The organism is Novosphingobium sp. TK71, from assembly GCF_055361505.1.
The window spans coordinates 1,988,705-2,682,500 of sequence record NZ_CM143962.1; the positions used below are offsets into that span (position 1 = coordinate 1,988,705).

Here is a 693,796-nt window from a genome sequence, read left to right on the forward strand (position 1 = left end):
TCGCCCGGCTTGGCGTTCGAACCCTCGGTGAAGCCCCAGGATTCGAGGTCGGCCGAGAAGTCCTTGATCATGTCCATCGAGCCGCAGAGCATCACGCGGTCGGTCTCGGGATTGAAGCGCGCATCGCCCTTCAGGCCTTCGAACAGGCGGCCGCTTTCCACCAGCGCGCCGATGCGGCCGGTGGTGTGGAACGGTTCGCGAGTGACGGTGGGCACGTAGGAAAGCTGCACCAGTGCCTGCTCGGCAACCAGCGGATCCTCGGCCAGCTGGCTTTCCAGTTCCTCGCGGTAGGCAAGGTCGCTGACGCGGCGGACGCAGTGGACCACCACGATCTCGTCATAGAGATCATAGACGTCCGGGTCGCGGATCAGCGACATGAACGGCGCAAGGCCCGTGCCGGTCGAAAGCATGAACAGGCGCTTGCCCGGCAGCAACGCGTCGGTGACGAGCGTGCCGGTGGGCTTGCGGCCAAGATAGATCTGGTCGCCCGGCTGGACGAGCTGGAGGCGCGAGGTCAGCGGGCCGTCCGGCACCTTGATCGAGAGGAATTCGATTTCCTCGGCCCAGGAAGGGCTGGCGATCGAATAGGCGCGCAGCAGCGGGCGCTTCTCACCCTGGAGGCCCAGCATGACGAACTCACCCGAGCGGAAACGGAACGATGCCGGACGCGACATCGTGAAGCTGAACAGGTGCTCGTTCCAATGCCGGACAGTAAGAACTTCCTCGACCGTCAGGGCGGCAGTGGGTTCAAGAGTGGGCATCACGGCCTGACCGTCGCTCATCAATTCATTCCTCGGGTGGTAGAGTGGCAAAGCCCAGACAGGCGCGAGCCCGCAGAGTCAAGGCAGTTTTCGGTGCGTTTCGCGGAAACGGCAACGGCCCGCGTGCTTGCGTAGACCGCAAGGCCGGCTTCCCTCCGCGCAATCTGCACGCGGTGTCCGCGCATAGCAGACGCATTCGCAGGCGCAAGCGCCCGGTGCCGGGAGGTGCCGAAATGGTTCATGGGCCGGAGGTTCCGCCTAGTAGCCGTCCCGCGCCGCCATGCAACGCAATTGCATTTTCACGGCCGAAAGCCAGACTTGGCGCCCGCGCGGCCATCAGCCGTCGAGCCGGTAGGTCATCGGCACGAGGAACCCGCGCTGCGAGGAGGAAAGGCCGCGCGGCGGGCGCGGATAAGGCACCGCCTCGCGAATCTGCTCCAGCGCCAGCGCGTCCAGCGCGGCATGGCCGCTGCTCCGGGCGAGTTCGGCGCGCTCCAGCCGTCCATGCTCGTCTATCAGGAGGCGAACCAGCGCGGTCCCTTCGCGGCCTTCGCGCGCGATCCGGCCGGGATAGCCCTTGTGGCGGCCGATCCACGTGAACACGCGGCGGGCATACGTATCCTCGCCCCGGCTGCCGCCGGATGCCGTCGCGGCGGCCTGCGCACGGCCTGCCCCCTCGCCGGACGCCGCGCCGCTAGCGGCGCCCTCGCCCGAAGAGGCGGAAACCGGGGCGGCGGGCGGCATCGCCGGCGAAGCTGCCAAGGCCAACTGCGACAACCGGATCGCAGGCGCCGCCACCGGCTGGACGGTCACCACCTGCGGACGGGCAGGCGCGACTGCCGCCAGTTCGGCTTTCGGAGGAGGCGCCAGCGCCGGACGTGGCGGCTCGCTTTGCGCCTCCTCCTTGCGCGCGGTTTCCTTGCGGTCCTCGTCCCGATGCGACAGGTCCACCGCGCGGAACGATACGAGCCCCGCGCCGCGGCCGGGGGCACCCACGGGCTGGCTCGCCCCGAAAGCACTCCAGGCGAGCGCGAAGACCACCGCGTGGACGGCGCCGGTCATCGCCAGGGAAAGAGGTCGTGAGGAAATCATTGCGCGCCGCCTAACAGTACTGCTATCGACTCGCAATAGCATACTAAGGAGCCCCGATGATTTCGCGCCGGTTCGAACGGGTCGCCCTCTCCGTCAATGCGGCCTTCGCGCTGTTCTGCCTGGCCAGTGTGACCAACCTGCTCTGGCTGGCGGGCCATCGCGGCAATGCGCCCGAACATGAACTGGTCGCGGGCCTCGCGCTGCTGACGATGCTCTGGCTCGCCAATGCCGCGCGCCTTGTGTGCCCGCTGCGCCGCCGCGCGCTGCCGCAAGCGCTTCTGAACGGCGCCGCGCTGCTTCTCGGCGTGCTCGGACTGCTGGTCGGCTTCGCGGACCCGGTGGCCTGGCTGGCACCGCTCGTGACCCTGCCGCCGGCCCTCACTTACCTCTGGGCCAGGCACGCTAGAGCGTCCTGAGAAACGCCGCCAGCGCGGCCTGTTCCTCCCGGGTAAGGTCAAGCCTGAACACCAGCGGATCGGGCCGGGGCGCAGGCGCCCTGCCCGGTTGCTGCGCCCGGTCCCGCCCTCCCCCGCCATTGTAGAGCGCCACCACGTGCTCCAGCGTGAGGAACAGGCCGTTGTGCATGTAAGGCGCGCTGCGGCTCACCCCCAGCAACGAGGGCGTGCGAAAGCGGCCGACATCGGCCGGATCCTGCGTGACCTCATAACGGCCGAGATCCTCGCGGGCGCGGCCGTAGAAGCTGATGCCGAGATTGTGAAACCGACCGTCGCTCAGCAGCGGGCCGTTGTGGCAGGCAGCGCAGCCTGCCTTGGTGCGGAACAGGTGCAACCCTTCGAGTTCCTGATCAGTCAGCACCGCGACCCCGCGTTCCATGACCCGGCTCCAGCGCGAGCGCGGCGGCCGCAAGGTCCGCTCGAAAGCGGCGATGGCAGCGGCGGCATCCTGCAAGGTCACGCGGCGATGGCCATTCAGCGCCTCGAAGGCCGACCGGTAGGTCTCATCCCGGTTGATGCGCGGCTCGATCAGGCGTGCGGTGCCCGCCATCTCCTTGCCGTCGAGCACGGGGTGGATCGCCTGATCCTCCAGCGTCGCCGCGCGGCCATCCCAGAACAGCGGGGTCATCCAGGCGGCGGCGTAAAGCGACTGGGCATTGCGCCGCCCCCGCTGGCGGTCATGGCCGAACGCGGTACGCAGCCCGTCGGCCATGCCCAGCTCCGGGCTGTGGCACGAGGCACAGGCGATCTGGCCGGATCGTGACAGCGCGGGATCGTCGAACATCCGCCTGCCGATCTCTGCCAGCGCCTTTTCGCGGGGCGAGGCTTCGGGGAGCCGGGGGAGCGGGCCGAACTCGGCGAAGCGGGCCCCCTCCCCCAGGCGCGGACGAGGCCAGGATTCCGGCTTCCCCGCATAGAGTGCCCGCAGCGCCCCCGCTGCCCGCACTCTCTCCCCCACCGCTCCCTCCCCCGCCACCTGCTGCGCACGCCCGGCGACACTCCCCCCGATCACGAGAATCGCGAGCGTCATGACAAGGCGCGGCAGCAGCTGGAAACGGGACATGGAGCGGGTCAGAACCGGTAGTTGAGACCGACCCAGAACGAGCGCCCATACTGATAGGGCTGCGAAGTGGCCGTGCTGTTCGGCGAGGGTATCCGGTCGAACAGGTTCGCCACGCGCAGGTCGGCGGTCAGCACGCCATAGCTGGAACGGATGAGTTCGGCCTGCGCATTGAGGTTCACGTCGATCGAGCGCGGATACTTCACATAGTCGTAGAGATCGTAGGCCGTACCGTCGATCGTCTCGCTGCGGCCGGTATCCTCGATGCGCTTGAACTTGTCGGTATAGCGCACGTTGACGTTGGTGGTGATCCGATCGCTCAGCCAGAGCGCGGTCCAGGTCATGTTCGCCATGAACGGCACCGCCATGTCGTCACGCTGGGTCAGGCTGACGATATCGGCAAGCGTGACGACCTTGCCCTGGAACGCCACGAACGGGTTCTCCACCAGATCGTCGGAATCGACGAGATAGGTGTCGTTGCTCGAGGTGGTCTTCGAGAAATTGGTGTTGAACGCGAAGGAGTGCTTGCCGAAAGTGCGGGTCCACTCGAACGAGAGCCCCCGGTACTTGCTATAGCCCTCGTTCGTGATGAAGTAGTTGGTATAGGTGGTGGTATTGCCATTGGCGAGAGTGGTCGTCAGCGTCTCGGCGGAACGGACGAACTCATCATTCCCTTCGCGGTAGATGCCCTTGACCCTCAGGCTTCCCCCCAGCACGCGCGCCGAAAGCGCGGCGGACAGTTCGTCGGAATAGGGCGTCTTCTTGTCGCCATCCGAATAGCTGGCGGAATGGCTGGTGGAATAGAGATACCAGTCGCCGTCAGTATAAGTCGTGATACCACCGCTGGTCGTGCCGTTACGGCGATAGACGAAGTTATCGGGGTACTGTTCGCGCAGGGCATAAGCGAGCATCGAACGCCCGTAATAGCGGTTCGCACCCAGGGTGAAGCTCCACCCGTCCCACGGCAGGGCATAAGTGGCCGAAAGGCGCGGCGAGAAGTTATGATTGCCCAGGAAGCTCTCGTAATCGTAGCGAAGACCCGCGCGCAGCGAGAAATCGCCAAGATCGGCGCTGTATTCCGCCCAGCCCGCCACGCTGTCGAGGTTCACGCGGGCACGGTAGGCCGCATAGAGCGAATATTGCGTAAGCGCATATTCGCCGGCAACGCAGGTCAGGCTGTTCGCATCGCCGCACGCAATCGTGGCCGCCGCACTCTGCGCCGTTCCACGCGAGTAGGCATAGTTGTCGGCGGGACGGCTCCGCATCGCCTCGATGCGCTGATAATCGAAGCCGATCGCCAGACGGCCCGGCCCCACGGGCGCCGACCACCGCCCGGTCAGGGCGTAGTTGTTCTGCCACTGGTCGACATCGCCGAATCCGCCGATGGTGCAGTTGGTACCGGTGCAGACGCCGCCGTTTTCGGTCCACGAAGGAATCGAATAGTTGTTGACCGATGCATCGCGGCTGGTGTCGCTGTGCAAGAGGCTCGCCGAGATCGACCAGTTCGTGGTGCCCGACTTCGCGAGTTCCAGCCGGCTGGTAATGCCGCCGCCGTGCGAGGTCACCTTGTTGTCTATGCCGCTGGCCGAGGACGACTCGCTTTCATAAGGCGTATAGACGAACTGCCCGGTCAACTTCAGGTCGCCGGCGAGGTCTGCCTCGGCCTTGGCAAGGAAGTTGTCGCTGACGCTGGACTGGCCATAGCGGGTGCTCCCGTAGTTCGCGCCCCGCGTGTATACGACATCGGCACGCGAACGGTTGTAGCCCAGCAGCAGGCCGACATTGCTGCTTACCGGCAAGTCGACAGTGGCACCGAAGCGCCACTTCTCGAACGACGGCTTTTCGGGAAGATCGCCATCCAGCGACTCGCGCGAACCGTCCGAGAGCTTGTAGTGCGTGAGCGCATCCGAACTGTAGGAGACCGTGCTGGTGAAGCCGAACTCCTTCTTGGGAGACCGCGTCTTGATGTCGAGCGCGCCGCCCGTGAAACGGCCATATTCCGCCGAAACGTTGGAATCGCGCAGGGTGATCTCACCAATCAGGTTGGTATCTACCCAAAGCGACTGCGCGCTGGCGCCGGTCGGTTCGGCGAAGTGCTGGGGGTTGGACTGGGTGATATCGACGCGGGCATTGGCGTCGATCCCGTCGAGCGTGATGAGGTTCTCGTAATAGCGCCCGCCCGAAATCGAGATGTCGGAAGGCCGGATATCCTGGATGTCCTCTTCGGTCGCCATGTACTCGTCGCGGCGGAACTGGACGGTCGGCAGGGCTTTCAGAAGCTGGTTGGCGTCGCCCGAACCCGGCGCACGGGCGCGGATTTCCTTTTCGGTGATGCGCGTGGTGCCCGCCTCCGCGCCGGTGCCCATGACATAGCTCTCATCGGCGCGCTCACCATCGGCGACGACTTCCGGCAGCTGCTGTTCGGCAGCGCCGCCGGCGGACTGGTCCTGCGCATGGGCCTGGATGGAAGGCACGGCCACAGCCGCTGCGAGCAGCGCCCGCGCGAGAGTAAGATGCATTGAGCGACCCCTGTTGTTCGTTGGGGGCGGCCTCTAGCCAGACGCCTGCGTTATTGCAAGCGATTCTCAATATCATTTCAAGGCTATGCTTGCTCTTCCTGCATCAGCCCATGCGCTGCGCGCTCAACCGCCCCGTAACTGGGCGCGCAGCGCTTTCAGTTCGCCATTGAGATCGGCGATACGGTCTATCGAAACCCCGGTCGCCTCCACCAGTTCGGCCGGCACGCAGCGCGCCTCCGCCGCAGTGGCGCGGCCCTTGTCGGTCAGGGTGATCCGCACGACGCGCTCGTCCTCGGTCGAACGCCGCCGTTCCACCAGCCCTGCCGCCTCGAGTCGCTTCAGCAGCGGGGTCAGCGTGTTCGATTCGAGAAACAGCTTCTCGCCCAGTTCGCTCACCGTCTGCCCGTCCTTCCGGGCAAGACCGAGAATGGCGAGATATTGCAGGTAGGTCAGGCCCAGCCGGTCCAGCAGCGGCTTGTAGATCCGGTTGAAGGCGAGCCCGGTGGAATAGACCGAAAAGCACAGGAAATCCTCGAAGGGGTCGAGAGCGTCTTCCGGCGGCGATGAGGGTGTCTGGTCCATGGCCTCAATATAAATCGCGCGCGATTGAATCGCAATGCTTGACACTGGCACCCAACTCACGCATTTATATCGCACACGATCTAATCACTAACGATGTAAATGGAGAAACCCGATGTCCATCACCCCGATCTACAAGACCAGCGCCACCGCAACCGGCGGCCGCGACGGCAAGGCCCGCACGGACGACGGCGCTTTCGAAGTCACGCTCGGCACGCCGAAGGAACTGGGCGGCAACGACCTCGGCAACAATCCGGAACAGCTCTTCGCCTCGGGCTACGCCGCCTGCTTCCTCGGCGCGATGAAGTTCGCCGCCAGCCAGGACAAGAACCTCCCCCGCGTGCCCGCAGACACCACCGTGAACGCCACGGTCGGCATCGGTCCGCGCAGCGACAAGGGCTTCGGCCTGTCGGTCGAACTGGTTGTCACGCTGCCCGGTGTCGAGCGCGAAGCAGCCGAAGCGCTGGTCGCCGAAGCCGACACCATCTGCCCCTACAGCCATGCCGTTCGCGGCAATATCTCGGTGTCGCTCTCGGTCGCCTGAACGGCGCTCAGCCCCCTTTGTCCCAGTACATTTTTCCATGCCGGGGAGCAGGCCTCCCCGGCATGGCATTTCAACAATCTGGAACAATTCGAACCAACTTATCCCGATACCCTGAAAACCTCAAAAAGAGGAAGAAGAGGCCAGCCCAGACGCAGCCAGGAAAGTCCCCCGCCATGTCCCGCTTTTTCGAACCCATCCACGACCGTGCCAGCCGCCTCGCCGACGCCGCCCAGCCGGTTATCATCGCCATGGGAACCGCGGGCCTGACCGGCGGCGCCATGGCCGCTCTGGCCCTCTTCACCGACCGTGCCATCCAGTCCCGCGCCGCGGCCAACGCCGCCCGCTGAGCAAACCCGCCACTCCTCGCATCCAGCATGAGGGCAGAGGCTTTCCCCGAGGCTGCGGACAGTCTATCTGTCCCCGCGAACAAGCCACCATGCCTCCGTCCGCGCCCTCTTCCCCCACCCGATCGGGTCTCGAAGCGACTTTTCTCGAGAATCGGGACAAGCTGCTGCACTTCCTGCGCGCCCGCGGTGCGGGAGATTCGGCGGAAGACCTGGTGCAGGAAGTCTGGCTGAAGATTTCGCGCAGCACCCCCGGCCCGGTGGCCGCCCCGCTTTCGTACCTATTTCGCACCGCCGACCTGCTGATGATCGACCGGTTCCGCTCCGCCCGCCAATCCGGCCACCGCGAACGCGACTGGACCGATGCCAACGCAGACGAAGCCGGCGCCTCTCCCGAACCTTCGGCGGAACGCCGCCTCGCCGCGGCGCAGGAGGCCGGACGCGTGCTGTCCCTGCTGGAAAGCCTCGGTCCGCGGGCCTCGGCGATCTTCCGTCGCCATCGGATCGACGGGATGGCGCAGAAGCAGGTCGCCGCCGAACTCGGAGTGAGCCTCAGCACGGTGGAAAGCGATCTGCGCGTAGCCTATCGGGCCCTCACCGAATGGAAGGAACGCAGCGATGAGGCCTGACGCCGACAAGGCCCGCGCCGATCGTCTCCGTCTTCGCGGCAGAAGGAGCGCGCGATGACTGAAGACGACAAGATTCGAGCCGAGACGCTCGATGCGGCGCTGGACTGGGCGCTGCGCACCGGCGATCCGGGATTCGAGGACTGGGAAGGCTTCACGCTCTGGCTTGGCGAGAATCCTGCCCATTCCCTCGCCTATGACACGGTATCGGCCGCAGTGGCGGAGGGCGCCGAACGGATCGCATCGGCCCGGCCGGCGAACGACGATGCCCTGGCCGCTCCCGCGGTGGCGCCGCGCCGCTCCGCCCGTCCGTGGATCGGCGGCGCCATGGCCGCCTCGCTTGCGCTCGTCGCGGGCCTCTGGATGTGGCAGGCGGGCAGCCGCGATCTCTATCGGATCGAGACCGCGCCCGGCCAGGTCCGCACCGTCTCGCTGGACGCGCAGACCCGCGTGGACCTTGCCGGCGGCACCGCCATGGAGTTCGATCGCAAGGACCCGCGCTTCGCCCGGCTCGAAAGCGGACAGGCGCTCTTCACCGTCCGCCATGACGAGGCCCACCCCTTCAGCGTGGCCGTTGGCGAGGACACGCTGGTCGATGTCGGCACCGTGTTCGACGTGCGCCATGACGGCGGCGATCTCAGCGTGGCGGTGTCGGAAGGCGCCGTTCAGTTCAATCCCAGGGCGCAGGACCTGCGCATCTCGCCCGGCGAAGTTCTCCAGCGGCACGGCAAGTCCGGAGACTACACGCTCGGCAGGATCGCACCCGAACAGGTCGGCGAATGGCGCGAGGGCCGGGTGACGTTCGACGAGGCGCCGCTGGGCAAAGTCGCCGCCGATCTCGCCCGCGCGACCGGCGTGGCCTATGCCGTCGCGCCCGGCAGCGCGGAGCGGAAAGTCTCGGGCTCCCTGCTCGTCGCCCCGCTGCGCAGCGATCCCGCCGCGCTCGGCCCGCTCCTCGGCGTCGCGGTTCGCGCCGAAGGACAACGCTGGATGATCGGCGTCCCCTGATCGTGAGAGGTGCGGCCTGGCTTCTGGCGGCCGTTGCGGCCATGCCCCTCCCCGCCCTCGCCAGAGAGGCGAGCGTGACGACGCGCGCCGGCACCGCAAGCGAAGCCGCGATCGACCTCGCCCGCCAGACCGGCACCAGCATCGTCATCGCCGATCCCGCCATCGCCCGCCGCTCGATCCCCGCACTGCGCGGGCGCATGGAGGTTTCCGAAGCGCTGAACCGGCTGGCCCGTTCCGCCGGCGCCCGCGCCGTCCCGGTCGGGCCTTCCGCATGGCGGCTGGAAGCGGCGCCCCCTGCCGTGGCGATCACCCGAACCCGCCGCGACGCAACCCGCCCGGCACAGGCGGCGCCGCCTGCCGAACCGCACGGCGAACCTATCGTGGTGCAGGCCACCAAGCGCGACTTGCGCATCGAGGACGTGCCGGGCCAGCTCGCCATCCTTGACGGCAAGGCCCTGGAAGCCGGCGGCGTCGGCGGGACCGAGAAGATCACCCGCCAGCTCGCCACGGTGTCCTCCACGCACCTCGGCAGCGGACGGAACAAGCTGTTCATTCGCGGCATCGCCGATTCCAGCTTCACCGGGCCGACCCAGGCCACCGTCGGCCAGTACCTCGGCGACATGCGGCTGACCTACAATGCGCCGGACCCGGACCTGCGCCTGTCCGACCTTGCCCGCGTGGAAGTGCTGGAGGGTCCGCAGGGCACGCTCTACGGCGCCGGATCGCTGGGCGGCATCATCCGGCTCGTGCCCAATGCCCCGGTCATGGGCGAAACCGGCGGCTCGGTCATGATCGGCGGCTCGCTGACGCAGCACGGCGCACCCGGAGCCGATGCCAGCGCCACCGTGAACCTGCCGCTCGCGGGAGAAAGCGTGGCCCTGCGCGCAACCATCGATTCCGCCAGCCTCGGCGGCTATATCGACAAGCCGGAGCTTGGCCGCAGCAACGTCAACCGCACCGATATCCTCGGCGGCAAGCTGGCCCTGCGCGCGCATCTCGCGCCCGGCTGGACGATCGACCTGATCGGCCTCTCCCAGTCCACCGAGGCGGACGACAGCCAATATGCCGACCGCGACGGCAAGCCACTGGAAAGCTCGGCCCGCGTAGCCGAACGCGCCAACGCGCACTACACGCTGGGCCAGTTCGTGGTCTCCGGCCGCATCGGCGATGTGAACCTGCGGTCGACCACGGGGATCGTCAGCCAGGACCTCCACGAACGCTACGACGCCAGCGAGCCCGGCGGCCCGCCGCGCCTGTTCTCGCAGGTCAACGAAACGCAGATGATCGTCCACGAGACCCGCCTCTGGCAGCGTGAGCGCCGCGGGTTCGGCTGGCTGCTGGGCGCAAGCTACACACACAACCGCACCACGCTGAACCGCAGCTTCCAGACGCCGCTGCTCGACGCGCGGACCGCTGCAACCGGCGTGGGCAACACCATCGACGAAGTCACGCTCTACGGCGAGGCGAGCCTGCACCTCATGGGCCCGCTGACCGCCACGGCAGGCGGGCGCTTCACCCGTTCAAGGCTGAGCGGCGACGGCGAGGATATCTCGCCCGCCAAGGCCATGGCGCTCATCGCCAATGGGGTGACCGCGCAGCGCTCGCTGAACACGTTCCTGCCCTCGTTCGCGCTCAACGCCCGCTTCTCGCCCGAAGATTCGTTCTACCTGCGCTATCAGGAGGGCTTCCGCCCCGGCGGCTTCGCGATCGAGAGCGACACCGTGCGGCGCTTCCAGAGCGACCGTACCGGCACTTTCGAGATCGGCGCGCGCCACGGCCGCGCGGGCAGCAGCCCCTTCGACCTTTCGATGAGCCTGTCCTACACCCGCTGGCGCGACATCCAGGCGGACTTCATCGACAATTCCGGCCTGCCGAGCACCGCGAATATCGGCGACGGGCGCGTCTGGTCCGTCAGCCTGTCGGGCGGCCTGCTGCTGGCACCGGGCCTGCGCGTGGAACTGGGCGCGACATGGAACGAAAGCAAGGTGGACGAACCCTCGCCCGGCCTGCTCCAGTACGTCGCGCTCTCCGCCGCCCAGGCCGCCAGCTACACGCAGGCCGATCTTGCGCGGGCCGTGGCGATGCGGGCCATGCAGGTGCCGAACATCGCCCGTTTCGCCGGTCATTCGGGGATCGCCTGGACGCATGAGTTCGCGGCCGGGGACTGGGGCCTGACCGCCAATGGCTGGGCGAACTACCTCGGCCGCTCGCGCCTCGGGATCGGGCCGGAACTGGGCGAGCCGCAGGGCAACTACCTCGACAGCGGCTTCGACATCCGCTTCGGCACATCCAGCTACGGCGTGACGCTCAGCGTGACCAATCTTGCCGACGTGCGCGGCAACCGCTTCTCGCTCGGCACGCCCTTCAGCATCGGCCGTGATCAGGTGACGCCGCTGCGCCCGCGCACCGCCCGTATCGGCCTCGACGCGCGTTTTTGAATTTTTTCCAAGGCTGGCGGCCAGTGCCTCCGTCTCAGGTCTCGATATCGACCTGAAGGGACGAAGATGCCTCGCTACCTGCTTGCTTCCACCGCGCTCCTCGCACTGGCGACCGCCGCTCATGCCGAGGACGTGACCACCAAGAAGACCACGCCTCTCCTCACCTCCACGATCAAGAACGGCGCCGCCGACGCGATCAACATCACCAAGGACGGCTCGGTCGTGCTGACCTCCGGCACCGCGGTGACGATGGACAGCAACAACAACGTCGCCAATGCCGGCGCGATCACCATCGCCAACTCCAACGGCGCGCGCGGCATCGTCGCCAATGCGGGCACGACGGGCGACATCGTCAACACCGGCACCATCACGCTCGACGAACCCTACGCCCCGACCGACGATGACAAGGACGGCGACCTCGACGGACCCTTCGCGCTCGGCTCCAACCGCATCGGCATTCGCACCGAAGGCGATCACACCGGCAAGATCACCCAGAGCGGCACGATCGTCGTCGAGGGCAACGATTCCGCCGGTGTCTCGCTCGGCGGCAAGCTGACCGGCAACTTCACGCATGACGGCAAGACCAGCGTGCTGGGCGACAACGCAGTCGGCGTAAAGGCCGGCCAGATCGACGGCAACGTCCGGCTCGCGGGCACGGTGCAGGCCCAGGGCAAGAACGCTGTCGGCGCGCACTTCGGCGGCGACATCAACGGTGCCATGGTCGTGCAGGGCTCGATCGTCTCGACCGGCTATCGCTATCCCACCCCGCCCAGCGATCCCTCCAAGCTCGACGCCGACGACCTGCTGCAGGGTGGTTCGGCCGTCATCGTCGAAGGCAATGTGACCGGCGGCATCGTGCTCGCCGTGCCGCCCAAGGACAATGACGCCAACAACGCCGACGAAGACGCCGACGGCATCCCCGATGCCACCGAAGGCTCGGCCAAGGTCGTCACTTACGGCAAGGCCCCGGCCATGGTGATCGGCTCGGCCACCAACGACATCGCGATCGGCCCGGTCGCGGGCACCGCCAGCAAGTACGGCCTCCAGATCGAGGGCGGCATCGAAGGCAACGGCCTTTACGCCGGGATCGACGGCAACGGCCTTGCCATCGGCGGTCTCGGCGGCGACGTCACGATCGCCAACGGCATCGGCGTCTCCGGCACGGTCGTGGCGACGTCCAAGGACGCCAATGCCACCGCGATCCGCCTCGGCGCGGGCGCGAGCACGCCGCTCCTCCAGAACTCCGGAACCATCGGCGCGGCGGGCGGCAACACCACCGGCGCCCAGACGACCGCCATCCGCATCGACGCCGGCGCCAGCCTGCCGACGATCCGCAACAGCGGCACCATCAAGGCCGTGGCCGCAGGTGAGAACGGTTCGGCCACCGCGATCAGCGACGCCAGCGGCACGCTCAACCTCGTCGAGAACAGCGGCACCATCTCCGCCACCGGCGCCAAGGCAGGTTCCGGCCGCAACATCGCGATCGACCTCTCGAACGCCAGCGGCAGCGTGACGGTGAAGCAGACCCAGGTCGGCGCGGGCTTCACCGCCCCCTCGATCGTGGGCGACGTGCTGCTCGGCGGCGGCAACGACACGGTGGACATCGCCGATGGCACCGTGACCGGCAACGTCATGTTTGGCGCGGGCAACAACACGCTCGCGCTGTCGGGGGATGCGGTGCAGACCGGCAACGTCACCTTCGGCGGCGGCACCGATACCATGACCCTCGCCGGAACCTCGCGCTTCGTGGGCACGGCGGACTTCGGCGGCGGTGCCGACAGCCTGACGCTGACCGGCACCTCGGTCTTCTCGGGCTCGCTGGTCAATTCGGGCAATCTCGCGGTGAAGATCACCGGCGGCACGCTCGACGTGAACAAGCCCGCCACGATCGGCTCGCTCGACGTGTCCAAGGACGGCGTCCTGGCCGTCACCCTGAACAAGGCGGCGGGCCAGGGTTCGGCCTATACCGTCGCCGGCACCGCCTCCTTCGAGGACGGCGCCAAGCTCTCGATCAAGCTGGCCGACGTCTCGACCGCGGAAGGCAGCTACCAGGTGCTGACCGCCGGAACGATCCTCGGCCGCGACAACCTCGAAGCCTCGACCGACCTGGTGCCCTTCATGTTCAAGGCCACCCTCGACGAGGACGCCGCCGCGAACACCGTGGTCGTCGACATCGCCCGCCGCACGGTGGCCGAACTCGGTCTCAACCGTTCGCAGGCGACCGCCTACAACGCGATCTTCACCGCCCTCAGCCAGGACGAGAAGATCGAGGACGTGTTCCTGGGCATCACCAACGGCGACCAGTTCCGCCAGACGGTCGGCCAGATGCTGCCCGACCACGCCGGCGGCTCGTTCGAAGGCATCAGCCTGGGCACCCGCACGCTCGCCCGCCAGCTCATGGAACCGACCAACCCGGTCTGGGGTGAAGGCCGCTTCAGCACCACCATGAACCTTTCGTTCTGGGGCAGCGACAAGAAGGCCGGCAGCAGCGCCGCCTACAACCTCCAGGGTTACGCCATGTCGTTCGGCGCCGAGTACCTGACCGGGATCGGCCGGTTCGGCGGTACCTTCTCGTACCTGTGGAACCGCCACACCAGCGGCGGCACCAGCGAGATCAAGTCGAACTCCTTCGAACTCGCCGGCCACTGGCGCGGACAGTTCGGCGCCGTCCAGGGCTTCGGCCGCGCCTCCATCGGCCGTTCGAACTACGACAGCGAACGCCAGTTCATCGGCGCGATCGGCACCGAGAAGGTGAACCGCACGATCAAGGGCAAGTGGGACGGCACCTTCGTGACCGCAGCGGGCGGCGCTTCCTATGAGGGCGGCGGCAGCCACTTCTTCTATCGCCCCGCAGTCTCGGTCGACTACGTGCGCCTGAAGGAAGACGGCTACACCGAGAACGGCGGCGGCAAGGCGCTCGACCTGACGGTCGCCTCGCGCACCAGCGACGAACTCGGCGTCAACGGCGGCGTCACGCTCGGCGTCGACTTCATGGGCATGGAGCGCCGTGACGAGAACTGGTTCCGCATCGAAACCGAAGGCGGCTGGCGCGAAATCGTCAGCGGCGGCATCGGTTCGACGACCGCGCACTTCGCGGGCGGCCAGAACTTCACGCTCGACGGCGACGAAGCCACCAGTGGCTGGTTCGCCCGGCTGCGCGCGATCGGCGGCACGCTGGGCCTGACGATGGGCGGCGAACTCGCCGCCGAGGATCGTCACGGCCGGGTAGACCTCGCGCTTCGCGGCTCGGTGACGATCGGCTGGTAAGCCGCTCAAGGAACGGCTGGAAAAGCAACCGGACCGGCGCCCCAGCCGGTCCGGCTCGCCGCAGGAAAGCGCTGCCCCCCCCACCCCAACCCCGCGCCACCCACGGCGCAGGCGCTTTCCAGCCCAGCCTCCGGCCCCGGTCGCCCCCAATGCGGCCGGGGCCGGGTCGTTTCCCGGGGCATGCTCGATATTGCAATCGGGCCGCTACATTCGCGCCCGCACTGAAATCTTCGCGCTAAACGGCGAAGGCAGACAGCCTTCCATGCGCAAGATTTCCCTCGCCCTCATGGCATCGCTCCTGCTCGTCCAGTCCCCCGCCCTGCTCGCGCAAGGAATGGGCGGCGGAATGGGCGGTGGAATGGGCGACATGGGAGGCGGCGGCGGAGGCGGTGGTCCCGGGGGCGGCCCGGATGGCGGGGGCCCCGGCGGTCCGGGCGGCGGCAAGCCCCGCGCGCCCAAGCCGGTCACCCGCAAGCAGTACGACAAGCTCGTCACCGCCATGTTCCGCGAGGCCGACGCCAATCGTGACGGCATCGTCACGATCGACGAACTGCACGCCGTCGTCGAAGCCCGGCGCGAGACCACCATCCGCAGCCGCTTCGCCGCCGTCGATACCGACCGCAACAGTTCGATCTCCCAGGCCGAATTCATGGTCTGGCAAAAGCAGATGGGTTCGGTCGCCTCGAACGAGGCCGGCGCCTTCGGGGACCGCGACGGCCCGATTGCCGACGCCATCCTCCCGGTCGCCGGGGATGGACCGGAGGATTACATGCTTGCCGCCATGATCGAACCGCTCAACGGGACGACGATCGCCCACGCCAACACAAATTACGATGCGGGCGTCTCGCTGGACGAACTGCTGGCTTACGAAGGCAGGAAGTTCGAAGCGGCAGACAAGGACCAGGACGGCGTGCTGTCCATGCAGGAACTGCGTCCGGCGGATCGCGGCGCCAAGGGGCCCGGAGCCGGGGAAGGCCCGGGACAAGGCCCCCGCTTCGGTGCGCCCGGCGGCAGGCCGCCCTGCCCTCCCGGCCAGACCTGCTGACCACCCTGCTGACCACGACCAACGGCCCCTCCTACCATAGCGGACGCTGCTGAAGGGTGGCGCGCCGGTCACGCAAGATGGCCTCGCGCTGCTGCGGCGTGACGGTCGGCGTATCGGCCGGCAAAGCGCCGCGCAGATCCTTCAGCGCGATCTTGCGGGCAGCGGGAACCGGCTGGCTGGAACACTCCATCCACCGCCCTTGCACCACGCCGGTCCGGTAGCCCGAAGTATCGAGCCAGTTCGGTACGCCGGGATCCTTCGCCGCCACGACCACGCGCAGAACCCCGTCGCTATCGAGGTGTGTCTGCGCACCGTTGAGGCTGCTCTGGTTATTGTACCAGTCGGTCGTCTCGTAGAGGTCGTTGGTGAGGATCAGTGACTGATAGGTGCATTTCTCCGGCAGTTTGGTTTCGATCAGCAGCGCCTCATCATCCTTGAGATCGTAAGCGCCCTCGAAATAGAACTGACCCGCAAGCCCCCCCATCTGGCTGAAATCGACGGCCTTCAGCCTGTTCACATAGCCTTCGCCGCGCAGTTTCGCCGGCCGGTCGGCAAGCAGCGGTGCAATGAACCCCGCCGCCACCGGAATACCGCGCAACTTCTGCTCGAGCACCGCCGCCGCGGGGCGCGGACGCACCGCCGGAACATCGAGCCGCTCGATAGAAAGAGTGGGTTCCTTCTCTGCGTTCCAGTCCGATGCGACCATGCGAACGAGCAGCATGTTGGTGGTAGGATCGAGCTGCCACCAGTCCCCGACATGGCCCGGCGGACGCTCGGGACTGAGAATGACGTCGTAGCGCCCCTCGGCATCGACTTTGAGTGCGTTGATGTCGTGAACCGGCCTTGGCGCGCCGAGGTTCACGGAACCCGCCGTCTGCTGGGGCCGAGGGCCCGCCTCCGCTATGCGGGCCTGGTTCATCGAACCTCGCAGGCCCCTCAGGCGATAGGTTCCTCCCGGCGCGATCTTCGCCGCGCGGTAATTGGTATCGGCATTGGGCTGGCCGGTGGTGATGTAATTGTTGATCTGCGGGATGAAGGCCGGATGGTCGGGATCGGCTGCCAGAGCATCGATGGTCGCGGCAGCCACGGCGGAAAGCGCCAGCCTGCCCGCTTCCTGCCGGACCTGCGGATCGCTGCGCTGCTCTGCGGGAATGCGGGCCAGAATGCGGTCCGGCAGATCACGCAAACCATCGAGAAAGTCGCTCCACCCGGGCACAGTGCTTGCGGGCGCCGGCACCGACGGCGCTTCGGCGCCCGCACCGCCTGCCTGCAAAAGCGCCGCACCCAGAGCGACCAGGGCCACTCCCTTGAACACGGGAACGATACGCATCGGCTGCTCTCCCAAACCCAGGATTAACATTCCCCGCCCCGCACAGGCGGCCAAACTCAGGGAAAGAAGCATCCTATTTCGGGGGGACGCCAAGGCCAGCGCCGATATTTGTCGCGATCGAGACGCGCGACATGCTTCGGGACACGAACTGCGCCGCCTATAATGAGCGCATGTCCCAAATCCCATGGAACAAAAGCTGTAGATTTAACGCTGTACTAACCATATTTTCGTATTACTGGGCGATGCCACGTTTCGCCGCTCCCGATTCCAGACATGCCGTGCGCGAAGCAGTCCTCACCGCGACAGCCTATTTTGTCTGCGCTTCCATAGCCTTGCAACTGACCCGCTTCGACGGCGGTGTCGCGATCATGTGGCTGGCGGGCGCGCTGCTCTTTGCGAAGCTCTGCGCCACGCCGCGCCGGCGCTGGCTCCAGATCACTCTGGCATGCGTGCCTGCCGGGCTCCTCGCGTCCTTCCTGTTCGGATTCCGGGGACCGGTAGCGATCCCGCTGCCGCTTATCTGCATCGCCGAGGCCCACGCCGCGGCCTGGCTCGTCAGACGATGCTTCCCCCGGTTCGGCCGGTTCGAATCTGTCCCGGAAGTTGCCCGCTTCCTCATCATTGCCGGCCTGATCGTGCCTGCCACCACGGCTTTCCTCGGAGCGCTGTGCGCGCATGTCGCGCGCGACATCCCCTACTGGTCCGCATGGCGGGACTGGTACGCCGGACATGCGCTCGGGCTCGTGGCGTTCGGACCGCCCCTGTTGTTCACCCTGCGCGGAGAAACCCGGCAGTGGATCGCCTCCGCCGGAAACCGGAAACGCGGAGAAGCCACCGGGCTTTTGCTGCTGGTCGCCTTGGCCTCGCTGCTGACTTTCGGCCAGAATCGCATCCCGCTGGTCCTGATCCCGTTCCTGCCGATGGTCGCCGCAACCCTCAGGCTGGGGCGCTTCGGCGCGGTCTCCTCCATCGTGGTCCTTCTGGCGATCGGCCTGCCCTGCTCGCTCGCAGGCAGCGGACCCACCACTCTGCTCCACGTCAGCATGACGCTGAAACTGCAGGTGCTGCAGATCTACTTTGCCTCTATCGTGCTGATCCTCCTGCCGCTGGCGGCCGAGCTGCGCGCCCGCCGCCGCCTGCTGGACCGGCTGCACGCGGTGGAGGCACTGCACCGGCTGGTGCTTGACCGCACGAGCGACATTATCATGCGCCTCGGCTATGACGGCACCCTGCGCTATGCCTCTCCCGCAACCGAACGCGTACTCGGCTATCGTCCGGAAGAGCTGACCGGCAAGGTGATGTTCCATCTCGTCTCGCCCGACGACCTGCCTTCCGTCCTCGATGCACGCCGCCGAGCCCTGGCCAATCCGGACGAAACGGCGATCGTGGAGTACCGGGTCAGTTGCAAGGACGGCGGAGTCGTCTGGGTTGAAAGCCATATGCGCGCCACCATCGACGATGACGGCCGGGTTATGGGCACCGTCAGCATCGTGCGCGAAGTCACCGGCCGCCGAAAGCTCATGGAAGACCTCGCCCACCAGGCCATGACCGATCCCCTGACCGGAATCTACAACCGCCGTATCTTCGACGAAGCCCTCCCCGCCCTGCTCGCCTCGATCCCGGCCGACGGAGTGCTGGGATGCCTTGCCGTCTTCGATCTCGACCACTTCAAGCGGATCAACGACCTGCACGGTCATGCCGCAGGCGACGTCGTACTGATTCATTTTGTAGAGATTCTTCGCTCGTCCGTTCGGGACGGCGATCTGGTCGCCCGGCTCGGCGGCGAGGAATTCGCCGTGGTGCTCGGCGGAATGGAAGCGGTTCAGGCTCGCGTCGTTTGTGAACGGGTTCGTATTCGCCTCGAAGAAGCCGCGATACCCTATGCCGGCGATACCCTTCGCGCGACGGTCAGCGTGGGCATCGCCTCTCTCGTTCCCGGCCAAAGCTGCGAAGAAGCACTCAGGACCGCCGACACCGCCCTCTACAGTGCCAAACAGGCCGGCCGAAACCAGTCCGCGCAAGCGGCATAAGCCGCGGCATCGGGCCAGCGCCTTATAGACCTTCGATCCGCTCGGGAGTGAGGCGACCTCTCATCAGATCGAACATGCCGATCCAGTTCCCTTTGGCCCGGCCCGCACGATCGACCCAAGGTTCGGGCCTCAGGCATTTGACGTGATTGGCCAGGACGTTTCGGATTATCAGCCGTCCGGCAAAGCGCTTCGACATCGTGCCCTTCTTCACCAGGTACGATGGATTTATCACTTGCGAGTAACCGAGCCTTACACCGGACGTGCGCCCGAACTTCACCCCGCGGTGCACACCGGCAAAGGCGAAAGTCTTCACCAGCCTTCCGTGACGGCTGATCGAAGCGGCGAAATCGACGTCTTCCTGCCAGCCATAAAGGCTCAGTCGTTCGTCGAACCGCGCAGAGCCAATGGCAGAGGAACGATAGGCCATGTTGCAACCGTAAAGACCGTCAAGACCTGTCACGATACAGTTCGGACTGAAATTGCGCTCCTCGTGCTGCTCGACCAGTTCCTGCGCATCCTCGAAAGAGATGCCGGCGCCGTTGATGCCATCGCGGATGACATTGCCCGTCGCGCCGACCACTTCGGGATGTGCTATAAAGAACTGCTTGATCTGCTCGATACTGTGCCTTGAGGGCACGAAATCGTCGTCATAGAAGACGACGAGATCATAGGCGCCCTTCAAGGCGTCGAGCGCGGTATTGCGTTGAGCACAGAGCCCCTTGCGCCCTTTCAGAAGCCAGACCCGCTCCGATTCCTCCAGGCCTTCCGGAACATCTGCATCTCCGACCACGGAAAAGACCAGCACGTCGGCCGGGCAGGTCTGCCGATCTATCAGTCCATGGATCTGGCCGATCAGTTCCGGCCGCCCGAGGCTGGCGACGACCACGGCCACCGTGAGATCGCTTCCAAGATCACCGATTATCGCGTTCATGCTCACGATCCTTCATCATGCCGGCCATACGCGCGGCAGTTAGAGCGCCGACGGCCGCTCAAGGTTGCTCGTCCACATGGCGCAGGAATCTGGCGGGAACGCCGCCCACCACGACTTTGGCAGCCACATCCCGCGTGACGACCGCGCCCGCCGCCACCACCGCGCCCCGCCCGATCGTGACGCCGGGCAGGATTATCGCGCCCGCACCGATCCATACGTGATCCTCGACCACGATCGGCGCCGTTACGGGGGCACGGCTCCGCCCCGGCGCGAAGTCCAGTTCGTGCGATCCGGTCTCGAAGGAAACGTTGGGCGCGATCTGCGCAAATTTCCCGATGGTGATCCCACCGCCCGCACCGAAGCGGACATTGGTGTTGAGAAAAGTGCGCGTCCCGATCACGATCATTTTCCCGGCCCCGGGCGGCATGACCGTGACCGGGCCCATGACGATGACTTTTCCCGAGAGTTTGAGCCCTGCAAGCTTCAAGGCGAAATATCGCGCCTTGGTACCGACCTTGCCCCGCGAAAAGTGGTTCGCAAGCCATACGAAGAACGCTTCCCGCATCATGACCCTCACATGGTTGCTGGCCGGGCGGAACGCCCGCCGAACGGCGCGTAGAGTGGCGGCCATCGCGGCGCGCGCTCAAGGCGGGGTGCATCCATTTCCGCTGCAAAACAGACCTTCGCCATTTCGTGCACCAGCTTCGAGAGCGAAGTGCCGCACCGCGGCGGCTACGGCGCGGCAGGGTCGCGATCCGCCGCGCTCGACACCGGTTGCAGCGGCGATCCGGTTTCGACCGCCCAGTCGAAGTCGGTGGAATATTCGAGCTGGACCGGCGCGGCGGCGACCCTGTCATTCTTGATGAGGCGATCGACAGGTTCGAGGATCGGTCTCAGCGGAAGACCCGCCAACCCCGCAATCGCGTGTTTCCGCGAATTGGGATCGTAGGGCCGCTCGCGAGAGAACATGCCGATCTGGAGCAATCCCGCGTCGCGCAGGACTGAAACGGTCAGGACGTATGCCTCGGCGCGTGCCTGAACCGCCGCCGTGCGAGCAGACAGCAAGTCATTCGTGACGTCCAGAACGTCTCGCAAGGTTCGAATGCCCGAAGTCTCCTGGCGCTTTACACCGTCCACCGCCCGCTCCGCGGCTTCCACGGCAGCTTCGTAGCGCGGCAGGGATTCCCCCGCAGCCTTGAGAGAGGTCCAGTCGGACGCAAGCCTTTCGCGCATGTCTCGGCGCGCTTGTTCCACATACTGCTGATCGGCCTGGTTCCGGTCTTTGGCCTCCCGAAGACGGGACGACATCTGCCCGCCGGAATAGAGAGCCATCGTCAGGTTCACACCGGCGGACACCGCCTCTTCACGGTACGTATTCTGGTAAGGCGTGACCGGAACCCGCGCCGCGGAGGCGTAGGCCCGGACCTGCGGCAGCATGTCTGCGCGTGCTTCCGCCACTCTCGCCCGCGATGCCGCTTCGGTGAACTTCGACAGGGCCAGAGCCGGGCTGTGCGTTTCCGCTTCGACATAGAGTGTTTCGAGAACCGGCAGCGCCGGCAAGGCCGGTAGCGGCATGAGGTCTTCGGGATAGTGGCCGACGAGATTGCGATAGCGCGCCGCGCTCACCTCCACGTTGGCGCGAGAGGAAATCACGCGGCCCGCTGCGAGTTCGAGACGGTTCAGCGTCTGATCGAGGTCGGGCGCGGTGGAATCCCGCAGCCGATAGCGTGAGGCGGTAACGTTGCGCTGCTGCAGGAGGAGATCGTAAATCTCCACCGCGACGCCGTAGAGTTCCATGTCGCGGCGGAGCGAGACATAAGCGGCAACCACGTCCGCGATAACCTGCTGGCTGACGACGTCCAGACGGGCCCTTACCGCCATTTTGTTGGCAGCCGCGAAGTCAACACCCGCAGCCAGCCGTCCGGAAGTGAGCAGCGGCTGCGAGAGAAAAAGCGAGGCGCTCGTGGCGAAACCATCCTGTTCCGATGGCAGGATATACCCCCGGATGCGCGCAGACGTGTATTCATGCTGCGCACTGAGGCTCAACGTGGGACCATAAGCCGCCCGCGCCTGCACCTGCCCTTCGTCCGCCGCGCTGGCCAGATCGCGCGCGCCCTCAAGCGAAGGATTATTCCGATAGGCTGCACCAAGAGCGTCCTCAAGAGTATCTGCATGAGCCCTCACCCCCGAGCAGAGGCAAGCCAAAGCGCAAAGCACGCGAATTCTGATCGAATTCACTAAGTAATACCCCCTATATTACGCGGAACTTTTCGGAACGTGCCCGGCGGAAAGCGCCAAAACTGATGCATCGGCCCTAGTTCTCTACAACCCGCCCTGATCTAATGCAGCGCGAGATTGTTCCAGAGAGGACGTAATCATGCAGCTTCACACGCTTCTCGCGATCAAATCGGATCTATCCGGAAGATCGCTTCCGAGGGGCCTTCGTCGCTCTCCGAATTCAATAAGGACATTCCCGTGATCCTTGCCGTCCGGCTCTCTTCCGAACTGAAGACCGCGGTCGCTCCGCTCAGACGTACGCTCCTGCCGATCCTGTTGATCAGCAGTGTCTACAACGTGCTTCTGCTTGCCGGCTCGTTTTTCATGCTGCTTGTCTACGACGACGTTCTGCCCAGCCACAGCGTGCCCTCTCTCGTGAGCCTGCTGGTGCTGGTGATGATAGCCTATGGCTTCCAGGCCCTGCTCGACGTCACGCGGGGCCGGATCATGGTTCATGTCGGCTCGATGTTCATGCGGTCGGTCAGCACGCGAATTCTCGACCTTGTCTCCGAGTTCGAGCTGAACCGCGGCCCCATGCCGCAGGGCACCCAGATCGTCCGCGATGTCGAGACCGTGCGCGGCTACCTCTCCGGCCCCGGCCCGCTGGCGATCCTCGACCTGCCGTGGATCGTGGTCTACCTCCTGATTCTCAGCGTTTTCCACTGGAGCATCGGGCTGCTCTCGCTAATCGGCGTGGCAGCGCTGGTCGCGCTGATGCTGGTCAACAATCGCCTTACCGCGCCGCTCGCGCAGGCAACCGTGCGCGCATCGGCCAGCCGCAGCAATCTCGCCGAAACCACCCGCCGCAATGCCGAAACCATAAAGGCACTGGGCATGGCAAGCGCCAGGCGCATCCAGTGGTCTGCCGCCGAAGCGGACTACCTTCGCGCGAACGACCGCTTTTCCTACATATCCAGCACGATGAGCGGCCTGACAAAGGCCTTCCGGATGTTCCTCCAATCCGCGACCCTGGCGCTAGGCGCCTTCCTCGTGATCGAAGGAGAGGCAACCGGCGGCGTGATCATTGCCGGGTCCATCCTGTCCGCGCGCGCGCTCGCCCCTGTCGAACAGGTGATCGCCAACTGGAAAGGTCTCATTGCCAGCCGTCTCGCGCTCGGCCGCATGCGCGATATCATGGAAGCCATGCCCGACCGGGTGGAGCCGATGGGGCTGAATCGTCCCGGCCGCGAGCTCGACGTCAAGGCACTTTCCTCTGCCCCGCCCGGCACCCGCAGGGTGACGCTCGCGGACGTGACTTTCAAATTGCAGGCCGGAGATGCTCTTGCTGTCGTGGGCCGCAGCGGTTCAGGCAAAACGACACTGGCGCGGGTTCTCTGCGGTGTCTGGCCGATCCTGCGCGGAACGGTGCGCATGGACGGGGCCACGATCGACCAATGGTCTGCAGACGAGATTGCGCGGATCATTGGATATGTGCCGCAATCGATCGAACTTTTCGAAGGAACGATCGCACAGAACATCGCCCGCTTCCAGACACCGCCAGACCGGGATGCCATCCTGAAAGCCGCGCAAGCCGCTGACTGTCACGACCTGATAATTCGTCTCGAAAATGGATACGATCATCTCATCGGCCCTCAGGGCGGAGGGCTTTCAGCAGGCCAGCAACAGCGCATCGCGCTCGCAAGGGCTCTCTATCGCGATCCGTTCCTCGTCATCCTGGACGAACCGAACAGCAATCTGGATTACGATGGCGAAGTAGCCCTCGGTGCAGCGATAGGCCGCGTACGCGAGCGCGGCGGCATAGTCGTGGTCATCGCGCACCGTCCCAGCGTCATTGCCAACGTCAGCCACATTCTGGTGATGAACCAGGGCAAGGTCGAACGCTTCGAGACGCGCGAGGATTTCGAGAAACGCATCCGCCCGCCCGCACCGATCGCCAAACCCGGTCGGCCCACCGGGGAGAGAAGGCAGACAGGGAAAAGTGACGCAGCAACTCAACAGCCCTCAGGCACACAAGCGCGTGAACAAGCCATGGACGACGCCGGCGAGCGAACCGATATTCCTGCGGAGATCAGGGAATGAACCAAGCGGTAGATTTTCTGAAGCCAGCCGAGACGACATCCACACTTGCCGAACCTCCGCCACCTCCGGCGGACGACGCAGGCCTTTCCCGACTGCTCCGAAGAGGAATGATCTCGGTAGCCGTTCTGGTGCTGGGCTTTGGCGGGCTCATCGCATTCCTGCCCATGGCTGGTGCGATCATTTCACCGGGTGAAGTAACGGTCGAAACGCACGTGAAGGAAATTTCACACCCATTCGGCGGCGTAGCGGCTGAAATTCTGGTCAAGGATGGCGACACTGTCCGCAAGGGGCAACCGCTGATCCGGCTCGACAACACAGTTGCCGGGGCCGTTGCGGAGTACACAGGCCTGAACCTGGACCAGCTTGTTGCAAAGGCCGCCCGCCTGCGGGCAATCCAGGATGGCGCGGGCGACGTGACGTTCCCTGCGGAACTGGTCAGGAAAGCAACTCACGACCCGGGAACCAGAGCGGCGATAGAGGATGAGCGGCGCAGCTTCGCCCTCGCCCGCAACGCAAGGCTCGACCAGATTCGCCAACTCCAGGCCCGTATTGCCCAGACCCGCGCGGAAGTGGCGACATTCGCAAGCCAGTCCAGCGCTTATCACCGTCAGGCCGATCTCGTGAGGCAGGAGTTACAACAGACCCGCGAACTCTACGAAGGCCGCCTGACAACTCTCGATCGGCTCAATGCGCTCGAAAGATCGGCAGTCGGCGTGGACGCGCAGCGCTCGACGGCACAATCAGGCATCGTCGAAGCGAACGCGCGAATTGCCGAACTCGGCACCCAGATGGCACTCATAGGCAGTGGCGCTCGAAGCGAGGCGGCGCTGGAACTCGCTCAGGTACAAAGCGCGATTTCGAACCTGCGAAAGGAGGATGCCTCCGCCAGCGATCAGAACGACCGAACAGTGATCCGTGCACCGCAGGATGGCATCGTCGACAAGCTTCAGGTCAGGACCATAGGAAGCGTGGTCCGCCCTGGCGACACCCTGATGGAGATCGTGCCCTTGCGTGATCGCCTGGTCGTTCGCGCACATGTCCGTCTGATCGACATCGACAAAGTCTCGAAGGGCCAGCCGGCAAGGCTGCGCTTCACCGCCCTGAATGCGCGCACCACCCCTGAAATCAGAGGAACAGTCAGCCAGGTCGCGGCAGACCGAACCGTCGACACCGTCACTAATTCCGCCTTCTATCCTGCCACAATCACCATTTCGGACGCAGAGTTCAGGAAGCTCGGAAATGTGCGAATTTCCGTAGGCATGCCCGTGGAAACCTTCATTCGAACCGACCAGAGAACCATCCTGCAATATATTATTAGACCGCTTTCGGACCAATTTCAGCGCGCACTGCGCGAATAGCCGATGTAGTAAATAGACATATTCCCTAAGTCGGTCATCGGACCTTCCCGTTATTCCATACTTATTAATCAAAGAAACGGATCAACGGGCAGCGAACGCATCTGACTGCGCCGGAATAGTAACTGATTTTTCTCATCCTGCATCGCCTTGGCCGCAGCAACCTGCTTCGCGGCGCCCGGGCGCCTGCACGCAGCCGAGGCCTGATCGATGGTTCGTGACGCTATCAGAGGATTGTTGACGTCAGGCATCGTCCTGACGCCAGCCACCTCGTTCGCACAAACCGTTGGCGCAGGCACAACGATCGTGATCGCTCCGGAACTGGATCGCAATGACGTTGCCGGTGCCCGCATCGAACCGGAATACCAACCCCGGACAATCAGGCTCGGCCCGTTTCTTGCGCAGCCGGCCCTGTCGCTGGCATCGGCCTATGCCTCGAACGTCTTCAACAAGGCCGATGCGCGCACGGATGCGGTGGCGATGGTCATGCCCGCGCTTGAGTTGACGGCAGACACCACCCGGCACGAACTCAAGATGACGGCCGCCGGAACGATACGCAGATTCGCACGGTATCAGTCGGAAAACAGTGAAGAATGGGACGTAACTGGGAAGGGGCGCCTCAACCTGTCGCCCCGTCACGCGATCACCGCCACCGCCGATTACGCCCACCTCATCGAACCGCGCAGCAGCGCCGGCACGGCCGCAGATGCCAAAGAACCCGTGAACTATTCGCGCGCCACCGGCAAACTCGGGACCGATCTGGAGTTCGGGAACTTCAGGCTTTCGCCATCTGCAGGCTATCAACAGGTCCGCTATGCCAGCCTGCCGCTTAGTTCCGGGACCAGGATAGACCAGTCGTTTCGCGATGCCAGAACGCTTCAGGGCGAAGTACGGATCAGCTACGATTTCTCCGGCATGGTCGCGGCTTATGCGGCTGCCTCCTATGGTGCCATCCACTCGACCTCCGCGCCGGCGGATATCCGGCGCGATGCCCGCAACACTATGGCCATCGTCGGTCTCAAGGGAGCGCTGAGCCCCGTTGTCACGGGAGAAATCGGACTGGGCTATCAGTCGCGCAGTTTCGAACTGCCCATCTATCGCGACTTTGCCGGATTCACGTTCAGGGCCGACATGCAGTGGTTCGCAACGCCGCTGCTTACCTTGCGCGCGCAGGCCAACCGGATCTTCCAGAACAGCGGCGACCGCTCCGTAGCAGGCATCCTGACCGACACCTTCCAGGTCAGCGCCTACTACGATCCACTGCGCAACTTCAGGATCGCGGCAAGCACCGCTCTCGAACGGGGCCGCTACCGTGAGGTCGATACACGGACCACGCGCGGAATGGCCCGCCTCAACGCCCAATACCGCATGAACCGGGGCATCTCGCTGGGTGCCTACGTCTCGCTCCTTCACCAGGAGGTCCGGGGGACCCCGCTGGTGAGCGAGTTCACCGCCCTCAACGCGGGGATCGGCATCACCATCACGCCATGATCAGGCGAACTCGAAGGAGTGCTCAATTTTGAACCTTCCCGCGATCTATGAAGCGTCCGGAGCGGTCCCGCAGGTCATCGAAGGGTCCGAGAGCTATCGCTATTCGGACGACCAGATGACTGTGCGCTATCTGATGGCGATGCTGCGCAGGCGCAGGGAAGTGCTTGTGCTGACACTGGCCATCTGTGTGCTTCTCGCACTGCTGTGGACCACGGCGCTGCCCAAAACCTACCTTTCCACCGCCGACGTCGTCATGATCACGAAATCGACCCAGCTCGTTCCCCAGGACAAGGATTCAGACACTCCAGGGCCAGTCCGCTCCGAAGACGTGGAAACGCAGATCCAGTTGATCGCATCGCGCGAAATGGCCGCCCAGGTCCTGGAAACAACCGGCTTGTTGAAGGACCGCGTTTTCCTGTCTGATGTCATAGCCCCGCGTTCCTTCCTGGACAATTTCCTGGCCTCGTTGGGGATCGACCGCAGCGACGATACCGCGCTCGCCAAAACAGATCGCGCCGTGCTGATCGAAAGGGCCACGACCTATCTCCTGAAGCACCTCAATGTCGCGCGGGTAGGCGAGTCCTTCAACTTGCGCATCTCGTTCACCGATTCCAGCGCGGAGAGAACGACAAACGTCGCCAACGCATTCGCACGCCTCTATACGACGGACGACGCCCGCGAACTTGCCAGGACAAATGCCACTGCAGCCAAAGTCCTGAAGGCACGCGTCGATGAACTGCGCAAATCCGCGAACGAGGCTTTCGCGGCCGTGCAAGACTATCGCATTCGCAAAGGGCTGCTCAGTTCCGCCGCAACAAGCCTCACCGAGCAGGAAATCTCGACCTACAACCAGCAGATCGCCGAGGCCCGTGCAGAAGCCGCCCGCGACGCCGCTTCCCTATCCAGCGCACGCCGCCAATTGCAGAGAAGCGGCGCAAACGGAGTGGGCGAGGCTGTCAGTTCCCCTGTCGTCACGTCCCTTCGCGCGGAACGCGCCCAACTCGTCATCCGCGAACGGGACCTGTCGCAGCGCTACTTCGACAACAACCCGGACCTCGTGACCACTCGCCAGCAAATTGCCGATATCGACCGGCAGATCGCCACGGAAGTCACACGATCGATCAAGGCACTGGAAAGCCGCTCGGATTCGTCCGGAAAACGCCTGTCCTCCCTGCTGTCCAGCCGCAGCGGAACCCGCGCCCAGCTCAGCACCGACAATACCGCGCTGGTAGCTCTGGCAGACCTGGAAAAACGCGCAGACGCGACCCAGCTGCTCTACCAGTCCTATTTGCAACGTTACAATTCGGTCGTTGCCGAAAGCGGCTCGGAGCAGCCGAGCGCTCGCCTGGTATCCGCAGCGACTACGCCTCTGCTGCCGATTTCACCCAACCTGCCGCTCAACCTGGCACTTGGCTTCGTGGTCGGGCTTCTCGCAGGCGCAACGCTCGCGGTCGTCTCTGAGCTTTCCTACCGCGGCTTCACAACCCTGGACGATATCGAGAACCGCCTCGGCATCCGCGCACTGGGCTTCATTCCCTCGCATCGCTCCGTCGATCCCCATGCTGCTACGCCCCTCGATACCGTGCGAGACCATTCCGACGGCGCCTTTTCCGAAGCCTTGCGCAACGTAATCGTCTCGGTCCGCCAGTCCGGCCCTTCGAGCAGCAAGGTAATCGCCATCACTTCGGCACTGCCCGGCGAAGGCAAATCGACAATCGCCTCTTGCCTGGCCCGTTCGCTTGCCATGGCCAACGAGCGGGTCGTCGTGATCGACTGCGATGTCATCCGTGCGCAGTTGAGCAAACAGTTCGGCTTCATCAGCGGCGAACAGGGTCTCTACGAGGCGCTGCATTCGGAAAGCGGCGCAATCGCCCAGTACACGGATTCCGATTCCCCGATGCGCATCATCCCGATCACCCGCCCCTTCGCGAAGGGTGAGCGGTTGACCGAAAGAGGCCGCCTCAACCGCGTCATCGCCCGCCTTCGCGAAGACTTCGACATTATCGTGCTGGATTGTCCGCCCATTCTGCCCATCGCAGAATCCCGTGAAATCGTATCGCTGGCCGACCATGTCGTCCTTGTCGTCCATTGGCGCAAAACCGTCGATCGCGTGGCCAAGGCTGCGATCCGGCAATTGCCGATCCGTGCCATCAAAGGCCTCGGCATCGTCCTCAACAAGGTCGACATGAAGAAGCAGGTCCGCTTTGGGGGAAGCGACATCGCCAGCTTTTACAAGCACTATCGCGGCTATTACGCATGACGCGCGAAGGCCTCCCATTCAAGCGCGTGGCGCTGATCCACTATTGGCTGGTTTCGATGCGGGGTGGCGAGCGCGTGCTGGAGCGCCTCCTGGATCTGTTCCCTCACGCGGACATCTTCACGCACGTCTACGATCCGGCCAGGGTTTCGCAGAAAATAAGGTCTGCCAACGTCCGCCAGACATTCGTCGGCGCCCTCCCCGGTGCGCGGCGTCACTATCAGAAATATCTTCCTTTCATGCCCATGGCCTTGGAAGAACTTGATCTGCGCGGTTACGATCTCGTTATCAGCAGCGAATCCGGTCCAGCCAAGGGCGTCATCACCAGCCCTGACACACTTCACCTCTGTTATTGCCATTCCCCCATGCGTTACTTGTGGGATCATTATCAGGACTATAAAGCGTCGGCGGGGGCCGTCAGCCGCATAATGATGCCCGCGATGTTTCACCGGATGCGTCAGTGGGATGTCAGCTCTGCCAATCGCGTCGACACGCTGGTCGCGAACAGTTCGTTCGTTGCCCGCCGTATCCGGAAGGTATGGGGCCGGGAAGCGCGGGTTGTGCACCCCCCGGTCATGGTCGATGCCTTCACACCTTCCGGCCAGATTTCCGACCGCTACCTCTGGGCCAGCCAAATGACCCCCTACAAGCGGGCGGATATCGCCCTAGAAGCCTTCAATCGCCTTGGTGTACCCGCATTGATGGTTGGCGATGGCGAGATGTTCAAATTCATCTCTGCCAATGCCGGCCCGAACGTGGAAGTGCGCAAACGCCTGTCATTCCAGGAACTCAAGGAAGCCTACGCAACCTGCAGGGCTCTCGTGTTCACGCCTGAAGAGGACTTCGGCATCGTCCCCGTCGAAGCGAACGCCAGTGGCCGCCCGGTCATTGCCTATGGTCACGGCGGCGTCACAGACTCAATTCTGGACGGGAAAACCGGGCTGTTCTTTCAGGAACAGACCGTTTCCGCTCTCTGCGAAGCGCTGCAGCGTTTTGACCAGTGGCTGCCCACCTTCCAGCCTGAAGACGCCATTCACAACGCACGCCGTTTCGCGCCGGAAGTGTTCGACAACGGCATTCTGGACGCACTCCGGTCATACCGCCCCATTGGCGAGTTCGCCTGAAGCTGCGCCTTACGAGCCTAGGAGAAATCATGATGCTACGCGCGATCGCTCTCATCCTCGGCGTTTGCCTGACCGGATGCACAACGGCAGCTTCCAACGAATTGCCAAGCGTCAACGTCGTGCAATATCGCCTTGCCGCCGGGGATCGGATCAAGATCGAAGTCTTTCGCGAGAAAGATCTCTCGGGAGAATATGTCATAAACGACGAAGGCCTGATCGGGCTGCCTATGGTCGGCAATGTAACGGCTGCGGGGAAAACCCCTGCCGAACTGCGCGGCGAACTTACTCGCCTTTTCGGCACTGAATATGTCCGTGACGCGAAGATCACGCTCGACCTTGTCAGCTATCAGCCAATTTATATCCTTGGCGAAGTTCAGAAACCGGGAGAATATACATATTCCGAAGGCATGTCCTTATTCGCTTTGATCGCGAAAGCTGGCGGCTTCACCTATCGGGCCAATGAGAAAATGGTCTATATCCGCCATTCCCGAGAGGGCGCGGAACATTCCTATAAGCTCACAAGCGGAGCAGCGGTTCTTCCCGGCGACACGATCCGGATCGAACAACGCTTCTTCTGATATTCAGACCAAGGCCGCACCCTTTATGCCAGACAAGATCGAGCGCGTGGTTCTATTCCACGATTACAGCGAAGCGCTGGGTGGTGCTTCCTATCTTGTGCAGGTTCTGATCGAAGAACTCCGGAGCCGTGACGTACCCGTCACCTTCTTCGCGGGAGACACCGGCACGAATTTCGGCAGAGATGATGTCGAGTTCATCCCGCTGAACGGGAAGTCCCTGCTGGACCGCTCCACGATAGGCGCCTTGACGAAAGGCCTTTTCAATCCGCCATCACTATTCCGCGTGCGAGACTGGATACGGAAAAACGATACGCCGGGGACGATCTATCACGTTCATGGCTGGACGAAAATTTTGTCCCCCGCGGTGTTCGGCGCTCTTCGCGATGTGTCGCTGCGCGTGATTCTGCATGGACACGATTACTTCAACAGCTGCCCCAACGGAGCCTTTTTCAATTATGTGACCGAGCAGGACTGTTCGCTTACCCCACTTTCGGCGGCATGCCTCAGCTGTCGGTGCGATAAATCATCATACGCACACAAGCTCTGGCGCTCAGGCCGGGAGGCTGTCCGGCGAGTGCAAACGGTAGGTGCGAATGCTAATCGCATGTTACTGATCCACCCTGGCCAGGCCCGAAATTTCGCACTTGGTCACTGGCCTGCCGAAAAATTGGTCGCGGTGCGAAACCCCGTCACCCCCCTTGCACCCCAGCGCATCGAGGCGGAACGAAACAACGGGATCATCTACATTGGCCGGATTTCAGCCGAGAAAGGCGCCGATCTCGCTGCCAAGGCTGCTGCCATGGCAGGAATTCCAATTACGTTCGTGGGAGACGGCAGCGAAGTCGATCATGTGCGTGCAATAAATCCAGACGCGATCATGCTCGGTCGTCAGGATCGTGCAGGCGCAGCAAAGGCACTGTCTCGCGCCAAGCTTGCCGTAATGCCCAGTCGCTGGGCAGAGCCCTTCGGGCTGGTTGCGCTCGAAGCCATCGGATCAGGTGTGCCGGTCATTGTAAGCAACCGCGCGCTCGTTGCGCCCGAGATCGAGCGCGCCGGGTTTGGGCTTTCCGCTAATACTGCAAATCTGGAAGAATTCGCGCGTACCCTGCTGGACCTCCATGCCGACAATGCGCGGGTCAAACGCATGTCCACCCATGGGCACAAGAACTATCTCAATCTGTGCAACACACCAGAGAGCTGGGCGAATACAATCGTGAATCAATATGAACAGGCATTACTCTGAACATTAAAATCCACGCCACATTTCCTGTTCGCACAAAAAAGGGGCACAAAGCCCCTTCCCCCCACTTCCCTGAAGTGCGCAGCTCAATATGATCCTCGGGCAAACATGACTGCCGGGAGAGTTTTTAAAAGCAGCCATGCATCTAAAGCGAGACCTTTTCGTTCAACATAAGATACGTCCATGTCAACGCGCTGTTGATAGGATGTGTCGCTACGACCGCTTGTCTGCCATATTCCGGTTAGCCCCGGCCTGACCTGACAGTAGTATTCGAAATATGGGCCATATCGAAGAACTTCTTGTTCAACTATAGGGCGAGGCCCAACGATACTCATGTCTCCGGCCAGAACATTCAAAAGCTGCGGAAACTCATCAAGGCTCAATTTTCGCACGATTGCCCCAATGGGTGTCACGCGCGGGTCTCGGCGCAGTTTCCGGGTGCGTTCCCACTCGAAACGCGCTGCGAGATTGCTTTGCAGATGCTCCTTCAGGATCGCATCGCCATCAACCTTCATCGTGCGGAATTTAAGACAGCCGAAGTAGCGTCCGCGGCAGCCGATGCGGCGATGCCGGTAGAATATGGGGCCAGGATCACCGAGGTAAGTGACAATGGCCAGGACAATCAGGAAGGGCAGCATGAACATCAGGATTGCGCTGGCCACCAGTACATCAAAAAGCCGCCAGAGCATCGCTTCCCCAAAGTTGATCGACCTGGGTTGTGCAACAGAAGGGCGTGCATTGCTTGGCCGAAGACCGTCAGCCAAGTACACATCTTCCTGCAGACACAATGTGCGTAGTGCCGTTTCCGCCACTCAATCACTCCCTCTGACAACGCTCAGGAAGCCTGACGAGCATCCTTACTGCTTGGTTAATCAGAGCTATCACCCCCCTCTTCGCATCCGCAACATGATCTGGCTCCACTTTGGACGCGTAAAACAAAACCCGCCAAAATAGCGACATGATGGTCATTTCTGCGCAAAATCACGTAGTAAAAATCCGAGAATTAGGCACGTAAAAGCAGATTCTCGTCAACGACGGATTATTCGTTGCTCGCTGCGTAGATCGACAAGCGCTCCGCTCTCCGAGAAAGATCTGTGGTCAGCAACCTGCGCCGAATTCGTCGAATTCAACGTGCGTCCGCCTTGCAGATTGCCTGAAACCCGGCGACATCAATCGCCGAAACGACCAAAATACGTCGTTGATAAGCGAAAATGCGACCCACGAAACCGTGTGGTGCGCAATCGTAACTCCGAACAATCTTCATCCAACTTGGGGGGAGTTTCACGAACGGAAACTTCGCTTGATGATAGGGTTAACCCTCACCAGCGATCGGAATGGCTTTCAGAATCAAGTCGAAATCGCTGCACGCCCCGAAATCACGCAGGACTATTGTCAATTGAATCATCCTCATGACAGCCTCCCGCCCTCGACCGTTCAACGCGAGCCAAGTCGTGGCAGGATCGGGAACGTTCCCACATGAAGAGCCGCCAGCAAACGCGGGTGCAAGGTGCACGTTCACCCGATAGGGCCCCAGCGGCATGAGCGTTGCGGTTCTGAGACGCGCCAACCTTCGGATCGTTCGCAATCGCGGTGGGTTCGCCTTGTTCGCGTTTTCAGCCCGTGCGCTGGAACAAGTCTCGACCCTGGTCATAACGCTCCTCGCCGCGCGATTTCTGGAGCCAGCCGATTTTGGGGTGTTCAGCCTCGCGAACGTCTTCGTCATTCTCGTTCAGACGCTCACTTATACAGGAATATTCCAGTTCGTCCTCGTTGCGAAAGCGGAAGATTCGCTGGTCGTATCAACGTGCTTCTGGCTGATACTTGCGCTGGTCGGGGCAGCATCGCTGTTCCTGGCCGCTATCGCATTTCCCCTGGAGTGGCTTTTCGGCGCCAAAGAACTCGGCCTTGTTCTGCTGCTGCTCGCAATGGCACAGCCCGTCGCCTCGATCGTTGCCTGGTCTTCGGCGACATTGCTGCGGCGGCAGGCGGTAGCACTTAACTTCAAGTTCGTCTTCGTAGAGAACCTGGTTGCGCTGATCAGCGGCGCAATCTTGCTGTGGTACTGGCATTCGCTCTATGCCTTGGTCGCCGCGCGCTATGTGCGCATTCTGTTCGGCGCAGTGCTGTTCGTCGTGGCGGGCCGAACCTGGCCGATGTTCCAGTTCAGCATGGCTTTGGCGCGCAAGGCCACGGCCTTTTCCAGCAATCTCTATGGATCGCGCTTTCTGGCGTTTCTAGCGCGATATGCCGGCGATGTGATGCTCGGCCTGTTCCACTCGCCCGCCGATGTAGGGCTGTACCGTTTCGGCAATCGCATCGCTACCGGCGCAACTGACATTCTGACGCAGCCGATGAGCAACTTCGCCGCAACCCAATTCGGCAATTCCGCGCGTCAGGAGCAGGATCTGGCCGGACCGCTGGCCCGGTTCTCGGGCACCGTCGCCTTGCTGACGGGCATGGCGGGTGCCGTTATCATAGTTTTCGGACGAGACATCGTTTCCGCATTCTTCCAACCTTCCTATCTTGCCGCGCTGGTCGTCACTTATGCGATGAGCCTGCGCGGCGTGGCAGGTGCGGGCCAGTTACTGGTTGAACCCGCCTTCGCGGCGCTGGACCGGACGCACTGGGTCATGATGTTCAATCTGATCGCTGCCGCCCTGTCCGTGGCGGCGATCCTCATCGCCACACCTTTCGGCATCGCGGCGCTCGCATGGTCGCAAGCATTCGTGGTGCTTATCACCACGATCTGGGGCTTTCATCTCATTCGATGGAAAGGCCATGTGCGCGTCGGCCCCGCGGTCAGGAAATTCATCGCCGCCGGCGCACTCGGTCTGGCCTATTTCCTGATGCTTTACGCGCTGCGCCACTGTGGGTTCCTCATAATGTCCGCTCCCCCCATCACCACACTTGTCATCGGCCTCCTCGCTTCCGCGATGCTGGGACTCGTGTTCCTCGCCATGGCCTACCGGCTGCGCATTTTCAGCCTGGAGGTCTTTTCCGGTTAAATTCAGACCCTACGAAGGAGATGAAACCGTGCTCTATATCCAAGCTGCCCGCCTGGCATTCATCCACATTCCCAAGAACGCAGGCCAAAGCGTTCGCAATGCTCTGGCCCAATGCGATGCGCTGTGTTTTGCCGCGATGGCCACGGACCTCGGCGTCAACGAACCGGAAGCGGAGAGACTCATGGAGGCCGGCGTAACCGGCATGCCGGGGCTGGGCCGGGTCCAGCCAGAACATGTGCCGCTCGCCTTTCTCGAAAGGCACTTTCCGGCGACGTGGTCCACCCTGGTAGGTTCTCGCAGCTTCATCCTGGCGCGCCCTCCACGCGATCGCTTCTTTTCGGCGCTCTTGCAGCGTCTTCGAGAACATCGCGGGATGACAGCACTGCGCGCGGACGACCCCATATTGAAAGAGGAGGCACGGCATGTGTGTGACTGGCTCGATGCCCGGGGGCACTTCTGCGACATGGAATATATCCACTTCTCCCGCCAGTGTGACTATGCCGAGTTGGGCGGCGAACGCATCGTGACCAAGATTTTCCCGATCGACCGCATCGATGCCGCCGCGCTTTGGGTGAAGACAGAGACCGGCCTCACGATCGACATCCCGCACGATCATGCCCGGCACGAGCCGCGAAAATGGGCGGGTCCCATCCAGCCAGCGGCCCGTTTCGTTGGCCGCAAGCTGCTCCCCCCATCCCTGAAGCAGGCGATCTATCCTTTCTGGATGAAAAGCGGCGCCTTCGCCAAGGCCGCGAACCGCTACGGCTCAATCACATTGGGCGACGAAGTGGAACGGTTTATCGCCGAATATTACGCCCGCGACGAAACGCTTTACCGGGAAGCGAAGGACAACGCCGAAGCCTTCTGCAAACGCAAGGTAGCGTGAAGCAATGGCCAGCATCGATATCAACGGCAAGTTCCTGGGCGCCGGCCTAAACGGGGTTCATCGTACCGCCGCCCATTACTGCGAACAGCTCATCAAGCGAACCGCAGGCGAACATGATGTTCGCCTGCTTTCGCCGTTTGCCGCAGCATCGGCCGCCGAATTTGCACATCTTACCCCCACGCAGGCTCGCGGGCGTTGCGGCAGCGGGCAGGGTTGGGAAATGCTGACGCTGCCGAAACTGGCGCGCAGCAACCTGCTGGTCAATTTCTGCAATCTCGCTCCGCTGCTTCATGGCAACAGCGTGGTCATGATCCATGACGCGCAGACGTTCCTCTATCCGCAAGACTATTCCGGCCGCCAGGCGGCTGCCTATCGCCGCATGCTGCCGTGGATCGGACGGCGGGCCCGCCGCATATTGACCGTATCCGCTTTCGCTCGCGATGCGCTGGCCGCACATGGCATCGGGCACCACGACAAGATCGATGTCGTGCATAACGGCACGGATCACCTGCTCGGCGTGCCCGCTGATAGCACGATACTGCAGCGGCTCGGGCTGCAATCGGGGCGCTTCGTCCTGACAATGGGTTCGATCAAGGGCTACAAGAACATGCGCAGCCTGTTCCGCGCCATGCACCAGCCATTGCCCGAAGGATATCGATTCGTCGTTGCTGGCGGACCATCCGGCGATCGGTACAGCATGGCTGGTTGGACGCCGCCTCCGGGCACGGTTTTCACGGGCTTCGTATCCGATGCCGAACTACGGGCGCTCTACTCCGCCGCCTCGGTATTCGTCTTCCCCTCCCTGACGGAAGGGTTCGGCCTGCCACCTGTCGAGGCGATGCATTGCCGCACCCCGGTTGTGGCCGCGCGCGCGGGAGCCATGCCGGAAGTCTGCGAAGGTGCTGCGGTGCTGGTCGATGCTGAAGATCCGTCGGCATATCGGCAGGCAATCAGCGCCATTCTGGATGATCCCATGCTCGCTGACGATTTCCGTGCGCGTGGCGCCCGCCGAGCCGCAGCGTTGACCTGGGACACTGCAGGAGAGCGCCTTCACTCCCTGATCAGCGGGCTGGTGTAACCTCCTGGCCGAGCAGAACTTCCCGAGCCTCGCGCCTGACGCTTACCTTCAGGGCCCCGCCGCCCAATTGCCAGCAAAGGGTCTCTGCGAAGGGACTTTCCCAATCCGCCACCGTCATATCCTCGCCATTGGATGTGACCCAGCGCAGATCTTCGGCTTGGCGCGCGAACTCGGTCCGGTTAGCCGCGCGGAATGCGGCCAATTCCGCGACGTGATCTTCCAGTTCGCAATCGCGCCGTTCCCAGTCGATCCAACCGATAGCGTTATCCTGGCAATAGGCATTGTTGTTACCGTGCTGGGTTCGCCCGAACTCGTCTCCTGCAGTGAGCATTATCGTTCCGGTGGAAACGAACAGCGTGCCCAGCATGGCCTTGATGTCGGCATGGCGGGCAGCAAGCACCTGCGGATCGTCGCTCGAACCTTCTACGCCGTTGTTCCAACTGAAGTTATCGCCATGACCGTCGCGGTTCTGTTCGCCATTGGCCCAGTTGTGACGGTTTTCGTAAGATACGGTGTCAGCCAGAGTGAAACCGTCATGCGCGGCCAGGAAATTGATGGAGCGGCACGCTTCATCGGGCGTGACCGGGCCGAACACATCGCTGGAGCCCGCCAGCCGCGTGGCCAGCTTGCCGATACCTTCCTCGGCCTTCCAGAAACGTCGCACATCGTCGCGGAAGCGATCGTTCCATTCAAGCCATGACGCTGGAAAATTGCCGAGTTGATAGCCGCCCGGCCCGATATCCCACGGCTCTGCGATCATCACGCGGGTGGAAAGCACCGGATCCGCCGCGATTTCCGCGAAGATCGGAGCGGCTGGATCGAAACCGGGCCCGCGCGCCAGCACCGGCGCAAGATCGAACCGAAAGCCGTCCACACCGCAGCGCGTGACGAAATGGCGCATGGCGTCCAGCGCGAGGCGCCGCACTGCGGGATTGGCGAAGTCCAGCATATTGCCGCAGCCGGTGTCGTTTATCAGTGAACCGTCAGGGGCATGGGCATATGCGCCATTATCGAGCCCACGCAGCGAAATAACACCGCCCGCCACGTCACTCTCCCCGCTGTGGTTGAACACGAGATCGAGCAGAACGCCGATGCCCTCGGCGTGAAGTGCGGCCACTGTTTCGCGCAGTTCGGCGATGCCGCCCGGACACAGGCCGGGGTCGAGCGCCATCATCGCCACCGGATTGTAACCCCAGGCGTTGACGAGCCCCAGTGGCGGCAAGTGCCGCTCGTCAATCCAGGCGACCACCGGCATCAGTTCCACCGCACTCACATGCAGTTTCCTGAGGTGCGCGATCACGGAGGGATGCGCGAGGGCGGCAACTGTGCCTCGCATATGTTCCGGCACGTCGGGATGAAGGCGCGTGAAACCGCGCACGTTGAGTTCGTAGATCAGCCCGCCGGGCGCGAAGTGCGGCGGCCCCGACATGAGCGGTTCGGCCGGAGCCGGGACAATGGCGCGAGGAACGATGTTCGCGGTATCCGACCCGAATTCGGCCAAAGTGCCATCCTGCACGAAACGCCGATCGAGTTCGACTGCATAGGGATCGACCAGCAGCTTCGCGGGATCGAACCAGAGCCCTTTCGGCGGCGCCCACTCGCCTGCCGCGCGGTAGCCGTAACGGCCGCCCGCCATTTCCTCCGGCAGTGTCAGAACCCAGTCAGGCCCGCTTCGCTCCATCGGATGGCGGACCTCATGCTCCCCTGCGAAAAGGCAGAGCCAGACCATGTCGGCGCGCGGCGCGCGCACCGCAAATCGCGTGCAGCCTTTCCCGACTGTCGCTCCCAGTGCGGTCATGCGATCAGGGAACGATAGAGCCGGGCATAGGCGGCCCCGCTGGCCTTCCAGGAAAAATCGCTCTTCATCGCGTTCTTCTGGATCGCCCGCCAGAGATCGCCACGTTCGTAAAGCTCCACCGTGCGGGTAAGTGCAGCCGCGAAGGCATCGTAGTTCACGCCATCGAACTGGACCCCGGTGGCCACACCTGCCGCCAAGGCCGCCGGGTTGGCATCTATCACCGTATCGGCAAGTCCGCCGGTCCGCGCCACCACCGGCACGCAGCCATATGCGAGCCCGTAAAGCTGGGTCAGGCCGCAGGGTTCGAAGCGTGAAGGGACGAGAATCGCATCGCCCCCTCCCTGCATCCGGTGGGAAAGATCCTCGTCGTAACCGATCCGCACGGCTATGCGCCCGGGGTGGCGCGCCGCCGCTTCGTGCAGGGCCCGTTCGATCGCGAGATCGCCGGAGCCCAGCAGCGCCAGTCTCCCGCCGATGCCGACGAGGTGATCCAGCACCTCCAGGAGGACATCCATGCCCTTCTGCCAGGTCAGGCGGGTCACGACGATGAACAGCGGGCCATCGTCGATTTCCAGGCCGAACTCGGCTTCGAGCGCCCGCTTGTTCGCGATCCGCTTATCAAGTTGGCGAGCATTGTAGGAAACGGCCAGCGCCGGGTCGTTCGCCGGGTTCCAGAGCGCGGTATCGATCCCGTTGAGAATGCCTGAAACCGCATGACCACGCGCGGCGATTAGGCCTTCGAGCCCCATGCCGAAAGCAGCCGAGCGGATTTCACGCGCGTAAGTGGGGCTTACGGTCGTCACGGCGTTTGCGCAGGCCAGCCCCGCCTTCAACATGCCGATGCCGCCGTGATACTCCACCCCGTCCAGCGTCCATGCCTCTGGCGGAAGGCCGAGGCGCGGAAAGACTTCCGCACCGAACCAGCCCTGGAAGGCCATGTTGTGGATCGTCACGACCGAGGGGACACGCCCGCCCTCACCGCCATAAGGCGCAAAATGGAGGTAGGCATTGGCCATCGCCCCCTGCCAGTCGTGCGTATGGACAAGATCGAAGCGCTTAGGCTTGCCCCGGCTGACCACGGCGCCGCCGGCGATATCGGCAGCCGCACGCCCGAGCGCGGAAAAACGCTGCCAGTTGTCGCCCCAGTCCTGTCCGGCCGTGTCGGCATAGGGCGCGCCCTCCCGCGCATAAAGCGCCGGCGCGTCAAGCACGAGCAGCGGATAACCGTCGATCCTTGCCGAAAGTAGCCGCGCGGGCGACCCTACCAGCGAGTCCCACGAATGGACGGGGCGGGCCCGGCCGATCGCCTTCATCACTGAAGGATAGCCCGGAAGCAGCGTCGTCATCTCCACGTCGTGTTCGGCGAGAGCTGCGGGAAGTGCCCCTGCGACATCGGCGAGGCCACCGGTCTTGACCAGCGGCACCGCTTCGGAAGCGACGGATAGAACCTTCAACGGCATTCGCTATCCAACCCGATCACAGGCCGAGCCGGTCGATCATCGGCTTGGTGATGAGACATACTCCGTTGTCGGTTCGGCGGAAGCGCCGGCCGTCCAGTTCAGGATCCTCGCCAACGACGAGCCCCTCGGGGATACGGACGCCGGAATCGATCACCACGCGCGAGAGGCGGGCATGGCGGCCGATGTTGCAATAGGGCAGGATCACTGCCTCGTTCACGGACGAAAAGCTGCCCATCTTGACCCCGGTGAACAGCAGCGAGCGCCGCGCGAGCGCGCCGGAGACGATGCAGTCCTGGCTTATCAGCGACGAGATCGCCTGCCCGCGCCGCCCCTCCTCGTCATGCACGAACTTGGCGGGCGCGGCGACGACAGTGTCGGTCCAGATCGGCCAGTCCCGATCGTACATGTCGAGCTTGGGAACGGTATCGGTCAGGTCCAGGTTGGCGTCGAAGTAGGCATCGACAGTTCCGACGTCGCGCCAGTACTCCTCGATTTCCTCGGCCGCGCGGATGCAGGAATTGGTGAAACGGTGGGCCTGTGCCTTACCGTGCCTGACGATGTAGGGAATGATGTCCCCGCCGAAATCGCGCCGGGAATCAGGATCTGCGGCATCCCTGCGAAGCTGTTCGAACAGAAACTCGGTGTCGAAGACGTAAATGCCCATCGAGGCGAGGCAATTGCCCGGGTCGCCCGGGATCGAGGGCGGATCGGCGGGCTTTTCGAGGAACGAGGTGATCACGTCGTTCTCGTCGACATGCATGACGCCGAAAGCGGTCGCTTCTTTGCGCGGCACGACGAGGCAGCCGACCGTGACGTCCGCCCCCGAATTGACGTGCTGTTGCAGCATCAATTCGTAGTCCATCTTATAGATGTGATCGCCTGCAAGGATCACCATGTATTTCGGGCTGTAGGAGGCGATGATGTCGATGTTCTGGAACACCGCATCGGCCGTGCCCTCGTACCACAGCAACTCGGATATGCGCTGGCTGGCGGGGAGGATGTCGAAGCTCTCGTTCCGCTCGGGCCGCATGAAGTTCCAGGCACGGTTCATGTGCCGGATCAGGCTATGCGCCTTGTACTGCGTGGCGACCCCGATGCGACGGATGCCCGAATTGATCGCGTTCGACAGCGCGAAATCGATGATCCGGCTCATGCCCCCGAAATAGACTGCCGGCTTGGCCCGATTGTCGGTCAGTTCACTAAGCCGGCTGCCGCGTCCGCCGGCAAGGACATAGGCCATGGCATCGCGCGCGAGTGGCGATCCGGTCGGCGTCCTCATTGCACTCACTCTCCTTCGTATCTCGTTTCAGCCTGCGTATTCGAGCATGATCGTTGCCAATGGCGGCAGTGTTACCATGGCTTGCCCGTCCGCGGCCTTGACTTGCCCCAAGTTGCCTTTGCCGGTCCCGCCATAATGACGGGAATCGCTGTTGAGGATTTCGTTCCATTTGCCGTCATGCGGCAGCGGCAGTCCATACCCCGTATGCATGGCCGAGGTCATGTTGGAGATCACCGCGATCGGCCTGGAACCGGGCGCCTTGCGCAGCCAGGCGAAGACGGAATTCTGCGCATCGTCCACCACCAGCCACTCGAACCCCTCGCCCTCGCAGTCCCCGGCGTGGAGCGCGGGTTTCTGGCAATAGATGCGATTGAGGTCCTTCACGAGATTGCGGATGCCCTCGTGCGCAGGCGCATCCCGCAGCTCCCAGTCGAGCGCGCGCTCCTCGCTCCATTCGCGGCGCTGCGCGAACTCCTGCCCCATGAACAGCAGCTTCTTGCCCGGATAGCCCCACATCAAGCCGTAGTAGGCGCGCAGATTGGCGAATTTCTGCCAGTCGTCTCCGCTCATCTTGTTGAGCAGCGAGCCCTTGCCGTGCACCACTTCATCATGGCTGAGCGGCAGGACGTAGTTCTCCGAGAAGGCATACATCAGCCCGAAGGTCAGATCGTCGTGGTGATAGCGCCGATGCACGGGATCGCGCGCCATGTAGCGCAGCGTGTCATGCATGAAGCCCATGTTCCACTTGAAGCCGAAGCCCAGCGCCGAAGCCCGTTCTCCCTCGGGCACGTCGTAGGCGGGCTGAGTGACGCCCGGCCAGGCCGTCGATTCCTCGGCGATAGTGAAGACGCCGGGATGCTGGGCATAGATCGCCCGGTTCGTCGCGCGCAGGAAGTCCACCGCTTCCCAGTTCTCGCGTCCGCCCTGGGCATTGGGGATCCACTCCCCTTCCTTGCGCGAGTAATCCCGGTAGAGCATCGAGGCCACCGCATCCACGCGCAGCCCGTCGATGTGATAGCGCTCTGCCCAGAACAGCGCGTTGTTGACGAGGAAGCTCGCCACTTCGCGCCGACCAAAATTGTAGATCAGCGTGTTCCAGTCCGGCTGGAAGCCAAGTCGCGGGTCCTGATGTTCGTAAAGCGCGGTGCCGTCGAAACGGACCAGCCCATGGTCGTCGGTCGGGAAATGGGCGGGAACCCAGTCCAGGATCACGCCGATTCCGGCCCGGTGCGCGCCATCCACGAAACGCGCGAAGCCCGCCGGTTCCCCGAAACGGGAACTGGGAGCGTAGAGCCCGGTCGTCTGATAACCCCAGGATGGATCGTAGGGATGCTCGCTGATCGGCAGGAATTCGATATGGGTGAAACCCATCTCGACGACATAGGGGATCAGGCGGTCGGCAAGGTCGTCCCAGTTGAGGAACCAGTTGAAGCGATCCCGCTGCCACGAACCCGCATGGACTTCATAGATCGAGACGGGAACCTTGCGCGGATCGATCGAGGCCCAGTGCGCGCGGTGCGCTTCGTCACCCCAGTCCAGCTTGGCGGGGTGCGCGGTCATCGAGGCGGTGGCGGGCCGGATTTCCGACATGAAGGCGAAGGGATCGGCCTTGAGCGGCTGGACCATGCCGTCGGCACCGATGATATGGTACTTGTAGGCACGGTAGTCCGCGATATCCGGGATGAAGATTTCCCAGACGCCGATGTCGCTGCGATCGCGCATGACATGGCGGCGAGGGTCCCAGTCGTTGAAATCCCCCACGACGCTTACCAGTTGCGCATTGGGCGCCCATACCGCGAAGTGGACGCCGTTCGCGCCTTCGTGGCGGATGATATGAGCGCCGAGCTTGTCGAACAGCCGGAAATGCGTGCCTTGCGCGATCAGCAGGTCGTCGACAGGGCCCAGCACCGGGCCGAAAGTATAGGGATCGGTGACAAGCCAGTCGCTGTCCCGCGCCGTGCAGCGATAGCGGATCGGCTGGGGCTTTCCCACCAGCTTGCCTTCGAACAGGAACCGGTCATCGACCTTGCCCAGCATGCCCAGCCGGCGGCCGTCGAGGCTGAAGGCCTCCACCGTCTCTGCGCCCGGCAGGATCGCGCGGGCATACGTCCCGTCAGGACCGGAAAGCGCGCCGAGAAGCGAGAACGGGTCGGCGTTGAGGCCTTCCAGCAGGGATTCGATGGCGCTTTCTGGTGGTTTCACAGGACTTTCCAAATATCTCTGGCATATTCGGAAATCGTCCGATCCGAAGAGAACCAACCGACGTTGGCAATGTTCCTGATCGCGGCGGCGCGCCACCCGGCGACATCCTCCCACCGGGCGTCGATCGAGCGCTGGGCAGCGGCGTAACTGTCGAAATCGGCGGCGCACATGAACCAGTCATGCTCGTGGATGCCGCGGATCAGATCCTTGTAACGGTCCGGATCATCGGGCGAAAATACGCCGGATGCGATGGCGGTGAGCGCCTGGCTCAGTTCGCGCGAACCATCGATCACTTCGCGCGGATTGTATCCGTTGGCGCGCTTGTGGGCGACTTCCTCGGCGGTAAGGCCGAAGATCACGATATTGTCGTCGCCGACATGATCCTTGATCTCGACATTCGCGCCGTCAAGCGTGCCGATGGTGAGCGCACCATTGAGCGCGAACTTCATGTTGCCCGTGCCCGAAGCCTCCATGCCCGCGGTCGAAATCTGTTCCGACAGGTCGGCGGCGGGAATGATCCGTTCCGCCAGGCTGACATTGTAGTTCGGCACGAACACGACCTTGAGCAGCCCGCCCACCGAAGGGTCGGCATTGATGCGGCGCGCCACGTCGTTGGCCAGTTTGATCACCAGCTTCGCATTGTGATAGCTGGACGCAGCCTTGCCGCCGAAGATCTTCACGCGCGGCACCCAGTCGCGCTCGGGATGGCTGCGGATCTGGTCGTAGAGCGCAACCGTTTCGATCAGGTTCAGAAGCTGGCGCTTGTATTCGTGAATGCGCTTGATCTGGACGTCGAACAGCGCGTCCGGATCGAGACGGATCCCCATGGTCTTCTTGATGTAGTCCGACAGCACGACCTTGTTGGCCCGCTTCACTTCGGCCACCCGCTCGCCGAACTGCCTGTCGTCCGCGAAGGCGTTGAGGTCAGCGAGCCGGGCCGCATCGTCGAGGAAGGTATCGCCGATCGCCTCGCGGATCACCTTGGTGAGCCCCGGATTGCACTGTTGCAGCCAGCGGCGGGGGGTGACGCCATTGGTCTTGTTGTTGATCCGGTCAGGGTAGAGCTTGTGGAGATCGGCAAAGACCGTCTCCTTCATCAGCTCCGTGTGAAGCGCCGCCACGCCGTTCACCGAATGGGCGCCGACGAACGCAAGGTTCGCCATGCGCACGCGGCGCTCTCCGTTCTCGTCGATCAGCGAGATCGCGGCGATCTCCGCGTCGCTGCACCCCGCCTTGCGCGCTTCGCGAAGGACGCGGCTGTTGATCGCGTAGATGATCTGCATGTGGCGCGGCAGAAGCCGTTCGAACAGCGGCAGGGGCCAGGATTCCAGCGCCTCCGGTAGAAGCGTGTGGTTGGTATAGGACACCGTGCGGCGGCAGATGTCCCAGGCTTCGTTGAACTCCAGTCCAGTTTCGTCGACAAGCAGGCGCATCAGTTCGGCCACGGCCACTGACGGATGCGTGTCGTTGAGCTGGATCGCCGCCTTGTCCGGCAGGGTGCGGATATCGCCTTCGTACTGGATATGGCGGCGCACGATGTCCTGGATCGAGGCGGCCGTGAAGAAATACTCCTGCCGCAGGCGCAGTTCCTGTCCGGCGGAGCTGGAATCGGCGGGATAGAGCACGCGCACGAGACTATCCGCCCGCACCTGTTCCGACAGGGCACCGAAATGGTCACCTGCGTTGAAGGCATCGAGCTTGATTGGGTCGAGCGGGCTCGCCGTCCAGAGGCGCAGGGTGTTCACGCGCTTGCCGCGCCAGCCCACCACAGGGGTATCGATCGCGGTCGCCTCGACATGTTCGGCCGGATGCCAGAAAACGCCGTCCCCCTCGGCCACGACTTCGCCGCCGAAACCTATGCGGTATGTGCTTTCGAGCCGCTCGAACTCCCATGGATTGCCGTGGGCCAGCCAGGTTTCCGGCAGTTCCACCTGCCAGCCGTCGTCAATGCGCTGACGGAACATCCCGTTCACGTAGCGGATACCATAACCGTAAGCCGGGATGTCGAGCGTCGCGAGGCTCTCCATGAAGCACGCGGCGAGACGGCCAAGGCCGCCGTTGCCGAGCGCCGCATCAGGCTCCAGCTCCTCCAGCGCGGCGAGATCGAGCCCATGGGCGCGAAGGGCCGCCTCGAACTCGCGCGTCATGCCCATGTTCGAGAGGGCATCGCGCAGGAGGCGGCCGATCAGGAACTCCATCGAGAGGTAGTAGACCCGCTTCCCGCTGGAATCGTAGGTGCGCCGGGTGGAATCTATCCACTTCTCGATGATCTCGTCACGCAGGGCGAGGATCGAGGCGGTGTACCAGTCATGCTGCTTGGCGGCACGCTCGTCCTTTCCGACGCGCTGGCGAAGCACTCTGACGATATGCTTGTCCATTTCCGAGGGAATTGCAGCCTTGCTGCTGGCAACAGGATCGGTAGCCACGGGCGCACTCCTGATCTGGCCGTCGCAGGCGCGTTCGAAAAAGCCCTGCAATCAGTATAGTTTAGAGCCGGGATCCGAAGAGGTCGCCTCCGCATTTTCCCATGCTTTCATCCAATGGCTACCACAGCGCTGCCTTGCGGCAAGCATCATTGTGCAGCGCCGCAAAAAATTCGCGCAAGCGGCCGCTCGATGGTATGGGCGAAGGGCAATCCCATCGCGGAAGGTGTGCATGAGCCTGACCGAAACCGAAGATGCCCTGCCTGCGCCCGGCGCGTCCGCGGAGCCCTGCTCCGCCCCTGCCCCCGACATGCCGTGGTGGAAGGGCGCATCGATCTACCAGATCTACCCGCGCAGCTTCCAGGACACCAACGGAGACGGCGTGGGCGATCTCGCGGGGATCACGCGGCGGCTGCACCATGTTGCCCGGCTGGGTGTAGATGCGATCTGGATATCGCCCTTCTTCACTTCCCCGATGCGCGACTTCGGCTACGATGTGGCCGATTACTGCGGGATAGACCCGGTGTTCGGCACCATGGCCGATTTCGACGCGCTGGTGGCGCACGCCCATGCCCTCGGGCTCAAGGTCATCATCGACCAGGTCTACGCCCATACCTCGGACCAGCACCCCTGGTTCGCGGAAAGCCGCTCCGACCGCGGCAACCCGAAGGCGGACTGGTACGTCTGGAACGATCCGAAGGAAGACGGTACCCCGCCCTGCAACTGGCAGTCGGTGTTCGGCGGTCCCGCATGGACCTGGGACGGGCGCCGCCGCCAGTACTACATGCACACGTTCCTCAAGGAACAGCCCCAGCTCAACATGCATAACCCGGCCGTGCAGGACGCGGTGCTCGGCGTAGCGCGATTCTGGCTGGAGCGCGGGGTCGACGGGTTCCGGCTCGATGCGCTCAACCACGCGATGCACGACCCGCTCCTGCGCGACAATCCGCCCGCCCCCGCAGATGGCCGCCTGCGTACCCGGCCCTTCGACTTCCAGCTCAAGACCTACAGCCAGTCCCACCCCGATATGGTGCGCTTCGTCGAACGCCTGCGCGCGGTGTGCGACGAACATGGCGCGGTTCACACCGTAGCCGAAATTGGCGGAGATCATCCGCAGGCGGACCGGCGCGCCTATACCGAAGGCGAACGCCGCCTCAATAGCGCCTACGGGTTCGACTTCCTCTATGCGCCCGCGCTCACGGCGCAGTTCGTCGCCGACACGCTCCGGCGCTGGGAGCTCGCGCCGGGCGAAACCGGCGGCTGGCCAAGTTGGGCATTCGAGAACCACGATGCGCCCCGCGCCGTTTCACGCTGGAGCGCCCCGCAGGATCGTGCACCGTTCGAACGTGTGAAGATGGCACTGCTCATGGCGCTGCGCGGCAATGTTATCCTCTACCAGGGAGAGGAACTGGGCCTCGTGCAGGACGAGATTCCGTTCGAACAGCTCCAGGACCCGGAAGCCATTGCCAACTGGCCCCTCACCCTTTCGCGGGACGGCGCCCGAACGCCCCTGCCGTGGGACGATGCCCCGCTGGGCGGCTTTACAGGCGGCGAGCCGTGGCTACCGCTTTCGGCCGAGAACCTCACCCGCGCGGTGTCCGTGCAGGAAGCCGATCCTGCCTCGCTCCTGCACTTCACCCGCAAGGTGCTGGCCCTGCGGAATGCAAGCCGGGCCCTGCACCACGGCACCCTGGCCGAATGCACGGCGGATGGCGCTCTGCTCTCGTTCGACCGCGCAGAAGGTGGGGAGCGCGTGCGATGCCTGTTCAATCTCTCCGCCGATCCGATAGCCTTTGCCCTGCCCGCAGAGGGCGAGGTGCTGCTCGCGGTGAACGGGGCAACGAAGGCCGGTCTTCCTGCCTATGCCGCGCTCTGGCTTACGATATGAGATGACGTTTTCACTGGCCCGCAGCACGCTGCTTTGGCTAGAGGCGGGCCATGAGACCAGTCCTCCTCGCCGCTGCTGCCTCGCTCTGTGCGATCCTGACGCCGGCCCCTGCCATGGCTGAAGCGATCGTAGTCACGTCCCCGCAAGCGCTTCCCGCCGCTCATGACCGTCCGCGCGTGTTCCTGGGCGGAAGCATCGACATGGGCTCTGCCCCGGACTGGCAGAAGCAAGTGATCGCGGCTCTGCAGGACGAGAACGTGACCCTGCTCAACCCGCGCCGTCCAGACTGGAACCCGGCCTGGAAGCCCGAGGCGGACGAACCGGAGTTCCGCAAGCAGGTGGAATGGGAACTCGCCGCGCTGGAAAGTGCCGACGTGATCGTCCTCTATCTCGCTCCGGGATCGCAGAGCCCGGTGAGCCTGCTCGAACTCGGCCTCCACGCACGGACAGGCAAGGTCGTGTTGCTCTGCCCGCCCGGCTTCTGGCGCAAGGGCAACGTCGACATCACGGGTGAGCGCTACGGCGTGGAGCAGGTCGCAAGCCTGGACGAGTTGATCGCCGCGACGCGCAAGCGCGTGGCACACGCCGCCGCGCGCCTCAAGGCCGCGAAATAGCCCGGCCCTTTACTGCTGGGTCCATTCCACGCGGTACAGATCGAAACGGCGATCCTTGAGATTCTGCACCGCGCCCGACTGGCGCGCGGTGAGCAGCGCGTCGAGGCTGAGGTCGGCGATGGCGATCGTCTCCGTGTTCGGCGCCGTATCCGCGGCCACCCCGTCACGCGCGAAGGGGAAGTCCGAAGGGGTCAGGATCGCGCTCTCGGCGTAGTGGACATCCATGTTCTCGACGTTCGGCAGATTGCCCACCACGCCCGAGGTGACGACGTAGCACTGGTTCTCCACCGCCCGTGCCTGACAGCAGTAGCGAACGCGCAGGAAGCCGCGCCGTTCGTCCGTGCAGAAAGGGACGAACAGCATGAGCGCGCCCTGGTTGACGAGGTGACGGGAAAGCTCCGGGAACTCGCTGTCATAGCAGATCATCACCCCGATGGGGCCGCAGTCGGTGGGGATCACATTGGCGCCGTAGCCGCCCTTGATGTTCCACCAGCGGCGCTCCGAAGGGGTGGGATGAAGCTTCTGCGTTTCGTGCACGGCGCCGTCTCGCAGGAAGGTATAGGCGATGTTGCGGATCTCGCTCTTGCCCTGCCCCAGCTTCACCCTGGTCGGGTGCGATCCGCCGATGATGTTGATGTTGTAGCTCACCGCCATGCGCTGCATGAATTCGACGAAGCGCTCGGTGTAATCCGCAATCTTTTCAATGGCGGCGGCGGGTTCGAGCTTGGTCTCCTCGATCGAAAGCAGCTCCAGCGTGAACAGTTCCGGAAACACCACGAAGTCGCTCTCGTAATCGGCGGCCACGTCGATCCAGTATTCGACCTGCTCCTCGAACTGGTCGATCGCCTCGATCTTGCGCATCATGAACTGGACGGTCGCGACGCGCACGGTGGACGGCACGCGTTCCTTGAATCCCGGCACAGCCTTGCCGGTATCGCGCGGCGCAAGCGGGTTGGTCCAGTACATGATGACGGCATTGCCGCCGCTTTCCTTGTCGTTGGGGATGTAGTCCGGCAGAATCCCGCGCGGCTCGTAACCCTCGTTCATCTGGAACTGGATGACCTGATCGCGGACCTTCTTGTCCTTCACCGCCTGCACATAGTCAGCCGGGTTGGGATACTGGCGCCTGCGGCGCGAATAGCCCGGCATGCGTCCAGCGAAGGCGATGCCCTTCAGTTCGAAGTACTGGCACAGTTCCTTCCGCTTGCGGTAGAGCCGCTGGCCGATGCGCAAGCGCCGATAGTCGGGGTCGACGCAGACCTCGAAGCCGTAGAGCACATCCCCGTCGTCAGCGGGGGGGCGACCGTAGCCGCCGTTGCTGATCTCCTCCCAGCTATGCGGGCGAAAGGCCTGCTCCGCCGTGACGATCATCGTCGCACAATGGCCGACCACCCTGCCGTCGTATTCGGCCACGAACTGGCCCTCGGGAAAATTGATGATCTGCCCGCGAACTTCGGCGCGGGTGAAGGCGTCCGCCTTGCCGTAGACTTTTACCGAGAGCCTCGCGATGGCCGGAGCATCGGCGACGGTGGCGGCGCGGATGATGAGTTTGGCTTTGGTCTGGTCCATGGCCCAACACTACGCGCGGCGGGGCTCGGGGTTCCAGTCCTGAAAATGACTCTTTTCCCGTCGCTTGCGGGATATTTTTGCCAGGTCGCTCGTTATCCCTCTCGAAAGGAGAGAGATATGAGCGTCACACTCATTGCCCTCGCCCTGTTTGGTTGCAGCGATGATGGAGCGGCTTGCGAAAGATTGCCTGCTCCCTTGCAGACCTATGAATCGCGCGCTGCCTGTGCGGCTGGCATCGAAGGCGCCCTGGCCACCGATGCCGCGCTGAAGGCGGACGCTCCGACCGTTTATGCGCAGTGCCTGTCGAACAGCCAGCTTGCCGCTCTCGGCAAGGGAACGGTCGATCTCCGGCAGGTCAACGGAGTTCAGTTCGCGGCAAGATGATGAAATACGTATCCCGGCACGGACCTTGGGAAATCGGTAGCCACGCCCTGCCGTCACCTGAGGGAAAGTCCGGGGGCACAGGGGCGTCGGCGCATGTCGGCGCCCCTGCTATTTGGTGAATTGGCCCACCCCGGCCTTGCGCAGAAGCTCCGGGCCGGAATTGGCCGGGGCCTTGGAAAGGGTCAGCCCCGGCCGCGGTAACCCTGTACGCCCTGATCCGGCACCCAAAGCCCTTCCGGGGCCGCGCCGGACTGCCAGAACACGTCGATGGGAATCCCGCCGCGCGGATACCAGTAGCCGCCGATACGCAACCAGCGAGGCTTCATTTCGTCGAACAGGCGCTGGCCGATGCCGACAGTCACGTCCTCATGGAAACCGTTATGGTTGCGGAACGCGCCGAGGAACAGCTTGAGGCTCTTCGATTCGACGATCGTTTCGCCGGGCGCATAGTCGATCACGAGATGCGCGAAGTCCGGCTGTCCGGTCACCGGGCAAAGCGAGGTGAACTCCGGCGCCGCGAAACGCACGAGATAGAGGCTGCCCTGACGCGGGTTCGGCACATAATCAAGCACGGCCTCCTCGGGCGAGGCAGGCAAGGCACTGTTCTGGCCGAGGTGCAGCGGGTTCATGGAAATGTCAGTCATGCCCGTCTTGATAGGAGCCGCGAGCCCGCGCTTCAACCCGCCCGGTCCTTGGGGAAAGCTGCCAGCGGCGCGATTGCCCCGCATGGCTTGTTTCGGCTATGATCGCCAACGTCTCGCCGCGCGGCCCAAGGGCATTAACTCGGGGTTCAGCGCGGAGCCCTTTTGGGGCTTGGGAGGATGATGCGGGGCACTGTGACTGAAATCGCGACCACTCTTTCACGCGCGGCACTGACGCTGGGTCTCTTGGCGGGACCGGTTGCAGTTCATGCGCAATCGACGACCTGGAGCCTGCCGCCCGGCGCGCAGGACAGCCAGAACCCGCCCCGCGCGCAGGGACCGGTCGATCCGCAGGTGCCGGTCGTTGCCCCGCGCGAAACCGCGCCTGACGCAGCGGCAACCCCGCCAGCCAGCACGCCATCGGCGCGGCCAGGCCCCGTGCCCACGGTAACGCCGCCGCCGCCCCCCGCCGCGCGCGCCACCGAGCGCCCGCAGCCGCGCCCTGCTGCCTCGGCCACCCCGGCACGCCCGGCGATCGCACCCGAAACCCCGCCATCGGCGGGTCCCGAACCGGCAAGCCCTTCCCCGGAAGTCTCAGCCTCACCCGCAGCCATGCCGGCGCCCAGCGCGAGCGAACCCCCGGTTTCCGAAGGCAGTCCGGCAACGGCCTCCCAAGCTCCGTCGGAACCCGCCGCCTCGCCGCACTGGCCCGAATGGTGGCTGGCCATTCCCGCTGCGCTCCTTGCCGCTGCCGGGGGCGTATTCGTTCTGCTGCGCCGCCGCCGGACACCTGCGACCGCATGGGAAGAAGCCGGTCTCGAACCTGAGGCGGAACCCGAGGACGAACTTCTCGACGAACCGGCGAAGCCTGCCGCACCTGCCGCCGTGACCGCCCTTGAACCGCCGCCGACCGCTGCCCCGGCTGGCCCCGGACCCGTTCCTGTTACCCAGTCCTTCTCCGGTGAAGTTCAGGGCAACGACATCGAGATCGTCTTCGAGCCGGTCGCCCTGCGCCTGTCGCTGGTCTACGCCACGCTGCAATACCGCCTCGCGGTTACCGCACCGCCTGCGGGCCTGCCCGGAGGCCTTCGCATTTTGGCCGACATGATCTCCGCTCACGCCTCGCTCTCGCAGGCGGAACAACTCGCCCCCGATCCGTCGGCCCAGCCGCTCCGGCACAGCGTAGAGGCCCTGACAGCCGGAGAAACGCGCGAATTCAAGGGCGAACTGCAATTGCCGCTCAGCGCCATCCGCGTGATGCGGCAGGGACAGGCCAGCCTCTTCGTGCCGCTGGTGCGGCTGTCCTTCTTTGGCGAACATGGCCTTTCCGCACGCCGCGTCTTCACGCTCGGCCTTCCCGGAGAGGGACCGGGGGTGTCTCCGCTGCGTCTCGATACCGGCCCGCGCGATCATGCCCAGATTGCCTCGCGCGAAATCGAGGCAGCCCGCACGATGGGCGTCGATACTACCGGCCTCTTGCCTCTCGACCCGCGCCGCGCAGCGGTTTAAGCCTTTCCGCGCAAGCGGGCTCCTCCCCGCAAGAGTCAGTTTCCGATAGCCCCGCGCCTTGCGGAACTTGACGATGCCGGCCACACGAAAAATGCCTCCCGGGGCATTCTCGACCAGCCCCTAGCGGAGAGCACTTTGAGCGATTTGGACAATTTCGACGACCTCGCCACCTTCACCAAGCTGGTCGGCGGTGGCCGCCGCAAGGAGTGGACCGGAGCCGTCGTCAACCCGCCGGTCTGGCGGGCCAGCACGCACCTTTACGAAAACACCGCAGCGCTGGCCGAAGGCCCGCGCCGCAACGAGGACGGCCGCTTCTTCTACGGTCGCCGCGGCGCGCCGACGCAGTGGGCACTCTGCGAGGCGCTGACCAAGATCGAACCCGGCGCTCACGGCACGGTGATCTACCCTTCGGGCGTAGCGGCCATCGCGGGCGTCATGCTCACGCTGCTGCGGCCCGGCGACGTGGTGATGATCACCGACAATGCCTATGACCCCACCCGCTCCATGGGCACGGGAATGCTCGCCGACTTCGGCATCGAGACCCGCTTCTTCGACCCGCTGGACCTTGCCGCATACGAAGCGATGTTCTGCGAGCGCACACGCGCAGTGCTGATCGAAGCTCCCGGCAGCCTGTCGATGGAAGTCTGCGACGTGCCGGAAATGGCCCGGATCGCACGGAGCAAGGGCGCGGTGTCGGTGCTTGATAACACCTGGGCCAGCCCGCTCGGCTTCGCGGGACTGAAAAAGGGCGTGGACATCACCGTGATGGCGCTGACCAAGCATGTCGGCGGCCACTCCGACCTGATGATGGGCAGCGCCAGTGCAGGCGAGGAACTCTACGGCAAGCTGCGCGAACGCGCGCAGCAGCTTGGCATCGTGGTGTCTCCGGACGATGCCGCCCTCGCCTTGCGCGGGCTGCGCACGCTGGGCGTGCGTCTGCGACAGGAGGCCGAATCCGCCCTCAGGATCGCCCAATGGCTCGATGCGCGGCCGGAAGTGGCGCAAGTGCTCTGCCCGATGCTCCCCTCCTCGCCTGGCCATGACCTCTGGACGCGCGATTTCACGGGCGGCTGCGGATTGTTCAGCTTCGTATTCAAGGGCGGCACACTGGCAGACCGCAACCGCTTCATCGACGCTCTCAACCTCTTCGCGATCGGCTACTCCTGGGGCGGCTTCGAAAGCCTTGTGGTGCCGATCGAGCCTACCAGGCACCGCAGCATCATGCCCTGGCCGCCCCAAGCGCAGGACGAGGCCAACCGCTTCGGCGTGCGCCTCGCCGTGGGCCTCGAAGATACCGACGACCTCATTGCCGACATCGAGCAGGCGCTCGCGGTGATGGCGCAGGGATGAGCAACCCGGTCGCCCGCATGGTCATGGCCAGCCCGACGCCTTCGGCCACGGCTTCGGCGGCCGCCCATCGGCCGGTCGATCAGCCTCTGGCAGGGGCGGACGGGCTGAAGCACGCCGTGACCTCGCGCGGCGGCTTTCTCAGCGATTTCGTGGACACGCTGGACCGGCTGGCCGTGCAGGTCGGCTCCAGCCGCGTATCTGTCTGGGATCTCGTCGTGCTGCTGCTGGTGCTCGCGCTGGTGGTTTCCACGGCATGGTTCGCCAGCAGGCTCTCCAGCCGCCTGCTCCGCTCTGCCACGGGTCTGGACCAGACGCAGCGCCTGCTGGCGGAAAAGCTCGTCAGCCTGCTGATATGGACGATCGCGATCCTCGTCGGCATCGACGTGTTGGGCATCGACCTCACGGCGCTCACGGTGTTCTCGGGCGCGTTCGGCCTTGCCATCGGCTTCGGCCTGCAGAAGACCTTCGGCAACCTGATCGCGGGCATCATCCTCCTGATGGACAAGTCCATCAAGCCGGGCGACGTCATCACCATCACCGATGCCGGCGGCATGTCCACATTCGGCCAGATCCGCCGGATCGGCATCCGGGCCGTCTCTCTGACGACACGCGATCAGAAGGAATACCTGATCCCGAACGAGAACCTGATGATCAATCAGGTCGAAAACTGGTCCTATTCCAGCAAGAACGTCCGCATCCAGGTGCCGGTGGGCGTCGCGTTTTCGGCGGACATCGTGAAAGCCGAACAGCTCATGCTCGAAGCGGCACGCAGCGTACCGCGCGTGCTGGTCGCGCCGCCGCCCACGGTGTGGCTGGATTCCTTCACCGAGAACGGCGTCCGCTTCGTGATCCATTGCTGGATTACCGATCCGGAGGAAGGCGTCGGCAACGTGCGATCCGACGTCCTCAAGAAGCTATGGGAACTGTTCCGGGACCACGGGATCGAAGTCCCCTATGCCAAGCGAGACATCAACCTGCGCGACACCGACGCATTCCGCGCCCTGCTGGATGCCATGAAGAACCGCAACGAGGAACCGTCCCGCTGACCGGGATCACGAAGCCATGCGCTTCGGCTTCTCCATTTCCAGCCGGTTGCGCCCCTTGGCCTTTGCGCAGAACAACGCGAGTTCTGCCCGCTCGATAGTGCTGTCGAGACTGTCCGCAATGCGGGCCACGCTGCCGCTGGTGGTAATGGCGAAGCGGCTCTCGCCGATCTTCTGCCGCAGGTCCGCCAGAGTGGAAACCACGCGGCTGCAGATCGCCTGCGCCTGTTCCGGCGTGGTACGCGGCAACAGCACGGCGAAACGCTCCGAGCCGATCCGCGAGATGATGTCGTCCGAGCGAAGTATCTCGCGCAGCAGATCGGCAAAGACACGCAGCACATCGTCGCCGGTGGTCTGGCCGTATTTCATGTTGATGGTGCGGAAGAAGTCGATGCTGAACATCGCCAGGCACCCTTCCATGCCGGAAGCGATCATATGCTCCAGCATCGATATGAACGCCGCGCGATTGGTAAGGCGGGTCAACGGATCGGTGTAGGTCGCGGCGAAAAGCTGGTCGCGCAGTTCGCGGCGCTCATCGATGGAGCGCATCACCGCCAGTGCCCCGTAGACGGTGCCGTCGTCATTACGCAGCGGACGAATCTGCATCTCGAACCAGCTTTCCCGCGCATCGGCGGTGATGGCCGGGAATTCAACCCAGCGGTCGGGCTGCTCGCCCGCGATGGCCGCCTTCAGCGCGCGCGAGACCACACCCCGTCCGGTCTCCGCCACGAGGTCCAGCAGATGCGGCCCCATCGGCTCCGGCAGCAGGCGAATGCCGAGCTTGCCGATGCCCGGCGAAGCATGAAGGATCAGGCCTTCGCGATTGGTCTTCAGAATAATGTCAGACGTGGTTTCCGCCAGCAGCCCGTACAAAGCGGAACTTTCCTGAACGGTGAAATTCATGCCCATCTTGGTAACGCCCCGGATCAGAGGGATCGCAACTCGATCCAAAGAAGGTTCAGCCGAAAGGAACCCGGCCAAATAAATTCGACGCTTGGATCGCCGAACCTGTTAGCCAAAACCCCTCATTGAAATGAGAAAATCCAGCCATCCAACTTCCGAAATCCAGCGACCCTGCAATAACTTCGCAAAAAAAGAATTAGCCCCGTTATCTAACTCACTTTAATACAAAGTATTGTTATTTATGCATTTACCATCAGAGGATTGAGTCGGAAAGAGGCTTGTCCCCATCTATGGGAACTTGATCAATCCGGTGCTGATTTCAGAGTTCGATCATGATCCGGACCTTGTCCGGGCTGGTCTCCACGGCGGCGGCGATCTGTTCACGGCAGCGGGCGATGAGTTCGGGCAACCCGGCAACGGTGCGTCCGGGACGAAGCTCCGCCGCGGTTACGCCCAGTTCCTCGGCAATGGCGTCCAGACGCTCTTCGATGGGCCGGGCCCGGCCCTGCTCCCAGGCCCAGACCGTGGGTTTGCTGACGCCGAGGCGCGCAGCCAGCTCGCCCTGGGTGAAACCGCGCAGCTTGCGAAGCCGGTGAAGACGCTCTCCGAAGCTCTCCCCGCCGATTGCGGCCGGAGCACTGGTCATGGGAGAGGCGCCGAGATCGACCTCCTGCACTGCACTGCGCAGCTGCGCCGCACTGAGGACGGACGAGGAAATCGGGGCATCGAAGGCACAGCCGTACAGCTTGCCACTGGCCCATACGACGCGAGCCCGCGTGATACCGGCCTGCGGCAGCTCGACGTCGATGGTCTCGCCGATCTCCAGATCGATGCGGCTCTCCATCAACATCCCGCTTTCCGAGAAATTGTGGATCACCACCGGCATCTCCACGCCGGATGCCAGCGCACCCTGCGTTTCCAGGAGCAGGCGGCGGCGCTGCGCGCGCGGCTTAACACCCTGCTGGTCGCCCCTGGGACCGTTTTCAGCGAGATTTTCTTCAAAATGTGCCGCTATGGGCATGGCGCATTCTCCACGAGAATCGCAACGTGAGCGCAGGGGATTAAAATTCCGTTAGCAGAACAGCTAATTTCGGCACGCAAAAGCACGGAAATATGAGGCCTCGGGGCCACAGGTGCGACGAAATCGAGAATCCGGCGTTAAGGACTTTCTAACCGGGATATCCGTAGCTTTCCGGGCAATTAAACGGGGTTGCAGTGTTCGATATCTATCTTTGCATCCGCGATGGGCATGACCTGCGACTGGTCCTGCTCGCCGCCTTGATCTGTCTGCTTTCTTCGCTGACGGCGCTGCTTCTCCTACGCCAGGCAAAGCGCTGCGAAGGAGCGGTCCGCCGACGCTGGTGGACCATGGCGGGCGCCAGCGCGGGCTTCGGCATCTGGGCCACGCATTTCGTGGCCATGCTCGGATACGTCCCCGGCATGATCGTCGGCTATTCCCCGGCGCTGACGCTCGTGTCACTGATCATCCCGATCATGACGACCGGCCTCGCCTTCGCTCTGACCCTCGGAAAGCCCGGTCGCAGGACGGTGGCGTTCGCCAGCGCGATCTGCGGCTCGGGCATTGCCGCGATGCATTACACCGGCATGCTGGCGATGGAGCTTCCGGCAGCGCCGCACTGGAACACCGGCTATGTCGCAGCCTCTGTTGCCCTTGCCATCCTGCCGCTCTACCCCGCGCTGACGCTGGCACTGCGCGACGGCCGTTTGCGCAGCCTGCTCGGCGCAACGGCCCTGCTCGCCGGCGCCGTCGTCGCCCTCCACTTCACCGGCATGACGGCACTTTCGCTTACACCGGCGCGCGTCGTCATCACCGAACAGTCTATCTCCCCGCGCGAGATGATCGGCGCGGTCACCACCGTGACCCTGCTCATCATCGCGCTCTCGGCGATCTCGCTTGCCATCAGCCGTCGCACCGCAGCCGCAGTGGCGGCCAGCGAGCGCCAGTTCTCGTTCCTGGTGCGCGGGATTTCCGACTGCGCGATCTACATGCTGGACCGCGAAGGCCGGGTCGTGAACTGGAACGCCGGTGCCCAGCGCCTCAAGGGCTATGCCGAATCCGAAGCCCTGGGCCTGCCCGTCGCCACTTTCTACACGCCTGAGGACCGCGCCGCAGAGCTGGACAGGCTGGCACTGGAAACCGCGCGAACGGAAGGTCGCTTCTATGGCGAGGGCTGGCGCGTTCGCCGCGACGGCAGCCGCTTCTGGGCCCATGTCACGATCGAGCCGATGCTTGGCGAGCACGGCGAATCGATCGGCTTTGCGAAGATCACCCGCGACATGACCCGTTTCAAGGAGGCGCAGGACCGCATTGCCGAGGCCAGCCGCCAGCGCGACGCCGCCCTGGGCCACATGCACCAGGGACTTTGCCTGTTCGACGCCAAAGAACGCCTTGTCCTGTGCAACCCCCGTTTCCTCGAAATGTACGGATTGCCGGACGGCGCACTGCCCCCCGGCCTCCTGCTGGAGGAAGTGATCGGCCGTTGCAGCGTGAACCGCTTCGAGCCGCAGGCCGTCACCGAACGTGTCGCGCATGTCCGGCGGATGATCCGCGACAATCTCGCCGCACCGTTGCATCCCCCGATCCTCGCCCAGTATCCCGACGGTCAGGTCGTTTCTATCGCCAACCGCCCCATGCCCGATGGTGGCTGGGTCTCGACGTTCGACGACATCACGCGCCAGCACGAATCGGAAGCGCGCATCGCGCACATGGCCATGCACGACGGCCTCACCGGCCTGCCCAATCGCACACGCTTCAACTTGTGGATCGACGAGATGCTCGAACAGGCATCGCGCTACGGCAAGCGGCTGGGCGTGACCGCCATCGATCTCGACCGTTTCAAGGAAATCAACGACACTTATGGCCACGCCTGGGGTGATGTCGTGCTTGCGGAACTGGCCCGGCGGCTCCAGTCGGTGATCGGCGAGGACGAGATCGCCGCGCGCCTCGGCGGCGACGAATTCGGGCTCGCCAAGCTTTTCGACACCGACGAACAACTCGCGGACTTCCTCCGCAGGATCGAGCCTTGCTTCGCTTCTCCCGTCGAGCATGAAGGGCAGGAACTCGTCTTCGGGGGCAGCCTCGGCATCGCCGCCTACCCGCATGACGGCGCGAACCGCGAGACCCTGCTCAACAACGCCGATCTCGCGATGTACCGCGCCAAGCTCCAGATCGGCGAACGCATCTGCTATTACGAGCCCGGCATGGACGAAACCGCCCGTGCCCGCCGCCAGCTTGCCAACGATCTGCGGCAGGCCGTCGAGAAGCAGGAATTCGTCCTCCTCTACCAGCCGCAATGCCAACTGCGCAGCGGCGAAACTTCCGGCTACGAGGCGCTCGTCCGCTGGCACCACCCGCTGCGCGGGCTCGTCTCGCCGGATGAATTCATTCCCATCGCCGAGGAATCCGGCGCGATCCTCCAGATCGGTGAATGGGTGCTCGAAGAGGCCTGCCGGGAAGCGGTTAGCTGGCATTCCGAACACCGGATCGCCGTAAACGTCTCTCCGATCCAGCTCGTCCAACAGGATCTGGCGCCGATCGTCGCCCGCATCCTGATCGAGACCGGCCTGCCTGCCCACCGGCTCGAACTGGAAATCACTGAAAGCGCCATCATTTCCGACAAGACCCGCGCACTTCACAACTTGCGCCAGTTGAAGGAACTCGGCGTCGCCATCGCGATGGACGATTTCGGCACCGGCTATTCCTCGCTCGACACGCTCCATTCGTTTCCGTTCGACAAGATCAAGATCGACAAGTCGTTCCTGCTCGAATCGGACGACAACGAACAGGCCCGCGCCATCATCCGCGCGGTGCTCGCCCTCGGGCAATCGCTGCGCATCCCAGTACTGGCCGAAGGCGTGGAGACCGAGAGCCAGTTCGACCTCCTTATCCGTGAAGGCTGCGAGGAAGCGCAGGGCTATTTCCTCGGCCGCCCCGACCGCGCGCCCAGCATGTCTCTTTCGGAAAAATGGCAGCCAGTAGCGGCCGAAGCCGGCTAGGCAGCATCGCTGGATTGAAAAAGGAAAACCTTCTCAATTACCCAATTGACGGAACGCATATTCGGCATATGTCTCGCATTGGGCATTTCACGAGGGGGAAATTCATGAAATCCGTAAATACCATCAAGGCTGCTTTCGCAGCCGTACTGTTGCTGCCTGCTGTTCCGGCACTCGCGGCAGACAAGCCTGCTTCGGCTCCCGCTTTGGTCAACGAGGAATTCGGCGTTCCCGTATTCCCCTACGACATGACCGACCGCCCTTACGAGGTCGTCGGAGAAGTGAAGGCCGGGGTCCGCAAGGCCACCATCTTCAGCAAGGCCCCCGATCAGGGCAAGATCTACCGCGAACTGTGGGAACGCGCGCAGAAACTCGGCGCCGATGCCGTGATCAAGGCCCAGTACGGCGACGCTCACGTCACCGCGATGAGCTGGGGATCCGTGACCGCCACCGGAGTGGCTGTCCGTTTCACCGACAAGCCGGCTCAGTAATTTCGTGGTTCTGGCACTGCTGACCGGAGCGGCGCTCGTCGCCGCGCCGGTTTCTGCCCAGCCGGCGCCGAGCACATCGGCAGAGTCCGTTCCGCCTGCAACCGCGACGATCGCCGTCACAGGCGGAGCCAGCGCTCAGTCGGTTCCGCCGGGAACCCCGGTTCGGCTCATGGTCCTGCGGGAAATTTCCAGCCGCACGGCCAAGGCGGGAGACCGATTTCTCCTGAGGGTCGACGAACCGGTCTACATCGACGGGAGGCCGGTCATTCCGGTCGGCGCCAAGGCCTGGGGCGAGATCGTCAGCCTCGAAGGAAACGGCGCGGTCGGCAAGGGCGGACGTCTTGCCGCCCGTTTCGTCGAGCTTGAGCTGGCGGATGGCATGAAACTGCCCTTGCGCGGAGACATGAACGAGCGGGGCGCAGGAAACGGAGCCGGAGTCGTGCTCGCCGTAGTCGGTTTCGGGCTGCTCGGCCTGCTCACTGCGGGCGACAGCGCCCGCTTCAAGGGCGGCCAGACGATCACCGCCTATGTGGACAGGATCGCCGAGCCTGTTCAAACCTCGCTGCCAGCCACCCCTCCGGTCGGTCCGGGCACCGAGGCATCACCGCAAACCCTTTCGGAACCGCCGGAACCGGCCGCCTGAACGGCACCTAGCGACAGTCTAAAGCCCCTCTTGCCCCGCACAAAGCCATTCTGGCTGGCAATCGGAAGCAAGGGGGATCATCTGCGCCACCATGCAAGCGAATCCCGCCTCTGTCGGTCGAGTCTTCCTGGTTGGCGCCGGTCCCGGCGATCCCGACCTCCTGACCCTGCGCGCCGCGCGGCTGCTGATGAATGCCGCGATCATCGTGCATGACGGCCTCGTCGATCCGGCGATCCTCGCCATGGCGCGTCCGTCTGCCCGGCTGATTTCTGTTGCCAAGAGCCGCGCACGGCACACCATGAAGCAGGAGGAGATCAACGCCCTCCTCGTGCGCGAAGCCCTCGCCGGCAATGACGTCGTACGGCTCAAGGGCGGCGATCCCTTCGTTTTCGGCCGTGGCGGCGAGGAAGCCGAAGCCTGCCATGCCGCCGGCGTGCCGGTGGAGGTGGTGCCGGGAATCTCCTCGGCGCTGGGCGCTTCCGCTGCCGCACAGATACCGCTGACGCACCGGGACCATGCCTCGATCGTCACGTTCGTCGCCGGCCAGTGCAAGGGGCTCACCGATCAGGACTGGTCGGGACTTGCCGGTAAGGGCCGTACGCTGGTGATCTTCATGGGCATCGCCACATCGGCCCAGATCGCGGAAAAGCTCATGGCCGACGGGCTGGCGCCCGATGTGCCGGTCGCGGTGATCGAAAACGCCACCCGTTCGCGGATGCGTGTGCTGCGCGGTCCGCTTGCGGGCCTTGCCGACCTGATCGCGGATGCGAAGGTGCAAAGTCCGGCGCTTATCGTTATCGGGCACGTCACCGCAGAACCCGACAACACCATTCGCGCCCTTGCGCTGGAGGCAACAAAGTGAAGATCCTGACGGGCAACGACCTGAAGACCGGAGCGGTCATCTGGTGGACCGGCGTGGGCTGGTCGCTCGACGTCAACGAATCCGCCGACGTGGGCGAACATGGCGCTGCGCTCCTCGCGCGCGAGGAAGGCGCCCAGAATGTCGTCGGCGGCTATATCGTCGATGGTGCGAAGACCGAGGAAGGCATTCGTCCCGCCCATATCAAGGAGCGCATCCGCGCCCTCGGGCCGACCGTGCGCCTAGACCTGACGCTCAAGCCGTCCGACCCCGAAGCCGTGAACTGGGTGATCTGATGTACAAGTACGACGAATACGACCAGCAGATGGTCGATACGCGCGTCGCGGAATTCCGTGACCAGGTGCGCCGCCGCCTTGCCGGTGACCTTACCGAGGACCAGTTCAAGCCGCTGCGCCTGCAGAACGGCCTCTACCTCCAGCTTCATGCCTACATGCTGCGCGTCGCCGTGCCCTACGGCACGCTGAACTCCGCGCAGATGAAGCTGCTCGGCGATATCGCGGACAAGTACGATCGCGGCTACGGCCACTTCACCACCCGCCAGAACATCCAGTACAACTGGATCAAGCTGGAAGACACGCCCGACATCCTGGCCGAACTCGCCAAGGTGGAGATGCATGCCATCCAGACCAGCGGCAATTGCATCCGCAACATTTCCTCGGACCAGTACGCGGGAGCGGCCGCCGACGAGATCATCGATCCGCGCCCTTACGCCGAACTGCTGCGCCAGTGGTCCAGCTTCCACCCGGAATTCCTGGTGCTGCCGCGCAAGTTCAAGATCTGCGTCATCGCCTCCGAAACGGACCGCGCGGCGATGCGCCTGCACGACATCGGCATCAAGATGGTGCGCAACGATTCCGGCGAGATCGGCGCACAGTTCTATGCGGGCGGCGGCATGGGCCGCACCCCGATGATCGCGCCGCTGATCCGCGAATTCGTGCCGCTGGACCAGCTCATCACCTATTCCGAGGCATGCCTGCGCGTCTACAACCGCTACGGCCGCCGCGACAACAAGTACAAGGCGCGCATCAAGATCCTCGTCCATGAACTGGGCCGCGACGAATATGTCCGCCAGGTCGAGGAAGAATTCGCGCACCTGCTGACCCAGCCGATCGAGCCCCCGCTCGCCGAGCTGGAGCGCATCGAGGCGCACTTCACCGGACCCGACTTCGAAGCCGGCGCTTCGAACGATCTGGACCTGTCCGATCCCGACTTCCGCCTCTGGGTGGAGCGCAACACGCACGCCCACAAGCAGGCCGGCTATGTGATCGCCACCGTCAGCCTCAAGCCCGTCGGCGGCATTCCGGGCGATGCCACGGCAGACCAGATCCGCCTGATGGCGCAGCTCGCCAAGGACTACAGCTTCGACGAACTGCGCGTCACTCACGCGCAGAACATCGTCTTCCCGCACGTGAAGAAGGCAGACCTCTACACCCTGTGGCAGGCGCTGGACGAAGCAGGCCTGTCCACCGCCAATCTCGACACCGTGGGCGATATCATCGCCTGCCCCGGCCTCGACTATTGCGCGCTGGCCAATGCCCGCTCGATCCCGGTGGCGCAGAAGATCTCCGAACGTTTCGGCAGCGCCGAACGCCAGGCCGAGATTGGCGAGCTGAAGCTGAAGATCTCGGGCTGCATCAATGCCTGCGGCCACCACCACGCGGGCCACATCGGCATCCTCGGCGTCGACAAGAAGGGCCTGGAAAACTACCAGCTCCTGCTTGGCGGCAGCGAGGGCGCGGACACTTCGCTCGGCCAGATCACCGGCCCCGGCTTCACCGAGGACGGCGTGGTCGATGCCATCGAGAAGGCCACCGAGGTCTATCTCGCCAACAAGCAGGGCGAGGAACGCTTCCTCGACACCTATCGCCGTATCGGCATGGCCCCGTTCAAGGAGGCGATCTATGGTTGACGTTCAATTCCGCTTCCGTGACGACGAGGCGGTCAACGATCCGGCCATCACGGTCGACGCCTTCTCGGAGCAGACCAACGCCACGGCCGTGCGCATCGAGCCGGGCGACGATGCCCGCGATCTCCTGCCGCATCTTGACCGGCTCTCCCTCGTGGAAGTGAGCTTCCCGGCGTGGACCGACGGGCGCGGGTACTCCTCCGCCCGGCTTCTGCGCGAAGCAGGCTACCAGGGCGAGATGCGGGCCGTGGGCGATCTGGTGATCGACATGCTCTCGCACCTCAAGCGCTGCGGTTTTGACGCTTTCGCGCCCGACAAGGCGCTCAACGCGGAAGATGCGCAGAACGCATTCGATCGCTGGGAAAACGTCTACCAGGCCACCGTCGTCGACGGTCGCCAGGCGATCTGGGCAAAGCGCCACCCGGCGTAACCGTCCTTCCGGAAGGGAACAATCGATGCCCCACACCGAAGTTGCACGTATCCGCGACCTGATCGACACCGGTCCTCGTTTCGACGAGGCCGATGCCGTTCGCCTCAACCGCCTCTTCCGCGGCACCGAAACGACCGAAATGCTCGAAACGGTGCTCAAGGAAGGCATGGCGGGCGATGTCGCGATCGTGTCCAGCTTCGGTGCGGAATCGGCGGTGCTGCTGCACCTCGTCAGCCGCGTCGATCCGGGCGTGGCGGTGCTGTTCCTTGAAACCGGCAAGCATTTCCCCGAAACGCTCGCCTATCGCGATCTTCTCGTCGAGCGGCTGGGGCTGACCAATCTCATCAACCTGCTGCCCGACGCCGAGGAACTGGCGAAGAAGGACGAGAACGGCCTGCGCTGGTCCTACGACCCCGACGGCTGCTGCGAGATCCGCAAGGTCAAGCCGCTGGAGAAGGCGCTGCTGGGCTATGACGCCTCCTTAACCGGCCGCAAGGCATTCCAGGCCTCCACCCGCGCCACCCTGCCGCGTTTCGAGGTGGACACGACCGACACACAGGGCCGCCTGAAGATCAACCCGCTGATCGACTGGTCGCCCGAGCGCATCGCCGCCTATATCGCCGAGCATGATCTGCCTCCGCACCCGCTGGTGGCGCAGGGCTATCCGTCTATCGGCTGCATGCCCTGCACCAGCAAGGTCGCCGAAGGCGAGGACCCGCGTTCGGGTCGCTGGCGCGGATGGAACAAGACCGAGTGCGGCATCCATGTCGCCACCCTCTCGGAACACACCACCAAGAACGCACCGGAGTTCGACCCCGGGCTCTGAACCGGAAGGCCTGCCCCCGATCAGGCGGGCCTTTCTCCTTTCCGGCAAGACCGGGACGGCCCGGCGCACGCCGGGGTTTCGGCGACGATCAGGGCAACACATTGCAACGAACGCGACAAGGCGTGCAAATATTGCACGGCCCGGCGGGTTGGCATTGCCAAGCGCTGGACTAGATCGCAGATGCCCCCAATATTGCAGTGCAACATGACCGATCAGATCGATACTCCCCGCCACACCCACCCCGCGCTCGTCATTCTGGCGCTGGCGATGGGTGCCTTCGCCATCGGCACCACCGAATTCGCGGCCATGAGCCTCGTGCCCTATTTCGCGCGCGATCTCGGCCTGACGGAGCCGGAGGCGGGCCATGCCATCAGCACTTACGCGCTGGGCGTCGTCGTCGGGGCGCCGGTGATCGCCGTACTGGCGGCCAAGCTGCCGCGCCGGGCGCTGCTGATCGGGCTCATGGCCCTCTTCGCGGTGGGCAACGCGCTTTCCGCGATGGCGCCGACATACCCGCTGCTCCTGCTGTTCCGCTTCATCAGCGGCCTGCCGCATGGCGCCTACTTCGGCATCGCCGCGCTGGTGGCCGCCTCCATGGTGCCCGCGAACAGGCGCGCGCAGTCCGTGGCGCTCGTCATGTCGGGCCTGACCGTGGCGACGATCATCGGCGTGCCGCTGGCGAACTGGCTGGGACAGGCGTTCGGCTGGCGCACCGGATTTGCCATCGTCTCCGTGCTGGCCATCATCACCATGGCCCTCGTCGCGCTCTATGCTCCGCACCAGAAGGCGGCCGAAGGCGCCAGCCCGATGCGCGAACTGGGCGCCCTGCGCCGCCCGCAAGTCCTGCTGACCCTGCTGACCGGGGCCATCGGCTTCGGCGGCCTCTTCGCCGTCTACACCTACATCGCCTCGACCATGATCGAAGTGACCAGGGTGTCCGAACACCTCGTGCCGGTGGTGCTCGCGGTCTTCGGCTTTGGCATGACGGTGGGCAACCTGTTCTGGGCATGGGCCGCGGACCGATCGCTGAACAAGGCTGCCATCGGCGCCCTGCTGTTCAGTGCCTTCGCGCTCGCCCTGTTCCCGATGGCCGCCGCCAACGTCTGGACGCTCAGCGTGGTCGTCGTCATGATCGGTTTCGCTGGCGGCCTCGGCACGATCCTCCAGACCCGCCTCATGGACGTTGCCGGAGACGCGCAGGCGCTCGCAGCGGCAGCGCATCACAGCGCCTTCAACATGGCGAATGCGCTGGGCCCGTGGCTCGGCGGCCTCGCGATCTCGGCGGGCTATGGCCTGACCTCGACCGGGTGGATCGGCATGGGCCTGTCGCTGGGGGGTCTTGCGATCTTCCTCGTCACCCTGGCCTTGCACAAGCGCGAGGGCGAAGTCGGCGGCCATCCCGTTCCCGCCTGCGGCTGACCGGCCCTACGCCGCAAGAAAAAGGCCCGCGAGTTCGTCACTCGCGGGCCTTTTCGTATCCTGACCGGGGCTGAGCCTCAGCCGATCATCATCAGGCTGGCATTGCCGCCAGCTGCCGTGGTGTTGATCGAGGTAGACACCTCCTCCAGCAGCCAGACGAGGTTCGGCCCGGCCGAGGTATGGACCGGAACGATCGGCCCCGGCATCGCCGCAACCGCCTCGCAGGCCGCGCGAACCGCCTCGGCATCGCCTTCCACGAGACAGGCGGAGAAATGCTCGGCCGCATCCGGCGCGAAACGGGCGGCGACCGCCTCGGGCAGCCCGCCCGGAAGCGCCATGCCCACAACCGTCGCCGTATTGCCGCTGGCCAGCACCGCCGCCATCTGCGCGTAGAGACCCTCTTGCGTTGCCGGGCGCAGGAGCACGCGGCCGCGCGGGTGAAGGGCGTAGAGATTGGTTTCGCCCACGGGCCCCGGCAGGCTGACTTCGAGGCCCAGTGCCGAACCGCTCGCAAGCGCGCGCGCGGCTGCTGCCGAGGCCGCATCGCCCTGCCCGCTCAGCCAGGTCGCGAAAGCCTCGACCAGCGGCGCGGCGCGGGCGGGGGCATCCAGCACTTGCGGCGCCTGTTTGGCGAGGCGGCCGAGATAGAGCGGTCCGCCCGCCTTCGGCCCCGTGCCCGAAAGCCCGCGCCCGCCGAACGGCTGGACGCCGACGATGGCACCGATCGTGTTGCGGTTGACGTAGAGGTTGCCCGCGCAGATCGCGGAAGTGACCTGCTCCACCGTTGCATCGAGGCGGGTGTGCAGGCCGAAGGTAAGACCGTAGCCGGTGTCGTTGATGGCCGCGATCAGTTCGGGCAGTTCATCGCGCTTGAAGCGCACGACATGGAGCACGGGGCCGAACACTTCGCGTTCGAGCTGGGCGATGCTCGCGATCTCCACGATGGTCGGCGCAACGAACGTGCCGGCATCGCATGCCGCCGGGATCGCTACCTGTTCCACCTTGCAGCCGCGCGACTTCATCCGCGCGACATGGCCGTCAATCGCGCCCTTGGCCTCGGCGGTGATGACCGGCCCGATATCGACCGCGAGTTCCTGGGTATTGCCCACGCGCAGTTCGGCAAGCGCGCCCTTGAGCATCGTCAGCGTGCGATCGGCCACGTCCTCCTGAAGGCACAGGACGCGCAGCGCCGAACAACGCTGCCCGGCGGAATCGAAGGCCGAGGCGATAACGTCGGCCACGACCTGCTCGGCAAGCGCGGAGGAATCGACGATCATCGCGTTCTGGCCGCCCGTTTCCGCGATAAACGGAACCGCGCGCCCGTCTGCCGAAACCCGGCCCGAAAGCTGCTTCTGGATCAGGCGCGCCACTTCGGTGGAGCCGGTGAACATCACCGCAGCCACTTGCGGTGCCGCGACCAGAGCCGCCCCTACCCGGCCATCGCCCGGAACCAGCTGAAGCGCGTCCCTGGGAACGCCCGCCTCGTGCAGCAGGCGAACGGCCTCGGCAGCGATCAGCGGGGTTTCCTCGGCGGGCTTTGCCAGGACCGGGTTGCCCGCCACGAGCGCGGCGGCCACTTGCCCCGCAAAGATCGCGAGCGGAAAATTCCAGGGGCTGATGCAGACCACCGGGCCCAGCGGTGCCTGTTCGGCGCCGAAAGTCTCGCGCGCCTGCTTCGCGTAATAACGCAGGAAGTCGATCGCCTCGCGCACTTCGGCGATGGCATTGGCGGCGGACTTTCCGGCCTCGCGGATGACCAGGCCCATGAGCAGGCCAATCCGCTCCTGCATGGCATCGGCGGCAGCGTCCAGCATGGCGGCACGCTCGGCAACGGGCACACCGCCCCAACGGCTGATCGCGGCCCGCGCAACCGCAACCGCAGCCGCTTCCGGCGCGACCTCGATCACCTTGCCCACCACGTCGTCATGATCCGCCGGATTGAGAACCGCACGCGCCTCACCCTGTGCATTGGCGGGCATGGCGAACCATTCGCGCGCGGCGGACCGGCGCAGGTTTTCCGAAAGCGCGGCAAGCGCAGTCTCGTCGGCCATGTCGATCCCGTCCGAATTGCGGCGGCCGGGGTAGAGATCCGCGGCAAGCGGGATCAGGTCGTGACGGGCACCGGGATCGGGCATGGCGCGAACCACGTCCACCGGATCGGCCACCATGTCCGCCACCGGCACGGCAGGATCGGCGATCCGGTTCACGAACGAGGAGTTTGCACCGTTCTCCAGCAGGCGGCGCACGAGATAGGCCAGCAGCGTCTCGTGCGTTCCCACCGGGGCGTAGATACGGCAGGGACGGTCGAGATTGTCCTTGCCGACGACCTGTGAATAGAGCGGCTCGCCCATCCCGTGGAGGCACTGAAACTCATAGCGGCCAACCACGAAGTCCGGCCCGGCGAGGTGGTAGATCGTCGCCAGCGTCTGCGCATTGTGCGTGGCGAACTGCGGGAACACGGCGTCCGGCGCCGCCAACAGCTTCTTCGCGCAGGCAACATACGACACGTCGGTATGGACCTTGCGGGTATAGACCGGGAAGTCGGCAAGCCCGTCCACTTGCGCGCGCTTGATCTCGGCATCCCAGTAGGCGCCCTTGACCAGACGCACCATCATGCGGCGGCCCGAGCGGCGGGCGAGATCGATGATCCAGTCAAGCACGAAGGGGCAGCGCTTGCCATAGGCCTGCACCACGAAACCGAGGCCATCCCAGCCCTTGAGTTCGGGATCGAGCGCCAGCGCTTCGAGCAGGTCGAGCGAGAGTTCGAGGCGGTCGGCTTCCTCGGCATCGATGTTGAGGCCGATGTCGTATCCCTTGGCCAGCACCGCCAGCGCCTTAACGCGCGGCAGCAATTCGGCCATCACCCTGCCGGCCTGCGCGCGGCTGTAGCGCGGGTGGAGGGCCGAGAGCTTGATCGAGATTCCCGGGCCTTCGTAGATGCCCCGCCCCGCGCCGGCCTTGCCGATGGCGTGGATCGCATTGACGTAATCGGTGTTGTAGCGTTCGGCATCGGCGGCGGTGGTGGCCGCTTCGCCCAGCATGTCATAGCTGTAGCGGAAGCCCTTGGCCTCCAGTTCGCGGGCGCGCTTCACGGCCTCGCCGATGGTTTCGCCGGTCACGAACTGCTCGCCCATCAGCCGCATCGCAAGATCGACGCCGCGCCGTATCACCGGCTCGCCCGCCCGGGCGACAAGGCGCGTCAACGCCGCGCCTAGTCCCGTGTCGTCGACCGATCCCACCAGCTTCCCGGTCACCACCAGGCCCCAGGTCGCGGCATTGACGAACATCGACTTGCCGCCGCCGAGATGCGCGCTCCAGTCGCCATCGGAAATCTTGTCGCGGATCAGCGCATCGCGGGTCGCATTGTCGGGAATGCGCAGCAGCGCTTCGGCGAGGCACATGAGCGCGACGCCTTCCTGGCTGGAGAGAGAGTATTCCTGAACCAGCCCTTCGACGCCTGTGCCCTTGTGATTGGCGCGCAACGTGGTGACGAGCGCGCTCGCGGTCTCGCGCACGTCCCGGCGCTGAGCATCGGGCAAGGTCGCCGCTTCGAGCAGAGGTGCCATGCAGGCGGCCTCGTCACGGCGGAAAGCCTCGGTGATGGCACGGCGCAGCGGGGTGGGCTCGCTGACGGCGGGGGCGAATGCGGCGAAGCGGGGCGTGTGGGTCATGAATCGCCAATATCCCAAGACTGCTTGGCAATCCGCCTTTTCACAGGCAAAGATCAGATCATATGAACTTATATTTCGGCATCATGCAGGCCAAATGAATGGTAAATAGCCAGAAACAGGTCAATCTGGATGATCTTGACCGCAAGATCATCGCCGCCCTGCGCGCAGATGGCCGCATGAGCGTGACCGAACTCGCCCAGGTGGTGGGCCTGTCAAAGACGCCCTGTCAGGTGCGGATGCGGCGGCTGATCGATTCGGGCGTGATCCGCGGCTTTCGTGCGGTCGTCGATCCCGCCACCCTCGGGTTCGACCACGTGGCCTTCACCGAAGTGAAACTGTCGGATACGCGCGAACAGGCGCTGAAGGAATTCAACGCCGCCGTCCGCCGCATACCCGAAGTGGAAGAGTGCCACATGCTCGCCAGCCATTTCGACTACCTGCTGAAAGTCCGCACCACCGACATCCGCCGCTACCGTGAGGTGCTGGGCGAAAAGCTGTCGAACCTGCCCCACGTTTCCAGCACATCGACTTATGTGGCGATGGAAACCGTGAAGGATGCAAGCAGCTAGGCGGCAAGGACAAGCAGGCCATGCGCAAGATAGCCTTGGCGTCATGAGGGGGCCGGTTTCGGAACGGCGGCTCATCTTTGGGGGAAGGGCAGATGGCTGCCCGTCCGCTGACCAACTACCTTACTTCGATTAGGAAAAGCTGTCTGACGGCCTCCTCCCCCAAGCAGACATATTCTGTTCAGCGGTCCCGGACTTCATCCGGGACCGCTGAAGCGTCTTTAGGCTATAGGTTTCGATCGGTCGCTGCGACGCGGCGTTTTCACGCATCCGCGCGCGGCTTTGCCAGCGGTTCCCGATCAAGTCCGGGACGACGGCTTGGAGATGGTAGCTCTCCCCTATTAAGGACGCTCAGAGGGAAAATTCTCATTCCCGAATGAAGATAGTCTGCGCTCCATCTACGGATCCGCGATCGGTCAATTTGCACCAAATTATTATCGTTGTCAGAAGCGTTTGTTATCTGAGGAAGCGCTCGGCAAAGAACATCCAATTCATACAGTAACGCGCAAACCGCTTCGGAATTCAACGTTCGCGAGGTTGTCTCGGCGGAGGCCTTGGACTAGCAATTGATGCTGTGGCCGAGAACAAGTCCGAGGGCGGCATCTCGATCCAAAGTCTAGGGGGAATTAGATGAAGCGTACAGTCATTCTCGCGATGCTCGCGGGTGCATTCGCATTGGCGCCGCAGGCGGTCGCCGCGCAGGATAACTCGGAGGTAGCGTCGGCTCCCGCATCGGCTCTGCCGACGGCTGTCGTCTTTTCGGAAAAGGGCGCGAACGGGATGAGCGATCTGCCCATGGGCGTCCATCGCATCCCTGATAGCAACGTTGTCATCTCGGGGCATCAGGGTGGCGGCGCAATCGGGATGCTATTAGGCCCGGTCGGCATGCTGGTACAAAGTTCGATCAACGCCGAGAGCGGCACGGGCAAAGTCCACAATGTCGAGGATGACCTGCGCTTTGACGTCCGGGCAAAGGCGATCGAGATGACCAACACGCTCATGGCGAGCGACAAATTCCGGACTGCCTATACGCTCGCACCCCAGCCGGGCGGCAGCACGATGACGGTGACACCGTATGTCGTGCTTACGTTCGTCAAAAAGACCGAGGATGTTCGTCCCTATATCGTGCTGAAAACGAAGGTCGCGACCGACAGCGACTCCGGCAAGACGATCAAATATTTCTGCTGCGAAGGTAAGCCGCTTCCGCTCGCGAGCTTGATCGAAAATGACGGCGCCGGTCTGAAGGACTTGCTGACTCGCGAGCTAGACACCGCCATCAACGTGATGCTGCTAGATCGTTCGCAGCCTCTCCCTCGGAACGATGAAGCGAAGGTCGATACCAACGGCTTTCTACCGTTCGTCGGTAAGTCTTTGAAGTGGAGGGGATTCGATATGGGCCGTTATAATGATTACAGGCTGATCGAGTTCCGCGGCGGGATGATGGTCTTCTCCGGAGTGAATATCGTCGAGCCGGATGGCCTGGAAATTACGCCTGTGGTCAAGAAATGAGAGCCGATACCGAGATGGTCTGAAGCCTGATCGAGCGGTCCCGACATAGCTCGCTCCACGTTGGAAGGTCCGCTCATCACCTTTCTCAGCTGCTCATCGATCATGCCTGCACGGGGAAGCGGACGGTCGGCTCTCCGGCGGGTTCAATCGGCCCTGGCGCGACCGACTTGGGCGCAATGCTGTTGTTAATCCCACCAGCTCGGAAAGAGCCTGCTTCAGCCGGCCCGCTCGCCCGTCACCTTGGCCGAGCCGAACATGCCCATCTTGCACTTTCCTGCGATGGTGTTGCCGGTCACGGTCAGGTCGTATTTCAGGGTGATCTTCATCGGCTTCTCGACCTTGAGGTCGAAACGAACGCGGTTTTCATCGACGGTGCCACCCTCGAAGTCCTGCGTGCCTTCCGGGCTGGTGAAGCGGCCCGAAACGGCTGCGCCCTCGGTACGGAAGGTGACGACCATCGCCTGAGGCCCCATCGGGGTCTTGAGCACCATGTTCCAGTCACCGTCGAGCCCGGCGGGCGGCGCCTCGGGTTCGGGAACCGAGGCCGGCTCGGCCTGAATGACGGGCTCCATCGCCGGCACTGGCGCCGGGGCTTCTCCCGACACCATACCCGACTGCCCTCCATCTTTGCGCACGCCTGAAACATCGCGTTGCTCGATCACGTCGAGGATGCGGGCAGGCGTGAGCGGAAGCACCAGGTCCTCGATCTCGCCAAAGGGGCTGAGCGCATCGGCGATGGCGTTCACCAGCGTCGGCGGGCCGATGATGGCACCGCCTTCACCTACGCCGCGCATGCCGCCGATCGTCTGCGACGGGGTATTGGCATGGACGAACTCGAACACCGGCACGTCGCTGATCGACGGGAGGAGATAGTCCTTGAACGTCGCCGCCTGGGGATTGCCGCGCGCATCGTATGGCATCTCTTCCAGCAGGACCATGCCGATCGCCTGCGCCAGCCCTCCGGATATCTGCCCCTCGACGACGCCGGGGTTTATGACGGTCCCGCAATCCTCGCTCGATATCCAGCGCAAGATCTTCACGAAGCCGGTTTCCGCATCGACTTCCACCACGCAGGCATGCGCCGCGCTGGTGAAGGTCATCGGCGGCGGCTGGTAACGGAACTGCGCTTCCAGCCCGGCCTCGAAACCGGGTGGCAGACGGTGCGGTTCGCCATAGGCGATGTTCGCGATCTCACCCAGCGATCGCGACATTTCCGGGGCGCCGGCGATGTGGACCATGCCGTCCTCGATGGTCACGGTGTCGATTGAGGCGTTGTACAAGTGGGCTGCCAGAACCTTTACCTTGTCCGCCAGCAGTTCCGATGCACGGATCGCCGCGCCCCCACCGATCACCCCCTGACGGCTACCCGCCGCGCCGGGGCCGAAGCCGCCGCGCGAACTGTCCCCCTCGAACACGGTCACGTCGTCGTAAGCCACGCCGAGCCGGTCGGCGATGCATTGCGCCATGGTCGTGGCGGTGCCGTGGCCCTGGGAATGGGTGGACATCAGGGCGGCTACCTTGCCGGTCGGCTCGATCCGCACTTGCGCCAGTTCCCCGGTCATCGTCACCATACTGCCCGCCGAGCCGGTCGGCTCGATATAGGCGGCAACGCCGAGGCCGAGATAGCGCCCCTCCCCCCGCGCCTTCGCCTGTTCGCGGCGGAACGCGGCCACGTCGAAATGCGCAACGAGCTTTTCCAGACATTCGCCGGGCGTGATATCCTCCAGCGGGATGCCCATGCTCGACACCGCCGGCTGATCGGAAAGATAGACGAGATTGCGGCGGCGCAGTTCGATCGGATCGATGCCGAGCTTCCTCGCCGCCTTGTCCAGCAAGGTTTCACGAATGAGCGATTCCATCGCCCACGGCCCGCGATAAGCCGCCAGCCCGTTGGTATTGCTGTACCACCCGCGTGAGACAAAAGCGTAGGCGGGCATCCTGTAGGCCGCCCAGACGAACATATGGACGGCGATATTGCTGTCCGCCCCCTGAGGATAAGCGCCGTTGTTGCAATCATAGATGCCGTGGCTGGCGATCAGCCGCCCCTCGCCGTCAAACCCGGCCTGGAGGCTCATCTCCGCTTCCCGGCACTGGCTCGACGCGGTAAGCGCCTCGTAGCGATCCTCGGTCCATTTGAGAGGACGCCCCAGCAGCATGGCCGCGCAGATGACTGCGCATTCCTCCTTCCACGGTGTGTTCTTGAGCCCGAAGGAGCCGCCCACGTCCTTGGCGATCACCCGGATCGCGGCATCCGGCAGGCCAAGCGCCAGGCTGACCCAGCGCGCGATGTTGTGCGGGCTCTGGCAGGTGATCCAGAGGTTGAGCTCCTCGGGTCCGTCCCGGCTCGCCAGGATCGCGCGGTTTTCCATCGGCGACTGCGAGATGCGCTGGTGGACGACCTTCTGGCTGACCCGCAGCGCTGCGCCCGAAAGCGCCGCTTCCAGTTCCTCGTCAAGCTCCTCGTCGCCGATCTCCGCCGCGACATTGCTCTCGGTGCCCGGATGGATCGGCGCTGCCGCCTTCGCCTGAGCAAGGGTGACAACCGGTTCGAGTTCCTCGATCTCGACCTCGACGAGCGAAGCGGCATCTTCCGCCTGCGCGCGGGTCTCGGCCATGACCATCGCCACCGGCTCGCCCACGTATTGCACCAGCGTATCCGCCAATGGAGCGACCGGCACTTCCGAGGGCGTGAAGAAGAAGCTCATCATCGTGATCGGCCGCGGCGCCAGGCCGGCGGCGGTCAGCACCGCGTGGACGCCGGGCATCTGCACCGCTGCGGCGCTATCGATCGAAACCAGCCTGCCGCGTGCCACCGGACTGCGCACGAACGCAACGTGAAGCATGCCGGGCAGTACCACATCGTCCGTGAACTGGCCGCGCCCCGTCAGCAGGCGCGCGTCTTCCTTGCGCGGAACCCGCTTCCCGATCCAGCGCGCAGCGCCAATGCCCGAGGGTTCTGCGTTCATGCCGCCTCTCCCGCGCCGGAGACGGATTGGGCCAGTGCCTTGGCCGCGCGGCGTATGCCCTGATATCCGGTGCAGCGGCAGATATGGCCCGACATCGCCTCGATCATCTCCTGCTCATCCGCAGCGGCCTCTCCCGCCGTCAGCGCGGCAAAGGTCATCAGCACGCCGGGCGTGCAGAAGCCGCACTGGAGCCCGTGCGCATCGCGCATCGCCTGCTGGACCGGGTGGAAAGTGCCGTCAGGCGCGGCAAGGCCCTCCACCGTGGTCACCTCCGCCCCATCGGCCTGGACCGCCAGCATGAGGCAGGATCGCACCGCCCTGCCGTCCACCAGCACCGTGCAGGCACCGCAAACCCCGTGCTCGCAGCCGAGGTGGACACCGGTGCAGCCCGCCTCCAGCCGCAGATAATCGCCAAGGCTCGTGCGCGGCTCGACGGTGGCGCTGCGATGCTGGCCGTTGACGGCGAGTTCGATCCGCCATTCGCTTTGAGGCTCGCTCATGCCGCATCCCTCAGGTCGAGTGTTTCACGAAGCGTCCGCGCGAAGATCCTGCGGCCCACGGTCCGGCGGTATTCGGCGCTGGCGTGGTGATCGTCGAACGGTGCGGCGTCGGCCACGGCCAGTTCCGCCACGGCGCCGGGATCGATCTCGGAAAGGCTCCTGCCGATCAGCGCGGCTTCTGCCCGGCGCATTCGGATCGGGGTCGGGCCCATGCCGAACCAGGCCATCCCGGCCCGGGAAACGACGCCGCCATCCAGAACCACGCAGCCTACCATGCCGACCAGCGCGAAATCGCCCGGTCGCTGCGCCACTTCGCGAAACAGCACGAGGTGGCCTTCGGGCCAGTCGGGATAGACGATGCCGGTCAGCAGTTCGTCACTCTCCAGCACAGTCATGTAAGGGCCTATGTAGAAGTCCGTGGCGGCAACCGTTCGACTGCCGCGCACCGAGGCGATCTCCAGCATCGCGCCGAGCGCCACCGCCGTGGCCGGCATTTCCGCTGCAGGCTCGCCCAGCGCCACCGAACCACCCAACGTTCCCCGGTTCCGCGTCTGGTAATGCCCGACATGGCCAAGCGCCGTCACCATCGCCGGCAGATGGCGCGCCAGCGTGGCATCGACCAGGGCATCGGCCTGCCTTGTCATCGGCCCGACGCGGATGCCGCCCGCAACGCGGGACACGCCGGTGAGTTCGGGAATGCGGTTGATGTCCACCAGGATGAAGGGCTGGCTCATCCTGAGATTGAGCAGCGGCATCAGCGTTTGCCCGCCCGCGATCACGGTTGCGCCGCCGCCAGCCTCGGAAAGTATGCGGCAAGCCTCGGCCACGCTGGATGGCCGGGCATAGTCGAAGGGAGCAGGCTTCATCGGCGCGCACCTCCAACGTTTCCGCGTCGCCCGGCCTCGAAAGCCGCTGCCGCAGTCACCACGAGCAGCATGAGCACCACCAGCATCTCCGCATGGAGGCCGCGCGCGCCCAGCGTGAAGCCGGCGAGCAGTGCCAGCACCAGTGCGGCGATCCAGCCCCAGATCGTGCCGCGACCAGTCGCCGCATCGGTAACCACGGGCCTGAAGGCGGCAGGTGCCGCTGCCGCTACGGCTGCCTCAGGCTCTGCCTGTCCGGCGCCGGTTGCCTGCTCCCCCGCAGCAACCGGCGCCGGAGCGCCCCCCGTGACCACATCGCCGAACTTCGAAAAGAACTTCCCCGCAAGGTTTCTTGCCGTGGCGTCGATGATCGGACCGCCGAGCTGCGCCATGCGCCCGCCCACTTCCGCCTCCACCTCATACACAACCAGCGTACCGCCATCGCCGGCGTCGCTCAGCCGGACGTTCGCGCCGCCTTTGGCGCTTCCGGCGATCCCGCCGTTACCCGTTCCCGTGATCCTGTAGCCATTGGGCGCATCGAGATCGGAAAGCTGCACCTGCCCTTTGAACCGCGCACCGATCGGCCCGATCTTCACTTCGGCCGCCGCGACGAAACGGTCTTCGCCATCGCGTTCAAGGCTTTGGCAGCCGGGAATGCACTGTGCGAGCACTGCCGGATCGTTCAGCGCCTCCCAAACCTTTCGGCGCGGTGCTGCGACCCTCTGCTCGCCATTCATCTGCATCCGCGCACTCCCAGATCGCTGCCGTCTTGCCCGCGGCCCATCGGCGCGGATGAAACGACGGGATGCGGTTCAATGCAAGAAGTATGAGCGACACTGTATCTTATTCCCCGGGGCGATGAGTGCCTCAGGCGCTGGCTAGACCTCCCGGCGCCCGTTACCACTTCGCCCGATGCCGAAGGAACGGCGCGAAAAGGAGAGGTCATGAGCGCAACCGTCATCATCACTGGTGCCGCCGGAGGCATGGGCCGCCCGGCCGCAACCCGTTTCGCCGCACAGGGCTATTCCCTGCTCCTGTGCGATGTGAACGCCGAACGCCTTGCCGCGCTCGCATCGGAACTTCGCGCGGGCGGCACCGAAGTCTCGACCCTCGCCGGGGACATTTCCGCAGCGGAGTTCCCGCAGCAGCTGCTGGACGCATTGGGCGGCGCCCCGCTGTTCGCGCTCGTTCACACCGCCGGTCTCTCGCCCACCATGGCAGAAGCGCCGCGCATTCTCGAAGTGAACTATTTCGCCACCGAAAGGCTTGTCGCCGCCCTCCTGCCCCGCTTCGAAGCGGGCGGATGCGCGGTGCTGATCTCGTCGATGTCGGCCTATCTGCTGGGCGACCCCGCCATGGTATCGGCCGTGCAGGACCTCGTCGCCGGCAAGGGCCGCGAAGGGGTGGACGGGCACGCAACCAATCCCGGCATGGGCTACACGCTTTCCAAGCGCGCAGTGATCGGCCTCGTCGGGCGCGAAGCGGCAGCCTACGGTGAACGCGGCGTGCGGATCGTCTCGATCGCGCCGGGCTTCATCGATACCGAAATGAGCCGCGCCGAAGCCAAGGCCAGCGAACAGATGGTGCGGATGATGGGAATGACCCCGCTCGGCCGCCTCGGCGTGGGCGACGAAATCGCCTCGGTCGCGGAATTCCTCTGCTCTCCGGCGGCAAGCTACGTCAGCGGGTGCGACATCAAGGTGGATGGCGGAATCATGGGGCGGCTGGGGATCTGATCCCCCCGCCGGGGTGATTGCCCGCGGCTTTCACCCCGTCGATGCGCTTTCGCATTCCACCACCGTCGCGATCCGGAACGAGGCGCGGTCGAACAGATTGCGCTCATCGGCAACGATCTCATCCGGCATCAGGCTGGTGGTGATATAGCCGAGCGTGGCGCGATAGATCGCCTCGTCCTCGAACCAGAGTTCGGTAATGACGTCCGGCCCGTCAAGGCAGGCGCCGGTTTCGGGATGGACCTGCGGATCGACATAACGCCTGATGTAGCGACTGACCCCGCGCGAATAGCGTTCGGCCAGCGGCGCATGACGCGTCTCGTAATAAGCGCGGAACTGCTCGACCGTCAGATCGGGCCGGCGCTTCATGAACAGCAGGATCTTGTGGAATGGCCCGGCCATGACGCATATCTCCCGTTCCGCCGGTTCGTCCGGCGTTCGCGGGATGGCCTAACATGGCCTCTCTGCGGAAGGCAGGGCGGGCCGTGCCGCCACGGCGATAAGGGACGCCAGGCGGTCCGGCGTCCCTCTATTCTGTCAGGCAAACCATTCCAGCCGCCCGATCACCTCATTCGGCTTCGCCGAGCGGCACACCCCTGGCATCATTTGCGGCGGCTACGATCGGAACCGAAGCGGGCGCCTGCACCGCGCCCTGCACCAGATTCGCAAGCGAAGCACCGTCGAGCCCCAGTTCCTTCATCAGCCCGTCGATCACCGGCGCCTGTGCCCGATAGGCCAGCGCCGCGCTGACCGCGTCGTTGGCCAGATTGCCCGAACCACCTGCCGCAGCCGGGGAAGCTCCCGCGCCGCCCTTCTGGGTCAGCCCGTCGACCTGCACGATCTTGATCGAATCGATAGCCTCCAGCGGCCGCACGGATTCGCGCACGATTTCCGGCAGTACCTTGAGCAGCGCCAGCTTCATCTGGAGCGAGATCTGGTCGGACGAAAGGAGGTTCGCCGCCTCGTTGACGGCGCGCTGACCGGCCGCCTCGACCTCGAAGCGAACGCGCGACGCTTCGGCGCGGAGCTTTTCCGCTTCGGCTTCACCTTCGGCGGCCAGCCGGAAAGCCTCGGCCCGGTTGGCAGCCGCCTCGCGCTCCGCCTCGGCCTCGACCTTGATGGAGATCGCCTGCCGCTCGGCTTCCTTGCTGGCCTCGATCAGTTCGATACGCTTGACGCGCTCCGCCACCTCGGTTTCACGGCTGGTGACGACCTGTTCCTCTGCGGCGACCGCCTTGGCGCGCGCCTCATCGGCCTCAGCCTTGGCCTGGCTTTCCTCGCGGCTCTTGTTCTGGATCGCGATCTGCTGGCCCTGCCGCGCCAGTTCGACGGCCTGCGCCTGCGCGATCTTGGCCTGCTGGATGGTGCGGTCCGATTCGATCTGCTGGGAATCGACCTGCTGCTTGGCGATGATCCGGGCTTCTTCCGCCTCACGGCTGCGCAGCGCCTGTTCGCGCGCCACTTCCGCGGCCTGTTCCGCGCGGCGCATCTCGATCTCGCGCTCCTGCTCCAGCTTTGCGAACTCGTTGTCGCGCTGGATCGAAAGCGAAACGCGCTCCGCTTCGAGGTTCTTCGTCTCGATCTGGACGCGGGTGTCCTGCTCGATGTCGTTCCGGGCCTTCTTGCGCAGTTCGATCTGCTCGGTCAGCTTGGTCAGACCCTCGGCATCGAAAGCGTTGTTCGCATTGAAGTGTTCGATCGAGGTCTGGTCGAGGCCGGTCAAGGAGACCGATTCCAGTTCCAGCCCGTTCATCGCGAGATCGGACGAGGAGACCTGCTGCACCTTCTGCACGAAATCCGCGCGCTGTTCGTGAAGCTGGTTCATCGTCATGCCTGCCGCCACCGAACGTAGCGCATCGACGAACTTGCCTTCGACGAGTTCCTTCAGCGCCTCGGGATGCATGGTCCGCGCGCCGAGTGTCTGCGCCGCCATGGCGATGGCGCCCGCATCCGGGCGGACGCGGACGTAGAATTCCGCCTTCACGTCAATTCGCAGTCGATCGAGGGTGATGAGCGCATCCTGGTTCTTGCGCTCCACCGCGAGACGCACGGTGTTCATGTTCACCGGCATCGTCTCGTGGAATACCGGCAGGACCAGCGCGCCGCCGTTCATCACGACCTTTTCACCGCCGAAGCCCGTGCGAACGAACCCGATTTCCTTCGAGGCACGCTTGTAGAGCCGCGCCAGCATGAGGCCGAGCGCCAGGAACAGGACCAGAGCGATGCCGGCCAGAATCGCGATGCCGACGAGGTCTTGCATGTTAAGAATTCTCCCGTTGATGCCCGCCCGAGAAAAATGGCGCGCAGGCATTGAATTTCACGGAAGTTCTTATCCGAAATTCGCAAAATCTTCCATAAAAACCGGGCCGGTTTGCTCGATTTTCAGTGCTTTAATCGAACCGATCCGGAGTTTCCCATCCTCAATTCAGTCAAGGCGCGGAAGATAGTGGTCGCCCCGGGCGATGCCCTTGAATACGTCGCCATCGCGGCGGACCAGCAGGACCTTTTCGCCCTGTACGAAGCGCTGGCCGTGCTCGTCGGGCTCGACCATGACATTGTGGGGCTGCCCATGGAAATCCACCACCCGGCCCCGCGCGGGACTGCCCGGCGTTGCCGTGCCGACGAGAATCTCCGCCTCCCGGCCGACGAGGGCGGAAATGTCGATCGCGGTCGTCTCGTCCTGCGGGATGATCCGCCCCAGCCCGCGCGACAGCATGCCGGTGACCGGCAGCGAAGCGAGGCCGACGACCGGGGCGACCAGCCATGCACTCCAGGTGTGGCCCGTCAGCGAGAGCAGCAGTTCCTGCGCCGAAATGCCCACCAGCCCGAATACGGTGAGCAGCAGCATCAACCACATCAGGAACGGCACGCGGCCGATGCCGAGAACCGAAAGCAGGCCTGCATCGACCCCGCCATGCGCATGGACGCCGGCATGGGCATCGACATCCGCGTCACCGCCCAGAAAGTCGCCCGCGCCCACGATCTGGAGCAGCGCAAACATCAGCATCAGCGCCAGCGCGACGGAAAACGGCAGGCTCCCCGCCCGCGTCAGCAGGTCAACCATCGTCGCGGGCGTCGATATACTTGGTTTCGAGAAAGCGTCCGCGCGTCGCCAGCGCGTCGAGATCGTTGCGTGACAGATCCAGACTCATCGTCTCGATCTGCCCGGCGATGACATCGAGGCCCTCGACCAGTTGCTGCGAAGGCGTGGTTCCCCCGGCATGGGGCTTGTTCCGCAGTTCTGCGGGAATCCGGGTATAGCTGTCCACCAGCGAGGGCAGGTGTTCGGACAGCAGCTTCCGCACCTCGCGCGCGGCGGGGCCGCTATCCTCCAGCGTGGCGAGTTGCGGCGCCAATTGCTCCAGGCGCACGCCGATCATGTCCACCGCGTCCACCGCGGCGTTGGGCAAGGCGCGGCGGCGGCTTTCCAGCCAGAGTTCGGTCGATCCCGCCAGTTCCGGCAATGTCGCGCTGCCGAGTTGCTCCGCACGGGGCCGGGGCGAAGAAGGATAGATCGAGAGAACGATGAACACCGCAAAGGCAAGCAGCGTGGTGAGGACCGTCGTCGTGAAGGAAAGCCCGCCCAGGATGAGGCCGGCCGTCAGCGCCACGATGAAGATGCCGAACAGCGCCAGGAACGCCCGACGAATGCGGCGCCAGCGGAAGTTCCAGCGCTCCTTGCGCGCGTTATAAAGCCGCGCCGCGCGCTGGCGGCGGGCGGCGCGGATGATTTCCTGGTTCACGGCACTGCGATTGCGGGGAGTGACGGGATTGGCCATGGCGGTCAGTCGAGCGCCTCCAGCATGGCTTTCGCCGCCTTGTCGCTACCCAGCGCGGTGCCTTCGGCCTGCCCCTGCGCGCGGGCGATATAGGCCTTGGACTTCGTGACCTCGCCTTCCAGCGACTGCACCGTCTGCTTCATCGAATCGAGCGCCTGCATCTTGAAGGTGTCGATCGAATCCATCGTGTCGTAGATGTTCTGGAAGGCGCGGCTGAGGGTTTCCAGCGGGATCGTGGAATTCGCCGCCTGCTCGTGGATGCGGGCGGTGTTGTCCTTCAGCATCTGGCCGGTGCCGTCGATGATCCGCGCGGTCGTGGTGTTGAGCGCGGTGATCTGGTCCAGCACCAGCTTCTGGTTGGCCATCGCCTGCGCCACGGTAACCGCCGTGCGCAGCGCGCCGACGGTGGTGGTGGAGGCCCGGTCCACGCCCTTGATCAGTTCGACGTTGTTCTTCTTGACCAGATCGAGCGCGAGGTAGCCCTGTACCGAAACCGCCATCTGCGTCAGCAGGTCCTGCGTGCGCTGGCGCACGTAGAACAGCGCGGATTCGCGCACCGCCTTGGCCTTGGCAGGGTCGGTATGGTCGAGGTCGTTGGCCTTCTGCTCCAAGGTCTCGTCCAGCGCCTTCGACATGAAGATCATTTGTTCGAGCTTGCCCATCGCCGCCCAGAGGTTCTGCCGCTCCACGTCGATACCGGCATTGTCCATCAGCAGTTCGTCCTTGCCGCCCTGCAGGCGGGCGAGGATCGCGCTGATGTGGCCCTGCGCGCTCTGATAGCCGTCGAAGTAGTTGCGCAGCTTGTTGCCCATCGGGATGATCCCGAAGATCTTGCGGCGCGAGAGCAGGTCGCCCTTGGTCGAGGGGTCGAGGTCTTCCACCGTGCGGCGCAGTTCGGCAAGGTCGGCGCCGACGCCGGCGTCCTTGTCCATCGCCCGCACCGGACGATCGAGGAAGCGGTTGGACTGGCCGGCGGCCTCGGAAATCTCCTTGCGGCCCATGTTGGTAATCTGGTCGACGCGGCGGCCGAATTCGGGCGAGTTCACGTCCTGGGACACCAGGTCGTTCACGAATTCATCGACGCGGACCTGCAACTTGGACTTCTGCTCGTCGCCCACGGGGACGAGACCGGCCGCCTTCTCTGGCTGGACCACCGGCACCGGATCGGGAGGCGTCAGCTTCAGCTCGCCTGTGGTCGCCTGATCGGTCGTAGTGGCCATGGAAGAAAGTCCCGTCCTTCAAGAAGTGTAGTCGTCGTCTGCGAATCTAGGATTGCGCGCGAATACTGCAAGCAAAACAGGAAGACGCCGGTTTACGGTTCGACGAGCCGCATGGCACGTTCGTCGGTCTCGTCGCAGTCGTGCACCAGCAGCATCGTATCGTCCCGCGCCACGAAGCACAGCTTCAGCCCCGCCGCCCGCGCCCGGCGAACGGCCAGGTCGGTGGGCGCGGAAATCGCGACGAGCAACGGGCAACCGGCGCGCGCGGCCTTCTCCACCAGTTCGTAGGAACAGCGCGAGGTGACGATCATGAAGCCCGCGCCCGGATCCATCCCGGCCCGGGCGAGCGCGCCGACCAGCTTGTCCAGTGCATTGTGCCGCCCCACGTCCTCGCGCACCAGCACCATGAGGCCGGACTCGTCGCAGAAGGCAGCGGCATGGGTGGCATGTGTCTCGCGCCCCAGCGCCTGCCCGGCCTGCAAACCGTCAAGCCCGCGCCGGATCGCCGCTGCCGTCGCCCTGCTCGGCCGCTTCAGCACCGGCAGCGGACGCAGCGCCGCTTCCACGCCTTCGATGCCGCAGATGCCGCAGGAACTGTCACCCACGCGCCGCCGCGCCCGCGCCACGATCGCGCCGATGCGCTCAGGCGGCAGGTTCACGCGGGCCACGTAGCCGGTGCCCCATTCGCCGTTCTCCACCCGGTGCACGGCCACTTCGCCGACTTCGTCCGCCTCGGCGAGCCCCTCGGCCATCAGGAAGCCGGTCACGAAATCCTCGATGGCGGTCGGGGTCGCCATCATCACGGCATAGGCGATGCCGTTGGTCTCGATGGCGATGGGCGCCTCTACCGGAATGGCGAAACGTTCTCCCGCGCGCAGGTCCGTCCCGTAAGCGTTGCGGCGGACCGTGATCGTCTTTGCACCATTCATCTCGCCGTCCTAGCCTGCATGCCGGGCAAGGTCATCCGTCAGATTTCGGCCTTGATCTGCGCAAAGGCCAGAAGCGCGAACAGACCGGTGCCGCCGATCACATTGCCGACCAGCGTGGGCGCCAGATGGAGAGCGAAGGCATCGAGCATCGGTATCTCGCCGTGAAGGACGAGGAGGAACATCTCCGTCGATCCCGCCACGACATGCGCGAAGCCGCCCGCCGCGATCAGCCAGGCGAAAAGACCGACCACGAAAATCTCGAAGCCCTTGGAACTGGGCAGCATCCACACGAATGCGGCGATGAAGAAGCCCGCGGGAATGCCGTCCAGCAGCGCGGTCAAGCCGCTGGCCTGCGCGGCCTTGCGAGAGACATCGAGCATGCCCGCCAGCGTGGGATGCGCGGGATCGGCGAAGATGTCGATCAACAGCGCTGTCAGGAAAGTGCCCACGAGGTTGGCGGCGAGCACGATCGCCCAGAGCCTTGCCGTGCGCCATAGCCGCTCCACATTCGGCCCTGCCAGCAGCGGCAGCACGGCCGTGAGCGTGTTCTCCGTGAAGAGTTGCAGGCGTGAGAGCACCACCAGCACGAAGCCCATGGCATAGCCGAACGCGGAAATGAGTTCGCGCTGGGGGTGATCCGCGAAAGACTGGTGGAGCAGGCCCTGCGCGAAGACCGATGTGGAAATGCCGATGCCCGCGGCGATGCCGGACCACCAGAGCGACATGGCGGGGCGGTGGAGTTCCTCCTCGCCCTCGCGCCGGATCACCGAGAAGACGGTGATCGCCGAAAGCCGCAGGTTGTCCTTGATCTGGCCGCGTTCGTGGCCGGTCAGGCCGGATTCGTCGGCCTCGATCTCGCGGTCGGATTGCCGGCGCTCGGGATCGTCGTGCGAAAGATCGCTGGCGTCGTCGGTTTCCGGGTCGGTCTGGGCGGCATTGTCCATGCCGTCAGAACCGTCCCGGAGAGCCTATGTTCCGTCAGGGCTATCGGCCGGTCAGGCGTAGTCCTCGGTATCGATGGTCGGCTTGATCATGTCCGGGTAGCGATGGCCGGCAATGGTCTGCTGGTTCATCAGCGCGCCCGCCTTCTCCAGAACGGCCGCGTCGATTTCCAGCGCGGCGGCCGCGTGATTCTGGTCGAAGTGGGGAATCGAGCGGGTGCCGGGGATGGCATGGACGTGCCCGGCCTGCGCGAGGACCCAGGCCAGCGCCAGCTGCGCCGGGGTGACGCGGATCGAGGAGGCGAGAGCGTTGAATTCCTCGATCAGCGCCAGATTATGCGTCCAGTTCTCGCCGACGAAGCGCGGGAAATTGCGGCGCAGGTCCTTCTCGGTGAGCGTGTTCACATCGGCCAGCTCGCCGCCCAGCGCCCCGCGCGCGACCGGCGAGAAGGCGACGAGCGCAATCCCGAGTTCGCGCGTGGCGTCCAGCACGCCCAGTTCGACATTGCGCGTCCAGAGCGAATATTCGGTCTGCACCGCCGCCACCGGATGCACCGCGTGTGCCTCACGGATATGCGCGGTGGACCATTCGGACACGCCATAGGCGCCGATCTTGCCCGCCTCGATCGCGCGCACCATGGCGCCCACCGACTCGGCAATCGGCACCTTGGGATCGAAGCGGTGCATGTAGAACAGATCGATGTGATCGGTGCCCAGCCGCTTCAGGCTGGCGTCAAGCGAGGCGGTGATGCTCTCCGGCGCGCAGTCGATGCCGCGGCGGGCGCCGTCGATCAGGATGCCGGTCTTGGAGGCCAGCAGGAACTCGCCGCGCCGGTCCATGATCGCTTCGCCGAGGATTTCCTCGCTCAGCCCCATGCCGTAGATATTGGCGGTGTCGAAGTGATCGCAGCCCGCGTCCAGCGCGTGGCGGAACAGGCGGGCCGCCTCCTCGCGAGACGGCGGATTGCCGTAGGCCCAGGCCACATTCATGCAGCCGAGACCGACGGAGTGGACCGGACGGCCCGCGAGGAGGCGTTTTGCCATGATCAGGACCAGCCGTCCTGCGCTTCGAGGCTCTGCGCCAGTTCGCCGATCACGCGGTAGCAATCGAGCACCTTGCCGACCGACGAGTTGGGCTCACGCCCTTCGCGGATGGCGGCGACGAATTCGCGGTCCTGAAGCTCGATGCCGTTGTTCGACACGGTGACGCCGGTGAGGTCGATCGGCTCTTCACGGCCGTTCACCAGATCGTCGTAACGCGCGATGTAGGTCTCGCTGTCGCCGATGTAGCGGAAGAAGGTGCCGAGCGGGCCGTTGTTGTTGAACGAGAGCGAGAGCGTGCAGATCGCGCCGGTCTCAGCCTTCAGCTGGATCGACATGTCCATGGCGATTCCCAGTTCCGGGTGCTTAGGCCCCTGCAGCACGTTGGCAGCAACGATCTTGCCCGACTGATAGGCGAACAGGTCGATCGTGTGCGCGGCGTGGTGCCACAGCAGGTGGTCCGTCCACGAGCGCGGCTGGCCCTTGGCGTTCATGTTCTTGCGGCGGAAGAAGTAGGTCTGCACGTCCATCTGCTGGACGTTGAATTCGCCCGCGGTGATCTTGTTGTGCACGTACTGGTGCGAAGGATTGAAGCGGCGGGTGTGGCCGACCATGCAGACGAGGCCCGTTTCCTTCTGCTTCGCCACGACGGCTTCGGCATCGGCCCAGCTGTCCGACAGCGGAATCTCGACCTGCACGTGCTTGCCCGCGTTCATGCAGGCGATAGCCTGCTGCGCGTGCATCTGCGTGGGGGTGCAGAGGATCACGGCATCGACGTCGGGCAGCGCCAGCGCTTCGGCCAGATCGGTGCCGGAGTGCAGCGCGCCGTACTTGGCGGCGACTTCGGCAGCCTGCTCGGCCGAGCGGCTGATGACCGAGGCGATCTCTACGCCATCGATGTTCTTCAGGCCGTCGAGATGCTTTTCACCGAAAGCACCCGCGCCTACGAGGGCAATACGCATGGAAATCTCCTTGGAAACTCTATCAAGGGAAGGAGCGTGCCGGCGTCAAGCACCGGCACGCGGAATCAGTCTGCGAGATGCTGCGAGGCCGCGCCTTCGACGGTCGTCGAGGACGGCACGTCGCCATTCACCGGCTCCAGCACGATGTGGCCGACCGCCGTGTTGCTGGCAGGCACATGGTAGAAACGCCGCAGTTCGCGGGTTTCCTTGCCCAGCGCGCCGCGCATGATCAGCCACATGACCATCTCGATGCCTTCGCTGCCGGTTTCGCGCAGGTATTCGATATGCGGAATGCACCGCAGTTCCTGCGTGTCGCCCGACAGCTTGTCGAGGAACATGTTGTCCCACTCGGCATTGATGAGGCCCGCGCGCGGACCCTGAAGCTGGTGGCTCATGCCGCCGGTGCCCCAGACCTGCACGTTCAGGTCCTCATCGAAGCTTTCGACGGCGCGCGCGATCGCCTCGCCCAGCGCCCAGCAGCGGTTGCCCGACGGCGGCGGATAGGTGACGACGTTGACCGCCAGCGGGATCACCTTCACCGGCCATTTTTCCGGCTTGCCGAACATCATCGACAGCGGAACGGTAAGGCCGTGATCGACGTCCATCTCGTTGATGATGGTCATGTCGAATTCGTCGAGGATCAGGCTCTGGGCGATGTGCCAGGCAAGGTCCGGATGGCCTTCCACGTCGGGCACCGCGCGCGGGCCCCAGCCCTCGTCCGCCGGCTTGTAGCTTTCGCCGCAGCCGATCGCGAACGTCGGGATGATCTTCATGTCGAAGGCCGAAGCGTGATCGTTGTAGACCAGGATCACGACGTCCGGCAGGTTCTCCGCTTCCCACTTCTGGGTGGGCGCGAAGCCTTCCTGGATCGGCTTCCAGTAGGGATCTTCCCACTTGTCGAAGTCCGACGCGACGCCGAGCGCCGGGATGTGGCTGCAGGCGATGCCGTACGTAATGCGGGCCATCTCAACGGTGCTCCTTGATGGAGCGCTGGCCCTCGGGCGAGCGGCCCCCGGCGATCATCATCGCCTGATAGTCTTCCAGCTTCATGCCGGTCATCGTCGAGACGGCCTGAAGGAAGCTCAGGCCATCGGTCGAGAAGACCTTGGCGAGGAAGTAGATGTTGCCGCCCAGATCGAGCAGGCGGTTGTAATCGCGGGTGAGAACGCCCTGCTTCTGGTCCTCGGTCATCGGCCATTCGTCGAGATAGGCGCGCTCGTCCGCCTTCCAGCGCTCGCGGTTTTCCGCCTTCATCAGGCTCATCGCGAACTGGTTCAGGTGATAGCCCTGCCGCGCGCGCTTAGCGGTGTAGACGCGCGTGCCCGGAATATCGTCGAACTCGCCGAGATAGGCGTGGATGTCGATCGGACCACCCGCATTCTCGCAAGGATTCTTGTCGGTCGGATTCTTGTCGGTCACAGGCCACGTTCCTTGAGCTTGGCGTCAAGGCGCGGGAAGACCTTGCGCACGTTGCCTTCGAAGATCGCGTGGCGCTCCTCGTCGGAGATGTCGAGCGCATCGACATAGCGCTTGGTGTCGTCGAAGTAGAAGCCGGTCTGCGGGTCGATCCCGCGCACCGCGCCGACCATTTCGGAGCCGAACAGGATGTTCTTGTTGTCGATCACGTCGGCCAGCAGGTTCACGCCCGGCTGGTGGTAGACGCAAGTGTCGAAGAACACGTTGTTCATGATGTATTCGTCAAGCGAAGGCTTCTTCAGCATGTCCGCCAGACCGCGATAACGGCCCCAGTGGTACGGCACCGCGCCGCCGCCGTGCGGGATGATGAAGCGCAGCTTGGGGAACTTCGCGAAAAGATCGCCCTGCATCAGCTGCATGAAGGCCACGGTGTCCGCCGCGATGTAGAAGCCGCCGGTGGCGTGCATCGCCGGGTTGCACGAACCCGAGACGTGGATCATCGCCGGAACGTCCAGCTCGCTCATCGCCTCGTAGATCGGGAACCAGTATTCATCGGTCAGCGGCGGATGCTCGAAGTGGCCGCCGCCCGGATCGGGGTTGAGGTTGCAGCCGATGAAGCCCAGTTCCTCGACGCAGCGGCGCAGTTCCTTCACCGAGGCGGAAAGGTCCGCCTTGGGGCTCTGCGGCAGCATGCACACGCCCACGAACGTCTCGGGGAACATGTGGACCACGCGGGCGATAAGATTGTTGCAGTGGACCGCCCATGCCTCGGACATGGCCTGATCGCCGACATGGTGCGCCATCGCGCTGGCGCGCGGGCTGAACACGGTAAGGTCGGCGCCGCGCTCCTTGATGAGGCGAAGCTGGTTGTCCTCGATGGTCTGGCGGATCTCGGCGTCCGAGATTTCCGGGTAGGGCGGCGCGGCTTCACCGGCCTTGAACGCGGCGATCTGGGCTTCGCGCCAGGCGTCATGCGCCTTGGGCAGGACGGTATAATGTCCGTGACAGTCGATGATGAGCGACATGCTCAATTCTCTCCCTTGAGTACGCCTGCCGCGACAGCCGCCGCGAGCTTGGCTTCGAATCCTTCGGGCGGCGGCGCGATGCCAAGCGCGCCCAGCGCCTGCTGCCAGGCGACGGTGTTTTCGGTCATGAGCGGCGGAATGCCCAGCGAACGCAGCATTTCCGCGGCCTCGTCCATCTCGGCGGCGCGGCGGCGGCCGTGGACCAGCATACGGTCGAGATTGTAGTCCGCGCGTTCCGCCCAGGGAATGGTCTTCTCGCTGGCGTCGAGCGAGGACAGCACCTCGTCCGCCACGCCTTCGGCATGGGCGGCCATCATCATCTCGGCGGTCAGCGCCTCAAGCCCCTTGACCATGACCGAGCGCACCAGCTTGATCGCCGAAGCCCGGCCGACCGCATCGCCGACGACGCGGACATTGGTGAAGCCCACCGCCGTCAGCGCGCTTTCCGCCTCCGCGGCATCGGGGCCGGACACCAGCAGCGGCACCTTCATCCGCGCGGGGTTCACCGGCGCGAGCACGGCCACGTCGACATAGCGGCCCTTGCCTTGAGCGATCACCTTTGCGGCCGCCCGCTTGGTGCCCGGCGCGACCGAGTTCATGTCGCAGAACAAGGCGCCCTCGCCCAGGAGCGGTGCGACCTGTTCCGCCACCAGCGGCGCAGCATCTGCGGTGACGAGCGAGAGCACCAGCGAGGCGCCCGCAAGCGCCTCGGCCGCGCTGTCGCAGGCGGTGATGCCGAGTTCGGCCATGACGTCACGGCACGCGGGAAGAATGTCGAAGGCACGAGCCTGCGCCGACCAATCTCCTGCTCCCGCGAACGTCGATCCGGCTTCTCCAAACCCGATAAGGGCGATCGATCTGTCCATGCCTCCTGTCATGCCCTGATTGGCTGAAAGCGGCCAATTGGAACCACCCGGAAGCTATAAGCCCTGCCTAAAAGCAGCTCAGTGCGAAACCTCCCGCGCCGCCCATTCCAGATCGGCGAAAAATTCGCTCTGAACCTCGGTCGGACGCAGGGAAGCGCGGGTCGTCATGCCGATATGGCGGGTAAATTCGGCCGGAAGCCGCGATAACTCGCAGAGCCAGCCCGCTTCCAGTTCCACCGTCACCTGATCGGGCGAGAGCACGGTAAGGAAATCACCGCCCATCATTACTTGCCGGATCATCATCACCGATCCCGATTCGACCGGCACTTCCGGCAGCGGCACGCCGTGCTCCTCGAAATAACGCTCGAAACTGTCGCGCAGCGGCGTGCCGCGCGGCGGCAGCGTGAAGGGAAAGCGGGCGACATCGGCAGCACGGGGGTTCGCACCTTCCAGCGGATGACCCTTGCGGCCGTAGACCGCCGGACGATCCTCGAAAAGCGGATGCTGGATCAGGTCGCCCTCCACCAGCGGATCGCGCAAGGCGCCGACCATGAGATCGAGCGTACCGTTGCGCAGCGGCTCGACCAGCTCGGCGCGCGATCCCTCGACGATGTTGAGCTTCACCCTGGGCCGCCGCGACAGGAACCGGGCCACGGCGGCGGGCAGGATGCGGGCACGGGAAAGCGGCATGGCGCCGATGGCGATGCGCCGCGTTTCCAGCCCGCGCAGCGCCTCGACCTCGGAAAGACCGGCCTCCAGTTCGACTTTCGCCAGGCGGAATTCGCGGGCGAGCTGGGTGCCGGCCTCGGTGGTGATCACGAACTTGCCCTGCCGCGCCACCAGCGGCCGCCGCAGCGCCAGCGCCAGATCGTTGACCGCGCGGTGGATCGAAGGAAGCGACAGCCCGGTTTCCTGTCCGGCCCCGGCATAGCTGCCCGTTTCCGCCAGCGCGAGCAGCGCCCGCAGGCGCGACATGGTGACGTGCGGGCTCTGGATATGGGAAAGCGCCGCGCCGATGCGGGGGGCGAGGATTTCTCCGGCCCGGGTCGGGATCATGCCATCGTGACGACGCTCGAACAGCGGCAGCCCTATCATTGCCTCAAGCCGCCCCAACGCCTGTGTTATCGCAGGCTGACTGAGGTTTACGGCCAATGCGGCGGCATTGACCGTCCCCAATTCGGCGATCTTGGCGACTGCACGCAGATGCCGAAGGTTGAAGTTCCAGATGTCCATGGGGCCACTCTTAGCCAAATCCTATGGCGCGTCCAAAGTTTCTCTTTCCCCCTTCCCGCACGCTCCGGCAGGAAGCCGACTGCGGGACAAGGAGATGGCGTGATGAGTGCAACCGGGCCGGTCGAGCAGGGCGTTCGCTGCATGTGGATGCGCGGCGGCACTTCCAAGGGCGGCTATTTCCTCAAGAGCGACCTTCCCGAAGACACCGCGGCCCGCGACGCGTTCCTGCTCTCCATCATGGGCTCCCCCGATCCGCGCCAGATCGACGGCATGGGCGGCGCCGATCCGCTGACCAGCAAGGTGGCCGTCGTCAGCAAATCCACGCGCGAGGGCATCGACGTCGACTACCTGTTCCTTCAGGTCTTCGTCGATCAGGCGCTCGTCAGCGACCAGCAGAACTGCGGCAACATCCTCGCCGGCATCGGCCCTTTCGCCATCGAGCGCGGGCTGATCGAGGCCAGGGGTGAAGAAACCGCCGTAGCCATCTTCATGGAGAATACCGGGCAGGTCGCCGTCGCCACCGTGCAGACGCCCGGCGGTATGGTCTCCTACAAGGGCGAGGCCGCGATCGACGGCGTTCCCGGCACCCATGCCCCGATCCCGCTGGAATTCCGCGACACCGCCGGTTCTTCCTGCGGCTCGCTCCTGCCCAGCGGCAACGCGGCCGACGAAGTGAACGGCGTGCGCGTGACCCTGATCGACAACGGCATGCCCTGCGTCGTCATGAAGGCCGAGGACGTGGGCGTCACCGGCTACGAGGACCGCGAGAGCCTTGACGCCAATACCGAATTGAAGGCCAGGATCGAGGCCATCCGCCTTGCCGTGGGCGAACGGATGAACCTGGGCGACGTCAAGGACAAGTCGGTTCCCAAGATGATGCTGGTCGCCCCGCCGAAGCACGGCGGCGCGGTGACCGTGCGCAGTTTCATTCCCCACCGCGCCCACGCCACGATCGGCGTGCTCGGCGCGGTCTCGGTGGCCACGGCCTGCCTGATCGAAGGCTCGCCCGCCGCCGAAGTCGCCCAGATCCCCGAGGGTCGCCGCAAGACGCTGTCGGTCGAACATCCGACCGGCGAGATGTCTTGTGTCCTCGACACGGACGAGGGCGGCGCCGTCAAGAGCGCCGCCCTCCTTCGTACCGCGCGCAAGCTGATGGACGGGGTGGTTTTCGGGTAAGCATCAAAAACCATTCGCTGCATGGCAACAACAACGGTTATCAAGCGCTTGGGACCAGGGCCGACGGGCAAACAAGTACGGCCTCCCCGCTTTTTGGAAGATAACTGCCAGGAGCAGCGACATGGCATCGAAGACCATCCTGACGACAACCCTAGCCGCATTTGCGCTGGCAGCCGCCATGACTGGCTGCAAGGGCTCCGAACCCGCCGCGACCACGACGAACGCCTCGGGCGAGCCGGTGGACGTTTCCGAGACGATCGAGGCGCGCGAAGCCAATTTCAAGGCGATCGGCAAGGCCAACAAGGCCGCAAAGTCCGCACTGGAGGCCGCAAGCCCCGACTTCGCCACGGTCGCCGCCTCGGCAACCTCGATCCAGACCGATGCGGGCAAGATCGTCGGCCTGTTCCCTGACGGCAGCGGCAAGGAATCGGGCGAGAAGACCGAGGCCCTGCCCACGATCTGGCAGAAGCCTGCCGAGTTCAAGGCTGCGGCCGACAAGCTGGCAACCGCAGCCGGCAACCTCAAGGTTGCGGCCGACGCCAAGGATGCCAAGGCCGCGACACTGGCGATGGGTGAGATCGGCGGAGCCTGCAAGGGCTGCCACGACACCTTCCGCGAGAAGAAGCAGTGAGTTCACACAAGGGTGCGGCGACCGTCCGCACCCCGCTGTGGGACTGGCCGGTCCGAATCATCCACTGGAGCTTCGCCCTGTTGATCCCGGCGCTCTGGTGGACGGCCGAAAACGGCGAAATGGGCTGGCACACCAGCATCGGCACGATCCTGATGCAGTTGGTGGTGATCCGCGTGCTCTGGGGTTTTGTGGGCAGTTCGACGGCGCGATTCTCCTCGTTCGTGCGCGGGCCGCGGGTGGTGCTGGGACATCTGCGTTCACAGAACGACACGCCGACCGCCGGGCATAACCCCGCAGGCGGCTGGAGCGTCGTCGTCCTGCTCGGCCTGATGGCCCTGCAAATCACGCTAGGCCTCTTTGCGGGCGATCCCGACGACGGCACGACGGGGCCGCTCAATCACCTCGTCTCCTCGACGGCGGCGAGCCGCGTGACCGACCTGCACGAAACGGTGTTCTACCTGATCCTCGCGATGATCGTGCTGCACCTTGCGGCGATCGTCTATTACCGCGTCATCAAGCGCGACAACCTGATCGCACCGATGATTACCGGCGCCCGCGCCATGCCCGCCGGGACGACCGGCATGGTGAAGGCACCGGTCTGGCGGCTGATCGCCTGCATCGTCGCGGCCTGGCTGACAGGCTGGGTGGTCTGGGTCGGCGCGGCCTGAGATTGCGCTATAAAAAAGGGGGGCGGGCAAATGATGCCCGCCCCCCTTTTCATTTCGGCGATCCTGAACGCGCTACCTCAGAACATGTCCGCTTCGAGCGCCATCATCGAAGCCTTGCCCGACTTGATGGCGAGGAACGCTGCAGTGGCCTGTGGCAGCAGACGGTCGAAGAAGAACCGGGCAGTCGCGATCTTGGCGGTGTAGAACGCCGCCTCGCCCGTGCCTTCGTCCAGCCGCGCCTTGGCGATCAGCGCCGCCTTGGCGAAGCAGTAACCCATGGCGACAAGACCGAGCAGGCGCAGATAGTCGGTCGCGGCAGCACCGGCTTCCTCGGGGTCCTTCATGCCCTTCTGGGCAATCGTGCCGGTCGAGAGCTGCAGCGCGCCGAAGGCCTTTTCCAGCCCCTCGATCATCTTGCCGAAGGTCTCGTCCGCCTTGTTCGCCTCGATGAAGTCCGAAACGGGGTGGAAGAACGAACGCAGGTAGCGACCGGCGTGCGCGGGCATCTTGCGGCCGACGAGGTCGAGCGCCTGAATGCCGTTGGTGCCTTCGTAGATCATGGCGATGCGGGCATCGCGCACGAACTGCTCCACGCCGCTTTCGGCGATGTAGCCGTGGCCGCCGTAGACCTGCACGGCCAGGTTCGCGCTTTCATAACCGCAGTCGGTGAAGAGCGCCTTCACCACCGGGGTCATCAGCGCGATGAAGTCTTCCGCGCGGGCCTTCACGGCGGGATCGGTCGCGTGCTTTTCGGCGTCGAGCGCGCGGCTGACCCAGGCGCCGAGCGCGCGGCAGCCTTCGTTGTAAGCGCGCGCGGTCATCAGCATTCGGCGCACGTCGGGATGGACGATGATCGGATCGGCCGGGCCCTTGGGGTTCTTCACGCCTGACAGCGAGCGGCCCTGCACGCGGTCCTTGGCGTACCACACGGCGGACTGATAGGCCGCTTCACCCACGCCAAGACCCTGAATGCCCACCGAGACGCGCTCGGTGTTCATCATCTTGAACATGGCTTCCATGCCCTTGTTCGCGGTGCCGACCAGCCAGCCAATCGAATCGTCGAAATTGAGCTGGCACGTGGCCGAGGCCTTGAGGCCCATCTTGTGCTCGATCGCCGCGACCGAAACGCCGTTGGACGGGCCGGGCGTGCCGTCTTCCTTGGGAAGATACTTGGGCACGAGGAACAGCGAGATGCCCTTCACGCCTTCCGGGGCATCGGGAAGCCGCGCGAGGACGAGGTGGATGATGTTCTCGGTCAGGTCGTGCTCGCCCGCCGAGATGAAGATCTTCGCGCCGGAGATCTTGTAGCTGTCGTCACCCTGAGGAACGGCCTTGGTGCGCAGCATGCCGAGGTCGGTGCCGCAGTGCGGTTCTGTAAGGCACATCGTGCCCGACCATGTGCCCTCGACCATCTTGGGCAGGTAGGCCTGCTTCAACGCGTCGCTGGCGTAACCCTCGATCGCGGTGGTCGCGCCGTGAGTGAGGCCGGGATAGAGGCTGAACGACAGGTTGGAGGAGCAGATCATCTCCTCGGTCAGCTTGTTCAGCGCTTCGGGCAGGCCCTGCCCGCCCCACTCGGGATCGGACGCCAGCGCGCACCAGCCGCCTTCGCGGAACATGTCGTAGGCTTCCTTGAAGCCTGCGGGAGTGCGGACCACGCCGTTCTCCAGCGTGCAGCCCTCGATGTCGCCGCTGCGGTTCAGCGGCAGCAGGACTTCCTGCGCCACCTTGGCGGCCTCTTCCAGCACGGCGTCCACCAGATCAGGCGTGAATTCGGCCAGGGCTTCGAGATTGCCGAAGCCGTCATCGTTGTGGAGTTCGTGGAGCACGAACTTCATGTCGCGCAGGGGCGCTTCGTAGACTTGCATGTCACTCTCCTCGCGCGCGCCGCCGGATCACCGACGGGCGCGCATTCATACCTTATCAGTTACGCAGCATCAGTTCCGCAGGGGCTTGCCGGTTTCGAGCATGTGCTCGACGCGGGCGACCGAACGGCCATCGCGCAGGCGGCCCATGAAGGCATCGCGTTCCAGCTTGAGCAGTTCGCCCTCGCTCACCGTGTCGACGAGGTCGAACTCGTCGCCGCCGGTCAGCACGTCGGCCAGCACGCCGGAGACGACCACGTCGTAGTCGGTCGCCATGCCGCGCTTGTGGAAGCCCTCGACAGCCAGACCAAGCGCCGTGCGGCCACCGGCGCCGGGCAGCTTGAACTCGGGTGCTTCGGGCGGGGTGTAGCCTTCCACCAGCGACAGCGCCTTCTGCTTGGCATCGTAGAGCAGGCGATCGCGGTTCATCGAGATGCCGTCATCCTTGCGCAGGATCATCATCTCGCGCGCCTGCTGGGCAGACTTGGAGACTTGCGCGGTGGAGACCATCTCGAACACCTTGGCCACCGCCGGCATCGGGCCCTTGGGCATGCCCGGGGCCTTGCGCCAGCGGTCGATCATCTCGCCATTGCCGCCCCAGCCCGGAACGAGGCCGACGCCGCATTCCACGAGGCCGCAGTAGAGTTCGGCATAGGCCTGGATCGCGTCGCAATGCAGCAGGATCTCGCAGCCACCGCCCAGCGCCATGCCGGCAGGCGCGCCGACGACGGGGAACGGAGCGTACTTCAGGCCCTTGTAGGCCAGCTGGCCGCCGGCAACGAGCTTCTCGATCTCGCTCCACGCCGCGATGTTCACCGCGAAGAGCGCGAGGCCAAGGTTGGCGCCTGCCGAGAAGGTATCGGCATCGTTGTAGACGACGAGCGCCTTGTACTGCGCCGCCACCAGCGGAATGGCCTGCCCGATCAGCTTCATGACTTCGCCGTCGAGCGCGTTCATCTTGCCGGTGAATTCAAGGCAGACGACACCGTCGCCAATATCCCAGAGCGCCGCCGAGGCGTTCCTGAGGATGGGCCTCGACGAAAGCTTCACGTCGGCAAGGCGCATCACGCCTTCGGGGCGGACGATGTCGCGGTATTCGCCGTCAAGGCCGAGGAACTGGCGCTTGCCGTTCTCGATCCGGTAGAACGTGCGGTCTCCCGCCACGGTCAGAATCTCCGGCACGGCCTTGCCTTCGGCGGCGAGGCGTTCGGCAAGATACCTGGCGCCGAGCTTGTCGATCATCTCGAACGGGCCGGCCTTCCAGTTGTAGCCCAGCTTCATCGCATCATCGACGGCAACCACGTCATCGGCGGCCGAGGGCACGAGGCTGGCGGCATAGGCCAGCGTGGCGCCGAGCACGGCCCAGGCGTAAGCGCCGATATCGCCCTTGCTTTCGACCAGCGCCTTGAGGTCGCCCTTGGCGGCAGCACCGCGCGGGCCCTGCGCGGTCACGGTCGGGCGATATTCGCCGGTCTGGAGGTCGATGGTTTCCTTGCGGCGACCGGCCTCCTTGTTGAGGCGGTAGAAACCGCCCTTGCCCTTGCGGCCGGTGTAGCCTTCGCCGATCATCTTGTTGATCAGCGGGATGTCGCGGGCAATGCCGTGATAGAGGTCGCCTGCGGGCAGCGTCGAGGTGAGGCTGGCCTGCAGGTGCGGCATCAGATCAATGCCGACCAGATCGACAAGGCCGAAGATGCCGGTCTTGGGCACACCCATCGGCTTTCCGGCAATGGCGTCGGCCAGTTCGACGGTGATCCCCATGTCGAACGCGGCGTTAAGGCCAAGCTGGATCCAGTAGGTGCCGATACGGTTGGCGATGAAGCCCGGGGTATCCTTGGCCTTGACCACCGTCTTGCCGAGCGAAATGTCGGCGAACCGTTCGACCCTGGCGGCAACGGCAGCGTCGGTGGCGGGGCCGGTGACGATCTCCAGCAGGCGCATGTAGCGCGGCGGGTTGAAGAAGTGGGTGATCAGGAAGTCGCGCTTGAACGCATCCGAACGCCCTTCGACCAGATTGGCAAGCGGGATCGTCGACGTGTTCGACGAAACGGCGGTGCCGTCGCGCTTCACTGCTTCGAGCTTGGCGTAGAGGCCCTGCTTGATGTCGAGACGCTCGATCACCGCCTCGATCACCCAGTCACACTCGGCAACCTTGTCCAGATGATCTTCGATGTTGCCGGTTTCGACCAGCTTGGCGGCGGACTTGCTCATGAACGGCGCAGGCTCGGTCTTCAGCATCTTCGCCACCGCGCCTTCGGCCACCACGTTCCTGTTGGTCGCGTCCTTTGGAACGATGTCGAGCAGCAGCACCGGCACGCCGGCATTGGCGACCTGAGCGGCGATCCCGGCACCCATGGTACCGGCGCCGATCACGCAGACTTTTTTGATGGTGTCGCTCATTCCACCGACTCCAGGATCGTGGCGATGCCCTGACCGCCGCCGATGCACTGGCTGGCGAGTGCATACTTGCCGCCTTCGCGCTTCAGCAGCGAGGCCGCCTTGCCGACGATGCGCGCGCCGGTGGCGCCCAGCGGGTGGCCGATGGCGATCGCGCCGCCGTCGATGTTCACCTTGGCAGTGTCGAGGCCGAGGTCCTTGATGCAGGCCAGCGCCTGCGAAGCGAAGGCTTCGTTCAGTTCCACCACGTCGAGATCGCCGGCAGCGATGCCCGCGCGCTCAAGCGCCTTCTGGCTGGAAAGGATCGGGCCAAGGCCCATGGTTTCCGGCGCACAGCCCGACACCGCGACCGACTTGATGCGGGCGAGGATCGGCAAGCCGTGGGCGCGGGCATATTCCTCGGTGGTGACGAGCACGGCGCTGGCGCCGTCCGTCAGCGGCGAGGAGGTGCCGGCGGTCACCGATCCTGCGGCATCGAACGCGGGCTTCAGGCCGGCAAGGCCCTCTGCGGTGGTTTCGCCGCGAATGGTGCCGTCTTCGCTGACGAGGCCGGTCTTGGTCTGGATCGGCACGATCTCGTCGGTCAGCTTGCCGGCGTCACGCGCGGCCGAGGCCTTCTGCTGGCTGGAGACCGCAAGCGCTTCCTGATCGGCGCGCGAAATCTGGTACTTGGTGGCGACGTTCTCGGCGGTCTCACCCATCGACATGTAGGCCGCGCTCTTCGCCGCCAGCGCCGGGTTGGGCAGCGGGTTGAAGCCCATCATCGGCACGCGGCTCATCGATTCGACGCCCGCGCAAACGAACACTTCGCCCGCGCCGATGGCGATCTGGCCCATGGCGTAGTGGATCGAGCTCATCGAGGAGCCGCAGAACCGGTTCACGGTCATGCCGCCGACCGAGATCGGCAGGTCTGCCAGAAGGCCGATGAGGCGTGCGACGTTGAAGCCCTGCTCGCCTTCGGGGAATGCGCAGCCGACAATTACGTCTTCGATATCAGCAGCTTCCACGCCGGTCTTCGCGATCAGGCCGCGAATCACCTGGGCGGCAAGGTCGTCGGGGCGGACGCGGGCCAGCGCGCCCTTGTTGGCCAAGTGGAAGGGCGAGCGGGCGTAACCCGCGATCACGACACTTTGCATGCACTCTCTCCGTGGGCGGACGCGCCTTGGGCTTTTCCCGAAGCTGCGTCGTCGTCTTCCCTAAGGGTGCAATTCTTTCCCTATACGTCAAGCAAATTTTGGGTTACGACAAATCAGCATCCCACCGTAAGGGCCCCGTCCCGCCGGTGAGAAGATGTCCGATTGGAGAGACGATGGAGAGGTCGCTCATGAGAAATTGGAAACCCGTGGGGCTGGCATTGGTTGCCGGCGCGGTGCTGCTCGCTCCCGGCATAAATCCGGCGTTCGCGGCCGGAAACGACTCCGTCGTCGGCAAGTGGCGCACGCCTTCGAAGCACGGCGTGGTCGAACTGGGCCGCTGCGGCGAATCGGTCTGCGGACGAATCGTCGATTCGGATGGGCTGAAGGCCAACCCCGACCTTCGAGACATCAACAACAAGGACACCACCAAGCGCACCCGCAAGGTGAAGGGCCTGCAGATCGTCGGCGGGTTCAAGGCCAAGGGGAACGAATGGGTCGAAGGACAGATCTACAACCCTGAGGACGGCGGCACCTACAAGGCGACGATAACGCCTGTCGGCGCCGACACCCTCAAGCTCAAGGGCTGCATCGTCTGGCCCCTGTGCAAGACCCAGACCTGGACGCGCATTCCCTGAGGCGCGCCGGGAAAACGACAGAGGTTCAGGGAATGAAGATGAATTGGGAGATTAGGGACATGAAACGCACTTCGGGCCGCATCCTTCTTGCAGGTACCGCATCGGCCATCGTGCTCGGCTTCGCCGGCTCGGCCCATGCACAGGCCTTCTACCTTCAGGAACAGTCGGTACGCGCACAGGGACGCGCCTTCTCGGGCGAGGCCGCCGATACCGGCGTCGACTCGCTCTGGTGGAACCCGGCGGCAATCGGCGGCCTCGATGGCGGCCAGGCCTCGGTCCACGCCAGCGTCATCCTGCCGCGCGGCAAAGTGGTGGACGACGGCACCGTGATCGTCCGCCCCGGCCAGGCTCCCGCCCCCGTCGGCGGTAACGGCGTGGCCAAGAACCCCATCAACAACGGCGTGCTGCCTTCGGGCTCGATCGCTTATGGCACCGGCAAGTTCGCCTTCGGCCTGACGGTGACTTCGCCCTATTCGTTCACCACCAACTATGATGCCGACAGCTGGGCGCGCTACTCGGCCGACAAGACCAAGCTGCGCACGATCGACATCCAGCCGAGCGTGGCCTTCCAGCCCTTCGAAGGCTTCTACGTCGGCGCCGCCGCCAATGTCGAATATGTCGACGCGACCCTCGGCAACTACCTGCCCAACCTCTCGCCCCTGCTCGCGGACGGCCATCAGCAGCTCAAGGGCAATGGCTGGGATGTGGGCTGGTCGGTCGGCGCGCAGTACCACAACGGCCCGGCCTCGATCGGCGTCGCCTACAAGTCGGCGATCAAGCACAAGCTCAAGGGCACGCTGACCATCGACGGACTGCTCGGCCCGCTCGCCCCGCAGAACACCTCGCTCGACGCCAACGCCGAATTCTCAACCCCGTGGCAGGCGATCATGTCCGGCCGCATCAAGGCGACGAAGCAGCTCACGCTCAATGCGCAGGTCGTGGCCTATGGCTGGAGCAAGTTCGATTCGATCGACCTCGGCGCGCCGATCAACCAGTCGATCCCCGAGAACTACAAGGACGGCTTCTCCTACGCGTTCGGCGTGGACTACGACGTGAGCCCGAAGTGGACGGTTCGCAGCGGCGTCCAGTACGGCGAGACCCCGACCTCGAACGGCAACCGCGATGCCCGCGTGCCTGACAGCAACCGCTGGAATTTCTCGGCCGGCACCACCTACAACATGAGCGAGAAGATCGCGATCGACGCGGCCGCATCGTACATCACCTTCAAGGATGCACCGATCGACCGCATCACCGCGGCCTATCCCGGCACCGCCGCGCAAACGCCCGTCATCACCAACGGCAGCCTCCAGAACGCTTCCGCTCTGGTGTTCTCGCTCGGCGCGCGGGTGTCCTTCTGATGGGCGCCGCGGCGACGATCGGCGGCCACTCCGTCCCGGAAACCTCCTCCCAACACCCGGAAGAGATGCCGCCGATCGCGCCGCGGTTGCTCACCGACCTGCTCGACCATGCCGTGGAAGCCCACGGCGCCTGGCCGGCGATCGACTTCATGGGCCGCAAGTGGACCTACAGGGAGATCGGCGACCTGTCCCGCCGCGCGGCGCGGGGGTTCCAGGACCTCGGCGTCAAGCGGGGGACGCGGGTGGGGCTGTGCCTGCCCAACACGCCCTATTACGTGATCTGCTACTTCGCGATCCTGCGCATCGGCGGGATCGTGGTGAACTTCAACCCGCTCTACACCGAGCGCGAGATGGCGCATCTGGTGGACGATTCGGGCGCGGAATTCATCGTCGCCTCCGACCTTGCGCTGTCGCTTCCCAAGATCGAGCCGCTCGTGGGGAAAGGCGCGCTGCGCCGGGTCGTGGTCTGCCCGATCGCCGATGCCCTGCCCCGGCTCAAGGGCCGCGCCTATCGCCTGCTCAAGCGCAAGGACATCGCGCATGAGCCGCATGACCTGCGCTTCCTGCGCTTCGCTGACCTCATCGCGCGCGATGCCGATCCCGATCCGGTGGAGCGTTCGCCTTCCGACCTTGCCGTGCTCCAGTACACCGGCGGGACCACCGGCGTGCCCAAGGGGGCAATGCTGAGCCACGCCAATCTCGCCGCCAATTCGGCGCAGATGATCGCGCACGTCGGCCACATGCCCGAACAGCAGGAGCGCACGCTCGGCGTGCTGCCGCTGTTCCACGTCTTTGCGCTGACCACCGTGCTCAACTACTCGGTGGACACCGCGGCGGAGATGATCCTCCTGCCGCGCTTCGAGATGAAGTCGTTCCTCGCGACCGCCAAGCGCACGAAGCCCACGCAGTTCTTCGGCGTGCCCACGCTCTACACCGCGCTCAACAACCAGCAGCTCCACGGCGAATTCGACCAGGTGCGCGTCTGCATCTCCGGCGGCGCGCCGCTGCCGCTGGAAGTGCGCCAGAAGTTCGAGCAGCGCACCGGCGTGCGCGTGGTGGAGGGCTACGGCCTGTCCGAAGCCTCGCCGATCATCGCCTGCAATCCACTGGAAGGCGATGTGAAGGACAACTCCTGCGGACCGGCCTTCCCCGGCACCGCGCTGGAGATCCGCGATCCCGACAATCCGCACCGGATCATGCCCCAGGGCGAGCGCGGCGAAGTCTGCGCGCGCGGGCCGCAGGTCATGTCCGGCTACTGGAACCGTCCCGAGGAATCGGAAAAGACCTTCATCTTCGGCGCCTTGCGCACCGGAGACGTTGGCTATCTCGACGAAGACGGCTATCTTTTCCTCGTGGACAGGATCAAGGACATGATCCTGTGTGGGGGATACAACGTTTATCCGCGAACGATCGAGGATGCGCTTTACGAGCATCCGATGGTTCACGAGGCGATCGTGATCGGCGTGCCTGACGCCTATCGCGGGCAAGCCCCCAAGGCATTCGTGGCGCTGCACCCGGGGGACGTCTTGGACCAGGATACATTGATGGCCTTCCTCAAGGAGCGGCTCAACAAGATCGAGATGCCCAGCAGCATCGAGTTTCGCGACAGCCTGCCCAAGACGCTCGTCGGCAAGCTCTCCAAGAAGGAACTGGTCGAGGAAGAAGCCGCGCGCCGGGCCGCGGGATCGGCCCAAGGGTCCGCTGCGTGACCGGAACCGGGGCAGCCTTGACACCTGAAGAGAACACGCCGGCCGCCGAGGCGGGCGGCGTGAACCCCGATATGCTCGGCATCCAGGAAGCGGCCACCGAGCTGGGCGTTACCATGCGCACCTTGCGCTTCTACGAGGACAAGGGCCTGATCGCGCCGCAGCGCGTCGGCACCACGCGGATCTACTCCCGCCGCGAGATGGGCCGGATGCAGCTGATCCTGCGCGGCAAGCGGCTCGGCTTCTCCATCCGGGAGATCAAGGAATTCCTCGACCTCTACGACGTCGACCCCGAGCATCACGAGCAAGTGCGCGCGCTTCTGGTCAAGGTCACGGATCGGGTAAACGAGCTGCGCCAGCAGAAGACCGCGATCGAACAGACACTGGAAGAATTGCTCTCGATCGAACGCCAGTCGCTCGCCTGGCTGAAAGGCACGCCGGTCGAACCGATCGAGGCCGCGCTCAGGGAAAACCATGCCGATGACTGATGACGCCCGCCTTGCCGTGGCGGAACTGCGCGGCCTGCTCTCCGTCGAGGAAATCGACACCGGCATCTTCCGGGGCGCCGCTTCCGCCGAGCAGCCCGGCCGGGTCTATGGCGGGCAGGTCGTGGCCCAGGCGCTGGACGCCGCCGCGCGCGGGATCGATCCCGAGCGGCAGGCCCATTCGCTCCACGCCTATTTCCTGCGTGCGGGCGATTCCGGCCGCCCGATCATCTACCGCGTCCTGCCCGATTTCGATGGCGGCAGCTTCTCCAACCGCCGCGTCGTCGCCATGCAGGGCGGCAAGCCGATCCTGAACCTCGCCGCCTCGTTCCACCGGCACGAGGAAGGGCTTTCCCACGCCGTGGCCATGCCGGACGTACCCGCGCCCGAGCAGTGCCCGGATTTCCGCGATGCGCTGGCCGCCGCCGGACAGAAACTGCCGCCGTTCCTGGTGGACCGCCTCGCCTCGTTCGACATCCGGCCCTGCCCGCCGGTTCGCGGCGGCGAGCTGCCGCAGCGCCACCAGTGGTTCCGCCTGGCGCACCCGCTGGATGCCGAGCCGGCGATGCAGCGCGTGATCCTTGCCTATGCGAGCGACTTCGCGCTGGTCTCCACCGCGCTCATGCCGCACGGGCTCGGCTTCTTCTCGCCCGGCGTCTCGGGCGCGAGCCTCGACCACGCGGTGTGGTTCCACCAGACCCCGCCGATGGACGACTGGCTGCTCTATACGATGGACAGCCCCTGGTCCGGCCATGCGCGCGGCTTCGCACGCGGGGCGATCTACTCGCGCGGCGGGATGCTGGTAGCAAGCGTGGCGCAGGAAGGGTTGCTGCGGGTGAAGCAAGGGTAGGACGAACACGAAAGCGCGCCGCGATTCGGCGGCGCGCAATTCAGAGGCAAGGCAGCGATTCCGCGAGTTCCGGGGGATCGCCCCCGGAAACGCTGTTGTTCTCAAGCCCCGATCAGTTCCCGCCCGATCAGCATCCGCCGGATCTCGTTGGTGCCCGCACCGATATCCAGCAGCTTGGCATCGCGCAGATAGCGTTCGACCGGCCAGTCCTTGGTATAGCCTGCACCGCCCAGCGCCTGCACCGCCTCGCCCGAGACGCGGAAGGCGTTCTCGCTCGCCAGCAGGATCGCGCCGGCCGCGTCGAAGCGGGTGGTCTGCCCGGCATCGCAGGCCCGCGCCACCGCATAGACATAGGCCCGCGCCGATTGCAGCGCGACGTACATGTCCGCCACTTTGGCCTGCATGAGCTGGAACGTGCCGATGGCCGCGCCGAACTGGCGGCGTTCGCGCACATAGGGAATCACCGTGTCGAGGCAGGCCTGCATGATCCCGATCTGCAAGCCCGCAAGCACCACGCGCTCGTAATCGAGGCCGCTCATGAGAACCTTCACGCCGCCGTTCAGCGGGCCCATGACGTTCCCTGCGGGCACGAAGCAATCGTCGAACACCAGTTCGCAGGTCGGCGAACCGCGCATGCCCATCTTGTCGATCTTCTGGCCGATGGAGAATCCGGCCATGTCCTTCTCGATCAGGAAGGCGGTGATACCCTTCGATCCCGCTTCGGCATCGGTCCGGGCATAGACGACCAGCACATCGGCATATGTGCCGTTGGTGATCCAGAACTTGGTGCCGTTGAGGCGGTAGCCGCCTTCCACCGCGTCCGCCCGCAGCTTCATGCCCACGACATCGGACCCGGCGCCCGCTTCGGACATGGCCAAGCTTCCCACGTGCTCGCCCGAGATCAGCCCCGGCAGGTACTTCGCCTTCTGCGCATCGTTGCCCCAGCGGCGGATCTGGTTGACGCAGAGGTTGGAGTGCGCCCCATAGGACAGCCCCACCGAAGCCGAAGCGCGGCTGACTTCCTCCACCGCGATCACATGTTCCAGATAGCCGAGGCCGGTTCCGCCCCATTCCTCCTCCACGGTGATGCCGTGCAGCCCAAGCTCGCCCATGGCAGGCCAGAGCTCACGCGGGAACCAGTCCTCGGCGTCGACCCTGACGGCAAGCGGGGCGATCTGTTCGTCGGCGAAGCGGGCAACGCTTTCGCGGATCATCACGGCGCTTTCGCTCAGGCCGAAATCGAAATCGGGGGTGGCTTTCATCTCTCTTCCCAAACTTTCAAGGCCCGCCGGAGATGCGGGCCATCGTTGCCGGCAAGCTATCGAAACCCCTTCACGCAAACAAATTGAAACTTGCACGGCATTTGAATAGATTTTTCCAATGATAAAGCGCGCGCATATCCGCCATTTCCTTGCCGTTGCCGATTCCGGCAGCTTCAAGCAGGCCTCGGCGCGGCTGCATGTCACCCAGCCCACCGTCTCGACCAGCATAGCCGAACTGGAACGACTGGTCGGCACGCCGCTGTTCGTGCGCGACCGGCGCCATGTCCGGCTGACGGAATCCGGCGGGGCCTTCCTGCCGATCGCCCGCGACCTCGAAGCGGGTTTCCGCCGCGCCGACCAATTCGCCCGGCCAGTCCAGGAACAATGGCCGGGACTGAAGCTGGGCGTCATTCCCACCGTGTCCGGCGCGATGCTGGAGCGGGTGGCCCGCGAACTGGCCCGCGAATTCGGGATCGAACTGGTCGAGGGGGACGACCGGGATCTGCGCGGGCAACTTGCCAGCGGCAAGATCCACCTCGCGCTCACGCTCATGGCAGAAGACGAAGGAGCGTCGGGCGAGGTGCTGGAGGAGCCTTACCTGCTGGTCATGCCCGCCGCGCACCGCTTTGCCGGGCGAGGGGAGGTCGCTCCGCAGGAACTTGCCGGCGATATCATGATCGCGCGCCGCTCCTGCGAGGTGCTGCAGCGGACCAGCCGCTTCTTCACCGATGCCGGCGTCCGCCCCCGCTTCGCCTTGCGCAGCGAGAACGAGGACCGCTGCCTGAGGATGGTCGCAGCGGGGCTCGGGGTGACGGTGGCGCCGCGCTCGCTGGCGGGGCAAGGCACCGTCACGGCCGCCATCACAGGCTATGGGCTGCGCCGCCGGCTTGGTTTCCTGCGCGGCCCCGGCCTCCCGGCCGAGGCGGGAGAACGACTGACGGCAGCGCTGGAGATCGCCGCCGCCAGTCTTCCCTCCCTGGCTCGTGATCCCGCCGCTTATTCCGGCAGTTCGTCCTTGTAGCGATCCCAGTCCGCCAGCCACGCATCGACCACCTTCGAGCCGACGAGATAGAGGCTCTCGACCGAGGCCTGGAGCCCGGCGTAGCCTTCGTTTTCCCGCAGCAGATAGGAGGCCGCATCCACGCCGGGCGGCGGCATCGTGTAGTTCGAGCCCGCACGCAGCACGAGCACGCGGTCCTTGTCGGCCCGGCCGATCCGGTCGAGATACGTCATCGCCTGAAGCACGCCGGTGTCCTCCATCGCGGAAGTCACGAACTCGCCCTTGCCCTGTGTCCAGTAATGGACCCAGTCGTTGGCCCAATCGGTCAGCAGCTTGCCGTGCCAGAAGGTCATCGCGGAAAGCTGCTCCCCTTCCAGGACGAACGGCGGCTTCTGTGCATTGGGATATCCGGTGAAGCGCATGCGCTCGGCCCGGATTTCCGGGCTGTCGGGGATATTCACGTCCTTGGTCAGGTTGAAGGCCCAGCGCTCCAGCCGGGGGTTGATCTGGTAGACTTCGCCGCCCGAGGTATCGATCGGGGTGGTCTTGTCGTTCGGCCCCTTGAGGTGTCTGGGGAAGAAACCGCTCTTCCAGTCCTTCGGGATTTCGCGCGCATCGATCTCATGCGCAAGGTCGCCGTCGACCACCCAGCGCGCCCAGGCGGCCGAGCCGATCGAGGCATCCTGGGGATCGATCCCGGCAATGCCCGCGACGAGCCAATAGGACTTCGACAGGTCGAAACGCGGATCGAGGCCGAGCGCCATGGTCGCCGCGGTCGATCGTGCGGTGCCGACGCCGGTGACGATACCCAGCACTTGCGTCTCGGGGTTGTAGTAGAGATCGTGGAACGATTGCGGGAAGGGAATTCGCATCGTCAGCCCCCGCCGTTCCTTCCAGAGCTGGAACTCTCCGGCAGTGTCGCCCTCGTCCTTGCCGATCTCGAACAGGGAGACCACCACGACCTTGACCGGTAGCGGCGCGGCGCAGGGCTTGCCGGGCTCGCAGGCGGAAATATCGGGAACCGGCGCGGCGGCCTGGGCGGAGACGCCGAAGGCCAGCGAAGCGGAAGCACCGGCAAGCAGCACGGCGCGGGTCAGGAATGTCATCGCAGGATTCATCTTTTCGTCGATGGCGGCGGGGACGCCGGTAGGGAGGCGCCCCCGCCGCTTTGAGGTCAGAACTTGTAGACGATCGAGCCCTGCCAGCTGCGCGGGGTTTCCGGCAGCACGATGGTCGAGCCGAACAGTTCGGTGAAGTTCGCGCGGAAGTAGCGTTCGTTGGTGGCGTTCTTCACCACCACGCGGAACAGCCACGGGCCGGTCTCGTAAGATGCCGAGACGTCCACCTTGGTATAGGCGGGCAGCTTCACGACCTGCGACTGGCCCGAATAGACCGAATCCACCTTCACGGCGCTGGCGCTGAGCGCGATGCCGTTGTCGAAGGCGTAAGTGGCCGTCAGCGAGTAGAGGTTGGTCGGAATGCCCGCGCGGCGCGAGGCGTTCTTGTCGGGGATCAGCACCAGGCCGATCGGCTGCCCGCCGAGATAGAGCGTGGGGTCGGTGACGTTGACCAGATCCTCGATACCGAAGAAGCTGAACAGCGTGCCGTTCTCCAGCGCGGTCAGGTTGTAGACCTTGGTGCGGGTATAGCCGCCGGTGATGAGCAGGTGGTCGTTGACCGACCAGCGCGCCTCGGCTTCGAGGCCCTTGGTCTCCACCGACTGGTTCACCGTGATCGACTGGATGTTGTAGTCGGTACGCTTCTGCTTGTAGACCGACAGCGCAGCGTAGAGACGATCGTCGAGGAAGCTGCCCTTGATGCCGCCTTCATAGAGCTTCGACGCCGAGATGAAGGTCTTGCCCGCGATGTCCCCGGCGTAAAGCTCGGCACCCTGCCCCGCGATCACCGTGGACTGACGGGCGATCGTGGCATAGGGGATCAGGCCGAAGGGCAGCTTGTAGTTGGCGCTGGCCGACCATGACCAGGCACCCTTGCTGCCGCTGGCGCTGTAGAGCCCGCCAAGGTCGGCGACGTCCGCCGGGAGCATCTTCGTGATGTCGTATGTGGACTTGGCCTTCACGTAATCGTAGCGCGCGCCCACGGTAATCCCGAGGCCGAACGCGAAGTCGATGTCGGCAAGGCCGGCCATCGCATAGTCGGTGTAATGGCCGCTGACGTAATTGTTGTAGCCGCAGTCCGCCGCCGTATAGCCGGGCTCGTCGCTGAGCGGGCATTCGGTGGCCAGCAGGCGGTCGGAGGCGGCGGTGTAGCCCTTGGTCAGGTCCACGCGGTGGAAGTATTCGTAGTCGAAATCGTCACCGTGCTTGAAATCGGTGTAGCGGATCGACGGCGAGAGCTGGAAGGCGAACTTGCCGAGGTCGTTCTCGAACTTCTTGGCGACGACGATCTTGTCCTCGAACACCCAGGAATCGTGGAACTGCGCGAAGCCGTAGCTGTTCTCGTTGATGTTCTCGTAGCTGTCGTAGAACGCCTGGTTCTTGACGCTCCAGTCGTCGTCGCCTTCCCAGATCAGGTCGGCATAGAGCGTGGTGGCGCGGGTATCGAGGCGGTCGTTCTTGCCTGCCAGCACGTCGCGGCGGCTGAGCTTGGCGGTGCCGGTATCGGTAAGCGCCATGAGCGGGTTGAAGGAACTGTCGGTGAAGGAGGAGGCAGGGACGCCGAACGGCCCGAAGTTGTTGCCGTGCGCGATGAATTCGCCCGCCGATATCTGGCCGTCGCCGTTGTCGTCGATCGATTGCGCGGAACCGGTGATGTAGGTGCCGTTATCGACGAGATCCTGCGTCAGGCGGTTCCAGCCGCCGTTCTGCACGCCCTTGAAGTTCTGGTACATGCCGCCGAATTCAAGCCGCAGGTTGGGCGTGAAGTCGGTATCGAACGCGGCCTGGAGCACGGTGTTCTTGGTGGAGATGTTGCGGTAGTAGCTTCCCGAATCCTCCACCTCGGCAAACAGGCTGTAGCCGAATTCCTGCGAGCCGATCTTGCCGGGGCCGCGCATTTCGGCCTTGAGGTCGGCCTTGTCCCACGAACCGCCGGTAAAGCTCACTTCGCCTTCCGGGTGGCTGAGATAGGAACCGCCCTTCACGCGCGCGGTCTTGGGAACGAAGTTCATGTAGCCGCCGGTCTTCGACGGGCCATAGATCGGCGAGGCCGGGCCGCGCACGATGTCGATGCGGTCGGAAGCGCCGATCGGGGTCGGGTAGTTGCCCGGATTGTCGAGACGGCGCATGCCGCGGAAGTAGACTTCGCCCGGCGTGCCGCGAATGTCGAGCGCGCCGCCGACACCGAAGAACGAGTTGGTGAACGTGCCCGGCGCCTGTGCGACGAGATCGTAGATGTCGCTGATGCCGAAGCGTTCGATCTGCTCGCTGCTGATCGTCGATGCCGAGCGCGGCGTCTCGGTCAGCGTCTTGTCGAAGCCGAAGACCGATCCGACATCGGCCACCGGCAAGGCGCCCAGCGAACCGGTGACGACGATTTCCTTGCCCTCTTCAGGCGCGGGTTCTTCTGCCGCCGCTTCCGCCGCGAAGGCGGGAGCCTGGATCGCCGTGCAGCACAGCAGCGTGGCGGCGAAACTCAAGGCGGATCTGCGCAAGGCATGACGCCGCGGCGCGGTATGGGATTCCATGTGCGTATCAATCGATGCGGCCATCGTGCCAGCCCCCTGAAACCGTACGGATAATCGCGCCCCTCGCGGTTCCGCCGGCCTGTTGTTGAACCCCGTCTCCCGTGAGGTTGTGATTGTTGCGGCGCACCGTGACCGGGCGCGCCGGGTACTCGAAACTATCCCTTGCCGCCCGGTGCGGGCATGAGCCGGTCAAGGCCCTGCTCGAACGCGTCGAGCCGCTGTTCCAGCGTGACCTGAAGCCGAGCCTTCTCGCTGCGCGCCAGCAGCGCGCGGCATGGCGCGGCATCGAACCCGGCGGTGCAGGCGGCGACCGGCTCACCGGGCACGCGCCCGCGCCAGAGGCTCTCTCCGGGCACGAAGGCGAATTCGAGGCTGGCGCGCGTCACCTGCTTGAGGTCCGCATAATGCAGCCCCTGCTCGCGCGCGGCGCGCATGTATTCCTGGGTAAGATCGGTGCGCAGGATGCCCTGGTCATCGGTGGAAAGCGTCACCGGCACGCCGAAGCGGCGGTAGAGCTGGATCGGATGCTCGCCCCCGCGAACGCCCAGGATCACGTCGTTGCTGGAGAGGTTTATCTCCACTGCGACGTGATCGCGCGCCATGCGGCGCAGCGTGCCGGCGGCATCGTCCTCGTAAGCGATGGCCACCCCGTGGCCGATGCGCTCCGCCCCGGCATCGAGCGCCTTGCGCATGTGGTTGCGGATACCGGCAGGCGGCACCAGTCCGAAGGCAAGCTCGCCCGCATGCATCGTGCGGTGGACGCGCGGATACTTGCCTTCGAGGAAGCGGAACATCGCCATGTGCAGGTCGTAGTCGCGCATCGAGACCGGCCAGTCCTCGGGCTGGACGATGTTGACCCCGACATAGCGCGGATCGGCATCGGCCAGCGCGAACGAGGCGATCAGCGAGCGGAACACCTGGGCGGGCGGCAGCGCGCGGAAGGCGCTGGCAAGATAGTGGACCGCAAGGCCGCAGGCTGCCTCGGCCGAGGACGTGCCGCAGCCCATGTCGGCCCGTACCTGCTTCTCGTCCCGGTCCAGTTCGGCGCGGGCCCTGGCGATCGCCGGGGCAAGACCGGCCAGTTCCTGCGCATAGCGCGCCTCAAGCCCCGTCTCGTCCAGCGGCACATCGGGCGCGGCGAGGATATAGGCCATCATCGCATCGGGATTGTGCATCAGTTCGAGGTACGTCGCGCTGTCGCCCGCGGACGTGCGCAGCGCGACTTCCATCGCCGGAACCGTATGCCCCGGCGCGACCGGGCCGAAGCGCTCGAAACTGATGAAGAACTGGGTGTGCCCGGAAACCTCGTCCCGGCCGATCCCCTTCTGCCAGCCGCGCGTGCCGAGGTGATCGACCAGCCGCGCATAGTCGAAGGGCCGTTCGGCGGCGATGCGGGTGATCCTGTCGGCATCGGCGCAGGGCGGCGGCAGCAGCTTGAGATCGCTTCCGGCGCAGAAGCCCGCCTTGCCCGCCCAGTCCAGCCAGTCCTCCGCCGAAGGGGTGCCGCCAAGGTGGTTGTGCAGGTCGCCGCCCTTGGGCATCGCCTGAAGAAACACCCGCAGCATCGCCGCATTGCCGGACAGTTCGTCGAACAGCGCCGAGGCTTTCGCCTCGCCCGCCGCATCGGCATGAGCGACCGACGCCGACGCCAGCATCGCCGCCAGCACGGCCGCCGCGGCAAGCCCCCGGGCAAGCGCGCGTCTCGGGGCCGGCTTCACGGCCGTGGCGCTCCGGGAACGGTATCGCGATACTTCGCCCAGCCCGCCAGCAGTTCATGCACCACCGGCGCGCCAACGCGGTAATTGGCCTCATAGGCGACAAGCTGGCCGGGGCCTTCGTCCCCCACGCTGTTCAGCGCATCGACGCCCGGCGGCGGCATGGAAGGGTTGCTGGCCGTGCGCAGCACCAGCACGCGCCGGGGATCGACGAGCCCCTGCGCCGCGCCGTTCAGCATGGCGCCCGCCATCGACTGGCTCTCCATGTTGGTCATGACGAAGCGGCCCTTGCCGCCGGTCCACAGCCTGACCCAGTCGCGCGCCCATTGCGTGCGGGCCGGGCCGTGCCAGTAGCGCACCGAGCCCAGCGTCTCCCCCATGAGCACGAATGGCGGCTTCTGGGCATTGGGATATCCGGTCCACGCAGCGCGCGCCCTGGCGAGATCGGCGTTGTCGGGGATCGGCACGGCTTTCGTCATGTCGAAGGCCCACTGCGCAAGCCCCTGGTCGAGCGTGACCGCCATCGACAGCGCGCCCGCATCGGTCATGCCGGCGAAACTGTCGGGATTGTCGGGAAGCTGGTTTGGAGCCTTGGCGCCGATGGCGAAGAGCCCGTAAGGCCAGTTCTTGGCCACCTCGCGGTCGTCGAACTCGCGCAGGGTATCGCCCGAGACCACCCAGCGCGACCAGGCCGCACTGCCGACCGAGGCCACTTGCGGATCGACCCCGGAGATGCCGGTGAACAGCCAATAGGTCTTCGAAAAGTCGAAACGGGGGTCGAGCAGCAGCGCGGTAAGCTGTTCGCCCACGCCGCTCAGAAGCGAACCGGCATTGCCCCAAACGATGCCGTAGAGCCCATCCTTGTTACGCAGCAGTGGATGAAGCACGCCGCGCACGGCGATCTTCTCGTCCAGATGTTCGCGCTCGGCCCAGAGCTGGAATTCGCCGGGGGCATCGCCCTTGTCCTCGCCCGGTTCGAAATTGGCGACGACCACGACCTTCACCGGAATCGGCGCGATTTTCGGAAGCTGCGGCACCGGCAGCTCGGCAGCCGATGCAGCAGCGCATGGAACCGAGCCGGCCATCGCCAGCGCAGCCAGAAGCCGCCCCCACCGGGGACGTTTTTCGCAAACCCTCATCATTGCCCTGAACCCCGCAAGCGGGGGCGCCTCCGCGTCGGGTGTCCCTTTTACAACCCTTCGCGGAAGATGCGCCCCCTACCGTCATGCGCTCGTGCACCGGCCGCCACCTCTGTTGGGAGAGGAGAAATCGCTGCCGGTGCCGTCGCACGTTTCGGTGTTGCCCATTGCGTAAGGGCTTGACACGGTGCGAGCAAACGCAATGAATTCGACACATCATTGCAAAAATTAGAGCGGGTCCAGAAACACCACCATGCCGGCATTTTCGCGCTTCCTGCGGTACTTCATGGCGGTGGGCCGCCTCGGCTCGATCCGCAAGGCCGCCGACGAACTGAACGTTTCCGCCTCGGCGATCGACAGGCAGATCCTCAACGTCGAGGCCGAACTGGGCCTGCCGCTGTTCGAACGCCTGCCCACCGGCCTACGGCTGACGGCGGCGGGCGAGATGATGATGGCATCGGGATCGCAGTGGCAGCAGGGCATGGTCAGCCTGCGCACGCGGATCGAGGACTTGCGCGGGCTGAAGCGCGGCCACGTCGAGATCGCGGTGATCGACGCGCTGGCCAAGGGGCACGTTCCCGCCACCATCCACGCGATCCAGCAGCGCTATCCCGGCATCACCATCGGCGTGAAAGTGCTGGGCAACGACGCGGTGCGGCGCGCGGTGAGCGACGGCACCGTCGATTGCGGCATCCTGTTCGAACCGCATTCCTATCGCGACCTTTCCGTCCGCGCCTTCACCGAAGTCGTGCTGGGGTTCATCACCCCGCCCGAGCACCGGCTGGCCACCCTTCCCGAAGCGCGTTTCTCGGCCTGCGCGGGCGAACCGATGATCGTCCCGGCGGACCCGCTTGCGGTCTACCAGCAGATCGCGGTGCTCGAAGGCGCCACCGGCATCACCCTCGACCGCAAGGCCAGTTCGGACAATATCCAGATGATCACCTCGCTGGTGCTCCAGGGCACCGGCATCGGCGTGCTCACCTCGCTGGACGTGCGCACCGAGGTCCAGCGCGGACTGCTGAACTTCACGCGCATCTCCGATTCGCTGCTCAGACCCATGACTCTGGCCCTCTGCACCGCCACGGCACGCACTCCGTCCTATGCCGCGACCATGGTTCTGGGCGAATTCGAGAACGGCTTTGCACAGCTTGGACACGCCGCATCAAAGACTTAGGTGCGACATATTCGATTACGCGACGTGCGGAAAATTGCCGTGATTGCGAATTCCGCACGAAACCGATAACCGGGCTACTTTCCCGACATGATCGTTTCAGGATTCGCCCCGCATGAGTGAAGCCGCCGAGCCCCAGCTCCATTTCCTCGAATACTACGAAGATTTCCTCGCCAAGGTCCGCCAGCTTTCGCGGCAGATCCAGCAGAACGAGTGGCAACCCGAGTTCGTGATCGGCGTCGGGCGCGGCGGGCTGGTGCCGGCCGTCTATATCTCGCACCAGCTCGGCCTGCCGATGCTCTCGATCGACCATTCGGCCAAGATCCCCGGCTTTGCCGACGAACTAATCGCCAAGGTCGCGGCGATGAGCGCACAGGGCACCCGCCTGCTGTTCGTGGACGATATCAACGATACCGGCGGCACCATCGAATATATCCGCGGCCAGCTCACGCAGGGCGGCGGCGATCATGACAACTTGCGCTTCGCCGTCGTCATCAACAACAAGAGCTCGAAGGTCGAAGTCGACCTCTGGTCCGAAGTGATCGACCGCGCCGACGACAAGCGCTGGTTCGTGTTCCCCTGGGAATCTGTGGGCACCCGCGACAGCATCGTGGAAGAAGCGCTTTCGGTCCCCGAACGGCTGGCCTGAACGCTTCCTTCAAGCACCGGTGAGCCGGGCCGAGCGCCCAGCTTGCCGGTGGCCCAGCTTACCGGCGGCTGGCGGCCATCACTTGCACCATCAGCGCGTCCAGCCGCGCCGCGTCGATCTTGCGCACCACGGTTGCCTTGCGTTCGCCAAGGCCGGGCTGATAGCCTTCGCGCCAGCTCAGCATGTCGCCATAGCCCGCGCCGAACTGCGCGTTGTAGTCAACGTAAAGCTCTTCCGCCTCGGTCACCATGCCCGGGTCGAGCAGGACACCGGCGGCGATCTCGTCCCACATCGGGAAGCCTGCCTCCATGCCGCCGATGAACCGGCCCAGTTCCGGCGCGGCCGCCGCGCTCATCGCCTTGACCAGTTCCGGGGTCAGCTGCGTGCCGGTGGCGGGATCGGCGGGCACCACCGTGATCTTGCGCCAGGGACTGCGCGAAACGATGCTCGCCGCCTCGGGATCGAAACGGGCGTTGAATTCGCGGCGCGGCGAATTGGCATATTCGCGCGCGAACTGCGCGGCCGAAACGTTGTCCAGTTGCTGCTGCGGATTGAGGCTCCCGCCCATGTAGACCAGCTCTCCCGCCAGCGCGGCGAACTCGGGATCGAGCCGCTGCGCCAGCGCAAGGTTCGTCAACGGGCCGCAGGCGACGATGGTGATCTGCCCCGGATACTTGTGGACCATGCGGATCAGGAAGTTCGCCGCGATTTCGGGCGAGGCCTTCAGTCCTGGATTGCCCCAGGGCAGGTCCACCGGATCGGTCGGTCCATGGTAGGCAGGCGTCGATTGCCGGGTAGGCTCGACCCACTGCTTCATCCACGCGCCCTTCCACGTCAGCTTGCCGTAGAGCGCTTCCCAGCGCTCCGTCAGCGCTTCGGAATTGAGCAGCGGATAAGTCGCGCCCTGAACCACCGGCACATCGCCGCGATGGGCGATCTCCAGCCCGCGCAAGGCCATCGCGGTTGCCCGATTGGCCCAGGTATTGCCGGAGACGGTGGTGATGCCAAGCACATCGACCCGATCGCTTTCCAGGAACATCAGGTGCATGAGCGCGAAGCCCTCGTCATCGATGATGACCTTGCGCCTCGCGCCGTCGGCATGGGCGGCAACCGGCAGCAGAGCCGCAAGCACCGCCAGCAATACGGCGCGAAGCAGGGCCTTCATCGGCGATGGTCCGCCATGTAGGCGTCAAGCGCGCCGAGATGCGCCGCTACCGCGCTTTCTGGCAGGAACGAGCCGGTGAAGCTGTTGCGCGCCAGCGTGGCCAGCGCTTCCTTGCCAAGCCCGCGAGCCGCCGCGACGGCGCGGTAATTGTCCGCGACATAGCCGCCGAAGTAGGCCGGATCGTCAGAATTGATGGTAGCCTTGAGCCCGTGAGCCAGCATCGCGTCGATCGGGTGATCGGCCAGGTCGTCCACCACGCAGAGCTTGTGGTTGGAAAGCGGGCAGACCGTCAGCGTCATCTCCTCGCGCACCAGCCGCTCGATCAGGGCCGGGTCTTCCAGCGCGCGATTGCCATGGTCGATGCGGTGGACGCCCAGCAGGTCCAGCGCCTGGTGGACATATTCGGGCGGACCTTCCTCGCCCGCATGCGCGGTGATCCTGAGGCCCTTCGCGCGCGCGGCGGCGAAGACGCGGGCGAACTTCTCGGGCGGATGGCCGACTTCCGAGGAATCGAGCCCCACCGCCTCGATCCGGTCGAGCCACGGCTCCGCCTGGGCCAGGGTGGCGAAGGCCGCCTCTTCCGAAAGGTGCCGCAGGAACGAGAGGATCAGGCTGCTGGACATGCCGAACGCCGCTTCGGCGGCGGCCATGGCGGAAAGCAGCCCCTCGATCACTTCGGCGAAGGGCACGCCCCGGTCGGTATGGGTCTGCGGATCGAACATCAATTCGGCATGGACCACGCCGTCCGCCGCCGCCCGCGCGAAGTAGGCCATCGCCAGATCGTGGAAATCCTGCCGCTTCAGCAGCACGTTCGCGCCCGCGTAATAGATGTCGAGGAAGTCCTGCAGGTTGGAGAATTCATAAGCAGCGCGAACTTCCTCCACGGTGGCGAAGGGGATCGACACGCCGTTGCGTGTCGCCAGCGCGAACATCAGTTCGGGTTCGAGGCTGCCTTCGATGTGGAGGTGAAGCTCGGCCTTCGGCAGGCCGGCGATGAAAGTGTCGAGGTCGGTCATTCGGTATCCCTGTCCCAGGCGCAGCGGCCCAGCAGATAAGTGCGCGCGACGGCGCGGTCGTCGCCCAGCACCTGCAACGCGAAGAGCCGTTCGGCAAGGTCGGCGTGGCGGGTGCGACGGGCGAGCAGCGGTGTCGCCTGCGTATCGAGTACCACGAAATCGGCCTCCTGCCCCACTTCGAGGCTGCCCACCCGGTCAGCGATATGAAGCAGGGCGGCGCTGCCCGCCGTCGCCAGCCACAGCGCCCTGAACGGATCGAGCGCGGTGCCTTTCATCAGCGCGGCCTGATAGGCGATCCCCTGGGTGTGCAGCAGCGAGAAGGTCGTCCCCGCCCCCACGTCCGAGCCGAGGCCGAGGCGTATCCCGTGCCGGTCGGCCTGTGCGAAATCGAAGAAGCCCGAACCGAGGAACAAGTTGGAACTGGGGCAGACCGCGATCCCCGCCCCGCTTTCGTGCAGCCGCCGGCAGGCGCGATCCGGCAGGTGAATGCCATGCGCGAACACCGATCGGCCGGTGACGAGGCCGAACCGGTCGTAAGCGTCCAGATAGTCCGCCGCCGCGCTGAAGCGCGCTGCCACTTCGGCGCATTCGCGGCGGTTCTCCGCAAGGTGGGTGTGCATCAGCACGTCCGGATGCTCGGCCAGCAGAGCGCCCGCATCGGCAAGCTGGGCATCGGACGAAGCCAGCGCGAAACGCGGCGTCACCGCGTAGCCCAGCCGCCCGCGTCCGCGCCAGCGGCGGATCAGCGCCTCGCTGCCCGCCCGGCCCGAGGCCACGGTGTCGTTCAGGCCGTCGGGCCCGAGGTCCATCAGCACTTTGCCCGAGATCAGCCGCATGTCCCGGTCAAGCGCGGCCTCGAACAGGGCATCGACGGACTGCTCGTGCACGGTTGGGAAGACCAGCGCGCTGGTGGTGCCGTTCCTCAGCAGTTCGCCCAGGAAGAAGGCGGCGACGGCATCGGCATGGGCCTTGTCCGCGAAGGCCTTTTCCGCCGGAAAGATGTGGCGCTCCAGCCAGTCGAGCAATTGTTCGCCATGAGAGGCGATGCGGTCCGTCTGCGGATAATGGACATGGGAATCGACGAAGCCCGGCACGACGAGGCCCGGCAGCGCTTCCACCGGGACACCGGCATATCGCTCCGCCAGTTCGGCATGGGGGCCGCGCGCCGCGACCACGCCGTCCTCGACCACCAGCAGCCCGTCCGCTTCGTGGCGGACGGCCTGGGGATCGCTGCGCGGGTCTCGGGAAACGGACAGGAATTCGCCGCGAAAGGCGCGGATCATGCAGCAGGCCTCTTCAGGATCGGACGCGGCGCCATCTCAGCTTCCCCGGTAAGTCGAATAGCCGAAGGGAGAGACGAGCAGCGGAACGTGATAGTGCCCCTGCCCGTCCGCCACGCCGAAGTCGATGGACACACGGTCAAGGAACGGCGGTTCCGGCAGGGTCATGCCCCTGCCGCGAAAATAGGCGGCCACCGCGAAAGTCAGGCGGTAGGCCCCCGGATCGAGCGCGGGAATGCCCGGACAGCGGCCATCGGCATTGGTCGTGCCGGTGAACAGCACCGCCCCGCCGGCGCCGGCGAGTTCCAGCGCGATTCCCTCGGCCGGGCAGCCATGGGCCGTGTCGAGAACGTGCGTGGAAAGCGTGCTCATGCGGCAAACTCCGGCAGCACCGGCCAAGCGCCCAGGAACTCGTGCTCGTCATAAGTCAGGAACTCGGCCACCAGCACCTCCCGGTCATCGAGGAACAACTGGTCCGCCACGCCCCTGACAAGGCGCGGCAGGGCGTTCTGCAGGCCCGAAAGCGCCGATGCGGAAAGGCCGAGGCTGACGAGCGCGGAATAGTTGAACGCGAACAGCCCGTGCAGCGGCGCGGGGTCCACGCCCTGCCGCGCGGTGAACTCGAACGCGGGGCCAAGGTAGGGATGTGCGTCGATCAGGGCATTGCGCGGCCCGGTCGGGACCACCCGCTCGCCCCAGCGCTGGATAAGCCCGGCCACTTGCCCCAGTTCGGGGCGCAGGCCCGGATCGCTGACGAGACCGGTGGAAACCACCACGAAGTCGAATTCGTGGAAGCCCTGCGGCGTCGTCACCCGCACGCGGCCCTCGTGCTCCGTCACGTCGAGCCACGGCGCGCCAAGGTGCAGCGCAAAGCCGGGCCATGCGGCGGCACGTTCGAAAGTGTCGTTGGTAGGCGGCTGGTTGTGGCCCAGGAAGCAGTCCATCGCCGCATACTTGGTGGCATCGTCCAGCGCGGGATAGCGCGCGGTGAACCCCACCCGTTCCATGAAGCGGATCGGATTGACGCGCGGCAGCGCCTTGCGGCGAATGAAGACTTCCGCCGCCGCCACGCCCTGCGAAAGCGCGAAGTTGGCATTGTCGAAAGCCGAAGCCCCGCCGCCCAGGATGCCGATGCGCTTGCCGTGCAGCGCGGCGAAATCGATCGGCTCGCTGGTATGCGCCCAGAGCGATCCCGGCAGATTGTCGCGCACCATGGCGGGCGTGTGCCATTCCCCCCCGCCCTGGATGCCGGTGGCGAGCACGACCTTGCGCGCCTGTTCCACTTTGCCGTCCGCGAAGTGCAGGCGGTGCAGCCCGGCTTCGGGCAAAGGCTCTATCCGCAGCAGCTTCGCGCCGTTCGTCACCGGCAGGGCGAGCGCGCGGCGATACCAGCGCAAGTATTCCATCCAGTCGCCACGGGCGATCTTGTCCACCGCCGCCCAGCCTTCCGCGCCGTGCTGCGCTTCCCACCATGCGCGATAAGTGAGCGAGGGAATGCCGAAATCGATCGGGTTGAGATGCTTGGGCGTGCGCAGCGTGACCATGCGCGCATAGGTTTCCCACGGCCCTTCGAACCCGGGCTCGTTCTCGTCGAACACCATGACATTGCGCACGCCTTGCGAACGCAGCCCGAAGGCGGCCGAAAGCCCGCACTGCCCGCCGCCGATCACCGCGACGTCAAGCACGTCCGCGCCCTCGAACATGCGCGGCCGTACCCATTCGGGCCGGTCATGACCGATCAGCTCCAGCTCGCGCGCCAGCCGCTCTTCGAGCGCGGCCAGTCCGACCTCGCTCATGCCGCATCCTCCAGCCGCAAGCGCACGATTTCGCCGATCTGTTCCAGCGCCGTCGCCACTTCGGCGTCGCGTTCGTTGCCGAGGCGGCGCTCCATCGCGGCAAGGATGCCCGCCTTGTCGGTCAACCGCACGCAGATGATGAAGGGAAAGCCGAACCGGGCGCGGTAGGCGGCGTTCAGCGCGTGGAAGCGTTCGTATTCCCCCGGCGTCAGGCGGTCGAGCCCGGCACTGGCCTGTTCGGCGGCCGAAGCCTCGGTCAGGGTCCGGTCGATCGCCGCCTTGCCCGCCAGTTCGGGATGCGCGCGGATCAGGGCGAGCTGTTCCCCGGCGCTGGCCTCATGCATCACCGCCAGGAGATCGGCATGGCGATCCCCCGAGAAAGGCCGCGCATCGGCGCGCTCCTCCACCCAGGGGCTATGTTCGAAAAGCGCGGTCACGACGTGCTCCCTTCGAGGCTGACATGAGCGGAAACGACCTTCCAGCCGTCATCGAAACGCACCCAGCTCTGCGTCTGGCGGCCGCGACTGTCGGAACCCTCGCGGAAGAATTCGGCATCGGCGGTGGCGAAGCTGTCACCATAGACGGTGATGGCGACACGCCCGAGCCGGCGCTGCGGCGAGCCGCCGCGTCCCTTGCGGAATGCGCGGATTTCCTCGATCCCGTAAAGCACTTCGCCCACGCCGTAGCGGTTGGTGGTGGGCGCCTGATGAAACAGGGCGTCCATCGCCGGAACATCGTCCGCCATCAGCGCGCGCTCGTAGGCGCGAAAGGCAGCGGCCACTTCGGCGTGAAGCACGGGAACGTCGATCTTCATGCCGGGAAACGCTCCTGCCAGTGGCGCGCGATATCGATGCGCCGGGCAACCCATCCGTCACCGCTGGCGACGACATGATCGAGGAACCGGGCGACGGCGCGGGCGCGGCCGGGCTTGCCGGCAATGCGGCCGTGCAGGCCCACCGACATCATCCGCCCGCCTTCCTCGCGAAGCTGATCGTAAGTGTCGCGCATGTGGCGGAAGAACTGCTCCCCCTCGGTAAAGCCGTTGAGCGCCACGATCTTCATGTCGTTCACGTCGAGCGTATAGGGCACCACGAGCTGCGGTTTGCCGTGCCGCCTGTCCCAATAGGGCAGGTCGTCGGCATAACTGTCCGCATCGTAGAGGAAGCCACCCTCCTCGGCGACGAGCCGCGCGGTATTGGGCGAGGTGCGGCCCTGATACCAGCCGAGCGGGCGGCTGCCGGTGAGCCTTTCGTGAAGCGCGATGGCTTCGGCGATGTGAGCGCGTTCCACCGCTTCGGGGACGTTCTGGTAATCGATCCAGCGCAGGCCATGGCTGGCGATTTCCCAGCCGGCCTCCAGCATCGCGGCGACGGCTTCGGGGTTCATCTCCATGGCCCTGGCCACGCCGAACACCGTCACCGGCAACCCGCGCCCGGTGAACAGCCGGTGGAGCCGCCAGAACCCTGCGCGGCTGCCATATTCGTAAAGGCTCTCCATCGCCATCGCCCGGTCGGCATGGCTGGCCGCGCCGACCATCTCGCTGAGGAAGGCCTCGGAGCGTTCGTCGCCGTTGAGGACGGAATTCTCCGCGCCTTCCTCGTAGTTGATGACGAACTGCACCGCCACGCGCGCCCCGCCGGGCCACTGCGGATCGGGGGGCGTGCGGCCATAGCCGACGAGATCGCGGGCCATGTGCGCGCCCTTGCTCATGCCCGCTGCTCCCCAACTTGCGGAAAGTCCCATGCGGCCATGGCCGCCGGAACCGCCTCGCCCGGCGGCAGCCTGAAGCCTTCCATGCAGAGGCACGCTTCCAGCGCCGCCAAGGTCAGCAGCACCTTGTGCTTCATGGCATTGTACCCCATCGCGCCGATCCGCCAGATCCGGCCCTGCAGGGGGCCGAAGGCGGTGCCGATCTCGATCTCGAACTGCTGCCGCATCGCCATGCGCACCGCTTCGCCGTCCACGCCTTCGGGAATGAACACGCCGGTGACGTTGGTCATCCGGTGGGCATCGTCGCCGAACAGCGAGAGCCCCATGGCGCGCAGCCCCGCCGCCATCGCCCGGCCCGCAGCGGCATGGCGGGCATAGCGGGCCTCCAGCCCTTCCCCCAATGCGATGCGCGCACATTCGCGGGCGGCATAGAGCATCGAGGTCGCCTCGGTATGGTGATTGAGCCGCTTGTCCGACCAGTAGTCCATCACCATGGCAAGGTCGAAATAGTTGGAACCGATGCGCGGCCCCTGCCCGTCCACGATGTCGTCGCGGCGGATGCCCTGTTCCACGTGGCGGCGGCGTCCGATGTGCTCGGCCGCCTTGTCCGAAATCGTGATCGGCGCCGAGCCGGAGGGGCCGCCCATGCACTTCTGCAAACCGCCGGTGACGACATCCACGCCCCAGCGGTCCGCCGCCAGTTCCATGCCGCCGATGGTCGCCGTGGCATCGACATAACTGAGCGCGCCCGCCTGGCGGCAGAGTTCGCCGAAGCCGTCGAGCGGCTGCGCCATCGTCGTCGAAGTGTCGCCGTGAATGGTGGCCACGACCTTGGGATGGCAGCGGGCGATGGCCTCGGCCACGCGTTCCAGCGGCACGACCTCGCCCCAGGGCGCGTCCACCGTCTCGATCACCGCGCCGATGCGGGTGAGGATTTCGGCCAGCAGCAGGCCGAAGCGCCCGAAGTTCACCACCAGCACCACGTCGCCCGGCGCCACGAGGCTGACCAGCGCCGCCTCGATCCCCGCACGCGCGGTGCCGTCCACCAGCATCGTCCACTGGTTCCGCGTGCCGAAGATCGGACGGTAGAGCGCCATGACCTGGTTCATGTAGCCGGTCATTTCCGGGTCGAACTGGCCCAGCAGGTCCGCGCTCATCGCCCGCAGCACGCGGGGGTGCGCGTTGATCGGCCCCGGCCCCATGAGCAGGCGCTGGGGCGGGTCGATCTCGCCGAAGAGCAGCGGATCAAGTTCGGTCGGCAAAGCTGTCTCCCAAGTGTTTCTGGCCCAGTTTCTCGATGAAGCCCCGCATGACCCGCAGCGCCGCATCGGCGTCGGCGGGTTCGACTTGCTCGGCGGGATTGTGGCTCACGCCGTCCTTGCAGCGGATGAACAGCATCGCCGTGGGGCAGAGCGATGCCATGACCATGGCATCGTGCCCCGCACCCGAGACGAGACGGCGCACCGGCTGGCCAGCCTCGATCATGGCCGCGTCCAGAAGGTCCATCAGCACGGGATCGCAAGGGCTGGCCGGCAGGTCGTGGACCAGCACCAGATCGAGCACGAGGCCGCGCTTCGAGGCGATCTGCTCCAGCCGCGAGAGAATTTCCCGCGCCGCACGGTCCCGCCGGGCCGCCTCGCCCGAGCGCACATCGATGGTGAAGCGCACTTCGCCGGGGATCACGTTCGCAGCGCCGGGCATGGCCTCCAGCCTGCCGACGGTGGCGACGAGATCCGATCCATCCGCGCGGGCGATCTCCTCGATCGCGAGCACCATTTCGGCCGCCCCGGCCAGCGCATCGCGGCGCAGCGGCATGGAACTCGTGCCTGCATGGCCCGCCATGCCGCGCACGGTGGCGGCATAGCGCAATTGCGAGGCGATCCCGGTGACGGTGCCAAGCGCCAGCCCTTCCGCCTCCAGCGCCGGACCCTGTTCGATATGGGCTTCGAGATAGGCCACGATGTCTTCCGGCGCGCGGCGCGCGGCGCGGTAGGTCCGTGTCGAGAAGGTGTTCGTCGGCGTCTTGGCCGTCACCACGTCATAATCGGTCTTGAACGAGCCGAGCGCCACTTCCATCGACACCCCATCGGCATCGGCAATCGCGCCGAGATCGACGTCCAGCGTTCCAGCCACGGCGCGGCTCGTCAGCATGGCGGCGGGAAAGCGCGAGCCTTCCTCGTCCCCGAAACCGTAGACCTCGATGGCGAAAGGCAGGCGGCGGCCCTGCTCGTTGAGCGCGGCGACGCATTCGATGCCGAGCATGACGCCGAGCGGGCCATCGTAGCAGCCGCCGTCCCGCACGGAATCGAGGTGGCTGCCGATCACCAGCGCCGGGGCGCCGGGCGCCTCGCCTTCGTAGCGACCATGGAGATTGGCGGCGGCATCGAGATCGACATCCATCCCCGCATCGACCATCCACGCGCCTACGAGGTCCACCGTGGCATGGTAGGCCGGGGTCAGGTAGCCGCGATAGAGGCCCTGCTCCAGCTCGCTGTAAGGCGCCGCGCCAAGGGCATCGCAGCGGGCGACGGCGCGGGCTCCGCCGGTCTCTACCATGCGGCCACGCCGCCATCGCTGCGAGGGTCGGTGGCGCCTTCGAACGTGCCGCCGGGCAGACGCACCACGGCGCCCGCATGGCCCATCGTCGCGGTCGGCGGGCCGACCCGCTCGACGTCGTGCCCGGCCTGCGCCAGCGCGGCGTAGAGCGCCTCGTCGAAACCGTCCTCCAGCTTGAGCGAGGTCGTCGCCTCGCCCCATGTCCGGCCCAGCAGCCAGCGCGGCGCGCTGATCGCGGCCTGGAGGTCGGCGCCGTAGCGGGCATAGCGGCTGAACAGCGCCGCCTGCGTCTGTGGCTGCCCCTCGCCCCCCATGGTGCCATAGGCCATGACGCGCCCGTCCTCGAACACGGCGAGCGCGGGGTTGAGCGTGTGGAACGGCTTGCGACCGGGCTTGAGCGCATTCCACCCCGTTTCGGCCAGACGGAACGAGCTGCCTCGGTTCTGCCAGACGATCCCGCTGCGCGGCAGCACCAGGCCGGAACCGAACTCGAAATAGGTGGACTGGATGGAGGAGACCACGCGCCCTTCCCCGTCCGCCGCGCCGAACCAGCAGGTATCGCCCCACTGCGGCGGCTGCGGCCAGGGCAGCGCGCGGGCCGGATTGATCCGCGCCGCCATGGCATCAAGCGCCTGCGGATCGTCAAGCAGGGCCTGAAAATCGTAATCGGTATAGGCCGGATCGCCCACGTGCGCGTCGCGCAGCAGGAAGGCCTGCTTGGTCGCCTCGACCAGCCCGTGGACATGGGCGAAACCGTCCGGCCCATCGGCGGCGAGCCGGTCGAACAGCGCAAGGATCACCAGCGAGGCGAAGCCCTGCGTCGGCGGGGCGCTGTTGTAGAGGCGCGCGCCGCGGATGGGGACGGAAAGCGGCTGCGGCCGGGTGGCGCGATGCGCGGCAAGGTCCGCCGCCGAAACGGGGCTGCCCAGCGCGGCAAGATCCTCGGCGATCGCGGCGGCCAGTTCGCCCCGGTAGAAACTGTCCAGCCCCTCTCTCGCCAGCTTGCGGAAGGTTTCGGCAAGCGCGGGATTGCGCAGCACGTCACCCTCGGCAAGCGGGCGGCCTTCCGGCTCGAACACCGCGGCATAGGCTCCCGGCGCGGCGCGCAGTTCGGCGCCCTTGCCAGCGGCGATGGCAGCGCCCCCGGCGGTCACGGCCACGCCCTCCCCCGCATGCCGGATCGCATCGCGCAGCAGGCGTTCGAGCGGCAGTGTCCCTCCCGAGGTTTCCAGCGCCGCCGCCCAGCCGGAAATCGTCCCCGCCACCGTGTTGGCCGCCAGCGGCCCGCGCGTGGGCACCGCGTCCAGCCCGGCATAGAGCGCAAGGTCGGCGCTGCCCGCCGCGCCGCCGCAGCCGTGTACCGAATGCACGGCGCCGTCCGGTTCGCGGATCAGCCAGAAACCGTCTCCGCCGATCGCGGTCATGTGCGGATAGACCACCGCCAGCGTGGCGGCCACCGCAACGGTAGCCTCCACCGCATTGCCGCCGTCCATCAGCACCGCCAGCCCCGCTTCGGCCGCAAGGCGATGCGGCGCCGTGACGATGCCGCGCGTTCCGGTAACCGTCGTCAGTTCCATCGCCTCAGTCCGGCAGCGCGGCGACGAAGGCGCGCACGACATGGGCGGAATTGACCGAGGCCAGCGCCATGAAGGCATTCATCTGGTTCGCCCCGGCATCCCCCCCGGCGAGGTCGGAAAGGCTGCGGAACACGATGGCCGGCACCCGGTTGGCATAAGCGACCTGCGCCACCGCCGCGCTTTCCATGTCGAGCACGCGGGCGTGCCAGGCCTGCTGGAGATAGCCGCGAAACTCGGCATTGTCGGCAAAGACGCCCGCGCTCACCCCGGTTCCGCCCACGACGATGCGCGGCGTCTGCGGCAGGCACGGCCCGGCCTGCTCGGGCGGACCATCCTTGGCGCAGCGGCGCAGCGTGACTTCGGACGTGACCTTGCGGGCAAGATCGACGAGGCCGGGATCGACCGCGATCGTATAGTGCCGCTGCATCGGTTCCGCCGCATTGCCCAGCCGCACGCCGCGCGGGAACATCATGTTCCAGTTCTTCGGCGCCCCGGCATCGACTTCCTCGGGCACGACCCAGCCCTGTTCGGTCTGGCGCGCGAAGGAAACCTCAAGATACTGGGCCCAGTCCTGCGCCACCACCACGTCGCCGATGGACAGTTCGGGATCGACGCCGCCGGCGATCCCGGAAAAGACGATCCGGCGCACGTTGAAGCGATCCAGCACGAGCTGCGTGTTCATCGCCGCGTTCACCATAGACACGCCGCTGGCCATCAGCACCACCGGCTTGCCCTCCAGCTTGCCGGTGAGGAAGGTAAGCCCGTTGACCTTGTATTCGCGCGGCTTGCTGATGGCCGGGGCGAGTGCGTCCCATTCGGGCGAAAACGCGGTCATCACCACGGTGCGCGGCGTATCGTCAAGCCGCTTCGCTTCGGCGGGAACGGCGCCGCAGACGGCGGCAAGGGCGAGGAACATTGCAATGGCGCGCATCAGGCGGCTCCCATCCAGACGAAGCGGGCGATGAACAGCAGGGCCAGCACCAGCAGGAACCAGTCCTTCTTCTCGATGGTGCCGCGCACGATCTTGAGCCCGGCATGGGCGGTGATGCCGAAGGCGAGGCCGTTGGCGATCGAGAAGGTGAGCGGGATCATCGCCACCGTGAGGAAGGCGGGGATCGCCGCCAGCGGATCTTCCCATTCCACCTCGGTCAGCGGCAGCAGCATCAGCCCGCCGACGATGATGAGCGCGGGCGCGGTTGCCGCCAGGGGAATGAGCTGGGCGTAAGGCGCCACGAACATGGTGGCCAGGAACAGCAGGCCGGTGACCACGGCGGTCAGGCCGGTGCGCCCGCCTTCCTGCACGCCCGCCGCGCTTTCCACATAGGAGGTCACCGTGCTGGTGCCCGCCATCGAGCCGACGATGGTGGCGGTGGCATCGGTGATGAGGATGCGGTTGAGGCGCGGGATGCGGCCGTTCTCGTCCATCAGCCCGGCGCGCTTGGTCACCGCCACGAGGGTTCCGATATTGTCGAACAGGTCGACGAAGAGGAACACGAAAAGGATCTCCAGCAGACCCAGGCCATGGCTGCCGGAAAGGCCGAAGACGCCCGCAAGGTCCAGCTTGAAGGCCGTGCCGGTCAGGGCTTCGAGCGAATAGGGTTCCGGCGAGACCGAGACCATCCCGCAGAGCCAGCCGACCACGCTGGTCGCCAGGATGCCGATCAGCATCGCCCCGCGCACGTTCCACACGCTGAGCGCGCCGATCACCGCCAGCCCCATCAGCGCCAGCGCCGCGCCGGGCGCCTTGAGATCGCCGAGCGCCACGAAAGTCGCGGGATTGGCAACGACGATGCCGGCATCCTTGAAGCCGATGAAGCCGATGAACAGGCCGATGCCGCCCGCCACCGCCGCGAAGAGATATTGCGGGATCGAGGCGACGATCAGCTGGCGCACGCCGGTAACGGTCAGGACGAGGAACGCCACGCCCGATATGAACACGCAGCCCAGCGCCACCGGCCAGGGCACGCCCATCTGCTGGACGACGGTGAAGCTGAAATAGGCGTTGAGCCCCATGCCCGGCGCCAGCGCCAGCGGCGTATTGGCCACGAAGCCCATCAGGATCGAGGCGAAGGCGGCGGCAAAGCAGGTTGCGGCCGCGACCGAGGCGACCGGCATTCCCGCCGTGCCCAGGATCGCCGGATTGACCAGCACGATATAGGCCATGGTCAGGAACGTGGTCACGCCCGCCAGAACCTCGGTACGGGCGGTGGTGCCGCGCTCCTTCAGCGAAAACCAGCGCTCCAGCGCGCCCGCGCCGGGTCCTGCGGGCGGCGTGCCCGGTTCGTCGTCCGCCGTCATGTCCACTTGTGTCACCTGTCTGCCCCTTGCAGCGAGCGGATGGGCTCGCTCACCCCGATAATTCCCTGTCGTTCAAGCTGCGCGGCGCAGCGCAGCAGGGCCGGTTCCCCGTCCGGCGCGCCGATCAGTTGCAGGCCCAGCGGCAATCGCCCCGGCCGGTGCAGCGGCACGGCAAGCGAGGGCAGGCTGGTGAAGCTGATCGGCTGCGTGTGAATGCCCAGATCCGCCCGCGCGGGCGAAAGCGCGCCGTCGATCTCGATGCGCGGATCTGCGATGAGCGGGGCCGCGCAAGGCGTTGCGGGCGCCAGCAGCACATCGAAATCCGCCATCATCAAGGCGATCCGTTCCCGGAAGGCATGGCGGAAAGCTACCGCCTCCTCGTAGAGCGCGCGGGGCAGCAACGCACCTGCGAGGAGACGGTCCCGCGTTGCGGGATCGAAGGCCATGGCCTGTTCGGTCAGGGCATGGCGATGGAGGTTGCCGCCTTCGAAGGCGGTAATGAGGAACGCCGCCGAACGGGCGCGGGCGATGTCCGGCAGTTCGACCTGCGGGGCATCGGGCGCGATGGCGTCGATCGCGGCGAGCTGGTCGGCATCGGCATTCTCGCGGAAGCGGCCGCCCAGACGGCCGAGGCGCAGCGGACGATCCCCGTCTTGCGCGCTGCGGCCCGATAGCACTTCCCACACGAGCGCCATGTCCGCCGCTGTGGCGGTGAACGGCCCCACGTCGTCGAAACTCTCGGCGAAGGGAAACACGCCTGCCAGCGGAAGGTCGCCATGCGAAGGCTTAAGCCCGTAGATCCCGGTGAGGCTGGCGGGCACGCGCACCGAGCCGTTGGTGTCCGATCCCAGCGAAAACGCGAGCAGCCCGGCCGCGACCATCGCCGCCGAGCCGCCCGAGGAACCGCCGGCAAGGCGGGAGGGATCGTGAGGATTGCGGGTGGTGCCGTGGCGCGCGTTGATCGTGGCGAAACCGTAGGCGAACTCGTCCATGTTGAGCGTGGCCACCATCACCGCGCCGGCAGAGCGCAGCCGCGCGACAGCCTCGGCATCGGCAAGCGCGGGCGGCGCCTCGGCATAGATCGAGGAGCCCGCCGTGGTCGGCAGCCCGGCCACGTCGAACAGGTCCTTCACCCCGTAAGGCACACCGGCGAGCGGTCCGGGGTCCTTGCCCGCCGCGATCGCGGCGTCGACCGCCGCCGCCTCGGCACGGGCACGTGCGGGCAGCAGCCGCGTGATCGCCACCAGCGGATCGGCGCCGGGGGCGGGCAGCGCGGCAAGGCACTGCTCCACCACCTGCACGGCGCTTGTCCGGCCGCTGCGAACGGCCTCGGCAATCTCGCGGGCGGATTTCACTTCGTCGTCCCGCGCAGAGTCTCGGCATGGCGCGCCAGCAGCGCGAGATTGGTCATGACGCCCGCCATGCAGGCCGGCGCGACGACGAGCCCGCGCTGGTCGGCAGCGCGCGCCACTTCTTCGAGGGTCAGGGGAATCGCGGGACGGTCGGACACGAAAAACGGCCTCCTCAGCAGCGCCCGCCGCGCCGACGGGCACGGACCTCGGACACCGCGCGATCATGCCCGGCGGGCCTGGGACGGACAAGCGGGTTCGGGAGGTTTTCCGGGTTTCGGAACGGGAGGACACGCGACATGACCAAGGCTCTGCCCGTTGGCCGGTGTTCGATCAAACGCTATGATCGGGATGGATCGTTGCAAAAATTAGAGCGGCCTGCGAACCGGCCGCTCCGGCTTGCGCGGAAACCTGCGGGCGATCCCGCCCGGTGCCCTAGTTCTCGGCGACCCATTCCCGCCGCAGCGCCGGTCCGGCCAGGCTCATGAGCATTGCCGCCAGCAGGTAGAGGCCAAGCCCCAGCAGCATGGAATAACGCAGCGATTCTGCTCCATAAACCGGTGCCAGCGTCTTCGACAGCGCACCCAGCGCGTAGATGCCGCCGCCAAGGCCGATCAGGTTGTTGATCAGCAGGAACAGCGCCGAGGCAGTCGCCCGGGCGGGCGGCTCGACAAGGTGCTGGACCGCGCTCGTCACCGGGCCGAGCCAGACATAGGCGAGCGCCTGCGGGACGATGAACAATGCGAAGGCAAGCGCCACGCTGGACGTCCAGATTCCGCCCGCGAAAAGCGGCACCGCAACGACATAGGCCAGGGCCGGAACCCGGCCGTACCAGGCGCGGTCGGCCTTGCCGAGACGATCCGCCAGCAGGCCGCCCGCAAGCACGCCCACCGTCCCCCCTATCAGCAGGACCGCGCCGATGAACCACGATGTCTGCACGAGATCGAGCCCGAAACTGCGCTGGAGCAGGCTCGGCAGCCAGAAGGCTAGGCCGTAGCCCAGCATCGAACTGGAAGCGGCGCCGAAGCTCAGCAACCAGAACGCCCGCTTGCGCACGAGCAGCGCGGCCACTTCGCCGAAACGAACGGCGGGCGCGGCGCGGGCGGGACGGGGCTTGTCCCTGACCACCATCCTGAACAGCGGCGCGATCAGCAGTCCGGCCAGCCCAACGGCGACGAAGGCCGCCCGCCAGTCCACCCGCGCGGCAACATAGCCGCCCGCCAGCACGCCCGCCGCCGATCCCAGCGGAATGCCCAGCGAATAGACCGAAAGCGCGAAAGCCCGCCGCTCGCTCGGGAAATGATCGCCGATCACCGCATAGGACGGCGCAACGCCGCCAGCCTCGCCCACGCCCACGCCCAGCCGGGCAAGGAAGATATGCCAGAACCCGGTGGCCGCACCGCACAGCGCGGTGAACAGGCTCCAGATCACCAGCGAACCGGTGATGACCCACGACCGGCTGGTCCGATCGGCAAGCCAGGCAAGCGGAACCCCCAGCGTGGAATAGAGCATGGCGAAGGCGAGACCTCCCAGCATGCCCATCTGCGCATCGTCGAGCGCAAGCTCCTTCTGGATCGGCGCGGCAAGGATGGCGAGGATCTGGCGGTCCACGAAATTGAAGATGTAGACCAGAAGCAGCATCGCCAGCACCAGCCGGGGCGAGGTTGACTTGTGTACCGTTTCGGTGCCGTTCTGGCCGTGTTCTGTGCCGCTCATGTCAGCTTACGTATTCCTTGAGAAACGCCGAGATTGCAGCCAGTGCGGGCAACTCGTCGAGGATCGGGGCATGGCCGACGCGCGGCACCTCGACATGGGCATAAGGGCCGGAGTGACGGCGCGCCATCTCGCGGACGGTTTCCATTCCGAGCAGGTCGGACAGCGCCCCCCGCACCACCAGCACCGGCGCGGCGCCCAGCAGGTCCCACAAGGGCCAGAGGTCCGGCGGCACGGTTGGCGGGGTGTCACCGTCCATGCTTCTGGAAATGGCGGGATCATAGTCGAACGAGACGGTCCCCCCGGGATTCTCCCGGCAAGTGCGCCGGGCGAAGGCCAGCCAGTCCCCGCCGCCGAAATCGGGGAAGGCCACCGCGTTGATCGCCCTGCACCGCGCCGCCGCCTCTTTCCACGAAGCCATCGCCCCGCCCGGCCCGACATAGCCCTGTATCCGCGCAAGTCCCGCAGAATCGAGGACCGGACCGATGTCGTTGAACACGAATCCGCTGGCGAGCCCGGGCCGCAGCGCGTTCATCACCATGGCCATGAGCCCGCCCATCGAAGTGCCGACAAGGCAGGCCCGCGCAATGCCGAGCCCGCCAAGCAGCGCCAGCATATCCTGTGCATAGACGTCGGGCCGGTACTGCGCGGGATCGGGGTCCCACTGCGAAAGCCCGCGGCCCCGCTGGTCCGGCACGACCAGCCGGTAGCGCCCGGCGAGATGCCTCGCCAAGGGCTCGAAATCCGCGCTGTTGCGGGTCAGGCCGTGCATCATCAGCAGAACCGGCGCCCCGGCCTCCGCCGCCGGATAGTCGCGCGCGACAAGATCGAGCCTCCCGCAGGCGCTGCGGTAGCGGTGGAGGCGATATTCCATCGAAAGCTAGTCCTTTCACCGCTGCCGGGCCGAACGGGTGGCCTCGGTCTCCCCGCAAGACCGGGGAAATCCGAGGCCGCCGGGCGCGATCAGAATTCCAGCGTTCCGGTCACGAAGACCTGCCGGGGGTTGCCGTAGAACGCGGTCAGGGTTCCTTCCTTGCCCAGGGTCGGGATCAGGCTGCCGTCCGCGCCGGTGCCGACGAAGGTATAGCCCGAGGTCTTGTATTCCTTGTCCAAAATGTTCTTGCCGTGAACGCCAAGGCTCCAGCGACCGCCCGGAGCGGTATAGACGAGGCTGGCGTCGAGCAGGACATAGCCCTTCTGGTCGATATAGGGATTGGGAATCTCGAACTGGTAGGTCTTGCTGCGGTAAGACAGCGTGGTGTTCAGCGAAACGTCGCCATCGCCCACCGGGGAGGTATAGGCCAGCGTCGCGCTGCCGTTCCACTTGGGGGTGTTCTGCACCTTGCGGGCATCGGCAACGTCCACCGGGCCGACACCGGGAACCTGCGTGATATATTCCTTGTAGCGCGCATTGATGTAACCCAGCGAGCCCGACAGGTTCACCCTGTCGCCCGAACTTGCCAGATTCTGGCCGAGACGGGCATTCGCCTCCAGTTCGATACCGTCGATCTTGGCCTTGCCGGCATTGGTGATGACACCGCAGAACGTTGCGATCCCGCCCACCGTGCAGCCCGCCGATCCGGGAACCTGGACGTCCTTGTAGTCCATGTGGAACGCCGCCAGCGCAATATAGAGGCCGCCGCCGAACAGGTTGCCCTTGTAGCCAAGCTCATAGCTATCGACCGATTCCGGCTTGAAGCTGAGGTAGCTGGCGATCTCAGCATCGCTCGGAATGCCGCTGGGGTTGGTGGTCGGCGCGTTCACGCCGACACCGCGCGGATCGAAGCCGCCGCCCTTGAAGCCTTGCGAAAAGCTGGCGTAGAGGTTGTGGTCGGGCGTCGGCTTGAAGCTGAGCGAGGCGCGCGGCGTGAACTTCTTGAAGGTCGCCTTGCCCGAAAAGTCCGTGCTCGGCGCCCCGAACGGCACGCCAAGCCCGCCGAACACGGGCGATCCGCCGCCGAGATAGTTCTGACGGAGGATCTGCGCCTTGCGCTGGTCCCAGGTGTAGCGCCCACCCACCGCGAGGCTGAGCTGGTCGGTGAAGTCGAACGTGAAGTCACCGAAGACCGCCCAGGTATCGGTATCGACATCGGCCTGGGTATAGGCGGTAAGCCCGTTCAGCGTGGTGAAAAGTCGCACATCGAAGGCGGTATCGGCCTTGGCCGCGAGATAATAGCCGCCGATCATGCCCTGGAGCCAGCCGCCGTTATCATAAAGCAGCTGGAATTCCTGGCTGATCTGCTCGTTGTTGTAGAACGCCGGCACATCGACATCGACGGCGGGCAGCGCATCGAAATCGATCGGCGAAGCGCTCTTGTCCTTGCGCCAGGCACTGATCGAGCGGAACGTCAGGGCATCGGTCAGTTCGGCACTGGCGTTGACGGCAAGGCCATAGGCTTTCACGTCCTGCCGGGGATCGTCGAGGCCACCCTGGCTGTCGAACACATCGTCAAGCACCGGCGTGCCCGAGACCAGGGCAGGGATCAACCGGTGACCGCCCCGTGAATTGGACTTGTCGCGCGTGTAGTCGCCCGAAATACGGATCAGGACCGGCTGGCCGTTGCCGCCGATCTCCACAGTGCCGCGTCCGGCCCAGATATCCTTGTTGTAGTTGTCCTCGCCGGTGGTCAGGTTCTTGCCGAAACCGCCGCGCGACAGGCGCGCCACCGATCCACCGACCCGCAGGATATCCGTGATCGGAGCGGAAACGGTCAGCACGCCGTCCGCCTGGTCATACGTTCCGTAAGTGCCGCGAAGCTTGAGCGAGAACCGGTCCGGGAGCGACTTCGTCACATACTTCACCGCGCCGCCGATGGTGTTGCGGCCGTAAAGCGTGCCCTGCGGTCCGCGCAGCACCTCGATCCGTTCCACATCGTAGATGTCGAGCACGGCGGCCTGGGGGCGGTTCAGGTATACGTCGTCGAGATAGATGCCCACGCCCTGCTCGAAGCCCGAGACGGGGTCCTGCTGGCCGATGCCGCGAATGAAGGCGGAAAGCGTGGAATTGGTGCCGCGCGAAACTTCCAGTGTCACGTTCGGGGTGGACTGGGCAATGTCGGTGATGTCGATCGCGCCGGACTTCGCAAGCTGCTCCCCGCTGAAGCTGGTCACGGCGATCGGCACATCGACGAGGCGCTCCTCACGGCGGCGCGCGGTGACGACGATCTCGCCCACGCTCACTTCCTCGCCGGAACGGGATGCCTCGGCCGACTGACGCCCCTGCTCCTGAGCCAGGGCGGGAACGGCAACGCCGATCGCGGCGGCCAGCGCCAGACAACTCGAACCCATGCTGCGGAATCGCACCTGCTGCATCCCCGTTACTCCCAATGAACCTTGTTGTTGTCCGCCCCTGATATTGAAAGTTGAACCGTGTTTCAACATTGAAGGTTTGCCAAGCTGCCGATCTGGGTCTAGCTGTGCTCTTGTGATCACAGATGACACCCAGCCCCCTCTGCCCGAACCCAGGGAAGAATCCCGCCGGCAGGATGCGGGGCGCGAACCGGCGATCTCGGCCAAAGTGCCGCGTACCGAACGGGGCCGGCGAACCTTGCGCAAGCTGCTGGATGCGGCCGCCGTGGAGTTCGGCGAACGCGGCTTTCACGAAGCCTCGATAACCGGGATCACCAAACGGGCGGGCACGGCGCTCGGCAGTTTCTATACGTACTTCGATTCAAAGGATGAAATCTTCCGCGCGCTGGTGGACGACCTCAGCAGCAAGGTCCGGCAGGCCGCGCGCGAAGCGCTTGCCGAGCCGATGCCTGCGCTGGAAGCGGAAAAGGCGGCGTTGACCGCGTTCCTGCGCTTTGCCCGCGAACACAAGGAAATCTACCGGATCATCGACGAGAGCGAATTCGTCGATCCCGCCAGTTTCCGCATCCACTACGAATCGACCGCCCGCCGCATCCGCGAACGACTCGCCGACGGTGCAAGCAAGGGGGAATTGCGCGAAGGTCTTGGGGAAGCCCATGCCTGGGCGATCATGGGCATGAATGTGTTTCTCGGTCTGCGCTATGCCGTATGGTCAAACGACGGTACGCCGGAGGAACTGGCCGATCTGGCGAATTCGATCCTCCGCTCCGGGATCGCCGCGCCCGGCCCGGAATGACGCCTTCCCCGCGTTAACTTTCAGCCCGGCCAAGTCCCCTTGCGGGACACCGCTGAAGCCGCACTGGCGCTCGCCCACCTCCTGCGCGATGATAACGACGTGACAAGCGCCTCAACCACAGGATTTCCCGCCAGGTGACACCCCGCCTTCTGCTCACCTCGGGCCTGCTGGCCATCGCCGTGATCGTGGGCGTGTTCATCATCACCTCGCGCCAGACAGCCCGTGACCACACGCCTGCCCCTGTCGTTGCCCGGCCCGCACCGGTAACTCCGCCACCGGTACCGTCCCCATCGCCTGCCGCCAGGGACGAACCCTTCGTCATAAAGCACATCCTGCCGATCGAAGGGCCGATCAAGTATGGCGAATGGCACTGGGACGAGGCGAAAGTTCCCGCCGGGCCCATCGTCGTCACCGTCGATCTCGAAGCACGCGTCCTCTCGGTTTTCCGAGGCGGCTACGAGATCGGCACAACCGCGGTCCTGCTCGGCACGGAGGACAAGCCCACCCCGCTCGGCGTGTTCCCGATCACCCAGAAGGACAAGGACCACGTCTCCAACATCTACACCGGCGCGCCGATGCCTTACATGCAGCGCCTGACCGACGACGGCATCACCCTTCACGGCTCCAAGGTCGAACTGGGCTATGCCAGCCATGGCTGCGTGGGAATGCCCGAGGATTTCGCCGCCAAGCTTTTCGCGACGACGAAGATCGGCGACAAGGTCTACATCACCCGTGGAAAGCAGGTCGGGCTTGGAGACAACCTGGTCGGCGGCTAAGGCATCCTTCGCGTCACCGGCACTCGCTGACCGGAAACCTAACCCTCGCTCTTCACCGGCCGGGTTCTCTTCGCTGCCCGAACGGGCGCCTTCGCAAAACTCCAGCCGCCGGCATTGGGCCGCACGACCAGTTCTCCGATCGAGGCGGGCCGCCCTTCCTGCAAGCTTGCCAGCAAGCGCGCCACCGCGCTTCCGCGCGGCTCCTCGCCGCCAAGTTCGACCACGCAGCGCGCCAGCACGCGCAGGACCACCGCGCGCGGCGCCTGCGGGCGGTAGCGCAGTCCCATGGGCTCTCGGGTGATGCAGGACCGCCATTCCAGTGCCGCCATCCAATCCAGCGCAGCATCGGCCTCGGCAAGATGTTCCGCGCTCTGGGCAATGGCGGCAACGTCCAGCCAGTCGGCCGAAGCAAGCGCCTTGCGGATGCGCACGCGGTCGAACCGGTCGTTGGCATTGCTGGGGTCTTCCGCCGGAACGACGCCCGCGGCCGCTACCACCTCGGCCAGTTCCTCCCGCCGCCAGCCCAGTACCGGGCGCAGCAGGGGAATGGCGGTTCCCGGCACCTGCCCCCGCCCGCGCGTTCCGGCAAGGCCGCTGACCCCGCTCGCCCGGTTGAGGCGCATAAGCAGGGTCTCGGCCTGATCGTCGGCATGATGCGCGGTCGTGAGCGCGGCGAGACCGCGCTCCGCGATCCATTCCGCCATGGCCGCATAGCGGGCGGCGCGGGCCTCGGCCTGTACGTTGCCGGGCGAAACCTCAACCTGCAACGTTGCATGAGCCACGCCGAGCCGGGCGCAGAGCGCTGCGACCGCCGCAGCTTCCGCCGCGCTCGCAGCGCGAAGCTGATGGTCGACGGTTGCGGCCTCGATCCGGCCGGGCAAGGCGGCCTGCGCCAGCAGCAGCAAGGCCGTACTGTCCGGCCCGCCGGAAACCGCAACCGCAAGCCGCGCCCGCGGCTCATCGATCGCTTCGCCCCAGATCGCAGCCAGCCCCGCCCGAAACCGTGCAACGGCTTCGGGCGTCGGCATCAGCATCGGGTCAGGCGCAGCCAAGTCCATTGCGCGTGGAATCGTACGTGCCCTTCAGGCGACCGGCGGCCTCGCTGGCGTAAGTCTCGCTGAACTCGGCGAGAGCGATGCAGGCCCGCTTGTTGTCCTTGAGCTGCTTCATCGACACGGCGAGATAGAGCAGGCTGTCAGGCGCACGATCGCCCCGCTTGTCGGTCTGGTAGTTCTGGACGAACCACTTGGCGGCCTCCAGAGGGTTGCCGTCATCGAGATAGGCACGGCCCAGCAGGTTGCGGCCCCAGCTCGCGCGGGCATGACGCGGGTACTTTTCAAGGTAGAGCTTCAGCTGCTGCTGTGCTTCGGGATAGAACTTCGCTTCCCAGAGACGGAAGCCGTAGCTGTACTCGTCATCGCCCGGATCGGCGGACTGCGGCTTCACGATAGCCTTCACCGCCTCGATCCGCGAGTTCGACGGTGCCGCCGGACGCGGCGTGGAGGGCTGCGCGGCAGGAGTCGTCGAAGTCGGCGCGGGGCTGGCCCCGCCGCTCATCGCATTGAGATTGGACTGCGCGGCAGGGCCCCCCGACAGAGGCGCCGGAGCCGGCACACCTGCGGCAAGGCGCGCCTCAATCTGGTTGATGCGGTTGGTGTTCTGTTCGACCTGCGAGGTCAGACCGCGGATCTGCGCCTCGATCGAATCCATGCGCAGAAGAATATCGCTGACCGGCGTGGTCGCGGGCTGGCCCGGTGCCGGGGCAGGCACCGGCGTGCCGGGCGTGATTTCAGGCTGGAAGAACTTGCCGTCTCCGCCCGGGAACACCTTGCGCTGAAGTGCGCGAACCTCGGACTCCACCTTCTTGAGGCGGGAATCCGTGGATTCCTGGGCCTGGGCCGGCAGGCTCATGCCGACCAGCGCCAAAGCAACGGCACTCGTCGCGGCCAGGCGCATCGAGCGGATTGCCACAAGGGAACGATTCATCGCCAGGTCTACTCCGTATCGGGGCGCCCCGCGCCCATCGCGTTCCGTCACGCCATGCAGGGGCGCGACAGAACCGCTCGTTAACCAGAATTGTCTTGCGACCGATGTGCCGCAAGCCCCGCCCCCTTGTCGAGGCGGGCCTATTGGGAAGTCGTGGAAAGCGGCGCGGCAGTCTGTCCCGCATTCGGCCCGACAGTAGGCCCGGCAGTGGGAACCGCAGCCGTTGGAGCGGCGATTCCGGTTGCGCCTGCCGGCGCCCCGGCCTGTCCACGCGCCAGCAGGTCGGCAGGAACCAGCGAAACACCCGACATCGTCATCGGCTTGGCCGCGAGCGCCGGAATGGCCTTTCCGCCGACCGTGATCGCCAGCCCATCGGGACGGCCGGTACGAAGCTGCGGAGCCTGCGCGCCCTCGGGCACGGTCCAGGTTTCACCCTGCTTCAGCACCTTCTCCACCAGCTTGCCCTTGGCATCGGTGACACGCAGCCAGACGCCCTCGACCGTGGCAGCTAGCACCACCGGACCGTTGGTGGGCTGCACCGCAGGCGCAGCGGGCTTCGCGGCCACGACTGCGCTCGGAGCAGGCTTGGGCGCATCGGAGATCAGGTCGGGCAACTTGCCTTCAGGCGCGAGATAGCTGCTCCAGAACACCAGCAGCAGCACGATGACCACCAGCGCCCCGGCGGCGGCCACCCAGGCGAGGCGCACCGAAGGCACGCGCGCGGGATCGCCCGGCTCGAAATGCGGAACCATGACCGGTTCGCGACTGTGTCCTTCAGCATCAAGCTGCCGGCGCACCTGCTCCGCAATGGCCTTGTCATCGAGCCCGAGCGCGCGGGCATATGTGCGGGAGAAGCCCACCGCATAAGTCCGTGCGGCAAGGTCACCCAGCCGATCTTCCTCGATCGCGGCAAGATGACGCTCGGCGATGCGGGTCTGCGCGGCGATGTCAGGAAGGCTCAGGCCCTTGGCTTCGCGCGCCTTGCGCAAGGTCGCACCGACGGTGGACGCCGAGCCGCCGGCCGAGACACTGGCCAAACCTTCGGACGGGCCCTGATTTTCAACGTGTTCCATTCCGCTCCCGAAGGGACTGGTAAATCTGATGATGAACGGAATCTACCAAACCGCGCGAGAATCCAAAGTCAATCACGACGCGGGCGATTGTTCGAATTTTTTGCGGTGGATGCGACCCCGTGTACGGCGAGTAGCATTCCCGCAAGACTCCTTCGTGTCAATCGCACCACGGTGCAAAATCCCGTGGGATCAGCCTGCTGCCCCGTTCGATCCACGGCTCCGTTCAGTCCACCGGGATATCCCGCTCCACAGCCCAGGCCGTGAGCGTCGCGCGCATGTCCGCTGGCGGCGCGGCAAGCCATTGCTCCATCGCCGCGCTGATCTCCGCGAGATTGACCTTCGCGACGAGGTCCTTGGTGGGCCCGACCGAGGCCGGCGTGATCGAAAGGCGCCTGATTCCCAGCCCCAGCAGCGCGAGAGCTTCCAGCCGGCGCCCGCCCATTTCGCCGCAGACCGCAATTTCCACGTCATGCCCTTCAAGGCTGCGCACAACGCGCCGCAGGAAGCGCAGGATCGCCGGGCTCAGCCAGTCATAGCGCTCGGCCAGCTTGGGGTTCGACCGGTCGGCCGCGAAGAGGAACTGCGTGAGATCGTTGGTCCCGATCGACAGGAACGATATCTTCGGCGCCAAGAGATCGAGTTGCTCGGCCAGCGCAGGCACTTCCAGCATGATGCCGTAGTGGATCGCCTCGGGCAGCAGCTTCTTCTGGCCGCGCAAGTAGGCGAGCTGCTTTTCGAATACGGCCTTGGCCTGGTCGAATTCCCAGGGTTCGGCCACCAGCGGGAACATGACATGAAGCGTGCGACCGGCAGCCGCCTCAAGCAGCGCGCGGGCCTGCACCTTGAGCAATCCCTCGCGTTCGAGGGCAACGCGCAGCGCGCGCCAGCCCATCGCCGGGTTCTCCTCCCCCTCGCCGTCGTCGTGGCGCAGGTAGGGCAGCGTCTTGTCACCGCCGATGTCGACCGTGCGGAACTTCACCGGCTTGTCACCCGCCGCTTCCATGACATCGCGGTACAGGCGGGTCTGGCGTTCGCGAGAGGGTAGCGTGGCCGATACCAAGAACTGGAACTCGGTGCGGAACAGGCCGATGCCGTCGGCCCCGGTCATGGCGAGATTGGCGATATCGTCGCGCAGCCCCGCGTTTATCATCACCTGGATGCGCGTGCCGTCCAGCGTGGTGGGCTGGACTTCGCGCAGGGCGGCATAGGCCGCCTGGCGCTGCCGGCTCTTGGCGAAGCGGGCCTCGAACGCCTCGACCACGCCGGCCGGAGGGCGCACCATGGCGCTGGCCTGGTCGGCATCGAGCAGGAGCTGGTCGCCTTCCCTCACCACGCCGCGCAGGCCCCGCACACGGCCGAGTACCGGGATGCCCATGGCCCGCGCGACGATCACCACATGGCTGGTGAGCGAGCCTTCCTCCAGGATCACGCCCTTGAGGCGGCGCTTGTCGTATTCGAGCAGTTCGGCCGGGCCGAGATTGCGCGCGATCAGGATCGCGTCGTTCCGCAGGCCCATCGATGCAGCCGTGCCCATCTGGCCGGACACGATCCGCAACAGGCGGTTCGCCAGATCCTCCAGATCGTGCATGCGGTCCGCCAGCAGCGGATCGTCGATCTGGCGCATGCGCATGCGGGTGCGCTGCTGCACGCGCTCGATCGCGGCTTCTGCGGTGAGGCCGGAATCGATGGCTTCGTTGATCCGCCGGGTCCAGCCTTCATCGTAAGCGAACATGCGGTAGGTTTCGAGCACTTCCTCATGCTCGCCCCCCATGCCGAATTCGGCCTGGCTGGCCATCCGGTCGATCTGTTCGCGCATCTTGTCGAAGGCGTGGATAACGCGCTGCCGCTCCGCCTCGGTATCCTCGGCAACGACATGCTCGATATTGACGCGCGGCTGATGATAGACGGCCTGTCCCGAGGCAAGACCTTTCACCAGCGTGAGCCCACGCAATTGCTCCGGCCCCGTCTGCGCGGAGCCGAGGGCATGAACATCCACCTCGTCGATGAGGTCGGCATTGGTGATGACTTCGGACAGGACCATGGCGACGGTCTGAAGCGCCTCGATCTCCACTTCCTCGTAGCGGCGCGGCTCTACGTGCTGGACGCAGAGCACGCCCACGGCGCGTTCGCGCCGCACGATCGGCACGCCTGCGAAGGAGTGGAAACGGTCTTCCCCGGTTTCCGGGCGATAGGAAAAGTCCGGATGAGTGGCGGCTTCGGCGAGGTTGAGCGTCTCGATCCGTTCCCCGATCATGCCAACAAGGCCTTCGCCTATGGCCATGCGGGTAACGTGGACGGCTTCCTGGGCCAGGCCGCGCGTGGCGAAAAGTTCCAGCATCCCCTCGCGCAGGAGATAGATCGAACAGACCTCGCTGTTGAGGCATTCGCCGATCACTTCCACCACGGTATTCAGCTTGGCTTGCGCGTGGTTGCGCGACGCCATGACCTCATGGAGGCGGGTGAGGATGTTTCGTGCTGCTTCTACGGCTCCGCTGGTCATGGCAACCCGAGTAACCCAAAGAGTCCGCTTTGGGAACGCAGCGTGCGGTTAAAAGATCAGTTAGTTCGCCTTGGCGCGCACAGCGATCAAGCCCGCGCTCCGGCGATCATTCGCGCAGCATCCCCCCATTTGCGCAGCACCCCCGATGCGTCGACGCACCGGGGGCACCTCTGGAGCGGCGCCCGGTCCCTTCAGGCAGACCCGTGGGGGACGCGCCGGCTCAATGACGCAAGAGTTCTTCCTTCAGCTTCAGCTTTCGCTTCTTGAGGGCCTGGATCATGACGGCGTCAGGCATGGGTCGGCTCAACTCGTCATGAATCTGTCTTTCGATTCCGGCATGTTTGAGCTGCAAGGCGCTGACGTGCGAACTATCCATGGACGGTTCTCCTCTTTTCCGGGGGGTGGGCCGTATCCTTGCCGGCGACCATTGTTGGCGACTCGGCATCATCGATGCGGCGCAAAAAGGATGGAACCACATCCTGCCCATCTTGCGAAGACCGCTAATGCTACATATCGGTGAATCGCACGCCTGCTGCGTCAAGCGGGAGGCGGCGAAAGACGCAATGATGACAGCCATTCGATGACAGGGAATTCCGGCGTGACCGAAGAGGAAATGCGCAAGCGCCTGGAAATTCTCAGGATTGAACACCGCGATCTCGATGCCGCGATCGATGCGCTGAACGCCGCTGGTGCCGGCGACCAGATGCAGATCGCCCGCCTCAAGAAGCGCAAGCTCAGGCTCAAGGACCAGATTTCGGTGATCGAAGATTATCTGATCCCCGACATCATCGCCTGACTGGCACAATCACGACAAGGCGAACCGGACGCCAGGTTCGGAAAAGCGTGCCGAACGGGGACAACGCCCGGATTTGCTTCGGAAAATGGCATTCGGCCAGTTGCCCGGGACTCGCTGTTCCGAAATATGAATGCCGATGCCCAATTCCGCGACCATAAACCCGCGCATCGTCGAGGCGCTCTATTGCGAGGCGTTGGTGCTTTCGGACGAGGTGCGCCACGCCTTCACGCTGGCGCGCCGCCTTGAAGGCTCGATGGCGGAAGAGGATCTCGCCCGTGTCGCGCTCTCGAGCGAGGGCCTGCGCACCACCACCCGCATGATGCACGCGATTGCCTGGCTGCTGAACCACCGGGCGTACTTCATGGGCGAACTTACCGAATTCCAGCTTCGCCGCCATGGCCGGCTTTCGTCCATGCTGCGCAACTCCGAACCCGCCCAGCTCGCCCTGCTCGAACCGCAGGTTGCCGAACTGGTGGAAACGACCCGCCGGTTCTACGACCGGCTCATGAGGCTGGACCAGCGCTGGCGGCTCACCGAAGAGGCCGAGCCCAGCGGGATCGAGCGCCTGCGCGAACGGATCGAACGCCGGCTCGCCGATACGCTCAAACCGAAGCCAGCGCCTTTTCCCACAACCTGACGCGCTCGTCGCGCACCGCTCCCGCCATATCGGGCGAAAATGCCCGGCGCTTTCCGCCCATGGCCTCTACCGCTGCCTCCAACGACGGGAACAGCCCCGCGCCGTGCGCAGCCAGCACCGCAGCACCAAGCGCAGTGGTTTCGACGAATTCCGGACGCTCCACCGTGAGGTCGAGCACATCGGCAATATCCTGCGCCATCCAGTCGTTTGCGCTCATGCCGCCATCGATCCTGAGCGAAGTCCAGCGCGCACCGTCTGCGGCGAACGCTTCGGCAAGGTCGCGGGTCTGCATCGCCATGGCCTCCAGCGCCGCACGGGCCAGATGCGCGCGCGAACTGGCAAAGGAGAGCCCGGTGATAGAAGCCCGCGCCTCCGCCCGCCAGTGCGGCGCCCCCAATCCCGACAGCGCCGGTACGATGACCACGCCGCCACAATCCGGCACCGAGCGGGCGAGAACTTCGGTTTCGGCCGCAGCATCGACCAGGCCGAGACTGTCGCGAAGCCATTGCACAAGGCTACCCGCCACGAAGACCGAACCTTCGAGCGCATAAGTCCGCACGCCGCCAAGTTGGCACAGCACTGTCGCCAGGAGGCGGTGACGCGAGGCAGGCACTTTGTCGCCCATGTTCGCCAGCACGAAAGCACCGGTGCCGTAAGTCGCCTTGGTCGCGCCGGGGGCAAGGCAGCCCTGCCCCAGCGTTGCCGCCTGCTGATCGCCCGCGATCCCGGTGACGGGTACGGCCGCGCCGAACCACTGCGCCTCAACCATGGCCAAGTCTCCCGCGCTGTCGCAGACTTCGGGAAGGGCCGCGCGCGGCACCCCGAACAAGTCGCATAGCGCCTCGTCCCAGCAAGCGCCCTCAAGCGGCAAAAGCGCGGTGCGGCTGGCATTGGTGGCATCTGTCAGGTGCGCGCCGCCGGTAAGGCGGAACAACAGCCATGAATCGACGGTTCCGAAAGCCAGCCTTCCGGCATCTGCCGCGTCACGGACTTCAGGCACTTCATCCAGCAGCCAGCGCATCTTCGTGGCGGAAAAATAAGGATCGAGCAGCAGGCCGGTGCGGGCCTGGACCACCGCCTCGTGCCCGTCCCGGCGCAGCTGCGCACAGGCCGGTTCGGTGCGCCGGTCCTGCCAGACCAGAGCGCGGGCGAGCGGGGCGCCGCTCTTCTTGTCCCAGGCAACCACCGTTTCGCGCTGGTTCGTCACGCCGACCGCCGCGATCCGGGCCGCGCCGCCCACTTGCGCCACGGCCTGCCGGGCGCAGGCAAGCACCCCCTGCCAGATTTCCTCGGCATCATGCTCGACCCAGCCTGCGCGCGGATAGTGCTGCGTCAATTGCCGCTGGGTCAGCGCCCGCAAGGCTCCGTCAGGCGCGAAGACCATGGCCCGGTTCGAGGTCGTCCCCGCATCGATGACCAGAATCAACTCGGCTTCGGACGCCATGCCTGCTTCTCTCCCCACCCGGGCGTCTCGACACATGCCCGGCGAATGACCATATCGGCCACATGGACGCGCTGAAAGACATCGACAAGCCCTATGCCGTATCCGAGCGGATCGCCCCGCTGGTGCGCCGCGTGCTGGCGCGCAACCCTTCGCCGTTCACTTATACCGGCACCCAGACCTATCTCGTCGGCGACGGCGCGGACGTAGCGGTGATCGATCCCGGTCCCGCCGATCCCGAGCATATCGAAGCGATCCTCGAAGCCGTGGGCAAGGCGCGGATCGCCGCGATCTGCTGCACGCATACGCACCGCGACCATTCGCCGGCCACCGTGCCGTTGAAAGCACTCACCGGCGCCCCGATCGTCGGCTGCGCACCGCTGACGCTCGATGACGACGGCCCCCGCGCCGACGCCGCCTTCGACCCCGACTATCGCCCCGACCGTGTTCTGGCGGACGGCGAAACGATTTCGGGAGAGGGCTGGACGCTCGAAGCCGTGGCGACACCCGGGCACACCTCGAACCACTTGTGCTTCGCACTGCCCGAAACCGGGGCCATGTTCACCGGGGATCACGTCATGGGCTGGTCCACCAGCGTCGTATCCCCTCCGGATGGCGACATGACCGCTTATCTCGCCAGCCTCCAGAAGCTCTACGAGCGGGAGCAGGACGCGATCTACTTCCCCGCCCACGGACCCGCCGTGGAAAAGCCGCGCCAGCTCGTGCGCGGCATGATCGGCCATCGCCGCCAGCGCGAACGGCAGATACTCAGGCAGATCGAGGCCGGCCGAGAGACCATCGCCGAGATGGTACCGCTCATGTACAAGGGCGTGGACGAAAGGCTCTGGCCTGCCGCCGGGCGCTCGGTGCTGGCGCATCTCCTTGATCTGGAAAGACGAAACCTCGTAAAGCGCCATGAAGAGGCATGGTCTCTGATGGATAAATTACAGTAATCTGTGGAATTACCGTATTTTTACTTGAGAACATCCATTAAAACTCCGCCACTCCTGGGATGGCGGGGAAATCTTCATGGCAACTTTGCATCGCGTGCGCCTTGGCACCTTGTCGTTCTGGCAGAAAATGGCGATCGGCCTGTCGGCCTTCATCGTCCTGGCTTTCGCGCAGTTCGCACTTAGAGGCATGGCCGATTATCGTCATGCTCCACTTGTCATGCACCTGCACGGCGCGGCGATGCTGGCGTGGCTCGGCCTGCTGGTGACCCAATCGCTACTCGCCGGACATGGCGGGATAGCCCTCCACCGCCGACTCGGCTGGGCCAGCGCGGTGATGGTGCCGCTGATCTTCGTGCTGGTCATAACGCTCAACGTGACGGCGATCAGGCTCGGCATCCAACCGCCGTTCTTCAGCCCGGCCTACTTCCTTGCGCTCGGCATCGTCAGCGTGACGATGTTCGCATTGCTCGTGACGATGGCCGTATCCCGGCGCGGCCAACCGGACTGGCACCGGCGACTCATGCTGGGATCGACCGTGATCCTGCTGGACCCCGCATTGGGCCGGGTACTGCCGATGCCTTTCATCATGCCCTGGGGCGAATGGCTCTCGCTGGCGATCCAGCTTGGCGTCGTGGCGATCGTCGCGCGCCATGACCGCGAAACGACGGGCCGTACACATCCGGCAACGCTGGCCGTCGCGATCTGCGCAGTCCTCACGCACGTTCTGGTGGAACTGCTGGCGGTCATGCCGTGGTGGGGCGATTTCGTCGGCCGGATAGCCCTCGCCCGCGATTGACCGGCGAGGCGCATATTTCCCTTGGGCATTACGGCAAGCATCCCTAGATAGGCCGCAAATCCCGGCAGCCGGATTCCGGCAGGTGACCGGAGCGACCAGACAGAGGGATACCATGACCGTAATGCCCGCCGACCTTTCCGGTATCGACGTGCGCGCCGAAATCGAACGGCTGCGCAAGGAACGCAACGCGGTCATCCTCGCGCATTACTACCAGCGCCCCGAGCTTCAGGACATTGCCGACTTCGTGGGCGACAGTCTCGAACTCAGCCGCAAGGCCGCCGAAACCGACGCTGAAGTGATCGCCTTCTGCGGCGTGAAGTTCATGGCTGAAACCGCCAAGATCCTCTCGCCGAACAAGATCGTGGTCCTGCCCGACCTCGAAGCCGGTTGCAGCCTTGAGGATTCCTGCCCGCCGGAGAAGTTCAAGGCCTTCCGCGAAGCGCATCCGGATCACATCGCGCTCACCTACATCAACTGCTCGACCGAGGTGAAGGCACTGTCCGACATCATCGTCACCAGTTCCAGCGCCGAGACGATCCTCCAGCAGATTCCCGCCGACCAGAAGATCATCTTCGGCCCGGACCGCCACCTCGGCGGCTACCTCAGCCGCAAGTTCGACCGCGAAATGCTGCTCTGGCCCGGCGTCTGCATCGTGCATGAGGCATTTTCGGAAACCGAACTGCTCAAGCTCAAGGCGCAACATCCCACGGCGCCGATCGCCGCGCATCCGGAATGCCCCCCGCACATCGTCGACCATGCCGATTACGTCGGTTCGACCAGCGGCATCCTTCAGTATGCAAAGACGATTCCCGGCGACACGCTGATCGTCGCCACCGAGCCGCACATCATTCACCAGATGCAGCTCGCGATCCCGAACAAGACCTTCATCGGCGCGCCTGGTGCGGACGGCAACTGCAACTGCAACATCTGCCCTTACATGGCGCTCAACACGATGGAGAAGCTCTACGTCGCCCTGCGCGACCTGGAGCCGCGCATCGAGATCGAGGAACAGCTCCGTCTCGATGCCAAGCGCAGCCTCGACCGAATGCTGGAAATGGCCAGCGGCACGGTGGGCAAAGGCGATCTCGGCACCCGCTGAGCGTCCACGCGCGCTCAGGTCGTCAGACAGAAACCTCGCGCCATTCACCCGGCGCGAGGCCATCCAGCGCCCACTCGCCCACCCGCTGGCGCACGAGGCGCAGGGTGGGATGGCCGATCGCCGCGGTCATGCGGCGCACCTGCCGGTTGCGACCTTCCGTGATGGACAGCTCTATCCAGCAGTCCGGCACCGTCTTGCGGAAACGCACCGGCGGATTGCGCGGCCAGAGCTGCGGATCGTCCAGACGCTTTGCCCTTGCCGGGCGGGTCGGCCCATCGTTGAGCATCACCCCCTTGCGCAGCGCTTCCAGAGCAGGCTCATCGGGCTCTCCCTCCACTTGTGCGAAGTAGGTCTTGGCGATCTTGAATTTCGGATCGGCGATCCGTGACTGGAGCCGCCCATCGTCGGTCAGCAGCAGCAACCCCTCACTGTCACGGTCAAGCCGGCCTGCCGGGTAGACTCCGGGCACGTCGATATAGTCCGACAGCGTTGCGCGCGGCGTGGGCGAGCGCACATCCGTAAACTGCGAGAGGACATCGTAGGGCTTGTTGAACAGGATGAGGCGCGCCATGGCCTATGCCCTAGCAGGGCGCCTCATCCGTTCATAGCCACGCGTCAGTGTCCGATCCGGGGCTCCTCCCCGCGCGTCTTCCACAAGGACCAGCCCACGCCGCCCGCGATCAGCGCCAGCGTGACGCCCAGGCTGATCAACGGCGGGAACTTCGCCCCGCCCATCACGAAGTCCGCAACGAGAATCTTGGCGCCGATGAACACCAGCACGAGTGCGAGGGCATACTTCAGGTAATGGAAACGGTGAACCATCGCCGCCAGCGCGAAGTATAGCGCGCGCAGGCCCAGGATCGCCATGATGTTCGAGGTATAGACGATGAAAGTGTCGGTCGTGATCGAGAAGATCGCCGGCACCGAATCCACTGCGAACACCAGGTCGGCCAGGTTGATGATGACCAGCGCCAGGAACAGCGGCGTGGCCGCCCAGACGAGCCTGCCTGCCTCATTCCTCTCGCGCACGAAGAAGTGCTCTGCGTGATGCGCCTTGGTCACGCGCATGTGGCGTGAAATCCAGCGGATCACGGGGTTGTTGCCGATATCGGGATCCTGCTCTTTCGCGAACAGCATCTTCACGCCGGTAAACACGAGGAACGCAGCGAAGATGTACATCACCCAGTGCGCCTGCGACACGAGCGCCACGCCGCCCGCGATCATCAGTCCGCGCAGCACGATCACCGCCATGATGCCCCAAAGAAGCGCGCGGTACTGGTACTTGGGCGCAATCGCGAAGAAGCCGAAGATCATCGAGATCACGAAGACGTTGTCGATCGAGAGCGCCTTCTCGATGAAGTAGCCGGTGAAATAGGCAATGCCGTCTTCCGGGCCCTTGGCCCACCAGACCCACGCCCCGAAAACCGAGGCGATGGCAATGTAGAAGACCGAGAGCCGCAGCGATTCGGCAATGCCCATTTCCCGGTCTTCCTTATGCAGGAAGCCGAGATCGAACGCGGTCAGTACGAAAACGAGGCCGGCAAACGCCAGCCAGAACCAGGCGGGCGTACCCAGCCAGTCATAGAAAAGAAAATCCACGGCGATCACCTGAAGCAGGAGAAGAAGGAAGCGCCGGCGCGAAAAGGGGGGGGATCGCGCCGGCGCAAGGGTTACAGGCTGTGCGCAACGGCGCTGGGGGGGAGTAGCAACCGTGCCAGCCTGCCCCTGAACTCCTGTTTCCTTCTCTTCAGCTTCGCGATCTCGAGAGGATCGGCGAGGGGCCTGCCCTGCGCGAAACGCAGCAGGGCATCGAGCTTCTGATGGCGCTCGAGCAGTCGGAACATATGATCGGTCATTGTCAAAACCCTATCGAACTTGAGTTGGTTCGATCGGATGACCCGAAGCAAGGTTCCTGTGCCGGAGCTATTTTGGGCTTGGAAGACCCCCGGAACCTGCATCGGTTTCACCCGATGCGGTCCGACATCACGAGGCGCCCGCGTGGATGAAACCACGACCGACGCCGCGCCAGAGGGGCCCGGCCCGCAACGCCCAGATAGCGGCGAATCGTCTGTTTTTCAACCCCGCTTGACCGAATGTGCACATTTGATATTAAAGTGATATCACTTTCAAGGGAGCGTTTTCGATGTCCGAGTCGCATTTGCCCATCAATTCCAGCCGGGAATCGGTGGCTTCGAGCATAAGCGGATATCTGATGCTGGCGGTTCTCGTCGCGCTTCTGGTGCTGGCGGTGGCAAGCATCGCCATGCTCGCGGGCAGCAACGATCCCGCGGCGGGCACGGTGTTCGCAACCCTCGCCCTGATCGTCCCGCTCGTTGTGGTGGCAATTCTGATCGCCTCCGGGTTCTACATGATCCAGCCCAACATGGCGGCCGCGATCACTCTGTTCGGCTCATACCGTGGTACCGACCGCGCCGCCGGACTGCGCTGGGTCTGGCCGTGGATGGCAAAACGCCGGATTTCGGTTCGCGCCAACAACGTGGTTTCGGAAAAGCTCAAGGTGAACGACTTGCGCGGCAATCCGATCGAAATCGCCACCAATGTAGTCTGGCGCGTCGCGGACACCGCTCAGGCACTTTACGACGTGGACGACTACAAGGCTTTCGTGAACGTGCAGATCGAGGCGGCGGTCCGCTCGATCGGTTCGCGCTATGCCTATGACGATGTCGAGGATGCCGAGATCACCCTGCGCGGCAGCCATGCCGAAGTGAACGCCGAATTGCGGGCCGAGCTGATCGAGCGCCTGCACGTCGCCGGCCTCACCGTGGACGAATGCGGCCTCACCCACCTGGCTTACGCCCCCGAGATTGCCGGCGCCATGCTGCGCCGCCAGCAGGCCGAGGCGGTGATCGGGGCGCGCCGCAAGCTGGTGGAAGGCGCGGTCTCGATGGTGGAGATGGCGCTGGCACAGCTCTCGGAAAAGAACGTGGTCGAACTCGACGACGAACGCCGGGCAGCGATGGTGTCCAACCTGATGGTGGTGCTCTGCGGCGAACGTGACACGCAGCCGGTGGTCAATACCGGCACGCTCTACCAGTAAGGCTTTCGGGCGAATGGCCAGTCCCGGCAAGAAGGCGTTCGCGCTGCGGCTTGACCCGGTGCTTCACACCGCGCTGGAGCGCTGCGCCGCAGCCGATTTCCGTTCGGTCAACGCCCAGGTCGAGGTGCTGCTGCGCGAAGCGCTAGCCCGGCGCGGGATCAAGGTCGAGGCCAGCGAGCCGGCCCGGCGCGGCCGGCCACCGCTTCAGGAGGACGAAGCATGATGCACGAATCGACGAAAGACGGCGCCTGGTTCGCGCCCAAGCGCTTCGGCTACGGCGCGGGCCTGCCGATCGCATGGCAAGGCTGGGCGCTAATGCTGCTCTATGTGGCCTCGGTCGCCGGAGTCGCGCTGCTCAACCGTGCCGGCACCACAGGTGCGCGCATGGCCGCCCTGGCTCTGTTCCTGCTCGTGACGGGACTGTTCGTCGTCATCGCGGCAAAGCGCACACGCGGCGGATGGAAGTGGCGCTCCGGCAAGCGCGACTGACCGTCCTGTTCCGGGACGCAGCAAAAGCCGTTAACACAGAGGCGCTTCCGCCGCGCTAGGCAGGGGCATGAACCGCCTAGTTCGACTCGCTCTCGCCTCCGGCGCCCTGCTGCTGACCGCCCTTCCCGCCACCCTGTCTTTCGGGCAAGGCGCGCCGTACACCGTGGTCGAAACCGGCCGCAGCTACACGCGCCTTCAGGATGCGGTGGACGCCATCGGCGAAGGGCGCGGAACCATCCGCTTCGCCTCCATGCGGTTTGCCGACTGCGCGGTGCAGGGCAAGGGGGACGTGACTTACCAGGCGCAGGCTCCCGGCCAGTCGGTGCTTGATGGGGTCGCCTGCGAGGACAAGGCCGCACTGGTCCTGCGCGGGCGCAACGCCCGGATAGAAGGCATGGTCTTTGCCAATATTCGCGTTTCGGACAAGAATGGCGCCGGCGTGCGCCTCGAACACGGCAACCTCTCGATATCGCAGGCCTGGTTCCGCGACAGCGAACAGGGCCTGCTGACCGGCGACGATCCGCAAGGCTCAATCGCGATCGACAAGTCGACCTTTTCGCGCCTCGGCACTTGCGAGGGGTCGGGCTGCGCGCACTCGATCTATGTCGGCAACTACGGCGCGCTGTCCGTCACCCGCAGCCGGTTCGAGGCAGGCACCGGCGGCCATTACCTCAAAAGCCGCGCCGCCCGCATCGAAGTGCTCGATTCCAGCTTCGACGATGCGGCCGGTCGCTCCACCAACTACATGATCGACCTGGCAGACGGTGCAACCGGGCGCGTCGTGGACAACTGGTTCGTCCAGGGGCGCGACAAGGAGAACTACTCCGCCTTCATCGCCGTCGCCGCCGAACACCGCAACCACACCTCGCAAGGGCTGGTCGTGGACGGCAACAACGCCCGCTTCGCACCCGGTATCGACCGCAAGAGCGCCTTCGTGGCCGACTGGTCGGGCGATGCGGTGAAACTGGGTGCCAACACGCTCGGCACCGGACTGGTCCGTTACGAGAAACGCTGAGCCCCTGCATCGCCCGGGCCGATGGATGCCGTGCCGCCGGCTTGTCACGCGCGCCGCGAACCCCTAGCTAAATCACATGCCCCTGGGCTTCGCCTCGTTCCCGCGCTTTCACTTCTGGGCGCTTCTCCTGCTGGCCGCGATCGGCCTTCAGGCCGGCGATCCGATTCGCGCACCCCTGGAACGCACGCAAGGATCGGCGTTCAGCGCGGCCACGCTTGATCTTGCGCTGACTTCCGGCCGCCGTGTCGAAGCAGGCCATGTACAGGCGGTCCCGATGCCGCCCGCGCCGCCAAGAGCCATCCGCGAGATTGCCGTCGTCCGGCTGACAACGCTGGTTCCGGCATCGCCCAGGCACCTGCAACCCGATGTGCGCGGCCCCCCGCCGCGCCACCACCCCGCACGGGTTCCCGACAGCACCGCACCGCCGCTGGCCTGATCCGCTCCTCGCCCGGCGCGCCCAGACGCGCGCCGCACACGAATGCAGATCAAGGGTCATACCATGTCACCAGAAATCAGCGACGCCGCGCGCGTTGAAGATCGAGAGCGCATCTCCGCGCTGCTATCCCGCTATCCGGCGCTGACCGAAGCGGAACTTCAGGAAATCGACATCTGGTTCAAGCGCAGGGCCAGTTCTCTGGACCTCGGCATTCTCGCCGGAACGCCGCAAATCTCACAGCAATACCAGGACTACCGCGCCCAGCATCAGGACCGCTTCAAGCCGAGCGACATCGGCAAGGCAGCCCTGTTCATAGGCGCGGTCGCAGCCGTGGTCGGATCGATCGTACTCATGATCCCCTGACGACGGTGCCGGGGCGCGGCATCCCCCTCACCCCTCGTTCGCGCCCCGGCCTTTTTTCGGATGCACCGCCGCATTGACGGTATGTTCGCCCGGATCGCACCCGGGCGGACGAATCAGAGGATATGCCCCGTGCGATCGCGCTTGGTTTCCAGGTAGCGCGCATTGTGCGGGTTGGCCGGCAATTGATGCGGAACCCGCTCGACCACGTCCACGCCGACACCCTCTAGCGCGGAGACCTTGGCGGGGTTGTTGGTCATCAGCCGGATCGACGATACGCCGAGCAGGTCCAGCATCCGCGCCGCCACGGGAAAATCGCGCGCCTCGGTCGGCAGGCCCAGCCGGTTGTTGGCATCTACGGTGTCATAACCGAGATCCTGCAGACGATAGGCCCGCAGTTTGTTGACGAGGCCGATCCCGCGCCCTTCCTGACGCAAATAGAGCAGCACGCCCCAGCCGCCGTTCTTCGCCTCATCGGCCATGGCGCGCAGGGCGGCATCGAGCTGAGGCCCGCAATCGCACTTGAGGCTGCCCAGGATATCGCCGGTCAGGCATTCCGAATGAAGCCGCACCAGTGGGGCGCGATCGCCGTCCTGCGTGCCGATCACAAGGGCCACATGCTCGCGAAGATCATCGAGCGCGCGGAAGGCAACGATCTCGGCCTCCTCGCACGCGGCAACCGGCAGGCGCGCACGCGAAGCGATCGCAAGCCGGTCGGTATCCTTCCATTCGGCCAGATCGGCCGGCGAAACGGGCTGCACCTCACCGCCCAGTTCGGGTGCGATCAGGAATGCGGGCAGGATGCCCGCAAGGCGTGCCAGCTCCATTGCGGCGCGGGCCATGTCCATGTCGCCGATGTGCTCGGCCGCGAACGGCCCCTTCATCGGATGGGCGAGGTCCAGCGCGGGATCGGCCACCGCGCGGGCGGTTTCCAGATCGAAAGGCTCGGCAGCACGAATCAGCACCGGTGCCTCGGGCACGGCGGCCTCGCGCTGGTTGGCCAGCTTGAGCGTCACCGCGCGGGCGGCCGAGATCAGCATCCGCGGCGCGGTTACCCCCGGCGCGAAGCCGGTTTCGGCCGGCAACAGGATGGCGCCCCCGCCTTGGCCGTCACCGATTCGAATCGCCCAGCCGTGACGCAGCGCATCGAGCGCCAGTGCGACACGGCGAGCCCCGGCCGAAGGTTGCGCCGCGCTCAGAGCGCGAACTCCGTAATAAGCGGGATGTGATCGCTGGGCTGCTCCCAGCGGCGGGTTTCCTCCACGAAGCTGTGTGCACGCGCCTGCTTCGCGAGATCGGGAGAGGCCCACATGTGGTCGAGCCGGCGCCCCTGGTCCTTCTGGCGCCAATAGCTGCGGTAGGACCACCAGGAATAGTTGCGTTCGGGCGCGGGAATGAACTCCCGGCCGAGATCGACCCAGCCGTGCGCATCCTTGAAGCGGGTCAGCGTCTCAACCTCGACCGGCGTGTGACTGACGACCTTGAGCAGCGCCTTGTGATTGTAGACGTCCGATTCCAGCGGGGCGATGTTGAAGTCGCCGACGATCAGGGTCGGCCGGTCGACCTTGTCGGCCCAGCGCGTCATCCGTTCAAGGAAGTCCAGCTTCTGACCGAACTTCAAATTCACCTCACGGTCGGCCACGTCGCCGCCTGCGGGGATGTAGACGTTTTCGAGGATCATCCCCTGCCCGGCGCCCTGAAGCTCCACGCCGACATGGCGGGCTTCGCCATTGTCCTGCCAGTCATGCCGGCTGAACTCGGTGAAAGGCACGCGGCTGACGGTGGCGACACCATGGTAGCCCTTCTGCCCGTGGATCGCCCGGTGCGTGTAGCCGAGTCGCTCGAACATCTCGTGCGGGAAAAGCGGCTCGGCGACCTTGATCTCCTGAAGGCAAAGAACGTCGGGCGACTGCTCGGTCAGGAAACGCTCGACCTGGTCGATGCGAAGGCGGACAGAATTGATGTTCCAGGTGGCGATCTTCATGCCGCAGGCTTTAGGCATGCCCTTGGCGAATTTCCAGAGCCACGCCGCAAGAAAGCGGGCCCCCTGCCTTCGCGGGCAACATATGACCCAAATCACGAGCGCGTTTTTCTGGCCGATTTTTTCGTCCGGCGGGAGCGAGAATGCTGCCGATTGAGAACCGGAGCGGAGCGGCCTTGATGGCCGTGAGCACCGGAAGCGCAGAGCGGTAGCGTTCGCAGCCCCGCTGGGCGGAAAAAGCAGCCAGAAAAACAAAAACCCTCGGTCCGGGGGCAGAGGACCGAGGGTTCATGTAAGCGTTCGTCACGCTAAATCAGAGGGCCCTGTGGGAGGCGTGGGCAACAGGGGGGAAACCCGCCTCGAACCGCTCTGACCATTTCAATCTAGGCGCTGTTGGCTTGCTGCCAAGTGAACGGAATTCAGAAAAGTGTCGCATTCCGTCGCACGGAGCACTCAGCTCGCGACAAAGCGTTGCACTCTATCGACGGTTGCGGGGACGCGGGTCGTTCCAGCGGAAGTCCGCATCGCCAACCGGCACGCCATAGCGCTGGTTCGAAAGCGAGATCGTGGTGCGCTTGTTCTGCGAATCGAGCGCGACCCAGTAGCTCAGCTCCAACCCACCCGGCGCCGAAGCCTTGCGGGTGAAGATCAGGGTGATGACGCCGTATTCCGGGTGCGAACGATCGCGGACCTCGATGCTGACGACATTGGGATTGCCGGTCTGCCTGACCGTGCCGTATTTCGTCATGTCGCGCCGGGGGTCGATGATCGGTCCCAGCGGAGTATTGCTGATCGGCCAGCGCTGTACCTGCTTCACCGAGTAGTCGATCATGGTCAGCGCCTTGCCGTCGCTGACGATCAGCAACTGGGCGCTCTTCTCGTACTGGAAGCGGATCTTGCCGGGACGCATCAGCGTCAACTGGCCGGTCAGGCTCTGGCCGTTACGGTCAGTCTGGACGAAATCGGCCTTCATCGTCGAGATCGCGCGCAGCGCCTCGACGGCCTGGCTCAACTGCGCCGAATCATCGGATGGCGCGGCCAGTGCGGGCGTCGCCGGAAGGAGGGCAGGAACGGAAAGCGCGGCCAAACTGGCCGCGCCTACGCAAGAGCGAAAGATCTTGAAGGTGCGGTTCATGATGCTCCCATTGGGTTTGCAGGCTTGAACCGCCCCTGAATTGTAAGGTTCCGAAAAACCTTACTTGATCTTGGCTTCCTTGAACTCGACGTGCTTGCGCACGACGGGATCGTACTTGCGGAAGTTCATCTTCTCGGTCGTGTTGCGCGGGTTCTTCTTCGTGACGTAGAAGAAGCCGGTGTCGGCGGTCGAGACAAGACGGATCTTGACGGTTGCGGGCTTCGCCATGGCGGTTTCCTGTATCTCTCGTTTCAGCCGCCCTGGCCGGCCGGCATGTTCCGTTGAAAAATTTCAGGGCGGCAATCGAGCGCCGCCCCTCAAGGTTGCGGCCCATGCGATAGTGACAGCCCAAAGTCAAGCGGAAGAGGCCCGACTTACTCCGTGTCGAAAGGCGTGATCGGCTTCAGAACGCCGAATTTCTCATTGTAGGGCGAGTGATTCAGTTTCGGCATTTTGATCGTCTGCGGCTCGACCTTGGTATCGGGCAGCCGGTCCAGCAGATCGCGCACCAGCGTGAGTCGACCGATTCGCTGGTCGTTGAAGTCCACCACCGTCCACGGCGCGTGCTTCTTGTGCGTGGCCTTGAGCATGACCTCGCGCGCCTTGGTATATTCTTCGTACTTCTCACGCGCCGCCACGTCGATCGGCGACAGCTTCCAGCGCTTGAGCGGATCGTCGAGCCGTTCGTGAAGGCGCTCCTCCTGCTTCTCCTGATCGCAGGAGAGCCAGTACTTGAACAGCAGGATACCGTCATCGACGAGCATGCGCTCAAACACGGGGGCCTGCTGGAGAAAGCGCTTCACTTCCGAGCCGGTGGCGAAACCCATGACTTTCTCCACGCCGGCACGGTTGTACCAGCTGCGGTCGAAGAGGACGATTTCGCCCCGCGTCGGCAAATGTTCGGCATAGCGCTGGAAGTACCACTGGCCCTGCTCCCGCTCGCCCGGTGCGGTGAGGGCGACGGTGCGGCACTGGCGCGGATTGAGCTGGCCGCCTACGGCCTTGATCGCCCCGCCCTTGCCCGCCGTATCGCGCCCCTCGAACAGGACCACGATGCGGGCGCCGGTGGAGGAAGCCCAGCGGGCCATCCCCACAAGCTCCTCCTGCATCGGCTCCAGCAGCTTTTCGTATTCCTTGCGGCCGAGCTTCCTGTGATCGTTCTCGGCCATGGTTCAAACCCCTGATCAGACCCGCGAAAGCAGGAAGAGCGCGAGTGCGCCGGCGACGATACGATACCAGGCGAACGGTGCAAAGCCCGAGCGGCTGACGAAGGCCATGAAGGCTTTGATGACGACCAGCGCCACCACGAACGAAACGGCGAAGCCGATGCCGATCTCGCCCCAGCCGACCGGGCCCGTGCCCGCCATGAGCTGTTCGCGCGCGCCCAGCAGTTCGAGCGTGGAGGCACCCATCATCGTGGGAACGGCAAGGAAGAAGCTGAATTCCGCCGCAGTACGGCGTTCGACGCCCATCGCCAGCGCGCCCATGATCGTCGCGCCGGAACGGCTGACACCCGGCACCATGGCAAGGCACTGCGCGATGCCCACGCCGATGCACTTCACCATCGGCAGCTCGGCAACGCCGGTGAGCGGACCGGGCTTTGCCACCTTCTCGATGGCGAGGATGGCGATGCCGCCCACGATCAGCGCCCAGGCGACGACCGAAGGCTCGCCCAGCAGGCCCTCGATATGGTCCTTGAGGATCAGGCCCAGCACCGCCGAGGGGATGAAGGCCAGCAAGACGTTGCGCACGAAGCGGATCGATACCGGGTCAAGCCGCAGCAGACCCACGCCCACCGCCCAGAACGTGCGCCAGAACTGCACGATGACAGCCAGGATCGCGCCGAGCTGGATCACGATGTTGAAGGTTGCCCACTGCGAAGCGTCGTACCCGAACAGCTGCGTGGCAAGAATGAGGTGCCCGGTCGAAGAGACTGGCAGGAACTCGGTGAGGCCCTCGACAATGCCGAGGAGGATCGCGGTTAGGGTCAAGCTCATCGGCGAGAGGTCATGCCGCACACACCGGGCAAGTCAACCCGAAGCGTGCGGCATGAGGCATTTAGGCGATAAAAATCACCAGATACGCACGCGCTCGGCAGGCGGAAGATAGAGAGCATCCCCCGGCTTCACGTCGAACGCCTTGTACCATTCGTCGAAGTTACGGACGATACCGTTGATGCGGTAATGCGCGGGCGAATGCGGATCGGTGATGAGCTGCTGGCGCACCGATTCCTCGCGGTACTTGCTGCGCCACACTTGCGCCCAGGCCATGAAGAAGCGCTGGTCGCCGGTCAGGCCGTCGATCACCGGGGCTTCCTTGCCGTTCAGCGAGAGCTTGTAGGCGCGGTAGGCGAGGCTAAGACCGCCGAGATCGCCGATGTTCTCGCCCATGGTCAGCTTGCCGTTGACGCAGGTCTTGCCGTCGTCGAACGGGCAGAAGCTGTTGTACTGGGCTTCCAGCTTGTCCTGCAGCTTCTGGAAGTTGGCCTTGTCGGCCGGGCTCCACCAGTCGCGCAGGTTGCCGGTGCCGTCCGACTTGGCGCCCTGGTCGTCGAAACCGTGGCCCATCTCGTGGCCGATCACCGCGCCGATGCCGCCATAGTTGACTGCGGGGTCCGCCGAAACGTTGAAGAACGGCGGCTGGAGGATGGCGGCGGGGAACACGATCTCGTTGTAGGGCGGGTTGTAGTAGGCGTTGACCGTCTCGGGCAGCATGAACCATTCGGTCTTGTCGACCGGCTGGCCGATGCGCTTCATCTGGTCGTCGTTCTCCCACGAACCCGCGGCAATGGCATTGCCGAGCGGATCGGTGGCCGAGAAGGTCAGGCCCTCGTATTCCTTGAACTTCGCAGGCGCGCCGATCTTGGGGGTGAAGGCATTGAGCTTGGCCTCGGCTTCCTTGCGGGTTTCCGGGCCCATCCAGGCGAGGCTCTGCAGGTTCACCGCCATGGCCTTGCGCAAGTTCGAGACGAGGTCGGTCATCGCCGCCTGCGCTTCGGGCGGATAGTACTTCTCGGCGTAGATCTTGCCGACCAGTTCACCGGCCATGCCTTCGACTGCGGCGACGCCGCGCTTCCAGCGGGCGCGCTGCTCCGGCTGGCCGCTCATGGTCTTGCCGTAGAAGGCGAAGGTGGCGTCATCGATGTCGGTGGGAAGAACCGAGGCATGGCCGCGCAGGAAGTGCGCGGCAAGCCAGGCCTGCCATGTCGAGACCGGAACCTCGGAGACCAGCCGGGCGACTTCCGGCACACCACCGCCGAACAGCGTCTGCGCCTTGGCGGGATCGATGCGGGCGACCTTCAGTTCCTCGGCCGTGGGCGGCATCTGATCGACGAGGATATAGGCGGCCTTCCCGGCGCCCATCGTCTCGATGAAAGTACGCATCAGGCCGGGTGCGGCAAGGCCCTCGAACTCGGCGACGGAAAGCTTGTTGTAGGTCAGGTCCGGATCGCGGCTGGCTGCGCGGTCCCAGTCTGCCTGCGCCAGCCGGGTTTCCAGCGAGAGCACGGCCTTGGCGGCGCTCGACGGGTCGGCATAACCGGCCTTGCCGAGGACGAAGGTCAGATACTCGACATACTTGGCGCGGATGTCCTGCGAACGCTTGTCGATCTTCAGGTAATAGTCACGGTCAGGCAGGCCGAGACCGCCGACGCCGACTTCGAAGGCATTCACATCGCTCTGCTTGGCATCGGCCGTCACATAAGCGCCGAGCGGCGAGGCGAAGCCCGGGGCCGCGAAGATCTTCATCAGGTCGTCGGGCGTCTTGGCCGCGAAGATGCGTTCGAGGTAAGGCTGCGCCGGAGAGAGCCCGGCCTTGTTGATCGCATCAACGTCCATGAAGGCCGCATAGGCCGCCTCGACGCGGGCAGCGTCGGTACCGGCGGCGGGCTTCGAGGCGATCAGGCCATCCATGATTCCGTGAACGCGCTGTTCCGAAAGGTCACGCAGGGCGGTGAACGACCCCCAGTTGGTGCGGTCGGCCGGGAGCACGACAGCGGCTTCCCACTTGCCGTTCACGAACTTGTCGAAGTCCGCGCCGGGCCTGGCGGTCTTTTCCTGCCACTGGGTCTGGATGCCGGCCTTGCCCCAATCCATCTTGCCGGGATCGAACTGCATCGCATCGGAGGACGCGCCTGCCGACGCCGGCGCCGGAGCGTCGGCAAGAGCCGGAACAGCGGAAAAGCTCAATGCGGAAACGAGCGCTGTCGAAGCGAGCACCCGGCCGAGAATGCGGGTCATGGTCCCACCTTTCTGAATTGCAATGACACGAACGGTCTGGCGACGGACCGGAACGGCCCGTCGATAGCGGCGCAACATAATTGCCATATTCGGCAACGCCAGCCCTGAAATGTCGTTCGTCGTCGCAGGTCAGGCGTTCGTCGAACGCGCGAAGGCCGATGCGGTATCCATATCGAATTGCAGCGAAGCCAGCCGCGCATAGAGCCCGCCGGCCTGGCCAAGGCTTTCGTGCGTGCCCTGTTCCACGATCCGCCCTCCGTCCATCACGACGATGCGATCCGCCTTGCGCACGGTGGCGAGGCGGTGCGCAATGACGAGAGTCGTGCGGTTCTCCATCAGGTGTTCGAGAGCGTCCTGCACCAGCCGCTCGCTTTCGGCATCAAGCGCGCTCGTGGCCTCGTCCAGCAGCAGGATCGGCGCGTCGCGCAGCAGCGCGCGGGCAATCGCCACGCGCTGACGCTGGCCGCCGGACAGGCGGGCGCCGTCCTCGCCAAGGAAAGTATCGAGCCCCTGCGGCAATTCGCGCAGGAAACGCTCGGCATTGGCGGCGCGCGCGGCGGCCCAGATGGCCTCGTCGTCCGCTTTCCAGTTGCCGTAGCGCAAGTTGTCGCGCGCGGAGGCGGCGAACAGTACACCCTCCTGCGGCACCAGTGCGATGCGCTGGCGGATCTCTCCGGGATCGGCGGAAGTCAGCGGGACGCCGTCGATCTTGATCGCCCCGCCCTGCGGATCGTAGAACCGCTCGGCGAGCTGGAACAGCGTGGACTTGCCGGCCCCGGAAGGGCCGACGATCGCCACCGTCTCGCCCGGTTCGATCGACAGGCTGAAATCATGCAGCGCCGCCATTTCCGGGCGCGAAGGGTAGCGGAAGGTCACGCGCTCGAAGGCCAGCTTGCCGCGCGCCGGCAGAGGAAGCGCCTGCGGGCGGGCGGGAGCGGTGATCGCAGGCATCTCGCCCAGCAGTTCGGCAAGGCGGCTGGCCGCGCCGGCGCCGCGCACGAGATCGCCGTAGACTTCGGTGAGCGAGCCGAAGGCGCCCGCCACGATGCCGGCCGTCACCACGAAAGCGGCGATCGTACCGCCCGTGATGGAACCTTCGGCAACGCCGATGGCACCGCGCCACATGATGACGGTGATGGAGCCGAAGATCAGGAACATGATAACCGCCGTCATCGCGGCGCGAATGGTGATGCGATGCTTTCCGGTCTCGAACGTGCGCTCCACTGCGCCGGCGAAGCGTTCCATCTCGCGGCCTTCCTGGTTGAAGGCCTGCACGACCCGCAGTGCACCGAAGACTTCGCTGGTGGTAGCGCCGATATCGGCCACGCGATCCTGGCTCGCCCGCGCCACGGTGCGCAGGCGGCGGCCGAAGGCGGCGATCGGCAGGATCACCACCGGGATGGCGACGACGAGCCCCAGCGTCAGGTGCGGCGCCAGCATGAAGAGGTAGATCACCCCGCCCACCGCCATGATGGCATTGCGCAGCGCGACAGAGACCGTGGTGCCGACCACCGTTTCGATGATCGCGGTGTCCGCCGTCATCCGGGACGCGATTTCCTTGGGGCTGTTTTCCTCGAAGAAACTGGGCGACAACGTGAGCAGGTGCCTCTGCACGCGCAGGCGAACGTCCGCCACCACGCGCTCACCAAGCCAGGAAACGCTGTAGAAACGCACCGCCGTGGCCACCGAAAGCACGATCACCACGCCCAGCAGCATGATGAACCACCAGCGGATTGCCGAAGGGTCGGCGCCCTGCGCAAAGCCCTGGTCGACGATCTGGCGGAACCCATAGGGAATCGCGAGGGTCGAAGTTGCCGTGGTCAGCAGCGCGAGCCCCGCAACCGCCATGCGGCCGGGATAGTGGAACAGTTCCCGCCAGACCATGCGCAGCGCCCCAAGGCTCCTTCGGCGCGGAGCCTTGGCATCGGTGGTGGCGTTCTCGTTCTCAGGCAATCCTGCCTGCCCCGCGTTGGCGTCCATGCGCGCGGCCTTATCCTGTCCATGGCTTCAGGAAAAGATATATGAAAAGCGCCTTTACGATCAGAGTGATCGGGCGGCTCGAATGCCGAAATCGGGTGCGCCGCATTGCGCCGGTAACGTTTCGGCCCCAAATGGCTTTCATAACCTTTGCAGGACGGAAGGGTCGCTTCACCGTCCGGGAGACGCACCTTGCTCTATAATGCCTACGAATTGCAGCGCACGATGCTGAGCGGCGCCGCCGCATGGGCCTCGGTCGGCGCTGAACTGCTTGCCAACCCTGCGCTGCCGATGGGTTACTTCGGATTCGGCCCGGTGATGGCCTCCGCACTGGACGTCTTCGCCCATGCCGCCGCCCCGCGCGGCAAGCCCGCTTTCGACATCGAGGACGTGACCACCGGTGGCAAGACCTGGCCCGTCACCGAATCGATCGTGCTGCACCGCCCATTCGGGAACCTGCTGCGCTTCGATCATCCCGGCCTGCCCAAGGATGCGCCCAAGCTGCTGATCGTCGCCCCGATGAGCGGCCACTTCGCCACTCTCCTGCGCGGCACCGTGGCGCGGATGGTGGAAAGCTGCGAGGTCTACATCACCGACTGGGCCGACGCGAAGATGGTCCCCGCCGCCGCCGGGCACTTCGACCTTGACGATTATATCGATTACCTGATCGGTTTCCTCGAACATATCGGCCCCGGCACGCACATGCTCGCAGTGTGCCAGCCCTCGGTCCCGGCGTTCGCCGCTGCGGCGATCATGGGCAAGCAGGAGCATCCCTGCCGCCCGGCAACGCTCACCATGATGGGCGGCCCGGTCGACACCCGCGAGGCGCCCACCAGCGTCAACGACGTCGCCATGGACCAGCCGCTTTCCTGGTTCGAGAACAACGTCATCGCCACCGTGCCGCTGGCCTATCCGGGGGCCGGCCGCAGGGTCTATCCCGGCTTCCTGCAACTGGCCGGCTTCATGGCGATGAATCTCGGCAGCCACATGATGAGCCACTACGGCATGTTCAAGCACCTTGTCGAAGGCGACGGCGAGGGCGCGGCGTCGACCAAGGCATTCTACGACGAGTATCGCTCGGTCTGCGACATGACCGCCGACTATTATCTCCAGACCATCGAGCACGTGTTCCAGAAGCATTCGCTGCCCAGGGGCGAATTCGTCCATCGCGGTGAGCGAATCGATCCCTCGGCCATTCGCGATACCGCGCTGCTGGCAGTCGAGGGGGAGCGGGACGACATCTCGGGCATTGGCCAGACCAGGGCAGCGCTCACGCTGGCGACGCATCTTTCCGAGAGCCGCAAGAAGTACGTGCTGGCCGAAAATGTCGGACATTACGGTATCTTCAACGGCAGCAAGTGGCGCACCCGGATCGCGCCGGTGCTGGAGGACTGGATCCACCAGCATTCCCGCAAGCCGCTCAAGGTCGTGGCCTGACGAATCGCTGGCAGGTGCCGGGCGGGTTCGCACGGCATCTGCCCACCCGGCGACTCGCCGCAATCGGCGAATCGTGGGAACGATACGATGGCCCGCCTTCGCGCCGGGAACTCTTCCTGTCGGAGTAACTGGCGCTTCCGATCCAATTGAGTTAACTTACTGCGATGGAACAGACGTTGGGTCGGCGTGCTGTCCTCATGGGCGGATTGGTTGCGGGCGCAAGCCTGGCAATACCTTCGCGTGTGCTGGCAGCGGAAAATTTGGCAGGAACAGCTTCGGGACAGATTGGCCCGGTTGCCGCGGTGCCGAGCGCCCTCACGCCATATCAGCGCCGCGTCCTCGATGTCGCCACGCAGCAGGTCCAGCGGACGCAGGGCCATATCTGGCGCACCGATCTCGTCGGTATCGCCGATTTCGCCCAGCCTTCGTGGAAACCGCGCCTGCACTTCGTCAATATCGAGAACGGGACGGTGCGCTCTTTCCTGCTGGCCCACGGGCGCGGATCGGACCCGGCGCACAGCGGCTGGTTGCAGAGCTTCTCGAACATGCCCGGCTCGGAAGCCACTTCGCGCGGGGCGTTCCTCACCTGCGAATGGTACACCGGCAAATACGGCACTTCGATCCGCCTCAAGGGGCTTGACCCGGATAACTCCATGGCGCTCGAACGCGCCATCGTGATGCATCCGGCGTGGTACGTCGATGCCGCGATGATCGAGAAATGGGGCAAGCTCGGCCGCAGCGAAGGCTGCTTCGCCATGAGCAATGCAGACTTCAACGAGGCGCTGTGGCACCTCTCGGGCGGGCGCCTGCTCTTCGCGGATCGCATCGGGGAATATTGAACCCCATTCATGGCTTCATGCCGAAATCCGCCATGTCGAAGTCTGCGCAGGCGGGTTAGACACCCTTGCAGCAGGGTGTTACGGATCGATCATGAACGGAAATCTCGCGGGATTCAGGAAAGACGCGCCTACCGACGCGCGGCAGGTACGCTCGCGCAAGGCGCTCAACGCGGCCATGCTTTCGCTGCTTGAGGAAAAGGCCTTCGACCAGATCACCATCCGCGAAATCTCGGCCCGTGCTGGCACCGGCTATGCCACCTTCTTCCGTCACTACCCGACCAAGGAAGCGCTGCTGGGCGATGTCGCCTCCGAGGAAATCGCCGGACTGCTGGCGCTGTCGATCCCGATCCTCCACGCCTCGAACAGCTACGAATCCACTCTGGCGCTCTGCAGCCACGTCGGCCAGCACAAGGCCTTGTGGTCCGCGCTTCTGGCAGGCGGCGCCGCAGGCATCGTGCGCGACGAGTTCATCCGGCAAGCCCGCCGCCTCATCGAAGGCGTCGCCAATCCGGCGGACTGGTTGCCACAGGACCTGGGCGTCGTTCATGGCACCGGTTCGACGATCGACATCCTCGCCTGGTGGCTCACGCATGGAGAGGACCAGACCCCGGAAGCCACGGCCCGTATCCTCCACCGCCTGGTGATCGCACCGCTGGTCGGCGACCGCGTAGAGGCACGCGCCTCGGCAGGATGACGTGAGCGGTAGCATCGACAGTGCGGACTGGCCGCTGTTCGGCTGGATCGACGACATTCGGCGGCCACTGGCGGAGGCTTTCGGTGCCGGGCATCCCGTCGCCCTTGCCACGCTCTATCGGGTCGGCGGCAGCGCCCCGCGCGGCCCCGGTGCCCAAATGCTATTCGTCGCGCCGGAGCATGCCGGCGGCGGGAGCGACATTGCCGCGAGCGGCTACTTTTCGGGAGACTGCATCGAAGGCGACGTGGCCAGCCACGCCGCGCAGGTCCTGGCCTATGGTGAGCCCCGGCACCTTCATTACGGCGCCGGAAGCCCGTGGATCGACATCCGCCTGCGCTGCGGCGGCGCGCTCCACGTCATGGTCGAGCGCATCGCCCCGGATTGTCCGGCGGCCACCGAATTGCTGCGCCATGCCGCCGAACGTCGGAGCTGCCGCTGGCACAGCGACGGCACGCGGCAATGGGTCACGGTGGACGACGGCCCCCTGCTGGCCGTGGAGGAGGAGCCCTTCCTGCTTTCGCGCCGCTACGATCCGCCCCGCCGCCTCGTCGTTTCCGGCGGCGATCCCGGCGCTCTGGCCGCAGCACAGCTCGGCGCGCTCGCCCAGTTCGAGACGATCCTGCTCCGGCCGGACGGGCCGCACCAGCCGCCGCCTTTCCCGGTTTCGCGCTACTTGCGCGCCGATCCCACCACTGCGCTCGATGAACTCGGCGTCGATCGCTGGACAGCCTACCTCGGCGCCACGCATGAGGATCACCACGACCTCGGCGGCTGCCTTGCCGCGCTGCGGGGCGGCGCCGGTTACGTCGCCATGATCGGCGCCAGATCGCGCGCGGAGACAAGGCTCGGCGCCTTGCGCGCTGCGGGCGCCACGCCGGAGGAACTGGACCGGCTTCACCTCTCGCCGGGTGTACCCGGTCTGGGAAAATCGCCCTGGGAAGTCGCGACGGGGATCATGGCAGAGATCATGCAGGCCCTGAACCCGGCGCGGGAACGCGCATGAACCGGGCGGCGATCATCCTTGCCGCAGGATCGTCGCGCCGCTTCGGGGGCGACAAGCTGTCTGCCCCCTTCGAGGGCGAGCCGCTGCTGTTTCACGCGGTCCACGCCGCGCGCGCGGCGCCGGTGTCGCGCATTCTGATCGTCGCCCGCCCCGACCTCGATTGCGGAACGTGGGACGGCGCGCCGGCGGTAGAGGTGCTGCGCGTGGAGAGCGATGCCCTTTCCGATTCCATCAAGGCCGGCATCGCGGCTCTCGGCGAACCCTGCGATGTCTTCGTGTTCCTGGGCGACATGCCCCGCCTGCCTCACGGCGAGGCCGCCCGTCTTGCCGATGCGCTGGGAAGCGGCGCCGCTGCGATGCCTTGCCGCCAGGGCCGTCCAGGCCATCCGGTCCTGCTGTCCGCGCGGCTTCTGCCGGAGCTTGCCGGGCTGACCGGAGATGAAGGCGCCGGACGGCTGCTGCGCGGCCGCGACGATGTAATCTTCGTGGAATGCGACGATCCCGCCATCCATCTCGACATCGATCGCCCGGAGGATCTCTCCGCCCTCTCGGAAAGCACGCCCCCTTCGCCCGCCCGGACCTGATCCGGGACAGCCGCAAGACAGGCGATCAGGCGCGGCCGGTCTGGCTCGACAGCAGCGCCGGATCGATCCCTTCCGCCCGCCAGGTCGCGGTCCAGCGGGAATCGACCGGCGTATCGAACAGGATCTCCGGATGCGGATCGGCCGCATGCCATCCGTGCTGCCGCATCTCGCCTTCGAGCTGACCGGGCGCCCACCCCGCATAGCCGAGCGCCATGAGCCACCGGCTCGGTCCACGGCCTTCGGCGATCGCGCGCAGCACGTCCATCGAGGCCGAAAGCGCGCAAAGCGGCTGCACTTCCACGGTGTCGCTCCCGCCCCAATCGGTCGAGTGCAGCACGAAGCCCCGGCCCGGCTCCACAGGGCCGCCGTCGTGAACCTCGCAATCGGGGGCGACGCCGGGATCGATGCCCAGTTCCTCCAGGATTTCATGGAAGCGCACGCCTTCGCGCAGCCTGCCGACGCCGATGCCCAGAGCGCCACTTTCGTCGTGCACGCAAAGCACGCTTACAGTGTGATCGAAGCGGGGGTCGAACATGCCCGGCATCGCGAGAAGGAGTCGCCCGGATAAGTATTGTTTCTCTGTCACACCGGCAAATGTAAGCGCTTCACAGGGGACGGCAAGCCGGTTGCGCTTTCCCCGCACGCCATCGCGCTCTATGCCTCCGCCGCAACCAGGGAGGAAATCGCGAGTGAGCCTGCTGTTCGAACTGCCCGAAGTGCCCAGCGTCCCCGTCGTCGGTGAGGAAGCGCGTTATCCGGTGCGCCGCGTGTTCTGCGTCGGCCGCAACTACGCCGCCCATGCGCGCGAACTGGGCAACGCGGTGGACCGCGAGGCGCCGATCTGGTTCACCAAGGCGCCCGCCGCCATCTGCGCCTCGGGCAGCGCGATCGCCTATCCGCCGGGAACGCAGGACTGCCACTACGAGATGGAACTCGTCGTCGCCATCGGCGGCCACGGCTTCGAGGTTCCCGCCGAACAGGCCATGGCGCTCGTCTACGGCTATGCCTGCGGCCTCGACATGACCCGGCGCGACCTTCAGAACGCCGCCAAGGCCAAGGGCTACCCCTGGGACACCGGCAAGGACTTCGAAAACGGTGCGGTCATTGCTCCGATCACCCCGGCCGCTGCATTCGGCGCCCCCGGTGAACAACGCATCACCCTCGCCCGGAACGGCGAGACGAAGCAGGATGCGCCGCTCTCCGAAATGATCTGGAGCCTGCCGGAACTCATCGCCGACCTTTCGCGCCTCTATCACCTCGCGCCCGGCGACCTCATCTACACCGGCACGCCCGCCGGTGTCGGTCCGGTGGCGCCGGGAGACCGGCTCGAAGGCCGCGTGGAAGGGCTGGAGCCCGTCGTTCTGGCGATCGAACCGGCCTGACCGATAGATGACGTATCAACGCTCCTTCCGGCTCGTGGGCGGCCTGCTTGCCGGCTGTCCGCTGCTGCTGCTTGCCGCGCCTGCTCTTGCCGATGAAAACGCGGAGCCTGCCGGGCCGATCATCGTCACCGGCCACGGCCTGGAAGCCGGCCCGGCGACACCTGCCTACGACGTGGAAACGATCGAGCGCGACGCGGTGATCGCCAGCGCCTCGGGACGGATCGAGGACGTACTCAACTCGGTGGCGGGCTTCGCGCAATTCCGCCGCTCGGACAGCCGCTCGGCCAACCCCTCGTCGCAAGGCGCAACCTTGCGCGCGCTCGGCGGCAATGCGTCGAGCCGGACGCTGGTATTGCTCGACGGCGTGCCCGTGGCGAACCCGTTCTTCGGCTACATCCCCTTCAGCGCCATCGCCCCCGAACGGCTTTCCTCGATCCGGGTGACGCGCGGCGGCGGTTCCGGAGCGTTCGGAGCCGGCGCCGTCGCCGGAACCATCGAGATGACCAGCGCCGGGCCGGACCAGATCGGCGCGCTTCAGGGCATCGCGCTCGTCAACGACCGGGGCGAGACACAGACTTCGGCCAGTGCCGCACCGAAACTTGGCGCGGGCTACCTCGTGGCCAGCGTGCAGTGGGACCGGGGCGAAGGTTTCTGGACGACCCCCGCCAGCCAGCGCGTGCCCGCATCGTCGCGCGCCGCCTATGACAGCTGGTCGGCATCGCTGCGGGCCGTGGCGCCGCTGAACGCGGACGTGGAACTTCAGGCATCCGCCCTCGCCTATGGCGATACCCGCAGCCTGCGCTTCAAGGGCGCCGATTCCACCTCCGACGGGCAGCAGGCCTCGCTCCGTCTGGTCGGCCGGGGAGACTGGCAGTTCGATGTGCTGGGCTACGTCCAGGCGCAGGATTTCTCGAACGTCGTCATCAGTTCCAGCACCTTCAGGAAAACGCTCGACCAGCGCCGCACGCCGACCACGGCGATAGGCGGCAAGGCCGAACTGCGCCCGCCGGTGGGCAAGGATCATGTCCTGCGCATCGGCACCGACCTGAGGCTGACCGAAGGCCACCTGCTCGAACTGCCGTACAACGCAACCGGCGCCTTCACGGCCGTGCGCCGTGCGGGCGGCAACCAGTCCGACCTCGGGTTCTACATCGAGGATGACTGGACGCTGGGCGACCTCGTCATCACCGCCGGGGGACGGGCGGACCGCTGGACGATCCGGAACGGCTTCTACCGTTCGGTCAGCCCCGCAGGCGCGGTGACGCAGGACAGCGCCTATGCCGATCGCTCCGGCTGGATGGGCAATGCGCGGGGCGGGCTCGTCTGGAACGCGGGCAAGGCCGTCAGCCTGCGCGCCGCGGCCTATACCGGCATGCGCCTGCCCACGCTCAACGAACTCTACCGCCCCTTCGTGGTCTTCCCGGTAACGACCCAGGCCAACCCCGACCTCAAGCCCGAACGCCTGCGCGGTTACGAGGCGGGCGTGGACATCCATCCGTTCGAAGCGCTGACGCTTTCGCTCACGGCCTTCGACAACAAGGTGAAGGATGCCATCGCCAACGTCACCGTGGCCACCAACCAGCGCGAGCGGCAAAATGTCGATTCCGTCCATGCACGCGGACTGGAAGCGGCGGCCGCACTCGATCTCGGCAAGGTCAGGTTCGACGGTTCGCTGGCATGGACCGACGCCAAGGTCAGGGCGCAGGATCCCGACCTTGACGGAAAACGCCCGGCGCAAGTCCCCAGGTTCGCCGCCAGCGCGACGCTGGCCTGGCTGCCGGCCGATGGCTGGCGCTTCGCGGCCACGCTGCGTCATGTCGGCGCGCAATACGAGGACGACCTCCAGAGCTACGTCCTCCCCGCCGCGACCACGCTTGACGGTTATGTGCAAGTACCTGTCACAGGCCCGGTCTCGCTGGTGCTGCGCGCCGAAAACCTGACCGACGAGGACATCGTGACCCGCAATCAGGACGGCTCCATCGACCTTGGCACGCCGCGCACATTCTGGGCAGGCGTGCGGGTAGCCCTGCGCTGATGCGCCTGGCGGTCCTCTCGGACATCCACGGCAACCTGCGCGCGCTCGATGCCGTGCTGGAGGACGTGACGGCACGCGGCATCACGCGCATCGTCAATCTGGGCGACATCCTGAGCGGCCCGCTCCAGCCCGCCCGGACCGCCGAACGCCTGATGGCGCTCGGCCTCGAGACGATTCGCGGCAATCACGAACGGCAATTGCTCGAACTGCCGCGCGAACGCATGGGCCTGTCGGACGCGCACGCCGATGCAAGGCTGGAAGACCACCACCGTGCATGGCTGGCTGCGCTGCCGGATACGCTCTGGCTGGAGGAAGACCTCTACGCCTGCCACGGATCGCCCGGCAGCGACCTGCAATATCTGCTGGAAACCGTGGAGCCGGGCGGCTGCCGTCAGGCCACGATGGCGGAAGTGGAAGCCCGCGTTGCCGGCCTCGATGCCGCCATGATCCTTTGCGGGCACACGCACCTGCCGCGCAGCGTCCGCCTTGCCGACGGACGTCAGGTCGTCAATCCCGGCTCCGTGGGCCTGCCCGCCTACGACGATGACCACCCCTATCCGCACGTGATGGAAAGCGGATCGCCCCATGCGCGCTATGCCGTGATCGAGCGCGCGGAGGGGGAATGGCGCGCCGAGCTGGTTGCCGTGGCCTACGACTGGCAGTCGGCAGCGGAGGATGCGCTGGCGGCCGGGCGCGGCGATTGGGCGCGGGCACTGGCGACAGGCCGTGCATGAGCACCGTTCCGCCGCACATGCCGCACTGGCGCATTGCCGCGTGCGCGCATAAGGAGGGCCGATGCCGCGCCTGACCGTCAACGATCACCCGGTCGAAATCGCCATGGACCCGCAGACGCCCCTGCTTTGGGGCCTGCGTGACGGCGCGAACCTCACCGGCACCAAGTACGGCTGCGGCGTGGGAGATTGCGGCGCCTGCACGGTCCTGGTCGACGGCGCGGCGCTGCGTTCCTGCCTCGTCTCGCTGGGCGAATGCGAAGGGCGCTTCGTTACCACCATCGAAGGTTTGTCCGCCGATCGCTCGCACCCGATGCAGCAGGCGATGGTCGCCGAACAGGCGATCCAGTGCGGCTTCTGCACGCCCGGCATCGTCATCGGCGGTGCGGCGCTGCTCGCCCGCAATGCCGATCCCAGCGATGCCGAAATCCGCGAAGCGATCCCCAACCTCTGCCGCTGCGGCGTCTATCCGCGCCTGATCGCCGCCGTTCAGCGCGCCGGCCGGGCCATGCGCCGCGAGGAAACGCTGAGCGCCGCGCCCGCGCCCGGCATCTCGCCGCAGGATGCCGCACGCGCGGTCCCGGCCATGGCGCCGCTGCAAACGACTTCCCAAGGACAACAGGAGACACGCCCGTGAAGGCGACCATCTGGCACAACCCCAATTGCGGCACCTCGCGCAAGACGCTGGCGATCCTTCAGGAAACGCCCGGCGCCGAAGTGGAAGTGATCGAGTATCTGAAGAACCCGCCCTCGGCGGAAAAGCTTGGCCAGCTCTACAGGGACGCCGGGATTTCGCCGCAGCAGGGCCTGCGCATGCGCGGCACCGATGCAGCGGAGCGCGGCCTCCCCGATGCCGACGACGGCACCGTTCTGGCCGCCATGGCTGCGGAGCCCGTCCTGATCGAGCGTCCTTTGGTGGAGACCGACAAGGGCGTGCGGCTGTGCCGTCCGCAGGAAAAGGTCCACGAGATTCTGTAACTCCCCCGTAACATTGGGCCGACGCTTGCTTGCAATATCGGCCCCGATCTGTCACCGAATCGCCCTTCGCCGGACGACAACTAAGCGAGAGCTTCCGCCAGCATGACCAGTACCGAGCTTGCCCGAGAGGCGCTGCCCCAGCGGATCAAGCGGAAGATCAAACACAGCCTCGGACCATGGGGCGTGTTCATTGAAGGCTTCCTGCGCAATCCCGTGATGGTCGGCTCGATCGTCCCGTCCTCGCGTTTCACGATCAACCGCATGCTGGGTCCAGTCGACTGGGCCAACTGCAAGCTCTTCGTCGAATACGGCCCCGGCGTCGGCACGTTCTGCCGCCCGGTGCTGGACCGCCTCGGTCGCGACGGGCAGCTGATCGTGATCGACACGAACCCGCTGTTCATCGACTATCTGCGCCGCACGATCACGGACAGCCGCTTCATCGCGGTGCTCGGATCGGCCGCCGACGTGGAAGATATCGTGCGCGCCCATGGCCACGAAAAGGCGGACTACGTGCTGTCGGGCCTGCCGTTCTCGACCCTGCCCGACGGTGTCGGTCCGGCGATCGCTTCGGCAACCTACCGCGTCATCCGCAAGGGCGGCGCGTTCCTGGTCTATCAGTTCACGCCCAAGGCGCGCGAATTCATGGCCCGCCACTTCACGCGGATCGACAACGGCATGGAGCCGATCAACGTCCCCCCCTGCTTCCTGTTCTGGGGCTGGAAGGACGAGGATTGAGGCAGCGCCCTGCGGCGCGCTTCCTGCCTCCTCACACAAAAAGGCCGGCGCCATGGCGCCGGCCTTTTTCGTTTTCGGCTTATTCGAACGTGCCCGCTATCCGCTCGGGCGAAGGGCCGGCAAGCTGGCGATGCACCTGCCCGATCACCGCAACGAAATAGAGCGCCATGATCGTTGCCAGGATCGATTCGAGCACTGCTCCCGCAACGCGCGCCACTTCGGCCGGAGCCAGCAAGGCGATCGGCAGCGTCAGGACATTGGCGAAGATCATCAGCACCATCATCGCCAGCATCAGCAGGGCGTAGAAGCCGAGCAATCTGCCCGTGTTCCCCTTGGTCAGGGCCCAGGATCGAGCCAGCGCCGCGATCGGGTTGAGCGTCTTTTCGACGGCGACGACCGGCGCCGTCACCGACAGGCGCACGCCGATCGCGATGGCGAGAATCAGCGCAAGGCCGAGGCCGATGGCCGCACCGGCCTTCCCGCCCGCCACGCCCAGAACGCCGCCGACGACCATGGCGACCATGGCCAGCGCCAGTCCGGCCACGATCTGCGCCAGCAGGTAGGGCAGCAGGCCCTTCAGGCCGGAGCGAATCGCCTCTCCCACCGTCGGGCGGCGATCGGTGTCGAGCAGGCAGAGCAGCGAAAGCGTGCCCAGCGCCTGAAGCAGGGCGACCGGGATCATCACCGGCAGCACCGAGTTCCAATAGGCCCTCACCGCTTCGACGACCTGCGTCTCGCTCAGCCCCGAGCCCATTTCCGGCTGCGGGAAGAAGATCGCGAAAACGAGTTGCGGCAGCAGGAAGAAGACGCCCGCCAGTGCCAGAACCACCTCCCGATTGGCGGAAACCGCCAGGGACGCCTGGCTCCAGGCCTTGTTGCTGTCGAACCTCATAGATGCTCCTGATACGCCGTTCGAGGGCGCCATGTTAGCGCGGCGCCTCAAAGTGACTTGATAACCGCAGGGAATGACGCCACGCAACGCGGCATGACTTTTCCCGACACGCTTCCCGGTGATATCGAACTGCGGATCAGCGCCGAACCCGTGCCCTACCGCGCCGCGCTTGACGAAATGACCGAGCGCAACGCCCGGATCGCCGCCGGAGAGGCGCGCGAACTGGTATGGCTGCTCGAACACCCTCCCGTCTACACGGCCGGCACCAGCGCCGACCTGACCGAACTGCTCGATCCGCGCTTCGAGGTCGTGGAGGCCGGTCGCGGCGGGCGCTATACCTATCATGGGCCGGGCCAGCGCGTGGCCTATGTCCTGCTGGACCTGCGCAAACGCGCCCGCGACGCACGCGGCTTCGTCCATGGGCTCGAAGGCTGGGTGATCGAAACGCTGAAGGATTTCGGAGTCGAAAGCTTCCGCAGCGAAGGCCGGATCGGCATCTGGACCCAGGACGTGGACGGGCGCGAGGCCAAGATCGGCGCGATCGGCGTGCGCATCCGCAAATGGGTGACGATGCACGGCTTCGCGGTGAACATCCGACCCGACCTGTCGCATTTCACCGGCATCGTTCCTTGCGGGATCGACGAGTTCGGCGTCACCAGCCTTGCGCGCCTTGGACGCACGGTGGAGTTCGCGACCTGGGACGAAGCCCTGATCGCCCGCGCGCCCGCCTTCCTCGCCGCGCTAGACCGCCCATGCCCACCGGAGCAGCCAGCATGACCCGTCTTTTCCGGATGCTGCCCAAGGCCGCACTGACACTCGCCCTGACCGCTGGCACCGCCCTGGGCGGCTGCAATCAGCAGGACGCGCCAAGCGAAAAGGCCGCCAGCGGCGCGAAGCTCCTGCCCCGCTCCGTCAGCGACGACATGCTGCCTTACGATACCGTGCGCTCGCAATCGCCGCTGGCGGCGCCGACCTACTCGGGCTCCGGCTCGGTATCCCCGCGCAGCAGCGCCACGGAAGCAGCCCTGCCCGAGGACGACACGGCCAATGCCGCAGCCGCTGCCGCCGCCGAAGTGGAAGCCGCCGCCGCCGAGCCTGCGCCGCAGCAATAAGCCCCGGCGCGGTTGCCCGGCGCACGGCCCGGCAACCGCGCCGCCCGTTTCAGAGCGCCTTTTCGTAGATCGCGTATTCGCGGTTCACCTTACTGTCGATGGCCCCTGCAATGGCGACCATCCCCTGGTTGTCTTCGAGAACCCAGCCGATCTCGCCGCGCCTGGCGCCGAACTTCGCCGTGGCCGACCGGCGGATGTACTCGATCATCATAAAGGCGAGCTGGCTGGCCAGACGCGAGGATTGCAGCTTCTTGCGCACGCCCATCAGCGGCACGCGCATGTCGGCCGGCTTCGGCTTGCGCAGCCAGAGCAGCAACTTGATGAGCCCGAGGATCGACGGCTTGCCCTTGGTGCCGTTCAGCCGCTTCTGTGCCTGGTTGAGATCGGGCCAGGTCATCATGAATGCCACAGGCTCGCCTTCGTATTCGGCGATCCGAATCAGTTCGGGATGAACCAGCGGCTTGAGCGCCTTTCCGGTGTAGGCGATCTCGCGGTCAGTGAAGGGCACGAAGCCCCAGTTGTCCGACCAGGCATCGTTGAGGATGTCGCAGATCAGCGCCGCTTCCTCGTCGAATCGACTGGGATCCACTTCGCGGATGCGGATCTTGGCGTTCTTCTCGCCCGAGGAGACGATGCGCTGGATCAGCGGGGGGAAATTCTTCGTCACGTCCAGATCGTAGGTGAACAGGGTCTTCACCCGGTCATAGCCCGCACCCTCGATCCATGGCTGATAGGCCGAATCGTGGTGCGCCATCATCACCATCGGCGGATGATCGAACCCGCGCACCTGAAGGCCGGGCTCTTCCCAGACCGAAAGGTTCATCGGCGCCAGAACCCGGGTCATGCCCTGCTCGCGCAGCCAGTTCTCGGCCGTTTCGATAAGCAGTCTCGCAACCGCCTCATCGTCCGCCTCGATGGCGCCCCAGTTGCCGGTTCCCGGCCCCATGCCCTGCTCAGGCGGCTGTTTCAGCGCCAGTTCATCGATATGCGCCGAAATGCGCCCGACGACGGCACCACCGCGCTTTGCCAGGAAAAGCTGGCCGCGCGCATGGTCCCAAAAGGGGTTCTTGCCCGGCGTGAACTTGGAAATCTCTTCCGAGCGCAGGTTGGGCACCCAGTTTTGATCTGCCGCATTGTGCCGATAAGCGTAATCGACAAAGGCGATGCGGTCGGCCTTGCTGGAAACGGGTGTGATGACTAGTTCGGCGTTGGCCACGATCCTGCCTTTGTTCCGCTATATGGGGAATGCTTGGATCGCGACCTGCGGTCGGTCCCGTCACCTTGTCAAGCAGGACCGCACGGCAGTGCCGCTGCAAAACACGCACCGGGGCCAATTTTGCCCCGAGACTTTGGGCTTGCACCGATCTTTCGGGCCCGCCCTGAACTTTGGACCCGATTGTATGATTGCCCAGGAAGCCATCGACCTGTCACCCACCGCACCGCGCGAAGCTGCTGCTCGCCCGCGTTCGTCGGAGATTCCCGACGACAAGGCGATGCTGCGCGCGGCAGTCGAACTGACCCGCGACATCTCGGCCGCGCGGCCCGAAATCTACTGGCCCGACATGCTGGCCTCGGCCGCGGTCGGCTATGGTGCGCTGGCCGGTGCAATCCTGGTGGACAACACCTGGGCGGCGCTCGGCTGTGGCCTGCTGGCGGCGCTGGGACTCTACCGGGCGCTGCTGTTCATTCACGAGCTGAGCCATATTCACCGCGATGCCCTGCCCGGCTTCCGCTTCGGCTGGAACCTGCTGGTCGGCATACCGCTGCTCACGCCGTCTCTGATGTACGAGAACGTGCACACCATCCACCATACCCGCACGCGCTATGGCACGGTGGAGGACCCTGAGTACCTGCCGCTGGCGCTGATGAAGCCCTGGAGCCTGCCGGTCTTCGCGCTGACCGCGATCCTGCTGCCGGTGGCGCTGCTGATCCGCTCGGCTGTGCTGGTGCCGCTGGGCGCCGTGATACCGCCGCTGCGCAAGCTCGTGTGGGAGCGTGCGTCCGCGCTCGCCATCAACCCGCAGTTCCGCCGACGGCCCGCTGAGGGCAAGTTCGCTCGCATGGTCTTCTGGCAGGAAGTTGGCTGTTCGGCCTGGGCCATCGCCGTGCTTGCCGCAAGCGCCGCATATGGCTGGCGCCCGCTGCTGATCGCGCTCTGCGTGGTTTCGCTCACTGCATTCCTCAACCAGGTCCGCACCCTTGTCGCTCACCTCTGGGAGAACGACGGCGACGCCATGACAGTGACCGCGCAGTACCTCGATTCGGTGAACGTTCCGCCCCCCGCGAAGTTCTCCGAACTTTGGGCGCCGGTGGGCCTGCGCTATCATGCGCTGCATCATCTCCTGCCCTCGATGCCGTATCACTCGCTGGCCGAAGCGCATCGCCGCCTTGCCCGGCAACTGGGAACCGATTCCACTTACGCGAAGGCGAACTACCCCGGCCTGATGCCGCTGGTCGGACGCCTGATCCAAAGCACCATGCGAACGCGCTGATCGTCCGTTGGGACGAGAAAGAAAAAGGGGCCTCGCGCAATCCGCGCGAGGCCCCTTTTTCATATCCGGTGATGTTGGAAGAAGACGGGCTATTCCTCGGTTCGGATCAGCACCGTCTCACCGATGAGGGCGAAGAGCACGAACGGCGCCCAGGCCGCGATCAACGGCGGATAGCCGCCGAAGTTACCCATCGCCAGCGCTGCATTGTCGAGCACGAAATAGGCAAAGCCCAGAGCCATGCCGATGACCGCGCGGATCAGAAGCTGGCCCGACCGCGCCAGACCGAACGCGGCAACTGCGCCGAGCAGCGGCATCAGCACCGAGGAGAACGGCCCGGAAAGCTTGTGCCACCACGCGGCTTCAAGCTCGCTCGTCCGCCGTCCGGCGACCTTCATGGCTTCGATCGAAGCGGAGAGTTCGAACAGGTTTTCCGAATCGGCATCGACATTGGTGATCATGATCTTCGCCGGCGTAATGCCCGGGGCGACAGTGGCGGAGGCAAGCTTCGTCGTCGTGGTCGTCGCCACTTCGAAACGGGTTGGTTTCTCGAAACGCCAGCCCGGGTTCTGGTATGTCGCGCGGTCCGCACGCAGCTGCTCGACAACCATGTCGTTCGAATCGCGGCGATAGAACGTCACGCCGTTGAGCGTCATCTGGCTGCCGTTCCCGGATAGACTCGCCGCCATCAGCAAGTCCTGCCCGTCGGCCAGATAGAGATTCACCTTCGCCTTGGTGTCCTTGGGAACAGGCCCGTACTTCACGGCCTGCCAGGCATCGAGCGCCGCCGAAGCGCGTGTGACCACGCGCTCGTTGAAGGCAAGGCTACCCACGGAAATCACCATCGCGGCGAGAATCAGGGGTGCCAGCACCTGATGCGCCGAAAGGCCCGCCGCCTTCATCGAGATGACCTCGCTGTTCTGGTTCAGCGTGGCGAGCGTGATGATCGTCGCCAGCAGCACCGAGTACGGCAGGAACCGCGCGACAAGCTGCGGTATCCGCAAGGTCACATAGTAGAACAGCTGGGCTTCGCCGTTACCGGGATAAGCCAGGATGTCGCCGCTTTCGCCCAGCAGATCGAGGACCTGAAGCACGAGAACCAGCATCAGCAGCACCGCCAGGATGCGGGTGATGAACAGCCGCGCGAGATACCAGGTCAGGGTGCGCGAGGGAAAGAATTCGAACTGCATCTCAGGAAGGGTCCGCGGGTTCAGGCAGGAGCGGTCCGCTCTGGCGGCGCTTCAACAGGGACTTGAGGCGTTTGACGACAATCTCGACGCCCTTCTCCAGCCAACCGATGGCCTGACCGCCGGGGACGTAGGCAACCCGCCAGTACATCCAGAGGATCAGCGCGGAGAGCATGAGGAACGGTCCCCAAAGCCCGAAAATCGGATTGATCTTGCCCAGGGAGGCAACGTCGGCCGCGTACTGGTTCACCTTGTGATAGGCGACGACCATGACGATAGAGACGAACAGGCCCAGCGCGGACGTAGAGCGTTTCGGCGGAATCGCCAAGGCCACCGCCAGAAGCGGAAGCAGCAGCATCATCACGACCTCAACCATGCGATAGTTGAAATTCGCCTGGCTCGAGACCCGCTCCTCCTTGGGAAGGCTGTCATTCCAGCCGAGCTTGGCAAGTTCGGGCAGCAGATATTCACGGTCCTGCCCGCCGCGCTGGCGGAATTTCTCGATCTGGGGAAGTTCGATCGGCAGGTCATGACGCGTGAACGACAGGACGCGCGGCTCCTTGCCGGGCATGTCCTGAATGATCTGCCCCTGATCGAGCCGCAGGATGATCGTATCAGGTGCCCCCTTGAGTGCCAGGAATTGCCCCTCCCGCGCAGAAATCGAAAGCACCTGGCCCTTCTCGTTCGCGACGCGGGCGAAAATACCGATGAGACGACGCCCGTTGTCACGGCTTTCGTCGATGCGCAGCGCGATCCGGTCCTTGAGCGAAGTGAATTCACCGACCTTGATCGAGGCTCCCAGCGCACCCGATTTCAGCTCGTAGTTCAGCTCTTCGTAGTAATATCGCGCCAGCGGCTGCAGATATCCGACGATCGCGAAGTTCAACGCTGCCAGAACCAGAGCGATGATATAGGGCACGCGCAGAAGGCGGGTGTAGCTGAGGCCCACGGCACGCATGACGTCGAGTTCGCTCGACGTGGCGAGCTTGCGGAATGCGAGCAGGATACCGAGCATGAGCCCCAGCGGAATTGCAAGGCTCGCATATTCCGGCAGCAGGTTTGCCAGCATCTTGAAAACGACGCCGATCGGCCCGCCTTCGGTCGCCACGAAGTCGAACAGCCGCAGCATCTTGTCGAGCACGAGCAAGGATGCCGCGAGCAGAAAAATGCCGAGCATCGGCATCAGCACGAGGCGGAAGATATAGCGATCGATGGCGCTGAAGAATTTCACGCTGAGAGGTTCACCGGGGCGTCGTGAGAAAATCGTGCTCCCAGCCCTTAACGGCTTGGCGCGAGTGGGCAAAGCGAATTGTCTTTGCAAGCGGAGGGAACATTCGCGCAGGCCGTTGTCGAGCGACAAACGGGCATTCGGATGCGGCGGACGGAGCCCCCAAAAGCTTCGCCGCCCGGGCGCGCCCGACCTTGCGCCATTTCACGGTTAAATCAGCCCGTTTCACGTTGCCAGCGTCAACCTTCCGCCGAATGGGGCGATCCCCGCGAGCGGCCTCACCTGCACTCGCATCGCCCCCCGACGAAAGCCGCCATGCCGTCCGACAATCCTGAAGCCATCCCCCAGCCTCCCATCCCCCAAAGCCCGCCTGAAGCCGCCATACCAGGCCTTACCGACGGGTTTCGGCACTTTGCCGCCAGAGCGCAAGCCGCAACACGATCGGACACTCCGATAATCGTCCGCGAAGCGATGCTGGTCCTGGGTCGCTGGCGGCGGCCTGCGAACCCGGAAAGCTGGAATGTTCAGGAACGGGAAGCAGCGAGGCTTCTGGGCAGGAACGACTGTGCCGGCGCTGCGATAGCGTTGCTGCCTGTCGGCGCGCTCTTGCGCATCGAATCGCTCAACCCGTTGCACGACTGGGCGGAAGTGACGTTACCGAATGGCGGACCGTCCGCAGAGGCCACGGCACAATCATCCGCAGCAGCGATCATCGCCGCTCTCTTCCGCGCTCTGGCCGAAAAGTATGAGGTCCCGCCCGGCAAGGCCACCACGCCCTGACCGGATCAGGCGAATCAGCCGTTCAGGCCTTTTCCAGCGTGCACTGGAGAGGATGCTGGTTCTGCCTGGCGAAATCCATCACCTGGTTCACCTTGGTTTCGGCGATCTCGTAAGGAAAAATCCCGCAGACGCCGACGCCCTTCTGATGGACATGAAGCATGACCCGCGTCGCCTGCTCCAGATCCATGTGAAAGAAACGCTTGAGGACCAGCACCACGAATTCCATCGGGGTGTAATCGTCATTGAGCATCAGCACTTTGAACTGGCTCGGCTTTTTCGGCTTGGCCCGCGTCTTGGTCGCGACGCCGAGCTGATCGTCGTCACCGCCCCCCCGATCGGGATCCTGATCGTCTCCCGCTCCCACCGGTGCGGAAAGCACACGTTCGGCGCGCGCGCGCATGATGTGCGCAGGCACGGAAAGGGGCAGCTGGGAATCGACGACAGGGGAAAGCATGATGGCAGAATATCGTATCGGAGCGCCGGGAAACAAGATGTCCCGCCAAGATTGCGTCGATTGACGGCAGAACGGTCGGACGAGTTGCCTCGTCCGACCGTCAAATGATGGCTGCGAAATAACCCGAAGCGGCTTAGGCAGCCGTCTGGCGGGCCTTTTCCACTGCGAGGCTAACGCGGCCCGAAAGCGGCGCGAACACGTCGCTCATCAGCTTGAGAACGGCTTCGCTGTTCTTCGAACCGTAGGCAACGGCGCTGTCGAAGTTCTTGCGGGCCAGATCACCCTGGAGCTTGAAGAAGTCGTTGGGAGACTTGGCAGCAGCAAGTTCCTTGATGTCGCCGGTCAGCGTCTCGAAAGCACTGCGACCTTCAGCGACGAACTCGGAACCGAAGCCCTGGAGGCCTTCAGCGAAGATCTTGCCCGATTCCAGCACGGCTTCGACATTGCCCTTGGTGAAATCGCCCACTTCGCCGAACGCGACAGCGCTCTTTTCGAATGCGGCCTTCGCCTTGGTCTGAGCTTCGGTAATGGCATCCTGGAAGCCGGCGAAGTTAGCGCTCATGTCCATCGTTTTTTCCTCGAGCATGAATGGTGTGAAAAGTCCTGCGAACTTGACTGTCTTGGTCTCAGCGGTCTTTTTTGCCGCGTTGGCTTTTGGCGCCAAAGGCTTCGTGGCGGCCACGAGGACCGGCTTCGCCTTGGCGACCTTGATGACCGGCTTTGCCGCTACGGGCTTGGCCGGAACAACTTTCTTCGGCGCGGCGGGCTTGGCCACCGCAGCGATCTTTGCCGCAGGCGCAGCCTTGACCTTGGCCACGGGCGCCTTTGCCGGCTTCGCCGCAGCCAGGACCTTCACGGCCGGTTTCGGCGCCTTCGCAGGCTTTGCCTTTACAACCTTCGCCTTGGCAGTTTTCGGAGCAGCAGGCGGGCTGGCCTTGGAAACAGCTGGAGCCGGCTCGGCCTTGGGAGCAGGAGCGGCAACAACCGATTTCGGCTCAACGGCCGCTTCCGCGATGTCGGAGATGGGCTTTGCCGATTCCGTCTTCGGAGCAGGAGGCACTGGCTTGGGCACCTCTACCGGCGCTTTTGCAGCGGCAGCCTCATAGGCCTTTTCAGCAAGCACCTCATCCTTCGTCTCTTCCTGGCCGGCCATATGACTGTTCCTGCGTTCCTGCTGGCAAACGGGTCTCGGGCGGATCGCGATCAATCATGAGGCGGCGGATAATTTTCCGCCATGGGGCCCCGAAGCTGAAAGATTGCGATTCGGAAATATCTTTGTTGCAATGCACAATATGATTTCGCAGGAGCGAAGTCAATGCCCTTATGCTGCGCTGCAGCGTAAATGTTGCAATGCAGCATCCGCGGCGAACTGTGGCTCCCGCGGGGTTTTCGAACGGCGGATGGGCGACGCATCGTCCCGTAAGCAACGGCTTAACGGCAACGAAGTTTCAGTAAAATACGGACAAATCCTTGGATGCCACCATTTTCGCGCGGCAATTGCGAAGCGCTCTATCACGCCAATCTGAGGCGAAGGGACTACTCCTGCGCCGGACTGGCACTATTGATACCGCCGGTCCGGCTGCGAAAGTTCCGGACCGTCTCCGCAATGGGGCAAAATCAGCGCGTGGCCACGTAACGGCCCGGCGCATCCTCGATCACCTTATCCCCCCGGCCGCCGGGGCGCCGCTTTCCACGGGCGGGAATCTCAGCCGAATCCAGCTCCCGTAGCCATTCGGCCCAGTGCGGCCACCAACTTCCGGGATGCTCATGAGCCCCTTCGATGAAAGCACCGAGAGTGTCCGGCCGCGCATCGTTGACCCAGTACTGGTACTTGTTCGAACTGGGCGGATTGACCACGCCGGCAATATGACCTGACCCTGCAAGCAGGAAGGTCCAGGGGCCAGCCAGGTAGTGGGTGAGCTTCCACACGCTCTGCGGGGGCGCGATGTGATCTTCGCTTCCCGCCTGAATATAGACCGGCGTAGCGATCCGGTGAAGGTCGATCGGGACACCGCAAGCCTGCATCGAATCGGCGACCACCAGCCGGTTATCGCGATAGAGGTCCCGCAGATAGTCCCGGTGCCATCCCGCCGGCAGGTTCGTCACGTCGCCGTTCCAGTGGAGCAGGTCGAACGCCGGATATTCCTCCCCCTTGAGGTAGTTCTTCTCGACGTAGCTCCAGATCAGGTCGTTGCCGCGCAGGATGTTGAACGTGGCGGCAAGGTAGCGCCCATCGAGATAACCTTCGGGCGAAAGCTTGCCGAGCGTCTCGATCTGCTGGTCGTCCACGAAGTTCTTCAGGTCTCCCGCTTCCTCGAAATCGACTTGTGCGGTGAAGAAGGTGGCACTGGCAACCTTGTCGGCCTCGCCCTTGCGCGCCAGCACGGCCAAGGTTGCGGCAAGCGTGGTTCCGGCGACGCAGTATCCGATGGTATGAACGGAAGGTACGCCGAGCCTTTCGCGCACATGGTCGATCGCTTCGACCTGCGCGGCGATATAGTCGTCCCACACGACACCGGCCATGCCCGCATCCGCCGACTTCCACGAAACCATGAACACGGTCACGCCCTGCTCAACGGCCCAGCGCACGAAGCTTTTCTTCGCATTGAGGTCGAGGATGTAGAACCGGTTGATCCAGGGCGGGAAGATCAGCAGCGGGGTCTTGAGCACCTTGTCCGTTGTCGGCGTATACTGGATCAGCTGGTAGAGCGGAGTCTCGAACACCACCTTGCCCGGCGTTACCGCAATGTTCTCCCCCAACACGAAGGCACCGGGCCGCGTGTGGGTGAGTTGCCCCTTGCGCATGTCGTCAAGCATGTTCTCGAAGCCGCGCACCAAGCTCTCACCCTTGGTGCGGCTCGCTGCTTCCAGAGCGACCGGATTGGTCAGAGGGAAGTTCGCCGGGCTCAGCGCATCGACGACCGCACGCGCCGCGAACATGAGCTGCGCCTTCTTCGCCGGCTCCAGCCCCTCGACCGCCCCGGCCATGCGCGTCACCTCGTCCGCGAACAGCAGATAGAGTTGGTGAAGCACCGCGAAGAACGGCTGGCGGCGCCATTCCGGATCGGCAAAACGGCGATCGCTGCGAGGCAGTTCGGGCTGCGCCTCTCCGTTCTCCTGCTTCAACCCGGCCCGCGGGCCGAGACCGTACTGACCAAGCACCCCGTTGACGAGATCCACGGCTTCGCCCCACAGCCGCTGCTGGATCTGCGGATCGGAAAACGGCAACTGGCGCACGACCGCCTCGGCCGTGGCAATCCACTTCATGGGATCGGCATAATGCGGCGTGCCCTTCGCCTTGCCGAGTTGCTCCACCTGGAACTCGGTCCAGATCGAATGCATGCGGCTGGCGATCTCGGCCCACTGAACGGCAGTCTCGGCCTCGGGCGTACCTTCGGCCGGGACAAGCTGCCCGAACAGGCTCGTGACCTGCTGGGCCTGGCCCCGGAACATCTCGGTGAACAGGTCGGTGGCGTCGGTCGCCATATGCGGTCGAACTCCATTTACAGCGGGCGATCCCGGGCGAATCCCCTCGCTTCGATACCTATCGACTGCACCGCCCGCCGCCAACCGGACAAAAGTTGCGCGGGACATCATTTGCACGTCGCACAATTGCGTATCGGCCATTTGCGCCGGGGCCTTATTCCCCTACAGGAACCCGCGCGGCACTTCTCGCCGCGTGTTTTATGGATTCACCGAGGTCATGGAAGACGAGTTCTACCGCATCAAGCGCCTGCCACCCTACGTTATCGCCGAAGTCAACGCGATGCGTCATGCGGCACGCCAGGCGGGTAAGGACATCATCGACCTCGGCATGGGCAACCCCGACCTGCCCCCGCCCGCCCACGTGATCGACAAGCTCTGCGAAGTCGCCCGCAAGGAAGACGCGCACGGCTATTCGGCATCCTCGGGCATTCCGGGCATTCGCCGCGCCCAGGCGAACTACTACGGCCGCCGCTTCAACGTCGATCTCGACCCCGAGACCGAAGTGGTAATGACGATGGGTTCGAAGGAAGGCCTCGCCAGCCTCGCCACGGCGATCACCGCCCCGGGCGACGTCGTGCTGGCGCCCAACCCCAGCTACCCGATTCACACGTTCGGCTTCATCATCGCCGGGGCGACGATCCGCTCGGTGCCGACCACGCCGGACGAACGCTACTGGGAATCGCTTGACCGCGCGATGGCCTTTACGGTGCCGCGTCCCTCGATCCTGATCGTGAACTACCCGTCGAACCCGACGGCCGAGACGGTGGACCTCGCCTTCTACGAACGCCTGGTCGCCTGGGCCAAGGAGAACAAGGTCTGGATCCTGTCCGACCTTGCCTATTCGGAACTCTATTTCGACGGCAACCCGACCCGCTCGATCCTCGAGGTGCCCGGCGCCAAGGACGTCGCGGTGGAATTCACCTCGATGTCGAAAACGTTCTCGATGGCAGGCTGGCGCGTCGGATTCGCGGTGGGTAACGCCAAGCTGATCGCCGCGCTCAAGCGGGTGAAGTCCTATCTCGACTATGGCGCATTCACGCCGATCCAGGCTGCCGCCTGCGCCGCGCTCAATGGCCCGCAGGACATCGTGGAAAAGAACCGCGCGCTCTACCAGAAGCGCCGCGACGTGATGGTCGAGGCGTTTGGCCGTGCCGGCTGGGACATCCCGAGCCCCAAGGCTTCGATGTTCGCCTGGGCGCCCCTCCCGCCTGCGCTGAAGGAAATGGGGAGCCTGGAATTCTCGAAGCAGCTTCTCACCGAGGCCGAGGTCGCAGTCGCGCCGGGCGTCGGTTACGGCGAGGACGGCGAAGGCTTCGTCCGCATCGCCATGGTCGAGAACGAACAGCGCCTCCGTCAGGCCGCGCGCAACATCAAGCGCTTCCTCGCCTCGAAGGGCGTGAACACACCGGCAGGCTGATTTGGACTACAGGCAGGCCATGACAGACGTTCAATGGCCTGCCTGTAAGAATTTAGGTGTTGTTCCCTAGGGCACATAGCCCAGTATATAGACTTCTTTTAACACCACTGGGGCTGATCAGATTGGGGGGGGAATGACCTATCTGGGAAAGAGCGAATGCCACGCGCCAAGATTTCGATGGCTGGCGCCTGAGACAATGCCTGAAAGACTCGACCTGCAACGCTGCGGCTGGATACTCGATCCAGACGGGCAACCATCGTCCGACTGCGTCGGGCTGATAGACGCCGCCGAACTCGACAGTGTCGAGTGGATGCGCCTGCTATCGTCGCTTCATCAGGAAGTTCGCAGATGCGTCCTGATCGTGGGCGTCCAGGAAGCGCGGGAACGCACGTCACTGCTCGAAATCGGCTTTGGCGATGTGGTGACCGATCGCATCTGCATCGAAGAGCTTGGCGCCCGCGCCAACCGACTCGTGCAGTTCACCCAATGGCTGCCCCGCAGCCGGCGGATCGGCCGACTGACCCTTGACCTGCTCGCTCGCGAAGCATTCGGGGACGGCAAGCCGCTCAATCTCAATCCACGTGAGTTTGCTCTGATCTGGCGCCTGGCCGATTCGCTCGACCAGTTCGTCAGCAAGCAGGAACTCATCTACGATGTGTGGCGCATGGGCTTCGTGCCCGAAACCAACAGCGTGGCTGTCCACATGTCGCGCCTGCGCCGCAAGCTCGCTTTCGTGGGGCTGGCCGGAGTTATCGAAACCTCGCCTTCCGGCGGTTACCGCCTGAGGGTTCCAGATGGTTGCCCCGTCGACGAAGCGTCGGCGCAAACCGAAGGGGCGCCGACGTCCGTGAAGGTTCGCGCAGTCGCGCACTGATGCCGAAAGGCCTGACGCCGGACATGCGTCAGGCCTTTCGAGCCAGCCTCGCAAGATCCTGCGGTGTGTTGATATTCGATACCGGAACCGCCGTTTCGATCGGCCGCGCACCGACCAGTTCGGCAAACCGCCGCATGGAATGACGCTCCTCGCTATGGAGCAGAGCTTCCAGCACTTCCAAGGTAGCGGCAGGCCATAGGCCGATGACCGGCTGCCCTGCGAGGCAGGCAGGACCTCTTCCCAATAGCTCGAGCAGGTTGTCCGGCAGGACGGCAGCATCCACCCCGCAGCTCAAAACCGCCTCGTAGCCTTCGTCGCGCGCATGGTGGAGCGCTGCGGCCAGGCCGCCCAACGGCCCCATGCCGCTCCTCGGCCAATCCGGAAGCGTGGGCGCCGGCGCGGTTTCGCGGCCGACCACCACAACATGCTCGCACCAGCCCGAAAGCGCATCTACGGCAAGTGCGATCAATGTATGGCCGCCGAATTCGGCCAGTGCCTTGTCGCTACCGAAGCGACTGGACTTGCCGCCCGCAAGGACTGCACCGAGGATCATGGTCGAACTCCGTGAAGAAATGGGAATGCCGGGACTGCACCCTAGCGCCTGAGTGAACAGTTCAGGAAGTGCCCTCAGGCGGTTTGGTTCCGCATCCTCTTGCCCCCAAGGCGCCCGCCTCTGCTTGCCACACCCCCGATATTGCGCTCCAATACCGCCATGAAGACATTGCGCGATCCCGGTTGCCTGCTTCGTGCAGGGCTGGAGCGAATTCGGACCCAGTTCTCCGTCCCGGAGTCATTCCCACCCGAAACGCTGGAAGCCGCACAAGCGGCAGCCGCTCGCACGCCGCAAGATCATGCGGACCGGACTTCTCTCCCTTTCGTCACGCTCGCCCCGGCAAGCTCCACGGATCTGGACCAGGCATTCGCAATCGAGGCATCGGGCGCCGACTGGCTGCTCCATTATGCCATCGCCGATGTAGCCTGGTTCGTGAACGATGGTGACCCGATCGACCGTGAAGCCTGGAATCGCGGCACGACGACCTACCTTCCCGATGGAAAGGCCAGCCTCTATCCACCGATTCTCAGCGAAGGAGCGGCCAGCCTTCTACCTCAGGTAGACCGCCCTGCCGTGATACTGACCGTGCGGATCGATCCCACCGGCGAAGCGAAGCTGGACGGCGCCGAACGGGCCATGATCCGCAGCCGCGCCAAGCTGGCCTATGAAACCGTCCGCGACGACGAACTGCCGGACGGTTTCCTCGACATCGCCAGACGGATCGATCGCGCCGAGGACAGGCGCGGCGCCGAAAGGGTGGACCCGCCGGAGCAGGTCGTCGAAGTTGACGGATCGGGCGCCTTCACCCTGGCATTTCGGCCCCAGTTACCCTCGGAGCGCCGTAACGCCGCGCTGTCACTTGCCGCCAATCTCGCGGTCGCCCAAACGATGCTGGATGCGAAGACCGGCCTCTTCCGCATCATGGCCATGCCGGACACCAAGGGCGAGGAAAAGCTGCGCACAACGGCACTGGCACTTCACTTGGACTGGCCCGGCGCCATGCCCCTCGCCCAGTTCCAACGCCGCCTGAACCCTTCGCGGCCCGCAGAGGCTGCGTTCATGCTGGCGATCCGCCGTTCCGGCCAAGGCGCCAGTTACCGTCCTTTCGTTCCCGAGGAACTGCCATGGCACGCCGCCATAGCTGCCCCCTATGCGCACGCGACAGCCCCGCTGCGGCGCCTCGCCGACCGCTACGTCCTACGCACCGTCCTCGCTCTCACGCAAGGCCGGACGGTGCCTCGGGAAGTGGCGGAAGCTTTCACTACCCTTCCCCGGATCATGGCCCGCGCCGCCTCACGCGATTCCCGAATCGAAAAAGCCGTAGTCGACCTCGCCGAGGCGACCATGCTCGCGCATATGGAAGGCACCTGCTTCACCGCAAGAGTGACGGACGTTCGTGAAGAGAAGGTCCAACTCCAACTCCAGGACCTCCCCGTTATGGCCAGCGCCCGTGTACCGGGGGCCTTCCCCGGCGATCTGGTTCGCATCCGCCTGACTCACGCCGACACGATAAACGGGAGCCTCACGTTCGAACCTGTCGACTAATTTCACCTTGATGGAGAATCTGCGTTGCACATCGCACGATCCGTTGTTAGGGGCGCCTCTCTCCACACGGATGGCCCGATGGCGGAGTGGTGACGCAGAGGACTGCAAATCCTTGCACGCCGGTTCGATTCCGGCTCGGGCCTCCATCTACAGCCTTTCCAAAGGCGCCTAATGGCGCCGGATAAAGTGGCTGTTTCCGCCAGTTTTGCGCGGCATATCCCCGAAGCCCACCTCGGATTTATTTAGCGCTCCCGTCCGGGGGTAGCGCCCTCTTCATGGTCTTCGGAAATCCCAAGCAGCGCGGAAAAAATGCCGGGTGGGTAAAATGCAAATTCCACCGGAAAACTCTGAACGAGTAATTCCAGGCGGAAGCAGCAGCGCCCTTCATCGCATCACCCAGGCCACACGCAAAGCGCACCTCGGAAATCACCGAGCCCCGAGCACAGCGATCAGGCCCTTGCGGGCTGGAATACATTTGTTCGAGGGAAATGGCGGAGCGGGAGGGATTCGAACCCTCGATACGCTTTTGGCGTATACTCACTTTCCAGGCGAGCGCCTTCGACCACTCGGCCACCGCTCCGCATTGCACTGGTAAGGCGGGCGCCCTAGCCTGCGACGAAGGGTTTCGCAAGCCGTCTGGTCGTGCCACACGCACTTGATGCACAAATTCTTTTCCGCGCTCGCGATTTGCACCTTTCTTGCCACCCCTTTGCTCGCGGACGAAGGGCCTTCTGCGCGCACTCCGAACGATGTCGTCGCAGCGGCACCGGCAAAGGACTGGGTGCGGATCGCACCATCGAATCTCCTGGTCATGGACCTCGCGCCCGACGGTTCGGGGAAAGGCCGGCGCGTGGTGATCCAGTTGATGCCGGCCCCGTTCTCGCAAGGCTGGACCGGCAACATCCGCAAGCTCGTTGCCGCACGCTGGTACGACGGGATCGCGGTGGTTCGCGTTCAGGACAATTATGTGGTGCAGTGGGGCGACCCGGAAGGCGAGAATCCGGCGAAGGCCAAGCCGCTGCCGAAAGGGCTCACGGCCGTGCCTGAGGACGAATACGTAGCGTCGATCGGCAAGGCAGGCGCCGGCATTTCGAGCAAGGATTCCTACGCTGCCAGCACGATGTTCGTCGATGGCTGGCCCGTGGGCGTGGGTGTGGGGCCTGGAGCGAGCGGCACGGCGGCCTGGCCTCTCCATTGCTATGGCGGGGTCGGCGTGGGCCGGAACAATTCGCCCGATACCGGCACCGGCGCAGAACTCTACGCCGTGATCGGGCAGGCTCCGCGCCAACTGGACCGGAATATCGCCGTCGTAGGACGGGTGATCTCGGGAATGGAAAACCTTTCCGCCCTGCCGCGCGGCACCGGCGAGATCGGCTTCTACAAGACAGCTGCCGAGCGCGTGGCGATTCGCTCCGTCCGCATGGGCAGCGAGGTGCCCGGATTGCCCACCTACGAATACCTCTCCACCGACAGCCGCAGTTTCGCAGCCTATCTCGAGAAGCGCGCAAACCGGAAGGACGACTTCTACATTCAGCCCGCCGGAGGCGTGGACGTGTGCAACGTTCCCGTGCCGATCCGCGAGGTCAGGCCGTGACGCTGCTCGAGCAGCTCTCCCACACCGGGCGACTTTGGCGCTGGACGGAGGGATCCGGCAATGGGACCTGGCACTTCGTCACTATCGACGGCGAGGCAGGAGAGGCGCTCTCCGGCACGGCCGTGATGCGCAAGCTGGAAGGAACGGCGCGCGGCTTCGGCTCGCTCAAGGTCCAGGCACGAATCGGCGACACCTGTTTTGCCACTTCGGTATTTCCCAGCAAGTCCGACGGTGGCTGGCTGCTCCCGGTAAAGGCCAGCGTGCGGCGCGCCGAAGGACTGGCGGAAGGCGACGAGGTCGGGGTCAGCCTGGAATACTGACCCCTGAACCGCGCCGTCAGATGCGCTCGGCCTCGGCAACGGCCTCGCTCGCCCGCAGAGCTCCGACGATCCGCGTGAGATGCGCAAGGTCGCTCACCTCCAGATCGACTTCGTACGTACCGAAAGGCTCGTCGCGATGAACCATCTGGAGGTTGGTCACATTGGCGCGGTTGGTCGCGAGAATCTGCGTGACCTCGGCAAGCGTGCCCGGCCGATTGTAGAGCACCAGACTAAGGCGCCCCACCGCGCCGGTCGTGCGCTCGCCCCAGGACAAGTCGAGCCAGTCGAAATCGGTACCGCTGGCGAGCGTCATACAGTCGATCGCATGGACCTCCACCTTGTGATCCGGCCGCCGCAGGCCGACGATGCGGTCCCCGGGGACCGGGTGGCAGCAATCGGCCAGTTCGAAACCCATCCCCGGCGTCAGGCCGCGTATGGAGATTGCGCGTTCGGTATGCGCCCAATCGCTGTCATCGGGTAATTCGGCGGTGCTGCCCGGCACCAGCGCTTCCATCACCTGACGGTCGGTAAGACGCGCCGAGCCAACGGCAAACATTAGGTCCTCGTCGTCGCGCATGTCGAGACGCTGGATGGCGCCGTCGATCGCCTTCTTGCCGATGCGGCCAGGCAGGCGGCCCATGATCTCGTCGAGCAGCTTGGCGCCGATCTCCGCCACTTCCTGCCGTTCCTTCGCGCGAACGGCGCGGCGAATGGAGGCGCGCGCCTTGCCAGTGACGACGAAGCCCAGCCACGAAAGCTGCGGCTCGGAATTCGGGCTCTTGATGATTTCCACCACATCGCCGTTGGCAAGCTGCGTACGCAGCGGCATGTGGCGGCCGTTGATCTTCACGCCGACCGCCGCATTGCCGAGATTGGTATGGACGGCATAGGCGAAATCCACCGCCGTAGAACCCTTGGGAAGCTGGAACAGCGCACCCTTGGGTGTGAATGCGAAGATGCGATCCTGATAGATCGCCATCTTGGTGTTCTCGAGCAGTTCCTCGGCGTCGTGGCTGGCGTCGACGATCTCGATCAGGTCGCGCAGCCAGCCGACCTGCCCGTCGGGTCGCGCCCCGCCCTGCTTGTAGGCCCAGTGCGCAGCGAGGCCGAACTCGTTCGTCCGATGCATCTCGCGCGTGCGGATCTGCACTTCCATGCGCATCGAGCGCTCGAAGATCAGCGCCGTGTGGAGCGACTGGTAGCCGTTGGACTTGGGAGTGGAGATGTAGTCCTTGAAGCGGCCCGGGATCATCTGCCAGGTCTGGTGGAGAATGCCGAGCGCCTTGTAGCATTCCTCCGGCGTATCGGTGAGGACGCGGAACGCCATGATGTCAGTGATCTGCTCGAAGGTGACGTGACGTTCCGCCATCTTGCGCCAGATCGAGTAGGGGTGTTTCTCGCGCCCCGAAACCTCGACGTTCATTCCCGCTTCGGCCAGCGCCTGCTTGATGGAAAGGGCGATGGAATCAACCTGGCCGCCCTCCTCGCTGCGAATCTGCTCAAGCCGGCCGGTGATCGTGGCATAGCCTTCCGGTTCGAGTTGCTCGAACGCCAGCATCTGCATTTCGCGCATGTATTCGTACATGCCCACGCGCTCGGCGAGCGGGGCGTAGATATCCATGGTTTCGCGGGCGATGCGGCGGCGCTTGTCCTCCTTCTTGATGTAATGAAGGGTGCGCATGTTGTGCAGCCGGTCAGCCAGCTTGACCAGCAGGACGCGCAGATCCTCGCTCATCGCGAGCAGGAACTTGCGCAGGTTTTCGGCCGCGCGCTCGTTCTCGGTCATCACGTCGATCTTGGAGAGCTTGGTAACGCCGTCCACCAGCCGGGCGACGTCGGGGCCGAACAGCTTCTCGATCTCCTCGATCGTTGCGAGGGTATCCTCCACCGTATCGTGGAGCAGCGCGGTGATGATCGTCTGCTGGTCGAGTTTCAACTCGGTCATCAGGCCCGCGACTTCGACCGGGTGGCTGAAATAGGGGTCGCCGCTGGCGCGTTTCTGCGTCCCGTGTTTCTGCACCGTATAGACATAGGCACGGTTGAGCAGGGCCTCATCGGCCTGGGGCGCGTATTCCTTCACGCGTTCGACAAGTTCGTACTGACGCAGCATTCCAAGGCTTCATGTCAGGATTTTTCGCAGCGCGGCAAGGGGGCGATATGCGAAGTGCAAATTATGCAATGAAACTGTGACTTCCGCACCACGAGCGGGATTGCTTGGCTCCAATCGATTGCTGCGGAGAATTCCGATGCGGCAGCTTAACGCCGGCGGAAGGTCCCGGACAGCACCATGGCGGCGGGACCGGGACCATGGCGATGCAGAGCCCCGACGTATCTGGTGACGGTCCCAACCCCCGATCTTGTCCCAATCTGTCCCAGCAGGAGGTGTTCATGGCGAGTTCTATGGAAACGGCGGTTTACGCCGCCATCCTGGGGATGACGGAGGCGGAACTCCTCGATGCGGCATTCCTTCCCGTCCGGCGGCTGAGGCCCCGCGCGCCGCGGATGCGGACGCTGATCGGCGCCAGCCTTCTGCGCCAGTCCCCCGCACAGCAGACTGCCGCCGAGCAGCCGGTGATCGTGCGCAACGTCTCGGAGCGGGGCATGTGCCTTGCCCTGCGGGGCATGAAACCGCAGGAATCCGCGCTTCGTCATGACGAGATCGTCTGCATCCGCATGCCGGAAAACGTGGAGCACGTCGGCCAGGTGCGCTGGGTGGAAGACCGCGCTTTCGGCGTGGAACTGTTCCATACCCTCGATATCGAGGCGCTGGGATCGGAAAACCAGCGCCGGAACGCCCATTTCCTCGAAGTGCTTGAGCAGCAGTACAAACCGACACAAACGGTACAGAACGCATACTGAAACACCCCCGACCGGAACCGGCGCGCCGCGCGGCCGCAACCGCTTGATCTCCTGTTGCAACTGCACAATAGTGCGAAGGGTGAACGAAGCGATCGTCGATCCCGTCCCCGCCGGCACCGGTCCCTCGGTGACCCTGCCGGCACGTCCCGAACCGATCAGGCTGCACCCCGAAAGCACGGCGATCATCGTCGTCGACATGCAGAACGCCTATGCCAGCAAGGGCGGCTATGTGGACGAGGCGGGTTTCGATGTCGGCCCCGCCGCGGCAACGATCGGCCGGGTTGCCGAAGTGCTCGACATTGCCCGCCATGCCGGGATGCCGGTGATCTTCCTCCAGAACGGCTGGGATGCGGACTATGCCGAGGCCGGCACCCCGCAGTCCCCCAACTGGCACAAGTCCAACGCGCTCAAGACCATGCGCAAGCGGCCCGAACTGGCGGGCCGTTTCCTGGCCCGCGGCGGTTGGGACTATGAGCTGGTCGAGGCGCTGACCCCGCAACCGGGGGACCTGCGCGTCCACAAGCCGCGCTACTCGGCGTTCTTCAACTCGCAGCTCGATTCTGTGCTGCGCGCGCGCGGCATCCGCACGCTGGTGTTCACCGGCATCGCCACCAACGTCTGCGTCGAATCGACCCTGCGCGACGGTTTCCATCTCGAATATTTCGGGGTGCTGCTGGAAGACGCGGTCCATCACCTTGGGCCGGACTTCATCCGGGAGGCAAGCCTCTACAATGTCGAGAAATTCTTCGGCTGGGTAAGCAGCGTCGCCGATTTCCGCACCGCCGTCGGCCAGCTTCCGGCGCGCGAGACACCATTGGGGGAGCCGTAATGCCATTCGAACCGATCAACCCGCCGCAGTTCCCCGCGCCCATCGCGCCTTATTCGGCGGGCGCCAAAGCGGGAAACACGGTCTACGTCTCGGGCGTGCTCGCGCTTGGCGAAGGCGGCACGGTGCTGCACGTCGGCGATGCCGCCGCGCAGACCCGCCATGTCCTGGACGTCATCAGGATCACCGTGGAAGCGGCCGGCGGCACCATGGCCGACATTGCCATGAACCACATCTTCCTCAAGGACCTGGCAGACTATGCCGCCTTCAACGCCGTCTATGCCGAGTACTTTCCCGGAGACAAACCGGCCCGCTACTGCATCAAGTGCGAACTGGTGAAGCCGGACTGCCTGGTCGAGATCGCCTCGGTCGCCCATCTTGGCTGAGGTTGCCGGGCTCCATTACGAAATCCACGGCAGCGCCGATGCGCCCGCGCTGATCCTGTCCAGCGGCCTCGGCGGCTCGGCGGGCTACTGGGCGCCAAACCGCCCTGCCCTTGCCGAACACTTCCGCGTCATCGCCTACGACCATCGCGGCACCGGCCGCAGCGACCGCACCCTGCCGGAAACCACTTCGGTAGCAGACATGGCGAGCGACGTGATCCTGCTGATGGACGCTCTCGGGGTCGAGCGCGCGCATTTCATCGGCCATGCGCTTGGCGGTGCGATCGGCGTGGAAACCGCCATCCGCACCGGCAGGATCGAGCGGCTGACCGTCATCAACGGCTGGCGCGCGCTTTCTCCCCATACCCGCCGCTGCTTCGCCGCCCGCCTCGCCCTGCTGCACGGCGCCGGGCCGCAGGCCTTTCTCGAAGCCCAGCCGCTGTTCCTCTTCCCGCCGGACTGGATCGCCGCGCATGACGATGCGCTGAAGGCGGAACTCGCGCATCACCTTGCCGCATTTCCCGGCGTGGCGACCACGGCCAAGCGCATCGCCGCCGTGCAGGCCTATGCCCCCGATCCCGCCGGTCTTGCCGCGCTGGAAAACCTGCTGGTCATTGCCGCCCGTGACGATTTCCTGGTGCCCCATGCCACCGCGCTGGATCTCGCCGCGCCGGTGGAGAGCGCCGAAGTCGCCCTGTTCGAATGGGGCGGCCACGCCTGCAACGTCACCGATCCCGTAAACTTCAATCGCCTCGTCCTCGATTTTCTCAGGAGCAGCTAATCATGCAGGTCGGCGTTTTCGTTCCCATCAACAACAACGGCTGGCTGATCAGCGAGAACGCGCCGCAATACAAACCCAGCTTCGATCTCAACAAGCAGATTGCGCAAAGCGCCGAGAAGCACGGGCTGGATTTCCTGCTCTCGATGATCAAGCTGCGCGGCTTCGGCGGCAAGACCGAGTTCTGGGAATATGGCCTGGAAAGCTTCACCCTGATGGCCGGGCTCGCCGCCGTGACCGAGAAGATCAGGATCTTCGCCACCTGCCCCACGCTCATCATCCCGCCGGCCTTCGCCGCGCGCATGTGCAACACGATCGACAGCATCAGCCACGGCCGCTTCGGGCTCAACCTCATCACCGGCTGGCAGCCCCCGGAATATACCCAGATGGGGCTCTGGCCGGGCGAGGAGCACTTCCGCAACCGCTACGAAGTGCTGGGCGAATATGCGCAGGTCCTGCGCGAACTCTGGGAAACCGGCCGCTCCGACTTCAAGGGCAAGTACTACCAGATGGAAGATTGCCTCGTCCGCCCCCAGCCTGAGGCGGAGATGAAGATCATCTGCGCGGGCTCGTCCGATGCGGGGCTGGCCTTCTCGGCGAAGTGGGCGGACTATGCCTTCTGCCTCGGCAAGGGGGTGAACACGCCTACCGCCTTCGTCTTCAACAACGAACGCCTCGCGAAATTCACGGCAGAGAGCGGACGCGCAGTCTCGGTCTTCGTCCTCGTCATGGTGATCGCCGCCGAAACCGACGAAGAGGCCATGGCCAAGTGGAAGAGCTACAACGACGGCGTCGACCTTGAAGCCATCGCCTGGCTGGCGGATCAGGGCGCGAAGGACACCGTGAACACCGACACCAACGTCCGCCAGCTCGCGGCACCCGAAGGCGCGGTGAACATCAACATGGGCACGCTGGTCGGCAGCTACGAAAGCGTGGCGCGGATGCTGGACGAAATGGCGCAAGTGCCCAACACCGGCGGCGTCCTCCTCACTTTCGACGACTTCATCGAAGGCGTGGAAGCCTTCGGCACCCGCATCCAGCCGCTGATGGAAAGCCGCCGCTGACAGTGGGAAAGCCCATCATGCCGAGGCTGTCGCGATTGGTCTGCGTCTATCCCGGAAGACATCCGCAAGGACGGCTAATACTTGAACCCCGTAATGACGCCGTCGCGGGTATCGCACTTGATGGTCTTCTGCGTGGTCTTGATCTTGCCGTCCTTCTCGCGGGTCGTCACATCGACCTCGGCCCGGAGCGAGGCGCGGCCGTCGCTCTTCTTGTCGGTGTCCTCGACCTTGCGGATGGCGACGTCCACCGCGCCCTGCTTTTCCCCGCGCGCCTTGGCTTCGGCCATGCAGACCTCCACGACCTTGTCGCGGGCATCGGCCCCGGACGACACCGCAGGCGGCGCCGGGTCCTGGCTCCACGCCTTGGGGATCACCGCAAAGACCAGCAGCAGGAAAGTGGCGCCGGTGAAGATTTTCCACGATTGATCCTGCATGATACAGCTCCCGTCATGCTGCCGAAGCGACAACACTCGTAAGGCTGGATCATGCACCGTGCAGTCCGGGAGCCCCATCGGGACAAATACCGAGACGCGGCTGGAAGATTCCCGTGGTGGGCCCCCGAGGTTGCCCCCCATGGCCGGCCCCCATAGCCTGCAAGTGCAGGGACGCGGCTTGAACCGCGCCCTGCACCGGCCTTGATGGCTCAGGCGATAGTCGGCAGGATCCCGCCCTCTGCCCGGATCGCCGCGCCGTTGGTCACGGCGGCGAGCGGGCTGGCGAGGAATGCAGTCATCGCCGCCACTTCGTCCGCCTCGATCAGACGGCGGATCAGCGAGAGCGGACGCAGCCGGGAGAAGAACTCCTCCTCGCGCTCGGCTTCGGAGGCGTCCTTGTTCTCCACCACCGAGCGGATGAACTCGACGATGCCTTCCGAGCGCGTCGGCCCCGGCAGCACGCTGTTGACGGTGACCTTCGTACCGCGCGTGGCGTCGGCCATGCCGCGCGCGACGGCAAGCTGCGCGGTCTTGGTCATGCCGTAGTGAACCATCTCGCCCGGCGTCATCAGCCCGCTTTCGCTGGAGATGAAGATCACGCGCCCCCAGTCACGCTCCAGCATTCCCGGGAAATAGTGGCGCGAAAGACGGATGCCGCTGAGGACATTGACCTCGAAGAAGTTCAGCCATTCCGCGTCGGTGATCTCGACGAAGGGCCGCGCCTCGTAGATGCCGAGGTTGTTGACCAGGATGTCCACCTCGGGAACCGCCGCGATCAGCGCCTGCGCACCTTCGGCAGTGGCGGGATCGGCGAGCACCGGGCGCACCTTGCCAAGGCGGCCGACAACCTCGGCAGCCGCATCGAGCTTGGCCTGGTTGCGGCCGGTAACCACGACTTCGGCCCCTTCGTCCGCCAGCCGGGCGGCAATGGCAAGGCCGATGCCGGCGGTCGATCCGGTGACGAGAGCGGTCTTGCCGGCGATCTTGAGGTCCATGGGAAATCCTTCCTGATAATTGCGTTCGGCGGAAAGATAGGCGCGGCGGCTACGGTCGATTAGGAGGCTGCGGGGCGTTTCAGCTTTGCGCCCGGCGCACAGGTGGCGTCAGGCCTCCGCGCCGCGGTGATAGCTTTGCGCGGCATCCGCGTCCTGCACGTCATAGGCGAACCAGGCGGCCGATCCATGGTCGTAGACCTGCACCAGCCCGTCGGCCACTTGCGCCTCGTAGAACTGCGAGGATCCCCGGTCGAACCCGCGCACTTTCGCGCCTTCGACCTCGAACGAGATGAAAGCGCCATCTGCGGCATCGCGGATTTCAGGAAGGGTGCCGCCGAACTTCGCGCCGCGATCGCCGTCGAACCCCTGCAACTGGTCGCCGCGGGATTCGGCGGCGATCCGCCGATCGCGTCCGGCCGAGTGATCGTAAAGGCCCCCCACCTTCTTTCCGGTAAGGAAGGCAAAGGCGGCGGCGGCGATCATCGCGCGAGTGTGTTCCTGCATGGCTTCATCTGGCACCCTGACGGCGGCGAGATCAAGCCATGTTTGCAGGATCGGCTACCGGGTCAGCGGCGCTTCTTGGTGATGGTCGCGGTGAAGTCCGGGTCCTTGTTCGCCACCCAGTCCACGAACTTGCGCACGCTGGGATTGTCCAGCAGCCCCTGCACGTCCATCCCGTGGCGCTGAAGCTCGGAATTGGTGAAGTTGGCGATCAGCGTCTGCTGGCAAATCGAGTGCATCGGCACGACATCGCGCCCGCCACGGCTCTTGGGAACCGGGTGGTGCCAGACGATGGTCTTGCCGGTGGGGCGGCCACAGAGCCAGCATGGCACCGGCGGCGGCGCTTCCTCTTCCTCGTCCTGCACGTCGTCGTAAGGGCCGTGTTTCGAATATTTGCGGGCCATGCCTCTACCTGAACTGTCTGAGCTTTCGCGCGCCACCTACAGCGATGTGCCCGGCATTGCCACAACCGCGTCAGGCAGCGCCCCATTCCCGCGCGAAATCGCCGAGCCGTGCCTGGAACCGCGCGCGGCGCTCCGGCGCGATCCACGCGGTGTCGAAGGCATTGCGTTCTATCCGAACGAGTTCCGCTTTGGTCAGGTTGCCGCGCGCCTGTGCCTTCACCAGCACTTCGTTCACGTATTCGCTGCCCATGTAGGCCGGATCGTCAGAGTTAATGGTGACTTTCAGGCCCTGGTCCAGCATTCCGCGCACCACGTCCACCGGCTTGCCCGCCACCATGATCTGGCCCGAGAAGGTCGGGCAGACCGTGAAGGTCACGTCCCGCTTCCTGGCGATGGCCATGAGTTCGGGCGATTGCAGGATGTTGCCGCCATGATCGATCCGGTCGACCGCGAGATCGACCAGCGCCTCGCGGATGTGGTCCAGCGTGTCCTTCTGGTTGACGTCGCAATGGGTCGTGACATGGAGCCCCGCCGCGCGTGCCTTGGCGAAATGGGCGGCGAACTTGCCCGGCGGATTGTCCTTCTCGTCGGAATCGAGGCCGACGCCGACCAGACTGTCCCGGTAAGGCAGCGCCGCATCGAGCGCCTTCATCGCATTGTCCGCCGTCAGGTCGCGCATGAAACAGAGGATGAGCTGGGATTCGATGCCGAGCTTCGCCTGCGCATCGGCCCGCGCCCGAGTGATCCCGCCGATCACGGCCTCTACGGGGATGCCCCGGTCGATATGCTGCTGGGGATCGAAGAACATCTCGGCATAGAGCACGTTCTGCGAATGGGCCTTGGCCAGATAGGCGTAAGCGAGGTCGTAGAAATCCTGCTCCTTCAGCAGGACGTTCATGCCGTCATAGTAGATCGCCAGGAAGCTCGGCAGGTCGTGATAGACATAGCTGCGCTTCATCGCCGCGACATCGGCATAGGGCAGCTTCAAGCCGTTGCGCTGCGCCAGCGCGAACTTCATCTCCGCTTCCAGCGTGCCTTCGAGATGGACGTGGTATTCCGCCTTGGGCATCGCGGCGATGAAGGCGGCCATGTCCTGCGCAGGCGGCGCGGCCAGCGCGCGCGCCGCGCCCGATCCGTAAAACGCGGGCGCGCAGAGGGCCGCCTGCACGAGGGTACGTCTGCTCAGGTTCATGCCATACTCGCGGGAGCTGTCCCGGCCGGATCGGCCGGAGAAGGAAGCCCTTCTATCCGCGAGCGAATTGCCCCCTGTCCATCGACGAAAACCTCACGCCCCGTTCCAGAAAAGCGCGCTCGATCTTCCGGCCCGCTTCAGCTCCAGCTCGCCTCGGGCGGCAGGCTCATCAGGATCGCGTCGATATTGCCGCCGGTCTTGAGCCCGAACAGGGTGCCCCGGTCGTAGACGAGGTTGAATTCGGCATAGCGGCCGCGCCATTCGAGCTGGCGCACCTTGTCGGCTGGCGTGAACGCCATGCCCATGCGCCGCCGCACAAGGCGCGGGAACACCGCGAGGAACGCCTCGCCCACCGCGCGGGTATAGGCGAAGTTCGCCTCCCAGGCCGCTTCGTCCGCGCATTCGAGGTGATCGTAGAAGATGCCGCCGACACCGCGATGGACCTTGCGGTGCGGGATGTAGAAATATTCGTCCGCCCACGCCTTGTAGCGGTCGTAATAGTCCGCTCCGTGCGCGTCGCAGGCGGCCTTGAGCTCGGCGTGGAACTCGGCCGTGTCCTCGTCGTAGGGCAGCGGCGGATTGAGGTCGGCGCCGCCGCCGAACCACGCCCTGGTGGTCGTCAGGAAGCGGGTGTTCATGTGCACCGCGGGAACATGCGGATTGGCCATGTGCGCAACCAGGCTGATGCCGGTGGCGGAAAAGGCGTTCTGTTCGGCAGACGCGCCGTTGATGGTCCCCGCGAAATCCTTCGCCAGCGAGCCGACGACGGTGGAGACGTTGACGCCCACCTTTTCGAAGACCCTGCCCTTCATCAGGCCGCGCGTGCCGCCGCCCGTCTCCCCGGCTTCGCCGCCTTCCACCGCCGCGCGCTGCCACGGGGTATAGCCGAAGGACGCCGGCGAGCCCGCCTCGCGCTCGATCGCCTCGAACTCGGCGCAGATCCGGTCGCGCAGGGTTTCGAACCAGTCACGGGCACGTTCGGTTTGGGCGGTCCAGTCGGTCATCGCATCTCCTCTTCAGCCGGGGCGCTTGCCAAATCGCGCGGCCTGCGGCAAGGGAAAGCCATGGTTCCCTTTTCGTTCTGCACGCAGGAATTGCGTCTGGTCCCCACGCCGGCGGGATTCGCGGCCGGACGCGGCGCGGCGCTCTACTGGCCGCGCGAACAGGCCCTGCTCGTTGCCGACCTGCACCTCGAAAAGGCCAGCTACTATGCCAGGGGCGGGCAGATGCTCCCCCCGTATGACAGCCGCGAAACGCTGGAGCGCCTTGCCCTTGCCGTGCGGCAGACAGGCGCCCGGCGGGTCTTTGCGCTTGGGGACAACTTTCATGACAGCAAGGGAACGGAGCGGCTCGAACCGTACGCTGCCGGGATGCTGTCGGCGCTGACCCGCGCGCTGGACTGGGTGTGGATCACCGGCAACCACGATCCGCACCTCGGCAGCGAAGCCGGCGGCACGCGGGTAGAAGAGATCGCCGTGGAAGGAATCATGCTGCGCCATGAAGCCCTGCCGGGAACCACCGAACCCGAGCTTTCCGGCCATTTCCACCCCCGTCTGGTGGTTCACGCAAGGGGCCGCCGCATCGCCCGCCCCTGCGTGGTGCATAGCGGCAACCGCCTGATCCTGCCCGCTTTCGGCGCGCTCACCGGCGGCATGGACGCGGCCGATCCGGCTATCCTGAAAGCGCTGCAACCGGCACGGAAAATAGACGCACTGGTGGCCGCGAAGGACCAGCTTCTGCGCTACCCCCTATGGCGATCCGCAGCCTGACACCCTATATTGCAGGTCGGCCGTTTCACACGGCCCGGGCGTCCTGTAGAATTTGCGTGAAATCGTGCTTTGCGTGCGGACGCGATTCGCATTAATGACCCCGCACTCGCCTAGCGACAGAAACGATTCAGGAGAACGCTTATAGCACCCCCACCCCGGCGCATGATGACGCCACCGGTCAAGAGCGGACCGCGCTACAATAACATGATCCAGTCGGACAAGGTCCGCGTGATCGACGAAAACGGCGAGAACATCGGCGTGATGTACACGCGCCAGGCGATCGAGCAGGCGGCCGAAGTCGGCCTTGACCTGGTCGAAGTCTCGCCCAACGCGGACCCGCCGGTGTGCAAGTTCCTGGATGTCGGCAAGTTCCGGTATGAGGCCCAGAAAAAGGCCAATGCCGCGCGCAAGACCCAGAAGACGCAGGAGATCAAGGAGATCAAGATGCGTCCGAACATCGACGATCACGACTATGACGTGAAGATGCGCAATATCCAGCGCTTCATCGGCGATGGCGACAAGGTGAAGGTGACCCTGCGTTTCCGTGGCCGTGAACTTTCGCACCAGCAGCTCGGCATGAACCTGCTGCGCCGCGTGCAGGAAGATGTCGCGGACGTCGCGAAGATCGAGGCTTATCCGCGCATGGAAGGCCGCCAGATGCTCATGGTGCTTTCGCCCAAGTAAGCATCGGCTTCAGGCATCGGCTTCGGCCGGTGCAAACCGCAAAGGGCGCGCCGCAAGGCGCGCCCTTTGTGTTTGTGCGGCCGTCATGCGGTGTGGACGGCCGCCCGCGAGATGGGCGGCCGCGCGGGGCGGTCCGCGATCAGGCGCCCTTTTGCAGGAAGCGCTGCGACAGCCCGTGGTAGAGCTTCTCCTTGCTCACGAGCTGTGCGGCAAAGTCTCCGATCAGCGCGGCGGCCAGCAAGGGCATCATCAGCCCGCGACTGGCCGTCGTCTCCGAGATGATGATGACCGCCGTCAACGGCGCGCGGACCACGCCGGTGAAATAGGCCACCATGCCCAGAAGCACGATCGCGCCGGGGGGATAGTCGGGAAAGATGCCGCGCAGCAGGTCACCGATCCCGGCGCCGATGGACAGCGACGGGGCGAAAATGCCGCCGGGAATGCCGGAAACCGCCGTCGCCAGAGTGGTCGCGAACTTCGCCGCGCCGAACCAGAGGGGCACGTCCTGACCGGCGATGATTCCATGGGCGGTATCGTACCCGGTCCCCCAGGTCAGCCCGGTCGAGACGCCAAGGACCGCGACGACGATACCGCAGCCCGCAGCGAACAGCACCGGACGCGCGCGCAGCCAGACCATCGGGCGCATCGCGCTCGTGCCCGAGGCCAGCATCAACCGCGAGAAACCGCCGCCCGCCATCCCGCCGAGGATTCCGGCAACCGGCGTCACGACAAGCGCCTGCTGGAACCCAAGGGTCTGCCGCATGGCGCCGAAGTAGATGTAATCGCCTGCGATGCCCAGGCTGACCATGCCGGCGATGAGCACCGCGGCCATGACCAGCAGCGTCATGCGCTGCTCGTAAGCGGCGGCCAGTTCCTCGATCGCAAAGGCGACGCCCGCCAGCGGCGTGTTGAAGGCCGCCGCCACGCCGGCCGCTCCGCCCGCGATATAGACCGACGAACGCAGCGGCACCCGCAAGATGCGGTGCATGCGGCCCATGATGGCGGCGGCGATCTGGACGGTGGGCCCTTCGCGGCCGACCGAAGCGCCGACCAGCAGCCCGCCCACGGTCAGAAAGAACTTGGCGATGGCGGCCCGCGCGGAAACCAGCGTCGACATCGCCGCTTCGGGATTCTTCGTGGCCGCCATGACCTGCGGAATTCCCGAACCCCTGGCCAGCGGTGCGAAGCGCTGGGTAAGCCAGGCGATGGCGGCAAATCCGGCGGGCGTGGCCAGCAGCGGCGCCCACCACCAGTCCCGCGCGAGAACATGGAACAGTGCATTTGCCCGGTCGGCCATTTCGGCGAACACCAGGGCCACCAGCCCGACCAGCACGGCGCCGCCGACGATCGCCACCCTTCTCCGCCAGACCAGCGCTTCGGGACCGTGGCGGCGCAGGACGACGCGGACACGGCGAGGCAACAGGCGGCTGGATATCATCACGACTCTCGGTGGACGACCTGGGGCGCGGTCGGGGGGTGGCAGCTTCTTGGAGCCGTTCTCCGGGCATGTCCACCCGCGCGGCTGCCATGGCCGCAATATCGCATCGATCCGCGAAACAGCCGCCGCGCCCCGGTCAATCCGGGCGGGCGGGGCCTGTCATCCCTTCCACTCGCGGCGTTCTTCCGCCGCGCGCAGGACTTCGTAGGCAAGCTGATAGGTCTGGAACGCCTTGGCCGCCTCGGGATCGTTGGGGCGCACGTCGGGGTGGACTTCCTTGGCCTTGGCGCGCCAGGCCCTGCGCACGGCATCGAACTCGGCATCCGGGTCGAGACCCAGCGCTTCGAGCGCGCGCAGTTCGTCGCCGCTGCGCGAACCGTCGCCCGAACCGGCCCAGCCGTAGTGCGAGGATTCCTTGTAGCCCGATGTCTGCGCCTGCTCGTCCTGCTCGCGCCGGGCGGCTTCTTCGGCGTCGAGACCGGCGAAATAGTCCCACCCGGCGTTGTATTCGGCGGCATGCTTCTGGCAGAAGTACCAGCGGTCGGGGCTGTTGGGGCTCTTGGGTGCGGGGCAGTTGCCCGGCTCGGTGCAGCCGTGGCGATCGCACAGGCGCACCTGGGCAGCCTCGTGCGAGCTGCCATAGCCGCGCCAGCGCGGGAAACCCCAGTCCTGTGATCGACCTGCGCGACTCATTCGAACGCCGATACCTGCCGACTCGAAGCCAATGCAAGTGCGTATGGCTTGCCCCGCATGCAAAAAAGCCCGGCTCGCTGACGCGAACCGGGCCGATTTGCTGCGCCGGGGCGCGCCCGATCAGTCGATCGTGACGGTAACCGCGCGGCGGTTCTGCGCCCACGATGCTTCGTCCGAACCGAGCGCGATCGGGCGCTCCTTGCCGTAGCTCACGGTATTCAGGCGCGAGGCATCGACGCCCAGGCTGATGAGGTAGTTCTTGGCCGCATTGGCGCGGCGCTCACCCAGCGCGAGGTTGTATTCGCGGGTGCCGCGTTCGTCGGCATTGCCTTCGATGGTGGCGCGCTTGTTGGGGTACTGAAGCAGCCACTGGGCCTGCTTCGAAAGCGCTGCCTGGTCGGCCGAATCGATGGTGTCCTCGTTCAGCTGGAAATAGATGGTGTCCGAACCCATCATGCGGGCAAGGAAGTCAGCCTGGCTGCCGGCCTGCGGGCCGCTCGGCTGGGTGGGGCCAGTGGTGGTGGTTGCCGGGCCCGGCTCGGGCGGCAGTTCCTTCGGCGCCTTCGATGCGCACGCCGACATGGCGAGCGCGCCGGCGAGGAGGAGCATTGTCGATCCGGTCTTCACATGGCGGGGGGACATGAGGGCAGGCATGAGGCAATCTCCTAAAGTGCGCAGCCAATTATGAATGGCCTGCGATTGTTGAAGTTCCGTATAATTTCAAATGCTGTCAACCTGAACGAACGCCCCTTTTCAGGGACGTTCCTTCAGGCTGCAATAATCGCTGGCCTCAGGGGCGAACGGGGCCCCAGGCCGGGTCCGAGGCGCCCACCGGGGTCGGCAGCCTGCGCTCGTTGCGGCCGGTGAGATCGACCTGCCAGATCGACGCGGTTCCCGCCGTCTTGGCGGTGCGGAAGAACTGGATGATGCGGCCGTTCGGAGACCAGGTGGGCGCTTCGTCCTGCCACGAATCCGTGAGGTGGCGCATGCCGCCGCCGTTCGGGTTCATCACCGCGATGCGCAAGTTTCCGGCAACATGCGTGAAGGCGATCTGGTCTCCGCGCGGGCTCCATTCGGGCGTTGCGGAGCGGCCGCCGAAGAAGCTGATGCGGCGCTGGTTCGAACCGTCGGCGTTCATCACGTAGATCTGCTGGTTGCCCGAGCGGTCGCTTTCGAACACGATCTGGTTGCCGTCAGGCGAGTAGGACCCGCCGATCGAGATGCCCGGCGTGTTGGTCAGGCGCTGCGGCGTGCCGCCGCCGGCCGAGGAGATGCGGTAGATGTCGGTATTGCCGCCCGAGGCCATCGAGTAGAGCACCCACTTGCCGTCCGGCGACCAGCGCGGCGCCATCGTCGGGTTGCCGGTGCGCGCGATCAGCTTCTGGGTGTTGCTGGCCAGATCGTAGACATAGATGCTCGGCTGTCCGTTGAGATAGGACAGGTAGAGGATCTTCGAATAGTCCGGCGAATAGCGCGGGGTGAGCGCGGTCGACTGGCCGCTGGTCAGGTAGCGGTGGTTGGCGCCGTCCGAATCCATGATCGCCAGCCGCTTCATGCGGTGGTCCTTGGGACCGGTCTCGGCGATATAGGCGATCTTGGAATCGAAGAACGGGCTTTCGCCCGAGAGGCGCGAATAGACCATGTCGGCGCACTTGTGCGCGGCGCGGCGCCAGTCCCCGGCGCCCACCTTCCAGCCGCCCTTGGTGAGTTGCTGCTTCAGGGCGACATCGTAGAGATAGCAGCCGACGGTCAGGTCGCCATCGGGATTGGCGCGCACGAAGCCCTGCACCAGCATGTCCGCGCTGCGGGCAGACCAGGTGGGGAAGTCGGGCGACTGGATCTGGCCGAAAGCGGGCTGCGGCAGACCGTCCGGGCCGGAGGGCTTGAACAGGCCGTTGTTCTTGAGATCGGCGGCGACCACTTGCGACAGTGCGCGGCCGAGCGCGGCGGTGGACCCGGCATTGGTGCGGGTCGGCACGTCGGCGTCCGTGGCGAACGTGGTGATGGCGATGCCGAGATCCTGCCACTCGTTCTCGTCGGAAACCGAGCCGGTCAGGCCGCCGTCATCGGGCTGCACACCCATGTCGGCCCCTGCGGGCGGTCCGGGAATGGCGACCGGCGTCGCATTCTGCGCGGCAAGCGGTGCGCCCGCCAGCGCGAAGACGAGAGCCAGCGGAAGCAGTCGTGTCGAAAAGGTCCGGTGGGTCATTGTGATAGCCTCTTGTCGAACTTGAACGACGATACGCGCTTCCACGCATCGAAGTATTCATCGGGAAGGTTGAACGGCGCCGCAAGCTGCACCGCGCGGATCGCCTGCTCCGCATGGCGGGCGGCCTGGTTGCGGTTGGTGTCGGTTATGCCGGTCTGGCGCACAACGGTCGGCTTGCCGGCAAGGCTGCCATCCTTGTTCAGCGTGAAGGCAAGGTAAGTCACCAGTTCCTCGGCGTCCGGTCCCTGCGGCGCCTGCCAGTGCGGCTTGAGCTGGCGGGTGATCGCACCGGACAGCGCGGACTTCACCTCGGGGCCAAGCGCCGCGGCCGGAGTGCCCTTGCCCTGCGTGGCCGTGGCGCCGGAAACGCCGGCGAGGAAGTCCGCCCCCACGCGGCTGCCGCCCGCCTTCTTGGGCGGGGTGGTGGCCTTGCTGTCCGCCGCGCCCGGCTTGCTGACGATCCGGTCGATCGCGCTGCCCTTGGACGGCGCCGACTTTGCAGGCGCAGGCTTTGCCGGCGCGGGTTTGGGCTTCGCGGGAGCGGGCGCGGGCTTGGGAGCCGGCTTCGGCGCGGGCTTCGGCCTCTCGGCCGGCTTTGGCGGCGCGGGCCTCGGAGCGGGCCTCGGAGCGGGTTGCGGCACCGGAGCGGGCTGCGGCTTCGGCGGTTGGGGCCGGGGCGGCAGCGGCGCGGGCTGGATCGGGGCGGGTTCCGGGGCAGGCGCCGGCTCGGGCGCCGGCGGCGGGGCGGCCTCGCCCAGTTCGGGCGCGATGTCGGGCGCGGCCTGGCTGTTCGGATCGGGCGAGGTCGAGGTGAGCCCCACTTCGTCGCTGATCGTCACTTCGATACGCTCGGGCGGCTTCACCACCTCGTTCTGCGCCGGACGCAGCATGATCACCGCCAGCACCCCGAGGTGCAGCGCGACCGCCACGGTGAGGCCCAGCCCCTCGTCCTTGCGCAATCCCAGCATTGCCATCGTGCCAGCCTAACTCAGCCGCCTGAACCGCTGCTGACACCCGTCACCAGCGAGATCGACGTGAACCCGGCGTGATTGAGTTCGCCCATGACGTCCATGACGCGGCCGTAGTCCAGCGCCTTGTCGGCGCGCAGCGTCACTTGCGGCTTGCGGCCGTCGGCGCCAGCGGGGACCGATGCAAGACGCTCTACCAGTTCGCCCGGCGCCAGCGCCGCTTCCTCGTAGTAGACGGTGCCGTCGCGCTGGACCGTGATCGTGATCTGGTCCTGCTCCTCGCTCATCGCCTTGGCCCGGCTGTCAGGCAGCTCGATCGGCACCGCGGCCTTGAGCAGCGGCGCGGTGACCATGAAGATGATCAGCAGCACCAGCATGACGTCGACCAGCGGCGTCACATTGATTTCGGCCATGGGGGTACGTCCCCCGCCGCTGCGCCGGCTACCTCGCCTGCCGCCGCCGGAAACGCCCATGCCCATCAGCGCTGCTCCAGCTCACGGGTGAGCGCGGAGTGCAGACGGTCGGCAAAGCGCTGGAGGCGCGATTCGAACAGGTTCACGCGGTGCGAGAAGCGGTTGTAGGCGATGACCGCCGGGATGGCCGCGAACAGGCCGATGGCCGTGGCGAACAGGGCTTCCGAAATGCCGGGAGCAACCACCGCGAGCGAGGAATTCTGCTGCTGGCCGATCTGGAAGAAGCTGTTCATGATGCCCCAGACGGTGCCGAACAGGCCCACGAACGGCGCGACCGAGCCCACCGTGGCCAGGAAGTTCAAACGGTTCGAGATGATGTCGCTTTCCTCGCCGACCGAAGAGGTCATGGCGAGGGCAATACGCTCGCGCGCGCCTTCAGGATCGAACTTGGGCATCGCGGCATTGCGGCGCCATTCGGCCAGACCGGCCCCCGCAACCTTGCCCATCGGCACGTCGCCGCGGCGGCGTTCCTTCTGGTAGGCCTCGAAGTTCTGGGCTTCCCAGAAACCTTCCTCATAATCCGCGCACTTGCGGTTGAGGCTGCCGATGCGCAGCATGAAGCTGATGATGATGGCCCAGACCCAGACGCTCGCCAGGATCAGCCCGGCCATGATCGCCTGCACGACGATATCGGCGTGCAGGAACAGCTTTACCGGGTTGAGGTGATCGGAATCGCTGCCGATGGTTACGGCGGCGGCGAGCATTTCAAACGTCATTCTTGTCCTTTCGGATGCTCACCCAGGAGCGAGGCGAAAGCATGTTGCCAGTCGGCGGGCTGTCTGCGCGGTCGTCCTTCAGGGCTGATGAACCCGACCTTTACCGTGGCCTCGGCAAGGCGGATTTCTCCGCGCCGGGCCACCTGGCGAAGGGTGCAGCTCACCCGGCCGACCTGCAGCGCATGGGTATCGATCACCACCCCGTCGCCCAGGCGCGCGGGCGAAAGGTAGCGGATGTTCACTTCCGCCACGGTGTAGAGCCCTTCCCCGGATTCCAGCGCGGCGCGCTGGTCGATGCCGAGAAGGTCGAGAAGGTCGGAACGGGCCCGTTCGAACCAGCGGATGTAGTTGGCGTGATAGACCACGCCGCCCGCGTCGGTGTCCTCGTAGAACACGCGAAGCGCATAGCGGTGGACCGGACCGTCGAGGACGCCGCTGGGAGGAAGAGGATCGCTGCTCATGCCGTCAGGTTGTGTAGCGGGCGAGGCCGGCAGTGCAATCCACTCGTCGCAGTTATCCCGCGCGTGCGGGCAAGCCGACGGTTAATTGCGTCGTAATCGTCGGACTTGTCGGAATTTCCGCAGCGCTGCCGCCGCCCCCGGCCGTTATTCCGCGATCATCTGGAAGAACTGGCGTCCGCCGAAGATGTGGACATGGAGATGCGGCACTTCCTGATGGCCGTTGGTGCCCATGTTCACCATCAGCCGATATCCCGGCCCGTCCATTTCGAGCTGGCGCGTCACGTTGCCCACCGCGCGCATGAAGCCCGCGATTTCCGCATCGCCGGCCTTGGCGGTGAAATCGTCCCACGAAACGTAGGGCGCCTTGGGGATCACCAGCACATGAATCGGCGCCTGCGGGCGGATGTCGTTGAAGGCCAGCGCGAATTCGTCCTCGTAGACCTTGCTGCACGGCAGTTCGCCGCGCAGGATCTTCGCGAAGATGTTGTTGTCGTCGTAAGGCAGCTTGGGGTCGATCGGCATCGGTTTCTCCCGAAAGATTTCGAATGCGGCCGGACTGGGCCTCAGTCCCTGGGACGAGCAGCCTTCTCGGCGATGCCCGAGACGCCTTCGCGGCGATCCAGTTCGGCCAGGACAGCGCTCAGCGGCACATCGCGGGCACCCAGCAGGACCATGAGGTGGAAGATCAGGTCCGAAGCCTCGCCGACCAGCGCCTTTTCATCCTCGGTCAGCGCGGCGATCACCGTTTCGGTGGCTTCCTCGCCGAGCTTCTGCGCGATCTTGCCCAGCCCTTTGGCATTGAGCCGGGCGACATAGCTGCTTTCGGGATCGGCGGCGCGGCGCGCGGCGATCGTCGCCTCCAGGCGCGCGAGGGTGTCGGAGCTGCTCATGCCATGCCCATGCGGCGCAAGGGCGATGGGGTCAAGACTTCGTGGCCCCGCCGCCTCAGTCGGAGCGCTTCGACGACAGCCTGCGGCCCACCGCCACGCCGATGACGCCCATCGCCAGCAGGAACAGCCCGCTCGGCTCGGGCAGGCTCGTGGCATCGGCCGCGAACGCGGGAACGGGTGCGAGGAATACCGCCAGCATGGCGGGCAGGTAGCGGTAGTGATGCACGACAGGCTCCTGCGGATGACTTGACTGAACCCTTGGACCCTTGGCGCGGGGCTGCAAGGGGCGATCGGGGCGTGTCCCGATCCGGGGCAATGAAACGGGTGGAAGTTTCGAGGAAAGGCGGCGGCGGGAAACTACATTCCGGCCGCCTGCGCCCGCCCCCCTGCGGATGCCTACCCCCGCGCCGGCAGGCCTGCCGAGCGCAGCGCCGCGTGGGCTTCCGCGATCGAGTGCTTGCCGAAGTGGAAGATCGAAGCCGCCAGCACCGCACTGGCCCTGCCTTCGGTCACGCCCGCCACGAGGTGGTCGAGATTGCCGACGCCGCCGCTGGCGATCACCGGCACCGAGACGCTCTCGGCGATGAGGCGGGTCAGTTCGAGGTCGTAGCCGTTCTGCGTGCCGTCTCCGTCCATCGAGGTGACGAGCAGTTCGCCCGCGCCGTAGTCGGCCAGTTTCACCGCATGTTCCAGCGCGTCGATCCCGGTGGCCTTGCGGCCGCCGTGCGTGAAGATCTCCCACTTGCCGGGCGCGACCTTGCGCGCATCGACCGAGGCGACGATGCATTGCGAACCGAACTTCTCGGCAATGTCGGCCACGACTTCGGGCCGCGAGACGGCGGCGGAATTGACCGCCACCTTGTCCGCCCCGGCCAGCAGCAGCGCACGGGCATCCTCGGCCGTGCGCACGCCGCCGCCGACGGTCAGCGGCATGAAGCAGACCTCTGCGGTGCGCTGCACGACGTCGAGCAGGGTGCCGCGCCCTTCGTGGCTGGCGGAAATGTCAAGGAAGCACAGCTCGTCCGCCCCGGCCGCGTCATAGGCGCGGGCCTGCTCCACCGGATCGCCGGCGTCGACCAGATCGACGAAGTTCACGCCTTTCACCACGCGCCCGTCACGAACGTCGAGGCAGGGGATGACGCGGATACGAACGGTCATGAGCTCACTCCTCGGGCTTCAGGAACAGCAGCACGCAGAACACCCCGACCATCAGGCATACCGCGAGGTTGAAGGCGGAGTAGGCCCAGAACTTGCGCGAATTTTCCGCCAGCGAGGTTTCCACTTTCGAGCGTGCCCGGCTGAACAGCATCAGGCGCGCCTTGCCCTTGCGAAAATCGCCCAGGGCCATGACCGCGCCCGGCACGAGGATGGCCAGCGCCAGACCCGCGACGAGGCGGTTCTCGTTCACGCCTTTTCAGCCATGGCGATCGCCGCCGCAAGGTCCAGCCGGCCGTCGTAAAGCGCGCGCCCGGTGATGACGCCCTCGATGCCGTCGTTCGCATGGAGCGAGAGCAGGCGGATGTCGTCCAGCCCCTTCACCCCGCCGCTGGCGATGACCGGCAGGTCGGTGCGGCGGGCAAGATCGACGGTGGCATCGATGTTCACGCCCTTGAGCAGCCCGTCGCGGCCGATATCGGTGAACAGCAGCGAGGCCACGCCCGCATCCTCGAACCGGCGGGCCATGTCGACGATCGAGACGTCGGAGACTTCGGCCCAGCCCTCGGTGGCGACCATGCCGTCGCGCGCATCCACGGCAACGACGATGCCGCCGGGATAGGCCTTCGCCATGTCCTTGACGAACTGCGGGTCCTTCAGCGCCGCCGTGCCCATGACCACGCGGCTGACGCCAAGGTCGAACCAGCCCGCCACCGCCTCGGGCGTGCGGATGCCGCCGCCAAGCTGGACGTGGCCGGGGAACACCTCGAGGATGGCTTCCACCGCTTCGCGGTTCTCGGCCCGACCCGCGAAGGAACCGTCGAGATCGACGACATGCAGGTGCTGCGAGCCCGCTTCGGCAAAGAGCATGGCCTGCGCGGCGGGATTGTCGCCATAGACGGTGGCGCGGTCCATATCGCCTTCGGCGAGACGCACGACCTGACCCTGCTTGAGGTCGATGGCGGGAAAAACGATCATGATTCTAGGGCTTCCATTCGAGGAAACGGGTCAGCAGCGCGAGGCCGTAGGCCTGGCTCTTCTCGGGGTGGAACTGCACGCCCACGACATTGTCCTTCGCCACCGCCGCCACCAGGCCGCCGCCGTGGTCGGTCATCGCCGCCACATGCGCACCGTCATCGGGCTGGAAGTGGTAGGAGTGCAGGAAATAGGCCTCGCCGGGCTCGATCAGCCCCTGCGCCGGGTCCTTGCGGCCGAGCAGGACATCGTTCCAGCCCATGTGCGGGATCTTGATGTGGGGGTCGGTACGCTCGATCATCCGGACCTGCCCGCCGATCCAGTCCAGCCCCCGCGTCACCCCGTGTTCGAGGCCCTGGGTGGCGAGCAGTTGCATGCCCACGCAGATGCCGAGGAACGGCGCCCCGCCGACATGGACCCGCTCGGCCATCGCCTCGACCATGCCGGGAATGCCCCAGAGCCCTTCGGCGCAGGCGCGGAACGAGCCCACGCCGGGAAGGACGATGCGGTCCGCCGCGCGCACCACGGCGGGATCGGCGGTGATCGCCACGTCCTCGGCTCCGGCCGCCCGCAGCGCGTTGGCCACCGAATAGAGGTTGCCCGCGCCGTAGTCGATCAGCGCCAGGGTCGGGCGGCCTCCGGTCATCCGGCCAGACCGGCGATGCTGTCGTCGAGGAAGCCGTGCGCCCATTCGATCACTTCGACTTCGGCGACCCCGCCCGCCACGAAGGGATCGCTGGCGGCCAGGATCTCGACTTCGTTGATGCTGTCGCCCCGGGCGAGAATGATGCCGCCTTCGCGCGGAACCTTGCGGCCCCAGCCCAGGAAGCGGCCTTCGGCGTGGTTGGCCCGCAGCCAGGCGACATGATCGGCCAGCAGGCCGTCCACGTCCTCGATCGGAGCGGTGTAGCGAAGCGAGATGATGAAGCTGGCCATCAGAGCGTGTCCTGTCCGAGAATGCCCTTGGTCGAGGGGATTGCCCCGCCCTTGCGCGGATCGAGCTCCACCGCGCTGCGCATGGCGCGCGCGAAGCCCTTGAAGATACCCTCGCAGATATGGTGATTGTTGGTGCCGTAGAGAAGCTCGATATGCAGGGTGATGCCCACGGCCTGCGAAATCGAATGGAACCAGTGCTCGACCATCTCGGTGTCGAACTCGCCCAGCTTCTCCTGCGTGAAACCGGCCTTCCAGACCAGCCACGGGCGGCCCGAGATATCCAGCGAAACGCGGCTCAGCGCCTCGTCCATCGGCGAATGGACGTCGCCGTAGCGGCCGATCCCGGCGCGGTCGCCCAGCGCCTGGCTGATGGCCTGGCCGATGGCGATGGCGCTGTCCTCGGTCGTATGATGCTGGTCGACGTGGAGGTCGCCCTTGATCCGGCAGGTAATGTCGATCAGCGAATGGCGGCTGAACTGCTCGATCATGTGATCGAGGAAACCGATCCCGGTGGAGACCTGATAGGCTCCGGTGCCGTCGAGGTTGACCTCCACGGCGATGTCGGTCTCGTGAGTCTTGCGGTTGATCGAGGCGGTGCGCATGGCATGCGCCTATAGCCCGGTACGCCGGGGAATCAATTCCACCCGGCACCAAGTGTGCGCGAAAAGCGTTCCTGAGGTAATCTTCGGTCGTCCTTTTCCGAAACGACCTAGGGAAAACCCGTCGGGGCGTGCTATTTTACGCTTTAACACGCTTGACCGACCAAGGAACCATGAGCACCTAGGGCGCGATGAACGATACGACACCAGACAGCCTGATCCCCTATGACGAAATCGTCCAGGAGGCCCTGCGCGCCGTTGTCGGCCGCGTGCTTGGCCAGGTCGAAGACGCCGGCGGCGTCCTTCCGGGTACTCACCACTTCTACATAACCTTCAAGACGGGTGCGCCCGGCGTGTCGGTTCCCGGAGAGCTGAGAGCCCGCTTCCCCGACGAAATGACCATCGTTCTCCAGAACAAGTTCTGGGATCTCGCAGTGCGCGAAGATGGCTTCACGGTCAGCCTCAGCTTCAACCAGATGCCGTCCAAGCTGGTGATCCCCTTCTCGGCGATCACCGCCTTCGTGGACCCCGCGGTGGACTTCGGCCTCCAGTTCCAGGCCGTGACGGACGACGAGGACGAAGACGATCTCGCCGGCCACCCCGAGAACGATTCGGCCACGGAACGCGACGTCGCCTCGCGCATTATTCCCAGCGACGACGGATCGAACGTCGTTTCGGTCGATTTCGGCAAGAAGAAGTAAAGCGGGCGGGACAAGGCCCGGGAAAGCAAGGTCCATGGGCGTCACCACTGTTCCCCGGAAAGTCGGAAAAGGCATCGGCAACGGTGTGAGCAAGGCCGGAACGGCGGTGAAGAACACCGCCGCCAGGGCCCGCGACAAGGCCGTTACCCTGCGCGGCCCCAGCCCGAACACCGCCACCAACCTTGCCATTGCCGACATCGCCCTGCGCGGCGGCACCGCCATCGCGCGCCGCGCGGTCGAACATGCGCTGCTCGGCAAGCGCTATACCCCGGCGAAGGCCAAGGACATCCTGCGCGGGCGCTCGTTCGCCCAGTCGATGCTCCATACCGCGATAGCCCGTGTCGCCATGGGCTCCGCCCCCGGCGCCGCCCTGGTGATCGGCGGCCTTGCCGCAAAGACGCTCTACGAACGCAGCAAGGCCCGCAAGCAGCGCGCGCGGGGGGAAGCGGAGATCCAGGACATGGCCGAAGAGGGCGAAGGCGAATCGGACCTGGTGCCCGACCTCGGCGCCTGACCCGGCGCGCCAGGAATTGCCGAACCTTTATCCCCGGTAGCGCCGCAGCACCCCCGGCCGCTCACGTCACCCCTTGATTTGCGCGCCGGTCATCGGCATCGGGGCACATGGTCAACTCTCCGGACAATCCCGCCGGCCCCCTTGCCCGGCGCGGCCTCATGCTCATCATGTCCTCCCCCTCGGGCGCGGGGAAGACGACGATCTCGCGTATGCTGCTCGAACACGATGCGCATATCTGCAATTCGGTTTCCTGCACCACGCGCACGCCCCGTCCCGGCGAAGTGGACGGCAAGGACTATCACTTCGTCAGCCAGGCCCAGTTCGACCAGATGGTCGAAAACGAGGAATTCCTCGAATGGGCAACCGTCTTCGGCAATTCCTACGGCACGCCGAAAGCGCAAGTGAAGGCCGGCCTCAAGGACGGGCAGGACTATCTGTTCGACATCGACTGGCAGGGCACCCAGCAGCTCTACCAGAAGCTGGAACGCGACGTCGTGCGCGTGTTCCTCCTGCCGCCCAGCATCGATGAACTGCGCCGCCGGCTGACCGGCCGCGGCACCGACAGCATGGACGTGATCGCCGCCCGCATGGAACGCGCCCGCTCGGAAATCAGCCACTGGGACGGGTACGACTATGTCGTCGTCAACGATGACATCGACCACTGCTTCGAGAAGGTGAAGACGATTCTCGACGCCGAGCGCATGCGCCGCGCCCGCCAGACCGGCCTGATCGGCTTCGTCCGCGAATTGATGGCGCCCTGATCGAGCACGCCCCTGGCATCCGCCGGGGTGGATTTTCGAACAAGTGTCCGAACGGAAAATGCGTCAGCGCGCACTTTCCGTTCAGCGCCATGAACTTCCGATACTTTCCTGTGCGGTGCTTATAGCCGCCGCATCCTTCCTGCTTGTCGCGCCGGTTCCCACCCTCTAGGCGCGCCTGCAAACATGCCTTTTGGCCGACTTTCTGGAGACGCGAACATGTCCGAACTCGAAACCGCGATCGAAGCCGCCTGGGAAGCGCGCGACACCGTCACCCCCGCCAGCGCGGACGTGCGCAAGCTCGTCGACGAAGCGCTGGGCCTGATCGAATCGGGCGCTGCCCGCGTCGCCGAGCCCGACGGCAACGGTGGCTGGAAGGTCAACCAGTGGCTGAAGAAGGCAGTGCTCCTCTCGTTCCGCCTCAATGACAACGCCCCCGTCGCTCACGGCGCCGGCGGCGCGCCCGCGTTCGACAAGGTGCCCGTGAAGTTCGACGGCTGGGCCGAGGACGACTTCCGCAAGGCCGGCTTCCGCGTGGTTCCGGGCGCCGTCGCCCGCCGCGGCACTTTCATTTCGAAGGGCGTCGTGCTGATGCCGAGCTTCGTGAACATCGGCGCCTACGTTGGCGAAGGCACCATGGTAGACACCTGGGCCACCGTCGGTTCCTGCGCGCAGATCGGCAAGAACGTGCACATCTCGGGCGGCGTCGGCATCGGCGGCGTGCTTGAACCGCTGCAGGCCGGCCCGGTCATCATCGAGGACAACTGCTTCATCGGCGCCCGTTCGGAAGTGGCCGAAGGCGTGGTCGTCGGCGAAGGCGCGGTGATCTCGATGGGCGTGTTCCTCGGCGCCTCCACCAAGATCGTCGACCGTGCAACCGGCGAAGTCCACATCGGCAAGGTTCCGCCCTACTCGGTAGTCGTTCCCGGCTCGCTGCCCGGCAAGCCCCTGCCCGACGGCACCCCCGGCCCGTCGCTCTACTGCGCCGTGATCGTCAAGACCGTGGACGCGCAGACCCGCTCGAAGACCGGCATCAACGAGCTTCTGCGCGACTGATCCAACCGGCCGCAACGCAGGAACAGCCGAAGGGGCCGGATGCCAGCGCATCCGGCCCCTTCGCGCATCTGTGCCCTGCTGCACGGAACGGCCCCGGCCATGAGGCGTTGACCTGAAGCAGCCGGCCCGCGCCGGCATGACGGGAGATGCAGGCATGGAGCGACCGGGCGAGGAAATTCATATCGACAAGACCGATGCGCGCGCCGGTTCGGCGCCGAACGTGATGCGCTATGTCCTGCTCGTCAGCCTGGCGCTGGCGATCGTGGCGCTTTCCGCGATCTGGATCACCGGATCGGTGCAGGCCCCCCAAAGCACCGGCGGCGACGCGGATACCGCGGCAGCCGTGCGGGACGGAGAGGCCAACCCGCAGGACCAGCCCGGCGCCCAGGCCCCGGATGCGCCGCAACTTCCACCCTCCCGCTGATCCATGAGCGGGCTTGACCGCTTCGTCGAGGCCCAGCGGCGGGACTACGCCGCCGTCACTTCGGAACTCGCGCGCGGGGTGAAGCAAAGCCACTGGATCTGGTACGTCTTTCCGCAGCTTGCCGGCCTCGGATCAAGCGAGACCTCGCGGTATTACGCGCTCTCCGGGCTCACGGAAGCACGAGCCTATCTTGCCCATCCGCTGCTTGGCGCCCGGCTTGGCGAATGCACCGATGCAATGCTCGGCTGGGCAGGAGAGCGCAGCGCCTCTGCCATACTGGGCGAACTGGACGCGTTGAAGTTCGGCAGTTCCATGACGCTGTTCGAGGCGGCCGGCGGCGGCGAACGCCATGCCCACGCCCTTGATGCCTTCTGCCAGGGCCGCCGCGACGAGCGCACCCTGCGCCTGCTCGGCCTCGGCTCCTCATCGAGGGATTTACCCTAGGCCCGACACCCGCTTCCTTGCGGGAACTCCGGGCGTGCTGACGCGTTATCTTTTCCGGCCCGTAATGCAATGTGGCCCAGACGCCGCCGGGCCGACGGGAGAGCCACCATGCAACGCATTGGCGATGAAGTTCATCTGGACGAGGACGAGGCGCGCTCGGGCAGTACGCCCCATATCGTGCGATACGTCCTGATCGCGAGCCTGCTTCTCGCCATACTGGCCATGTCGGCAATATGGATTTCGCGGGCATGGTGGGATCAGGCCCCGCCGCAGGGACATCCGGTCACGGCGGAAGAGCACGCCCTGGGTAGCTGATGCCCAGCGGGCCGTTCGCACCGCACATTGCCCGGCCGCACATTGCCTGAAAGTCACGAAAGGTTGACAGCCGCGGCAGCTTGCGGTGATCTCCTCTCCGGACACTCCGCGCATGCATGCCGATCAGGGCTTGCGGGAACGTGGGGGCCGAAGCGCCCGATTCCGGGTGGAGAGAGGAAATCTGGATGGGACCGGATACCGAATATGCTGAATCGCGCGTGGCCACGGTGCAGGGCAATGCACCGGGCAACAGTCATGCGGGCACGTCGCCCAAGCTGTCTCACATGCTGATCGCGATCTTCGCCATTTTCATCATGGCGATCTCGATCCTCTGGTTCTCGACCAGCCTCTGGCAGCGCCCCGGCGTGGAGCAGCCGATCTCGGCTGGCCAGCAGGCACCGATCGAGGAGAGCCGGATGGGGCATTAGCCCCTAGAAAACCGTAGGCGATTCGATCGGCGGATCGCCGCGGTGGGCGGCCGCATATGCCTCGGCGGCCTTCATCACGCGCATCATGTTGCGGCTGGCGATCTTCTCCAGATCCGCCTGCGAATGGCCCCGCCGTGCGAGCTCGGCGAATAGCGCGGGATAAGTGGAAGCATCATCCAGCCCCGCTACCGTGGTCTCCACGCCGTCAAGATCGCCGCCGAGGCCGACGTGATCCACGCCCGCCACCTTGATGACATGTTCGAGATGGTCCGCCACGTCGCGCAGCGAGCCGCGCGGCATGGGGTGCGCGTGCTCCCACGCCGCCAGCGCCGCATCGGCCGCCGCCGGATCGCCCACGTGGAGCGAAGCCAGCCGCGCCTTCTCGCCGGCCCTTTCCGCCTGCCATTGCCGCGTGGCCTCCACCACGTATGGCGGATAGAAATTGACCATGACGATCCCGCCGTTCGCCGCCAGCCGCGCCAGCACGTCATCCGGCACGTTGCGGGCATGGCCGTTCACCGCGCGGGCATTGGAATGGCTGAAGATCACCGGCGCCCCGGCTACATCCAGCGCATCGTTCATCGTCGCCGCGCTGGTGTGGCTGAGATCGACCAACATGCCGATCCGCTGCATCTCACGCACCACGTCCCGCCCGAAATCGGTAAGACCGTCATGAGCGGGTGCATCGGTGGCGCTGTCGGCCCAGGCCGTATTCCGGAAATGGGTGAGCGTCAGATAGCGGGCGCCCAGCGCATACATCTGCCGCAGCACCCCGAGCGACCCGCCGATCGAATGGCCGCCCTCCATGCCCAGCAGCGAGGCGATCCGGCCCGCCTTCATCGCCTTTTCGACATCCGCGCTGCTTTGCGCAAACTGCATCGCGCCGGGATTGGCCGCGATCAGCCGCTTCGCCACGTCGATCTGCTCCAGCACCGCCTGTACTGCGTGCGGTTCGTCAAGCTCGGCAGAGACGTAGACCGACCAGAACTGCGCGCCGACCCGGCCCTTGCGCAGGCGCAAGAGATCGGTCTGCATGGCGGCGCGTCCGTCGCCGGCCGTGTTCGCGGTGTCGCGGAAGTCGAAGCCCGCCAGCATGTCCTTGCGGCGATCGCGCAATTGCTCGGGAACGTCGTTGTGCCCGTCCCACACCGGCGCGGCGCGCAGTGCGGCTTCGGCCACCTGTTCGGGAGAAGGCGCCGCGATAGCGCCCGTCGCCCAGATGGAGGCCAGCGCCGCACCTGCCAGCCAATATCCCTGCCGCATCGTCATTACCCCTGTGAACGATCTGCGCGGCAGGAGAATCGATCACGCATCCGCGCGCAAGAGGCTGACCGGGCTTTTACGACATTTCCCGAAAGTGCGATGCGCTGAGGAATGCGCCGAGAAATGCAATGAGCCGCCGGCGGAAGCGTGTCCCGAGCCCGACACCGAGTATCGTGCTCACGCCCCGGACCGATCGTTCGCCCCCCGACGACGATCTTTCCCAAGCACCGGCGGCTCCTGTCAAAAATGGCGCCGAGACGCCATTCTCTAACTCGCGATGCTACGTTCGTGGGCTGGTGTATTCGTCAATGCGGGCCGCAATGACAGAGCGTTTCAGAAATTTAACAATCCGGGGCGGGAACCCCGGACAGAGGCCGCCCCAAGGCATCGCCGGAGCGGGTTTCACGCCAGTTCCCGCGAACGCTTGATCCACGTGAAACGGCAGCCTAGCCCTTGGAAATGGGAGAGTTCGACTACATCGTCGTGGGCGGCGGCAGTGCGGGCTGCGTGCTCGCCAACCGGCTGAGCGCCGATCCGCGAAACCGCGTCCTGCTGCTGGAGGCCGGCGGCAAGGACGACTATATCTGGATCCGCGTGCCGGTGGGCTACCTCTACTGCATCGGCAACCCGCGCACCGACTGGTGCCTCTCCACCGAAGCGGAAGCCGGGCTCAACGGGCGCACTCTGCGCTATCCGCGCGGCCGGGTGCTGGGCGGCTCGTCCTCGATCAACGGCATGATCTACATGCGCGGACAGGCTGCCGATTACGACCACTGGCAGCAGGCCGGCAATGCCGGTTGGGGCTGGGACGACGTGCTCCCCTATTTCCGGCGCGCCGAAGACCATTACGAAGGGGCAAGCGAATTCCACGGCGCCGGCGGCGAGATTCGCGTGGAGAAACAGCGGCTGCGCTGGGACATCCTCGAAGCCTTCCGCGAGGCCTGCACGCAGCAGGGCATCCCCGCCGTGGCCGACTTCAACCGGGGCGACAACGAGGGTGCGGGGTTCTTCCAGGTCACCCAGCGCCGGGGCTGGCGGTGGAGCGCCTCGGACGCCTTCCTCAAGCCGGTGCGCAGCCGCGCCAATCTCAAGGTCGAGACCGGGGCCCTGGTGGACCGGGTGATCCTGGAGCAGGGGCGCGCCGTGGGCGTGGCCTACAGCCTCGGCGGCGGCGAGGCTCGAGTGGCGCGTGCGAGCGGCGAGGTCATCCTTGCGGCCGGAGCGATCGGCTCCCCGGCGATCCTCGAACGCAGCGGCGTGGGCGATGCGCAGCGGCTATCGGCGCTCGGCATCGCGCCCGTGCAGAACCTGCCCGACGTGGGCGAGAACCTTCAGGACCACCTGCAACTGCGCTGCGCGTGGCGGGTCTCCGGTGTCGCCACGCTCAACCAGCGGGCGGCCAATCTTTTCGGCAAGGCGCTGATCGGCATGGAATATGCCCTGCGCCGCAGCGGGCCGATGGCCATGGCCCCGAGCCAGCTCGGCGTCTTCACCCGCAGCCATGCCCGCTACGCGACGCCGAACCTCGAATATCATGTGCAGCCGCTCAGCCTCGAGGCCTTCGGCGGCGCGCTCGATCCCTTTCCCGCCTTCACCGCCAGCGTCTGCAACTTGCGCCCCGAAAGCCGCGGCTCCACCCATGTCGTGGCTGGAGAGGCGGCAACGGCGCCCAGCATCCGGCCCAATTATCTCGCCGCCGAGGAAGACCGCGCGGTTGCCGCCCAGTCGATCCGGCTGACGCGCGAGATCGTGAACCGCCCTGCCCTCGCCCGCTACCTGCCGCAAGAACTGCGACCGGGTGCGGACTTCGCCAGTGAGGAACAACTGCGCGAGGCTGCGGGTGCGATCGGGACGACGATCTTCCACCCCGTCGGCACTGCGGCCATGGGCCGCGTGGTCGATCCCGCGCTGCGGGTCATGGGGGTTGGCGCGCTGCGGGTGATCGACGCCTCGGTCATGCCCACGATCACCTCGGGCAATACCAATGCGCCAACGATGATGATCGCGGAAAAAGGCGCGGAAATGATCCTCGCGGACCGCCGCGCCTGACGGCCCGGCCCTGTTTCAAACCAACAACGTTTCAAACCAACAGCGTTTCAGGCCAGCAGCGCGCGGGTCCGCGTCACGACCTCGACCAGATAGTCCCGCGCCGCCTCCACGCCGAGCGCGGCCTGCGGCAGCGAAAGGTCCAGGCCAAGCGTCTTGCCGCGCGGCAGGGCGTCGACGAATTCGCGCAGGGGCAATTCGCCCTCGCCCGGAATGAGGCGGCTGTCCCGCGCTTCCGAAGAGGGGGCTCCAGTTCCGTTGAGCGCAGCATCGCAGAGCCGGACATGCCCGATCAGCGCTGCATCCAGTTCGGCCAATTCGCGCGCAGCACCGCCGGAACGGAAGAAATGCAGGGCATCCACGGTCACGCTCACCCGGTCCCCGCCGATATGCCGCACCAGATCCAGCGCGCCCTTGAGGTTTCGCACGGTCATGCCCGGCGAAAACTCGAAACCGAAGTCCATGTTGCGCTCCCGCGCCATTTCCGCGAAGCGCGCCATGGTGTCGAAAGCGCGATCCCGCTCCAGCCCACCGTCGCGCACGCCGATCCGGCGCGTGCCCAGTTCGGCGAATATATCCATGTCGGCAGCATGGTCCTCCGGCGCTCGCAGATTGTCGCCCTCACCGATACTGACACCGATATCGGCACCGATCCCTTCGCCCAGCCCGATGCGGATCGCGGCATCGGCCAGCGCCGCCTTCACCTCGCGCCGCAGCCCGGCATCCTCGCGCAGGGACCAGGCGGGATAACCCTGCGGCCCGGGCGCCTGCTCAAGGTTCATGGAAACCGCCTTGCATCCCAGTTCGGCGGCCAGCCGCACGTGTTCGACCGGGCCCATGCCCGCAACCGTGCGCATGTCGATGCCGAGAGGATGGGGCATGATCGAATCCTTGAACCTGTTGAGGGGTTGTGAAGGCGTCCTGAATAGCCTTCATTGGGGTAGCCGCGAACCCTTCATCAGACGAAAGGCCACGATGACACCCCCTGTCGCCGAACCGAACGGAGAAGCCGCCGAACTGATCGCCCGGCTCGGGCTCAAGCCTCACCCCGAAGGCGGTTGGTACGGCCGGACCTGGACGGCGCCCGTGACCGCGGCTGCGCTGGCCTCCACCGCGGAAGGCGGGCGGCCGCTGGCCACCGCCATCCATTTCCTGCTGGAAGCCCACCAGCGCTCGCACTGGCACCGGGTAGACGGGGAGGAACTGTGGTTCTGGCACGCCGGAGCGCCCATCGCCCTCTCCATCGCCCCGGCGGACACCGGCCCGGTGCAGCGCCATGTGCTGGGAGGGCATCTGCTCCGGGGCGAAGCGCCGCAACTGCTCGTTCCCACCGGGCACTGGCAGGCTGCTGAGCCGCTGGGCGGCTGGGCGCTGGTAAGCTGCGTGGTGTCGCCGGGCTTCCACTTCGGCGGTTTCGAACTGGCCGCGCCCGAATGGGAGCCCGGCCAGACGGCATCCGGGTGAAGCGAGGCGGGCCGATGATCCAGCGCCGGTTCACCCGACGGAGCAGCCCCCTCCTTCGCTGACCTTTGCGCCATCGGGCTTGTACCAGGTGGCGATCGGCCCGGCCTTTTCGTCGTAATAGCAGACCGAAGTGACCTCGTTCGTCGTCGCATCGACGTGGACGGCGTAGTTGTGCGCCCCGCAGTTGTGCAATTCGCACCGCGAGGCGGCAATGTCGTTATCCTTGCGCAGGACCGGGCCGACCGGCCCCTCCATCGCCGCGATAGCCCCGGCCACGCGAGGATCGGTGACGGCACGGGTCACGCCCTCCTGCACCTTGGGGTGATCGAAGAAGCCGTACGCACCCACCTTGTCGAGCGGATACTTGCCGACATAGACCGAGAGACTGTCGGGCGCGCCGGAGTCTACCGCCTCGGTCGCCTCGACGGCGGCGGGCGAAGCATCTTCCGACATGGTCGGCGAAATGGTCGGCGAAGCGCCCGGGCCGGGCTCAGCGCCGCCCTTGCAGCCCGCCATCAGGACAAGCACGGCGCCTGCCACCGCCACACGCCAGTTTCGATTCCGCATCGGGCTCTCTCCTTCGCCGCTGTGATCGGCTTCGATTCCCGGCGGAGCATCCCTCTTTCCCGGGGCGGCGGCAATAACCTAGCCGCGAATGGCAGGCCGCAGGCGCATCGCGAAGGAAATGACGAAGGGCCAGAACAGTGTGGCGATCACGTCGCCGATCGTGTCGTGCCAGGACCAGGAGCCATGGGCGAGCCGGTCGATATATTCGTTCCCCAGTTCCGCCAGCACCACCACGGCGAGCGGCCAGTTCGAGCTGAGCTTCTTCTTGAGGAGTATCGCAGTGAGCAACCAGATCGTCAGCCCCGCATAAGTGTGGGCGAACTTGTCCGGCGCGGGACACTGGGCAACGATCCAGGTGATCGCGCGCTCATACTGGTGAACGAATTCCATGCTTCCTTATGCTGCGGCGCATCAATCCGGTCCAGCAGGCGGGCGGCATAAGTCACGTTCATTTCGGGAAATATCAGGCCGAACGGCATCAAGGCGCGACGGACTGTGGCCCGACGCGCCTTGACCTTCTCCCTTTCCCTCGGCCTTGGCGTTTCCGCCCGGCATTACTCCCTGTTGTCAGGCCAGCTTGCGCTGCAACCTGACGAGTGCGTGATCGATGGCGTCACGCGCAGTATCGTCCACTGTCCCTGAAACCACACGATAGACGATCCGCCCTTCCGCCAGCGAATAGGCCACTGTCGCCATGCCATCGTTGAAGCTGGCAACGTACAGCGCCGGTTTGCGCTGGATAAGAGCGAGATCGTCCGCTCGGGGAACCAGGGTATCCCGCATGAAGTAAGCACCCGTCATCTCATCGGACGACATTGCGGCAGTATCCGCGCCGTTCAGATCGCCAGCTTGGCGACCCGTATCGCTGGCCGAGCCTACGCCCGACCAGGCCACGGCAAACAGGACAAGTCCAGCCTGCAATGTTGCCAGGAACTTCTCCATGACAGCATCCTCTTCCCATGGACGATACCCTCATTGTGGTCCGTCCTTATTGTTGGTCATGCATAGCAGCCGATCAAAGAAATCGGAAGCGATCATTGGCCGTAACCCGCGCAATTCCGATATTTTGCACTGCGAAAGGAATTCGTCATGCCTCGTGATCTTGCCAAGACCCTGACCTACCTGTGCCTTCATCTGACGGTGGGCTTCACGGTTGCCTATGCAATGACGGGATCGCTGGCGCTTGCGGGTGGTATCGCGCTTGTCGAACCCTGCATCAACGCAGTAGCCTTCTGGTTCCACGAGCGTGCCTGGAAGCGGGTCGATGCTGCATCCGCTAACGTGGAAAACGTGGCCGCAAGGGCGCTTCACCCCGCCTGAGCACCGGATCGGTCCTCGCCGCTTCGCGAATCGGGAACAGGTCCGGGCCGGCCGCGTTGGCCGATCCGAAGCATACCCCCCTTCTGCGAACACTGGAAAAGGACACCCGGATGACCACGAATTCCGCTTCCGCCCGTTACCTCGGCCTCGGCAAGGAGGGCAAAGGCGCGATCACCACGCGTTCCGGCGTCCTCAGCGAACAGCCCTACGGCTTCGGCACCCGCTTCGAAGGGCAGCCCGGCACCAACCCGGAAGAACTGATCGCCGCCGCGCATGCCGCCTGCTTCACCATGGCCACGAGCTTTGCCCTGGCCAAGGCCGGCTATGCGGACGGCACGCTCGACACCCAGTGCACCGTGACGCTCGACAGTGCCGACGGCGGCTTCGCCGTCACCAAATCGGCGCTCACGCTCAAGGCCAGCATTCCCGGGATCAGCGCGGAAGAGTTCGAGAAGCTGGCTGACGAAGCCAAGGCCGGCTGCCCGATCTCGAAACTTTTCAACTGCGAGATCACCCTCGAAAAGTCGCTCGAAGGCTAGAACTCCGATCCCGTCCCTGCCATGGCGGGCTTCCCAACCGGAAGGACCACCATGGCAGGCGACGACGAGGATTACGTCTACGACGAGGAAAGCGGCGAATGGCTGCCCGCATCGGAACTTGCGGCGAAGCGCGCCGCCGAGAATGCGGTCGAGGTGCGCGATGCCGTCGGCAACCTTCTGGCCGATGGTGACCAGGTCACGCTCATCAAGGATCTCGAGGTAAAGGGCGCCGGCCAGACGCTTCGGCAGGGCACCCTCATCAAGTCCATCCGCCTGACCGGCGATGCCCAGGAGATCGACTGCAAGTATCCCGGCATCAAGGGCCTCGTGCTGCGCGCCGAGTTCGTGCGCAAGCGATAAGGCCCCTCAGGCGATCGCACCACGGAACAGCCCGCGTTTCCCCGCGTTCAACCATAGCGAGAGGGAAAGCGGAGAACGCCATTGCCGATGTCGACGAATGTTCTGGGTGCGATCGCCGCCGCCGTTACCCTCGGCGCTCTGGCTGGCGCGTGCCTGCCTGCCGGTACGGATACGGGTAGCGGAGATTCAACCAGCCCGGATTCGCAAGTTGCCGGCACCGATGGTTCCGGCGCCCGGGCCGGGCGGCAGGCTCAGGGCCTGCCCGCAGCCGAGCCTTCACCGCCGATAGGCGGCTGACGATCGGTCCAGGCGCAGCCGCTGCGCGTTTCTTCCCCGATCTTCAGCATGGCCACGAAGGGATAGCGGCGATCCGACATTCCATCGCTGCAAGAGCCCGCCGTAATCGCCAGCGTCATCTGCACGCCCTTCGCCTCACCATTGAACGATAGACCGCCACGGCCCGCGAAGCGGCTGACCTCGATCACATCGCCGCCGGGATTTTCCGGCGTGGAATAGGTCATCCGGGTTCCCGAGACATCCCCGCCCCAAAACGGCTCGGTCCCGGTGAAGCGAACGTGATCTTCCGCCGAAATGGCATGAAACGGCGCGTGATCGTCAGCGTCGCCAGGCATGTCCTTCGCATGGTTGCCGCCATGGCACCCGGCAAGGACGATGCTCGACATCAGGCCAAGCGCGATACGCTGCAGGGCAGCACGGGTCACTTCCATGGCGCGATATCTATCGGCCCACCGCAAAAGACGCAATCGCCGGCCTTCGCAAACCGCCCCGACATTCGGCCTCTGAGATGATTCGGCCGAAAGAGAACGCCGGTCCCATGCGGAATCGTTGAAATTTTCGGCTCCGAGAACGCCGGGCTCATTTTACGATAGCGCTAACATCATCACTTGGCGGGGAATTTTCAGCAGATGCAGTAAACGCAACACCGGTGGCAAGTAATTCCATTGCGACGATGGTGCGAGATAGCGATGTTGCACCGCAACAAGATAAGAGGTGCCCGAGGCAATCTCCTATCCCCTACAAAGGACATTGCCATGCTGAAGACCGTTTTCGCCGCCGGCGCCGCTTTCGCCGCCCTTGCCACCACCGCCGCTCACGCTGAAGATCCCCGCAGCTTCTCGCACGACGGCGTGCACTACAACTACACGACCGAGCAGAAGGGCAAGGTTACCGTGATCGAAGGCATGGCCTCGGGTCAGGTTCCCTTCCGTCTCTACGTGAGCGGCAACCGCGTTACCGGCACTTACAACTCGCGCAACGTGAACTTCCGCCTCGCCGACGCCAAGGGCGCTCTGGCTGAAGCGGCACTCTCGGGCCAGTAAGTCTCGGGCCACCGAAGAATTGGGGCGCCTTCCTTCAGGGAAGGCGCCCTTTTTCGTGCGTGCTCTCAAGCCTGAAACTCTAACCCGCTACCGGGTCAATGGCGCTTCTGGAGGACGTCCTCGTGCCGGACAAGGCGGATCTCGATCCCGTCTCCCTGTTCCACGCCATGCTTGGCGGCGATGTTCTGGCGCATTTCCGCAATCGCCGCCTCGTCCGCGCCCGCAGGAAGCTGGTAGCGCGCCAGGATCATTCCATCGTCCACGTCCACGACGCTGAAATGGCTGGAGATGCACGATGCCGCCAGCGCATCGAGATCGAGCCCGTCGGCCAGGTTCCACCTGTCCCCGCCGCGTGATCGAATGCGCTTGCGGCAGTAGCGGCAGGTGCAGACCAGCGTGCCGTCGTCGTCCCGCTCGCGCCGCCCATCGGGCTCGTGCACGCGCGTGAACCAGCAGGGGGTCAGCGAGTAGGCGTCGGTTCGGTTCTTAAACATGCATTCACCATGTCACCCGGGAATGACCGAAACCTTGCGTTTCTGCCCCGTATCTTCCCTCATGCATTCACCTCACCGACATGGCGGCTCGTTTAGTCCTATAGTGGAAGGTGAGGCAGGCCATGCCGTTGGAGTTGAAATGGGTTTCGGAAAGTGGGTTCTGGTTTTGGTTGCCGGCGGCGTCGGTGCGGGCATCGTCGCCGCAGGGATGACCACCGGGAAAATGCAGAAGTTCCCCGAGGACTATGCGCTCTCCGGCTCGCGCGGTGCCAGGCACGATGATGGCGACTATGCCGCAGGCAGCAGGGCCGACCGCGAGGATTACGCCTTGTCCGACGAGCAGATGCCCGGCCCTCGCGACTATCCCGGCGAGGAGGAAGGCGACTACGCCGCTTCCGACCATTCCGGGTTCGGCCCGCCGCGCGGCCGGATGGTCATCCTCGACGGTTCGGGCTGGGCAGAGGACGACAGTGCCGCCCCGTCCCGCCGCCACTGGCGCGGTGACGAGGATGACGAGCGCATTTACGCCGAGCAGGGCCGCCCCTTCATCGCGCCGCAGCGCTCCTTGGCGCAGCCCGGCCCGCGCGCCTACGCGCCGCAGCCTTCCGCCCCGCAGATGGGCGCCCCTGCCCGTCCCGCTGCGCCGCCTGTCCGCGATTCCGCCGCAGATGCCGCCGCCCGCGCCGCCGGAGCGGCCGCCGATGTCCTTGCCGCCGAGCGCGAAGGCGCCTGATTCAAGCGGCCTGACTCAGGCGGTCCGTCTCAAGCCAGGGTCAGGAATATCTCCGCCTCGATCACCCATTCACCGCCCAGTTCGCGCCACTTGGCGGTGTAGGTGCCCGAGGCCGTCAGCACGTCGGAGGTGCTGTCGATCCCTTCCCAGTGGCCATGCTCCATCGCGATCGGTTCCACCGGCGAGACCGTGACCTCCTTCGGCGTGCGGGTGTAGACCAGCCGCGCCGTCCCAGCGAATTCGCGCCGCCAGACCTTCACCTGCCCCATCCGGCCCGAGATCAGCGCGCTGTCGGTGCCCGTGACCATCACGCAATCACGCGCGAGGATCGGACCGATGGCGGATGCATCCCCCTCGGCAATGGCGCGGTTGAACTTTGCCCGGCGGGAGCGGATGGCAAGCTCGGCCCCGCTCACGCCTGTCGCTCCGCGCGCACCGGATGGGCGGCATGCTCGCCCACCACCGTTGCCCAGCGTCTGACTGTCCAGCGTTCGACGATGCCCTCCGTCACATAGGGATCGGCCCTGGCGAAGGTCTCCGCCACCTCGGGCCCCGCGCCCGCGAAGAGCAGCAGCGCCATGTCCACCGGGTCCTCCACCGCGCCGCCCAGCACCAGTTCGCCGCGCTCAGCCGCGGCCCAGGCCAGCGCCAGATGCGGCTCCCGGAACTGCGGCCGGCGCTCCAGATAGTCCGGCGCGAGATGGTAGGTCAGCAGATAGTGATTCATCGCGGGCGTCTCTCGTGCTTCGAAGTGAGGCCGCCGGGTTTACACGAAACGCACCGAATGTGTCGCGCCACCTTGTCATGCCCACACCCCCGCGCCAAACCGGCCGCAAGCGCGGTCGAGCCGCGCCATCAGCCGCAGAAGCGCGGAATCCCGGGTCATCGCCCACGCTTACCGGAGCGGCGGGGCTGTAGGAAAATGGAGAGCCGCCCAAGGCGCTCAGGAACAGCCCTCGACATAACCCAGCACCGGCATCGTGCCGACGTGGATGAGCTTGACCTTGCCATCCTGCCCGATCTCGAACCGCAAGGCCGGATCGCCGCTTCTGGCATTGGGCGCGGTGAGGTACTTCGCCGGGGCGGGTTCATACTTGTGCGGCTCCTCGCGGAAGCCCGCGAACCACTTCTTCACGTCCGCCTCGCTGGAGCCGACGCCGATCCCCTCGACCAACCTGACCTCGGATCGCTGGCCGAGCGTGATGCGCCGGACCTTGCCTTTTTCCACGATGGCATAAACACCCGGATAGTCCGGCGACGTCACCGTGCGGCAGGCATCGGACGCCTGAGCACCGCGCTCCGCCCAGGACGAGCCGGCGGGTACCGCCTCGCCGATCCGGAGATCGCCAAGCCCCTCCAGCGCCAGCACCCTCGCGCCGGCAGCACCATCGGTGGGCGCGGCGAGCGGCGCTTCGGAAACGGTTTCGTCCGGCAGGGCGGAAGATGTCGCCGCTTCGCTAGCCTGCTCGGGCGCCTTCGCAGGCTCGGACGAACAGGCTGCAAGAGCGACGGCGAGCACGGAGGCGGTGAGGAGGTTTTTCATGCCCGGAACAACGAAAAGGATAGCCCCGTTGTTCCGCAAAAAAAGGCGCCCCGGATTGCCGGGGCGCCTCTTGCTGCGCTGGCACCGCCCGTAAGGATACCATCCTGCCGGGCGCGCCTGCCGGGTGCGCCTTATTGGGCGTGATCACCCGACGAAACCGTCGCAACCGCCGGCGAGGTGCCCTGCGAGACGACAGCGCTACCCGGAACGACAGCGGCCTGCACCGGCGCCGGGGCGAGACCGGCCGCCTGGAACTGGATCGGCTCAGCCGTATAGGCCTTCAACTGCATGCCGTTGGGAATGACTGCGGACTTGCCGGTCACGAAGCCCGCGAACACGCCTACCGCAAGCACGGTACCGAGGGTCGCGGCGGTATTGCCCTGTCCTTCCTGGCGATGCTTGCCCTCGATCACGACGCGGCGGCCGCCGATCTCCAGCCACTCCATGGTGACATCCATCTTCGCAGACTTGCCGAACGCCCCCTTGCCGGTCCGCCACGTGATCTTGCCCTGTCCCCGCGTGCCCTTGGGGATGACCACATAGCCGTTCATCATCACGTCGTAGACCGTGGTGATGGTGAAGACGTCGCCCTCACGCATGGACTTCGAGGACACCTCGCTATTGGGCGTCACTGTCAGTTCCGAATTGGCCGGCAGCGTGAGAGAGCCTGCCGGGGCTACCGACAAGGCGGGTTGGGCGGCAACGACCGCCGAACTGACAGCCTGCTCCGCCGCCAGAACCGGACTGGCAGCCGTCATCGCCGCCGCAATGGCGGCGAGGCTCGTGAATTTCATGATTTCCCCCGTTTCAAATCGGCCACGACAGGCCGATTCTCAAGCAGCTAGAACAATGTTGGCGGCTGGAAAAGCAGTGCCGCGACAATGGCCGGTGAAATTCCTGTAATCGTTCACACCGGCCTGAAGACTATCCGCCCCTCGGGTTATGACCGGCCGCGCGATTGTCAGCCCTGAATGACCGCCCATTCCACAAATGCGACCAGTAGCCAGTTGAATAGCAGTGCGCCTGTCGTGAAGATCTTCCAGCCGGAGGAAGCCTCGGACATTCCTCTTCCGAAAGTCCAGCGCCAGATCCCGACGCTCACGAGCGCCGAGGTCAAAAGCGTATAGGCCATGGGCTTGCCCAGCAGCAGGACGAACAGGAACAGCAGCAATCCGACTTGCGCGAACCAGGCCCCGGCAAACCAGACGATCGGAATGGGACGATAATATCCAACAGGCATGAACGTGCCCATGTCGGAATACTGCACGACCTGCTCAGCCGGCCCTACATATTCGCCCCTTGCTGCTTCTTTCTCCATAACGCCCCCTTCGCGATGAAATCATTTGCCCTTTGGCATCATTATCGAAGGCAAATGATCTTGCGAAGTGGTTAGGCGCCTTGCAGTTTCCCGATCAACGCCATCGCCGCTGCGGGAGCCCGCTCCTTTGCGCCGTTTATGAAGAACATGAACACGTCGCGTCCGGCTTTCGACCAGTCCTGCGCGCGCGCCGCCCAAGGGCTCAGTTCGGCGTCGGGATAGCCTTGCTCGATTTCGGAGCGGGCATTCTGGAGGCGGACGTAAAGGAACGGGCCTGCCTCGGCCGCCTCTTCGAAAACCGGGTACTTGGGGCTGTCGGCAAGGATGACGGCGACGCCGGCCTTGCGGGCGAGGTCGAGGAAGGCCGGGTCGCGGAAGCTCTCGTGGCGGGGCTCGATGGCGTGGCGCAGGGGCAGGCCCTCGTGCTTGTCCGGCAGCAGGGCCAGGAACGCGGCGATCTCGTCGGGATCGAATTGCTTGGTGGCGGCGAGTTGCCAGTTGATCGGGCCGAGCTTGTCGCCCAGTTCGACAAGGCCCTGCTCCACGAAATTGGTGACGCTCTCACCCGCTTCGCCCAGGTTCTTGCGGTTCGTGCAGTAGCGTGAGCCCTTCAGCGCGAACCTGAACCCGTCGGGCACCGTGTTGCGCCACTTGGCGAAGCTCGCAGGTTTCTGGCGGCCGTAGAACGTGGCGTTGATTTCGGTGCCGGTGAGGTGCTGGCCCAGATATTCCAGCTCCCGCGCCCTGGAGACGCCCTTGGGATAGAAAGTCTCGCGCCAGGGATCGTAGCTCCAGCCGCCGATGCCGACGTGGATCTCTCCCGGCGCCTTCGCGGTCATGGGGTTTTCTTCCGCGAGAGGCGGCGGCGGTTGGCGGTCACGCGCTTGCGATAGTGGCGAACGGCCTTGTGCGCGGTCTTCTCGGGAGAAGTCAGCCCGCCCATCGCCAGCGATACCGCCAGTTCGGCGTTGGCCTGCAGCTTTTCGGTGACCATCAGCACGTTTTCGCGATTGCTGCCTCGGCCGGTCATCATGTCGGTTGTGCGCATACCCATGACCATCATGGATTCGGCCCAGAGCCAGTAGCTGTCGTGGGCGAGTTTCATCCAGTCGCCATTGGCATTGCGGGACATGCAGGAACCCTTCGTAATGGAGAGCGACCCTAGCAGCGCAATCGATTCCCGCGAAGGGGAATTGGTGGGAGCGGAACCGCCGTCCCGGATTCGATCCGGGACGGCGGTTTCCAGGTCAATCGTGCTCGCGGTCTCCGGCGCCCATGTAAAGCTCGCTGCCGGTTTCCCTGAACACCTTGCTCATTTCGGCCATCCCCGCCTCCGCTTCGGAAATGGCGAGCATGCCCCCTTCTTCGGCGGCGATGAAGCCGGTCGAAGGCTGGTTCTGCTTCGCCGCGAAGTCCCGCACTTCCTGGCTGATCTTCATCGAGCAGAACTTCGGCCCGCACATCGAGCAGAAATGCGCGGACTTGGCGCCTTCGGCCGGGAGCGTCTGGTCGTGGTACTGTTCGGCCGTGTCGGGATCGAGGCTGAGGTTGAACTGGTCGCGCCAGCGGAATTCGAAACGGGCGCGGGACAGTGCATCGTCGCGGACCTTGGCGGCCGGGTGCCCCTTGGCCAGATCGGCGGCATGGGCGGCCAGCTTGTAGGTGACGACGCCGACTTTCACGTCATCGCGGTCCGGCAGGCCAAGGTGTTCCTTGGGCGTGACGTAGCAGAGCATCGCCGTGCCGTACCAGCCGATCATGGCCGCGCCGATGCCGCTGGTGATATGGTCGTAGCCCGGCGCAATGTCGGTCACCAGCGGCCCGAGGGTGTAGAACGGCGCCTCGCCGCAGGCCTCAAGCTGCTTGTCCATGTTCTCCTTCACCTTGTGCATCGGCACATGGCCCGGCCCCTCGATCATCACCTGAACGTCCTGCGCCCAGGCGCGCTTGGTGAGTTCGCCCAGGGTGTAGAGTTCGGCGAACTGCGCCTCGTCATTGGCGTCCGCGATCGAGCCGGGGCGCAGGCCGTCACCGAGCGAGTAGGCGACGTCGTAGGCCTTCATGATCTCGGTAATCTCGTCGAAGCGTTCGTAGAGGAACGATTCCCTGTGATGGGCAAGGCACCACTTGGCCATGATCGAGCCGCCGCGGCTGACGATGCCGGTCACGCGCTTGGCGGCGAGCGGCACGAACGGCAGGCGCACGCCGGCGTGGATGGTGAAGTAGTCCACGCCCTGCTCGGCCTGTTCGATCAGGGTGTCACGGAACACCTCCCAGGTCAGGTCCTCGGCAATGCCGCCGACCTTTTCCAGCGCCTGATAGATCGGCACGGTGCCGATCGGCACGGGGCTGTTGCGGATGATCCATTCGCGGGTGTCGTGGATGTTGCGCCCGGTGGAGAGGTCCATCACCGTGTCCGCACCCCAGCGGATCGACCAGACCATCTTGTCCACCTCGCTCGCCACGTCCGAGGCGACGGCGGAATTGCCGATATTGGCGTTGATCTTGACCAGGAAATTGCGGCCGATCGCCATCGGCTCGGATTCGGGGTGGTTGATGTTGGAGGGAATGATGGCGCGACCACGAGCCACTTCCTCGCGCACGAATTCGGGGGTTACGTAGTCCGGGATGGCGGCGCCCCAGTCTTGCCCGTCGCGCGCATATTCCTTCAGCATCGCCCGGCCGAGGTTCTCCCGCTCGGCGACGTATTCCATCTCCGGCGTGATGATGCCGCGGCGAGCATAGTGCATCTGGCTGACGTTCATGCCTGCCTTCGCGCGCAGCGGGCGTTTCACCACGTTGGGGAAGGCCGGGACGCCGCCCGAACGATCCGGGCCGAGCTGGCCGTTATCCTCGGGCTTCACTGCGCGGGCGTCGTATTCCTCGACATCGCCGCGTGCCACGATCCATTCGCGGCGCTTGGCGGCAAGGCCCGCTGCAATATCGATGGTGACGTTCGGATCGGTGTAGGGACCGGAAGTGTCGTAGACACGCACCGGCGCCTCGCCCGATCCCGGCTCAAGGCGGATTTCCCGCATGGCAACGCCTAGCGGTCCGACGTGAATCTTCTTCGACCCACGAATGGGTCCGGTGGTAACGCCGATCTCCAGCTTGGAGTTGATGTCGGCCATAAGCGATTTTCCTTCGGCTTATGGACGAAAGAAAGGTCGCGACAGAAGTGTCCTGTGGCCCGCCCTTCCCTCCGCCCGTGTTAACGGGTTCAGGTTCAACGGGTCGGGCAGCGTGACCTGCCCCTCTCAGCCATTTGTTTCCGTCCGGCTTTCGGGATTCGAAAGCCCTGGGCACAAGCTCCCCGGGGATGGCGGGGACGATAGACGCGGCTTTTCCAGCCGTCTAGGGCCTCACAGACATGCCGATCATCTATCGCCTCGACGCGCCCGCCCGCGAAGTCGCCCGTGCCATGGGCGCCGAAGCCGGTGACGATCCCTGGCCCGGCGGTTCGGTTTCAGGCGGCGGATTCGCGCCGGTGGTGACGATGGGCCGCGAGTTCGTGGCCGGGCCGCGCCCCGAAAAGCGCCTGCCGCGCCGCATGGTGCCGCGCCTCTGGGGCGTGCCGCCACCGCCCGCCGCCTTCGACCAGCGCCGCCACGGCATCCTCACCGTGCGCAATCTCGAAAGCCCGTTCTGGATCGGCAACTTGCGCAACAGCGAGTTCCGCTGCCTGGTGCCCGCCACCGCTTTCATGGAATGGGGCAAGGCAAGCCCGACAGACGGCAAGCGCCGCCAGAACTGGTTCGGCGCGGCCGACCAGCCGATCTTCGCGATGGCGGCGGTATGGAAGGACAGCGAAGTGCCGAGTTTCGCCCTGCTCACTTGCGAGGCGAACGCCGCCTTGCGGGCGGAAGGGCGCGATACGATGCCGGTGATCCTGCCGCCCGAAGCGCACGATCTCTGGTTGCGCGGCGACTGGAAGCGCGCCGCGCAACTGGTCCTGCCCTATTCCTCCTCCCTCATGACCCTGCGAACAGCGTCCTGAGCGACGGGAGAAACCGGCTCAGATCGCCAGGATAAGGGTATCGTCGGAACGCGGGGCCGCCGGTTCGAACGAGGGCAACGGGTCGAAGCTTTCGTCCAGCAGTTCGGTTGCGCCAAGCCCTGCCAGCTTGAACTGGCCCAGCCTCCGGTCTTCCTCGCTCCGCCAGTTCTTGCTCATGTTGAGCGCGCTGACGAACAGGTCGCCATGCCGCTCGAACAGCAGGTGCGGGGCAAGCTTGATGACGCCGCCATTGTATTGGGCGGTGACGGTGCGCTTGCGGGTGATCGCCTCCATCAGCTTCAGGCGTGTTTCACTCATGGACGGCATACCGGATAGGATTGGACAGGACTGTTGTGCACCGCAACATAATGCCGGACCCGGCCGCCAGATGCAAGTCCGGCGCCGTCACTGCCGGAGAACTCCCGACGGATCAGGCCCACGCCGGGACGATGGTGCGGCGGCGCGGGCTTGACTCACATTCTCTATCAATTAAGTTGAGAATACACCCAAGGGGGAGCGATGGTCGGTCGCCCCTGCGTTCAATTCAGGTGCCGACCCGCGGCTTTTGATCGGGATGCAGCTTGCTCCGCGTCACCAACAGCTAAAGCGCACGATGCCCGGGCGACCGCGCCAGCATCGTGATTCCCTCCTCATGAGGTGAAACGATGCGCATGAACATGATCCAGACCTGAGGCCGAAAACCGGAGCCCAGACTTGTGGGCCCGGCCTTCCCGCGCCGCTCCCGGCCCCCGCAGGGGCCGGCTGTTCCGGCGCGCGCCATTTCCACGATCGGAACGTTCGTCACGCGCCGGCAGATGCCCGCGCCATGATACTTGGGGTAATTCCATGCATGTCTTCACAAGGGCAGCGCTGCTGCTTGCCGCGTCCTCGCTCGCCACGTCCGCGCTCACCACAGGCGCCATGGCGCAGGAAGCCAGAATAAACGGGGCCGAGGTGTTCACCGGCAGGGTCGGCCTCACCCGCGCCGATTCCGCCCCCGCTTTTCCGGCGCCGCCGCAGGCGCCCAAGGGCGCGCCGAACGTACTGCTGGTCCTGCTCGACGATGCGGGCTTCGCGGCAACTTCTGCCTTCGGCGGCGTGCCCCGCACCCCCGCGCTGGAAAAACTGGCGGCGGAAGGGCTTCGCTACAACCGCTTCCATACCACCGCGATCTGCTCGCCCACGCGCGCATCGCTGCTGACCGGGCGCAACCAGCATCAGGTCGGGTTCGGCAACCTTGCCGACATTCCCGCCGGTTTCCCAGCCTACAACACGATCTGGAAGGCCGAGACCGCCTCGATCGCCCGCATCCTGCAAGGCAACGGCTATTCCACCGCTGCCTTCGGCAAGTGGCACAATACGCCCAAGTGGGAGATTTCCTCGGCCGGGCCGTTCAACCACTGGCCGACCGGGCTGGGCTTCGACCATTTCTACGGCTTCATGTCCGGCGAGGACAACCAGTGGGAGCCGCACCTCTACAACGACACCACTGCGATTCCCGCCCCGGCGACGCCCGAGCAGGGCTACCACCTCACCACCGATCTGGTGAACAAGGCGGTCGGCTGGGTGGACGAACATGACGCGCTGGCCCCGCAGAAGCCCTATTTCCTCTATTTCGCCACCGGCGCGGTCCATACGCCGCACCATGTCCCGCAGGAGTGGATCGACCGTAACAAGGGCCGCTTCGACGGCGGCTGGGACAAATACCGCGAGGAGACTTTCGCCCGCCAGAAGAAGCTCGGCATCATTCCCGCCGATGCCAGGCTGACACCCCGGCCCGAGGGCATTCCGGCATGGTCCAGCCTCTCGGCCGACGAACGCAAGCTCTATGCCCGGCAGATGGAGATCTACTCCGCCTTCGTGGAACAGACCGACTACGAAGTGGGACGCCTGATCCAGACCCTGCGCGCGCGGCCGGGCGGCGACAACCTGCTGGTGGTCTACGTCGTGGGCGACAATGGCGGCAGCGCAGAGGGCGGGATCGAGGGCCGGATCACCAACGAAGGCGCCTCCGCCAGCGGCGCGCCGCACGACCTGCCGACCCAGCTTGCCCATATCGATGCGCTGGGCGGGCCGGAACTGTCCAACCACTACGGCGCGGGCTGGGCCTGGGCCACCACCACGCCGTTCCAGTGGATGAAGCAGGTCGCCTCGCACTTCGGCGGCACGCGCAATCCGCTGATCGTCTCGTGGCCCGGCCACACCAGCCAGCCGGGTGCCGTGCGCAGCCAGTTCGGCCACGTCAACGACATCGCGCCGACCATCCTCGACGCCGCGCACATCGCCTTCCCCACCGAAGTGGACGGCGTGAAGCAGACGCCTTTCGCCGGCCACAGCCTGCTCGCCACCTTCACCAACCCCAAGGCACCCGAAGAGCATACCGAGCAGTATTTCGAGATCTTCGGCAACCGCGCCATCTACAAGCAGGGCTGGGTTGCCGCCGCCAAGCGCAACTACCGCCCGTGGGAACTGCTGGAGAACCTCCAGCGCGTGTTCCTCGACGATCCCGGGAACGACCGCTGGGAACTCTACGACGTCGCGCACGACTTCAGCGAAAGCAAGGACCTCGCCGCCACGAACCCGGCCAAGCTGGAGGAACTCAAGGCCGAGTTCGTCAAGGAAGGCCAGCGCAACGGCGTCTTCCCGCTCGTCCCGCTGCCGATGGGCGTGCCGACACTGCTCGATCCCAAGCGCAGGAGCTTCGTCTATCAGGCGGATATCGGCCCGCTTCCGCAAAATGCCGTCCCGGACCTATCCAAGGCACATAGCCTGACGGTCGCGATCAAGGGCAATGCCGCCGCCGGACAGGGCGCTCTGGTGGCAGAGGGCGGAAGGCTGGGCGGCTTCGTGCTCTATGCCAAGGACGGGCAGTTGGTCTTCGAGAACAACGCCTACGGCCTGCGCCGGGACCGCGTGGTCTCCACCGCGAAGCTATCGCAAGGCGCGGCGACCGTGGGCTACGAATTCGTGCCCGCCCAGCCCCCCGGCGGACAGGCCCCCGGCGGACAGGGGGCGTTCTTCTCCAGGCCCGCTTCGGGAACGATCCGGCTCTTCGTGAACGGCCAGCCGGTGGGAGAGGGCAGGATCGCGGACTTCCCGACCAGCATCGGCGCGTTTTCGGAGAGCTTCGATATCGGGCAAGACCGGAACTCGCCGGTCGGCTCGGAAGCGGCGGCACGCCAGCCCTACAGCGAGGTGCTCGGCGAGACGCGGCTGGAATTGAAATGAAACGGCACGTCGTCCCGGACCAGGTCTGGCAGGATCAGGTCTGGCCGGATCATGCCCGGGACGACGCCCTGTTCGGCATCAGCCCAGCAGTTCCGCCATCTCCACCACGCGCTTCTCGCGCGCGCTGAGTTCCGCGGCCGCGCCGATGGCCACGGCCATCAGGCCGTCGCGCGCGGTCACCTGAACCTCGCCCTCGCCGCGAACGGCGCGGGCAAAGGCTTCATGCTGATAGAACGTCGCGCCGTGGTGCGAACCGGCATCCATCGCCGCCTCGTCCACCGCGACATGCCAGCGCTCGACCGATTTCGGCCCCGGCCACGGCACGCGCGGCGACCAGACGAGATCACCCGGCGGGATCAGCACGTCGAGACGGCCCTTGTCGCCGGTGGCGCTCATCTCTTCCTGATGCTCGGCGCCTTCCGCGAACATGCACAGGTCCAGCAGCGCGCGGGTGCCGTCGGCAAAATCGACGGTGGTGAAGCTGTTGTCGATGATGTCCGGCTGGCGGCCGTCATAGCGCTCTTCGATATGGTTCACGTCCATCGCGCCCGAGCAATAGACACGCACCGGCTCCGAACGGGTGATGAGCCGCATGAGGTCGAAGAAGTGGCAGCACTTCTCCACCATGGTGCCGCCGGTATTGGCCGAGAAGCGGTTCCAGTCCCGCACCTTCACCAGGAACGGGAAGCGATGCTCGCGGATCGAGAGCATCTGCAAACGGCCGACCTTGCCGCCGTGAATCTCGTCGATGAAAGCCTTGGCGGGCGGCATGAAGCGATATTCCATGCCGGTCCAGAACAGGCCCTTGCGCGCCTCTGCCCGCTCGACCACCCAGCGCGCATCGTCCATCGTGGTGCAGAGCGGCTTTTCGCAGAGGATCGCCACGTCGCTGTCCAGCAGCGGCTCCAGCACCGCGCGGTGCGTGAAGTTGGGCGAGACCACCACCACGGCATCGAGGCCCGCGTTTGCGATCATGCTGGCGCTATCGGCGAACTCCCGGACGCCTTCGGCCTTGTCGCCCAGGGCATCCTTCGCCCAGCCGAGCGAGGTCGGCTCAGGGTCGGCGATGGCGACCACTTCGGCGCCTTCGAGGATATTGAGGTTGTGGATGTGCTCCACACCCATCATCCCGGTTCCGACAATTCCGTAACGCAGCGTCTCTACCATTTCGCAACTCCGTGTGCCATGTGGCGACCCATGACTTCCCCCACGACGACGCGCCTATCGGCCCAATCCGTCCCGCTCGGCAAGAGCGGAATTTCCGTTTTTCCGATTGCCTGGGGCATGTGGCGGCTCGCCCGCCCCGACGGCAACGACGATATCGGCGCCATCGTCGCCCGCATCGAGGCGGCGCTTGAAGCGGGAATCACCCTGTTCGACACCGCCGACATCTACGGCTGCGACGCCGCGCTCGGCTTCGGCGGCGCGGAACTGCTGCTGGGCAAGGCGCTGGCCCAGCGCCCCGACCTTCGCGAGCGGATGACGATCGCCACCAAGGGCGGCATCGTGCTGGGCGTGCCTTACGATTCGAGCCCTGACTATCTGAACAAGGCCCTTGAAGCCTCGCTCGAACGGCTCGGCCTGCCTTCGGTCGAACTCTACCAGATCCACCGCCGCGATTTCCTGGCCCACCCGCGCGACGTGGCGGCCACCCTGGCCGCCATGGTCAAGAGCGGCAAGGTCAAGGCCATCGGCGTTTCCAACTACAGCCCCGCCGAATTCGACGCGCTCCAGACCTACCTGCCCTTCCCCATCGTCTCGACCCAGCCCGAATTCTCGGCCGCCCGCTATGCGCCGCTCTATGACGGCACGCTCGATCAGGCGATGGCCCGCGATGTGGCGGTGCTGGCATGGTCGCCGCTTGGTGGCGGCCGCCTTGCCGCGGGTTCGGAAGACCCGGTGGCGAAGCTGGTAGCCGCACAGGGCGAGCGTTACGGCACCGATGCCGCCGCCGCCGCGCTGTCGTGGATCATGGCGCACCCCTCGCGCGCGATCCCCATCGTCGGTTCGCAGACCCCCGAACGCATTCTCGCCTCGCGCGATGCGCTCAAGGTCGAATGGACCGCATCCGAATGGTACGCGGTGCTCGAAGCATCGATGGGAGCGCGCCTGCCGTGACACTGGACCCTTGCGAGATCAGCTGGTTTTCGGCGCTCTGCGACGATGACTACGAGTTCCTCGGCCAGCCGGACCCCATGCTGCGCTCCAGCTGGGAACACTGCCGCAATATCGTGACTGCCGCCGAGGAAGGCGGGTTCGACAATGTGCTGCTGCCTTCCGGCTATGCGCTCGGGATAGACACCACCGCCTTCGCCGCCGCCATCGCCACGCAGGTCCGCCGTATCAAGCTGCTGATGGCGGTGCGCATCGGCGAGATGTGGCCCGCCCAGCTTGCCCGCCAGATCGCCACGATCGACCAGATTCTTGGCCAAAGGAACGGGGGCGGCCGCCTCAACATCAACATCATCTCCAGCGAGATGCCGGGTGAAACGCTGGATGGCGGCGCCCGCTACGAGCGCACGACCGAGGCCATCGAGATCCTGCGCACGCTGCTGTCGGGTCAGTCGCTCGACCATCAGGGCCGCTTCTGGAACCTCAGACTGGATGCCCCGCGCATGATCGCGCCGGGTTCGAAGTGCCCGCCGCTCTACTTCGGCGGCCTCTCCGAACCCGCCCGCGAAGTCGCCGCCAAGGGCTGCGACGTCTATCTCATGTGGCCGGACCGCATGGAAGCGGTGAAGGAAACCATCGCCGACATGCGCGCCCGCGCCGCGAAGTATGGCCGCACCTTGCGCTTCGGCTACCGCGTCCACGTGATCGTGCGCGAGACCGAAGCCGATGCGCGCGATGCGGCGAACCGCCTGCTCTCGCGCCTCGACGCGGCAGAGGGCGCCGCGATCCGTGCCCGCTCGCTCGATTCCCAGTCGGTGGGCGTACAGGCTCAGGCTGCGCTTCGCGAAACCGCCAGCGACGACGGCTATGCCGAGGACAACCTCTGGACCGGCATCGGCCGTGCCCGCTCGGGCTGCGGCGCGGCGATCGTCGGCGATCCGGATCAGGTGCTGGCGAAACTGCAGGCCTATCGCGAGGCCGGGATCGATGCCTTCATCCTCTCGGGCTATCCGCATGCGGCAGAGGCGGACCTGTTCGCACGGCACGTGCTGCCCCGGATCGATCACGGGCCCCTGGCGCTTTAGGAACAAGGGAGAGGCAGGGGGCCGAACACCCCCTGCCTCTCCCTTGCCGCCCTAGAATTTCTTGTTCGCCCCTGCCTCCCGCCATCGCTAGACGATCCGCGATGCAGAAATCCCCCAAAACCCGGATGCGCCGCGCATGACCCTCTCCCCGCGCAGCCGCTGGCTACTGTTCACGCTGGCCCTGACGGCGGGCGTGCTCAATCTCGTGGACCGCCAGATCATCTCGGTACTGAAGCCGACGATCGCCGCCGACCTCGGCTGGAGCGACGACGACTACGGCACCCTGGCCGCCTGGTTCCAGGCGGGCGCGGCGTTCGGCTTCCTCGCAGCGGGCTGGATCGTCGACCGGCTGGGCGCGAAGTGGGCCAATGCGGCAGGTGTGGCAGCATGGTCGCTGGCGGCGATGACGCATGGATGGGCGCACAGTTTCAGCCAGTTCGTGCTCTGCCGCATCGGGCTTGGCGCCACGGAATCGATGGGCACGCCGGCGAACGTGAAGACCATTGCAACGATCTTCCCGCCGAACCTGCGCTCCATCGGATTTGGGCTTTCCAACGCGATGAACAGCCTTGGCGCGATCCTCGCGCCGCTGGCGATCCCGCTGGTGGCGGCGGTCTGGGGTTGGCGCGCGGCTTTCGTGCTGGCGGGCGTGGTCGGGCTGTTCTGGGTCGCGGCGTGGCTGGTCGCCTCGCGCGGGGTGGATTTCGGCGACCGGCAGCCCGGCGTTTCCGGCAATCTCGTTTCGGGCGACAAGCTGTTCCTCAAGGAAGGCCGCACCTGGACGATCGCTCTCGCCAAGGTGCTCTCGGACGCGACCTGGTGGCTCATGCTGTTCTGGATGCCGGACTATTTCAACCGGCAGTTCGGCCTTTCCGGCACCGAACTCGGCCCGCCGCTGGCGCTGGCCTACTGCGGTTCGGCCGCGGGTTCGCTGATCTCCGGCTTCGCGGCGAACCGCCTGCTGTCGAGCGGCTGGAGCGCCAACCGAACGCGCAAGACCCTGATGCTGATATCGGCGCTTTGCGTGGTGCCGGTGCCGCTGGCCCTTCACGTGGACGGCTATTGGCCCGCCGTAGGCCTGATGGCACTGACCCTGGCCGGACACCAGGGCTTCTCGACCAATCTGTTCGGCCTGATCGCCGACGTGACGCCGCGCCACAAGGTGGGCCGGGTAACCGGATTCGGCGCTTTCTGCGGCAATCTGGGCGGCACCGCGATCAGCAAGATCGCCGGTCTCGTTCTGGCAGCCGGGCTGGGCTACGGGCCGCTGTTCGCCTTTGCGGCCGTTTCCTACCTGCTGGCTCTGGGCTGGATCCAGCTTACCATGCCCCGCATCGTCCCGGCAGAGGACGCCGGTTCGTCTCTCGCATAGGGCGACTAAAGGAAAACTATCTTTCTCAACCGAAACGGTTGAGTATAGCTCCGCGGGTTCCAGGGAGATCCAAATGACAATGACCCCGCTCCGCGCCGCCCGCACCCTGCTGCTGGCTTCCGCGGTCCTGTTCCCGGCAACGGCTTATGCCGATGAAGCCGCCGAACCCGCTTCCGGCGAGATCGTCGTGACCGCGCGCTACCGCGACGAATCGCTCCAGCAGGTGCCGATCGCCATTACCGCCGTCAGCGGCGAATCGCTCAACGACCGGGCGATCCACAACCTGCAGGACCTGAGCGCCTCGGTCCCCTCGATCGATTTCCGCAACGGCGCCTCCAACAAGGACCGCACCGTCTTCGTCCGCGGCGTGGGCACGATCAGCACGTCGCCGGGCGTCGAATCCTCCGTTTCGACAGTTCTCGACGGTGTCGTCCTGACCCGTCCGGGGCAGGCGACGCTCGACGTGGGCGAAGTCTCGCGGATCGAAGTGCTGCGCGGACCGCAGGGCACGCTGTTCGGCAAGAACGCCTCGGCCGGCGTCATCAGCGTCGTCACCGCCGCGCCTTCGCAGGAATTCCACGCCTATGCCGAGGGATCGGCCACCACGGACGAGGAATACCGCATCAAGGCAGGCGTGACCGGCGGCATCGCCCCGAACGTCTCGGCCCGGATCGACGGCCTCTACGCCAACTATGACGGCAACGTGCGCAACGTCACCACCGGCAACGAAGTGAACGGCTACGAGCGTTACGGCGCCCGCGCCAAGATCGAGGCGACGCCGACCGACAACCTGAAGCTCACGCTTTCGGGTGACTACCTCCATTCGCACGACACCACGCCGAGCGGCGTCTACGCGCGCACCAGCCAGATCGCCTATCCGACCGGCACCGTCACCGATTCCGCCGCGCTTGCCGCATTCCTCGCCGGCAAGGGCATCACGCCCGGCAGCGAGAACCGCGAAGTCAGCACCAACTTCGACACCGACGTGCGCGACAAGAACTATGGCGGCTCGCTGACGGCCGAGTGGGGCCTGGGCGATTACACGGTGACCTCGATCACCGCCTATCGCGAGTGGAAGAACCGCCAGCACCAGGATTACGACGCGCTGTCCGAACTTTCCGCGACCTTCCCCGAAGGTGAGGATTACGGCACCGTCAACAACAAGCAGTTCTCGCAGGAACTGCGCCTGACCTCGCCCAAGGGCAAGTTCATCGACTATGTCGTGGGCGCCTATTACCTCCACGCCAAGACCGACGAGGTTTATACCCGCACGCTCACCCGCCTGATCTCCGGTGCGGAGAACACCGTTTCGGGCGTGGCGAACTACGGCGTCACCAGTGACAACTACGCCGTGTTCGGCGAAGCCAACGTGAACTTCACCTCCTGGCTGCGCGCCATCGCGGGCTACCGTTCGACCTGGGACGATCTCAGCTACTACCACGTCCGCACGTCCAGCAACGACCCGACGAACTCGGGCGCGACCGCGCTCGACGTGGCAGGCATCCGCGCCTACCACAATTCGGCAGGCTCGACCTCGAAGCGCGGCGATTCCTATCGCGGCGGCCTCCAGCTGGACTTCGCGGCGAACAACCAGGCCTATTTCACCTACTCGCGCGGGTACAAGGGCCCGGCCTACAATGCCTATTTCAACATGCGCTCGCTTAACGCGACCACGCCGCTGGACGAAATCGCGCTGAAGCCGGAAACCTCGGATTCGTTCGAAGGCGGGATCAAGGGCTCGGCGGTGGACCGCAAGATCACTTACGCGCTGGCCGTCTATTCCACCAAGTTCCACAACTACCAGGCCAACTACAACGACGTGGTCGGCGGGGCGCAGGTCACGCGTCTCATCAACGCCGGCACCGTCCAGACCAAGGGCGTGGAACTCGACTTCGGCGTGCGCCCGATCCCGGGCCTCTCGCTCGACACCTCGGTGGCCTATACCGACGCCAAGGTGCTGAACTTCATCTGCCCCGAAGGCGCTCCGTCGAGCTGCAACATCAACGGCGAAGTCCTTCCCTTCGCACCGAAGTGGAAGCTCTACAGCAATGCGGCCTATCGCTTCGCGCTGTCGGATTCGATCGACCTCGAATTCCAGTCCGACATCACACTCAAGAGCCGCACGCAGTACCAGCTGACGCAGACGCCGGGCACGATCCAGCCGGGCTACTACATCTGGAACGGCAGCGTCGCCCTGATCGGCACGAACGACGGGTGGCAACTGCGCGGTTTCGTGAAGAACATCACGAACCAGAGCTACTCGAACTTCCTCGCCAACGGCACGCTCGCCGGCATCGTCCGCTATGTCCCGCGTGACGACAAGCGCTACGGCGGCATCATGCTGCGCAAGGACTTCTGAGGAAAAGAAGGCCCGGGGGAATCGTCTCCCGGGCCTTTCTTCCGTCTTACAGACCCTCGCCGCCCACCCAGTGCGCATCCGCCAGATAGCGCGCGAGATTCCAGACCTGCCGCCGGATATCCGGCACCGCGACGATCTCCCACGCCTCGCCCTTGGTAACGGGGCCCACCGCGAAGAGCGTATCCTGCGGCTCTCCGTCGATATCGCGCACCCGGCCGAGATGATCGACATCGAGCCCCAGCCTGTGCGCGTCGGAGCGCACCTTGCCCTGCGCCAGAAGGTCCTTCACCAGCGGCGCGCCGCTGCGCATCAGGTCTCCTTCCGGGCCGGTGCAGTTGATCGTGCGCGATACGCCCAGCCGCACCAGTTCGTCCTTCCCGCGCGGACGATAGGCCACCGAGACCCCGCTTTCGGTCGGCTCTGCGCTCACGAGTTTGCCTGCGACGAACTCCAGCCGGCCTTCCGCCTCGATCTCGGCGATGCGCTTCGCCACGTCAGGCGCTAGACGGTGGCGATGGACATCCCAATAGGGACGCAAGTGATGCAGGAACCGCCGCTGCCCCGCCTCGTCGTGGCGGCGCCAGAGGTTCTGGGTGTGCGGCCGCAGCTCGTCCACAGCCGCGCGCCAGCCGATTTCCGCCGCCCGCGCACGCACCCGGCGCACGAGCTGCGATCCGCGTTCCTCGGGCGCGGGAACGTAATCCACCGACGGCCCGCTCTCGGCATGGGCAAGCGGCTTGAGCCCGCGCCGCGAAAGCGCGGTAATCCTGCCCTTGAACCCGGCCTTGTCGAGCGAAAGCACCATGTCGGCGGCGGTAAGGCCGGTGCCGATCAGGAGGACATGATCGACCTCCTCGATCTTCTCCAGCGTGCCGGGCTGCCACGGGTCGGTGAAGCGGCGATCCTCGGGTATGGTGGCCAGCACCGGATGAGGCGAAGGCGGGAAATTGCCGAGGGCAAGCACCAGGGCCCGCGCCTCGATCTCGTCCCCGTCCGCCATCTCCACCAGGACGCGGCCATCCTCGAAGCGGGCCGAACAGGCTTCGGCATTGACGATCAGCGCGTTCGGCCCCGCTTCCGCCAGCGCCCGGATGAGCAGCTCGCGCAAGTAGAGCCCATAGGACAGGCGCGGCACGAAGCGGTTCGCCTGCTCGTCGCCGCTATGGCCGATCCAGCGCAGGAAATTCGCCTGGTCGTCCGGGAAGGCGCTCATGTTGGCGGCGCGCACGTTGAGCAGGTGCTCCGGCCAGCGGGTGCCGAAGGCGAGCCCCTTGGCAAGCTGGGCATCCTTGCGCTCGATCAGGACGACGCGGACGCCGTTGCGCAGGAGGTTGATCGCCATCAGGGTTCCGCTGAACCCCGCGCCGACGATCGCGACGGGAAGCGCGCCGTTTCCATTCCGATTATTCAAGGGCAAGCTCCGTGGCGTATTCTGTGCGATGCCTGTCTAGCGAAGGCATCGGCCTATTATCAACTAAATTGGTTGAGAATATGACATAACGGTTTGGACGGCAGACGAGCCGCCTGCGAACGCCAGCTTAGCAGTCCTTGCGCGAAGGCCAACCTCTCGCCATCTGCCCATGGGTGACAGATCTCCCCGAACTGCTGGAAGCGATCCGCGCCTGCCGGGCCTGCCGGCGCGTGCTGCCGCATGAACCGCGCCCGGTGGTGCAGGCGGGACGCGGCGCGCGCATTCTCGTGATCGGACAGGCACCGGGGAGCAAGGTCCACGCCAGCGGCCGGGCCTGGGATGACGACAGCGGCGACCGGCTGCGGGAGTGGACCGGGATCGATCCCGCGACATTCTACGACCCGGACCGGATCGCCCACATGCCCAGCGGCTTCTGCTATCCCGGCAAGGGCAAGGGCGGAGACCTGCCGCCCCGCCCCGAATGCGCCCCGCTCTGGCACGATCGCCTGCGCGCGGCGCTGCCCGATGTGCGGCTCACCCTGCTGGTCGGCCAATATGCGCAGAAACGTTACCTTCCGCGCCATTTCGCGCCGAACCTGACCGAAGCGGTCCATCGCTGGCAGGAAGCGCCGGAGGGGTTCTTTCCGCTGCCTCACCCCGCCTGGCGCAGCCGCATCTGGATGGCGCGCCATGCATGGTTCGAAGCGGAAGTGCTGCCGGACCTGCAGGCCCGCGTCAGACATGTGCTGAAAAAGGATCTGCCGGTGGGGTCAGGCTAGGTCGTAAACTAGGCGGAATGCACCGGCAGCGTGTGGTCCCCCTCGCCAAGCTGGCGCTGCATCACGAAGACGTCGAGCCACTTGCCATGCTTCCAGCCCGCGCCGTCAAGCGTGCCGACGGGCCGGAAACCGGCCCTTGCGTGAAGCACGACCGAGGCCGGTTCGCTTTCCGCGATCACCGCGAAGGCCTGCCGGAAGCCGCGCTTCTCGCATTCTTCCAGCAAGGCGTTGAGCAGTCTTCCGCCGATCCCCCGGCCCACGCTTTCCGGCCGGACATAGATCGTGGTCTCGACACTGTAGAGATAACCCGCGCGCGGACCGTAGCGGTGAGCGAAACCGAAACCGAGCACTCGCCCTTCGCCTGCCTCGTCATCGGAATCGGCGCGGACGACAAGAAAAGGATAACCCGCATCGACGATATCGCGAATGCGGCGTTCACTTTCCATGATGTCAGGCGGTTCTGTCTCGAAAGTCGCGGTGCTTTCGATCACATAGTGAGCGTAGATCTCGGCAATGGCTGCAGCATCTTCGATCGAAGCACCGCAGACGGTCAATTCCTCGGTCATTGTCATGACAATGCCGCAAAGCACCCGCCCTGCCAAGTTGCAGCAGGCACAACCTGTCCTTAAACGGTACCAAGATGGCAATTATTTCCTGCAACATGGCAATTCTGGGCGGAGGCCTCGCCGGTTCGCTGATCGCGCTCGCAATGGCGCGCCACCGGCCGGACCTGCGCGTACTGTTGATCGAGCGCGGCGAAAGCCTGGGGGGCGAGCATGTCTGGTCTTTCTTCGAAAGCGATGTAGCGCCCGCGCACCGCGATCTGGTGGAACCGCTGATCGCGCGGCGCTGGCCCGGCTACGACGTCCATTTCCCCGGCTACTCGCGCCGTCTCGGCACGGCCTATGCCAGTGTGACCAGCCGCCGGCTCGACGAAGTGGTCCGCGCGGCGCTTCCCGCAGACGCCCTGCTGACCGGCGCCGAAGTGCGCCAGGCCGCTCCGACCGGCGTTATCCTGGCGGACGGGCGCGAAATCCGCGCCGATGCCGTGATCGACGCTCGCGGCGCTCACGGCCTGCCGCACATGTCCGGCGGCTGGCAGAAGTTCCTTGGCCGGATGCTGCGCCTCGCCGCGCCCCACGGGCTTGACCGGCCGGTCGTGATGGATGCCCGCGTCGCCCAGCACGACGGCTATCGCTTCATCTACTGCTTGCCTTTCTCGCCCACCGAAGTCTTCGTCGAAGATACCTACTACTCAGGGGATACCGCGCTCGACGTTGCCAGCCTGGGCGAGAGGATCGGGGATTACGCCGACGGGATGGGTTGGCACATCGAATCCGTCACTTATGAAGAGACCGGCGTGCTGCCGGTCATCGCGGGCGGTGATTTCGAGGCATTCTGGAACCACGCCGACTGGAACCATGCGGGGGGCCTGCCGGTTGCCCGTGCAGGAGTGCGGGCCGCGCTCGTCAATCCGATGACGTCCTATTCGTTTCCTGATGCCGTAAGATTCGCCATGCACGTGACCGCACTCGACAAGCTCTCCGGCGAGAGCCTAGGAAGGACAAGTCATGCATGGGCCGCAAATCACTGGCGCGGGGGGCGCTTCTACCGGATGTTGACGCGCATGTTGTTCGGCGCCGCCCGTCCCGATGAGCGGCGCGCCGTTCTCGAACGTTTCTACACCCTGCCCGAAGGACTGATCGAGCGGTTCTACGCCGGCCGCCTCACACCGGCCGACAAGGCCCGCGTGCTCTGCGGCAAGCCTCCGGTGCCGATGGGCGCGGCGATGGCCAGCCTTGCCGGGCGCGGCCACCCACTGGCGGACCTCGACCCGAAAGGCGGCAATCGATGAAGAAGGCCTGCGTCATCGGCGCCGGGTTCGGCGGCCTTTCCCTCGCCATCCGCCTGCAAAGCGCCGGGATCGACACCACCCTTGTCGAAGCGCGAGACAAAGTGGGCGGCCGAGCCTACGTCTGGGAGCGTGACGGCTTCACGTTCGACGCCGGCCCCACCGTCATCACCGATCCCGACGCCCTGCGCGAACTCTGGACGCTTTCCGGGCATGAAATGGCCGACGATGTCGACCTGATGCCGGTAATGCCGTTCTACCGGCTCAACTGGACCGACGGCGTCACGTTCGATTATTCCAACGACGAAATCGCCCTGCGCCGCGAGATCAACCGCGTCGCCCCGCGCGATGTGCCCGGCTACGACGAATTCGTGCGCTATGCCGCCGGGGTCTATCAGGAAGGCTACGTCAAGCTGGGGCACGAGGCGTTCCTGGACTTTTCCAGCATGGTCAAGGCCGCCCCGGCGCTGGCCCGCTACCAGGCCTGGCGCTCGGTCTATTCGATGGTCAGCCACTTCGTGAAGGACGAGCACCTGCGGCAGGCGCTCTCGTTCCACACCCTGCTGGTGGGCGGCAACCCGATGACCACGAGCGCGATCTACGCCCTGATCCACAAGCTGGAGAAGGACGGCGGCGTCTGGTGGGCCCGTGGCGGCACCAACAAACTGGCGCAGGGCATGGCCCGCCTGTTCGAGCGGCTGGGCGGGCAATTGCGCCTCGGCGAGAAGGTCGTGCAGATCCACACGCTCGGCGACCAGGTGACGGAGGTCGAGACGGACAGCGGCTGGAAACAGCGGTTCGATGCCATCGCCAGCAACGGCGACCTGATGCACACCTACCGCGACCTGCTCTCCGGGAACCAGCGCGGGCAGGACATGGCGCACAAGCTGAAGAAGAAGCGCTTCTCGCCAAGCCTCTTCGTGGTTCACTTCGGCCTCGAAGGCACCTGGCCCGGCATCCCGCACCACACCATCCTGTTCGGCCCGCGCTACAAGGGCCTGCTCGACGACATCTTCGAGCATGGCGTGCTGCCGCGCGACTTCTCGATCTACCTCCACCATCCGACCGTTACCGATCCCTCGATGGCGCCGGCGGGCAAGAGCACGTTCTACGCCCTCGTCCCGGTAGCCAACATGGGCAAGTTGCCGATCGACTGGGACGAAGCCGGTCCGATCCTCGAAAAGCGCGTGCTCGCCGAAGTCGGTCGCCGCCTGATCCCCGACATCGACGACCGTATCGTCACCCGGTTCCACTACGCCCCGCCTGACTTCGAGCGCGATCTGGGCGCGTATAACGGCAACGGCTTCAGCCTCGAACCGCTGCTGACGCAGAGCGCCTACTTCCGCGGCCATAACCGCGACGACAAGCTGAAGAACTTCTACCTCGTCGGCGCCGGAACGCATCCCGGCGCGGGCATTCCCGGTGTCGTCGGCTCTGCCAAGGCCACCGCCAGACTCATGCTGGATGCCCTGAAGTGAGCCGCGCGCTCCACGCCCTGAAAGTCGCCTGGGGGTGGACCGGCGTGGACTTCGCCGAAGAGGTGGCCCACAGCCTGATGGGCCACATGCTGCTAATCGACCGCGAAGGCATTTTCCACTACCTCGACCCCGATCTCCTCAGCCTGTCCCGGCTGGGCGACGAAGCCGCGGCGCAGGCCCACATGGCGCTGGACGAAACCAAGGCCATCTGGCGCGCAGACGCCCTTGTAGACGCGGCGACGCAGCGGCTCGGCTTCACCGCCACGGGGGAAGTCTACAGCCGGACGCTTTCCGCGATCCTGTCGGGCGACTATGGGCATGAAAATCTGGTCCGGATCGACCTTGTCGACCTGATCTACCTGACCGGCGACCTCGCCCGGCAGACCCGCGATCTGCCGGACGGCGCGCGGGTACAACTGAAGGCTACCTGAGTCATGAAACGCATCGCCGTCTACTGCGGCTCCGCCACCCCCGCCGATCCCCGCTACGTCCAGCTTGCCCATGACGTGGGCGCCGCCCTTGCCGCGCGCGGCATCGGCGTTGTCTATGGCGGTGGCCGCCTCGGCCTGATGGGCGCCGTGGCCGCCGGCGCGCTCACGCAGGGCGGCGAAGTGATCGGCGTGATCCCCGAAGCGCTCACCGGCGCCGGCGGCAAGGGCGGCGAAGTCGCCAATCACGATTGCACCGAGCTTTACGTCGTCAAGACCATGCACGAGCGCAAGGCGGAATTCACGCGCCTGTCGGACGGCTTCCTGGTCCTGCCCGGCGGCGTCGGCACCATGGACGAACTGTGGGAAGCGGTGAGCTGGGCCCAGCTCGGCTATCACGACAAGCCGGTGGGCGTGCTGAACTCCTTCGGCTTCTATGACGGCCTGCTCGCATTCAACCGCCACATGGCCGAAGTCGGCTTCGTTCGGCCCGCCCATCAGGGCATCATCCTGGCCGAGACCGAGCTGGACCTCCTGCTCGACCGCATGCACGCGCACGAGCCGATCGTCCCGATCGTCAGGATGGACCCCAGCACGCTGTGAGGCTTTCGGGTGCCGACTGAGAAGCTCCTCGAAGCCGCCCTGCGCGGCGCCGCCCTCCGCTCCGGGCCGCTGGACCGCGCGCACCTCGTCAAGGAGGCGCGCCGGTCCATCCGCAAGGGATCGAAGAGCTTCGCGGCGGCCAGCCGCCTGTTCGACCGCGAAACGCGCGAGCGGGTCTGGCTGCTCTACGCCTGGTGCCGCGCCTGCGACGACATCGCCGACGAACAGGACCACGGCCACGCCATCGGCCCCGTGCGGCTCGGCACCCGCCTCTCGCCCGAGGACCGGCTGGCAACCATCCGCACGCTGACCGAGCTGGCGATGGCGGGCGAAACCACCGGCACGCCCGCTTTCGACGCGCTCGGCCAGCTCATGCGCGAAGTGCCGCTGACCGCCGCCATGGTGGATGACGTGCTGGCCGGCTTCGCGCTGGATGCGGCCGACTGGCGGCCTCGCTGCGAGGCGGACATGCTGCGCTACTGCTATCACGTGGCAGGCGCGGTGGGCGTGATGATGGCGGCGGTCATGGGCGTATCGCCCGACGACGACGACACGCTGGACCGGGCCTGCGATCTCGGCATTGCCTTCCAGATCGCCAATATCGTGCGCGATGTCTGGGAGGACGACGCGCGGGGCCGCTGCTACCTGCCGGTCGAATGGCTGGTGGAGGCGGACATCCCGCCCGGCGAAGTCACCAAGCCGCACTATCGTGGCGCGCTGGTGCCGATGATCGCCCGCGCCTGCGCGCTCGCGCGGGACTATGAGGCATCGGCAAGGATCGGAGCTGCCCGGCTGGCCTTCCGCCAGCGCTGGGCGGTGCTGTCGGCCGCGAACATCTACGGCGGCATCGCCCGCGAGGTGGAGCGGCTCGGCGCCCATGCCTGGGACCACCGCGTACACACCACCCGCGCCGAAAAGCTCGCCCATGTCTGGTCCGCATGGAACGAGGCGCAGGCGGGTAATCAGAACGATCCCGACCGGATGGCGGGCGGCGGGCCGGAAAGCGCAGCCGAGCCTGCGGGCACAGCGCCCCGCCCGGCGCTGTCACGCCGCGAGCTCAGGGAAATGGGCCTGCGGAAATAGTCTGGGCTGGCGTGGCGAGTGTCGCGGGCCGGCACAGGATGCGCCATGCCCGCGAACTGTCGTCGTTGCGACGTAATTGGGTGGACCCGAAGAATTCGCGGCGAGATGCGCCCAAGGGCGATTCGCGGTCGCGAGGCGACCATGCCTTGGCCGCCCCTGTCCGGCAATCGTCGGGCATGGCAGCATTCCATCGCCTGCCCCGAAGCCGGGACGAACCGTTTTCCCGGTGGAGATCGCGGAGCTTACCAAAAAAATCCGGGAGCCTCGAACGATACCGAGCGTTGCTGCTTTGTAACGAACAAGGGAGAATCGCCATGCTCTTCACCATTGCCGCCATCCTGCTGGTCCTGTGGCTGCTCGGCTTCGTGGTGTTCCACGTGTCCAGCGCGCTCATCCACGTCTTGCTGGTGATCGCCATCGTCGTGGGCCTCGTCCAGCTGTTTCGCGGCGGCCGGGCCGTCTAGCCCTCAGGCAGGTAAGCGGGGGGCACCGGCTCCCCGTATTACCGATAAAGGTCCCTAGCTCAGGGCCGCTTGCCTGGGGGATAGTAGCCGGCAGGATAGTTGAGGCGCCGGAACAGGCGGCCTCGCTCGGAATAGAGCACGAAGACAAGCGCCGTCAGGCCCGCTGCCACCATCGAGCCCAGGATCGGTCCGGGCGTGCCGTCGTAGGCCTGCCCGATCAACGCGCCCAGAACCGCGCCCATAACCATCCTTACGAACGACATGATCGAGGCCGCCGCCCCGGCCGTGCGCGCGAAAGGCTGGATCGCGATCGACTGGAAGTTCGAGCCGATGAAGCTCATCATGCACATGGAGAAGGTCATGAGCGGGACGAAGACCCACAGGGTCTCCCCATTCAGGGCCAGCACGAAGTGCAGCACCGAACTGGCGATATAGCCGAACAGCGCCGTCTGCGACACGCGCCGCGCACCGAAGCGCTGGACGATACGCGAATTGGCGAAGTTGGTCATGGCCATGACCAGCGCCATGCCGCCGAACACCGCCGGGAAGAAGAATCCCGCGCCGAAGTGCTCCGCCACCAGCTGCTGGGCACTGTTGATGTAGCCGAACATCGCCCCCTGCACGAAAGCGACGCCGAACAGGTAGCCCACCGCCTCGCGCGTGCGCAGCGTCAGCGCCATGTTGGTGGCGATCACCCGGGGCCGGATTTCCTGCCGGTAATCGGGGTGCAAGGTCTCCGGCAGGCGCAAGGCCGTCCATGCGTAGACACAGGCGCCCAGCACGCTGATGAGGCCGAATATCCAGCGCCAGCCGGCAACCAGCATCACGCCCTGCCCCACCATCGGCGCGATCATCGGCACGACCATGAAGGTCATCGACACCAGCGACTGCATGCTGGCCATGCGATCGCCTTCGAACCGGTCGCGAATGACGGTCATCGGCATGACCATCAGCGCGGACGTGCACAGCCCTGCCACCGCGCGCGCCGCCAGCATCATCGGGAAGCTGGTGACCAGCGCGCAGGCCAGAGCGCTCAGCACATAGGCGCAGATCGCGAAAAGCAGCACGGGGCGGCGGCCGTAACGGTCCGCCAACGCGCCGGGAACCAGCGAGCCGAGCCCGGTGCAGATCAGGAACACGCCGACGATCAGCTGCCGCTGGTTGGGGTCAGGGACCGCCAGGTCACGGCTGATCTCGCCGAGCGCGGGCAACATGATGTCGATCGAGAGCGCCTGAAGTGCCTGCAGGGCGGCCATGAGGGCGACGAACTCGACCCCCCGCATCGGAAAGGGCGCGGGATTCGCTGTGTCGGAGGTCATGCACGGCGCATTGCAGCACTTGCGCCGCAGTGGCCAGCAATTTCGCGCCGCGGATAGCGCTTTTCCCGGCGCAGGGACTATATCTGCCGCCATGTCATCGCGCGAAGCAGAGTCGGCAGAGGACCGCGAGGCCGACGGCCTGCGCAAGGTGATCCATGTCGACATGGACGCGTTCTACGCCAGCGTAGAGCAGCGCGACGATCCCTCGCTGCGGGGCAAGCCGGTGGCGGTGGGCGGTTCCTCCCTGCGCGGCGTGGTGGCGGCGGCCAGCTACGAAGCGCGAAAGTTCGGCGTGCGCTCCGCCATGCCTTCCGCCCGCGCGGCGCGGCTCTGCCCTGACCTGATCTTCCGCAAACCCCGTTTCGAGGTCTACCGCGAGGTCAGCCAGCAGATCCGCGCGATCTTCCACGAGTATACCCCCCACGTGGAGCCGCTCTCGCTTGACGAAGCCTATCTCGACGTCACCGCCGACCTCAGGGGAATCGGGTCAGCCACCCGCATCGCCGAGGAGATCCGCCGCCGCATCAAGGCCGAAACCGGGCTTACCGCCAGCGCCGGGGTGTCCTACAACAAGTTCATCGCCAAGCTCGCCAGCGACCAGAACAAGCCTGACGGTCTCTGCGTGATCCGCCCCGACCAGGGCGCGCAGTTCGTGGCGAGCCTGCCGGTACGCCGCTTTCACGGCGTCGGCCCGCGCGGCGCGGAAAAGATGGCCCGCCTCGGCATCGAGACCGGCGCGGACCTGCGCGAAAAGGACATCGCCTTCCTGCGCGCCCATTTCGGCAGCTTTGCGGAGTATCTCTATCAGGCTGCCCGGGGCGTGGACCTGCGACAGGTGCGCGCCAACCGCCCGAGAAAATCGGTCGGCGGCGAGCGCACCTTCTTCGACAATATCCAGGGCACCGAGGCCCTGCGCGAAACGCTGGACAACATCGTAGACATCGTCTGGGACCGCATCGAGCGCGCCGAGACCCGTGGCCGTACCGTCACGCTCAAGCTGCGCTACGCCGACTTCCAGACCCTCACCCGCGCCCGCTCGCTCCATCATTTCGTGGCCGACAAGGCGGAATTCTCCGCACTCGGTCATGGACTGCTGGAGGAACTGCTGCCGCTGCCGCAACCGATCCGCCTGATGGGCCTGACCCTCTCCGCCCTCGAACGCGGGGAAGAGGACGTTCGCCCGGCCAGGGATGGGCAGCTTTCGCTTCTTTAGGCCTGGACTTTCACCCCTGCCTGACGAGCACGATCCGGGCGCCGGCTTCGCCCGCCAGCCGGTCAACTTCCCGATATCCAAGCTTTCGGGCCAGCCCGAGCGAAGGCAGATTCGCCTCAGCAATCACGCAGGCGGTGCGGCGGGGGCCGCGTCCCTCGAACCACGCGATCGCGGCCCGGCCTGCCTCGCTCCCATAGCCCAGCCCGTGAAACCCCGATGCCAGCGTCCACGTCATCTCGATCTCGGTCTCCACCAGAGGTCCAAGATCGCGCAGGAAGCGTGCATGCCCCAGCTTGCCGACGTAACGGCCGGAGGCTCTCTCCAGAACCGTGAACTGGCCGAAACCCTCCAGCGTCCAGTGCCCCACGTCTCGCTGAAACCGCGCCCATGCCTCGGTACGCAGGAGCGGACTGCCTCCGATATGGGCGACCACCAGCGGATCGCAGAACATCTGCCGCATGGGCTCGAAATCCCCCCGCTCTGGCGGGCGAAGGCAGAGACGCTCGGTCTCCAGCATGATCCCCGCATCAGGCATATTCGGCGATCCACTGCGCCAGTTCGGCGGGAAGCCGCGCCGGTATCCGATCGGGCAGCGCCCCCAGCGGGAAGAACCGCGCCTCCACGAGTTCGCGGCCATCCACGCGCGGCACATCGTTGGTCCTGCCGGCAACGACATGGACATGATTGCTCGCGCCGACGAGATCCTCGGTGACGAGAACGAGCAGGCGAACATCCGCAAGCGCGCAGCCGGTCTCTTCCAGCAGTTCCCGCCGTCCGGCGGAGAGCGCATCTTCACCGCGATTGAGCCCGCCGCCGGGGGGCATCCAGCGGCCGGAGCCATAGGAATGCCGCACCAGCAGCACCCGGCCTTCACCATCGAGCGCAAGCACGCGCACGCCGTGCAGTTCCGGCCGCCACACCTTCCACACCTGCCGCCGGCCCCAGTGTGCCGCGCGGTAAAGCGTACGGTGGAGCGGCGCCGGAAGCCGGTGCAGCAGCCAGTTCAGCAGAAACACGTGACCTTGTGCCGCGCCGCGCGCAGCAGCCGGGCAACCGGCAGATCGTGCTCGCCCTTGACCGCGGCATCGAAGACCGCGCGCTTGTCAGCGCCGCGGATCACGAACATCAGCTCGTCGCTGTCCGTCAGCGCCGGGATGGTCAGGCTTAGCCGGTCGAAGGGCGCCTCGGGCGGCAACGGATCGGGCGTAAGGCGGCGGATTTCGCGGGGATCGTCGATCTGCGGATCGGTGTTCGGGAACAGCGAGGCGATATGCCCGTCACCGCCCATGCCAAGCCAGGCGACCGCGAAATGCGGCGGCCGAGCCTGTTCGGTCAGCGCCACGACGCGCGCGCCCACAGGCTCGAGCCTTGCCCGGATCTTGCCGACATTGCTGGCGGGGTGATCCTCGTCAACGATGCGATCGTCCCCCGGCCAGACCGAGATGCGGTGCCAGGGAAGGTCCATCTCCGCCAACCGGTCGAAAATCGGGAAAGGCGTCGAACCGCCGGGCACGGTGATCGCGATGTCGTCGGGACTGGTTGCAAGAGCAGCCTTGAGGCGCTCCGCGAACCAAGCGGCAATGGCGCCATCGTCGGCACCTTCGATGATTTCGAGTTTCGGCATGAGCTGGACTTAGGCCGGTTTTTGTCTCTGCGCGAGGAGAGACTTCGGGTTCGGTCCGCGTTGGCGGTGCCGAAATGCCGGTGCGACCGGCTCGCCACGGCTGTAGCGAGCCGGTCGCACATTCTCAGGCAAGAATCTCGCGAAGGAACCAGGCGCGCTGTTCGGCCTGATCGGTCCAGTCATCGATGATGCCGTCGGTGGCATTGTCGCCTGCTTCGCCTGCCAGTTCCTTGGTTTCCTTCAGCGTGGCGACGTAAGCGGTGTTGTCCTCGAACAGTTGCTTGACCATGCCCTGCGCGTCGAGCGAGGTGTCATCCTCGTCCTTTACGGAAGTCTTGGCGGCGATCGAGCCGATGGAGGTCAGGGTGGTGCCGCCCAGCTTGCGGACACGCTCGGCGATCAGGTCGGTCAGGCCGAAAATCTCGGTTGCCTGGGTATCGAACAGCAGGTGCAGGTCATGGAACTGCGGGCCGCGAACATGCCAGTGGAAGTTCTTCGTCTTGACGTAAAGCGCGAAGGTGTCGGCGAGCAGCCCGTTCAGGCTGTCGATCAGAGCGGCCTTGGAATTGTCCTTGGAAGTCATGCCGTGTTTCCCTCGTTGCTGTTCGGCCTATGCCGTCCGGTGAACTATGTAGATTTGTGAACGCGGAAGTGAACCCCCGGTTCTCTATCAATTTCCGATCAGAGTATCGAAGATTCCCGAAGGAACAGCATGAGCGCAGCGCAGACCAGCAGGAGGCCGACGCCCCGCCTGATCCAGCCCGCCGCCGGAGCGCTCGAAAACTGCGGGAAGGCCCAGGCCATCCCCGCCAGTATCCCGCCGCCCAGCGCGCCTGCCACCCCGGATGCCACAGGCGCTGCCATACCCACGCCCATGGCGAAGACGATGAACCGGGCGGCATCGGCGATCTGGCTGGCCAGCAGCACCAGCAGCAGTGCGCCGAGCGAATTGGTGGGCTCCTTCGGCCGGCGGCGCGGGACTAGGATCAGGGACTCAAGCCCGGCAAGACCCACGGCGAATGCGGCGAAGATCATCCGTGCCGGAGGCGGTAGCTGGGCGAGCATGAAAGCCGCCGCCCATGCCGCACCCGCGGCGGTCAGCCCTGCACTGAGCAGGGCCGCCAGCAGGACACCGGGCCGCTGCCCCTGCCTTGCGGCGAGGCCGGATATGGTCATCTGGTCCCGCGCACCGAAACCGGCGAGCAGGACGGCGATGAAAGTCAGGTAGAAAGCGGGCATCCGGCTTCCCGCGAAGGCGCCGCTGCCGTCAGCCCGCCTTCTGGCAGGCGACGATCGCGGCGACGACGTTGGCGGTATCGGCGGGATCGCGCACGCAGATCGTGTCGAGCCCCATGGCCTTGGCCGGATAGTCGTTGCCACCGGGGAAGATGGCATCGCCGATGAACAGCATGTCGGCTTCGGCCACGCCGCTATGTTCGGCAAGCCGCTTGAGCCCCCAGGCCTTGTCCACGCCCGGCTGGGTCACGTCCACCGAAGTGGCACCGCCGAGATTGACCGAGACGCCGGGCAGGCGCTTCACGAGATCGGCCTGGATCACCTTGCGCTTGGCGAAGTCCGGGTCCCAGAGCTCCTTGGCATGAAGCGGAGCCTGCTGGCCCAGGGCGGAGAAAGTGATCTGGCTGCCGCGATCCTCGATCCGCTCACCCCAGGTTTCCTCGGGCGTGAAGCCGGTGGCGGCAAGCGAAGCGTCGAACGCTTCGAGAATCTCGCGCTTCTGTTCTTCAGTGAACAGTTCGGCATAGACCGGCGTCCAGGCGCCGTCGCGGTGGACGTAGAGCTTGGCGCCGCTGGTCGGCATGAGCCAGAGCCGCGAACGATCGGCATCGGCGGGAAGACGGCTGGCCACCTGCTTGTCGAACTGCGGCCAGTCCCCTCCGGAGATCACGGCAACTTGCGCCACTTCGAGCAGCCGCGCCATGAGTTCGGCCATTTCGTCGGTCAACGGCTGCTTGCTCAGCGCCAGGGTCCCGTCGAGGTCGAACGCTACGATCTGCTTCATTTCATGCCTTCCGCGATGCGATAATCCGGGCCCCTGCCATCATCCGGCCGGGAAAGAAATGTCGGACCTGCACCATTACGATGACAAATCCCCTACCGTTGCTCCCGATGTCCGGCCCCCGGACCCGGGCGCCTGCCGTCCCTTACTGGTTGACGGCACCGGATAGCTTGCCGACCTTTTGCACACCTTGGACGGTGGTGACCAGTATGTCGTTTCCATCGACGACGACGACGACGTTTTCGAGGCCGATGACCGAGACGCGCGGTCCGTCGCTGTCGACCAGGACATTGCGGCAATCCACCAGTTCCGCATCACCCGCGCCGCGCACCGCGTTGCCGTGGTCGTCGCGATCGAGCGCTTCGTGCAGGGCGTGCCAGTTGCCGATGTCCGACCACTCCATGTCGGCCGGCACCAGCGCCGCGCGGCGGGTGTTTTCCATCACCGCATAGTCCACCGAATCGCTTTCCACCTCGGCGAAAGTCGCCGCGTCGGGATGGAAGCGGTGGCCGTCGAGCGTGCCTTTCGCCACGGCCTCGCGCACCTTGGCGGCGATCTGCGGGCGGTGCGCGGCGAGTTCGGCCATGAAATCGCTCACCCGGAAAGCGAAGATGCCTCCGTTCCAGGCGTAATTGCCCTCAGCCAGGAAGGCGCGGGCGCGTTCGAGATCAGGCTTCTCGACGAACTGGGCCGTGCGGAAACCGGGCGTGCCCTCGATCGCCTCGCCGCGCCTGAGGTAGCCGAAGCCGGTTTCCGGCGCGGTCGCCTCGATGCCGAAGGACACCAGCCAGCCGTCCCTGGCAAGCGCGGCGGCAGCAGCCGCGGCACGGGCAAACACGTCCGGGCGGCCGATATGGTGGTCGCTCGGGCAGACCAGCATCACCGCGTCATCCGGCAGGCGGCAGGCGGCCAGCGCGATGGCGGCAGCGGTGTTGCGCGCGGCCGGCTCCACGATCACCGAGGCACCTTCCTGCCCGTGAAGCTGCGCCTCGACATGTTCGAGGTGCTGCCGTCCCGTCACCACCACCGGCGCCGCGAAACCCAGATCCGGCGGGCAGCGCGACACCGTCGCCTCGAACAGCGTGCTCTCTCCCACCAACGGCAGGAAAGGCTTGGGCTTGGCAACGCGGCTGCGCGGCCAAAGCCGCGTGCCGCTGCCTCCGCACAGAATAACTGGAACGATCTGGGACATGGGGCTCGATGAATGCCAGGGAAGTCTGGCTTTCGCTGTGCCAATACTAGCCCCTCGCCGGATTGCATAGAGGACTCGAAGCGACCTTCCACATCGGCCGGAACCCTGCCCCATCCCGTTCGTTTGACCCTTCTCCGGCGCCGCTGCCCCCGGCGGATAACGCCCAACCTCGACCGGATCGGCCGCTTTTCGGGTGGCCATCCTCTTCCGAAGGTGCAAGACTGACCATAATGACCGATCCAGGCGAATGTCCCTCGCTGGCGGAACATGGCGCTTTTCCGCGCGATCTGCCCCCTCCTCTGCCGCTTGGCGCGGCCGTGCCCACGGCTCTGTTCCTCGATTTCGACGGCACGCTCGTGGAAATCGCGGACCATCCCGACGACGTGATCGTCTCTCCGCATCTGCCCGACCTGATCGCGCGACTGGCCGATCGGCTGGACGGCCGGCTCGCGCTCATCACCGGCCGTTCGCTGGAATCGCTGGAGGAGATGCTGGGCCATCTCGATGTCGCTGCGGCAGGTTCGCACGGCGGTGAGTTCAGACCGGCAGGCAGCCGCGAAATCCTTCCCCTTGCCGAGCCGCTGCCAAAGGCCGTCGTCGACCGTCTCTCCGCTTTCGCGGCCGACAACGGCGGCCTCCTCGTCGAACCCAAGCCCTTCAGCATCGCCGTGCATTACCGCCGCCACCCCGAAGCCCTGCCCGGCCTGCTCGCCTGCGCCGACGAGACCGGCAGGGAGTTCGGGCTCAGGACGAAGCACGGCAAGCAGGTTATCGAGCTGTCCATGCCCGGTTCCGACAAGGGCAGCGCCGTCGCACGCTTCATGCAGATGCCGCCCTTCCTCGGCGCTCGCCCCGTCTTCATCGGCGACGACGTGACTGACGAGGACGCCTTCGCAGCCGTCGCCCGCCTCGGCGGAGACGGCATCCTTGCGGGGCCGATGCGCGAAACGCTCGCCCATGCCCGGCTCGGCGGCGTCAGCGCGGTGCACGCGTGGCTCGAAACCATCATTCACGATCACGACCAGGAGAACAGCCGAACATGAGCTCGCTCGAACTCTGGCCCATCGGCAATTGCCAGGTCTCAGGCCTGATCGACACCAGCGGCGCGCTCGTTTGGGGCTGCGTCCCCCGCGTGGACGGCGACCCGACGTTCTGTGCCCTGCTGCGCGGCCCGGAAGGCCAGGACGCGGGAACCTGGCGCTTCGAACTGGAAAACCAGGTCTCCGTCACCCAGCGTTACTCGCGCAATACCCCGATCCTCATCACCAGGCTGGAAGATGCGCAGGGCGGCGCGGTGGAAGTGATCGACTTCTGCCCGCGTTTCGAACGATCGGGCCGCACGTATCGGCCGGTCGCCTATGCGCGTATCGTCCGTCCGGTGGCGGGCTCGCCGCGCATCCGCACGGTGCTCACGCCGATGAGCGGCTACGGCGCCCAGCTTGCCGCCATCACGCGCGGCTCCAATCACATCCGCTACCTGGTGGAGCGCAACACCCTGCGCCTCACCACCGATGCCCCGATCGGCTACGTTCTCGACGAACGCTACTTCCGGCTGGAAACGACGCTACACTTCTTCCTCGGCCCCGACGAACCCTTCAGCGGCGATGTCGAACACGAGATGGAATCGATGCTGCGCCACACCGGCGACTACTGGCGGCTGTGGGTGCGCGGCCTCGCCACCCCGCTCGACTGGCAGGACGCGGTGATCCGCGCCGCCATCACGCTCAAGCTCTGCCAGCATGAGGAAACCGGTGCGATCGTCGCCGCGCTCACCACTTCCATCCCGGAAGCGCCCGGCAGCCAGCGCAACTGGGACTACCGATACTGCTGGATCCGTGACGCCTACTACACGGTGCAGGCCCTCAACCATCTCGGCGCACTGGACGTGCTGGAGCGGTATCTCGCCTATCTGCGCAACATCGTCGACGATGCCGAGGGCGGTGCGATCCAGCCGCTTTACGCGGTGAGCGGCGCGCGCGAGATCATCGAATGGGAAGCTCCCGACCTTTCCGGCTATCGCGGCATGGGGCCGGTCCGGGTCGGCAACGCCGCCTATTATCAGGTCCAGAACGACTGCTACGGCCAGATCGTCCTGCCCGCGATACAGGCCTTTTCCGACCAGCGCCTGCTGCGTATCGCCACGCCCGAGGATTTCGCCAGCCTCGAACAGGTCGGCGAACTGGCCTGGCAGACGCACGACCAGCCTGACGCCGGCCTCTGGGAACTGCGCACGCGCACGGCCGTCCACACTTATTCCAGCGTCATGAGCTGGGCCGCCTGTGACCGTCTGGCCAATGCCGCCGAGTTCCTCGGGCTCGACGAGCGGGCCGCAATCTGGCGCGAACGCGCGGCCACGGTGCGCAAGCACATCGACGAACACGCCTGGCACAAGATCGAGGCACCGGACTTCGACGACAGCGGCGCGGGAGGTCACTATGCCGCCAGCTTCGGCGGCTCGCAGCTCGATGCCAGCCTGCTGCAGATGGTCGAGCTGCGCTATGTCGAGGCCGAAGACCCGCGCTTCCGCGCCACGCTCCAGGCCGTGCAGAAGGCGCTGCGCCGGGGCGAACACATGCTTCGCTACGACAGCGAGGACGATTTCGGCCTGCCAGAGACCGCCTTCAACATCTGCACCTTCTGGCTGATCGAGGCGCTCCATCGCAGCGGCCAGGACGAGGAGGCGCGCCGCCTGTTCGAGGCGATGCTGGATCATCGCACCAGATCGGGCCTCCTTTCGGAGGATATGGATTTCGAAACCGGCGAACTGTGGGGGAACTTTCCGCAGACCTATTCGCTAGTAGGTATCATCAATTGTGCCGGGCAGCTGTCCCGGTCTTGGCGGGACTGGCGATAGCCGGCCCCGCAAAACGCGTCTTCCGCACATCTGGTCGGCGCGGCACAGGGGATTTGAAATGAGCAGACTGATCGTCATCTCCAACCGGGTATCGGTTCCCAAGGCAGCAGGAGCCGCCGGGGCGCAGGGAGGACTGGCAGTGGCGCTCAATTCGGCACTGCGCGAACATGGCGGCATCTGGTTCGGCTGGTCGGGGCAGGAAACCGAGGAGTTCACCGGCCACCTCGACATGCAACGCAACGACGGCATCACCACGGCTACGATCGATCTCGAACCGCAGGACATCGACGAATATTACAACGGCTACGCCAACCGCACGCTCTGGCCGCTGTTCCACTACCGCATCGACCTGACCGAGTACGACCGCAACTTCGGCGAGGGCTACGAACGCGTAAATGCCCGTTTCGCCGATGCCGTCCTGCCGCTGATCGAGGAAGAGGACCTGGTCTGGGTCCATGATTACCATCTGCTTCCGCTCGGATCGCTGCTGCGCGGAAAAGGCGTGAGGAACCGGATGGGCCTGTTCCTCCACACGCCCTGGCCGCCCACCCGTCTGCTGGTTTCGCTGCCCTTCCACGAACGTCTGGTCGCCTCGATGCTGGAATACGACGTGATCGGTTTCCAGAACACCGAATGGCTCGAAAGCTTCCTCCACTACGTGCAGAAGGAGATGGGCCTTAAGGTCAATCTCGACAATTCGGTGGAGTACAAGGGCCGCAAGGTCATCGCCCGCGCCTTCCCGATCGGCATAGACTTTGCCGAATTCACCGAAGCCGCCGCCGGGCCGGAAGCCCGCGAAGCCCACGACCGGCTCAAGTCCAGTGTGCGCGGTCGCAAGATCCTGATCGGCGTGGACCGGCTCGACTATTCCAAGGGCCTTGGCGAACGCTTCGAGGCCTTCGGGCGCTTCCTGGCGGATTACCCCGATCAGGCCGGCGATGCCGTACTGCTCCAGATCGCACCGCCATCGCGCGGGGACGTCGCCAGCTACCAGCAGATTCGCGAAGACCTCGAACGCAAGACCGGGCACATCAACGGCGCTTATGCCGATGTGGCGTTCGTGCCCATCCGTTACGTCAACCGGGGTTTCCCGCGCGATCAGCTCGCCGGGTTCTACCGCGCGGCGGACATCGGCCTTGTCACTCCCCTGCGCGACGGGATGAACCTCGTGGCGAAGGAATATATCGCGGCGCAGGATCCGGAGAACCCCGGCGTACTGATCCTGTCGCAGTTCGCCGGCGCCGCGCATCAGCTCAAGGATGCGCTGCTGGTGAACCCGCACTCGATCGAGCATGTCGCCGAAAACATCAAGAAGGCGCTCGAAATGCCGCTGGCCGAACGCAAGAAGCGCCATGCGAAACTCCTTGCCTCTGTGCGCGACAATGACGTGCAGCGCTGGCGGGAAGACTTTCTCGGCGCCCTTTATGGCAAGGCCAGGGGCAAGACCCCCACGCCGCAGGACGAAGTCGCCTGAAGCATTCGGCCTAACCCATAAGAACAGGCGTCCGACATGAAATCGGCTGCCATCATCAAAACGACACTCGCCTGCAACCAATCTGACCTTTAACCGGGCTATAGGAGAGTGTGCGGGATACCGATCCCGCCGATCCCCGGAAGAATGCCGGGGATCGCACGAATGACAACAAGGAGCCCGGACGATCCGGGCAGCGTGATGAGGATGGGCATGATTCTCTACGGGGAATGCATCGGCGCGCACGGTTCCGCGCGAGTCCGCATTTCGGACCTTGCCGATCTTGGCTGCGACCTGGAAGCGGAAGCGCTTCCCTGCGCGCTTGATGGCGATTTCTCGCTATGGATCGGCGCGATCGGTCCCCTGCCGGCAACAGTGGCGAAGAAGGACACGAGCAACCTCGAAATTCGCTTCAAGGAACCGCTCGACACCCGCATCGTGGAGCATTTCCGCGGTCGCTGACCACGGCTATTCCCGGTTTTCTATCGCTTCAGGCGCAACCGGCTCCTCGCGACCTTCGCCCATGTCTTCGTCCATCACCGTCTCGCCCGTATTGCGCCGCGCAAAGCGACTCGCGCCGATATAGAGTACCGTCGGCCACAGCAGCGTGTTGAACAGGTCGTAACCGGTATCCCGAAGTTTCCACGGACGATCGATCGGCCACATCGAGATGATGTCGGCCCCCTCGGTGCCCAGCGCCACCACCCAGAGCAGCGCCAGCGCCCAGCCATTGGCGATGCCCCGTCGCGACACGAATGCCAGGAACAGGAAGAGCAGCATCCCGCCGTGGATGTGAATCACCGCACGGATCACCTGATCCTTGGGAACCAGCAGATTCTTCAGGCTTTCCCAATCGGCAACGAGGGCGAGGATGTGATTCAAGCAGGCGTTTCCCGGATAGGTCGTTGTTGAAGGCAAAGTTGGGGCGAAGAACGGGCAGTCGATCGTCCCGCCGCCCACGAGCCGTTCATGCAGCGTTGCGGGCCACGCGATTAAACGACCGTGAATATTGCAGCGCAACAGGAAACGAGGAGTTTTCGACATGGCCCATCCCGCGAACCCCTTCGCCGTCGACCGCCGCTCTCTGTTCGCCGTCTCCGCTCTGGCGCTGGGCGCGGCGTCCTTGTGGCGCCCCACTTCTTCTTTCGCCGCCTCGCAGCCCGGCGACTGGCCGGCCTGGGCACCCCCGCAATCGCGGCTGGAGAGCGACATTTCCGCGCTTCGCGCCCGCGCGGTGGACATCAGGCGTTTCGGCGCAGCCTGCAACGGAACCACGGACGACAGCGCCGCCCTTGAGCGTGCCATCGCCGGCGGCGCGCCCGCAGTCATGATTTCCGGCCCGATGCGCCTCACCCGTCCGGTCGCGATATCCCGTGGTTTCGGGATATTCGGCCAGGGCAAGGGGCCGCACCTGATCTGGGCAGGTCCAACGGGCTCCCCCCTTTCCGTCAGCCCCGAAAGCAACGATCCCGCCAGCTTCGTGCGAAACATCGTGGTCGACGGCATTCATGCGACGACCATCGCTTCCCAGCGTTCCAAGACCGTGATGCTGCGCGCGGTCAACATCCGGGGGTTGAAGGTCACGCGCTGCACGGCCGACGGGATCGGTCTCGCCTCGGTAGGCCACCTGCGGATGGACGGCAGCGGCTATGACCGTGCCAAGGGTTCCGTCACCGTCGATCCCGCCGTCCTCGCCGGATTCTCGCCCAACAGCCTCGACGACCTCAACGAGGACATCTACATCTCCGACAACACGGTGGACTACGGCGCCTACCAGGGCTCGATCCTGCGCTTCAACATGGCCCGGCGCGTCATTGCCGTGGGCAATGAGGGCAAATACGCCAAGATCAGTTGGTGGGGGGGCGGCGCGAAGCACGACCAGGGCGGAATGCCGCAGTTCCTGCGCCGCGTCAGCGAGGTCTACATCGCCGACAACACGATGCGCGGGGCCAATGGCGGGGTCTACGGCAACAACGGCCAGAAGGTCGTCGTCGCCCGTAACCGCATCAGCGACATGTCCGATGTCGGCGTCGACTTCGAGGGCTGCATGGACTGCATCGCCTATGACAACCGCGTCACCAACGCCGGCAACTTCTGCTATTCCACCTTCTACGTCGCCCGGAACATCGTATTCAGGAACAATTACGGCGAGCAGGACGGCACGATCCCGGAAACGATCCGGCGCGAGAAGATGTCCAAGATCGGGGCCCAGCGCGGCCTGTCGATGGCCGCCCTGCAAAGCGGCGGCTTCGCCACCAGCCTCGATGCGATCACCGTCAGCTTCATCGGCAACGAGTTCGTCTATTCCGGCCCCGGCCAACTCGGCGTCTGCACGCCCAGTTACTTCGGCAGCATGGTGTTCCAGGGCAACCGCCTGCGCAACGTGACGGTCGACTGGACCTACCGCGCCACCGACAGGCTGGTCATCAAGGACAATGTGCTGCTGTTCGACCGGCCGGGGAACAAGCCAATGGTCCTGATCGGCGGGTCCGCGCCGAAAGGCGAGATTTCGGGCAACCGGGTCGAACTGGCCACCGCGCTGCCTGCGGAAAGCGTGGCGATCGGCTATACCGTCGCCTCCAACCGGATCGACCTTGCCATCCGCAACAACGCCGTGAACGCTTCGGCCGCCCGCGCGCTACCCCTCGTCGTCAGCGTGAAGCGCAACATCCAGGGCAACGCTCAGATCAGCGGCAATACCGTTGGCGGCGTGGTGGTCAGCCCGGTACTCAAGCGGCCGAACTCGCGCTTCGACGGGAACAAGACCAGCGAAGGCCGCGCGATCACCCCGAACTTCATGGCCCGGGGACTGCTGCCGACGCCGTGAACGACGGCAGCGATTCCGGGCGTCAGCCTTGCGGCCCGGTGGAGGTCGCCCCTCCCCCACGCCGGATTATCTTGCCCTTGTCCTGATTTATCCTTTCCCGGACCAGCAGGACAAATTCCGGGTGCCGCAATGCGAAGAGCCAGGCGATGCCGACAATGGCCCCGCCGAAGATCAGGCCCCTTACCGGAATGCTTGCGGCGCTCATCCAGAACTCCGGCATCGCGAACGGCAGGAGACTGGCGCCGGTAACGACCGTCGTGAGCATGATCGCGGCCCTGGAGGGGAAGAAGCGCGTGTGGTGGAGACGCTTCACAAGGAACCACGCGAAGACAGACCCGTAGACGGACATCATCACTTGTCCCGCCATGGCGCCCGTCAGGCCGAACAGGTGCGCCAGCAGGGCCATCGTGGAAAGCCCCAATCCGGTCGCGACGGCAAGCACTACGGGAACCAGCCTGACCGCCCCGAACGCGAACAGCGCGCGGATCGAAAGGCTCTGCGTCGCCTCGACAAAGGCAGCCGTAAGGGCAAGCGGAGCATAGAGGCTGGCGCTGTGGTAATCCTTGGGGAACAGGATGCGGAACACTTCCGGCATCACCGCGATGACGCCGAGCGCCAGAACGGCCTGAACCACGAGATAGCCTGCGCCCATGTCACGAACGACAGCCTCGGCCTCGGCGGTTTCCTCATTGGCCTTGCGGTAGAAGAACGGCTCGAATCCGCGATTGAACGATTGCCCCACCAGCGTGAGAATCTGTCCCGGCGCCGCTGCGGCATTCCAGATACCGAGAGCCGTCAGGTTGAAGGCGCCGGCAACCGCCAACCGGTTGCCACGACTGCGGCCCCAGGCGAGAAGATCGAAAGGAAGCATGGGAACGGAAAAGCGTTTGACCGAATCCCGCACGAATTCCTTGGTCCGGCGGTGCTCTTCACCCGTGAGGCGCAGCTTCCAGGCGTTGCGCGATTCGTACAGTGCGGTCCCGCCGAAAATCACGATCCGCGAGGCAAGGATTCCCAGCAAGCCGACCTTGAACACGAAGATCAGGAGCAACGTCAGCGTCGTCAGGCCGATCATTCGGGCCAGCGCAAGAACCGCGAAGGAGCGGGCATCTTCCTGAGCGCGATAGGTCGTCGCCGCGAAAGTGTTGATGCGCTGCAGCCATGCGGAAACGACGGTAATGGCAAAAGCAGAGACAACGAGTTCCGGCTGAGGGAAGAACTGGTCCAGAACAAGGAGCACGCCGGCAAGAACGAACATCGCCGCGAAGGATATTCCCAGCGACAAGCGCTGGAAGTAACCGATCAGGACCGGGCCGGTCATGAAAGGCAGGTCCTGGCGTGCCTTGTCGTGATATGTCCTGACCGCACCGCCGGACAGCCCGCAGTCCATGAGCAACAGGAAAAGTTGCTCGAGCGAGAGCACAAGCGCCAGCAGGCCGAACTCGCTGACGGGCAGGATATGGGCGTAGGCCGGCAGGAGGATCAGCGATAGCGCACTCTGCAACGAGCCCAGGCCGAGATAGATCAGCATCCTGTGATGCAACGCCGTCTTAGCCATCGGATCGATCTTTCAGCAGCTTTGCGATTGCCTCGGCGGCCCTGTCGGTCGCCTTGCCGTCCATCGGGCCGGTTTCGGCAGTGACGTCGGTCGTGGAAGGTACGCCGTGTGTCAATGCGTCGATCAACAGTTCAGCGAATTCATCGGCCGTTCGAGCATAAGGCACGCCAGCTTCATCGAACCAGAGCTGCTTTTCGCCCTCGAGCCGCTCCGTAAACGCCTCGATCGGGATGGGCATGCTGACGACCGGCACGCCCATCATAAGACTTTCCAGCAGACCGATCGAGTAGTGCCCGACGCTGCACGAGGCACCGGCCACTTCCTCGTCCAGCGGCCCTCCGGCCGAACGCGAGTAGGGGATCGTGAGACAGCCTTCGAAATGCCCGAAGGTTTCATGGTCGCTGCGGGGATGCGGCCTCGTCACGAGTGTGAAAGGCATTCGCTCGTAAGCGATTGCAAAACCCTTCGCCATCTCGGCCAGCGTTGCCCTGGCGGCGCTTCCCGCCACTCGCCCCTGCGCAACGAATGGCTGGAACACATAGATGACGCGCGGCGGGTCGGATCGGCTTCGCGCGATCTGGAGCAGCGGATCGAACCGGGGCACGCCGATAAACCGGATGGTGTGCGGCGCGACGCCTGCCGCCACGAAGCGGCCCGCATAGTCCTGCGAAGTGGCCAGGACCATCGAATGACCGTAAGCGCCATAAGGCATCGTCGGCGGGATCAGGCCCAGCTTGCGCGCGGCGAGAGCCATCTTCGGGATCAGCCCAGGACGCGGCCCGGCTTCCTTGGAACGCACGATCGTGAACGGCCCTTCCTGGACCAGCACCGTATCCGCACCCATTTTGCGCGCCGCGCTGAGGAACGCGCGCTGCGCATAGAACGTGTCGTTGCAGGTCACGACGAGATCGGGCCTGACATGCGCCAGATCCTTCTCAATCCGCCGGACCAGCCTGTCGAAAGCGAACTGGCCGCCATTCAGCAGGAGGTTCACCCGGCCGGGCAGCGCCCGCCGTTTGGAGAAGTTGATGAGCCCGAGGTCTTCGGGAGCCAATCGCAGGACTTCGCCCGGTGCATCCCAGACAACCTTCGACCGCGTCTGGGTGTTGAACGCCTCACTGTCGATCGCGACAATTCTGGCATGGGGATGGTCATGCAATATGCGTTTGGCGACGAGCGCCAGCGTCGTGCTGGCCGAACCCGCAACGACGAGAAACCAGATGGTCGGACCGCTGGTCTTGTCAGACAACTTCACATCCATTCCGCTTGGCACCACCGCGACAGGCTCGGGTTCGACGCTGTCCCGAACGCGAAACAGCTTGAACACGAGCCGAGGCAATGAAGAGATAGATTGGCCCTGGTAGCAAGGCCGATGACGCAGTGCCGAGGAGACATCAGCGTGCGTCGGGCCTGGCTCGTGCTCCCCGCGAGCGAGAAGCAGTGCCGCTCACGAAAATGGGCGGCCCCCGCGAAGGCGCCGCCCATCTTTCTAGCTGGCTAAGCTCAGGCCGCTGCAGCGGGCTTCGGGCGCGGGCGCCACTTGAGCTTGTCGCGCTGGACCTGCTCGACGGGGAGAACTTCCGTCGACTTGGTGGCCAGCGACTTTTCCACGGCCTTGAGGTCGCGGCAGAGGCGGCGAAGGCCGTCCGGCTCGAGCGAGGCGGCGTGGTCGGTGCCCTTCCAGGTGCGGTCGAGCGTGAAGTGGCGTTCCACCCACTCCGCGCCGAGAGCCAGCGCGGCAATGTCGGCGGCGATGCCGAGGTGATGGCCCGAGAAGCCGATCGACTTCACGCGATCGCCGAAGGATTCGATCAGGCGGGTGATTTCACCGAGGCAGATGTCCTCGAAGGCCACCGGGTAGCCCGAAGTGCACGAATAGATCACCACGTCCTTCGCACGGCCGTGCTGTTCGAAGAACTGGACGATCTTTTCTTCTTCGTCCTGCGTGGTCATGCCGAACGACAGGTGGATTTCACCCGAGTATTCGTTGGCGAGAACTTCGAGCATTTCGAAGTGCAGGTTGCAGGCCGAGGGAACCTTGATGAGCGAGGGGTTCAGCGCGGCGATTTCGCGGGCCGAGGTCACGTCCCATACAGAGGTCGAGTACTCGATGCCGTTGCGCTTGCACTCTTCCATCAGCTCGCGGTGCTGCTCGGGCGTGAACTCGAGGTATTCGCGGTGAGCACCGTAAGTGTCGCCGTAAGAATTCGCGGGGTTCGGGTGCGGCGCATTGTACTGCTCTTCGGTGAGAAGTTCGCGATTGGTGCGCTTCTGGAACTTGACCACATCGGCCTTGGCGTAAACCGCCGCGATCCGGATGTGCTCCTTGGCGATTTCCATATCTCCCTTATGGTTGCAACCAACCTCGGCGATGATCTTCACACTCATGAAATAGCCCTTCTTTGAGCGATATGATTACCCAAAAAGGTCTATCAGGGAACATACCTAGGCGCAAATCCATTTTTGTGCGACGCACAATCCCCTTTCGAGACAACCAGATAACAGTAAATCACAACAACTCCATTTAATATCGCCTATTTCTGCCGATTAGGTCTGCTCAAATTTAGGTGGAATTAAGAACTTTTCGCCCGGTAAAGCCCGGCGTTGACCTGCAGCATCGCTCTTCTCCCGTCTCAATTTCTGCACGTCACGTCGTCATGAGAGGCGTTTGCAGCTTCATTAAAATACCCATCGAAAACCGCACAGGTATGACGCAAAACAGGGAAAAACAGCCATCATCAATACCTAACGGCCGGAGGAATCGCCCTGCCTTTCCAATAGCGCCTTTCGGCGGATCGGATGCTGCAAGGGCTTCTTCAACTGAATCGCCGCGCCTATTGCATCTGCGAGCAGTTTGATTTCGATGCGCACGCCGCCTCGATCCCGTTGGAAGGAATGATTGAATGACAATTGCCCTCGCCGGCGCCAGCGGATCACATCCGGAGACGCTGAAGCTGCTGGCACGTGAAGTCCGCGAGATGGCGCCTTCGATGGCGCTGACGGTCTTCGACATGTCGGCCTTCGACCTGCGCGGCACCGCCCGCTACGAGGATGCGGAGGGCGAAGTCATCAAGCCGACCCCGCGCGACGTCGGAATTCGCGCATGGTTCAAGACTGCGGGACCGAACGTAGCGGTCTCCGGCGGCACGCGCGCCTTCGCGCGGATGCAGCGCTATTTCGAGTCCGAACTCACCCGCCGCGGCACCCGCGTCCTGCTGCTCTCGCATTGCTGGGGCTTCCCGGAGCAGGCCCTGCTCAAGGCCGCCGCCGCCCTGGGCATCAGGATCGCCATGATCGACGAAGGGCCGTTCAGCCTGCCCCTCAATGGACGCGAGAGGGCTGAAGCCAGACGCGGGCTGCGCGGAACGCTCGCCCGCATCCTGCACCAGGCCGGACTCGTCCCCCGGCGCGACCTTACAGGGCAGGATTTCGATCGCCTGTTCATCACGGCCCAAGGCCGCGCGGATGAGCTTGTCCGGCGCGGTGTCGATGCCGACAAGATCCGTGTGGTCGGCTCGCCGCGATTCGATCGGATCGCCGCCACCGCCCGCGCACGGCAAGAACACCGCGACACTGCCGCGAAGCCGATCCGGGTTCTGTGGCTGCACCAACCATTCCGCAGTGACGGCAAAGTTTCGCGGCAGGAGGTAGACCGCGCCGAGACCATGCTCGCACAGGGCCTCGCAGCATTCTCGCGCGGCCGAGACCTCGTTGTCGGCCTGCGCCTTCATCCCCGAACCGAACAGGCGGAACGGGAACGGATGGCCCGGTTGATGGCAGAGCACGGCATCGCCAGCGAGATGGCCGAGGGGCCGCTATACGATCACTTCATAGACTGCGACTCTGTGGTGGGGTTCTACTCTTCGGCATTGCTGGAAGCGGCAGCCTGCGCCATCCCGGTGATCGTGGCGCGGCTCGCGCCCACCGCCTTCGCCCAGCAGGGAGAAGCCGCCAAGGCCCTGGCGATGACCGAAGTGGGTTTTGCCGTCGCCGACCAGCCAGACGATGTCGTCACCGCGCTCACGGCCCATCTGGAAGGCGACGACAGAGTGGATGTGGAAGCGCTGATCCGCGCGGAACTCGGCCCTCTCGAAGGTACCGGGACGGCCACGGTCGCCCGCTGGCTGATCGAGCAGCAGGCTCAGCCTGCGGGCGAGGCTTCCGCCCGGAGCTGATGGAGGGGTGCGGCCTTCCGCGATGACAGGAACGCCGCGGCCTCGTTCACGTCGGCCGCGACCTTCACCGGATTGGCCGACCACGAGCGCAGGGCCTGATCCATGCGCTTTTCGCCGAAGAGCGCGGGCACGAACAGACTGTTGTCGAAAGCTCCGAGATCGAGCAGCGCGGTGGAGACCGGGGCGACGAAGGCCCGGTAGCCGTGCTGCGTCACATGGCGGGTCAATCCATGCGGATCGGGCGCCATCGCGACATTGTCGATACCCGCCAGCATAGGGAGCAGCCCCGACCTGTCCTCACGCGGATGCGGCAGGTAATGGAGCGGCACGCCGGCAATCCGCGCGACTTGCGCCAGCCCGTCGGCAAGCTGGTCGCGCGTCAGTATTCCGTCGTCGACCAGCGGCGAACCGATGAACAGCACGGCATCCTCGGGCGCGGCGAGAACCGGATAGTCCCACGCGAGATTGCGCCGCTCGAAACGGTCGCGCACGATCATCCGGCCGCGATCCGCGCGGCGGCGCAGCGCCCCTCTCGGGTAGAAACCGGATACGATCTGCGCCGCACCGCGCGCCGCGTACCAGAGCGGGCTGGTCAGATCGATGTAATGGGAAAGGCCTTCTTCCCAGAGTTCGATCGGGCCTTCGAACCAGTCCGCGATCATCCGCTCCAGCGGCTCGCCTTCCAGGAACAGGATGAGCCGTTCAATCCCCAAGGGTTCGAGCATTTCGCGGACCCGGCCGTAATAGGCCCGGTTTTCCGCGATCTGCCGCATGGCGCCCCGGGGATTGCGAGGCAGCCGCCCTTCCCTGCCGAGATAGACCGCCTTACCGGGGTAGCGCCGCTCGATATCCTCGCGCAGATGGCTGTCCCGGTAGAGCACATGGTCGATCCGTGGATCGTTCGCATCGAGCAGTGCCAGATGCAGTGATGAACGCGGCAGGACGGCGGTGACCGTCATTACTGGGCAGCCTCCACACAGCCCTTGTCGAGCAGCAGTTCCGCCAGTTCCCGCAGCGCGCCCCTGCCACCGGAGCGCTCAAGCACGATCCCCGCCGCCGCAAGCGCGCGCGGATGCGCATCGGCCGGGGCAACCGAGCATCCCACCGCCGCCATGCATTCGAGGTCGTTCACGTCGTTGCCGACATAAACTGCCTCTTCCGGTGCAATGCCCTTCTGCGCCAGCCAGCGCAGCATGAGCGGAAGCTTGGTCTCGACCCCGTGCGTGCATTCGATCTGCAGCTTGGCGCAGCGCGCGGCGACGACCTTGTTCTGCTCCTTGGAGATCACCGTCATGGCAAGGCCTGCCTTGCGCAGCAGTTCGATCCCCATCCCGTCCGAACGCGAACAGGAAACCGCTTCTTCGCCGGATGTCGAAACGAGCACACGGTCATCGGTATGGACACCGTCGAAGTCCATGATGAGCGCCCGGACCCGGGCCGGCAGGCCCGCACCCACGGCATCGCGGCGCAAGCGGCGAATACGATCCTCGGCGATGCGGAAATCGGCAGGCTCATCGATCTCCTGCCAATGCTCGACCGGGATCTCGTGCATCGCGGTGCGACCGAAGAACCGGAATTGAACGTCCCGGAACTGCGGCACCTTCATGACATAGACCGAGCCGGTCTCAACGAACTCGGGCGTACGCTGTTGCCGCATGAGGCGGAAGGACTTATCGTGATTCACACCATCGGCGCCGGACTGCTCATCGCCGTGCCACAGGAAATAGTGGAACGGCACGACCGACAATGCGGTATCGGCCTGCTCCTCGATGAGCTTGCCGACCGTTCCGTCGATATCCCCGCTGCTGGTGAGCGGTGACGTGCATTGCAGGAACACCAGAAGGTCGGGCCGGTAGCCTTCCGTCTGATCGAGGTGATCCAGCACGTGCAGCAGCGCGTCTTCCGACTTCGCCATGTCGGAGGCGAGTTCAGGCGGCCGCATGATGACTTCGGCACCATAGGCGCGCGAAACCGAGGCGATCTCCTCGTCATCCGTGGAGACGACCACCCGATCGACGCTTTCCGCCAGCAGGGCGGCGTGGATCGTGTGTGCGATCAGCGGCTTGTCGAGCAGCGGAAGCACGTTCTTGCGCGGGATTCCCTTGGAGCCGCCCCGAGCGGGGATAATGGCTAGCGTCTGCATAGGTTCTGCTCCTTGGTCAGGCCCTGCGCCGGGCGCCAAGCGCCTCATGATAGCAACGCAGGATTTCGGCATTCATGCGCTCGCTGGTGAAGCGCTCCTGGAAACGGAGCCGGGCCTTTTCGCCCAGCATTTTCAATTCGGCACGGTCGAGCCGCGAAATGGCGTAGGACAACGCCTCGGGGTCGCCCGGGCGCACGAGCATGCCCGCCTCGCCGACGACTTCGGGAAGCGCATCGACCCGGCTGGCCAGAACCGGCCGCCCCTGCCGCATCGCCTCGATCGCCACCAGGCCGAAGCCCTCCCAACGCGAGGGCATGACGACCACGTCGGCCTTCTCGATGAAGCCCGGCACCTGGCTGCGGTCCCGCCAACCGTAATGGGTGACGTTGGGCAGGCTGGAGACCAGGCTTTGCCCGTTGGAGACCACGCGGTCGCCAATGACGTGGAGATGCACCGGCCGGTCCACCAGCGTGGCCATCGCCGCTTCGAGCACGTCGAAGCCCTTCTGCTCATCGAGACGGCCGATGAAAAGAAGATTGAGGACGTCGGATCGCATGTCTGCGGCGGGCAGGAGCAACTCCGGCGGCGCCGCGCTCACGCCGTTCTCGACGACCACCATGTTCTCTGCGCGAATGCCGCGGGACAGGGCGGACCGCCGTTCGAAATCGGAAATCGCGATGGTACGCTGGCCGAGCGGCGCCAGCAGGCGCTCGACGCCCGCATAGCAGCCCCGCTTCCAGTTCGCGCTGTCCATGTTGAAGGCCCAGCCATGCGAGCAGTAGACGACGGCCGGGCGCCGCGATGCCGGCAGCGCGGCGATGGGAAGGCGCAGCAATCCCGGAAACGTGCTGTGGAGATGAACGACAGTGGGCCGCTCGGCAAGAAGCGCGGACATCGCCGTCCGCATGAACCCCAGAAGCGCAACCGGCCCACGCCCCGAACTGTCGAAAGCATGGACAGAGGATCGCGGAAACCCGGGCAAGTGCCCAAGCTCATCCCCGCAGGCGACGAGCGACACATTCGCATCGCCCAGAGCCGCGCGCTGATAGGGAAGCAGTTCGCCGAGATAGCTCGCCGGGCCACCCGGCAGCTTCTGTGTGACGTGAAGGACTTTCATGGGTGCGCGAAGACCGATCCCGCCGGCTCAGGAAAGCCCGGAGCGAGCGGGATATGACTGCCTCACCCCGTTGTCGAGCGAGAAGGACTTCCGCTCCGGCCTCAACCCACGGCGATAGATCAGGCTCGTCACGAAAAAGAACTGCGCGAGCACCGGCGGGAATACGAAGCACCCGTCGATCGCCGCGAGAACGACATAGCCCAGCGCGCCTGCGGTAGCGGCCCTGCGCAGGGGCGAAAGCGACTTCAGATGCAGGAAGCCGAAGACCGGCCCGGCCGCGAATGCACAGACGGCGAAAAAGGTGCCGACGAGGCCGAATGAATTCAGGAAGCCGAAATAGATCACTTCAGGAATCATCAGCGTCTTGCCGCCCAGGACGGTCATTTCGAAATTCGTGAAGGTCTTCACACGCCCGCCGAGATTGGAATCGACGAGCTTTTCCGGCGTCCACCCCATCAGCGGCAGCAGCATGATCAGCAGGCCGCCCGCAACGACGAGACCGATCCAGACGCGCGGGTTGCGAACCTTGATCTGGCCGGTCAGCATCATGATCCCGGTGACGCCCACCATGCCGAACCACACGGTGCGGCTCAGTGTGCAGACCAGTGCAATGATGAACAAGGCGAGCAACAGGCGTCGCTTCTCGAACAGGAAATAGATCGGTGCGAGCATGACCATGCAGGCGCCGAAGATATTGCCGTTGTTGTAGGTCGACACCAGCTTCATCAAGATGCCGCGCCGGTTGTTCTTTCCGTAGATCTCACCATAATCCGCCGCGTTGACGGTGAGGTATGGGATCTGGATGATGTCCTTGATGATCGGGTAGAGGACGAAATTCACGATCCCCCAGATCACGGCAAATCGTACGCACCACAGCAGGGTGGTGGCGATGATGTCCGCAGGAACTTCCTCGAGGTAAGGCCCCAGGATCACCAGGACGCCGACCGGGAGGAAGAAGAACAGCACTTCATGCACGGCCAGCGCCGAAAACGTGAGGTGGTAGACCACGGACTTGACGAGGATCAGCAGGGCAACCGGCAGGAAGAACAGGATGACCTGCAGAAGCGGCTGGGCAAGCGGCATCGGCCTGCGCAATGCCCCGATCAACCCCACGGGCACCAGCAGGAACAACATCAAGTAGCCCCAGGTGATCGGCAGATCGCCCGCCTTGATGCCGCCCTTGGGGATCGCGACATTGAACACGATCAGCAGGACGGCGAGCGCAACAACGAACTTGCGCGCGCCGCTCAGGGAACTCCACGTTCCGGCACTACGGTTGCTGCCGGCGCCACGCGAAAAAGGCACCGGCACCGATACAGGCATGCTTGCCGAGGCCACGCTCAGTTCTTTCCTTCTCCACCCGCCGTGTACTGATAGTAATACTGCGTGTAGCCGTAAGACGAATGGCCACCGCGATCGAAGTCGAACTTGGTCAGGATGACCCCGATCAGGTTCGCGCCGCCACGGGCCAGACGCCGCAGGGCGGTCTGGGCCTGGTGCTGGCTAGCCTTGCCCGCTTCGTGCGCGAACAGCGTTGCCTCGACGCAGGAGGTCAGCTGAAGAGCGTCGGCCAGGCCGAGGACCGGCGGACAGTCAAGCATGATGACGTCATAATACTTCCCGAGTTCGGCAAGCGCCGGCACGAGAACTTCATGAGTCAGCAGGCGCGGCGCGCTGAGCGGAAGCGGTCCGCTGGGCAGCACTGACAGGTTCGCCGTATCGGTCTGGACGATCAGGCCGTCGAACGGAGCCTGGCCGGTCAGGTAGTTGGAGAACCCCTGGTCGTTTTTCAGGTCGAACAGCGCATGAAGCGATGGACGTCGCAAATCGGCGTCGATCAGCAGCGTACGCGAGCCCGACTGTGCGATCTCCCGTGCAATCGCCATGGAGGTGGTCGACTTGCCTTCACCCTGCTGCGTGCTGGACATGGCCAGCGTGCGCGGCAGGCCGTGCGCCGTCGCCATCTGGAGCGAGGTGCGAATGGAGTAGATCGATTCAGAGAACGCCGAACCGGGATCGTTGAGTTCGTCGCGCACACTGCCGGCCTTGGAAAGCGGCAGCAGCCCGAGCAGCGGAAGCCCGAACTTGCGCTCCACTTCGTCCGGAGAGCGGATGCTGTCGTCAAGCCGTTCACGGACGAGCGCGATGAGCACACCGAGCACGACGCCGATGATGGCGCCGATCAACGCGTTGAACAGCGGCTTGGGCCAGACCGGCGAACGCGGAATTTCCGCCTTGTCGATCACCGAGATATTGTTGATCGTGACGCCCGAAGCAGCATTGATCTCACGATAACGCTGCAGCAGGGCATCATAAAGCGCACGATTGGTATCGGCATCGCGGCGCAGGATCGACAGTTGCACGCCGCGTCCCTGCTCGGCCAGGCTCTTCTGGCGCATCTCCTCGACGCTGCTCTTGAGGCTGTTTTCCTGGTCTACAGCGATCTGGTACTGGTCGCGGATGGACCCGCGCACACGCTCCGCGGCATTGTTGATCACCGCATCGATCGCGGCGAGTTCAGCCTTTGCCTTGATGACCGTGGGATAGGCCTCCGCGTGGCGCTGCATTTCGCCCTGGAGGACGGCAGCCTTCTCGCCGCGGCTGCTCATCATGCCCTGGATGCTCGAATTGGAGAGCACATCGGGGATTTGCAGAAGCGGTGAGCGCGAGGCCTGTTGCCATTTCTGCTCAGCAAGGATGCGGTCGGTCGAAGCCTTGGCGTAGGCAGCATTGATGGCTTCGAGGTTCGAATCGGTCAGCGACTTGCTGCCGGATCCACCCGCAGCACTTCCCGAACCACCGCTATCAACTTCGGTGATGCCAGCCTGCTGGGCGAAAATGATGAGCGCGCGTTCGCTGCGTTCAAGCTGGACCCGGGTACGTTCGATCTGGTCCTGAAGGAACTTGCGGGAATAGTCCGAAGTGTCGAAGCGACGCTTCAGCGTGCTGTTGATGAACTGGACGCCGAACTCGTTGGCGATGATCTGCGCCAGCTTGGGGTCCGGGCTGGTGAAGTGGACTTCGACGAGGCGGGTGCCCGGTATCAGCTCAACCGAAAGGTTGGACTGAAGCATGTCGATGACGGCACGCTGCCAGCCTTCGCTTCCCGGAGCGCTCGTCGGGGGATCGCGGTCCATCCGCGTGAAGAACGTGGCATCGCGGAAGAGGTTCTGCGCGCGGGCCACCCGTTCGACCAGCGAACGGCTGGAAAGCAGGTTCACCTGGGTTTCGATATAGCTGTCGTCCCGGCCGGATTCGTCCAAAGACTGGCCGGAATTGCCGAGAACCTGCGGCGCCTGCTGCTCGATCTGGAGGGTGGTCTTCGCCTCATAGATCGGCGTGGAAAGCATGGCCACGAGCACGCCGACGAGAAGGCAGGCGATGGCCGTGCCGATCAGGATCCAGCGATTGCGGATAATGGCGGCGCGGATCGCATTGAGGTTCAGATCGACGCCGCCGAAGCCGGCGGCATCGTATGCCCCGGCAAAGCGGTCGTTGATGTTCATCGCCCCTTCCGGTGCGGACGGATATGGATTGTTCATCTCTATCGAGACCTTTTTCACATCACCAGGGGCCGGAAGAGCGCGAAGACCGGGACCATCTGCCTCAGGTCTCGCCAGAACGCACGCGACGACGAATAGCCGACGACAACCACGTCATTCCCCAGAATCGGAATATCCGGCTGTTCACCGCTCATGAGTGCGGCGACATCGAAGCGGGCCGCCATGCGCTGGCCATTGATCGTGCGGAAGACGATCACTTCGTCGAGCTTGGCGATCTCCGTTTCGCCGCCCGCACGGGCAACCGTTTCGATCAGCGTGGTATCGAGGCTGATCTCGTACACGCCCGGCTTCTGGACCTGACCGGTCACCACGACACGCTGACGTGCCGAACTCGTCACTGAAACGGCAACCTGCGGGTCACGCAGCAGGCGCCCCCGCAATGACCCTGCGATAGCGTTCGCCAGTTCCGTCGTGGTCAGGTCCTCGGCCTTCATCGGGCCAATGCCCGGAAGGGCGATCTGCCCCGAGGGGTCGACCTTGACATTGGCAACCGAAAGATCGGGTTCGAAGAACACGTTGACGCTCAACGTATCTTCCGGGCTGATGCGATAGGGGCCGCTCTTAACCTGTTCCGCCGCGCCGTTCATCATGGCGTAGGCTTCGGCGGCAGCCGGGATCGTGGGCGAAGCCTTGTAGGGCGCGGCGCAACCTGCGACCAACCCAACGCCAGCCACACACGTCAGAATTCTTGGCAACACTGCCTGTCTCCATGCGACAGCCCGGCCGTGGACCATCTGGCCCGGCCCGGACGGCTGCGTTCTACTTGATGGGATGACAATTCCGGGTTTCCTCGGAATGGAACGTGTCAGGACATTCGTCCCGAACAGGATCATGGCTCGATGCTCGGACGGCACGTGAAACGAGTTCCGTCCCTCGCCGAAACCTGGCGGGAACGCACCGACCGACTTGCTTGCATTCGATGTGATCCCCGGCTTGTCTCGTTCGTAATTGTGCCTAACCCGATTTGGAGTGCAGCGCAATATAGCCGCCCAGAATGGCGGCCTGCTTATAATGGATTGTAAAACCGCGTTTTACTGCGGGATAGATCATGCAGCGCGCCGATGCGCCCGAGCCATACCCCCCGCAGAAACACCATGTGCCGTGCGAGCCTTGCGTCGGCACGGTCAAACAAACGATTGTGCAGTGCGGAATTCGCCGCCGAACCCGCACAAAAGTTCGCCGGCCCCGAGACCGGCGAAGGGGTCGGATCACTCGACCACGATGGAGGAAACAGTACCGCTCCCGCTCGGCACCAGTATATCGACGGCCTGTGCAGGACAGGTGCCCGCAGGGATCACGAACCGCGCAGGGCTTTCCGAGAGTTGCAGGCGAATGATCAGGCCCGCGCCGTTGCCGGGGTTGTTGCAGGCAATGCGTATGGCAGGCGCCTCTCCGGTGAAGCGAGCCGAGACGTCATGAGGGCCCGGCTTCAGGGCGGAGAACCTCGAGGCGAGCGGCAGCGACATATTCTCGCCATTCTCGTACCGGATCGCAACCGACCGCCCCTCATCGACGAACTGGCGATCGATGCCGCCATCGCTCGGATAACTCCAGCCGAAAGGACTTTCCCGCTTGGCTGCACCGACGGGCCGCGAGAATGCGAAGCTCGTGGATTCGCCATCGGCCCCACACGATCCGTACCAGAGCTTTTCCGCAGCTTCCGCAGAACCACCGCGGAGCAACCTGACTGCGGCGCCCTGGATATTGCGGCAATCGAAACGCGCGCCATGCGCGCGGGCACGGTGTAACAGGTCCAAGTAGAGCGAAGGCTCAACGGCACCTGCCGCCCAGTTCACGAAGTCTCCTCGCCAAAGCGGATTGCTGCCGAGGATTGCAGCAAGTGCCTCCCGAGATCCATCTTCGGCCAGGACTGCCTGGGTCGCCGCATAAACGGCGTCACTTGCATCGCCCGCCCCCCAGAGCGCCGCCACACGCTCTGCCGCGACCTGATGGGCTTCTGCCGACTGGGCGAACATGACCATGCTGAGCTGCGCAACACGATCGCGCCACCCTCTTCCGGCTGCCATGACCAGCGCTTCGGAAGCCAGCGCTTCATCCTGCCGGGCCGATGCAGCCACACCGAGCAGCGAGAGGCTTTCCGACGGTACGGGACGGCGACGAACCAGTTCGCGCGCGATCGGCATTGCTGCCGCGGCGCCCTGGTCCTGCATCGCCTGATATCCGCTGACCTCCAGCGACATGTAGCGGAAAGCATCGGGAATATCGTCGGCAAGGCCGAACCGGTAGCGACTGAGGTAGTCCGCCTGAAAGCCGGCAGTAACCACGCCCACCAGCGCAAGCGCTGCGATCCACACGGTGTGGCCGAGCACCTTCTTCACGCCGGGATATCCTGGCCGGGTTCCGACGCCGGGCGCTGCTCGGCCTGCCAGACCGGGCCACCCGAGACGCCAGGAACCATTTCCCTGCGCGAACGACGAATGCGCGAGGGGGAATCCTCCAGAACCGATGCCGGCCGCGCGAGCAGCCCCGCCATCACTGCCGCAACGCAGATCATGGCCATGTTGCGCAGCGGATAGTCGACCCCGGATTGAAGCGCGATACACGCCAGAACGCCGCCGGCGCCCAACCGCAAGGCGGCATCGGGCTCTCGCCGCCCCTTCCAGATGCGGACAACAAACCAGAGCATCCAGCAGGCGACCAGCCCGAGACCGAAAACACCCGCCTCGACCGCGATTTCGAGATAGTCGTTATGGGCGCGGCGCGCCCGGCCGGAGCGGATGTTCTCCAGCGATTCGTCGACCTGGAAAACCTCGTCGAAAGACCCCATGCCCGCGCCGACCGGCCAGTAACGCCCCGCCGCGCTGAAGGCATCCTCCCAGATGAGCGCGCGCGCGTCTTCGAGACTGGAAAACCGGCCAAGCGAATTACCGATCGTGGACGTACCGATGGCACCCAATACTGCCGCCAGCAGGAGCACAGCCCCGGCGATCGCGACGAGCGCCTTGCGCGGGAGCTTTGCCAGCGGAACGCGCAGGACGCGGAAGAACGGGAACACCAGAACGATCAATGCAAGCGCGGTAATACCCATCGACGAGCGCGACTGCGTGAGCACGACCGCCACGACCAGGAACAGAGCACCAGCGACGACCGGCATCAGCCGGGCAAGTACGCGGTCCACCGGCCGAGCGATGAATGCAGCCACCAGCGCCACCAGCGACAGGCACAGGAAAAGGCCGGTGCTGTTGTGATTGGCGAAGGTGCCGTAGAGCTGGTCGGGACGGGCATTGGCGTAGAAGTTGCCGACCCTGTTGGCGGTCGACAGCTGCACGAGGCCGAACAGGACGTTCACGCCGCCCAGCACGGCAACGCAGCCCAGCACCCGGCGAGCCTGAGCACCGTTCAGATTGATGGCCAGCACAATGGCGGCAAATGCGGGAATCAGGGCGCTGGCAGCGATGGCCGTGCGATAAATCGCGAGCGAGACCGGAGCGCTCTGGTCCTGCGCGCCCACCAGCGACAAGGACTGGGTAACGATCTCCCGCCCCGGCAGATGCGCCCAGATGGATGCCGGCAGCGGGACCAGCTGCAACAGCGGCAGCAGTACGGTTGCGGCAAAGAGGACGGAGAACAGCCGGGGGGCGGCTCGGATCGCTTCGATCACGCGCGGCCCGTTGACGGCGAGGATCAGCAGGGAAACGAGCTGGATCAGGAAATTCAGCGAGGCCGCACCGAGACCTCCGCCACCCAGCAGCACTCCGGCTGCAAGAAGGAAGCAGAGCTGGGCATCTGGCCTGACCGCGACATCGAGCAACTGGCTCAGCGCGCCCTGGCGAGAAACATCTCTCCGTGAACGCGAGCTGACGTGCCTTGAAGGGGCCTTACGGATGCGTCGGCGAGATGTTTGATCCTGCATATACATAAAAACCCGGCCACCAACGAGTTGATGACCAGGCTTTCATTTAGTCGACAGGTCGATCAGTTCGAACCGTTCGACTTATCGTTGCCATTGTCGATGGCCTTGTAAAGACCAAAGCCAGCAGCGCCGAGCGCCAGAGCGCCAAGCACGTAGGCGCCAGCGGTCGCCTTCTGCTTCTTGTCAACCGAAGTCGTGGTGCGGCTGCCATAAACCGGCTTCACAACCGATGCCGAAGCCGAGGTGCCCGCCTGGGCAGCAACCGGGGCGAGGACCATCGTAGCAGCCGTAATACCGGCCACGAGAGAGCCAAACTTCATGTGTTTTGTCTCCTATTATTGCTCGATCTGTAGACCGACTAGGCTTGTCGCCCTATATCGCGCTGCACAATGAAACACAAGCACAAACACTTAGTTCCGAAAGCGCAGCGACTCGCCGCGTCTGCAGCATTGGCCGGTTTCATGCTTGTCATTGCGGTTCCCCCTGCCGTTGCTGCCGACACCGAATCATGGCCGATTGCATTGCGCACGGTCATGAAAAGGCTGGCTAACGTGGAGTGGCGATTGCACGAGGCGGCAGGTCAGACCTGCCCCCGCGAAGCCTCCGCCACGGGACTGACTATCGATGATCTAGGTAGTTACAACAAGGCCGACCGGACACTGCTCACCGCAAGCCTCGGGCTATCCGCCTTGCCGCAGGTGGCGGTCGTCGCGGCCGGAAGCCCGGCAGAAAGGGCTGGAATCCGCGAGTTTGACGAGATCGTCGCCATTGATGACACGCAGATGGCCACGCTGCGCGATGCAACCGATGCGAAGGGGACCATGGCGGAGCGTGTCGAGGAGATGCTGGCGGCACTGCCGGCCGATCATCCTGCCATGATCTTGCTGCACCGCAAAGGCGAGGAAGTCCGCGCGAGCCTAACCCCTCTGCGGCGCTGCGGCGTGCGCTTCGTACTCAAGACCGAAGGCGGGATCGATGCCTATTCCGATGACGACAATCTGGCGGTAACCGCCCGCTTCGTGGACTTTACCAAGACGGATGACGAGATCGCGCTCGTAGCCGGGCACGAGCTTGGCCACGTGATCGCGCTGGACCGTGATGCCAAGAGCATCGGCCAACGCCGAAGCATGGAAGATCGCGCCGATATTCTCGGCGTGGAACTGGCATCATGCGCCGGTTATGATATTGAAAAGGGTCTGGAATTCTGGCGACGCTTCAACCAGCGCGACTGGCTGCGCTGGTTCCGCGATCCGAGCCATCGCAACGTGCCCGAACGCATCCGCCGCATGCAGGCGCACCCCGCGCCCGCAAGCTGCCCGGTTTCGGCGATTCCCGCACTGCAGCCCGACTGAAACACGAAATGGAGCGGCACCCTGCGCGCCGCTCCATTTCGCACTTGCGAATTCGCAGTAAATTCAGGCGCGTCCGACAGACAGATAAGTAAAGCCGGCCGAACGCATGTCTTCCGGTTTGTAGATATTGCGAAGATCGACCATGACCGGCGCCTTGGCGAGATCCTTGACCCTGCCAAGGTCGAGTGCGCGGAAGGCATCCCATTCGGTAACGATGACGACCGCATCGCTATCAGCGATGGCGGCATAGGGATCGCCCACCATCTCGACGAAAGGCATCAGCGGGCGGGCCTGCTCCATGCCTTCCGGATCGAAGGCGACGACCGATACCCCGGCGTCGAACAGGGTCTGGGCAACCGCGATCGACGGACTGTCCCGCATGTCGTCGGTGTTGGGCTTGAAGGTCAGGCCGAGCAGCGCGACGCGCTTTCCGCGCGCCGCATCGGCGCCGCCGAGCGCCTCGACCACCTTGCGGCCCATGGCGCGCTTGCGGGTATCGTTCACCTTCACCACGGCTTCGACGATCCGGACGGGGCTGTCGTAGTCTTCCGCCGTCTTGAGCAGGGCCAGCGTATCCTTCGGGAAGCACGAGCCGCCATAACCCGGGCCGGCATGCAGGAACTTGGAGCCGATGCGGCCATCGAGACCGATCCCTCGCGCCACGTCCTGCACGTTGCCGCCAACCTTCTCGCAAAGATCGGCCATCTCGTTGATGAAGGTGATCTTCACCGCGAGGAAGGCATTCGCGGCATACTTGGTCAGTTCGGACGAACGGCGGCTGGTGAACAGCAGCGGCGATTCGTTGAGGAAAAGCGGGCGGTAGACTTCGCGCATGACCTCGCGGCCGAAATCGTTCTCGGCGCCGATGACGATGCGGTCGGGCCGCTTGAAATCGCCGATGGCCGCGCCTTCGCGGAGGAATTCCGGGTTGGAGACGACGGCGAAGCGATGCGTCGTACCGCTTTCCCGCAGGATGCGCTCCACTTCGTCGCCGGTGCCGACCGGCACGGTGGACTTGGTGACGACGACGGCATCGTTGGCGAGATGCTCGCCGATTTCGCGTGCCACCGCATAGACGAAGGACAAGTCGGCATGGCCGTCGCCGCGCCGCGAGGGCGTGCCCACGGCGATGAAGATCGCCTTGGCATCGCGGATGCCTTCGGCCAGGTCCGTCGTGAACGAGAGGCGCCCTGCCTTAACATTGCTGGCGACCAGGGCATCGAGCCCCGGTTCATAGATCGGCATCACGCCTTCATGCAGGCGATCGATCTTGGATTGGTCCTTGTCGATGCATACGACGTCGTGACCGAAATCGGCGAAACAGGCGCCTGAAACCAGTCCGACGTAGCCAGAACCAACCATCGCAATTTTCATGTAAACACCACCTTGCAGCTCACGGCGCCCTTACACGCCGGTTCGATGGAATCAAAGCGTGCGGACATAGCCCCGATACCAGTCAACGAAGCGCGGCACACCCACCTCGATCGGAGTACTGGGCGTATATCCAGTATCGCTCGTAAGTGCTGTAATGTCGGCATAAGTCGCCTCGACGTCACCCGGCTGCATGGGCAGCAACTGCAGTTCCGCGCGGACCCCGCATGCCTCTTCGAGCACCTCGATAAGCCGCATGAGATGTTCGCTGCGGTGGTTGCCGATATTGTACAGCGCATGGGGCTTGATGCTCCCACCCGCCTTTTCCTGCCCGTCATCGGCGGGTGGACGGTCGATGCAGGCCAGCACCCCGCCGACGATATCGTCGATATAGGTGAAGTCCCGGTACATCTCGCCTTGGTTATATACCTCGATAGGGCGGCCCGAGAGGATACGTTCGGCAAACTTCCACAGCGCCATGTCCGGCCGGCCCCATGGACCGTAGACGGTGAAAAAGCGCAGACCCGTCAGCGGGATGCGGAAAAGGTGGGCATAGGTCTCGCTCATCAGCTCGTCCGCCTTCTTGGTGGCCGCATAAAGCGAGACGGGATGATCGGCACGATCCTCCACCGCGAAGGGCAGCTTGGCGTTGCCGCCGTAGACCGAACTGGAACTGGCATAGACCATGTGCGCAACCTGGCGCGCACGCGCCAGTTCGAGCATGTTGACGTGCCCGGCAAGGTTGGAGGCGACATAGGCCTGCGGGTTTTCGAGTGAGTAGCGCACCCCTGCCTGCGCGCCGAGGTGAACGATCACCTCGAAGCGGTAGGGTTCCAGCGTCGCCGTCAGCCGGTCCATGTCCGAGAAATCGAGCTGGTGGAACGTGAACAGATTGCCGAAGCGCGCAGCCAGCCGGTCTCGCCGGGCTTCCTTGAGTGAGACGGCGTAGTAATCGTTCATGTTGTCGATACCGATCACCGGCGTTCCCTTCGCCATCAGGGCTTCGGCAACGGCGGCGCCGATGAAACCGGCGGCACCGGTCACGAGAATGGCGGATTGGGAAAGCATCGAAACTCCAGTCGGTACGGCAGCGGTTGGGCGGAGCGGGGTGGCGCCCACCTTCTAGAGATCAACCATGAAGCAACGATTGCCAAGGGCCCTGCGCCGGGGAACTGCACCGACAGCTCTCGTCTCCGGATGTTGCACCGTTATGGCGCCGTTCCCCTCGACGTTTCGTTTGACGCTCCGTGACGCGCGGCATATCCCTCCGAAAAGGCTGCAAACTGCCTTCCAGTCCCTATTGCCGTCGGACATAGCGAGACCATGACTTCCAGACCCCCCGTTCTCGTCACCGGCGGTGCCGGCTATATCGGCAGCCACGCCGTTCTTGCGCTCAAGGACGCCGGCTGGCCCGTCGCCGTGATCGACAACCTGACGACCGGCTTCCGTTTCGCCATTCCCGAAGGCGTCCCGCTTTACGAAGGCGACATCGAGGATGCCGACCTGCTGGCCCGGATTTTCGCCGAACAGGGTACAAAGGCCGTCATGCACTTCGCCGGATCGATCATCGTGCCGGAATCGGTCGAGAATCCGCTGAAGTACTACCACAACAACACGGCCAGGAGCCGGGCGCTGATCGATGCCGCGGTCAAGGCGGGCGTGCCGCACTTCATCTTCAGCTCTACCGCGGCCACTTACGGCATTCCCGAGGTTTCGCCCGTTACCGAGGACAGCCCGAAGCTGCCGATCAATCCCTACGGCATGTCCAAGCTGATGACGGAGATCATGCTGGGCGACGTCGCGCGGGCGCACCGCTTCAACTTCTGCGCGCTGCGCTACTTCAATGTCGCAGGCGCCGATCCACAGGCCCGCACCGGCCAGTCCACGGCGGGCGCCACGCACCTCATCAAGGTCGCCGTGGAGGCCGCCCTGGGCAAGCGCAGCCATGTCGCCGTATTCGGCACCGATTTCGATACTCCCGACGGCACCGGTGTGCGCGACTACATCCACGTATCCGATCTCGCCAATGCCCACGTCCTTGCGCTGGAAGCGCTGATCGCCGATCCGGCGCGGTCGCTGACGATGAACTGCGGATATGGCCAGGGCTTCTCCGTCCTCGACGTGCTGGATGCGGTGGACCGGGTAACGAACCTCACGATCGACCGCCGCCTCGAAGGCCGCCGCGCGGGCGATCCGGATTCGCTCATTTCGGACAATAGCCGCATCAAGGCGACACTGCCCTGGACGCCGAAATACGCGGACCTGCCCACCATCGTCGAACACGCGCTCGCGTGGGAGCGCAAGCTGGACCAGATTCGCGAAGGATGAACGAAAAGGGGATGAACGAAAAAGGCCCCGGCAGGATGTCCTGCCGGGGCCTTTTCGGTTTGCGCCGCAATCCGTTCGGCAGCCAACGCCCGATCAGAACGCGATGCTGAGAGACGCGCGGGTCGAAAGATCGGTAGCGTCGCTGGTGCGTTCCATGCGGGCAGTGATCTTCCACGTGAAGTCGAGTCCGCCCGCCAGCATCGAGACCTCGCTGACCCAGGCTCCCTTGAGGCTTTCCGGCGTGATCGTGAAGGCATCGCCGGCATCGTAAGTGTCGCCGCCGTTGAAGTAGGCAGTCGTGCTGCCGAGCTTGCCGGAGACGAGTTCGCGGCGGCCCGCCTCCACCTGGAACGTCAGCGGGTGCCAGTCGGGAGAGATCGTGCCCAGCGAGTAGGAGGCCGTCAGTGTCGGCGTTACCGTGGTGGCCTTGCTGGTGCGGCTTGCCACGGTCAGCGCCATGGCGTCGGTGTCGGCGGTTTCGCTGTAGCCGTTCTCCTTCAGCCAGAACTGCTCGAGTTCGACCTTGGGCTTGAGATTAAAACGGCGCGACATGTCGAAGCGGTAGGACGCGCCGGCCAGGCCCGAGAACAGCCAGCCGCTCCACTTGCCGTCCGCGGCATAGGTGAAGTCGGTATCGTCGATGGTGCCGGTGAAAGTGCGCGTCGAATCCACCGAAATCCGCGAGGCGCCGATACGCGCCCACGCCATGAACGGCCCCTTGGCATTGCGCCAGAACAGGCCAAGGTCATGCTGGCCCACATCGAGATTCCCGGTGCCGCCGTTGTCCGTCACGCTGCCCTGCAACCACGCATAGGACACGCCGAAGTAGCCCAGCGAAGTGCGCCGCTCGACGCCGCTGGAAAGCCCCCATCCGCTGGCCTTGTAGCCCGCGGTCGACCCCGCATCCTTGCTGGTGCGCCAGTAGACCGGCTCGAACCAGCCGCCGATGTCGGAGATGGAGAACATCGACGATTCGTCCGAAAGATGCCGCGCGGCCATGCGGTCGCCGTGAGTCACCGCATCGAATACGCCGCCCGAATGATCGGGAAGCAGCGCCGAGACCTGGGTCTGGAGCGTTGCCGAATCGTCCACGTCGAGCAGGCTCGCCGTCAGCGAATCATCGTTCTGTGCGGTCGAGTAGATCGCATCCCAGGCCGATGCTTCGCTGCGCGTCAGGCCGAGTTCGGCGGTCGTCTTGCGCTCGATGGTAAGATAGACGCTGTTGTCATCGGTCGAAACCTCGCCGTTGTAGATGAACGGCAGGTCGGTCTCGGTCGAGTCCAGCGTGCCCTGAACATCGAGGCTGCTGGCAGTCAGCACCGTGTAGGTGCCCTCGGCATCGCCGAGGTCGGTGACTGTGGCCGTGATCTTGGTCCCGCTTTCCAGCGTCGCGTTCGCCACGTTGATGAGCGAACTCGTACCTTCCTGGGGATCGACGTAGACCCCCAGGATACCGCCGGACTTCACGATGAGGTTGCCGAAGCTGATGTTCTCCGCCTCGCTCGCTGTAAGCTTGGAACCGCTGCCGACCGTGACGGTCAGGTTGTCGGCATTGCTGAAGTTGCCCGAATAGACCGAAGTGCCGGAAAGCGACAGCGTGCCGTCGTTTCCGGCAAAGTCCATGGTGCCCACGAAGCTCGACGTGCCGGCAAGCGATGCCGTTCCCCTACCGCTGCCGAAGTAGACATCGCCGGTGTAGACGGTGTTGCCGGACAGGCTGAGCGTGTCATCGCCGTTGCCGAAATAGGTATCGCCGGTGATCGTGCCGGTCGAAGCACTGAGCGTGTCATTGCCGGAACCAAGCAGGATGTTCCCGGTGATGCTTGCATAGATGGTCGGATCGGTATCCGTGTCGTTGTCTTCGAGATATTCCGCGCTGGTCTCGGCGTCCGCATCGTTGAGGTACTGGCTGATGGTCACGCCGGTCGTGTTCGCGGACAGGTCGAGCGCGGTCGTCGTGTCGGTGTCGGAGCCGGTTGCGGAAATGAAACCGGTGTTGTCGATCGTGGTCAGCGTGCCGGAAAGATCGCGGACCGCGGTGGAGGAACCGTCGCCCTGCGAGGTGATGCCCGCCGCGATCGAGCCGCTGTTGTAGAGGCTGGTGACAGTGCTGCCCTTGTTGATGAGCAGGGCGGTCGCCGCCGAATCGTATGTCGTGGCGCTGAGAGTGCCGGTCACGCCGATGCCGTCTGTCAGGGTGACGTTGCCACCCTGCCCGCCGATCACCAGGCCATAGGCGTCGGTCTTGCTGTAGTACGAGTTGGAACTGACGGTTCCGTCGATGGCGATCGAATAGGTCCCGGAATTGCTGGAAACGCCGCCGACCGTGATGTCGCTGGTGCCGCCCACCTGGATGGCCGGGCCATTGCCGTAGGACACGACCGCGCCGGTGCCTTCCTCGTCGTCATCGACACCGTCATTGTCTTCATCGTCGTTGGTGCTGTCATTGTCGACCGGCGGAGCAGCCACATAGATGCCACCTGCAACGTTGCCGGTGATGTCCACCGTCGCAGTGCCCGAGCGCAGCGCGGCGCGTGAAAGCACGACGGTGTTGCTGTCGTCATCGGTGTAGGAGGCCCGATTGGCCACCGTGCCCTGAATGGTCACGGTGCCGGTCACGTCTCCGCCGACCGAGAGCGCGGTCGCCCCGGCGCCGGTCGCATAGACTGTGCCTTCCACGGTAACGTCACCGTCCACCGCCTTCGTCGAGATGCCTACGGAATTGTCGCCGATCACGCTGATGGTGCCGGTGTTCGTGATATCGCCCACATAGTCGCTGTCCACGACGATGCCGCCGGAATCCTGGCCTTCCACCGTGATCGTGCCGGCGTTGAGGATCGAGCCGCTGGTCGCCGCGCCGGACAGGACATGAATGCCGTAGCGATTGCTGGCCGAGGCGCTGTCCGAGCCGGTCGTCTCGGGAACGTAGTCCTCGGTCACCGCGATCGAACCGTCCTCACCAACGGCAATCGTCGAGGTGGTGCCGGCATTTACGGTGATGCCGGTCGCACCGTCGGCATCGTCGAGCACGAGCCCGCCTTCGACGTCTACGGCGTTGCTGCTGTCGACGGTGACCGCCGACCCGCCGGCTAGCGTGATCGTGCCGTCCTCGGTCACGGTAACATCGCCTGCGCTGGACGTTACCAGCGGCGCGGTCGTGTCGGTGGAAACCTTTGTGGCGGCAAGGGTGGGAGCGGCGACGAGGGCAAGGACCAGCGCGCCGATGCTGGAAGACGTGTGAAGCGAGTTCATGTCTGGAATCTCGTGATGAGCGTGAAAGCGGTATCCGGTGCCGCCTCTCGGCCGGCGCCGGAGATTCAGGCGGCGATGCCGATGAGCGCGGTGCCGGTGTATCCGGCCGTCAGGCTGCCGCTCAGCGTCGGCGTCATCTGCGCCAGTTGCGCGGAACTGTTGTCACCGAAGACATTGTCCGACGACAGCGAGATCGCGTTGTAGTTGGCGATGCTGGCCGTATAACGCGTATCGCCGGTGAACACGGCGGTGTTGGTGGCAGCCGGCATGGCAAGCTGCGAGATGAGACTGGCCGTGCGGCCGGTGCTTGCCGAAGTCAGGCCGCCCGTGAAGATCTCGAAATGAATGTGCGGCCAGCGTCCCGAGTAACAGGCGGGATAGATGGTCGTGAACGTCACCTTCCCCTCGCTGTCGGTCACCTGCACGCCGCGCAGGTAGCTTTCGGTGGTGACGCCGCTCGAATAGAGCGAGTACTTCCCGGCGGCATCGCAGTGCCAGACATAGATCGCCGCGCCTTCTATCGCCGCGCAGCCGTTGTTCACGTCGACGAGTTGCAGTGTCAGTTCCAGTGCGACACCGGCGGCGGTCGTCGTCGAATTGATGAAGCTGGAACGGATATCCGAGCGCACCACACCGCTCACGGTCAGCACGTTGGAGGTCGAACCGCTTGCCGTGTTGGTGCCATCGGCGGGATAGGGGCCGTTGGTTTCGGTGGGATCGGCGATGCAGGTATCGGCGGAACTTCCGCCCGACGAGGTGGACGAAGAACTGGTCGACGAAGTGCTGGACGAAGTCGTGCTGGAACTGCTGGTGGAACTCGTGGAACTGGACGAGCCGGAGCTTCCCGAAGACGAGGCACCGTCATCCCCTCCACATGCCGCAACGCCCGCCACACTGCCCGCGCTGGCAAGAATGGCCAGCGCCCGGCGGCGTCCTATCAGGTTCTCGCCGAATGCCCGCCCGATGGTCTGAAGATCATGGGCAAGCCCGCGGTCATGGTCGTCCATTGAAATATCCCCTCGTGTCGCAATTCGCGCGACGCCCGGAGGACCGGTGCCGCGGATCAGGTCACGACGAGGATTGAAAGCCGGCAGTTGCCACCGGATTTCAGATGCATTTCATCTCTGTAGCCGCACGGTCCGTCCCGGCGGCCGATGCTCATCTGGCTGAAATGTCGCCCGAGACCGAGGGCACGAAGAGATACCCCTCATTGCGCACGGTGCGGATGATGTCGCCGCCACCATCGCCTTCGGCAAGCTTGCGGCGCAGGCGGGAAAGCTGGACGTCGATGGCGCGATCGTAGTGATCGCTGTCTTCCCCGCGCGACCAATCGAGCAACTGGTCGCGCGTGAGGACACGTCGCGGGTGCTCGGCGAATGCCCGCAGGAGGCGGAACTCGCCATCCGAAAGCGAGATCAGCCGGTTGCCGGGATCGAACAGCAGGCGCAGGCCCAGGTCCATCCGCCATCCGCCAAAGTGCAGACACTCCCCGGAATGCACGTCGTTGACCGGCGTCGCTTCCAAAGGCGCGGCCGCAACGACCCGCTCGGCCACCCCGCCCACTGCCGCGCGGCGGCGCAGGACGGTGCGGATGCGGGCCAGCAGTTCGCGCGGATTGCACGGTTTCGCCAGATAGTCGTCCGCACCCATTTCCAGGCCGACGATGCGATCGACGTCGCTTCCCACGGCCGAAAGCATGATGACCGGCGGCGCATCGGGTCCAAGCTGGCGGAGTGCGGTAAGGCCATCTTCGCGCGGCATCATCACGTCCAGCACGATGAGATCGAAATCCTCGCGCGCCAGCAGTTCGCGCATCGCCGAAGGATCGGCGGCAGTCTGCGTGGCGTAGCCATGCTTGCCCAGGAACTCGCCGATCAGCGAGCGGATGCCTTCATCGTCGTCGACGATGAGGATGCGGGTCTGAAGGTCCATCGGAGCACGTTCTAGGATCATTGTGCGCCAATAGGAACCCCGCGTTCCACCCGGATTTCAGCCCCTGTTACAGCTTGTGACAGCCCGTAACAGGCGTGAAATGCCGGTGAAATCCGCAGGCAAAGTCCCGCGCCGAACAAGATGGCCATGAACAACCCAGTTCGTCAGGTTCCGTCTTGGATGGCCTGCAGCGCGGACCCCGTCGCATCCCCCGCGACTCCCGCAATGATGCTGCATGTCTCCGATACGGCCGGAACCACCGTCCGGTTAGCCACCGCCAAGGCGCCGGTCGGTGCCGGGCCCGTCGCAGCGGCAGGTCACGTAGTCGCACCCGCCCTGTCCTGCGACGGCCCCGGAACTATATCCACGCATCGGGGATGGTGCGGAACCGGACCCGATAGTGACACAATCGCATGGTACCGGCCGCTCAAGCCCAGTCGCGGTGCCCGGCGCCGCGCGACAAGAGTTTTCCTTCCAGCCTCGCGAGTGAGGGCACCGCTGCTGGAACGGACCCGAGGTGACCGTCCTCGCAGGCTGGCCTTGTGCCGGCTCGCGGGGGCGCGGAGCGGGGTCGGAAGGGACGTGTCCCTCCTTTCCGAGCCCGCTCCGCATCTCTCTTCCCCATCCCGCAGCGGAACGGCGCGCAGCCACATGGTGACGTCTCGAAATCGCCGCGAATTCGTGGCATGGGGCCTGAAATGAACCTGCCCCGCCTTTCGAACCGGATCGGCCTTCCCCTGGCGATGCAGATGATCGCCATCCTGGTCTGCGCCCTGATCGGCGCCCAACTCGTCACGCTCGCGCTTACCGTGCTGCTGCCGCCCAGCCCGACCGCACGCTGGAACATCGACGAGGTGGCCAGCGCCCTCACCGCCAGCGACGTGCCAGACCGGCTCGAACGCAAGCCGATGATGGGTCCGCCCGACGTGAGCGGGCAGGGCTGGCTCGTTTCCGAATCGTCGCGCGACGCGCTCGCCAGCCGCCTCGGCCGCGAGGGCAAGGACGTTATTCTCGCCTTCTATACCCAGCTTCCCGTCGGCGGCGTCGCCGTGCCCAGCAACACCCGCTCGCCCCTCGCCATGGCGCAGGGCAAGGCCGAACCCGCGTCGCTGTCCTCGGTTCTGGTCGGCTCGGCGGAAGCGCAGTCGATTCCCGGCGGCCCTCCCCCCGGTGGAAGCCCCGGGCCCAGTGGAATGCCCGGTGGCCACTTCCCCGGCGGAATGCCTCCCGGCGGCTCGATGCCCCGCGTTCCCGCCATGCCCGGTGGAGCCCGTCCGGGAGGACGCATCCCCGGCGGCGCGATCCCCGCCGCCACCGCACCCGGCGGCCACCGCCCCGGAAGCGCCGGTGCAGGCGGTCAGCCGGGTGGGCAGGCCCCCGGAGGCGGCATCGGCCGCCCTGGCGGCGGCCAGCCCTCGCAGGGCCAACCTTCACAGGGACAGCCTTCGCAGGGCCAACCTTCGCAGGGACAGCCCGGCAACGCCGGCGCCCAGCCGGGCAGGACGCCGAACCAGGACGGTCAGCCCGGACAGATCGTCGGCCCCGGCGGGCGTCCCGGCGGGATGATCGGTCCGGGCGGCGCCGCTGGACTGGGCTCGGGCCTTCTCTCGCCGGCCATGCCCACGATGACCGACATTCCCCGCGCCACCCTGCCGATCGCCACGCCCGATCCGCTGCCGACCCCCGTCGCGACAACGCGCCCCCTGTCTCTCCAGATTCCCCAACCCCCGGTCATGCTCGCATCCACGGCCGCTCCGGCAACCACCGTGGCAACGGCAGCGCCTGCCACGCCGCCTGCCGCCGCGACGCACTCCGCGCCGCTGCCCGTCGTTCCCGGCACGCCGCAACCGATCCCCTTCCGCCACGTCGACAGCGGCTTCTTCGCGCTCACCTCGCCGCCGTTCATCGAAGGCGATTTCGTGGCCGCCGCACGCCAGCCCGACGGACAGTGGCTGGCCGTGGCGCCGCGCGCGGAGCCCTTCCCCAACGCCTGGCAGAAGCGGGTCATGCTGTGGTTCGCACTGTCGCTGGCGATCATAAGCCCGCTGGCATGGCTGTTCGCCCGGCGCATCGTGGTTCCGCTGAAGGACTTCGCGCAAGCCGCCGAACAGCTCGGCCGCGACCCCTCGGCCACCATCCTGCCGCTGTCCGGCCCTGCCGAGATCGGGCGGGCGGCCAATGCCTTCAACCAGATGCGCAACCGCCTGCGCGCCTTCGTGGATGACCGCACCGCGATGGTCGGCGCCATCAGCCACGACTTGCGCACTCCCCTCACCCGCCTTCGCTTCCGCATCGAGGACGTTCCCGACGAGCAGCGCGAAGGCCTGCTGAAGGAAGTGAGCGAGATGGAAGCCATGATCAGCGAGGTCATCGCCTTCATCCGCGATGCCTCGACCCCGGGACCGCGCGAACGCGTCGATTTCGCGGAACTGATCGCCGGCAGCGTCGCCGACGCACAACTTGTCGGCGGCAAGGTGACGATCGAGCACAACCTGCACATTCCGGTCGATGTCGATCCGGTCGGCATCCGCCGCCTGCTCGGCAACCTGCTGGAAAACGCGATCAAGTACGGCGAGAGCGCAAGGGTCCGCGTGAGCCTGCACGATGGCGAGGCCGTGGCGGAAATCGTCGACACCGGGCCCGGCATTCCGGAAGACGAGTTCGACCGCGCTTTTGAACCGTTCTATCGTTCCGAAACGGCGCGCACCTCGGGTCAGAAGGGCAGCGGGCTCGGCCTTGCGGTGTGCCGCTCGATCGCGCGCGCCCATGGCGGCGATGTAAGCTTCGTTCATGGCGGCGACGGATTTGCCGCCCGCGTCACGGTTCCGGCCGCCTTCGATCCGACCCTGCGAAAGGCGGCCTGATGCCCGCAAGATCGATGGCCTGCCTGCTTTGCGCAGGCCTTGCGGCAGCGTGGTGGCCCGGCTGCGCCGCAGCGCAGGAGACTGCCACAGCGCAGGACACTGCCGCCGCACCTGCCCCCGAACTCGCGTCCACCGACGCCACTTCGCAGGCTGCATCAGCCGATCCCGCCGACACGGCTCCCCCGCAACCCGTCGATCCCTGGACGATCACGCTGTCCGCCGGGCTGAGCAACCGCGACGACGGCCCCGATGGTTCGTGGCAGACGCTGTCCCTTACCCGCCAGATCGGGCGCGGATACGTGCGCGGCGGCGTGATGCGCTATCACGGTACCCTGATCCAAGCCGACACCGCGCTCCCGTCCGATTACTACGTCGGCACGCTTGGCGCGGGCGGCAACTTCGACAACTGGGTCATCGACGGCTGGGCCAGCTACGGCCGGCAGGTCTACGGCAAGATCAGCACCGACTGGGGAAGCCGCCAGAGTTCGGGAGCCAGAAGCAGCGCCTATTATGCACTGGGCGGTGACTTCGGACGGATTTTCCCGCTTTCGCCCCGATGGTTCGTGACGCCGACGATCGTCGGTTCCTACGCACAGGGACGCCTGCTCCGCCCCGCCCCCACCGGAACCGGCCTGGTCGATCTGGAAACCCGGGAACCGACATGGACGCTGGGCAGCACTGTCCGCCTCGATCATGCGTTCGGCGAAAATGGCGACCATTATGCCGGCATCTCGCTTTCCCGTAACTGGACCAGCAACGCCGTCTCGCAAGTCAAAGTCGGCCAGTTCGAGAGCCTCGAAGAGATCCCCCGCAGCGGACTGCTGGATTCGCGCCACTATTCAGACGGATGGTGGGAGGTGGGCATCAGCGCCAACATGAAGCTGGCGGACAGGCTCCATCTCGACCTCTACGCCTCTCGCAGTTTCGATGCGCTCGCGGGCAACACGATTTCCGGCGGCATCTCGCTACGAAAGGCATTCTGACGGCGGAGCCGACGGAACATGCCGGGCCCGCCCGCGCGCAAATGAACCATCAGCGGGAACCGGCAAGGCGTTCATCCATTTGTTTCTCAACGGCAAATCGCCGAACGCACAGGAGAAACACATGTACCGCAGACTGGGCTGGGGCCTCGGCATCCTTTCCGCCACCACCATCCTGCTGTCGGCCTGCCATGATGACCGCCCCGGACGCCACCATCCGCCCCGGCACGAACACGGCGACCGCGACGGTCACCGGGACCGGGACGATCATCGTCCGCCGCGCCACCACAACTGAACGACTGCGGCGGTTGCGCTCCTGCCGCCACAAGGACGAGCGACTCACCCCTTCGTCCAGCTAGTCCCGCGCCGCGAAGACCCGTAAGAATCGCCGGGAACGGCAACTTTGCCCGTCTTCAGGAGAGCCAGCGATGCCACGGGCTTCCATCACGGTCGTCGTGCCTGCCTATCAGGCCGGGCATACCATCGAGCGGACGGTCCGCTCGGTGTTCGGCCAGCCCGATGTCGATACGCGGGTCATCGTGGTCGTCGACGACACGGGCGAGGAAACCCGGTCCGCCGCGCAGTCCATCGCGGATACGCGCCTTTCCGTGATCGTGAACGAGGCCAATCTGGGCGCGCAGAAGAGCCGGAATCGCGGGCTCGCCCTTGTCGAAACCGATTACGTGATGTTTCTCGACGGCGATGACTTCGTGATGGGCGACCTCTTTCGCGGCCTGCTGGACGCCGTGGAGAACGGAGCCGACGTCGCATTCGGCCCGTGGCTTCGCTACAATGAAGCGGTCCCTTCGGCGGAATTGCGGCGCGAACGGTATAGCAGCGCCGAAGACCTGCTGGACCGGTGGCTGGTTCGTCGGCGCTGGACACCGCCCTGTGCGGTGCTTTGGCGTACCGATTTTGTGCGCAGCATCGGCGGGTGGGACGAAGCGGTGCGGCGCAACCAGGACGGTGAAATCGTGTGCCGGGCCGCGCTCGCAGGCGCGCGGCTGGCACATTCGGACCGTGGTTGCGGCGTCTATGTCCAGCACGATTCGCCCCTGCGCATCTCCGCGAACCGTTCCACTTTCGGCGATCTCATAGACGTGGCCGAAAGCCTGCTGCGCCGGCCGTCGGACACGGTGCCGGACGAAAGGCGCGCACGGATCATCGGCGAATACTTCTACTGGCTTGCCGACAGCGCCTTTCGGCGGGGGGATATGGCGCAGGGCCGCCGCGCGCTTCAGCGCAGCCTCTCGCTCGGCGGCAAGGGAGCGCACCTTGCGCCGGTTCCCAAGCTCGGCGCGGCGGTATTCGGGCTGGAAGGCTACCGGAAGGCCGTTGCCTGGCTCACGCCGCGGCGCTGATGCCTTCAGCCCTTCTGCGGATGGCGGCGGAAGCGGTCCGGCAGCAGGTTCGCGGCCAGCCGGATCATCTCCGCCATGTCGCGCCGCCCGCTCGCGGTGCAGAAATGGGCCGCAACGGTGCCTCCGTAGCTGCACAGGACCGCAACCGTAAGCGTGACGACGGTAGGCAAACCTTCCCCCAGCCGCGAAACCACCGCCCAGGCAAAGACGCCCCCAAGCAATGAGGGCACCTGCGCCTCGTACAGGAAACGCTGGGACACCGGCGTGCCCTTGGTCGCATAATAGTAAAGTGCGGGCGTCGTCAGGAGTTGGCCGAAGAAATAGGCGGCCGCCACCCCCACCGCACCCCAGCGCACCCCGATGAAGAAGCTGATCACGCTGATCGTGCTGGAGAAAATCCCCCAGTACATCATGCGCCGGGTCTTCCCGCTGCTGATGTAGAGCCAACCGGTCGTGTTGGGCACGGTCTGGACGATCGCGGTGAGGCTGAGCCAGAAGAAGATCGGGCTGGCGGCGCTCCACCGCGATCCCAGCAGGAAAGGCACGAGCCGATCGCTGCAGATCGCCGCCGCCAGGATGCCCGGCAGGGACAGCAGCGCAAGAGCGCGGATCGCCCGTTCATAGACCCGCCGATATCGTTCCGCATCGTCCTGGAGCCTGCTCATGACCGGAATCATGACGCGGCTCAGCGGCTGGTTCACGTTTTGCAGGGGAAACAGCATGAGCTTGTAGCTGCGATCGTACAGGCCGACCGCGTCCGCACCCTCGGCCTTGGCGATGATGACGTTATCGAGATTGCGGGCGAAGAAGTTCACGAGATTGAAGCCCGTAAGATTCGCTCCGAACACCACGAGATGGCGCACCCCGGCGAAGCGCGCGCCCATTCGCGGGCGCCAGGTGCAGGATGTCCAGACCATAACAGTGCTGACGCTCGCCCCCAGCAGCGCCCCCAGCCAGATCGCCCAGTAATTGCGCAGCGCAAGCGCGGCCAGCGCGGTGAAGACGAACGTCGACAGGGCCACGGCGATATCGTTGATGCTGAGCGTATGGAAGCGAAGGTCCCGGTTGAGCAGGGCCTGATGCTGCAACTTCAACCCCGAGACGAGGACGGTGAGCCCGGTGGCCGCCGTCACATATCCCGCGCGGTAATCGCCGTAGAACCAGCCCGCCAGCGGTGCCAGGATCACCATGACCAGAGCCGCCGCGACCGAGACGAACACGTTCAGCCAGAACAGGGCATTGGAATGCTCCGGGTCGAGATCCCGCGCCTGCACGACCGCCTGCGTGAACCCCAGGTTCTGGAAGATCAGGATCAGGCCGGTAAGCGGCGCCACCATGGCGCTGATGCCGTAATCCGCCGGTGAGAGAATACGCGCGACCACGATCGTGGTCGCCATCGTGGCGAACACCTTGACGATCTGGGATGCGGCGGTGGATGCCACCCCCCGCGTGGCGCGGCGGCCGATATCGTCGCTGCCGGCCCTCGTCATTCGGACACCGCCACCGCAGGAATGCCCTGCGGCATGAGCAGGGGATTGCCGAAACGATTGACCAGCGCGGAAATCTGCGCGTCGTTCTGCAGCATGTTGTCGTCGTAGAGGCGGCTCGCCTGGGAAAAGTCCCAGGTCATCTGCACGAAGCGCGGTCCCACCTTCCGGTAGAGCGCGCCTGCACGGCGCGCACACCAGTAGAACCACAAGTCGTCGGCGGAAGGTGCGTATCGCTCGTAGAGTTCGCGCTCCGTCACGTCGGGATGGAAACACCCGGGCGGATAGAGCACCCCGCCGATCCCCGTGGGCATGAGATCGATGGACGGAGCGTGCGCGGCATCGTCCTGAACGTCCCAGCCCCAATCGGCATAACGGGCCAGCGCCCCGCCCGCCCCCATCTCCAGCCGGTGCGCGCGCAGACAGGTGATGACGCCCTTCGTTCCGGCCTGTCCATCGACGAGTTCGGTCAGCCAGGAAGGCTTGTAGAAGACGTCATCGTCGGCAGTGGCGATATAGGCTTCGGGAAAGGCGCCGAGCGCATAGACGAGCTTCTTGTAGCTGCGCACGTCGTCGACCAGCCGCAGTTCGACCCGCCCGTCCAGCAGTTCCCGCACGGCAGCGGGCAGAGATTCCTCGTCACCGCGCGCCAGCCACAGGACGATGCGGTCAGGCACCGTGTCCTGCCGCAGCAGGCTTCGCAGCGTGAGGTGAAGCGTGGGATATCGCGGCGGAAAGGACGTCAGCGAAACGATCAGCGCGGCCCGCAGCGGATGCGGCCGCCTCTCGCCCTCGGGATATCGGCCCGCATAGCGCCGGTACTGGCGCCCGGTCCACAACCGGATTGCCACGGGTCGCGGCAGAACTGCAAAGATGAACTGCCTGGCCAGCTTACTCACACAAGCCCCCGCGCCTCAAAGCCACCGCGCATCGATCGCGGCCACCCGGCAGGTTCTACCCAGCCGCCCCGGGATGCGCCATTACCCTGAATAGCGCCGCAACCATCCGAATTTCCTGAACTATACCGGGCAGTTCGGCGATCGGCACGACGATGGCCTCGACGCCCGCGCCCCGGCCGAAGCACGCTCCGAAACCGAAGCGGAAACTTCGGCCGATCTTCCGGGGCCTTGCCAGCGGCTCCGGCGCGGGCATAAGGAAACGCTCTATTGTCTTGCCTTTCCGGCGCCGGCCCATGCTTCGCCGCTGGCGCTGGGCGGGGGTACCCTTGAAGCCGCGCCACTCTGAAGGATACGCAGGGTTGAAAGACCGCAACCGCATCGCCGTCGGAAGTGCGGGCCTCGCCGCGATCGCGCGGTGCGTGCTGGCCATTGTCCTTATGCTGGCTGCGGGAAGCGCGCTGGCCGCCCAGCCTGCCACCCAGCCTCCCGCGCTTTCGTCTGCCATCGCCTCGGCGCTCCCCAAGGCCGACCCCGCTCCCGAGCCTGCCCCCGATCCCGTCAGGAAAACGCCGAGCGAGGCGGTGGCCAGCTTCGATGCGGATGCCAGGCATGCCGAGGCCGTCTTGCGCACGGACATCTCACGGCACGACTACGACGAAGTGCGCGAACTGAACCTCCTGCGCGACCGTCTTGCGGCCGACCGCGATCTGGCTCGCGGGATTGCCGATCGCAGCAACCTCGATGCGCGAATCATACAGGCCCAGATCACCGCGCTCGGCCCGCTGCCCGAATCCGGCAAGACCGAAGCCTCCGCCATCACCGACCAGCGCAAGGCACTCGACGCGCGCCTTTCCGTTGCTCTCGGGCCGGTCCTTCGCGCCCGCGAGGCACAGGCGCGCGCGGCAACCCTCGTTTCCGATCTCGACGAACGGATCGCGGCGATAGACCGCCTGCGCAAGTCGGAGCGCGCCTCTTCCGTGCTCGATCCCCGCCTCTGGCTGACCTTCGCCGGCGATGCCCGGCGCGGTGCCGAAGCCATGGCGGCGGGCTTTGCGCGGGGCTACGAGGCTATCGGCTTCCTTGGCCTCGCCAGCCGGGTGCTGGGCGCGGCGGCACTGATGCTGCTGGGCCCGTTCGCGTCCGCATGGCTGCTGCGCGTGTTGAGCGCCAGGCTGGCAAAGCGGATCGAAAACGTGGAGCAACTGGCTAGCCGGTTGCTGATCGTGGTGATCGAGGATGTTTCCACGGCAATCGCGCTGTTCTTCGGCATAGGCTGCACGATCGCCGCCATGGGCCTCGTGCTGAAACCGTTCGTCACCATCGCCGTGCTGGTCCGGCTCAGCACCATCTTCGTGCTTGCGGCGCTGATCGTCGCCATCACCCAGTGGCTTGCGAAGGGTACGCTGCAATCGCCCTTCGTCCAGCTGCGTCTGGTGCGGCTGCGGCCGGCCCTTGTCGACAAGGGCGTATCGACGGTCCGCTGGATCGGCGTGGTCATGGCGATGGAAGCCATCGTCGAGGCTCTCGAGCAGGCCGGTTTCGCGTCTGCCACCGCAATCGACCTCATTTCGGGATTGCTGCTGATCCTGGGCGGCGGGCTGATCTGGGTGCTTGCGAACCTGCTTCACAAGGGCCGCGAAGGCCAGGACGAAGCCACGGCATCAGACGGCAAGCCACCAGAAATGCTCGACTTCGCATCGCCGTTAAGCCGAATTCTCAAGCTGCTGGTGATTGGCAGCGTCTCCGCCGCGCTGGTCGGCTACATCATCCTCGCGCGTGAAATCTTTTCGGACGCGGTGCTTTCGATCGCGGTCATCGCCATCGCCATTTTCCTGCACCGGCTGATCTCGCTGGTGCTCGGCCTGCTCGCCGAAGGACGGTTCAAACGCTACCGCACGACGCTGCACTTCGTGCCGATGCTGACCGGGCTCGTCATAACGCTTTGCACCGTGCCGATGCTGGCTGTGACCTGGGGCTACAACAGCCGCGAGATCGGCGATGCCATCGTCACGCTGCGCAGCGGTGTCACGATCGGCCAGGTGAACCTGTCGGCGGGCGACATTCTCACCTTCGCCTTCATCTTCCTTGCCGGCTACGTCGCCACACGCTGGACCCAGCGGATCATCAACCTCTCGATCCTGCCGCAATTCGGGCTGGACCGGGGCTCACAAGCCTCGATCGTGACGATGATCGGCTATGCCGGGATCGTGCTGGCCGCGGTCATCGCCATCGCCAGCACCGGACTGGACCTTTCCAGCCTCGCCTTCGTTGCCGGGGCCTTGTCGGTCGGTCTCGGCTTCGGCCTGCAATCCATCGTCGAGAACTTCACCAGCGGCGTGATCCTGCTGATCGAACGGCCGATCCGCGAAGGCGACTGGATCGAGGTTGGGAACTTCTCCGGCATCGTGCGAAAGGTGTCCGTCCGCTCGACCCACCTGGAAAGCTTCGACCGTCACCAGATCATCATTCCCAATTCCCAGCTCATCACCGGCAGCGTGAAGAACCTGAGCCTGGGAGCGGCACTGGCGCGCGTGGTGGTGCCGGTTGGGGTGGCGTACAGTTCCGATCTCGAAAAGGTTCGCGCGGTCCTGCTGGAGATTGCCCATGCGAACCCCGGCGTGCTTCCGTCGCCGGCACCCAGCGTGACGCTGGACGCATTTGCCGAAAGCTCGATCAACATGCGCCTGCTGCTGTTCGTGCCCGACGCGACCGATGGCGCATCCATCGCCTCACAAGTCCGGTTCGCCATTGCCGAACGGTTCGGCAAGGAAGGGATAGAGCTGCCCTTCCCGCAGCGCGAAGTGCGAATCCGCAGGGATTGATGCCCCATTTGAAGAGCTTGGGCCACGCATCCGGCGCATCGCTACCGCCGGATATCCCTTCTGCTCAATCATCTGGATCGCCCTCTCCACCCTATTGAGGCATCGATTGCCCAATTATGGTGAATCGCTCTTGGCGGGCCTGAACGCTACGCTCCACCGGCAAGTCGCCAGAGGAGAACGCATGAGGCCAGACCCGCCGCTCCGCGCGCTCTTCGTCATCAATTCACTTGCTGGCGGCGGGGCGGAACGCGTCTTCACCACGCTGGTCGAACAGCTCAGCGGCCCCCGTAGCGACTTCGCGATAACCGTCGCCCTGCTCGATAACGAGGCCGAGGAAGCCTACCTCCTGCCCGAGAACGTACCGATCGAACGCCTCGATGCGAAGGGCGGCCTGCTGCGCAGCGTCCGGGGAATGCGCAGGCTGGTGCGCCGCTCCCGGCCCGACGTCGCCCTGTCGTTCCTGTCGAGAGCCAACGTCGCGACACTGGCGGCAATGCGGCAGACCGGCGGTGCAACCGTCATCAGCGAGAGGGTGAATACCACCGCTCACCTCAAGCACGGCCTGTCCGGCCTCGTCAGCCGGTTGCTGATCCGCAGGACCTACCCGGCGGCCCGGCAGGTCATCGCCGTGTCCCAGGGGGTCGCCCGGACGCTGGAAACCGACTTCGCCATTTCGCCCGACAGGATTCGCGTCATCCACAACCCCGTGGATGTGGACCGCATTCGCGCCCGCGCCGCGCTTGAACCGGCGATCGAGGTCACGCGCGACGATTTCGTCACGATGGGACGCCTCGTGGACAACAAGAATACCGCCATGGCCATCCGGGCCCTGGCCACGGCACCCGCGCGCGGCAACCTGATCGTGCTGGGCGAGGGCCCGCTTCGGGAGGAACTCGCGCATCTGGCAGCTTCGCTCGGCCTTGAAAGGAGAGTGCGCTTCGCCGGCTTCCTCGCCAATCCCCATGCCGTGCTGGCCCGCGCCGGATGCTATCTGCTGACGTCCAATGCCGAAGGTTTTCCCAATGCCATGCTGGAAGCCATGGCCCTGGCGCTTCCCGTAGTGGCGACGGACTGCCCCTCGGGTCCGGCCGAAATTCTCGAAGTCACGCTTGGCGATGCGCCTGCGGTGTTCGGTTCCGGCGGCGCGCTGGTGGCGATGGACGATGCGCAGGCCATGGCGACCTGCATGGGCCGGCTGATTGCGCAGGATCGCCCCGCCTTTTCCGAAGCGGCGGCCAGACGCGCGGAATCGTTCTCGCTCGACCAGGCCGTCGGCGATTTCCGGAAATCGCTGATCCAGGCGGTCGCCGCGAACCGGATGGCGGCGACATGAAGATCTGCGTCACCGGCCTGCGCGGGATCCCCGGCGTCATGGGAGGGGTCGAGACTCACTGCGAGGAACTGTTGCCGCGTATCGCCGCCACGCTGGTCGATACCGAGATCGAGGTCTGCTGCCGCGCACCTTATGTCGATCCGGCGATGACCAGCTTTCGGGGCGTTGCGCTCAAGGCGCTCTATTGCCCCACCGGCCGTTCCAGCGAAGCGATCATCTCCACGCTGTTCAGCATCCTTTACGCCCGCACCCACGGGGCGACGGCGATCCATATCCACGCGGTCGGCCCCGGCCTGCTGGCGCCGCTCGCCCGCCTGCTCGGCCTGAAGGTCCTGCTCACGCATCACGGCGCCGACTACGAGCGCGAGAAGTGGGGACGCGGAGCGAAGTGGATGCTGCGGATGGGCGAAAAGCTGGGCGTCCAGTTCGCCAACACGGTCGTTTGCGTATCCCCCTCGCTCACCGCCCGGATGAAGGAGCGCTATCCGGGCAGGGCCGAACATGTCGATTTCATCCCCAACGGCGTCAGCGCGCTGCCGCCATGCCCCCAGCCCGACGACGTCCTGCTGGCCGAAATGGGGCTCCAGCCCGGAAACTATCTGTGCTGCGTCGCCCGGCTGGTTCCCGAGAAGGGCATCCACTACCTGATCGAAGCGCATGCCCGCAGCGGGGACCCGCGCACGCTGGTCATTGCCGGAGCCGCGAAGAAATCGGATCGGTATGCCCAGAAACTGGCCCAGATGGCCGGGGCCAATGTCCGCTTCCTCGGCATGGTGCCCCGCGCGCAGCTCGGCGTCCTGCTCCGCAATGCCTCGCTCTTCGTGCTGCCCTCCTTCCATGAGGGACTGCCTATCGCCGCGCTAGAGGCGCTGGCCAGCAACTGCCCGGTCCTGCTCAGCGATATCCAGCCGAACCTCGACCTTGGCCTTCCGGCCGATTGCTACTTTCCGGTTGGCGATGTCGGTGTCCTGGCTGCGCGCCTTTCCCGCCGCGACAGTCCGCGCCGCGCCGAACTGCCCGTGGAAGCCCTGATGGACTGGGACGAAGTCGCCCAGCGCACCGCCGTTCGCTACCGTGAAATCCTGAGCAGGAGCCACCAAGATTCAGCCCTCAAACCTGCACGCTGAAGGCAAGGCATTGGCACGCGCCGCCCTTCCTTCCGGGAGAATTCGATGCTGGCGCTGACCGTCGGAAGCCCTCCCATACCGCAGTTCCTGATGGTCCCGACCATGATGCTCTACTGCGTCCTGGTCGCATTGCTGTGCCTCAGGATCGGCAGGTCCGCGCAGTTCCTGGTGATCGCCTGCGCCGTTCGCCTCGCCATGTCAGCACTGCCCCATTTCTCGTTCTCCGCATCGCCTGCGGGGCTGAGCTGGAACGCGCTGGTCTCGGTGCTGGTCGTGGGCCTGGGCATCCTGCAATTGCGCCGAAGCCGCGCGGTCCCGATCGTAGTGGGAGCGATCGCCCCCCTGCTCCTCGTGATCCTGCTGAGCGCGACCTTCAACGACGATGCATCCGGCAGCACGGAAAGCCTGGTGAAATATGCCTACTTCACCGTCATCGCGCTCGCGGCCTACGACGCCTTCGTTGCTGACGGCGCCGGCAAGGTGCTGATCCGGGTCCTGTTCACCTTCCTGCTGCCGCTTTTGCTCCAGTCCTACAGCCTCGTCCTGGGCATCGCCAAGGCGACCGAGAGCGACGGTTCGGCGTCCTACATCGGCGGCTACAACCACGAAGCCAGCTTCTCGATCATCCTGCTCACCGCGCTTCTCGCGGCCGTGCTCAACCCGGATCTCCGGCGATTGGTGAAGCTTGCGATCGCGGTCGTCTGCATCGGCGGGATCGCGGCCGCCAACTACCGGACCGCCATCATAACCGCCGCGCCGATCACTCTTGGCCTGCTGGTCTCGGTCCTGACCTCCGCCGTCCGGCCGAGCCAGCGCCCCGTCGCCACCATCCTTGGCGGGCTGCTGGTGCTGGCCTGCCTTCCCGTGCTTCCCATCGTGGCCGGCGATCGTTTCGATGCCATCAGCACGATCGCCTCGCACCCGGAAATCCTCACCAAGGCGCCCGCCGAATTCAGCCGCGACGACCAGGCCCTGCTGTCAGGCCGGCTGCTGCTCTGGAGCCAGTACGTCACCGCCTGGGAGGAAAGCACCCCCCGCCAGCACATGTTCGGATACGGCGCCAATGCCTGGGAGGGGCGCTATCGCTACTATGCCCACAACACGCTGATCTCGACGCTCTACGAACTGGGCTTGCTCGGCGTCGCGGCGATGCTGTTCCTGTGGCTGTGGATGTTCTGGCTGGCGCTGACCGCGCGCACGCCGGCCCGCTTCGTCCTCATCATGGCGCATCTCGGCTTCTTCCTGCTGAACATGGCGACGATGCCGTTCTGGATGATCGAGGGGCTGCTGTTCTACAGCCTGCTTTGCGGTTTTACTGTCCACGCCTCGCTCATGACCCGGCCCGCGCCTCGGCCCGTCGCAAATCTTGCTGCGCCCCATCCCGTTTGACCGGATAACCGCCGGTTCCGGCGTTGCCCTGCGCCTTGCCCGGGATAAGATTTCGCGCGTCGTTCTTCGCAATCCCTGCGGAGATATACTCTCGTGTGCTCGCAAAGAGCCGAAAAAATCGCCAAGTCATTGAGTAAAAAGATGATAAAAACTTCGGTCGTCGCACTCTCCCTGCTTTTCGCAGGTCTTTCCAGTTCCGACATCGGCGAATCGATCGCCCGGTTCAGCCCTTTTGCCGCCGCTCCGGTCATGTTCGCCCAGGCATCCTCCACGGCCACGGCCTTCAGGATGCCCGCAATCACCGCGCCGCAACTCTCCTCCGGCACCTCGTGCAAGGCCATGACCACCCTGCGCCTCGGGCCGACTTCCGCCAGCCTGAAGAAGGTCTGCGCGGTTGACGGCAAGATTCTCGTCAACGGCAAGAACGCCACCGGCTTTGCGATGGAGGACGTCAAATCCCTGCGCTACGGGCCGCTCCTGCGGGGCGAGAACGTCCCCAACATCCAGGTCCAGCGGGTTTCCGAAACGGCGGCCCGCGCGGATTCGGTGCTCGGCCTCGGTCTGGTCAACGTCAGCAATGGCATCGGCAAGGCGGTGTTCCGCGATCTCGTGTGGATCGGCGACAAGAACTACCCGTCGATCAACAGCGACGATGCATGGGCCGCCATCGCACTAAAGGGCAAGGACGCCAACGACATCGGCTCCTTTGCGATCAGCAATTTCGACTTCCAGAATTTGTTCATGAAGTCCGGTAGTTACTATCAGAACGTCGACGGCATCTCGACCGAGGCGGGCTATTCGGGGACGATCTCCAACGGACGCGTCCTGAATGCCAGCGATGCCTGTCTGGACATCAAGGGCAAGGTCAGGGTGGACAATGTCTACCTTGCCGGTTGCCGCCAGGGCATCAAGGCATGGACCGACCAGAGCCACGGCCTGGTCGAACTGGGCACGAACCGCTTCGTGGGCATCATCGGCAAGGGCACCAAGACCAAGACCCGGACCATCACGATCGACGTGCTCATCGCATCCGGCGATCCTTCGGTTCCGCTCTTCCGTGCCGAGGATGGTGTAGTGAACCTGCGGATCGGCAGGCTCGTTTCCAAGACCGGGCAGGTGCTCAACAGTTCCAGCAGTTATTCCGGGTCCACCGTGACGGTCGGGCAGCGGGTCTATTTCTGATCGGATCCCCGCCGGCCAGACAGGCCGCGGTAGACTTCCATGACCCGTTTCGCATGGCTGGCCGCGCACAGGGTTTCCCTGGCGCGGCCACGTGCATCGGCGAAGGCGATTGGATCCGAACCCGCCAGCGCGCCGCGAACGCTCCGGGCGAATGCTTCAGGCCCCGCGTCCAACGGCACGAGCACCCCGCCGCCGAAACGGCGGCCGGTCTCGCCCAGTCCCGCATCGTCGGTGGCCACATAGGGCACGCCCAGTATCAGCGCCTCCAGCGGCGTGCGCCCCAGGGGCTCGTCGATGGCGGGGATGGCGAGAAGATCGAGCATGGCGATGTTCTCCTCCACCGGCAGGCGGAAACCGGCAAAGACGACCCTGTCGGCAATTCCGAGCTGCCGCGCGAAATCTTCAAGGTCCTGCTGCGTTTCATCGACCTCGCGGCCGAAGATCACGAAAGCCGCCTGCGGAAGCTCGATCAGCACCGCGCGCGCCATCTCCAGGAAGAAGCGCGGCCGCTTGCGGTGCGCGAAATTGCCGATGAAGCCGATCAGCGGCCCTTCCCCGGCAACCCTGTGACAAGCAGCGAAGGCATTCCTGAGCGCCTTGCCATCCACGTCCTCGGCCAGTTCCACGGGATTGTCGATCAGAACCGACCGGCTCCTGAGCCACTGCGGCAGCCGCTGCTCCACGGCCTGCGAGATGCAGATGATGCGCTGGGCCGTGGCGATCACGGCAAGGTTCGGGGCCACCGGACGGTTGAAGGCGCGGTTGTGGTAGACCACCGGAATCCCGCGAAGCCGCGCCGCCGGTCCCCAGCTCTGGAGTGCCGACAGGTCATTGCAGTGCACGAACGTACCCTCGGGCTGGCCTGACAGCAGCGACAGCCGGCGCGGCAGCAACCGGGCCTCCGTCGCCAGGCCGTGCCGGAAGCTCGGGGATTCGCCGAGCGGCCAGATGGTGAAACCGCGTTCGCGCGCCACCTGCTCTATCAGGCTGTCTCGCGGCGCGGCCACCACCACTTCCACCCCGTAGTCCTGCTGAAGCGTCCTGCCGAGCGTGAAGGAGGAAACGTGGCTGCCGCCGATCTTCTCATTGGTGAACGGAAAGACCACCCTGTCCACGCGCATCGGTTCCCTGCCTTCCTGGTGTCGCCCATCATCGCCAAGAGCGCGGCGCCGCCGCGGTTCGGGCGGGCCATGCCCTAAGACTTAATCGCAATTGTGCAGCGGCGCCCATGAAACTAGCCAATGCAATTAGGTATATGGCAGCGATCCAGAAGGATTCATGGCACGAGTCTGGTGCTTTCCCGGCGAAGAGAACCGCCACAGCAATCCCTACACGGCGATCCTGATCGGACAGCTTCGCCGACTGGGCCATTCACCTTCATCGCCCGGCTGGAAGGAACGCTTCACCGGCACCTGCGACATCCTGCACCTGCACTGGCCACAAAAGGTCATACAGCCGGGCCTCCTGCGCAGCTTGCGGACGATCGCAGCCTGGGCGGTGTTTCTCGCGCTCCAGAAGGCGCGCGGCGCGAAGATCGTCTGGACCATGCACAATGCCGTCTCTCACGAACAGTTGCGCCCCAGGCTCGAAAGGTTCTGGATGGCGCGGTTCATGGCCCTGCTCGACGGTATCCACGCCATGTCGGAGAGCAGCCTCGCGCAGGCCCGGCTCCGTCACCCGGTGCTGACCCGCATTCCGGCTCTGGTTGCGCCCCACTGGACTTATTCCGGCGCCTATCCGCCGCCTGCCGCCACCATCGGCCTGCGCCGCGATACGGTCTCATTCCTCGGCGACATCAAGGGCTACAAGGGCCTCGACGACATGCTCGCCGCGCTGGAGAACGCTGAACCGGACAGTCGCCGCTATCTGGTCCACGGCCTGCCGGAGAGCCCCGCCGAAGCCGCCGCGCTGGAGGCCCGGCTCGCCGCCCTTTCCGGGCGCGGCTGGAGAATGGAGTGGGTGCTTACCCGGCTCAGCGACCAGGAGATGGCGGACCGGCTCAACGAGACGCTGATCCTGCTCCTGCCCTATCGCCGGGGCGAGAACAGCGGCCTCGCCATCCTGGCAGCCGAGCGCGGCACGCCGGTGATGGTGTCTGGAATCTCCGCCTTCTCGGGCCTTCTCGACGAACTGGGGCCGCCGCGGGTGACGGCGATCAACGCGCCTTTGTCGCACCGGCAGATCGCCGAGGCCGCCCAGGCGGCCGCCGCCGTGGCAGGGGCAGTGCCGCTGCATTTCGTGGCCCGGCGTTCGCCCGAGAGAGTGGTTGCAGAGATTTCGAATTACTACCTGTTTCTGATGGATTCAGGGGGCAGAAAACTCCCAAGATGACAGTCGATTTCCACGTCCTCCGGAAGGTAGAGCGACTTGTCCGCAGCTTTCGAAAAGCTCCCCGTTTCCAACCTGCGCGGCGTGGACGCAGCCCCTTCGACCACGTCCGGTCCCGATGGTTCCAAACTCATCGACCTGTCCTGGCTGGCGATGCTCGCCTGGCGGCACAAATGGGCCATGCTGGCGGTCATCGGCTGCGCCCTTGCCGCGACATTGGCGGCCTACATGCTCGCAGTGAAACAGTACGACGCGAACGTCGTGCTCGCGCTCGACCGGAACGACCAGCAACTGGTGCGGACGGCGCAGACCGACAAGGACACCGCTGTCGATTCGCCGACCGTGGATACCGAAGTGCAGGTGCTCCTCTCCCCTGAAGTGGCGACCGCCGCGGTGCGCAATGCCCGGCTGAACACGAACCCCGCCTTCATCGCCGCCGGCGCGCCGGACATCGCAGGTCCGCTTTCGATCCCGGCAGCGACGGCGATCGTCAGGTCCAACCTGACGGTGGGCCGACAGGGCCTCTCCTATGCGATCAACCTGGGCTACAAGTCCCGCGATCCGGCGGTTGCCGCTTCCGTGGCCAATGCCGTGGCCGACGCCTATGTCAGCGGCAACGTCCAGAGCGAGCAGTCCGCCCGCAGCCAGGACATCAACATGCTGCGGACCCGCCTCGACCAGCTTCGCGGCGACGTCATCAAGGCCGAGGCCGCCGTAGCCGCCTACCGCGCCAAGTCCGACCTCGTGAGCGTGAGCAACGACAGCACGATCGCGCAGCAGGAACTTTCAACGCTGAACACCGAACTGGCCTCCGCCAAGGCGGAACTTGCCGCCTCGCAGGGACGCGCAAGCGCCAACGCCGGGGAGAACGGCACCGCCGTCAACAGCAGCCCGGTGATCCGCGACCTGCGAACCGACGTGTCCCGCCTCGAAGTCAAGCTGGCGGAACAATCGTCCGTCTACGGCCCCAACCACCCGGACCGCGTCAAGACCCAGGCCCAGTTGACGACGGCCCGGCAGGCGCTGAGCCGCGAAGTCTCGCGCGCCAGTTCCGGCGTCAGGTCGGACATCAGCGTCGACAGCCAGCGCGTCGGCGCGATCCAGTCGGCGATCGGCAGCGCCAAGGGCAGGCTGCTGGCGGGCAACAACGCTTCGGTGCGCCTGAACGAACTGGAGCGCGTCGCGGAAAGTTCGCGCCAGCTCTACCAGACCTTCCTCGATCGCTACCGGGTGGAACTGGCGACGCGCGGCACGGAAAAGAGCAAGGCCCAGGTCATCGCCCGGGCTCAGGTGCCGGTGCGGCCCTCTTCGCCCGACCTGCTGGTCTACATGCTGGGGGGCCTGATCGCGGGGATCATCGCGGCGGTGCTCCTGGCCATGGCGCTGGAATGGCGCGAGCGCGGCCTGCGCACCCGCGCCGAAACCGAGGAGTTCACCGGCTACGAAGTGGTCAGCAGCCTGCCGGATATCGGGACGATGGACGAACCCGACTTCCGCAGGAATGATGCCCTGGGCGTTCCCGATTTCGTGGTCGAACACCGGGAATCCCCGTTCTCCGAATCCGTCCGGGCCATCTGGACGGCGCTGAAGATCGGACACAAGGGACAACTCGCCCGTTCCGTGGGCGTCACTTCCTCGATACCGGGAGAAGGCAAGACCAGCACGGCCATCGCCCTCGCCCGGTCCACCGCGCTCGCGGGAAGGCGGACCCTCTTGGTAGACTGCGACATGCGCCGCATGGGCACCACGCTTGCGCTGGGTCTCCGCAACCGCCCGGGCCTTGTCGAAGTCCTCAACGGTCAGGCCCGCATCGAGGATGTGATCGTGCTCGATGAGGCATCCGGCGCCCATGTCCTGCCGCTCAACACCGAACTCACCGCCCAGTCGGACATCATGCATTCCCAGGCCACGGCCGCCATGTTCGACCGCTTCAGGCAGGAATACGACTTCGTCGTGCTCGACATCGCACCGGCCATCCCCGTCGCCGAAGCCCGCGCCATCGCCACGATGGCGGACCTCACGCTCATGGTCGTGCGGTGGCGGACCACACAGCGCAAGGTCGTGAAGACGGCGATCCGCGAACTCGATCGCGCCGGTGCACGGATCTTCGGCATCATTCTCACGCAAGTGGACACCCGCTCCTCGGCAGTGCTGAGCGAGGAAATGGCCTATTACCAGTACTACTATTCGCGTGAGAGCCGGTCGAACTGAGATCGCTGCAACAGGCCCGGCCAGTGTCCGCTCAGGCGGAAGGCGAACCCTCTGCCGCGTAGCCGAAGAACGCCAGCAGGTCCGGCTTGGCCGCGACAGTCTCGTGCACGATCCTGCGCTCTACCGTGGTCAGCAGCTTGACCTGTGCGCGCTGCGAAGACGATCCATGTCCCTTGGAACGATCGCCCGAGGCCTCCCCCGGCTCATCGGAAACCGGCGCTGCGTTCTCGATTCCAAATGCGGAAACCAGCGAGGCGGGCTCGCTGCGAAACGCCTCGTATGTCACGAGCGGATAGCCCCCGCGCTCCACGGCATCGCGCAGGAGCCCGCTCTGCCAGACCCACAGCCTGGCCAGATGGCCCACCACATCCCGGCGATCCACACCGTCATAGACCGAAGGCAGCGGACGCCGCAGCCGGGCATCGATGTTCGCAATGGGCTCGCGATTGGTCACCACCACGCGCGCCGCCGAAAAATGCCGCAGCAATTCGTCGTGGCGCACGAGGTTTGGCGGGCTCTTTTCCAGAAAGTAGGCCACCGGGCGGGACTGCTCTATTTCCGCGACCCGCGCAGCCCAGGCCCCAATCACCGCCTCGAAATCGACGAACTTTTCCGGAAACCAGCGATCGACATCCATCAGCCCCCTGACGAGCCGCTGTCCTTCGTAGCTGGAATGAAGCCCGGCAAGGCTGACATGGTCCGCAAGATAGCTTGCCATCGTGGTGGAACCGGCGCCGGGCGGCGCGAGAAGGAACAGGAAAGGGCGGTGGATCCGGTCCTGTCGGCGCGCAGGCCAGTACGATTCAGGCGAGCGCCGCTCCCTTCGCATCCGCTTCAAGGCGCGAGAAATCGCTGGGCCCATCAAGGCGTTCCGCCCCAAACCTCGTGCAACAACATCGGCATAGGGTAACCCGCATGGCCGCCGCCGTGCCGGCTATTGCGAGCCGGAGGCTACCTCTTTTTCGCAAAGGCCGCGCGTTTCATCGCACAGAAGGCTCGCGCTCAGCCCTTCCCGACCGACAGGATGCGGAAGATCGTTTCCGTCACGGGCTCGGCATTCAGCCAGATCGCTTTACCGCCCGGCCCTTCGATGCTTGCGGCCAGTTCCCCGGCAGCAGCCCGGTCCAGGACGAGGTCGATTTCGATCCGGTCCTCGTAAAGCCGGCCGTTGCCGATCACTGCACCGTCCTGGCCAAAGGCGGTGCCCGCGCGGTTGACGAAGATCGCCACTTCAGCCCCAAGCGTGTCCCAGGACAGGAACGGCAGATCGCCGGCAACGGTCCCGGACATCTCGAACCGGAGAACGCCGTCATCGCTCGCGGCCGGGCGCAGTTCGTCCACCGCAACGGTCAGGCCGATACCGTCGTGCCGGCTTCCCGGCGCCCTGTCGCCACCCCAAGGGATCATCAAATCAAATCCAGATAGATTGTCGAAAACCGGATAGCAGCACCCGATGAATTGAAAAGTCGTGAAAGCCGCGCGCGCTGCCGGCGATCAATCGCCCGCGATCGTCAATCCATCGACCCTAAGCGTCGGCACGTTGATGGCGCGGTGCCATTCCAGATCGTTCGCCGCCCGCAGCGCCGCGAACATGGAAAGCAGGTTGCCGGCAACGGTGAACTCGGCAACCGGGCCTGCGATCTCGCCGTTGACGATACGGAAACCGGAAGCGCCCCGGCTGTAATCGCCAGTGACGGCATTGACGCCGTGGCCGATCAGTTCGGTTACATACACGCCGTCGCGGATGTCGGCCATGAGTTCGGCGGGCGTCTGCTCTCCGGGTTCGAGGTGCAGGTTGCCCACGGATACGCCGGGCGCTCCGCCGCCGCCGCGTGCCGCATGTCCGGTCGGCGCAAGGCCGAGCTGGCGCGCCGAAGCGCTGTCCAGCAGCCAGCCGGTGATCCTGCCGTCCTCTACCAGATGGCCCGCCCGCGTCGGCAGCCCCTCTCCATCAAACGGACGCGAACGCAGTCCGCGCAGCGTATGCGGGTCTTCGACGATGGAAATGCCGGGCGCGAAGAGCTGCTCTCCCAACCGGTCGAGCAGGAAGCTCGAGCGCCGGGCGATCGCGCTTCCGGACATGGCGCCGATCAGGTGCCCCACCAGCGAACCGCCGACGCGCGGATCGAATACGACCGGCATCGGCCCACTGGAAAGCTTGCCCGGATCGAGACGTGCCACGGTCCGCTCGCCCGCGCGGGTGCCGATCTCGGCCGGCGGCGGCAGGTCGCTGCGGTGATGGGCCGAGCGCCAGGCGTGATCGCGCTGCTTGCCCGCACCTTCCCCGCCGACCACCGAGACGCTGATCGAATGGCTGGTCGATCCATAGGCGCCCGCGAAGCCATGGCTGGTGGCAAGCGCGAACACGCCCGTGCCGGAACTGGCGGTGGCGCCATCCGAATTGGTGATCCCGGCAACGGCCCGTGCCGCGTCCTCGGCTTCCAGCGCCATGGCGCGCAGTTCCTGCGGGCTGGGCTCAGCCTGATCGACGAGATCGAGTTCGGGCCAGGGTGAACGGGTCAGCAATTCCTCGGGTGCGAGCCCGGAATAGGCATCTTCCGGCGCAGCGCCGGCCATCGCCAGCGCCCTTTGCGCCAGTTCGTCGAGCGCCTGCGAAGACAGGTCCGAGGAACCGATGCTCGCCGAACGACGCCCGACGAAGACGCGCAGCGCGATATGCTCGCTTTCGGACCGTTCCACATCCTCGAGATTGCCGAGGCGGACCTGGATCCCTTCCGAGGAGCTCGCACCGAACACCGCATCGGCGGCGTCGGCACCTGCCTTGCGGGCACGGGCGACGAGATCCTGAGCGCGGTCGAGCGCTTCCTGGGGGCTGAGCATCTTCGGGTCTCCACTGGCCGCGTTACCGACGCGGGAGCGCAGCCCTAATCGCCGCGAGCGCCAAGCGCAAATGCGCTATCGTTCCCCAAGCCCGTTCAAGGGCGGGCCCCACGCGAACCGGCGCGCGCTTTCAGTGCTTCAGCAGCAGCGCAAGGCCCTTGAAAAGCCCCGTCAGCGCGAACGGCAGGCCGATCGCCAGCAGCCACAGCATGATGCGGTCCCTGCGATAATAAGGAGCGAGCGCCGGGTCATGGGCTTGTTCGTCGTCAAGCCGGTTCCAGCGCGCCTCGAAACGGCGGCAGGCGGGGATGATCGCCACCACCAGGATCACCAGTGCAAGATAGGGCAGGAGCGATTCGCCCCCGGTCTTGAGCGCGCCGACCGTCACGAAGATCTGCAGGGCGGTATAGACGAGCAGGGCATAGGCGATGTTGTCGCTCATCTTGCGGCGCCAGTCGGCCTTCGCCCAATCCTTCATCGAACGGCCTTCCGGGGGCACCGGCTTGTCCGGCAGCGCTGCCGAGATCATGCCCTTCGTATCGACGCCTTGCTTGCCGATCCTGTCCATGGTGCCTTCCTGTCTTAGCAACCCGGTCTTTTGTTGCGACCTCGTGTCTCTTTGTGCGTCCACTAGACCACGCAGCGGCCCGGATTTCAAGCACACCCCCGAAATGCGCAATATTAGTGCACTGTTCCCGGACTGCGCCGAACCATGCAGGAAACCTGCCAATCGACACCATATCCGGGAATTGCCGACTTGCCGACAGCCGGGAGCGTGCGTAAACCGCTCTGAACATGACCGGAACCACCGAACTTCCGCAGGACCAAGCGGCCCACCACATCCCGACCGTCGCAGAAGCCGGCGGGCTCGAAGTCATTTCGATCGCCAAGAGCTACGACAAGCGCGCGGTGCTGACCGATATTTCGCTGTCGGTCGCCAAGGGCGAAGTGTTGGGGCTGCTGGGGCCGAACGGCGCGGGCAAGACCACCTGCTTCTATTCGATCATGGGCCTCGTTCGTCCCGACTCGGGCCGCATCCTGATGGACGGCGTCGACGTGACCCGGCTGCCGATGTATCGCCGCGCGGTTCTCGGTCTCGGCTACCTGCCGCAGGAAACCTCGATCTTCCGCGGGCTGACTGTCGAACAGAACATCGGCGCCGTGCTCGAACTGAACGAGCCCGACAAGCACGTCCGCGCCAGCGAACTGGAACGCCTGCTTGACGAATTTGGCCTTACCCGCCTGCGTTCAAGCCCCGCGATGGCGCTTTCGGGCGGTGAACGCCGCCGCTGCGAAATCGCCCGCGCGCTGGCGGCCAAGCCTTCGATCATGCTCCTGGACGAGCCTTTCGCCGGCATCGACCCGCTTTCGATCTCCGACATTCGCGAACTCGTGCGCGATCTCAAGAACCGTGGCATCGGCGTGCTGATCACGGACCATAACGTGCGGGAAACGCTCGATATCGTCGATCGCGCCTGCATCATCTACGGCGGTCAGGTGCTCTTCGCAGGCAGCCCCGAGGCGCTCGTCGCCGACGAGAACGTGCGCCGCCTCTACCTCGGCGAGGGCTTCACGCTATGAGCGGTTTTCCCCAGTGAGGCCCTCCGCGAGGCCGGCCGCGCCGGAAGCCTGAGCCATGGCGCTGGGGCCCAGGCTAGACCTGCGGCAAAGCCAGTCGCTGGTGATGACCCCGCAACTCCAGCAGGCGATCAAGCTGCTGGCGCTGTCCAACCTCGAGATCGAGGCTTTCATCGGCGAATCGCTGGAGGCCAACCCCCTTCTGGACGTGGGCGGCGAACCGCCCTCCCCCGTTGCCGAAACGGTCGAGCTTCCAGAGGACGCGCGCCGCACGACACTAGAGGATTCGCCGGTAGACCGGCTGATCGGCGAAGGCCGGGGCGATGACGACCGTCCGCTAGACATAGACACTGCCGCGCTTGACCGCGACCGTGACACCGGAGACTGGTCCAACGAACTGCGGCTCGGCGGCGGGGCGGAGCTTCCCGGCATCGATGAACGCGGCAGCGGCGCGCTTTCGCTTATCGAGCATCTCGAAGCCCAGGTCGGATCGGCCACCGACGACCGCCACGTCGCCGGGATCGCGCGCTACCTGATCGGCCTGCTCGACGAGGCCGGCTATCTTCCCGTCACCCTTGCCGAAGTCACGGGCGATCTCGGCATCTCCTTCGCCGAGGCCGAAGCGGCGCTCGGGGTCGTGCAGTCGCTCGATCCCACCGGGGTCGGCGCGCGAACGCTTTCGGAATGCATCGCACTCCAGGCCAGGGAGGCGGATCGCCACGATCCGATGATGGCCCGCCTCATCGACAATCTCGATCTGCTGGCCCGCGGCGAGCTTGCCCGGCTCAAGCGGATGTGCGGCGTGGACGACGAGGATTTCGCCGACATGCTGTCGGAACTGCGCGGCTACGATCCCAAGCCGGGCCTGCGGTTCGGGGGGGAGCCGAGCGCGGCGGTCACGCCGGACATCCTCGTCACGCCCCGCGCCGACGGCGGCTGGGACGTGGCGGTCAACCAGGACAGCCTGCCCCGCCTGATCGTCAACCGAAGCTACTATGTCGAACTCAGGAGCGACTGCTCCGACCGGAATTCGCGGGCGTGGCTCTCGGAAAAGCTTGCCGATGCCAACTGGCTCATCAAGGCGCTGGACCAGCGGCAAAAGACGATCCTCAAGGTCGCCAGCGAACTGGTGAAGCAGCAGGCCGGTTTCTTCCGGCACGGCATCTCGCAGCTCAAGCCGCTGACGCTGCGCACCGTGGCCGAGGCCATCGGCATGCACGAATCGACCGTGAGCCGCGTTACCTCCAACAAGTATCTGAACTGCCCGCGCGGCACTTACGAGATGAAGTTCTTCTTCACCTCCGGCGTCGCAGCGGCAAGCGGCGAAGGCGCCTCGGCGGAAGCGGTGAAGGCGGCGATCCGGCAATTGATCGATGCGGAAGACCCCAAGGCCATCCTTTCGGACGACACCCTGGTGGACCTCCTCAAGGGCAAAGGCTTCGAACTGGCGCGCCGCACCGTGGCCAAGTACCGCGAAGCCATCGGCCTTGGCAGTTCGGTCCAGCGCCGGCGACAGAAGGCTATTGCTGCAGTGCGATAGGAAGTAAGCACGGCGATAATCAGCAATGCAACATTAAATGCTTGTTCTGCTTAGTATAATTCTATTTGAATTACACCGATTCGTGATAGTTTCTTTTCCATGAAGTGCGCCGGGCTTGCGACCAGTCGCAAGGATACGGGCACCATGGAGAGGATGCCGATGTCCTACACTGATCGGAATTCCAACGGTAACCAGAAAGCCCTCACCGGGGGTATCGTCGCACTTATCCAGGGCGGCCTCGTGCTTGCGCTGGTCAATGGCTTTGCCGTGACCATGTTCAAGAGCGATCCACCCAAGCGGCCGGAAGCCACGCAGATCAAGCTCGAACCGCTTCCCGTTCCCCCGCCTCCCGAACCGAAGACCGTTCCCGATCAGCAAGTCGATCAGCCGATGCTGACGGCGCCGATACCCCGCCTTCCTCTGCCTACGAACGAGCCCCTTCCAGTCGCAACCACGTTACCCACTGCCGTGCCGACCAGCTTCGATTCCAGAGAGAAAATCGCGGTCGCACTACCCACGCCCACCGAAACCCCGGCGCTTTTCCAGCCTCGGGGGGCACTTCCCAGGAACGATGCCTCGGGCTGGGTCACCACACAGGACTACCCCACGGCCGAACTGCGCGCCGAACATCAGGGCAGCGTGCGCTTCCGGCTGGACGTCGATGCGCGCGGGCGGGTCAGCCAATGCGCCGTCGTCACGTCAAGCGGCTATGCCGGGCTCGACGAGGCCACCTGCAAGTTCGTGAGCAGGCGCGCCCGGTTCGACCCTGCGACCAATGCCGACGGTCAGTCGGTCGCCGGCAGCTACCTGGGGACGATCCGCTGGATCATCCCGCGGGACTGACCTCAAACCCCCAGAGGTCACCCGCCCGGAGCGGCGCATTGTTCCGCAATTCATGTGCCGCTCCGGCTCAAAGTTCCACCTGCCCCGATCGCGGAGGCCATGCGGCCGGCGATACGGCCAGTGCACGCGATGGGGGCAAGTCGGTGGGGGATGGGCCCGCCCGCACCCCCGGGCGGGCCCAGACACCGCTCGCGCCCGCCGGAAACTGTGGCAGCTAAGGGCAATCCCCTGGCCCCGCTTCGGACTTGATACACCCTGACGGTTTAGCTCCTGGCAAGGAAAAGTCCTTCCAGCGCCGGGAACCGTGCCATGATTCCAAAGTGCTTCCACTTCATCTGGGTCGGTGACGAGAGCCGCCGGCCGGACAACTGCATCGCCACATGGCGCCAGGCCCATCCGGACTGGGAGTTTCGCCTCTGGGGCAATGCCGAACTGGACGGCCGCGACTGGATCAATGCCCGGCACATCGCGCAGATGCGCCCGCGCGAGCTCAACGGCGTTGCCGACATGATGCGCTGGGAAATCCTCCTCGAACATGGCGGTGTCGTCTTCGATGCGGATAGCATCTGCACCCGCCCCCTGGGCGACGAACTGCTCGCCTGCGAAGCCTTCGCCTGCTGGGAAAGCGAGATCGCGCGCCCCGGCCTCATCGCCGCCGGATACTTCGGCTGCACGCCGGGCAATCACTTCGTCAGGCAGATCGTGGAGGACATCGCCGCCAGCCCCTCGGTCATCGGCGACATGGCGTGGAAGACCGTGGGGCCGCAGCGCCTGACCGACTGCTATCGCAAGTTCGCCTATACGCCGCTGCGCATCTATCCGAGCCACTACTTCATACCGCGCCACTTCACCGGATTGACTTATGGCGGCAGCGATCCGGTCTATGCCCACCAGCTCTGGGGTTCGACGCTGCGAAGCTACGAGGACATGCACAAGGCCGACGTGGCGGCAGTTGCCCAGGCCTCCTCCAGATCCTCGTCCCCTCATGCCCCCGCCCCGGCCACATCTCCCGATCCGCAGAAAGTGGAGGCTACCGCGCCTTCGGAGAAAGCCTCGCCGCTCGAACGGATTCATGCGCCCTATTTCCTCCAGCGCGTGCCCGTCGGCGCGGAACTGGCCTCGCTCGGCCGGATGGATGTCTTCGCCAGCCTGCTCGCCGGTCAGCGCGTGCTTCATGTCGGCTGCGCGGACTGGCCGATCACCGATCCGCAGACATCGCTTCACGTCCGGCTGGAAGCGCACTGCGCGCAGCTTGACGGGATCGACCCTCACGGAGAGGCTCTTGAACAGCTTCGCCCTTTCGTGAAAGGCGCGCTGTTCACGGATTTCTCGCAAGTGACGGGCAGCTACGACGTCGTGCTGGTTCCCGAAGTGATGGAGCATGTCCCCGATGTCGCCGGGTTCCTGGCGCAGATCCAGTCGGTCGACGCCGGGCTGTTCCTGATCTCCGTTCCCGACGCCTTCCAGTGCCGCGCCCGCCATTTCGACTATGTGGCGGAAACCGAAACCTTCCTCGAAGGCGTCCACCCCGACCACAACGTCTGGTATACGCCCTATACTTTCGCCAATACCTTGCGGAAGTACAGCGACCTGGAATTGCAGCGCATGTGGTTCTTCAACCGCATCTCGCTGCTGGCGCTGCTCAGCAAGCCCGCGCTGGCCCGGGCCGCCTGATGCGCGGCACCCCAGTCAAAGGATATCCGCCACGCCTTCAAGGCTGCCGCGCAGTTTCGCGAGCGCCTGCGCCTTGAGCTGGTGGACACGCGGGATCGAGACCTGCAATACCTGCGCGATCTCGGCAAGGTTCAGCTCCTCCACGAAGTAGAGCTGTACCACCAGCTGCAGCCGATCGGGAAGATCGGCGATCGCCTCCACCACGGCCCCGCGCAGTTCCTCGTCCGCCAGCAGCGCAAGACTGTCCGGGCGTTCGTCGGCAAAGGCCATGTTCTGGTCTGAATAGACCTCGTCGATGGACTCGAAGTGCAGCGGCTGGCTAGACCCGCGCAGCGCGGCAAGTTCCGCCTCCTCGATGCCCATCGCCCCGGCCAGCTCGTGCGGCAGCGGATCGCGGCCGAGAATGCCGCGCAGTTCGGTCTCCTTCCCCGCAAGCTGGCGCCGCCGCTCGCTCGCCCCGCGCGACATCGGCACGGTCCGGCGGATGAGATCGACCATGGCCCCGCGCACGCGCATCTTGGCATAGGCGGCAAACCCGTCCTCCGTCGGCCCCTGATGCTTCTGCGCGCATTCGGTCAGCGCCACGAGCCCGGCCTGGATCAGGTCCTCCAGCTCGATCCCCGGCCTCCCGCTGCCGTGGATATGCCAGGCGAGGCGCCGGACCATCGGCAGGAAGCGGCGGACACGGTCTGCCACGTCGCCCTGATAGGCCCCCGCGACGCGGCTTGCATAGGCGCTGAAGCCCCTCTGGTCCTGTTTCATGCGGCCATGCTTTCGGCTTGTTCGGGATGGGGAAGGCCGGGCGCCATGCGCTCCGGCTGCGCCGCGCCGACGACATCGACGACTTCGATCGGCTGGGTCGGCGGCAGTTCGGCGATCGAAAGCACCAGGCATGCCGGCGCGCGCAGGCGCAGCAGCGCGGATAGCGCCCGGCGCGCACGCGGCTGGACGACCAGTGCCAGCGGCACTTCGCCGGCCCCCCGCTCGGCGCTCAGCGCGGCGACACGCTCGCCGATCATGCGGGCGAGGTCCGGCTCGATCACCGGCTGTCCGGTTACCGGATCGACCATGCCCTGCACGATCGCCGCTTCGAGCCCGGCATCGAGCGTGATGACCGGCAGGCGCTCATGCGGCGGACAGATCCGGCCGACGATCAGCGCCCCGAGATCGGCCCGCATCAGTTCGACCAGCCGCTCGTGATCGACGGTCTGCTGCACCGCCCGGCTCAGGCTGGCAAGGATCGGCAGCGGATGCGCGATCGGGATACCGTCCTCCAGCAAGGCGCGCAGCAGGCGGGTCATCGCGGCGAGGGACAACGGCTGCGGATGGATCGTCTCCACCAGACCGGCCGAATGCTCCTTGATCCCCTCGAGAAGTGCTCTCACCTCGTCCGGACCGAGCAGGTCGTGCGACCGTTCGGAAAGGAGCTGGTTCAGGTGGGTAGCGATCACGGTGCCCGCATCCACGGTGAGGAAACCCTCGGCCGTGGCATGATCGCGCGCGGCGGGATCGATCCACAGCGCCGGGCAGCCGAAACTCGGATCGCGGGTGGCCTCGCCGCGAAGGCCGTGACTGGCGCGGGCCTCTCCCGCGTCGATGGCGAGTATGCGGTCTGCACGTATTGTTGCGCTGCCCAGCATCACGCCGCCAAGGACGATGCGATAGTCATGGGGCGGCATGTCGAGCGCATCGCGGACGCGGAACTGCGGGACGATGAAGCCGAACGACTGGCTGAGCTGCTTGCGCACCCCGGTCACCCGGCTGACCAGCGGCGAACCGCGACGCTCGTCGACGAGCTGGACCAGCCCGTATCCCAGTTCGATGGTGACGAGCGTGTGGTCGGAAACATCCTCCAGCACGATCCGCGAGGGATCGGCCACGGGCGGCGCCTCAAGTACCGGCAAGGGCACCGCCTGATGCCTGCGCAGCATGTGCCAGAGCCAGAAGGCAAGCGCCGCCGCGGGCAGGAACACCATCTGCGGCATGGCCGGGATCAGGCCGATGGCGGTCAGCACCACGCCGACCGGCAGCCAGGTGCGCGGATCGGCGAACTGGCCGCCGATCTGCCCGGCAAGATCCCGGCTGTCGGAAACGCGCGTGACGATCACGGCCGCCGCGATCGACAGCAGCAGCGAGGGCACTTGCGCCACAAGGGCATCGCCGATGGCGAGGGTGATGTAGGTCTGCGCCGCCTCGGTGGCGGAAAGCCCGTGGCTTATCATGCCCAGGCAAAAGCCCGCGACGATGTTGACGCCCAGGATCAGCAGCGCGGCAATGGCGTCGCCTTTCACGAACTTGCTGGAACCGTCCATCGAGCCGTAGAAATCCGCCTCGGTCGCCACTTCGCGGCGGCGGGCCTTGGCTTCGTCGGCGGTCATCAGTCCCGCGGCGAGATCGGCGTCGATCGCCATCTGTTTGCCCGGCAACGCGTCCAGCGTGAAGCGCGCGGAGACTTCCGAAACGCGGCCCGCGCCCTTGGTCACGACCACGAGGTTGATGATCATCAGGATCAGGAAGACGAAGATGCCGACGGCGAAATTGCCGCCGATCAGGAACTTGCCGAAGGATTCGATGACCACCCCGGCCGCCGCCTCACCCTCGTGCCCATGGACCAACACGACGCGGGTGGACGCCACGTTGAGCGCCAGGCGCAGCAGCGTCGCGAAAAGCAGGACAGAAGGGAAAGACGAGAAATCGAGCGGCTTTTCCGCATTCATCGCCGCCATGAGGATGGCCAGCGACAACGCGATGTTGAGCACGAACGACACGTCGAGCACGAAGGCCGGCACCGGCACGATCATCAGCACGATCAGCGTGAGGATGCCTGCCGGAAGTGCCATCGCTCCGATATCGCCGAAACGGCGCAGGAGCCGGTTCACAGGCCAAGCCCCGCAAGTCGGGCATAGGCATCGCGGACGTGCGCGGGCGCACTGCTGCCCGCCGCGTTGAACATGCCGCGCAGCGTTTCGGCCATCGAGGTGCGCGGCGCGGATTGCGCGCCGGCCTCCGCCGCAGCCTCGCGGAATGCGCGCGCGATCGGCCCGGACGGCGCCTGCGCCGCGCCAGAGGCATAAGTGGATGCGTAAGCGGGGGCTCCATCCCAGCCCTCTCCATCGAAGCCGCCCTCCATCGCGCCTGCCATCTTGGCACGCATGAGGTCCATCACCCCGCCGAGGCTGCGCGGCGAAGACCCGCCTGCGCCGTTCTGGAAGAAGATCGAACGATTGGCCGCGGCCGCAGCCGGCAGGATCGATGCCGCACTTTGCGAGGGGTCTGCAGCAAGCGCCGAGAGGAATTGTCCCGCGCCTGCCGAACCGAGGAAATGCGCGAGATAGAGCTCGGAGGAATCCGGCTCCCGGCCGAGCCGCGCCGTCAGGTCCGCCCGGTTGTCGTTCGCGAGTTCGGCCGCCATGAGCGCGGAGGCATCGGCATCGTAGCGCAGACCCATGATCTGCGCGCGGGTGCCGGGGTCGGAAAGCCCGCCGCCGCTGATCGCCTGCTGGACCCAGGCCATGCCGTGGTCCGCCGCGTGTCGGCCCAGCGTGTTCAGCCAGGTGCCGTTCGTGAACTGGAACAGTCCCGCCGCGCTGGAGGTATCGGCGTGCGCGCCCGGATCGAGGCTCGATTCCAGCCGGGCCTGCGCCATCAGGTACTGGAAGTCGACCCCGGTTGCCTGCGCCGCGCGCGCGATCGCGGCGCGCGCGCCATTCCCCTGTGCACGGGCGCTGCCGCCCGCGCCGACAATTCCGGCACTCGTGACTTGTGCCTCGCTCAATGTGAAACTCCCGTTCCGATTGGTTCGGGAGCCCCTTCCGCAAGGCACGTGCCAGTTTCGGCAAGGCCTGTGCCGGATGGCGCTTTTACCGGCGGGCTCAGGCGCGGCCGGCCACGAGCGCGTAGTTCGCACCGGCCCGGTAGAGCTGCGGCGCGCCCGTCAGCATGTTGAGGCGGGTGGCGACATTGGCGGCTATGATGTTGCGAACCTGACGATTTATCTCGTTCAGCCGCCGCGCCGCTTCCAGCAGGCTCCGGCACTCCTCGTCGATTTCCGCCGCCTCGACGGCATCAAGCGAGCCGCAAAGACGGTCCTTGTCGCGGGTGGCGCCGATGATGGCGTCAAGATCCAGCCCGGCAAGCGCTTGCCGCTCGCCTTCGAGAACGGCAAGCATCTGCCGCAGGATCTCGCGCAGTTCGGTGCCGCCCGCATCCGCTGCCGAAGCCGGGCCTCCGCCAGCCCGCCGGGTCATTCCTTATGACTCCTCAGCAAAACGCCTGCCGCGATCATGGCATCGGCGATCTGGGTGGGGATCACCGGATAAGTGCCGTTCTCCACCGCCTTGCGGATCTCCGCCACGCGGTCCGTATCGACCGGCACGCTGCCGGGATCGAGCGCCGAGGAAGCATCCACGGTGGGGCTGTCGGACCAGGCCGCGAGGCTCGTGGTCTGCTGGCTTGCCGTGCCGCTGGCACGGGCGAACCGGGCGTTGATCGCGCTCAGGGCGCTTGTTGATCCCACTTCGATGGGCGGCATGGTCTGGCTCCTGGAAAATTCGTTTCCCTCAAGGACGGCGCCCGGACGAAACTGTTAAGGGGCGGCCGCGGGATTTTCCCGCAAGCAGCGAACCCGGCGCTTTTACGAGGTTAAGGCAGCTGCAAGGAAACGAGACCCGGCCGGACGATCTGCGCGTGCATTTCCGCAGGCCGCCCTTTGCCCACCACCACCGGACGCACCCGGATCCACGCACCGATTGCGCCGCTTTCAAGCGCCTCGCCGGGCTGAGACACCGAAAAACCGTCACCCTCGACGGCGATGGACACGGCATCGCCCCGCTTCACTGCCAGTGCCGCCGGGGCGTCGGGAGCCGCCGGGCCGGCGCGGCGCACCGGCACGAAGAGGCGCCAGCCATCGGGATCCCCGCATTGCACGAGCACGCTGTCCTGCGCCGCGCTGCGCCATGACAGGGCAAGGCCGGTGCGGCAGGGCCTGAGCTTGAGGCGGCGATCCACCGGCATGGCCGCACCGCCGACCGCGCCCACCGGAAAGCCCGTGAACACGGCAACCTGGCGGTCCACCGCATCGAGATCGGCAAAGCCGCCCAAGGCCGTTCCAGCGGCAAGGAGCAGGGCGGCAATCATCTGAATCCTGTCATCGGGGGCGCACTCCTTCGCCGGGGGTCTGCCTCCTTTCCAGCAAGGTTCGTGCCATGGCCCCTGCCGCGCCTTGCGATGCGGCGACATCGAACGCGAGGACCACCCGGGCAGGCCCCTCGCCCGGTTCGACGACGATCCTTGCTTCACGCCCCGCCGCGCCCGCTTCGCGCGCCAGCCGCCCCGCCTCCGACATCGCCCGCGCCAGATCGCCCGATGCGGGACCGTAAGGCGCGGCCACAGTCAGGCGCTGGCGCGGATCGCCCGCCTGCTGCGCCAGCCAGCGGGCAAGCGGCGGAGCGCCGGGAGCGGCGATGTAGACCGCCAGCGGCGTTCCCTCCGGCGAGGAAGCCGAAGCGGCGGCAGGTGCCTCGCGAAGCTCGGCCCGCTCCACTTTCGCTTTCCGGAGATGATCCTGCTGGCGGCTGATGGCGGCAGCGGAGATCATGAAAAGGATGAGCGAGAGATCGGCCAGCGAAGTCTGCCAGCTCGCGGCGGTGCGTGCGCTCACGAATGCGCCTCCGCCACTTCGCGCCCGGCACGCCCGGCATGTTCGGCGCGCTCAGTGCTGGGGAGCGCGTCGGCCACCTGGCCTTCCAGCCAGTCTATCACCGTCTGCCGGTCCCGCTCCTCGTCGGCCGCACGGCGCGCCACCACCCGGGCCAACGGCGTGAACAGGAGGTTGCCGAGCAGCAGCCCGTAAAGCGTCGTCAGCACCGCCATCGAGATGGCGACGGAAAAGTCCGCTTCGGGCTGATCGAGCGGCGGAAGCTGGTTCAACGCGACGAGCGTGCCCGCCAGCCCGAAAACCGGCGAAAGGTCCGCCGCCTGGATGAAAGTGCGCACCGCGCGCTGGCTCCTTTCGATGCGGCGGCGTTTGTGTGCGGCATGCGCCAGTTGCAGCGCGCCGAGCGAGCGGCTGCCGATCAGCATGGCGGTCGCCTCGTCGAACTCGGCATCGCCGGTGGCGGCAGGCTGGGATCGGATCACCCCGTCCCGCCGGATCTCCTGCACCTGCACCGCCATCTCCGCCCGCGCGCGCTCGGGATCGAAGGGGCGGCGGAACAGAGCGGCGAGCACCCCTGCGGCGGTAATGCAATCGCTCAGCCCGCAGCGCAGGATCGTGGCGATCACGGTGCCTCCCACCACGATCAGGGCGCTGGCGGGGTCCAGAAGATGTTCGGGCTGCATGGCGGGCGCTTCTCCTTCTCACCCGCAGAACGGCAGTTTTCGCGGAGTTTCAGCCCCGGACGCGCCTTGCCGCAAAACCGGCAAACCCTTGCCGCCCGACAGGCCCGCCCCTGCCCGGGCCGCAGCGGAGAAAGCCGGGAAATCCGGCGCTTGGGCGGATTGGCACACCCCTTGCGGTGAAAAGCGGCGAACACTCTCTGGAGCTGCAACACCATGCCACAGGACCTGTTCGGGATTCATGCCGCCGCACTGGAGCTTCGCTCGCAGCGCATGGGCCTGATCGCCTCGAACATCGCCAATGCCGCCACGCCCGGATACAAGGCGCGCGACATCGATTTCACCGCCGCCCTGCGCTCGGCGGAGCGCGGCGTCGGCCTTGCCGATGCCGCCGAAGGCGCCGCGCTCTACCGTGTGCCGGTCATGCCCTCGCTCGACGGCAATACGGTAGAGCTCCAGAACGAGCAGCTCGCCTTTTCCGAGAACGCGGTGGGCTATTCGGCCACGCTCCAGTTCATCCGGGGGCGGGTCGAAACCGTCACCCGCGCGCTGAAGGGCGAATGACGATGCCCGCCGGCCGCGAACCGATGACGATGTTCACCCTCGCCCAGCGCGGCATGTCCGCGCAGCTCGTGCGGATGAACGCCGCCGCCTCCAACCTCGCCAATGCGGGGACCGTCTCGGGCAGCGAGGAACAGGCCTACAAGCCGATCCGCACCGTTTTCGCCGAAGACCTCGACCAGGCCAGCGGCCTCGCCTCGGTTTCCGTGCAGGGCGTGATGCGGGAAGGCGCCGCCGCCGTGCGCCAGCACAGCCCCGACCATCCGCTCGCCGATGCGAACGGCGATGTCTGGACCGCTCCGGTCGATGAGAACGCGGAGATGGTCGAAATGCTCGAAGCCTCGCGCCAGTACCAGAACCTGGTCGAGGCCCTCTCCACCGCGAAGCAGCTCATGCTCGACACGATGAGGCTGAAATGACCGTTATCACCACCAATGCCGTTACATCGGCCGCGAGCACCGCCTCGACCTCGAGCGGAAAGACCTCGCTGGGCGATCTCGACCAGGGCGATTTCCTGAAGCTGATGCTGGCGCAGATGAAGCAGCAGGACCCGTTCGACCCGATGGACCAGACCCAGATGCTCGCCCAGATGGCGCAGTTCTCGTCCCTCGCCGGCACGACCGAGATGGCGGACACGCTCAAGGCCATCTCCTCCAAGCTCGATACCCTCGTAAGCGCGCAGAACGCCACGCAGGCGGCGATCGCCGCGCTGGCCGCCAGCGGCAACTGACCCCCGTTTCCAGGAGAATCCGATGTCCTTCTACACTTCCCTCACCGGGCTGAAGAACGCCCAGACCGACCTCAACGTCATCTCGAACAACATCGCCAATGCCGAGACTTCCGGTTTCAAGAAGAGCAACACCGCCTTCGCCGACATCGTCTCGTCCTCGATCCTGACCGACCCCACGCTGACCACCGGCATCGGCGCCCGCGTCGCCTCGATCAAGCAGGACTTCGGCCTCGGCGCGATGGAGCAGACCGGATCGGCACTCGACGTGGCGATCAACGGCGAGGGCTTCTTCACCGTCGCCTCGCCGCTTTCCGGCGCGATCCAGTATACCCGCGCCGGTTCGTTCTCGGTGGACGGGGACGGCTATATCCACAATGCGCAGGGCGCCCGGCTCCAGGTCTTCCCGGTCGACGCCAGCGGCGCGGTTTCCGGCACGACCCCGCTTTCCGCGCAGATCCCGGCAACCAATGCCGCCGGTTCGGAATTCGCGGGCGTCACCATCGAGCCCACCGGCGAAGTCGTCGCGACATATGCCGATGCCTCGAACGTCACCATCGGCGTCGTCGCGCTGGCCTCGTTCATCGCGCCCAACGGGCTCAAGCAACTGGGCGACGCCTCATGGTCGGCCACCGGACGCTCCGGCGCGGCGACTTATGGCCAGCCGGGCTCCGGCCTCTACGGCAGCCTGCTCTCGGGCTCGATCGAGCGATCGAATGTCGATCTTTCGGAAGAGCTGGTCAGCCTGATCACCGCGCAGCGCAATTTCCAGGCCAATGCCAAGGCCGTGGATACCGCCTCGCAGATCTCGCAGACGATCATCAACCTGCGGACCTGATCGCAGCCGCCATGGACCGCCTGATCTACACCGCCGTCTCGGGAATGAACGCCTCGCTCAACCGCGAGCGCGTGATCGCGAGCAACATGGCCAATTCGCAGACCATCGGCTTCCGCGCCGAGATCCTGCAGGCCACGCCGAACACACTGGAAGGGCCGCAGCTCGAAGTTCGGGCGCTTTCGGGCACCGAAGTCAGCGGCGCCTCGATGAAGGCCGGGACGGTGAACCGCACCGGCCAGCCGCTCGACGTGGCCATGCAGGGAGACACCATGCTGGCGGTGCAGGCAGGCGACGGCGGCGAAGCCTATACCCGTCGGGGCGACCTCTCGGTCACGGTGACGGGCGTGCTCCAGAACGGCGACGGCCTGCCCGTGCTGGGCGAGAGCGGACCGATCACGCTGCCGCCGGGCTCCGGCGTCACCATCGCCCAGGACGGCGGCATCCTCGTCACCGACCCCGCCACCCCCGGCGATCCGCCGCAGCGGGTGGACCGGCTAAAGCTGGTGGACCCCAGCGGATCGCAGATCGCCAAGGACCTGACCGGCGTGTTCCGGGTCGCGGGAGGCGGCGTACTGCCGGAGGACGAGAACGCCAGCGTGATCCCCGGCGCGCTCGAAGGCTCCAATGTCTCTCCGTCGGAAGTGCTGACCGAGATGATCTCGGCCCAGCGCCTGTTCGACATGCGCACCAAGCTCGTCGAGACCGCCCGCCAGCTCGACGAAGGCAGCGTGCGCCTGATGCGCATCGATAGCTGAGGAAACCACGACAATGCCCACTTCCGCTCTACAGGTCGCCCGCACCGGGCTGGAGGCGCAGGACACGCGGATGCGCGTGATCGCCAACAACCTGGCCAACGTCAGCACCACCGCCTTCAAGAAGGACCGCGCCAACTTCGCCACGCTGGCCTACCAGGATTCCCGCGTGGCAGGCGCCCAGTCTTCGAGCGAGACGACTTACGCCACCGGGCTCAACCTCGGCACCGGCGTGGCGGTGCAGTCCACCAGCCGCATGGAGACGCAAGGCTCGCTCCAGACCACCGGCAATACCTTCGACCTCGCGCTCGATGGGCAGGGCTATTTCCAGATCGCCCTGCCCGGCGGCGAACTGGCCTATACCCGCGCGGGCAATTTCACCCGCTCGCCGCAGGGTGAGCTGGTCACGTCGCAGGGCTACCTGCTTCAGCCGCCGATCACCGTTCCCGAAGGCGCGACCTCGATCACGGTCTCGGAGGACGGCACGGTGTCGGCCCAGGTGGCCGGACAGACCGAACCGAGCGAGCTGGGCCAGATCAGCATCGCGCAGTTCACCAATCCGGCGGCGCTTCAGGCCGCCTCCGACAACTTCCTGCGCGAGACCGCCGCCAGCGGCCCGGTGCAGCTTGGCATCGCCGGAGAGGAAGGGCGCGGCATGATCCGGCAGGGGATGCTGGAAGGCTCGAACGTCAACATCGTCGAGGAGCTGGTCGACATGATCGAGACCCAGCGCGCCTACGAGATCAATTCGAAGATGATCTCGGCGGTGGACGAGATGCTGCGCAACGCGAACCAGACGTTGTGATGGCCATGGGTCGCACATTCCTGCTGGCCTCGGCGGCGTTCATGGCCATTGCCGCGCCGCCGGTATTCGCAAAGAAGCCCGCCAGGCCCTCGGGCTTCGAGCCGACGCTTCCCGTACCGCCCGCCGCGCAGCCGCAGGCGGCCACCGGCGGCATCTTCAGCGTCTCGGCCGGCTATGCCCCGCTTTACGGAGGCACCCGCGCGGCGCGCGTGGGCGATCCGCTGACGATCCTGCTGGTGGAATCGACCACCGCCGCCAAGACCGCCGGCTCCAAGAGCCAGAAAGGCGGCGGCGCCTCGATCACCCCGCCGACATCGGGGCCGCTGTCGTTCCTCAACCCCAATGCCCTTAACGCCAGCTCATCCTCGACGTTCAATGGTCAGGGCAGCGCCACGCAGACCAGTTCGCTGAGTTCGGTGCTGTCCGTGACCATTGCCGAACTGCGCCCCAACGGGACCGCGCTCGTGAGAGGAGAGAAGAAGATGCTCGTCAGCCAGGGAGACGAATGGGTCCGGTTCTCCGGCATCGTCCGCCTCGCCGACATCGACGAGGACAATACCGTCGCCTCGACGCGCATCGCCGACGCTCATATCGAATATACCGGCAAGGGCGCCATCATGCGCAGCGGCCGCCAGGGCTGGCTCGGCCAGTTCTTCAACATGATCTCGCCGTTCTGATGACCATGGCCTCCCTCTCCCGGCGCTGGCTGCCCACGCTGATCGCGGCCCTCGTGGTCCTGCTGATCGTGTTCCTCGCACCCGTCCATGCCCATGCCGAGCGCGTGCGCGACCTTGGCCAGTTCCAGGGCGTGCGCTCGAACCAGCTCACCGGCTACGGCGTGGTCGTCGGCCTGCCGGGCACAGGGGACGACAATCTCGAATATACGACGCAGGCGATGAAGGGCGTCTCGGGCCGCATGGGGCTGACGCTGCCGCCCGGCATCTCGCCCGGCCTCAAGAACGCTGCCGCCGTCATGGTCACGGCGGACCTGCCCGCCTTTGCCAAGCCCGGCCAGCGCATCGACGTGACCGTCTCCACGATCGGCAAGGCCAAGAGCCTGCGCGGCGGGGCGCTGATCCTCACCCCGCTCTATGGTGCAGACGGGCAGATCTACGCCATGGCTCAGGGCAACCTCGCGGTCGGCGGGCTCGGCGTCTCGGCGCGCGACGGATCGAACGTAACCATCAACATCCCGACCGTGGGGCGCATCGCCGAAGGCGGCAGCGTCGAACGCGCGGTCGCCACCGGCTTCGAGGACGGCAGCACACTGCGCTGGAACCTCTTCACGTCCGACTTCCTGACCGCCGCCCGCGTGCGCGATGCGATCAACATGCGCCTGCCCGGAACCGCCACCGTCGAGGACGGCGTGACCGTGGCCCTGCGCCTGCCCGCCGAGGCCGATACCCGCGCCTCGATGATGGCGGCGATCGAGATGATCGATGTCGACCCCGCCGAAACGCCGGCGCGCGTCATCATCAACAGCCGCACCGGCACGGTCGTCATCAACTCGGCCGTGCGCCTGTCGCCCGCCGCGATCAGCCATGGCAAGCTCACCGTGCGCATCCAGGAAAACCCCACGGTCGTCCAGCCCGCGCCGTTCAGCCGGGGCCGTACCGAAGTGGAGGAGCATTCCGCGATCACCACTGACGAGGAGAAGCGCTCGGTCGCCCTGTTCAGGGGCGGGGCCTCGCTCTCGCGCGTGGTCGATGCGCTCAACCTGCTGGGCGTTACCCCGTCGGACCTCGTGGCGATCCTGGAAGCGCTGAAGCAGGCGGGCGCCCTGAAAGCCGAAATGGTAGTGATATGAGCACGATTCCCTCCACTCTCCCGGGCATGAAGATCGCGCCCGGCGCCACCGACCGCGAAAAGCTGGCCGCCACCGCCCGGCAGTTCGAGGCCATGTTCGTGCGCCAGATGCTGGCCGAGGCGCGCAAGAGCCACTTCGGCGGCGAGCAGCTTTTCTCCAGCCAGGCGCTCGATACCTTCAACCAGATGCAGGACGAGCATTTTGCCGACGTGACCGCGCAAAGCGGCGTGCTGGGCCTCGCCAGGATCATCGAGGACCAGATGGCGCGGTTCGTGGCCGGATCCTCGTCAGCCCCGGGACAGGCGCCTTCGTCGAGCGACGCACCCTCCGATACCGCATCTTCCGCTCATGCCGAAGCGAAGGCGAAGTAAGCCATGGCCGCCGACCTCATCACCATTGCCCGTTCCGGCACTCGCGCCGCCAAGGCCGCGCTGGACGTGACCGCGCAGAACATCGCCAACGCCTCGTCCGAAGGCTATGTCCGCCGCAGCATCTCGCTGTCCGAACTGGCGATCAATTCGGTCGCCTCCTCGCCGGGCGCGCTCAACCTCGCGGGCGTTCGCGTTACCGGGATCGTGCGCAATGCGGACATGTTCCGCCAGTCCGAAGTGCGCCGCACCGGCTCGGACGCCGCCCGCGCCGGCGCCGAAGTGCAGGGCCTGGAGAATATAGAAAGCGCGGTCGAGCAGACCGGCGTCTACGATGCGATCGTGGATTTCGAAGCCGCGCTGAAGCAACTCCTGTCCGACCCTACCGACGGTTCGCTGCGCGCCTCGGCGCTGGAGCAGGGCCGCACGCTGGCGCAGACCTTCAACACGGCCGCCTCCAGCCTCGACGCGGTGGGCCAGGGCCTGCGCTTCGAGGCGCAGGACGGGGTCGATTCGGTCAACACCACTGCCGCCGAACTGGCGCGCGTCAACTTGCGCCTCGCCCGCGCATCCGACGCATCGAGCGACCAGACCAGCCTGCTGGACCAGCGCGATTCCCTGCTGGAGAAGCTGAGCGGGCAAGTGGACATCTCCACCACGTTCGCATCGGACGGCTCGGTCCAGGTGCGGATCGGCGGTGCGGGCGGCCCCAGCCTCGTGAGCGGCGGCAGCGCCGCGCCCCTCGCCATGGCCACCGCCGCGGACGGCACGATCTCCTTCACGCTGGGCGGTACGGCGGCAACGCTGTCCTCCGGCGCGCTGGCGGGCAAGGGACAGGCGCTGACCGAGCTCGCCGCCGTGCACGACCAGCTCGATGCCATTGCCTCGGGCGTGATCTCGACGCTCAATACCGCGCAAACCGCGGGCGCCGACCTTGCCGGGGCAAGCGGCCAGCCGATGTTCTCCGGCACCGACGCATCGACCATGACGATCGCCCTCGCCAGCGGCAGCCAGATCGCGACCGCTCCCGCAGGCTCGGGCGCCAACAGTCGTGACACCTCCAACCTCGTCGCCATGCGCAGCGCGCTGGACAGTGCCGATCCGGCCGGTGCCATGGACACCATGCTGTTCGGGATTTCCAGTGCCGTCGCCGGGCGCACCGTCACCCGCGACGCACTGGAATCCATCGCCGGGACCGCCAAGGTCGCGCTCCAGGCACAGGCGGGCGTCGATCTCGACGAGGAGGCCATCAACCTCACCCGCTTCCAGCAGGCCTATCAGGCTTCGGGCCGGGTCATGCAGGTCGCTTCCGACATCTTCGATTCCATCCTCGCCATCAGGTAACCGCGCAATGTCGATCGTATCCACCAGCACCAGCGCCTTCTTCGAGCGCGCCCGCCGCGACATGAAGGACCTGCGCACGCAGGCCGAGAACTATCAGGCGCAGATGTCGAGCGGCAGCAAGCTGGAACGGTCCTCGGACAATCCGGTGGCCGCATCGCGCCTGCGCTCGCTGGCGCGGCAGGAGAAGCTCTCCGGGATTGACCAGACCAACGCCAACCGCGCCAACGCCGACCTGTCGCTTGCCGATGCCGCCATGTCCGACATGGCCGATGCGCTGATCCGCGCGCAGGAACTCGCCACGCAGGCGGCCAGCGCCACCCTGCCCGATACGCAGCGCGCCTCGATCGGGCAGGAGCTGGACCAGATCTTCAGCAACCTCGTCGCCCTTGCCAATGCGCGGGATTCGAGCGGCCATGCCCTGTTCGGCGGCGAAAGCGCGGGTGATGCCTATGCGCTCGATGCCTCCGGCAATGCCGTCTACGTCGGCACCGCAAGTTCCGCCGAACTGCCGCTGGGTGCGGGGCAGAGCGTGACCCGCTCGATCACCGGTCCCGCCTTCCTCTCGTTCAACGCCGCAGGCGGCAGCGCGACCGATCTCATGGCGGTGGTGAAGAACCTGGCGGCCGCGCTTCAGGGCGCCTCGGCCGATCCGGCAGGCGCGGCGGGCAATGCACTGGCCGACCTCAAGACCGGGCTCGACACGCTGACCACCGGCCAGACCGTGATCGGCACCCGCCTCGCCTGGATCGAGGTGACCGACGACCGCCGCGTCAACCTGTCCGAACTGCGTTCCTCGGAAGAAGCGGACCTCGGCAGCACCGATCTCGCCACCACGCTCGCCCAGCTTCAGGAAACCATGACCGTGCTGGAGGCCAGCCAGGCCAGCTTCTCCCGGCTCGCCTCGCTCAACCTGTTCGACCAGCTGACCTGAGCCGCCTTCCGCATCCGGTCTGCGGGGGCAGGCCGGGCACCGCCTGACAGGGGACTTCCTTCATGTTCGTAATCATCGGCGTCGTCATTCTGCTGGTGATGGTTTTCGGCGGCTTTGCGATCACCGGCGGCGCGCTGGGCCCGGTGCTGGAAGCGATCCCGCACGAAATGCTCATCATCGGCGGCGCCGCCGTGGGCGCGATCGTCACCGGCAACTCGATGCACGAGATCAAGGCGCTGGGCAGCGGCCTCGGCAAGGTCTTCAAGGGGCCCCGCCACAACCGGCAGGATCATATCGACGCCATCATCCTGACCACGCGGTTGATGAAGATCCTGCGCTCGGAAGGACCGGTGGCGCTGGAAAGCCATGTGAACGAGCCCGAGGTTTCCCCGCTGTTCGCCGAATTCCCGCGCCTGCTGGCGAACAAGCCGCTCATTCACCTGATCTGCGACACCCTGACCCTGATCGTCGTCTCTTCCGGCACGCTGGAAGTCCACGCGGTGGAAGACGTGATGGACAATGCGATGAAGACGCATTTCCACGAGATCCACGAACCGCAGCACGCCCTCCAGGGCCTTGCCGATGCGCTGCCCGCGCTCGGTATCGTCGCTGCCGTTCTGGGCGTGGTGAAGACCATGGGCTCGATCGACAAGCCGCCCTCGATCCTGGGCGCGATGATCGGCTCGGCGCTGGTCGGCACGTTCATGGGCGTGCTTCTGGCCTATGGCATCGTCTCCCCGCTGGCGGGGCGGCTCAAGCAGGTGCTGGAGCAGGACGAGCAGATCTTCCAGGCGGTGAAGCAGGTCATCATCGCCAGCCTGCACGGCTGGCCGCAGCCGCTGGTGGTGGAATCGGCGCGATCCGGCCTTGGCCACGCCTTCCGCCCCGGCCTTTCCGAACTGCTCGACGCGATGAGAGGCCGCTGACATGGCAATCAGGAAGAAGCCCGAACCGCCCCGGCCGATCATCGTCAAGAAGATCACCATGGTCGCCGCCGGGCATCATGGCGGTGCCTGGAAAGTCGCCTATGCCGACTTCGTGACCGCCATGATGGCCTTCTTCCTGCTTCTGTGGATACTGGGCGCCACCACCGAGAAGCAGCGGCGCGGCATTGCCGACTATTTCACCCCCACGCTGGTCAAGACCAAGCAGGGCAGCGCCGGATCGGGCCAGGGCGTGCTCGGCGGCGCTTCGCTGACCCAGGTGGACAATTACCCCTTCAAGGCCGGGCAGACCGGCACCAAGACCCTCACCATCCCGCGCGATGCTACCGGCGGGCCGAAGGAGGGCGGCAGCAAGATCAAGCGCAGCTCGCGCGCCAAGGAGGCGCTGCAAAAGAAGCTCGCCTCCACCGAGCGCCTGCGCCGCCTCGCCAGGCAGGTCCGCATGGTGGACACGACGCAGGGCGTACGGATCGACATGGTGGACGATGCCAATTTCTCGATGTTCCGGCTCGGTACCACGATCCTCACCCCGCAGGCCGTCGAACTGCTCTCGGCAATCTCGCAGGCGATCGGCACCGAAGCAGGTGGAGGCGGCGGCCCGCTGACGATCCGGGGCCACACCGATGCCCTGCCCTACAAGCAGGGAATTCCCGGCAACAACTGGTCGCTTTCAGCTGGGCGCGCCGAAGCGACCCGCCAGCAACTGATCCGCGACGGCGTGGAACCCGCCCGGTTCAGGCGGATCGAAGGCGTGGCCGATACCGAACTGCTGATCCCCGCCGATCCGCATGACCCGCGCAACCGGCGCATCTCGATCACGCTGGCGGACTAAGGGTCAGGACCCATTAATCACGCCTGCGAGGTTTGAATCAAAATGGCTCAGAGCGAGGAAGGAAGGCGTAGTAATATGTCTATATTTCAAGACTTTCTGACGCTGCACCGGGCCATTTTGATCAAATCCCTCCGGGACACCGGAATGGCTCGCAGGCGTGATTAATGGGTCCTGACCCTAGGTTCTTCAGCCGCGATCGAGCCACCAGCGCATCAGCACGTGCGCCACCGCATGGGCAGGCGGTGCGCCAAACGCCTTGCCGCTTTCGCCGCGCCCCACCGCTTCCAGCGCCTCCGCCACCTCTTCGCGCGCGAACCAGCGGACATCCTCCAGTTCGGTGGCGTCGATGGTGATCGCATCGTCATCGGCGAAGGCATGGCAGCCGATCATCAGCGAGGATGGGAACGGCCACGGCTGGCTGGCGACATAAGTCACGTCGCGCACGCGCACGCCGGCTTCCTCATGGATTTCGCGGGCCACGGCTTCCTCGATGGATTCGCCCGGCTCCACGAAACCCGCCAAGGTCGAATAACGCCCCGCCGGGAAGCGCGGCTGGCGGCCCAGCAGGGCGCGCCCCTCATGCTCCACCAGCATGATCGTGACCGGATCGACACGCGGGAAGTGTTCGGCCTGGCAATCGAGATTGGTGCAACTGCGCTGCCAGCCGCCCTTGGCAAGCACGGTGGGATGGCCGCAGACCGCGCAATGGCGGTGGCGGCTGTGCCAGCTCACCAGCGAGCGCGCGCCGCCATAGGCCGCCAGTTCGCCCGGATCGAGCACGGCCATGGCATGCCAGTTCACCGGGGTGGCGAGCGGTCCGCCGGGCGGAACCACTACCGGCACTTCGGCGAAACAGGGCACCGAACCGTCCAGCCCGAGGAAGATCATCTCGCTGCCCGGCTCTGCATCGGCGAGCGTGCCCCAGACCAGCGAACCGTCCTCGGCCAGCACCGCGTCGAGCCCCTCCATCCGCATCAGCCGCGCCTCGGCGGACTGGAGCGCGAAGAGGGCATCGGGATCGTTGCGGATATGATCGGCGCGGTCGAGGTGCGAACCGGCAAAAGCGATGGGCTTGTTCAAGAACGGGTCTCCGGGAGATGCGCGAGCAGGGCCATGACATCGGCCTTCAGCGCGGTCTGGAACTGGGGAATGAGATCGAAGGCGTTTGGCGGCATGAACTGCACGAACAGCTGCGAGCGCAGGCCCCGGATCATGTCCACCATGCCCACCGTCCCTGCCGCGCCGGCCCAGCCGAACAGCCCGTTCTCCGCGCCCTTGCCCACGCGCCCGCCCGCGCCGAAGCCGCTGCCAGCCGGAAGCATGGCGGAAAACGCGACGCCGGGGGGCAGCAGGTCGGCGGTGCCGGTCTCCACCGCGCTTTCGGCCAGCACCCGCCTGCCGTCGATCGTGCCGCGCTGGGCAAGCAGGCGCAGAAACCGGTCATAGTCGCGCGGCGTACTGACGAGGCCGGAACCGCCGAAGGGAAACGCCGGTGTATCGAGGAACACCGAGTTGCCCGGCTCGTCGATCGGCACCAGCACCTTGCCGAGCGCCGCGTAATTGGTGGTGAGGCGCTTCGTCTCTGTTTTCGGCACCTGGAACGCGGTGCTGGCCATCCCCGCCGGTTCGAACAGGGCCTCGCGCAGATAGGCGTCGAAGGGCCGCCCGGTGACGACCTCGATCACCCGGCCCATCAGGTCCAGCCCGAGCGAATAGCTCCAGTGCGTGGCGGGATCGTAGACCAGCGGCACCTCGGCAAGGCGGTCGGCGAACGCGGCAAGGCTGGGTGCGGGCGCAGCATCGGTGAAGCCGGGCACCTTGAAGCGGCTCACTTGTCCGGCGGCAAGCCCCTTCGCCTGCATCAATTCGCGGACCGGCCCGGTCTGCACGATCGAATAGCCCAGGCCCGAGGTATGCGTGAGCAGGTGCCGGATCGTGATGGCGCGCGGCGCCGGATGGAGCGCGGCGAGCGAACCGTCGTAACGGTCCTGCACTTTCATCTGCGCGAAACGGGGCAGGATTTCGTGCAGCGGCTGGTCCAGCCCGAGCCTGCCCTGCGCGATCAGGTCCATCGCCATGATCCCGGTGACGGGCTTGGTCATCGAATAGATGCGGAACAGGCTGTCGGCGGTGATCGGCGCGGAATCGTTGAACCCTTGCGCGCCGCGCGTGACGAATTCGGGCTCCCGCCCCGGCTGGCCGAGCGAGGCGACCATGCCCGGCAGCAGGCCCGAGCCGATCCACCGTTCCACCAGCGCGCGCACGCGGGGCAGGTTCTCGTCCTGCTCGGCAGCCCAGGCGAGATGCGGCATGAGCGCCGCGCCGATCCCGGCAAGTCCCGCCATGTGCAGCAGCGAACGACGGTCGATCCGCGCCTCCAGTCGCCGGCGTTCCGCGCTCATGCGACGGGCGCCCGCGCCAGTGCGGCGGCCTTGGCGAAGAGCGTGGGCAGGCCCGCATCGTCCAGCCGGTCAACCGGCCACCATTCGCCCGCCCCCGGCGGATCGGCCGAAGCCGCGCCGCAATGAACCGAAAGCGAGAGTTCGAGCGAAAAATGCGTGAAGACATGCCCGACCCGGCCCGCGCTTTCCCACGATCCGGGCAAGGGCGCCTCTCCATGCCCGTCCGCCCGCGCGGACCAGCCGTCGTCCGGCAGGGCGCGCATTCCGCCCAGCATTCCCTTGTCCCCGCGGCGCACCAGCCAGACCTTCCCGTCCCGCTCGATCCAGAAGGCGCGGCCCTTGCGGGCAGGCCTGGCCTTCTTCGGCGCCTTGACCGGATAGTGTTCCGGCTCGCCCTCGGCCCTCGCGCGGCAGGGCGAGGACAGCGGGCAAAGCAGGCAGCGGGGGCTGCGCGAGGTGCAGACCGTGGCGCCCATGTCCATCAGCGCCTGCGCAAAGTCTCCGGCGCGGTCCTGCGGGGTGATCGTATCGGCAAGCGCGCGAATTTCCGGCCGCGATCCCGGCAAGGGCGCTGTGACCGCGAAGAGCCGCGTGACCACCCGCTCGACATTGGCATCCACCACCACGGCCCGCCGCCCGAAAGCGATCGCGGCGACGGCGGCGGCGGTATAGGCCCCCAGTCCCGGCAGGGCGCGCAGGCCCTCCTCGGTATCGGGAAACACCCCGCCCCGCGCGGCGACTTCGCGGGCGCAGGCCAGCAGGTTGCGGGCGCGGGCATAATAGCCGAGCCCCGCCCACGCCGCCATGACGTCCTCGTCCGATGCGGCGGCCAGGTCCATGACGGTGGGCCAGCGATTCGTGAACCTGGCGAAATAGTCCTTCACCGCCGCCACCGTGGTCTGCTGCAGCATGACCTCGGACAGCCAGACGCGGTAGGGATCGGGGGCCGCCGTGCCGGGAGGGGCGCGCCACGGCAAGGCACGGGCATGGGCATCGTACCAGTCGAGAACCTTGCGGGAGATCGTATCGCGGCTGGCGTCCATCAGCGCCCTATGGCATTGGAGCGGCCACAATGGAACGGGATCAGTTCAAAGGATCGGACAAGGGCGAAACTGCGTCGCCCATGGGCGCCAAGTCCGCGCCTGAAGCCATGCCGAAGCGCGGCGCCCGGGCCGGAACCAAAGCCGGCCCGAAAACCGCGGCCAAGACCAAGCCCAAACCCGCCTCCCCCCGGCTCTACGAACGCCCGCGCGGCGGCGGAGCCCGCGCTATTTCCGACCTCATGCCCGAAGTGGGCCGCACGGCGTTCCGCCGGTTCGGCTTCATCCAGTCCAGCGTGGTGACGCGCTGGCCCGATATCGTCGGGCTGCGCCATGCGCGCGTCTGCTCGCCCGAATCGATCCGCTTCCCTCCGGGCGAGAAGTGCGACGGCATTCTCCAGCTGGTGGTCCTGCCCGCCCATGCCCCGATGATCCAGCACGTCGTGCCCGAGATCATGGACCGGGTGAACCGCTTCTTCGGCTACATGGCCGTGGCAAAGGTGAAAATCCGGCAAGGCGAGGTCAAGCCGCCGCCCGCCACCCGGCCGAAGGCGCCCCCGCCCTCGCTGAAACCCGTACCCTACGAACTGGGCGAATCGCTGCGTGACATCGGCGATCCCGAGCTTCGCGCGGTGCTCGAATCCCTGGCCCGCAGCCTCGGTGCCCAGGAAGATGCCCAAACGGAAAATCAGGAAAAGCAGTGATGAAGTCCACGTTGCGTCTTGCCGCCCTTGCCGCCTGCGCCCTGCTGAGCGTTGCAGCCGCCAAGCCTGCTTCCACGCCCGTCCGCAAGCCGCTGGCGCCCAGTTCCAACCCCGCCTCCAACTGGGCCAACCAGATCGTCGTCACGCCCGACGGCAGCCATATGTACGGCAACCCGAAGGCCCAGATGCAGCTTACCGAATTCGTGAGCTACACCTGCCCGCACTGCGCGCACTTCAACCGCGAGGCCGATCCTACGCTGCGGCTGACCATGGTGCCCAAGGGCCAGATCGGCGTCACCGTCACCACCCTGCTGCGCAACCCGATCGACCTCACCATCTCGATGCTGACGACCTGCGGCGATCCCAAGCGCTTCTTCGTGCGGCACAATGCCTTCCTCGCCAGCCAGGACAGCTGGATGGGCAAGCTCGAAAAGATGAGCGAGGAACAGGAAAAGCGCTGGTACCAGGGCGCGCTGCCCGATCGCATGAAGGCGATCGCCAGCGACCTGGACTTCTATTCCAAGGTCGCGGCATGGGGCATGAGCCGCACCCAGGCCGACGCCTGCTTCGCGAACGAGGCCGTGTTCGACACGATCAAGCAGCAGCAGGCCACCGTGGCCAAGAGCGGCGTCAACAGCACGCCCAGCTTCATCCTCGACGGCAAGCTGCTCGACACGCACGACTGGGCGGGCCTCTCCAAGGAGATCACCGACAGGATGGCCGCCCGCCGCAAGGGCTCGATCTGACGGTGCGCGCGCGGGCAGCCCGATTTCGGGCGCCCGCTTCGAGGCACCGGCCCATCATCTCGCCGAAAGCACGGAAAACGGGCGGATTCCTGTGGGAAAGCGCCCGTCTTTCCGCCCTCTCCCGCTGTTATCCGCCCAAGCCTTGGGCTAGTTTCCCCGTCCTCTCACAAGGATTCGCTGACATGATCCGCATCACCATGCGCTCCCTCGCCCTCGGAATGATCGCCGCACCGCTCGCACTGGGCCTCGCGTCCTGCGGCAAGAAGGACGAAGGCGCCGGAGAAGCCCCCAAGTCGGCCCAGCCGCTGCCCAAGGTCGCCGCACCCGCCGGCAAGACCTGGGCGGAGGACGTGGTCAAGACGTCGGAAGGCGGCTACCGCATCGGCAACCCGGACGCACCGATCAAGCTCGTCGAGTATGGCGCGCTCTCGTGCTCGCACTGCGCGGAATTCGCGCAGAAGGGCTTCGACAAGCTGCGTGACGATTACGTCGCCAGCGGCCGCGTAAGCTACGAACTGCGCTACTTCATGCTCAACGTCTTCGACATTCCGGCCTCGCTGCTCGCCACTTGCGGCGCAACCGAGGCGGTCCTGCCGCTCAGCGAGCAGTTCTGGGCCTGGCAGCCGAACATGTTCCAGAACCTGCAGTCCGCCGGAGACGCGCGGATGAAGCAGATACAGGACCTGCCCAAGGACCAGCAGATGGCCGCCATCGCCGAAGTGGGCGGCATGACCGAATTCTTCGCCTCGCGCGGGATTTCGCGCGATCAGGGCAAGGCCTGCCTCGCCGATACCGCCAAGGCCAAGGCCTTCGCCGACCAGACCCAGAAAGCCACCACCGAGTTCAACGTCACCGGCACCCCCACGTTCATCATCAACGGCAACACCGTGGGTTCGATGGGCTGGGAAGAACTCGAAGCCAAGCTGCAGGAAGCCGGCGCGCGCTGACGCGCGCCGCCTTTCGTGAACTGATCGAAGCAAGATGCGCATAAGACGGCTCAAGCTCAGCGGTTTCAAGAGCTTCGTTGAACCGGCGGAACTGCGCATCGAGCCCGGGCTGACCGGCGTGGTCGGCCCGAACGGCTGCGGCAAGTCCAACCTCCTCGAAGCGATCCGCTGGGTCATGGGCGAAAGCTCGGCCAAGTCGATGCGCGGCGGCGGCATGGAGGACGTGATCTTCGCGGGCACCGCCACCCGCCCGCCCCGCGCCTTCGCCGAAGTGGTGCTGCAGGCCGAAACCGCGCCGGACGCCAACGGCACGCGCGAGGAACTCGAAGTGGTCCGCCGCATCGAGCGCGGCGCCGGCAGCGCCTATCGCATCAACGGCCGCGACGTGCGCGCCAAGGACGTGTCGCTGGTCTTCGCCGATGCCGCCACCGGCGCGCACAGTCCGGCGCTCGTCAGCCAGGGCCGCATTGCCGCCGTCATCGCCGCCAAGCCCGCCGAACGCCGCGCCATGCTGGAAGAAGCGGCGGGCATCGCCGGCCTGCACGTCCGCCGCAAGGACGCCGAACAGAAGCTGCGCGCCACCGAGGCCAATCTCTCGCGCCTCGAAGACCTCATGGCCGGGCTCGACAAGCAGGTCGCCGGCCTGCGCCGACAGGCCAAGGCGGCAGAGCGTTACAAGGCCCTGTCGGACCAGATCCGCCTGGCCGAAGCCCGCCTGGTCTTCGCCCGCTGGCGCGACGCCGCGCAGGCCGCCGAGGCTGCACGCAAGGAATCCGAAGGCGCCGAAGCGCGGGTCACCGCCGCACAGGATGCCGCCAGACAGGCGCAGGATGCGCAGGCCAAGGCCGCCGAAGCGCTCGTCGAAGCGCGTGACGAACTGGCCGACCGCCGCGACGACGCCAGCGCGCAGGGCCACCGCATGGCCACATTGACCAGCCAGCTCGAAGCCGCCGAACAGCGCCTACGGGACCTCGATCGCCAGAAGAACCGGCTCGACGAGGATCGCGGCGACGCCGACCGCATGACCCGCGACGCCGCGGAAGCGCTTGCCCGGCTCGAGCGCGAACTGGCCGATGGCGCCCGCCAGCTCGAAATCGACGAAGCGCAGCGCCCGCGCCTCGCCAATGCCCTCGAAGGCGCAGACCGCGCGGCTCGCGCCGCCGAACTCGATCTCGCCCAGGCCACCGCCGCGCAGGCCGGGGTAGAGGCCGAATGGCGCATCGCCGAAGCCGAACTCTCGCAGGCACGCAGCCGGCTGGACCGGCTCGCCGCCGAAGCCGCGCGCCTTGCCGCGCAAGTCGAGGCGCTTGACGCGGCGGGCGATCTCGCGGCCGCCGTCACCGATGCGCGGACCCGGGCCGAAGCCGCCACCGCCGCCCTTGCCGCCGCGCGCGAGGGACTGGACGCGCAGCAGGCCCGCAAGACCGCGCTTCAGGCCGAACGCGATGCCGCCGCATCGACGCTGGCCGGCGCCCGCGCCGACCTGACCGGGATCGAGCGCGAACACGGCGCCCTGCTCAAGGACCGCGAAGCCCGCGCCAAGGGCGCCAAGGCCGCGCATGGCCTGCCGGTCGCGATCGATGCCCTGCGCGTCGCCCCCGGCTACGAACGGGCCGTCGCCGCCGTGCTCGGCCGCGATGCCAAGGCCCCGCTCGGCGAAATCGCCAGTGCGGACGGCCGCTTCTGGACCGGCGCGCAGGCTCCGGCTGCAGTGAAGGACAGTCTGGCCGCCCACGTCACCCGGTGCCCCGCGGAACTCGCGGCGCGCCTTGCCCTCGTCCATGTCGTCGATGAGGACGATGGCCGCCAACTCGGCACCGGCGAATGGCTCGTCACCCGCGCCGGTGCGCTGCGCCGCTGGGACGGTTTCGTCGCGCGCGGCGAAGGTGCGGCCGAAGCGGCCCGGCTGGAGGCGGAAAACCGCTTCGAACAGCTTGCCGCCCAGCTTCCGCCTTTGCGAGAGGCCGTTGCCGCTGCCGAGGCACGGCAGGCCGAAGTACAGCAGCAGCTTTCCGCCCACGCCGCCGCCCTCGTCGCCGCCGAACGCGCGATCGCCGATGCCGCCAATGCCGAACGCGGCGCCCTGCGCGCCGCCGATCAGGCCGAGGATGCCCGCGTCCGCCAGGAAAGCCGCCGCGCCGAGGTAGATCGTGCGCTGGGCGATCTGGCGGAACAACGCCAGGCCGCCGAACAGGACATCGCCGTCGCCGAAGGCAAGCGCTCCGTCCTGCCCGACCCCGAGAAGGGCCGCGCCGGGCTCGAAGCCGCGCGCGAAAAGAACGACAGCGCCCGGGCGACCCTCCAGATTTCCACGGCAACCCTCGCCTCGCACGACCAGGGGCTGGCCGTCGCGCGGGAACGCACCGCCTCGCAGCGCGGCGATATCCGCAACTGGCAGGCACGCGCCGGAGATGCCGCCAACCGCCTCGCCCAGATGGCCGGACGGCTTGAGGAGATCGAGAGCGAGCGTGCCGTCGTGGCCGCGAAGCCCGCCTCGCTCATGGAGCAGATCGAGCAGGGCGAAGCCGTGCGCAATCGCATCGCCGAGGAACTGGGCAAGGCCGAGGCTGCCGTCGCCTTCGTGACGGACGCCGCCCGCAAGGCCGATGCCGCGCTGGCCGCCACGCAGGAACTGCTGGCCAGCGCCCGCGAGCATCGCGCCGGGGCCGCCGCCCGCGCCGAGAACGAGGACGCCCGCCGCGTCGAGATGACCCGCGTTTCGGGCGAGCGCTTCCAGTGCCCGCCGCCCGTCCTGCCCGAGCGTTTCGAATTCGCCCCGGCCGACGTCGGCGAGGCGCAGGCCGAGATCGCGGCGATGGAACGCCTCGTTGCCGATCGCGAAAGGATCGGTCCGGTCAACCTCGTGGCCGCAACCGAACTTGCGGAGGCGGAAAGCCAGCTTGGCACCAGCATCACCGAAAAGGCGGAGCTGGCCGAGGCGGTGAACCGGCTGCGCGGCTCGATCGGCAATCTCAACCGGGAGGGTCGCGAACGGCTGCGTGCGGCTTTCGAAGCCGTGGACGGCCATTTCCGTCACCTCTTCTCGCGGCTGTTCCAGGGCGGCCAGGCCCATCTCGCGCTCGTCGATTCCGACGATCCGCTGGAAGCCGGTCTCGAAATCTTCGCCCAGCCGCCGGGCAAGCGGCTCCAGTCGCTGACGCTGCTTTCGGGCGGCGAACAGGCACTGACCGCCGTGGCCCTGATCTTCGCGCTGTTCCTCACCAATCCCGCGCCGATCTGCGTGCTGGACGAAGTCGACGCCCCGCTGGACGACGCCAATATCGAGCGTTTCTGCGACCTGCTCGAAGCGATGACGCAGGAAACCGACACGCGCTACCTGATCGTCACTCACAATGCGGTGACGATGAGCCGCATGCACCGCCTGTTCGGTGTGACGATGGTGGAAAAGGGCGTCTCGCGGCTGGTCAGCGTCGATCTGGTCGGCGCCGAGGAACTGCTGGCGGCGGAATAGGCCGTGTCGCTCATCGACGGCTACCTGCCCCGCTTCCAGTTCTCGGAAGTTCACGCCTGCCGGATCGCGGCCGATGCGGCGACGATCCTCGATGCCGTCGCGGCCTACAGGCCGGAAGAGGATGCGTTCTTCCGCATCATGATCGGCGTGCGCGAAGTGCCTGCCCGGCTGACCGGGCGGCGCGGCGCAGAGCCTTTCGGAATGCGGAACTTCACCCTGCTGGAGCGCGGCGAGCACGAACTCGTCTACGGGCTGGTCGGGCAGTTCTGGCAGGCCGACTACGGCCTGCGCCAGATCGCAGGCGGCGCGGCCTTCCGGGCTTTCGGCGAAGCGGGTGTCCCGAAGCTGGCGCTCGGTTTCGAACTGGCGCCGGAAGCGGGCGGCACGCACTGGCTGACCACGCGGACCCGGGTGTTCTGCCCGGACGAAGGATCGCGGCGGAAATTCCGGCCTTACTGGCTACTGATCCGTCCGGTGAGCGGGCTCATCCGCAGGCGCATCCTTGCCGCCGTTCGCAAGGCGGCCGAAGCCTGAACGGGCTCAGAGCATACCGGCGTTGCCGACCACCCAGCAGGCCAGCGCCATGACCAGGCCAAGGTCGCGATTGGAGCGGAACCGCGCGAGCGCATTCTCGCCGTCCTCGGTATCGAGGGTAGCGACCTGGAAGCCGAGGTGCAGAGCCACCGGCAGCAGGCCGACCAGCGCCACCCAGTCATGCCGCAGCGTCCAGAAGGCCAGCGCCCAGAACGCTACCGCCAGAAGGTAGAACCCGGCGACACCGCCGCGAACGTGGCTGCCGAGGCGCAGGGCTGAGGAACGGATGCCGACAACGGCGTCATCCTCGCGGTCCTGAAGCGCGTAGATCGTATCGTAGCCGATGCACCAGAAGATCGACCCGGCATAGAGCGCGGCGATCACCGCGAGATTGTCTCCCCGGATCTCCACCCAGCCGACCAGGGCGCCCCAGGTAAAGACCATGCCCAGCCATGCCTGCGGCCACCAGGTGATCCGCTTCATGAAAGGATAGGCCGCCACCAGGGCAACGCTGCCCAATGCCACGAGCTGCGCCTGCCAGCGCAATTGCAGCAGGACCACGAGACCGATCGCGCAGAGCGACAGCAGCCAGACCCACGCCGCCTTGACGCTGACCTGCCCACTGGCGACCGGGCGCGTCGCGGTGCGGGCCACCTTGCGATCGAGGTCGGCATCGACGATGTCGTTCAGCACGCATCCCGCGCCGCGCATGACGATGGAGCCGAGCAGGAGCCAGAGGACCAGTCCCCAGCGCGCTTCTCCGCCCGCCAGCAGCACGCCCCAGGCACAAGGCCAGAACAGCAGCCACCAGCCGATCGGTCGATCGAAACGGGCCAGCATGGCGTAGGCGCGCGGCTTGGCCGGCAGGGCAGAAATGAGCCCGCGGTGCTGCGTATCCGGGACGAGAAGAGAGTCGCTCACGCCCGGACGAGTAGCCCATCGAAACCGGAATGTCATGGCCGAACGTGCTTAGTGCACATGTGCACGCCCGCGCCCGGTTGCGCCCGCAGCCGCTTCGCGCGACAAGCAGGCCCCCGTTTTCAGGAGTTTCGACAAGACCATGGCCGCCACCCCCGCATGGCCCCCGCGCAGCGCGCCGCGCCTTTTCGTCACCGGCCCGCTGGCCGCGAACGGCAGCGTCGTGATCGATGGCGGGCAGGCGCATTACCTGTCCAAGGTCATGCGAGTCGCGCCCGGCGACGCGGTGATCCTGTGCGACGATGCAACCGGCGAATGGGCCTGTGCCGTCACCTCCGCCGGCAAGCGCGACGTGATCCTGGAAGTGCGCGACCATTTGCGCGAACGCGAGGCGGTGCCGGACTTCTGGCTCTGCGCGGCGCTGCTCAAGAAGCCCAATTTCGACCTCGTGATGGAGAAGGCGACCGAACTCGGCGTGGCGCGCATCCAGCCGGTCATCACGCGCCGCTGCGTGGCGGACAAGCTCAACCCCGAACGCGCGCTCACCATCGTGACCGAGGCGGCCGAGCAGTGCGCCCGCACCGCCCTGCCCGAACTGGCCGGGCCGTTGAAGCTGGAAGCGCTACTGCGGGACTGGCCGGAAGGCCGCACGCTGTTCTTCGCAGACGAGACCGGCGGCGCCCCGGCGGCCGCGCAGTTCGCGGCGCACGCCGGTCCGGCGGCATTGCTGGTCGGGCCTGAGGGCGGGTTCGACGAGGAAGAGCGTGCTCTCATCCGCGCCCATCCGATGGCGCGGGCGATCACGCTCGGCCCCCGGATCCTGCGGGGCGAGACGGCGAGCATCGGCGCCACCGCCTTGTGGATGGCCACCGCGGGCGACTGGTGAAGCACTGCGGCCACGCCTTGAAGCGGTCCGATACCCCGCTGCGAGCGGCAGCCGGGAACCGGCGCGCCATGCTTGCGAAACCTCAGGAAACCGCCGTTTCGGAAAGAAACAAACCGCTCGGTACAAAAAGTTGTAGCGTCCGGCGGCGGGCCGCACTAACTCCGCGCCCATGAGCACCCGTGAGGTTTCGGATCGCGAAGATCCGGTGATCGAAAGCCTGGACCAACTCGCCGCGCCGATGGCCGCGGGCGAAAAGCCGCGCGATGCGTGGCGGATCGGTACCGAGCACGAAAAGTTCGTCTACGACACGGGCGATCACCACGCGCCGTCCTATGCCGAAACAGGCGGAATCCGCGACCTGCTGATGGCGCTGACCGAATTCGGCTGGGAACCCATCATCGAGGGCGGCAACGTCATCGCGATGAAGGGCAGCGACGGCACCGTCAGCCTCGAACCGGCGGGCCAGCTCGAACTTTCGGGCGCGCCCCTCGAAAACCTGCACCAGACATGCGCCGAAACCGGCCGCCACCTCGCCCAGGTCAAGACCATCGGCGATCGTATCGGCAAGGCGTTCCTCGGCCTCGGCATGTGGCCCGACAAGACCCGCGCAGAGCTTCCGATCATGCCCAAGGGCCGGTACGACATCATGCTGCGGCACATGCCGCGCGTGGGCTCCATGGGGCTCGACATGATGCTGCGGACCTGCACCATCCAGGTCAACCTCGACTATTCGAGCGAGGCGGACATGGTGAAGAAGTTCCGCACCAGCCTTGCGCTCCAGCCGCTGGCCACCGCGCTGTTCGCGGCCTCTCCCTTCACCGAGGGCAAGCCCAACGGCTTCCTTTCCTACCGCAGCCACATCTGGTCGGACACTGACCCCGCGCGCACCGGCATGCTGCCCTTCGTGTTCGAGGACGGCTTCGGCTACGAGCGCTACGTCGACTACATGCTCGACGTGCCGATGTACTTCGTGTTCCGCGACGGCAAATACATCGACGCGGCCGGCCATTCCTTCCGCGACTTCCTGAAGGGCGAGCTTTCGGTGGTCCCCGGCGAACGTCCGCGCATCTCGGACTGGACGGACCATCTTTCAACCGCCTTCCCCGAAGTGCGGCTCAAGTCGTTCCTCGAAATGCGCGGTGCTGATGGCGGCCCGTGGGGCCGTATCTGCGCCCTGCCCGCCTTCTGGGTCGGCCTGCTCTACGATCAGGCCGCGCTCGACGCCGCCTGGGACCTGGTCAAGGACTGGGACATGGAAGGGCGCGAACGGCTGCGCAATTCGGTGCCGAAACTGGGCCTCGACGCACCACTGCCCCAGTCGTTCCGCGGCGGCGGCGGTACCCTGCGCGATATCGCGGGCGAAGTGCTGAACATCTCCCGCTCGGGCCTGGCCTCGCGCAACCGCCTCAACGCCGGCGGAGACAACGAGACCGGCTACCTGGAACCGCTGGCCGAGATCGTCGCCACCGGCAAGGTTCCGGCGCAGCGCCTGCTCGACCTGTACAACGGCGAATGGGGCGGCGACCTGTCGAAGGTCTACGCACTGAAGAGCTTCTAGGAAACCGAAGGGCTAAGGCAGGGGGCCTGGCTCCCCTGCCCTCTTCGCGGCGCCGAGCGCCACCGCGAGGGCCTTCCCCTATTCCGCCGCCTGCGGCTCACGCACTTTCGGCCGCAGCCTTTCGCCCAGCCTCGTCAGCGTCCGCGTGATCGGCGCGTTCCTGGCCATCCAAGCATGATAGGCGCGGTACTTCGCGTCCTCGGCCAGCAGGTGCGCTTCCTCGGTCCGCGCGCGCCAGTAGTAGATGCCGCTCACCACCCCCAGCAGCACGGTGTTGCGCACCATGTCGGTCAGCGCGTGGCTGGTGACGAGGAACGGCAGCGTCGAAGTCCACCAGAACAGGTTCTTCGACAGGTAGGCGGGATGCCGGGTGAAGCGATAGGGCCCGTTGGTCAGCACGCCCCTGTAGGTGAGGTTGGAGAAGCGCAGGCCGAAAGCGAAAGTCGCCCAGGCATAGACCGCGGTGAGGAACACCATGAACCCCGCCCAGAGCCACAGCAGCGCATCGTGGCCCGCCAGCCAGTAGGACCAGCCGGGGGTATTGACCTCGTAGCCCAGCACGTCGGCACGGCCCATGGTGCCCCAGACGAAGGGCGGATAGCACATCAGCGCCGCCACCCAGCCCGCCAGCAGGGGATTGCCGCTGCGGATATGGGCATCGAGCGGGCGGAAGGTGAAGATGTAGCCCACAGTGCCGATCTGCACGTCGATCAGGAACAGCAGCGCGATCACCGTGGAGGCGAGCGGGACCGGATCGTGCACCATGGCACCGAAGTTCGCCTCGACGACCTGTGCGAAGCCGCCGGGCAGGATCGAGATCATGAAGGCGCCGAAGAAGGCCTTGATGGCCCAGGCGCGGCCATGCTTCTTCACCGCCTCGACGTCCCAGGCATCGCGGCCGATCAGCAGGGCGCCGAAGTGCCAGGCCTGGTCGCGCGGATCGATCAGCCGGCGATCCAGCCAGAGCACATAGGGGATCGAGAGCACGAAGACCGGCAGCGCCGCAGCGCCGATCACCTCCATCGCGAAGAGGTACTGCCCGTCCCAGTACCAGCGGCCGATGCAGTAGAACACGCCGATCAGCGCCCAGGTGGCCCAGAGCCCGGCCAGCTTGGTGACTGACACGTCCACCGCTTCGGCGAGCGGGCGGCGCAGGTTCCAGTCGATTCCGGTGGAAGGGCGGCGGTGGACCTTGTCCACGAACACGGACCAGAGCGCCATCGCCGTGCCCGTCACGAAAAGCGTGGCGACGGAGGCGTAAGGCCCGCTCATCGGCGCGTGCGGGCCGGGAAGCGCCAGGGCTTCGGCAATGGCGGCCCAGTTGCGACAGACCATGAGCCAGGCAAGCAGCGCCGCCAGCCCGGACAGGCCGACACCGGCGGAAACGTCGCTCGGGGGCAGGTCTTTCGCGGAATTCGGGGCGCTGCTCATGCCGGAGGGACTAGCCGCAATTGGTTAAGGGGTGAGAAACGCAGCGGGATGCGAAAACGGCCCGCGCCTCCGGGGAGGCACGAGCCGTTTTCAGGATGCCGCCGATGGACGGGGCCCATGAGCGGGGCCGTTCAACGATAGGCGCTGATCTGGCCCGAATCGTCCAGCACGTAGAGCGTCTGGTTGGCCACGACCGGTGCCAGCGAAACGGCATCGCTCAGTTCCACGAAGGGCGTCAGCTTGCCGGTCGTGGGATCGACGGTGCCGACTTCGCCGCGCGAATTGGCGACCCACAGCTTGTTCCCGGCGAGCACCGGGCCGACCCAGAAGATCGGACCCTTGCGCTTCTTTTCCTTGGCGTAGCGCGCGAGCTGGGTCAGCCAGCGGACCTTGCCGGTGGTGCGGGCGATCGCGAGGATCTCGGCATGATCGTCCAGCGTGAAGACCCAGTCCCCCACGACGATCGGGGTCGAGATGCCCGCGAGGTTGAGTTCCCAGATGCGCTGCCCGGTGACGAGTTCGTAAGCGGCCATGCGGCCGCCCTGGCCCAGCGCGTAGACACGGCCGCGATCGATGATCGGGTCTGCGTCGACGTCGGTAAGGCTGCCCACTTCGGTCGAGATCGAGGTGCGCGCCAGTGCGTCAGACCAGAGCTGGCGGCCGTTCTCGTAACGGTAGGCCACCAGTTCGCCCGAGGAATAACCCGCGATCACGGTGCCCTGCCCGGCCGCCGGAGCCGCCACGCCGAACACGCCGGCCTGCGAGAGCGAGCCGGACTCGTTCCACAGCACATTGCCGTCGGCGGCGTTGAGCGCGAAGATCTGGTTGTCCTGCGAGATCACGTAGACCGAGTTGAACGAGATCGTCGGCGAACCGCGCAGCGGGCCGCCGGGCTTCTTGGTCCAGATCTGGCTGCCGTCCGCCGCCTTGAGCGCGGCGACTTCGCCGAGGCCGGTGGTGACGTAGAGGTTGCCCGAATCGTAGCTGACGCCGCCGCCGAAGATCGACTGCGAACCGTCACCCGAAACGGCGAAGTCCTTGGTCCACAAGTGCGCGCCGGTCTTGGCGTCGAAGGCGTGGACGACGCCCGCGGTGTCCATCACGAAGAGCTTGTCCTCGCCGATGACAGGCGCTGCGGCCAGACGGGCGCGGGGGGTGGAACCGGCAATCTGCGCGGTCCAGACCTTGCCCGGATGGTCGGCCAGCGCGAGGTGGCCGTAGGACTTGCCGGCATTGCCGCCCGCCTGCGCCCATTCGGCATTGGCTTCGGCCGGGGGCAGGATCACCGAGACCGCTTCGAGCGAAGGATCGACCTTCGCACCGCTTTCGATTCGCGAAAGGATGGGCACGCGTTCACCCACGGTGGGGGTCTTGGGGCCCTTGCTGTTCGACTTGCACCCGGAAAGGCCGGCGACGAGCGCCAGCGCGATCAGCGGAACGACCTTCGCACGGCTGGATTTGAACACCGATGCCGTCATGCGCTTAGTCTCAACCATTATCATTCTCCGGCGGGCGCGGCAACCGCGCCCGTCTTGGCATCAGGCTTGCCGATCGGCTCGCCGCGTTCATCGACGACATCCTCGATCGCATCGACGCCGAGCACGGCGGCGAGCTGGCGGGCGCGGCTGCGCAGGCCGGCTTCGACCTGCTCGTCCTTGGCGATGGCGGCGAACAGCGGACCGGCCTGGTCCTGCTTGTTCATCTTGATGTAGGCCATGCCGACCATTTCGCCGGCAACGCCGAACCAGGCATTGCCCGGCGCGGCATAAGGCTTGAGTCGGGCCACGACGTCTTCGGGCTTCATCGCATCGAAATTGACGGCGACGCCGCGCACGGCCGCAAGGTCGCGCAGCGGCTGCGGCGCCTTGGCGTCGTTCGCCACTTCGCCATAGAGCCTGACCGCATCCGGCACGCGCTTCTGTTCGGCGGCGATCCCGGCCAGCAGCAGCTTGGCCGAAGTCGGGCTGCCGCCCGAACCCTGCGCCGCAAGCGGTTCGAGCTTGCCCTTGGCGGCATCGAGGTTGCCCGCCTTCATGCTGTCGAGCGCCTGGACATAGGCCTCGGCATTGGCGTCGCGCTGCTGGGTCTGGCGGTGGCTCCAGTAGAGCCAGCCGCCGAAGGCGAGAAGCGCAAGGACAACCGCCGCGAGCACCGGCTTTCCATAGCGGCTGAAGAAGCCCTCCACCTGGTCCTGGCGCAGGGCATCATCGACCTCGCGCAGGAATACATCCTGCTGCGCGGCGATTCGCTCGGCGGACTTCGGGTTGGACGGCGTGTTGCTGGAAGGAGGCAGAGCCAATTTGCGGGCGCTTTCTGCGGAAATCAGGATGGTTGCCGGGCTGTTTAGCGAATGGCCACGGCTTTTCAACGGTGATGATCGCTGCACCGGTCGGGGTGAAGCCTTGCTGAATGGTGTCCGCGTGTCAAATCAGCCGCTCCCGGCCCAGCGCTTCGCCGTAAGTGCGGCTGTAGGCGGAGAGCATCGCCGCCTCGTCGTAGCGGTCCCGCGCAAGTGCCCGGTTCGCCGCGCCGAGCCGGGCGCGAAGCCGCTCGTCGCCCGCCAGCCGCAGCAGGGTGGAGGCCAGCGCCGCCTCGTCTCCGGGGGGCGTGACGAGCGCCCGGTTTTCCACCGATACCATGTCCGCGACATCGCCGACGGCGGGCGAGGCCACCGGCAGCGCCGCCGCCATCGCCTCGACGACGGAGATCGGGAACTGCTCGCTCTCGGAAGACAGCGCGAAAACGTCGAACAGGCCCACCGCATGGGAAGGGTCGGCCACGAAGCCCGGCAGGTGGACCCGGCCCGAAACTCCGCAGCGCGCGGCCTCGGCCTCGATCGCGGCGCGGTCCGGCCCCTCGCCGAGAATCACCAGCCGCCACGGCTCCGGCAGCGGCGCGAAGGCGCGGACCAGCCGCGGAAGGTTCTTCACCGGCCGCAGCCCGGCCAGGGTGCCGACCCAGCGCTCGCCCGGTTGCTTGACGATGCCCGGCAGGACATCGGGCCGCGGACGGTCGAGATAGGCGTCGCAATCGATACCGTTGGTGATGAGCCGCACCCGCCCGCGCGGCTGGCGCCAGGCGGAAAGCGCAATCGCCTCCAGCCGCCGCGAGGGGACCACCAGCGCCGAGGCCCGCCGCAGCGCGATTCGCCGGTAGCGGTTGCGCGCGGGCTTGAGCCCTGCCGCCTCGTCCTCGTTGAAGCCGTCCTCGTGATGGACCAGCGGCGGCAGCCCCAGCAGCCCGCTGAACAGGCCATGCGCCATGACCGCGTCCATCGCCCCCCAGTTGTAGGTCAGCACGAGATCGAAGTCCGCCATCGCCTTGGCGATCCGCCAGAGACGCGCGGGCGCGGGGCGCCCCTGGAGGCCGGGAAAATCTTCCGGGAATGTCACATCGAGCGCCGGATCGAGCACGATCGCCGCCCCGTGCGCGCCCGGCTGGGCCGAAACCACCGCATGGGCGATGCGCGGCCCGAACAGGTTCATCAGCCGCACCGCGCGCAGTTCCTTGCCGCCGGCGGCAAAGCTCGAATGAAGATGGAGAATGCGCAAGGCCGATGCCGGTCCGGCTCAGGGAACCTGGGCGAGCAGCCGCTCGATCGCGTCCATCGCCTCCGGCTCGTCCAGCGTCGGGGCATGGCCGACGTTTTCCAGCGTCACCGCCTCGGTCCCCGGCAGGCGGCGCAGCATCTTTTCCAGCGTGGCGGCGGAAAGCAGGTCGGACAGGTCGCCGCGCAGCACCAGCACCGGACGGCCCGCCAGCGCTTCCCATGCCGGCCAGAGATCGGGCTGGTCGTCCACGTCGTACCCCAGGAAGGGTTCGGCGATCTTCATGTCGTAATCGAAGACCACGCGCCCCGAATTGGACAGCGTCATCAGCCGCTTGGCGCGCCCGATCCAGAAATCCAGCGGCTGGCCGGGATGAGCTTCGCCCTGGTTGTCCTCCAGCGCGCGCGCGGCATGGACCCAGGTGGGATAGCTGCGGCCCTGCCCGACATAGTCCTTGATCCGCTCCACCCCGGCAGGTTCGAGGAACGGCCCCACGTCGTTGATGACGGCGGCGACGATCCGTTCGGGAAACATCGTCGCCAGCCCCATCGTCATCAACCCGCCCAGCGAGGTGCCGATGGCCACGAAACGGTCGATCCCTTCCTGTTCCAGCAGCGCGAGCAGGTCCTCGCCATATTGCAGCGGGTTGTAAGTGGCCGAATCGCGGGCATATTCGCTATCGCCCCGGCCGCGCATGTCCGGGCAGATCACGCGCCAGCGGGGCGAGAGGACTTGCGCCACGTTCTCGAAGTCCCGGGCGTTGCGGGTAAGGCCGTGGAGACAGACGATCGGCGGTTTTCCTTCGGATTCGCCCGGATAATCGCGAAAATGCAGCTTCAGACCATCGCGGCTCGACCAGAACCGATCCTCATAACCCGTCATGCCGAAGCTGCGACCTCCTGTTCGCCCGCCTTGCTAGACCGGCCTTGCATCGCCACTATCGCCTGATGCGAAGCGAACCGCAAGCAAGTGCCTATCGTCCTGCCCCGCGTATCGAGGCGATTTCCGACTGGATCGCCAGTCCCGTGAGCGCCGCGGCGTTTCCGGCCCATACCCTGCGCTTCCGCAATGACCGGTGGGCGCGGGCAGTCGGGCTGGACGGGCTGGACGATGCCGGCTGGACCGCGCATTTCGGCCGCTTCGAACCGCTGCCCGGCAATCTCCCGCAGCCGCTGGCGCTGCGCTATCACGGCCACCAGTTCCGCGTTTACAATCCCGACATCGGCGATGGGCGGGGCTTTCTCTTCGCCCAGTTGCTCGACGGGGCCGGAAACGGAACCGGCCGCGTGCTCGACCTCGGCACCAAGGGATCGGGCCAGACCCCCTACAGCCGCGAAGGCGACGGAAGGCTGACGCTGAAGGGCGCGGTGCGCGAAATCCTCGCCACCGAAATGCTGGAGGCGCTGGGCGTCCATACCAGCAAGACCTTCTCGGTGATCGAGACCGGCGAGGAACTCTGGCGCGGCGACGAACCCTCGCCCACCCGTTCGGCGGTCATGGTGCGGCTCAGCCAGGGCCATATCCGCATCGGCACCTTCCAGCGCCTGCTGGCACTGGAAGAACGCGACCACATGGCCGCGCTCGTCGCCTATTGCCTGGAAACCTTCCCCGGCGGCCTGCCACCCGAGGATGCGCCCGGGCGCGAGCAGCCCGCGGTGATCCTGCTGCACCAGGTGGTGGAGCGCATGGCGGACCTCGCCGCGAGCTGGATGGTCGCGGGCTTCGTCCACGGCGTGCTCAATACCGACAACATGAACATCTCGGGCGAGAGTTTCGATTATGGCCCCTGGCGCTGGCTCCCGCATTGGGACCCGCGCTTCACCGCCGCCTATTTCGACCGCACCGGCCTCTATGCCTTCGGCCGCCAGCCGGAAGCGGTGCTGTGGAACTGCGGCCAGCTCGCCATGGCGCTGCGCCTGCTGGTGGGAACCGCCCCGCTGGTGGCCGCGCTGGACCGTTTCGCACCCCTCTACCAGGAAGCGATGAGCCGCCGGTTCGCCTGGCGTCTGGGCGTGGTGCCGCAGGGTGTGAAGGACGATGCCGCGCTGATCCAGGCGGCCGAGCAGGCCATGGTCGCCACCGGCGAGGCGCCGGAGCAGTTCTTCTTCCGACATCGCGGCGGGCGTGACGGCGGGAACGACCTGTTCGGCCAGCTCATGCACAATTATCGCCCCGCCGCGACGGCGGACGATCCCTTCTGGAAGCGCAAGCCCCCGCCCGGCATCCTGATCGACGAGGTGGAACGCATCTGGGCGGAGATCGACCAGCATGACGACTGGTCCGCGCTTTACGGGAAAGTGGAAGAAATCCGGGAGCTGGGCCGCCAGCTCGGCCCGGCGCCCGCCCCCGCCGGCCACCCCTTCCCCGCCTGAGCGACAAAGGATTACAGGTCCTGTTAGCTTCCCGGTAGGGAACTTGTGCAAGAGCATGTGCTGCAGCGAGTTACCCAAGCCAACGGATCAGCCAAAGTCATGGGCGGTACAGCCACGAGGCCGGCGCAGGATGCCACCAGAGATCAGGAAACCACCGAAACCGTGAACAATGCGGACATCGTTTCCCACGAACCGGCTACCGGCGCGGAAATCTGGCGGGGCAAGCCCTGCAACGTGGACGAGGTGGTGGACCGCGCGCGGCGGGCCTGGCCGAACTGGGCCGCGCTGCCGCTGGCCACCCGCATCGAACTGCTGCGCCGCTTCGCCAACGAAGTGCGCAAGGATGCCGACCGGCTGGCCGTCACGATCGCCCGCGAAGTGGGCAAGCCGCTGTGGGAGGCCCGCGCCGAAGTCGAGAACGTGATCGCCAAGGTCGAAGTCTCGATCCGCGCCTATGCCGAGCGTACCAGCCAGCGCAAGCTGGACTCCGCGCTCCAGGGCACCATGGCGGTCCGCCACAAGCCGCACGGCGTGCTCGTCGTGCTGGGGCCGTACAATCTCCCGGCCCACTTGCCCAATGCCCACATCGTGCCCGCCCTGATCGCGGGCAACGCGGTGATCTTCAAGCCGAGCGAGAAAGCCCCTGCCACCGGGGAAATGCTGGCGCGCTGCTTCCACCGCGCCGGGATTTCCGCCTCGGTCATGCAGCTTGCGGTGGGCGGCCCGCTCGAAGGGCAGGACTTCGTGGCGCATGGCGGGGTGGACGGGGTGCTGTTCACCGGCTCGGCCAATACCGGCATCTCGATCAACCGCCGCCTCGCCGCCCGTCCGGACAAGCTGGTCGCGCTGGAAATGGGCGGCAACAACCCGATCGTCCTGTGGGACACCCCCAAGCTGACCGATGCCGCCGCGCTCATCGTGCAGTCGGCTTTCGCGGGCGCGGGGCAGCGCTGCACCGCCGCGCGGCGGCTGATCGTGAAGGGCGCGATCTACGACGCCGCGATCGCCGAAGTGAAGGCACTGGCCGACCGGCTCATCGTCGGCGCCCCGTTCGACGAACCGGCGCCCTTCATGGGCCCGATGATCGACAACATGGCAGCGGACGGGCTGACAGAAAGCTTCCTCTATCTGCTGAGCAACGGCGGCAAGGCGATCAAGCATCTTGTCCGCCCGGACGACGCGCTGCCCTTCCTCAGCCCCGCCATCATCGACACCACCGCGATGAAGGACCGCCCCGACGTGGAACTGTTCGGGCCGATCCTCCAGGTGATCCGCGTGGACGATTTCGACGAGGCGATCGCCGAGGCCAACAATACCCGCTTCGGCCTTGCCGCATCGCTCGTCGGCGGCAGCCCGCAGGACTACAACCGCTTCTGGGCGAACGTGCGGGCGGGCATCGTCAACTGGAACCGCACGACCACCGGCCCCAGCCACGCCGCGCCGATGGGCGGCATCGGCCTTTCGGGCAATCACCGTCCCTCGGGCTATTATGCAGCGGATTACTGCGCCTATCCGGTCGCCTCGGGCGAGATGGAACAGCCGCGCGCGGTGATCGGCGTGGGCCTGAAATAGGGCCTCACTGGCCCGAGGTCACCAGGTCCACTTCCGTCACGCCGTTCGCCAGCTTGCGGGCATATACCACATAGGCCAGCGCGCCCTTGCGGCCGCCGATCGCGTGATCGGCCCCGTCGACCCGGTATTCCGCGCTGTATCCGCCCTTCTGCGCCATCGCGTAATAGAACGAGATCACGTCTGCGGGGCTGACGGCGGTGCCGTAGTTGACCACCCGCAGGGCGCAGCCTTCCGTGTCGGTTCCGGCCGCTTCCTGCACCGCGCCGCGGGGATAGACCGGAAGCGCGGCGGGCAGCTTCGTGGCCCAGCTGTCGGAATAGCGGACCTTGCCCGCGCAGTCGGTCTTCGCGCCGCGGCTGGCCTGCGTGACCCGCGCCGCGCTCGCCGCGCCTTCGGCCAGCGGGGATGCCGAGCCCTTCTGCGGTGCCGGGGCCGCGCCCAGCGCGCCGCCGGCCGCTTCGGCCGCGGCCTTCTTCGCAGCGGCGACAGCCTCGGGAGAGCGGGCGGCGGCGGGCAGAACGATGCCGTTCCCGCTCGCAGCCGGTGCCGGGTTCCTGCCGCCGGTCATCTCGGGATCGACGACGATCCGGTCCCCCAGCCCGCCCGCCAGCGCGGGATCGCTTGCCTCGTCCACCGGCTTCTTCTCGTGCGAATCGCAGCCCGCCAGCAGCAGCGCGGCGCCCATGCCGGCGAGCAGGAGAGAAGTGCGGCCCATGGAGGGATGTCTGGCCTTCATCGTCGCGTCCTTTTCCCGCCGGGGCCAGGATCTTGCGAGCGGCACTGCGGCATGAATATCTGCCGTCCAGCCTTCCCGGCAATTGGCGCGAAGACAAGGGGCCGCGCCCTCCGATCGCGGCCGCGTCCCAATTCGGGATGCCCGCCACCGGCTTTGTCAACCCATGGAAAGGCGCGGAAACCATGCGGCGTGAACAGGTCGAGGGCGCCCGCAGCCCAAAGGCCACGGACGCCCTCTCCCACCCGCCCCCAACCAAATGGAGCCCGGGAGGTCTCCCCCCGCCAGTCGCCGTCCTCGCGGGGGAAGCCAGTCAGTATTCGGGTGGCTTAGCGGCAGCGCGAGCCGCCACGGTCGACCTCGCGGCCCAGCAGGGCACCGCCGACCGCACCCAGCAAGGTGCCGGTGGTGCGATCACCGCGGCTGTCGATCTCGCGGCCCAGCAGGGCGCCCGCCGCACCGCCTACCAGCAGGCCGGTGGTGCCATTGGAGCGACGGCAGTAGTCGCGACCGTCGCGACCGCGCCAGGTGTCCCCGCGATAACCGCGATTGTCGCGGTAGTAGCGGTCCCGGCTGCCGTAGCCGCGACGATAATCCTCGCGCGAGTAGCGCTGGCGGCCATGTTCGTAAGTCTGCTCGCCGGGAGCCTGGAAGCTGGCGGGGCCGAAGCTGGTCGCGGCCGAAGCGGGCATCGCGGTGGCCAGGCTGGCAGAGGCGGCGGCGAGAGCGGCGGCCTTGAAGAATGCGTTCATTTCGAATCTCCTCGTCATTGCGGGAGGGGCTTGTTGGCCTCGATCCGCTGTATGCATTCATCTTTAAGGCACCCAAGCTGAACGAAGCGCAACGCGGCTGTCAGAATTCGCGATATCGACGAGGCGAGGGACGTGTTGCGACGAACCGCTTGCCGCAAGGCATTCCGGCACTTATCGCGACCGGCCACCAAGCGAAGGTTTCCCATGCGACACGTCTCCCAGAACCCCGGCCGCCAGTCGGGCGGACTCCTGCAGGCATTGGGCGCCTATTTCATCTGGTGCCTGTTCCCGCTCTACTTCGCGGCGCTGCATACGGTGGCCCCGTTCGAGGTCGTGGCCTGGAGGCTGCTGTTCACCCTGCCGTTCTGCCTCATCATGGTCGCGGTGCTGCGCCAGGGGCCGCAATTGCGCGCCGCACTCGGCAATCCGCGCATCCTGGGCGCGCTGGCGCTGAGCGGGCTGCTGATCGGCACCAACTGGCTGGTCTACGTGATCGCCGTGCTCGAAGGCCACGTGCTGGCCGCCAGCCTCGGCTACTACATCAATCCGCTGGTGAACGTGCTGGCCGGCACGATCTTCCTGCGCGAGCGGCTGACGCGGCTGCAGTGGCTGGCGGTGATCCTGGCCGGGGTCGGCGTTGCCATGCTGGCCTGGGGCGCGATCGACACGCTGTGGATCAGCCTCAGCCTCGCGCTGAGCTTCGCGGGCTACGGCCTCGTGCGCAAGCTGGCACCGGTCGAAGCCCTGCCGGGCCTCACCGTGGAAACGCTGGTGCTGCTGGTGCCCGCGCTGGGGATGCTGGGCTGGCAGGCGGCAAGCCCGGCCGGGCTCGCCATGGGACAGGCGCCGACCACCAGCATCCTGCTTGCCTGCGCAGGGATCGTTACCGGCGTTCCGCTGCTGCTTTTTGCAAGCGCGGCGCGGCGGCTGGATTTCTCGGTGCTCGGCTTCATCCAGTTCGTGACGCCCACGGGCGTGTTCCTGCTCGGCCTCTTCGCCTTCGGCGAGCCGCTCAAGCGGGTGCAGGTCTACTGCTTCCTGTTCATCTGGACCGCCATCGCCGTGTTCTGCTGGGACCTGCTTTCGCGCAAGCGCAAGGTCGCCGCAGCCTGAACCGCTGCCGTCAGGCGCGCCTGCCGCGCTGCAGAAGAGCCTGAACGAAGGCGTCGAGATCGTCCACCTCGACGTCGAGCACTTCGTCCCACTCGGCCAGCAGCGCCTCGATATCCGCGCGCGTATAGGGATCGGGCGCCTTGTGCTGCACTTTCGGCGCGCGGTGCGGCCAGGGGTGGCCGGTGAGGTTATTGTAGATCCACCCGAACTGGCTGAGAATCACGACATTGAGCGCCAGCGGAACGAGATAGCTGATGCCCCAGGCCTGGCTGCCCGTGGCCCCCAGCGCATAGAGCAGCGCACAGGCACCGCCCGGAGGATGCAGGCTGCGGGTGAGCGACATGGCCGCGATCGCCAGCCCCACCGCAACCGCGCCTGCCAGCCACGGATCGCCCAGCAGGTGGCCCACCGCCAGCCCGACCATCGCGGAAATGAGATTGCCGCCGATCACGGACCACGGCTGCGCCAGCGGGCTGGCGGGAACGCAGAACACGAGCACGGTCGAGGCGCCGAGCGGCGCGACGAGGAACGGCAGCGCCGCCAGTTCCGAACTCTGCAGCAGCCAGGTGACACCGCCGGCAATGGCGATTCCCAACATGCCGCCGAAAGCCCCGCGCATCCAGCCGAGGCGCCCCAGCCCGCCGCGCGCCAAGCCGCCGCGCAATATCGTCATCAATCCCGCCGCCACCGGCCCCGCTCTCCATTACAGTGCGAACGGGCGGCCTATGGACGAGTCGCCCGGCCATGGCGAGGCAAGTCGTGCTTGGGCACCGGAAAGCCGGTGTGTGACGGGCTTCGTCATCCTCGCCGCGCCATGCTGCCGCAAATAGGCCACGATCGCGTGTTTGCCTGCGCTCTCCCGATGGAGCGACCCATGCCCGCGATCGACCCCGCACCTGCCGTCCCCGTTGCCGAGCAGACGATCGACGCCTTCGACCTCAGGCAGTTGCGCGCCCCGCCGGATGCCCGGTTCAGCGCCGTGCGCCCGCGCTGCCCCGAAGCGCGCTCGGGAGAGATCGTGGTCTGCGCGCCAGACCCGGAGCGGGAGCGGCTACGCCCGCTCCCCGAAGGCTATGACATTCCGGAAGGTCCGCCCCGGCTGGAGATGAAGCTGGATGAAACCACCAGCGCCGATGTGCATCTGGAAGCCCAGGTCTTTCCCAACGGCACGGTCAGCAACCGGCTGATGGTGGGCCTGAAGAAGAAGTTCTGAAGCACCTTCGCCACATGAAAAAGCCCGGTCCGCCCGAGGGAAAGGCGGACCGGGCCCGTTGGGCGTCCCGGCGACAGGAGGGGAAGTGTCCGGGACGCTTATAGGGTTCAGGCGAACTTGCCGGCCCGGGCGATCTCGGCCACCGGCTTGCGGCCCGAGGCCACTTCGCGTTCCTGAAGGAATTCGGGAAGCTGGCTCTTGTCGCCGATCCGGCCGATGGCGAAGGCCGCTTCAAGGCGGTGATCGGCGGGAATGCCAAGCGCCTGCTCGGCCTCGCCGAACTTCAGCCCGGTCATGCCATGCGTATGGTAGCCCAGCGCCTGCGCCTGGAGCGCCGCCAGCGCCCATGCCGCACCGGCATCGAAGCTGTGGCTGTGATTGTCCGAATTGCCCTTGTCCGAGCGCATCTGGCTATCGGACACGACATAGACGAGCGCCGAGGCGTCCTTGGCCCAGCCCTGGTTGAACTCGATCAGCTGCGAAAGCAGCAGGTCCCAGTTGGCATCGCCCTTCTTCGCATAGAGGAAGGTCCAGGGCTGCACGTTGTAGGCCGAAGGCGCCCAGCCGGCAGCCTCGAAGATCACGTCGAGGTCTTCCTGCGAAATCTCGCTGCCATCGAAGGCGCGCGGCGACCAGCGGTTGACGATCAGCTTCTCGACCTTGGGATGGGCAGTACGTCCGGTCATGTCGATTTCCTTGGTTGATGAGAATGTTGGGAGAGAAAAGGAGATTCAGGCCGCGTCAACCAGGACGAGCTCGGCATCCTCGATGGCGGTGACGGTGATGGTATCGAGCCCGGTGATCGCCACGCCGTCGCGCGGCTGCGCTTCGACATCGCCCACCAGGATGCGGCCCTTCGCGGAAACCAGATAGGCATGGCGCCCGCGCCCGGTTTCGTAAGTGACGGTGTCGCCCGCCTTGACGGTGGCACCCAGCACGCGGGCATCGGCTCGGATCGGCAGCGCGTCCTCATCCCCGGCGATGCCGCTGGCGAGAGTCACGAAGCGACCGGTGCGATCGTCCTTCGGGAACGGCCGCGCCCCCCAGCCCGGAGCCTCGCCCCGCTGGTCCGGCAGGATCCAGATCTGGAACAGGGTGGTCGCCTCGTCCTCGAGATTGAACTCGGAATGGACGATGCCGGTCCCCGCGCTCATCACCTGGACGTCACCGGCGCCGGTGCGGCCCTTGTTGCCGAGACTGTCCTGATGCGTGATCGCCCCAGTACGGACATAAGTGATGATTTCCATGTCGCGGTGCGGGTGCGGCGGGAAACCCGAACGCGGGCCAATGGTATCGTCGTTCCAGACCCTCAGGCGCCCCCAGTTGGTGCGGGCCGGATCGTGGTAATCGGCGAAGGAAAAATGGTGATGGGCATCGAGCCAGCCATGATCGGCGGCGCCGAGGCTGGCGAAGGGACGAACTTCGATCATGTGGCCCTCCTGGGTCAGTTTGTGTGCCGTTCTGTGCCCTTTAGGTAGTGCTTGCCGAGCCACCGGATAATTGGGATAAAATCGATCGAAATGTTCAACTAAACTGAAGGCTTCTTCTACCGATGGTCGATATTGCGCCGCCCAGCCTCGATCACTTGCGCACCTTCCTGCTCGTCGTCGAGGAAGGCAGCTTCGGCGGCGCGGCCCGCAAGCTGGGCCGCGCGATCTCGGTGGTGAGCTATGCCATCGCCCAGCTTGAAACCCAGCTGGACGTCCGCCTGTTCGAACGGGAAGGCTCGCGAAAACCGAAGCTTACCGAGCAGGGACGCGCCTTGCTGAGCGAGGCCCATGCCATCGCCGACGATGTCGACGCCCTGCTCGCCAAGGTGCGCAGCCTGCGGCAGGGACTGGAAGCCGAACTCTCGCTGGCGGTGGATGTCATGGTGCCGGGCAACGTGCTGGCAAAGCTGCTGCGCGACTTTCAGGTGATGTTCCCGAGCGTCCCCCTCCGCCTCCATGTGGAAGCGCTGGGCGCCGTCGCCGCGCTGGTGCTGGACAGCCGCGCGACTCTTGCCATCGCCGGGCCCGATATCCTCGATCTTCCCGAAATCCAGCGCGAAACCGTGGGTTCTGTCGAGATGGTGCCGGTGGCCGCCCCCGGCCATCCGCTCGCCGTGCCCGGCCCGATCGCCCCGGGTGAGGCGCGCAAGCACCTGCAACTCGTGCTGACCGATCGCTCTCCATTGACGGAGGGCCGGGACTTTTCGGTCTTCAGCCCCCGGTCCTGGCGCCTCGCCGATCTCGGCGCCAAACATGCCCTGCTCAAGGAGGGAATTGGCTGGGGATCGATGCCGCGCCACCGGATTTCCGCCGATCTTGCCAGCGGCGAACTGGTCGAACTCCACCTGCCCGAACGGCCGACTATCGACTATGCCCTCGTCGCTTTGTGGCGCAAGGACAGTCCGCCCGGCCCCGCCGCCGTCTGGGTTCTCGACGAGATTCGCGAACGTCTCGCGAACTGCGCGCCGATCACCGCCCCTGCTTCCCCCAATCGGACACTTGCGTAGCTCGCGGCGCTGCCCCACTTATCGGCCATGACCGCCAGCCGCCTGTTCGACCGCGCCGTGATCCGGCTTTCCCCCCGCCCCGATTCGAACGAAGATGTCGCCGAATTCCTGCAAGGCCTCGTCACCGCCGACGTGACGAAAGTGCTGCCCATCTGGGCTGCGCTCCTTTCCCCGCAGGGCAAGGTGCTGTTCGACTTCCTCGTCTGGCCCGGCGGCAACGGCCTGCTGATCGACTGCGAGGCGGAAGCTGCCGACGCGCTCGTCAAGCGACTGTCGATGTACCGCCTGCGCCGCGCCATAGACATCGTTCGTGACGATACGCTGGCTATCCACTGGCGCCCCCACACCGGCGACGGCGCCGCGCCCGACCCCCGGCATCACGGCCTTGGCGAACGCTGGATCGCGCCGGTCGACCCCACCGATCCTTCCGAATCCGAAGGCGCCGACCTTGCCTGGCGTGCACACCGGCTTGCCATGGGCGTGCCGGAAGGCCGCGCCGAGCTTGGTGACGGCGAAACGCTCTGGCTGGAATGCAACGCCGTGGAACTGAACGGCGTAAGCTTCACCAAGGGCTGCTATGTCGGGCAGGAAAATACCGCGCGCATGAACTGGCGGCAGAAGGTCAACCGCCGCCTGATCGTGGTCCCGCTCGCCCGCTCCGACGAAAAACGTCGCCGCGCGGCCTATCCCGAACTGGGCTTTGCCGTGGATCATCTGCGAGTGGAGGACATCGACCCCCAGCTCGCGCCGAAGTGGCTCGAACTCCAGGTCTGACCGTCCACCCCTGAAAGCCGAAAGCGATCAGGCCATCATCGCCGCGCCGTTCGCCGCATTCACCGGCGCGCGGTGCTCGAGATCGGCCACGTAGATCCGCGCGCTGACCGGCATTCCCCGACCAACACTGAACCGCTCGCGGTCCTCACCGCTGTCCGCAAAGCCCGATGCCTCCAACACGCCCAAGGTTGCGGGATTGTCGGCAAAGTGGCTCGCCACGATGCGCCGGTGGCCCAGTGTCCGGGCCTGGTCCAGCACGGCGCGAACCGCTTCTCCGGCAAATCCCTTTCCCCGATGGGAAGGCGCAATCCAGTAGCCGAGCTCGATGTCGCCCTCGATACGGCCCAGACCGATCCCGCCCACGAGTTGAGGGCCATCCGGCGCGCGCAGGTACATGAAGAAATGCGGCAGGCGCGGATCGCGCGGCTTGCCGAGATATTCGCGCATGGCGCGACTGGAGCGCGGCATTTCGCCAACACCCAGATTACGCTGAACGGCTTCATCCGAAATGGCTTCGACCAGTTCGTCGAAGTCTTCCGGCCAGCCGGGCCTCAGAAACAGTCTCTCCGTGCGGACGAACATGTGACGGTTCTCCGTTATCTCTTTTTCCGCGGCGGCCACTATGCACAAAGCTCCGGCCCAATGCACGGCTTTTGCTATGCTCCGGGCCTCTGCCGCGACCAAGCCGGCGTTATCGCGCCGATATGGCTGGAAAGACTGAAATGAGGAGGCGGTGCAGCCCCGGCGACAAGGCGCCGCGGCTGACACAGATCATGCGGCGCGCTGACGCGCGATGCCGGATCCGCCGCCAAGACCGGTATTGCCGCGATCATCATCGCAATCGCTGGGCGAATCGAACTCCAGCGCATATTCGCGCGCCGGATAGGCCATGCCGCGGCTTTCGCTGAACCGCTCGACGAGGCGTCCGGTCCGGTGGAAACCGGATTTCTCGAGCACGCGGCCGGATGCCGGGTTATCAATGAAATGGCTGGCAACGATCCGCTTGTGCCCGATCGCCCGAGCGAGCGAGAGGACGGCGCGCACCGCCTCGCTCGCGAAGCCCTGCCCCCAGTGATCGCGTGCAATCCAGTAGCCGAGATTCACTTCGCCATCGAGATCGGACAGGCCGATGCAACCGACCAGCCGCGAACCATGGGCGCTGGGCTCCGTGATCAGGAAACGCGGGAGCAGCATGTCCTGATCGGTGCCCAGGAAACGCCGTGCATCCTCGCTGGTGTAAGGCCAGGGCGCCTTGGCGAGATTGCGGACGACCTTTTCGTCGTCGATCAGCGCCAGCAGTTCTTCCCAGTCCTCGGGCCATCCAGGCCGCAGGAACAGCCGTTCGCTGCGAATGAACATAGTGTATCTCCACTCATCCGCCCCGCGCCATCGGTATCAGAAGCGCGTGACATTGCGATTACGCACAACGCGCGAAGGCCCTGAAATATCCGCGCAAATTCGTAAGAAAGTGTACGGATCGGTCGCCTTGCGAACGATTGTGCGGTGCTGTGAGGGAGACACGAAAAGAGGGAGACGGGTAGGCCCCTCTCCCTCGATCAGCCGATCACGAAAATCGGCGGGGCCATCCCGTCAGGATGGCCCTTTTATCGACCATCCGATTATTCGGCGGCTTCTGCCATGACGTCTACGGAGACGTACTTACGGCCCTGCTTGCCGTCGTGGAAACGCACGCGACCTTCGGCGGTGGCGAACAGGGTGTGGTCCTTGCCGATGCCGACGTTCACGCCCGGATACACACGGGTACCGCGCTGACGAATGATGATGTTGCCGCCGATCACTTCCTGACCGCCGAACTTCTTCACGCCAAGACGGCGGCCTGCAGAGTCGCGACCGTTACGCGACGAACCGCCAGCTTTCTTATGTGCCATTGTTCAGTCCTTCCGATCTTTGGCTCAGGCGACAGACACGATGCGCAGCAGCGTAAGCTGCTGGCGGTGACCGTTCTTGCGGCGATAGTTATGGCGGCGGCGCTTCTTGAACACCACGACCTTTTCGCTCTTGGCCTGTGCGATGATCTCGGCCGAAACCGTGATCTTCGAGGCGTCAGCGACTTCGCCGTCGTTGCCGGCGAGCAGAACGTCGCCCAGCGTGATGGTCTCACCGGCTTCACCAGCCAGCTTTTCAACCGCGATCTTGTCTCCGGCGGCAACCCGATACTGCTTGCCGCCCGTGCGCACAACTGCGAACATGGTGCCCTTACCTAATCTCAATGAGCCCTAAACAGGCCGAAACAACTCTGCCCCGGCCGCTCTGGTCCAGGAAGGAACCGTGGAGCCTTGCGGGCGACGCACCGGCATCCCATTTGCACGGGGTACCGGAAAGAAGGGTGCCGTTAGTCCACCACCCGATTCGTGTCAACCAAGGAGTGGCCCGGGTCCGGCTGCGAAACGCGATTCAACCGTGATTGAGGCTCGCGATCAGCCATGGCCATGCTATGTCATGCCCATGAGCCGTACACCAGTCCGTTTTCTGCCGCCGATCCCGCATCTCTGCCTGACTTTGGCGCTGCCCCTGGGGCTTGCGGCCTGCTCGACGGCGGGAAGCTATCCCTCGCTGGCCTATCGGGGGGCCGAACGCAGCGCCTTGCCCGCGCCGGCGGAACCCGCGCCGCCGCCCGTCCAGCTTCCCCCGCCGAGCGCCGATCTCACCACGCGAATCAGCGGACTCGTCACGGCGGCCCAGGATGCAGACCGTCAGTTCGCATCGAAGCGCCCCGCCGCCGAACGGGCGGTGAGCGCCGCGGCCCGCGCTGCGCGGACGAGCGATTCCTGGGTTTCGGCCCAAGTCGCCGTTTCCGCACTTCAGGCCAGCCGCGACACTGCCGTTGCCGCTCTCGCGGATCTCGATTCGCTTTATGCCGATGCGCGCACCGCCGCCCCTACCGACGAATCCCCCAGCACCAGGGCCATCGATACCGCGCGGCAGCAGGTCCAGGGCCTCGTGAATGCCCAGAACGACATCATCTCGGGCCTCGATGCCCGACTGAGGAACTGAAACGGAAAAACCCCTCCCTCTTGACGAGGGAGGGGTCTCCGAAGCGCCCGATCCCTGTCCGAAAGCCCCCCGGCCCGGACAGGTGGATCAGTTGAAGGCGACGATGACGGCGACGGCCAGTCCCCAACCCAGGATCAGCACGGGAAGCAGGAGGACCTGAATGGTCGCCTCGCCCGCGGTCAACCTTCCGCTCAGAGTTTCGATGCCGCGCGCGCGGAACTGCCCCCAGTCCGGCGTCGCCGTGCGATTGTCGGGCTTCATGCGCGTCCAGTAACCGGCAAGGCCGAAGGCAAAGACGACGAAGCCCGCGAAAATCACCATCGGTATCGCAAGTTCCGAATTGAGGAACGAGGCAGCCATGACACCGATGAACCCCAGGTAGAGCGCCACTGTCGCGATATAGAGCCCGGTCGGCAGGCCGAAGCCGCGATCGACGACCGTCGCCGCCCGGACCTGCGGGGCATCGATGGCGATGGCAAGTTCCCGAAGTTGCTGCGAATCGAGACGCTGCGACATGGCACTGGCTCCCTTGAGAGACGATCTCCCTGTGGGATCAGCTATGCACCGTGCAGGGCCCGATGAAATTGACGAGGGTCAAACGAAAGGCGAAGTACGCTGCATCCGCGCGAAATTTCGTTCCCGCCGTCAGGCCCAGCGGGCCAGATCCTCGATATCCTGTTCGCGAGGCTCGATCCAGCGCCACTCCCCGGCGACTTTTTCACGCTTCCAGAACCATGATTCGCTCTTGAGATGGTCCATCGCGAAATCCGCGGCGACGAAAGCATCGCGGCGATGCCGCGCCGCTGCCGCGACCAGGACGATCGGTTCTCCCGGCACCATCGTTCCACTGCGATGAACCACGAGCAGCCCGTCCAGCGTCCAGCGCGCCAGTACACGCGCCGCCAGCGCTTCCATCGCAGGAAGCGTGAGCGGTTCATAATGACGCAGTTCGAGCGCTTCCACGCCGCCTCCCTCGCGAACCTGCCCGAGAAAACTGACGATACCACCAGCCTGCGGCCGCGCGGCGGTGAAATCCCGCAGCAGTGACGCCGGATCGAAAGCCCCGGTCAAGAGGCGGACATCACCGGCCATGTCAGCCACCGGAAACCGGCGGCAGGAAGGCGATCTCGTCGCCCTCGCACAGTTCCGGCTGACCTTCGCCGCTCAGGACGACTCCGTTCACGGCAACCCTTACCCGAGAACCCCGCAGGGCATCGGCCAACCCTGCCTCCAGCGCACCGACAACCTCCGCCAGAGTCGGCAAGAACGGAACGGCAAGAGAAGCAGCACCTGCCGCATCCTCCAAACGGCCCAGGAACACGAGACGCAGTGCCATCGTCAACCGCCCGTCATCGACATGTGGCGCGCCAGCGCAGGTGCCGCTCCGCGCGCATCGATCGCGAAATTGTGCCGCGCCGGCTTGATCTTCATGGCCATGTCGAGCGCCTCGTCCAACGCAGCCTCGGGATGCTCGCTGCGCAAGGCGGCCCGCAAGTCCACCCGCTCGTTACCACCGAGGCAGGCGTAGAGCTGGCCCGTCGCCGTCACGCGGATGCGGTTGCACCCCTCGCAGAAGTTCTGGGTAAGCGGCGTTATCAGTCCGATGCGCCCGCCGGTTTCCGCCACGTCGAAATAACGCGCCGGTCCGCCCGTGCGGTGCTGGCTGGGTACCAGCGTCCAGCGTCGTTCCAGATCTTCGCGAACCGAGGAAAGCGGCAGATAGTGATCGAAACGATCCTCCTCCACCTCGCCAAGCGGCATGACCTCGATCAGGGTCGATTCGAAACCCTGCCCATGCGCCCAGGCGACGATTTCGGGAATCTCGGCCTCGTTCAGGCCTTTCAGCGCGACGGTGTTGATCTTGACGCGCAGGCCGGCCGCCTTGGCCGCCGCCAGCCCTTCCAGCACTTGCGGCAGCGAATCGCGGCGCGTCAGCCGGGCGAAGCCCGCTCGGTCCAGCGTGTCCAGCGAGACATTGATCCGCTGGATCCCGGCGGCGGCCAGATCGTCGGCAAATTCGGCCAGCCGGGTTCCGTTGGTCGTGAGGGTCAATTCCTCCAGCCCATCGCCCAGTTTGCGGCCCAGGGCCTGCACCAGGTCGATCATGTCCCGCCGGACAAGCGGTTCTCCGCCGGTCAGCCGCAGGCGGGTAATGCCACGGCCGATGAAACCGAGCGCCATGCGGTGCAGTTCGTCAAGACTGAGAACATCCTTCTTCGGAAGGAAGGTCATGCGTTCGGGCATGCAATAGGCGCAGCGCAAGTCACACCTGTCAGTCACCGAGAGCCGCAAATAGGTGATGCGGCGCTGGAACTGGTCGACAAGGGGCGAACATGTTCTCATTGCTACGGTTATAGTAAGGCCCCCGCGCCCTTTCCAGCAAGCGAAAGGTATTGCCCCGTCACGGCGGGCGCCAGATTCAGCCACTCGGCCACGGCGGCTATCGCCTCGGCACTGTCGCCCGCAAGCCCATTGACGCGGCGCGGCGCATGTTCGCGGGCAAGCCCCTGCACGGCAGCGAGCCGCCAGCCACGATGGGCATGGCCGGCGGCCGTGAAGACCAGAACCAGCGACGTCTCGCCCCCTGCCAGTATCGAGCGGGCTTCGGCCAGGGCGCCGGCGTGAAACTGCGCGGCGGCATCGAGCGGATCATCCGCCAATGGTCCAACGCGCAGGATCATGATTCAGCGACGCAGCCGCGTAAGCGTCATGCCGATCTTCTCGCCGGCTTCTGCGATGGCCAGCTTGACGATCTTCACCGTTACCGCCTCAACCCGCTCGTCCTGAAGAAACAGCGTTTCGCAGACGTGATCGGCCACCGCCTCGATCAGCTTGAAGTGGACACCCTGCGGCAGCGCTTCGCTGGCTGCGAACTTGAGGTCCATATAGTTCTTGCTGGCGGTCAGCGGCGTGTCCGGCGCGTAGTGATCGGCGGGCTTCATGTGCACGGTGATCGTGAAGCGCAGCGGCTGCGGCTTGCCGGTTTCTTCCGAATAGATGCCGGTGAGGACATCGTGTTCGAAATCGGCGACTTCGAGAATGAGCGAATCGGTCATGGCATTGGAGTGCATGGCGGGGGCCCTTAGCCGTTATTTCGCCAGCGCGCGAAGATTGCGGTGGGGAGGAGACGGCCCTCCCCGTCTTCGCGCACGGCGAGGTCGCCATGCTCGATCGTGCCGGGCAGGTCGCGGAACAGTTCCTCCATCAGCCCCGCCAGCGCCAATGACGACATGCGCACGGCATAGACGGTTAGAAACAGGAACTTGCTGTCCGCGTCGAGCAGTTGGCGGCAATCGGCAAGCAGGCCGGGAAGGTTTTCCTCCAGGCGCCAGGTTTCGCCGGTAGGGCCGCGTCCGAACTTCGGCGGATCGAGAATGATCCCGTCATAGCGTTTGCCCCGGCGCACTTCGCGCGCGGTGAACTTGGCTGCATCGTCGATCAGCCAGCGCACCGGACGATCTCCCAGCCCGGCCAGCTCTGCATTCTCGCGCGCCTGGGCGACGGACTTCTTGGAGGCATCGACGTGCGTGACCGGGCCATGGGCCGACAACGCAAGCGTGCCGACGCCGGTGTAGCCGAAGAGGTTCAGCGTGCTGGCATCGGCTTGCCCGGCAAGCATGTCCCGCATCCAGTCCCACACCGGGGCCATGTCCGGGAAGAACCCCAGATGGCGAAACGGCGTGCACTGCGCGGTGAAGCCGACTTCGTTCCAGGCAAGCGGCCAGCCTTCACGCGGAACCATCTTGTCGAACAGCCACCGGCCGCCGCCGTCCTCGTCAGAGCCCGGCACGAATTCGCCGTGCGCATCCCAGTTCTCGAGCCGCGGCGTCCACATCGCCTGCGGTTCGGGGCGCACGAAGCGGTAGCTGCCGTAGCGTTCCAGCTTGCGTCCGTGCCCCGAATCGACGAGGCCATAGTCATCCCAGCCCTCCCCTGCGAGGATCAGCGGCTGGGTTGCGATGTCTGCCATGGAGCCCTCTGTCAGACCTTCGGGGTCGCGTGCTCGGCCACGAACGCGGCGATCGCCTCGTAGTCGCCCGGCAGTTCGACGCACTTTTCCTCGCGCTCGAACAAGTCGCCCACGCGGGCCGGCAGCCCGGAACGCTGACCGGTCGCACGCTCTACCGCGTCCGGGAACTTGGCGGGATGCGCCGTCGCCAGCGTTACGACGGGAACGGCAGCGTCGATCCCGGCGGACCGCGCGGCGAACAGGCCGCAAGCGGTGTGCGGGTCGATCAGTTCGCCGCAGTTTTCCCAGGCCCAGCGGATAGCCTGCGCCATTTCGTCACCATCGGCGCGGGCAGACTGGAACAGTGCCGCGGCACCTTCACGCTGGGCTTCGGTGAGCTTCATGGCCCTGGTCGCCTCGAACCCTGCCATCTGCGCAGCCAGCGCGGCGCCATCGCGGCCGCCCAGATCGAACAGGAGGCGTTCGAAGTTGGACGAAACCTGGATGTCCATCGAGGGTGCAGCAGTTGGCGTGACAGTACCCTGCGAATAGTCGCCTTCGGCCAGCGCACGGTGAAGGATGTCGTTGACGTTGGTGGCAACGATCAGCTTCTCGACCGGCAAGCCCATCTGCGCGGCGACGTATCCGGCGAACACATCGCCGAAATTGCCGGTAGGCACCGAGAAAGCGACCTTACGGTGCGGCGCGCCAAGCTGGAGACCTGCAGCAAAGTAATAGACCACCTGGGCCATCAGGCGCGCCCAGTTGATAGAGTTCACGGCGCCGATCGCGAAGCGTCCCGTCACGTCGCGATCGTTGAACATGCGCTTCACCATCGCCTGCGCATCGTCGAAAGAGCCGTCGATGGCGATGTTGTGAACGTTCGGTGCCAGCACCGTCGTCATCTGGCGACGCTGCACATCGGAGACACGGCCATGCGGGTGGATCATGAAGATATCGACCTTGGCCCGTCCGGCCACCGCGTCGATCGCCGCCGAACCGGTGTCGCCCGAAGTCGCGCCGACAATGGTCAGGTTACGCTCCGAGCGGCCGAGGAATTCCTCGAACAGCAGGCCCAGCAGCTGCAGCGCCACGTCCTTGAAAGCCAGTGTCGGCCCGTGGAACAGTTCCAGCACCCACTGCTGCTCGTCCAGCTGCTTGAGCGGCGTTACCGCCTTGTGCGCGAAGCGGCCGTAAGCCTGGGTCGTCAGCTCCAGCAGGCGGTCGTAAGTCAGGCTTCCCTCGACGAAGGGGAACATGATCTTCGCCGCCAGCTCGGCATAAGGCAGGCCCGCCATGGCCGCGATTTCGTCAGCCGAAAAGCGAGGCCACTCGCGCGGAACATAAAGACCGCCGTCGGAAGCCAGGCCGGCCAGTGTCGCGCCTTCGAAATCGAGCGCGGGAGCGCTGCCACGGGTGCTGATATAGTCCATCGGGCGCGGTTAGCGGCAGGGGCGCGAAATGAAAAGCCTGTCGTGCAGGTTAGGCAAGAACAATTCCTAAAGCTGGCCGAGGCGAAATTTCATTCCGGGCTCCGCCTTGCGGTCAGGGCCGGCGCCCTTTCGCCAATGCAAGAACGTAGATGACCAGAGCCGTCGCCGCGAAAAAGAACCACTGCACGGCGTAGGACAAGTGATTGTTCGGTATCTCGGCGGGATCGGGAATGGCGTTCGCCTCCAGCCCCGCCAATGGCGGCGCAGCGACGAGCCTCGGTCCGGGTGCGATCACACCGTGGACCTCGCCCCCTGCCCAGCCGCCGGCGGCCATCGGCATGCGCGACCATCCGAGCACGACCAAGGCCTTCGTTCCGTCTGCCAAAGTGCAGTCGGCCGTCTGCGCGGCGCCCGATTCGTCCTTGGCATTGCGCCCGGCAATGCTCGAATGGCCGGTGACGACAGCGCATTCGAGCCGAGCGCGGCGGTACAGGAAGCCCTGCTGCTTTTCCTTGCTGCGCGGCCATTCGACTTCACCGGGCAACCTTTGCGCGCTGGCATAACTGGAAAGCAGCGCTTCCTTTTCGTGAAGGCGCTGCAATTGCCAGAAGCCGAGCCCCACCATCAGCCCTGCGGCGGCGAGCACGACCAGCGTCGAAAAAATGGGAATGCGGTGCATCGTGCTTCCTCGGATCGGGGCCTGCCCCGGATCAGTGTTCCGAAACCGAAAGGGGCAGCCGACGCGAAGTCGGACTGCCCCTTTCGATCGGATCGCCATCGCCCGAATCGGGCGGCAGCATCAATGCGTCGGGTAACCCCAGCCGCCCCAGATGTAGATGGCGACGAAAAGGAACAGCCACACCACGTCGACGAAGTGCCAGTACCACGCAGCAGCTTCGAAACCGAAGTGCTGACGCGGCGTGAAGTCGCCGTTGTACGCACGCTTCAGGCAGACGATCAGCATGATGGTGCCGACGATGACGTGGAAGCCGTGGAAGCCCGTCGCCATGTAGAACGCCGAGCCATAGGTGTTCTGGCCGAAGGGGAACGGCGCGTGAACGTATTCATAGGCCTGGATGCAGGAGAACAGCACGCCAAGCAGGATGGTTGCCCAGAGGCCCTTCTTCAGGCCTTCGCGGTCCCCATGGATCAGCGCGTGATGCGCCCAGGTTACCGTGGTGCCCGAGCAGAGCAGGATCAGCGTGTTCAGCAAGGGCAGGTCGAACGGGTCCATGACCGCCTCGATCGCCTTGGGCGGCCACTGTCCACCGACCGCTTCGGAAAGCGTCGAGGGAAACAGCGAAAAATCGAAGAAGGCCCAGAACCAGCCGACGAAGAACATCACTTCCGAAGCGATGAACAGGATCATGCCGTAGCGCTGGTGAAGCTGCACGACCGGCGTGTGGTCGCCCGCGTGCGCTTCCTTGATGATCTTCGAGAACCACATGAACATCGAGGCGATCAGGATGGCAAGGCCCAGCCAGGGCACGAACTTGCCGCCCGCCATGTCATGCATGAACAGGACCATCCCCGTCGTGAATGTCAGCGCGCCGATGGTGGTGGCCAGCGGCGCGATGTCCGGCGGAAGAATGTGGTAATCGTGATTCTTGGTACCGGCCATGGTGCCTTCTTCCCCGTTCTCGAAACTTCGGTGTTCGATTCTTCCGGTGGGGTAATGCTCCCCCCGTGATTTGTTTCCCGCCCCGGGACTTAACCGCCCGTTTGGCTGTGGTCCAGTGTCTTTGCATCGGAGACGCTGGTGACATGGAAGGTGTAGCTGAGCGTGATCTGCTCCACGTCCTTGTTGTCGGGATCGTTCAGGATCGCCGGATCGACGTAGTAGATCACCGGCATCTTCACCGCTTCGCCCGGCTGGAGCGTCTGCTCGGTGAAGCAGAAGCACTGGATTTTGTTGAAGTAGCGCGCCGCCTGCTCAGGCTCGACATTGAAGCTCGCCGTGCCGGTGATCACCTTGTCGGAATCGTTTTTGGCCCAGAAAAGCGCCATATCGCGCTCACCGATGGTCACGGTGTCGGTGCGCTGGAGTGGCTTGAACTGCCACGGCATGCCTCGTTCGACATTGGCGTCGAAGCGGATCGACATGGTCTTGTCCGTCACCTGCACGGCTGCCGCCTGCGTCTCGTCCACACGGCGCGTAGTCCCGTTGTAGCCGGTAACCTGGCAGAAGATGCGGTAGAGCGGGACGGAAGCGTAACCGAGGCCCAGCATCAGCAACGCCATCGACAGGGCGATGAAAGCGACGCGCCGGTTGCTGCGGACAGGTGCGATCGCCGTCTCCATCAGCCCATCTTCGCGATCGAGATGAAGAACACCAGCACCACGAACGCCGCGAGGCTGAGCGCCAGCACCCGGTTCCGGCTCCGCCGAATCTGCTCCGGCGTGCGGATATCGGGCGTTCCGGGTTCTGGTTGCGGGATGTCGTTCATGCTTCGATCTTTCACAGGACGATGAAGCGATCCACCACCAGCGCCGCGAACAGCACGAAGAGGTAGAGCACGGAATAGGCGAAGAGCTGCTTTTCCGGCTTCATCGTATCCTCGGGTCCGCTGCGTTCCCGCAGCCCGACACGAACGGAGAACGCCAGGAACAGCGTGGAAAGCACGATCGCGGAAACCCCGTAGACGGCCCCGGCACCGCCGATCCACCATGGCAGCACCGAAAGCGGCAGCAGGAGGATGGCGTAGAGCAGGATCTGGCGGCGCGTGGCCTTCTCGCCCGCGACGACCGGCATCATCGGGATGCCGACCTTGGCGTAATCGCTTTTGACGAACAGCGCGAGCGCCCAGAAATGCGGCGGGGTCCAGAAGAATATGATGGCAAAGAGCAGCACCGGCATCAGCGTGACATGTCCGGTCGCGGCAACCCACCCGATCAACGGAGGGAACGCGCCGGCGCCGCCACCGATCACGATGTTCTGCGGCGTGCGCGGCTTCAGCCAGATCGTGTAGATCACGGCATAATAGATGATCGAGATCGCAAGGATCGCAGCAGGAAGCCAGCCGACCGCGAAGCCCATCAGGAATACCGAGACGGCGCAGAGCACGCCCGCGAAATCGCGCGCCGTGGTGCGGTCGAGACGGCCCTGCGGCAGGGGGCGCTTCGAAGTGCGCTTCATCCCGGCGTCAAGATCCGCTTCCCACCATTGGTTGAGCGCGGCCGCCCCTCCCGCGCCCATGGCGATGCACAGAATCGCGGTGAACGCGAGAACAGGATTGATCCGCTCAGGCGCGGCAAGCAGGCCGCAAAGGCCGGTGAAAATGACCAGGCTCATCACCCGCGGCTTGGTCAGCGCGAAGAGATCGCGCCAGTCGGCCGGGAGCGGAGCGGCGGCAGTAGTGGGACTCGTAGTCATCATGGTGCTTGGCCCCATACACCCGCAAAGGCCCGAAAAGCGAGGGCCTGGGAACCGGTCGTCGTCCCGGACCTATCCGGGACGACGACGGCTCGATCAGTGGTGAGCCGCATCCTCGATCACGGGGAGCGTCTCGAACTGGTGGAACGGCGGCGGGCTGGTCAGCGTCCACTCAAGCGTGGTCGCACCTTCACCCCAATAGCTGTCCTCGGCCTTGCGACCGGCCAGGAAAGCATAGGCGATGTTGATGAACCAGACCACGAGGCTGGTCGCCATGACCATGTAGCCGATCGTCGCGACGTGGTTCCAGTGCTGGTACGCCTCGGCATAGTCCGGATAGCGGCGCGGCATGCCCTGCAGCCCGAGGAAGTGCATCGGGAAGAAGATCATGTTCACGCCCACGAAGAAGATCCAGAAATGGACGTGGGCGAGGAACTCGGAATGCATCCGGCCGCTCATCTTCGGGAACCAGTAGTAGAACCCGGCGAAGAGCGCAGTGACGGCACCCAGCGAGAGCACGTAGTGGAAATGCGCCACGACGTAGTAGGTGTCGTGCAGCACGTCGTCGACGCCGCCGTTCGCCAGCACCACGCCGGTCACGCCGCCGACGGTGAAGAGGAAGATAAAGCCGATCGCCCAGACCATCGGGCTCTTGAACTCGACCGAACCGCCCCACATCGTCGCGATCCACGAGAAGATCTTGATGCCCGTAGGCACCGCGATGACCATGGTGGCGGCGGTGAAGTACATCTTCGTGTTCACCGACATGCCGGTGGCGTACATGTGGTGTGCCCAGACGATGAAGCCGACGACACCGATCGCGACCATCGCATAGGCCATGCCGAGGTAGCCAAACACCGGCTTCTTCGAGAAGGTCGAGATGATCTGCGAGATGATGCCGAAGCCGGGCAGGATCATGATGTAGACTTCGGGGTGGCCGAAGAACCAGAACAGGTGCTGATAAAGCACCGGATCGCCGCCGCCCGAAGGATCGAAGAAGGTGGTGCCGAAGTTGCGGTCGGTCAGCAGCATGGTGATCGCAGCGGCCAGAACCGGCAGCGAGAGCAGCAACAGGAACGCGGTAACGAGCATCGACCACACGAAGAGCGGCATCTTGTGCATGGTCATGCCGGGGGCACGCATGTTGAAGATCGTGGTGATGAAGTTGATCGCGCCCATGATCGAGCCGGCCCCCGAAAGGTGCAGCGCGAAGATGCCGAAATCGACCGCGGGTCCGGGCGAGCCGGTGGTCGAGAGCGGGGCATAGACGGTCCAGCCCGTACCTGCGCCAAGCCCCGTGCCGCCAGGCACGAAGGCCGAGCACAGCAGCGAGATGAAGCCCGCCACGGTCAGCCAGAACGAAATGTTGTTCATGCGCGGGAAGGCCATGTCCGGCGCGCCGATCATGAGCGGCACGAACCAGTTGCCGAAGCCGCCGATCATCGCCGGCATGACCATGAAGAACACCATGATGAGGCCATGGGCCGTTATCAGGACGTTCCAGACATGCAGCGTGGAGTTGAAGTCAGGGTTGGTCGCGCCGAACCAGCGGGCGAAGATATCCAGGTACTGGATGCCCGGTTCGGCCAGTTCGACGCGCATCATGCCCGAAAAGGCGCCGCCGATGATCCCCGCGATGATCGCGAAGATCAGGTACATCGTTCCGATGTCCTTGTGGTTGGTGGACATGAACCAGCGCGCGAAAAAGCTCGGCTTATGGTCGTGATCTGCGTGTCCGTGGTGATCCACGTGACCTTGGAAATGCTCTGGAGCGGTGGTTGCCATGGTTGGACCCTGTCCTTCGATTCGCTCTTATTCGGCTGCGGCTGTCGCGTCGGAGGCGGCTGCCTCCGTCGCTTCGGCCGTGGCGACTGCGGCAGGGGCCGCTGCGGTGGATGCTGCCGGCGCAACTGCGGCGGCAGGCTTGGCCTGACCATCGATCACGCCGCCGGCGTGGGACAGCACCCAGGCATCGTATTGTGCACGGGGAAGCGCTTCGACCGCGATCGGCATATAGCCATGCTTGGCGCCGCACAGTTCCGAGCACTGGCCGTAGTAGACCCCGGGCTTCTCGACCAGGAGCACCTTCTCGTTGATGCGGCCGGGAACGGCGTCGAGCTTGAACCACAGCGAGGGCACCGCAAACGAGTGAATCACGTCGGCTGCAGTGATCTGGAGCCGGATCGGTTCACCCACCGGCACGACCATGCGGTTGTCGACCTCAAGGTGCGAGGGACCGTCCCAGGGCTTGGAACCCACTTCGCGCACGCCGTTGTTGATGACCGGCTGACCGGGAAGGTTGAGCATGTTCGAGACGACTTCGAAGTCGCCATTGTCGGGGTAACCGTAAGTCCAGAACCATTGGTTGCCCGTGACCTTGATGGTCAGCGCGCCTTTCTGGGCCGGCTTGTACTGCTTGGCGATCAGGTCGATCGAGGGAACCGCGATGCCGATCAGGATCAGCACCGGAACCAGGGTCCATACCACTTCGAGGATCGTGTTGTGGCTCGTCTTCGACGCGACCGGGTTGGCGCGGCGATTGAAGCGCACCGCGATGATCACCAGCAGCAGCAGGACGAAAAGCGTGATCGCCGTGATGATCGGCATGAGCACGCCATCATGGATCCACTCGCCATATTCGCCGAGCTTGGAAAATTGTTGCTGGAGACCGATTCCGCCTTCGACCGGCATGCCGATACCCGGCGTCGGCTTCATCGGCGTATAGCCGGCCACCGCTGCGGGTGCCGCATCGGAAGCACCTGCCGCCGCAAGCGCCGGAACGGTGAAAAGCGCCAGAACTCCGGCTGAAACGATACCGAGAGCCTTTGCAGCCTCGCCCAAGGTACGAACGGTTTTGCCCAATATCATGGTTATAGCGCTTCCGTTTTCTTTATGAACGCGCAGTGAGTCGCCTCCCAAGCGCGCACCCCTATTGCGGAGGCTTTGTGCCCCCCTTCACCGGGGGCTATACGCGGCCTTGCCGCCCGTCTCAAGCGCCTCTAGGGGATTTTTGACGCGCGGGGCCTCGCCGCCGTGCCAGAACATTGCAAATTGCACCAAAGGATTACCCCCCGATGCAGGAAGAAGAAGTCCTCGCCGAGTTCCGCGCCAGCAAGGCTTTGCTTGAGGGGCATTTCCTGCTTTCCTCGGGCCGACACAGTGCGCACTACCTGCAATGCGCCCGTGTTCTGATGAACCCCGACCGCGCCGCGAGACTCGCCGTCGCGCTCGCCGCAAAACTCCCCCACGATATTCGCAAGTCCATCACCAAGGTCGTTTCCCCGGCGATGGGCGGGGTCATCATCGGCCAGGAAATGGGCCGCGCGCTTCAGGTCGACGCGATGTTCGTCGAGCGCCCCACCGGCACGTTCGAACTGCGCCGCGGCTTTGCCCTCGAACCGGGCGACAAGGTGCTGATGGTCGAGGACGTGGTCACGACCGGCCTGTCCAGCCGCGAGGCGATCAAGGCGATCGAGGAAGCCGGCGGCGAAGTCGTTGCGGCAGCCTCGCTGGTTGATCGCACGGCCGGCGCCGTCGATCTCGGGGTGCCGTTCTTCCCGCTCGTCGCGCTCAACTTCCCGACTTACGCCGATGACGAAGTTCCGGCCGAACTGGCCGCCAAGCCCGCAACCAAGCCCGGCAGCCGGGCACAGGTCTGAGCCTCTAGGGGGAAGCGATGGTGAGCAGCGTTCTCAATCCGGGGCGGCTTCGCCTCGGCGTCAACATCGACCATGTGGCCACCATCCGCAACGCGCGCGGCGGCGAGCACCCCGATCCGGCGCGCGCCGCCCGGATCGTCGCCGAGGCCGGCGGCGACGGCATCACCGTGCATCTGCGCGAAGATCGCCGCCACATCCGCGACGAAGATCTCGAACGCGTGGCGACTGCAACCGGGTTGCCGATCAACCTGGAAATGGCGGCAACCGACGAGATGCTCGAGATCGCCCTGCGCCATCGCCCTCATGCCGCGTGCATCGTGCCGGAACGGCGCGAGGAGCGCACCACCGAAGGCGGACTGGACGCCGCCGGCCTGCACAACAGGCTCGCCCCGATCGTCTCGCGCCTCTCGGACGCCGGCATTCGCGTGAGCCTGTTCATCGCCCCGGAAGCACGCCAGATCGAAGCGGCCATGAAGCTTGGCGCGCCGGTGGTCGAGTTCCACACCGGCGAATATGCCCATGCCACCGGCGCCGACGTCGCCACCGAACTCAGGCGGATCGCCGATATGGCCGCGCTGGCGGCCAAGAACGGCATCGAGCCCCATGCCGGGCACGGCCTTACTTACGAGAATGTCCAGCCGATTGCCGCGATTCCGCAACTGGCGGAACTCAACATCGGCCACTACCTTATCGGCGAGGCGATATTCTGCGGGCTCGACGCCAGCGTGCGCAAGATGCGCGCCCTGATGGACGAGGTCAGGTAAAAAGGACCCGGCATTCCATGATCATCGGCCTCGGCTCGGACTTGTGCAACATCGAGCGAATCCAGAACTCGCTCGACAGGTTCGGTGAGCGTTTCGAGAACCGCGTCTTCACCGAGCTGGAGCGCACCAAGGCCAATCGCCGGCCTTTCACCAAGGCCGGCACCCTGGCGAAGCGGTTCGCGGCGAAGGAAGCGTTTTCCAAGGCGGTCGGGACCGGCTTCAAGGCCGGAGTGTTCATGAAGGACATCGGAGTGGCCAATGCCCCGTCCGGCGCGCCCACCCTGGCTCTCACCGGCGGGGCGAAGACGCGGCTTGATTCCCTGATTCCCGCCGGTCATGAAGCCGTGGTTCACCTCACGCTCACCGACGATCATCCATGGGCGCAGGCCTTCGTAATCATCGAAGCACGCCCGATTCCCCATTCCTGACGCCGAGTATCCCCGGGACATGATTCACCAGCCCACGCCGACTTCCAGCGAGGTCCCCATGAAGGCTCCTCCGGCGACGGAAAAGGTCAACTGGCTTCACGAATTTCGCGGACTGGCGCTGATGCTGGTGGGCGTGCTCGCGTTCCACTCGCTGATCGCCAAGCCGTTCTACATTCCGTCGATCTCGATGATGCCGGGGTTGCTGGTGGGGGACCGTCTGGTCGTTTCCAAATATCCCTATGGCTGGAACTGGTCATCGGCCAGCTTCCACATGCTCCCGCGCAGCACCCGGCGCATTCTGGGCCAGACACCGGAATACGGCGACATCGTCATCGTCGTGCCCGGCAATCGCAAGGCCGATCTCATCAAGCGCGTGGTTGCGCTCCCGGGTGATCGGATTGCGGTCATCAATGGGCGCATCCGGCTGAACGGCCGCTTCGTTCCGCGCGAAGTCGAGCCGCCGGTGCGCCTTGCCGCCGACGATTCGCTGCGCTGCGAGGGCGATGCCGAACCCGGCCACTGCTATGACGGCTTCGAACAGTTCCGCACCCGCCTGCCGAGCGGCAACGAAGTTTACGAGATGCCGACCTATCGTGAAACATTGCCGAACGGCGCCAGTTATGACGTGATCGACTACATCGACCAGGAACTGGACGATTATCCGGAGATCAAGGTGCCAGAAGGCCACGTCTTCCTGATGGGTGATGACCGCGACCGTTCGGCAGACAGCCGTGCGCCGTTCGAAACCGACATGTTCGGCCAGCCCGGCGGTGGCCTGGGCGGGCCGGTGCCTCTGTCCGACATTGGCGGAAGAGCGGAATTCGTCACGTTCTCGCTCGACGGAACCCAGACCTGGAATCCGCTGACCTGGTGGGGCGCACTGCGGCCCGGCCGATCGTTCTCCAGCCTGCGTCCCCCGGTGGACGAGACCAAGGCCTGGAAATGATGGCAACGGGGGCGGAAGACGAAACGGGGACCGACATCGCCGAGCGCGCCGGCCCCACCGATATTTCCGATCCCCTGATCCGCACGGAGGCCCGCAGGGCGTTCGTCTGGATCGGCATGGCCGCCCTGCTGGCGCTGGCTGTCTTTCTTTCCCAATCGCTGCTCGTGATCTTCGGCGGCATCGTGTTCGGTGCCCTGATCGACGGCGGCGCCCGCCTGCTGGGCAAGATACTCAAGATTCCGCGCGGATGGCGCGTGGGCCTCGTGCTGCTCTTCGCCATGCTGTTCCTGCTCTGGGTCGCACGCTTCGCCGGCAGCCAGATCGCACTTCAGGCAGCCGAACTTCCGGCCACCATCGAAAGCCAGTTCCGCCACGGGCTCAACTGGCTTCATGCGCACGGGATTCAACCGCGCGTCACCGAGCTTCGCGGCATGGCGCAGGAAGCAGTCGGCGGGATCGGGCAGGTGACACGCGTGGTCGGCGGCCTGATCGGCGTGTTCACGACACTGTTCCTGATCCTTGTCCTTGGCATCTACTTCGCCATGGAGCCGCGCCTCTATCGCCGCGGCGTGGGCTGGATGCTCCCGATCGACCGGCGCGACCATTTCGAGGCGACGGTCAAGGTCATGGGCCAGGCCCTGCGCCGCCTGCTGTTCGGACGCCTGATCGGCATGACCGTGGAGGGCCTGTTCACCTGGGCGATGCTGCAATTCTACGGCGTGCCGATGGCGGCGCTGCTTGGCCTCATCACCGGCCTCCTGGCCTTCCTACCCAATATCGGCGCCCCGATCTCGGGCATGATCATGGTGCTCGTCGGCTTTTCGGGCGGCTACGAGATGGGGCTCTACACGATCTTCGTCTATCTGCTGATACACCTGATCGACGGCTATCTCATCGTACCGATGATCGCCCGCAAGACCGTGGACCTGCCTCCTGCCCTGGTGCTCGCGGCACAGCTCATCATGGGGGTGCTGTTCGGGCTGCTGGGGCTTGCGCTGGCCGATCCGCTGGTGGCGATGATAAAGATCTGGCTCGAACGCGAAGCTGCCCGCAACGGTGAGGATGGAGAGCATACCCTTGATCGTGGCGCTCCGGATACCGGCGCTTGACCGTCACGCAACGGCGGGCAAGACCCTGAACCATGGCTCGCAAGTTCCTCTACGCAATCGCCGTTATCGTCGCACTGCTGATCGGTTCGCTGGTGGCCCTGCGCCTGTGGTCGGATCGGCTCACGGAAATGGCGTTCGTGCCGAACGTGACCTTCGCGTCGCAGCAGAAGCTCGGGCCTGAAGCCTGGAGAGATCCGCACATGTGGATTTCCCGGCCGGGGATCGAAAACGATCCGGCCCACTGGCTTCCACCCGGCGTGATCCCACCCGCCAAGCCCCTGCCGGTCGCGGTGTTCTTCGTCCATCCCACCAGCCTGATCGATCGCAGCGCATGGAACGCCAGCTTCGCTGACAAGGTTTCGCAGGACCGCGCCGCCCTGTTCGTGAAAGGCATGGCGAGCCCGTTCAACGCCGCGGGCGAATTATGGGCACCCCGCTACCGCCAGGCCGCCATCGGCGCGTTCCTCACCGGGGAGAAGCCGGCGAACGAGGCCATCGATCTCGCCTATTCGGATGTCCTGGCCGCATTCGACACTTTCGTGAAGGCCGTGCCCGGCAACCGCCCGATCGTGCTGGCCGGACACAGCCAGGGCGCCTTCCTCCTGCGCCGTCTCATGCGCGACCGGGTGGCGGGAACGCCGCTCGCGCGCCGTATCATCGCCGCCTACGTGATAGGGTGGCCGGTCTCGCTGGCCCATGACCTGCCGAAGATGGGCCTTCCCGCCTGCCGGAACGCCGATGACGTCAATTGCGTGGTGAGCTGGCTTTCGGTGGCCGATCCCGCCGATACGCAGATGCTGCTGAAAGCCTATGCCCGCCGGACCGGGCTCGATGGGCAGAGCGTGGCCGCCAGCCCGTTTCTCTGCACCAATCCGATCACCGGCACCGACGGGGGAAGCGCCGATGCAGCGGCCAACCTCGGCACCCTCGTACCCGATTTCGCCACTGCGACCGGAACCCTGGCGAAGGCGACGGTCCCCGCCGCTTGCGGTACCGACAACTTTCTCCACATCGGCCCGCCTCCCGCACTCGAGATGGGCCCTTACGTTCTTCCCGGAAACAACTACCATCTCTATGACGTGACCCTGTTCTGGGCGAACCTTCGCGCGGACTTCGAAGGACGGGTTGCGAAATGGCAGAAGGCACAGTGATCACCGCGAGCGCGCTGGATTATCGCGATGCCCTGCCCGAAACCGGCGGCGCGCTGCTGGGGCTCGATCTCGGCACCCAAACGATCGGCACCGCTTTCTGCGATGCAGGCTGGCGCTTCGCTTCGCCCGGCAAGACGCTCAAACGGGGCAAGTTCGGCGCGGACAAGGAACTGCTGATGGAACTGGTCCGTGAACGTTCCATCAAGGGCATCGTCATCGGCCTGCCCCTCAACATGGACGGGTCCGAAGGCCCGCGGTCCCAGTCCAGCCGCGCCTATGCGCGCAACCTCTCCGCGCTGGGCCTGCCTATCCTGCTCTGGGACGAACGCTGGTCCACTTCCGGCGCGGAACGCGGGCTGATCGAACAGGACATGAGCCGGGCCAAGCGCGCCACCCGCATCGATTCCGCGGCTGCCGCCGTCATCCTGCAAGGCGCGATCGACGCGATGGCGGGTGGGCTCTTCTAGGGCGTAAACTGACGCGCCGCTTGCTCCCTTCTCCGTTTTCGTGCTTCGGCGGCCACCCACCGGCTGCCGCACTGCTCCGCATCCCTCCAGACCGCATCGCGCAACGCGGCATCCGTGGTCCCGCTCGCCAAGGCATCCCACGCGACCAGCCGCATGCGGTCGCTCGGGTGCGATTTTCCGAAGCGGCTCGCGATGTCCAGCGCCTCTTCCCCGCCCAGTGCCACGGCGATGCGCAGGAAACTCTCGCTCGGCCCATGTCCCAGCAGGCGGGTAACGGTGCCACGCTCGATATCGAACTCGCAGTGATCCATCCACGCCTGCCCAGGCTGTGTATGCACGAGGTTCAGCGCCACCGAGAGGGACGCCGGGGGGTGCTGCACATGAACGTCGCGCTGCGCCCGGTAATGGACGATGCGGCCCTGCTCCAGCACGAGAGGTCCTTGCGGACGTAGTTGCACCGACTGCCCGACATGCCACGATACGGCTTCGCGATCGTACTCATACTCATCCGAGAGATACCCCGGGCCGAAATATCCCAGCGCCAGCAGGTCGTAGTTATGATCGTGCGCCTGTCCGTAGCCGAAAGCCTCCGGCCCGCTGGCACGGAACTGGGAATCACCGGGCGCCGGCCAGATTCGTGCATTGAGGAAGAAATTGCCTTGTCCCGGCGTGACCAGCATGATCGATTCCGGCCCCACGCCTGCAAGCGCATCGGCGCCATCGGGAACCGGCGAAAGGCCGGCCAGCATGTCCACGAGCAGGTCGCCCAGGAACGTCCGATCGTTACCGAGCCGCTGCAACCAGTTGGCAGCGTGGGAAAGACTGACCTCCTCGCGCGGATCGAAACCCCAGCCCGAGATCGCGTCGACAAACTCCGCGAGCGAAGCCACCGTCGGATCGCGCATCGCCATTACCCGCGCCATTGGGCCACCTTTTCCAGTTCCGGCCACTGGACGAGCAACGACCGACGCAGCTCTTTGGCCGGCGACGCCAGCACAGCGTCGTCGCTTGCCGCCACATTGCCCAGCAGCACCATGCCCGCCCGCGTGTCGAGCGCAAGGATGGCCCGCAGCGCCTGCCAACGCAGCTCCGCAGCCCCATCTCCAAGCGCAATTTTCGACATGAGCGGCACCGCATCACGCCGCCCCAGCGCCGCAAGCACGGCCATCGCCATGTCGAGCCGGGTCTGTTCCAGGCGTGCGGCCGCCCGGCGTATCAGCGCGCCATCGGCCAGGCCGTATTCACGCACGGCATCGGTTTCCGGCACGAACCTCTGGAGGCGCAGCACGACGAGACTGCCGCGCACGGAACGGACCTGATGCGCTTGCCGCGATCCGTCCCGGTAAAGCCGCGTTCCCGCGCGCAGCGGGACAGTTTCCCGGTGGAATTCCGCCTGTTTATCCGAGACGGGAATGCGTTCGATCCGCTCCGCCTGCCCCTCCCCCGCAAGAACCAGAGCCCAAGTCTCCAGCCCCGCGAATTCGACGGTCTCTGGCGCCGGCTGGAGTTGCAGCGCTCTTTCATCGTAAAGGGAAAGCCCCAGGGTGGCGTTCCCGGCATGAGCGAGCAGGACGGTATCAACCACCTCCAGGCGGCTGTGACGGAGCGGTAATTGCCCCAGGGGATATCGCCGCAGCACCGAAAGTACCCGGCCAACGAGATCATCCACGAAAGTCCGTGCCGAAACGCCGTCAGCGGTGAACAGTGCACTCAGCGGCTGACAGTCCTCGAACCTTTCCCCGCGCCCGAAGCGGTCCATCGCCGCCAGGGTCGGTGCGGCGCCGGGCACGGCCCGCCAATCGGCCACTGCCTGGGCGAGTTCGCGTTGCCCCTCGGTCCATTGCGCGTCTGGGGAAAGCGCCTGAAATGCGTCCTGCTGCATTCTATGCGACCGGTATCACGTACCCGGATGCAGTTCGTAAAGGCAGGGGACAAGAAGCGCACGATTGTCATCTAGGCATTGCAGGCGGTCACGATCTGCAAGGGTACCGTGAAGTGCAACTGGACTATCGAGATCGGGAAGCAGGGCAAGATCGATCTGCGGCAACTCAAAAATCAATGAATCCGTTCGCTGCAAAACATCCCCCTTCGGCACTGATGATCCGCCGTAAATAACAAGGTTGCCGCACACCCGCCTTCCGGCTTAATTAATTTCCTGCAATTGTAAATATACAATTAACCGACGTAATTGACCCTCAATAGTGTCGCACTTTGGATGTCTTATGGGAATCAACCTGACGAGGCCGCGCGCAGCACGATCGTCAGGCCCTCGGCGGATGCAACCGCCTCGTCATCGGCCGGGATCGGAAAACGGCCAGCATCGGCGCGGGCGCGTTCCAGCACGGCTGACGGAACAGCCAGTTCATGCATGACCCGGTCTGCCGATCCCAGGAGCCGGGCCTCGCGCAAGGTCAGGTCTTCGGGGTCCGCGCTTCGCAGCCGGATTTCCACCATGCCGGTCGAGACAGGGGTCGCATTCGCCAGCCAGCCTTCGATACGCGCTGCGCTCTGCTCCACCAGCGGATCGAGCGGGCCGCCCTCACCCAGCGCGGCATCAAGAGCGCGCCGCCGCTCACCGGCATCGGGAAAACGCGTCCGCAACGCTGCACGGGCAGAGAACAGCCCTTGCGCGAGCGCGCCCAGCGTCTGCGGCAAGAGCATCTCCAGCCGCAGGCGGAGCTGCTTCGCCAGCCCTGCCGAAGCCCCGCCCGTACCGATAGCCAGCAGAACCGGCGTCCGATCGAGAATCGACGGCACAGTGAAATCGCATAGTGCGGGCCGATCCGGCACATTAACCAGGAGCCCGGCTTCCCGCGCGCGCGCCGCGTCGGCCAGTGCCAGCGCCTCGTCCTCATGCGCGACAAAGGCTATTCGCGCGCCTTCGAGGATCCCCTCCTCAAGGCTTGCGACAGGACGCGCGCCAGCCCGTTCCACCAGCCGGCGCTTGGCTTCCGCCGCTTCGCCCGCTCCCAGCACCACCACCGGTTGGCCGGTGAGGCGGTGGAACAGCGGTAAACTTTCAATCATGAAGAACGGCCTCGATAGGAACGACGGACTGCGCCGTTCCTATCCGTTCAGGCCATGATTGTCGAAGCCCGCGGGACTGTTCCGGGTCAGGCCAGCCACTCCGGCACGGTTTCCGCCGCGAGGATCGTTTCCGGCTCGATCCGGGCGGCAACGATCGCCCACTTGTCTCCGTCCACCATCACTTCGGGCACCAGCGCACGGCTGTTGTAGGTGTTCGCCATGGTCGCACCATAGGCGCCTGCCGTGCGGAAGATCGCCAGATCGCCCGATACGACCTCATCGATCTCGCGGCCCATGGCGAACGTATCAGAGCTTTCGCAGATGGGTCCGACGATGTTGGCGGTCATGGTCCTGCCGTTGGGCTTCACTGCCGCGAAGTCGTGCCAGGCATCGTACATGGCGGGGCGCGCAAGATCGTTCATCGCCGCATCAACCACGACAAAGGGATTCACCGCGCCTTCCTTGACCCGGACGACTTCGGTAACGAGCACGCCGGAATTCCCGGTGATCACACGGCCCGGCTCGAACATCAGGGTGACGCCCCAGTCCTTCGCCACCGATGCGACCATCGCGCCGTAGTCCTGCGGTGTCGGCAGCGAATCGGTGGCCTTGTAAGGCACGCCCAGCCCGCCGCCGAGATCCATGTGCGTCACCGAATGACCTTCGGCACGGATCGCCTCCATCAGCTCGCCCATCTTGATGAAGGCGAGGCGCGAGGGTTCGAGATCGGAAATCTGGCTGCCGATATGAACCGCAAGGCCCTTCATATCCAACCCGACCAGCCCCGAGAGACGAGCATAGATCCCGGCCGCACGGTCATAGGCAACGCCGAACTTGTTGTCCGCCTTGCCAGTGGAAATCTTGGCGTGCGTGCGCGCATCCACATCCGGATTGACCCGCAGGGCGCTAGGCGCGCGCAGGCCGAGTGCGGCGGCGATCTCCGCCAGTTCCACACCTTCTTCCTCGCTTTCGAGATTGAACTGGCCGATCCCTGCCTTCACGGCGGCGGTCAGTTCGCGGCGGGTCTTGCCCACGCCCGAAAACACGATGTCCCCGGCAGGAATTCCCGCAGCGAGGGCACGGTTCATTTCACCCTCGGATACGACGTCGGCGCCGTAACCTTCCCTGGCAAGCAGGCGAAGCACCGCAAGATTCGGGTTGGACTTCACGGCGAAGGCGATGTGAACCTTGGGCAGTTCCGCCAGCGCTTCACGAAACACGCGGGCATGGCGGCTGAGCGTGCTGCGGGAATAGACGTAAACTGGCGTACCGACTTCGGCGGCAATCGCAGCCAGCGGCACGTCTTCGGCGAAAAGCTCGCCGTTCGTGAGTTCGAAATGGTCCATGGTCGTCTCGGCTAAGGCATTTTTCGAGCCAGGCGAACGGCCCGGCCCACGAAAACGCGGCAAACAGGAAAGAGGCTTATTCCGGGGGCGGGAGGTCGAAAGGATCGTCCTCACGCGATTCCGAGCGGGTGCGCAATTCGACGCTACGCTCGGGTATCGCCAGCGTGGGCGTATTGAGCAGTTCCGCGCTGCCCGGTTTCTGCTCGCGACCATAGGGCGCGGGCGGAAGCTGCTGCCCCGGTTTCAGCGCGAGCGCGGACCGCTGGCCGCAGGCCGAAAGGGCGAGAAACAGGATCAGGGCAGCCGTCTTGCGCATTCAGATCACTCCAGACCGAGCGCGAGCCGGGCTTCGGCAACGCGCAGGCGTACCTGCTCGGGCGCGGTGCCACCGTGCGACTTGCGCGCGGCGACCGAAGCCTCGACCGAGAGCGCCTTGAATACGCGCTCGTCGATGCGGCTGTCGATGGCCTTGAGGTCTTCCAGCGGCAATTGGTCGAGCGCGACACCGCGCTGCTCGGCCAGCTTTACCGCCGAACCGGTGATGTGGTGCGCCTCGCGGAAGGGAATGTTGCCTTCGCGCACCAGCCAGTCGGCGAGATCGGTGGCAGTGGCGAAGCCCAGTTCGGCAGCGCCGCGCATGCGATCGGTGCGGAAGCGGGTTTCCGCAACCATGCCGGTCATCGCCGCAATCGACAGCGCCAGCAGGCTAGCCGCCTCGAAGACCGGCGGCTTGTCGTCCTGCATATCCTTCGAATAGGCCAGCGGCAGACCCTTCATGGTGATCATCAGGCTGGTGAGGCAGCCAACGATCCGGCCCGAATGGCCGCGCACCAGTTCCGCGGCGTCCGGGTTCTTCTTCTGCGGCATGATCGAGCTGCCCGTGGACAGCGAATCGGGCAGTGCCACGAAACCGAAGGGCTGGCTGGCCCAGATGATGAATTCTTCGGCCAGACGCGAAAGGTGCAGCGAACACTGGCTGGCCGCCATCAGGTAATCGAGCGCGAAATCGCGGTCCGACACCGAATCGAGACTGTTGTCGGTCGGCGCGTCGAAGCCGAGCGCCTGCGCGGTCATCGTGCGGTCGATCGGGAAGCCGGTTCCGGCAAGCGCCGCGGCGCCGAGCGGGCTGCGGTTCATGCGCTTGCGAGCGTCGGCAAACCGCGAACGGTCGCGGCCGATCATCTCGTAATAGGCCATGAGGTGATGGCCCAGCGTCACCGGCTGCGCGGTCTGGAGATGGGTGAAGCCGGGCATGATCGAATCGGCATGCTCACCGGCACGGGCGACGAGCGCCTTCTGGAGCGCTTCGAGACCCGCATCGGCCTGATCGACGGCATCGCGCACCCAGAGCCGGAAATCGGTCGCCACCTGGTCGTTACGCGAACGGGCGGTGTGGAGGCGTCCTGCAACCGGGCCGATCAGCTCGGCAAGGCGACCCTCGGTGGTCATGTGAATGTCCTCGAGGTCCCAGTTTTCGGGAACTCCGGAGACTTCGTACTCGGCCGCAACCTGATCGAGGCCATCGCGAATCGTGATCGCGTCCTCGGCCGAAACCACGCCGCAAGCCCCCAGCATCGCGACGTGCGCCTTGCTGGCCGCGATGTCCTGCCGCCACAATGCCTTGTCGAAGGGGATCGAGGCATTTATCTCGCGCATGATTGCAGACGGTCCACCTTCGAACCGTCCCCCCCACATCTGGTTGGAGCCTGCCGCCTTGCTGTCTTCCAAATCGCTCAAGTCGCTCGTCCTGTGTTCCATCGCGGGGGCAGGCGCCCTCCTGGCCGCGGGCTGCGATAGGCAAAGCGGGAAGGACGCGCAACAGGAGGCTTCGGCGCAAGCTTCCGAAAGCACCGCGCCGGCCGCCGCAAAGCCTGCTGGCAAGCTGGACCGTTCGCACAAGGGCGATCCGATGCCGGACGTGACCCTGGTCGACAATACCGGGGAGAGCCTCGACCTCATGTCGCTGAAGGGCAAGCCGCTGCTGGTAAACCTCTGGGCGACCTGGTGCGCCCCCTGCATCGCGGAAATGCCGACTCTCGAAGCCCTTGCCAAAGACCCCAACGGGCCGGTGCAGATCCTGCCGATCTCCGAGGATACCGGAGACACCTACAAGGTCGTGGAGATCCTTCGTCGCCGCAAGCTGGACAATATCCAGCCCTGGGTGGACGAAAACGGCGACCTCGGCTTCCAGTACGGCGGCAACCTGCCCGTAACGGTTCTGTTCGACAGCCAGGGCCGCGAGGTCTGGCGCTACACGGGCGGCAACGACTGGAGCTCTCCGGAAGCAGCCAAGTTGCTGGCAGAAGCCAAGTAGGCGGATCGGGGGCCCGCGGGGCCGGGAGAACCATGGTCATCCTCATGCGGGCGCCGCGTCTTGGCAGGACCGGCACAAGGCGCCGCTGATCCGCTTCAGGCGGTCTTGACGAGTTCCGCCAGCCGCGAACCAGCCGGCGGATAGCCCGCCGGTGTCGCTCCAGTAAACCAGATCAGCCGCCCCTGCGCCGCTTCCGGCACAACGGCGAAACGCGTCTCGGTATCTCCGGTCAACGGGAGCCCCTTGCCGCGCAAGTATTGCGCGGCGGCTGTGGCATCACGAACCTTGAAGACGAGGTGCCGGATTCCCTTCACCTCGCGCGCATGGACGGAAACGGCGTCGCTCTGCTTGCGTCCTGCCAGAACTTCGAGGACGGTATCGCCTATTGCAAAGGCGGCACAGTCCCCCTCGGGCAGTGCTCTTTCGCCAAGTTCCGGCAACCCGAGTTTCCCGTGGAACATTTCGCGCGCATCGTTCAGCGATGGCGCGGAAAGGCCGATGGCCTGCAATCCCTCGATCCCCAGCGGATGCCCGTCCCGCCACTTCGCCGCGCTCCACGACGGATCGCGGCGAGGATCGCCGGGCATGTCCTGCTTCACGATCTCCAGCCGCAAGCCCATGACCTGTCCGCGCGGGATCAGGAAATAGAAGGCTTCCATGCCCGGATCGTAATGCCGCTTGAAGCCGCGCGCCGCGAACCAGGCGTCTGCCGCCGCCAGGTCGTTCGTCTTGAGGGCGATGCCGATCCAGCGGTTCTCCCCTGCCGAGCGCCGCAGCATGTCGCCGAGCGGATGCCCCGGTTCCGCGCCTCGACCGGCCGGGGCGATCGGGATCAACATGGTGTCGCCCACCATCAGCAAGCTCTCTTCGCGGTCGAGGCCGAGCTTTTCGGTTTCCGGCGTTATCAATATCTCGTGCGCGGTCTCCGCGCCGAACACCTCGCGAAAGAACGCGTCGCAGGCGGGACGCAAGCCATTATCGGCAAGCGCCCAGCTTACGTGAACCAGCGGCATCCCCTCCATCGGCCGGGGCCGATCAGTAGGTTTCGGGGCTGCCCGAGCCCATAAATCTGGCAAGGTTCATGTGCAGGCTCGCCACTGAGCGTTCCATGTAGGGGTTGGGCTGCGCGCCCCGGAAACCGACGTTTTTCATGCCTTGCTGGACAGCAGCCATGTTGGCGAAGTCCTGCTGGAGAACAGGCGGCCAGTCATTGGGGGCGGTGTATTCCCATTCCGTTTCGGGAGCTTCACCCTCGGGCCAGAGTTCGTAGACGGCAGCCTCGAAGATGCACTTGTCCGGATCGGCGCCATAGGGCCGTGCCTGATAGCAGAGCATGTTGTTGACCGCGTGGCCGATCTGGAAGTTCGGGAAGATCTGCCAGGCCGTGCCCGCCTGGGCCGTGTGCTGCGGATCGACCTGCGCCCACACCACGCCGCGTTCCGCGTCTTCCTTGCGCGCGGTGCCGATCCAGTAGGCCGACACTTCCGCCGCCGGGGTACCTTCGGGCAGTTCGTCCTTGAGGCGGTTGGCAACGCCGACCAGTGTCATCGTCGTGTTGGTATTGGCATTCGCCCAGGTGAAATTCTGCATTTCCGCCGTGGTGAGCCGCGGGTCCTCGCCCGCGCCGAGGCGCAGTTTTCCGGAGTCTTCCTCCTGCCCCTTGGGCGCTTCGTAGCCGATGTTGGAGTGCAGTCCCTGGTTGCGGGCCCAGCCGCGGAACTGGCCGAATTCCATGAATTCGGGGTGCGTGGTGGAAACATGGTAGGTTTCGCAGAAGGCCTCCATCGCGACCTTCCAGTTGCACTCGAACACGACCCATTTGCGCCAGCGGGGACGCATGTTTTCAAGGCCATAGGGGTCGAGCATGCCCGCTGCCGGGTGGAGATATTCGGCCAGCGGCATGCAATCGGGGTCGAGATTGATCCAGACCCAACCGCCCCAGAGACCGACCTGAACGACACCTAGATCGGCCTGACCGCCACAGAGCCGCCCCTGCCAGTCTTCCTGGTGTTCTAGATAGGTGTTGGTCCCGTCCAGCCCGAAGGTCCAGCCATGATAGCCGCAGATGAAGTTGCGGCGCGTGCCCCTGGCATTGCGCATTCCCGGCGGCGTATCGACCAGCTTGCGGCCGCGGTGCGGGCAGACATTGTGGAAAGCGCGTATCTCGGTTTCCGAGGCGCGGACCACGATCACCGAATCGTCGAGGATGTCGAAAGTGATGAAATCGCCGACTTCGGGAATGTCTTCCAGGCGCCCCGCCTGAAGCCAGACCTTGCGCCACAGCCTGTCGCGTTCGGCCTTGGCGTATTCCGGTGAAACGTAGGCCTCGGCCGGGACGCGGACCGGGACGGTCAGGTCCTCGGCAGCCTGCACGATCGTGCCAATTTCACCCATGCGTTCTCATCCCGTTATCTTCGCGCCGATTTGCGCCCGTTATCCCATTATTCGCACAGCGGAGCAAATCGCCGTGGCGCTACCGCGTTCACGCCGGCGCGAAAGCGAGGCTGCGGCGCGGCAGCGTGCCGATCGCCAGACTGCTTGCCGCCATCATGCCGATCGCCAGCCAGAGGAAGCTCTCGTAGCTTCCCGTCCGGTCGTGGATCACCGCCGCCGCGAGCGGACCGATGGCCGTGCCGATCGACAGCGCCGCCAGCACCCCGCCATAGAGGCCGCCGAAGTTCCGAAGCCCGAAATGCCGGGTGATGAGGTAGACGACGACGTCGATCTCGGCCCCCAGGGTCAGGCCGATCAGCGCCGAGGCCAGCGCCAGCGCCGCCAGCGAAGTGCCGGAACCCAGCAACAGGCTGCAGCCCGCCACCGGCAGCAGGAACACCGCCGCGCCGACCAGCGAAGCCGGGAAACGATCGAGCAGGACGCCCGTGCCCAGCCGCCCCGCCAGCGAGAACCAGCCGACGAACGAGGCGATGGCCGCCGCCGTCATCGGGTCCGCCCCCCGGTCTCCCAGGATCGAGACGAAGTGGACGACCAGGGCGATGATCGTGAACGTGAACAGCAGGCTTGCCGCGAACAGGCGGTGGTAGACGCTGGAGCGCAGCCCTTCGCCCAGCGAAGCGCCGGGCAAATCGCGCCGGACCGGTGCCTTGGCGGCCCTGCTGCGATCGTGCGCGCCGCGGAAGAACATGAGGATCGCCGGGAAGGCGAGGAGGAACCACAGCCCGCCGTGAACCGCAAAGGCCAGCCGCCAGCCGAAAGTCCTGATCGCCCATGTCCCCAGGATCGGGAACAGGCCCGCCGCGATGGAGGCGCCGCAAAGCGTCACCGCCAGGGCCAGCCCGCGCGAAAGTTCGAAGCGCGAAGCCACCGCGCTGGTCCAGACCGAAGCCTGCACCGGCAGCGAGACCATCGCGATCAGGCCCCACAGCAGGTACCACTGCGAAAGGCTTGCCCCCACCGTGCCGAGCAGCGCGAAGGCCAGCGTCAGCAGCACCGCGCCGATCACCCCGAACCTGCGCGGACCGAACCGGTCGACCGCAAGGCCGATGAACACGCCGCCCACGGCCTGCACCAGGGTTGCGATGGTGAGCCCGAAGGTCACTTCGGTGCGGCTCCAGCCCATCGCTTCGGCCACCGGGCCGATATACGGTCCGATGCCGTAGATATGGATCACGCTGGTGGCATAGCCGAGCCCGGCCGCCACCGGCACCAGCCCGTATCTCGCCCACTCCTGCCGAGCCGATGCCGCCTCAGTCACCGTAGGAAAGCTCCACCCGCGTGGGCTCGCCGTTCGGGCCCATCGGCGAATCGTATTCGATGCAGGTGCAGACCGGATTGGCGTGGCCGGCGAAGAGTTTCTCCTCGTCCGCCATTGTCATCGGCCGGCGCGCGGGATCGCTGATGATCGCCTGCGAGCGTTCGAAGTCCTCGCGGCTGTTCCACCAGATTTCCATCACGCAGTCATAGCCGGGATCGTGGATCTCGCCGGTGATCGGGTTCTTCTCCGGCACCAGATAGCGCCGGACGTAGCGCACCGCGCCGGGGATCGCCGGCGCCGCGCCCATCTTCTTCGAGAGCTGCGAATGCTGGTTTTCATAGTAGTCCATGAACGCGTCCATGGTCATGTCGGCGCGCTTGCGGAAAAAGCAGAGCTGCTTGAGCATGATTAGGCCTTCCTCAGCGCCAGGACGCTGCCTTCGAGATCGGCGCAGATCCACACCGTGCCGTCCGGCCCCACATCGAGCCCGGTCATGTTGCCCATCGGCCCGCACATGTCGCCGACCCCGCCGAGCGGCCGGGGATCGGTGCCTTCGGGCGTGCCTACCGGCAGGTCCGAGGCGATCACCTGCCGCGCGCCGCCGGACAGGTCGCACTGCACGACCTCCCGCCGCTTCACGTCGAGCACGGTGACGATGCCGTCGCGCACGGCCAGTCCTTCGGGCCGGACGAGATCGTCGAGCACCGTTTCGGTGCGCCCGCCGACCAGCCTGACCACCCGGCCCGCTCCGCTTTCGGCCACATAGACGGTACCGTCCCCGGCAACGGCGACGCCCTTGGGCCGGTCCAGCCCGGAGGCCAGTTCCTCGACCCGCCCGCCATCGGCCGAATGGACCTTGCCGGTGCCATATTCCGCGAAGACCACCGCGCCCGAAGGGGCCAGCGCCACACCCATCAACTGGTCGAAACCGCTCGCCAGAACCTCGCTCGCCGGGCCGGCGGGGTGGAACCTGGCCACATCGCCATTGGCGGTGGTGACGATCATCGTTCCTGCCCCCGCCGCAACGACCCCGCGCGAGTAGCCGGGGAAATTCGGGCTGAACAACATGCCTTCCAGCTTGGCCATCTCGCCCGCGCGCAGCGAGAAGACGAAGCCGCCGTCGGCGATCCACAGCACGCCGTCCTCGCCCATCGCCACGTCGAGCGGCCATTGCAGGCCCTTCTCGACCAGCGGCTTCACCAGCCCGCCCGCGCTTCGGGGCGTGGTGATCTCATGGATCGAGCCCAGGATGTGCGAGACGAACAGGCGGTCCCCCACGAAAGTGCAATTGTCCAGCCCCGCGCCGATATCGGCCAGCACCGTCTTCTCGCCGGTACGCGGATCGATCCGCAGCACCTGGCCGCTGGCGACCTGGGTGGAGACGATCATGCCCTGCGCGTCGAATTTCAGCGAATCCGGCACGCCAAGGTCGCCGCAGACCACTTCCGGCTCGCCGCGCCCGTCAAGATCGACCCGCCAGATCGCGTTGGCGCCCATCACCGGCATGTAGAGCTTGCCGTCGGGGCCGACCTCGAAGGCATTGGGCATCGGCACGTTATCGGCAATCACCCGCGCGCCGCCGCCCTCGCGGTCCAGTTCGACGACTTGCGCGCCGATGTGGCAGCCCGCCGCGATCAGGCGGCCTTGCGAAAAGGTGATCGGGTTGGCCACCGGCAGGTCCGCGATCACGGCGCTGCTGCCGTCCGGACGCAGAACCGAAACGCGGCCTTCGGTGATCTCGGTGGCGTAGAGATTGCCCGCATCGTCGAACACGAGATCGTCCGGGGCGGTGATCGCGCCGCCCATCTCGCTCACCACTTCCACCGCGCCGCTGTCGGGATCGATCGCCGAAACGCGGCTGCCCGCGACTTGCGCCACATAGATGCGCCCATCGGCGCCCGTGCGCAGGCCGTTGGCGCCGTTGAGGCGCGAAGGCGGGGTCAGCCGGTGCAGCGTCCAGCCTTCGGCCGGGCGGGCGGAGACGACGCCGTGATTGCGTCCTGCGGGTTCGAGCATCGTCAAGAATGTCCTCTCGTCCGGCCCTGCTGCGGCCGTTCTTTTGCGCGCCGAGCCTATCCAGCGTGTCCGGGGCAGGCAACGCGGTGACCGGGACGAAGCGCCTGGGAACGCGCACTATCGCCCCGGCGACGTTGGCGCGGCTTTGTTCGATTGCCCCGCCCCGCCCTGTACGCATATTCGATCGACAGATGGAAAAGAGACCACCCCGATCAGGGACGGTCGGCCGGGAGAGTTCCATGGAAGAGATGCGCTTTGACGGCCGCGTGGCGGTAATTACCGGAGCCGGCCGCGGCCTTGGCCGGGCCTATGCGCTGCTGCTGGCGGCGCGCGGGGCCAAAGTGGTGGTCAACGATCTGGGCGGCGCGATCCGGGGCGACCTCGATGCACCCGGCGCCGACGAGAGCGTGGCGCAGAGCGTGGTGGACGAGATCGTGGCAGCGGGCGGCGAGGCCATCGCCAATACCGATTCCGTCTCCACCCCCGAAGGCGGCAAGGCCATCGTCCAGGCCGCGCTGGACCAATGGGGCCGGATCGACGTGCTGGTCCACAATGCCGGGAACGTGCGCTACGGCTCGATCCGCGAGCTTTCCGCCGCAGACCTTCACGCCGTGCTCGACGTTCACCTGCTCGGCGCCTTCCACGTCGTGCAGGCCGCGTTCGGGCCGATGTGCGATGCCGGTTACGGGCGCATCGTTCTGACCAGTTCGGTCGGCGGGCTCTACGGCAACCTCAACTGCGTGAACTACGGCATGTCGAAGTCGGCGATGCTGGGCCTCTCCAACATCGCCGCGCTCGAGGGCGAGGCGCACAACGTGAAGTGCAACGTGATCGTGCCCGGCGCGGTGACGCGCATGGCCGAGGGGCTCGACATTTCGCAGTATCCGCCGATGGACCCCGAACTCGTGGCGCCGGTGGTCGGCTGGCTCTCGCACGAGCAATGCCCGGTCACCGGAGAGACCTTCGCCTCGATGGCGGGCCGCGTGGCGCGCATGTTCGTGGCGGAGACGCGCGGCGTCTATCGCCCGGAGTGGACGATCGAGGACGTGGCCGCCGCTTCCGATGCCTTCCGCGACAAGTCCGAAGTGCTCGATTTCGGGCTGCACGGGCATGTCGATCACATCGGCTACTCGTTCCGGATGGCGACGGCGGGCGCCGATGCGTGACCGGGCTTAATGAACAACATTGTTGACAACTAACTGCCGGCTGCGCCAGATTCGGCAGCAACGGGCGACCGGAGCAGAGTCGCCACCCAAGAGGATGCCCATTCGATGGAAATGACCTGCCTCAAGACCGACGTGCCAAGCCCCGAGGAACTCGACATCCCGGCGCTGAAGGCCAAGTATCGCCAGGAGCGCGACAAGCGCATGCGGCGCGAGGGCGGCGAGCAGTACGTGCGGCCCACCGAAGACTTTTCCGACAATTACGCCCACGATCCCTTCACCCCGGTGGCCGAGCGTGAGCCGATCGTCGAGGATCTGGACGTCGCCATCCTCGGTGCCGGTTTCTCGGGCATTCTGGCCGGCTACCACCTCCACAAGCAGGGCGTTTCCAACGTGCGCAACATCGATCACGCCGGCGGCTTCGGCGGCGTGTGGTACTGGAACCGCTATCCCGGCGTGCAGTGCGACAACGACGCCTACTGCTACCTGCCGCTGCTGGAAGAGACGGGCTTCATGCCCAGCAAGAAGTTCTCGGACGGCTGGGAAATCCAGCAGTACTGCCAGGACATGGCCGAGCGGTTCGACCTCGTGGACAAGGCGCTGTTCCACACGCTCGTCACCTCGATCCAGTGGGACGAAAGCATCAAGCGCTGGCACGTGAAGACCAACCGCGGCGACGACATTCGCGCCCGGTTCGTGGTCATGGCCGGCGGTGTGATGAACATGCCCAAGCTGCCCGGCATCCCCGGCATCCACGACTTCAAGGGCAAGATGTTCCACACCAGCCGCTGGGAGCATGACTACACCGGCGGTTCGTGGACCGCGCCGGAGCTGGAAAAGCTCAAGGACAAGCGCGTCGCCATCGTCGGCACCGGGGCAACCGCCGTGCAGGCGGTGCCCTACCTCGGCAAGTACGCCAAGCATCTCTTCGTGCTCCAGCGCACGCCGTCGAATATCGACGAACGCCCCAATCCGCCGACCGACCCGGACTGGGCCGCCTCGCTCGCGCCGGGCTGGCAGCAGGAGCGCATGGCGAACTTCCACCGCGCCGCGCAGCAGTTCTTCCTGCCGGGCGAGCCTGACCTGATCTGCGACATCTGGACCGAGATCAGCCGCAACCTCGCCGTCGAACTGGCGGAGGAAGGCTGGCCCGCGCTCGATCCGCTGGAGTTCATGGATCGCCGCGAAGTCGTGGACTTCCAGGTGATGGAACGCCTGCGCCGCCGCGTCGATGCCATCGTGCAGGACGAGGAAACGGCCGAGAAGCTCAAGCCGTGGTTCCGCTTCATGTGCAAGCGGCCGCTTTCCAACAACGAGTTCTACCCGACCTTCAACCAGCCCAACGTCACGCTGATCGACGTTTCGGGCACCCAGGGCGTGGAACGGATGACCGAGAAGGGCTTCATCGCCGATGGCGTGGAGCACGAGGTTGACCTGATGATCTTCGCCTCCGGCTTCGAAGTCACCTCCGACCTCAAGCGCCGCTGGGGCATCGACACCGTCGAAGGACGCGGCGGCAAGTCGATCTACGACCACTGGACCAACGGCGCGAGCACGTTCCACGGCGTGATCACCGACGAATTCCCGGCGATGTTCTACATGGGCTATATCCAGGGCGCCACGAACTCCTCCACCACCGAGCAGTTCGGCCGCCAGGCGGAGCACATCGGCTTCATGGTGGGCGAAACCCTGCGCCGCGGCGCCAGCACCGTCGCCGCCACCAGGGAAGGCGTCGAAGGCTACTGCGCGCACTGCAAGGAAAACGAAGTCGACATGTCCGGCTTCCAGAACGACTGCACGCCCAGCTACTTCAACAACGAGGGCGACAAGGAACTGAAGTGGGCCCTGTTCCGCGGGTATCTGCCCGGCTGGGACGCCTTCCGCGACATGCTGGCCGACTGGCGCGGCAGCAAGGAACTGGACGGGGTAAGGTTCGAGGCCTGATTCTCGAATAGCCCTTTCCGGCCGGGGGCGCGGGTTTCGCCCGCCCCCGGCCAGCATTTGCCCGACGCGGCGGCGATGGTGCCGGCGGCGGCGGCAATTCCCGGACGGAACCGGCGTAACGCCGAACTCCGCACTTGCCGAGGCCGGCCGGCGCGGGCATCGCCGCCGACATGACCGCGCCGACCGACCGCACCGCCCTTCTTGCCGGCCTCTCCATCGTCGTGGCGCAGGCCTCGATCAATCTCGGCGCCGCTTTCGCCAAGAGCCTGTTCCCGATCGTCGGGCCGGAAGGCGTCGCCGCCCTGCGCACCGCGATTTCGGCCGTGATCCTGCTGGCCATAGCCCGCCCCTGGCGCAGCCGCATGAGCGGGCGGCAACTGGGCTGGCTGCTGGTCTACGGGCTCGTGCTGGGCGGCATGAACCTGATGATCTACTGGGCGTTCCGGCGCATCCCCATTGGCATTGGCGTTGCCATCGAGATTTGCGGACCGCTCGGCGTGGTCCTGGCGACCTCGCGTTCGCTGCGGGACTTTCTCTGGCTCGGCCTGGCGCTCGGCGGACTGGCGCTGCTGATCCCCTGGCCGGGACGCGCCGCCCCGCTCGATCTGGCCGGGATCGGCTTCGCGCTTGGTGCGGCGGCCTGCTGGGCGCTCTATATCCTTTGCGGAAAACGCGCAGCGCAAGTCGGCAGTTCGACGGCGGTTTCCATCGGGATGACGGTGGCCTGCCTCGTCACCGTGCCCTTCGGGATCGCTTCGGCCCCGGCCAGCCTGCCGCTGCCCGCGCTCGGTCTCGGGTTCGTGGTCGCGATCCTGTCCAGCGCCTTGCCCTACATGCTTGAAATGCGGGCGATGACGCAGCTCCCCAGCCGGATCGTCGGCCTGCTCAGCAGCATGGCCCCCGCACTCGGCGCGATCGTCGGCTTCGCGGTTCTGGGAGAGCGACTGACCGGGCTGCAATGGCTGGCGGTGGCAATGATGATCGCGGCAAGCGCCGGCTGTTCGCTCGCCGCCCGGTCCCCCGTGGCAAGCCCCCGCGACGAGGCGATGGCCTGAACCGCCGCCTCAGCCCTCGATATCGAGCTGCCGCAGCACTTCGGCTATCGCGCGCGGATCGCTGGCGAACCCGAGGTGCGAACACCGGATGGCCACGGCGCGGTCGCGCTCGTGCGGCCATCCGCAGGCGGAGCGCGGATGAATCACCCCGTCGCGCGGGCTCCACAATGCGATGGTCGGTACGGGCGGCTTCGCGGCGAAATCGCAGTCGATCGGCGGTGCGTCCACCGAATGGCCGGTGACCACCTGATAGGCCCGCCAGGCATTGTTGGCGCGCGGATCGCCGGAAAAAGGCGTGCCCATCGTCACCACCTTGCCCACGCTGTCCGGCTCGCGGCGGGCGATCTCGCGGGCGAACAGGCCCCCCAGGCTCCAGCCGACCAGCGTGACAGGCGCCCGGTGCCGCCGCGCCAGCGCGCCGACGCGGCGCATCAGGAACTCGAAGTTGGTCTGGTTGGGGCCGAAGTTGAAGCCGAGCCCCCATTCGTGCACGTCATGCCCGGCCTGGGCGAGGGCCTCGGCCATCGGCTTCATCCGGTTGGGATGGGCGCCGAAGCCGGGAAGCAGCATGACCGGCTGGGGATGAAGCGCTTTCTCGACGCCGAGCAGCTTCGCGCCGCGGCTGCGGAGAGACGCGAGTTCCGCCAGGAACAGGCGCAGCGACGGCTTGCGGACGCCTTCGGGATGCGGTTCGCGCGCCAGCGCCGCGCGGCGCGCGATGGCGCTGCGCATGACGCCGAACTGCCGGGGGGCCGGACCGTTCACGCCCCTGCGGACTCCTGTCCGATCGACCGCCGACATGCTGTCATCCCTGCCGCCTTCACTCCTTGCAGTCGCCGACCCGCGTGGTCGTCATGTGCATCGTCATCTTCATCTGTCCGTTCTGGGCGCCCTGCGCGGTTCCCGTCATGTCCATGGCCACGGTGATGTCCGAACTGTCCTCGGCCACCTTGCCGTTCAGCGTCATGACCGCCTTGCCGCCGTCCTTCGCCGTGCAGTTCATCTGGGCATCGAGCTTGCCGCCATCAACGGTGAAGCGCGAATAAGCGCATTCCTTGTCCTTATCGACGCTCTCGAACATGTCGCGGTAGCCTTTGTCGGACTGTTCCTTGGTCAGGCAGAACTCGCTGACCTTCTCCTTGGCCAGCATCGCCTTCATCTGGTCGACGGTTTCCTTCGGCATTCCCGGCAGGTCGATCCCGGTAACCGCGATCTTCTGGCTGTACTGGCCGGGCTTGGGACGATCCAGCTTGGCGGCTTCCTGCTTCACCTCGTCGATCGATTTCGCGCCCTCGGCCTCGTGGCCGGAGTCCTTCGAACCGCAACCGGCAGCCAGCATTGCCAGACCGATCGCCGCGGTCATCGTCACGTATCGCTTCATCTCGCCTTGATCCTTCGCACCATCCCCGGATGTGAGCGGGGTACCATCGGCGCGTCGTCACTGCCAACGACTCATTGCGGGCGCGTGGCATATACCCCATATGTTCTCCCATGGCAGAACTGATCATTCGCCGGGGCCTTGAGGAACCGGACACCTCGGGCACGTTCGTCCCTCACAAACCGCAGCGTCCCGACAAGTCGATGCCGGGCAGGCCGTTCAAGGTCGTTTCCGAATACGAACCCAACGGCGACCAGCCCACCGCCATCGCCGACCTCGTCTCGACCGCGGAAGAGGGCGAGAAGACGCAGGTGCTGCTGGGCGTCACCGGCTCGGGCAAGACCTTCACCATGGCCAAGGTGATCGAGGAACTGCAGCGCCCGGCGCTGATCCTGGCGCCGAACAAGATCCTCGCCGCGCAGCTCTATGCCGAAATGAAGGACTTCTTCCCCGAAAACGCGGTCGAGTATTTCGTCTCCTACTACGACTATTACCAGCCAGAGGCCTATGTCGCCCGGTCGGACACCTACATCGAGAAGGAAAGCTCGGTGAACGAGGCGATCGACCGGATGCGCCACTCGGCCACGCGGGCATTGCTGGAGCGGGACGACGTGATCATCGTCGCCTCGGTCTCGTGCCTTTACGGCATCGGCTCGGTCGAGACGTACTCGGCCATGATCTTCGACCTCAAGACCGGCGACACGCAGGACCAGCGCGAGATCATCCGCAAGCTGGTCGCCCTCCAGTACAAGCGCAACGATGCGGCCTTCACGCGCGGCACCTTCCGCGTGCGCGGGGACAACCTGGAACTGTTCCCCTCCCACCTTGAGGACACCGCCTGGCGCATCTCGTTCTTCGGGGACGAGATCGAGGAAATCGCCGAATTCGATCCGCTCACCGGCAAGAAGGGCTCCGCGCTCGAAAAAGTGCGGGTCTACGCGAACTCGCACTATGTCACGCCCGGGCCGACGATGAAGCAGGCCAGCGAGGCGATCCGCTTCGAACTGACCGAGCGTCTGAAGGAACTGGAAGCCGAGGGCCGCCTGCTGGAAGCCCAGCGGCTGGAGCAGCGCACCAATTTCGACCTCGAGATGATCGCCGCCACTGGCAGTTGCGCGGGGATCGAGAACTATTCGCGCTTCCTCACCGGCCGCATGCCGGGCGAACCGCCGCCGACGCTGTTCGAATACCTGCCGGACAATGCCCTGCTGTTCGTGGACGAAAGCCACCAGACGGTGCCGCAGATCGGCGCCATGTCGAAGGGCGATCACCGCCGCAAGATCACCCTTGCCGAATACGGCTTCCGCCTGCCCAGCTGCATCGACAACCGCCCGCTGCGCTTCAACGAATGGGATGCGATGCGCCCGCAGACCATCGCCGTCTCGGCCACGCCCGGCCACTGGGAGATGGACCAGAGCGGCGGCGTCTTCGCCGAACAGGTGATCCGCCCTACCGGCCTGATCGACCCGCCGGTGGAGATCCGCCCGGTCGAGGATCAGGTGCAGGACTGCATCGTCGAATGCAAGACCACGGCGGAGCGCGGCTATCGCACCCTCGTCACCACCCTCACCAAGCGCATGGCGGAGGATCTCACCGAATTCATGCACGAGGCCGGCGTGCGCGTGCGCTACATGCACAGCGACGTCGAGACGCTGGAACGCATCGAACTCATCCGCGACCTGCGCATGGGGGTCTACGATGTGTTGGTGGGCATCAACCTCCTTCGCGAGGGGCTCGACATTCCCGAATGCGGGCTGGTCTGCATCCTCGATGCCGACAAGGAAGGCTTCCTGCGCAGCGAAACCTCGCTGATCCAGACCATCGGCCGCGCCGCGCGCAACGTGGATGGCCGCGTGATCCTCTATGCCGACCGCATGACCGGATCGATGGAACGCGCCATCGCCGAAACCGACCGCCGCCGCACGCGCCAGGAAGAATACAACACCGAGCACGGCATCACCCCGCAGACGATCAAGCGCCGCATCGCCGATATCGTGGCGGACACCGCCAGCCGCGACGGCGTGCTGATCGACATCGACGCGGAAGGGCAGAACAATCTCGTCGGCCACAACTTGCGCGCTTATATCGAGGAACTCGAACAGAAGATGCGCAATGCCGCAGCCGACCTCGAATTCGAGGAAGCCGGCCGCCTGCGCGACGAGATTCGCCGCCTGGAAGCCAGCGAACTCGGCATTCCTGACGATCACAAGAAAGCCCCGATCGTCGGCCGCAGCAACGAGGGCAAGCCGGGGACGCGCAAGACGCGCTATGGAAAATCCCAGAAAAAGCGGTGGGGCAGCTGAGGCAAGGCCGGTTCACGGAAGACGGGATTGCTCATCCGCGCATCCGCCGATGCCGGATGGCAAAATGCCCGGGAGCCTGAAGAACAGGTCCCGGGCAGTGTCAGGATGGCTTGTCGCCGATCCTTCGGGTCGCAGGGTTATCCTGTACTGATTCCAGGGCGGCGGCATACCATGTTCATGGTACTTTCCCGGAAGATCCATCGCATAACGGTACTTGTTAAGTACTGTTACCCGCCCCATGATATCGTTTGTGGGCATTGACAGGGACCAGTCTCGCGCAGGCGATCTTGCGGAGCTTTTCACGCGCGCACCGTTCGAGGATGCGGGGTGGGACAAGGCGCTGAAGGCGCTTGCCAGTGAAACCGGCTCCTCGCGCGCGCAGCTTCTGGCGCTGGGTGACCGTAACACCGCCTTCAACTGGGTGACGGACAGCGACCAGACCTTCATCGACGAGTTCGTCTCGATCGGCGGTTACCGGCCCGACGTGAACTACAGGGTCGCCGCCACGCGCCCGCCGCTCGAACTGTCATGGGAAGCGCATTACGCGGCGGCGCGCGCCGTTTCCACCAATGAGAGCTATCTCGACTATGTGCGCCGCCACGATGCCGAATTCGGCGTCCAGATGGTGCTGAGCCAGCGACCCGGCGTACTGTTCGGGATCGCCGCGCTGCATGGCACCCGGGATGGCCCGACGACCGAGGCCCAGCGCGAGGTCTTCGCCCGGATCGGGCCGACCGTGCTGGACGCCATCCGGCTTCAGGATTCCATAGAGCATCAGGGCGCGGCGCTCCTGCAAGGATCGCTCGAAGCCATGAGCAGCGCCGCGATCCTTCTCGACGCGGTGGGCAAGGTCTGTGGAATGACTGGTGCCGCCCGCGACCTGCTGGGCCCACGAACGCTGCAGGTCCGCGCCAGGGTGCTTCGCGCCGCGCGGCAGGACGTGGACCTTGCGCTCCAGACGCAGATCGGCGCGGCCCTTGCCGGCACCCGCACCGGACCGGCCGATCTCTGGCTGCATGCCGACGAAGGCCCGGTTCTGCTCGACGTCCGCACCCTGCCGCGGCAGGACTGGACCTTCGGTTTCGCGCCGCGCGTGATCGTCACGCTGCGCGCGCCGATCACGCCCGCCAATGTCCCGCCGCAGCGGCTGGCAGACGCCCTGAAGCTGACCATGGCCGAAGCCGAAGTCGTCATGTTGCTGGCGCAGGGCCATTCGCGGCAGATCATCGCCGGAATGAGAAACGTCAGCGTCCAGACCGTGGTGGCCCAGTTGCGCACGATCTTCCAGAAATGCGGCGTCAATCGCGAGGCGGAACTGGTCGCCACGGCAGGATCGGTGATAGAAATGGTGTCGCGATAACGGGAACGGACCAGGCGGTTTCTGTCATGCATCCGCCGCAACCGTGTGTTTGGACTTTGCACTGGATTCGTCGCCCCCGGAGGCCGACTGGCGCTTCCAACGTCATTCAGAAACGAAGAGGATGCCCATGCGCATTGAGAGTCCCGAGCTTCGCTCCAAGGTCATGCCGGCAGAAGAGGCCGCGCGCCTGATCGAAAGCGGCACCGCCGTGGGCATGAGCGGCTTTACCGGCTCGGGTTATCCCAAGGCCGTGCCGCTTGCCCTTGCCGCCCATATCGAGGCCGAACACGCGGCGGGCCGCGCCTTCAAGGTGCGCATGTGGACCGGCGCCTCGACCGGCCCCGAGCTCGACGGCGCGCTGGCCAAGGCCGACGGCATCGAATTCCGCCTGCCCTACAATTCCGATCCCATCGCCCGCGAACGCATCAACAAGGGCGAGATGAACTACTTCGACATGCACTTGTCGCAGGTCGCGCCGATGGCCTGGCAGGGCTTCCTCGGCCCGCTCGACACCGCGGTGATCGAAGTGGCCGGCATCCGCGCCGACGGCAGCCTGATCCCCTCCTCCTCGGTGGGCAACAACAAGACCTGGCTCGACCGCGCCTCCAAGGTGATCCTCGAAGTGAATTCGTGGCAGAACGAGGCGCTGGAGGGCATGCACGACATCTATTACGGCACCGCCCTGCCGCCCGCGCGCGTGCCGATCCCGCTGGTGAAGCCCGATGACCGCATCGGCGAACCCTACCTCAAGGTCGATCCCGCCAAGGTCGTCGCCGTGGTCGAGACCGACCGGCCGGACCGCAACGCCCCGTTCAGCCCGCCGGACGAGAAGGCCAGGGCGATCGCCGGCCACATCCTCGAATTCCTGAGCCACGAAGTGAAGCTGGGCCGCCTGCCTTCGGCGCTGCTGCCGATCCAGTCGGGCGTGGGCAATATCGCCAATGCCGTGCTGACCGGCCTTGTGGATTCGCCGTTCGATGCGCTGACTTCCTACACCGAAGTGATCCAGGACGGCATGCTGGACCTGCTGGATTCCGGCAAGCTGCGCATGGCCTCGGCCACCGCCTTCTCTCTGAGCCCCGAGGCTGCCGCGCGCGTCAATGCGGACATGCACCGCTACCGCGACAAGATGATCCTGCGCCCGCAGGAAATCTCCAACCACCCCGAACTGATCCGCCGTCTCGGCTGCATCGCCATGAACGGGCTGATCGAGGCGGACATCTACGGCGCCGTGAATTCCACCCACGTCATGGGTTCGCGCATCCAGAACGGCATCGGCGGTTCGGGCGATTTCGCGCGCAATGCCTATATCTCGATCTTCATGACGCCCTCCACCGCCAAGGGCGGCAAGATCTCGGCCATCGTGCCGCAGGCCAGCCATGTCGATCACATCAACCAGGACGTGCAGGTGATCGTCACCGAGCAGGGCCTGGCTGACCTTCGCGGCCTCAGCCCGCGGGAGCGCGCCAAGGTCATCATCGCCAACTGCGCGCACCCGGACTATCGCCCGCTGCTGGAAGACTATTACGCCCGCGCGCTCAAGGGCTCCTACGGCCTCCAGTCGCCCTCGCTGCCGGGCGAGGCGCTGTCCTGGCACCAGCGCTTCATCGAGACGGGATCGATGCTGCCCTGAACGGTTTCGGACGGCACCCCCGAGCCGTCCGAACGCCTGGCCTGCCCTGCCTTTCGATGGCTTAACCCATGGCCAATCCCCGGAAGGCAGGACGGGCCAGGCACCATTTTTTCCGGTCCGAACCCTTGTCGTATACTATCTTCGAGTTCTAGGTATCGCCCCATGAGCGCCCGTTCGGGCGCAGTCCAAAAGGGGTCGTTCCTTTCATGCGCAAAGTTTCGCTGGCCTGCCTGGCCATGGTTCTCGCCGCCACTTCGTTCCCGGCCTTCGCGGCCGAAAAGCCCGCCGACAGCGCCGAAGCGAAGAAGGGCGACGATGCGAAGGGCGACGAACTCCCCATGCTGCCCGCGCCCAAGTCGATCAAGCAGAGCGCGGTGATCGGCGGCAAGACCGTGAATTACGTCGCCACCGTCGGCGCGCTGCCGATCAAGGACGAGAAGGGCAAGACGATCGGCGAGGTGGTCTACACCGCCTACACCGTGCCCGGCGCGCCCACTTCGCGCCCCGTGACCTTCGCCTTCAACGGCGGCCCCGGCGCGGCCTCGGTCTACCTGAACCTCGGCGCCATCGGCCCCAAGCGCGTCCAGTTCGGCGCGCAGGGCGATGCCCCGTCCGATCCGGCGGTGCTGCATGACAACCCGAACTCGTGGCTGGACTTCACCGACCTCGTCTTCATCGACCCGATCGGCACCGGCTTCTCGCGCAGCCGCGTCGATGCCGAGGAGACCAAGAAGGCGTTCTACACCTCCGAGAACGACATCAAGTACCTCAGCCGCGTGGTCTACGACTGGCTGAACCAGAACGGCCGCCTGACCAGCCGCAAGTACCTTTCGGGCGAGAGCTACGGCGGCTACCGCGTGCCGCGCCTGGCCTATTACCTGCAGACGCAGATGGGCGTGGGCATCTCGGGCATGACGCTGGTTTCGCCCTATCTCGATCCGCCCGCCATCGGCGAGGACGACGCGCTTTCGCCGCTGCCCTGGATGATCAACCTGCCCGCCATGGTCGCAGGCCACTTCGAACGTCAGGGCAACCTGAGCGAGGCTTCGATGGCCCCCGTCGAACAGTACATCCGCACCCAGTACGTGCAGGACTTCCTGGCCGGCCCGCAGGACAAGGCCGCGACCGACCGCCTCTCGGCCAAAGTGGCGGAACTGACCGGGCTCGATCCGGCCCTCGTGCGCCGCATGGACGGCCGCGTGGATATCGGCACCTACTTGCGCGAAATCCGCCGCGACCAGGGTCTTGTCGGTTCGGTCTACGATTCCAACTTCACCGCCTACGACCCCTTTCCGGCCAGCGCCCGCCCGCAGTACAGCGACCCGCTGCTGACCACCCTGATCGCGCCGACGACTTCGGCGATGGTGGACTTCGTGACGCGTCAGGTCGGCTGGAAGGTCGATGCGCGCTACAACGCGCTGTCCTATGAAGTGAACAACGCCTGGGAACGCGACGACAGCGACAATCCGGTCAAGGACCTGCGCCAGGCGATCTCGATCGACCCGAAGATGACCGTCGATATCGTTCACGGCTGGGACGATCTCTCGTGCCCCTACTTCGGTTCGCGCCTGATCATGTCGCAGATGCCGCAGTTCGGCCGCCCGGACCGCGTGCGACTGCACATGTACCCCGGCGGGCACATGTTCTACTCGCGCACGGACAGCGGCGCGGCGCTCCGCCGCGATATCCTCGAAAGCTACCGCGCGGCGTCGTGACGCAAGAAAAACGGGGCTGCGGACGATCCCGCAGCCCCGTTTTCTGCCGCCCGGGCGGCATAGGAAAGGGACGCTTGCGAGCGTCCCTTTTTCGCGTTCAGAGCTTGCCGAACTTCTCTTCGTAAGCGCCGGTGTCCCCGCCGGAGAGCAGGCGTGCCTGTTCCACCCAGCTATCGCGGCGCGGACGGCCCGCGAAGGCCCCCAGCTTGCCGTCCAGCTCATCGAGATCGGCATCGGTCCAGGCGGCGATCTGCTCGAAGCGGGTCACGCCGAGCGCGGTCAGCAGCGTGAGCATCTTGGGGCCGAGGCCCTTGATCTTGCGCAAATCGTCGCCCTCGCTCGCCGGCGCGGCGGCAGGTGCGGGCGCGACTTCGGCGGGATCAGGCGCCGGAGCCTCGGGCTCGGGCGTAGGCGCGGGCGCAGGCGCAGGCGCCGCTTCCGGCTCGGCCGCGATGGTCTGCGGCGGCGGGGTGGCCGCATCCACTTCCTGCTGCGCGGCCACGGCGATCACTTCGCCGATCCCGGCCATCGTCCCCGCCATGGCAGGCGGATCGATATGGACGGGCGCGGTGAACTGCGCAGCGGGCGGCGCATCGTCTATCAGGGCCTGATTGCGCTGCGCGGGCGCGGCGCCTTCGTCCAGCACGTCGGGACGATGGGCGCGGGGCGCGGGCTTGGAGGCGCGCGCGAACAGCCAGTAGGCGACGACGATGCCGACCAGCAACGCGACGATGAAGATCAGCCAGTTGGCCTCGATCATTTGCACCACAACTTATCCCTTCCGGTTCCAGACCAGCCAGCCGATGCCGAAACCCGCCATGTAGGTCAGCAGCACCGAAACGGCCATTTCAAGCCATAGCGGCATCGGCGGCTCCTTTCATCGTAATTTGCACGGTCATTCGGCACCCGGCGTATCGATCGGGGTTGGCTTGACCGGGGCCGAGGCGATCACCGAAAACTCGATCCGGCGATTGGCAGGGTCGAGCGGGTCCAGACCTTCTATGGGCGTCTTCGATCCCAGCCCTGCCGCGCGCAGGCCGTCGGCGGGAATGCCGCGGCCGATCAATGCCCAGCGCACCGATTCCGCGCGGGCGAGCGAAAGCGCCTTGTTCGCCTGCGGGTTGCCGGTGGCGTCGGTATGCCCGGTCACCGCGATGATGCTGCCCACGCAGGGACGCAGGGCCCTGGCCACTTCGTCAAGCAGGCGTTCACTGACGGGATCGATCCGGGCGCTGGCCTCGGTGAAGCGGATCGTGCGCGAGGCGAGGATGGCCTCCACGTCGTCCTGGCAGCGCAGCCGGGTGCCGCCGGTGCCGTCACCCTCGCTCGACCAGGTGATTCCGCCGATGCCCGGTACTTCGGTCACGGCGGCGGCAACGCGGGTGCGGGTCTCGGCATCGAGCCCCTTGCCCCCCGAAAGCACCGGATGGCGCGTCAACCAGCCGTAGCGATCGCGGAAGGCGAGATCGACACCGCTTCCGCCCGCCCGGTCGCGCACGATTTCCGCCTGCCGTTCCAGATTGCCGATGAAGATCGGCCCGCGCACTCTCGTCGCAACAAAGGAAAGCGCCAGACATAATGCGGCGCCGGCGGCAACGATGGATGCGCGGCGGGGGTTCATGAAGGCAGCCTAGACGAAATGAAGTGCCGGAGGGAACACCTGAAAGTACGGATCAGGCGGCCTTTGTCTTCTGGAACAGCTTGCGGTCCTCGGGACCGAAGGCCTTCTTCCAGATAACGAGGAAGTAGGACCCCAGGATCGCGGGAATGCCGAAGGCCAGTTCCGCCCATTCCGGCAGGAACTGCGTGGCGAGATAGCCCAGTACGACCGCCGGAACCGCCGCCCATACCAGCGCCCAGCGCCAGTTGTTGATCGGCTCCCGGAGATAGTTCGCCAGCATCTTTGACTTCACCAGCGAGGCGAAGCCCAGCGCCGTCATCAGCGCGGCCGCCGCCGTCGCCGCCTGATAGAGCGAATTGTAGCCCAGCTTCTGCATCGCCAGAATGCCGCCCAGCGTCAGCACCGCCTGCAGCGCGATGGTGACGAGCGAGACCACGAGGTTCCTCATGCGTGCGACATAGACCAGCGCCGCCTCGCTGACGACGGCGGTGGCCGCCACCACTTCGGCGGCGAGCAGGAACGCCAGCGCCCCGGTGCCGCCCACGAATTCGCGGCCGACCAGACCCATCACGCCCTCGCCGGGAATGCCCAGCGCAAGCGCGATTCCCGCCTGCGCGGCGGTGATCCAGAAGCCCACCTGGCAGACCTGCCGGGCGATGGCCGCATAGTCCCGCTGCTTGAGGTTGCGGGTGATGACGGGGCCGAGCACCGGCTCGAAGCTGGTCTTGAGCTTCTGCGGCAGGCTGGCGACCTGCTGCGCGGCGTAGTAGACGCCGACGGCCGAGGACGGCGCGAGGAAGCCCAGCAGGAACAGGTCCACGCGGCGCGTGCCCCATTCGATCGTGTCGGCCAGCGCGATCGGCAGCGAACGGATGGCGAGCGCCTGCATCTGGCGCGGGCGCGGGCGCCAGCCCTGCGGCAATCCATATTCGCGGAAGAAGGGAATGAACGCGGTGATCGCGGCGGCGACGATCGAACCCATGTAGGCGATCGACAGCCCGCTCTCGGGCGCCAGCCAGATCATCGCGCCCGCCAGGATCGAGATGACCCATGGCTCCACGATCGCGCGCGACCATACCGTGGGCGTTACCCGCAGCCGGTAGGCCAGCGCCGCCAGCCAGATCTCGGTCATCGTCAGCGGCAGGATGGCGATCACCATCAGCCGGTCGATCTGGGTATAGTGGCCGCCCGGGAACATCGGCGCGGGCACGAACCAGAAGAACAGCGACGCCGCGCAGGAGGCAATCACCGCCAGGATCATGCCGTCGGCAATGACGTTGGCCGGGTGGACCTGCCCTTCGGTATCGGAAAGGCGCTGCGCCAGGCCGCGCTTCTCGCCCATGGTGCAGATCATCGAGGTCAGTTCGATCACCACCAGCGCCGAGGCGAAGCGGCCCAGCGCCGCAGGTCCGTAGACCGAGGCGCGACCGGCGATGAACAGGAAGGGGATGCGCGCGGCAAGGCGCAGGAAGAACCCGAAGAGATTGGTGCGCCCGCCCTTGGCCAGCGCCGCAATATCGTCGTGTTCCTTGCTTGCCTGCTCCGCTGCGGTGCGGGTCACGATACCGTCGCTCAAGAACGCTGCTCCTGCTCGGCGCGAAGCGGGCGCGAAAGGATCTGCGCAACGACCTCGCCCGCCGGAACCTTGCCTTCCAGCAGGCGGCTGACGGCCTCGGCGATCGGCATCTCGATACCGTCGCGGCGCGCCAGTTCGGCCAGCACCGGCGCGGTGGCGGCGCCTTCGGCCACCGAATTCTTGCCCGAAAGCGCTTCGGCCGCCGTCAGCCCCTGCCCGAGCGCAAGGCCGAGCGAGAAATTGCGGCTGGAAGTAGAGGAACAGGTGAGCACAAGATCTCCAAGGCCGCAGAGCCCGGACAGCGTTTCCACCCGCGCGCCGCGCGCCACGCCGAAGCGCAGCATTTCGGCATAGCCGCGCGCAATCAGCGCGGCACGGGCGTTCTGGCCAAGCTTGAGGCCGTCGACCACGCCGCAGGCGATGGCCAGCACGTTCTTCACGGCGCCGCCGATCTCCGCGCCGATCACGTCGTCGGAATAATAGGGGCGCAGCGAAGGCCGCGCGATCAGCGGCGACAGGCGCCGCCACTGCGCATCGCCGCCCGCGCAGGCGAGCGTCACCGCCGTCGGCAGGCCGGCAGCCACTTCATGCGCGAACGTCGGGCCGGAAAGAACCGCGATCCGGCCATGCGGCACGGCCTGCGCGGCCACGTCCGCCATGAGACGGCCGGTGCCGGCCTCGATGCCCTTGGCGCAGAGCACGAGATCACCCGAAAAGCCCAGCGGCGGAAGCTGGGCAAGCACACCGCCAAGGAACTGCGCGGGAACCACCGCGAGCAGCACCGGAAGTGCCGCCAGATCGGCCAGGTTCGACGTGGCCCGCACGGTTTCGGCAAGGGCCGCGCCCGGCAGGTAGACTTCGTTGCGCCGGTCGGCGTTGATGCGCTCTGCCAGTTCCGGCTCGCGCGCCCAGAGCAGCACGTCGCTGCCGTCCCCCGCGAGCGACTGCGCCAGGGCGGTGCCCCAGGCGCCCGCCCCGATCACTCCGATTCCCGCGCTCATGCCTTCACCCCCGCGCCGCGCACGGTCTCGGCATCGGGATCGAGCGGCCAGCGCGGACGCGCGGCCACATCGAGCGGATCGGACTGGCCCATGGCGAACCGCTCCACGCCCGCCCAGGCGATCATCGCGGCGTTATCGGTGCAGAGGCCCAGCGGCGGAGCGACGAAATCGAGGTCATGCTCGGCGGCGAGGGCTTCGAGCGCGGCACGGATCGCCTTGTTGGCGGCCACGCCCCCGGCGACGACCAGCGCGTTCAGCTTGCCGTATTCCGGGCCGACCGAGGCCAGCGCGCGGCGGGCGCGGTCCATCAGGCAGTCTATCGCGGCCTGCTGGAACGAGGCGGCGATATCGGCATCGGCATATTGGCCGGATTGCTTGGCGCGCATGACCGCGCTCTTCAGCCCGGCGAAGGAGAAATGCGGCTCGTCCGAACCCTTCAGCGGACGCGGCAGCGGCACCGCCCTGGCATTGCCTTCCAGCGCCAGCCGTTCCATCGCCGGTCCGCCCGGATAGCCGAGGCCCAGCAGCTTGGCGGACTTGTCGAAAGCCTCGCCCAGCGCGTCGTCGATGGTGGTGGCAAGGCGGCGGAACCGGCCGACGCCTTCCACCAGCAGGATCTGGCAGTGACCGCCCGATACCAGCAGCAGGAGATAGGGATAGGCGAGCTCGCCGTCGGCAAGGCGCGGCGACAGCGCATGGCCTTCGAGGTGGTTGACCGCGATCAGCGGCTTGCCCGTCGCCATGGCGAGCGCCTTGGCCGTGACCAGCCCCACCATCACCCCGCCGATCAGTCCGGGTCCGGCCGTGGCGGCGATGGCATCCACGTCGTCCAGCGTCATCCCGGCATCCGCCAGGGTCGCCTCGATCAGCGGCGCGATCCGCTCGGCATGCGCGCGCGCGGCGATTTCGGGCACGACGCCGCCGTAAGGCCGATGCGCCTCGTCCTGCGAGGCGATGCGCTGGGCGAGGATCCTGCGGTCGCTGGTTACAAGCGCCGCCGCCGTCTCGTCGCACGAGCTTTCGATGCCCAGTACCGTCCGCATTGTATCTTTCCCTGAACGACCCTTCCACTGGACGACATTGGCGGGTAGCACAACCCGCCGATGACGACGCAAACTGACACGCAAAAACAAAGCTTCCGCCTCGGCACCCGCCGCTCGCCGCTGGCGATGGCTCAGGCCGAGGAAACACGCGACCGGCTGGCCGCCGCTCACGGAATCGATCCCGCGCATATAGAGATCGTTGCCGTGACCGCCAGCGGCGATCGCATTCAGGACCGCGCGCTGGCCGAAATCGGTGGAAAGGCGCTGTGGACGAAGGAACTCGACGCCTGGCTGGCGGACGGCGAGATCGATTTCGCGGTCCATTCGGCCAAGGATGTGGAAACGATTCGCCCCGAAGCCTTCGCGATCGGCGCGATTCTCCCGCGGGAAGACGTGCGCGACGTGCTGGTCGGGGCCGAGAGCATCCGCGCCCTGCCGCAAGGCGCGGTCGTGGGCACCAGCGCCCCGCGCCGGGCCGCGCAGCTTCTCCACGCGCGGCCGGACTGCAAGGTCGTGACGTTCCGCGGCAACGTCGCCACCCGCCTCGCCAAGCTGGCCGCCGGAGAGGCCGATGCCACGTTCCTCGCAGCCGCCGGACTCAAACGGCTGGGCGAGACCGGCACCGGCCACCCGCTGGGCGAGGAGGACTGGCTGCCCGCTCCCGCCCAGGCCGCGATCATGGTCGAATGCCGTGCCGACGATGCCCGCACCCGCGCTTTCCTCGCCGCCGTGGACGATGCGCAGAGCCGCGCCTCGGTGCTTGCCGAACGTGCCCTGCTTGCCGGCCTTGGCGGCAATTGCCACAGCCCGATCGCCGTGCTCACCCGGCACGACGGCGCCAACCTCGCGATGCGGGCCGCGCTCTACAGCCCGGACGGCGCCGAAAAGGTCGAGGGAGAGGCCAGCTTCCCGCTTTCCGATCGCGATGGTCCGGCGCGCCTCGCCGCCGACCTGCTCGCCCGCGCGGTTCCGGCCATTGCCGTCCACTTCACCGGGGCGGACTGAGGCGGCGATGCCGCCCGTCATCGTCATCCGGCCCGAACCCGGCACTGCCATGACCGTGGCGGCGGCAAGGGCCATGGGGCTCGATGCCCGCGCCTTTCCGCTGTTCGCGGTTCGCGCCCTGCCGTGGTCTCCGGTGCCGCGCGGCGAAATCGACGCCGTCCTGCTCGGCAGCGCCAATGCCCTGCGCCATGGCGGCCCCGCACTCGGCGCCTATCGCGGCCTGCCCGCCTACGCGGTGGGAGACCGGACGGCGCAGGCCGCCCGCGACGCCGGTCTGGACGTGGTGCGCACGGGCAGCGGCGGACTGCAATCGGTTCTGGGAAACCTCGCCCCCGGCCATGGCCGCCTGCTGCGACTGGCCGGACGCGAGCACACCATCCTCGACGTGCCCGCCGACCGCACCGTGATAACCCGCGAAGTCTACGCCAGCAAAAGCCTTCCCCTGCCGGCCGGACTGGCCGAAACGCTGGAGAAACCCACCGTGGTCCTGCTCCATTCCGCCGAGGCGGCGGGGCATTTCGCGGCCGAGTGCGACCGGATCGGCATCGGCCGCGCGAGAATCGCCCTGGCCTGCATCGGCCCGCGCGTTGCCGGGCGGGCGGGGTCAGGCTGGGCCGCCCTGCGCAGCGCCGCGCTCCCCAACGACACTGCGCTGCTGGCCATGGCCCTGGAGATATGCCAAGACTTCCCCTCGGGATCGTAAACTGACAGAACCAGACTTGATGCAGGATTTCACCTCGCCACAACCTCATTCGTCCTCACGCCCGCGTTCGCGCGGAGGCGTATTCTTCGTTGCCCTGATTGCTTTCCTGCTGGGAGGCGCGCTGGTCGCCTGGGCAGCGGCAAGCGGGGAACTGGCAAAAATCCTGCCGCAACGGGCCATGCCGCAAGGCGAAACCGCGCCGCAGCCAGAGCAGGCCGCGCCCTCTCGCCCGCAAGTGCCGATGGCCACGGCGCCTTCGTCACCGGCGCAGCTGGCCGCACTGGGATCGGTCGAAGGGCGGCTCGCGCTGCTTGAGGACCGGCTTTCCCGCATCGATTTCCAGACCGGCGCCGCCTCGGGCAATGCCGCCCGCGCCGAGGGCCTGCTGATCGCCTTCGCCGCGCGCCGCATGGTCGATCGCGGCGAACCGCTGAGCTACGTCGCCGACCAGCTTCGCCTGCGCTTTACCAATGCCCAGCCCCGCGCGGTGCAGACGGTGATCGAATTCTCGAAGAACCCCGTCACCATCGACGAACTCTCCGCCCGTCTCGAAGCGCTGTCGCCCGAACTCAGCGAGACGCAGAGCAACGAAAGCCTCTGGCAGAAGGCGCGCCGCGAACTGTCAAGCCTTTTCGTGGTGCGCCGCGAATCCTCCACCCTCCTGACGCCCACCGCCCGCATCGACCGCGCCCGCCTGATGCTGAGCGCCCGCCGCATCGGCAATGCCATCAGCGAAGTGGAGCGCCTGCCCAATGCGCAGGCCGCCCAGACCTGGACCGCCGATGCGCACCGCTATCAGGACGTGCAGGACGCGCTCAACCTGCTCGAAACCACCGCCATGCTCGAACCGCGCCGCCTGACCGACGCCGAAGGGCACACGGTGGACCAGCCGAGCCCGCTGGCGACACCGGGCGTGCTGCCGACCGACTTGCCTTCGGCGGATGCTTCGGAAGCGGCTCCGTCCGAATAAGGGTGAATGCGAGGGGCAGGCAGGGGGCGTGAAGCCCCTTATCCCTGCAGAAGCTCCGGCAAGGCGCCCGACATCCCGCGCGCCTCATCCATGAAGAAGCGCTTGAGGCTGGGCAGGCGCTGCACTGCGCCCATGCCGAGGCGGCGCGCCGCGCTGGGCAGGCGGCCGGGAATGCCGAACAGGCGCGTCAGCCCGTCCGTCACCGACATGACCATGAACGTATCGAGGCTGCGCCACTTCTCGTAACGCGCCAGCAACTGCGCATCGCCCGGCTCAAGGCCAAGGCGCATGCCTTCGGTGAGCACTTCGACCAGCGCGCCGACGTCGCGCAGGCCCAGATTGAGGCCCTGTCCGGCGATCGGGTGCATGCCGTGAGCCGCATCGCCGATCACCGCAAGGCGCTCGTCGATCACATGTCCGGCATGATGGAAACGCAGCGGATAGCTCATGCGCGGCGCGGAAAGCGTGATCTTGCCGAGCACGCCGTGCATCCGGCTTTCCACTTCGTTGAGGAACATGGCGTCCGGCATGGCGATGATCCCGGCGGCATCCTTTTCCGCCACCGTCCAGACCAGCGCGCTGCGATGGCGGCCCTGATCGTCATCAAGCAGCGGCAGCAGCGCGAACGGTCCCGCCGGGTAGAAGATTTCCCAGGCCGTGTTTGCGTGCGATTTCTCGTGGAACAGCCCGGTCACCATGGCGCGGTGTTTGTAGTCCCACTTGGCCAGCGCGAAGCGGGCCTCGTCGCGCGTGGGCGACTGGCGGCCCTCGGCGGCGACCAGCAGGCTCGCGCCGAGCACGCGGCCGTCCGAAAGCTCCACCTCGACACCGTGCGGCCCCCGGTCGCGCCGGACCGCTTCGGTGCGGACGTGCCAGGCGATGTTCTTCTCCTCACGCGCGGCGGCGAACAGGGCTAGGCGCAAGTCGCGATTGGCGAACATGCGGCCCAGCGAGCCTTCCTCGGGCTTGGGCGTGAAATCGATCCGGCCCGGCTTCATCGAATCGGTGACGGCGATCGAATCGATCGGGCAACCGAGATCTTTCAGCGCAGGCGCGAGGCCGATGTTGGTGAAGAGGTTCCAGCTCGCCGTCGAAATTGCCGAGGCGCGGCCGTCCGCGCCTTCGGCAGTGAGATCGGCCGGGTCGGCCCGGTCGATGACGTGGCTGGTGATACCCGCCCGGGCCGCGGCAAGCGCCAGCGTCATGCCGACGAGGCCCCCGCCCAGGATGATCAGGTCGCGGTGTTCCGCCTTTTGGTCGTGCTTCGCTGCAGAGTCGTTCATCGACGGCAGCTATCGGCCTCTCCGGCGTCGATGTCGAGACACCTTCCGTCCCAGGTGCCGGCCGGCGCGGTCAGGCCTACCGTCGCGGCAAGGGTGGGCGCGATGTCCACCGTCTCCACCGGGGTCGGCTGCTCGAAACCGGTCATGCCCTTGCGCCAGAACAGCATCGGCACGCGGCGATCATAGTCCCACGGGCTGCCGTGCGAGGCGACCTTGAACGGCTTGGCCTCGCCCGGCACGACCCCGCGCACGGTCAGCATCTGCACTTCGCCCGAGCGCCCCGGCACGAAGGAGGCGCGGACCTTCTGCTCCATCGTCCAGTCCTGCGGATTGCCCTTGGGCTGGGGCCACTGCATGATCTGGTCCTGCGTATAGACCGCGGCGATCTGCGGATTGGCCTTCAGGCGCGCGACGAGCGCGGCCATGACCTTCTGCTTCTGCCCGGCCGTCAGTTCGGACGAGAACCAGACGCTGCCCGCCTCGCCCGCTCCGTAGAACAGCGGGCCGTTCTTCACGGTCACGCCGGTATCCTGCGAGACGGCGGCGGCCAGTTTCCCTGCGGTGAGCGCGGGATCGATGCGGGTGGCATCGGGATTGCCGCGCAGCTTCTGCCGCTCGGGCGCATCGAAGCCGCCGTGATCGGCGCTGAGCACGACCTCGTAATCGATCCCGCGCGCATCGAGCGCGTCGAACAGGTTGCCGATGGCCTCATCCAGCACGTTCATCTGGATGCACATTTCCACGCCCTCGGTGCCGAAGGCATGGCCGACCTTGTCCGTGGCCGAGAAACTGACGGAGAGCACGTCGGGCACGGCGTCCTTGCCCATGCCCAGTTCGTCCACCATGCGCACGGCCATCTCGGCGGTGGCGGTGTCCACGCGCGGGCCGTTGGCGTAGGACTTGAAGTCCCCGGCGGCCAGCGGGAAACGATACGTGCCGATGGTGAAGTCCTTGATCGGCGTCGCCCGGTCGACACTGCCGCACCAGCCCGGCACCGCCAGCGGGCCGTCACCGGCGGCGACGCGCTTCGCCATGACCGCGTTTTCGGTCTCGGCCGCCTTGCTGATCCTGCGGTTCTCGAATGTGGTGAAGCCCTTGGCGCCGATCCAGTAGACGGCGTCCGTGTCATGGCCGCTCATCATCACTGCGGCGCGGTCCTTGGCGGAGACGGCGGCGTTGATGGTCGCGGGATTGCGCTTCTTCATGAGGTCGCCCAGCGTCGGCGCCTTGAGGTGCGCGGGGCTGACCACCGGATTGTCCGGCGTGGACCGGGGGTTGGCTTCGTCCTCGACGCAGTAGACTTCCTTTTCGGCGCGGGCGATGCCGGGCTGGTACCAGGAATTCGCGGTAATGCCGGTGCGCGAAGGGTGCACGCCGGTCAGCAGCGTCGAATGGCCGGGGCAGGTCTCGGTGGCGGCGTGGGACTGGAAGCCCGAGGGGAACACCGCCCCTTGCAGCAGGCGCGTGAAGCCCTTGGTGAAATGCTCGCGGTACTGGGCGAAGAGGTCGGCCGAGAACTGGTCCACCGAAATTGCGACAATCAGCCGGGGCTCGCCCTGCGGCGCGGGCGCGGAAGCAGCGGCCACCGGTGCTTCCTGCGCCAGTGCGGGGGCCGAAACGGCCAGTGCCGCAACCAGGGCCAGCGGAGCGAGCGACGAGGAAAGCAGGCGCATCGGGGGGACTTCCTTGAAATGTCGATGCAATGGGCGCAGATGCATCGATGTCTGCAATGCGTGGGCGACGCAAGCGCCCCCAACGCACGGGAGTTTCATGAAAAAGCGCCGCTATCGCCTGTTTATGGCACTCATGTGTCAAATGCTGGCGCTCTTTCTCGCCCCGCTCGCCGCCAAGGCCGCTCCCGCCCACATCGCCGCCGAACTGGTGGCCGGTCCGGCGGCGGCGCCGGGCGGCGAAAGCACCATCGCCATTCACATGAAGCCGGCGCAAGGCTGGCACGGCTACTGGTCGAACCCCGGCGACGCCGGCCTCGGCATGCAGCTCGACTGGACCCTGCCTGACGGGGCGAAAGCCGGCAGCCCGCGCTATCCGGTACCGCAGACGCTGGTGGTTTCCGGACTGATGAACCACGTCTTCGAAAGCGACTACGCGGTGCTCGTGCCCTTCACGGTTCCGGCGGATGCCGCGCCCGGAAGCCGCGTGCCGGTCCGCCTCCATGCCGAATGGCTCGCCTGCACCGAACAGATCTGCGTGCCCGAACGTGCCGACCTCGCCGTTGAGGTGCCGGTGGCCGCCAAGGCCGAGACCGGCGGAGATCCGCGCTTTGCCGAATGGCTGCGCCGCCTCCCCGCCCCGCTCGACGCCGCCGCCACCTTCAGCCTCGACGAACGCACGGTGCGCCTCGCCATCCCGCTTCCCGCCGCCACTCCGCTGGATGACCCGCACGTCTTCATCGGCGAGGACAAGTTGGCGGACTATGCCGGCAACCAGCAATTCGCCTGGAAGGGCGACATGCTGATCGTCACGCTCCCCCGCACGAAGCTCGACCCGCGCGGCGCGGATGTCCTGACCGGGGTGCTGCGCCTCAATCCCGCGGGAGACGGCATCGCCTTCACCGCTCGCGCGGGGACGGTGCCGACAGGCGGCACGCCGCTCGCCGCCGATGCCGCCGCGCCCGAACTGCCCTCGCTGCCGCTGCTCCTGCTCGCCGCGCTGGCGGGCGGGTTGCTGCTCAACGTCATGCCCTGCGTTTTTCCGATCCTCAGCCTCAAGGCACTGAGCCTCGCCCGCGCGGGCGAGAGCGAGAGCCATGCCCGGATCGAGGGACTTGCCTATGCGGCGGGCGTCATCACCGCCTGCCTCGGGCTTGGCGCGCTGCTGCTGGCGCTGCGCGCAGGCGGCGAGCAGGTCGGCTGGGCGTTCCAGTTGCAGGAGCCGCTGGTGGTCGTCAGCCTTCTGCTGCTCGCCTCGGTCATCACCGCCAACCTTATGGGCCTGTTCGAGTTCACGGTCCCCGGCTTCGTGTCCGGCGGTTCGCCCTCCAGCTTCACCCGGGGTGCTTTCGCCACCGGCCTGCTCGCCGCCTTCGTGGCGACACCCTGCACCGGACCGTTCATGGCTTCGGCGATGGGCGCGGCGCTGCTGCTGCCGGTATTGCCGGCAATGACCCTGTTCGCCGCGCTCGGCCTCGGCATCGCCCTGCCCTTCCTGGCGGTGGCCTTCGTCCCGGCGCTGCGCAAGCGGCTGCCCCGGCCCGGCGGCTGGATGGTGACGTTCCGCCACTGGATGGCGCTGCCCATGGGCCTGACCGCGCTGGCACTGGCATGGCTGACGTGGAAGGCCGGAGGCACCGTATTCGTGCTGGGCGCTCTTGTGGGCCTGATCGCGATCCTTGCCATCCTCCTGGCGGCGGGCCGCGCCCAGCGCCGGGGCAAGGCCGCCCGCCCCTTCGCCGTGCTTGCCCTTGCCGCCGCCGCCATCGTGCTGGCCGTGCTGCCCTGCCCCGCCCCGCCTGAAGAGCGCATCGAATCGCTGCTGGCGGCAAAGCCCTTCAGCGAGAAGGCGCTGGCCGATGCGCGCGCCGCCGGAAAGCCGGTGTTCGTCTGGATGACCGCCGACTGGTGCCTCACCTGCAAGGTCAACGAGCAGGTCGCCATCGAGCGCGAGGAAACGCGCGCCGCCTTCGAAAAGGCCGGCGTCGTCGTGCTGCGGGGGGACTGGACCCGCCGCGATCCGGAGATCACCCGCTACCTCACCGCGCAAGGCGCAGCAGGCGTGCCGCTTTACGTCTGGTACGCAAATGGCGGTAAGGCGGAGCAATTGCCGCAAGTGCTGACCCCGGCGCTTCTCGCCGAAAAGGTCGAAGGCTGAACGGCTGGCCTTCGCCCGACCGCCGATAGGCACCCGTCCATCGATATGGCCCTGTCGCCCCGGCAGGGCTCATGATGAAGTGACGTGACCGGGACGTGTACCGAGCCGACCGGCGCAGGCGCCGGGAGTACCGTCCATGGCTCGAAGTCCGATTTCGGCTGATTCCCACACCGCCACTTCGCGCGGTGCGCAGGGTACTGGTCGTAGCCGGCTTCACCGGTCGTTATGGCCGTAGACCCGGCATCCGGGGATCCACCGGAAGAAACGGACCTGAAGCCGGAACGGCGCCCCCTGCTCGGCCTCGCCATCGCCATCGCCTTTTCGGCAACATTCTGGATCATGCTTGCCGTGTGGCTGCTCTAGGGTCAGGACCCTAGGGTCAGGACCCATTAATCACGCCTGCGAGGCACCGGAATGGCGAACATATCGGGCCAAAGCGGCTGCCGGGCGGGCTGGTTGCCCGTCCAAAGTCGCTTTGGTTCGAGATGGAAGCCATTCCGGTGTCCCGGAGGGATTTGATCAAAATGGCCCAGTGCAGCGTCAGAAAGGCTTGAAATATAGACATATTACTACGCCTTCCTTCCTCGCTCTGAGCCATTTTGATTCAAACCTCGCAGGCGTGATTAATGGGTCCTGACCCTAGCGGCGTGGCCGAATTCCCGCGCACGACGCGGGCGCCGGAGAAACGTCCTGCCGGCCGAAGCGAAAACAACCGCTCCGGCCGGCGGACAGGTTCAGCGGGTGAAGGCCTTGAGTTCGGCAAGGCGGATGGCGCGGCCGGCTGCCGGCACCATCGTCACGCGAATGCGTTCGCCCGTAACGGCGGGCCAGCGCAGCTCGGTTACGCCATTGGCAAGCGGGGCGGCCTTGGGCGCGGCCACCTGCTGCCAGCCGCCATCGCGCCAGACCTCGACCGAGACCCGGCGCGGCGCCGCGAACTTCGCACCATCGGCGAAGAACGCCAGCTCCGCACGGCCGAGCGTGACCGTCTTGCCGAAGTCGACCGCGTACCACTGCGGCGCGGAAGACTTCGCCGAATCCCAGCCGTTCGGCAGTTCCGGATAGAACCAGGCGCGACCGTCGATACCGTCGTGCAGGTTCTCCGCCTCTGTGCCGGAGGACGCGCTGGCCTTGGGGAAGTTGCCCCGTACGAGTTGCACCGCAAGGTTCTCCTCCCGCACGATCGGGGCATTGGCCTTGCGCGCAAGCGGCACCTCGATCCGGGCCGGATCGTCACGGTGAGCGACTTCGGCGCCGTCCACCGCGATGGTCAGCCCCTTGCGGCCATAATGCTTGCCGTCCGCATCCCATGTCACCGAGACCTCGTGACCGTGATAAGGCACGCGCTCGATGTGGAACCAGCCCAGCGCCTGCGGGTCACCGGCGGCCGGAAGCAGCGGGTTGACCTCCAGCACGTCGTCCGTGCGCGGGCGGATGCCGACAAGGCCGGTCAGGATCAGGTCGAGATAGCCGGAATGGAAATAGTGATGGCTGCGGTCCAGCCCGACGATCGGCTTGCCGGTCTCCGGGTGGTAATCCTCTTCCAGGTCGAGCCGCGCGTTCCTGCCCTCACCCTGGTAGTGAAGCTGGGTGTACTGGCGCAGCAGGCGCATGTAGTCGCTGCGCGTCACCGGACCCGTCTGGCCATAGTGATCGAGCAGGTTGGCCATGCCGGTCAGTACCTGCGTGGTCTGGTAGGGCCAGATCGGCCCGTTCCACTGACACTCGGGCGCGGTGCCCAGATAGCGATACTGGCGCATGTAATATTCGTAGTTCTGCTCGACGGTGCGCATCCCCGCCTTGCCCGCCAGCGACGCGGGATCGAGCAGATGGCCCCAGGCAGCCGAATAGTTCGCCTCGTCCGGCACGAGATCGAACATCCACGGCAGGTAGCCCACCAGCTCGCGATTGCGGATCTGGTCCCAGTATTTCACATGCTCGTTCGAGACCTGGTAGCGGTCCACGAAATGGCCGAGTTTCGGGCTCCACAGGTCTTCGAGAACGCGCGTGCGCAAGGCCTCGGCACGGCCCGCGTATTCCTTGGCCATAGCCGTGTCGCCCGCCAGCGCCGCCATGCGCGAAAGGGCGCGGGCATTGGCGAACATGTAGCTGTTGACCGAGGGCCGGAAGGAATCGCCGCCCCGGAACCCGTCCTTGCCGCCAGAGGCGTCGATCGAGGACACGGTGTATTCGGTGGCATCGAGCAGCGGCTCCACGAAGTAGAGCCCCTTGGTGAAGTCGAACTTCTCGTCCCACAGCCGGTAGATGTGGCGCATCGTCTTGAGGTGCGCGAGCACCGCCTCGCGGTCGCCGTCGACAAGGTAGCGGCCCCAGACCGAGTCGGCCATGTGGTCGGTGAAGTGACGGTCGTTGCCGCCCTCGTACATGAAGTTGACGTAATCGTCGGTGAAGCGGCGATCGTTCAGCCAGCGCCCTTCGGCGATGTGGAAGCCGCTGGCGTCGTTGAGACTGGCGAAAGGCTCGCGCTGCCAGTCCACGTCGTCGGCGAATTCGGTGGTGACGTAGCCCTGCGCGCCGAGGTCGCGCTGGTGCGCGCGGAACAGGCCCCAGCGGTAGTAGTAGACCGCATCGATCTTCGGATCGGCGCTCTCGAAGAAGGGAATGCGCTGTTCGTACCAGGCGGCGTCGTTGCCGAAGCGAGCCTTGGCGATGGCGGCGGTATCGAGCTTCGGAACAGCCCGGCCGACACCAGAAGAAGCGGAGGTCCTGGAAGACGCGGATTCTTGGGAGGATGCGGCAGGCGGCAGGCTGGCCCCGCCCGCAAGAAGCGCCGCGGTGGCGAGGATCGTCCGGATGTTTCCGCGCATCGTTACCCCTTCATGGTCTGGCGAGCGTCAGCTGATAGCAGCAAAAAATAAAGGCGGCCGTCCTGCCGGGCCTGTGTTGGGAGAGGAGCCCGGAGGAACAGCCGCCTATGGCGGGCCGCGACACGGAATGGCGTGTGTCGCGGCCCGCCTTGTCAGGTTAGAACTTGAAGCGAACGCCCGCCGCGAACGTGCGGTCGATCAGCAGGGTATTCGCGTTCATGGTGACCGGGCCGCCGGCATCCTCGAACTTGTAGTAGTCCTGCTGCTTCGCCTTGGTGATGTTCACCGCGTCGAAGGTCAGGCCGATGTCGTCGGTCACGGCGAAGGTGAGCTGGAAGTCCAGGCTCTTCTCGGGCTTGCGCCAGAAGCCGATCGGGTTGGCGAAGGCACGCGCCTCGTTGCGCTGGAGGAAGCCCTTGCGCCACACGTAGGAGAGACGTGCACCGATCGGACCGCGCTCGTAAGCCAGCGTGGCGTTGTACGAGAACTTCGACACCGCGAAGAACGCCGACTTGGTGAGGACGGTGTTGCCCTCGTCGTCGGTTTCCGGGATCGTCTGCGAAGAGTCGAGGATCGTGGCGCTGCCCTGGAAGCCCAGGCCGTCGAGCACGCTCGGCAGGTAGGTCGGGAAGTAGGTCAGGCCCAGTTCCACGCCCTTGAGCACGCCGTCGGACGCGTTGGTCGGACGGGTAACCTGGAAGTAGTCGGTGGCGGTGCTGCCCTCGATGCCGTTGTTCGGGATATACTCGAGCGTGGTGAGCGGAACGACGAGACCACTGATTTCACGGCGGAAACCGGTGACGTAGATTGCGCTGTTGCGCTCGAAGTACCATTCCAGCGCAAGGTCGAAGTTCTTCGACGTCGTCGCCTTCAGGCCGGCGTTGCCGGCGCTGCCCGTGCCGAAGCCCAGACCCGAAAGGTCGCCGGTGAGCGAAACGTTCGGGTTGAGGTCGCCGAACGCCGGACGACGCAGGGTTTCACCGTAGTTGAAGCGCACGCGCAGGTTCGGCGTGATCTCGTAACGTGCGGTGAAGCTCGGCAGGAACTTCATCTGACCGGTCGAAACGCCGGTGCGGGCATAGTCGTTGTAACGATCGAAGTAGTCGTAATCGGTATCGATCGTGACCATGCGCACGCCGCCTTCGAGCATCAGCGGACGGCCGAAGATTTCGACCTGACCGTCAGCCAGGAGGTAGGCCGCCAGGGTGACTTCGTTGATGTCGAACACGCGGCCGAACGAAAGCTGATCGGACAGCAGCAGGTTCGGGTTGGCCGCCTGGTAGAGCGTGCGGATGGCGTCGGCGTTCTTGTACAGCGCCGGGCCGTTTGCCAGCACCCAGCTGGTCGGAACGTCGGCGCGGCCATCGAAGAAGCCGCTGTTGGTGAAGCTGTAACCGTCACCCAGCGAGGCCAGCGTGCCGCCAAGGGCGCCCGCGCTCTGTTCGCGAATGAAGGTGCTGGCCTTGCGATCGTCGTAGCGGAAGCCCGCCTTGATCCGGCGCAGGAAGCCTTCGTCCCATTCGTAGTAGCCGTCGAGCTGGAAGGTCAAAGCCTTGCCGGTGCTCCGGTTGCCGTTGTCGAACAGGTCGCCGACGGTCCACTGGGTTGCGTCGGTCAGGACTCCCGGCGTGCCGAAGCTGTACGACGGGATACCGCCGCCAGCGTTGAAGTCGACGTCGATGTCCAGCGGCGCGCGGTTGGTGCGCACGGCGAAGAACGAGGTTTCGTTCTTGCTGTCCTGGTAGGCGAGGTCGGCGGTGATCTTGCCGCGATCGCCCACGTCCCAGTCCGCGTTCAGAGCGTAGACATAGCTGTCGGTCTTGTTCGTGGAGTAGTCCGCGCTGTTGAAGCCCGAAACGCCGCCGATCTTGCGCGACTTGATGACGTTGGTGCCGTCATAGAGTTCGAAGGTCGAACCCGGATCATCACCCAGATCGCCCCACCAGTCGGCAAAGCTGAACAGCATCGAGTTGAAGGTGCTGCCGCGGAAGCCGGTGTAGTAGAACTCGGCGGTATAGGTCGAACGGTCGTTCGGCGCCCACTGCAGGGCGGCGTTGATCGAGGGACGCTCACGCTTGCCGTAAAGATCCGAGCTGATGACCGCATCGCGCGAGAGGTAGTAAGGCACCTCTACGCCGTCGATGTTGAGGGTCGAACCCGGCGTGGTCGGCAGACCCGCGTTGAGGCCCGGCTTCCAGTAGGGGTTCGCCGGGTCGGTGTTGGGGAAAATGCGCTGCAGCGGCGTCAGCCAGGTGTCCGAAGGCGGGTTTTCGGTGGCGAACGGCACCAGGGCGCCGGCCTGCACGTTCATGTTGCGATACTTCGAACGCGTATAGCTGCCGTTGATGAGGAAGCCGATGTCGCCGATGCCGGTTTCCCAGCGATCGCTGACGAGCAGCGCGACGTTCGGGTTCACCTTGTCCGCCAGCTCGCTGTAGACACCGCGCGCAAGGCCGGAAATGGTGAAACCGTCGAAGTCGAACGGACGGCGCGTGGCGACGTCGATCTGGCCGGCGAGGCCGAATTCGAGCTGGTCTGCCGAGCGGGTCTTGTAGACGTCGATCTTGCGGACGAGGTTCGACGAGATGTCCTGCAGCGCGAACGAGGTGCCGGCCGCGGTGAAGATGTTGCGGCCGTTCCAGGTGGTGACAGGATCGGACAGGCCACGGATCGTGATGGTCCCGGTCTCGCCGCCGGCACGGTCGGTGACCTGGATGCCGGTGACGCGCTGGAGCGCTTCGATCACGTTGTTGTCAGGCAGCTTGCCGACGTCTTCAGCCACGATCGAATCGACGATCTGGATGTTTTCCTTGCGGCTGTTGATGGCGCCCACGATCGAGGCGCGCACGCCGGTGACGATGATGTCCTCGGCAGTCGGTTCAGCGGCGTCGGCGGCCTGCGGAGCGGCATCCTGCGCGTGAGCCACGGTGGCGAGGCTCAGGGCGAAGACGGATGCGGTGCAGAATGCAAATGGCTTGAGCGCCATGGATCAACCCTCCCATTGGGGCTGGCCCATACCATGCCCCTTCGAATTACTCGGACTAATTATTAGTCTGACTAATGCGATGCAAGGATAAAAGGGGGAGCGCTATCAAAAAGGGGCGTGGAGTGTGGCAGATTCGCCGCAATTCCGCCCGGAACACGAGGATTCCGGGCGGTCTTGTCTGAGTTGTTGCTGTCAGCCGACGAGCCAGCTCGTCGCCGGATCGCCCTTGTCCGCCAGCTTCACCGCATCGCCGGAGAACGCGAGCGCCTTCGACGAGTCGGACTTGGAAACGAAGCGCACGGTGCCCTGCACTTCCCCGGCCTCGCGCAGGAACAGGTCGGCAGTGCCGAGCGCGGTCAGCGCAGCCACGCCGTCCTTGCCCACCGCAAGCCCCTTGTCCCGCAGGAGGATCGGCGAAAGCTGCACCGCGCCGTCAGCGCCGGCGATCTCGCGGAACTGGGTCCGGGGCAGCGGCGTACCCTTGGCGAGGGTCAGCTTCGTACCGTCATGACCCAGCATCACCTCGCGGTTCACAGCCGGGGTGAAGCGCTCGGGCAGCGCGCCGTTGCCGACCGGAACGCCGAAGTCCGGCGCGCCCTTGTCATCGTAATAGATGCGCTGGACGCGGGTGTGGCGATCCGGGTTGAGCAGCGGGTCGCCTTCGATCTTCTCGTAGTCGCGGCCGTGGTAGACGAGGATGTCGTTGCCGTTCTCGTCCACCGTGAAGCTGTTGTGGCCGGGGCCGTAGACCGAGGTTTCCACGCAAGTCGCGAAGACCGGCTTCTGCGACTTGGTCCATGCCTTGGGGTCCATGAGGTTGGCGTTCTCGTCGATCGTCAGCATGCCGAGGCAATAGACGGCGCCGGTGCCGCTGGCCGAGTAGGTCATGAACAGGCGGCCGTTCTTTGCCAGCACCGCCGGGGCCTCTGCCACCTTGTAGGCGCGGGTTTCCCAGTCGAGCGTCGGCACCGTAAGGCGGACGGGATCGGCCGAAAGCGTCAGCGCGTCCTTCATCGGCGCGATGTAGAGGTTCGAATTGGTGTCGATCCCTTCCTCGCGCTGGGCCCATGCGAAATAGCGCTGGCCCTTGTGGACGAAGCTCGTGGAATCGAGGTTGAAGCTGTCCCACGGCATCTTGAATTCGCCAAGGACCGACCACTTGCCGGTCATCGGGTCGGACCCGTCGCAGACGATGGCGTAAGTGCGGATGCGGAACACGTCCTCGCCGCCGCCGCTGGGGCCGGCCGCGAAGTACATGACCCACTTGCCGTCGATGAGGTGCAGTTCGGGCGCCCAGAGGAAGCCGGACATCGGGCCGGTCTTCTCATGACGCCAGAGAACGCGCTCCTCGGCGGTGGCGAGACCGGCCAGCGTCTTCGAGCGACGCAGGATCAGGCGATCGTATTCGGGGACCGAGCCGGTGAGGTAGTAGTTACCGTCGTCGTGGCGGAAGACCTGCGAATCGGCGCGGTTCTTCACCAGCGGATTGATCGGGCCCTTGAGCGGATCGGCGACGGCAGCCTTGTCGTCACCACCGAGAGCGGCATCGCCCGCACGGTTGCAGGCGATGGGAAGCAGGGCGGCACTGGCGGCAAATGCGCGGCGCGAAAGGGAAAAGTTCATGTCATCCTCTCCGAGATGCTTGTTTCGTGGCGCCGGTCCGATTTGATCCGGCGATGGGAAAAAGGACACCCCGGTCGGGGGACCGGGGTGTCGTCAGGTGGGATCAGTATTCGGCGACAGGCCAGCCGTCCGCGTCCCAGCGGATCGGCGCGATGCGCAGCGTGGGCGCACCGTTCGCCTGCTTGTCGTAAGCGTGGTAGACGACGTAAGTAGTGCCGTCCTTGTCGGTGAAGGCGCCGGCATGGCCGGGGCCGCGGAAGCGCTGCTGCTCTTTCAGGTCGGCGCGCAGGAAGATCGTGCCGCGACCTTCCATCATCGAACTGCCGTCCTTGCCGAGGTAGGGCCCGGTGATCTTCTTCGAGCGGCCGACGACGGTGTAGTAGGTGCTGTTCACGCCCTTGCAGCAATAGTCGTAGCTGGCGAGCAGATAGTAGAAGCCGCCGTGCGGGATGATGAAAGGCGCTTCGACCGGGGCCGGGCCACCTGCAGGAGCAAGGCGGCGGGCGATCGAATAGGGCTCGGTACCGGGGGCGACCTTGCCGGTCTTCGGATCGAGCGGGAACAGCTTCAGGCCGGTCCAGAAACTGCCGAGCGAGAGCCACTGGCGGCCCTGCGCATCCTCGACGAAATTGGGGTCGATGGCGTTGAAGTCGTCCTCATGCGTCGACATGACGACGAGGCCCTGGTCCTTCCAGCCATAACCCTTGGCCTTGGGATCGAGCGTCTTGCTCGTCGCCAGGCCGATGGCGGAACGGTTGGAGCCGAACGTCGAGACCGAGTAATAGAGCCGGTATTCGCCGTTCACGTAGGAGATGTCGGGCGCCCAGATGCCTTCGGCGCCGGGGATCGCCTGCCTGGCCCATGCCGGAATCTCGGCGAAGACCGAACCGGCATCCTTCCAGGCCTTCAGGTCCTTCGAGGTCTTGATGCCGACATAGCGGCCCACGGTGCTGAAGACGTAGTAGGTATCGCCTTCCCGGATGATGACCGGATCGTGCACCGTGAGGTCGCCGCTCAACCGGGAATTGAGCGTGCCCGCCCCCTTCTCGCCGACCTGCACTTGCGCATCGGCCGCACCGGAGGCGGCCAGCACGGCAAGGCTGGCGGCAGCGAGGAATTTCCTGAACACGTACTCTCTCCGAACTTGCTTTGTTATGCCGCGCAGGCGTTCCATGCGGCGACGATCTCGGCGGCCTTTGCGCCAACCGTCGCGGCATCGAAGCCGGGCTTGTAGAGGCTGCCGCCCACGCCGATGCCGAAGACGCCCGCTGCGCGGTATTCCGCGACATTGGCAGCGCCCACACCGCCCACCGCCCAGACGCGGCTGGTCTTGGGCAGGACTTCGCGGATCGCCTTGATGTAGCTGCTGCCCAGCACCGAGCCGGGGAACAGCTTGAGGTCATTGGCGCCTGCCGCCACGGCGGCGAATGCCTCGGTCGGGGTGAGGAAGCCGGGGAGCACGTCCATGCCGAGTTCGATCGAGCGCCTGATGACGGCCGGATCGACATTGGGCGAAACCATGAAGGTTCCGCCGACACCCGCCAGCGTCTCCGCCAGATCGGTGCCGATCACGGTGCCGCCGCCGATCGCGGCGCGGTCTCCCAGAGCCTCGACCATGGCGCCGATGGAGCCGGCGGGATCGGGCGAGTTGAACGGCACTTCGATGATCCGCACGCCGGCCTCGACCAGCGCCGTGCCGATCTCGACCGCTTCGTGAGTCTGGATGCCGCGCAGGATCGCGACGACCGGGGCAGCGCCTTCTGCCAGAACCTGTTCGATCTTCATGCTTTCAATTCCTTTGCGATACGCAGACCGGCAAGGACCGCCGCGTCGCCGTCGATACGGCGGGCGGTGCAGCCGAGTCCTTCCAGCGCACGGTCATAAAGCGCCGACAGCGCCGGGTCGCCAATCAGGACCACCGAAGCGCCCGGCGTGACACGGGCTGCCACTTCGCCGCCGATGAGCAGCCCCGAGATATAGCCGCGCGACCAGTCCTTCGACCGGCCGTCCAGCATTCTTGCACCCCGCGCTTCGAACAGCGCGCCGGTCAGCGGCTCGCCGCAGCGTTCGAGACCGCGTGCGAAGCCTTCGTCGACAGTGCCCTCGCCCGGCGTATCGGGTCCGGTCAGCGTCGACTGTCCGGCCAGCAGCGCGAAAAGCTCGCCGGTCGGGTGAGTGCGGAACATGGTGATCGTGCCATCCCTGACCGTGACCCACTTGCAGTGTGTCCCCGGCAGCGCGATGAGATGTTCGCCCTCCGCAAGGTCCGGGTGAAGCGCGAGGGCGCCGAAGACTTGCGCCTCCTCGCCCCGCATCACTTCCGGCACGCCGTCCGCACGGCAGCTCAGCCCCGGCAGCACCGAAACCGGAATGCCGGCGACTTCGAGCCGCGTGCGTGAGGACAGCCACTTGGCCGCGTCCGCCGGGCAGGCCGCATAGCCTGCCGCGACGAGCGCACCCGGAGCACCGGCCATGCCGCAAAGCACGACTTCGGACAGCGGCCCTTCGGCCTTCCAGCTTTCCAGCCTTTCGGCCAGCGCCGCTTCGGCGTGACCTTCAAGCGCACCCGGCCCGCTGAGCCGGGCGACCACGTCCTCGCCGTCGAGGCGGAACAGCCGCAGCCGGGTGGTGCCCCAATCTCCCAAGACATAAGGAGCGGCGGGGACGTGGTTCACGCTCATTGCAGTTCGAGCACCACGACCGACTTGGCCGGCAGGGTAACGACAAGGTTGCCGCCCTGCACGGTGGCGCCGGAGAAGGCCTCGGGCTTCACCGCATTCGGTGCGTCGAAGGTGTTGTGCGCGTTGATCGCGGGTGCCGTCAGGATACGGCCCGTGGCCGCCGATGCGCTGACGCCGCCGAGCTTGATCGTCACCGTGTTGGACTGGTTCGGATCGAGGTTCGACAGGCCGACATGGATCTTGCCATCCTTGCCCTTCACTGCCGAGCCGCTGACGGCAGGCATCGAGAACTCGTCCTTGTGATACCAGGGCGACTTGATCTGGATCGGCAGCACGGTGGCATCCTGCCACGGCTTGTACATCTCGAAGACGTGGTAGGTGGGCGTGAGCACCATCTTGTTGTCTTCGGTGAAGATCATCGCCTGGAGCACGTTCACCATCTGGGCGATGGCGGTCATCCGCACGCGGTCGGCATGCTTGGCGAAGATATCGAGATGGACCGAGGCGATCAGCGCGTCGCGCAGGGTGTTCTGCTGGCGCAGGAAGCCCGGATGCGTGCCCGGATCCTGGGCGTACCACGAACCCCATTCGTCCACGGCCAGGAAGACCCGCTTCTCGGGGTCGTACTTGTCCATGATCGCCGAGTGCCTGGTGATCAGCTCGTCCATGTGGCGCGCGCCGTTCAGCGCATCGGCCCAGCCATGTTCGTCGAAATCGACGGCGGGCGCACGCGGCGGCCAGCCACCGGCAGGGTGGACGTAGTAATGCAGCGAAACGCCGTCGAGCTGCGGGGCCGCGACGCGCATCATCGTCTCGGTCCAGTTGTAGTCGTCGACATTGGCGCCCGCGGCGACCTTCAGGATCTTGGTGCCGGCAGGCGCCTTGACGAAGGTGGCATAACGGCGGGTCTCGTCGGCCGCGAATTCGGGACGCATGTTCCCGCCGCAACCCCAAAGTTCGTTGCCGACGCCGAAGTAGGCGACCTTCCAGGGCTCCTTGTGGCCGTTTTTGGCGCGCAGCTCAGCCAGCGAACCGGCAGGTGCGGTCATGTATTCGACCCATTCGGCCATTTCGCGCGGCGTGCCGTCGCCGACGTTGCCGGCGATATAGGCTTCCGCGCCGACCTGGCGCAGCAGTTCGAAGAATTCGTGCGTGCCCACGGTGTTCGGCTCGGTCACGCCGCCCCAGTGGGTGTTGACCTTGACCGGACGCTTGTTCTGCGGGCCGATGCCTTCACGCCAGTTGTACTCGTCGGCGAAGCAGCCGCCCGGCCAGCGGATCACGGGGACCGAGAGGTCCTTGAGCGCCCGGACGACGTCGTTGCGGAAACCGTTGGTGTTCGGAATCTTGCTGTTCTTGCCGACCCACAGGCCGCCGTAGATCCCCGTGCCGAGGTGCTCGGCGAACTGGGTGAAGACTTCCTTGTGATAGACCGCGCCGGGCTTGTCGGCGTCGATGGTCGCCGTGGTGGGCTGTCCGTCGGTATCGGCATGAGCCGTGCCTGCGAGCGCGGTGGCGCTCAGCAGGACGGCTGCGGTGGTCAGGCGAAGCGCCTTCAACATGTCTTGTCCCCTCCCTGGGAAATCAGTCGTGGAATTCTTCGACGAGCTCGCGGCGTCCGCGCAGGAATGCGTCGGCCACGAGGCGCAGCGGCGCGATGTCCACATCGCTGCGGCCGCCACGGATCAGGTTGGCGAAGCGCGAATAGAGACCCGGATATTCAAGGTCTTCGTTGTGCTCTGTGCCGGTGGGCAGGGTGAGCACGGCGCCGCCGTTCGAGAGCTTCAGCGTTCCCGCGTCAGTCTCGACGATGATGTCCCACGACTGCGGGCCGGTCTGGCGCCAGTCGAGGTCCATGTGGATTTCGGCTCCGGCGGTATCGCGGAACTCGATATCGGCGGCGATCGGCGCAGCGCGGTTGGCCGGCAGGCTGAGCGTCGCTTCCTTGAGGAAGAACGGGCGCGGCATGATGTGGGTGGCGATCGAGAGGGCATTGATGCCCGGATCGAACACGCCAAGGCCGCCCGGTTCCCAGATCCAGTCCTGACCCGGATGCCAGACGCGCACGTCTTCGCGCCAGACGATCCTGGCGCTCTTGATCGTACGCTCGGCAAGCCAGGCGCGGGCCGGGGCAACGCCCGCGGCGTAGCGCGAGTGCCACGAAGCGAACAGCGTCACGCCCACCTTGTCGGCACGGCTTTCCAGCGCCGCCACTTCGGCCAGCGTGGCGCCCGGCGGCTTTTCCAGGAACACGTGCATGCCCTTGGCCAGCGCCAGCGCGGCGAGGTCGTAACGGACCTGCGGCGGGGTGCAGAGCGCCACCGCGTCGATGGCCGGGCCGTTCTCGACCAGGTCTTCGAGGCTGCTGAAGTGCGGGATGCCTTCAGGGCCGCGATGGTGCGGGCTGACCGTGGCGCCGAGGCTGAAGTTCGGGTTGCCCTCGATCGCGGGGATATGCTGGTCGCGGGCGATCTTGCCCACGCCAACGATGGCGATACGGATCGGATCCATGGCTCAGAGCGCCTTCACGGTTGTCGTCGCCTCGCCCGAAGCGGCAGCGCGGGCAAGCGGGTTGGAAACCGGCAGGGTGAAGGGTGCGGCGTCGATCTCGAACACGTCGCCTTCCTGCGTGGTCACGCCGTCGGCGAACGAGAGCGTCGCGGTGCCGAAGAAGTGGACATGCACGTCGCCCGAACGGCGGAACAGGTCGTATTTGAAGTGGTGATGCTCAAGGTTCGCAAAGGTGTGCGACATGTTGCCTTCGCCCGAGAGGAAGGGCTTTTCCCAGATCGTCTCGCCGCCGCGCACGATCTTGCTGGTGCCCTCGATCTTCTCCGGCGGGGTGCCCAGCAGCAGTTCCGGGCCGAGCGCGGCCTGGCGCAGCTTCGAGTGGGCAAGCCACAGGTAGTTGTGACGCTCGGTGACGTGGTCCGAGAACTCGTTGGCGAGCGCGAGGCCGAGGCGGTAGACATGGCCGTCTTCGCCGACGAGGTAGATGCCCGCCAGTTCCGGCTCTTCGCCGCCGTCCTTGGCGAAAGCGGGCATGGTCAGCGCATCGCCGGGGCCGACGAGCAGCTGACCGTCGCCCTTGTAGAACCATTCCGGCTGCTGGCCTTCGGTGCCCGCGGCGGGCTTGCCGCCTTCAAGGCCCTCAAGGAACATGCGCATGGAATCGGTGACATGCTCACCCGAGGCGGCAGCCTGGTGCATCTTGTTGCGACCCTCGGCCGAACCGAGGTGCGTCAGGCCCGTGCCGGTCATCAGCAGGTGAGCGGAATCTTCGTGGTCGATCGGGGCAAGCAGGTTGCCGGCCGCGAATTCGGCCTTGATGTCGACCGCTTCGCCCTGTCCGGCAGCCTTGGCGGCTTCGGCCAGCGTCACACCTTCGGTGATGGCGCGCTGGGCGAGTTCGCGGGTGCTGGTGACGCCCTGAAGGAAGTGGGCGGCATCGCCCTCGGCAAGAATGACGGAGCGCACGCCGTCAGGCGCGCGATGCTGGAGCAGGCGAAGGTAGGTCATGGAGATCTCTCCCGGGCTCTTGGCCCTATCTGCGGCGCGCCTTCTTGGGGGAGCGCGCCGCAGGGATTGAGTGGACTGGTTAGAGGGTAAGTGCGCCGTCGATCAGGCGGGGAGCGCCGTCACCGAAGGCCGCGTCGCGCAGTTCTGCCGGAAGCAGGCCCTGAGCGAAGTTCTGGTAGCTGACCGGGCGCAGGAAGCGGTCGATCGCCATGCTGCCGACCGACGTGGTGCGCGGGTCGGTGGTCGAGGGGAACGGGCCGCCGTGCACCATCGCGTGGCACACTTCGACGCCGGTGGGCCAGCCGTTGACGAGGATGCGGCCGACCTTGCGTTCCAGCACCGGCAGCAGGCGCGAAGCGGCGGCTTCGTCGGCATCGTCCATGTGCAGGGTGGCGGTCAGCTGGCCTTCCAGGCCTTCGAGCAGGCCGGCGAGTTCGGCTTCGTCCTTGCAGCGCACGACGATCGACGCAGCGCCGAACACTTCGTGGCCGATCGCCTTGTCGGCGAGGAACTGGGCAGCCGTGGTCTGGAACAGGATCGCACCGCCGGTGGTCTTGCTGCCTTCTTCGCCCTTGGCGATGGTTTCGACGCCGGCATTGCCTTCAAGCGCTTCGACGCCCTTGGCATAAGCAGCGGCGATGCCGGTGGTGAGCATGGTCTGCGGCTTGGCTTCGGCAACACCGCCGGTGGCGGCAGCGACGAAGGCGTCCAGGCCTTCACCCTCGACAGCCAGGATCAGGCCGGGGTTGGTGCAGAACTGGCCGGCGCCCATCGTCAGCGAACCGACGAAAGCGGTGCCGAGTGCTTCACCGCGTGCCTTCAGCGCTTCGGGAAGCAGCAGGACGGGGTTGATGCTCGACATTTCGGCATAGACCGGGATCGGCACTTCGCGGGCCTGCGCCAGCTTGGCGAGGGCAAGGCCGCCACCGCGCGAGCCGGTGAAGCCGACCGCCATGATGCGCGGATCCTGGACCAGCGCGGCGCCGAGTTCGTTCGACGGGCCGACGAGGTGCTGGAACACGCCTTCGGGAAGACCGGCGTCCTTCACGGCCTTGGTGATCGCTGCGGCAATCAGGCTGCCGGTGATCGGGTGGGCCGGGTGACCCTTTACCACGACCGGGCAACCGGCGGCGAGCGCCGAAGCGGTGTCACCACCGGCGGTCGAGAAGGCGAGCGGGAAGTTCGAGGCGCCGAACACGGCAACCGGACCCACCGGGATCATGCGCAGGCGCAGGTCGGGACGGGGCAGCGGGGCGCGGTCCGGCAGGGCCGGATCGATGCGCAGCTGCTGCCACTGGCCCTTGCGGACGACATCGGCGAACAGGCGCAGCTGGCCGACGGTACGGCCACGCTCGCCCTCGCCGCGACCACGGGGCAGTCCGCTTTCGGCAATGTAGGCTTCGATCAGCGAATCGCCGATGGCAATGATCTCGTCGGCGATTCGTTCGAGGAACGCAGCGCGCGTTTCACGATCGGTGGCGCGATAAGTGTCGAAAGCAGCGGCAGCGGCGGCGCAGGCTGCGGCGACGTCGGCGGGGCCGTTCACGGCCAGAGGTTCGCCGTGCGGCTCACCGGTTTCGGCCACGATGGAACGGAATTCGGTCATTTGGGGTCTCCCTATTTACTCCGACATATTCCCAGCGCACAGGAAACGCAATGTTTGTCGTTCCTTCGCGTGAGAAGGGCTGTTACGTTCCCTTCGGGAGGTGCCAATAACAGTGTCAGAAGCCAATTTCGTGAACGATGAAGAAAGTGCAAGGCCGGCCGACGAGGCTCGGGGTCCGGGCCGCCGCCTGCACGGTGCGATCGCCCATAAACTGGGAACGGCCATCTTGTCCGGCAAATATGCGCCCGGGGACATTCTTTCTGGTGAAGTCGCCTTCGCCGAGGAACTCCAGGTCTCGCGCAGCGCCTATCGGGAAGCCATTCAGGTCCTCACCGCCAAGGGCCTGGTCGCCAGCCGCCCCAAGGCCGGAACGCGGGTGCTGCCGAGAGACCGCTGGAACCTGCTCGATCCCGAAGTGCTCGGCTGGGCCTTCGCGGGAGAGCCGGACATCGAGTTCGTGCGCAGCCTCTTCGAACTGCGCGCCATCGTGGAGCCTGCCGCCGCGCGGCTTGCCGCGCAGCGCCGGGACAAGAACGACCTCAAGGCGATGAAGGATGCGCTGGCCGCGATGCGGCGGCACACCCTGACCACCGAGGCCGGCCGCGCGGCGGATCGCGACTTCCACAACGCGATTCTCCAGGCCACCCGCAACGACGCCCTGCTCGTGCTCAGCGCCTCGATCGGTGCTGCGGTGAACTGGACCACCCAGTTCAAGCAGCGGGCCCGCGCCCTGCCCCGCAACCCGATCCCCGATCACGTCCGCGTCTATGACGCGATCGCCGCCGGGGATGCGGCGACCGCTGCCGAAGCGATGAACGTGCTGGTCGATCTGGCACTGGAAGACACGCGCAGCGCCATGGAGAAAAAGTAAGCCCGACGCCAACGCGCCCGGACCAAGTCCGGGCCCATCCATAGTCCAAAAAAGAAAAGGCCCCGGCGATCGCTCGCCGGGGCCTTTTCGTTGACGCTGGATAGCGCGGATTACTCGGCCACCTCGGGAACCAGATCCGGCTCCGCGTTCGTGACCTTGCTGCCCCACAGAGCGTAGAACAGCACGTAGAGTTCGCATACCGCGGTCAGGATGAACGAGTTCTGGAGACCGAAGTTGTCGGCCAGCCATCCCTGCACGATCACCAGCGCGCCGCCGGCGATCGCCATGACCAGCAGGCCCGAGCCTTCTTCGGTCAGCGGGCCAAGGCCCTTGATGCCGAGGGTGAAGATGGTCGGGAACATGATAGAGTGGAACAGGCCGACAAGGATCAGCGACCACATCGCAACCGGGCCATGGGCGAAGATCGTCACGACCATTACCGCGAAGGCGCCGACCGAGAAGAACGCCAGAACCTTGCCCGCGTCGAAACGCTGCATGATCGCGGAGCCCGCGAAACGGCCGACCATCATGCCGCCCCACAGGAAGGTAAGGTACTTGCCCGCCTGTTCATGCGTCAGGTTGGCGATGTCGGGCTGGCTGACGAAGTTCACGAAGAGATTCGCCACGCCGATCTCGGCGATCAGGTAGATGAAGATCGCGGGAATGCCGAATACGAGGTTGCGGTGATTCCACAGCGAGAGGTGTTTGCGCTGCTCCTTGGCAAGACGCGAGTTCGCCGTACCCATCGAGGGCAGCGGGAACTTGGCGATCACCACAGCGAGAATGACCAGCACCACCGCGACCAGCGCGTAAGGCAGGATCACCGAATGGGCGTCAGCCAGACGCTCGGCATCGGTCAGGACCGTGCCGGCGGCCGAGGTCCCGCTCTTGGAACGACCAAGAATCAGGTAGGCGCCGAACAGCGGGGCCAGCATGGTGCCGGCCGAGTTGAGCGCCTGCACCAGGTTGAGGCGCGAGGACGCGGTCTCGGGCTTGCCGACGACGGCGACATAGGGATTCGCCGCAACCTGAAGCAGGGTGATGCCGCTGGCGATCACGAAGAGCATGACCAGCGTTACGCCGTAGGACGGGATGCTGGCAGCCAGCATCATGCCCAGCGCGCCGGCGGCCATGATCAGCAGGCCGGTGACCAGCGACTTCTGGTAGCCAACGCGTTCGATCAGCTTCGCCGAGGGAATCGAGGCCACGAAATAGGCGATGAACCACACCGATTCGATAAGCGTCGTCTGGGTGTAGCTCAGGTCGAACACGCTGCGCAGGTGCGGCAGCAGCGTGTTGTTGATGACGGTGATGAAGCCCCACATGAAAAACAGGCTGGCAAGCAGCGTCAGCGCCGGGCCGTAGCGGACGCCCGCTGGCTGCGCGTGAAGCACCGGGGCATCTCCAGATGAAACCACTGGGGGCATGACTATCCTCTCTTTACCAGAGAACCGCGCCGTGCCCTGCGGCAAACCGGCTTGCGCTCTTTCTATTTGTCGGACTATATGCGCGACACGGCGTCGTCAATGGGCCGCGTCGGAAACCAAGATGCAGAATCGACTTACACAAAGATATGGGAGCTAGGGCAATGAGGAAACTGCGCAAGGCGTTTGTAAGCACGGCGATATCCGCCCCAGCCCTGGCCATTGCAGCCCTTTCCCTTTCGAATCCGGCACTCGCCGCCGATGCCTCGCAGGCTCCGGCGGGCGCACTTTCCGATGGCACGCAAGTCAGCGCGGTCACGCTCAAGGCCGCCAACGGCGTCTCGGCGACGATCCTGACTTACGGCGCCACGCTGTGGAAGATGATGGCCCCCGACCGCGAGGGCAAGTCGGCCGACATCCTGCTCGGCTATGACGATGTCGCCAGCTATGAAAAGCGCCCGAATTACTGGGGCGCCACCATCGGCCGCTACGGCAACCGCATCGCCGACGGCAAGTTCACGCTCGACGGCAAGACCTACCAGCTTCCCCAGAACGATCACGGCCAGTCGCTGCACGGCGGCGGCAAGGGCTTCGACGTCCAGAACTGGAAGGTCGAATCGATCAAGTCCGGCCCGGTGGCGACGGCGGTGTTCTCGCTCGTCAGCCCCGACGGCGATTCGGGCTATCCCGGCACGGTGAAGACCAGGGTGACCTACTCGCTTGACGAGAAGGGCAACCTGCAGGTCGTGTTCGAAGCGACCACCGACAAGCCGACCGTGCTCAACATGACCAATCACGCCATCTTCAACATGGCCGGCGAAGGCAGCCCGCGCGACGCCCTGCAGAGCCTGCTGACGATCCCGGCCGGCCACTACACCCCTGTCAACGACAAGCTGATCCCCACCGGCGAACTGCGTGACGTAACCGGCACCGTGTTCGACTTCCGCAAGGCCCGCCTGGTCGGCGAAGGCATCCGCGACGGCAAGGACGAGCAGATCGTCATGGGCCGTGGCTACGATCACAACTTCGCGCTCGACAAGGGCGTGACCAAGACTCCCGAACTGGCCGCCCGCCTCGAAGATCCTGCTTCGGGCCGCGTGCTCGAACTGCTGACGACCGAACCGGGCGTGCAGTTCTACGCCGGCAACTTCCTGGACGGCACCTTCATCGGCAAGAACAGCCACCTCTACCGCATGGGCGACGGCATCGCACTGGAACCGCAGAAGTTCCCGGATTCGCCGAATCACCCGAACTTCCCTTCCACCCGCGTCGATCCCGGCAAGCCCTACAAGCATGTCATGATCTACCGCGTTTCCACTTCTTCGCGCTGACCCGAAAAGAAACGAACGCCCATGACCGACAAGACCGCTCCCAAGCTGCGCTCGCGCGCCTGGTTCGACAATCCCGACAACATCGACATGACCTCGCTCTACCTGGAGCGTTACCTGAACTTCGGCATCAGCCTTGAAGAGCTTCGCTCGGGCAAGCCGATCATCGGTATCGCCCAGACCGGCAGCGACCTGTCGCCCTGCAACCGCCATCACATCGTGCTGGCCGAGCGCATTCGCGAGGGCATTCGCGAAGCGGGCGGCATTGCGCTGGAATTCCCGGTCCACCCGATCCAGGAAACCGGCAAGCGCCCGACCGCAGGGCTTGACCGCAACCTCGCCTACCTCGGCCTGGTCGAAGCGATCTACGGCTACCCGCTCGACGGCGTGGTGCTGACCACCGGCTGCGACAAGACCACCCCGGCGCTGCTGATGGCGGCGGCAACCGTGAACATCCCGGCGATCGCGCTTTCGGTCGGCCCGATGCTCAACGGCTGGCACAAGGGCGAGCGTACCGGTTCGGGCACGATCGTCTGGAAGGGCCGCGAGATGATGGCCGCCGGCGAACTCGACGCGGACGGCTTCATCAAGCTCGTCGCCTCGTCGGCCCCGTCGACCGGCTACTGCAACACCATGGGCACGGCGACGACGATGAACTCGCTCGCCGAAGCGCTCGGCATGATGCTGCCCGGTTCGGCCGCGATCCCCGCGCCTTACCGTGACCGCCAGGAATGCGCATGGCGCACCGGCAAGCGCATCGTCGACATGGTTCACGAGGACCTCAAGCCCTCGGACATCATGACGCTCGACGCGTTCCATAACGCCATCGTCGTCAACGCCGCCATCGGCGGTTCGACCAACGCCCCGATCCACCTTGCCGCGATCGCGCGCCACATCGGTGTCGACCTGCCGCTCAAGGACTGGGAAACCTACGGCCACAAGATCCCGCTGCTGGTGAACCTGCAGCCCGCCGGCGAATACCTCGGCGAGGACTACTACCGTGCAGGCGGCGTACCCGCCGTCGTCGCGCAGCTGATCGGCCAGGGGCTGATCAAGGAAGACGCGATGACCGTCAATGGCCAGACCATGGGCGACAACTGCCGCGACGCGACGATCGAGGACGAGAAGGTCATCAAGCCCTTCGACCAGCCGCTGGTGGAAGAAGCCGGCTTCCTCGTGCTGTCGGGCAACCTGTTCGACGCGGCCGTGATGAAGACCAGCGTGATCTCCAAGGAGTTCCGCGACCGTTACCTCTCGAACCCCGCAGACCCGGATGCCTTCGAAGGCAATGCCGTGGTGTTCGACGGTCCCGAGGACTACCACCACCGCATCGACGATCCGGCGACCGGCATCACCCCCGAAACCCTGCTGTTCATGCGCGGCGCCGGCCCGATCGGCTATCCGGGTGCAGCCGAAGTCGTGAACATGCGTCCGCCTTCGTACCTCATCACCGAAGGCGTGCACTCGCTGCCGTGCATCGGTGACGGTCGCCAGTCGGGCACCTCGGGCAGCCCCTCGATCCTCAACGCCTCGCCCGAAGCGGCGGCGATGGGCGGTCTCGCCCTGCTCGAAACCGGTGACCGCGTGCGCATGGACCTCAAGAAGGGCCGCGTGGACGTGCTCATCTCCGACGAGGAACTGGCGACCCGCCGCGCCGCTCTCGAAGCCAAGGGCGGCTATGCCTACCCGGCCTCGCAGACCCCGTGGCAGGAAATCCAGCGCTCGGTGGTCGGCCAGATGAACACCGGCGCCATCCTCGAAGGCGCCGAAAAGTACCAGCGCATCGCCCAGACCATGGGCCTGCCGCGCGACAATCACTGACTTTTGGCTCCGATTGATATCCTGTCCGGCCTAGCCGCCGGATGACCTATCGGCCCCCGCCCCTGCCTGTCCCTGAACAAGGGAAAGGCGGGGGCGGGGGCCGAACCGTTTTCACAGCATAGGGAGAGTTCTCATGACGCTTTGGCGCAAGATCGATCGCGACGTGCGCGATACCCTCGGCGAAGGCGCGCTCTGGTGCGAGCGCGACAATGCCTTCTACTGGGTCGACATCCTCACCCCTGCCCTCAACCGCCTCAGCCTCGCGGACAACACGGTAACTCGCTGGGATATGCCCGCACGCCTCGGCTGGGTCGCTCCGCGCGCGCAAGGCGGCCTGATCGGCGGCTTCCAGGACGGCGTGGCCAATATCACGCTCGACCCGCTGACGATTTCCGAGCGTAACGATCCCGAGCCCCACCTGCCCGGCAACCGCATGAACGACGGCAAGGCCGACCGCCACGGCGCGATCTGGTGCGGCACGATGGACATGGCAGAGGAAGAAGTGACCGGCTCGCTCTACCGCCTCTCGCCCTCGGGCGAATGGCAGGTGATCGACACCGACTACACGGTGCCCAACGGCCCGGCGTTCTCGCCTTGCGGCCAGTGGCTCTACCATGCCGATTCGGGCCGCCGGGTGATCTACCGCTTCGCCCTGGACGAGAGCGGTGCCCATTCGCGCGAGGAATTCATCCGCTTCTCCGAGGAAGACGGCTATCCCGACGGCATGACCACGGACGCCGAAGGTTATCTCTGGACGGCACACTGGGACGGCGGCCGGATCAGCCGCTTTGCTCCCGACGGCACGCGCGAGCGCTCGATCGAGCTTCCGGCCAGGCGCATCACCAACATCGCTTTCGCAGGCGAAAAGCTGGACCGCATGTTCGTGACCTCGGCGGCGACCGGCCTGCCCGATTCCGAATTCGACGGCGCGCTGTTCGAAGTGGAATCCGGCGTCACCGGCAATCCCGCGGGCATCTATCTCGGCTGATATCCGCCGCGCGGGGAGGCGGAAACACTTCTCCGCGCGGCCTTTCTAAGGCTCCATCACGCTGGGCTTGCTCGATCGTTCGATCATCCCGGTCGTCCGCTCACCGTCCCAGGTGTAGAATGCATGGCTCTGCTGGACGAGCGGGAAGTCCGCAGGCCAATCCACCGGCTTGGCGAAACCGCCGCGCGAGCGGGTGTTGACGAAAGTTCGCCCCGCAATCGCGATGCGGCGACCGTCAATCGTTTCCAGCACGAAAGATACGTCCTCGTCGCCGGTCACGAAGCGGCGAAGCCATGGCACTTCCACGGGTCGGGCAGGTACGCGCACGCCTTCGCCATCGATGATCCATCCTTCCGCGTAGTTCGGCTCGCCATCCTCACGCGGGGGATAGATGTTGAAGCCGAATGCGCGGCCGTCCGGGAATGTCGCCGATTGCCAGCAGTGTCCCCAGAACCCGGCAAACGCACGAAAGCCGGTGCGACGGATGCGCAGTCCGTTGGCGTTGAACCTGCGGGTCTCGCCATCGAGAGTGAGCGTTCCCGTGCAGCGGAACAACTGTTCGTAGCGCGGGCTCATGAAACTGCCCTGCTCGCCCCCCAGCGCCGCGGCAGCCTCCGGCAGGAGCGAACCCGGCACCCAAGGCGGTGCCGCCATCTCCATCTCCACCGCGATCTCGAGATCGGTCCAGCAGGTTTCCTCGAAATCGGGATTGTCGATGACCTGCTGCGCCGAGGTCTCGGCAGCCTGCCCCTTGTAGGTGGCAATCCATTTGCGGAACGGCTCGATGCATTCGAACCGCACCGGCCCGGTTCCGCGCACGGTAGGGCGACCGTCGGCCCCGTAGGGCGAATGGGTTTCACCATCGCCGCGCCTGGATAGCAGGCGGCCATCGGCAAAGGCGACGTCCAGCCAGAACTCGTGCCGGTCCCAGGCATTGCCCACCGCTTCCACGCCGATGCGCATGGCGAAAAGGCCGTTCTCTTCCTCGATCCAGACGTTCACCGCATCGCGCAGCCCTTCGTCGGGCTTTTTCGCCACGACATACTCGCGATCCTCGGGAACGCCGCCGGTCAGGTCCATCGCCGCGGTCGCCATAGCTCTCCCTTCCCTTTTTCCGGGCGGGAGGCTGTCATGGCGCAGGCGTCAGGTCACGCCCCGGACATGCGCCGGGGCGATGACTTCATCGGCTCCGATCCGCCCGAGGGCGACGAGGCTCAGGCGTAGGGGGGCTTGTGGAGACCCTTGAGGCTGGTGGTGAATATCTCGCAGCCCGTCTCGGTAATGCCGATCGAATGCTCGAACTGCGCTGAAAGCGACTTGTCGCGGGTGACCGCCGTCCAGCCATCGGCCAGAAGCTTAACCGGCGGCTTGCCAAGGTTTATCATCGGCTCGATGGTCATGAACATGCCGGGCTTGAGCAGCGGACCGGTGCCGGGGCGGCCGGCATGGACCACTTCCGGCGCATCGTGGAACAAACGGCCCAGGCCATGGCCGCAGAATTCCCGCACGACGCCATAGCGGAACGATTCGGCATGGGCCTGGATGGCCGCGCCGATGTCACCCACCCGGTTGCCGGGCCTGGCCTGTTCGATGCCGATCATCAGGCACTCGTAAGTCACGTCCACCAGACGGCGCGCCTTCAGCGAAACGTCGCCGGCAAGGTACATGCGGCTGGTGTCACCGTGCCAGCCATCGAGCAGCGGGGTCACGTCGATATTGACGATATCGCCGTCCTTGATCGTCTTTTCCGACGGAATACCGTGGCAGACCACATGGTTGATCGAGATGCAGCAGGAATGCGCATACCCCCGGTAGCCGAGCGTCGCCGGCACCGCACCGCCATCGAGCGTGAGTTCGCGCACCTTGTCGTCGATCGCCGCCGTGGTCACGCCGGGCTGCACCATCGGCGCAATCTCGTCGAGGATCATGGCGGCAAGGCGCCCGGCCTTGCGCATGCCCTCGAAGCCTTCGGGGCCGTGCAGCTTGATGGTGCCGTCACGCAGGACGGTTTCGCTTCCGGGTTCGACGATCTGGTATTCGGTCATGAGGGGTACATAACGATTGTGTGCGCAAATTGCGAGATCGTGCGTGACCTCGCGCATTTGCGTTTCCCTCACCTCATTTTGCGACCGAGAAGCTCGACCGGTACTGCGGCTTGAGCGCCGCCATGACCGCGCCCGTTACCGGAACCGTCACCTCGTAGCTGCCCTCGGCATATGGCCCGGCATTGTAGGGCGGGACCAGCAGGCCGACGCGATCGAATGTCCTGCCGTTGGCCGAGCCCAGAATCACGATCTGCTCGATCGGATCGATGCATTCGGAGAACATGTCATCGCTCTTGTCGATCGGGCCGCCCCGGCGCTTCACGCGCTCCTTGTCCAGCGCGGCGCAGAACGGCGTGCGCAGCGCCTTCGAGAGCGCCTCCTTGCTGGTGAAGAGGTCGATCGGCTTGCGCGCCTGCTCGGCCTGGCGGTCCCACAGCAGGGTATCGAAGATGGTCATGCCGTGCGCGCCGCCGGAATAAGTATAGATTTCCGAAGACAGCGAGAGCCAGCCCGGCAGGCTGGTGACGACCTTCCAGTCCTCGCCATAACTGTAGGCATGGTAGGGATAGTCGTTCTGCTTCGATTCCGCCTGTCCGGATTTCGCGCTGCCGATAAGATCCGCGCGGGACTGTTCCAGTTGCTTGTCGAGGTTCGCCTTGAGACCCGGGATCGCGCCCGCCGCATCGGGATAGGAATAACTGAACTCGTAGAGGTCGTTCTCCACCTTCTCCTCGCGGCCGCCCCCCACCGGAGCTTCGCTGGCTTGCGCGGCAGGCTCGGTAGCGGCTTCGGTTTCGGCCATCGCCTCGCCGGAGGCCGCATCCGACGTGGCGGCAACCGGCGCCTCACCCTTGCACCCGCCCAGGAGCAGGGCAGCCGTTGTAGCGGAGACAAGACACCAGGCACCAAATCGCATCATTTTTCCTCTCGGCTCATGCTTGCGGGAAGGCTAGAGAATGTGGCCATGACCGACAAGAACGCATTGATTCAGCCCGATCGCGGCCAGAAGGCCGTCGCCCTCCACCTCATTGGCAAGGATGGACTGGAGCAATTCATCAAGGGCTTGTCGGTTCCACAGCGCGCCGCGCTGGAAGCGCAGAAGTTCGCAGGCGCGGCCGGCAGCCACGCAATCCTGCCCGATGGGGACGGCTGGTTCGTCGCCGCCGGCGTGGCCGACCCGGCCAAGCTGTCGACCTGGTGCCTTGCCAGGCTGGCTGAAGTCCTGCCCGCTGGAACCTATCGCCGCGCCTCGGGCGAACCGGGCAAGGCTGCGCTGGGCTGGATCGCCGGTCAGTACAGCTTCGACCGCTACCTGTCCGATCCTTCCGAGGAAGGCCCACGCATTCTCCTCACCGGAGAGGTCAAGGCGATCGACGCGGTGATCGCCGAAGCCGAAGCGATCGAACTCGTGCGCGATCTCGTCAACACCCCGGCCGAGGACATGGGTCCGGGCCAGCTCGAATCCGAAGCGGAATCGCTCGCCAAGGCCTTCCGCGCGGAGGTGAAGATCACGCGCGGAGAAATGCTCGAACGCGAATACCCGATGGTCCATGCCGTCGGCCGCGCGGCGGGCCGCGCCCATGCCCCGCGCCTGATCGAGCTCGAATGGGGCGATCCCAAGCATCCCCGGATCGCAGTCGTCGGCAAGGGCGTATGCTTCGATTCAGGCGGGCTGGATATCAAGCCGGGCGCGGGCATGCTGCTGATGAAGAAGGACATGGGCGGCGCTGCCCATGCCCTCGCCCTGGCGCGCCTCATCATGGGCGCCAGGCTTCCCGTGCGCCTCCACCTCGTGATCCCCGCAGTCGAAAACGCCATTTCGGGCAATTCCTTCCGCCCCGGCGACGTGCTGCGCAGCCGCGCCGGCATCACCGTGGAAATCGGCAACACCGATGCCGAAGGCCGCCTGATCCTCGGCGATGCGCTCACTCGCGCGAGTGAGAAGGAACCGGAACTGGTGATCGATTTCGCCACCCTCACCGGCGCTGCCCGCGTGGCCGTAGGGCCGGACCTGCCAGCCCTGTTCGCCCGCGAGGATGCCACCGCACAAGCCATCCTCGACGCCGGGCTCGGCGTGGACGATCCCTGCTGGCGCCTCCCGCTTTACGACGGCTACCGCGATTACCTGAAGTCGGACATTGCCGACATCAACAATGCCGGGTCCAGCGGCTTCGCCGGAGCCAGCACCGCGGCGCTGTTCATGGACCGCTTCGTGGCCAAGGGGCTCGACTGGGCGCACTTCGATACTTTCGCCTGGCGCCCCGCTTCGAAGCCGGGTCGTCCCAAGGGCGGCGATGCCCTGGGCCTGCGCGCGGCATGGTACATGTTGCAGCAGCGCTACACTGGCGAACGTGGCTGAACTTGCGTCTTTGCCACGCCCCCGCTAAGCGCGCGCATCTTTGCATTTGGAGAAGCACCCGCGTTGGCCACTGAGGATTCCTATACCCGCCCTCCCCGGATCGATGGGCTGCTTGCCATGACCGGGCCGAGCGTGACCGCGGATCCCGGATGCCTGCCCGTGCGCGGCGACCTTGCGCATATCAAGCTCGCCGGGCTTTGCTTCGTACCGCATTACGCCGTGCCGATGCCGCACGCGATCCTGGCCGGCGCGGTCCTGCGCGTTACCGGACGCACGGATGCAGAACCGATTCGCGACCTGCCCGAGGGTGAAACCTTCAACGTGCTCGACATCGCCGGAAACTGGGCCTGGGGCCAGTTCGGCGAAGACGGCCAGGTCGGCTATCTCCCGCTCGATGCTCTGAAGGCGCAAGACTGATGACGAAGACGGTCTTCATCGACGGCGCGGCCGGCACCACCGGCCTCGAAATCGCCGAGCGGCTCGAGGGCCGCGCCGAGTTCGAACTGATCGTCCTCGACGATGCCCGCCGCAAGGACGACGATGCCCGCGCCGAAGCACTGAACGCGGCGGATTTCGTGATCCTCTGCCTGCCCGACGATGCAGCGAAAGCCGCCGTCGGCATGATCCGCAATGACACGACCCGCGTGATCGACGCCTCCTCGGCGCACCGCGTGGCACCGGACTGGACTTACGGCTTCCCCGAAGTGATCGGGCGAGAAGCAGTTGCCGCCGCGCGTTTCGTCAGCAATCCCGGCTGCTACCCGACCGGGTTCATCGCGCTGGTCGCTCCCTTGGTCAAGGCGGGCCTGCTCCCGGCTGACTGGCCTTACGTCTGCCACGCGGTCTCCGGCTATTCGGGCGGCGGCAAGGCGCTGATCGGCCGTTTCGAGGAAGACCGCGACATCGCCTTCCGCGCTTACGGCCTGGCGCTCGGCCACAAGCATGTGCCCGAGATGACGACGCACGTCGGCCTTGCTCACGCCCCGATCTTCGCACCGGCGGTGGTACCTGCCCATCGCGGGATGCTGGTGGAAGTCCCCCTGCACCTCTCGATGATGTCCGGTGCCGGAACGCCTGCCGACCTGCGCGCCGCGCTCTCCGGCTTCTATGCCGGCAGCGAAATCGTCACCGTGGTTGACGACCAGCCCGACGAATTGCTGCTGCGCGCCTCCATGGAGCCGGTGGACAGCCTGACGCTGCGGGTCCTCGGCGCGAAGGACGGTTCTCAGGCCCGTCTCGTCGCCACGCTCGACAATCTGGGCAAGGGGGCGAGCGGCGCCGCAGTGCAGAACCTCAACCTGATGGCCGGTCTTCCCGAGACAGCGGGCCTGCGGCTCTGAGAACGCCTGGTCGGCAGGGAGCCGACTTCGTTCCGACATATCCTTAACGCAAGAAGGCGCCGGAAACCCACGCGGTCTCCGGCGCCTTCTTGCGTTAACCAACCACGTCTGCCCACCAGCCCGCCTACCAAGGCATTTTTACGCCCATGCACAATTTTAAGGCAGGGCGTGCTCATATCTTGAACACATAATGTCGCCAACCGGGTACTTACCCGCATGAGTCTGCTTACCGGGGTTGGTAAAACGTGCGATTCCGGTCTTTTCGCGGCTGCACACTTCGCCTACCAGAGGAACATCCGCATTGGCACGATTCTTGATGGGAATCGCGCGCGAGGCATCCGGTTCCCGGACCGGAATGTCTTCGGAAAACATCCGGGAGCATGCAGGGGTCAACACTGGCGTGAAAAAGATCGAAGCTATCATCAAGCCGTTCAAGCTCGACGAAGTGAAGGAAGCACTGCACGAAGTTGGCGTTTCCGGCATCACCGTCACCGAGGCAAAGGGCTTCGGCCGCCAGAAGGGCCATACCGAGCTCTATCGCGGCGCCGAATACGTGGTCGACTTCCTGCCCAAGGTGAAGCTCGAAGTGGTCGTTCCCGATGCGCTGGCCGAACGCGTGGTCGAAGCCATTGCCGACGCCGCCCAGACCGGCCGCATCGGTGACGGCAAGATCTTCGTCGTCCCCGTCGAAACCGCCGTGCGCATCCGCACCGGCGAACGGGACGACGACGCCCTGTAATATAGGGGTCAGCCCCCGCTTATCGCATTTATCCCGGCGCAGGCCGGAATCCTATTGCCCGGCTTCGGCCGGATCGGGATGAACCGGCGGGGGCCGGGGACGTCCCGTGGACAATGACAAACCCAAGCCTCTTTCGGGATCGGAAGAGCATCACTGGAGACTACTCTAATGGCTAGTGCAAAGGACGTCCTCAAGAGGATCAAGGACGAAGAGATCGAGTGGGTTGATCTGCGTTTCACCGACCCGAAGGGCAAGTGGCAGCACCTCACCATGGTCGCTTCGATCCTCGGCGAGGACGAGCTGGAAGACGGCCTGATGTTCGACGGTTCGTCGATCGAGGGCTGGAAGGCCATCAACGAGTCGGACATGATCCTCAAGCCCGACCTCGACGCCGTTTACGTCGATCCGTTCTCGGCCACCCCGATGCTCATCCTGTTCTGCGACATCGTGGAACCCTCGACCGGTGACCTCTACGCCCGCGACCCGCGCTCGACCGCGAAGCGCGCCGAAGCCTTCGTCAAGTCGGCCGGTTTCGGCGACACCGTGTACGTCGGCCCCGAAGCCGAATTCTTCATGTTCGACGACGTGAAGTTCTACGACGGCTACGAAGGCAACGGCTTCAAGATCGACGACATCGAGCTGCCCGGCAACTCGGACAAGTCCTACGACACCGGCAACCTTGCCCACCGTCCGCGCGCCAAGGGCGGCTACTTCCCGGTCGCTCCGGTTGACTCGGCCGTGGACATCCGCGGCGAGATGGTCACCACCATGCTCGAAATGGGCCTGCCCTGCGACAAGCACCACCACGAAGTGGCTGCTGCCCAGCACGAACTCGGCCTGACCTTCGGCACGCTGGTCACCACTGCCGACCGCATGCAGATCTACAAGTACGTCGTCCACATGGTCGCACAGGCATATGGCAAGACCGCCACGTTCATGCCGAAGCCGATCATGAAGGACAACGGCTCGGGCATGCACACCCACATCTCGATCTGGGACAAGGGTAACCCGCTGTTCGCCGGTAACGGCTACGCCGGTCTGTCGGACATGTGCCTGTACTTCATCGGCGGCGTCATCAAGCACGCCAAGGCCCTGAACGCCTTCACCAACCCGACCACCAACAGCTACAAGCGCCTGGTGCCGGGCTACGAAGCTCCGGTGCTGCTGGCCTACTCGGCCCGCAACCGCTCCGCTTCGTGCCGCATCCCCTACGGTGCGGGTGACAAGGCAAAGCGCGTGGAATTCCGCTTCCCCGACGCGATGGCCAACCCCTACCTCTGCTACGCCGCGCTGCTCATGGCCGGTCTCGACGGGATCAAGAACAAGATCCACCCGGGCGAAGCCATGGACAAGAACCTTTACGATCTGCCGCCGGCCGAACTCGCCGAAGTGCCGACCGTCTGCGGTTCGCTGCGTGAAGCGCTCGATTCGCTCCAGGCCGACCATGCCTTCCTTCTCGAAGGCGGCGTGTTCACCGTCGACCAGATCGAATCGTACCTCGAACTGAAGTGGCCGGAAGTGCTGCGCTGGGAAACCACGCCGTCGGCCGTCGAGTTCGACATGTACTACAGCGCCTGATCGCGCCTCCTTTCCTTCGGGGAAGGAGCATCAGTTCGCCGAGTGGGGCGCCCGGAGCAATCCGGGCGCCCTTTTCATTAGGTCATATGCTCTTGCCGCGCGACGTTCCGTTACGGCAGTTGACGACAACCCCGTCTGGAACAGCTATCGTCGCCCCGCGTTTCCCTTCGCCGAAAAGGAGAAGCAGCGATGCCCAGGAATTGCACATGGCTTGCGGGGGCTGCCGCTCTGGCGCTTGCCGCCGGTTCTGCCGTTGCCCAGCCTGCCGGAGATCGGCCTTCGGGAGATAGGCCTGCCGAGAGCGGGCCCCGGCCCGATCGACCGGAAGCCCGCCAACAGCAGCAACGCTCCGAACAGCAGCACGCCGAGCAAGCCCGCAAGGAAGCACCCCCTCGGGATCAGGCACCTCGCGAACAGGGGAGTCGAGAGGAGGGGAATCGGGAGCAGTCCAGCCGCGACCAGCCGGGCCGCACGAGCCCGGAGCAGCGCGCATCCGCCGAGGCGCAAAACCGCGAAACCGCCCAGCGAGAGCAGCGCCAGCAGGTTCAGGCTCGGCGCGAACAGCCTGGCCATTCCCATCCCGAGCAAGTGAAAAAGAACAACGAGCGCCAGCCTGACGGCGCCCGCCCCGAAACCCCACGTTCCGGGCAACCCGCGCGCCGGGAGGATATCCGCGAGATCGGTTACAAGGACGCACATGGCCGCGAATTCCGCGTCCCCACCAACGACCGGGTACGGGTCGTCACCCGGAAGGACGACATGGGATGGGCCGCCGCCGACAGGCAGCCGCATTTCAATGGCTGCCCGCCCGGGCTCGATCGGAAGTTCGCCGGCTGCAAGCTCCCCGCCGAAACGCATCCTCCCAGCCATGCATGGCATGACCCCGGCTGGTTCTCGCGCGGCTATGACGACGAGACGCGCTATCGCTATGCGGACGGCTACATGCTGCGCATCGGCACGGGCAATTCCGTGGCCAGCTACGTACCCCTGTTGGGCGGTGCGCTGGCGGTAGGGCGGAACTGGCCGGGAACCTACAAGCCGGTAGCGCTGCCGGGCTATTACACGAGCTATTACGGCCTCGGTTCCGAAGGCTCCTATCGCTACTACGACAACACGATCTACCGGGTGAAACCCGAAAATGCCGCGATCACCGGGATTGCCGCGCTGCTCGTCGGCAGTCGTGTCCAGGTCGGCCAGGCCATGCCAGCGGGCTATGACGTCTACAACGTGCCCTACGGCTACCGCGATCAGTATTCGGACGGGACGGACGCACTCTACCGCTACAGCGACGGCTATATCTACCAGCTCGATCCGGCCACACGCCTTGTCCGGGCGGCTATCGAACTGCTCGCCTGACCGGCGTTACTGGAGGAAGTACATGCGCAAGGAAGGTATCGGAATCGTGCTGCTCGCCGCTGCGGGGCTCTCGCTTGCCGCCTGTTCGGGGAAGGACAGCGCCGGTGAACAGGCCGGCGCGACGTCCGCGGCGGATGGCACGACGCCGGCGTCAGCATCGCTGCCCGATGCGCTCGACAATACGGACGGTCTGCAGACCGTGGCCGAAGCGCTCAAGGAAACCGGCATCGAAGGCGTGTTCCGCGAGAAGGCCAGCTACACCCTGATCGCGCCGGAGGACGACGCTTTCGCAAAGCTGGGCGATCCGGCCAAGCAGCTTACCGAGGCGGACGACCATGCCGCCCTTGCCGCGCTCATCAAGGACCACATGCTGACCGGCTACATGACCCCGCAGGACATTTCCGCGGCCATCAAGGCCAGCAAGGACGGCAAGATCGAGATTCCCACGCTGGGCGGCGGCACCCTGACCTTCACGCAGGCCGGCCCTACCGTGACCGTGACCGCCGAGGACGGCACGCAGGCAAGCTTCGACGGCGATCCCGTGGCAGGCGGTTCCAGCATCGCGATCCCGGTCAACGGTGTGCTGAAGAAGCTCTGATCGGGCCCGCGCCTGTAAAAACCATTTTCCTACACCCCCCGGTCCGGCTTACTTGATCGGCCTTTCCCACCAGCAAGGAGAGGCAGATGCTCGATCGCAAGCCGATTTTCGACGAAGTTCGACAGTTGCTCGGCCGCGGGTTCACCGCCGCCGACGTCATCGCGCTGGACGCCGCGATCGACCGGGGACTGGGCGAGGAACCGCCCGCCGCCGCCGTTCCCACCCTCGGCGCGTCCGGCCGCGCGCTGATCCACAAATGGGAGGGTTGCGCCAGGCGCCGCGCCGATGGCCTTTTCGAAGCCTACCCCGATCCCGGCAGCAGGGACGGCAAGCCCTGGACCATCGGCTGGGGATCGACCGGCACCGATATCGGTCCGGGCACAGTCTGGACGCAGGCTCAGTGTGACGCCCGGTTCGAAAGCGAGATCGAGCGTTACGTCCGCCAGGTCCGCACGGCAATCGGCGGCGCGGCCACCACGCCCAACCAGTTCAATGCGCTGGTCTCTTTCCACTACAACACCGGGGCCATCGCCAAGGCCACGCTCACCCGCCTGCACAGGGAGGGCCGCTTCGCCGAAGCGGCGGCGCAGTTCGGGAAATGGATCTACAATGACGGCAAGGTGCTGGAAGGCCTGAAACGCAGGCGCGAGGACGAAGCCAAGCTTTACGCCCTCGCCTGAAGGATACCGCGCTTACTGGGCGATGGAGGGCACGCCGTCCTTGCGCACACCTTCGCCCACGTCGGCACGGCTGCGGGGATTGGCCACGGCGGCGGCGATCAGGCGTTCCTGATCCTCGGCGGCGAGACGCTCCCATCCGGTGCGGCCGAGCTTTTCCATGGGGCGGAAGCGCACCTTGTACTGCATCCGCGGCGAGCCTTCGACCCAGTAACCAAGGTAGACGTAGGATAGCCCCATCTCGGTGGCACGCTGGATATGATCGAGGATGATGTAGGTCCCCAGCCCCTGCCGCGCTTCGTGATGGGGATCGTAGAAGCTGTAAATCATCGACAGACCGTCGCACTGGCGGTCGGTCAGGCAGGCGCCGACGAGACGACCCGGCGTAACGCCGTCCACCGAAGGTTCGCGATACTCGATGACGTAGCTGGTGACGGGGGTATGTTCGACCATGTCCGCAAAGTCCACTTCGTCCATCGAGGTCATCCCGCCTTCGGGATGGCGCACCGAGAGATAGCTCTGGAGCAGTTCGAACTGTTCGCTGGTGGACCATGGCCGGCAGACCGTGGCGACCAGATCGCCGTTGCGCTTCATCAGGCGCTTCTGGGTGCTGGAGGCGACGAATTCATCCGCGACCACCCGCACCGAGACGCAAGCGTTGCAATCGAGGCAGGACGGGCGATAGGCCACCGTCTGGCTGCGGCGGAAGCCGATGCGGCCCAGCGCGTCGTTCAGCGAATCGGCGTGAGGGCCCTTGAGTTCGGTGAACACTTTCCGTTCGCTGCGGCCCGGCAGATAGGGGCACGGGGCCGGGCTGGTCACGAAGAACCGGGGAAAACGAACGGGTGCCGTCACGGACGAAGGTTATCCTCTAGACTGATGGAAAGCCGCCCCTCCCGGGGGATTCTCCGCGTTAGCCCTGAATATGCATAGCCGATGGGGCTGTTGAAAGCGTTTTAACCACGAATCCGGTTCAGCCTCGCCTGAATCGTGACCAAGTGGGTTCCGTTTTCGTCAGGTTGTCCCGGATCGGTTCTTTCCAGCCTGTGACCGTTAGCAGATATGGCCCACACAGTTAACACTGCCGCTTGTCCGAAAAAAGCAAAAGGCGGCGGAGGGAATGCCCCTCCGCCGCCTTTTGCGTTGATCCGGATGAATGCCGTTCGGGCCGATAACTACTCGGTCTCGACCTGCTTCACTTCGTAGCCTTCACGCCGCAGCCCCGCGACGAGCGCGTCGAGCTGGGCCTTGTCGCGCGCCTCGCACTCGATCTCGGTCACCAGGCCCTTGGCGGGCAGGTGCGTGAAGATGCGCTGGTGGAACACCTCGATGATGTTGACATTATGCTCGTGGAACACCTTGGCGACCTTGAACAGCGCGCCGGCACGGTCCTGAAGGCCGATCCGCAGGCGCGCAAGCCGGCCGGAGCGGGCAAGGTCGCGCAGCAGCACGTTCGCCAGCAGACGGGTATCGATGTTGCCGCCCGACAGGACGATGCCCACCTTGCGGCCCGCGAACAGTTCGCGGTTGGCCATGACCGCCGCGAGCCCGGTGGCGCCGGCGCCTTCCACCAGCGTCTTCTCGATCTGGAGCAGGAGCGCCAGCGCGCTCTCGATGCCTGATTCGCTTACCAGCAGGAACTCGTCGAGCAGTTCGCGCAGCACCGACGAGGTGAACTGGCCGGGCGCGAAGACCGCGATACCTTCCGCCAGCGTATCGCCGCCGATCGGCAGGCTGGTGCCCTTGAGCAGGTTGTACATCGAGGGATAGAGCTGCGCCTCGACACCGACGAGGCGGATATCCGGCTTGATCGCGCGGGCGGCCGTACCCATCCCGGTGGCAAGGCCGCCGCCGCCGATCGGCAGCACCAGCGTATCGATTTCCGGTACGTCCTCCAGCATTTCAAGCGCGACGGTGCCCTGCCCTGCGGCGACGTGCGGATGATCGAAGGGGTGGATGAAGGTCAGGCCGAGTTCGGTTTCCAGCTTGCGGGCATGGGCATAAGCCTCATCGAAGCTCTCACCCTCCAGGACCACTTTCCCGCCCACGCTCTCGGTCTGCATGACTTTCACGGTGGGGGTGGTGCGCGGCATCACGATGGTAACCGGCACGCCGAGCCGGGTGCCGTGATAGGACAGGCCCTGCGCATGGTTGCCAGCCGAGGCCGCGATCACGCCTCGCGATTTGCGCTCGTCGTCAAGCAGAAGAAGGGCATTGAGCGCGCCGCGTTCCTTGTAGGCGGCGGTGAACTGGAGGTTTTCGAACTTGAGCCAGATATCGGCGCCGGTGATCGCGCTGAGCGTCTTCGAATAGAGCGTCGGCGTGTGGACGACCTTGCCGATAATGCGCTCGGCCGCCGCACGAATGTCTTCGGCAGTCAGCAGGGCCTCTTGAGGCTCCGCGGCGATCTTGAGCAATGGCTGTTCCATGGCGCCGCGCCTAACGGAAAGCGGGACAAATGGAAAGCAAAGCGTTCGGAAAAATTCCCGGCCGCGATCAACCGGGTAATATTATTGTCCGGAATGCCGCTACCGAAGACATGCCCAGATCGCAACGCCGCTCGCCGTTGACGCCGTGCAGGCGCATGTTCCACCCCGGAACGAACAGATTCGATCCCGCTTGCGGTTTGCTTTCGTGCAAAAACCGCTAGAACCCTTGCCATGAGCGAAAAACGCAAGGTTTCCTTCATCGGGCTGGGTGTGATGGGCGGCGCGATCGCGCGGCATATCGCGCTGGCCGGACACGAACTCACCATCTTCAACCGCTCGCCCGAGCGGGCGCGCAAGTGGTCCGAAGACAATCCGGGCCTTGCCCATCGCATTGCCGCCAACCCTGCCCATGCGGCGCAGGACGCCGACGTGGTGATAACCTGCGTGGGCAACGACGACGATCTCTCGGAAGTCGTGCTCGGCCCGAACGGCGTGTTCCGCATGCTCAAGAAAGGCGGCGTGTTCATCGATCACACCACCGTCTCGGCACGCATCGCCCGCCAGATCTCGGTCGAGGCGCGGGACCTGCGCATCCATTGCGTGGACGCACCGATGACCGGATCGCAGATCGGCGCCGAAAAGGGCACGCTCACCCTGATGTGCGGCGGCCGCGATGAAGCCGTCGAAGCCGCGCATCCGGTGATGGAGGCCTATTCCAGCCGCATCGTCCACGTCGGCAAGGCGGGCTCCGGCCAGATCGCCAAGATGGCCAACCAGATCTGCATCGCCGGCAATGTCGCCGCGCTGGCCGAAGCCGTGCGCTTCGCACAGGCCTCCCATCTCGACATGGACAAGGTCTACGAGGCGATTTCCGGCGGCGCGGCGCAGTCCTGGCAGATGGACAATCGCTGGCACTCGATGAACGCCGACGATTTCGATTTCGGCTTCGCGATCGACTGGATGCGCAAGGATCTCGGCCTCAGCCTTGATGAGGGACGCGGGCTCGGCGTCTCGCTTCCCGTTGCCGCGCTGATCGACCAGTTCTTCGCCGACATCCAGGCACAGGGCGGCGGCCGTCTCGATACCAGCGCCATCATCAAGCGCCTCCCGAAGAAGGGCAGCAAGTGAATTCACGGAACGGCGCAGCCTTCGCGCTGCTGCTCGCCTCCACGGCCATCGCCGCATCCCCGGTGCTGGCCTCGAAAGCCCATGCCGACGTTCTCGTCGATAACGTCGATGGCGTCACGCCCGACGGCAAGGGCGGCGTGGAGCGCTTCGAAGGCTTCCTGATCGCCAATGACGGCCGCATCGCCGAAGTCTACCGCCATGGCGACAAGCGGCCCAAGAAGGTCGACTATCAGGTGGACGGTAAGGGCCGCGTGATCGTGCCCGGCATGATAGATGCGCACGGCCATGTCATGGGCACCGGCTTCGCGAAGATGACGCTGGACCTCTCGGCCACGAAATCGCTCGACGAGGCGCTTTCCCGCGTCGCCGCCTGGGCTGCGGCGCACCCGGACGCGCCGTGGATCCTCGGCAGCGGGTGGAACCAGGTACAATGGGGCCTGGACCGCATGCCCACCGCCGCCGAACTCGACCGGGTGACGGGCGGCAGGCCCGCCTGGCTGACCCGCGTGGACGGCCATGCCGGCTGGGCCAACGGTGCCGCCATCTCGGCCGCCGGCATCACCGCGACGACAGCCACCCCGCCCGGCGGCGAAATCCTGCGCATCACCGGGGGCAAGCAGCCCTCCGGCGTCTTCGTGGACGGCGCCATGCCGCTGATCGAGACGAAGCTGCCCAAGCCCCGCCCCGAGGACCGCGACACCGCCCTTGGCGAAGCGCAGCTTGCTCTGCTCGCCCAGGGAGTCACCGCGATCGCGGACATGGGCACTTCGATCGAGGACTGGCAGGCCATGCGCCGTGCCGCCGATTCGGGGCACCTGCGCATCCGCATCGTCAGCTATGCCGACGGCATCGACAACATGGCGCTGATCGGCGGCCCCCGCCCCACGCCGTGGCTCTATGAAGACCGGCTGAAGATGAACGGGGTGAAGCTCTACCTCGACGGTGCGCTGGGTTCGCGAGGGGCCTGGCTCAAGCGGCCCTACGCCGATGCGCCGAACAACAAGGGCCTTCCGCGCCTGAACGAGACCCAGCTCGGCAATCTCATGAGCCGCGCGGCGATGGACCACTTCCAGGTCGCCGTTCACGCCATCGGCGACCAGGCCAACGCCACCGTGCTCGATTCGATCCAGGACTTGTCGGCGACCTACAAGGGCGACCGGCGCTGGCGCATCGAACATGCCCAGATCGTGGACCCTGCGGATATCGCCCGCTTCGGAAAATTCGGCACGATAGCTTCCATGCAACCCCAGCATGAAGCTTCGGACCGCACGATGGCGGAAGCCCGGCTCGGGCCTGACCGCCTTGCCGGCGCCTATGCGTGGAAATCGATCGCGGCAGCGGGGGCAACGCTGGCCTTCGGTTCCGACACGCCGGTGGAGCCTTCGCAGCCTTTCGTCGGCCTTGCCGTTGCCATCACCCGCCAGGGGGCAGACGGGCAGCCCTTCAACGGCTGGCAGCCGCAGGAAGCGCTCAGCCGCGAAGCCGCGCTCAATGCCTATACAACCGGGGCAGCCTACGCGATGTTCGCGGAGGATCGCCTGGGTCGCATCGCCAAGGGATATCGGGCCGATTTTCTGTTCGTCGATGCCGACCCGATGCTGGCCACGCCCGAGAAGCTTCGCGCTACCCGCGTGCTTGAAACGTGGATCGGCGGTCAATTGGCATGGTCGGCGTCCAAGGACCGCGTGATCCCGGCCAAGGACGAGGCGGGAAAGTGAACCCCGCCGCGTAGCCCGGCAAGGGGAGCCAGATCCCCTTGCCTCAGGCGTTCAGGATATTGCCGGAGGTTCAGGCGACCGGCGTGCCGCTCTCGGCAGGGGCTTCTGCCTCTTCCGGGGTCTTTTCGCGCGCATCGCGCTTTTCGGTGAACCACATGAACAGCAGCGTGCCTTCGTAGAGCGCCAGCAGCGGCACCGCGAGCAGGAGCTGCGAAACGACGTCCGGCGGGGTCGCCACGGCTGCGATGATGAAGATGGCGACAACGGCATAGCGACGCGCACTGACACACTGCGCGCGGGTGATGATCCCGGCGCGGTTAAGCAGCATCAGCAGCACCGGCAGCAGGAAACTGATGCCGAAGGCGAGGATGAACTGCATGACGAGCGCGAGATAATCGCCGGTACCGGGCAGCGCTTCCAGCTTGAGGCCGCCCTTCTGCCCCTCGAAACCGAGGAAGAAGTGGAACGCGGTGGGCATGACTACGTAGTAGGCCAGCGCCGCGCCCATCGTGAAGAGGATCGGCGTTGCCACCAGGAACGGCAGGAACGCCTTCTTTTCCTTGGCGTAGAGGCCGGGCGCCACGAAAGCCCAGATCTGGTTGGCGATGACCGGGAAACTGACGAAGAAGGCCGCGAACAGCGCGATCTTCACCTCGACGAAGAAGGCTTCGTAGAGCTTGGTGTAGATCAGCTTGCCCTGCCCCGGCGGGAACGCTTCGGTCAACGGCCGGACGAGGAACGAGAAGATGTCGCCGGAAAAGTAGAAGCAGATGCCGAACGCTACCGCAAAGGCGAGGAAAGCCCGCAGCAGACGGGCCCGCAGTTCGATCAGGTGATCGAGCAGCGGAGCCTGCGAATCGTCGATATCGGAAATGCGGAATGGCTGCATGGCGCGCTTCTATCAGGGGGGCGGCGGCGGGAGGTGGAATTCGGCCTTCCCGCTGGAAGAGACGATTTCGGGCTTGGCGGGGTCGCCCTTGTCGGCCCCCGCGTCCGTAACCGGGCCATCCGCAACCGGCTTGTCTTCGGCAAGCTGCGGGATCGAAGGCGAAGCAGTGGGAGCCTGCATGTCGTTGATATCCGGCAGGACCGGATTCGCCTTCATGATGGCTTCGTTCTGTTCACGCCACTTGCGTTCCATGTCCTCCAGTTCGGCCTCACGCACCATTGCGTCGATGCCTGCACGGAAGTGGCCGGAAATCTTGCGCATCTTGCCGATCCAGCGGCCAGCCGTGCGCATTGCCAGGGGCATGTCCTTCGGCCCGATGACAACGACCGCCACGATGACGATCAGAAGCAGCTCTGAAGCACCTACGTCGAACATCGCGAGAGCGGGTCCGGCGCGTTCTTAAGACTGCTCGGTCTTGTTCTCGGCATTCGCCGGAGCAACCGGAGCGTCGGGCTGCTGAGCCGTGATCTGCGGGGCCGGAGCGGACGGCGTCTTGCTCGCCTCTTCCTCGTTCATGCCCTGCTTGAAGCTCTTGATGCCCTTGCCGAAGTCACCCATGATTTCCGACACGCGGCCGCGTCCGAACAGCACGAGCACGATCACCAGGACGATCATCCAGTGCCAGATCGAGAAGCTACCCATAACCTCAACTCCAAAAACCGTGCGACCGATTCCGATCGCATAGGGTCCATCTAGGCACTTTGGCGCGAACTTGCCAGTCCGTCATTGATCTGACCAAGTGCAGTCGCTCAGCGGTCATCTTCCGGGGAGAGGTCCGCGTCGTCGCCGTCCTCTGCGGCATCGGCCGCCGCTTCCTCGTCCTCGCCGGGCACCTTGCCGGGGCGCAGCGCGGTTTCGATCATCTCGTCATCCACAGGATCGAGCAGGCCCGCCGCGCGCAGTTCCTCCAGCCCCGGCAGTTCCCGCAAGGAGCCGAGCCCGAAATGCGCCAGGAAATCCGGCGTCGTCGCGTAGATCACCGGACGCCCCGGCACCTCGCGGCGGCCGGCAACGCGCACCCAGCCCGCCTCCATCAGCACGTCGAGCGTGCCCTTGGCCGTCTGCACGCCGCGAATCGCCTCGATCTCGGCGCGGCTGACCGGCTCGTGATAGGCGACGATCGCCAGCACCTCGGTGGCGGCGCGGGAAAGGCGGCGCACGTCCTCCTTCTCGCGGCGCAGCAGATGGGCAAGATCGGGCGCGGTCTCGAAATGCCAGCGCTTGCCGCGTTCCACCAGGAGCACGCCGCGCCCCTGGTAATGCGCCTGAAGCTGGACGAGCGCGGAGCGGACCTCCGCCTGTCCGAGGTGGTTCGATATCTGCTCGACCGTCAGCGGCTGCTCGGCGGCGAACAGCGTCGCCTCCACCGCGCGGAGTAGGTCATCCATGGATTGTGTCATCTTACTTGCAGGCCTTGAGGCGAAGCGGCCCGAAGGTCCGTTCCTGCGCGATCTCGGCCCTGCCGGTACGCGCCAGTTCGAGCGCGGCGACGAAGCTGGAGGCCAGTGCGGAGCGGCGCAGTTGCGGGTTGGCCCAGCTTTCGCTCGCAGGGGGAAGGAAATCGCGCAGGTCCATCCAGTCCAGCGAGACGCCCAGCATCGAGGATACGCGGGCAATCGCGCTGTCCAGCGTCATGACCATGCGTTCGCGAACCATGTGGACCACCGGCTGGCTGCGCACCTTCACATCGCCATAAGCGCGCACGAGGTCGTACCAAGAGCACTGCCAGGCCGACTTGCGCTCCACCCTGAGACCTTCCGGCGCGCCGCGCACGAAGACATCGCGGCCAAGGCGATCGCGCCCCATCAGGCGTGCTGCCGCCTCGCGCATCGCACCCAGGCGTTGCAGGCGCAGCTGCAGGCGCAAGGCCAGTTCTTCCGGCCCCGGATCGGCCTGCTCCTCTTTGGGGAGCAGCAGCGCGGACTTGAGGTAGGCGAGCCAGGCCGCCATCACCAGATAGTCCGCCGCCAGTTCCAGCCGCAGCGCTTCGGCCTGCTCGATATAATCGAGGTAGGCCGCGACCAGTTCGAGGATCGAGATACGGCGCAAGTCCACCTTCTGCCGCCGCGCAAGGTCGAGCAGCAGGTCGAGCGGCCCTTCCCAGCCGTCGATCTCCAGATAGAGCGCTTCCTTGCGGGCTTCGGCCCGTTCCTCTCCATCCCAACCGGCATCGGCACCGGAAACGTCGAGGGAAAGCTGCGAAGGCGCGTCCATGCTTAGGCCGCCTGCGCCAGCAAGGCATCGCGCCGGGCGAGAAGTTTGGCGTGAGTGCCCGTCGGCGTCGCACCGGCGACCGAGGCCAGCGCACGCTCCATCCGCTCTGCCGCCTGCGCCGGCATGGCCGGCACGCGATTGGCGATGCCGACCATGTCCTCCATCTTCGCCCAGCAGTTGAGTGCCAGGTCGCAGCCCGCGGCGATCGCGCGCTCGGCCAGTTCGGGCACGCTGCCGGACAGCGCCTGCATGTCGAGGTCGTCGCTCATCAGCAGGCCGGTGAAGCCGATGCGCCCGCGAATGATCTCCCGGATCACCACGGGAGACAATGTCGCCGGATTTCCCGCATCCCACGCCGTGTAGCGCACATGCGCGGTCATTCCGAAGGCGGCGTCCTTCAGCGTGCGGAACGGCGCAATATCGCGTTCCAGTTCCTCTTCGCCGGCTTCGACGGTCGGCAGTTCCTTGTGACTGTCCGCCATGGCGCGGCCGTGGCCGGGGATATGCTTGACGCAGCCGACGATCCCGGCGCGGGCAAGGCCCTGGAGCGTGGCGCGACCGAGCGCGGCGACGCGCATCGGGTCGGCGCCGAAGGAGCGGTCTCCCACGATGTCGTGCGCACCGGGATGGCGCACGTCGAGCGGCGGATGGCAATCAGCGGTGACGCCCACTTCCGCAAGGTCGAGCCCCAGCGCTTCGGCATTGTCCCGCGCCGCCTCGATCGCACTGGCGGGGGCGAGGTCGTAAAGCCTGTCGAACACCTCGCCCGGCGGATAGGCGCACCATACCGGCGGCTTCATCCGCGCGACGCGGCCGCCTTCCTGGTCGATGGTGATGTAAAGCCGATCACGCCCGTGGATGGTCCGCAATTCATCGGTAAGCGCGCGAAGCTGCTCGCGGTCCTGCACGTTGCGGCCGAACAGGATGTAGCCGGCGGGGTCGGCATCGCGAAAGAACGCGCGCTCGTCGGCGCTGAGGGTCAGCCCGGAAAGGCCAAAGATGGCGGGTGTCATAAGCGCGCTTGGTCGCAGGATTCTGCGATTTTCGCAAGAATTCGGGCTTCGGGAAGTGTGGACAGGACAGGGAGAACCCCCTCCCCGGCGCCCCGCCATGGGGGACGGGGGAGCCCGGAAAGCCGGGAGCTCCCTGCTTTCCCCTGCCTTACTGCTTCACCTGGCAGCTCAGCCCGGCCGATTTCATGCCGCTGCACAGCGCCCGCGCTGCCGCGAGATCACCCGGTACGGCCTGAAGACGGTAGACCTTGCCGATGTCCGCCTGCCCTTCGACGATGCGGTGGCTGACGCCGGAGAGCGAGGGATATTGCACCTTGAGCGCATTCCAGCCGGCTTCGGCGGTGGGCTTGGAGGTATAGGCGCCGACCTGCACGCCGACACCGCTCACGACCGGTTCCGGCTTCGCCGCGGCGCTGGCAGCCGGCGAAGGCTTGGCGTCGGGCTTCGCGGCGGGCGAAGGCTGCGGGGCGGGCTGACCGTCGAAGCCCGGACCCGGCGTATCGCCCTGGCCGATCTGCGGGATGCGGCTCTGGCCTTCGGCGACGGCGTAGCTCGTATCCCCGGTGCCGGCCACGACGTCTCCGCCGGGATTTTCCGGCCGGGTCTTGTAAGGGGTCTTGGGCGCTTCGATCACGCCGCCGCTGGCGACCAGCGGCTGCTCCGAACTCTGGCGCGTAGCCCACCAGATACCGCCGACGATGACGAGAATGGCGACGACCGCCAGTGCGACGAGCAGCAGGGTCTGGCCTGAGCCGCCACCCTGCTGGTCTTCGAATTCCTCATCCTCGCCTTCGAGCCAGGGCAGGCGGACATCCTCGTCGCCCAGTTCCAGCTTACCGGGTTCCAGCCTGCCGGATTCCATCTGGCCGGGTTCGTCGTAGCCCGAGATGCTGCCGGAGCGGTTCGCGTTCAGGTCGTCGTGAAACGTGCCCCTGCGATCCTCTCCGCCTTCCTGATTCTGGCCCCAGTTCGCCATGGCTTACATTTCCTCCACTGCCTCGACGCCCAGCAGCGCGAGACCATTGCGGACAAGCTGCCCGATCTGCGCCGCCAGGAAAAGCCGGGCGCTGGTAAGATTACCGTCGGCGGCGTTAACAAAGCGCTTTTCGACGCGGTCGTTGCCGAGATTCCAGTAGCCGTGGAACGCGGCCGCGACGTCGCCGAGGAAGAAGGCGATGCGGTGCGGTTCGCGCGCGGCAGCGGCGGCTTCGACGATGCGCGGGAACTGCGCGGCCAGCTTGACCAGCTCCAGTTCTTCCGCGCCCAGCAGTTCGAGGTGCTCGGACGAAGGCTTGAATCCGCCCTCGGCCTCACCCTTGCGCAGGGTCGAGTGGACGCGGGCATTGGCGTACTGCACGTAGAACACCGGGTTGTCCTTCGAGGCTTCGACCACCTTGGCGAAGTCGAAGTCCATCTGCGCTTCCGGCTTGCGGGTCAGCATGGTGAAGCGCACGACGTCCTTGCCCACTTCGGTGACGACTTCGGCCAGCGTGACGAAGTTGCCCGAACGCTTGGACATCTTCACCGGCTCGCCGTCGCGCAGGAGCTGGACCATCTGCACCAGCTTGATCTCGAACGGCGTGGGCTCGCCATCGGCGCCGGTCATGGCAGCCACGGCGGCCTTGATGCGCTTGACGGTGCCCGCGTGGTCCGCACCCCAGATGTCCACCAGCGCGTCGGCGCTCTGGGCCTTCTGGAAGTGGTAGGCGAGGTCAGCGCCGAAGTAGGTCCAGGTGCCGTCCGACTTCTTGATCGGGCGGTCCTGATCGTCGCCGAACTGGGTGGACCTGAACAGCGGCAGTTCCACCGCTTCCCAGTCCTCAAGCGTCTTGCCCTTGGGCGCTTCGAGAACGCCGTCGTAGACGAGGCCCTTCGAACGCAGCCATGCCTCGGCCTCGTCCGGCTTGCCCGAGGCCTGAAGCTCGGCTTCCGAGGAGAACAGGTCGTGATGGATGCCCAGCAGCGCGAGGTCCTGCTTGATCATCACCAGCATGGCGGCAACGGCCTTCTCGCGGAACAGCACAAGCCATTCCGATTCCGGCGCTTCGGCGTAAGTGTCGCCGAATTCGGCGGCAAGCTGCTGGCCGACCGGGATCAGGTATTCGCCCGGATAGAGCCCCTCGGGGATCGCGCCGACGTCATGGCCCAGCGCTTCACGATAACGCACATGCGCCGAGCGGGCGAGCACCTGCACCTGCGCGCCGGCATCGTTGACGTAGTATTCCTTGATGACCTTGTGGCCCGCGAACTCCAGCAGAGTCGCCAGTGCATCGCCGACGACCGCGCCGCGGCAGTGGCCCATGTGCATCGGACCCGTGGGGTTCGCCGAAACGTATTCCACGTTGACGGTGGCGCCGCCGCCCATGGCCGAGCGGCCATAGTCCGCGCCCATTGCGCCAATCGCACGCAGTTCGGCGATCCAGGTGGCGTCGGAAAGGCGCAGATTGATGAAACCGGGTCCGGCGATCTCCGCCGAAGTCACCGAATCAAGCTTCGACAGCTCCGCCACCAGCGCTTCGGCCAGGTCGCGCGGCTTCATGCCAGCGGGCTTGGAGAGCACCATCGCCGCATTGGTCGAAAGATCGCCGTGCGAAGTATCGCGCGGCGGCTCGACCGTGATCGCGCTTCGCTTCAGGCCGCCGGGCAGCGTGCCTGCTGCTTCGAGCGCATCGAGCGCGGCGTTGAGGTGGCCTGCGAAGGCGGCGTAAAGGGTCTGGTTATCGCTCATCCGCGCGCGGATAGCCGAAGTGCGGCGAAAGGGAAACAGGCTGCACGAGGACGGCCGAGTTTACGCGGCACGCCCGATCGGGGCCGACCCCGGTCAATCCTGCGGAGCCACGCTCGCGCCGCGATACGCGATAGCGCCTCGCGGGAGCCCCGGCCGCCCCGGAAAGCGCAGGATCAGGAAGCCCCGGCGTTCACGAATGCCTGGACGCGCAGGCGCGGGAACACTTCCTCGATCGGCTTGGTATCGGGCAGGACATAGACATATCCACCCTTCTTCTCGAACAGCGGGCGAACCTTGCCGTAGAAGGCGACCGGGACGTTGATGCACCCGAAAGTGATCCGGTTGTCCTCGATCGTGGGCGACAGCATTCGGTCGCGGCGGTGTTCCTTGTTGGCGGGCGGAATGGTGTGAAGCGCCACCGAGGTCGCATAGTCCACCCACAGCACCCGCTGGCGTCCCGCGGCCCAGCCGAACCGGGCAAGGAACCGCCCGGCAGGCGTGGTCTTCTCGGCAGGCCCGATCTCGGAAAGGGATTTCGCCCCGACGCCGGGCGTGGCGTCGTCGCCCGGGGCGATGCCCACCAGCGCAGGCCCTTCGGAAACCAGTTCGCCCTTGGCATTGAACAGGAAGACCGCAGCGGACTTCTTGTCGACGATGACATAGGGCAGCGAACGGTTGTCGCCGGAGGAGGCCACCCAGTCGGCGACCCGCGCGGTATCCTCGGAACGCGCCATCGGCGGCTTCGGTGCGGGGGCAGCCTTTTTCGCCCGCTTCTTCCCGGCGGTCTTCGCAGAAGTGCCGGTCTTCCCGGCAGGCGCCTTGGCCTTCTTCGCGGCAGTAGTGGCGGAAGCGGGCGCATTCGCCGCCTGCGCGGCCGGGGCAACGGCCAGCGTGGCCAAACCGGCCAGCGCCAGGAACACCTTCATCATCGATCGGGGCACTCGGGAAGAACGGTCGGCGCCAGGAGCGGCGCCGACGCTTGTAGTCAGCCTGTAACCGGCAAGTGTCCGGGGCGAAACCCCGGACGTGCCGTCAGAGGCGGTCCGTCAGTTGCGGGCGCGCTTGCGCTGGGCCTGGGCCATCTGCTGCTCGACGCCATCGACGCGGCCGTTGAGCTGGTCGATGCGCTGGCCGTTGTTCTGGGCCTGGCCCGATGCAGCCTGCGCTTCGGCAAGAGCCTGCTTGGCGGTGCCGTCGGTCTGCTGGAGACGCGAGTCGAGCCCGTCGATGCGCTGGTTCACGGTCGCGATCTGTTCGCGAACGAAGCCTTTGCTGGCGCAGCCGCCCAGACCCATGGCGCCAACCATGACGACGACGGCGGGAGCAAGCTTCAAAAGTGACGGCGACATGGAATTCTCCTGATTGTTAACAATTGTGCAATTGTCCAAGCCCAGCAGCGCTTTTCCGACAACGCGATTCTGGCCGGTCGTGCTTCTGCTCAGGTGAACGGAGGCCCGCGCATTCCGTGGGTTTCGAGTATGAACAACGGTTCATTTCCAGCCTGAACAACGGTTAATCTCCAACATTAACAGTTGTTCATATTGCAACCGCAAAATGCCTGAGTCGGCGCCGTTCCGACCGCGCGGCGGCGCCCCTTCAAAAGCCGCGCGAAGGCGTGTATTCGCCCGGCCATGCCTTCCACCCAGAATCCCAGGACCTACCGGGTCAAGAGCTTCGGCTGCCAGATGAACGTCTATGACGGCGAACGCATGGCCGAACTGCTCGCCGAACAGGGCATTGCCGCCGCGCCCGAGGGCGAGGATGCCGACCTCGTCGTCCTCAACACCTGCCACATCCGCGAAAAGGCGGCGGAGAAGGTCTATTCCGATATCGGCCGCCTTCGCCGCGCCGACGGGTCCTCGCCGCTGATCGCCGTTGCCGGCTGCGTCGCGCAGGCCGAAGGCAACGAGATCATGAAGCGCGCGCCCGCGGTGAAGATGGTGGTCGGCCCGCAGGCCTATCACCGCCTGCCCGACATGATCCGCGAAGCCGGCGAAGGCCGCCGCGTCACCGATACCGACATGCCGGCGGAAACCAAGTTCGGCGCCCTGCCGAAACGCAGGCGCTCGGGCCCCACCGCCTTCCTCACCGTTCAGGAAGGCTGCGACCGGTTCTGCACGTATTGCGTGGTTCCCTATACCCGCGGCGCCGAAGTCTCGCGCCCGCACGCCGATCTGGTCGACGAGGCGAAGCGGCTGGTAGACGCCGGCGCGCGCGAGATCATGCTGCTGGGCCAGAACGTCAACGCCTGGACCGGCGAGGACGCCAGGGGGCGCCGCGTCGGCCTTGACGGGCTGATCCGCGAACTGGCCGGGATCGCCGATCTCGCCCGCATCCGCTATACCACCAGCCATCCCAACGACATGGTGGACGGGCTGATCGCGGCCCACGCGGAAGTCGAAAAGCTGATGCCCTACCTTCACCTGCCGGTACAGGCGGGGAGCGACCGGGTGCTGAAGGCGATGAACCGCAGCCACACCGCCGAAAGCTATCTCAAAGTGCTGGACAAGGTACGTGCGGCGCGGCCGGACATCGCCCTTTCCGGCGACTTCATCGTCGGTTTCCCCGGCGAGACCGATGCCGAGTTCGAGGATACGCTCAAGCTCGTCGATGCGGTCGGCTATGCCCAGTGCTTCAGCTTCAAGTACAGCCCGCGCGCAGGCACGCCCGCCGCGACGATGGCAGGCCAGGTTCCCGCCGAAGTCATGACCGAACGGATCCTGCGCCTTCAGGCCGCGCTGGGCCGGGACCAGACCGCCTTCAACCAGGCCTCGGTCGGCAAGACCTGCGACGTACTGGTGGAACGCAAGGGCAAGTTCCCCGGCCAGTGGCTCGGCAAGTCGCCATGGCTGCAGTCGGTCTATTTCGACGGCGATGTCGCGGTGGGCGATCTGGTGACGGTGGAACTGACCGAAGCCGGCTACAACGCGATCTCGGCAAGGCTGCTGAGCCCGGGCCACCCGTGAGGGAAGAGCGGGCGGCGGAACAGCGGGCGGCACTGGTTCTCATCCCCGGCCTGTCCTGCGACCGGCACGTCTGGCAGGCGCAGGTCTCGGGCCTTTCGGGGATCGCGGATATCTCCATCGGCGATACCCTGAAGGACGATTCGATCGCCCTGATGGCCAGCCGCGTGCTTGAAGCGGCACCGGCACGGTTCGCCGTGGCCGGGTTCTCGATGGGCGGTTATGTCGCCATGGAAATCTGGCGCCGCGCGCCCGAGCGGGTGCTTCGCCTCGCCCTTGTCGACACCAATGCGCGGGGGGACACCCCGGAACAGGCGGACTTGCGCCGCGCCGCGATCCGCACCGCGCAGACCCGCGGCTTCGAAAGCGTGCTGCGCGGTTCGCTGCGCCAGCTCGTCGCGCCGGAATGCCCCGAAGCGCTGTTCGAGGAGGTCGTGCAGATGGCCCAGCGCGTGGGTTTCGGCACGTACATGGACCAGCAGGCCGCGATCATCGACCGCGCCGATTCGCTGGAGACGCTCGCCACCGTCACCGTGCCCGCCATGGTCATGGTCGGAGCGGCCGATGCCCTCACCCCGCCCCGGCTTGCCGAGGAAATGGTGCAGGCCCTGCCCGGCGCCACTTACGAAGTGATCGCGGGAGCCGGGCACATGGCGCCGATGGAGCAGCCAGACGCCGTCAACGCCGCCTTCCGCCGCTGGCTTATCAGTCGAGCGGCTTGAGCGCGCCTTCCGCGATCAGCGGCTTGCTTACCGGCTCCGCGTCGGCGCTCACTTCCACGCTGGCATTGGTGGGATAGCTTTTGCCGGTGAAGCGCAGCCGCGAGACACCTTCCGCCATGCCGCCACCCGAAACGGTGACGGCCAGATCGCGCCAACCGTGGGACTTGCTCTCCAGCACGCCCACCGGAAGCTGGACGACGCTGGTTTCGCTCACCTTGCGAAGATCGGCGCCCTCGCGCTTCAGCACCACGAGATTGCATCCGCCGGTGCCGCAGAACATCGGCCCGCCGAGATAGACGAGCACCTCGGGCATGCCGTCGCCGTCGAGGTCGGTCTCGGCGGCGGCGTACTGCAACTTGCCGAGGTCGGTGGAGAGCGCATCCTTGTGATTGGCGCGAATCCAGTCCTCCACCGTCATCGTTGCGGGTGCGGTGACATCCTCCGCCGGTTCCGCCGAAGCGGTGGCCTCGGGCGGGGCGGCATCCTTCTTGCAGCCCGCCAGCGAGAGGCCAAGGACCAGAACGGGGGCCAGGACGGGGGCGAGCGCCAGAATCCTGGCGGCGGGAGTTTTCCTGCTCATGCCCGCAAGGCTAGCCGCTTGCCCACCCCTGCCGCAAGATCGCCCTGTCGCAGACGGCGCACGAACGGCACGCATGGAAAGGGCCCCCGGCTTTTGCCGGAGGCCCTCCGCGACCCGCCCGGGTCAAGCCCGGCGGCGGTATTCTTACCAGAAGAAACCATTGTGGATGGTGACGACCCGGCCCGAACGCATGTTCACCATGGCCACGTCATTGCCGTAACGAACCCAGCGATGGCCGGCGCGCGGCGCGGGAAGGCGATAGCGGCCATAGTCGTTCACCCAGTAGCGGCTGCCGTAGTAGGACGGCTGGAAGCGGTGGCCGACGGCGACCGGGCGATAGTGATAGCCGCGCGGGCCGACATAGGCGGGACGGCGGTAATCGCCGCGATGGGCCTGGCGATAGTCGCGCCAGTCTTCGCGCAGTTCGCGGCGGTCGCGGTTGAGCTGGCGCTGCGACTTGTCGGCCGCGCGGTAATCGCCGCGGCGCACGTCGCGATCGACGCGGCGTTCGCTCTGGCGGACATCGCGGGCGCTTTCGCGGACTTCGCGGGCGCTCTGCGCCGAAGCCATGGTCGGCACCGCCGCTGCGGGAATGATGACGCTTGCTGCCAGGGCGGCCATGATGAACTTGCGCATTATGCTTCTCCTTGAACCGAGCGACCCATGATCCCCGAAGGGGCCTGGTCGGTCTGTGAGTTCAGGTTTGCACCCCGCAAGCTGAACGGACTTAAAATGTTGTTTGCAGGAAAATTTCAGGTGTGTCGCAAGCCTGCGACAAATCGCGGGCAGCGCGCCGAAACGGGAGGTTATCCCCCATGAAGCGAGCAATTTTCGAATAGAAGCGCCTTGCAGGAAACGATGCGCGGAGCCATCTTCGAGACAGAACGAAGCATCCTCATTCGAAAGGAGCACATGGCCCGCAAAGCAGCACGTGCCGGCGAACCGGCGCAGTTCAGGCCCGAAGCACACCGCCGGGCGCGTGTCGAAGTCGAGTTCGACGAACAGACTTTGCTGGGGGCCTTGTTCGGCCAGTTCGATTCAAACCTCGTGCAAGTCGAAAACCGGCTCGGCGTCTATATTGCCGCGCGCGGCAACAAGATCCAGATCGAGGGCCCCGAAGATGCCGTCGCCCGCGCGCGCGACACGCTCAAGGGCATGTATCACCGCCTCGAACAGGGTCAGGCGCTCGATTCGGGCGCGGTCGAATCGCTGATCGCGATGTCGGCTGAGCCCACCCTCGAAGGCATCATCTCGGGTGACACCGGCGCCCCGCCGATCATGATCCGCACCCGCCGCAAGACGATCGTGCCCCGCTCCGCGATGCAGATCGAATATATGCGCGCGCTCAACCGGTCGGACGTGATCTTCGCGCTCGGCCCGGCAGGTACGGGCAAGACCTACCTTGCGGTGGCCCAGGCCGTCTCGCAGCTGATGACCGGTTCAGTCCAGCGGCTGATCCTTTCCCGCCCGGCGGTGGAGGCGGGCGAAAAGCTCGGCTTCCTCCCGGGCGACATGAAGGACAAGGTCGATCCCTACCTGCGCCCGCTTTACGACGCGCTTTACGACTGCATGCCGCCCGAACAGGTGGAGCGCCGTCTGGCAAGCGGCGAGATCGAGATCGCGCCGATCGCCTTCATGCGCGGCCGCACACTGGCCGATGCCTTCGTCATTCTCGACGAAGCGCAGAACACCACGCGCGAGCAGATGAAGATGTTCCTCACCCGCTTCGGCCAGAACAGCCGCATGGTCGTCTGCGGCGATCCCCGGCAGGTGGACATCCCCGGCGGTGACCGCATGAGCGGCCTGGCCGACGCGGTGAGCCGGCTTGAAGGCGTCGAAGGCATCGACGTGACGCGCTTCACCGTGCAGGACGTCGTGCGCCACCCGATCGTGGGCCGGATCGTCGAGGCTTACGAAGGGCCTTACGTCGATCCGTCGGCACAGAAGCCGGAGTAGCGCCGAGCGGCATTTTGCGCCAAGGGGCCAGGGATGGATCTCGAAATCGATATCGAAGCGCCCTGGCCCCCTGCGACCGACTGGGCCGACCTTGCCGAAGCCGCGCTGGAAGCGCTGGTGGAAGTGGCCCCGGAGCTTGAAAATCCGCGGCTTCTCGCCAGCCTGCTGTTCACATCGGACGAGGAAGTCCACGTCCTGAACCGCGAATGGCGGGCCAAGGACAAGCCCACCAACGTGCTTTCCTTCCCCATGCTCGAACGCGCCGACCTGCTGGCCCTCGCACCGGACGGCCCGCCCGAAATGCTGGGCGATCTCGCCCTCGCCTTCGAGACCTGCGCGCGTGAGGCGCAGGAGAAAGGCGTGCCGGTGGAACACCATGCCAGCCACCTCATCATCCACGGCCTGCTGCACCTTGCGGGGCACGATCACGAGATTTCGGACGATGATGCCGAGGCAATGGAGGCCCTCGAAACAAAGGCTCTTGCCCTCATCGGCATTGCCGACCCATATGGCGACAGATCTTAACCTGTAGGGGTATCATAAAACGATGGCCGACAATGGCCGCCATACCGAGTCCGGCTCGGGAGATGGGGACAGTACAGGCACGCTCTGGCGTGTCTTCAGGCGACTTTTCCAGAACGACGGCGATCAGTCGCTTCGCGCACAGATCGAGGACGTCATCAACGAGCACGAAGGCGACGCCGACGATAGCGGTCCCGCCAACGGCGATCTATCCCAGCTTGAACGGCAGATGCTCCGCAATCTGCTCCACTTCAGCGAGCACGATGCCGACGACGTCGCCGTGCCGCGCAGCGAGATCGTGGCGATTCCAGCCTCGGCAAGCTGGGCCGAAGTGGTCGAGGCCTTTGCCGAACATGGCCACAGCCGCATGCCGGTCTATGGCGAATCGCTCGACGCGATAAAGGGCATGATCCACATCAAGGACGTGTTCCCGATCCTCGCCCGCGGCGAACAGCCGCCCGAGGACTGGTCGGCCCTGCTGCGCCAGCCGCTCTACGTGCCGCAGTCCCGCGGCGCGCTCGACGTGCTGGTGGACATGCGGGCCCAGCGCACGCACCTCGCCGTCGTCATCGACGAGTATACCGGCACCGACGGTATCATCACCATCGAGGACCTCGTCGAGGAAATCGTGGGCAATATCGAGGACGAGCACGACGACGCCCCCGAGGAGTTGCTAATTTCGCAAGAGAGCGGTATCTGGGACGCCGATGCCCGCGTCGAACTCGATGACGTTGCGGAGCGGATCGACCCGCGCCTGGCCGAAGTCGAGGAAGCCGTGGATACCCTGGGCGGACTTGCTTTCGTGCTGGCCGGACAGGTTCCGCAGGTCGGCACCGTCCTGGAGCATGACAGCGGCTGGCGCATAGAAGTCACCGACGGCGACGAGCGACGCGTCACGCGGCTTCGCCTCCATCCTCCGGCCACGGAATCGGCCGAAGAGACAGATTAACCCATGGTGCCGCCCTGCCGGCGGCTCCAGACCCCGAGTGAAAAGACAAGCCATTGCCTGTACGTCGTCTCCCACCTCTGCGCGCGCTTGAAGCCTTCGTCCGCGTCGTCCGCCTCGGTTCGGCCAAGGCGGCGGCCAACGAACTGGCACTCTCGCCTTCCGCCCTCTCGCGCCGCGTCGCCGCGCTGGAGGACTTCACCGGCAAGCGCCTGTTCACGCGCCAGCACCAGTCGATGAAGCTGACCGACGAAGGCATGGCCTTCTACAACGTGGTCGGCCCCAAGCTGGAAGAACTGGCCGAAGCGGTGGAATCGCAGATCGACCGTGGCCAGGTGCTGCGCCTTCATCTCGGCGTGCCTTCGCTGTTCGGCGGCCAGCGCCTGTTCCCGCGCCTGCCGGAACTGCGCAAGCTGCACCCGCGCCTGCACATCGACATCGACACCGGCGCCCATCTGGAAGACCGCGTAGGCGACACGCTGGACGCCGCGATCATCCTCTCGCCCGAGCCGGACCCGGCCTATTACCGCATCCAGCTTGACCACAACAAGGTCTACGCGATCACCTCCAAGGAGATGGCGCAGGAGATCGGCAACGTCCCGGACGAGGCGATCCTGTCCAAGCAGACGTTCCTGATCCATCAGGACCTCCCGCAGAGCCTCGACGCGTGGAAGAACGCGATCGGCCTGTCTAAGCTGGAACCGGCATCGGTGGACCGTTTCGACTCCGGCCAGCTCGTGCTCGAAGCGGCGGCGCAAGGCCTCGGCATCGCCATCATGCACGACGACCACTTCCGCCGCAGCCACGACAACCGCCTGGCGCGGCTGTTCGATATCGATGTGGAAAGCCCCTACCGCTACTGGTTCGTCTGCAAGCCCAAGGCCCTGGAATCGCGCCCGGTGCGCATCTTCCACGAATGGCTGCTGCAAGCGGGTCTCTGACGCCCGAATACCATTCCCCCGGATCGCCGCGCGGTCTATGTTGCAAGCGACTTTATCGCGACATCCGGGGGCCTTGCATGAAATCCGCTTTCCTTACCGCTGCCACGGCGGCCGTCCTTGCATCGACGGCGCCGGCATGGGCCGCGGAGCCTGCCGCACCGGCGGCTGCCACCCCCGTCACCGACCCCGCCCGCATCGCCGCCGCCCGCCAGACGGTGGACTACGTGTTTCCAGCCGGGACTTACGCCCGCCTGATGAACGGCACGCTCGACAAGATGATGGACTCCATCATGGATTCCACCATGAAAATGCCGCTCCGGCAGCTGGCGGGGCTGAGCGGCGTCGATCCCGGGAAGCTTGGTCCCGCCTCCCTCGCCGAGATCATGGAAATCTACGATCCGGCCTTCAAACAGCGCATGCAGATCTCCACGCGCACCATGATGAGCGAGATGATCCCGCTGATGACCCAGGTCGAACCGGACGTTCGCGCCGGGCTGACGCAGGCTTATGCCGGGAAGTACACCGCCGCCCAGCTCGACGAACTCAACACCTTCTTCGCGACGCCGACCGGCAAGGCCTATGCCGCCGATTCCTATCTCATCATGATGTCGCCCGAAGTCATGGAGAAGATGCAGGCCTTCGCTCCCAAGCTGATGGAACAGATGCCGTCCATCGTCGAAAAGGTGAAGGCCGCCAGCGCCGGACTGCCGGCACCGCGCAGCTACACGGACCTTTCGAAGAGCGAGAAGGCCCGCCTCGCGAAACTGCTCGGCATATCGGAAACGGAGCTCGAGAAGAGCGAAAAGGCAAAGGCCGCGCAGTAACGAAGGGGTAACGAAAAAGGGCGGCGCCAGCGGCACCGCCCTTTTCACTGTCGGCAAGAGCCCGGAAAGGATCAGCCTTCCGAAACGGTCGCCTTGACGATCTTGCCCGGCTCGCGCGGCGGCTCGCCCTTGGGCAGCGCGTCGACGAGTTCCATGCCTTCGACCACCTGGCCCCACACGGTGTACTGCTTGTCGAGGAAGCGTGCATCGTCGAAGCAGATGAAGAACTGGCTGTTGGCCGAGTGCGGATAGCTGGTGCGGGCCATCGAGCAGACGCCGCGCACGTGCGGTTCGGCGTTGAATTCCGCCTGCAGGTCGGGCTTTTCCGAACCGCCCATGCCGGTGCCGTTGGGGCAGCCGCCCTGCGCCATGAAGCCCGGGATCACGCGGTGGAACTTGATACCGTCGTAGAAACCTTCGCCGGTCAGTTCCTTGATGCGCTCGACGTGGCCGGGGGCGAGGTCGGGGCGCAGCTTGATCTTGACGTCGCCGCCTTCGCCGTTGCCGGTGTCGAGAGTGAGCGTCAGGTATTCGTCAGCCATTGCCTATCTCCTTCTGCCGGCGCGAGCTGCGCGCCGGTCGGGCATTGGCGCCCGATATAGGGAATGGCGCGGCAATGTCACGTCAGGACATGGTAGTTTGGCCTCGGCCCGGCAAATCGAATGCGCGCTGTTGCAATTGCGAAAATGGCGCGTAGACCGGCCAGCATGACGGAAACGGACCTCGAAGAAGAGCTGAAGGATCGCGCCCATGAAGCGCAGGACGCTCCTCCCGAAGCGCCGTCCGAAAGCCTCGACGACGACAACCGCCTGAAGGCCGAATTCGTCCGCAGCGTTAAGGACGCGCTGGACGACGAGGATTTCGAGCGCGTCTACGATCTCGTCGAACCGCTCCACCCCGCCGACATCGCCGACTTGTTCGAGCTGGTCGACGAGAACGAGCGTCTCGGTCTGGCCCGCGCCATCCGCGACCTGATGGGCGTTGAGGTCATCGCCGAGCTGAACGACTGGGTGCGCGAGGCGCTGATGGAGGCGCTGCCCGCCGAAGTCGTCGCCGAGATCGCCGAACAGCTCGATACCGACGACGCGGTCGCCATGCTGGAGGATCTCGACGAGGAGGACCAGCAGGCCGTACTCGCCGAGATGGAGCCGGAAGACCGCGCCGCCATCGAAAACGCGCTGTCCTATCCGGAAGAATCCGCCGGCCGCCTGATGAGCCGCGATTTCGTGGCCGTCCACGAATCGATGACCGTCGGCGACCTCATCGATTTCCTGCGCGAACACCGCGAGCTGCCGACCGAGTTCTGGGAAGTGTTCATCGTCGATCCGATGCACCGCCCGATCGGTACTTGCGCGCTCTCCTGGATCCTGCGCACCCCCCGCAACATCCCGCTCTACGACGTGATGGCGCGCGACCAGACCCTGATCCCGGCCGACATGGACCAGGAGGAAGTCGCGCTGCGCTTCCAGAAATATGCGCTGATCTCCGCCGCCGTGGTCGACGAGGCCGGGCGGCTGATCGGCCAGGTCACGGTCGACGACATCGTCCACATCATTCAGGAAGAAGCGGGCGAGGATACCCTGCTGCTGTCCGGCGCGGGCGACGGCGACATCAACGAGCCGATCCGCGATGCCTATTCGGCGCGCGTGCGCTGGCTGATCGCCAACCTGCTCACCGCCACTCTCGCCTCGTCGGTCATCGCGATGTTCGAAGGGACGATCTCGAAGATGGTCGCGCTGGCCACGCTCATGCCGATCGTGGCGGGCCTCGGCGGCAATGCCGGTACGCAGACGCTGGCCGTCACCGTCCGCGCGCTGGCCACCAACCAGCTTACCGCGTCCAACGCCTGGCGCGCAGTGCGGCGCGAGATGTCCATCGCGCTGCTGAATGGCTGCACGATCGCTGTGGTCATCGGCATCGTCGTCAGCCTGATCTTCGGCAATGTCACGCTGGGCCTGGTCATTGCGCTGGCGATGATGACCAATATCCTGATCGCCGGCATGGCGGGCGTGTTCGTGCCGCTGACACTGGAACGGCTCAAGGCGGACCCGGCCATCGCATCGTCCATCTTCGTGACGATGACGACGGACTCGATGGGCTTCCTCGTCTTCCTCGGGCTGGCGACGGTTTCCGGTCTGGTGGGTTAAACCTCCAGTACCTATCTAGCGCCCATGCCGCTGCACATGACCAAGATCGCCTTTTCCGCCGAGAGCCCGGCGGACTTGCGCGCCTGGCTGGAGAGCCACGAAGCGATCGGTGAAGCCCGCCTGACCACCCGCTACCTGCCCAAGCGGCAGGAAGAGATGGTCGGCGGCTCGCTCTACTGGATCTACGAACATGCGCTGATCGGCCGCTCGCCCATCCTCGGGTTCGAGCAACGCGAGGACGGGCGCTGGCACATCCGCCTCGCCCCCAGCCTGATCCCGGTCGTCACCCAGCCCAAGCGCGCCCATCAGGGGTGGCGCTATCTTGCCGAGGAACAGGCCCCGCGCGACCTTGGCGAGGGCGAGAGCGCCGGCGATGCCATGCCCCCTGCGCTCGCCCGCGAACTGGCCAAGCTGGGACTGGTCTGACAGGGACGGGTGCAAAAGGCCTGTCCCGCGCCAAAGCGGAGCATTCCTGATGTTCAGTGACGGAAGAACAGGGACACCGAGGCGACGTGGTTCACTCGCGTCCGGCCCCGGCTCTGGTCTATCACCTGGTTGAGATAGCCCAGTTCCACGGTCGTCGCCTCCTTCACGCCCAGTTCCACGCCCACGAAGGAGCGGAGCTGATCGAAGCCGCCGCGCGCGCCCCAATCCGTGTCGTTGAGCGCAAGGAAGCCTTCGGCATAGACCAGCGCGTTCACGGCATTGCTTCCGGGCTGCAGCGGCTTTTCGTAACGCAGCATCTCGCGCAGGCGCCAGCCGGTATCGCTGCCGTCCGAACGCCAGCGCTGCTCCAGCCGCGTACGTGAGGTGAGTTCGCCGCCCAGCGGCCTGCCCATGAACCAGTTGAGCTGCTGGAAGCTACGCTCCTCGTTCACGTCCCTGCCGCCGTCCACCGGCACCACGACATGGGCATAGCCCTGATAGAGCGTGACGGAGGGAGAAAGCTTCAGGCCCACCGCCCCGCGCAGCAGGAGCTGGTCCAGCCGCGAGGCTCCATCACCCATGCGCGGCTGAAGCTCGGCGAAGTAGACGACATCGCCCGAGATCGGCCCCATCGCCGTAAGATTGACCCAGACCTGTTCGTCCTCCCGCGTTTCGGCAGCGGCGGCTACCGGCAGGAACGAGGCGAAAGCCATGGCGAAACGGCTGGCGAGGCGGATGGGGGAAGCGCGGCGCATGAAATGTCCAGATCGAGGAAGCGGGTCATGCTCCTCTATGAACCGTCCGTTGCCCGGTCGTGTCCTGCCTGTATTCGCTCGTGGCCGCGCGTTCTTCGGCCACCCCCCGATGCTGGCATACGAACGGCATGCCGACACGCGAACGGGCCCGGCGCTCTGGGGACTGGCGCCGGGCCCGCGCGGCCGGTCACGCAGGACCGGCCGCCAGTCGATGAGCTTCGCTTAGCGGAGCAGCGACAGCACGTTCTGCTGGCTCTGGTTGGCCTGCGCGATCATCGCCGTGGACGCCTGGCTCAGGATCTGGGCCTTGGCCATCTGCGTGGTCTCGCTCGAATAGTCGGCATCCTCGATCCGCGAACGCGCGTCCGACAGGTTGGTCACGTTGTTGGTGAGGTTGTTCACCGCCGATTCCAGTCGGTTCTGGCCGGCGCCGAGCGAAGCGCGGGTCTTGTTCACATCCGCCAGCGCGAGATCGACGCTGTCGATGGTGTCCGAAGCGGCCGAGGCCGAGGAGACGTCGAGCGCAGAAGCGTCGATATTGGTGCCGTCGATCGCCGAGGAGGTCAGCGTGATCGTCTCGCCCGAATTTGCGCCGGTCTGGATGTCGAAGGTCACGTCGCTGCCCGAAGTGGTCGAGAACAGCGTGTTGCCGTTGAAGGTCGTATCCGAGAGGATATCGTCGATCTGGCTGGTCAGCGCCGTCACTTCCGACTGCATCGCCGTGCGATCCGAATCCTGGTACGTGCCCGAGGCCGACTGGATCGCCAGTTCGCGAACGCGCTGGAGCATGTTGGAAACTTCCGAAAGCGCACCTTCCGCCGTCTGGGCGAGCGAGATGCCGTCATTGGCATTGCGGATGCCCTGGCTCATGCCGCGGACCTGCGCGGTCATCGAAGTGGAGATGGCAAGGCCGGCGGCGTCGTCCTTGGCGGAATTGATGCGCTTGCCGGTCGACAGGCGCTCCATGGCGGTGCCGAGCATCTTGTTGGCGGAATTCGACGCATTGGCGGCGCGAATCGCGCTGATGTTGGTGTTGATGACGGACATGTATTGGCTCCCGTTGAGTGTCTCGAGGTGGAAACAGCGTCTGCCGGCCCATCCGGTGCGGCTGTCGGGGCTAAGACCGGCAACGGGACGGCGAATTTAAGCCCGCCTGCGGCACGCTTCATCCCCGAAACCCCCGGACTTCCGCGAAAATTCACTTTCACTAAGGGTCGCTACGGGGCCTTAAATTTCCCAAAGATTCGCCGTTAGGCACGCATATCGAACCCCGGAACTTGTTAATTCCACGGGGACGCGAGACATGGTCGAACCGGTTTTCGACACGGAATTTAATCGCCGGCACGGTCCGCTCGCTCACCGGGCAGTGGCTATTGCCGGATCTTTGCTCGACTGTTCGGCGATCGAACTTCGGGACGGTGCGGACGCATCCATCGGCACGATTTCGGCCATGCCGACTTCGCGCAAGGTGCGGCTGTCGCGCGGCGCCGTGCCGGCGCTCTCACGCGAAGGCGGATCCAACATCGCGCTGACTTACGCCGATCCCGTGAGCGAGGCATCGCTCGCCATGCTGCTCGCCGCCATGGCTGCGCCTGACGAGCCGATCGCCGCCGATCCCGAGAGCATCTCGGTTTTCGCTCTGGCGGACCGTCTGGCGAACAGCGACATTCCCGTGCTCGTCAACGGGCCGACCGGCACCGGCAAGGAAGTGCTCAGCCGTTTCATCCACAACCGCAGCCCGCGCCGCAGCGGCCCGTTCATCGCGGTGAACTGCGCCGCCATGCCCGAAACCATGCTGGAGGCCATGCTGTTCGGCCACCAGAAGGGCGCCTTCACCGGCGCCACCCAGTCGAGCGAGGGCTTCATGCGCGCCGCGGACGGCGGCACCCTGCTGCTGGACGAGATCGCCGAACTGCCGCTTTCCCTCCAGGCCAAGCTGCTGCGCGCCTTGCAGGAACAGGAAGTGGTGCCGATCGGCTCGACACGCCCGATCAAGGTGGACATTCGCGTGATCGCCTGCGCCAACCGCGACCTGCCGACCGAAGTGGCCGAAGGCCGCTTTCGCGCCGACCTCTATTACCGCCTCAACGTCTTCCCGCTCACCCTGCGCCCCTTGCGCGAGCGGGCGGACGATATCGCCCCGCTCGCCTTCGGCATGACCCTGCGCCATGCGCCCGATCCGGCACGCGTGCCCTGCCTGAACGATGCCGCACTGGCCCTGCTGCGGCTTCACCCCTGGCCGGGCAACGTGCGCGAACTGGAGAACGTCATGCGCCGCGCCCTGTTGCTGGCACATGGCAAGGGCACGATCACGCCCGCGCACATCGTGTTCGACAGCCCGGCGCGCCTGCTTCCCTTCGCGGCAGGCGGCGGAACCGGCCTTGGCGCAATGCCGGGCGACGGCCCCGAAAGCGACGGCGGCCGCAAGCTGTCGAGCATCGTCCAGAACTCCGAGGCCCGCGCCATCGCCGAAACCCTTGAAGCCTGCGGCGGCAACCGCGTGCGCGCGGCGCGCGAGCTGGGCATTTCCGAGCGGACCCTGCGCTATCGCCTCGCTTCCCTGCGCGAAGCCGGCATCGAGATCGGCCGCAGCGCGGTGGGAGGCATCCGGTGAGCGCCATCCCCGCCCTTTCCGCCAACGCGGGCGGTATCCAGCAGATCATGGCCATGCGCCAGCAGATCATCCAGCGCAGCGACCTGCTCCAGCAGATTCACGCCGCCCAGGGCGCGGCGCCCACCGCGGTCGGCTCTGCCGGGACGACGGCGGCTCCGGCGCAGGGGTTCGCCGATACGCTGAAGTCCGCGCTCGACGGTGTGAACGCGGTCCAGTCCCGCGCCGACGGCGTGACCGAAGCCTACCAGAAGGGCGAAGTCACCGATGTCGCCAAGGTCATGCTCGCACGGCAGGAGGCCGGCGTCGCCTTCGAAGCGACCATGCAGGTGCGCAACAAGCTGCTGTCCGCCTACCAGGACATCATGCGGATGGGAGTCTGATCCAGCATGGCCGACCTCGTCCCCGCGGCCGCCGATGGCGGCGCCCGGCTTCCCGCCACCACCTCCATGTTCGCGCCATTCACCGATCGTTCCGGCGGCTCGGTGCTGACGCGCCTCGGCACATTCACCGCGCAACCGGCGGTGAAGAAGATGCTGCCTGCCTTCATCGGGCTTGCCGCCGTGGGCGGGGCGCTGCTGGCGTGGACCATGCTGGCCCCGTCATCGCAGCGCGTGCTCTACGCTCAGCTCGGCGATGCCGACCGCGCCGGTGTCGCCGCGGCGCTGGACCAGGCGGGGATCGACTACCGGATAGACAACCGGACCGGCGCTCTCACCGTGGGCGAAGGCGATTTCTACAAGGCGCGGATGCTCGTGGCCTCCGACGGCGCACTGGCTACGCCCGAGAGCGGCGACCAGATGCTCGACAAGCTGCCGATGGGCGCCAGCCGCACGCTGGAAGGCGAGCGCCTGCGTTCCGCCCGCGAGCATGACCTGCAACTGACCATCGGCGAGATCGACGGCGTGGAATCCGTGCGCGTCCACGTTGCCGAGGGCGAGAAGTCCGTGTTCGTGCGTGACAACGTGCCGCCCACCGCCTCGGTGATGGTGCGGCTGAAGGCCGGGCGCCAGCTTTCCGAGAGCCAGGTCTCCGCCATCGTCAACCTCGTCGCCGGCTCGGTGCCGGGCCTTTCCCCCGATGCGGTGAAAGTGGTGGACCAGCACGGCCAGCTCCTCTCGCAGGGGGGCGGCGCGCAGTCCGACCGGCTCGACCTGCAATCGCGCATGGAGGCGAAGATCCGCGAGCAGGTCTCTCAGTTGCTCAGCCCCGTGCTCGGCGCCGACAACTTCACCACCGAGGCGCAAGTGGCGCTCGACATGGACGAGGTGACCTCGGCCCGCGAAAGCTACGACAAGGACGGCGTGGTCCGCACCGAGACTCAGGAACAGTCGCAATCGACCGGTACGGCGCCGGCTGCCGGGGTGCCCGGCGTGCTGTCCAACACGCCGCCCCCCGCAACCCAGACCCGCCCCGGCCCGCCGCAGGGCACGCAGCCCGCACCCGCCGCCACGCCGCCCAGCAACGGCGAATCCTCCTCCAGCCGCACTTACGAACTGGGCCGCCAGGTCTCGGTCGCCAATACCCGGCCTGGCGGGGTCCGGCGGATTTCCGTGGCGGTGGCCATCAAGGCGGACGCCATGAAAGGCGCGCGCGCGCAGGAGGCGCAGGACATCCAGTCGCTGGTGAGCGCGGCCGTGGGCGCCGATCCGCAGCGCGGCGATCAGGTCAAGGTCGTCGTGCGGCGGTTCGAGCCGGAAAGCGGCGAGACCCTGCCCTTCTACGAGGCCCCGTGGTTCGCCATGGTCGTGCGCAACGGCGCCGCATTGCTGGCGGTGCTGATGGTCCTGCTGCTTGGCGTTCGTCCGCTGATCGCGGCGATGCGCGGTGAAAAGGCCCCGCCGAAGGGACGGAAGCGGCGCAAGTCCGGCGCCGCCGCCGACGAGGAAGACCGGGACGATGCCGTCCAGCTCGCCCTCGAACGTGCGCTGGAGCGTCCGCTGGACGCCGTGCCGCTCGCCGGGGCCCTGCCGCACCGCCCGGAAATCCCCGGCGCCGACGGGCTCGACATCGACTTGCGCCGGGCCGACCTGCTTTCCCGCCAGGTCAACCTCGCCCAGCGCCTCGTTTCCGAAAAGCCCGACAGCGCGGTGGCGGCGCTGCGCCAGATGATCAACGAGCCCGCCCCTGACGGCCAACCGGGACCGGAAGCATCCGGGCGGGCGAAAGCGGCCTGATGAGCGAACCTCCAACCCCGCCCCCCGCCACGTCAGACCTGCCCGCCGCCGACAATGCCGCGATCATGATGATGCTGCTCGACGAGGACCAGACAAGCCGCATCCTCTCCGAACTCGAACCGGAAGAATTGCGCCGTCTTGGCGAGAAGATGTGCGCGCTCGGCGAGATCGGGCCGGACGTGATCGCGGAGGCCATCGCCGGATTCGTCTCCCGGACCGAGGCGCTCGGCCTCGTCGCGCATGACCGGGTGGGGCAAGTGCGCGGCATGTTCGCCAGAGCTGTGGGCGAGGTGAAGGCGGACAACATGATGCGCCGCATCCTGCCCGGCGCCGCGCCGCATTCGACCCTCGAACTCGCACGCTGGCTCACGCCTGAATCGCTGGTTCCGCTGGTGCGCGGCGAACATCCGCAGGCCATCGCCGTGCTGCTGGTGCAGCTCGATCCCGAAGTGGCCGCCGCCGTGCTTCATGCCCTGCCCGCCGAATCCCAGCCCGAGATCGTCCACCGCATCGCCACGCTCGGCCCGGTTTCGCCGCAGGCCATCATGATGCTGGAGGAACTGCTTGCCCGCCGCATCACCGAATGCCACGGCCAGCGCCCGCTCACCATCGGCGGCGCGCGCGAGGCCGCCGAGATCATCAACGGTGTCGGCAAGGTCGTGGAAAAGCGCGTGCTGGGCGAACTGACCCGCCGCGACAAGCTGCTGGCCCGGCGCATCGAGGACGAGATGTTCAAGTTCGAGCATCTCTTCGTGCTTGATCCCAAGTCCATGGGCACGCTGCTGCGCGACGTGCCCAACGATTCGCTGATCGATGCATTGAAAGGCGTGAGCGAGGACGAGCGCGAGCACTTCTTCCGCGCCATGTCGAGCCGCGCCGCGGACGGCGTGAAGGACGAGATCGTCGCGCGGGGGCGGACACGCCTGGCGGACGTGGTTGCCGCGCAGAAGGAGATCGTGGCCATCGCCCGCCGCCTTGCCGCGGATGGTGCGATCGCTTTCGGGTCGGGAGACGACGACTATGTCTGACCTCGCCTTCTCCCGCCGGACCGAACCGGGCCGGGCCTCCGCAAGGCTGCTCGATACGCTGGCCCGGCCGCCTCGCCATCAGGTTCCCGGAATCCAGCCCGAAGGTTTCAAGGCGGATGCCCGCTTCGGCAGCAAGGCGCAGGCCCCTGCCCCGCACGAACCGGATCCGGCCGCTGCCGCCCCGGAGAGCGAAAGCGGCGACCCCGTTGCGGAGGCCTTCAGCCATGGCTTCGCGGTGGGCCACGAACAGGCCTCGCACGAAGCCCGGCTTCGTGCCGAAACCGACGACGCCGCGCGGGAAAAGCTCTCTCTCGCATTCGCGCGTCTCGACGAGGTGCTGGAGGAGGAACTGCGCCTGCGCCTGCGAGACACGGTGTCCGCCCTGTGCGAATCCGCCATCGCGCCGCTGGCGATCGATCCCGATGCCCTCCTGCGCAGGGTGAGCGTGGCGGTTTCCATGCTGACCCGCGCCGAGGACGAGCGGCTCGTCCGGCTCCACCCCGAAGACCTCAGGCTTGTCTCCTCCCGCCTTTCGGCCGAATGGCAGGTCCAGCCCGATACCACGCTCGAACGCGGAACCGTTCGTGTCGAAACGGCGACCGGCGGCGTCGAGGACGGCCCCGCCAACTGGCGCCGCGCCATCGCCGAGGCGCTTCACCGGTGCTGAAACTCTGGGAACCGATCCTCGCCGATCTCGCAGCGGAACCGCTGGACCTAGCACCCCGTCGCTTCGGCCTTGTCGCCGCCTGCGACGGCGGGCTTCTGGAAGTGAGCGGCCTTTCCGTACCGGTGGGGGCGATGTGCCGCGTCTCCCACGCGCCGGGCAAGTCGCTCGCCGCCGAAGTGATCGGCTTCCGCAACGGGCGGACGATGATGATGCTGCTCGGCGACATGATCCTGCTGCGCCCCGGCGCGCGGGTCTGGGCGGAAGGGCGGCCCGGACTGCTCCCGGTGGGGGAATCCTTCCTCGGCCGCGCGGTGGATGGCGAAGGGTTGCCGATCGACGGCGGCTTTCCGATCCACAGCCGCCTGGAATGGCCGTCCGGCGGCGTGCGCACCTCCGCGCTCGACCGCAGCCCGGTGCGCCTGCCTTTCGACACCGGCGTGCGCGCGCTCAATGCGCTCACCACATTCGGCGTCGGCCAGCGTATCGGCGTGATGGCGGGCTCCGGCGTCGGGAAATCGGTGCTGATCGACATGATCGCGCGCGGCGCATCGGCCGAAGTCGTGGTGGTCGGCCTGATCGGCGAACGCGCGCGCGAGGTCTCGGATTTCGTGGAACGGCACATGCAGGCGGAGAAGAAGGACAAGACCATCGTCGTCGCCGTGCCCGCCGACCATGCCCCCAACCTGCGCCTGCGCGGCGCGATGCTGGCAACCGCGATGGCGGAGCATTCCCGTGCGCGCGGACGGCGGGTGCTGCTCATCATGGACAGCCTCACCCGCGTCGCCCATGCCGCGCGCGAGATCGGCCTGTTGCTCGGCGAACCGGGCGCGGCACGCGGCTATCCGCCCTCGGCGCTGGCCACGATCACCAAGCTGGTGGAGCGCGCGGGCAATTCCGCCGCATCGGGCGGCTCAGTGACGGGGCTCTACACCGTGCTGGCCGATGGCGACAATCAGGACGATCCGGTGGTCGACACCGCACGCTCGATCCTCGACGGGCACATCGTGCTTTCGCGCGATCTTGCCCAGCGCGGGCAATATCCCGCCGTGGACATCGCCGCCTCGCTCAGCCGCGTGATGAACGACATCGTTCCCGCCGGGCACCAGCAGCTTGCCCGCCAGTTCCGCGCGCTCATCGCCGGATACGAGGCCAACCGCGACCTCGTACTGATGGGCGCCTATCGCGCCGGAGCCGATCCGCAGCTCGACCGCGCCATCGCCATGCACGACCGGCTGACGGACTTCCTCAGCCAGCCGCAGGGCGAGATCGTCGATCTTGCCGCCAGCGCCGACGCGCTGGCCGTCTTGCTCGGTACCTGATCCGGTGCAGGAAGAGCGCAAGCGATTGCTTCGGCTGCGCAGGCTCGAAAGAATCCGCGCCATCGCCAGGCAGTCTGCCGCGATCGAGGCGGCGCATGCGGAAAGCACGCTGTCGAAACTGCGCGACCTTGCCGACCGCACCCGGCAGATGGCGAACGATTACGGCAGCCGCCGCGAAATGGCGGACGGCGCGGCCCTGCATCAGGTCGGGCGCTTCGTCAGCGGCTTGCAGGCGATCTCGCGCTCCACTGACGGCGACGCCCTGCGCGCCCGGTCTATCGCCGATGCCAAGCAACAGCTTCTTGCCGAGGCCGAACGCCGCCGCGCCGCCATCGAGGAACGCGCCGCCCTGCAGGAACGCACGATCGCCAAGGGCGGAGAGACTCCCGTTCTGGCCGGCCGGAAGGCGACTGGCACGGGTCTTGAATAGAGATGTTCATGCTCGACACGAGGACCCCGCAACGCATGATCCAGTTCTCCGCCCCGGCCCCTGCAGCCGCCCCGGCATCGCCATCCACGGTGGCACCGGGAGCGGCCGGAGCCCTGGCAAAGGCTCCTGAAAACCGCCAGTTCTCCGAGGTTCTCGGGGCGACCGAAGATGCCGCCGCGCCTGCCGGGGCGGACGTGCCGGACCTCGCCCTCGCGGCCGCCGCAGACGGCAAGATCGGCAAGCGACCCGGCAAGATCCTGCCGGAAGCGATGGAGCCCGCCTCCGCCCTTCCGGATCCGGCCGAAGCACCGGCAAGCGACATGCCCGAACCGCTGGCCGCGCCGCTTCCGGACACAGGCGGAGCCGCCGCTGCCATGCTTCCCGTCATCCTCCCGATCGCAGCTTTCACGGCTGCCGCGATCCCCGCGATCCCCATCACGGCGAGCAGGACGCCCAAGGACGGTGCCGCGCCGATTGCGCCGCAGCATCCCGCGGCATCGGCCATGGTTCCGGCAGCGGCACAGCCCGCACCTGCTGCCGCGAAGGGACTGGCCGCCGCCCTATCCACGCCAGCCGCCGACGCCGCGCAGTTCCGGCTGATCGCCATCACGGCAGGCGAGGCCGACAGCGGCGATGCTCCGCCGCCGGCGCAGCCTTTCCCGGTCAGCACCACGCTGCTCGGCCGGGTGCAGGGACAGGCGCCGAAGATCGCGAGCCCTGTGCCGCCCGCCGCCGCCGTGACCGAGGCGCCCACCTCGCCCTCCGCTGCGATGCCCGGTCCCGCGAACGCCATCGCTTCGGCGACCGATCCCGAACCGCCTCTTGCTTCCTCAACCCGGCAACCTGCCGAAGCGGACATGGAATCGGCGGTGGAAGTGCCGAAAACCGGGGCGACCTCGCTTTCTCGGGAGCAGTTTCCGGCACCGCTCGCAATCACCGTCACTGGCACCGGCACCGTTCCTTCCGCCGATACCGGCAGTCCGCGCACCGCCTCCGCCGCCCCTGTCGCGGAAGGTCCGCAGGACTTCGCCGCGCTCGTCGGCAGACTGGCGCAAGCGCGCGAGGCCGCCGATCCACAGCGTGTCCGCGCCGCGCTCAGCCATGCGCAGTTCGGCGCGGTATCGCTGGAATTCCGGCACGAGGATCGCGGGCTGTCGGTGACCATGGCAAGCGCCTCGGCGGGCTTCACCGGCTCGGTTCAGGCCGCCGTCGCGGCAACCCTTGCGAGCGGGCAGACCGGCGACCCGCCACGCGACACCGGACAGCAGACAGCCCAGAACGCCCCGCAAAACCCGGCATTTGCAGGCGGTTCCGGCGGACAGACCCCGGACCAGCGCCAACAGGCTTCGGCCGCCGATGCCCGCGCGGGGCAGGAGCAGTCCCGCAGGCATGGCGCTCACCACGAACAGCGGCCGGGCGAAGCGCCGGAACAGCGGAGCGACGATGGCGGACGCGGCGGAATTTATGCCTGATCCGGCCGAACGGGGGGATAACGCGTGAACGAGAAGGCAGCACAGGACGCGCCGGCCGCGAAGAAGGGCAAGCTTGGGCTCATTCTCGTGGCGCTCGCCATGCTGGTGGTGGGGGGAGGCGGGGTTCTCGCGCTTGTGATGTCCGGCATAATCGGCGGAAATCATGCGGAAAATCGCGAGGACAACCAGCCCAAGCTGATCCGCAAGGGCGAGGATGACCCCTATATGCCCAAGGCCGAGGGCGAGGGAGAAGGCGCCGCCGTGCCCGAAGTGGAAGGCGATGGCGGCGATCCCTATCGCACCGCCTACTTCACGTTTTCCGACGATTTCACCTCGAATCTCAAGGATTCGGATGCGCTCGTGCAGCTCAGCCTGGCCTGCTCGACCCGGCGTGACGGGCGCGTGCTGATGTGGCTCAAGAAGCATGAACTGGCGATCCGATCCGCCCTGCTGGAGATCCTCGCCGATACGCCCGAGGATGACGTCTACACCCTCCCCGGCAAGGACCGGCTGGAGAAACGGATGACGGCCGCCATAAACAACGTATTGATTCAAAAGGAAGGTTTTGGCGGCATCGACGGCGTCTACTTCCGCACCTTCATCATCCAGTGAGGGCGCGGTGACAGGGGGCAGAACGACACCTAAACGCACCACAGCGCGGCACAGCGGCGAGCTGGTGGCATCCGGCCCGGCGCTGGCCGAACTGGTGCCCGCGCTGGTCCTGATCGGCGAGCGTCTCACCCGCGCACTGGCCATCGGCCTGGCCAGGCTGTCAGGCACCGATGCGCCTATCGTGCGCGCGGGGATGCCGATGGACGCCACGCTTTCCTCCCTCCAGGGCGAGATCGAGGGGCTGGCCGCGCATACGCTGATGGTGCTCGGCCCCGCCGCGCTTCCGCTGCTGGCGACGTTCGAGGCCGCCCCGGTATTCCGCCTCGTCGACCGGGCTTTCGGCGGCCCCGGCGAAGTGCCCGCGCCGCTGCCCGAGAGTTTTCCGCTGTCCGCCGAACTGCTGCTCGCCCATATCGAAAGCTGCGTGGCCGAGGCGCTGACTTTTGCCTTCGGGGCTCGGGACGATCACCGCGTGCGCCCGCTGCGCCGCGACACCAGCCTGCGCCAGCTCGATCCCTTCGCGCCCGGCGCCGACCTGCTCACCCTTTCGCTCGATATCGAGGAGCCGGAAATGCCGCCCTGGTCGCTGCTGCTCGCCATTCCCGTGGCGACGCTGGCGGAAGCGGTGGCGGCGCCGCGCAGGGAGGCGAAAGGCGGGCCGCGCCGCTTCGCCGCGCCCGAGCCGACCGACGAACCCTTCGCCTCGATGCCGCTGGAAGTGACCGCGGTGCTGGTCGACATGCGCCTCTCCATGGCCCGTCTTTCCGCGCTGCGCACCGGCGACGTGCTGCCGGTGGCGGTGGCGCGCAGCGTCCCCCTGCAAGTCGGCGGCCGCACCCTTGCCAGCGGCACCATCGGCGAACTCGACGACCGCGTCGCGGTCCAGATCACGCACGCGTTCTGACAGAAGGACATCCCAGCCCGATGAACATCCATCCCCGCGGCCTCGACTTCCTGCGCGATGTCGACGTGCGCCTGACCGTGGAACTGGGCCGCACCCAGATGAAGCTGAAGGACGTGCTCGCGCTCGGCCCGGAAAGCGTCGTCGTGCTTGACCGGCTGACCGACGAACTGCTCGACGTGCTGGTCAACGGCAAGCCCATCGCGCGCGGCGAGGTGGTTTCGCACAACGGCCGCTTCGGTCTCAGGATCGTCGAGATCGTCGGGCAGGAAGCGGAAGCGGGGGGCGGGGCGGCTGACGACGCGCTTTCCCCCGCCCTGCCCGATGGCGAGGAAGGCCAGTCCTGATGCTCTGGTATGTGCTCAAGCTGATCGTGCTGCTGCCGCTGATCGGCCTGCTGGCATGGGGCTGCCTGCTGCTGGCGCGGCGGATGCAGGAACGCGCCGGGCTGAACGCGGGCACCCGTTCGCTGCGCGTGGTGGAAACCATGATGCTTTCGCCCACCCAGCGCCTTGCCGTGATCGCCTTCCACGACCGCGAGATCCTCGTCGCCGCGACCCGACACGGCCTGACCCGCCTTGCCGAAGCGCCCGCGCGCCCGGATTTCGATGCGCTCATGGCCGCAAGGACGCCCGAGCCATGAAGCGCGCGCCCGCTTCCTGCCTCCTCTTCGCGTTCGCCCTGCCCGCCGCGCTGATACCCACGGCGAGCCGCGCGCAGGCCGCGATCCCCGGCGCGCTCGACCGGGCGCTGGGCTCGCTCGGCGGCAGCGGCGCCGGCGGTCCGGGTCTCAGCATGTCGCTGCAGCTCCTGCTGGTCATGGGGCTGCTGACGATCCTGCCCAGCCTGATCCTGATGATGACCAGCTTCACGCGCATCCTGGTGGTGCTGGCGATCCTGCGGCAGGCGCTCGGGCTCCAGCAGTCTCCGCCCAACCAGGTGCTGATCGGGCTGGCGCTGTTCCTCTCGCTTTTCGTGATGGCGCCCACGCTCGAACGGGTGAACGCCAATGCGGTGGCGCCCTATGCGGCGGGCCGCATCAATGCCGAGCAGGGAATTTCGGCCGGCGGGCGCGAATTCCACGCCTTCATGATCCGCCAGACCCGCGAACGCGACCTTACGATGTTCGCGAACATGGCCAATGCCCCTCCGTTCACGAACACCGTGGACGTGCCCTTCTCGATCCTGCTGCCCGCCTTCGTGACGAGCGAGCTGAAGACCGCGTTCCAGATCGGCTTCATGCTGTTCCTGCCGTTTCTCGTGATCGACCTGGTGGTGTCCTCGGTGCTGATGAGCCTGGGCATGATGATGATGAGCCCGATGGTGGTCTCGCTGCCGTTCAAGCTGCTGCTGTTCGTCATGGTGGACGGCTGGGCCCTGCTGATGGGCTCGCTGGCGGCGAGCTTCGGCTAGGTTTCGCCCGTGGAGGACATCACCGCCCTGCTTGCGCTGGCCGACCGGATGCTCTGGGTGACCGCGCTCGTCGCCGCGCCGGTGCTGATCGCCTCGCTTGCGGTGGGCCTTGCGGTCGGCGTGGTGCAGGCGGCGACATCCGTGAACGAGCAGACGCTGACTTTCGTGCCCAAGCTGGCGATTACCGCCGTGGTGCTGGTGATCTTCGGCGGATCGATGATGACGCTGGTGGGCGAGTTCGCACAGGAAGTCTTCGCCCAGATCGCCCGCACCGGGCAGGCCGAGCAGGTGGCGCGGTGATCCAGCTCGATTTCGGCTTCGGCGCGCTGGAGGCCGAATTCTGGCGGCTCGTCTTCGTGATGACGCGGATCGGCGCGGCGCTGGTTGCCGCGCCGCTGTTCGGTATCGCCGGGGTGCCGCCGCAAGTGCGGGTGATCGGCGCCGGGGCCATTGCCGTGCTGGTCTGCGCCTGGACCCCGGTGATGCCGCCGCCGGTGCTGCTTTCGGTGGCGGGGATGCTTGCCGTCATGGGGGAGATCCTGGTCGGGCTCTCGCTCGGCTTCGTGCTGCAACTGTCCTTCGCCGCACCGATCCTTGCCGCCGAGCTGATCGGCGGTTCGATGGGCATGAACGTGGCCACCGCCGTCGATCCCAATTCCGGTGCGCAGTCGCCCGCGCTGGGGCAATATTTCGCCGTCGTGCTCTCGCTGGTGTTCCTTGCGCTGGGCGCCCACCTGCAATGGTTCGCGCTGATCGTGGACAGCTACCGCGCGCTGCCGCCGGGCCAGACCTGGCTGGGCGCCGCCCGTTTCGCGCTGATCGGCCGGTTCGCCGCGCACATGTTCGCCACCGCCGTGACCATCGCCCTGCCCGCCTGCCTGATCCTGCTGGTGGTGCAGATCGTGACCGGGGTTCTCGGCCGCTCGGCCCCCTCGCTCAACCTGTTCTCGCTCGGGCTTCCGGCCGGCGTGCTGGGCGGGATCGCCGCGCTGCTGGTGGGCGCGCCGGTGCTGACGGACCTCGTGGTCCGCCTTTCGGCCGATGCCATCGCGCAGACCGCGCAGCTGCTTGCACCATGAGCGAGCAGGAAGGCGAAAAGAGCTTCGCCCCTTCGGAAAAGCGCAAGCGCGAGGCGGCGAAACAGGGCGATGTCATCCGTTCCCGCGAACTGGCGACCGCCGCCTCCGTGGCGATCGGCGCGGTCTGGCTCATGGTGGCGGGGCCGTGGATACTGGACCTGCTGACAGGCGTGCTGCGTGCCGGCTTCACGTGGAACAAGGCCGCGCTTGACGACTTCACCCCCGGCCGGTTCCTGCTGGGCGCGCTTGCCGCGATGCTGCCGCCGATCCTCGTGCTGGGCGCGGCGGTGATCCTCGCCTCGCTCGGCTCGCAGCTCGGCTTCGGCGAGGGGCGCTGGCTGGGCGGCAACCTCGCGCCCAAGGGCTCGCGCATAAACCCGATGTCCGGCCTCAAGCGCATGTTCGGGCCGACCGGGCTGATCGAGATGGCCAAGGGAATCGCCAAAGTCGCCCTGCTGGGCACGATCGCCTGGACATGGGCGGACGCGCGGCTGGAAACTTTCGCGCGGCTGGGGCGCGGCAACCTGTTCGGGGAACTGGCCTATGCCTGGGACGCGCTGGTCCAGTTGCTGCTCTGGCTTTCGGCCGGCCTTTTCGTGATCGCCCTGGTGGACCTGCCGGTGCAACTCGTGCGGCGAATGCTGCGCCTGAAGATGACGCTTCAGGAAGTGCGCGATGAAGCCAAGGAAAGCGAAGGCTCGCCCGAGAAGAAAGGCGCGATCCGCGAACGCCAGCGCAAGATCGCCATGGGCGGGCTGGTGCCGGCGATGAAGGAGGCGCAGTTCATCGTCACCAACCCTTCGCATTTCGCGGTGGCGCTTGCCTACGATCCGGCGAAGGCGCCCGCGCCCGTCGTCATCGCCAAGGGCCGCGACGAGCGGGCGCTGGCCATGCGCGAAATGGCGCCCGAATTTGCCGTGCCCGTGCTCAGCTACCCGGCGCTTGCCCGCTCGGTCTACTTCACCACGCGCGAGAAGCAGATGATCCGCGAGGACCACTATGTCGCCGTCGCCGCGATCCTGGCCTTCGTGCTGGCGGTGAAGCGGGGCGAGCACCGCCATGCGCCGGACGTCTCGGTGCCGGTGACGGTGCGCTTCGATGCCGAAGGGCGGCTCGATCCGAAGCAGGACTGAAAAATATTCCTTAACAAATTTCCAGGGCCGCCGTTCTCCCACCCATGGCTACGACCACCTCCACTTCGCTGACCACGTCCTCGCTGGTGACCGCGCTCGGCGGCGGCAGCGGCGTGGACATGGCGGCGCTGGCGAACAACCTCGCCGCGGCCCAGTTCGCCAATCGCAGCGACCGGCTGACGGCGCGGTCCGACAAGCTGACCACGCAGATCTCCACCGCATCGAACATCAAGTCGATGATGCTCTCGCTCAGCACGTCGCTGGGCACGCTGGTGCGCTCGGGAGACCTTTCGCGCAGCCCTACCGTCGCCAACAGCGCCGTCGCCGCGGGCACGCTGACCGGCAGCGCGATCCCCAGGGGCACCTACTCGCTCGAAGTGACCCAGCTTGCGAGCGGGCAGCAACTGGCCGGCAAGGCTTTCGCGGCATCGACCGCGGCAGTGGGCGCCGGCACGCTGACCTTGCGCTTCGGCACCGTGGCCGGCGGCGGCTTCACCGCGGATACCGCCCATGTCGCCGTGGACGTGACGATCGCGGCCGGGGCGACGCTGGCGGACGTGGCCAAGGCGATCAATGCCGCGAATTCCGGCGTCAGCGCCTATGTCGCCCAGACCGTGGACGGCGCCCAGCTTGTGCTCAAGGGACAGGAAGGCGCGGCCAACGGCTTCGTGCTGGAGACGACCTCCGGCCTTTCCGACCTGGCCTGGAACCCCTCTTCCACCAACGGCCAGCTTCTGGCGAGCGCCAAGGATGCCGCCTTCAAGATCGACGGGCTGCAGATGACGGCGAAGTCCAACACCGTGTCCGACGCCATCCCCGGCGTGAAACTGCAATTGAAGGCCGCCAATATCGGCGCGCCCACCACGGTCAGTTTCGCCGACCCGACCACTTCCATCGCCGGCGCCATGCAGGACCTGACCGATGCGCTGAACGAGGTGATGTCGGCGCTGAACACGGCCACCGCGATCGGCGGCGACCTTGCGGCGGACAGCGGCGCGCGGGCGCTCAAACGCGCGCTCTCGGGCTTTGCGGGGACGACGATCATGCCGAACGCCACCGGCATGGCGAAGACGCTGGCGGACCTGGGCCTCAAGACCCAGCGCGACGGCACTTTCGCGCTCGACACCGACCGCCTGAACGCCACCATCGCCGCCGATCCCGAAGGCGTGGCGGCGATGTTCACCAACGGGCTCTACGGGGTCTACGCCAGCTACGACAAGATCTACCGCGCCGCCAGCTCCGCCACCGACGGCGGTTCGCTGGGCGGCTCGATCAGCCGCTATACCAAGCAGCTCACCCAGATCGCCGAGGACAAGACCGACCTTGCCGAGCAGCAGGAAAAGCTGCGCGCCCGGCTCGCCACGCAGTTCACCGTCTCCGAAACGCGCATCGGCGTATCGAAATCGACGCTGACGATGCTGCAGAACCAGATCGCCCAGTGGAACAAGAGCAGCTGAAATGCGACGACAGCTTTCTCCGGTGGAAGCCTATCGCCGGGTAGACTTCGACGCCCGCGTCACCGGCGCCGGCCCCGCCGAACTGGTGCACTTGTGCTACGAGCACCTGGTGGCCGCGCTGGGCACCGCCGTCCATGCCGACCGGGGCGGCGACAACGGGCTCAAGAGCCGCTCCCTCACCCGCGCGCTGACGGCGATCACCGCCCTGCAGCTTGGCGTATCGGGCGAGGACGGCGTGGCGGCCGCGCTCACCCAGCTTTACGAAGCGGCGCGGCGCACCGTGCTGGACAGCGCCGTGTCGTTCGATGCGCGCCGGATCGAAATGCTGCGCAGCGACTTCGCCGAAATCGGACGCGCGCTGATGGGCCACCACTGAGCGGCTATCTTACCGAAACAACGCGGTTTAACAGATCGATTCCGATCTACTGCGGCAAATGAAATAGATCTTTTGTAAACTATAGGTCGATTTCGGAGCATGTACCGCAAGCACTGAACAACGCCTGCGAATATCTCCCTAGGCACATGCCGAAAAGGGAGAATTGCCGTGGAGCGTATTTCCAATCTCATCCTGATCGACAACGACATGCGTCGCAGGGCGGCGATCAGTCATGCCCTTTCCGTCGGAAACATTCACGTCGAACCGTTCGAGAATATTTCCGAGCTTTCGCATTCCTGGCCGCGCTCGGGAGTCATCCTGATCCATGACGGCGCCGGCGCGATCGACGATCTGGTGGAAAACATGGCACGCCACGGCGAATGGTTCCCGATCATCGCCTTCAGCGAACAACCCAGCGCCAACCGCATCGTCGAAGCCATTCTCGATGGCGCGATCGACTATATCGCATGGCCCATCGCGGCGGACGAACTGAACGCCACGCTGGCCCGCGCGATCGAACGGGCGGAACATGTGGGCAATGCCAAGCTGCGCGAAGTCATGGCCCGCGCCCGGATAGACCGCCTGACCCGCCGCGAACGCGAAGTGCTGGGCGGCGTCGCCAGCGGCCTGTCCAACCGCCTGATCGGCGAAAAGCTGTCCATCAGCCCGCGCACGGTGGAAATCCACCGCGCCAACATGCTCAACAAACTTGGCGCCAATCACACCTCGGATGCAATCCGCATCGCGATCGAGGCCGCGCTGGTGAATTGACCGGCGCGGCCCCCGGTCCGACCGGACCTTGACAGCGCCGGGCGGCGGACCGGCATCGTTTGCCCCCATTCTCCCGCCGGAACTGCCCAAAACCCCTAGGCGCAATCCTACCAATGCTTAGGCAGCGCCATGGCAGAAGAATCGGGCCGGCTCGCACTCCACCCGATAGCTGCCGGCCCCGCATGACCTGCCCGTCCGGCCGCAAATCCCCTCCCGGCCGGACACCTTGCGGGAAACGCCAACGGACTGAACCGGGCCCGGAAGCGGGCTCCAGAACTGACGGCGCATCCGGTTACCGCGCAGCTTCCCGGAGCCGCGGCCGGATGCGCCGCCTCATTCGTGTCGCTTCATCCGTGCCGCCTCATCCGTGCAGTTCAGCCGCGCGCTCCTCGCAATGTCAGTGAAGGCGCATCCCGCCGGAAAGGCCGATTGGCGGCACTTCCTTCTCGATCCGTTCGGAATCCGCCAGCAGCATCGAGACATAGGCCCCCAGCAGCGCCAGCGAGAGCGTTGCCGCCTCGCAGATCATCTCTTCCGAACCATCCGCCATGACCAGCGTGGCCAGGCACGTTCCGCTGGTTCCGCGCGACAGCATGAAAGTGGCGCATCCGCCCATCAGCGTCAGCACCGCGCTTTCGGGCGCGCCGCAAGACAGCATCGCTTCCACCGCCGCCGGATCGAAGTCCCGCTTCGCGCCGGTATGGGGATCGTGCAGGAGCAGCAGGATCGCCTCGCGAATGCGATCCGGTTCTTCCACGGGTGCGCTTCCCGCGCAGTCGTGCAGGAAATCGCGCATCCGCGCGTTCCACACTTCGGTACTGCAAACGACCTGGTTCAAGGGACTCGCCACCATTGCTGCTGCCTGTGATGCGCCAAAGTCCCCATGAGCGGCGCGCTGTCAATCCGCACATTCCGCGCGACTTCACGCCTCGTCCCGCGTTGCGACAGGCTCACCGCGAAACGTGAAGCGCGCTCAGGCCGCCGCAACCGCCTCCAGCCGCTCGGCCACCCAGTCAGGCTCGGTCAGCATGAGGTCGTGTCCGGTGTCGATATCCCACACCCGGCCTTCGGAACGCTCGGTCAGCAGCGCCATGTCGCGGCCCGGAATGGTGGAGGTGCAGATCAGGTGGCTTTCCGGGATCGCCCGCATCGCCGTCTCGTTGCGGAAGGCGATCTTCTGTTCGAAGCACTTCCACGGCTGCGCGGTCAGCCTTGCGTCGGTCCAGGCGCCGAGCTGCGGGTCGGTCACGCCGAAGAACGCCGCAAAGCCGGGCATCGGCGCCATGACCATGGCCACGCCGTTCACATCGTGCAGGCCCTGCTTCGCCATGTGGATCTGTTCATGGGCGTGCTCGTAAAGCGATTCCCCGTCGCGCGGGTAGGCCGCATCGAGATAGACGCGGTGGCCCACCCGCGCGGGCTTGCGATCCGCCGCCCCGGTGATGACCATGCCGCCGTAGCTGTGGCCCACGAGGATGGCATCGGTCAGGTCCTCGTACTCCAGCAGCCCGGCCACGTCGTTGATATGGGTATCGAGATCGATGGCGCCGCTCAGGACATGGGCACGATCGGCCAGCCCGCTGAGGGTGGGGGTGTGGACTTCGTGGCCCGCCGCGCGCAGCCGCTGCGCCACCGGCTTGTAGCACCACCCGCCATGACCGCCGCCATGGACCAGCACGAATATGGCCATCGTTCCCCTCCCTCTTGGTTTGGGCGAAGGAAGCGCCGTGGCAGGCGGGCGGTCAATCGCGGCATATTCGCCCGCGCGATGAATGAGCGGGTGGCATATTGGAACCTGCCGGGTGAGGATTCAGCCTGAACGGACGGGGAGGCCGACTCCGGGCTGGCGCCTTGTCCTCACCCCCGCGCCGCGAACCAGGGCACCATGCGGGCGATGGCATCCTCCACCAGCGCGGTGGAAACGGCGAAGCTGAAGCGGATGAAGCGGTGGCCGTCCACGGGGTCGAAGTCGATCCCCGGCGCCGTGGCCACGCCGGTGTCGCGCAGCAATTGCTGGCAGAAGGCCAGACTGTCGTTCGTCAGGTGGCCGATGTCGGCATAGATGTAGAAGGCGCCGTCGGGCGGGGCGATCCGGTCCAGCCCGAGGCTCGGCAGCGCGGCCAGCAGCAGTTCGCGGTTGCGGGCATAGTTCTCGACATGGCCTTCCAGTTCCGCCGTCTCGTCCATGGCGATGAGGCCCGCGTGCTGGGCCAGGACCGAGGGGGTGAGGAACAGGTTGTTCATCCGCGCCCGCGCCGGGGCGACCACTCCGGGCGGCACCACCAGCCAGCCGAGCCGCCAGCCCGCCATAGAATAGTACTTGGAGAAGCTGTTGACGATCACCGCATCGGGCAAATGCTGCAAGGTGGACTGCGCCGCGCCCTCGTACGTGAGGCCGTGGTAGATCTCGTCCGAGACGACGCGGATGTTCTTGCGGCGGCAGACTTCGGCAATGGCGGCCAGTTCCTCGGGCGCGATCACGGTGCCGGTCGGATTGGCCGGGCTGGCGAGGATCAACCCGTCCGGCGCGGGATCGAGCGCGTCGAGCGCGGCGGCGGTGACCTGGTAGCGCTCCGCCGGGCCGCAGGCCATCTCCACCGGTTCGAGGTAGAGCGTCTTGAGCGTATTGCGGTAGGCGACGTAGCCGGGCCGGGCCAGCGCCACCCTGGCGCCGGGCACGAAGAGGCTGGAGAGCGCCAGCACGAAGGCGGGCGAGGCGCCGCAAGTGAGGATCACCTGCTCGCGGTCGACCTCCACCCCGTAAGTCTCGCGGTAATGGCGGGCGATGCGGTCCAGCAGCGCGGTGCTTTCCCAGTAGCCGCCCGGATCGCTGTCCAGCACGCGGTGCGCGGCGGCGATGGCGGCGGCGGGCGCGCCGGTGGAAGGCTGGCCGTATTCCATGTGGATCACGTCGCGCCCCTCGCCCGCCAGTTCGTAGGCGAGGCGGCCGATGGCCATGGCGTGGAAGGGGTCTACCTGTGCGATCTCGGGAGCTTTCATGGCGGCGTAGCTAGGCCGCCTGGAACCGGCAGGCAATCCCGCTTGCCCCTGCCCGCATGTCCGCGCCGGGACAGTGGCCCGAACCCGCCCCGCCGGTCACAAGCAGGCCGATCCCGAAGGAGAGACCCGCCGATGCCCACCCAGCTCGATCATTACCGCCTGCTCGGCCGCTCGGGCCTGCGCGTCTCGCCGCTGTGCCTCGGCACGATGACCTTCGGCGCGGGCTCCGGCGAAAGCGGGACCGGCTCCTGGGGCTCTACCGACGAGGACGCCGCGCGGATGCTCGATATCTATGTGGAGCGGGGCGGCAATTTCCTCGACACGGCCGACTTCTACGGCGGGATGGGCGGTTCGGAAACCTTGCTCGGCCGGCTCATGGGCGCGCGGCGGGAACGGCTGGTGGTGGCCACCAAGTATTCGCTGACGACGAGCCCCGGCGATCCCAATGCATCGGGCAATTCGCGGCGCAACATGGTGCGCTCGGTCGAAGCCTCGCTCAGCCGCATGAAGACCGGGTGGATCGACCTGCTCTACCTCCACATGTGGGACTTCCGCACGCCGGTGGACGAAGTGCTGCGCGCCTTCGACGATCTCGTTCGCAGCGGCAAGGTGCTCTATATCGGCCTGTCCGACACGCCCGCCTGGCAGGCCAGCCGGATGCAGGCGATCGCCGAACTGCGGGGCTGGAGCCAGTTCTGCGCGCTCCAGATCCAGCACAGCCTGATCGAGCGCACGGTGGAGCGCGAACTCGTGCCGATGGCGCGGGAAATGGGCATGGGCCTGTGCCCGTGGTCCCCGCTCGGCGGCGGCGTGCTGACGGGCAAATATACCGCGAGCGACCTCGCCCCGCCGCAGGGCGAAAACCTCGTCACGCGCAAGGCGATCAATGCCGCGACCGGGCGCCTGTCGGATCGCAACCTCGCCATCGCACGCACGGTGCAGGAGGTGGCGGAAGAGATCGGCGCCACGCCCGCGCAAGTCGCGCTGGCCTGGCTGCTGGCGAACCCGGACGTGGATGCCCCGGTGCTGGGCGCCCGCACCCCCGCGCAGCTGGAGGACAACCTCGGCGCGCTCACCCTCGATCTTGGCGAGGAGCAGCTTGCCCGGCTCGATGCGGCCAGCCGCGTGCCCAGGGTCTTCCCGATGGACGTGCTGAGCGGCCCCGCCGAGGCGATGATGAACGGCGGGGTAACCGTCGAGCGGCGCGACTGACCCCGTTTCGCACCGCCGGGGCGCCGAAGCGTGATTTGCCTCACACCGGACCGAGCGCGATGCTGTCATAACCGCCGCGTCCGAATCGCAGGCGGCAACGCCCGGGACAAGGACACTGCCGCAAGCCAGCCGAACCGTGATGCGACCCCACGGCAAGGCCCTTCCGGCAGGCACTTCGCATAACTTGGCGGCAGTCCGGCCCACCTGGCCGAACCCGTTCCCTTGGGGACTGCCGCCAGCTTTGTACGGTTTCCATCCGGCACGGCCGGATCGCGGCGCCGGCCCACGCTCGCCAAGGGCTCGATAATCCCGGGGGGGAAATTATCGGCTGGGGGTGATCTCTTCGAGATCAGGCGATTGAAGGAGGCCGGCGCCGCGCCAGTACCGGAACGGTGCCTCAGCCCGGATTGACGCTGGCGATGCCGGGCCGCTCCGCGCCCATTCCCGAAAAGCCGATGCAGTAGCCGCCATCCACCGGCAGGACCACGCCGGTCACATAGGCCGCCTCGTCGCTGGCGAGATAGAGCGCGGCCTGCGCAATGTCCCTGGCCGAGCCCCACCGGCCCATCGGGATCCCGGCAAGGACCGGAAATTCGGCAGGCGGTTCGGCATGGGTACGCGATGCTTCCACCAGCCCTGTCCACATCGTACCCGGCGCGATCGCGTTCACGCGGATGCCCTGGTCCGAATAGTCCAGCGCGGCGACCTTGGTAAGCTGGTTCACCCCCGCCTTGGCCGCTCCGTAGACCGAGTGATGCTTCCACCCGATCACCGCCGAGGCCGAACTCGTGTTCACGATCGCCCCGCCGCCGGTCTTCAGCATCGAGGTGATGCCGTGTTTCATGCCGAGGAACGTGCCGCGCAGATTGGTGGCGTGAACCCGGTCCCATGTCTCCAGCGACTGCGTGTGCAGCGGCGCCATCGGCCCGCCGAACCCGGCATTGTTGCACAGCACGTCGAGCCGCCCGAAGCGCTCCTCCGCCGCCGCGATCATCGCCGCCACTTGCGCCTCGTCGGAAACGTCGCACTGCACGCCCACCGTGTCGCCGCCGAGCGCGGCCGCCACTTCGTCCTGCCTGCCCGAGATATCGGCGAGCACCAGCCTCGCCCCCTCGGCATGGAACAGTTCGGCCATCGCCCGGCCCATGCCGGACGCCGCGCCGGTGACGATGCAGACCTTATCCTGAAGCCTTCCAGCCATAATCGTTCTCCCTCAGGCGCCGAATTTCTCAGGCACTCGTATCGATGGTCGGGCGGATGGTGATTTCCGAGATGTTGGTGCGGCGCGGCATGGCGAGGATGAAGACCACGGCCTCGCCGATATCGCGCGGCTTCACCGCGCCGTCCTTGCTGACATGCGCCTTGATCGCGCTGCGCCACTGCGGATCGGAGATCGAATCCGCCACTTCCGTCTCGGTTGCGCCGGGCATCAGCGTGGTGACGCGGATGTTCCTGCCGCCCAGTTCCTGTCGCATCCCGTCCGTCATGAAATTGACCGCGTGCTTGCTGGCCGAATAGGCACTGGTCATCGGCCCGCCCTTGCGCCCCGCGAGCGAGGAGATGGTGATGATATCGCCCACGCCCTGCTCCAGCATGTGCGGCACGGCGGCGGCGCTGGTGTAGACGGTGCCCATCAGGTTGATGTCGATCACCCGGCGGTAGATCGCGGTATCGCAATTCTCGATCCCGCCCGCTTCCATGATCCCGGCCGAGTTGACGAGGATATCGATCCGCCCGAACGCCGCGACCGTCTTCTCCACTGCGCCGCGCGCGTCCTCTTCCACGGTCATGTCACCCGGGATGGCAAGCGCCCTGCCGCCTGCGGCCTCGATCCGGGAGACCAGCCCGGCGAGCCGTTCGGCCCGGCGGGCGCAGACCACCACGGCGGCCCCAGCCTCTGCCATGCAAAGCGCCGCCGCCTCCCCGATCCCCGACGACGCGCCGGTAACGAGCGCGACCTTTCCTGCAAGCTGGCCCGACATCCTTCTCCACTCCACCGCGCGGCACCTTGCGGCCGCTTCGTATCCATTGGCTGGAGATCATCTGGCCCGAAGTCAACGGGAAATGCTGAACATATGTTCAAATCGCTGCTGCGAGGTTCTGGAAATGTATCCAAATCACAGGAAACACGGCGCCCCCAAGGACCGCCCGGGACGCGTGGAGAAATCTCGGGATGGAGGGTTGCCCGCGTTCAGCCAGCCGATGGTTTAGCGTAAATGACAGGAAGGGGCCGTGAAGCGACTGTCCGGTTCTGGCGAGAATGGCGATGAAGCTGCCATGGTAATGGAAGGAAGTGGCAGACTCAAAGGGCGAAGCCTTTAGTACAATAGCTTCCAACATCACATCGGCATTCCAAAAGAACTACTCCCAAAAAATGCAAAACGGCATGAGCCAGCGATGTTATTCTCGTGAAGTTTGGAGTGCGGAAGGGAGCACGACACATGTGGTGGGAGATTGCGAAAGAGGTCGTGACAGCTTTAGCGGAGCGCGAAGCGAGTCGTCAGCAAAACCAGTGGATGGGTGACGTCATCAATAAGCTGGATCAGATCAACGGCAAGCTCGACCTTTTGCTCGATGAGGTCAGGTTAATCAGAGAAGAAATATCCCGACTTCCCAACAAATTTGACGAAATAATGAAAGATGTCGAAGAATCAAGAGCAATGGGCGCGCGGTCTGGAGTGTTGGAAATATTGAGTACGGCGCAAGAAACTGAACTCAGTCCCGCAATGCTAGAAGGCCTGGCTGAATATCTCATAGTTTTATCCGGGCAAGAAGGGTTGCTCGAAAACAAATGGGGGTACTCAAGCGCGTGGACTATATTGACAAGCTTTCTCACACGAGCCGCAGGGTACAAAATATTGGCCGCCTATAACCCAGCGTGGGCGGTCCAATTAAAAACATCACGAAATCGGAAGCTTGCGTTTTTTGACGCTGGGCTCGCAACCGATGAAGCATCCAGCGGCCCTGGACGAGCACTCTTGACGCGGACACTCGAGCGAGCCGCCATCGAGGATCTTGTACGTCCATGCCTTGGCACCACCGTTCAAATCTGTTGGTGGAAGGGGAGAATTACTCAGCCCGAGCTTTATTCGGGGAACAACTATGCATGGACCGTAGTGACCCAACCTTCGATCAGCGGCGGATTTGAGCGGGGGTATGTTTGGATGGACGTAGAGTCGGAACGACAGCCGGAAATTTTAACGGCAGACGAAAGGAAGCCTTCATTCCCGGGCAAAACATACAGCCCCGTCGGCGCGCCGGAAATTATTCCCACGGGAGGGGGCGAGGCGCTAAAGGAAATGATTTATGAAAAGCGCCGCATTCTCGAAGCCGACATGAACTCAAAGATCAATCGACACTCGGCGATAAATGAAACCATCACTCACTTGACCCCCATTGTCTCAGGATTGAAGGAGTCCAGAGATATTATAAGTAAAGTATAATCTATTAAAAATAATTTACAAATCTATTATATTTTCTGACAATAAATGTCGCGGAGGTTGAAATGCTACGATTGATAGCAATTGTTTTTGCATCTTTTAGCATTATGCATGGTTCTGCGCATGCTCAGTACGTCGTGCTGGCGCTACCTGCCAACACCAAAGTCGACATTTCTGCATCCGCTCATCCTGACATGAATACACAATTGCTTGAGCCGAAACGCCGGCTGTACTTCACCACCAAAGGCGTCGTCGCCGGCAAAAACGACTCGATTGTTTGCCATAGCGAAGCTGAGTACCCGCCGGGCAGGCAGGCCCCCTTGCCATCCTGCCAACCCTACGGCCGTCCCACGACGCTCGAACTAGTAGGTGAGTTTGGAACAAACTTCTGGGCGAGAAGCATACCCCACATTTCCTATTTCGATGTCTCGAGGGCGGAGATCACCTACATCGATGATTTCCAAAAAGCTGGACTAGTGGTGACGCTGAACTTCACGCCTCCCTTGGGCCCTGATGCATCTCCGCCAGTCGTTGTTAGATGACCGGCGCCTCGCGCGTGAGTCCGAAACGGGCGGCAAAATCTGGCCGCGTTGCTGACTTTGCACGCCAGCTATGCCTATGTCCGCAATCCACCCATTTCGGCCCCTCCCGACGCCGAGAGTCGCGTTCCATAGGGGCCTGTCCGGTTCTCGCCGCGCGCGAAGAAATGCAGCCTGACCGTACACGCCGACTTTGCAGACATTAGGCTTATCGCTAGTTTGTCGATAATTGGAGGCGAATGACGTGGGTTATTTAGACGGGGCGTACCGCCTTCATCGGCAAGAAGACGTTGCGCGCTTCACTGCGCTCGCGATTGAAGCATTTCCCGACTTCACTGACAGGATAGAATGCTTCGGAGCCGACTGGTTGGGTCGCCAGTTTGCGACCGACGAGCGGCGGATAGTCGATGGTGCTCCGCAGGTTCTCATGCTCGAACCGGGCACAGGGGAAGTACTTGAGATACCCGTCAATCGGGCCGTGTTTCATGATGACGAGCTAGCGAACGAGCCTGACGCAGCGGCGGCGTATTCATTTTTCCAGCAGTGGTTAGAGGCAGGCGGCACTCGCCCGAATTACGATCAGTGCATTGGTTACAAGCTGCCGCTCTATCTCGGCGGGACAGATGATGTTTCAAACCTCAGCTTGATCGACTTTAGCGTTTACTGGACCCTCTCGGCCCAAACCTTAGCGCGGGTTCGAGGGCTGCCCGTCGGAACGACGATACGGGACGTATCTATCTCAGGCTAGGAACCCGACAAAGCGGAATGGCAGATTTTCAGGGATTTAACCGGGAATCTGCCGTTCCGGACACGCCCCATTGTCGCCATATCTACGTTGGTGCATCATCTCGATATGAATACTCTCGGTGCATTGGCGCTGCTGCTCTCTACGGCAAGCGGTCTGGAAGAAATTCCAAGCTCGGAACTAGAAACCATCGGTGCGTCCATTACTTTCGAGGAAGGTCGCTGCCTATTCTGGACCGGCGACAACGGAATGGATGCGAAGCAATTCCGAACTGATTTAGAACGCTTTGCCCCGCGTGAGCACTTGGTGATCAATTACTCCTCCGACGTTCCGAAGAGATGCGTTAATGCGGCACGTCGAGCCGGGCGGGGCGCTGGTTTCAAAGTGGTATCGATAAAGGAAGATAACGAGTTGGCTGGTCCGGTTGGGCCGCCCATGCCCGGCAACTAACCACCCTTCATAGCCGCTTACACTGCGGATCTGCACCGCCAGGAAACGGTCGGGCAGCTTTACGCCACCAACAATGGGATCGGCGATCCGGAAAGGCAATCATGGGTGGGTAGCAGACATTCTTGGCGGGAAGCGCTAGCTACAATCCCCCACTCTGGAAACTGCGCTGCCATCCCTGCGCTTCGCGGACACGGCCCTGATCAAACTTGAACTGAACTTGTGAAACCAAATGATCGGACGCATTCGTAAACTCGACTGTCACGGTCTGCTCTCTGCATCCGTCCGCCGGGCCGTCCATGTAATCCCACCCGAAAAACCTAAATCCATCTGCATTCATCGCTAAGGCTAATGCTTTTGCTCCGACAGCACCCGCTCCAAGAGGTCTGCCAACGTCGCCTGCACCAAGGCTAAATTGCGCGTTGTCATCGACGAAGCGTGACAGTTGTGAAGCGTCGTTATCGTTTGTCGGCGTCAGTGCTGCGGCGACAAGCTGAACGGCTCGATTTGCAAGAGCGTTGTGAACTGCCTTTGCAGACGTAATGTTGTCTAAGTCACACGAATGAGCCGGAGCAGCAGCGAGGATTAAGAGCGCGGAGAGCATTGCGGAAGGCTGCAACAAATGGAGAATGTCTGCAATGGGGCGTGTCCGGTCAGGCTGCATTTCTTCCCGAGCGGCGAGCACCGAACGTACGGCTTTCGAGCGCGGCGCTCCCCGCCCGGAATGGCGAAAACGGGCGCCTTTCGGAAGGGCAGCTTCATCGGAAGCCTCCGCCCCTGCTTCACGCAATCGCGAGCACGCTGCGGTGGATGAAACGGACGAGATCCGCCTGCCCCCGTGCTCCGGTCTTGGCGTAGATGCGCTTTGAATAGGTCCGTGCGGATTCCACCGTCAGCCCCACTTCCGGCCCCGCCTCGGCGATCGACAGTCCCCGGCTCAGGGCCAGCGCCAGCCGCGCTTCGCTGGCGGTAAGGTCGAACAGTTGCGCGAGCTGGCCGCAGCGGTCGGCCGAGGACCAGTGATCGGCATGGAGATAGCACAGGATCGCCGGCGCCGCGCGCGTCGTGCCCATGCGGCGACCGGAAGGGACGAGCAGCAGGTCCAGCCATGGCTCGCGGCAGAGCACCAGTGCACGGGGGCGAGCCTGCGGGTCCTGCGCGAGTTCGGCCACCGCTTCGGCAAGCTGCCGCCGCAAGCGGGGATCGCGGGCGCCCAGCCGGCCGTCCCGGCCGCGCGTTAACCCGTCCGCCCCCTGCAGCATCTGCGCGCCGAGACGGTCGGCATCGAGCACCTTGCCATCCCCGTCCAGCGTGACCCAGCCGAAGTTCATACGCCGCACGGCCTCGCGCTCGATCTCCGCGCCCATGCGTTCGCGCTCCAGCGCCACGAAGCTGCCCAGCGCGGCGCGCAAGTGCGGGGCGAGGTCTTCGAGCAGCAGGTCCACCCCGGAAGCGAACTCCCCGCAGCGCCGGGTGATCGTGATCCAGCCGTTGACCCCGCCCGGTTCGGCGAAACGGATCATCCGCATATGGTTCATGCCCGAAGGAACGAGCAGCTGGTCGAGATAGGCATCGTGGCCGGGGTCGCCGTAGCACAGCAGCTCGCTCAGGGCGTAAGTCCGCCCCTCCTGCATCGCGTGATAGGGCATGGGGTCGCGAAGATAGAGGCTTTCGCGGTAGAGCCGCGAGATCGGCGGCGGCGAAGGCTGGCCGGAATAGAGGTGGATCACCCGCGCCTCCGGCGTGCCCTGCGGCAGGGGCCGGAACACGAGGCTGGCATAGTCCGCCGCAACCCGCGTGCGCAGGGCATCGAGGAAGCGCCGCCAGGGCGGGTCTTCCACCAGTCCCTCGATCAGCGGCACCAGCAGCGCCGCGTCCTCTCCTTGCAGCATTTTCGTGATCCCCAAATGGGAATTTGCCTTGGCCGGGGGCTACCTCACAACGGTGCCCGGAAACAACGAGCGGCGCCGAACCATCACCCTGGCGGTACGGAAAGGACGCTGCCTGAGAGGATGAACCCATGCCCGTGGCCATGAAAGTGCAGCCCGCAGCCTTCCTGCGAACCACCCTGCCGCTCGGCATCCAGATGGCGCAGGACTACGATTCGGGGCGCTACCACTCGATCTGGCTGCCCGATCACATGGTGAGCTTCTGGCCCGATTCGATCTGGACGCCGGAATTCACCGACCTCGCCAAGGCCTCCCCCAGCCCGCACCGCCATCTCGACGGTCTGGCCGTGGCGGCGGCAACGGCGGTGCTGACGCAGAACACGCCGCTGGCGACCACGGTGGTCGACACCGTGCGCCGCCACCCCTCGCTGCTGGCGCAGACGGCGCTGACGATCAGCCACTTGTCGAAAGGCCGCTTCATCCTCGGCCTGGGATCGGGCGAGCTGGAAAACACGGTTCCCTACGGCTTCGATTTCGACAAGCCGGTGGGGCGGCTGGAAGAGGCGATCAAGGTCATCAAGCTGCTGTGGCATTCGGACGGCCCGGTCGATTTCGAAGGACAGTTCTTCCACCTCCACCACGCCCGGCTGGACACCGAGTTCTACGAGGGCAAGGCGCCGCCGATCTGGCTGGGCGCGGCAGGGCCGAGGATGCTGTCCATCACCGGGCGGGAGGCGGACGGCTGGTGGCCCGCGGGTTCGTGGACGCCGGAAGACTATGCCGCCAAGCTCAAGGTCATCCTTGACGCGGGCGATGCCGCCGGGCGCGACATGAGCCACTTCACCCCCGCCATCACGCAGATGTGCCTGATCGGCGAACCCGAAGAGATCGACGAGATGCTGCGCGCGCCGATGGTGAAGTCGATCATCCTGATGATGACCGCGAAAGACCTTGCGCAGTTCGGCTACGACCATCCCATGGGCCCCGACTGGCGCGGCATCATGGACTTCGATCCCGTGCGCCTCAGCCGCGACAAGATGGTGAGGTTCTGCAACGAGATGGACCCCCAGGCCATCCGCGACGTGCTGCCCACCGGCACGCCCAGGGAAGTGGCGCTCAAGATCAAGGGCTTCGCCGATGCCGGGATGCGCGTCTACAAGCTGATGGAATACGGGGCGATGGGCGGCATGAAATTCTCCGCCACCAGCGCCGCCAAGGTCCGGGAGACCGAAGACGAAATCGCGAAGCTGGTGGAGGGCTGAGATGGCCGAACTCGACGCGCAGCAATTGCTGCTTGAAGCGCAGCAACGCACCGGCCTTTCGGACTGGGCCGACCACGGTTTTCCCCAGCGCTTCGCCCTCGCCGTGGAACATATCAATACCATCGCCATGGACGCTGCGGGCCGCGCGGCGGCGGCGGAGAACGTGCTCTGGCTGCTGACCGACCGCCTGCGCTTCTTCGAGGACCGCCAGCGCTTCCCGCTCGCCGAGGAAGCGATCGATCGCCCGATGTTCGTCAGCGGCGAACCGCGCTCCGGGACGACATTGATGCACGCCCTCCTCGCCGTCGATCCCGCGGCACGGGCGCTGCGGTTCTGGGAGGTGATGCACCCCTCGCCGCCGCCGGGGACGGTCGATGGCACCGATCCCCGCATCGCGGCAGCCGACGCCGAATGGCGCGAGATCAACGCGAAGATGCCGCGCTGGCTGCACTGCCACCCCTATAACGACATGCTGGGCGAAGGCCTGCCCGAAGACGAGCGGACCTGGGCCTTCGATTTCCGGGTGATGACACCCACGGCTTGGTGGCGCGTGCCGATGCAGAACCTCTCCTTCGGCCTGCCCACCGATCCGCCCGCTCAGTACCGCATCCACAAGGCCATGCTGCAAGCCCTGCAATACCGGCGCCCGGCACGCCACTGGGTGCTCAAGGGGTTCCACACCACCCGGCTCGATGCCTTCTTCGATGCCTATCCGGATGCCTCGCTGGTCTGGCTCCACCGCGATCCGGTGATGGTGGCCGCCAGTTCGACGATGATGATGGCGGACATCATGGACGGCGTGGTCGGCAAGATCGATCTGGTGAAGGAAGCCCGCGCCCATCTGGAGCGCGTGCGCTGGTCGATCGGCAATACGATGGCCCATCCGTTGGCAAGCGATCCGCGCATCCACCATGTGCGCTACCGCGATTTCGTGGCCGATCCCGTCAGCGTGATCCGCGATTACTACGCCTTTGCCGGCCGTGCCTTCACGCCCGAAGCGGAAGGCGCGATGCGGCGCTATCTGGCGGAAAACAAGGGCGACCGCCACGGCAAGTTCCATTATTCCACCCAGGTACTGGTCGATGCCGGATACGACCTTGAAGCCCTGAACGAAGAGTTCGCCCCCTTCCGGGAGCGCTTCGGCGTCGAGATCGAAAGGCGCCATTGATGCACCCCCGCGTCAGCCTGCACCAGGTCGCCATGGTCGATCGCTCGACCGCCGGGTTCATCGACTTCTGCTGCACCATCGGCGTGCAGCATGCGACGCTGGTTTCCCCGCGCCTGCTTCAGCCGGAAGACATCCATGCTGCGCACGAAGCAGTGCAGCGCGGCAGGGTGACGGTGGGCTGCATCAACCACCCCTTCGCGCTCCACCCCGATCTCGAACGCGATTCAGGGATGGCCACGCCCGCACTGATGCGCGTGATCGACCTTGCGGCGCAGCTCCGCGCGCCGTCGATCTATCTCATCACCGGCGGGCGCGGCGCGCTGTCATGGGAACAGGCGGCGCAGCGCTTCGCCGCCCTGCTGGCGCCCTGCCGCGAATACGCCGCCGCCAGCGGCGTCTCCCTGCTGGTGGAAAACGCCTCCCCGCTCACGGTGGACATCCACATCGCCCATACCCTGCCCGATGCCCGGCATCTTGCGCAGGCCGCCGGGATCGGCCTCTGCGTCGATCTCCACGCCTGCTGGAGCGAGGCCATGCTGCGCGAAAAGCTGGCCGAGGCCCTGCCCCTCGCCGGCCTGGTGCAAGTGAGCGACCATGTCCCCGGCGACCGTACCACCCCCTGCCGCGCGGTGCCGGGCGATGGCGCGGTACCGCTGGAGGCGATCCTGCGCGACGTGCTGGAACTCGGCTACACCGGCCTGTTCGACCTTGAACTGCTGGGCCCCCGCATCGAGGCCGAAGGCGCGGCAAAAGCCTGCACACGCGCGGCACGAATCCTTTCCGACCTCCTCACCCGACTGGGAGCCTGACGATGGCCTTTGGCGACGCAACCGACGATCCCGCGCTCAAGGCCGCGTGGGACAGCTTCTGCGAGCAGTTGAAACAGGCCGGACAGTCCGCCTTCAAGGACGCCAACCCGGCCAACCCGCTTCAGCGCGCGGACGCCTTCCGCTTCCTCACGCAGAACGTCGGACAGGCCTTCGACCTCGCGCTGGAAACCCGCGACCCGGCCTTCCCGCAGATCCACCCCTTCACCACGCCGACGATGAAGCTGGGCGGCGACCTGGCGGACTTCACTTATCGCCAGGCGTGGATTTCCGGGGAGCACGTTTACCGCCTCTCGGGCCGCCGCGGCACGGCACGCTGGCTCAACATAACAGTGCAAGGCCCGCGCCCCGACACGATCCCCGGCACCGACTGGCCCAGCCTGCACGAACCCTTCGGCGACATCCCGGAAGCCAACTTGTTCGGCCACCAGATCGAAACCGGGGCGGACGGCACCTTCGCAGTGACCATCGGCGGGCCGCCACGGGACAGGAACTGGCTCCCCACCACGCCCGGCTCGCGCAAGCTGTTCATCCGCGAGGCCTTCGACGCCTGGGGCGAAACCCCCACTACCCTCACCATCGAGCGGATCGGCATGGCCACGCCCCGCCCCCTGCCCTCGCCCGCACAGATGGGCGAGGCGATGAACTGGGCCGGAGATTTCGTCACCGGCCTGATGCGCGACTGGCCCGAACACGCCTGGCGCACCTCGCGCGGGGTATGCGATCCTGCCAGCCTCAACATGTTCCCGGCAGACAAGGCCGCCAACGACACCAGCGACGCCAAACGCGGCCGCATGGCCGCGCACATGGTCTGGCGCCTCGAACCGGACGAGGCGCTGATCGTGGAGATGGACTGGCATCCCGGCTTCTGGCTGTTCGGCATGGGCGGCGCGCTGATGGGATCGATGGACTTCCTCCACCGCCCCGTCAGCTACACGCCCGCGCGCACGAAAGTGGACGGCGACGGCATCGTCCGCCTGATTCTCTCCCACGAAGACCCCGGCCTCCATAACTGGGTGGACACGCAGGGCTTTTCGGACGGAAATCTCACATACCGCAACCTGATGAGCCAGCAGCCCGCCACGTTCCGCACCCGCCTGGTCAAGGCCATCGAACTGGCCGATCACCTCCCGCCGGGAACCGCCCGCACCTCGCCCGACCAACGCGCCGAACTGCTCCGCCAGCGCTACCGCGCCATCAAACTGCGCTATGGAATATAGGGATTTGCGAGCAGAAAGCCGGAGATCGCACGATCGATAAGAAAGCCCCTTGCACGCGCCCCCACTCCCCGGTAAAGGCGCCCCCTGCCCCGGCGCCGGATTGCACCCGGCCCAACCAAGGCATGCCGCTTTAGCTCAGTTGGTAGAGCACATCATTCGTAATGATGGGGTCACGTGTTCGAGTCACGTAAGCGGCACCACCTTTCCCTCTCAGATCGTCCCAAACGCTCGAAAATATGGCTGAATTCTGCCATTCTTGAGCCTCCCCGGTCTAAGAGTGTGTCAGGCAGTTCCAGGCCATCTTGAGCAAAATGGGGCCACGAAATGGCACCAAAACCTCCTTGAGAGGACTCACAACGATGGCCCACCTGGACGGCCCCCTTACGCGCTTCGACCTTATCGAGGAGAATCGCGCGTGGCACTTACCGAAACCCAAATTCGCCAGCTTGAACCTGACGCCAAGACCTACCGGTGCAGTGACGGTCGAGGTCTCTTTCTGGAAATCCACCCCAACGGGTCGAAGCTATGGCGCTTCAAATATCGTTTTCTCGGCAAACAGAAGCGCCTCGCGCTCGGCCGCTATCCCGATGTCGGCCTGGAAGGCGCGCGCAGGAAGCTCGACGAAGCGCGCCAAGTCCTCGCCGGAGGCGAAGACCCACTGGCGGTGCGAAAGCTGCACAAGCTCGTCGCTTCCTTCAAAGCCGCCAACTCGTTCGAGGATGTCGCAAAAGACTTCATCGAAAAAATGATTGCCGAAGAGAGAGCGCAGGTAACGACCGACAAAATGGTTTGGCAACTGACGCTGCTGAAGCCCATCGCACATCGGCCAATCTCTGAAATCAAGCCACTCGAAATTCTCGCGATCCTGAAAGCCTTAGAAAAGCAGGGGAAGCGGGAAACGGCGCGGCGCTGTCGGGAATTTGCGAGCCGTGTTTTCCGTTATGGTGTGGCCACAGGACGCGGCGAAAGTGACCCCACGACCATCCTGCGCGGCGCGCTGATCGCTCCCAAGGTTACTCATCATGCTGCGCTGCTCAACCCGCAGCAAATCGGAAAACTGCTCCGCGACATCGACTGCTACTCCGGCAGCGCAATCACGCGCTTTGCCATGCGGATCTCCCCCCACGTCATGTCCCGGCCGGGCGAACTGCGGAAAGCCGACTGGTCAGAGTTCGACTTCGAGGCTGGTGTTTGGACCATCCCCGCTGAGCGCATGAAAATGCGCAAACCTCACCAGGTTCCGCTATCTCGGCAAGTAATCGCCTATCTGCGAGAACTGCAAGAGGTCACCGGGCCGGACGGATATGCGTTTCCCGCCATACATACCTCGCGAAAAACAATGAGCGAGAACACCGTCAACAACGCATTTCGGCGAATGGGATATCGCAAAGATGAGATAACCGCGCACGGACTGAGGACCACCGCATCGACGCTTCTGAATGAGAGCGGCCACTGGAGCGCCGATGCAATCGAACGTTCGCTTGCGCATGCGGATGCTAATGCCATTCGCGGAATCTACAATCGCGGCCGCTATTGGGAGGAGCGTGTTGCGATGCACCAATGGTGGAGCGACCATCTGGACGAGTTGCGCGGACAGGGCTCGGCCGTCGGCTGATTTCGTATTGGGATTGGGGGCAGGCGACACGCTCAGGCGGTTGCCAGCCTCCTCGGCTCCTGCCCCCACAAATCAGCGCGATCGCCAAATAGCTGCCCTCGGTTCTCCGAGCCGTGGACGACGGTGAACGACCGACGTTGGGACCTCGCGCTCGGTCTGCTTTGGAGCGCGAAAACAGGAAACTGGTCATTCGGATTTCATCTACGAGATGGCCACATCCGCCACGAAAGCCGACGTTCGCGATCCATTGTCATGGTGTCGAAACCACCCGTCCGTTCATACCAGAAATACCGGCCCACCAATGGCGCGATGGGCCACATCTTCGCTCAAAGCTTTGCGGCCGAGGAAGCCATTCACATGGTTCTGGCATTGGCCAGCGGCGCACTGGCCGAAGCAGAGGTAGCAGAATGGTTGCGGGGCAAGGCTGACCTGAACCGCCGCCAGCGTACGGCGCTGCGACCTGCATGTCCGAGCCACACCGCTCAACCTGGAAAAAATTGCTGTAAACCGCTCTACAGCGTTTAGATCTTGATTCGGCGCGCCGAATCATTTATGTGCTGTGACATGTCCTACAGAGGAATTTTATGCGCCTCGATGCCATCTGCCAATTCCAATCCGGGTTCACGGTTCGGGGCAAACTCAACCAGCAGCCCGAGGCTGGGCAGCTCGCCATGCAATTGCGTGATCTGCGCGAGGATGGCTCCATCGACATGGCCGGCGTGCAGCGCTTCAATCTGGATTTGCAGGTCGATCGCTACGCACTTCAGCCCGGCGATGTAGTGTTCCGGTCCCGGGGCCAGCCGAATTTCGGGTATGTTGTAGCCACGGAAATGGCCGAACCTATCGTCGCCCTGCTACCGCTGATCATCCTGCGCGTGAATACCAGCCTTGCAACCCCGGATTATCTGGCTTGGGCCATCAATCAGCCCGAAGCCCAGCGACAGATCGATCTGGAGGCGCAAGGGGGCACTTTGCGCATGGTCCCCAAAAGCGGCCTCGAGGGCATCACGATCCCGGTGCCCAACCTTGCCACCCAGCGCGTCATTGTCGAAATCGCCCGATTGGCGACCAGGGAAGCGGCGCTGCTTCATCAACTTGCCGACAGGCGAACCCAATTCACCGGCCGTGTGCTTGCCGATCTTGCGCAAGCCGGTGCCCAGCAGAAAGGCCTTTGACCATGACCGACCAACAGATTCAGCAACAGGTCAACCAGACGGCTTGGGCGGCGTGCGACACGTTTCGTGGCGCGGTCGATGCCGGGCAGTACAAGGATTACATCCTGGTGATGCTGTTCCTGAAGTACATTTCGGACCTCTGGAACGAGCACGTTGAAGCCTATCGCGATCAATTCGGTGGCGATGAGGCGCGCATCCGTCGCCGGCTTGAGCGTGAACGCTTTGTCTTGCCCGAAGGCGCCAGCTTCTACGACCTGCACGAGCGGCGCAACGAACCCAACATCGGCGAGCTGATTAACATCGCGCTGGAAGCCATCGAGCGTACCAACATCGCCAAGCTGGAAGGCGTTTTCCGCAACATCGACTTCAATTCCGAAGCCAATCTGGGCAGGGTCAAGGACCGCAACCGCCGCCTGAAGAACCTGCTGGAGGACTTCGCCAAGCCTGCGCTCGACCTGCGCCCCAGTCGCGTGTCGGAAGACATCATCGGCGAATGCTACATCTACCTGATCTCGCGCTTTGCATCGGACGCGGGCAAGAAGGCGGGCGAGTTCTACACCCCATCCGCCGTGTCGGGTCTGTTGGCGCGGCTTGCCAATCCACAGCCGGGCAACACCATCTGCGATCCGGCCTGCGGCTCCGGCTCGCTGCTCATTCAGGCCTCGCAACAGGTGGGGTCGGACAATTTCGCGCTCTATGGGCAGGAGGTGAACGGGGCAACCTGGGCGTTGGCGCGGATGAACATGTTCCTGCACGCCAAGGATGCCGCGCGCATCGAATGGTGCGACACGCTGAACAGCCCGGCGCTGGTCGAGGGCGACCATCTGATGAAGTTCGACGTGGTGCTGGCCAACCCGCCGTTCAGCCTCGACAAGTGGGGCGCGGAACATGCTGGCGATGATCCGTTCAAGCGGTTCTGGCGCGGCATTCCGCCCAAGTCCAAGGGCGATTATGGCTTCATCAGCCACATGATCGAAATCGCCAAGCGCCAGACCGGGCGCGTGGCGGTGATCGTGCCGCATGGCGTGCTGTTTCGCGGCGGCGGCGAAGGGGCGATCCGCAAGGCGCTGATCGAAGAAAACCTGCTCGACGCGGTGATCGGCCTGCCCGCCAACCTGTTCACCACCACCGGCATTCCCGTGGCCATTCTGGTGTTTGACCGCAGCCGCGAGGACGGCGGGGCCAATGCCGACCGGCGCGATGTGCTGTTCATCGACGCGAGCCGCGAGTTTACCCCCGGCAAGACCCAGAACCTGCTGGAAGCGGGGCATATCGAGCGGATCGTCGACACCTACCGCGCCCGCGCCGAGGAGGCGAAATATTCGCACCGGGCCAGCCCGGAGGAGATCGCCGAGAACGACTTTAATCTGAACATCCCTCGTTATGTCGACACGTTCGAGGCGGAAGAGGAAATCAACGTTGCAGCCGTGCAGACGGAAATCGACCGTATCGAGGGCGAATTGGCCGAAGTGCGTGCGCAGATGCGGGCTTATCTGAAGGAGCTGGGCGTCAATGCGTGATGGTTGGCAACATCTCCAACTTGAAGAAGTTTGCGAGCTTGTGAATGGTCGCGGCTTCAAACCTCATGAATGGAAAAGGGAAGGTCTCCCAATTATCCGGATTCAAAACCTAAATGGCTCCGATAATTTTAACTATTATTCTGGGGGTTATGACAAAAAAATTGAAATTTCGCCAGGACAACTACTGTTTGCGTGGTCTGGAAGCCGTGGCGCTTCATTTGGGCCGCATATCTGGAATGGGCCAAAAGGCGTTCTAAATTACCATACTTGGAAAGTTAAACCAAAGAACGGAAGCGACCGTGACTTTCTTTTTCAACTTCTAGGGTTCGAAACGCAAAAGATCGAAGCGTCGTCGCATGGGGCATCAGCATTAGTTCATGTCCAAAAAAGGGATATGGAAAAGCGCATTTTTGCGATTCCACCACTCCCTGAGCAGCGCAAGATCGCAGCGATCCTGCGGACTTGGGACTTAGAGCTGGAAAAACTCTCCGCCCTGCGCAAAGCCAAGGAGGCACGTCTCGACGCGCTGCGGGCATCCCTGCTTTTCGGCACAATGCGAATGGGGGCGTCTCGCCCGAACTGGCCAATGCGGCGACTGGGCGAGGTCACGGGGGAACTGACGCAGCGGAACGCCAAGCTGGCGTTTGGCCGTGCTGCCGTCATGGGGGTCAGCAATGCGCGTGGAATCGTGCCCATGCGCGAACAGACGGTGGCGGGCGACATCAGCCGCTACCTGCTGCTGCCCCCGCTCGGCTTCGCTTACAATCCGATGCGTATCAACGTCGGCTCCATCGCGATGAACAAGGCCGGGGAGACTTTCCTCGTCAGCCCGGATTATATCGTGTTTGCCTGCCGCCCGGACAGCATGGAGCCAGACTATCTCGATCACCTGCGCCAGACCCGCTGGTGGCTGCACCACATCAATGCCGGTGGCTCCGGCAGCGTTCGCCAGCGGACCTATTACGACGACCTAGCCGCCCTGCAACTGCGCCTGCCAGAGATTGAAGAGCAGCGGGCCATCGTCGCGGTCCTCAACGCTGCAAAAGCCGATATCGACCTGACCGACCGCGAAATCGCCGCCCTTACGCGCCAAAAACGCGGCTTGATGCAAAAGCTGCTGACGGGGGAATGGCAGGTGGTCCCATGAAATTCGAGGTCTACTGCGACGAGACGCTGCCCGATCTGTTCACCACCGCCCACCCCAGGGGGCGTTATCTGATGATCGGCAGCCTTTGGCTTCCCAACGATCTGCGCGATAGCGTCAAGGCCCGGATCGCGGCCTTGCGCGCGCGGCATGGCGTTCACGGGGAAATCAAATGGCGCAAGGCGTCTCCGTCGAAGCAGGCCTTTTACATCGATCTGATCGATCTGTTCATGAGCTTTGGGCTGGATCTGCGGTTTCGCTGCATTGCCGTGGACCGCACGCAGATGCAGGTCGCCCTCCACAACGGCGATGCCGAACTGGGCTTCTACAAGTTCTACTACCAGGTGCTGCATCACTGGATACTCGACAACAACGAATATACCGTCTTTTGCGACCTGAAGCAGAACCGCGACCGCTCGCGCCTCTCGACGCTGAAGCGGGTGCTGAGGACGGCGAACCGCACGTCGGTGATCGCTGATGTTCAGTCATTGCCTTCGCCCGAAGTCGTGCTGCTGCAACTTTGCGATGTCTTGCTGGGCGCGGCCTCGGCGCGCCTCAACGAGCGGCGGGACCTTGGCCCAGCCAAGGAAGCGGTGGTGGCTCATCTCGAGCGTCGGCTCAACCGGCGCCGCTTGTCCGCCACTGGCAAATACGAAGAAAAATTCAACATCTTCCGCATCCAGTTGGGTGGCGGATGGTGATGCCCCCGCTGCTCCATCTGGCCGATGCTGACGCCTATCGCGCCCACTATGAGGCGACGCTGTGTCGTGGTGGCATTGTCACGCACGACGGCATCAGCGTGCTGTTCCGCAAGACCGATTTCGATCATGCGTTTTTCGAAAGTTCGAACCGCCGAGGCAGCAAGGACGTCTTCTCGCTGGATCGTGCAGAGCGACTCGACTGGATCGTTCCTGCGCTAGCGGATCAGCAGGCGCAGCGTTTCCAGGGCTGGAACAGCCGATACCAGCGCCATGAACCTGCGCGTCGTGTGACCGTCGTCATCGACAATTTCGTGATCGTGATCGGCGTCAGGCTCCATCGCCAAGATGCGCTCAAGGCGCAATTCATGACATGCTACAAAGCCGACAACAGCATCGGCAAAATCGTTCAGGCTCCCGCTTGGAGCCTTCAGGATTGCCTCAATGCGCTACGTTAAGAAATGGCGGGCGCTGATTTGCTATGCTGGCTCAGCGCCCGAAGCCTCGATAGGTTCACGGCCGATGGGCAATGAACTCACGCCGGTTCTATACACAAAATTGGGAAAAAGTCAACCGTGGGTTGACAGGGGCGAACGGCATCTAACGTCTGCCATCGAGAAAACCCAGAAAAACAAAAGGGCCCCGGCCTTTCCAGAACCCTTTCGTCGACCGGAAAAAGCCCAATCCTTGGGCGAGTATATGGCCCATCTAGATGAAAATTTCAATCACTCTCCCGATCCGGAGTTTTGGCCGTGAGCTTTGAAGCCGCTGAAAAGCACCAGTCCCAGATCCCGGCGCTGCAAATGCTGGTGGCGATGGGCTTCGCGCCGTTGTCCCAGGCCCGGGCGCTGGAACTGCGCGGAGATCGGCTGCGCAACGTGGTCCTGGATGACATCGCGGTCGAAAGCTTCATGCGGATCAACCGCTTCACACACAAGGGCCGCGAATATCCCTTCGACTTGGAGGACGCGCACGAGGCCCTGCGCCGGCTCAAGCCTACGCCGGATCGGATCAGGGGGCTGAAGGCCACCAATCAGGACGTTTATGACACCCTGGTGCTGGGCACCACGATCACCAAGGCGATCGACGGCGATTCCAAAAGCTATTCGTTCCGCTTCATCGATTGGGACCACCCGGAAAACAACACGCTGCATGTGACGGCGGAATACACGGTGGAGCGCACGGGCAGCACGCAGACCAAGCGGTGCGACATCGTTGCTTTCGTCAATGGCATTCCGGTCCTGGTGATCGAGAACAAGCGCCCGACCGAAAGCCTGAAGAAGGCTGGCAGCCAGCTTATCGGCTATCAAAGCGAAGACAACATTCCGCAGCTGTTCCATTTCGCGCAGCTGCTGCTGACCATGAACCGGGTGGATGCGCGCTATGCCACGGTGGGCACGCCGCAGAAGTTCTGGGGCACGTGGCGCGATGAGGAGGACAGCGATGAGGTGATCGCGCCCATCGCCAACCGCGTCTTGACCGAGTCGGAAAAAGCCATCGTGTTCTCGGGCGATTCCGCGAGTGCGCGGCGCTATTTCGACGCCATGGCCGCTGAGGGGCCACGCACGGTTTCACCGCAAGACCGGGCCTTGTTTGCGCTGTGCAGGCCAGAACGGATGCTGGACCTGATCCGGCGTTTCACGGTGTTCGATGGCGGGGTGCGCAAGGTGGCCCGGCACCAGCAGTTTTTCGGCATTCGCAAGGCGGTCGAGCGCATCAAGCAGCGCGACCTAGACGGTTCGCGCAAGGGTGGTGTGATCTGGCACACGCAGGGGTCTGGCAAATCGCTGACCATGGTGATGCTGGGCCGCGCCTTGGCGCTGGACCGGGCTATCGTGAACCCGCGCATCATCATCGTCACCGATCGCGACGATCTCGACAAGCAGATCAAGGGTACGTTCAAATCCTGCGATATGGAGCCGGTGCGGGCGACGACCGGGGCCAACTTGCTGGAACTGATCGAGCACAAGACCCCGTTGATCACAACCATCATCAACAAGTTCGACACCGCGCTACGTGGCAGTGCGCAGCCGGACGATGATGCGAACATCTTCGTGCTGGTTGATGAAAGCCACCGCACCCAGACCGGCAAGCTGGGCGGGCACAGCCAGTTTGCCACCAAGATGCGGCGCCTGATTCCCAACGCCTGCTATCTGGGCTTCACCGGTACGCCGCTGCTGAAGAAGGACAAGAATACGCTTTCGACCTTCGGTGGGCTGATCCACAAATATGCGATCAACGAGGCGGTGGCCGATGAGGCCGTTGTGCCGCTGCTCTATGAAGGCCGCATGGTCGAGCAGCAGATCTCCGGTCCAGTGATCGACAAATGGTTCGAGAAGATCAGCGGAGGCCTGACCGGCCAGCAGAAGGCCGATTTGAAGCGGAAATTCTCGCGCATGGATGCGCTGGCCAAGACCGGCCAGGCAGTCCGGGCGAAGGCTTATGACATTTCGGAGCACTACCGCCAGCACTGGCAGGGCACCGGTTTCAAGGCGCAGTTGGTTGCGCCTTCAAAGGCTGCGGCCATCCGTTTCAAGGAAATGCTGGACGATATCGGCCATGTCACCAGCGAAATCATCATGTCGCCCCCAAACGACAACGAGGGGAACGAGGAAGTCGACAAGGAATCGAAGGATCTGGTCCGCAAGTTCTGGGACCAGCAGATGGCGCAGTACAAGTCCGAGGAGGAATACAACCGGCAGATCATCGACGCCTTCAAGGGCTCGGGCGATCCGGAAATCCTGATCGTGGTGTCCAAGCTGCTGACCGGGTTCGATGCGCCGCGCAACACGGTGCTCTATGTGTGCAAGCCGCTGAAAGAGCATAACCTGCTGCAGGCAATCGCGCGCGTGAACCGGCTGTTTGAGGAAGATGGCGTTGAAAAGCAGTTCGGCTTCATCATCGATTACGAAGGTCTGCTGGGCGAGCTGGACAGCGCGCTGACCACCTACAGCGCGTTTGATGGCTATGATGATGGCGACCTTGCCGGCACGGTTCACGATGTGCGCGAAGAGATCCGCCGGCTACCCCAATTGCACGACCAGCTGTGGGATCTGTTCAAATCTGTCCGTAACAAGAAGGACATGGAGGAATTCGAGCGGTTCCTGGCCGATGAGGCAATCCGGCACGATTTCTATGAGCGGCTCAAGGCCTATGGCCGGTGCCTGCACATCGCGATGTCGTCGGACAAATTCCTCGATGTGTTTGACGACGCCAAGATCGACACAATGAAGCGCGACTGGAAGCGGTTTTCCGAACTGCGCCGCTCGGTCCAGTTGCGGTATCAGGAAATCGTCGACATCAAGGAGTTCGAGCCCAAGATCCAGAAACTGCTCGACGATCATGTCGTGGCTTTGCCCGCCGAAACGATCATCGAGGTGGTCAACATCAACGATCCCGAAGCCCTGAAAGCGGTAGTCGAGGAAAATGGGGTGTCGGAAGGCTCGAAGGCCGACCGCATTGCCAGCGCAACGCGCCGCACCATCACCGAGAAAATGGACGAAGATCCGGCATTTTACCGCCAGTTCTCGGACCTGCTGGAGGAGACTATTCGAGCTTATCGCGAACGGCGGCTGTCGGAACGTGAATACCTGGGCAGCGTGGTTGACTTGGCCAGCAAGGTCGCTCGCAAGGATCGCGGCCGGCAAGTGCCCGATGCTGTGAAAGGCGACGACGACGGTCAGGCCTTTTTCGGACTGCTCGACGGCCGACTGTCCAGCGAAGATGGCGAGCCGATCGATCAAGACGCTGCTGCACAAGTGGCGCTCGACATCATTGCCATCATTAAAGCCCATCACATCGTCGGGGTCTGGTCGAACGACGTGGCGCAGAACAACATGCGCAACGCGATCGACGATTACTTCTTCGACGTGCTGCGCGATGAAAAGGGCATCGGGGTTCCGGTGGACATGCTGGACGATCTCGAGCAGAAGATTCTCGACCTCGCCAGGGCGCGTTTTCCGTGACGGAAGACGTCTTTCTCAGCCTGGAATTCGGCGAGACCCGCATCGCGTATCGCGTTGTTCACCGTGCGCGCAAGACACTCGAAATTGCCGTTGAGCCAGACATGTCTGTCGTTGTCGCCGCGCCACAGGATGCCAGCGCTGAGGCGATCGAGGCGAAAGTGCGCAAGCGGGCTGGCTGGATCATGCGCCAGCAGCGCTATTTCGCTCAATTCATGCCACGCATGCCCGAGCGCCAGTTTCTGCCGGGCGAAACGCACCGTTACCTCGGCCGCCAATACCGCCTAAAAGTGGTGCCCCATGTGCAACGGGCGGTGAAAATGACCCGGGGCCATCTGGTCGTGCAGACACACCGCCCCCTAAGTCCCGAAACGACCCGTGAACTTGTCGAAGCATGGTATCGGGAAAAGGCACAGGCCAAGTTTGCCGAACGCATTCAGGCAAACCTTGAGCGATTCCACGATAGCGAATTGCGCCGCCCCAAAGGCCTAATCGTTCGCCAATTGAAGCAGCGCTGGGGTTCGATGTCGCCAGGCGCACGTTTGATGCTGAACCGGCGCCTGATCGAAGCCCCTCTCGACGCCATCGACTACGTCATCACGCACGAACTTTGCCACGTGACCGAACCCCATCATGGTGCGACTTTTTTCGAATTGTTGGCGAAGGTGATGCCAGACTGGGAGCGGCGGAAGCAGAGGCTTGAGCAGGCCATGGCGTAATCCGCGCCAAGACCGCCGCTCAGATCGTAGGACGCCGAAGTCGGTGAGCGCGGCGCCACGACCGTAAACGCTTCCAGGTTGCGTTGCGCTCGCGAGTAACTGAGGTCAACGGACAAGGACAGCCGACCGAACTTCATGCAGTACCAATGCCAGAGGCGAACGTCTGGTTGCGCGTCGACCAGAGGAGATTGTTGGACTGATGGTCCACGCCATTGGCGTCAAGAAAGGTCAGCAAACCATCGGAATTGATGGTGCTGCCCACGATCTTTGCACCCGTCGCCGAAATGTTCGTCCAGCGCAACTGATGCTCGTAACGATTGAAGCTGTCGAGAAAATCGGTATAAATCGCGTCGATGTGGATGTCGAAGTTGTCCGAAGGCTTGAACTGGATTCCGCCGACCGCCGACTTTCGCACGAATTCGCCGTCATCTGAAACGATCGTCGTGGCGTGATCAAAGCTGTAGGTATCGTCGAGATAGCTATCGAGATTGTTATCAAGGTTCTTGTTGGATTCTTTCGCCGTTTCGACGCCGTAACCGGTAAAACCGGTCTGGATGACGCGCCGGCGCTCGTAGTTGACGCCTAGGTTAATGCCCAGGGGCCCGTCGGCAAAGACCCCGCTCACGAACGCCGAAACGTGCGGCGTGACCTTCTTCGGATTGGTCTCGTAAATACCTTCCATATTGAGCGCGATGCGGTTCGTGCCCACATCGACGGGGCGCGCAATTTTAACGTTCACAGTTGCCGAAAGGCCGCCATCGATCATGTCTGCTGTCGGCCCGTCCTACGCGTCTGGGATGGGAAAGCTGCCGGTCCCGCTTCTGGGACCGCGAAATCGGCATCTGAATGGCCGGGAAGGGTCGCGAGTTGCCGGAACTGGACGTCCCGCACTTCGAGACCGAAATTTTGTTTTTCAAGGATTCGAAGCCAACCCGGCTTCACCGATAGGCGCGGAATTTATCTCCCATCGGATGTTCGCGGCCTGCCGTTCTTTTGGTGCCAGTGGTGCCGCCACTTTCACCTGCCGCGATCACGACCTCTGGCGCTTCCGCTCTTACCGCGCCCCGCTTGTGGCTTCGCATCTTTCCCAGCCTCCGCGCTCTTTTCCTCCAGCGATTGCATCGCAGCTTTGACCTTCGCCCACCTCTCGGGATCGTAAACTTCCAGGAGGCGCTCCCCGGCAGCCCAGCCATCCCGCTGCAGAACGTCCGCCGCGCGCTGCTCGGGCCAATACCAGCTCTCCGGCATCCGGCGATCTATAGCCGGCGGACACACACTCCCGAGGATGATGCCCCAGAACAATGCGATGCTTACGCCAATGAGCAGCCATTTCAGCTGCCGCTGCTCTTCCAAGGCCGATCCCACGACCCGGCCGATCGAATTGGCGGCAATATGCAGTTCGTGCTGCGCCTGTCGCCACGCCGCGTGATCGGCATGGCGCCCGTCCGTTCCCGCCGCCTGAATCTCGGCGGCGATCTTCTCCGGCGTCAACGCCATCGCCGGTTTCTCTTTCAGCTTGTCGACGAACACCCGGACGGCCTCGAACTGCGCATCGATCTTCGCAAGCTCCGGACTGTAATCGCGGGCATGCACCTCCTGGAAGGTGACGGCGAGACCGTCGACGGCGGCGGTAAGTCCTGCCAGGCGCCGGCCCATGGCCTCAAACGCAGCAGCAGGATCGAGCTCTTCGGGGGTCTGGTTCTGGGTCATCCAGCCAGCCTAAAGCCCAAGGCCGCGCGAACGCGAGCGGTCCAGCCATCCCTGGATGGCCTGAGACGGCGATCTTTTCTCAAGCGATCCCAGCCCCAGTTCGGCGCCCCGGTTGCGCAGCCGCGACTCGAGCTCGGGGTCGCGGTGCAGGGCCTTGGCGAGGTGGTCGATCCGCTCCAGCGCACTCTCTTCCCCGAGCGCATGATGCATCCTCCGCATCCGCATAAATTGCCGGGTCTGGTTCTGCCATTCGGCGACAAAGCGGTCGGCCCGCAGATCGGCGGCGATGCGGATTTCGCTCTCGGCCATCATCGCCTGGATTGCGCGCCGGGTCTGACCCTTGCCGGTCTCATCGACGAGGTCGGGCGCCTTGGTTAAGGCCATATGGAGATCGCGGGCACCGTGCTCGCGCTGGCGGTCGAGATTCTGCGCCGCCGTGGTGAGCGCCTGCCACTGGAGACCGATCGGCTCCAGCCCCTTGTCCTGAATCCTGAGAATGTCCTGCACCGCGCGGCCATAGCCGCGCACTGCCACTTCGAGCGGCGTTGCCTGCTGCAAGACCTCCGGAGCCTTGAGCCTGAGCCCGGCGAAGGGATCGCGCTTGACCGCAGCCGCTAGATCCGGCTCGCGCTTCTTCTCGAAGGCCGGACCGTAATCGGACGCCATATCCTTCGAACGATCCCGGCTCAGCGCGCGCACCAGCTTGGATCGATCGGCAAAGTCATCCTTGCCATAGTGAAGGTCGACCTGTGCCCGATGGCGCGACAACGCCACATAGGCGCCGTGCCGATCGAGCCCCGGCGTGGCGAGCACCTGCACCCGGTCCACCGTCATGCCCTGTGCCTTGTGGATCGTCGCGGCATAGCCGTGATCTACATCGGCATAATCCTTGAGGTCGAAGGCGACCGACCGGCCATCATCAAGCGTGACCGCCATGCTGAAGGGCGAAACGCTGCGGAGGGTTCCGAGCGACCCGTTCTTCACCCCCATGCTGCGCTCGTTGCGGAAGAACATGACACGGTCGCCCACCGCAAGGACCCGCTCGCCGCGTTCGACCTTGAGCGCGACATCCTCGCCCAGCTCGCCCGCCGCGCGCAGGCGGGTCCGCGCCGCCTCGTTAAGCTGACCCACTTCGTCGTTGGTATGGGTGAGGATAATCCGGCTCGCCTCGGGATGCGCCCTCCTATCCTGATCCCACTGTCCGACCAGCGCCTCGCGCGCGATATCGCGGGTCGCTGAGACATGGACATGCCCGGCCTTTTCGTAGGCGAGCAGCGCTTCGCCGGTCCGCCCGGTCGCCAGATCGCGGGTGGCCTCGCGCTGCCACTCCTCGCCCTGGCGGCGCACCTGCATGATCTCGACGCTGCCATGACGCTCGGCAATGCTGCGGAAGGCGGCGCCCGCCTCGATCGCCTGCAACTGCTCGGGATCGCCAACCAGCACGACCTTGGCGCCGCGCTTCTCGGCCTCGGAGAGCACCCGCTCCATCTGCCGGGTGCCGACCATCCCGGCCTCGTCGATCACCAGCACCGAGCGATCGGTCAGCAACTCGCGATCCTGCGCCCATTGGCGCTCCATGCTGGCGATGGTGCGGCTTGCAATGCCCGAGCCACTTTCCAGATTCTCGGCGGCGATCCCGGAGAGCGCCGCACCACGCACCTCATAGCCCGCCGACTGCCAGGCATCATGGGCAACACCGAGCATCGCGCTCTTGCCGGTACCGGCATAGCCGATCACCGAGGAAAGCCCTCGGCCATTGGTCACATGCTCGAGCGCGCCGCGCTGCTCGCCCGATAGCGAGAGCCCCCTCGCCTCCGCACGGGCCAGCGCCTTTTCCTGCATGGCGCGGCTAACGCCATGACGCCGTTCGGCATCGAGTTTGATGGTGGCCTTCTCAAGCCGCTTCTCGGTCTCGATCATCGACCGCGACGTGAAGCGATATTCCCCGCGCCCATCTTTGCCCAGTGCGATCAACTCGGGCGAGGATTTGACCGCGCCCAGGACCTGATCGAACTGCTCCTTCCCGTCGCTGTGCCGGTGGACAAACTTGGCGAGGTCGCGAGTGGTGAAGGTGGCCTGTTGGTGGGTAATCGCATCGAGCGCGATTGCCGGATTGGCGAGGATCTTCTCGCCATTGGCGCGGGCGATCGCGTGATGCTCTTCAAGCCGCTCGCTCTCCAGCCCCTGCCCCGCCATGCGCGAGGCAGCAGGACCTATCTTGTGCTGTGGTTCCAGCTCTATCCCCTGCGCCTCCAGCGAGCGATGATCGATCCGCGCATCGATGTCGAGTTCGGCCAGCCGCTGATTGACGTGATTGGCCCAGGCTTCGCGCCAATGCGTAAGCAGTTCGGTGCGGTTCCAGTCGCGCACCTTGGCACCGAACCCTTCCTCGGTCACTTCGCGCATGCCGAGCATCACATGGGCGTGGGGCTTGGGCTGGCCGTCTTCGCCGATATCCCAGTGCACATTGAGATCGGCGACCATGCCGCGCGCCACGAACTCGCGGGACACGAAGTCACGGGCCAGGCGAATGCCTTCGGCCTGGTCGAGTTCGCGGGGAATGGCGAACTCGACCTCGCGGCAGAGCTGCGCGTCCTTGCGCTTCTCGGCCGCCTCGACATCGTTCCACAGGCACTCGCGGTTGTGCCACTGTTCGGGGGCGTTCTCGGGGAGGATCACTTCCGAGTGGACGACGCCCGCCTTGTTCGAAAAGTCATGATCGCGCCCCAGCCGCTCATCGTGCAGCCGCGAGGCGGAACGATAGGCGGCGGCGGCCACCGCCGAGGAGCCGGTAGCGCGGGAAATGACTTTGGCCGAGAAGTGGTAGATCGCCATGACGGCCATCCATTTACACTTCAAGCAGCACGTCGGCACGACGTATAAGCGCGCCCTCGAACGATTTCATCGCACTCGGGAACGCGAAATCCCAAGAGATTTCACGCTATTGTTCGGCCGTGAGACTCCCGATAGCTGAACTGTCCGCCTCCATCAACGAAAGGACGGACGATGCGCAAACCCCGTGACTATGACGCCGAACTCAAAGTGCTTAACGACAAGGCGCGGCAACTCAAAACCCGCAAGACCAGCCAGCTCGGCGAACTGGTGAACGCGACTGGTGCCGATGCCCTGGCCGCCGAAGTGCTGGCGGGCGCCCTGCTCGAAGCCGCGACCACCACGGACGCAGCGAGAAAGGAGGCATGGCGCAAGCAAGGTGCCGCGTTCTTTTCAGGGCACGGCAAAAGCCCTCGCGCGGGAGCTGGGAGCAAGCCGCGCAGCGCTGCGCCGGAACCGGGCGGCGCACAATTGCCTCTCGGCGAGCCGGGCGCGGCATGACCGGCGCGAGTGGCAAGTGAAGCGGCGCGAACGGACCCGCCGGCTCATTGAGCTCGGCGGCCTAATCGTCAAAGCCGAACTGCTCGAACTGACCGAGGATGACCGCGCGGTGATCCTTGGCCTTCTGGTCGACGCAGCGGCAAGACTGCGCGGCGGAGATCGCGAGCAGGCGCTGACGCTGTGGCGGCGGCGCGGCCTGCGGGCCTTTAGCGATCCGTTAGAGAGTTAGCGGCACAAAGATCCCCGTCCCCTCGGTCGCCGCGCGCGGAGACCGAGGGGCCGGGCTGCGGGGGAAAAGCGATGCCAAAAGACCGGCCGTTTCGCACGGTGCCGATCCAGCACAGACGGCAGTTTCGCTGGCGCCGCCTTCTGCGGCAGCGGCGCGTGGCCGTCGGCAGAATCGCGATGTGGTTCGCCGTGGCCGCGCTCGTCGGCGGCGGTGCCTTTTATCTCAGCATGCAGGGTAACAGTATCCGCGAACTGACGGGGCGTCTGCTGCCGGACACCGGCTCTGCGGCGGGTGCAAACGCTCGGGCTTACTATGCCGATTGCGACTAGGCGCGCGCCGCGGGCCGGGCGCCGATCCAAGTCGGCGAACCGGGCTACCGCGCCGAGCTCGATGCCGACGGCGACGGCACCGCTTGCGAGCCCTATCATGGCCATCGTTCGCACCGCCGCAGATCGCGCTTCCACTTCTAGGCTGCGCGAGCGATCGAGCGCTTTCCAAGCGCGTCGCATGCGGCGCGAGCGCCGCCGATTCCAGTCAGTCCTTGGCCTAAGGATTCCCGTCTGTTATCCTGCTGGGGCGCTGCGCAAAGGGCAGCGCCGGGACTGGTAATCCCGCCAGAGAAGCAAACTCGGAAAACACGGTTTTCCGGGGTGCCGTCGCGTATGTCCAAACCCTCGGGTGAAAGGCGGCGGCGCATGTCTCTGGCATGTTACCAGCTCCGGCGGCTCCCGCGCGTTAGCGTGCGGGAGTTCGGGACTGGTCCGCATGGTCCCTTAGCCTTCCGCCAACCCGCCCCGATGCGGACCCGGAGGTGCTAAATGAACAGCCTTGTTCCTGCGACTTCACCCGATGAAACGGCCGCCGTCTCGGCGGCACTCAACTCGCTCCCCGACGAGAATTCGGCGCTCGCCGCGCTGTGGAAGATCTACGGCGCACAGCCGGTGCGGCTGGTCCGCACCCAGGAGGGTCGCAAACTCAGCCTCGCGCGCTACGTCCGCGCGGAGGAATTCATGGGCAGCCTGGCGCCCGACGCGCCCGGCGACTGGCCGGACTTCCTCTATTCGACCGGGATCGTCGTGCAACTGGCGCTGTCATCGCACCTGCTCGATGTCGGTTTTCCGGACAGTTGGTGCGCGCGGTATATCAGCCTCAATGTTGACCGTTCGCTGGCCTATGCCAACGTCACGGCGTTCGGCTACGATTGCGCCGAGACAGCGCGGCTCATCCAGGTGCTGGCGCCCTACTGGAAATGGAACCGGATGCACCTCACCGAAGGCCAGTATCCCGACGACGGCGGCTTCACGCCCGACCGGGTGCGGATGCTCGTCGGCGGGCTCGTCGATCACGTTTGCCACGTCACCGGCCATGCCCGCTCGCGAAGACAAGCGACGCCGTCCTGACCTCGCCCCCGGCGCAGGCGATCGGCGACGACCGAAGGCTCGGACACAGAAGCGCGCCCGAGCCTTCGGTCATGATAAATGCGGAAAGATCACAACGCACTGCGTTCGCTGAGACGGCTTGGGACACGAACGCCAAAATCGCCGGTCCGGTGCTGAAATTTTTTTGGTGTCCACGAGTGTCCCCTGATGTCCCATTCGGTTCAACTCGGGGAATCCTGTCCGGCAATATCCGATAAACGCCAATTAGCGCCCTTGCGACGGACGCGATTTAGCCCGATCTTGCTCGTCGGCCGGCCAGTCCACCTCGTCAAACCGGAGGACGTGCCACATGAACATGACGCCCCCTGATCGTTTCCTGCGCCTCAATGCCGTGCTCGACCGCACGGGCCTGTCCCGTGCCACGCTTTACCGCAAGGTCCAGACCGGGACTTTCCCGGCCCAGGTCCGCATCGCCGCGCGGTGCTGCGGCTGGCGCGAGAGCGCCGTCACCGAATGGATGAACAATCCCATCTCCTACACCGTCGAGGACTTCCCGCCCCGCTGCTGAACCCGTGCCCCGCCCCCGGCGCAAGATCGGGCGCGCCCGCTACTGCGGGCGCGCCCTGACTTTGTCACCATCCCTTGCGCTGCTGCCGCTTCGTGGATTGGATGATCATGCCCATGGCCCGGCCCATTTCTCGCTGCGCCCGCTCGGGGGTGATATGCAGCCGCTCGGCGATCTGCTCATACGTCAGCCCCTGAAACCGCGACATGCAGAACACATTGTTGGTGACATAGGGCAGCGAACGGATCGCCCGGGCCAGCCGCCGGTGCTGCGGGTCCTCGTACTCGGGAAATGCATGGCGCAGAAACGCCTCGTGGATCCGCTGTTCGAACCGATAGAGAAAGCCGGTCATGCCGCGTCCTCCGCAAAGGCCAGCAGAAAATCGGCCGCCTTGCTGGCAGCGCTCGCCGCCCGGAAAATCGCCTTCTCATCGGCGCGCATGACCTCCAGCCACGCACCGAGGTAATCGCTGTGCCGTACCGTCGGATGGATACCGAGCGAGGCGCAGGTGAAGGCCGCCGTCATTTCCGCGACAAGTTCCTCCCTTGCATACTGGGCGGAACCGAACTTTCCGGACATATCCCGGTTCAGCCTTGCCTTGCCGCCGGCCCAGTGCCCCATCTCGTGGAGGGCTGTGCGAAACCAGTTTACCGGCTCGTGATAGGCAGCCTGCGGAGGAACCTGCACGTAATCCTGCGTCGGGGAATAGAACGCCTCGTGCCCGCCGATCCGGAAATCCGCGCCGCTTGCCGCGATCAGCCGGTCGACCTCGGCAATCTGCATCACCGGGTCAGACACCCCCGGTTCCGTCATGAACCGCTCCGGCAGTCCCTCAATCTGATCAAGATTGAAGACAACGAAGCGCTTCAGAAACGCAATCGTTCTCGCCTCCCGGTCCTCGCCGGCCGCCTTCTCGGCCTCGTCCTTTGGCGTGAAGCGGTCCGCGTAGCACACCACCGTGCCCTTCTCGCCGCGCCGGACATTGCCGCCCGCCGCGATAGCCTGCCGGTAGGTCAGCCAGCGCTGCGAGGAAAACTGCCGCTCCGCCGCCTCACACCACAGGATCAGGATATTGATCCCCGAATAGGCCCGCCCCGATGCCGCATTGCACGGCATCATGCACGGACACCGCGAACTATCCCAAGGCTGCCCCCAGGGAAGCCTGCCCTCCTCGAGCTCGGCGATGATCCGCGCCGTGACTTCGCCGTACAGGCTCTGACGATCTGCCCTGTTCATTTCTCCTGCTTCCTTTCTCCAACCGCCATTGACCGGCGCCGGGGTGGCGGGGGGCGGCAGGAGCGGACCACAGGCCTCGCCTCGAATGGCGCGGCGCACCCGCAGGGCCGGAATGAAATGGAGGAGGCGGGCAGAGCCCGCCTTGCGGCGCGCCATGGCGGGGCCAAGGGGCCGTGACGCCCCCCGCCAGCCAGGAGCTGGGCAACTCCGACGCGGCGCAGCCGCGGAGACCGCTGACGGGACGCGCCAGCGTCCAGCCCCGACAGCGATCGTCACGGCCATGCCGACGAGACGCCGCAGGCGGCTCGGCCCGAGCGTCAGCGAGGGTAGAGCGCGGCCGTGCGCAGCACGGGGCGGCTAGATCATGCCGCCATCCACACCTGATTGAGGATCTGCGCTGCCAGCGCCGACTTGTCCTGCGGAAGAAAACGCCCGTAGTGCTTGGCCACCATCTCGGGCGTATCCTGGATCGCATAGCTTGCCCGCTCGAAAGAGCCGGTCTGCTTCAGGATATGGGTAGCGAGCACATCGCGGATATTGTGCGGTCCGTGCGGAAGCAGCCCCGCAATCGCGCCTCGGCCGGTGTAGGGATTGAAGATGCCATATCGCTGGATGACCAGACGCCAGGCTTCATAGAAGGTGCTGCTGTTGTAGGCGGCATCCTTGCTTGTCACCTTGGCCGATTTCACGAAGAAAGTCTCGGGATCCTCCGCCCCGCCCAAGAGGACGGCGCGGTGCCGGCTGACGTAGTCATCGATATGACGGTAAAGATCGCCAAGATCGGGAAGCACCAGCCGGAAAGGCCGTCCACCGAAGAAGGAGGAACCGGCGTTCTTGAACGCAGCCGCCGGGATCAGCACCTCCCAGCCGCTTTCCCGCTCGCTCCACCGAAGCTCGCCCCGTTTCAGCAGTTCGAGCTGGCGTTCGGTTCTCGGCGCCTGCCCGCGCGGGCAGACAAGCAGCTGCCGCAGGTTCTTCTGGCGGACGCCAAGATGGAGGCCCAGGCGAATGAGGAGAAACGAACGCGCCGCCTCCGCCGCCGCGCGCGGATGCCGGCGGGCATCGGGCGCGAGGCGCAGGACCTCGTCGGCGATCTTGCGGTATTCGCCGACCGGACTGTCCGCTTCGAGCACCGGCAGGATCGGTTCGAAGGGATCACGGTGCACGCGAGCCACACGCTCGATTTCCTTGGCCCGCGCCGCAGCATGGGCATGAAGCCGGTCGCAGGCAGCCGGCCAGTCGGCGCGAATGTCATCGATCTCGCCCTCAGTGGCGATGCCCACAATCGGGACCAGCCGCTCAGCCAGCTGCGACATCTGGCGAAGCCAGCCGGTTCCCTCGCGGGCAAACGCCATGCCGTTGCGCAGCATGTCGACTTCCCACCGGGTGAAGAAGCCACGGCGCTGCTCGCGCCACTGGATATACCAGTCCCAGAGCCGGGGCAGGACAAGCATGGCCAGTGTCAGCTGGCGCAGCGGAATGCCGAGCCCACCGATCACGCCTTTCGGCGAGGCAGCCATTGCACCGAACATCAGGCCGAGATGCTCCAGCTTCATGGAGGTGGTTTCCTCGTTCCAGACGCCGTTGCGCTGAAAGCCGATGTCGGTCAGCGTCGACGACTTGAAGTGCACAAGCTGGGCAATCTCAGCCGTCAGCCCCGGCGGCGCTACCTTGTTTGCAAGCCCGAGCTCTTCATCCTCATCGACTGGACCACCATCGCCATCGGATATCGCGGCGGACTTCGCCTGGGGCTTGCGGCCCGTGAGGGAAGGGAAGCAGAGACCGTAGCGATTCTTCATCGCGGCAGCCTGATAGAGCCGGTACTCCGTCGCGCCCGAGATCACGACGGTCCGGACCCATGCCAGAATCTCGTTTCGCTCCGGGAGCGGGCGCTCGTTGAAATCATCCGGCAGATGCCAAGCCAGCCGTCGCTGTTCGGCGGACGGAACGCCATCCAACTTCAGACCCGACGGCGCCCGCGCAGGGTGCGGCAGCTTCGCCTTGAAGTAGCCTGCCGGCAGCGCATAGCGGGCTTCGATCCGGGCCAGGATTTCGAGGCTGAGCGTGCTGCGCGGGGTCCGCTTGCCCGAGCACCACGCCTTGATGGTAGCGGGATAGAATTTCTCGTCCGGCCGGATCACGGCCCGGTGCAACATGAAATAGGATTCTTGGTAGCGGGACAGGTGAAGACAGAGTGCTTCTGCGAAGCCGGCAGGATCGATCCATTCATCCGCCAGCGGGGCGAGGTATTCACTCGGGATCTTGCGGACGACGCCGCGCTTCCTGGCGCCGGTGCGGAGAGGTTCCGCACAGCGTGATGTCGATGACATTAGGCAGGTTTTCCAATTTTCCGGTTCATCGCCGGCCGACGTTTCCGGCCGACGCTGACGCTATCGGCGCGAAAGGAGCGTGCAGGCAACTGTCAGACCAAGGCCGAAATTCAGCGCAATGAGCAATCCAGCGACGACCGTCGCAGCAGATGCTTCAGACAAACAACGGACCAGACTAACATTCTTGATTGCAATTGCTCACGTGCCCGCGTCAATTTGCTGGTAACCGCTGCATGGCACGCTGCGCCATCATGAAAACAGCAAGCCAGACCGACTGCAGCACCTCCGACCTAACGATCAATGTCGCTGACGAAGTCAGCCTCTGGCGCGGTCGTTACATCGAGGAATTCGCGATGGCGGAAGCAGCGGTCAGCGAGGCGCTTGCTTTCCTCTCCACAATTGCCAGCGCAGGCGCAGGTAGCCTGTTACGTCATCTGGTGGTCAACGGTTCGAAGCCTTGCAGGCCGTGGTTGGTGCCGGAGGCCCCCTGGCATCGATCGGCGAGCGGGTCGTCAAAGCCCTCGACGATTTTCGCGAACACCAACGGTACCGAACCTTCCTGTGCCATGCCTCCAGCGAAATCGCAGTTGATCGTTCGAATGAATGGACCGTAACCCTGCACTTGACGAGCTTTCGCTCAAGAAGTGTCGAGCGAGCCACACTGCATATTAGCCAGAGCGAAGCAGCTTCGCTCCTTGAACGCCTGCCCAATGCACACCTCGACGGTCAGCTCTGCGGGCTACTGGCATCCTTTGCCCGATAGTTTCGAAAGCGAGCCTCCCCGCCACCGAATTTTCCCCTGATCTCTAAGGCATTGTGTCCACTTGGCTCTGGGTTTGACGAGGTCATAGCTGCTATGGCTTAAGCATTCGCAGGCAGGGCGGTACCCAACCAACTCAAGTCATTCGCCGTTCGACGCTTGAACGTCTGCACTCGCCAGAACCGACCATCCTATGCAATTTCGCAGCCGGACGACTGCACGCCCAGTTGTCGCCGTCATCGAGCCCAATGGCGATGACCTGACCTTCGAATTTTGATCCGAGCTTTGCATGCAATTCCGAGGTATTGAGGCGGAATACAGGTCCAGATGAACGAAAAAAACGGGGACCACGTCACTCAGGCCGAGGGTCGCTGGTCTTAGCTGTCTGTTCCATGGGCAGTTTGTCCCGCTATGGAGGTCTCGGTGATCGCGACGCCTGCCTCGTTCAGCATTGCTCGGCTGACCCTATAGTTTTCCGCCCAGTGGCTGACCTCGGAAGGGCCATGGGAATAGATGACTCTCACGATGCCGGCGGCGATTATAGCGCGCGCGCAGTCTGCGCACGGAAATCCGCCGTAAACATAGATTGACGCGCCGACGGTGGCGATACCGTCGCGGGCTGCGCGCAGCAGCGCCGCCCGCTCGGCATGCTCGATCCAAAGATATTTGGCGGGGCGCTCGCGCCGTGCGGGGTCGGTTGCGTTGATGCCGGGGGGAAATCTGTTGGCTGCGCGTGCGAGCAGGCCACTAATGGGGTGGTGGAGCACGCAGCCAACGGCTGTGCGCGGGTCGTCGGTGTCGCGTGCGGCTGCGGCCGCCTCTGCTAGCAGGTGCTTTTCAGGAAACATCGGCGGGCAGCGAGGCGACACCCGACGTCCGCCCGCGCGTCAAAAAGGAATGGGCGAGGAGGCCGAGCCAGTCGTCGTCCGGCATCCCCGACAGGTCACCGCGTGCGTCACGAGCTGAGAGGCTGGCCTGAAGAACTGTCCGAATACGATAATCGCGAATACGGGGGAGATCGACATTCCCGATCGCGTCGGCCTCCTCGAGCAAGGTCGCCATGAATTCGGCCGCTGCCTTCCCTATGGGCATTTTGACGGCGGGAACACTCGCCTGCGCACGCCTCGCCGTATCCACGTTGGCGAGGTAGAGGTGCATTGAGTTGGCGATGTGCAGATGGCTACCCGTAGGGAAACCCGCGCGGGTGGCGACCGCGTGGTGGACCAGCGATAGCGAGAATACGTCGTAGGGCAGGCCAAAGATCGCGTCGTTGGAGCGATTGACGACGGTCATCGCCAGAGCACCGTCGACGACCCGGAACATAAGGGCGATATTGCACGGGACATCACGCGACGACGAGACGGTATCGTCCGGGGTCGCGATCATCGCGAAGGAACGGCGGCTCGCAGGATTGTTGCGAAGCTGCCGGGCGGCGGCCTCGATCTGATCGAAGCCGAAGCGATGGCGGAGGCGCTTGCCATAGGCGCCTGCCAGCGTCGTCCCATCATCCGAGAAGGCATTAAAGTTCGAAGTGATCCGAGCAAGTGGCGCGAGTTCGTCGCTGCCGGACAGGATCCAGCACGCCTCGACGATCGCGAGAGCAGGGTTAATGGCGCGGCTACGATTGGCGAGCAACGGAACCGATCCGGGTGCCAAGCAGAGGGCGGCGGGCCCGATGTCGAGTGTGTCTCCCAGGCGGCTTGGCACCGTCGCGCCTTCGGAGAGGAGACGGCCCAGGATCTCCTGGTAGGCGGTATCCAGGTCGGTGGCTGCGGCAACGATCACCGCTCGTAGTGCCTGAACCGCTCCCGGTTTCGATCGAGTTTGACCTGGAAAGCCTGATCGAGGCTGAAGCCGAGCTGGTTGGCCAGCTTGACGAGGTAGATGAGGATGTCGGCGCTTTCCTCGATGATCGCGGGATAGGCTTCGTCGAGCGGTGTGTCTCCGCGCCGCACTTTCTTCACGACGTTAGCGAGCTCACCCACCTCGCCGGCAATGCAGACGAGCAGATGTTCGAGCGCCTGCAGGTTCGCAGGCGTGATCGGTTCGTAGAACGGGACGGCTCCAGCGTGCGCCTTGTCGAAGGCGGCCTGGATCTCCTGGATCTCGTCGAGCGTCATGCCGGAACGGCCTTGCTGGCGTGATCAATATCGTCAGCAAGTTTGTCGAGTTCAGCCGATAGACGTGCTTCAAGATCCTCAATGTCGCCATGGTGTGAAGACGTTTCACGGAGCGACCTGAGATCAGATGTATAGGCGATCGCCTTCTTCAATCTGGAGCGAAGAGCTTCGCTGTTGCCCGGTACCTGCATGTCTACTGGGAGGCCCTTATCTTGGGCTATGGCGAGCAGATGCTCCAGTCCAACGGTCTCCGGAAAAGTAGAATGTTTGCTTTTCTCTCGAAGAAGAGACGGCAGCCTGTCGTGATGGCTGCGCATAAGTTCAAGCTGACTAAGTCGGTCAATCTTGCAACGCTCTAGCGTATTCATCCCATCCTTGATATAAGCGCGTGTCGAGAAGATACACAATGCTATCTGCTTGATTGCCGAACGATTTACCTCGTAGACCTGTTGCGCCATCATCCGGATCTCTTCGAGATTGATACGGAAAAAATGCTTGACCTCCATGGCTCTGTAAATCGCTGTAGCGTACAGGGTCTGATCGTCGATCGTACATTGGAACACGAGGAAAGACGGTAGTGGCGTATCGGCACTGCCGACGATGTCTTTCACCGAGATCAGCGAAGCAAGAGCCCGGTTGCTGGAAGGCTTCGCCTTCAATTCCTGCGCTATATGCGCAATGCCAGCGGTTCCAAGATATTCGCCATGCGAAAAGAACAGTTCCTCGGGACGGGAGGTCTGTTGCCAAAGTTTGGCCCGTGCCTCGGCGTCTGGCAGGCCAGAACTCGCTAACAGATTGGCCGAGAATTGGACCTTGAGGCAGAAGTTGCTTACCCAAGGTGATCCATCGGCTTCCACATTCTTGACGGCAAGTTCAGCGACCTCCTCAAGCGTCGTACAGGAATGATAGTCGGCGATGCTCATCCGGCAACCTTCCCTATGAAATCAACGATCGTGGAATGAATGTTTTTGGGGGAGTCTGTTCCGATAACGCGCAGTAGGGGTCCGTTATAGCCACGAAAGCTGCTCTCGTAAGCCGCCCGCACCTGACGCAGCTTTTCGGGCGACTCGTAGCGATCGAGATGCGGTCGTTCGGCGAGCCGCCCGGCCGATGTCTCCGCCTCAATGTCGATGAAGATGACGGCGTCCGGGGCGGGGAAACGGGCGTTAAGCGATCGCACGAAGGTCAGATCCTCGTCGGTTTTGCAATGATAAGCAAAGGACGAGAAGAAATAGCGGGTACAGACCACATGCTCGCCGCGCGCCAGGAGTTTCATCACACCATCGGTGTCGTTCCACAGATGGTCGTGGCGGTCGGCGGCGAAGAGATAGGCGAGCTGCAAGTCGTAGACGGCCTCGTCCGCTGCGAATTGCAGCCGCCCGGATAGCGCGTTCCGGATCATCTGCCCAACAGGCCCTGCAGAAGGCTCGGTAGTGAGGTGGGCGCGCTCGCCCCGAACTTGGCGAAGATGGTCGACGAGCATGCGCGATTGTGTACTCGTCCCCGATCCATCCAGCCCTTCGAAGACAATGAATAGAGGCTTCATCTGATTTCCGTATGATCGTGGTGAGCGAAGCGCGAGGCTGCGGTTCCGAAGCCGTCATTAAGGTAGATGTAACGTGAGTAGGTGATGGCGTCGCCTTTCCATTCCAAGACGCCCAGCGCGTTCTGGCCGCCGGAATAAGCGAAGTTGAAGGAATTGACGCCGATGACGTGGACGGGTGTTCGACCGATCGGCATGCCCTTCGTCATATGCTGATGTCCGTGGAGGAGGACCGGGATGCGGCGTTCGTCAAGGCAGGTGAGTAAATCATAGGCGTTGCGTGTCGTCGAACAATCCGCTTGGTGCGTGGGGATGAGATGATGATGCGTCACCGCGACCGTGTTGGCCGCATCCGGGAGCACGGCCTTGGCGAGCGCCTTAGTGTCGACGAGACCGTAGCCATGCTCGAGATGCTGCGCCGAGTTCAACAGGACGAACGTAAGCCCTGCGATGTCCAGTACCTGACATGGTACGTCGGTGAAACTGCAGGCCCGATCGCGACGGATACGGTAGGTGAACGCATCGAAGCCTTCGAACTTCGTATCCACATGGCAGTCATGGTTGCCCGGGCAGAACAAGAAGCGGTCCTTTGGCAGGCCGGTATCGCCTATGATTTTTTCGAAGAAATAGGCCGCTTCCTCAAAGCCCTGAGAACTACCCTTGTACGTGATGTCTCCGCTGGCGAGCACAACCGGGTTGGGGAAAGTATTGACGAGTGCTGTGACGTCGTTGGCCAAACGTCCGAAAGGATGGGGATTCGCCTTGCCGGCCCCGAAATGCAGATCGGAAAGCTGAATGACGCTGACGTCCGGCATTATTTTGCTTCTGCGTCAGACACTGGCCGGCTTGTCGCCGCGCATAAGGGTAAGGCGATTGGCGGAAATAGAGCGAAGCATAGCCGCAGGAAGGCCCCACACCTCGGCATCGCGGTCGCGACGCGCGGCGTGACGATAGAGCTCGTCGTCCGCATCGTCCCGGGCATATTGCAGCGCCAGAAGCAGCCGGGATGCGGTCACGACCAAGGGCGCTCCCCAGATTTGGTGGAGCGCAATGTCGTTCGAAACCAACGCGACGTTGCGGTCCTCCAGCACAACGAGTGCGAGATCGCTTGGCTCGCCAAGTGTCACGCTCATCCGATGGCCGGAGCGGACGATGCGCAGCGTGGCAGCTTTGTCCCCAATAGCGTCGAGGGCGAGAGCGCGAGCCTCGCTGGCGAGGAGCGGCGCGAGCATGAGTGCAAGCAGTTCTGCATCGGTCATTGATGCCGCCGAGCGCCGGGCGACCGCCTTGCGGTCGCCAATCGTGGCGCTAATCTCATCAAGTCGGTCGGGAATCGTCATGCTCGCCATTGGACAGAGTCCCTAGGCCAATGTAGATCGGCGGGCAAGATCACGGACTCGCCGCCCACTAGAAAGAGGACCGTCGGGCACCTCGGCTTGCAGGGCACCGTGGTCCTCGCTCGATCATATGGCAGGCTGCGGCCATACTGGCACTCCCTCGGCCCTTCGCCTGGACGTGATATTAGCCTCCGATGCATTAAGAGCCGGTTGAGGTAGCTCTTAATTCATAAATCAGCGGCGTGAACAACTGCCCGCTATTACTGTTCGGAGCACAAAAGTGGCTAAAGGAGAAAAATAGCAAATCCCGGCAGGATGACTACATCTCCAGCGCCGGAATAATTAAACTCCCAAAGATCATTTATTTAATTCAATAATATTGATAACTGCGAACGATTGATGCCATCAATTATCCAGGGTAAATACTTAAAAGACCGTCAATATAGCTTCGACTTCCCGAACCTGAACCACTTCATAGCTCAACTGCATTTTTCACCAATCCAGCCGCGTTAGGTTGAAATACTTGTAGAGCCGCTTTTCCGTCACCACGGCCTCACCATTCCATGCCCAGCACAGCTTTTTACGGTTTCCGAAAGTCCGCTTACTCGTTCGTTCTCCTACGGCGTTTGGTCAATCTTCGTCAGGATGAAACGCAAGGGCCTCGACACGCACCACCGATCGCAATTTTCGCGGTAACAAATGATATCAGATGGTACTCGCATTATGAGTATATCTAAGCATCAAGACACATCTTGACGTCTCAAAATTAATATCGGAAAGCTACCTAGGGTTCACCGACGTCTAACGCTGCCCATTTGCAGATCAACAAGGAGACAATAATGGGGCCATACTGAATTAATCGGAAAACTTTAATTTTTATAATCAGGTCATTACATAAATTGTTCGAAGTACGTAAGCGCACCACTTTCTCCATAAGCAAGCTTTCCACGCCGCCGCGTAACGGCTGTCGCTGTGATGGCGCGGGCGGGCAGGCCCGCTTATACTGCCTTGCGGGAAGTGCGCGCGCCGGACAGCAATCGCGTCCACGACCACTTGCGCAGGATCACGCGGGCCGCGAACATGACCGTCAGGGTGAGTACGAAAGCGATGATTGCCCCCGGAAGCTCACCCGCACGCTTGTAGATCAACTCCTTGGCCCCCGCGATCAGGAAAGGGTGCCAGAGGTAGAAGTAGAGCGAATCGTATCCAATCGAATGTGCCAGCGGCACCGGGATTCGCGTGCTCAGCAGGATCGGCAGGCCGGCAATGAGCGCTAAGTTCAGGATCGCATAAGGGATGATCTCCGCCATGCCGGCGGGATGGGCGTAACAGGCCTGGAAGCCCGCAAACCCCGCCAGGATCAGGATCGCCACCCACAGCGGGGAAAAGCGCCTGCCCGACTGTCTCAGCCAGTAGCCGAAGGCGAAGAACGGCATCATCGTCAGGTAGCGCTGGTCCGGCAGGGAATATCGGTCCAGCGGCCCGACGTGGTGAGACAGGCCGAATGCCACCATGCCAAAAGCGCCCAGCACCAGCGCGATCGCCAGGAAGATCGCCGGGTTCACGCGGCGAAGCAGCCAGGCGAGCACCACGAAGGCGAAGAACACCGGAACATACCAGGTGTGATAAGGCGGCTTGAGCAACATCTCGCCCAGCATCGCCATGCTCAGGCCCGTCTTCAGCCCCGTCAGCAGGACATAGGCCACGGAAGCCAGGAACCAGGGCAGAAGCAGGCGCGTGTCATACTTGGAGATCAGCGAGCGGAAGGTTTCCCGCTGGAGACTGGCGGAGGTCAGCAGGTATCCTCCCAGCCCCAGGAACAAGGGCATGTGGAAGGAATAGATGCCCCATTTCACGGCATTCCCGCTGACGCTGGCCGTGAACAGGTGGCCCACGATCACCAGCAGGATCAGCCCACCCTTGAGGCTGTCTATGGCGGGGTTGTACCCCTCTTTCGGACCGGAAACGCGCGATGCTGCCTGCGGAGACGGTGTTTGCATCGGTTCGCGTTTCTCCGTGTTTGCTGCGCCGCAATCCGCTTAGTGCGGCAATTGCCCGAGCTTCAACCCGGAGCGACGAGTCGGCCCCTCCTTGCGATGGGAAGAGCGGATCGGCAGGATATCCGCTTCAGGCCCGCCCTCCCAACATCTCTTAAGTTCCTGACGATGCTCACCAACACCGGACATGTCGCCAAACGAAACGCCCCGGAAGCCTAGGCTTCCGGGGCGTTGAAAACTACGTCATGCGCAGCCTTACTGGCAGGCGAGGCACTCGTCGTAATCGGTTGTCTCGCCGATCTCGAACTTGGGTGCTTCCGGCGTGTTGTCCGCCTCTACACCGCCTGCGAAGCCCGCGCGCTGCACCGACTTCGAGCGCAGGTAGTAGAGCGACTTGATGCCCTTTTCCCATGCCTGGAAGTGCAGCATCATCAGGTCCCACTTGTCGACATCCGCAGGGATGAACAGGTTCAGCGACTGGGCCTGGTCGATGTAGGGCGTGCGATCCGCCGCGAATTCGAGCAGCCAGCGCTGGTCGATCTCGAAGCTGGTCTTGTAGACGGCCTTCTCGTCCGGCGTCAGGAAGTCGAGGTGCTGGACCGAACCGCCGCGTTCGAGGATCGAGTTCCAGACGTTGTTGGAATCCTTGCTCTTCGAAGCCAGCAGCTTCTGGAGGTAGGGGTTCTTCACAACGAACGAGCCCGAGAGCGTCTTGTGGGTATAGATGTTGGCCGGGATCGGCTCGATGCAGGCCGAAGTACCGCCGCAGATGATCGAGATCGACGCGGTGGGCGCGATCGCCATCTTGCAGCTGAAGCGCTGCATCACGCCCATGTCCGCGGCATCCGGGCACGGTCCACGCTCGTTGGCGAGCAGCAGCGATGCCTCGTCCGCCTTGGCGGCGATGAGCTGGAACATCTGCATGTTCAGCGCCTTGGCCATCGCGCTCTCGAAGGCGATGCCGCGCTTCTGGAGGTACGAGTGGAAGCCCATCACGCCCATGCCGACCGAACGTTCGCGCGCAGCGGAGTAGCGTGCGCGGGCCATCTCGTCGGGCGCACGGTCGATATAGTCCTGCAGGACGTTGTCGAGGAAGCGCAGCACGTCTTCGACGAAGCGCTTCTCGCCCTTCCACTCTTCCCAGGTTTCCAGGTTGAGCGAGGAGAGGCAGCACACGGCCGTGCGGTCGTTACCGAGATGGTCGCGGCCGGTCGGCAGCGTGATTTCCGAGCACAGGTTCGAGGTCGAGACCTTGAGGCCGAGATCGCGGTGATGCTTGGGCATCATGCGGTTCACGGTGTCGGAGAAGACGAGGTAAGGCTCACCGGTGGCGAGGCGGACCTCGACCAGCTTCTGGAACAGCGAGCGGGCGTGGACGGTGCCCCGCACCGAGCCGTCCTTGGGGCTCTTGAGGTCGAAGTCCTTGCCGTCGCGCACGGCTTCCATGAACTCGTCGGTCAGCAGCACGCCGTGGTGCAGGTTGAGCGCCTTGCGGTTGAAGTCGCCCGAAGTCTTGCGGATTTCGAGGAACTCCTCGATCTCGGGGTGCGAGACGTCGAGGTAGCAGGCGGCCGAGCCACGACGCAGCGAGCCCTGCGAGATCGCCAGGGTCAGCGAATCCATCACGCGCACGAAGGGAATGATGCCGCTGGTCTTGCCGTTGAGGCCGACCGGCTCGCCGATGCCGCGCACGTTGCCCCAGTAGGTGCCGATGCCGCCGCCGCGCGAAGCGAGCCAGACGTTTTCGGTCCACGTGGCCAGAATGCCTTCGAGGCTGTCATCCACCGAGTTGAGGTAGCACGAGATGGGCAGGCCCCGGCCCGTACCGCCGTTCGAGAGGACGGGGGTGGCCGGCATGAACCACAGCTTCGAGATGTAGTCGTAGATGCGCTGCGCGTGGTCCTGATCGTCCGAGTAGGCATCGGCCACGCGGGCGAAGAGGTCCTGATACTTCTCGCCGGGGAGCAGGTAGCGGTCGTCGAGCGTTTCCTTGCCGAAGTCGGTCAGCAGCGCGTCACGCGCATCGTCGGTGACGATGGTGAAACGACGTGCGTTGATCGATTTCGAATCGACGGGCTTGCGGCTCTTCTCAGCGGGTGCTTCAGCAGGCGCGGCAACGGCCGCGAGCAAGGCTTCGGCCACAAGAGCGGCCGTAGCGGTATCGGTCTTGTCCATCGCGATTGCCGGGCTCTCGCCCGCCTCCTTTTCCTTTTTCGCCGCCGGTTTCCTGGCGGGCCTGGGAGCCGCTTCGGGCTTGGGGGCCGCTACCTTGGCAACCTGGGGCGAAGTCTCGAAACCGGGCATTTCAACCTGCCCGTCATCCTGAATCATATCTTCCTGCATCACGTCGGAGCTGTCTAAGTCAGCGTTGTTTCTGAAATCCAATTGTCGCCCCCCGTTTGCTCGTACCAGCGTCATCGAAGCGCCAAAAAGCGCGTCCAGCATTGCACCGGGGTCGGTTCGGACCGGGGCGATTCGTCAGGGCGAAGAGCCCACCGACATACCACCACCGGTACGATAGAGAACGATAATCCCCTGACCGACCCGGCGCGCGGTGCCACCTTGCGGTATTCACCTTGCAGTATCACGGGGGTCTCGAACACAGCAAAACCGTCCTTCGAGGCACCTGACTGCCCTGGAACGATTTGTCTAGGTCTAGATGCCCCGCCATCGACGCGCCACAACCCATAGTGCCTGTTCTGGATTTTGACGCAAGAGGGTGACTCTCTCCGGCAAGGCGGCAAAGCCGCGCCCCTTTACAGCGCAGGCCATGGCGCGACGCGTGGGAACTCCTTCACCGGGCTCCGGCGCAAGAGCCTATTTCGAGGTCTTCGCTAAAAATTTTTCCACATAAAACGGCGGCGAAACGAATCCCGCTTGCGACGAAACGAGTCGCCGGAATCTCGCGATTCCTCCTGTGTCGAGACACTTGCCCCGCCTGTCCCCATATCTTTGGAGAAGTGGATACGTCCATCCGGCGCCGGACGGACCATATGCGCGCTTCGCCGACCGGCCGTTGCAACCGCCGCGCGATTCGCGATTTCTACGAACCGCAAGGTCGCAGCGTCATTTTTCGAGGAATCAGCTACCCATGTTCAACATCATCGGCGCCATCATCAGCGGGCTCATCATCGGCGTGCTGGCGCGTTATTTCTATCCCGGCGCGGTGCCGATGACCTGGCTCGCCACGATCCTGCTGGGCATCGGCGGCTCGCTCGTCGCCGGTCTCGTGACCACGCGCGGCAGCGCCGACTTCCAGCGCGCCGGCTGCCTCGCCTCGGTGATCGGCGCGATCGTGCTGATCTTCATCGGACGCGCGCTCGGCATCGGAATGTAACGCCGCGGGATGTAACGCCGCCGCCGGTACCTCTGCCGGAAAAAACGGGCGAGCCCGCCCGGCGCCGCGGCCATGGCGCCGGACGGGCTCGCCCCGTATCGCCTTACCTGTTCAGTTCAGCCTCGATCGCATCGACCAGCAGCGGGTCCTGCGGCGCGGTGCCCGGCGCAAAGCGGCCGACGACTTCGCCATCGCGCGAGATCAGGAACTTCTCGAAGTTCCACAGCACTTCGGGATCGTCGTTCGGGGTCATTCCGTAGCCCTTGAAGCGCTCCTTCATGCCTTCGACATCGCCCTGCTTGGTGGGAACCGCCTCGGTCAGCGCGGCATAGAGCGGCTGCTTGGCTTCGCCGGTAACGTCGGCCTTGGTGAAGAGCGGGAACGAGACGCCGTAGTTGAGCTGGCAGAATTCGACGATCTCCTCGTCCGTGCCGGGTTCCTGCGCACCGAAATCGTTGGCAGGGAAGCCGAGCACTTCGAGACCCTGCGCCTTGTAATCCGAGTAGAGCTTTTCGAGGCCTTCGTACTGCGGGGTCAACCCGCACTTCGAGGCGACGTTGACCACGAGCAGCACCTTGCCCTCGTGATTGGCGAGACTGTCGGCGCTGCCGTCGATGCGGGTCAGCGGGATTGCGGTGATATCGGCGGCCATAGGGAAGTCTCTCCTGTTCGGATTCAGGCTGGGAACATGGGGTATCGCCATGACCGCCGCAAGACGGCCGCGCTTATCCTTCCTGTCCGAGCACCGGGGATATCCATTCGGGATCATGCACATAGGGCAAGGGATCGCCGGAGCGCAGAGCTTCCAGCACCGCTGCAAAGTCCGTCCCGGCCCGCCAGCCGATCAGGCGCCGGGCCTTGGCGGGATCGTAGACCCGCTCGATCCGCTCCGGCAGCACCCAGCCGCGCCGGGCGTATAGCTCCGCCGCATCGGGGTAATAGCGCGCGATCACGGCGCGGGCATCGCGGGCCAGTTCCGCCGCATCGGCGCGCACGAACGGCGGCGGCGCGGAAAGCACGAATGTCTCGCAGCCCTCGATCCGCTCCAGCGCGGCGAGGTGGGCGAGCGCCGCATCCTCCACGGTGAGCCGGCGGTTCAGCAGTTCGTTCGCCTTGAGGTTCGGCCCGGAAGGCACCGCGTGGGTATCGTCGTCCTCCGGGAAGAAACGCCCGGTGCGCAGGATCGCCACCGCCATGCCGCTATCGCGAGAGACGACGCGGCACAGGTTCTCGGCCGCCAGCTTCGTGGCGCCATAGACGTTGCGCGGTTCCACCGGTCCGAAGTCCTCGTCCATCCACCAGGCCCCCTCGGCGCCGGCCCCTGCGCGCACGTCGGCGCGGACCATCAGCGAAGTGGTGGAAGTGAAGAGGAAGCGCCTGAGCCCCGCGCCCGCTGCCGCTTCCAGCAGGTTGAGCGTGCCGGTGACGTTGGTGTCGATGAAGGCCTGCCGCGGATTGCGCACGATATCGGGCTTATGCAGCGCGCCTGCGTGAATCACCGCCTCGATGGCATGATGCGCAATCGTCTGGAACACGAGAGCGCGATCCGCCACCGAGCCGACGATCCGGGTATGCGCACCGGGCACGACGTCGAGCCCGATGACTTCGTGGCCATGCGAGGCCAGCAGGGCCGCAAGGTGTCGGCCCAGCCAGCCGGACGATCCGGTCAGCAGGACGCGCATGGGATCAGGCCCCGTTCCGATAATCCGCGATGACTTCGCCGCAATCGGCGAGTTCCGCTTCGTGGCCTTCCTCGCGCCATGCCTCGCCCAGCGCTTCGGCTTCCCACTGCTTCATCGCCGGATGTTCGAGCACGGCATCGACCCAGACCTGGCAGGTGCCGACATCAAGGCCATAAGTGCGGATGCGGAAGGCGACCGGCGCGAAGAACGCATCCAGCGCGGTGAAGCTGTCCCCCGCCAGCCATGGCCCGCCGAAGCGGGACAGGCCCTCGCCGAAGATTTCGCGCAGGCGGGCAACGTCGCGCACCAGTTCCGGGCGCATCGCCTTGGGCCGGACCCGCACGCCGACGTTCATCGTGCAGTCGTTGCGCAGGGCGGAGAAGCCGCCGTGCATCTCGGCCACCGCGCATTGCGCGAAGGCGCGCGCGGCATCGTCGGCGGGCCAGACGCCGGGGTGGCGGTCGGCCAGATAGAGGGTGATGCCCAGCGAATCCCACACCGTCCGTTCGCCGTCGACCAGCGCCGGAACCTGCCCGGTAGGCGAGAAGCTGCGGAAGGCCTCGTAATTGGCGGGGGCGGTGAAGGGCTCGATCCGATCGGTGAAATCGATCCCCAGCGCCTTCATCAGCACCCAGGGCCGCAGTGACCAGCTGGAGTAGTTCCGATTGGCGGTAATCAGTGTGTAAGCCATCCGGAACTCTCCTCTGTTTGAAAATCCGCCGAGGGCGGATTTTGCGGCACCGCGACTCTCAAGTCACATAATGCGCCGTGGTCTTAGCGGCGACTTCATCGGCCGTCACGCCCGGTGCCAGTTCGATCAGCCGGAACGAGCTCTGGTGGTCCACCCGCTGGAACACGGCAAGGTCGGTGACGATCATGTCGACCACGTTCTTGCCGGTCAGCGGCAGGGTGCAGGCCGGGATGAACTTGGGATCGCCGTTCTTCGCGTTGTGCTCCATGACGACGATGATCTTCTTCACGCCGGCCACGAGATCCATCGCGCCGCCCATGCCCTTGATCATCTTGCCGGGGATCATCCAGTTGGCGATGTCGCCGTTCTCGGCGATCTCCATCGCGCCCAGCACGGCCAGGTCGATATGGCCGCCGCGGATCATGCCGAAGCTGGTGGCGCTGTCGAAATAGGCCGACTGCGGCAGTTCGCTCACCGTCTGCTTGCCCGCGTTGATAAGGTCGGGATCGACTTCATCGGCATAGGGAAACGGCCCGATGCCGAGCATTCCGTTTTCCGACTGCAGCGTCACGGTCATGCCGGTGGGCACATGGTTCGCCACCAGGGTCGGGATGCCGATGCCGAGGTTCACGTAGAACCCGTCCTGAAGCTCCTTCGCCGCGCGGGCGGCCATTTCGTCTCTGCTCCAGCCTTTAGTGTCTTGGGACATCAGGCGGTCTCCCTCTCGCGGGTCGTCATGAATTCGATCTTCTTGTCGTAAGGCGCGCCCAGCACGAGGCGCTGGACGAAGACGCCGGGCAGGTGAATGCCGTCCGGATCGAGCGAGCCGGTGGGGACGATCTCCTCCACCTCGACCACGCAGACCTTGCCGCACGTGGCGGCAGGCACGTTAAAATTGCGCGCGGTCTTGCGGAACACGACGTTGCCGGTCTCATCCGCCTTCCACGCCTTCACGATCGAAAGGTCGGCGAAGATGCCTTCCTCGAGGATATATTCCTCACCCCGGAAGACCTTCACTTCCTTGCCCTCGGCCACTTGCGTGCCGACGCCAGTCTTGGTGTAGAAGCCGGGAATGCCGGCGCCGCCGGCGCGCATGCGTTCGGCCAGCGTGCCCTGCGGGCAGAATTCGACTTCCAGTTCGCCCGAGAGGAACTGGCGTTCGAACTCCTTGTTCTCGCCCACGTAGGACGAGATCATCTTCTTCACCTGCCGGGTGCGCAGTAGCTTGCCGATGCCTTCGTTGTCGATCCCGGCGTTGTTGGAGGCGAAAGTCAGGTCCTTCACACCGGAATCACGCAGGGCATCCAGCAGGCGCTCGGGGATGCCGCAAAGGCCGAAGCCCCCGGCGGCGATGAGCAGCCCGTCCTTGAGCAGTCCGTCCAGCGCCGCCGCGGCGCTGGGATAGATCTTGTTCATGAAATTCTCCCGTTTGGAGCGAACCTAGACAGCCATTCCCATTACGAATAGCGATTGTTTTTTATCGGAAGCGATAAGTCACGCTTATGAAACGTATCGCCCTCTTTCACCTTGAAACGCTGATGTGGATCGATCGGCTCGGCACGTTCGCAGGTGCGGCACAAAGACTCAATACCACCCAGCCCGCCATTTCCGCCCGCGTGCGCGAGATCGAGGAGCAGCTTGGCGTTCCCCTGTTCCAACGTGACGGGCGCCGCATGGTGCTGACCGCGCGCGGCCGCCGTCTCGTGCAGGATTGCGAGCCGCTGCGGCAGGGCCTCGAACGCGCCCTGCTCGATGCCAGCGACTTCGCGGGCGCCACCGGCACCGTGCGGATCGGCTCGGGCGAGATCGCGGCGGCAAGCTGCCTGCCGGACTTCATCGGCGCGATCGAACGCGAGCGCCCCGGCGTGACGCTGGAGATAGAGCTGGACCTCACCGCCCGGCTTCTGCAGCAACTGCTGGCGGGCACGCGGGACATCGTGTTCCTGGCGGGGCCGGTGGCCAGCCCCGGCCTGCGCACCGCGCCGATCGGTTCGGTCGAACTGGTCTGGGCGGCCAGTCCTGCCACTGCGGCGTCCGGCAAGTTCGGGGCTGCCGTCCCGGTCTGGTCGCTCCCGGACCATTCCCCGCTTCACGGCGTCACGCTGTCCACGCTGGAGGAGCAGGGGATCACGCCCCGCGCGCTCCACACCTGCAACAACGTGCGGATGCTGATCGAGATCGTCGCGCGGGGCCGGGGCGCGGCCGTGCTGCCGGAGACCATGGTGCGCGACGAACTGGCGCGCGGTACGCTTGTCGAAGTCCTGCCCCGCCCTGCGCATCACGTTCATTTCGAAGCCGCGATCCGCACCCGCGAACGCGAGCCCGTAATCCTGGATCTGTTCGAGCGCGCTGCCCGCCTCTCGATCGAAACCCTTCCGCATCCTCGGAGTTTTTGATCTTCGTCATGGCAATTCCATGACCTTGCGATACCTTGGCCGGCAGACAACGGGAGAATTACCATGCGCTCGATACTCGTGAACGCCGACCGCAAGCCCGACAGCGACGCCCGCATCGCCGCCGCGGTCGAACTCGCCCGCAATCTCGGCGGTCATCTCACGGTGCTCGTCGATACCCCGGTTTCGCGCTATATCGCCATGGACCCGATGGGCGGCAGCTACGTCATTTCCGAAGCGCTCGACAAGGCGCGGGGCGAGGATGACGCCGCCGCCGAAGCGATCGAGGCGCGGCTGACCCGCGGCGATATCCCCTTCGAAGTGATCCGCAGCGAGGAAGACCCGGTTCCCGCCCTTGCCGGAGCGGCGCGTCTTTCCGACCTGGTGGTGGTCTCGCGGTCGAGCGGGATCGCCGGACAACTGGCGATGGTCTCCCGCGCACCGGTGCTCGCCCTGCCCGAGGGCCACACGCTCTCCCTGCCGATCCGCCGCGCCTGCATCGCCTGGGACGGCGGCGAACAGTCTGCAAGCGCGCTCAAGGCGGCGGTTCCGCTGCTTCAGGGCTGCGATGCCGTGAAACTGGTGACGGTGATCGAGAAGACCGGCGGCTTCCCGGCCACGGACGCGCTGCGCTATCTCTCGCGAAACGGCATCCACGCCGAATACGAGGAGCACGAAAGGCGAGGCTCGACCGAGGAAACCCTCGCCGTCGCCGTGAACCAGTCTCACGCGGAACTGCTGGTGATGGGCGCTTACGGCAAGAGCAGGCTGCGCGAATTCCTGTTCGGCGGCGTCACCGCCTATTTCCTTTCGGAAGCGAGCGCGCCCGCGGTCCTGTTCTCGCACTGATCCGCCTGCCGGGCACGTCCCGGCCATATGTCATCTGAAAAAGGGCGTCGGTGCCGGTCACCGGCGCCTTTTGCTTTCCCATTACGGCAATTCAGGCTTTTCGGATCAGATACTTAGCAAGGACAGGAAATTCCGCACCGCAACAGTCAACGTTTGCAGCGCTCCGGCGATCCGCATCGCCTTGACGATTGCGTCAAGGATAAGCCGAAGTGCAGTTCATGTTTTAAGTTGTTGTTTTTATTGATTCAGTCATTGATTACCCCGTGTAGTTACGCCCTGCGCAACCATGGTTGCACCGTTTGCAACCGTTCTTTTGTGTTTTCGCACTTGCACAAAAGCCTGATTCGGGTCATACAGACACTGCCTTTCAGGCATCCTCTCCCAAAACTTTCACGGCCCGGTCGGCAACGCCCGGGCCTTCTTTTTGCCTTGATGAGAACAACGTTCTCAGGCGCGCCTACCGGAAACATCCGCAACGGGCACGGGTTGGTTTGAAATCCGGGAAGCCGATACCTAGTTCCAATCCACATCCCGGACGGCCCGCGCGAACCGGCGCGGCGTCGGAACCGGGAGCACGGAAAGGACACCCATGGCGGACGCCCCAACCCATGTCGACGAACGGACGGTGAAGCTGCAGGTCGCGGCAGCCCGGCAGGAAGAGAGCGGCCAGGGCATCGCTCGCCTCTCGCGCGGTTCGCTCTCGGCGATCGGCGCGATGGAAGGCGACGTACTCGAATTGACGGGCAAGTCGGTAACTGTCGCCCGCGCGGTCCTCGCCTATGCCGAGGACGAAGGCCTCGAAGTCATCCGCCTCGACGGCCTCCAGCGCGGCAATGCCGAAGTCGGCTCGGGCGATCACGTTACCGTGCGCAAGGCCGAATCCCGCCCGGCGCAGCGCGTGGTCTTCGCCCCCGCCCAGAAGGACATGCGCCTTCAGGGCCCCCCGGCCGCGCTCAAGCGCAACTTCTTCCAGCGCCCGATGGTGCAGGGCGATCTCGTCGCCACCACCGGCCAGCAGCAGGTCGCGGACATTCCCCCGCAGCTTCGCCGCATGTTCAATGCGCCGGCCTATGCGCTGACGCAGATCCGCCTCAACGTCGTCTCCACGACGCCGCGCGGCATCGTCCACATCGACGAGAACACCGAAGTGGAACTGCGCGAGACCTTCGAGGAAGCGCACGACGCCCGCGGCGACGTCAACTATGACGACGTCGGCGGCATGAGCGACACCATCCGTCAGCTGCGCGAGATGGTGGAACTGCCGCTGCGTTATCCCGAACTGTTCACCCGCCTCGGCGTCGCCCCGCCGAAGGGCGTGCTGCTCCACGGCCCGCCGGGCACCGGCAAGACCCGCCTGGCACAGGCCGTGGCGAACGAGAGCGAGGCCAGCTTCTTCTCGATCAACGGTCCCGAGATCATGGGATCGGGCTATGGCGAGAGCGAGAAAGCGCTGCGCGAAGTCTTCGAGGAAGCCACCAAGGCCGCGCCCGCGATCATCTTCATCGACGAGATCGATTCGATCGCGCCCAAGCGCAGCCAGGTGCACGGCGAGGCGGAAAAGCGCCTCGTCGCCCAGTTGCTCACGCTGATGGACGGGCTCAACAGCCGCGCCCACGTCGTCGTCATCGCCGCCACCAACCGGCCCGATGCCATCGACGAGGCACTGCGCCGTCCCGGCCGCTTCGACCGCGAAATCGTGATCGGCGTCCCTGACGAGGCCGGCCGCCGCGAGATCATCGGCATCCACACGCGCGGCATGCCGCTGGGCGACAAGGTGGACCTGGGCGAGCTTGCCCGCACCACGCACGGCTTCGTCGGGGCCGACCTGGCCGCACTTGCCCGCGAAGCGGCGATCGAGGCGGTGCGCCGGATCATGCCCCGGCTCGACCTCGAGGCCCGCACCATCCCGCCCGAAGTGCTGGAAGACCTGCAAGTGATCCGCGAGGACTTCGTGGCCGCGCTCAAGCGCGTCCAGCCTTCGGCCATGCGCGAGGTCATGGTGCAGGTTCCCAATATCGGCTGGGCCGACATCGGCGGACTGGACGAAGCGCAACTCAAGCTCAAGGAAGGCGTCGAGCTTCCGCTCAAGACGCCCGAAGCCTTCCACAAGCTGGGTATCCGTCCGGCCAAGGGCTTCCTCCTCTACGGCCCGCCCGGCACCGGCAAGACGCTGCTCGCCAAGGCCGTTGCCAAGGAGGCCGAGGCCAACTTCATCTCGATCAAATCGTCCGACCTCCTCTCGAAGTGGTACGGCGAGAGCGAGCAGCAGATCGCCCGCCTCTTCGCCCGCGCCCGCCAGGTCGCGCCCTGCGTGATCTTCATCGACGAGATCGACAGCCTCGTGCCCGCACGCGGCATGGGCGGCGGTGGCGGCGAACCGCAAGTCACCTCGCGCGTGGTCAACACGATCCTCGCCGAGATGGACGGGATGGAGGAATTGCAATCGGTCGTGCTGATCGGCGCCACCAACCGCCCGGCCCTTGTCGATCCGGCGCTGCTGCGGCCGGGCCGCTTCGACGAACTGGTCTATGTCGGCACCCCGGACGAGGCCGGGCGCGAGCATATCCTCGGCATCCACACCGGCAGGATGCCGCTGGCGGACGACGTCTCCCTGCATGACATCGCCGCGCGGACCGAGCGCTTCACCGGCGCCGATCTCGAGGACGTGGTACGCCGTGCCGGCCTCATCGCCATCCGCAAGCGCGGAGCCGAAGTGGAGCAGGTCCGCCGCGAGGACTTCGAGGACGCCCTCGAAGACAGCCGCGCCACCGTGACCGAGGAAATGGAGGCCGAGTACGAGCGCATGAAGGGCGAACTCAAGAAGCGGGCCATGGAAGTGATCCCGATCGGCTTCATCGCCCCCGGCATGGTCGAATCCCGCCGCGAAAAGAAGCACGGCGATTGAGCGATGCCGTCGTCCCGGACCCGGTCCGGGACGACGGCATCCTCCCAACCCCATCGCCCCTTGCGGAGGCCGCGCCCTTGCGGCACCTGCATCGCATGAATTCTCCCGTCCGCGCCCTGCTCGCCGCTGCACTCGCCCTCACCGCTGCCCCTGCCGTGCAGGCGAAGGACGTGCCGGTCTGCACCTACCGCATCGACAATGCCTTTCCCCACGATACCGGCGCCTTCACCGAAGGCCTCCTGTTCGATCAGGGCCTGCTTTATGAAAGCACCGGCCAGAAGGGCGATTCCCGCATCGTCGTCCGCAAGCTGGAAACGCTCGATCCGGTGAGGGAGGCCGAGGTCGATCCTTCCGTCTTCGGCGAAGGCCTGGTGGACTGGAAGGACCAGCTCATCAGCCTCACCTGGCGGGACCGCATCGGCTATCGCTGGGACCGCAAGTCGCTGAAGCTGCTGGGAACATTCTCCTACGAGGGTGAAGGCTGGGCCATGACCCGCAGCGGGAACACGATCTACCAGAGCGACGGCTCCGCCAGCCTGCGCCTGCGCGATCCGGCAACGATGCGCCAGACCGGCAGCCTTGCCGTTACCGCAGATGGCCGGCCGGTGGAAAATCTCAACGAACTCGAATGGATCGACGGCGAGATCTGGGCCAATGTCTGGATGACCGACCGCATCGCCCGGATCGATCCCCGGACCGGCAAGGTATCGTCCTGGCTGGACCTGACGGGGCTGCGCGAACAGGCTGGCGGCGCGGGCGTGGACGCCGTGCTGAACGGCATCGCCTGGGACGCCGCAGCGCGGCGCGTGCTGGTGACCGGCAAGAACTGGAACCAGATATTCCAGATCACCCCGATCTGCCCGAAAGGCGGCTGACTTGCTCCACCGGGGCGGTTCGGCTAAAGGGTAGCCCGCAAGCAAGGGAATGGATCGATGGACAACTGAGCACATAGCCCGTTTTTCCCAAACGCTATCTGCCGGTGTTCGCATGACATTCCTGACAATTGACCGCGTGGCCTGCTCGGCCCCCGACGGTACTCCCCTCTTCACTGACCTCACTTTCTCGCTCGGCCGCGAAACGCTGGGCCTCGTCGGCCGCAACGGCGCGGGCAAGAGCACGCTGCTGCGCGCGATCGCCGGGGATGTGCCGGTCTCCGAAGGAACGATCGTGCAGCAGGGCCGCGTGGGCCTGCTGCACCAGCTTCCGCCGGACGAACATGCCAGCGTGGCCGCGGCGCTGGGACTTTCCGAACAGTTCGCCCGGCTCGAACGCATCACCGAGGGCCGGTTCGAGGACGGCGATTTCGACCTCGCCGACTGGACCCTGGCCGAGCGCTTCGAAAAGGCCGCGGCGCTTGCCGGCTTCGCCGATCTCGATCCGCAGCGGACCCTCGCCAGCTTCAGCGGCGGCCAGCGCACCCGCCTGATGCTGACCGGGCTTCTGATGGACGAGCCGGACGTGCTGCTGCTCGACGAACCCACCAACAATCTTGACGAGGCCGGGCGCAAGGTCGTGGCCGACCTGCTTGACGGCTGGAGCGGCGGCGCCCTTGTCGCCAGTCATGATCGCGAGCTGCTGCGCCTTGCGGATCGTATCGTCGAACTGACCGGGGTGGGAATCCACATGGTCGGCGGCGGATGGGATGCCTTCGACGAACAGCGAAGCGCCGAACGGGCCCGCGCGTCAGCGGCGCTCGAACGCAGCGAGGACGCCCTGCGCCACGCCCGCCGTGAAAAGCAGCAGGAGGCCGAGAAACAGGCCCGGCGCGACAGCAAGGGCCGCAAGGATGCGGCAAGGGGCGGCGATCCGAAGATCCTGCTCGGCGCGCGGCGGCAGCGGGCCGAGGAGAGCGGCGGCCGCCAGCGCAAGCTGGGCGACGAACTCGTCGGCCGGGTGCAGGAACGGCTGGATGTGGCCCGGCGCGACGTGGAAGTGCTCGCCCCCATCCACATCGATCTGCCCCCCTGTCACCTGCCCTCGGGCCATACCCTGATCGAGGCGCACGGTCTGGCCTGCACGCGCGGCGGACGGCGCCTGTTCGGCCCGCTCGATCTTGTGCTGCGCGGACCGCAGCGGATCGCGATTTCCGGCCCCAACGGTTCGGGCAAGACCAGCCTGATCCGCATACTCGCCGGAATCGACCGGCCCGACGCGGGAGACATCCGCGCCGATACCGCCCGCTTCGCGCTGCTCGACCAGCACGTCTCGCTTCTTGGCGAAGGCGGTACCGTGCTCGATGCCTACCTGCGCCTCAATCCCGATGCCGACCGCCACGCCGCCCATGCCGCGCTCGCCCGCTTCGGTTTCCGCAATGCCTGGGCACAGCGCGAGATCGCCGGCCTTTCAGGGGGTGAGCGAATGCGGCTGGCGTTGGCCTGCCTGTTCACGCGCAAGGACGTGCCGTGGCTGCTCGTCCTCGACGAGCCGACCAACCATCTCGACCTCGCTTCGGTGGAGATGCTGGAGCAGGCGTTGCGGGGCTATGACGGCGCGATCCTCTGCGTCAGCCACGACGGGGATTTTCGCGAGGCGATGGGCCTTGGCGAGACAATCCTGCTGGGCGAGGGCTAGCGGGACGATCGCCCGCCGCCGTCAGTTCGGCTGCCGGGCCTCGCCATTGGCCGAAGCCGCGACCAGTTCCGCCAGCCCCGCCGTCGCCCCCATCTCCACCGGGCCGACCGGCAGCGTGCGGCGCCTTACCAGCGCCTCGGGCTGGCTGCGTCTGATCCAGTCCATCATGCTTTCCCGGATCTCGCAGCGCAGGTCGAACAGCGTCGGGCCATCCTTCGCGCTCATCAGCAGGCGAACCTCGATCGCATCGTCCTTGCAGTCGGTCACCTGAAGGATCTGCGCGCGCCTGTCCCAGAGGCGGTGGGCCTGGATCTGCCGTGTATATTCTTCTCGGATCGGTCCGATCTCGGTGCCCTGGTCAAGGTAGAGGAACACCGTGCCGAGAAGCTGAGAGGTGGTCTTGGTCCAGTTCTGGAAGGTATCTTCGAGAAAGCGGTTGGACGGCACCACCAGACGGCGATCGTCCCACAGCCGGACGACCACGTAAGTCGTGCGGATATCCTCGATGCGGCCCCATTCCCCGTCGAGGATGATGACATCGTCGATGGAGATCGGCTCGGTCATCGCCATCTGGAAGCCCGCGATCAGGGCCTTCAGCGCAGGCTGCGCCGCCGCGCCAACCGCGAGGGCCGCAAGCCCGGCGGAAGCCATCAGCGTAACGCCGATCTCGCGCACCCCGGGCACCGAGGCGAGCATCCCGGAAACCGTCAGGAACACGATCAGGAACGTGCCGATGCGGCTGAAGATCGCCAGCCGCGTGCGGCGGCGGCGGGCGTTGCGGTTGTTCTCTACCGAAATGTCCGCCCGCACGATCATCGCTTCGACGAACGCCCGCAGCACCGCCACCGCGACCCAGCCGGTCAGCAGCGGCATGACGAACGGCGCGAAGCGTTCCCACACCGCTTCCAGCGCAGGCGTCTCCCGCGCGGCCAGAACCACGCCCATGGCGAGGAACGCCCAGCGCGTGGGCCGGTTGAGGCGATTGACGACGATGTCGTCCGCCTCGCTCGCGCTCCGGTTGGTGATGCGGTGCAGGATACGGAACAGCACGGCATGGGCCAGCAGCGCCAACGCCAGGCCGAGCATGGCCGCGAGAACCGCCATGAGGGGCCGCTCGGCCCACGAAGGCAACCCGGCGAGGATGCTGTCGATGAACTGGATCATGGTGATGAAACGATGCTGCACTGCAGCAGTTTCATCCGCACGCTCGGTTCATCGGCCTTGCGGGGCAGGTCGGAGAAAGAAATGCCCCGGATTCGGACCAATCCCGTCGTCCCGGATCGGGTCCGGGACGACGGGAAACTGGCTTCAGTGTGCCGCGCCCCAGCTCAGGCCGGAGCCGATCTCGACGCCCAGCGGCACGTCCAGCGACACCGATGGCTCGGCCGCGCCCGCCATGACCGCGCGGATCACCTCGGATGCGGCCGCCACGTCGGCTTCGGGCAGTTCGAACACGAGTTCGTCGTGTACCTGCAGCAACATGCGGACATGGCCGAGACCCGCCGCTTCGAGCGCCGGGTTCATGCGGACCATGGCGCGCTTGATGATGTCGGCGCTGGTGCCCTGGATCGGCGCATTGATCGCCGCGCGCTCGCTGCCCTGACGCTCGGCGCCGTTCTTCGAGGTGATGCGCGGGAACCAGGTCTTGCGGCCGAACAGCGTCTCCGAATAGCCGCGCTCGCGCACCTGTTCGAGCGTGTGGACGATGTAGCGCTGGATGCCCGGGAAACGCTCGAAATAACGATCGATCATCGCCTGCGCCTCGTCGGCCTCGGTACCGAGACGCCCGGCGAGGCCCCAGCGCGAGATGCCGTAGAGAATTGCGAAGTTGATCGTCTTGGCGCGTCCGCGCGTATCTCGGTCCACCGTGCCGAACATCTCCATCGCCGTGCGCGAGTGGATATCCTCGCCCTGCGCGAAGGCTTCCTTCAGGCTCGGCACGTCGGCCATGTGCGCGGCAAGGCGCAGTTCGATCTGCGAATAGTCCGCGGCGAGCAGGACGTGGCCCGGCTCGGCCACGAAGCAGTCGCGGATCTGGCGGCCGATCTCGGTGCGGATCGGGATGTTCTGGAGGTTCGGATCGGTGGAAGACAGGCGCCCGGTCTGTGCGCCGACAAGGCTGTAGCTGGTGTGGACACGCCCGGTCTTCGGGTTGATCGCCGCCTGAAGCGCCTCGGTATAAGTGGAGCGCAGCTTGGAAAGCTGGCGCCATTCCAGCACCTTGGTCGCCACTTCGGCGCCTTGCGAGGCGAGGCCTTCCAGCACCGACTGGTCGGTGGAATACTGGCCGCTCTTGCCCTTCTTGCCGCCCTTGTAGCCAAGCTTCTCGAACAGGATGTCGCCCAGCTGCTTGGGGCTGCCGATGGTGAATTCCTGCCCGACCTTGCCATGGATCTCGCCTTCCAGCGCGCCGATGGCCTCGGCGAACTGGCTGGAGAGCCCGGCCAGCTTCTCCCGGTCCACCTTGATGCCATGGCGCTCCATCTGGGCCACGACGGGGATCAGCGGACGGTCCACGCGCTCGTAGATGCGCGTGCCGCCCTCATCGGACAAGCGCGGCTTGAGCAGCTTGTGCAGCCGCCAGGTGACGTCGGCATCCTCGGCCGCATAAGGCGTGGCCCGGTCGAGCGGGACTTCGCCGAAGGGGATCGCCTTCTTGCCGGTACCGCAAACGTCCTTGAACGCCATCGTCTTGTGCGAAAGGTGGCGCTCGGACAGTTCGTCCATGCCGTGACCGCCGCCGATACCCTCGATCTGGCGGCCCGCGTCGAGGCAGAAGCTGACGATCATGGTATCGTCCACCGGCGCCACGTCTATGCCGTGGCGAGCCAGGACGTTGAGGTCGTACTTGATGTTCTGGCCGACCTTGAGAACCGCATCGCTTTCCAGCAGCGGCTTGAGCAGCGCCAGCGCGGTCTGAAGCGGCACCTGCTGCGGCTTCTCGGCGAACATGTCGGTGCCGCCGTGGCCCAGCGGAATGTAACAGGCATCGTTCGGCCCGAGCGCGAGGCTGATGCCGGCAAGGTCCGCCTTCATCGCATCCAGCATCGAGGTCTCGGTGTCGACCGCCACCACGTGGGCAGCCAGCGCCCGCGCCACCCAGCGCTCCAGCGCCTCGACCGTCTGCACGCATTCGTAGGCGGCATAGTCCACCGCCGGCCATTCCGGCAGCGGCTGACGCGCAGCGCCTTCGCCGGGACCGCTACCCGCGGTGACGGGCTTGGCCGGATGAAGCTGCGTTGCCCGTTCCGGGCTGCCATTGCCCGCGCCAAGGCGCTTGAGCAGGCTGGTGAAGCCGTGCTTGCCGAGGAAATCGGCGAGCGGCTGCGGCGGGATCGCGTCCAGCTTGAAGTCCTCCAGCGCCATCGGCAGCGTGCAGTCTTCCTTCAACGTGACCAGCACCTTGGACAGACGCGCCTGCTCGGCCTGTTCGATCAGGCGTTCCTGCAGCTTGGACTTCTTCATCGACGGCGCGGCGGCGAGCGCGGATTCGAGATCGCCATAGTCCTGGATCAGCTTGGACGCGGTCTTGGGGCCGACGCCGAAAACGCCGGGCACGTTATCGACAGAGTCGCCCATCAGCGCCAGCACGTCGCCCACCTTCTCGGGCGGGACGCCGAACTTCTCGACCACTTCGGGAATGTCGATCCGCTGGTTCTTCATCGTGTCCAGCATGTCTACGCAGCCGCCGCCGATGCCGCATTTGCCGACGAGCTGCATCAGGTCCTTGTCCGAGGACACGATCGTCACGTCCCAGCCCTGCGCGGCGGCGGCGCGGGCGTAGGAGGCGATGAGGTCGTCCGCCTCGAAGCCCGCTTCCTCGATGCAGGGGAGCGAGAACGCGCGTGTCGCGTCCCGGATCAGCGGGAACTGCGGAACCAGGTCTTCCGGCGGCGGCGGCCGGTTGGCCTTGTAGTCCTCGTAGATGTCGTTGCGGAACGAATGACTTCCGGCATCAAGGATCACCGCAAGGTGGGTCGGGCCGTCGGCCTTGTTGAGGTCGTCCGCCAGCTTCCACAGCATCGTCGTGTAGCCGTAGACCGCGCCGACCGGCGTCCCTTCGGGGTTCGTCAGGGGCGGCAGGCGGTGATAGGCGCGGAAGATATAGGCCGAGCCGTCGACGAGATAGAGATGCTGCTTGGAATCCATGGCACGATCCGTAGCAGCGTGGGCACCGGCCGTCAGCAGCCCAGTGCGACGAGACGGGTGAAATCGCCGGGAACAAATTCGCTCCACCGCCGTTTGCCCGCGACTGCTTGAAACGCATTTGCGACCGGCTTAGTTTCGCTCCCCACGGGGCGAAGCCGCCCGCATCTGCGCGGATGGGCTCACGGGGTTTGTCTTTTCAGCAAACGAGGGAATACCGAAATTATGCGCAAGATCGTTATCGTCGCCACTGCCGCCGCCGCGGCCCTGTCGCTCGCCGCCTGCTCGGAAAAGACGCAGGACGCCGCCTCCGACACCGCAACCTCGGCCGCGAGCGACTTCTCGGAAGCCGCCGAAGACGTGGGTGACACCGTCAACGATCTCGGCGCCAAGGCCTCCGATGCCGCCGACGATACCAAGGACGCCGCCAAGGACGCCCTGAAGCAGGCCGAAAAGACCACGGACGATATCGCCGCAGACGCCGAAAAGGCCGCTGCCGACGTGACCGACGCCGAAGGCCAGCCGCACGACACCCCGCAGCACTGAGCCGCCGGGCAGACAACGAAAAAGGCGCCGGAGACAGTGTCTCCGGCGCCTTTTTTCATGCCCCCCGGTTTTTCATGCCCCCCGGTCAGCGCGCGGCGGTGCGATAACCCGGAGCTTCGGCCAGATAGCCGTTGTAGATGGTGCGGGCGATGCTGGCGATGCGCGCTTCGCGGTTCGGGCGCGTGCCCTGCCCGGTAACGTAGATCGCCACGGCATAAGCGTGGCCGTCCGCCGTCTCGATGATGCCGATATCGCTGGACGTGTTGTTGAGCGAACCCGTCTTGTGCGAAACCGAGACTTCCGCCGGCAATCCGGCACGAATGCGGCGCTTGCCGGTCACGCAGCGGCTCATCGCGCCCAGCAGCACATCGCGGCCCTGCTGGCTCATCCACTTGCCCTGGTAGATTCCCGATAGCAGCTGGACCACGGCGATCGGGGTGGCACTGTCGCGCTTGTCCACCACCTTGGCCGGATCGATGGCGCCATCGTCACGCACCAGCGTCGCGATGTCGCGGTCGATGTGCCAGTCGTCGATACCCGTGCGGCGCACCCAGGCGTTTACCGCCGAAGGCCCGCCCACCACCTTGAGCAGGGCATCGGTGGCGTAGTTGTTGGAGCGGGTGATCATCAGCTCGATAAGCTGGCGCGCGCTCATGTAGGTTCCGGCCCGGACCGGCGCCACCGCGCTGGAAAACGGCGCGGAAGGCACCGGCACCATCAGCGGAAATTCGCTGGAAAGCGTCCACTTGCCCTTGTCCACGCCTTCGAGGAACGTCGCGGCGATGGCGATCTTGCTGGTGCTGGCCATCGGGAAACGCTGGTTCCCCAGCACGTCCACCATGCGGCCGCTGGAAAGGTCCATCGCGGCAACGCCGATACGCCCCTGCGAGGCTTCCGCCACGGCGGCCAGTTGCTTGCCGAAATCGCTCGAATAGGTTCGCGGTGCACGCTGTTCGGTGCCGAAGACCGAATCGAACGAATCCTGCACATCGTTGATGGAGCCCGCATGGGCAGGCGCCAAGGAAAACGCGGCTAGCGCCATCGCGGCCGCGGCCTGAAGGAAGCGTCGCGGTGCATTGCCGCCCCGCGAGAGGAGTTTCTCTGCCCCGATCATGCAGATCCCACCCTGTTCTTGTACATGTTCCCGAGAGTTACGCCGAACGAGATAAAACGCCAGCCTCGCGCGACGAAATGCATGACCCATGCGGGCAATTGCTTGGAATCGTAAAATCCTGTCGCTCAGATGAACGAATCCATCCGTTTTGAATCGCAAAACGAAAAAGGGCCGGAAGGATCGCTCCTTCCGGCCCCAATTCGCGTCGGTGACGTGAGCGCTTTAGAAGCCGCCCATGCCGCCCATGCCGCCCATGTCGGGCATTGCCGGCATGGAGGCCTTGTCTTCCGGCTTGTCGCTGATCGCCGCTTCGGTGGTGATCAGCAGGCCGGCGACCGAAGCCGCATCCTGCAGCGCGGTGCGAACGACCTTGGTCGGGTCGATGACGCCGGCGGCCTTCAGGTTTTCGTAGACGTCGGTGGCGGCGTTGAAGCCGATGCCTTCGTCCGACTGGTCGAGCAGCTTGCCTGCGACGACGGCGCCGTCGCTGCCGGCGTTTTCAGCGATCTGCTTGACCGGAGCCGAAATCGCCTTGCGGACGATGTCCACGCCGCGGGTCTGGTCTTCGTTGGCGCCGGTCAGGCCGTCGAGAGCGCGCGTTGCGTAAAGCAGCGCGGTGCCGCCGCCGGGGACGATGCCTTCTTCAACCGCAGCGCGGGTCGCGTGGAGAGCGTCGTCGACGCGGTCCTTGCGTTCCTTCACTTCGACTTCGGTGGCGCCGCCGACCTTGATGACGGCCACGCCGCCAGCAAGCTTGGCCAGACGCTCCTGGAGCTTCTCGCGGTCGTAGTCGCTGGTGGTGACTTCGATCTGGGCGCGGATCTGCTCGACGCGGGCCTTGATTTCGTCATGCGAACCGGCGCCGTCGACGATGACGGTGTTGTCCTTGTCGATGGTGACCTTCTTGGCCTGGCCAAGCATGCCGAGCGTGACGCTCTCAAGCTTGATGCCGAGGTCTTCGGAGATCATTTCACCGGCGGTCAGGGTCGAGATGTCGCCCAGCATGGCCTTGCGGCGATCGCCGAAGCCCGGTGCCTTGACGGCAGCGATCTTCAGGCCGCCACGCAGCTTGTTGACGACGAGCGTGGCCAGGGCCTCGCCTTCGATGTCTTCGGCGATGATGAGGAGCGGACGGCCCGACTGCACCACGGCTTCCAGGATCGGAAGCAGCGCCTGGAGCGACGACAGCTTCTTTTCGTGGATGAGGATGTACGGGTTTTCGAGCTCGACCGTCATCTTCTCGGGGTTGGTGACGAAGTAGGGCGACAGGTAGCCGCGGTCGAACTGCATGCCTTCGACGACATCGAGTTCGAATTCGAGACCCTTGGCCTCTTCAACGGTGATGACGCCTTCCTTGCCGACCTTTTCCATCGCTTCGGCAATCTTTTCGCCGACTTCGACGTCGCCGTTGGCCGAGATGATGCCGACCTGGGCGATTTCCGAAGAACCGGCAACCGCGGTCGAACGGCTCTTGAGGTTCTCGACGACCTTGAGGACGGCGAGGTCGATGCCGCGCTTCAGGTCCATCGGGTTGATGCCGGCGGCAACCGACTTCATGCCTTCGCGAACGATCGCCTGGGCGAGAACGGTCGCGGTGGTGGTGCCGTCACCGGCCTTGTCGTTAGCCTTCGAGGCCACTTCGCGCAGCATCTGCGCGCCCATGTTCTCGAACTTGTCCTTGAGTTCGATTTCCTTGGCGACCGAAACACCGTCCTTGGTGATGCGGGGAGCGCCGAAGCTCTTCTCGATCACGACGTTGCGGCCCTTGGGGCCCAGGGTCACCTTGACGGCGTTGGCGAGGGTGTCGACGCCGGCGAGAATGCGTTCACGCGCGTCGCGGCCGAACTTTACGTCCTTGGCTGCCATTTTGAATTCCTTATAGAAAATCTGTAAAAATGCAGAAAATCAGAATGCTCAGCCGATAACGCCGAGGATGTCCGATTCCTTCATGATCAGCAGGTCTTCACCGCCGACCTTGACTTCGGTGCCGGACCACTTGCCGAACAGCACGCGGTCGCCGACGGCAACGTCGAGCGGAGTGATGGTGCCGTTTTCGGCGCGGGCGCCGGTGCCGACGGCGACGATTTCGCCTTCAGCCGGCTTTTCCTTGGCGCTGTCGGGGATGATGATGCCACCGGCCGTCTTTTCTTCGGCCTCGACGCGGCGCACGAGAACACGGTCGTGCAGCGGGCGGAAAGTCATGGGATTCTCCCTACGAACTAAAAGGGCAAGAAACTGGATTGGCACTCAAGGTTGGAGAGTGCCAACGGGCGTGGATATGGTTCCCGCCGCAGGCGCCGTCAAGCAGGTCGCCTCCAAAAAATTCTCACCCGGTATGGGCGCGGGATGAGACGAGACGGTTACACCCGGTCGAGATGGAACTCGTCGCGCCAGTGCCAGCGCGCCAGCAGCAGGACCGCGGCCACCGTCAGCCCCACTGCGAGGCCGATCCACACACCCACGCCTTCCAGCCCGGTGTAGAGGCCCAGCACCGCCGAAGTGGCGAAGCCTGCCGCCCAGTATCCGAACAGGGCGATCGCCATCGGCACGCGGGTATCCTGGATGCCGCGCAGCGCGCCTGCCGCCACGGCCTGCAGGCCGTCGGTAAGCTGAAATATCGCCGCCACGAACAGGAAATCGAGCGCAAAGTGCACGAGCACGGCGTTCTGCGGCGCCGTCACGTCGACATAGGCCGAGAGGATGAATCGCGGCGCCAGCAGCATCGTCGAGGCGGAGATGACCATGAAGATCATCGCGACGGTGATCGCCGCCCAGCCCGCCCGGCCCACGCCGCCGCGATTGCCCGCGCCGTAATGATAGCCGACCCGGATCGTCGCCGCCTGCCCCACGCCGAACGGCACCTGGAACGCGAAGGCGGCGATCTGAAGCGCCACGGTATGCGCGGCCAGTTGCGCCTCGCCGATGCGGCCCATCAGGAAGGCCGCGCCGCTGAACAGGCCGCCCTCGGCGATGAGGGTGGCCGCGATCGGCAGGCCGAGCGCTAGGATCTGGCGCAGTCGCTGCCATTCGGGCCGCCACAGCCGTCCCAGCACGTGATAACGGCGCAACCGCCGATCGGCGCGGATGGCGACGACATACGCCAGCACCGTCGCGCAGGCGGTGGTGATGCTGGCGATCGCCGAGCCCGTCAGGCCCAGCGCGGGAAAGCCGAAATGGCCGAACACCAGCACGTAGTTCCCTGCTGCGTTCACGGCGATCGCAAGGGCCGTTATCATCGTCGCGAAGATCGGACGCCCGAGCGCCGAAACGAAAGTGCGCAGGACGTTGGCGATCGTCATCGGCAATACCGCGAGCGACACGACCTTGAGGAACGCCGCCGACAGGACGGAGACTTCGGGGTCCTGCCCGGTCGCCGTCATCAGCAGTTCGCCGAGGTGCGAAAGGGCGATGGCGCCAAGGCTGAACATCGCCGCCACCCACAGCGCCATGCGTGCCGAGCGCCGCACTTCGCGCACGGCATGGCGGCGGCGGCCGATTTCGGCGGCAATCAGCGGCGCCACGGCGCTGGTCACGCCGTTGATCCCCATCATCATCAGCGCAACGATGGCGATGGCAAGGCTGGACGCCGCCAGCGATTGCTGGCCGAGACGGGCCACGAAGATAACGTCGGTGGCGAAGACCGCCATCTGCAGCAGGTTGGCGAGCGCCAGCGGCCCCGCAAGGCGCAGGGTTGCGGCCAGTTCGGCCCGGAAAGTCGAAGGAAGATGATGCGTCGCCATTGTCGGCCCGGCGATAGGCGCTGGAATTGTGGGACGAAAGCACTATTCGCTTCAAGTCTCGATGAATTGCTATAAAATAGAATATTCGAGACCCATGACCTTGAAAAGAAACCGTCCCACAGGAGAGAATGCATGAAGTTCAGGGCCCTCCCCCTTGCCCTTGCGCTGCCCCTTGCGGTGCCGCTTGCCATGCTGGGCGGTTGCGGCGGTTCGGGCGGCGAACAGGGCAAGGCCGCGGAACCTGCCGAAGAAACTTCGCCGGCTGCTGCCGTCCCGGCTTCTACATCGGCCCCGGCTTCCGCCTCGGCGCCCACATCCCAGCCTCCTGCGGCCTTCGCGACCTGCCGTTCGTGCCATTCGGTGGAGCCGGGCAAGAACGGGGTCGGCCCCTCGCTGTTCGGCATCGTCGGGACCAGGGCGGGCGACGTTCCGGGCTACAACTTCAGCCCCGCCCTGAAGAACTCCGGCGTGACCTGGGATCGCCAGTCGCTCGACACCTGGCTGCAGGGGCCGATGAAGATGGTGCCGGGCACGAAGATGGTGATCGGCGTGCCGAACCCGGAAAAGCGCAAGGAAGTCATAGACTACCTCGAAACCCTGAAGTGACGCCGGCGTCCGGCATCCACCCGGTTACGATCCGCGACAATTTGCGACGGCGCTCCTGCACGCCCCGCTGCTAGGAATGCCCATGGTGCGACATGGGTTTCCAGCAGAAGAAGAACGCATGGACAGACAGGAACGGGAAGGCCTCCACGCCGACCTGACGCGGATCGAGCGCATGAACATCGACCGCCGCCGAATGCTTTCGCTTGGCGCGATGGTCGGTATCGGAGGCGGGGTAGCCGCGCTTGCCGGATGCGCATCCCCGGCAGGCTGGGACGGCCCCGGCGGCCCTCCTCCGCCGGACGGACGGTTCGGACCGCCTCCGGGGGACTTGGGCAGCATGGGTCCGGGCAGCATCGGTCCGGGCGGCCATCCCGGCGGACCACCTCCACACATGGACAACGGCCCCGTCGTCACCGCCACCGCGCCGGACGGCAATCGCTGCGTGTCCTTCGCCCGCGAAACGCAGGGCCCCTATCCCGCCGACGGTTCGAACGGCGCGCGCGGGGCGATCTCCAACGTGCTCGGCCAGTCAGGCCTGCGACGGCAGGATATTCGCGGCGATATCGGTGGCGGTCACGACGTGGCAGGCGTCCCGCTCGAACTCACGCTGCGGCTGGTGGACGTCAACACGGGCTGCGCGCCGCTGGCGGGCTATGCCGTATACCTCTGGCACTGCGATCCCGCCGGGGAGTACTCGCTCTACGACCAGCCGGAACGGTCCTGGCTGCGCGGCCTCCAGGTCGCGGACGCCGATGGACTGGTGCGGTTCAGCACGATCGTTCCCGGCTGTTACATGGGCCGCTTCCCGCACATCCATTTCGAAGCCTTCGCAAGCCTGGACGTCGCCACCGCCGGCAAGTTCGCGCGGCTGACCTCCCAGCTCGCGCTGCCCGCCGACGCGTGCGATGCCGTTTACCGGCAGCCTGCCTATACGCGTTCGGTCCGCCCCTGGGCGCAATCGCGAGACATCGCGCGCGACATGGTGTTCGGCGACAATGGCGCCGAGCGGCTCAAGGCGATGACACTGGAAGTGACGGGCTCGGCGCGGGAAGGCTTCAGGGGCCGCGCGCTGATCGGGCTACCGGGATAAATGGAACGGCGCCGCAGGGGGGCGCGGCGCCGTTCCTTCATCCGGCCTTCGCAAAAAAGGGGGGGTGCGCGAAGACCGGGAAACCGTTTCGTGTCAGACCTTTCTACCCGGCAGATCCTGCTGCTGTTCCACCGGCTTCTCGGCCTTGGCAGGGATCGCGCGGTCGCCGGGGCGGGCGGCGTCGCATCCGTCGGAGGCCGCCTGCGTCATCTGCGGATCCGCGCCCGAACCGTCCGAGCTATAGGAAACCGAGCGCGTGCAGCCATTGCCGTCCGTAGACGAGGAGTAATACGTCACATGCATGCCCTGGGGGGTGTTCCCCGCTGTCAGGAGGCGCGGAACGCCTTGGGCATTGCCGGTGGCGACCGCCTGCTGCTGCATCTGCGCGCCATGTTGCTGCATGAGCGCGGCCTGCTGCATCATGGCGTTCATCCGCGCATCCATGATCGCGGAAATCTGCTCCATCTGCGAGAAAGGATCGACCATGGCAGGAATATCGCCGTCCTGCCGTGCGGAGGCTGCCCGGACATCAGCGGGAACGATCTCTACCCGCGGGGCGACATCGCCGGTGTAGCGGACGTGGACCACCGAGCCGTCCGGCGCATCCACCTTCATCGTATGGAGCCCGGCCGTGGCCGCCTCCGCCACTCCCGCCCCGAGGAGGGCAAGCGCAGCGGCACCGAAAAGATACTTCCTCGAAGGCATTCTCATCGTTCGCATGGGGGAATTACTCCTGTGACTCGACCCTTTCGCGAAGCCCGAAGCTGCCTTGGCCAAGCTGAACGCCAGATGACGGAACGGCTCAACCCATGTGTATCATGGCCACGTCGCACCGCTCGTATCGGGCGCCGTATCGCGCCATGATCCCGGCATCGTGCAGGAAGCCGAGCTTTTCGTAGAGATGGATCGCAGCCTCGCAGCGCTTGTTGGTCAGCAGGTAAAGCGGCTCGGCGCCCATCTCCCGCGCGCGCGCGATCATCGCCGAGAGCAGGAACTCACCCGCCTTCAGGCCCCGCGCAGAGGCGCGAACGCCCATCTTGGTCAGTTCGAAGGCGCGATCCCCGGTCTTCTGCAAGGCGCAGGTTCCGACGATCCCGATTCCCTGTGCCTCCACGAAGAGGATCGTCCCGCCCTGTTCGACGATGCGGGCGCGCGGATTTTCCAGCACCTCTCGATCCGTCGGTTCCAGCGTGAACATCGCCTCGATCCACTCGGCGTTGATATCGTGGAAATCCCGCGCCAGATCATCGCTGAATTCACGGATACGCAGAACCTCCGGCTTCAGCCGTTCATAACGTTCCACCATCGAGGACTGGTCGAGCGCGGTCTCGATCCGGCCCACCAGTTCAAGCAATCGTCCGGTTTCACCCCCGCTCATCTCATCCACCGCAAGGCCAACCCCCGGCCAGACATGCATCTTCACGCGCGCCATCACCGCCCGGCCTTCCGGCGTCAGCGAGAGATGGCGCTGCCTGAGATCGCTGCCCTGCACCGCCTGCACCAGCCCGAGCGCCGCGAGCTGGCCGATCGCGCGCGTGACGCCCGGCTGGCTCGATCCCACGGCCTCGGCCAGTTGCCCCACGGTCAGTTCACGGCCGTCAAGCGCGGTAAGCAGGGGAATCTGCGCAGGCTGCACCGATAGGCCGGTGGCCTGGATGATCTGCGCGGCATCGCCCTGAAGCCGCTCCGCCAGCCGCTTCAGCCGGCTGCCCAGAAGAATCCCGCCCTTGTCGGCGATAGCGTCGATCACAATAAACTCCATATCGCGTTATATACTATGTTATGGAGTCATTCGCACAGGTCAAGTGCCCACGAAAAAAGGGGAGCCGAAGCTCCCCTTCTTCCGCATCCGCGCGCCCTGCTCAAAAGCGATAGGATACGCCTGCGCTCAGCACCCACGGGTCGAGATCGTGGCGGGTCCTCAGCGCCAGGTCCCCGTCCTCGTAGAACGACGCGGTTGGCTTCACCCAGTATTTCTTGGCGTCAAGCGAAAGGCCGAGCCCCTTGTCGTTGATCGCGATATCCACGCCTCCCTGAAGCGCGAAACCGAGCTTGTTCGACATCTTCACCTTGTCGACCCCCAGCGCACGGGCCGTTTCTCCCGGCTTCTCGTCGAACACGAAGAACCATGCCGGACCCGCGCCGACATAGGGCTTGAACGGGGTGCCGGTGTCGAGATGCGCCTTGGCGGTTACCGTGGCCGGCAGGATCAGCACATGATCCACCAGCCCCGCTCCGGCAACGTCGCCCGTGCCGCTCACGTGATGCTGGGTGAAGCAGCAGATCGTCTCGACCGAGAAGTTGCGGTTGAAGAAATATTCAACAGCGAGTGTCGGCACCACATTGTCGTTCGCCCTGGTGCCCACCGTATCCAGCGCGGCAAGCGTGCCGCCCAGCGTGGTATCGGTGTCGATCGACTTGATCTTGTCGATCTTGCCATCGGGAAGCACTGCGGTGCCGAGCACCTTGACCTGCCACTTGCCGTCCGGGCTTCCGGCCATGGCCGGGGTGGCGATCGCGGTGGCGGCGGCGAAAGCAGTCGCCGCCAGCATGGTCAGTCTACGCATGATCGGTCTTTCCTGCGCCGCCGGGGCCGCACCGTGCGGGTCCCCCCTCTTGAGCGGCAGCAGCGACCGTGTGGCCGCATCCATCGCCAAGGGAATTGATCGCGCGCAAATTCGGCGAAATTCCGCGATTTTCCTCCGGTTGATCGATCGCAATGACGGCCGCTGCGCGCTGCGCGATCCTGCGTGCATGTGGACCTATCACCCCGATCTGCTCGCGATCCCCGTTCCCCGCTACACCAGCTTCCCGACGGCCGCCGAATTCGACGAGAGCGTCGGCACGCCCGAACTGGTGCAGGCACTCGAAGGCGTGGACGGCGACGTTTCCCTCTACGTCCACATCCCCTTCTGCGAGAAGATCTGCTGGTACTGCGGGTGCAATACCAGCGCCGCCAACCGCACCGATCGGGTCTCGGGCTATCTCGATGCGCTTCACCGCGAGATCGGCCTCATGGCGGAGCGGCTGCCGGCAAGCGCGCGCATCACGCGCATCTCTTTCGGCGGCGGCAGCCCCAACGGCATCTCGCCGGTGGACTTCGTCCGGCTGGTCGATGCCCTGACCCTGCAGTTCTCCGCCTCGCGCCCGGTCATGTCGATCGAACTCGACCCGCGCACGATGACGGCGGACTGGGCCTCGGTGATCGGCGCGGTCGGCATCAGCCGCGCCAGCCTGGGCGTGCAGACTTTCGCGCCGCCCCTCCAGCAGGCGATCGGCCGCATCCAGCCCTCGTGGATGATCGAGGAGACGGTCGCCCTGCTGCGCCGGGCCGGTATCCTTTCGCTCAATTTCGACCTGATGTACGGATTGCCCGGCCAGACGATGGCGCAGCTCGACGATTCGCTGGAGCGCACGGTGGCGCTCGGCGCGGAACGAATCGCGCTGTTCGGCTACGCGCACGTCCCGCACCTGATCCCTCGCCAGCGGCGGATCGACGCAAGCGCCCTGCCTGACGCCGAGGCTCGGTTCACGATGGCCGCACGAGGCCATGCGAGACTGGTCGAGGCTGGCTACGTTCCCATCGGTTTCGATCACTTCGCCCTGCCGGGAGACGCCATCGCGCAGGCCGCGCTTGCCGGGCAGCTGCGCCGCAACTTCCAGGGCTTCACCGAGGACCGCGCGCCGGTCCTGCTCGGCCTCGGCGCTTCGGCGATCAGCGGTTTTCCGGGACTCCTTGCCCAGAACGAGAAGAACACCGGTCGCTATCGCATGATGCTTTCCGAGGAGCGGCTAACAGCCAACCGCGGCATCCGCCGCACCGCCGAGGATCGCAGGCGCAGTGCCGTCATCGAATCGCTGCTGTGCCGGGGGCGGTCGCGCATCGATGCAGACCTTCAGTGCGAGGCATGGCCGCTGCTGCTGCCCTATTTCGACGCCAGCCTGTGCGAGCCCGATGGCAATGACCTGGTGATCCTCCCCGGCGGCCTGCCCTACGCCCGCTCGATCGCCGCGCGGTTCGACCCATATCGCAAGGATTCGCTGCGGCGTTTCAGTTCGGCGGTGTGACGGATTCGCGGGCGCGCGTATCAAACTCGACGCCGAACAGGTTTCCGTCCGTCCAGCGCACCAGCCCCCACAGTTCCCGCCCGTCCTCCATCACCGCGCACACCACCTCGTTGCGTGGCGGCGGCGCGCCTGCAGCAGCGGCACTGAACCCGTGCGAGGATACGTCGCGCACGATGATATCGATCGCGCGCCCCGCCGAATCGGCCAGCGTGATGTGTGCGCATTGCCCGATCCGGCGTTCGCGGAAGATCGGCGTCGGCTTGAAGCGGCGGGAATCCATGCGGACGCTGAACGGCCGCCGCGAATTAAATTTAAGGGCAGGCTCCGCATTTGACGGCGATCAATGCGATTCGGCGCCGCAGAGGCGATGGAACCCCTGCCGGTCGCGCACCGCCACCCCACACCTTGCGGGCGGTGCGAACCGCTTCTCCCCGACTTCGGGCGGCCCTGCCTTGTTACGGGCCGCCCATTTTTCGTTTGAGCGCGAAAAAACCCGGCCGCACGGACGCTCCGTCGCTCGAAATGCACAACGGGCTCAGATTGTCGCGAAATTTCATCATGTTGATCGTCGGTCGATAGCAAAACCGATCAAGTCGTGCATTTAATCTTCCGCACCCTTTCGGATAAATTCGCACAACCGCGCCTGTAATAAACCCGCCAGATTCTTGCCACAATTTCCGCATTGCAGCGAAGTCCAAAGGGCTGTATTTCAAGAACTTCGCACGAACAGGCAGGGGTGCGCTGCGCTGCGTTGCAATTATGCAAACGCCACTTTTTCAGCATTCCCCCTATGTGAGTATTCACGATGCCCCCGCTGCTGCCGCAAGCCATCCTGTGCAAACTCAATCGCCATCGCCCCGCCCGTGACAAGGTTCACTGGGACGGCCAGCACTATACCGGCACGTGCGAGCACTGCGGAACCGAAGCCCGCCGCGCCAGCCGCGGCGTGTGGCGCAGGGAATGGATGAAATAGACGCTGCGCCGGGCCATCGGCACGATACCGCACAGGCATCGCGCGCAATCGCGCACCGGCCACCGGATCACCCGGCGGGCAGCAAAATCAGCGATTTAGGGAAAATTGGATGCCCCGCGAGGATTCGAACCTCGATAGACGGAATCAGAATCCGTAGTCTTACCATTAGACGACGGGGCATCGGGAGGCGCCCCTCTAGTCGGGGTCGTGATTCGCGTCAAGCCACCTTTTTGCAGTCAGGGTTGCCCCTTTGCCCGGGGGGCGTTAGCATCGCGTCAGGTATCCGCCGCTGGCGGTAAGATTTATTCGAACGAGATTACATATCATGGCGGAGCAAGATCCGCCGGCAGCAAGAGTCGATGTGTCGGGCCGCCCGGGAAGGCGGCGCAAGGCGAGGAAGGGCAAGTCACGCTCCTCCGGACCCGGCACGGCCAAGGCGCGCCCTCCGGGCAGCGCCGCCGAGGCAGGCGGAGCGCCGCGCGAAGAAACGAATTCCGACGCGCAGTCGTCACCCCGCCAGTCGCAATCGCGGCCGGGAAGTCCGCGTCAGAAAGGTTCGCGAAAATCCTCGTCTCGCCGGGGCAAGAGCGGGCGCGCGCCCGTTGCCCGCGCCAAGGCGGCCGGAACCGCGTCCAGCCCCGCACCGGAACTCCAGATCGAACCGGCCGCCGCCGCCGATCCGAAACCCGCCATCGCCCGTTTCTCCCCGGTCGCGCCGGGGCAATCGCTGCGGACGCCGTACCGGCAATCCTATGCGGCGATCGACCTCGGCACCAACAACTGCCGGCTGCTGATCGCGCGTCCTTCGGGCGAGAATTTCACGGTGATCGACGCGTTCAGCCGCGTCGTGCGGCTGGGTGAAGGCCTGGCCCAGTCCGGGCGACTGTCCGAAGCGGCGATGGACCGCACGCTGGCGGCATTGCGCGTCTGCGCCGACAAGTTGATGCGGCGCAACGTCTATCTCGCCCGTTCGGTGGCCACCGAAGCCTGCCGCCGTGCGGAGAACGGGCCGGAATTCATCGAACGCGTGCGGCAGGAAACCGGCATCGCGCTCGACATCATCAGCGCCCGCGAGGAAGCGCGGCTGGCCGTGCTCGGCTGCCACGTCCTGCTGGAGGAAGGTTTCGGCCCGGCGATGATTTTCGATATCGGCGGCGGTTCCACCGAACTCGTCCTGATCGAAAGCACCGGGACCGTGCCCCGCATCCTCGATTGGCAATCGGTGCCCTGGGGCGTGGTCTCGCTCACCGAGAGCTGCGGCCCTGAAGGCACCACGCTGGAAGAGCGCCTGGAACGCTACCGGATCATGCATGGCCTCGTGTCCGACAGTTTCGCCGACTTCGCCAAGCGCGTCTCCCCGGCGCGCGAAGGCGCGGCGCAGACCGGCCCGCTGCGCCTGCTCGGCACCAGCGGCACGGTAACCACGCTCGCCAGCCTGCACCTCGAACTGCCGCAGTATGACCGCCGCATGGTCGACGGGCTGATCGTTCCCGCCGAATCGATGCGCGAGATCAGCTCGCGGCTTTCCTCGATGTCGATCGAGGAACGGCGCGAGGTGAACTGCATCGGCCGTGAGCGCGCCGATCTCGTGGTTGCCGGTTGCGCGATCCTCGAATCGATTCTCGACCTCTGGCCCGCCGCCCGCCTCGGGGTGGCCGATCGCGGTATCCGCGAAGGCATCCTGCGCAGCCTCATCGCTTCGCATTCGGCCAGCAAGACCCTGGCTCCCGCCGGGCACTCACACCAATTGGAGAACCGGCCATGAGCCGTTCCGGACGCGACCCCAACGAGCGGCTTCGCACCGCCAAGAAGCGCACGACCAGCTCTGCGCGCTGGCTCACGCGCCAGATCAACGATCCTTACGTCAAGCAGGCCAAGGCCGACGGCTATCGCAGCCGTGCCGCGTACAAGCTGCTGGAGCTCGACGAGAAGTTCGACCTGTTCAAGGGCGTGACCCGCGCGGTCGACCTGGGCATCGCGCCGGGCGGATGGAGCCAGGTGCTGCGCCTGAAATGCCCCAAGGCCAAAGTCGTGGGCATCGACCTGCTGCCTACCGACCCAATCGAGGGCGTGACCATCTTCGAGATGGACTTCATGGCCGACGAAGCCCCCGCCGCGCTGGAAGGCGCGCTGGAAGGCGCGCCCGACCTCGTGCTTTCGGACATGGCCGCCAATACCGTGGGCCACAAGCAGACCGATCACTTGCGCACCATGGGCCTGGTCGAGACGGCCGCCGACTTCGCGATCCAGTATCTGGCGCCCGGCGGCACGTTCGTTGCCAAGGTCTTCGCGGGCGGCACCGATACCGAACTGCTCGGCATCCTGAAAAAGCGCTTCACCAGCGTGAAGCATGCCAAGCCGCCCGCCAGCCGCAAGGGTTCGTCCGAGTGGTACGTGATCGCCAAGGGCTTCAAGGGGCCTGCGGACACGCCTGAATGACGCGCTACGTGGTCCTGCCCGGCATCGGCGGTTCGGGCGCGGAGCACTGGCAGTCACACTGGGAGCGCGCAGACTCCCGGATGCACCGCTTTGCGCCGGAAAGCTGGGATGCGCCCCGCCTCGACCAGTGGATCGAAGCGCTCGACCACGCGGTGTCCCGCGCGGCGGAGCCTCCGGTACTGGTTGCGCACAGCCTCTCGTGCCTGCTGGTGGCGCACTGGAGCCGCCGGTCCAGCCTGACCGTGCGCGGCGCCTTCCTTGTGGCGCTGCCGGACCCGCAAGGCCCGTCGTTCCCCGCCGAGGCTGCCGGTTTCGCCGATCCGCCGGAAGCGCCCCTGCGTTTTCCCGGCCTGCTGATCGCCAGTTCCAACGATCCTTACGGCACGCTCGAACATGCCCGGCTGAGGGCGGGCCAATGGAGCTGTCCGCTGATGGAGGCAGGCGATCTCGGCCATATCAATGCCGCCAGCGCGCTTGGCGACTGGGCCTGGGGCCGCGCGGAACTCGATCGCTTCGAAGCGGGCCTCGCGAGATAACGAAAACGGTCCGCAAGGCGACTCGGTGACGCCCGCGGACCGCTTTCTGCCGGCCTGAGCCGGAATGACTTACTGCGCGGGGGCTTCGCTTGCCTCGGCAGCCGGAGCCGCAGCACCTTCCGCGGGAGCGGCGGCGGCATCGGCCGCCGGGGCCGCACCGGCAGCGGGCGCTGCGGGCAGCGGCAGGTTCGAACCCTGCGCGTTGAGATAGGCGATCACGTTGGCGCGGTCTTCACCCTTGGGCAGGCCTGCAAACGTCATCTTGGTGCCGGGCGCGAAAGCCTTCGGGCTCTTCAGCCATTCGTTCAGCTTGTCGAAGTCCCACTTGCCGCCCACGCCCTTAAGCGCATCGGAGAAGGCGAACCCGGCCACGCCCTGGCCGATGCCTTCGCCAACCACGCCATAAAGGTTGGGACCAATGCCGTTGGCACCGCCCTGGTTGATCGTGTGGCAGGAGGCGCACTTGGCAAAAGTGGCCTGTCCCTTGGCGGGATCGGCGCTGGCAAGGAGCGTTGCGATAGGGGCTTCGCCGCCGGCTTCGCTTTCCTGTTCCACACCTTCGATGGCATAACCCATCGTTTCGGGACGATGCGGCTTGTCCGCACGGAAGTAATGAGCGCTGACGCTGGTCAGACCGAGACCGACGATACCGGCGAACAAAGCCCAGCCGGCAATGGTGTTGAAACGATCATCCATTTGTTGTTTGCCCTTGCCCCACGGGTGGAGTTTTTTCTCATCCTCTTTGGCCTCAGGCTCTAGAGTTGCCAGCAGGTTAGTGCAAGAGCCATTGCGGACATCGCCTTTGCGGCTTAATCGCGCGGGCGCTATGCATTCCTATCCCGAACCCGCTCTCGACCTTGTCGCCCGCATGACCGAGGCTGCCGTGGCCGATCCCGCCCGCGCGGTAGCGCTTCAGGGAGCGCCCGGCTGCAACTCCCATCGGGCGGCGCTCGAACACGATCCCCAGTGCCTGCCGCTGCCGTGTTTTTCATTCGAGGACGCGCTCGATGCGGTGAAGGACGGGCGCGCGGACCGGGCGATCATCCCGATCGAGAACTCGCAGCACGGCCGCGTGGCGGACATTCACTTCCTGCTCCCCGAAAGCGGCCTGTCGATCGTCGGCGAGCATTTCATGAGAATCGAACATGCGCTGATGGCGCTGGGCGACGGACCGTTCTCGGCCGCCTACAGCCACCCGCAGGGCCTTGGCCAGTCGCGCCGTTACTTGCGTGAACGGGGCATCGTGCCGATGGCCTATGCCGATACCGCAGGTGCCGCCGCCTTCGTGCGCGAACAGGGCGACATGGCCGCCTGCGCCATCGCGCCCAAGCTCGCCGCCGAACTTTACGACCTCAAGATCGTCGAGGAAAACGTCGAGGACGCGGCGGACAACACCACGCGCTTCGTCGTGCTTGCCCGCGAACCGCTCGATCCCTTCGCGCTGAAGGGAGAGAAGGCGATGACCACTTTCATCTTCGAAGTGAAGAACATCGCCGCCGCGCTCTACAAGGCGCTCGGCGGATTCGCGACCAACGGCGTCAACATGACCAAGCTGGAAAGCTACCAGATCGGCGCCAGCTTCGCGGCGACGACGTTCTATGCCGATATCGAGGGCGCCCCCGGAGAGCCGCGCATCGACATGGCGCTCCAGGAACTGGCATTCCACTGCAAGTATGTCCGCCCGCTCGGCACTTACCGGCAGGCGCGTGCGCGGGGATAAGTCATCTAATTTCCACAACGGGTTGCACAGCTGATACCCCCATGCCAATCATCGCCGGGTATGGCTGGTGGGGGTCAGATGGCGGGTACGACCGCAAGCCGCGACGCGGCGAGCGACTGGGAAGCCGTGCGCAGCGTCGGCGATATCCAGTTCGCGCCGCTTGCCCGGGTCAAGCCTCCCGCAAACCCGCAAATTCCGGACTGGCTGCGCAAGCTGGGCGAAGTGCTGGAAAGCATCTTCGCACCGATCGGCAAGCTGCTCGGCATGTCGTGGCCGGTATTCGAGAAAGTGCTTATCGCCTTGGCGATCGTGCTCGTTCTCTTCGTGCTCTGGCGCATCTTCCGCCCGCTGATCGAAACCTGGCTTAGCCGTCCCGCCGAAGCGCCCGAGGAAAGCTGGGCGCCCGCCGAAGCGGAGGCGCTGGCACTGCTCGGCGATGCCGACCGTCTCGCCGCCGAGGGCCGCTTTGCCGCCGCGGTCCACCTGCTGCTGAAACGCAGCGTCGGCCAGATTCGCGACGCCCGGCCGGATTGGCTGCACCCGGCCACCACCGCTCGCGAAATATCCTCCTTGCCGATGCTCCCGCCAAACGGGCGCGAGACGTTCGCCACCATCGCCGCGCGCGTCGAACGCAGCCGCTTCGCCTTGCGCGATCTCGACCAGGATGACTGGAACGCCGCGCGCGAGGCCTATGCCCGTTTCGCCAAAGTGGAACTGCGCGCATGAGCGGGAAGAACGCCCCCGTAGCCGTAGGCGCCAACCCGTTCTCGCGCTGGGCGGTCCTGGGAATCGTTGTCGTGGGCGCCGCACTCTTCGTCGCCCTTCTGTGGATGATCGCCACCGGCGCGGGCTTCGAATCCGGCAACGACGGAAAGGCCCATGCCGAAGGACGCGGCCTCAACGGCTATGCCGCGCTGGCCGGCTATCTGGACAGACGCGGCTATGCCGTGACGCTCGGCAAGAGCCGTGGCGGTCTCGACAAGCCGGGCCTGCTGGTGCTCACCCCGCCCGCACAGGCCGACGGCAAGGAAATCAACCGGATCGTGGCAGCCCGGCGCTATGTCGGCCCCACTCTCGTCATCACGCCCAAGTGGCTGGCCTTGCCGGCCGACAGCCGCCAGAAAGGCGCGAAGCGCGGTTGGGTGAACCTGCAGGGCATCGCGCCCCCGCGCTGGGAAGGTTTCCTCGACGAACTCTCGGCCCAGGTCTCGCCGATGACAGCGGCGGGCTGGCAGGGGGCAGGCCTTTCCGGCAAATTGCCGCGAACACGGTTCGTCATGTCCGGCGCTGGCACGGGCCTGGTGCGGCTGATCCATGCGGACGAAACACAGACACTGGCCGGGTTCATGGATGACGGCGGAACCTACCCCCGCCTTGAGGCCATGGCCGAGGACCGCGTGCTCTATTCCGGTGAAGAGGAAGACCTCTATCCGCTGGTGATCGTGTTCGAGCCGGACCTGCTGGACAACTACGGCATGGCCCGCTTCGAAAATGCCCGGCTGGCCGAGGCCCTCGTCGGCGCGATGGAGGTGAAGCCCGGCGATCCGATCACGTTCGACATGACGCTCAACGGCTTCGGTCGTTCACGGAACCTGCTCACGCTGGCCTTCACCCCGCCCTTCCTCGCCGCCACGCTCTGCCTGCTGATGGCCGCGCTGATTCTGGGCTGGCGTGCCTTCCTGCGCTTTGGACCGCCGCTCGCCGCCGAACGGGCGATCGCCTTCGGCAAGCGCGCGCTGGTCGCCAATTCCGCAGGACTGGTGCGCCGCTCGCGCCGCCTGCACCTGATCGGCGCCCCTTACGCGGACCGCAGCCGTGAACGCCTGATGCGCGCCCTCGCCCTTCCCCGCTCGATGCCGGACGAAGAAGCCGACGCCGCGATCGACCGCGCGCTGGCCTCTCGCAAGGCCGATGCCGAACCCTTTTCCGCGATTTCCGCCCGCCTCCGGCGCGCGCGGAAACCGCACGATCTCGTCAAGGCGGCGCGCGATCTCCACGCGCTCGAAAGGATGCTGACCCGATGACCGATGCCCCCAGTCTCGACCTCGCCGATGTCGCCGCGCTCGCCGGGGATATCCGCGAACAGATCGCCAAGGCGGTGGTCGGGCAGGCCGAAACCGTCGAACACCTGCTGATCGCCCTCCTCGCACGCGGGCACGTGCTGCTGGAAGGCCCTCCGGGAACCGCCAAGACCTTCCTCGCGCAGTGCTTCGCCGCCACGCTGGGGCTGGACTTCGGCCGCATCCAGTTCACCCCGGACCTGATGCCGGGCGATATCCTCGGCTCGAACCTGTTCAATTTCCAGACCAGCCAGTTCACCCTGACGCACGGGCCGATCTTCTGCGACCTGCTGCTCGCGGACGAGATCAACCGCACGCCGCCCAAGACGCAGGCCGCCCTGCTCGAAGCGATGCAGGAGCGCCGCGTCACGCTTGATGGCACCCCCCATGCCCTGCCCGCGCAGTTCATGGTCGTGGCCACGCAGAACCCGATCGAGAACCAGGGCGTCTATCCGCTGCCCGAAGCCCAGCTCGACCGCTTCCTGTTCAAGCTGAACGTGAGCTACCCCAGCTTCGAGGAAGAGCTGCGGATCGTCTCGCGCTTCGGCGAGAATCGCGGTGCGCCCAGTCCGGCCGAATGCGGCGTGGAAGCGGTGGCGAGCACGGCCATCCTCGAAGCCGCCTCGCGCACCGTCGCGGCGGTGACGCTGGCCGACAGCGTGACCGACTATGTCGTGCGGCTCGTTCGCGCCACTCGCGAAAGCCCGGACCTTGCCAGCGGCGCCAGCCCGCGAGCGGCCGTCCTGCTGGCCGGTGCGGCCCGTGCCCGTGCCGCGCTTGACGGGCGGGACTACGTGGTGCCGGACGATGTGAAGGCGCTCGCCACCGCCGTGCTGCGCCACCGCCTCCTGCTCAGCCCCGCCGCCGAGATCGAAGGCAAGCAGGTCGAGGCGCTCGTGGCACAGCTCGTCGAACAGACCGAGGCGCCACGCTGAACCGATGAGCCTGCGCTCCGCCCCTCTCGTCCCGACCGCACGCGCCGCCGTGCTGCTGGCGCTCGCCGCGCCGGTGGCGCTGGTGATCGGCGCGACGCGGCCCGAGGCATGGGTCGTGGCGCCGGCCTTCGGCCTCGCGGTGCTGGTGCTGATCCTGATCGACGGCCTGCTCGCCGGCGGGATGGAAGACCTGCGGATCTCGGCCCCCGGCGATATCGAAGTGGGCAAGGACGCGCACTTCACCGCCGAGGCGGATCTTCCGCGCCGCGCCGCGCGGGCCGAGCTCGCGCTCGAATGCGATCCCCGCCTCGCGCCGGGCGGCCGCGCCGCGTTTCCGCTGGAGCGGCCGGTTCCGGCCGGAAAGGCCCCCTGGAAAGGCACTTTCGCATTCCGCCCTTCGCGGCGCGGCACCGGCCGGATTTCCACGGCCTGGCTGCGCTGGACCGGGCCGCTCGGCCTTGGCGCACGGCAATTCCGGGGCGCGGTCGGCAAGGACGTGCGCGTCTGGCCCAACATCGAGGCCGTGCGCTCGCCCGCCTTGCAGACTTTCCTGAAGGACGCGCAGTTCGGCCTGATCGCCCGCCGCATCCGGGGCGAAGGCACGCAGTTCGAATCGCTGGCGGAATACCAGCCGGGCATGGACCGCCGCCGGATCGACTGGAAAAGCTCGGCCCGTCACGTCCATCTCTATGCCAAGGAGTACGAGACCGAGCGCAACAACCAGATCGTCTTCGCCTTCGATTGCGGGCAGGCGATGTGCGAGCCGATCCAGGGCATGCCCCGGCTCGACCGCGCGGTCTCGGCGGCGCTGGCCGCCGCTTATGTCGCACTGAAGGGCGGAGACCGCGTCTCGCTGTTCGGCTTTGCATCGCGCCCCGAAGTGGCGACGCCCTTCGTTTCTGCCTCGCGCGATTTCCACCGCCTCCAGCGGGCGGCCGCCGGCCTCGAATATCGGTCGGAAGAGCCCAACTTCACGCTCGCGCTGGCGACGCTGGCTTCGCGGCTGCAACGTCGTTCGCTGATCGTGGTATTCTCCGAATTCGCCGATCCCACCAGCGCGCAGCTCATGATCGAATCGATTGGCCGCCTCGTCTCCCGCCATGTCGTGCTGTTCGTGACCATGGCCGATGACGAACTGGAGGCCATCTCCGATGCCCCGCCCGAGGACATGGAAGTGCTGTCGATGGCGGTCTCCGCCGATACCCTGCTGCGCCAGCGCGCGCTGGTCACGCGGCGGCTCCAGCAACTCGGCGTCGATGTGCTCGAGGCGCCCTGGCACACGATCGGCACGCGGCTGATCGACGCCTATCTGGAAATCAAGCGATCGGGAGCGATCGGATGAACGCGGCCACCCTTCTTCCCGACAACGCCATCTTCGCTCTCGAAAGCGCGGCGCTCCGGTCCGACCGCTTCCGGCTGGAGCGCGAGGCCGACTGGCAGCGGCTGGAGGCGATCGTCACCCGCATGGAAAAAGGCCGTTTGCGCCGCCTTTCCGACGAAGACCTGCTGGCGCTGCCCGGCCTTTACCGCACGGTAGCCTCAAGCCTTTCCATCGCGCGCGAAACCTCGCTCGATGCCGCCACGCTGGCTTACCTCGAAGCGCTGGTGCAGCGCGCGTGGTTCGTCGTCTACGGTCCGCGCAGTTCGCTATGGGATTGGCTGCGCGGCTTTCTCGGCGGCGGGTGGAGCGCCGCCGTGCGGGCGATCTGGATCGACGTGCTCGTGGCCCTGGCGGTCATGATCGCGGGCGCGGCCGTGGGCTGGCTGCTCGTCTCGCACGATGCCGATTGGTACCAGATCCTCGTGGGCGACATGGCGGGCAATCGCGTTCCCGGCGCCACGCCGGAAGCGCTCCGACAGACGATCTTCGGCGATACCGACCAGCCGGGGATGAGCGTGTTCGCCGCCCAGCTTTTCAGCAACAACGCACAAGTCTCGATCCTCGCCTTCGCGCTGGGCTTCGCCTTCGGCATACCCTCGCTGCTGCTGCTGGTGCAGAATCTGGCCTCGCTGGGAGCGATGCTGTGGCTCTACAACAGTGCGGGGCTGCTGGTCGACTTCGCCGGATGGCTGGCCATCCACGGCACCACCGAGCTTTTCGCGATCCTGCTGGCGGGCGCCGCGGGCCTGCACATCGGACGCGCCATCGCCTTTCCGGGCAATCGGCCGATCCTCCATGCCACGGCCGAAGCCGGCCGCCGTGCCGCGCTGGTCATGACCGGCGTGGTGCTGATGCTGATCGTCGCCGCCCTGCTGGAAGGCTTTGCGCGCCAGCTCATCGACCAGACGTTCGGCCGCTTCGTCGTCGGCGGCTTCATGCTGGCGCTGTGGAGCGCCTATTTCTTCGCCTTCCGCGGCAATCGGGACAAGGTCCGCGCGGCATGAACGCATCCGCGACCCGCACCCGTTTCACGCACCGGCGATCCTCCCGTGAACGCATGCTGGTGACGCCGGAAGGCATAACGGTGCCGGTCACCGTTGCCAGCCGGGGTTCGCGGGCCGGCGCGCTGATCCTCGATCTCGTCATCATCGCCGTACTGATCGCGGCCACGACGGCCGCGCTGATCTTCATTGCCGGCGGCATGACCGCGTTCGACCGCCAGCTCGAATCGAAGAACGCGCTGGGCCATGCCCTGCAGTTCCTGGTGATCGTCTGGATCGTCATCATGTTCCTGTTCCGGAACGCCTATTTCCTGTTTTTCGAGCTGGGTCCGCGCGGGGCAACACCGGGCAAGCGCCTGGCCGGCATGAGGATCGCCGCGCGCGATGGCGGGCGGTTGACCGCGGAAATGGTGATCGCCCGCAACCTGCTGCGCGATATCGAACTGTTCCTGCCGGTGATCTTCATCATGCAGGCCGGGGTGGAAAGCAGCATGGGCTGGTTCACCGCCGCCGGGTGGTGCGCCCTGTTCCTGCTGTTCCCCCTGTTCAACCGCGACGCCCTGCGCGCCGGGGACGTGATCGCCGGCACCTGGGTCCTCGAACGGCCGCGCCGCAAGCTCGAGGCGGCGCTGTCGGTCGGACTGGAGACCGCGCCAAACCCTCCCATGGCCCGCGGCGACGAAGACTTTCCTGCCGTTGCCACGCGCCGCGCCTACCGCTTCGAGGACGCGGAACTGGCGGTTTACGGCGAATTCGAGCTTCAGGCACTCGAACGGGTGCTGCGCGAGAATCGCCAGCAGTCGATGGAAAGCGTGTACCAGACGATCGCGCAGAAGATCGGCCGGAACGATGGCTGGAACGACGAGCGCGCTTTCCTCGAAGCCTATTACACCCAGTTGCGCGCCCGACTGGAAGCGGGCATGCGCATGGGCCGCCGCAAGGCTGACAAGTTCTCCGGAGCGCCCGAATGACTCTCCATTTCACCATCGTCGAGGATGACTTGACCGGGCACGAGGTGCTCGGCCTGCTTCAGCTCCATCTCGATGAAATGCACCAGTGGTCGCCGCCCGAAAGCGTGCACGCCATGCCCGCCGAACGCCTGCGCCAGCCGGACGTGACGTTCTTCTCGGCATGGGACGGCGAGCGTCTGGCCGGATGCGGGGCGATCAAGCATCTCGGCGAGGGGCACGGCGAGCTGAAGTCGATGCGCGCCGCGCCCGATTATCGGGGCCGGGGCGCCGGCAAGGCGATCCTGCTGCGCCTTCTCGACGAAGCCCGGGCGCGCGGCTATGCGCGCGTCAGCCTGGAAACCGGGCGCCCCGAACCCTTCCACGCCGCGCACGGCCTCTACCGCGCCAACGGCTTCACCGAATGCGAACCTTTCGGAGGCTACCGCCCCGATCCGTTCTCGATCTGCATGACCAAGGAACTGTGATGAACCTGCGCCCCGCCACCGCCGAGGATGCCGCCGCACTCGCCGATCTCGGCAGGCGCAGCTTCGTGGTGAAGTTCGGGCACATGTACACGCCCGAGGATCTCGCCAATTTCCTCGAGGATTCGCACAGCGAGGCGAAAGTCGCCAAGGAAATCGCCGATCCCGGGATGCGTATCATGCTGGCGGTCGAGGAAGACCGGCTACTGGGCTATTGCAAGATGGTGCTGGACTGCGGCTGGCCCGAACATGCGCGCGGCGGCGCGGTCATCGAACTCAAGCAGCTCTATACCGATCCCGAGGCCACCGGGCGGGGCATCGGCGCCAGCCTGATGGACTGGGCACTCGACCTCGCGCGGGAACGCGCCGCCGACGAAGTGCAGCTCTCCGTATGGAGCGGCAACGAGGGCGCGCAGAAGTTCTATGCCCGCTACGGCTTCGGCAAGGTTGCCGACATCCACTTCATGGTCGGCGAGCAGCGCGACGAGGAATTCCTGTTCGCCCGCATGATGTGAGGGCCGGCGCGCTTCAAAGCCACTTGAGCCGGCGCGCCACCATGATCTCCGCCGCAAAGATGCACAGGCACATCAGGACGATGATCCAGAACCCGTGAGAGCCCGGCGCGGCCAGCGGAATGTCACCCACGTTGATGCCCAGCAGCCCGGTGATGAAGCTGAGCGGCAGGAAGATTCCGGCCACGATCGTCAGCAGGTACTGCGTCTTCTGCGTATTGGCGGCGGCACGGGCGCGGATATCGTCCTGCAGGACCACGGCGCTTTCCTTGCTGATGTCGAGATCGTCGAGATGGCGGCGCAGCCGGGCGATGGTCTCGGCGATCTCGCGCCGGTCGTGCTCCTCGAACCAGGCAGGCGCGCTGTTGGCGATGCTGGTCAGTGCCTCGTGCTGGGGGGACATGTGCCGCTTGAGCGCCAGGCAGTTGCGGCGAACCGCCACGATCTTGTCCAGCATCTCCCCGGTATCGTTGCCGATCGTCTCGTCTTCCAGCTCGTCGATCATGTCGTTCATGTCGATGATCGAGTGGCTCATGCGGTCGATCATGTGCTCGGTCAGCGCGGTGACGAGCGCGCCGGCATCGTTCGGCCCCATCCCGCTGTCGATCTCGTTGCAGACGATGCGCGGGGTCTGGAGCGGCAGGCGGCGTAGGGTGACGACGCGGACGCCATCGCTCCAGAGCTGCATGGAGACCATGTCCTCCGGCTCCGCGCCCGGATTGAAGTTGATGCCGCGCAAGGTGGCGACCAGCGAATGGCCCTCGCGGAACGCACGCGGCCGGGTGGCGTCGCTGGTGAGCAGTTCGGCGGTCGGCTCGGTCAGTTCCAGCCAGTCTTCCAGCCATTCCTGCACGCCCAGGTGCGTGCGCAGCAGGTGAATCCACAGCACCGGTTCGGCGGCAGTGGGGTGCCAGCGCTGCACTTCGTCCCAGTCGATCGGCCGGCCTCCGCCTTCGCCATCGAGCACGCGGCCGAACAGCAGGGGCAGGTGCGCGCCGCTGTCATCGTTCAGGACTTCTTCCTTCATGCCGGCCCTGATGCCCGAAATCCCTGGGCCGCAAAAGGCCCTGGCGATATCCGCCGCGAAACCGATGGCAAGCCCACCTGCCCCCGGTCCTGCATCGAAAGCCGAAAGGCTTATCGCCGCCCGCGCAATCGTGCTTCAAACCACGCCCGCAAGCGCCTATAGGGGGCGCCATGTCTTCCATACGTCCCTGGCGCGATATCGAACGCCGCAAGAGCCGCCAGATCATGGTCGGCAATGTACCCGTCGGCGGCGATGCCCCGATCACGGTGCAGACCATGACCAACACCCTGACCTCCGACGCCGGGGCGACGATCGACCAGATCCGCCGCTGCGAGGATGCCGGGGCCGATCTCATCCGCGTCTCCTGCCCCGATGTGGAAAGCACGGCAGCGATGCGCGAAATCGTGCGAGCGTCCCGCGTTCCGCTGATCGCGGACATCCATTTCCACTACAAGCGCGCCCTTGAAGCGGCAGATGCCGGCGCCGCGTGCCTGCGCATCAACCCCGGCAACATCGGCTCATCCGACCGCGTGGCCGAAGTGGTGCGTGCCGCCAAGGCCAACGGCTGCGCGATCCGCATCGGCGTGAATGCGGGCAGCCTCGAAAAGGACCTGCTGGAAAAATACGGCGAGCCCTGCCCCGAAGCGCTGGTCGAATCGGCGCTCGACCATATCAAGCTGCTTCAGGACCACGATTTCCACGAGTACAAGGTGGCGGTGAAGGCCAGCGACGTGTTCCTCGCCGTGGCCGCCTATCAAGGGCTTGCCGACGCGGTGGACTGCCCGCTGCACCTTGGCATCACCGAGGCGGGCGGGCTGATCGGCGGCACCGTGAAATCCTCGATCGGCATGGGCATGCTGCTCTGGTCCGGGATTGGCGACACCCTGCGCGTCTCGCTTTCGGCCGAGCCGGAAGAGGAAGTTCGCGTCGGCTTCGAGATGCTCAAGGCGCTGGGCCTGCGCACGCGCGGCGTGCGCGTCGTCTCCTGCCCGTCGTGCGCCCGCCAGGGGTTCGACGTGATCCGCACGGTGGAGGCGCTGGAAGACCGCCTCCAGCACATCAAGACGCCGATCTCGCTGTCCGTGCTCGGCTGCGTGGTGAACGGCCCGGGCGAAGCGCGCGAGACCGACATCGGCCTCACCGGCGGCGGCAACGGCAAGCACATGGTCTATCTCTCGGGCGTGACCGACCACGTCGTGCAGTCCGAGGAAATGCTCGACCACATCGTGAGGCTGGTGGAAGCCAAGGCTGCCGAGATCGAAGCCGCCAACGCGGCCGAGGCTCAGGCGGCGGAGTAAGCCCGCATTGTCGCGCTCCCAGGGGGCGCGACAACCTGCATCAACGGTGCCGGATCAGGCGCCCAGCCCCGAGAACCCGGACCAGACCACGAAAGTGGCCATGGCAATGATCGAGGCCATGACGGCCGGGACGAGTTTCGATTCGGGGCTGCTCATAACCTGTCCATGCCTTGCCAAAGTGCTTTGCCTGAGCGGGATGGCGCCTTTCTAGCGGCGCCGGCGCGGCGGGGCCATGTCGCAGGTCGGACGGATTCCGCGCCCCGTCGAACACAGCGCCCCGCTCTGCGTCCGCGCGCGCCTTCTTGCGTCTTGCCGTATCCCCAGCCCCAGCGTTATCCAGTGGCCGCGACTACAAAAGGGGGAAATCTTGAAATCAAAGGCTTCGGCAGCCCTGCTGCTGGCGACCGCGCTCGTCTGCACGACGACCGCAACGGCTCAGACGGCGCTCGATGCGGGCAGCATCGCACCGCCGGCTCCGACGATCAACGACACCAGGGACAAGGGACCTGCCGATCCGCTGTCCGTCCTTCCCGAGGACGTGAAGAAATACGGCTCGCTCTATCTGCGGTGCGACGGCCAACCCAACAACATCACCGGCGCGGAAAGCTTTGCGCGGCTTCTGGGCGCGGTCACGCTACTGGCCCTGTTCGCCCCTCCGCCCGAGGCTGGCAATCCCTCGAAGCGGCTGCTTGCCGAACGCGGCGTGGCGGCCTGCAGCAAGCTGCTCGACGATCCCAAAGAGGAAACCAACGGCCTGCGCCGCCTGCCGCTGATCCTGGCCCGGGCAGTCCACCAGTTCGAAGCCAAGGACTACAAGGCGGCCCTTGCCGATGTCACCAAGGCGCGGGGAGAGGCGCAGGCGCTGGGGCTGATCGGCAATTCCTACTTCGACCGTTCGATGGGGCTTTCCTTCAACCTCCTCGAATCCCAGGCCCTGCTGCGCCTGGGTCAACCTGCCGAGGCCCGTCAGGTCAGCCTGCGCAACGCGCTGGCCATGCCTTACAGCTTCTACGCCGGCATTTCGACGCGGCCCTATAGCTCCTTCCAGCGCAGCATGAGCACCGAGGAAGAGCAGTACTATCGCAACATGAGCCGGATTTCCGGCGTTTTCGGCGTGGCCCTGGCTGACCGTCTCGACGAAGTGGGGCGCTTCTCCGAAGCTGCCGTGCTGCGTGACGAGACGATCGGCTTCCTCACGGAACTCGACGGCGATACACAGCGTTCCTGGCCACTCGCCAACGCCGCCATCTCCCATGCACTGGCCGGAAACTGGGCATTGGCGGCCGAACGGGCGAAGAAGGCCCGCGAAAACATGGACGCCCTGATAGCCAAGGGAAAACCGGAGGAGAACCAGTCGGCCATCGTCGAGCGTCTCGACCTCTACGATATCCTGCTGCTCGCCCATGACGGCAAGGTCGACGACGCCCGCCGCAATTTCGCAGCCCGCTCGCAATGGCTCTCGCCCAGCTTCGGCGCCCTTCTGGCCACCAATGCCATGCTCAGGAAGGATGCGAAGCCCGAACAGCTCTTCGGATCGCTGGCCCAGACTCCCGAGCAGATCTGGGCCCTGCGAGAGAAGAACGAGATGGCCAAGCTGCTCGAAACGGACGGTAACAACCGGACGCTGTTCACCTACATCCTGCCTTACGCGCAGATCAAGGACTACGAGCGCCTCAGCAAGGACGTCTGGAACGCGCAGAAATCGAAACTGATCGCCAAGGAACCGCTCAGGAATTCGAAGTTCTACGTGGTCAATATCTGGTCCGATGCGATGACCCAGCCCGAAGCCTTGCTGCTCCACAGCGCGCTTCTGGCCAAGGCCAGGGGGTTCAGCGGCTTCATCTACCTCTCCCTGCCCAACCGTCCGCAAAGCGGCATCGTCCGCTTCGGCAATCCCGGCGATGCCGGGATGATGTCCGGCAGCTATCTCGATGCCGATGCCGTCATCGCCGACTTGCGCAAGGTCATTCCCTCGCCCGAGGAACTGGCGGCGCGGCGCAAGACCGCCTGACCCCGGACAGACCGACCAGCAAAAAGCCCCGCCGGAGCGATCCGGCGGGGCTTTTAGTTTGCCTGTGTGGCGGGAGGGGAGAGGCTTACGCCTCGCCGCCCTCCTCGTCGCCCTTGATCAGGTAATCGCCGGCATCGGCATCCAGACCATGGGTTTCACCTTCGACCGCAGCGAGAGGATCGTTGCCGATCGCAGCTTCCGGGCCCTGGGCCAGTTCGGCTGCATGCTCTTCTTCCGCCGTGTTGGCGGCGATCAGGGCTTCCTGCATGCGGCGGTAGGACGCACGCAGCGCGAGGTCGCGGCTGGTAGCCGCCACGCGGACGCGGTTCATGCCGGCACCGGTACCCGCCGGGATGAGGCGGCCGACGATGACGTTTTCCTTGAGGCCGATGAGCGAGTCCTTCTTGCCCTCGACAGCCGCCTGCGTGAGCACGCGGGTGGTCTCCTGGAACGACGCCGCCGAGATGAACGAGCGGGTCTGGAGCGACGCCTTGGTGATGCCGAGAAGCACCGGCTTGCCTTCCGCGGGCATCTTGCCCTCGGGAAGCTTGCTGTTGATCTCGAACATTTCCTCGTAGTCGACCTGTTCGCCCGGCAGCAAGGTGGTGTCGCCACCGGCCGTGATCTCGACCTTCTGCAGCATCTGACGAACGATCGTTTCGATGTGCTTGTCGTTGATCTTCACGCCCTGCAAGCGGTAGACTTCCTGGATTTCCGCAACGAGATATTCTGCCAGAGCCTCGACGCCGAGGACTTCCAGAATGTCGTGCGGATCGGGCGAACCGGAGATCAGGTTGTCGCCCTTCTTCACGAAGTCGCCTTCCTGAACGTCGATCACGCGGCTCTTCGGGATCAGGTACTCGATCGGTTCACCCTCTTCCGGGATGATCGCGATCTTGCGCTTGGCCTTGTAGTCACGCACGAACTCGATGCGGCCCGACACCTTGGCGATGATCGAGTTGTCCTTCGGCTTGCGGGCCTCGAACAGTTCGGCAACGCGCGGCAGACCGCCGGTGATGTCGCGGGTCTTGGCGGCTTCGCGCGAAGCACGGGCGATGATGTCGCCGGCTTCGACGGTCTGGCCGTCCTCGACCGAGAGGGTGGTGCCCGGCGCCATCATGTAGCGCGCGGTTTCACCCGACGAATCGTCCAGAAGAGTGATGCGCGGACGCAGGTCTTCCTTCTTCTTCGCGGTGCGCGACGAACGGTCTTCGGTGACGACGCGGCTGGTCATGCCGGTTGCATCGTCGACGTGCTCGGTCAGGGTGCGGGTATCCAGGAGGTCCTGATACTTCACCACGCCCGAGGTTTCGGTGATGATCGGCAGCGAGAACGGATCCCACTCTGCCAGGCGTTCGCCTTCCTTCACCGAAGCGCCGTTGGTGTGGAGCAGCACCGTACCGTAAGGCACGCGGTGCATGGCGCGCTCGCGGCCTTCGCTGTCATAGACCACGATTTCGCCGTTACGGGCGAGCGACAGGCGACGACCGCGCTTGTCGACGATCGTCGGGATATCGCGATACTCGACCTTACCGTCGCACATCGATTCCAGGTGGCTGGTTTCGTTGAGCTGGGCGGCGCCGCCGATGTGGAAGGTACGCATGGTGAGCTGCGTGCCCGGTTCACCGATCGACTGCGCGGCGATGACGCCGACAGCTTCACCGATGTTGACCGGAGTACCACGCGCCAGGTCACGGCCGTAGCACTTGCCGCAGACGCCCTGCTGGGCTTCGCAGACCAGCGGCGAACGGATGCGGGCAGCCTGCAGGCCGGTCGCCTCGATCGCAGCCACTGCGGCTTCGTCGAGGAGCTGGCCCTTGGCGGCAACGACATTGCCTTCCTTGTCGACGATGTCCTCGGCCAGGGTACGGCCCAGGATACGCTCGGCGAGCGAGGCGATGGTGGAACCGCCCTGCACGATCGAACGCATTTCCAGCGCGCGCTCGGTACCGCAATCCTCGATCACGACGACGCAGTCCTGCGACACGTCGACCAGACGGCGGGTCAGGTAACCCGAGTTCGCCGTCTTCAGTGCCGTGTCGGCCAGGCCCTTACGGGCGCCGTGGGTCGAGTTGAAGTATTCAAGAACGGTCAGACCTTCCTTGAAGTTCGAGATGATCGGCGTTTCGATGATCTCGCCCGACGGCTTGGCCATGAGGCCGCGCATACCGCCAAGCTGCTTCATCTGCGCCGGGCTACCACGCGCACCGGAGTGGCTCATCATGTAGATCGAGTTGATCTGGGCCATGCGGCCCGTTTCGGGATCGATCGGCTGGGCCTTCAGCTCTTCCATCATGGCGTTCGCCACCTGGTCGCCGCAACGGCTCCAGGCGTCGATCACCTTGTTGTACTTTTCCTGCTGGGTGATGAGGCCGTCCTGGTACTGCTGCTCGTAATCGGCGACCAGTTCCTTGGTCTCGCCCACGAGCGCTTCCTTCGAATCCGGGATGATCATGTCATCCTTGCCGAAGGAGATGCCCGCCTTGAACGCGTTGCGGAAGCCGAGCGACATGATCGCGTCGGCAAACAGCACCGTGTCCTTCTGGCCGGTGTGACGGTAGACCTGATCGATGACGTCACCGATTTCCTTCTTGGTCAGAAGGCGGTTGACGACGTCGAAGGGCACCGTGTGCGACTTCGGCAGGCATTCGCCCAGCAGCATGCGGCCCGGAGTGGTCTCGAAGCGCTTCATGTACTGACCGCCGTTCTCGTCGGTCTGCGGCACGCGGGCCTCGATCTTCGAGTGCAGCGTCACGGCGCCGACGTGAAGTGCCTGATGCACTTCGGCCATGTCCGCGAACTTCATGCCTTCGCCCGGCTCGCCGGTGCGGTCCATCGACAGGTAGTACAGACCGAGAACCATGTCCTGCGAAGGAACGATGATCGGCTTGCCGTTCGCCGGCGACAGGATGTTGTTGGTGGACATCATCAGCACGCGCGCTTCAAGCTGGGCTTCCAGCGAGAGCGGCACGTGGACGGCCATCTGGTCACCGTCGAAGTCGGCGTTGAAGGCCGAGCAGACGAGCGGGTGCAGCTGGATCGCCTTGCCTTCGATCAGCACGGGCTCGAAGGCCTGAATGCCGAGACGGTGAAGCGTGGGCGCGCGGTTCAGCATGACCGGGTGCTCGCGAATGACTTCGTCGAGGATGTCCCAGACTTCCTTGCGCTCCTTCTCGACCCACTTCTTGGCCTGCTTCAGGGTCATCGAAAGACCCTTGGCATCCAGACGGGCGTAGATGAACGGCTTGAACAGCTCGAGCGCCATCTTCTTGGGCAGGCCGCACTGGTGCAGCTTGAGTTCCGGACCGGTCACGATGACCGAACGGCCCGAATAGTCGACGCGCTTGCCGAGAAGGTTCTGACGGAAGCGGCCCTGCTTGCCCTTGAGCATGTCGGACAGCGACTTCAGCGGACGCTTGTTGGCGCCGGTGATGACGCGGCCGCGGCGGCCGTTGTCGAACAGGGCGTCAACGGCTTCCTGGAGCATGCGCTTTTCGTTGCGGACGATGATGTCCGGCGCGCGCAGCTCGATCAGGCGCTTCAGGCGGTTGTTGCGGTTGATGACGCGGCGATAGAGGTCGTTGAGGTCCGACGTCGCGAAGCGGCCGCCGTCCAGCGGCACCAGCGGACGCAGTTCCGGCGGGATGACCGGCACGACCTCAAGGATCATCCACTCGGGACGGTTGCCCGAATCGATGAACGATTCCACGACCTTGAGGCGCTTGATGATCTTCTTGGGCTTGAGTTCCGACTTGGTCGTCTCAAGTTCCTGGAGAAGGTCCGCACGCTCTTGCTCGAGGTCGAGGTTGATGAGCATGTGCTTCACCGCCTCGGCGCCGATACCGGCCGAGAAGGCGTCTTCGCCATACTCGTCCTGCGCGTCGAGCATCTCGTCTTCGGTGAGGAGCTGGTACTTCTCGAGCGGGGTCAGGCCCGGCTCGATGACGATGTAGCTCTCGAAGTAGAGGACGCGCTCAAGCTGCTTGAGCTGCATGTCGAGCAGCAGGCCGATGCGCGACGGCAGCGACTTGAGGAACCAGATGTGCGCAACCGGCGCGGCCAGTTCGATGTGGCCCATGCGCTCGCGGCGCACCTTGGTCACGGTGACTTCGACGCCGCACTTTTCGCAGACGACGCCCTTGTACTTCATGCGCTTGTACTTGCCGCAAAGGCATTCGTAGTCCTTCACGGGACCGAAGATGCGGGCGCAGAAGAGGCCGTCACGCTCAGGCTTGAACGTACGGTAGTTGATGGTTTCCGGCTTCTTGATTTCGCCGAAGGACCAGGAGCGGATGCGCTCGGGGCTCGCCAGACCGATCTGGATCTGGTCGAACGTCTCGGGCTTCGCCATCTGGTTCGTGAACTTGGACAGGTCGTTCATAGTTTCAGTCCCTCTGGAGGGTAAATTCTCTGGGCGCGGGGCAGGCAGGGCGGAGCGCGAAGGCTCCGCCCGATCCCGTTATTCCGCCGCGATCGCCACGCCGTCGTCGTCGGTATCGATCGACGAGAGTTCGACGTTGAGACCCAGCGAGCGCATTTCCTTGACGAGCACGTTGAAGCTCTCGGGAATGCCGGCCTCGAAGGTGTCGTCGCCCTTGACGATCGCTTCGTAGACCTTGGTGCGGCCGACAACGTCGTCCGACTTAACCGTGAGCATTTCCTGCAGAGTGTACGCCGCGCCGTAGGCCTGGAGAGCCCAGACCTCCATTTCACCGAAGCGCTGGCCACCGAACTGCGCCTTACCGCCCAGCGGCTGCTGGGTGACGAGCGAGTAGGGGCCGATCGAACGCGCGTGGATCTTGTCGTCGACAAGGTGGTGCAGCTTGAGCACGTACTTGCAGCCGACAGTGACCTTGCGGTCGAAGCGGTCGCCGGTGCGGCCGTCGTACAGGTCCACCTGGCCCGACTCGTCGAGACCGGCGAGACGCAGCATGTCGGTGACATCCTTCTCGACCGCGCCGTCGAACACCGGCGAACCCATCGGCACGCCCAGACGGACGGCACCGGCGAACTCGACGATCTGCTCGTCAGTGCGCGCGTCGATCTCCGCGGTGTAGTTGTCGCCGTAGACTTCCTTGAGCAGCTCGCGAACCGCTTCGGGCGGCTGGCCGGCTTCCGGGTTCGGATTGGCTGCACGCCAATCGTCCAGAGCCGCGCCGATGCGCTTGCCGAGGCCGCGGGCGGCCCAGCCAAGGTGCGTCTCGAAGATCTGACCGACATTCATGCGCGAAGGCACGCCCAGCGGGTTCAGCACGAAGTCGACAGGCGTACCGTCCTCGAGGAAGGGCATGTCTTCCAGCGGCAGGATGCGGCTGATGATACCCTTGTTACCGTGACGGCCGGCCATCTTGTCGCCCGGCTGAAGCTTGCGCTTCACGGCCACGAAGACCTTGACCATCTTGAGCACGCCGGGCGCGAGTTCGTCACCGCGTTCCAGCTTCTCCTTGCGGTCCTCGAACTTCTCCTGGATCGCCTTGACGGTGAGGTCGTACTGGGTCTTCACCGCTTCGAGCTGCGACTGCATGTGATCGTCCGCAACCGCGAACTTCCACCATTCGTGACGCTCGACCTCGTCCAGCACCTCGTCGGTGATGTCCACGCCCTTCTTGATGCCCTTGGGCGCCGAAGCGGCGACCTGGCCGAGGAGCATGTCCTTCAGACGGTTGTAGGTGGCGCGGTTGAGGATCGCACGTTCGTCCTCGCGGTCCTTGGCGAGGCGTTCGATTTCCTCGTTCTGGATCGCGCGGGTACGGTCGTCGACCTCGATGCCGTGGCGGTTGAAGACGCGCACGTCGACGATCGTTCCCGAAACGCCCGGCGGCAGACGCAGCGAGGTGTCGCGGACGTCCGAAGCCTTTTCACCGAAGATGGCGCGCAGGAGCTTTTCTTCCGGCGTCATCGGGCTTTCGCCCTTCGGCGTGATCTTGCCGACCAGGATGTCACCCGGGTGCACTTCGGCGCCGATGTAGACGATGCCCGCTTCGTCGAGGTTGCGCAGGGCTTCCTCGCCGACGTTCGGGATGTCGCGGGTGATGTCTTCCGGACCCAGCTTGGTGTCGCGGGCCATGACCTCGAACTCGTCGATGTGGATCGAGGTGAAGACGTCTTCCTTCACGATCCGCTCGGAGATGAGGATGGAGTCTTCGTAGTTGTAGCCGTTCCAGGGCATGAACGCGACGAGCACGTTGCGGCCCAGCGCCAGTTCGCCGAACTCGGTCGACGGACCGTCGGCGATGGTATCGCCGGCCTGGACCACTTCGCCCACCTTCACCAGCGGACGCTGGTTGATGCAGGTCGACTGGTTCGAGCGTTCGAACTTCTGCAGGCGGTAGATGTCGACGCCCGACTTGCCGGGTTCGATATCGCCCGAGGCGCGGATGACGATACGGGTGGCATCGACCTGGTCGACGATACCGGCGCGCAGCGCCGAGATCGCGGCGCCCGAATCGCGCGCCACCGTCTCTTCCATGCCGGTGCCGACGAACGGAGCGTCCGCCTTCACGAGCGGCACGGCCTGACGCTGCATGTTCGAGCCCATGAGTGCGCGGTTGGCGTCGTCGTTTTCCAGGAACGGAATGAGCGAGGCGGCCACCGAGACGAGCTGCTTGGGCGAAACGTCCATCAGCGTGATCTGATCGCGCGGGCTCATCACGAATTCGCCGTTCTGGCGAGCCGAGACGAGTTCCTCGACGAAGGAGCCGTCCGCGTTCAGTCCGGCCGAAGCCTGCGCGACGGTGTGCTTCTGCTCTTCCATGGCCGAGAGGTAGACGACCTCGCCCGACACATGACCGTCCACCACGCGGCGATACGGCGTTTCGATGAAGCCGTACTTGTTGACGCGGGCGAAGGTCGAGAGCGAGTTGATCAGACCGATGTTCGGGCCTTCCGGCGTTTCAATCGGGCAGATACGACCATAGTGGGTCGGGTGAACGTCGCGGACTTCGAAGCCGGCGCGCTCACGGGTAAGACCACCCGGGCCCAAGGCCGAAACGCGGCGCTTGTGGGTGACTTCCGACAGCGGGTTGGTCTGGTCCATGAACTGCGAGAGCTGCGAGGAACCGAAGAACTCGCGAACGGCGGCCACGGCGGGCTTGGCGTTGATGAGGTCGTTCGGCATGACCGTCGACACGTCGACCGACGACATGCGCTCCTTCACGGCGCGCTCCATGCGGAGCAGGCCGACGCGGTACTGGTTTTCCAGCAGCTCGCCCACCGAACGCACGCGGCGGTTGCCGAGGTTGTCGATGTCGTCGATTTCGCCCTTGCCGTCCTTGAGGCCGACCAGTTCCTTCACGACCGCGAGAATGTCGTCGGTGCGCAGGGTGGTGACGGTATCCTCGACTTCGAGGCCGAGACGCATGTTCAGCTTGACGCGACCCACGGCCGAGAGGTCGTAGCGATCGGCGTCGAAGAACAGGCCGGCGAAGAGAGCTTCGGCGGTTTCCTTCGTCGGCGGTTCGCCCGGACGCATGACCTTGTAGATCGCTTCCAGACCCATGTCGCGGTTTTCGGCCTTGTCGGCCTTCATCGTGTTGCGGATCCAGGGACCGGTGTTCACGTCGTCGATGTCGAGCAGGTCGATCTGGTCGATGCCCGCGCGGTCGAGCGCTTCGAGGTTCTCCGGCGACACTTCGTCACCGGCCTCGATGTAGATGCGTCCGGTCGACTCGTCGATCAGATCCTTGGCCGAATAGCGGCCGAAGATTTCCTCGGTCGGGATGAGGAGTTCCTCAAGACCGTCCTTCTGCGCCTTGTTGGCGGCACGCGGGCTGATCTTCTGGCCGGCCGCGAACACGACTTCACCCGACTTGGCGTCGACGATGTCGAAGGCGGGCTTGGCGCCGCGCCATGCTTCGGGCTGGTAAGGCAGCTGCCAGCCGCCCGAGCCACGCTTCCAGGTCACGGTCTGGTAGAAATAGTCGAGGATCTGCTCGCTATCGAGGCCGAGGCTGTAAAGCAGCGCGGTGACCGGCAGCTTGCGCTTGCGGTCGATACGCACGTTCACGATGTCCTTGGCGTCGAACTCGAAGTCGAGCCACGAACCACGGTAGGGGATCACGCGGGCAGCGAAGAGGAACTTGCCCGAGGAGTGGGTCTTGCCGCGGTCATGGTCGAAAAGGACGCCCGGCGAACGGTGCATCTGCGAGACGATGACGCGCTCGGTGCCGTTGATGAAGAAGGTGCCGTTTTCCGTCATCAGGGGCATGTCGCCCATGTAGACGTCCTGCTCCTTGATATCGAGGACCGAGCGGGTCTCGGTCTCGGCGTCCACTTCGAACACGATGAGGCGCAGAGTGACCTTCATCGGGGCCGCATAAGTGATGCCGCGCTGGCGGCACTCGGTCACGTCGTACTTCGGCTCTTCCAGCTCGTAGTGGACGAAGTCGAGTTCGCTGGTGCCGGCGAAGTCGCGGATCGGGAAGACCGAACGCAGGGTCTTCTCGAGGCCCGAGACGTAGCCCGTCGCCGGGTTCGAGCGCAGGAACTGTTCGTAGCTCTCGCGCTGGACCTCGATGAGGTTCGGCATCTGGACGACTTCGTGGATGTCGCCAAAGATCTTGCGGATCCGCTTCTTGACGGAGCGGCGGTTATCGACGGGCTTGGTGGCCATGACCTGGTCTTTGCCTCTTCGCTTCTGAGGGCCGATTCGAAAGGACCGGCCCGAGTAATTTCGTCTTCGCGAGGACGTCTTGTCCGCTTATCCGAAACACCAAAAGGCCGCACGGCACGCGCGGAAACCCTGAGGTTTTACCGATGCGGCCAGCAGCCTTCTGCGTCAGATGAACTCGTTCCGCTTCCTTCCCGGGCATGTCCCCGCGCATGGACATGCCTTGCTCGAAGCGATCGAGCGAGGGCGTCATATAGGAGTGCGGGACCATGGTGTCAAACCCCGCCTCGCCCCGAAAACAGATGACGAGCCGACAAGGCCATTGCCGCAACCAATCAAGGCAGCGGCGACAGATGCCAAAATCGTGAACGCCAAATGAACAACGCGTTTTCATTTTGAAATGTTATTTATTAGGAAAAAATCATTCATGAGTATCATGCGCACACAACCCAGCAATTCGTCGTCCTATTTGCTTCGTTTCGCCGCGAATTCACAAGTTGTCGGGTAACTTCGTCGCATTTCCCGCATTGGACATGCATGGAAAAAGCTCACGCCCCCCGCTCGCATGTCGCGCTTACGGCGATTGCCGCCGTCCTCGCGTTCACTTCCGCCCCTGCCTTCGCGCAGGAAGCGGTATCACCGCCACTGCCCGACGCAGCCGCACCGACAATTGCCGTGCCGGCGGAGCCAGCGCCCCCGCCGTCCGCCGTACCTTCGGCCGTGCCGACGCTTGTCCTGCCGGATCTGGGCTCGGAACCGGCGGCCGATACGCCCGCTCCGCCGGCCGTAGAGGCGGCCACGCCAGTCCCTGTCGCCGCTGTTCCTGTCGCCGCCCCGGCTGAACAGGCGGCCCCGGCTCGCGAACCCGCAACCAGACAGGCCCGCACGACGAGCGCCGCCACCGCAGTCACCCGTTCGCCGCCCGAACCCACCCGCGTTCCCACCGCATCCGATGCCGGAACTGCGCGGGACGGCGCCCTGGCACAGGGGGACGCGGCGCCGGCTCCGGCCACGACAGGCGATGTCCCGGCCACTCCTCCGCCCGCAGCCGCACCGCAAGCCGCGAATGACAGCCCCGCCTCGGATCGCCTCCCGGTGGAGGGCATCGTCGGTCTGCTCGCCGCGCTCGGCGTGGCCGGCGCCGGGATCGCGCTCATGACCCTGCGCCGCAGGCAGGACCGGATCGAGCCGGACTACGCCAGCCCCGACTACACCAGCCCGGACTACGCCGACGAGATCGAGGCCTATCCCGCCACGGCAGTGCATCCGCGAGGCGCGGAGATTGCGCCGCCCGCCGCTACCGCCATCCCCGCCGCGCAAGGCCCGGTTCCGCTTGGCGAGGACCGTCAGGCCCTGCTCGAAACCATGGTGGCCGCGCCGCCCGACGCCGCAAACCCGTTCACCTCGCACAAGGCCCGGATGCGCCGCGCGCGGCTGATCCTGCAACACCGCGAGCACCTGCAGACCCAGGGCAAGCCTTTCGACTGGCGCACCTACAGGCCCACGACCAAGCCCTCCCCACCCTCCAGGGCCGAACAACAAGAACCGGTCGACGCCTGACGCCGACTCCGCCGTAACCCCTGCGCGGCGGACCGGTCCCAATGCGGGGCGATTCCCTCGGGAGTCGCCCCGCTTTTCCGTGCCTCCGCCACCGGCGCCGCCCGGCCTTGCCCCGCAAGCGGTCGCGGAAGACGGATTTCTCGAAATACAATCAGGCACATATTGTTTTTCGATATTATCGATTGACGATAAGGCGAATCGCGCTTATTGAATATCGATATCAAGCATATCGGAGAACGAACATGACCCTCTCGAACACCTCATCGGCTTCACGCCCTCTCGCCGTTGTCCTGGCCGCGGTCCTCATGGCCGCCTTCTGGCTCCCCACCGTTTCCACGCCCGCCGAAGCCGCCGCCACCGCCGGAAACGACGTGATCGTGCTCGCGGCGCCGATCACCCCGGCGCTGATGTAATTTCGCGAACCACAGAACGAACAACCAGGGGGACCCGGACAATGCCTTCCACCATGAACTCGATCACCCGCGATCCGCTGCTCGCCATCGCCAAGGGCCTACTGTGGTTCCTGATGGCCACGATGGCCATCGCCGTCGCCGCCTGCCTTGTGGCCATCCCGCTGCTGCTGTTCTTCCAGAACGACATCTCGGTCGAACTTGCGCGGGAGATGCCGCTCGTCACGCCGCAGTTCTTCTGGGCGGTCAGCGGTATCCTGGTCTTTGCCGCGATCCTGTGCGGCGTCCTGTTCCGGATCTTTCAGTTGCTCAAGCGCATCGTCGGCACCGTGGGCGAGGGCGACCCCTTCGTGCCGGACAATGCCCGGCGGCTCACGCAGATGGCATGGCTCAGCCTCGTAGTGCAGCTCATCGGCCTGCCGCTTTCCGGGCTCGGCGCGTGGGTCAACCGGATCGGCGAAGGCCATACCGATCTCGAGGGCATGGGCGGAATCTCGGGCAACGGCCTGCTGCTGATGCTGATCCTGTTCATTCTGGCACGCGTGTTCCGCAAGGGCTCGGAAATGCGCGCCGAACTGGAAGGGACCGTATGATGGCCGAAGACGGCAACGAAGGAGGCAATATCGTGGTCAAGCTCGACGACCTGCTCTACGCCCGCCGCATGACGCTGACCGAACTGGCGGAACGCATCGGCATCACCCTGGCCAACCTCTCGATCCTCAAGACCGGCAAGGCCAAGGCGATCCGCTTCTCCACGCTGGAGGCGATCTGCCGGGAACTGGACTGCCAGCCTGGCGACCTGCTGGGATATGGCGCGCCGGAAACGCCGGAACCGGAAGCCCAGCCGGACTGACCCAGCCGGACTGACCCTGCCAGACTGATCCTGCAAACCGAGATTACTTGACTCCGGGCGCGCTTTCCTTCAGAGGCGCGCTCGAACCGTTGGGCCCCGGCCCATCGTTCATCCGTCCGAGACAGTTGGTGCCCTCGATCTGCGAGAGCTTAATTTCCAGCCTAGACGGGGAACAGGAAATTTTCCGGCCCTCGCTCCTTTTCGAAGCGTGGTGCCATATTCGGGCTTCGGCACGAAGAACTCCTTCCCCATCGCAAACGGACCCGCCCGAAGTGCATCAGCGCTTCGGACAAACGTAGCCGGCCGTGCGGGATGCAAGTCCCAAGCGGTCACATGTGAAGGAGTAAGGCATGGATCGTTCGCAGAAAGCCGATTCGGTCGCCACTCTCAACGCGGTCTTCAACGAGGTCGGCGTGGTGGTCATCACCCGCAACCTCGGCATGTCGGTGGCTCAGTCCACCGCCCTGCGCGGCAAGATTCGTGATGCGGGCGCGACTTACAAGGTTGCGAAGAACAGTCTTGCCAAGCTTGCCATCGCGGACACCGACTATGTCGGTATCGGCGACTTCCTCAACGGCCCGACGGCTATCGCGACTTCGGTCGACCCCGTCGCGGCTGCCAAGGCCGTCGTCGAATTCGCCAAGACGACCGACAAGATCGAGATCGTCGGCGGCGCGATGGGTTCGCAGGTTCTGAACGCCGATGGTGTCAAGGCTCTCGCCTCGATGCCCTCGCTCGACGAACTGCGCGCCAAGCTCATCGGCCTCGTTCAGGCTCCGGCGACCAAGATCGCCCAGCTTCAGACCGCTCCGGCGGCCAAGCTGGCGCGCGTCTTCGCTGCCTACGCCGACAAGGCTGCTTGAGCTCAAGCCCCGAGCGATTTTTCGTAAGATCGCGAAGGGCCAAGCCTAAGCAATTCTATTCGTTTCGATTTATCCCGGTGGATCGCATCCTGCACCCCGGGACCACAGATCAGGAGTTATTATCATGGCCGATATCGCCAAGCTTGTTGAAGAACTGTCGCAGCTGACCGTCCTCGAGGCCGCTGACCTCGCCAAGGCTCTCGAAGAAGCATGGGGCGTTTCCGCCGCTGCTGCCGTTGCCGTGGCTGCTGCCCCGGCCGGCGAAGCCGCTGCCGCTGAAGAGCAGACCGAATTCGACGTCATCCTCACCGGCGACGGTGGCAAGAAGATCCAGGTCATCAAGGAAGTCCGCGCCATCACCGGTCTGGGCCTCGCTGAAGCCAAGGCTCTCGTTGAAGGCGCTCCCAAGGCCGTCAAGGAAGGCGTCAACAAGGCTGAAGCCGAAGACATCAAGAAGAAGATCGAAGAAGCCGGCGGCACCGTCGAGCTCAAGTAATCTTCTTCTCGGGTTCTTCCGAGCAGAAAAAGGAAGGGCGGCCTCTCGGGGCCGCCCTTTTTTTGTCCTGTCCGGGCTGGCGAAGGGGCCGGTACGGCGCTTTCGGTATGCTCAGCCGGCCTCGGCCACCAGCACCTCGTAATCGAGGATCGTCACCTCCCGGCGGGAAGGCAGGTCGATCACGCGATCGTTCTTGAGCCGGGTGAACTGGCGGCTCACCGTCTCGATGGTGAGGCCGAGCACGTCGGCGATCTGCTGGCGGGAGAACGGCAGCGTCACGCGGCGCTGGCCCGGTTCTTCGAAGTTCCACGTGCAACCCGGCACCTCGAGCCGCTCCGCCATCTCGATCAGGAAGCTCGCCAGCTTTTCGGAGGCGGACTTGCGACCCAGCAGCAGCATCCAGCGGCGCGTGCGGTCAAGCTCGGCCAGCGTACGCTCCAGCAGCTTGTGCTCCAGCGCCGGATGTTCGCGCGCAAAGGCATCGAAATCGCGGCGGGAGAACACGCAGACCTTCGCCTCGGTCAGCGCCGTGGCCCCGTGGCCGCTGGTGCCGCCGAAGGGCCGGCCGATGAAGTCGGACGGATAGACCACGCCGACGATCTGCTCCCGCCCGTCCTCGGTGTTGGTGGACAGCTTGAGCACGCCGTCGATCACGTTCGCGACGAGAACCGAATCCTCGCCTTCCCAGATCAGCGATTCGCCGGGCTGGATCGTGCGGGTGCGCCCGATGGCGTTGAGCGCTTCGAGCTCCTTCGCATCGAGGGATGAACAGATCGCCCGGTTCCGAACGACACACAGGTCACAGTTGGACATGGCCCCGCGATAACAGCCACTTCCCCGTGCCTCAAGTGCAGGCGCACCCGCGCGATGATGGCCTGCACCGTTTCAGGTAACGGCCGGCTCCAGCAGGCGCATGGTGCCGGCATCGGCGTCGATTTCCACCGGCAGGCCTACCGGCACGCTGACCTGCGCGGCGATGTGGCCGATCTGGAGCCCCTGGAAGGCAGGCACCCGAAGCCCGGAGAACTGGCGGTCAAGCACTTCGTAGATCGTGAAATTGGAATAGCCGCCATCCGGGTTCTGGCAGCCGGTGCACTGGCCGAAGACCACGCCCGCCACTTTGTCGAACATCCCCGCCAGGGAGAGCTGGGTGAGCATGCGGTCGATCCGGTACTCGGATTCGTTGGTGTCCTCGATGAACAGCACCGCGCCGGTGAAGTCGGGCAGGTAGGGCGTGCCCACCAGCGCCGAAAGCACGGTGAGGTTGCCGCCCAGCAGCCGCCCCCGTGCCTTGCCGCCGTGGAACGTGCGCAGATCCTTGCCCCGCCCCGCGAGGTTCGCGCCCGCGCCCTGCGGTACCTGCCAGGTCGGCGTGGCCCCTTCGAAAGCCAGCGCATGGAACGATTCCCAGGCCGCAGGCGGCCAGGAGGCGGCAGCATTGGGGCCGTGGATCGACGCCACGCCGGTTCGCGCGGCGAAAGCGAGATGCAGGGCGGTATTGTCGCTGAAGCCCGCGAACAGCTTGGGACTGGCAGCGATCCGGTCAAAATCGAGCAGCGGCAGGAGCCGGGCACACCCCCAGCCGCCCGCCACCGACATGATTCCCCGCACCTTGGGATCGGCGAACATGGCCATGAGATCGCCCGCCCGCGCCGCGTCGGAACCGGCAAGGTAGCCTTCCCGCTCAAGCACATGCGGCGCCGCCTTCGGCTCCAGCCCCATGGCGCGCACGGTGCTCATGATCGAATCGAGCCCGAACCGGTCCCCCACGAACCGCGCCGGAGCGACGAGGCCCAGCACGTCGCCCTCGCGCAGGCGCGGCGGTTTCACCAGCTTGCGCAGGGGCGCGGAAATCGCAGGAAGCGCGGGAAATGTGGCAACGGCCGCCGCCGCGCCAAGGCCCGCCAGAGCGGAGCGCCGCGTAAGTTTCTGGTTCGACATGAATCCAGGCTAGGCGAGCGCAAGGCTTGCGTGCAACCGTATCTTACTTAAATCCTTATATCTCGACGCCGCGCCTCCGAGCGGCCATGGAATGCAGATGACCGAAAAAGAAGACAAGAAAGTCACCAACCGCCGCTTCTACAAGGCGGAGCAGGAAGCCACCTTCGCCGATGCGCAGGAAGGCACCATCCAGACCCAGAACCCGGCTTACCGCCTCGCCTTCCAGGACACCGAGTTCCTGCTGCGCGACGAACTGCGCCCGGTTCGCTTCCAGCTCGAACTGCTCAAGACCGAGATGCTGCTGGAAGAAGCCAATATCGGCTCGACCATGGTGATGTACGGCTCCGCCCGCATCCCCTCGCCCGACCAGTGCGACGAAGTTCTTGCCCGCGCCAAGACCGATCAGGAAAAGAAGGTCGCCGAACGCCTCGTCGCCAAGGCGAAGTACTACGAGGAAGCCCGCAAGCTTGCCCGCCTCGCCAGCCAGTGCTCGGTGGTGGAAAAGGGCATGCGCCAGTTCGTGGTCTGCTCGGGCGGCGGCCCCTCGATCATGGAAGCGGCCAACCGCGGCGCGCGCGAAGTGGGCGCGGAGACGCTGGGCCTCAACATCGTGCTCCCGCACGAGCAGGCGCCCAATCCCTACGTGACGCCGCGCCTGTCCTTCCAGTTCCACTACTTCGCGCTGCGCAAGATGCACTTCCTGCTGCGCGCCCGCGCGGTGGCGGTGTTCCCCGGCGGCTTCGGCACGTTCGACGAGTTCTTCGAACTGCTGACCCTGATCCAGACCGGCAAGATGAAGCCGCTGCCGATCCTGCTCTACGGCCGGGAGTTCTGGGAACGCGTCGTCAACTTCGAGGCGCTGGCCGAGGAAGGCGTGATCAATGCCGCCGACCTCAAGCTGTTCCACTGGTGCGAAACCGCCGACGAAGGCTGGAACGTGGTCCAGAAGTTCTACGATCTGGACTGCTGCTGAAGCATCGGGCGGGCAGGCCCCCGGGTCTGCCCGCTACCCCCTGACGTGATGCCCGAGCGGGCCGTGCCCTGCGCCGAAACCGGGGGCATTGAGCAGGGCCGCGCGCACATAGTCGCGGGCGCTGACGATCGCCGCTTCCAGCCCTGCCCCCTGCCCCATGAAGGTCGCGATGGCGCTGGAAAAAGTGCAACCGGTGCCGTGCGTATGGCGCGTCTCGATGCGCGATGCCGTCCACGAAAGCGGCAGTTCGCCGGGCCGCAGCAGCCTGTCCTCCACGATCGGACCTTCGGCATCGCCGCCCTTGGCGATATAGGACACGCCCCGCGCAGCCATCGCCCTGGCACCGCCCAGCGCCGCCAGTTCGGGCACGTTCGGCGTGGTCAGCGTGGCCAGCGCCATGAGCCGCTCGAACGCCTCGATCGTGGCCGCATCGGCAAGAACGGAGCCGCTCGTCGAGATCATCACCGGATCGAACACCACCGGCACGTTCAGCGCTTCCAGCCGCTCCGCCACGACATGGGCGATCTCGGGGCTGCCGAGCATGCCGATCTTCACCGCATCCACGCCGATGTCGCCAAGGCAGGCGTCGATCTGCGCAGCCACCATCTCGGGCGAGAGCGCCACCACGTCCGTCACCCCGCAGGTATTCTGCGCGGTGATCGCGGTGATCGCGGTCATGGCATAGCCGCCGAGCATCACGATGGTCTTGATATCGGCCTGGATACCGGCACCGCCGGAACTGTCGGAACCGGCGATGGAGAGAATGCGGGGCGGTGTGATCATGGCGCTCCCTTGCCGCCTGGCGGGAGCGGTGTCGAGAGAAGAGAAAGGGGGCAGTCGCGGGGGATGCTCCCCTGCCTTTCCTGTTCTACCCCTTGAACCTGCGCTCCTTCGAAGGCGGCGCGGAATCGAAGTGCCGCTTCGCCCGCGTCGGCCGGTCGAGCAGTTCGCCGCCGCAATTGGGGCAAAGCTCGTCGAGATCGTCCGCGCATTCCGCGCAGTAAGTGCATTCGAAGCTGCAGATGAACGCGCCGGGGGCATCGGCCGGAAGGTCGGTGCCGCAGCGTTCGCAGTCAGGGCGCATTTCAAGCATTCAAGATCTCCCGCTCATCCCGAGCTTGTCGAAGGGTCAGGCGGCGGCCTTTTCCACCGCGGCGCAGATCGCGGCCACGGCGGCCTCCACTTGCCCGGCATCGTCGCCTTCCGCCATCACGCGAATCAGCGGCTCGGTGCCCGAGGCGCGGATGACAAGGCGCCCGCTGCCGTTGAGCGAGGCTTCGGCATCGGCGATCGCGCTCTTCACGCTGGCGGCTTCCAGCGGCTGCCCGCCCGAGAAGCGCACATTGCGCAGAAGCTGCGGCACCGGGTCGAACAGGTGGAGCAGTTCGCTCGCCCGCTTGCCCGACTGGACGAGCGCGGCCAGCACCTGGAGCGCGGCCACGGTGCCATCGCCCGTGGTGGCGTGATCGAGCAGGATCATGTGGCCCGACTGTTCGCCGCCCAGGTTGAAACCACCCGCGCGCATGCGTTCGAGGACGTGGCGGTCGCCCACCTTGGTCCGTTCGAGGGTCAGCCCCTGGCCTTGCAGATAGCGTTCGAGGCCGAGGTTCGACATGACGGTTGCCACCACGCCGCCGCCGCGCAGGGCGCCGCGCGCGGCCAGCTGGGTGCCGATCAGCGCCATGATCTGGTCGCCGTCCACGGTCTTGCCCTTCTCGTCCACCACGATCAGGCGGTCGGCGTCGCCATCGAGCGCAATGCCGATATCGGCGCCCGAGGAGACCACGGTTTCCTGAAGCAGTTCGACATGGGTGGAACCGCACTTGGCGTTGATGTTGCGGCCATTGGGCGTGACGCCCACGGCGACCACTTCGGCGCCCAGTTCCCAGAACGCCGACGGGGCGACCTGATAGGCCGCGCCGTTTGCGCAATCGACCGCGATCTTCAGCCCGTCCAGCCGGACGGCCTCCGGCAGCGAGCGCTTGACCGCGTGGATGTAGCGGCCGCGCGCATCGTCGATACGGCGGGCCCGGCCGATGTCTTCCGATGCGGCGAGCGGGATTTCCTGACCGAGCATGGCCTCGATCGCCAGTTCGTCCTCGTCGGAAAGCTTGAAGCCGTCCGGGCCGAACAGCTTGATGCCGTTGTCCTCGTAAGGGTTATGGCTGGCCGAGATCATCACGCCCACATCGGCGCGCAGTTCGCGGGTGAGCAGGGCGACCGCCGGGGTCGGCATCGGTCCCAGCAGGACCACGTCCATGCCCACGCTGGTAAAGCCCGCGACCATCGCGTTTTCCAGCATGTAGCCGGAAAGGCGCGTGTCCTTGCCGATCACCACGCGGTGCCGGTGCGTGCCGCGCAGGAACCGGGTGCCGGCCGCCTGGCCGACCTTCATGGCGATGGCGGCGGTCATCGCGCCGTGGTTGGTGCGACCGCGGATACCGTCGGTGCCGAAGAACTGTCTGCTCATGACCTGCCCCTTGGAGACTCTTTCGTTAACGCCGAATGACGTGCGCACCCCGGCCTTCGCCGCTCCCTCAAGCGCGCTCTGTAACCGCAGCGAGGGCAAATTGCCATCGGGCGCGCCGCCGCTTATGAGAAAGCAAGACTTCAGGCCGCATTTTCCCAGGAGCCCGATGACTTCCCCGAACCCCACGCCACCTCGAACGGGCACCTCCCGCATTCCCGAGATTCGGGTTCCCGGAATGCTGACGCTGGCCGGCCTCGTCGCCGGACTGGTGCTGGGGCTGGTTCTGGCAGGCGATCCGCGCGCGGCGCCGGTGCTCGGGATCGCCGGGCCGATCGGCACGCTCTGGCTGCAGGGCCTGCAGATGACGATCCTGCCGCTGGTCGCGGGGCTGCTGTTCAGCGGCATCGTGGAAACCATCGCCGCCGCGCAGGCAGGCGCCCTGGCGCGGCGGGCGCTGGGCATGATCGTGGGCTTCCTTGCCTTCAGCGCCGTGCTGGGCGCGGTGGCCATGCCGCTGCTGCTGGACCTGTTCCCGATTCCCTCCGGCGTGCGGTTCGCCCACGGCGAGGAACCCGCCAAAGTGCCCGGCATCGCCGATTTCCTGTCCTCCCTGATGCCGGAGAACGTGATCTCCGCCGCCGCGGCCGACGCCATGCTGCCGGTGATCGTCTTCGTCACGCTCTTCGCCATCGCCTCCACCAGACTGGCCGAGGAGCCGCGCCGCGCGCTGGCGGTGCTGTTCGAAGGCGTGGCGGGGGCGATGATGGTGGTGATCGGCTGGGTGCTCGCGCTGGCGCCGATCGGCGTCTTCGCGCTGGGCTTCGGGCTCGGCGTGAGAAGCGGCGGCGCGGCGCTGGGGGCGCTGGCGCATTACATCGTGCTGGTGGTGGCGGTGGGCGCCGTGGTGCTACCGGCAGGCTACCTGATCGCGGTCTTCGGCGGACGGCGCCGCCTGCGCGCTTTCGCCGCTGCCGTGCTGCCCGCGCAAGTCGTGGCGATCTCCACCCAGTCCTCCATGGCAACCCTGCCGGCCATGCTCGCCGCCAGCCGCAAGCTGGGGGTTTCCGGCACGACGGCGGAGTTCGTCCTGCCCCTTGCCGTAACCCTGTTCCGCGCGACCGGACCGGCGATGAACATGGCCGTGGCCGTCTATGCCGCGAAGCTGGCGGGCATGGAATTGACCACCGGGGCGCTGGCGGCAGGCGCGCTTGTCGCTTTCGTCACGACGTTCGGCACCGTCTCGCTGCCGGGCACGATCAGCTTCGTCTCGACCATCGGGCCGATCGCGGCCGCCATGGGCGTGCCGCTCTGGCCGCTGGGCGTGCTGGTGGCGGTGGAAGTCCTGCCCGACCTGATGCGAACCCTCGGCAATGTGACGATGGACGTGGCCATAACTACGGCGGCCGACCGCAATGCCCCGGCGCAGGAGCGCGAAGCGGCTCCGGAAACGCTGCACTGAGCGACAGAGGCGCTCAGGCCTCCAGCTCGATGTCCCAGTAGAGCCAGTCGCGCCAGGTTTCGTGGAGATAGTTCGGCGGGAAGGCCCGGCCGCGTTCGAGGAGTTGCCAGCTCGTCGGCCGGATCGGCGCCACCAGCGGCGGCATGTTGGCCTGCTTCGGCGTGCGGCCACCCTTCCTGAGATTGCACGGCGCGCAGGCGGTGAGGATGTTTTCCCAGCTCGTCCGCCCGCCGAGGCGGCGCGGGACCACGTGATCGAACGTAAGGTGCTGGGGAGAGCCGCAATACTGGCAGCTGAAGCGATCGCGCAGGAACAGGTTGAAGCGGGTGAAGGCGGGAAATTCGGACGGCTTCACATATTGGCGAAGCGCGATGACCGAGGGGATCTGCATCGACCAGCTGGGGCTGTGGACCACCCGGTCGTAGCTGGAGATGATGTCCACCCTTTCCAGGACGATCGCCTTGATCGCGGTCTGCCAGGGCCAGAGGCTGAGGGGGTAGTAGGAAAGCGGCGTGTAGTCCGCATTGAGCACCAGAGCAGGACAGTCGGAAAGACTTCGGGAGGGGTCATCCTCCGCGCTGCGGAACCGGGCCGCGCGCTCGATCAGCTCCGACTTGAGCATGGCCTCCTGTCGCAGGCCCTGATTGCGGTTTCATGGCAACGCATGTTTTTCTTTGCAGCATCTACGCGAGTCGCCGTCAAGCCGGGACCGGGGTGGCCCCATACAACAATCCACAGGTTCACCACAAGAATTCCACAAGCACCCCACAGGCACTCCACACCCTGAAGACAGGATATACCGCTTTTATCCACACCCTTGCCCCCACGCCGGGCGCGAGATGACGGCCGCCGGCGGCGGGCTTTTCCGCAAGAGCGGGCGCGGCGTACCGGGTTCGGGCCCCCGAAGGCTTCCCCGGACGGCTTCCTCCATCCCCTCTTTGCGACAAACGGCGGCGCGGCTAGGACGCGGGCGAGATGATCCGCACCCGCTTCGCCCCCAGCCCCAACGGTCCGCTGCACCTCGGCCATGCCTTTGCGGCAGTGACGGCGCACGACCTTGCCCGCACGCGCGGCGGCGAATTCCTGCTGCGGATCGAGGATATCGACGGCGAACGCAGCCGCCCGCAGTTCGTCGAGGAATTCTTTCGCGACCTCGAATGGCTCGGTCTCGCCTGGGATGGGGAGGCGCGCTTCCAGTCGCACCGGCTGGCGCGATACGCGCAGGCCGGGGAGCGGCTGAAGGCCATGGGCCTGCTCTATCCCTGCCGCTGCACCCGCGCCGAAATCGCCGCTGCCGCCACACGGATGGGGCCTGACGGTCCGGTCTATCCCGGAACCTGCCGCCACCGGCAGGCCAAGCCGGAAGGCGCGGCCTGGCGGCTGGACGTGGCCCGCGCGCTGGAGATCGCCGGCCCGCTCGAATGGACCGACGAACAGGCCGGCACCCTGCCCGCCACGCCGGAGATATTCGGGGACGTGGTGCTGCTGAGGAAGGATCTTCCCGCCAGCTACCACCTCGCCGCCACGCTGGACGATGCGGCGGACGGCATCACGCTCGTCACGCGCGGGATGGACCTGTTCCCGGCGAGCCACGTCCACCGGCTGCTGCAGGCCCTGCTCGGCCTGCCGGGGCCGGTCTGGCATCATCACCCCCTGCTGGTGGAATCCGATGGCCGCAAGCTGGCCAAGCGGCGCGGATCGCCCTCGCTCGGCGACCGGCGCCGCGCGGGAGAGGATGGCAAGGCCATCGCCGAGGCGCTTCGCCGGCGCCAGTTCCCTGCTGGCATTTCGCTTTCGGCGGGCGTAGACCATCCGGCATGAGCACCATTCTCATCCCCATCATCATCCTGCTGATGATCATGGTCGTCGTCACCCTCGTGCGCGGCATCGTCGCCTTCATGCAGGGCGCCAAGGAAGACCTGAACCGCGATCCCGCCGCAACCGGGCCCTCCGCGAACCAGCTTCTCCAGAACAAGATGATGTTCAACCGCATCAAGTACCAGGCGGCGGCGGTGCTGGTCTGCGCCATCCTGCTGGCAATGGCCCGCTGACCTTTTCGATGAGCATGGCGGCAGCGCCGCCAAAAATTCGCCCCCGGCGGATTCTCGAAGGACTCTCACTTGGTAAAGCTCAACAAGATCTACACCCGCACGGGTGACGACGGCACCACGGGCCTCGTCGACGGTTCGCGGCTGCCCAAGCACGCCGCCCGCATGGAGGCGATCGGCGCGGTGGACGAGGCGAACTGCGCCATCGGCCTGGCCGTCTGCGCGCTGGGCGAAACCCCGCATGCCGCGATCCTCACGCGTATCCAGAACGACCTGTTCGACCTTGGCGCCGACCTCGCGACCCCCGGGGACGATTTCGCGCCCGGCGAGATGACCCTGCGCGTCGTGCCCTCGCAAGTCACCTGGCTCGAAGGAGAGATCGACGCGATCAACGCCCATCTCCAGCCGCTCAGGAGCTTCATCCTCCCCGGCGGCAGCGAAGCCGCCGCCCGCGTCCACATCGCCCGCGCCTCCGCCCGCAAGGCGGAGCGTGCCGCCGTCGCCATGGCCGCCGAAGTGCCTGCCAATCCGGCCGCGCTCGGCTATCTCAACCGGCTCAGCGACTATCTCTTCGTCCTCGCCCGGGCGGTGAATGCCAATGGGGCCGACGACGTCCTTTGGGTGCCGGGCCAGAACCGCTAGGCACCTTTTCCGTCACCGGATCAGCAGAGGAGTTTGGCAGTGCGTAAAGTCGGAATCATCGGCGCGGGCATCATGGGCTCGGGCATCGCCCAGACCGTGGCCGGAAAGGGCATGGACGTGATCCTGTCCGATATCTCGATCGAAAACGCCGAGAAGGGCAAGGCCGGCATCGCCAGGGGCCTCGCCCGGCTGGTGGCCAAGGAAAAGATCGCCCAGGCCGACGTCGACGCGCTGCTGCCCCGCATCACCACGGCGGGCGATTATTCCGCCATGGGCGACTGCGACCTCATCATCGAGGCCGCGACCGAGCGGGAGGATATCAAGCTGAAGATCTTCGCCGCCGTGGGCGAAGTTCTGGGCGCCGATGCCATCCTCGCCTCCAACACCAGTTCGATCCCGATCACCCGCATGGCCGCCGCCTCTCCCGACGCCGCGCGGTTCTGCGGGTTGCACTTCTTCAACCCGGTGCCGGTCATGGGCCTGGTGGAAGTGATCCCCGGCCTTGCCACCTCGCCGGAAACCACCGCGCGCATGAAGGCCTTCGGCGAAGCGCTGGGCAAGACCGTGGTGCTGGCGGGCGATGCGCCGGGCTTCGTGGTCAACCGCATCCTCTGCCCGCTGCTCAACGAGGCGATCTTCGTGCTGGGCGAAGGGCTGGCCTCGGTCGAGGATATCGACGCGGGCATGCGGCTTGGCGCCAATCACCCGATGGGCCCGCTGACGCTGGCGGATTTCGTGGGCCTCGATACCCTTTACGAGATCATGAAAGTGTTCCTGGCGACCACCGGCGATCCCAAGTACCGCCCTGCCCCGCTGCTGCAGAAGTACGTCGAGGCCGGCTGGTACGGCCGCAAGACGGGCCGCGGCTTCTACGATTATTCGGGCGAGGTTCCCGTTCCCACGCGCTGAACCGGCGATCCCGGAGCGAAGGGGGCGGCAGCGCTGTCCCCATACTGGCGTCTCATTCCACCTTGCTCAGGCGGCGCGGCCGAAATTGTCCACGCCGCCTGAGGAACCGGCCACTCCGCCTGACCGTTACTTCGGCAAAGGAGACCCGAGATGAGCGAACGCCCCGACGACCGCGCCCCCGAAACGGTCAACCCCGAGCAGGAAGACGAAGACACCCAGGCCCAGACCTTCGCCGAGGAGGCGCAAGGTCGCGGCTCTGAAAGCTTCGGTCTGGAAGACAGCGAGAAAGTGAAGGGCGGCATCGCCGACGAGGACGACATCGAGGATCTCGTCGATCACATGAAGCAGATGGATTCCAGCGGCGTGATCGACATGTCCGCTTATCGCGGCGAAGAGACGATGGACGATCTCGAAGACCGCTACGGCAAGGAAAACGCCGCCGACGAGGATTTCGCGGACGACGATAGCTGACTAGCCGGGCCCAGCGTCCCTGGCCCAGGGGTTCTTGTGCGAGGGCTTCGCGGCGGCTTTGGCCGCAGTGTCGCCCTGCCCCTGATCGTCGGGCGACGGCACCGAGCAATAGGCGGTCAGCAGGACACTGGCCGACCAGAACAGCGCCTGCCAGCGGCTCTTGAACACATTCCTGATCTTGGGCCCGAACATGCGCGCAGGCTAGCGCAGGCTGGTTAAGACTCCGTGCCTGCCTCTCGCTTGAGATCGTAGAGGATCTCCAGCGCGTCGCGCGGGCTCAGGGCATCGATGTCCATGTCGCGCAGCTTGTCGCGCAGGGCGTCGCACTGTTCCTCGTGCGCGTCCTGCGCCGCGGCGAACAGGGGCAGGTCGCCGAGCCCCGCCGCGAGGCCGCCGGTTTCCGCGCGGCCCTTCTCCAGCTTTTCCAGCACCGACTTGGCCCTGCTGATGACCTTGGGCGGCACCCCGGCAAGGCGCGCCACGGCAAGGCCGTAGCTGCGATCCGCCGGACCTTCGGCCAGTTCGTGCAGCAACACCAGATCGCCCTTCCACTCCCGCGCGCGGACGTGATGCAGCGAAAGCGCCTCGCAGGTTTCGCCGAGCCGCGCCATCTCGTGATAGTGCGTCGCGAAGAGGCAGCGGCAGCGGTTGGTTTCGTGAACGGCTTCCGCCACGGCCCAGGCCAGCGCAAGCCCGTCGTAAGTCGAGGTGCCGCGCCCCACTTCATCGAGGATGACGAAGCTGCGGTCGGTCGCCTGCGCGAGGATGGCGGCGGTCTCCACCATCTCGACCATGAAGGTCGAACGTCCGCGCGCAAGATTGTCCGAAGCGCCGACACGGCTGAACAGGCGGTCCACCATGCCGATCCGCGCCGATTTGGCCGGTACGAAACCGCCCGCCTGCGCCAGCAGCACGATCAGCGCGTTCTGGCGCAGGAAGGTGGACTTACCGCCCATGTTGGGGCCGCCGACCAGCCAGAGCCGGTCATGGCTGGCGAGCCGGCAGTCGTTGGCGACGAAGCGCTCGCCCTGCACCTTCAGCGCGGCCTCGACCACCGGATGGCGGCCGCCTTCGATGTCCAGCGAGATACCGTCCACGACCACGGGCCGCGTCCAGCCACCTTCGGCGGCGCGCTCGGCCTGTCCCGCCGCCACGTCGATACGGGCGAGCGCAGCGGCGGTGCGGGCGATGGCATGGCGCGCGGCCACGGCCTGCGCCACCAGTCCCTCGAAATGCGCTTCCTCGGCGGCGAGCGCATGGGCGCCCGCCTCGGTGATGCGGCTGGCTTCCTCATGCAGGGCCAGCGCATTGAAGCGCATGGCACCCGCCATGGTCTGGCGGTGCGAGAAGCCGCTGTCCGGCTCCAGCAGCTTGTCGGCATGGCGCTGCGGCACTTCGATGAAGTAGCCGAGCACGTTGTTGTGCTTGATCTTGAGCGCGGCCACGCCGGTCTGCTCGCGGTACTTCGCCTCCAGCGCGGCGATGGCGCGGCGGGCATTGCCCGAAGTGACGCGCAGTTCGTCAAGGGCGGCATCGTAGCCGCTGGCGATATAGCCGCCCTGCCCGCGCTCGGTCGGCGGGGTTTCCACCAGCGCCCGCGCGAAGTGATCGACCAGCGCCGCGTGCCCGCCGAGGTCCGGCATCAGCCGGTCCAGCAGCACCGGCAACCCTACCATGGGCGCCAGCCGCTCGCCGATCCGGCGCGCACCGGAAAGACCGTCACGAAGCTGGCCGAGATCGCGCGGACTGCCACGGCCCGCCACCACGCGGCCCAGCGCGCGGCCGACGTCCGGCAGCGCCCGCAGCGCCGCGCGCATGTCCTCGCGCAGCAGGGCGTCATCGTGCAGCCATTCGACCAGTTCCAGCCGCTCGGCAATCGCATGGCGATCGGTCAGCGGGGCGGAGAGGTCCTCGGCGAGCTGGCGCGCACCGGCGCCCGTCACGCAGCGGTCGATCGCCTCGACAAGGCTGCCCTTGCGGCCGCCTTGCGAGGATTCGAGGATTTCGAGACTGGCGCGCGTCGCCTCGTCCATCGCCAGCGCCGCGTCCCCGCTGCGCGCCTCGGGCGGCAGCAGCAGCGGCAGCTTGCCCCGGCCGACATGGTCGAGATAGGCGATCAGCCCGCCCGCCGCCGCCAGCATGGCGCGGGTGAACGTGCCAAAGCCGTCAAGCGTGGCGACGCCGTGGACCAGCTTCAGCCGCTCGTCCCCGCCATCGGAGGAGAACTCGTGGCCCGAACGCGGGATCGCGCCGTCGGGCGCCAGTTCCCAGCCTTCGGGCACGACCAGTTCGCGTGCCCCCAGCCGCGCCAGCGCCGCGCCCAGCCGGTCGGGCGGGCACTCTTCCAGTTCCATGCGCCCGGTGGAAATGTCGCAGGCCGCCACCCCCACCACGCCGCGCAGTTCGCAGGCCGCCGCCAGCACATTGGCCCGGCGCGGTTCGAGCAGCGATTCCTCGGTCAGCGTGCCCGCGGTGACGAAGCGCACGATATCGCGCGTGACCAGCGCCTTGGAGCCGCCGCGCTTCTTCGCCTCGGCCGGGGTCTCGGTCTGCTCGGCTATAGCCACGCGGCAACCTGCCTTGATCAGGCGGGCAAGGTAGCCCTCCGCGGCATGGACCGGCACGCCGCACATCGGGATCGGCTGGCCGCCGTGCTCGCCCCGCGTGGTAAGTGCAATGTCGAGAACCTGGCTTGCGGTTTTCGCATCCTCGAAGAACAGCTCGAAGAAATCGCCCATTCGGTAGAACAGCAGGCAATCCCCCGCCACCTCGCGCAAGGCAAGGTACTGGGCCATCATCGGGGTCGTGCCCGTCTTCTCCGGAATACCGCTCATGGCCCAGAGCGTTAGCCCTGTGGTTCCCCTGTTGTGAAGCGTGTCTGGCGTGCCTTTCCCCTATCGCGTGGCGAGAACATTCGTTAGGGCCGCTTCCAAATCGGGAGAAATCGCTTGTCCGACAAAGCCAAGATCCAGTTCACCGAGCGCGAAGCGCTGTTCTATCACAACACGATCCGCCCCGGTAAGATCGAGATCATTGCGTCGAAGCCCATGGCCACGCAACGCGACCTCAGCCTTGCCTATTCCCCCGGCGTGGCCGTTCCGGTCCAGGCGATCGCCGACGATCCCGCCACCGCCTACGATTATACCGCCAAGGGCAACCTCGTTGCGGTGATCTCGAACGGCACCGCGATCCTGGGCATGGGCAACCTCGGCGCGCTGGCGTCGAAGCCGGTGATGGAAGGCAAGGCCGTGCTGTTCAAGCGCTTCGCCGACGTCGATTCCATCGACATCGAGCTGGCCAGCGAGGATACCGACGCCCTGATCGAGGCCATCGCCATGATGGAGCCGAGCTTCGGCGGCATCAACCTCGAGGATATCAAGGCACCCGAATGCTTCATCATCGAGCAGGCCCTGCGCGAACGGATGAACATCCCGGTCATGCACGACGACCAGCACGGCACCGCGATCATCGCCGCCGCCGGCCTGATCAACGCCTGCCTCATCACCGGGCGTGACCTCAAGGACGTGAAGGTCGTGGTCAACGGCGCCGGCGCCTCGGCGCTGGCCTGCACCGCGCTTATCAAGTCGATCGGCGTGCGCCACGAGAACGTCACCGTCTGCGACCGTACCGGCGTGATCTATCGCGGCCGCGAGACCGGCATGGACCAGTGGAAGAGCGCGCACGCGATCGACACCCCGCACCGCACCCTGGAAGAGGCGCTGGTCGGCGCCGACGTGTTCCTCGGCCTTTCCGCCGCCGGTGCGCTCAAGCCCGAATACGTGAAGAAGATGGCCGAACAGCCGATCATCTTCGCGATGGCCAACCCCGATCCCGAGATCACCCCGCCCGATGCCAAGGCCGTGCGCCCCGATGCGATCGTGGCCACCGGCCGTTCGGACTATCCGAACCAGGTGAACAACGTGCTCGGCTTCCCCTTCATCTTCCGCGGCGCGCTGGACGTCCATGCCACCGCGATCAACGAAGAGATGAAGATCGCCGCTGCCAACGCCATCGCCGAACTGGCCCGCGAACAGGTCCACGAAGACGTGGCCGCCGCTTACGGCGGTGAAACCCAGCAGTTCGGGCGCGACTATATCATCCCCGCGCCGTTCGACCCGCGCCTGATGGAAGTCGTACCGATGGCGGTCGCCCGCGCGGCGATGGAATCCGGCGTCGCCGGTCGCCCGATCGAGGACTTCGAAGCCTACCGCGACCAGCTCAAGGCGCGGCTCAACCCGACGACCTCGGTGCTCACCCGCGTCTACGAGCAGGTCCGCGCCAATCCCAAGCGCGTGATCTTCGCCGAAGCGGACAACGAAGTGGTCCTGCGCGCAGCGATCCAGTACCGCGACTTCGGCTACGGCGAGCCCGTGCTGGTCGGCCGCACCCAGGTCATCCTCGACAAGATGGCCGAACTGGGCGTGCCCAACCCCGAAAGCTACCACATCGAGAATTCGATGGTGTCCGAGCACGTCGGCCCGATGGTGGAGATGCTCTACGAGCGCCTCAAGCGCCGCGGCTTCCTCCAGCGCGACGTGCAGCGCATGGTCAATACCGACCGCAACATCTTCGCCTCCGGCCTGCTCAAGCTGGGCGTGGGCGATGCGCTCATCACCGGCATGACCCGCCCCTTCGCGCAGACCATGAAGGAAGTGCGCCGCGTGCTGGACCCGGCAACGGGCAAGCTGGCGTTCGGCATCCACATGCTGGTGGGCAAGAACCACACCGTGTTCATGGCCGACACCACCATCAACGAACGCCCGAACGCCGAACAGCTCGCGGTGATCGCCAAGGAAACTGCCGCCGTCGCCCGCCGCCTGGGCCACGAACCGCGCGTCGCCTTCCTCAGCTACTCGACCTTCGGCAATCCCTCGGGCAAGTGGCTGGAGCAGACCCGCGAAGCCATCCGCATCCTCGACGAGGAAAAGCCGGACTTCGAATACGAAGGCGAAATGGCGCCTGACGCCGCGCTCAACCCCAAGATCATGGCGCTTTATCCGTTCAGCCGCCTGTCGGCTCCGGCGAACGTGCTGATCATGCCGGGCCTGCAGTCCGCCAATATCTCGGCCAAGCTGCTCAAGGAAATCGGCGGCACGACGTCGATCGGCCCGATGCTGCTGGGCGCGGAAAAGCCGGTGCAGATCGTGCCGATGACCGCGCTGGCGCCGGACGTGCTGACGCTGGCCGTGCTCGCGGCGGCCGGTATCGCCGGATAACATCGAAAAAGGGGCGCCCGGATCATGTCCGGACGCCCCTTTTTTTCCCAGAGATGCCGCCGTCCCGGACCTGATCCGGGGCGGCGTTTCTTTTGGGCCTGACGCTTACTTGCGCCGATAGCGGAAATACCAGACCTCGTGCCCGTAGACGGTGCGCGCCTTGTTCTCGTAGCGCGTCTCCGGCCAGCCGCCCGGACGGACCTGGAAGTCCTGCGGTTTCTCGCAAAGCCACTCGAACTGGTCGGTATGGCGCTGCATCACCATCAGCGCGTGGCGCACGTAGACCGCGTGGTCCGTGCCGAAACGGAACTCGCCGCCGGGCTTCAGCTTGGCCGCGAACATGTCCACCGGGCCATCGTTCATCATGCGCCGCTTGGCATGGCGCGCCTTGGGCCAGGGGTCCGGGTGCAGCAGGTAGAGGAACGAGAGCGAACCGTCGGGAATGCGCGAAAGCACTTCCAGCGCATCGCCGTGATGAATGCGCACATTGCCGAGCGGCGTGCTGGCGCCATTGTCTCCGGCAACATGGGTGAGCGCCTGGGCAACACCGTTGATGAAGGGTTCGGCGCCGATGAAGCCGTGGTTGGGCAGCATGTCCGCCCGGCCCGCCATATGTTCGCCGCCGCCGAAGCCGATCTCGAAATGCATCGGGCGATCGTCGCCGAACAGCAGGTCGGAGGTGACCGGACCTTCGAGGGGAACCGCGATTCGCGGGAGCAGGTTGTCGACCAGCGCCTGCTGGCCCGCGCGCAGGGGCTTGCCCTTGGCGCGGCCGTAGAGGCGGTTGAGCGTGGTCGGATCGCCGGGTTTGTGAGCCGTCATGGCGCGGGGCACTGGCACCGTTGCCCGGCAAGGTCAACGTGGGACCCGCCGCTACGGCCCCACTCGCGCCGATTTCCCGGCGACGGAGACGGAACCGGGCCTGTTCTCAGCCCCCTTCCCCGGCCTTCGCCGGCGCCGAAGGCGAAGGGGGAACCTGAAGGCCGCAGGCCTCGAAAGCGAAACGGCCCGCCCCCGGAAGGGCAGGCCGCTTTGTTCCCGCATCAGTTACGCACGCGCCCCTATGTTTAGAGGCGGGTCGGTTCAGGCGACGTCCTGAAGCTCGTCCGGGTCGCGCAGCACATAGCCGCGGCCCCAGACCGTCTCGATGTAGTTGGCGCCGCCGCAGGCATGGGCCAGCTTCTTGCGCAGCTTGCAGATGAAGACGTCGATGATCTTGAGTTCGGGTTCGTCCATGCCGCCGTAAAGGTGGTTGAGGAACATTTCCTTGGTCAGCGTGGTGCCCTTGCGCAGCGAGAGCAGCTCCAGCATCGCATATTCCTTGCCGGTCAGATGCACGCGGGCGCTGTCGACCTCGACGGTCTTGGCGTCGAGGTTGACGACCAGCTTGCCGGTACGGATGACCGACTGCGAATGGCCCTTCGAGCGGCGAACCACGGCGTGAATGCGCGCGATCAGTTCTTCGCGGTGGAAGGGCTTGGTCACATAGTCGTCGGCGCCGAAGCCGAACGAGCGGACCTTCGAATCCATTTCCGAGATGCCCGAAAGGATCAGCACCGGCGTCTGCACCTTGGCGACGCGCAGCTTCTTGAGCACGTCATAGCCGTGCATGTCGGGCAGGTTGAGGTCGAGCAGGATGATGTCGTAATCGTAGAGCTTGCCGAGATCGAGGCCTTCTTCGCCCAGATCCGTCGAATAGACGTTGAAGCCTTCGGCCGTCAGCATGAGCTCGATAGCCCGCGCGGTGGTCGGTTCATCCTCGATCAGCAGCACTCGCATCGGAATTCCCTTTCGCCCCCGTCCTCTCGGCGCAAACCCCAGCCGGAACGGACATTTCCCTGTATTAACCATAGGACCAATGAAGGTTAAAGGTTAATTTGCCGTAAATGGCGAAGCCCGGGACTTTTCAGAGCGATAGGAAACCGTCGCGCGTTAGGATTAAATTTTCTCAAGGAGCACGGCCGGTCCCGATCCGGTGCCTGTGCCGACCGGCTACCCCCCTGGGCGACGTGGCAGCCTGCACCCGCATCTCTGGTGCCTTCAGGTGTCGTTCTGGTGCGGTTGTGTCGATCCGCTTCAGGTAGCTCCAGAAGCCGCATTGCAGGCCGATCAGCATCAGGATGAAGGGCTGGAAAGCGATGCCAACGAACAGCGATCCGATCAGGTAGACCACTTGCGCAAGCTGGAGCGCGATCGCCAGCGGCGCCACCCAGGCCTCGTCGGCACCGGTGCGTTTCCTCCAGCGGCGGCGGATCATCTCCATCTGCACCAGCCCGGTCAGTTGCAGCAGTATCCACAGGAAGAACCCCGGAAAACCCTGCTCTCCCAGCATTTCGAAATAGCTCGAATGGAAGGCGCGCCCCTGCTCGACGACCGGCGTTCGCGTGACCGTCGTGCTGTTGCCCACCGTCTGCACGGAGACCGTATCGTAAGCCACCTTGCTCGCCATGCTGACCACGAAGCCGCCGCCCAGCGGATTGTGCTTCACATAGTCCCAGGTCCAGCTCCACACCCCGAGACGGGTACCGGCGGACTGGTCGGACTGGTGGTTCTCGATCGTCCCCATGCGCGCCAGGAAAGAGGCCGGCAGGAACGGCAAGGCAACCATGACGGCCAGCGCCATTCCCCCCGCGATCAGCACCTTGTGCCGGGCCGTTCGCAAGTAGAACAGGCATAGCACGCCCAGGCACACCAGCCCCGTCCGGGCCTGGGTTCCCACCGGAATCAGGGCACAGGCAAAGATCAGCGCCGCCGCGAAAACACGCACGCGCCAGTCAGGCGGGAAGACCGTCCCGTACTTCGCCAGCCACAGGATGATGGGAATGATGGCGATCGCCACGCAGGAAAGGATCGACCCTTCGTAGAGCCCGGTGTTGTTGTCCACGAAGATCCGCAAAGTGCCGTAGCCGCTGCCGCCAAGCGCGGTTTTCAGCCCTCCATCGACGATCAGCGCCGCAGCGGACAGCACCATGACCAGCGCCACCGCCTCTATCCGCAACCGCGTTCGCAAGGTGAAAGGCAGGAAGATCGCGAAGACCAGCGCCTTCCAGACCCAGGCCCATTTCTCCTGCGCCTCCACCGGATAAACGGCCCGAAGCGTGCTTACCGCGCAATAGAACAACAGCAGCGCCAGCAGGATCTGGCGCCCGGTAATGCGCGAATCGCGCTTGTCGTCAAACAGAACCCAGCCGAGAAAGGCTGCGGCAAAGGCCATGAGCGAGACCGGAAAATGCGCCAGTATCCCCCAGGAAATGACCTGCGGCGACACGATGTCGACATAGAGATAGCACAGCACCCAGAGAAACGGACGCTTGAGCCCCAGCAGGAGAAACCCGAAGAGAAAGCCGCTCAGCGCAAGATCAATCATCGCCTGCCGCCTCTTGCGTGTCGCTCGAATCCGGGCTTCCGGCCCGGTCGTCCGCGCCGCCCCACTGCATCCCGCGGCGGACGATGCGGCGGCTTTTCTCCGCCCCGCCCTCCACGTCCAGTTCCGGCCGCCACAGCAGGCGCCAGGCGGCAAGCGCCAAGAGGGCGTGGCTCACGGCAAGGGCAAGGATGTCGACCATCGCTGCCGGGCCTAGCAGTACGGAGTTGACGCGGCGTTAAGCCTTGCAGGCATAGGAATTGCGACCATGACCCGTGTTCTCCACGTCCTCGACCATTCGCTGCCGATGCACAGCGGCTACACCTTCCGGACCCGCGCGATCCTCAAGGCACAGGAAGCGATGGGCTTCGAGGTGCGCGGCGTGACAGGCCTGCGCCATACAGCGACTGGCCCCGATGTCGAGGATGCGGACGGCCTCGTCTTCCACCGCACCCGCGGAAGTGCAAGCGGGCCCGCCGGGCTGCGCGAATGGCGCGAGATCGGGCTCTTCGCGCAGACCATCGAACAGGTGGTGCGCGAATGGCGCCCCGACGTGATCCACGCCCATTCCCCCTCGCTCTGCGGCGCCGCAGCGTCGCGCGTCGCGCGCCGGCACGGCATCCCGCTGGTCTATGAAATCCGCGCATTCTGGGAGGATGCGGCCGTCGGCAACGGTACCGGCGCCGAGGGTTCGCTGAAATACCGGCTGACCCGCGCCCTCGAAAACCGGGTCGTCGCCCGCGCCGATGCGATCGTGACGATCTGCGACGGCCTGCGCGCCGATCTCATCGCCCGGGGCGTTCCCACCGCGAAGATCACGAAAATGCCAAACGGCGTCGATCTGGAACTGTTCGGTACGCCGCCCGCGCGCGACAGGGCGCTGGCAAAGGAACTGGGCTTCGAAACCGATGGCCGCGCCTGTCCGGTGATCGGTTTCATCGGCAGTTTCTACGACTATGAGGGGCTGGACGACCTGATCGCCGCCATGCCGCTGCTACTGAAGAGACAACCCGACGCGCGGCTGCTCATGGTCGGCGGCGGCCCGCGCGAGGAGGCGCTGCGCGCTCAGGCGCTGGCCTCCCCGGCGGCGTCGGCAATCCGCTTCATCGGCCGGGTGCCTCACCATGAAGTCGATCGCTATTACGCCCTGGCCGACATCATGGCCTATCCGCGCAAGAAAAGCCGCCTCACGGACCTCGTCACCCCGCTCAAGCCGCTCGAGGCCATGGCACAGGGCAAGCTTGTCGCGGCCAGCGATGTCGGCGGGCACCGCGAACTGGTGGACCACGGCGTGACCGGAACCCTGTTCGCGCCTGACGATCCGGCTGCCTGCGCGGCCGCTCTTGCAGGGTTGCTCGCACACCGCGAATCGTGGGAAGCCTATCGCGAGGCCGGGCGCCGACATGTCCGGGAACGGCACGACTGGGCCGCCAATGCCCGTCGTTATCGAGACGTTTACCAAATGGTGGCACCTCTCGATGCTGAAAAAGGACTGGGAACCGCTGCCTGACAAGGCGGAATTCCGCAATTCCAACGTGAGAAACGGGGTACAATTCGTGGCGAAAGCAGAGAACAGGAAGCCCGCCGTGGCCCAGCCGATCAGCCGTCACCCCCTGTTTCCCGCGATCGTCGCCTTGTGGTTTGCCGCCCTCTTCGGCCTCGGGTCGATCATGGTGAGCCCGGCACTGCTGGAACGCATCGTCGGCGCAACCGGGCTGGGCAAGGTGCTCCCGATGGCCACGCCGCCGCTGGGCAACACCGCCCGCATCCTCTTCGCACTCGCCATGACCGGGCTCGGCGGACTTGTCGGCCTCGTGGCCGGCCGCCGGGTCGCCCAGACCACCGAGGCACAGCCCGCTCGCATGCCTTTCGCCGGCTTCGAGACGGCGGAAAGCGCGGAAGAGGCCGATCCCGCACCGCAGGCAAACCAGCCACGCCGCCGTCGCGCATTCGCGCTGGTGGCCGAGGAACAGCCCGCCGAAGCGCTCGAAACACGGCCCGAAGGCGAGGAAGCCCCCCAGATCCTCAACTTGTCGGAGCTCGACATCGACGGGATCGTGACCACGCAGCTTCCCGCTTCAACGGCTTCGGAGGCCCCCGCTTTCGAGGACGGACCCAGTTTCGCGCCGATCGCGGCAGCGCCGGACGCCGCTCCTGCATGGACGGTTCCCGGCCAGTTCCCGGCAGAAGAGACAGGTGAGAGCCGGGAAGAAAGCGACGATCGCTCCGAAGCTCCGTTCGGCCGCGTTCCCGAATGGCTTGAGCCTCGCCAGGAAATCCACAGCTTCTCACCGGCTGCATGGGCGCACGAAGACAAGACCGGGGCCGAGGCCGAAGACGGGCCGGAAACGGAACCCGCGCCTTCCACGCCGGCGCCGGAAGCGCTGAACAACCGGTTGTTCGAAGCCTATGCGAACAAGGTTTCCGAACCCGCCGAGGCGAGCACACCCGCTCCGGGATTCGCGGCTTCCGCCCCGCCGGCGGCCGAATCAGACGCGGCCGCAACCCTGCCCGAAGCGGACACGGAGAGCGCGCGGAATGCCGCGGAACGAATCGCGGCAGCCGAACTGGAAACACTGTCGCAGGTCGAACTGCTCGAACGCCTCGCCCTTGCGATGGAAGAACAGCGCCGCAAGCGCAGCGCCGTGACGCCCTCCTCGTCGGCGTTCGTCGGGCAGCCCGCGCCTCAACCGCTGTTCGCGCCCGATGCACCCGCAAGTTCGCCGGAACTCCCGACGGCAACCGAAGCCTCGGTCACGACGGCGAAAACCATCGCATTCCCTGCCCCGCCTTTCGCAGAACCGCCATTCACCGAAACCCTGCGCTCGCCTCTGCCGCGCCTTGCTTCGGTCGCCCCATTCGCATTGCCCGTGCATAAGGCGCCCGGTGAAAGCGAGGACGGACCTTCCGCAATTTCCCGCATCCCGGCGGCCCTGCGCCCGGTGGGGCTCGATTCGTTCGGAAATGACGACGATGCCCTGCCCGGCTACCTTCCGCCGCGCCATATCAGCCTCGCCGCCGCGCCGGTCTCCCTCGGCACCGCGCATGCCGTTGCAGTGGAAATCGGGCCTGACGCGTTCGAGGCCGGGGACGAAGAAGAGGAAGATGCCGGCCGATATGCCGAATTCGACGCTCTCTCGCAGGACTTCGCCTATGACGAGAAGCCCGAGGACGACGAGGAAGAGGCCGTGCTCGAACAGGGCTACTCGTCCCTGCTGAACCTTTCCCGTCAGGCCCCGCGGCAGAATTTCGTTCATTTCGATGCAAACATGCTTCCGGCGGATGCCGAAGAGAGCGGTATGACGCAGGCATCGCCCGATCGGCCGTTCGATCCGCCGGCCCGGCCGGATCCTACCGAAACCGAAAAGGCACTGCGCGCCGCACTCGCCACACTCCAGCGGATGAGCGGCGCCGCCTGACGCCCCGGCAAATCGACGTCACATCCCTGCAAAAACCCGGTCCGGCGCAACCGTTCCGGGTTTTTGCATAACAAAATTCCCTTTTTTACCGTGCACACGCACTAAATCCTGCGCGACCCCCTGCCTTCGCCATTGCAAAAACGTCTCGTAATCGTCATGGGGGCGCTTGGGACCCCATGACGCGTATCGGCGTCGCACGATTCGTGCGCGCCGAGGCGGAGCATGGAAGGCAACCCGACAAAAAATGACAGGATGGGTTTTATCGATGGGATTTCCTAAGCCCCAGGGCCTTTATGATGCGCGTAACGAACACGACTCCTGTGGTGTGGGCTTCGTAGCCCATATCAAAGGCCAGAAAACACATGCGATCATTACTCAGGCACTGGAAATCCTTAAAAACATTGACCACCGCGGTGCGGTGGGCGCCGACCCGCTGCTGGGTGACGGCGCAGGAATCCTGACCCAGCTTCCCGATACGCTGTTCCGCAGCTGGGCCGCCGCCACCGGCGTCGAACTGCCGCAGGCGGGCGACTATGCCGTCGCCATGTGCTTCCTCCCGCAGGACGAAGCCAGCCGCGACCTCATCACGCAGACCTTCGAGAAGTTCATCGCCAAGGAAGGCCAGCACCTGATCGGCTGGCGCGACGTGCCCGTCACGCTCGATGGCCTCGGCAAGACCGTCATCAACTCAATGCCGGTGATCCGCCAGTGCTTCGTCGGCCGCGGCGACAACTGCGCCGACCAGGACGCGTTCGAGCGCAAGATCCTGGCGATCCGCAAGCAGACGCAGAACCCGCTCGAAGCGATGGCGAAGAAGCATAACCTGCCCGGCCTGACCGAGCTGTACATGCCCAGCTTCTCCAGCCGCACGATCGTCTACAAGGGCCTGCTGCTGGCAACCCAGGTCGGCTCGTTCTACGACGATCTGCGCAATCCCGAGTTCGTCTCGGCGCTCGGCCTCGTGCACCAGCGCTTCTCGACCAACACCTTCCCGAGCTGGAAGCTGGCACACCCGTTCCGCTTCATGGCCCACAACGGCGAGATCAACACGGTTCGCGGCAACGTGAACTGGATGAACGCCCGCCGTCGCACCATGGAATCGGAGCTGCTCGGCGCCGACCTCGACAAGATGTGGCCGCTGATCCCGCATGGACAGTCGGACACCGCCTGCCTCGACAACGCTTTCGAGCTGCTGCTCGCGGGCGGCTATTCGCTCAGCCACGCGATGATGATGCTGATCCCGGAAGCATGGGCGGGCAATCCGCTGATGACGGCGGAACGGCGCGCGTTCTACGAGTATCACGCCGCCCTGATGGAGCCCTGGGACGGCCCGGCCGCCGTGGCCTTCACCGACGGCCGCCAGATCGGCGCCACGCTCGACCGTAACGGCCTGCGCCCCGCGCGCTTCCTCGTCACCGACGACGATATCTGCGTCATGGCGTCGGAATCCGGCGTGCTTCCGATCAAGGAAGACAACATCGTCCGCAAGTGGCGCCTCCAGCCCGGCAGGATGCTCCTGATCGACTTCGATCAGGGCCGCATCATCGAGGACGAGGAAATCAAGACCCAGCTTGCCGCCGCCGAGCCCTATGAAAAGTGGCTCGACCAGGCGCAGTACAAGCTGGCGGACCTCGACGTGATCGAGCCCGAGCTGGCCGAGCTGCCCGCGCCCACCGGCACCCTTCTCGATCGCCAGCAGGTGTTCGGCTATACCCAGGAAGACGTTACCCGCTTCCTGGAGCCGATGGCCGTCGCCGCCGACGATCCGCTCGGCTCGATGGGCACCGACACGCCGATCCCGGTGCTGTCGAACAAGGCCCGTCTGCTTTACGACTACTTCAAGCAGAACTTCGCGCAGGTCACCAACCCGCCGATCGACCCGATCCGCGAGGAACTGGTCATGAGCCTCGTCTCGATGATCGGCCCGCGCCCGAACCTGCTCGGCCATGACGCCGGCAGCCACAAGCGCCTCGAAGTCAGCCAGCCTATCCTGACCGACCTTGGCCTCGCCAAGATCCGCTCGGTGGAAGCCGCACTTGACGGCGCCTTCCGCACCGCCACCATCGACATGACCTGGGACGCCAAGAGCGGCGCCGCGGGCCTCGAAATGGCGATCAAGGAAATGTGCTGGGCCGCGACCGAAGCGGTGCTGGCGGACAAGAACATCCTCGTCCTGTCCGACCGCGCACAGGGCCCGGACCGCATCCCGATGCCGGCGCTGCTGGCAACCGCCGCCGTCCACCACCACCTCGTCCGCCAGGGCCTGCGCATGCAGACCGGCCTCGTCGTGGAAACCGGCGAAGCGCGTGAAGTCCACCACTTCTGCGCGCTGGCGGGCTTCGGCGCCGAAGCCATCAACCCCTACCTCGCCTTCGAGACCATCGAAGCCGTGCGCGTTCGCAAGAACCTGCCGGTAACGGCGGAGCAGGCGGCGAAGAACTACGTCTACGCCATCGGCAAGGGCATCCGTAAGGTCATGTCCAAGATGGGCATCTCGACCTACCAGTCGTATTGCGGCGCCCAGATCTTCGATGCTGTCGGCCTCTCGACCGCCTTCGTTGAGAAGTACTTCACCGGAACCGCGACCTCGATCGAGGGTGCCGGTCTCGCGGAGATCGCGCAGGAAGCCGTGCGCCGCCACGATGCGGCCTATGGCGATAATCCGATCTACGCGAACATGCTCGATGTCGGCGGCATCTACGGTTCGCGCGTGCGCGGCGAGGAACATGCCTGGACGTCCGAGAACATCGGCGCGCTCCAGCACGCCGTGCGCGGCAACATCCCCGCCAAGTACGAGGAATTCGCCCGCACCATCAACGACCAGTCGACCCGGATGCTGACCATCCGCGGATTGATGGAATTCGTGCCCGGTCAGGCGATCCACATCTCCGAAGTGGAACCTGCCAGCGAAATCGTGAAGCGCTTCGCCACCGGCGCGATGAGCTACGGTTCGATCTCCTGGGAGGCGCACACCACGCTGGCGCTGGCGATGAACCGCATCGGCGGCAAGTCGAACACCGGTGAAGGCGGCGAGGACCCCTCGCGCTTCACGCCCCTGCCCAATGGCGATACCATGCGTTCGTCGATCAAGCAGGTTGCTTCGGGCCGCTTCGGCGTGACCACCGAGTACCTCGTCAATGCCGACGACATCCAGATCAAGATGGCCCAGGGCGCCAAGCCCGGCGAAGGCGGCCAGTTGCCGGGCGACAAGGTCGACAAGACCATCGGCGCGACCCGTCACTCGACGCCGGGCGTCGGCCTGATCTCGCCGCCGCCGCACCACGACATCTACTCGATCGAAGACATTGCGCAGCTCATTCACGATCTCAAGAACGTGAACCCGACCAGCCGTGTCTCGGTCAAGCTGGTGTCGGAAGTCGGCGTGGGCACCGTTGCGGCAGGCGTTTCCAAGGCCCGCGCGGACCACATCACGATCTCGGGCTACGAAGGCGGCACCGGCGCTTCGCCGCTGACCTCGCTGACTCACGCGGGTTCGCCCTGGGAAATCGGCCTGGCCGAGACCCAGCAGACCCTGCTGCTCAACAACCTGCGCAGCCGCGTGGTGGTTCAGGCCGACGGCGGCCTGCGCACCGGCCGTGACGTTGCCGTTGCGGCGCTGCTTGGCGCGGAGGAGTTCGGCTTCGCCACTGCCCCGCTGATCGCCGCCGGCTGCATCATGATGCGCAAGTGCCACCTCAACACCTGCCCCGTCGGCGTCGCCACCCAGGACCCCGTCCTGCGGGCCCGCTTCACCGGCCAGCCCGAGCATGTGGTCAACTACTTCTTCTTCGTCGCCGAGGAACTGCGCGCGATCATGGCCGAACTCGGCTTCCGCACGATCGCGGAAATGGTCGGCCGCGTCGACAAGCTCGACATGAAGAAGGCAGTCCAGCACTGGAAGGCCAAGGGCGTCGATCTGTCCAAGGTGCTTTACCAGGCACCGCTGGGCGACAGCCCCTCGCTGGGCTGGAGCGAAGCGCAGGACCACGGCCTCGAAAACGCGCTGGACAATGCCCTGATCGCAGGTGCAGCCGATGCATTGGAAAACCGTCAGGCCGTTCGCATCGAAAAGAGCGTCATCAACGTCAACCGCACGGTCGGCGCGATGCTCTCGGGCGAGGTGGCCCGTCGCTACGGCCATGACGGCCTGCCCGACAATACCATCCACGTGAAGCTCACCGGCGTTGCCGGCCAGAGCTTCGCCGCCTGGCTTGCCCACGGCGTCACGCTCGACCTGACCGGCGATGCCAACGACTATGTCGGCAAGGGCCTGTCCGGCGGCCGCGTGATCGTGCGCCAGCCCGGCCATGTCGATCGCGATCCGACCAAGAACATCATCGTCGGCAATACCGTGCTGTACGGCGCGATTTCCGGCGAGGCGTTCTTCAACGGTGTCGGCGGCGAGCGTTTCGCGGTCCGCAACTCGGGCGCGATCGCGGTCGTCGAAGGCTGCGGCGATCACGGCTGCGAATACATGACCGGCGGTGTTGTTACCGTGCTGGGCAAGACCGGCCGCAACTTCGCGGCGGGCATGTCGGGCGGCATCGCCTACGTCTACGACGAGGACGGCGAGTTCGATAAGCTGGTGAACCCGGCGATGGTCGATCTCATCCGGATCTCGGCCGAAGCCGACGAGGAAGAGGGAACGGGCCGGCCGCAACAGCGCACCGTCTCGGTCCGCGACCTCGGCATGGGCGACATGCTGCGCCACGATGCGGAGCGCCTGCGCATCCTGCTCGAACGCCACCACCTGCACACCGGCTCGAAAATAGCCCGCGCGCTGCTCGACGACTGGTCGAACACGCTGGGCAAGTTCGTCAAGGTGATGCCGCGCGACTACGCAAAGGCTCTGCGCCAGCAGGAGGCGGAACGCCTCGAAGCCGCTTCGGTCGCAGCAGAATAAGATCGGGAATTAGTAAGATGGGCAAGGAAACCGGCTTCCTCGAACTGGACCGCCAGGACCGCACTTATGGCGATGCCAAGGAGCGCCTCAAGAACTACAACGAGTTCGTAGTCCCGCTCGCGCCGCAGGCGCTGAAGGACCAGGCGTCACGCTGCATGAACTGCGGCGTGCCGCACTGCCATACCGGCTGTCCGGTCAACAATATCATCCCGGACTGGAACCACCTGGTTTACGAGGACGACTTCCGCAACGCGCTGGAAGTCCTCCACTCGACCAACAACTTCCCCGAGTTCACCGGTCGCATCTGCCCCGCTCCGTGCGAGGCGGCCTGCACGCTGAACATCGTGGACCAGCCTGTCACCATCAAGTCGATCGAATGCGCGATCGTCGACAAGGGCTGGCAGGAAGGCTGGATCACGCCGAAGCCTGCCGCGAAGAAGACCGGCAAGTCGGTGGCCGTCGTCGGCTCCGGGCCGGCAGGCATGGCCTGCGCACAGCAGCTCGCCCGCGCCGGCCACTCGGTCACCGTGTTCGAGAAGAGCGACCGCGTCGGTGGCCTGCTTCGCTACGGCATCCCCGACTTCAAGATGGAAAAGCACCTCATCAACCGTCGTCTCGTGCAGATGATGGCGGAAGGCGTGGAATTCCGGACATCCACCGAAGTCGGCGTGACGGTATCGGTCGCCTCGCTGAAGGAAAACTTCGACCTCGTGGTCTTCTCCGGCGGTGCCGAAGATCCCCGTCCGCTGAACATTCCGGGCTTCGAACTGCCCGGCGTACGCTTCGCGATGGAGTTCCTGACCCAGCAGAACAAGCGCAACGCGGGTGACGACGAATTGCGCGCCGCCCCGCGCGGCACGCTCTCGGCTACCGGCAAGCATGTCATCGTCATCGGCGGCGGCGACACCGGCTCCGACTGCGTAGGCACCTCGAACCGCCAGGGTGCGGCTTCGGTCACCCAGCTCGAAATCATGCCCAAGCCGCCGCTTCACGAAAACAAGGCGATGTCCTGGCCGAACTGGCCGCTCAAGCTGCGTACTTCGTCGAGCCACGAAGAAGGTGTCGAGCGTGACTGGGCCGTGCTGACCAAGCGCGTCATCGGCGACAACGACGTCCGCGCCCTCGAATGCGTCCGCGTCGAGTGGAAGGACGGCAAGATGCAGGAAGTCGAAGGCAGCGAGTTCACGCTCGAAGCCGACCTCATCCTGCTCGCCATGGGCTTCGTCGGTCCGCGCAAGGCCGGCATGCTCGACCAGTCGGGCGTCGAACTGGACGCACGCGGCAACGTCAAGGCCACCATGGCCGACTACCGCACCAGCGATCCGGCAATCTATGCCTGTGGCGACATGCGTCGCGGCCAGTCGCTGGTCGTCTGGGCCATCCGCGAAGGTCGCCAGTGCGCCCGCGCGGTGGACGAGGCGCTCATGGGCGTTTCCGAACTGCCGCGCTGACACGTTACACGTGGAACGAACAGGAAGGGCGTCCGGCAGCGGGCGCCCTTTTCGTTTGAACTGAGGATTCCGACGCGGCAGCGATTTCTGGCGCATCCGCGTTGACCTCGCGAACACGCTCGGGGAGTTTGGCGGGCGAATGGGAGAATGACCTGATGCTGCTGGAAATCGCCGAGATAGAAGTCCGCCCCGGCACGGAGGAAGCCTTTTCCGCCGCCATGCGCGAGGTCGGGCTGGAACAACTCTCCGCCTGCGAAGGCGTTGTTTCGATCCGTTTCGGCCGAGGTGTGGAAAACCCGTCGAAGTTCACGTTCAACGTCGTGTGGACCTCGATGGAAGCGCACGATTCCGCGCGCAAGCTCGACAGCTTCGGCCGCTTTCGCGCCGCCTTTGGCGATCTGGGCGTGGGCGGCACAATGAGCCATTACTTCATGGACGAAGCCATTCCAGGCCGGGCTGCCTGACCCCCTTCTCCCGAACGTGATCCGGGGCGCCAGGTGGCAAACCTACCAGTCGATCCGCCCACGTCCGTTCGCTTCGAGAAACGCATTCGCCTTGCTGAAATGCCGGCACCCGAAAAATCCCGCGTAGGCCGAGAGCGGGCTGGGATGCGGTGCCGTCAGCACCAGGTGATGGCTCGAAGCGAGCCCCGGCACCCGCATCGCCTTCTTCCTGGCGTGATTGCCCCAGAGCAGGAACACGCAAGGCTCCTCCTTGGCCGCAACCGCCGCGACGGCGGCATCGGTGATCGCTTCCCAGCCCTTGTTCTGGTGCGATCCTCCCCGCCCCTCTTCGACCGTCAGCGCATTGTTGAGCAGAAGTACGCCTTGCCGGGCCCAGTGTTCGAGGTTGCCGTGTCCCGGCGCGGCAATGCCGCAATCGGTGGCCAGTTCCTTGTACATGTTGACCAGCGACGGCGGGACCCGCACGCCATGGGCGACGGAAAAGGCCAGCCCATGTGCCTGCCCGGCGCCGTGGTAGGGATCCTGCCCCAGGATGACGACACGGACTTCGCCGAGCGGTGTCAGTTCCAGGGCGCTGAAACGACTTCCGCGCGGTGGGAAAATCCGTTTCCCTGCTGCTTCCTCGGCATTCAGCCATTCACCGAGCTGGCGCGATTCGGGGGAATCCAGCACGGGGCCGAGCGCAGATTGCCACGATGGCGGCACGCTCTGCATGGCTACTGAAGTTTCCATTCGCGCCATACTCCCGATTTGTCGGCGGTAACCGGCATCCCGGACCATCCGCCCATTGCCTAACGCAGGCCCAGTCCCTAAGCATTTCCGGACCATGGCTGTCTATCTCCACGAAGAAGATCTCCCCGAGGGCGTGCTTGCGCCGGGACCCGTCGCTGTCGACACTGAAACGATGGGTTTGATCACCCCGCGCGACCGCCTCTGCGTGGTCCAGATTTCCGACGGAAAAGGCGACGAGCATCTCGTCCGCTTTGCGCCCGGCAGCGACTTTGCCGCGCCGAACCTGAAGGCGGTGCTGGCCGATCCCTCGCGGTTGAAACTCTATCACTTCGCCCGCTTCGACCTCGCTGCGATCGAACATTACCTCGGCGTCACGGCCGCGCCGGTGTTCTGCACCAAGATCGCTAGCAAGCTGGTGCGCACGTACACCGATCGCCACGGTCTGAAAGACCTCGTGCGCGAGCTTCTGGGCAAGGAAGTATCGAAGCAGCAGCAGTCGAGCGACTGGGGTGCGGCTGAGCTCACCGATGCGCAGAAGGACTATGCCGCCTCGGACGTGCGCTATCTGCACGCCATGCATGAGATTCTGGTCGTGCGGCTTGCACGAGAGAACCGTACCGAAATCGCGCAGGCCTGCTTCGACTTCCTGCCCGCACGCGCCCGGCTCGACCTTGCCGGCTGGCCCAACCACGATATCTTCAGCCACGAAGCCGCCTGATCGGGAGCGCAACCAGCGATGTCGGTCGAAGCCAACCAGGTCCGTAACCGCCGCCGGCACTTCGCCGCGCCCGGCGGTTCGCACGATCGCATGGTGGCATTTCTGTCCAAGGCCCTGCCTGCGGGTATCGGCCTGGTTGCCGCCGTCATGATCCTGGTTCCGCTCTCCCCTCGCGGTGAGATCAGCTTCCTGCTGGACCGCAACAAGGTCGATACGACCGGGGAGCGGATCGCCGTGTCCAACGCCGCTTATCGAGGCCAGGACAATCTGGGCCGCGATTTCGTGGTGACCGCCGGCACCGCCGTCCAGCGATCGCCTGAAATTCCGATCGTCGAAATGCAGCAGCTCGTCGCCAAGATGAGCATGCGCGATGGCCCGGCAGATATCGTCGCGCCGCGCGGCGCCTACAATTTCGACAACGATACGATGGCGGTGGATGGCCCGGTGAACTTCAAGGCCGCCGATGGCTACACCATGACCACCAGCAAGGTCGACGTCGACATCAAGAACAAGACCGCGGTCGCTTCCGGCGGCGTTCAGGGCACCATGCCCTCCGGTCCTTTCAAGGCCGATGCCATGCACGCCGACCTCGAAAACCGCACCGTAACGCTTGAAGGCAATGCCCGGATGCGCATAACGCCCGGCAAGCTGAGGATACCCCAATGACGCCCCGCCCCCGCCTTCTTCGTATCGCCATTGCCGCGCCCGTGATCGGGCTTGCCCTGTTCGCCGCTGGCCAGCAGCTTGGTGCGCAGGGGATTTCCGGCCACAACTCCGATGCGCCCGTCGATTTCGGGGCCGATCGGATCGAGCTTCAGGACAAGCAGGGCCGCGTCGTGCTGACCGGAAATGTCGATATCACCCAGGCCGATCTGCGCCTGCGTGCGGCGCGAACCGTGATGGATTACACTGCGGGAAATCAGGTCCAGCGCATCACCGCCAGCGGTAACGTCGTCGTCACCCGCCAGGACCAGATCGCCACGGGCGATACCGCGATCTACGACTTCAACCAGCGCATCATCACGATGGTCGGCAATGCCACGCTCAAGCGCGGCAGCGGCGATACGCTTCGCGGCGGCCGGTTCGTGATGGATCTCAAGAGCGGGGTCTCTTCAGCCTCCGGCGGCCGTGTGCAGGGCACCTTCAATGTGCCCAAGAAGAAAAACTGACCGATTCTGGTAGTTTCCTGAAGGCGCACTGCCGAAAGAATTTTCCTACACCCCTCGTGATGCGTATCTGGATTCGGGCCTTCCTCATTGAAAGGAGCCCCGATGAGCAATCCCATAGCAGTTCCCGCAGGTTATGCCCCGGCTTTCGCGATCGGATTTTCCGACGAAGCCGGAGCTTTTGCGACGGTCCGTAACACCTCCCCCCTGCCTGTAAGCGTCGCTGCCGGCGACCCTCTCCTCGTACGGAACGTGGCGGCAGCGGCTGCCAATGCGCTGTCTGGCTCGACATCCCAGTCCATCGTTGCCGGACCCTTCGTTCCCTCCCTGTCGCGCCCCGTAGTCCTAGCGCTCTCCGGCACGTGGAGCGGCACGGTCAGTCTGCGCCGATCGACGGACGGCGGCGCGACGCGCAACGCCGTGACCGTTGCCGGCACGCCGTGGGCGACGTTCTCGGCCAATGCCTGCGAACAGGTGTGGACCGAGGAAGAGAATGGAGCCGCGCTCTATCTCGACATAACCCTCGCCTCGGGCACCCTCGTCTATCGCCTCGCACAGTAACCACGGCACGATCAGGAGATCTCATCATGAGCATGGACGTCGTCGCTCGCGGACTGGCCGCAAGGATCGGAAAAACAACCCAGCGCATATCGCTCGACCGCAACGAACTGGCCAGCCTGTCCGAGCGTCAGCGCGCCTATCTGGCCGAAGGAGGACGGGAGGGCAGCTTCACCTGGCGCGATGGGGACATGTCCGCAAAGGTGCAGGCAGACCCTAATCGCGGTATCTACGTGCCTCCCGGCGAAACGCCAAGTGGAGCGCTGGGGGCTTGGGAACGCACGCCCGGCCCCGTGGCCATGATCGAATGGTTCGGCTGCCGGGGGGACGGCGTGACCGACAATTCGGCGCTGCTGCAGCAAGCCGTAGATACCATGCACGCACTTTATCCCGAGGGCTTCACGCTCACGGCCGAGAAGGGCCGCAAGTTCAGGCTCGTGAAGGCGATCGCGCTCACTCCGAAGTGCACGATCTCGGGCATCCATCTGGTTAACGCAGGCGATGCGAACTTCTTCAACGTCAACCAGAATGTCAGCGCGGCAGAAGCGTTCAGTTCCTTCTACGAACACATCCGCATCGAAAACTGCGCATTCGAGGGCGACGTTTCCAATGTCGGCATTGCGTTGTTCGCGGCCAATATTCGTTTCCTCTGGTTCGTCGGAAACCGACTGGTGAACACGGGCGGGGTATCCATTACCCACGGTGCCGACATTCGCGGCCTATACAAGTCGGCAAACGGCGTGGCCGGCGACGAAGGTGTCGGCGTCGATCCCGCCGTGACGGCAGGCTTCTCGTCCGGGCCGGATTTCGGCGACCTTTCCTCGAACATCGTCATCGCCAACAATTACGGCGATAGCGGCCGGTACAACGCGTCGCTCGTACGGCTTGAATTCGTCAAGGACGTGGCGATTACCGGCAACGTATTTCGAGGCGGCAAGGTCTCATGGTGGGGCGGCGGTGCACCGAGTGCGGAAGGCGGTGAAGTCTGGATGGCGCGTCGGGTGCGCAACGTCCAGATTACGGGCAACTACCTGTGCCGAACGAACGGCGCCATCTACGGCAACAACGGCGACGGCATGACCATCACCGGCAATGTCGTGGAAGATGTGCTCGATACAGCTCTGGACCTGGAGGGCTGCTTCAACTGCACCGTAACGGGCAACTTCGTCCGCAATGCGGGCAATTTCTGCACTTCCATCTTCTACGCCTCGCTCAACAACGTCTTCGCAAACAACGTCCTGATCCAGACCAAACGGGCGAAGAACATCGCCGCAATCTTCAACCAGACCGGATACATGAGCAGCGTGACCGTCGCTTCCAGCGCCGGCACCGATGGCCGGGTTCGATTGGTGACGGCAGCCAGCCATGGCTTCGGTAGCGATCAGCTTGTCAACATCCGAACCAAGAGCGGCGCTGTGGGAACGGCGCTGACACAAGCCTATTACGGCATCGTCGTCATCGATGAAGTCACTGTCGAACTGGTCGGGACCGAGGGTATCGGTAGCCTCGAAGGAACCGTCAGTTCCATTCGCTATCAACGCGGCAACACCTTCTTCGACACCAAGCTTGCCGGCTTCGACACCTTGGACGATGCGGACCGCGTTCTGTGGACGGGAAATACCTGCATCTACGAAGGCGATCATGACCTCGGCTGGATCAAGGGCGACACCGCCATGCGATCGATGGTGGTGTCGAACAATGTCCTGCGCAACGTCGGCATCCTCGATGCCAGCATCGGCAACAAGTCCATCATCCAGGGCAATCTGCTGGAGTTCGACTCCGCACCGCTCGCAACTTCCGCAGCCAAGCGCCTGATCCAGTCGACCGGGCGGATCATCGACAATACCCTGAAGACTTTGCCGGGTTGCTCGCTCCCGGCCGGATCGGTCGGCATCGCTTCCTATTGCTACGCCAATTCGGGAGCATGGTCGGAGCTTCGGGGCAACCGTGTGGAAGATCTGGCCTCCGCGATCACCTATCACCTCGGCTACGAATACCAGAACGGTTCCAACTACAGCAACGTCATGGTGGCGGACAACGTCTTCGACACGATCACGGATCTCACGCCCAGCAAGGGGCGCGTCCGCGTCTTCTATAGTGGCAATCGCAGCACGGGGATCACCCAGTCGCTCCCGATTCCGGCAACATCATCCATCGGTTCCCTGGGGGGCATATGCCGCGGGACCAGGCTTGAATCGGGCGCCACAATGGCTTTGGGCGGCGTGATCGCCCGGATCGCGCTTGACCATGGCTGGGATACCAACCTCGCTTGGGCGGGCACCACGGCTTATGTGATCGGGGATATCCGCTATGTCGGAACCAGCGTCTATCGCTGCACGATCGCCGGCACTTCTGCAACCGGCAGCGGTCCCAGCGGCACGGGCACGGCCATAACAGACGGAACCGCGACCTGGACCTACATCGCTCCGCTGGTGACCTGGGCCCCGATCGCCACATGCTCTCCCGACGTGGCCAGCAGCGCGGCATCGGGAACCATCACGCCCGATCTTTCGGCTGCATCGAGCTTCATTCGCACAGCCCTGACCGCAGCCCTGACCATCAATGCCCCGACCGGCTCGGCATTCGACGGGCAAGTGATCCGGTTCCGTCTCAAGGATAACGGGACTACCCGCACTGTCGCATGGAACGCCATCTATCGTGCCATCGGTGCGGCTCTTCCCATCGCGACGACTGCCGGAAAGACGACTTACGCGACGGCCATCTATAATGCCGCCGACCTGAAATGGGATGTCACCGCGGTGCAGACCGAAGCCTGAACGGTAAAGGAGGTGCTCGAAACGCTTCGGGCACCTCCGAAAGCCGGAACCGAAGGCTGGCAGCAATCAGAATGCGCGATCGTGCACCAGAACACGAAGGGTAAGGAACATGATCTGCAAGTCGCGCATGATGGTCCAGCCTTCGAGATATTCGAGATCGGACTGAAGGCGATTCACCAGATCGGATTCGTGATCGGTGGCCCCGCGGTAGCCGCGAATTTGCGCCAGCCCGCTCAGGCCAGGCTTCAGGCTGTGACGCTGCCAGTACCGCAGGTCGATTTCCCAGAACAGCTTCTCACCCGCCAGCGAACCCGTGGCATGCGGTCGGGGTCCGACAAGACTCATGTCGCCCAGCAGAACGTTGAACAACTGGGGCAGTTCGTCGATGCTGGTCTTACGGATGAAGCGACCAACTGCGGTAATCCGCTGGTCCTGCTTCGATGCCGAGACACTGCCGTCGCTGTCGCACAAAGTCTGCGTCATGCTGCGGAACTTGTACATATTGAAGAACCGGTTGCCGCGGCCCATCCGGCGCTGGACGAAGAACACCGGTCCTCCATCCTGAAGCTTAACCGCGATCGCCACGACCAGCAGCAAGGGCGACAAGGCGAGGATCGCCGCGCCCGAGAAGGCTACGTCGAAGATCCGCTTGATCGCGCGCTCCCGCAGTCCCAGCGGTCCTGCCGAAACCAGCAGCAGACCATGCTTTCCAGCGACGCGGGCGCCCTGGGCACCGAGGCGTACCACTTCATCGTCCAGCACTTCACCGTCGACATTCGCCCCCTTGAGGATCATCGCCCATTCCATGCGCCGGTCCGCGGGGCAGCTGACGATAACCCTGTCGATGTTGCGAAGCACCAGGCCGACACGGTCGAGCGAATGCGGGTCCTTGAGATTGGGACGAATCCCCATGGCGGCAGCGGATACCCGAATGGTGCCGGGAATCCGCAGTTGCGGACCGCCATCGTCGATCACCAGTTCGTTGATGACGTTGGTACCGCAGCGCCATGTCACGAAACTGCGCAGTTGCAGGCGCGTCCAGGCGATCAGCGCCATCGCGCAGATGACGCCGCTGCTGAAGGCTCCGCGAGAGAGTTCTGCCGAGGATTTCATCAGGAACTGCACGAACACGACCACGACAACCGCCACGACCATCGACATTTCCGCACGGAAAATGCCGCGCCAGCCATCGCGCAGCGCGTCGGTAGAATAAGCGGCATTGTATAACGCCAGGGTCAGGAAAATGGGGAGCAGTACCTGGCCATAGACGAGCGACATCTGCGCGCCCTGGTCAGTGTCATACAGCAGACCGGCGACGGCAAAGCCTGTGATAAGCGCAACGATATCGCCCAGAAGCAGGGCGACGTAGCATTGCAGACGTCGACGCTCCAGCGAAGGCGCAACAAGGAGTTCGTCAGCCTCGGAACGCTGTATCGCTTCAGGCGAAATGGCGAATGGTGCATTCATTCGTTCAACGCTCCTGATTGCCGAACTCACGCCCATAGGCTCCCTGTCCAGTACCTGTCGCGATGCCAGGGGCATAATGCCCGATGTTGCAGCGCAATAGGTATTTGCCCTTATGAACACCACCACGTGTGTGGAAAGTAAATTCAGTTAAGCTGTTCTATTTATCCGGTGTTTAACATCCAAACACGCAATTCGTGCGATTTCGACCAATCCTTCCGACAAGAACAGCTCTGCGTCCTGGCTGTTCCCAAGCAGCGATTGGTGCAACGCAATAAGTCGGGCAACGAGCCTTTCCAGCCGATTTCCCCGCCAAATCCTGAGTTGAGCGCCAAGCGCCGCCTTGTCTTTCCAGAAAATCCGGCGGGCAGCGGTCTCCGAATCGATCAGCCCCGCTACATCGCCACTGCGCCCGAGTCGCGCGTTGAGCGCGGCCAACTGCGCTGTCCTGCGCTCAAAGGCCAGGAGCAGGCCCACGGGATTGATCCCCTGGTCCCGCATTCTCTTGAGTTCCGGACCAATCGCCTCACGTCGCCCACCCAGCACGGCATCGACCAGGGGTCCGAAGTCATCGTCCTCCGTAGAGGCTCCAACCGCATCGAGGTCGGCTGCCGTCACCGGTCGCGGCGTTTCCGGGCCTGCGTCGAGATAGAGCGCCAGCTTCGTCACTTCGGAGCGGGCAAGGCGAGTATCCAGACCCGATGCGCGCGCAATCCTTTCCGCAAGGTCGCTGCCCATCTTGAGCCCGGCCCCGTTGGCCATGGTCCGTACCGCGCTTGTCGCAGCGCCGAGATCGGGCGGATAGAACATGGCCACCAGCCCATCCGGCCTTGCCGCAAGCAGCTTGGCCGTTCGCGACTTGTCGGTCGCCCCGGTCGCAACGATCAGCACCGGACAGGCATCGACCTCGTTCTCGATCAAGATCTGTACGGCATCATGCGCCTCGTCGCCTTGCGCACGCACCCAGATGTGGCGCGAAGTACCTCCGAACAGCGAATTTGAACGCGCCTCGTCGCCGAGCCTTACCGGGTCCTTGCGAAGATCGGAGCCCGCCATCTCGACACGCTCGCCAGGATCGGGGAGGAGCGAGACGATCCGGGCGGCAGCGTCGCTTGCCCCGGCCTCATCCGGTCCGCAAAAGAAGAAGACCCGCGCCTGCTGAGCAGCGCGGGTCGCAAGACCACCGAAATCCTTCTGGGTCGCCTTCATCTTTCCGCAGCCCGCATTGCCGGATTACTGCTTCGTATCGCCGCGCAAGCGCAGCGCGACGGTCGTGACGATACGGCTTGCAACATCCTTCGACATGTTTTCGAGCGCGGTCTGCTCGGCCGCGATCGTTGCATAGTCCGAAGAAACCACGTCGATCCCCGCATCCGAACCTGCCGTGGCGTCCAGCACGATCTCGTTGCTGGACAGGTCAACAAGCTGGTAGCGCGCGCGCAGGGTGCGCCGTTCACGGCCGATAGTGTCGTCCGAGAGAAGGGCGAAGCCTTCAAGCTTATCGTCAAGACGCACGTCGAGGCGATAGCGCGGTGAGGCGTCCGACTTGTCGGAGCCAAGCTGATCGACCAGCGCATTGCGCACCAGCCAACCTGCACGCCCCTCGATCGCGGCGACCTGTACGCCTGTGAGACCCCGCGCCACCGCACCGCTGCCCCCGCCCGAATACATCGGCTGGAGGCCACAGCCGGTCAGCGTCACCGCTCCGAGGAGGACGGGTCCGACAAGGCGCAGGAAACGCTTCACGCGACGAGATTGACCAGGCGGTCGGGAACGACGATCACTTTCCTCACCTCGGCTCCATCCAGCGCACGCTGCACTTTCTCGCTGGCAAGGGCAAGCGCTTCAAGCTCTTCCTTCGAAGTGCCCTTGGCCACGGTCAGGGTGTCGCGCAGCTTGCCCTTCACCTGGACGGCCACGGTCACTTCGTCCTCGACCAGCAGCGCCGGATCGACTTCCGGCCATGAAGCCTGCGAGACGAGGCCTTCCCCGAAGGTTTCGAAAGCTTCTTCGGCGAGGTGCGGCATCATCGGCGAGACGAGCAGCAGAAGCGTGCGGATCGCGTTCGAGCGGCTGGCCGAAGGGGCCGCCTTCTCGACCGCGCCGGTCAGTTCGTAGATGCGCGCCACGGCCTTGTTGAAGCCCAGCGATTCGATGTCCGAAGCCACCGCAGCCACCGTCTGGTGGGCCTTGCGGTCGATGGCCTTGTCCTCGCCCGTCGCCGAAGCGTCGTACTGGGCGAACAGACGCCAGAGGCGCTGCACGAAGCGGCCGCAGCCCTCGATGCCGGCTTCCGACCATGGCAGGTCGCGCTCCGGCGGGCTGTCTGACAGCATGAACCAGCGGATCGCGTCGGCGCCGTAAGTCGCGACGATCTCGTCGGGGTCGACGACGTTCTTCTTCGACTTCGACATCTTGATGACGCGGCCGACTTCGACGGCGGCACCGTCAGCCTTCAGCGTCGCACCGTCCGAGGTCCGGTCGATCTCGCCGGGCGAGAAGTAGATCGGCTGACCGTTGGCATCGTTGATCCGGAAGTAGGTCTCGTGCGTGACCATGCCCTGCGTGAACAGGCTGGCGAAGGGCTCCTTCACCTCGACCTTGCCGATGCGGGCCAGCGCGCGCGTCCAGAAACGCGCGTAGAGCAAGTGCAGGATCGCATGCTCGATACCGCCGATGTACTGTTCCACCGGCAGCCATTCGGCGATCTTGGCCGGATCGAACGGACGATCCTCCGGCTGGCTGGCGAAGCGCAGGAAGTACCACGAAGAGTCGACGAAAGTGTCGAGCGTGTCGGTTTCGCGACGCGCGGCGTGGCCGCACTGCGGGCAATCGACATGCTTCCAGGTCGGGTGGCGAACGAGCGGGTTGCCGGGGGTCGAGAAATCGACGTCCTCGGGCAGCGTGACCGGCAGGTGCTTCTTGGGCACCGGCACCACGCCGCAAACCTCGCAGTGGATGAACGGGATCGGCGTGCCCCAATAGCGCTGGCGCGAGACGCCCCAGTCGCGCAGGCGCCACACGGTCTTGCCCTCACCCCAACCTTCGGCCTCGGCGCGCGCGATGACGGCGGCCTTGGCGTCCTTCACGGCCATGCCGTTGAGGAAGTCGGAATGGACGCAGACGCCATCACCGGCCTCGGACTCGCCGTCGAACGGCTTGTCGGCATCGGCTTCGCTCGCCGCGACGACGCGCAGGATCGGCAACTGGTACTTGGTGGCGAATTCGAAGTCACGCTGGTCGTGACCGGGAACGGCCATGACCGCGCCGGTGCCGTAGTCCATCAGCACGAAGTTGGCGATGAACACCGGCAGTTCGGCGCCCGTGAACGGGTGCCTGGCCTTCACGCCGGTATCGAAGCCCAGCTTTTCAGCGGTTTCGAGTTCGGCCGCAGTAGTGCCGCCCTGCTTGCACAGCGCGATGAATTCCTCGACCTCGGGACGACCCTGCGCAACCGCCTGCGCGATCGGGTGATCGGCGGCGACGGCGACGAAGCTGGCACCGAAGATCGTGTCCGGACGGGTCGAGTAGACTTCTACCGAACCGATACCGCCGACTTCGGCAGTCAGGTCGAACTTGAACTGCAGGCCCTGGCTCTTGCCGATCCAGTTCTCCTGCATCGTGCGGACCTTCTCGGGCCACTTGTCGAGCGTGGAGAGACCGTCCAGCAGTTCGTCGGCGAAGTCGGTGATCTTGAGGAACCACTGGGAGAGCTTGCGCTTCTCCACCAGCGCGCCCGAGCGCCAGCCGCGCCCGTCGATCACCTGTTCATTGGCGAGCACGGTCATGTCAACCGGATCCCAGTTCACCGCCGATTCCTTGCGGTAAACCAGATCGTTTGCGTAGAGATCGAGGAACAGCGCCTGCTCGTGGCCGTAGTATTCCGGCTCGCAGGTGGCGATCTCGCGGCTCCAGTCGAGCGCAAAGCCCAGGCGCTTCAACTGCGCCTTCATGTTGGCGATGTTCTCGCGCGTCCAGCCGCCGGGGTGGACGCCCTTTTCCATGGCCGCGTTTTCGGCGGGCATGCCGAACGCGTCCCAGCCCATCGGGTGGAGCACTTCATGGCCTGTCATGCGCTTGTAGCGCGCCAGCACGTCGCCCATCGTGTAATTGCGCACGTGGCCGATATGGATGCGCCCCGAAGGATAGGGGAACATCTCAAGCACGAAGCTGCGCGGCTTCGACGAGGTATCGTCCGCCTTGAAACACTGCGCGTCGTCCCACGCAGCCTGCCAGCGCGTGTCCGCCTGAGCCGGATCGAACCGCTCGGTCATCTTAATCGAGTCTCCTGCGGGCATATTCCCGCAATTTCGCGGCACCGGCCGGTGCCGCGTATGAAAAAACTATCAGCCGCCGATCGAATTGCGGCGAAGGTCACGGGCGCGGGTGAGGATGATGTCCTCAAGCTTCTGCACCGTTGCAGCCTGAACCGGCGCCGGCGCCCAGACGCCGTTGGTCGAGACTTCGCGCTGGCCGGTCACGCGCAGGGCGTCGGCACGCAGGTCCTTGTCGAGGATCATCACCGTGATCTTGACGCGCTCGTTGGGTTCCTTGGGATTGGTGTACCAATCGGTGACGATGACGCCGCCGGCGCTGTCCGACTGGAGCAGCGGCATGAACGAGAGCGAATCGAGGCTGGCGCGCCACAGGTAGCTGTTCACGCCGATCGTCGTCACCGCCGAAGGGGCGATCGAGGACTGGACCTGCTTCCTGCCACCGCCGCAACCGGCCAGCGCAAGCGCCGCGACGGCGCAAAAGCCCGCAGTCGCCAGCGATCGAGCGGAGAGAAGGCCGGTATGGGTGCTGCCTGTCATCGTAATTCCCAGTTCCTGTCTTGGCGCGTTCGCCGGACTTCCGGTAAACCTGCCGTGAAACGCCTCTATAGCCGCCGTTGCCCGGGCGGCAAGTGCGGCTGCATCAGCTTGCCGCCATAACGGGTGCAAGGCTAAACGCATGCTGAACGCCCCTCTCCCATCCGCGATCAGGCTGTGTTAAGTTGCAAGCCTGAAAGATCGCGGAACGGTGGGACGCCGATCCCGCAACAGGATCGTGAACCGGCGAGATGGAAAGGCAAGGCGGGAATTTCGCAATGGAAGCCGAAGCAACACGCGCGTCGAAAGGCGGAATGAAGACCGGCCTCTTGCTGGCCTGCTGCGTGACCGTGCTTGCCCTTCCCAGCGCCGTTCTTGCGTTCACCACCAATTTCAAGACCGCGCAGACGGAGAAATCGGTCGATTCGCTCGATCCGGAGACCTCTCCAGAAAACCTGTCGCGCGCCATCGCCATGCGCTCTCTTGCCAAAGGTCAACCGTTTCCCTTCACTCCGGCAGCACCTCCGGGCCGCCTCGAACGCGCGGTTACGGTTGCCGTTCGCTTCGATCCGGAAGCGGCGAAGGCGATTATCGTGCGTAACCGCCTTCAGATCGCCCGCACCGACAAGGATGTCGGGCCCCTTCGCATAGCTCCCAACGCCTTCAATCTCGGCGTGGCGCGCGGCTATCAGAACTTTGCCCCCGAAACGGCGCCGCAAGCCTTGGGCAAGGGGCTTTCCGATGCGCCAGAGTTGAAGAAATTCAGCCTTCAGGCCGGAACGGTCGACCAGAAGGAATCGCGCTTCAGCCCCCGAATCTCGATCGATGAAAAGCATGTGGCAGGTCGCGCCCCTCGCACGTTCTCGGGTGAAGCGGGCGAAGTCGATCTGGGGGGCGCCTACCGCGTCACCGAGAATCTCGATGTCACTGCCGGCCTGCGTTATTCGCAAGAGCGGGAACGCCTTGTTCCCCTCACCGATGGCCGCCAGGACAGTCAGGCAGTGTACGTAGGAACCCAATTCAGGTTCTGATCCGTGCAGCCATAATTGCACTTCTCTCAATCAATTCGCCGCAAATAAGCTCCGGGAGCGATGGGCTTCGGCTTGCCCTGCGCGGCTGGTTTCCATAGCACTGCAGGTGGTGGATGCTTCACTAAAAGGCGAAAGGCTTTCTATGGCGCGCGTTGCTATCGTTACCGGTGGGACCAGGGGTATCGGGGAGGCTGTTTCACTGGCCCTCCAGGAACGGGGTCACACCGTAGTTGCAAATTACGCAGGCAATGAAGAGAAGGCAAAGGCCTTTACGGAACGGACCGGAATCCCTGCCTACCGGTGGGACGTCGGCGACCACGAAGCCACGCTTGAGGGCGTGGCAAGGGTGACCGAAGAAGTCGGTCCCGTGGACATCGTCATCAACAACGCGGGCATCACCCGTGACGGCGTGCTTCACAAGATGACCTTCGACGACTGGAACGAAGTCATGCGAATCAATCTTGGCGGTTGCTTCAACATGGCCAAGGCCACGTTTTCCGGAATGCGGGATCGCGGCTGGGGTCGCATCGTCAATATCGGCTCGATCAACGGCCAGGCCGGACAATATGGCCAGGTGAACTACGCCGCAGCCAAATCCGGCATCCATGGCTTCACGAAGGCCCTGGCGCAGGAAGGCGCCAAGTACGGCGTCACCGTCAACGCCATCGCGCCCGGCTACATCGACACGGACATGGTGGCAGCCGTTCCCGCACCGGTCCTTGAGAAGATCGTGGCGAAGATTCCCGTCGGCCGCCTCGGCAGCGCTTACGAAATCGCTCGCGGCTGCGCGTTCCTCTGCTCGGAAAATGCAGCGTTCGTGACGGGATCGACGTTGAGCATCAACGGCGGCCAACACATGTATTGAGGCGTTACGCGTATCAGGCGGGGGCCCGGCCGTCGCCTGATACGCAACTATCCCCGATGCGGTCCGAACAGGATCACTGCCGCCCCGACAAGACAAAGCGCGGCGCCTCCCATATCCCAGCGATCCGGCTTCACACCTTCCGCCAGCCAGAGCCACAGCAGCGCGGAGGCTATGTAGATTCCGCCGTAAGCCGCATAGGCACGCCCGGCATGATCGCTTTCGACCAGCGTCAGCAGCCAGGCGAAGATCGCCAGCGACATGCAGCCGGGAATGAGCCAGAGCGGCGACTTTCCCATGCGCAACCAGGCCCAGAAGGCAAAGCACCCGCCGATCTCGGCAAGCGCCGCACCGACGTAGATCAGGACTGACAGCACGGCCTGCGTGCCTTCAGCCGAACGCCTGCCTGAGCCACTTGACCAGTTCGGCAAGGTCCGGGCCTTCCAGCGAAACCGCATGTCCCAGGTCGGGAACCTTGGGCCAGCCACAGTCGACGAACTCCCGCCCCTTCCATTCGCGGGTACCTTCGTAACGCGGGATCACATGGAAATGGACGTGAGGGTCCACCATCATCAACATGAGGTAGTTTATTCGGGCATAGGAAACCGCCTTGCCCAACGCGCTTTCGATCGCGGCGGTCACGATCTTCAGGTCGGCATGTGCTTCGGCGGCGAGATCACCGAACGCGGTGGCCTCCGACTTCGCCGCCAGTACCAGCGAACCCAGCGTCGGCTGGGCAGGCCTTGCCAGCACCACCCAGTGATCGAATTCGGCGACGAGCGTGGCCGGATAGCCGAACTTTTCCATCGTCCCGTTCATTACCGACGCTCCTTCAGGTTTCCGCCAACCACGAGGTGATCTGGCCGCCCCGCGCCCGAACGATCCAGGCCTGCACCAGGCGCACGGCATGAACGAGGCAGGAAATCGCGGTCCACCACGCCACGGCGATCAGGCCAAGATCCGGTCGCGCGAACAGCATGGCGACGAACAGGATCACCATGTTGGGGTTGCGACGGGCCGTGATGAGCCGGAACCGGCTATCGAACTTGCGCCAGACGTGAATGTGCATCAGGCTGTTCTGCCTCATGAACACGCCTTCGATCAGGCGCTGAACAACGTATCCGCCCTGGATCGCTCCCTGCACCCACCAGAAGGTAGTCGTATCGTAGGCCAGGCCCCAGGTAGCGAGGCCGGTTGCCCAGAACCACCACCAGAACGGTGGATGGACGAGATCCATGCCGTGGTCCGCAACATTACCCCATTCCGAAGACGTGATCGTGCAGCGGGCCAGTTTGCCGTCAACGGTGTCCAGAACCATGAACACGAGGCCCAGCGCCATTCCGAGCCAATAGTGCCCGTAGGCGAAGAGGAAGGTCGCGGCCACGCAGAACACCGCGCCGACGGCGGTGACCATGTTCGGCGTGATGTGCAGCTTCGCGCAGACGCGCGTCAGTACCAGGGCCCATTCCGGCCAGAGGTATTTGGTCAGTACATCGGTGACGCCCTTGTAGGCCCCGAAGTAGCTGGCCCTTTCGATCGGACGCACGGTCTCAGCGTCAAGCGCCATGAGAAACGGCGTCTCGCGCTTGCGAAGCTGCTTGTTTTCCACGGTGGGGCCACTCTCGAAGGCAACCACATCGAGTCCCGGTGGATCGCCAAGCGGAGTGCCCGATCTCATCGCCTCCGCGACTCGGGAGGCCTGATCTGCATCGGCCGCATAAGCGAGCGCGGGGACACCGCCGAGCGTGAGCACCATGCCGGGGCGCGTGGTGATGTATTTGAACCACGCCGGATCCCACGCAAAAGCGGCGTTCGAAAGAACCGCAGGGCCTGCAGGAACGGTAGAGCCGGGAACCAGTCCGTTCGCGCGCGCGATGCGCGCGACGCGCTCGGCCATCGTAAGACCCCAGAGCTGAACGGGGTTTTCGCCGATATTGACGACGAGAGGGGGAGTGTCATTTTCGACCATGGACCGGCCGTAATATGTCACGCCTCCACTGGCAATCTTGCGAGTTGCACAGAACGCGCAGGAAATTGAGGGTCTTGCAAGTGGCGCTAATCCGCCATAGAACTGTAACCTTAATGTGTCAGTTGATGTTTCCTGATGATTTTTCGGCTCGGGATGCCTACATAGGCCCCCGTGTACGGAACCATTTACGAATTCGAAACGCTGCCGACATCCGGTGAGCATGACGGCCGGCGCAAATCGGCCAGCCTGGCGCGTTCAGCCCAGCGGGGCCGCGCCGTGCCTCTCGTAGGTATCATCCGCAATCCTCGCAGCCACCGCAACAAGGGCCACGCGCCCGAGATGGCGGACTGTTCCAACATCCTTACGGAAACGCCGCGCACCCGCACGGATCTCTACGGCGTGCTCGAAAGCTTCGCCCGCCGCGGGATCGACTATCTCGTGGTGGACGGCGGAGACGGAACGGTGCGCGACGTTCTGACCTGCGGCGCAGATATCTTCGGTGAGGAATGGCCGACCTTCATCGTCCTTCCCAAGGGAAAGACAAATGCGCTCGCCATCGATCTTGGCCTACCTAACCAATGGTCGCTCGCCGAAGCTCTCGCCGCGGCGCACAAGGGCAACAAGCTGACCCGCCGTCCCCTGCGGATTTCCTCGAGGGATGACAGCAACGGTTGCATTCAGGGCTTCATCCTCGGCACCGGGGCATTCGCGCTCGCCACCGAGGCTGGCCAGGAAGCGCACCGCCGGGGCGCGTTCAACAGCTTTGCCGTGGGCCTGACGGTCCTTTGGGGCATCATCCAGACCCTGTTCGGCCGTGCCGGCAACCCATGGCGTTCCTGCACGCCCACCCGTCTGGTGAACCGCCACACCGGCCGCGACTTGCCTTATCAAGGGCCAGGCCGTTCGGACGAGCGCTTCATGGCCGTCGCAACGACGTTCGAGCGTTTCCCGCTCGGCGCCCGCCCCTTCGGCAGCGACGTGGCCCCGGGCATGAAGCTGGGTGTTATCGACTGGCCGGTGCGCTGGGTCATTGCCCTGCTTCCGGCGGTTCTGTTCGGGTTCTGGGGCAAGTTTCTTGAACGGCGCGGCGTTCATCGTTTCTGCGCCAGCGCCGTCGATCTTGAACTGGACGGCTCCTTCATCCTCGATGGCGAAGCGTTCCCGGGCGGCGATTACGTGCTTGAGGAAGGCCCGCAACTGACGTTCGTGGTCCCCTGAAAACAGTTTTCCGGCGCTTGATTTCCGGGCGCCGCTGCCCGAGCATGACGTCATGACCGAAGATCTCGAAGGACGCGTCCGCAAGGCCATCCAGCGCCCGATCGAACCCGAAATCCGCGCCTTCGCGCAGCGCCTCGCCCTTGCAGCAGGCAACGCCGTGGCGGTGCTGTTCTACGGCTCCAACCTGCGCACGGGCTCGCTTGAAGGCGTTCTGGATTTCTACGTCCTCACCGAAGGCCCCCAGATCGAGAAGATCTGGCCTCGCGTCAGCTATCATGAGTGGACGTTCGAAGGCATTCCCCTGCGCGCCAAGGTCGCGACCATGGCTCTGGAAACCTTCCGCGCCGCCGCCGCCGGCGAACTGCTCGACACCACCATATGGGCCCGCTTCGTCCAGCCCTGCGGCCTGGCCTGGCTGCGCGACGAAGCCGCGATCGGCCCCGTTGCCGAAGCGGTCTCCGGCGCCGCCCGCATTGCAACCCGGCTTGCGGTTTCTCTGGGACCGGAAGCGGGAACGGCGGAAGACTATTGGCGGGCGCTGTTCAGGGCGACATACGCGGCCGAATTCCGCGTCGAGAAGGCCGGGCGGGAGGATTCGATCCTCGCCGTCAATCGCGGGCATTTCGACGGCCTGCTCCCCCTGGCGCTGACCGCCGACGGCATCGATTTCACTCGGGAACCCAAGGGAACGATCCGCCCTGCCCTTGCGGCTCGGGAGCGTAACCGTGCCTTGAACTGGTGGAAGCGCCGCCAGCGCCTCGGCAAGCCTTACAACGTGCTCCGCCTGCTCAAGGCATCCACGACGTTCGACGGTGCGGCCCGCTATGCCGCGTGGAAGATCGAACGTCACACAGGCGTACCTGTCACCATAACCCCCTGGCGCGAACGCCATCCGGTTCTCGCGGCTCCCGGCGTGCTCTGGCACGTGTGGCGCACAAAGAAGGCAATGGAGCGCAAGCCGGCATGAAGCCCGCCGCGCTCATCCTCGCAGGTTCTCGCCCCGGCGCGCCCGATCCTGTCGCCGCGTCCGAGGGAGTCAGCCACAAGGCGCTGGTCAAACTGGAAGGCCAGCCGATGCTCGCCCATGTCGCCCATGCGCTCCGTGATGCCGGGATCGAGCGTGTGGCCGTCATCGCCAACGATCCTGCCGTCGTGGCGCTGGCGCAAATGTTGAATTGCGAGGTAATCCCTGCCGAAGCCGGGCCAAGCGCAAGCGTCGCCGCCGGTTTTGTACGGCTGGGTGCGCCGATGCTCATCACCACGGCGGATCACGCCCTGCTGCGCGGGGAATGGGTCAGCGACTTCCTTCTCGACACGCCCGAAGATGCCGATGTCGCCATCCTGCTCGCCCGGCGTCAGGCGATCGAGGCCGCCATGCCCGGTTCCCGGCGCACATATCTGCGCTTTGCGGACGGGCACTGGTCGGGTTGCAACTTGTTTCTGCTCAACTCAAAGCGCGCCGAAAGCGCGATAAAGACCTGGAAACTGGTGGAGGCGGACCGCAAACGCCCCTGGCGCATAGCCGCCCGCCTCGGCCTCGGCATGTTGCTGAGCTACGCGCTGGGCAGACTGACCCTCGCAGCCGCCCTCGGCAGCCTGGGCACGAAGATCGGCATAAGGGCCAGCCTGGTGGCAGCGCGTGACGGGCTGGCCGCAGTCGATGTGGACAAGCCCTCCGACCTGGTCGACGCGCGCGGAATACTGGCGCAGCGACGGGAGGCCGGGGGCCAGTCCTGATCCGTTACATGTAGCGCATCTGGATGCGGATCGATTTCACTTCCTTGCCGTCCACCGGCACGCCGACCTTGGTATAGCTGGGCTTGCCGAGGTTGAAGATGTTGATCGACGGATTGTTGGACATGGCGCCGCCATCAGTGCTGATATCGGTCGAACCATTGCCATTGACGTCATGGCGGACCGCGATTCCATAAGATCCCGCAGCGGAAACCGGCACGCAGAACGTCATCGATCCCGCCTTTGCCGGAACCTCGATACGCTTCAGCCACTTGCCCTTGGAAAGCCATTCGGCCGAAGTCGCGCGGTAGGATTGCACCCTCAGCTTCCCCTGAGAGGACTTGATGCCATCCACCGTCACCATGATCGACGGTCCGCCACCGGCTCGGCACTGGCTCATGTCGTTGCGGATTTCGTCGCGGTACTGCGCGGCAGCAGGAGCGGATACCGCCAGGGCGGCCAAACCGGCCGCGGCCAGCAGCACGCCCGAACGCCTGTTCATTGGGAAGGGGGCCTTGGGGAACGTCACACTCATCTCCGGTTCCATAACGCTCTGCGCAGCACGCACGGCCTGGCTGAAGCGCGCGCAACTGCGTGATTTTTCTGGCGCCGCACTGCCATCGAGGCCGTGAATGCACTCTGAATTGGCAGTTCACAATGGCTCAATCACGTGCCGGTTCCCCGGTGCTGCCGGCTGCTCACCCGCCGCCACCTGGTGGATTTACGGGCGACCTCCATATGGCGTGTGGAAAACGGCCAGTGGGGCGCTTGTACCCCCCAGATGTGGTGGCCTATCCTTCACATCGAGGAGTACCGTTTTCCACCATGACCACGCCGCTGATCTCGCCCTCCATCCTGTCCGCCGACTTCGCCCGCCTGGGTGAGGAAGTTCGCGCGATCGACGAAGCCGGCGCGGACTGGATCCACGTCGATGTCATGGATGGTCACTTCGTGCCGAACATCACCATCGGTCCTGCCGTGGTGAAGGCCCTGCGCCCCCATTCGGCCAAGGTGTTCGACGTGCACCTGATGATCTCTCCGGTCGACAGCTACCTCGAAGCCTTCGCGGAAGCGGGTGCCGACTACATCACCGTCCATCCCGAGGCCGGACCGCACGTTCACCGCACGGTGCAGACGATCCACAATCTCGGCAAGAAGGCCGGCATTTCGCTCAATCCCGCGACGCCCGCCAAGATGCTCGACTATCTGATCGACGACATCGACCTGGTCCTGATCATGAGCGTAAACCCGGGCTTCGGCGGCCAGAGCTTCATCTCCAGCCAGCTTCGCAAGATCGAGGCCGTGCGCAAGATGATCGACAAGTCCGGCCGCGACATTCGCCTCGAGGTGGACGGCGGCGTCGATGCCAGGACCGCACCGCTTTGCGTTTCGGCAGGCGCCGACGTGCTCGTCGCCGGTTCCGCCACTTTCCGCGGCGGACCTACGCAATATGCCGCGAACATTCGCGCCCTGAAGGGACTCGCCTGACGGGGACGGACTGAAACAGTGACCCCAGACACCCAGCCGGGTTCCCGCGCGGGAACCTGGGGGGACTTCGGGCCATTTCCCCGATGGGCGGGAGCTAGGCCCGGATGGACCGGAGCGAGGAGGGTGTCTTGAACCAGAATGTGAGCGGATCAACCGCCCTGGACCGGCAGGAGCCGGACATCACCGATATCTCCGCATTCGCAGCCGATGAATCCGATCTCCTCTCGCCCCGCACGGTGGGCGGCGAGGCGAAAGTCGAAGTTGCGCACATTGAAAGTGGCCGCGCTCTCGCGCTTGCCGACTTCTCGCCCCCCTCCGTCGGCCCCGGCGAACGCCTTATCCGTTTTGCCTACCGACTCGGCATTCCCGGCTCGATGCTCTCGGCGCCCATGGGCAAGAAGGCACGCACCCGCCTCCTCGCCACCGTCAACAATACGCTTCCCGGCCATGTCGCCGCGGGCACCGCACTGCGCGCCGGTCACTTCCTGATTCACGGCGCCAAGACACCGATCGCGCAAGTCGACTATGCCGGTGCCGCCCGCGTCACCCCGCCGCTCGAACGCGTGGTTCACAGCTTTTCCTGGCTCACCGACCTTGAAGCCTGCGCCCCCCGTGAGCAAGGCACGGCCGTAGCCGAGCGCATCCTTACCGCCTGGCTCCAGGCCAACCCCAAGCCCCCCGGCAAACCCGGCAAGGGCCCCGCCTGGGCCGTCGGCAATACCGGCGCCCGCCTGATGAACTGGCTGGCGCACGCGCCACTGATTCTTTCGGGCGAAAAGGCCCTGCGCAACCGCACGCTGGCGCATATCTCGGATACCGCGCGCTGGCTCGATCGCCACGTCCACAATGCAGAGGACGGCCTTGCCGAAGTGGCAGGCTGGTCCGCCATCGTCGCGGCGGGGCTGCTCCTGCCCGATGGACGGCCGCGCCGGCTCTATGGCGAAGCCGGGCTGGTCAAGTCGCTCGGCGAACTGATGGGCGACGACGGCGGCGTGCTTTCCCGCAGCCCGGTTGCGCAAATGGAAGCCATCGCGCTGCTCGTCCGCCTGCGCAACTGCTATCACGCAACCCGCCGGGACGCGCCCAAGGCGGTCGAGCGCGTCATCGAAATGCTGATCCCGCCGCTGCTGGCCCTGACTCATGGCGATGGATCGCTGGGCTCCTGGCAGGGCGGCTGGGCTGTCGACGGGGATGACGTGAACGCCCTCGTTCGCGCCACCGGCGTCCGGACCCGTCCGCTGCGCGACGTGAGGCAGTGGGGCTATCAACGCGTGCTCGCCCACAAGTCCATCCTCCAGTTCGACACCGCGCCGCCTCCTTTGCCCGCACACGCCCGTCACGGCTGCGCCTCGACCCTGGCTTTCGAAATGTCTCACGGCGGGCACCGCCTGATCGTGAATTGCGGGGGTTCCGCCAGTGGCGGCGGACTGGTGCCGGTCCGGCTCGAACAAGGCCTCCGTGCGACTGCGGCGCATTCCACGCTCACTTTGGACGACGCCAATTCCACGGCCGTGCTCATCAACGGCGCGATCGGATCGGGTGTCAGCGAGGTTGATGTCGACCGCAAGACGCTCGTGCAGGAAAACGGCGGCAACGCCACCCGCCTCGAGGCCAGCCACAATGGCTACGAGGCTCGCTACGGCCTCACTCACCGCCGCATCCTGATCCTGCGTGACGACGGCACCGAACTGCGCGGCGAAGATCTGCTCCTGCCCGCCAATCGCAAGGGCAAGCGCGGCAAGGTCGGCTTCGCGATCCGCTTCCATCTGGGCCCACGAGTAGAAGTGGGGCTGACGGCGGACGGACAGGGGGCTGGCCTCGCCTTGCCTGACGGCAGCTACTGGCAATTCCGCAGCGCCGCCGGCGAAGTCACCGTCGAGGATTCGCTATGGGTCGACGGCCAGGGCCGCCCGCAGGCAACGCAGCAGCTCGTGATTCAGGGCATGGTTTCCCGCGGCGGCGGGAATTTCGGGTGGCTTCTCAAGAAAATGGGGTGATTTTGTCCAAGGCACGCCACGGGTTGTGCCTTAGCCACCTTGCAGGCTCGGCTCTGCCGACCTAGAGGGCGCGCAAATCCTTTGCCCGCCCCATTCGCGAGAGGCCCTTCAATGACCGATATCGTCCCGATTCGCCGCGCACTGCTTTCGGTTTCCGACAAGGCCGGCCTCGCCGACCTCGGCAAGGCGCTTGCCGCGCGCGGCGTGGAACTGGTTTCGACCGGCGGCACCGCCAAGGCGCTGCGCGATGCCGGGCTCGAGGTGAAGGACATTTCGGACCTCACCAATTTCCCCGAAATGATGGACGGCCGCGTCAAGACGCTGCACCCCAAGGTCCACGGCGGCCTGCTGGCCGTGCGCGACAACCCGGAGCACGCCAAGGCCATGGCCGATCACGAGATCGGCGCGATCGACCTCGTCATCGTCAATCTCTACCCCTTCGAAGCGACCGTGGCCAAGGGTGCCGACCGTGACGAAGTGATCGAGAACATCGACATCGGCGGCCCATCGATGGTCCGCTCCGCTGCGAAGAACCATGCCTTCGTCGCCATCGTCACCGATCCCAAGGACTATGCCGGCCTGCTCTCCGAGTTGGAGACCACCGATGGCGGCACCACGCTGGCCTTCCGCAAACTGCTGGCGGCGCGCGCCTTCGCGCAGACCGCCGCTTACGATTCGATGATCTCTCAGTGGTTCGCCTTCGCCGACCAGGGCCTTGAGTTCCCCGAGATGATCAGCGTCAACGGCCGTCTTTCGACCGAACTGCGCTACGGGGAGAATCCGCACCAGAAGGCCGCGCTCTACACCCCGGTCGGCCCTTTCACCAAGGGTCTGGCCCAGAGCGAGCAGGTGCAGGGCAAGGAACTGTCCTACAACAACTACAACGATGCCGACGCCGCCTTCGAGCTGGCTGCCGAGTTCAAGGGCCAGCAGCCCGCCGTGGTCATCGTCAAGCATGCCAACCCCTGCGGCGTCGCTCAGGGCGAAACCCTGCTCGATGCCTGGCAGGGTGCGCTGGCCTGCGACGACGTTTCGGCCTTCGGTGGCATCGTCGCGGTGAACACCACGCTCGACGGCGCCACGGCGGAAGCGATCTGCCAAATCTTCACCGAAGTCGTCGTCGCACCTGACGCCGACGAGGAAGCCCGCGCCTTCTTCGCCAAGAAGAAGAACCTGCGCCTGCTGCTCACCGGCGAACTGCCCGATCCGCGCCGCGCCGGCCTGCTCGTGCGTCAGATCACCGGCGGCCTGCTGGTGCAGAACCGCGACAACGGAGCCATTGGCCTCGACGATCTCAAGGTCGTGACCAAGCGCGCGCCGACCGAGCAGGAACTGAAGGACTGCCTGTTCGCCTGGACCGTGGCCCGTCACGTCAAGTCCAACGCGATCGTCTATGCCAAGGACGGCATCACCGCCGGCATCGGTGCGGGCCAGATGAACCGCCGCGATTCCTCGCGCATCGCCGCGATGAAGGCCGCGGAAGCCGCCGAGAAGTTCGGCTGGGCCCAGGCACGCACGGCGGGTTCGGCTGTGGCGTCGGACGCCTTCTTCCCCTTCGCGGACGGATTGCTGGCCGCTGCCGAGGCGGGCGCCACCGCCGTGATCCAGCCGGGCGGCTCGATCCGCGATGACGAAGTCATTGCCGCGGCCGACGAAGCGGGCCTGGCGATGGTCTTCACCGGCATGCGCCACTTCAAGCACTGAGGGACCGAAACGGCAGGAAGGCGAGGATGTTACCCTCGCCTTCCTTGCCCGCGTGTAGGAAACTGCGCGGCGCAGCGCGCTCAGGCGCCACGCGAGAACATTGACCAAATTGTGACGGTTCCCGCCCTTCGTCGCGGCAGAATCACAACTCATCGCAGAATGGGCTGCAGTTCGTCGCCATTCACTGGACGTCAAGGCGATTCGCGCCAAGTGAGCGCCACGCAATCGTACCACAACCATATGAGCTGATTTTCGTCATGGGACTCTTCAAGGCCGACTTTTACCGCTTCTTCGCTCTCGGCTTTGCCGGTGGTGCGCTGCTGGTGCTCGGCGTGATGGGGATTGGCGGACATTCGCTGACCAGCGGCATCGTGCCTCCGGCCGAAGCCGCAGCGCCCGCACGCTGATCGCACGGGCCGGGCGCCCTCCCGGCACCTTTCAATTGCACGCGGCAAGGCCAGTGCCCATATGGGGCGCATGGCTAATGCGCATCATCATCACGAACACTCGGGCGACAACCTGATCGAGGCTGCCCGCGCGGCTCTTATCGAATCGGGCGAGCAGTGGACCGAGATGCGTGCGGACGTCTTCGGCGCACTGGCGGAACGTGAACGCCCCGCCTCCGCCTACGATCTGGCGGAGAGCGTATCCGCCCTGCGCGGCAAGCGCGTGGCGCCTAACAGCGTCTACCGCATTCTCGATCTTTTCGTGCGCACCAACCTTGCCCGCCGCGTGGAAAGTGCCAACGCCTATCTGGCCAACAGCCACCCCGGCTGCCAGCATGACTGCATCTTCCTGATCTGCGATGTCTGCGGTCAGGCCGTCCACATCGACGATGACAAGCTGACCGGCGCGCTTATCGCGGCGGCGAAGCAGGCCGGCTTTGCGGGCGTGCGCCCGGTTGTCGAACTGCGCGGCACCTGTGCGGCCTGCAGCTGAGAGTCTTACCGAAATTCGGTTAAGCTGAGGATATTCCCGTCAGGATCGGGGAACCACGCCACCAGTGCTGTTCCGTCCGGCGCTGTCCAGATGCCGTCGGCGTCCTGCCCGAAGCCTTCATAGACGTTGAATTCCACACCCCTTCCCCGCAAGGAGCCGACCGCCGTGCGAATGTCGGACACCGTCCATCCCAGCACCGTATGCTGCGTCGGTACATGGCCGGCATGACTGGTCAGCCGCATCGCCCCGCCGCCAGCCAAGGCGAAAGCAAGCGCGAATTCCTCTTCCGCGATAACGCGCAGTTCCAGCACGTTTTCATAGAAGACTCGGGCGCTTGCCCGGTCGCGGGTCATCACGAAGGCCACTGGCGATGCTTCGGAAAGTCGCAACATATGGACTGCTCCCACGTTTTTCCTGTCATTTCGGGTGCTACCGGCATATTGCCCGTCGCTTAATTCGACACCAGAACACGTAAAGTGTACAAGCAGACCATGACAGCCAACCCGGCAACGCCGCTCCTCGATACCGTCGATACGCCTGACGATCTTCGCAAGCTCAAGCCTGCGGACCTGCGACAGCTGGCCGACGAACTTCGCACCGAGATGATCTCAGCCGTCGGACAGACCGGCGGACACCTCGGCTCGGGCCTTGGCGTGGTAGAGCTGACCGTGGCGATCCATTACGTGTTCGACACGCCGACCGACCGGCTGATCTGGGACGTGGGCCACCAGGCCTACCCGCACAAGATCCTGACCGGCCGCCGCGACCGCATTCGTACACTGCGCCAGGGCGGCGGGCTTTCCGGTTTCACCAAGCGTTCGGAAAGCGAATACGACCCGTTCGGCACGGCTCACAGTTCCACCTCGATCTCAGCCGCGCTCGGTTTTGCGGTCGCCAACAAGATTAAGGGGACGCCCGGCCGGGGCATCGCCGTTATCGGTGACGGCGCGATGAGCGCGGGCATGGCCTATGAGGCGATGAACAACGCCGCAGAAGCCGGAAACCGACTGATCGTCGTCCTCAACGACAACGACATGTCGATCGCGCCGCCGGTCGGCGGGCTTTCCGCCTATCTTGCGCGCCTCGTCTCTTCGGGCCGATTCCTCGGCCTGCGCGATCTCGCCCGCAAGTTCGCACGCCGCCTCCCCCGCCCCCTCCACGCCGCGGCCCGCAAGACGGACGAGTTCGCGCGCGGCATGGCCATGGGCGGCACGCTGTTCGAAGAACTGGGCTTCTATTACGTCGGCCCGATCGACGGCCACGACCTCGACGCATTGGTCCCCGTGCTGGAAAACGTGCGGGATGCCGCCGAAGGCCCGATCCTCGTCCATGTCGTGACCCAGAAGGGCAAGGGCTACGCCCCCGCCGAGGAAGCGGCCGACAAGTACCACGGCGTGCAGAAGTTCAACGTCGTCACCGGCGAACAGGCCAAGGCTCCTGCCGGCCCGCCGAGCTATACGGGCGTCTTCGCCAAGGCACTGGTCGCCGAGGCGGAAAAGGACAACCGCATCTGCGCGATTACCGCTGCCATGCCCTCGGGCACGGGGCTCGACAAGTTCGAGCAGAAATTCCCGAATCGCAGCTTCGACGTCGGCATTGCCGAACAGCATGCGGTCACTTTCGCGGCGGGCCTCGCGGCTCAGGGCATGCGCCCGTTCTGCGCGATCTACTCGACCTTCCTCCAGCGCGCCTTCGATCAGGTCGTCCATGACGTCGCGATCCAGAACCTGCCCGTGCGCTTCGCGATCGACCGCGCCGGCCTCGTCGGCGCCGACGGCGCGACTCATGCCGGCTCGTTCGACGTGACCTACCTTGCCACACTGCCGAACATGGTGGTCATGGCCGCTGCCGACGAAGCGGAACTGGTCCACATGGTCCACACCGCCGCACAGTATGACGCCGGCCCAATCGCCTTCCGCTATCCACGCGGCAACGGCGTGGGCGTGGACTTGCCGGAAACGCCGCAGCTTCTCGAAATCGGCAAGGGCCGTATCGTCCGCGAAGGCACCAAGGTAGCCCTGCTCTCGCTTGGCACCCGCCTCGGCGAAGCGCTCAAGGCTGCAGACGTGCTGGAAACCAAGGGACTGTCGACCACCGTTGCCGACTTGCGTTTCGCCAAGCCGCTCGACACCGATCTGATCCGCAAGCTCATGCTGAGCCATGAGGTCGTCATCACCGTCGAGGAGGGCGCCATCGGTGGCCTTGGCGCACATGTTCTCACCATGGCGAGCGACGAAGGTCTGACCGACGCCGGGCTCAAGATCCGCACCATGCGCCTGCCGGATATCTTCCAGGATCAGGACAAGCCCGAGACCCAGTACGACGAAGCTGGCCTCAATGCACCGCAGATCGTCGATACCGTACTCAAGGCCCTGCGCCACAACAGCGCCGGCGTGAACGAAGCACGGGCCTGACGCGGCGCTCGCCCGAAGGTCATTCACGCCCGCTGGAACAGGCCGGTGAAGGTTCCCCTGCTGGTCGGTGCGGTTGCCGTGTCCGGCCTCTATCTCGCGGTCGTTCTCGCGCTTTACCTGGGGCAGCGCGCGATCATCTATCCCGCACCGCGCGGACCGGCATCAATTCCCTCGGGTTTCGAGAAAGTAACGCTCCACACGGCTGACGGCCTCGCCCTCACCGCAGCATGGCGCCCTGCAAAGTCGGGCCGCCACACCGTGCTGTTCTTCCATGGCAACGGCGACAGTCTCCCCGGCGCTGCCGCCGCCACCGAAGGCCTTGTGAAAGCCGGCTACGGTGTGCTTCTTGCCGACTATCGCGGCTATGCGGACAATCCGGGCAAACCGACCGAAGAGGGGCTCGCGCTGGACGCAGAAGCGGCGCTGGACTTTGCAAACCGCAGAGGCATTGCCGCCAACCGGATCGTGCTGATGGGTGCTTCACTGGGAACGGGGGTCGCGGCGGAACTGGCCACGAAGCACTCTCCTGCGGCGCTGGTGCTGATATCGCCCTTCACCAGCCTGCCGGATGTCGCGGCCGCAGCAGTTCCCTGGGCTCCGGTGCGCCGACTGATGCTGGACCGCTTCGACAGTCGCACGGCGATTGCCCGGGTCAAGGCCCCGATCCTTGTCCTCCACGCCGCCGACGACCGGGTGATCCCTCTGGCTCAAGGCGAAGCGCTCGCACAGGGCGCGCCCCATGCCAGATTCATCCGCTTCGAGCAGGGCGGCCACCAAATCCAGTTCGCCCGGCCCACGCAAACGGCCATCGTCGGATGGCTGAAGGGCCAGGATATCTAGGTCGTAAACCTAGGACCAAGGGCCATGCCCCCTGTCCTGCAAGGCGCTCGCGACGAAGCGGCCTGTGCAAAGACGATATTCCGAAGGTCTGGGGCTCTCCCCCAGACCTTCGGATTTACTTCACCAATCGTAGGCCTTCGGCAGGTACGTCCGATCCAGGCTCTTGTACCGCTGCTTCAGCCGGCTCTGATGATTATCGAGCGGCTGCTTTACGCCATCGATATAGACTTCGACCGGTGCCGAGGAGAGTTCCAGCGGGTCGCCGTCCCAGATGACGACATCCCCGACCGCGCCCGGTGCCAGAACGCCTTCCTTGCCGCCCATACCGCTGATTTCGGCAGGAATGGAGGTAATGGCGGCCAGCGCCTCACCCCAAGTCAATCCCACCGCGCCCGGCAGCTTGTTCAGAGCCACGAGGTTTCCGGCCTGCTGCGGCGCATAGCGTGGCTGATTGCTGCCCGCGAACATGCCGATGGCAACCTTGACGCCCGCCTTTTTCATCCGGCCGACGTTCGACTGGGTCGCCGCGAGACTTTCAAAGCTGGCCGGAAGATCCCGCAGCGGCATGGTGATCACCGGCACCTTTGCGGCCGCGATGGCACCGGCCACGAGCCAGCCTTCCGTGGCGCCCACGAGCACGAGGTTCAGCTTGGGAAACTCGGTCTTGAGCGCCAGCACGCTGCGGATGTCTGCCGCACGTTCGACCCCGACATAGAGCGGCTGGCGGCCGTCCAGTACCGGTGCAAGCGCTACCGCATCGGCACGGGTGAGCAGGGCATCGCTGCTACGCCCGGCATTGGGTGCGGCAACCACTTCGCGCGCCTCACGCAAGGCGTTGCGCAGCGCGACATGCGCTGCCACGCGGCTACCACCGGCGAGCCGGGCTCCGGCTTCCCCAAGTTCCACGAACTGGAAAGCCCGGGATGCGTTGACCGTATCGGGACCCGTTCCAAGGCCGATCAGCGCGCCCTGTCCCGCAAAGATCGAGCCCCCGTTGAAGGGGGCCACGCTGGCGCGCGTAACGCCGCCTTCGCGGCTGATCGCGATATGCTCGCTGGAAGGGTTTATCGCCGGCGCGACATCGAGCGCGGCATTGAAGGGGGACTTGTCCGCTTCCGTGTCATTGCTGTTCGACACCGCTTCGACATCCCAGAGACCGAGGTCGGTCACGGCGGAGAACAAGCCCGGCGTCACCCACTTTCCGGTTCCGTCCACGCTCCGGATACCCGCCGGCACGGCAACTCCGGCTCCCGCGGCAACGACCTTGCCGCCCCGCACGATCACGGTGCCATGCTCGATCGGCGCGCTGCCGTCACCGGTGGCGACGGTGGCATTGGTGATCGCGAAATCCTGTGCGGAGGCCGCACCGGGCAGCGCTACCGCCGCAAGGGCGGCGATGATGATGGCACGGCGGCTCATTTCACGTCTCCTGCACCGGGCTGCCCCAATTCGAAATCGCTTACCGGACGACGTTTTGCATCCAGGGCATCGAACATCAGGGCCCCGTCGATCCAGACCTTCTCGGGTCGCGAGTAGACCGAGAGCGGATTGCCGTTCCACAAGACCACGTCGGCCATCTTGCCCGCTTCGAGGCTGCCGGTCTTCTCGCCGATGCCCATGGTCTTGGCGGCATTGTAGGTGAACCAGCCAATGACCTTGGCATCGGGAATGTCGATGCCGATGCGGCGGCCGTCGGCCTGGGCCTTGGCGGCTTCCTGGTTGAGGCGCTGGATGCCGTTCTCGTCGTCCGAGTGAATCACCACGCAAGTTCCCGCATTGGCGAGCAGCGCGGCGTTTTCGGGAATGCCGTCGTAGGCTTCCATCTTGAAGCCGTACCAATCGGCCCAGACGGCGACGCAAATGCCATTCTCGCGAAGGAGATCGGCGATCTTGTAGGCTTCCACCGCGTGGTGGAACGCCGTGACCTTGTAGCCCATTTCCTTGGACATATCGATCACCTGCGCCATCTCGTCCGCGCGGTAGCAGTGATTCTGGACGAGGATTTCGCCCTTGAGCACGCCTTCCAGCGTATCCTTGCCGAGATCGCGCTCGGAATGATCGCCGTCCATGTACTGGCGTGCGTCGATCCACGCCTGACGGTCGACCGAGAAGTTGCCCATGCGGGTCGAGGGCTTCTGCCCCTTCTCGCCATAGACGCGCTTGGGGTTTTCGCCGCAGGCCATCTTCAGCGAATAGGGCGCACCGGGGAACTTCATGCCCTGCACGGTAATGCTCGGCACGTTCTTCAGGGTAACCGCACGGCCGCCGATGAGATTGCCGGAGCCTGGCAATATCTGGAGGCTGGTAACGCCGCCGTTGGCCAGGGCGCGGGTGAAGCCGGGGTCCTGCGGCCAGACCGAGTGCTCCGCCCAGACGTCGGGCGTCGTCGGGCTGGTCATCTCGTTACCGTCCGCCAGCGCGTCGACGCCGGGCGAAGGATAGACGCCGAGATGCGAATGGATGTCGATCACGCCGGGAGTCACGAACTTGCCGGTGCCATCGATGCGGGTGTAGCCGTCCGGGATCGCCATGTCGGCGCCTCCCACGGCCTGCAACTTGCCATCCCGGAACAGCACGACACCATTGTCGATCCGCCCGCCGCGCCCGTCATAGACGGTTGCCCCGACGAGCGCCGTAGCCGTTCCCGGATAGGACCTGTAAGTTGACGGATAAGGATCCGCGACGACCTCGGCCGCTTTCTTTTCCTGCTTCTTGGCATCCACGCTCTGAGCGCTCAGGGCCAGCCCCGCGCTCAGGACAAGCGTGGAAGACCAGCGCCGCAATCCCGGCGATACCCTCATGTCAGTTTCCCCTGTTCAAATGCGATCCGGCCCGAAGAACTCTGGGTTCTCCGGGCCGGTTTTATGTCAGTGAGGTTTGGTTTCCGGGTGGTACCCGGCTTCCTGCGCCTCGAGCCCCAGTTCGCTCTGGCCGGCGAGATCGCGGTCGATGTTGCGATCCTCCAGCGTATCGAGGTGCATCCAGCGCTTCACCAGCGGCGAAAGCGCCAGCACGACGACGGCGACGCCGATCGTCGACCAGCCGATCGTGGAATAGATGCCCAGCGTGACTTCCTTGTTCATCACGCCGCTTTCGCCGCCGGTGGCTTCACCGATCTTGCCCGCCACGAAGTTGCCCACGGCGGTCATGTAGAACCATGCCCCCATGATGAAGCTGCCGAGGTGCAGCGGCGAAAGGCGGGTCATGGCCGAAAGACCCACGGGCGAAAGACAGAGTTCGCCGGTAGTGTGCAGCGCGTAGATCAGGAATACGAACAGCACCGAGGTCATCGCCGCCGGATCGCCGCTGCCTGCGCCCCATACGAAGACGAGGAAGCCAAGACCGACCTGGATCAGCGCAAGGCCGAACTTGGCGGGTGCCGAGGGCTCAATGCCCTTCTTGCCGAGGTACTGCCACAGCGCCGCGAAGATCGGGCCGAACAGCACGATGTAGATCGGGTTGATCGACTGGAAGAGGCTGGTCGGCACCCCGCCGCGGTCCACGAACTTGTCCGTATAAAGGCTCAGCGAACCGCCGGCCTGCTCGAACAGGCCCCAGAAGATCGGGTTCAGCGCGATCAGGAACAGGATCGCGAACATGCGCTCACGCGGCTCCTTGGGCAGCTTGAACGCTTCGTAAAGCGTATAGCCGAGCATCGCGATACCCGAGACGACCAGCAGCGACTGGATCACGCTGACATACTGGATCAGGAACCAGATCACCGCAACCGAGCCGATACCGATGCCGTAGAGTGTGAGTTCACCCTTCTTCGCCAGCGGCTTGGGCGGCTCGCCTCGTCCCTTCAGCGCCGGACGGCCCGCCACGAAGATCAGAAGGCCCAGCAGCATGCCGATGCCTGCCAAGCCGAAGCCCCACGACCAGCCGATCGTCTCGCCGAGGTAGCCGACCAGGATCGTACCCAGCGCGGCGCCGGTGTTCACGCCCATGTAGAAGATCGTGTAAGCCGAATCGCGACGGGAATCGGTCATCTTGTAGAGCTGCCCGACGATCACCGAGATGTTCGCCTTGAGGAAGCCCGAACCGACGATGATCAGCGCCAGCGCCAGCCAGAACACGTTGATCGCCGGGTCCGCCTGCTTGATCGCCGGATCGGCCACGCCGTGCATGCCCTCATAGGCCATGAACAGGTGACCGACAGCCAGCACGATACCGCCGAACAGCACGGCCTTGCGCTGGCCAAGATAACGGTCTGCCAGATAGCCGCCGAGCACCGGGGTGATGTAGACGAGGCTGGTATAGGCGCCGTAGATCAGGTTCGCGCTGCCATCGTTGAACAGCCAGAACTTGGTCAGGTAGAGGATCAGCAGCGCGCGCATGCCGTAGTAGGAGAACCGCTCCCACATCTCGGCGTAGAACAGCACGAAGAGGCCGCGCGGGTGGCCAACGAATTCCTCGCTCTTGCGGGTGGCGATGACGCCGCCGATGGCGAGTACGGCGAAGAGCAGAATGGCGCCGATCGCGGCAATCCAGTCTCCCTCGTTCCAGGTTGCTATATCCTTCATGCGCCCTTCTTTTGTCCTGTCGCCCGGAAAGCTAGCCGGAGAGCTTGAAAGCGGGGAAGTTAGCGGCCAAATCGGCGGTGTAAATGGGCCCCTGCCCGGTGGATTGCCGCTTACCGGCGTCCGGCTGAGCAGGATTTCACTACCTCTGGTGAGCCATTGCGCGAAATGAACCGCAATGGCATTTTCTATGGCTGGCGGACCCGTGTCGCGCGAAATATTATGATTCGCCAATGACCTCGGGATTTTTCCGAACGGCATATTTTTAGGGAAGCACGCGATGATCAGATCCGAATTGCTGCTCGCTTTGGCCAAGGAGAATCCCGAGTTGCGCGCCGAGGATGTCGAACGCGCCGTGGATACCTTTTTCGACGAGATCGCCCAGCGGCTCGCCGATGGGGGCCGCATCGAACTGCGCGGCTTCGGCGCCTTCTCCACGCGGAATCGGCAGGGCCGCACCGGCCGCAACCCCCGCACGGGCGAAAGCGTGGACGTTCCGGAAAAGCGGGTTCCCTATTTCAAACCCGGCAAGGAAATGCGCGCACGCCTCAACGTGGAGTGACGTGATCGCCGGAACGGGGCAGGAACCGGCATAAATCCGGTTCCCCGGTTGCCCCACCGCGCGCGATCTGCCAGATCGCGTCCAATTCTACGCGTGCGGACGTGGCGGAATGGTAGACGCAGGGGACTTAAAATCCCTTTGGGTATCCCAGTGCGGGTTCGAGTCCCGCCGTCCGTACCATTTTCATCACACGCACTCTTTGTACTACAGGCAGGTTCGGTCAGCCGCCCGACTTTCGCAGGAACAGGCGGCGCTTGCCGATTTTCGGCGCGCTTCTGGCAGGGCCGGACTTCATGACCCGCGATCGAAACAGGCGCGCGCCTCCACGTACCAGAAGAACCACCCATGCCACCTGCCATCCGATCGCCAGGACATGTGGCAGGATCGCGGGATCCCTTGCTCCGCGGGCAAGCATCGCAAAGGGCGAACTGAACGGGAAGAGCACTGCCGCGATCTCGATCGCGCTGCCCGGCTGCGTCATGGCGAAGCTCGCGAAGAAGAACACCATGAGCTGCGCCATCGTCACCGGCATCGAGAGCGTCTGCACCTCGCGCACTGTCGTCGCCATCGAACCGATCGACAGGAACACCGACCCCAGCAGCATGTAGGCCATGGCGAAGTAGATCACGCCAAGGCAAACGAGTAACGGCCAGCCGACCGCCGGTTCAGGCATCCGGTCCAGCGAAACACCACCCGCAGCGTAGAGCAAGCCACCCGCCGCCGCCCAGGTTGCGATCCCCACCAGCGAAACCGCGAGCATGGCGAAGAGCTTGCCGAGGAACACCGCATCCATCGGGATCGCGGCCGCCAGAACCTCGATGATCTTGTTGCCCTTTTCCTCGACAAGGTTGGACAGGACCATGCCCGCCAGCATCATCGTCAGGAGGAACAGCAGCGTCTGCGCGCCTTGCGCGGTGGCGAAACGTCCCTGCCGCTCTGTCGCGCTGCTGCTGGCGACAGGCTTGAGCGCGACGACCGGATAAGCAAGCCTACGCCCCGAACGCGCCTGTTCCGACAGCATCGAGACCGGACCGCGCCAGGCCTCGATCAGTCCGGCCGGACCGGTCAGAACCGGCTTGTCCAGAGACCCCGAGACGATGGCGACGACATTCTCCCGCCGGGAGACGAGCGCCTGCGCGGCATCGTAAGTCTCGCCTTGCGCCAGACTGCGGACAAGCTTGATCCGGGGAAGCGCGTCATCGAGCGAAGGCCCCAGTTCCCTGCGCGCGCGCTCCATGGCCCTGGCATCGTCCGCCTGCATCGCCACGCCAAGGACCGGGCGTTCCTGGCTTTGGTCCACCTGCGAACCAAGGCTCCCGGCCAATACCGCAATGATGACCGGGAACAGAGGCCCCAGCAGAAAGAAGAAGAAACTGCGGCTGAAAAGGATTGCCGTGAAGTCTCGCCGGGCAACGACCCAGGCTGCGGCAAGGACCGAAAGACGGCCCATGCGAAAATCCTTGCTCATCGCTGCGCCCCCTCCTGCTCCAAACCCGCATCGAGAGCCTTGGCGGCAGCCTCCCCGGCGATGGCGACGAAAGCGTCATGCAATCCGGCGCGTTCGATCGAGAGCGAAAGGATGCCGGCGTTGCCTTCGACCAGGGCACGCAGGAGCGGTTCGGCGCCGCCTTCCGGCAGCGAGAAACTCCAGAGGTGTCCTTCGCGCCGCGCATCCTCCGGCAGGGCCGCGCGCCATGGGCCGTCCTGTTCCCGCGTTTCAAGGCGGACCTGCTGGGGAATCCGGTCGCGGGCGACGTCAACCGGGCCTGCAAACGGCACTTTTCCGCCGGCAATGATGGCCACTTCGTCGCAAAGACGCTCGGCATGGGCGATGACGTGGGTGGAGAAGATCACTGTCGTCCCGCCTTCCGCGAGTTGGCGGATCATCCGCTCCAGCTTGCCCTGGTTGAGCGCGTCGAGACCGGAGAATGGTTCGTCGAAGATGACGAGGCGGGGCTGGTGCACGAGTGTTCCGAGGATTTGCACCTGCTGCGCCATCCCCTTGGAAAGCTGGCGAATTTGCCGGTCCGCTGCATAACCGAGGCCATGTTGTTCAAGCAGTTCGTGCGCGCGCCTGCGCCCTTCACCGAGCGGCAGGCCTCGCAGGGCGCCGAGAAAGGCAATCGCTTCGGTGGCCTTCATCGCCGGGTAGAGCCCGCGCTCCTCGGGCAGGTAGCCGATCGCATGGGCCATGTCATGGGGACGCTCGGAGCCCAGTATTCTGCGCATTCCGGCATCCGGATCGATGATTCCCAGCAGCATTCGCAGGGTCGTGGTCTTGCCCGCCCCATTGGGACCTAGAATGCCGTAAACGGCACCTACAGGCACCTGAAGGTCCACACCGTCGACCGCGGCGAAGCCATCGAAGCGCTTTACGAGCCCTTTCGCCTCGATCGCGAGGGAGTGCCCTTCCAAGTTGCTGGCCAAGGACCAATCTCCTACTGCGACATTCATGCGAAGCCCCTTCCTGACCGTGTCTATGAACCGGAGAGTCCGCAAGCTTGGTTAACGATGCTCTGAATGTCCTGACCCGCGATCTCGAGGCGCAAGCCCGGGAGCTGGGGTTCTGCGCTTTCGGCATCGCGCCGGCGGAGGAGGATACGGATCGGGCTGCGCGGCTCGATTCGTGGCTGGCCGAAGGCATGCATGGTTCGATGGAGTGGATGGCGGATCGCGCGCATCATCGCCACTCGCCGCAAGGGCTCTGGCCCGAGGCCCGGCGCGTGATCGCGCTGGGCATGAGCTATGCCCCCGCCGGCGATCCGCTGCTGCTTGCCGAAACGCCGGAGGTGGGCCGTATCTCGGTCTATGCCCAGGGCGCCGATTATCACGACTGGGTGAAGAAGGCGCTCAAGAACCTTGCCCGGTGGCTGGTCTTCGAGGCCGACAAGCGCGGGCTGGGGCCGGCCGGCGTGAAAGTCTTCACCGATACCGCCCCGGTCATGGAAAAGCCGCTGGCGGCCGCCGCCGGGCTGGGCTGGCAGGGCAAGCACACCAACATGGTGAGCCGCGATCACGGATCCTGGCTGTTCCTGGGCGAAATCTACACGACGCTGGACCTGCCGCTTTCCGCACCCGGCCCCGATCGCTGCGGATCGTGCAGCGCCTGCCAGGATGCCTGCCCGACCGCTGCGTTCCCTTCACCCTATCGCCTCGATGCCCGCCGCTGTGTCAGCTACCTCACCATCGAGCACAAGGGGCCGATCCCGGAGGAGTTCCGCGAGGCGCTGGGCAACCGCATCTACGGCTGCGACGATTGCCTGGCCGTCTGTCCGTGGAACAAGTTCGCCGAGACGGCCAGCCGTCTCAAGGCGTTCCTGCCCCGCGCCGAGCTCACCGCACCGGAGCTGGCGGACCTGCTGACGCTGGACGATGCGGGCTTCCGCAAGCTGTTCTCGGGCTCTCCGATCAAGCGCATCGGCCGCGACCGCTTCGTGCGCAACTGCCTCTACGCGGCGGGGAACAACGGCAACCCGGCCCTGATGGCGCAAGTGGAGCCTCTGCTGGGCGACCCCGATCCGGCCGTGTCCGAAGCAGCGCACTGGGCGGCACGGCGATTGGAAACCTCCCCACCGGCCAGCGGCGGGGAGGTTCCCGAAATCAGAGCAGTTCCTTGAGCGGCTTTTCCTTGTCGGCCAGCGCCGCGAGATCGGGCTTCGCACCCGCTTCCACCAATTTGCGCCCCTGCACGTAGTCCTTGACCATGTTCACGCAGTCTAGCGCGAGAACCTTGCCTTCCTTGAGGTAGACTACCGAGAAGCTGCGATCCTCGGGATTGCCGCGAATCACCGTCTGGTCGAAGCCGAGGTTGATGCCGGCCGTCTGCAGGCGCAGGTCGTACTGGTTGGACCAGAACCACGGGAAGGCCTTGTACGGCTTCTCGTCGCCGCAGATCGCCTTGGCCACGCAGGTCGCCATGTCATTGGCATTCTGCACCGATTCCACCCGCATCACCGCGCCGCCCGCAAAGTCGCAGGCGAAAGCGGCACAATCGCCGATGGCATAGATATCGGGCAGCGACGTGCGGCAATATTCGTCCACATCGACGCCATTGGCGCCCGCTGCGCCCGCCAGGATCAGCGGACCGACCGCCGGAACGATGCCGATGCCCACGATCACCGCCTCGGCGGGAAGCACCGCGCCATCGGCAAGCTGCACGCCGGTGACCTTGTGGCCATCCCCCACGAGGCATTCGACGGCGACACCGGTGCGCAGGTCCACGCCGTGGTCGCGGTGTTCCTTCTGGTAGAATTCCGAGAGCGGCTCTCCGGCAACGCGGGCGAGGACGCGCGGCAGCGCTTCCAGCAGCGTGACCGAAAGGCCCATCTTCGAGAGCACGGCCGCCGCTTCAAGCCCGATATAGCCCCCGCCGATCACGACCACGTTCTTCGTGCCCGCATCGACTTCGGCCATCAGCGTATCGCAGTCCTCGCGGGTGCGCACCGCATGGACGCCGGCGAGGTCCGCGCCAGAGCACGAAAGCCGGCGCGGATCGCCGCCCGTGGCCCAGACCAGCTTGCCATATCCGTAAGTCTCGCCGTTCGACAGCGTGAGTTCCCGCGCCGCGGCATCGACCTTGGTCACTTCGGTGCCGAGCTTGAAGGTGATTTCCTTTTCGGCCCAGAAGGTCGGCGGGCGGATGTACAGCCGGTCGAACGTCTTCTCGCGCGCGAAGTACTCCTTGGAGAGCGGCGGACGCTCGTAAGGATGCTCCGGCTCGCGGCCGATGACGGTGATGGTCCCCTCGAAACCGTTCTGGCGAAGGGCGATAGCGCATTGCGCACCGCCGTGCCCGGCTCCCACGATAACAACGTCTGCCTTGCTCATGGGCGGTGGGGTTCGGGCAATTTTGCCGTGCGGTCAATGCCCCTTGGCGAAATTGAATTTCCCGTCCCGGCATCTCGCATTTGCGGATGATACGCCGCGAACGTATCGGACGGCGGCAGGTCTTCCGCCGATCCGCGCCGTCCGATCCCTGCCCCGAAGCGCTCTCGAATGCCTCGCGCGGGAATTGGGCGCCGCGCCGGCAATTCGAACCGGCAAGATATCGTCCGGGGAGTTATCGACGGGCAGCGTCTCGGGGGAAGCGCCCTCCCCGCCGCGGCATCGGGCCGGATATGTGGGCGGGCGGAGCATTCTCCCGCCCGCTGGCCTCATTCCGGCGTGGCAAACCAGATCACGTGCTTCGGCCCCTTGCCGTTGCTGCGCGCGGGCACCTTCAGTTCTTCCACCTTGAAGCCGGCGCGTTCCAGCCGGCGCGTGAAGGCGGAATCCGGCCCGGCGGACCAGATCGCCAGCACGCCGTCGGGCGTCAGAGCATTGCGCGCCGCCCGCAGCCCGGTCTTCGAATAGATCTGGTTGTTGTCCTCGCGCACCAGCCCATCGGGGCCGTTATCGACATCGAGCAGGATCGCATCGTAGTCCGCCCGTGCCGCGTCGATGACATGGGCGACATCGCCCATCACCAGGTTGACGCGGGGATTGTCCAGACAGCCCTGCGCCAGTTCGGCCATCGGCCCACGCGCCCATTCGATGATCTCGGGCACCAGTTCGACCACGGTCAGCTTCGAATCCTCGGGCAGGGTGCGGAGCGCCGCGCGCAAGGTGAAGCCCATGCCGTAGCCGCCGATCAGCATGTGCGGGCGCTTGGTGATGCCCTTGATGCGATCCCAGGACATGGTGGCGAGCGCTTCCTCGCTACCCCACTTGCGCGAGGACATAAGCTCGTTGTGGCCAAGCACGATCATGAAGTCCTGATCGTGCTTGTAGAGTTCGAGCTTCTCCCCGTCAGGAATCCACGCGGTGTCGATGAGTTCGCGCTTGATCATGCTGATGTCTTTCCGGGATGGCGCAAGTGAAGGATGGGATAGGGACGGCCGTCCGCGTCGCGCTCGGATCGGCCGGTGCGCTGGAAACCGCGCGATTCGTAGAAGGGCAAGGCGTTGTCGGCCTGTTCGTTGGCATCGACGCGGGCCTGCGGCTCCAGCATCAGGGCATGGGCGACCAGCGCGGAGCCGAAACCCCGCCCGTGGACCGCCGGATCGACGAAGAGGGCTTCGATCGATCCGCCTGCGAAGACCATGAAGCCTTGCGCCGTGCCGCCTGCATCCTCGGCGATCCACAAGGGCACCGCCGGGAGCATCTGTTCGACCTGCACGGCGATTTCGGACTTGTGCTGCGCCGACAGGAAGCCGTGCGTGGCCTCCACCGCCGCGCGCCAGATGGCGAAGGCGCGCGGGGCGTCGTCGGAAGTGCCCGGCCGGATCATCGGCGCCACATCGTCAGCGCAAGTCGGGCGCGGTGGCCTCGGCCTTGAGCATGGCGATGGCATCGTCGAGGGTCATGACCTTCTGGTGCTCGGCCCCCAGCGTGCGGATAGCCACGGTGCCTTCCTCGGCCTCGCGCTTGCCGACCACGACCAGATGCGGGACCTTCTTCAGCGAGTGGTCGCGCACCTTGTAGTTGATCTTCTCGTTGCGCACGTCGGTCTCCACGCGCACGCCTGCGGCCCTGAGCTTCTGCGAAACTTCCTGCGCATAGCTGTCCGCGTCGGAGACGATCGTGGTCACCACGGCCTGAACCGGGGCGAGCCAGACCGGCAGCTTGCCGGCGAAGTGCTCGATCAGGATGCCGATGAAGCGCTCGTACGAACCGAAGATCGCGCGGTGCAGCATGACCGGGCGGTGCTTCTCGCCGTCCTCGCCGATGTAGTGCGCGTCGAGGCGTTCGGGCAGCATGCGGTCGGACTGGATCGTGCCGACCTGCCAGGTGCGGCCGATCGCGTCGGTCAGGTGCCATTCCAGCTTGGGCGCATAGAACGCGCCTTCGCCGGGCAGTTCTTCCCAGCCGTATTCCTCGGTGGCCAGACCCGCTCGCACGACGGCGTCGCGCAGCTCGGCCTCGGCCTTGTCCCACTGCTCCTCGGTGCCGATGCGGTTGTCCGGACGCAGCGCCAGCTTGATCGAGTAAGTGAAGCCGAAGTCCTTGTAGACGCGGTCCGCCATCTCGCAGAAGGCCTGCACTTCGCCGACGATCTGGTCTTCGCGGCAGAAGATGTGGCCATCGTCCTGCGTGAACTGGCGCACGCGCATCAGACCGTGCAGCGCGCCGTGCGGCTCGTTACGGTGGCAGCAGCCGTTCTCGACGATGCGCAGCGGCAGGTCGCGGTAGGACTTGATGCCCTGCTTGAAGATCAGGACGTGCGCCGGGCAGTTCATGGGCTTCAGGGCCATCCACTGCGCGTCGTCCGAGATGATCGGGCCGTCATCCTCGGTATTGGGCACTTCGTCGGGGATGACGAACATGTTCTCGCGGTACTTGCCCCAGTGGCCCGAGGCTTCCCACTGCCGCGCGTCCATGACCTGCGGCGTCTTCACTTCCTTGCAATCAGCCTGGCTGATCGCGCGGCGCATGTAATCCTCAAGGGCGCGATAGATCACGTAGCCCTTGGGGTGCCAGAACACCGAACCGTGCGCTTCGGCCTGGAGGTGGAACAGGTCCATCTCGTTGCCCAGCTTGCGGTGGTCGCGCTTGGCGGCTTCTTCAAGGCGCGTAAGGTGCGCGGCAAGCTGCTTCTTGTTCAGCCAGCCGGTGCCGTAGATGCGCGAAAGCATCGCGTTCTTCTGGTCGCCGCGCCAATAGGCGCCCGAAACGCGCGTCAGCTTGAAGGCGGCGGGGTCCAGCTTGCCGGTCGAGGGCAGGTGCGGGCCGCGGCACATGTCCAGCCAGTCCTCGCCGGACCAGTAGACGGTCAGCGGCTCGTCGCCGGGAAGTTCGGCGGCCCATTCGGCCTTGAAATTCTCACCCTGCTGCTTCCAGCGGCTGATCAGCGTTTCGCGGTCCCAGACCTCGCGGCGCAGCGGCTTGTTGGCGGCGATGATCTTGCGCATCTCGGCCTCGATGGCCGGAAGGTCGTCATCGGTGAACGGCCCGCGCTCCGGGTTCGGGGCGAAGTCGTAGTAGAAGCCATCGTCCGTCGAAGGGCCGAAGGTGATCTGCGTGCCGGGGAACAGCGCCTGCACCGCTTCGGCCAGGACGTGCGCGAAGTCGTGACGGGCGAGGTCCAGCGCCTCCTCCTCGTCGCGGCTGGTCACCAGCGCAAGCTGGGCATCGCCGGTGAAGGGCAGGCTCAGGTCCACCAGCTCGCCGTCGATCTTCGCGGCAAGCGCGGCCTTGGCGAGGCCGGGACCGATGGCGGCGGCGACATCGGCCGGGGTGGAGCCCTGCGGCATCTCGCGGACCGAACCGTCGGGCAGGCTGATCTTGAACATCTCGGACATCGAACTCGTCTTTCCCGTTTCCGGCGCGCTGAATTTCCCTGGCCCAATGGCACAGAGGCGCGCGCGGGTGAAGCTCTGGCGCCGCTATTTTGGCCGAATTCGGGAGAGTGACGCCGCTCGCCCGAACCCCGGGCGACGGTGGCAGCGCGATCAGGCCGCGACCAACCGCCCCCGGGAGCGCCGGGTGGTAGTAGTGGTCGTGCCAGTGATCGAGGCGGTGCGCAGTTGCGTCATCGCCGCCCATGTAGCGACACCGCCCGGAAAAGTCACCCCGTGTTCGGGTCCAACCTCGATGTAAAGCACGCTTGACTCCGGCGCTCCAAATGACAATGATACTTTACACATTGTAATGCTTCCTTGACCATTCTTGCCAAGAGGAGAATCCGGACATGGGTTCGTCACAACAGGCCCACCGCCGCTACATGCTGCGCTTCCTTCCCATCACCGCGGCCTATGTGGGCGGGATCGCGCTGGCGAGCGCGCTGATTCCCGATCACGCCCCCGCCGATGCGCGGACCATCGCGATTTCCATCCTTCCCGGACTGGCCGTGATTGGCTGGCTCTGGGCGATGGGCCGCCTGCTGGTGGAACTGGAGGACGAATATCTGCGCATGCTCGAAGTGCGCAAGTTCCTGGTCGCCACGGGAATGACGCTGGCGGCGACCAGCATGTGGGGCATTCTCGAACTCTATTCCCCCGAAGTGCCCCGCCTGCCGGTGTTCTTCGTGATGCCGATCTGGTGCGCGGGACTGGCGGTCGGCGCCCTGTTCAACCGCCTCACTTTCGGCGGGATCGGCGGCGACACCGACAAGACCGCGACCTCGGGAACGGACCGTTCGTGAACAATCGCCTGAAAGTGCTGCGTGCCGAGCGCGGATGGAGCCAGCAGGACCTTGCCGAACGGCTGGAAGTCAGCCGGCAGAGCGTCAACGCCATCGAAACCGGCAAGTACGACCCCTCGCTGCCTCTGGCATTTCGCATTGCCGAGGTTTTTGCTATGAGGATCGAGGAAATTTTCCTGAAGGGGTGAAGGATGTCGGGGCGGTTTGGCAGGATCGGGGCCGGTGTGGCATTGGCGCTCGCGCTCGCCGTCGGCCTCACGCTGCTTCACGACAGCGCTTCGGGCCACCGCAAGGCGGAAAGCGCGGAAGCCTCCACAGGCACGGTGATCGTGCGGGTGATCGCGCCCGCCCTGCTCTGATCGCGCCCGCCCTGCTCTGATCGCGCCCGCCCTGCTCTGATCGCGCCCGCCCTGCTCTGATCGCTTAGTGGATCGTCGGCTTCCGCCGCGACCATGCGATCCGCTCCACCGCCGCCGCCACCAGCCAGCCCACGGTCATGCAGACGAACGGCATGACCGGGTAATGGAAGCGTGACTGGCCCGAGAACACCAGGCAGATCAGCGTCGGATAGAGCGCGACACCGTAAGGCAGCAACCACCAGCCCGCCCAGCGCATCCGCTCATGCAGGCGCCGCACCGTCATGACCACGAAGGCCAGCACGAACCCCAGCATCAACAGGGCGTAGTAGCCCTGATTGAAGTAGCGCACCGCGCGGTAGGCGATCTCGAACCGGGAATAGCCGGGCGCGCCGCCCTGATAGGCCCATTCCGCCTCGCCATCGGGAAGCCAGAGACGCATCAGCTTCCGGGGCGCCAGCGCCAGAAACTTTCCGGGATTCTCCCTGATCCACGCCGCGCCGAGTCTTCCCGCCTCGGCATCGCGGGATACTTCATCAAGATCGCCGCGCGCCATCAGCCGCTTCACCACCGGCGCATCGGGCGAATAGTCGCCGGTGGCGGTATCGTGGTTCCCGGTGAGCAGGGTATAGCCGCCATTGGTCGACACCGCGACCCAGTGGCCCAGTTCCGCGCGATTGCGGAGCGACCACGGCAACACCACCAGCCCCGCCACGGTGACGACGATCGCCCCCTCTGCCAGAAGGCCGGGAAGCCGCTGCCAGACATGACGGGCACGCAGCCAGTCGATCGCGAACAGCAGCGGAACCACCACCAGCGTCTGCGCCTTCACCAGAGTGGCAAAGCCGAAGACCAGCCCGGCTCCGACCAACTGCCAGCGAGTGGTCCGCACGATCACCGTCCAGCAACCGACAAGCAGCAGCATCGTGTAGAACACCTCGGTCAGGGCCAGGGGCACATAGCCGATCGCATTGGGATAGACCGCGAGAAGCAGCAGCCCGCCGCGCGCCGCCGCTTCGTTGGCGAACAGGTGACGGCCGAGCGCCAGCGTCACCGCCCCGATCATCATCGCCGAAGCGAGATTGAACAGCCCCAGCGTAACCTGCGAGATGCCGAACTGGTGGAACGCCACGGAAAGCGCGAGCGGCCAGCCCGAAGGCCAGAACGCCGTGGGAATGCCGTTTTCCGCATATCCCTGCCCGGTGGCGAGGCTGGCCGCGCGGCCAAAGTACCAGGCGGCATCGGAAGTGGGCGCCACGTCGATCAGCAGCACCGCCACCCGCAGCGCGAAATAGAGCGCCCAGATCGCCAGCAGCACCGAACGTTCGGTGGCGAACCATTCGAGACGCATCGCAAGACGGCTGGGACGCGTGGGGAAGTCGAGAATCTGCGCGGACATTCGGGGGGCGACTTCCTGTTTCAGGCGCTTTGACACTGCCTTATGCCGCGAACCGCGAACGGGGCAACCGGAACTCTTGCAATCATCGGCACTTGTCCTGAAAGCGCTCACCCCCCAGATGAGCCGCCATGACCGACACGCGTTATCTGGAGCTGCCCGACGGGCGCCGCATCGCCCACCGCTTCACTCCCGGCACCGGACCCACGATCGTGTTCCTGCCCGGCTACATGTCGGACATGGCCGGCAGCAAGGCCACGGCAGTATTCGAAGCGGCCCGGGCGGGCGGACGGCCCTGCCTCCTGCTCGATTATTCCGGCTGCGGCGACAGTCCCGGCGATTTTGCCGATGGCACGCTCACCCGCTGGCGGGACGAAGTGCTTGCGGTGATCGAGGCGGCCGGGCTGGGGCAGGTCGTGCTGGTAGGTTCCTCGATGGGCGGCTGGCTCATGCTGATGGTTGCCGAGGCGCTGGCCGCATCCGGGCCGGACAAGGTCAGGGGCCTGATCGGCATCGCCGCCGCCCCCGACTTCACCGAATGGGGCATCGCCCAGATGGACAAGAACGTTCTCGCGGATGGCGAAACGATCTGGGAAGACAATCCCTACGGCCCCGAACCCACGCCGACTCACCCCGGCTTCTGGGCCGACGGACAGGCCAACCTCATGCTGGAAAAGGAAATCGCCTTCGACGGCCCGGTCCGCCTGCTGCACGGCCAGCGGGACGAGGAAGTGCCGTGGGAGATTTCCGTGCGCCTGTCCGAACGCCTGCGTTCAGCCGATGTGCAGGTCTCGCTCATCAAGGACGGTGACCACCGCCTCTCGCGCGAGTCCGACATCCACCTGCTGCTGCGCACGGTTGCCGAACTGATCCTCGCCCGCGATCCGGCGGCCTGATCTAAGGACCGTCCCCCCATGCCCTTCCTTCTTCCCCTCATGCTGATGCAGTCCACTCTCGATGCGGGCGGCATTTCCAGCCCTTACGCCTCGGCGCTCCCGCGCGAAATCGTCGAGAAGAAGGAAGATCAGGAGCGCAAGCGACGCTCCGAATCCGCCCAGTTCTCCGGCCCGCTCCCGCTGCGGGCGGAGAACGGCTGCCTGCTCGCGGTGGAGGCCGATCCCGAACGATCCGCTGATATCGCCCGCAAGGCGCTTTCCAGCGCGCAAGGCCGCGAACGCGTGCGCGCCGGACTCTGCCTCGGCGTTGCGCTTGCCGACCTCAACCGCTGGGACGAAGCGCGCGCCGCCTTCACCCAGGCCCGCGACATCGCCGATCCCGGCGATCATCTCAGCCGTGCGCGGCTGGGCGCGATGGCAGGCAATGCCGCGCTGGCGGACGGCAAGGCCGGAGAAGCGCTCATGCTGCTCGGCCCGGCAGCCGCCGAGGCGAAGACCGCCAATGACGGCTCGCTCGGCGGTTCGATCGCGCTGGACCGGGCCCGCGCGCTGGTTTCGGTCGGCCAGAACGACGAAGCCGCTGCCGCCCTCACCGACGCGCGCACCGCCGATCCCGACAACGCGCAGGCCTGGCTGCTTTCCGCCACGCTTTCGCGCCGCCAGAACAAGCTGATCGAAGCCCAGACCCAGATCGAGAAAGCCGCGCAGCTTGCCCCGCAAGACCCCGAGATCGGCCTTGAAGCCGGTGTCGTCGCCGTCATGGCGGGTCGCGACGAAGCCGCGCGCCGTAGCTGGAACTCGGTGCTCACCATGAGCCCCGAAAGCCCTTACGCCGCCACCGCCAAGGAATACCTCAGCCAGCTGGGGCCAGAAGGAACATCAAAGCCATGATCCCGCTTTCCGTCCTCGATCTCGTCTCCGTGCGCGAAGGCGGCACTGTCGCCGAAGCGCTCGCCATTTCCGCCCGCACCGCGCAGGCTGCCGAAAAGGCCGGCTATGCGCGCTACTGGGTGGCGGAACACCACGGGATGGACGGGATCGCGGGCGGCGCCACTTCGGTCGTGCTCGCGCATATCGGCGCGGCGACATCGACGATTCGCATCGGTGCGGGCGGCATCATGCTGCCCAACCACACCCCCTATGTGATCGCCGAGCAGTTCGGCACGCTGGCGGCGCTGTTCCCCGGCCGCGTGGACCTGGGCCTCGGCCGGGCAGCGGGTGCGGACGGCCGCCTTGCCAATGCCCTGCGCAAGGACATCCACGGCGCGTCGGAACGCTTTCCCCAGGACGTGGTGGAGCTTCAGGCCCGTTTCGCCGGACAGGCGGTGGGCGGGGTCTCCTCGCCGCAGGCGGACGGGGCGGACGTTGAGATGTGGCTCCTCGGCTCCAGCCTGTTCGGTGCCCAGCTCGCTGCCATACTCGGCCTGCCCTACGCCTTCGCCTCGCACTTTGCCCCCGCCATGCTCGACGAGGCGGCGCGCATCTACCGCGAGCGGTTCCAGCCCGGCAAGGTTCTGGACAAGCCTCACTTCATGGCCGCCATCAACGTGGTTGCCGCGGACAGCGACGAGGAAGCCCGCTACCTCGCCTCCTCCACCGACCAGAGCTTCGTCGCGCTGCGCACGGGAACGCCGGGACGCCTGCCCCCGCCGATCCGCAACTATCGCGAAGGCCTGCCCGGCCCGGCCAAGGCCATGCTCGAACAGGTCCGCTCGGTCAGCGCCATCGGCACGCCGGCGCGGGTTCGGGATGAGATCCACGCCTTCATCGAGCGCACCGGCGCCGACGAACTGATCGTGTCCGGCGCGATCTTCGACCCCGATGCGCAGATCCGGTCCCTGGAACTGACGATGGACGCTTTCGAGACGGCCGGAGCGTAATCACCTTGCGGAATATCCGGGGGTAATCTCCCGGATATTCGCCGCGACCTTCCGGAATGCGCGCACGCCGCCCGGGCGGTGTGGTTATCCGTTTTCCTTCAGGCGCTCCAGCCAGGCCTGCGCCTGCTTCGGCTCTCCCACCGCGTCTGCCCGGACCGGGCCGCGCGCGGCGAGGAATTCCTGATGGAGCGCGAAGCACTCCATGTCGAGCTGTTCGCGAAGATCGTCGATCTCGTCTGCCAGCTCATTGAGCGCATCGACCATCGGCGCCGCCTTGGCGCGGGCCTGCTTGTCCTTGTTGTGGTCGAACAGGCCCCATTGCCCCGCGGCGGTGACACGCAGCGCATCGACGAGCGCGGCGCGATATTCGATTTCGAGATCGGCACGGCGGTTGTCCATGCGTTCGAGGCGGTCTGCTTTGGCCATGGCTATGCTCCTAGGCTTCCATGGCGGAAGGTCAACGCATCACCACAGGATACCCTGCTTGTCGGGCGTGATCGGCGCCGGCGCTTCCTCGCCTATCGACTGGAGAAGGTCGATCTCGATGGTGCGGCACATGGCGTTCAGCGGCAGATCGTGCACGGTATTGGCGAAAGGATCGACCAGGTCGTCGCCGATGGCCAACACCGCAAGGAACATGATTCCCGCAATCGTCGAGCCGAGCGGCGTGGCCACGCCCAGCGTCTCGACCAGTCCGATCGGCAGCAGGATGCAGAACATGTGCGTGAAGACGATCGGGAAGAATCGGTACTGATAGGGCAGCGGCGTGTTCTTCAGCCGCTCCATCCCGCCCTGCGCATTGGCGATATCGACCAGCACGGCTTCCATCTGCGCCTGCTGGATCGTGTCGATCCAGCCCTTCTGCCGTGCTTCATCGATTCGGCGGCCAGTCTCGTCGAGAATGCCGTTTGCGGTATTGGCCCGTTCCAGCGAGGCATCGGCATCCCCGCGCGAAAGCATGCGCAGCACTTCCGCATCGGGCTTGATGCGGCGAAGCTGGCAGCGCAGCGCGTTGACGTAGGCAATCTGGCGCAGGACGATGCGGCGCTTCAGTTCGGCCGCGTCCGGATCGGGCATGAAGTTGCGCGCGGCGCGCGCGATGTTGCGGCTCGCATTGATCATCAGCCCCCACAACCCGCGACCTTCCCACCATCGCTGGTAAGCCGAATTGCTCCGGAAGCCGAGGAACAGCGCCAGCGCCGAACCGAACAGCGTCACCGGCAGCTCGGGCGCATGGAACGGCAGCACGAAGTAGGTCACCGTGACGATGACGTCCCAGACGAACAGCAATGTCAGCGGTTTCCAGATCTCGCGGAATATCTGGACGGGTTGCAGCGAAGGTGTGACGATCATCGCTTGGCGGAATCCCCTCCTTGGGCCGAGGCATGTGAAAGCGCGACCGAGGTTCCCGAAACCGGCCTCAGGGTGAACCAGTCAGCCCTGTCGATCGCCACGAGAAATCCGAGCACGCCCAGCCCGAACAGCAATAGCAGAAAATTCCCGATGAGCGATTGGCGAAGGCGAGCCCGCTCGGCGTCAGTCATATGGCGCATGGTGAATCTCCTTTTCCAGTCACCGCGAGAGGTAAACTGGGGAAGGATGATTTCGATTGCATCGACCATTCGTGACAATGTTTTGCTGCAACGCAGCAGACACGATGTGCGGTGCAGCAGAAACGGCGAGCCGTAAATCTGCGCGAAAAATGTTCTGAAACGGAAGGGAAATCCTTTGCCGCGCGGTACCCCCGGCGGCGCATCGCCCCGTCAGAAGGGGAGCGAAGCCTTGGCGAGAATGAGCGCGAGTGCGCATCCGCACACAAGAATACCGCGCAGAGCGCCCGCCTGCGTGAGGTTCGAAGCCTTCAGGCCCTGGGGCCGAAGACCATGAGCGCTGAGCGCAAGTGCGACGATACGTGCCATGAACGCCGTCATGGCCCGTGAGGCGTTGCAAATCGGTTAAATCGGGTGGTTTTCGTGCCGGTAACTTCTTTCTACCGGCACGTGGGACTCCGTCCGGCCCTGAGCCGGACGGAACACCCGGTCAGCGGGAAGGCATCTGCTGGCTGGAGCAGTGGAACGACCCGCCGCCCGCCAGCACGGCGTCCGCCATGACTCCCACGGTATCGCGGTCCGGGAACAACGCAGCAATCGCGGCGACGCCCTCGTCGTCGTGCTCGGTACCATAGACCGGCACGACCACCAGCTTCGAGGTGATCGCGAAGTTCATGTAGCTGGCCGGTTCGATCCGCCCGTCACTTTCGACGCGTCCCGGCGAAGGAACCTCGCGCACCGTCACGCCCATTGCCTCGGCGCGGGCCTTGGCATCGGCGTAGATCCAGGCATTCGGGTCGTTCGGTCCCGTCGCACGCGGCAGGGCCAGGACATTCGGCGCCACGAACCGGGCGAGATTGTCGACATGGCCGTCAGTGTGGTCGTTGATCAGACCATCGCCCAGCCACAGCACCCGGTCATAGCCCAGATCGCGCTTCAGGCGCATTTCCAGATCGGCACGGGTGAGGTGCGGATTGCGATTGGGGTTGAGCAGGCACTGCTCTGTCGTGGCGACAAGCCCGGTGCCATCACCGTCGAGCGCGCCGCCCTCCAGGATCCAGTCCGACGTCTCGACCTCCAGCCCGGCATCGCGAGCCAGTTCGGCGCCGATCTCCTGGTCGCCGTCCATCAGGTACTTGCCGCCCCAGCCATTGAAGCCGAAGCGCATCGCCTTGAGCGCCCGGTTTCCGTCGGCCACGACCAGCGGCCCGGTATCGCGCAGCCAGACGTCGCCATAACGGCGCACTTCCAGCGAAACTTTCGACGAGACCAGCGAAGCCGCCCGCGCACGGTTGGCCTCGTCACGCACGACAAGGCGTACTTCCTGTCCCGATTCGGCGACGGCAGAGGCGAATTCGGCCATCTGCACTTGCGCGGCTTCGAGGAAACCCGGCCATTCGACGGGATCGTGCGGAAATCCGATCCAGATCCAGTCCTGCGGATGCCATTCAGGGGGAAGGGCGAACGTCACGGGGCAACCTCCTTCAGCCGCGGCGCAAGGCTTGTGCCGCGGGAACGGCCGAGCCGATAGAAGAGCGCCGGCCCTGGGGCAATCCCGCAATCATCGGGCCGAAGAGCATGCTGCAATGATCGTCTGATGCTTGCCCTTGGCGACAGTGGCAGGCAGGAAGCCGGGATGGATGCCGAAATGCAAGCAGACTGGGCCGGCGCGATCGCCCGCGCCCGCGCCCACGCCCCCTATCTGTCCAGCGCGCTAGGCCGCCTGCCCGCCCTGACCGAACTGCTCGCTGCGGGACAAGGCGAGGCCGCGCTCGACTGGGCGCGTGCCGCCGGTGAAGGCGCTCCCAGCGTCGGTGCGGCGCTGAGGCGCGAAAAGCAGGCCATGGCTCTTGCCCTCGCGATCGGCGACCTTGCCGGGGCCTTCCCCCTGCTCACGGTGACGGGCGAACTGTCCGCCCTGGCCGACCGCGCCCTCGACGCCGCCATTGCCGAGGGCATCCGCCGCCGCGTGCCCGATGCCGAGCCTGCGGGCTTCCTTGCCCTGGCGCTCGGCAAGCATGGTGCCCGCGAACTCAACTACAGCTCTGACATCGATCCGATCCTGCTGTTCGATCCGCAGCTCCTCCCCCGCCGTGACCGCGACGAGCCCGGTGAAGCCGCCCAGCGCGTGGCCCGCGCCGTGGTCGAAACGCTCGCCGGGGTAACCGAGGAAGGCTACGTCTTCCGAACCGACTTGCGATTGCGCCCGGCGTCCGAAGTCAGCCCGCTGGCGATCTCGATAAATGGCGCCCTCACTCACTACGAATCCTCCGCCCTCGCCTGGGAGCGCGCAGCCTTCATTCGCGCCCGCGCCTGCTCGGGCGACATTGCGGCGGGCGAGGCATTCCTTGCCGCGATCCGCTCGTTTGTCTGGCGCAAGAGCCTCGACTTCGGCGCCATTGCCGAAATCGGCCGCCTTACCGCGCAGATCCGCGCCAATACCCGCGGAAGCGTCACTGTCGGTCCCGGCTTCGATCTCAAGAAAGGGCGCGGCGGCATTCGCGAGGTCGAATTCTACGCCCAGACTCACCAGCTCATCCACGGCGGCCGCAACCCCGCGCTGCGCCTGCGCGGCACCCGCGCCACGCTGGACGCACTGGCCGAAGCCGGGCTCGTCCCGCCCGAGGATGCGCGTCTGCTTGGCGAAAGCTACGATCGGCTCCGCACCGTCGAGCACCGCCTGCAGATGATGCAGGACCAGCAGACCCATTCCCTGCCGACCAGGCCCGAACTGCTGGACGAAGTCGCCCGTCTGGACGGCCTGCCGGACGGCGCCGCCCTGATTGCCGAGCTGACCGAAATCACCGAAGCCGTCGGCGAGCGTTACGATGCGCTGGTCATGGCCAATATGCCCAGCGGGCCTGCAATCGCGATTGCCACGCCTCCGCAGGAAGACCTGCGCGACGAACTGATGCATCTGGGGTTTGCCGATCCCGACGCCATGGTCGTCCGGATCGAAGGCTGGCTTTCGGGCCGGATGCGGGCCCTGCGCAGCGACGCGGCACGGCTTGCCTTCGAAGCGATTCGCCCGAACCTGCTTGCCGCCCTGGCCGCGGCACCCGAGCCGGAGCGCGCCATGGCGCGCTGGGAACAGCTCCTCAACAACCTGCCCACGGCGATCAACCTGTTCCGCCTGCTCGAGGCACGCCCGGCCCTGATCGAGCGGCTGGCGCGAATCCTCAGCCTCGCTCCCCCGCTCGCCGATTCGCTTGCCCGGCGTGCTGACCTGCTTGACCCCCTGATCGACGCAAGCGCCTTCGACCTGCCCGGCACCCTGCCCGAACTGATCGCCGAATTCTCTCGCTTCGAACCGGGCGACGATTACGAACGCAAGCTCAATACGGTCCGTCGCAAGGTCGGGGATCGCCGCTTTGCCCTGGGCGTGCAACTGATCGAAGGCGTGAACGACCCGCTGGACATCGGCCATGCCCTCGGCCGGATCGCAGAGGCCGCGCTCGTGGTTCTGACCGACGCGGCGGTAACGGAATTCCGGGACGTTCATGGCAGCGTGCCCGGTAGCGAAGTCGTTGTACTGGGCCTTGGCCGAATGGGCGGCGGCGTGCTCACACACGCCTCCGACCTCGATCTGATCTATCTTTTCACCGGCGATTTCTCGCAGGAATCGGATGGGCGGCGGCCGCTCGGCGCCACGCTCTACTACAACCGCCTGTCCCAGCGGGTGACGGCCGCGCTCTCCGTGCAAACCGCCGAAGGCGCGCTTTACGAAGTGGACACAAGGCTGCGTCCCTCCGGCGAGCAGGGCCCGCCCGCCGCCAGCCTCGACAGTTTCGCCCGCTACCAGCAGGAGCAGGCATGGACCTGGGAGCACATGGCACTCTGCCGCGCCCGTCCGCTCCGCGGCTCGCGCGAAGCTCGCGGCAAACTGGGCACGATCATCCGCGATGTGCTCACCGCTCCCCGCGATCCGGCCCGGCTGCGCACCGACGTACTGGAGATGCGCACCCGCATGGCCGGCCACAAGCCGCCGAAAGGCCCGCTCGACGTCAAGCTGATGCGCGGCGGGCTGGTGGACCTCGAATTCCTTGTCCACTTCACCCAGTTGCGCAGCGGGGAAGGTCTCGATGCCGACCTGGGCGAGGCGGTCCGCCTGCTGGCTGCGCAAGGGCTGCTTCCGGCAAGCCTCGAGCCTGCGCATGACGTGCTGACGCGCCTGCTTGTCGCCGCCCGCCTGCTCGCGCCCGATTCGCTGAAACCTGTGGATGCCGCCTGCATGGCGCTGGTGCGCGCATGTGGCTATGGCGACTGGCAAGACCTCGAGAACAGCCTGGCCCGGGCCCGCGCGCAAGTTGCCGCGGCCTGGCAACAGGCCTTCGACGAAACACTGGAGACCACCCCATGAACACTCGTGCCCCCGGACACTTCGGCATCGGCGACGCATTCCCCGATATCGCGCTCGAAACGCCGGAAGGCGGCACCGTGAAAGTCTCGGACTTCGCGGGCAGGAAACTGGTCGTGTTCTTTTATCCGAAGGACAGCACTCCCGGCTGCACCACGGAAAACATCGATTTCTCGGCCCTGAAGGACCAGTTCGATGCGGCCGGAACCGCACTCCTCGGGGTGAGCAAGGACTCCGCCAAAAGGCACCAGAACTTCATAGCCAAGCACGATCTCAAGGCGCCGCTCGCCACTGACGCCGAGGAAAACGGGCTCTCCGACGCGCTCGGCATCTGGACCGAAAAGCAGAACTACGGCCGCACTTACATGGGCATGGTCCGCACCACCTACCTGATCGGCGCCGACGGCAAGATCGCCCGCGTGTGGGACAAGGTGAAGGTCAAGGATCACGCACAGCAGGTACTGGAGGCCGCGAAGGCGCTCTGATGACCGGTTCCGTTGCGGCAGCCATCCGCGAAGCGCTGCTCGAATGTAATCCCTGGGCCAAGGCCATGGCCACGCGCAAGGTCGCGCGCGACTGGCGGCTCGGGAAACTCTCCTTCGCGTTCGACGTGGAAATGCCCGACCTGCCCGGACGGCCCGACGCGCCCGAACTGCTGCCCCCGAACCGCATGCCCAAACGCGGCAAGGGCGGGTCCGAGCGCGGCCGGATCGCCCTGTGGCATGCGCTGGCCCATATCGAATTCGTCGCGATCGACCTTGCACTGGACATGGCAGGGCGCTTCGGCGGGGAGATGGACGAGGGGTTCGTAAGCGATTTCCTGTCGGTCGCGGCGGACGAGGCGATGCATTTCGCCCTGCTCGATCGCCATCTGCGAACACTCGGCAGCCGTTACGGCGCGCTGCCCGCCCACGATGGCCTCTGGGAAGCAGCGCATGGAACCCGTCACGACGTGGCTGCCCGCCTCGCAGTGGTTCCGATGGTGCTGGAAGCGCGCGGTCTCGATGTGACCCCGGCCACTCTCGAACGCGTCCGGGCTAACGGCGACGAACGCGGCGCGCGCATCCTCGAGCGAATCCTTGACGACGAAATCCGGCACGTCCGGTTCGGCGCAATTCATTTCGCCGAGGTCGCCAAACGGTTGGACGAGGACCGGGACAGCCTCTGGAAATCCTTGGTTTCCCGCCACTTTGGAGGGGCCGTTAAGCCACCGTTCAACGACTCGGCGCGTCTCGCTGCCGGTTTATCGCGGGATCTATATGCCGGACTTGCCTGATCTAATCCGTTCGGCATAACTCCAATTCGCGAGACGGCGGGGGGTTCCGACCATCTCCAAAACTTAGGGTTTGCGCGGCGTACCTTCGGTTCGCCTGCTTAGAACAAGCGTCGTGGCTTCGCAGCACGCGGCGGATAACAAGGTATTGCGAGTGGTCGTAACGAAATTCTTCGCCAAGTTCCGCGCAGTGACCGGTGCCGTCGCCGTCGCAGGTTCCCTAGTCGCCGCTCACCCGGCGATGGCCAACAGCAGCGCTGCCGCTGCCGATATCTCCGCCCCGCTTCGTGCCTCGCAGGCCGCGAACCAGTCGGCCGGCGGCGGTGAGGACGAGCAGTTCCGCAACCTTTTCAGCTCCTGGCAGAACTTCGAGGAAACCGGCCTCGCTTCCGCCAAGGCCAAGCCCGCCATTCCTGGCGCGGCCAAGCTCAGCGCAGTCTCGATCCCTTCGCGTACTCCGCTTGAAGGCCTCAAGCTGACCAGCAGCTTCGGCATGCGCAACCACCCGATCCTCGGCGGCCGCCGCGCCCACAAGGGCATCGATCTCGGCGCCCCGATCGGCACTCCCATTTACGCTACGGCTGATGGCGTCGTCGGCAAGGCAGCCTGGTTCGGCGGTTACGGCCTGTTCGTTTCGCTCGAACACGGCGGAGACCTCGAAACCCGTTACGGTCACATGTCGCGCCTCAACGTTGCCGAAGGCCAGATGGTCCACAAGGGCGACGTGATCGGCTTCGTCGGCACCACCGGCAACTCTACCGGCCCGCACCTGCATTACGAAGTCCGCGTTGACGGCGAAGCGGTCAATCCGATCCCCTACATGCAGGGCGATCGCATGGCTGCCGCCGAAACCGACACCCAGGGCGGCTGAGGCAAAAGTTCCAGGTCGGCCAGGGACCGCGCAAAGACGGACCGGCCATCAAAGATTTGGAGAGGAGGGAAGAGGCGGTCGCAAGGCCGCCTTTTCTTATGGGCGCGCGAGCATCAGCTATTCGCGGCCCAGCCTGAAACAGGCCGTTGCAAGCGGCGCTCCCGGAACAGGGCTCCGTGTACGATAGATTGCAGAGTTCCGGTCCCTCAAGGGCTGCCCTTCGGCCAGAGCCTGTGCTGAGCCGGGGTCGACGATCGTTACATATAGATCGCTCAGATCGGCCCCGCCGAAGCGGACGTTGGTGCAGGCCTTTCCTGGCAATGCAAGGCGCCGGACTTCGCTTCCATCCGGACGGAGGCAGCGAAGCTCACCCGAAGCAAAGCCGGTGATCCAGAGATTGCCTTCTGCATCCAGTGCCATCCCGTCGCAATCCGGCATGTCCAGAAACGTGATCGGTTCGCCCAGGCTCCCGCCCTTTTCGATCGGGAAAGCCCTGACGGCCGCAAAACTCTCGTTGAAATAGAGAAAAGAGCCATCGGCGCTGACACTCAGGCCGTTCGCAAACGCCAGCCCGCCACGTACTTGAGAGAGCACGCACTCGCTCGAAAGGTGCTGGATGGATGAAGGTGCCGGTCGCCTGCCGGCGAGGATCGCGGCAAGATCGATCGTGCCGAAATATATGCCGCCAGCCCCATCCGAGCGGATCTCGTTCACACCGGCCAGTCCATCGACGAGATTGCCGAAGGCATGCGTTGCAGGGTGAACCCATTGGATACCCCCGCCACCACTCACCAGCAGGCTGCCATCCTCGTTCAACAACAGCCCGCCGACCATGGAGCGCTCGGGCAGTAAGATCCGGTCCCCTCCAACCTTCCGCACACCGCCTTCCACGACGTCGGTAAACCAGACATCCTCGCCGTCAACGAGGAGGGCTTCGAGATAGAATCCCGTAGCGAGGCATTCGAACTCGATCCCGGCTCCCAAGCGACTTCCTTTCCCAAAGCGCATCATGGCGACGCGTTTCGAGATTGATCATATCGGAGTT

667 protein-coding genes, 5 tRNA genes and 1 pseudogene (1 of these 673 only partly in view) are annotated in these 693,796 nt (G+C 65.4%); 330 read left to right on the forward strand and 343 right to left on the reverse strand.

The window, feature by feature from the left end:
• Window positions 1–782, reverse strand: partial view of a ferredoxin--NADP reductase gene (locus ACXJ16_RS09160; RefSeq protein ID WP_132469033.1) — the 5' portion only. Its footprint begins 31 nt before the window's first position; 782 of the gene's 813 nt are visible here — the first part of the coding sequence; it begins with the start codon at window positions 780–782; its stop codon lies beyond the left edge, outside the window.
• 315 nt (window positions 783–1,097) lie between these two features.
• The gene (locus tag ACXJ16_RS09165; RefSeq protein ID WP_324698448.1) at window positions 1,098–1,853 is read right to left on the reverse strand and encodes an energy transducer TonB; all 756 of its coding nucleotides are present in this window, start codon (window positions 1,851–1,853) and stop codon (window positions 1,098–1,100) included.
• Window positions 1,854–1,909: 56 nt separating this feature from the next.
• Here ACXJ16_RS09165 and ACXJ16_RS09170 point away from each other — a divergent pair, with 56 nt between their 5' ends.
• Window positions 1,910–2,269 carry a hypothetical protein gene (locus tag ACXJ16_RS09170; RefSeq protein WP_324698446.1) on the forward strand — a complete coding sequence of 120 codons (360 nt, stop codon included), beginning with the start codon at window positions 1,910–1,912 and terminating at the stop codon, window positions 2,267–2,269.
• On the opposite strand, the gene ACXJ16_RS09175 is transcribed toward ACXJ16_RS09170, so the two are convergent.
• The 3 genes from ACXJ16_RS09175 to ACXJ16_RS09185 form a co-directional block, all read right to left on the reverse strand.
• The gene (locus ACXJ16_RS09175) at window positions 2,256–3,371 is read right to left on the reverse strand and encodes a cytochrome-c peroxidase (protein WP_463920484.1); all 1,116 of its coding nucleotides are present in this window, start codon (window positions 3,369–3,371) and stop codon (window positions 2,256–2,258) included. The two genes, ACXJ16_RS09170 and ACXJ16_RS09175, sit on opposite strands and share 14 nt — an antisense overlap.
• An 8-nt stretch (window positions 3,372–3,379) precedes the next feature.
• Window positions 3,380–5,887 carry a TonB-dependent receptor plug domain-containing protein gene (locus ACXJ16_RS09180; RefSeq protein WP_463920486.1) on the reverse strand — a complete coding sequence of 836 codons (2,508 nt, stop codon included), beginning with the start codon at window positions 5,885–5,887 and terminating at the stop codon, window positions 3,380–3,382.
• A gap of 123 nt (window positions 5,888–6,010) precedes the next feature.
• Window positions 6,011–6,469: a MarR family winged helix-turn-helix transcriptional regulator gene (locus ACXJ16_RS09185; RefSeq protein ID WP_463920488.1), complete on the reverse strand. Its 459-nt coding sequence runs from the start codon at window positions 6,467–6,469 to the stop codon at window positions 6,011–6,013.
• Window positions 6,470–6,581: 112 nt separating this feature from the next.
• Here ACXJ16_RS09185 and ACXJ16_RS09190 point away from each other — a divergent pair, with 112 nt between their 5' ends.
• The 7 genes from ACXJ16_RS09190 to ACXJ16_RS09220 all read left to right on the forward strand — a co-directional run bounded on the left by ACXJ16_RS09190 (window position 6,582) and on the right by ACXJ16_RS09220 (window position 15,738).
• Window positions 6,582–7,010, forward strand: a complete 429-nt coding sequence (locus tag ACXJ16_RS09190; protein ID WP_054434663.1) for an organic hydroperoxide resistance protein — start codon at window positions 6,582–6,584, stop codon at window positions 7,008–7,010.
• Between the two features lie 173 nt (window positions 7,011–7,183).
• Window positions 7,184–7,357: a hypothetical protein gene (locus ACXJ16_RS09195; RefSeq protein ID WP_156336406.1), complete on the forward strand. Its 174-nt coding sequence runs from the start codon at window positions 7,184–7,186 to the stop codon at window positions 7,355–7,357.
• An 89-nt stretch (window positions 7,358–7,446) separates the two neighbouring features.
• On the forward strand, window positions 7,447–7,983 hold the full coding sequence (locus ACXJ16_RS09200; protein ID WP_054434665.1) for an RNA polymerase sigma factor: 537 nt from the start codon (window positions 7,447–7,449) through the stop codon (window positions 7,981–7,983).
• Window positions 7,984–8,037: 54 nt separating this feature from the next.
• Complete coding sequence (locus ACXJ16_RS09205) at window positions 8,038–8,988, forward strand: FecR family protein (protein WP_463920491.1); 951 nt, start codon at window positions 8,038–8,040, stop codon at window positions 8,986–8,988.
• A gap of 41 nt (window positions 8,989–9,029) precedes the next feature.
• Window positions 9,030–11,426: a TonB-dependent receptor gene (locus ACXJ16_RS09210; protein WP_463920493.1), complete on the forward strand. Its 2,397-nt coding sequence runs from the start codon at window positions 9,030–9,032 to the stop codon at window positions 11,424–11,426.
• A 66-nt stretch (window positions 11,427–11,492) separates the two neighbouring features.
• On the forward strand, window positions 11,493–14,693 hold the full coding sequence (locus ACXJ16_RS09215; protein ID WP_463920495.1) for an autotransporter outer membrane beta-barrel domain-containing protein: 3,201 nt from the start codon (window positions 11,493–11,495) through the stop codon (window positions 14,691–14,693).
• A gap of 262 nt (window positions 14,694–14,955) precedes the next feature.
• Window positions 14,956–15,738, forward strand: coding sequence for an EF-hand domain-containing protein (locus ACXJ16_RS09220; protein ID WP_463920497.1), 783 nt, complete (start codon window positions 14,956–14,958; stop codon window positions 15,736–15,738).
• A gap of 31 nt (window positions 15,739–15,769) precedes the next feature.
• Here ACXJ16_RS09220 and ACXJ16_RS09225 read toward each other — a convergent pair whose 3' ends face one another.
• Entirely contained in the window at window positions 15,770–17,068 is a 1,299-nt protein-coding gene (locus ACXJ16_RS09225) for a DUF1214 domain-containing protein (RefSeq protein ID WP_463920499.1), read from the reverse strand.
• Window positions 17,069–17,310: 242 nt separating this feature from the next.
• Between ACXJ16_RS09225 and ACXJ16_RS09230 the strand changes: the two genes are divergently transcribed.
• Window positions 17,311–19,098 (forward strand): sensor domain-containing diguanylate cyclase, encoded by a 1,788-nt coding sequence (locus ACXJ16_RS09230; RefSeq protein ID WP_324698426.1) that lies wholly within the window; start codon window positions 17,311–17,313, stop codon window positions 19,096–19,098.
• A gap of 22 nt (window positions 19,099–19,120) precedes the next feature.
• Here ACXJ16_RS09230 and ACXJ16_RS09235 read toward each other — a convergent pair whose 3' ends face one another.
• The 3 genes from ACXJ16_RS09235 to ACXJ16_RS09245 all read right to left on the reverse strand — a co-directional run bounded on the left by ACXJ16_RS09235 (window position 19,121) and on the right by ACXJ16_RS09245 (window position 22,213).
• The gene (locus ACXJ16_RS09235) at window positions 19,121–20,029 is read right to left on the reverse strand and encodes a glycosyltransferase family 2 protein (RefSeq protein WP_324698424.1); all 909 of its coding nucleotides are present in this window, start codon (window positions 20,027–20,029) and stop codon (window positions 19,121–19,123) included.
• Between the two features lie 58 nt (window positions 20,030–20,087).
• On the reverse strand, window positions 20,088–20,660 hold the full coding sequence (locus tag ACXJ16_RS09240; protein ID WP_292636229.1) for an acyltransferase: 573 nt from the start codon (window positions 20,658–20,660) through the stop codon (window positions 20,088–20,090).
• Window positions 20,661–20,761: 101 nt separating this feature from the next.
• Window positions 20,762–22,213 carry a TolC family protein gene (locus tag ACXJ16_RS09245; protein WP_324698421.1) on the reverse strand — a complete coding sequence of 484 codons (1,452 nt, stop codon included), beginning with the start codon at window positions 22,211–22,213 and terminating at the stop codon, window positions 20,762–20,764.
• Window positions 22,214–22,504: 291 nt separating this feature from the next.
• On the opposite strand from ACXJ16_RS09245, the gene ACXJ16_RS09250 reads away from it, so the two are divergent.
• Window positions 22,505–24,346 carry a type I secretion system permease/ATPase gene (locus tag ACXJ16_RS09250; protein ID WP_324698419.1) on the forward strand — a complete coding sequence of 614 codons (1,842 nt, stop codon included), beginning with the start codon at window positions 22,505–22,507 and terminating at the stop codon, window positions 24,344–24,346.
• Window positions 24,343–25,704 carry an HlyD family type I secretion periplasmic adaptor subunit gene (locus ACXJ16_RS09255; RefSeq protein ID WP_443478133.1) on the forward strand — a complete coding sequence of 454 codons (1,362 nt, stop codon included), beginning with the start codon at window positions 24,343–24,345 and terminating at the stop codon, window positions 25,702–25,704. Before ACXJ16_RS09250 ends, ACXJ16_RS09255 begins: the two co-directional genes overlap by 4 nt.
• A gap of 68 nt (window positions 25,705–25,772) precedes the next feature.
• On the opposite strand, the gene ACXJ16_RS09260 is transcribed toward ACXJ16_RS09255, so the two are convergent.
• Entirely contained in the window at window positions 25,773–25,952 is a 180-nt protein-coding gene (locus ACXJ16_RS09260) for a hypothetical protein (RefSeq protein WP_324698415.1), read from the reverse strand.
• A 55-nt stretch (window positions 25,953–26,007) separates the two neighbouring features.
• Between ACXJ16_RS09260 and ACXJ16_RS09265 the strand changes: the two genes are divergently transcribed.
• From ACXJ16_RS09265 to ACXJ16_RS09285, 5 genes are read left to right on the forward strand one after another with little or no spacing between them, the layout of a single operon-like run.
• Complete coding sequence (locus tag ACXJ16_RS09265; protein WP_443486840.1) at window positions 26,008–27,192, forward strand: outer membrane beta-barrel protein; 1,185 nt, start codon at window positions 26,008–26,010, stop codon at window positions 27,190–27,192.
• A 28-nt stretch (window positions 27,193–27,220) separates the two neighbouring features.
• Complete coding sequence (locus tag ACXJ16_RS09270; protein ID WP_324698409.1) at window positions 27,221–29,452, forward strand: GumC family protein; 2,232 nt, start codon at window positions 27,221–27,223, stop codon at window positions 29,450–29,452.
• The gene (locus ACXJ16_RS09275; protein WP_324698407.1) at window positions 29,449–30,573 is read left to right on the forward strand and encodes a glycosyltransferase; all 1,125 of its coding nucleotides are present in this window, start codon (window positions 29,449–29,451) and stop codon (window positions 30,571–30,573) included. Before ACXJ16_RS09270 ends, ACXJ16_RS09275 begins: the two co-directional genes overlap by 4 nt.
• 29 nt (window positions 30,574–30,602) lie before the next feature.
• The gene (locus tag ACXJ16_RS09280; RefSeq protein ID WP_324698405.1) at window positions 30,603–31,151 is read left to right on the forward strand and encodes a polysaccharide biosynthesis/export family protein; all 549 of its coding nucleotides are present in this window, start codon (window positions 30,603–30,605) and stop codon (window positions 31,149–31,151) included.
• Window positions 31,152–31,176: 25 nt separating this feature from the next.
• The gene (locus ACXJ16_RS09285; RefSeq protein ID WP_324698403.1) at window positions 31,177–32,394 is read left to right on the forward strand and encodes a glycosyltransferase family 4 protein; all 1,218 of its coding nucleotides are present in this window, start codon (window positions 31,177–31,179) and stop codon (window positions 32,392–32,394) included.
• Between the two features lie 83 nt (window positions 32,395–32,477).
• On the opposite strand, the gene ACXJ16_RS09290 is transcribed toward ACXJ16_RS09285, so the two are convergent.
• Window positions 32,478–33,155 carry a sugar transferase gene (locus ACXJ16_RS09290; protein ID WP_443478131.1) on the reverse strand — a complete coding sequence of 226 codons (678 nt, stop codon included), beginning with the start codon at window positions 33,153–33,155 and terminating at the stop codon, window positions 32,478–32,480.
• Between the two features lie 774 nt (window positions 33,156–33,929).
• Here ACXJ16_RS09290 and ACXJ16_RS09295 point away from each other — a divergent pair.
• Genes ACXJ16_RS09295 through ACXJ16_RS09305 form a run of 3 tightly spaced genes read left to right on the forward strand, consistent with a single transcriptional unit; the run spans window position 33,930 to window position 37,360 of the window.
• Window positions 33,930–35,396, forward strand: a complete 1,467-nt coding sequence (locus ACXJ16_RS09295) for an oligosaccharide flippase family protein (protein ID WP_324698399.1) — start codon at window positions 33,930–33,932, stop codon at window positions 35,394–35,396.
• A gap of 28 nt (window positions 35,397–35,424) precedes the next feature.
• A complete protein-coding gene (locus ACXJ16_RS09300; RefSeq protein WP_054440112.1) occupies window positions 35,425–36,282 on the forward strand; it encodes a hypothetical protein in 858 nt (285 codons plus the stop codon).
• Between the two features lie 4 nt (window positions 36,283–36,286).
• Window positions 36,287–37,360 carry a glycosyltransferase family 4 protein gene (locus ACXJ16_RS09305; RefSeq protein WP_324698397.1) on the forward strand — a complete coding sequence of 358 codons (1,074 nt, stop codon included), beginning with the start codon at window positions 36,287–36,289 and terminating at the stop codon, window positions 37,358–37,360.
• Here the strand turns inward: ACXJ16_RS09305 and glgX are convergent.
• The 5 genes from glgX to ACXJ16_RS09330 are packed head-to-tail and all read right to left on the reverse strand — an operon-like array spanning window position 37,344 to window position 46,477.
• Window positions 37,344–39,158, reverse strand: a complete 1,815-nt coding sequence (gene glgX, locus ACXJ16_RS09310; RefSeq protein WP_185997902.1) for a glycogen debranching protein GlgX — start codon at window positions 39,156–39,158, stop codon at window positions 37,344–37,346. The two genes, ACXJ16_RS09305 and glgX, sit on opposite strands and share 17 nt — an antisense overlap.
• The gene (gene glgA / locus ACXJ16_RS09315) at window positions 39,155–40,618 is read right to left on the reverse strand and encodes a glycogen synthase GlgA (protein ID WP_324698396.1); all 1,464 of its coding nucleotides are present in this window, start codon (window positions 40,616–40,618) and stop codon (window positions 39,155–39,157) included. Before glgA ends, glgX begins: the two co-directional genes overlap by 4 nt.
• Window positions 40,619–40,634: 16 nt before the next feature.
• Window positions 40,635–41,897 carry a glucose-1-phosphate adenylyltransferase gene (gene glgC, locus ACXJ16_RS09320; RefSeq protein ID WP_132469479.1) on the reverse strand — a complete coding sequence of 421 codons (1,263 nt, stop codon included), beginning with the start codon at window positions 41,895–41,897 and terminating at the stop codon, window positions 40,635–40,637.
• A 27-nt stretch (window positions 41,898–41,924) separates the two neighbouring features.
• Complete coding sequence (gene glgB / locus ACXJ16_RS09325; RefSeq protein ID WP_324698393.1) at window positions 41,925–44,099, reverse strand: 1,4-alpha-glucan branching protein GlgB; 2,175 nt, start codon at window positions 44,097–44,099, stop codon at window positions 41,925–41,927.
• Entirely contained in the window at window positions 44,096–46,477 is a 2,382-nt protein-coding gene (locus ACXJ16_RS09330) for a glycogen/starch/alpha-glucan phosphorylase (protein ID WP_185998845.1), read from the reverse strand. The genes glgB and ACXJ16_RS09330 overlap by 4 nt, the downstream gene beginning before the upstream one ends.
• Before the next feature lie 277 nt (window positions 46,478–46,754).
• On the opposite strand from ACXJ16_RS09330, the gene ACXJ16_RS09335 reads away from it, so the two are divergent.
• Both ACXJ16_RS09335 and ACXJ16_RS09340 read left to right on the forward strand, forming a co-directional pair.
• Window positions 46,755–48,410, forward strand: coding sequence for an alpha-amylase family glycosyl hydrolase (locus ACXJ16_RS09335; RefSeq protein WP_463920506.1), 1,656 nt, complete (start codon window positions 46,755–46,757; stop codon window positions 48,408–48,410).
• A gap of 50 nt (window positions 48,411–48,460) precedes the next feature.
• On the forward strand, window positions 48,461–49,024 hold the full coding sequence (locus ACXJ16_RS09340; RefSeq protein ID WP_463920508.1) for a nucleoside 2-deoxyribosyltransferase domain-containing protein: 564 nt from the start codon (window positions 48,461–48,463) through the stop codon (window positions 49,022–49,024).
• Between the two features lie 9 nt (window positions 49,025–49,033).
• On the opposite strand, the gene ACXJ16_RS09345 is transcribed toward ACXJ16_RS09340, so the two are convergent.
• Window positions 49,034–50,593 (reverse strand): bifunctional GNAT family N-acetyltransferase/carbon-nitrogen hydrolase family protein, encoded by a 1,560-nt coding sequence (locus tag ACXJ16_RS09345; RefSeq protein ID WP_054440105.1) that lies wholly within the window; start codon window positions 50,591–50,593, stop codon window positions 49,034–49,036.
• 117 nt (window positions 50,594–50,710) lie between these two features.
• Here ACXJ16_RS09345 and ACXJ16_RS09350 point away from each other — a divergent pair, with 117 nt between their 5' ends.
• Window positions 50,711–50,977, forward strand: a complete 267-nt coding sequence (locus tag ACXJ16_RS09350) for a hypothetical protein (protein WP_463920510.1) — start codon at window positions 50,711–50,713, stop codon at window positions 50,975–50,977.
• 182 nt (window positions 50,978–51,159) lie between these two features.
• On the opposite strand, the gene queF is transcribed toward ACXJ16_RS09350, so the two are convergent.
• Both queF and ACXJ16_RS09360 read right to left on the reverse strand, forming a co-directional pair.
• Window positions 51,160–51,621: a preQ(1) synthase gene (queF, locus tag ACXJ16_RS09355; RefSeq protein ID WP_185997907.1), complete on the reverse strand. Its 462-nt coding sequence runs from the start codon at window positions 51,619–51,621 to the stop codon at window positions 51,160–51,162.
• 263 nt (window positions 51,622–51,884) lie between these two features.
• Window positions 51,885–52,232, reverse strand: coding sequence for a hypothetical protein (locus ACXJ16_RS09360; protein ID WP_463920513.1), 348 nt, complete (start codon window positions 52,230–52,232; stop codon window positions 51,885–51,887).
• Here ACXJ16_RS09360 and ACXJ16_RS09365 point away from each other — a divergent pair.
• From ACXJ16_RS09365 to ACXJ16_RS09375, 3 genes are all read left to right on the forward strand, one after another.
• The gene (locus ACXJ16_RS09365; RefSeq protein WP_463920515.1) at window positions 52,231–53,127 is read left to right on the forward strand and encodes a hypothetical protein; all 897 of its coding nucleotides are present in this window, start codon (window positions 52,231–52,233) and stop codon (window positions 53,125–53,127) included. The genes ACXJ16_RS09360 and ACXJ16_RS09365 overlap by 2 nt on opposite strands.
• A 135-nt stretch (window positions 53,128–53,262) precedes the next feature.
• On the forward strand, window positions 53,263–54,477 hold the full coding sequence (gene metC / locus ACXJ16_RS09370) for a cystathionine beta-lyase (RefSeq protein WP_324698385.1): 1,215 nt from the start codon (window positions 53,263–53,265) through the stop codon (window positions 54,475–54,477).
• Window positions 54,474–55,523 (forward strand): mechanosensitive ion channel family protein, encoded by a 1,050-nt coding sequence (locus ACXJ16_RS09375; RefSeq protein ID WP_324698383.1) that lies wholly within the window; start codon window positions 54,474–54,476, stop codon window positions 55,521–55,523. Before metC ends, ACXJ16_RS09375 begins: the two co-directional genes overlap by 4 nt.
• A gap of 6 nt (window positions 55,524–55,529) precedes the next feature.
• Here ACXJ16_RS09375 and ACXJ16_RS09380 read toward each other — a convergent pair whose 3' ends face one another.
• Together ACXJ16_RS09380 and ACXJ16_RS09385 are read right to left on the reverse strand one after the other, a co-directional pair.
• The gene (locus ACXJ16_RS09380; RefSeq protein WP_231636085.1) at window positions 55,530–56,423 is read right to left on the reverse strand and encodes a GGDEF domain-containing protein; all 894 of its coding nucleotides are present in this window, start codon (window positions 56,421–56,423) and stop codon (window positions 55,530–55,532) included.
• Window positions 56,424–56,742: 319 nt separating this feature from the next.
• Window positions 56,743–57,444: a helix-turn-helix domain-containing protein gene (locus ACXJ16_RS09385; RefSeq protein ID WP_324698380.1), complete on the reverse strand. Its 702-nt coding sequence runs from the start codon at window positions 57,442–57,444 to the stop codon at window positions 56,743–56,745.
• A gap of 194 nt (window positions 57,445–57,638) precedes the next feature.
• Between ACXJ16_RS09385 and ACXJ16_RS09390 the strand changes: the two genes are divergently transcribed.
• From ACXJ16_RS09390 to ACXJ16_RS09430, 9 genes are all read left to right on the forward strand, one after another.
• Complete coding sequence (locus tag ACXJ16_RS09390) at window positions 57,639–60,440, forward strand: bifunctional diguanylate cyclase/phosphodiesterase (RefSeq protein WP_443478127.1); 2,802 nt, start codon at window positions 57,639–57,641, stop codon at window positions 60,438–60,440.
• 104 nt (window positions 60,441–60,544) lie between these two features.
• Window positions 60,545–60,928 carry a heavy metal-binding domain-containing protein gene (locus ACXJ16_RS09395; protein WP_132469484.1) on the forward strand — a complete coding sequence of 128 codons (384 nt, stop codon included), beginning with the start codon at window positions 60,545–60,547 and terminating at the stop codon, window positions 60,926–60,928.
• Between the two features lie 4 nt (window positions 60,929–60,932).
• The gene (locus tag ACXJ16_RS09400) at window positions 60,933–61,571 is read left to right on the forward strand and encodes a hypothetical protein (RefSeq protein ID WP_463920517.1); all 639 of its coding nucleotides are present in this window, start codon (window positions 60,933–60,935) and stop codon (window positions 61,569–61,571) included.
• Between the two features lie 91 nt (window positions 61,572–61,662).
• Window positions 61,663–62,433, forward strand: coding sequence for a uroporphyrinogen-III C-methyltransferase (cobA, locus tag ACXJ16_RS09405; RefSeq protein WP_054440094.1), 771 nt, complete (start codon window positions 61,663–61,665; stop codon window positions 62,431–62,433).
• Entirely contained in the window at window positions 62,430–62,726 is a 297-nt protein-coding gene (locus tag ACXJ16_RS09410; protein WP_054440091.1) for a DUF2849 domain-containing protein, read from the forward strand. The genes cobA and ACXJ16_RS09410 overlap by 4 nt, the downstream gene beginning before the upstream one ends.
• On the forward strand, window positions 62,726–64,360 hold the full coding sequence (locus ACXJ16_RS09415; RefSeq protein WP_185997912.1) for a nitrite/sulfite reductase: 1,635 nt from the start codon (window positions 62,726–62,728) through the stop codon (window positions 64,358–64,360). Before ACXJ16_RS09410 ends, ACXJ16_RS09415 begins: the two co-directional genes overlap by 1 nt.
• On the forward strand, window positions 64,353–64,787 hold the full coding sequence (locus ACXJ16_RS09420) for a DUF934 domain-containing protein (RefSeq protein ID WP_054440087.1): 435 nt from the start codon (window positions 64,353–64,355) through the stop codon (window positions 64,785–64,787). The genes ACXJ16_RS09415 and ACXJ16_RS09420 overlap by 8 nt, the downstream gene beginning before the upstream one ends.
• A gap of 25 nt (window positions 64,788–64,812) precedes the next feature.
• On the forward strand, window positions 64,813–65,613 hold the full coding sequence (locus ACXJ16_RS09425; RefSeq protein ID WP_463920520.1) for a phosphoadenylyl-sulfate reductase: 801 nt from the start codon (window positions 64,813–64,815) through the stop codon (window positions 65,611–65,613).
• A gap of 204 nt (window positions 65,614–65,817) precedes the next feature.
• Window positions 65,818–67,032 (forward strand): MFS transporter, encoded by a 1,215-nt coding sequence (locus ACXJ16_RS09430; protein WP_463920521.1) that lies wholly within the window; start codon window positions 65,818–65,820, stop codon window positions 67,030–67,032.
• Between the two features lie 77 nt (window positions 67,033–67,109).
• On the opposite strand, the gene putA is transcribed toward ACXJ16_RS09430, so the two are convergent.
• A complete protein-coding gene (putA, locus tag ACXJ16_RS09435; protein ID WP_463920523.1) occupies window positions 67,110–70,703 on the reverse strand; it encodes a trifunctional transcriptional regulator/proline dehydrogenase/L-glutamate gamma-semialdehyde dehydrogenase in 3,594 nt (1,197 codons plus the stop codon).
• 98 nt (window positions 70,704–70,801) lie between these two features.
• On the opposite strand from putA, the gene ACXJ16_RS09440 reads away from it, so the two are divergent.
• Window positions 70,802–71,272: an Lrp/AsnC family transcriptional regulator gene (locus ACXJ16_RS09440; RefSeq protein WP_054440084.1), complete on the forward strand. Its 471-nt coding sequence runs from the start codon at window positions 70,802–70,804 to the stop codon at window positions 71,270–71,272.
• 627 nt (window positions 71,273–71,899) lie between these two features.
• On the forward strand, window positions 71,900–72,778 hold the full coding sequence (locus tag ACXJ16_RS09445; RefSeq protein WP_324698366.1) for a hypothetical protein: 879 nt from the start codon (window positions 71,900–71,902) through the stop codon (window positions 72,776–72,778).
• A 215-nt stretch (window positions 72,779–72,993) separates the two neighbouring features.
• Here ACXJ16_RS09445 and ACXJ16_RS09450 read toward each other — a convergent pair whose 3' ends face one another.
• The 4 genes from ACXJ16_RS09450 to ACXJ16_RS09465 are packed head-to-tail and all read right to left on the reverse strand — an operon-like array spanning window position 72,994 to window position 77,850.
• Complete coding sequence (locus ACXJ16_RS09450) at window positions 72,994–75,744, reverse strand: xanthine dehydrogenase family protein molybdopterin-binding subunit (RefSeq protein WP_463920525.1); 2,751 nt, start codon at window positions 75,742–75,744, stop codon at window positions 72,994–72,996.
• A complete protein-coding gene (locus ACXJ16_RS09455; RefSeq protein ID WP_463920526.1) occupies window positions 75,741–76,244 on the reverse strand; it encodes a (2Fe-2S)-binding protein in 504 nt (167 codons plus the stop codon). Before ACXJ16_RS09455 ends, ACXJ16_RS09450 begins: the two co-directional genes overlap by 4 nt.
• Window positions 76,241–77,110: an FAD binding domain-containing protein gene (locus ACXJ16_RS09460; protein WP_463920528.1), complete on the reverse strand. Its 870-nt coding sequence runs from the start codon at window positions 77,108–77,110 to the stop codon at window positions 76,241–76,243. Before ACXJ16_RS09460 ends, ACXJ16_RS09455 begins: the two co-directional genes overlap by 4 nt.
• On the reverse strand, window positions 77,107–77,850 hold the full coding sequence (locus ACXJ16_RS09465; protein WP_463920530.1) for an SRPBCC family protein: 744 nt from the start codon (window positions 77,848–77,850) through the stop codon (window positions 77,107–77,109). The genes ACXJ16_RS09460 and ACXJ16_RS09465 overlap by 4 nt, the downstream gene beginning before the upstream one ends.
• A 201-nt stretch (window positions 77,851–78,051) precedes the next feature.
• Between ACXJ16_RS09465 and ACXJ16_RS09470 the strand changes: the two genes are divergently transcribed.
• Window positions 78,052–78,843 (forward strand): SDR family NAD(P)-dependent oxidoreductase, encoded by a 792-nt coding sequence (locus ACXJ16_RS09470; RefSeq protein WP_454796735.1) that lies wholly within the window; start codon window positions 78,052–78,054, stop codon window positions 78,841–78,843.
• A 30-nt stretch (window positions 78,844–78,873) separates the two neighbouring features.
• Here ACXJ16_RS09470 and ACXJ16_RS09475 read toward each other — a convergent pair whose 3' ends face one another.
• The 14 genes from ACXJ16_RS09475 to ACXJ16_RS09540 form a co-directional block, all read right to left on the reverse strand.
• Complete coding sequence (locus ACXJ16_RS09475) at window positions 78,874–79,242, reverse strand: EthD domain-containing protein (protein ID WP_463920531.1); 369 nt, start codon at window positions 79,240–79,242, stop codon at window positions 78,874–78,876.
• Between the two features lie 166 nt (window positions 79,243–79,408).
• The gene (locus ACXJ16_RS09480; protein ID WP_463920533.1) at window positions 79,409–81,100 is read right to left on the reverse strand and encodes a flotillin family protein; all 1,692 of its coding nucleotides are present in this window, start codon (window positions 81,098–81,100) and stop codon (window positions 79,409–79,411) included.
• A 165-nt stretch (window positions 81,101–81,265) separates the two neighbouring features.
• A complete protein-coding gene (locus ACXJ16_RS09485) occupies window positions 81,266–81,904 on the reverse strand; it encodes a YqiJ family protein (RefSeq protein WP_463920535.1) in 639 nt (212 codons plus the stop codon).
• Entirely contained in the window at window positions 81,897–82,583 is a 687-nt protein-coding gene (locus ACXJ16_RS09490) for a hypothetical protein (RefSeq protein ID WP_243692691.1), read from the reverse strand. The genes ACXJ16_RS09485 and ACXJ16_RS09490 overlap by 8 nt, the downstream gene beginning before the upstream one ends.
• A 41-nt stretch (window positions 82,584–82,624) precedes the next feature.
• Complete coding sequence (locus ACXJ16_RS09495; protein ID WP_054440060.1) at window positions 82,625–83,839, reverse strand: toxic anion resistance protein; 1,215 nt, start codon at window positions 83,837–83,839, stop codon at window positions 82,625–82,627.
• A gap of 92 nt (window positions 83,840–83,931) precedes the next feature.
• A complete protein-coding gene (gene fdhD, locus ACXJ16_RS09500) occupies window positions 83,932–84,768 on the reverse strand; it encodes a formate dehydrogenase accessory sulfurtransferase FdhD (protein ID WP_463920537.1) in 837 nt (278 codons plus the stop codon).
• Between the two features lie 38 nt (window positions 84,769–84,806).
• A complete protein-coding gene (locus ACXJ16_RS09505) occupies window positions 84,807–85,712 on the reverse strand; it encodes a formate/nitrite transporter family protein (RefSeq protein WP_054440056.1) in 906 nt (301 codons plus the stop codon).
• Between the two features lie 51 nt (window positions 85,713–85,763).
• Window positions 85,764–86,753 (reverse strand): aldo/keto reductase, encoded by a 990-nt coding sequence (locus ACXJ16_RS09510; RefSeq protein WP_324698347.1) that lies wholly within the window; start codon window positions 86,751–86,753, stop codon window positions 85,764–85,766.
• Window positions 86,754–86,755: 2 nt separating this feature from the next.
• A complete protein-coding gene (locus ACXJ16_RS09515; protein ID WP_324698345.1) occupies window positions 86,756–87,712 on the reverse strand; it encodes a Gfo/Idh/MocA family oxidoreductase in 957 nt (318 codons plus the stop codon).
• A gap of 65 nt (window positions 87,713–87,777) precedes the next feature.
• Complete coding sequence (locus tag ACXJ16_RS09520) at window positions 87,778–88,677, reverse strand: class III extradiol dioxygenase subunit beta (protein WP_463920540.1); 900 nt, start codon at window positions 88,675–88,677, stop codon at window positions 87,778–87,780.
• Between the two features lies 1 nt (window position 88,678).
• On the reverse strand, window positions 88,679–89,131 hold the full coding sequence (ligA, locus tag ACXJ16_RS09525; RefSeq protein WP_324698341.1) for a protocatechuate 4,5-dioxygenase subunit alpha: 453 nt from the start codon (window positions 89,129–89,131) through the stop codon (window positions 88,679–88,681).
• Window positions 89,128–90,153, reverse strand: coding sequence for an amidohydrolase family protein (locus ACXJ16_RS09530; RefSeq protein ID WP_054440050.1), 1,026 nt, complete (start codon window positions 90,151–90,153; stop codon window positions 89,128–89,130). Before ACXJ16_RS09530 ends, ligA begins: the two co-directional genes overlap by 4 nt.
• A 2-nt stretch (window positions 90,154–90,155) precedes the next feature.
• On the reverse strand, window positions 90,156–91,019 hold the full coding sequence (locus tag ACXJ16_RS09535; RefSeq protein ID WP_463920543.1) for an NAD(P)-dependent oxidoreductase: 864 nt from the start codon (window positions 91,017–91,019) through the stop codon (window positions 90,156–90,158).
• A gap of 78 nt (window positions 91,020–91,097) precedes the next feature.
• Entirely contained in the window at window positions 91,098–92,252 is a 1,155-nt protein-coding gene (locus tag ACXJ16_RS09540) for a LysR substrate-binding domain-containing protein (RefSeq protein WP_463920545.1), read from the reverse strand.
• A gap of 102 nt (window positions 92,253–92,354) precedes the next feature.
• Here ACXJ16_RS09540 and ACXJ16_RS09545 point away from each other — a divergent pair, with 102 nt between their 5' ends.
• The 3 genes from ACXJ16_RS09545 (at window position 92,355) to ACXJ16_RS09555 (ending at window position 94,727) form a co-directional block, all read left to right on the forward strand.
• Complete coding sequence (locus tag ACXJ16_RS09545; RefSeq protein WP_463920547.1) at window positions 92,355–93,428, forward strand: 4-oxalomesaconate tautomerase; 1,074 nt, start codon at window positions 92,355–92,357, stop codon at window positions 93,426–93,428.
• A gap of 121 nt (window positions 93,429–93,549) precedes the next feature.
• Window positions 93,550–94,059 carry a c-type cytochrome gene (locus ACXJ16_RS09550; RefSeq protein WP_207906124.1) on the forward strand — a complete coding sequence of 170 codons (510 nt, stop codon included), beginning with the start codon at window positions 93,550–93,552 and terminating at the stop codon, window positions 94,057–94,059.
• Window positions 94,056–94,727: a cytochrome b/b6 domain-containing protein gene (locus ACXJ16_RS09555; RefSeq protein ID WP_463920549.1), complete on the forward strand. Its 672-nt coding sequence runs from the start codon at window positions 94,056–94,058 to the stop codon at window positions 94,725–94,727. The genes ACXJ16_RS09550 and ACXJ16_RS09555 overlap by 4 nt, the downstream gene beginning before the upstream one ends.
• Before the next feature lie 77 nt (window positions 94,728–94,804).
• Here ACXJ16_RS09555 and ACXJ16_RS09560 read toward each other — a convergent pair whose 3' ends face one another.
• The 3 genes from ACXJ16_RS09560 to ACXJ16_RS09570 all read right to left on the reverse strand — a co-directional run bounded on the left by ACXJ16_RS09560 (window position 94,805) and on the right by ACXJ16_RS09570 (window position 100,125).
• Window positions 94,805–96,595 (reverse strand): acyl-CoA dehydrogenase C-terminal domain-containing protein, encoded by a 1,791-nt coding sequence (locus ACXJ16_RS09560; RefSeq protein ID WP_132469491.1) that lies wholly within the window; start codon window positions 96,593–96,595, stop codon window positions 94,805–94,807.
• A 69-nt stretch (window positions 96,596–96,664) separates the two neighbouring features.
• Complete coding sequence (locus tag ACXJ16_RS09565) at window positions 96,665–98,992, reverse strand: 3-hydroxyacyl-CoA dehydrogenase/enoyl-CoA hydratase family protein (RefSeq protein WP_324698333.1); 2,328 nt, start codon at window positions 98,990–98,992, stop codon at window positions 96,665–96,667.
• Entirely contained in the window at window positions 98,989–100,125 is a 1,137-nt protein-coding gene (locus ACXJ16_RS09570; protein ID WP_324698331.1) for a thiolase family protein, read from the reverse strand. Before ACXJ16_RS09570 ends, ACXJ16_RS09565 begins: the two co-directional genes overlap by 4 nt.
• A gap of 188 nt (window positions 100,126–100,313) precedes the next feature.
• Here ACXJ16_RS09570 and ACXJ16_RS09575 point away from each other — a divergent pair, with 188 nt between their 5' ends.
• From ACXJ16_RS09575 to ACXJ16_RS09595, 5 genes are all read left to right on the forward strand, one after another.
• Complete coding sequence (locus ACXJ16_RS09575) at window positions 100,314–100,760, forward strand: DUF2147 domain-containing protein (protein WP_054440036.1); 447 nt, start codon at window positions 100,314–100,316, stop codon at window positions 100,758–100,760.
• Window positions 100,761–100,819: 59 nt separating this feature from the next.
• Window positions 100,820–102,118, forward strand: a complete 1,299-nt coding sequence (locus ACXJ16_RS09580) for an OmpP1/FadL family transporter (RefSeq protein WP_185997935.1) — start codon at window positions 100,820–100,822, stop codon at window positions 102,116–102,118.
• Window positions 102,118–103,827 carry a long-chain-fatty-acid--CoA ligase gene (locus ACXJ16_RS09585; RefSeq protein ID WP_054440032.1) on the forward strand — a complete coding sequence of 570 codons (1,710 nt, stop codon included), beginning with the start codon at window positions 102,118–102,120 and terminating at the stop codon, window positions 103,825–103,827. Before ACXJ16_RS09580 ends, ACXJ16_RS09585 begins: the two co-directional genes overlap by 1 nt.
• 71 nt (window positions 103,828–103,898) lie before the next feature.
• Window positions 103,899–104,312, forward strand: coding sequence for a MerR family transcriptional regulator (locus ACXJ16_RS09590; RefSeq protein ID WP_185998849.1), 414 nt, complete (start codon window positions 103,899–103,901; stop codon window positions 104,310–104,312).
• Window positions 104,305–105,159, forward strand: a complete 855-nt coding sequence (locus tag ACXJ16_RS09595; RefSeq protein ID WP_185997936.1) for an acyl-CoA thioesterase — start codon at window positions 104,305–104,307, stop codon at window positions 105,157–105,159. Before ACXJ16_RS09590 ends, ACXJ16_RS09595 begins: the two co-directional genes overlap by 8 nt.
• Window positions 105,160–105,260: 101 nt before the next feature.
• Here ACXJ16_RS09595 and ACXJ16_RS09600 read toward each other — a convergent pair whose 3' ends face one another.
• On the reverse strand, window positions 105,261–106,421 hold the full coding sequence (locus tag ACXJ16_RS09600) for an isovaleryl-CoA dehydrogenase (RefSeq protein ID WP_054440029.1): 1,161 nt from the start codon (window positions 106,419–106,421) through the stop codon (window positions 105,261–105,263).
• A gap of 118 nt (window positions 106,422–106,539) precedes the next feature.
• On the opposite strand from ACXJ16_RS09600, the gene ACXJ16_RS09605 reads away from it, so the two are divergent.
• Window positions 106,540–107,442, forward strand: coding sequence for a LysR family transcriptional regulator (locus tag ACXJ16_RS09605; protein WP_443478125.1), 903 nt, complete (start codon window positions 106,540–106,542; stop codon window positions 107,440–107,442).
• Here the strand turns inward: ACXJ16_RS09605 and ACXJ16_RS09610 are convergent.
• The 4 genes from ACXJ16_RS09610 to ACXJ16_RS09625 form a co-directional block, all read right to left on the reverse strand.
• Complete coding sequence (locus tag ACXJ16_RS09610; RefSeq protein ID WP_292636199.1) at window positions 107,418–108,527, reverse strand: purine nucleoside permease; 1,110 nt, start codon at window positions 108,525–108,527, stop codon at window positions 107,418–107,420. The two genes, ACXJ16_RS09605 and ACXJ16_RS09610, sit on opposite strands and share 25 nt — an antisense overlap.
• A gap of 68 nt (window positions 108,528–108,595) precedes the next feature.
• Window positions 108,596–111,019 (reverse strand): TonB-dependent siderophore receptor, encoded by a 2,424-nt coding sequence (locus ACXJ16_RS09615; RefSeq protein WP_243692692.1) that lies wholly within the window; start codon window positions 111,017–111,019, stop codon window positions 108,596–108,598.
• Between the two features lie 203 nt (window positions 111,020–111,222).
• Window positions 111,223–112,785 (reverse strand): adenosine deaminase family protein, encoded by a 1,563-nt coding sequence (locus tag ACXJ16_RS09620; RefSeq protein ID WP_463920553.1) that lies wholly within the window; start codon window positions 112,783–112,785, stop codon window positions 111,223–111,225.
• Complete coding sequence (locus ACXJ16_RS09625; RefSeq protein ID WP_463920555.1) at window positions 112,782–113,924, reverse strand: purine nucleoside permease; 1,143 nt, start codon at window positions 113,922–113,924, stop codon at window positions 112,782–112,784. Before ACXJ16_RS09625 ends, ACXJ16_RS09620 begins: the two co-directional genes overlap by 4 nt.
• Window positions 113,925–114,174: 250 nt before the next feature.
• On the opposite strand from ACXJ16_RS09625, the gene ACXJ16_RS09630 reads away from it, so the two are divergent.
• Complete coding sequence (locus ACXJ16_RS09630; protein ID WP_054440025.1) at window positions 114,175–115,095, forward strand: LysR family transcriptional regulator; 921 nt, start codon at window positions 114,175–114,177, stop codon at window positions 115,093–115,095.
• A 112-nt stretch (window positions 115,096–115,207) separates the two neighbouring features.
• Window positions 115,208–115,741: a phosphoribosyltransferase gene (locus tag ACXJ16_RS09635; RefSeq protein ID WP_054440022.1), complete on the forward strand. Its 534-nt coding sequence runs from the start codon at window positions 115,208–115,210 to the stop codon at window positions 115,739–115,741.
• A gap of 58 nt (window positions 115,742–115,799) precedes the next feature.
• On the opposite strand, the gene ACXJ16_RS09640 is transcribed toward ACXJ16_RS09635, so the two are convergent.
• The 18 genes from ACXJ16_RS09640 to ACXJ16_RS09725 form a co-directional block, all read right to left on the reverse strand.
• The gene (locus tag ACXJ16_RS09640) at window positions 115,800–116,906 is read right to left on the reverse strand and encodes a nucleoside hydrolase (protein ID WP_324698313.1); all 1,107 of its coding nucleotides are present in this window, start codon (window positions 116,904–116,906) and stop codon (window positions 115,800–115,802) included.
• Window positions 116,903–117,922, reverse strand: coding sequence for an adenosine deaminase (locus tag ACXJ16_RS09645; RefSeq protein ID WP_324698311.1), 1,020 nt, complete (start codon window positions 117,920–117,922; stop codon window positions 116,903–116,905). The genes ACXJ16_RS09640 and ACXJ16_RS09645 overlap by 4 nt, the downstream gene beginning before the upstream one ends.
• Window positions 117,919–119,205 carry a guanine deaminase gene (gene guaD / locus ACXJ16_RS09650; RefSeq protein WP_324698309.1) on the reverse strand — a complete coding sequence of 429 codons (1,287 nt, stop codon included), beginning with the start codon at window positions 119,203–119,205 and terminating at the stop codon, window positions 117,919–117,921. The genes ACXJ16_RS09645 and guaD overlap by 4 nt, the downstream gene beginning before the upstream one ends.
• A 36-nt stretch (window positions 119,206–119,241) precedes the next feature.
• On the reverse strand, window positions 119,242–119,574 hold the full coding sequence (gene uraH, locus ACXJ16_RS09655) for a hydroxyisourate hydrolase (RefSeq protein ID WP_132469494.1): 333 nt from the start codon (window positions 119,572–119,574) through the stop codon (window positions 119,242–119,244).
• Window positions 119,571–120,998: an NAD(P)/FAD-dependent oxidoreductase gene (locus ACXJ16_RS09660; RefSeq protein ID WP_324698307.1), complete on the reverse strand. Its 1,428-nt coding sequence runs from the start codon at window positions 120,996–120,998 to the stop codon at window positions 119,571–119,573. Before ACXJ16_RS09660 ends, uraH begins: the two co-directional genes overlap by 4 nt.
• The gene (gene uraD / locus ACXJ16_RS09665) at window positions 120,995–121,435 is read right to left on the reverse strand and encodes a 2-oxo-4-hydroxy-4-carboxy-5-ureidoimidazoline decarboxylase (RefSeq protein WP_324698305.1); all 441 of its coding nucleotides are present in this window, start codon (window positions 121,433–121,435) and stop codon (window positions 120,995–120,997) included. The genes ACXJ16_RS09660 and uraD overlap by 4 nt, the downstream gene beginning before the upstream one ends.
• Complete coding sequence (gene hpxZ, locus ACXJ16_RS09670) at window positions 121,432–121,812, reverse strand: oxalurate catabolism protein HpxZ (RefSeq protein WP_463920558.1); 381 nt, start codon at window positions 121,810–121,812, stop codon at window positions 121,432–121,434. The genes uraD and hpxZ overlap by 4 nt, the downstream gene beginning before the upstream one ends.
• Window positions 121,809–122,690: an allantoinase PuuE gene (puuE, locus tag ACXJ16_RS09675; protein ID WP_054440137.1), complete on the reverse strand. Its 882-nt coding sequence runs from the start codon at window positions 122,688–122,690 to the stop codon at window positions 121,809–121,811. Before puuE ends, hpxZ begins: the two co-directional genes overlap by 4 nt.
• 14 nt (window positions 122,691–122,704) lie before the next feature.
• Window positions 122,705–123,910 (reverse strand): pyridoxal-phosphate-dependent aminotransferase family protein, encoded by a 1,206-nt coding sequence (locus ACXJ16_RS09680; RefSeq protein WP_463921783.1) that lies wholly within the window; start codon window positions 123,908–123,910, stop codon window positions 122,705–122,707.
• Window positions 123,911–123,953: 43 nt separating this feature from the next.
• Window positions 123,954–125,264 (reverse strand): allantoate amidohydrolase, encoded by a 1,311-nt coding sequence (locus ACXJ16_RS09685; protein WP_463920559.1) that lies wholly within the window; start codon window positions 125,262–125,264, stop codon window positions 123,954–123,956.
• A complete protein-coding gene (locus tag ACXJ16_RS09690; RefSeq protein ID WP_463920561.1) occupies window positions 125,258–126,841 on the reverse strand; it encodes a gamma-glutamyltransferase family protein in 1,584 nt (527 codons plus the stop codon). The genes ACXJ16_RS09685 and ACXJ16_RS09690 overlap by 7 nt, the downstream gene beginning before the upstream one ends.
• Window positions 126,842–126,845: 4 nt before the next feature.
• Entirely contained in the window at window positions 126,846–127,772 is a 927-nt protein-coding gene (locus tag ACXJ16_RS09695; protein ID WP_207906125.1) for a 5'-methylthioadenosine/S-adenosylhomocysteine nucleosidase, read from the reverse strand.
• Window positions 127,772–129,139, reverse strand: coding sequence for an NCS2 family permease (locus ACXJ16_RS09700; protein ID WP_054440136.1), 1,368 nt, complete (start codon window positions 129,137–129,139; stop codon window positions 127,772–127,774). Before ACXJ16_RS09700 ends, ACXJ16_RS09695 begins: the two co-directional genes overlap by 1 nt.
• Before the next feature lie 11 nt (window positions 129,140–129,150).
• Window positions 129,151–130,494, reverse strand: coding sequence for an AtzE family amidohydrolase (locus ACXJ16_RS09705; RefSeq protein ID WP_463920563.1), 1,344 nt, complete (start codon window positions 130,492–130,494; stop codon window positions 129,151–129,153).
• A complete protein-coding gene (locus tag ACXJ16_RS09710; RefSeq protein ID WP_156336725.1) occupies window positions 130,491–130,649 on the reverse strand; it encodes a hypothetical protein in 159 nt (52 codons plus the stop codon). Before ACXJ16_RS09710 ends, ACXJ16_RS09705 begins: the two co-directional genes overlap by 4 nt.
• 274 nt (window positions 130,650–130,923) lie before the next feature.
• Window positions 130,924–132,204, reverse strand: a complete 1,281-nt coding sequence (locus ACXJ16_RS09715) for a spinster family MFS transporter (protein ID WP_463920565.1) — start codon at window positions 132,202–132,204, stop codon at window positions 130,924–130,926.
• Between the two features lies 1 nt (window position 132,205).
• Entirely contained in the window at window positions 132,206–133,075 is an 870-nt protein-coding gene (locus ACXJ16_RS09720; RefSeq protein ID WP_463920567.1) for an alpha/beta fold hydrolase, read from the reverse strand.
• Window positions 133,076–133,164: 89 nt separating this feature from the next.
• Window positions 133,165–135,513, reverse strand: a complete 2,349-nt coding sequence (locus ACXJ16_RS09725) for a TonB-dependent receptor (RefSeq protein ID WP_443478121.1) — start codon at window positions 135,511–135,513, stop codon at window positions 133,165–133,167.
• 193 nt (window positions 135,514–135,706) lie between these two features.
• On the opposite strand from ACXJ16_RS09725, the gene ACXJ16_RS09730 reads away from it, so the two are divergent.
• Both ACXJ16_RS09730 and ACXJ16_RS09735 read left to right on the forward strand, forming a co-directional pair.
• Window positions 135,707–136,306, forward strand: a complete 600-nt coding sequence (locus ACXJ16_RS09730) for a TetR/AcrR family transcriptional regulator (RefSeq protein WP_324699006.1) — start codon at window positions 135,707–135,709, stop codon at window positions 136,304–136,306.
• Window positions 136,307–136,440: 134 nt separating this feature from the next.
• Window positions 136,441–137,082 (forward strand): L,D-transpeptidase family protein, encoded by a 642-nt coding sequence (locus ACXJ16_RS09735; protein ID WP_054439992.1) that lies wholly within the window; start codon window positions 136,441–136,443, stop codon window positions 137,080–137,082.
• 38 nt (window positions 137,083–137,120) lie between these two features.
• On the opposite strand, the gene tilS is transcribed toward ACXJ16_RS09735, so the two are convergent.
• The 5 genes from tilS to ACXJ16_RS09760 form a co-directional block, all read right to left on the reverse strand.
• Complete coding sequence (gene tilS, locus ACXJ16_RS09740) at window positions 137,121–138,140, reverse strand: tRNA lysidine(34) synthetase TilS (protein WP_324698291.1); 1,020 nt, start codon at window positions 138,138–138,140, stop codon at window positions 137,121–137,123.
• Window positions 138,121–139,068 carry a tetratricopeptide repeat protein gene (locus ACXJ16_RS09745; protein ID WP_324698289.1) on the reverse strand — a complete coding sequence of 316 codons (948 nt, stop codon included), beginning with the start codon at window positions 139,066–139,068 and terminating at the stop codon, window positions 138,121–138,123. Before ACXJ16_RS09745 ends, tilS begins: the two co-directional genes overlap by 20 nt.
• Before the next feature lie 140 nt (window positions 139,069–139,208).
• Window positions 139,209–140,141 carry a helix-turn-helix domain-containing protein gene (locus tag ACXJ16_RS09750; protein WP_324698287.1) on the reverse strand — a complete coding sequence of 311 codons (933 nt, stop codon included), beginning with the start codon at window positions 140,139–140,141 and terminating at the stop codon, window positions 139,209–139,211.
• Window positions 140,142–140,364: 223 nt separating this feature from the next.
• Window positions 140,365–142,641 carry a phosphoenolpyruvate--protein phosphotransferase gene (gene ptsP / locus ACXJ16_RS09755; protein ID WP_054439983.1) on the reverse strand — a complete coding sequence of 759 codons (2,277 nt, stop codon included), beginning with the start codon at window positions 142,639–142,641 and terminating at the stop codon, window positions 140,365–140,367.
• 220 nt (window positions 142,642–142,861) lie between these two features.
• Window positions 142,862–143,017, reverse strand: a complete 156-nt coding sequence (locus ACXJ16_RS09760; RefSeq protein ID WP_082370483.1) for a DUF465 domain-containing protein — start codon at window positions 143,015–143,017, stop codon at window positions 142,862–142,864.
• A gap of 222 nt (window positions 143,018–143,239) precedes the next feature.
• Here ACXJ16_RS09760 and ACXJ16_RS09765 point away from each other — a divergent pair, with 222 nt between their 5' ends.
• Both ACXJ16_RS09765 and ACXJ16_RS09770 read left to right on the forward strand, forming a co-directional pair.
• Window positions 143,240–143,437, forward strand: coding sequence for a YdcH family protein (locus ACXJ16_RS09765; protein WP_054440133.1), 198 nt, complete (start codon window positions 143,240–143,242; stop codon window positions 143,435–143,437).
• 136 nt (window positions 143,438–143,573) lie between these two features.
• A complete protein-coding gene (locus ACXJ16_RS09770; RefSeq protein WP_054440131.1) occupies window positions 143,574–144,074 on the forward strand; it encodes a DUF1465 family protein in 501 nt (166 codons plus the stop codon).
• Here ACXJ16_RS09770 and glpK read toward each other — a convergent pair.
• Complete coding sequence (gene glpK, locus ACXJ16_RS09775) at window positions 144,040–145,518, reverse strand: glycerol kinase GlpK (protein WP_324698282.1); 1,479 nt, start codon at window positions 145,516–145,518, stop codon at window positions 144,040–144,042. The two genes, ACXJ16_RS09770 and glpK, sit on opposite strands and share 35 nt — an antisense overlap.
• A gap of 62 nt (window positions 145,519–145,580) precedes the next feature.
• On the opposite strand from glpK, the gene ACXJ16_RS09780 reads away from it, so the two are divergent.
• From ACXJ16_RS09780 to nadA, 3 genes are all read left to right on the forward strand, one after another.
• Window positions 145,581–146,468: an MBL fold metallo-hydrolase gene (locus tag ACXJ16_RS09780; protein ID WP_324698281.1), complete on the forward strand. Its 888-nt coding sequence runs from the start codon at window positions 145,581–145,583 to the stop codon at window positions 146,466–146,468.
• Window positions 146,469–146,544: 76 nt separating this feature from the next.
• The gene (locus tag ACXJ16_RS09785; protein ID WP_463920572.1) at window positions 146,545–147,264 is read left to right on the forward strand and encodes a hypothetical protein; all 720 of its coding nucleotides are present in this window, start codon (window positions 146,545–146,547) and stop codon (window positions 147,262–147,264) included.
• Between the two features lie 112 nt (window positions 147,265–147,376).
• Entirely contained in the window at window positions 147,377–148,363 is a 987-nt protein-coding gene (gene nadA / locus ACXJ16_RS09790; RefSeq protein WP_054439973.1) for a quinolinate synthase NadA, read from the forward strand.
• A gap of 22 nt (window positions 148,364–148,385) precedes the next feature.
• Here the strand turns inward: nadA and ACXJ16_RS09795 are convergent, their stop codons facing one another.
• The 3 genes from ACXJ16_RS09795 to ACXJ16_RS09805 form a co-directional block, all read right to left on the reverse strand.
• Entirely contained in the window at window positions 148,386–148,934 is a 549-nt protein-coding gene (locus ACXJ16_RS09795; RefSeq protein WP_185997959.1) for a pseudouridine synthase, read from the reverse strand.
• 44 nt (window positions 148,935–148,978) lie between these two features.
• The gene (locus ACXJ16_RS09800) at window positions 148,979–149,962 is read right to left on the reverse strand and encodes a TerC family protein (RefSeq protein ID WP_463920574.1); all 984 of its coding nucleotides are present in this window, start codon (window positions 149,960–149,962) and stop codon (window positions 148,979–148,981) included.
• 71 nt (window positions 149,963–150,033) lie between these two features.
• Entirely contained in the window at window positions 150,034–150,207 is a 174-nt protein-coding gene (locus ACXJ16_RS09805) for a DUF465 domain-containing protein (RefSeq protein WP_463920576.1), read from the reverse strand.
• Window positions 150,208–150,506: 299 nt separating this feature from the next.
• Between ACXJ16_RS09805 and ACXJ16_RS09810 the strand changes: the two genes are divergently transcribed.
• The 6 genes from ACXJ16_RS09810 to ACXJ16_RS09835 all read left to right on the forward strand — a co-directional run bounded on the left by ACXJ16_RS09810 (window position 150,507) and on the right by ACXJ16_RS09835 (window position 153,724).
• A complete protein-coding gene (locus tag ACXJ16_RS09810; RefSeq protein ID WP_054439968.1) occupies window positions 150,507–151,421 on the forward strand; it encodes an SPFH domain-containing protein in 915 nt (304 codons plus the stop codon).
• 13 nt (window positions 151,422–151,434) lie between these two features.
• On the forward strand, window positions 151,435–151,644 hold the full coding sequence (locus ACXJ16_RS09815) for a type II toxin-antitoxin system antitoxin (RefSeq protein ID WP_185997962.1): 210 nt from the start codon (window positions 151,435–151,437) through the stop codon (window positions 151,642–151,644).
• Window positions 151,641–151,910, forward strand: a complete 270-nt coding sequence (locus ACXJ16_RS09820) for a hypothetical protein (RefSeq protein WP_463920577.1) — start codon at window positions 151,641–151,643, stop codon at window positions 151,908–151,910. Before ACXJ16_RS09815 ends, ACXJ16_RS09820 begins: the two co-directional genes overlap by 4 nt.
• Window positions 151,911–151,977: 67 nt before the next feature.
• Window positions 151,978–152,925, forward strand: a complete 948-nt coding sequence (locus ACXJ16_RS09825) for a right-handed parallel beta-helix repeat-containing protein (RefSeq protein ID WP_324698269.1) — start codon at window positions 151,978–151,980, stop codon at window positions 152,923–152,925.
• 76 nt (window positions 152,926–153,001) lie between these two features.
• Window positions 153,002–153,361, forward strand: coding sequence for a hypothetical protein (locus ACXJ16_RS09830; protein ID WP_054439959.1), 360 nt, complete (start codon window positions 153,002–153,004; stop codon window positions 153,359–153,361).
• Between the two features lie 63 nt (window positions 153,362–153,424).
• The gene (locus ACXJ16_RS09835) at window positions 153,425–153,724 is read left to right on the forward strand and encodes a hypothetical protein (protein WP_463920579.1); all 300 of its coding nucleotides are present in this window, start codon (window positions 153,425–153,427) and stop codon (window positions 153,722–153,724) included.
• 113 nt (window positions 153,725–153,837) lie between these two features.
• Here ACXJ16_RS09835 and ribA read toward each other — a convergent pair whose 3' ends face one another.
• The 8 genes from ribA to ACXJ16_RS09875 form a co-directional block, all read right to left on the reverse strand.
• On the reverse strand, window positions 153,838–154,968 hold the full coding sequence (gene ribA / locus ACXJ16_RS09840; protein WP_082370482.1) for a GTP cyclohydrolase II: 1,131 nt from the start codon (window positions 154,966–154,968) through the stop codon (window positions 153,838–153,840).
• A complete protein-coding gene (xth, locus tag ACXJ16_RS09845) occupies window positions 154,917–155,705 on the reverse strand; it encodes an exodeoxyribonuclease III (protein WP_054439955.1) in 789 nt (262 codons plus the stop codon). Before xth ends, ribA begins: the two co-directional genes overlap by 52 nt.
• A gap of 475 nt (window positions 155,706–156,180) precedes the next feature.
• Window positions 156,181–156,837 carry a LolA family protein gene (locus ACXJ16_RS09850; protein ID WP_324698266.1) on the reverse strand — a complete coding sequence of 219 codons (657 nt, stop codon included), beginning with the start codon at window positions 156,835–156,837 and terminating at the stop codon, window positions 156,181–156,183.
• A 60-nt stretch (window positions 156,838–156,897) separates the two neighbouring features.
• On the reverse strand, window positions 156,898–157,065 hold the full coding sequence (gene rpmG, locus ACXJ16_RS09855) for a 50S ribosomal protein L33 (protein ID WP_039391223.1): 168 nt from the start codon (window positions 157,063–157,065) through the stop codon (window positions 156,898–156,900).
• A 146-nt stretch (window positions 157,066–157,211) separates the two neighbouring features.
• Complete coding sequence (gene ppk2, locus ACXJ16_RS09860; protein ID WP_054439951.1) at window positions 157,212–158,006, reverse strand: polyphosphate kinase 2; 795 nt, start codon at window positions 158,004–158,006, stop codon at window positions 157,212–157,214.
• 15 nt (window positions 158,007–158,021) lie between these two features.
• The gene (locus tag ACXJ16_RS09865) at window positions 158,022–158,834 is read right to left on the reverse strand and encodes an undecaprenyl-diphosphate phosphatase (protein ID WP_054439948.1); all 813 of its coding nucleotides are present in this window, start codon (window positions 158,832–158,834) and stop codon (window positions 158,022–158,024) included.
• A gap of 75 nt (window positions 158,835–158,909) precedes the next feature.
• Complete coding sequence (locus ACXJ16_RS09870; RefSeq protein WP_463920582.1) at window positions 158,910–161,075, reverse strand: M13 family metallopeptidase; 2,166 nt, start codon at window positions 161,073–161,075, stop codon at window positions 158,910–158,912.
• A 129-nt stretch (window positions 161,076–161,204) separates the two neighbouring features.
• Window positions 161,205–163,055 carry an ABC transporter transmembrane domain-containing protein gene (locus ACXJ16_RS09875; protein WP_324698259.1) on the reverse strand — a complete coding sequence of 617 codons (1,851 nt, stop codon included), beginning with the start codon at window positions 163,053–163,055 and terminating at the stop codon, window positions 161,205–161,207.
• 189 nt (window positions 163,056–163,244) lie between these two features.
• Between ACXJ16_RS09875 and ACXJ16_RS09880 the strand changes: the two genes are divergently transcribed.
• The 5 genes from ACXJ16_RS09880 (at window position 163,245) to ACXJ16_RS09900 (ending at window position 167,609) form a co-directional block, all read left to right on the forward strand.
• Window positions 163,245–164,489, forward strand: coding sequence for a polyhydroxyalkanoate depolymerase (locus tag ACXJ16_RS09880; RefSeq protein ID WP_324698257.1), 1,245 nt, complete (start codon window positions 163,245–163,247; stop codon window positions 164,487–164,489).
• A gap of 260 nt (window positions 164,490–164,749) precedes the next feature.
• Window positions 164,750–165,328: a murein L,D-transpeptidase catalytic domain-containing protein gene (locus tag ACXJ16_RS09885; protein WP_243692695.1), complete on the forward strand. Its 579-nt coding sequence runs from the start codon at window positions 164,750–164,752 to the stop codon at window positions 165,326–165,328.
• 91 nt (window positions 165,329–165,419) lie between these two features.
• On the forward strand, window positions 165,420–166,022 hold the full coding sequence (locus tag ACXJ16_RS09890; RefSeq protein WP_454796697.1) for a TetR/AcrR family transcriptional regulator: 603 nt from the start codon (window positions 165,420–165,422) through the stop codon (window positions 166,020–166,022).
• Between the two features lies 1 nt (window position 166,023).
• Complete coding sequence (locus ACXJ16_RS09895) at window positions 166,024–167,025, forward strand: XdhC family protein (protein ID WP_463920585.1); 1,002 nt, start codon at window positions 166,024–166,026, stop codon at window positions 167,023–167,025.
• Window positions 167,022–167,609 (forward strand): nucleotidyltransferase family protein, encoded by a 588-nt coding sequence (locus ACXJ16_RS09900; protein WP_463920587.1) that lies wholly within the window; start codon window positions 167,022–167,024, stop codon window positions 167,607–167,609. Before ACXJ16_RS09895 ends, ACXJ16_RS09900 begins: the two co-directional genes overlap by 4 nt.
• A 25-nt stretch (window positions 167,610–167,634) precedes the next feature.
• On the opposite strand, the gene ACXJ16_RS09905 is transcribed toward ACXJ16_RS09900, so the two are convergent.
• Window positions 167,635–168,153, reverse strand: coding sequence for a YqgE/AlgH family protein (locus ACXJ16_RS09905; protein ID WP_491716055.1), 519 nt, complete (start codon window positions 168,151–168,153; stop codon window positions 167,635–167,637).
• Between the two features lie 145 nt (window positions 168,154–168,298).
• On the opposite strand from ACXJ16_RS09905, the gene ACXJ16_RS09910 reads away from it, so the two are divergent.
• From ACXJ16_RS09910 to ACXJ16_RS09935, 6 genes are all read left to right on the forward strand, one after another.
• Window positions 168,299–168,991 (forward strand): fumarylacetoacetate hydrolase family protein, encoded by a 693-nt coding sequence (locus ACXJ16_RS09910; RefSeq protein WP_463920589.1) that lies wholly within the window; start codon window positions 168,299–168,301, stop codon window positions 168,989–168,991.
• Window positions 168,992–168,998: 7 nt separating this feature from the next.
• Complete coding sequence (locus tag ACXJ16_RS09915; RefSeq protein ID WP_463920591.1) at window positions 168,999–171,026, forward strand: TonB-dependent receptor; 2,028 nt, start codon at window positions 168,999–169,001, stop codon at window positions 171,024–171,026.
• The gene (locus ACXJ16_RS09920) at window positions 171,026–171,760 is read left to right on the forward strand and encodes a metallophosphoesterase family protein (RefSeq protein WP_324698248.1); all 735 of its coding nucleotides are present in this window, start codon (window positions 171,026–171,028) and stop codon (window positions 171,758–171,760) included. The genes ACXJ16_RS09915 and ACXJ16_RS09920 overlap by 1 nt, the downstream gene beginning before the upstream one ends.
• Window positions 171,761–171,821: 61 nt before the next feature.
• Complete coding sequence (locus ACXJ16_RS09925) at window positions 171,822–172,394, forward strand: (2Fe-2S)-binding protein (protein ID WP_054439936.1); 573 nt, start codon at window positions 171,822–171,824, stop codon at window positions 172,392–172,394.
• Window positions 172,391–172,735: an arsenate reductase family protein gene (locus ACXJ16_RS09930; protein WP_054439934.1), complete on the forward strand. Its 345-nt coding sequence runs from the start codon at window positions 172,391–172,393 to the stop codon at window positions 172,733–172,735. Before ACXJ16_RS09925 ends, ACXJ16_RS09930 begins: the two co-directional genes overlap by 4 nt.
• A 102-nt stretch (window positions 172,736–172,837) precedes the next feature.
• Window positions 172,838–173,470, forward strand: a complete 633-nt coding sequence (locus tag ACXJ16_RS09935; RefSeq protein ID WP_054439932.1) for a class I SAM-dependent methyltransferase — start codon at window positions 172,838–172,840, stop codon at window positions 173,468–173,470.
• Between the two features lie 79 nt (window positions 173,471–173,549).
• Here the strand turns inward: ACXJ16_RS09935 and ACXJ16_RS09940 are convergent, their stop codons facing one another.
• A complete protein-coding gene (locus ACXJ16_RS09940) occupies window positions 173,550–174,362 on the reverse strand; it encodes a hypothetical protein (RefSeq protein ID WP_054439929.1) in 813 nt (270 codons plus the stop codon).
• Window positions 174,363–174,455: 93 nt separating this feature from the next.
• Here ACXJ16_RS09940 and lipB point away from each other — a divergent pair, with 93 nt between their 5' ends.
• Entirely contained in the window at window positions 174,456–175,139 is a 684-nt protein-coding gene (gene lipB, locus ACXJ16_RS09945) for a lipoyl(octanoyl) transferase LipB (RefSeq protein WP_185997979.1), read from the forward strand.
• Complete coding sequence (locus ACXJ16_RS09950; RefSeq protein ID WP_463920595.1) at window positions 175,136–175,474, forward strand: hypothetical protein; 339 nt, start codon at window positions 175,136–175,138, stop codon at window positions 175,472–175,474. Before lipB ends, ACXJ16_RS09950 begins: the two co-directional genes overlap by 4 nt.
• Window positions 175,475–175,523: 49 nt before the next feature.
• Here the strand turns inward: ACXJ16_RS09950 and ACXJ16_RS09955 are convergent, their stop codons facing one another.
• Window positions 175,524–176,690, reverse strand: coding sequence for an N-acetyltransferase (locus ACXJ16_RS09955; RefSeq protein ID WP_132469499.1), 1,167 nt, complete (start codon window positions 176,688–176,690; stop codon window positions 175,524–175,526).
• A gap of 184 nt (window positions 176,691–176,874) precedes the next feature.
• Between ACXJ16_RS09955 and ACXJ16_RS09960 the strand changes: the two genes are divergently transcribed.
• Window positions 176,875–177,966: a fatty acid desaturase family protein gene (locus ACXJ16_RS09960; protein ID WP_185997980.1), complete on the forward strand. Its 1,092-nt coding sequence runs from the start codon at window positions 176,875–176,877 to the stop codon at window positions 177,964–177,966.
• Between the two features lie 89 nt (window positions 177,967–178,055).
• Here the strand turns inward: ACXJ16_RS09960 and lptG are convergent, their stop codons facing one another.
• Window positions 178,056–179,153: an LPS export ABC transporter permease LptG gene (gene lptG / locus ACXJ16_RS09965; protein ID WP_463920597.1), complete on the reverse strand. Its 1,098-nt coding sequence runs from the start codon at window positions 179,151–179,153 to the stop codon at window positions 178,056–178,058.
• Between the two features lies 1 nt (window position 179,154).
• Entirely contained in the window at window positions 179,155–180,381 is a 1,227-nt protein-coding gene (gene lptF / locus ACXJ16_RS09970) for an LPS export ABC transporter permease LptF (RefSeq protein ID WP_054439920.1), read from the reverse strand.
• Window positions 180,382–180,849: 468 nt separating this feature from the next.
• Here lptF and ACXJ16_RS09975 point away from each other — a divergent pair, with 468 nt between their 5' ends.
• Window positions 180,850–181,158, forward strand: a complete 309-nt coding sequence (locus ACXJ16_RS09975) for a hypothetical protein (protein WP_054439919.1) — start codon at window positions 180,850–180,852, stop codon at window positions 181,156–181,158.
• Window positions 181,159–181,180: 22 nt separating this feature from the next.
• Here the strand turns inward: ACXJ16_RS09975 and clpS are convergent, their stop codons facing one another.
• Window positions 181,181–181,558, reverse strand: coding sequence for an ATP-dependent Clp protease adapter ClpS (gene clpS, locus ACXJ16_RS09980; RefSeq protein ID WP_054440118.1), 378 nt, complete (start codon window positions 181,556–181,558; stop codon window positions 181,181–181,183).
• A 187-nt stretch (window positions 181,559–181,745) separates the two neighbouring features.
• Entirely contained in the window at window positions 181,746–182,180 is a 435-nt protein-coding gene (locus tag ACXJ16_RS09985) for a phasin family protein (protein WP_231636075.1), read from the reverse strand.
• Between ACXJ16_RS09985 and ACXJ16_RS09990 the strand changes: the two genes are divergently transcribed.
• Window positions 182,173–182,718 (forward strand): hypothetical protein, encoded by a 546-nt coding sequence (locus ACXJ16_RS09990; protein ID WP_463920599.1) that lies wholly within the window; start codon window positions 182,173–182,175, stop codon window positions 182,716–182,718. The two genes, ACXJ16_RS09985 and ACXJ16_RS09990, sit on opposite strands and share 8 nt — an antisense overlap.
• A 511-nt stretch (window positions 182,719–183,229) precedes the next feature.
• Here the strand turns inward: ACXJ16_RS09990 and ACXJ16_RS09995 are convergent.
• A complete protein-coding gene (locus ACXJ16_RS09995; RefSeq protein ID WP_463920601.1) occupies window positions 183,230–185,098 on the reverse strand; it encodes a PHA/PHB synthase family protein in 1,869 nt (622 codons plus the stop codon).
• A 217-nt stretch (window positions 185,099–185,315) separates the two neighbouring features.
• On the opposite strand from ACXJ16_RS09995, the gene ACXJ16_RS10000 reads away from it, so the two are divergent.
• Entirely contained in the window at window positions 185,316–186,515 is a 1,200-nt protein-coding gene (locus tag ACXJ16_RS10000; RefSeq protein ID WP_054440116.1) for an LL-diaminopimelate aminotransferase, read from the forward strand.
• A gap of 196 nt (window positions 186,516–186,711) precedes the next feature.
• Window positions 186,712–187,389, forward strand: a complete 678-nt coding sequence (locus tag ACXJ16_RS10005) for a winged helix family transcriptional regulator (protein WP_324698230.1) — start codon at window positions 186,712–186,714, stop codon at window positions 187,387–187,389.
• A gap of 28 nt (window positions 187,390–187,417) precedes the next feature.
• Here ACXJ16_RS10005 and mobA read toward each other — a convergent pair whose 3' ends face one another.
• Window positions 187,418–187,942 (reverse strand): molybdenum cofactor guanylyltransferase, encoded by a 525-nt coding sequence (mobA, locus tag ACXJ16_RS10010; RefSeq protein ID WP_185997983.1) that lies wholly within the window; start codon window positions 187,940–187,942, stop codon window positions 187,418–187,420.
• 159 nt (window positions 187,943–188,101) lie between these two features.
• Between mobA and ACXJ16_RS10015 the strand changes: the two genes are divergently transcribed.
• Window positions 188,102–189,487, forward strand: a complete 1,386-nt coding sequence (locus ACXJ16_RS10015) for an RNB domain-containing ribonuclease (RefSeq protein WP_463920603.1) — start codon at window positions 188,102–188,104, stop codon at window positions 189,485–189,487.
• Between the two features lie 72 nt (window positions 189,488–189,559).
• Window positions 189,560–189,633: transfer RNA gene (locus tag ACXJ16_RS10020), tRNA-Cys, on the forward strand.
• 343 nt (window positions 189,634–189,976) lie between these two features.
• Here the strand turns inward: ACXJ16_RS10020 and ACXJ16_RS10025 are convergent.
• Window positions 189,977–190,067 (reverse strand) — tRNA-Ser (locus ACXJ16_RS10025).
• Window positions 190,068–190,145: 78 nt separating this feature from the next.
• On the opposite strand from ACXJ16_RS10025, the gene ACXJ16_RS10030 reads away from it, so the two are divergent.
• Window positions 190,146–191,081, forward strand: a complete 936-nt coding sequence (locus ACXJ16_RS10030; protein ID WP_324698225.1) for a peptidylprolyl isomerase — start codon at window positions 190,146–190,148, stop codon at window positions 191,079–191,081.
• Complete coding sequence (locus ACXJ16_RS10035) at window positions 191,078–191,401, forward strand: DUF1905 domain-containing protein (RefSeq protein WP_420719861.1); 324 nt, start codon at window positions 191,078–191,080, stop codon at window positions 191,399–191,401. Before ACXJ16_RS10030 ends, ACXJ16_RS10035 begins: the two co-directional genes overlap by 4 nt.
• A 16-nt stretch (window positions 191,402–191,417) precedes the next feature.
• Here the strand turns inward: ACXJ16_RS10035 and ACXJ16_RS10040 are convergent, their stop codons facing one another.
• Complete coding sequence (locus ACXJ16_RS10040; RefSeq protein ID WP_185997986.1) at window positions 191,418–193,511, reverse strand: RelA/SpoT family protein; 2,094 nt, start codon at window positions 193,509–193,511, stop codon at window positions 191,418–191,420.
• 278 nt (window positions 193,512–193,789) lie between these two features.
• Between ACXJ16_RS10040 and ACXJ16_RS10045 the strand changes: the two genes are divergently transcribed.
• The 5 genes from ACXJ16_RS10045 (at window position 193,790) to rutA (ending at window position 197,311) form a co-directional block, all read left to right on the forward strand.
• On the forward strand, window positions 193,790–194,260 hold the full coding sequence (locus ACXJ16_RS10045; protein ID WP_132469906.1) for a PilZ domain-containing protein: 471 nt from the start codon (window positions 193,790–193,792) through the stop codon (window positions 194,258–194,260).
• Between the two features lie 79 nt (window positions 194,261–194,339).
• Window positions 194,340–195,089 carry a pyrimidine utilization protein B gene (gene rutB, locus ACXJ16_RS10050; RefSeq protein ID WP_324698219.1) on the forward strand — a complete coding sequence of 250 codons (750 nt, stop codon included), beginning with the start codon at window positions 194,340–194,342 and terminating at the stop codon, window positions 195,087–195,089.
• Entirely contained in the window at window positions 195,089–195,472 is a 384-nt protein-coding gene (gene rutC, locus ACXJ16_RS10055) for a pyrimidine utilization protein C (protein ID WP_054436454.1), read from the forward strand. The genes rutB and rutC overlap by 1 nt, the downstream gene beginning before the upstream one ends.
• Window positions 195,465–196,250, forward strand: a complete 786-nt coding sequence (rutD, locus tag ACXJ16_RS10060) for a pyrimidine utilization protein D (RefSeq protein ID WP_324698216.1) — start codon at window positions 195,465–195,467, stop codon at window positions 196,248–196,250. Before rutC ends, rutD begins: the two co-directional genes overlap by 8 nt.
• A gap of 2 nt (window positions 196,251–196,252) precedes the next feature.
• Window positions 196,253–197,311, forward strand: coding sequence for a pyrimidine utilization protein A (gene rutA / locus ACXJ16_RS10065; RefSeq protein WP_324698214.1), 1,059 nt, complete (start codon window positions 196,253–196,255; stop codon window positions 197,309–197,311).
• Between the two features lie 74 nt (window positions 197,312–197,385).
• On the opposite strand, the gene ACXJ16_RS10070 is transcribed toward rutA, so the two are convergent.
• The 6 genes from ACXJ16_RS10070 to hemF all read right to left on the reverse strand — a co-directional run bounded on the left by ACXJ16_RS10070 (window position 197,386) and on the right by hemF (window position 201,841).
• Complete coding sequence (locus tag ACXJ16_RS10070; RefSeq protein ID WP_054436456.1) at window positions 197,386–197,745, reverse strand: hypothetical protein; 360 nt, start codon at window positions 197,743–197,745, stop codon at window positions 197,386–197,388.
• A gap of 209 nt (window positions 197,746–197,954) precedes the next feature.
• Entirely contained in the window at window positions 197,955–198,740 is a 786-nt protein-coding gene (locus ACXJ16_RS10075) for an SDR family NAD(P)-dependent oxidoreductase (protein WP_132469908.1), read from the reverse strand.
• Between the two features lie 108 nt (window positions 198,741–198,848).
• Window positions 198,849–199,244: a hypothetical protein gene (locus tag ACXJ16_RS10080; RefSeq protein WP_185997991.1), complete on the reverse strand. Its 396-nt coding sequence runs from the start codon at window positions 199,242–199,244 to the stop codon at window positions 198,849–198,851.
• 62 nt (window positions 199,245–199,306) lie between these two features.
• Window positions 199,307–199,645 (reverse strand): hypothetical protein, encoded by a 339-nt coding sequence (locus ACXJ16_RS10085; protein ID WP_054436458.1) that lies wholly within the window; start codon window positions 199,643–199,645, stop codon window positions 199,307–199,309.
• A 70-nt stretch (window positions 199,646–199,715) separates the two neighbouring features.
• The gene (gene add / locus ACXJ16_RS10090; protein WP_463920607.1) at window positions 199,716–200,837 is read right to left on the reverse strand and encodes an adenosine deaminase; all 1,122 of its coding nucleotides are present in this window, start codon (window positions 200,835–200,837) and stop codon (window positions 199,716–199,718) included.
• Between the two features lie 137 nt (window positions 200,838–200,974).
• A complete protein-coding gene (hemF, locus tag ACXJ16_RS10095; RefSeq protein ID WP_054436459.1) occupies window positions 200,975–201,841 on the reverse strand; it encodes an oxygen-dependent coproporphyrinogen oxidase in 867 nt (288 codons plus the stop codon).
• A 60-nt stretch (window positions 201,842–201,901) separates the two neighbouring features.
• Here hemF and pdeM point away from each other — a divergent pair, with 60 nt between their 5' ends.
• Both pdeM and infC read left to right on the forward strand, forming a co-directional pair.
• Window positions 201,902–202,606, forward strand: a complete 705-nt coding sequence (pdeM, locus tag ACXJ16_RS10100; RefSeq protein ID WP_463920609.1) for a ligase-associated DNA damage response endonuclease PdeM — start codon at window positions 201,902–201,904, stop codon at window positions 202,604–202,606.
• A gap of 162 nt (window positions 202,607–202,768) precedes the next feature.
• On the forward strand, window positions 202,769–203,290 hold the full coding sequence (gene infC / locus ACXJ16_RS10105; protein WP_054436461.1) for a translation initiation factor IF-3: 522 nt from the start codon (window positions 202,769–202,771) through the stop codon (window positions 203,288–203,290).
• A gap of 139 nt (window positions 203,291–203,429) precedes the next feature.
• Here infC and ACXJ16_RS10110 read toward each other — a convergent pair whose 3' ends face one another.
• From ACXJ16_RS10110 to hisB, 17 genes are all read right to left on the reverse strand, one after another.
• Window positions 203,430–204,728, reverse strand: coding sequence for a chloride channel protein (locus ACXJ16_RS10110; RefSeq protein WP_463920611.1), 1,299 nt, complete (start codon window positions 204,726–204,728; stop codon window positions 203,430–203,432).
• A gap of 159 nt (window positions 204,729–204,887) precedes the next feature.
• Window positions 204,888–205,421: a J domain-containing protein gene (locus ACXJ16_RS10115; protein ID WP_454796681.1), complete on the reverse strand. Its 534-nt coding sequence runs from the start codon at window positions 205,419–205,421 to the stop codon at window positions 204,888–204,890.
• A 120-nt stretch (window positions 205,422–205,541) separates the two neighbouring features.
• Window positions 205,542–206,075, reverse strand: a complete 534-nt coding sequence (gene pal / locus ACXJ16_RS10120; protein WP_463920614.1) for a peptidoglycan-associated lipoprotein Pal — start codon at window positions 206,073–206,075, stop codon at window positions 205,542–205,544.
• A 136-nt stretch (window positions 206,076–206,211) separates the two neighbouring features.
• The gene (tolB, locus tag ACXJ16_RS10125; protein ID WP_185997995.1) at window positions 206,212–207,630 is read right to left on the reverse strand and encodes a Tol-Pal system beta propeller repeat protein TolB; all 1,419 of its coding nucleotides are present in this window, start codon (window positions 207,628–207,630) and stop codon (window positions 206,212–206,214) included.
• Window positions 207,627–208,604, reverse strand: a complete 978-nt coding sequence (gene tolA / locus ACXJ16_RS10130) for a cell envelope integrity protein TolA (protein WP_324698200.1) — start codon at window positions 208,602–208,604, stop codon at window positions 207,627–207,629. The genes tolB and tolA overlap by 4 nt, the downstream gene beginning before the upstream one ends.
• Before the next feature lie 14 nt (window positions 208,605–208,618).
• Window positions 208,619–209,077: an ExbD/TolR family protein gene (locus ACXJ16_RS10135; protein ID WP_463920616.1), complete on the reverse strand. Its 459-nt coding sequence runs from the start codon at window positions 209,075–209,077 to the stop codon at window positions 208,619–208,621.
• On the reverse strand, window positions 209,077–209,787 hold the full coding sequence (gene tolQ, locus ACXJ16_RS10140; protein WP_132469911.1) for a protein TolQ: 711 nt from the start codon (window positions 209,785–209,787) through the stop codon (window positions 209,077–209,079). Before tolQ ends, ACXJ16_RS10135 begins: the two co-directional genes overlap by 1 nt.
• Window positions 209,784–210,248 (reverse strand): YbgC/FadM family acyl-CoA thioesterase, encoded by a 465-nt coding sequence (locus tag ACXJ16_RS10145; protein WP_185997997.1) that lies wholly within the window; start codon window positions 210,246–210,248, stop codon window positions 209,784–209,786. Before ACXJ16_RS10145 ends, tolQ begins: the two co-directional genes overlap by 4 nt.
• Window positions 210,249–210,392: 144 nt before the next feature.
• On the reverse strand, window positions 210,393–210,770 hold the full coding sequence (locus ACXJ16_RS10150) for a histidine triad nucleotide-binding protein (protein ID WP_054436465.1): 378 nt from the start codon (window positions 210,768–210,770) through the stop codon (window positions 210,393–210,395).
• Between the two features lie 41 nt (window positions 210,771–210,811).
• Window positions 210,812–211,138, reverse strand: coding sequence for a phosphoribosyl-ATP diphosphatase (locus tag ACXJ16_RS10155; protein ID WP_324698195.1), 327 nt, complete (start codon window positions 211,136–211,138; stop codon window positions 210,812–210,814).
• Between the two features lie 55 nt (window positions 211,139–211,193).
• Entirely contained in the window at window positions 211,194–211,364 is a 171-nt protein-coding gene (locus tag ACXJ16_RS10160) for a PEP-CTERM sorting domain-containing protein (RefSeq protein ID WP_292637113.1), read from the reverse strand.
• Between the two features lie 170 nt (window positions 211,365–211,534).
• Window positions 211,535–212,296 carry an imidazole glycerol phosphate synthase subunit HisF gene (hisF, locus tag ACXJ16_RS10165; protein WP_132469913.1) on the reverse strand — a complete coding sequence of 254 codons (762 nt, stop codon included), beginning with the start codon at window positions 212,294–212,296 and terminating at the stop codon, window positions 211,535–211,537.
• Window positions 212,297–212,300: 4 nt separating this feature from the next.
• Window positions 212,301–212,546: a hypothetical protein gene (locus tag ACXJ16_RS10170; protein ID WP_054436467.1), complete on the reverse strand. Its 246-nt coding sequence runs from the start codon at window positions 212,544–212,546 to the stop codon at window positions 212,301–212,303.
• Window positions 212,543–213,271, reverse strand: a complete 729-nt coding sequence (hisA, locus tag ACXJ16_RS10175) for a 1-(5-phosphoribosyl)-5-[(5-phosphoribosylamino)methylideneamino]imidazole-4-carboxamide isomerase (protein ID WP_054436468.1) — start codon at window positions 213,269–213,271, stop codon at window positions 212,543–212,545. The genes ACXJ16_RS10170 and hisA overlap by 4 nt, the downstream gene beginning before the upstream one ends.
• Window positions 213,272–213,275: 4 nt before the next feature.
• Window positions 213,276–213,914 (reverse strand): imidazole glycerol phosphate synthase subunit HisH, encoded by a 639-nt coding sequence (gene hisH, locus ACXJ16_RS10180; protein ID WP_054436469.1) that lies wholly within the window; start codon window positions 213,912–213,914, stop codon window positions 213,276–213,278.
• A complete protein-coding gene (locus tag ACXJ16_RS10185) occupies window positions 213,911–214,204 on the reverse strand; it encodes a YciI family protein (RefSeq protein WP_054436470.1) in 294 nt (97 codons plus the stop codon). The genes hisH and ACXJ16_RS10185 overlap by 4 nt, the downstream gene beginning before the upstream one ends.
• Entirely contained in the window at window positions 214,204–214,806 is a 603-nt protein-coding gene (hisB, locus tag ACXJ16_RS10190) for an imidazoleglycerol-phosphate dehydratase HisB (RefSeq protein ID WP_324698189.1), read from the reverse strand. The genes ACXJ16_RS10185 and hisB overlap by 1 nt, the downstream gene beginning before the upstream one ends.
• Window positions 214,807–214,994: 188 nt before the next feature.
• Here hisB and ACXJ16_RS10195 point away from each other — a divergent pair, with 188 nt between their 5' ends.
• The 8 genes from ACXJ16_RS10195 (at window position 214,995) to ACXJ16_RS10230 (ending at window position 219,443) form a co-directional block, all read left to right on the forward strand.
• The gene (locus ACXJ16_RS10195) at window positions 214,995–215,504 is read left to right on the forward strand and encodes an SspB family protein (RefSeq protein WP_054436472.1); all 510 of its coding nucleotides are present in this window, start codon (window positions 214,995–214,997) and stop codon (window positions 215,502–215,504) included.
• A 34-nt stretch (window positions 215,505–215,538) separates the two neighbouring features.
• On the forward strand, window positions 215,539–216,018 hold the full coding sequence (locus ACXJ16_RS10200) for a hypothetical protein (RefSeq protein WP_185998000.1): 480 nt from the start codon (window positions 215,539–215,541) through the stop codon (window positions 216,016–216,018).
• A 107-nt stretch (window positions 216,019–216,125) separates the two neighbouring features.
• Window positions 216,126–216,779: a guanylate kinase gene (gmk, locus tag ACXJ16_RS10205; protein ID WP_054436474.1), complete on the forward strand. Its 654-nt coding sequence runs from the start codon at window positions 216,126–216,128 to the stop codon at window positions 216,777–216,779.
• A gap of 216 nt (window positions 216,780–216,995) precedes the next feature.
• A complete protein-coding gene (gene dapD / locus ACXJ16_RS10210) occupies window positions 216,996–217,832 on the forward strand; it encodes a 2,3,4,5-tetrahydropyridine-2,6-dicarboxylate N-succinyltransferase (RefSeq protein WP_054436475.1) in 837 nt (278 codons plus the stop codon).
• A gap of 136 nt (window positions 217,833–217,968) precedes the next feature.
• Window positions 217,969–218,256, forward strand: coding sequence for a hypothetical protein (locus tag ACXJ16_RS10215; protein ID WP_463920619.1), 288 nt, complete (start codon window positions 217,969–217,971; stop codon window positions 218,254–218,256).
• Window positions 218,257–218,259: 3 nt separating this feature from the next.
• On the forward strand, window positions 218,260–218,700 hold the full coding sequence (locus tag ACXJ16_RS10220) for a DUF1810 domain-containing protein (protein ID WP_185998002.1): 441 nt from the start codon (window positions 218,260–218,262) through the stop codon (window positions 218,698–218,700).
• Window positions 218,701–218,808: 108 nt separating this feature from the next.
• Window positions 218,809–219,015, forward strand: coding sequence for a hypothetical protein (locus tag ACXJ16_RS10225; protein WP_054436527.1), 207 nt, complete (start codon window positions 218,809–218,811; stop codon window positions 219,013–219,015).
• Window positions 219,016–219,200: 185 nt separating this feature from the next.
• A complete protein-coding gene (locus ACXJ16_RS10230; protein WP_463920621.1) occupies window positions 219,201–219,443 on the forward strand; it encodes a hypothetical protein in 243 nt (80 codons plus the stop codon).
• A gap of 3 nt (window positions 219,444–219,446) precedes the next feature.
• Here ACXJ16_RS10230 and ACXJ16_RS10235 read toward each other — a convergent pair whose 3' ends face one another.
• A complete protein-coding gene (locus ACXJ16_RS10235; protein ID WP_463920623.1) occupies window positions 219,447–220,706 on the reverse strand; it encodes a dipeptidase in 1,260 nt (419 codons plus the stop codon).
• Between the two features lie 459 nt (window positions 220,707–221,165).
• Between ACXJ16_RS10235 and ACXJ16_RS10240 the strand changes: the two genes are divergently transcribed.
• Window positions 221,166–222,755, forward strand: coding sequence for a GMC family oxidoreductase (locus ACXJ16_RS10240; protein WP_185998860.1), 1,590 nt, complete (start codon window positions 221,166–221,168; stop codon window positions 222,753–222,755).
• Between the two features lie 47 nt (window positions 222,756–222,802).
• On the opposite strand, the gene ACXJ16_RS10245 is transcribed toward ACXJ16_RS10240, so the two are convergent.
• The gene (locus tag ACXJ16_RS10245; protein WP_454796671.1) at window positions 222,803–223,633 is read right to left on the reverse strand and encodes a sugar phosphate isomerase/epimerase family protein; all 831 of its coding nucleotides are present in this window, start codon (window positions 223,631–223,633) and stop codon (window positions 222,803–222,805) included.
• A gap of 94 nt (window positions 223,634–223,727) precedes the next feature.
• On the opposite strand from ACXJ16_RS10245, the gene ACXJ16_RS10250 reads away from it, so the two are divergent.
• Window positions 223,728–224,216 carry a cupin domain-containing protein gene (locus tag ACXJ16_RS10250; RefSeq protein WP_463920626.1) on the forward strand — a complete coding sequence of 163 codons (489 nt, stop codon included), beginning with the start codon at window positions 223,728–223,730 and terminating at the stop codon, window positions 224,214–224,216.
• Window positions 224,217–224,246: 30 nt separating this feature from the next.
• Here ACXJ16_RS10250 and ACXJ16_RS10255 read toward each other — a convergent pair whose 3' ends face one another.
• The 3 genes from ACXJ16_RS10255 to ACXJ16_RS10265 all read right to left on the reverse strand — a co-directional run bounded on the left by ACXJ16_RS10255 (window position 224,247) and on the right by ACXJ16_RS10265 (window position 225,725).
• Window positions 224,247–224,783 (reverse strand): hypothetical protein, encoded by a 537-nt coding sequence (locus tag ACXJ16_RS10255; RefSeq protein WP_185998007.1) that lies wholly within the window; start codon window positions 224,781–224,783, stop codon window positions 224,247–224,249.
• A 78-nt stretch (window positions 224,784–224,861) separates the two neighbouring features.
• Window positions 224,862–225,173 (reverse strand): hypothetical protein, encoded by a 312-nt coding sequence (locus ACXJ16_RS10260; protein ID WP_054436481.1) that lies wholly within the window; start codon window positions 225,171–225,173, stop codon window positions 224,862–224,864.
• Window positions 225,174–225,350: 177 nt separating this feature from the next.
• A complete protein-coding gene (locus ACXJ16_RS10265) occupies window positions 225,351–225,725 on the reverse strand; it encodes a hypothetical protein (RefSeq protein WP_054436482.1) in 375 nt (124 codons plus the stop codon).
• 147 nt (window positions 225,726–225,872) lie between these two features.
• Between ACXJ16_RS10265 and ACXJ16_RS10270 the strand changes: the two genes are divergently transcribed.
• The 3 genes from ACXJ16_RS10270 to ACXJ16_RS10280 all read left to right on the forward strand — a co-directional run bounded on the left by ACXJ16_RS10270 (window position 225,873) and on the right by ACXJ16_RS10280 (window position 227,002).
• A complete protein-coding gene (locus ACXJ16_RS10270; protein ID WP_054436483.1) occupies window positions 225,873–226,103 on the forward strand; it encodes a DUF2061 domain-containing protein in 231 nt (76 codons plus the stop codon).
• 110 nt (window positions 226,104–226,213) lie between these two features.
• On the forward strand, window positions 226,214–226,642 hold the full coding sequence (locus tag ACXJ16_RS10275) for an OsmC family protein (protein ID WP_054436529.1): 429 nt from the start codon (window positions 226,214–226,216) through the stop codon (window positions 226,640–226,642).
• Between the two features lie 51 nt (window positions 226,643–226,693).
• Complete coding sequence (locus ACXJ16_RS10280; RefSeq protein ID WP_054436484.1) at window positions 226,694–227,002, forward strand: alkylphosphonate utilization protein; 309 nt, start codon at window positions 226,694–226,696, stop codon at window positions 227,000–227,002.
• Window positions 227,003–227,253: 251 nt separating this feature from the next.
• On the opposite strand, the gene ACXJ16_RS10285 is transcribed toward ACXJ16_RS10280, so the two are convergent.
• Complete coding sequence (locus ACXJ16_RS10285; RefSeq protein WP_054436485.1) at window positions 227,254–227,730, reverse strand: COG3650 family protein; 477 nt, start codon at window positions 227,728–227,730, stop codon at window positions 227,254–227,256.
• 324 nt (window positions 227,731–228,054) lie between these two features.
• Here ACXJ16_RS10285 and ACXJ16_RS10290 point away from each other — a divergent pair, with 324 nt between their 5' ends.
• Window positions 228,055–228,342 carry a hypothetical protein gene (locus ACXJ16_RS10290; RefSeq protein WP_054436486.1) on the forward strand — a complete coding sequence of 96 codons (288 nt, stop codon included), beginning with the start codon at window positions 228,055–228,057 and terminating at the stop codon, window positions 228,340–228,342.
• Window positions 228,343–228,437: 95 nt separating this feature from the next.
• Here ACXJ16_RS10290 and ACXJ16_RS10295 read toward each other — a convergent pair whose 3' ends face one another.
• Complete coding sequence (locus ACXJ16_RS10295) at window positions 228,438–228,836, reverse strand: hypothetical protein (protein ID WP_054436487.1); 399 nt, start codon at window positions 228,834–228,836, stop codon at window positions 228,438–228,440.
• A gap of 139 nt (window positions 228,837–228,975) precedes the next feature.
• Between ACXJ16_RS10295 and ACXJ16_RS10300 the strand changes: the two genes are divergently transcribed.
• Window positions 228,976–229,569: a hypothetical protein gene (locus tag ACXJ16_RS10300; protein WP_324698165.1), complete on the forward strand. Its 594-nt coding sequence runs from the start codon at window positions 228,976–228,978 to the stop codon at window positions 229,567–229,569.
• A gap of 29 nt (window positions 229,570–229,598) precedes the next feature.
• Here the strand turns inward: ACXJ16_RS10300 and ACXJ16_RS10305 are convergent, their stop codons facing one another.
• The 8 genes from ACXJ16_RS10305 to thiC form a co-directional block, all read right to left on the reverse strand.
• Window positions 229,599–229,985: a YybH family protein gene (locus ACXJ16_RS10305; protein WP_185998011.1), complete on the reverse strand. Its 387-nt coding sequence runs from the start codon at window positions 229,983–229,985 to the stop codon at window positions 229,599–229,601.
• On the reverse strand, window positions 229,982–230,296 hold the full coding sequence (locus ACXJ16_RS10310) for a YciI-like protein (protein WP_324698163.1): 315 nt from the start codon (window positions 230,294–230,296) through the stop codon (window positions 229,982–229,984). The genes ACXJ16_RS10305 and ACXJ16_RS10310 overlap by 4 nt, the downstream gene beginning before the upstream one ends.
• 216 nt (window positions 230,297–230,512) lie before the next feature.
• A complete protein-coding gene (locus tag ACXJ16_RS10315; protein WP_324698161.1) occupies window positions 230,513–231,112 on the reverse strand; it encodes a hypothetical protein in 600 nt (199 codons plus the stop codon).
• A gap of 131 nt (window positions 231,113–231,243) precedes the next feature.
• The gene (locus tag ACXJ16_RS10320; RefSeq protein ID WP_132469915.1) at window positions 231,244–231,906 is read right to left on the reverse strand and encodes a hypothetical protein; all 663 of its coding nucleotides are present in this window, start codon (window positions 231,904–231,906) and stop codon (window positions 231,244–231,246) included.
• 167 nt (window positions 231,907–232,073) lie between these two features.
• Window positions 232,074–232,430 carry a hypothetical protein gene (locus ACXJ16_RS10325; RefSeq protein WP_324698158.1) on the reverse strand — a complete coding sequence of 119 codons (357 nt, stop codon included), beginning with the start codon at window positions 232,428–232,430 and terminating at the stop codon, window positions 232,074–232,076.
• 71 nt (window positions 232,431–232,501) lie between these two features.
• On the reverse strand, window positions 232,502–233,269 hold the full coding sequence (locus ACXJ16_RS10330; protein WP_324698157.1) for a DUF72 domain-containing protein: 768 nt from the start codon (window positions 233,267–233,269) through the stop codon (window positions 232,502–232,504).
• Window positions 233,266–233,562: a hypothetical protein gene (locus ACXJ16_RS10335; protein ID WP_054436494.1), complete on the reverse strand. Its 297-nt coding sequence runs from the start codon at window positions 233,560–233,562 to the stop codon at window positions 233,266–233,268. Before ACXJ16_RS10335 ends, ACXJ16_RS10330 begins: the two co-directional genes overlap by 4 nt.
• A 115-nt stretch (window positions 233,563–233,677) precedes the next feature.
• A complete protein-coding gene (gene thiC / locus ACXJ16_RS10340) occupies window positions 233,678–235,561 on the reverse strand; it encodes a phosphomethylpyrimidine synthase ThiC (protein ID WP_324698155.1) in 1,884 nt (627 codons plus the stop codon).
• A 239-nt stretch (window positions 235,562–235,800) separates the two neighbouring features.
• Here thiC and ACXJ16_RS10345 point away from each other — a divergent pair, with 239 nt between their 5' ends.
• The gene (locus ACXJ16_RS10345) at window positions 235,801–236,427 is read left to right on the forward strand and encodes an SOS response-associated peptidase family protein (protein WP_132469918.1); all 627 of its coding nucleotides are present in this window, start codon (window positions 235,801–235,803) and stop codon (window positions 236,425–236,427) included.
• Between the two features lie 18 nt (window positions 236,428–236,445).
• Here ACXJ16_RS10345 and ACXJ16_RS10350 read toward each other — a convergent pair whose 3' ends face one another.
• Window positions 236,446–236,745 carry a hypothetical protein gene (locus ACXJ16_RS10350; protein WP_054436495.1) on the reverse strand — a complete coding sequence of 100 codons (300 nt, stop codon included), beginning with the start codon at window positions 236,743–236,745 and terminating at the stop codon, window positions 236,446–236,448.
• A 528-nt stretch (window positions 236,746–237,273) separates the two neighbouring features.
• Between ACXJ16_RS10350 and ACXJ16_RS10355 the strand changes: the two genes are divergently transcribed.
• On the forward strand, window positions 237,274–239,655 hold the full coding sequence (locus tag ACXJ16_RS10355) for an arylsulfatase (protein WP_463920628.1): 2,382 nt from the start codon (window positions 237,274–237,276) through the stop codon (window positions 239,653–239,655).
• 78 nt (window positions 239,656–239,733) lie between these two features.
• Here the strand turns inward: ACXJ16_RS10355 and ACXJ16_RS10360 are convergent, their stop codons facing one another.
• Window positions 239,734–240,822: a Gfo/Idh/MocA family protein gene (locus ACXJ16_RS10360; protein ID WP_197282979.1), complete on the reverse strand. Its 1,089-nt coding sequence runs from the start codon at window positions 240,820–240,822 to the stop codon at window positions 239,734–239,736.
• Between the two features lie 30 nt (window positions 240,823–240,852).
• Here ACXJ16_RS10360 and ACXJ16_RS10365 point away from each other — a divergent pair, with 30 nt between their 5' ends.
• From ACXJ16_RS10365 to ACXJ16_RS10380, 4 genes are all read left to right on the forward strand, one after another.
• The gene (locus tag ACXJ16_RS10365) at window positions 240,853–241,773 is read left to right on the forward strand and encodes an aldo/keto reductase (protein WP_054436497.1); all 921 of its coding nucleotides are present in this window, start codon (window positions 240,853–240,855) and stop codon (window positions 241,771–241,773) included.
• Window positions 241,728–242,852, forward strand: a complete 1,125-nt coding sequence (locus ACXJ16_RS10370) for an LLM class flavin-dependent oxidoreductase (RefSeq protein WP_463921785.1) — start codon at window positions 241,728–241,730, stop codon at window positions 242,850–242,852. The genes ACXJ16_RS10365 and ACXJ16_RS10370 overlap by 46 nt, the downstream gene beginning before the upstream one ends.
• A gap of 136 nt (window positions 242,853–242,988) precedes the next feature.
• Complete coding sequence (locus tag ACXJ16_RS10375) at window positions 242,989–244,224, forward strand: MFS transporter (RefSeq protein WP_463920631.1); 1,236 nt, start codon at window positions 242,989–242,991, stop codon at window positions 244,222–244,224.
• A gap of 73 nt (window positions 244,225–244,297) precedes the next feature.
• Window positions 244,298–246,583, forward strand: a complete 2,286-nt coding sequence (locus ACXJ16_RS10380; protein WP_054436499.1) for a TonB-dependent receptor — start codon at window positions 244,298–244,300, stop codon at window positions 246,581–246,583.
• A gap of 46 nt (window positions 246,584–246,629) precedes the next feature.
• On the opposite strand, the gene ACXJ16_RS10385 is transcribed toward ACXJ16_RS10380, so the two are convergent.
• The gene (locus ACXJ16_RS10385; protein WP_324698144.1) at window positions 246,630–247,994 is read right to left on the reverse strand and encodes an FAD/NAD(P)-binding protein; all 1,365 of its coding nucleotides are present in this window, start codon (window positions 247,992–247,994) and stop codon (window positions 246,630–246,632) included.
• A 173-nt stretch (window positions 247,995–248,167) separates the two neighbouring features.
• On the opposite strand from ACXJ16_RS10385, the gene ACXJ16_RS10390 reads away from it, so the two are divergent.
• Window positions 248,168–248,773, forward strand: coding sequence for a uracil-DNA glycosylase family protein (locus tag ACXJ16_RS10390; RefSeq protein WP_324698142.1), 606 nt, complete (start codon window positions 248,168–248,170; stop codon window positions 248,771–248,773).
• An 8-nt stretch (window positions 248,774–248,781) separates the two neighbouring features.
• Here ACXJ16_RS10390 and ACXJ16_RS10395 read toward each other — a convergent pair whose 3' ends face one another.
• Complete coding sequence (locus ACXJ16_RS10395; RefSeq protein ID WP_054436500.1) at window positions 248,782–249,339, reverse strand: GNAT family N-acetyltransferase; 558 nt, start codon at window positions 249,337–249,339, stop codon at window positions 248,782–248,784.
• 95 nt (window positions 249,340–249,434) lie between these two features.
• On the opposite strand from ACXJ16_RS10395, the gene crtY reads away from it, so the two are divergent.
• The 6 genes from crtY to ACXJ16_RS10425 all read left to right on the forward strand — a co-directional run bounded on the left by crtY (window position 249,435) and on the right by ACXJ16_RS10425 (window position 254,681).
• On the forward strand, window positions 249,435–250,628 hold the full coding sequence (crtY, locus tag ACXJ16_RS10400) for a lycopene beta-cyclase CrtY (protein WP_324698140.1): 1,194 nt from the start codon (window positions 249,435–249,437) through the stop codon (window positions 250,626–250,628).
• Window positions 250,625–252,103: a phytoene desaturase gene (locus ACXJ16_RS10405; RefSeq protein WP_132469920.1), complete on the forward strand. Its 1,479-nt coding sequence runs from the start codon at window positions 250,625–250,627 to the stop codon at window positions 252,101–252,103. The genes crtY and ACXJ16_RS10405 overlap by 4 nt, the downstream gene beginning before the upstream one ends.
• Window positions 252,100–252,534: a hypothetical protein gene (locus ACXJ16_RS10410; RefSeq protein ID WP_054436502.1), complete on the forward strand. Its 435-nt coding sequence runs from the start codon at window positions 252,100–252,102 to the stop codon at window positions 252,532–252,534. The genes ACXJ16_RS10405 and ACXJ16_RS10410 overlap by 4 nt, the downstream gene beginning before the upstream one ends.
• 3 nt (window positions 252,535–252,537) lie before the next feature.
• On the forward strand, window positions 252,538–253,134 hold the full coding sequence (locus tag ACXJ16_RS10415; RefSeq protein ID WP_054436504.1) for an LOG family protein: 597 nt from the start codon (window positions 252,538–252,540) through the stop codon (window positions 253,132–253,134).
• 69 nt (window positions 253,135–253,203) lie between these two features.
• Complete coding sequence (locus tag ACXJ16_RS10420) at window positions 253,204–254,217, forward strand: phytoene/squalene synthase family protein (RefSeq protein WP_324699004.1); 1,014 nt, start codon at window positions 253,204–253,206, stop codon at window positions 254,215–254,217.
• Window positions 254,218–254,531: 314 nt separating this feature from the next.
• Complete coding sequence (locus ACXJ16_RS10425; protein ID WP_132268417.1) at window positions 254,532–254,681, forward strand: lmo0937 family membrane protein; 150 nt, start codon at window positions 254,532–254,534, stop codon at window positions 254,679–254,681.
• Window positions 254,682–254,740: 59 nt separating this feature from the next.
• On the opposite strand, the gene ACXJ16_RS10430 is transcribed toward ACXJ16_RS10425, so the two are convergent.
• The gene (locus tag ACXJ16_RS10430; protein ID WP_185998025.1) at window positions 254,741–256,000 is read right to left on the reverse strand and encodes a multidrug effflux MFS transporter; all 1,260 of its coding nucleotides are present in this window, start codon (window positions 255,998–256,000) and stop codon (window positions 254,741–254,743) included.
• A gap of 91 nt (window positions 256,001–256,091) precedes the next feature.
• On the opposite strand from ACXJ16_RS10430, the gene dinB reads away from it, so the two are divergent.
• The gene (gene dinB / locus ACXJ16_RS10435) at window positions 256,092–257,213 is read left to right on the forward strand and encodes a DNA polymerase IV (protein ID WP_185998026.1); all 1,122 of its coding nucleotides are present in this window, start codon (window positions 256,092–256,094) and stop codon (window positions 257,211–257,213) included.
• Between the two features lie 10 nt (window positions 257,214–257,223).
• Here dinB and ACXJ16_RS10440 read toward each other — a convergent pair whose 3' ends face one another.
• The 7 genes from ACXJ16_RS10440 to ACXJ16_RS10470 form a co-directional block, all read right to left on the reverse strand.
• On the reverse strand, window positions 257,224–257,748 hold the full coding sequence (locus ACXJ16_RS10440) for a GNAT family N-acetyltransferase (RefSeq protein ID WP_054436509.1): 525 nt from the start codon (window positions 257,746–257,748) through the stop codon (window positions 257,224–257,226).
• A complete protein-coding gene (locus tag ACXJ16_RS10445; RefSeq protein ID WP_324698130.1) occupies window positions 257,741–258,229 on the reverse strand; it encodes an NUDIX domain-containing protein in 489 nt (162 codons plus the stop codon). Before ACXJ16_RS10445 ends, ACXJ16_RS10440 begins: the two co-directional genes overlap by 8 nt.
• Window positions 258,217–258,837 (reverse strand): 6-phosphogluconolactonase, encoded by a 621-nt coding sequence (locus ACXJ16_RS10450; protein WP_324698128.1) that lies wholly within the window; start codon window positions 258,835–258,837, stop codon window positions 258,217–258,219. The genes ACXJ16_RS10445 and ACXJ16_RS10450 overlap by 13 nt, the downstream gene beginning before the upstream one ends.
• Window positions 258,838–258,961: 124 nt before the next feature.
• Complete coding sequence (locus tag ACXJ16_RS10455) at window positions 258,962–259,420, reverse strand: Dps family protein (RefSeq protein ID WP_054436512.1); 459 nt, start codon at window positions 259,418–259,420, stop codon at window positions 258,962–258,964.
• A gap of 98 nt (window positions 259,421–259,518) precedes the next feature.
• Window positions 259,519–260,076 (reverse strand): hypothetical protein, encoded by a 558-nt coding sequence (locus ACXJ16_RS10460; protein WP_324698126.1) that lies wholly within the window; start codon window positions 260,074–260,076, stop codon window positions 259,519–259,521.
• A gap of 28 nt (window positions 260,077–260,104) precedes the next feature.
• Window positions 260,105–260,857, reverse strand: coding sequence for an HAD-IIB family hydrolase (locus tag ACXJ16_RS10465; protein WP_054436516.1), 753 nt, complete (start codon window positions 260,855–260,857; stop codon window positions 260,105–260,107).
• A gap of 142 nt (window positions 260,858–260,999) precedes the next feature.
• A complete protein-coding gene (locus tag ACXJ16_RS10470) occupies window positions 261,000–262,046 on the reverse strand; it encodes a mannose-1-phosphate guanylyltransferase (RefSeq protein WP_443478101.1) in 1,047 nt (348 codons plus the stop codon).
• 230 nt (window positions 262,047–262,276) lie between these two features.
• Between ACXJ16_RS10470 and otsB the strand changes: the two genes are divergently transcribed.
• The 4 genes from otsB (at window position 262,277) to ACXJ16_RS10490 (ending at window position 266,833) form a co-directional block, all read left to right on the forward strand.
• Window positions 262,277–263,089: a trehalose-phosphatase gene (otsB, locus tag ACXJ16_RS10475; protein WP_324698122.1), complete on the forward strand. Its 813-nt coding sequence runs from the start codon at window positions 262,277–262,279 to the stop codon at window positions 263,087–263,089.
• Window positions 263,086–264,900: a glycoside hydrolase family 15 protein gene (locus ACXJ16_RS10480; RefSeq protein ID WP_132469400.1), complete on the forward strand. Its 1,815-nt coding sequence runs from the start codon at window positions 263,086–263,088 to the stop codon at window positions 264,898–264,900. The genes otsB and ACXJ16_RS10480 overlap by 4 nt, the downstream gene beginning before the upstream one ends.
• Window positions 264,901–264,958: 58 nt before the next feature.
• Window positions 264,959–266,374, forward strand: a complete 1,416-nt coding sequence (gene otsA / locus ACXJ16_RS10485; RefSeq protein ID WP_054436544.1) for an alpha,alpha-trehalose-phosphate synthase (UDP-forming) — start codon at window positions 264,959–264,961, stop codon at window positions 266,372–266,374.
• A 162-nt stretch (window positions 266,375–266,536) separates the two neighbouring features.
• Complete coding sequence (locus ACXJ16_RS10490; protein WP_231635786.1) at window positions 266,537–266,833, forward strand: hypothetical protein; 297 nt, start codon at window positions 266,537–266,539, stop codon at window positions 266,831–266,833.
• 6 nt (window positions 266,834–266,839) lie between these two features.
• On the opposite strand, the gene ACXJ16_RS10495 is transcribed toward ACXJ16_RS10490, so the two are convergent.
• Window positions 266,840–267,415, reverse strand: a complete 576-nt coding sequence (locus ACXJ16_RS10495; protein ID WP_185998033.1) for a hypothetical protein — start codon at window positions 267,413–267,415, stop codon at window positions 266,840–266,842.
• Between ACXJ16_RS10495 and ACXJ16_RS10500 the strand changes: the two genes are divergently transcribed.
• Complete coding sequence (locus ACXJ16_RS10500; protein WP_463920634.1) at window positions 267,414–269,198, forward strand: right-handed parallel beta-helix repeat-containing protein; 1,785 nt, start codon at window positions 267,414–267,416, stop codon at window positions 269,196–269,198. The genes ACXJ16_RS10495 and ACXJ16_RS10500 overlap by 2 nt on opposite strands.
• Before the next feature lie 22 nt (window positions 269,199–269,220).
• Here ACXJ16_RS10500 and ACXJ16_RS10505 read toward each other — a convergent pair whose 3' ends face one another.
• The 4 genes from ACXJ16_RS10505 to ACXJ16_RS10520 all read right to left on the reverse strand — a co-directional run bounded on the left by ACXJ16_RS10505 (window position 269,221) and on the right by ACXJ16_RS10520 (window position 273,627).
• Complete coding sequence (locus tag ACXJ16_RS10505) at window positions 269,221–270,756, reverse strand: lipopolysaccharide biosynthesis protein (protein WP_185998035.1); 1,536 nt, start codon at window positions 270,754–270,756, stop codon at window positions 269,221–269,223.
• Window positions 270,749–272,011: a glycosyltransferase family protein gene (locus tag ACXJ16_RS10510; RefSeq protein ID WP_443486835.1), complete on the reverse strand. Its 1,263-nt coding sequence runs from the start codon at window positions 272,009–272,011 to the stop codon at window positions 270,749–270,751. The genes ACXJ16_RS10505 and ACXJ16_RS10510 overlap by 8 nt, the downstream gene beginning before the upstream one ends.
• Before the next feature lie 248 nt (window positions 272,012–272,259).
• Entirely contained in the window at window positions 272,260–273,144 is an 885-nt protein-coding gene (locus ACXJ16_RS10515; RefSeq protein WP_054436556.1) for an N-acetylneuraminate synthase family protein, read from the reverse strand.
• A gap of 357 nt (window positions 273,145–273,501) precedes the next feature.
• Window positions 273,502–273,627, reverse strand: a complete 126-nt coding sequence (locus tag ACXJ16_RS10520) for a hypothetical protein (RefSeq protein ID WP_255351627.1) — start codon at window positions 273,625–273,627, stop codon at window positions 273,502–273,504.
• A 32-nt stretch (window positions 273,628–273,659) separates the two neighbouring features.
• On the opposite strand from ACXJ16_RS10520, the gene ACXJ16_RS10525 reads away from it, so the two are divergent.
• Complete coding sequence (locus ACXJ16_RS10525) at window positions 273,660–274,931, forward strand: glycosyltransferase family protein (RefSeq protein ID WP_132469404.1); 1,272 nt, start codon at window positions 273,660–273,662, stop codon at window positions 274,929–274,931.
• On the opposite strand, the gene ACXJ16_RS10530 is transcribed toward ACXJ16_RS10525, so the two are convergent.
• The 9 genes from ACXJ16_RS10530 to ACXJ16_RS10570 form a co-directional block, all read right to left on the reverse strand.
• A complete protein-coding gene (locus ACXJ16_RS10530) occupies window positions 274,898–275,890 on the reverse strand; it encodes a hypothetical protein (protein WP_324698108.1) in 993 nt (330 codons plus the stop codon). The genes ACXJ16_RS10525 and ACXJ16_RS10530 overlap by 34 nt on opposite strands.
• Window positions 275,890–277,074 (reverse strand): acylneuraminate cytidylyltransferase, encoded by a 1,185-nt coding sequence (locus ACXJ16_RS10535; RefSeq protein WP_324698106.1) that lies wholly within the window; start codon window positions 277,072–277,074, stop codon window positions 275,890–275,892. Before ACXJ16_RS10535 ends, ACXJ16_RS10530 begins: the two co-directional genes overlap by 1 nt.
• 16 nt (window positions 277,075–277,090) lie before the next feature.
• The gene (locus tag ACXJ16_RS10540) at window positions 277,091–278,191 is read right to left on the reverse strand and encodes a glycosyltransferase (RefSeq protein ID WP_185998040.1); all 1,101 of its coding nucleotides are present in this window, start codon (window positions 278,189–278,191) and stop codon (window positions 277,091–277,093) included.
• A gap of 27 nt (window positions 278,192–278,218) precedes the next feature.
• Entirely contained in the window at window positions 278,219–279,496 is a 1,278-nt protein-coding gene (locus ACXJ16_RS10545) for a hypothetical protein (RefSeq protein ID WP_185998041.1), read from the reverse strand.
• Between the two features lie 35 nt (window positions 279,497–279,531).
• Window positions 279,532–281,697: a GumC family protein gene (locus tag ACXJ16_RS10550; protein WP_054436568.1), complete on the reverse strand. Its 2,166-nt coding sequence runs from the start codon at window positions 281,695–281,697 to the stop codon at window positions 279,532–279,534.
• A 53-nt stretch (window positions 281,698–281,750) separates the two neighbouring features.
• A complete protein-coding gene (locus ACXJ16_RS10555) occupies window positions 281,751–282,413 on the reverse strand; it encodes a polysaccharide biosynthesis/export family protein (RefSeq protein ID WP_324698103.1) in 663 nt (220 codons plus the stop codon).
• A gap of 549 nt (window positions 282,414–282,962) precedes the next feature.
• A complete protein-coding gene (locus ACXJ16_RS10560) occupies window positions 282,963–284,093 on the reverse strand; it encodes a hypothetical protein (protein WP_324698100.1) in 1,131 nt (376 codons plus the stop codon).
• Window positions 284,090–285,526 (reverse strand): O-antigen ligase family protein, encoded by a 1,437-nt coding sequence (locus ACXJ16_RS10565; protein ID WP_443478098.1) that lies wholly within the window; start codon window positions 285,524–285,526, stop codon window positions 284,090–284,092. Before ACXJ16_RS10565 ends, ACXJ16_RS10560 begins: the two co-directional genes overlap by 4 nt.
• 164 nt (window positions 285,527–285,690) lie before the next feature.
• Window positions 285,691–285,948: a hypothetical protein gene (locus ACXJ16_RS10570; protein ID WP_054436577.1), complete on the reverse strand. Its 258-nt coding sequence runs from the start codon at window positions 285,946–285,948 to the stop codon at window positions 285,691–285,693.
• A 69-nt stretch (window positions 285,949–286,017) separates the two neighbouring features.
• Between ACXJ16_RS10570 and ACXJ16_RS10575 the strand changes: the two genes are divergently transcribed.
• Window positions 286,018–286,980 carry a PDZ domain-containing protein gene (locus tag ACXJ16_RS10575; RefSeq protein WP_443478097.1) on the forward strand — a complete coding sequence of 321 codons (963 nt, stop codon included), beginning with the start codon at window positions 286,018–286,020 and terminating at the stop codon, window positions 286,978–286,980.
• A gap of 63 nt (window positions 286,981–287,043) precedes the next feature.
• On the opposite strand, the gene ACXJ16_RS10580 is transcribed toward ACXJ16_RS10575, so the two are convergent.
• Both ACXJ16_RS10580 and ACXJ16_RS10585 read right to left on the reverse strand, forming a co-directional pair.
• On the reverse strand, window positions 287,044–288,354 hold the full coding sequence (locus ACXJ16_RS10580; protein ID WP_132469408.1) for a UDP-glucose dehydrogenase family protein: 1,311 nt from the start codon (window positions 288,352–288,354) through the stop codon (window positions 287,044–287,046).
• Between the two features lie 51 nt (window positions 288,355–288,405).
• On the reverse strand, window positions 288,406–289,419 hold the full coding sequence (locus ACXJ16_RS10585; protein ID WP_185998046.1) for an SDR family NAD(P)-dependent oxidoreductase: 1,014 nt from the start codon (window positions 289,417–289,419) through the stop codon (window positions 288,406–288,408).
• A gap of 255 nt (window positions 289,420–289,674) precedes the next feature.
• Between ACXJ16_RS10585 and galE the strand changes: the two genes are divergently transcribed.
• Entirely contained in the window at window positions 289,675–290,679 is a 1,005-nt protein-coding gene (gene galE, locus ACXJ16_RS10590) for a UDP-glucose 4-epimerase GalE (RefSeq protein ID WP_054436580.1), read from the forward strand.
• Between the two features lie 93 nt (window positions 290,680–290,772).
• Here galE and ACXJ16_RS10595 read toward each other — a convergent pair whose 3' ends face one another.
• The 3 genes from ACXJ16_RS10595 to ACXJ16_RS10605 form a co-directional block, all read right to left on the reverse strand.
• Complete coding sequence (locus ACXJ16_RS10595) at window positions 290,773–293,931, reverse strand: autotransporter outer membrane beta-barrel domain-containing protein (protein ID WP_463920640.1); 3,159 nt, start codon at window positions 293,929–293,931, stop codon at window positions 290,773–290,775.
• Window positions 293,932–293,996: 65 nt separating this feature from the next.
• Window positions 293,997–294,938: an intradiol ring-cleavage dioxygenase gene (locus ACXJ16_RS10600; protein WP_324698090.1), complete on the reverse strand. Its 942-nt coding sequence runs from the start codon at window positions 294,936–294,938 to the stop codon at window positions 293,997–293,999.
• 151 nt (window positions 294,939–295,089) lie between these two features.
• Window positions 295,090–295,884 carry a response regulator gene (locus tag ACXJ16_RS10605; protein WP_054436586.1) on the reverse strand — a complete coding sequence of 265 codons (795 nt, stop codon included), beginning with the start codon at window positions 295,882–295,884 and terminating at the stop codon, window positions 295,090–295,092.
• 677 nt (window positions 295,885–296,561) lie between these two features.
• Here ACXJ16_RS10605 and ACXJ16_RS10610 point away from each other — a divergent pair.
• The 4 genes from ACXJ16_RS10610 to ACXJ16_RS10625 all read left to right on the forward strand — a co-directional run bounded on the left by ACXJ16_RS10610 (window position 296,562) and on the right by ACXJ16_RS10625 (window position 301,068).
• Window positions 296,562–298,727, forward strand: a complete 2,166-nt coding sequence (locus tag ACXJ16_RS10610) for an ATP-binding protein (protein WP_463920641.1) — start codon at window positions 296,562–296,564, stop codon at window positions 298,725–298,727.
• On the forward strand, window positions 298,727–299,710 hold the full coding sequence (locus ACXJ16_RS10615; RefSeq protein WP_463920643.1) for an autotransporter outer membrane beta-barrel domain-containing protein: 984 nt from the start codon (window positions 298,727–298,729) through the stop codon (window positions 299,708–299,710). The genes ACXJ16_RS10610 and ACXJ16_RS10615 overlap by 1 nt, the downstream gene beginning before the upstream one ends.
• A 121-nt stretch (window positions 299,711–299,831) precedes the next feature.
• Window positions 299,832–300,002: a hypothetical protein gene (locus ACXJ16_RS10620; RefSeq protein ID WP_463920644.1), complete on the forward strand. Its 171-nt coding sequence runs from the start codon at window positions 299,832–299,834 to the stop codon at window positions 300,000–300,002.
• A 133-nt stretch (window positions 300,003–300,135) separates the two neighbouring features.
• A complete protein-coding gene (locus tag ACXJ16_RS10625; protein ID WP_463920646.1) occupies window positions 300,136–301,068 on the forward strand; it encodes a glycosyltransferase family 2 protein in 933 nt (310 codons plus the stop codon).
• 5 nt (window positions 301,069–301,073) lie between these two features.
• On the opposite strand, the gene ACXJ16_RS10630 is transcribed toward ACXJ16_RS10625, so the two are convergent.
• Window positions 301,074–302,558, reverse strand: coding sequence for a lipopolysaccharide biosynthesis protein (locus ACXJ16_RS10630; protein ID WP_185998054.1), 1,485 nt, complete (start codon window positions 302,556–302,558; stop codon window positions 301,074–301,076).
• Window positions 302,555–303,406, reverse strand: coding sequence for a glycosyltransferase family 2 protein (locus ACXJ16_RS10635; RefSeq protein ID WP_165913271.1), 852 nt, complete (start codon window positions 303,404–303,406; stop codon window positions 302,555–302,557). The genes ACXJ16_RS10630 and ACXJ16_RS10635 overlap by 4 nt, the downstream gene beginning before the upstream one ends.
• Before the next feature lie 407 nt (window positions 303,407–303,813).
• On the opposite strand from ACXJ16_RS10635, the gene ACXJ16_RS10640 reads away from it, so the two are divergent.
• From ACXJ16_RS10640 to ACXJ16_RS10660, 5 genes are all read left to right on the forward strand, one after another.
• Window positions 303,814–306,276 (forward strand): mechanosensitive ion channel family protein, encoded by a 2,463-nt coding sequence (locus tag ACXJ16_RS10640; RefSeq protein ID WP_463920649.1) that lies wholly within the window; start codon window positions 303,814–303,816, stop codon window positions 306,274–306,276.
• A gap of 181 nt (window positions 306,277–306,457) precedes the next feature.
• A complete protein-coding gene (locus ACXJ16_RS10645) occupies window positions 306,458–307,609 on the forward strand; it encodes a glycosyltransferase (protein WP_132469416.1) in 1,152 nt (383 codons plus the stop codon).
• Complete coding sequence (locus ACXJ16_RS10650) at window positions 307,606–308,736, forward strand: glycosyltransferase family 4 protein (protein WP_324698073.1); 1,131 nt, start codon at window positions 307,606–307,608, stop codon at window positions 308,734–308,736. The genes ACXJ16_RS10645 and ACXJ16_RS10650 overlap by 4 nt, the downstream gene beginning before the upstream one ends.
• Window positions 308,737–308,781: 45 nt before the next feature.
• Window positions 308,782–310,125 (forward strand): O-antigen ligase family protein, encoded by a 1,344-nt coding sequence (locus tag ACXJ16_RS10655; protein ID WP_324698071.1) that lies wholly within the window; start codon window positions 308,782–308,784, stop codon window positions 310,123–310,125.
• 141 nt (window positions 310,126–310,266) lie between these two features.
• Complete coding sequence (locus tag ACXJ16_RS10660; RefSeq protein ID WP_132469417.1) at window positions 310,267–311,307, forward strand: hypothetical protein; 1,041 nt, start codon at window positions 310,267–310,269, stop codon at window positions 311,305–311,307.
• On the opposite strand, the gene ACXJ16_RS10665 is transcribed toward ACXJ16_RS10660, so the two are convergent.
• The gene (locus ACXJ16_RS10665; protein ID WP_463920651.1) at window positions 311,298–312,428 is read right to left on the reverse strand and encodes a glycosyltransferase family 4 protein; all 1,131 of its coding nucleotides are present in this window, start codon (window positions 312,426–312,428) and stop codon (window positions 311,298–311,300) included. The two genes, ACXJ16_RS10660 and ACXJ16_RS10665, sit on opposite strands and share 10 nt — an antisense overlap.
• 157 nt (window positions 312,429–312,585) lie before the next feature.
• Between ACXJ16_RS10665 and ACXJ16_RS10670 the strand changes: the two genes are divergently transcribed.
• Together ACXJ16_RS10670 and ACXJ16_RS10675 are read left to right on the forward strand one after the other, a co-directional pair.
• Window positions 312,586–313,638: a glycosyltransferase family protein gene (locus ACXJ16_RS10670; RefSeq protein ID WP_324698066.1), complete on the forward strand. Its 1,053-nt coding sequence runs from the start codon at window positions 312,586–312,588 to the stop codon at window positions 313,636–313,638.
• A 36-nt stretch (window positions 313,639–313,674) separates the two neighbouring features.
• On the forward strand, window positions 313,675–315,846 hold the full coding sequence (locus tag ACXJ16_RS10675) for a GumC family protein (protein WP_185998061.1): 2,172 nt from the start codon (window positions 313,675–313,677) through the stop codon (window positions 315,844–315,846).
• A 31-nt stretch (window positions 315,847–315,877) separates the two neighbouring features.
• Here ACXJ16_RS10675 and ACXJ16_RS10680 read toward each other — a convergent pair whose 3' ends face one another.
• The 4 genes from ACXJ16_RS10680 to ACXJ16_RS10695 all read right to left on the reverse strand — a co-directional run bounded on the left by ACXJ16_RS10680 (window position 315,878) and on the right by ACXJ16_RS10695 (window position 319,255).
• Window positions 315,878–316,564, reverse strand: a complete 687-nt coding sequence (locus ACXJ16_RS10680; protein ID WP_463920652.1) for a sulfotransferase family protein — start codon at window positions 316,562–316,564, stop codon at window positions 315,878–315,880.
• Window positions 316,565–316,848: 284 nt separating this feature from the next.
• Window positions 316,849–317,253, reverse strand: a complete 405-nt coding sequence (locus ACXJ16_RS10685; RefSeq protein ID WP_463920653.1) for a hypothetical protein — start codon at window positions 317,251–317,253, stop codon at window positions 316,849–316,851.
• 87 nt (window positions 317,254–317,340) lie between these two features.
• Window positions 317,341–318,687: a TldD/PmbA family protein gene (locus tag ACXJ16_RS10690; protein ID WP_054436620.1), complete on the reverse strand. Its 1,347-nt coding sequence runs from the start codon at window positions 318,685–318,687 to the stop codon at window positions 317,341–317,343.
• A 130-nt stretch (window positions 318,688–318,817) separates the two neighbouring features.
• Window positions 318,818–319,255: a hypothetical protein gene (locus ACXJ16_RS10695; RefSeq protein ID WP_324698059.1), complete on the reverse strand. Its 438-nt coding sequence runs from the start codon at window positions 319,253–319,255 to the stop codon at window positions 318,818–318,820.
• Window positions 319,256–319,482: 227 nt separating this feature from the next.
• Here ACXJ16_RS10695 and lptB point away from each other — a divergent pair, with 227 nt between their 5' ends.
• From lptB to ACXJ16_RS10715, 4 genes are all read left to right on the forward strand, one after another.
• A complete protein-coding gene (gene lptB / locus ACXJ16_RS10700) occupies window positions 319,483–320,268 on the forward strand; it encodes an LPS export ABC transporter ATP-binding protein (protein ID WP_054436622.1) in 786 nt (261 codons plus the stop codon).
• Window positions 320,269–320,323: 55 nt separating this feature from the next.
• A complete protein-coding gene (rpoN, locus tag ACXJ16_RS10705; RefSeq protein WP_132469420.1) occupies window positions 320,324–321,805 on the forward strand; it encodes an RNA polymerase factor sigma-54 in 1,482 nt (493 codons plus the stop codon).
• A gap of 159 nt (window positions 321,806–321,964) precedes the next feature.
• Window positions 321,965–322,648 (forward strand): energy transducer TonB, encoded by a 684-nt coding sequence (locus tag ACXJ16_RS10710; RefSeq protein WP_324698057.1) that lies wholly within the window; start codon window positions 321,965–321,967, stop codon window positions 322,646–322,648.
• Between the two features lie 309 nt (window positions 322,649–322,957).
• On the forward strand, window positions 322,958–324,322 hold the full coding sequence (locus tag ACXJ16_RS10715) for a glycosyltransferase (RefSeq protein WP_463920654.1): 1,365 nt from the start codon (window positions 322,958–322,960) through the stop codon (window positions 324,320–324,322).
• 15 nt (window positions 324,323–324,337) lie between these two features.
• On the opposite strand, the gene ACXJ16_RS10720 is transcribed toward ACXJ16_RS10715, so the two are convergent.
• The 8 genes from ACXJ16_RS10720 to ACXJ16_RS10755 form a co-directional block, all read right to left on the reverse strand.
• A complete protein-coding gene (locus ACXJ16_RS10720; RefSeq protein ID WP_054436626.1) occupies window positions 324,338–325,084 on the reverse strand; it encodes a sigma-70 family RNA polymerase sigma factor in 747 nt (248 codons plus the stop codon).
• Window positions 325,081–327,162 carry a flagellar biosynthesis protein FlhA gene (locus ACXJ16_RS10725; RefSeq protein ID WP_463921787.1) on the reverse strand — a complete coding sequence of 694 codons (2,082 nt, stop codon included), beginning with the start codon at window positions 327,160–327,162 and terminating at the stop codon, window positions 325,081–325,083. Before ACXJ16_RS10725 ends, ACXJ16_RS10720 begins: the two co-directional genes overlap by 4 nt.
• A gap of 35 nt (window positions 327,163–327,197) precedes the next feature.
• Window positions 327,198–328,097, reverse strand: coding sequence for a lytic transglycosylase domain-containing protein (locus ACXJ16_RS10730; RefSeq protein ID WP_454796630.1), 900 nt, complete (start codon window positions 328,095–328,097; stop codon window positions 327,198–327,200).
• Window positions 328,098–328,194: 97 nt separating this feature from the next.
• The gene (locus ACXJ16_RS10735; protein WP_324698050.1) at window positions 328,195–328,569 is read right to left on the reverse strand and encodes a flagellar protein FlgN; all 375 of its coding nucleotides are present in this window, start codon (window positions 328,567–328,569) and stop codon (window positions 328,195–328,197) included.
• Window positions 328,566–328,853, reverse strand: a complete 288-nt coding sequence (gene flgM, locus ACXJ16_RS10740; protein ID WP_054436630.1) for a flagellar biosynthesis anti-sigma factor FlgM — start codon at window positions 328,851–328,853, stop codon at window positions 328,566–328,568. Before flgM ends, ACXJ16_RS10735 begins: the two co-directional genes overlap by 4 nt.
• A 110-nt stretch (window positions 328,854–328,963) precedes the next feature.
• A complete protein-coding gene (locus ACXJ16_RS10745) occupies window positions 328,964–329,458 on the reverse strand; it encodes a flagella basal body P-ring formation protein FlgA (protein WP_463920656.1) in 495 nt (164 codons plus the stop codon).
• 10 nt (window positions 329,459–329,468) lie between these two features.
• A complete protein-coding gene (locus tag ACXJ16_RS10750; RefSeq protein ID WP_463920658.1) occupies window positions 329,469–329,981 on the reverse strand; it encodes a hypothetical protein in 513 nt (170 codons plus the stop codon).
• Window positions 329,978–330,661 (reverse strand): MotA/TolQ/ExbB proton channel family protein, encoded by a 684-nt coding sequence (locus tag ACXJ16_RS10755; RefSeq protein WP_082370276.1) that lies wholly within the window; start codon window positions 330,659–330,661, stop codon window positions 329,978–329,980. The genes ACXJ16_RS10750 and ACXJ16_RS10755 overlap by 4 nt, the downstream gene beginning before the upstream one ends.
• A 213-nt stretch (window positions 330,662–330,874) precedes the next feature.
• Here ACXJ16_RS10755 and flgB point away from each other — a divergent pair, with 213 nt between their 5' ends.
• The 13 genes from flgB (at window position 330,875) to ACXJ16_RS10820 (ending at window position 340,567) form a co-directional block, all read left to right on the forward strand.
• Window positions 330,875–331,222, forward strand: coding sequence for a flagellar basal body rod protein FlgB (gene flgB / locus ACXJ16_RS10760; RefSeq protein ID WP_054436636.1), 348 nt, complete (start codon window positions 330,875–330,877; stop codon window positions 331,220–331,222).
• Entirely contained in the window at window positions 331,219–331,638 is a 420-nt protein-coding gene (flgC, locus tag ACXJ16_RS10765; protein ID WP_185998067.1) for a flagellar basal body rod protein FlgC, read from the forward strand. Before flgB ends, flgC begins: the two co-directional genes overlap by 4 nt.
• On the forward strand, window positions 331,635–331,949 hold the full coding sequence (locus tag ACXJ16_RS10770; RefSeq protein WP_054436640.1) for a flagellar hook assembly protein FlgD: 315 nt from the start codon (window positions 331,635–331,637) through the stop codon (window positions 331,947–331,949). Before flgC ends, ACXJ16_RS10770 begins: the two co-directional genes overlap by 4 nt.
• Window positions 331,950–331,971: 22 nt before the next feature.
• Window positions 331,972–332,784: a flagellar hook-basal body protein gene (locus tag ACXJ16_RS10775; protein ID WP_054436642.1), complete on the forward strand. Its 813-nt coding sequence runs from the start codon at window positions 331,972–331,974 to the stop codon at window positions 332,782–332,784.
• 11 nt (window positions 332,785–332,795) lie between these two features.
• Entirely contained in the window at window positions 332,796–333,539 is a 744-nt protein-coding gene (locus ACXJ16_RS10780) for a flagellar basal body rod protein FlgF (RefSeq protein WP_324698040.1), read from the forward strand.
• A gap of 13 nt (window positions 333,540–333,552) precedes the next feature.
• Entirely contained in the window at window positions 333,553–334,341 is a 789-nt protein-coding gene (gene flgG, locus ACXJ16_RS10785) for a flagellar basal-body rod protein FlgG (RefSeq protein WP_054436646.1), read from the forward strand.
• Window positions 334,342–334,346: 5 nt separating this feature from the next.
• The gene (locus ACXJ16_RS10790) at window positions 334,347–335,018 is read left to right on the forward strand and encodes a flagellar basal body L-ring protein FlgH (protein ID WP_463920661.1); all 672 of its coding nucleotides are present in this window, start codon (window positions 334,347–334,349) and stop codon (window positions 335,016–335,018) included.
• Window positions 335,018–336,148: a flagellar basal body P-ring protein FlgI gene (locus ACXJ16_RS10795; protein ID WP_185998070.1), complete on the forward strand. Its 1,131-nt coding sequence runs from the start codon at window positions 335,018–335,020 to the stop codon at window positions 336,146–336,148. Before ACXJ16_RS10790 ends, ACXJ16_RS10795 begins: the two co-directional genes overlap by 1 nt.
• Window positions 336,145–336,519 (forward strand): rod-binding protein, encoded by a 375-nt coding sequence (locus tag ACXJ16_RS10800; protein WP_324698036.1) that lies wholly within the window; start codon window positions 336,145–336,147, stop codon window positions 336,517–336,519. The genes ACXJ16_RS10795 and ACXJ16_RS10800 overlap by 4 nt, the downstream gene beginning before the upstream one ends.
• Before the next feature lie 3 nt (window positions 336,520–336,522).
• Complete coding sequence (gene flgK, locus ACXJ16_RS10805) at window positions 336,523–337,860, forward strand: flagellar hook-associated protein FlgK (protein ID WP_463920662.1); 1,338 nt, start codon at window positions 336,523–336,525, stop codon at window positions 337,858–337,860.
• Between the two features lie 7 nt (window positions 337,861–337,867).
• Window positions 337,868–338,791, forward strand: coding sequence for a flagellin N-terminal helical domain-containing protein (locus tag ACXJ16_RS10810; RefSeq protein ID WP_185998072.1), 924 nt, complete (start codon window positions 337,868–337,870; stop codon window positions 338,789–338,791).
• Window positions 338,792–338,853: 62 nt separating this feature from the next.
• Window positions 338,854–339,717 carry a flagellar motor stator protein MotA gene (motA, locus tag ACXJ16_RS10815; RefSeq protein ID WP_132469421.1) on the forward strand — a complete coding sequence of 288 codons (864 nt, stop codon included), beginning with the start codon at window positions 338,854–338,856 and terminating at the stop codon, window positions 339,715–339,717.
• 1 nt (window position 339,718) lies between these two features.
• Window positions 339,719–340,567, forward strand: coding sequence for a flagellar motor protein MotB (locus ACXJ16_RS10820; protein WP_054436654.1), 849 nt, complete (start codon window positions 339,719–339,721; stop codon window positions 340,565–340,567).
• A gap of 186 nt (window positions 340,568–340,753) precedes the next feature.
• Here ACXJ16_RS10820 and nudC read toward each other — a convergent pair whose 3' ends face one another.
• From nudC to mutY, 3 genes are read right to left on the reverse strand one after another with little or no spacing between them, the layout of a single operon-like run.
• Complete coding sequence (gene nudC / locus ACXJ16_RS10825) at window positions 340,754–341,647, reverse strand: NAD(+) diphosphatase (protein WP_463920664.1); 894 nt, start codon at window positions 341,645–341,647, stop codon at window positions 340,754–340,756.
• Complete coding sequence (locus ACXJ16_RS10830) at window positions 341,644–342,969, reverse strand: serine hydrolase domain-containing protein (RefSeq protein WP_463920665.1); 1,326 nt, start codon at window positions 342,967–342,969, stop codon at window positions 341,644–341,646. Before ACXJ16_RS10830 ends, nudC begins: the two co-directional genes overlap by 4 nt.
• A complete protein-coding gene (gene mutY, locus ACXJ16_RS10835) occupies window positions 342,966–344,012 on the reverse strand; it encodes an A/G-specific adenine glycosylase (RefSeq protein WP_454796620.1) in 1,047 nt (348 codons plus the stop codon). The genes ACXJ16_RS10830 and mutY overlap by 4 nt, the downstream gene beginning before the upstream one ends.
• Window positions 344,013–344,119: 107 nt before the next feature.
• On the opposite strand from mutY, the gene ACXJ16_RS10840 reads away from it, so the two are divergent.
• The 5 genes from ACXJ16_RS10840 (at window position 344,120) to ACXJ16_RS10860 (ending at window position 350,412) form a co-directional block, all read left to right on the forward strand.
• Window positions 344,120–344,713 carry a DUF721 domain-containing protein gene (locus ACXJ16_RS10840; RefSeq protein ID WP_454797810.1) on the forward strand — a complete coding sequence of 198 codons (594 nt, stop codon included), beginning with the start codon at window positions 344,120–344,122 and terminating at the stop codon, window positions 344,711–344,713.
• Window positions 344,713–345,459, forward strand: a complete 747-nt coding sequence (locus tag ACXJ16_RS10845) for a thioredoxin domain-containing protein (protein WP_054437040.1) — start codon at window positions 344,713–344,715, stop codon at window positions 345,457–345,459. Before ACXJ16_RS10840 ends, ACXJ16_RS10845 begins: the two co-directional genes overlap by 1 nt.
• Before the next feature lie 182 nt (window positions 345,460–345,641).
• A complete protein-coding gene (locus ACXJ16_RS10850) occupies window positions 345,642–346,406 on the forward strand; it encodes a thioredoxin domain-containing protein (protein ID WP_185998077.1) in 765 nt (254 codons plus the stop codon).
• 34 nt (window positions 346,407–346,440) lie between these two features.
• A complete protein-coding gene (smc, locus tag ACXJ16_RS10855) occupies window positions 346,441–349,878 on the forward strand; it encodes a chromosome segregation protein SMC (RefSeq protein ID WP_463920666.1) in 3,438 nt (1,145 codons plus the stop codon).
• 3 nt (window positions 349,879–349,881) lie between these two features.
• A complete protein-coding gene (locus ACXJ16_RS10860; RefSeq protein WP_463920668.1) occupies window positions 349,882–350,412 on the forward strand; it encodes a hypothetical protein in 531 nt (176 codons plus the stop codon).
• Between the two features lie 6 nt (window positions 350,413–350,418).
• On the opposite strand, the gene ubiA is transcribed toward ACXJ16_RS10860, so the two are convergent.
• Complete coding sequence (gene ubiA, locus ACXJ16_RS10865; RefSeq protein ID WP_463920669.1) at window positions 350,419–351,333, reverse strand: 4-hydroxybenzoate octaprenyltransferase; 915 nt, start codon at window positions 351,331–351,333, stop codon at window positions 350,419–350,421.
• 139 nt (window positions 351,334–351,472) lie between these two features.
• On the opposite strand from ubiA, the gene ACXJ16_RS10870 reads away from it, so the two are divergent.
• Window positions 351,473–352,216, forward strand: coding sequence for a 16S rRNA (uracil(1498)-N(3))-methyltransferase (locus ACXJ16_RS10870; protein ID WP_324698012.1), 744 nt, complete (start codon window positions 351,473–351,475; stop codon window positions 352,214–352,216).
• A 169-nt stretch (window positions 352,217–352,385) separates the two neighbouring features.
• Window positions 352,386–353,774 (forward strand): glutamate--cysteine ligase, encoded by a 1,389-nt coding sequence (locus ACXJ16_RS10875; protein WP_463920671.1) that lies wholly within the window; start codon window positions 352,386–352,388, stop codon window positions 353,772–353,774.
• Between the two features lie 78 nt (window positions 353,775–353,852).
• On the opposite strand, the gene ACXJ16_RS10880 is transcribed toward ACXJ16_RS10875, so the two are convergent.
• The 5 genes from ACXJ16_RS10880 to ACXJ16_RS10900 all read right to left on the reverse strand — a co-directional run bounded on the left by ACXJ16_RS10880 (window position 353,853) and on the right by ACXJ16_RS10900 (window position 359,635).
• Window positions 353,853–355,205 (reverse strand): methyltransferase family protein, encoded by a 1,353-nt coding sequence (locus ACXJ16_RS10880; RefSeq protein ID WP_054437049.1) that lies wholly within the window; start codon window positions 355,203–355,205, stop codon window positions 353,853–353,855.
• A 131-nt stretch (window positions 355,206–355,336) separates the two neighbouring features.
• The gene (locus ACXJ16_RS10885; RefSeq protein ID WP_420719860.1) at window positions 355,337–356,701 is read right to left on the reverse strand and encodes an outer membrane protein assembly factor BamB family protein; all 1,365 of its coding nucleotides are present in this window, start codon (window positions 356,699–356,701) and stop codon (window positions 355,337–355,339) included.
• A gap of 2 nt (window positions 356,702–356,703) precedes the next feature.
• Window positions 356,704–357,504, reverse strand: a complete 801-nt coding sequence (locus ACXJ16_RS10890; protein ID WP_132469427.1) for a tetratricopeptide repeat protein — start codon at window positions 357,502–357,504, stop codon at window positions 356,704–356,706.
• A 124-nt stretch (window positions 357,505–357,628) separates the two neighbouring features.
• Window positions 357,629–358,756 (reverse strand): glycosyltransferase family 4 protein, encoded by a 1,128-nt coding sequence (locus tag ACXJ16_RS10895; RefSeq protein ID WP_054437052.1) that lies wholly within the window; start codon window positions 358,754–358,756, stop codon window positions 357,629–357,631.
• A gap of 18 nt (window positions 358,757–358,774) precedes the next feature.
• The gene (locus tag ACXJ16_RS10900; protein WP_054437054.1) at window positions 358,775–359,635 is read right to left on the reverse strand and encodes an alpha/beta fold hydrolase; all 861 of its coding nucleotides are present in this window, start codon (window positions 359,633–359,635) and stop codon (window positions 358,775–358,777) included.
• 65 nt (window positions 359,636–359,700) lie between these two features.
• Between ACXJ16_RS10900 and ACXJ16_RS10905 the strand changes: the two genes are divergently transcribed.
• Both ACXJ16_RS10905 and ACXJ16_RS10910 read left to right on the forward strand, forming a co-directional pair.
• Complete coding sequence (locus ACXJ16_RS10905) at window positions 359,701–361,125, forward strand: protein adenylyltransferase SelO family protein (protein WP_463920672.1); 1,425 nt, start codon at window positions 359,701–359,703, stop codon at window positions 361,123–361,125.
• A gap of 162 nt (window positions 361,126–361,287) precedes the next feature.
• Complete coding sequence (locus ACXJ16_RS10910; RefSeq protein WP_054437185.1) at window positions 361,288–362,697, forward strand: succinylglutamate-semialdehyde dehydrogenase; 1,410 nt, start codon at window positions 361,288–361,290, stop codon at window positions 362,695–362,697.
• Between the two features lie 4 nt (window positions 362,698–362,701).
• Here the strand turns inward: ACXJ16_RS10910 and ACXJ16_RS10915 are convergent, their stop codons facing one another.
• Window positions 362,702–363,433, reverse strand: a complete 732-nt coding sequence (locus ACXJ16_RS10915; RefSeq protein WP_454796613.1) for a hypothetical protein — start codon at window positions 363,431–363,433, stop codon at window positions 362,702–362,704.
• 326 nt (window positions 363,434–363,759) lie between these two features.
• Window positions 363,760–364,182, reverse strand: coding sequence for a glycine zipper 2TM domain-containing protein (locus tag ACXJ16_RS10920; RefSeq protein WP_054437056.1), 423 nt, complete (start codon window positions 364,180–364,182; stop codon window positions 363,760–363,762).
• Window positions 364,183–364,386: 204 nt separating this feature from the next.
• Between ACXJ16_RS10920 and rarD the strand changes: the two genes are divergently transcribed.
• Entirely contained in the window at window positions 364,387–365,295 is a 909-nt protein-coding gene (rarD, locus tag ACXJ16_RS10925) for an EamA family transporter RarD (protein ID WP_132469429.1), read from the forward strand.
• Between the two features lie 10 nt (window positions 365,296–365,305).
• Here rarD and ACXJ16_RS10930 read toward each other — a convergent pair whose 3' ends face one another.
• A complete protein-coding gene (locus ACXJ16_RS10930; protein ID WP_132469430.1) occupies window positions 365,306–365,968 on the reverse strand; it encodes an HPP family protein in 663 nt (220 codons plus the stop codon).
• 201 nt (window positions 365,969–366,169) lie between these two features.
• On the opposite strand from ACXJ16_RS10930, the gene ACXJ16_RS10935 reads away from it, so the two are divergent.
• The gene (locus tag ACXJ16_RS10935; RefSeq protein WP_463920674.1) at window positions 366,170–366,508 is read left to right on the forward strand and encodes a hypothetical protein; all 339 of its coding nucleotides are present in this window, start codon (window positions 366,170–366,172) and stop codon (window positions 366,506–366,508) included.
• 107 nt (window positions 366,509–366,615) lie between these two features.
• Here ACXJ16_RS10935 and ACXJ16_RS10940 read toward each other — a convergent pair whose 3' ends face one another.
• Window positions 366,616–367,194: a nitroreductase family protein gene (locus ACXJ16_RS10940; protein WP_185998088.1), complete on the reverse strand. Its 579-nt coding sequence runs from the start codon at window positions 367,192–367,194 to the stop codon at window positions 366,616–366,618.
• Between the two features lie 45 nt (window positions 367,195–367,239).
• Complete coding sequence (locus ACXJ16_RS10945) at window positions 367,240–367,938, reverse strand: pirin family protein (RefSeq protein ID WP_132469431.1); 699 nt, start codon at window positions 367,936–367,938, stop codon at window positions 367,240–367,242.
• Window positions 367,939–368,060: 122 nt separating this feature from the next.
• On the opposite strand from ACXJ16_RS10945, the gene ACXJ16_RS10950 reads away from it, so the two are divergent.
• Together ACXJ16_RS10950 and ygfZ are read left to right on the forward strand one after the other, a co-directional pair.
• Window positions 368,061–369,005: a LysR family transcriptional regulator gene (locus ACXJ16_RS10950; RefSeq protein ID WP_324697995.1), complete on the forward strand. Its 945-nt coding sequence runs from the start codon at window positions 368,061–368,063 to the stop codon at window positions 369,003–369,005.
• A 27-nt stretch (window positions 369,006–369,032) separates the two neighbouring features.
• Window positions 369,033–369,779, forward strand: coding sequence for a CAF17-like 4Fe-4S cluster assembly/insertion protein YgfZ (ygfZ, locus tag ACXJ16_RS10955; RefSeq protein ID WP_443478088.1), 747 nt, complete (start codon window positions 369,033–369,035; stop codon window positions 369,777–369,779).
• A gap of 27 nt (window positions 369,780–369,806) precedes the next feature.
• Here ygfZ and ACXJ16_RS10960 read toward each other — a convergent pair whose 3' ends face one another.
• The 4 genes from ACXJ16_RS10960 to rplU all read right to left on the reverse strand — a co-directional run bounded on the left by ACXJ16_RS10960 (window position 369,807) and on the right by rplU (window position 371,989).
• Window positions 369,807–370,361 carry a GNAT family N-acetyltransferase gene (locus ACXJ16_RS10960; RefSeq protein ID WP_463920677.1) on the reverse strand — a complete coding sequence of 185 codons (555 nt, stop codon included), beginning with the start codon at window positions 370,359–370,361 and terminating at the stop codon, window positions 369,807–369,809.
• 189 nt (window positions 370,362–370,550) lie between these two features.
• The gene (locus ACXJ16_RS10965) at window positions 370,551–371,138 is read right to left on the reverse strand and encodes a GNAT family N-acetyltransferase (RefSeq protein ID WP_054437063.1); all 588 of its coding nucleotides are present in this window, start codon (window positions 371,136–371,138) and stop codon (window positions 370,551–370,553) included.
• 260 nt (window positions 371,139–371,398) lie between these two features.
• The gene (rpmA, locus tag ACXJ16_RS10970; protein ID WP_054437066.1) at window positions 371,399–371,668 is read right to left on the reverse strand and encodes a 50S ribosomal protein L27; all 270 of its coding nucleotides are present in this window, start codon (window positions 371,666–371,668) and stop codon (window positions 371,399–371,401) included.
• A gap of 24 nt (window positions 371,669–371,692) precedes the next feature.
• Entirely contained in the window at window positions 371,693–371,989 is a 297-nt protein-coding gene (gene rplU, locus ACXJ16_RS10975; RefSeq protein ID WP_054437070.1) for a 50S ribosomal protein L21, read from the reverse strand.
• Between the two features lie 256 nt (window positions 371,990–372,245).
• On the opposite strand from rplU, the gene ACXJ16_RS10980 reads away from it, so the two are divergent.
• Window positions 372,246–372,794 carry a hypothetical protein gene (locus ACXJ16_RS10980; protein WP_463920680.1) on the forward strand — a complete coding sequence of 183 codons (549 nt, stop codon included), beginning with the start codon at window positions 372,246–372,248 and terminating at the stop codon, window positions 372,792–372,794.
• A gap of 87 nt (window positions 372,795–372,881) precedes the next feature.
• Here the strand turns inward: ACXJ16_RS10980 and ACXJ16_RS10985 are convergent, their stop codons facing one another.
• The 15 genes from ACXJ16_RS10985 to coxB form a co-directional block, all read right to left on the reverse strand.
• Window positions 372,882–373,310, reverse strand: a complete 429-nt coding sequence (locus ACXJ16_RS10985; RefSeq protein ID WP_463920681.1) for a hypothetical protein — start codon at window positions 373,308–373,310, stop codon at window positions 372,882–372,884.
• Window positions 373,311–373,439: 129 nt separating this feature from the next.
• Window positions 373,440–373,886, reverse strand: coding sequence for a molybdenum cofactor biosynthesis protein MoaE (locus tag ACXJ16_RS10990; RefSeq protein WP_324697985.1), 447 nt, complete (start codon window positions 373,884–373,886; stop codon window positions 373,440–373,442).
• 1 nt (window position 373,887) lies between these two features.
• Window positions 373,888–374,130, reverse strand: a complete 243-nt coding sequence (locus ACXJ16_RS10995) for a MoaD/ThiS family protein (RefSeq protein WP_324697983.1) — start codon at window positions 374,128–374,130, stop codon at window positions 373,888–373,890.
• A 2-nt stretch (window positions 374,131–374,132) separates the two neighbouring features.
• Window positions 374,133–375,137, reverse strand: a complete 1,005-nt coding sequence (moaA, locus tag ACXJ16_RS11000; RefSeq protein ID WP_324697981.1) for a GTP 3',8-cyclase MoaA — start codon at window positions 375,135–375,137, stop codon at window positions 374,133–374,135.
• An 8-nt stretch (window positions 375,138–375,145) separates the two neighbouring features.
• On the reverse strand, window positions 375,146–375,475 hold the full coding sequence (locus tag ACXJ16_RS11005) for a Rossmann fold domain-containing protein (RefSeq protein WP_324697979.1): 330 nt from the start codon (window positions 375,473–375,475) through the stop codon (window positions 375,146–375,148).
• A gap of 3 nt (window positions 375,476–375,478) precedes the next feature.
• Entirely contained in the window at window positions 375,479–375,850 is a 372-nt protein-coding gene (locus ACXJ16_RS11010) for a dihydroneopterin aldolase (RefSeq protein WP_054437087.1), read from the reverse strand.
• Window positions 375,851–375,876: 26 nt separating this feature from the next.
• The gene (locus tag ACXJ16_RS11015) at window positions 375,877–376,764 is read right to left on the reverse strand and encodes a class I SAM-dependent methyltransferase (RefSeq protein ID WP_324697977.1); all 888 of its coding nucleotides are present in this window, start codon (window positions 376,762–376,764) and stop codon (window positions 375,877–375,879) included.
• 11 nt (window positions 376,765–376,775) lie between these two features.
• Window positions 376,776–378,176, reverse strand: a complete 1,401-nt coding sequence (thrC, locus tag ACXJ16_RS11020; RefSeq protein ID WP_324697975.1) for a threonine synthase — start codon at window positions 378,174–378,176, stop codon at window positions 376,776–376,778.
• A gap of 112 nt (window positions 378,177–378,288) precedes the next feature.
• Window positions 378,289–378,855: an SURF1 family protein gene (locus ACXJ16_RS11025; protein WP_443478085.1), complete on the reverse strand. Its 567-nt coding sequence runs from the start codon at window positions 378,853–378,855 to the stop codon at window positions 378,289–378,291.
• Window positions 378,856–378,975: 120 nt separating this feature from the next.
• A complete protein-coding gene (locus ACXJ16_RS11030) occupies window positions 378,976–379,797 on the reverse strand; it encodes a cytochrome c oxidase subunit 3 (protein WP_324697971.1) in 822 nt (273 codons plus the stop codon).
• 89 nt (window positions 379,798–379,886) lie between these two features.
• Window positions 379,887–380,477, reverse strand: coding sequence for a cytochrome c oxidase assembly protein (locus ACXJ16_RS11035; protein WP_054437101.1), 591 nt, complete (start codon window positions 380,475–380,477; stop codon window positions 379,887–379,889).
• On the reverse strand, window positions 380,477–380,623 hold the full coding sequence (locus ACXJ16_RS11040; protein WP_165913272.1) for a cytochrome c oxidase system small membrane protein: 147 nt from the start codon (window positions 380,621–380,623) through the stop codon (window positions 380,477–380,479). Before ACXJ16_RS11040 ends, ACXJ16_RS11035 begins: the two co-directional genes overlap by 1 nt.
• Before the next feature lie 11 nt (window positions 380,624–380,634).
• Window positions 380,635–381,552, reverse strand: coding sequence for a heme o synthase (locus tag ACXJ16_RS11045; RefSeq protein ID WP_420719859.1), 918 nt, complete (start codon window positions 381,550–381,552; stop codon window positions 380,635–380,637).
• Between the two features lie 93 nt (window positions 381,553–381,645).
• Entirely contained in the window at window positions 381,646–383,334 is a 1,689-nt protein-coding gene (gene ctaD / locus ACXJ16_RS11050; protein WP_054437107.1) for a cytochrome c oxidase subunit I, read from the reverse strand.
• A gap of 27 nt (window positions 383,335–383,361) precedes the next feature.
• Window positions 383,362–384,417, reverse strand: coding sequence for a cytochrome c oxidase subunit II (gene coxB, locus ACXJ16_RS11055; protein ID WP_054437109.1), 1,056 nt, complete (start codon window positions 384,415–384,417; stop codon window positions 383,362–383,364).
• A gap of 206 nt (window positions 384,418–384,623) precedes the next feature.
• Here coxB and pyrE point away from each other — a divergent pair, with 206 nt between their 5' ends.
• From pyrE to ruvX, 7 genes are read left to right on the forward strand one after another with little or no spacing between them, the layout of a single operon-like run.
• Window positions 384,624–385,208, forward strand: coding sequence for an orotate phosphoribosyltransferase (pyrE, locus tag ACXJ16_RS11060; RefSeq protein WP_054437112.1), 585 nt, complete (start codon window positions 384,624–384,626; stop codon window positions 385,206–385,208).
• Window positions 385,209–385,225: 17 nt separating this feature from the next.
• Complete coding sequence (locus ACXJ16_RS11065; protein ID WP_132469434.1) at window positions 385,226–385,972, forward strand: pyridoxine 5'-phosphate synthase; 747 nt, start codon at window positions 385,226–385,228, stop codon at window positions 385,970–385,972.
• A 17-nt stretch (window positions 385,973–385,989) separates the two neighbouring features.
• Window positions 385,990–386,400, forward strand: a complete 411-nt coding sequence (gene acpS, locus ACXJ16_RS11070) for a holo-ACP synthase (RefSeq protein WP_054437114.1) — start codon at window positions 385,990–385,992, stop codon at window positions 386,398–386,400.
• Between the two features lie 58 nt (window positions 386,401–386,458).
• A complete protein-coding gene (lepB, locus tag ACXJ16_RS11075; RefSeq protein ID WP_463920682.1) occupies window positions 386,459–387,346 on the forward strand; it encodes a signal peptidase I in 888 nt (295 codons plus the stop codon).
• Window positions 387,343–388,455: an AI-2E family transporter gene (locus ACXJ16_RS11080; protein WP_054437121.1), complete on the forward strand. Its 1,113-nt coding sequence runs from the start codon at window positions 387,343–387,345 to the stop codon at window positions 388,453–388,455. Before lepB ends, ACXJ16_RS11080 begins: the two co-directional genes overlap by 4 nt.
• A 32-nt stretch (window positions 388,456–388,487) precedes the next feature.
• Entirely contained in the window at window positions 388,488–389,606 is a 1,119-nt protein-coding gene (locus ACXJ16_RS11085; protein WP_463920683.1) for a DUF3089 domain-containing protein, read from the forward strand.
• Window positions 389,588–390,073: a Holliday junction resolvase RuvX gene (ruvX, locus tag ACXJ16_RS11090; RefSeq protein WP_054437127.1), complete on the forward strand. Its 486-nt coding sequence runs from the start codon at window positions 389,588–389,590 to the stop codon at window positions 390,071–390,073. Before ACXJ16_RS11085 ends, ruvX begins: the two co-directional genes overlap by 19 nt.
• Here the strand turns inward: ruvX and ACXJ16_RS11095 are convergent.
• From ACXJ16_RS11095 to argH, 6 genes are all read right to left on the reverse strand, one after another.
• Window positions 390,070–390,996, reverse strand: a complete 927-nt coding sequence (locus ACXJ16_RS11095; RefSeq protein ID WP_463920684.1) for a transposase — start codon at window positions 390,994–390,996, stop codon at window positions 390,070–390,072. The genes ruvX and ACXJ16_RS11095 overlap by 4 nt on opposite strands.
• The gene (locus ACXJ16_RS11100; RefSeq protein WP_324697958.1) at window positions 390,984–391,955 is read right to left on the reverse strand and encodes a hypothetical protein; all 972 of its coding nucleotides are present in this window, start codon (window positions 391,953–391,955) and stop codon (window positions 390,984–390,986) included. Before ACXJ16_RS11100 ends, ACXJ16_RS11095 begins: the two co-directional genes overlap by 13 nt.
• Window positions 391,956–392,302: 347 nt before the next feature.
• Window positions 392,303–393,100 (reverse strand): precorrin-2 dehydrogenase/sirohydrochlorin ferrochelatase family protein, encoded by a 798-nt coding sequence (locus ACXJ16_RS11105; protein ID WP_324697954.1) that lies wholly within the window; start codon window positions 393,098–393,100, stop codon window positions 392,303–392,305.
• Between the two features lie 86 nt (window positions 393,101–393,186).
• Window positions 393,187–394,446, reverse strand: a complete 1,260-nt coding sequence (gene lysA, locus ACXJ16_RS11110) for a diaminopimelate decarboxylase (RefSeq protein ID WP_463920685.1) — start codon at window positions 394,444–394,446, stop codon at window positions 393,187–393,189.
• Window positions 394,447–394,522: 76 nt separating this feature from the next.
• Window positions 394,523–394,762, reverse strand: a complete 240-nt coding sequence (locus ACXJ16_RS11115) for a YdgH/BhsA/McbA family protein (protein ID WP_054437144.1) — start codon at window positions 394,760–394,762, stop codon at window positions 394,523–394,525.
• 5 nt (window positions 394,763–394,767) lie between these two features.
• The gene (gene argH / locus ACXJ16_RS11120) at window positions 394,768–396,141 is read right to left on the reverse strand and encodes an argininosuccinate lyase (protein ID WP_324699003.1); all 1,374 of its coding nucleotides are present in this window, start codon (window positions 396,139–396,141) and stop codon (window positions 394,768–394,770) included.
• A gap of 19 nt (window positions 396,142–396,160) precedes the next feature.
• Between argH and ACXJ16_RS11125 the strand changes: the two genes are divergently transcribed.
• Entirely contained in the window at window positions 396,161–396,760 is a 600-nt protein-coding gene (locus tag ACXJ16_RS11125; protein ID WP_324697950.1) for a TlpA family protein disulfide reductase, read from the forward strand.
• A 95-nt stretch (window positions 396,761–396,855) separates the two neighbouring features.
• Here ACXJ16_RS11125 and ACXJ16_RS11130 read toward each other — a convergent pair whose 3' ends face one another.
• The 5 genes from ACXJ16_RS11130 to ACXJ16_RS11150 all read right to left on the reverse strand — a co-directional run bounded on the left by ACXJ16_RS11130 (window position 396,856) and on the right by ACXJ16_RS11150 (window position 402,488).
• Entirely contained in the window at window positions 396,856–397,773 is a 918-nt protein-coding gene (locus ACXJ16_RS11130) for a VOC family protein (protein ID WP_185998107.1), read from the reverse strand.
• 22 nt (window positions 397,774–397,795) lie between these two features.
• A complete protein-coding gene (locus tag ACXJ16_RS11135) occupies window positions 397,796–399,154 on the reverse strand; it encodes an aromatic ring-hydroxylating oxygenase subunit alpha (protein ID WP_463920686.1) in 1,359 nt (452 codons plus the stop codon).
• Between the two features lie 88 nt (window positions 399,155–399,242).
• On the reverse strand, window positions 399,243–400,472 hold the full coding sequence (locus ACXJ16_RS11140) for an MFS transporter (protein WP_463920687.1): 1,230 nt from the start codon (window positions 400,470–400,472) through the stop codon (window positions 399,243–399,245).
• The gene (locus ACXJ16_RS11145; RefSeq protein WP_054437160.1) at window positions 400,465–400,878 is read right to left on the reverse strand and encodes an EthD domain-containing protein; all 414 of its coding nucleotides are present in this window, start codon (window positions 400,876–400,878) and stop codon (window positions 400,465–400,467) included. The genes ACXJ16_RS11140 and ACXJ16_RS11145 overlap by 8 nt, the downstream gene beginning before the upstream one ends.
• 2 nt (window positions 400,879–400,880) lie before the next feature.
• Window positions 400,881–402,488: an SMP-30/gluconolactonase/LRE family protein gene (locus ACXJ16_RS11150; protein ID WP_132469438.1), complete on the reverse strand. Its 1,608-nt coding sequence runs from the start codon at window positions 402,486–402,488 to the stop codon at window positions 400,881–400,883.
• Window positions 402,489–402,727: 239 nt separating this feature from the next.
• Here ACXJ16_RS11150 and ACXJ16_RS11155 point away from each other — a divergent pair, with 239 nt between their 5' ends.
• The 3 genes from ACXJ16_RS11155 (at window position 402,728) to ACXJ16_RS11165 (ending at window position 406,650) form a co-directional block, all read left to right on the forward strand.
• Window positions 402,728–403,654: an SDR family NAD(P)-dependent oxidoreductase gene (locus ACXJ16_RS11155; protein ID WP_324697946.1), complete on the forward strand. Its 927-nt coding sequence runs from the start codon at window positions 402,728–402,730 to the stop codon at window positions 403,652–403,654.
• Between the two features lie 105 nt (window positions 403,655–403,759).
• Entirely contained in the window at window positions 403,760–405,595 is a 1,836-nt protein-coding gene (locus ACXJ16_RS11160; RefSeq protein WP_231635835.1) for a flavin-containing monooxygenase, read from the forward strand.
• A gap of 170 nt (window positions 405,596–405,765) precedes the next feature.
• Window positions 405,766–406,650 (forward strand): EamA family transporter, encoded by an 885-nt coding sequence (locus ACXJ16_RS11165; protein ID WP_185998110.1) that lies wholly within the window; start codon window positions 405,766–405,768, stop codon window positions 406,648–406,650.
• Window positions 406,651–406,659: 9 nt separating this feature from the next.
• Here ACXJ16_RS11165 and ACXJ16_RS11170 read toward each other — a convergent pair whose 3' ends face one another.
• Window positions 406,660–407,382 (reverse strand): esterase/lipase family protein, encoded by a 723-nt coding sequence (locus ACXJ16_RS11170; protein WP_132469446.1) that lies wholly within the window; start codon window positions 407,380–407,382, stop codon window positions 406,660–406,662.
• Between the two features lie 88 nt (window positions 407,383–407,470).
• Window positions 407,471–408,031 (reverse strand): DUF3617 domain-containing protein, encoded by a 561-nt coding sequence (locus ACXJ16_RS11175; protein ID WP_324697939.1) that lies wholly within the window; start codon window positions 408,029–408,031, stop codon window positions 407,471–407,473.
• Between the two features lie 110 nt (window positions 408,032–408,141).
• On the opposite strand from ACXJ16_RS11175, the gene uvrB reads away from it, so the two are divergent.
• The 4 genes from uvrB to ACXJ16_RS11195 all read left to right on the forward strand — a co-directional run bounded on the left by uvrB (window position 408,142) and on the right by ACXJ16_RS11195 (window position 415,039).
• Window positions 408,142–410,331 (forward strand): excinuclease ABC subunit UvrB, encoded by a 2,190-nt coding sequence (uvrB, locus tag ACXJ16_RS11180; RefSeq protein WP_054437165.1) that lies wholly within the window; start codon window positions 408,142–408,144, stop codon window positions 410,329–410,331.
• A gap of 250 nt (window positions 410,332–410,581) precedes the next feature.
• Window positions 410,582–411,691, forward strand: a complete 1,110-nt coding sequence (locus ACXJ16_RS11185) for a helix-turn-helix transcriptional regulator (protein WP_324697937.1) — start codon at window positions 410,582–410,584, stop codon at window positions 411,689–411,691.
• A 127-nt stretch (window positions 411,692–411,818) separates the two neighbouring features.
• The gene (gene scpC / locus ACXJ16_RS11190) at window positions 411,819–413,324 is read left to right on the forward strand and encodes a succinyl-CoA:acetate CoA-transferase ScpC (protein ID WP_369818239.1); all 1,506 of its coding nucleotides are present in this window, start codon (window positions 411,819–411,821) and stop codon (window positions 413,322–413,324) included.
• 206 nt (window positions 413,325–413,530) lie between these two features.
• The gene (locus tag ACXJ16_RS11195; protein ID WP_185998112.1) at window positions 413,531–415,039 is read left to right on the forward strand and encodes a S10 family peptidase; all 1,509 of its coding nucleotides are present in this window, start codon (window positions 413,531–413,533) and stop codon (window positions 415,037–415,039) included.
• A gap of 97 nt (window positions 415,040–415,136) precedes the next feature.
• On the opposite strand, the gene ACXJ16_RS11200 is transcribed toward ACXJ16_RS11195, so the two are convergent.
• The 5 genes from ACXJ16_RS11200 to tsaD form a co-directional block, all read right to left on the reverse strand.
• Window positions 415,137–415,799 carry a helix-hairpin-helix domain-containing protein gene (locus ACXJ16_RS11200; protein WP_463920688.1) on the reverse strand — a complete coding sequence of 221 codons (663 nt, stop codon included), beginning with the start codon at window positions 415,797–415,799 and terminating at the stop codon, window positions 415,137–415,139.
• A gap of 135 nt (window positions 415,800–415,934) precedes the next feature.
• Window positions 415,935–416,660: an OmpA family protein gene (locus tag ACXJ16_RS11205; protein ID WP_054437169.1), complete on the reverse strand. Its 726-nt coding sequence runs from the start codon at window positions 416,658–416,660 to the stop codon at window positions 415,935–415,937.
• Between the two features lie 52 nt (window positions 416,661–416,712).
• The gene (locus ACXJ16_RS11210) at window positions 416,713–418,236 is read right to left on the reverse strand and encodes a lipopolysaccharide biosynthesis protein (RefSeq protein WP_054437171.1); all 1,524 of its coding nucleotides are present in this window, start codon (window positions 418,234–418,236) and stop codon (window positions 416,713–416,715) included.
• The gene (locus ACXJ16_RS11215; RefSeq protein ID WP_185998113.1) at window positions 418,233–419,237 is read right to left on the reverse strand and encodes an NAD(P)H-dependent glycerol-3-phosphate dehydrogenase; all 1,005 of its coding nucleotides are present in this window, start codon (window positions 419,235–419,237) and stop codon (window positions 418,233–418,235) included. Before ACXJ16_RS11215 ends, ACXJ16_RS11210 begins: the two co-directional genes overlap by 4 nt.
• Window positions 419,234–420,280: a tRNA (adenosine(37)-N6)-threonylcarbamoyltransferase complex transferase subunit TsaD gene (tsaD, locus tag ACXJ16_RS11220; RefSeq protein WP_185998114.1), complete on the reverse strand. Its 1,047-nt coding sequence runs from the start codon at window positions 420,278–420,280 to the stop codon at window positions 419,234–419,236. The genes ACXJ16_RS11215 and tsaD overlap by 4 nt, the downstream gene beginning before the upstream one ends.
• Window positions 420,281–420,340: 60 nt before the next feature.
• On the opposite strand from tsaD, the gene hemC reads away from it, so the two are divergent.
• From hemC to ACXJ16_RS11235, 3 genes are read left to right on the forward strand one after another with little or no spacing between them, the layout of a single operon-like run.
• Complete coding sequence (gene hemC, locus ACXJ16_RS11225; protein ID WP_443478080.1) at window positions 420,341–421,285, forward strand: hydroxymethylbilane synthase; 945 nt, start codon at window positions 420,341–420,343, stop codon at window positions 421,283–421,285.
• 7 nt (window positions 421,286–421,292) lie between these two features.
• Complete coding sequence (locus ACXJ16_RS11230) at window positions 421,293–421,988, forward strand: uroporphyrinogen-III synthase (RefSeq protein WP_324697931.1); 696 nt, start codon at window positions 421,293–421,295, stop codon at window positions 421,986–421,988.
• A 19-nt stretch (window positions 421,989–422,007) separates the two neighbouring features.
• Window positions 422,008–422,958, forward strand: coding sequence for a hypothetical protein (locus ACXJ16_RS11235; RefSeq protein ID WP_185998116.1), 951 nt, complete (start codon window positions 422,008–422,010; stop codon window positions 422,956–422,958).
• A gap of 38 nt (window positions 422,959–422,996) precedes the next feature.
• On the opposite strand, the gene ACXJ16_RS11240 is transcribed toward ACXJ16_RS11235, so the two are convergent.
• A complete protein-coding gene (locus ACXJ16_RS11240) occupies window positions 422,997–424,241 on the reverse strand; it encodes an FAD-dependent monooxygenase (protein WP_132469440.1) in 1,245 nt (414 codons plus the stop codon).
• A complete protein-coding gene (locus ACXJ16_RS11245) occupies window positions 424,238–425,914 on the reverse strand; it encodes an alkaline phosphatase family protein (protein ID WP_463920689.1) in 1,677 nt (558 codons plus the stop codon). Before ACXJ16_RS11245 ends, ACXJ16_RS11240 begins: the two co-directional genes overlap by 4 nt.
• Window positions 425,915–426,011: 97 nt before the next feature.
• Between ACXJ16_RS11245 and ACXJ16_RS11250 the strand changes: the two genes are divergently transcribed.
• On the forward strand, window positions 426,012–428,069 hold the full coding sequence (locus ACXJ16_RS11250) for a protein-disulfide reductase DsbD family protein (RefSeq protein WP_463920690.1): 2,058 nt from the start codon (window positions 426,012–426,014) through the stop codon (window positions 428,067–428,069).
• A 734-nt stretch (window positions 428,070–428,803) separates the two neighbouring features.
• Here the strand turns inward: ACXJ16_RS11250 and ACXJ16_RS11255 are convergent.
• The 10 genes from ACXJ16_RS11255 to ACXJ16_RS11300 form a co-directional block, all read right to left on the reverse strand.
• Window positions 428,804–430,897: an MGH1-like glycoside hydrolase domain-containing protein gene (locus tag ACXJ16_RS11255; RefSeq protein ID WP_463920691.1), complete on the reverse strand. Its 2,094-nt coding sequence runs from the start codon at window positions 430,895–430,897 to the stop codon at window positions 428,804–428,806.
• A gap of 157 nt (window positions 430,898–431,054) precedes the next feature.
• Entirely contained in the window at window positions 431,055–433,883 is a 2,829-nt protein-coding gene (locus ACXJ16_RS11260) for a TonB-dependent receptor (RefSeq protein ID WP_054437007.1), read from the reverse strand.
• 192 nt (window positions 433,884–434,075) lie between these two features.
• The gene (locus ACXJ16_RS11265) at window positions 434,076–435,506 is read right to left on the reverse strand and encodes a glycoside hydrolase family 43 protein (protein WP_185998121.1); all 1,431 of its coding nucleotides are present in this window, start codon (window positions 435,504–435,506) and stop codon (window positions 434,076–434,078) included.
• A gap of 103 nt (window positions 435,507–435,609) precedes the next feature.
• The gene (locus ACXJ16_RS11270) at window positions 435,610–436,635 is read right to left on the reverse strand and encodes an arabinan endo-1,5-alpha-L-arabinosidase (RefSeq protein WP_420719857.1); all 1,026 of its coding nucleotides are present in this window, start codon (window positions 436,633–436,635) and stop codon (window positions 435,610–435,612) included.
• Between the two features lie 23 nt (window positions 436,636–436,658).
• On the reverse strand, window positions 436,659–437,291 hold the full coding sequence (locus ACXJ16_RS11275; RefSeq protein WP_054437004.1) for a 2-dehydro-3-deoxy-6-phosphogalactonate aldolase: 633 nt from the start codon (window positions 437,289–437,291) through the stop codon (window positions 436,659–436,661).
• On the reverse strand, window positions 437,288–438,187 hold the full coding sequence (locus tag ACXJ16_RS11280; protein ID WP_185998123.1) for a 2-dehydro-3-deoxygalactonokinase: 900 nt from the start codon (window positions 438,185–438,187) through the stop codon (window positions 437,288–437,290). Before ACXJ16_RS11280 ends, ACXJ16_RS11275 begins: the two co-directional genes overlap by 4 nt.
• Window positions 438,184–439,749: an alpha-N-arabinofuranosidase gene (locus ACXJ16_RS11285; RefSeq protein WP_324697918.1), complete on the reverse strand. Its 1,566-nt coding sequence runs from the start codon at window positions 439,747–439,749 to the stop codon at window positions 438,184–438,186. Before ACXJ16_RS11285 ends, ACXJ16_RS11280 begins: the two co-directional genes overlap by 4 nt.
• Window positions 439,750–439,771: 22 nt before the next feature.
• On the reverse strand, window positions 439,772–440,698 hold the full coding sequence (locus tag ACXJ16_RS11290; protein WP_054437001.1) for a Gfo/Idh/MocA family protein: 927 nt from the start codon (window positions 440,696–440,698) through the stop codon (window positions 439,772–439,774).
• A 3-nt stretch (window positions 440,699–440,701) separates the two neighbouring features.
• The gene (gene araD1 / locus ACXJ16_RS11295) at window positions 440,702–441,706 is read right to left on the reverse strand and encodes an AraD1 family protein (protein WP_463920692.1); all 1,005 of its coding nucleotides are present in this window, start codon (window positions 441,704–441,706) and stop codon (window positions 440,702–440,704) included.
• Window positions 441,707–441,785: 79 nt separating this feature from the next.
• Complete coding sequence (locus ACXJ16_RS11300; RefSeq protein WP_463920693.1) at window positions 441,786–443,312, reverse strand: aldehyde dehydrogenase (NADP(+)); 1,527 nt, start codon at window positions 443,310–443,312, stop codon at window positions 441,786–441,788.
• Window positions 443,313–443,442: 130 nt separating this feature from the next.
• Between ACXJ16_RS11300 and ACXJ16_RS11305 the strand changes: the two genes are divergently transcribed.
• Entirely contained in the window at window positions 443,443–444,183 is a 741-nt protein-coding gene (locus tag ACXJ16_RS11305; RefSeq protein WP_054437029.1) for a FadR/GntR family transcriptional regulator, read from the forward strand.
• A 110-nt stretch (window positions 444,184–444,293) separates the two neighbouring features.
• Here ACXJ16_RS11305 and ACXJ16_RS11310 read toward each other — a convergent pair whose 3' ends face one another.
• Window positions 444,294–445,610, reverse strand: a complete 1,317-nt coding sequence (locus tag ACXJ16_RS11310; protein WP_463920694.1) for a sugar MFS transporter — start codon at window positions 445,608–445,610, stop codon at window positions 444,294–444,296.
• Window positions 445,611–445,771: 161 nt separating this feature from the next.
• On the opposite strand from ACXJ16_RS11310, the gene ACXJ16_RS11315 reads away from it, so the two are divergent.
• The 3 genes from ACXJ16_RS11315 to ACXJ16_RS11325 all read left to right on the forward strand — a co-directional run bounded on the left by ACXJ16_RS11315 (window position 445,772) and on the right by ACXJ16_RS11325 (window position 449,744).
• Window positions 445,772–446,938: an aldose epimerase family protein gene (locus tag ACXJ16_RS11315; RefSeq protein ID WP_324697910.1), complete on the forward strand. Its 1,167-nt coding sequence runs from the start codon at window positions 445,772–445,774 to the stop codon at window positions 446,936–446,938.
• Between the two features lie 21 nt (window positions 446,939–446,959).
• Complete coding sequence (locus ACXJ16_RS11320; RefSeq protein ID WP_054436992.1) at window positions 446,960–448,756, forward strand: IlvD/Edd family dehydratase; 1,797 nt, start codon at window positions 446,960–446,962, stop codon at window positions 448,754–448,756.
• A gap of 133 nt (window positions 448,757–448,889) precedes the next feature.
• Window positions 448,890–449,744, forward strand: a complete 855-nt coding sequence (locus ACXJ16_RS11325; RefSeq protein ID WP_324697908.1) for an SMP-30/gluconolactonase/LRE family protein — start codon at window positions 448,890–448,892, stop codon at window positions 449,742–449,744.
• Between the two features lie 45 nt (window positions 449,745–449,789).
• Here ACXJ16_RS11325 and ACXJ16_RS11330 read toward each other — a convergent pair whose 3' ends face one another.
• The 3 genes from ACXJ16_RS11330 to ACXJ16_RS11340 form a co-directional block, all read right to left on the reverse strand.
• Window positions 449,790–450,839 (reverse strand): DUF7064 domain-containing protein, encoded by a 1,050-nt coding sequence (locus ACXJ16_RS11330; protein ID WP_054436989.1) that lies wholly within the window; start codon window positions 450,837–450,839, stop codon window positions 449,790–449,792.
• 119 nt (window positions 450,840–450,958) lie between these two features.
• On the reverse strand, window positions 450,959–451,789 hold the full coding sequence (gene map, locus ACXJ16_RS11335; protein ID WP_054436987.1) for a type I methionyl aminopeptidase: 831 nt from the start codon (window positions 451,787–451,789) through the stop codon (window positions 450,959–450,961).
• A 73-nt stretch (window positions 451,790–451,862) separates the two neighbouring features.
• Window positions 451,863–452,705 carry a DUF4163 domain-containing protein gene (locus ACXJ16_RS11340; RefSeq protein ID WP_463920695.1) on the reverse strand — a complete coding sequence of 281 codons (843 nt, stop codon included), beginning with the start codon at window positions 452,703–452,705 and terminating at the stop codon, window positions 451,863–451,865.
• Window positions 452,706–452,753: 48 nt separating this feature from the next.
• Between ACXJ16_RS11340 and ACXJ16_RS11345 the strand changes: the two genes are divergently transcribed.
• The 8 genes from ACXJ16_RS11345 (at window position 452,754) to ACXJ16_RS11380 (ending at window position 460,439) form a co-directional block, all read left to right on the forward strand.
• Complete coding sequence (locus ACXJ16_RS11345) at window positions 452,754–454,148, forward strand: leucyl aminopeptidase family protein (RefSeq protein ID WP_324697902.1); 1,395 nt, start codon at window positions 452,754–452,756, stop codon at window positions 454,146–454,148.
• A 117-nt stretch (window positions 454,149–454,265) separates the two neighbouring features.
• Complete coding sequence (locus ACXJ16_RS11350; RefSeq protein ID WP_054437023.1) at window positions 454,266–454,565, forward strand: hypothetical protein; 300 nt, start codon at window positions 454,266–454,268, stop codon at window positions 454,563–454,565.
• Window positions 454,565–455,488 (forward strand): N-acetyl-gamma-glutamyl-phosphate reductase, encoded by a 924-nt coding sequence (gene argC, locus ACXJ16_RS11355; RefSeq protein WP_054436985.1) that lies wholly within the window; start codon window positions 454,565–454,567, stop codon window positions 455,486–455,488. Before ACXJ16_RS11350 ends, argC begins: the two co-directional genes overlap by 1 nt.
• 400 nt (window positions 455,489–455,888) lie before the next feature.
• Window positions 455,889–456,227 (forward strand): P-II family nitrogen regulator, encoded by a 339-nt coding sequence (locus ACXJ16_RS11360; RefSeq protein ID WP_008832116.1) that lies wholly within the window; start codon window positions 455,889–455,891, stop codon window positions 456,225–456,227.
• 168 nt (window positions 456,228–456,395) lie between these two features.
• Window positions 456,396–457,805 carry a type I glutamate--ammonia ligase gene (glnA, locus tag ACXJ16_RS11365; RefSeq protein ID WP_132469864.1) on the forward strand — a complete coding sequence of 470 codons (1,410 nt, stop codon included), beginning with the start codon at window positions 456,396–456,398 and terminating at the stop codon, window positions 457,803–457,805.
• A gap of 189 nt (window positions 457,806–457,994) precedes the next feature.
• Window positions 457,995–459,161 (forward strand): hypothetical protein, encoded by a 1,167-nt coding sequence (locus ACXJ16_RS11370; protein ID WP_463920696.1) that lies wholly within the window; start codon window positions 457,995–457,997, stop codon window positions 459,159–459,161.
• 22 nt (window positions 459,162–459,183) lie between these two features.
• Entirely contained in the window at window positions 459,184–459,759 is a 576-nt protein-coding gene (locus tag ACXJ16_RS11375) for a fasciclin domain-containing protein (RefSeq protein ID WP_463920697.1), read from the forward strand.
• A gap of 86 nt (window positions 459,760–459,845) precedes the next feature.
• On the forward strand, window positions 459,846–460,439 hold the full coding sequence (locus ACXJ16_RS11380) for a lysozyme (protein WP_054436978.1): 594 nt from the start codon (window positions 459,846–459,848) through the stop codon (window positions 460,437–460,439).
• Window positions 460,440–460,451: 12 nt separating this feature from the next.
• Here the strand turns inward: ACXJ16_RS11380 and ACXJ16_RS11385 are convergent, their stop codons facing one another.
• Window positions 460,452–461,291 carry an arginyltransferase gene (locus ACXJ16_RS11385; protein ID WP_185998134.1) on the reverse strand — a complete coding sequence of 280 codons (840 nt, stop codon included), beginning with the start codon at window positions 461,289–461,291 and terminating at the stop codon, window positions 460,452–460,454.
• Between the two features lie 320 nt (window positions 461,292–461,611).
• Window positions 461,612–462,865 (reverse strand): threonine ammonia-lyase, encoded by a 1,254-nt coding sequence (locus ACXJ16_RS11390; RefSeq protein ID WP_132469862.1) that lies wholly within the window; start codon window positions 462,863–462,865, stop codon window positions 461,612–461,614.
• A 231-nt stretch (window positions 462,866–463,096) separates the two neighbouring features.
• Here ACXJ16_RS11390 and ACXJ16_RS11395 point away from each other — a divergent pair, with 231 nt between their 5' ends.
• Both ACXJ16_RS11395 and ACXJ16_RS11400 read left to right on the forward strand, forming a co-directional pair.
• Entirely contained in the window at window positions 463,097–463,993 is an 897-nt protein-coding gene (locus tag ACXJ16_RS11395) for an NAD(P)-dependent oxidoreductase (RefSeq protein WP_054436973.1), read from the forward strand.
• A gap of 26 nt (window positions 463,994–464,019) precedes the next feature.
• Window positions 464,020–465,711 carry an amidohydrolase gene (locus ACXJ16_RS11400; RefSeq protein ID WP_420719873.1) on the forward strand — a complete coding sequence of 564 codons (1,692 nt, stop codon included), beginning with the start codon at window positions 464,020–464,022 and terminating at the stop codon, window positions 465,709–465,711.
• A gap of 70 nt (window positions 465,712–465,781) precedes the next feature.
• Here ACXJ16_RS11400 and tatC read toward each other — a convergent pair whose 3' ends face one another.
• The 10 genes from tatC to ACXJ16_RS11450 form a co-directional block, all read right to left on the reverse strand.
• The gene (gene tatC, locus ACXJ16_RS11405; RefSeq protein WP_054436971.1) at window positions 465,782–466,600 is read right to left on the reverse strand and encodes a twin-arginine translocase subunit TatC; all 819 of its coding nucleotides are present in this window, start codon (window positions 466,598–466,600) and stop codon (window positions 465,782–465,784) included.
• A gap of 12 nt (window positions 466,601–466,612) precedes the next feature.
• Entirely contained in the window at window positions 466,613–467,035 is a 423-nt protein-coding gene (tatB, locus tag ACXJ16_RS11410) for a Sec-independent protein translocase protein TatB (RefSeq protein WP_463920698.1), read from the reverse strand.
• Window positions 467,036–467,059: 24 nt separating this feature from the next.
• Window positions 467,060–467,302 carry a twin-arginine translocase TatA/TatE family subunit gene (locus ACXJ16_RS11415; protein WP_054436967.1) on the reverse strand — a complete coding sequence of 81 codons (243 nt, stop codon included), beginning with the start codon at window positions 467,300–467,302 and terminating at the stop codon, window positions 467,060–467,062.
• Between the two features lie 107 nt (window positions 467,303–467,409).
• Complete coding sequence (gene scpB, locus ACXJ16_RS11420; protein WP_185998137.1) at window positions 467,410–468,060, reverse strand: SMC-Scp complex subunit ScpB; 651 nt, start codon at window positions 468,058–468,060, stop codon at window positions 467,410–467,412.
• A gap of 1 nt (window position 468,061) precedes the next feature.
• Window positions 468,062–468,874 (reverse strand): segregation and condensation protein A, encoded by an 813-nt coding sequence (locus tag ACXJ16_RS11425; RefSeq protein ID WP_463920699.1) that lies wholly within the window; start codon window positions 468,872–468,874, stop codon window positions 468,062–468,064.
• 2 nt (window positions 468,875–468,876) lie between these two features.
• The gene (nagZ, locus tag ACXJ16_RS11430) at window positions 468,877–469,887 is read right to left on the reverse strand and encodes a beta-N-acetylhexosaminidase (RefSeq protein WP_463920700.1); all 1,011 of its coding nucleotides are present in this window, start codon (window positions 469,885–469,887) and stop codon (window positions 468,877–468,879) included.
• A 148-nt stretch (window positions 469,888–470,035) separates the two neighbouring features.
• Window positions 470,036–470,863 carry an SPOR domain-containing protein gene (locus tag ACXJ16_RS11435; RefSeq protein WP_463920701.1) on the reverse strand — a complete coding sequence of 276 codons (828 nt, stop codon included), beginning with the start codon at window positions 470,861–470,863 and terminating at the stop codon, window positions 470,036–470,038.
• A gap of 3 nt (window positions 470,864–470,866) precedes the next feature.
• Complete coding sequence (gene argS, locus ACXJ16_RS11440) at window positions 470,867–472,615, reverse strand: arginine--tRNA ligase (RefSeq protein WP_454796564.1); 1,749 nt, start codon at window positions 472,613–472,615, stop codon at window positions 470,867–470,869.
• Window positions 472,616–472,788: 173 nt separating this feature from the next.
• On the reverse strand, window positions 472,789–473,544 hold the full coding sequence (locus tag ACXJ16_RS11445) for a hypothetical protein (RefSeq protein ID WP_054436958.1): 756 nt from the start codon (window positions 473,542–473,544) through the stop codon (window positions 472,789–472,791).
• A gap of 117 nt (window positions 473,545–473,661) precedes the next feature.
• Window positions 473,662–473,964, reverse strand: a complete 303-nt coding sequence (locus tag ACXJ16_RS11450; protein ID WP_054436956.1) for a hypothetical protein — start codon at window positions 473,962–473,964, stop codon at window positions 473,662–473,664.
• A 282-nt stretch (window positions 473,965–474,246) separates the two neighbouring features.
• Between ACXJ16_RS11450 and miaB the strand changes: the two genes are divergently transcribed.
• Together miaB and ACXJ16_RS11460 are read left to right on the forward strand one after the other, a co-directional pair.
• Complete coding sequence (miaB, locus tag ACXJ16_RS11455) at window positions 474,247–475,581, forward strand: tRNA (N6-isopentenyl adenosine(37)-C2)-methylthiotransferase MiaB (RefSeq protein ID WP_463920702.1); 1,335 nt, start codon at window positions 474,247–474,249, stop codon at window positions 475,579–475,581.
• Window positions 475,578–476,300: an alpha/beta fold hydrolase gene (locus ACXJ16_RS11460; RefSeq protein WP_324697874.1), complete on the forward strand. Its 723-nt coding sequence runs from the start codon at window positions 475,578–475,580 to the stop codon at window positions 476,298–476,300. Before miaB ends, ACXJ16_RS11460 begins: the two co-directional genes overlap by 4 nt.
• Here ACXJ16_RS11460 and ACXJ16_RS11465 read toward each other — a convergent pair.
• Window positions 476,284–476,880 carry a COG3650 family protein gene (locus ACXJ16_RS11465; RefSeq protein WP_054436952.1) on the reverse strand — a complete coding sequence of 199 codons (597 nt, stop codon included), beginning with the start codon at window positions 476,878–476,880 and terminating at the stop codon, window positions 476,284–476,286. The two genes, ACXJ16_RS11460 and ACXJ16_RS11465, sit on opposite strands and share 17 nt — an antisense overlap.
• Window positions 476,881–477,024: 144 nt before the next feature.
• Window positions 477,025–477,516 carry an RcnB family protein gene (locus tag ACXJ16_RS11470; protein ID WP_054436949.1) on the reverse strand — a complete coding sequence of 164 codons (492 nt, stop codon included), beginning with the start codon at window positions 477,514–477,516 and terminating at the stop codon, window positions 477,025–477,027.
• Between the two features lie 276 nt (window positions 477,517–477,792).
• On the opposite strand from ACXJ16_RS11470, the gene ACXJ16_RS11475 reads away from it, so the two are divergent.
• From ACXJ16_RS11475 to ACXJ16_RS11495, 5 genes are all read left to right on the forward strand, one after another.
• A complete protein-coding gene (locus tag ACXJ16_RS11475) occupies window positions 477,793–478,836 on the forward strand; it encodes a PhoH family protein (RefSeq protein WP_054437017.1) in 1,044 nt (347 codons plus the stop codon).
• Window positions 478,837–478,869: 33 nt separating this feature from the next.
• Window positions 478,870–479,361 (forward strand): rRNA maturation RNase YbeY, encoded by a 492-nt coding sequence (ybeY, locus tag ACXJ16_RS11480; protein ID WP_132469860.1) that lies wholly within the window; start codon window positions 478,870–478,872, stop codon window positions 479,359–479,361.
• 22 nt (window positions 479,362–479,383) lie between these two features.
• Window positions 479,384–480,307, forward strand: a complete 924-nt coding sequence (locus ACXJ16_RS11485; RefSeq protein ID WP_054436947.1) for a hemolysin family protein — start codon at window positions 479,384–479,386, stop codon at window positions 480,305–480,307.
• Between the two features lie 53 nt (window positions 480,308–480,360).
• Window positions 480,361–481,245, forward strand: a complete 885-nt coding sequence (locus ACXJ16_RS11490) for a LysR substrate-binding domain-containing protein (protein WP_054436945.1) — start codon at window positions 480,361–480,363, stop codon at window positions 481,243–481,245.
• Between the two features lie 77 nt (window positions 481,246–481,322).
• Window positions 481,323–482,069 carry a DUF2059 domain-containing protein gene (locus tag ACXJ16_RS11495; protein ID WP_324697865.1) on the forward strand — a complete coding sequence of 249 codons (747 nt, stop codon included), beginning with the start codon at window positions 481,323–481,325 and terminating at the stop codon, window positions 482,067–482,069.
• Between the two features lie 71 nt (window positions 482,070–482,140).
• Here the strand turns inward: ACXJ16_RS11495 and ACXJ16_RS11500 are convergent, their stop codons facing one another.
• Window positions 482,141–482,611 (reverse strand): peptidylprolyl isomerase, encoded by a 471-nt coding sequence (locus tag ACXJ16_RS11500; RefSeq protein WP_185998143.1) that lies wholly within the window; start codon window positions 482,609–482,611, stop codon window positions 482,141–482,143.
• 165 nt (window positions 482,612–482,776) lie between these two features.
• On the opposite strand from ACXJ16_RS11500, the gene mgtE reads away from it, so the two are divergent.
• Window positions 482,777–484,216: a magnesium transporter gene (gene mgtE / locus ACXJ16_RS11505; RefSeq protein WP_132469858.1), complete on the forward strand. Its 1,440-nt coding sequence runs from the start codon at window positions 482,777–482,779 to the stop codon at window positions 484,214–484,216.
• A gap of 24 nt (window positions 484,217–484,240) precedes the next feature.
• The gene (locus tag ACXJ16_RS11510; protein WP_324697861.1) at window positions 484,241–484,642 is read left to right on the forward strand and encodes a DUF1489 family protein; all 402 of its coding nucleotides are present in this window, start codon (window positions 484,241–484,243) and stop codon (window positions 484,640–484,642) included.
• A 53-nt stretch (window positions 484,643–484,695) separates the two neighbouring features.
• On the opposite strand, the gene ACXJ16_RS11515 is transcribed toward ACXJ16_RS11510, so the two are convergent.
• Together ACXJ16_RS11515 and ACXJ16_RS11520 are read right to left on the reverse strand one after the other, a co-directional pair.
• On the reverse strand, window positions 484,696–485,397 hold the full coding sequence (locus ACXJ16_RS11515; protein WP_324697859.1) for a DUF2490 domain-containing protein: 702 nt from the start codon (window positions 485,395–485,397) through the stop codon (window positions 484,696–484,698).
• A 222-nt stretch (window positions 485,398–485,619) separates the two neighbouring features.
• Window positions 485,620–486,444 (reverse strand): flagellin N-terminal helical domain-containing protein, encoded by an 825-nt coding sequence (locus ACXJ16_RS11520; protein ID WP_132469857.1) that lies wholly within the window; start codon window positions 486,442–486,444, stop codon window positions 485,620–485,622.
• A gap of 256 nt (window positions 486,445–486,700) precedes the next feature.
• Here ACXJ16_RS11520 and ACXJ16_RS11525 point away from each other — a divergent pair, with 256 nt between their 5' ends.
• The 19 genes from ACXJ16_RS11525 (at window position 486,701) to ACXJ16_RS11615 (ending at window position 502,843) form a co-directional block, all read left to right on the forward strand.
• Window positions 486,701–488,011 (forward strand): sigma-54 interaction domain-containing protein, encoded by a 1,311-nt coding sequence (locus ACXJ16_RS11525; protein WP_463920703.1) that lies wholly within the window; start codon window positions 486,701–486,703, stop codon window positions 488,009–488,011.
• Window positions 488,008–488,391: a flagellar hook-basal body complex protein FliE gene (gene fliE / locus ACXJ16_RS11530; RefSeq protein ID WP_054436933.1), complete on the forward strand. Its 384-nt coding sequence runs from the start codon at window positions 488,008–488,010 to the stop codon at window positions 488,389–488,391. The genes ACXJ16_RS11525 and fliE overlap by 4 nt, the downstream gene beginning before the upstream one ends.
• Window positions 488,392–488,397: 6 nt before the next feature.
• On the forward strand, window positions 488,398–490,185 hold the full coding sequence (gene fliF, locus ACXJ16_RS11535) for a flagellar basal-body MS-ring/collar protein FliF (protein ID WP_463920704.1): 1,788 nt from the start codon (window positions 488,398–488,400) through the stop codon (window positions 490,183–490,185).
• Window positions 490,185–491,213, forward strand: coding sequence for a flagellar motor switch protein FliG (gene fliG / locus ACXJ16_RS11540; RefSeq protein ID WP_054436931.1), 1,029 nt, complete (start codon window positions 490,185–490,187; stop codon window positions 491,211–491,213). The genes fliF and fliG overlap by 1 nt, the downstream gene beginning before the upstream one ends.
• A complete protein-coding gene (locus ACXJ16_RS11545; protein ID WP_463920705.1) occupies window positions 491,206–491,880 on the forward strand; it encodes a FliH/SctL family protein in 675 nt (224 codons plus the stop codon). Before fliG ends, ACXJ16_RS11545 begins: the two co-directional genes overlap by 8 nt.
• Window positions 491,874–493,199, forward strand: a complete 1,326-nt coding sequence (locus tag ACXJ16_RS11550) for a FliI/YscN family ATPase (protein ID WP_463920706.1) — start codon at window positions 491,874–491,876, stop codon at window positions 493,197–493,199. The genes ACXJ16_RS11545 and ACXJ16_RS11550 overlap by 7 nt, the downstream gene beginning before the upstream one ends.
• Window positions 493,200–493,224: 25 nt before the next feature.
• Window positions 493,225–493,629 carry a hypothetical protein gene (locus ACXJ16_RS11555; protein WP_443478077.1) on the forward strand — a complete coding sequence of 135 codons (405 nt, stop codon included), beginning with the start codon at window positions 493,225–493,227 and terminating at the stop codon, window positions 493,627–493,629.
• Window positions 493,630–493,637: 8 nt separating this feature from the next.
• The gene (locus ACXJ16_RS11560) at window positions 493,638–495,101 is read left to right on the forward strand and encodes a hypothetical protein (protein WP_443478076.1); all 1,464 of its coding nucleotides are present in this window, start codon (window positions 493,638–493,640) and stop codon (window positions 495,099–495,101) included.
• A gap of 24 nt (window positions 495,102–495,125) precedes the next feature.
• Window positions 495,126–495,713 (forward strand): flagellar basal body-associated FliL family protein, encoded by a 588-nt coding sequence (locus ACXJ16_RS11565; protein ID WP_324697842.1) that lies wholly within the window; start codon window positions 495,126–495,128, stop codon window positions 495,711–495,713.
• Between the two features lie 64 nt (window positions 495,714–495,777).
• Entirely contained in the window at window positions 495,778–496,617 is an 840-nt protein-coding gene (locus ACXJ16_RS11570) for a FliM/FliN family flagellar motor switch protein (protein WP_324697840.1), read from the forward strand.
• Window positions 496,618–496,637: 20 nt separating this feature from the next.
• Window positions 496,638–496,961 (forward strand): flagellar motor switch protein FliN, encoded by a 324-nt coding sequence (gene fliN / locus ACXJ16_RS11575; RefSeq protein ID WP_054436914.1) that lies wholly within the window; start codon window positions 496,638–496,640, stop codon window positions 496,959–496,961.
• Complete coding sequence (locus tag ACXJ16_RS11580; protein WP_324697837.1) at window positions 496,961–497,257, forward strand: FliO/MopB family protein; 297 nt, start codon at window positions 496,961–496,963, stop codon at window positions 497,255–497,257. The genes fliN and ACXJ16_RS11580 overlap by 1 nt, the downstream gene beginning before the upstream one ends.
• Window positions 497,254–498,027, forward strand: coding sequence for a flagellar type III secretion system pore protein FliP (fliP, locus tag ACXJ16_RS11585; RefSeq protein ID WP_463920707.1), 774 nt, complete (start codon window positions 497,254–497,256; stop codon window positions 498,025–498,027). Before ACXJ16_RS11580 ends, fliP begins: the two co-directional genes overlap by 4 nt.
• A gap of 9 nt (window positions 498,028–498,036) precedes the next feature.
• Window positions 498,037–498,327, forward strand: a complete 291-nt coding sequence (locus ACXJ16_RS11590) for a flagellar biosynthetic protein FliQ (protein WP_054436907.1) — start codon at window positions 498,037–498,039, stop codon at window positions 498,325–498,327.
• Window positions 498,324–499,106: a flagellar biosynthetic protein FliR gene (gene fliR / locus ACXJ16_RS11595; protein ID WP_132469854.1), complete on the forward strand. Its 783-nt coding sequence runs from the start codon at window positions 498,324–498,326 to the stop codon at window positions 499,104–499,106. Before ACXJ16_RS11590 ends, fliR begins: the two co-directional genes overlap by 4 nt.
• On the forward strand, window positions 499,103–500,239 hold the full coding sequence (locus ACXJ16_RS11600; protein ID WP_463920708.1) for an EscU/YscU/HrcU family type III secretion system export apparatus switch protein: 1,137 nt from the start codon (window positions 499,103–499,105) through the stop codon (window positions 500,237–500,239). The genes fliR and ACXJ16_RS11600 overlap by 4 nt, the downstream gene beginning before the upstream one ends.
• 44 nt (window positions 500,240–500,283) lie before the next feature.
• Entirely contained in the window at window positions 500,284–501,696 is a 1,413-nt protein-coding gene (gene fliD, locus ACXJ16_RS11605) for a flagellar filament capping protein FliD (protein WP_463920709.1), read from the forward strand.
• Between the two features lies 1 nt (window position 501,697).
• The gene (locus ACXJ16_RS11610; RefSeq protein WP_185998156.1) at window positions 501,698–502,072 is read left to right on the forward strand and encodes a flagellar protein FliS; all 375 of its coding nucleotides are present in this window, start codon (window positions 501,698–501,700) and stop codon (window positions 502,070–502,072) included.
• A 168-nt stretch (window positions 502,073–502,240) separates the two neighbouring features.
• Complete coding sequence (locus tag ACXJ16_RS11615) at window positions 502,241–502,843, forward strand: response regulator transcription factor (protein WP_132469852.1); 603 nt, start codon at window positions 502,241–502,243, stop codon at window positions 502,841–502,843.
• A gap of 397 nt (window positions 502,844–503,240) precedes the next feature.
• Here the strand turns inward: ACXJ16_RS11615 and ACXJ16_RS11620 are convergent, their stop codons facing one another.
• The 3 genes from ACXJ16_RS11620 to ACXJ16_RS11630 all read right to left on the reverse strand — a co-directional run bounded on the left by ACXJ16_RS11620 (window position 503,241) and on the right by ACXJ16_RS11630 (window position 505,843).
• Window positions 503,241–503,681: a hypothetical protein gene (locus ACXJ16_RS11620; protein ID WP_231635819.1), complete on the reverse strand. Its 441-nt coding sequence runs from the start codon at window positions 503,679–503,681 to the stop codon at window positions 503,241–503,243.
• Window positions 503,682–503,816: 135 nt separating this feature from the next.
• Entirely contained in the window at window positions 503,817–504,533 is a 717-nt protein-coding gene (locus tag ACXJ16_RS11625; RefSeq protein WP_463920710.1) for an alpha/beta hydrolase, read from the reverse strand.
• 167 nt (window positions 504,534–504,700) lie between these two features.
• A complete protein-coding gene (locus tag ACXJ16_RS11630; RefSeq protein ID WP_463920711.1) occupies window positions 504,701–505,843 on the reverse strand; it encodes an aminotransferase class I/II-fold pyridoxal phosphate-dependent enzyme in 1,143 nt (380 codons plus the stop codon).
• A gap of 132 nt (window positions 505,844–505,975) precedes the next feature.
• On the opposite strand from ACXJ16_RS11630, the gene ACXJ16_RS11635 reads away from it, so the two are divergent.
• Window positions 505,976–507,055 (forward strand): aldo/keto reductase, encoded by a 1,080-nt coding sequence (locus ACXJ16_RS11635; RefSeq protein WP_463920712.1) that lies wholly within the window; start codon window positions 505,976–505,978, stop codon window positions 507,053–507,055.
• Between the two features lie 397 nt (window positions 507,056–507,452).
• Here ACXJ16_RS11635 and ACXJ16_RS11640 read toward each other — a convergent pair whose 3' ends face one another.
• Both ACXJ16_RS11640 and ACXJ16_RS11645 read right to left on the reverse strand, forming a co-directional pair.
• Window positions 507,453–508,256: an SDR family NAD(P)-dependent oxidoreductase gene (locus ACXJ16_RS11640; protein WP_463920713.1), complete on the reverse strand. Its 804-nt coding sequence runs from the start codon at window positions 508,254–508,256 to the stop codon at window positions 507,453–507,455.
• Window positions 508,257–508,284: 28 nt separating this feature from the next.
• The gene (locus ACXJ16_RS11645) at window positions 508,285–509,037 is read right to left on the reverse strand and encodes an SDR family oxidoreductase (protein WP_185998160.1); all 753 of its coding nucleotides are present in this window, start codon (window positions 509,035–509,037) and stop codon (window positions 508,285–508,287) included.
• A gap of 459 nt (window positions 509,038–509,496) precedes the next feature.
• Between ACXJ16_RS11645 and ACXJ16_RS11650 the strand changes: the two genes are divergently transcribed.
• The 4 genes from ACXJ16_RS11650 (at window position 509,497) to ACXJ16_RS11665 (ending at window position 512,229) form a co-directional block, all read left to right on the forward strand.
• On the forward strand, window positions 509,497–510,498 hold the full coding sequence (locus ACXJ16_RS11650) for a hypothetical protein (protein WP_324697820.1): 1,002 nt from the start codon (window positions 509,497–509,499) through the stop codon (window positions 510,496–510,498).
• A 71-nt stretch (window positions 510,499–510,569) separates the two neighbouring features.
• On the forward strand, window positions 510,570–511,037 hold the full coding sequence (locus tag ACXJ16_RS11655; RefSeq protein WP_463920714.1) for a hypothetical protein: 468 nt from the start codon (window positions 510,570–510,572) through the stop codon (window positions 511,035–511,037).
• 226 nt (window positions 511,038–511,263) lie between these two features.
• Window positions 511,264–511,782, forward strand: a complete 519-nt coding sequence (locus ACXJ16_RS11660) for a T6SS immunity protein Tdi1 domain-containing protein (RefSeq protein WP_324697815.1) — start codon at window positions 511,264–511,266, stop codon at window positions 511,780–511,782.
• 105 nt (window positions 511,783–511,887) lie between these two features.
• Window positions 511,888–512,229, forward strand: a complete 342-nt coding sequence (locus tag ACXJ16_RS11665) for a hypothetical protein (RefSeq protein WP_454796909.1) — start codon at window positions 511,888–511,890, stop codon at window positions 512,227–512,229.
• A 139-nt stretch (window positions 512,230–512,368) separates the two neighbouring features.
• Here ACXJ16_RS11665 and ACXJ16_RS11670 read toward each other — a convergent pair whose 3' ends face one another.
• Entirely contained in the window at window positions 512,369–512,830 is a 462-nt protein-coding gene (locus ACXJ16_RS11670) for a hypothetical protein (RefSeq protein ID WP_324697811.1), read from the reverse strand.
• Window positions 512,831–513,008: 178 nt separating this feature from the next.
• The gene (locus ACXJ16_RS11675) at window positions 513,009–514,118 is read right to left on the reverse strand and encodes a helix-turn-helix transcriptional regulator (RefSeq protein WP_463920715.1); all 1,110 of its coding nucleotides are present in this window, start codon (window positions 514,116–514,118) and stop codon (window positions 513,009–513,011) included.
• Window positions 514,119–514,246: 128 nt separating this feature from the next.
• Here ACXJ16_RS11675 and ACXJ16_RS11680 point away from each other — a divergent pair, with 128 nt between their 5' ends.
• From ACXJ16_RS11680 to ACXJ16_RS11750, 15 genes are all read left to right on the forward strand, one after another.
• Complete coding sequence (locus tag ACXJ16_RS11680) at window positions 514,247–515,377, forward strand: LLM class flavin-dependent oxidoreductase (RefSeq protein WP_292636336.1); 1,131 nt, start codon at window positions 514,247–514,249, stop codon at window positions 515,375–515,377.
• 1 nt (window position 515,378) lies between these two features.
• The gene (locus tag ACXJ16_RS11685) at window positions 515,379–516,545 is read left to right on the forward strand and encodes a sulfotransferase family protein (protein WP_463920716.1); all 1,167 of its coding nucleotides are present in this window, start codon (window positions 515,379–515,381) and stop codon (window positions 516,543–516,545) included.
• Entirely contained in the window at window positions 516,545–517,354 is an 810-nt protein-coding gene (locus ACXJ16_RS11690) for a sugar phosphate isomerase/epimerase family protein (protein WP_463920717.1), read from the forward strand. Before ACXJ16_RS11685 ends, ACXJ16_RS11690 begins: the two co-directional genes overlap by 1 nt.
• A 2-nt stretch (window positions 517,355–517,356) precedes the next feature.
• Complete coding sequence (locus ACXJ16_RS11695) at window positions 517,357–518,592, forward strand: DUF1214 domain-containing protein (RefSeq protein WP_463920718.1); 1,236 nt, start codon at window positions 517,357–517,359, stop codon at window positions 518,590–518,592.
• Window positions 518,593–518,716: 124 nt separating this feature from the next.
• Window positions 518,717–518,792: transfer RNA gene (locus tag ACXJ16_RS11700), tRNA-Thr, on the forward strand.
• Window positions 518,793–519,007: 215 nt separating this feature from the next.
• On the forward strand, window positions 519,008–520,207 hold the full coding sequence (locus tag ACXJ16_RS11705) for a tyrosine-type recombinase/integrase (RefSeq protein WP_463920719.1): 1,200 nt from the start codon (window positions 519,008–519,010) through the stop codon (window positions 520,205–520,207).
• A gap of 123 nt (window positions 520,208–520,330) precedes the next feature.
• Window positions 520,331–520,732, forward strand: a complete 402-nt coding sequence (locus ACXJ16_RS11710) for a hypothetical protein (RefSeq protein ID WP_463920720.1) — start codon at window positions 520,331–520,333, stop codon at window positions 520,730–520,732.
• Window positions 520,733–520,791: 59 nt separating this feature from the next.
• The gene (locus ACXJ16_RS11715) at window positions 520,792–521,382 is read left to right on the forward strand and encodes a restriction endonuclease subunit S domain-containing protein (RefSeq protein ID WP_463920721.1); all 591 of its coding nucleotides are present in this window, start codon (window positions 520,792–520,794) and stop codon (window positions 521,380–521,382) included.
• Between the two features lie 2 nt (window positions 521,383–521,384).
• Window positions 521,385–522,902, forward strand: a complete 1,518-nt coding sequence (locus tag ACXJ16_RS11720; RefSeq protein WP_463920722.1) for a type I restriction-modification system subunit M — start codon at window positions 521,385–521,387, stop codon at window positions 522,900–522,902.
• Window positions 522,895–524,049: a restriction endonuclease subunit S gene (locus ACXJ16_RS11725; protein ID WP_463920723.1), complete on the forward strand. Its 1,155-nt coding sequence runs from the start codon at window positions 522,895–522,897 to the stop codon at window positions 524,047–524,049. Before ACXJ16_RS11720 ends, ACXJ16_RS11725 begins: the two co-directional genes overlap by 8 nt.
• Entirely contained in the window at window positions 524,046–524,747 is a 702-nt protein-coding gene (locus tag ACXJ16_RS11730; protein ID WP_463920724.1) for a DUF3800 domain-containing protein, read from the forward strand. Before ACXJ16_RS11725 ends, ACXJ16_RS11730 begins: the two co-directional genes overlap by 4 nt.
• A complete protein-coding gene (locus tag ACXJ16_RS11735; RefSeq protein WP_463920725.1) occupies window positions 524,747–525,202 on the forward strand; it encodes a hypothetical protein in 456 nt (151 codons plus the stop codon). The genes ACXJ16_RS11730 and ACXJ16_RS11735 overlap by 1 nt, the downstream gene beginning before the upstream one ends.
• Entirely contained in the window at window positions 525,189–525,500 is a 312-nt protein-coding gene (locus ACXJ16_RS11740) for a hypothetical protein (RefSeq protein ID WP_463920726.1), read from the forward strand. Before ACXJ16_RS11735 ends, ACXJ16_RS11740 begins: the two co-directional genes overlap by 14 nt.
• Window positions 525,497–528,709, forward strand: a complete 3,213-nt coding sequence (locus ACXJ16_RS11745; RefSeq protein WP_463920727.1) for a type I restriction endonuclease subunit R — start codon at window positions 525,497–525,499, stop codon at window positions 528,707–528,709. The genes ACXJ16_RS11740 and ACXJ16_RS11745 overlap by 4 nt, the downstream gene beginning before the upstream one ends.
• Window positions 528,706–529,425, forward strand: coding sequence for a M48 family metallopeptidase (locus tag ACXJ16_RS11750; protein WP_463920728.1), 720 nt, complete (start codon window positions 528,706–528,708; stop codon window positions 529,423–529,425). Before ACXJ16_RS11745 ends, ACXJ16_RS11750 begins: the two co-directional genes overlap by 4 nt.
• Before the next feature lie 133 nt (window positions 529,426–529,558).
• Here the strand turns inward: ACXJ16_RS11750 and ACXJ16_RS11755 are convergent, their stop codons facing one another.
• From ACXJ16_RS11755 to traA, 3 genes are all read right to left on the reverse strand, one after another.
• Window positions 529,559–530,191: a hypothetical protein gene (locus tag ACXJ16_RS11755; RefSeq protein WP_463920729.1), complete on the reverse strand. Its 633-nt coding sequence runs from the start codon at window positions 530,189–530,191 to the stop codon at window positions 529,559–529,561.
• A gap of 251 nt (window positions 530,192–530,442) precedes the next feature.
• On the reverse strand, window positions 530,443–531,135 hold the full coding sequence (locus ACXJ16_RS11760) for a DUF6118 family protein (RefSeq protein ID WP_463920730.1): 693 nt from the start codon (window positions 531,133–531,135) through the stop codon (window positions 530,443–530,445).
• 9 nt (window positions 531,136–531,144) lie between these two features.
• The gene (gene traA, locus ACXJ16_RS11765; RefSeq protein ID WP_463921788.1) at window positions 531,145–533,970 is read right to left on the reverse strand and encodes a Ti-type conjugative transfer relaxase TraA; all 2,826 of its coding nucleotides are present in this window, start codon (window positions 533,968–533,970) and stop codon (window positions 531,145–531,147) included.
• A gap of 171 nt (window positions 533,971–534,141) precedes the next feature.
• Between traA and ACXJ16_RS11770 the strand changes: the two genes are divergently transcribed.
• The 6 genes and pseudogenes from ACXJ16_RS11770 (at window position 534,142) to ACXJ16_RS11795 (ending at window position 536,644) form a co-directional block, all read left to right on the forward strand.
• Window positions 534,142–534,468: a conjugal transfer protein TraD gene (locus ACXJ16_RS11770; RefSeq protein WP_463920731.1), complete on the forward strand. Its 327-nt coding sequence runs from the start codon at window positions 534,142–534,144 to the stop codon at window positions 534,466–534,468.
• A gap of 16 nt (window positions 534,469–534,484) precedes the next feature.
• On the forward strand, window positions 534,485–534,697 hold the full coding sequence (locus ACXJ16_RS11775) for a conjugal transfer protein TraD (protein WP_463920732.1): 213 nt from the start codon (window positions 534,485–534,487) through the stop codon (window positions 534,695–534,697).
• 71 nt (window positions 534,698–534,768) lie between these two features.
• On the forward strand, window positions 534,769–535,026 hold the full coding sequence (locus ACXJ16_RS11780; RefSeq protein WP_463920733.1) for a hypothetical protein: 258 nt from the start codon (window positions 534,769–534,771) through the stop codon (window positions 535,024–535,026).
• A 12-nt stretch (window positions 535,027–535,038) separates the two neighbouring features.
• A pseudogene (locus ACXJ16_RS11785) lies at window positions 535,039–535,167 on the forward strand (excalibur calcium-binding domain-containing protein); the annotation flags it as partial.
• Between the two features lie 348 nt (window positions 535,168–535,515).
• Window positions 535,516–536,097 (forward strand): hypothetical protein, encoded by a 582-nt coding sequence (locus ACXJ16_RS11790; RefSeq protein ID WP_463920734.1) that lies wholly within the window; start codon window positions 535,516–535,518, stop codon window positions 536,095–536,097.
• A gap of 328 nt (window positions 536,098–536,425) precedes the next feature.
• Window positions 536,426–536,644, forward strand: a complete 219-nt coding sequence (locus ACXJ16_RS11795) for a helix-turn-helix transcriptional regulator (protein ID WP_463920735.1) — start codon at window positions 536,426–536,428, stop codon at window positions 536,642–536,644.
• Between the two features lie 64 nt (window positions 536,645–536,708).
• Here ACXJ16_RS11795 and ACXJ16_RS11800 read toward each other — a convergent pair whose 3' ends face one another.
• From ACXJ16_RS11800 to ACXJ16_RS11810, 3 genes are all read right to left on the reverse strand, one after another.
• Window positions 536,709–536,993: a sigma factor-like helix-turn-helix DNA-binding protein gene (locus ACXJ16_RS11800; protein WP_463920736.1), complete on the reverse strand. Its 285-nt coding sequence runs from the start codon at window positions 536,991–536,993 to the stop codon at window positions 536,709–536,711.
• Entirely contained in the window at window positions 536,990–537,877 is an 888-nt protein-coding gene (locus ACXJ16_RS11805) for an ArdC family protein (RefSeq protein WP_463921789.1), read from the reverse strand. Before ACXJ16_RS11805 ends, ACXJ16_RS11800 begins: the two co-directional genes overlap by 4 nt.
• Before the next feature lie 362 nt (window positions 537,878–538,239).
• Window positions 538,240–540,207, reverse strand: coding sequence for an adaptor complexes medium subunit family protein (locus tag ACXJ16_RS11810; RefSeq protein WP_463920737.1), 1,968 nt, complete (start codon window positions 540,205–540,207; stop codon window positions 538,240–538,242).
• A gap of 233 nt (window positions 540,208–540,440) precedes the next feature.
• Here ACXJ16_RS11810 and ACXJ16_RS11815 point away from each other — a divergent pair, with 233 nt between their 5' ends.
• Window positions 540,441–540,821 carry a hypothetical protein gene (locus tag ACXJ16_RS11815; protein ID WP_463920738.1) on the forward strand — a complete coding sequence of 127 codons (381 nt, stop codon included), beginning with the start codon at window positions 540,441–540,443 and terminating at the stop codon, window positions 540,819–540,821.
• Between the two features lie 523 nt (window positions 540,822–541,344).
• Here the strand turns inward: ACXJ16_RS11815 and ACXJ16_RS11820 are convergent.
• From ACXJ16_RS11820 to ACXJ16_RS11860, 9 genes are all read right to left on the reverse strand, one after another.
• Complete coding sequence (locus ACXJ16_RS11820) at window positions 541,345–541,815, reverse strand: deaminase (RefSeq protein WP_463920739.1); 471 nt, start codon at window positions 541,813–541,815, stop codon at window positions 541,345–541,347.
• The gene (locus ACXJ16_RS11825) at window positions 541,805–542,752 is read right to left on the reverse strand and encodes a thymidylate synthase (protein ID WP_463920740.1); all 948 of its coding nucleotides are present in this window, start codon (window positions 542,750–542,752) and stop codon (window positions 541,805–541,807) included. Before ACXJ16_RS11825 ends, ACXJ16_RS11820 begins: the two co-directional genes overlap by 11 nt.
• Entirely contained in the window at window positions 542,749–543,087 is a 339-nt protein-coding gene (locus ACXJ16_RS11830; RefSeq protein ID WP_463920741.1) for a MazG nucleotide pyrophosphohydrolase domain-containing protein, read from the reverse strand. The genes ACXJ16_RS11825 and ACXJ16_RS11830 overlap by 4 nt, the downstream gene beginning before the upstream one ends.
• Window positions 543,084–544,010 carry a hypothetical protein gene (locus tag ACXJ16_RS11835; RefSeq protein WP_463920742.1) on the reverse strand — a complete coding sequence of 309 codons (927 nt, stop codon included), beginning with the start codon at window positions 544,008–544,010 and terminating at the stop codon, window positions 543,084–543,086. The genes ACXJ16_RS11830 and ACXJ16_RS11835 overlap by 4 nt, the downstream gene beginning before the upstream one ends.
• Window positions 544,007–544,633 (reverse strand): dTMP kinase, encoded by a 627-nt coding sequence (gene tmk / locus ACXJ16_RS11840; RefSeq protein WP_463920743.1) that lies wholly within the window; start codon window positions 544,631–544,633, stop codon window positions 544,007–544,009. Before tmk ends, ACXJ16_RS11835 begins: the two co-directional genes overlap by 4 nt.
• Window positions 544,630–545,445 (reverse strand): metallophosphoesterase family protein, encoded by an 816-nt coding sequence (locus ACXJ16_RS11845; protein WP_463920744.1) that lies wholly within the window; start codon window positions 545,443–545,445, stop codon window positions 544,630–544,632. The genes tmk and ACXJ16_RS11845 overlap by 4 nt, the downstream gene beginning before the upstream one ends.
• 15 nt (window positions 545,446–545,460) lie before the next feature.
• Window positions 545,461–545,970, reverse strand: coding sequence for a hypothetical protein (locus tag ACXJ16_RS11850; protein ID WP_463920745.1), 510 nt, complete (start codon window positions 545,968–545,970; stop codon window positions 545,461–545,463).
• Between the two features lie 995 nt (window positions 545,971–546,965).
• The gene (locus ACXJ16_RS11855) at window positions 546,966–547,967 is read right to left on the reverse strand and encodes an acyltransferase (protein WP_324697747.1); all 1,002 of its coding nucleotides are present in this window, start codon (window positions 547,965–547,967) and stop codon (window positions 546,966–546,968) included.
• 252 nt (window positions 547,968–548,219) lie between these two features.
• Complete coding sequence (locus tag ACXJ16_RS11860) at window positions 548,220–550,139, reverse strand: ribonucleoside-diphosphate reductase subunit alpha (protein ID WP_292636390.1); 1,920 nt, start codon at window positions 550,137–550,139, stop codon at window positions 548,220–548,222.
• 916 nt (window positions 550,140–551,055) lie between these two features.
• Between ACXJ16_RS11860 and ACXJ16_RS11865 the strand changes: the two genes are divergently transcribed.
• Window positions 551,056–551,301: a GlsB/YeaQ/YmgE family stress response membrane protein gene (locus ACXJ16_RS11865; protein WP_054434636.1), complete on the forward strand. Its 246-nt coding sequence runs from the start codon at window positions 551,056–551,058 to the stop codon at window positions 551,299–551,301.
• Window positions 551,302–551,404: 103 nt separating this feature from the next.
• On the opposite strand, the gene ACXJ16_RS11870 is transcribed toward ACXJ16_RS11865, so the two are convergent.
• The 5 genes from ACXJ16_RS11870 to ACXJ16_RS11890 all read right to left on the reverse strand — a co-directional run bounded on the left by ACXJ16_RS11870 (window position 551,405) and on the right by ACXJ16_RS11890 (window position 555,090).
• The gene (locus tag ACXJ16_RS11870; RefSeq protein WP_054434638.1) at window positions 551,405–551,953 is read right to left on the reverse strand and encodes a glutathione peroxidase; all 549 of its coding nucleotides are present in this window, start codon (window positions 551,951–551,953) and stop codon (window positions 551,405–551,407) included.
• 73 nt (window positions 551,954–552,026) lie between these two features.
• Window positions 552,027–552,983 carry an NAD-dependent epimerase/dehydratase family protein gene (locus ACXJ16_RS11875; protein WP_463920746.1) on the reverse strand — a complete coding sequence of 319 codons (957 nt, stop codon included), beginning with the start codon at window positions 552,981–552,983 and terminating at the stop codon, window positions 552,027–552,029.
• A 4-nt stretch (window positions 552,984–552,987) separates the two neighbouring features.
• On the reverse strand, window positions 552,988–553,674 hold the full coding sequence (locus tag ACXJ16_RS11880; RefSeq protein WP_463920747.1) for a glutathione S-transferase family protein: 687 nt from the start codon (window positions 553,672–553,674) through the stop codon (window positions 552,988–552,990).
• A gap of 58 nt (window positions 553,675–553,732) precedes the next feature.
• Complete coding sequence (locus ACXJ16_RS11885; protein WP_463920748.1) at window positions 553,733–554,383, reverse strand: CoA transferase subunit B; 651 nt, start codon at window positions 554,381–554,383, stop codon at window positions 553,733–553,735.
• Window positions 554,383–555,090, reverse strand: a complete 708-nt coding sequence (locus ACXJ16_RS11890) for a CoA transferase subunit A (RefSeq protein ID WP_054434644.1) — start codon at window positions 555,088–555,090, stop codon at window positions 554,383–554,385. The genes ACXJ16_RS11885 and ACXJ16_RS11890 overlap by 1 nt, the downstream gene beginning before the upstream one ends.
• Window positions 555,091–555,176: 86 nt before the next feature.
• Between ACXJ16_RS11890 and ACXJ16_RS11895 the strand changes: the two genes are divergently transcribed.
• The 5 genes from ACXJ16_RS11895 (at window position 555,177) to ACXJ16_RS11915 (ending at window position 562,392) form a co-directional block, all read left to right on the forward strand.
• Window positions 555,177–556,070: a LysR family transcriptional regulator gene (locus ACXJ16_RS11895; protein ID WP_463920749.1), complete on the forward strand. Its 894-nt coding sequence runs from the start codon at window positions 555,177–555,179 to the stop codon at window positions 556,068–556,070.
• A gap of 63 nt (window positions 556,071–556,133) precedes the next feature.
• On the forward strand, window positions 556,134–556,916 hold the full coding sequence (locus ACXJ16_RS11900) for a universal stress protein (RefSeq protein ID WP_054434648.1): 783 nt from the start codon (window positions 556,134–556,136) through the stop codon (window positions 556,914–556,916).
• A gap of 589 nt (window positions 556,917–557,505) precedes the next feature.
• Window positions 557,506–559,821, forward strand: coding sequence for a CDC48 family AAA ATPase (locus tag ACXJ16_RS11905; RefSeq protein ID WP_054434650.1), 2,316 nt, complete (start codon window positions 557,506–557,508; stop codon window positions 559,819–559,821).
• A 95-nt stretch (window positions 559,822–559,916) separates the two neighbouring features.
• Window positions 559,917–560,696, forward strand: coding sequence for a glutaminyl-peptide cyclotransferase (locus ACXJ16_RS11910; protein ID WP_324697735.1), 780 nt, complete (start codon window positions 559,917–559,919; stop codon window positions 560,694–560,696).
• 112 nt (window positions 560,697–560,808) lie between these two features.
• Entirely contained in the window at window positions 560,809–562,392 is a 1,584-nt protein-coding gene (locus ACXJ16_RS11915) for an ABC-F family ATP-binding cassette domain-containing protein (protein WP_324697733.1), read from the forward strand.
• Between the two features lie 21 nt (window positions 562,393–562,413).
• On the opposite strand, the gene ACXJ16_RS11920 is transcribed toward ACXJ16_RS11915, so the two are convergent.
• Window positions 562,414–563,556, reverse strand: coding sequence for a mechanosensitive ion channel family protein (locus tag ACXJ16_RS11920; protein WP_324698997.1), 1,143 nt, complete (start codon window positions 563,554–563,556; stop codon window positions 562,414–562,416).
• A 144-nt stretch (window positions 563,557–563,700) separates the two neighbouring features.
• Window positions 563,701–566,541 carry a DNA polymerase I gene (gene polA / locus ACXJ16_RS11925; protein WP_463920750.1) on the reverse strand — a complete coding sequence of 947 codons (2,841 nt, stop codon included), beginning with the start codon at window positions 566,539–566,541 and terminating at the stop codon, window positions 563,701–563,703.
• A 222-nt stretch (window positions 566,542–566,763) separates the two neighbouring features.
• Between polA and ACXJ16_RS11930 the strand changes: the two genes are divergently transcribed.
• A complete protein-coding gene (locus tag ACXJ16_RS11930) occupies window positions 566,764–567,084 on the forward strand; it encodes a hypothetical protein (RefSeq protein WP_054440919.1) in 321 nt (106 codons plus the stop codon).
• Between the two features lie 85 nt (window positions 567,085–567,169).
• Here the strand turns inward: ACXJ16_RS11930 and ACXJ16_RS11935 are convergent, their stop codons facing one another.
• From ACXJ16_RS11935 to ACXJ16_RS11950, 4 genes are all read right to left on the reverse strand, one after another.
• Window positions 567,170–568,126, reverse strand: coding sequence for a serine hydrolase (locus tag ACXJ16_RS11935; protein ID WP_324698996.1), 957 nt, complete (start codon window positions 568,124–568,126; stop codon window positions 567,170–567,172).
• 294 nt (window positions 568,127–568,420) lie between these two features.
• The gene (gene groL / locus ACXJ16_RS11940) at window positions 568,421–570,064 is read right to left on the reverse strand and encodes a chaperonin GroEL (protein WP_054440921.1); all 1,644 of its coding nucleotides are present in this window, start codon (window positions 570,062–570,064) and stop codon (window positions 568,421–568,423) included.
• Window positions 570,065–570,112: 48 nt separating this feature from the next.
• Window positions 570,113–570,400 (reverse strand): co-chaperone GroES, encoded by a 288-nt coding sequence (gene groES, locus ACXJ16_RS11945; protein WP_054440923.1) that lies wholly within the window; start codon window positions 570,398–570,400, stop codon window positions 570,113–570,115.
• 158 nt (window positions 570,401–570,558) lie between these two features.
• Window positions 570,559–571,938: an MATE family efflux transporter gene (locus tag ACXJ16_RS11950; RefSeq protein ID WP_054440925.1), complete on the reverse strand. Its 1,380-nt coding sequence runs from the start codon at window positions 571,936–571,938 to the stop codon at window positions 570,559–570,561.
• A 132-nt stretch (window positions 571,939–572,070) separates the two neighbouring features.
• Here ACXJ16_RS11950 and ACXJ16_RS11955 point away from each other — a divergent pair, with 132 nt between their 5' ends.
• Both ACXJ16_RS11955 and ACXJ16_RS11960 read left to right on the forward strand, forming a co-directional pair.
• On the forward strand, window positions 572,071–572,544 hold the full coding sequence (locus ACXJ16_RS11955) for a c-type cytochrome (RefSeq protein ID WP_054440927.1): 474 nt from the start codon (window positions 572,071–572,073) through the stop codon (window positions 572,542–572,544).
• Between the two features lie 118 nt (window positions 572,545–572,662).
• Entirely contained in the window at window positions 572,663–573,634 is a 972-nt protein-coding gene (locus tag ACXJ16_RS11960) for a dioxygenase family protein (protein ID WP_463920751.1), read from the forward strand.
• Window positions 573,635–573,727: 93 nt separating this feature from the next.
• Here ACXJ16_RS11960 and ACXJ16_RS11965 read toward each other — a convergent pair whose 3' ends face one another.
• The 3 genes from ACXJ16_RS11965 to ACXJ16_RS11975 form a co-directional block, all read right to left on the reverse strand.
• The gene (locus ACXJ16_RS11965; RefSeq protein ID WP_463920752.1) at window positions 573,728–574,354 is read right to left on the reverse strand and encodes a hypothetical protein; all 627 of its coding nucleotides are present in this window, start codon (window positions 574,352–574,354) and stop codon (window positions 573,728–573,730) included.
• Window positions 574,355–574,436: 82 nt separating this feature from the next.
• Window positions 574,437–575,384, reverse strand: a complete 948-nt coding sequence (locus ACXJ16_RS11970) for a bifunctional helix-turn-helix transcriptional regulator/GNAT family N-acetyltransferase (protein ID WP_463920753.1) — start codon at window positions 575,382–575,384, stop codon at window positions 574,437–574,439.
• 112 nt (window positions 575,385–575,496) lie between these two features.
• Complete coding sequence (locus ACXJ16_RS11975; RefSeq protein ID WP_324697721.1) at window positions 575,497–576,201, reverse strand: OmpW/AlkL family protein; 705 nt, start codon at window positions 576,199–576,201, stop codon at window positions 575,497–575,499.
• Window positions 576,202–576,388: 187 nt separating this feature from the next.
• Between ACXJ16_RS11975 and hemN the strand changes: the two genes are divergently transcribed.
• The gene (gene hemN / locus ACXJ16_RS11980; protein WP_324698995.1) at window positions 576,389–577,702 is read left to right on the forward strand and encodes an oxygen-independent coproporphyrinogen III oxidase; all 1,314 of its coding nucleotides are present in this window, start codon (window positions 576,389–576,391) and stop codon (window positions 577,700–577,702) included.
• Here the strand turns inward: hemN and ACXJ16_RS11985 are convergent.
• Window positions 577,686–577,982 carry a hypothetical protein gene (locus tag ACXJ16_RS11985; RefSeq protein ID WP_054440931.1) on the reverse strand — a complete coding sequence of 99 codons (297 nt, stop codon included), beginning with the start codon at window positions 577,980–577,982 and terminating at the stop codon, window positions 577,686–577,688. The genes hemN and ACXJ16_RS11985 overlap by 17 nt on opposite strands.
• Window positions 577,983–578,781: 799 nt before the next feature.
• Window positions 578,782–578,855 (reverse strand) — tRNA-Gln (locus tag ACXJ16_RS11990).
• 145 nt (window positions 578,856–579,000) lie between these two features.
• Between ACXJ16_RS11990 and ACXJ16_RS11995 the strand changes: the two genes are divergently transcribed.
• From ACXJ16_RS11995 to ACXJ16_RS12005, 3 genes are read left to right on the forward strand one after another with little or no spacing between them, the layout of a single operon-like run.
• A complete protein-coding gene (locus ACXJ16_RS11995) occupies window positions 579,001–580,440 on the forward strand; it encodes a Ppx/GppA phosphatase family protein (protein WP_054441014.1) in 1,440 nt (479 codons plus the stop codon).
• Window positions 580,437–581,114 (forward strand): RlmE family RNA methyltransferase, encoded by a 678-nt coding sequence (locus tag ACXJ16_RS12000; RefSeq protein WP_054441016.1) that lies wholly within the window; start codon window positions 580,437–580,439, stop codon window positions 581,112–581,114. The genes ACXJ16_RS11995 and ACXJ16_RS12000 overlap by 4 nt, the downstream gene beginning before the upstream one ends.
• A complete protein-coding gene (locus ACXJ16_RS12005) occupies window positions 581,111–581,650 on the forward strand; it encodes an RBBP9/YdeN family alpha/beta hydrolase (protein WP_054441018.1) in 540 nt (179 codons plus the stop codon). Before ACXJ16_RS12000 ends, ACXJ16_RS12005 begins: the two co-directional genes overlap by 4 nt.
• Before the next feature lie 69 nt (window positions 581,651–581,719).
• Here ACXJ16_RS12005 and ACXJ16_RS12010 read toward each other — a convergent pair whose 3' ends face one another.
• Window positions 581,720–582,346, reverse strand: a complete 627-nt coding sequence (locus tag ACXJ16_RS12010; RefSeq protein WP_132469377.1) for a c-type cytochrome — start codon at window positions 582,344–582,346, stop codon at window positions 581,720–581,722.
• A gap of 130 nt (window positions 582,347–582,476) precedes the next feature.
• On the opposite strand from ACXJ16_RS12010, the gene ACXJ16_RS12015 reads away from it, so the two are divergent.
• The 9 genes from ACXJ16_RS12015 (at window position 582,477) to ACXJ16_RS12055 (ending at window position 590,694) form a co-directional block, all read left to right on the forward strand.
• On the forward strand, window positions 582,477–583,370 hold the full coding sequence (locus tag ACXJ16_RS12015; protein WP_054441021.1) for a prephenate dehydratase: 894 nt from the start codon (window positions 582,477–582,479) through the stop codon (window positions 583,368–583,370).
• 78 nt (window positions 583,371–583,448) lie between these two features.
• Complete coding sequence (locus ACXJ16_RS12020; protein ID WP_324697714.1) at window positions 583,449–584,096, forward strand: hypothetical protein; 648 nt, start codon at window positions 583,449–583,451, stop codon at window positions 584,094–584,096.
• Entirely contained in the window at window positions 584,093–585,394 is a 1,302-nt protein-coding gene (locus ACXJ16_RS12025; RefSeq protein WP_463920754.1) for a DUF4350 domain-containing protein, read from the forward strand. The genes ACXJ16_RS12020 and ACXJ16_RS12025 overlap by 4 nt, the downstream gene beginning before the upstream one ends.
• Window positions 585,391–586,365, forward strand: coding sequence for an AAA family ATPase (locus tag ACXJ16_RS12030; RefSeq protein WP_054441027.1), 975 nt, complete (start codon window positions 585,391–585,393; stop codon window positions 586,363–586,365). Before ACXJ16_RS12025 ends, ACXJ16_RS12030 begins: the two co-directional genes overlap by 4 nt.
• 4 nt (window positions 586,366–586,369) lie before the next feature.
• Window positions 586,370–587,707, forward strand: a complete 1,338-nt coding sequence (locus ACXJ16_RS12035) for a DUF58 domain-containing protein (protein ID WP_324697712.1) — start codon at window positions 586,370–586,372, stop codon at window positions 587,705–587,707.
• Complete coding sequence (locus tag ACXJ16_RS12040) at window positions 587,704–588,750, forward strand: stage II sporulation protein M (RefSeq protein WP_463920755.1); 1,047 nt, start codon at window positions 587,704–587,706, stop codon at window positions 588,748–588,750. Before ACXJ16_RS12035 ends, ACXJ16_RS12040 begins: the two co-directional genes overlap by 4 nt.
• The gene (locus ACXJ16_RS12045; RefSeq protein WP_463920756.1) at window positions 588,747–589,718 is read left to right on the forward strand and encodes an RDD family protein; all 972 of its coding nucleotides are present in this window, start codon (window positions 588,747–588,749) and stop codon (window positions 589,716–589,718) included. The genes ACXJ16_RS12040 and ACXJ16_RS12045 overlap by 4 nt, the downstream gene beginning before the upstream one ends.
• A complete protein-coding gene (locus ACXJ16_RS12050) occupies window positions 589,715–590,182 on the forward strand; it encodes a GNAT family N-acetyltransferase (protein WP_054441034.1) in 468 nt (155 codons plus the stop codon). The genes ACXJ16_RS12045 and ACXJ16_RS12050 overlap by 4 nt, the downstream gene beginning before the upstream one ends.
• Window positions 590,182–590,694 (forward strand): GNAT family N-acetyltransferase, encoded by a 513-nt coding sequence (locus ACXJ16_RS12055; RefSeq protein WP_054441036.1) that lies wholly within the window; start codon window positions 590,182–590,184, stop codon window positions 590,692–590,694. Before ACXJ16_RS12050 ends, ACXJ16_RS12055 begins: the two co-directional genes overlap by 1 nt.
• 13 nt (window positions 590,695–590,707) lie before the next feature.
• Here the strand turns inward: ACXJ16_RS12055 and ACXJ16_RS12060 are convergent, their stop codons facing one another.
• Window positions 590,708–591,718 (reverse strand): CorA family divalent cation transporter, encoded by a 1,011-nt coding sequence (locus ACXJ16_RS12060; RefSeq protein WP_054441038.1) that lies wholly within the window; start codon window positions 591,716–591,718, stop codon window positions 590,708–590,710.
• A 170-nt stretch (window positions 591,719–591,888) separates the two neighbouring features.
• Here ACXJ16_RS12060 and ispG point away from each other — a divergent pair, with 170 nt between their 5' ends.
• Both ispG and ACXJ16_RS12070 read left to right on the forward strand, forming a co-directional pair.
• Window positions 591,889–593,016, forward strand: a complete 1,128-nt coding sequence (gene ispG, locus ACXJ16_RS12065; protein ID WP_054441040.1) for a flavodoxin-dependent (E)-4-hydroxy-3-methylbut-2-enyl-diphosphate synthase — start codon at window positions 591,889–591,891, stop codon at window positions 593,014–593,016.
• A gap of 367 nt (window positions 593,017–593,383) precedes the next feature.
• Window positions 593,384–595,027 carry a hypothetical protein gene (locus ACXJ16_RS12070; protein ID WP_463920757.1) on the forward strand — a complete coding sequence of 548 codons (1,644 nt, stop codon included), beginning with the start codon at window positions 593,384–593,386 and terminating at the stop codon, window positions 595,025–595,027.
• A gap of 85 nt (window positions 595,028–595,112) precedes the next feature.
• Here ACXJ16_RS12070 and rpoC read toward each other — a convergent pair whose 3' ends face one another.
• Together rpoC and rpoB are read right to left on the reverse strand one after the other, a co-directional pair.
• Window positions 595,113–599,408, reverse strand: coding sequence for a DNA-directed RNA polymerase subunit beta' (gene rpoC, locus ACXJ16_RS12075; RefSeq protein ID WP_132469375.1), 4,296 nt, complete (start codon window positions 599,406–599,408; stop codon window positions 595,113–595,115).
• A gap of 78 nt (window positions 599,409–599,486) precedes the next feature.
• Entirely contained in the window at window positions 599,487–603,638 is a 4,152-nt protein-coding gene (gene rpoB, locus ACXJ16_RS12080) for a DNA-directed RNA polymerase subunit beta (protein ID WP_054441046.1), read from the reverse strand.
• 534 nt (window positions 603,639–604,172) lie between these two features.
• Between rpoB and ACXJ16_RS12085 the strand changes: the two genes are divergently transcribed.
• The 6 genes from ACXJ16_RS12085 (at window position 604,173) to rplL (ending at window position 607,817) form a co-directional block, all read left to right on the forward strand.
• Window positions 604,173–605,195: a hypothetical protein gene (locus ACXJ16_RS12085; protein WP_324697699.1), complete on the forward strand. Its 1,023-nt coding sequence runs from the start codon at window positions 604,173–604,175 to the stop codon at window positions 605,193–605,195.
• A 242-nt stretch (window positions 605,196–605,437) separates the two neighbouring features.
• Window positions 605,438–605,608 carry a hypothetical protein gene (locus ACXJ16_RS12090; protein WP_156336802.1) on the forward strand — a complete coding sequence of 57 codons (171 nt, stop codon included), beginning with the start codon at window positions 605,438–605,440 and terminating at the stop codon, window positions 605,606–605,608.
• A gap of 41 nt (window positions 605,609–605,649) precedes the next feature.
• Window positions 605,650–606,198: a DUF2975 domain-containing protein gene (locus tag ACXJ16_RS12095; protein ID WP_292637309.1), complete on the forward strand. Its 549-nt coding sequence runs from the start codon at window positions 605,650–605,652 to the stop codon at window positions 606,196–606,198.
• The gene (locus ACXJ16_RS12100) at window positions 606,198–606,458 is read left to right on the forward strand and encodes a helix-turn-helix domain-containing protein (RefSeq protein WP_054441052.1); all 261 of its coding nucleotides are present in this window, start codon (window positions 606,198–606,200) and stop codon (window positions 606,456–606,458) included. The genes ACXJ16_RS12095 and ACXJ16_RS12100 overlap by 1 nt, the downstream gene beginning before the upstream one ends.
• 350 nt (window positions 606,459–606,808) lie before the next feature.
• Window positions 606,809–607,321 carry a 50S ribosomal protein L10 gene (rplJ, locus tag ACXJ16_RS12105; protein ID WP_132469373.1) on the forward strand — a complete coding sequence of 171 codons (513 nt, stop codon included), beginning with the start codon at window positions 606,809–606,811 and terminating at the stop codon, window positions 607,319–607,321.
• Window positions 607,322–607,445: 124 nt separating this feature from the next.
• On the forward strand, window positions 607,446–607,817 hold the full coding sequence (gene rplL, locus ACXJ16_RS12110) for a 50S ribosomal protein L7/L12 (RefSeq protein ID WP_185998250.1): 372 nt from the start codon (window positions 607,446–607,448) through the stop codon (window positions 607,815–607,817).
• Between the two features lie 111 nt (window positions 607,818–607,928).
• Here rplL and ACXJ16_RS12115 read toward each other — a convergent pair whose 3' ends face one another.
• Both ACXJ16_RS12115 and ACXJ16_RS12120 read right to left on the reverse strand, forming a co-directional pair.
• Window positions 607,929–608,630, reverse strand: coding sequence for a Crp/Fnr family transcriptional regulator (locus ACXJ16_RS12115; RefSeq protein WP_324697694.1), 702 nt, complete (start codon window positions 608,628–608,630; stop codon window positions 607,929–607,931).
• 72 nt (window positions 608,631–608,702) lie between these two features.
• On the reverse strand, window positions 608,703–609,758 hold the full coding sequence (locus tag ACXJ16_RS12120) for a S66 peptidase family protein (RefSeq protein ID WP_463920758.1): 1,056 nt from the start codon (window positions 609,756–609,758) through the stop codon (window positions 608,703–608,705).
• A gap of 97 nt (window positions 609,759–609,855) precedes the next feature.
• On the opposite strand from ACXJ16_RS12120, the gene ACXJ16_RS12125 reads away from it, so the two are divergent.
• Window positions 609,856–610,731 carry an LOG family protein gene (locus ACXJ16_RS12125; protein ID WP_054441159.1) on the forward strand — a complete coding sequence of 292 codons (876 nt, stop codon included), beginning with the start codon at window positions 609,856–609,858 and terminating at the stop codon, window positions 610,729–610,731.
• Between the two features lie 33 nt (window positions 610,732–610,764).
• Here the strand turns inward: ACXJ16_RS12125 and thiD are convergent, their stop codons facing one another.
• From thiD to glmM, 3 genes are all read right to left on the reverse strand, one after another.
• Window positions 610,765–611,514 carry a bifunctional hydroxymethylpyrimidine kinase/phosphomethylpyrimidine kinase gene (gene thiD, locus ACXJ16_RS12130; RefSeq protein WP_463920759.1) on the reverse strand — a complete coding sequence of 250 codons (750 nt, stop codon included), beginning with the start codon at window positions 611,512–611,514 and terminating at the stop codon, window positions 610,765–610,767.
• A gap of 85 nt (window positions 611,515–611,599) precedes the next feature.
• Window positions 611,600–611,824 (reverse strand): DUF1272 domain-containing protein, encoded by a 225-nt coding sequence (locus tag ACXJ16_RS12135; RefSeq protein ID WP_054441061.1) that lies wholly within the window; start codon window positions 611,822–611,824, stop codon window positions 611,600–611,602.
• A 36-nt stretch (window positions 611,825–611,860) separates the two neighbouring features.
• Window positions 611,861–613,201: a phosphoglucosamine mutase gene (glmM, locus tag ACXJ16_RS12140; RefSeq protein WP_132469372.1), complete on the reverse strand. Its 1,341-nt coding sequence runs from the start codon at window positions 613,199–613,201 to the stop codon at window positions 611,861–611,863.
• A gap of 166 nt (window positions 613,202–613,367) precedes the next feature.
• Between glmM and ACXJ16_RS12145 the strand changes: the two genes are divergently transcribed.
• Complete coding sequence (locus tag ACXJ16_RS12145; protein WP_324697688.1) at window positions 613,368–614,660, forward strand: dicarboxylate/amino acid:cation symporter; 1,293 nt, start codon at window positions 613,368–613,370, stop codon at window positions 614,658–614,660.
• A 13-nt stretch (window positions 614,661–614,673) separates the two neighbouring features.
• On the opposite strand, the gene ACXJ16_RS12150 is transcribed toward ACXJ16_RS12145, so the two are convergent.
• Window positions 614,674–615,282 (reverse strand): HNH endonuclease, encoded by a 609-nt coding sequence (locus ACXJ16_RS12150; protein ID WP_054441063.1) that lies wholly within the window; start codon window positions 615,280–615,282, stop codon window positions 614,674–614,676.
• 353 nt (window positions 615,283–615,635) lie between these two features.
• Between ACXJ16_RS12150 and gluQRS the strand changes: the two genes are divergently transcribed.
• The 5 genes from gluQRS to ACXJ16_RS12175 all read left to right on the forward strand — a co-directional run bounded on the left by gluQRS (window position 615,636) and on the right by ACXJ16_RS12175 (window position 618,730).
• Complete coding sequence (gene gluQRS / locus ACXJ16_RS12155; protein ID WP_463920760.1) at window positions 615,636–616,481, forward strand: tRNA glutamyl-Q(34) synthetase GluQRS; 846 nt, start codon at window positions 615,636–615,638, stop codon at window positions 616,479–616,481.
• Window positions 616,478–616,711 carry an HIG1 domain-containing protein gene (locus tag ACXJ16_RS12160; RefSeq protein WP_054441067.1) on the forward strand — a complete coding sequence of 78 codons (234 nt, stop codon included), beginning with the start codon at window positions 616,478–616,480 and terminating at the stop codon, window positions 616,709–616,711. The genes gluQRS and ACXJ16_RS12160 overlap by 4 nt, the downstream gene beginning before the upstream one ends.
• A 69-nt stretch (window positions 616,712–616,780) precedes the next feature.
• The gene (locus tag ACXJ16_RS12165; protein ID WP_054441069.1) at window positions 616,781–617,350 is read left to right on the forward strand and encodes a cob(I)yrinic acid a,c-diamide adenosyltransferase; all 570 of its coding nucleotides are present in this window, start codon (window positions 616,781–616,783) and stop codon (window positions 617,348–617,350) included.
• Between the two features lie 39 nt (window positions 617,351–617,389).
• The gene (locus ACXJ16_RS12170) at window positions 617,390–618,259 is read left to right on the forward strand and encodes a 3-hydroxyacyl-CoA dehydrogenase family protein (protein WP_324697681.1); all 870 of its coding nucleotides are present in this window, start codon (window positions 617,390–617,392) and stop codon (window positions 618,257–618,259) included.
• Window positions 618,260–618,409: 150 nt separating this feature from the next.
• Window positions 618,410–618,730: a hypothetical protein gene (locus tag ACXJ16_RS12175; protein ID WP_054441071.1), complete on the forward strand. Its 321-nt coding sequence runs from the start codon at window positions 618,410–618,412 to the stop codon at window positions 618,728–618,730.
• On the opposite strand, the gene ACXJ16_RS12180 is transcribed toward ACXJ16_RS12175, so the two are convergent.
• On the reverse strand, window positions 618,731–618,922 hold the full coding sequence (locus tag ACXJ16_RS12180) for a hypothetical protein (RefSeq protein ID WP_054441072.1): 192 nt from the start codon (window positions 618,920–618,922) through the stop codon (window positions 618,731–618,733).
• Window positions 618,923–618,945: 23 nt separating this feature from the next.
• On the reverse strand, window positions 618,946–621,564 hold the full coding sequence (gene mutS / locus ACXJ16_RS12185; RefSeq protein ID WP_463920761.1) for a DNA mismatch repair protein MutS: 2,619 nt from the start codon (window positions 621,562–621,564) through the stop codon (window positions 618,946–618,948).
• A 114-nt stretch (window positions 621,565–621,678) separates the two neighbouring features.
• Here mutS and ACXJ16_RS12190 point away from each other — a divergent pair, with 114 nt between their 5' ends.
• Window positions 621,679–623,946 (forward strand): NADP-dependent malic enzyme, encoded by a 2,268-nt coding sequence (locus tag ACXJ16_RS12190; RefSeq protein WP_132469370.1) that lies wholly within the window; start codon window positions 621,679–621,681, stop codon window positions 623,944–623,946.
• 105 nt (window positions 623,947–624,051) lie between these two features.
• On the opposite strand, the gene trmB is transcribed toward ACXJ16_RS12190, so the two are convergent.
• From trmB to ACXJ16_RS12210, 4 genes are all read right to left on the reverse strand, one after another.
• Window positions 624,052–624,768, reverse strand: coding sequence for a tRNA (guanine(46)-N(7))-methyltransferase TrmB (gene trmB, locus ACXJ16_RS12195; protein ID WP_054441075.1), 717 nt, complete (start codon window positions 624,766–624,768; stop codon window positions 624,052–624,054).
• 261 nt (window positions 624,769–625,029) lie between these two features.
• Window positions 625,030–625,725 (reverse strand): response regulator transcription factor CtrA, encoded by a 696-nt coding sequence (gene ctrA, locus ACXJ16_RS12200; RefSeq protein ID WP_054441077.1) that lies wholly within the window; start codon window positions 625,723–625,725, stop codon window positions 625,030–625,032.
• 169 nt (window positions 625,726–625,894) lie between these two features.
• Complete coding sequence (locus tag ACXJ16_RS12205) at window positions 625,895–627,313, reverse strand: putative O-glycosylation ligase, exosortase A system-associated (protein ID WP_443478050.1); 1,419 nt, start codon at window positions 627,311–627,313, stop codon at window positions 625,895–625,897.
• Complete coding sequence (locus tag ACXJ16_RS12210) at window positions 627,306–627,512, reverse strand: hypothetical protein (RefSeq protein WP_185998948.1); 207 nt, start codon at window positions 627,510–627,512, stop codon at window positions 627,306–627,308. The genes ACXJ16_RS12205 and ACXJ16_RS12210 overlap by 8 nt, the downstream gene beginning before the upstream one ends.
• A gap of 66 nt (window positions 627,513–627,578) precedes the next feature.
• Between ACXJ16_RS12210 and ACXJ16_RS12215 the strand changes: the two genes are divergently transcribed.
• The 5 genes from ACXJ16_RS12215 to ACXJ16_RS12235 all read left to right on the forward strand — a co-directional run bounded on the left by ACXJ16_RS12215 (window position 627,579) and on the right by ACXJ16_RS12235 (window position 637,547).
• Window positions 627,579–628,820, forward strand: coding sequence for a TIGR04063 family PEP-CTERM/XrtA system glycosyltransferase (locus ACXJ16_RS12215; RefSeq protein WP_324697671.1), 1,242 nt, complete (start codon window positions 627,579–627,581; stop codon window positions 628,818–628,820).
• Window positions 628,744–630,729, forward strand: coding sequence for a hypothetical protein (locus ACXJ16_RS12220; protein WP_324697669.1), 1,986 nt, complete (start codon window positions 628,744–628,746; stop codon window positions 630,727–630,729). Before ACXJ16_RS12215 ends, ACXJ16_RS12220 begins: the two co-directional genes overlap by 77 nt.
• A 265-nt stretch (window positions 630,730–630,994) precedes the next feature.
• Window positions 630,995–635,632, forward strand: a complete 4,638-nt coding sequence (gltB, locus tag ACXJ16_RS12225) for a glutamate synthase large subunit (RefSeq protein ID WP_463920762.1) — start codon at window positions 630,995–630,997, stop codon at window positions 635,630–635,632.
• Window positions 635,633–635,649: 17 nt separating this feature from the next.
• Window positions 635,650–637,083 (forward strand): glutamate synthase subunit beta, encoded by a 1,434-nt coding sequence (locus ACXJ16_RS12230; protein ID WP_054441086.1) that lies wholly within the window; start codon window positions 635,650–635,652, stop codon window positions 637,081–637,083.
• Window positions 637,084–637,238: 155 nt separating this feature from the next.
• Entirely contained in the window at window positions 637,239–637,547 is a 309-nt protein-coding gene (locus ACXJ16_RS12235) for a putative quinol monooxygenase (RefSeq protein WP_463920763.1), read from the forward strand.
• A gap of 42 nt (window positions 637,548–637,589) precedes the next feature.
• On the opposite strand, the gene ung is transcribed toward ACXJ16_RS12235, so the two are convergent.
• A complete protein-coding gene (gene ung / locus ACXJ16_RS12240) occupies window positions 637,590–638,279 on the reverse strand; it encodes a uracil-DNA glycosylase (protein WP_324697662.1) in 690 nt (229 codons plus the stop codon).
• Window positions 638,280–638,373: 94 nt separating this feature from the next.
• Between ung and ACXJ16_RS12245 the strand changes: the two genes are divergently transcribed.
• The 5 genes from ACXJ16_RS12245 to ACXJ16_RS12265 all read left to right on the forward strand — a co-directional run bounded on the left by ACXJ16_RS12245 (window position 638,374) and on the right by ACXJ16_RS12265 (window position 643,498).
• Entirely contained in the window at window positions 638,374–638,997 is a 624-nt protein-coding gene (locus ACXJ16_RS12245; RefSeq protein ID WP_054441088.1) for a ribonuclease D, read from the forward strand.
• 18 nt (window positions 638,998–639,015) lie between these two features.
• On the forward strand, window positions 639,016–639,663 hold the full coding sequence (lptC, locus tag ACXJ16_RS12250) for an LPS export ABC transporter periplasmic protein LptC (RefSeq protein ID WP_054441090.1): 648 nt from the start codon (window positions 639,016–639,018) through the stop codon (window positions 639,661–639,663).
• Entirely contained in the window at window positions 639,660–640,166 is a 507-nt protein-coding gene (locus tag ACXJ16_RS12255) for an LptA/OstA family protein (RefSeq protein ID WP_054441093.1), read from the forward strand. Before lptC ends, ACXJ16_RS12255 begins: the two co-directional genes overlap by 4 nt.
• A gap of 102 nt (window positions 640,167–640,268) precedes the next feature.
• Window positions 640,269–640,724 carry a hypothetical protein gene (locus ACXJ16_RS12260; RefSeq protein WP_054441095.1) on the forward strand — a complete coding sequence of 152 codons (456 nt, stop codon included), beginning with the start codon at window positions 640,269–640,271 and terminating at the stop codon, window positions 640,722–640,724.
• A 26-nt stretch (window positions 640,725–640,750) separates the two neighbouring features.
• Window positions 640,751–643,498, forward strand: coding sequence for a NosD domain-containing protein (locus ACXJ16_RS12265; protein WP_463920764.1), 2,748 nt, complete (start codon window positions 640,751–640,753; stop codon window positions 643,496–643,498).
• A 66-nt stretch (window positions 643,499–643,564) separates the two neighbouring features.
• On the opposite strand, the gene ACXJ16_RS12270 is transcribed toward ACXJ16_RS12265, so the two are convergent.
• The 5 genes from ACXJ16_RS12270 to ACXJ16_RS12290 form a co-directional block, all read right to left on the reverse strand.
• Window positions 643,565–644,965: a sugar transferase gene (locus tag ACXJ16_RS12270; RefSeq protein ID WP_054441101.1), complete on the reverse strand. Its 1,401-nt coding sequence runs from the start codon at window positions 644,963–644,965 to the stop codon at window positions 643,565–643,567.
• Window positions 644,966–645,112: 147 nt separating this feature from the next.
• The gene (holA, locus tag ACXJ16_RS12275) at window positions 645,113–646,171 is read right to left on the reverse strand and encodes a DNA polymerase III subunit delta (RefSeq protein WP_324697649.1); all 1,059 of its coding nucleotides are present in this window, start codon (window positions 646,169–646,171) and stop codon (window positions 645,113–645,115) included.
• A 24-nt stretch (window positions 646,172–646,195) separates the two neighbouring features.
• Window positions 646,196–646,633: an LPS assembly lipoprotein LptE gene (gene lptE, locus ACXJ16_RS12280; protein WP_165913267.1), complete on the reverse strand. Its 438-nt coding sequence runs from the start codon at window positions 646,631–646,633 to the stop codon at window positions 646,196–646,198.
• 71 nt (window positions 646,634–646,704) lie between these two features.
• The gene (leuS, locus tag ACXJ16_RS12285) at window positions 646,705–649,236 is read right to left on the reverse strand and encodes a leucine--tRNA ligase (protein WP_324697647.1); all 2,532 of its coding nucleotides are present in this window, start codon (window positions 649,234–649,236) and stop codon (window positions 646,705–646,707) included.
• A 72-nt stretch (window positions 649,237–649,308) separates the two neighbouring features.
• The gene (locus tag ACXJ16_RS12290; protein ID WP_054441108.1) at window positions 649,309–649,776 is read right to left on the reverse strand and encodes a DUF3576 domain-containing protein; all 468 of its coding nucleotides are present in this window, start codon (window positions 649,774–649,776) and stop codon (window positions 649,309–649,311) included.
• Between the two features lie 311 nt (window positions 649,777–650,087).
• On the opposite strand from ACXJ16_RS12290, the gene ACXJ16_RS12295 reads away from it, so the two are divergent.
• The gene (locus tag ACXJ16_RS12295) at window positions 650,088–650,804 is read left to right on the forward strand and encodes a hypothetical protein (RefSeq protein ID WP_463920765.1); all 717 of its coding nucleotides are present in this window, start codon (window positions 650,088–650,090) and stop codon (window positions 650,802–650,804) included.
• A 142-nt stretch (window positions 650,805–650,946) separates the two neighbouring features.
• Window positions 650,947–651,669 carry an acetoacetyl-CoA reductase gene (phbB, locus tag ACXJ16_RS12300; protein WP_054441110.1) on the forward strand — a complete coding sequence of 241 codons (723 nt, stop codon included), beginning with the start codon at window positions 650,947–650,949 and terminating at the stop codon, window positions 651,667–651,669.
• A gap of 47 nt (window positions 651,670–651,716) precedes the next feature.
• Here the strand turns inward: phbB and ACXJ16_RS12305 are convergent, their stop codons facing one another.
• From ACXJ16_RS12305 to ACXJ16_RS12315, 3 genes are read right to left on the reverse strand one after another with little or no spacing between them, the layout of a single operon-like run.
• Entirely contained in the window at window positions 651,717–652,043 is a 327-nt protein-coding gene (locus ACXJ16_RS12305; protein WP_054441112.1) for a YnfA family protein, read from the reverse strand.
• 13 nt (window positions 652,044–652,056) lie between these two features.
• Window positions 652,057–652,485, reverse strand: a complete 429-nt coding sequence (locus ACXJ16_RS12310) for an HIT family protein (protein WP_185998266.1) — start codon at window positions 652,483–652,485, stop codon at window positions 652,057–652,059.
• 13 nt (window positions 652,486–652,498) lie between these two features.
• Complete coding sequence (locus ACXJ16_RS12315; RefSeq protein WP_324697640.1) at window positions 652,499–653,635, reverse strand: CDP-alcohol phosphatidyltransferase family protein; 1,137 nt, start codon at window positions 653,633–653,635, stop codon at window positions 652,499–652,501.
• A 171-nt stretch (window positions 653,636–653,806) separates the two neighbouring features.
• Here ACXJ16_RS12315 and ACXJ16_RS12320 point away from each other — a divergent pair, with 171 nt between their 5' ends.
• Genes ACXJ16_RS12320 through ACXJ16_RS12330 form a run of 3 tightly spaced genes read left to right on the forward strand, consistent with a single transcriptional unit; the run spans window position 653,807 to window position 656,590 of the window.
• On the forward strand, window positions 653,807–654,853 hold the full coding sequence (locus tag ACXJ16_RS12320) for a diacylglycerol/lipid kinase family protein (RefSeq protein ID WP_054441119.1): 1,047 nt from the start codon (window positions 653,807–653,809) through the stop codon (window positions 654,851–654,853).
• A 52-nt stretch (window positions 654,854–654,905) separates the two neighbouring features.
• A complete protein-coding gene (locus ACXJ16_RS12325) occupies window positions 654,906–655,820 on the forward strand; it encodes a hypothetical protein (RefSeq protein ID WP_324697636.1) in 915 nt (304 codons plus the stop codon).
• Window positions 655,817–656,590, forward strand: a complete 774-nt coding sequence (locus ACXJ16_RS12330) for a nucleotidyltransferase family protein (RefSeq protein WP_324697634.1) — start codon at window positions 655,817–655,819, stop codon at window positions 656,588–656,590. Before ACXJ16_RS12325 ends, ACXJ16_RS12330 begins: the two co-directional genes overlap by 4 nt.
• A 4-nt stretch (window positions 656,591–656,594) precedes the next feature.
• Here the strand turns inward: ACXJ16_RS12330 and ACXJ16_RS12335 are convergent, their stop codons facing one another.
• A complete protein-coding gene (locus ACXJ16_RS12335) occupies window positions 656,595–657,089 on the reverse strand; it encodes a DUF2141 domain-containing protein (protein ID WP_054441125.1) in 495 nt (164 codons plus the stop codon).
• A gap of 323 nt (window positions 657,090–657,412) precedes the next feature.
• On the opposite strand from ACXJ16_RS12335, the gene rpe reads away from it, so the two are divergent.
• From rpe to ACXJ16_RS12360, 5 genes are all read left to right on the forward strand, one after another.
• On the forward strand, window positions 657,413–658,075 hold the full coding sequence (gene rpe / locus ACXJ16_RS12340) for a ribulose-phosphate 3-epimerase (RefSeq protein ID WP_132469364.1): 663 nt from the start codon (window positions 657,413–657,415) through the stop codon (window positions 658,073–658,075).
• Window positions 658,076–658,203: 128 nt separating this feature from the next.
• Window positions 658,204–660,072, forward strand: a complete 1,869-nt coding sequence (locus ACXJ16_RS12345) for a heparinase II/III family protein (RefSeq protein WP_292636979.1) — start codon at window positions 658,204–658,206, stop codon at window positions 660,070–660,072.
• Window positions 660,073–660,183: 111 nt separating this feature from the next.
• Window positions 660,184–661,776: a bifunctional phosphoribosylaminoimidazolecarboxamide formyltransferase/IMP cyclohydrolase gene (gene purH / locus ACXJ16_RS12350; RefSeq protein WP_324697630.1), complete on the forward strand. Its 1,593-nt coding sequence runs from the start codon at window positions 660,184–660,186 to the stop codon at window positions 661,774–661,776.
• Between the two features lie 257 nt (window positions 661,777–662,033).
• Window positions 662,034–662,183, forward strand: a complete 150-nt coding sequence (locus ACXJ16_RS12355) for a hypothetical protein (protein WP_165913263.1) — start codon at window positions 662,034–662,036, stop codon at window positions 662,181–662,183.
• A 70-nt stretch (window positions 662,184–662,253) separates the two neighbouring features.
• Window positions 662,254–662,715 carry a Fur family transcriptional regulator gene (locus tag ACXJ16_RS12360; RefSeq protein WP_054441163.1) on the forward strand — a complete coding sequence of 154 codons (462 nt, stop codon included), beginning with the start codon at window positions 662,254–662,256 and terminating at the stop codon, window positions 662,713–662,715.
• Window positions 662,716–662,720: 5 nt separating this feature from the next.
• Here ACXJ16_RS12360 and ACXJ16_RS12365 read toward each other — a convergent pair whose 3' ends face one another.
• Entirely contained in the window at window positions 662,721–663,107 is a 387-nt protein-coding gene (locus ACXJ16_RS12365) for a VOC family protein (RefSeq protein ID WP_463920766.1), read from the reverse strand.
• A gap of 99 nt (window positions 663,108–663,206) precedes the next feature.
• Here ACXJ16_RS12365 and dxs point away from each other — a divergent pair, with 99 nt between their 5' ends.
• Both dxs and ACXJ16_RS12375 read left to right on the forward strand, forming a co-directional pair.
• Window positions 663,207–665,129, forward strand: a complete 1,923-nt coding sequence (dxs, locus tag ACXJ16_RS12370; RefSeq protein ID WP_185998895.1) for a 1-deoxy-D-xylulose-5-phosphate synthase — start codon at window positions 663,207–663,209, stop codon at window positions 665,127–665,129.
• A 45-nt stretch (window positions 665,130–665,174) separates the two neighbouring features.
• On the forward strand, window positions 665,175–665,969 hold the full coding sequence (locus tag ACXJ16_RS12375) for an alpha/beta hydrolase (protein ID WP_324697623.1): 795 nt from the start codon (window positions 665,175–665,177) through the stop codon (window positions 665,967–665,969).
• 120 nt (window positions 665,970–666,089) lie between these two features.
• On the opposite strand, the gene ACXJ16_RS12380 is transcribed toward ACXJ16_RS12375, so the two are convergent.
• From ACXJ16_RS12380 to ACXJ16_RS12390, 3 genes are all read right to left on the reverse strand, one after another.
• Window positions 666,090–667,388, reverse strand: coding sequence for an amidohydrolase family protein (locus ACXJ16_RS12380; protein WP_443478047.1), 1,299 nt, complete (start codon window positions 667,386–667,388; stop codon window positions 666,090–666,092).
• Window positions 667,385–668,770 carry an amidohydrolase gene (locus ACXJ16_RS12385; protein WP_443478046.1) on the reverse strand — a complete coding sequence of 462 codons (1,386 nt, stop codon included), beginning with the start codon at window positions 668,768–668,770 and terminating at the stop codon, window positions 667,385–667,387. Before ACXJ16_RS12385 ends, ACXJ16_RS12380 begins: the two co-directional genes overlap by 4 nt.
• A 66-nt stretch (window positions 668,771–668,836) precedes the next feature.
• Window positions 668,837–670,492 carry a peptide MFS transporter gene (locus ACXJ16_RS12390; RefSeq protein ID WP_054441132.1) on the reverse strand — a complete coding sequence of 552 codons (1,656 nt, stop codon included), beginning with the start codon at window positions 670,490–670,492 and terminating at the stop codon, window positions 668,837–668,839.
• A gap of 277 nt (window positions 670,493–670,769) precedes the next feature.
• Here ACXJ16_RS12390 and ACXJ16_RS12395 point away from each other — a divergent pair, with 277 nt between their 5' ends.
• On the forward strand, window positions 670,770–671,051 hold the full coding sequence (locus ACXJ16_RS12395) for an integration host factor subunit beta (protein WP_054441134.1): 282 nt from the start codon (window positions 670,770–670,772) through the stop codon (window positions 671,049–671,051).
• 95 nt (window positions 671,052–671,146) lie between these two features.
• Window positions 671,147–671,231: transfer RNA gene (locus ACXJ16_RS12400), tRNA-Leu, on the forward strand.
• A gap of 40 nt (window positions 671,232–671,271) precedes the next feature.
• Here ACXJ16_RS12400 and ACXJ16_RS12405 read toward each other — a convergent pair.
• Both ACXJ16_RS12405 and ACXJ16_RS12410 read right to left on the reverse strand, forming a co-directional pair.
• Window positions 671,272–672,519 carry an ABC transporter permease gene (locus ACXJ16_RS12405; RefSeq protein WP_324697617.1) on the reverse strand — a complete coding sequence of 416 codons (1,248 nt, stop codon included), beginning with the start codon at window positions 672,517–672,519 and terminating at the stop codon, window positions 671,272–671,274.
• Complete coding sequence (locus tag ACXJ16_RS12410; protein WP_324697615.1) at window positions 672,516–673,505, reverse strand: ABC transporter ATP-binding protein; 990 nt, start codon at window positions 673,503–673,505, stop codon at window positions 672,516–672,518. Before ACXJ16_RS12410 ends, ACXJ16_RS12405 begins: the two co-directional genes overlap by 4 nt.
• Before the next feature lie 47 nt (window positions 673,506–673,552).
• On the opposite strand from ACXJ16_RS12410, the gene queG reads away from it, so the two are divergent.
• Entirely contained in the window at window positions 673,553–674,668 is a 1,116-nt protein-coding gene (gene queG, locus ACXJ16_RS12415) for a tRNA epoxyqueuosine(34) reductase QueG (RefSeq protein WP_324697613.1), read from the forward strand.
• On the opposite strand, the gene ACXJ16_RS12420 is transcribed toward queG, so the two are convergent.
• The 4 genes from ACXJ16_RS12420 to thrS all read right to left on the reverse strand — a co-directional run bounded on the left by ACXJ16_RS12420 (window position 674,652) and on the right by thrS (window position 679,330).
• Window positions 674,652–675,878 (reverse strand): NAD(P)/FAD-dependent oxidoreductase, encoded by a 1,227-nt coding sequence (locus ACXJ16_RS12420; protein WP_054441140.1) that lies wholly within the window; start codon window positions 675,876–675,878, stop codon window positions 674,652–674,654. The genes queG and ACXJ16_RS12420 overlap by 17 nt on opposite strands.
• Before the next feature lie 326 nt (window positions 675,879–676,204).
• A complete protein-coding gene (locus ACXJ16_RS12425; protein ID WP_463920767.1) occupies window positions 676,205–676,879 on the reverse strand; it encodes a spermidine synthase in 675 nt (224 codons plus the stop codon).
• The gene (locus ACXJ16_RS12430) at window positions 676,876–677,319 is read right to left on the reverse strand and encodes an acetyltransferase (protein WP_454796463.1); all 444 of its coding nucleotides are present in this window, start codon (window positions 677,317–677,319) and stop codon (window positions 676,876–676,878) included. The genes ACXJ16_RS12425 and ACXJ16_RS12430 overlap by 4 nt, the downstream gene beginning before the upstream one ends.
• Before the next feature lie 13 nt (window positions 677,320–677,332).
• Window positions 677,333–679,330, reverse strand: coding sequence for a threonine--tRNA ligase (gene thrS, locus ACXJ16_RS12435; RefSeq protein WP_054441143.1), 1,998 nt, complete (start codon window positions 679,328–679,330; stop codon window positions 677,333–677,335).
• A 389-nt stretch (window positions 679,331–679,719) separates the two neighbouring features.
• Between thrS and ACXJ16_RS12440 the strand changes: the two genes are divergently transcribed.
• Genes ACXJ16_RS12440 through ACXJ16_RS12450 form a run of 3 tightly spaced genes read left to right on the forward strand, consistent with a single transcriptional unit; the run spans window position 679,720 to window position 680,531 of the window.
• On the forward strand, window positions 679,720–680,172 hold the full coding sequence (locus ACXJ16_RS12440; protein WP_463920768.1) for a hypothetical protein: 453 nt from the start codon (window positions 679,720–679,722) through the stop codon (window positions 680,170–680,172).
• Window positions 680,169–680,360 (forward strand): helix-turn-helix transcriptional regulator, encoded by a 192-nt coding sequence (locus ACXJ16_RS12445; RefSeq protein WP_324697606.1) that lies wholly within the window; start codon window positions 680,169–680,171, stop codon window positions 680,358–680,360. Before ACXJ16_RS12440 ends, ACXJ16_RS12445 begins: the two co-directional genes overlap by 4 nt.
• A gap of 3 nt (window positions 680,361–680,363) precedes the next feature.
• Window positions 680,364–680,531 carry a hypothetical protein gene (locus ACXJ16_RS12450; RefSeq protein ID WP_156336813.1) on the forward strand — a complete coding sequence of 56 codons (168 nt, stop codon included), beginning with the start codon at window positions 680,364–680,366 and terminating at the stop codon, window positions 680,529–680,531.
• 64 nt (window positions 680,532–680,595) lie between these two features.
• Here ACXJ16_RS12450 and ACXJ16_RS12455 read toward each other — a convergent pair whose 3' ends face one another.
• The gene (locus ACXJ16_RS12455) at window positions 680,596–681,927 is read right to left on the reverse strand and encodes a glycosyltransferase family protein (protein WP_463920769.1); all 1,332 of its coding nucleotides are present in this window, start codon (window positions 681,925–681,927) and stop codon (window positions 680,596–680,598) included.
• Window positions 681,928–682,055: 128 nt separating this feature from the next.
• Between ACXJ16_RS12455 and ACXJ16_RS12460 the strand changes: the two genes are divergently transcribed.
• Genes ACXJ16_RS12460 through ACXJ16_RS12470 form a run of 3 tightly spaced genes read left to right on the forward strand, consistent with a single transcriptional unit; the run spans window position 682,056 to window position 684,700 of the window.
• Window positions 682,056–682,820 (forward strand): alpha/beta fold hydrolase, encoded by a 765-nt coding sequence (locus ACXJ16_RS12460; RefSeq protein WP_054441147.1) that lies wholly within the window; start codon window positions 682,056–682,058, stop codon window positions 682,818–682,820.
• Between the two features lie 18 nt (window positions 682,821–682,838).
• Entirely contained in the window at window positions 682,839–683,711 is an 873-nt protein-coding gene (locus tag ACXJ16_RS12465) for a tetratricopeptide repeat protein (RefSeq protein WP_185998282.1), read from the forward strand.
• Window positions 683,708–684,700 carry an LLM class flavin-dependent oxidoreductase gene (locus ACXJ16_RS12470; protein WP_463920770.1) on the forward strand — a complete coding sequence of 331 codons (993 nt, stop codon included), beginning with the start codon at window positions 683,708–683,710 and terminating at the stop codon, window positions 684,698–684,700. The genes ACXJ16_RS12465 and ACXJ16_RS12470 overlap by 4 nt, the downstream gene beginning before the upstream one ends.
• Window positions 684,701–684,784: 84 nt before the next feature.
• Here the strand turns inward: ACXJ16_RS12470 and ACXJ16_RS12475 are convergent, their stop codons facing one another.
• The 5 genes from ACXJ16_RS12475 to ACXJ16_RS12495 form a co-directional block, all read right to left on the reverse strand.
• Window positions 684,785–685,126 (reverse strand): hypothetical protein, encoded by a 342-nt coding sequence (locus ACXJ16_RS12475; RefSeq protein ID WP_463920771.1) that lies wholly within the window; start codon window positions 685,124–685,126, stop codon window positions 684,785–684,787.
• A 39-nt stretch (window positions 685,127–685,165) separates the two neighbouring features.
• Window positions 685,166–686,053 (reverse strand): bestrophin family protein, encoded by an 888-nt coding sequence (locus ACXJ16_RS12480; protein WP_054441151.1) that lies wholly within the window; start codon window positions 686,051–686,053, stop codon window positions 685,166–685,168.
• The gene (locus ACXJ16_RS12485; RefSeq protein WP_243692675.1) at window positions 686,050–686,253 is read right to left on the reverse strand and encodes a hypothetical protein; all 204 of its coding nucleotides are present in this window, start codon (window positions 686,251–686,253) and stop codon (window positions 686,050–686,052) included. Before ACXJ16_RS12485 ends, ACXJ16_RS12480 begins: the two co-directional genes overlap by 4 nt.
• Before the next feature lie 210 nt (window positions 686,254–686,463).
• Window positions 686,464–686,619 (reverse strand): hypothetical protein, encoded by a 156-nt coding sequence (locus ACXJ16_RS12490; RefSeq protein WP_156336816.1) that lies wholly within the window; start codon window positions 686,617–686,619, stop codon window positions 686,464–686,466.
• Window positions 686,620–686,740: 121 nt separating this feature from the next.
• Window positions 686,741–687,721 (reverse strand): agmatine deiminase family protein, encoded by a 981-nt coding sequence (locus tag ACXJ16_RS12495; protein WP_463920772.1) that lies wholly within the window; start codon window positions 687,719–687,721, stop codon window positions 686,741–686,743.
• 177 nt (window positions 687,722–687,898) lie between these two features.
• On the opposite strand from ACXJ16_RS12495, the gene ACXJ16_RS12500 reads away from it, so the two are divergent.
• The 4 genes from ACXJ16_RS12500 to ACXJ16_RS12515 all read left to right on the forward strand — a co-directional run bounded on the left by ACXJ16_RS12500 (window position 687,899) and on the right by ACXJ16_RS12515 (window position 692,751).
• Entirely contained in the window at window positions 687,899–690,610 is a 2,712-nt protein-coding gene (locus ACXJ16_RS12500; RefSeq protein WP_463921793.1) for a bifunctional [glutamine synthetase] adenylyltransferase/[glutamine synthetase]-adenylyl-L-tyrosine phosphorylase, read from the forward strand.
• Window positions 690,607–691,092, forward strand: a complete 486-nt coding sequence (locus ACXJ16_RS12505) for a peroxiredoxin (RefSeq protein ID WP_324697595.1) — start codon at window positions 690,607–690,609, stop codon at window positions 691,090–691,092. Before ACXJ16_RS12500 ends, ACXJ16_RS12505 begins: the two co-directional genes overlap by 4 nt.
• A complete protein-coding gene (locus ACXJ16_RS12510; protein WP_454796456.1) occupies window positions 691,092–691,883 on the forward strand; it encodes a ferritin-like domain-containing protein in 792 nt (263 codons plus the stop codon). The genes ACXJ16_RS12505 and ACXJ16_RS12510 overlap by 1 nt, the downstream gene beginning before the upstream one ends.
• Window positions 691,884–691,995: 112 nt before the next feature.
• Window positions 691,996–692,751 (forward strand): M23 family metallopeptidase, encoded by a 756-nt coding sequence (locus ACXJ16_RS12515; RefSeq protein WP_463920773.1) that lies wholly within the window; start codon window positions 691,996–691,998, stop codon window positions 692,749–692,751.
• Window positions 692,752–692,868: 117 nt separating this feature from the next.
• Here the strand turns inward: ACXJ16_RS12515 and ACXJ16_RS12520 are convergent, their stop codons facing one another.
• The gene (locus tag ACXJ16_RS12520; RefSeq protein ID WP_463920774.1) at window positions 692,869–693,735 is read right to left on the reverse strand and encodes an SMP-30/gluconolactonase/LRE family protein; all 867 of its coding nucleotides are present in this window, start codon (window positions 693,733–693,735) and stop codon (window positions 692,869–692,871) included.
• Window positions 693,736–693,796 lie beyond the last annotated feature (61 nt).

What these genes read in the sequence shown, in the direction of transcription:
- putA (WP_463920523.1), bottom strand. Translation starts at nt 70,703, where the DNA reads ATGACCCACACGCCCCGCTTCGCCGCATTCGCCCCCGCCGTCAGCGAG.
- ACXJ16_RS10315 (WP_324698161.1), bottom strand. Translation starts at nt 231,112, where the DNA reads ATGAAAAACCTCCTCACCGCCTCCGTGCTCGCCGTCGCTCTTGCAGCC.
- ACXJ16_RS09255 (WP_443478133.1), top strand. Translation starts at nt 24,343, where the DNA reads ATGAACCAAGCGGTAGATTTTCTGAAGCCAGCCGAGACGACATCCACA.
- ACXJ16_RS12440 (WP_463920768.1), top strand. Translation starts at nt 679,720, where the DNA reads ATGGGTTCGTCACAACAGGCCCACCGCCGCTACATGCTGCGCTTCCTT.
- ACXJ16_RS11415 (WP_054436967.1), bottom strand. Translation starts at nt 467,302, where the DNA reads ATGGGTAGCTTCTCGATCTGGCACTGGATGATCGTCCTGGTGATCGTG.
- ACXJ16_RS11275 (WP_054437004.1), bottom strand. Translation starts at nt 437,291, where the DNA reads ATGAAGATCGAACAGGTTCTGGCAGAAGGCGCTGCCCCGGTCGTCGCG.
- add (WP_463920607.1), bottom strand. Translation starts at nt 200,837, where the DNA reads ATGAACCTGAGCAGACGTACCCTCGTGCAGGCGGCCCTCTGCGCGCCC.
- crtY (WP_324698140.1), top strand. Translation starts at nt 249,435, where the DNA reads ATGGCAATTCTGGGCGGAGGCCTCGCCGGTTCGCTGATCGCGCTCGCA.
- ACXJ16_RS09385 (WP_324698380.1), bottom strand. Translation starts at nt 57,444, where the DNA reads ATGCCCATAGCGGCACATTTTGAAGAAAATCTCGCTGAAAACGGTCCC.
- ACXJ16_RS10380 (WP_054436499.1), top strand. Translation starts at nt 244,298, where the DNA reads ATGACAATGACCCCGCTCCGCGCCGCCCGCACCCTGCTGCTGGCTTCC.
- ACXJ16_RS11580 (WP_324697837.1), top strand. Translation starts at nt 496,961, where the DNA reads ATGCTCTGGTATGTGCTCAAGCTGATCGTGCTGCTGCCGCTGATCGGC.
- ACXJ16_RS10795 (WP_185998070.1), top strand. Translation starts at nt 335,018, where the DNA reads ATGACCATGGCCTCCCTCTCCCGGCGCTGGCTGCCCACGCTGATCGCG.
- ACXJ16_RS10085 (WP_054436458.1), bottom strand. Translation starts at nt 199,645, where the DNA reads ATGGCCCGCAAATATTCGAAACACGGCCCTTACGACGACGTGCAGGAC.
- ACXJ16_RS12360 (WP_054441163.1), top strand. Translation starts at nt 662,254, where the DNA reads ATGGCTAATGCGCATCATCATCACGAACACTCGGGCGACAACCTGATC.
- ACXJ16_RS09700 (WP_054440136.1), bottom strand. Translation starts at nt 129,139, where the DNA reads ATGACGGCGGACGACGAACCGGGCACGCCGCCCGCAGGACCCGGCGCG.
- ACXJ16_RS11425 (WP_463920699.1), bottom strand. Translation starts at nt 468,874, where the DNA reads ATGGACGCGCCTTCGCAGCTTTCCCTCGACGTTTCCGGTGCCGATGCC.
- ACXJ16_RS10375 (WP_463920631.1), top strand. Translation starts at nt 242,989, where the DNA reads ATGACCCTCTCCCCGCGCAGCCGCTGGCTACTGTTCACGCTGGCCCTG.
- ACXJ16_RS12205 (WP_443478050.1), bottom strand. Translation starts at nt 627,313, where the DNA reads ATGATTGATCTTGCGCTGAGCGGCTTTCTCTTCGGGTTTCTCCTGCTG.
- ACXJ16_RS11855 (WP_324697747.1), bottom strand. Translation starts at nt 547,967, where the DNA reads ATGCAAACACCGTCTCCGCAGGCAGCATCGCGCGTTTCCGGTCCGAAA.
- ACXJ16_RS11845 (WP_463920744.1), bottom strand. Translation starts at nt 545,445, where the DNA reads ATGCCGGACGTCAGCGTCATTCAGCTTTCCGATCTGCATTTCGGGGCC.
- ACXJ16_RS11805 (WP_463921789.1), bottom strand. Translation starts at nt 537,877, where the DNA reads ATGAACAGGGCAGATCGTCAGAGCCTGTACGGCGAAGTCACGGCGCGG.
- ACXJ16_RS10605 (WP_054436586.1), bottom strand. Translation starts at nt 295,884, where the DNA reads ATGATCCTAGAACGTGCTCCGATGGACCTTCAGACCCGCATCCTCATC.
- ACXJ16_RS12510 (WP_454796456.1), top strand. Translation starts at nt 691,092, where the DNA reads ATGACCGGTTCCGTTGCGGCAGCCATCCGCGAAGCGCTGCTCGAATGT.
- ACXJ16_RS10620 (WP_463920644.1), top strand. Translation starts at nt 299,832, where the DNA reads ATGTACCGCAGACTGGGCTGGGGCCTCGGCATCCTTTCCGCCACCACC.
- ACXJ16_RS10235 (WP_463920623.1), bottom strand. Translation starts at nt 220,706, where the DNA reads ATGCGGCAGGGATATTGGCTGGCAGGTGCGGCGCTGGCCTCCATCTGG.
- ACXJ16_RS11290 (WP_054437001.1), bottom strand. Translation starts at nt 440,698, where the DNA reads ATGGATCCGATCCGTATCGCCATCGTTGGCGTGGGCAAGATCGCCCGC.
- ACXJ16_RS12090 (WP_156336802.1), top strand. Translation starts at nt 605,438, where the DNA reads ATGACCCTCTCGAACACCTCATCGGCTTCACGCCCTCTCGCCGTTGTC.
- lptC (WP_054441090.1), top strand. Translation starts at nt 639,016, where the DNA reads ATGTCGGTCGAAGCCAACCAGGTCCGTAACCGCCGCCGGCACTTCGCC.
- ACXJ16_RS11320 (WP_054436992.1), top strand. Translation starts at nt 446,960, where the DNA reads ATGACCGACAAGACCGCTCCCAAGCTGCGCTCGCGCGCCTGGTTCGAC.
- ACXJ16_RS09450 (WP_463920525.1), bottom strand. Translation starts at nt 75,744, where the DNA reads ATGAACGCAGAACCCTCGGGCATTGGCGCTGCGCGCTGGATCGGGAAG.
- glgX (WP_185997902.1), bottom strand. Translation starts at nt 39,158, where the DNA reads ATGACCGCACTGGGAGCGACAGTCGGGAAAGGCTGCACGCGATTTGCG.
- lptE (WP_165913267.1), bottom strand. Translation starts at nt 646,633, where the DNA reads ATGTATTCGGGCGGGGGCAGCGGTGCGGTGGCGCGGGGTCTCACAGGC.
- ACXJ16_RS09785 (WP_463920572.1), top strand. Translation starts at nt 146,545, where the DNA reads ATGGCAACTTTGCATCGCGTGCGCCTTGGCACCTTGTCGTTCTGGCAG.
- ACXJ16_RS09815 (WP_185997962.1), top strand. Translation starts at nt 151,435, where the DNA reads ATGGCCAGTCCCGGCAAGAAGGCGTTCGCGCTGCGGCTTGACCCGGTG.
- ACXJ16_RS09995 (WP_463920601.1), bottom strand. Translation starts at nt 185,098, where the DNA reads ATGGCGACCGACGCCACCGACCTGTTCACCGAGATGTTCCGGGGCCAG.
- puuE (WP_054440137.1), bottom strand. Translation starts at nt 122,690, where the DNA reads ATGGCCCGCGATCTCGTCGGCTATGGCCGCACGCCCCCCGATCCGCAG.
- uraH (WP_132469494.1), bottom strand. Translation starts at nt 119,574, where the DNA reads ATGAGCACGCTTTCCACGCACGTTCTCGACACGGCCCATGGCTGCCCG.
- ACXJ16_RS12050 (WP_054441034.1), top strand. Translation starts at nt 589,715, where the DNA reads ATGACTCTCCATTTCACCATCGTCGAGGATGACTTGACCGGGCACGAG.
- ACXJ16_RS12430 (WP_454796463.1), bottom strand. Translation starts at nt 677,319, where the DNA reads ATGATCCGGCCGGGCACTTCCGACGACGCCCCGCGCGCCTTCGCCATC.
- ACXJ16_RS11245 (WP_463920689.1), bottom strand. Translation starts at nt 425,914, where the DNA reads ATGCGCCTGCTTTCCTCGTCGCTCGCTCCGCTGGCCCTGGTTGCGGCA.
- ung (WP_324697662.1), bottom strand. Translation starts at nt 638,279, where the DNA reads ATGGAAACTTCAGTAGCCATGCAGAGCGTGCCGCCATCGTGGCAATCT.
- rpoC (WP_132469375.1), bottom strand. Translation starts at nt 599,408, where the DNA reads ATGAACGACCTGTCCAAGTTCACGAACCAGATGGCGAAGCCCGAGACG.
- ACXJ16_RS10355 (WP_463920628.1), top strand. Translation starts at nt 237,274, where the DNA reads ATGCATGTCTTCACAAGGGCAGCGCTGCTGCTTGCCGCGTCCTCGCTC.
- ACXJ16_RS12085 (WP_324697699.1), top strand. Translation starts at nt 604,173, where the DNA reads ATGGAAAAAGCTCACGCCCCCCGCTCGCATGTCGCGCTTACGGCGATT.
- ACXJ16_RS11165 (WP_185998110.1), top strand. Translation starts at nt 405,766, where the DNA reads ATGACCGCGCCGACCGACCGCACCGCCCTTCTTGCCGGCCTCTCCATC.
- ACXJ16_RS09645 (WP_324698311.1), bottom strand. Translation starts at nt 117,922, where the DNA reads ATGACCGACCTCGACACTTTCATCGCCGGCCTGCCGAAGGCCGAGCTT.
- ACXJ16_RS09275 (WP_324698407.1), top strand. Translation starts at nt 29,449, where the DNA reads ATGACGCGCGAAGGCCTCCCATTCAAGCGCGTGGCGCTGATCCACTAT.
- ACXJ16_RS10570 (WP_054436577.1), bottom strand. Translation starts at nt 285,948, where the DNA reads ATGAAGTTTGGCTCTCTCGTGGCCGGTATTACGGCTGCTACGATGGTC.
- tilS (WP_324698291.1), bottom strand. Translation starts at nt 138,140, where the DNA reads ATGGACTTGGCTGCGCCTGACCCGATGCTGATGCCGACGCCCGAAGCC.
- ACXJ16_RS12210 (WP_185998948.1), bottom strand. Translation starts at nt 627,512, where the DNA reads ATGGTCGACATCCTTGCCCTTGCCGTGAGCCACGCCCTCTTGGCGCTT.
- ACXJ16_RS09280 (WP_324698405.1), top strand. Translation starts at nt 30,603, where the DNA reads ATGATGCTACGCGCGATCGCTCTCATCCTCGGCGTTTGCCTGACCGGA.
- ACXJ16_RS11520 (WP_132469857.1), bottom strand. Translation starts at nt 486,444, where the DNA reads ATGTCCGTCATCAACACCAACATCAGCGCGATTCGCGCCGCCAATGCG.
- ACXJ16_RS11235 (WP_185998116.1), top strand. Translation starts at nt 422,008, where the DNA reads ATGCAGGATTTCACCTCGCCACAACCTCATTCGTCCTCACGCCCGCGT.
- ACXJ16_RS11195 (WP_185998112.1), top strand. Translation starts at nt 413,531, where the DNA reads ATGCGCAAAGTTTCGCTGGCCTGCCTGGCCATGGTTCTCGCCGCCACT.
- ACXJ16_RS11960 (WP_463920751.1), top strand. Translation starts at nt 572,663, where the DNA reads ATGGACAGACAGGAACGGGAAGGCCTCCACGCCGACCTGACGCGGATC.
- ACXJ16_RS11150 (WP_132469438.1), bottom strand. Translation starts at nt 402,488, where the DNA reads ATGCTCGAACCCGCAGGACGCAATCACGGCGTCGTCTCCGCCCGCCCG.
- ACXJ16_RS10280 (WP_054436484.1), top strand. Translation starts at nt 226,694, where the DNA reads ATGGCAGGCGACGACGAGGATTACGTCTACGACGAGGAAAGCGGCGAA.
- ACXJ16_RS12120 (WP_463920758.1), bottom strand. Translation starts at nt 609,758, where the DNA reads ATGTCGAACCAGAAACTTACGCGGCGCTCCGCTCTGGCGGGCCTTGGC.
- ACXJ16_RS11315 (WP_324697910.1), top strand. Translation starts at nt 445,772, where the DNA reads ATGAGGAAACTGCGCAAGGCGTTTGTAAGCACGGCGATATCCGCCCCA.
- ACXJ16_RS11350 (WP_054437023.1), top strand. Translation starts at nt 454,266, where the DNA reads ATGACCGGGCCGAGCGTGACCGCGGATCCCGGATGCCTGCCCGTGCGC.
- ACXJ16_RS10430 (WP_185998025.1), bottom strand. Translation starts at nt 256,000, where the DNA reads ATGACCTCCGACACAGCGAATCCCGCGCCCTTTCCGATGCGGGGGGTC.
- argC (WP_054436985.1), top strand. Translation starts at nt 454,565, where the DNA reads ATGACGAAGACGGTCTTCATCGACGGCGCGGCCGGCACCACCGGCCTC.
- ACXJ16_RS09335 (WP_463920506.1), top strand. Translation starts at nt 46,755, where the DNA reads ATGAGCCTGACCGAAACCGAAGATGCCCTGCCTGCGCCCGGCGCGTCC.
- ACXJ16_RS09240 (WP_292636229.1), bottom strand. Translation starts at nt 20,660, where the DNA reads ATGGCCGCCACTCTACGCGCCGTTCGGCGGGCGTTCCGCCCGGCCAGC.
- ACXJ16_RS11040 (WP_165913272.1), bottom strand. Translation starts at nt 380,623, where the DNA reads ATGAACGACATCCCGCAACCAGAACCCGGAACGCCCGATATCCGCACG.
- ACXJ16_RS11830 (WP_463920741.1), bottom strand. Translation starts at nt 543,087, where the DNA reads ATGACGCTCGACGAGATCCAGGAGATCCAGGCCGCCTTCGACAAGGCG.
- ACXJ16_RS09920 (WP_324698248.1), top strand. Translation starts at nt 171,026, where the DNA reads ATGCGCCTGGCGGTCCTCTCGGACATCCACGGCAACCTGCGCGCGCTC.
- rpmG (WP_039391223.1), bottom strand. Translation starts at nt 157,065, where the DNA reads ATGGCGAAGCCCGCAACCGTCAAGATCCGTCTTGTCTCGACCGCCGAC.
- ACXJ16_RS12215 (WP_324697671.1), top strand. Translation starts at nt 627,579, where the DNA reads ATGACCCGTGTTCTCCACGTCCTCGACCATTCGCTGCCGATGCACAGC.
- ACXJ16_RS09180 (WP_463920486.1), bottom strand. Translation starts at nt 5,887, where the DNA reads ATGCATCTTACTCTCGCGCGGGCGCTGCTCGCAGCGGCTGTGGCCGTG.
- ACXJ16_RS11340 (WP_463920695.1), bottom strand. Translation starts at nt 452,705, where the DNA reads ATGCGATTTGGTGCCTGGTGTCTTGTCTCCGCTACAACGGCTGCCCTG.
- ACXJ16_RS09805 (WP_463920576.1), bottom strand. Translation starts at nt 150,207, where the DNA reads ATGTTCCGACTGCTCGAGCGCCATCAGAAGCTCGATGCCCTGCTGCGT.
- ACXJ16_RS12015 (WP_054441021.1), top strand. Translation starts at nt 582,477, where the DNA reads ATGCATTCCTATCCCGAACCCGCTCTCGACCTTGTCGCCCGCATGACC.
- ACXJ16_RS09810 (WP_054439968.1), top strand. Translation starts at nt 150,507, where the DNA reads ATGTCCGAGTCGCATTTGCCCATCAATTCCAGCCGGGAATCGGTGGCT.
- ACXJ16_RS10030 (WP_324698225.1), top strand. Translation starts at nt 190,146, where the DNA reads ATGCACAAATTCTTTTCCGCGCTCGCGATTTGCACCTTTCTTGCCACC.
- ACXJ16_RS10295 (WP_054436487.1), bottom strand. Translation starts at nt 228,836, where the DNA reads ATGTTTAAGAACCGAACCGACGCCTACTCGCTGACCCCCTGCTGGTTC.
- mgtE (WP_132469858.1), top strand. Translation starts at nt 482,777, where the DNA reads ATGACGGAAACGGACCTCGAAGAAGAGCTGAAGGATCGCGCCCATGAA.
- ACXJ16_RS11100 (WP_324697958.1), bottom strand. Translation starts at nt 391,955, where the DNA reads ATGCAGCAGGACGCATTTCAGGCGCTTTCCCCAGACGCGCAATGGACC.
- ACXJ16_RS10365 (WP_054436497.1), top strand. Translation starts at nt 240,853, where the DNA reads ATGACTTCCCCCACGACGACGCGCCTATCGGCCCAATCCGTCCCGCTC.
- ACXJ16_RS12390 (WP_054441132.1), bottom strand. Translation starts at nt 670,492, where the DNA reads ATGAAGGATATAGCAACCTGGAACGAGGGAGACTGGATTGCCGCGATC.
- rpe (WP_132469364.1), top strand. Translation starts at nt 657,413, where the DNA reads ATGACCACGCCGCTGATCTCGCCCTCCATCCTGTCCGCCGACTTCGCC.
- ACXJ16_RS12005 (WP_054441018.1), top strand. Translation starts at nt 581,111, where the DNA reads ATGACGCGCTACGTGGTCCTGCCCGGCATCGGCGGTTCGGGCGCGGAG.
- ACXJ16_RS11625 (WP_463920710.1), bottom strand. Translation starts at nt 504,533, where the DNA reads ATGGCCATATTCGTGCTGGTCCATGGCGGCGGTCATGGCGGGTGGTGC.
- ACXJ16_RS10040 (WP_185997986.1), bottom strand. Translation starts at nt 193,511, where the DNA reads ATGCTGCGTCAGTACGAACTTGTCGAACGCGTGAAGGAATACGCGCCC.
- ACXJ16_RS09830 (WP_054439959.1), top strand. Translation starts at nt 153,002, where the DNA reads ATGCCCCTGGGCTTCGCCTCGTTCCCGCGCTTTCACTTCTGGGCGCTT.
- ACXJ16_RS12055 (WP_054441036.1), top strand. Translation starts at nt 590,182, where the DNA reads ATGAACCTGCGCCCCGCCACCGCCGAGGATGCCGCCGCACTCGCCGAT.
- ACXJ16_RS11250 (WP_463920690.1), top strand. Translation starts at nt 426,012, where the DNA reads ATGAAAAAGCGCCGCTATCGCCTGTTTATGGCACTCATGTGTCAAATG.
- ACXJ16_RS11155 (WP_324697946.1), top strand. Translation starts at nt 402,728, where the DNA reads ATGGAAGAGATGCGCTTTGACGGCCGCGTGGCGGTAATTACCGGAGCC.
- ACXJ16_RS11025 (WP_443478085.1), bottom strand. Translation starts at nt 378,855, where the DNA reads ATGCACCGCATTCCCATTTTTTCGACGCTGGTCGTGCTCGCCGCCGCA.
- ACXJ16_RS10455 (WP_054436512.1), bottom strand. Translation starts at nt 259,420, where the DNA reads ATGACTTCCAAGGACAATTCCAAGGCCGCTCTGATCGACAGCCTGAAC.
- ACXJ16_RS10395 (WP_054436500.1), bottom strand. Translation starts at nt 249,339, where the DNA reads ATGACCGAGGAATTGACCGTCTGCGGTGCTTCGATCGAAGATGCTGCA.
- miaB (WP_463920702.1), top strand. Translation starts at nt 474,247, where the DNA reads ATGCCTTCCACCCAGAATCCCAGGACCTACCGGGTCAAGAGCTTCGGC.
- hemF (WP_054436459.1), bottom strand. Translation starts at nt 201,841, where the DNA reads ATGACCGACTGGACCGCCCAAACCGAACGTGCCCGTGACTGGTTCGAA.
- polA (WP_463920750.1), bottom strand. Translation starts at nt 566,541, where the DNA reads ATGGATTCCAAGCAGCATCTCTATCTCGTCGACGGCTCGGCCTATATC.
- ACXJ16_RS10155 (WP_324698195.1), bottom strand. Translation starts at nt 211,138, where the DNA reads ATGAGCAGCTCCGACACCCTCGCGCGCCTGGAGGCGACGATCGCCGCG.
- ACXJ16_RS12150 (WP_054441063.1), bottom strand. Translation starts at nt 615,282, where the DNA reads ATGCTCAAGTCGGAGCTGATCGAGCGCGCGGCCCGGTTCCGCAGCGCG.
- ACXJ16_RS10150 (WP_054436465.1), bottom strand. Translation starts at nt 210,770, where the DNA reads ATGCCGATCGACCCCAAGCTGCCTTACGACGACAACAACATCTTCGCG.
- rpoB (WP_054441046.1), bottom strand. Translation starts at nt 603,638, where the DNA reads ATGGCCACCAAGCCCGTCGATAACCGCCGCTCCGTCAAGAAGCGGATC.
- ACXJ16_RS10960 (WP_463920677.1), bottom strand. Translation starts at nt 370,361, where the DNA reads ATGTTCGTCCGCACGGAGAGACTGTTTCTGAGGCCCGGCTGGCCGGAA.
- ygfZ (WP_443478088.1), top strand. Translation starts at nt 369,033, where the DNA reads ATGACCGCCAGCCGCCTGTTCGACCGCGCCGTGATCCGGCTTTCCCCC.
- ACXJ16_RS10990 (WP_324697985.1), bottom strand. Translation starts at nt 373,886, where the DNA reads ATGGCCGGTGATGTCCGCCTCTTGACCGGGGCTTTCGATCCGGCGTCA.
- ACXJ16_RS12405 (WP_324697617.1), bottom strand. Translation starts at nt 672,519, where the DNA reads ATGAGCAAGGATTTTCGCATGGGCCGTCTTTCGGTCCTTGCCGCAGCC.
- ACXJ16_RS12220 (WP_324697669.1), top strand. Translation starts at nt 628,744, where the DNA reads ATGCCCGTCGTTATCGAGACGTTTACCAAATGGTGGCACCTCTCGATG.
- thrC (WP_324697975.1), bottom strand. Translation starts at nt 378,176, where the DNA reads ATGGACTATATCAGCACCCGTGGCAGCGCTCCCGCGCTCGATTTCGAA.
- rplJ (WP_132469373.1), top strand. Translation starts at nt 606,809, where the DNA reads ATGGATCGTTCGCAGAAAGCCGATTCGGTCGCCACTCTCAACGCGGTC.
- ACXJ16_RS11105 (WP_324697954.1), bottom strand. Translation starts at nt 393,100, where the DNA reads ATGATTGAAAGTTTACCGCTGTTCCACCGCCTCACCGGCCAACCGGTG.
- ACXJ16_RS11260 (WP_054437007.1), bottom strand. Translation starts at nt 433,883, where the DNA reads ATGGCGCTCAAGCCATTTGCATTCTGCACCGCATCCGTCTTCGCCCTG.
- ACXJ16_RS09380 (WP_231636085.1), bottom strand. Translation starts at nt 56,423, where the DNA reads ATGAATTTCACCGTTCAGGAAAGTTCCGCTTTGTACGGGCTGCTGGCG.
- ACXJ16_RS09640 (WP_324698313.1), bottom strand. Translation starts at nt 116,906, where the DNA reads ATGAAGGCCCTGCTTCGCGCCGTATTGCTGGCGGTGCTTGCGGCTCTG.
- ACXJ16_RS11905 (WP_054434650.1), top strand. Translation starts at nt 557,506, where the DNA reads ATGGCGGACGCCCCAACCCATGTCGACGAACGGACGGTGAAGCTGCAG.
- ACXJ16_RS11795 (WP_463920735.1), top strand. Translation starts at nt 536,426, where the DNA reads ATGAACATGACGCCCCCTGATCGTTTCCTGCGCCTCAATGCCGTGCTC.
- ACXJ16_RS09225 (WP_463920499.1), bottom strand. Translation starts at nt 17,068, where the DNA reads ATGCGTATCGTTCCCGTGTTCAAGGGAGTGGCCCTGGTCGCTCTGGGT.
- ACXJ16_RS12380 (WP_443478047.1), bottom strand. Translation starts at nt 667,388, where the DNA reads ATGAGCCGCCGTGCCATCATCATCGCCGCCCTTGCGGCGGTAGCGCTG.
- scpC (WP_369818239.1), top strand. Translation starts at nt 411,819, where the DNA reads ATGCGCATTGAGAGTCCCGAGCTTCGCTCCAAGGTCATGCCGGCAGAA.
- ACXJ16_RS12470 (WP_463920770.1), top strand. Translation starts at nt 683,708, where the DNA reads ATGATCCCGCTTTCCGTCCTCGATCTCGTCTCCGTGCGCGAAGGCGGC.
- flgC (WP_185998067.1), top strand. Translation starts at nt 331,219, where the DNA reads ATGACGATGCCCGCCGGCCGCGAACCGATGACGATGTTCACCCTCGCC.
- ACXJ16_RS09630 (WP_054440025.1), top strand. Translation starts at nt 114,175, where the DNA reads ATGCCGGCATTTTCGCGCTTCCTGCGGTACTTCATGGCGGTGGGCCGC.
- ACXJ16_RS10615 (WP_463920643.1), top strand. Translation starts at nt 298,727, where the DNA reads ATGCCCGCAAGATCGATGGCCTGCCTGCTTTGCGCAGGCCTTGCGGCA.
- ACXJ16_RS10220 (WP_185998002.1), top strand. Translation starts at nt 218,260, where the DNA reads ATGAGCGGGCTTGACCGCTTCGTCGAGGCCCAGCGGCGGGACTACGCC.
- ACXJ16_RS10360 (WP_197282979.1), bottom strand. Translation starts at nt 240,822, where the DNA reads ATGGTAGAGACGCTGCGTTACGGAATTGTCGGAACCGGGATGATGGGT.
- gmk (WP_054436474.1), top strand. Translation starts at nt 216,126, where the DNA reads ATGGTCAACTCTCCGGACAATCCCGCCGGCCCCCTTGCCCGGCGCGGC.
- ACXJ16_RS10075 (WP_132469908.1), bottom strand. Translation starts at nt 198,740, where the DNA reads ATGGACCTCAAGATCGCCGGCAAGACCGCTCTCGTCACCGGATCGACC.
- purH (WP_324697630.1), top strand. Translation starts at nt 660,184, where the DNA reads ATGACCGATATCGTCCCGATTCGCCGCGCACTGCTTTCGGTTTCCGAC.
- cobA (WP_054440094.1), top strand. Translation starts at nt 61,663, where the DNA reads ATGCAAGCGAATCCCGCCTCTGTCGGTCGAGTCTTCCTGGTTGGCGCC.
- ACXJ16_RS10215 (WP_463920619.1), top strand. Translation starts at nt 217,969, where the DNA reads ATGACGGGAGATGCAGGCATGGAGCGACCGGGCGAGGAAATTCATATC.
- ACXJ16_RS12480 (WP_054441151.1), bottom strand. Translation starts at nt 686,053, where the DNA reads ATGATCGTCACACCTTCGCTGCAACCCGTCCAGATATTCCGCGAGATC.
- ACXJ16_RS09585 (WP_054440032.1), top strand. Translation starts at nt 102,118, where the DNA reads ATGGGCGCCGCGGCGACGATCGGCGGCCACTCCGTCCCGGAAACCTCC.
- ACXJ16_RS10425 (WP_132268417.1), top strand. Translation starts at nt 254,532, where the DNA reads ATGCTCTTCACCATTGCCGCCATCCTGCTGGTCCTGTGGCTGCTCGGC.
- ACXJ16_RS10250 (WP_463920626.1), top strand. Translation starts at nt 223,728, where the DNA reads ATGACACCCCCTGTCGCCGAACCGAACGGAGAAGCCGCCGAACTGATC.
- ACXJ16_RS09420 (WP_054440087.1), top strand. Translation starts at nt 64,353, where the DNA reads ATGGTTGACGTTCAATTCCGCTTCCGTGACGACGAGGCGGTCAACGAT.
- ACXJ16_RS09985 (WP_231636075.1), bottom strand. Translation starts at nt 182,180, where the DNA reads ATGGACATGAGCGCTAACTTCGCCGGCTTCCAGGATGCCATTACCGAA.
- ACXJ16_RS10325 (WP_324698158.1), bottom strand. Translation starts at nt 232,430, where the DNA reads ATGGAGAAAGAAGCAGCAAGGGGCGAATATGTAGGGCCGGCTGAGCAG.
- ACXJ16_RS11300 (WP_463920693.1), bottom strand. Translation starts at nt 443,312, where the DNA reads ATGACCGAATTCCGTTCCATCGTGGCCGAAACCGGTGAGCCGCACGGC.
- ACXJ16_RS11325 (WP_324697908.1), top strand. Translation starts at nt 448,890, where the DNA reads ATGACGCTTTGGCGCAAGATCGATCGCGACGTGCGCGATACCCTCGGC.
- ACXJ16_RS11670 (WP_324697811.1), bottom strand. Translation starts at nt 512,830, where the DNA reads ATGCTCTCCGCGCTCTTAATCCTCGCTGCTGCTCCGGCTCATTCGTGT.
- ACXJ16_RS10550 (WP_054436568.1), bottom strand. Translation starts at nt 281,697, where the DNA reads ATGAACATCAACGACCGCTTTGCCGGGGCATACGATGCCGCCGGCTTC.
- ACXJ16_RS09330 (WP_185998845.1), bottom strand. Translation starts at nt 46,477, where the DNA reads ATGGACAAGCATATCGTCAGAGTGCTTCGCCAGCGCGTCGGAAAGGAC.
- otsA (WP_054436544.1), top strand. Translation starts at nt 264,959, where the DNA reads ATGAGCAGACTGATCGTCATCTCCAACCGGGTATCGGTTCCCAAGGCA.
- hemN (WP_324698995.1), top strand. Translation starts at nt 576,389, where the DNA reads ATGTGGACCTATCACCCCGATCTGCTCGCGATCCCCGTTCCCCGCTAC.
- ACXJ16_RS10695 (WP_324698059.1), bottom strand. Translation starts at nt 319,255, where the DNA reads ATGGACAGGATCGGCAAGCAAGGCGTCGATACGAAGGGCATGATCTCG.
- ptsP (WP_054439983.1), bottom strand. Translation starts at nt 142,641, where the DNA reads ATGACCAGCGGAGCCGTAGAAGCAGCACGAAACATCCTCACCCGCCTC.
- ACXJ16_RS11865 (WP_054434636.1), top strand. Translation starts at nt 551,056, where the DNA reads ATGTTCAACATCATCGGCGCCATCATCAGCGGGCTCATCATCGGCGTG.
- ACXJ16_RS12385 (WP_443478046.1), bottom strand. Translation starts at nt 668,770, where the DNA reads ATGAGGGTATCGCCGGGATTGCGGCGCTGGTCTTCCACGCTTGTCCTG.
- ACXJ16_RS09695 (WP_207906125.1), bottom strand. Translation starts at nt 127,772, where the DNA reads ATGCGCGCCATTGCAATGTTCCTCGCCCTTGCCGCCGTCTGCGGCGCC.
- ACXJ16_RS11175 (WP_324697939.1), bottom strand. Translation starts at nt 408,031, where the DNA reads ATGAAGCGATACGTGACGATGACCGCGGCGATCGGTCTGGCAATGCTG.
- ACXJ16_RS09600 (WP_054440029.1), bottom strand. Translation starts at nt 106,421, where the DNA reads ATGAAAGCCACCCCCGATTTCGATTTCGGCCTGAGCGAAAGCGCCGTG.
- ACXJ16_RS12095 (WP_292637309.1), top strand. Translation starts at nt 605,650, where the DNA reads ATGCCTTCCACCATGAACTCGATCACCCGCGATCCGCTGCTCGCCATC.
- hisF (WP_132469913.1), bottom strand. Translation starts at nt 212,296, where the DNA reads ATGACCGTTCGTATCCGCGTCATCCCCTGCCTCGACGTTCGTGACGGG.
- ACXJ16_RS09960 (WP_185997980.1), top strand. Translation starts at nt 176,875, where the DNA reads ATGATTGCCCAGGAAGCCATCGACCTGTCACCCACCGCACCGCGCGAA.
- ACXJ16_RS10920 (WP_054437056.1), bottom strand. Translation starts at nt 364,182, where the DNA reads ATGAACGCATTCTTCAAGGCCGCCGCTCTCGCCGCCGCCTCTGCCAGC.
- ACXJ16_RS12245 (WP_054441088.1), top strand. Translation starts at nt 638,374, where the DNA reads ATGGCTGTCTATCTCCACGAAGAAGATCTCCCCGAGGGCGTGCTTGCG.
- ACXJ16_RS12010 (WP_132469377.1), bottom strand. Translation starts at nt 582,346, where the DNA reads ATGGATGATCGTTTCAACACCATTGCCGGCTGGGCTTTGTTCGCCGGT.
- tatC (WP_054436971.1), bottom strand. Translation starts at nt 466,600, where the DNA reads ATGCAGCCATTCCGCATTTCCGATATCGACGATTCGCAGGCTCCGCTG.
- ACXJ16_RS09605 (WP_443478125.1), top strand. Translation starts at nt 106,540, where the DNA reads ATGATAAAGCGCGCGCATATCCGCCATTTCCTTGCCGTTGCCGATTCC.
- hisH (WP_054436469.1), bottom strand. Translation starts at nt 213,914, where the DNA reads ATGACCGGAGGCCGCCCGACCCTGGCGCTGATCGACTACGGCGCGGGC.
- lptG (WP_463920597.1), bottom strand. Translation starts at nt 179,153, where the DNA reads ATGCAGTTCGAATTCTTTCCCTCGCGCACCCTGACCTGGTATCTCGCG.
- ACXJ16_RS09950 (WP_463920595.1), top strand. Translation starts at nt 175,136, where the DNA reads ATGACCCGTCTTTTCCGGATGCTGCCCAAGGCCGCACTGACACTCGCC.
- ACXJ16_RS11955 (WP_054440927.1), top strand. Translation starts at nt 572,071, where the DNA reads ATGAAGTTCAGGGCCCTCCCCCTTGCCCTTGCGCTGCCCCTTGCGGTG.
- ACXJ16_RS11145 (WP_054437160.1), bottom strand. Translation starts at nt 400,878, where the DNA reads ATGCTCAAGCAGCTCTGCTTTTTCCGCAAGCGCGCCGACATGACCATG.
- ACXJ16_RS11850 (WP_463920745.1), bottom strand. Translation starts at nt 545,970, where the DNA reads ATGACGATTCCCGACCGACTTGATGAGATTAGCGCCACGATTGGCGAC.
- ACXJ16_RS09720 (WP_463920567.1), bottom strand. Translation starts at nt 133,075, where the DNA reads ATGGAATATCGCCTCCACCGCTACCGCAGCGCCTGCGGGAGGCTCGAT.
- ACXJ16_RS10270 (WP_054436483.1), top strand. Translation starts at nt 225,873, where the DNA reads ATGCCTCGTGATCTTGCCAAGACCCTGACCTACCTGTGCCTTCATCTG.
- ACXJ16_RS09560 (WP_132469491.1), bottom strand. Translation starts at nt 96,595, where the DNA reads ATGCAAGTCTACGAAGCGCCCCTGCGCGACATGAAGTTCGTGCTCCAC.
- flgM (WP_054436630.1), bottom strand. Translation starts at nt 328,853, where the DNA reads ATGCCGCCCATCGAAGTGGGATCAACAAGCGCCCTGAGCGCGATCAAC.
- ACXJ16_RS12235 (WP_463920763.1), top strand. Translation starts at nt 637,239, where the DNA reads ATGCTGCTGGAAATCGCCGAGATAGAAGTCCGCCCCGGCACGGAGGAA.
- ACXJ16_RS10945 (WP_132469431.1), bottom strand. Translation starts at nt 367,938, where the DNA reads ATGATCGAAGTTCGTCCCTTCGCCAGCCTCGGCGCCGCCGATCATGGC.
- lysA (WP_463920685.1), bottom strand. Translation starts at nt 394,446, where the DNA reads ATGGACCATTTCGAACTCACGAACGGCGAGCTTTTCGCCGAAGACGTG.
- ACXJ16_RS09680 (WP_463921783.1), bottom strand. Translation starts at nt 123,910, where the DNA reads ATGGGGCCGGGGCCGATCAACGCGCACCCCCGCGTGCTGCGGGCGATG.
- ACXJ16_RS10350 (WP_054436495.1), bottom strand. Translation starts at nt 236,745, where the DNA reads ATGAGTGAAACACGCCTGAAGCTGATGGAGGCGATCACCCGCAAGCGC.
- fliP (WP_463920707.1), top strand. Translation starts at nt 497,254, where the DNA reads ATGAAGCGCGCGCCCGCTTCCTGCCTCCTCTTCGCGTTCGCCCTGCCC.
- ACXJ16_RS09850 (WP_324698266.1), bottom strand. Translation starts at nt 156,837, where the DNA reads ATGAACCGCACCTTCAAGATCTTTCGCTCTTGCGTAGGCGCGGCCAGT.
- ACXJ16_RS10070 (WP_054436456.1), bottom strand. Translation starts at nt 197,745, where the DNA reads ATGCAGGATCAATCGTGGAAAATCTTCACCGGCGCCACTTTCCTGCTG.
- ACXJ16_RS11080 (WP_054437121.1), top strand. Translation starts at nt 387,343, where the DNA reads ATGATGGCAACGGGGGCGGAAGACGAAACGGGGACCGACATCGCCGAG.
- ACXJ16_RS12230 (WP_054441086.1), top strand. Translation starts at nt 635,650, where the DNA reads ATGGGCAAGGAAACCGGCTTCCTCGAACTGGACCGCCAGGACCGCACT.
- ACXJ16_RS11975 (WP_324697721.1), bottom strand. Translation starts at nt 576,201, where the DNA reads ATGCGTAGACTGACCATGCTGGCGGCGACTGCTTTCGCCGCCGCCACC.
- motA (WP_132469421.1), top strand. Translation starts at nt 338,854, where the DNA reads ATGTTCGTAATCATCGGCGTCGTCATTCTGCTGGTGATGGTTTTCGGC.
- ACXJ16_RS12025 (WP_463920754.1), top strand. Translation starts at nt 584,093, where the DNA reads ATGAGCGGGAAGAACGCCCCCGTAGCCGTAGGCGCCAACCCGTTCTCG.
- ACXJ16_RS10525 (WP_132469404.1), top strand. Translation starts at nt 273,660, where the DNA reads ATGACAATTGCCCTCGCCGGCGCCAGCGGATCACATCCGGAGACGCTG.
- queF (WP_185997907.1), bottom strand. Translation starts at nt 51,621, where the DNA reads ATGACTGACATTTCCATGAACCCGCTGCACCTCGGCCAGAACAGTGCC.
- ACXJ16_RS09625 (WP_463920555.1), bottom strand. Translation starts at nt 113,924, where the DNA reads ATGATGAGGGTTTGCGAAAAACGTCCCCGGTGGGGGCGGCTTCTGGCT.
- ACXJ16_RS10980 (WP_463920680.1), top strand. Translation starts at nt 372,246, where the DNA reads ATGAGCCGTACACCAGTCCGTTTTCTGCCGCCGATCCCGCATCTCTGC.
- ACXJ16_RS11370 (WP_463920696.1), top strand. Translation starts at nt 457,995, where the DNA reads ATGCCCAGGAATTGCACATGGCTTGCGGGGGCTGCCGCTCTGGCGCTT.
- ACXJ16_RS09550 (WP_207906124.1), top strand. Translation starts at nt 93,550, where the DNA reads ATGGCATCGAAGACCATCCTGACGACAACCCTAGCCGCATTTGCGCTG.
- ACXJ16_RS11680 (WP_292636336.1), top strand. Translation starts at nt 514,247, where the DNA reads ATGCCCGTGGCCATGAAAGTGCAGCCCGCAGCCTTCCTGCGAACCACC.
- ACXJ16_RS12040 (WP_463920755.1), top strand. Translation starts at nt 587,704, where the DNA reads ATGAACGCGGCCACCCTTCTTCCCGACAACGCCATCTTCGCTCTCGAA.
- ACXJ16_RS10260 (WP_054436481.1), bottom strand. Translation starts at nt 225,173, where the DNA reads ATGGAATTCGTTCACCAGTATGAGCGCGCGATCACCTGGATCGTTGCC.
- ACXJ16_RS09215 (WP_463920495.1), top strand. Translation starts at nt 11,493, where the DNA reads ATGCCTCGCTACCTGCTTGCTTCCACCGCGCTCCTCGCACTGGCGACC.
- ACXJ16_RS11610 (WP_185998156.1), top strand. Translation starts at nt 501,698, where the DNA reads ATGCGACGACAGCTTTCTCCGGTGGAAGCCTATCGCCGGGTAGACTTC.
- pal (WP_463920614.1), bottom strand. Translation starts at nt 206,075, where the DNA reads ATGCCTGCCCTCATGTCCCCCCGCCATGTGAAGACCGGATCGACAATG.
- uvrB (WP_054437165.1), top strand. Translation starts at nt 408,142, where the DNA reads ATGGCAGAACTGATCATTCGCCGGGGCCTTGAGGAACCGGACACCTCG.
- ppk2 (WP_054439951.1), bottom strand. Translation starts at nt 158,006, where the DNA reads ATGGCCGAGAACGATCACAGGAAGCTCGGCCGCAAGGAATACGAAAAG.
- ACXJ16_RS09510 (WP_324698347.1), bottom strand. Translation starts at nt 86,753, where the DNA reads ATGGCAAAACGCCTCCTCGCGGGCCGTCCGGTCCACTCCGTCGGTCTC.
- ACXJ16_RS09205 (WP_463920491.1), top strand. Translation starts at nt 8,038, where the DNA reads ATGACTGAAGACGACAAGATTCGAGCCGAGACGCTCGATGCGGCGCTG.
- ACXJ16_RS12425 (WP_463920767.1), bottom strand. Translation starts at nt 676,879, where the DNA reads ATGATCAAGCGCGAACTCATCGACACCGCGTGGATTCCTGACGGGGAG.
- ACXJ16_RS10690 (WP_054436620.1), bottom strand. Translation starts at nt 318,687, where the DNA reads ATGCTCAGCCCCCAGGAAGCGCTCGACCGCGCTCAGGATCTCGTCGCC.
- scpB (WP_185998137.1), bottom strand. Translation starts at nt 468,060, where the DNA reads ATGACACAATCCATGGATGACCTACTCCGCGCGGTGGAGGCGACGCTG.
- argH (WP_324699003.1), bottom strand. Translation starts at nt 396,141, where the DNA reads ATGTGGGGGGGACGGTTCGAAGGTGGACCGTCTGCAATCATGCGCGAG.
- ACXJ16_RS11890 (WP_054434644.1), bottom strand. Translation starts at nt 555,090, where the DNA reads ATGAACAAGATCTATCCCAGCGCCGCGGCGGCGCTGGACGGACTGCTC.
- guaD (WP_324698309.1), bottom strand. Translation starts at nt 119,205, where the DNA reads ATGATCCGCGCCTTTCGCGGCGAATTCCTGTCCGTTTCCCGAGACCCG.
- rutC (WP_054436454.1), top strand. Translation starts at nt 195,089, where the DNA reads ATGCCATTCGAACCGATCAACCCGCCGCAGTTCCCCGCGCCCATCGCG.
- ACXJ16_RS11205 (WP_054437169.1), bottom strand. Translation starts at nt 416,660, where the DNA reads ATGAACCCCCGCCGCGCATCCATCGTTGCCGCCGGCGCCGCATTATGT.
- ACXJ16_RS10240 (WP_185998860.1), top strand. Translation starts at nt 221,166, where the DNA reads ATGGGAGAGTTCGACTACATCGTCGTGGGCGGCGGCAGTGCGGGCTGC.
- ACXJ16_RS09295 (WP_324698399.1), top strand. Translation starts at nt 33,930, where the DNA reads ATGAGCGTTGCGGTTCTGAGACGCGCCAACCTTCGGATCGTTCGCAAT.
- rarD (WP_132469429.1), top strand. Translation starts at nt 364,387, where the DNA reads ATGCGACACGTCTCCCAGAACCCCGGCCGCCAGTCGGGCGGACTCCTG.
- ACXJ16_RS10415 (WP_054436504.1), top strand. Translation starts at nt 252,538, where the DNA reads ATGAAACGCATCGCCGTCTACTGCGGCTCCGCCACCCCCGCCGATCCC.
- ACXJ16_RS09545 (WP_463920547.1), top strand. Translation starts at nt 92,355, where the DNA reads ATGAGTGCAACCGGGCCGGTCGAGCAGGGCGTTCGCTGCATGTGGATG.
- ACXJ16_RS11730 (WP_463920724.1), top strand. Translation starts at nt 524,046, where the DNA reads ATGAAATTCGAGGTCTACTGCGACGAGACGCTGCCCGATCTGTTCACC.
- ACXJ16_RS12260 (WP_054441095.1), top strand. Translation starts at nt 640,269, where the DNA reads ATGAGCAATCCCATAGCAGTTCCCGCAGGTTATGCCCCGGCTTTCGCG.
- ACXJ16_RS10470 (WP_443478101.1), bottom strand. Translation starts at nt 262,046, where the DNA reads ATGTCCCAGATCGTTCCAGTTATTCTGTGCGGAGGCAGCGGCACGCGG.
- ACXJ16_RS09795 (WP_185997959.1), bottom strand. Translation starts at nt 148,934, where the DNA reads ATGGCGCGCCTCATCCTGTTCAACAAGCCCTACGATGTCCTCTCGCAG.
- rplL (WP_185998250.1), top strand. Translation starts at nt 607,446, where the DNA reads ATGGCCGATATCGCCAAGCTTGTTGAAGAACTGTCGCAGCTGACCGTC.
- ACXJ16_RS10655 (WP_324698071.1), top strand. Translation starts at nt 308,782, where the DNA reads ATGCTGGCGCTGACCGTCGGAAGCCCTCCCATACCGCAGTTCCTGATG.
- ACXJ16_RS12365 (WP_463920766.1), bottom strand. Translation starts at nt 663,107, where the DNA reads ATGTTGCGACTTTCCGAAGCATCGCCAGTGGCCTTCGTGATGACCCGC.
- ACXJ16_RS11735 (WP_463920725.1), top strand. Translation starts at nt 524,747, where the DNA reads ATGCCCCCGCTGCTCCATCTGGCCGATGCTGACGCCTATCGCGCCCAC.
- ACXJ16_RS10265 (WP_054436482.1), bottom strand. Translation starts at nt 225,725, where the DNA reads ATGGAGAAGTTCCTGGCAACATTGCAGGCTGGACTTGTCCTGTTTGCC.
- ACXJ16_RS12410 (WP_324697615.1), bottom strand. Translation starts at nt 673,505, where the DNA reads ATGAATGTCGCAGTAGGAGATTGGTCCTTGGCCAGCAACTTGGAAGGG.
- ACXJ16_RS11255 (WP_463920691.1), bottom strand. Translation starts at nt 430,897, where the DNA reads ATGCGCGGAAACATCCGGACGATCCTCGCCACCGCGGCGCTTCTTGCG.
- ACXJ16_RS10735 (WP_324698050.1), bottom strand. Translation starts at nt 328,569, where the DNA reads ATGACCCGGCGGGCTGGCGGAGGCCCGGCTTCGGCAGCGGATGCGGGC.
- ACXJ16_RS09440 (WP_054440084.1), top strand. Translation starts at nt 70,802, where the DNA reads ATGGTAAATAGCCAGAAACAGGTCAATCTGGATGATCTTGACCGCAAG.
- flgB (WP_054436636.1), top strand. Translation starts at nt 330,875, where the DNA reads ATGCCACAGGACCTGTTCGGGATTCATGCCGCCGCACTGGAGCTTCGC.
- ACXJ16_RS09455 (WP_463920526.1), bottom strand. Translation starts at nt 76,244, where the DNA reads ATGAGCGAGCCTCAAAGCGAATGGCGGATCGAACTCGCCGTCAACGGC.
- ACXJ16_RS12455 (WP_463920769.1), bottom strand. Translation starts at nt 681,927, where the DNA reads ATGTCCGCGCAGATTCTCGACTTCCCCACGCGTCCCAGCCGTCTTGCG.
- ACXJ16_RS10115 (WP_454796681.1), bottom strand. Translation starts at nt 205,421, where the DNA reads ATGAGTCGCGCAGGTCGATCACAGGACTGGGGTTTCCCGCGCTGGCGC.
- ACXJ16_RS09185 (WP_463920488.1), bottom strand. Translation starts at nt 6,469, where the DNA reads ATGGACCAGACACCCTCATCGCCGCCGGAAGACGCTCTCGACCCCTTC.
- ACXJ16_RS12295 (WP_463920765.1), top strand. Translation starts at nt 650,088, where the DNA reads ATGAAGACCGGCCTCTTGCTGGCCTGCTGCGTGACCGTGCTTGCCCTT.
- ACXJ16_RS10650 (WP_324698073.1), top strand. Translation starts at nt 307,606, where the DNA reads ATGAAGATCTGCGTCACCGGCCTGCGCGGGATCCCCGGCGTCATGGGA.
- ACXJ16_RS09925 (WP_054439936.1), top strand. Translation starts at nt 171,822, where the DNA reads ATGCCGCGCCTGACCGTCAACGATCACCCGGTCGAAATCGCCATGGAC.
- ACXJ16_RS11380 (WP_054436978.1), top strand. Translation starts at nt 459,846, where the DNA reads ATGCTCGATCGCAAGCCGATTTTCGACGAAGTTCGACAGTTGCTCGGC.
- smc (WP_463920666.1), top strand. Translation starts at nt 346,441, where the DNA reads ATGCGCATAAGACGGCTCAAGCTCAGCGGTTTCAAGAGCTTCGTTGAA.
- glpK (WP_324698282.1), bottom strand. Translation starts at nt 145,518, where the DNA reads ATGGCGTCCGAAGCCGAGTTGATTCTGGTCATCGATGCGGGGACGACC.
- tolB (WP_185997995.1), bottom strand. Translation starts at nt 207,630, where the DNA reads ATGACCCACCGGACCTTTTCGACACGACTGCTTCCGCTGGCTCTCGTC.
- ACXJ16_RS11045 (WP_420719859.1), bottom strand. Translation starts at nt 381,552, where the DNA reads ATGATGACTACGAGTCCCACTACTGCCGCCGCTCCGCTCCCGGCCGAC.
- ACXJ16_RS11525 (WP_463920703.1), top strand. Translation starts at nt 486,701, where the DNA reads ATGGTCGAACCGGTTTTCGACACGGAATTTAATCGCCGGCACGGTCCG.
- fliF (WP_463920704.1), top strand. Translation starts at nt 488,398, where the DNA reads ATGGCCGACCTCGTCCCCGCGGCCGCCGATGGCGGCGCCCGGCTTCCC.
- traA (WP_463921788.1), bottom strand. Translation starts at nt 533,970, where the DNA reads ATGGCGATCTACCACTTCTCGGCCAAAGTCATTTCCCGCGCTACCGGC.
- ACXJ16_RS09900 (WP_463920587.1), top strand. Translation starts at nt 167,022, where the DNA reads ATGAACCGGGCGGCGATCATCCTTGCCGCAGGATCGTCGCGCCGCTTC.
- ACXJ16_RS09165 (WP_324698448.1), bottom strand. Translation starts at nt 1,853, where the DNA reads ATGATTTCCTCACGACCTCTTTCCCTGGCGATGACCGGCGCCGTCCAC.
- tolQ (WP_132469911.1), bottom strand. Translation starts at nt 209,787, where the DNA reads ATGACGTTTGAAATGCTCGCCGCCGCCGTAACCATCGGCAGCGATTCC.
- ACXJ16_RS11390 (WP_132469862.1), bottom strand. Translation starts at nt 462,865, where the DNA reads ATGGAACAGCCATTGCTCAAGATCGCCGCGGAGCCTCAAGAGGCCCTG.
- ACXJ16_RS10225 (WP_054436527.1), top strand. Translation starts at nt 218,809, where the DNA reads ATGCAACGCATTGGCGATGAAGTTCATCTGGACGAGGACGAGGCGCGC.
- ACXJ16_RS11675 (WP_463920715.1), bottom strand. Translation starts at nt 514,118, where the DNA reads ATGCTGCAAGGAGAGGACGCGGCGCTGCTGGTGCCGCTGATCGAGGGA.
- flgK (WP_463920662.1), top strand. Translation starts at nt 336,523, where the DNA reads ATGGCCGCCGACCTCATCACCATTGCCCGTTCCGGCACTCGCGCCGCC.
- ACXJ16_RS10770 (WP_054436640.1), top strand. Translation starts at nt 331,635, where the DNA reads ATGACCGTTATCACCACCAATGCCGTTACATCGGCCGCGAGCACCGCC.
- ACXJ16_RS09865 (WP_054439948.1), bottom strand. Translation starts at nt 158,834, where the DNA reads ATGAGCTTGACCCTAACCGCGATCCTCCTCGGCATTGTCGAGGGCCTC.
- trmB (WP_054441075.1), bottom strand. Translation starts at nt 624,768, where the DNA reads ATGACGGCTCACAAACCCGGCGATCCGACCACGCTCAACCGCCTCTAC.
- ACXJ16_RS09940 (WP_054439929.1), bottom strand. Translation starts at nt 174,362, where the DNA reads ATGAGGTTCGACAGCAACAAGGCCTGGAGCCAGGCGTCCCTGGCGGTT.
- ACXJ16_RS09575 (WP_054440036.1), top strand. Translation starts at nt 100,314, where the DNA reads ATGAGAAATTGGAAACCCGTGGGGCTGGCATTGGTTGCCGGCGCGGTG.
- ACXJ16_RS09195 (WP_156336406.1), top strand. Translation starts at nt 7,184, where the DNA reads ATGTCCCGCTTTTTCGAACCCATCCACGACCGTGCCAGCCGCCTCGCC.
- ACXJ16_RS10580 (WP_132469408.1), bottom strand. Translation starts at nt 288,354, where the DNA reads ATGAAAATTGCGATGGTTGGTTCTGGCTACGTCGGACTGGTTTCAGGC.
- ACXJ16_RS09535 (WP_463920543.1), bottom strand. Translation starts at nt 91,019, where the DNA reads ATGGACAGATCGATCGCCCTTATCGGGTTTGGAGAAGCCGGATCGACG.
- ACXJ16_RS10790 (WP_463920661.1), top strand. Translation starts at nt 334,347, where the DNA reads ATGGGTCGCACATTCCTGCTGGCCTCGGCGGCGTTCATGGCCATTGCC.
- ACXJ16_RS10335 (WP_054436494.1), bottom strand. Translation starts at nt 233,562, where the DNA reads ATGTCCCGCAATGCCAATGGCGACTGGATGAAACTCGCCCACGACAGC.
- ACXJ16_RS10950 (WP_324697995.1), top strand. Translation starts at nt 368,061, where the DNA reads ATGGTCGATATTGCGCCGCCCAGCCTCGATCACTTGCGCACCTTCCTG.
- ACXJ16_RS11870 (WP_054434638.1), bottom strand. Translation starts at nt 551,953, where the DNA reads ATGGCCGCCGATATCACCGCAATCCCGCTGACCCGCATCGACGGCAGC.
- ACXJ16_RS09820 (WP_463920577.1), top strand. Translation starts at nt 151,641, where the DNA reads ATGATGCACGAATCGACGAAAGACGGCGCCTGGTTCGCGCCCAAGCGC.
- ACXJ16_RS10135 (WP_463920616.1), bottom strand. Translation starts at nt 209,077, where the DNA reads ATGGGCATGGGCGTTTCCGGCGGCGGCAGGCGAGGTAGCCGGCGCAGC.
- ACXJ16_RS11915 (WP_324697733.1), top strand. Translation starts at nt 560,809, where the DNA reads ATGACATTCCTGACAATTGACCGCGTGGCCTGCTCGGCCCCCGACGGT.
- glgC (WP_132469479.1), bottom strand. Translation starts at nt 41,897, where the DNA reads ATGAGGACGCCGACCGGATCGCCACTCGCGCGCGATGCCATGGCCTAT.
- ACXJ16_RS10870 (WP_324698012.1), top strand. Translation starts at nt 351,473, where the DNA reads ATGGCCGCCACCCCCGCATGGCCCCCGCGCAGCGCGCCGCGCCTTTTC.
- ACXJ16_RS09715 (WP_463920565.1), bottom strand. Translation starts at nt 132,204, where the DNA reads ATGAGCGGCACAGAACACGGCCAGAACGGCACCGAAACGGTACACAAG.
- ACXJ16_RS09770 (WP_054440131.1), top strand. Translation starts at nt 143,574, where the DNA reads ATGCCCAATTCCGCGACCATAAACCCGCGCATCGTCGAGGCGCTCTAT.
- ACXJ16_RS10680 (WP_463920652.1), bottom strand. Translation starts at nt 316,564, where the DNA reads ATGGCAAGCTATCTTGCGGACCATGTCAGCCTTGCCGGGCTTCATTCC.
- ACXJ16_RS09345 (WP_054440105.1), bottom strand. Translation starts at nt 50,593, where the DNA reads ATGGACCAGACCAAAGCCAAACTCATCATCCGCGCCGCCACCGTCGCC.
- ACXJ16_RS10005 (WP_324698230.1), top strand. Translation starts at nt 186,712, where the DNA reads ATGCCTGAAAGACTCGACCTGCAACGCTGCGGCTGGATACTCGATCCA.
- ACXJ16_RS11950 (WP_054440925.1), bottom strand. Translation starts at nt 571,938, where the DNA reads ATGGCGACGCATCATCTTCCTTCGACTTTCCGGGCCGAACTGGCCGCA.
- ACXJ16_RS11800 (WP_463920736.1), bottom strand. Translation starts at nt 536,993, where the DNA reads ATGACCGGCTTTCTCTATCGGTTCGAACAGCGGATCCACGAGGCGTTT.
- ACXJ16_RS10460 (WP_324698126.1), bottom strand. Translation starts at nt 260,076, where the DNA reads ATGCCCGCTTTCTACCTGACTTTCATCGCCGTCCTGCTCGCCGGTTTC.
- ACXJ16_RS09745 (WP_324698289.1), bottom strand. Translation starts at nt 139,068, where the DNA reads ATGAATCGTTCCCTTGTGGCAATCCGCTCGATGCGCCTGGCCGCGACG.
- lepB (WP_463920682.1), top strand. Translation starts at nt 386,459, where the DNA reads ATGAAGGCTCCTCCGGCGACGGAAAAGGTCAACTGGCTTCACGAATTT.
- ACXJ16_RS10840 (WP_454797810.1), top strand. Translation starts at nt 344,120, where the DNA reads ATGCCGAAGCGCGGCGCCCGGGCCGGAACCAAAGCCGGCCCGAAAACC.
- ACXJ16_RS11435 (WP_463920701.1), bottom strand. Translation starts at nt 470,863, where the DNA reads ATGGCGAACTGGGGCCAGAATCAGGAAGGCGGAGAGGATCGCAGGGGC.
- ACXJ16_RS11500 (WP_185998143.1), bottom strand. Translation starts at nt 482,611, where the DNA reads ATGGCTGACGAATACCTGACGCTCACTCTCGACACCGGCAACGGCGAA.
- ACXJ16_RS12060 (WP_054441038.1), bottom strand. Translation starts at nt 591,718, where the DNA reads ATGAAGGAAGAAGTCCTGAACGATGACAGCGGCGCGCACCTGCCCCTG.
- ACXJ16_RS11115 (WP_054437144.1), bottom strand. Translation starts at nt 394,762, where the DNA reads ATGCGCAAGACGGCTGCCCTGATCCTGTTTCTCGCCCTTTCGGCCTGC.
- ACXJ16_RS11470 (WP_054436949.1), bottom strand. Translation starts at nt 477,516, where the DNA reads ATGCGCAAGTTCATCATGGCCGCCCTGGCAGCAAGCGTCATCATTCCC.
- ACXJ16_RS10185 (WP_054436470.1), bottom strand. Translation starts at nt 214,204, where the DNA reads ATGGCCAGCTTCATCATCTCGCTTCGCTACACCGCTCCGATCGAGGAC.
- ACXJ16_RS10540 (WP_185998040.1), bottom strand. Translation starts at nt 278,191, where the DNA reads ATGAAAGTCCTTCACGTCACACAGAAGCTGCCGGGTGGCCCGGCGAGC.
- ACXJ16_RS11215 (WP_185998113.1), bottom strand. Translation starts at nt 419,237, where the DNA reads ATGAGCGCGGGAATCGGAGTGATCGGGGCGGGCGCCTGGGGCACCGCC.
- ACXJ16_RS11860 (WP_292636390.1), bottom strand. Translation starts at nt 550,139, where the DNA reads ATGGACAAGACCGATACCGCTACGGCCGCTCTTGTGGCCGAAGCCTTG.
- ACXJ16_RS12100 (WP_054441052.1), top strand. Translation starts at nt 606,198, where the DNA reads ATGGCCGAAGACGGCAACGAAGGAGGCAATATCGTGGTCAAGCTCGAC.
- ACXJ16_RS11600 (WP_463920708.1), top strand. Translation starts at nt 499,103, where the DNA reads ATGAGCGAGCAGGAAGGCGAAAAGAGCTTCGCCCCTTCGGAAAAGCGC.
- ACXJ16_RS11035 (WP_054437101.1), bottom strand. Translation starts at nt 380,477, where the DNA reads ATGGAGACGGCGATCGCACCTGTCCGCAGCAACCGGCGCGTCGCTTTC.
- argS (WP_454796564.1), bottom strand. Translation starts at nt 472,615, where the DNA reads ATGAGCGATAACCAGACCCTTTACGCCGCCTTCGCAGGCCACCTCAAC.
- ACXJ16_RS11770 (WP_463920731.1), top strand. Translation starts at nt 534,142, where the DNA reads ATGCGCAAACCCCGTGACTATGACGCCGAACTCAAAGTGCTTAACGAC.
- ACXJ16_RS11965 (WP_463920752.1), bottom strand. Translation starts at nt 574,354, where the DNA reads ATGCGAACGATGAGAATGCCTTCGAGGAAGTATCTTTTCGGTGCCGCT.
- ACXJ16_RS10245 (WP_454796671.1), bottom strand. Translation starts at nt 223,633, where the DNA reads ATGCCCCATCCTCTCGGCATCGACATGCGCACGGTTGCGGGCATGGGC.
- ACXJ16_RS10720 (WP_054436626.1), bottom strand. Translation starts at nt 325,084, where the DNA reads ATGAAACAGGACCAGAGGGGCTTCAGCGCCTATGCAAGCCGCGTCGCG.
- ACXJ16_RS11760 (WP_463920730.1), bottom strand. Translation starts at nt 531,135, where the DNA reads ATGACCCAGAACCAGACCCCCGAAGAGCTCGATCCTGCTGCTGCGTTT.
- ACXJ16_RS09590 (WP_185998849.1), top strand. Translation starts at nt 103,899, where the DNA reads ATGCTCGGCATCCAGGAAGCGGCCACCGAGCTGGGCGTTACCATGCGC.
- ACXJ16_RS10775 (WP_054436642.1), top strand. Translation starts at nt 331,972, where the DNA reads ATGTCCTTCTACACTTCCCTCACCGGGCTGAAGAACGCCCAGACCGAC.
- ACXJ16_RS11815 (WP_463920738.1), top strand. Translation starts at nt 540,441, where the DNA reads ATGGCACGCTGCGCCATCATGAAAACAGCAAGCCAGACCGACTGCAGC.
- ACXJ16_RS10915 (WP_454796613.1), bottom strand. Translation starts at nt 363,433, where the DNA reads ATGAAGGCCAGACATCCCTCCATGGGCCGCACTTCTCTCCTGCTCGCC.
- rpmA (WP_054437066.1), bottom strand. Translation starts at nt 371,668, where the DNA reads ATGGCACATAAGAAAGCTGGCGGTTCGTCGCGTAACGGTCGCGACTCT.
- ACXJ16_RS11130 (WP_185998107.1), bottom strand. Translation starts at nt 397,773, where the DNA reads ATGCCGCTGGTTCACGTAAGCTGGGCGCTTGCCGATAATGGCTTGCGT.
- ACXJ16_RS11285 (WP_324697918.1), bottom strand. Translation starts at nt 439,749, where the DNA reads ATGTTGAAGGCGCTTCGCCTGACCACCGCAGCCGTCCTGCTGAGCGCC.
- ACXJ16_RS11725 (WP_463920723.1), top strand. Translation starts at nt 522,895, where the DNA reads ATGCGTGATGGTTGGCAACATCTCCAACTTGAAGAAGTTTGCGAGCTT.
- clpS (WP_054440118.1), bottom strand. Translation starts at nt 181,558, where the DNA reads ATGCGCGCGCGCGCCGAACGTGTGCTTTCCGCACCGGTGGGAGCGGGA.
- ACXJ16_RS12125 (WP_054441159.1), top strand. Translation starts at nt 609,856, where the DNA reads ATGACCGAAAAAGAAGACAAGAAAGTCACCAACCGCCGCTTCTACAAG.
- ACXJ16_RS11465 (WP_054436952.1), bottom strand. Translation starts at nt 476,880, where the DNA reads ATGAGCAGGAAAACTCCCGCCGCCAGGATTCTGGCGCTCGCCCCCGTC.
- ACXJ16_RS12135 (WP_054441061.1), bottom strand. Translation starts at nt 611,824, where the DNA reads ATGCTTGAAATGCGCCCTGACTGCGAACGCTGCGGCACCGACCTTCCG.
- thiC (WP_324698155.1), bottom strand. Translation starts at nt 235,561, where the DNA reads ATGGCCGACATCAACTCCAAGCTGGAGATCGGCGTTACCACCGGACCC.
- ACXJ16_RS09595 (WP_185997936.1), top strand. Translation starts at nt 104,305, where the DNA reads ATGACTGATGACGCCCGCCTTGCCGTGGCGGAACTGCGCGGCCTGCTC.
- ACXJ16_RS10320 (WP_132469915.1), bottom strand. Translation starts at nt 231,906, where the DNA reads ATGAAATTCACGAGCCTCGCCGCCATTGCGGCGGCGATGACGGCTGCC.
- tsaD (WP_185998114.1), bottom strand. Translation starts at nt 420,280, where the DNA reads ATGCGGACGGTACTGGGCATCGAAAGCTCGTGCGACGAGACGGCGGCG.
- ACXJ16_RS12310 (WP_185998266.1), bottom strand. Translation starts at nt 652,485, where the DNA reads ATGAACGGGACGATGGAAAAGTTCGGCTATCCGGCCACGCTCGTCGCC.
- ACXJ16_RS10645 (WP_132469416.1), top strand. Translation starts at nt 306,458, where the DNA reads ATGAGGCCAGACCCGCCGCTCCGCGCGCTCTTCGTCATCAATTCACTT.
- ACXJ16_RS10080 (WP_185997991.1), bottom strand. Translation starts at nt 199,244, where the DNA reads ATGCAGGAACACACTCGCGCGATGATCGCCGCCGCCGCCTTTGCCTTC.
- ACXJ16_RS11665 (WP_454796909.1), top strand. Translation starts at nt 511,888, where the DNA reads ATGAATACTCTCGGTGCATTGGCGCTGCTGCTCTCTACGGCAAGCGGT.
- ACXJ16_RS10575 (WP_443478097.1), top strand. Translation starts at nt 286,018, where the DNA reads ATGAAACACAAGCACAAACACTTAGTTCCGAAAGCGCAGCGACTCGCC.
- ACXJ16_RS10285 (WP_054436485.1), bottom strand. Translation starts at nt 227,730, where the DNA reads ATGGAAGTGACCCGTGCTGCCCTGCAGCGTATCGCGCTTGGCCTGATG.
- ACXJ16_RS09975 (WP_054439919.1), top strand. Translation starts at nt 180,850, where the DNA reads ATGCTGGTCCTGGGTCGCTGGCGGCGGCCTGCGAACCCGGAAAGCTGG.
- ACXJ16_RS09780 (WP_324698281.1), top strand. Translation starts at nt 145,581, where the DNA reads ATGGACGCGCTGAAAGACATCGACAAGCCCTATGCCGTATCCGAGCGG.
- thrS (WP_054441143.1), bottom strand. Translation starts at nt 679,330, where the DNA reads ATGTCCGAGATGTTCAAGATCAGCCTGCCCGACGGTTCGGTCCGCGAG.
- ACXJ16_RS10845 (WP_054437040.1), top strand. Translation starts at nt 344,713, where the DNA reads ATGAAGTCCACGTTGCGTCTTGCCGCCCTTGCCGCCTGCGCCCTGCTG.
- ACXJ16_RS10600 (WP_324698090.1), bottom strand. Translation starts at nt 294,938, where the DNA reads ATGGACGACCATGACCGCGGGCTTGCCCATGATCTTCAGACCATCGGG.
- ruvX (WP_054437127.1), top strand. Translation starts at nt 389,588, where the DNA reads ATGGCAGAAGGCACAGTGATCACCGCGAGCGCGCTGGATTATCGCGAT.
- ACXJ16_RS11510 (WP_324697861.1), top strand. Translation starts at nt 484,241, where the DNA reads ATGCCGCTGCACATGACCAAGATCGCCTTTTCCGCCGAGAGCCCGGCG.
- hisA (WP_054436468.1), bottom strand. Translation starts at nt 213,271, where the DNA reads ATGATCGTTTTTCCCGCCATCGACCTCAAGCAGGGTCAGGTCGTGCGT.
- ACXJ16_RS10900 (WP_054437054.1), bottom strand. Translation starts at nt 359,635, where the DNA reads ATGACGGGTTATGAGGATCGGTTCTGGTCGAGCCGCGATGGTCTGAAG.
- ACXJ16_RS09475 (WP_463920531.1), bottom strand. Translation starts at nt 79,242, where the DNA reads ATGGCCGGGCCATTCCACAAGATCCTGCTGTTCATGAAGCGCCGGCCC.
- ACXJ16_RS10995 (WP_324697983.1), bottom strand. Translation starts at nt 374,130, where the DNA reads ATGGCACTGCGTCTCGTGTTCCTGGGCCGTTTGGAGGATGCGGCAGGT.
- ACXJ16_RS10405 (WP_132469920.1), top strand. Translation starts at nt 250,625, where the DNA reads ATGAAGAAGGCCTGCGTCATCGGCGCCGGGTTCGGCGGCCTTTCCCTC.
- ACXJ16_RS11010 (WP_054437087.1), bottom strand. Translation starts at nt 375,850, where the DNA reads ATGACCGATTCGCTCATTCTCGAAGTCGCCGATTTCGAACACGATGTC.
- ybeY (WP_132469860.1), top strand. Translation starts at nt 478,870, where the DNA reads ATGGATCTCGAAATCGATATCGAAGCGCCCTGGCCCCCTGCGACCGAC.
- ACXJ16_RS10290 (WP_054436486.1), top strand. Translation starts at nt 228,055, where the DNA reads ATGCTGAAGACCGTTTTCGCCGCCGGCGCCGCTTTCGCCGCCCTTGCC.
- ACXJ16_RS12270 (WP_054441101.1), bottom strand. Translation starts at nt 644,965, where the DNA reads ATGAATGCACCATTCGCCATTTCGCCTGAAGCGATACAGCGTTCCGAG.
- ACXJ16_RS11160 (WP_231635835.1), top strand. Translation starts at nt 403,760, where the DNA reads ATGGAAATGACCTGCCTCAAGACCGACGTGCCAAGCCCCGAGGAACTC.
- dxs (WP_185998895.1), top strand. Translation starts at nt 663,207, where the DNA reads ATGACAGCCAACCCGGCAACGCCGCTCCTCGATACCGTCGATACGCCT.
- ACXJ16_RS11645 (WP_185998160.1), bottom strand. Translation starts at nt 509,037, where the DNA reads ATGTCGGGCCAGCTTGCAGGAAAGGTCGCGCTCGTTACCGGCGCGTCG.
- ACXJ16_RS11005 (WP_324697979.1), bottom strand. Translation starts at nt 375,475, where the DNA reads ATGATCCTGCGCGTTGGACCATTGGCGGATGATCCGCTCGATGCCGCC.
- ACXJ16_RS10480 (WP_132469400.1), top strand. Translation starts at nt 263,086, where the DNA reads ATGAGCTCGCTCGAACTCTGGCCCATCGGCAATTGCCAGGTCTCAGGC.
- ACXJ16_RS10875 (WP_463920671.1), top strand. Translation starts at nt 352,386, where the DNA reads ATGAGCACCCGTGAGGTTTCGGATCGCGAAGATCCGGTGATCGAAAGC.
- ACXJ16_RS09210 (WP_463920493.1), top strand. Translation starts at nt 9,030, where the DNA reads ATGCCCCTCCCCGCCCTCGCCAGAGAGGCGAGCGTGACGACGCGCGCC.
- ACXJ16_RS12290 (WP_054441108.1), bottom strand. Translation starts at nt 649,776, where the DNA reads ATGACAGGCAGCACCCATACCGGCCTTCTCTCCGCTCGATCGCTGGCG.
- phbB (WP_054441110.1), top strand. Translation starts at nt 650,947, where the DNA reads ATGGCGCGCGTTGCTATCGTTACCGGTGGGACCAGGGGTATCGGGGAG.
- ACXJ16_RS09875 (WP_324698259.1), bottom strand. Translation starts at nt 163,055, where the DNA reads ATGGACGCCAACGCGGGGCAGGCAGGATTGCCTGAGAACGAGAACGCC.
- ACXJ16_RS11880 (WP_463920747.1), bottom strand. Translation starts at nt 553,674, where the DNA reads ATGGCTTACACACTGATTACCGCCAATCGGAACTACTCCAGCTGGTCA.
- gluQRS (WP_463920760.1), top strand. Translation starts at nt 615,636, where the DNA reads ATGATCCGCACCCGCTTCGCCCCCAGCCCCAACGGTCCGCTGCACCTC.
- ACXJ16_RS11065 (WP_132469434.1), top strand. Translation starts at nt 385,226, where the DNA reads ATGGTGAGCAGCGTTCTCAATCCGGGGCGGCTTCGCCTCGGCGTCAAC.
- ACXJ16_RS11170 (WP_132469446.1), bottom strand. Translation starts at nt 407,382, where the DNA reads ATGCGCAGCGCCATCGCGCGCCGCGCGGCGCTGGCGCGCGAACCGCAT.
- rutA (WP_324698214.1), top strand. Translation starts at nt 196,253, where the DNA reads ATGCAGGTCGGCGTTTTCGTTCCCATCAACAACAACGGCTGGCTGATC.
- ACXJ16_RS11135 (WP_463920686.1), bottom strand. Translation starts at nt 399,154, where the DNA reads ATGGGTGAAATTGGCACGATCGTGCAGGCTGCCGAGGACCTGACCGTC.
- ACXJ16_RS10200 (WP_185998000.1), top strand. Translation starts at nt 215,539, where the DNA reads ATGGGCGTCACCACTGTTCCCCGGAAAGTCGGAAAAGGCATCGGCAAC.
- ACXJ16_RS09580 (WP_185997935.1), top strand. Translation starts at nt 100,820, where the DNA reads ATGAAACGCACTTCGGGCCGCATCCTTCTTGCAGGTACCGCATCGGCC.
- ACXJ16_RS11650 (WP_324697820.1), top strand. Translation starts at nt 509,497, where the DNA reads ATGTGGTGGGAGATTGCGAAAGAGGTCGTGACAGCTTTAGCGGAGCGC.
- ACXJ16_RS10145 (WP_185997997.1), bottom strand. Translation starts at nt 210,248, where the DNA reads ATGAGCAGCGATCCTCTTCCTCCCAGCGGCGTCCTCGACGGTCCGGTC.
- ACXJ16_RS10300 (WP_324698165.1), top strand. Translation starts at nt 228,976, where the DNA reads ATGGGTTTCGGAAAGTGGGTTCTGGTTTTGGTTGCCGGCGGCGTCGGT.
- ACXJ16_RS12500 (WP_463921793.1), top strand. Translation starts at nt 687,899, where the DNA reads ATGCAAGCAGACTGGGCCGGCGCGATCGCCCGCGCCCGCGCCCACGCC.
- araD1 (WP_463920692.1), bottom strand. Translation starts at nt 441,706, where the DNA reads ATGACCTACCTTCGCCTGCTCCAGCATCGCGCGCCTGACGGCGTGCGC.
- ACXJ16_RS11280 (WP_185998123.1), bottom strand. Translation starts at nt 438,187, where the DNA reads ATGAGCGTGAACCACGTCCCCGCCGCTCCTTATGTCTTGGGAGATTGG.
- tmk (WP_463920743.1), bottom strand. Translation starts at nt 544,633, where the DNA reads ATGAAGCCTCTATTCATTGTCTTCGAAGGGCTGGATGGATCGGGGACG.
- ACXJ16_RS11030 (WP_324697971.1), bottom strand. Translation starts at nt 379,797, where the DNA reads ATGGCCGGTACCAAGAATCACGATTACCACATTCTTCCGCCGGACATC.
- ACXJ16_RS12485 (WP_243692675.1), bottom strand. Translation starts at nt 686,253, where the DNA reads ATGCGCCATATGACTGACGCCGAGCGGGCTCGCCTTCGCCAATCGCTC.
- ACXJ16_RS11230 (WP_324697931.1), top strand. Translation starts at nt 421,293, where the DNA reads ATGCCGCCCGTCATCGTCATCCGGCCCGAACCCGGCACTGCCATGACC.
- ACXJ16_RS10310 (WP_324698163.1), bottom strand. Translation starts at nt 230,296, where the DNA reads ATGAATCACTATCTGCTGACCTACCATCTCGCGCCGGACTATCTGGAG.
- ACXJ16_RS12160 (WP_054441067.1), top strand. Translation starts at nt 616,478, where the DNA reads ATGAGCACCATTCTCATCCCCATCATCATCCTGCTGATGATCATGGTC.
- ACXJ16_RS11720 (WP_463920722.1), top strand. Translation starts at nt 521,385, where the DNA reads ATGACCGACCAACAGATTCAGCAACAGGTCAACCAGACGGCTTGGGCG.
- ACXJ16_RS09360 (WP_463920513.1), bottom strand. Translation starts at nt 52,232, where the DNA reads ATGGCTGCGGGTGAGGCTGAGACTTCCGGGGAAGGGCTTGCCGGTTCG.
- ACXJ16_RS09350 (WP_463920510.1), top strand. Translation starts at nt 50,711, where the DNA reads ATGAGCGTCACACTCATTGCCCTCGCCCTGTTTGGTTGCAGCGATGAT.
- ACXJ16_RS11790 (WP_463920734.1), top strand. Translation starts at nt 535,516, where the DNA reads ATGAACAGCCTTGTTCCTGCGACTTCACCCGATGAAACGGCCGCCGTC.
- ACXJ16_RS12000 (WP_054441016.1), top strand. Translation starts at nt 580,437, where the DNA reads ATGAGCCGTTCCGGACGCGACCCCAACGAGCGGCTTCGCACCGCCAAG.
- ACXJ16_RS12330 (WP_324697634.1), top strand. Translation starts at nt 655,817, where the DNA reads ATGAAGCCCGCCGCGCTCATCCTCGCAGGTTCTCGCCCCGGCGCGCCC.
- ACXJ16_RS10885 (WP_420719860.1), bottom strand. Translation starts at nt 356,701, where the DNA reads ATGGTTGAGACTAAGCGCATGACGGCATCGGTGTTCAAATCCAGCCGT.
- ACXJ16_RS09375 (WP_324698383.1), top strand. Translation starts at nt 54,474, where the DNA reads ATGAGCAACCCGGTCGCCCGCATGGTCATGGCCAGCCCGACGCCTTCG.
- ACXJ16_RS10625 (WP_463920646.1), top strand. Translation starts at nt 300,136, where the DNA reads ATGCCACGGGCTTCCATCACGGTCGTCGTGCCTGCCTATCAGGCCGGG.
- ACXJ16_RS10725 (WP_463921787.1), bottom strand. Translation starts at nt 327,162, where the DNA reads ATGGCACTTCCGGCAGGCATCCTCACGCTGATCGTGCTGATGATCGTG.
- dapD (WP_054436475.1), top strand. Translation starts at nt 216,996, where the DNA reads ATGTCCGAACTCGAAACCGCGATCGAAGCCGCCTGGGAAGCGCGCGAC.
- ACXJ16_RS10985 (WP_463920681.1), bottom strand. Translation starts at nt 373,310, where the DNA reads ATGTCGCAGCGTCTCGATTCGCAGCAACTTCGGGAACTTGCCATCGCC.
- ACXJ16_RS12115 (WP_324697694.1), bottom strand. Translation starts at nt 608,630, where the DNA reads ATGTCCAACTGTGACCTGTGTGTCGTTCGGAACCGGGCGATCTGTTCA.
- ACXJ16_RS12490 (WP_156336816.1), bottom strand. Translation starts at nt 686,619, where the DNA reads ATGGCACGTATCGTCGCACTTGCGCTCAGCGCTCATGGTCTTCGGCCC.
- map (WP_054436987.1), bottom strand. Translation starts at nt 451,789, where the DNA reads ATGACCGAATACCAGATCGTCGAACCCGGAAGCGAAACCGTCCTGCGT.
- ACXJ16_RS11875 (WP_463920746.1), bottom strand. Translation starts at nt 552,983, where the DNA reads ATGCGCGTCCTGCTGACCGGATCGTCCGGCTGGCTGGGCCGACACCTT.
- fdhD (WP_463920537.1), bottom strand. Translation starts at nt 84,768, where the DNA reads ATGAATGGTGCAAAGACGATCACGGTCCGCCGCAACGCTTACGGGACG.
- ACXJ16_RS11695 (WP_463920718.1), top strand. Translation starts at nt 517,357, where the DNA reads ATGGCCTTTGGCGACGCAACCGACGATCCCGCGCTCAAGGCCGCGTGG.
- ACXJ16_RS11685 (WP_463920716.1), top strand. Translation starts at nt 515,379, where the DNA reads ATGGCCGAACTCGACGCGCAGCAATTGCTGCTTGAAGCGCAGCAACGC.
- nadA (WP_054439973.1), top strand. Translation starts at nt 147,377, where the DNA reads ATGACCGTAATGCCCGCCGACCTTTCCGGTATCGACGTGCGCGCCGAA.
- ACXJ16_RS09750 (WP_324698287.1), bottom strand. Translation starts at nt 140,141, where the DNA reads ATGGAACACGTTGAAAATCAGGGCCCGTCCGAAGGTTTGGCCAGTGTC.
- rplU (WP_054437070.1), bottom strand. Translation starts at nt 371,989, where the DNA reads ATGTTCGCAGTTGTGCGCACGGGCGGCAAGCAGTATCGGGTTGCCGCC.
- ctaD (WP_054437107.1), bottom strand. Translation starts at nt 383,334, where the DNA reads ATGGCAACCACCGCTCCAGAGCATTTCCAAGGTCACGTGGATCACCAC.
- ACXJ16_RS10755 (WP_082370276.1), bottom strand. Translation starts at nt 330,661, where the DNA reads ATGCAGCCCGAACATCTTCTGGACCCCGCCAGCGCCCTGATCGTGGTG.
- ACXJ16_RS11755 (WP_463920729.1), bottom strand. Translation starts at nt 530,191, where the DNA reads ATGATCGATGGCGGCCTTTCGGCAACTGTGAACGTTAAAATTGCGCGC.
- ACXJ16_RS09760 (WP_082370483.1), bottom strand. Translation starts at nt 143,017, where the DNA reads ATGGATAGTTCGCACGTCAGCGCCTTGCAGCTCAAACATGCCGGAATC.
- ACXJ16_RS10110 (WP_463920611.1), bottom strand. Translation starts at nt 204,728, where the DNA reads ATGATATCCAGCCGCCTGTTGCCTCGCCGTGTCCGCGTCGTCCTGCGC.
- ACXJ16_RS10965 (WP_054437063.1), bottom strand. Translation starts at nt 371,138, where the DNA reads ATGTTCATTCGCAGCGAACGGCTGTTCCTGCGGCCTGGATGGCCCGAG.
- ACXJ16_RS10660 (WP_132469417.1), top strand. Translation starts at nt 310,267, where the DNA reads ATGATAAAAACTTCGGTCGTCGCACTCTCCCTGCTTTTCGCAGGTCTT.
- ACXJ16_RS11715 (WP_463920721.1), top strand. Translation starts at nt 520,792, where the DNA reads ATGCGCCTCGATGCCATCTGCCAATTCCAATCCGGGTTCACGGTTCGG.
- ACXJ16_RS12420 (WP_054441140.1), bottom strand. Translation starts at nt 675,878, where the DNA reads ATGAGCAAGGCAGACGTTGTTATCGTGGGAGCCGGGCACGGCGGTGCG.
- glgA (WP_324698396.1), bottom strand. Translation starts at nt 40,618, where the DNA reads ATGCCGTTGAAGGTTCTATCCGTCGCTTCCGAAGCGGTGCCGCTGGTC.
- ACXJ16_RS12045 (WP_463920756.1), top strand. Translation starts at nt 588,747, where the DNA reads ATGAACGCATCCGCGACCCGCACCCGTTTCACGCACCGGCGATCCTCC.
- flgG (WP_054436646.1), top strand. Translation starts at nt 333,553, where the DNA reads ATGCCCACTTCCGCTCTACAGGTCGCCCGCACCGGGCTGGAGGCGCAG.
- ACXJ16_RS09425 (WP_463920520.1), top strand. Translation starts at nt 64,813, where the DNA reads ATGCCCCACACCGAAGTTGCACGTATCCGCGACCTGATCGACACCGGT.
- ACXJ16_RS09445 (WP_324698366.1), top strand. Translation starts at nt 71,900, where the DNA reads ATGAAGCGTACAGTCATTCTCGCGATGCTCGCGGGTGCATTCGCATTG.
- ACXJ16_RS10940 (WP_185998088.1), bottom strand. Translation starts at nt 367,194, where the DNA reads ATGACCGGACGTACTGCCCATCCCAAGGTCGAGAAGCTGATCGTCAAC.
- ACXJ16_RS09465 (WP_463920530.1), bottom strand. Translation starts at nt 77,850, where the DNA reads ATGCAGATGAATGGCGAGCAGAGGGTCGCAGCACCGCGCCGAAAGGTT.
- xth (WP_054439955.1), bottom strand. Translation starts at nt 155,705, where the DNA reads ATGAAGATCGCCACCTGGAACATCAATTCTGTCCGCCTTCGCATCGAC.
- ACXJ16_RS12255 (WP_054441093.1), top strand. Translation starts at nt 639,660, where the DNA reads ATGACGCCCCGCCCCCGCCTTCTTCGTATCGCCATTGCCGCGCCCGTG.
- ACXJ16_RS09905 (WP_491716055.1), bottom strand. Translation starts at nt 168,153, where the DNA reads ATGCCGGGCATGTTCGACCCCCGCTTCGATCACACTGTAAGCGTGCTT.
- ACXJ16_RS10665 (WP_463920651.1), bottom strand. Translation starts at nt 312,428, where the DNA reads ATGCGCGTGGACAGGGTGGTCTTTCCGTTCACCAATGAGAAGATCGGC.
- ACXJ16_RS12475 (WP_463920771.1), bottom strand. Translation starts at nt 685,126, where the DNA reads ATGGCCAAAGCAGACCGCCTCGAACGCATGGACAACCGCCGTGCCGAT.
- ACXJ16_RS10370 (WP_463921785.1), top strand. Translation starts at nt 241,728, where the DNA reads ATGGTACGCGGTGCTCGAAGCATCGATGGGAGCGCGCCTGCCGTGACA.
- ACXJ16_RS09190 (WP_054434663.1), top strand. Translation starts at nt 6,582, where the DNA reads ATGTCCATCACCCCGATCTACAAGACCAGCGCCACCGCAACCGGCGGC.
- ACXJ16_RS09365 (WP_463920515.1), top strand. Translation starts at nt 52,231, where the DNA reads ATGCCGGCGCCCAGCGCGAGCGAACCCCCGGTTTCCGAAGGCAGTCCG.
- ACXJ16_RS11690 (WP_463920717.1), top strand. Translation starts at nt 516,545, where the DNA reads ATGCACCCCCGCGTCAGCCTGCACCAGGTCGCCATGGTCGATCGCTCG.
- ACXJ16_RS10500 (WP_463920634.1), top strand. Translation starts at nt 267,414, where the DNA reads ATGGCCCATCCCGCGAACCCCTTCGCCGTCGACCGCCGCTCTCTGTTC.
- ACXJ16_RS11560 (WP_443478076.1), top strand. Translation starts at nt 493,638, where the DNA reads ATGCTCGACACGAGGACCCCGCAACGCATGATCCAGTTCTCCGCCCCG.
- ACXJ16_RS10830 (WP_463920665.1), bottom strand. Translation starts at nt 342,969, where the DNA reads ATGAGCGCGGAACGCCGGCGACTGGAGGCGCGGATCGACCGTCGTTCG.
- ACXJ16_RS09690 (WP_463920561.1), bottom strand. Translation starts at nt 126,841, where the DNA reads ATGGAACTGACGACGGTTACCGGAACGCGCGGCATCGTCACGGCGCCG.
- ACXJ16_RS09480 (WP_463920533.1), bottom strand. Translation starts at nt 81,100, where the DNA reads ATGCAAGACCTCGTCGGCATCGCGATTCTGGCCGGCATCGCTCTGGTC.
- ACXJ16_RS12355 (WP_165913263.1), top strand. Translation starts at nt 662,034, where the DNA reads ATGGGACTCTTCAAGGCCGACTTTTACCGCTTCTTCGCTCTCGGCTTT.
- coxB (WP_054437109.1), bottom strand. Translation starts at nt 384,417, where the DNA reads ATGATATTGGGCAAAACCGTTCGTACCTTGGGCGAGGCTGCAAAGGCT.
- ACXJ16_RS09515 (WP_324698345.1), bottom strand. Translation starts at nt 87,712, where the DNA reads ATGCGTATTGCCCTCGTAGGCGCGGGTGCTTTCGGTGAAAAGCATCTC.
- ACXJ16_RS12035 (WP_324697712.1), top strand. Translation starts at nt 586,370, where the DNA reads ATGAGCCTGCGCTCCGCCCCTCTCGTCCCGACCGCACGCGCCGCCGTG.
- ctrA (WP_054441077.1), bottom strand. Translation starts at nt 625,725, where the DNA reads ATGCGAGTGCTGCTGATCGAGGATGAACCGACCACCGCGCGGGCTATC.
- ACXJ16_RS09835 (WP_463920579.1), top strand. Translation starts at nt 153,425, where the DNA reads ATGTCACCAGAAATCAGCGACGCCGCGCGCGTTGAAGATCGAGAGCGC.
- ACXJ16_RS11200 (WP_463920688.1), bottom strand. Translation starts at nt 415,799, where the DNA reads ATGATCGAGGCCAACTGGCTGATCTTCATCGTCGCGTTGCTGGTCGGC.
- dinB (WP_185998026.1), top strand. Translation starts at nt 256,092, where the DNA reads ATGTCATCGCGCGAAGCAGAGTCGGCAGAGGACCGCGAGGCCGACGGC.
- ACXJ16_RS12315 (WP_324697640.1), bottom strand. Translation starts at nt 653,635, where the DNA reads ATGGTCGAAAATGACACTCCCCCTCTCGTCGTCAATATCGGCGAAAAC.
- ACXJ16_RS11375 (WP_463920697.1), top strand. Translation starts at nt 459,184, where the DNA reads ATGCGCAAGGAAGGTATCGGAATCGTGCTGCTCGCCGCTGCGGGGCTC.
- ACXJ16_RS11985 (WP_054440931.1), bottom strand. Translation starts at nt 577,982, where the DNA reads ATGGATTCCCGCCGCTTCAAGCCGACGCCGATCTTCCGCGAACGCCGG.
- ACXJ16_RS10935 (WP_463920674.1), top strand. Translation starts at nt 366,170, where the DNA reads ATGCCCGCGATCGACCCCGCACCTGCCGTCCCCGTTGCCGAGCAGACG.
- ACXJ16_RS09890 (WP_454796697.1), top strand. Translation starts at nt 165,420, where the DNA reads ATGAACGGAAATCTCGCGGGATTCAGGAAAGACGCGCCTACCGACGCG.
- ACXJ16_RS09285 (WP_324698403.1), top strand. Translation starts at nt 31,177, where the DNA reads ATGCCAGACAAGATCGAGCGCGTGGTTCTATTCCACGATTACAGCGAA.
- gltB (WP_463920762.1), top strand. Translation starts at nt 630,995, where the DNA reads ATGGGATTTCCTAAGCCCCAGGGCCTTTATGATGCGCGTAACGAACAC.
- ACXJ16_RS09470 (WP_454796735.1), top strand. Translation starts at nt 78,052, where the DNA reads ATGAGCGCAACCGTCATCATCACTGGTGCCGCCGGAGGCATGGGCCGC.
- rpoN (WP_132469420.1), top strand. Translation starts at nt 320,324, where the DNA reads ATGGCGCTGGGGCCCAGGCTAGACCTGCGGCAAAGCCAGTCGCTGGTG.
- ACXJ16_RS10000 (WP_054440116.1), top strand. Translation starts at nt 185,316, where the DNA reads ATGGAAGACGAGTTCTACCGCATCAAGCGCCTGCCACCCTACGTTATC.
- ACXJ16_RS09520 (WP_463920540.1), bottom strand. Translation starts at nt 88,677, where the DNA reads ATGGCCCGCATTACGTACGGCATCGCCTGCAGCCACATCCCGGCGCTC.
- ACXJ16_RS12505 (WP_324697595.1), top strand. Translation starts at nt 690,607, where the DNA reads ATGAACACTCGTGCCCCCGGACACTTCGGCATCGGCGACGCATTCCCC.
- fliN (WP_054436914.1), top strand. Translation starts at nt 496,638, where the DNA reads ATGAACATCCATCCCCGCGGCCTCGACTTCCTGCGCGATGTCGACGTG.
- ACXJ16_RS11015 (WP_324697977.1), bottom strand. Translation starts at nt 376,764, where the DNA reads ATGGCAGACATCGCAACCCAGCCGCTGATCCTCGCAGGGGAGGGCTGG.
- leuS (WP_324697647.1), bottom strand. Translation starts at nt 649,236, where the DNA reads ATGACCGAGCGGTTCGATCCGGCTCAGGCGGACACGCGCTGGCAGGCT.
- ACXJ16_RS11085 (WP_463920683.1), top strand. Translation starts at nt 388,488, where the DNA reads ATGGCTCGCAAGTTCCTCTACGCAATCGCCGTTATCGTCGCACTGCTG.
- ACXJ16_RS11630 (WP_463920711.1), bottom strand. Translation starts at nt 505,843, where the DNA reads ATGAAAGCTCCCGAGATCGCACAGGTAGACCCCTTCCACGCCATGGCC.
- ACXJ16_RS09230 (WP_324698426.1), top strand. Translation starts at nt 17,311, where the DNA reads ATGCCACGTTTCGCCGCTCCCGATTCCAGACATGCCGTGCGCGAAGCA.
- ACXJ16_RS10810 (WP_185998072.1), top strand. Translation starts at nt 337,868, where the DNA reads ATGTCGATCGTATCCACCAGCACCAGCGCCTTCTTCGAGCGCGCCCGC.
- ACXJ16_RS09415 (WP_185997912.1), top strand. Translation starts at nt 62,726, where the DNA reads ATGTACAAGTACGACGAATACGACCAGCAGATGGTCGATACGCGCGTC.
- moaA (WP_324697981.1), bottom strand. Translation starts at nt 375,137, where the DNA reads ATGAGAACATGTTCGCCCCTTGTCGACCAGTTCCAGCGCCGCATCACC.
- fliG (WP_054436931.1), top strand. Translation starts at nt 490,185, where the DNA reads ATGAGCGAACCTCCAACCCCGCCCCCCGCCACGTCAGACCTGCCCGCC.
- ACXJ16_RS11900 (WP_054434648.1), top strand. Translation starts at nt 556,134, where the DNA reads ATGCGCTCGATACTCGTGAACGCCGACCGCAAGCCCGACAGCGACGCC.
- ACXJ16_RS11395 (WP_054436973.1), top strand. Translation starts at nt 463,097, where the DNA reads ATGAGCGAAAAACGCAAGGTTTCCTTCATCGGGCTGGGTGTGATGGGC.
- ACXJ16_RS12395 (WP_054441134.1), top strand. Translation starts at nt 670,770, where the DNA reads ATGATCAGATCCGAATTGCTGCTCGCTTTGGCCAAGGAGAATCCCGAG.
- ACXJ16_RS10440 (WP_054436509.1), bottom strand. Translation starts at nt 257,748, where the DNA reads ATGCCTGATGCGGGGATCATGCTGGAGACCGAGCGTCTCTGCCTTCGC.
- ACXJ16_RS10610 (WP_463920641.1), top strand. Translation starts at nt 296,562, where the DNA reads ATGAACCTGCCCCGCCTTTCGAACCGGATCGGCCTTCCCCTGGCGATG.
- galE (WP_054436580.1), top strand. Translation starts at nt 289,675, where the DNA reads ATGACTTCCAGACCCCCCGTTCTCGTCACCGGCGGTGCCGGCTATATC.
- ACXJ16_RS09685 (WP_463920559.1), bottom strand. Translation starts at nt 125,264, where the DNA reads ATGGTAGAGACCGGCGGAGCCCGCGCCGTCGCCCGCTGCGATGCCCTT.
- ACXJ16_RS12325 (WP_324697636.1), top strand. Translation starts at nt 654,906, where the DNA reads ATGACCGAAGATCTCGAAGGACGCGTCCGCAAGGCCATCCAGCGCCCG.
- ACXJ16_RS10850 (WP_185998077.1), top strand. Translation starts at nt 345,642, where the DNA reads ATGATCCGCATCACCATGCGCTCCCTCGCCCTCGGAATGATCGCCGCA.
- ACXJ16_RS10930 (WP_132469430.1), bottom strand. Translation starts at nt 365,968, where the DNA reads ATGACGATATTGCGCGGCGGCTTGGCGCGCGGCGGGCTGGGGCGCCTC.
- ACXJ16_RS12460 (WP_054441147.1), top strand. Translation starts at nt 682,056, where the DNA reads ATGACCGACACGCGTTATCTGGAGCTGCCCGACGGGCGCCGCATCGCC.
- ACXJ16_RS11635 (WP_463920712.1), top strand. Translation starts at nt 505,976, where the DNA reads ATGCCCACCCAGCTCGATCATTACCGCCTGCTCGGCCGCTCGGGCCTG.
- ACXJ16_RS09935 (WP_054439932.1), top strand. Translation starts at nt 172,838, where the DNA reads ATGACCAGTACCGAGCTTGCCCGAGAGGCGCTGCCCCAGCGGATCAAG.
- ACXJ16_RS10780 (WP_324698040.1), top strand. Translation starts at nt 332,796, where the DNA reads ATGGACCGCCTGATCTACACCGCCGTCTCGGGAATGAACGCCTCGCTC.
- ACXJ16_RS09495 (WP_054440060.1), bottom strand. Translation starts at nt 83,839, where the DNA reads ATGGCCACTACGACCGATCAGGCGACCACAGGCGAGCTGAAGCTGACG.
- ACXJ16_RS12030 (WP_054441027.1), top strand. Translation starts at nt 585,391, where the DNA reads ATGACCGATGCCCCCAGTCTCGACCTCGCCGATGTCGCCGCGCTCGCC.
- ACXJ16_RS11995 (WP_054441014.1), top strand. Translation starts at nt 579,001, where the DNA reads ATGGCGGAGCAAGATCCGCCGGCAGCAAGAGTCGATGTGTCGGGCCGC.
- tatB (WP_463920698.1), bottom strand. Translation starts at nt 467,035, where the DNA reads ATGTTCGACGTAGGTGCTTCAGAGCTGCTTCTGATCGTCATCGTGGCG.
- ACXJ16_RS10015 (WP_463920603.1), top strand. Translation starts at nt 188,102, where the DNA reads ATGAAGACATTGCGCGATCCCGGTTGCCTGCTTCGTGCAGGGCTGGAG.
- ACXJ16_RS09430 (WP_463920521.1), top strand. Translation starts at nt 65,818, where the DNA reads ATGACCGATCAGATCGATACTCCCCGCCACACCCACCCCGCGCTCGTC.
- ACXJ16_RS10585 (WP_185998046.1), bottom strand. Translation starts at nt 289,419, where the DNA reads ATGCTTTCCCAATCCGCCATTCTCGTGACCGGTGCCGCCGGTTTCATC.
- ACXJ16_RS09220 (WP_463920497.1), top strand. Translation starts at nt 14,956, where the DNA reads ATGCGCAAGATTTCCCTCGCCCTCATGGCATCGCTCCTGCTCGTCCAG.
- ACXJ16_RS09505 (WP_054440056.1), bottom strand. Translation starts at nt 85,712, where the DNA reads ATGGACAATGCCGCCCAGACCGACCCGGAAACCGACGACGCCAGCGAT.
- mutY (WP_454796620.1), bottom strand. Translation starts at nt 344,012, where the DNA reads ATGGACGCCAGCCGCGATACGATCTCCCGCAAGGTTCTCGACTGGTAC.
- mobA (WP_185997983.1), bottom strand. Translation starts at nt 187,942, where the DNA reads ATGATCCTCGGTGCAGTCCTTGCGGGCGGCAAGTCCAGTCGCTTCGGT.
- ACXJ16_RS10230 (WP_463920621.1), top strand. Translation starts at nt 219,201, where the DNA reads ATGGGACCGGATACCGAATATGCTGAATCGCGCGTGGCCACGGTGCAG.
- ACXJ16_RS10255 (WP_185998007.1), bottom strand. Translation starts at nt 224,783, where the DNA reads ATGCGGAATCGAAACTGGCGTGTGGCGGTGGCAGGCGCCGTGCTTGTC.
- ACXJ16_RS11475 (WP_054437017.1), top strand. Translation starts at nt 477,793, where the DNA reads ATGGCCCGCAAAGCAGCACGTGCCGGCGAACCGGCGCAGTTCAGGCCC.
- glmM (WP_132469372.1), bottom strand. Translation starts at nt 613,201, where the DNA reads ATGAGCAGACAGTTCTTCGGCACCGACGGTATCCGCGGTCGCACCAAC.
- holA (WP_324697649.1), bottom strand. Translation starts at nt 646,171, where the DNA reads ATGAAGGCGACCCAGAAGGATTTCGGTGGTCTTGCGACCCGCGCTGCT.
- ACXJ16_RS09570 (WP_324698331.1), bottom strand. Translation starts at nt 100,125, where the DNA reads ATGCAAAGTGTCGTGATCGCGGGTTACGCCCGCTCGCCCTTCCACTTG.
- ACXJ16_RS11820 (WP_463920739.1), bottom strand. Translation starts at nt 541,815, where the DNA reads ATGTTTCCTGAAAAGCACCTGCTAGCAGAGGCGGCCGCAGCCGCACGC.
- ACXJ16_RS11895 (WP_463920749.1), top strand. Translation starts at nt 555,177, where the DNA reads ATGAAACGTATCGCCCTCTTTCACCTTGAAACGCTGATGTGGATCGAT.
- ACXJ16_RS09990 (WP_463920599.1), top strand. Translation starts at nt 182,173, where the DNA reads ATGTCCATCGTTTTTTCCTCGAGCATGAATGGTGTGAAAAGTCCTGCG.
- ACXJ16_RS09340 (WP_463920508.1), top strand. Translation starts at nt 48,461, where the DNA reads ATGAGACCAGTCCTCCTCGCCGCTGCTGCCTCGCTCTGTGCGATCCTG.
- groL (WP_054440921.1), bottom strand. Translation starts at nt 570,064, where the DNA reads ATGGCAGCCAAGGACGTAAAGTTCGGCCGCGACGCGCGTGAACGCATT.
- ACXJ16_RS09175 (WP_463920484.1), bottom strand. Translation starts at nt 3,371, where the DNA reads ATGTCCCGTTTCCAGCTGCTGCCGCGCCTTGTCATGACGCTCGCGATT.
- ACXJ16_RS10595 (WP_463920640.1), bottom strand. Translation starts at nt 293,931, where the DNA reads ATGAACTCGCTTCACACGTCTTCCAGCATCGGCGCGCTGGTCCTTGCC.
- ACXJ16_RS10495 (WP_185998033.1), bottom strand. Translation starts at nt 267,415, where the DNA reads ATGTCGAAAACTCCTCGTTTCCTGTTGCGCTGCAATATTCACGGTCGT.
- ACXJ16_RS11095 (WP_463920684.1), bottom strand. Translation starts at nt 390,996, where the DNA reads ATGGCGCGGGTAATGGCGATGCGCGATCCGACGGTGGCTTCGCTCGCG.
- ACXJ16_RS11495 (WP_324697865.1), top strand. Translation starts at nt 481,323, where the DNA reads ATGAAATCCGCTTTCCTTACCGCTGCCACGGCGGCCGTCCTTGCATCG.
- ACXJ16_RS11240 (WP_132469440.1), bottom strand. Translation starts at nt 424,241, where the DNA reads ATGAACGACTCTGCAGCGAAGCACGACCAAAAGGCGGAACACCGCGAC.
- mutS (WP_463920761.1), bottom strand. Translation starts at nt 621,564, where the DNA reads ATGAGCGGTATTCCGGAGAAGACGGGCACGACCCCGATGATGGCCCAG.
- hemC (WP_443478080.1), top strand. Translation starts at nt 420,341, where the DNA reads ATGACGACGCAAACTGACACGCAAAAACAAAGCTTCCGCCTCGGCACC.
- ACXJ16_RS09540 (WP_463920545.1), bottom strand. Translation starts at nt 92,252, where the DNA reads ATGGACATCTGGAACTTCAACCTTCGGCATCTGCGTGCAGTCGCCAAG.
- ACXJ16_RS09635 (WP_054440022.1), top strand. Translation starts at nt 115,208, where the DNA reads ATGAGTGAAGCCGCCGAGCCCCAGCTCCATTTCCTCGAATACTACGAA.
- ACXJ16_RS10670 (WP_324698066.1), top strand. Translation starts at nt 312,586, where the DNA reads ATGGCACGAGTCTGGTGCTTTCCCGGCGAAGAGAACCGCCACAGCAAT.
- ACXJ16_RS09660 (WP_324698307.1), bottom strand. Translation starts at nt 120,998, where the DNA reads ATGAGCGAGGTCGGACTGGCCGCGCTCGAAGAGCGGCTGGCGCGCGAG.
- infC (WP_054436461.1), top strand. Translation starts at nt 202,769, where the DNA reads ATGATGACGCCACCGGTCAAGAGCGGACCGCGCTACAATAACATGATC.
- hpxZ (WP_463920558.1), bottom strand. Translation starts at nt 121,812, where the DNA reads ATGAAGATCGACGTTCCCGTGCTTCACGCCGAAGTGGCCGCTGCCTTT.
- ACXJ16_RS10880 (WP_054437049.1), bottom strand. Translation starts at nt 355,205, where the DNA reads ATGAGCAGCGCCCCGAATTCCGCGAAAGACCTGCCCCCGAGCGACGTT.
- ACXJ16_RS09530 (WP_054440050.1), bottom strand. Translation starts at nt 90,153, where the DNA reads ATGTCGCTCATCATCGACTGTCACGGACATTATACCGTCCTGCCCAAG.
- pdeM (WP_463920609.1), top strand. Translation starts at nt 201,902, where the DNA reads ATGGTTCCCTTTTCGTTCTGCACGCAGGAATTGCGTCTGGTCCCCACG.
- groES (WP_054440923.1), bottom strand. Translation starts at nt 570,400, where the DNA reads ATGACTTTCCGCCCGCTGCACGACCGTGTTCTCGTGCGCCGCGTCGAG.
- ACXJ16_RS11445 (WP_054436958.1), bottom strand. Translation starts at nt 473,544, where the DNA reads ATGATGAAGGTGTTCCTGGCGCTGGCCGGTTTGGCCACGCTGGCCGTT.
- ACXJ16_RS12020 (WP_324697714.1), top strand. Translation starts at nt 583,449, where the DNA reads ATGGCGGGTACGACCGCAAGCCGCGACGCGGCGAGCGACTGGGAAGCC.
- ACXJ16_RS11780 (WP_463920733.1), top strand. Translation starts at nt 534,769, where the DNA reads ATGCCAAAAGACCGGCCGTTTCGCACGGTGCCGATCCAGCACAGACGG.
- ACXJ16_RS09725 (WP_443478121.1), bottom strand. Translation starts at nt 135,513, where the DNA reads ATGCAGCAGGTGCGATTCCGCAGCATGGGTTCGAGTTGTCTGGCGCTG.
- ACXJ16_RS11485 (WP_054436947.1), top strand. Translation starts at nt 479,384, where the DNA reads ATGGCCGACAATGGCCGCCATACCGAGTCCGGCTCGGGAGATGGGGAC.
- ACXJ16_RS10330 (WP_324698157.1), bottom strand. Translation starts at nt 233,269, where the DNA reads ATGACCGCGAAGGCGCCGGGAGAGATCCACGTCGGCATCGGCGGCTGG.
- ACXJ16_RS09235 (WP_324698424.1), bottom strand. Translation starts at nt 20,029, where the DNA reads ATGAACGCGATAATCGGTGATCTTGGAAGCGATCTCACGGTGGCCGTG.
- ACXJ16_RS10820 (WP_054436654.1), top strand. Translation starts at nt 339,719, where the DNA reads ATGGCAATCAGGAAGAAGCCCGAACCGCCCCGGCCGATCATCGTCAAG.
- ACXJ16_RS11810 (WP_463920737.1), bottom strand. Translation starts at nt 540,207, where the DNA reads ATGTCATCGACATCACGCTGTGCGGAACCTCTCCGCACCGGCGCCAGG.
- ACXJ16_RS10685 (WP_463920653.1), bottom strand. Translation starts at nt 317,253, where the DNA reads ATGATCCCTTGGGGTGGCGACAGGGCGCCGGGAAGCCGGCACGACGGT.
- ACXJ16_RS11930 (WP_054440919.1), top strand. Translation starts at nt 566,764, where the DNA reads ATGCGCAAGATCGTTATCGTCGCCACTGCCGCCGCCGCGGCCCTGTCG.
- ACXJ16_RS09395 (WP_132469484.1), top strand. Translation starts at nt 60,545, where the DNA reads ATGAAATCCGTAAATACCATCAAGGCTGCTTTCGCAGCCGTACTGTTG.
- ACXJ16_RS09260 (WP_324698415.1), bottom strand. Translation starts at nt 25,952, where the DNA reads ATGCCTGACGTCAACAATCCTCTGATAGCGTCACGAACCATCGATCAG.
- ACXJ16_RS09565 (WP_324698333.1), bottom strand. Translation starts at nt 98,992, where the DNA reads ATGAGCGACACCATCAAAAAAGTCTGCGTGATCGGCGCCGGTACCATG.
- ACXJ16_RS09170 (WP_324698446.1), top strand. Translation starts at nt 1,910, where the DNA reads ATGATTTCGCGCCGGTTCGAACGGGTCGCCCTCTCCGTCAATGCGGCC.
- ACXJ16_RS12175 (WP_054441071.1), top strand. Translation starts at nt 618,410, where the DNA reads ATGAGCGAACGCCCCGACGACCGCGCCCCCGAAACGGTCAACCCCGAG.
- ACXJ16_RS09915 (WP_463920591.1), top strand. Translation starts at nt 168,999, where the DNA reads ATGACGTATCAACGCTCCTTCCGGCTCGTGGGCGGCCTGCTTGCCGGC.
- ACXJ16_RS11310 (WP_463920694.1), bottom strand. Translation starts at nt 445,610, where the DNA reads ATGCCCCCAGTGGTTTCATCTGGAGATGCCCCGGTGCTTCACGCGCAG.
- ispG (WP_054441040.1), top strand. Translation starts at nt 591,889, where the DNA reads ATGTCTTCCATACGTCCCTGGCGCGATATCGAACGCCGCAAGAGCCGC.
- pyrE (WP_054437112.1), top strand. Translation starts at nt 384,624, where the DNA reads ATGCAGGAAGAAGAAGTCCTCGCCGAGTTCCGCGCCAGCAAGGCTTTG.
- ACXJ16_RS12335 (WP_054441125.1), bottom strand. Translation starts at nt 657,089, where the DNA reads ATGAACAGGCGTTCGGGCGTGCTGCTGGCCGCGGCCGGTTTGGCCGCC.
- ACXJ16_RS11885 (WP_463920748.1), bottom strand. Translation starts at nt 554,383, where the DNA reads ATGTCCCAAGACACTAAAGGCTGGAGCAGAGACGAAATGGCCGCCCGC.
- acpS (WP_054437114.1), top strand. Translation starts at nt 385,990, where the DNA reads ATGATCATCGGCCTCGGCTCGGACTTGTGCAACATCGAGCGAATCCAG.
- ACXJ16_RS09485 (WP_463920535.1), bottom strand. Translation starts at nt 81,904, where the DNA reads ATGGTTGACCTGCTGACGCGGGCGGGGAGCCTGCCGTTTTCCGTCGCG.
- ACXJ16_RS11330 (WP_054436989.1), bottom strand. Translation starts at nt 450,839, where the DNA reads ATGGCGACCGCGGCGATGGACCTGACCGGCGGCGTTCCCGAGGATCGC.
- lipB (WP_185997979.1), top strand. Translation starts at nt 174,456, where the DNA reads ATGACTTTTCCCGACACGCTTCCCGGTGATATCGAACTGCGGATCAGC.
- ACXJ16_RS10710 (WP_324698057.1), top strand. Translation starts at nt 321,965, where the DNA reads ATGTCCTACACTGATCGGAATTCCAACGGTAACCAGAAAGCCCTCACC.
- ACXJ16_RS11345 (WP_324697902.1), top strand. Translation starts at nt 452,754, where the DNA reads ATGACCGACAAGAACGCATTGATTCAGCCCGATCGCGGCCAGAAGGCC.
- ACXJ16_RS09610 (WP_292636199.1), bottom strand. Translation starts at nt 108,527, where the DNA reads ATGACATTCCTGACCCGCGCCGTGCTGCTTGCCGGTGCTTCCGCTTCG.
- ACXJ16_RS10345 (WP_132469918.1), top strand. Translation starts at nt 235,801, where the DNA reads ATGCCGATCATCTATCGCCTCGACGCGCCCGCCCGCGAAGTCGCCCGT.
- ACXJ16_RS10450 (WP_324698128.1), bottom strand. Translation starts at nt 258,837, where the DNA reads ATGCCGAAACTCGAAATCATCGAAGGTGCCGACGATGGCGCCATTGCC.
- ACXJ16_RS09200 (WP_054434665.1), top strand. Translation starts at nt 7,447, where the DNA reads ATGCCTCCGTCCGCGCCCTCTTCCCCCACCCGATCGGGTCTCGAAGCG.
- ACXJ16_RS10465 (WP_054436516.1), bottom strand. Translation starts at nt 260,857, where the DNA reads ATGAAGCAGATCGTAGCGTTCGACCTCGACGGGACCCTGGCGCTGAGC.
- ACXJ16_RS10535 (WP_324698106.1), bottom strand. Translation starts at nt 277,074, where the DNA reads ATGCAGACGCTAGCCATTATCCCCGCTCGGGGCGGCTCCAAGGGAATC.
- ACXJ16_RS12145 (WP_324697688.1), top strand. Translation starts at nt 613,368, where the DNA reads ATGACTTCCCCGAACCCCACGCCACCTCGAACGGGCACCTCCCGCATT.
- fliD (WP_463920709.1), top strand. Translation starts at nt 500,284, where the DNA reads ATGGCTACGACCACCTCCACTTCGCTGACCACGTCCTCGCTGGTGACC.
- ACXJ16_RS11265 (WP_185998121.1), bottom strand. Translation starts at nt 435,506, where the DNA reads ATGAACTTTTCCCTTTCGCGCCGCGCATTTGCCGCCAGTGCCGCCCTG.
- ACXJ16_RS10905 (WP_463920672.1), top strand. Translation starts at nt 359,701, where the DNA reads ATGCGAAGCGAACCGCAAGCAAGTGCCTATCGTCCTGCCCCGCGTATC.
- ACXJ16_RS10490 (WP_231635786.1), top strand. Translation starts at nt 266,537, where the DNA reads ATGACAACAAGGAGCCCGGACGATCCGGGCAGCGTGATGAGGATGGGC.
- thiD (WP_463920759.1), bottom strand. Translation starts at nt 611,514, where the DNA reads ATGATCACACCGCCCCGCATTCTCTCCATCGCCGGTTCCGACAGTTCC.
- ACXJ16_RS11450 (WP_054436956.1), bottom strand. Translation starts at nt 473,964, where the DNA reads ATGTCGCCGTCACTTTTGAAGCTTGCTCCCGCCGTCGTCGTCATGGTT.
- ACXJ16_RS10745 (WP_463920656.1), bottom strand. Translation starts at nt 329,458, where the DNA reads ATGATTGCCGCCCTGCTCCTTGCCGCTGGAACGGCCTTGGGCGGCTTT.
- glnA (WP_132469864.1), top strand. Translation starts at nt 456,396, where the DNA reads ATGGCTAGTGCAAAGGACGTCCTCAAGAGGATCAAGGACGAAGAGATC.
- ACXJ16_RS12180 (WP_054441072.1), bottom strand. Translation starts at nt 618,922, where the DNA reads ATGTTCGGGCCCAAGATCAGGAATGTGTTCAAGAGCCGCTGGCAGGCG.
- ACXJ16_RS11910 (WP_324697735.1), top strand. Translation starts at nt 559,917, where the DNA reads ATGAATTCTCCCGTCCGCGCCCTGCTCGCCGCTGCACTCGCCCTCACC.
- ACXJ16_RS12465 (WP_185998282.1), top strand. Translation starts at nt 682,839, where the DNA reads ATGCCCTTCCTTCTTCCCCTCATGCTGATGCAGTCCACTCTCGATGCG.
- nagZ (WP_463920700.1), bottom strand. Translation starts at nt 469,887, where the DNA reads ATGACACCCGCCATCTTTGGCCTTTCCGGGCTGACCCTCAGCGCCGAC.
- ACXJ16_RS10275 (WP_054436529.1), top strand. Translation starts at nt 226,214, where the DNA reads ATGACCACGAATTCCGCTTCCGCCCGTTACCTCGGCCTCGGCAAGGAG.
- ACXJ16_RS11835 (WP_463920742.1), bottom strand. Translation starts at nt 544,010, where the DNA reads ATGAGCATCGCCGACTATCATTCCTGTACGACGCTTGAGGAGGTCGCT.
- ACXJ16_RS10045 (WP_132469906.1), top strand. Translation starts at nt 193,790, where the DNA reads ATGGCGAGTTCTATGGAAACGGCGGTTTACGCCGCCATCCTGGGGATG.
- ACXJ16_RS11640 (WP_463920713.1), bottom strand. Translation starts at nt 508,256, where the DNA reads ATGGCTGGAAGGCTTCAGGATAAGGTCTGCATCGTCACCGGCGCGGCG.
- ACXJ16_RS10505 (WP_185998035.1), bottom strand. Translation starts at nt 270,756, where the DNA reads ATGGCTAAGACGGCGTTGCATCACAGGATGCTGATCTATCTCGGCCTG.
- tolA (WP_324698200.1), bottom strand. Translation starts at nt 208,604, where the DNA reads ATGGCAATGCTGGGATTGCGCAAGGACGAGGGGCTGGGCCTCACCGTG.
- ACXJ16_RS10800 (WP_324698036.1), top strand. Translation starts at nt 336,145, where the DNA reads ATGAGCACGATTCCCTCCACTCTCCCGGGCATGAAGATCGCGCCCGGC.
- ACXJ16_RS09870 (WP_463920582.1), bottom strand. Translation starts at nt 161,075, where the DNA reads ATGACCCGCATTCTCGGCCGGGTGCTCGCTTCGACAGCGCTCGTTTCC.
- lptB (WP_054436622.1), top strand. Translation starts at nt 319,483, where the DNA reads ATGACCGGAACCACCGAACTTCCGCAGGACCAAGCGGCCCACCACATC.
- ACXJ16_RS09825 (WP_324698269.1), top strand. Translation starts at nt 151,978, where the DNA reads ATGAACCGCCTAGTTCGACTCGCTCTCGCCTCCGGCGCCCTGCTGCTG.
- ACXJ16_RS10715 (WP_463920654.1), top strand. Translation starts at nt 322,958, where the DNA reads ATGATTCCAAAGTGCTTCCACTTCATCTGGGTCGGTGACGAGAGCCGC.
- ACXJ16_RS11545 (WP_463920705.1), top strand. Translation starts at nt 491,206, where the DNA reads ATGTCTGACCTCGCCTTCTCCCGCCGGACCGAACCGGGCCGGGCCTCC.
- ACXJ16_RS11920 (WP_324698997.1), bottom strand. Translation starts at nt 563,556, where the DNA reads ATGATCCAGTTCATCGACAGCATCCTCGCCGGGTTGCCTTCGTGGGCC.
- ACXJ16_RS09305 (WP_324698397.1), top strand. Translation starts at nt 36,287, where the DNA reads ATGGCCAGCATCGATATCAACGGCAAGTTCCTGGGCGCCGGCCTAAAC.
- ACXJ16_RS10630 (WP_185998054.1), bottom strand. Translation starts at nt 302,558, where the DNA reads ATGACGAGGGCCGGCAGCGACGATATCGGCCGCCGCGCCACGCGGGGG.
- ACXJ16_RS10515 (WP_054436556.1), bottom strand. Translation starts at nt 273,144, where the DNA reads ATGAGTGTGAAGATCATCGCCGAGGTTGGTTGCAACCATAAGGGAGAT.
- ACXJ16_RS12265 (WP_463920764.1), top strand. Translation starts at nt 640,751, where the DNA reads ATGAGCATGGACGTCGTCGCTCGCGGACTGGCCGCAAGGATCGGAAAA.
- hisB (WP_324698189.1), bottom strand. Translation starts at nt 214,806, where the DNA reads ATGCGCACCGCCTCGATCAACCGCAAGACTCACGAGACCGACATCGCC.
- ACXJ16_RS09460 (WP_463920528.1), bottom strand. Translation starts at nt 77,110, where the DNA reads ATGAAGCCTGCTCCCTTCGACTATGCCCGGCCATCCAGCGTGGCCGAG.
- ACXJ16_RS12450 (WP_156336813.1), top strand. Translation starts at nt 680,364, where the DNA reads ATGTCGGGGCGGTTTGGCAGGATCGGGGCCGGTGTGGCATTGGCGCTC.
- ACXJ16_RS10530 (WP_324698108.1), bottom strand. Translation starts at nt 275,890, where the DNA reads ATGACGGTCACCGCCGTCCTGCCGCGTTCATCACTGCATCTGGCACTG.
- otsB (WP_324698122.1), top strand. Translation starts at nt 262,277, where the DNA reads ATGACCGATCCAGGCGAATGTCCCTCGCTGGCGGAACATGGCGCTTTT.
- ACXJ16_RS11740 (WP_463920726.1), top strand. Translation starts at nt 525,189, where the DNA reads ATGCGCTACGTTAAGAAATGGCGGGCGCTGATTTGCTATGCTGGCTCA.
- ACXJ16_RS11515 (WP_324697859.1), bottom strand. Translation starts at nt 485,397, where the DNA reads ATGCGCCGCGCTTCCCCCATCCGCCTCGCCAGCCGTTTCGCCATGGCT.
- ACXJ16_RS10195 (WP_054436472.1), top strand. Translation starts at nt 214,995, where the DNA reads ATGAACGATACGACACCAGACAGCCTGATCCCCTATGACGAAATCGTC.
- ACXJ16_RS11935 (WP_324698996.1), bottom strand. Translation starts at nt 568,126, where the DNA reads ATGGCGCTAGCCGCGTTTTCCTTGGCGCCTGCCCATGCGGGCTCCATC.